The 918,451-nt window shown below is 74.4% G+C and carries 854 protein-coding genes, 13 tRNA genes, 2 other RNA genes, 6 pseudogenes and 4 riboswitches (2 of these 879 only partly in view); of the genes and pseudogenes, 396 read left to right on the top strand and 479 right to left on the bottom strand.

Translation table 11 applies throughout. The features are described from left to right. The 10 genes from KUM42_RS16165 to KUM42_RS16120 form a co-directional block, all read left to right on the top strand. A protein-coding gene (locus tag KUM42_RS16165; RefSeq protein ID WP_237493552.1) for a dipeptide/oligopeptide/nickel ABC transporter ATP-binding protein crosses the window boundary here: on the top strand, positions 1-227 show its final stretch. It extends 580 nt beyond the left edge of the window; only the last 227 of its 807 coding nucleotides appear in the window; its start codon lies beyond the left edge, outside the window; it ends in the stop codon at positions 225-227. After that, positions 224-1,204 carry an aldo/keto reductase gene (locus KUM42_RS16160; protein WP_237493551.1) on the top strand — a complete coding sequence of 327 codons (981 nt, stop codon included), beginning with the start codon at positions 224-226 and terminating at the stop codon, positions 1,202-1,204. The genes KUM42_RS16165 and KUM42_RS16160 overlap by 4 nt, the downstream gene beginning before the upstream one ends. Before the next feature lie 23 nt (positions 1,205-1,227). Beyond that, positions 1,228-2,025 carry an HpcH/HpaI aldolase/citrate lyase family protein gene (locus KUM42_RS16155; protein ID WP_237493550.1) on the top strand — a complete coding sequence of 266 codons (798 nt, stop codon included), beginning with the start codon at positions 1,228-1,230 and terminating at the stop codon, positions 2,023-2,025. Then, positions 2,025-3,203 (top strand): exo-alpha-sialidase, encoded by a 1,179-nt coding sequence (locus tag KUM42_RS16150; RefSeq protein ID WP_237493549.1) that lies wholly within the window; start codon positions 2,025-2,027, stop codon positions 3,201-3,203. The genes KUM42_RS16155 and KUM42_RS16150 overlap by 1 nt, the downstream gene beginning before the upstream one ends. Continuing rightward, positions 3,200-3,871: an SDR family NAD(P)-dependent oxidoreductase gene (locus KUM42_RS16145; RefSeq protein ID WP_237493548.1), complete on the top strand. Its 672-nt coding sequence runs from the start codon at positions 3,200-3,202 to the stop codon at positions 3,869-3,871. Before KUM42_RS16150 ends, KUM42_RS16145 begins: the two co-directional genes overlap by 4 nt. 122 nt (positions 3,872-3,993) lie before the next feature. Continuing rightward, a complete protein-coding gene (locus tag KUM42_RS16140) occupies positions 3,994-4,380 on the top strand; it encodes a response regulator transcription factor (protein ID WP_237493547.1) in 387 nt (128 codons plus the stop codon). Further along, positions 4,377-5,792, top strand: a complete 1,416-nt coding sequence (locus KUM42_RS16135) for a cell wall metabolism sensor histidine kinase WalK (protein WP_237493546.1) — start codon at positions 4,377-4,379, stop codon at positions 5,790-5,792. The genes KUM42_RS16140 and KUM42_RS16135 overlap by 4 nt, the downstream gene beginning before the upstream one ends. Before the next feature lie 188 nt (positions 5,793-5,980). Continuing rightward, positions 5,981-6,610 carry a hypothetical protein gene (locus KUM42_RS16130; RefSeq protein ID WP_237493545.1) on the top strand — a complete coding sequence of 210 codons (630 nt, stop codon included), beginning with the start codon at positions 5,981-5,983 and terminating at the stop codon, positions 6,608-6,610. A gap of 50 nt (positions 6,611-6,660) precedes the next feature. Continuing rightward, on the top strand, positions 6,661-7,287 hold the full coding sequence (locus KUM42_RS16125; RefSeq protein ID WP_237493544.1) for a signal peptidase I: 627 nt from the start codon (positions 6,661-6,663) through the stop codon (positions 7,285-7,287). Between the two features lie 115 nt (positions 7,288-7,402). Beyond that, positions 7,403-8,260 (top strand): response regulator, encoded by an 858-nt coding sequence (locus KUM42_RS16120; protein WP_237493543.1) that lies wholly within the window; start codon positions 7,403-7,405, stop codon positions 8,258-8,260. Between the two features lie 64 nt (positions 8,261-8,324). Here KUM42_RS16120 and KUM42_RS16115 read toward each other — a convergent pair whose 3' ends face one another. From KUM42_RS16115 to KUM42_RS16105, 3 genes are all read right to left on the bottom strand, one after another. Then, a complete protein-coding gene (locus KUM42_RS16115; RefSeq protein ID WP_237493542.1) occupies positions 8,325-9,029 on the bottom strand; it encodes a response regulator transcription factor in 705 nt (234 codons plus the stop codon). A 265-nt stretch (positions 9,030-9,294) separates the two neighbouring features. Continuing rightward, positions 9,295-10,473 carry an acyl-CoA dehydrogenase family protein gene (locus KUM42_RS16110; protein ID WP_237493541.1) on the bottom strand — a complete coding sequence of 393 codons (1,179 nt, stop codon included), beginning with the start codon at positions 10,471-10,473 and terminating at the stop codon, positions 9,295-9,297. Between the two features lie 119 nt (positions 10,474-10,592). Next, the gene (locus tag KUM42_RS16105; RefSeq protein WP_237493540.1) at positions 10,593-11,375 is read right to left on the bottom strand and encodes an isocitrate lyase/phosphoenolpyruvate mutase family protein; all 783 of its coding nucleotides are present in this window, start codon (positions 11,373-11,375) and stop codon (positions 10,593-10,595) included. 69 nt (positions 11,376-11,444) lie between these two features. Between KUM42_RS16105 and purT the strand changes: the two genes are divergently transcribed. Then, positions 11,445-12,635, top strand: a complete 1,191-nt coding sequence (purT, locus tag KUM42_RS16100) for a formate-dependent phosphoribosylglycinamide formyltransferase (RefSeq protein ID WP_237493539.1) — start codon at positions 11,445-11,447, stop codon at positions 12,633-12,635. Between the two features lie 88 nt (positions 12,636-12,723). Beyond that, positions 12,724-13,971 (top strand): DUF2786 domain-containing protein, encoded by a 1,248-nt coding sequence (locus KUM42_RS16095; protein WP_237493538.1) that lies wholly within the window; start codon positions 12,724-12,726, stop codon positions 13,969-13,971. A gap of 49 nt (positions 13,972-14,020) precedes the next feature. Here KUM42_RS16095 and KUM42_RS16090 read toward each other — a convergent pair whose 3' ends face one another. Beyond that, positions 14,021-14,164, bottom strand: coding sequence for a hypothetical protein (locus tag KUM42_RS16090; protein ID WP_237493537.1), 144 nt, complete (start codon positions 14,162-14,164; stop codon positions 14,021-14,023). Between the two features lie 125 nt (positions 14,165-14,289). After that, positions 14,290-14,895 (bottom strand): TetR/AcrR family transcriptional regulator, encoded by a 606-nt coding sequence (locus KUM42_RS16085; RefSeq protein ID WP_237493536.1) that lies wholly within the window; start codon positions 14,893-14,895, stop codon positions 14,290-14,292. 77 nt (positions 14,896-14,972) lie between these two features. On the opposite strand from KUM42_RS16085, the gene KUM42_RS16080 reads away from it, so the two are divergent. Continuing rightward, complete coding sequence (locus KUM42_RS16080; protein WP_237493535.1) at positions 14,973-16,526, top strand: MFS transporter; 1,554 nt, start codon at positions 14,973-14,975, stop codon at positions 16,524-16,526. 75 nt (positions 16,527-16,601) lie between these two features. Here KUM42_RS16080 and KUM42_RS16075 read toward each other — a convergent pair whose 3' ends face one another. Together KUM42_RS16075 and KUM42_RS16070 are read right to left on the bottom strand one after the other, a co-directional pair. Then, entirely contained in the window at positions 16,602-18,239 is a 1,638-nt protein-coding gene (locus KUM42_RS16075; RefSeq protein WP_237493534.1) for an APC family permease, read from the bottom strand. A gap of 65 nt (positions 18,240-18,304) precedes the next feature. Further along, on the bottom strand, positions 18,305-19,081 hold the full coding sequence (locus KUM42_RS16070) for an SDR family NAD(P)-dependent oxidoreductase (RefSeq protein WP_237493533.1): 777 nt from the start codon (positions 19,079-19,081) through the stop codon (positions 18,305-18,307). 149 nt (positions 19,082-19,230) lie between these two features. Between KUM42_RS16070 and KUM42_RS16065 the strand changes: the two genes are divergently transcribed. The 5 genes from KUM42_RS16065 (at position 19,231) to KUM42_RS16045 (ending at position 25,963) form a co-directional block, all read left to right on the top strand. After that, a complete protein-coding gene (locus tag KUM42_RS16065; protein ID WP_237493532.1) occupies positions 19,231-20,781 on the top strand; it encodes an MFS transporter in 1,551 nt (516 codons plus the stop codon). A gap of 155 nt (positions 20,782-20,936) precedes the next feature. After that, positions 20,937-23,042 carry a SpoIIE family protein phosphatase gene (locus tag KUM42_RS16060; protein WP_237493531.1) on the top strand — a complete coding sequence of 702 codons (2,106 nt, stop codon included), beginning with the start codon at positions 20,937-20,939 and terminating at the stop codon, positions 23,040-23,042. Positions 23,043-23,158: 116 nt separating this feature from the next. After that, positions 23,159-24,115 (top strand): sensor histidine kinase, encoded by a 957-nt coding sequence (locus KUM42_RS16055; protein ID WP_237493530.1) that lies wholly within the window; start codon positions 23,159-23,161, stop codon positions 24,113-24,115. 19 nt (positions 24,116-24,134) lie between these two features. After that, positions 24,135-24,530 carry a PPOX class F420-dependent oxidoreductase gene (locus KUM42_RS16050; RefSeq protein WP_237493529.1) on the top strand — a complete coding sequence of 132 codons (396 nt, stop codon included), beginning with the start codon at positions 24,135-24,137 and terminating at the stop codon, positions 24,528-24,530. A gap of 182 nt (positions 24,531-24,712) precedes the next feature. Continuing rightward, positions 24,713-25,963: a Cache 3/Cache 2 fusion domain-containing protein gene (locus KUM42_RS16045; RefSeq protein ID WP_237493528.1), complete on the top strand. Its 1,251-nt coding sequence runs from the start codon at positions 24,713-24,715 to the stop codon at positions 25,961-25,963. Between the two features lie 10 nt (positions 25,964-25,973). Here the strand turns inward: KUM42_RS16045 and KUM42_RS16040 are convergent, their stop codons facing one another. Together KUM42_RS16040 and KUM42_RS16035 are read right to left on the bottom strand one after the other, a co-directional pair. Then, entirely contained in the window at positions 25,974-26,570 is a 597-nt protein-coding gene (locus tag KUM42_RS16040; protein WP_237493527.1) for a class I SAM-dependent methyltransferase, read from the bottom strand. Between the two features lie 10 nt (positions 26,571-26,580). Next, on the bottom strand, positions 26,581-28,335 hold the full coding sequence (locus KUM42_RS16035; RefSeq protein ID WP_237493526.1) for a LytR C-terminal domain-containing protein: 1,755 nt from the start codon (positions 28,333-28,335) through the stop codon (positions 26,581-26,583). Positions 28,336-28,668: 333 nt separating this feature from the next. Here KUM42_RS16035 and KUM42_RS16030 point away from each other — a divergent pair, with 333 nt between their 5' ends. The 6 genes from KUM42_RS16030 to KUM42_RS16005 all read left to right on the top strand — a co-directional run bounded on the left by KUM42_RS16030 (position 28,669) and on the right by KUM42_RS16005 (position 35,385). After that, positions 28,669-29,475, top strand: coding sequence for a DeoR/GlpR family DNA-binding transcription regulator (locus KUM42_RS16030; protein WP_370629315.1), 807 nt, complete (start codon positions 28,669-28,671; stop codon positions 29,473-29,475). Between the two features lie 179 nt (positions 29,476-29,654). After that, positions 29,655-30,758, top strand: coding sequence for an ABC transporter substrate-binding protein (locus KUM42_RS16025; RefSeq protein ID WP_237493524.1), 1,104 nt, complete (start codon positions 29,655-29,657; stop codon positions 30,756-30,758). A 170-nt stretch (positions 30,759-30,928) separates the two neighbouring features. After that, entirely contained in the window at positions 30,929-32,476 is a 1,548-nt protein-coding gene (locus KUM42_RS16020) for a sugar ABC transporter ATP-binding protein (protein ID WP_237493523.1), read from the top strand. After that, complete coding sequence (locus KUM42_RS16015; RefSeq protein ID WP_237493522.1) at positions 32,469-33,497, top strand: ABC transporter permease; 1,029 nt, start codon at positions 32,469-32,471, stop codon at positions 33,495-33,497. The genes KUM42_RS16020 and KUM42_RS16015 overlap by 8 nt, the downstream gene beginning before the upstream one ends. Continuing rightward, positions 33,494-34,498: an ABC transporter permease gene (locus KUM42_RS16010; protein ID WP_237493521.1), complete on the top strand. Its 1,005-nt coding sequence runs from the start codon at positions 33,494-33,496 to the stop codon at positions 34,496-34,498. Before KUM42_RS16015 ends, KUM42_RS16010 begins: the two co-directional genes overlap by 4 nt. Further along, a complete protein-coding gene (locus KUM42_RS16005) occupies positions 34,495-35,385 on the top strand; it encodes an aldose 1-epimerase family protein (RefSeq protein WP_237493520.1) in 891 nt (296 codons plus the stop codon). The genes KUM42_RS16010 and KUM42_RS16005 overlap by 4 nt, the downstream gene beginning before the upstream one ends. A gap of 2 nt (positions 35,386-35,387) precedes the next feature. Here the strand turns inward: KUM42_RS16005 and KUM42_RS16000 are convergent, their stop codons facing one another. Continuing rightward, the gene (locus tag KUM42_RS16000; RefSeq protein ID WP_237493519.1) at positions 35,388-36,383 is read right to left on the bottom strand and encodes a LacI family DNA-binding transcriptional regulator; all 996 of its coding nucleotides are present in this window, start codon (positions 36,381-36,383) and stop codon (positions 35,388-35,390) included. Between the two features lie 101 nt (positions 36,384-36,484). Between KUM42_RS16000 and KUM42_RS15995 the strand changes: the two genes are divergently transcribed. Then, entirely contained in the window at positions 36,485-37,321 is an 837-nt protein-coding gene (locus KUM42_RS15995) for a phytanoyl-CoA dioxygenase family protein (protein WP_237493518.1), read from the top strand. 60 nt (positions 37,322-37,381) lie between these two features. Here KUM42_RS15995 and KUM42_RS15990 read toward each other — a convergent pair whose 3' ends face one another. After that, a complete protein-coding gene (locus tag KUM42_RS15990; protein ID WP_237493517.1) occupies positions 37,382-38,593 on the bottom strand; it encodes a threonine synthase in 1,212 nt (403 codons plus the stop codon). A gap of 57 nt (positions 38,594-38,650) precedes the next feature. Here KUM42_RS15990 and KUM42_RS15985 point away from each other — a divergent pair, with 57 nt between their 5' ends. Beyond that, positions 38,651-39,379 (top strand): molybdopterin-dependent oxidoreductase, encoded by a 729-nt coding sequence (locus KUM42_RS15985; RefSeq protein ID WP_237493516.1) that lies wholly within the window; start codon positions 38,651-38,653, stop codon positions 39,377-39,379. After that, positions 39,363-39,995, top strand: a complete 633-nt coding sequence (locus tag KUM42_RS15980) for a cytochrome b/b6 domain-containing protein (RefSeq protein ID WP_237493515.1) — start codon at positions 39,363-39,365, stop codon at positions 39,993-39,995. Before KUM42_RS15985 ends, KUM42_RS15980 begins: the two co-directional genes overlap by 17 nt. Positions 39,996-40,001: 6 nt before the next feature. On the opposite strand, the gene KUM42_RS15975 is transcribed toward KUM42_RS15980, so the two are convergent. From KUM42_RS15975 to KUM42_RS15965, 3 genes are all read right to left on the bottom strand, one after another. Further along, the gene (locus KUM42_RS15975; RefSeq protein WP_237493514.1) at positions 40,002-41,948 is read right to left on the bottom strand and encodes a potassium transporter Kup; all 1,947 of its coding nucleotides are present in this window, start codon (positions 41,946-41,948) and stop codon (positions 40,002-40,004) included. Between the two features lie 127 nt (positions 41,949-42,075). Further along, the gene (locus tag KUM42_RS15970) at positions 42,076-43,497 is read right to left on the bottom strand and encodes an FAD-binding oxidoreductase (protein WP_237493513.1); all 1,422 of its coding nucleotides are present in this window, start codon (positions 43,495-43,497) and stop codon (positions 42,076-42,078) included. Between the two features lie 71 nt (positions 43,498-43,568). Further along, entirely contained in the window at positions 43,569-44,645 is a 1,077-nt protein-coding gene (locus KUM42_RS15965) for an FAD-binding oxidoreductase (protein ID WP_237493512.1), read from the bottom strand. Positions 44,646-44,728: 83 nt separating this feature from the next. Here KUM42_RS15965 and KUM42_RS15960 point away from each other — a divergent pair, with 83 nt between their 5' ends. Next, a complete protein-coding gene (locus KUM42_RS15960; RefSeq protein ID WP_237493511.1) occupies positions 44,729-46,162 on the top strand; it encodes an MDR family MFS transporter in 1,434 nt (477 codons plus the stop codon). Between the two features lie 8 nt (positions 46,163-46,170). Here KUM42_RS15960 and KUM42_RS15955 read toward each other — a convergent pair whose 3' ends face one another. Continuing rightward, entirely contained in the window at positions 46,171-46,998 is an 828-nt protein-coding gene (locus KUM42_RS15955) for an SDR family oxidoreductase (RefSeq protein ID WP_237493510.1), read from the bottom strand. A 101-nt stretch (positions 46,999-47,099) separates the two neighbouring features. On the opposite strand from KUM42_RS15955, the gene KUM42_RS15950 reads away from it, so the two are divergent. After that, entirely contained in the window at positions 47,100-47,933 is an 834-nt protein-coding gene (locus tag KUM42_RS15950) for a helix-turn-helix domain-containing protein (protein ID WP_237493509.1), read from the top strand. Here the strand turns inward: KUM42_RS15950 and KUM42_RS15945 are convergent. Beyond that, positions 47,920-48,747 (bottom strand): helix-turn-helix transcriptional regulator, encoded by an 828-nt coding sequence (locus KUM42_RS15945; RefSeq protein WP_237493508.1) that lies wholly within the window; start codon positions 48,745-48,747, stop codon positions 47,920-47,922. The two genes, KUM42_RS15950 and KUM42_RS15945, sit on opposite strands and share 14 nt — an antisense overlap. A 101-nt stretch (positions 48,748-48,848) precedes the next feature. On the opposite strand from KUM42_RS15945, the gene KUM42_RS15940 reads away from it, so the two are divergent. Then, a complete protein-coding gene (locus KUM42_RS15940; RefSeq protein WP_237493507.1) occupies positions 48,849-49,544 on the top strand; it encodes an SDR family NAD(P)-dependent oxidoreductase in 696 nt (231 codons plus the stop codon). 52 nt (positions 49,545-49,596) lie between these two features. Here KUM42_RS15940 and KUM42_RS15935 read toward each other — a convergent pair whose 3' ends face one another. From KUM42_RS15935 to KUM42_RS15915, 5 genes are all read right to left on the bottom strand, one after another. Beyond that, positions 49,597-49,869, bottom strand: a complete 273-nt coding sequence (locus KUM42_RS15935) for a hypothetical protein (RefSeq protein ID WP_237493506.1) — start codon at positions 49,867-49,869, stop codon at positions 49,597-49,599. Positions 49,870-50,049: 180 nt separating this feature from the next. Beyond that, positions 50,050-50,535: a hypothetical protein gene (locus KUM42_RS15930; RefSeq protein WP_237493505.1), complete on the bottom strand. Its 486-nt coding sequence runs from the start codon at positions 50,533-50,535 to the stop codon at positions 50,050-50,052. Positions 50,536-50,600: 65 nt separating this feature from the next. Continuing rightward, complete coding sequence (locus KUM42_RS15925) at positions 50,601-51,815, bottom strand: HNH endonuclease signature motif containing protein (RefSeq protein WP_237493504.1); 1,215 nt, start codon at positions 51,813-51,815, stop codon at positions 50,601-50,603. A 202-nt stretch (positions 51,816-52,017) separates the two neighbouring features. Then, positions 52,018-53,676, bottom strand: coding sequence for a M48 family metalloprotease (locus KUM42_RS15920; protein WP_237493503.1), 1,659 nt, complete (start codon positions 53,674-53,676; stop codon positions 52,018-52,020). 192 nt (positions 53,677-53,868) lie between these two features. After that, positions 53,869-55,302, bottom strand: a complete 1,434-nt coding sequence (locus KUM42_RS15915) for a CCA tRNA nucleotidyltransferase (protein WP_237493502.1) — start codon at positions 55,300-55,302, stop codon at positions 53,869-53,871. Between the two features lie 52 nt (positions 55,303-55,354). On the opposite strand from KUM42_RS15915, the gene KUM42_RS15910 reads away from it, so the two are divergent. Genes KUM42_RS15910 through katG form a run of 3 tightly spaced genes read left to right on the top strand, consistent with a single transcriptional unit; the run spans position 55,355 to position 59,037 of the window. After that, complete coding sequence (locus KUM42_RS15910) at positions 55,355-56,251, top strand: DNA polymerase beta superfamily protein (RefSeq protein ID WP_237493501.1); 897 nt, start codon at positions 55,355-55,357, stop codon at positions 56,249-56,251. Between the two features lie 54 nt (positions 56,252-56,305). Continuing rightward, positions 56,306-56,779 (top strand): Fur family transcriptional regulator, encoded by a 474-nt coding sequence (locus KUM42_RS15905; RefSeq protein WP_237493500.1) that lies wholly within the window; start codon positions 56,306-56,308, stop codon positions 56,777-56,779. Beyond that, positions 56,776-59,037 (top strand): catalase/peroxidase HPI, encoded by a 2,262-nt coding sequence (katG, locus tag KUM42_RS15900; RefSeq protein ID WP_237493499.1) that lies wholly within the window; start codon positions 56,776-56,778, stop codon positions 59,035-59,037. Before KUM42_RS15905 ends, katG begins: the two co-directional genes overlap by 4 nt. A gap of 64 nt (positions 59,038-59,101) precedes the next feature. On the opposite strand, the gene KUM42_RS20435 is transcribed toward katG, so the two are convergent. Next, positions 59,102-59,251, bottom strand: coding sequence for a hypothetical protein (locus KUM42_RS20435; RefSeq protein ID WP_370629364.1), 150 nt, complete (start codon positions 59,249-59,251; stop codon positions 59,102-59,104). A gap of 361 nt (positions 59,252-59,612) precedes the next feature. Between KUM42_RS20435 and KUM42_RS15895 the strand changes: the two genes are divergently transcribed. Further along, complete coding sequence (locus tag KUM42_RS15895) at positions 59,613-59,939, top strand: hypothetical protein (RefSeq protein ID WP_237493498.1); 327 nt, start codon at positions 59,613-59,615, stop codon at positions 59,937-59,939. After that, a complete protein-coding gene (locus KUM42_RS15890; protein WP_237493497.1) occupies positions 59,929-61,032 on the top strand; it encodes an ImmA/IrrE family metallo-endopeptidase in 1,104 nt (367 codons plus the stop codon). Before KUM42_RS15895 ends, KUM42_RS15890 begins: the two co-directional genes overlap by 11 nt. On the opposite strand, the gene KUM42_RS15885 is transcribed toward KUM42_RS15890, so the two are convergent. The 8 genes from KUM42_RS15885 to kdpF all read right to left on the bottom strand — a co-directional run bounded on the left by KUM42_RS15885 (position 61,013) and on the right by kdpF (position 69,086). Then, positions 61,013-61,945 (bottom strand): hypothetical protein, encoded by a 933-nt coding sequence (locus KUM42_RS15885; RefSeq protein WP_237493496.1) that lies wholly within the window; start codon positions 61,943-61,945, stop codon positions 61,013-61,015. The two genes, KUM42_RS15890 and KUM42_RS15885, sit on opposite strands and share 20 nt — an antisense overlap. A 13-nt stretch (positions 61,946-61,958) precedes the next feature. Further along, positions 61,959-62,900, bottom strand: a complete 942-nt coding sequence (locus KUM42_RS15880; RefSeq protein WP_237493495.1) for a thymidylate synthase — start codon at positions 62,898-62,900, stop codon at positions 61,959-61,961. 141 nt (positions 62,901-63,041) lie between these two features. Then, positions 63,042-63,749: a restriction endonuclease gene (locus KUM42_RS15875; RefSeq protein ID WP_255557514.1), complete on the bottom strand. Its 708-nt coding sequence runs from the start codon at positions 63,747-63,749 to the stop codon at positions 63,042-63,044. 793 nt (positions 63,750-64,542) lie between these two features. Next, a tRNA-Ala gene (locus KUM42_RS15870) sits at positions 64,543-64,615 on the bottom strand. A 94-nt stretch (positions 64,616-64,709) separates the two neighbouring features. Then, positions 64,710-65,318 (bottom strand): potassium-transporting ATPase subunit KdpC, encoded by a 609-nt coding sequence (gene kdpC / locus KUM42_RS15865; RefSeq protein ID WP_237493494.1) that lies wholly within the window; start codon positions 65,316-65,318, stop codon positions 64,710-64,712. Continuing rightward, positions 65,318-67,348 (bottom strand): potassium-transporting ATPase subunit KdpB, encoded by a 2,031-nt coding sequence (gene kdpB, locus KUM42_RS15860; protein ID WP_237493493.1) that lies wholly within the window; start codon positions 67,346-67,348, stop codon positions 65,318-65,320. Before kdpB ends, kdpC begins: the two co-directional genes overlap by 1 nt. After that, positions 67,345-69,006 (bottom strand): potassium-transporting ATPase subunit KdpA, encoded by a 1,662-nt coding sequence (gene kdpA, locus KUM42_RS15855; protein WP_237493492.1) that lies wholly within the window; start codon positions 69,004-69,006, stop codon positions 67,345-67,347. The genes kdpB and kdpA overlap by 4 nt, the downstream gene beginning before the upstream one ends. After that, positions 69,006-69,086: a K(+)-transporting ATPase subunit F gene (gene kdpF, locus KUM42_RS20430; protein ID WP_370629363.1), complete on the bottom strand. Its 81-nt coding sequence runs from the start codon at positions 69,084-69,086 to the stop codon at positions 69,006-69,008. The genes kdpA and kdpF overlap by 1 nt, the downstream gene beginning before the upstream one ends. A 306-nt stretch (positions 69,087-69,392) precedes the next feature. On the opposite strand from kdpF, the gene KUM42_RS15850 reads away from it, so the two are divergent. Then, the gene (locus tag KUM42_RS15850) at positions 69,393-70,028 is read left to right on the top strand and encodes a DedA family protein (protein WP_237493491.1); all 636 of its coding nucleotides are present in this window, start codon (positions 69,393-69,395) and stop codon (positions 70,026-70,028) included. Between the two features lie 86 nt (positions 70,029-70,114). Further along, the gene (locus KUM42_RS15845; protein ID WP_237493490.1) at positions 70,115-72,061 is read left to right on the top strand and encodes an amino acid transporter; all 1,947 of its coding nucleotides are present in this window, start codon (positions 70,115-70,117) and stop codon (positions 72,059-72,061) included. A gap of 18 nt (positions 72,062-72,079) precedes the next feature. Here the strand turns inward: KUM42_RS15845 and KUM42_RS15840 are convergent, their stop codons facing one another. Together KUM42_RS15840 and KUM42_RS15835 are read right to left on the bottom strand one after the other, a co-directional pair. Then, positions 72,080-72,502 (bottom strand): VOC family protein, encoded by a 423-nt coding sequence (locus KUM42_RS15840; RefSeq protein WP_237493489.1) that lies wholly within the window; start codon positions 72,500-72,502, stop codon positions 72,080-72,082. 10 nt (positions 72,503-72,512) lie between these two features. Further along, on the bottom strand, positions 72,513-72,944 hold the full coding sequence (locus KUM42_RS15835) for a helix-turn-helix domain-containing protein (protein ID WP_237493488.1): 432 nt from the start codon (positions 72,942-72,944) through the stop codon (positions 72,513-72,515). Between the two features lie 231 nt (positions 72,945-73,175). On the opposite strand from KUM42_RS15835, the gene KUM42_RS15830 reads away from it, so the two are divergent. From KUM42_RS15830 to KUM42_RS15820, 4 genes are read left to right on the top strand one after another with little or no spacing between them, the layout of a single operon-like run. Beyond that, complete coding sequence (locus KUM42_RS15830) at positions 73,176-73,463, top strand: hypothetical protein (RefSeq protein WP_237493487.1); 288 nt, start codon at positions 73,176-73,178, stop codon at positions 73,461-73,463. Continuing rightward, positions 73,460-73,591 (top strand): hypothetical protein, encoded by a 132-nt coding sequence (locus KUM42_RS20190; RefSeq protein ID WP_255557513.1) that lies wholly within the window; start codon positions 73,460-73,462, stop codon positions 73,589-73,591. The genes KUM42_RS15830 and KUM42_RS20190 overlap by 4 nt, the downstream gene beginning before the upstream one ends. 57 nt (positions 73,592-73,648) lie before the next feature. After that, the gene (locus KUM42_RS15825) at positions 73,649-76,153 is read left to right on the top strand and encodes an ATP-binding protein (RefSeq protein ID WP_237493486.1); all 2,505 of its coding nucleotides are present in this window, start codon (positions 73,649-73,651) and stop codon (positions 76,151-76,153) included. Beyond that, on the top strand, positions 76,150-76,824 hold the full coding sequence (locus KUM42_RS15820; protein WP_237493485.1) for a response regulator: 675 nt from the start codon (positions 76,150-76,152) through the stop codon (positions 76,822-76,824). The genes KUM42_RS15825 and KUM42_RS15820 overlap by 4 nt, the downstream gene beginning before the upstream one ends. A gap of 4 nt (positions 76,825-76,828) precedes the next feature. Here KUM42_RS15820 and KUM42_RS15815 read toward each other — a convergent pair whose 3' ends face one another. The 6 genes from KUM42_RS15815 to KUM42_RS15790 all read right to left on the bottom strand — a co-directional run bounded on the left by KUM42_RS15815 (position 76,829) and on the right by KUM42_RS15790 (position 83,193). Continuing rightward, positions 76,829-77,752 carry a DMT family transporter gene (locus tag KUM42_RS15815; protein WP_237493484.1) on the bottom strand — a complete coding sequence of 308 codons (924 nt, stop codon included), beginning with the start codon at positions 77,750-77,752 and terminating at the stop codon, positions 76,829-76,831. A gap of 57 nt (positions 77,753-77,809) precedes the next feature. Continuing rightward, positions 77,810-78,601, bottom strand: coding sequence for a M23 family metallopeptidase (locus tag KUM42_RS15810; protein ID WP_237493483.1), 792 nt, complete (start codon positions 78,599-78,601; stop codon positions 77,810-77,812). A gap of 253 nt (positions 78,602-78,854) precedes the next feature. Continuing rightward, the gene (locus KUM42_RS15805; protein WP_237493482.1) at positions 78,855-79,931 is read right to left on the bottom strand and encodes a hypothetical protein; all 1,077 of its coding nucleotides are present in this window, start codon (positions 79,929-79,931) and stop codon (positions 78,855-78,857) included. Then, on the bottom strand, positions 79,928-80,608 hold the full coding sequence (locus KUM42_RS15800; RefSeq protein WP_237493481.1) for an SCO family protein: 681 nt from the start codon (positions 80,606-80,608) through the stop codon (positions 79,928-79,930). Before KUM42_RS15800 ends, KUM42_RS15805 begins: the two co-directional genes overlap by 4 nt. Continuing rightward, positions 80,605-81,312, bottom strand: a complete 708-nt coding sequence (locus KUM42_RS15795) for a YcnI family protein (protein ID WP_237493480.1) — start codon at positions 81,310-81,312, stop codon at positions 80,605-80,607. The genes KUM42_RS15800 and KUM42_RS15795 overlap by 4 nt, the downstream gene beginning before the upstream one ends. 39 nt (positions 81,313-81,351) lie before the next feature. Next, positions 81,352-83,193 (bottom strand): FixH family protein, encoded by a 1,842-nt coding sequence (locus KUM42_RS15790; RefSeq protein ID WP_237493479.1) that lies wholly within the window; start codon positions 83,191-83,193, stop codon positions 81,352-81,354. Between the two features lie 198 nt (positions 83,194-83,391). On the opposite strand from KUM42_RS15790, the gene KUM42_RS15785 reads away from it, so the two are divergent. From KUM42_RS15785 to KUM42_RS15760, 6 genes are all read left to right on the top strand, one after another. Next, entirely contained in the window at positions 83,392-84,009 is a 618-nt protein-coding gene (locus tag KUM42_RS15785; RefSeq protein WP_237493478.1) for a DUF47 domain-containing protein, read from the top strand. Between the two features lie 16 nt (positions 84,010-84,025). Then, a complete protein-coding gene (locus KUM42_RS15780) occupies positions 84,026-85,018 on the top strand; it encodes an inorganic phosphate transporter (protein ID WP_304610773.1) in 993 nt (330 codons plus the stop codon). Between the two features lie 9 nt (positions 85,019-85,027). Continuing rightward, the gene (locus tag KUM42_RS15775; RefSeq protein WP_237493476.1) at positions 85,028-86,458 is read left to right on the top strand and encodes an MFS transporter; all 1,431 of its coding nucleotides are present in this window, start codon (positions 85,028-85,030) and stop codon (positions 86,456-86,458) included. A 284-nt stretch (positions 86,459-86,742) separates the two neighbouring features. Further along, on the top strand, positions 86,743-87,741 hold the full coding sequence (locus tag KUM42_RS15770) for a sulfite exporter TauE/SafE family protein (RefSeq protein WP_237493475.1): 999 nt from the start codon (positions 86,743-86,745) through the stop codon (positions 87,739-87,741). 218 nt (positions 87,742-87,959) lie between these two features. After that, complete coding sequence (locus KUM42_RS15765; RefSeq protein WP_237493474.1) at positions 87,960-88,979, top strand: NAD(P)/FAD-dependent oxidoreductase; 1,020 nt, start codon at positions 87,960-87,962, stop codon at positions 88,977-88,979. Between the two features lie 10 nt (positions 88,980-88,989). After that, on the top strand, positions 88,990-89,628 hold the full coding sequence (locus tag KUM42_RS15760; protein WP_237493473.1) for a bifunctional 2-polyprenyl-6-hydroxyphenol methylase/3-demethylubiquinol 3-O-methyltransferase UbiG: 639 nt from the start codon (positions 88,990-88,992) through the stop codon (positions 89,626-89,628). Here KUM42_RS15760 and KUM42_RS15755 read toward each other — a convergent pair whose 3' ends face one another. The 8 genes from KUM42_RS15755 to KUM42_RS15720 all read right to left on the bottom strand — a co-directional run bounded on the left by KUM42_RS15755 (position 89,629) and on the right by KUM42_RS15720 (position 97,366). Beyond that, positions 89,629-90,606, bottom strand: coding sequence for an NAD-dependent epimerase/dehydratase family protein (locus KUM42_RS15755; protein WP_237493472.1), 978 nt, complete (start codon positions 90,604-90,606; stop codon positions 89,629-89,631). A 133-nt stretch (positions 90,607-90,739) separates the two neighbouring features. Next, the gene (locus tag KUM42_RS15750) at positions 90,740-91,228 is read right to left on the bottom strand and encodes a DUF5994 family protein (RefSeq protein ID WP_237493471.1); all 489 of its coding nucleotides are present in this window, start codon (positions 91,226-91,228) and stop codon (positions 90,740-90,742) included. A gap of 339 nt (positions 91,229-91,567) precedes the next feature. Beyond that, positions 91,568-93,457, bottom strand: coding sequence for a translational GTPase TypA (typA, locus tag KUM42_RS15745; protein ID WP_237493470.1), 1,890 nt, complete (start codon positions 93,455-93,457; stop codon positions 91,568-91,570). Positions 93,458-93,658: 201 nt separating this feature from the next. Beyond that, positions 93,659-93,997, bottom strand: a complete 339-nt coding sequence (locus tag KUM42_RS15740; RefSeq protein WP_237493469.1) for a hypothetical protein — start codon at positions 93,995-93,997, stop codon at positions 93,659-93,661. A 25-nt stretch (positions 93,998-94,022) separates the two neighbouring features. Continuing rightward, positions 94,023-95,336 carry a DUF4232 domain-containing protein gene (locus KUM42_RS15735; RefSeq protein WP_237493468.1) on the bottom strand — a complete coding sequence of 438 codons (1,314 nt, stop codon included), beginning with the start codon at positions 95,334-95,336 and terminating at the stop codon, positions 94,023-94,025. Between the two features lie 42 nt (positions 95,337-95,378). After that, positions 95,379-96,155, bottom strand: coding sequence for a thioredoxin domain-containing protein (locus KUM42_RS15730; protein ID WP_237493467.1), 777 nt, complete (start codon positions 96,153-96,155; stop codon positions 95,379-95,381). Then, a complete protein-coding gene (locus tag KUM42_RS15725) occupies positions 96,145-96,636 on the bottom strand; it encodes a MauE/DoxX family redox-associated membrane protein (RefSeq protein WP_237493466.1) in 492 nt (163 codons plus the stop codon). Before KUM42_RS15725 ends, KUM42_RS15730 begins: the two co-directional genes overlap by 11 nt. Before the next feature lie 172 nt (positions 96,637-96,808). Continuing rightward, a complete protein-coding gene (locus tag KUM42_RS15720; RefSeq protein ID WP_237493465.1) occupies positions 96,809-97,366 on the bottom strand; it encodes a YceI family protein in 558 nt (185 codons plus the stop codon). Positions 97,367-97,455: 89 nt separating this feature from the next. Between KUM42_RS15720 and KUM42_RS15715 the strand changes: the two genes are divergently transcribed. Further along, positions 97,456-97,953 carry a MarR family winged helix-turn-helix transcriptional regulator gene (locus KUM42_RS15715; protein ID WP_237493464.1) on the top strand — a complete coding sequence of 166 codons (498 nt, stop codon included), beginning with the start codon at positions 97,456-97,458 and terminating at the stop codon, positions 97,951-97,953. A gap of 12 nt (positions 97,954-97,965) precedes the next feature. Here KUM42_RS15715 and KUM42_RS15710 read toward each other — a convergent pair whose 3' ends face one another. Then, the gene (locus KUM42_RS15710) at positions 97,966-98,817 is read right to left on the bottom strand and encodes a patatin-like phospholipase family protein (RefSeq protein ID WP_237493463.1); all 852 of its coding nucleotides are present in this window, start codon (positions 98,815-98,817) and stop codon (positions 97,966-97,968) included. A 25-nt stretch (positions 98,818-98,842) separates the two neighbouring features. After that, entirely contained in the window at positions 98,843-100,918 is a 2,076-nt protein-coding gene (locus KUM42_RS15705) for an MMPL family transporter (protein WP_237493462.1), read from the bottom strand. A gap of 65 nt (positions 100,919-100,983) precedes the next feature. On the opposite strand from KUM42_RS15705, the gene KUM42_RS15700 reads away from it, so the two are divergent. From KUM42_RS15700 to KUM42_RS15685, 4 genes are all read left to right on the top strand, one after another. Continuing rightward, positions 100,984-101,481 carry a MarR family winged helix-turn-helix transcriptional regulator gene (locus tag KUM42_RS15700; protein WP_237493461.1) on the top strand — a complete coding sequence of 166 codons (498 nt, stop codon included), beginning with the start codon at positions 100,984-100,986 and terminating at the stop codon, positions 101,479-101,481. 58 nt (positions 101,482-101,539) lie between these two features. Then, positions 101,540-102,556, top strand: coding sequence for a TrkA family potassium uptake protein (locus KUM42_RS15695; protein WP_237493460.1), 1,017 nt, complete (start codon positions 101,540-101,542; stop codon positions 102,554-102,556). A gap of 82 nt (positions 102,557-102,638) precedes the next feature. Beyond that, complete coding sequence (locus KUM42_RS15690; protein WP_237493459.1) at positions 102,639-104,000, top strand: APC family permease; 1,362 nt, start codon at positions 102,639-102,641, stop codon at positions 103,998-104,000. 125 nt (positions 104,001-104,125) lie between these two features. Continuing rightward, on the top strand, positions 104,126-105,625 hold the full coding sequence (locus KUM42_RS15685; protein ID WP_237493458.1) for a glycoside hydrolase 100 family protein: 1,500 nt from the start codon (positions 104,126-104,128) through the stop codon (positions 105,623-105,625). Positions 105,626-105,673: 48 nt separating this feature from the next. Here the strand turns inward: KUM42_RS15685 and KUM42_RS15680 are convergent, their stop codons facing one another. Next, positions 105,674-106,675: an aldo/keto reductase family protein gene (locus KUM42_RS15680; RefSeq protein WP_237493457.1), complete on the bottom strand. Its 1,002-nt coding sequence runs from the start codon at positions 106,673-106,675 to the stop codon at positions 105,674-105,676. A gap of 122 nt (positions 106,676-106,797) precedes the next feature. Between KUM42_RS15680 and KUM42_RS15675 the strand changes: the two genes are divergently transcribed. From KUM42_RS15675 to KUM42_RS15665, 3 genes are all read left to right on the top strand, one after another. Next, positions 106,798-108,510 (top strand): molybdopterin-dependent oxidoreductase, encoded by a 1,713-nt coding sequence (locus KUM42_RS15675; RefSeq protein WP_237493456.1) that lies wholly within the window; start codon positions 106,798-106,800, stop codon positions 108,508-108,510. Positions 108,511-108,673: 163 nt separating this feature from the next. Continuing rightward, positions 108,674-109,408, top strand: coding sequence for a fasciclin domain-containing protein (locus KUM42_RS15670; RefSeq protein WP_237493455.1), 735 nt, complete (start codon positions 108,674-108,676; stop codon positions 109,406-109,408). A 189-nt stretch (positions 109,409-109,597) separates the two neighbouring features. Continuing rightward, positions 109,598-110,773 (top strand): serine hydrolase, encoded by a 1,176-nt coding sequence (locus KUM42_RS15665; RefSeq protein ID WP_237493454.1) that lies wholly within the window; start codon positions 109,598-109,600, stop codon positions 110,771-110,773. On the opposite strand, the gene KUM42_RS15660 is transcribed toward KUM42_RS15665, so the two are convergent. Further along, positions 110,770-111,429 carry a response regulator transcription factor gene (locus tag KUM42_RS15660; RefSeq protein WP_237493453.1) on the bottom strand — a complete coding sequence of 220 codons (660 nt, stop codon included), beginning with the start codon at positions 111,427-111,429 and terminating at the stop codon, positions 110,770-110,772. The genes KUM42_RS15665 and KUM42_RS15660 overlap by 4 nt on opposite strands. Further along, on the bottom strand, positions 111,417-112,634 hold the full coding sequence (locus tag KUM42_RS15655; protein ID WP_237493452.1) for a sensor histidine kinase: 1,218 nt from the start codon (positions 112,632-112,634) through the stop codon (positions 111,417-111,419). Before KUM42_RS15655 ends, KUM42_RS15660 begins: the two co-directional genes overlap by 13 nt. Before the next feature lie 177 nt (positions 112,635-112,811). Here KUM42_RS15655 and KUM42_RS15650 point away from each other — a divergent pair, with 177 nt between their 5' ends. Further along, complete coding sequence (locus KUM42_RS15650; protein WP_237493451.1) at positions 112,812-113,846, top strand: uroporphyrinogen decarboxylase family protein; 1,035 nt, start codon at positions 112,812-112,814, stop codon at positions 113,844-113,846. Positions 113,847-113,909: 63 nt separating this feature from the next. Here the strand turns inward: KUM42_RS15650 and KUM42_RS15645 are convergent, their stop codons facing one another. Continuing rightward, positions 113,910-115,151: an MFS transporter gene (locus KUM42_RS15645; protein WP_237493450.1), complete on the bottom strand. Its 1,242-nt coding sequence runs from the start codon at positions 115,149-115,151 to the stop codon at positions 113,910-113,912. Between the two features lie 136 nt (positions 115,152-115,287). On the opposite strand from KUM42_RS15645, the gene KUM42_RS15640 reads away from it, so the two are divergent. Beyond that, positions 115,288-116,187 (top strand): LysR family transcriptional regulator, encoded by a 900-nt coding sequence (locus tag KUM42_RS15640; RefSeq protein ID WP_237493449.1) that lies wholly within the window; start codon positions 115,288-115,290, stop codon positions 116,185-116,187. Between the two features lie 95 nt (positions 116,188-116,282). Beyond that, entirely contained in the window at positions 116,283-117,227 is a 945-nt protein-coding gene (locus KUM42_RS15635; RefSeq protein ID WP_237493448.1) for a DUF808 domain-containing protein, read from the top strand. 87 nt (positions 117,228-117,314) lie between these two features. Here the strand turns inward: KUM42_RS15635 and ssrA are convergent. After that, positions 117,315-117,692: a transfer-messenger RNA gene (gene ssrA, locus KUM42_RS15630) on the bottom strand. A 67-nt stretch (positions 117,693-117,759) separates the two neighbouring features. Beyond that, positions 117,760-118,908: a magnesium and cobalt transport protein CorA gene (locus KUM42_RS15625; protein ID WP_237493447.1), complete on the bottom strand. Its 1,149-nt coding sequence runs from the start codon at positions 118,906-118,908 to the stop codon at positions 117,760-117,762. Between the two features lie 348 nt (positions 118,909-119,256). On the opposite strand from KUM42_RS15625, the gene KUM42_RS15620 reads away from it, so the two are divergent. Beyond that, positions 119,257-119,904, top strand: a complete 648-nt coding sequence (locus tag KUM42_RS15620; protein ID WP_237493446.1) for a TetR family transcriptional regulator — start codon at positions 119,257-119,259, stop codon at positions 119,902-119,904. Positions 119,905-120,018: 114 nt separating this feature from the next. Then, positions 120,019-121,530, top strand: a complete 1,512-nt coding sequence (locus KUM42_RS15615) for an MFS transporter (RefSeq protein ID WP_237493445.1) — start codon at positions 120,019-120,021, stop codon at positions 121,528-121,530. Between the two features lie 60 nt (positions 121,531-121,590). Here the strand turns inward: KUM42_RS15615 and KUM42_RS15610 are convergent, their stop codons facing one another. Then, the gene (locus tag KUM42_RS15610) at positions 121,591-122,574 is read right to left on the bottom strand and encodes a GNAT family N-acetyltransferase (protein WP_237493444.1); all 984 of its coding nucleotides are present in this window, start codon (positions 122,572-122,574) and stop codon (positions 121,591-121,593) included. 19 nt (positions 122,575-122,593) lie between these two features. Further along, positions 122,594-122,971, bottom strand: coding sequence for a VOC family protein (locus tag KUM42_RS15605; protein ID WP_237493443.1), 378 nt, complete (start codon positions 122,969-122,971; stop codon positions 122,594-122,596). A gap of 102 nt (positions 122,972-123,073) precedes the next feature. Between KUM42_RS15605 and KUM42_RS15600 the strand changes: the two genes are divergently transcribed. Further along, the gene (locus KUM42_RS15600) at positions 123,074-123,520 is read left to right on the top strand and encodes a hypothetical protein (protein ID WP_237493442.1); all 447 of its coding nucleotides are present in this window, start codon (positions 123,074-123,076) and stop codon (positions 123,518-123,520) included. Here the strand turns inward: KUM42_RS15600 and KUM42_RS15595 are convergent. Next, positions 123,507-124,430: an NADP-dependent oxidoreductase gene (locus tag KUM42_RS15595; protein WP_237493441.1), complete on the bottom strand. Its 924-nt coding sequence runs from the start codon at positions 124,428-124,430 to the stop codon at positions 123,507-123,509. The genes KUM42_RS15600 and KUM42_RS15595 overlap by 14 nt on opposite strands. Positions 124,431-124,434: 4 nt before the next feature. After that, positions 124,435-124,911: an SsrA-binding protein SmpB gene (smpB, locus tag KUM42_RS15590; protein ID WP_237493440.1), complete on the bottom strand. Its 477-nt coding sequence runs from the start codon at positions 124,909-124,911 to the stop codon at positions 124,435-124,437. 250 nt (positions 124,912-125,161) lie between these two features. Between smpB and KUM42_RS15585 the strand changes: the two genes are divergently transcribed. Beyond that, the gene (locus KUM42_RS15585) at positions 125,162-126,040 is read left to right on the top strand and encodes a DUF559 domain-containing protein (RefSeq protein ID WP_237493439.1); all 879 of its coding nucleotides are present in this window, start codon (positions 125,162-125,164) and stop codon (positions 126,038-126,040) included. A gap of 464 nt (positions 126,041-126,504) precedes the next feature. Here KUM42_RS15585 and ftsX read toward each other — a convergent pair whose 3' ends face one another. The 3 genes from ftsX to prfB form a co-directional block, all read right to left on the bottom strand. Next, a complete protein-coding gene (gene ftsX, locus KUM42_RS15580) occupies positions 126,505-127,389 on the bottom strand; it encodes a permease-like cell division protein FtsX (RefSeq protein ID WP_237493438.1) in 885 nt (294 codons plus the stop codon). 36 nt (positions 127,390-127,425) lie between these two features. Further along, a complete protein-coding gene (gene ftsE, locus KUM42_RS15575) occupies positions 127,426-128,115 on the bottom strand; it encodes a cell division ATP-binding protein FtsE (protein ID WP_237493437.1) in 690 nt (229 codons plus the stop codon). A 132-nt stretch (positions 128,116-128,247) separates the two neighbouring features. Then, positions 128,248-129,363, bottom strand: coding sequence for a peptide chain release factor 2 (prfB, locus tag KUM42_RS15570; RefSeq protein ID WP_237493436.1), 1,116 nt, complete (start codon positions 129,361-129,363; stop codon positions 128,248-128,250). Between the two features lie 46 nt (positions 129,364-129,409). Here prfB and KUM42_RS15565 point away from each other — a divergent pair, with 46 nt between their 5' ends. Continuing rightward, positions 129,410-129,724: a DUF6343 family protein gene (locus KUM42_RS15565; protein WP_237493435.1), complete on the top strand. Its 315-nt coding sequence runs from the start codon at positions 129,410-129,412 to the stop codon at positions 129,722-129,724. 1 nt (position 129,725) lies between these two features. Here the strand turns inward: KUM42_RS15565 and KUM42_RS15560 are convergent, their stop codons facing one another. Both KUM42_RS15560 and KUM42_RS15555 read right to left on the bottom strand, forming a co-directional pair. Next, a complete protein-coding gene (locus tag KUM42_RS15560) occupies positions 129,726-130,727 on the bottom strand; it encodes a hypothetical protein (RefSeq protein ID WP_237493434.1) in 1,002 nt (333 codons plus the stop codon). A 46-nt stretch (positions 130,728-130,773) separates the two neighbouring features. Then, on the bottom strand, positions 130,774-132,546 hold the full coding sequence (locus KUM42_RS15555; protein WP_237493433.1) for a bifunctional diguanylate cyclase/phosphodiesterase: 1,773 nt from the start codon (positions 132,544-132,546) through the stop codon (positions 130,774-130,776). 401 nt (positions 132,547-132,947) lie between these two features. Here KUM42_RS15555 and KUM42_RS15550 point away from each other — a divergent pair, with 401 nt between their 5' ends. Then, positions 132,948-133,178, top strand: a complete 231-nt coding sequence (locus tag KUM42_RS15550; protein WP_237493432.1) for a hypothetical protein — start codon at positions 132,948-132,950, stop codon at positions 133,176-133,178. Positions 133,179-133,242: 64 nt separating this feature from the next. Here the strand turns inward: KUM42_RS15550 and KUM42_RS15545 are convergent, their stop codons facing one another. From KUM42_RS15545 to KUM42_RS15530, 4 genes are read right to left on the bottom strand one after another with little or no spacing between them, the layout of a single operon-like run. After that, positions 133,243-134,583, bottom strand: coding sequence for a GH1 family beta-glucosidase (locus KUM42_RS15545; RefSeq protein WP_237493431.1), 1,341 nt, complete (start codon positions 134,581-134,583; stop codon positions 133,243-133,245). 8 nt (positions 134,584-134,591) lie between these two features. Beyond that, complete coding sequence (locus tag KUM42_RS15540) at positions 134,592-135,431, bottom strand: carbohydrate ABC transporter permease (RefSeq protein WP_237493430.1); 840 nt, start codon at positions 135,429-135,431, stop codon at positions 134,592-134,594. Further along, on the bottom strand, positions 135,424-136,404 hold the full coding sequence (locus KUM42_RS15535) for a carbohydrate ABC transporter permease (protein WP_237493429.1): 981 nt from the start codon (positions 136,402-136,404) through the stop codon (positions 135,424-135,426). The genes KUM42_RS15540 and KUM42_RS15535 overlap by 8 nt, the downstream gene beginning before the upstream one ends. After that, on the bottom strand, positions 136,401-137,708 hold the full coding sequence (locus KUM42_RS15530) for an extracellular solute-binding protein (RefSeq protein ID WP_237493428.1): 1,308 nt from the start codon (positions 137,706-137,708) through the stop codon (positions 136,401-136,403). Before KUM42_RS15530 ends, KUM42_RS15535 begins: the two co-directional genes overlap by 4 nt. 202 nt (positions 137,709-137,910) lie before the next feature. On the opposite strand from KUM42_RS15530, the gene KUM42_RS15525 reads away from it, so the two are divergent. Then, positions 137,911-139,137, top strand: a complete 1,227-nt coding sequence (locus KUM42_RS15525) for an ROK family protein (protein ID WP_237493427.1) — start codon at positions 137,911-137,913, stop codon at positions 139,135-139,137. A gap of 1 nt (position 139,138) precedes the next feature. Here the strand turns inward: KUM42_RS15525 and KUM42_RS15520 are convergent, their stop codons facing one another. Further along, on the bottom strand, positions 139,139-140,263 hold the full coding sequence (locus tag KUM42_RS15520) for an ROK family protein (protein WP_237493426.1): 1,125 nt from the start codon (positions 140,261-140,263) through the stop codon (positions 139,139-139,141). 45 nt (positions 140,264-140,308) lie between these two features. Here KUM42_RS15520 and KUM42_RS15515 point away from each other — a divergent pair, with 45 nt between their 5' ends. Both KUM42_RS15515 and KUM42_RS15510 read left to right on the top strand, forming a co-directional pair. Then, complete coding sequence (locus tag KUM42_RS15515) at positions 140,309-141,490, top strand: MFS transporter (protein ID WP_237493425.1); 1,182 nt, start codon at positions 140,309-140,311, stop codon at positions 141,488-141,490. A gap of 147 nt (positions 141,491-141,637) precedes the next feature. After that, a complete protein-coding gene (locus tag KUM42_RS15510; protein ID WP_237493424.1) occupies positions 141,638-142,480 on the top strand; it encodes an HAD family acid phosphatase in 843 nt (280 codons plus the stop codon). A gap of 51 nt (positions 142,481-142,531) precedes the next feature. Here KUM42_RS15510 and KUM42_RS15505 read toward each other — a convergent pair whose 3' ends face one another. The 9 genes from KUM42_RS15505 to KUM42_RS15465 form a co-directional block, all read right to left on the bottom strand. Further along, the gene (locus KUM42_RS15505) at positions 142,532-143,941 is read right to left on the bottom strand and encodes a M1 family metallopeptidase (protein ID WP_237493423.1); all 1,410 of its coding nucleotides are present in this window, start codon (positions 143,939-143,941) and stop codon (positions 142,532-142,534) included. 92 nt (positions 143,942-144,033) lie between these two features. Continuing rightward, positions 144,034-144,498 (bottom strand): hypothetical protein, encoded by a 465-nt coding sequence (locus KUM42_RS15500; protein WP_237493422.1) that lies wholly within the window; start codon positions 144,496-144,498, stop codon positions 144,034-144,036. Beyond that, on the bottom strand, positions 144,495-144,905 hold the full coding sequence (locus KUM42_RS15495; RefSeq protein WP_237493421.1) for a TadE family protein: 411 nt from the start codon (positions 144,903-144,905) through the stop codon (positions 144,495-144,497). Before KUM42_RS15495 ends, KUM42_RS15500 begins: the two co-directional genes overlap by 4 nt. Continuing rightward, positions 144,895-145,101 carry a hypothetical protein gene (locus KUM42_RS15490; RefSeq protein ID WP_237493420.1) on the bottom strand — a complete coding sequence of 69 codons (207 nt, stop codon included), beginning with the start codon at positions 145,099-145,101 and terminating at the stop codon, positions 144,895-144,897. The genes KUM42_RS15495 and KUM42_RS15490 overlap by 11 nt, the downstream gene beginning before the upstream one ends. A 28-nt stretch (positions 145,102-145,129) precedes the next feature. Then, positions 145,130-146,071: a type II secretion system F family protein gene (locus KUM42_RS15485; RefSeq protein WP_237493419.1), complete on the bottom strand. Its 942-nt coding sequence runs from the start codon at positions 146,069-146,071 to the stop codon at positions 145,130-145,132. Positions 146,072-146,129: 58 nt separating this feature from the next. Further along, complete coding sequence (locus tag KUM42_RS15480; protein ID WP_237493418.1) at positions 146,130-146,993, bottom strand: type II secretion system F family protein; 864 nt, start codon at positions 146,991-146,993, stop codon at positions 146,130-146,132. Continuing rightward, positions 146,990-148,228 carry a CpaF family protein gene (locus KUM42_RS15475; protein WP_237493417.1) on the bottom strand — a complete coding sequence of 413 codons (1,239 nt, stop codon included), beginning with the start codon at positions 148,226-148,228 and terminating at the stop codon, positions 146,990-146,992. The genes KUM42_RS15480 and KUM42_RS15475 overlap by 4 nt, the downstream gene beginning before the upstream one ends. 147 nt (positions 148,229-148,375) lie before the next feature. Next, a complete protein-coding gene (locus tag KUM42_RS15470; RefSeq protein ID WP_237493416.1) occupies positions 148,376-148,765 on the bottom strand; it encodes a hypothetical protein in 390 nt (129 codons plus the stop codon). A gap of 344 nt (positions 148,766-149,109) precedes the next feature. Next, positions 149,110-150,129 carry an excalibur calcium-binding domain-containing protein gene (locus tag KUM42_RS15465; RefSeq protein WP_237493415.1) on the bottom strand — a complete coding sequence of 340 codons (1,020 nt, stop codon included), beginning with the start codon at positions 150,127-150,129 and terminating at the stop codon, positions 149,110-149,112. A 706-nt stretch (positions 150,130-150,835) separates the two neighbouring features. Between KUM42_RS15465 and KUM42_RS15460 the strand changes: the two genes are divergently transcribed. After that, positions 150,836-152,005, top strand: coding sequence for a flagellin (locus tag KUM42_RS15460; RefSeq protein WP_237493414.1), 1,170 nt, complete (start codon positions 150,836-150,838; stop codon positions 152,003-152,005). Between the two features lie 22 nt (positions 152,006-152,027). On the opposite strand, the gene KUM42_RS15455 is transcribed toward KUM42_RS15460, so the two are convergent. Then, positions 152,028-152,195 carry a hypothetical protein gene (locus tag KUM42_RS15455; RefSeq protein WP_237493413.1) on the bottom strand — a complete coding sequence of 56 codons (168 nt, stop codon included), beginning with the start codon at positions 152,193-152,195 and terminating at the stop codon, positions 152,028-152,030. Positions 152,196-152,285: 90 nt separating this feature from the next. On the opposite strand from KUM42_RS15455, the gene KUM42_RS15450 reads away from it, so the two are divergent. After that, positions 152,286-152,978, top strand: a complete 693-nt coding sequence (locus KUM42_RS15450; protein WP_237493412.1) for a DNA alkylation repair protein — start codon at positions 152,286-152,288, stop codon at positions 152,976-152,978. Between the two features lie 45 nt (positions 152,979-153,023). Here the strand turns inward: KUM42_RS15450 and KUM42_RS15445 are convergent, their stop codons facing one another. Further along, a complete protein-coding gene (locus tag KUM42_RS15445; protein WP_237493411.1) occupies positions 153,024-153,962 on the bottom strand; it encodes an NADP-dependent oxidoreductase in 939 nt (312 codons plus the stop codon). A 109-nt stretch (positions 153,963-154,071) separates the two neighbouring features. Here KUM42_RS15445 and KUM42_RS15440 point away from each other — a divergent pair, with 109 nt between their 5' ends. The 4 genes from KUM42_RS15440 (at position 154,072) to KUM42_RS15425 (ending at position 158,795) form a co-directional block, all read left to right on the top strand. Further along, the gene (locus KUM42_RS15440) at positions 154,072-155,361 is read left to right on the top strand and encodes a bifunctional glycosyltransferase family 2/GtrA family protein (RefSeq protein WP_237493410.1); all 1,290 of its coding nucleotides are present in this window, start codon (positions 154,072-154,074) and stop codon (positions 155,359-155,361) included. Next, entirely contained in the window at positions 155,361-157,424 is a 2,064-nt protein-coding gene (locus KUM42_RS15435) for a glycosyltransferase family 39 protein (protein ID WP_237493409.1), read from the top strand. Before KUM42_RS15440 ends, KUM42_RS15435 begins: the two co-directional genes overlap by 1 nt. 107 nt (positions 157,425-157,531) lie before the next feature. After that, complete coding sequence (locus KUM42_RS15430; RefSeq protein ID WP_237493408.1) at positions 157,532-158,317, top strand: hypothetical protein; 786 nt, start codon at positions 157,532-157,534, stop codon at positions 158,315-158,317. Between the two features lie 43 nt (positions 158,318-158,360). Continuing rightward, a complete protein-coding gene (locus tag KUM42_RS15425) occupies positions 158,361-158,795 on the top strand; it encodes a DUF4190 domain-containing protein (protein WP_237493407.1) in 435 nt (144 codons plus the stop codon). Between the two features lie 64 nt (positions 158,796-158,859). Here KUM42_RS15425 and KUM42_RS15420 read toward each other — a convergent pair whose 3' ends face one another. The 3 genes from KUM42_RS15420 to KUM42_RS15410 form a co-directional block, all read right to left on the bottom strand. Continuing rightward, on the bottom strand, positions 158,860-159,078 hold the full coding sequence (locus KUM42_RS15420) for a hypothetical protein (RefSeq protein WP_237493406.1): 219 nt from the start codon (positions 159,076-159,078) through the stop codon (positions 158,860-158,862). 77 nt (positions 159,079-159,155) lie between these two features. Then, the gene (locus tag KUM42_RS15415; RefSeq protein WP_237493405.1) at positions 159,156-160,103 is read right to left on the bottom strand and encodes a DMT family transporter; all 948 of its coding nucleotides are present in this window, start codon (positions 160,101-160,103) and stop codon (positions 159,156-159,158) included. After that, the gene (locus KUM42_RS15410) at positions 160,100-160,981 is read right to left on the bottom strand and encodes a PhzF family phenazine biosynthesis protein (protein WP_237493404.1); all 882 of its coding nucleotides are present in this window, start codon (positions 160,979-160,981) and stop codon (positions 160,100-160,102) included. Before KUM42_RS15410 ends, KUM42_RS15415 begins: the two co-directional genes overlap by 4 nt. 58 nt (positions 160,982-161,039) lie before the next feature. Here KUM42_RS15410 and KUM42_RS15405 point away from each other — a divergent pair, with 58 nt between their 5' ends. After that, positions 161,040-162,245: a magnesium transporter MgtE N-terminal domain-containing protein gene (locus KUM42_RS15405; RefSeq protein ID WP_237493403.1), complete on the top strand. Its 1,206-nt coding sequence runs from the start codon at positions 161,040-161,042 to the stop codon at positions 162,243-162,245. After that, positions 162,238-162,789 (top strand): DUF1003 domain-containing protein, encoded by a 552-nt coding sequence (locus KUM42_RS15400; protein ID WP_237493402.1) that lies wholly within the window; start codon positions 162,238-162,240, stop codon positions 162,787-162,789. Before KUM42_RS15405 ends, KUM42_RS15400 begins: the two co-directional genes overlap by 8 nt. On the opposite strand, the gene KUM42_RS15395 is transcribed toward KUM42_RS15400, so the two are convergent. After that, on the bottom strand, positions 162,770-163,264 hold the full coding sequence (locus tag KUM42_RS15395; protein WP_237493401.1) for an AAA family ATPase: 495 nt from the start codon (positions 163,262-163,264) through the stop codon (positions 162,770-162,772). The two genes, KUM42_RS15400 and KUM42_RS15395, sit on opposite strands and share 20 nt — an antisense overlap. Before the next feature lie 5 nt (positions 163,265-163,269). Continuing rightward, positions 163,270-163,875, bottom strand: coding sequence for a DUF6518 family protein (locus KUM42_RS15390; RefSeq protein ID WP_237493400.1), 606 nt, complete (start codon positions 163,873-163,875; stop codon positions 163,270-163,272). Positions 163,876-163,990: 115 nt separating this feature from the next. Here KUM42_RS15390 and KUM42_RS15385 point away from each other — a divergent pair, with 115 nt between their 5' ends. From KUM42_RS15385 to KUM42_RS15375, 3 genes are read left to right on the top strand one after another with little or no spacing between them, the layout of a single operon-like run. After that, positions 163,991-164,590: a TetR family transcriptional regulator gene (locus KUM42_RS15385; protein WP_237493399.1), complete on the top strand. Its 600-nt coding sequence runs from the start codon at positions 163,991-163,993 to the stop codon at positions 164,588-164,590. Between the two features lie 29 nt (positions 164,591-164,619). Next, entirely contained in the window at positions 164,620-166,185 is a 1,566-nt protein-coding gene (locus KUM42_RS15380; RefSeq protein ID WP_237493398.1) for an MDR family MFS transporter, read from the top strand. Between the two features lie 49 nt (positions 166,186-166,234). After that, a complete protein-coding gene (locus tag KUM42_RS15375) occupies positions 166,235-166,639 on the top strand; it encodes a hypothetical protein (protein WP_237493397.1) in 405 nt (134 codons plus the stop codon). A 6-nt stretch (positions 166,640-166,645) separates the two neighbouring features. Here the strand turns inward: KUM42_RS15375 and KUM42_RS15370 are convergent, their stop codons facing one another. Further along, positions 166,646-166,963 (bottom strand): AzlD domain-containing protein, encoded by a 318-nt coding sequence (locus KUM42_RS15370; protein WP_237493396.1) that lies wholly within the window; start codon positions 166,961-166,963, stop codon positions 166,646-166,648. Further along, the gene (locus KUM42_RS15365; RefSeq protein WP_237493395.1) at positions 166,960-167,649 is read right to left on the bottom strand and encodes an AzlC family ABC transporter permease; all 690 of its coding nucleotides are present in this window, start codon (positions 167,647-167,649) and stop codon (positions 166,960-166,962) included. Before KUM42_RS15365 ends, KUM42_RS15370 begins: the two co-directional genes overlap by 4 nt. 153 nt (positions 167,650-167,802) lie before the next feature. On the opposite strand from KUM42_RS15365, the gene KUM42_RS15360 reads away from it, so the two are divergent. Beyond that, positions 167,803-168,963, top strand: a complete 1,161-nt coding sequence (locus KUM42_RS15360) for an Mrp/NBP35 family ATP-binding protein (RefSeq protein ID WP_237493394.1) — start codon at positions 167,803-167,805, stop codon at positions 168,961-168,963. A 116-nt stretch (positions 168,964-169,079) separates the two neighbouring features. On the opposite strand, the gene KUM42_RS15355 is transcribed toward KUM42_RS15360, so the two are convergent. The 4 genes from KUM42_RS15355 to sigE form a co-directional block, all read right to left on the bottom strand. After that, on the bottom strand, positions 169,080-169,454 hold the full coding sequence (locus tag KUM42_RS15355; RefSeq protein WP_237493393.1) for a twin-arginine translocase TatA/TatE family subunit: 375 nt from the start codon (positions 169,452-169,454) through the stop codon (positions 169,080-169,082). Positions 169,455-169,644: 190 nt separating this feature from the next. Then, complete coding sequence (locus KUM42_RS15350; RefSeq protein WP_237493392.1) at positions 169,645-171,039, bottom strand: S1C family serine protease; 1,395 nt, start codon at positions 171,037-171,039, stop codon at positions 169,645-169,647. 161 nt (positions 171,040-171,200) lie between these two features. After that, entirely contained in the window at positions 171,201-171,845 is a 645-nt protein-coding gene (locus KUM42_RS20325) for a zf-HC2 domain-containing protein (RefSeq protein WP_304610707.1), read from the bottom strand. Then, positions 171,842-172,444, bottom strand: a complete 603-nt coding sequence (gene sigE / locus KUM42_RS15340; protein WP_237493391.1) for an RNA polymerase sigma factor SigE — start codon at positions 172,442-172,444, stop codon at positions 171,842-171,844. The genes KUM42_RS20325 and sigE overlap by 4 nt, the downstream gene beginning before the upstream one ends. A gap of 245 nt (positions 172,445-172,689) precedes the next feature. Between sigE and KUM42_RS15335 the strand changes: the two genes are divergently transcribed. Then, entirely contained in the window at positions 172,690-173,367 is a 678-nt protein-coding gene (locus KUM42_RS15335; protein ID WP_237493390.1) for an O-methyltransferase, read from the top strand. A 3-nt stretch (positions 173,368-173,370) separates the two neighbouring features. After that, positions 173,371-173,700: pseudogene (locus tag KUM42_RS20425) on the top strand (cupin domain-containing protein); the annotation flags it as partial. Between the two features lie 158 nt (positions 173,701-173,858). Here the strand turns inward: KUM42_RS20425 and KUM42_RS15330 are convergent. After that, positions 173,859-174,377, bottom strand: a complete 519-nt coding sequence (locus KUM42_RS15330; RefSeq protein ID WP_237493389.1) for a 2'-5' RNA ligase family protein — start codon at positions 174,375-174,377, stop codon at positions 173,859-173,861. After that, positions 174,374-175,564 carry a glucose-1-phosphate adenylyltransferase gene (glgC, locus tag KUM42_RS15325; protein ID WP_370629314.1) on the bottom strand — a complete coding sequence of 397 codons (1,191 nt, stop codon included), beginning with the start codon at positions 175,562-175,564 and terminating at the stop codon, positions 174,374-174,376. The genes KUM42_RS15330 and glgC overlap by 4 nt, the downstream gene beginning before the upstream one ends. 347 nt (positions 175,565-175,911) lie before the next feature. Between glgC and KUM42_RS20320 the strand changes: the two genes are divergently transcribed. Continuing rightward, complete coding sequence (locus KUM42_RS20320; protein WP_304610706.1) at positions 175,912-178,848, top strand: glycosyl hydrolase; 2,937 nt, start codon at positions 175,912-175,914, stop codon at positions 178,846-178,848. Between the two features lie 279 nt (positions 178,849-179,127). Then, positions 179,128-179,364, top strand: a complete 237-nt coding sequence (locus tag KUM42_RS15315) for a hypothetical protein (protein ID WP_237493387.1) — start codon at positions 179,128-179,130, stop codon at positions 179,362-179,364. 45 nt (positions 179,365-179,409) lie between these two features. Here KUM42_RS15315 and KUM42_RS15310 read toward each other — a convergent pair whose 3' ends face one another. From KUM42_RS15310 to KUM42_RS15300, 3 genes are read right to left on the bottom strand one after another with little or no spacing between them, the layout of a single operon-like run. Beyond that, positions 179,410-180,357 carry a glycoside hydrolase family 6 protein gene (locus tag KUM42_RS15310; protein WP_237493386.1) on the bottom strand — a complete coding sequence of 316 codons (948 nt, stop codon included), beginning with the start codon at positions 180,355-180,357 and terminating at the stop codon, positions 179,410-179,412. A 10-nt stretch (positions 180,358-180,367) separates the two neighbouring features. Continuing rightward, positions 180,368-182,047, bottom strand: a complete 1,680-nt coding sequence (locus KUM42_RS15305) for a glycosyltransferase family 2 protein (RefSeq protein WP_237493385.1) — start codon at positions 182,045-182,047, stop codon at positions 180,368-180,370. Then, positions 182,047-184,080: an acyltransferase family protein gene (locus KUM42_RS15300; protein WP_255557512.1), complete on the bottom strand. Its 2,034-nt coding sequence runs from the start codon at positions 184,078-184,080 to the stop codon at positions 182,047-182,049. The genes KUM42_RS15305 and KUM42_RS15300 overlap by 1 nt, the downstream gene beginning before the upstream one ends. Before the next feature lie 590 nt (positions 184,081-184,670). Between KUM42_RS15300 and KUM42_RS15295 the strand changes: the two genes are divergently transcribed. Beyond that, positions 184,671-185,990 carry a UDP-glucose/GDP-mannose dehydrogenase family protein gene (locus KUM42_RS15295; protein ID WP_237493383.1) on the top strand — a complete coding sequence of 440 codons (1,320 nt, stop codon included), beginning with the start codon at positions 184,671-184,673 and terminating at the stop codon, positions 185,988-185,990. 59 nt (positions 185,991-186,049) lie between these two features. After that, positions 186,050-187,240, top strand: coding sequence for a glycogen synthase (gene glgA, locus KUM42_RS15290; RefSeq protein ID WP_237493382.1), 1,191 nt, complete (start codon positions 186,050-186,052; stop codon positions 187,238-187,240). Between the two features lie 84 nt (positions 187,241-187,324). Here glgA and KUM42_RS15285 read toward each other — a convergent pair whose 3' ends face one another. Both KUM42_RS15285 and KUM42_RS15280 read right to left on the bottom strand, forming a co-directional pair. Beyond that, positions 187,325-188,512 carry a zinc-dependent alcohol dehydrogenase gene (locus KUM42_RS15285; protein WP_237493381.1) on the bottom strand — a complete coding sequence of 396 codons (1,188 nt, stop codon included), beginning with the start codon at positions 188,510-188,512 and terminating at the stop codon, positions 187,325-187,327. Positions 188,513-188,596: 84 nt separating this feature from the next. Then, the gene (locus tag KUM42_RS15280) at positions 188,597-189,016 is read right to left on the bottom strand and encodes a DUF350 domain-containing protein (protein WP_237493380.1); all 420 of its coding nucleotides are present in this window, start codon (positions 189,014-189,016) and stop codon (positions 188,597-188,599) included. Positions 189,017-189,117: 101 nt separating this feature from the next. Between KUM42_RS15280 and KUM42_RS15275 the strand changes: the two genes are divergently transcribed. Together KUM42_RS15275 and KUM42_RS15270 are read left to right on the top strand one after the other, a co-directional pair. Beyond that, on the top strand, positions 189,118-190,230 hold the full coding sequence (locus KUM42_RS15275) for a spore photoproduct lyase family protein (RefSeq protein WP_237493379.1): 1,113 nt from the start codon (positions 189,118-189,120) through the stop codon (positions 190,228-190,230). Beyond that, positions 190,230-191,255, top strand: coding sequence for an MsnO8 family LLM class oxidoreductase (locus KUM42_RS15270; RefSeq protein WP_237493378.1), 1,026 nt, complete (start codon positions 190,230-190,232; stop codon positions 191,253-191,255). The genes KUM42_RS15275 and KUM42_RS15270 overlap by 1 nt, the downstream gene beginning before the upstream one ends. 7 nt (positions 191,256-191,262) lie before the next feature. On the opposite strand, the gene KUM42_RS15265 is transcribed toward KUM42_RS15270, so the two are convergent. Beyond that, the gene (locus tag KUM42_RS15265) at positions 191,263-192,225 is read right to left on the bottom strand and encodes an App1 family protein (protein WP_237493377.1); all 963 of its coding nucleotides are present in this window, start codon (positions 192,223-192,225) and stop codon (positions 191,263-191,265) included. 136 nt (positions 192,226-192,361) lie between these two features. On the opposite strand from KUM42_RS15265, the gene KUM42_RS15260 reads away from it, so the two are divergent. The 6 genes from KUM42_RS15260 (at position 192,362) to KUM42_RS15235 (ending at position 199,562) form a co-directional block, all read left to right on the top strand. Further along, on the top strand, positions 192,362-193,276 hold the full coding sequence (locus KUM42_RS15260) for an ABC transporter ATP-binding protein (RefSeq protein WP_237493376.1): 915 nt from the start codon (positions 192,362-192,364) through the stop codon (positions 193,274-193,276). Further along, positions 193,273-194,292 (top strand): ABC transporter permease subunit, encoded by a 1,020-nt coding sequence (locus KUM42_RS15255; RefSeq protein WP_237493375.1) that lies wholly within the window; start codon positions 193,273-193,275, stop codon positions 194,290-194,292. Before KUM42_RS15260 ends, KUM42_RS15255 begins: the two co-directional genes overlap by 4 nt. 58 nt (positions 194,293-194,350) lie before the next feature. After that, positions 194,351-194,830 carry a GNAT family N-acetyltransferase gene (locus KUM42_RS15250; protein ID WP_237493374.1) on the top strand — a complete coding sequence of 160 codons (480 nt, stop codon included), beginning with the start codon at positions 194,351-194,353 and terminating at the stop codon, positions 194,828-194,830. 67 nt (positions 194,831-194,897) lie between these two features. Next, the gene (locus KUM42_RS15245) at positions 194,898-195,782 is read left to right on the top strand and encodes a polysaccharide deacetylase family protein (RefSeq protein WP_237493373.1); all 885 of its coding nucleotides are present in this window, start codon (positions 194,898-194,900) and stop codon (positions 195,780-195,782) included. A gap of 49 nt (positions 195,783-195,831) precedes the next feature. Further along, positions 195,832-197,325 (top strand): NAD(P)/FAD-dependent oxidoreductase, encoded by a 1,494-nt coding sequence (locus KUM42_RS15240; protein ID WP_237493372.1) that lies wholly within the window; start codon positions 195,832-195,834, stop codon positions 197,323-197,325. 77 nt (positions 197,326-197,402) lie between these two features. Continuing rightward, a complete protein-coding gene (locus tag KUM42_RS15235; protein WP_237493371.1) occupies positions 197,403-199,562 on the top strand; it encodes a beta-glucosidase in 2,160 nt (719 codons plus the stop codon). A 21-nt stretch (positions 199,563-199,583) separates the two neighbouring features. Here KUM42_RS15235 and KUM42_RS15230 read toward each other — a convergent pair whose 3' ends face one another. Then, complete coding sequence (locus tag KUM42_RS15230) at positions 199,584-200,579, bottom strand: AraC family transcriptional regulator (protein WP_237493370.1); 996 nt, start codon at positions 200,577-200,579, stop codon at positions 199,584-199,586. A 15-nt stretch (positions 200,580-200,594) separates the two neighbouring features. Here KUM42_RS15230 and KUM42_RS15225 point away from each other — a divergent pair, with 15 nt between their 5' ends. Continuing rightward, positions 200,595-201,527 carry an SDR family NAD(P)-dependent oxidoreductase gene (locus KUM42_RS15225; RefSeq protein ID WP_237493369.1) on the top strand — a complete coding sequence of 311 codons (933 nt, stop codon included), beginning with the start codon at positions 200,595-200,597 and terminating at the stop codon, positions 201,525-201,527. 4 nt (positions 201,528-201,531) lie between these two features. On the opposite strand, the gene KUM42_RS15220 is transcribed toward KUM42_RS15225, so the two are convergent. The 3 genes from KUM42_RS15220 to KUM42_RS15210 all read right to left on the bottom strand — a co-directional run bounded on the left by KUM42_RS15220 (position 201,532) and on the right by KUM42_RS15210 (position 204,212). Further along, complete coding sequence (locus KUM42_RS15220; RefSeq protein WP_237493368.1) at positions 201,532-202,359, bottom strand: ABC transporter permease subunit; 828 nt, start codon at positions 202,357-202,359, stop codon at positions 201,532-201,534. Beyond that, positions 202,356-203,285, bottom strand: a complete 930-nt coding sequence (locus KUM42_RS15215) for an ABC transporter ATP-binding protein (protein ID WP_237493367.1) — start codon at positions 203,283-203,285, stop codon at positions 202,356-202,358. The genes KUM42_RS15220 and KUM42_RS15215 overlap by 4 nt, the downstream gene beginning before the upstream one ends. Before the next feature lie 174 nt (positions 203,286-203,459). Further along, on the bottom strand, positions 203,460-204,212 hold the full coding sequence (locus KUM42_RS15210) for a hypothetical protein (RefSeq protein ID WP_237493366.1): 753 nt from the start codon (positions 204,210-204,212) through the stop codon (positions 203,460-203,462). Positions 204,213-204,354: 142 nt separating this feature from the next. Between KUM42_RS15210 and KUM42_RS15205 the strand changes: the two genes are divergently transcribed. Both KUM42_RS15205 and KUM42_RS15200 read left to right on the top strand, forming a co-directional pair. Continuing rightward, positions 204,355-205,542: a sensor histidine kinase gene (locus tag KUM42_RS15205; protein WP_237493365.1), complete on the top strand. Its 1,188-nt coding sequence runs from the start codon at positions 204,355-204,357 to the stop codon at positions 205,540-205,542. After that, positions 205,539-206,249: a response regulator transcription factor gene (locus tag KUM42_RS15200; protein ID WP_237493364.1), complete on the top strand. Its 711-nt coding sequence runs from the start codon at positions 205,539-205,541 to the stop codon at positions 206,247-206,249. The genes KUM42_RS15205 and KUM42_RS15200 overlap by 4 nt, the downstream gene beginning before the upstream one ends. Positions 206,250-206,276: 27 nt before the next feature. Here KUM42_RS15200 and KUM42_RS15195 read toward each other — a convergent pair whose 3' ends face one another. From KUM42_RS15195 to KUM42_RS15170, 6 genes are all read right to left on the bottom strand, one after another. Next, positions 206,277-206,975, bottom strand: a complete 699-nt coding sequence (locus KUM42_RS15195; RefSeq protein WP_237493363.1) for a hypothetical protein — start codon at positions 206,973-206,975, stop codon at positions 206,277-206,279. Between the two features lie 53 nt (positions 206,976-207,028). Then, positions 207,029-208,495: a M17 family metallopeptidase gene (locus KUM42_RS15190; protein WP_237493362.1), complete on the bottom strand. Its 1,467-nt coding sequence runs from the start codon at positions 208,493-208,495 to the stop codon at positions 207,029-207,031. 146 nt (positions 208,496-208,641) lie between these two features. Continuing rightward, on the bottom strand, positions 208,642-208,809 hold the full coding sequence (locus tag KUM42_RS15185) for a DUF3117 domain-containing protein (RefSeq protein ID WP_163611568.1): 168 nt from the start codon (positions 208,807-208,809) through the stop codon (positions 208,642-208,644). Positions 208,810-208,922: 113 nt separating this feature from the next. Continuing rightward, positions 208,923-209,483: a DNA-3-methyladenine glycosylase I gene (locus KUM42_RS15180; protein WP_237493361.1), complete on the bottom strand. Its 561-nt coding sequence runs from the start codon at positions 209,481-209,483 to the stop codon at positions 208,923-208,925. A 10-nt stretch (positions 209,484-209,493) separates the two neighbouring features. Further along, entirely contained in the window at positions 209,494-210,225 is a 732-nt protein-coding gene (locus tag KUM42_RS15175; protein ID WP_237493360.1) for a hypothetical protein, read from the bottom strand. Further along, a complete protein-coding gene (locus tag KUM42_RS15170; protein ID WP_237493359.1) occupies positions 210,222-211,133 on the bottom strand; it encodes a DMT family transporter in 912 nt (303 codons plus the stop codon). Before KUM42_RS15170 ends, KUM42_RS15175 begins: the two co-directional genes overlap by 4 nt. Before the next feature lie 124 nt (positions 211,134-211,257). Here KUM42_RS15170 and KUM42_RS15165 point away from each other — a divergent pair, with 124 nt between their 5' ends. Continuing rightward, entirely contained in the window at positions 211,258-211,722 is a 465-nt protein-coding gene (locus KUM42_RS15165; RefSeq protein ID WP_237493358.1) for a DUF2243 domain-containing protein, read from the top strand. Continuing rightward, positions 211,719-212,465, top strand: a complete 747-nt coding sequence (locus KUM42_RS15160) for a cytochrome c oxidase assembly protein (protein WP_237493357.1) — start codon at positions 211,719-211,721, stop codon at positions 212,463-212,465. The genes KUM42_RS15165 and KUM42_RS15160 overlap by 4 nt, the downstream gene beginning before the upstream one ends. A 4-nt stretch (positions 212,466-212,469) precedes the next feature. Here the strand turns inward: KUM42_RS15160 and KUM42_RS15155 are convergent, their stop codons facing one another. Genes KUM42_RS15155 through dapE form a run of 4 tightly spaced genes read right to left on the bottom strand, consistent with a single transcriptional unit; the run spans position 212,470 to position 215,284 of the window. Beyond that, complete coding sequence (locus KUM42_RS15155; protein ID WP_237493356.1) at positions 212,470-212,931, bottom strand: SRPBCC family protein; 462 nt, start codon at positions 212,929-212,931, stop codon at positions 212,470-212,472. Then, complete coding sequence (locus KUM42_RS15150) at positions 212,924-213,325, bottom strand: DivIVA domain-containing protein (protein ID WP_237493355.1); 402 nt, start codon at positions 213,323-213,325, stop codon at positions 212,924-212,926. Before KUM42_RS15150 ends, KUM42_RS15155 begins: the two co-directional genes overlap by 8 nt. A 1-nt stretch (position 213,326) precedes the next feature. Further along, positions 213,327-214,148 (bottom strand): TIGR00730 family Rossman fold protein, encoded by an 822-nt coding sequence (locus tag KUM42_RS15145; RefSeq protein ID WP_237493354.1) that lies wholly within the window; start codon positions 214,146-214,148, stop codon positions 213,327-213,329. Continuing rightward, positions 214,145-215,284: a succinyl-diaminopimelate desuccinylase gene (gene dapE, locus KUM42_RS15140; protein WP_237493353.1), complete on the bottom strand. Its 1,140-nt coding sequence runs from the start codon at positions 215,282-215,284 to the stop codon at positions 214,145-214,147. Before dapE ends, KUM42_RS15145 begins: the two co-directional genes overlap by 4 nt. Before the next feature lie 110 nt (positions 215,285-215,394). Here dapE and KUM42_RS15135 point away from each other — a divergent pair, with 110 nt between their 5' ends. From KUM42_RS15135 to KUM42_RS15115, 5 genes are all read left to right on the top strand, one after another. Continuing rightward, the gene (locus KUM42_RS15135; RefSeq protein WP_237493352.1) at positions 215,395-215,856 is read left to right on the top strand and encodes an NUDIX domain-containing protein; all 462 of its coding nucleotides are present in this window, start codon (positions 215,395-215,397) and stop codon (positions 215,854-215,856) included. A gap of 22 nt (positions 215,857-215,878) precedes the next feature. Then, positions 215,879-216,865 carry a 2,3,4,5-tetrahydropyridine-2,6-dicarboxylate N-succinyltransferase gene (dapD, locus tag KUM42_RS15130; RefSeq protein WP_237493351.1) on the top strand — a complete coding sequence of 329 codons (987 nt, stop codon included), beginning with the start codon at positions 215,879-215,881 and terminating at the stop codon, positions 216,863-216,865. Between the two features lie 60 nt (positions 216,866-216,925). Further along, entirely contained in the window at positions 216,926-217,786 is an 861-nt protein-coding gene (locus KUM42_RS15125; RefSeq protein WP_237493350.1) for a hypothetical protein, read from the top strand. A 39-nt stretch (positions 217,787-217,825) separates the two neighbouring features. After that, a complete protein-coding gene (locus KUM42_RS15120; protein ID WP_237493349.1) occupies positions 217,826-218,818 on the top strand; it encodes an aldo/keto reductase in 993 nt (330 codons plus the stop codon). A gap of 74 nt (positions 218,819-218,892) precedes the next feature. After that, positions 218,893-219,558, top strand: coding sequence for an SDR family NAD(P)-dependent oxidoreductase (locus KUM42_RS15115; protein ID WP_237493348.1), 666 nt, complete (start codon positions 218,893-218,895; stop codon positions 219,556-219,558). Positions 219,559-219,576: 18 nt separating this feature from the next. Here the strand turns inward: KUM42_RS15115 and dapC are convergent, their stop codons facing one another. Next, on the bottom strand, positions 219,577-220,662 hold the full coding sequence (dapC, locus tag KUM42_RS15110) for a succinyldiaminopimelate transaminase (RefSeq protein ID WP_304610772.1): 1,086 nt from the start codon (positions 220,660-220,662) through the stop codon (positions 219,577-219,579). Positions 220,663-220,673: 11 nt separating this feature from the next. Beyond that, on the bottom strand, positions 220,674-221,000 hold the full coding sequence (fdxA, locus tag KUM42_RS15105; protein WP_163611556.1) for a ferredoxin: 327 nt from the start codon (positions 220,998-221,000) through the stop codon (positions 220,674-220,676). Positions 221,001-221,145: 145 nt separating this feature from the next. On the opposite strand from fdxA, the gene KUM42_RS15100 reads away from it, so the two are divergent. Further along, positions 221,146-221,889: a GNAT family N-acetyltransferase gene (locus tag KUM42_RS15100; RefSeq protein WP_237493347.1), complete on the top strand. Its 744-nt coding sequence runs from the start codon at positions 221,146-221,148 to the stop codon at positions 221,887-221,889. Here KUM42_RS15100 and KUM42_RS15095 read toward each other — a convergent pair. From KUM42_RS15095 to KUM42_RS15065, 7 genes are all read right to left on the bottom strand, one after another. Next, complete coding sequence (locus tag KUM42_RS15095) at positions 221,846-222,262, bottom strand: hypothetical protein (protein WP_237493346.1); 417 nt, start codon at positions 222,260-222,262, stop codon at positions 221,846-221,848. The two genes, KUM42_RS15100 and KUM42_RS15095, sit on opposite strands and share 44 nt — an antisense overlap. Then, positions 222,259-223,182 (bottom strand): N-acetyl-1-D-myo-inositol-2-amino-2-deoxy-alpha-D-glucopyranoside deacetylase, encoded by a 924-nt coding sequence (mshB, locus tag KUM42_RS15090; protein WP_237493345.1) that lies wholly within the window; start codon positions 223,180-223,182, stop codon positions 222,259-222,261. The genes KUM42_RS15095 and mshB overlap by 4 nt, the downstream gene beginning before the upstream one ends. A 227-nt stretch (positions 223,183-223,409) precedes the next feature. Beyond that, positions 223,410-224,474, bottom strand: a complete 1,065-nt coding sequence (locus KUM42_RS15085; protein WP_237493344.1) for an ABC transporter ATP-binding protein — start codon at positions 224,472-224,474, stop codon at positions 223,410-223,412. Further along, positions 224,471-225,775, bottom strand: a complete 1,305-nt coding sequence (locus KUM42_RS15080) for an ABC transporter ATP-binding protein (protein ID WP_237493343.1) — start codon at positions 225,773-225,775, stop codon at positions 224,471-224,473. The genes KUM42_RS15085 and KUM42_RS15080 overlap by 4 nt, the downstream gene beginning before the upstream one ends. A 22-nt stretch (positions 225,776-225,797) precedes the next feature. Next, positions 225,798-226,763 (bottom strand): ABC transporter permease, encoded by a 966-nt coding sequence (locus tag KUM42_RS15075; RefSeq protein ID WP_237493342.1) that lies wholly within the window; start codon positions 226,761-226,763, stop codon positions 225,798-225,800. Positions 226,764-226,806: 43 nt separating this feature from the next. Continuing rightward, entirely contained in the window at positions 226,807-227,796 is a 990-nt protein-coding gene (locus KUM42_RS15070; RefSeq protein WP_237493341.1) for an ABC transporter permease, read from the bottom strand. Positions 227,797-228,127: 331 nt separating this feature from the next. Beyond that, positions 228,128-229,876 (bottom strand): ABC transporter family substrate-binding protein, encoded by a 1,749-nt coding sequence (locus tag KUM42_RS15065; RefSeq protein WP_237493340.1) that lies wholly within the window; start codon positions 229,874-229,876, stop codon positions 228,128-228,130. A gap of 358 nt (positions 229,877-230,234) precedes the next feature. Here KUM42_RS15065 and KUM42_RS15060 point away from each other — a divergent pair, with 358 nt between their 5' ends. From KUM42_RS15060 to KUM42_RS15050, 3 genes are all read left to right on the top strand, one after another. Beyond that, complete coding sequence (locus tag KUM42_RS15060) at positions 230,235-230,405, top strand: CsbD family protein (protein ID WP_237493339.1); 171 nt, start codon at positions 230,235-230,237, stop codon at positions 230,403-230,405. Between the two features lie 121 nt (positions 230,406-230,526). Next, complete coding sequence (locus KUM42_RS15055) at positions 230,527-232,032, top strand: TldD/PmbA family protein (RefSeq protein ID WP_237493338.1); 1,506 nt, start codon at positions 230,527-230,529, stop codon at positions 232,030-232,032. Next, positions 232,029-233,384 carry a metallopeptidase TldD-related protein gene (locus KUM42_RS15050; RefSeq protein WP_237493337.1) on the top strand — a complete coding sequence of 452 codons (1,356 nt, stop codon included), beginning with the start codon at positions 232,029-232,031 and terminating at the stop codon, positions 233,382-233,384. Before KUM42_RS15055 ends, KUM42_RS15050 begins: the two co-directional genes overlap by 4 nt. Positions 233,385-233,406: 22 nt before the next feature. Here the strand turns inward: KUM42_RS15050 and KUM42_RS15045 are convergent, their stop codons facing one another. Then, entirely contained in the window at positions 233,407-233,892 is a 486-nt protein-coding gene (locus tag KUM42_RS15045; RefSeq protein WP_237493336.1) for an Rrf2 family transcriptional regulator, read from the bottom strand. A 27-nt stretch (positions 233,893-233,919) separates the two neighbouring features. Here KUM42_RS15045 and KUM42_RS15040 point away from each other — a divergent pair, with 27 nt between their 5' ends. From KUM42_RS15040 to KUM42_RS15020, 5 genes are all read left to right on the top strand, one after another. Further along, positions 233,920-234,636, top strand: a complete 717-nt coding sequence (locus KUM42_RS15040) for a (deoxy)nucleoside triphosphate pyrophosphohydrolase (protein WP_237493335.1) — start codon at positions 233,920-233,922, stop codon at positions 234,634-234,636. A gap of 214 nt (positions 234,637-234,850) precedes the next feature. Beyond that, positions 234,851-236,524 (top strand): nitrite/sulfite reductase, encoded by a 1,674-nt coding sequence (locus KUM42_RS15035; RefSeq protein WP_237493334.1) that lies wholly within the window; start codon positions 234,851-234,853, stop codon positions 236,522-236,524. Beyond that, on the top strand, positions 236,521-236,691 hold the full coding sequence (locus tag KUM42_RS15030) for a hypothetical protein (protein WP_237493333.1): 171 nt from the start codon (positions 236,521-236,523) through the stop codon (positions 236,689-236,691). The genes KUM42_RS15035 and KUM42_RS15030 overlap by 4 nt, the downstream gene beginning before the upstream one ends. Further along, positions 236,688-237,401 carry a phosphoadenylyl-sulfate reductase gene (locus KUM42_RS15025; protein WP_237493332.1) on the top strand — a complete coding sequence of 238 codons (714 nt, stop codon included), beginning with the start codon at positions 236,688-236,690 and terminating at the stop codon, positions 237,399-237,401. The genes KUM42_RS15030 and KUM42_RS15025 overlap by 4 nt, the downstream gene beginning before the upstream one ends. Positions 237,402-237,539: 138 nt before the next feature. After that, positions 237,540-237,863, top strand: coding sequence for a 4a-hydroxytetrahydrobiopterin dehydratase (locus tag KUM42_RS15020; protein ID WP_237493331.1), 324 nt, complete (start codon positions 237,540-237,542; stop codon positions 237,861-237,863). On the opposite strand, the pseudogene KUM42_RS15015 reads toward KUM42_RS15020, so the two are convergent. After that, positions 237,827-238,105 (bottom strand): annotated as a pseudogene (locus tag KUM42_RS15015) (VOC family protein); the annotation flags it as partial. The gene KUM42_RS15020 and the pseudogene KUM42_RS15015 overlap by 37 nt on opposite strands. 187 nt (positions 238,106-238,292) lie before the next feature. On the opposite strand from KUM42_RS15015, the gene KUM42_RS15010 reads away from it, so the two are divergent. After that, positions 238,293-238,730 (top strand): VOC family protein, encoded by a 438-nt coding sequence (locus KUM42_RS15010; protein WP_237493329.1) that lies wholly within the window; start codon positions 238,293-238,295, stop codon positions 238,728-238,730. A 7-nt stretch (positions 238,731-238,737) separates the two neighbouring features. On the opposite strand, the gene KUM42_RS15005 is transcribed toward KUM42_RS15010, so the two are convergent. The 3 genes from KUM42_RS15005 to KUM42_RS14995 are packed head-to-tail and all read right to left on the bottom strand — an operon-like array spanning position 238,738 to position 240,656. Next, on the bottom strand, positions 238,738-239,127 hold the full coding sequence (locus tag KUM42_RS15005) for a DUF3037 domain-containing protein (protein WP_237493328.1): 390 nt from the start codon (positions 239,125-239,127) through the stop codon (positions 238,738-238,740). Beyond that, complete coding sequence (locus KUM42_RS15000; RefSeq protein ID WP_237493327.1) at positions 239,124-239,981, bottom strand: HipA family kinase; 858 nt, start codon at positions 239,979-239,981, stop codon at positions 239,124-239,126. Before KUM42_RS15000 ends, KUM42_RS15005 begins: the two co-directional genes overlap by 4 nt. A gap of 12 nt (positions 239,982-239,993) precedes the next feature. Continuing rightward, complete coding sequence (locus tag KUM42_RS14995) at positions 239,994-240,656, bottom strand: SDR family oxidoreductase (protein ID WP_237493326.1); 663 nt, start codon at positions 240,654-240,656, stop codon at positions 239,994-239,996. 50 nt (positions 240,657-240,706) lie between these two features. Here KUM42_RS14995 and KUM42_RS14990 point away from each other — a divergent pair, with 50 nt between their 5' ends. Beyond that, entirely contained in the window at positions 240,707-241,252 is a 546-nt protein-coding gene (locus KUM42_RS14990; RefSeq protein ID WP_237493325.1) for a DUF1990 family protein, read from the top strand. Here KUM42_RS14990 and KUM42_RS14985 read toward each other — a convergent pair. The 4 genes from KUM42_RS14985 to KUM42_RS14970 form a co-directional block, all read right to left on the bottom strand. After that, complete coding sequence (locus KUM42_RS14985) at positions 241,249-242,073, bottom strand: formate/nitrite transporter family protein (protein WP_237493324.1); 825 nt, start codon at positions 242,071-242,073, stop codon at positions 241,249-241,251. The two genes, KUM42_RS14990 and KUM42_RS14985, sit on opposite strands and share 4 nt — an antisense overlap. Positions 242,074-242,220: 147 nt before the next feature. Further along, on the bottom strand, positions 242,221-243,231 hold the full coding sequence (locus KUM42_RS14980) for an iron-siderophore ABC transporter substrate-binding protein (RefSeq protein ID WP_237493323.1): 1,011 nt from the start codon (positions 243,229-243,231) through the stop codon (positions 242,221-242,223). A gap of 75 nt (positions 243,232-243,306) precedes the next feature. Next, on the bottom strand, positions 243,307-244,071 hold the full coding sequence (locus KUM42_RS14975; RefSeq protein ID WP_237493322.1) for an FAD-binding oxidoreductase: 765 nt from the start codon (positions 244,069-244,071) through the stop codon (positions 243,307-243,309). Beyond that, the gene (locus KUM42_RS14970) at positions 244,068-244,682 is read right to left on the bottom strand and encodes a sulfite oxidase-like oxidoreductase (protein ID WP_237493321.1); all 615 of its coding nucleotides are present in this window, start codon (positions 244,680-244,682) and stop codon (positions 244,068-244,070) included. The genes KUM42_RS14975 and KUM42_RS14970 overlap by 4 nt, the downstream gene beginning before the upstream one ends. 203 nt (positions 244,683-244,885) lie before the next feature. Here KUM42_RS14970 and KUM42_RS14965 point away from each other — a divergent pair, with 203 nt between their 5' ends. Genes KUM42_RS14965 through KUM42_RS14955 form a run of 3 tightly spaced genes read left to right on the top strand, consistent with a single transcriptional unit; the run spans position 244,886 to position 248,336 of the window. Next, positions 244,886-245,596, top strand: a complete 711-nt coding sequence (locus KUM42_RS14965; protein WP_237493320.1) for a succinate dehydrogenase cytochrome b subunit — start codon at positions 244,886-244,888, stop codon at positions 245,594-245,596. A 17-nt stretch (positions 245,597-245,613) separates the two neighbouring features. Then, positions 245,614-247,560, top strand: a complete 1,947-nt coding sequence (locus KUM42_RS14960; protein ID WP_237493319.1) for a fumarate reductase/succinate dehydrogenase flavoprotein subunit — start codon at positions 245,614-245,616, stop codon at positions 247,558-247,560. Beyond that, a complete protein-coding gene (locus KUM42_RS14955; RefSeq protein WP_237493318.1) occupies positions 247,557-248,336 on the top strand; it encodes a succinate dehydrogenase/fumarate reductase iron-sulfur subunit in 780 nt (259 codons plus the stop codon). The genes KUM42_RS14960 and KUM42_RS14955 overlap by 4 nt, the downstream gene beginning before the upstream one ends. A 100-nt stretch (positions 248,337-248,436) precedes the next feature. Here the strand turns inward: KUM42_RS14955 and KUM42_RS14950 are convergent, their stop codons facing one another. Both KUM42_RS14950 and KUM42_RS14945 read right to left on the bottom strand, forming a co-directional pair. Next, entirely contained in the window at positions 248,437-250,740 is a 2,304-nt protein-coding gene (locus KUM42_RS14950) for a bifunctional diguanylate cyclase/phosphodiesterase (protein ID WP_237493317.1), read from the bottom strand. A gap of 74 nt (positions 250,741-250,814) precedes the next feature. Continuing rightward, positions 250,815-251,366, bottom strand: coding sequence for a nucleotidyltransferase (locus tag KUM42_RS14945; protein WP_237493316.1), 552 nt, complete (start codon positions 251,364-251,366; stop codon positions 250,815-250,817). A 67-nt stretch (positions 251,367-251,433) separates the two neighbouring features. On the opposite strand from KUM42_RS14945, the gene KUM42_RS14940 reads away from it, so the two are divergent. Further along, positions 251,434-252,195, top strand: a complete 762-nt coding sequence (locus tag KUM42_RS14940) for an endonuclease/exonuclease/phosphatase family protein (protein WP_237493315.1) — start codon at positions 251,434-251,436, stop codon at positions 252,193-252,195. Positions 252,196-252,215: 20 nt separating this feature from the next. Further along, on the top strand, positions 252,216-252,596 hold the full coding sequence (locus KUM42_RS14935; RefSeq protein WP_237493314.1) for a thiol-disulfide oxidoreductase DCC family protein: 381 nt from the start codon (positions 252,216-252,218) through the stop codon (positions 252,594-252,596). Here KUM42_RS14935 and KUM42_RS14930 read toward each other — a convergent pair. Together KUM42_RS14930 and KUM42_RS14925 are read right to left on the bottom strand one after the other, a co-directional pair. After that, positions 252,593-253,204: a GDSL-type esterase/lipase family protein gene (locus KUM42_RS14930; protein ID WP_237493313.1), complete on the bottom strand. Its 612-nt coding sequence runs from the start codon at positions 253,202-253,204 to the stop codon at positions 252,593-252,595. The genes KUM42_RS14935 and KUM42_RS14930 overlap by 4 nt on opposite strands. Before the next feature lie 57 nt (positions 253,205-253,261). Continuing rightward, on the bottom strand, positions 253,262-253,459 hold the full coding sequence (locus tag KUM42_RS14925) for a hypothetical protein (protein WP_237493312.1): 198 nt from the start codon (positions 253,457-253,459) through the stop codon (positions 253,262-253,264). A gap of 147 nt (positions 253,460-253,606) precedes the next feature. Here KUM42_RS14925 and KUM42_RS20315 point away from each other — a divergent pair, with 147 nt between their 5' ends. Beyond that, complete coding sequence (locus KUM42_RS20315) at positions 253,607-254,968, top strand: NlpC/P60 family protein (RefSeq protein ID WP_304610705.1); 1,362 nt, start codon at positions 253,607-253,609, stop codon at positions 254,966-254,968. Between the two features lie 111 nt (positions 254,969-255,079). On the opposite strand, the gene KUM42_RS14915 is transcribed toward KUM42_RS20315, so the two are convergent. Further along, on the bottom strand, positions 255,080-256,069 hold the full coding sequence (locus KUM42_RS14915; protein WP_237493311.1) for an LLM class flavin-dependent oxidoreductase: 990 nt from the start codon (positions 256,067-256,069) through the stop codon (positions 255,080-255,082). 199 nt (positions 256,070-256,268) lie between these two features. Between KUM42_RS14915 and KUM42_RS14910 the strand changes: the two genes are divergently transcribed. The 3 genes from KUM42_RS14910 (at position 256,269) to KUM42_RS14900 (ending at position 259,225) form a co-directional block, all read left to right on the top strand. Further along, the gene (locus KUM42_RS14910; RefSeq protein ID WP_237493310.1) at positions 256,269-256,667 is read left to right on the top strand and encodes a hypothetical protein; all 399 of its coding nucleotides are present in this window, start codon (positions 256,269-256,271) and stop codon (positions 256,665-256,667) included. A 207-nt stretch (positions 256,668-256,874) separates the two neighbouring features. Beyond that, complete coding sequence (locus KUM42_RS14905) at positions 256,875-258,224, top strand: reverse transcriptase family protein (protein ID WP_237493309.1); 1,350 nt, start codon at positions 256,875-256,877, stop codon at positions 258,222-258,224. Positions 258,225-258,238: 14 nt separating this feature from the next. After that, a complete protein-coding gene (locus KUM42_RS14900) occupies positions 258,239-259,225 on the top strand; it encodes a glycoside hydrolase family 26 protein (RefSeq protein WP_237493308.1) in 987 nt (328 codons plus the stop codon). 40 nt (positions 259,226-259,265) lie between these two features. Here KUM42_RS14900 and KUM42_RS14895 read toward each other — a convergent pair whose 3' ends face one another. Together KUM42_RS14895 and KUM42_RS14890 are read right to left on the bottom strand one after the other, a co-directional pair. Beyond that, on the bottom strand, positions 259,266-259,886 hold the full coding sequence (locus tag KUM42_RS14895) for a hypothetical protein (RefSeq protein WP_237493307.1): 621 nt from the start codon (positions 259,884-259,886) through the stop codon (positions 259,266-259,268). A 97-nt stretch (positions 259,887-259,983) separates the two neighbouring features. Next, positions 259,984-261,816 carry a TerD family protein gene (locus KUM42_RS14890; protein ID WP_237493306.1) on the bottom strand — a complete coding sequence of 611 codons (1,833 nt, stop codon included), beginning with the start codon at positions 261,814-261,816 and terminating at the stop codon, positions 259,984-259,986. Between the two features lie 179 nt (positions 261,817-261,995). Here KUM42_RS14890 and KUM42_RS14885 point away from each other — a divergent pair, with 179 nt between their 5' ends. Then, positions 261,996-262,466: a hypothetical protein gene (locus KUM42_RS14885; protein WP_237493305.1), complete on the top strand. Its 471-nt coding sequence runs from the start codon at positions 261,996-261,998 to the stop codon at positions 262,464-262,466. 76 nt (positions 262,467-262,542) lie between these two features. On the opposite strand, the gene KUM42_RS14880 is transcribed toward KUM42_RS14885, so the two are convergent. The 6 genes from KUM42_RS14880 to KUM42_RS14855 form a co-directional block, all read right to left on the bottom strand. Beyond that, positions 262,543-262,740 carry a hypothetical protein gene (locus KUM42_RS14880; protein ID WP_237493304.1) on the bottom strand — a complete coding sequence of 66 codons (198 nt, stop codon included), beginning with the start codon at positions 262,738-262,740 and terminating at the stop codon, positions 262,543-262,545. A 130-nt stretch (positions 262,741-262,870) separates the two neighbouring features. Then, positions 262,871-263,944: a redox-regulated ATPase YchF gene (ychF, locus tag KUM42_RS14875; RefSeq protein ID WP_237493303.1), complete on the bottom strand. Its 1,074-nt coding sequence runs from the start codon at positions 263,942-263,944 to the stop codon at positions 262,871-262,873. Between the two features lie 110 nt (positions 263,945-264,054). Next, entirely contained in the window at positions 264,055-264,693 is a 639-nt protein-coding gene (locus KUM42_RS14870; protein WP_237493302.1) for a response regulator transcription factor, read from the bottom strand. After that, positions 264,690-265,928 (bottom strand): sensor histidine kinase, encoded by a 1,239-nt coding sequence (locus tag KUM42_RS14865; RefSeq protein WP_237493301.1) that lies wholly within the window; start codon positions 265,926-265,928, stop codon positions 264,690-264,692. The genes KUM42_RS14870 and KUM42_RS14865 overlap by 4 nt, the downstream gene beginning before the upstream one ends. Further along, positions 265,925-266,743, bottom strand: coding sequence for an ABC transporter permease (locus KUM42_RS14860; RefSeq protein ID WP_237493300.1), 819 nt, complete (start codon positions 266,741-266,743; stop codon positions 265,925-265,927). The genes KUM42_RS14865 and KUM42_RS14860 overlap by 4 nt, the downstream gene beginning before the upstream one ends. Further along, positions 266,740-267,639 carry an ABC transporter ATP-binding protein gene (locus KUM42_RS14855; protein WP_237493299.1) on the bottom strand — a complete coding sequence of 300 codons (900 nt, stop codon included), beginning with the start codon at positions 267,637-267,639 and terminating at the stop codon, positions 266,740-266,742. Before KUM42_RS14855 ends, KUM42_RS14860 begins: the two co-directional genes overlap by 4 nt. A 142-nt stretch (positions 267,640-267,781) precedes the next feature. Here KUM42_RS14855 and KUM42_RS14850 point away from each other — a divergent pair, with 142 nt between their 5' ends. Together KUM42_RS14850 and KUM42_RS14845 are read left to right on the top strand one after the other, a co-directional pair. Next, the gene (locus KUM42_RS14850) at positions 267,782-269,263 is read left to right on the top strand and encodes a DNA-3-methyladenine glycosylase 2 family protein (protein WP_237493298.1); all 1,482 of its coding nucleotides are present in this window, start codon (positions 267,782-267,784) and stop codon (positions 269,261-269,263) included. Beyond that, complete coding sequence (locus tag KUM42_RS14845; protein WP_237493297.1) at positions 269,260-269,796, top strand: methylated-DNA--[protein]-cysteine S-methyltransferase; 537 nt, start codon at positions 269,260-269,262, stop codon at positions 269,794-269,796. Before KUM42_RS14850 ends, KUM42_RS14845 begins: the two co-directional genes overlap by 4 nt. A 4-nt stretch (positions 269,797-269,800) precedes the next feature. Here KUM42_RS14845 and KUM42_RS14840 read toward each other — a convergent pair whose 3' ends face one another. Continuing rightward, positions 269,801-270,241 carry a VOC family protein gene (locus KUM42_RS14840; protein WP_237493296.1) on the bottom strand — a complete coding sequence of 147 codons (441 nt, stop codon included), beginning with the start codon at positions 270,239-270,241 and terminating at the stop codon, positions 269,801-269,803. A gap of 73 nt (positions 270,242-270,314) precedes the next feature. On the opposite strand from KUM42_RS14840, the gene KUM42_RS14835 reads away from it, so the two are divergent. Next, the gene (locus tag KUM42_RS14835; RefSeq protein ID WP_237493295.1) at positions 270,315-271,613 is read left to right on the top strand and encodes a DNA recombination protein RmuC; all 1,299 of its coding nucleotides are present in this window, start codon (positions 270,315-270,317) and stop codon (positions 271,611-271,613) included. Between the two features lie 470 nt (positions 271,614-272,083). After that, positions 272,084-272,566, top strand: a complete 483-nt coding sequence (locus KUM42_RS14830; RefSeq protein WP_237493294.1) for a DUF6542 domain-containing protein — start codon at positions 272,084-272,086, stop codon at positions 272,564-272,566. Positions 272,567-272,645: 79 nt separating this feature from the next. On the opposite strand, the gene KUM42_RS14825 is transcribed toward KUM42_RS14830, so the two are convergent. Next, positions 272,646-273,620, bottom strand: coding sequence for a 4-hydroxy-3-methylbut-2-enyl diphosphate reductase (locus tag KUM42_RS14825; protein ID WP_237493293.1), 975 nt, complete (start codon positions 273,618-273,620; stop codon positions 272,646-272,648). A gap of 100 nt (positions 273,621-273,720) precedes the next feature. Here KUM42_RS14825 and KUM42_RS14820 point away from each other — a divergent pair, with 100 nt between their 5' ends. From KUM42_RS14820 to KUM42_RS14805, 4 genes are all read left to right on the top strand, one after another. After that, positions 273,721-274,962, top strand: coding sequence for a hypothetical protein (locus KUM42_RS14820; RefSeq protein WP_237493292.1), 1,242 nt, complete (start codon positions 273,721-273,723; stop codon positions 274,960-274,962). A gap of 125 nt (positions 274,963-275,087) precedes the next feature. Beyond that, positions 275,088-275,960 carry a M15 family metallopeptidase gene (locus KUM42_RS14815; protein ID WP_237493291.1) on the top strand — a complete coding sequence of 291 codons (873 nt, stop codon included), beginning with the start codon at positions 275,088-275,090 and terminating at the stop codon, positions 275,958-275,960. A gap of 44 nt (positions 275,961-276,004) precedes the next feature. Then, positions 276,005-277,240 (top strand): exodeoxyribonuclease VII large subunit, encoded by a 1,236-nt coding sequence (gene xseA, locus KUM42_RS14810; protein WP_237493290.1) that lies wholly within the window; start codon positions 276,005-276,007, stop codon positions 277,238-277,240. Continuing rightward, on the top strand, positions 277,237-277,452 hold the full coding sequence (locus tag KUM42_RS14805) for an exodeoxyribonuclease VII small subunit (RefSeq protein WP_237493289.1): 216 nt from the start codon (positions 277,237-277,239) through the stop codon (positions 277,450-277,452). Before xseA ends, KUM42_RS14805 begins: the two co-directional genes overlap by 4 nt. Positions 277,453-277,456: 4 nt before the next feature. On the opposite strand, the gene KUM42_RS14800 is transcribed toward KUM42_RS14805, so the two are convergent. Further along, positions 277,457-278,134, bottom strand: coding sequence for a DUF4245 domain-containing protein (locus KUM42_RS14800; RefSeq protein ID WP_237493288.1), 678 nt, complete (start codon positions 278,132-278,134; stop codon positions 277,457-277,459). Positions 278,135-278,202: 68 nt separating this feature from the next. On the opposite strand from KUM42_RS14800, the gene glpX reads away from it, so the two are divergent. Beyond that, the gene (gene glpX, locus KUM42_RS14795) at positions 278,203-279,255 is read left to right on the top strand and encodes a class II fructose-bisphosphatase (RefSeq protein WP_255557511.1); all 1,053 of its coding nucleotides are present in this window, start codon (positions 278,203-278,205) and stop codon (positions 279,253-279,255) included. A 7-nt stretch (positions 279,256-279,262) separates the two neighbouring features. Here the strand turns inward: glpX and KUM42_RS14790 are convergent, their stop codons facing one another. Together KUM42_RS14790 and KUM42_RS14785 are read right to left on the bottom strand one after the other, a co-directional pair. Next, positions 279,263-279,862 carry a hypothetical protein gene (locus KUM42_RS14790; protein WP_237493287.1) on the bottom strand — a complete coding sequence of 200 codons (600 nt, stop codon included), beginning with the start codon at positions 279,860-279,862 and terminating at the stop codon, positions 279,263-279,265. Positions 279,863-279,876: 14 nt separating this feature from the next. Continuing rightward, complete coding sequence (locus KUM42_RS14785; RefSeq protein WP_237493286.1) at positions 279,877-280,329, bottom strand: hypothetical protein; 453 nt, start codon at positions 280,327-280,329, stop codon at positions 279,877-279,879. Positions 280,330-280,614: 285 nt separating this feature from the next. On the opposite strand from KUM42_RS14785, the gene KUM42_RS14780 reads away from it, so the two are divergent. After that, a complete protein-coding gene (locus tag KUM42_RS14780) occupies positions 280,615-282,018 on the top strand; it encodes an aspartate ammonia-lyase (RefSeq protein ID WP_237493285.1) in 1,404 nt (467 codons plus the stop codon). A 37-nt stretch (positions 282,019-282,055) separates the two neighbouring features. Here the strand turns inward: KUM42_RS14780 and KUM42_RS14775 are convergent, their stop codons facing one another. Genes KUM42_RS14775 through KUM42_RS14725 form a run of 11 tightly spaced genes read right to left on the bottom strand, consistent with a single transcriptional unit; the run spans position 282,056 to position 290,905 of the window. Then, complete coding sequence (locus KUM42_RS14775) at positions 282,056-283,396, bottom strand: class I adenylate-forming enzyme family protein (RefSeq protein ID WP_237493284.1); 1,341 nt, start codon at positions 283,394-283,396, stop codon at positions 282,056-282,058. A gap of 10 nt (positions 283,397-283,406) precedes the next feature. Continuing rightward, positions 283,407-283,640, bottom strand: coding sequence for an acyl carrier protein (locus KUM42_RS20170; protein WP_255557510.1), 234 nt, complete (start codon positions 283,638-283,640; stop codon positions 283,407-283,409). Then, positions 283,633-285,417: an HAD family hydrolase gene (locus tag KUM42_RS14765; protein WP_237493283.1), complete on the bottom strand. Its 1,785-nt coding sequence runs from the start codon at positions 285,415-285,417 to the stop codon at positions 283,633-283,635. Before KUM42_RS14765 ends, KUM42_RS20170 begins: the two co-directional genes overlap by 8 nt. After that, positions 285,414-285,989: an SDR family NAD(P)-dependent oxidoreductase gene (locus tag KUM42_RS14760; RefSeq protein WP_255557509.1), complete on the bottom strand. Its 576-nt coding sequence runs from the start codon at positions 285,987-285,989 to the stop codon at positions 285,414-285,416. Before KUM42_RS14760 ends, KUM42_RS14765 begins: the two co-directional genes overlap by 4 nt. Beyond that, complete coding sequence (locus tag KUM42_RS20165) at positions 285,902-286,606, bottom strand: MaoC family dehydratase (protein WP_255557508.1); 705 nt, start codon at positions 286,604-286,606, stop codon at positions 285,902-285,904. The genes KUM42_RS14760 and KUM42_RS20165 overlap by 88 nt, the downstream gene beginning before the upstream one ends. A gap of 1 nt (position 286,607) precedes the next feature. Further along, positions 286,608-287,633 (bottom strand): 3-oxoacyl-ACP synthase III family protein, encoded by a 1,026-nt coding sequence (locus tag KUM42_RS14750; protein ID WP_237493282.1) that lies wholly within the window; start codon positions 287,631-287,633, stop codon positions 286,608-286,610. Then, the gene (locus KUM42_RS14745) at positions 287,630-288,316 is read right to left on the bottom strand and encodes an MBL fold metallo-hydrolase (RefSeq protein ID WP_237493281.1); all 687 of its coding nucleotides are present in this window, start codon (positions 288,314-288,316) and stop codon (positions 287,630-287,632) included. The genes KUM42_RS14750 and KUM42_RS14745 overlap by 4 nt, the downstream gene beginning before the upstream one ends. Before the next feature lies 1 nt (position 288,317). Beyond that, entirely contained in the window at positions 288,318-289,040 is a 723-nt protein-coding gene (locus KUM42_RS14740) for an SDR family NAD(P)-dependent oxidoreductase (protein ID WP_237493280.1), read from the bottom strand. Continuing rightward, positions 289,037-289,366: a hypothetical protein gene (locus KUM42_RS14735; RefSeq protein WP_237493279.1), complete on the bottom strand. Its 330-nt coding sequence runs from the start codon at positions 289,364-289,366 to the stop codon at positions 289,037-289,039. Before KUM42_RS14735 ends, KUM42_RS14740 begins: the two co-directional genes overlap by 4 nt. Beyond that, complete coding sequence (locus tag KUM42_RS14730; protein WP_237493278.1) at positions 289,363-289,953, bottom strand: GNAT family N-acetyltransferase; 591 nt, start codon at positions 289,951-289,953, stop codon at positions 289,363-289,365. The genes KUM42_RS14735 and KUM42_RS14730 overlap by 4 nt, the downstream gene beginning before the upstream one ends. Before the next feature lie 4 nt (positions 289,954-289,957). Beyond that, positions 289,958-290,905 (bottom strand): cyclopropane-fatty-acyl-phospholipid synthase family protein, encoded by a 948-nt coding sequence (locus KUM42_RS14725; protein WP_237493277.1) that lies wholly within the window; start codon positions 290,903-290,905, stop codon positions 289,958-289,960. 139 nt (positions 290,906-291,044) lie between these two features. On the opposite strand from KUM42_RS14725, the gene KUM42_RS14720 reads away from it, so the two are divergent. The 5 genes from KUM42_RS14720 to KUM42_RS14695 all read left to right on the top strand — a co-directional run bounded on the left by KUM42_RS14720 (position 291,045) and on the right by KUM42_RS14695 (position 298,200). Beyond that, complete coding sequence (locus KUM42_RS14720) at positions 291,045-291,563, top strand: FdtA/QdtA family cupin domain-containing protein (protein WP_237493276.1); 519 nt, start codon at positions 291,045-291,047, stop codon at positions 291,561-291,563. A gap of 23 nt (positions 291,564-291,586) precedes the next feature. Beyond that, a complete protein-coding gene (locus KUM42_RS14715; RefSeq protein ID WP_304610703.1) occupies positions 291,587-292,681 on the top strand; it encodes a DegT/DnrJ/EryC1/StrS aminotransferase family protein in 1,095 nt (364 codons plus the stop codon). Positions 292,682-292,770: 89 nt separating this feature from the next. Next, positions 292,771-294,675, top strand: a complete 1,905-nt coding sequence (locus tag KUM42_RS14710; RefSeq protein WP_237493274.1) for a hypothetical protein — start codon at positions 292,771-292,773, stop codon at positions 294,673-294,675. Between the two features lie 50 nt (positions 294,676-294,725). Further along, positions 294,726-296,027 carry a citrate synthase gene (locus tag KUM42_RS14705; protein WP_237493273.1) on the top strand — a complete coding sequence of 434 codons (1,302 nt, stop codon included), beginning with the start codon at positions 294,726-294,728 and terminating at the stop codon, positions 296,025-296,027. A gap of 514 nt (positions 296,028-296,541) precedes the next feature. Further along, positions 296,542-298,200: an NlpC/P60 family protein gene (locus KUM42_RS14695; RefSeq protein ID WP_255557507.1), complete on the top strand. Its 1,659-nt coding sequence runs from the start codon at positions 296,542-296,544 to the stop codon at positions 298,198-298,200. Between the two features lie 24 nt (positions 298,201-298,224). Here KUM42_RS14695 and KUM42_RS14690 read toward each other — a convergent pair whose 3' ends face one another. From KUM42_RS14690 to KUM42_RS14655, 8 genes are all read right to left on the bottom strand, one after another. Beyond that, the gene (locus KUM42_RS14690) at positions 298,225-298,986 is read right to left on the bottom strand and encodes a hypothetical protein (RefSeq protein WP_237493272.1); all 762 of its coding nucleotides are present in this window, start codon (positions 298,984-298,986) and stop codon (positions 298,225-298,227) included. Continuing rightward, a complete protein-coding gene (locus KUM42_RS14685) occupies positions 298,983-299,330 on the bottom strand; it encodes a hypothetical protein (protein ID WP_237493271.1) in 348 nt (115 codons plus the stop codon). Before KUM42_RS14685 ends, KUM42_RS14690 begins: the two co-directional genes overlap by 4 nt. A 367-nt stretch (positions 299,331-299,697) precedes the next feature. Further along, a complete protein-coding gene (locus tag KUM42_RS14680; RefSeq protein ID WP_237493270.1) occupies positions 299,698-300,837 on the bottom strand; it encodes a flagellar biosynthesis protein FliA in 1,140 nt (379 codons plus the stop codon). A 77-nt stretch (positions 300,838-300,914) separates the two neighbouring features. Further along, on the bottom strand, positions 300,915-301,493 hold the full coding sequence (locus tag KUM42_RS14675) for a hypothetical protein (protein ID WP_237493269.1): 579 nt from the start codon (positions 301,491-301,493) through the stop codon (positions 300,915-300,917). A gap of 139 nt (positions 301,494-301,632) precedes the next feature. Further along, positions 301,633-301,884 (bottom strand): carbon storage regulator CsrA, encoded by a 252-nt coding sequence (csrA, locus tag KUM42_RS20310; RefSeq protein ID WP_304610702.1) that lies wholly within the window; start codon positions 301,882-301,884, stop codon positions 301,633-301,635. 145 nt (positions 301,885-302,029) lie between these two features. After that, positions 302,030-302,932 carry a flagellar hook-associated protein FlgL gene (gene flgL / locus KUM42_RS14665; RefSeq protein WP_237493268.1) on the bottom strand — a complete coding sequence of 301 codons (903 nt, stop codon included), beginning with the start codon at positions 302,930-302,932 and terminating at the stop codon, positions 302,030-302,032. Between the two features lie 4 nt (positions 302,933-302,936). Then, on the bottom strand, positions 302,937-304,346 hold the full coding sequence (gene flgK / locus KUM42_RS14660) for a flagellar hook-associated protein FlgK (protein WP_237493267.1): 1,410 nt from the start codon (positions 304,344-304,346) through the stop codon (positions 302,937-302,939). A gap of 73 nt (positions 304,347-304,419) precedes the next feature. After that, positions 304,420-304,911, bottom strand: coding sequence for a flagellar protein FlgN (locus KUM42_RS14655; protein ID WP_237493266.1), 492 nt, complete (start codon positions 304,909-304,911; stop codon positions 304,420-304,422). 183 nt (positions 304,912-305,094) lie between these two features. On the opposite strand from KUM42_RS14655, the gene KUM42_RS14650 reads away from it, so the two are divergent. Next, complete coding sequence (locus KUM42_RS14650) at positions 305,095-306,015, top strand: sigma-70 family RNA polymerase sigma factor (protein WP_237493265.1); 921 nt, start codon at positions 305,095-305,097, stop codon at positions 306,013-306,015. Between the two features lie 142 nt (positions 306,016-306,157). Here KUM42_RS14650 and KUM42_RS14645 read toward each other — a convergent pair whose 3' ends face one another. Further along, positions 306,158-307,231: a glycosyltransferase gene (locus tag KUM42_RS14645; protein ID WP_237493264.1), complete on the bottom strand. Its 1,074-nt coding sequence runs from the start codon at positions 307,229-307,231 to the stop codon at positions 306,158-306,160. A gap of 305 nt (positions 307,232-307,536) precedes the next feature. On the opposite strand from KUM42_RS14645, the gene KUM42_RS14640 reads away from it, so the two are divergent. From KUM42_RS14640 to KUM42_RS14485, 32 genes are all read left to right on the top strand, one after another. Beyond that, complete coding sequence (locus KUM42_RS14640; protein WP_237493263.1) at positions 307,537-308,373, top strand: flagellin; 837 nt, start codon at positions 307,537-307,539, stop codon at positions 308,371-308,373. 325 nt (positions 308,374-308,698) lie between these two features. Continuing rightward, positions 308,699-309,535, top strand: a complete 837-nt coding sequence (locus tag KUM42_RS14635) for a flagellin (protein WP_237493262.1) — start codon at positions 308,699-308,701, stop codon at positions 309,533-309,535. Positions 309,536-309,665: 130 nt separating this feature from the next. After that, a complete protein-coding gene (gene fliD, locus KUM42_RS14630) occupies positions 309,666-311,039 on the top strand; it encodes a flagellar filament capping protein FliD (protein WP_237493261.1) in 1,374 nt (457 codons plus the stop codon). A 25-nt stretch (positions 311,040-311,064) separates the two neighbouring features. Continuing rightward, entirely contained in the window at positions 311,065-311,451 is a 387-nt protein-coding gene (gene fliS / locus KUM42_RS14625; protein ID WP_237493260.1) for a flagellar export chaperone FliS, read from the top strand. Next, positions 311,448-311,822, top strand: a complete 375-nt coding sequence (locus KUM42_RS14620) for a hypothetical protein (RefSeq protein ID WP_237493259.1) — start codon at positions 311,448-311,450, stop codon at positions 311,820-311,822. Before fliS ends, KUM42_RS14620 begins: the two co-directional genes overlap by 4 nt. A 303-nt stretch (positions 311,823-312,125) precedes the next feature. Continuing rightward, a complete protein-coding gene (gene flgB / locus KUM42_RS14615) occupies positions 312,126-312,476 on the top strand; it encodes a flagellar basal body rod protein FlgB (protein ID WP_237493258.1) in 351 nt (116 codons plus the stop codon). A 1-nt stretch (position 312,477) separates the two neighbouring features. Next, positions 312,478-312,882 (top strand): flagellar basal body rod protein FlgC, encoded by a 405-nt coding sequence (locus KUM42_RS14610; RefSeq protein ID WP_237493257.1) that lies wholly within the window; start codon positions 312,478-312,480, stop codon positions 312,880-312,882. Positions 312,883-312,884: 2 nt separating this feature from the next. Next, complete coding sequence (locus tag KUM42_RS14605; RefSeq protein WP_237493256.1) at positions 312,885-313,226, top strand: flagellar hook-basal body complex protein FliE; 342 nt, start codon at positions 312,885-312,887, stop codon at positions 313,224-313,226. After that, on the top strand, positions 313,226-314,785 hold the full coding sequence (gene fliF, locus KUM42_RS14600) for a flagellar basal-body MS-ring/collar protein FliF (protein WP_237493255.1): 1,560 nt from the start codon (positions 313,226-313,228) through the stop codon (positions 314,783-314,785). The genes KUM42_RS14605 and fliF overlap by 1 nt, the downstream gene beginning before the upstream one ends. A gap of 190 nt (positions 314,786-314,975) precedes the next feature. Next, the gene (gene fliG / locus KUM42_RS14595) at positions 314,976-316,046 is read left to right on the top strand and encodes a flagellar motor switch protein FliG (protein ID WP_237493254.1); all 1,071 of its coding nucleotides are present in this window, start codon (positions 314,976-314,978) and stop codon (positions 316,044-316,046) included. Further along, the gene (locus KUM42_RS14590) at positions 316,030-316,914 is read left to right on the top strand and encodes a FliH/SctL family protein (protein WP_237493253.1); all 885 of its coding nucleotides are present in this window, start codon (positions 316,030-316,032) and stop codon (positions 316,912-316,914) included. The genes fliG and KUM42_RS14590 overlap by 17 nt, the downstream gene beginning before the upstream one ends. After that, a complete protein-coding gene (locus KUM42_RS14585) occupies positions 316,911-318,218 on the top strand; it encodes a FliI/YscN family ATPase (protein WP_237493252.1) in 1,308 nt (435 codons plus the stop codon). The genes KUM42_RS14590 and KUM42_RS14585 overlap by 4 nt, the downstream gene beginning before the upstream one ends. A 40-nt stretch (positions 318,219-318,258) precedes the next feature. Beyond that, the gene (locus tag KUM42_RS14580; protein ID WP_237493251.1) at positions 318,259-318,711 is read left to right on the top strand and encodes a flagellar export protein FliJ; all 453 of its coding nucleotides are present in this window, start codon (positions 318,259-318,261) and stop codon (positions 318,709-318,711) included. Next, a complete protein-coding gene (locus KUM42_RS14575; protein ID WP_237493250.1) occupies positions 318,699-319,679 on the top strand; it encodes a transglycosylase SLT domain-containing protein in 981 nt (326 codons plus the stop codon). Before KUM42_RS14580 ends, KUM42_RS14575 begins: the two co-directional genes overlap by 13 nt. After that, complete coding sequence (locus tag KUM42_RS20305) at positions 319,676-321,103, top strand: flagellar hook-length control protein FliK (RefSeq protein ID WP_304610701.1); 1,428 nt, start codon at positions 319,676-319,678, stop codon at positions 321,101-321,103. Before KUM42_RS14575 ends, KUM42_RS20305 begins: the two co-directional genes overlap by 4 nt. A gap of 15 nt (positions 321,104-321,118) precedes the next feature. Continuing rightward, on the top strand, positions 321,119-321,607 hold the full coding sequence (locus KUM42_RS14565) for a flagellar hook assembly protein FlgD (RefSeq protein ID WP_237493249.1): 489 nt from the start codon (positions 321,119-321,121) through the stop codon (positions 321,605-321,607). 57 nt (positions 321,608-321,664) lie between these two features. Next, a complete protein-coding gene (locus tag KUM42_RS14560) occupies positions 321,665-322,954 on the top strand; it encodes a flagellar hook protein FlgE (protein WP_237493248.1) in 1,290 nt (429 codons plus the stop codon). 144 nt (positions 322,955-323,098) lie between these two features. Further along, the gene (locus KUM42_RS14555; RefSeq protein WP_237493247.1) at positions 323,099-323,389 is read left to right on the top strand and encodes a flagellar FlbD family protein; all 291 of its coding nucleotides are present in this window, start codon (positions 323,099-323,101) and stop codon (positions 323,387-323,389) included. A 3-nt stretch (positions 323,390-323,392) separates the two neighbouring features. After that, the gene (locus KUM42_RS14550; RefSeq protein ID WP_237493246.1) at positions 323,393-324,163 is read left to right on the top strand and encodes a flagellar motor protein; all 771 of its coding nucleotides are present in this window, start codon (positions 323,393-323,395) and stop codon (positions 324,161-324,163) included. Continuing rightward, positions 324,160-325,221 (top strand): flagellar motor protein MotB, encoded by a 1,062-nt coding sequence (locus KUM42_RS14545; RefSeq protein WP_237493245.1) that lies wholly within the window; start codon positions 324,160-324,162, stop codon positions 325,219-325,221. The genes KUM42_RS14550 and KUM42_RS14545 overlap by 4 nt, the downstream gene beginning before the upstream one ends. Beyond that, the gene (gene fliL, locus KUM42_RS14540; protein WP_237493244.1) at positions 325,218-325,679 is read left to right on the top strand and encodes a flagellar basal body-associated protein FliL; all 462 of its coding nucleotides are present in this window, start codon (positions 325,218-325,220) and stop codon (positions 325,677-325,679) included. Before KUM42_RS14545 ends, fliL begins: the two co-directional genes overlap by 4 nt. A 160-nt stretch (positions 325,680-325,839) precedes the next feature. Next, entirely contained in the window at positions 325,840-326,811 is a 972-nt protein-coding gene (locus KUM42_RS14535; protein ID WP_237493243.1) for a flagellar motor switch protein FliM, read from the top strand. After that, positions 326,808-327,548, top strand: a complete 741-nt coding sequence (fliN, locus tag KUM42_RS14530) for a flagellar motor switch protein FliN (protein WP_237493242.1) — start codon at positions 326,808-326,810, stop codon at positions 327,546-327,548. Before KUM42_RS14535 ends, fliN begins: the two co-directional genes overlap by 4 nt. Continuing rightward, positions 327,545-327,970 (top strand): flagellar biosynthetic protein FliO, encoded by a 426-nt coding sequence (locus tag KUM42_RS14525; RefSeq protein WP_237493241.1) that lies wholly within the window; start codon positions 327,545-327,547, stop codon positions 327,968-327,970. The genes fliN and KUM42_RS14525 overlap by 4 nt, the downstream gene beginning before the upstream one ends. Then, positions 327,970-328,803, top strand: a complete 834-nt coding sequence (fliP, locus tag KUM42_RS14520) for a flagellar type III secretion system pore protein FliP (RefSeq protein WP_237493240.1) — start codon at positions 327,970-327,972, stop codon at positions 328,801-328,803. The genes KUM42_RS14525 and fliP overlap by 1 nt, the downstream gene beginning before the upstream one ends. Continuing rightward, positions 328,800-329,075, top strand: a complete 276-nt coding sequence (gene fliQ, locus KUM42_RS14515) for a flagellar biosynthesis protein FliQ (RefSeq protein ID WP_237493239.1) — start codon at positions 328,800-328,802, stop codon at positions 329,073-329,075. Before fliP ends, fliQ begins: the two co-directional genes overlap by 4 nt. A 7-nt stretch (positions 329,076-329,082) precedes the next feature. After that, a complete protein-coding gene (fliR, locus tag KUM42_RS14510; RefSeq protein WP_237493238.1) occupies positions 329,083-329,847 on the top strand; it encodes a flagellar biosynthetic protein FliR in 765 nt (254 codons plus the stop codon). 30 nt (positions 329,848-329,877) lie between these two features. Continuing rightward, positions 329,878-331,011, top strand: coding sequence for a flagellar biosynthesis protein FlhB (locus KUM42_RS14505; RefSeq protein WP_237493237.1), 1,134 nt, complete (start codon positions 329,878-329,880; stop codon positions 331,009-331,011). A gap of 195 nt (positions 331,012-331,206) precedes the next feature. Beyond that, entirely contained in the window at positions 331,207-333,252 is a 2,046-nt protein-coding gene (flhA, locus tag KUM42_RS14500) for a flagellar biosynthesis protein FlhA (protein ID WP_237493236.1), read from the top strand. Beyond that, positions 333,233-336,445, top strand: coding sequence for a hypothetical protein (locus tag KUM42_RS14495; RefSeq protein ID WP_237493235.1), 3,213 nt, complete (start codon positions 333,233-333,235; stop codon positions 336,443-336,445). The genes flhA and KUM42_RS14495 overlap by 20 nt, the downstream gene beginning before the upstream one ends. Then, on the top strand, positions 336,442-336,696 hold the full coding sequence (locus tag KUM42_RS14490) for a hypothetical protein (RefSeq protein ID WP_237493234.1): 255 nt from the start codon (positions 336,442-336,444) through the stop codon (positions 336,694-336,696). Before KUM42_RS14495 ends, KUM42_RS14490 begins: the two co-directional genes overlap by 4 nt. Positions 336,697-336,854: 158 nt before the next feature. Then, positions 336,855-337,754: a DUF559 domain-containing protein gene (locus KUM42_RS14485; RefSeq protein WP_237493233.1), complete on the top strand. Its 900-nt coding sequence runs from the start codon at positions 336,855-336,857 to the stop codon at positions 337,752-337,754. 46 nt (positions 337,755-337,800) lie between these two features. Here KUM42_RS14485 and KUM42_RS14480 read toward each other — a convergent pair whose 3' ends face one another. From KUM42_RS14480 to KUM42_RS14455, 6 genes are all read right to left on the bottom strand, one after another. Next, complete coding sequence (locus KUM42_RS14480) at positions 337,801-339,096, bottom strand: PhoH family protein (protein ID WP_237493232.1); 1,296 nt, start codon at positions 339,094-339,096, stop codon at positions 337,801-337,803. A gap of 222 nt (positions 339,097-339,318) precedes the next feature. Next, a complete protein-coding gene (locus KUM42_RS14475) occupies positions 339,319-340,134 on the bottom strand; it encodes an ABC transporter permease (protein WP_237493231.1) in 816 nt (271 codons plus the stop codon). Then, positions 340,131-341,123 (bottom strand): ATP-binding cassette domain-containing protein, encoded by a 993-nt coding sequence (locus KUM42_RS14470; protein WP_237493230.1) that lies wholly within the window; start codon positions 341,121-341,123, stop codon positions 340,131-340,133. The genes KUM42_RS14475 and KUM42_RS14470 overlap by 4 nt, the downstream gene beginning before the upstream one ends. Positions 341,124-341,166: 43 nt before the next feature. Further along, positions 341,167-341,334, bottom strand: coding sequence for a hypothetical protein (locus KUM42_RS14465; RefSeq protein ID WP_237493229.1), 168 nt, complete (start codon positions 341,332-341,334; stop codon positions 341,167-341,169). Next, positions 341,331-342,548: a DUF885 domain-containing protein gene (locus KUM42_RS14460; protein WP_237493228.1), complete on the bottom strand. Its 1,218-nt coding sequence runs from the start codon at positions 342,546-342,548 to the stop codon at positions 341,331-341,333. The genes KUM42_RS14465 and KUM42_RS14460 overlap by 4 nt, the downstream gene beginning before the upstream one ends. 45 nt (positions 342,549-342,593) lie before the next feature. Beyond that, complete coding sequence (locus KUM42_RS14455; RefSeq protein WP_237493227.1) at positions 342,594-343,373, bottom strand: isoprenyl transferase; 780 nt, start codon at positions 343,371-343,373, stop codon at positions 342,594-342,596. Positions 343,374-343,488: 115 nt separating this feature from the next. Between KUM42_RS14455 and KUM42_RS14450 the strand changes: the two genes are divergently transcribed. Beyond that, on the top strand, positions 343,489-344,316 hold the full coding sequence (locus KUM42_RS14450) for a hemolysin III family protein (RefSeq protein WP_237493226.1): 828 nt from the start codon (positions 343,489-343,491) through the stop codon (positions 344,314-344,316). A gap of 11 nt (positions 344,317-344,327) precedes the next feature. Here the strand turns inward: KUM42_RS14450 and KUM42_RS14445 are convergent, their stop codons facing one another. From KUM42_RS14445 to KUM42_RS14380, 14 genes are all read right to left on the bottom strand, one after another. Then, positions 344,328-345,578, bottom strand: coding sequence for a geranylgeranyl reductase family protein (locus KUM42_RS14445; protein ID WP_237493225.1), 1,251 nt, complete (start codon positions 345,576-345,578; stop codon positions 344,328-344,330). Between the two features lie 42 nt (positions 345,579-345,620). Further along, positions 345,621-346,199 (bottom strand): hypothetical protein, encoded by a 579-nt coding sequence (locus KUM42_RS14440; RefSeq protein ID WP_237493224.1) that lies wholly within the window; start codon positions 346,197-346,199, stop codon positions 345,621-345,623. Between the two features lie 129 nt (positions 346,200-346,328). After that, on the bottom strand, positions 346,329-347,381 hold the full coding sequence (locus KUM42_RS14435; RefSeq protein WP_237493223.1) for a zinc-binding dehydrogenase: 1,053 nt from the start codon (positions 347,379-347,381) through the stop codon (positions 346,329-346,331). Further along, positions 347,378-348,412: a zinc-dependent alcohol dehydrogenase family protein gene (locus KUM42_RS14430; RefSeq protein ID WP_237493222.1), complete on the bottom strand. Its 1,035-nt coding sequence runs from the start codon at positions 348,410-348,412 to the stop codon at positions 347,378-347,380. Before KUM42_RS14430 ends, KUM42_RS14435 begins: the two co-directional genes overlap by 4 nt. A 77-nt stretch (positions 348,413-348,489) precedes the next feature. Further along, the gene (locus KUM42_RS14425) at positions 348,490-349,506 is read right to left on the bottom strand and encodes a substrate-binding domain-containing protein (protein ID WP_255557506.1); all 1,017 of its coding nucleotides are present in this window, start codon (positions 349,504-349,506) and stop codon (positions 348,490-348,492) included. Between the two features lie 110 nt (positions 349,507-349,616). Beyond that, the gene (locus tag KUM42_RS14420; protein WP_237493221.1) at positions 349,617-350,606 is read right to left on the bottom strand and encodes an ABC transporter permease; all 990 of its coding nucleotides are present in this window, start codon (positions 350,604-350,606) and stop codon (positions 349,617-349,619) included. A gap of 23 nt (positions 350,607-350,629) precedes the next feature. Further along, positions 350,630-352,189, bottom strand: coding sequence for a sugar ABC transporter ATP-binding protein (locus KUM42_RS14415; RefSeq protein ID WP_237493220.1), 1,560 nt, complete (start codon positions 352,187-352,189; stop codon positions 350,630-350,632). Continuing rightward, the gene (locus tag KUM42_RS14410) at positions 352,186-352,908 is read right to left on the bottom strand and encodes an SDR family NAD(P)-dependent oxidoreductase (RefSeq protein ID WP_237493219.1); all 723 of its coding nucleotides are present in this window, start codon (positions 352,906-352,908) and stop codon (positions 352,186-352,188) included. The genes KUM42_RS14415 and KUM42_RS14410 overlap by 4 nt, the downstream gene beginning before the upstream one ends. Positions 352,909-352,958: 50 nt before the next feature. Continuing rightward, positions 352,959-353,933, bottom strand: a complete 975-nt coding sequence (locus KUM42_RS14405) for a phosphotriesterase (protein WP_237493218.1) — start codon at positions 353,931-353,933, stop codon at positions 352,959-352,961. Further along, entirely contained in the window at positions 353,930-354,871 is a 942-nt protein-coding gene (locus tag KUM42_RS14400) for a shikimate dehydrogenase (protein ID WP_237493217.1), read from the bottom strand. The genes KUM42_RS14405 and KUM42_RS14400 overlap by 4 nt, the downstream gene beginning before the upstream one ends. Beyond that, the gene (locus tag KUM42_RS14395) at positions 354,868-355,512 is read right to left on the bottom strand and encodes a bifunctional 4-hydroxy-2-oxoglutarate aldolase/2-dehydro-3-deoxy-phosphogluconate aldolase (protein WP_237493216.1); all 645 of its coding nucleotides are present in this window, start codon (positions 355,510-355,512) and stop codon (positions 354,868-354,870) included. The genes KUM42_RS14400 and KUM42_RS14395 overlap by 4 nt, the downstream gene beginning before the upstream one ends. 17 nt (positions 355,513-355,529) lie before the next feature. Further along, the gene (locus KUM42_RS14390) at positions 355,530-356,501 is read right to left on the bottom strand and encodes an NAD(P)-dependent oxidoreductase (protein WP_237493215.1); all 972 of its coding nucleotides are present in this window, start codon (positions 356,499-356,501) and stop codon (positions 355,530-355,532) included. After that, positions 356,498-357,994 carry a xylulokinase gene (xylB, locus tag KUM42_RS14385; RefSeq protein WP_237493214.1) on the bottom strand — a complete coding sequence of 499 codons (1,497 nt, stop codon included), beginning with the start codon at positions 357,992-357,994 and terminating at the stop codon, positions 356,498-356,500. The genes KUM42_RS14390 and xylB overlap by 4 nt, the downstream gene beginning before the upstream one ends. A 7-nt stretch (positions 357,995-358,001) precedes the next feature. Continuing rightward, a complete protein-coding gene (locus KUM42_RS14380; protein ID WP_237493213.1) occupies positions 358,002-358,592 on the bottom strand; it encodes a glucose-6-phosphate isomerase family protein in 591 nt (196 codons plus the stop codon). 128 nt (positions 358,593-358,720) lie between these two features. On the opposite strand from KUM42_RS14380, the gene KUM42_RS14375 reads away from it, so the two are divergent. Beyond that, entirely contained in the window at positions 358,721-359,476 is a 756-nt protein-coding gene (locus KUM42_RS14375; protein ID WP_237493212.1) for a GntR family transcriptional regulator, read from the top strand. A gap of 161 nt (positions 359,477-359,637) precedes the next feature. Further along, positions 359,638-360,204 carry a hypothetical protein gene (locus KUM42_RS14370; RefSeq protein ID WP_237493211.1) on the top strand — a complete coding sequence of 189 codons (567 nt, stop codon included), beginning with the start codon at positions 359,638-359,640 and terminating at the stop codon, positions 360,202-360,204. 23 nt (positions 360,205-360,227) lie between these two features. On the opposite strand, the gene KUM42_RS14365 is transcribed toward KUM42_RS14370, so the two are convergent. Beyond that, the gene (locus KUM42_RS14365) at positions 360,228-360,566 is read right to left on the bottom strand and encodes a hypothetical protein (protein ID WP_237493210.1); all 339 of its coding nucleotides are present in this window, start codon (positions 360,564-360,566) and stop codon (positions 360,228-360,230) included. After that, positions 360,563-361,450 carry a mycothiol conjugate amidase Mca gene (gene mca / locus KUM42_RS14360; protein WP_237493209.1) on the bottom strand — a complete coding sequence of 296 codons (888 nt, stop codon included), beginning with the start codon at positions 361,448-361,450 and terminating at the stop codon, positions 360,563-360,565. The genes KUM42_RS14365 and mca overlap by 4 nt, the downstream gene beginning before the upstream one ends. 239 nt (positions 361,451-361,689) lie before the next feature. Here mca and greA point away from each other — a divergent pair, with 239 nt between their 5' ends. After that, complete coding sequence (greA, locus tag KUM42_RS14355) at positions 361,690-362,196, top strand: transcription elongation factor GreA (RefSeq protein WP_237493208.1); 507 nt, start codon at positions 361,690-361,692, stop codon at positions 362,194-362,196. 7 nt (positions 362,197-362,203) lie between these two features. Next, positions 362,204-362,548 (top strand): RNHCP domain-containing protein, encoded by a 345-nt coding sequence (locus KUM42_RS14350; protein ID WP_237493207.1) that lies wholly within the window; start codon positions 362,204-362,206, stop codon positions 362,546-362,548. Between the two features lie 313 nt (positions 362,549-362,861). Here KUM42_RS14350 and KUM42_RS14345 read toward each other — a convergent pair whose 3' ends face one another. The 4 genes from KUM42_RS14345 to ilvA all read right to left on the bottom strand — a co-directional run bounded on the left by KUM42_RS14345 (position 362,862) and on the right by ilvA (position 368,531). Beyond that, entirely contained in the window at positions 362,862-364,940 is a 2,079-nt protein-coding gene (locus tag KUM42_RS14345) for a M3 family metallopeptidase (protein WP_237493206.1), read from the bottom strand. Positions 364,941-365,335: 395 nt separating this feature from the next. Continuing rightward, complete coding sequence (locus KUM42_RS14340; protein ID WP_237493205.1) at positions 365,336-366,142, bottom strand: ABC transporter permease; 807 nt, start codon at positions 366,140-366,142, stop codon at positions 365,336-365,338. Then, positions 366,139-367,140, bottom strand: coding sequence for an ATP-binding cassette domain-containing protein (locus KUM42_RS14335; protein WP_237493204.1), 1,002 nt, complete (start codon positions 367,138-367,140; stop codon positions 366,139-366,141). The genes KUM42_RS14340 and KUM42_RS14335 overlap by 4 nt, the downstream gene beginning before the upstream one ends. A 164-nt stretch (positions 367,141-367,304) precedes the next feature. Continuing rightward, positions 367,305-368,531, bottom strand: a complete 1,227-nt coding sequence (gene ilvA / locus KUM42_RS14330; protein ID WP_237493203.1) for a threonine ammonia-lyase — start codon at positions 368,529-368,531, stop codon at positions 367,305-367,307. A 78-nt stretch (positions 368,532-368,609) separates the two neighbouring features. On the opposite strand from ilvA, the gene KUM42_RS14325 reads away from it, so the two are divergent. From KUM42_RS14325 to KUM42_RS14315, 3 genes are all read left to right on the top strand, one after another. Continuing rightward, positions 368,610-370,076, top strand: a complete 1,467-nt coding sequence (locus KUM42_RS14325) for a sigma 54-interacting transcriptional regulator (RefSeq protein ID WP_237493202.1) — start codon at positions 368,610-368,612, stop codon at positions 370,074-370,076. 1 nt (position 370,077) lies between these two features. Continuing rightward, positions 370,078-372,075, top strand: a complete 1,998-nt coding sequence (locus KUM42_RS14320; protein ID WP_237493201.1) for a hypothetical protein — start codon at positions 370,078-370,080, stop codon at positions 372,073-372,075. Positions 372,076-372,229: 154 nt separating this feature from the next. Then, complete coding sequence (locus tag KUM42_RS14315; RefSeq protein ID WP_237493200.1) at positions 372,230-372,694, top strand: GNAT family N-acetyltransferase; 465 nt, start codon at positions 372,230-372,232, stop codon at positions 372,692-372,694. Between the two features lie 6 nt (positions 372,695-372,700). On the opposite strand, the gene KUM42_RS14310 is transcribed toward KUM42_RS14315, so the two are convergent. Further along, positions 372,701-374,068, bottom strand: coding sequence for a DUF2252 domain-containing protein (locus KUM42_RS14310; RefSeq protein ID WP_237493199.1), 1,368 nt, complete (start codon positions 374,066-374,068; stop codon positions 372,701-372,703). Between the two features lie 88 nt (positions 374,069-374,156). On the opposite strand from KUM42_RS14310, the gene KUM42_RS14305 reads away from it, so the two are divergent. Further along, positions 374,157-375,170: an SGNH/GDSL hydrolase family protein gene (locus tag KUM42_RS14305; protein ID WP_237493198.1), complete on the top strand. Its 1,014-nt coding sequence runs from the start codon at positions 374,157-374,159 to the stop codon at positions 375,168-375,170. Between the two features lie 74 nt (positions 375,171-375,244). On the opposite strand, the gene KUM42_RS14300 is transcribed toward KUM42_RS14305, so the two are convergent. From KUM42_RS14300 to KUM42_RS14290, 3 genes are all read right to left on the bottom strand, one after another. After that, entirely contained in the window at positions 375,245-376,069 is an 825-nt protein-coding gene (locus KUM42_RS14300; RefSeq protein WP_237493197.1) for a Bax inhibitor-1/YccA family protein, read from the bottom strand. Positions 376,070-376,182: 113 nt separating this feature from the next. Then, positions 376,183-376,256, bottom strand: a tRNA-Leu gene (locus tag KUM42_RS14295). Positions 376,257-376,271: 15 nt separating this feature from the next. Next, positions 376,272-377,054, bottom strand: coding sequence for a uracil-DNA glycosylase (locus KUM42_RS14290; RefSeq protein ID WP_237493196.1), 783 nt, complete (start codon positions 377,052-377,054; stop codon positions 376,272-376,274). A gap of 62 nt (positions 377,055-377,116) precedes the next feature. Between KUM42_RS14290 and KUM42_RS14285 the strand changes: the two genes are divergently transcribed. Next, entirely contained in the window at positions 377,117-377,425 is a 309-nt protein-coding gene (locus KUM42_RS14285) for a DUF4235 domain-containing protein (protein ID WP_237493195.1), read from the top strand. A 70-nt stretch (positions 377,426-377,495) separates the two neighbouring features. On the opposite strand, the gene KUM42_RS14280 is transcribed toward KUM42_RS14285, so the two are convergent. From KUM42_RS14280 to eno, 4 genes are all read right to left on the bottom strand, one after another. Continuing rightward, the gene (locus KUM42_RS14280; RefSeq protein ID WP_237493194.1) at positions 377,496-378,416 is read right to left on the bottom strand and encodes a Ppx/GppA phosphatase family protein; all 921 of its coding nucleotides are present in this window, start codon (positions 378,414-378,416) and stop codon (positions 377,496-377,498) included. Further along, positions 378,413-378,991, bottom strand: a complete 579-nt coding sequence (locus KUM42_RS14275; protein ID WP_237493193.1) for a DUF501 domain-containing protein — start codon at positions 378,989-378,991, stop codon at positions 378,413-378,415. The genes KUM42_RS14280 and KUM42_RS14275 overlap by 4 nt, the downstream gene beginning before the upstream one ends. A gap of 168 nt (positions 378,992-379,159) precedes the next feature. After that, positions 379,160-379,687 (bottom strand): septum formation initiator family protein, encoded by a 528-nt coding sequence (locus tag KUM42_RS14270; RefSeq protein WP_237493192.1) that lies wholly within the window; start codon positions 379,685-379,687, stop codon positions 379,160-379,162. 8 nt (positions 379,688-379,695) lie between these two features. Next, on the bottom strand, positions 379,696-380,982 hold the full coding sequence (gene eno / locus KUM42_RS14265; RefSeq protein WP_237493191.1) for a phosphopyruvate hydratase: 1,287 nt from the start codon (positions 380,980-380,982) through the stop codon (positions 379,696-379,698). Positions 380,983-381,059: 77 nt separating this feature from the next. On the opposite strand from eno, the gene KUM42_RS14260 reads away from it, so the two are divergent. Further along, complete coding sequence (locus tag KUM42_RS14260) at positions 381,060-382,028, top strand: hypothetical protein (RefSeq protein WP_237493190.1); 969 nt, start codon at positions 381,060-381,062, stop codon at positions 382,026-382,028. On the opposite strand, the gene KUM42_RS14255 is transcribed toward KUM42_RS14260, so the two are convergent. From KUM42_RS14255 to KUM42_RS14225, 7 genes are all read right to left on the bottom strand, one after another. After that, positions 382,019-383,296 (bottom strand): mechanosensitive ion channel family protein, encoded by a 1,278-nt coding sequence (locus KUM42_RS14255; RefSeq protein ID WP_237493189.1) that lies wholly within the window; start codon positions 383,294-383,296, stop codon positions 382,019-382,021. The genes KUM42_RS14260 and KUM42_RS14255 overlap by 10 nt on opposite strands. A 165-nt stretch (positions 383,297-383,461) precedes the next feature. Continuing rightward, positions 383,462-384,412 carry a glycosyltransferase family 2 protein gene (locus KUM42_RS14250; RefSeq protein WP_237493188.1) on the bottom strand — a complete coding sequence of 317 codons (951 nt, stop codon included), beginning with the start codon at positions 384,410-384,412 and terminating at the stop codon, positions 383,462-383,464. Positions 384,413-384,485: 73 nt separating this feature from the next. Then, entirely contained in the window at positions 384,486-385,388 is a 903-nt protein-coding gene (locus KUM42_RS20300; protein ID WP_237493187.1) for a MazG family protein, read from the bottom strand. 61 nt (positions 385,389-385,449) lie between these two features. Further along, entirely contained in the window at positions 385,450-388,998 is a 3,549-nt protein-coding gene (gene mfd / locus KUM42_RS14240; RefSeq protein ID WP_237493186.1) for a transcription-repair coupling factor, read from the bottom strand. Between the two features lie 125 nt (positions 388,999-389,123). After that, complete coding sequence (locus KUM42_RS14235) at positions 389,124-389,573, bottom strand: adenylyltransferase/cytidyltransferase family protein (RefSeq protein WP_237493185.1); 450 nt, start codon at positions 389,571-389,573, stop codon at positions 389,124-389,126. A 143-nt stretch (positions 389,574-389,716) separates the two neighbouring features. After that, the gene (locus KUM42_RS14230; protein WP_237493184.1) at positions 389,717-390,292 is read right to left on the bottom strand and encodes a low molecular weight phosphatase family protein; all 576 of its coding nucleotides are present in this window, start codon (positions 390,290-390,292) and stop codon (positions 389,717-389,719) included. After that, positions 390,289-391,737, bottom strand: coding sequence for a polysaccharide biosynthesis tyrosine autokinase (locus tag KUM42_RS14225; RefSeq protein WP_237493183.1), 1,449 nt, complete (start codon positions 391,735-391,737; stop codon positions 390,289-390,291). The genes KUM42_RS14230 and KUM42_RS14225 overlap by 4 nt, the downstream gene beginning before the upstream one ends. A 165-nt stretch (positions 391,738-391,902) precedes the next feature. On the opposite strand from KUM42_RS14225, the gene KUM42_RS14220 reads away from it, so the two are divergent. After that, a complete protein-coding gene (locus tag KUM42_RS14220; protein WP_237493182.1) occupies positions 391,903-393,159 on the top strand; it encodes a hypothetical protein in 1,257 nt (418 codons plus the stop codon). A gap of 12 nt (positions 393,160-393,171) precedes the next feature. Here the strand turns inward: KUM42_RS14220 and KUM42_RS14215 are convergent, their stop codons facing one another. Then, a complete protein-coding gene (locus tag KUM42_RS14215; RefSeq protein WP_237493181.1) occupies positions 393,172-394,284 on the bottom strand; it encodes a glycosyltransferase in 1,113 nt (370 codons plus the stop codon). A 116-nt stretch (positions 394,285-394,400) separates the two neighbouring features. Between KUM42_RS14215 and KUM42_RS14210 the strand changes: the two genes are divergently transcribed. After that, positions 394,401-395,411: a hypothetical protein gene (locus tag KUM42_RS14210; RefSeq protein WP_237493180.1), complete on the top strand. Its 1,011-nt coding sequence runs from the start codon at positions 394,401-394,403 to the stop codon at positions 395,409-395,411. Between the two features lie 4 nt (positions 395,412-395,415). On the opposite strand, the gene KUM42_RS14205 is transcribed toward KUM42_RS14210, so the two are convergent. The 21 genes from KUM42_RS14205 to KUM42_RS14105 form a co-directional block, all read right to left on the bottom strand. Further along, complete coding sequence (locus KUM42_RS14205) at positions 395,416-396,381, bottom strand: glycosyltransferase family 2 protein (protein WP_237493179.1); 966 nt, start codon at positions 396,379-396,381, stop codon at positions 395,416-395,418. Further along, entirely contained in the window at positions 396,378-397,766 is a 1,389-nt protein-coding gene (locus KUM42_RS14200) for a lipopolysaccharide biosynthesis protein (protein WP_237493178.1), read from the bottom strand. The genes KUM42_RS14205 and KUM42_RS14200 overlap by 4 nt, the downstream gene beginning before the upstream one ends. Positions 397,767-397,909: 143 nt before the next feature. Further along, positions 397,910-403,402, bottom strand: a complete 5,493-nt coding sequence (locus tag KUM42_RS14195; protein ID WP_237493177.1) for a PKD domain-containing protein — start codon at positions 403,400-403,402, stop codon at positions 397,910-397,912. Between the two features lie 254 nt (positions 403,403-403,656). Beyond that, positions 403,657-404,370 (bottom strand): hypothetical protein, encoded by a 714-nt coding sequence (locus KUM42_RS14190; protein WP_237493176.1) that lies wholly within the window; start codon positions 404,368-404,370, stop codon positions 403,657-403,659. Next, positions 404,367-405,551, bottom strand: coding sequence for a glycosyltransferase family 4 protein (locus KUM42_RS14185; protein WP_237493175.1), 1,185 nt, complete (start codon positions 405,549-405,551; stop codon positions 404,367-404,369). Before KUM42_RS14185 ends, KUM42_RS14190 begins: the two co-directional genes overlap by 4 nt. 2 nt (positions 405,552-405,553) lie before the next feature. Next, on the bottom strand, positions 405,554-406,330 hold the full coding sequence (locus KUM42_RS14180; RefSeq protein WP_237493174.1) for a CDP-alcohol phosphatidyltransferase family protein: 777 nt from the start codon (positions 406,328-406,330) through the stop codon (positions 405,554-405,556). After that, positions 406,327-407,628: a DUF1972 domain-containing protein gene (locus KUM42_RS14175; protein ID WP_237493173.1), complete on the bottom strand. Its 1,302-nt coding sequence runs from the start codon at positions 407,626-407,628 to the stop codon at positions 406,327-406,329. Before KUM42_RS14175 ends, KUM42_RS14180 begins: the two co-directional genes overlap by 4 nt. Before the next feature lie 316 nt (positions 407,629-407,944). Next, complete coding sequence (locus KUM42_RS14170; RefSeq protein WP_237493172.1) at positions 407,945-409,453, bottom strand: sugar transferase; 1,509 nt, start codon at positions 409,451-409,453, stop codon at positions 407,945-407,947. 207 nt (positions 409,454-409,660) lie between these two features. Further along, the gene (pth, locus tag KUM42_RS14165; protein ID WP_255557589.1) at positions 409,661-410,323 is read right to left on the bottom strand and encodes an aminoacyl-tRNA hydrolase; all 663 of its coding nucleotides are present in this window, start codon (positions 410,321-410,323) and stop codon (positions 409,661-409,663) included. An 8-nt stretch (positions 410,324-410,331) separates the two neighbouring features. Next, on the bottom strand, positions 410,332-411,027 hold the full coding sequence (locus KUM42_RS14160) for a 50S ribosomal protein L25/general stress protein Ctc (protein ID WP_237493171.1): 696 nt from the start codon (positions 411,025-411,027) through the stop codon (positions 410,332-410,334). 489 nt (positions 411,028-411,516) lie between these two features. Next, the gene (locus tag KUM42_RS14155; protein ID WP_237493170.1) at positions 411,517-412,497 is read right to left on the bottom strand and encodes a ribose-phosphate diphosphokinase; all 981 of its coding nucleotides are present in this window, start codon (positions 412,495-412,497) and stop codon (positions 411,517-411,519) included. Further along, positions 412,494-414,020 (bottom strand): bifunctional UDP-N-acetylglucosamine diphosphorylase/glucosamine-1-phosphate N-acetyltransferase GlmU, encoded by a 1,527-nt coding sequence (glmU, locus tag KUM42_RS14150; RefSeq protein WP_237493169.1) that lies wholly within the window; start codon positions 414,018-414,020, stop codon positions 412,494-412,496. Before glmU ends, KUM42_RS14155 begins: the two co-directional genes overlap by 4 nt. Positions 414,021-414,103: 83 nt before the next feature. Next, a tRNA-Gln gene (locus KUM42_RS14145) sits at positions 414,104-414,179 on the bottom strand. Between the two features lie 112 nt (positions 414,180-414,291). Further along, positions 414,292-415,248 carry a 4-(cytidine 5'-diphospho)-2-C-methyl-D-erythritol kinase gene (locus KUM42_RS14140; protein WP_237493168.1) on the bottom strand — a complete coding sequence of 319 codons (957 nt, stop codon included), beginning with the start codon at positions 415,246-415,248 and terminating at the stop codon, positions 414,292-414,294. A 4-nt stretch (positions 415,249-415,252) separates the two neighbouring features. Beyond that, positions 415,253-416,149, bottom strand: a complete 897-nt coding sequence (rsmA, locus tag KUM42_RS14135) for a 16S rRNA (adenine(1518)-N(6)/adenine(1519)-N(6))-dimethyltransferase RsmA (protein ID WP_237493167.1) — start codon at positions 416,147-416,149, stop codon at positions 415,253-415,255. A 115-nt stretch (positions 416,150-416,264) separates the two neighbouring features. Beyond that, on the bottom strand, positions 416,265-417,380 hold the full coding sequence (locus tag KUM42_RS14130; RefSeq protein WP_237493166.1) for a resuscitation-promoting factor: 1,116 nt from the start codon (positions 417,378-417,380) through the stop codon (positions 416,265-416,267). Positions 417,381-417,736: 356 nt separating this feature from the next. Beyond that, on the bottom strand, positions 417,737-418,576 hold the full coding sequence (locus KUM42_RS14125; RefSeq protein ID WP_237493165.1) for a hypothetical protein: 840 nt from the start codon (positions 418,574-418,576) through the stop codon (positions 417,737-417,739). Positions 418,577-418,723: 147 nt separating this feature from the next. Next, positions 418,724-419,590: a TatD family hydrolase gene (locus KUM42_RS14120; RefSeq protein WP_237493164.1), complete on the bottom strand. Its 867-nt coding sequence runs from the start codon at positions 419,588-419,590 to the stop codon at positions 418,724-418,726. A gap of 28 nt (positions 419,591-419,618) precedes the next feature. Next, positions 419,619-421,442: a methionine--tRNA ligase gene (gene metG / locus KUM42_RS14115; RefSeq protein WP_237493163.1), complete on the bottom strand. Its 1,824-nt coding sequence runs from the start codon at positions 421,440-421,442 to the stop codon at positions 419,619-419,621. A 46-nt stretch (positions 421,443-421,488) separates the two neighbouring features. Further along, the gene (locus KUM42_RS14110; protein ID WP_237493162.1) at positions 421,489-422,145 is read right to left on the bottom strand and encodes a hypothetical protein; all 657 of its coding nucleotides are present in this window, start codon (positions 422,143-422,145) and stop codon (positions 421,489-421,491) included. Between the two features lie 102 nt (positions 422,146-422,247). Beyond that, positions 422,248-423,756, bottom strand: a complete 1,509-nt coding sequence (locus tag KUM42_RS14105) for an amino acid permease (RefSeq protein WP_237493161.1) — start codon at positions 423,754-423,756, stop codon at positions 422,248-422,250. 158 nt (positions 423,757-423,914) lie between these two features. On the opposite strand from KUM42_RS14105, the gene corA reads away from it, so the two are divergent. Both corA and KUM42_RS14095 read left to right on the top strand, forming a co-directional pair. Beyond that, the gene (gene corA / locus KUM42_RS14100; protein ID WP_237493160.1) at positions 423,915-425,006 is read left to right on the top strand and encodes a magnesium/cobalt transporter CorA; all 1,092 of its coding nucleotides are present in this window, start codon (positions 423,915-423,917) and stop codon (positions 425,004-425,006) included. 125 nt (positions 425,007-425,131) lie between these two features. Continuing rightward, positions 425,132-426,016 (top strand): DUF559 domain-containing protein, encoded by an 885-nt coding sequence (locus KUM42_RS14095; RefSeq protein ID WP_237493159.1) that lies wholly within the window; start codon positions 425,132-425,134, stop codon positions 426,014-426,016. A 214-nt stretch (positions 426,017-426,230) separates the two neighbouring features. Here the strand turns inward: KUM42_RS14095 and rsmI are convergent, their stop codons facing one another. Continuing rightward, complete coding sequence (gene rsmI, locus KUM42_RS14090) at positions 426,231-427,070, bottom strand: 16S rRNA (cytidine(1402)-2'-O)-methyltransferase (protein ID WP_237493158.1); 840 nt, start codon at positions 427,068-427,070, stop codon at positions 426,231-426,233. A 94-nt stretch (positions 427,071-427,164) separates the two neighbouring features. On the opposite strand from rsmI, the gene KUM42_RS14085 reads away from it, so the two are divergent. Continuing rightward, the gene (locus KUM42_RS14085) at positions 427,165-428,688 is read left to right on the top strand and encodes a dolichyl-phosphate-mannose--protein mannosyltransferase (protein WP_237493157.1); all 1,524 of its coding nucleotides are present in this window, start codon (positions 427,165-427,167) and stop codon (positions 428,686-428,688) included. Between the two features lie 204 nt (positions 428,689-428,892). Here the strand turns inward: KUM42_RS14085 and KUM42_RS14080 are convergent. The 5 genes from KUM42_RS14080 to KUM42_RS14060 all read right to left on the bottom strand — a co-directional run bounded on the left by KUM42_RS14080 (position 428,893) and on the right by KUM42_RS14060 (position 433,158). Beyond that, positions 428,893-428,966, bottom strand: a tRNA-Ala gene (locus tag KUM42_RS14080). A 112-nt stretch (positions 428,967-429,078) separates the two neighbouring features. Continuing rightward, positions 429,079-429,783: a hypothetical protein gene (locus KUM42_RS14075; RefSeq protein WP_237493156.1), complete on the bottom strand. Its 705-nt coding sequence runs from the start codon at positions 429,781-429,783 to the stop codon at positions 429,079-429,081. A gap of 228 nt (positions 429,784-430,011) precedes the next feature. Beyond that, on the bottom strand, positions 430,012-430,572 hold the full coding sequence (locus KUM42_RS14070; RefSeq protein WP_255557587.1) for a GNAT family N-acetyltransferase: 561 nt from the start codon (positions 430,570-430,572) through the stop codon (positions 430,012-430,014). 58 nt (positions 430,573-430,630) lie between these two features. Beyond that, a complete protein-coding gene (gene glp / locus KUM42_RS14065; protein ID WP_237493155.1) occupies positions 430,631-432,127 on the bottom strand; it encodes a gephyrin-like molybdotransferase Glp in 1,497 nt (498 codons plus the stop codon). A 98-nt stretch (positions 432,128-432,225) separates the two neighbouring features. Continuing rightward, entirely contained in the window at positions 432,226-433,158 is a 933-nt protein-coding gene (locus KUM42_RS14060) for a UTP--glucose-1-phosphate uridylyltransferase (protein ID WP_237493154.1), read from the bottom strand. A gap of 26 nt (positions 433,159-433,184) precedes the next feature. Here KUM42_RS14060 and KUM42_RS14055 point away from each other — a divergent pair, with 26 nt between their 5' ends. From KUM42_RS14055 to KUM42_RS14035, 5 genes are all read left to right on the top strand, one after another. Continuing rightward, a complete protein-coding gene (locus KUM42_RS14055; RefSeq protein WP_237493153.1) occupies positions 433,185-433,766 on the top strand; it encodes a 5-formyltetrahydrofolate cyclo-ligase in 582 nt (193 codons plus the stop codon). A gap of 79 nt (positions 433,767-433,845) precedes the next feature. Then, positions 433,846-435,174 (top strand): SLC13 family permease, encoded by a 1,329-nt coding sequence (locus KUM42_RS14050; RefSeq protein WP_237493152.1) that lies wholly within the window; start codon positions 433,846-433,848, stop codon positions 435,172-435,174. Positions 435,175-435,183: 9 nt separating this feature from the next. Continuing rightward, positions 435,184-436,437 carry a CaiB/BaiF CoA-transferase family protein gene (locus tag KUM42_RS14045; protein ID WP_237493151.1) on the top strand — a complete coding sequence of 418 codons (1,254 nt, stop codon included), beginning with the start codon at positions 435,184-435,186 and terminating at the stop codon, positions 436,435-436,437. Next, positions 436,434-437,954, top strand: a complete 1,521-nt coding sequence (locus KUM42_RS14040; protein ID WP_237493150.1) for a carboxyl transferase domain-containing protein — start codon at positions 436,434-436,436, stop codon at positions 437,952-437,954. Before KUM42_RS14045 ends, KUM42_RS14040 begins: the two co-directional genes overlap by 4 nt. A 166-nt stretch (positions 437,955-438,120) precedes the next feature. Then, positions 438,121-438,714, top strand: coding sequence for a hypothetical protein (locus tag KUM42_RS14035; protein WP_237493149.1), 594 nt, complete (start codon positions 438,121-438,123; stop codon positions 438,712-438,714). 49 nt (positions 438,715-438,763) lie between these two features. Here KUM42_RS14035 and KUM42_RS14030 read toward each other — a convergent pair whose 3' ends face one another. Next, complete coding sequence (locus KUM42_RS14030; RefSeq protein WP_237493148.1) at positions 438,764-439,789, bottom strand: LLM class flavin-dependent oxidoreductase; 1,026 nt, start codon at positions 439,787-439,789, stop codon at positions 438,764-438,766. Positions 439,790-439,832: 43 nt separating this feature from the next. Beyond that, positions 439,833-440,315 carry a MarR family winged helix-turn-helix transcriptional regulator gene (locus KUM42_RS14025; RefSeq protein WP_237493147.1) on the bottom strand — a complete coding sequence of 161 codons (483 nt, stop codon included), beginning with the start codon at positions 440,313-440,315 and terminating at the stop codon, positions 439,833-439,835. Between the two features lie 198 nt (positions 440,316-440,513). On the opposite strand from KUM42_RS14025, the gene KUM42_RS14020 reads away from it, so the two are divergent. After that, positions 440,514-441,479, top strand: a complete 966-nt coding sequence (locus KUM42_RS14020) for an NAD(P)H-binding protein (RefSeq protein WP_237493146.1) — start codon at positions 440,514-440,516, stop codon at positions 441,477-441,479. Between the two features lie 76 nt (positions 441,480-441,555). Here the strand turns inward: KUM42_RS14020 and KUM42_RS14015 are convergent, their stop codons facing one another. Beyond that, positions 441,556-442,287: a GAF domain-containing protein gene (locus tag KUM42_RS14015; protein ID WP_237493145.1), complete on the bottom strand. Its 732-nt coding sequence runs from the start codon at positions 442,285-442,287 to the stop codon at positions 441,556-441,558. Positions 442,288-442,565: 278 nt separating this feature from the next. Between KUM42_RS14015 and KUM42_RS14010 the strand changes: the two genes are divergently transcribed. The 3 genes from KUM42_RS14010 to mscL (KUM42_RS14000) all read left to right on the top strand — a co-directional run bounded on the left by KUM42_RS14010 (position 442,566) and on the right by mscL (KUM42_RS14000) (position 444,174). Next, positions 442,566-442,889: an FmdB family zinc ribbon protein gene (locus KUM42_RS14010; RefSeq protein WP_237493144.1), complete on the top strand. Its 324-nt coding sequence runs from the start codon at positions 442,566-442,568 to the stop codon at positions 442,887-442,889. Positions 442,890-442,995: 106 nt separating this feature from the next. After that, positions 442,996-443,694: a Flp pilus assembly protein CpaB gene (cpaB, locus tag KUM42_RS14005; RefSeq protein WP_237493143.1), complete on the top strand. Its 699-nt coding sequence runs from the start codon at positions 442,996-442,998 to the stop codon at positions 443,692-443,694. Between the two features lie 39 nt (positions 443,695-443,733). Then, positions 443,734-444,174, top strand: coding sequence for a large conductance mechanosensitive channel protein MscL (gene mscL, locus KUM42_RS14000; RefSeq protein WP_237493142.1), 441 nt, complete (start codon positions 443,734-443,736; stop codon positions 444,172-444,174). A gap of 62 nt (positions 444,175-444,236) precedes the next feature. Here the strand turns inward: mscL (KUM42_RS14000) and KUM42_RS13995 are convergent, their stop codons facing one another. Together KUM42_RS13995 and KUM42_RS13990 are read right to left on the bottom strand one after the other, a co-directional pair. Then, positions 444,237-444,392 carry a hypothetical protein gene (locus KUM42_RS13995; RefSeq protein ID WP_237493141.1) on the bottom strand — a complete coding sequence of 52 codons (156 nt, stop codon included), beginning with the start codon at positions 444,390-444,392 and terminating at the stop codon, positions 444,237-444,239. A gap of 26 nt (positions 444,393-444,418) precedes the next feature. Beyond that, a complete protein-coding gene (locus KUM42_RS13990; protein ID WP_237493140.1) occupies positions 444,419-444,976 on the bottom strand; it encodes a YbaK/EbsC family protein in 558 nt (185 codons plus the stop codon). Between the two features lie 86 nt (positions 444,977-445,062). Here KUM42_RS13990 and KUM42_RS13985 point away from each other — a divergent pair, with 86 nt between their 5' ends. Together KUM42_RS13985 and KUM42_RS13980 are read left to right on the top strand one after the other, a co-directional pair. Beyond that, a complete protein-coding gene (locus tag KUM42_RS13985) occupies positions 445,063-445,422 on the top strand; it encodes a VOC family protein (protein WP_237493139.1) in 360 nt (119 codons plus the stop codon). Then, the gene (locus KUM42_RS13980) at positions 445,419-446,282 is read left to right on the top strand and encodes a phosphotransferase family protein (protein ID WP_237493138.1); all 864 of its coding nucleotides are present in this window, start codon (positions 445,419-445,421) and stop codon (positions 446,280-446,282) included. The genes KUM42_RS13985 and KUM42_RS13980 overlap by 4 nt, the downstream gene beginning before the upstream one ends. A gap of 101 nt (positions 446,283-446,383) precedes the next feature. Here the strand turns inward: KUM42_RS13980 and KUM42_RS13975 are convergent, their stop codons facing one another. The 12 genes from KUM42_RS13975 to KUM42_RS13920 form a co-directional block, all read right to left on the bottom strand. After that, positions 446,384-447,298 carry an MSMEG_6728 family protein gene (locus tag KUM42_RS13975; protein ID WP_237493137.1) on the bottom strand — a complete coding sequence of 305 codons (915 nt, stop codon included), beginning with the start codon at positions 447,296-447,298 and terminating at the stop codon, positions 446,384-446,386. A 31-nt stretch (positions 447,299-447,329) separates the two neighbouring features. Further along, a complete protein-coding gene (locus tag KUM42_RS13970) occupies positions 447,330-447,638 on the bottom strand; it encodes a biopolymer transporter Tol (protein WP_237493136.1) in 309 nt (102 codons plus the stop codon). Continuing rightward, entirely contained in the window at positions 447,635-448,477 is an 843-nt protein-coding gene (locus tag KUM42_RS13965; protein WP_237493135.1) for an NAD-dependent protein deacetylase, read from the bottom strand. Before KUM42_RS13965 ends, KUM42_RS13970 begins: the two co-directional genes overlap by 4 nt. A 34-nt stretch (positions 448,478-448,511) precedes the next feature. Further along, positions 448,512-448,958 (bottom strand): SRPBCC family protein, encoded by a 447-nt coding sequence (locus tag KUM42_RS13960; protein ID WP_237493134.1) that lies wholly within the window; start codon positions 448,956-448,958, stop codon positions 448,512-448,514. 23 nt (positions 448,959-448,981) lie between these two features. Continuing rightward, entirely contained in the window at positions 448,982-451,357 is a 2,376-nt protein-coding gene (locus tag KUM42_RS13955; RefSeq protein WP_237493133.1) for a bifunctional diguanylate cyclase/phosphodiesterase, read from the bottom strand. Next, entirely contained in the window at positions 451,354-452,523 is a 1,170-nt protein-coding gene (locus tag KUM42_RS13950; protein WP_237493132.1) for an FIST signal transduction protein, read from the bottom strand. Before KUM42_RS13950 ends, KUM42_RS13955 begins: the two co-directional genes overlap by 4 nt. 76 nt (positions 452,524-452,599) lie before the next feature. Then, complete coding sequence (locus KUM42_RS13945; RefSeq protein ID WP_237493131.1) at positions 452,600-453,826, bottom strand: serpin family protein; 1,227 nt, start codon at positions 453,824-453,826, stop codon at positions 452,600-452,602. Between the two features lie 84 nt (positions 453,827-453,910). Continuing rightward, positions 453,911-454,723, bottom strand: a complete 813-nt coding sequence (locus tag KUM42_RS13940; protein WP_237493130.1) for a sulfotransferase — start codon at positions 454,721-454,723, stop codon at positions 453,911-453,913. Positions 454,724-454,815: 92 nt separating this feature from the next. After that, positions 454,816-455,547, bottom strand: coding sequence for a response regulator transcription factor (locus KUM42_RS13935; protein ID WP_237493129.1), 732 nt, complete (start codon positions 455,545-455,547; stop codon positions 454,816-454,818). A gap of 98 nt (positions 455,548-455,645) precedes the next feature. Further along, positions 455,646-455,942 (bottom strand): hypothetical protein, encoded by a 297-nt coding sequence (locus KUM42_RS13930; RefSeq protein WP_237493128.1) that lies wholly within the window; start codon positions 455,940-455,942, stop codon positions 455,646-455,648. A gap of 37 nt (positions 455,943-455,979) precedes the next feature. Then, positions 455,980-456,399, bottom strand: coding sequence for a hypothetical protein (locus KUM42_RS13925; protein ID WP_237493127.1), 420 nt, complete (start codon positions 456,397-456,399; stop codon positions 455,980-455,982). Positions 456,400-456,454: 55 nt separating this feature from the next. Continuing rightward, complete coding sequence (locus KUM42_RS13920) at positions 456,455-457,336, bottom strand: SDR family oxidoreductase (RefSeq protein ID WP_237493126.1); 882 nt, start codon at positions 457,334-457,336, stop codon at positions 456,455-456,457. Between the two features lie 85 nt (positions 457,337-457,421). Here KUM42_RS13920 and KUM42_RS13915 point away from each other — a divergent pair, with 85 nt between their 5' ends. Then, positions 457,422-458,000, top strand: a complete 579-nt coding sequence (locus tag KUM42_RS13915) for a TetR/AcrR family transcriptional regulator (RefSeq protein ID WP_237493125.1) — start codon at positions 457,422-457,424, stop codon at positions 457,998-458,000. 14 nt (positions 458,001-458,014) lie between these two features. Here the strand turns inward: KUM42_RS13915 and KUM42_RS13910 are convergent, their stop codons facing one another. From KUM42_RS13910 to KUM42_RS13890, 5 genes are all read right to left on the bottom strand, one after another. Continuing rightward, positions 458,015-458,503, bottom strand: a complete 489-nt coding sequence (locus tag KUM42_RS13910) for a GtrA family protein (RefSeq protein WP_237493124.1) — start codon at positions 458,501-458,503, stop codon at positions 458,015-458,017. 142 nt (positions 458,504-458,645) lie between these two features. After that, positions 458,646-459,332: a response regulator transcription factor gene (locus tag KUM42_RS13905; RefSeq protein WP_237493123.1), complete on the bottom strand. Its 687-nt coding sequence runs from the start codon at positions 459,330-459,332 to the stop codon at positions 458,646-458,648. Next, positions 459,329-460,495 carry a sensor histidine kinase gene (locus tag KUM42_RS13900; protein ID WP_237496681.1) on the bottom strand — a complete coding sequence of 389 codons (1,167 nt, stop codon included), beginning with the start codon at positions 460,493-460,495 and terminating at the stop codon, positions 459,329-459,331. The genes KUM42_RS13905 and KUM42_RS13900 overlap by 4 nt, the downstream gene beginning before the upstream one ends. Before the next feature lie 210 nt (positions 460,496-460,705). Beyond that, positions 460,706-462,928: an MMPL family transporter gene (locus KUM42_RS13895; RefSeq protein WP_237493122.1), complete on the bottom strand. Its 2,223-nt coding sequence runs from the start codon at positions 462,926-462,928 to the stop codon at positions 460,706-460,708. 156 nt (positions 462,929-463,084) lie between these two features. Next, a tRNA-Arg gene (locus tag KUM42_RS13890) sits at positions 463,085-463,160 on the bottom strand. Between the two features lie 198 nt (positions 463,161-463,358). Here KUM42_RS13890 and KUM42_RS13885 point away from each other — a divergent pair. From KUM42_RS13885 to KUM42_RS13875, 3 genes are all read left to right on the top strand, one after another. After that, positions 463,359-463,679, top strand: coding sequence for a GNAT family N-acetyltransferase (locus tag KUM42_RS13885; RefSeq protein WP_237493121.1), 321 nt, complete (start codon positions 463,359-463,361; stop codon positions 463,677-463,679). A 37-nt stretch (positions 463,680-463,716) separates the two neighbouring features. Continuing rightward, positions 463,717-465,087: a deoxyribodipyrimidine photo-lyase gene (locus KUM42_RS13880; protein ID WP_237493120.1), complete on the top strand. Its 1,371-nt coding sequence runs from the start codon at positions 463,717-463,719 to the stop codon at positions 465,085-465,087. A gap of 72 nt (positions 465,088-465,159) precedes the next feature. After that, the gene (locus KUM42_RS13875) at positions 465,160-465,969 is read left to right on the top strand and encodes an Fpg/Nei family DNA glycosylase (RefSeq protein ID WP_237493119.1); all 810 of its coding nucleotides are present in this window, start codon (positions 465,160-465,162) and stop codon (positions 465,967-465,969) included. 102 nt (positions 465,970-466,071) lie between these two features. On the opposite strand, the gene KUM42_RS13870 is transcribed toward KUM42_RS13875, so the two are convergent. Then, positions 466,072-466,809, bottom strand: coding sequence for an SDR family oxidoreductase (locus tag KUM42_RS13870; protein ID WP_237493118.1), 738 nt, complete (start codon positions 466,807-466,809; stop codon positions 466,072-466,074). A gap of 77 nt (positions 466,810-466,886) precedes the next feature. On the opposite strand from KUM42_RS13870, the gene KUM42_RS13865 reads away from it, so the two are divergent. Further along, a complete protein-coding gene (locus KUM42_RS13865; protein WP_237493117.1) occupies positions 466,887-467,852 on the top strand; it encodes an AraC family transcriptional regulator in 966 nt (321 codons plus the stop codon). Between the two features lie 70 nt (positions 467,853-467,922). Here KUM42_RS13865 and KUM42_RS13860 read toward each other — a convergent pair whose 3' ends face one another. Together KUM42_RS13860 and KUM42_RS13855 are read right to left on the bottom strand one after the other, a co-directional pair. Next, entirely contained in the window at positions 467,923-468,669 is a 747-nt protein-coding gene (locus KUM42_RS13860; RefSeq protein ID WP_237493116.1) for an SDR family oxidoreductase, read from the bottom strand. Further along, positions 468,666-468,971: a putative quinol monooxygenase gene (locus KUM42_RS13855; protein WP_237493115.1), complete on the bottom strand. Its 306-nt coding sequence runs from the start codon at positions 468,969-468,971 to the stop codon at positions 468,666-468,668. Before KUM42_RS13855 ends, KUM42_RS13860 begins: the two co-directional genes overlap by 4 nt. Positions 468,972-469,053: 82 nt before the next feature. Here KUM42_RS13855 and KUM42_RS13850 point away from each other — a divergent pair, with 82 nt between their 5' ends. Then, positions 469,054-470,427: an FAD-dependent oxidoreductase gene (locus tag KUM42_RS13850; RefSeq protein WP_237493114.1), complete on the top strand. Its 1,374-nt coding sequence runs from the start codon at positions 469,054-469,056 to the stop codon at positions 470,425-470,427. Between the two features lie 34 nt (positions 470,428-470,461). Then, positions 470,462-471,592: a PLP-dependent aminotransferase family protein gene (locus KUM42_RS13845; RefSeq protein WP_237493113.1), complete on the top strand. Its 1,131-nt coding sequence runs from the start codon at positions 470,462-470,464 to the stop codon at positions 471,590-471,592. 132 nt (positions 471,593-471,724) lie between these two features. On the opposite strand, the gene ppc is transcribed toward KUM42_RS13845, so the two are convergent. Beyond that, positions 471,725-474,526 carry a phosphoenolpyruvate carboxylase gene (gene ppc / locus KUM42_RS13840; protein WP_237493112.1) on the bottom strand — a complete coding sequence of 934 codons (2,802 nt, stop codon included), beginning with the start codon at positions 474,524-474,526 and terminating at the stop codon, positions 471,725-471,727. A 58-nt stretch (positions 474,527-474,584) separates the two neighbouring features. Here ppc and KUM42_RS13835 point away from each other — a divergent pair, with 58 nt between their 5' ends. Next, the gene (locus KUM42_RS13835; protein ID WP_237496680.1) at positions 474,585-475,499 is read left to right on the top strand and encodes an SMP-30/gluconolactonase/LRE family protein; all 915 of its coding nucleotides are present in this window, start codon (positions 474,585-474,587) and stop codon (positions 475,497-475,499) included. Between the two features lie 72 nt (positions 475,500-475,571). Here the strand turns inward: KUM42_RS13835 and KUM42_RS13830 are convergent, their stop codons facing one another. The 3 genes from KUM42_RS13830 to KUM42_RS13820 all read right to left on the bottom strand — a co-directional run bounded on the left by KUM42_RS13830 (position 475,572) and on the right by KUM42_RS13820 (position 478,651). Further along, a complete protein-coding gene (locus KUM42_RS13830) occupies positions 475,572-476,438 on the bottom strand; it encodes a UDP-N-acetylglucosamine-peptide N-acetylglucosaminyltransferase (RefSeq protein ID WP_237493111.1) in 867 nt (288 codons plus the stop codon). Positions 476,439-476,546: 108 nt separating this feature from the next. Then, positions 476,547-477,746: an ABC transporter permease gene (locus KUM42_RS13825; RefSeq protein WP_237493110.1), complete on the bottom strand. Its 1,200-nt coding sequence runs from the start codon at positions 477,744-477,746 to the stop codon at positions 476,547-476,549. Continuing rightward, the gene (locus KUM42_RS13820) at positions 477,743-478,651 is read right to left on the bottom strand and encodes an ABC transporter ATP-binding protein (protein WP_237493109.1); all 909 of its coding nucleotides are present in this window, start codon (positions 478,649-478,651) and stop codon (positions 477,743-477,745) included. The genes KUM42_RS13825 and KUM42_RS13820 overlap by 4 nt, the downstream gene beginning before the upstream one ends. Before the next feature lie 132 nt (positions 478,652-478,783). Here KUM42_RS13820 and KUM42_RS13815 point away from each other — a divergent pair, with 132 nt between their 5' ends. Together KUM42_RS13815 and KUM42_RS13810 are read left to right on the top strand one after the other, a co-directional pair. Beyond that, a complete protein-coding gene (locus KUM42_RS13815; RefSeq protein ID WP_237493108.1) occupies positions 478,784-479,476 on the top strand; it encodes a UdgX family uracil-DNA binding protein in 693 nt (230 codons plus the stop codon). Positions 479,477-479,597: 121 nt separating this feature from the next. Next, positions 479,598-479,897, top strand: a complete 300-nt coding sequence (locus tag KUM42_RS13810; RefSeq protein WP_237493107.1) for a hypothetical protein — start codon at positions 479,598-479,600, stop codon at positions 479,895-479,897. 68 nt (positions 479,898-479,965) lie between these two features. Here KUM42_RS13810 and KUM42_RS13805 read toward each other — a convergent pair whose 3' ends face one another. From KUM42_RS13805 to pdxH, 3 genes are all read right to left on the bottom strand, one after another. Beyond that, positions 479,966-481,147 carry a glucose-1-phosphate adenylyltransferase family protein gene (locus KUM42_RS13805; protein WP_237493106.1) on the bottom strand — a complete coding sequence of 394 codons (1,182 nt, stop codon included), beginning with the start codon at positions 481,145-481,147 and terminating at the stop codon, positions 479,966-479,968. A gap of 111 nt (positions 481,148-481,258) precedes the next feature. After that, positions 481,259-482,641, bottom strand: coding sequence for an MFS transporter (locus tag KUM42_RS13800; RefSeq protein WP_237493105.1), 1,383 nt, complete (start codon positions 482,639-482,641; stop codon positions 481,259-481,261). 71 nt (positions 482,642-482,712) lie between these two features. After that, a complete protein-coding gene (gene pdxH / locus KUM42_RS13795; protein ID WP_237493104.1) occupies positions 482,713-483,369 on the bottom strand; it encodes a pyridoxamine 5'-phosphate oxidase in 657 nt (218 codons plus the stop codon). Positions 483,370-483,480: 111 nt separating this feature from the next. Between pdxH and serC the strand changes: the two genes are divergently transcribed. Both serC and KUM42_RS13785 read left to right on the top strand, forming a co-directional pair. Then, positions 483,481-484,596 (top strand): phosphoserine transaminase, encoded by a 1,116-nt coding sequence (gene serC, locus KUM42_RS13790; protein WP_237493103.1) that lies wholly within the window; start codon positions 483,481-483,483, stop codon positions 484,594-484,596. Between the two features lie 25 nt (positions 484,597-484,621). After that, positions 484,622-485,572 (top strand): NAD-dependent epimerase/dehydratase family protein, encoded by a 951-nt coding sequence (locus tag KUM42_RS13785; protein ID WP_237493102.1) that lies wholly within the window; start codon positions 484,622-484,624, stop codon positions 485,570-485,572. 42 nt (positions 485,573-485,614) lie between these two features. Here the strand turns inward: KUM42_RS13785 and KUM42_RS13780 are convergent, their stop codons facing one another. From KUM42_RS13780 to KUM42_RS13770, 3 genes are read right to left on the bottom strand one after another with little or no spacing between them, the layout of a single operon-like run. After that, positions 485,615-487,093 (bottom strand): circularly permuted type 2 ATP-grasp protein, encoded by a 1,479-nt coding sequence (locus KUM42_RS13780; protein WP_237493101.1) that lies wholly within the window; start codon positions 487,091-487,093, stop codon positions 485,615-485,617. A 4-nt stretch (positions 487,094-487,097) separates the two neighbouring features. Beyond that, complete coding sequence (locus tag KUM42_RS13775) at positions 487,098-488,984, bottom strand: S9 family peptidase (RefSeq protein ID WP_237493100.1); 1,887 nt, start codon at positions 488,982-488,984, stop codon at positions 487,098-487,100. Positions 488,985-489,028: 44 nt separating this feature from the next. Beyond that, the gene (locus KUM42_RS13770; RefSeq protein WP_237493099.1) at positions 489,029-490,813 is read right to left on the bottom strand and encodes an N-acetylglutaminylglutamine amidotransferase; all 1,785 of its coding nucleotides are present in this window, start codon (positions 490,811-490,813) and stop codon (positions 489,029-489,031) included. Positions 490,814-491,083: 270 nt separating this feature from the next. Here KUM42_RS13770 and sepH point away from each other — a divergent pair, with 270 nt between their 5' ends. From sepH to KUM42_RS13750, 4 genes are all read left to right on the top strand, one after another. Then, positions 491,084-492,013 (top strand): septation protein SepH, encoded by a 930-nt coding sequence (sepH, locus tag KUM42_RS13765; protein WP_237493098.1) that lies wholly within the window; start codon positions 491,084-491,086, stop codon positions 492,011-492,013. Positions 492,014-492,158: 145 nt separating this feature from the next. Next, positions 492,159-493,955, top strand: coding sequence for an ABC transporter ATP-binding protein (locus tag KUM42_RS13760; RefSeq protein WP_237493097.1), 1,797 nt, complete (start codon positions 492,159-492,161; stop codon positions 493,953-493,955). Next, positions 493,952-495,823, top strand: coding sequence for an ABC transporter ATP-binding protein (locus KUM42_RS13755; protein WP_237493096.1), 1,872 nt, complete (start codon positions 493,952-493,954; stop codon positions 495,821-495,823). Before KUM42_RS13760 ends, KUM42_RS13755 begins: the two co-directional genes overlap by 4 nt. A 198-nt stretch (positions 495,824-496,021) precedes the next feature. Beyond that, the gene (locus tag KUM42_RS13750; RefSeq protein ID WP_237493095.1) at positions 496,022-496,495 is read left to right on the top strand and encodes a general stress protein; all 474 of its coding nucleotides are present in this window, start codon (positions 496,022-496,024) and stop codon (positions 496,493-496,495) included. 125 nt (positions 496,496-496,620) lie between these two features. Here the strand turns inward: KUM42_RS13750 and KUM42_RS13745 are convergent, their stop codons facing one another. After that, a complete protein-coding gene (locus tag KUM42_RS13745) occupies positions 496,621-496,824 on the bottom strand; it encodes a hypothetical protein (protein ID WP_237493094.1) in 204 nt (67 codons plus the stop codon). 167 nt (positions 496,825-496,991) lie between these two features. Beyond that, positions 496,992-497,801 carry an RNA methyltransferase gene (locus tag KUM42_RS13740; protein WP_237493093.1) on the bottom strand — a complete coding sequence of 270 codons (810 nt, stop codon included), beginning with the start codon at positions 497,799-497,801 and terminating at the stop codon, positions 496,992-496,994. Between the two features lie 92 nt (positions 497,802-497,893). Here KUM42_RS13740 and KUM42_RS13735 point away from each other — a divergent pair, with 92 nt between their 5' ends. From KUM42_RS13735 to KUM42_RS13710, 6 genes are all read left to right on the top strand, one after another. Beyond that, positions 497,894-498,835 carry an NAD(P)/FAD-dependent oxidoreductase gene (locus KUM42_RS13735; protein WP_237493092.1) on the top strand — a complete coding sequence of 314 codons (942 nt, stop codon included), beginning with the start codon at positions 497,894-497,896 and terminating at the stop codon, positions 498,833-498,835. Between the two features lie 18 nt (positions 498,836-498,853). Continuing rightward, a complete protein-coding gene (locus KUM42_RS13730; RefSeq protein ID WP_237493091.1) occupies positions 498,854-499,885 on the top strand; it encodes a hypothetical protein in 1,032 nt (343 codons plus the stop codon). Positions 499,886-499,978: 93 nt separating this feature from the next. Then, positions 499,979-501,286: a sensor domain-containing diguanylate cyclase gene (locus KUM42_RS13725; protein ID WP_237493090.1), complete on the top strand. Its 1,308-nt coding sequence runs from the start codon at positions 499,979-499,981 to the stop codon at positions 501,284-501,286. Between the two features lie 72 nt (positions 501,287-501,358). Further along, complete coding sequence (locus KUM42_RS13720) at positions 501,359-502,075, top strand: ABC transporter ATP-binding protein (protein WP_237493089.1); 717 nt, start codon at positions 501,359-501,361, stop codon at positions 502,073-502,075. Beyond that, positions 502,072-502,743 (top strand): ABC transporter ATP-binding protein, encoded by a 672-nt coding sequence (locus KUM42_RS13715; protein ID WP_237493088.1) that lies wholly within the window; start codon positions 502,072-502,074, stop codon positions 502,741-502,743. Before KUM42_RS13720 ends, KUM42_RS13715 begins: the two co-directional genes overlap by 4 nt. Then, positions 502,740-505,415: an FtsX-like permease family protein gene (locus KUM42_RS13710; protein ID WP_237493087.1), complete on the top strand. Its 2,676-nt coding sequence runs from the start codon at positions 502,740-502,742 to the stop codon at positions 505,413-505,415. The genes KUM42_RS13715 and KUM42_RS13710 overlap by 4 nt, the downstream gene beginning before the upstream one ends. A 28-nt stretch (positions 505,416-505,443) precedes the next feature. Here KUM42_RS13710 and thpR read toward each other — a convergent pair whose 3' ends face one another. The 5 genes from thpR to KUM42_RS13685 all read right to left on the bottom strand — a co-directional run bounded on the left by thpR (position 505,444) and on the right by KUM42_RS13685 (position 510,127). Next, complete coding sequence (thpR, locus tag KUM42_RS13705) at positions 505,444-506,013, bottom strand: RNA 2',3'-cyclic phosphodiesterase (protein ID WP_255557586.1); 570 nt, start codon at positions 506,011-506,013, stop codon at positions 505,444-505,446. A 35-nt stretch (positions 506,014-506,048) separates the two neighbouring features. Then, positions 506,049-506,582, bottom strand: coding sequence for a hypothetical protein (locus tag KUM42_RS13700; RefSeq protein ID WP_237493086.1), 534 nt, complete (start codon positions 506,580-506,582; stop codon positions 506,049-506,051). Positions 506,583-506,638: 56 nt separating this feature from the next. Then, positions 506,639-508,033: an MFS transporter gene (locus KUM42_RS13695; protein ID WP_237493085.1), complete on the bottom strand. Its 1,395-nt coding sequence runs from the start codon at positions 508,031-508,033 to the stop codon at positions 506,639-506,641. Beyond that, positions 508,030-508,464: a MarR family winged helix-turn-helix transcriptional regulator gene (locus KUM42_RS13690; protein ID WP_237493084.1), complete on the bottom strand. Its 435-nt coding sequence runs from the start codon at positions 508,462-508,464 to the stop codon at positions 508,030-508,032. The genes KUM42_RS13695 and KUM42_RS13690 overlap by 4 nt, the downstream gene beginning before the upstream one ends. Before the next feature lie 121 nt (positions 508,465-508,585). Continuing rightward, positions 508,586-510,127 (bottom strand): NCS2 family permease, encoded by a 1,542-nt coding sequence (locus KUM42_RS13685; protein WP_237493083.1) that lies wholly within the window; start codon positions 510,125-510,127, stop codon positions 508,586-508,588. A gap of 163 nt (positions 510,128-510,290) precedes the next feature. Here KUM42_RS13685 and KUM42_RS13680 point away from each other — a divergent pair, with 163 nt between their 5' ends. After that, positions 510,291-510,500 carry a DUF2530 domain-containing protein gene (locus tag KUM42_RS13680; protein ID WP_237493082.1) on the top strand — a complete coding sequence of 70 codons (210 nt, stop codon included), beginning with the start codon at positions 510,291-510,293 and terminating at the stop codon, positions 510,498-510,500. A 205-nt stretch (positions 510,501-510,705) separates the two neighbouring features. Here the strand turns inward: KUM42_RS13680 and KUM42_RS13675 are convergent, their stop codons facing one another. Continuing rightward, a complete protein-coding gene (locus KUM42_RS13675) occupies positions 510,706-511,518 on the bottom strand; it encodes a DUF3027 domain-containing protein (RefSeq protein WP_237493081.1) in 813 nt (270 codons plus the stop codon). A 113-nt stretch (positions 511,519-511,631) separates the two neighbouring features. Here KUM42_RS13675 and KUM42_RS13670 point away from each other — a divergent pair, with 113 nt between their 5' ends. The 4 genes from KUM42_RS13670 (at position 511,632) to KUM42_RS13655 (ending at position 514,479) form a co-directional block, all read left to right on the top strand. Beyond that, on the top strand, positions 511,632-513,200 hold the full coding sequence (locus tag KUM42_RS13670) for an MFS transporter (RefSeq protein WP_237493080.1): 1,569 nt from the start codon (positions 511,632-511,634) through the stop codon (positions 513,198-513,200). Further along, positions 513,197-513,715, top strand: a complete 519-nt coding sequence (locus KUM42_RS13665) for a DUF2771 family protein (RefSeq protein ID WP_237493079.1) — start codon at positions 513,197-513,199, stop codon at positions 513,713-513,715. The genes KUM42_RS13670 and KUM42_RS13665 overlap by 4 nt, the downstream gene beginning before the upstream one ends. 75 nt (positions 513,716-513,790) lie before the next feature. Then, on the top strand, positions 513,791-514,159 hold the full coding sequence (locus KUM42_RS13660; RefSeq protein WP_237493078.1) for a YidH family protein: 369 nt from the start codon (positions 513,791-513,793) through the stop codon (positions 514,157-514,159). Next, positions 514,156-514,479, top strand: a complete 324-nt coding sequence (locus tag KUM42_RS13655) for a DUF202 domain-containing protein (protein ID WP_237493077.1) — start codon at positions 514,156-514,158, stop codon at positions 514,477-514,479. Before KUM42_RS13660 ends, KUM42_RS13655 begins: the two co-directional genes overlap by 4 nt. A gap of 43 nt (positions 514,480-514,522) precedes the next feature. Here the strand turns inward: KUM42_RS13655 and KUM42_RS13650 are convergent, their stop codons facing one another. The 3 genes from KUM42_RS13650 to KUM42_RS13640 form a co-directional block, all read right to left on the bottom strand. Continuing rightward, the gene (locus KUM42_RS13650) at positions 514,523-514,735 is read right to left on the bottom strand and encodes a hypothetical protein (protein ID WP_237493076.1); all 213 of its coding nucleotides are present in this window, start codon (positions 514,733-514,735) and stop codon (positions 514,523-514,525) included. A gap of 114 nt (positions 514,736-514,849) precedes the next feature. Continuing rightward, positions 514,850-515,356, bottom strand: a complete 507-nt coding sequence (locus KUM42_RS13645) for a hypothetical protein (RefSeq protein WP_237493075.1) — start codon at positions 515,354-515,356, stop codon at positions 514,850-514,852. 111 nt (positions 515,357-515,467) lie between these two features. Continuing rightward, positions 515,468-515,974: a hypothetical protein gene (locus tag KUM42_RS13640; RefSeq protein WP_237493074.1), complete on the bottom strand. Its 507-nt coding sequence runs from the start codon at positions 515,972-515,974 to the stop codon at positions 515,468-515,470. A 157-nt stretch (positions 515,975-516,131) separates the two neighbouring features. Between KUM42_RS13640 and KUM42_RS13635 the strand changes: the two genes are divergently transcribed. The 5 genes from KUM42_RS13635 to KUM42_RS13615 all read left to right on the top strand — a co-directional run bounded on the left by KUM42_RS13635 (position 516,132) and on the right by KUM42_RS13615 (position 524,228). Beyond that, entirely contained in the window at positions 516,132-518,390 is a 2,259-nt protein-coding gene (locus KUM42_RS13635) for a helicase C-terminal domain-containing protein (protein ID WP_237493073.1), read from the top strand. Positions 518,391-518,529: 139 nt separating this feature from the next. Then, complete coding sequence (locus tag KUM42_RS13630; RefSeq protein WP_237493072.1) at positions 518,530-519,816, top strand: cyclopropane-fatty-acyl-phospholipid synthase family protein; 1,287 nt, start codon at positions 518,530-518,532, stop codon at positions 519,814-519,816. A gap of 321 nt (positions 519,817-520,137) precedes the next feature. Next, entirely contained in the window at positions 520,138-521,820 is a 1,683-nt protein-coding gene (locus tag KUM42_RS13625; RefSeq protein ID WP_237493071.1) for a DNA repair helicase XPB, read from the top strand. A 111-nt stretch (positions 521,821-521,931) separates the two neighbouring features. After that, positions 521,932-522,561, top strand: coding sequence for a TetR/AcrR family transcriptional regulator (locus tag KUM42_RS13620; RefSeq protein WP_237493070.1), 630 nt, complete (start codon positions 521,932-521,934; stop codon positions 522,559-522,561). Positions 522,562-522,740: 179 nt separating this feature from the next. Next, positions 522,741-524,228 carry an FAD-dependent monooxygenase gene (locus KUM42_RS13615; protein WP_237493069.1) on the top strand — a complete coding sequence of 496 codons (1,488 nt, stop codon included), beginning with the start codon at positions 522,741-522,743 and terminating at the stop codon, positions 524,226-524,228. 45 nt (positions 524,229-524,273) lie between these two features. Here the strand turns inward: KUM42_RS13615 and KUM42_RS13610 are convergent, their stop codons facing one another. Next, positions 524,274-524,801 (bottom strand): GNAT family N-acetyltransferase, encoded by a 528-nt coding sequence (locus tag KUM42_RS13610; protein ID WP_237493068.1) that lies wholly within the window; start codon positions 524,799-524,801, stop codon positions 524,274-524,276. A 228-nt stretch (positions 524,802-525,029) separates the two neighbouring features. Between KUM42_RS13610 and KUM42_RS13605 the strand changes: the two genes are divergently transcribed. Further along, the gene (locus tag KUM42_RS13605; protein ID WP_237493067.1) at positions 525,030-526,805 is read left to right on the top strand and encodes a DEAD/DEAH box helicase; all 1,776 of its coding nucleotides are present in this window, start codon (positions 525,030-525,032) and stop codon (positions 526,803-526,805) included. 83 nt (positions 526,806-526,888) lie between these two features. Here the strand turns inward: KUM42_RS13605 and KUM42_RS20295 are convergent, their stop codons facing one another. Both KUM42_RS20295 and KUM42_RS20150 read right to left on the bottom strand, forming a co-directional pair. Next, positions 526,889-529,879, bottom strand: a complete 2,991-nt coding sequence (locus KUM42_RS20295) for an AAA family ATPase (protein ID WP_304610700.1) — start codon at positions 529,877-529,879, stop codon at positions 526,889-526,891. 41 nt (positions 529,880-529,920) lie between these two features. After that, on the bottom strand, positions 529,921-530,049 hold the full coding sequence (locus KUM42_RS20150; RefSeq protein WP_255557505.1) for a hypothetical protein: 129 nt from the start codon (positions 530,047-530,049) through the stop codon (positions 529,921-529,923). 307 nt (positions 530,050-530,356) lie between these two features. Between KUM42_RS20150 and KUM42_RS13590 the strand changes: the two genes are divergently transcribed. Continuing rightward, on the top strand, positions 530,357-531,781 hold the full coding sequence (locus KUM42_RS13590) for a glucose-6-phosphate dehydrogenase (NADP(+)) (protein WP_237493066.1): 1,425 nt from the start codon (positions 530,357-530,359) through the stop codon (positions 531,779-531,781). A gap of 248 nt (positions 531,782-532,029) precedes the next feature. After that, on the top strand, positions 532,030-532,653 hold the full coding sequence (locus KUM42_RS13585) for a metal-dependent phosphohydrolase (RefSeq protein ID WP_237493065.1): 624 nt from the start codon (positions 532,030-532,032) through the stop codon (positions 532,651-532,653). Here the strand turns inward: KUM42_RS13585 and KUM42_RS13580 are convergent. Beyond that, positions 532,625-532,900: a DUF4031 domain-containing protein gene (locus KUM42_RS13580; RefSeq protein ID WP_237493064.1), complete on the bottom strand. Its 276-nt coding sequence runs from the start codon at positions 532,898-532,900 to the stop codon at positions 532,625-532,627. The two genes, KUM42_RS13585 and KUM42_RS13580, sit on opposite strands and share 29 nt — an antisense overlap. Here KUM42_RS13580 and KUM42_RS13575 point away from each other — a divergent pair. Beyond that, complete coding sequence (locus tag KUM42_RS13575; protein ID WP_255557504.1) at positions 532,894-533,925, top strand: Gfo/Idh/MocA family protein; 1,032 nt, start codon at positions 532,894-532,896, stop codon at positions 533,923-533,925. The two genes, KUM42_RS13580 and KUM42_RS13575, sit on opposite strands and share 7 nt — an antisense overlap. Here KUM42_RS13575 and KUM42_RS13570 read toward each other — a convergent pair. The 4 genes from KUM42_RS13570 to thrC all read right to left on the bottom strand — a co-directional run bounded on the left by KUM42_RS13570 (position 533,883) and on the right by thrC (position 538,584). Beyond that, positions 533,883-534,707 (bottom strand): DUF72 domain-containing protein, encoded by an 825-nt coding sequence (locus KUM42_RS13570; RefSeq protein WP_237493062.1) that lies wholly within the window; start codon positions 534,705-534,707, stop codon positions 533,883-533,885. The genes KUM42_RS13575 and KUM42_RS13570 overlap by 43 nt on opposite strands. A gap of 267 nt (positions 534,708-534,974) precedes the next feature. Then, positions 534,975-536,606, bottom strand: coding sequence for a chaperonin GroEL (gene groL / locus KUM42_RS13565; protein WP_237493061.1), 1,632 nt, complete (start codon positions 536,604-536,606; stop codon positions 534,975-534,977). Positions 536,607-536,861: 255 nt separating this feature from the next. Then, on the bottom strand, positions 536,862-537,062 hold the full coding sequence (locus KUM42_RS13560; RefSeq protein ID WP_163611306.1) for a cold-shock protein: 201 nt from the start codon (positions 537,060-537,062) through the stop codon (positions 536,862-536,864). A gap of 220 nt (positions 537,063-537,282) precedes the next feature. Continuing rightward, positions 537,283-538,584 carry a threonine synthase gene (thrC, locus tag KUM42_RS13555; RefSeq protein WP_237493060.1) on the bottom strand — a complete coding sequence of 434 codons (1,302 nt, stop codon included), beginning with the start codon at positions 538,582-538,584 and terminating at the stop codon, positions 537,283-537,285. Positions 538,585-538,596: 12 nt separating this feature from the next. After that, a riboswitch (SAM riboswitch) is annotated at positions 538,597-538,722 on the bottom strand. Positions 538,723-538,781: 59 nt separating this feature from the next. On the opposite strand from thrC, the gene KUM42_RS13550 reads away from it, so the two are divergent. Next, positions 538,782-539,603 (top strand): HAD family hydrolase, encoded by an 822-nt coding sequence (locus KUM42_RS13550; RefSeq protein ID WP_237493059.1) that lies wholly within the window; start codon positions 538,782-538,784, stop codon positions 539,601-539,603. 43 nt (positions 539,604-539,646) lie between these two features. Here KUM42_RS13550 and KUM42_RS13545 read toward each other — a convergent pair whose 3' ends face one another. The 6 genes from KUM42_RS13545 to KUM42_RS13520 form a co-directional block, all read right to left on the bottom strand. Beyond that, positions 539,647-540,519: an ABC transporter permease gene (locus KUM42_RS13545; RefSeq protein ID WP_237493058.1), complete on the bottom strand. Its 873-nt coding sequence runs from the start codon at positions 540,517-540,519 to the stop codon at positions 539,647-539,649. Then, complete coding sequence (locus tag KUM42_RS13540) at positions 540,516-543,374, bottom strand: alpha/beta fold hydrolase (RefSeq protein ID WP_237493057.1); 2,859 nt, start codon at positions 543,372-543,374, stop codon at positions 540,516-540,518. Before KUM42_RS13540 ends, KUM42_RS13545 begins: the two co-directional genes overlap by 4 nt. 53 nt (positions 543,375-543,427) lie before the next feature. Next, positions 543,428-544,876: a LytR C-terminal domain-containing protein gene (locus KUM42_RS13535; RefSeq protein ID WP_237493056.1), complete on the bottom strand. Its 1,449-nt coding sequence runs from the start codon at positions 544,874-544,876 to the stop codon at positions 543,428-543,430. Positions 544,877-544,992: 116 nt separating this feature from the next. Continuing rightward, positions 544,993-545,364 carry a DUF3263 domain-containing protein gene (locus KUM42_RS13530; protein ID WP_237493055.1) on the bottom strand — a complete coding sequence of 124 codons (372 nt, stop codon included), beginning with the start codon at positions 545,362-545,364 and terminating at the stop codon, positions 544,993-544,995. A 117-nt stretch (positions 545,365-545,481) separates the two neighbouring features. Then, complete coding sequence (gene rarD, locus KUM42_RS13525; protein ID WP_237493054.1) at positions 545,482-546,396, bottom strand: EamA family transporter RarD; 915 nt, start codon at positions 546,394-546,396, stop codon at positions 545,482-545,484. A 30-nt stretch (positions 546,397-546,426) separates the two neighbouring features. Further along, complete coding sequence (locus tag KUM42_RS13520) at positions 546,427-547,428, bottom strand: SDR family oxidoreductase (protein ID WP_237493053.1); 1,002 nt, start codon at positions 547,426-547,428, stop codon at positions 546,427-546,429. A 140-nt stretch (positions 547,429-547,568) separates the two neighbouring features. Here KUM42_RS13520 and KUM42_RS13515 point away from each other — a divergent pair, with 140 nt between their 5' ends. From KUM42_RS13515 to KUM42_RS13505, 3 genes are all read left to right on the top strand, one after another. Further along, a complete protein-coding gene (locus KUM42_RS13515) occupies positions 547,569-549,224 on the top strand; it encodes a Na+/H+ antiporter (protein ID WP_237493052.1) in 1,656 nt (551 codons plus the stop codon). Between the two features lie 33 nt (positions 549,225-549,257). Next, on the top strand, positions 549,258-549,656 hold the full coding sequence (locus tag KUM42_RS13510) for a DUF5313 family protein (RefSeq protein WP_237493051.1): 399 nt from the start codon (positions 549,258-549,260) through the stop codon (positions 549,654-549,656). 87 nt (positions 549,657-549,743) lie between these two features. After that, positions 549,744-550,154, top strand: coding sequence for a ubiquinol-cytochrome c reductase iron-sulfur subunit (locus tag KUM42_RS13505; protein ID WP_237493050.1), 411 nt, complete (start codon positions 549,744-549,746; stop codon positions 550,152-550,154). Positions 550,155-550,203: 49 nt separating this feature from the next. On the opposite strand, the gene KUM42_RS13500 is transcribed toward KUM42_RS13505, so the two are convergent. From KUM42_RS13500 to KUM42_RS13485, 4 genes are all read right to left on the bottom strand, one after another. Continuing rightward, positions 550,204-550,419, bottom strand: a complete 216-nt coding sequence (locus KUM42_RS13500) for a dodecin (RefSeq protein WP_237493049.1) — start codon at positions 550,417-550,419, stop codon at positions 550,204-550,206. Between the two features lie 94 nt (positions 550,420-550,513). After that, positions 550,514-551,320, bottom strand: a complete 807-nt coding sequence (locus tag KUM42_RS13495) for an LLM class flavin-dependent oxidoreductase (RefSeq protein WP_237493048.1) — start codon at positions 551,318-551,320, stop codon at positions 550,514-550,516. Beyond that, positions 551,317-552,285: a Gfo/Idh/MocA family protein gene (locus KUM42_RS13490; RefSeq protein WP_237493047.1), complete on the bottom strand. Its 969-nt coding sequence runs from the start codon at positions 552,283-552,285 to the stop codon at positions 551,317-551,319. Before KUM42_RS13490 ends, KUM42_RS13495 begins: the two co-directional genes overlap by 4 nt. Positions 552,286-552,338: 53 nt before the next feature. Beyond that, positions 552,339-552,410 (bottom strand) — tRNA-Thr (locus tag KUM42_RS13485). Positions 552,411-552,474: 64 nt separating this feature from the next. Between KUM42_RS13485 and KUM42_RS20145 the strand changes: the two are divergent. Beyond that, positions 552,475-552,954 (top strand): annotated as a pseudogene (locus tag KUM42_RS20145) (NAD(P)-dependent oxidoreductase); the annotation flags it as partial. Continuing rightward, positions 552,940-553,356, top strand: a complete 417-nt coding sequence (locus tag KUM42_RS20140) for an NAD-binding protein (RefSeq protein ID WP_255557585.1) — start codon at positions 552,940-552,942, stop codon at positions 553,354-553,356. The pseudogene KUM42_RS20145 and the gene KUM42_RS20140, both read left to right, overlap by 15 nt. 53 nt (positions 553,357-553,409) lie before the next feature. Here the strand turns inward: KUM42_RS20140 and KUM42_RS13475 are convergent, their stop codons facing one another. Continuing rightward, positions 553,410-554,057, bottom strand: coding sequence for a hypothetical protein (locus KUM42_RS13475; RefSeq protein WP_237493045.1), 648 nt, complete (start codon positions 554,055-554,057; stop codon positions 553,410-553,412). A gap of 221 nt (positions 554,058-554,278) precedes the next feature. Here KUM42_RS13475 and KUM42_RS13470 point away from each other — a divergent pair, with 221 nt between their 5' ends. Together KUM42_RS13470 and KUM42_RS13465 are read left to right on the top strand one after the other, a co-directional pair. Next, positions 554,279-555,841, top strand: coding sequence for a S1C family serine protease (locus KUM42_RS13470; protein ID WP_237493044.1), 1,563 nt, complete (start codon positions 554,279-554,281; stop codon positions 555,839-555,841). A 103-nt stretch (positions 555,842-555,944) separates the two neighbouring features. Next, positions 555,945-557,222, top strand: a complete 1,278-nt coding sequence (locus KUM42_RS13465; protein ID WP_237493043.1) for a DUF445 domain-containing protein — start codon at positions 555,945-555,947, stop codon at positions 557,220-557,222. Between the two features lie 4 nt (positions 557,223-557,226). Here KUM42_RS13465 and KUM42_RS13460 read toward each other — a convergent pair whose 3' ends face one another. The 6 genes from KUM42_RS13460 to KUM42_RS13435 all read right to left on the bottom strand — a co-directional run bounded on the left by KUM42_RS13460 (position 557,227) and on the right by KUM42_RS13435 (position 562,024). After that, entirely contained in the window at positions 557,227-557,541 is a 315-nt protein-coding gene (locus KUM42_RS13460) for a multidrug efflux SMR transporter (protein ID WP_237493042.1), read from the bottom strand. Between the two features lie 12 nt (positions 557,542-557,553). Further along, positions 557,554-557,620, bottom strand: a riboswitch (guanidine-III (ykkC-III) riboswitch). 322 nt (positions 557,621-557,942) lie between these two features. Beyond that, complete coding sequence (gene rlmB, locus KUM42_RS13455) at positions 557,943-558,911, bottom strand: 23S rRNA (guanosine(2251)-2'-O)-methyltransferase RlmB (RefSeq protein ID WP_370629362.1); 969 nt, start codon at positions 558,909-558,911, stop codon at positions 557,943-557,945. Continuing rightward, a complete protein-coding gene (gene cysS / locus KUM42_RS13450) occupies positions 558,911-560,311 on the bottom strand; it encodes a cysteine--tRNA ligase (RefSeq protein WP_237493040.1) in 1,401 nt (466 codons plus the stop codon). Before cysS ends, rlmB begins: the two co-directional genes overlap by 1 nt. Then, positions 560,308-560,817: a 2-C-methyl-D-erythritol 2,4-cyclodiphosphate synthase gene (gene ispF / locus KUM42_RS13445; protein ID WP_237493039.1), complete on the bottom strand. Its 510-nt coding sequence runs from the start codon at positions 560,815-560,817 to the stop codon at positions 560,308-560,310. Before ispF ends, cysS begins: the two co-directional genes overlap by 4 nt. Then, positions 560,814-561,488, bottom strand: a complete 675-nt coding sequence (gene ispD, locus KUM42_RS13440) for a 2-C-methyl-D-erythritol 4-phosphate cytidylyltransferase (protein ID WP_237493038.1) — start codon at positions 561,486-561,488, stop codon at positions 560,814-560,816. Before ispD ends, ispF begins: the two co-directional genes overlap by 4 nt. Positions 561,489-561,541: 53 nt before the next feature. Further along, the gene (locus KUM42_RS13435) at positions 561,542-562,024 is read right to left on the bottom strand and encodes a CarD family transcriptional regulator (protein ID WP_166753741.1); all 483 of its coding nucleotides are present in this window, start codon (positions 562,022-562,024) and stop codon (positions 561,542-561,544) included. Positions 562,025-562,154: 130 nt separating this feature from the next. Between KUM42_RS13435 and KUM42_RS13430 the strand changes: the two genes are divergently transcribed. Beyond that, on the top strand, positions 562,155-563,015 hold the full coding sequence (locus KUM42_RS13430) for a UbiA family prenyltransferase (RefSeq protein WP_237493037.1): 861 nt from the start codon (positions 562,155-562,157) through the stop codon (positions 563,013-563,015). Here KUM42_RS13430 and KUM42_RS13425 read toward each other — a convergent pair. After that, positions 563,012-564,577: a cryptochrome/photolyase family protein gene (locus KUM42_RS13425; protein WP_237493036.1), complete on the bottom strand. Its 1,566-nt coding sequence runs from the start codon at positions 564,575-564,577 to the stop codon at positions 563,012-563,014. The genes KUM42_RS13430 and KUM42_RS13425 overlap by 4 nt on opposite strands. Positions 564,578-564,679: 102 nt before the next feature. On the opposite strand from KUM42_RS13425, the gene KUM42_RS13420 reads away from it, so the two are divergent. The 3 genes from KUM42_RS13420 (at position 564,680) to disA (ending at position 567,914) form a co-directional block, all read left to right on the top strand. After that, on the top strand, positions 564,680-565,270 hold the full coding sequence (locus tag KUM42_RS13420; RefSeq protein WP_237493035.1) for a copper chaperone PCu(A)C: 591 nt from the start codon (positions 564,680-564,682) through the stop codon (positions 565,268-565,270). Positions 565,271-565,349: 79 nt separating this feature from the next. Beyond that, positions 565,350-566,717, top strand: coding sequence for a DNA repair protein RadA (gene radA / locus KUM42_RS13415; protein ID WP_237493034.1), 1,368 nt, complete (start codon positions 565,350-565,352; stop codon positions 566,715-566,717). Positions 566,718-566,831: 114 nt separating this feature from the next. Further along, positions 566,832-567,914, top strand: coding sequence for a DNA integrity scanning diadenylate cyclase DisA (gene disA / locus KUM42_RS13410; RefSeq protein ID WP_237493033.1), 1,083 nt, complete (start codon positions 566,832-566,834; stop codon positions 567,912-567,914). A 46-nt stretch (positions 567,915-567,960) separates the two neighbouring features. Here the strand turns inward: disA and KUM42_RS13405 are convergent, their stop codons facing one another. Then, entirely contained in the window at positions 567,961-568,665 is a 705-nt protein-coding gene (locus KUM42_RS13405) for a MucR family transcriptional regulator (RefSeq protein ID WP_237493032.1), read from the bottom strand. A gap of 425 nt (positions 568,666-569,090) precedes the next feature. Between KUM42_RS13405 and KUM42_RS13400 the strand changes: the two genes are divergently transcribed. Beyond that, positions 569,091-569,993, top strand: coding sequence for an A/G-specific adenine glycosylase (locus tag KUM42_RS13400; protein WP_237493031.1), 903 nt, complete (start codon positions 569,091-569,093; stop codon positions 569,991-569,993). Between the two features lie 18 nt (positions 569,994-570,011). Here the strand turns inward: KUM42_RS13400 and KUM42_RS13395 are convergent, their stop codons facing one another. The 11 genes from KUM42_RS13395 to KUM42_RS13345 form a co-directional block, all read right to left on the bottom strand. Further along, positions 570,012-570,230 carry a hypothetical protein gene (locus tag KUM42_RS13395; RefSeq protein WP_237493030.1) on the bottom strand — a complete coding sequence of 73 codons (219 nt, stop codon included), beginning with the start codon at positions 570,228-570,230 and terminating at the stop codon, positions 570,012-570,014. A 97-nt stretch (positions 570,231-570,327) separates the two neighbouring features. Beyond that, positions 570,328-572,871: an ATP-dependent Clp protease ATP-binding subunit gene (locus tag KUM42_RS13390; RefSeq protein ID WP_237493029.1), complete on the bottom strand. Its 2,544-nt coding sequence runs from the start codon at positions 572,869-572,871 to the stop codon at positions 570,328-570,330. A 375-nt stretch (positions 572,872-573,246) separates the two neighbouring features. Then, entirely contained in the window at positions 573,247-573,618 is a 372-nt protein-coding gene (locus KUM42_RS13385; RefSeq protein WP_237493028.1) for an Lsr2 family protein, read from the bottom strand. Between the two features lie 139 nt (positions 573,619-573,757). Beyond that, positions 573,758-575,287, bottom strand: a complete 1,530-nt coding sequence (gene lysS, locus KUM42_RS13380; RefSeq protein WP_237493027.1) for a lysine--tRNA ligase — start codon at positions 575,285-575,287, stop codon at positions 573,758-573,760. A 10-nt stretch (positions 575,288-575,297) separates the two neighbouring features. Beyond that, positions 575,298-576,110: a type III pantothenate kinase gene (locus KUM42_RS13375; RefSeq protein ID WP_237493026.1), complete on the bottom strand. Its 813-nt coding sequence runs from the start codon at positions 576,108-576,110 to the stop codon at positions 575,298-575,300. Positions 576,111-576,113: 3 nt separating this feature from the next. After that, the gene (gene nadC, locus KUM42_RS13370; protein WP_237493025.1) at positions 576,114-577,070 is read right to left on the bottom strand and encodes a carboxylating nicotinate-nucleotide diphosphorylase; all 957 of its coding nucleotides are present in this window, start codon (positions 577,068-577,070) and stop codon (positions 576,114-576,116) included. Beyond that, positions 577,067-578,713: an L-aspartate oxidase gene (locus tag KUM42_RS13365; RefSeq protein ID WP_237493024.1), complete on the bottom strand. Its 1,647-nt coding sequence runs from the start codon at positions 578,711-578,713 to the stop codon at positions 577,067-577,069. The genes nadC and KUM42_RS13365 overlap by 4 nt, the downstream gene beginning before the upstream one ends. After that, positions 578,710-579,135: an aspartate 1-decarboxylase gene (panD, locus tag KUM42_RS13360; protein WP_237493023.1), complete on the bottom strand. Its 426-nt coding sequence runs from the start codon at positions 579,133-579,135 to the stop codon at positions 578,710-578,712. The genes KUM42_RS13365 and panD overlap by 4 nt, the downstream gene beginning before the upstream one ends. Beyond that, complete coding sequence (gene panC / locus KUM42_RS13355) at positions 579,132-579,974, bottom strand: pantoate--beta-alanine ligase (protein ID WP_237493022.1); 843 nt, start codon at positions 579,972-579,974, stop codon at positions 579,132-579,134. Before panC ends, panD begins: the two co-directional genes overlap by 4 nt. Continuing rightward, positions 579,971-580,927 (bottom strand): Rossmann-like and DUF2520 domain-containing protein, encoded by a 957-nt coding sequence (locus KUM42_RS13350; RefSeq protein ID WP_237493021.1) that lies wholly within the window; start codon positions 580,925-580,927, stop codon positions 579,971-579,973. Before KUM42_RS13350 ends, panC begins: the two co-directional genes overlap by 4 nt. Positions 580,928-581,167: 240 nt before the next feature. Then, the gene (locus tag KUM42_RS13345; protein ID WP_237493020.1) at positions 581,168-583,018 is read right to left on the bottom strand and encodes a DUF6779 domain-containing protein; all 1,851 of its coding nucleotides are present in this window, start codon (positions 583,016-583,018) and stop codon (positions 581,168-581,170) included. Positions 583,019-583,107: 89 nt separating this feature from the next. On the opposite strand from KUM42_RS13345, the gene KUM42_RS13340 reads away from it, so the two are divergent. Next, positions 583,108-583,716 carry a DUF1684 domain-containing protein gene (locus KUM42_RS13340; RefSeq protein WP_237493019.1) on the top strand — a complete coding sequence of 203 codons (609 nt, stop codon included), beginning with the start codon at positions 583,108-583,110 and terminating at the stop codon, positions 583,714-583,716. Between the two features lie 108 nt (positions 583,717-583,824). Here the strand turns inward: KUM42_RS13340 and KUM42_RS13335 are convergent, their stop codons facing one another. The 3 genes from KUM42_RS13335 to KUM42_RS13325 form a co-directional block, all read right to left on the bottom strand. After that, positions 583,825-584,856, bottom strand: coding sequence for a glycine betaine ABC transporter substrate-binding protein (locus KUM42_RS13335; protein WP_237493018.1), 1,032 nt, complete (start codon positions 584,854-584,856; stop codon positions 583,825-583,827). 149 nt (positions 584,857-585,005) lie between these two features. Next, entirely contained in the window at positions 585,006-585,734 is a 729-nt protein-coding gene (locus tag KUM42_RS13330) for an ABC transporter permease (RefSeq protein ID WP_237493017.1), read from the bottom strand. After that, a complete protein-coding gene (locus tag KUM42_RS13325; protein ID WP_237493016.1) occupies positions 585,731-586,429 on the bottom strand; it encodes an ABC transporter permease in 699 nt (232 codons plus the stop codon). The genes KUM42_RS13330 and KUM42_RS13325 overlap by 4 nt, the downstream gene beginning before the upstream one ends. A gap of 26 nt (positions 586,430-586,455) precedes the next feature. On the opposite strand from KUM42_RS13325, the gene KUM42_RS13320 reads away from it, so the two are divergent. After that, positions 586,456-587,643, top strand: coding sequence for an ABC transporter ATP-binding protein (locus KUM42_RS13320; protein ID WP_237493015.1), 1,188 nt, complete (start codon positions 586,456-586,458; stop codon positions 587,641-587,643). A gap of 60 nt (positions 587,644-587,703) precedes the next feature. On the opposite strand, the gene KUM42_RS13315 is transcribed toward KUM42_RS13320, so the two are convergent. The 10 genes from KUM42_RS13315 to dacB all read right to left on the bottom strand — a co-directional run bounded on the left by KUM42_RS13315 (position 587,704) and on the right by dacB (position 598,103). Next, positions 587,704-588,189 carry a DUF3180 domain-containing protein gene (locus tag KUM42_RS13315; protein ID WP_237493014.1) on the bottom strand — a complete coding sequence of 162 codons (486 nt, stop codon included), beginning with the start codon at positions 588,187-588,189 and terminating at the stop codon, positions 587,704-587,706. Beyond that, positions 588,186-588,677, bottom strand: a complete 492-nt coding sequence (gene folK, locus KUM42_RS13310; protein WP_237493013.1) for a 2-amino-4-hydroxy-6-hydroxymethyldihydropteridine diphosphokinase — start codon at positions 588,675-588,677, stop codon at positions 588,186-588,188. Before folK ends, KUM42_RS13315 begins: the two co-directional genes overlap by 4 nt. Further along, the gene (gene folB, locus KUM42_RS13305; RefSeq protein ID WP_237493012.1) at positions 588,674-589,054 is read right to left on the bottom strand and encodes a dihydroneopterin aldolase; all 381 of its coding nucleotides are present in this window, start codon (positions 589,052-589,054) and stop codon (positions 588,674-588,676) included. Before folB ends, folK begins: the two co-directional genes overlap by 4 nt. Continuing rightward, positions 589,047-589,910: a dihydropteroate synthase gene (gene folP, locus KUM42_RS13300; protein WP_237493011.1), complete on the bottom strand. Its 864-nt coding sequence runs from the start codon at positions 589,908-589,910 to the stop codon at positions 589,047-589,049. Before folP (KUM42_RS13300) ends, folB begins: the two co-directional genes overlap by 8 nt. After that, positions 589,907-590,509: a GTP cyclohydrolase I FolE gene (gene folE / locus KUM42_RS13295; protein WP_237493010.1), complete on the bottom strand. Its 603-nt coding sequence runs from the start codon at positions 590,507-590,509 to the stop codon at positions 589,907-589,909. The genes folP (KUM42_RS13300) and folE overlap by 4 nt, the downstream gene beginning before the upstream one ends. Before the next feature lie 65 nt (positions 590,510-590,574). Further along, positions 590,575-592,575: an ATP-dependent zinc metalloprotease FtsH gene (gene ftsH, locus KUM42_RS13290; RefSeq protein ID WP_237493009.1), complete on the bottom strand. Its 2,001-nt coding sequence runs from the start codon at positions 592,573-592,575 to the stop codon at positions 590,575-590,577. 249 nt (positions 592,576-592,824) lie between these two features. Continuing rightward, positions 592,825-593,379, bottom strand: a complete 555-nt coding sequence (gene hpt, locus KUM42_RS13285) for a hypoxanthine phosphoribosyltransferase (RefSeq protein WP_370629361.1) — start codon at positions 593,377-593,379, stop codon at positions 592,825-592,827. A 46-nt stretch (positions 593,380-593,425) separates the two neighbouring features. Further along, on the bottom strand, positions 593,426-594,451 hold the full coding sequence (tilS, locus tag KUM42_RS13280) for a tRNA lysidine(34) synthetase TilS (RefSeq protein WP_237492994.1): 1,026 nt from the start codon (positions 594,449-594,451) through the stop codon (positions 593,426-593,428). A 10-nt stretch (positions 594,452-594,461) separates the two neighbouring features. Next, positions 594,462-595,556 (bottom strand): zinc-dependent metalloprotease, encoded by a 1,095-nt coding sequence (locus tag KUM42_RS13275; protein ID WP_237492992.1) that lies wholly within the window; start codon positions 595,554-595,556, stop codon positions 594,462-594,464. A 39-nt stretch (positions 595,557-595,595) separates the two neighbouring features. Further along, entirely contained in the window at positions 595,596-598,103 is a 2,508-nt protein-coding gene (gene dacB, locus KUM42_RS13270) for a D-alanyl-D-alanine carboxypeptidase/D-alanyl-D-alanine-endopeptidase (RefSeq protein WP_237492990.1), read from the bottom strand. 417 nt (positions 598,104-598,520) lie between these two features. Between dacB and KUM42_RS13265 the strand changes: the two genes are divergently transcribed. The 4 genes from KUM42_RS13265 (at position 598,521) to KUM42_RS13250 (ending at position 604,136) form a co-directional block, all read left to right on the top strand. Then, the gene (locus KUM42_RS13265) at positions 598,521-599,009 is read left to right on the top strand and encodes an inorganic diphosphatase (protein ID WP_163611250.1); all 489 of its coding nucleotides are present in this window, start codon (positions 598,521-598,523) and stop codon (positions 599,007-599,009) included. Positions 599,010-599,224: 215 nt separating this feature from the next. Then, the gene (mscL, locus tag KUM42_RS13260; protein ID WP_237492988.1) at positions 599,225-599,635 is read left to right on the top strand and encodes a large conductance mechanosensitive channel protein MscL; all 411 of its coding nucleotides are present in this window, start codon (positions 599,225-599,227) and stop codon (positions 599,633-599,635) included. Positions 599,636-599,910: 275 nt separating this feature from the next. Beyond that, positions 599,911-601,428, top strand: a complete 1,518-nt coding sequence (locus KUM42_RS13255) for a S8 family serine peptidase (protein WP_237492987.1) — start codon at positions 599,911-599,913, stop codon at positions 601,426-601,428. A gap of 146 nt (positions 601,429-601,574) precedes the next feature. After that, on the top strand, positions 601,575-604,136 hold the full coding sequence (locus KUM42_RS13250; RefSeq protein ID WP_237492985.1) for a bifunctional diguanylate cyclase/phosphodiesterase: 2,562 nt from the start codon (positions 601,575-601,577) through the stop codon (positions 604,134-604,136). Between the two features lie 68 nt (positions 604,137-604,204). Here the strand turns inward: KUM42_RS13250 and KUM42_RS13245 are convergent. The 3 genes from KUM42_RS13245 to tmk all read right to left on the bottom strand — a co-directional run bounded on the left by KUM42_RS13245 (position 604,205) and on the right by tmk (position 607,907). Continuing rightward, positions 604,205-604,277, bottom strand: a tRNA-Thr gene (locus KUM42_RS13245). Positions 604,278-604,346: 69 nt separating this feature from the next. Further along, positions 604,347-605,525: a DNA polymerase III subunit delta' gene (locus tag KUM42_RS13240; RefSeq protein ID WP_237492983.1), complete on the bottom strand. Its 1,179-nt coding sequence runs from the start codon at positions 605,523-605,525 to the stop codon at positions 604,347-604,349. A 72-nt stretch (positions 605,526-605,597) separates the two neighbouring features. Beyond that, entirely contained in the window at positions 605,598-607,907 is a 2,310-nt protein-coding gene (tmk, locus tag KUM42_RS13235; protein WP_237492981.1) for a dTMP kinase, read from the bottom strand. Between the two features lie 210 nt (positions 607,908-608,117). On the opposite strand from tmk, the gene KUM42_RS13230 reads away from it, so the two are divergent. After that, positions 608,118-608,918, top strand: coding sequence for a trans-aconitate 2-methyltransferase (locus tag KUM42_RS13230; protein ID WP_237492979.1), 801 nt, complete (start codon positions 608,118-608,120; stop codon positions 608,916-608,918). 76 nt (positions 608,919-608,994) lie between these two features. On the opposite strand, the gene KUM42_RS13225 is transcribed toward KUM42_RS13230, so the two are convergent. The 4 genes from KUM42_RS13225 to KUM42_RS13210 form a co-directional block, all read right to left on the bottom strand. Continuing rightward, positions 608,995-609,744 carry a class I SAM-dependent methyltransferase gene (locus tag KUM42_RS13225; RefSeq protein ID WP_237492977.1) on the bottom strand — a complete coding sequence of 250 codons (750 nt, stop codon included), beginning with the start codon at positions 609,742-609,744 and terminating at the stop codon, positions 608,995-608,997. After that, positions 609,744-612,644: a type I DNA topoisomerase gene (gene topA, locus KUM42_RS13220; RefSeq protein WP_237492975.1), complete on the bottom strand. Its 2,901-nt coding sequence runs from the start codon at positions 612,642-612,644 to the stop codon at positions 609,744-609,746. Before topA ends, KUM42_RS13225 begins: the two co-directional genes overlap by 1 nt. Positions 612,645-612,838: 194 nt before the next feature. After that, positions 612,839-614,380 (bottom strand): alpha/beta hydrolase, encoded by a 1,542-nt coding sequence (locus KUM42_RS13215; protein WP_237492972.1) that lies wholly within the window; start codon positions 614,378-614,380, stop codon positions 612,839-612,841. Beyond that, positions 614,377-614,700: a hypothetical protein gene (locus KUM42_RS13210; protein WP_237492970.1), complete on the bottom strand. Its 324-nt coding sequence runs from the start codon at positions 614,698-614,700 to the stop codon at positions 614,377-614,379. The genes KUM42_RS13215 and KUM42_RS13210 overlap by 4 nt, the downstream gene beginning before the upstream one ends. A 247-nt stretch (positions 614,701-614,947) precedes the next feature. Here KUM42_RS13210 and KUM42_RS13205 point away from each other — a divergent pair, with 247 nt between their 5' ends. From KUM42_RS13205 to KUM42_RS13185, 5 genes are all read left to right on the top strand, one after another. Beyond that, entirely contained in the window at positions 614,948-615,574 is a 627-nt protein-coding gene (locus tag KUM42_RS13205; RefSeq protein ID WP_237492968.1) for a hypothetical protein, read from the top strand. Then, positions 615,553-616,275, top strand: coding sequence for a signal peptidase I (locus KUM42_RS13200; RefSeq protein WP_237492966.1), 723 nt, complete (start codon positions 615,553-615,555; stop codon positions 616,273-616,275). The genes KUM42_RS13205 and KUM42_RS13200 overlap by 22 nt, the downstream gene beginning before the upstream one ends. Beyond that, entirely contained in the window at positions 616,272-617,762 is a 1,491-nt protein-coding gene (locus KUM42_RS13195; RefSeq protein ID WP_237492964.1) for a diguanylate cyclase, read from the top strand. The genes KUM42_RS13200 and KUM42_RS13195 overlap by 4 nt, the downstream gene beginning before the upstream one ends. Continuing rightward, positions 617,759-618,430 carry a DNRLRE domain-containing protein gene (locus KUM42_RS13190; RefSeq protein WP_237492962.1) on the top strand — a complete coding sequence of 224 codons (672 nt, stop codon included), beginning with the start codon at positions 617,759-617,761 and terminating at the stop codon, positions 618,428-618,430. Before KUM42_RS13195 ends, KUM42_RS13190 begins: the two co-directional genes overlap by 4 nt. 81 nt (positions 618,431-618,511) lie before the next feature. Continuing rightward, on the top strand, positions 618,512-621,022 hold the full coding sequence (locus tag KUM42_RS13185) for a DEAD/DEAH box helicase (RefSeq protein WP_237492960.1): 2,511 nt from the start codon (positions 618,512-618,514) through the stop codon (positions 621,020-621,022). 39 nt (positions 621,023-621,061) lie between these two features. Here the strand turns inward: KUM42_RS13185 and KUM42_RS20420 are convergent. From KUM42_RS20420 to ssd, 7 genes and pseudogenes are all read right to left on the bottom strand, one after another. Further along, positions 621,062-621,391, bottom strand: a pseudogene (locus KUM42_RS20420) (Rv3654c family TadE-like protein); the annotation flags it as partial. A 134-nt stretch (positions 621,392-621,525) separates the two neighbouring features. Then, a complete protein-coding gene (locus tag KUM42_RS13180) occupies positions 621,526-621,894 on the bottom strand; it encodes a TadE family type IV pilus minor pilin (RefSeq protein WP_237492958.1) in 369 nt (122 codons plus the stop codon). Between the two features lie 14 nt (positions 621,895-621,908). Then, the gene (locus tag KUM42_RS13175) at positions 621,909-622,136 is read right to left on the bottom strand and encodes a DUF4244 domain-containing protein (RefSeq protein WP_237492956.1); all 228 of its coding nucleotides are present in this window, start codon (positions 622,134-622,136) and stop codon (positions 621,909-621,911) included. 128 nt (positions 622,137-622,264) lie between these two features. Then, positions 622,265-622,987, bottom strand: coding sequence for a type II secretion system F family protein (locus KUM42_RS13170; RefSeq protein WP_237492955.1), 723 nt, complete (start codon positions 622,985-622,987; stop codon positions 622,265-622,267). Next, a complete protein-coding gene (locus tag KUM42_RS13165) occupies positions 622,984-623,760 on the bottom strand; it encodes a type II secretion system F family protein (RefSeq protein ID WP_237492953.1) in 777 nt (258 codons plus the stop codon). The genes KUM42_RS13170 and KUM42_RS13165 overlap by 4 nt, the downstream gene beginning before the upstream one ends. After that, positions 623,757-624,911 carry a TadA family conjugal transfer-associated ATPase gene (locus tag KUM42_RS13160; RefSeq protein ID WP_237492952.1) on the bottom strand — a complete coding sequence of 385 codons (1,155 nt, stop codon included), beginning with the start codon at positions 624,909-624,911 and terminating at the stop codon, positions 623,757-623,759. Before KUM42_RS13160 ends, KUM42_RS13165 begins: the two co-directional genes overlap by 4 nt. Further along, positions 624,908-625,999, bottom strand: a complete 1,092-nt coding sequence (gene ssd, locus KUM42_RS13155) for a septum site-determining protein Ssd (RefSeq protein WP_237492950.1) — start codon at positions 625,997-625,999, stop codon at positions 624,908-624,910. Before ssd ends, KUM42_RS13160 begins: the two co-directional genes overlap by 4 nt. A 2,418-nt stretch (positions 626,000-628,417) precedes the next feature. Here ssd and KUM42_RS13145 point away from each other — a divergent pair. After that, positions 628,418-628,972 (top strand): sugar transferase, encoded by a 555-nt coding sequence (locus KUM42_RS13145; protein WP_237492947.1) that lies wholly within the window; start codon positions 628,418-628,420, stop codon positions 628,970-628,972. Positions 628,973-628,987: 15 nt separating this feature from the next. Here KUM42_RS13145 and KUM42_RS13140 read toward each other — a convergent pair whose 3' ends face one another. Then, complete coding sequence (locus KUM42_RS13140; protein ID WP_237492945.1) at positions 628,988-629,260, bottom strand: hypothetical protein; 273 nt, start codon at positions 629,258-629,260, stop codon at positions 628,988-628,990. 190 nt (positions 629,261-629,450) lie between these two features. Here KUM42_RS13140 and KUM42_RS13135 point away from each other — a divergent pair, with 190 nt between their 5' ends. Next, entirely contained in the window at positions 629,451-630,191 is a 741-nt protein-coding gene (locus KUM42_RS13135; RefSeq protein ID WP_237492943.1) for a class I SAM-dependent methyltransferase, read from the top strand. A 17-nt stretch (positions 630,192-630,208) separates the two neighbouring features. On the opposite strand, the gene KUM42_RS13130 is transcribed toward KUM42_RS13135, so the two are convergent. The 3 genes from KUM42_RS13130 to KUM42_RS13120 all read right to left on the bottom strand — a co-directional run bounded on the left by KUM42_RS13130 (position 630,209) and on the right by KUM42_RS13120 (position 634,288). Next, on the bottom strand, positions 630,209-631,819 hold the full coding sequence (locus tag KUM42_RS13130) for a right-handed parallel beta-helix repeat-containing protein (protein WP_237492942.1): 1,611 nt from the start codon (positions 631,817-631,819) through the stop codon (positions 630,209-630,211). A gap of 134 nt (positions 631,820-631,953) precedes the next feature. Beyond that, positions 631,954-633,111 (bottom strand): glycosyltransferase, encoded by a 1,158-nt coding sequence (locus tag KUM42_RS13125; protein ID WP_237492940.1) that lies wholly within the window; start codon positions 633,109-633,111, stop codon positions 631,954-631,956. A 1-nt stretch (position 633,112) separates the two neighbouring features. Next, complete coding sequence (locus KUM42_RS13120; protein WP_237492938.1) at positions 633,113-634,288, bottom strand: OmpA family protein; 1,176 nt, start codon at positions 634,286-634,288, stop codon at positions 633,113-633,115. Positions 634,289-634,738: 450 nt separating this feature from the next. On the opposite strand from KUM42_RS13120, the gene KUM42_RS13115 reads away from it, so the two are divergent. The 5 genes from KUM42_RS13115 to KUM42_RS13095 are packed head-to-tail and all read left to right on the top strand — an operon-like array spanning position 634,739 to position 640,860. Then, entirely contained in the window at positions 634,739-636,211 is a 1,473-nt protein-coding gene (locus KUM42_RS13115; protein WP_237492936.1) for a polysaccharide biosynthesis tyrosine autokinase, read from the top strand. Next, the gene (locus tag KUM42_RS13110) at positions 636,208-637,551 is read left to right on the top strand and encodes a lipopolysaccharide biosynthesis protein (RefSeq protein ID WP_237492935.1); all 1,344 of its coding nucleotides are present in this window, start codon (positions 636,208-636,210) and stop codon (positions 637,549-637,551) included. The genes KUM42_RS13115 and KUM42_RS13110 overlap by 4 nt, the downstream gene beginning before the upstream one ends. Further along, the gene (locus tag KUM42_RS13105) at positions 637,548-638,429 is read left to right on the top strand and encodes a glycosyltransferase family 2 protein (protein WP_237492933.1); all 882 of its coding nucleotides are present in this window, start codon (positions 637,548-637,550) and stop codon (positions 638,427-638,429) included. The genes KUM42_RS13110 and KUM42_RS13105 overlap by 4 nt, the downstream gene beginning before the upstream one ends. Then, on the top strand, positions 638,426-639,763 hold the full coding sequence (locus KUM42_RS13100; protein WP_237492931.1) for an O-antigen polymerase: 1,338 nt from the start codon (positions 638,426-638,428) through the stop codon (positions 639,761-639,763). Before KUM42_RS13105 ends, KUM42_RS13100 begins: the two co-directional genes overlap by 4 nt. A gap of 53 nt (positions 639,764-639,816) precedes the next feature. Beyond that, a complete protein-coding gene (locus KUM42_RS13095) occupies positions 639,817-640,860 on the top strand; it encodes a glycosyltransferase (RefSeq protein WP_237492930.1) in 1,044 nt (347 codons plus the stop codon). A gap of 6 nt (positions 640,861-640,866) precedes the next feature. Here KUM42_RS13095 and KUM42_RS13090 read toward each other — a convergent pair whose 3' ends face one another. Further along, a complete protein-coding gene (locus tag KUM42_RS13090; RefSeq protein ID WP_237492928.1) occupies positions 640,867-641,925 on the bottom strand; it encodes a GNAT family N-acetyltransferase in 1,059 nt (352 codons plus the stop codon). A 327-nt stretch (positions 641,926-642,252) separates the two neighbouring features. Between KUM42_RS13090 and KUM42_RS13085 the strand changes: the two genes are divergently transcribed. The 4 genes from KUM42_RS13085 (at position 642,253) to KUM42_RS13070 (ending at position 647,373) form a co-directional block, all read left to right on the top strand. Further along, positions 642,253-643,683, top strand: a complete 1,431-nt coding sequence (locus KUM42_RS13085; RefSeq protein WP_237492926.1) for a polysaccharide biosynthesis tyrosine autokinase — start codon at positions 642,253-642,255, stop codon at positions 643,681-643,683. Between the two features lie 80 nt (positions 643,684-643,763). Then, positions 643,764-645,599 carry a nucleoside-diphosphate sugar epimerase/dehydratase gene (locus KUM42_RS13080; RefSeq protein ID WP_304610698.1) on the top strand — a complete coding sequence of 612 codons (1,836 nt, stop codon included), beginning with the start codon at positions 643,764-643,766 and terminating at the stop codon, positions 645,597-645,599. Beyond that, complete coding sequence (locus KUM42_RS13075; protein ID WP_237492924.1) at positions 645,596-646,753, top strand: DegT/DnrJ/EryC1/StrS aminotransferase family protein; 1,158 nt, start codon at positions 645,596-645,598, stop codon at positions 646,751-646,753. Before KUM42_RS13080 ends, KUM42_RS13075 begins: the two co-directional genes overlap by 4 nt. After that, positions 646,750-647,373, top strand: coding sequence for a sugar transferase (locus KUM42_RS13070; RefSeq protein WP_237492922.1), 624 nt, complete (start codon positions 646,750-646,752; stop codon positions 647,371-647,373). The genes KUM42_RS13075 and KUM42_RS13070 overlap by 4 nt, the downstream gene beginning before the upstream one ends. A gap of 42 nt (positions 647,374-647,415) precedes the next feature. On the opposite strand, the gene KUM42_RS13065 is transcribed toward KUM42_RS13070, so the two are convergent. The 3 genes from KUM42_RS13065 to KUM42_RS13055 form a co-directional block, all read right to left on the bottom strand. After that, positions 647,416-649,020 carry an FAD/NAD(P)-binding protein gene (locus KUM42_RS13065; protein WP_237492921.1) on the bottom strand — a complete coding sequence of 535 codons (1,605 nt, stop codon included), beginning with the start codon at positions 649,018-649,020 and terminating at the stop codon, positions 647,416-647,418. Next, positions 649,017-649,724 (bottom strand): acetyltransferase, encoded by a 708-nt coding sequence (locus KUM42_RS13060; RefSeq protein WP_237492919.1) that lies wholly within the window; start codon positions 649,722-649,724, stop codon positions 649,017-649,019. Before KUM42_RS13060 ends, KUM42_RS13065 begins: the two co-directional genes overlap by 4 nt. A gap of 176 nt (positions 649,725-649,900) precedes the next feature. Further along, a complete protein-coding gene (locus tag KUM42_RS13055; RefSeq protein WP_237492918.1) occupies positions 649,901-650,449 on the bottom strand; it encodes a phosphatase PAP2 family protein in 549 nt (182 codons plus the stop codon). A 181-nt stretch (positions 650,450-650,630) separates the two neighbouring features. On the opposite strand from KUM42_RS13055, the gene KUM42_RS13050 reads away from it, so the two are divergent. Next, on the top strand, positions 650,631-651,455 hold the full coding sequence (locus tag KUM42_RS13050; RefSeq protein WP_237492916.1) for an HAD family phosphatase: 825 nt from the start codon (positions 650,631-650,633) through the stop codon (positions 651,453-651,455). 12 nt (positions 651,456-651,467) lie between these two features. On the opposite strand, the gene KUM42_RS13045 is transcribed toward KUM42_RS13050, so the two are convergent. Then, positions 651,468-652,457 carry an aldo/keto reductase gene (locus KUM42_RS13045; RefSeq protein WP_237492914.1) on the bottom strand — a complete coding sequence of 330 codons (990 nt, stop codon included), beginning with the start codon at positions 652,455-652,457 and terminating at the stop codon, positions 651,468-651,470. Between the two features lie 63 nt (positions 652,458-652,520). Between KUM42_RS13045 and KUM42_RS13040 the strand changes: the two genes are divergently transcribed. The 3 genes from KUM42_RS13040 to KUM42_RS13030 all read left to right on the top strand — a co-directional run bounded on the left by KUM42_RS13040 (position 652,521) and on the right by KUM42_RS13030 (position 654,464). Then, positions 652,521-653,081 carry a histidine phosphatase family protein gene (locus tag KUM42_RS13040; RefSeq protein WP_237492912.1) on the top strand — a complete coding sequence of 187 codons (561 nt, stop codon included), beginning with the start codon at positions 652,521-652,523 and terminating at the stop codon, positions 653,079-653,081. Positions 653,082-653,160: 79 nt separating this feature from the next. Then, the gene (gene cobU, locus KUM42_RS13035; protein WP_237492910.1) at positions 653,161-653,727 is read left to right on the top strand and encodes a bifunctional adenosylcobinamide kinase/adenosylcobinamide-phosphate guanylyltransferase; all 567 of its coding nucleotides are present in this window, start codon (positions 653,161-653,163) and stop codon (positions 653,725-653,727) included. A 38-nt stretch (positions 653,728-653,765) separates the two neighbouring features. Then, the gene (locus KUM42_RS13030; protein ID WP_237492908.1) at positions 653,766-654,464 is read left to right on the top strand and encodes an adenosylcobinamide-GDP ribazoletransferase; all 699 of its coding nucleotides are present in this window, start codon (positions 653,766-653,768) and stop codon (positions 654,462-654,464) included. Positions 654,465-654,466: 2 nt separating this feature from the next. Here KUM42_RS13030 and KUM42_RS13025 read toward each other — a convergent pair whose 3' ends face one another. The 3 genes from KUM42_RS13025 to KUM42_RS13015 are packed head-to-tail and all read right to left on the bottom strand — an operon-like array spanning position 654,467 to position 656,246. Then, positions 654,467-654,751, bottom strand: coding sequence for a MoaD/ThiS family protein (locus tag KUM42_RS13025; RefSeq protein ID WP_237492906.1), 285 nt, complete (start codon positions 654,749-654,751; stop codon positions 654,467-654,469). Further along, a complete protein-coding gene (locus KUM42_RS13020; RefSeq protein WP_237492904.1) occupies positions 654,748-655,827 on the bottom strand; it encodes a glycoside hydrolase in 1,080 nt (359 codons plus the stop codon). Before KUM42_RS13020 ends, KUM42_RS13025 begins: the two co-directional genes overlap by 4 nt. Before the next feature lie 44 nt (positions 655,828-655,871). Further along, the gene (locus KUM42_RS13015) at positions 655,872-656,246 is read right to left on the bottom strand and encodes a VOC family protein (RefSeq protein ID WP_237492903.1); all 375 of its coding nucleotides are present in this window, start codon (positions 656,244-656,246) and stop codon (positions 655,872-655,874) included. Between the two features lie 60 nt (positions 656,247-656,306). Between KUM42_RS13015 and KUM42_RS13010 the strand changes: the two genes are divergently transcribed. Further along, positions 656,307-656,753: a MarR family winged helix-turn-helix transcriptional regulator gene (locus KUM42_RS13010; protein ID WP_237492902.1), complete on the top strand. Its 447-nt coding sequence runs from the start codon at positions 656,307-656,309 to the stop codon at positions 656,751-656,753. Between the two features lie 67 nt (positions 656,754-656,820). Here KUM42_RS13010 and KUM42_RS13005 read toward each other — a convergent pair whose 3' ends face one another. After that, positions 656,821-658,341, bottom strand: coding sequence for an NAD(P)/FAD-dependent oxidoreductase (locus tag KUM42_RS13005; RefSeq protein ID WP_255557502.1), 1,521 nt, complete (start codon positions 658,339-658,341; stop codon positions 656,821-656,823). Between the two features lie 207 nt (positions 658,342-658,548). Beyond that, the gene (gene cobN / locus KUM42_RS13000) at positions 658,549-662,172 is read right to left on the bottom strand and encodes a cobaltochelatase subunit CobN (RefSeq protein ID WP_237492897.1); all 3,624 of its coding nucleotides are present in this window, start codon (positions 662,170-662,172) and stop codon (positions 658,549-658,551) included. A gap of 53 nt (positions 662,173-662,225) precedes the next feature. Next, positions 662,226-662,293, bottom strand: a riboswitch (cobalamin riboswitch). A 108-nt stretch (positions 662,294-662,401) separates the two neighbouring features. Here cobN and KUM42_RS12995 point away from each other — a divergent pair. Then, positions 662,402-663,841, top strand: a complete 1,440-nt coding sequence (locus KUM42_RS12995) for an MFS transporter (protein ID WP_237492896.1) — start codon at positions 662,402-662,404, stop codon at positions 663,839-663,841. Positions 663,842-663,844: 3 nt separating this feature from the next. On the opposite strand, the gene KUM42_RS12990 is transcribed toward KUM42_RS12995, so the two are convergent. After that, complete coding sequence (locus KUM42_RS12990) at positions 663,845-664,876, bottom strand: ornithine cyclodeaminase (protein ID WP_237492894.1); 1,032 nt, start codon at positions 664,874-664,876, stop codon at positions 663,845-663,847. Positions 664,877-664,979: 103 nt separating this feature from the next. Here KUM42_RS12990 and KUM42_RS12985 point away from each other — a divergent pair, with 103 nt between their 5' ends. Continuing rightward, positions 664,980-665,411, top strand: a complete 432-nt coding sequence (locus KUM42_RS12985; RefSeq protein WP_237492892.1) for an Lrp/AsnC family transcriptional regulator — start codon at positions 664,980-664,982, stop codon at positions 665,409-665,411. Between the two features lie 6 nt (positions 665,412-665,417). Here KUM42_RS12985 and KUM42_RS12980 read toward each other — a convergent pair whose 3' ends face one another. Then, positions 665,418-665,972: an FKBP-type peptidyl-prolyl cis-trans isomerase gene (locus tag KUM42_RS12980; RefSeq protein ID WP_237492890.1), complete on the bottom strand. Its 555-nt coding sequence runs from the start codon at positions 665,970-665,972 to the stop codon at positions 665,418-665,420. Between the two features lie 121 nt (positions 665,973-666,093). Then, positions 666,094-667,908 (bottom strand): family 43 glycosylhydrolase, encoded by a 1,815-nt coding sequence (locus KUM42_RS12975; RefSeq protein ID WP_237492889.1) that lies wholly within the window; start codon positions 667,906-667,908, stop codon positions 666,094-666,096. Positions 667,909-668,192: 284 nt separating this feature from the next. On the opposite strand from KUM42_RS12975, the gene KUM42_RS12970 reads away from it, so the two are divergent. Further along, entirely contained in the window at positions 668,193-669,650 is a 1,458-nt protein-coding gene (locus tag KUM42_RS12970) for a gluconate:H+ symporter (protein WP_237492887.1), read from the top strand. 73 nt (positions 669,651-669,723) lie between these two features. On the opposite strand, the gene KUM42_RS12965 is transcribed toward KUM42_RS12970, so the two are convergent. After that, a complete protein-coding gene (locus tag KUM42_RS12965; protein WP_237492886.1) occupies positions 669,724-670,065 on the bottom strand; it encodes a M48 family metallopeptidase in 342 nt (113 codons plus the stop codon). Positions 670,066-670,249: 184 nt separating this feature from the next. Between KUM42_RS12965 and KUM42_RS12960 the strand changes: the two genes are divergently transcribed. From KUM42_RS12960 to KUM42_RS12935, 6 genes and pseudogenes are all read left to right on the top strand, one after another. Next, positions 670,250-670,930, top strand: coding sequence for a DUF4383 domain-containing protein (locus KUM42_RS12960; protein WP_237492884.1), 681 nt, complete (start codon positions 670,250-670,252; stop codon positions 670,928-670,930). A gap of 51 nt (positions 670,931-670,981) precedes the next feature. Next, the gene (locus tag KUM42_RS12955) at positions 670,982-672,160 is read left to right on the top strand and encodes a precorrin-3B synthase (protein ID WP_237492882.1); all 1,179 of its coding nucleotides are present in this window, start codon (positions 670,982-670,984) and stop codon (positions 672,158-672,160) included. Beyond that, a complete protein-coding gene (locus tag KUM42_RS12950) occupies positions 672,160-672,780 on the top strand; it encodes a precorrin-8X methylmutase (RefSeq protein ID WP_237492880.1) in 621 nt (206 codons plus the stop codon). Before KUM42_RS12955 ends, KUM42_RS12950 begins: the two co-directional genes overlap by 1 nt. Next, a pseudogene (locus KUM42_RS12945) lies at positions 672,777-673,427 on the top strand (precorrin-2 C(20)-methyltransferase); the annotation flags it as partial. The gene KUM42_RS12950 and the pseudogene KUM42_RS12945, both read left to right, overlap by 4 nt. A gap of 128 nt (positions 673,428-673,555) precedes the next feature. Continuing rightward, entirely contained in the window at positions 673,556-674,275 is a 720-nt protein-coding gene (gene cobJ / locus KUM42_RS12940; RefSeq protein ID WP_370629313.1) for a precorrin-3B C(17)-methyltransferase, read from the top strand. A gap of 75 nt (positions 674,276-674,350) precedes the next feature. Continuing rightward, the gene (locus tag KUM42_RS12935) at positions 674,351-675,601 is read left to right on the top strand and encodes an MFS transporter (protein WP_237492876.1); all 1,251 of its coding nucleotides are present in this window, start codon (positions 674,351-674,353) and stop codon (positions 675,599-675,601) included. Positions 675,602-675,813: 212 nt separating this feature from the next. Here the strand turns inward: KUM42_RS12935 and KUM42_RS12930 are convergent, their stop codons facing one another. The 4 genes from KUM42_RS12930 to KUM42_RS12915 form a co-directional block, all read right to left on the bottom strand. Next, positions 675,814-677,406: a YfjP family GTPase gene (locus tag KUM42_RS12930; RefSeq protein WP_237492875.1), complete on the bottom strand. Its 1,593-nt coding sequence runs from the start codon at positions 677,404-677,406 to the stop codon at positions 675,814-675,816. Beyond that, the gene (locus KUM42_RS12925) at positions 677,403-679,109 is read right to left on the bottom strand and encodes a GTPase domain-containing protein (RefSeq protein WP_237492873.1); all 1,707 of its coding nucleotides are present in this window, start codon (positions 679,107-679,109) and stop codon (positions 677,403-677,405) included. The genes KUM42_RS12930 and KUM42_RS12925 overlap by 4 nt, the downstream gene beginning before the upstream one ends. A gap of 81 nt (positions 679,110-679,190) precedes the next feature. After that, a complete protein-coding gene (locus KUM42_RS12920) occupies positions 679,191-679,679 on the bottom strand; it encodes a hypothetical protein (RefSeq protein ID WP_237492871.1) in 489 nt (162 codons plus the stop codon). Positions 679,680-679,846: 167 nt separating this feature from the next. Beyond that, a complete protein-coding gene (locus KUM42_RS12915) occupies positions 679,847-680,533 on the bottom strand; it encodes an HAD hydrolase-like protein (RefSeq protein ID WP_237492869.1) in 687 nt (228 codons plus the stop codon). Between the two features lie 27 nt (positions 680,534-680,560). Here KUM42_RS12915 and KUM42_RS12910 point away from each other — a divergent pair, with 27 nt between their 5' ends. Beyond that, entirely contained in the window at positions 680,561-680,953 is a 393-nt protein-coding gene (locus KUM42_RS12910) for a hypothetical protein (protein ID WP_237492868.1), read from the top strand. Here the strand turns inward: KUM42_RS12910 and KUM42_RS12905 are convergent. Continuing rightward, positions 680,938-681,678 (bottom strand): cobalt-precorrin-6A reductase, encoded by a 741-nt coding sequence (locus KUM42_RS12905; RefSeq protein WP_237492866.1) that lies wholly within the window; start codon positions 681,676-681,678, stop codon positions 680,938-680,940. The genes KUM42_RS12910 and KUM42_RS12905 overlap by 16 nt on opposite strands. A gap of 95 nt (positions 681,679-681,773) precedes the next feature. On the opposite strand from KUM42_RS12905, the gene KUM42_RS12900 reads away from it, so the two are divergent. After that, positions 681,774-682,856, top strand: a complete 1,083-nt coding sequence (locus KUM42_RS12900; RefSeq protein WP_237492864.1) for a cobalt-precorrin-5B (C(1))-methyltransferase — start codon at positions 681,774-681,776, stop codon at positions 682,854-682,856. A gap of 20 nt (positions 682,857-682,876) precedes the next feature. Here KUM42_RS12900 and cobM read toward each other — a convergent pair whose 3' ends face one another. From cobM to def, 3 genes are read right to left on the bottom strand one after another with little or no spacing between them, the layout of a single operon-like run. Further along, entirely contained in the window at positions 682,877-683,641 is a 765-nt protein-coding gene (gene cobM, locus KUM42_RS12895; protein WP_237492862.1) for a precorrin-4 C(11)-methyltransferase, read from the bottom strand. After that, positions 683,638-684,858 (bottom strand): precorrin-6y C5,15-methyltransferase (decarboxylating) subunit CbiE, encoded by a 1,221-nt coding sequence (cbiE, locus tag KUM42_RS12890; protein ID WP_237492861.1) that lies wholly within the window; start codon positions 684,856-684,858, stop codon positions 683,638-683,640. Before cbiE ends, cobM begins: the two co-directional genes overlap by 4 nt. Before the next feature lie 34 nt (positions 684,859-684,892). After that, entirely contained in the window at positions 684,893-685,450 is a 558-nt protein-coding gene (gene def, locus KUM42_RS12885) for a peptide deformylase (RefSeq protein WP_237492860.1), read from the bottom strand. A gap of 45 nt (positions 685,451-685,495) precedes the next feature. On the opposite strand from def, the gene KUM42_RS12880 reads away from it, so the two are divergent. From KUM42_RS12880 to KUM42_RS12865, 4 genes are all read left to right on the top strand, one after another. Next, complete coding sequence (locus tag KUM42_RS12880) at positions 685,496-686,443, top strand: cobalamin biosynthesis protein (protein ID WP_237492858.1); 948 nt, start codon at positions 685,496-685,498, stop codon at positions 686,441-686,443. 318 nt (positions 686,444-686,761) lie between these two features. Further along, positions 686,762-687,379 (top strand): ANTAR domain-containing protein, encoded by a 618-nt coding sequence (locus KUM42_RS12875; protein ID WP_237492857.1) that lies wholly within the window; start codon positions 686,762-686,764, stop codon positions 687,377-687,379. Positions 687,380-687,478: 99 nt separating this feature from the next. Further along, positions 687,479-688,144, top strand: a complete 666-nt coding sequence (locus tag KUM42_RS12870) for a 1-acyl-sn-glycerol-3-phosphate acyltransferase (protein WP_237492855.1) — start codon at positions 687,479-687,481, stop codon at positions 688,142-688,144. Between the two features lie 22 nt (positions 688,145-688,166). Next, the gene (locus KUM42_RS12865; protein ID WP_237492853.1) at positions 688,167-689,651 is read left to right on the top strand and encodes a cobyric acid synthase; all 1,485 of its coding nucleotides are present in this window, start codon (positions 688,167-688,169) and stop codon (positions 689,649-689,651) included. 57 nt (positions 689,652-689,708) lie between these two features. Here the strand turns inward: KUM42_RS12865 and KUM42_RS12860 are convergent, their stop codons facing one another. Further along, complete coding sequence (locus tag KUM42_RS12860; RefSeq protein ID WP_237492851.1) at positions 689,709-690,086, bottom strand: thioesterase family protein; 378 nt, start codon at positions 690,084-690,086, stop codon at positions 689,709-689,711. Positions 690,087-690,110: 24 nt separating this feature from the next. On the opposite strand from KUM42_RS12860, the gene KUM42_RS12855 reads away from it, so the two are divergent. Beyond that, on the top strand, positions 690,111-690,707 hold the full coding sequence (locus tag KUM42_RS12855; RefSeq protein ID WP_237492850.1) for an MSMEG_1061 family FMN-dependent PPOX-type flavoprotein: 597 nt from the start codon (positions 690,111-690,113) through the stop codon (positions 690,705-690,707). A gap of 87 nt (positions 690,708-690,794) precedes the next feature. Here the strand turns inward: KUM42_RS12855 and KUM42_RS12850 are convergent, their stop codons facing one another. Then, on the bottom strand, positions 690,795-691,028 hold the full coding sequence (locus tag KUM42_RS12850; protein WP_237492849.1) for a hypothetical protein: 234 nt from the start codon (positions 691,026-691,028) through the stop codon (positions 690,795-690,797). A gap of 233 nt (positions 691,029-691,261) precedes the next feature. Here KUM42_RS12850 and KUM42_RS12845 point away from each other — a divergent pair, with 233 nt between their 5' ends. Continuing rightward, complete coding sequence (locus KUM42_RS12845) at positions 691,262-691,822, top strand: type II toxin-antitoxin system PemK/MazF family toxin (protein ID WP_237492847.1); 561 nt, start codon at positions 691,262-691,264, stop codon at positions 691,820-691,822. Positions 691,823-691,883: 61 nt separating this feature from the next. Here the strand turns inward: KUM42_RS12845 and KUM42_RS12840 are convergent, their stop codons facing one another. From KUM42_RS12840 to KUM42_RS12825, 4 genes are all read right to left on the bottom strand, one after another. Beyond that, positions 691,884-692,162 carry a hypothetical protein gene (locus KUM42_RS12840; RefSeq protein WP_237492846.1) on the bottom strand — a complete coding sequence of 93 codons (279 nt, stop codon included), beginning with the start codon at positions 692,160-692,162 and terminating at the stop codon, positions 691,884-691,886. Positions 692,163-692,205: 43 nt separating this feature from the next. Next, complete coding sequence (locus KUM42_RS12835) at positions 692,206-693,264, bottom strand: AbrB family transcriptional regulator (RefSeq protein WP_237492844.1); 1,059 nt, start codon at positions 693,262-693,264, stop codon at positions 692,206-692,208. A 66-nt stretch (positions 693,265-693,330) separates the two neighbouring features. Further along, positions 693,331-693,627, bottom strand: coding sequence for a transcriptional regulator (locus KUM42_RS12830; RefSeq protein WP_237492843.1), 297 nt, complete (start codon positions 693,625-693,627; stop codon positions 693,331-693,333). Further along, entirely contained in the window at positions 693,624-694,085 is a 462-nt protein-coding gene (locus tag KUM42_RS12825) for a hypothetical protein (protein WP_237492842.1), read from the bottom strand. Before KUM42_RS12825 ends, KUM42_RS12830 begins: the two co-directional genes overlap by 4 nt. 102 nt (positions 694,086-694,187) lie before the next feature. After that, positions 694,188-694,260, top strand: a riboswitch (cobalamin riboswitch). A gap of 59 nt (positions 694,261-694,319) precedes the next feature. Between KUM42_RS12825 and KUM42_RS12820 the strand changes: the two genes are divergently transcribed. The 9 genes from KUM42_RS12820 (at position 694,320) to cobA (ending at position 703,964) form a co-directional block, all read left to right on the top strand. Then, positions 694,320-696,410 (top strand): putative cobaltochelatase, encoded by a 2,091-nt coding sequence (locus tag KUM42_RS12820; protein ID WP_237492840.1) that lies wholly within the window; start codon positions 694,320-694,322, stop codon positions 696,408-696,410. Between the two features lie 73 nt (positions 696,411-696,483). Further along, on the top strand, positions 696,484-697,098 hold the full coding sequence (gene cobO / locus KUM42_RS12815) for a cob(I)yrinic acid a,c-diamide adenosyltransferase (protein ID WP_237492837.1): 615 nt from the start codon (positions 696,484-696,486) through the stop codon (positions 697,096-697,098). Between the two features lie 97 nt (positions 697,099-697,195). Then, positions 697,196-698,575 (top strand): cobyrinate a,c-diamide synthase, encoded by a 1,380-nt coding sequence (locus KUM42_RS12810; RefSeq protein WP_237492836.1) that lies wholly within the window; start codon positions 697,196-697,198, stop codon positions 698,573-698,575. Further along, a complete protein-coding gene (locus tag KUM42_RS12805; protein ID WP_237492834.1) occupies positions 698,562-699,266 on the top strand; it encodes an energy-coupling factor ABC transporter permease in 705 nt (234 codons plus the stop codon). Before KUM42_RS12810 ends, KUM42_RS12805 begins: the two co-directional genes overlap by 14 nt. Then, entirely contained in the window at positions 699,263-699,592 is a 330-nt protein-coding gene (locus tag KUM42_RS12800; RefSeq protein WP_237492832.1) for an energy-coupling factor ABC transporter substrate-binding protein, read from the top strand. Before KUM42_RS12805 ends, KUM42_RS12800 begins: the two co-directional genes overlap by 4 nt. Beyond that, positions 699,589-700,320: a cobalt ECF transporter T component CbiQ gene (gene cbiQ / locus KUM42_RS12795; RefSeq protein ID WP_237492830.1), complete on the top strand. Its 732-nt coding sequence runs from the start codon at positions 699,589-699,591 to the stop codon at positions 700,318-700,320. Before KUM42_RS12800 ends, cbiQ begins: the two co-directional genes overlap by 4 nt. A 73-nt stretch (positions 700,321-700,393) precedes the next feature. Then, positions 700,394-701,239 (top strand): energy-coupling factor ABC transporter ATP-binding protein, encoded by an 846-nt coding sequence (locus KUM42_RS12790; RefSeq protein WP_237492828.1) that lies wholly within the window; start codon positions 700,394-700,396, stop codon positions 701,237-701,239. 5 nt (positions 701,240-701,244) lie between these two features. Beyond that, the gene (gene cobC, locus KUM42_RS12785) at positions 701,245-702,735 is read left to right on the top strand and encodes an Rv2231c family pyridoxal phosphate-dependent protein CobC (RefSeq protein WP_237492826.1); all 1,491 of its coding nucleotides are present in this window, start codon (positions 701,245-701,247) and stop codon (positions 702,733-702,735) included. Beyond that, positions 702,735-703,964 carry a uroporphyrinogen-III C-methyltransferase gene (gene cobA / locus KUM42_RS12780; RefSeq protein WP_237492824.1) on the top strand — a complete coding sequence of 410 codons (1,230 nt, stop codon included), beginning with the start codon at positions 702,735-702,737 and terminating at the stop codon, positions 703,962-703,964. The genes cobC and cobA overlap by 1 nt, the downstream gene beginning before the upstream one ends. 44 nt (positions 703,965-704,008) lie before the next feature. Here the strand turns inward: cobA and KUM42_RS12775 are convergent, their stop codons facing one another. After that, a complete protein-coding gene (locus KUM42_RS12775; RefSeq protein WP_237492823.1) occupies positions 704,009-704,746 on the bottom strand; it encodes a class F sortase in 738 nt (245 codons plus the stop codon). 2 nt (positions 704,747-704,748) lie between these two features. Further along, positions 704,749-705,420, bottom strand: coding sequence for a hypothetical protein (locus KUM42_RS12770; protein ID WP_237492820.1), 672 nt, complete (start codon positions 705,418-705,420; stop codon positions 704,749-704,751). On the opposite strand from KUM42_RS12770, the gene KUM42_RS12765 reads away from it, so the two are divergent. Next, on the top strand, positions 705,395-705,871 hold the full coding sequence (locus KUM42_RS12765; RefSeq protein ID WP_237492818.1) for a hypothetical protein: 477 nt from the start codon (positions 705,395-705,397) through the stop codon (positions 705,869-705,871). The genes KUM42_RS12770 and KUM42_RS12765 overlap by 26 nt on opposite strands. Before the next feature lie 258 nt (positions 705,872-706,129). Continuing rightward, entirely contained in the window at positions 706,130-707,371 is a 1,242-nt protein-coding gene (locus KUM42_RS12760) for a serine hydrolase (RefSeq protein ID WP_237492816.1), read from the top strand. A 42-nt stretch (positions 707,372-707,413) separates the two neighbouring features. Here the strand turns inward: KUM42_RS12760 and KUM42_RS12755 are convergent, their stop codons facing one another. After that, the gene (locus KUM42_RS12755) at positions 707,414-708,136 is read right to left on the bottom strand and encodes a (2Fe-2S)-binding protein (protein ID WP_237492814.1); all 723 of its coding nucleotides are present in this window, start codon (positions 708,134-708,136) and stop codon (positions 707,414-707,416) included. Between the two features lie 123 nt (positions 708,137-708,259). Between KUM42_RS12755 and acs the strand changes: the two genes are divergently transcribed. From acs to KUM42_RS12735, 4 genes are all read left to right on the top strand, one after another. Beyond that, positions 708,260-710,248: an acetate--CoA ligase gene (gene acs / locus KUM42_RS12750; RefSeq protein ID WP_237492812.1), complete on the top strand. Its 1,989-nt coding sequence runs from the start codon at positions 708,260-708,262 to the stop codon at positions 710,246-710,248. Positions 710,249-710,550: 302 nt separating this feature from the next. Further along, positions 710,551-711,231: a helix-turn-helix domain-containing protein gene (locus tag KUM42_RS12745; protein WP_237492810.1), complete on the top strand. Its 681-nt coding sequence runs from the start codon at positions 710,551-710,553 to the stop codon at positions 711,229-711,231. 113 nt (positions 711,232-711,344) lie between these two features. Beyond that, positions 711,345-711,848 (top strand): phage holin family protein, encoded by a 504-nt coding sequence (locus tag KUM42_RS12740; RefSeq protein ID WP_237492809.1) that lies wholly within the window; start codon positions 711,345-711,347, stop codon positions 711,846-711,848. A 13-nt stretch (positions 711,849-711,861) separates the two neighbouring features. Further along, complete coding sequence (locus KUM42_RS12735; RefSeq protein WP_237492808.1) at positions 711,862-712,791, top strand: alpha/beta fold hydrolase; 930 nt, start codon at positions 711,862-711,864, stop codon at positions 712,789-712,791. Positions 712,792-712,952: 161 nt separating this feature from the next. Here the strand turns inward: KUM42_RS12735 and KUM42_RS12730 are convergent, their stop codons facing one another. Genes KUM42_RS12730 through nth form a run of 5 tightly spaced genes read right to left on the bottom strand, consistent with a single transcriptional unit; the run spans position 712,953 to position 716,843 of the window. After that, on the bottom strand, positions 712,953-714,134 hold the full coding sequence (locus KUM42_RS12730) for a MarP family serine protease (protein ID WP_237492807.1): 1,182 nt from the start codon (positions 714,132-714,134) through the stop codon (positions 712,953-712,955). Positions 714,135-714,185: 51 nt separating this feature from the next. Next, positions 714,186-714,674: a plastocyanin/azurin family copper-binding protein gene (locus KUM42_RS12725; protein WP_237492805.1), complete on the bottom strand. Its 489-nt coding sequence runs from the start codon at positions 714,672-714,674 to the stop codon at positions 714,186-714,188. Further along, the gene (locus KUM42_RS12720) at positions 714,671-715,417 is read right to left on the bottom strand and encodes a CoA pyrophosphatase (RefSeq protein ID WP_237492803.1); all 747 of its coding nucleotides are present in this window, start codon (positions 715,415-715,417) and stop codon (positions 714,671-714,673) included. The genes KUM42_RS12725 and KUM42_RS12720 overlap by 4 nt, the downstream gene beginning before the upstream one ends. Further along, positions 715,414-715,998 (bottom strand): TlpA disulfide reductase family protein, encoded by a 585-nt coding sequence (locus tag KUM42_RS12715; RefSeq protein WP_237492801.1) that lies wholly within the window; start codon positions 715,996-715,998, stop codon positions 715,414-715,416. The genes KUM42_RS12720 and KUM42_RS12715 overlap by 4 nt, the downstream gene beginning before the upstream one ends. After that, positions 715,995-716,843, bottom strand: coding sequence for an endonuclease III (gene nth, locus KUM42_RS12710; protein WP_237492799.1), 849 nt, complete (start codon positions 716,841-716,843; stop codon positions 715,995-715,997). Before nth ends, KUM42_RS12715 begins: the two co-directional genes overlap by 4 nt. Before the next feature lie 145 nt (positions 716,844-716,988). On the opposite strand from nth, the gene KUM42_RS12705 reads away from it, so the two are divergent. Both KUM42_RS12705 and KUM42_RS12700 read left to right on the top strand, forming a co-directional pair. Next, positions 716,989-717,291 (top strand): hypothetical protein, encoded by a 303-nt coding sequence (locus KUM42_RS12705; protein ID WP_237492797.1) that lies wholly within the window; start codon positions 716,989-716,991, stop codon positions 717,289-717,291. Positions 717,292-717,474: 183 nt separating this feature from the next. After that, complete coding sequence (locus tag KUM42_RS12700) at positions 717,475-718,149, top strand: Crp/Fnr family transcriptional regulator (RefSeq protein ID WP_237492795.1); 675 nt, start codon at positions 717,475-717,477, stop codon at positions 718,147-718,149. A gap of 90 nt (positions 718,150-718,239) precedes the next feature. Here the strand turns inward: KUM42_RS12700 and KUM42_RS12695 are convergent, their stop codons facing one another. Further along, a complete protein-coding gene (locus KUM42_RS12695; protein WP_237492793.1) occupies positions 718,240-718,710 on the bottom strand; it encodes a RidA family protein in 471 nt (156 codons plus the stop codon). Continuing rightward, on the bottom strand, positions 718,710-718,883 hold the full coding sequence (locus KUM42_RS12690; protein WP_237492791.1) for a DUF4177 domain-containing protein: 174 nt from the start codon (positions 718,881-718,883) through the stop codon (positions 718,710-718,712). Before KUM42_RS12690 ends, KUM42_RS12695 begins: the two co-directional genes overlap by 1 nt. A 62-nt stretch (positions 718,884-718,945) precedes the next feature. On the opposite strand from KUM42_RS12690, the gene KUM42_RS12685 reads away from it, so the two are divergent. From KUM42_RS12685 to KUM42_RS12665, 5 genes are all read left to right on the top strand, one after another. Continuing rightward, complete coding sequence (locus KUM42_RS12685; RefSeq protein ID WP_237492789.1) at positions 718,946-719,941, top strand: ArsA-related P-loop ATPase; 996 nt, start codon at positions 718,946-718,948, stop codon at positions 719,939-719,941. Continuing rightward, positions 719,938-721,152: an ArsA family ATPase gene (locus KUM42_RS12680; RefSeq protein WP_237492788.1), complete on the top strand. Its 1,215-nt coding sequence runs from the start codon at positions 719,938-719,940 to the stop codon at positions 721,150-721,152. Before KUM42_RS12685 ends, KUM42_RS12680 begins: the two co-directional genes overlap by 4 nt. A gap of 163 nt (positions 721,153-721,315) precedes the next feature. Then, on the top strand, positions 721,316-722,437 hold the full coding sequence (locus KUM42_RS12675; protein WP_237492787.1) for a fatty acid desaturase: 1,122 nt from the start codon (positions 721,316-721,318) through the stop codon (positions 722,435-722,437). A 121-nt stretch (positions 722,438-722,558) separates the two neighbouring features. Then, the gene (locus KUM42_RS12670; RefSeq protein ID WP_237492785.1) at positions 722,559-724,889 is read left to right on the top strand and encodes a transglycosylase domain-containing protein; all 2,331 of its coding nucleotides are present in this window, start codon (positions 722,559-722,561) and stop codon (positions 724,887-724,889) included. Positions 724,890-725,019: 130 nt separating this feature from the next. After that, positions 725,020-727,320, top strand: a complete 2,301-nt coding sequence (locus tag KUM42_RS12665; RefSeq protein ID WP_237492783.1) for a transglycosylase domain-containing protein — start codon at positions 725,020-725,022, stop codon at positions 727,318-727,320. 109 nt (positions 727,321-727,429) lie between these two features. On the opposite strand, the gene KUM42_RS12660 is transcribed toward KUM42_RS12665, so the two are convergent. Then, entirely contained in the window at positions 727,430-727,882 is a 453-nt protein-coding gene (locus KUM42_RS12660; RefSeq protein ID WP_237492782.1) for a GatB/YqeY domain-containing protein, read from the bottom strand. Between the two features lie 68 nt (positions 727,883-727,950). Here KUM42_RS12660 and KUM42_RS12655 point away from each other — a divergent pair, with 68 nt between their 5' ends. From KUM42_RS12655 to KUM42_RS12635, 5 genes are all read left to right on the top strand, one after another. Beyond that, a complete protein-coding gene (locus KUM42_RS12655; protein WP_237492780.1) occupies positions 727,951-728,859 on the top strand; it encodes a metallophosphoesterase in 909 nt (302 codons plus the stop codon). Between the two features lie 114 nt (positions 728,860-728,973). Further along, positions 728,974-729,047 (top strand) — tRNA-Pro (locus KUM42_RS12650). An 88-nt stretch (positions 729,048-729,135) separates the two neighbouring features. Further along, a complete protein-coding gene (locus tag KUM42_RS12645; RefSeq protein WP_237492776.1) occupies positions 729,136-730,509 on the top strand; it encodes a hemolysin family protein in 1,374 nt (457 codons plus the stop codon). A gap of 34 nt (positions 730,510-730,543) precedes the next feature. Continuing rightward, positions 730,544-731,647 carry a hemolysin family protein gene (locus KUM42_RS12640; protein WP_237492774.1) on the top strand — a complete coding sequence of 368 codons (1,104 nt, stop codon included), beginning with the start codon at positions 730,544-730,546 and terminating at the stop codon, positions 731,645-731,647. A gap of 4 nt (positions 731,648-731,651) precedes the next feature. Continuing rightward, positions 731,652-733,457: a prolyl oligopeptidase family serine peptidase gene (locus KUM42_RS12635; RefSeq protein WP_237492772.1), complete on the top strand. Its 1,806-nt coding sequence runs from the start codon at positions 731,652-731,654 to the stop codon at positions 733,455-733,457. A gap of 43 nt (positions 733,458-733,500) precedes the next feature. Here the strand turns inward: KUM42_RS12635 and KUM42_RS12630 are convergent, their stop codons facing one another. The 3 genes from KUM42_RS12630 to KUM42_RS12620 form a co-directional block, all read right to left on the bottom strand. Next, positions 733,501-734,793 carry a glycosyltransferase 87 family protein gene (locus KUM42_RS12630; protein WP_237492771.1) on the bottom strand — a complete coding sequence of 431 codons (1,293 nt, stop codon included), beginning with the start codon at positions 734,791-734,793 and terminating at the stop codon, positions 733,501-733,503. Positions 734,794-734,914: 121 nt separating this feature from the next. Further along, positions 734,915-735,970, bottom strand: coding sequence for an aspartate-semialdehyde dehydrogenase (locus tag KUM42_RS12625; RefSeq protein ID WP_237492770.1), 1,056 nt, complete (start codon positions 735,968-735,970; stop codon positions 734,915-734,917). Next, on the bottom strand, positions 735,967-737,229 hold the full coding sequence (locus KUM42_RS12620) for an aspartate kinase (protein WP_237492769.1): 1,263 nt from the start codon (positions 737,227-737,229) through the stop codon (positions 735,967-735,969). The genes KUM42_RS12625 and KUM42_RS12620 overlap by 4 nt, the downstream gene beginning before the upstream one ends. A 124-nt stretch (positions 737,230-737,353) precedes the next feature. On the opposite strand from KUM42_RS12620, the gene KUM42_RS12615 reads away from it, so the two are divergent. Then, a complete protein-coding gene (locus KUM42_RS12615) occupies positions 737,354-738,958 on the top strand; it encodes a phospholipase D family protein (RefSeq protein ID WP_237492768.1) in 1,605 nt (534 codons plus the stop codon). Between the two features lie 4 nt (positions 738,959-738,962). On the opposite strand, the gene KUM42_RS12610 is transcribed toward KUM42_RS12615, so the two are convergent. After that, positions 738,963-739,736 (bottom strand): hypothetical protein, encoded by a 774-nt coding sequence (locus tag KUM42_RS12610; RefSeq protein ID WP_237492766.1) that lies wholly within the window; start codon positions 739,734-739,736, stop codon positions 738,963-738,965. 215 nt (positions 739,737-739,951) lie between these two features. Here KUM42_RS12610 and leuA point away from each other — a divergent pair, with 215 nt between their 5' ends. Both leuA and KUM42_RS12600 read left to right on the top strand, forming a co-directional pair. Continuing rightward, positions 739,952-741,685, top strand: coding sequence for a 2-isopropylmalate synthase (leuA, locus tag KUM42_RS12605; RefSeq protein WP_237492764.1), 1,734 nt, complete (start codon positions 739,952-739,954; stop codon positions 741,683-741,685). 192 nt (positions 741,686-741,877) lie between these two features. Beyond that, on the top strand, positions 741,878-742,873 hold the full coding sequence (locus tag KUM42_RS12600) for a hypothetical protein (protein WP_237492761.1): 996 nt from the start codon (positions 741,878-741,880) through the stop codon (positions 742,871-742,873). A gap of 147 nt (positions 742,874-743,020) precedes the next feature. Here KUM42_RS12600 and KUM42_RS12595 read toward each other — a convergent pair whose 3' ends face one another. Next, entirely contained in the window at positions 743,021-744,874 is a 1,854-nt protein-coding gene (locus KUM42_RS12595) for an ABC-F family ATP-binding cassette domain-containing protein (protein ID WP_237492759.1), read from the bottom strand. Positions 744,875-745,083: 209 nt separating this feature from the next. On the opposite strand from KUM42_RS12595, the gene KUM42_RS12590 reads away from it, so the two are divergent. Next, positions 745,084-746,547, top strand: a complete 1,464-nt coding sequence (locus KUM42_RS12590) for a prealbumin-like fold domain-containing protein (RefSeq protein WP_237492757.1) — start codon at positions 745,084-745,086, stop codon at positions 746,545-746,547. Then, positions 746,544-747,230, top strand: a complete 687-nt coding sequence (locus tag KUM42_RS12585) for a hypothetical protein (protein WP_237492754.1) — start codon at positions 746,544-746,546, stop codon at positions 747,228-747,230. Before KUM42_RS12590 ends, KUM42_RS12585 begins: the two co-directional genes overlap by 4 nt. Here KUM42_RS12585 and KUM42_RS12580 read toward each other — a convergent pair. The 4 genes from KUM42_RS12580 to KUM42_RS12565 all read right to left on the bottom strand — a co-directional run bounded on the left by KUM42_RS12580 (position 747,227) and on the right by KUM42_RS12565 (position 751,938). Then, positions 747,227-748,162: a transglutaminase family protein gene (locus tag KUM42_RS12580; RefSeq protein ID WP_237492753.1), complete on the bottom strand. Its 936-nt coding sequence runs from the start codon at positions 748,160-748,162 to the stop codon at positions 747,227-747,229. The two genes, KUM42_RS12585 and KUM42_RS12580, sit on opposite strands and share 4 nt — an antisense overlap. Positions 748,163-748,164: 2 nt before the next feature. Continuing rightward, complete coding sequence (locus KUM42_RS12575) at positions 748,165-749,115, bottom strand: alpha-E domain-containing protein (RefSeq protein ID WP_237492751.1); 951 nt, start codon at positions 749,113-749,115, stop codon at positions 748,165-748,167. Continuing rightward, the gene (locus KUM42_RS12570; RefSeq protein WP_237492750.1) at positions 749,109-750,788 is read right to left on the bottom strand and encodes a circularly permuted type 2 ATP-grasp protein; all 1,680 of its coding nucleotides are present in this window, start codon (positions 750,786-750,788) and stop codon (positions 749,109-749,111) included. The genes KUM42_RS12575 and KUM42_RS12570 overlap by 7 nt, the downstream gene beginning before the upstream one ends. 121 nt (positions 750,789-750,909) lie before the next feature. Further along, a complete protein-coding gene (locus tag KUM42_RS12565; RefSeq protein WP_237492748.1) occupies positions 750,910-751,938 on the bottom strand; it encodes a LacI family DNA-binding transcriptional regulator in 1,029 nt (342 codons plus the stop codon). A 199-nt stretch (positions 751,939-752,137) separates the two neighbouring features. On the opposite strand from KUM42_RS12565, the gene KUM42_RS12560 reads away from it, so the two are divergent. From KUM42_RS12560 to KUM42_RS12535, 6 genes are all read left to right on the top strand, one after another. Next, complete coding sequence (locus KUM42_RS12560; RefSeq protein ID WP_237492746.1) at positions 752,138-753,460, top strand: extracellular solute-binding protein; 1,323 nt, start codon at positions 752,138-752,140, stop codon at positions 753,458-753,460. Between the two features lie 152 nt (positions 753,461-753,612). Continuing rightward, the gene (locus KUM42_RS12555) at positions 753,613-754,599 is read left to right on the top strand and encodes a carbohydrate ABC transporter permease (RefSeq protein ID WP_237492744.1); all 987 of its coding nucleotides are present in this window, start codon (positions 753,613-753,615) and stop codon (positions 754,597-754,599) included. A gap of 9 nt (positions 754,600-754,608) precedes the next feature. Continuing rightward, complete coding sequence (locus KUM42_RS12550) at positions 754,609-755,511, top strand: carbohydrate ABC transporter permease (RefSeq protein ID WP_237492742.1); 903 nt, start codon at positions 754,609-754,611, stop codon at positions 755,509-755,511. Between the two features lie 183 nt (positions 755,512-755,694). Beyond that, positions 755,695-757,098 (top strand): GH1 family beta-glucosidase, encoded by a 1,404-nt coding sequence (locus tag KUM42_RS12545; RefSeq protein ID WP_237492740.1) that lies wholly within the window; start codon positions 755,695-755,697, stop codon positions 757,096-757,098. Then, entirely contained in the window at positions 757,095-757,805 is a 711-nt protein-coding gene (locus KUM42_RS12540) for an SDR family oxidoreductase (RefSeq protein ID WP_237492738.1), read from the top strand. The genes KUM42_RS12545 and KUM42_RS12540 overlap by 4 nt, the downstream gene beginning before the upstream one ends. A 2-nt stretch (positions 757,806-757,807) precedes the next feature. After that, complete coding sequence (locus tag KUM42_RS12535; protein ID WP_237492736.1) at positions 757,808-758,788, top strand: glycoside hydrolase family 88 protein; 981 nt, start codon at positions 757,808-757,810, stop codon at positions 758,786-758,788. Between the two features lie 82 nt (positions 758,789-758,870). Here KUM42_RS12535 and KUM42_RS12530 read toward each other — a convergent pair whose 3' ends face one another. Further along, positions 758,871-760,247 carry a glycoside hydrolase family 6 protein gene (locus KUM42_RS12530; RefSeq protein WP_237492735.1) on the bottom strand — a complete coding sequence of 459 codons (1,377 nt, stop codon included), beginning with the start codon at positions 760,245-760,247 and terminating at the stop codon, positions 758,871-758,873. Between the two features lie 204 nt (positions 760,248-760,451). Beyond that, a complete protein-coding gene (locus KUM42_RS12525; protein ID WP_237492732.1) occupies positions 760,452-762,476 on the bottom strand; it encodes a TPM domain-containing protein in 2,025 nt (674 codons plus the stop codon). A 137-nt stretch (positions 762,477-762,613) separates the two neighbouring features. On the opposite strand from KUM42_RS12525, the gene KUM42_RS12520 reads away from it, so the two are divergent. Next, a complete protein-coding gene (locus KUM42_RS12520) occupies positions 762,614-762,970 on the top strand; it encodes a Rieske (2Fe-2S) protein (RefSeq protein WP_237492730.1) in 357 nt (118 codons plus the stop codon). A gap of 39 nt (positions 762,971-763,009) precedes the next feature. Here KUM42_RS12520 and KUM42_RS12515 read toward each other — a convergent pair whose 3' ends face one another. From KUM42_RS12515 to KUM42_RS12470, 10 genes are all read right to left on the bottom strand, one after another. Then, a complete protein-coding gene (locus KUM42_RS12515; RefSeq protein WP_237492728.1) occupies positions 763,010-764,698 on the bottom strand; it encodes an ABC transporter ATP-binding protein in 1,689 nt (562 codons plus the stop codon). Next, a complete protein-coding gene (locus KUM42_RS12510) occupies positions 764,695-765,723 on the bottom strand; it encodes an ABC transporter permease (protein WP_237492726.1) in 1,029 nt (342 codons plus the stop codon). The genes KUM42_RS12515 and KUM42_RS12510 overlap by 4 nt, the downstream gene beginning before the upstream one ends. Position 765,724: 1 nt before the next feature. Then, a complete protein-coding gene (locus KUM42_RS12505) occupies positions 765,725-766,825 on the bottom strand; it encodes an ABC transporter permease (protein WP_237492725.1) in 1,101 nt (366 codons plus the stop codon). Positions 766,826-766,954: 129 nt separating this feature from the next. Further along, positions 766,955-768,601, bottom strand: a complete 1,647-nt coding sequence (locus tag KUM42_RS12500; RefSeq protein ID WP_237492724.1) for an ABC transporter substrate-binding protein — start codon at positions 768,599-768,601, stop codon at positions 766,955-766,957. 243 nt (positions 768,602-768,844) lie between these two features. Then, positions 768,845-769,444: a recombination mediator RecR gene (gene recR / locus KUM42_RS12495; RefSeq protein WP_237492723.1), complete on the bottom strand. Its 600-nt coding sequence runs from the start codon at positions 769,442-769,444 to the stop codon at positions 768,845-768,847. A 55-nt stretch (positions 769,445-769,499) separates the two neighbouring features. Further along, entirely contained in the window at positions 769,500-769,838 is a 339-nt protein-coding gene (locus tag KUM42_RS12490; protein ID WP_237492722.1) for a YbaB/EbfC family nucleoid-associated protein, read from the bottom strand. A gap of 203 nt (positions 769,839-770,041) precedes the next feature. Further along, positions 770,042-772,375: a DNA polymerase III subunit gamma and tau gene (locus KUM42_RS12485; protein WP_237492721.1), complete on the bottom strand. Its 2,334-nt coding sequence runs from the start codon at positions 772,373-772,375 to the stop codon at positions 770,042-770,044. Between the two features lie 91 nt (positions 772,376-772,466). Further along, positions 772,467-773,192 carry a YceI family protein gene (locus tag KUM42_RS12480; protein WP_237492719.1) on the bottom strand — a complete coding sequence of 242 codons (726 nt, stop codon included), beginning with the start codon at positions 773,190-773,192 and terminating at the stop codon, positions 772,467-772,469. A gap of 67 nt (positions 773,193-773,259) precedes the next feature. Then, positions 773,260-773,355: signal recognition particle sRNA small type (gene ffs, locus KUM42_RS12475), an RNA gene on the bottom strand. A gap of 67 nt (positions 773,356-773,422) precedes the next feature. Further along, a tRNA-Ser gene (locus tag KUM42_RS12470) sits at positions 773,423-773,507 on the bottom strand. 133 nt (positions 773,508-773,640) lie between these two features. On the opposite strand from KUM42_RS12470, the gene KUM42_RS12465 reads away from it, so the two are divergent. The 3 genes from KUM42_RS12465 to KUM42_RS12455 are packed head-to-tail and all read left to right on the top strand — an operon-like array spanning position 773,641 to position 776,330. Continuing rightward, on the top strand, positions 773,641-773,988 hold the full coding sequence (locus tag KUM42_RS12465; RefSeq protein WP_237492717.1) for a hypothetical protein: 348 nt from the start codon (positions 773,641-773,643) through the stop codon (positions 773,986-773,988). Positions 773,989-774,022: 34 nt separating this feature from the next. Then, entirely contained in the window at positions 774,023-775,768 is a 1,746-nt protein-coding gene (locus KUM42_RS12460; protein ID WP_237492715.1) for a serine/threonine-protein kinase, read from the top strand. Between the two features lie 19 nt (positions 775,769-775,787). Next, complete coding sequence (locus KUM42_RS12455; protein ID WP_237492713.1) at positions 775,788-776,330, top strand: hypothetical protein; 543 nt, start codon at positions 775,788-775,790, stop codon at positions 776,328-776,330. Positions 776,331-776,392: 62 nt separating this feature from the next. Here KUM42_RS12455 and KUM42_RS12450 read toward each other — a convergent pair. From KUM42_RS12450 to KUM42_RS12440, 3 genes are all read right to left on the bottom strand, one after another. Beyond that, positions 776,393-776,478 (bottom strand) — tRNA-Ser (locus KUM42_RS12450). A gap of 10 nt (positions 776,479-776,488) precedes the next feature. Further along, complete coding sequence (locus tag KUM42_RS12445) at positions 776,489-776,947, bottom strand: nucleoside deaminase (protein ID WP_237492711.1); 459 nt, start codon at positions 776,945-776,947, stop codon at positions 776,489-776,491. 56 nt (positions 776,948-777,003) lie between these two features. Next, positions 777,004-777,528 carry a tRNA adenosine deaminase-associated protein gene (locus tag KUM42_RS12440; protein WP_237492709.1) on the bottom strand — a complete coding sequence of 175 codons (525 nt, stop codon included), beginning with the start codon at positions 777,526-777,528 and terminating at the stop codon, positions 777,004-777,006. A gap of 12 nt (positions 777,529-777,540) precedes the next feature. Between KUM42_RS12440 and KUM42_RS12435 the strand changes: the two genes are divergently transcribed. The 4 genes from KUM42_RS12435 to KUM42_RS12420 all read left to right on the top strand — a co-directional run bounded on the left by KUM42_RS12435 (position 777,541) and on the right by KUM42_RS12420 (position 781,727). Next, positions 777,541-778,488: a prephenate dehydrogenase/arogenate dehydrogenase family protein gene (locus KUM42_RS12435; RefSeq protein WP_237492707.1), complete on the top strand. Its 948-nt coding sequence runs from the start codon at positions 777,541-777,543 to the stop codon at positions 778,486-778,488. 42 nt (positions 778,489-778,530) lie between these two features. After that, positions 778,531-778,770, top strand: a complete 240-nt coding sequence (locus KUM42_RS12430) for a DUF2630 family protein (RefSeq protein WP_237492705.1) — start codon at positions 778,531-778,533, stop codon at positions 778,768-778,770. A gap of 166 nt (positions 778,771-778,936) precedes the next feature. Beyond that, the gene (locus tag KUM42_RS12425) at positions 778,937-779,926 is read left to right on the top strand and encodes a UDP-glucuronic acid decarboxylase family protein (RefSeq protein WP_237492703.1); all 990 of its coding nucleotides are present in this window, start codon (positions 778,937-778,939) and stop codon (positions 779,924-779,926) included. Between the two features lie 130 nt (positions 779,927-780,056). Next, positions 780,057-781,727 (top strand): substrate-binding domain-containing protein, encoded by a 1,671-nt coding sequence (locus KUM42_RS12420; RefSeq protein ID WP_237492701.1) that lies wholly within the window; start codon positions 780,057-780,059, stop codon positions 781,725-781,727. Positions 781,728-781,767: 40 nt separating this feature from the next. Here the strand turns inward: KUM42_RS12420 and KUM42_RS12415 are convergent, their stop codons facing one another. From KUM42_RS12415 to KUM42_RS12370, 9 genes are all read right to left on the bottom strand, one after another. After that, positions 781,768-782,628 carry a glycosyltransferase family 9 protein gene (locus tag KUM42_RS12415; protein ID WP_237492699.1) on the bottom strand — a complete coding sequence of 287 codons (861 nt, stop codon included), beginning with the start codon at positions 782,626-782,628 and terminating at the stop codon, positions 781,768-781,770. 98 nt (positions 782,629-782,726) lie between these two features. Then, complete coding sequence (gene rfaE2, locus KUM42_RS20135) at positions 782,727-784,073, bottom strand: D-glycero-beta-D-manno-heptose 1-phosphate adenylyltransferase (RefSeq protein WP_255557500.1); 1,347 nt, start codon at positions 784,071-784,073, stop codon at positions 782,727-782,729. After that, positions 784,070-784,732 (bottom strand): SIS domain-containing protein, encoded by a 663-nt coding sequence (locus KUM42_RS12400; RefSeq protein ID WP_237492698.1) that lies wholly within the window; start codon positions 784,730-784,732, stop codon positions 784,070-784,072. Before KUM42_RS12400 ends, rfaE2 begins: the two co-directional genes overlap by 4 nt. After that, on the bottom strand, positions 784,729-785,967 hold the full coding sequence (locus KUM42_RS12395; protein WP_237492696.1) for a glycosyltransferase: 1,239 nt from the start codon (positions 785,965-785,967) through the stop codon (positions 784,729-784,731). The genes KUM42_RS12400 and KUM42_RS12395 overlap by 4 nt, the downstream gene beginning before the upstream one ends. Then, the gene (locus KUM42_RS12390; RefSeq protein WP_237492695.1) at positions 785,964-786,929 is read right to left on the bottom strand and encodes a glycosyltransferase; all 966 of its coding nucleotides are present in this window, start codon (positions 786,927-786,929) and stop codon (positions 785,964-785,966) included. Before KUM42_RS12390 ends, KUM42_RS12395 begins: the two co-directional genes overlap by 4 nt. Continuing rightward, positions 786,926-787,927: a glycosyltransferase family 9 protein gene (locus KUM42_RS12385; RefSeq protein WP_237492693.1), complete on the bottom strand. Its 1,002-nt coding sequence runs from the start codon at positions 787,925-787,927 to the stop codon at positions 786,926-786,928. The genes KUM42_RS12390 and KUM42_RS12385 overlap by 4 nt, the downstream gene beginning before the upstream one ends. After that, entirely contained in the window at positions 787,924-789,423 is a 1,500-nt protein-coding gene (locus tag KUM42_RS12380; protein WP_237492690.1) for an HAD-IIIA family hydrolase, read from the bottom strand. Before KUM42_RS12380 ends, KUM42_RS12385 begins: the two co-directional genes overlap by 4 nt. A 291-nt stretch (positions 789,424-789,714) precedes the next feature. After that, positions 789,715-790,221: a MarR family winged helix-turn-helix transcriptional regulator gene (locus KUM42_RS12375; protein ID WP_237492688.1), complete on the bottom strand. Its 507-nt coding sequence runs from the start codon at positions 790,219-790,221 to the stop codon at positions 789,715-789,717. A 96-nt stretch (positions 790,222-790,317) separates the two neighbouring features. Beyond that, a complete protein-coding gene (locus tag KUM42_RS12370) occupies positions 790,318-791,469 on the bottom strand; it encodes a hypothetical protein (protein ID WP_237492686.1) in 1,152 nt (383 codons plus the stop codon). Positions 791,470-791,668: 199 nt separating this feature from the next. Here KUM42_RS12370 and KUM42_RS12365 point away from each other — a divergent pair, with 199 nt between their 5' ends. The 4 genes from KUM42_RS12365 (at position 791,669) to KUM42_RS12350 (ending at position 797,306) form a co-directional block, all read left to right on the top strand. Then, positions 791,669-792,958: an alpha-hydroxy-acid oxidizing protein gene (locus tag KUM42_RS12365; RefSeq protein WP_237492684.1), complete on the top strand. Its 1,290-nt coding sequence runs from the start codon at positions 791,669-791,671 to the stop codon at positions 792,956-792,958. A gap of 59 nt (positions 792,959-793,017) precedes the next feature. Next, a complete protein-coding gene (locus KUM42_RS12360) occupies positions 793,018-793,920 on the top strand; it encodes a universal stress protein (protein WP_237492681.1) in 903 nt (300 codons plus the stop codon). 406 nt (positions 793,921-794,326) lie between these two features. Further along, entirely contained in the window at positions 794,327-796,939 is a 2,613-nt protein-coding gene (locus KUM42_RS12355) for a discoidin domain-containing protein (RefSeq protein WP_237492679.1), read from the top strand. A gap of 88 nt (positions 796,940-797,027) precedes the next feature. Further along, positions 797,028-797,306, top strand: a complete 279-nt coding sequence (locus tag KUM42_RS12350) for an MSMEG_0570 family nitrogen starvation response protein (RefSeq protein WP_237492678.1) — start codon at positions 797,028-797,030, stop codon at positions 797,304-797,306. Between the two features lie 62 nt (positions 797,307-797,368). Here KUM42_RS12350 and KUM42_RS12345 read toward each other — a convergent pair. The 3 genes from KUM42_RS12345 to KUM42_RS12335 all read right to left on the bottom strand — a co-directional run bounded on the left by KUM42_RS12345 (position 797,369) and on the right by KUM42_RS12335 (position 798,861). Beyond that, positions 797,369-797,441 (bottom strand) — tRNA-Arg (locus KUM42_RS12345). Positions 797,442-797,457: 16 nt separating this feature from the next. Continuing rightward, positions 797,458-797,542: transfer RNA gene (locus KUM42_RS12340), tRNA-Ser, on the bottom strand. A 98-nt stretch (positions 797,543-797,640) separates the two neighbouring features. Further along, positions 797,641-798,861: an MFS transporter gene (locus tag KUM42_RS12335; protein ID WP_237492676.1), complete on the bottom strand. Its 1,221-nt coding sequence runs from the start codon at positions 798,859-798,861 to the stop codon at positions 797,641-797,643. Positions 798,862-798,951: 90 nt separating this feature from the next. Here KUM42_RS12335 and KUM42_RS12330 point away from each other — a divergent pair, with 90 nt between their 5' ends. The 8 genes from KUM42_RS12330 (at position 798,952) to KUM42_RS12295 (ending at position 804,873) form a co-directional block, all read left to right on the top strand. Further along, positions 798,952-799,482, top strand: coding sequence for a CGNR zinc finger domain-containing protein (locus KUM42_RS12330; RefSeq protein ID WP_237492674.1), 531 nt, complete (start codon positions 798,952-798,954; stop codon positions 799,480-799,482). 66 nt (positions 799,483-799,548) lie between these two features. After that, the gene (locus KUM42_RS12325; protein ID WP_237492672.1) at positions 799,549-800,979 is read left to right on the top strand and encodes a bifunctional phosphatase PAP2/diacylglycerol kinase family protein; all 1,431 of its coding nucleotides are present in this window, start codon (positions 799,549-799,551) and stop codon (positions 800,977-800,979) included. 167 nt (positions 800,980-801,146) lie between these two features. Further along, the gene (locus tag KUM42_RS12320; RefSeq protein WP_237492670.1) at positions 801,147-801,680 is read left to right on the top strand and encodes a hypothetical protein; all 534 of its coding nucleotides are present in this window, start codon (positions 801,147-801,149) and stop codon (positions 801,678-801,680) included. A 416-nt stretch (positions 801,681-802,096) separates the two neighbouring features. Next, on the top strand, positions 802,097-802,585 hold the full coding sequence (locus tag KUM42_RS12315; protein WP_237492668.1) for a hypothetical protein: 489 nt from the start codon (positions 802,097-802,099) through the stop codon (positions 802,583-802,585). Positions 802,586-802,735: 150 nt separating this feature from the next. Then, positions 802,736-802,918: a hypothetical protein gene (locus KUM42_RS12310; protein WP_237492666.1), complete on the top strand. Its 183-nt coding sequence runs from the start codon at positions 802,736-802,738 to the stop codon at positions 802,916-802,918. Positions 802,919-802,975: 57 nt separating this feature from the next. After that, entirely contained in the window at positions 802,976-803,164 is a 189-nt protein-coding gene (locus KUM42_RS12305) for a hypothetical protein (protein ID WP_237492664.1), read from the top strand. Between the two features lie 111 nt (positions 803,165-803,275). Then, a complete protein-coding gene (locus KUM42_RS12300) occupies positions 803,276-803,824 on the top strand; it encodes a DoxX family protein (RefSeq protein WP_237492662.1) in 549 nt (182 codons plus the stop codon). Beyond that, positions 803,821-804,873: a PHP domain-containing protein gene (locus KUM42_RS12295; protein ID WP_237496674.1), complete on the top strand. Its 1,053-nt coding sequence runs from the start codon at positions 803,821-803,823 to the stop codon at positions 804,871-804,873. Before KUM42_RS12300 ends, KUM42_RS12295 begins: the two co-directional genes overlap by 4 nt. On the opposite strand, the gene KUM42_RS12290 is transcribed toward KUM42_RS12295, so the two are convergent. Further along, positions 804,838-805,716, bottom strand: coding sequence for an ATP-grasp fold amidoligase family protein (locus tag KUM42_RS12290; protein ID WP_237492660.1), 879 nt, complete (start codon positions 805,714-805,716; stop codon positions 804,838-804,840). The genes KUM42_RS12295 and KUM42_RS12290 overlap by 36 nt on opposite strands. A 151-nt stretch (positions 805,717-805,867) precedes the next feature. Between KUM42_RS12290 and KUM42_RS12285 the strand changes: the two genes are divergently transcribed. After that, on the top strand, positions 805,868-806,938 hold the full coding sequence (locus KUM42_RS12285; RefSeq protein WP_237492658.1) for a hypothetical protein: 1,071 nt from the start codon (positions 805,868-805,870) through the stop codon (positions 806,936-806,938). A gap of 13 nt (positions 806,939-806,951) precedes the next feature. On the opposite strand, the gene KUM42_RS12280 is transcribed toward KUM42_RS12285, so the two are convergent. Beyond that, positions 806,952-807,680, bottom strand: coding sequence for a hypothetical protein (locus KUM42_RS12280; protein WP_237492657.1), 729 nt, complete (start codon positions 807,678-807,680; stop codon positions 806,952-806,954). Between the two features lie 141 nt (positions 807,681-807,821). Here KUM42_RS12280 and KUM42_RS12275 point away from each other — a divergent pair, with 141 nt between their 5' ends. From KUM42_RS12275 to cysC, 3 genes are all read left to right on the top strand, one after another. After that, entirely contained in the window at positions 807,822-807,980 is a 159-nt protein-coding gene (locus KUM42_RS12275; protein WP_237492655.1) for a hypothetical protein, read from the top strand. Between the two features lie 105 nt (positions 807,981-808,085). Next, positions 808,086-808,229, top strand: a complete 144-nt coding sequence (locus KUM42_RS12270) for a hypothetical protein (protein ID WP_237492653.1) — start codon at positions 808,086-808,088, stop codon at positions 808,227-808,229. A 42-nt stretch (positions 808,230-808,271) separates the two neighbouring features. Next, positions 808,272-809,300 (top strand): adenylyl-sulfate kinase, encoded by a 1,029-nt coding sequence (gene cysC, locus KUM42_RS12265; RefSeq protein WP_237492652.1) that lies wholly within the window; start codon positions 808,272-808,274, stop codon positions 809,298-809,300. Here cysC and KUM42_RS12260 read toward each other — a convergent pair. From KUM42_RS12260 to KUM42_RS12250, 3 genes are all read right to left on the bottom strand, one after another. Beyond that, positions 809,259-810,020, bottom strand: coding sequence for a 3'(2'),5'-bisphosphate nucleotidase CysQ (locus KUM42_RS12260; RefSeq protein ID WP_237492650.1), 762 nt, complete (start codon positions 810,018-810,020; stop codon positions 809,259-809,261). The two genes, cysC and KUM42_RS12260, sit on opposite strands and share 42 nt — an antisense overlap. Next, positions 810,017-810,295 (bottom strand): hypothetical protein, encoded by a 279-nt coding sequence (locus KUM42_RS12255; protein WP_237492649.1) that lies wholly within the window; start codon positions 810,293-810,295, stop codon positions 810,017-810,019. Before KUM42_RS12255 ends, KUM42_RS12260 begins: the two co-directional genes overlap by 4 nt. Before the next feature lie 262 nt (positions 810,296-810,557). Further along, positions 810,558-812,012: a sugar transferase gene (locus tag KUM42_RS12250; protein WP_237492648.1), complete on the bottom strand. Its 1,455-nt coding sequence runs from the start codon at positions 812,010-812,012 to the stop codon at positions 810,558-810,560. Between the two features lie 432 nt (positions 812,013-812,444). On the opposite strand from KUM42_RS12250, the gene KUM42_RS12245 reads away from it, so the two are divergent. Further along, complete coding sequence (locus KUM42_RS12245; protein ID WP_237492647.1) at positions 812,445-813,521, top strand: glycosyltransferase; 1,077 nt, start codon at positions 812,445-812,447, stop codon at positions 813,519-813,521. Then, positions 813,518-814,864, top strand: coding sequence for a right-handed parallel beta-helix repeat-containing protein (locus tag KUM42_RS12240; protein WP_237492646.1), 1,347 nt, complete (start codon positions 813,518-813,520; stop codon positions 814,862-814,864). The genes KUM42_RS12245 and KUM42_RS12240 overlap by 4 nt, the downstream gene beginning before the upstream one ends. Before the next feature lie 12 nt (positions 814,865-814,876). Here KUM42_RS12240 and KUM42_RS12235 read toward each other — a convergent pair whose 3' ends face one another. After that, the gene (locus KUM42_RS12235; protein WP_304610770.1) at positions 814,877-816,058 is read right to left on the bottom strand and encodes an acyltransferase; all 1,182 of its coding nucleotides are present in this window, start codon (positions 816,056-816,058) and stop codon (positions 814,877-814,879) included. 559 nt (positions 816,059-816,617) lie between these two features. Here KUM42_RS12235 and KUM42_RS12230 point away from each other — a divergent pair. Then, positions 816,618-818,225: a glycosyl hydrolase family 28-related protein gene (locus KUM42_RS12230; protein WP_237492643.1), complete on the top strand. Its 1,608-nt coding sequence runs from the start codon at positions 816,618-816,620 to the stop codon at positions 818,223-818,225. A 1-nt stretch (position 818,226) separates the two neighbouring features. Here the strand turns inward: KUM42_RS12230 and KUM42_RS12225 are convergent, their stop codons facing one another. The 10 genes from KUM42_RS12225 to KUM42_RS12180 form a co-directional block, all read right to left on the bottom strand. Then, the gene (locus KUM42_RS12225) at positions 818,227-818,745 is read right to left on the bottom strand and encodes a hypothetical protein (RefSeq protein WP_237492642.1); all 519 of its coding nucleotides are present in this window, start codon (positions 818,743-818,745) and stop codon (positions 818,227-818,229) included. Continuing rightward, positions 818,732-819,820, bottom strand: a complete 1,089-nt coding sequence (locus KUM42_RS12220) for a glycosyltransferase family 1 protein (RefSeq protein WP_237492640.1) — start codon at positions 819,818-819,820, stop codon at positions 818,732-818,734. The genes KUM42_RS12225 and KUM42_RS12220 overlap by 14 nt, the downstream gene beginning before the upstream one ends. Continuing rightward, positions 819,817-821,154: a hypothetical protein gene (locus KUM42_RS12215; RefSeq protein WP_237492638.1), complete on the bottom strand. Its 1,338-nt coding sequence runs from the start codon at positions 821,152-821,154 to the stop codon at positions 819,817-819,819. Before KUM42_RS12215 ends, KUM42_RS12220 begins: the two co-directional genes overlap by 4 nt. Then, positions 821,154-822,593 (bottom strand): lipopolysaccharide biosynthesis protein, encoded by a 1,440-nt coding sequence (locus KUM42_RS12210; RefSeq protein WP_237492636.1) that lies wholly within the window; start codon positions 822,591-822,593, stop codon positions 821,154-821,156. The genes KUM42_RS12215 and KUM42_RS12210 overlap by 1 nt, the downstream gene beginning before the upstream one ends. A gap of 2 nt (positions 822,594-822,595) precedes the next feature. Then, positions 822,596-824,083 carry a hypothetical protein gene (locus tag KUM42_RS12205; protein ID WP_237492634.1) on the bottom strand — a complete coding sequence of 496 codons (1,488 nt, stop codon included), beginning with the start codon at positions 824,081-824,083 and terminating at the stop codon, positions 822,596-822,598. A gap of 199 nt (positions 824,084-824,282) precedes the next feature. Further along, on the bottom strand, positions 824,283-826,019 hold the full coding sequence (locus KUM42_RS12200; protein ID WP_237492633.1) for a glycosyltransferase family 39 protein: 1,737 nt from the start codon (positions 826,017-826,019) through the stop codon (positions 824,283-824,285). Positions 826,020-826,234: 215 nt separating this feature from the next. Next, entirely contained in the window at positions 826,235-827,338 is a 1,104-nt protein-coding gene (locus KUM42_RS12195) for an acyltransferase (RefSeq protein ID WP_237492631.1), read from the bottom strand. A 266-nt stretch (positions 827,339-827,604) separates the two neighbouring features. Further along, entirely contained in the window at positions 827,605-827,772 is a 168-nt protein-coding gene (locus KUM42_RS12190; RefSeq protein WP_237492629.1) for a hypothetical protein, read from the bottom strand. 80 nt (positions 827,773-827,852) lie between these two features. Then, the gene (locus KUM42_RS12185; RefSeq protein WP_237492627.1) at positions 827,853-828,080 is read right to left on the bottom strand and encodes a hypothetical protein; all 228 of its coding nucleotides are present in this window, start codon (positions 828,078-828,080) and stop codon (positions 827,853-827,855) included. A 49-nt stretch (positions 828,081-828,129) separates the two neighbouring features. Next, the gene (locus KUM42_RS12180; RefSeq protein ID WP_237492625.1) at positions 828,130-829,449 is read right to left on the bottom strand and encodes a UDP-glucose/GDP-mannose dehydrogenase family protein; all 1,320 of its coding nucleotides are present in this window, start codon (positions 829,447-829,449) and stop codon (positions 828,130-828,132) included. Positions 829,450-829,677: 228 nt separating this feature from the next. Here KUM42_RS12180 and KUM42_RS12175 point away from each other — a divergent pair, with 228 nt between their 5' ends. Both KUM42_RS12175 and KUM42_RS12170 read left to right on the top strand, forming a co-directional pair. Continuing rightward, a complete protein-coding gene (locus tag KUM42_RS12175; RefSeq protein ID WP_237492623.1) occupies positions 829,678-830,811 on the top strand; it encodes an LCP family protein in 1,134 nt (377 codons plus the stop codon). A 221-nt stretch (positions 830,812-831,032) separates the two neighbouring features. Next, complete coding sequence (locus tag KUM42_RS12170) at positions 831,033-832,547, top strand: sugar transferase (RefSeq protein WP_237492621.1); 1,515 nt, start codon at positions 831,033-831,035, stop codon at positions 832,545-832,547. Between the two features lie 1,513 nt (positions 832,548-834,060). On the opposite strand, the gene KUM42_RS12165 is transcribed toward KUM42_RS12170, so the two are convergent. The 6 genes from KUM42_RS12165 to KUM42_RS12140 form a co-directional block, all read right to left on the bottom strand. Further along, positions 834,061-835,362: a hypothetical protein gene (locus tag KUM42_RS12165; RefSeq protein WP_237492619.1), complete on the bottom strand. Its 1,302-nt coding sequence runs from the start codon at positions 835,360-835,362 to the stop codon at positions 834,061-834,063. A 281-nt stretch (positions 835,363-835,643) separates the two neighbouring features. Continuing rightward, complete coding sequence (locus KUM42_RS12160; protein ID WP_237492617.1) at positions 835,644-836,711, bottom strand: glycosyltransferase; 1,068 nt, start codon at positions 836,709-836,711, stop codon at positions 835,644-835,646. Beyond that, positions 836,708-837,889 (bottom strand): glycosyltransferase family 4 protein, encoded by a 1,182-nt coding sequence (locus KUM42_RS12155; RefSeq protein WP_237496673.1) that lies wholly within the window; start codon positions 837,887-837,889, stop codon positions 836,708-836,710. The genes KUM42_RS12160 and KUM42_RS12155 overlap by 4 nt, the downstream gene beginning before the upstream one ends. Positions 837,890-837,912: 23 nt before the next feature. Beyond that, positions 837,913-839,412, bottom strand: a complete 1,500-nt coding sequence (locus KUM42_RS12150) for a lipopolysaccharide biosynthesis protein (protein ID WP_237492615.1) — start codon at positions 839,410-839,412, stop codon at positions 837,913-837,915. Beyond that, positions 839,409-840,890, bottom strand: coding sequence for an O-antigen ligase family protein (locus tag KUM42_RS12145; protein WP_237492613.1), 1,482 nt, complete (start codon positions 840,888-840,890; stop codon positions 839,409-839,411). Before KUM42_RS12145 ends, KUM42_RS12150 begins: the two co-directional genes overlap by 4 nt. After that, entirely contained in the window at positions 840,887-842,224 is a 1,338-nt protein-coding gene (locus KUM42_RS12140; protein ID WP_237492610.1) for a hypothetical protein, read from the bottom strand. Before KUM42_RS12140 ends, KUM42_RS12145 begins: the two co-directional genes overlap by 4 nt. A 92-nt stretch (positions 842,225-842,316) precedes the next feature. Here KUM42_RS12140 and KUM42_RS20415 point away from each other — a divergent pair, with 92 nt between their 5' ends. Continuing rightward, a complete protein-coding gene (locus tag KUM42_RS20415) occupies positions 842,317-843,225 on the top strand; it encodes a glycosyltransferase family 2 protein (RefSeq protein WP_370629312.1) in 909 nt (302 codons plus the stop codon). On the opposite strand, the gene KUM42_RS12130 is transcribed toward KUM42_RS20415, so the two are convergent. Then, positions 843,219-843,953 (bottom strand): glycosyltransferase family 2 protein, encoded by a 735-nt coding sequence (locus KUM42_RS12130; protein ID WP_237492607.1) that lies wholly within the window; start codon positions 843,951-843,953, stop codon positions 843,219-843,221. The two genes, KUM42_RS20415 and KUM42_RS12130, sit on opposite strands and share 7 nt — an antisense overlap. Positions 843,954-844,342: 389 nt before the next feature. Here KUM42_RS12130 and KUM42_RS12125 point away from each other — a divergent pair, with 389 nt between their 5' ends. The 5 genes from KUM42_RS12125 (at position 844,343) to KUM42_RS12105 (ending at position 848,932) form a co-directional block, all read left to right on the top strand. Continuing rightward, complete coding sequence (locus KUM42_RS12125) at positions 844,343-845,026, top strand: alpha/beta fold hydrolase (protein ID WP_237492605.1); 684 nt, start codon at positions 844,343-844,345, stop codon at positions 845,024-845,026. Further along, positions 845,023-846,546: a UDP-N-acetylmuramoyl-tripeptide--D-alanyl-D-alanine ligase gene (locus KUM42_RS12120; RefSeq protein WP_237492603.1), complete on the top strand. Its 1,524-nt coding sequence runs from the start codon at positions 845,023-845,025 to the stop codon at positions 846,544-846,546. Before KUM42_RS12125 ends, KUM42_RS12120 begins: the two co-directional genes overlap by 4 nt. 55 nt (positions 846,547-846,601) lie before the next feature. After that, complete coding sequence (locus KUM42_RS12115) at positions 846,602-847,720, top strand: hypothetical protein (protein ID WP_237492601.1); 1,119 nt, start codon at positions 846,602-846,604, stop codon at positions 847,718-847,720. Positions 847,721-847,881: 161 nt separating this feature from the next. Then, positions 847,882-848,385, top strand: coding sequence for a diguanylate cyclase domain-containing protein (locus KUM42_RS12110; RefSeq protein ID WP_237492599.1), 504 nt, complete (start codon positions 847,882-847,884; stop codon positions 848,383-848,385). A gap of 178 nt (positions 848,386-848,563) precedes the next feature. Further along, entirely contained in the window at positions 848,564-848,932 is a 369-nt protein-coding gene (locus KUM42_RS12105; RefSeq protein WP_237492597.1) for a hypothetical protein, read from the top strand. Between the two features lie 180 nt (positions 848,933-849,112). Here the strand turns inward: KUM42_RS12105 and KUM42_RS12100 are convergent, their stop codons facing one another. The 4 genes and pseudogenes from KUM42_RS12100 to fdh all read right to left on the bottom strand — a co-directional run bounded on the left by KUM42_RS12100 (position 849,113) and on the right by fdh (position 855,824). Further along, a complete protein-coding gene (locus tag KUM42_RS12100) occupies positions 849,113-850,114 on the bottom strand; it encodes a D-alanine--D-alanine ligase (RefSeq protein ID WP_237492595.1) in 1,002 nt (333 codons plus the stop codon). Between the two features lie 79 nt (positions 850,115-850,193). After that, positions 850,194-851,405, bottom strand: coding sequence for an NrfD/PsrC family molybdoenzyme membrane anchor subunit (nrfD, locus tag KUM42_RS12095; RefSeq protein ID WP_237492593.1), 1,212 nt, complete (start codon positions 851,403-851,405; stop codon positions 850,194-850,196). Next, entirely contained in the window at positions 851,405-852,493 is a 1,089-nt protein-coding gene (locus tag KUM42_RS12090) for a 4Fe-4S dicluster domain-containing protein (protein WP_237492591.1), read from the bottom strand. Before KUM42_RS12090 ends, nrfD begins: the two co-directional genes overlap by 1 nt. A 37-nt stretch (positions 852,494-852,530) precedes the next feature. Then, positions 852,531-855,824, bottom strand: a pseudogene (gene fdh / locus KUM42_RS12085) (formate dehydrogenase). Between the two features lie 206 nt (positions 855,825-856,030). Here fdh and KUM42_RS12075 point away from each other — a divergent pair. From KUM42_RS12075 to KUM42_RS12050, 6 genes are all read left to right on the top strand, one after another. Then, the gene (locus KUM42_RS12075; protein WP_237492587.1) at positions 856,031-856,276 is read left to right on the top strand and encodes a hypothetical protein; all 246 of its coding nucleotides are present in this window, start codon (positions 856,031-856,033) and stop codon (positions 856,274-856,276) included. A 74-nt stretch (positions 856,277-856,350) separates the two neighbouring features. After that, the gene (locus tag KUM42_RS12070) at positions 856,351-859,017 is read left to right on the top strand and encodes a bifunctional diguanylate cyclase/phosphodiesterase (RefSeq protein WP_237492586.1); all 2,667 of its coding nucleotides are present in this window, start codon (positions 856,351-856,353) and stop codon (positions 859,015-859,017) included. Continuing rightward, positions 859,014-861,629: a diguanylate cyclase domain-containing protein gene (locus KUM42_RS12065; RefSeq protein ID WP_237492585.1), complete on the top strand. Its 2,616-nt coding sequence runs from the start codon at positions 859,014-859,016 to the stop codon at positions 861,627-861,629. The genes KUM42_RS12070 and KUM42_RS12065 overlap by 4 nt, the downstream gene beginning before the upstream one ends. 34 nt (positions 861,630-861,663) lie before the next feature. After that, entirely contained in the window at positions 861,664-862,491 is an 828-nt protein-coding gene (locus tag KUM42_RS12060; protein ID WP_237492583.1) for an MBL fold metallo-hydrolase, read from the top strand. Continuing rightward, entirely contained in the window at positions 862,488-863,117 is a 630-nt protein-coding gene (locus KUM42_RS12055; protein WP_237492581.1) for a DedA family protein, read from the top strand. The genes KUM42_RS12060 and KUM42_RS12055 overlap by 4 nt, the downstream gene beginning before the upstream one ends. Further along, complete coding sequence (locus KUM42_RS12050; RefSeq protein WP_237492579.1) at positions 863,114-865,264, top strand: phage holin family protein; 2,151 nt, start codon at positions 863,114-863,116, stop codon at positions 865,262-865,264. Before KUM42_RS12055 ends, KUM42_RS12050 begins: the two co-directional genes overlap by 4 nt. 66 nt (positions 865,265-865,330) lie before the next feature. Here the strand turns inward: KUM42_RS12050 and KUM42_RS12045 are convergent, their stop codons facing one another. Beyond that, positions 865,331-866,881, bottom strand: coding sequence for a L,D-transpeptidase family protein (locus tag KUM42_RS12045; protein ID WP_237492577.1), 1,551 nt, complete (start codon positions 866,879-866,881; stop codon positions 865,331-865,333). A 416-nt stretch (positions 866,882-867,297) separates the two neighbouring features. Here KUM42_RS12045 and KUM42_RS12040 point away from each other — a divergent pair, with 416 nt between their 5' ends. Both KUM42_RS12040 and KUM42_RS12035 read left to right on the top strand, forming a co-directional pair. After that, complete coding sequence (locus KUM42_RS12040; protein ID WP_237492576.1) at positions 867,298-868,290, top strand: glucosyl-3-phosphoglycerate synthase; 993 nt, start codon at positions 867,298-867,300, stop codon at positions 868,288-868,290. 187 nt (positions 868,291-868,477) lie between these two features. After that, positions 868,478-870,097, top strand: a complete 1,620-nt coding sequence (locus tag KUM42_RS12035; protein WP_237492574.1) for a sodium:proton antiporter — start codon at positions 868,478-868,480, stop codon at positions 870,095-870,097. Positions 870,098-870,144: 47 nt separating this feature from the next. On the opposite strand, the gene KUM42_RS12030 is transcribed toward KUM42_RS12035, so the two are convergent. Then, positions 870,145-870,810, bottom strand: coding sequence for an HAD family hydrolase (locus tag KUM42_RS12030; RefSeq protein WP_237492572.1), 666 nt, complete (start codon positions 870,808-870,810; stop codon positions 870,145-870,147). A 90-nt stretch (positions 870,811-870,900) separates the two neighbouring features. Between KUM42_RS12030 and KUM42_RS12025 the strand changes: the two genes are divergently transcribed. Together KUM42_RS12025 and KUM42_RS12020 are read left to right on the top strand one after the other, a co-directional pair. Next, on the top strand, positions 870,901-871,428 hold the full coding sequence (locus KUM42_RS12025; protein ID WP_237492570.1) for a DUF5946 family protein: 528 nt from the start codon (positions 870,901-870,903) through the stop codon (positions 871,426-871,428). Positions 871,429-871,470: 42 nt separating this feature from the next. After that, positions 871,471-872,142 carry a TetR family transcriptional regulator gene (locus KUM42_RS12020; protein WP_237492568.1) on the top strand — a complete coding sequence of 224 codons (672 nt, stop codon included), beginning with the start codon at positions 871,471-871,473 and terminating at the stop codon, positions 872,140-872,142. A gap of 7 nt (positions 872,143-872,149) precedes the next feature. Here the strand turns inward: KUM42_RS12020 and KUM42_RS12015 are convergent, their stop codons facing one another. The 3 genes from KUM42_RS12015 to KUM42_RS12005 form a co-directional block, all read right to left on the bottom strand. Beyond that, a complete protein-coding gene (locus KUM42_RS12015; protein ID WP_237492566.1) occupies positions 872,150-872,779 on the bottom strand; it encodes a TetR-like C-terminal domain-containing protein in 630 nt (209 codons plus the stop codon). 114 nt (positions 872,780-872,893) lie between these two features. Further along, positions 872,894-873,226, bottom strand: a complete 333-nt coding sequence (locus KUM42_RS12010) for a hypothetical protein (RefSeq protein ID WP_237492564.1) — start codon at positions 873,224-873,226, stop codon at positions 872,894-872,896. A gap of 97 nt (positions 873,227-873,323) precedes the next feature. Beyond that, entirely contained in the window at positions 873,324-874,214 is an 891-nt protein-coding gene (locus KUM42_RS12005; RefSeq protein ID WP_237492562.1) for a 1,4-dihydroxy-2-naphthoyl-CoA synthase, read from the bottom strand. A 117-nt stretch (positions 874,215-874,331) separates the two neighbouring features. On the opposite strand from KUM42_RS12005, the gene KUM42_RS12000 reads away from it, so the two are divergent. Next, entirely contained in the window at positions 874,332-875,234 is a 903-nt protein-coding gene (locus KUM42_RS12000) for a GrpB family protein (RefSeq protein WP_237492560.1), read from the top strand. A gap of 26 nt (positions 875,235-875,260) precedes the next feature. Then, positions 875,261-876,076 (top strand): endonuclease/exonuclease/phosphatase family protein, encoded by an 816-nt coding sequence (locus tag KUM42_RS11995; RefSeq protein WP_237492558.1) that lies wholly within the window; start codon positions 875,261-875,263, stop codon positions 876,074-876,076. On the opposite strand, the gene KUM42_RS11990 is transcribed toward KUM42_RS11995, so the two are convergent. Next, positions 876,066-876,527: an NUDIX domain-containing protein gene (locus tag KUM42_RS11990; protein ID WP_237492556.1), complete on the bottom strand. Its 462-nt coding sequence runs from the start codon at positions 876,525-876,527 to the stop codon at positions 876,066-876,068. The two genes, KUM42_RS11995 and KUM42_RS11990, sit on opposite strands and share 11 nt — an antisense overlap. 89 nt (positions 876,528-876,616) lie before the next feature. Here KUM42_RS11990 and KUM42_RS11985 point away from each other — a divergent pair, with 89 nt between their 5' ends. Beyond that, positions 876,617-876,970, top strand: coding sequence for a VOC family protein (locus KUM42_RS11985; protein ID WP_237492555.1), 354 nt, complete (start codon positions 876,617-876,619; stop codon positions 876,968-876,970). Between the two features lie 64 nt (positions 876,971-877,034). Further along, a complete protein-coding gene (locus KUM42_RS11980; protein WP_237492553.1) occupies positions 877,035-877,328 on the top strand; it encodes a hypothetical protein in 294 nt (97 codons plus the stop codon). A gap of 49 nt (positions 877,329-877,377) precedes the next feature. Here the strand turns inward: KUM42_RS11980 and KUM42_RS11975 are convergent, their stop codons facing one another. Both KUM42_RS11975 and KUM42_RS11970 read right to left on the bottom strand, forming a co-directional pair. Next, positions 877,378-878,028: a hypothetical protein gene (locus tag KUM42_RS11975; protein ID WP_237492550.1), complete on the bottom strand. Its 651-nt coding sequence runs from the start codon at positions 878,026-878,028 to the stop codon at positions 877,378-877,380. Further along, the gene (locus KUM42_RS11970; RefSeq protein ID WP_237492548.1) at positions 878,028-879,737 is read right to left on the bottom strand and encodes a PHP domain-containing protein; all 1,710 of its coding nucleotides are present in this window, start codon (positions 879,735-879,737) and stop codon (positions 878,028-878,030) included. Before KUM42_RS11970 ends, KUM42_RS11975 begins: the two co-directional genes overlap by 1 nt. 177 nt (positions 879,738-879,914) lie before the next feature. Here KUM42_RS11970 and KUM42_RS11965 point away from each other — a divergent pair, with 177 nt between their 5' ends. Genes KUM42_RS11965 through KUM42_RS11955 form a run of 3 tightly spaced genes read left to right on the top strand, consistent with a single transcriptional unit; the run spans position 879,915 to position 881,833 of the window. After that, positions 879,915-880,484: a TIGR00730 family Rossman fold protein gene (locus tag KUM42_RS11965; protein ID WP_237492546.1), complete on the top strand. Its 570-nt coding sequence runs from the start codon at positions 879,915-879,917 to the stop codon at positions 880,482-880,484. A 39-nt stretch (positions 880,485-880,523) separates the two neighbouring features. After that, entirely contained in the window at positions 880,524-880,703 is a 180-nt protein-coding gene (locus KUM42_RS11960) for a hypothetical protein (protein WP_237492544.1), read from the top strand. A gap of 11 nt (positions 880,704-880,714) precedes the next feature. Continuing rightward, positions 880,715-881,833 (top strand): NAD(P)/FAD-dependent oxidoreductase, encoded by a 1,119-nt coding sequence (locus KUM42_RS11955; RefSeq protein WP_237492542.1) that lies wholly within the window; start codon positions 880,715-880,717, stop codon positions 881,831-881,833. A 31-nt stretch (positions 881,834-881,864) separates the two neighbouring features. Here the strand turns inward: KUM42_RS11955 and KUM42_RS11950 are convergent, their stop codons facing one another. From KUM42_RS11950 to KUM42_RS11920, 7 genes are all read right to left on the bottom strand, one after another. Continuing rightward, on the bottom strand, positions 881,865-882,890 hold the full coding sequence (locus KUM42_RS11950) for a GGDEF domain-containing protein (RefSeq protein WP_237492540.1): 1,026 nt from the start codon (positions 882,888-882,890) through the stop codon (positions 881,865-881,867). A gap of 101 nt (positions 882,891-882,991) precedes the next feature. Continuing rightward, entirely contained in the window at positions 882,992-883,900 is a 909-nt protein-coding gene (locus KUM42_RS11945) for a class I SAM-dependent methyltransferase (protein ID WP_237492538.1), read from the bottom strand. Between the two features lie 206 nt (positions 883,901-884,106). Next, positions 884,107-884,913: a hypothetical protein gene (locus KUM42_RS11940; protein ID WP_237492536.1), complete on the bottom strand. Its 807-nt coding sequence runs from the start codon at positions 884,911-884,913 to the stop codon at positions 884,107-884,109. Continuing rightward, positions 884,914-885,336, bottom strand: a complete 423-nt coding sequence (locus KUM42_RS11935) for an S-adenosylmethionine decarboxylase (RefSeq protein WP_237492534.1) — start codon at positions 885,334-885,336, stop codon at positions 884,914-884,916. 125 nt (positions 885,337-885,461) lie between these two features. Further along, a complete protein-coding gene (locus tag KUM42_RS11930; protein WP_237492532.1) occupies positions 885,462-887,765 on the bottom strand; it encodes a bifunctional diguanylate cyclase/phosphodiesterase in 2,304 nt (767 codons plus the stop codon). A gap of 116 nt (positions 887,766-887,881) precedes the next feature. Next, a tRNA-Ser gene (locus tag KUM42_RS11925) sits at positions 887,882-887,968 on the bottom strand. A 150-nt stretch (positions 887,969-888,118) separates the two neighbouring features. Next, positions 888,119-889,936, bottom strand: a complete 1,818-nt coding sequence (locus KUM42_RS11920) for a fibronectin type III domain-containing protein (protein ID WP_237492530.1) — start codon at positions 889,934-889,936, stop codon at positions 888,119-888,121. Between the two features lie 368 nt (positions 889,937-890,304). Between KUM42_RS11920 and KUM42_RS11915 the strand changes: the two genes are divergently transcribed. Next, positions 890,305-892,092 carry a helicase-related protein gene (locus KUM42_RS11915; protein ID WP_237492528.1) on the top strand — a complete coding sequence of 596 codons (1,788 nt, stop codon included), beginning with the start codon at positions 890,305-890,307 and terminating at the stop codon, positions 892,090-892,092. 92 nt (positions 892,093-892,184) lie between these two features. On the opposite strand, the gene KUM42_RS11910 is transcribed toward KUM42_RS11915, so the two are convergent. The 5 genes from KUM42_RS11910 to KUM42_RS11890 all read right to left on the bottom strand — a co-directional run bounded on the left by KUM42_RS11910 (position 892,185) and on the right by KUM42_RS11890 (position 897,109). Next, complete coding sequence (locus tag KUM42_RS11910) at positions 892,185-892,343, bottom strand: hypothetical protein (RefSeq protein ID WP_237492527.1); 159 nt, start codon at positions 892,341-892,343, stop codon at positions 892,185-892,187. A 3-nt stretch (positions 892,344-892,346) separates the two neighbouring features. After that, positions 892,347-893,426 carry a class E sortase gene (locus tag KUM42_RS11905; RefSeq protein ID WP_237492525.1) on the bottom strand — a complete coding sequence of 360 codons (1,080 nt, stop codon included), beginning with the start codon at positions 893,424-893,426 and terminating at the stop codon, positions 892,347-892,349. A gap of 125 nt (positions 893,427-893,551) precedes the next feature. Then, positions 893,552-894,382: a MaoC/PaaZ C-terminal domain-containing protein gene (locus KUM42_RS11900; protein WP_237492523.1), complete on the bottom strand. Its 831-nt coding sequence runs from the start codon at positions 894,380-894,382 to the stop codon at positions 893,552-893,554. Further along, positions 894,379-895,719, bottom strand: a complete 1,341-nt coding sequence (locus KUM42_RS11895; protein WP_237492521.1) for a 3-oxoacyl-ACP reductase — start codon at positions 895,717-895,719, stop codon at positions 894,379-894,381. Before KUM42_RS11895 ends, KUM42_RS11900 begins: the two co-directional genes overlap by 4 nt. Before the next feature lie 106 nt (positions 895,720-895,825). Continuing rightward, a complete protein-coding gene (locus KUM42_RS11890) occupies positions 895,826-897,109 on the bottom strand; it encodes an acetyl-CoA C-acetyltransferase (protein ID WP_237492519.1) in 1,284 nt (427 codons plus the stop codon). A 79-nt stretch (positions 897,110-897,188) separates the two neighbouring features. On the opposite strand from KUM42_RS11890, the gene KUM42_RS11885 reads away from it, so the two are divergent. Beyond that, entirely contained in the window at positions 897,189-897,845 is a 657-nt protein-coding gene (locus KUM42_RS11885; RefSeq protein WP_237492517.1) for a TetR family transcriptional regulator, read from the top strand. Continuing rightward, positions 897,842-899,878: an acyl-CoA dehydrogenase gene (locus tag KUM42_RS11880; RefSeq protein WP_237492515.1), complete on the top strand. Its 2,037-nt coding sequence runs from the start codon at positions 897,842-897,844 to the stop codon at positions 899,876-899,878. Before KUM42_RS11885 ends, KUM42_RS11880 begins: the two co-directional genes overlap by 4 nt. 332 nt (positions 899,879-900,210) lie before the next feature. Here KUM42_RS11880 and KUM42_RS11875 read toward each other — a convergent pair whose 3' ends face one another. After that, positions 900,211-903,630 carry a glycoside hydrolase family 3 N-terminal domain-containing protein gene (locus KUM42_RS11875; protein WP_237492514.1) on the bottom strand — a complete coding sequence of 1,140 codons (3,420 nt, stop codon included), beginning with the start codon at positions 903,628-903,630 and terminating at the stop codon, positions 900,211-900,213. Positions 903,631-903,977: 347 nt separating this feature from the next. Here KUM42_RS11875 and KUM42_RS11870 point away from each other — a divergent pair, with 347 nt between their 5' ends. Next, positions 903,978-904,682 (top strand): trimeric intracellular cation channel family protein, encoded by a 705-nt coding sequence (locus KUM42_RS11870; protein ID WP_237492513.1) that lies wholly within the window; start codon positions 903,978-903,980, stop codon positions 904,680-904,682. 6 nt (positions 904,683-904,688) lie between these two features. Here KUM42_RS11870 and KUM42_RS11865 read toward each other — a convergent pair whose 3' ends face one another. Continuing rightward, entirely contained in the window at positions 904,689-907,523 is a 2,835-nt protein-coding gene (locus KUM42_RS11865) for a SpoIIE family protein phosphatase (RefSeq protein ID WP_237492512.1), read from the bottom strand. 121 nt (positions 907,524-907,644) lie between these two features. On the opposite strand from KUM42_RS11865, the gene KUM42_RS11860 reads away from it, so the two are divergent. Together KUM42_RS11860 and KUM42_RS11855 are read left to right on the top strand one after the other, a co-directional pair. Further along, positions 907,645-908,757, top strand: a complete 1,113-nt coding sequence (locus tag KUM42_RS11860; RefSeq protein ID WP_237492511.1) for an EAL domain-containing protein — start codon at positions 907,645-907,647, stop codon at positions 908,755-908,757. A 59-nt stretch (positions 908,758-908,816) separates the two neighbouring features. After that, on the top strand, positions 908,817-908,990 hold the full coding sequence (locus KUM42_RS11855) for a DUF1059 domain-containing protein (protein WP_237492510.1): 174 nt from the start codon (positions 908,817-908,819) through the stop codon (positions 908,988-908,990). A gap of 50 nt (positions 908,991-909,040) precedes the next feature. On the opposite strand, the gene KUM42_RS11850 is transcribed toward KUM42_RS11855, so the two are convergent. Then, positions 909,041-909,964: an aldo/keto reductase gene (locus tag KUM42_RS11850; RefSeq protein WP_237492508.1), complete on the bottom strand. Its 924-nt coding sequence runs from the start codon at positions 909,962-909,964 to the stop codon at positions 909,041-909,043. 345 nt (positions 909,965-910,309) lie between these two features. Here KUM42_RS11850 and KUM42_RS11845 point away from each other — a divergent pair, with 345 nt between their 5' ends. The 5 genes from KUM42_RS11845 to KUM42_RS11825 all read left to right on the top strand — a co-directional run bounded on the left by KUM42_RS11845 (position 910,310) and on the right by KUM42_RS11825 (position 914,597). Continuing rightward, entirely contained in the window at positions 910,310-910,597 is a 288-nt protein-coding gene (locus KUM42_RS11845; RefSeq protein WP_237492505.1) for an HU family DNA-binding protein, read from the top strand. A gap of 153 nt (positions 910,598-910,750) precedes the next feature. Continuing rightward, positions 910,751-911,704: an acetamidase/formamidase family protein gene (locus KUM42_RS11840; RefSeq protein WP_237492503.1), complete on the top strand. Its 954-nt coding sequence runs from the start codon at positions 910,751-910,753 to the stop codon at positions 911,702-911,704. A gap of 177 nt (positions 911,705-911,881) precedes the next feature. Continuing rightward, positions 911,882-912,919, top strand: coding sequence for an LLM class flavin-dependent oxidoreductase (locus tag KUM42_RS11835; RefSeq protein ID WP_237492501.1), 1,038 nt, complete (start codon positions 911,882-911,884; stop codon positions 912,917-912,919). Positions 912,920-912,972: 53 nt separating this feature from the next. Then, complete coding sequence (locus KUM42_RS11830) at positions 912,973-913,557, top strand: TetR family transcriptional regulator (protein WP_237492499.1); 585 nt, start codon at positions 912,973-912,975, stop codon at positions 913,555-913,557. Positions 913,558-913,673: 116 nt separating this feature from the next. Then, entirely contained in the window at positions 913,674-914,597 is a 924-nt protein-coding gene (locus KUM42_RS11825) for an SDR family NAD(P)-dependent oxidoreductase (protein WP_237492498.1), read from the top strand. A gap of 60 nt (positions 914,598-914,657) precedes the next feature. Here KUM42_RS11825 and KUM42_RS11820 read toward each other — a convergent pair whose 3' ends face one another. Then, positions 914,658-915,206: a DinB family protein gene (locus tag KUM42_RS11820; RefSeq protein ID WP_237492496.1), complete on the bottom strand. Its 549-nt coding sequence runs from the start codon at positions 915,204-915,206 to the stop codon at positions 914,658-914,660. A gap of 11 nt (positions 915,207-915,217) precedes the next feature. Between KUM42_RS11820 and folP (KUM42_RS11815) the strand changes: the two genes are divergently transcribed. Together folP (KUM42_RS11815) and KUM42_RS11810 are read left to right on the top strand one after the other, a co-directional pair. Continuing rightward, a complete protein-coding gene (folP, locus tag KUM42_RS11815; protein ID WP_237492494.1) occupies positions 915,218-916,099 on the top strand; it encodes a dihydropteroate synthase in 882 nt (293 codons plus the stop codon). 246 nt (positions 916,100-916,345) lie between these two features. After that, complete coding sequence (locus KUM42_RS11810; protein WP_237492492.1) at positions 916,346-917,335, top strand: NAD(P)H-quinone oxidoreductase; 990 nt, start codon at positions 916,346-916,348, stop codon at positions 917,333-917,335. A gap of 73 nt (positions 917,336-917,408) precedes the next feature. Here KUM42_RS11810 and KUM42_RS11805 read toward each other — a convergent pair whose 3' ends face one another. Beyond that, on the bottom strand, positions 917,409-918,451 hold the 3' portion of the coding sequence (locus KUM42_RS11805) for a cysteine desulfurase-like protein (RefSeq protein WP_237492490.1). 175 nt of this gene lie beyond the right edge of the window; 1,043 of the gene's 1,218 nt are visible here — the last part of the coding sequence; its start codon lies off the right edge, out of view — the gene reads right to left on this strand; the stop codon is at positions 917,409-917,411.

The following is a 918,451-nucleotide window of genomic DNA, read 5'->3' as shown; positions in this document are numbered from 1 at the left end:
CCTACCTGTTCATCTCGCACAACCTCGGGGTGGTGCGGCAGATCAGCCAGCGGATCGTGGTGATGCGGGCGGGACGGATCGTGGAGTCCGGCGCCACCGCCGACGTGCTGCGCGCACCCACCGAGTCCTACACCCGCGCGCTGCGCCAGGCTGCGTTGGACCCGACCACCATGCGCGGCCGCAAGCCGCGCGACGTCGTCCGGCAGCTGCAGGCGGCGGGCGCGTGACCGCACCGCTGCAGCTGCCCGGTGCACCGGTGCCGCTGTCCCGGCTGGTGCTGGGCACGATGACCTTCGGCGACACGGTCGACGCAGCCGGCTCCGCGGCGATGCTGGACGCCGCGCTGGACGCCGGGATCACCGGGCTGGACACCGCCAACGCCTACGCCGGCGGGGCCACCGAGGAGATCCTCGGCCCGCTGCTGGCCACCCGCCGCGACCGGGTCGTGCTGGCCACCAAGGCCGGCATGCCGCACCCCGACGCCGGGGAGGCCGCACCGCTGTCGGCCGCCGGCCTGCGCGCCTCGCTGGAGGGCTCGCTGCGCCGGCTGCAGGTCGACCGGGTCGACCTGTTCTACCTGCACCAGCCCGACCGCAGGACGCCGCTGACCGAGACGCTCGGCGCGGTCAGGGACGCGGTGGACCGCGGCGAGGTCGGCGCGCTGGGCGTCTCCAACTACGCCGCCTGGCAGATCGCCGAGCTCAACGCGGCCGCCGACGCCGTCGGCTGCCCCCGCCCGGTCGTCGCCCAGCAGCTGTACAACCTGCTGGCCCGCCGGGTCGAGGAGGAGTACCTGGAGTTCGCCCGCAGCTCCGGGCTGCTCACCATGGTCTACAACCCGCTCGGCGGTGGGCTGCTCACCGGCCGGCACTCCTTCGCCGACGGCGCCACCAGCGGCCGGTTCGGCGACTCGCGGCTGGCCGCGATGTACAAGCAGCGCTACTGGACGCCGGAGCTGTTCGACGCCGTCGACCGGCTGGCCGCGATCGCCGCGGACGCCGGGCTGCCGCTGGCCGAGCTGTCGCTGCGCTGGCTGCTGGGCTCCCCCGACGTCGGCGCGCTGCTGCTCGGCGGGTCGAAGGTCGCCCAGCTGGAGCAGAACGTCGCCGCCGCGGCCGCCGGCCCGCTGCCGCCCGACGTCGTCACCGCCTGCGACGAGGTCGGCGCCACCCTCCGTGGGCCGATGCCCGCCTACAACCGCTGATCCCCCCGACGTCTGGAGACCCGTTGTCCCGCCACACCGAGCTCGCCACCCGGATCCGCGCCCGCGAGCGCGTCCTGGGCTACTGGATCGCCCTGGACTCCCCCGTGTCCACCGAGCGCATCGCCCGCAGCGGCTACGACTACCTCGCCCTGGACGCCCAGCACGGGCTCTTCTCCTACGAGGGCATGCTCCGCGGGATCACCGCGATCGACGCCGGGGGCGGCGCGGTGCCGTGGGTGCGGGTGGAGGCCAACGACCCGACCTACATCGGCAAGGCGCTGGACGCCGGGGCGAGCGGGGTGATCGTCCCGCTGGTCGACGACGCCGCGCAGGCCGCCGCCGCCGTGGCCGCCGCCAAGTACCCGCCCCTGGGCCGGCGCAGCTACGGCCCGATGCGCTCGGGTCTGCGGGTCGGCCCGACGCCGGCCGAGGCCAACGACACCACCCTGGTGTTCGCCATGATCGAGACCCCCGAGGGCCTGGCCAACGTGGCCGAGATCTGCGCGACCCCCGGCCTGGACGGCGTCTACGTCGGCCCCTCGGACCTGTGCATCGCCGTCGGCGGGGCGTTCCCCAACGACCCGGCGGTGGCCGAGGTGTTCGAGGCCGCGCTGGTGACGGTGCGCGAGGCCGCGGCCGCCGCCGGGGTCGCCGCCGGCATCCACACCATGGCCGGCGCGCAGGCGGCCCAGCGGCTGGCCGAGGGCTACACCTTCGCCACCGTGTCGGCCGACCTGACGCACCTGGAGCAGGCGGCGAAGGACCACCTGGCCGCCGCCACCGCCGGCCCGGCGACCACCGGTGACGGGACGGGCTACTGATGACCGCCGCCGAGCTGGTCCGCGACGGCGTCCTCCGCGACGCAGGCCCGGGCCGCCACGACGCGTTCCTGCCCACCACCACGGTGCAGGTGCACGCCGCCAACCTGATGACGCTGCCCGACGGCGGCCTGGGCTGCGTGTGGTTCGGCGGCACCCAGGAGGGCGTCCCGGACATCTCCATCTGGTTCTCCCGGCTGACCGGCGACACCTGGAGCCCGGCCGAGCAGCTCTCCGACGACGGCACCCGCTCCGAGCAGAACCCGGTGCTCTTCCCCACGCCGTCCGGTGAGCTGTGGCTGCTGTGGACCGCCCAGCACGCCGGTGACCAGGACTCCGCCGAGGTGCGCCTGCGGGTGTCCCCGGACTCCGGCCGCACCTGGGACGAGCCGCGGACGCTGTTCCCGGCCACCGAGCGCGGCGGGGTATTCGTCCGCCAGCCGGTCGTCGTCCTGCCGTCGGGGCGCTGGCTGCTGCCGGTGTTCTCCTGCGTCACCGTGCCCGGGCAGAAGTGGGTGGGCGACGAGGACACCAGCTCGGTGATGGTCAGCGACGACGCCGGTCAGACCTGGCGCGAGGTCGCCGTCCCCGGGTCGACGGGGTGCGTGCACATGGACGTCGTCCCGGTCGAGGGCGGGCTGGCCGCGTTCTACCGCAGCCGCTGGGCCGACTGGGTGCACCGCTCGACCTCGACCGACGACGGGGAGACCTGGACGGCACCGGTGCCCACGGAGCTGCCCAACAACAACAGCTCGATCCAGGTGACGGCGCTGGCCGACGGCCGGCTGGCGATGGTGCTCAACCCGACCCAGGCCGGACCGGACACCCCCCGCAGGGTGTCGCTGTACGACGAGATCGACGACACCGGGCTGGCCGCCGAGCAGTCACAGGTCACCGCGCAGGCCGACGACGGCCGGCGGCGCGCGTTCTGGGGCACCCCGCGCGCCCCGATGACGCTGGCGCTGTCCGCCGACGGCGGCGTGACCTGGCCGCAGCGCCGGGACGTCGAGACCGGCGACGGGTACTGCCTGAGCAACAACAGCCGGGAGGGGGTGAACCGGGAGCTGTCCTACCCCTCGGTGCACCAGACCGCCGACGGCGCGCTGCACCTGGCGTTCACCTACCACCGCACGGCGATCGAGCACGTGGTGGTCGACCCCTCGTGGGTGACCGGGGCGTGAGGCACGCGCTGGTCACCGGGGTCAGCTCCGGCATCGGGGCGGCCGTCGTCGACCGGCTGCTCACCGACGGCTGGACGGTCACGGGCCTGAGCCGCACGCAGCCGCCGGCCCGCGACGGGCTGACCTGGCTGGCCGCCGACCTCACCGACCTGGACGCGGTGCCCGCAGCGCTGGCCGACGTCGGGCCGCTGGACGCGGTGGTGCACGCCGCCGGCGTCCAGCGCTCGGCGCCGCTGGGCCGGCTGTCGGCCGCCGACGGCGAGCTGATGTGGCGGCTGCACGTCGGGGCGGCCACCGCCGTGGTCGACGCGGTCGTCGACCGGGTGGCCGACGGCGGCCGGATCGTGCTGATGGGCAGCCGCACCGCCACGGGGGTGGCCGGCAAGAGCCAGTACGCGGCCACCAAGGCGGCGCTGTCCGGGCTGGCCCGGTCCTGGGCGATGGAGCTGGCCGGGCGGCGGGTGACGGTGAACGTGGTGGCCCCCGGCCCGACGGACACCCCGATGCTGGCCGACCCGGGCCGGGCGGCGACCCCGCCGCGGGTGCCCCCGCTGGGCCGGTTCGTGCGGCCCGGCGAGGTCGCCGGGCTGACCGCCTTCCTGCTCGGCCCCGAGGGCGGCATGGTCACCGGCCAGCACCTGGTCATCTGCGCGGGCGCCTCGCTCTGACCTCTTCCGGGTGACCGCTCCCCCGGGCCCGCTCCAGCTCCGGCCGTCGCACGCCGTTCCCCGACGGGACGGACTCCGTCCCCGACCGGGACGGCGACGCGACGAGCAGGAGGAGGCGCACCGTGGACGCACCCGCACGCGTGCTGGTGGCCGACGACGAGGAGGACATCCGCCTGCTGGTGACCCTGGCCGTCCGCCGGGCCGGGTGCTCGGTCGTCGCCGCGGTCGCCGACGGCGCCCAGGCCCTCGCCGCGGCCCGCGCCGAGCTGCCGGACCTGGTCGTCCTGGACGTGTCCATGCCCGAGGCCACCGGCCTGGAGGTCTGCGCCGCGCTGCGCGCCGAGCCGGTGACGGCCGGCTGCCGGGTGCTGCTGCTGTCGGCCGGCGCCTCCCCCGACGACGTCGCCCGCGGCCTGGCCGCCGGCGCGGACGCCTACCTGCCCAAGCCCTTCACCGTCGCCGGCCTCGTCGCCCAGGTGCGGTCGCTGACCGCCGGGACCCCGGCGTGACCGCACTCGACGAGCGCCCGACACAGGCACCTCCGGTCCGACCCGGCCGCGGGGTGCCCGCCGGGCTGGCGCTGCTCGCCCTCGCCGGGGTCCTCGCGCTGCTCACCCGGCCACCGCTGCCCGTCGGCCTGCTCGCCGCCGCTGCGGTGCTGGCGTCGGCCGGCGAGCTCGCCCGCCGCCTGCACGCGCTGCTGACCGCCACCGAGGCGCTCGAGGTCCAGCGCCGCGACCTGGTCACCCGCGGCCGGTCGACCGCCGAGGACCTCGAGGTCGCCACGCGGATGATGCGGGCCCGCGCCCAGACCATGACCAGCGTCATCGACGCCGTCACCGAGCAGTCGATCATCGGCACCGACCGCGACGGCCTCGTGCGCGTGTGGAACCCCGGCGCCGAGCGGATGCTCGGTCTCCCCCGCGCCGACGTCGTCCGGCTGCGCTCGATCACCGACTTCCACGCCCCCGAGGAGCTCGACGGCGACGGCGACGAGCCGGCCGACCGGTTCACCGCACTGGTGCGCGCGGCGCGGGAGCAGGGCAGCGACGTCCGAGACTGGACCTACCTGACCGCCGACGGGCAGCGACGCACCGTCTCGGTGGCGATCACCCCGCGCACCGACGACGAGGGCGAGCAGGCCGGCTGGAACTTCGTCGGCACCGACATGACCGAGGCCCGCGCCACCGAACGGCTCAAGGACCAGTTCGTCAGCCTCATCTCGCACGAGCTCCGCACCCCGCTGGCCTCGGTCCTCGGCTACCTCGAGCTGGTCATGGACGACGAGGAGCAGCCGCTCACCGACGAGCAGGCGCAGTACCTGGGCATCGTCGAGCGCAACGCACAGCGGCTGCTGCGGCTGGTCGGCGACCTGCTGTTCACCGCGCAGGTGGACGCCGGCCGGCTCACCCTCACCCCCGAGGACGTCGACCTGGCCGCCATCGTGCGTGCCGCGGAGGACACCGCCCGGGTCACCGCGACCGCCCGCGGGGTCGCCGTCGCCGTGGACGTGCCCGCCGAGGGGCTGCCCGCCCGCGGTGACGCCCTGCGTCTCGGTCAGGCCTGCGACAACCTGGTCTCCAACGCCGTGAAGTTCACCCCGGCCGGCGGGCAGGTGACCCTGCGGCTGCGCCGGGCCTGGCAGCACGCCGACGGCACCCGGTCCGACGACGCCACGCGGGGCGGTTCCCCGGTGGCGCTGCTGTCGGTCATCGACACCGGCGTGGGCATCCCCACCGGCGAGCAGGGGCAGCTGTTCACCAGCTTCTTCCGCGCCTCCACCGCGCGGCGCAACGCCGTCCCGGGCGTGGGGCTGGGCCTGACCATCACCAAGGCCATCACCACCGCGCACGGCGGCACCCTGGACGTCGAGAGCGCCGAGGGCCACGGGACGACGTTCACCCTCACCCTGCCGCTCTAGCCGCGCCGCCTCCGGCCCGGCCCCCTCGCAGGGGCCCGCTGCGAGCGTGCGAGCAGTGGGGGGCGAGGGGGTCCTCCATCTTGCGGTTTTCTTGCGGAACGCTGGCGGATGGCCTGCGGATCGACCTCCAGAGTCGTGTCTGTCGCCGGGAGCACCCGCCGACACGGGACTCCCGAGGAGACGCAGCCATGACCGCCGCCACCACCACCCGCAGCCGCAACGTCCGCAAGGTCCTGGGCTCGCTGGCCATCGTCGGTGCCGCGGCCGGCGTCGCCGGGATGGGCACCTTCGGAACCTTCACCGACAGCACCGCCCCGCTGGCCGCCTCGGTCTCCTCCGGCGTGCTCTCCCTCGACCTCACCGCCGTCGGTGGCAGCGCCACCCTGCCGACGATGAGCGTCACCAACTTCGTGCCCGGCGACTCGGTCAGCCGCCCCGTCGAGCTGGTCAACTCCGGGGACACCGGCCTGGGCTTCGTCTCGATGGTGTCGACCGCCAGCACGAGCAGCATCCTGGACACGGACAAGGTCAACGGCCTCCAGCTCAACGTCCAGGGCTGCTCCTCCGCCTGGACCGCGGCCACCAACGCCGGTGTGACCACGTACTCGTGCACCCCGGGCGCGGTCTCCTTCTTCGCGGGCCCCGCCGTCACCGCGGGCACGAACCTCACCGGTCTGCAGAGCCTCAACGCCCGGAGCACCGACCACCTGCTCATCACGGTCGCCCTGCCCACCACGGCCGACAACGCCTTCCAGAACAAGAGCAGCGCGCTGTCGATCAGCTTCACCGGCACCCAGAAGACCGGCACCAACCGCTGACCTGCCGGACCTGACCCGACCAGCCCGACACCCCACCACGAGGACCTGACATGACCACCGCACTCGCCCCGGACCTCGCTCTCGCGTTCCGTCCGGCGCGGCAGCTCACCGGGACGCCGCGGCTCGCCGCCGGCCTGGGCGAGCGTGCGATGGCACTGGTCCTCCGCTGGACGGTCCGCCTCATCGTCACCGTCGCCGTCCTGGCCTTCGCCCTGCTGGCCGTCGGGCCGCACGTCCTGGGCTACCGGACGATGACGATGCTGACCGGGAGCATGACCGGCACGATCGACGTCGGTGACGTCGAGGTCGTCACGCCGCTGCCGGTGGCCGAGGTCACCGAGGGCATGATCATCGCCTACCACGTCCCGATCGACGACCACCACCTCGTCACGCACCGGGTCATCGGCGTGGACACCGCCGCCGACGGCACGGTCACCGTGGAGACCAAGGGCGACGCCAACGCCGCGGCCGACCCGTGGAAGGCCCAGCTGCAGGGCGACACCGCCTACCAGGTGCGGGCGGTCGTCCCCGGGCTCGGCCACGTCATCCAGGCACTGCGCTCCCCGGTCGTCAGCCAGGCCCTCCGCTACGTCGCCCCGGCCCTGCTCGCCGGCTGGCTCCTGCTGTCGATCTGGCGCCCCACCCCGGACCAGCGCACGGACGGCGACGACGCGTGAGCCGCCCCGGCCGCCGGGTGCCGCTGACCGCACCCGCCCAGGGGCCCCACGTCCACGTCACCACCCCGACCAGCTCCGGCTGGACCCCCACGACCGCCTCGACAGGAGCCCTCCCGTGCTGACCGCCCTCGTGATCGACGAGTCCGCCCCCGCCCGCGCCCGGGTCACCGGCCTCCTGGAGCTGGCCGGCTGGGGTGTGCACGAGGCCGGTGACGCCGAGGACGCCCGCTGGCTGAACGCCTCGATCGCCGTGGACCTGGTCGTCACCGCCGCCTCCGTGCTCGGCGCCCCGTCCGGCCCCGCCCTGCTCACCGAGCTGCGCGCCGCCGGCAGCACCGCCCGGTTCCTGGTGGTCGCCGCCGAGCCCACGGCCGAGGTGCGCGACGCGGCCGCCGCCGCCGGCGCCCTGGCCACCCTGACCGCCCCGCTGGACGCCCGGCTGCTGCGGGACCTGCTCCGCCGCCGGTCCGCCGGGACGCCGGCCGGGGCCACCGAGCTGGTGGACCTCGAGGACCTGCACGACGCCGACCAGGACGACGAGCTGTCCCAGCGGCTGCAGGCGGCCTACGACGCGGCGCTGCCCGGCCGGTTCTCCGCCATCGACCGCGGTGCCCGCGCCGGTGACCCGCAGGCCGTCGCCGACGCGGCGTTCACCCTCGCCGGCACGTCGGGCCAGCTGGGGCACCCCGAGGTCGCCGACGTCTGCCAGGCCATCGCCGCCGAGGCCCGCCGCGGCGTCCTGGCCCACTCCCGGGTCTCCGAGCTCGCCGGGCTGGCCGGCGTCGACCGCCGGGTCGCCGACCGCCGCCGCGGGCCCCGTGCCGCCGACGGCGGGCGCGGTGTGCCGCGGGGCGCCCGCGACCGCCGGACCGCCCGCGCCGACCGCCGGGCCACCTCGGCCGCCCCGTCCGCGGGCTCGGCGCCGGACTCCCCCGGGCAGTCCGCGGACCGCCGCCGGGGCAGCGCCGCCTAGACAGACGACGAACGGCCCGGTCCCTGGAGGGGCCGGGCCGTTCATCGGATGCAGCAGGTGCGGGTCAGGCCACCAACCGGTAGCCCACGCCACGCACCGTCCTGATCTCCGGGCTCTGCAGCCCGGCTGCCGCCAACTTCCGGCGGAGGTTGGACATGTGCGCCTCGACGAGGCGCAGGTTGCCCTCCCAGTCCGTCTGCCAGACCTCGCGCAGCAGGGTCTCCCGCTGCAGCACCCGGCCGGGCCGGGCGACGAGGGCGGCGAGCAGGTCGAACTCCGTGCGGGTCAGGTCGACGGCGGAACCGTCGACCCGCACCTCACGGCTGTCGGGGTCCACCTCGAGCTCGGCCAGCCGCTGGACGCTGTCCTCGAGGGGGGCACGCGGCGCGGGGACGGGGACCGTCCGGGGCCGGCGCAGCATGGTCTGCACCCGCGCGACGAGCTCGCGCGGGGAGAAGGGCTTGGCCATGTAGCCGTCCGCTCCGACGGCCAGGCCGATCAGCAGGTCGACCTCCTCGGCACGGGCGGTGAGCATGAGGACGTAGCAGTCGGTCTCGGCGCGCAGCTGGCGGCAGACCTCGGTGCCGTCGGCATCGGGCAGCCCCAGGTCGAGCACCACGACGTCGGGGGCCTCGCGGCGCACCTCGGCCAGGCACTCGGCTCCGGACACCGCCTCGCGGACGTCCATCCCGGCCCGGCGCAGCACGGTCACCACGAGCTCGCGGATCTCGTCGGTGTCCTCGACCACGAGCACGGACTGACCCGGCACGACCCCTCCTCGCTGCGGCGACACCTGCTGGCACGCCGCGGTGGCGTCCACCGAGGTCATCGTCACCGGGGCACCCGCTCCCCACCCGGACGCCGGGACCGTCACCCCGACGGGTGACGGCCCCACGCGAGCGTCCCTCCCCGACCGTGCGCCCAGCGGGGTCCTCGGACGGGTCAGCGCCCGCCGAGCGCACGGTCGGTGCCGCCGGCCCCCTCGCAGGGCCCCGGCGCGAGGCACGAGCGGTGGGGGGCGAGGGGGTCCTTCCTCAGACGAAGGCGCTGAGGCCGGTGATCGCGCGGCCGACGATGAGGGTGTTCATCTCCCGGGTGCCCTCGTAGGAGTAGAGCGCCTCGGCGTCGGCGAAGTACCGGATGACGTCGTTCTCCAGCACGATGCCGTTCCCGCCGAACAGCTCCCGCGCCCAGGCGACGGTCTCCCGCCCGCGGCTGGTGACGTAGCTCTTGGCCAGCGCGGCCTGGTCGTCGCGCAGCCGGCCCTCCTCCTGCAGCTGGGAGACGCGCACGGTCATCCCGATGCTGGCGGTGATGTTGCCGAGCATCCGGGCCAGCAGGTCCTGCACGAGCTGGAAGCCACCGATCGGCCGGCCGAACTGCTCCCGCTCCTTGGCGTAGGCGACCGCGGCCTCGTAGGCGCCGAGCTGGCAGCCCACCCCGGCCCAGGCGACCCCGGCGCGGGTCTCCTTGAGCACCTTGTTGACGTCGCGGAAGCTGTTGCAGTTCTCCAGCTTCGCCGACGCCGGGATGCGGCAGTCGGTGAAGGTGAGGTCGGCGTTCTGCACCGTGCGCAGGGCGAACTTGTCCTCGATCTTGGTGGCGGCGAAGCCGGGCGTGCCCTTCTCGACCAGGAAGCCCTTCACCTGGTCGTCGGCGACGTCGCGGGCGAAGACCACCAGGACGTCGGCGAAGGTGCCGTTGCCGATCCAGCGCTTGGCGCCGTCGAGCACCCACTCGTCCCCGTCGCGGCGGGCGGTGGTGCGCATGCCGCGGGCGACGTCGGAGCCGCCCATCGGCTCGGTGAGCCCGAAGGCGCCGATCTTCTCCATCGTGCGCATCGAGGGCACCCACCGGGCCTGCTGCTCGGCCGACCCCAGCAGCATCAGCGAGCCGAGCGCGAGGCCGTTGTGCACCCCGAAGAAGGTGGCCATCGACGGGTCGACGCGGGCCAGCTCCATCGACTGGAAGCCCTCGAGCAGCCGGGAGATCCGCGGCCGGCCCTCCCAGTCGTAGCTGCGCCCGACCAGGTCGGCCTCCACGAACCGCGGGATGAGGTCCATCGGGAACTCCGCGGCCGCCCACGCCGCGTTGACCCGCGGCCTCACCTCGGCGGCGAGGAACTCGCGGAGGACCACCAGCTCCTTCTGCTCGCCCTCGGTGAGCAGGGACTGGAACTCGAAGAAGTCCGCGGTCAGCAGGTCGGCGGTCATGGCGCCTTCTCTCTCTCGTCATCGTCGACGTCGTGCTCGATGATGACGAAGTTACCCCGCAGTAACAAGGGCCCGCCGCCACGTCCCGGCGTGTCCACCCGGACGTGGCAGCGGGTCCCTCAGTTGAGCGGCCGGGTGCCCGCGGGCAGCGTGCCGCCGGCGACCATGGCGGTGACCGCGTCCTGCAGGGCGGTGAGCGCGACCCGCTGGGTGAAGGGGCCGGTGGAGACCCGCGCGACGCCCAGCTCCTGCAGCTCGCTGGCCGGCAGCGATGCGCCCGGGACGCTGATGACGGTGAGCCTGCGGGGCCCGAACGCCTCGGCCAGCTCGGCGATCTCCCCGCGGGCCACGACGCCGGGCACGAAGACCACCGGCGCCCCGGCCTCCAGGAACGCCCGGCCGCGGGTGGTGGCCTCGGCCAGCACGGCGGCGCGGTCGGCGTCCGGGCCGGCCTTGACGAAGGCGTCGGTGCGGGCGTTGAGCACGAAGTCGATCCCGGCGTCCCGGCCGGCGCGCAGCACGGCCTCGACCGCAGCGACCGCGTCGTCGAGCGGCTTCATCTGGTCCTCCAGGTTGCCACCGACGACACCCACCTCGATGGCCCGCCGTGCCGTCTCGCCGGCGTCGCCGTAGCCACCCTCGAGGTCCATGGTCACCGGCACGTCGACGGCGGCGACGATGCGCCCGACCATGTCCAGGTGCAGCTCGAGCGGGATGTTCTCGCCGTCCTCGTAGCCGAACGTGGCCGCGATCGAGTGGCTGGCGGTGGCCAGGGCGCGCACGCCCGGGGTACCGGCGACGACGGTGGCCGAGACGACGTCCCAGACGTTGGTCAGCGTCAGGATCTCCGGGGCGGTGTGCAGGTCGAGCAGGGTGCGGGCGCGGGTGGCGAGATCGGTCATGCCGCACCCCTGTCCAGCCGCGCACCGGCCCACACATCGACCGTCCGACCGGCTCTCTAGCCTGGGCGCATGGTCTCCCTCGGCACCCCGCTGTCCCCCTCGGCCACCCGCGTGATGCTGCTGGGCAGCGGCGAGCTGGCCAAGGAGGTGCTCATCGCGCTGCAGCGCCTGGGCGTGGAGACGATCGCCGTCGACCGGTACGACGACGCCCCCGGACACCAGGTCGCGCACTCGGCCCGCACGATCACCATGAGCGACCCCGCGCAGCTGCGTGCCCTGATCGAGGCCGAGCGGCCCGACGTCGTCGTCCCCGAGATCGAGGCGATCGCCACCGGCACGCTGGTCGAGCTGGAGGCCGAGGGCGTGCGCGTGGTGCCCACCGCGCGGGCGGCGCAGCTGACCATGGACCGCGAGGGCATCCGGCGGCTGGCCGCCGAGACCCTGGGGCTGCCCACGAGCGCCTACCGGTTCTGCGACTCCCTCGAGGAGCTGCGGGCGGCGGCCGCCGAGGTCGGCTTCCCGTGCGTGGTCAAGCCGGTGATGTCCAGCTCGGGCAAGGGCCAGAGCAAGCTCGACGGCCCGGACGACGTCGTCGGCGCCTGGGAGTACGCGATGGCCGGTGGCCGGGTCGCGGGCACCCGCGTCATCGTCGAGGGGTTCGTCGACTTCGACTACGAGATCACCCTGCTGACCGTGCGCTCGGTGCGCGGCGCGGAGACCGTCACCGACTTCTGCGCGCCGATCGGGCACCGCCAGGAGGCCGGCGACTACGTCGAGAGCTGGCAGCCCCAGGCCATGTCGCCGGTCGCGCTGGACCGGGCGCAGGCGATCGCCGCCGCGGTGACCGGCGAGCTGGGTGGGCTCGGCCTGTTCGGCGTCGAGCTGTTCGTCCGCGGCGACGAGGTCTGGTTCTCCGAGGTCAGCCCGCGCCCGCACGACACCGGCATGGTCACCATGACCACCCAGTGGCAGAACGAGTTCGAGCTGCACGCGCGCGCCCTGCTCGGCCTGCCGGTGGACACCGCGCTGCGCAACCCGGGCGCCTCCGCCGTCGTCTACGGCGGCGTCGAGGCCGCCGGCATCACCTTCGACGGTGTGGACGACGCCCTCTCCCTGCCCGGGGTGGACCTGCGGCTGTTCGGCAAGCCGGAGAGCTTCACCCGCCGCCGGATGGGCGTGGCCCTGGCCCGTGCCGAGGACGTCGACGCCGCGCGGGCCACCGCCCGGGAGGCCGCGTCGCGAGTGCACCCCCGCGCCTGACCCGCTCGCCGCCGTCCCCACCCGGGGGCGCCGTCCACAGCCGGCCGACGCGGCTCCCGCCGCCTGCCGCGCCGGGGACGATCGCCGCATGCCCCGCCGCACCCAGGAGGACCCGATCAGCCAGCACCCGTCCGGCTCCGACCCGATCCCGCTGCTGCTGGTCGCCGGCTCGCGGCTGGCCGGGCAGCCCGGCGTCCAGGCCGCGGAGCTGGACCCGCTGGTGCGCCGGCTCACCGCACTGGACGACGGCGTCGACACCGGCGGCCACGCCCAGCGCGCACTGGCACCGCTGCTGCCGTTCCTCTGGGAGGCGGGCTGGCAGCCGGCCGACGTCGTGCACGCGGTGCGCCGGCGCACCAGCCGGCGCGGCGGCCGGCTGGCCGCCGCCCTGGTCCGGGCGGACGCCGCGGCAGCCGTCGCGGAGGCGCCGGCCGCGTGGGCCGCGCAGCTGGGCGGGCTGGAGGGCACGGCCACCTCGGTCGCCGAGTGGTGGCGCGGCGAGAGCGTCGATGCGGCCGCCGGCTGGCGGGACGTGCTGCGCGTGCTCGGTGTGGTGCGGGAGCTGCCACCGCTGGAGCAGCTGCTGGCTCCCCCGTCGGCCTGGTCGGCGGACACCCGTGCGGCGGTCGCCCTGGACCCGGGGGCGGACCCGAAGCTGGTGGGCCGGGTGCGGGCGCTGCTGGCCAAGGCCGAGTCCACGGACTTCCCCGAGGAGGCCGAGGCGCTCAGCGCGAAGGCGCAGTCGCTGATGGCGCGGCACCGGATCGACACCGCGGTCCTCGCGCGGCAGCCGGGCGGGGCGTCCTCGTCCGTGGTCGCCCGGCGGCTGCACCTGCAGGACCCGCACGTCGACGCACGGGCCGCGGTCGTGCAGGCGGTCGGGGCGGCGAACGGGGTGCGCGTGGTCCTGCTGCCGGCGTTCGGCATGGCCACCCTCGTCGGCGCGGCCGACGACCTGGACCTGGTCGAGCTGCTGGTGGCCTCGCTGCTGCTGCAGGCCGACCGGGCCCTGGCCGCAGCGGCGCGGGAAGGCGGCACCCGCGTGCGGTCGACCGCCTACCGGCGCGGCTTCCTCTATGCGTTCGCCCAGCGCATCGGCGAGCGGCTGGAGCACGCCCGCGAGGCGGCGACCACCGCGGCGATGGCCACCTACGGGTCGGCGCTGCTGCCGGCGCTGGCCGAGCGGGAGCAGGCGGTCGACCGGCTGGTCGGCGAGCTGTTCCCCCGGCTGCGCAAGCGCACCGGCCGGGCCGTGGACGCGGCCGGCTGGCACGCCGGCCGTCAGGCCGCCGACGCGGCCGACCTGGGCACCGGCCAGCGGGCACTCCCCCGCTGACCCGCCCTCGCCGAGGCCTGCCCCTGGCTCCCGAAGAGCGAGGGCCTGCTCAGAGCAGGACGTCCAGCGAGGCGCCGAGCTCGGCGATCAGCGTCGCCTGGTGGGTGAGGTCGACCGCGGTGGTCAGCCACCCGGCCACGAACATGAGCTGGTCCGCCGAGGACTCGTCCAGCGACGCCGTCGTCGCCGACATGCCGGCCCTCGCCACTGCGCTGCACGCCAAGGTCATCATGACCTGCCCCTTTCGTCGTGCAGGAGGTGTCGGCACGACGGTGCGGGTGCTGAAGGGCCGGCACCCGATCGGCGCACAGCCACCCCTCAGGGGTGAGGTCGGCCCAGCCCGTCCAGCAGCATCTGCAGCAGCGCCTCGTAGGTGACCGCGGCGTCCTCCGCCTGCACCAGACCGCCCAGCTCCAGGCTCACCGCGCCGTGCACCGCGCTCCAGATCAGCTGCGCGGTCTCCCGCGGCTGCCCGGGCCGCAGCACCCCGCGGTCCATGCCGGAGCGCACCTGGTCGACCAGCGCGGTGAACGCGGCGGCGGCCCGGTCGGCGAGCTCTGGGGTCGGTGCGGACACGGCCGCGCCCGTGCCGAACATCGCGCCGTAGTGCTGGGGGTGGGCGAGGGCGAAGCGGCGGTAGTTGCGGCCGCAGTCGAGCAGCCGGACCGTGGGGTCGGGGTCCTGGGCCTCGGTCGTGGCGGCGGCGAGGCCCTCGAAGCCGCGGGCCAGCACGGCGGCGACCAGGCCGTCCTTGCTGCCGAACCGGTTGTAGACGCCCATCGGCGCCACCCCCGCCTCGACGGCGACCGCGCGCACGGTGACGCCGGCCAGCCCGTCGCGCACCAGCACCCGCTCGGCTGCGTCCACGAGGGCCTGCTCGACCGCTCGGCTGGGCGTGCGCCCGCCGGCACCCACGTCTGTCACGACCTCATCCTGCCCGTTGACGTCCGTAGAACAACGTTCTACGATTGTGGCACACCGTTCTACACCAGGAGGCCACCGTGACCGTGCCCGTCGCCCCGCCGACCACCCGTCGGTGGTGGGTCCTGCTCGCGCTCTGCCTGTCGGTGCTGCTGGTCAGCGTCGACAACACGATCGTCAACGTCGCCCTGCCGACCATCGGCCGGGAGCTGGCGGCCTCCACCAGCGACCTGCAGTGGGTGGTCGACGGCTACACGCTCGCCTTCGCCGCGCTGCTGCTGCTCGGTGGCGCGCTGGGTGACCGGTTCGGCCGCCGGCGGCTGCTGGAGACCGGGCTGGTGCTCTTCGCCGCCACCTCGGTGGTGGCCGCGACCGCCGACACCACCGCCCAGCTCGTCCTCGGCCGGGTCGCGATGGGCGTCAGCGCCGCCGCGGTCTACCCCGCCACCCTGGCCCTGCTGGTCTCGACCTTCCCCGACCGGCGGGAGCGCGCCACCGCCATCGGGATCTGGTCGGCCGTCACCGGCCTGTCGGTCGCGATCGGCCCCGTGTCCGGCGGGCTGCTGCTCGAGCACTTCGCCTGGGGCTCGGTCTTCCTGGTCAACCTGCCGCTGGCCGCGGTCGCCGTCGTCGCCGGCCGGGTCCTGCTGACCGAGTCCGCCGACCCGCGCCCGCGCCACTTCGACCTCGTCGGCGCCGCCGCCTCCGTCGTCGGCACCGGGCTGCTGGTGCTCACCACGATCGAGGCGCCGGGGTGGGGCTGGGTCTCCCCCGCCACCGTCGTCGGCTACCTGGGCGCGGCTCTCGCGCTGACGTCCTTCGTCACCTGGGAGCTGCGCTCGCCGGCCCCGCTGCTCGACGTCCGGCTCTTCACCGACCGGCGGGTGTCGGTGGGCAGCGGCGCCATCGCGCTGGCCTTCTTCAGCCTGTTCGGGTTCATCTTCCTGATCACCCAGTACCTGCAGGCCGTGCGCGGCTACGACACCCTCACCGCCGGGCTCGCCACCCTGCCCTTCGCCCTGGTCATCGCCCCCGTCAGCCCGCTGGCGATCCTCGCCGTGCGTGCCGTGGGCACGAAGCTGGTGGTCGCCGCCGGGCTGCTGACCATGGCCGCGGGCTTCGCCGTCGCCGCCGGCAGCTCGCTGGAGTCGGCCTACTGGGGGCGCATCGTCGTCTCGATGGTGCTCATGGCCGCCGGCCTCGGCCTGGTCACCGGCCCGGCGACGGAGGCGGTGATGGGCGCACTGCGCAGCGCGGAGGCCGGCGCGGGGTCGGCCGTCAACGACACGGTCCGCGAGGTCGGCGGCACGCTCGGCGTCGCCGTCGTCGGCTCGGTGCTCAGCACGGTCTACGGCCCCGCGGTGGTCGACGGGCTCACCGGTGCCGGCGCCCCCGCAGCGGCCGCCGGGCAGGCCGCCGACTCGGTGTTCGCCGGGCTCGCGGTGGCCGGGTCGCTGCCGGCCGATGCCGTGCGCGCCGTCCAGCAGTCGTTCCTGGACGGGGTGGGCGCCGGCTCCTGGGTCTGCGCCGCCGCCTCGGCCGCCGGCGCCCTCACGGTGCTGGCCCTGCTCCCGGCCCACCACCGCACCGCCGACCCGACGCCGGCCCCGGCGCCCGCAGCGGTGGCCGGCTGACCGCACCGGACGTCGTCCCCCCGCACCGACACCCGTCCCCCTGCACCGACGCCGGTGCGGGGGGGACGGACGGCGTCAGCCGCGGGGGTCGAAGGGCTCGCGGCCCGGGGGCAGGTTGGACCGGTCGGGGGCGATGACGGTGGCCTCGCTGGAGTCCGGCAGCGCCACCGTGGGCGGTGCGGCCTCCAGCAGCAGGTCGCCGGTGCCGTGCAGCATCGTCCGGCCGCGGAAGAAGGCCGGGGCGACGGCGTTCCAGGCGAACATCAGCACCAGCCCCAGCAGCAGCGCGCCGACACCGATGACGAACACCCCGCCGACGCCGTGGAACACGGTCTCGCCGTAGTCGGGGTCGGCGTACTCGACGCAGGCCAGCACGAAGACGGCGAGCATGAACAGCCCGCCCAGGCCCGGCAGCACGAAGCGCATCAGCACGTCGCGCACCGAGTGCAGCGAGCGGCGGAACTCCCAGGCGCAGGCGAAGCCGGTGAGCCCGTAGTAGAAGGCGATGAGCATGCCGGTGGCGGTGATGGAGTCGATGAGCACGTTCTCGCTGACCAGCGTCAGCCCGACGTAGAAGGCGATCGAGACCAGGCCCATCCACACCGTGGAGACCGTGGGCGTGAAGTACCGGGGGTGGATCCGGGCGAAGCTCGTGGGCAGCGCGCCGTAGGCGGCCATGGACAGCGAGCCGCGCGCGGTCGGCAGGATCGTGGTCTGCGTGCAGGCCGCGGCCGAGGTCAGCACCGAGATGATCAGCAGCGCCTCGAACACCCGGCCCAGCGCCCCGTCGCCGAACACCGTCGTCCCGAGGGCGTTGAAGACGTCGTCGGCGTTGGCCTCGTTGCCCAGCCCGAGGCCCTCGGTGCCCACGCCCGCGAACGCGACGGTGGCGATCGAGACGACCGTGTAGATGCCCACCAGCAGCACCGTGGAGATGATCGCGGCGCGGCCGGGTGAGCGGGTCGGGTTCGCGGTCTCCTCGTTGACCGCGACCGCGGAGTCCCAGCCCCAGTAGATGAAGATCGCCAGCAGCACGGCCTCGGTCATCGACGTCCAGCTGATCCCCGAGGGCACCAGCCAGGACAGCGAGGGCGTCAGCGAGCCCTCCGGCGCCGTCCCGCTGTAGACCTTGACCAGCGCGTAGACGGCGAAGGCGACCAGGACGACGACCTCGACGGTGAGCAGCACGTTCTGCACCCGCGCGGTCGGCTCGATGCCCCGGTAGCAGATCCAGGTCATCAGCGCGATCCACACGACCCCGGCGACGGTGGTCCACAGCGCGCTCTCCGCGAGGGAGTCCAGGCCCACCAGCCGGTAGCTGTAGGCGCCGGCGATCTGCGCGAGGTTGGCCATGACGATGACGTCGGCGGCGATGATGCCCCAGCCGCCCATCCACCCGGTGCGCGGACCGAAGGCCCGCGCCGCCCAGGTGAACGTCGTCCCGCAGTCGGGCTCGCGCTTGTTCAGCTCGGCGTAGGCGACCGCGATCAGGTACATCGGCACGAACGCCAGCAGCATGATCGCCGGCGCCTTGACCCCGACGGCGATCACCACGAACCCGAGGGTCGCCGCCAGGGCGTAGGCCGGGGCCGTCGAGGAGACGCCGAGGACGATCGAGGAGACGAGCCCGAGGGCGCCCCGCTTCAGTCCCTTGTCGACGGCCTCGCCCTCCACCCGGACCGGCGCCACCGGCGCCGAGGAGGAGGTGCTCATGCGGTGGCCGGGCGCGCGCTCATGGCCCTTTTATCGCACACGACCGACCCGGCCGCCGGAGCGGGTCAGACGTGCGGCTGGCCCGTCGAGGCGGTGGTGCCGCCGTCCACGGGCAGGACGACGCCGGTGACGTAGCGGGCGGCGTCGCTGGCCAGGAAGAGCACCGCCGGCGCGACGTCCTCGGGCTCTCCCGGGCGGCCCAGCGCGATCCGGTTCACGAACGGCGCCAGCGACGCCTCGTCGCGGCCGACGCCGTGGGTGAGGTCGGTGAGGGTGAACGCCGGGGCGACGGCGTTGAGGCGCACCCCCTGCGCACCCCAGTCCAGCGCCAGCGAGCGCACGAAGTTGCTGATGGCGGCCTTGGTCGCGTTGTAGGCCGCCTGCCCCCAGTCACCGCGCTCGCCGGAGACAGAGGAGACCGCCACCAGCGAGCCGCCAGTGGTGGCCAGGTGCGGCAGGGCGTGCTTGGCGAGGTGGAAGAAGGCGTCGACGTTGGTGGCGCGCAGCCGCTCCCAGGCGTCGTCGGCCAGCTCGGTGATCGGCCCGGCCTCGTACCCGGCGGCGTTGCTGACCACGACGTCCAGCCGGCCGAACCGGGCCACCACCTGCTCGACCAGCCCGGCCACCTGCGCCGGGTCGGACACGTCGGCCGGGACAGCGGCGGCGCGCTCGGCCGGCACGCCGGCCAGTGCCTGCTCCAGCCGGTCGGGGCGGCGTCCGGTGATCGCGACCGTCGCGCCGGCGGCCAGGAACGCCGTCGTGATCGCCAGTCCGATGCCGCTCCCACCCCCGGTCACCAGGACGACGGAGCCGGTGAAGTCGAACCGCGCAGCAGAGGTCATGGACGCAGGTGTCCCCCGTCGGGAACAGACCGACACCCGAGTTAGTTGCGTGCACCGAGCAATCACCTCGGGCACGCTGTGCCCAGGCGTTCGCACGCCGGCGCGACGATGCGCCAGTCCACCCCTCGCTCGTCGATGCCGGAGACCCCGTGTCCCATCCCGCTCCCCCGCCCAGCAGCACGGGCGCCCCCACCACCGGACCCACGGGCACCGCGGACGCCAAGGCCGCAGCCGCCGCGCAGGCCGAACGCGACCACGACCACGGTCGCCGCTGGTGGACCCTCGCCACCCTGGGCCTGGCCCAGCTGATGGTCGTCCTGGACGCCACCATCGTGAACATCGCACTGCCCAGTGCGCAGGCCGGTCTCGGGTTCTCCGACGCCGACCGCCAGTGGGTCGTCACCGCCTACTCGCTGGCCTTCGGTGGCCTGCTGCTGCTGGGCGGCCGGCTGGCCGACCTCTTCGGCCGCCGGCGCACGCTGATGATCGGCCTGGCCGGCTTCGCCCTCGCCTCGGCGCTCGGCGGTGCGGCCACCGGCTTCGGCCTGCTGGTCGCCGCCCGCGCGCTGCAGGGTGCGTTCGGCGCGCTGCTCGCCCCGGCCGCGCTGTCGCTGCTGACCATCACGTTCAGCGACCCGAAGGAGCGCGGCAAGGCCTTCGGCATCTTCGGTGCCATCGCCGGAGCCGGCGCCGCGATCGGCCTGCTGCTCGGTGGGGTGCTCACCGAGTACCTCAGCTGGCGCTGGTGCCTCTACGTCAACGTGCCGATCGCGATCGTCGCGGGCCTCGGCGCGCTGCGGTTCATCCGCAAGGTCGCCCCGGCCTCGAACGTCAAGCTGGACATCCCCGGCGTGGTGACCGCGGTGCTGGGCCTGTCCGGCCTGGTCTACGCCTTCGCCCGGGCCGAGCAGGAGGGCTGGTCGGACCCGGTCACGATCGTCCTCATCGTGGTCTCGGTCCTGCTCCTGGTGGCCTTCGTGGTCATCCAGCAGCGCGTCGCCCACCCGCTGCTCCCGCTGCGCGTCGTCCTCGACCGGCGCCGCGGTGGCGCCTACCTGGCGATCGGGCTGGCCGCGATCGGCATGTTCGCCGTCTTCCTGTTCCTGACCTACTTCCTGCAGCAGACCAAGGGCTTCTCCCCGCTCAAGAGCGGGTTCGCCTTCCTGCCCTTCGTCGCCGGCATCATCACCAGCTCCACGGTGGTCGTGCCGCGGCTGCTGCCGAAGATCGGCCCGCGCTTCCTGATCACCACCGGTCAGCTGCTCGGTGCCGTCGGGCTGCTCTACCTCTGGCGGCTGGAGGCCACCAGCGGCTACCTGCCGCACGTCCTGCCGGCGCTGTTCGTCATGGGCCTGGGCATGGGCCTGATCTTCGCCTCGTGCTTCAACACCGCGACCTCGGGCACGCAGCCCTCGGACGCGGGCGTGGCCTCGGCGCTGGTCAACACCGGGCAGCAGGTCGGCGGGGCCCTGGGCACCGCGCTGCTGAACACCATCGCCGCCACCGTCACCGCCTCCTACGTGCGGGCCAACGGCTCCGCCCCGGCGGCGCTGGCCGACGCGGCGGTCGCCGGGGAGACCCGGGCGTTCCTGGTCTCGGCCGGGGTGTTCCTGCTCGGCGCCGTGCTCAGCCTGCTGGTCATCCCCAGCGGGCCGAACCCGGTCAGCCACCGCGGCGCACCGGTTCCCGCCGGGCACTGAGCAGTCCACGTCGTCCCCGGTCACCGCTGCGCGGTGGCCGGGGACGACGCATCTGCGCACCACCCCGATGGGTACGGCTCGATCCGGATCGACCACACTGTGCAACCGGCAGTGACCGCCCGGCGTCAAGGCCGGCCGACGTTTCCCTGGAGTGGATGGCCGTGGTGGAGCCGACGGACGTCGGCGGCCTCGAGGCGACCGACCTCGAGGGCGCGCGCGTCCGCGCGCAGCTGGCGGTCGACGCCGCGGGGATCGGGACCTTCGACTGGGACCTCCGCAGCGGCCGGCTGCTGTGGGACGAGCGGCTGATCGAGCTGTTCGGCTACGACGTGGCCACCTTCGGCCGCAGCATCGACGCCTTCAACGCCCGACTGCACCCCGACGACCTGCCCCGGGTCACCGACGCGCTGACCGGCGCCATCGACTCCGTCGGCGACTACGAGGCCGACTACCGGATCGTGCTGCCCGACGGGGTCACCCGGTGGGTGTCGGCCCGGGGACGGGCGCTGCCCGGCCCCGACGGGACCGCGGTCCGGCTCATCGGGGTCGCCTGGGACGTCACCGCGGAGGTGGCCGAGGAGGCCCGGGTGACCCGGGTGCTCGAGGCGATGCCGGCCGGCTTCTACTCCCTGGACCACGACTGGCGGTTCGTCCACGTCAACGCGCAGGCCGAGCGGCTGCTGGGCCGCAGCCGCGACGAGCTGCTCGGCCAGGTGATCTGGTCGGCCTTCCCCGCCACCGTGAACAGCGTCTTCGAGGACAGCTACCGCGCGGCGGTCGCGCACGGGGAGCCGATCTCCTTCGACGCGCACTACCCGGCCCCGCTCAACGGCTGGTACGAGCTGCGCGCCTGGCCCACGCCCGACGGGCTGTCGGTCTACTTCATCGAGGTCACCGACCGCCTCGCCGCCCAGCGGCAGGCCGAGCTGGCGACCCGCCGGCTGACCCTGCTGGCCCAGGTCAGCACCGAGCTGGCGGGCACGCTGGACGTGCAGGCGGCCACCGCCCGGCTGCCGCGCCTGGTCGTCCCGGCCCTGGCCGACTACTGCATCCTCACCGTCATCGACGCCGACGGGCAGCCCCGCGACATCGGGAGCTGGCACGACGACCCGACCGGCCGCGACCTGCTCGAGCGGTACGCCGAGGTGCGCCTGGGCGCCATGCCGATGACCGCCCCGGTGGGCCGCGCGCTGCACTCGAACGAGGCCGTGACCTTCTCCGGGGGCGAGGTGCTGGAGCTGCTGCCGCCCGGGCGGGCCAAGGAGCTGTTGAGCGCACTGGCGCCAGAGACCGAGGTGGCGCTCCCGCTGCGCGCCCGCGGCCGCACCCTCGGGCTGCTGACGCTGTTCTTCTCCGCCGGTCACACCCCCACCCCCGAGGACGTCGCGGTGGCCCAGGACGTCGCCGACCGGGCCGGGCTGGCCTGGGACAACGCGCGGTTGTTCGGCCAGCAGCAGCAGATGGCCGAGACGCTGCAGCGCAGCATGCTGACCGAGCCGCCGGAGCCCGACCACGCCGAGATCGTGGTCCGGTACATGCCCGCCGCCGAGGCCGCCCGGGTCGGCGGCGACTGGTACGACGCGTTCCTGCAGCCCAACGGCGCCACCATGCTCGTCATCGGCGACGTCGTCGGCCACGACACCGCGGCCGCCGCGGCGATGGGCCAGGTGCGCAGCGTGCTGCGCGGGATCGCCGCCTACAGCGACGCCGGGCCCGCCGAGGTGCTGCGCGGGCTGGACTCAGCGATGTCGGTGCTGCAGCAGGACACCCTGGCCACCGCCGCCGTCGCCCGGTTCGAGCAGACCCCCGACGAGCGCACCCGCGGCGTCACCCGGATGGTCTGGGCCAACGCCGGGCACCTGCCGCCGCTGGCGCTCAACCCCGACGGCAGCACGACCGTGCTGGCCGACTGGAAGGCCGACCTGCTGCTCGGGGTCGACTCGACGGCGAGGCGCACCGAGAACACGGTCACCCTCGACCGGGGCACCACGGTGCTGCTCTACACCGACGGCCTCATCGAGCGCCGGGACGCCGACCTGGACACCGGGCTGGCGCGGCTGCGCACCTCGCTGACCGAGCTCGCCGAGCTGCCCCTCCAGCAGCTGTGCGACGAGCTGATCGTGCGGCTGGTGGACGGCAAGCCGGAGGACGACGTCGCCCTGGTGGCCGTGCGGCTGCACCGCCAGGACCGGCCGCGCCCGGCCGAGGCCGGCCCGAACCGGGTGCCGGACGGCGTCCCGCCCGACCCGGGGACGGCGTGAGCGAGGCCACCCGGGGACCGTCCGGGCCGACCCCGACCGGCGACCCGAGCCCGCTCGGCCTACCGTGGGCACGCCCCGGCACAGGTCGGACCCCATCGACCGGAGGGAGCTCCCCCGTGCCCGCGACCGAGCACCTCCCCGCCCGGCACGTCCACGACCTGCTGCTGCACGACTCCCCCGAGGAGCTGGTGGAGGTCGGCCTCCCCTTCCTGCGCGCCGGGCTGGAGGCCGGTGAGGCGGTCCTGCTGGCCACCAGCGACACCTCGAGCCGGCTGCTGACCGACGCGCTCGGCGGGGGCGACGACGTGCTCGTCCTGCCGCGGGGCGAGGTGTACCGCACGCGCACCCCCGCCGCGCTCACCACGGTGCGGCGCATGGTCGGCGAGCGCATCACCGCCGGCGCCCCGCGCGTGCGGGTGCTCGCGGAGATCGACTTCGGCCCGACCCCGCGGGACTGGCTGGAGTGGCAGCGCTACGAGGCCGTGGTCAACGAGGCGCTCGCGCCGCTGCCGCTGTGGGGGCTGTGCGCCTACGGCACCACGCGGCTGCCCGACGAGCTGATCACGACCGGCCTGCAGACCCACCCGCACCTGTACACCGCCGCCGGGCGCCGCGACAACCCGGACTTCGTCGAGCCCGCCACGTACCTGCGCGCGCTGCCGGTGCCCACCGAGCCGCTGGAGCACGGCGAGCCGCTGCTGCACGTCGAGGACGTCCGCGAGTTCAGCGGGCTGCGCCGCGCGGTGGCGGCGGTGCTCGCCGGGCTGGGCGGTGACGCCGACCTGCTCGAGGACCTGCACCTGGCCATCGACGAGATGAGCTCCAACGCCGTGCGGCACGGCGGCCCGCCGGTGACCCTGCGGCTGTGGGCGGGCCCCGACCGGGTCGTGTGCCGGATCAGCGACGGCGGCGCCGGCATGGACTCCCCCTTCGCCGGCTACGGCCCGGCGCACGGGGAGGACCTCTCCCGTGGCGGCATGGGCCTGTGGCTGGCCCGCCAGCTGTGCGACCACGTCGACGTCATCGACGACGGCGGCGGGCTGACCGTGCGCCTCACGACGTCCCTGCACTGACCCGACCGAGGAGCACACCGTGGACCTGCCCGAGAGACTGCTCGCCCTGCTCCAGCGGCCCAGCCCCTGCTTCCTGGCGACCACGATGCCCGACGGCTCGCCGCAGCTGACCCAGACCTGGGTGGACACCGACGGCACGCACGTCCTGGTCAACACCGTCGCCGGGTTCCAGAAGGTGCGGAACATGGAGCGCGACCCGCGGGTGGCGCTGAACATCGCCGACCCCGACGACGTCTCCTCCTACTACGCGGTGCGCGGCCATGTCGTCTCGATCAGCCCCGACGGGGCCGCCGAGCACATCGACCGGCTGGCGCAGAAGTACCTCGGCGGCCCCTACCCCTGGTACGGCGGCCGCGACCAGGTGCGGCTCACCGTGCGCATCGCCGCCGACCGGATCAGCTCACCCCAGGGCTGACCGGGCCCGGCGGGGCGACCGGGGCTCCTGTGGGCGCTGGGACGACTGCGGCGCGTCACCGACGATGTTCCGGCCCGGGACCGTCCGCGCCCTAGCATCGTGACGCGTACTGCTGCCCGACCGGTCGGACCCGGCCGGTACGTGGCACCGGGACAGGTGCACGTCCGGAGGAGGAGCGAGTCGTGGGCTGGTCGACCAAGAGCACCACCGCTGTGACCGCAGTGGGTGCAGCTGCTGTCGTGGCGCCCACCCCACCCACGCTCCCCCGTCCGCGCCGCAAGGTCGAGCACGACGCCAGCCTGGAGACCGCCGCCCAGCAGGCCGGGGTGCTCACCCAGGCCAGCCGCGAGGTCTCCGACACCTCCCAGCAGGCCGCCGAGTCGCTGACCGAGCTGCGGTCGGCGATCACCGACATCTCCTCCAGCACCCACCGCGCCTCGACGATCGCCGAGGACGCGGTGCGGGACGCCCGCGCCGTGGACGAGCGGATCGCGGCGCTGCAGGAGGCCAGCGAGTCGATCACCGAGATGGTGCGGCTGATCTCCGCGATCAGCCAGCAGAGCCGCTTCCTCGCCCTCAACGCCTACGTCGAGGCCGCCCGCGCCGGGGACGTCGGCCGCGGGTTCGCCGTCGTCGCCGACGAGGTCAAGCAGCTGGCCAGCCGCACCGCCCAGGCCGCCGAGGACATCGGCGCGCAGATCGAGGCGGTGCAGTCGGAGACCCGGCAGGCCGTCAGCGCCATCCAGCGGATCAGCGGCACCCTCGGCTCCATCGCCGAGGCGCAGGACGCCATCGCCGCGGCCGTCGAGCAGCAGCGGGCCGCCACGGACCGGGTCGTGGACAACGTCGACCGGGCGGCCAGCGGCTCGGCCCGGATCAGCCAGGCGGTGGCCGAGCTGGCCGACAGCCAGCGACTGGCCTACGTGCGCCGCGCGCTCACCCTCGCCCAGGACCTCCTCGAGGACGCCGGCGGCCTGAGCCTGGGCACCGGGACCCGCTCGATGAGCGTCACCGACCAGGCGACCTCCACCAGCTCCCGCGCCGAGCTGCCCGAGCTGCTGCTCGGTGCTGCCCCGCTGCCCTGGGTCGACGACCCGCGCCGGCCCGCCCCGCTGGTCGACGAGGTCGTCGCCCAGGTGGGCGGCACCTGCACGCTCTTCCAGCGGCTGGACGACGCCGGCGCCATGGTGCGCGCGGCCACCACGGTCGTCACCGCCGCCGGCCGGCGCAACATCGGGACGTCGATCGCCCCGGTCAACGCCGACGGCACCCGGAACCCGGTGCTCACCGCGGTGCTCGCCGGCCAGCTCTACACCGGCCCGGCCACCGTGGCCGGCAAGCCCTACTTCACCGCCTACGCCGGCGTGCGCGCCCCCGACGGCACGCTGGTCGGCATGCTCTACGTCGGCCTGCCGATCGTGGCCCTGGCCTGACGCCTGCCGGTCACTGCCGGACGGCGAGCACCAGCCAGCGGTCCTCGGCGTCGTCGACCAGCGTCGTCGTCCAGCCCGCCCGGCTCAGCAGCGCGCTGATCCGCGGCTGACCGCGCACGTCGTCCGGGCGCAGCTCGTGCCCGTGCCGGCGGGCCAGCGCCACCCGGCCGATCGGGGAGAACAGCGCCAGCCCGGCGCCGTGGGCGGCGACCCGGGCCAGCTCGCGCAGCCCTGCCTCTGGTTCGTCCAGGTGCGACACCAGGCCGGCGGCGAACACGGCGGTGAACGTGCCGTCGGCGAACGGCAGCGCCCCGACGTCACCGCGCACCAGCCCGGCCAGCCCGCCGCGGCCGCGGTGCACGGCCTCGGCGAGCATCTCCGCGGTCACGTCGACGCCCACCACGGTGCCGGCCGGACCGGCCGCCTCGCGCAGCACCGGCAGCGCACGACCGGTGCCGCACGCCGCGTCGAGGACGACGTCCCCGGGGCGCACCCCCAGCTCGGCGACGGCCCGGGCGAAGCGCGGCCCGTCGTCGGGGAAGCGTTCCTCCCAGCCCGCGGCCCGGGCCCCGAAGAAGGCCTGGGTGTCCCGGTCCGGGCCGCTCATGCCGGACCTGTCAGCAGGGCAGGCCGGTGAACGCCCGGAACGCCTCGACCAGCGCGTCGGCGTCGTCCGCGCCGAGCACCACGGTCACGTGCTCGCCGGTGCCGGTGCGCAGCAGGTCGGTCTCGCCCAGCACCTCCGCCAGCCGCTCCGCCCGTGCCCGGTCGGCCTCGGCGAACTCGATGCCGGACGTGGCGGCCGCACCGGTGGTGACGGTGCCGACGGTCAGGCCGCCGTCACGCAGCTTCTGCGCGACGAGCTCGCCCAGCGCCGGGTCCCCGGTGCCGTCGAGGACGTCGACCGTGGTCCCCGCGGCCGGCTCGCAGGAGTCGGTCGGCGGGGCCGGGGTGGGCGACGGCTCCGTGGTCGGCGGGGTGGCAGGCGGCGTCGAGCTGGTGGGCGGCTCGCTCGCCGGCGGGGTCGAGGTGGCCGGCGGCTGAGTCGTCGGCTCCTCGGGCGTCGGGGTGGCCGGCGGCTGGGCCGTCGGCTCCTCGGGCGTCGGCGTGGCCGGCGGCTGAGTCGTCGGCTCCTCGGGCGTCGGGGTGGCCGGCGTCTGAGTCGTCGGCTTCCCGGGCGTCGGGGCCGCCGGGGGCTCGGGCGAGCTGGCAGGCTTCTCCGAGGGCTTCGGGGTCTCCGGCTTCGGCGTCTCCGGCTTCGGGGACTCGGGCTTCGGGGTCTCCGGGGTCACCGGGGTCTCCGGCTTCGAGGTCTCCGACTTCGGGGCCTCCGGCTTGGAGGTCTCCGACTTCGACGGATCTGCCTGTGGCGTCTCCGGCTTCGAGGTCTCCGGCTCACGGGTAGCAGGCTCCGGACGCGCCGGGGACGACAGCGACGGGAAGGCCGGCACCGCGGGGCCGTCCGCGACGACCACCACCCGGTCCTCGGACGCCCGCGGCGCCTGCTGCTGCTGCGGGACCCGGCCGATCGCCGGCGGCCGGCCCGGGTCGGCCGGCGGCACGACCACCGCGGGGGCGGTCGTCGTCGGGACGTGCGGCGGCGGGGTGCCGGCGTAGGTGGCCGACAGCCCCAGCACGGTGGCCACGTACTCGTCGGAGTGGTTGTAGGCGAAGACGGCCCGCGCCTGCCCGGACTCGCTGCTCAGGTCGCCGCCGGCGGCGCAGAGGTAGTCACCGGTGGCGGCCGCTGCGTCGTAGATGTTGAACGGGTCGCGCACCCCGTCGCCGTTGCCGTCGGCGCCGTAGACCGCCCAGGTGGTGGGGATGAACTGCATCGGCCCGACCGCCCGGTCGTGCACGGTGTCGCCGTCGAAGCGGCCGCCGTCGGAGTCGAGGATGCGGGCGGTGCCGTTGCCGGTGAGCGGGATGCCGACGACCGGCGGCGTGGACAGCCCGTCGGTCGACAGCACGGCGCCGGCGAACCGGCCGTGGTTCGACTCGACCCGGCCGATCGCCGCGATCAGCGTCCAGCTGATGCCGCAGTCGGCCAGCTCGGCCGCGCGGGTGTAGGCCTCCATCGCCGTGGTGGGCACGCCACCGGCGGCCAGCGGCGAACGCGCGGCGTCCGGGGACCGCGGGCTGCTGGTGCCGGGGGCGGCAGCAGCCGACGCCGCCTCCTCCAGCGCGGCGCCCTCGAGCACCGGGGAGGCCAACAGGTCGGGGTCGCTGCGGTGGGCGGAGAGCCGGCTCGCCGAGGAGGTGGCGCCGGCGCTGAGCTCACCGCCAGGCACTGGTGCCGCGGACAGCAGCGCAGGGGCGGCGGAGGCGCCGGGCAGCAGCGCGACCAGGGCCGTGGTCAGGCCCGCGGTCATCACGACGGTCTGACCACGGCGGCCGCCGGCCCGGTGTCGTGGGCTCACGCGGCAGCCACGCGGTCGTCGTGCAGCGAGCAGTTCGGCACCGTTGATCCCCCTGGAGCGTCCACCTGCGGTCGTCCCGGCCGGGCACGTGACGCAGAGTGCGCACGACGGGACTGTGTCGACCGTAAGCGGAGCGAACCGTCAGCGCCATGCCCCGACGGTGAACTTCTCCCGATCCGGCCCACGACCACCCGCACGAGGGCCTCCGGGTTCCGGAACGAGCCGGCACGGGACCATCATCGAGGGGCACCCCGGGTCGGCTGCCGCCGCGGCACCGGCGGGTGCGTGGTCCCGCCGGGAGGGGTGCTGGTGCTCGCGCGACAACGACAGGAACGGATCCTCGACGCGGTCCGGGCGCACGGTGGCGCCCGCGTGTCGGAGCTGGTGCGCCTCCTCGGCGTCTCGGAGATGACCGTGCGCCGCGACATCGCCACCCTCGCCGACCGCGGGCTGGTGGCGCGGGTGCACGGCGGCGCGACCGCACTGGACGGCCGCAGCGCCGACGAGCCGGGCTTCCAGGCCAAGTCGGCGATGGCGCTGGCGGAGAAGCGGGCCATCGCCCGGGTCGCCGCGGGCCTCGTGCAGCCCGGTGACTCGGTCGCCCTGTCGGCCGGCACCACCACGTTCGCGGTGGCCGAGGCGCTGCTGGGCGTCGCCGGGCTCACCGTCGTCACCAACTCCCTGGCCGCGGCGCGGCTGCTGCACGACAACGCCCGGGAGGACCAGACGGTCGTGCTCACCGGCGGCGTGCGCACCCCCTCCGACGCGCTCGTGGGCCCGGTCGCGGTGTCCGCGCTGCGCGTGCTGCACGTCGACTGGCTCTTCCTCGGCGTGCACGGCATGGACGCCGAGGCCGGGCTGACCACCCCGAACCTGGTCGAGGGCGAGACCAACCGCGCCCTGGTGGCCTGCGCCCGCCAGGTGGCCGTGGTCGCCGACTCCTCGAAGTGGCGGGTCGTGGGGCTGTGCAGCATGGCCGGCCTGGACGAGGTCGACGTCCTGATCACCGACTCGGGCCTGCCCGAGCCCGCCCGCCAGGAGCTGTCCGCCCGCACCGGCCGGCTGGTGATCGCGCCCGTCGCGCCGGTCTGACCAGCAGTTGCACCCACGCGCCGGCCGTCCGGCCGGGCGGTGGGGACCCCCGGGTCATGCGACGTTGCAAGACCGTGATGTGATCTTCCTTGCGCTCAAATGTCCGATCATGTTCGATCCGGATGAGCGGGACCGCGGGCCCGCACCCAGGCAACGACGCCTAGCAAGGGAGTTCGACCATGACACCCACCACCGCCGGACGGCGCGCACTGCGCCCGTCCCGCCTCCTCGTCGCCGGTGCCGCAGCTGCACTCGCACTGACCGGCTGCGCCAACAGCGGCGAGACCGACGCCCCCGCGGCCGCGGCCTCCGCCGGGAACGGCGGCGCGCAGGTCACCAAGTCGGCCAGCGCCCCTGCCGGCGAGGGCTGCACGCTGGACAAGTACGGCCTGGAGAAGATCGACCTCAAGGGCGCCAAGGTCGGCTTCTCGCAGTCCGAGCCCGACACCGCCGCCTTCCGCGCCGCCGAGACCCAGTCCATCAAGGACGAGGCCGCGAAGATCGGCGTGGGCGAGCTGCTGGTCACCAACGCCAACGCCCAGCTGACCAAGCAGATCTCCGACATCCAGGACCTGCTCAACCAGGGCGCCCAGGCCCTGATCGTCGCCCCGGTCAACTCCGACGGCCTGGACCCGGCCCTCGCCGCGGCCAAGGCCAAGGGCGTGCCGGTGCTGACCATCGACCGCAAGGTCACCAACACCGCCTGCTCGGACTACCTGGCCTTCATCGGCTCGGACTTCGAGGAGCAGGGCAAGCGCGCCGCCGACGCCATGGCGACGGCCGCCGGCGGGCCGGCGAAGGTCGCGATCCTGCTGGGCTCCTCGGGCAACAACGTCACCGACCTGCGCACCTCCGGGTTCGTCGACCAGGTGAAGGCCGAGCACCCCGAGCTGGAGATCGTCGCCCAGCAGACCGGTGACTTCGAGCGGGCCAAGGGCCAGTCGGTGGCCGAGCAGCTGCTGCAGTCCAACCCCGACATCAACGCCATCTACGCCGAGAACGACGAGATGGGCCTGGGCGCGGTGCAGGCCGTGCTCAGCGCCGGCAAGCAGCCCGGCACCGACGTCAAGATCGTCTCGATCGACGGCACGAAGAACGCGGTCCAGGCGCTCGTCGACGGCCAGTACAACGGCGTCATCGAGTCCAACCCGCGCTTCGGCCCGCTGGCGTTCTCCACCCTCCAGGACTTCATGGACGGCAAGGAGATCCCCGAGGACATCATCATCGAGGACGACGAGTACACCCCCGACAACGCCGCGGCCGAGCTGGCCAACGCGTTCTGACCCGCACGTCGGGTCAGCACCGCCCCACCTGACCGGTGCCCCCGCCCCACCCGGGCGGGGGCACCGGGCCACACCGCTCGACGAGGAGCCCGGTGTCCCACTCCCTGCCCACCACACCCGGCCGTCCGGCGGGTCGGCCGCACGACGGCCCCCTGCTCAGCGTCTCGGGGGTGACCAAGTCCTTCGCCGGGGTGCACGCCCTGCGCGGCGTCGACTTCACCCTCTCCCCCGGCTCCATCCACGCCCTCGTGGGCGAGAACGGCGCCGGTAAGTCCACCTTCATCAAGGTGCTCACGGGCGTGCACGCCGCCGACGCCGGCGAGGTCCGCTTCCTCGGCGACCCGGTCGCCTTCTCCCGCCCCGCCGACGCCCAGGACGCCGGGATCTCCACGATCTACCAGGAGATCAACCTCGTCCCGCTGCTCACCGTGGCGCAGAACATCTACCTGGGCCGCGAGCCGCGCCGCTTCGGCCTGGTCGACACCCGCAGTCTCAACCGGCAGGCCGCCGAGCTGGTGCAGCGGCTGGGCATCGAGGTCGACGTCCGCGCGGAGCTCGGCTCGCTGGGCCTGGGCGTGCAGCAGATGGTCGCCCTGGCCCGCGCCGTCTCCATCGACGCCCGCGTCGTGATCATGGACGAGCCGACGTCGTCGCTGGAGGTGCGCGAGGTCGAGACGCTGTTCGGCGTCGCCCGCACCCTGGCCGCCTCCGGCGTCGGGCTGGTCTTCGTCTCCCACCGCCTCGACGAGCTGTGGGCGCTGTGCGACACGGTGACCGTCCTGCGCGACGGCCGAGCCGTGCACACCGGGCCGATGGCCGACCTCGAGCGGGTCCGCCTGGTCTCCCTCATGCTCGGCCGCGAGGTCAGCGACGTCCGCGCCGAGGGGACGACGGACTTCGGCGCCTCGCACGCCCAGGGCGACGCCCCGCTGCTGTCGGTCTCCGGGGTCGACGTCCCCAACCGGCTGCGCGGCGTGGGCCTCACCGCCCGGCCCGGCGAGGTCGTGGGCCTGGGCGGTCTGCTGGGCTCCGGCCGCAGCGAGACCCTCAAGGCGATCTACGGCGACCTGACCACCACCTCGGCCGACGTCGAGGTCGGCGGCACGAAGGTCAAGGCCGGCTCGGTGAGCCGGTCGCTGCGCGCCGGGATCGCGTTGCTCTCGGAGGACCGCAAGGCCGAGGGGATCGTCCCGGACATGTCGGTGCGCGACAACATCGCGCTGGCCGTGCTGCCCAAGATGGCCCGCGGCGGGATGATCTCCGACGCCCGGATCGACGCCCTGGTCGACACGTTCATGCGCCGGCTGCAGATCAAGGCCTCCAGCCCGCGGCAGAAGGTGCGCGAGCTGTCCGGCGGCAACCAGCAGAAGGTGCTCATCGCCCGCTGGCTGGCCACCGAGCCCAGGGTCTTCCTGCTCGACGAGCCCACCCGCGGCATCGACGTCGGCGCCAAGCGCGAGGTCCAGGGCCTGATCGACGAGCTGGCCGACCAGGGCCTGGCCGTGGTGCTGGTCTCCAGCGAGATGGACGAGCTGGTCGAGGGCAGCGACCGGGTCGTCGTCCTGCACGACGGCGCCGTCTCCGGCGAGCTCGACGGCGACCGCCTCACCTCCGCCGAGCTGCTCCGGGTCCTCGCCGGCGGCATCCCCGAGGAAGCCCCCACCCCGCCCGCCGCCGGCGCGCACGCCGCCACCCCGGAGAGGAACCACCGTGGTTGAGCACACCGCGACCGCAGCGGGCACCACCCCCGCTCCCCCACCGGCGTCCGCACCCCCGGCCGACGCCGCGCCGTCGCGCCGCCGGCTCGACGGTGAGTGGTTCCGCCGCAACGGCGTCTACCTGGGGCTGGTGGCGCTGGTCCTGGTCAACCTGGTGATCACCCCGCACTTCGCCAGCACCGGGTCGCTGCGGCTGCAGCTGGTGCAGGTCGCGCCGATCATCGTCGTCAGCCTGGGCATGGCCCTGGTCATCGGCACCGGCGGCATCGACCTCTCCGTCGGTGCGGTGATGGCCATGACCGCGGCGGTCATCCCGCTCTACATCGGCTACGGCACCCTCGGTGCCATCGCCGTCGGGCTGATCGCCGGCGTGCTCTCCGGCGCCCTCGCCGGCAGCGTGGTGGCCCGGATCGGGGTGCAGCCGATCATCGCGACGCTGGCGATCATGGTCGGCCTGCGCGGCCTGGCCAACATCGTCGGCGGGCAGATCAAGAGCATCCGCGACCCCGGGTTCCGCACCCTGGGCAGCGGCTCGGTGCTCGGCATCCCATGGGTCGTGCTGATCGCGATCGTGGTGGCGGTGCTGGTCTGGGTGCTGATGAGCCGCACCACCTTCGGCCGCCAGCTGGTCGCCATCGGCGGCAACGACCGGGCCTCGGCGCTGGCCGGTCTGCCGGTGAAGCGGGTGCTCACCACGGTCTACGTGATCTCCGGGGTGCTGGCCGCGCTGGCCGGCGTGCTGCTCGTGGCGCGCAACCAGGCCAGCGACCCGACCCAGCTGGGCCGGCTGGTCGAGCTCACCGCGATCACCGCGGTCGTCGTCGGCGGCACACCGCTGACCGGCGGCCAGGTGCGGGTCCTGGGCACGGTGGCCGGTGCGCTGCTGATGCAGCTGATCACCTACACCCTCGTCGCCCACGACATCACCAACTCCGTCGCCCAGATGGTGCAGGCGGTCATCGTCGTCCTGGCCGTGTACGCCCAGGTGGGCACCCGGAAGCGGCGGAGGTCGCGCGCATGAGCACCATCGAGACCACTCCCCAGGCGGCCGGCACCGACGCCACCGCGCGCCGGCTGAAGTTCGTCCAGCGCGTGCAGCGGCAGGGCGCGCTCGCCGTCCTGGTCGTGCTGTGCCTGGTGGCCACATTCCAGTTCGACACCTTCGCGACCGGGGCGAACATCCGCTCGATCGGCCTGCAGGCGTCGTTCCTGGCGGTCATCGCGCTCGGCATGACGTTCGTGATCTTCACCGGCGGCATCGACCTGTCGGTCGGCTCCGTCTTCGCCCTCGGCGGCGTGCTCGCCGCCTGGGCGGCGCAGGAGTACAACACCCTCGCCGCGGTGCTCGTGCCGCTCGTGGTGTGCGGGGCGATCGGGCTCGTGCAGGGCCTGGTCATCGCCTACGGCAAGCTCGCGCCGTTCATCGTCACCCTGGCCGGGCTGCTGTTCGCCCGCGGCCTGCTGCTGTTCATCAGCGACGAGGGCGCCACGGTGAACAAGGTGCCCGCCGACAGCGCCTTCCGGCACCTGGCGCAGGGCAGCCTGCTGGGCATCCCGTACCCGATCTGGATCGTGGTGGTGTTCTTCGGCATCGGGGCGCTCGTGCTGCACCGCACGTCCTTCGGGCCGACGGTGCTGGCGATCGGTGGCCAGGAGGACGCCGCGGACCTGATGGGCCTCCCCGTCGCCCGCACCAAGGTCATCACCTACACCGCCAGCGGCCTGCTCGCCGGGTTCGCCGGCGTGCTCATCGCCAGCTACACGTCCTCGGGCGTGGCCATCATCGGCGTGGGCACCGAGCTGCAGGCCATCTCCGCGGTGGTGCTCGGCGGCACGCTGCTGGCCGGTGGCGCCGGCACGATCTTCGGCACGCTGGTCGGCGTCCTGCTGCTGCAGGTCATCGCCAACGTGATCAACCAGGTCGGCTCGCTGAACTCGAACTGGCAGGACCTGGTCAGCGGCGGCATCCTGCTCGCCGTCGTCGTCCTGCAGCGCTACCTCGCCGGGACGGTCCGCAGATGACCCCCACCCGCAGCTGGACCATCCGCTCGGGCGGGCACGAGGCCGTGATCGGCCGCACGGGTGCGGGGGTGCGCGACTACCGGGTGGACGGCGTCCCGGTCGTCGACGCCCTGGGCGAGCGGGAGGTGGCCTCGGCCTACCACGGCCTGGTGCTGGCGCCCTGGCCCAACCGGGTCCCCGACGGGCGCTGGAGCTGGGCGGGTGAGGAGCTGCAGCTGCCGGTCAACGAGGCGGCCACGGGCTGCGCGCTGCACGGGCTGGTGGCCTACACCGCCTGGCAGGTGCGGGAGCAGACCGAGGACGCCGTGGAGCTGGGCGTCTCGATCGAGCCGCAGCCGGGCTACCCGTTCGCCCTGGACCTGACGGTGCGCTGGTCGGTGGGCCCCGACGGGCTGCGCTGCGCGACCGGCGTGGTCAACACCGGCTGGGACACCGCCCCCTTCGGCGTGGCCGTGCACCCCTACGTCGTGCTGCCCGGGTGCGGTGTGGACGACCTGGCGCTCACCCTCCCCGCGGCCAGCTGGCTGGAGACCGACGAGCGGCTGCGACCGGTCGCCCTGCACCCGGTCGACGGCGGCGACCTCGACTTCCGCCAGGGCGCACCGCTGCGCGGGCGGTCGCTGGACACCGCCTTCACCGACGTCACCGGCCAGGTGGCGCGGGTGACCGGCGGCGACCGGGCGGTCGAGGTGTGGGCCGACCCGGCGTTCGGCTGGTGGCAGGTCTACACCTCCGACTACTTCCCGGAGGGCTCCGAGCGGCACCGGCACGCGCTGGCCGTGGAGGCCATGACCTGCGGGCCGGACGCGTTCAACACCGGGCGCGACCTGCTCACCCTGGAGCCGGGCGCCCGCTGGGCCGCGGCGTGGGGCGTGCGGGCGGTCTGAGCTCAGCTGCTCTCGCGGACCACCAGGCGGTGGCCGGCGGTGTGCACCCGGGCGGGGGTGTCGTCGCCGGCCAGCCGGGCCCGCAGCACCTCGAGCGCGAGTGCGGCGATCTGGTCCCGGTCCGGGGAGACGGTGGTCAGCCGCGGGACGGCGTACCGGCCGTCCTCGATGTCGTCGAACCCGACGACGGCGACGTCCTGGGGCACCCGGAGACCGGCGTCGACCACGGCCCGCAGCGCGCCGAGGGCGAGCTGGTCGCTGAAGCAGAAGACGGCGTCCGGCGGCTCGGGTGCCTCCAGCAGCTCGGTCATCGCCCGGTGCCCCTCGTCGCGGTGCAGCGACCCGACCGGGGCCTCACGGTCGGGACGCTGCTCCAGCCCGGCTGCGGCCAGCGCCCGGCGGTGACCGAGCAGGCGCTGGTGGGCGGTCGCGTTGCCCAGCGTGGGCCGGACGCCGATCGCGGCGATGGCGGTGCGCCCCCGGGCGGCCAGGTGCCCGACGGCCTCCTCGGCGGCGCGGACGTTGTCGATGACCACGTGGTCGACCGGCGGCGCACCCTCGTGCTCGCCGAGCAGCACGATCGGGGTGGCGTCGGAGCGGCTGGCCAGCTCCTGCGCCGGCACCGACCAGGGGCTGAAGATGACGCCGTCGACGAGCTGGCTGCGCTCGCCGTTGAGCAGCCGGCGCTCGCGCGCGGGGTCGCCGTCGGTCTGGTCGATGAGCACCGTCCACCCCTCGTCCTCGGCGATCCGCACGGTGCGCGCGGCGAGGTCGGAGAAGTAGGGCGAGTCGATCTCGGGGACGACGAGGGCGAGCAGCCCGGTGCGGCCACGGCGCAGGTTCCGGGCGGCCATGTTGGGCCGGTAGCCGAGGGTGTCGATGCTGGCCTGCACGCGGGCGCGGGTGTCCGGGGCGACGTGCCGGAAGTCGTTCACCACGTTGGAGACCGTGCGCACCGAGACGCCGGCGTGCTCCGCGACGTCGCTCAGCCGCACCATCGCCGTCCCCTCCCTGGTCTGTCCGACGACTTCGACGCTACCCCTTGCATCGTGGCATGCAACGTTGCAAACTGGTCTCACCCACTGCGAGGGAGAACACGATGACGACCACTGCCCAGGCCCCCACGGACATCGACGTCCAGGCCATGCGCGACCGCATCTACACCGACGGCATCGTCGGCGTCCCCGGCGCCTTCTCGACCGAATGGGCCGACCAGCTCCACCGCGACATCATGGTGGCCTTCGAGGAGGCCCGGTCCCGCGAGAACGGCGCCATCGGCCGCGGCCCGAAGCGCTGGTACGTCGAGGTGCACCCCGAGCAGATCAGCGGCTTCCTCGAGCTGGTCACCCACCCCGCGGTCACCGGCGCCTGCGAGGCCGTGCTCGGCCCGGACTACGAGATCGTCGAGATCGGCTTCGACATCCCGTTCGAGGGCGCGATGAACCAGCCCTGGCACCGCGACTTCCCGAGCCCCGAGCTCACCTACCGGGACAGGACGATCAACTCGCTGGCCATCAACGCCACCGCGGTCGACACCGCCGAGGACATGGGCCCGTTCGAGATCGCCCCGGGCACCCAGTTCGACCACGACCCGTCGTTCAAGCACGAGATGTTCCCGCCGAAGGACATGTGGTCCCGGTACGAGGAGCGGGCGGTGAAGAAGTACCCCAAGCGCGGTGACATCTCCATCCGCTCCGCCCTCACCATCCACCGCGGCACGGCGAACCAGTCGGCGAAGTCCCGCCCGGTGCTGGTGCTCGGCGTCGACGCCCCCGGCGCCGGCCACGGCGCGATGCACGACCTGGCCGTGACGAAGGGCTTCTGGGAGACGCTGCCGGAGTCGGTGCGCGCCCACCTGAAGTGCCCGGTGGTCGACGAGCTGACCCCGATCACGCAGAAGCACGACATCGAGGGCCTGGAGATGGGCGAGGCCTGACCTCCCCCCGCTCCGCCGACGCGCGTCCGCCCCTCCCCGGGGCGGGCGCGCGTCGCTCGTTCACGGGATGACGCCGTCCGTGGCCAGCGTCGGGACGTCGACCGGCACGGTGTCGGGGTACAGCAGCCCGGTCCCGGTGTTGAGGACGACGACGTCGTCGGTGCTGCTCAGCCAGCCGGACTCCCTCAGCTGCCCGACCGCGGCGAAGCAGGCCGCACCCTCCGGGCAGACCCAGGTGCCCTCGTCCTGGGCGAGCGCCACCTGGGCGGCCAGCAGCGCCTCGTCGGTGACCGCGATCGCCGTCCCGCCGGTGGACCGGACGGCGTCGAGCACGAGGAAGTCACCGAGCGCCTTGGGCACGGTGATGCCGAAGGCGACGGTGTGCGGGTCGGCCGGCGGGGTGCTCTCGGCGAGCCCCGCGTCGAAGGCGTCGACGATCGGCGCGCAGCCGGTGGCCTGGACGGCGACCAGGCGCGGCAGGTCACCGGTGATCCAGCCCAGCTCCCTGAGCTCCAACAGCGCCTTGTGGATCGCGATGATGCCGACGCCACCGCCGGTCGGGTAGAGGATCACGTCCGGGCAGCGCCAGCCCAGCTGCTCGGCGATCTCGTAGCCCATCGTCTTCTTGCCCTCGATGCGGTACGGCTCGCGCAGCGTGGCGGTGTCCTGGTAGCCGGTGCGGGCGGCGACGGCGGCCTTGATGAGCGCACCGGCGTCCCCGATCAGTCCGTCGACCAGGTACAGCTCGGCACCGGTGACCACGCACTCCCGGCGGGTGATCTCCGGGGCGTCGACCGGCATGGCGATCAGTGCGTCCATCCCGGCCCGCGCCGCGTAGGCCGCCCAGGCGGCACCCGCGTTGCCGTTGGTGGGCATGGCGATGCCGCGCACGCCCAGTTCCTTCGCGCGGGAGACGCCGACCGCCGCGCCGCGGGCCTTGAACGCACCAGTGGGCACCAGGCCCTCGTCCTTCATCCGCAGCCCCGGGACGCCGAGGCGGGCGCCGTGCGTGGGCAGGTCCAGCAGCGGCGTCATGCCCTCGCCGAGGGTGACCACGTGCGCGGGGTCCCGCACCGGCAGCAGCTCGTGGTACCGCCACAGGCTCGGCGGGCGGGCCGCGATCTCCGCCGTCGTCACGGTGCCCGCCACCTGCTCCAGGTCGTAGCGGGCCAGCAGCGGTGCACCCAGCGGCGAGGTGCCCTGGACGACGTCGGCGTCGTGCCGCGACCCGTCGCGCGAGCACTCCAGGTGGGACAGCGAGGAGAAGGTCACCCGCCCAGTCTGCCCACCGGGCGACGGCGCACAGCCGGAGCGCCGATACTCGCCCCGGTGACCCCGCCGCCGATCCCCCGCCCCGACGGCGCCCCGATCGGCCGGCGGGTGTTCCTCGGGCTGCTGGGTCTCGCTGCGCTGGGCACCGTCGGCGGCGCCGCACTCCAGGCGCGGGTGTCGCCGCTGATCGCCGAGCTGCAGATGCGCGACCCCACCGGGCTGATCTCCGCCCTGCCCCTCGGCGAGGGCTTCCGCTACTACTCGGTCACCGGCGGCGTGCCCGAGGCGACCGCCGACGGCTACCGGCTGGCGGTCTCCGGGCTGGTCGAGCGGCCCGGACAGCACACGCTGGCCGACCTGCAGGCGATGCCGCAGACCGAGCTGGTGCGCGACTTCCAGTGCGTGACCGGCTGGCGGGTGCGTCAGGTGCCGTGGGCCGGGGTGCCGCTGTCGCACCTGCTCGACCTGGCCGGCCCCACGGGCGCGGCCACGGCGGTGCGGCTGACCTCCTTCGACGGCGAGTACACCGAGAGCCTGACGCTGGAGCAGGCCCGCCGTCCCGACGTGCTGGTCGCGCTGCAGATGCTGGGTGCCCCGGTCACCCACGACCACGGCGGGCCGGTGCGGCTCTACACCGCGCCCATGTACGGCTACAAGAGCATCAAGTGGCTGAGCGGCATCGAGCTCACCACCGACGTGCAGCCCGGCTACTGGGAGGACCGCGGCTACGACCTCGACGGCTGGGTCGGCACGACGAACGGGCGCGACGATGACCCGACCGCCTGAGGGCGAGCTCCTCCGCTTCTCCCGTGCCGTGCGCTGGGTGCACGGGCTGGCCGGCGGCCTGGTGCTGGTGCTCCTCGCCTCCGCCGCGGTGCTCTACAACAGCCAGCTGCAGGTGCTGGTCGGCCACCGCCCCGTGGTGGAGGCGGTGCACGTCTGGACCGGGTTCGCCCTGCCGCTGCCGGTGCTGGCCGGGCTGCTGTTCCGCACCGTGCGCGCCGACGCAGCCGAGCTGGACCGCTTCACCGCCCGCGACTGGCAGTGGCTGCGCTCCCCCACCCGCCGCGACGGCACGATCCCGGTGGGCAAGTTCAACGCCGGGCAGAAGCTCAACGGCTCGCTCAGCGCCGGCGCCAGCGCCGTCCTGCTGCTCACCGGCGCGGTCATGTACCTCACCGCCCTGACCCCGGTGGCCTGGCGCACCGGGGCGACGCTCGTGCACGACTGGACGTCGCTGGCCTTCGGGCTGCTGGTGGTCGGCCACGTCTACCACGCACTGCGCGACCCGATCGCGATGCGCGGCATCCGCACCGGCACGGTGCCGCTGCGCTGGGCCCTGCACGACCACCGCGGCTGGGTCGAGCAGCTGCTCGGCCCGCTGGAGCCGCCCGCTCGTTGACCCGGCTCAGACCTCGACGTCGCTGCCCATCGTCACGGTGGAGTCCGGCGGCAGGTTGAAGTAGGCCGCCGGGTTGGCCGCGCTCTTGGCCAGGACGACGAACAGCGCCTTGCGCCAGGGCGCCATGCCGGGGGCGTTGGTGCGCCGGATGGACCCGCGGGACAGGAAGTAGGACGCGGCCTCGAGGTCGACCGGCGGCGGCCGCAGCAGGTCCTCGGCCTGGGCCTGGCGGAGTGCGGCGGGCAGGTCCGGCTCGTCGGCGAAGCCCAGGCGCACCGACAGGTGCTGGATGCCGTCGTCGACGTAGCCGAGCTCGTCGACGGTGAGCCGCTCCGCGGGGGGCACGTGCGGCACGTTGGCCGAGGCCATCGACACGATGATCACGGTCTCGTGCAGCACGTGGTTGTGGTGGGTGTTGGCCCGCAACGCCAGCGGGGCGGTGTCCTTGCTGGGGTGCGGGAAGACCGCGACGCCGCGGACCCGGGCCTTGCCGTGCCGGCGGGCCTCGATGACGAAGTCGACCATCGAGCCCTCCATCCGCCGCCGGTTGGCGCTGACGATCTCCCGGCCGCGCCGCCAGGTGGTCATCACGGTGAACACCAGCGCCGCGATGAGCAGCGGCAGCCAGCCACCGTGCACGACCTTGGACAGGTTGCCGGCGAGGAACACCAGCTCCACGCCGCCGAACCCGATGGCGGCCAGGACGAGCTTCCACGGCTGCCAGTGCCACAGCACCCGGGCGACGAGCAGCAGCAGCACGGTGTCGACGACGAGCGCACCGGTGACCGAGACGCCGTAGGCGGTGGCCAGCCGCTCGGAGGACCGGAAGCTGAGCATCAGGACCAGGACGCCGACGAACAGGATCGCGTTGACCCCGGGCAGGTAGATCTGGCCGCTCTCCTCCTCCGACGTCTGCTTGACCGTGAGCGGCGGGAGCAGGCCGAGCTGCATCGCCTGGCGGGAGAGGGAGAAGGCACCGGAGATGACCGCCTGGCTGGCGATGACGGTGGCGGCGGTGGCCAGCACGACCATCGGCAGCCGCGCCCAGTGCGGGTAGAGCAGGAAGAACGGGCTGTCGGCGGCGCCGGGCCGGTGCAGGATCAGCGCGGCCTGGCCGAGGTAGTTGAGCACCAGCGCGGGGAAGACGAAGAAGAACCAGGCCCGCATGATCGGCTGACGGCCGAAGTGGCCCATGTCGGCGTACAGCGCCTCGGCCCCGGTGATGACCAGGACGACGGCGCCGATCGCGACGAAGGCGATGCCCGGGTGGTCGACGACGAAGAGCACGGCCCAGGTGGGCGAGAGGCCCTGCAGCACCTCGACGTGCTGGACGACCTGGGCGAGCCCGCCGAGTGCGAGCGCGGCGAGCCACAGCGCGGTGACCGGCCCGAACAGCCGGCCGACCTTGCCGGTGCCGAACCGCTGGGCGGCGAACAGCAGCGTGAGGATGACCGCGGCGATCGGCAGGACGACGTGGCTGAGCGCGGGAGCGGCGACCTCGAGGCCCTCGACCGCCGACAGCACGCTGATCGCCGGGGTGATGACCGAGTCGCCGTAGAACAGCGCCACCCCGACCACACCGATGAGCAGCAGCCACTTGGTGGGCCGGCCGCGCTCGGCGTAGAGCCGGCGGGCCAGGGCGGCCAGCGCCATGACCCCGCCCTCGCCGTCGTTGTCGGCCCGCATGATCACGCCGACGTACTTGACGCTGACGATGAGCGTGATCGACCAGAACATCAGCGAGATGACGCCGTAGACGTCGCCCTCGGTGGGCAGGACGGCGCCGTCGTCGATGGAGAACACGGTCTGCAGCGCGTAGAGCGGGCTGGTGCCGATGTCACCGAAGACGATGCCGAGTGCCGCCAGCACCAGTCCCTTGCGGGCGTGGGCCGTCACCGGCGCCCGCGACGCCCCGCCACCGTCGACGTCCGGCGTCAGCACGGACTCGTTCATCGCACACACCTTGGCTGCACGACGAGCCAGTGTCGTCGCCCCGCCTGTGCCGCGCTGCGCGAGGTCCCTCACGTGGCGGGAGCGAGCTGCCGGGGTCCCCGCCCGGTGACGACGACGCGCCCCGTCGTCACCGGACGGTCGACCCCAGCGGTGCCACGTCGTGGGTCAGCCGGAAGGTGTTGGCCGGGTCGACGGCGCGCTTGACCTGCCGCAGCCGCGCGAGGGTCGAGGGGTCGTGCGCGGCGGCCACCGCCTGCCGGTCCACGTCCCCGGCGCCCACGAAGTTCGCGTTGCGCCCGGGCACGACCGCGGGTGCCAGCGCCTCGACGAGCGCCTCGGTCCAGGCGAGCGCCGGGGCTGCCTGCTCCTCCGTGCCGGGCACGAGCGCGTGCAGGACGAACTCGGCGTGCCGGCCGGCCGTGGCGTTGGCCGCCTCGCTGCCCCGGGCCAGCGCGCCGCCCAGGTGGCGCAGCTCGAGCACCGGCACCGGGCACGCGGCGCCATCGCCGGCCCACTCGAGGAGGGTACCGACGGCCTCGTGGGTCAGCGGTCCGAGCAGCGCCGACCGGTTGGAGACGGTCACGGGGCCGGTCGGGTCGGCGTGGATGCTCGCGAACTCGCGGTAGGGCAGCTCCCCGACGGTGTCGACCAGCAGCGGCGCCGCCTCCCGCAGCGGCCGGAGCACCTCGTCGGCCGCGGCGGCGGTGCCGAGGTGGGAGACGCGCACCTGGACGACGAACCTGCCGCGCAGGAGCTCCGGCACGGTCGGGAGCGGCGGCATGCGCAGCAACGCGACTGAGGTCGTCAGCTCGTCGGGGGCGGTCGCGGTCAGGTCGGCGTAGGCGTGCAGGACGGCCGCGGCGTCCGCACCGGCGAAGAAGAGCCCGCCGGCGTGCAGCCGGGACACCGGGAAGAGCCGGAACGACATCGAGGTGACGATGCCCAGGGCGCCCTTCGCGCCGAGCAGCCCCCAGAAGAGGTCGGCGTCCGGCCCGTCGGCGGTCACCCGGCGCAGCGCGCCGTCGGCGGTGACGACGTCCATCTCCTGCACGGCGTCGGCGGCCCAGCCGAACGCCCGCCCCATCGTCGGGCTGAGCCCGCCGCCCAGGGTGTAGCCGACGACGCCCACGGTCGCCGAGGAGCCGTTGAGCGGCGCCAGCCCGTGCGGTGCCGCGGCGTCGACCACCTGCTGCCAGGTCACGCCGGCCCCCACCGTCGCCGTCCGGGTGGACGGGTCGATCCGCACCCCCGACATCCGCCGCGTCGTCACCAGCACCGCACCGTCCGCGCTGAGCCAGGTCTGGTGACCGGTGGCCATCACGGCGACCGGCAGCCCGCGGTCACGGGCGTGCCGGACGGCGGCCTGGACGTCGGCGGCGGTGGCCGCACCGACGACGACCGCCGGCCGGTGGGTGACCGCCAGGTTGAACGGCGTGCACTCCTCGGTGTAGCCGGGCTCCCCGGGCGCGAGGACGACGCCGGAGACGGTGGCGGCGAGCTCGGCGAGGCCCGGGTCGGACGTCTGCGGCGGTGCCGGTTCGATCGTCATGCGACCAGTCCAGCCGCCGGGTGTGGACGATGTGTCGACGTCCGTCCGCGGGCCGGTGCACCGGTCGCCGGTCAGCCGGGGAAGCGGTCCACCCGGAACGCCGACAGCAGCGGGCTGGGCTCACCGCTGAGCACCTCGCCGGCCAGCAGCTCCCCGGCGATCAGCCCGAGCGTCGCGCCGCTGTGGGTGAAGGCGACGTGCAGCCCGTCGACGCCGGGCACCGGTCCGAGCACGGGGTGCCCGTCGCCGGGCACCGGCTTGCGCCCGACGCCGTGGGACTCCACCGTCAGCGCCGGCCGACCGGCCAGCACCCGGGACGCCTCCTGCAGCAGCTCCGCGACCGTGGCGTCGGGGACTGCGTAGCTGCCGTCGTCCCGGCGGACGACCTCGCCGGCCGACCAGTCCGCGTCCATCGCCAGCGACCCGCCCGGTGCCGGCCGCAGCGCGACCCGCGGGGTGTTGAGCACGGCCGTGAGCGGGGTGTCGACCGGCACCGTCCGCACCAGCAGGGCGTTCGACGTGGCGTCGGGGACGACGACGCCGAGCTCGGCGAGGGCCGCCGGCACCCCGGCGCCGGTGGCCAGCACGACGGCGTCGGCACCCACCACCGCGCCGTCGCCCGTGCGGACGCCGGTCACCCGGCCGCCGGCCACGACGGGCGAGCAGGCACCGGCCGACGTGCGCACCGCTCCCCCGGCGGCGACCAGGTCGTGGGCGAGGGCGTCGACCAGCGACGGCAGGTCGACCCACCCCTCCGAGGGGTTGAACAGCGCACCGTCGGCCGGGACCGCGGCCGGGTCGACACCCGGCACCCCCGCGGCCACCTCGTCGGGCGTGAGCCACTCCGCCGGGTAGCCGATCGCCGTCTGGTGCTCGTAGGCGGCCCGCACACCCTCACCCCACCGCAGCCCGCCGCGGAGGGAGACGTGTGCGCCGGACGCGCGGTACCGGTCGAGGCCGAGCATGCGCAGCCGGTGGTACTCGGCCGGGAACTCGCCGGCGGAGTTCAGCCAGGACAGCGACCGCCCCGACGCCTCGCTGGCCAGCCCGGCCTCGGTGAGCAGCGTGACCCGCGCCCCCTGCCGGGCCAGGTGCGCGGCGGTCGAGACCCCGAGCACTCCCCCACCGACGACCACGACCTCGCGCATGCCCCCAGGCTGCCACGCGGGTGTGAGCAAGGTCGTTCGTTGTCCTCAGCACCACGGGCGCCGAGCGAGGACCATGGTCCCCCGTGACCACAGCGACGGCGTCAGCAGGAGTCGGCTTCCGGTCCGAGCGGGGGCCGGTGCTGATCGGCGTGATGCTCTCCACGGCGCTGGTCGCGATCGACTCGACGATCATCGCGACCGCGGTGCCCTCGATCGTCGCCGACGTCGGCGGGTTCGCGCAGTTCCCGTGGCTGTTCTCGATCTACCTGCTGGCCCAGGCGGTCACCGTGCCGGTGTACGGCAAGCTCGCCGACGTCTTCGGCCGCAAGCCCGTGATGATGTTCGGCATCGGGCTGTTCCTGCTGGGCTCGGTGCTGTGCGGCTTCGCCTGGAGCATGGGCGCGCTGATCGCCTTCCGCGCCGTGCAGGGCATCGGCGCGGGTGCGGTCCAGCCGATGGCCATGACGATCGTCGGCGACCTGTACTCGCTGTCCGAGCGGGCCAAGGTGCAGGGCTACCTGGCCAGCGTGTGGGCGATCAGCTCGGTCGTCGGGCCGACGCTGGGCGGGGTGTTCAGCGAGTACGTCAGCTGGCGTTGGATCTTCTTCGTCAACGTGCCGCTGTGCGTGCTGGCCGCCGGGATGCTGTGGCGCAAGTTCACCGAGACCGTCACCCGCAGCCGCCCGCAGATCGACTACCTCGGCGCCGGGGTGCTCACCGCGGGCCTCACCCTGCTGGTGCTCGGGCTGCTCGAGGGTGGGCAGGCCTGGGCGTGGACGGCACCGCAGAGCATCGGCGTCCTCGGGGCCGGCGTCCTGCTGCTGGCGGCGTTCGTGGCCGTCGAGCGGCGCGCCGCGGACCCCGTCGTCCCGCTGGCACTGCTGGGCAACCGGCTGATCGTCACCACCAGCCTGATCTCGGCCTGCGTGGGCGCGGTGCTGCTCGGGCTCACCTCCTACGTGCCCACCTACGTGCAGGAGGTGCTGGGCACCGGACCGCTGGTCGCCGGCTTCGCCCTGGCCGCGCTCACCATCGGCTGGCCGGTCTCGGCCTCCCAGGCGGGCAAGCTCTACCTGCGGATCGGCTTCCGGGCCACCGCGCTGCTCGGGTCGGCCGTGGTGGTCGCGGCGACCGCGCTGCTGCTCCTGCTGGACGCGACGTCGAGCGTCGTCCAGGTCGGGGCCACCTGCTTCGCGATCGGGCTGGGCATGGGCATCACCGCCGCCCCGACGCTGATCGCGGCGCAGACCGCGGTGGGCTGGCAGCAGCGCGGCGTCGTCACCGGCACCAACATGTTCTTTCGGTCGATGGGCAGCGCCCTGGGCGTGGCCGCCTTCGGCGCGGTCGTGAACGCCACGGTGGGGGCGGCGTCGCTGGAGGGCGCGGGCGTGGACACCGGGCTGCTCACCAGCGCGGTGCACCACGTCTTCATCGCCACCGCGGTGGTCGCGGTGCTGCTGCTGGTCGCCGTCCTGCTGATGCCCCGCCACGACCGGCCGGAGCCCGCGGCCGCCTGACCCGGAGGTTAGCCGTCCGTGGCGCCGGCGGTGACCCGCTGGCCGCGCACCTGCTCCAGCCGGGACTCCAGCGACGCGGTGACCGCCGCCCACGAGTCGCTGCCGAGCACCAGGCGGAGCGGGGCGGGGGTCTGCTCGACGCTGTCGATCATCGCTGCCACCATCCGTCCGGGGTCCCCGATCACCCCGGGCGGACCCCCGTCGCGGAACGCCCGGACGGCGGCGGCCGGTGAGCCGTCGTAGGCCTCCAGCGGCTCGGCGAAGCGCAGCCCGTTCGGACCGAACCCGGTGCGGGCGCCGCCGGGCTCGACGATCGTGACGCCGATCCCGAACGGCACGACCTCGGCGGCGACGGCCTCGCAGAAGCCCTCGATCCCCCACTTGGTCGCGTTGTACAGCGACGACCCGGGCCAGGCGGCCTGACCTGCGGACGACGACACCTGGAGCACCCGCCCGCCGCCGGCCGCACGCAGGTGCGGCAGCGCGGCCCGCACGAGCTGGATCGAGCCGAGCAGGTTGGTGTCGAGCTGGTGGGTGACCTGCTCGTCGCTGAGCTCCTCGGCCGCGCCGAACAGCCCGTACCCGGCGTTGCTGACGATCACGTCGAGCCGGCCGAGGGCAGCGGCGGCGTCGTCCACCACGCCCCGGATGCGGTCGGTGTCGGTGAGGTCGAGCCGGTGGACGGAGAACGCGTCGCCGTGGACGGCGCGGAAGTCGGCGACCGCGTCGGGCCGCCGCACGGTGCCGGCGACCCGGTCGCCGCGGGCGAGGAGCTGTTCGGCGAGCAGCCGGCCGAAGCCGCTGCTCACCCCGGTCACGAGCCAGTTGCGTGTCATGACCCGAGCCTCGGACCCCGGCGCGGCGCCCACCAGGCCGTGTCGAGAGGGGTGCCGGCAGGGCCAGGCACAGCCGCGCCGGTGCGCCCTACCGTCGGGGCGTGACGGAGAACCTGGTCGGGGAGTACCTGCGCGCCCGGCGGGAGCAGGTGCGACCGGAGGACGTCGGCATCACCGCCACCGGCGCGCGCCGCGTCCCCGGCCTGCGCCGGGACGAGCTGGCGATGCTGGCCGGCATCAGCAGCGAGTACTACACGCGGCTGGAGCAGGGCCGCGACCGGCACCCGTCGGCGCAGGTGCTCGACGCGGTCGCCCGTGCACTGGGTCTGGACCCCGCCTCGACCACCCACCTGCACGACCTCGCCGACCCCGCGCCCCGCCGGCGGCGCACGTCCCGCCGCACCGAGCGGGTACGGCCCAGCGTCGCCCGGCTGCTCGCGACGTGGGACCGGACGCCGGCGTTCGTGCAGGGCAGGCACCTGGACGTGCTGGCCGCGAACCCGCTGGCCGTGGCGCTCTCGCCGCTGTTCCGCCCGGGCACCAACCTGCTCCGCGCCGTGCTGCTCGAGCCCGACGCCCACCGGCTCGGGCCGGAGTGGGAGGCGACGGCGGCCGAGCTGGTCGCCGTCCTGCGCAGCGCGGCCGGGCCGGACGTCGCCGACCCGCACCTGGCCGAGCTGGTCGGTGAGCTGTCGGTGCGCAGTGAGCTGTTCCGGCAGCTGTGGGCCCGACACGACGTCCGCCGGCACCCCGGCGGCGGGGTGTACCGCGTGACGCACCCGCAGGTCGGCGACCTCGAGCTGCGCTACGACAAGTTCGCCGTCGCCGACGCCGAGGACCAGGTGCTGGTGGTCTACCAGGCCGACCCGTCCTCGCGGTCGGCCGAGGCGCTGGCCCTGCTGTCCTCGCTGGCCGCGGCGGTCAGCCCGGCATGACCTCGACCGTGCCGAGGGTGCGGATGAGGTCGAACCGGGACGCGTCCTCGGTGCCGGGCTCGGCGGTGTAGGCGACGATCCGCAGGTCGGTGCCGATGGCGGTGAAGACGTCGCAGTCCAGGGTCACCTGCCCGACGAGCGGGTGCACGAAGGTCTTGGACTGGAACCTGTGCTCGACCACGGTGCCCTCGGCCCACAGCTGCCGGAAGCGGTCGAAGGTCTCCAGCTCGGCGAGCACCGTGCGCAGCGCCGGGTCGTCGGGGTAGCGGATGAGCGCGGTGCGGAAGTCCGAGACCAGGGCCCGCTCGTGGCGCTCCCGGTCACCGGGCGACCACACGACCTCCGGCTCGCGGCCAGCGAAGTGCGCGACGACGAGGTTGGTGCCGGGGCTGATCTCCCCCAGCAGCGACCGCCACGCGGCGTTGGCGGTGAGCAGCGTCCAGTGCGAGGTCCAGACGCCGACGGCGACGTCCGGGAGCCGGGCCAGCAGCCGCTGCACGCTGGCCGGGATCAGCGTCGGGACGGCGGTGGGCAGCGGGGCGGGCAGCCCGGCCGCGAGGTACAGCTGGTCGCGTTCGAGGTCCGACAGCTGCAGCACCCGCGCGAGCGAGGCGACCACCTGCACCGAGGGCCGGTCGGCGCGGCCCTGCTCCAGCCGCACCAGGTAGTCGACCGAGACGCCGGCCAGCAGCGCGACCTCCTCGCGGCGCAGCCCGCTGGTGCGCCGGTTGCCCGCGGGGAAGCCCACCGCGGCCGGCTGCAGCCGCTCCCGCCATGCGCGCAGCAGCGATGCGAAGTCCCCACGGTCGGCCATGCGCCCATCGTCGTCCCTCGCGGGCGGGCTGGGTGGTACTGCCAGTCATACGGTCGAACGCGCCTACCCGGCTCTCCCCGGACGGGCGCACCGTTCTGGGCATGACGACGACACTGATCACTGGCGGCAACAAGAGCCTGGGCTTCGAGACGGCCCGGCGACTGAAGGAGCACGGGCACCGCGTGGTCATCGGGGCGCGCGACGCCCAGCGCGGGCAGCAGGCGGCCGAGGAGCTCGGCGTGGAGTGGGTGGAGATCGACGTGACCTCCGACGCGTCGGTGGCCGCGGCGGCCACGACGGTGCGCGAGCGCTTCGGCGGGCTCGACGTGCTGGTCAACAACGCCGGCATCTCCGGCCCGTTCATCGGGGTCGAGGAGTTCGACGGCCCGTCGGTGCTGTCCGTCCTGGACACCAACACCGTCGGCGTCGTCCGGACGACGCACGCGTTCCTGCCGCTGCTGCGCGAGTCCGCGGCGCCGGTCATCGTCAACGTGACCAGCGGACTGGGCTCGTTCACGGTGCGCAGTGACGAGTCCCGGATCGAGCACTCGCTGCCCACGGTCGGCTACTCGGCGAGCAAGGCGGCGGTCAACATGATCACCTCGGTCTACGCCCAGTTCCTGCCGGAGCTGCGGGTCAACACCGTCGACCCCGGCTACACGGCGACGGACTTCAACGGCCACTCTGGCCCGCAGACCGTCACCGAGGGCACCGACGCGATCGTGGCGATGGCGACCATCAGCGCCGACGGTCCGACCGGCACCTTCACCGACCGGCACGGCGCCGTCGGCTGGTGACGCCTCCGACGCGGGGCCGGGCCGTCGTCCCGTCCCCGCGTCGGGCGCACGGTCAGCGGCGGGACACCCACGCGCTGAGGACCAGCCGGGCGGGGCCGACGCACCGCTCCACCCGGTGACTGGTCGGCCAGTCCGGACGCCGGGACGCCTCGTCCCGCACCCGGGCGAGCCGCCGGCCGAGCTGGACGGCGACGTCGTCGTCCGCGGCGTCGAGCGCCTGCGGTTCCGGCCAGCCGGGGGCACTGATGAGGGTGTACCGCGCCTGCGCCTGCCCGTCGAGCAGGGGCTCGGAGTCGGTGACGACGTCGTGCTGTGCGTGCTCCATCGGGAGTCCTCACCTGTTCCTGCCGCTTGTTCGACAGGAGGTCCAGCCCAGCGGTGACACGAGCCGCCCGGACCTGATCGGTGACGCGGTCGGGTGGCTGGAGCACTCATGGTGCCACGACCGGTTGTGCGCGACCGACCTCCGCGCCGACCGGGCTGGGACCTGCACCGTGACGGACCGTCAGGGGCAGGTCTCCTCGAGCTTGACGACGCCGAAGTCGATGGCGCCCTCGGCCTGGCCGGTGATGCGCTGGCCGGCCGGGATGTTCTGATCGCAGACCTGCCAGTTGCCGTCCATCACCTGCTTGCGGATGCCCAGCAGGTCGTGGGACACCGACCAGAAGACGCCGTTCTCCTGGACGGTGTTCTGGGCGATCTGCAGGTTCGTGCCCACCAGGTCCGGCATCGTGAAGTCGACGACGGCAGCTGCCGGGCTGGCCGCCGCAGCGGGCGCCGGCGCCGGGGTGAGCACGGCCGCGGCCGCGGCGGCGGCCGGGGCCGGGGCGGGGGCCGGCGCGGGTGCCGGCGCGGGTGCCGGGGCGGGAGCGGGCGCCACGACCGTCTGGGTGACCGTGGCCGGGGCGGCGGCGGTCTCGTCGGCCCCGCCGGAGCAGGCAGTGGTGAGCGCGGCGGTCGCCGCGATGGTCATGAGGAGGGTCCTGCGCATGCCAGGACCATCGGCAGCCGCAGGCCCATGCGGAACCGTCACGACCGGAAGGGCTGCCCGCAGGGTCAGGGCAGCAGGGGGCCGATGAGGATCTCGGTGCCGTCAGGTCGCCAGGTGCGCCACCGGTGACCGGGTGGTGCCCCGTCGTCACGTGCCACCCGGAACCCGTGATGGACCTTCGTGTGGTGCCGTTCGCAGAGCAAGGCCGAGTTGTCGAGTGACGTCTCGCCGTCGTTGACCCACTCGACGAGGTGGTGGACGTCGCACCAGTGCGTCGGCGCTCCGCAGCCGGCGAAGACGCAATGTCCGTCCCGCTGCTCCACCGCCTTGCGCAGGTGCGGCGGCACCACCCGGTGCGTCCGGCCCACGTCCAGCGGGAGCCCGTCGGGGCCCAGCACCAGCCGGGTGACCGTCGAGTCGCACGCCACCCACCGCGCCCGAGCCGCCGACAGCGTGGCGCCGAACCCGGTGCGCGCGGCGTCTGGTCCGGTCGCGGGGTCCACCAGGTCCTCGACGTCGACGGTCACGATCACGTGCGGCTTCACCGTGCGCAACGTCGGGAGATGACCACTGGCGAGCTGGTTGTCGCACAGCTGCACCAGCGCATCGGCGTTCTGCTGCGCGCGTGTGCGCTCATCACCCTTCGGCCGGTTCGCCTGCACGATCGACTCGATCGCCGCTTCCACCTTCTCTCCCCCGACGGCATCCAGCTCGAAGCGCCCGGTGACGCTGCCGTCGGCGTGCTTCGCGATCGACAGCCGCCGCCCCTCGGTCGGGTCCGGCTCCGGCCCGTCGGGATCCAGGGCGTCCGCGAAGCGCTGCACCGCCACCTTGAGCACGTCGTGCGATGCGCCCGCCGCGATGGTCGCCCAGTCCCGGTCGAAGGCGCCGAGGTCGACGTCCTGCTCCTGGGCGCGGGCAACGTCGGCCGGACGCACGGCGTCGGCCACCAGGTCGACCTGCGCGGCGGTGACCTCCCCGTCAGCGAAGCCGGTGGCCACCGCCGGGAAGTGCTCCAGCACACGGCCGGACCGCACGAGCTTCGACGCATCGTTCGGGGCGAGCCGCGCATGCCCGATCAGCCACGACCGCATGCTCTTCAGCCCGTCGTGCTCGGCGGCCTGGGTCAGCTCCCCGTGCCGCACCGTGCGGGTCAGCTCCGCCGCCACCCGGTTGGCCAGCTGCACCAGCGCCGCCGTCCGCTCCAACGTCTGCCCGTTCGTCAGCCCGTGCAGGTCCTCGGCCGCGAGCGCGTCGACGGCCGACCGGATCTCGCTCACGGACACCTCCCGACGCATTCGAACACTTGTTCGAATCCTACCGCCGCGAGCAGTCGCCTACAACCCGAAAGACCAGCTCAGGCGCCTGTCCACAGATCCGGCCGCACCCTTGACAGCGGCGCGGACGGCACCGGTGACGAGCTCACGCGCCGGCCTCACGCAGTGCACGGGCCGGTCCTCCGTACGCGGACGACCGGCCCGGTCAGGCGGCGAGTGCCATGACGAGCCAGGCCGCGCCGCCGACAGCCGCGATCAGCACCGAGGCGGCGTAGGCGACGACCCACTGGAACCCGCGCACGCGCTCCCCCACGGCCGGCACCATCTCCCGCAGCTCGAGCACCGGCGCCGGGCTGCGCCGGTACCAGCCGCGGACGACGACGTCGGTGTCCAGCAGCTCCGGCACCCGCAGCAGGCCGAAGAGGCTGCGGGCGAAGGGCCAGGGCTGCAGGTAGAGCACCGGCACGAAGCCGGACTCGTCCTGGACGACGAGGTCGGGGCTCAGCACGTAGCCGGGGGTCCCGCGGCCGATGACCCGCCCGCGCACCTCGACGGGCAGGCCGGTGACCGGGCTGGCGTCGAGCCGGGTGAGCAGCTCGGTGACCCGGGCGACCGGCCGGCTGGGTGCGAGCGGGCGGCTGAAGGCAGTGCGCACGAACAGCGCGACCCCGCCGACGGTGGCGGCCTGCGCGAGCAGCAGCCAGTGGTGCGATCCCCAGCCGACAGCACCGACGAGCAGCGCGATCAGCGGCAGGTACCGCACCGGCAGCTCGAGGAAGAAGCGGCGCCGCGCGCGGGTGACCTCCGGGCCGACGCAGGACTGCGCGACCTCGTGGGCGCTCCACCGCGTCGGGGCGCCGGGCAGGCCGCTGTCCTCCAGGGCGGCGATGCGTCGCACGATCAGCGGGTGGGTGCTGAACAGCTGGGTCCAGCGCGCCCACGGGTTGCAGGTGTCCCAGCGCAGCGCGCCGATCACCTCGCGCGGGTCCAGCCCACGCTCGCGGGCGGCCAGGACGGTGGCGCCCTGTGCCTGGTCGGCGATGCCGAGGACGCCGACCGACCGCATCCGCTGGTGCCGACGGTCCTCCTTGGCCAGGACCTTCTGCCGCTCCTTGTCCTTGCCCTCCTTGGCCTCGTGCGCGGCGGACGCGCGCTGGGCGTCGACCTGGCCCATGCCGTAGCCGATGGCGACCAGCGCCGAGCAGAGCGCGTCGCCGTCCCCGGTGACCGAGCAGCTGTAGTGGTCGGCACCCAGCTCGCGGGCGCGGCTGAGGGAGAGCACGACCAGCTGGGAGAACAGATAGCCGACGTAGCTGACCACTGCGGGGATGGCCGTGTTCGCGTTGTTGCTGCCGCGCAGCGACAGGTAGACGAAGTACAGGACGATCGGCACGGTGCCGGCGACCGCCATGGCCAGGACGTCGTTGTGCTTGACGTGCCCGACCTCGTGGCTGACGACGGCGTCCAGCTCGCGCTCGTCGAGGCGCTCGAGCAGGCCACGGGTGACGTAGATGCGGGCGTTGCCGCGGGTGTGGCCGAACGTGAAGGCGTTGGGCGTCCCGTCGTCGACGATGCCCAGCCGCACCGGCTTCAGCCCGGCCTCCGCGCACCGCCGGGCGACGATCTCCCCGACCTCGTGCCGGGTGTCGTAGCGGTCGCCGACCCACTCGATCCGCTGCGCCGGGATGAGCCACTGCACGAGGTAGGGCGCCAGCGCGTACTGCCCCGCGACGACCAGGACGGCGACCAGGATCGGCACCCAGACCGGGACGCCGAGGCTGATGAGCACTGCGCCACCGGCGGCCAGCAGTGCGGCGAGCAGGCCGAGTGAGAGCGCGGAACGGCGGAGCACGTAGCCGGTCATGGAGTTGTCTTCCCGAGCGTCGACGACAGAACGCAGTGCTGGTCCCCCGCGGCCCGCAGCATGATCACGCGTCGCGCTGGCCCAGATGCTGGCGCGTGCGGACTCCGTGCGCAATCGATCTGCGTGCCGACACCCGGACGTGTACGACCATCGGCCCAGGCCGGTGTGTCCCTCGGCGCACGGGCCGGGGTCCTACGGCCGTCGGCCCTCGGCGAGGAGCCGGCCGAGGCGCCCGTCGGCCTCGGCCCGGGCCAGCCAGGCGACCGCGCCGTCCCGGTCGATGAACTCACCGTCGTCCTGGGCGGTGAGGGCGGCGCGCATGACGGGGGCGAAGTGCGGACCCGGCCGGATGCCGAGGGCGATGAGGTCGCTCCCGCGCAGCAGGAGCCCGCCCGCTCGCTCGTCCACCCCCGCGGACCCGGCCACCTCCAGCCAGGACGTCGTCGGGTTGGGCCCGGAGCCGGTGCCGCGGCCGGCGTGGTCGGCGCCACAGACGAGCGACCACTCCGCGATCGAGGCCGGCTCGAGGCGGCGGGCGAGCCGGCGCACCGCGGCGGAGCTGGGCCGGCCACCCGTGGTGATGGCCGTCATGTGCTCCCGCACGATCGGGGTGATCCGGGCGACCAGCGCGGACGGCGCACCGATCGACGCCAGCAGCTCCTCGACCGGCGCGACCCCGCCCTCGGCGTGACCGTGCGAGGTGATCCGCCCGTCCGCCCGGTGCTGCGTGTACCGGGCCTTGCCCAGGTCGTGCAGCAGCGCACCGAGGACGACGACGGCGCGGTCGTCGCCGGTGAGCCCGGCCTCGTCCGCCAGCGCCGCCGCCGCGTCGCCCGCGAGCCCCGAGTGCACCAGCGCGTCCCCCTCCGGGTGCCAGCGCGGGTCCTGCAGCACGCCGTCCAACCGGGCCAGCTGCGGGACCGACGCCAGCCAGCCCGACTCCCGCAGGGCGGCCAGCGCGGCGCTGAGGAACCGCCCCTTCTCGGCGAGCTTGCGCCACTCACCCCAGACCCGCTCCCGGGGCAGGTCGGCGTACGCCGGCGCCAGGCTCCGGCACAGCTCAGCGGTCTCCGGCGCGAGCCGGAAACCGAAACGCGCCGCGAACTGGACGCCGCGCAGCACCCGCAGCGGGTCGTCGGAAAAGGCCGGGCCGGTGTGCCGCAGGACGCCGTCCCGCAGGTCGGCGAGGCCGCCGACGAGGTCGACGACCTCCTCGGTCGAGGGGTCGAACACCAGCGCGTTGACCGTGTAGTCACGGCGGCGGACCGCATCGTCCAGCGACATGGCGGGGTCGGCCACGCGCGCGCCGTCGACCAGCGCCTGCGGTACGGAGACGTCGAGGTCCTCGCCGTCCCGGCGGACCTTCAGCACCCCGAAGGACCGGCCTACGGCGTCGACCCGGCCGACCGGCGCGAGTGCCGCGGCCACCCGGTCGAGCTCCAGCCCGAACACCTCGACGTCGACGTCCGCGGGACGGCGACCGGGGAACAGGACGGCGTCCCGGACGCACCCACCGACGAGGTAGGGCCGCCCACCGGCGGACCGCACCGCCTCCAGGACCGCCGCCGCGGCACCGCCGAGCTGCACGAGCCCCGCGGCCGGACGCCGCACCTCGCCGTCCGTCACCCCCTCAGTATCTGCTGGCCGCAGCCGCCGTCGCGGTGAGAACCTGGCGCCCATGACGGCCGAGCCCACGCACACCCAGGTGCCGGTCGTGTTCGGGGACCGGTCGCTGCCGGCCGGGTTCGACCACCCGCACGCCTCGGAGGAGGCCCGGCGCATCGCCGAGCAGGGGACGATCCTGCGGGTCCAGGTCGGGTCCGGCGTGCACGGGACGTCGGTCTCCGGCCAGGACGACCGCGACGAGATGGGCATCTGCCTCGAGCCGCCCGAGCACGTCACCGGGGTCGCCCGGGTGCCGGCCGGCACGCGCGCGGGGTCCGCGATGGTCGAGTTCGAGCAGTACCAGCGCCACACGGTCTGGGACTCCCCCGGCGGCCTGGCCAACCGCTCCGGCGCCGGCGACCTGGACGTCGTCGTCTACTCGGCGCGCAAGTGGGCGCGACTGGCGCTGGCCGGCAACCCGACGGTCCTGCTGCTCCTGTTCGTGCCCGACGCCGAGGTCGTCCACCGCGACGAGGCCGGCGTGGAGCTGGTGGAGAACGCGCACCGGTTCGTCTCCCTGCTGGCCGCCGACCGGTTCCTCGGCTACCTGGCGTCCCAGCGCGGCGCGATGACCGGTGAGGTCGGGGCGCACACCAACCGGCCCGAGCTGGTGGCCGTGCACGGCTACGACACCAAGTACGCCATGCACGCGCTGCGGCTGGGGGTGCAGGGCGTCGAACTGCTGAGCACCGGGCGGATCACCCTGCCGGTGCCCGAGCCGGAGCGCGCGTACCTGCGGTCGGTCCGCCGTGGCGAGGTCCCGCTCGCCGAGGTCGTGGCCGCCGTCGACGATGCCGAGCAGCAGCTCATCGCGCTGCGCGCCAGCTCCACGATCCCCGACGAGCCCGACCGCGCCTGGGTCGACGGCTGGCTGTACCGCAGCTACCTGCGGCACTGGTCCCGGGGCTGAGTCCGCTCGGCCTTCCTTGACCGGTTCCAGTGAGTGGGACACAGTTCCCCTCACATGGCAGCTGCCGAGCACCTCGAACGCGACCTCCGGGCCGCCGGTCTCCGGGTCACCCGACCGCGTCTCGCCGTCCTGGACGCCGTCCACGCCCATCCGCACCTGGACACCGAGGCGCTCATCGGCGCCGCGCGCACCCGCCTGGACGCGGTGTCCCACCAGGCCGTCTACGACGTGCTGCGCGTGCTCACCGACACCGGCCTGCTGCGGCGCATCCAGCCGCAGGGGTCGGTCGCCCGGTACGAGGCACGGGTCGGCGACAACCACCACCACCTGGTCTGCCGGTCCTGCGGCGTCATCACCGACGTCGACTGCGCCACCGGCGAAGCGCCCTGCCTGACGCCGTCCGCCGACGCTCCGCCCGGCTTCGTCGTCGACGAGGCCGAGGTCGTCTTCTGGGGCCGGTGCAGCTCCTGCGCCACCGCACCGGCTGCCCCCTCCCCCACCCCTCCCGCAGAGAAGAGCGCTCCGTGACCGAGTACGACAAGTCCCAGGTCGACGTCGACGACTACGACAAGACCGAGGTCGCCAAGGCCGAGTCGGCGAGCACCAGTGAGAGCGAGAACCCGGCGATCAAGGCGCCGCAGCAGGTGACCAGCGGTCGCCCGCGCAGCACCCGCGACTGGTGGCCCAACCAGGTCGACGTCCAGGTGCTGAACGAGACCTCCGCGGACTCCGACCCGCTGGGCGGGGACTTCGACTACAAGACCGCGGTGGCCACGCTGGACGTCGAGGCGGTCAAGCGCGACCTCGTGCAGGTCATGCGGACGTCGCAGGACTGGTGGCCGTCGGACTGGGGCCACTACGGCCCGCTGTTCATCCGCATGTCCTGGCACGCCGCGGGCACCTACCGCATCGCCGATGGCCGTGGCGGCGGTGGCGAGGGCGGGCAGCGCTTCGCCCCGCTGAACAGCTGGCCGGACAACGCCAACCTGGACAAGGCCCGCCGGCTGCTGCTCCCGGTGAAGCAGAAGTACGGCCGCAACCTCTCCTGGGCCGACCTGCTGGTGCTCGCCGGCAACGTCGCGCACGACGACATGGGCCTGCCGACGTTCGGCTTCGCCTTCGGCCGGGCCGACACCTGGCAGCCCGGTGAGGTCTTCTGGGGCCCGGAGGACACCTGGCTCGGCGACGAGCGCTACGCCGACGAGGCCCCGCTCAACCTGGAGGACGGCCACCTGGCCGCCGTCACCATGGGCCTGATCTACGTCAACCCGGAAGGCCCGCAGGGCAAGCCGGACCCGGTCGGTTCCGCGCACGACATCCGCGTCACGTTCAGCCGGATGGGCATGAACGACGAAGAGACCGTCGCGCTGATCGCCGGTGGCCACACCTTCGGCAAGACGCACGGTGCGGGAAACCCGGAGCTGATCGGCCCGGAGCCCGAGGGCTGCCCGGTGCACGGCAACGGCCTGGGCTGGATCAGCCAGCACGGCACCGGCAAGGGCGCCGACACGATCACCAGTGGCCTCGAGGGTGCGTGGACCCCGACGCCGACGACGTGGGACAACACCTACTTCGAGATGATGTTCAGCTACGACTGGGAGCTCACCGAGAGCCCGGCCGGTGCGAAGCAGTGGAAGCCGAAGAACCCCGAGGCGCAGGAGCTCGTGCCCGACGCGCACATCGAGGGCAAGAGGAACGCCCCGATCATGCTGACCAGCGACCTCGCCCTGATGGCCGACCCCAGCTTCCACGAGATCTCCGAGCGGTTCTACAACGACCCGGAGTACTTCGCCGACGCCTACGCCCGCGCGTGGTTCAAGCTGCTGCACCGCGACATGGGCCCGAAGAGCCGCTACGTCGGCCCGGACGTGCCGGCCGAGGAGCTCATCTGGCAGGACCCGACCCCGGCCGTCGACCACGAGCTCGTGGGCGAGGCGGAGATCGCCGACCTGAAGGCGCGCCTGCTCGCCTCGGGCCTCACCGTGTCGCAGCTGGTGCACACGAGCTGGTCGGCGGCGGCGTCGTACCGCGGCACCGACAAGCGCGGTGGCGCCAACGGCGCGCGCATCCGCCTGGAGCCGCAGATCAACTGGGCGGCCAACCAGGGCGTCGCCGACGTGCTGCCGGTGCTGGAGCAGGTCAAGAGCGCGTTCGAGCAGGAGACCGGCAAGAAGGTCTCGCTGGCCGACCTGATCGTGCTCGGTGGCACCGCGGCGGTGGAGAAGGCCGCGGCCGACGCCGGCGTGCAGCTCACCGTGCCGTTCCACGCGGGTCGCACGGACGCCAGCCAGGAGCAGACGGACGTCGACAACTTCCGCTGGCTCGAGCCGAAGGCCGACGGCTTTCGCAGCTACCTCAAGCCGGGCGCCAAGCTCCAGCCGGAGACGCTGCTCATCGACCGCGCGTACATGCTCGAGCTGACCGCGCGCGAGATGGTCGTGCTGATCGGCGGCCTGCGGGTCCTCGGGGCCAACACCGCCGGCGTGCAGCACGGCGTGTTCACCGACCGGCCGGGCGTCCTGTCGCAGGACTTCTTCCGGAACCTGCTGGACCTGGGCGTCCAGTGGCGGACGTCGGTCTCGGACGAGGACGTCTACGAGGGCCTCGACGCTGACGGCAACATCATCCGGACGGCGACCGCGAACGACCTGGTGCTCAACTCCAACTCCATCCTGCGCGGCATCGTCGAGGTCTACTCGAGCGACGACATGCAGGAGAAGTTCGCCCGGGACTTCGCCGCCGCCTGGGTGAAGGTCATGGAGCTGGACCGCTTCGACCTGCGCTGATCCACCCCGCGACGCCCCGGTCCGCCTTGTGCGGACCGGGGCGTCGTCGTGTTGAGGCGTCCGGTCAAAACGCCCGGACCAGGCCCTTCCGATGGGCAATAGCCACCGGTGAGGATGAGTTGCGAGCGCCCAGCTTCATCGTGGCCCGGTGTATGTAGGTCCGGATAGTCAGCTGGTTCACGAACAGCCGCTCGACGATCCCTTGGTTGGACAGCCCGTCCCAAGCCAGCCAGCTTTCGCTCGCGGTCAGTCAGCGTCGCGAGAAGTCCGCAGGGCCACGGCCGCCGATATCCTCAGCGCTAGCGCACAGCCGATCCACCGGCGCGCGGCTGGCGACGGCAAGAACGCCCCCTCACCCCCCAAGGGTCCGCACGCCGGCGAGCGGCCCAGCGGGGCGTCCTCACCCTACGGGCTTGGGCACTACGCACAGCGCCCACCACAGCCAAGGCCGCCGCACAGCAGTCCTGATGACGTGGATTCGAGCACGCTGGCCGCAGACTGAACATCTGACAGTCGACGCAGATCCGGGTAGCCTGTGTCCACCCACAATGCAGAGGATCGCGAGGGAGCGCTACTTGCAGCTCGCCTTCGCAACCAAAAAACTACGCCATCTCTGTACCGACCCAGAGGCTGCTGAGCGGTCCCTCGGATCGACTGCCGCGGACAATTTGATTGACCGACTAGCCGATATACGCGCGGCCGAGTCGCTGACGGATTTGCTCGACATTTCCAGCGATATTCAAGACGGTGAACTAATTGTCTACATCGAGCTGACCGCCAAGGTCCAACTCATCCTGTACGCCAACCATCCCGGCGCGACTTGGCTGGTTGGTCAACCTGTAGACTACGAGGCAGTTTGGCGACTTCGACTGCACGAGATCGAGGTGCAAGGTGAGCGTTGACAATTCGGAATTCATTCCTCGCTGGGCATCACCGCCCGGACGTTCCATGCGGTCCGCGATGGAGCGACAGCAGTTGACGCTCTCGAGTCTTGCGAACAGCATGCACCTTGACCTTGAGACGGTCAGCCAACTCGTCGAAAGTCGCGCTCCCATAACCACGGAAATCGCCCACAAACTGTCCCAATCCCTTGGCTCTTCGCCGAGGTTTTGGTTAAGACGATCAGAGCAGTACTACGAGGATCGCCGGCGACTTGACGCCGATCGCTGGGCGCAGGCTGCACCGCCTGATTTGGCATCTTCTTTAGGCTGGATACAACGGACCGACAACTGGCTTGACCGGATCGACGTCCTGCTTGAATTTTTTGGCGTCCCCGATCTAGAGTCCTGGAAGGCCACCTACGAACCAGCCCTGCAGCAGACTCAGTTTCGCACCACGAGCGCCACGCCGACCAGTGAGATCGCCGTAGCGGCATGGCTTCGTCGAGCCCAGTTGCAGACCAGATCGCTTACTTTGGCGCCTTACAACCACACCCTGTTTGCTGGCGCTATCCCGGCAATCCGTCGACTCACCTGGCTCAAAGATCCCGCCGTGTTTCTCCCGCGTTTGAGAGATTTGTGCGCGGAAGCGGGAGTGGCGGTAGCACTAGTGAAAGCGCCTTCTGGCTGTCCAGCAAGTGGCGCTACATACCGTACAATCGAACATGAGCCAATGATTGTACTGAGTGCTCGATATCTTACAGACGATCACTTATGGTTCACGTTTTTTCACGAGGCCGCCCACGTCTTGCTTCATGGCCATGAAGCAGTACACGTTGACAGCCTAGAACCAGAGCAGATAGGCCACACCACGGACCGGCTAGAGCTTGAGGCGAACAAATGGGCCGCCGATAAGATAATTTCCGATGAGTTAATCGGCTCGCAGGTCAGGCCACCCACCAGCTACAGGCAGCTCCAGCTACTGGCCCGCCAGTCAGGCATAGCCCCAGGTCTTATAGTGGGGCACTTCCAACATGCGGGCGCGTTGAGCTACGCGCAGTTGAACAAGGCGAAGCGACGCTATCGCTGGCGCGGTCCTAGCCTCGAAACGATTTGAAGGCGCTTGGACTCTTCTGCCAATTACAGATAGCATCCTCAAGCACGTCGTAGCCCACTGAGAGCGATCCCTGCAACCGCTCTAACGCCAACTCAAGGTCGGCGAGTTCGGCCTTCAAATCGGCATTCCCCTTGAAGAGAAGACGGGCCCCCGCTGCGGGACCAGTGGCATCTTTCAGGTGAGCGTGCGACGGTGGGCAGTCAATAAGCCCTACCTTATTCGCCATCATGACATAGTCGAAGCAAGCAGTACGACCGAATCGCTTGACTTCGCGAAGGGAACCGGAGAGCCCCTCGAACGTCAGGGCTCCACCATGCTTGTTTGCGATATCCGCCAGTTTGTCGACATGTCCAACCGGTCCGACCCAGTCGACGTACGACTCAAAGACCGCGCCTGTACCCTTGTCCGACCAACCGTCGAGACTCTCATACTTCCTGTGATTGCCGAATCCGCCAGGCATGTTACTGGCGCGAATGGCGTCCTTGTTTTCTTGTAGCCACACACGAAACGCTGACACGTCTGCCGTGGTCCGCCGCCAACTCCAAGATTCTCCTTGATCTAGGGCACCGTAGACGGCTCGCGCGTACCCAAAACCCGATCGCCGGTTCTTGCCAAAGTGTGTATAGAGGAAGATCATCCAGAACGCTTCGTCGAGTTCATCACGCCGAGCAAGGATGATCGCAGCTCTAACGGGGTCAAATAGGCCGGATGAAGGATCCAGCGGCCGGTCAGACAGCTCGACCGACCGAAGGTGGTCGACGTACCGGTTCCGTCGTTGGCTATCGATCAACTGAAGGACGAGCGATTGGTGGGACCCTGCGGTACCTAGTCCTGGCAGCGCCCCGTACTGATCTTCATGGCCTTGAAGCGCTGCCAAGAGACGGGTGGCCTCATCCATGTCCGCCTGCTTCATTACACCTTCCCAACTACGGTTGTTGTCTCAGGACAGTTAACCGATCAATTCTGGCCCGAAGGTACGTCCAATAGGCGTCGGTGCTGAACTGATCACGGAGCGCTTCTAGCCCGTCCACACTATCGCGCACAGCGTAGGCCTGGAGCAGAAGGGCAAGATCCTTCCAATACGGCAGGTCGTCTAGGCTCGGCGACAGGGCGGCGCCTGACCGTGCTGCCCGTTCGGCCAACAACAATTCTTTGATTGCTGGCCACGGATCCCCTCCGGGCATCGCCGGCATTACCCCCAGGGTGTCATGGAAGCCCTCTTGCAAGAACAACTTGGCTCGCCCCAGATCTTTGGCGTAGAGATGCAGGCTTCCCACCATATGCGTGTAGGTTCCAACTTCGATACCCAATGACCTAGCTACAATTTCTTGGATCATGGTGAACGCAAATACATCATGCGGAAAGCCCATGAAGAGGTCGTTCGATCTCATGAATACGATCATCTGCAATCGCTCTTCGCGCACGAGAAACTGAATTGTGCATGTGCAGGGTACATCCAAGTAGCCCTGAGAGAGGTCTGCGCTCTCGAACACTTGCGCGACCGCTTTGCGGGATGCTCGATTTGCCCGCAGTCCACTGACGATGTTGTGTATCTGAGCTTGCCTATCGGATCCGAACAGACGAGGGCCGTAACCCCCGTGAATTCGGCCATCCGCCTCCGCGTACTTGCTGTAGTCAGAAATGTAATGAGTGATGAAGGAGGCATCATTTGAACCCGATAGGTACCATGCAAGCTCACCCAAGGGGCTAAACGCTAGGCCGCGCACCGACGAACGGCTGAGACGAGCCCTGGGGTTAGTGAGGCGGAATGTGCAACCATAGAGTTCTAGAGTCGCCCCTTTGCTAGGTCGCGTTGCCTCTCCTGCGGCGATGACCGCCTCGAGGCTGTCGTTGAGTAAGTCGTCCACGCTCGGACCTTCAAACGAGAACAGCATCGAGTCTAGGCTGCTTTCCGTCAGACCCCGTCCCAGGGACGAAGGTGGCTGTTGAATACAAGCATCTGCTCTGCAGTAGTGCGGAGACGGTGGGGCTCACCGAGCATCGCAGCATTACCGTTGGCGTTCGCCGTTATTCTCCCTGAACTTTGCCTCAGACACTGTCAGGCGCTGCTCACCATCATCAAGAAGCTCACCTACAATCTTGGCAAGTTCGAGGGTTGTAGCTGCTGGGATGGCAGAGTAGCCCATACCCATGCGCCCAGGTTTGATCGGAAGCCGGCCGCGGAAAGCCTCGTTCATCGATGCCTCGATTGACTCGAGGAGGCTGGCCAAGGAGTACCCGACCATCATCACCTCTTGCCGCAAGCCCGTAGCAATACGGTGCTCTTTGGGTAGGTCCCAGTAGCGCCTGCGGCAGTCGTCAACACGGTCCTCCATTCGACGAAGTTCGGCCAGACCAACTTGATGACTTGCGCTGCGCTTGAGGTCAGAGAGGGAAGCCAACTGGATGTTGGTCAGCTCGGCGGCCTCGAGAGCGCCCCGCTGGAATCCGCTTTCGGACAGCAGGATGCCACGATCAGCCCCCAGGTCAACGGCTATTTGTCGCAATCCGAGCACGTGCAACTTGGTCACGGGAGTTCGCCATAATTTGCACTCAACCACCCACAACATGTCGAACCCAAACTGACTCGATCGCACAAGTACGTCAACGTCGTGAGTGGTGCGCGCCCCCGCAATCGTTTCCTGGACGTCAGCCTCCATGCCCAAGCTACGGAAAAAACTCGCGGCCTCCTCCTCGTACTGTTTCCACTCGCGCATATTCTCCAGTCCTTGTGGTCGACCTCCGCGGCGGGTGGTGTTGCTACGGATGGCAGGTCCTTCGCGTCTCGTTCGATCTGGTGACAGCGGCTATTATTGCTCTCGCCTCACAAGGCTGCCGACGTAAGCGACAGTCGCGCGTCAAGGCGCCTCCCCGAGCCGTTCGCGCGAGTTGGGGCCCTCTCCGCCAAGCGCCCGCCGTCATCGCCCCCGCCCGCGACGGCTCCCCCACCGCAGGGACTTCGCCACGAATGCATCGGTCGTTTACGTCACCTGCCGGTCGGTCCGGCCCGCCGTTGCAACATGACTTCAGCCCGGTCACGTGCGGGAGATGGACGCTTGGCGCTCACCAGCCGTTCCGTCGCCGTGTCAACGAGGTCTGGTTCCTCGATTGGGACGGGAGCGATCCCCCGACGCTGGACTACGCGACCCGCTAGGTAGCTGCGACCGAGACCACCTCGAGCTCAGTTGCCGGGCAAGTGTTGGGAGAACCGGCTACAACAACTGTGTAGAGCTCCCCGCCGTCAGGAGGGGCCGGGCAGCTCCGGCTAAGCGACGGCCAGTACGCCACCGTAGGACGGCCGCTAGGGGTCAACACGCAGCCGCAGATTGCGACGAACTGCTCGGCCGCAGCTCAATGCCCAGACCCTGAATCACAACAGTGCCGAGATGTAGGCCCTCGCCCTTCCGGCCGGGCAGAGGATGGGCCCTGCTACTCGCAAGTGAAGGTAGGCGATCTGCAACCAGAGACGAGTCAGGCCGCCCTCCGAATGGAGAACGGCCTGATCAAGAGTGGAGCTGAGGGGACTCGAACCCCTGACCCCCACACTGCCAGTGTGGTGCGCTACCAGCTGCGCCACAGCCCCTTGCGACTCGGTCTGGTGTGTCCGAGCCGTGGAGAACAGTACAACAGGGTGAACGGCGCCCGACGGAGGGGGTCCCCCGCCGGGCGCCGTGTCGTCAGCCCGCGGTGCCGAACCGCTCGTCCAGGGCCAGGTTGAGCTCCAGCACGTTGACGTACGGCGCACCGATGAAGCCCAGGTCCCGGCCGTGCGTGGCCCCGTCCACCAGCGCCGAGACGTCCCCAGCAGCAGCCCCACGGGCAGCAGCCACCCGGGTCACCTGCAGCGCCGCGTAGGCCGGTGAGATGCCCGGGTCCAGCCCGGACGCCGACGCCGTCACCGCGTCCGCCGGCACGTCGGCCGGCATCACGCCGTTGAAGGCCGCCACCTGCGACTGCCGCTCGGTGATCGCGTCGACCAGGTCGGCCGAGTTCGGCCCCAGGTTCGACCCACCCGACGCCGCGCCGTCGTAGTCCGACGCCGAGGGCCGGGACTGGAAGTACTGCGGCAGCGCGTCCCCGGAGGCGGACACGAACGCCTGGCCGATCAACGACGACCCGACCACGGTGCCGTCGCGGGTCACGAGCGACCCGTCGGCGCCGCCGGGGCGGATGACCTGGGCGATGCCGAGCATGACCAGCGGGTAGACCAGCCCCAGCACCACGGTGGCGAGGAGGACGGCACGGACGGCGGCCACCAACTGGCGGCCAGAACGCAGAGTGGGCATCACGCGATCCCGGGGATCAGAGAGACGAGCAGGTCGATGAGCTTGATCCCGACGAACGGCAGCACCACGCCGCCGACGCCGTAGACCAGCAGGTTGCGGCGCAACATCGCCGACGCCGAGGTCGCCCGGTACTTCACGCCGCGCAGCGCCAGCGGCACCAGCGCCACGATGATCAGCGCGTTGAAGACGACCGCCGACAGGATCGCCGACTCCGGCGAGGCCAGCCGCATCACGTTGAGCGTGTCCAGCCCCGGGAAGACCCCGGCGAACATGGCGGGCAGGATCGCGAAGTACTTGGCCAGGTCGTTGGCGATGGAGAACGTGGTCAGCGACCCGCGGGTGATGAGCAGCTGCTTGCCGATCTCCACGATCTCGATCAGCTTCGTCGGGTCGGAGTCGAGGTCGACCATGTTGCCGGCCTCCTTCGCCGCCGACGTCCCGGTGTTCATGGCCACCCCGACGTCGGCCTGGGCCAGCGCCGGTGCGTCGTTCGTGCCGTCACCGGTCATCGCGACCAGCCGGCCGCCGTCCTGCTCCTTGACGATCAGCGCCAGCTTGTCCTCCGGCGTCGCCTCGGCCAGGACGTCGTCGATGCCGGCCTCCGCCGCAATCGCCCGCGCCGTCCGCTCGTTGTCGCCGGTGATCATCACGGTGCGGATGCCCATCCGGCGGAGCTCGTCGAAGCGCTCCTTCATGCCGGGCTTCACCACGTCCTTGAGGTGGATGACGCCCAGCACGCGGGCCGTGCCCCCAGAGGCGCTGGCGAGCAGCAGCGGCGTCCCGCCCGAGGCGGCGATGCGATCGACCACGGCGGCGACGTCCGGCGGGACGGCGCCGTCGAGCGAGCGCACCCAGTTCTGCACCGCACCGGCCGCGCCCTTGCGCAGCTGCCGGCCGTCGGGCAGGTCGACGCCGCTCATCCGGGTCTGCGCGGTGAACGGCACGAACTCGGCCCCACCGGTGTCCCGCTCCCCCAGCCCGGCCAGCCCCACGATGCTGCGGCCCTCGGGCGTCTCGTCGGACAGTGAGGCCAGCTGCGCCGCCTCGGTGACCTCGGCCAGCGACGCGTCGCCGACCGGGACGAACTCCGCCGCCTGCCGGTTGCCGAGGGTGATCGTGCCGGTCTTGTCCAGCAGCAGGGTGTTCACGTCACCGGCCGCCTCGACTGCGCGGCCGCTCATCGCCAGCACGTTGCGCTGCACGAGCCGGTCCATGCCGGCGATGCCGATCGCCGACAGCAGCGCACCGATCGTGGTCGGGATCAGGCAGACCACCAGCGCGATCAGCACGGTCATCGACTGCTCGGCACCGGAGTAGATGGCCAGCGGCTGCAGCGTCACCACGGCCAGCAGGAACACGATCGTCAGCGAGCTGAGCAGGATGTTCAGCGCGATCTCGTTCGGCGTCCGCTGCCGGGACGCCCCCTCGACCAGCGCGATCATCCGGTCGACGAACGTCTCCCCCGGCTTGCTGGTGATCTGGACGACGATCCGGTCGCTCAGCACCGTCGTCCCGCCGGTCACCGCCGAGCGGTCACCGCCGGACTCGCGGATCACCGGCGCGGACTCCCCGGTGATCGCCGACTCGTCGACGCTGGCGATGCCCTCGACGACGTCGCCGTCCCCGGGCACGACCTGCCCGGCCACGACCACGACGCGCATCCCGGGCTTCAGGTCCGGGGCGGGCACCTCGGTACCGTCCTCGAGGACGGCGACGGTGCTGGTGCGGGCGTTGCGCAGGCTCGCCGCCTGCGCCTTGCCGCGGCCCTCGGCGACGGCCTCGGCGATGTTGGCGAACAGCACGGTCAGCCACAGCCAGGCCGCGATCAGCCAGCCGAACAGCGACGGGTCGGTGATCGCCAGCACGGTGGAGAACACCGAGCCGACCCACACCACGAACACGACGGGCTGGCGCACCAGGCCGCGCGGGTCGAGCTTGCGCACCGCCCCGACCAGGGCGGGGCCCCACTCGATGCTGGCCCGTTGCTGCGGGCGCGACTCGACGGGAGGTCGTTCGAGCGTCGCGGTCATGACAGTCCTTCTGCGATGGGTCCGAGGGAGAGAACGGGGAAGTACGTGAGCCCGACGACGACCAGGACAACGGCGGACAGCAGCCCGACGAACAGCACCTGGTGGGTGGGCAGGGTCCCGGCGGTGGCCGGCGTCCGGCCCTGCTGGGCGAGCCGGCCGGCCAGCGCGAGCACCAGCACGATCGGGATGAACCGGCCGAAGGCCATCGCCAACCCGAGGGCGGTGTTGTAGAACGGCGTGTTCGCGCTCAGCCCGGCGAACGCCGAGCCGTTGTTGTTGCCGGCCGAGGTGAACGCGTAGAGCACCTCGCTCAGGCCGTGCGGGCCGTCGTTGAGCATCGAGCTGCGGCCGGCGTCGGTGGCCATGGCGACCGCGGTGCCGATCAGCACGATCGCCGGGGTGGTGAGCACGTAGAGGGAGGCCAGGGTCATCTCCCGGCGTCCGAGCTTCTTGCCCAGGTACTCCGGGGTGCGTCCGACCATCAGCCCGGCGACGAAGACGGCGATGACGGCGAGCACGAGCATCCCGTAGAGGCCCGAGCCGACACCGCCGGGCGCGACCTCGCCCAGCATCATGTTGAACATCGTCAGCAGCCCGCCGGCCGGCGTGTAGCTGTCGTGCAGCGAGTTGACCGCGCCGGTCGAGGTGAGCGTGGTCGCCGTCCCGAACAGTGCCGACAGGGGTCCGCCGAAGCGCACCTCCTGGCCCTCGGTCGCCGCCCCCGCCAGCTGCAGTGCAGCACCGCCGGCGCGGGCCTGCGCCCAGCTGTTCAGCGCCAGCGACGCCGAGGCCAGCGTGGCCATGACGGCGACGATCGCCAGACCCTGCCGCTTGTCCCCCACCATCCGGCCGAACGTGCGCGGCAGGGAGAAGGGGATGACCAGCATGAGGAAGACCTCGAACAGCGACGTCCAGGCGCTGGGGCCCTCGAAGGGGTGCGCGGAGTTGGCGTTGTAGAAGCCGCCGCCGTTGGTGCCCAGCTGCTTGATCGCCTCCTGGGAGGCCACCGGCCCGCCGGGGATGAACTGGCTCGCACCCGACAGCGTGGTCGCGTCGGTGCCGGCCGAGAGGTTCTGCACCAGGCCGCCGAGCACCAGCACGATCGCCGCCAGCACCGACAGCGGCAGCAGGATGCGGGTGACCGCGCGGGTCAGGTCGACCCAGAAGTTGCCCAGCCGGTCGGTGCGGGTGCGGGCGAACCCGCGCACCAGCGCCACCGCCACGGCCAGACCCACCGCGGCCGAGACGAAGTTCTGCACCGCGAGGCCGGCCATCTGGACCAGGTGGCCCATCGTCGACTCACCCGAGTAGCCCTGCCAGTTCGTGTTGGTCACGAAGCTGACCGCGGTGTTCCACGCCGAGCCGGACTCGACCGGCGCCATGTCGTTGCTCCACGGCAGCACCGACTGCAGCCGCTGGAGCAGGTAGAGGAAGAGCACCGACACCAGCGAGAACGCCAGCACGCTGCGCAGGTAGGTGGGCCAGCGCTGCTCGGTGTCGGCGTCCACGCCGACCGCCCGGTAGACCACCTTCTCCACCCGGCCGTGCCGCGGGCTGGTGAACACCTTCGCCATCCAGTCGCCCAGCGGCCGGTGGACGACGACCAGCGCCACCACCAGCAGGAGGACCTGCAGCCAGCCGGCTGCGGTGGCGCTCATCAGAACCGCTCCGGGAACAGCAGCGACGCGAGCAGGTAGAGCACCAGCGCCGCCGCGACCGCGAGTCCGACCCAGGTCACAGCTTCTCCACCCCGCGCACAGCCAGCGCCAGCAGCCCGAAGACCGCCAGCGTGAGGAGCACGTAGACCACGTCGGTCACGTCGTGAGCACCTTCATCCGCATCAGCGCGGACGACCCGTCGTCGTCCACCTCGCAGCCGGCGACGCTAGGAGCGCTCGAGCGCCCTGCACCCGGTCTTGACGGTTCCCTGACGCGGGCGGACGGCGTCCTTGACGCCGCCCTGACGCCGGACGCCGACCGTGTGCCCCCGCTCACAGGACCGGCAGGGCCTGGTTCGCCGGCCGTGATCGGGGAAGGGTCGGGGCATGCTCCGCGCTGTCCTGGACCACGTCGGCGACTGGCCGGCCGTCGTGGTGCTCGGCGTCGCGGCCGTCGTGCTGGCGGTGGAGAGCAGCCTGCTGGTCGGGCTGCTGATGCCCGGGACGACGACGCTGGTGGTGCTCGGGCTGTGGTCCGCCGCCTCCGGCTGGCACCCGGCGGTGCCCATCGCGGTGGCCGCCACGGCCAGCGTCAGTGGGGCGCTGACCGGCTGGCGCCGGGGCCACGGCCGGCGGGCTCTCGACCCGGGCTCGCACCGCCGGCTGCGCGCCCGGGTCGAGCCCGTGGTGCGCACCGCCCGCAGCTGGCTGACCCACCAGGGCCCCGTGGGCGCGGCGGCCGTGATGGCCGGGTCGCACTGGGTCGCGGTCACCCGCACCCTCACCCCCCGGGTCGCCGGTGGGGCGGGGGTGCCGCTGCGGCTGGCCGGTCCGGTGATCGTGGTCAGCGGCACGGCCTGGGCCACCACCGTCATCCTGCTGGCCCGGGTCCTCGGGGAGCGGGTGGCGACCGGAGCGGGCTGGGTCGCGGCCGTCGTCGTCGGCGTCCTGTTCGTCGTGGTCCTCGTGCGATCGGTCAGGCGGCACCACCACACCCACGCGGAGACCTTGACGGGATCTTGACGCGGTCCTCCCCTGCCGGCACCCGTCGGGCCCCTAGCGTCGGTGAGCGGTGCCCGGAGCAGCCGGGCCGCTGACGAGGAGCAGGCGTGGCCACCGCGACACAGGACAGCCGCCGACCGGTGCGCGACTGGCTGCTGGACGACGCCGCCCAGCGCGGCGCCGAGCACCCCGGCCCGCACACCGCTCCCGCGCACGACGCTCACCGCCGGCCGTGGTGGAAGGTCATGTGCCTCACCGGCGTCGACTACTTCTCCACCCTCGGCTACCAGCCGGGCATCGCCGCGCTCGCCGCCGGCGTCATCTCCCCGCTGGCCACCCTGGTGCTGGTCGCGCTGACCCTGCTCGGCGCGCTGCCGGTGTACCGCCGGGTCGCCCGGGAGAGCCCGCGCGGCGAGGGCTCGATCGCCATGCTCGAGCGGCTGCTGCCGTTCTGGCGCGGCAAGCTCTTCGTGCTGGTGCTGCTCGGCTTCGCCGCCACCGACTTCCTGATCACCATGACGCTGTCGGCGGCCGACGCCACCGCGCACATCGCGGAGAACCCGGCGCTGCCGGAGTCCACCGGCGACCACCGGGTGCTGATCACCCTGTTCCTGCTCGCCCTGCTGGGCGCGGTGTTCCTGCGCGGGTTCAGCGAGGCGATCGGCGTCGCGGTGTGGCTGGTGGCGGTCTACCTGGTGCTCAACCTCGTCGTCGTCGGGGTCGGGCTGTGGCACGTGGCCACCACCGACGGCGTGATCGGCGACTGGACCACCGCGCTCACCACCCAGCACAGCAACCCGCTGATGGCGGTCGGCGTCGCGCTGATCGTCTTCCCGCGGCTGGCGCTGGGGCTGTCGGGCTTCGAGACCGGCGTCGCGGTCATGCCGCTGGTGCAGGGCGACCCCGACGACACCGAGGCCCGCCCCACCGGGCGCATCCGCGGCACCAAGAAGATGCTGACCACCGCCGCGCTGATCATGAGCGGCTACCTGGTGACCACCAGCTTCATCACCACGCTGCTGATCCCGCAGGAGGAGTTCCAGCCCGGCGGCGAGGCCAACGGCCGCGCACTGGCCTACCTCGCCCACGAGTACCTGGGCAGCGCCTTCGGCACGGTCTACGACGTCTCGACCATCTGCATCCTGTGGTTCGCCGGCGCCTCGGCGATGGCCGGGATGCTCAACCTCATCCCCCGCTACCTGCCCCGCTACGGCATGGCGCCGCGCTGGGCCCGGGCCACCCGGCCGATGGTGCTGGTGCTCACCGCCATCGCCTTCGTGGTCACCTGGCTCTTCGACGCCGACGTCGACGCCCAGGGCGGCGCCTACGCCACCGGCGTGCTGGTGCTCATCACCTCGGCGTCCGTCGCCGTCACCCTGGCCGCCCGCCGGGCCGGGGAGCGCAACAAGACGATCGGCTTCGCCGTGATCGCGGCGATCTTCGCGTACACGACCGTCGCCAACGTGATCGAGCGGCCCGACGGCCTGAAGATCGGCGGCCTGTTCATCGCCGGCATCATCGCCGTCTCCGTCGCCTCCCGGCTCTCGCGCTCCTTCGAGCTGCGGGTGACCGACGTGGAGTTCGACGAGAAGGCGCAGCTGTTCCTGCGCGACTGCTCACGGCGCAAGCTGCGGCTCATCGCCAACGAGCCCGGCCTCGGCGACGAGGACGAGTACCGCAGCAAGCTCGTGGCCACCACCAAGGAGCACGACCTGCCCGACGGCGACGTCGTGTTCGTCGAGGTCGAGGTCACCGACCCCTCGGACTTCGAGGGCGCGCTGTCGGTGCACGGGCACGTCGTGCACGGCCAGTACCGGGTGCTGCGGGTGCAGAGCTCCTCGGTGCCCAACGCGCTGGCCGCGCTGCTGCTGGAGGCCCGCGACCTCACCGGGGTCAAGCCGCACATCTACTTCGAGTGGACCGAGGGCAACCCGTTCGCCAACTTCGCCCGCTTCCTGCTGCTGGGCGCCGGCGAGGTCGCCCCGGTCACCCGCGAGGTGCTGCGCGAGGCCGAGCCCGACCGCACCCGCCGTCCGCACGTGCACGTCGGCTAGGTGCGGCCGGGCCGTCCGTCAGGACGACGGCGGCGGCGTCATCTGGGCGACCCGGACGGAGTTGCCGAACGGGTCGCGCAGGCCGAAGTCGATGCCGTAGGGCTGCACGACCGGCTCCTCGGGGACGTCCACGCCGCGCTCCTTCAGCTCGGCGTGGGTCTTGTGGGCGTCGTCGGTGGTGAAGAACAGGTTCCCGCCGCCGGCGCCCTTGGAGACGACGTCGCGCACCTGCTCGGCGACCTCGGGGCTGACCGAGGGCGGCGCGGGCAGCTCCAGCAGGACGGCGTGGCCGGGGTCGGTGGGCAGCGCGACGGTCAGGAAGCGCATCGGCCCGAGCTGCTGGTCGGTCTGGACCTCGAAGCCGAGCTTCCCGACGTAGAAGTCGAGGGCCTCGTCCTGGTCGAGCACGTACAGGCTGGTGATCGAGATGGTGTTCAGCATGCCGACGACGCTAGGGCCGCACGGCCCCCGTCGGCTTCTCCGGAACTGCGGTCTCCGCCGGCCGCAGCCAGCGCATGCCGAAGCAGCTGGGCACCGGGGCCAGCGGGCCGCGGCGGCGGTACACGCTCGGCGGCTCCCCCACGACCGCGGCGAACACCCGGCTGAAGGTGCCCAGGCTGGAGAACCCGACGGCCATGCAGATGTCGGTGACGGACTCCTCGCTGCTCCGCAGCAGCACCATCGCCCGCTCGACGCGGCGGCGCTGCAGGTAGCGGTGCGGGGTCTCCCCGAACGTCGCCTTGAACGTGCGGATGAAGTGGGCCTCCGAGACGCAGGCGATCGCGGCCAGCGCGGCGGTGTCGAGCGGCTCGGCGTAGCTGCGGTCCATCGCGTCGCGGGCGCGCAGCATCCGCCGGTTGGAGTCCTCGCTCGCCCGGCTCACCGCCGGATCATGACAGCCCTCCCGGCCGCAGCTCGTGCTCCGCTCACCGTGGCGAGCAGGCCACGAGCTGCGGCGGACACTCCCCCGCCGCCAGTCGTGCTCTGCTGCCGTCCTGGCAGCAGAGCACGACTGCCGCGCACCCCGTACGTGGGGCGTCAAGGACGGCGCCGGGTGCGTCAGGACCGCGTCAAGGCCCTGGGCCCGCCCCGCCGGCGGGGCGACGCTGAGCAGGTGACCACGACCGCCGCCCGCCCGCTCCCCCGCACGTCCACCCTCGCCGCCTGCCCGGTCGTGGTGGGTGTCTGCCGCGCCACCTGGCCGGCCCGCTGGCGGCGCGACCAGCCGCGCCCGCTGCACCACGCGGTCGAGGTGCACCGCTGCGCCGAGGAGCTGGACGGCGAGCCGGAGCTGGCGCTGTGCGGCGCGTTCGTGGCGGTCACCGGGCTGGCCTGGACGACGGCCGACACCGACCGCTGCCCCGCGTGCGACGCGCTGGTCCGCGAGGTGGCGGAGGCGTGACGGCCGGCGTGCTGGAGCTGACCGGCTTCCTGCTCACCGGCTGGGCCCTGGCCCACGGCATCGAGTGGGTGTACCGGGCGAACGAGCCCCGGCAGCAGCAGGACCCCAGCTCGTCCGGGTGGTCTTGACGCGTTCCTGACGCCCGGCGCCACCACCTCCGCGCCGGACGCGACGATCATGGGGGCATGGCCCGCGGCACCCTGCGCATCTACCTGGGCGCCGCCCCCGGCGTCGGGAAGACCTTCGCCGCCCTCGGTGAGGCCGCCCGCCGGCGGGACCGCGGCGAGGACGTCGTCATCGGGCTGGTGGAGACCCACGGCCGGCCGCGCACGCTCGCGCAGGTGCAGGGCCTGGAGGTCGTCCCTCGCGCGGAGGTGACCCACCGCGGCGTCACCCTGACCGAGCTGGACGTCGACGGCGTGCGGGCGCGCCGCCCGGACCTGGTATTCATCGACGAGCTGGCGCACACCAACGCCCCCGGCTCACGCAACGCCAAGCGCTGGCAGGACGTCGAGGAGCTGCTCGCCGCCGGCATCAGCGTGCTGAGCACCGTCAACGTGCAGCACCTGGAGAGCCTGACCGACGTCGTCGCGCAGATCACCGGCGTCGTCCAGCAGGAGACCGTGCCCGACGAGGTGGTGCGCCGGGCCGACCAGGTCGAGCTGGTGGACATGTCGCCGGAGTCGCTGCGGCGGCGGATGGCGCACGGCAACGTCTACCCGGCCGAGCGGGTGGACGCCGCCATGGGCAACTACTTCCGGGTCGGCAACCTCACCGCGCTGCGGGAGCTGGCGCTGCTGTGGCTGGCCGACCGGGTCGACGAGGGGCTGCGGCGCTACCGCAGCGAGCACGACATCGACCACGTCTGGGAGGCCCGCGAGCGGGTCGTCGTGGCGCTGACCGGGGGGCCCGAGGGCGAGACGCTGATCCGCCGCGCCGCCCGGGTCGCCCGTCGCTCGGGCACCGGCGCGCTGTTCGCCGTCCACGTCCTGAGCTCCGACGGCCTTGCCGGTGCCTCCCCCGAGTCGCTGCAGGCCCAGCGGGCGCTGGTCGAGAGCCTCGGCGGCAGCTACCACCAGGTGGTCGGCGACCACGTGGCGGCGACGCTGCTCGACTTCGCCCGCGGCGTCGACGCCACCCAGCTCGTCGTCGGCACCAGCCGGCGCTCCCGCTGGGCGCGCGCACTGCGCGGCGGGATCGGCGGTGAGGTGATCGCCGCCTCCGGTGAGATCGACGTGCACATCGTCACCCACTCCGCCGCCGGCTCCCGCGGCTGGCGGCTGCCACCGCTGACCGGCGCGCTCACCGCCCGCCGCCGCTGGGCCGGTGCCGTGCTGGCGCTGGCCGGCGTCCCGGCGGTGACCGCCCTCTGCCTCGCCGCCGGGTCCGCCATCTCACTGGCCAGCGTGCTGCTGGTCTTCCTGCTGCTCGTCGTCACCGTCGCGCTGGTCGGCGGGCTGCTGCCGGCGGTGCTGGCCGCGGTCGTCGGCGGGCTGGCCGAGAACTGGTTCTTCACCCAGCCCACGCACCGGTTCACCATCGGCCGGCTCGACGACATCGTGGCGCTGGCCGGCTACCTGGTCGTGGCGGTCGCGGTGGCCACCGTCGTCGACCGCTCGGCCCGGCGGGCCACCGCCGCGGCCCGCGCCGCCGCCGAGACGGCGCTGCTGGCCTCGCTCTCCCGCTCGGTGCTCGCCGGTGACCGGGCGCTGCCCGCGCTGCTGGAGCAGGTGCGCGAGGCGTTCGGGCTGCGCTCGGTGACCATGGTCGAGCAGACCGCCGACGGCGACCGCACCGTGGGCGCCTGCGGCGCCCCGGACGGCGAGCAGCCCGAGGAGATCGAGGTGACCGACGCCCTCACCCTGCAGCTGTGCGGGCGCACCCTGCCCGCCAGCGAGCGGCGGGTGCTGGTGGCCTTCGCCGAGCAGGCCGCCGTCGCGCTGCAGCAGGGACGGCTGGCCGCGCAGGCCGCCGAGGTCGACCGGCTGGCGGCCGGCAACAGCATGCGCACCGCGCTGCTCGCCGCGGTCAGCCACGACCTCCGCACCCCGCTGGCCGGTATCAAGGCCGCCTCCTCCGCGCTGCGCTCGACCGACCTGGCGCTCACCGACGACGACCGCACCGAGCTGATCGCCACCGTCGACGAGTCCGCCGACCGGCTCACCGGCCTGGTCGACAACCTGCTGGACATGAGCCGGCTGCAGTCCGGCGCCCTCACCCCGGTCAGCGCCCCGGCCGACCTCACCTCGGTGGTGCACGCCGCACTGTCCTGGCTGGACGAGGAGCAGCGCGCCCGGGTGCGGGTCACCGCACCCGACGACGTCCCGCCCGCGCTGGCCGACCCCGGCCTGCTCGAGCGGGTGGTCGCCAACCTCGCCGACAACGCCACCCGGCACGCGGCCCGCGGCCCGGTCGACGTGCGCACGGGCGCGGCCGCCGGCCGGGTCGAGGTGCGCGTCGTCGACCGCGGACCCGGCGTGCGCCCGGCCGACCGCGAGCGGGTGTTCGCCCCCTTCCAGCGGCTCGGCGACGCCCCGGCCGGTCAGGGTGTGGGGCTCGGCCTGGCGGTGGCGCGCGGGCTCACCGAGGCCATGGGCGGGACGCTGACCGCTGAGGACACCCCCGGCGGCGGGCTCACCATGGTCGTCTCCCTCGCCCTGGCCGAGGCGCCGGTGGCGGTGCCGTCGTGAGCCGGGTGCTCGTCGTCGACGACGACGTCCAGCTGCTGCGTGCGCTGCGGATCAGCCTGCGGGCGGCCGGGCACGAGGTGGTCACCGCCCCCGACGGCACCACCGCGCTCAAGGAGGCGGCCGCCGCCCATCCCGACGTCATCGTGCTCGACCTGGGCCTGCCCGACCTCGACGGCACCGAGGTGCTGGCCGGCCTGCGGCCGTGGTTCACCGGGCCGGTGCTGGTGCTCTCGGCGCGGGCCGACAGCCAGGACAAGGTGTCCGCGCTCGACGCCGGCGCCGACGACTACGTCACCAAGCCCTTCGACATGGCCGAGCTGCTGGCCCGGCTGCGGGCCGCGGTGCGCCGCGGTGCGGCCGAGCCCGGGCAGGCCGAGGTGGTCACCGACCACTTCACCGTCGACCTGGCGGCGAAGCAGGTGCGAGTGGACGGCGTCCAGGTGCGGCTCACGCCCACGGAGTGGGCGCTGCTGTCGGAGCTGGTGCGCTCACCGGGCCGGCTGGTCGGGCAGAAGCAGCTGCTGCAGTCGGTCTGGGGCCCGGCCTACGAGCGGGAGACCAACTACCTGCGCGTCTACCTGGCCCAGCTGCGCCGCAAGCTCGAACCCGACCCGGCGCACCCGCGCTACCTGCACACCGAACCCGGCATGGGCTACCGCTTCACGCCCTGAGCCGTCAGCCGGCGCGCGCCTCGCGGTGCGGGTGCTCCTCGCTGCGGGTCAGCAGCACGATGCCCAGGACGGCGACCAGCCCGGCCGGCGCCCAGACCAGCGCGTGCCCGGGCTCGAGCCGCTCACCGAGCAGCACCCGGGCGGCCGGGAGTGCGGCCGCCGGGTCGACCACCACCAGCGCGGGCAGCGACCACGACAGCGAGCCGCGGCTGTAGGCCTGCTGGGCGCCCACCTGCGCCGCCACCGCGGCCACGACCGCGCCGGCGACCTCGGGACCGGTGAGGGCGTGGCCGAGACCGGACTGGTCGACCACCTTGAACGCCGCCGACACCAGCACGGCCGCCACCCCCGCAGCCAGCCCGCCGGTGACGCCGCAGCCCAGCGCGCCCGTGCTGCCGTGGCCGAACCGGGCGGCCAGCGCGACCACCACCAGCACCAGCAGCACGGCGACGACCACCGCCTGCCACGCCGGCAGCCGCGACGACTCCCCCGGCGCCGGGCGCGCGGCGGCCAGGAAGACCGCCAGCCCGGCGACGGTGAGCGAGGCACCGGCCAGCTCCCCGCGCCCCAGCCGGTGCCCGGTGCGCAGGGTCCGCACCAGGAGCGCGACCACCAGCGCGCCGGCGAGCACCGGCTGCACGATCCCGACCGGGGCGAGGGACAGCGCCGCCACGTGCGCCAGGCTGCCGACCACCGTCGTCGACTGCCCGGCCACCCACACCCGCTGGCGGACCAGCGACCGCACGCCCAGCCCGCCGCTGCGCCGGGCGGCGACCACGCCCTCGTGCTGCAGCACCGACCCCACCCCGAAGAGGACCGCGGCCAGCACGGCCAGCAGCGTCCCGGGCAGGTGCGCGCCGACCCCCTCCGGCAGGTGGAGCTCGGAGGTGGCTGCCCGGCGCAGCAGCCCGGCCGGCGCGTCGATCACCCCGGCATCCTGCCCGAGGAACCTGTTCCGGTCGGCGGGCCACCCGGACGTGGCGGGCTACAGCTCGACGCCGCGGTCGGCCAGCCACTTCACGGGGTCGACGCGCTTGCCGTCCATGCCGCCCTTGTGCACCTCGAAGTGCAGGTGCGGACCGGTCGACTGGCCACGGCTGCCGAGCAGCGCGATCTTGTCCCCGGCCTCGACGACGTCGCCGGCCTTGACCAGGATCTTCTCCATGTGGCCGTAGATGGTCACGTCACCGCTGACGCCCAGGATGTAGACGGCCTGGCCGTAGCCGCTGGCCGCGCCGGCGCGCAGCACGACGCCGTCCTCGGCCGCGTACTCCGGCGTCATCATCGGGGCGGCCAGGTCGATGCCCCAGTGCATGGTGCCCCAGCGCTGGCAGAAGCAGGTGGTCATCCGGGCGTTCTGCACGGGCACGACGGCCTTGGGGCGGGCTGCCTCCGCCTCGGCCTCGGCCTTCGCGTCGGCGGCGGCCTGCTCCTCCTGGGCCCGCTTGACGCGCTCGGCCCGGTTGGCGGCGACCTCGTCGAGGCGGGCACGGGCCTCGACCTCGGTGATGGCCTCCTGCGGGTTCATCTCGACGTCGAACATGCCCTCGGCGTCCGAGCCCAGCAGCATGGCGACCGGGATCGGCTCGTCGGCGACGGCACTGGAGACCGGCTGGGTGCCGATCAGCGCGGCGGCCAGGCCACCGACGACGAGCGCGGCGAGCAGGGCGGCCGGACGGCGGCGGGCCACCGTGCTGCGGGGGCGGGGGGTGGTGCCGGTGGTCGGGGGCTCGACCTCGCTGCTGCGGACGGTCGTGCCGGCGATCCTCGAGCCCACGCGCCTGCCTCTCGATGTCGTCCGAGGGCCACGGTGGTCGCCCGGCCCGGTTCGGCAGTCATCGAAACATCGAATCCCAGACTTGTAATTCGGTACCCGGCGTGTTCGACAGGACACGCCGAGTGCACGCCACGGACTGGTCGATCCGGTCACCGATCGACCACCCTCGGCACCGACCGGCCGCCGGCGGCCCGCGGCCACCTCGGCTCGTCGACGTCCCAGCGCGGATGCCGGCCGACGTCGGCAGCCCGGGTCAGCCCTCGGCGGGGACCGGTGGCCGGGGCGCCGCAGCCGGCGCCGGGTCGCGGAAGCGGCGGGCGGCGCCCGCGCCACCGGCCACCAGCCCCAGCCCGCCGGCCAGCAGCACCGCGACGGCGGCCCTCGCCAGCAGCCCCGGGCCGGAACTCAGTGCGTGCGCGGTCCACAGCACGTCGACGTCCGGCAGGCCCTGCACCAGCAGCAGCCAACCGGCGACCACCGCCAACAGCCCCGTGAGCACCCCGCGCCCGCGCCGGGCCGCCCGCACGCCCAGCACCGTGACCAGCAGCACGAGCAGCGCCGGCAGCAGTGCGGCGACCAGCGCCCCGGTGTGCGAGGAGACGCTCGCGGCGGGCTCCGGCGTGCTGGCGGCGTGGTACAGCGAGGCCACCGCCCCCAGGGCGAGCACGGCGGCGAGCGGCCGGGGCCCGCGGGCCCGCCAGCCGGCGAGCACGGCGGCCGCGAGCAGCACGGCGTAGACCGGCCACACCAGCCACGGCGGCGGGGGCGGGTCCCAGCCCAGCCGCCCGGCCACGGTGACGTCGGCGCCGCCGTAGGTCATCGGCACGGACCAGTCGGCGACGGTGTGCGGGTGCCCGGGGTCCGCGGCCACGGCCGGGGGCAACAGGTCGGTGCTCATCCAGTGCGTGCGATGGTCGTGCCAGGCGTACTGCGGCCGGGTCGACACCTGCTCCCACTGCGGCGGCTCGGTGATGCTGCTGCTCTCCGGCACCCGGGTGAGCCCCGCCCGGTCGAGGTTCAGCCACGTCGCCGGGCTCAGCGCGTTGCGCCAGACGCCGTCCGGGCCGATCCGCAGGTAGGGCTCACCCGAGTAGCCCGGGACCTCCAGCTCGGTGCCGGTGTCGTTGACCACCTCGAGCTGGTCGCCGAACTGCAGCACCCGCACGGTCACCCCGGGCAGCGCCGGGGTGACCGACCGCAGCTCCCCGGTGAAGTCGCTGCCGGCCACGCCGCCGCCGACATGGGCCGAGGCCGGGCCGGCCAGCCCGAGCACGGCCAGGACGCCGAGCAGGACCACCACCGCCCGGCCGGCGAGCACCCGGGGCGTCACCCCTCGGCGACGACGGCCAGGTCGTGCGCGATGTCGGTGGCGGTGTTCCCGCCGTTGAAGGCCACGTCGGCCTCCCCGTTGGTGCCGTAGAGCAGCAGCATCGCCGAGTGGCTCTGCCCGTTGTCCTCCGCCAGCGGCACGCCGGCAGCCAGCTGGGCCTGCTCGACCTGCGCCTGGTCACCGGTGAGCCCGACGAACTCGGTGCCCAGGTCGGCGTCGAACCGGCCCAGGTACTCCCCCAGCGTCTCGGGGGTGTCCCGCGCCGGGTCGGTGGTCACGAAGACGACGGTCGTCCTCGCCACGACGGCCGGGTCGGTCGTGCGCAGCGCCAGCGCCACGTCGGCCATCGTGGTCGGGCAGACGTCGGGGCAGTTGGTGTACCCGAAGAACAGCAGCGTGGGGCCGGCCGCGGTGCGCGCGGCGAAGTCGTAGGGGGCGCCGGTGCTGTCGGTGAGGGTGAACTCGGGCTTCTTGTACGGGTCGCGCAGGTGCAGCCCCGAGTACGCCGAGTCGCCGCCGTCGTCCTCGACCGTGGCCGGCGCCTCCATGGCGCCCATGTCGTGCCCGTGGTCGCCCGAGGCCGTCGTGTCGGCGTCGGCGGCGCCGCCGCAGCCGGCGAGCAGCAGGGCGGCGGTGGCGGCGAGGGCGGCCAGCCCGGTACGGGTCACGGAGCTCACGCAGCCACGGTACGTCGGCGGGCTGTCAGCCCGAGGACGAGTCCGCCGAGCCCCGCCAGCAGCCCGAGGACGGCGAGCACGAGGGCGGTGACCGCCGTGCCGTCGCCGTCGTCGGCGGCGCTCGCCGCGGGCGTGCCGGCATCACCGACCGGTACGGCCTCCGAGGTCAGGGACAGCACCGGTGCGGGGTGCTGGGGCTCGGCCTGGCCGGCGACGGTCGGCTCGATCCAGGCCGCCTCGCTGCCGTCGCTGTAGGTCTGGACGGCGTTGAACGTCAGGGAGTCGGCGTCGGGGAACGGACCGCCGGACAGCGCGAACTCCTGGAACTCCCCCGGCGCGATCCCGCCGCCGGCCTCGGCCCGGAACTCCACGACCGAGACGGCGGTGTCGACGCGCTCGCCGTGCACCTCCACCGGCGGGTCGATGGTGGTCGGGGTCAGCGTCGTCGTCCAGCCCGGCACCGGCTGCGCCCGCAGCGAGGTGAGCGGGGTGTCGGTGGGCAGCTGCACCCGCAGCGCGACCGTGCTGGCCGCGTCGCTCTCGTTGGGCACCCGGAAGGTGATCTTCCCGTAGCCGCCGGGTGCGGCGTCGGCGGAACCGACCGTCACGTGCGCGGAGGCGACGCCGGCACCGAGGGCCAGCGAGCTCGTCACCGTTGCGACGGTGAGCAGCGCCAGGCGGCGGACGGGGCGGGACAGGGACAACGGTGCTCCTCGCTCAGGGGGTGGTCGGCTCGGGGGTGGTCAGCGGACCGGGAAGACGGTGCTGGCGGTGACGGCCGTGAACTCGTCCAGCCGGACGGTGACGGTGAGAGTCCAGGTGCCGGCGGTGGGCAGCACCGGGTCGCCGATGTAGTGGCCGGGGCCGGCGGCGGACAGGTCGACGTCCAGCGGGCCGATCTGCTTGGCGGGCTCGGTGAGGCCCACCGTGATCTGCCGGGGCTGGGTGAGCTGCCCGGCGGCGTCGAAGAGGTAGACGTGCAGCACGGCGGGGCCGGGGCTGGCCGGGTCGAGGCTGATCTGCACGGTGCCGTTGCCGGCCGTGCCGGTGGCCGACTGCAGCGGCACGGTGACCTCGACGGACTGGGCGACCGCGGCCCGGGCCGGCGGCATGCCGACCAGCACCGCCGACAGCGCCAGCACGACGAGCGCCCCGACCAGCTCGACCAGCACCGACCGGCGCAGCACGCCCGGCGCGGCCGTCACGGCGATCGGCGGCTCGTCCGCGGGGGGCTCCTCCGGGGCGGGCTCCTCGGCGGCGGGCTCCTCCGTGGCGGACTCCCCGGCGGCGGGCTCCTCGGCGGGCCGGTCAGCGCCCGGACCGGGGGCGGCGAAGGCGTGGGCGACCACCCGGCGCTGCGGACGGCGGCGGCCGCCCCCGCGCAGGCCGCTGCCCTGCTGGACGACGTCCCGGCTGACCAGTGCGGCGACGAGCACGACCGCCACCAGGGCCAGCTTGCCCACGAGCACCCAGCCGTAGGTGGTCGAGGTGAGGGCGGCGAAGGAGGCGACCTCGCGCAGCGACTGCCAGATGCCGGTGAGCACGATCGCGCCGACGTAGCCCGCCGCCAGCCGCGACCAGCGGGGCAGCGCCGCCGCCAGCTCGCCGGCCGGGGTCGCGGCGCGCAGCGCGCCGGCGAACAGCGCCACCAGCCCGCCCAGCCAGGCGCTCATCGCGCCCACGTGCACCGCGGTCGCGGCCACCGCGAGCAGCGGCAGCGACCCGGCGACCGCGTGGCCGACCGCGGCGACGCTGACCACCAGCAGCCCGGCGACCACCGCAGGCACGACCAGCAGCGAGGACGCGGGCGCCCGGTCGTCGCGCCAGGTGCGCCACAGCGTCACCGCGAGGGCGACCGCGAGCGCCGCCCGCAGCAGCAGCGTCTTGCCGAAGTCGGAGTCCAGGGTGCTGTCGAGCAGCGCGCCGTCGAACAGCGACCCGAGCCCGCTGCCGGAGGCGTAGGGCCCCTGCAGCAGGACGAGCAGCCCGGTGGTCACCGCGACCCCGGCCAGGCCCCCGAGGGTGAGCCGGCGCATGAGCCGCACCCGCCAGCCGCCGGGCCACACGGTGGCCAGCGCCAGCGGGACGCCGAGCCCGAGCACGAGGCCGAGGTAGCCCAGCGAACGGGTCAGCGGCAGGGCGACGGCGACCAGCGGGTCGGCGGCGTCGCCGCTGCCCACCGAGCTGGCCGAGACCGGCTCGCCGTTGCCGACGACGAAGGAGAAGGCACCCGAGATCGGGTGGGAGTCGGCGGAGACGACCCGCCAGGTGACCACGTACCCGGCGTCGGGCAGGGCGGGCCGCAGCGGCACGGTGAGGACGCCGTCACGCACCTCGGCCGCGCCGGTGTCGACCCGCTCCCCCGCCCCGTCGAGCACCCGGGCGTAACCGGCGCCCAGCGAGACCGCCTCGTTGAACGCCAGGCTCACCTCCGTCGGGGCGGTGGGCACCCGGGCGCCGTCGGCCGGCGTGGTGGTGGTGAGGACCGCGTGCGCCGAGGCCGGTGCGGCGGTGACGACGTCGACGCCCACGCCGACACCCAGCAGCGCGCACAGCAGCAGGACGGCGGCGGCGAACCGCCTCACGCGGTCACCGGGGCCGAGGACACGGGGGAACACCGGGACGGGACAGCTCGCACGCAGAGAGAGTCGTCCACGAGGGCCGTCTGGTTCCCGCCGGGTCGGACCCGACCGTGAACGCGGGGTGAACGGCGGGTGTCTATGCTCCCCGGGGTCGCCGATCCAGCCCGGGCGCCGACCCCCGTCGTCACCCCGGAGCACACCGTGGCCTTCCGCCTGACCCCCAGGGACTCCAGCTTCTACGACATGTTCACCGCCTCGGCGGAGAACCTCGTGCAGGCCACCGACGTCCTCAGCGTGTTCGTCCACGAGCACACCCGCCGCGACGAGCTGGCCACGAAGCTGCGCGACCTCGAGCACGCCGGCGACCAGCTCACCCACGCGGTGTTCCGGCAGCTGAACTCCAGCTTCGTCACGCCGTTCGACCGCGAGGACATCTACAACCTCGCCAGCGACCTCGACGACGTCATGGACTGCATCGAGGCCGCCGCGGACCTGGTGGTGCTCACCGGCCTGGGCACGCTGCCGGCCGAGATGGGCCAGCAGGTGGCGCTGCTGCAGCGCTGCGCGACGGTGACCGCGGAGTCGCTGCCCCGGCTGCGGGTGATGAAGGGCCTCGACGAGTACTGGATCGAGGTCAACCGGCTGGAGAACGAGGCCGACAAGCTCTACCGGCGGCTGCTCTCCCGGCTGTACTCCGGGCAGTTCGAGGCGCTGGAGATCCTCAAGCTCAAGGAGGTGGCCGACCAGCTGGAGGAGGCCGCCGACGCCTTCGAGCACGTCGCCAACGTCGTCGAGACCATCTCGGTCAAGGAGTCCTGACCGCCCCGTGGACGGGATGACCCTGTCGCTGATCGCGATCATCGCGGTCGCGCTCGCCTTCGACTACACCAACGGCTTCCACGACGCCGCCAACGCCATCGCCGTCGCCGTCTCCACCAAGGCGCTCACGCCCCGGGCCGCGCTGGCGCTGGCGGCCGTGGCCAACCTGGTCGGTGCACTGATCTCCACCGAGGTCGCCAAGACCGTGGGCGCCGGGATCATCGACACCCCCTCGGGCAGCGCGGGCCTGCAACTGGTCTTCGCCGCCCTGATCGGGGCGATCGTGTGGAACCTGGTCACCTGGTACTTCGGGCTGCCCTCGTCGTCCTCGCACGCCCTCATCGGCGGCCTCGTCGGCGCCGCGCTGGCCGCCGCCCACTCGGTGCAGTGGATGGGCATCGTGGACAAGGTCGTCATCCCGATGGTCGTCTCGCCGCTGGTCGGCTTCGGCCTGGGCTACCTGTTCATGCTGGCCATCCTGTGGTCCTTCCGGAAGGCCAACGCCCACAAGGCGCACCGCGGCTTCCGGCACGCGCAGATCGTGAGCTCGGCGGCGATGGCGCTCGGGCACGGCATGCAGGACGCGCAGAAGACGATGGGCATCATCACCCTGGCGCTGGTCACCTCCGGCCACCTCGACGACTTCGACGTCCCGCTGTGGGTCGTGCTGGCGTCCGCGCTCGCGATCAGCGCCGGCACCTACTCCGGCGGCTTCCGGATCATGCGCACGCTGGGACGGCGGATCATCCAGCTCACCCCGGCCGGCGGGTTCGCCGCCCAGACCGTCGCCTCGGGCGTGATGATCGCCACCGCCACCGTGTTCGCCGTCCCGGTGTCGACGACCCACATCACGACGACGTCGATCATGGGCGTGGGCGCCACCAGGCGGTTGTCGGCGGTGCGCTGGGGCGTGGCCGGCAACATCGTCATCGCCTGGGTGGTCACCCTGCCCGCCGCCGGGCTGGTGGCCGCGGGCGCCTTCGTCCTGACCCACGCGATCGTCGGATAACGTCCCGGCGTGACAGCGACCGGACAGCCCTCCGGCCCGGTCGCCGCCGATCCCGTCCGGCTGGGCACGCCCGCCGGCCGCTGGGTGCTGCTGGCCACCGTGCTGGCCTCCGGCATGGCCATGCTCGACGCCACCGCCGTGAACGTGGCACTGCCCGCGATCGGCGCGGACCTGGGCTCCTCGCTGGCCGGGCTGCAGTGGACGCTGTCGGGCTACACGCTGGCGCTGGCCGCGCTGATCCTGCTCGGCGGCGCGCTCGGTGACCGCTACGGACGCCGCCGGGTGTTCCTCGTCGGGGTCGTGTGGTTCGCCGTCACCTCGCTGGGCTGCGGCCTGGCGCAGACCACCGGCCAGCTCGTCGGCGCCCGCGTGCTGCAGGGCATCGGCGGGGCGCTGCTCACCCCGGGCAGCCTGGCGATCATCCAGTCGGCGTTCCCGCACGCCGACCGGCCGCGGGCCATCGGCGCCTGGTCGGCCCTCGGCGGCATCTCCGGGCTGATCGGGCCGTTCCTGGCCGGCACGCTCATCGACGCGGTGAGCTGGCGGTGGGTGTTCCTGCTCAACGCCCCGGTCGCGGTGGTGGTCGTGCTGGTCGCCGTCCGGCACGTCCCCGAGAGCCGGGACACCGGCAGCAGCGGCCGCTTCGACGTCCTGGGGGCGGTCACCGGGGCGCTGGCGCTGGCCGGGGTCACCTATGCCCTCATCGCCGCCGGCGACGGCCCCGGTTCACCGCGGGTGTGGGTCTCCGCGGCCGTGGGCGTCGCCGCCGGGACGGCGTTCGTGCTGCGGGAGCGCGCCGCCGCGACGCCGATGCTGCCGCCCGGGGTCTTCGCCGACCGCGAGTTCACCGGCGCGAACCTGAGCACGCTGCTGGTCTACGGCGGGCTCGGCGGCTACTCGTTCTTCCTGGTGCTGCAGCTGCAGACCGTGCTCGGCTACAGCGCGACCGAGGCCGGGGCGGCGATGCTGCCGGCGATCGTGGTCATCACGCTGCTGTCGGCTCGTGGTGGCGCGCTCGCCGCGCGGGTCGGCGCGCGGCTGCCGATGACCGTCGGGCCACTGGTCGCCGCGGCCGGCGTGCTGTGGTTCGTGCGGATCGGGCCGGGCAGCTCCTGGTGGCTCGACGTCCTGCCGGGCTCGCTGCTCAACGGCCTGGGCATGTCGCTGGTCGTCGCCCCGCTGACGGCGACCGTGCTCGACGCGGCCCCCGACCACCTCGCCGGGGTGGCCAGCGGGGTGAACAACGCCGTCGCGCGGGCCGCGAACCTGCTGGCGGTGGCGGCGCTGCCGGTCGCCGTGGGGCTCAGCGGTGACGACTACGCCGACCCGGCCGCGCTGACCGCCGGCTTCCACGTGGCGGTCGTGGTCTGCGCCGTGGTGATGGCGCTCGGCGGGCTGGTCGCCTGGCGCACGGTGCGCCGGGACACCCTGCGCGTCTGAGCCGGGCCCCGGCGCGTCGGGGCGGACACGCGGTGTGCGGCCAGGTCGGTTGCCCACAATGTGCACCGGGATGGTAGGAATGCAGCCGTGTCGACGTCGGCGGTGCCCCCGCACCAGCTCCCGGGTGAGTTCCTGGTGAGCCGCATCCACGTCGACCTGCTGCGCGTCTGCACCGCCTGCTGTCGAGGCTGCTGACCCCCCGCGCCCTGCGCGCCTCCCCTGTCAGCCCTGCGGTGCCCGCGTACTGACGCGTGCCCGCGCCCCCCAGCTCCGGAGTCCCCCACGTGAAGACCCTGATCGTGCTCGCCCTCGCCGGCCTCGGCGCCCAGCTCGTCGACGGCAGCCTGGGCATGGGCTACGGCGTCACCTCCACGACGCTGCTGCTCGCCCTGGGCACCAACCCCGCCGCCGCCTCGGCCACCGTGCACCTCGCCGAGATCGGCACCAACCTCGCCTCGGGCCTCTCGCACTGGCGCTTCGGCAACGTCGACTGGAAGGTCGTCGGCAAGATCGGCGTCCCCGGTGCGGTGGGCGCCTTCGCCGGCGCGACCGTGCTGTCCAACCTCTCCACCGAGGTCGCCGCCCCGGTCATGCAGCTGATCCTGCTGGCGCTGGGCATCTACCTGCTGGTGCGCTTCACCCTCCGCGGGATCGACCGCCGGCACCTCGGCAAGCCGATGCGCACCCGCTTCCTCGCCCCCCTCGGCCTGGCCGCCGGCTTCGTCGACGCCACCGGCGGCGGCGGCTGGGGCCCGGTGAGCACCCCGGCGATCCTGGCCAGCGGCCGGATGGAGCCCCGCAAGACGATCGGTTCCGTCGACACCTCCGAGATCCTGGTGTCACTCGCCGCCAGCCTCGGCTTCCTCTTCGCCCTCGGCAGCCAGGGCATCGACTTCGCCTGGGTGGCGGCCCTGCTCGTCGGTGGCCTGATCGCCGCCCCCGTCGCCGCGTGGCTGGTGCGCTACGTGCCGCCGCGCCTGCTGGGGGCCAGCGTCGGCGGGATCATCGTCCTGACCAACACCCGCAGCCTGCTCAAGAGCGACTGGTTCGACGCCGACACCGGCACCCGGTACGCCGTCTACGCGGTGGTCTACCTGGTGTGGGCCGCCGCCGTGGCCTGGTCGTTCCGCGAGTACTGCAAGGACCGTGCCCAGGAGTCGGCCGACGCCGTCACCGCAGCCGCGGCGGCTCGCGCCGAGTCCGAGCAGCTCGCCGCCCCGAACGAGGTCGCCGAGGTGCCGGGCAACGTCCCCGCCGGCCGGCCGAGCGCCCCGCAGAACTGACGAAGGACCCTCCTGCCCCCCACCGCTCGTTCCTCGCGGCGGGCCCCTGCAGGAGGGCCAGGGCCCCGTCCGGCGACCGCCGGGCGGGGCCCTCCTGCGTCCTGCCCTTTCGCAGTTTGCTGTAGCAGCAACGTTGTTTGTGCTCCTGGCGCCCGTCGCCCCATGCTCGGGACCGGCGGCCGGACGGTCGGTCGCCGGCCGAGCAGAGGAGCGCGAGCATGGACGAGCAGTACGACGTGGTGGTGGTCGGCGGCGGTCCGGCCGGGCTGAGCGGTGCGCTCGCACTGAGCCGCGCACGCCGCTCGGTGCTGGTGGTCGACAGCGGCGCCCCGCGCAACGCCCCGGCCGGGCAGGTGCACAACTACCTGGGCCGCGAGGGCACCCCGCCCGGCGAGCTGCTGGTCACCGGGCGGGCCGAGGTCGCCTCCTACGGGGGCGAGGTCCGCACCGGCGAGGTGCTGGCCGCCGAGGTCGTCCCGGGCGGGTTCCGGCTGCGGCTGGCCGACGGCGGGCCGGTGCACGCCCGGCGGCTGCTGGTGACCACCGGGCTGGTCGACGAGCTGCCCGACGTGCCGGGGGTGCGCGAGCTGTGGGGGAGCGGCGTCCTGCACTGCCCCTACTGCCACGGGTACGAGGTGCGCGACCAGGCCATCGGGGTGCTGTCGACCAGCCCGTTCGGCGTTCACCAGGCGCTGATGTGGCGGCAGTGGAGCGCCGACGTGACCCTGTTCCTGCACACCGGGCCCGAGCCCACCGACGAGGAGTGGGAGCAGCTGGCCGCCCGCGACATCAGCGTGGTCAGCGGCCAGGTCACCGCACTGGAGGCCACCGGCGACCGGCTCGGCGGGGTGCGGCTGGCCGGCGGGCAGGTCGTCGCCCGGGACGCCGTCGTGGTGGCGCCACGGTTCACCGCGCGTTCCGCCGTCCTGGGGTCCCTCGGGCTGACCGCCACCGACCTGGAGATGAACGGGCACGTGATCGGCAGCGCGGTGGCCGCCGACCCGAACGGGCTGACCGCCGTCCCCGGGGTCTACGTCGCCGGCAACGTCACCGACCTGCGGGCCCAGGTGATCAGCTCCGCCGCCGCGGCCCTGAACACCGGCGCGATGATCAACGCGGACCTGATCGCGGAGGACACCCGGGACGCCGTCGCCGCGCGGCGACGGGCCCCCTTCTCCCCCACGTCCGAGCGCGAGCTGTGCGAGCAGGTGCTGGGCGACCGGCGCCACGGGATCTGAGGAGACGACCATGACCGACCACCAGCACGAGCACGAGCCCGCGAGCACCGGCCTGGACCAGGCGTCGTGGGAGGACCGCTACCGCGAGGCCCCGGCCCTGTGGAGCGGGCGGGTGAACCCACCGCTGGTCGAGGAGGCCACCGACCTGACCCCGGGGCGGGCACTGGACGTCGGCTGCGGTGAGGGCGGCGACGTCCTGTGGCTGGCCGGCCGCGGCTGGCACGCGACCGGACTGGACTGGTCGGCCGTCGCCCTGGAGCGCGCCGCCGAGCACGCGGCCGCCGCCGGGCTGACCGACCGGGTCGAGTGGGTGCAGGGCGACGTCGACTCCTGGCAGCCCCCGCAGGCGAGCTTCGACCTGGTGACCGCGCACTTCCTGCACCCGACGGCAGACCAGCGCGGGCAGCTGCTGGCCCGGCTCGCGGACGCCGTGGCCCCCGGCGGCACGCTGCTGTGGGTCGGCCACCCCTTCGACGAGGAGCGCGCCGCACTGTGGGGCGGTGACCGCTTCGCGGCCGCCACCGAGGTCGCGGCCGACCTGGACGCCGAGGAGTGGGAGGTGCTGGTGGCGGCCCAGCGGCCACGGACCGGCGGGGAAGGCGGCCACCACCACGCCGACGAGGTCCTCCGCGCCCGCCGGCGCGGCTGATCAGCGGCCGGCCAGCAGCCGGGCCTCGAGGTCCGGCGGCAGGCCGGGCAGCTCGCGCCCGGCCGGCGGCTCCGGCCGGGCGTGGGTCTGCATCCAGGCCCAGGTGTCGGCCACCGAGTCCCGGACCGGCCGGGAGGGCAGGCCGAGCTCCCGGGCGCGGGTGGTGTCGACCTGCCAGGCGGTGCGGGCCGTCCCCGGCGCCAGCCACAGCGGCAGGTGCACCCACTCCTGGACGCCGGCGGCCAGCAGGTCGGCGTCCGGGACGGGCACCCACTCCGCGTCGCTGCCGGTCACCTCGCGGCAGGTGTCCAGCAGCCCGCCGAGCGTCGTCATCCCGGCCGGCCCGGTGGCGTTGACCGGGCCCGCGAGCCCGCGCTCCGCCGCCTCGACCAGCCAGCCGGCCAGGTCCCGGGCGTCGACCAGCGCGATCGGCTGGTCGATGCTCGCCGGGACGACGACCCGGCCACCGGCGGCGACCCGGTCCAGCCACCAGCCCAGCCGGTACAGCGGGTCGAACGGGCCGACGATCAGCCCGGCGCGCGCGGTGAGGAAGCGGTCGCCCAGCGCCGCGCCCAGCACCCGCTCGGCGTGCGCCTTGTTCGGGCCGTACTCGTCGTCGGGGGTGTCCCAGGTGGGCTCGTCGCGTTCCTCGCCGATCGGCCCGGGCGGCCAGGTGCGGTAGGCGTTGAGGCTGCTGACGAACGCGTAGCCGGCCACGTCGGCCAGCGCGGCGGCGGCGTTCTCGGCGGCGGCGCGGGTCTGGCAGGACGTGTCGACGACGAGCTCGGGCGTCCAGCCGCCGAGCGCCGCGGGCAGGGCGGCCGGGTCGTCCCGGTCCCCGTGCAGGGCGCGGACGCCGTCCGGCGGCGCCCCGGAGACGCCGCGGGTGAAGGTGGCGACCTCGTGCCCCCGCTCGAGGCCGGCGGTGACCACGTGCCGGCCGAGGAAGTGCGTGCCGCCGAGGACGAGGATTCGCATGCGCCGACCTCAGCGCAGCCGCACCGCGCCGTCCACCCGGTTCGCTCCCGGCGTACCCCGTGGCCTGCTGGGACGGCCCTCCTGCAGGGGCCCGCCCCGAGCGTGCGAAGGGTGGGGAGCAAGAGGGCCTCCGTCAGCCGGCGCGGACGCCGGTGATCGGGACGACGACCTCGGGGCGGGACCAGGAGCCGGCCGTGGCGAGCACGCGCTCGGGGCTGTCGGACTCCTCGCGCTGACCCGCGGCCAGGCGCAGGGCGCGCACACCGGTCAGCGCGTCGGCCTGCGGCGGCACCACGAGCAGGTCCAGCCGCCGGTCACCGTCGACGGTGAGCGACACGAGGGCGGGGTCCATGCTGCGGAAGGCGCCGGTGCGCACCGTGCGCCCGGAGACGACGACCTTGCGGTCGATCGGCGCCCAGGCCTGCTCCGGGTAGGTGAACCGCTCGACGCGGACGCCGAGGGTGGCCAGCGCCGCGACCAGCTCCGGCAGCTCGGCGGCCAGGTCGTGGCTGCGCGGCCACCAGGCACCGTCGAAGGCCGCGTCCGACCCGGAGCCCGCCCGCCGGAGGCGCACCCGTACGTCGATGCCGTTCCGGAAACCCGCTGCTCGCTGGATCGTCATCGGTTCCCCGACCACCCTCTCGTGCTCATCCCCCAGGTGCTGCACGGCGCTCGTCCACCGCACGCACCTCTCCCGACGCAACGTAGGTCGGGGCACCGCCGGCCACCGGGCGCCACGAGGAAGCGTCGGCGAGTCGCCGCCCCTGACCGGCCGGTCCTCACCGAACGTGTCCGACTGACAACACTCGCCACACGGGCACCACCGACTTCGGCGGACCTCGTCGGCGCGCCGGAACGACGAACGCCGCCGTCCCCAGGAGGGACGACGGCGTTCGCGGCTCAGGCCCCCTTCAGGGCACCGCCCCGAGCCTGCGAGGGGTGGGGAGAAGGGGGTCCTTCCTCACGGCTTCGGCTTGCGGTTGCGGGTACGCCCGCGGACCGTCTGGTCCAGCTCCACCTTGCGGATCCGGACGGTGCCCGGGGTGACCTCGACGCACTCGTCCTCGGCACAAAACTCCAGCGCCTGCTCGAGGTTGAGGATCTTCGGCGGCACGAGCCGCTCCAGCTCCTCCGAGGTCGCCTTGCGCATGTTGGTGAGCTTCTTCTCCTTGGTGATGTTCACGTCCATGTCGTCCGGACGGGAGTTCTCACCGATGACCATGCCCTCGTAGACCTCGGTGCCGGGCTCGACCATCATCTGGCCGCGCTCCTGCAGGGAGAACATCGAGTAGGTCGTCGCCACACCGCTGCGGTCGGCGACCAGCGAGCCGGTCGGGCGGGCGCGCATGTCGCCCAGCCACGGCTCGTAGCCCTCGAGCGTGTGGTTCAGCACGCCGGTGCCGCGGGTCTCGGTCAGGAACTCGGTGCGGAACCCGATGAGGCCGCGCGAGGGGCAGATGTACTCCATCCGCGCCCAGCCGGTGTCGTGGTGCACCAGGTTCTCCAGCCGCCCGCGACGGCTGGCCAGCGCCTGGGTGAGCGTGCCGACGTACTCGCCGGGGGTGTCGATGGTGACCCGCTCGACCGGCTCGTGCAGCTTGCCGTCGATCTCCTTGGTGACCACGGTCGGGCGGCCGACGGTCAGCTCGAAGTCCTCGCGGCGCAGCTGCTCGACGAGGATGGCCAGCGCCAGCTCGCCGCGCCCCTGCATCTCCCAGGTGTCGGGACGCTCGGTGGGCAGCATGCGCACCGAGACGTTGCCGATCAGCTCCTGGTCGAGCCGGTTCTTGATCAGGCGGGCGGTGACCTTCTTGCCCGACTTGCCCGACAGCGGGCTGGTGTTGATGCCCATGGTGATCGAGATCGACGGCTCGTCGACGGTGATCGCCGGCAGCGGGCGCGGGTCGTTCGGGTCGGCGAGGGTGTCACCGATGCCGATGTCCGGGATGCCGGCGACGGCGACGAGGTCGCCGGGGCCCGCGCTGGCGGCCGGGGTACGGGTGAGGCCCTCGGTGACCAGCAGCTCGGTCAGCTTGACGCGCTCGATGGTGCCGTCGGCCTTGCACCAGGCGACCTGCTGGCCGTTCTTCATCTCACCGGAGTGGATGCGCAGCAGGGCCAGGCGGCCCAGGTACGGCGAGGCGTCGAGGTTGGTGACCTGCGCGCGCAGCGGCTCCTCGGCGTCGTAGACCGGCGGCGGGACGGTGTCCAGCAGCACCTTCACCAGCGGGCTGAGGTCCGGGCTGTCGGGGACGGTGCCGTTCTCCGGCTTGTTCAGCGACGCCTGGCCGGTGCGGCCGTTGCAGTAGACGATCGGGAACTCGAGGGTCTCGGCCGGCAGGCCGGCGTCCTCGAGGAGCTCCATGAACAGCTCGTAGGTCTCGTCGACGACCTCCTCGATGCGGGCGTCGGCGCGGTCGGTCTTGTTGACCGCGAGGATGACCGGCATCCCCTTGGCCAGCGCCTTGCGCAGCACGAAGCGGGTCTGCGGCAGCGGGCCCTCGGAGGCGTCGACGAGCAGGCAGACGCCGTCCACCATCGACAGCGCGCGCTCCACCTCGCCACCGAAGTCGGCGTGACCGGGGGTGTCGACGATGTTCACGATGACGGGGTTGCCGTCCTCGTCGTGCAGGTGGATCGCGGTGTTCTTGGCGAGGATGGTGATCCCGCGCTCGCGCTCGAGCTCACCGGAGTCCATGACCCGGTCCTGGGTCGAGTCGTTGTCGGTGCCCTCGCCCTTCGCGCGGCCCAGGGCACCGGCCTGGCGGAGCAGGGCGTCGACCAGGGTGGTCTTGCCGTGGTCGACGTGCGCGATGATCGCGACGTTTCGCAGGTCGTTGCGAGTGGGCATGCGGAGAGGCACCTCAGGAGTTCAAGTGGGAGTCTGCGCGCTACGGCGCGCGACAGGATCAACGGCGCGGAGCGCCGAGACCTTCCCATGGTAGACGGACGACGGTCCCCGGCGGACCGGCTGTGACCGGTCTGCCACTCCTGGAGGACCTCGGACCCCCTCGTGCCCCGCGAGCTCGGGCCGAGCCCCTGGCCCGGGGCCTCACGACGCAGGCTGGTCCACGACCACCCAGGAGAGCGCCGCGACGGCCACGGTGACCAGGCCGACGGCCAGCCAGGCCGGCCACCCCAGGCCCAGGGCGAGCACGTGCGCGAGGGCGAACGCGGCCAGGTAGGCGACCGCCAGCGCGGCCGCCACGGCCGCACCGCGGCGGGACCACCAGAGCCAGCCGGCGACGAGCCCGCCGGCGGCCAGCACGATCCCGCCGAGCGCCCGGACACCGGTCGCCTGGGCGACGCCGAAGCCGACGGCGAGGCCGATCGCGGCCGGGACGGCGGAGGGCAGCCGGTTGCGGACGCGGGTCAGCGTGGAGGTCGTCATGTCCTCCAGTCTCCCCGCCGGACGGTCACCCGGCCGGTGCCGCCCACGGTGCGATGCCCCACGCTCCGCCGTCGGCGATGTCGAAGGGGGCGGCACCCCCACCGCCGGACACCGCAGCCGACACCAGGGTCGTCGAGGCGTCCAGGGCGACGGTCACCGACTGCGGGGTGTCGAGGTCCGCCCAGCCGCCGTAGCTGCGCCAGCTCAGCAGCGAGACCGCCGTGCCGCCCGGGGCCACCCCGACGCGCTCGGTCCGCGCAGGTCCGCCCTCGGGCGTCTGCCCCTCACCCACCTGCAGCGCGAGCGGGCGCCCGCCCTGCATGAGCACCACGACCGGCACGCCCTCCAGCCAGCACGGTGCCGACCCGGTGTTGGTGGCGACCAGCGCAGCCGCCCGGGCACCCATCGCCGCGTCGAACCCCTCGACCCGGAACGTGAGGTCCTGCTGCGCACAGGGGGCGTCGGCTACGACGGGCGTCGGTGTCGGGGTCGGAGTCGGCTCCGGCACCGGCACGGGGGCGGGCACCGGCGTCGCCGTCGGGGTCGGGGCCGCCGCGGACGGCGGGGCGGGCAGCGGGTCCGCCTCCCGGCGGGCGGCGCTGTCCGCGGCCGGCCGGTGCAGGACCGGGACCAGCACGAGCGCGCCGACCGCCAGGACGGCCGCGGCGCCGGCGACGGCCCCCAGGAGACGGGCGCGCGCCGCGCCCGGCACCGCGAGGAACCGGAGGAGCAGGACACCCAGCCCGACGACCGCCGCGTGGCGGAGGACCTGCGCCGCGTCGAGGTGTCCCAGGTCGCGCACCTGCTCTGCCAGCGTGACGCCGACGGCCACCCCGCTCACCACCAGTGCGCCCGCGTGCCGGGACCGGGACGACGTGCCGCCCTCCCCCACCGCCTGGTCCAGTGCCGCGAGGAGGGGCGCCTCGACCAGCCAGGCCACGAGCCCGACGAGCACCAGACCGTGCGACGTCCCGGTCACCAGGAGCAGGAACAGCGCTGGGACCGTCAGCAGCACGAACAGCGCCGGGCTGAGCGCCGCCGCCAGGAGGGCGTGGGCCACCCCTGGGAGCTGCCGGGGCGGGGCGTCGGCGGCCGCTCGGTCCAGCGACCAGACCACCAGGGCGACGCCGACCAGGGTGAGCAGACCGCCCACGCCGGCCCACCACCACTGCTGGCGCAGTCCCGCGGCGCAGACGCCCTCGGGGTCGACCGCGCACGGGCCGTCGTCCGGGTCGAACCAGTTGGGCACGTACTGCCCTGACGCCAGCGCCGCGACCCCGGTCCAGACGAACCCGAGACCGGCGAGCCATGCGCCCAGGACACGCAGCTGCTGGGTCACGGCCCCGCAGCCTGCCCGACCGGCGCGCTCCGCAGGGGGACGTCAGCTCGCGGCGGCGGCCTGCACGGCGGCGGTGATGCCCTCGGGCGTCAGCTTGCTGTTGTCCAGCTGCGTGCCGTCGACGAAGACCGTCGGGGTGCCGTTCACGCCGTCGGTGCTGGCCTGGTCGGTGGCCGCCTCCACCCAGTCGCCGTAGCGCAGGCCGCGGATGCCGGCCTCGACGTCCGGACCGCTGGCCCCCGCCCGGGCGGCGTAGTCGACGAGCTGGTCGTCGGTGAGCCCGGCGCTGCCCTCGGCCGGCTGGTTCGCGAACAGCAGGTCGTGGAAGGAGCGGTAGGCGTCGGCGCCCGACTCGGCCACCACCGCGGCGGCGTTGAGCGCCCGGGTCGAGTACTCGGTGGTCGAGGCGCGGTCGAGGAAGGCCATGCCGTGGTAGCGCAGCTGCACCGTGCCGGCGTCGACCAGCGAGGCGAACGTGGCTCCGCTGGTCGCCTCCAGCTGGGCGCAGATCGGGCACTGGAAGTCCTCGTAGACGTCCACGGTCACCGGGGCGTCGGCCGAGCCGACGGCGAAGGCGTACCCGTCGGTGGTCCCGGGCGGGCTGGCCGCGGCGGCGGGGGTCGACGTCCGGTGGGTCTGCACCAGGACGACGGCGACCAGCGCCACGACCAGCACGACGGCCGCGGCGACGGCACCGACCACCGTGCGGCGGCGGCGCTCGGCAGCTGCCTGCGCGGCGGCCTCGGCGGCCCGGCGCTCGGCGATCCGCGCCCGGGCGGCAGCCTTCTTCGACTGCGGGGAGGAGGTGTCAGTGGACACGGGCGGGCTCCGTCCGGGAGGGGGTCGGGGTGGTGGGTGAGCCCAGCGCGAACCGGGACGCCGGCCAGCGGGCGAGGGCCAGGGCGACCAGCAACAGCGCGGTGTCCCGGGCGACCTCCGCCGGGTAGGCGGTGTCGGCCGCGGCGACGACGCCACCACCGCCGAAGCAGCCGCAGTCGATCTGCAGCCCGCGCGCCCACGCCGAGACGATGCCGACGAGGAAGACCACCATCAGCGCGGCCGCGGCCAGGGCGGCCGTGCGCACGAAGACGCCGGCCAGCAGGGCCAGCCCGATGGCGATCTCCAGCACCGGCAGCCCGAAGGCGACCGGGCCGACCAGCCCCTCGGGCAGCAGCCGGTAGGCGCGCACGGCGCGCTCGGCGGCGGCCGGGTCGGGCAGCTTGAGCGCACCGGCCACCACCAGGACGACGCCCAGCAGCAGCCGGGCGATGGTCGCGGCCCACGGACGCACGGTGCTCATGCCTGCACTGTCGCCCCGGCGACCCAGGCAGTTCCCGGACGACGACTGGGAGTTGCCTGGGACCCCGGACACGCCGAAGGCCCCGGTGCGGTGAGCACCGGGGCCTTCTGGTCGGCCCCCTTGCCGGGTCCCGTCAGGAGCCTGCGAGTGACGGGGGCAAGGGGGTCCTTCGTCAGGCAGCCCGGAGGACGCCCTCGATCTCGAGCTCGACGGTGATCTTGTCGCCGACGACGACGCCGCCGCCGTCCATGGGCATGTCGATGTCCACGCCGAACTCCTTGCGGGAGATCTCGGTCTTGCCGGAGAAGCCGGCGCGCGTGCCGCCGTAGGCGTCCGGACCGAAGCCGTTGAGCTCCAGGTCCAGGGTGACGGGCTTGGTGATGCCCTTGATCGTCAGGTCGCCCTCGACGATCCACTCGTCGCCCTTGTTGCGGATGCCCGTGGAGCGGAACTCCATCACGGTGTGGTTGCCGGTGTCGAAGAAGTCGGCGGACTTGATGTGCGCGTCGCGCTGCTCCTGCCGGGTGTCGATCGAGTCCATGTCGATGGTGGCGTGGACGGTCGAGGTCGACGGGTCGGCGGCGGTGATGATCTCGCCGGAGAACTCACGGAAGTAGCCGCGGACCTTGCTGACCATCATGTGGCGGACCGAGAAGCCCACGGTGGAGTGGGTGGCGTCGATGTCCCACGTGCCGACGACGTAGCCAGGGATCTGGGTGGTGCTGCTCATGGTGTCCTCCGGGTGGTTGAGCGTTGTACTTGCTGCCTGGTCCGGGAGCGTAGTTGAAGCCTTGACTATTCCGCCAGTACCCTGAGGGGGTGACCTCACAGGTGTCGCCCACCCAGGACGACGGTGTCCCGGCGCAGCCGCGCTGGCTCGACGCCGAGGAGCAGCGCGCCTGGCGGGCGTGGCTGTACAGCACCACGCTGCTGGAGGACCGGCTGGAACGGGACCTCACCCACTCCGCCGGCGTCTCCAGCGCCTACTACGAGATCCTCGTGCAGCTGTCCGAGGCGCCGGAGCGGCGGATGCGGATGAGCCAGCTGGCCGACCGCTGCCTGGCCTCCCGCAGCCGGCTCTCGCACGCAGTGTCCCGGCTGGAGGAGCGCGGCTGGGTCGCGCGCGAGGTGTGCGTCGAGGACGGCCGCGGCCAGCTCGCCGTGCTCACCGACGAGGGCATGAGCGCACTGCAGCAGGCCGCGCCGGTGCACGTGGCCAGCGTGCGCACGCACCTGTTCGACCAGCTCTCCCCCACCCAGGTCGCCGCCATGCGCGACATCGGCGAGACGCTGCTGCGCCACCTCGACCCCCGCTGACGGCGCCGCGGCTCAGTCGGACCAGACCCGGGCGACCCGCTCGAGCTCGGCGGCGCCCTGTGCCCGGCCGGCCCGGGCGGCGGGCGCACGGGCGGCGGGGTCGAGCACGTTCTTCCCGATCGCGGCAAGGCTCGCCCGGTCCGGGGACACCACCACGACCCGGCTCACCAGCCCGGTCACCTGCGCGTCGACGCTGGCCATCGGCCCGGCACCGCGGGGCAGCGGGGCGATGACGACGATCCGGTCGCAGCGGGCGGCGAGGTCGGCGTTGGCCGCCGAGCGCATGCCGCCGTCCATGTACCGGCGCCCGTCGATGGTGACCGGCGGGTAGACGCCGGGAACGGCGCAGCTGGCGCCGACGGCCGCGGCCAGCTCGACGCCGGAGGAGCGGGTGAAGGGGGTGAACTCGCCGCTGTCGGCGTCGACGGCGGTGATCACCAGCGGCCGCTCGGGCCACTCCGGCGACCGCAGCGCGGCCAAGATCGCCGCCCGGCGCTCCGCCTCCGACGGGGTGCGCCCGCTGTCGGCCGCGGTGCGGGCCAGCCGGCCGATCCGCCGCCGGAAGGCCGCGTCGTCCCGGCGGGCGAGCACCATGGCCAGCCCGTAGCGGGCCAGCGTGCCGCGGCCGAGGCGGGCGACCGGCGCGGGCTCGGGTTCGGCCAGCTGGGTGTCGAACAGCTCCTCGACCGGCGTGCCGCTGCGCAGCCCCGCACCCACGACCGACCCGGCCGAGGTGCCCACGACGAGGTCGGCGGTGGACAGGTCGACCCCGGCCTCGGCCAGCCCGGCCAGGACGCCGATCTCCCAGGCGATGCCGGTGATGCCGCCGCCGCCGAGGACCAGGGCCGTGCGCTGCGGGGTCATGCCCCCATCCTGGTCCACACCGCGGTCAGCCCCGCGGAGCCCGCGACAGCCGGGCCGGCCACCACCAGTTCGCCCGCCCGAGCAGCGCGACCAGCGCCGGGGTGAGCACACCGCGCACCACGGTCGCGTCGAGCAGGATGCCCAGCGCCAGCGTCGTGGCGAAGATCTTCACGTCGACCACCGGCACGGTCGACAGCGCGACGAACGCCAGGAACAGGATCAGCGCCGCGGACGTGACCAGCCGGCCGGTGTACGCGATGCCGTGCACCGTCGCCCGCGGGGTGTCCATCCCCTGCTCGTGGCCCTCCCGGATGCGGGACAGGATGAAGACCTCGTAGTCCATCGAGAGGCCGAACAGGAACGAGAAGGCCGCGATCGGCACCCAGAAGGTGAGCGTGCCGGTGGCCGTGGCACCGAACAGCGCACCGGCCAGGTGGCCGTCCTGCCAGATCCACACCGTCATCCCATAGGCGGCGGCGACCGAGACGACGTTGAGCACCAGGGCCTTCACCGGCAGCCAGACCGACCGCAGCGCGCGGGCCAGCAGCACGAAGGTGACGGCCACGATGAGCAGCAGCACCCACCAGGCGTTGCCGTAGATCGCCTCGACGGAGTCCACGTCGCCGGCCGCGGTGCCGCCGACGACGGTGCCGGGCACGGTGGCGGCCGCGGCGCGCACCGCGGCCAGGGCCTCCCGGCCGGCGTCGGTGGAGGGGTCACCGGCCAGGACGACGTCGACCAGCCCGGCGCCCCCGGCCTCCCAGCCGGGCGCCGACGGCGCCAGCACCGCCGCCACCCCGTCGACACCCGACACCGCCTCGACCACCGCCGGGCGGTCGCCGGTGAGCACCTCCACCGGGCGGGCCACCCCCGGGGACACCCCGGCGTCGGCGAGCTGGCGGAACGCCGTCGCGGCGGGGCTGGACCCGGTCGCGGTCGCCGCGACCTCCGGCGACCCGAGCCGGATGCCCAGCACGGGCAGGGCCAGCACCACGAGCACGGCGGTGGCCAGCACCGCGGCGACCACCCGGTGCCGGACGACGACCTCCCCCACCCGCCGCCACGTGCGGCTGGCCGCGGCCGGCGCCGTCTTCCGCGGCCACTCCAGCCGGCGGCCGACGGTGACCAGCAGGACCGGCAGCAGGGTCAGCGCGACCAGCACGCTGACCAGCGGGATGAACAGCCCGCCGAAGCCGACGGTGCGCAGGAACGGCAGCGGCAGGACCACCAGCGACAGCAGCGAGATGGCCACGGTGACCCCGCTGAACACCACCGCCCGGCCGGCGGTGGCCATGGCGGTGCGCACGGCGTCCTCGTCCCCGGCCCCGGCGGCCCGTTCCTCGCGCCAGCGCATGACCACCAGCAGGGAGTAGTCGATGGCCACGCCCAGCCCGATCAGCCCGACCAGGTACTGCACGATGAAGCTGACGTCGGTGACCGTGGTCAGCCCGAGCACCAGCAGGAACGTGGTGGTGATGGCGACGGCGGCCATTAGCAGCGGCAGCAGGGCCAGCAACGAGCCGAACACCAGCGCCAGGACGACGATCGCACCGCCGGCGCCCAGGGCGATCTCGACGATGATCGGCCGCTCCTCGCCCCCGCCCTCGGCCAGCAGCGGCGTCCCGGTGACGACCGGGGCCACCCCCGCGACGGTCACCCCGGACAGCGCGCCCTCGAGCTCGGGCAGTGCGGCGGCGTAGGGCGCCTGCCCGGGCACCGGCGGCGGCCAGACCAGGGCGACCGCCGTCCGGCCGTCGGCACCGACCAGGCCCTCGGCGCCGGGGTCCAGCGGGGTGACGACCCGCCAGCCCGGCCGGGCCAGCCGGCCGTAGGCGGCACCGAGCTCGCCGGCGGCGTCGGCGACCGACGTCCCCTCCGGCAGGGCGACGGTCACCGGCAGCGGGTCGACGGCACCGCCGGTGCCCAGTCGGTCCGCGATGTCGACGTTGGCCTCGTAGGCGGGCTGGCCCGGGGTGCTGAAGTCGAAGCCCAGCCGGCCGACCGTGGTGCCGGCCAGCGCGCCACCGGCCACGGCCAGCACCGCCCACACGGCCACGACGAGCCGGCGGTGCGCCAGCACCCAGTCGGTCAGCCGGACCACGGGCCACTCCTCCGTCAGGGGAGCATCAGGAGACTGATGCTCTGCTGGCAACCTACGGTGTGCCGGTGGTCGGTGCACAGGCGGACCCGGCGCCCGAGCCGCCGGAGTGGGTCCCGCGCGGCCCCGACCACCTGCCCGCCTACGTGCTGGCCCGCGCCGGGACGGCGGTGGACGACCTCTTCGCCCGGCACCTGGGCGCGGTGGGGCTGCGGCCGCACACCTTCGTCGTGCTGGTGCACCTGGTCCGCGCCGGCACCGAGCCGCTGACCTCCGCGGAGCTCGCCCGCCGCCTGCAGATGACACCGCAGAGCATGGGCGCACTGCTGCACGGGCTGGTCGAGGCCGGCTGGGTGGAGCGCGCCGGGGAGGTGCGCCGTGGTCAGCGGGTCGACGTCCGGGTCACCCCGGCCGGCCGGGAGGCCCTGGACTCGGCGACGCCGGCACTGGCCCACCTGAGCCGGCCGGAGACCCTCGGGCTCACCGCGGAGGAGGCCGGGACGCTGCACGGGCTGCTGCAGCGGGTGCTCACCGCCATCGCGGCCGACCCCGGTCCTGGCGCGTGAGCGGCCACCCGACCCGCCGGGTCACTACTGTGCGCCGGGTGACCTGCGAGCCGCCGCCGTGCTGAGCGACGACCACAGCGGCGTCACCCTGCCGCACCGCGAGGAGTCCCCGGCCCGCCAGGTGGGGCGCCGGGTCCTCATCGCCTCGCTGACCCTCATCGCGACCGTCCTCATCGTCTACCTGGACCGCGACGGCTACCGGGACAACAACGGCGGCGAGCTCAGCCTGCTCGACGCCACCTACTACGCGACGGTGAGCCTCTCCACCACCGGCTACGGCGACATCGTCCCGGTCTCGCCCAGCGCCCGGCTGATCAACATCGTGCTGATCACGCCGCTGCGCGTGCTGTTCCTGCTCATCCTCATCGGGACCACCCTGGAGGCGCTCACCGCGCGCTCCCGGGAGGAGTTCCGGGTCCGACGCTGGAGGTCTCGCGTGCGCCAGCACGTCGTCGTGTGCGGTTACGGCACCAAGGGGCGCAGCGCCATCCGTGCCCTGCTCAGCACCGGGACGGACGCCGACCACATCGTCGTCGTCGACCCCGACCCGCGGGCCGTCGACGAGGCGACCGCGGCCGGCCTGACCGCCGTCCTCGGCGACGCCGGACGGCGGGAGGTGCTGCGCCGGACGTCGATCGAGAAGGCCCGCGCGGTGGTCGTGGCCGCCGACCGGGACGACGCCTCGGTGCTGATCACCCTCACCGTGCGCCAGCTCAACCCCACCGTGCCGATCACCGCGACGGTGCGCGAGGAGGAGAACGCCAGCCTGCTGCGGCAGTCCGGCGCCGACACGGTCATCACCTCCTCCGCGACGTCGGGCCGGCTGCTGGGCCTGGCGACCGACTCCCCCGGCGTCGTCTCGGTGGTCGAGGACCTGCTCACCAGCGGCCGCGGCCTGGACCTGCAGGAGCGCGGGGTGACCTCCTCCGAGGTGGGCCTCGGCCCACGGCAGCTGCGCGACGTCGTGCTGTCGGTGGCCCGGGGCGGGCGCACGCTGCGCTTCGACGACCCGGTGATCGGCACCCTGCAGAGCGAGGACGTGCTCGTCGTGGTCAAGGCGCACGGGCGCGCCTGAGGCCCTCCCCGGACGGTCCCGCCCCACCGGGTCGCGCACCACTGGAGTTGCCGGGGAGTCCGTACGGCCGTTGACTCGCCGCGTGAGCGATCAGCACAGCGACACCACAGCCCGGTCCGAGGGCACTGCCCTCAAGCGCGCCATCAGCGGCAAGCTGCTGTACGTCTTCATCCTCGGGGACGTGCTCGGCGCGGGCATCTACGCCCTCGTCGGGGAGATCGCCGGTGAGGTCGGCGGGGCCATCTGGGTGCCGATGCTGGTCGCCCTGCTGCTGGCCCTGCTCACCGCCGCCAGCTACGCCGAGCTGGTCACCAAGTACCCCCGCGCCGGTGGTTCCGCGGTCTTCGCCGAGCGGGCCTTCAAGCGCCCGGTGGTCTCCTTCCTGGTCGGCTACTGCATGCTCGCCGCCGGGGTCGTGAGCGCCGCCGGGCTGGCGCTGGCCTTCGCCGGTGACTACCTCTCGGTCTTCCTCGACGTGCCCGCCGTCCCGGCCGCGATCGTGTTCCTGCTGGTCGTCGCGCTGGTCAACGCCCGCGGCATCAAGGAGTCGATGCGGGCAAACCTGGTGATGACCGTCATCGAGGTCTCCGGGCTGGTGCTGGTGATCGTGCTGGGCGCCATCGTGTTCGGCCGCGGCGACGGGGACGTCGGCCGGGTCGTGCAGTTCCCCGAGGGCGTCTCCGCGGGGTCGGCGGTGCTGGCCGCGGCGATCCTGGCCTACTACTCCTTCGTCGGGTTCGAGACCTCGGCCAACGTCGCCGAGGAGGTCCGCGACGTCAGCCGGGTCTACCCGCGGGCGCTGTTCGGCGCGCTGCTCACCGCCGGCGTGGTCTACGTGGCCATCGGCCTGGTCGCCTCGATCGTGCTGCCCACCGACGAGCTCGCCGGCTCCACCGGCCCGCTGCTGGAGGTCGTGCGGGCCACCGGGCTCGGCGTCCCGGACCAGCTGTTCAGCGCGATCGCGCTCATCGCCGTCGCCAACGGCGCCCTGCTGACGATGATCATGGCCAGCCGGATGGTGTTCGGGCTGGCCGAGCAGCGGCTGCTGCCCCCGGTGCTCGGTGCGGTGCTGCCCGGTCGGCGCACCCCGTGGGTGGCCATCGTCGTGACCACCGTCGTGGCGATGGCGCTGACCCTGATCGGCGACCTCGGGGCGCTGGCCAACATCGTCGTCCTGCTGCTCCTGCTGGTGTTCGTCTCCACCAACCTGTCCGTGCTGGTGCTGCGCCGCGACCGGGTGGAGCACCCCCACTTCACCGCCCCGGCGGTCGTGCCGGTGCTGGCGATCGGGTCGTGCCTGCTGCTGCTGTGGAAGCAGGAGGCCACGACCTGGCTGTGGTCGGCGGTGCTGCTGGCCGTCGGCGTGCTGCTCTACCTGCTGGCCCAGGCCCCGTGGTGGGGCGGCGACCGGACCCGGACGGGCGAGCACGTCACCGCGGGCTGAGACTGGTCTCGTGGAGGTCAACGACCCCCACGTGAACACCTCGTAACAGCACCGGGCTGCACGTCGGTCCCCGCCCCGCCCCGGGTGAGGATGCTGACCACCGGCGAGAGGAAGCGGACCAGCAGATGACGGTCTCCCAGCCCAGCGCGGTCGAGATCGGGCTGATGTCCGGCCGCGCCGGGTACGTGCTCAAGGCCAACGACCGCGGGGCGTTCACCGTGGCCTCGCCGACCCTCTACCCGCACATGTGGAGCTGGGACGCCGGGTTCGTGGCCCTGGGCATCGCCACGGTCTCGGTGCCGCGCGCGCTGGGCGAGCTGCGCAGCCTGCTGTCGGGGCAGTGGGCGACCGGGATGATCCCGCACATCCTGTTCCACTCCCCCAGCGACTACTTCCCCGGTCCGGAGCGCTGGCGCACCCAGGTGGCCGCGGCCCGCCCGGCCGGGGTGCTCACCTCGGGCATCTGCCAGCCGCCGATCCACGTGATCGCGCTGTCCCGGATCCTGCACGACGCCCGGCGCAAGGGCGGGGCGGACCTGGAGCTGGCCGAGGAGTTCGTGCGGGAGACCTTCGACTCCTGGCTGGCCTGGCACTCCTACCTCGCCACCGCGCGCGACCCGTACTCCTACGGCCTGGTGGAGATCCACCACGGCTGGGAGTCCGGCATGGACGACTCCCCGCGCTGGGACGCCGCCTACGCCGCCGTGCACCCCCAGCCGGACATGCCGCCGTTCGTGCGCGCGGACTTGGCCCACGTCGCCGACCCCTCCCAGCGGCCCAGCGACGCCGAGTACGCGAAGTACCTCTGGCTGCTGGAGCAGAAGGTGCGCGCCCGCTACGACGACGCGGTCTACCGCGCGACCGGTGACTTCGTGATGGGCGACGTGCTGGTCTCCGCGCTGCTGGCCGCGGCCAGCGACCTGCTCGCCGACATGGGCGAGGAGCTCGGCATCGGCGGCGGGGCGTCCGGCGGGGTGGAGCAGTCCCGGGCCATCGCCCGCAGGTTCCGCACCGGTGTGCTGCGCTCGGTCAACCCCGAGACCGGGCTGGCGCGCGACCTGGACCTGCGCACCGGCTCCTGGCTGGACGTCGAGAGCGCCGCCGGGTTCGCGCCGCTGATCTGCGGTGGCGACGAGGCGCTCACCCGCCGGCAGCGCGACCTGCTGCTGGGCCCGCGCTGGTGCGGCAACTCCCGGCTGCGCTGGCCGGTCGTGCCCTCGGTCTCCCCGGCCTCGCCGGACTTCCGCCCGCAGACGTACTGGCGGGGGCCGCAGTGGCCGGTGCTCAACTGGTTGATGGCCTGGGCGCTGAACCGCTCCGGCGAGCCCGAGGCGGCCAACCAGCTGCGGCTGGCCGGGCTGTCGCAGCTGGTGGACTGCGACTTCGCCGAGTACTACAACCCGGTCACCGGGGAGAACCTGGGCAGCCGCGACCAGTCCTGGACGGCGGCGATCGCGCTCGACTTCCTCGCCGCCCGGCGCCCGGCGCAGCGCCGTCCGGTGCGCTGGCTGACCAGCGAGCTGCCGCGGATCACCCCGGCCCAGCGCGCCGACCACCTGGCCGGCCGGCGCCCGACCCGCACCCGCGGCCCGGCGACGACCCCGGAGATCCCCCGCACCCCCTGACCCGACGGCGCCGGGGGCCCTCCACGGAGGACCCCCGGCGCGGGTGCGTCAGGGACGCGGGTCGGGGCTCTTGGTCAGCTCCGGGTCGGTGACCGCCACCGGCGCCAGCACCTCGTCGATGCGGGCCTTGACCTCGGCGTCCAGCGTCACACCGGAGGCCTTGACGTTGTCTGTGACCTGCTCGGGCCGACTGGCGCCGATGATCGCCGCCGCCACGTTCTCCTCCTGCAGGACCCACGCGACGGCCAGGGTGGCCATCGACATGCCCAGCTCGTCGGCGATGGGCTTGAGCTCCTGCACGCGGGTGAGGACCTCGTCGTCCATCAGCCGGGCGATCATGTTCGCCCCGCCGCCCTTGGTGTCGGTGGCCCGCGAGCCCGCCGGCGGCTCGGCACCGGGCTGGTACTTGCCGGTGAGCACGCCCTGCGCGATCGGGGAGAACACGATCTGGCTGATGCCGAGCTCGCGGCTGGCCGGGATGACCTCGGCCTCGATGACCCGGTGCAGCGCGGAGTACTGCGGCTGGTTGGACACCAGCGGGATCTTCAGCTCGTCGGCCAGCGCCTTGCCGGCGCGGATCTCGTCGGCACGCCACTCGGAGACGCCGATGTAGAGGGCCTTGCCGCTGCGGACGACGTCGGCGAAGGCGAGCATCGTCTCCTCCAGCGGCGTCTCGTAGTCGTAGCGGTGCGCCTGGTAGAGGTCCAGGTAGTCGGTGCCCAGCCGCGTCAGCGAGGCGTCGATCGACTCCAGGACGTGCTTGCGGGACAGGCCGCGGTCGTTGGCGCCGGGGCCGGTCGGCCAGTAGACCTTGCTGAAGATCTCGATGCCGCTGCGGCGCTCGCCGGCCAGCGCCTGGCCCAGCACCGTCTCGGCGCGGCCCCCGGCGTAGACGTCGGCGGTGTCGAAGGTGGTGATGCCGGCGTCGAGCGCGGCCCGCACGCAGGCGATCGCGGCGTCGGCCTCGACCTGACCGCCGTGGGTGATCCAGTTGCCGTAGGTGATCTCACTGATCTTGAGGCCGCTGTGGCCCAGGTGTCGGAACTCCATGTCCCCTGTCTACCGCTGCTCGGCGGACTCCACGAACGGAGGCCGGCAGGGACGTGACGGGGGTCTCCCGGACTTCCTGAACCGGGGTGAACCGTTCGGCAGTGACGCTCCGAAGACTCTTCGTGACCACCATCGAGCAGCCCGTGGCCCCCACCGGAGGCCACCACAGCGCGCCGACGGCCGGCCGGGGCGTCCGCCGCCTGCTGGCTGCGCTCGCCGGACTGCTCGCCGCCGCCGTCGCCCTCGGGGTCGCCGAGCTCTTCGCCGGCCTCATCGGTGCGGCGTCCTCGCCGGTCATCGCGGTGGGCAACGCGGCTATCACGCTCACCCCCGAGTCGGTCAAGCAGTTCGCGATCCGCACCTTCGGCCAGAACGACAAGATCGCCCTGGTCGTCGGGACGCTGATCATCATCGCGGTCTACGCCCTCGTCATCGGGCTGGTCGGGCTGGCCAACCGACGCCTCGGCGTGGCCGGCATCGCCCTCTTCGGCGTGGTCGGCGTCGTCGCGGCGATCACCCGCCCCGCCGGTGGCCTGTTCGACGCGGTGCCCTCGCTGATCGGCGCGGTCGTCGGCATCGTGGCGCTGCTGGCCCTGCTGCGGCCGCTGACCCTTCCCACTGCCCGCACCGCCTCCATCGACGCCCGCCACGACGACGGCCTGCCGCACGACGGCGCCCACCGTGACGCCCCGGCCGACGGCGGCGTGCTGGGCAAGGTGCGCGAGACCCTCGGCTCCGGTGACCGCAAGGGCACCGCGGTCGACCGCCGCCGCTTCCTCATCGCCAGCGGCGCGGCCGTCGGCGTGACCGCGGTCGCCGGTGGTGGTGGCCGGCTGCTGCAGCGCCGCTTCGACGTCGCCGGCGCCCGGGCCGACCTCGCCCTGCCCACCCCGGCCTCGCCGGCCCCGGTGCTCCCGGCCGGTGCCGACCTGGCCGGCGGCGTCGAGGGGCTGACCCCGCTGTTCACCGCCAACAGCGACTTCTACCGCGTGGACACCGCGATCACCGTGCCGCAGATCCGCCCCGCGGAGTACGCGCTGGAGACCACCGGGATGTTCGACACCCCGCGCACCTACTCCCTCGACGACCTGCTGGGCCGCAGCGACCTCATCGAGCGGGACATCACGCTCACCTGCGTCTCCAACGAGGTCGGCGGCGGGCTCGCCGGCACCGCCCGCTGGCTGGGCGTCCCGCTGGGCGCCTTCCTGCGGGAGAACGGCATCCGCGAGGGCGCCAGCGACCAGCTGGTCTGCCGCTCGGTCGACGGCATGACCATCGGCGCCCCGACCCGCTCGGCCCTCGACGTGCCCGACGCCATGCTGGCCATCGGCATGAACGGCGAGCCGCTGCCGGTCGAGCACGGCTTCCCGGTGCGCATGCTGATCCCGGGCCTGTACGGCTACGTCTCGGCCTGCAAGTGGCTGACCAGCATCGAGGCGAGCACCTACAGCGCCTTCGACGCCTACTGGACCGAGCGCGACTGGGCGGCCCAGGGGCCGATCAAGGTCGCCTCCCGGATCGACACCCCGGCCCCGCTGCGCCAGTTCCCCGCCGGCCAGCGCGCCATCGCCGGTGTCGCCTGGGCCCAGACCCGGGGCATCGCCCTGGTCGAGGTGCAGGTCGACGGCGGCGCCTGGACCCCGGCCCAGCTCTCCCCCGAGCTGGACGCCGACCTGTGGCGCCAGTGGGTGCTGCCCTTCGACTTCGCCCCCGGTTCGCACACCATCGCCGTCCGCGCCACCAGCAAGGACGGCGAGCTGCAGACCGACGCCCGCGCCACCCCCTTCCCCAACGGCTCCAGCGGCTGGCACCAGATCGTGGTCATCGCCGCCTGACGCATCCGGATCGGTCGTACACAACGAACACCTGTTGACGACCCCCACCCAGACCTCGTCCCCGGCACCCGCCGGGGACGTACCGGCCGCTCCCTGCGCCCGGTCGCACCACCCCCGCGACGGCCGTGTCCCCGCCGTCGCACGACTGACGAGGAGCACCACCGTGAAGAGCACCCTTCTCACCCGCGGCGTCATGATCACCGCCGTGTCCGGCCTGGCCCTGTCCATGAGCGCCTGTGGCGGCTCGGACGACGCTGCCTCCAGCGCCACCTCCGCGGCCAACAGCGCCGCCGCCGGCATGACGGGCGGCTCCAGCAGCTCCGCCCCCATGACGAGCGCCAGCAAGGCCCCGATGAGCAGCAGCAGCGCCTCCGCCGCTGACGCCGAGCCCTTCGGTGCCGGCTGCTCCGCCGTCCCGGCCTCCGGTGCCGGCTCCTTCTCCGGCATGACGGCCGACCCGGTCGCCACCGCCGCCAGCAACAACCCGGTGCTGTCCACCCTGGTCAAGGCGGTCACCGCCGCCGGCCTCGGCGACACCCTGAACGGCGCCAAGGACATCACCGTGCTGGCCCCGGCCGACCCGGCGTTCGCGGCCGTCCCCGGCGACGCCCTGAACGGCCTGCTGGCCGACAAGGCCATGCTGACCAAGGTCCTCACCCACCACGTCATCGCGGGTCGCCTGACCCCGGAGCAGCTGGCCGGCAAGCACATGACGCTCGCCGGTGACGAGGTCACCATCACCGGCTCCGGCGAGAACTTCTCCGTCGCCGCCGCCGACACGGTCCTCGAGGGCATCGACCCCACCAAGGCCATGGACGCCAAGGTCATCTGCGGCAACGTGCAGACCGCCAACGCCACCGTCTACATCATCGACCAGGTCCTGGCCCCGGCCGCCTGATCCAGCAGTGCACGAGAGCCCGGCAGGTCACCGACCTGCCGGGCTCTCGGCCGTCCGGGGGCGGTCGGGCTCCCCCGACCGGCGAGGTGGCGCCTGGGCCACCGCGACCGGCCCGCCTGGGGGATCGATCGGACCGGCCGGCGCGACCAGGCTCGAGGAGTCCGCACCCCCTCCGTGAGGAGCACTCCCGTGACCGCCTCCACCCGCACCCCCCGTTCCCGCCGCAGCTGGGGCGCCCTCCTGGTGACCACAGCCGCCGTCACCGGCATCGGCGCCAGCGCGGTGAGCACCCCGGCCGAGGCCGGCGGGCCGCCCCCGGCACACCAGCGCGACAGCGTCCAGACCGAGCTCGACGCCCTGGTCACCGAGAGCGGCTTCCCCGGCGTGCTCGCGGTGGTGCGCGACGAGCACGGCCTGCGCGACTACACCGCCGGCGTCGGCGACCTCGCCACCGGTGCGCCGGTGCCGGTGAACGGCCAGGTGCGCATCGCCAGCAACACCAAGACCTTCACCGCCACCGTCGTCCTGCAGCTGGTGGGCGAGGGCAGGGTGGACCTGGACGCACCGGTCGAGACGTACCTGCCCGGGCTCGTGCGCGGGGCGGGCGGCGACGGCCGGGAGATCACCGTGCGCCAGCTGCTGCAGCACACCAGCGGCCTGCCCGACTACGACGACGTGCTGATCACCGACTACATCGCCGCCCAGCACCGCTACGTCGAACCGCGCCAGCTGCTGGACATCGCGCTCCCCCGCCCGGCGCTGTTCGCCCCCGGCACCAGCTGGGAGTACAGCAACACCAACTACATCGTCGCCGGGCTGCTCGTGCAGGCAGTCACCGGCCGCCCGATCGGCGAGGAGATCACCACCCGGATCATCACGCCGCTCGGGCTGGACGACACCTACTGGCCGCACGAGGGCGAGCAGGAGCTGCGCGGCGAGCACCCGCACGGCTATTACCGCACCCACCCCGACGAGCCGTGGGCCGACGTGACCGTGCAGGACCCCTCGTTCGGCTGGGCGGCCGGGCAGCTGGTGTCCACGCCGCGCGACATGCTCGACTTCTCCACCGCCCTGGTGGACGGCGACCTGCTGAGCCCCGAGCTGCTCGTGCAGATGGAGACCACCGTCCCGGCACCGACCGCGACCCCGCGCGGCAACGAGTCCTACGGCCTGGGGCTGCAGACCTTCACGCTCAGCTGCGGCGGCACCGCCTGGACCCACGGCGGTGACATCCCCGGCGCCGAGACCCGCAGCGCGGTGACCACCGACGGCCGCGGCGCGTTCGTCGCCGTCACCGCCCTGCCGACGGAGCTCCAGGGCGTCACCGACGTCGAGGACGCCGTGGACGCCGCCCTCTGCGGCTAGGCCCGGAGCCGGACGTCGTCGAGGTAGCGGAGGACGGCGGTGACGCGGCGGTCGGCGCTGTCGTCGGGGGGCAGGTCGAGCTTGGCGAAGATGCTGCGGATGTGCTTGTGCACCGCCCCGTCGGTCACCACCAGCCGCTCACCGATCGCGGTGTTGCCCAGCCCCTCGGCCATCAGCGCCAGCACCTCGCGCTCCCGGGGGCTGAGCCGGTCCAGCCGCTCGTCGTGCCGGGTGCGGGCGAACAGCTGGGCGACCACCTCCGGGTCGATCGCCGTCCCGCCGCCGGCCACCCGGTTCAGCGCGCCGAGGAACTCCTCCACCCGGCCCACCCGCTCCTTGAGCAGGTAGCCCAGCCGGGCCGCTCCCCCGGCCAGCAGTTCGGTGGCGAAGGACTGCTCGACGTAGGCCGACAGCACGAGCACCGCCAGGTCGGGCCGGCGGCGGCGTGCCTCGACCGCGGCGACGATGCCCTCGTCGGTGTGCGTGGGCGGCATGCGGACGTCGACGATCGCGACGTCGGGGCGGTGGTCGTCCAGCACGGTGAGGAACTCCGCCGGGGTCGCGGCGGTGGCCACGACGTCGAGGCCCTCGGCGCGCAGCAGCAGCGCCAGGCCCTCGCGCAGCAGGGCGTCGTCCTCGGCGATCACGATCCGCACGGCAGCTCCGCGGTCAGGGTGGTCGGGCCACCGGGTGGGCTGGACAGGGTCATGGTGCCGTCGTGGGCGGCCACCCGGCGGCGGATCCCGACCAGCCCGGAGCCGCCGCCCTCGGTGGCCCCGCCGCGTCCGTCGTCGGTGACCCGGACGCACAGCCGCCCGTCGCGGGCGTGCACCGCCACTGCGACCCGGGTGGCGCCGCTGTGCCGGGAGGCGTTCGTCAGCGCCTCGGCGACCAGGAAGTACGCGGTCGCCTCGACCGACGCCGCGCAGCGCACCGGGACGTCGACGTCGACCGAGCACGGGACCGCGGCAGCCGCGGCCAGCCCGGTGAGCGCGCCGGCCAGCCCACGGTCGGCGAGCACCGGCGGCAGGATCCCGCGGGCGACCGTGCGCAGCTCGGCGAGCGCCTGCTCGGCCGCGGACTGGGCGCGCTCCAGGATCCCCTCGGCCGCCGCCGGGTCGCGGGTCGCCGCCCGGCGGGCCGCGCCGAGCAGCACGGTGACCGCGACGAGCCGGTTCTGCGTGCCGTCGTGCAGCGCCCGCTCGATCCGGCGCAGCTCGGCAGCGTGCGCGTCCAGCGCGGCGGCCCGGGTGGCGGTGAGCTCGGCGATGCGCAGCGGCAGGTCGGTCGTGGGCGAGCCGTCGAGCAGCCGCTGCCCCCGGGCCTGCACGAAGCGGGCGGTCCGCGGGACCACCACGACGATCAGGGCGGTCCAGCCGATGCCGAGCAGCACGACCGGGTACAGGTCGCCCCAGTCCGCGACGGTGAAGAAGGTCAGCGAGTCGGTCGGCTCCCCCTTCGGCAGCAGCCACCACCAGGCCGGGAAGCTCAGGTCCCGCACGGCGTAGACCGGCAGCAGCACCCCGATCGCGGCCAGCAGCAGGACGCCGGTCGCGTGGCCGGCCAGCCACTGCAGCTCGCGCCGGGTGGCCGGTGCGGCCAGCGCGTCCCGCAGCCGCTCCGGCGGCGGGCCGGGGCTCAGCGGCTCGGTCCCCCAGCGGCCCAGCCGGGCACGTTCCCGGTCGGCCACGGCGTGCACTCCGCGCAGCGCGGCCGGGACGGCGAGCAGCCCCACGCCGACCACGCTGGTGACCGCGGCCAGCAGCAGGAAGGCCAGGACGCCGAGCGCCATCAGCGCGGTGCCGAGGACGCCGGGCAGCTGCTCCAGCGCGAGCAGCGTCGCGCCGGCCGTGCGGGTCACGGCGCCCCGCTGCCCACCCGACGTCCGCACGACTGCGAACGCTAGGGGTCCCGGGGCCCCGGGGACAGCCGGACGGCCCGGGAGTACAGCCTGCTGTACCCCGGCCGGGGACCGCGGAGGCGTGCCGTCGTCCCGGGGGTGGAGGATCGGGACCCGCCCACCCCCGGAGGAACGCCGATGTCCCGCCCGCTCCCCCCGCTGCCCACCACGGTCGTCGGCAGCCTGCCGCAGCCGGACTGGCTGATCGACCGCGACCGGCTCGGCCACCAGTTCCCGCCGCGGGTGCGCGCCCGGGAGCTGTGGCGGGTGCCGCCGGAGTTCCTCGCCGAGGCACAGGACGACGCCACGCTGGCCACCGTCCGGGCGCAGGAGGCCGCCGGGCTGGACATCGTGGGCGACGGTGAGATCAGGCGGGAGTCCTACTCCAACCACTTCGCGACCGCGCTGGAGGGGCTGGACCTCGACCACCCGGGCAGCGTGCGCAACCGGTCGGGCATCGACATCCCGGCCCCGCGGGTGGTCGGGGAGATCCGCCGTCCGGCGCCGGTGCAGGTGGCGGACGTGCGGTTCCTGCGGGCGGCGACCGACCGCGCGGTGAAGATGACCGTCCCCGGCCCGTTCACCATGGCCCAGCAGGCGCAGGACGACCACTACGGCGACGACCGGGCGCTGGCGCTGGCCTACGCCGACGTCGTGCGCGCGGAGATCGCCGACCTGTTCGCCGCGGGCGCCGACATCGTCCAGCTCGACGAGCCGTGGCTGCAGGCGCGGCCCGAGGTGGCCCGGCGGTACGGCGTCGAGGTGCTCAACGCGGCGCTGGCCGACGCCCCCGGTCCGGTGCACGTGCACGTCTGCTTCGGCTACGCGGCGATGGTGGCCGACCGGCCCGAGGGCTACTCGGTGCTGCCGCAGCTGGCCGAGGTGGATGCGGCGGCGTTCTCGATCGAGACCGCGCAGTCGCACCTGGACCCGGCGACCCTGCGGCCGCTGCACGGCCGGGGCATCGTGCTCGGCGTCCTGGACCTGTCGACCGAGGAGGTCGAGACGCCGGAGGTCGTCGCCGACCGCGTGCGCCGGGCGCTGGACCACGTCGACGTGGAGCAGCTCGTGCTCTCCAGCGACTGCGGGCTGAAGTACCTGTCCCGGGCGTCGGCGGCGGGCAAGATGCGCGCGCTCGCCGAGGCCGCGGTGGTGCTGCGCGGCGAGCTCTGACCGGCACCGGGCCCTGACCGTCCCGCCGGTCCAGCGGGTGCCCGCTGGACCGGCGGCCCGGGGTCAGCGGCGGAGCATCGAGCCGGTCGAGACCGCGGTGAGCACCAGCACGACCGCGGCGAAGCCGACGATCACCGGCACCAGCGGCAGCCAGACCAGCAGCAGGCCGATGGCGAGCACCGGCAGGGCCAGCCCGGCGTACCCGGTGAGGAAGAGCGCGGCGAGCACCTCACCGCGCCCGGCCGGGTCGGCCAGCGCGGCGGCCGCGCCCACCGCGGAGCGGAAGAGCGTGCCGGAGCCGGCGCCGGCCACCACCCCGGCGGCCACGAACGTCGGCAGGCTGGCGGTGAGCACGCCGACGGCGAGCGCGGCGGCCCCGACCACCGAGGTGACCAGCGCGAAGACCAGCTGCTGCCGCCGGCTGGACCGGGCCAGCAGCGCCGGCACGACGGCGGCCGAGCCGAAGACGGCGAACGGCACCAGCCCGGCCGCCAGCCGGGAGGTCTGCCCCATGACCTGGGCCAGGATGCTGGGCGACAGGGCCATGAACATGCCGGTGACGGCGAGAGCGACCGCGGCACCGACGGCGGCCACGACGAACGCCGCGCGGGCGCCCTCGGGCAGCCGGACCCGCTGCGGCGACCAGCGGCGGGGCACCGCCGGGCGGGTCACGGTCTCGGGCACCACCGCGGAGCCGAGACCCGTGACGGCGAGCACGACGAGGAAGACCACGAACGGGACGACCAGCGGGTGCGGGGCGAACTGCGCGAGCACCCCGGCGATCAGCGGGCCCAGTCCGAAGCCGCCCAGGCTGACCAGGCTCGCGACGGTGCCGGCGGTGGCCGGGCCCGCGGCGGGCCGGGCGAGCGCCCACAGCTCCGCGAGGTGGGCGGTCGCCGTGGCCGTCAGCATGCCGATGCCGATGCCGGTGAGCACCCGGGCCACCAGCAGCCCCGGCAGCTCCGGCCAGACCAGGAAGACCACGGCGGCGAGGATCTCGACGGCGGTCGCGAGCAGGGTCATCGGGCGGCGGCCGACCCAGTCGCTGACGTGCCCGACCAGGTAGAGGCTGCCGCCCACGCCCAGGGCGTAGACGGCGAAGACCACCGTGATCATCGGCGTCGCGAAGCCGTCCTCCCGCTGGAAGAGGACGTAGAGCGGCGTCGGCAGCGCCGCGAAGGACGCCATGCTGAGGAAGGCGAGCGCGATCAGCCAGAACCCGGCGTGGTGCCCGGTGGTGGGGGTGCGGCGCGGGGCCGGGACGGCGCGGGGTGCGGCGACCGGCAGCTCGGTGGTGACGGACATGGTGCGGTGCCTCGGATCTCGACGGCGGGACAGGGGCGGCGGGCACATCACCGGGCCGGTCGCGGGTCCACTGTGCGACGACCGACCTACCATGTCCAACGAAGGATCTTGCTGATGTGATCGAGGGGGGCGATGAGTGGACGAGCGCAAGCTCCAGACGTTCGTGACCGTGGCCGAGGAGCTGCACTTCACCCGGGCGGCCCAGCGGCTCTACGCCACCCAGTCGACGGTGTCGGCCACCGTCCGCGCGCTGGAGCAGGAGCTCGGGGCCGCACTGCTCACCCGCACCACCCGGGCGGTCACGCTCACCGACGCCGGCCGGGCGTTCCTGCCCGAGGCGAAGGCGGCGCTGGAGGCGCTCGACCGGGCGCGGGCCAGCGTGGAGCCCCCCGACAGCGAGCTGCGCGGGAGCCTCGCGCTGGGCAGCCTCAGCAGCCTGCAGACCGTCGACGTGGCCGCCCTGGCCGGGGACTTCCGCCGCCGGTACCCGCAGGTGCAGTCACGCATCGACATCTCCCCGCGCGGCAGCGTCGGGCACGTCGACCGGGTGAAGGCCGGGTCGCTGGACCTGGCGTTCGCCGTCGCCGAGGTGGGCGCGGACCCGGCCCTCGTCGTCCAGCCCCTGCGCACGTTCACCCTGGCGGCCTTCGTGCCGGAGGGGCACCCGCTCGCCGACCGGGAGGCCGTGGGGCTGGCCGACCTAGCCGGCGAGCCGTTCATCGAGATGCCGGTCGGCTTCGCCCAGCGCACGATCGTCGACGCGGCCTTCGCCGACCAGCAGCTGCAGCGCTGGATCAGCGTCGAGGTGCCCGACCTGTCGACGATCCCCCAGTACGTGGCGCACGGCGTGGGGGTGGCCCTGCTGCCCACCGCGCTGGCCGGCGCCGACCTGCCGGTCCGTGCCCTGCCGCTGACCGGAGCCGCCCTGCGCTGGACGCTGTCGGTGGTCACCGCCGCGGGCCGGCCGCCGTCCCGGGCCGCCGACGCCTTCCTCCAGCTGGTGCCGGCGCACGTCCGGTTCGGCCCCCACCTCTGACCACCTCGGTGCAGCAGCCAACCTGTGAGCAGGCCAGGGCCGGAGCGGGGATGATCGGCGGACCGTCCGACCCCTGACCGACCGGAGGCGCCCCCGTGGCTGGTGGACTCGTCGCGCTGCTCGACGACGTGGCCGTGCTCGCGCGCGCGGCAGCGGCGTCCGTCGACGACATCGGCGTCGCCGCCGGCCGGGCGAGCGTGAAGGCCGCCGGTGTCGTCGTCGACGACGCCGCGGTCACACCGCAGTACGTCCGCGGCCTGGCCGCGAAGCGCGAGCTGCCGATCATCCGGCGCATCGCGATCGGGTCGCTGCGCAACAAGCTGCTGGTCCTGCTGCCGGCGGTGCTGCTGCTCAGCCAGTTCGCCGACTTCCTGCTCACCCCGATCCTGATGCTCGGCGGGTGCTATCTGGCCTACGAGGGCGCGGAGAAGGTGTGGGGCCGGATCAGTGGCCACTCCGCCGGCCACGGGGCCGAGTCCGAGGAGCCGCCGGACGAGGACACCATCGTCTCCGGCGCCGTGCGCACCGACTTCATCCTGTCGGCCGAGATCATGGTCATCTCGCTCAACGAGGTGATCGACCAGGCGTTCGTCGCCCGGGCTGTCATCCTGGCCGTGGTCGCGGTGCTGATCACCCTCGTCGTCTACGGCTTCGTGGGCGTCATCGTGAAGATGGACGACGTCGGCCTGGCCCTGGCCCAGAAGCCGGGTGCCGCGGTGGCCCGGTTCGGCCGGGGGCTGGTGTCCGCGATGCCCAAGCTGCTCACCGTGCTCACCGTGGTGGGCACCGCCGCGATGCTCTGGGTCGGTGGGCACATCCTGCTGGTCGGCGCCGACGAGCTGGGCTGGCACCACCCCTACGAGCTGGTGCACCACCTCGAGGAGGGCGCGCACGACGCCCTCGGTGCGGTCGGCGGTGTGGCCGGCTGGCTGGTGAACACCCTGGCCAGCGCCCTGGTCGGCCTGGTCGTCGGCGCACTGGTCGTCGTCGTCATGACGCTGACCGTGCACCGCCGCACGGGCCACACGACCGCCCACTGAACGCACGAAGGGCCCGGTCTCCAGACCGGGCCCTTCGTGGTGGTACGGGGTGCCGTCACGCCGGATCCCCGCTGTCGCGGGACACCGATGTGGAGGTGGCGGGAATCGAACCCGCGTCCTCCGACGCAACGCCAGGGCTTCTCCGAGCGCAGTCAGCTCTGTCTCTGCTTGGCTCCACCGATCCCGCTGACAAGTCGGTGTGACGAGCCCAGTCGCTGTGAGGTGTCCCGTGCGGATCCGCGACCGATCCGCACGGTGAAGCCATCTAGCTGATGCCAGGATCCGGACCGATGGCAGAGTCCGGGCTGACAGACTCGCCTAGCTGCTGTTAGGCAGCGAGAGCGAAGTCGCGCTGACTGGAGTCGGCGCTTGTGTGTTGTGCAACGCATGGTTAACGAGCTCATCGTTGCCTTCCTCGGCTCGCTTCCCCTGGCCTCACGACCGAAGTCGAGACCAATCACCCCCTGTGCAGTTATGCAGTGAGAGTAACGGCAGCACCCGCCCGGGTGTTCCCCGGCGCCCGCAGCGCCGCTCAGATCCAGTCGCGGCGCTTGAAGATGACGTAGAGCGTGGCGCTGACCAGGACCATCAGCGCCAGCGCGAACGGGTACCCGTAGTGCCAGTTCCGTTCCGGGAAGTTGACGTTCATCCCGTACACCCCGCCCACCAGCGAGGGGGCGAAGAGGATGGCGGCCCAGGCGGAGATCTTCTTGACCTCCTCGCCCTGCGCGATGCTGGTGAGCGTCAGCTCGCGGATCTCGTCGTTCTGCCGCTGGGCGACCAGCGTGGCGTTGACGGTGAGGATCTCCCGGAGCTGCGACCGGAACCCCTCCACCCGCTCGGCGATGCCGGTGACGTGGTCGGCGACGTCGCGCAGGTAGCTGCGCAGCTCCTCGTCCACCCCGTACTTCTCGAAGCCGGCGGTGATCGCGGCGAGGATGCCGGTCAGCGGCTGGACCGCGCGCTGGAAGTCCACGACCTCCTGGGACAGCTCGTAGGTGCGCCGGGAGACGTGCGGGTCGCCGCGGAAGACCTGGACCTCGATCTCGTCGATGTCGTTCTCCAGCCCGTTCACCACCGGCACGTACCCGTCGACGACGGCGTCGAGGATCGCGTAGAGCACCGCCTCGCTCCCGCGGGCCAGCAGGTCCGGCGAGCTCTCCAGCCGGCGGCGCACCCGGGACAGGTCCGGGGACTCGCTGTGCCGGACGGTGATGGCGAAGTCCTTGCCGAGGAACAGGTGGAGCTCGCCGAACTCCACCTCCTCGGTCGCGTCGAGGTACCGGGCGGCCTTGAGGACGACGAACAGCGTCGACCCGTAGCGCTCGAACTTCGGCCGCTGGTGGGCCTGGATGGCGTCCTCGACGGCCAGGTCGGGCAGGCCGTACTGCTCGGCGATCTCGCCCAGCTCGGCCGGCTCGGGACGGTAGAGCCCCAGCCAGACCATCCGGTCGTCGAACCCGTCGGTCAGCCACTCGTGGCTCTCCGCCGCCGAGGCCGGCGTGGCGATCCGGCGGCCGCCGGCGTAGACGCCGTTGTCGACCATCCGCGACTGGGGCGGCGCCACGTCGGTGGCCGGGCGCTCGACCGCGCGCGGGGCGGCCGCGACCGGACGGGGCCGGCGGGTGAGGGTGGACAGGGCGGCGCGGGGTGCGATGCGCGCAGGACGGCGTTCGGTCACGACGGACTCCGGGAGGACGCGAGGGGTGGGGGCGCCGGGCAGGTCCCCACGGCGCGCCGTCCCGGTCGGCGTCGACCGGGTGCGTCAGCTGGCGGGGACCTCGGGACTGTGACTGGGGGGCTCGGTGCGCATCTGCCCGGTCACCTCCACGACGTCCCTCGGGGCCCGGCGTGCGGTCCGCGGGCCGCCGACCATCGTGACACGCCCGGGAGCGGTCGCAAAGGCCCGCCGGGTGAACAGCCGGTTCCCCGCGGTGGACGGCCCGCCAGGACACCGAACAGGTGAACTCTGAAAGGCGGACGCAGTAAGAAGTTGTACTGCGTTCAGGTTTTGGTCTACGGTCTCCCCATGGTCAAGAAGGGGCACGCGGCGGGTGTGCAGCGCTGCTCCATCTCGGCCGTCATGGGCCTGCGGGAGCGCAAGAAGCTCGAGGCCTGGCGCACGATCCGCGCCACCGCGCTGCGCCTGATCAGCGAGCGCGGGTTCGACGTGGTGAGCGTGGAGGACATCGCCGCCGAGGCCGGTGTCTCCCGGACGACGTTCTTCAGCTACTTCCCCAGCAAGGAAGCCGTCGCCTTCGACCTGGACCCCCAGATGCTGGCCGAGTGGCGGACCCGGGTCGAGGCGGACCCGGCCGACCGACCGCTGTGGCCGGCGCTGACCGACCTCTTCGTCGACATGGCCACCGTGCTCGCGGAGTGGCTGCCCGTGCAGAAGCGGGTGCTGCAGCAGCACCCCGGGCTGACCCAGTCGGCCCGGGCCACCTGCGACAGCTTCTCCCCCGACCTGTACCGCTGGATCAGCCGGCGCACCCCCGACGCCGACCCGCTGCTGACGACCCTGGTGCTCAACACGGCCATGGCCGCCTACATCACCGCCCTCGAGGTCTGGGACCCCGCCGACTCCTTCGACGCCCTCCTCGACTCCATCCGCGACTGCCTGTACCGGGTCGGCGCCGGCCTCGCAGCCCCGGAGCGCACCCGCTCCACCGCCTGACAGCGCCCGTCAGGCCCCTCTCCTCCGCTCGACCGCGCAACGCCGCCGGTCGTGCGTCCCCGCTCGCCCCACCCCCACCACCACTGCGCGCTGCGCAGGAAGGACGGCCTCGTCATGGCCTCAGACAGTCTCACCACGCCGTCGGGGACCCCGGTCTCCGCGGCGTCGGCGCCCGGCCACGCGGCCGACGCCGGACCCGACCCCAAGCGCTGGCTGGCCCTCGCGGTCATCGCCATCGCCCAGCTCATGGTCGTGCTCGACGCCTCCATCGTGAACATCGCGCTGCCGGACGCCGGCAAGGACCTGGGCATCACCGCGGCCAACATCCAGTGGGTCGTCACCGCCTACACGCTGGCCTTCGGCGGGCTGCTGCTGCTCGGCGGGCGCATCGCGGACTTCATCGGCCGCAAGCGCGCCTTCCTCATCGGGCTGGCCGGCTTCGCCCTCGCCTCCGCGCTCGGCGGCATCGCCCCGAACCAGGAGCTGCTCTTCGGCGCCCGCGCCCTGCAGGGTGCCTTCGCCGCGCTGCTCGCCCCCGCGGCCCTGTCGCTGCTGGCCGTCACGTTCACCGACCCCAAGGAGCGCGCCCGCGCCTTCGGTGTCTTCGGTGCCATCTCCGGCGGTGGCGCTGCCATCGGCCTGATCCTCGGTGGCGTCCTCACCGAGTACGCCTCCTGGCGCTGGACGCTGGGCGTCAACGTGCCGATCGCGATCATCACGATGATCGTCGCCGTCCCGCTGGTGAAGGAGAGCCGGGCGACCGGTGACCGCCGCTACGACGTCCCCGGCGTGCTGCTGTCCACCCTCGGCCTGGTCAGCCTGGTCTACGGCTTCAGCAAGGCCGCCGAGGAGGGCGTGGGCTGGTCCGACCCGGTCACCCTCACCCTGCTCGCCGCCGCCGTCGTGCTGCTCGTGTCGTTCGTGCTCTACGAGCGTCGCGCCAGCCACCCGCTGCTCCCGCTGCGCGTGGTCCTCGACCGCAACCGCGGTGGCTCGTACCTGGTGTTCCTGCTGGTCGGCGCGGGGATCTTCGCGATCTTCCTGTTCCTGACCTTCTACTTCCAGCAGACCCTCGGGTACTCCCCGCTGAAGTCCGGCTTCGCCTTCCTGCCCTTCAGCGGCGGGATCATCGTCGGCGCCGGGGTGGTCTCCCAGCTGCTCCCCCGCATCGGCCCCAAGCCGCTGATGATCGTCGGCCTGGCACTCGCCGTGGCCGGCATGCTGTGGCTGACCGGCATCGGTGAGCAGAGCTCCTACGTCACCGAGGTGCTGCCCTCCCTGCTGGCCATCAGCCTGGGTCTGGCGGCGGTCTTCGTGCCCGCCTCCAGCACCGCGCTGGTCGGCGTCGAGGAGCACGACGCCGGCATCGCCTCGGCGGTGCTGAACACCGCGCAGCAGGTCGGCGGCTCGCTCGGCCTGGCCCTGCTCAGCACGTTCTACGCCTCGGCCATCTCCGGCTACGCCGCCGACAACCCGGGCAGCTCGCAGGGCGCGGCCTTCGTGCACGGCTACCACGTGGCCTTCATCTGGGGCTCGGTCATCCTGGCCCTCGCCCTGGTGATCGCCGCGGTCGCCATCTCGGCCAAGAAGGACGACCTCCCCACCGAGGGCGCCCTCGCGGTCTGACCGCTCCCGTTCCGCACGCACCGCCCCGTCGCGACCTGGTCGCGGCGGGGCGGTGTGCGTTCAGGACGCCGGCAGCTCCCGGACCCACGACGTCCGGCTGTGCACGGTGGTGAAGCCGAGCCCCTCGTAGAGCCCGAGCGCGCCGCTGCCGTTCTGGCTGTCGACGTCGAGACCGGCCAGCTGGCAGTCCCGCTCTGCCGCCCGGTGCAGCGCCTCGGCGATCACCGCCTTCGACAGCCCGCGGCCGCGCTGCTCGGGCACCACCCCGATCTGGCCGAAGTGGGCCTCCCGGCGTCCGGTCGCCGCGGTGTCGGACTCCCAGACGTAGGTGAGCACGTAGGCCACGACGGCACCGTCGGCCAGCGCCAGCACCGACAGGTCCGGGCGGAAGGACGCCGCACCGGTGAACATCGTCTGCCAGGACGCCTCGTCCCGTTCGCTGGAGCCGTGGTGCTCGGTGAACGCCCGGTTGTGGACCCGGCGCACCTCGTCGTCCCGGGCCGGGTCGAAGGCGACCAGCTCTACCCCGGGCACGTCCCGCCGGCCGGGCAGGTCGGTCAGCGGCCGGTGCAGCGTGTGCCACCAGCGGGAGGCCACCAGTCCGGCCCGGCGCACCAGCGCCTCGGCGTCGGGCATCGACGTGGGCACCGAGGCGGTGAGCCGGGCCGGTGCCTCGGGGTGCCGCTCGGCGTGCACCTGCCCGCCCCGCTCGAGCTGCCAGGCCAGCAGCGCCCGGCCGATGCCGCGCCCCCGCGCCGCCGGGTGCACCCGTCCCTCGAGGTAGACCGACACGGCGTCCCGGAACGTGGGCGGGGCGATCACGGTCGCCCAGCCGAGGACGTCGTCGCCGGCCCGCACCAGCCGGCTGTCCCGGTGCAGGTCGACGAGGTCGTTGAGCCACTCGTCGGCCAGGTCGTCGGCGCTGCTGTGCTCGCCGGTGCGGTCGACCTCCTCAGCAGCCGCGAGCAGGGCGGCGACCGCGGGCAGGTCGTCGGCGGTGATCGGGGCGCTGGTCAGGCCGTCGGGCAGCCGTGGTTCGGGCACCCCGGCACCGTAGCGGCGCTCAGCCGCGGGTGAAGAGGCAGAACGGGTGGCCGGCCGGGTCGGCGAAGACGCGCACCCGCTCGCCGCCCTCCTGGTGACCCCCGAGCGGCCGCGCCCCGGCCTCCTCGGCGAGCGCGCACGCGGCGTCCAGGTCGTCGACCTCGAGGTCGAGGTGCTGCTGCATCTGCTGGGCGCCCGGCTCCGGCGGCCAGACCGGCGGCACGTGGTCGGTCTCGAGCTGGAACGACAGCCCCGTGCCGCCGTCGGCCGGCCGCAGCGTGGCCCACTCCGGTGCGTCGTCCCGCAGCGGCCAGCCCAGCAGCCGCTGGTAGAACCGGGCCAGCCCGCGCGGGTCCGGCGTCCCGAGGACGGCGGCGGTGAGGACGATGCGGGGCACGGGGACCTCCAGGGGTGCTGGTCTCACTGTCGGACAGCACCCTGGCAGGTGGGGCCGACGATCCGGGCGCCGGACGTCCTCGGGACCGGGCATGCTCGCCGGGTGACCAGCCCCGACCGTCCCCGGATCACGGCCGCCGAGATGACCCCGGCAGAGGTGGACGCGCTGGCGACCCAGCTGATGCTGCTGGCCGGCGGCCTGCCCGACCACGCGGTCGCCCTGGTGCGGTGGGCGCGCGGGGACCGCGGCGTCCAGGTCGGACCGACCCTGGCCACCGTCGGGCTCGCCCTGGTGACGCCGCAGCTGGGCCGGTGGTCGCTGCGCGTCCCGGGGCGGCCGGGTGTCGCCGTGCGGGTCGCGCTGATGGCCGTGCACCTGCTGCTGCCCCTCGCCGCCGGCGCCGCGCCCGGGACCGTCGTCGGCTCCCGCCACCCGCTGTGGCAGCTGGCGTTCTCCGGCGCCGCACGGGTGATCGGCGCCGTCCGCGTGGTCCGGGTGGTGCTCCGGGTGGCCCGCCGGCGGCGGGCCACCGGGGTCACACCAGCGTGATGACGACCTTGCCGCGGACGTGACCCTCGGCGACGAGGTCGTGGGCGGCCGCGGCCTGCTCCAGCGGGAACGCCTTGGCGATGGCGACCCGCAGCTGCCCGGCGTCGGACATCCGGCCCAGCTCCTCGAGGTCGTGCCACTCGGGACGCACGAAGACGTAGCGCCCGCCGAGGTCGCGCACCACCGGGTCGACGATGCTGGCGATCCGGGTCGGGTCGTTGACCTGGTCGGGGGCGTCGCCCAGCGCCGGCCCGCCGACCAGGTCGAGCACCGCGTCGACCTTCTCGGTGAGCTGCCCGGAGATCGGGCCCGCGTCGTAGTCGAGCACCTCGGCGGCGCCGGCGTTGGTGACGAAGCCGTGGTTGCGCGGGCTGGCGGTGCCGATGACGTGCGCGCCCAGCGCGGCGGCGATCTGCACCGCGAAGAACCCGACACCGCCGGCGGCCCGGTGGATGAGCACCCGGTCGCCCTCGCCGACGTCGAGCGCCTCGGTCAGCGCCTGGTAGGCGGTGAGCCCGGCCAGCGGGAGCGCCGCGGCCTCGGAGAAGTTCAGCGACTCGGGCTTGCGGGCCAGGCAGCGCTGCGGGGCGGCCACGAGCTCGGCCGTCGTCCCGCCCTGCACGTCGTCGCGGCGGACGTAGCCGTACACCTCGTCGCCCGGGGCGAAGTCGACCACCGCGGGGCCGACGCGCTCGACGACACCGGAGACGTCCCAGCCCGGGACGATCGGGAAGTGGTGCGGGAACATCCCGGTCAGGTGGCCCTCGCGGATGCCGACGTCGACGGGGTTGACGCCCACGGCGTGCACGCGCACGAGGACGACGTCCGGGCCGACCAGCGGCTCGGGCAGGTCGTCGGAGTACCGGAGCACGGACGAGTCGCCGAACCGGTCGTAGGAGATGCCGCGCACGGTGTCAGCGCCGTCCCTTCACGTAGCGACCGAAGGCGCGTTCCATCTCCCGGCGGGAGTCGCGCTCGGCCAGGTCCTGGCGCTTGTCGTAGCTCTTCTTGCCCTTGGCCAGCGCGAGCGTGGCCTTGACCTTGCCGTCCTTGAAGTACAGGTCGAGCGGGACGAGCGTGAACCCGCCCTCCTTGGTCTTGCCGATCAGCTTCTCGATCTCGTACCGGTGCATGAGCACCTTGCGCTTGCGGCGCGGGGTGTGGTTGGTCCACGTGCCCTCGGTGTACTCCGGGATGTGCACGTGCTGAAGCCAGACCTCACCGTCGTCGACGGTGGCGAACCCGTCGACCAGCGAGGCACGACCCATCCGGAGGCTCTTGACCTCGGTGCCGGTGAGCACCAGGCCCACCTCGTAGGTGTCGAGGATCGAGTAGTCGTGCCGCGCCTTCTTGTTCTGGGCGATGAACTTGCGCCCCTGTTCCCGCGGCATCCCCCCAGTCTACGGAGCCACCGCCACCCCGCCGACCGGGTTCCGCGGTGGCCCGCGTCCGCCCTGGCACCCCCGCTCAGCCGCACCCCACCCCGCCGCGGTCGTCCCGCCGTCCCGCCGTCCCGCCGTCCCGCCGGCGAGATCTGCGATCTCGTGGCCACCGGACCGCTGAGACCACGAGATCGCAGATCTCGCGAGTCCCTGTGGACGACGCCCGCGCGGACGGCGGCCCGGAGGCCACTCTCTGCCGGTGCCCCGTCGCCCTGCTCCGTCTGCGCTGCCCGGCCCGAGCACGCGTGCTGCCGCGCTGGCGGCGGGCGTCAGCGACTGGGGACTGCGGCACCCGGACGTCGTCCGGCTCTCCCGGGACACCTACCTGCCCTCCGCCGACACCGCCGATCTGCGCACGCGGCTGCCCGCCGTCCTGCTCACCGCACCGCCGGGCGCGGTGGTCAGCCACCTCACCGCGGCGGCGCTGTGGCGGGTCGAGGTACCGCTCGTGTCGGCCGGCGCACCCGTCGACCTGACCGTCCCCGCCGGATCGCGAGCCCGCAACCGGCCCGACCGCCGCCTGCACCGGTCACCGCTGCCAGCTCAGGACGTGGAGCGGCGCTGGCGGATGCCGGTGACCACCCCTGCCCGGACGTGGCGCGACCTGGCCGGTGCGCTCACTCCGCCCGCGCTGCTCGCCGTCGCCGACCAGCTGCTCGACGTGCTCTGCACGCCTGGGGAGCTGGAACACGCCCTGGCCGTCCGCCCCACCGGACGCGGCGCGGCGCGGGCCCGCCGGGTGCTCGCGGTCGCCGACCCGAACGTCGACTCTCCGATGGAGTCGGTGCTGCGGTGGCTGCTGCACGAGGCCGGGCTGCCCCGCCCGACGCTGCAGTTCCGCGCGCTCGACGACCGCGGGCGGCTCATCGGGTTCGGCGACCTGGCCTGGCCGGACCGCAGGGTGCTCGTGGAGTTCGACGGCGAGGTCCACCGGGAGCGCGGCGTCTTCGTCAACGACCTGCGTCGGCAGAACCGCCTGGTGCTCGAGGGCTGGACCGTCCTCCGCTTCACCAGCGCCGACGTCCTCGGCCGCCCGCAGGACGTCGTCGCCACCGTCTCCCGCGCCCTGCTGCGCTGACATCTGCGGTCCCATGGCCCCCGCCCGGAAGCCCCGACGACGCGGACCTCACGTCCGGGGACTCGCGGCGGGCCGGCCCCAGGGCGGCGGGCCGCAGCCGGACGACGCCCCCGGCGCACCGCCGTCCCACTCGCGCAACGAGATCTGCGATCCCGGGGCGTCCCGAGCTCAGGAGCCACGAGTACGCAGATCTCGCGGACGACGGGGAGACGTTCAGGCCGCCCGGAGCACGGCGGCGCGGCGAGCGGCAGCGGCGCGGCGAGCGGCAGCGGCGCTCGCCGCGCCGACGCCGCCCGGACGAGACGAGATCTGCGATCTCGGGGCGTCACAGCGCCGGAGACCACGAGATCGCAGATCTCGCGAGAGCCGTGGCGTGCGGACGCCGACGGCGAGGGGCGGCGGCCCCGCACGGACGACGACGGCCCCGCGACCGGGTGGTCGCGGGGCCGTCGGAGGCGGGAGGACTACAGGCGGACGTAGAGCCGCAGCGTGACGTAGGCGGCCACCGCGGCCAACCCGACGCCGGCCGCGGCGATCACCGGCGAGATCGCGATGATCGCCGACCAGTCGACCGGCGGGATGATGCCCGCCTTGATCGGCCCGGCCAGGGTCTTGTCCACGAACAGCACCTTGGTCAGCACCAGCCCGCCGATGGCCAGCAGCGCACCCACGAGCCCGGCGAGCGCGGCCTCGAGGATGAACGGCAGCTGGGTGTACCAGCGCGAGGCCCCGACGAGTCTCATGATGTTCGTTTCATTGCGTCTGTTGAAGGCCGCGAGCTGGATCGTGTTCGAGATCAGCAGCAACGCGGCCAGGGCTTGCACGAGGGCCACCGCGAGCGTCCCGTTGCGGGCTCCGTTGAGCAGGCTGAACAACCGGTCGAGGAAGTCGCCCTCGTCGCGGACGTCCTCGATGCCGTTCTGCCCGACCGGGAACTGCTGGGCGATCACCTCGTAGCGCTCGGGGTTGACCAGCTCCACCCGGAAGCTCTCCGGCAGCGCGTCCTCGGGCGTGTTGGCGATCAGCGCCGGCTGCTCCTGGAACTGCTGGGTGAACCGCTGGTAGGCGTCGGCCTTGGACTCGTAGACGTAGTCCTTGACCTCCGGCGAGGCGCCCAGCTGGGCCGCGATCGCGTCCCGCTGCGGATCGGTGATGCCGTCGGCGAGGTAGATCGAGACCTGGATCTTGTCGTAGTAGATCTCCCGCATGTCGCCGATCATGTTGGCGATCAGCAGACCCGTGCCCATGAGGCCCAGCGAGATCCCGGTGGTCAGGATCATCGCCACGGTCATGGTCAGGTTCCGGCGCAGCCCGGCGGCCACCTCGGAGAGGACGAAGTTGACGCGCATCAGTTCCCTGTCATGTGGTTCGGCAGGCGGGACATCTCAGCGACCGAGCCCGTAGACGCCGCGGCTCTGGTCGCGGCTGAGGACGCCGTCGTTGAGCTCGATCACGCGCCGCCGCATCGAGTCGACGATGTGGTAGTCGTGCGTGGCCATGACCACGGTGGTGCCGGTGCGGTTGATCCGCTCCAGCAGCAACATGATGTCCTGGCTGGTCTCGGGGTCGAGGTTGCCGGTGGGCTCGTCGGCCAGCAGCACGAGCGGGCGGTTGACGAACGCGCGGGCGATCGCGACCCGCTGCTGCTCACCACCGGACAGCTCGCCGGGCAGCCGGCTCTCCTTGCCGTCGAGGCCGACCATCTCCAGCACCTCGGGGACGACGCGCTTGATCGTGCGCGAGGGCTTGTTGATCACCTCGAGGGCGAACGCGACGTTCTCGGCCACCGTCTTGTTGCGCAGCAGGCGGAAGTCCTGGAAGACGCAGCCCATGGTGCGGCGCAGCTTCGGCACCTGCCACTTGCTCATCGTGTTCAGGTTCTTGTCGTTGACCTTGATGACGCCCTTGGTGGGGTTCTCCTCCTTGAGCAGCATCCGGAGGAAGGTCGACTTGCCCGAGCCCGAGGAGCCGATGAGGAAGACGAACTCCCCCTTGTCGATCTGCATCGAGACGTCATCCAGGGCCGGCCGGGGGCTGGTCGGGTAGATCTTGGTGACGTGTTGCAATTCGATCACGAGGGACGACGGTACCTGTCCGGCACCTCATCCTGACCGGTTCGCCCGGCGCGCCCTGGATCTGTTCTCAACGGCCTCGGTGCAGGGCCCCGCGGCGAGCTCGCGAGTCGTGGGGGGCACCGAGGCCCTTCATCAGTTGTCCTCGGCCTCGTGCTCCTGCTGACGCCGCCAGCGGATGCCGGCCTCGATGAAGGAGTCCAGGCCGCCGTCCAGCACGTCGCCGGGGTTGCCGCTCTCCATCTCGGTGCGCAGGTCCTTCACCATCTGGTACGGGTGCAGCACGTAGGAGCGCATCTGGTTGCCCCAGCTGCTGCCCTCGCCCTTGAGCGCGTCCATCTCGGCGCGCTCCTCCTTCTGCCGGACGACGAGCAGGCGCGCCTGCAGCACCTTCAGCGCGGCGGCGCGGTTCTGGATCTGGGACTTCTCGTTCTGGCAGGACACGACGATGCCGGTGGGGATGTGGGTCATCCGGACGGCGGAGTCGGTGGTGTTCACGCTCTGCCCACCGGGGCCCGAGGAGCGGAAGACGTCGACCCGGATCTCGTTCTCCGGGATCTCCACGTGGTCGGTGGTCTCGACCACGGGCAGCACCTCGACCCCGGCGAAGGAGGTCTGCCGGCGTCCCTGGTTGTCGAAGGGCGAGATGCGCACCAGCCGGTGGGTGCCCTGCTCGACGGAGAGCGTGCCGTAGGCGTAGGGCTGCTTGACCGCGAAGGTGGCCGACTTGATCCCGGCCTCCTCGGCGTAGGACACGTCGTAGACCTCGGTCGGGTACTTGTGCCGCTCGGCCCAGCGCAGGTACATCCGCATGAGCATCTCGGCGAAGTCGGCGGCGTCGATGCCCCCGGCCTCCGAGCGGATGGTCACCAGCGCCTCGCGGGCGTCGTACTCCCCCGACAGCAGCGTGCGCACCTCGAGCTCGTCGAGCACGGTGCGGATGCTGGTCAGCTCGCGCTCGGTCTCGGCGAGGGTGGCCTCGTCGCCCTCGTCGGCGGCCATCTCGTGCATCAGCCCGACGTCGTCGATGCGGCTGCGCAGCTCCTCGACCCGGCGCAGGTCGCCCTGCAGGTAGGACAGCCGTGAGGTGAGCGCCTGGGCGGCCTCGACGTTGTCCCAGAGGTCCGGCGCAGCGGACTTCTCCTCGAGGTCGCGCACCTCGCGGCGCAGGTCGTCGACCCGCATCACGGCCTCGATCGACTTCAGGGTCGTGTCGAGTGCGTCCAGGACGACGGAGAAGTCAGCAGCCACAGCAGCTCAGGGTAGTGCGCCCCGCCAGCGGGTACGACGTCGCGACATGAGCACGCCACCCCCGGACGACCGCTCGACGCCCGACGACCTCACCGAGTACGAGCGCGAGGACTTCCCGCGCGGCATCCCCGACTCGGCCCGCACCCTGCCCGAGGGCGGCGCCGCCTCGGCCCGCAGCGCACTGACCCTGCGGCTGGTGCTGGCCGCGTTCGGCCTGGTGCTGTGCACGGTGCTGGGCGTGCTGGCGCTGGCCTCCGACGTCTCGCCGGCCTACGCGGTGGTGCTGTTCGTGCTGGCGGCGGTCGCGCTGGTGGACCTGGTCGTCGTGGCCCGCCGCAAGCTGCGCGGCGAGCCCGGCTGACTCACTCGTACAGCACGTACTCCGGCTGGGGGTCCAGGGCGAGGACCTCCTCGGGGGTCATCAGCGGTCCCGAGCGGGTGTCCTCCTCGTAGAAGAGCTTGAACCCGGCGTGCACGAACGACGGCGTCCCGGCCATCACCCGCTCGTACGTGCCGACCTTGTCCGCGGCGGCGCCGATGCCGTCGACGCTCTTGACCACCGCGACCCCGGGCCGGTCGACCAGGGCCTCGACGCCGGAGACGATGTCGGCGTGCAGCTGGTGATACAGCATCACCTTCTGCGGCAGCCGGTGCTCGGTGACCAGCCCGTCGAGGTAGGCCGAGACCCCGTCGAGCTCGGCACCGGTGGTGGCGCCGAAGACGTCGCCCGGCACCTCCCCGGGGTCGACGGCCCACTCCGGGTCCAGCGCCACCCCGACGTCGGGCTCGACCAGCCACCGCTCGTAGTGCTGGACGGCGGGCAGGAAGTCGCCGGTGCCGGGCTGGATGCCCAGCAGCAGGACGCCGCCGGCGGCGCGGGCGGCGTCGAGGTAGGCCTGGACGGTCTCGTCGTCGGCGGCGGTGGCATAGGTGCCGTTGGGCCCGGGCTTGGGGTGCGCGGTGGTGGCGATGAGCTCGAACACCGGCAGCACGCTGCGGCCGTCGCCGTAGGGCTCGGCCTGCTCGCGCAGCCGGTCCGTGGCCGCGCCCAGGTCACCGGTCATCGGCCCCAGTGCGGCGGAGCCCGGGGCCCCGGAGAAGCCGACCAGCCGGTGGTCGGGGAACACCTGCGTGCCTCCCCCGGGCAGCTCGGCCCGGGTCGGCGTCGGGGTCGGCGTCGGCGTGGGGGTCGGCGTGGGGGTCGGCTCGGCGCTCGTCGGGGCGGCCGACGTCGGGGCCGGGGCGGCTGCCAGCGTGGCGTCGTCCCCGCCTCCCCCGCAACCGGCGGTCAGCAGCAGGACGCAGCTGCCGGCGGCGGCCAGCCGGACGGCGACGCGGGTCGGGGTCGATCGGCTCGTGCGCACGACGGAGGACCCTCGTCCGGTCGACGCCCGAGGGCAAACCGGACGGTCAGGCCGGCTGGGTGCTCAGGACGGCGTCGGGGCGGTGGCCGGCCAGCCAGCCGGGGACGTCGGCGGCCGGCATGGGGCGGGCGATGAAGTACCCCTGCGCGTAGGCGCAGCCGAGCTCGGTGACCAGGGCGAGCTGGTCGGCGGTCTCGACGCCCTCGGCCAGGCTGCGCATGCCGCAGGCCGAGGCCAGGCCGACGACGGCGGCGATGGCCGCGGCGGACTCGCTGCGCCGGGAGGAGGTGGCGGCGATGAGGCTGCGGTCCATCTTGAGCACCCCGGCCGGGATGGAGACCAGCTGGCTGAGGGAGGAGAAGCCGCTGCCGAAGTCGTCGATCGACACCTCGACGCCGGCGATGCGCAGCTGGGCGAACTGGGCGGCGGCCCGCAGCGGGTCCTCCGCGACGCTGGTCTCGGTCAGCTCGAGCAGCAGCCGCTCCGGCGCCAGGCCGGCCTCGGTGAGGGCGTCGAGGACGTCGGCGACCAGGGTGCCGGTGGCGAAGTGGGCGGCGCTGATGTTGACGCCGGTGATCAGCGGCATCCCGGCCCGCTCCCACTCGACGTTCTGCCGGGCGGCGTCGGCCAGCACCCACCGGGTCAACGGGACGACGATGCCGTACTGCTCGGCCAGCGGGATGAAGTCGCACGGCGCGAGCAGCCCGCGGGTGGGGTGCTGCCAGCGCACGAGCGCCTCGACGCCGGTCACCTCGCCGGTGGGCAGGTGGAGCACCGGCTGGTAGTGCAGCACCAGCTGGTCGGACTCGATGGCCTCGCGGAGCTCGGCAGCCACCAGCACGCGCTGCTCGACCGCCGAGCGCAGGTCGGGGCTGAACACCCGGACCCGGTTGCGGCCGGCCGCCTTCGCCGCGTACATCGCCAGGTCGGCGTCGCGGACCAGGTCGGTGGAGCGCAGCCCCTCGGCGACGGCGGGCGCGCCGGCCACGCCGATGCTCACGGTGAGCCGGGTGGAGCGCTCCCCGAGGTCGAAGGGCTCGTCGAAGGTGCGCTGGAACCGCTCGGCCAGGGCGACCGCGCCCTCGACGTCGCAGTCGCGGCACAGCACGACGAACTCGTCGCCGCCGAGGCGCCCGACGGTGTCCAGGGTGCGGGTGCTGCCGCTGAGCCGGGCGGCGAGCTCGCGCAGCAACTGGTCGCCGACCTCGTGGCCGAGGGTGTCGTTGACGTCCTTGAAGCCGTCGGCGTCGAGGAACAGCACGCTCACCGGGCCGCGGCCGGGCCGGTGCAGCTCGGCGTCGATGAGCTCGTGCAGGTGGGCGCGGTTGGGCAGGTCGGTGAGGTGGTCGTGCCGGGCGCGCCGGTCCGAGGCCTGCTCGGCCGCGACCCGGGAGGTGACGTCGGTGTGGGTCACCACCACCCGGCCGGACTCGTCGGCGCGGGAGGCCTGCAGGTGGAACCAGCGCAGTCCCGCGACGGTGCGCAGGCTGTAGTCGACGGCGACCAGGGAGCGCTCGCCGGCGGCCAGTGCGCGCAGCTCGGAGACACGGCTGCGGTTGGCGTCGTCGTCGGCCAGGCTGAGCATGACGTCGAAGTAGTTGTCGCCGACGCCGACCCGCAGCCGGTCGTCGGCCAGCAGGTCGCCGGAGGCCCGCCAGGCGGAGTTGACCAGCAGCATCGTGCCGTCGGCGTCGATGAGCACGGTGGGTGAGGGCAGGGCGTCCAGGACGCCGGCCACCAGGTCCGCGTGCGCCCGCTCGGCGACCTCGCCGGTCGCGACGTCGCGGGGCAGCTGCGGCCGGACCGTTCCTCGCGCCACGTGCACCCCCTGTGCTGGATGTCCGGGCGGCCGGCTGGCGCGTCCCGTGTCCAGGAGTCATCGGCAACGGCGGCGAGTGCTGCACCGCCGTCCCCTGGGGGGAACCGTAAAGGGTGAGGCGCCGCCCGGCGCCCTCACACCGGCAACCGGTCTTGCGGAGGTCTTGCGGTCGGCTGGCGCTGGGCTGCAGGTCCGGCCCGCAGGGTCGGGACATGGACATCGACACCGCGCACGCCCTGCTGGCCGAGCTGGAGATCCACGAGGTCGACGACCTGGGCGCCGGGTGGTTCGAGGCCGAGCTGGCCGAGCTGCTGCCGCTGGCCTGAGGCTGCGTCACCGCCCTCAGCGGGGCACCCTGGAGCCCGAGGGCCGACGACGTCCCTCGTGGGAGGGCCGTACCGATGAGCGTGCAGTTCCGCTGCGACCAGTGCGCGGAGGTGACCGACGCCGCGGCCGCCGTGGGGTGGGTCGAGGTGCGACCGCTGGGCGGGCACCCGCTGCTCCCGCCCGACCCCGTCCACCTCTGCCGGCTGTGCTGGGCGCGCACCAGCACCGCGGCTGCCGGGCCCTGCCCGGCCGGTGCGGCACCCCAGCTGAGCGAGCACGTGCAGAACCGCGACACCGTCCAGTGACGCCACCGCCCGCCGCCGTCCGGGGGGACGACGACGGGCGGGGACGCACGAGGGCGGGAGGAGGTCAGCCCCGCCCGGTGTGCTCGGCGACGATCCGGGCGTAGGTGCGGCCGCTGCGCTTGAGCGTGCGCTCCTGCGTCTCGTAGTCGACCCGGGCCAGCCCGAACCGCGGCCAGTAGCCGTAGGCCCACTCGAAGTTGTCCATCAGCGACCAGGCGTAGTAGCCCTGCACCGGGGCCCCCTGGGCGGCCGCGGACTCCACCGCGGCGAGGTGGTCGACCAGGAACGCGGTGCGCTCGGGGTCGTCGACGACGCCGTCCGGGCCGGGGGTGTCGTGCCAGGCCGAGCCGTTCTCGGTGACCAGCAGCGCGGGGGTGTCGTACTCCTTGGCCACGCGCAGCAGCAGGTCGGCCAGGCCCTGCGGGTGCACCTCCCAGTCCAGCGCGGTGGTGACCGCGCCGGGCACGGGCACCTGCCGGAACCCCAGGGTGGCGATCTCCGGGTCGGCGGTGATGCGCTGCCGGAAGTAGTAGTTCACCCCCAGGAAGTCCAGCGGCTCGGCCATCAGCGACGGGTCGCCGGGCAGCTCGGGGAGGTCGACGCCGTAGAGGTCGACCATGTCCGCGGGGAAGCCGCGACCGTGCACCGGGTCCAGCCACCAGCGGTTGACGTGCCCGTCGGCCCGCAGCGCGGCAGCCGCGTCGGCCTCGCTGTCGGTGGCCGGCTCGATCGGGCTGAGGTTGAGCACGATCCCGACCTGGGCGGCCGGGGCCACCGCCCGGATCGCCGCGGAGCCCAGCGCGTGGGCCAGCACCTGGTGGTAGCCGGCGTGCACCGCGCTGCGCAGGTCGCGCACGCCGGGGGCCATCCGGCCCTCGAGGTGGCCGATCCAGGCGGTGCACAGCGGCTCGTTCAGCGTCGTCCACCGGGTGACCCGGTCGCCCAGCCGGGCGGCGACGATGCCGGAGTAGTCGGCGAACCGCTCGGCGGTCTCGCGGGCCACCCAGCCGCCGCGGTGCTGCAGCGCCGAGGGCAGGTCCCAGTGGTAGAGCGTCGGGAACGGCTCGATGCCGGCGGCGAGCAGGTCGTCGACCATCCGGTCGTAGTGGTCCAGCCCGGCGGCGTTGACCGGGCCGGAGCCGGTGGGCTGGATGCGCGGCCAGGCGGTGGAGAACCGGTAGCTGTTGACGCCGAGCTCGCGCATGAGGGCGAGGTCGTCGTCCCAGCGGTGGTAGGAGTCGCAGGCGACGTCACCGGTGTCGCCGTGCTCGATCGCCTCCGGCACCCGGCCGAAGTCGTCCCAGATGGAGGGCCCGCGGCCGTCGGCGGTGGCGGCGCCCTCGATCTGGAACGCCGAGGTCGCCACCCCCCACCGGAAGTCGGCGGGCAGGGAGGGTGTGCTCACGGGGTTCCTCACTTCACCGAGCCGGCCGTGAGACCGGCGACGAGGTAGCGCTGCAGCAGGAGGAACCCGACGACGACCGGTGCGCTCACGGTGAGCGAGGCGGCCATGATCTGGTTCCAGTAGACGTTGTTCTGGGTCGCGTAGCCCTGCAGGCCCACGGCGAGGGTGCGGGTCGACTCGTCGGTCAGCACCGAGGCGAACAGCACCTCGCCCCAGGCGGTCATGAACGCGTAGATCAGGACGGCGACGATGCCGGGCACCGCGGCCGGGATGACCACCCGGAAGAACGCGCCCATCGGGCCGTTGCCGTCGACGGCGGCCGCCTCGTCCAGCTCGCGGGGCACCGAGTCCAGGTAGCCCACGAGCATCCAGACGGAGAACGGCAGCGTGAAGGTCAGGTAGGTGATGATCAGCCCCGGCCGGCTGCCGTAGAGGTCGATGCCCAGCTGCTGGCCGAGGTTCACGAAGATCACGAACAGCGGCAGCAGGAACAGGATCCCGGGGAACATCTGGGTCGACAGCACCGTCACCGAGAACAGCTGGCGGCCGCGGAACCGGTACCTGCTCACCGCGTAGGCGGCCAGCAGCGCCAGGGCGACCGAGGCCACCGAGGCGGTCAGCGACACGACCAGGCTGTTGAGGAAGTAGCGGCCCAGCGGGATGGTGCGCCACATCTCGACGAAGGCGTCGAGGGTGACCGTGGAGGGGAACCAGCGGAACTCCCCCTGGACGTCGCCCAGCGGCTTGAGCGACGTGGTGACCATTACCCACACCGGCAGCAGCGCGAACAGGCTCAGCAACGAGAGCCCGATCCGCCGCGACCACACGAACCACCGCGGCTCACGCATCGACGTCCTTCTTCCGCGTCAGCAGCAGGTACACCGCGGTGACGGCGAGCAGGAAGAGCAGGAGCAGCACGCTCATCGCCGACCCGGTGCCGAAGTTCCAGGTCACGAACGAGTTCTGGTAGATGTGCATCGAGATCAGGTCCGCCTGCTCCGGCGCCGACTTCCCGAAGAACGTGTACGGCACCGTGAACTCGTTGAAGGTCCACAGGAACAGCACCAGCAGCAGCACCTGGTTGACGCTGCGCAGGTTCGGCAGCGTCACGAAGCGCACCGAGCGCAGCACCCCGGCGCCGTCGATGGCCGCCGCCTCGTACTGCTCGGCCGGGATGGAGGACATGCCGGCGGTCAGGGCGAGGAAGGCGAAGGGCCACAGCCGCCAGACCTCGACCACGATCAGCGCCCAGAAGCTGTGGTCGCCGATCAGCCAGAACGGCCGCTCGTCGGTGAGGTGCAGCTGGTCGACCAGGACGTGGTTCACCATCCCGTTGTCGCGCTGGAGCATGAACGACCAGGTGATCACCGAGGCGAACACCGGCAGCGCGTACGGGATGAGGAAGATCGTGCGCACCAGGCCGCGGCCGCGGAAGGCGTGCTGGGTCCACACCGCCGCGGCCATCGCCAGCGCCCAGGACAGCGCCAGCACGATCACGGTGAACTGGATCGTCGTCCAGAACGAGTGCAGCAGGGCCTTGCCCGACGCCTCGTCGAACTGCAGGACGAACCGGTAGTTGTCCAGCCCCGCCCCGGGGGCCTTCGTCCAGTTCCGGATGAAGAACTGGGTGAGGCCCAGGAAGCTCATCCCGACCCCGATGAACATCGGGACGATGTGGATCAGCAGCTCGGCGACGACGACGGGCAGCAGCAGCAGGTAGGGCAGCAGCTGCCGCTTCTTGCGGCGGCGGGGGGCCCGCACCGGCGTGCTGCCGGTGCGGGCCTCCGTCCCGGCCTCAGGCGCCGGGTTGGCCGTGATCACCCGCCGAGCTGCTGCTGCGCGGCGTCCAGCTGCTCGCTGATCGCCTGCTCGGTGACGACGGTGCCGCTGGCCGCCTGGGCCAGCATGTTCTTCACCGCGGTGCCGACGAGGGTCTCGAACTGGCTCTCCTCGGCCACCGCGGGCATCGGCACGGCCTTGTCGTCGAGGATGCCCTTGAAGGTCTCGACCGCCTCGGTCTGGAAGGCCGGGTCGGTGTAGGCCTCCTGCACGGCCGGCAGCGAGCCGTAGGTCTTGTTCAGCGAGATCTGCGTCGGCGTGCTGGTCATGAACTTCACGAAGTCCAGGGCCTGCTGCTTGTGGTCGGTGCTGTCGAACACCGCGAGGTTGATGCCGGCGACGATGCTGGCGACGTCCTCGGCGCCGGTGGGGGCCGGGATCGGCGCCACCCCGATGTCGGCGGCGTCCATGCCCAGCTGGTCCAGCGACCCGGCCGCGGCCTGCCACATCACCATGGCGCTCTTGCCGGAGGCGAAGTCGGCCAGCGCCTCGGTGCCGTTGGCGTACTCGGCGTTGCTGGGGTTGGTGATCTTGTCCTCCTGGACCAGGTCCAGGTACTGCTTGATCCCGGCGACGTTCTCCGGGGTGTCGAAGGTCGGCTTGCCACCGTCGTCGAAGAACGAGCCGCCCTGCTGCTCGGAGAAGACGAAGACGTTGTGGATGTTCTCCGACACGCTGCCGCCCTCGATCGACATGCCCCAGTGGTCCGGGGTGGTCAGCTTCTTGCCGTCCTCGACGAGCTCCTCCCAGCTGGAGGGGGGCTCGGTGATGCCGGCCTCGGCGAACATCTTCTTGTTGTAGTAGAGCCCGTAGGCCAGCGAGTACAGCGGGACGGCGGTGGGCGGCTGGCCCTCGGCACCGGTGGCGGCGAGGCTGCCGGCGAGGAACCGGTCGGCGCCGCCGATCTGGGCCATCGTCGCGTCGTCGAAGGGGGTGAGCGCGCCGGTGGCCTGCAGGGAGGCCGACCAGGTGTTGCCGATGTTGAGCACGTCGGGGCCCTCGCCGGAGGCGGTGGCGGCCAGGATCCGGTTGAGCAGGTCCGACCACGGCACGACCTCGACGTCGACCTTGATCCCGGTCTGGGCGGTGAAGGCGTCGAGCTGCGGCTTGAGCACCTCCTCGTCGTTGGCGAGGCTGGTGCCCTGGTTGCTGGCCCAGTAGGTGAGCGTGACGTCCTCGGCCGATCCCGACCCCGAGCCCGAGCTGTCGTCGTTGCTCCCGCAGCCGGCCAGGGAGGCGGCGACGAGGGACACCGCGACGGCGCTGGTGATGCGCTTCAGTCTCACAACGGTCCTCCAGGTGGAGTGGGGTGCCGTTCTCCGGTGAACGTCGTCCGACCCACTTCCTTCACGACGTGAACTAAGTGCATCGGACGTGTGGCGTCAATCACCCGGTGCGTGTCCGTCACCGATTCGTGACCTTCCGCCGACGACGCCGGGAGCCCCGGGCCGCCGGTAGGCTCCCCGTTCTCAGCGTGGAGGTGCACGGGTGGACATCAGGGGCCGGTCGACGGTGCACGGCCTGCGCCGGGAGAACCGCGCCCGCGCCCTCTGGGACCTCTACCTCAACGGCCCCGGCAGCCGGCAGCGCATCGGCGCGGGCGCCGGCGTCAGCCCGGGCACGGTCAGCAACGTCGTCGGCGACCTGATGGACCAGGGGCTGGTGCAGGAGTCCGGCTCGCTGCCCTCCGGCGGCGGGCGCCCGTCCTCGATCGTGCAGATCGACCCCGGCTACGCCTCCGTGGTGGGCGTCGACGTGGGCGAGTCCTCGGTGCTCGTCGAGCTGTTCGACCTGGCCATGCAGGTGCGCGGCCGGCAGCGGGTGCCCACCGAGCTGGCCCGGCTGTCCCCCACCGAGGTGGTCGGGCAGATCGTCGCCGGGGTCGGCGCGGTGCTGGAGCAGTCGGGGGCGGGCACCGACGACGTCCTGGGCGTGGGCGTCGGCGTGCCCGGCCTGGTCGAGCACGCGCCGCTGGCGGTGGTGCACGCGCAGACCGTGGGCTGGGACGCCGTCCCGCTGGAGGCGCTGCTGCGCGAGCACACCCCGCTGCCGCTGGCCGTCGACAACGGCGCAAAGCTGCTGGGCCAAGCCGAGCACTGGTTCGGCGCCGCCCGCGGGGCCACCGACGTGGTGGTCGTGCTGCTCGGGCACGGGCTGGGCACCAGCATCTTCACCCGCGGCTCGGGCGCCCGGACGCCGATGAGCAGCCCCGGCGAGTGGGGCCACACCGCGGTCGTCGTCGACGGCCAGCCCTGCCGGTGCGGTGCCCGCGGCTGCCTGGAGGCCTACGTCGGCGCCGGCGCGGTGGCCGCCCGCTACGACCAGCTGCGCGGCTCCACCGACGGCCCGCCGGACGTCGAGGCGCGGGTGACCGCGCTGCTGGCCCGGGCCGGCACCGACCCGGCGGCGGCGACGGTGCTCGACGAGGTGGTGCGCTACCTGGGCGCCGGCATCGGCAACCTGGTCAACGTCTACAGCCCCACCCGGGTCGTGCTCGGCGGGTGGCTCGGACGGCAGCTGGCCGAGCTGCGGATGCCCGAGATCGCCGCGGCGGCGGCGCAGAACGCGCTGCGCACCCCGTTCGCCGACGTCGAGCTGCTGCGCGCCGACCTGGGCGCGGACGCCGTCGCGCTGGGCGCGGCGACCCTGCCGGTGGGCCGGTTCCTGTCCTCGGGCGGGCAGCGCGACGCCGTCCACCGGTCCAGCCCCGCCTGAGTCAGCGGCGCAGCGCCGCCCACCAGCGGTCCCACGCCTGCTCGGCGGCGCCGGCGAGCGGGCCGAGCGGGCCGAGCGCGGCGGGCACCACCGGCGGGGGCGCTGCCCGCCGGACGCGCATCAGCCCGGCGGTGCAGGCGGCGTGCAGCTCGTCGGGGGCGGCGGCCAGCACGTCGGCGGCCAGCCCGCCCAGCGTGACGACGCCGGGGTCCAGGGCGTTGACCAGCCCGGCGATGCCGCGGCCGAGGCGCGTGGCGACGGTGGCGACCGCGGCCCGGGCAGCGGCGTCGTCGCGGGCGATCACCGCCCGGCCGGCGGCGCCGGGGTCCCGGGGCTCGGGGTCACCGGCCAGCCGGGCCAGCGCACCGCCGTCCACGGCCGGGCCCCAGCAGCCGTGGGCACCGCAGGCGCAGCGCACCGCGGGGTCGCCCAGCGGCAGGTGGCCGTACTCCCCCGCCGTCCCGTGGGCGCCGCCGACGAGGTGGCCGCCGTCGATCAGTGCGCCGCCCAGGCCGGCGTCGACGAGCAGGTGCAGCGCCGAGCGGGCACCGACCGCCGCGCCCCGGCGCACCTCGGCGACCGCGGCCAGGGTCGCGTCGTTGCCGGCGACGAACGGGCCGGCGCCGGGTGAGACCTCGGCGAGGTCGACGTGCCGCCAGCCCAGGATGGTCGCGTCGAGGTACCGCTCGTCGGTGACGACGCCGGGGGCGGAGACCCCCAGCCCGCGCACCCGGTCGCCGAAGCGGTCGCCCAGCTGCGTCACCGCCGTCCCGACCTGCGCCAGCACGGCGGCGGCGGACTCCCCGGCGTGCGCGCCCTCGAGGGAGCCGACCGAGGCCCCGCCCAGCTCGACGGCGTCGACCCGCCAGCTCGCGTGGCTGATCGCCGCGGCCAGCACCACCGGACCCTCAGGGTGGGCGGTGAGCGGGCGCGTCGGCCGGCCGCGCGAGGTGGAGGGCAGCGGTGCGCCCTCGGCGAGCAGGCGCTCGGCCACCAAGGCGCCGACCACCTCGGCCGCTCCCCCGGTGCCGATGCCCAGCACCCGGCTGGCCTCGGCCCGGCTCAGCCCGGGGTGGGCGTGGACGGCGGCCAGCATCGCCACCGCACGGTCGGACAACGCGCCCACGCGCCCACCTCCCCAAAAGCTCTGATCGAGAGTTTAATGGCCGGGGTGACCACCACGGCCCCCGCTCCCCCGCAGGGAGGACTCCGCGTCGGTGCGGCGCTGGCCGCGCTCACCCTGGCCACCTTCGCCGCCGTCACGGCCGAGACGCTGCCGGTCGGGCTGCTGTCCATGATCGCCGCCGACCTGTCGACCACCGAGTCGCGGGTCGGGCTGCTGGTCTCGGCGTACGCGGTGGTCGTCGCGGTGGCGTCCCTGCCGCTCACGGCGCTGCTCGCGCGGTGGCCGCGCCGGTGGGCGCTCACCGGCCTGCTGGTCACCTACGCCGTCGGCAACGCCCTCTTCGCCGCCACCGACTCCTACGCGGTCGCCGTGGTCGCCCGCCTGCTGGCCGGGCTCGCCCACGCCGGCTTCTTCTCCGTCGCCGTGGGCGCCGCGGTGAGCCTGGTGCCGCCCGAGCGCGCGGGCCGGGCGACGGCGTGGGTGTTCGGCGGGACGACGCTGGCCTTCGCCGCCGGGGTCCCGGCCGGCACCGCGCTCGGGACGGCGGCCGGCTGGCGCTGGGCGTTCGCCGGCATCGCCGCGGTCCTGCTGCTGCTGGGCGTGCTCGCCGCGGCCCTGCTGCCGGCCTCCCCACCACCGGCCGCCGCCGCACCGGCCCCGCTGCGCCAGGTGCTGCGCCGCCGGCCGGTGGTGCTGGTCGCGGCCACCACCGCGGTGCTGATGCTCGGGCACTACACGGCGTTCACCTACATCAGCCCGATCGCCACCGCGGCCGGCGTCGCGGAGACCCACGTCAGCCTGGTGCTGCTGGCCTACGGCGTCGCCGGCGCGCTCGGGCTGGCGCTGGCCGGGGCGCTGGCCGACCGGCTCCCCCGCCCGGCGCTGATCGGGGCGGTGCTGCTCACCGCCGCCACGCTCGGCGTGATCAGCGCCCCCGGCTCGACCGTCGTCCTGGTGGTGGCGGTGGTGCTGTGGGGCGTGGCGTTCGGTTCGCTGCCCACGCTGCTGCAGGCCGCGGCCCGCCGCGCGGCCCCGGACGCCGGGGACGCAGCCCCCGGCCTGACCAACGCGATGTTCAACGTGGGCATCGCCGGCGGCGGCGTGCTGGGCGCCCGCGCGCTGCTCGTCGCCGAGCCGTCGGCCCTGGCGGTCGCCGGCGCCGCACTGGCCGCCGTCGCGCTCGTGCTGGTGCTGCTCACCCCGCGGCGGGACCCCGCCGCCCGCTGACCCCCGGTCGGCCGCCGTCCCGCGCACGGGAACGACACGCGTGCCGAACTGGCAGTTCACCGATGCGTCTCAGCGGGGTCTCGAGAACGTCGTCCGGACCATCTAGGTTGCCACGGTCAACCAGTTCCGCCTCGAACGGAGACCCCCGTGTCCCTGCTCTCCCGCGTCCGGCGCCCCGACCGCCGCACGCTCCTGCTGGTCGTGCCCGCCGTCGTCGTCGGCCTGGCCGGTGGCGGCGCCGCGGTGGCCGCCACCGCACAGCCGGCGATCCAGACCACCACCCCGGTGGTCGACTCCCAGGTGCAGAACATCGACGTCGTCCGCCAGCAGATCAAGAACTACTACGGCGACCCGCTGAGCAGCGGCCAGTTCGCCCCGGACAGCAACTACGCCAAGCAGGTCGCGCAGGTCGTCAGCGGCGCGGAGGGCTTCCTGTCGGCGCAGACGCACAAGGCGGACAACGGCAAGAAGGCGATCCTGCTCGACGTCGACGACACGTCGCTGAACACCTACAACTACGAGATCGCCAGCAACTTCGCCTACAACCCCACGGCGAACGGCACCTTCGTGACCCAGCAGCAGTTCCCGGCCGTGCCGGGCATGCCGGAGCTGACCCAGCAGGCGGCCGCCGAGGGCTACGCGGTGTTCTACCTGACCGGCCGCGGAGAGGCGCAGGAGGCGGCGACCCTGGGCAACCTGACCGCCGACGGCGTGGGCGTGGACGCCGACTTCGTCGCCCCGACCGACGTGGCGCCCGGCGTCGACGGGCTGTTCACCAAGCCCGCGCTGGCGAACTACCCGAGCTACCTGAAGGCCGCCTGCGGCACCGCGGCGTGCTCGACGGTGCAGTACAAGTCGGCGACGCGTGCCTACATCGAGTCGCAGGGCTACGAGATCATCGCCAACTTCGGTGACCAGCAGAGCGACCTGACCGGCGGCCACGCGTTCCGCACGTTCAAGCTGCCGAACCCGATGTACTTCATCCCCTGATCCCGCGCTCGCGCCGGCCGTCGTCCGGGTGGACGACGGCCGGCACGAGGGTCAGACGGCGGGCTTGGCCGGGGTGTAGAGCCAGGTGGTGAAGAAGTCGTCGAGCTGCTGGCCGCTGATCTGCTCGGCGAGGGTGATGAAGTCCGCGGTGGTCACGGTGCTGTGCCAGTGCACGGTGGGCCACTGCTGCAGGAGCGCCTTGAACTTCGGCTCGCCGATCTTCTTGCGCAGGGCGTAGAGCGTGGCCGCGCCGCGGTCGTAGGTGGCGCCGGCGAAGAGGTCCTCGGCACCCGGGTCGGCGGGCGCGACGGCCCAGAACTCGTCGTCGGCCGGGATGGACATGACGTCGTCGAAGGCGGACTGCACGGTGCCGCGGCCGTTCTTCTCCGCCCACAGCCACTCGCTGTAGGTGGCGAAGCCCTCGTTGAGCCAGATGTCCTTCCACTGCTGCGGGGTCACGGAGTCACCGACCCACTGGTGGGCCAGCTCGTGCAGGACCGTGGACTCGCTGGCCTGGCGGGAGTAGACCGGCTTGGTCTGGGTCTCCAGGGCGTAGCCGACGCTGTCGTCGTCGACGATGGAGCCGGCGGAGGTGAACGGATAGGGGCCGTAGACGCCCTCGAGGAAGGCGATCATCGCCGGCTCCTTGGCCAACGCGGCCTTGGTGGTGGTGCGGGCCCGGCCGGTGATGTCCTTGTCGACGAAGTCGTAGATCGGCTGGCCGTGCATGCCGTACTGCGTGGTCATCTCGTAGTCGCCGATCGAGGCGGTGGCCAGGTAGCTGGCCATGGGCTCGCGGCTGTGCCAGCGCCAGGTGGTCTTGCCGTCGGCCGTCGTCGGCTTGCCGACCGGGTCGCCGTTGGCGACAGCGGTCTTGCCGGCGGGCACGGTGATGACGAAGTCGTAGGTGGCCTTGTCGCTGGGGACGTCGTTGACCGGGAACCAGGTGGCCGCACCCTCGGGCTCGTTGACGACCATCGCGCCGTCGGGGGTGCTGACCCAGCCGTAGAGCTCGCCGCTGATGTCGGTGGGCCGCCCGGGCACGCCGCCGTAGGTGACGGTGACCTGGTGGGTGGTGTACCGGATGGCCTGCACCGGGACGACGAGCTCGCCGCCGCGGCCGTCGACGCCGGCGTTCTGGCTGAAGGGCACGCTGCGCCCGTCGACGACGACCTTGGTGGCGGTGAGCCCGCGCAGGTCGAGGCTGAGGCTGGACAGGTCGGTGGTGGTGAGCAGCACGAGCGCCGCGGTGCCGTCGAGCCGACCGGTGACCGGGTCGTAGGCGAGGTTGAGCGTGTAGTTCTGGACGTCGTAACCACCGTTGCCCGACGCCGGGAAGTAGGGGTCACTGCCGGTGGTGGTGCCCGGGGCGTAGGCGGGCGCGGCGAACGCGGGCGTGGCCGCGACGACCGGCAGGATGCCGGCGAGGACGACGGTCGTTGCGACCAGGGAGCGCTTCATGGCGCGCACGCTAAGAGCTGCCTGTGACATCCGCATGACGAACCTCGGTCGACTGTGCGCTTCCCGAGACGTGGCAGCCGGACGACCGACACTCAGCCGTCGACGTAGCGGTCGCGCTCGACGACGAACTGGCCGGTGGCGGTGTTGCTGTCGATGAACTCCGGCAGCAGCGGCACCCGCACGGTCACCGTCACGCACACCGAGAACTCCTCCCCCGGCGTCAGCGACGGCGTGTACGACCCCGCGCCGTCACACCCGTCGCCGACCGGTGCGTAGGCCAGGACGACGTCGGTCGCCTCCACGGACTGGTCCTCCACCGCCAACCGCACCGCCACCTCCGCCCGCGCCTGCCCGGTCGCGGGGTCGGGAGCGGTGGCCAGCGCACGCCCGGCCTCCCGCGCTGCCGCGTTGGCCGCGAACACCCCGCGCTGGACCGCGGAGAACCCGGCCACCACGTAGACCAGCGGCAGGAACACCACCAGCGCGATGAACACGAACTCCACGATCGCCGACCCCCGCTCGGCGTCCGGACCGAGTCGCGCGCGGAGCCAGCTCACGGCCCCTCCTCCACGGCCCGACCCGTCGCCGACAGCGGCAGCAGGTCACCGAGCGCGGCGAGCAGGCTCGGCACCTCACCGGTGCAGCGCACGACCACCAGCGTCAGGCCGGTCGGGTCGACCTCCTGCACCGACTGGCACGCCAAGCCCGCCGCGGTCGCCGGCGAGGTGGCCCGACCGACGATCTGCAGCGTGCGGTCGGCACCGGCGGAGGCCGGCACGTCGGCGTTGGCCCCGTACCGGGCGCCCTCCTGGGCACTCGCGACCACGACGTTGCGGAGGTGCACGTAGACCGCGACCTGCAGCACCGCCATCAGCAGCGCCACGATCAGGACGCTGATCAGCACGAAGTCCAGGACCGCGCTGCCCCGCTCACGATCGTCGGCGACCGTCAGCTCACTCGACACTCGTGACGGAGCCCAGCGCCGTGGTCACCGCGGTCACGATCGCCTCGCGGAACGGGATGAGGATGGCCAGCACGAGCGCCGCCGTCATCACGGTGATCATGACCCAGCCGGGCACGTCACCGCGCTCGGGATCGTCGTCGTGCAGCCGGGCCGTCAGGGCGGCGAGTGCAGCGGTCAGGTACGCGAAGGGGCGCATCCGTCGTCCTCTCTGTTGGTCACCGGCGTCACTGCGCCAGCGAGACGATGCTGATCAGCCCCGGGAACAGGGCGAACATGACGGTGACCGGCAGCACGAGGAACACGACCGGCACCATCATCTGGATCTCCTTGCGGCCGCCGGCCTCGAGCAGCCGGCGCTTGCCGGCCTCCCGGACGTCGGCGGCCTGGGCGCGCAGCACCTCGGCCAGCGGGGTACCGCGTTCGATGGCCACGATCACGCCGTCGACGAAGCGGGCCAGCGGGTCGAGTGAGGTGCGGTCGGCCAGCTGCTGCAGCGCCTCGACCAGCGGGACTCCGGCGCGGGCCCGGCCGAGCGTCGCCCGCAGCTCCGCAGCCAGCTCGCCGCCGGAGAGCCGGGTCACCCGGGCGATCGCCGCGGTCGGGCTCTCCCCCGCCGTCACGGCCAGGGCGAGCAGCTCGGCGACCACCGGGAACTCCGCCAGCAGCAGCTCCTCGCGGCGCTGCACCTGCTGGGTCAGCCACCAGTCGCGGCCGAGCACCCCGCCGACCAGCCCGGCCACGCACAGCAGCACGGCCGACAGCACGTTGACCGACCCGGCCAGCGCCGAGCCGACGGTGGTGACCACCGCACCACCCAGCAGCCCGAGCCCGCCCCACACGACCTGCTCGACGCGGAAGTCCTCGACCGACGTCTCCGCGCCCAGCGCGTCGAGTCGGCGACGGACGGCGACCCGGCCCCCCAGCAGCCGGTCGACGTGGCGGGCGCCGTCGGCCAGCAGTGGGCCGAAGACCCGCCGGGCGGCGGTGAACATGCCCGGCTGGGTCGCGGTTCCGAGCAGCCGGGACGGCGCCGGGGTGTCGTGCACGTAGGGCGCGAGCCGGTCGACCAGCCGCACCTGCCGCATGGGCGGGGCGAAGCTGACCGCGAGCAGCACCCCGGACGCGGCGACCAGCCCCAGCAGCATGCCGAGGAGACCCGCGCTCATGACGACACCACGTCGCTCCGCGACCCGTCCGCTCCGCTCCCCGATCGCCGGTGCACGCTCACTGGAGCACCCGCACGTCCTCGGGCAGCCGCCCGATCCGCAGCATCAGCCGGTAGGCGACCAGGCAGACCGCACCGCCGCCGAGCAGCAGCGCCGTCCCGACCGGGCTGTCGTAGGCGTTGAGCGTCTGCTGCTGGGTGGCCAGCAGGAGGAGCACGACCCAGGGCGCACCGACGGCCAGCCGCGCCGCCTGGACCACCCAGCCCTGCCGCGTCTCCAGCTCCGCGCGGGCGCGGGCGTCCTCGCGCAGGAAGGCGGCCAGCGTCCGCAGGACCCGACCGAGGTCGCTGCCGCCGACCTCGCGGGCGACCCGCAGCGTCTCGACGATGCGGTCGCCCACCGGATCGGCGAGGTCGTCCTTGAGCCGGTCGAGCGCGTCGCTGAACCGGCCGCTGGAGCGGTGGTCGGCGGCGAACCGGGCGAAGGACCCACGCAGCACCTCCGGCCCGCGCACGGCCAGCGCCGACAGCGCCTCGGGCAGCGACAGACCGGCCCGCACCGCCGAGGCGAGGTTGTCGACGACCTCGGGCCACACCTCGCGCAGGTCGGCCCGCCGCTTGGCGGCCAGCCGGCGCACCAGCAGGTACGGGACCGCGGAGCCGAACACCCCGAACGCCAGGCTGATCGTCACCGTCCGGGTCGTGAGCAGCACCAGCACGGTGACGGCCAGCCCGAGCACGACCTGCAGCGCGAACAGCTGCGCGCTGTTGATGCCGGTCAGGCCGGCAGCGCCGAGCAGTTGCTGCCGGCGGCCCGGTCGCGCGGTGCCCGACCGGCGCACCGGCGCCCGGGAGCCGCTGCGCCAGACCAGCAGCAGCCCGACGCCCAGCAGCAGGCCGAGGAGCCCACCGGAGACGGTCACCCGCGGTCACCCAGCAGGGCGGCGAGGTCGAAACCGTGGGCGGCGTACCGGTCGGCGTGCGGCGGGTAGCCGTCGGCGCGCACCAGCCGGCCGTCGCGGGTGGTGAAGACGTCGGCGGTCTCCACGACGCTGCCCTCGGCGCGGCCGGGCAGCGCGACGACCTCCCGCAGCCGGCGCTGCCCGCTGGGCTCGGTGCCCACGTGCACGACCAGGTCGACGCTGGAGGCCACGGTCGGGACGACGAAGGCGTGGCCGATGTTCTCCCCGGCCAGCAGCGGCAGGGTGCACATCTTGACCACGGCCTCGCGGGCGCTGTTGGCGTGCAGCGTGCACATGCCGGGCAGGCCGGAGTTCAGCGCGATGAGCAGGTCCAGGCACTCCTCCTGGCGCACCTCCCCCACCACCAGGCGGGAGGGCCGCATCCGCAGCGCCTCCTTGACCAGCCGGCGCAGCGGGATCTCCCCGGCGCCCTCGAGGTTGGGCTGGCGGGTCTGCATGGCGACCACGTCGGGCAGCGGTACGCGGAGCTCGAAGACCTCCTCGCAGGTGACCACGCGCTCGCGGGCGGGGACGGCGGCGACGAGGCAGTTGAGCATCGTGGTCTTGCCGGCCTGGGTGCCGCCGGAGACCAGGATGTTGAGACCGGCGGCGACGGAGGCCTCGAGGAAGCGGGCGACCTGCGCGGTGAGCGTCCCCAGCTCGACCAGCTCGTCGAGGCTGTGCGCCTGCAGGACGAACTTGCGGATGTTGACCGCCATGTGGCGCCGGGTCACGTCAGGGATGACCACGTGCAGCCGGGAGCCGTCGGGCAGCATCGCGTCGACGAACGGGGTCGACATGTCGATGCGTCGACCACTGGTGCGCAGCATCCGCTCGACCAGGTCGGCCAGCTGACCGTGACCCAGGACGGTGGTGGTCAGCTCGCTGCGGCCGCGGCGGGCGACGAACACCCGGCCGGGCTCGTTGACCCAGATCTCCTCGACGGTCGGGTCGTCGAGCCAGCGCTGCAGCGGTCCGTAACCGGCGACCCGGTCGAGCACGTCGCGGACCACACCCTCGGCGTCACCGAGGGGCGGCAGCGTGGAGGACAGCGACCGCTCCGCGTAGTCGGCGACCACGTCGCGTACGAGCACCCGCACCGGCGCAGGATCGGCGAACGGATCGAGCCCACGACGGCGGATGAGCTCGCGCACCTCACCATCGACGACGTCGACGACGTTGCTGGCGACCGGCACGACACCCCCGTTGAGCAGCCATGGGACCGATGAGTCCAGCGACTGTAAGGGGATGTGCGCCTGCTGTGCGGAGCCCTTGTGGACAACGAGTGACGATCCCGGGCCGAATTCACCCGGTCCGGTGAACGGCCTCGGGAGCGGGCCGGCTCAGCCGGCCAGGACGTCGTCTGCACCGGCGGAGCGGTCGACCGTCAGGCCTGCCTGGGTGACGGCGGCCCACACCGCGGCGGCGGTCGGGGCGCTCTTGATCGCGGAGGCCAACGCTTCGTAGGCGGCCAGCTGCTGGTCGACGTCCGCGCTGCGGGCGGCGTTCAGGGCGAGCTCGGCCCGCTGCTTCTGCCGGGTCAACTGGTCGACCTCGCCTGCCACGGGCACGAGCACCGCGCCCTGTGCCGCGGTCAGCTGCTGGACGGCGTCGTTGCGGGCGTCCTGCTGAGCAGCGGCCGACGTGTCCGCACCCGACGAGCAACCGGTCAGCCCGAGGGACACCGCGATGGCGGCGGTGGCGAGGACGAGAGCGGCGGGGCGGGTGCGCATGAGGTCTCCAGGGCAGAAGCGATGAGTGCGTGACCGCTCACTGCCCGTGGTTGAACGTGCACAACCGGACCTGCGCTGCGATCACCCGTCCGGGGTGTCCGCGCTTCCCGCCAGCCGACCCGTCTCAAGACTCGGCGGAACGGCCGGGGTCCACCCCAGACGACCGTGCGGCAGGACCAGGTCCGTGGTCGCTGATCCACCCGGTGCGACGGCGAGCCTGGTCGGCGACGTCCGTGTCGCCCTGCTCGAAACGGCCGATCTCGAAGCAGGACCCGAAGCCTGTGACCAACGAGCCCCGCCGTCAGACGACGGCGGGGCTCATAGATGCGTCGGGCGTCCTGCGGTCAGCGGGGGTCGGTCTCGCAGGCCACCCCGTCGCCGTCACGGTCGAGCCTGGGCGTCTCGTAGCCGGGATCGGTACTGCGGAGCGGGCGCCCGATGGCATTCCAGACGTCGGTGCAGTTCTCGTAGTAGACAGGACCCGACGACGGACCGCACCCGACCACGACGGCGCCACTGCCGGGCGTCCACTGGATGGACCCGCACGCGAAGTCCTGCGCAGCGCCGCCGGGGACGGAGTACTCGTCCGTACGGGGGAAACCGAGCGCGGAGTTCTCCCAGCCCAGGGATGCCCAGCGGTCACGGATCGCGCCCTTCACCGCGTGGGCACCGGTGGGCGGAGACCAGTAGATCGAACCGCCCTGGAAGTGGGTCACCGCACCGCCCCGCACCGCCACCTCACCGGTCGTCGGAAAACCGAGGAAGCCGTTCTCCCAACCGAGAGAGGCCCACCGGTCACGGATCGCGCCCTTCACCGCCTGCGCCCCGGTGGCCGGAGACCAGTAGATCGAACCGCCCTGGAAGTGCGTCACCGCACCGCCCCGCACGGCCACCTCACCGGTCGTCGGGAAGCCCAGGTAGCCGTTCTCCCAACCGAGAGAGGCCCACCGGTCACGGATCGCGCCCTTGACGGCCTGGGCACCGGTGGCCGGAGACCAGTAGATCGAACCGCCCTGGAAGTGCGTCACCGCACCACCCCGCACCGCCACCTCACCGGTCGTCGGGAAGCCCAGGAACCCGTTCTCCCAACCCAGGGAGGCCCACCGGTCGCGGATGGCACCCTTGACCGCGTGGGCACCGGTGGCCGGGGACCAGTAGATCGAACCGCCCTGGAAGTGGTTGACCGCGCCGCCGCGGACCGCCACCTCGTTCGTGAGGGGAGAGCCCAGGAAGCTCGCGGGCCCGCCGAGCGACTGGTACTCGGCGAGGATGGCGCCGTGGACGTCGTAGCTCCCGGCCGGTGAGCTGAAGACCTGAGCGAGAGCGATCGGACTCCCGATCAGCAGCGCGACACTGAAGGCCACGGCGGAGACAGCCGCTCGGAGGCGCCGCCTGGTCATGGAACGGTTCGTGGACAAGCGGTTCCCCCATGGAGTTGACGAGCTCGGCTGAACCTAGGAGCCGGATGCGGTGTCGGCAAGGGCCCGTGGTGGATCACGCCGCGCTGGAACTCGCACGGTGACCGATGTCAGCCGACCAGCGCATGTCCGGAGGCGGCCCCTGGACGACACCAGCCCTGTCCGGACGAGGGCCGCGCGCACCGACGCCGCCGTCGCAGCGGTCCGGACCTGAGCGGTCAGCTACCGCGAGCAACCAGCAGCCGACGGCTCCGTCGGCGAAGCCGTCCACGCCGTCGGAGTACTGCGCGCGCACCGCGTCGACGAAGCCGTCCCGGCATCAGAACCACTGGCCCCAAGCCCGTGCTCACGTGATCCCCGAAGTTGGCTCCGACGTCGCATGTGGACTCGACGGCCCTGGACGTGGCGCGCCAGTTGTGGGCGGATTGCGCCGTCTACAGACTGTGTCGACAGGGTGGTCCTCGCCCAGCTGGAACCACTCATCTAGCGGCTCCTCCTCGTCCATCCCATCCAAGTGGCGAGGCGTCCGCCGGCGTGAGTGGCCTCCTGTCGCGGCGTTCGGCTGGAATCCCGAGCGTCCCCTGCCGTATCTGACCTCGTCGCCGCCCACCCACCGACGTGGCCGGCCTGATCGTGGGGCGGAGGCAGCAGCGTGGGCCTGAGCGTGGCCACCAACGTCGCGGCGTTGAACACCTACGGGTCGCTGGCCCGGAGCGACCAGGCCATGCAGACGTCCCTCCGCCGGTTGTCCACCGGTCTGCGCATCACCACCTCCGCCGACGACGCGGCCGGGCTCAGCATCTCCGAGGGCCTGCGCTCCCAGATCTCCGGCATGAGGCAGGCGGTGCGCAACGCCCAGGACGGGATCGGCGTCGTCCGGACGGCTGAGGGTGCCCTGGGTGAGACCACGGCCGTCCTGCAGCGGTTGCGCGACCTGGCCGTGCAGTCGGCCAACACCGGCGCCCTGGACGGCACGGCGACCGCGGCCATCCGCAGCGAGGTCGGCCAGCTGTACGCCGAGATCGACCGCATCGCGCACACCACCACCTTCAACCGGGTGCCCCTGCTGGACGGCTCGTTCGACCGCGTGTTCCAGGTCGGGGCGAACGCCGGCGACACCATCCGGGTCACCATCCCCGCCAACGGTCTCGCCTTCGACGTCGCCGGCCTGCAGGCAGCGACCGCCCTGGACGGCAGCGCGAACGTGGCGACCAGCACCGTCCCGGCCGTCTCCGCCGCCCAGGGCACACCTGCCCCCGGCCGCCTGACCCTGGCCGGGGACTACGTCTCGGCGGGCTCGTACGCCAACACCTACCGGTCCTTGAAGGGCACCGTGTCCTCCGGCAACTGGTCGCTGGAGCTGGGGTCGGTGGACTACACCGGCGCGGTCACCGCCCAGGACCACCTCGATCGCCTCAACGCCACTGTGGCCGCTGCACTGGGGATGCCCGTCACCCCGTTCACCGCCGGCGCCGGCGGGCTGGTGCTCACCGGGCAGACCCCCGGCCCGGGGTCGACCGCTGCCGACGCGGAGGCGTTGACGCCGACCTACACGGGGTGGCTGAACGTGGACGCGGCCATCCGCTGGGTCTCCCAGGCGCGCGGCCACCTCGGTGCCACCGAGAACCGTCTGGACCACGTCGTGTCCGGGCTGACGACGACGGCGGAGAACCTGACCGCTTCGGAGTCCAGGATCCGTGATACCGACATGGCGGCGGAGATGACCACCTTCACCCGTGCTCAGATCCTGACCCAGGCCGGGACGGCGATGCTCGGCCAGGCGAACCGATCGGCGCAGTCCGTCCTCGTCCTGCTCGGCTGAGCAGCGTGCCGGCCTGGCCTGGTCAGTCCAGGACGTCGACAGAAGTGGCCTCCCGGTCGATCCGGAGACCCGCCTGGGCGACCGCGGCACGCACGGCGTCGACGGTGGGAGCAGCGTTGATCGCGGTGGCCAGCGCCTCGTAGGCAGCGAGCTGCTGGACGGCGTCGTTGCGGACGTCCCGCTGCGCCACGGCCGACGGGCCCGCACCCGACGGACGGTGCCAGGCATGCGGCGACCCACCAGGCCCCACTGCGGGTGACCGCGCGGCAGGATCTCGTCAGTGGTCACTGGTCCACCCGGCGCGACCGCGAGCCTGGTCGCCGACGTCCGTAGGGCCCTACGGGAGGCCACCGACCCCGAACGCGCCCGCGGGATGCAGGCCTACCTGAAGACGACGGAGCCCTGCCTCGGCGTGCGGCTGCCCGAGGTCCGCCGGCTCACCGCAGCAGCGGCCGCGGCGTCCCCGCCTCAGACGGTGCCCGACCTGGCCGCAGCAGCCGGCGAGCTGTGGCGCGGGGCGGCGCACCGCGAGGAGCGGTACGCGGCAGTCGCACTGACCGGCCTGCCGCTCGCCCGTGGCGCACTCTCATTGCTGCCGCTGTACGAGGAGATGATCACCACCGGCGCCTGGTGGGACCTGGTCGACGGCGTCCAGCCGCGCGTCCGCGATCTGCTGCTCGCCCACCCCGCGGAACTGCGGCCGGTGCTGCGCGACTGGGCTCGCTCCCCCGACCGCTGGCTGCGCCGCAGCGCCGTCATCGCCCAGCTCGGCGCCCACGACCGCACCGACACCGCACTGCTGGCCGAGGTCGTCGAGGTCAACGCCGCCGATCCCGAGTTCTTCGTCCGCAAGGCGATCGGCTGGGCGCTGCGCGACCTGGCCAAGACCGACCCGCAGTGGGTGCAGCACCTCCTGGACACCCACGAGCTCAGCCCGCTCTCCCGCCGCGAGGCCGCCAAGCACCTCGGCTGAGACGACACCGCCCGGCCCGGCACGGAGCCGGACCGGGCGCAGGGGTCAGAAGGTGACGACCAGGCGGCCGCGCACGCCACCGGCCTCGAGGCGGCGGTGCGCCTCGGCGGCCTGCTCGGCCGGGAAGGTGTCGGCCACCCGCAGAGTCACGACGCCCTCCTCGACGGCGACCCGCAGCGCGTCGAGCTTCTCCTGCTCCTGGGAGTAGGTGGCGACCCGGACGGGGAAGAACCGCAGGCCGCGCTCACCGTTGCCGGTGTACCCGCGCACGGTGACCACCGGGCCGCCGTCCTTCACGGCCGGGAGCACGACGGCGTCCTGGACGGCTCCGTCGGCGAGGCCGTCCACGCCGTCGGGGTACTGCGCGCGCACTGCGTCGGCGAAGCCGTCGCCGCGCGGGACGATCACGTCGGCACCGAGGGAGCGTACGAGCGCCTCGTCCTCGGGCTTGGCGTCGGCGACCACGGTGAGGCCGGCGGCCTTGGCCAGCTGGATCGTGTAGCCGCCGAACGCGCCGGCGGCACCGGTGACGGCGAGCACCTGACCCGGCTGCAGCGCCATCGAGTCCAGCCCCAGGACGGCGGTGAGGCCGTTCATCGGCAGGGTCGAGGCGGCCACGTCGTCGACGCCGGCGGGCACCCGGGCGATCGAACGAGCGGGCAGCACGAGGTCCTCGCGGTAGGCACCGTGCGCACCGGTCGGGACGACGACGGCCATCACGTGGTCACCGACCGCCAGGTCGGTCTCGACGCCCTCGCCGATCTCCACGAGCACACCGGCGGCGTCCATGCCGGCCACGAACGGGGGCTGCTTGACCGCGTCGCGCTCGGCGTAGAAGCCGGAGCGGAGGTTGGTGTCGGTCGGGCTCACGGCGAAGGCGGTCACTCGGATGCGCACCTGGCCGGGGCCGGCGTGCTCCTCGGGCAGGTCGATCACGTGCAGGGCCTCAGGCCCACCGAACTCGGTGACTGCAACGGCTCTCATGGTTGTTGACAGCAACCGTGCAGCTCCGGGGATTTCGTCGACCAGGACACACAGCCGCCCCGTGGGCTCACCACGGCCCCGCGCCAGCCAGGGACCCGACGGTGTCTGCATGCCACCGCTCCCCCTGCGCGCCGCCGAGCCGGCCGGCGGCGCCGACCCGTTCCGTCCGGTCATCGACGTCGTCGTCCCCGTGCACGACGAGGAGGCCGACCTCGAACGCTGCCTGCGCCGGCTGCACCGGCACCTCACCGAGCACCTGCCCTACCCGTTCCGGATCACCGTCGCCGAGAACGCCAGCACCGACGGCACCGTGGACGTCGCCCGGCGGGTCGCCGCCGAGCTGCCCGGCATCGAGGTGCTGGTGCTCCCCGAGCCCGGCCGCGGGCGGGCCCTGCGCACCGCGTGGCTCGGCTCGGACGCACCCGTCCTGGTCTACATGGACGTCGACCTGTCCACCGACCTGGCCGCACTGCTGCCGCTGGTCGCCCCGCTGATCAGCGGCCACTCCGACCTGGCGATCGGCACCCGGCTGGCGCCGTCGTCCCGGGTGGTGCGCGGCGCCAAGCGCGAGGTCATCTCCCGCGGCTACAACCTGCTGCTGCGCGGCACCCTGGCCACCCGGCTCTCCGACGCGCAGTGCGGGTTCAAGGCCATCCGCGCCGACGTCGCCGCCCGGCTGCTGCCGCTGGTGGAGGACACCGGCTGGTTCTTCGACACCGAGCTGCTGGTGCTCGCCGAGCGCAGCGGGCTGCGCATCCACGAGGTGCCCGTCGACTGGGTCGACGACCCCGACAGCCGGGTCGACATCGGGCAGACGGTCAAGGCCGACGTCGCCGGGATCGTCCGGATGCTGCGCGCGCTCACCACCGGCCGGCTCCCGCTGGGCGAGCTGCAGGCCTCGGTCGGCCGCGGCCCGCTGACCGACCCGGTGCCCGGTGTGCCGGCCGGCCTGGTCGGCCAGGCGGTGCGCTTCGCCGCCATCGGCGTGCTGTCGACGCTGGCCTACCTGGTGCTGTTCGTCCTGCTCCGGCACGTGGTGGCCGCCCAGCCGGCGAACCTCGTCGCGCTGCTGGTGACCGCGGTGGCCAACACCGCGGCCAACCGGCGGATCACCTTCGGCGTCCGCGGCGGGCCCGGCGCCGGCCGGGCGCAGCTGCAGGGACTGGTCGTGTGCGGCCTGGGCCTGGCGCTGACCAGCGGCACCCTCGCCGTCCTGCAGTCCCTCACCGACGCCCCGGCGCGCAGCACCGAGCTGCTGCTGCTGATCGCGGCCAACGCGCTGGCGACGCTGCTGCGCTTCCTCCTCCTCCGCGGCTGGGTGTTCCGCACCGCCGCCCCTGAGCCCGCCGCACCGACCCCCGCCCCCGAGCCCGCCGTCCCGGCGATGGAGACCTTCTGATGAGCACCGCCCTCGACACCCCCGCCTTCTCCCCGGCGCCCCCGCCGGAGCCGGGCGCCGCGCCGACGTCGGCCCGCAGCTCCCGCGCCCGCCGGCTGGTGCGCGGCCGGGACGACGACCCGTCGTGGGTGCGGCCGGCGCTGCTCGGCCTGCTGGGCGCGACCGGGCTGCTGTACCTGTGGGACCTGGCCGCCTCCGGCTGGGCCAACGCCTTCTACGCCGCGGCCGTGCAGGCCGGGTCGCAGAGCTGGGAGGCCTTCTTCTACGGCTCCTCGGACGCGGCGAACTCGATCACCGTCGACAAGCCCCCGGCCTCGCTGTGGGTCATGGAGGCCTCGGTGCGGCTGTTCGGGCTGAACTCCTGGGCGCTGCTGGTGCCGCAGGCGCTGATGGGCGTGGCCACCGTGGGGGTCGTGTACCTGGCCGTGCGCCGGGTGGTGGGCCCCGGCGCCGGTCTGCTGGCCGGGACGGCGATGGCGCTGACCCCCGTCGCGGTGCTGATGTTCCGCTTCGACAACCCCGACGCCCTGCTCGTGCTGCTGATGACGCTGGCCGCCTACGCCACCACCCGCGCGCTGGAGACGGCGAGCCTGCGCTGGATGGTGGGCGTCGGCGTCCTGATCGGGTTCGCGTTCCTGACCAAGACGCTGCAGGCGATGCTCGTCGTCCCCGGGTTCGCGCTGGTCTACCTGGTCGCCGCACCGACCACGCTGGGCCGCCGCTTCGCCCACGTGCTCGCCGCGGGCGGGGCGCTGCTGGTGTCCGCCGGCTGGTGGGTGGCGATCGTGGAGCTGGTGCCGGCGTCGTGGCGGCCCTACATCGGCGGCTCGCAGACCAACTCGGTCTGGGAGCTGATCTGGGGCTACAACGGCCTGGGCCGCCTCACCGGCGACGAGACCGGCAGCGTGGGCGGCGGCGGTGGCGGCCGGACCGGCGGCGGCAACTGGGGCGCGACCGGGCTGACCCGGCTGTTCAGCGCCGAGGTCGGCGGCCAGATCGCCTGGTTGCTCCCGGCCGCGCTGGCCCTGCTGGTGGCCGGGCTGGTCGCGCTGGGCCGGGCCCCGCGCACCGACGTCCGCCGCGCCGCACTGCTCACCTGGGGCAGCTGGCTGGTCGTCACCGGGCTCACCTTCAGCCTGATGGCCGGCATCTTCCACGCCTACTACACCGTCGCCCTGGCCCCGGCGGTCGCGGCGCTGGTCGGCATCGGCGGCGGGCTGCTGTGGCAGCGCCGCGGGACGGCGTGGGCGCGCATCGTGCTCGCCCTGACCCTGCTCGCCACGGCCGGGACGTCGTTCGTGCTGCTCGGCCGCTCGGCGGACTTCCTGCCCTGGCTGCGCTGGGTCGTGCTGGTCGCGGGCCTGCTCGCCGCGCTCGGGCTGCTCGTCGCCCACCGTGCCGGCCGGCTGGTCGCGGCCACCGTGCTGGCGGTCGGCGTCCTGGCCTCGCTCGGCGGCCCGGCCGCGTACGCGGCGGAGACCGCCGGCAAGGCGCACACCGGCTCGATCCCCTCGGCGGGCCCGACCGTCAGCGGCGGCACCGGCTTCGGCGCCGGCCGTGGCTTCCCCGGCGGTGGGACCCCGCGGAACGGTGGCGGCTTCCGTGGGCAGCCCCCGACCGGACAGCCCGCGGCCGGCCAGGTCCCGACCACCGGCGGGACGACGGGGACCCGGGCCGGACGGGCGGGGGGCGCCATGGGCGGGCTGCTCGACGCCGCCGACCCCAGCGCCCAGGTCGTCGCGGCGCTCTCCCAGGACGCGGGCGCCTACCGGTGGGCCGCCGCGGCCGTCGGGTCCAACAGCGCCGCCGGTTACCAGCTGGCCACCCAGCTGCCGGTGATGCCGGTCGGCGGCTTCAACGGCAGCGACCCCTCCCCCACGCTCGCGCAGTTCCAGGCCCTCGTCGCCGACCGGCAGGTGCACTTCTTCATCGCGGGGGGCGGGCTGCGCAGCACCAGCGGCAGCAGCGCCTCGGCCGACATCGCCGCCTGGGTGGCCGCGACGTTCACCGCCCGGACCGTCGACGGGGTCACGCTCTACGACCTCACCCAGCCGGTCGGCTGACCACCCTCCGGACGGTCGGGACCTGCGCCACCTGAGGCAGGTCCCGACCGTCGCCGGACCTGGGTGGGCGGGCCGGCGGCACAGGCCCCGGGGCTACCGTCGGCGGGGTGAGGCGCTCCCTGGTCCCCCTGGCCGTCGCGGCCGCGTTGGCGCTGGCCGGCTGCAGCGGATCCGACGACACCCCGGCGGCCGCCGCCTCGACGTCCGCGCCCTCGTCGTCAGCGCCCTCGTCGTCCGCCGCCTCGGCCGGGCCGACCGCGGGACCGACCGCCGGGCCGACTGCCGGCTCCACCGCCGCCGGCCGGACCGAACCCGGGAACGCCGACGCCGCAGAGGCCGCCTCCGCGGCCGCGGACCCGGCGACGGTGCGGGACCCGGCGGAGGCCGCGGTGGCCATCGCGCTGCGGGCCAGCGACCTGCCCGCCGGCTGGGCCGTGCAGGCCAACCCGCTGGGCGAGGGCGCGGCCATCGCCGACAACCCGAGCCTCGACGGCATCTGCGACAAGAAGTTCGGCTCCGAGGCGCACCGCACGAGCAAGCAGCCGGTGGTCGCGGTCGACCCGGCCGGTGCCGCGCAGCTGTCCTCGGAGGCGATCGCCTACGACTCCGCCGACTCCGCGAGCAGCGCCGTCCGGGAGCTGGTGGCCGCCTTCAGCAGCTGCCCGCCCGACACGTACACCTTCCAGCCTGCACCCAGCGCCGACGGCCTGGCCGAGATGAGCGTCGTGTTCCAGTACCAGCTGGCCGACGGCACCGTGCAGGTCGTCGTCGCCCAGGCGGTCGGCTCGGTGCTGTCGGTGCTGATCGGCGACGACCCGGACACCACCACCGCAGCCGGCCGGGCGATCGCCTCCCGCATGTCCGCGCTGCCTGCCGCGGCGATCGGCGGCTGACCGGCACACTGGCCGGGCCGACCGACGGCGAGGAGAGGACGGCATGAGCCCCGACGACACCCGCCGCACGGACCCGTCGTGGAGCGCGGGCATGAGCCCCGACGACACCCGCCGCACGGACCCGTCGTGGAGCGCCGGCCCGCCGCCGTCCTGGGGTCCGCCGCCGCCGGGCTGGGGACCGCAGCCCAGCTGGGGCCCGCAGCAGAGTTGGGGCCCGCCGCCCGGCTACGGCTGGCGGCGGCCGACCAACCAGCTGGCACCGATCGCGCTCGTCCTGTGCTTCTTCGGCGTGCTGGCGCCGGTCGGCCTGGGGCTCGGGATCGTCGCGCGCAAGCAGATCCGGCAGACCGGCGAGGGCGGCGACGGGCTCGCGCTGGCGGCGGTCGTCCTCGGCGGCGTCGTCAGCACGCTGCTGCTGATCGGGATCGTGATCTGGGTGGTGGCGCTGTCGGCCATCGCGAACGGCTCGCTGGGCTGACCTGCCGTCCGCCGGCCAATGTCACTCGGGACGTCTCGGGCGACCGGCGACCAGGTCCCGGAGGTCAGCGGACGTCGCTGCCCTCCTCACGCGACCGCGGCCGCTCGGGCCCGCCGAACACCGCCACGAAGGCCGACGTCAGCACCGTCACGACGGCTGCCTTGACCCAGTCGAAGCCGTCTCCGAACAGGAAGCGGTTCACGAGGACGTTGAGGACGAACACCAGGACGCCGAAGAGGAGGACCAACCTGAGCGGGACGGGCCTGACGGCGACGCGCTTCACGGCCCCATCCTGCCCCGACGTCGAGTGGGTCCCGTCGTCTCGACGTCCCCGACCGCCACGTCACCGGAGTGCCCCGCTCAGGTGACGGGCTCGACCACCGGGGACGGACGGCCGGCGCGCACCACGAGCGCCACCCCGATCACGACGGCGACCATCCCGGGCACCGCGAGCAGCGGCGGCACCTGGTCCAGCAGCACCAGCGCGACCAGCAGCGCACCCGGCACCTCGAGCAGGATCGCCAGCCCCACCACCGTCGGCCCGACCGTGGACAGCACCAGGTTCAGCAGCGTGTGCCCGAGCAGCTGGGCGCAGAAGGTGATCGCCGCGATCAGCCACCAGTCGCGGGCGCTGAACCCGGTCAGCGGGACGTCGGCCACGACCGCGGCGACGGCGAGGGCCACCGCGCAGGTCGAGTAGCAGACCACCGCGTAGGCCGAGGTGCTCAGCCGCTGGCGGGCCCGTGCCCCGGCCAGCATGTAGCCACCGGCGCAGATCGCCCCGAGCAGCGCCAGCCCGTCGCCGGCCAGCGCCCGCCAGGACACCGTGACGTCCACCCCGGCGATCAGCGCCGCTCCGAACACCGCCAGGCCCAGCCCCCACCAGACGGCGGCGGGCAGGTGGACCCCGGAGAACCGGGCAGCCAGCGCCGTCCAGATCGGGGTCGTGGTGACCAGCGCGGTGGACGCCGCGACCGTGGTCATCGACAGGCTGGGCAGCCAGGCGGCGAAGTGCGCGGCCAGGAACAGCCCCGCGACCACCGAGCTGGTGAGCTGCCGCGCACGCAGCCCGGTGAGCGTCGACCGCTCGCGCAGCAGCAGCACCGGCAGCAGCAGGGCCGCGCCGGCGGCGTTGCGCCAGAAGGCGATCGCCAGGAACGAGGTGGCCACCAGCGCGGTCAGCGGTCCGGAGAAGGAGACGCCGACGACCGCCACGGCCATCAGCGCGACGTCGCGGCCACCGGGCCGGTGCACCGCCCAGGCCTGCGCCGGCCGGTTCTGCTGCAGCGTGGCCGCCGGCTCGCTCACGCGGGGACCCGGATGCGGCCGCTCGCGACGGGCCGCACGGCGCCGGCCACGCTCACCTCCGCGACCTCGCCCCCGGCCACGCGGACCCGGCCGGACAGCACCGAGGGCCGCCCGACGGCCGCGCCCTGGGCCAGCCGATACTCGGTGACGCCCTCGCCGGCCAGCCCCACGGCGGCCAGCCAGATGCCGGTGCCCAGCGCGGCCGAGCCGGTGGCCGGGTCCTCCGCGTAGTCCAGGCCGTCGGCGAACACCCGCACGGTGCCCTCGCCGGTGGCGGCGTCCCAGGCCAGCACGGACACCCCGCCCTGCACCCCGGGCAGCAGCGCCTCGAGCGCCGCCGGGTCGGGGACGGCGCGGTCGAGCGCACCGGGGTGCACCTCGAGCTGGGCGAAGTCGATGCCGCAGCCCACCAGGTGGACCGGGCGGCCGGTGAGGTCCGCGGCGTCCAGCCCGAGCGCCGCGGCGAGCACGGCTGCGTCGGGGCCCGGCCGCAGCGACACCGACCCGCCGGCCAGCCGGGCGCCCTCGTCGTCCACGTCGACCTCGACCACGCCCGCGCCGCACTCCTGGCGCACCACCCCGGCGGGCAGCCGACCGAGCCGGACGAGGGTGTGCGCGGTGCCGACCGAGGGGTGCCCGGCGAAGGGCAGCTCGGTGCGCGGGGTGAAGATCCGCACCCGGTAGTCCGCGCCCGGCGTGGTGGGCGCGCTGACGAAGGTCGACTCCGAGTACCCGAACTCGGCGGCCAGCGTCTGGCACTGCTCGGTGTCCAGGTGGTCGGCGTGCAGCACCACCGCGAGCTGGTTGCCGCTGAAGGGTCGCGGCGCGAACACGTCCACGACCTCGTAGTCCAGCTGGTCGGGTGCCGGGGCGCTCACGTCCGCGACGGTAGCCTCACCACTCGTGACCACGGTGACGAGGGCTTATGTCTCCCGGATGGCCGGGTTGACCGTCTTCGACCCCAACGGCGACCGGGTCGGGAAGGTGCGCGACGTGCTCGTCGCGCTCCGCGTCGGCACCGCGACGCCGCGCGTGCTCGGGCTGATCATCGAGGTCGTCGCCCGGCGCCGGATCTTCTGCCCGATGGGCCGCGTGACCGGGCTGGACGCCTCTTCGGTGCGGCTGTCCTCCGGCACGCTGAACCTCAAGCGCTTCGAGCAGCGGGCCGGCGAGACGCTCGTGCTCGGCGAGCTGCTGGACCGCCGGGTCACCATGAGCGAGCCCGAGCGGCCGGCCGTGGTCGTCGACGCCGCCGTGGAGCAGACCCGCACCGGTGACTGGGTGCTGTCCCGGCTCGCCGTGCAGGAGCCCGGCGGCTTCCGCCGGCGCGGCCAGCTGCACCAGGTGTCCTGGGACGAGGTCAGCGGGCTGGCCCTGCCCGAGACCGGGCAGAGCGCGGAGACGCTCATCGCCACCTACCGCGAGATGAACGCCGCCGACGCGGCGCACGCGCTGCAGGAGCTGCCGATCAAGCGGCGGCACGAGGTCGCCGAGGCGATGGACGACGAGCGGCTGGCCGACGTCCTCGGTGAGCTGCCCGAGGCCGAGCAGATCGTCATCCTCGGCACGCTGGAGGAGCGGCGGGCGGCCGACGTCCTGGAGGAGATGGACCCCGACGACGCAGCAGACCTGCTGTCGGAGCTGTCCAACGTCGACCGCGAGCGCATGTTGGAGCTCATGGAGCCCGACGAGGCCGAGCCGGTCCGTCAGCTGCTGAAGTACTCCGAGGACACCGCCGGCGGCATCATGACCAGCGAGCCGGTCATCCTCACCCCCGACGCCACCATCGCCGAGGCCCTGGCCCGGGTGCGCGCCCCCGAGCTCACCCCCGCGCTCGCCAGTCAGGTCTACGTCTGCCGCGCGCCCTCGGCCACCCCGACCGGCCGCTACCTGGGCCTGGCGCACATCCAGGCGCTGCTGCGCGAGCCACCGTCGACCCTGGTCAGCGGTGTGCTCGACGACCTCGAGCCGCTGCGCCCGGAGGCCCCGCTGGCCGAGGTGACCCGCTACTTCGCCACCTACAACCTGGTCGCCGCCCCCGTCGTCGACCCGCAGGGCCGGCTCGTCGGCGCCGTCAGCGTGGACGACGTCCTGGACCACCTGCTGCCCGAGGACTGGCGCGAGCGGGCCCGACGTGGCTGACGACCGCCGCGCCGACCAGCGCCTCGACCAGCCCCGGGGCAGCCGGTCCTTCGCCCAGTTCCTGAAGCTGGACCCCGACGCGGTCGGCAAGTTCGCCGAGGGCATCGCCCGCTTCCTGGGCACCGGCCGCTTCCTCGCCGTCCAGACGATCATCGTGATCGTCTGGATCGTGCTGAACGTGGCCGCGGTGAAGCTGCGCTGGGACCCCTACCCGTTCATCCTGCTCAACCTGGCCTTCTCCACCCAGGCCGCCTACGCCGCCCCGCTGATCCTGCTGGCGCAGAACCGGCAGGCCGACCGCGACCGGGTGCAGTCCGAGGAGGACCGCAACCGGGCGGTGCAGACCCGCGCCGACACCGAGTACCTGGCCCGCGAGCTCGCCTCGCTGCGCGTCGCGGTCGGCGAGCTGGCCACCCGTGACTTCATCCGCGGTGAGCTCAACCGGCTGCTGCCCGAGGAGACCTCGGAGGAGGCCGCCGAGCGCAAGAACAAGAAGAAGAAGCGCCGGGAGACCGCCGACGGGCTCAGCGACCCAGCGCGCTGAGCACGGCGGCCACCGGGTCGCCCGCGGCGGTGTCGACGACGGTGTGCCGCTCGTGCCACTGGTCGGCCCGCCGCGCCTGCACCGCCTCCCACGTCGGGACGACGTGCCCGGCCAGGTCGGCGGTGCGCCCGGTGACCCGGCGCCGGTGCTCGGCGCGGTCGGTGCAGATCAGCCGCAGCCAGTGCACCGGGACACCGTGCCGGTCGCCGAGCTCGCGGAACGGACGGCGCGCGGCGGCCACGTCGAACACCGCGTCGACGAGGACGTCGGTGCCGGCGGTGAGGCAGGTGTCGGCGGCGGCCAGCGCCAGGTCGTACCCCTCCGCCCCGACCTCGCCCGGGGCCACGAGGCCCAGCCGGACCAGCGCCACCTCGAAGGTGTCGATCCGCAGGTGCGCGGCACCGGTGCGGCCGGCCACCGCGCGGGCGACCGTCGTCTTGCCGACCCCGGGCAGCCCGCCCACCACGACCAGCACGCCGCTCAGCCCAGCACCGCCCGCAGGACGTCGAGCAGCTGGGCGGCCACCCAGGTCAGCGGCGCGGTGAGCAGGACCGCCGCCAGCCGGGTGCGGCCGTCCCGCGGCAGGACGACGACCAGCACGACGGCGACGACGACGTCGACGACCGCCTGCACCGGGTGCGCGCCGGGGTGGGCCAGCACCCCGCCGCCGAGGACGATGCCGGCGGCCATCGCCAGCACCGCGCCGAGCAGCCGGCCGGTGCGCCGGGTGGCGACGTGGCCGGCGGCGCCCGTGACCGCCACCGCGGTCGCCGACAGGACGAGCCAGGCGGCCAGCCCCCGCAGCTCCCAGCCGCGGTCGAGCACCAGGGCGGCCCAGGCGTAATAGCCGACGCTCATCGCGGCGAAGAAGGCGGCCGACCGCACCGCAGCGGTCCGCAGCGACGGCGACCGCCACCCGATCAGCGCCACGACGAGCACCCACGCGGCCGGGTAGTGCCCGAGGTCGTCGGCCCACTGCCACCCGGAGAAGTCGGCGGCCTTGGCCGCGATCCCGGCGACGAGCCCGCCTCCCACCGACAGCAGCAGGGCCGGCACGCGGGTCGGCAGGCGCGTCGGCGCGGTCATGCCGCCGGATGGTGCCGCACCCCCCGGCCGTCGTCCGGCTGCCCCGCCGCCTCCGGTGATTGGATGCACACTCAGCAAGCTTGCACACTGTGCAAGTAAGTCCGATGCTCGACGGGTGACCGAACGAGGGCTGCGTGAGCGCAAGAAGGCCGACACCCGGGCCGCCCTGGCAGCCGCGACCGTCCGGCTGGCCGTCGACCGCGGCTGGGACCACGTGACCGTCGAGGCCATCGCCGCGGCGGCCGACGTCTCCTACCGGACCTTCTTCAACTACTTCTCCAGCAAGGAGGAGGCGCTGCTGCAGCCCGGCGGCCCCGACCAGCCCCGGCTGTCCACCCGGCTGCGCGCCGTCCCCCTCGACGTGATGCCGCTGGCCGCCGTCCGCACGGCGGTGCGGGCCGAGCTGGTCGAGCTCGAGGCCGACCCGATCGGCCTGCTCGAGCGGCTGACCGTGCTGATGAGCACCCCGTCGCTGCTGCCCCGGCTGGTGGAGATGAGCGCCACCGACGAGCGCGCGTTCGCCCTGGCCGTGGCCGAGCGCACCGGCACCGACGCCGACGCCGACCTGCTGCCCGTGCTGCTGGCCGCCGTCGTCTCCGCCGCCCTGCGGGTCAGCCTGCTGCGCTGGCAGGCCCAGGGCGGCACCACCCCGCTGACCGAGCTGGCCGACGAGGCGCTGGACGCCGTCGCCGCCGGCCTGCCCGCCGCCTCCTGAACCCCGATCCCCCGACCGACAGGACCACGATGACCACCACCACCGAGACCCCGGGGGCTGCCGGCACCCGGGCCGCGATGAGCCGGCGGGAGGTGCTCCAGGCGCTGTCCGGCCTGATGATGGGCATCTTCGTGTCGATCCTCGCCGCGACCGTCGTCTCCAACGCCCTGCCCACGATCATCTCCGACCTGGGTGGCAGCCAGTCCATCTACACCTGGGTGGTCACCGCCGAGCTGCTGGCGATGACCGTGACCGTGCCGCTGTGGGGCAAGCTCGCCGACCTGGTGAGCCAGAAGCTCCTCGTGCAGCTCTCACTCGGGCTGTTCGTCGCCGGCTCGCTGCTGGCCGGGTTCTCCCAGGACACGACGATGCTGATCGTCGCCCGCGTGATCCAGGGCGCCGGCGCCGGTGGCCTCACCGCGCTGGTGCAGATCGTGATGGCCGCGATGATCCCGCCGCGTGAGCTGGGCCGGTACGCCGGCATCTTCGGCGCGGTCTTCGCGGTGGCCACCGTCGCCGGGCCGCTGATCGGCGGCGTCATCGTCGACACCTCGTGGCTCGGCTGGCGCTGGTGCTTCTTCATGGGCGTGCCGTTCGCGCTCGCCGCGATCGTGCTGCTGCAGAAGACGCTGAAGCTGAAGACCGTGCGCCGCGACGTCCGGGTCGACTGGCTCGGCGCGGTGCTCATCACCGCCGGCATCAGCCTGCTGCTCGTCTGGGTCACCCTGGCCGGCAACGACTTCGACTGGCTGTCCGGGACGACGGCGCTGATGGTCGGCGGCTCGCTGGTGCTGCTCGCCCTCGCCGTGTTCGTCGAGTCGAAGGTGGCCGAGCCGATCATCCCGCTGGACATCTTCCGCAACCGCACGGTCACCCTCACCGTCGTCGCCTCCGCCCTGGTGGGCATCGCGATGTTCGGCGGGACGGTCTTCCTCTCGCAGTACTTCCAGATCTCCCGCGGCTACTCCCCCACCGCGGCCGGACTGCTGTCGCTGCCGATGATCGCCGGGCTGCTGGTCTCCTCCACCGTCGCCGGTGGGCTGATCACCAAGACCGGGCTGTGGAAGCGGTACCTGGTCGCCGGTGCGGCGCTGATGACAGTCGGCTTCGGCCTGCTGGCCACCATCGGTGCGGACACCTCGATGTGGCTGATCGGCGCCTACATGGCCGTGCTGGGCGTGGGCGTCGGCATGCTGATGCAGAACCTGGTGCTCGCCGCGCAGAACGACGTCCCGGCCCGCCAGCTGGGCTCGGCGACCTCGGTGCTGTCGTTCTTCCGCAGCCTGGGCGGCACGATCGGCGTCAGCGTGCTCGGTGCGGTGCTGGCCAGCCGCGTCGCCAGCGAGCTGTCGGTGCTCGGCGGGTCGTCCTCCGGTGAGGGCGCCGCCGTCCCGGACGTGTCGGCACTGCCGCCGGAGGTGCAGTCGGTCGTGCAGAACGCCTACGGCGACGCCACCGCCGAGCTGTTCCTCATCGCCACCCCACTGGCCGCGCTCGCGCTGCTGGTGGTGCTGTTCGTAAAGGAGAAGCCGCTGCAGACGACTTCCGGCGCCGAGCGCCTGGAGTCCGAGGCCCAGCTGCCGATGGCGCACTGACGCACCGGATGGCGGGCCGCGGGACACCGCGGCTCGCCACGATGGGCGGGTGAACCCCAGCAGCAACCTCGTCGTCCGGGTCGAGCACCTCCCCGACCGCACCTACCGCCTGTGGCTGCAGACGTCCGGCGATCCACTCGACCTCGGCACGGTCGACCGGACCCGCGACCTCTACCCGATGACGAAGACCCGGGTGGCTGCGCACGCCGGCGTCCCGGCCGGGGAACTGGGCGCCGTGGAGCTCGTCGTCCCCGCACCACCCTGGTTCCGCATGTACCAGCCGGTGCTGGTCCACGACGAAGACGGGACCTGGGCGCCGGGGTACGTCATGGACTTCGTCCAGGGCAGCTTCCTGGTCGACACCGAGCACACGGGCGGCTTCTACGCCCAGGAGGACCTCGACTTCGACCCGCCGGCCGAGGCCATGACCTACCGCGGCCGCCACCGCGAGTGAGGCCGTTCAGCCGCCCAGCACGTGCACCAGCGCCCCGGCCGCCCCGGCCAGCACGATGACGACGATGAACGGCGCCCGTAGCGCCAGCGCGAGCGCGGCCACCGCCAGCCCGACCAGCCGGCCGTCGAGCACGAGCTCCTTGCCCGACGTCGCCGCCTGCACCGCGACCAGCGCGGCCAGCAGCGCCGCGGGCACGAACTCCACGACCCGGGTGACCAGCGGGTGCTGGACCCAGGCCGCCGGCACGGACAGCCCGGCCAGCTTCAGCAGGTAGCAGCCCACCGAGCCGACCAGGACGACGGTCCACAGTGCCCCGGTGCTCACGCCGCCACCGCCCGCGGCCGCCCGGCGAACAGGACGGCGACGACGGCGAGCACCACCTGCAGCCCGGCGGGCACGAACGGCGTGAGCGCCAGCGCGACGACCGCCCCGCCCAGCGCCACCCGCCGCTGCGCACCCGCCTCGGTCGCGGTCCGCCGCAGTCGCGGCCACAGCAGGGCCAGGAAGGCCGCCGGCACGACGGCGTCCAGCGCGGCCTCGGCGGTCTCCCCCAGCCCGCCGGCGCCGAGCGCGCCGACCAGCGTCATCGCCGTCCAGCAGACGTAGACCGACCCGCCGGTGACCCAGAACGCCAGCCGGCCCAGCGCCCGGTCCGGGGCCGCCACGGCCATCGCCGTCGACTCGTCGATGACCAGCTGGGCGGCCCCGGCCCGCCGCAGCCAGCCGCGGGGGCTGAGCATCGGGGCCAGCCGGACGCCGTAGAGGGTGTTGCGGGAGCCGAGCAGCAGCGCACTGCCGACCGCGGCGAACGCGCCGCCGCCCGCGCCGAGCACGCCCACCAGCGCGAACTGTGAGGCGCCGGTGAACATCAGCGCCGACAGCGCGACCGCCTGCCAGGTCGACAGCCCTGCCCCCACCGCGGCCGCCCCGAACGCGACCCCGTACAGGCCCACCGCGAGGCCCAGCCCGAGGGAGTCCCGCAGCGTCGCGGACCAGGCGGGCGAGGACACGGCCGCGACCTTAGCGACCGGTACGGGGGTTGGCCGGGCTCACACCCTCGCCACCCGGACGCCGCTCTCACCCGCCGTACAGTGAAGGCGCCCGCGCGCGTGCTCCGAGGAGCCGCACCTCGCAGGCTCCCCGTCGAAGGAGACTCACCCCGCATGTCCGACACGCTCACCGGTACGCCGGCGCTGGACGCCGTGGTCGCCGCGCTGGCGACCGTCCAGGACCCGGAGATCAACCGTCCCCTGCCCGAGCTGGGCATGATCAAGGACGTGCAGATCGGCGTCGGGGGCGACCCGGGCGCGGTCCGCGTCGAGGTCTACCTCACCGTCACCGGCTGCCCGATGCGCGACACCATCACCGACCGGGTCACCGAGGCCGTCATCCGGGTGCCCGGCGTGACCGCCGTCCAGGTGGGCCTGGACGTGATGAACGACGAGCAGCGCACCGAGCTGCGCAAGACCGTGCGCGGCACGGACGCCGCTGACCCGGTCGTGCCCTTCGCCCAGCCCGGCTCGCTGACCCGCGTCTTCGCGGTGGCCTCGGGCAAGGGCGGCGTCGGCAAGTCCAGCGTCACGGTGAACCTGGCCGCCTCGATGGCTCGCCGCGGTCTGTCCGTGGGCGTCGTGGACGCCGACATCTACGGCCACTCGGTGCCCCGCATGCTCGGCTGCGAGGACAAGCCGACCCAGGTCGAGAACATGATCATGCCGCCGCAGTCCTACGGCGTGAAGGTCATCTCGATCGGCATGTTCACCCCGGGCAACACCCCGGTCGTGTGGCGTGGCCCGATGCTGCACCGCGCGCTGCAGCAGTTCCTGGCCGACGTGTGGTGGGGCGACCTGGACGTCCTGCTCCTGGACCTGCCCCCGGGCACCGGTGACGTCGCGATCTCGCTGGCCCAGCTGGTGCCCAACGCCGAGATCCTGGTGGTGACCACCCCGCAGCTGGCCGCGGCCGAGGTCGCCGAGCGGGCCGGCGCGATCGCCACCCAGACCAACCAGCGGGTCGTCGGCGTCATCGAGAACATGTCCTGGCTCGACCTGCCCGACGGCTCCCGCATGGAGCTGTTCGGTGCCGGTGGTGGCCAGGCCGTGTCCGACGCGCTGACCAAGGTGCTCGGCGCCCGGGTGCCACTGCTCGGCCAGATCCCGCTGGACACCCGACTGCGCGAGGCCGGCGACGCCGGTGCCCCGATCGTGCTCGCCCAGCCCGACGCCCCCGCGGCGCAGGCGCTGGAGAAGATCGCCGAGGGCCTCACCGTCCGCCAGCGCGGGCTGGCCGGCATGCCGCTGGGCCTGACCCCCGTCAGCCGCTAGTCACCGCACGACAGAGGCCGGCCTCCCCGTTGGGGAGACCGGCCTCTTGTCGTACGGCCCCGGTGCACGGCCCGCGCCGAGCGCCGGCGCGGTGTGAGGGGCACCGAGGTCCTTGTTCAGGTGGCGTCGGTGTCGAACGGCGGCGGCACCGCGGTGTCCCGCCGGGCCGCCGTCTTGGACAGCCGCACCGCACCGGCGGCCGTCGAACCCGTGGCGCTGGGCTTCAGCGGCGGGTCGTCGTCGTCACCGAGCAGCTGCTGCCGGATGAAGGTCTTCGGGTGGTACTGGCGCAGGTCGACGTCGCGCAGGTGGTCGAAGTCGTCGCCGAGGGTGTCGTGCAGCTGACCGCGCACCCCGGTGATGGCCTCACGGGCCTTCTTGATGCCCACCGCCGCGTCCTTGGCCAGCGAGGGGAGCCGGTCCGGCCCGAAGATGAACAGGGCAGCCAGCGCCAGGACGACGATCTCGCCCCAGCCGATCGAGTTGAACACCGCTCCTCCTCGCGCCCTGCCGCGCACCGCGGTCGTGTCCAGCGTAGGTGGGTGATCTGTCCGGCAGCGGTCGCCCGCCCCAACGGACGGTGTCCGGCCCTCTCGCACGGTCCCACCACCCGGGAGAGGTGGGGCGGGACGACGGGTCCCGCCCTCCGCACGCTCCGCGAGGGCCCCGGGACGAGGCCGGCTAGGCGATGCCGAGGGTGACCTGGACCTCGCGTGAGGCCCCGTCCCGCACCAGCTCCAGGGTGACCGTGTCGCCCGGGTCGTGGGTGTCGACCGCGACCACCAGCTCCTCGGAGCTGGCGACCGGCTGACCATCGACGGCGATCACGACGTCCTGCTCCTGCACGCCGGCCGTGGCCGCACCGCTGCCCGGCTCGACGTTGAGCACGAGCGCGCCGTCGCGGGTGCCGTCGGTGACCGAACGGGCGTTGATGCCGAGGGTGGCGTGCACCGCCGTCCCGGTGCTGATGAGCTCCTCGGAGATGGCGCGCACCGTGTCGATCGGGATGGCGAAGCCCAGGCCGATCGAGCCGCCGGTGGTGCCGTTGCCGCCGAGCGAGGCGATGGCGGTGTTGATGCCGATGACCGCCCCGGTGCCGTCGACGAGCGCGCCGCCGGAGTTGCCGGGGTTGATCGGGGCGTCGGTCTGTACGGCGCTGATCACCGCGTTGGTGTCGCTGCCCTCACCCGAGAGCCGAACCGGCCGGTCGAGGGCACTGACGATGCCGCTGGTGACGGTGCCGGCCAGGCCGAGCGGGGAGCCGATCGCCACCACGGGGTCACCGACGACGAGGTCGTCGGACTCCCCCAGCGTCGCGCCGACCAGCCCGGGCTTGTCCACCTTGAGGACGGCGAGGTCGCTGGCCGGGTCGCGGCCGACGATGGTGGCCGCCGAGCCGCTACCGTCGCTGAAGACCGCACGGATCTTCGCCTCGTCGTCGTCGGCAGCACCGGAGACGACGTGGTTGTTCGTGACGATGTAGCCACCGGCGGGGTCGACGACCACACCGGACCCGGTGGCGCCGGCGTTGGCCAGGCTGACCTCGATGGAGACCACGGCCGGGCTGACCCGACCGGCGATGTCGGCGACCGAGCCGGGCTCGCGGCTGACACCGGGCGAGACCTGGGACAGCTGGGTGCCCGGGGCCAGCAGCGGCTGCTCGTCGGCGGTGCGGCCCAGCCACCAGGCGGTCGCGCCGCCGGTGGCGCCCACCAGGAGCAGCGCCAGCAGCGTGAGGACCGTGAGCCGTACGGAGACGTCGCGCAGCCGGAGCTTCTTGCGCCCGCGCGCGTCGACGACGACCGGGCCGGCCTGCTCCTCCTCGGCGGGGAACTCGGCCGGGGCGCCGAGGCCGGCCGGTGCGTACGGGTCGCGCCACGGGTCGGCGACGGCGTCGGAATTCCAGAAGGGTGCAGCCGCGGTGCGGCGGCGGGGGCGGAGCCCACCGGGGGGCTCGCCGAGGCCGGTCGCGCCGTCACGCGGGGCGAAGGCGCGCAGCACCGCCTCGGGCGGCGGCGGCGGGGTGGGCCGCGGCGGTGCGGTGGGCCGGCCGGCGTCGCCGAAGGACCCGCCCACCTCCGGCGGGCGCCCGAAGGCGGCCTGCTGCGCGGGGTGCGGCTCGGGCGCCGGCGGGCTGCTCGGGGCCAGGCGCGCCTCGGACGGCGCGAAGGCCCCCGTCGTCCCGCGGGGGCGGCCGAACGCGTCTGCCTGGTCGTCCGGGCTGCCGGAGGTCTCGCTCAGGGCGTCCCGCCCGGCGGCAGGGTGCTCGTCGAGCCGACGGTCAGGGTGCGGACCACCGGCGGCACGATGTCGGTGCGCTCGGACGGGGCCGGGCGGTCGACCGCGCCGGCCACCGGGGCACCGGGGCGGGTCTGGTCGGTGGGGGCGTCGGCCCCGGGCAGGGCGACGGCGAGGACCGCGACGCCCAGGCCGATGCCGGCCAGCGCACCGGTCATGCCGCGGCGCAGCCAGCGGGAGCTGTGGTCGGGACGCACCGGCGCGGGCGCCGGCGGGGTCAGCGGGATGGACCACGAGCCGCCGATGCCACTGGTGGTCAGCCCGTCGGCGCCGGCGCTGAGCCCACCCAGACCGCCGGTGCCGGGCACGTCGGCGGTGAACGGGATGGCCTTGAGCCGGGACAGCAGGTCGAACGGGACGTCGACGCCGCCGTCGTGCTGCAGGGCGTCCTTGGCCTCGCGCTGCGCGGCGACCGCCATCCGGCACTGCACGCAGCCGGACAGGTGCCGGGCGGCGCGCGCCGCGGCCCCGCCGGAGAGCTCGCCGTCGACCAGGGCCGCGACGGCCTCCTGGGCGAGGTGGCTCGGGGGGATGCTCACGATGCCGCCGAGACGGCGCGGGTCGGCCTGCTCGCGCTCGCTCACGCCAGGCCCTCCACCGCGACCGGGGCCCGGCCGGGGGCCAGGTGGGCCAGGGCCTCGCGCAGCTGGACGCGACCACGGTGGATGCGGCTGCGCACGGTGCCCAGCTTGATGCCGAGCGTCGCCGAGATCTCCTCGTAGGTGAGGCCCTCGATGTCGCACAGGACGACGGCCACGCGGAACTCCGGCGACAGCTTGTCCAGCGCCGCCTGGATCTGCGGGTCCAGGTGGGTGTCGGCGTAGACCTGCTCCGGGGACGGCGCGGAGCCGGGCAGGCGCTCGGTGTCCTCGGGGAGGGCGTCGAAGCGGATCCGCTGCCGGCGCCGGACCATGTCCAGGAAGAGGTTGGTGGTGATGCGGTGCAGCCAGCCCTCGAAGGTGCCCGGGGAGAAGTCCGCCAGCGAGCGGAAGACCCGCACGAACGTCTCCTGGGTGAGGTCCTCGGCGTCCTGCTGGTTGCCCGACAGGCGGTAGGCCAGCCGGTACACCCGGGCGGAGTGGTCGCGGACGACCTGCTCCCACGTGGGGGCGACCCAGCCCTCCGCACCGCCGGCGTCGGGCAGCGCCGTGCCCGCGGGCTCGCTCGCGGCTGCTCCGGTCACGGCGACAGGATCGCAGACGACCGGCGCGGCCACCTCCCCACCGGGGGTGGGCTGCTCGGTGGACCGCGGCGGGGACTGCTGGCTGGTGCTACGCGTCAGACGCACGTCCGTTCCAACGGGCGGGCACCGGACCGGTGTTCCCGGCGGCGACGACCCACAGGCAGTTGCCAGGGAGGCCGCCAGGCGGTGCGCCGCCCCGGCCCCCGGGCAGGCGGGACACCGCCCTGCGCCTCTACCCTCGCCGGGTGACCAGCGTCGCCGGACCGCCCCCCAGGCAAGCGTCCCCCACCAGTGCGGCGGCCTGGGCCGACAGCTTCGCCACCGAGTCCCCGGTGATGGCCGCGGCCCGCCACCGGGCGCTCACGTCGGCCACCGCGTTCGGCACGCCCCCGCCGGTGGAGCCCGCGGTCGGGGCGACCCTCGCCGTGCTGGCCGCCGCGGGCAACGCGCGGTCGGTGGTCTCCCTTGGCAGCGGTGGCGGGGTCGCCGGGCTGTGGCTGCTCGAGGGGATGCAGCCCGACGGCGTCCTCACCTCCCTCGACGTCGACCCCGCCGAGCAGCGCGCAGCCCGCCGCACCTACACCGAGGCCGGGGTGCCCAGCGGGCGCACCCGGCTGATCTTCGGCACGCCCGGCGAGGTCCTCCCCCGCCTGTCGCCCGGCGCCTACGACCTGGTCACCTGCGCCAGCCCGCCGCTGGAGTACTCCGCGCACCTGGGCGGCCTGCTCGGGCTGATCCGCCGGGGCGGGTCGCTGGTCTGCCTCGGTCTGCTCGCCGACGGTGCGATCGCCGACCGCTCGGCCCGCGACGCGCAGACCGTCGCCTGGCGCGAGATCGCCCGCACCCTCCGCGAGGACGAGACCCTCACCTGCGCCGTCCTGCCCGTCGGCACCGGCCTCCTGGTCGCCACCAAGCGGACCTGACCCGTGGCGCCGGTGACCGTCGTCCGCGCCGGTGCGGGTGAGCTCATCGAGGCGGCCGGCGTCGAGCACCTGTTCCAGCTGACCGGCGGCCGGCTGGGCGTCGAGCGGTTCGTCGTCCCGCCGTCGACCGTCGGGGCACGCCCGCACGTGCACGGGTCGCACGACGAGTACTTCTACGTGCTCGCCGGCACGCTGACCCTGGCGACCGAGGACGGTGAGACGGCGCTGACCGCCGGCGACCTGGCCGCCGCCCCGCGCGGGTCGGTGCACGGGTACCGCAACGCCTCACCCCGAGGTCCCGGCCACGGCGCTGTGCCTGTACACCCCGCCCGGCTACGAGCAGTACTTCCGCGACGTGCACGCGGCCGCGTGCGACGTGCACGCGGCCGCGGCCGACGGCGCCGAGGTCACCCCGGAGCTGCTGGCAGAGCTGCGCAGCCGGTACGACACCGAGAGCCGCTGACCGGCGCGCCGGACGCAGCGGGCGTCGCTCAGCGGAAGAGGAACTCCCCCGCCGGCGCCCAGGGGCCGCCGAGGTAGTCCCACAGGCCGAGTCCGCGCGCGGTGACCGTCTCGGCGACGAACGCGGCCGACAGGTCGGCGTACAGCGCCCGGGCGACCTCGGGCTCGACCTTGTTCTGCACGGTGACGTGCGGCCGCGACCACTGCCGGTCCTGGCGGGTCAGCCACGAGTCGAACGCCCCGGCCAGCCCGCGCCGCAGCGCGGTGAGCTCCGGGGCGTCGAGGTCGATCGCCACACCGCGGCCGAGGAACCGCACGCCGGTCACCGCGACGTGGAACGGCGCGCGGTCGGCGACCTCGGCGAGCTCGCGGCGCACGTCGGCCACCTGCTCGCCGGGCAGAGCGTGGAACAGCGTCACGTGCGCCTGCAGGTGGTTGCGCTGGGCCGGGAAGTGCGCCTCGCGCAGCCGGTCGAACCGGCCCTGCGCCTCGTCGTCCAGCAGGAGCGTGACGATCAGGGGCGCAGGGCCGTCGTCCGAGTGGTTCACAGGATCGCGCGTGCGCCCTTGCCGAGCACGGTCACGCCGCCGGCGCTCACGTGGTACCGCTCGCGGTCGCGGTCGAGGTCGACACCGATCCGCGCACCCGGCGGGACGACGACGTTCTTGTCCAGGATCGCCCGGCGCACGATCGCGCCCTCACCGATGTGGACGCCGTCCATCAGCACGCTGCCCTCGACCCGGGCACCACGCTCCAGGCGCACGTTCGGCGAGACGACCGACCCGTGCACGGCGGCACCGTCGATGATCACCCCGGCGCTGACCATCGACTCCTCGGCCCGGCCACCGAGCACGAACTTGGCCGGCGGCAGCATGGGCGGGAGGGTGTAGATGGGCCAGCGGTCGTTGTAGAGGTTGAAGATCGGGCTGACCGACACCAGGTCCATGTGCGAGTCGTAGTAGGCGTCGAGGGTCCCCACGTCGCGCCAGTAGCCGTGGTCGCGCTCGGTCTCGCCGGGCACCACGTTGCTGGAGAAGTCGTAGACGTAGGCGTCGCCGGCCTCGGCCATCATCGGCATGATCGACCCGCCCATGTCGTGCACGGAGTCCTCGTCCTCGGCGTCCCGGCGCAGCGCCTCGAGCAGCGCGTCGGTGGTGAAGACGTAGTTGCCCATCGACGCGAACGTCTCGTCGGGGCTGCCCGGCAGGCCGGGCGGGTCGGCCGGCTTCTCGAGGAACTGCACGACCTTGCCGTTCTCGTCGGCGTCGATGACACCGAAGGCGGTGGCCTCCTTGCGGGGCACCCGCAGCCCGGCCACGGTCACGCCGGCGCCTGAGTCCAGGTGCTGCTGGATCATCTGGGCCGGGTCCATCCGGTACACGTGGTCGGCACCGAAGACCACGACGATGTCGGGCCGGTCGTCGTAGATGAGGTTGAGGCTCTGGTAGATGGCGTCGGCGCTGCCGGTGTACCAGCGCGGCCCGAGCCGCTGCTGCGCCGGGACCGGGGTGATGTAGCTGCCCAGCAGCGTCGACATCCGCCAGACCGTGGTGATGTGCCGGTCGAGGGAGTGGCTCTTGTACTGGGTGAGCACCGCGATCCGCCGGATGTCGGCGTTCACGAGGTTGGACAGGACGAAGTCGATGAGCCGGTAGTTGCCGCCGAAGGGGACGGCGGGCTTCGCCCGGTCCTGGGTCAGCGGCGCAAGCCGCTTCCCCTCTCCACCTGCCAACACGATGCCGAGAACTCTGGGGCCGCCACGCATGTGGGGAAGGTAACTGTTGGCGGCCCGCCGTGCGCCCCCAGGTGGTCCAGGACTCACCCGTTGGTCGTAACCGGGACCCCGGGGCCTCCGCCCGCAGCACCGCCCGAGGACGTCCCCGCGGGCGCCACGGGGACCAGCAGGAGGGGCGACTGGTCACGATCCGTACATGAGTGATCAACGGCACGTGACGAGAGGGTGGCTCCTGGGCCAGGATGACCCGCAGGGCGCCGGCTCGGTCGACCGTCGTCCACCGCAGGCGCTCCACCGCCGTCCGGCCCATGCCGGACGGCGGACACCCGGCGAGGGCGAGGGACCTGATGACCCCAGCACGTACGCGCACGCAGCACGGACGCACCCCGTCCCCGGGGCGTGGAGGATCCGGCCTGCGCCGGCTGCGGGCCCGGAGCCGGCGCAGGCCGGCACTGCTCACCGCCGCCGCCGTCCTCGTCGGCGCCGGGTCGGTCCTGCTGGCCCCCGCGGCCGGCGCGGCCACCTGCACACCCGACCCGGTCCTGTGCCCGGAGCGGGTGCACGTCGGCGCCTCGGTGGCCGGGCTGCCCCGCGACCCGGCCGCCCTGGACGCGTTCACCGCAGCGACCGGGGTCTCCCCCAGCACCGCGATGTTCTTCCTCGACTTCGGTGGCCAGGTGGACACCGGCGCACTGCAGCGGCTCAGCGCGGACGGGCGGCTGCCCATGCTGACCTGGGAGCCCTGGACCCACACCCGCCCCGGGGAGAACCCGTACCCGCTCGCCGCGATCGCCGCCGGGCAGTTCGACACCTACCTGAGCGCGCAGGGCGCGGCGCTCGCCGCCGTCGGGGCACCGGTCGCCGTTCGCTTCGGCCACGAGATGAACGGCTCCTGGTACCCGTGGGGGCAGGGGGTCAACGGCAACACCCCGGAGGACTACGTCGCGGCCTACCGGCACGTGGTCGACGTCGTGTCCGCCGCGGGTGCCGACGACGTCGTCTGGACGTGGTCACCGATCACGGTGATCTCCCGCCCGAACGTGCCGCTGGCACCGCTCTACCCGGGCGACGACGTCGTCGACTGGGTGGGGCTGAGCGTCTACTTCAGCTCCCCCGTCGCGACCTACGCCGCCGACGTGCCGCCGACCCTCCGCCAGCTCGACCAGTTCGCCCCGACCAAGCCGATCTTCGTCGCCGAGTCCGCCGTCCTGCCCGGCCCCGACCGCCCGGCGATGGTGCACGACCTGGTCTCCGGGCTGCTCACGATCCCCCGGCTGGTCGGCTTCACCTGGTTCGACCAGGACACCCAGCACGACTACCGCATCGAGAACGACCCGCCCGCCGCCGCCCAGCTGGCCGCCGAGCTCGCCTCCCCCTGGTTCGGCGGCGCGGGGCAGGTGGACGACCCCGTCGTCGCCGCACCGCTGGTGATGACCGCACCCACCGTGAGCGGGACCGCCCAGGTGGGGAGCTCGCTCACCGCCACGCCGGGCACCTGGCGCACCTCCGGCGCCTCGGGCCCCCTGGCGACCGACCTGCGCTGGCACCGCTGCACCGACCCGCGGGCGGTCACCTCGTGCACCCCGACGACGGCGACCGGCGCCGGCTACGCCCCGGAACAGGCCGACCTCGGCCGGTACCTGCGGGTCGCCGAGACCGCGAGCAACGACGCCGGCAGCACCGTGTCCTGGTCGCCCCCGACCGTGGCCGTGCTGATGACGCCGGCCGTCCCGGCCGCACCGGCGGTGGAGTCCCGGGACGGCGCCCTGCGCCTGACCCTCCCGCCCGCACCGACCGGCGCGACGCACTGGCAGGTCACCCTGGACGGCGTGACCCGGCCCCTGGTACCGGTCGGCAGCGACACCTACTGGATCACCGGGCTGACCGACGGCACCAGTTACCGCCTGGGGCTGGCGGCGGCGTCGGCCTCGACGACCGGTCAGCTGGTGTCCGCCCCCACCACCGGCACCGCCGTCCCGATGACCACCCCGTGGACGCCGTTCACCACCTACAGCTCCGGGACCCTCACCGTCCGGCTGCCCGCGCAGGCGCCCACCGGCGCCACCGGCTGGCAGCTCACCGTCGGGACCACCACCCGCACCCTGCCGCTCGGCACCGCGACCACCGACCTCCCCGCCACTCCCGGCACCTCGTGGACGTTGCGCGCCACCGCCGGCGACTGGAACGGGCCCAACCTCTCCCTGCCCGCCACCGGCACCGTCCCCACCGCGGCCGCACCGGCCACCCCCGCGGCCCCCGCGGTCGAGTCCCGCGACGGTGCCCTGCGGCTGACCTTCCCGCCCGCCCCGGCCGGGACGACGCACTGGCAGCTCACCGTCGACGGCGTGACCCGCCCCCTCGTGGCGGTCGGCACGGACACGTTCTGGGTCACCGGCCTGGCCAACGGCAGCAGCCACCGCCTCGGGCTGGCCGCGGCCACCGTCACCAGCACCGCGACCACCTCCACCACGGCGATCAGCGCCGCCACCACGGGCACGGCCGTCCCGATGACCACCCCGTGGACGCCGTTCACCACCTACGCCGGTGGCACGCTCACCGTCCGGCTCCCCGCGCAGGCACCCACCGGGGCCACCGGCTGGCAGCTCACCGTCGGGACGAGCACCCGGGCACTCCCCCTCGGCACGGCCAGCGCCGAGGTCCCGGCCGCCCCCGGCACCTCGTGGGCGCTGCGGGCCACCGCCGGTGACTGGAACGGGCCCAACCTCTCCCTGCCGGCCACCGGCACCGTCCCCACCCCCACGACACCGGCCACCCCCGCGGCCCCCGCAGTCGAGTCCCGCGACGGCGCCCTGCGGCTCACGTTCCCGCCCGCCCCGGCCGGGACGACGCACTGGCAGCTCACCGTCGACGGCGTGACCCGCCCCCTCGTCGCGGTGGGCACCGATGCCTACTGGGTCACCGGCCTGGCCAACGGCAGCAGCCACCGCCTGGGCCTGGCCGCGGCCACCGTCAACACGACCGCCACCACCTCGACCACCGCGATCGGTGCAGCCACCACCGGCACCGCCGTCCCGATGACCACGCCGTGGACGCCCTACACGACCTACGCCGGTGGCACGCTCACCGTGCGGCTGCCCACGCAGGCACCCGCCGGTGCCACCGGCTGGCAGCTCACCGTCGGCACGGCCAGCCGCACCCTGCCGCTCACCGCCACGAGCGCCGACCTGCCTGCCACCCCCGGGACCACGTGGGCGCTGCGGGCCACCGCCGGCGACTGGAACGGCCCCAACCTCTCCCTCCCGGCCGCCGGCACCGTGCGCTGACCCGGGTGCCGGCCGCCCGCCGGCACCCGGGAACGGTCGGCGGAGAGGACACGCGCGCACACGCTCGGTCAACGGCTCGCCCGTGGGACTCATGGGACGGCCGCACGAGGAGCGTCTGTGCCGCGGCCCGGTCATCGTCGTCGGCGACACGGGGGTCGACCGGTCCGAGGACATGGCCGACCCCGCCCGGTGGGGTGACGTGGCTGCTCGGTCCCCTCAAGCGCCGCACGCTCCCTGCCGACTCAGCGTCGAGTCGGAGTTCCACGGAGGAGAGCAGTCATGCGTCTGAAGCCGGTCGGCCGTCCCGCACGGACCCAGCCCGCGACCCCTGCGCCGGGCGGGGTGCCGCTGCGTGTCCGCGTGGGCCGTCGCCTGCGCGCGGGCAGGATCGCCCGGACCGCGTGGTGCGCCCACTGCGAGGTGCGTCCGCGGGCCGACGTGCAGGGCGACGCCGGACGGTTCTGCAGCCCCGCGTGCGCCCAGGCCGACGGCCTGGACAACTGGTCGATCGCCTGACCCGCAGCTGAGCGACCCGCCGCCGACCGACCGGGCCGGGCGGTGTCACGGTCTCCGGTTGGCCACCAGCTCCAAGGCGTTGGACAGCCAGAACTGCCCGGCCGGGGGCCCGCCGTTGCAGGTGCCGTCCGAGCGGCCCGGGGTCTTGATCCAGAAGAACCCGTCGAGCCGCGGCTGGTCGGGCAGCTGCGTCCCGGGGAGCCGCCCCAGGGCCAGACCGCCGACGTTGCACCAGTCCCGCTCGTGGGAGCTGGACCCCCGGCCGTTACGACTGCTGTCCACCAGGAAGTGCCTCCCCCCGGTCATCGCCGACAGCTCGTTGCCGTACGCGAGCGCCGGCCCGTCGGCCACGTGGTTGGCCACGTTGATGCTGAAGCCGTCGGCACTGCCGACGTTGGCCCGCTCCAGGAGACCGGCCATGGCCGCCGGCGACACCCACATGGACGCGTCGAGGTAGACCCGGGCCCGTGGGCTGTTGGCCTTCAGCACGTCGACGGCCCGGCCGATCGTGAGCAGCCGGGCCGCCCGCTGTGCCGGCGGCAGCTGCAGGGACAGCCCGATCGCATCGGGCTCGACGACGACCACGGCGGGCGCGTCCCCCAGGTGGTGTGCGACCGCACCCACCCACGCCAGGTAGGCGGAGTCGTCACCGAAGCCACCGGCGGAGTGACCCCCCAGGTCCCGGTCCGGGATCGCGTAGAGCACCAGCGGGACCGGCAGGCCGGCGGCCGCCTGGGCCCACGAGCCGACCGTCCGCGGGTCCGTCGTCTCACCGATCCAGCTGAAGGTCGGCTGCTCGGCCAGCACGCGCAGCTCGGGGTGTGCGCCCACGAGGGCGTCGACGGCCGTGGGCGCCGCCCAGAGCCGCACCCGGGCGATCTGGCCCCCTGCTCCTGAGCCCGACATCGTCAGGCCCAGGAGCAGGGCGAGGACCAGGCAGCCGGCGACCGCGGCCGGCCGGACCGCCGGGGGCCGGCGGGGAGGGACGACCACGCCTGCCCGGTCAGGCCTGCGCGGCGGCCCGGGCGGCGGTCCGCCGGGGCAGGAACCGGGGCCCGGAGCGCTGGGAGGGCTGCCGCTCCCGCCAGGCCAGGAACGCGATCGGCATCCAGATGTAGGCGTTCAGGACGCTGAACACCAGGATCGGCGCGATGTCGACGATCCCGCGGCCCTGCAGCAGCCAGTGCACGACCCCGGCGGCCATGAGCGCGTTGGTGCCGGCCGTCCAGCCCACCATCATCCGGGTCACCTGCGCCGTCATGCCCGTCTTCCGGGTCTGACCGGTGGGCACCCAGTCGGCCGCCCGGCCCTGCAGTGCGTGCCAGATCGCCGCCGCGTGCGCGAAGGAGGAGATCGTGTAGACCCGCAGCGTCGCCGGCCGCCAGTGCGTCCGGTGGATCAGGGCGATGAGCGGGTAGAGCAGGAAGGTCGGCAGCAGCCAGAAGAAGTTCGACAGCACGATGCGGTCGGGCAGGAACCACAGCATGACCAGCGTGGGCAGCGAGAGCAGGTACACGCCGACCCCGGTGCTGATGTAGTAGCCGAACCCGGTGAAGAAGCACAGCCGCTGGCGGTAGCGCAGCGGCGCGTCGTGGAAGGCCTTGTCCGCGAGCAGGCTCATCGACCCCAGGCACCAGCGGTACTGCTGGGAGATGAACGACGAGAGCTTGTCCGGGCAGAGGCCCTTGGCCACCACGACCGGCACGTAGACGGTCCGGTAGCCGACCTTCATCAGGTTGACGCCGGTGTGCACGTCCTCGGAGTGGCCGATCTGGGCGAAGCCGCCCGACTCCACCAGCGCGGCCCGCCGGTAGACGGCGCAGGTGCCCACGCAGATCGGGGCACCGAGCTTGTCGCGGGACACCTGGGCCCACCGGTAGAAGCTCTCCTGGACCGAGCCCGCGCACTCCTCCAGCCAGCTCTGGCGCTTCTTGTCGGCGTCGAAGAACTGCGGGGACTGCACGATCGCGATCGTGGGGTCGGCGAAGTAGGGCACCAGCTCGGTCAGGAAGTCCGCCCGCGGGCAGAAGTCGGCGTCGAAGATGACGATGAGGTCGCCCTCGGTGCGGTCGAAGGCGTACTTAAGGTTGCCGGCCTTCTTCAGCAGCGGGCGGTTGTCCCGCACGTCGTAGTCGAAGCCGTACTCCGCGGCGAGCTCGGCGACCTGCGGCCGGGCGGAGTCGTCCATGACCCGGACGACGAGCTCCCCCGCCCACGTCAGCCGGGCCACGTGCTCGTAGGTGTTGCGCAGCACCTCCAGCGGCTCACCGGCCGAGGGCAGGAAGACGTCGATGCTCGGGAGGGTCTCCGGCTCCCACAGCGCGACGGTGCGCTCGTGGTCCAGCCGGGTGATCCGGCGACGTCGGGTCGTGGCGATGTGCGTCAGGACCATGTAGCCGATGAAGATCGTGACCATCGGCCAGAACAGCCAGAGCGCCGGCGTCGTCGCCGAGAACAGCACCAGGCTCAGCGCCGCCGAGCAGGCGGCGACGGTGCGCATGGTGATGAACCAGATGTGCTGCTTGCCGAAGTAGGTGAACTTGTCCGCGTCGGTGGGTGCCGCGGGCAGCCCCTCGACGACCGGGGCCTGCCCGGCCAGCGGGCGCCAAGCCGGCCGGGTGCGGAGCGAGACCGCCGTGGACGCCGCGGGCTGGACGAGATCGGGGTGGGTGAGGTCGGGCATCACAGCTCCTCGAAGAGGGGGGCCAACATGGGCGCGAGCCAGGCCGCGTAGGTGTTCGTGACGTGTCCGTTGTCGCGGCGGACGGTCATGTTCTCGACGACCGCCGGGCAGGTCTGGGTGCAGAAGAACGGCAGGGTGTCGACGAACTGGTAGCCGGCCCGGTCGACCGCCGCGTGCACGGCGGTGTGCCGGTCCGGGAAGAACGCGAAGGCGCCGCTGACCGGCACCGCGCACTGCGACGCGTCGGCGAGGTGCTCCTGCAGGCAGGCCAGCGGGTCGTCTCCGACGTAGGGCGTGTCCTGCATGTAGACGATGCGGCTGTCGGCGCCGGCCATCGCCCGCAGCCCGTCGACGGTCGCCTGTCCCCACTCGTCGTCGGTCATCGAGCTCCAGACCACCTGGTCGCTCTGGCTGGACACGATCAGGTCCGGGTCCAGCGTCCGGACGCGCTCCTGGATGGCAGCCCGCCAGGTGGAGCACTCGGTGTAGGTGCGCTTGAGCTGGTCGCTGTAGACCGGCCCCATCTGGGCGATCGGGCAGGCCGACTTGGTGAAGCTGTAGAGCCGGTAGCCGTTGGCGCGGGCCTGCTCCTCCAGCGGGGCGAGCCACTGCTGGGCGTGGGAGTCCCCGATGAGCACCATCGTCCTGGCGCCCTGCGGGTCCCCGAACAGGCACTCCCCCTGCTCGGTCTCCAGGAAGTCCAGGTGGCAGCCGTCGGCGCTGGAGCTCGGGAGGTCGTCCCTCGCCACGCCCAGGGCCGGCGTGAGGTTCGACGGCAGCGCGGTGATGCCGGCGCTGGCGTCGATGGTGCGGCTGACCTCGGTGAGGTCCGCCGTCCGCAGCGCCACGGCCTGGCGCGCCTCGCCGGTGCCCACCAGGTTCGGCAGCGACAGGAGCAGGACGAACGCCGTCCCGGCCGCCACCGCGGACATCGCCGTCCCGGCCGCCAGCCAGCCGCGCAACGTGAGGCTGTGCCGTGCGGCCGCGTTCTCCAGGAAGTACGTGAGGACGGCGGCCCAGAAGGCCAGGAAGACGATCTCGACCTGGTAGCCCCAGCCCAGCTCACCACCGACCCAGGCCGGCAGCAGGATCAGCATCGGCCAGTGCCACAGGTACCAGGCGTAGGAGACCTTGCCCATGTACTGCATGGCCCCGTGGCCCAGCACCCTCTGGAGCGAGGGCACCTCGCCCAGCGTGCCCGCGGCCAGAAGCGCCGCTGCTCCGGCGACGGGGACGGCGGCCGCCCACCCGGGGTAGAGGGTGCGGTCGGTGTAGAGGAAGGCGGTGGCGACGATGGCCGCCGTCCCGGACCAGGCCAGCACGGCGCGGACGCCCTGGGGCATGACCAGGCGGTGGGCCAGCAGGGCGAGCAGGGCGCCGGCGCCCAGCTCCCACGCCCGGGTGTGGATGGAGAAGTAGGACAGCGAGGTGTCCTGCGGGGTCTGCACCACCGAGGCGAGGAAGGTGCCGGCGGAGATGAGCGCGATGGCGCCGACCATGAGCCTCCGGAAGTGCCTGCGGCGTCCGACCAGCAGGCAGAGCGCGATCAGCAGCGGCCAGACGACGTAGAACTGCTCCTCCACCGACAGCGACCAGAAGTGCTGCAGCGGTGAGGGCGGCGCGGTCGCGTTCTGGTACTGCACGCCCTCGAACGCGAGGTGGTAGTTGATCCCGTAGACGGCGGCGTAGAAGACGTCGGTCATGACCGACTGCGCCTGGGTCACGGGCAGGAACACCCGGGCCATGACGACGGAGAAGACCATGACGATCACGGCGGCCGGCAGCAGGCGCCGCATGCGCCGCCCGTAGAAGCGGCCGAAGGAGATCCGGCCGTCCCGCTCCGCCTCGGCGCTGAGCGCCGAGGTGATCAGGTAGCCGGAGATGACGAAGAAGACGTCGACGCCGACGTAACCGCCGGTCACCCCGGGCACGTTGGCGTGGTACAGGACGACCAGGAGCACGGCCACGGCCCGCAGGCCCTGGATGTCCGTGCGGTGCCGGCGAACGGCCGGTGGAGCCGATTTCTCCGCCATTGTCGGCGGTGGGCTCAGGGAGACTGTGGCCACGATTCCTCTGTCCCATCAGGGCGCGACTGCACCCGCGTAGAAGTGTGTTCCGCCAAACCGGTACGGCACCGGGCCGGGACCGTGCGGTGGCGGGGGTGGGGGGGGTCCGAGGGTCGTGTCGACCCGGACGGAGGCGACTACCGAAGGTCGCCGGACGTGACTCCGTCGACGCACTTCTCGGAGCGTCCCCCGAGGGTCCGTGTCGCCGGACAGCCTCGTCGTCGAGGCGCTGACACCATCATGACCAGGACATACGTCGTTCTGTCCAGCCCGCTGCGTTGCGGGTTCGTCAACTTCTGGTCACAACGTAGCGCATCCGTGCGGTTACGCAGAGCGAGAGACCGACATCACGCTCCGTGTCGACATCTCGACTTGACGACAGGCTGCGGCGTCCGTCAGGGTCGTCCCCAGACGCCTCGACCACGAGGCCGGCCGGCTGGTCCCCTGCCCACGGACCGCCTGCCCGCGAGCCGGCGTCCGCCATTGTCGGCGACCATTCCCCGGCTCGCCCTGCCCTTTTCGGGAATTGCACCCGACCAGCAGAGAAGAGACCGTTCATGAAGATCTCGGTCATCGGTTGCGGCTACCTGGGTGCGGTCCACGCCGCCTCGATGGCCGAGCTCGGGCACGACGTGGTGGGCATCGACGTCGACCCGGGGAAGGTCGCCCGGCTGTCCCGGGCGGAGGCCCCGTTCTACGAGCCCAGCTTCGAGGAGCTGCTCGGCACGTCCCTGGCCTCGGGGCGGCTGCGCTTCAGCACCGACATCGCCGACGCGGCCGGTTCGCGGGTCCACTTCGTCTGCGTCGGGACCCCGCAGAAGCGCGGCGAGTACGCCGCCGACCTGCGCTACGTCGAGGCCGCCGTCGAGTCCCTGCTCGAGGTCCTCGAGCCCGGCGACCTGGTCGCCGGCAAGTCCACCGTGCCCGTCGGGACCGCCGCCCGGCTGGCCGAGCTCATCGAGGGAAAGGTCCCCGGCGCGATGCTGGCGTGGAACCCGGAGTTCCTGCGTGAGGGCTTCGCGGTGGAGGACACGCTGCACCCCGACCGGCTGGTCTACGGCATCTCCCCCGGCGCCGGAGGACAGGCCGCCCGCGCCGTGCTGGACGAGGTCTACGCCCCGATCGTGGCCGCCGGCACGCCCCAGGTGGTCACCGACCACGCGACCGCAGAGATGGTGAAGACCGCGGCCAACTCGTTCCTGGCCACGAAGATCTCCTTCATCAACGCGATGGCCGAGCTGTGCGAGGCCACCGGCGCCGACGTCAAGCAGCTCGCCGACGCCATCGGCCACGACGACCGCATCGGCCGCAAGTTCCTCAACGCCGGCCTCGGCTTCGGCGGCGGCTGCCTGCCCAAGGACATCCGCGCCTTCATGGCCCGCGCCGGGGAACTCGGCGCCGACCAGGCGCTCACGTTCCTGCGCGAGGTCGACAACATCAACATGCGCCGCCGGATCCGGATGGTCGACCTGGCCCGCGAGGTCTGCGACGGCTCCCTCCTCGGCAAGCGCGTCGCCGTGCTCGGGGCCGCCTTCAAGCCCAACAGCGACGACATCCGCGACTCACCTGCGCTCAACGTCGCCGCCCAACTGCAGCTGCAGGGCGCCGTCGTCCGGGTCACCGACCCCGCCGCCGGCGAGAACATCCGGCGCAGCTGGTCCCAGCTCGACGTCGTGGACACCCCGGAGGAGGCGGCCGAGCGAGCCGACGCCGTCCTCCTGCTCACCGAGTGGACGCAGTACCGCGAGCTCGACCCGGTCGCCTTCGGTCGCGTCGTCGCCCGGAAGCGCGTGCTCGACGGCCGCAACGCCCTGGACGTGGACCGCTGGGTGGCTGCCGGCTGGAGCTACCGCGCACTCGGCCGCCGCGCCGGCTGACCGGACGCGCGTGACCCGCTGGCGCGCCCCGTCCGGTGCGCGGACCTAGGGTGAGCGGCGTGCGCGTAGGAGTGGTGACGAGGGAATGGCCGCCGGACGTCTACGGGGGCGCGGGGGTGCACGTCGAGCACCTCGTGGCGGCCCTGCGTGGCCTCGACGGTGGCCCGGAGATCGACGTGCACTGCTTCGGCGGTCCGCGCGCCCAGGGCACGCCCGGGGCTGATGCGACCGGCTACGCGGTGCCCGCCGGTCTGCAGTCGGCCAACGGTGCGCTCCAGGCCGTCGGGGTGGACGTCGAGATGGCCGCGGCGCTGGCCGGGGTCGACCTGGTCCACTCCCACACCTGGTACGCCAACACCGCCGGCATCCTGGCCCAGCTGGTGCACGGCAGCGCCCACGTGGTGACCGCGCACTCCCTCGAGCCGCGCCGGCCGTGGAAGGCCGACCAGCTCGGCGGGGGCTACCGGCTCTCCTCCTGGGTCGAGCGCACCGCCTACCAGGCCGCCGACGCCGTCATCGCGGTCAGCCGCGGCATGAAGGCCGACGTCCTCGACGTGTACCCGGAGCTCGACCCGGCGAAGGTGCTCGTCGTCGGCAACGGCGTCGACGCGCAGGCCTACCGCCCGATCGAGGCGCCCGACGTCGTCCGCTCCGTGGGCGTCGACCCCGACCGGCCCTACGCGCTGTTCGTCGGCCGCATCACCCGGCAGAAGGGCCTGATGCACCTGTTGGCCGCCGCCGACCAGCTGCCGCCGGAGGCCGGGCTGGTGCTGTGCGCCGGCGCACCGGACACCCCGGCCGAGCGCCAGCAGTTCGCCGACGGCGTCGCCGCGCTGCAGGCCCGCCGGTCCGGCGTCGTGTGGATCGAGCAGATGCTGCCGCGCGAGCAGCTGGTCCCGCTGATCACCGGCGCGACCGTGTTCGTCGTCCCGTCGGTGTACGAGCCGCTGGGCATCGTCAACCTGGAGGCCGCGGCCTGCGGGACGGCGGTCGTGGCCAGCGCCGTGGGCGGCATCCCCGAGGTCGTCGACGACGGGCGCACCGGCCTGCTGGTGCCCTACACCGAGGACGACCCGGCCGCCTTCGCCACAGGCCTGGCCGCCCGGATGTCCGAGCTGCTCGCCGACCCCGCCCGGGCCGCCGAGATGGGCCGGGCAGGTCGTGAGCGCGTGCTGGCCGAGTTCGGCTGGCCGGCGATCGCCCAGCAGACCGTGCAGGTCTACGAACAGGTCCTCGCCGCCCGCAGCTGAAGGCCGGTGGCCGGCCTCACGTGAGGCCGGCCACCGCCCTCAGGACTGCTGCCGATCGGTCGGCCCCTGCGCCGGGGGCCTCTCTCACAGCTCCGGCTTGAGCTGCACCTTCACGTAGCCGTCGGCCTTCTGCTGGAACTTCGCGTAGGCGTCGGGTGCCTCCGACAGCGGCAGCCGGTGGGTGGCAAAGGAGTCGACGCCCAGCGGGTCGTCGTCACCGAGCAGCGGCATGATCTCCGGGACCCACTTCTTGATGTTGGCCTGGCCCATGCGCAGCTGGATCTGCTTGTCGAACATGGTGACCATCGGCATCGGGTCGGCCGCGCCGCCGTAGACGCCGGAGACCGAGATGGTCCCGCCGCGGCGGACGATGTCGATCGCGGAGTACAGCGCGCTCATCCGGTCGACACCGGCCTCCTGCATGAGCGGCGCCGACAGCGCCTTGGGCAGCAGCCCGGCCGCCTTCTGCACGAAGCCGGCGACCGGCGACCCGTGAGCCTCCATGCCGACGGCGTCGAGCACCGAGTCCGGGCCGCGGCCGTCGGTCATGTCGCGGATCGCGTCGCCGAGGTCGCTCTCGTGCTCGCGCAGGTCGACGACCTCGATGCCGCGCAGCCGGGCGCGCATCAGCCGCTCGGTGACCAGGTCGACGCCGATGACCCGGTACCCCTTGTGCTTGGCGATCCGGCAGGCGAAGTCACCGATCGGACCCAGGCCGAGCACGACGAGCGTGCCGCCCTCGGGCACGCCGGCGTACTCCACGCCCTGCCAGGCGGTGGGCAGGATGTCCGACAGGTAGGCGAACCGGTCGTCCGGCGGCCCGTCGGGGAGCTTGATGTGGGTGAACTGGGCCTGCGGCACCCGCAGGTACTCCGCCTGCCCGCCCGGCACCTCGCCGTAGAGCTTGGAGAAGCCGAACAGCGCGGCACCCATGCCCTGGTCGCGCACCTGGGTGGTCTCGCACTGGGTGTACAGCTGCCGCTGGCACATCCAGCAGTGCCCGCAGGAGATCTGGAACGGGATGGAGACCCGGTCCCCCACCTGGAGGTCACCGGTCTGCGAGCCGACCTCGACGACCTGCCCCATGGCCTCGTGGCCCAGGACGTCGCCCTTGCCCATGAACGGGGAGAGCGGGTCGTACAGGTGCAGGTCCGAGCCGCAGATGTTGGTGGTGGTCACCCGGATCACCGCGTCGGTCGGCTCCTGGACGAAGGGGTCGGGGACCTCCTCGACGCGGACGTCCGCGGTGCCGTGCCAGGTCACTGCCTTCATGGGGGGGTCCGATCGTCAGGGACGCACAAGATCACGTCGTCCCTGGACGGGTGCCCCTGGCCGGGCGGGGCAAACGGCCCGGCGTCAGGGCCAGATGGAGGCGACGACGATCGCCGAGACCGCCAGCGTTGAGGCCGCGCTCACCAGGCTGGCCGGGTGGAACCCGACCTCGACCAGGTGCTGCCCCAGCTTGCCGGGGGTGAGCAGGTCGAGCACGAAGAAGGCGACCACCTGCAGGGCGATGCCGACCAGCCCGAAGACGACGGTGTCGAGCAGCGCGTCACCGAAGCCGCTGGTGCCGTTGGTCCAGATCGTGGTGAACGCGATCGCGCCCTGCCCGAGGAACACCGCGGCGAGCGCGATGCCGGCGTTGACCGACCGCTCCTCGTAGATGTGCCGGGCCAGGTGGCCGGGGGTGAGCAGGTCGAGGACGACGGCGCCCAGGACGAGGAGCACGATGCCGACGCCGGTGTAGGCGACTGCGTAGCCGATGCTGGCCAGCACGAGAGGGACCTCCAGGTGGGGACGGCGGAGCGGTGCGAGCCTAGGGGCAGCGCCACGCCACGCGGTGGAACAGCCCCCGGCCCGGCGGCGCTGCACCTCCTGTGACCGACGCGCTGACGCTCTTCGACGACCTGGAGCCGGTCGAGGTACCGGTCGACAGCCGCCTGCTCCAGGTGCGCACCGTCTACACCGAGCCCGCCGCCGCTGCCTCCCCCCGCGGCCGGCAGGTGCTGGCCCGGTTCCCCGGCGCCGAGGTGGTCGAGGTGCCCTCGCACTGGCAGATCCCCGACCTGCACGGCAACGAGGGCAACGTCGAGCGCTGGGTGCGGGTCAAGACCGAGACGCTGGTGCTCGGGGTCAAGAAGGGCGTGGCCGTGCGCCCCAACGGCCGGTCGGCGGACTTCATCGCCCCCTCCACCGCCAACGGCTGCGCGATGGCCTGCGCCTACTGCTACGTGCCGCGGCGCAAGGGCTACGCCAACCCGATCACGGTCTTCACCAACATCGACCAGATCACCCGGGCGGTGGTCCGCCACGTCGACCGGCAGGGCGTGAAGCCCGAGCCCAACGAGTGCGACCCGTTCGACTGGGTCTACGACCTCGGCGAGAACAGCGACTGCTCGGTCGACGCGCTGGTCAGCGACAACGTCGCCGACCTGATCGCCACCTTCCGCACGCTGCCCACGGCCAAGGCGTCCTTCGCGACCAAGTTCGTCAACCGGCAGCTGCTCGACCTGGACCCGCAGGGCCGCACCCGGGTGCGCTTCTCCCTCATGCCCGACGCCGACGCCAAGCTCCTCGACGTCCGCACCAGCCGCATCGACGAGCGGATCGACGCGATCGACGACTTCGTCGAGGCCGGCTACGAGGTGCACCTCAACTTCTCCCCCGTCGTGCTGCGCGACGGCTGGGAGGCGGACTGGACGGAGCTGCTGCGCCGACTGGACGACGAGCTGTCCGAGGCCACCAAGGCCCAGGCGGCCACCGAGATCATTATGCTGACCCACAACGAGCAGCTGCACGAGGTCAACCTCGGCTGGCACCCGCAGGCCGAGGAGGCGCTCTGGCGACCGGAGCTGCAGCAGCCCAAGGTCAGCCAGAACGGCATGCTCAACGTCCGCTACCGCAACGACGTCAAGCGCGCCGGGGTCGACCGGCTGCAGCAGCTCATCGCCCGGCACGCCCCGTGGCTGCGGGTCCGGTACGCGTTCTGATGCCCGTCCTGTCGTTGCTCGACCGCTCGCGGACCCGCGCCGGTGAGCCCGAGCCCGCGGCCCTGACCGGCACGGTCGACCGCGCCGTCCGGGCCGAGCAGCTGGGCTACGCGCGGTTCTGGGTCGCCGAGCACCACGGCGTCCCGGGCGTCGCCGGATCCGCACCGGCGGTGCTGCTGGCCGCCATCGCCGGCCGGACGACGCGGGTCCGGCTCGGCTCGGCGGGCGTGATGCTGCCGCACCACCAGCCGCTGGTGGTCGCCGAGCAGTTCGCCACCCTGTCGGCCTTCGCCCCCGGCCGGGTCGACCTGGGGCTGGGCCGCTCCCCCGGCTTCACCCCACCGGTGCGCCGCGCACTGCGCTCGGGCGACGAGCCGGACTTCGCCGCCGACCTGTCCGAGCTGCGCGCCTTCCTCACCGGGACGGCGGAGGTGACGATGCACCCGCGCCCGGACGGCGACGTCCCGCTGCACGTGCTGGCCACCGGCCGCGGCCTGGCGGTGGCCGCGGAGCTCGGGCTGCCGGTGGTCGTCGGGGGGCCGCTGCTGGGCGTGGCCGGCGACCCCGGGCCCGGGCTGGCCGCGCTGGCCGCCTACCGCCGCTCCTACCGGCCCAGTGCGCAGGCGCCGGAGCCACGGGTGTCGGTGAGCCTCGACGTCCTGGTCGCCGACACCGCGACCGAGGCCGCCGACCTGCTGCTGCCCGAGGCGTGGGCGATGGCGCAGGCCCGCACGGCCGGTGCCTTCCCGCCGCTCGAGCCGGTGGCCGCGATCCGTGCGCACGACTGGACGGCGCGGCAGCGGCAGTACGTCGAGCAGACCACGGCCGGGGCGATCGCCGGCACCGCCGCCCAGGTGGAGAGCCGGCTCGCCGAGCTGTTCGAGCGCACCGGCGCGGCCGAGCTGGTCGCCTCCAGCAGCACCTTCGACCGCGCTGCCCTGTCCGCCTCGGACGCCGCTCTCGCCGGGCTCCTCGGCCTGCCGGCCGGAGCCCGAGGGGGCCTGCGAGCGGCGGCGGACGGGTAGTCCGACCTCAGCGGGGCAGGGCGGCGGCGAGGGCGTCGCCGTCCCGGCCGTGGACCACCGGCACCTCCCCGAGGTGCTCCACGCGCGCCGCGCCGCCGGTGGTGTCGCGCAGGAGCACCGCGCGCACCCGGTCCGGGTGGGCGCGGGTGAACTCCTCGTACAGCGCGGGGTCGTGCTCGCCGGTGTCGCCGACCAGCGTCCAGCGCACGCCCGGCAGGTCGGCGGCCAGCCGCCGCAGCGAGGCCCGCTTGTGCGCCTGCCCGTCGCGGAACCAGCGCGTGGGCGTCGGCCCCCAGTCGGTGAGCAGCAGCGCGCCCGGCGGGAAGCCGTGCCCCGCCAGAAAGCGGGACAGCGGACCGGCCAGGTTCCACGGCCCGTTGCTCAGGTAGACCACCGGCACGTGCGGCGCCCCCGACGTCAGCTCGCGCAGCAGCCGCACCATCCCCGGCACCGGCTCCCGGCGTCCCATCGGCAGCACGAAGGTGCGCCAGGCGGCCCGCAGCGGGGTGGTGATCCCGGTGACCAGCACCGTGTCGTCGATGTCGCACACCACGCCCCGGGCGGCGTCCGGTGAGGCGAGGTGCACCCTCGCGCTCGCCTCGCGGTCGCCGGCCCGGAGCACCACCGGCAGCGCGCCGGCGTCGGGCAGGTCCAGCGACAGGGTCACGTCGATCAGCCCGTCGTCGTCGCTGAGGACGACGGTGCGCAGCCCCCCGACCTCGACGACCACCTCGGTGCGCGGGCTCTCCAGCGTGAGGAACCGCTGCCAGCCGGGCACCGCGCGGCGCTCGGCCGGCCGGGCGCCCGGCGGCGCCAGCAGCACCCGGCCGAGCACCCGCACCCGGTCGCCGCTGCCGTAGCCGGGGTGGGCGAGGACGGCCGGTGTCCACCCCGCCCGGCGCGCTCCCCGGGAGGCGAGGTCGCGGAGGGCGGCGTCGGCGCGTCGGGCCAGCGCAGGGAGTGGGGGCACCCCGGCAGCCTGCCACCGTGGTCACTCCGGAACGAGATCGGCCAGGACTGGCGGACACGGACGCCAACGGGGCCCACCTGGGCGTGCGCTGTGCCACGGTGCTCCCGACCAGCCCACCCCTCGTCCAGGAGGCCCCGTGCCAGCCGTCGAGATGCACGCGGTGACCAAGACCTACGCCCGCCGCGGGAAGCCGCCCCAGAAGGCGCTGGACGACCTCGAGCTGGTGGTCGAGACCGGCGGTGTGCACGGCTTCCTCGGCCCCAACGGGTCGGGCAAGACGACGTCCATCCGGGTCCTGCTCGGTCTCATCCGCCCCGACGCGGGCGAGGTGCGACTGCTCGGCCGGCCGGTGCCGGCGGGGCTGCCCGAGGTGATCGGCAGCGTCGGCGCCCTGGTCGAGACGCCGCTGTTCTTCCCCGGCTTCTCCGGCCGCCGCAACCTGCGGCTGCTCGCCGAGGCCGCCGGGCTGCCCCGCACGCGGGTCGAGGAGGTGCTGGAGACCGTCGAGCTCCGCGACCGCGCCGACGACCGCTTCAAGGGCTACTCCCTCGGCATGAAGCAGCGCCTCGGCATCGCCGCGGCGCTGCTCAAGGCACCGCAGCTGCTGATCCTGGACGAGCCGAGCAACGGCCTGGACCCGGCCGGCATCCGCGACGTCCGCGAGCTCATCCGCCGGCTCGGCGCCGACGGGTCGACCACCGTGCTGCTCAGCTCGCACCTGCTCACCGAGATCGAGCAGGTCGCCGACCGCGTCTCGATCATGGCCCGCGGCCGCTGCATCGCCACCGGCCCGGTGCACCAGGTGCTCGCCGGCCGCAGCACCGGGGACGTGCGGGTCCGCGTGCCCGACCGCGCCGCGGCCGCCGCCGTGCTCACCGCCGCGGGGTACGCGGTCAGCCCCACCGACGACGGGCTGCTCGTGTCCGCCGTCCCGGCCCCGGGTGAGGTCACCCGGGTGCTCGCCGAACACGGCCACTACCTGGAGGAGCTGACACCGGTGGCAGCAGACCTGGAGAGCGCGTTCCTAGCGCTGACGGCGGAGCCGGCATGAGCGCCGTCCTGACCCCGACCGACGCCCCGGCCACCGTCCCGGCCGGCCGCTTCGGCGGCCTGCTGCGCGCCGAGACCCACCGCTTCACCGCCCGCCGGTTCATCCAGGTGCTGCTCGGGCTGGCCGTGCTCGGCTGGGTCGGCGTCCTCGGGCTGGGCTTCCTCAACTTCGCCTCGACCACCCCCGAGCGGCTGGCCTCGGCCGAGGCCAGCCGGCAGGAGCAGGTCGACCAGCAGGACGTCTACCGGGAGGACTGCCTGGCGAACGCGCCCGCCGGCGTCTCCCCGGACGAGTACTGCGGCCCGCCGCTGGTGGCCGAGGACCTGGAGCTGAAGTACTACATCGACCCGGCTCCCTTCTCCCTCGGTGCGAACGGTGCGGACGGCGCAGTGGCCTTCAGCGCCGCCGCCTCCGTGCTGGCCTTCCTGGTCGCGGCCACCTACGTCGGCGCGGAGTGGTCGAGCCGGTCGATGTCGGCGCTGCTGTTCTGGGAGACCCGGCGTCCACGCGTCATGGGCGCGAAGACGGCGGTCGTCGCCGTCGCGTCGGCGCTGATCGGCGTCGTCGCGCAGCTGTCCTGGCTCGCCCTGGCCGGCATCTGGCAGGCCACGGTCGGCGACGGCGCCGACCTGCCCGACCACTTCTGGTCGACGCTGCTCGGCGCGCAGGGCCGCGGGGTCCTGCTCACCCTCTTCGCCGGGCTGCTCGGCTTCGGCCTGACCAACCTGGTGCGCAACACCGGGGCGGCGCTGGGCGTGGGGTTCGTGTACTTCGCCGTCCTGGAGACCGCGGTGCGGGCCGTCCGGCCGACCTGGCAGCCCTGGCTGCTCACCAACAACGCCGCCGCGCTGGTGATGCCGAAGGGGCTCACGCTCTACACCGGCTACGACCCGATCTCCGGCAACTCCATCGAGTACCAGCTGCAGAACCTGCAGGCCGGGGTGTACATGGCCGTGGTGACCGCGGTCGTGGTGGGCGTGGGCATCGTCCTGTTCAGCCGCCGGGACGTGCACTGAGCCGGGTGCAGGCGCGGACCACCCCGGTCCGCGCCTGCGCCCCTGCCAGGATCGGCTCGTGACCACGCTGCGCCCCGCGACCGTCGAGGACGCCGCCGGCATCGGTCCCTGCCACCTCGCCTGCTGGCAGGAGACCTACGCGGGCCTGCTCTCGCCGGAGTTCTTCGCCACCCGCACGCCCGAGCGGTTCACCGCCAACTGGGCCCGGACGCTGGCCGACCCGGCCACCGCTGCGGTCACCGTCGCGGAGGTGGACGGCGAGGTGGTCGGCTTCGCGCTGGCCGTACCGAGCCGGGACACCCCGCCGGTGCGGGACGAGGAGCTCGCGATGATCTACGTCCGCGCCGCCCACCACGGCAGCGGGCTCGGCCAGGCGCTGCTGGACACGGTCCTCGGTGACCGGCCCGCGTCGCTGTGGGTGGCCGAGGAGAACCCGCGGGCACGGCGGTTCTACCAGCGCAACGGCTTCACCGCCGACGGTGCGCGCACCGTGCTCGAGTCGTGGGAGGGGCTGGCCGAGGTCCGCATGGTGCGCTGACCGGACGGCCCGACGGCGGGCCGGACCGGGAATTGCGCACAGCGCGCCCATCGGACACCGTGGCGCCGTGCGCAGACGTCACTTCCTGGCCGCCGGTGGCGCGCTGTTCCTCACCGCGTGCAGCCGCACCGTCCCGACCCCGGTCGCGGCACCCACGACGTCGGCGCCGCTGCCCACCCCGGCAGCGCCCACCACCAGCGCGGCACCCACCCCGACGCCGACCCCCACCCCGACCCGGGGGACGGCGGCGGAGATCGCGGCCCGCTCCACCGTGCCGGTGCTCTGCTACCACCAGCTGCGCGAGCTCGAGCCGGACGACGGCGAGTACTCCCGGTCCATCACCTTCCCGCCGGCGACGTTCCGGGCGCAGCTGGAGGCGGTCCGCGACGGCGGCCGCACCCCGATCCGGGCAGCAGCACTGCTCGACCACCTGGAGTTCGGCACCCCGCTGCCGGAGAAGCCGGTGCTGCTGACCTTCGACGACGGCTCGGCCGGCCACGCCACGGTGGCCCTGCCGCTGCTGCAGGAGCTGGGCTTCCCGGCGATGTTCTTCCCCATGACGGTCGTGCTGGACAAGCCGAACTGGCTCAGCCGGGACGACCTCCGCCGCCTCGACGCCGCGGGCATGGAGATCGGCGCCCACACCTGGGACCACCAGCGGCTGGACCGGCTCCCCGACGACCAGTGGCACACCCAGCTCGACGAGCCCGCGGCCACGCTGGCGGAGGTCCTCGGGCGCCCGGTCGACGTGATGGCCTACCCCTTCGGCGTCTGGGCCCCGCGCACCCTCCCGCACGTCACCGAGGCGGGGTACCGGGCGGCCTTCCAGCTCGCCGAGGCCGTCGACCCCGAGCAGCCGATGCTCACCATCCGCCGGGTCATGCCCTCCCCCACCTGGGACGGCGACACCCTGCTCGCCCACCTCGACGAGGACTTCACCCCCGGCGCCTGACCCGCCGGCTCCTCCGGGGCACCGGCCGGGGGCGGTTACCGTGGGCGGCATGGCCCGGGTCGTCGTCGTGGGTGCCGGGCTCGGTGGACTCGCGGCGGCCGCACGGCTGGCCGCCGGCGGGCACGCGGTGACCGTGCTGGAGCAGGCACCGCAGGTCGGCGGCAAGCTCGGCTGGTACAGCCGCGACGGCCACGCCTTCGACACCGGCCCCAGCCTGGTGACGCTCCCGCAGGTCCTCGAGGACCTCTTCGCCGACACCGGCGCACCGCTGCGCGACGTCCTCCCCCTGCAGCGGCTGGACCCCGCGGTCGCCTACCGCTTCGCCGACGGGACGACGACCTCGGTCCCCGGCCACCGCGAGCAGATCGCCGACCGGCTGGACGCCGACCTCGGCCCCGGCAGCGGCGCCCAGTGGACCGCGCTGCTCACCCGCGCCGAGGCCATGTGGCGGGCCACCGAGCAGCCCTTCCTCCGCTCCCCGCTGGCCGGTGCCGCGACCCTGGCGAAGCTGGCCCGGCAGACCGCCGACCTGCGCACCATCGCCCCCGGCCGCACGCTGCGCGGGATGGGCGGGCGGTACCTCACCGACCCGCGGCTGCGGATGCTGCTGGACCGCTACGCCACCTACTCCGGCTCCGACCCGCGCCGGGCACCCGCCGCGCTGCTCACCGTGCCGTGGGTCGAGCAGGCCTTCGGCTCCTGGTACGTCCCCGGCGGGCTGCACCGACTGCCCGCGGCCGTGGCCGACCGCGCCGTCGAGCGGGGCGCGGTGGTCCGCACCGACGCCGCGGTGACCGAGGTGCTCGTGAGCGGTGGCCGGGCGTCGGGGGTGCGGCTGGCCGACGGGGAGGTGGTGCCCGCCGACGTCGTGGTCTGCAATGCCGACGCCGCCGCGCTCTACGGCCGGCTGCTGCCCCCGGCGGCACCGGTGCGCCGGGCCCGGGCCGGGCTGCGGCGGGTCACCCCGTCGTCGTCCGGGCTGGTGCTGCTGCTGGCCCTGCGCGGCCGCACGCCCGGCCTCGCCCACCACACCGTGCTGTTCCCCGACGACTACGACGCCGAGTTCGACGCGCTGTTCGGCCGCCGGGGCCCGAAGCGACCGGTGCACGACCCGACGGTCTACGTCAGCGCCCCCGACGACCCGGCCACCCGCCCGGACGACGACAGCGAGTCGTGGTTCGTGCTGGTCAACGCACCCCGGCACGAGCCCGGCACCGGCGTCGACTGGACCGCGCCCGGCCTGGCCGACGCCGAGGCCGACCGGGTGCTGGGCGTCCTGGCCGCCCGCGGGCTCGACGTCCGCGACCGGGTGCGCTGGCGCGTGGTGCGCACCCCGGCCGACCTCGAGCGGGAGACCGGCAGCGTGGGCGGCTCGATCTACGGCACCTCCAGCAACGGTGCGCGGGCGGCGTTCCTGCGCCCGGCCAACGCCGCACCGCTGCCCGGGCTGTTCCTGGTGGGCGGCTCCGCGCACCCCGGCGGTGGGCTGCCGCTGGTGACCCTGTCCGCGCAGATCGTCGCCGGGCTCGTCGGTCCGGCCTGAGCGCTGCGCCCGCGGGGTGCACCGCTTACGGTCGGACGTACCGGGAGTTCTCGGAACAGCGACGACCAGGGAGCAACGTGAGCACTGACGCTCAGCCCACCACCACCGCCTTCGACGACGCCGTCACCGCGGTCCGCGGCGGCGCGGACCCGGCGGCCGAGGCCACCCGCCTGTACGAGCAGCTGACCCCCGACGAGCAGCTCGGGCTGCTCGACGGCGACTGGCAGTTCTGGGACGGCTTCCTGGCCATGCTCACCGGCGGCTACAACACCGTGCCGATCCCGCACGGGGCGGTGGAGCGGCTCGGCGTCCCGGGCACCCAGTTCGTCGACGGCCCGCGCGGCGCCGTCTCCGGCAACGGCACCGCCTTCCCGGTCTCCATGGCCCGCGGCGCCACCTGGGACGTCGAGCTCGAGGAGCGGATCGGTGACGTCATCGGCCGTGAGGTGCGGGCGGTCGGCGGCAACTTCTTCGGCGGCGTCTGCATCAACCTGCTGCGCCACCCCGCCTGGGGCCGCGCGCAGGAGACCTACGGCGACGACCCGCACCACCTCGGCGAGATGGGCGCCGCCCTCGTGCGCGGCACCCAGCGGTACGTGATGGCCTGCGCCAAGCACTACGCGCTCAACTCGATGGAGAACGCCCGCTTCACGGTCGACGTCACCATCGACGACGAGACGCTGCACGACGTCTACCTGCCGCACTTCAAGCGCACCGTCGACGAGGGCGTCGCGGCGATCATGAGCGCCTACAACTCGGTCAACGGCGAGTGGGCCGGGCAGAACCGGTACCTGCTCACCACCGTGCTGCGCGACCAGTGGCGCTGGGACGGGATCACCGTCAGCGACTTCATCTGGGGCCTGCGCGACGCCGGCGCCTCGCTGGAGGCCGGGCTGGACCTGGAGGAGCCGTTCACCCAGCAGCGCGGCCAGCACCTGCGCGGGCAGCTGGAGGACGGGACGGCGTCCTGGGACAGCGTGCGGCGCTCCGGCGTCCGGATGATCGCGGCGATGCTGCGCTCGTACGCCACCCGCACCGACGGCGAGTTCACCCCCGCGCTCATGGCCGGTGACGAGGCCCGCGCGCTGGCCCGCGAGGCGGCCACCCGCGCCATGGTGCTGCTGCGCAACGAGCCGGTCGACGGCGCTCCCCTGCTGCCGCTGGACCCGGCGACGGTCACCTCGATCGCGGTCATCGGCCGGCTGGCCACCGCGGGCAACATGGGCGACCACGGCTCCTCCGACGTCCGCGCGCCCAGCAGCAGCACCCCGCTCGACGGCATCACCGCCGCGTTCCCCGGCGCCCGGGTCACCCTGGTGGAGGACGACGACCCGGCGGCTGCCGCAGCAGCGGCCGCCGACGCCGACGTGGCGATCGTGGTCGCCGGCTTCGACGCCGAGGACGAGGGCGAGTACGTCGGCCCGGACACCATGACCGACCCGGCGCTGGTGGCGCTCTACCCGCCGCGCCCGGACGGCGTGCAGGCCACCGGCGACGAGGTCGTGATGACCGCCGGCGAGGGCTTCGGCGGCGACCGCTCCTCGCTGCGCCTGCGCCCGGTGGACGAGCAGGTCATCGCGGCCACCGTCGCGGCCAACCCGCGCACCGTGGTGACGATGGTGGCGGCCGGCCCGGTGCTGACCGAGGAGTGGCGCCAGCGCGTTCCGGCGATCGTGCTGATGTGGTACGCCGGGATGGAGGGCGGCGTGGCCCTGGCCGACGTCCTCACCGGTGCCGCCGAGCCCTCGGGCCGGCTGCCGTTCTCGGTGCCCACCAGCGAGGAGCACCTGCCCTTCTTCGACGTTGACGCCACCGCGATCACCTACGACCGCTGGCACGGCCAGCGGCTGCTGGACCGCCTCGGCGTCGAGGCCGCGTACCCGCACGGGTTCGGGCTGTCCTACACGTCGTTCACCATCGGCGAGGTGACCGCGGCCGGGGACACCGTCACCGCCACGGTCACCAACACCGGCGACCGGGACGGCCGGCACGTCGTGCAGGTCTACGGCCGCACCCTGACCGGCGGCTACGCCGGCGAGCGTGCCGTGGTCGGCTTCGCCCCCGTCGCCGTGCCCGCGGGTGGCTCGGTGACCGTCGAGGTCCCCGTCTCCCTGCTGGCGCTGGCCCGCTGGGACGCCGACCGCCGCGAGCGCGTGCTGCCCGAGGTCAGCGACGTCGAGCTCGAGGTCGGCGCCCACGCGCACGACCCGCAGGCCACCGTCCTGCGACTCGCCTGAGCCCTGCCTCCCGTCCCCGGCTCAGGCCGGGGCCGGGAGGCGTCGGCCCGCCTGCAGCCGGTACTGCCGGGGCGAGCTGCCGGTGACCCGCTTGAAGGCGTTGCTCAGCGCGCTCTCCGAGCCGTAGCCGACCGTGCGGGCGATGACGGCCAGGGTGTCCGAGCCGTCCCGCAGCCGCTCGGCCGCCAGCTCGATCCGCCAGCGGGTGAGGTGCTCCAGCGGCCCGTTGCCCAGCGCCCGGCTGAACCGTGCCGCCAGCGTCGACCGCGAGACCGCGGCGGTGGCGGCGAGCTCGGCGACCGTCCACGGGTGCGCGGGCCGGGCGTGCATCGCCCGCAGCGCCGGCGCGACCACCGGGTCGGCCAGCGCGGCGAGCAGCCCCGGCGCGTCCTCGCCGGCGGTGGCCAGGTGCGCCCGCAGCACCTGCACGAGCATCACCAGGACCAGGTGCTCCACGACCAGCCGGGACCCGATCCCCGGGTGCCGCACCTCGCGCTCCAACTGCTGCAGCGACCAGTCCAGCGCGCCCGCCTCCGCCGTCCCGGCCGGCACCCGGACCACCGGGGGCAGGCCGTCGAGCAGCAGGGTGCGCGCCCGGTCCCCGAAGTCGAAGCTGCCGCCCAGGGCCAAGAACTCCTCGCCCGCACCGGCCCGGGCGAGGCCGTCGGCCGCCGCGGCCACGTAGAGCGGGTGGGCCGGCTGCGGTTGCACGGTCAGGTCGCTGCCCACCACGAACGGGCGCGGCCGGGTGACCAGGCAGCAGTCGCCAGTGCCGAGCACGACCGGCTCCGGCTCGCCCTCGACCTGCAGCAGCGCGGTGCCCCGCCGGACGCCGACGAACTTCACCCCGGCCGGCGGCGGGAAGGCGACGGCCCAGTCGCCCCCGGCGACCAGCGGGGCCGACAGCGAGCCGCGCACCCCGAGCAGGCGCAGCACGTCGTCCAACGGGTCCACCGCGATGTCGGACGACGGCGCAACTACGCCGGTCTCCGCAGCATGGGCAGTCCAGCCTGGCACGCAGACCATGGTGGCATGTCCTCCCTCACCACCCCCTTCCCCGCGTCCGCCACCGCCGCCGAGGTGCTCGCCGGCGTCGACCTCACCGGACGCCGCTACCTCGTCACCGGCGGGGCCGGCGGACTGGGCAGGGAGACCGTCCGCGCGCTCGCCGGCGCCGGGGCCGGCGTCACCGTCGCCACCCGCGACCCCGCCGCCGCCGCGGGGCTCACCGCCGAGTTCCCCGCGGTCGACGCCGTCGCCCTCGACCTCGCCGACCCGGCGTCCGTGCGCGCCGTCGTCGCCGGGTGGACCGGCCCGCTCGACGGCCTGGTCGCCAACGCCGGGGTGATGGCGCTGCCCACCCGGCAGCTGACCGCCCAGGGCTGGGAGCTGCAGCTGGCGACGAACTTCCTGGGCCACTTCCAGCTCGCGACCGGGCTGCGCGGTGCGCTCGCGGCAGCCGGTGGCCGCGTCGTCGTCGTGAGCTCCGGCGCCCAGCTGATGGGCGGGGTGGACCTGGACGACCCGCAGTTCGAGCGCCGTCCCTACGACCCGTGGGCGGCCTACGCGCAGTCCAAGACCGCCGACGTGCTGCTCGCCGTGGGCATCTCCCGGCGCTGGGGGGCCGACGGGATCACCGCCAACGCCCTGGCCCCGGGGTGGATCCACACCGACCTGGTCCGGCACCTCGACACCGCCACCATGCAGGCCCTGGGTGCGATGGACGCCGACGGGCAGCTGCTCACCCCCGCCCACTACAAGACCCCCGCGCAGGGCGCCGCCACCACCGTCCTGCTCGCCGCCTCCCCGCTGCTCGCCGGGGTGACCGGCCGCTACTTCGAGGACAACCAGGAGGCCGTGGTCGTGCCGGGCGGGACCGCGTCGGGCAGCGGCATGGTCGCGGACTGGGCGGTCGACCCGGCCGCCGCCGACCGGCTCTGGGAGCTCGCGCTCCGCGCCGGCTGACCGGTCAGGCGTCCCGGCGGCGGAAGACCAGGTGGCCGGCCAGCAGGACGGCGGCGGTCTCGGCGGCGAAGACCGCGAAGCCGGTCCAGGGCGAGAGCGCCACCGGGCTGAACGAGACCGCGGTGGCCACCTGGCTGCCGGCGTTGCCGGGCAGGAGCTTCGCGACCCACTCGCCCCACTCACCGGGCAGCACGTAGGCGAGGTTGCCGATCACCAGCACCAGCGCCATGCCGACGGTCAGCGCGGCGGCGGTGTGCCGGACCAGCAGCCCCAGCCCGAGGGCGAACAGGCCGAGGCCGGCGAGGTAGAGGCCACTGCCGAGCAGCGCGCGGAGCACCCCGTCGTCGGACAGCGCCAGGCCGACGCCCTCGCGGTCGAGGAACCAGTTGCCGCCGAGGTACCCCACCACCGCGGTCACGGTCCCGGCGACGAACAGGACGCCGGTGACCACCAGCGCCTTGGCCGCCAGCACCCGTCCGCGCCGGGGCACCGCGCTCAGCGTCGCCCGGATCATGCCGGTGCCGTACTCGCCGGTGACCACCAGCGTGCCCAGCGCGATCGCGGCCAGCTGGGAGAAGACCAGCCCCCAGGTGAGGAACGACCCGGCGGCCTCCCCCGCCTCGCCGCTGGCGATCTCGGCCGCGGCGGCCCAGCAGACCAGGGTCGTCAGGCCGGCGCCGAGGACGAACAACAGCACCAGCGACCAGCGCGTGGAGCGCACGGTCCAGAACTTGACCCACTCGGCCGCCAGGGCCTCGCGGAACCCGACCCGGTGCACACCGGGCACGTTCCGGCGGGGGTCGAGGTGGACGGTGTCGACGGTGGCGGTCATCGGACGGCCTGCGCTTCCCGGACCCGCGCCCCGGAGGCGTACTCGACGCTGTCGGCGGTGAGGGTCATGAACGCGTCCTCCAGCGAGGAGCGCACCAGGGTCAGCTCCTGCAGGTGGAGTCCGGCGTGCCCGAGCAGCTCGCCCACCCCCGCGGCGTCGCGCCCCTGCACCCGCAGCTCGTCCCCGTGCTGCTCGACGTCCAGGCCCTCGCTGCGCAGCAGCGTCGCGGCCTCGGCGGTGCGCGGGCTGCGCACCCGCACGTGCGAGGCGGCGTGGTCGGCGATGAACTCGCTCATCGAGCAGTCGGCGAGCATCCGCCCGCGGCCGACGACGAGCAGGTGGTCGGCGGTCAGCGCCATCTCCGACATCAGGTGGCTGGACACCAGCACGGCGCGGCCCTGGCCGGCCAGCTCCCGGGCCAGGTTGCGCACCCAGCGGATGCCCTCGGGGTCCAGGCCGTTGACCGGCTCGTCCAGGACGACGACCGGTGGCTCACCGAGCAGTGCGACGGCGATGCCCAGCCGCTGGCCCATGCCCAGGGAGAACCGGCCCACGCGCTGGTCGGCCACCGACTCCAGGCCGACCAGGTCGAGGACCTCGTCGATGCGGGTGCGCGGGATGCCGTTGCTGGCCGCCAGCCAGCGCAGGTGGTCGCGGGCGGTGCGGCCCGGGTGCAGCGCGCGGGCCTCCAGGAGGGCGCCCACCTCGCGCAGCGGTGCGGGTGAGTGGGCGTAGGAGCGTCCGTTGACGGTGACGCTGCCCGCGGTGGGGCGGTCGAGTCCGACCAGCATGCGCATCGTCGTGGACTTGCCGGCACCGTTGGGCCCGAGGAAGCCGGTGACCCGGCCGGGCTCGACGGTGAAGCTCAGGTGGTCGACGGCGGTCACGTCGCCGTAGGTCTTGGTGAGGCCGCGGGCGACGATCATCGCCGGTCCCGGGAGCGCTGACGGGGTGTGGTGTCCATGCCGACGAGCCTGGCGACGCGCTCTCGTCGGGACCATCAGGGAGGGCCCCCAGCCGACCCTGATCCGGCCCCGACGGGGTCACCCTGACCGCCACCCGGGGTGTCGGTCAGGGCGCCCCGTGCCGAGGCGTGCGGTTCAGGCGCCGGGAGCCGGGAGGGTGGGCGGGGCGGGGCGGTCGCCACCGTGCTCTGCGCTCGCGGCGGCGAACAGCCGGACGGACGCCCAGCCGACGACCCCGGCCAGCAGCCAGAAGCCGAGGGTCTCCCCGGTGCTCCAGACCTCGGAGAGGAAGAAGGGGGCCAGGGCACCGACGACGCCCAGCAGCCCGACCGGCCACGGGAGGACCCCGGCCCGCGCGAGGGCCACCGCGAACAGCGCCCAGCCGAGGTGGAACCCCAGGAGGGTCAGCACCGTCATGACGCCGAGTGGCGCCGCTGCCTCCAGTCGTGTGTAGGCCTCGGCGAGCTCCGGGGAGACCGGACCGTCGCCGGCGACGGCCACCCCCTCCCCGTGCGACTCCCCGAAGCTGAACAGCGCGACCAGCCCGGCGCCCAGCAGCAGCGTCGCCACGCCGACGAACGCGGCGCCGCGACCGGCCGCCAGCCGGGCCCGCCAGGCGAGCACGCCGGGCAGCTGCAGCAGCGCCGTGGCCATGAGCAGCAGTGCCCACGCCGTCCACGTCCCCGGCGCCTCGGTGAACTCCTGCAGCAGCCCGGCCGCCCCGTCGGCACCGCCGCGCGGGTGGACCGTCTCGGCCACGGCCATCGTGAGCGCACCGGCGGCCAGGGCGACCGCAGCCGCCCGATGGCGCCGGTCGCGGCGGCCCGGTCGCAGCCGGCCGGACGGTGCCGGCGGGGTGGAGACCTGGGCAGGGGGATGGACGGACACGGGGACCTCCGGTGGCATCGGACGGTGTCGGACGCCGCGGAACGCTAGGAGCCGCGGAGTCCGCCGGCGTCCGTCCTGCGCCCGATCCGGGTCCGTCCCAGGAGGGACCCCGGCGCGGCCGGGGAGGTCCTAACCTGTGCGCGTGCGCTGGCCGGGCGGCTCCGCGGGGACGGGGCACCGCCACGGGCTGCCGCGGGTCTGGACCGACGTCGGACCCGCCGCGCTGCTCGGCGCCGCGGCCGTCACCGAGCTGCTCAGCGGGGTGTCCGGCGCCCGCGACCCGGGACAGCCGGCGGTCACCCCCGCACAGGTGCTGCTGGCGCTGGCGGTGACGCTGCCCTTCGCGGCCCGGACCGCGGCGCCCGTCGCGGTGGGCCTGGGTGTGCAGGCGGTGCTGACCCTCGCCACGCTCGTCCTGGTCCCCGCCGAGGTCTTCCTCGTCGCGATCGCCGTCTTCGTCCTCGGCCCGTACACCGCGGCCGTCGGCGCCCGGACCTGGCGCGGGTCCCTCGCCTGCGGCCTCGCCTCGGCGCTCCTGCTCGCGACCCAGGGCGCCCTCGACGACCGCTACGGGGCCGGCGCCGCCCTGGCGAACGCCACCTACGCCCTGCTCGTGTGGGGGGTGGCCGCGCTCGTGCGCCGGTACCGGGAGGCGGCCGACGCCGCGCGGCAGCTGGCCGACGCGGCGCACCGGCTGGCCGACGCCCGGGCCGAGCTCGCCGTGGAGGCCGAGCGACGGCGGGTGGCGCGCGACCTGCACGACGTGGTGGCCCACGGTCTGTCGGTGGTCGTCCTGCGGGCACGCGGCGCGGTGCACGACCTCGACGCCGACCCCGCCAGCGCCGGGGCCGCCCTGCGCGACATCGACGCCGTCGCCAGCCGGGCGCTCCAGGACATGCGCCGGCTGCTGACGGTCACCACCTCCGGCGCCGGGCTCCCGCTGGCGCCCCAGCCCACACTGGCCGACCTGCCCGAGCTCGTCGGCGACGTGCGCGCCACGGGTCTCGACGTCCGGCTGACCACCGCCGGGACGGCCCGCACGCTCACGCCCGGTGCGGAGCTGGTGGCCTACCGGGTGGTGCAGGAGTCGCTGACGAACGTCGTCCGGCACGCGGCCGCGCGGCACACCGAGGTCCGGCTGGAGTGGGCCGCGGACGCACTCGTCATCGAGGTGGCGGACGACGGCTGCGGCGGCACGGCGGGTGCGGGCGGTGGGCGCGGCCTGGACGGCATGCAGGAACGCGTCGGCCTCGTCGGTGGCCGGGTCCACTGCGGTCCGGGCGCTGACGGCGGGTTCCGGGTGCGGGCCGAGGTCCCGGTGGCGGCGTGACCGGCCCGGTAGCCGACGGGGCGCGGTCCCGCCGGGTGCTGGTGGTCGACGACGACCGGCTGGTGCGGCGGGGCCTGGTCTCGATCCTGGACTCCGACCCCGGCCTGACCGTCGTCGGCGAGGCAGCCGACGGCGCCGAGGCGCTGACGCAGGTCCGGGCGCTGTCCCCCGACGTCGTGGTGATGGACCTGCGGATGCCGCGGGTGGACGGCATCGAGGCGACCCGGCGGCTGTCCCGGCTCGACCACCCGCCCGCGGTGCTCGTCCTCACCACCTTCGACGCCGACGAGCACGTCTACGCCGCTCTGCGCGCCGGCGCGGGCGGCTTCGTGCTCAAGGACGCCCCCGAGGCCCACCTGCTGGCCGCCGTGCGGGCCGTGGGCAGCGGCACCTCGCTGCTGGACCCCCGGGTGACCCTCCGGCTCGTCGAGCAGCTCGCCCCCGCGCCCACGGGTGTCCCCACCGGCGCGCTGCAGCACCTCACGCCACGGGAACTGGACGTGCTGCGCGAGGTAGCGCGGGGTGCCAGCAACGAGGAGGTGGCCGATGCCCTGCAGATCGGCGAGGCGACGGTGAAGACGCACGTGAGCCGGGTGCTGGCCAAGCTCGGGGTGCTGACCCGGGTGCAGGCGGTGGTGCTGGCCTACGAGCACGGGCTCGTGGTCCCCGGCAGCGGCGGGCCGGCGGTGGGCCGGCCGTGGGGCTGAGGCCACTGGTGACGGTCGGGCCGCCGGTCAGCTCGCGCCGAGGTACGCGCCGCCGAGGACCAGGCTCACCAGGAACGCCCAGCCGCCGGTCAGCCGGCGGGCACCGGGACGTGGCGCCGGGACACCGGGGAACGGCCCGGACAGCAGCAGGAACGCCAGCACGCCGAACGGGCCGGAGTTCAGCCAGAACCAGGCCCAGCGGGTGGCCCGCTCCGGCACCGGCCCGCCCACCAGCAGGAACAGCGTGACGACCCACTCGGCGAACAGCAGCAGCCCGACCTGCTGGGGCACCTGCCAGCCGGCCACCTCCGAGTGGGCGGACCGGTCGGCCAGCGGCAGGACGCTCACGCCCTCGGCACGCAGTTCCCCGGCCAGGTCGGGTCCGAGCACCGGCTCCCCGCCCGACGGGGCGTCGACCCCGGGGCTGAGCTGCCAGCCCTCGGTGCGGTGGCCCAGCAGGCCGTCCCGCCAGACCACGGCCTGGGTGGCGTACCCGGTCGCGCCCGGCTCGAGGCCCTCGCTCACCCGCACCTCGGTGATCTCGCCGGCCTTGATCCCGGCTCGCAGGTCCTCGAGCGAGGCCGGCCGCTGGCCGACCAGCACGGTGGTCAGCGCGAGCACCAGCCACCCCGCGGCCAGGGCCACCCGCAGGGCCGTCGCCGGGTCCCGCAGGGAGGTCCGGCGGCGCGCCTGCGAGGGGAGGCTCGGTGCGGCGGCCGGCAGCATGGCGCGACCCTAGGGCCGGACGGTCCGGAGCGGTCGCGGAACACGCCCGTCCGTCAGTAGAGGACGGTCTCCGCCTGCTCCACCGGTGCCCCGGCCTCCAGCCAGCGCAGCAGGGTGCGGACCGCGAAGCCGGTGCCGCCCTTGACCACCTCGGCGTCGTCGCCGCCGGCACGGGCCGGGCCGGCGACGTCCAGGTGCGCCCAGGGCAGGTCACCGGCGAAGGGCTGCAGGAACAGCGCGGCCGTCGTCGAGCCGGGGTTGCCCGGGGCGTTGTTGGCGTCGGCCACCGGGGACTCCAGCTGCGCCCGCAGGTGCCCGACGTGCTCCTCGGCCAGCGGCATCCGCCAGAACGACTCCCCCGCGTGCCCGGCCGCGGTGAGCAGCGCGCCGGCCAGGCCGTCGGTGGTGGCGTAGAGCCCGGCGGTCCGGGCGCCCAGCGCCGTCCGCATCGCCCCGGTGAGGGTGGCGACGTCGACGAGCACCGTGGCGCCCAGCGCCAGCCGCGCGTGCGCCAGGGCGTCGGCGAGCACCAGCCGGCCCTCGGCGTCGGTGTTGCGCACCTCCGTCGTGCGCCCGCCGACGTGCCGGACGACGTCGGCCGGGCGGTAGCTGCCGCCGCCCACCGCGTTCTCGGCCACCGCGACGACCGCGGTCACCGGGGTGGGCAGCCGGAGCCGGGCGGCGGCGTCGACCGCGGCCAGCACCGCGGCTCCCCCGGCCATGTCGGTCTTCATGTCCCGCAGGCCGGCGTTGGTCTTGATCGACAGACCACCGGTGTCGAAGGTGATGCCCTTGCCGACCAGCACCGGGTGCGCCCGCCCGGCCGCCCGGTAGGAGGCGATGACGACCCGGGGCGGCGAGGCCGAGCCACCCCCGACGGCCAGCACGCCGCCGAAACCGCCGGCGGACAGCTCCTCGGGGCCGAGCACCGTCACGGTCACGCCGTCCAGCCCGCCCAGGCGGGCGACGGCCTGGTCGGCCAGCCAGGCGGGGTCCTTGGTGCTGCTCGGGGTGTTGACCAGGTCGCGGGCCCAGGCGACGGACTCCGCGGCCACCCGACCGGTGCGCGCGGCGGCGGCGACGGCGGGGTCCGCCGCGTCGGCCGCGACCACGAGGACCTCGACCAGCCGCGGCGGGTGCGGGGTCGACGCGTCGCGGTACCGGTAGCCGGCCAGCAGCGCCGTCTCCACCGCGGTGCGCACCTCGTCGGCGCCGGCGGGGGCGACGGTGGTGTCCAGCGGCAGGACCAGCCGCCGGGCACCGGACTCGGCCAGGGTCTGGGCGCGGCGCACCGCGACCGCGACGGCCGAGCGCAGCTGGGGCAGCGTGGCGTCACCGACGCCGACGGCCAGCACCGTGCGCGGCCGGCGGCCGGGCACCGGCACCGCGGTCAGGCCACCCGGCTTCCCGCCGTTGCCGGTGTCGGCCAGGGCGCCGGCGAGCAGGCCGGGGGCGACCGGTGGCTGCGGCGCGGCGGTCAGCCAGTCCGGCAGGGCCCCACGTGCGCCGACCGGGACCACGAGGACGTCGTCGTCCCCGGACGCGGGCAGCGCCGCGGCGAGGACGACCTGCGGGAACGGCGCGGCCCCGGACGCCGGCGTGCTGCCGGCGGCCGGGGCCGTGTCGTCGTCCGCGGGGCTGCCCGGGGGCAGGCTCGCGGCGGTGCTCAGCTGGTCGCGCCCGTCAGTGCCTCGGAGAGGGCGGTCGCCTCGTCGGGGGACAGCTCGACGACCAGTCGGCCGCCACCCTCCAGCGGGACGCGCATGACCAGGCCGCGGCCCTCCTTGGTGACCTCGAGGGGACCTTCACCCGTACGCGGCTTCATGGCCGCCATGCGTGCCTCCTTCACCGGCCACCCACGGTCCGGCTGGGCCGTGGTGTGCCGACTGTTCGTGCAGAGCTCCCCCACATGATCCCGTATCCGCGCCGATCGACCAACCGCACCCCTCAGGAACGGCCCGTCGCGCCCGCCCGGAAGCAGTCCGCGACGTGCTCGTCGACCATCCCGGTGGCCTGCATCAGGGCGTGGGCGGTGGTCGGCCCCACGAAGGCGAACCCGCGACGCTTGAGCTCCCTCGCCATCGCGACCGACTCCGGCGAGGTCGCCGGGACGTCGGCGAGCGTGCGCGGGCGGGGCCGGGGCGTGGTCGGCGCGAACGACCACAGCAGCGCCGACAGCCCCTCGGGGAGCTCCAGCGCGGCCCGGGCGTTGCCGAGCGCGGCGGCCACCTTGGCCCGGTTCCGGACGATGCCGGCGTCGGCCATCAGCCGGGCCTCGTCGGCGGCGGTGAACGCCGCGACCGCCGCGACGTCGAACCCGGCGAAGGCGGCCCGGAACGCCGGGCGCTTGCGCAGGATCGTGATCCAGGACAGCCCGGACTGGAACGCCTCCAGGGTCAGCCGCTCGAACAGGGCGTCGTCGCCGTGCAGCGGGGTCCCCCACTCCTCGTCGTGGTAGGCCACGTACTCGGGGGCACTGGTCGCCCAGCCGCACCGGATCAGCTCCACGGTCCGGACGCTAGCCCGCGTCCCGCCCGGAGCGGACCGTGACCACCGCCCCGTCGCCGCCCCGGCGGACGGTCCACACGCCGCCCGAGCCGGTGACCACGCCGTCGGCGGGGTCCTGCGCGCCGACCGGGAGGGCCAGGCAGGTGCCCTCGTCGATCCCGGCGGCGACCGGGGCCGTGCCGGCGTCGACCAGGGCGACCGTGCGGCCCAGCGTGCCGGCGGCGGCGGTGTGCGCGTCGACGGGGAAGCCGACCAGGCCGAGCCCGGGGGCGACCGTCACCGGCATCAGCCCCTCCGACCAGCCCGCCGGGCAGACCTCGCGCCCGCCCGACCGGTGCCCGCCGAGCAGCGCGGTGCGCGCGGCGACCATCGCGCCGGCGGAGAAGCCGAGATAGGGCGTGCCGGCGGCGACCGCGGCGGCCACCTCGGCGGCCACCGGCGCCAGGGACGCCAGGTACGCACCCGGCACCCCGCCCCCGACGACGACGCCGCCGACCCCGGCGAGCGCGGCCGCGGGCACCGGCCGCCCCGCCCGCAGGTGCACCGGCCGCAGGTCCACGGCGGCGTCGGCCAGGACCCGCCGGGCGGCGGGCAGCTGCCGCCAGGTGCGGTGTGCCGGGCCGCACAGCAGCACCGCCACCCGGGCCCGGCCGGTGGCGGCCGCGCGGACCTCGGCCAGGAACGGCGCGACCAGCCCGGGGCCGGCGGTGTCGGGGCCGCCGCCGACGAGGAAGACGGTCACGGGCGGGCGGCCGGGACCTCGGCGGCCTCGTCCGCGGTGCCCGCCGGGGCGGGGCTGCGGCGGGTGGCCAGCACGCAGCCGAGGAGCACCAGCGGCAGCCCGACCGCCAGCCCGAGCGTGAACGGCTCGTCGAGCAGCAGGACGCCGAGCCCCACCGCGACCGCCGGGTTGACGAAGGTGATCACCAGCGCCCGCTGCGGACCGGCCTCGCGGATCAGGGCGAAGAACAGCGCCAGCGCCGCCGCGGTGCACACCACGCCCAGCACGACGAGCGCCGCCCAGGCACCGGCCGGGGCGTGGACCGCGGCACCCAGCCGCGGGACGGCGAACGGCGCGTAGACCACCGCGGTCGCCACCAGCGCGAAGGCGCTGGCGGTCACACCCGGGACGTCGGAGAGCCGGCGGCTGATCACCATCGGCGCGGTCGCGTACCCGACGACGACCAGCGCCACGGCCAGCAGCGGCCCCAGCTGCGCGCCGCCGACGTCCAGGCCGAGCAGGACGGCGATGCCGACGACCCCGACCGCCATGCCGACCAGCCGCACCGGGGACAGCCGCTCCTCCTCCCCCGCCAGCCGGGCGGTCAGCGCGGCCACGAAGGGCACGCCGGCCACCAGCAGCCCGGTCAGCGAGGAGGACAGCTCGGTCTCCGCCCACGACAGCAGCAGCCACGGGGCGGTCATCTCCAGCACGGTGAACAGCAGCAGCGCCCGCCAGTGCGCCCGCAGCGCCGGGCCGAGCCGGCCGCGGGCGAGCGTCCACGGCAGCAGCAGGGCCGCGCCGATCACGCAGCGCCCGAACACGACGACCACCGGGGAGAACTCCCCGACCGCCACCTTGATCAGCAGGTAGGGCACGCCCCAGATCACCGAGAGCGCGACGAACAGCACCCACCCGCGCCGGCTCACGCCCGCTCCCCCTCGCCCGTCACCGCGCCATCATGGCGCCGGGTTTCCCGCGCCGGGACGGCGGGCAGCGAGACTGGGCCGGCCCCACCCCCGGACGACACCGCACCTCGACGACGGAGCCCTCGTGACCGCACCGCAGCACGACCGGCCGACGTCCGACCGGCGGCGCCTGCTGGTGTCCGGGCTGCTGCTGGGGCTGGGCGCGGCCGGCGCGGTCGACGAGATCGTGTTCCACCAGCTGCTGCACTGGCACCACTTCTACGACCGGTCCACCAGCACCGCCGGGCTGGTCTCCGACGGCCTGCTGCACGCGGCCACCTGGTCGGCGACGGTGGCCGGGCTGGCCCTGCTGGCCGACGTCCGCCGCCGGGCCGCCTTCGCCCCGGCCGCCTGGTGGGGGGCGGTGCTGGTGGGCGCCGGTGCGTTCCAGACCTGGGACGGCGTGGTCCAGCACAAGCTGCTGCGGCTGCACCAGGTGCGCTACGGCGTCGACCTCACCGGCTACGACCTGGCCTGGACCGGCGCGGGTGTGCTGGTGCTGCTGGCCGGCGTCCTCCTGCTGCTGCGCCGGGGGCGGGCTGCGGCGTGACCGTGCTGGCCTGCGTCCTCGCGGCCGCGGTGTACCTGGGCGCCGCCCACCTGGTGCCCGTCCTGCGGGACCGGGCGCGGTGGCCGGTCGGGCGCTCGGTGGCCTGGCTCGGCGGGCTGGCCTGCGTCCTCGTCGCGCTGACCGGGCCGCCGGCCACCGCGCACGGCGACCTGCGCGCGCACATGGCCGGTCACCTGCTGCTGGGCATGGTCGCGCCGCTGCTGCTGGTGCTCGCCCGGCCGGTCACCCTGGCGCTGCGGACGCTGCCGCTGCTCGGGGCCCGGCGGCTGAGCCGGGTGCTGCGCAGCGCGCCGCTGCGGGTGCTCGGCGACCCGTTCGTCGCCGTGGCGCTCAACGCAGCCGGGCTGTGGGTGCTCTACGGCACCGGGCTGCTCACCGCGATGGTCCACTCCCCCGGGCTGCACGCGCTGGTCTCGGTGCACGTGCTGCTCACCGGCTGGCTGGCCACCGCCGCCGTGCTCGCGCTGGACCCAGCACCGCACCGGCGGGGTGTGGCCGCCCGGGCGGTCGCGCTGGCGGCCGGCGCGGCCGCCCACGACGTGCTCGCGAAGACGCTGTACGCGCACCCGCCGGCCGGTACGACGCGCGCCGCGGAGGGTGCGGAGCTGATGTACAACGGTGGCACGGTCGTGCACCTGCTGGTCGCCGCGGTGCTGTGGCGGCAGTGGTACGTGTCCCGTGCCGCCGTGCGTTCGGCGGAGCTCGCCGCCGTCCCGGCCTGACGGCTCAGTGCGGGTACGCCGCCGCGTAGATGGCGAAGCGGCGCAGCGACAGCTGGACGCCGGCCGCGAACAGCGGCTTCACCAGCGGCCAGCCGAGCCGGCCGAGCACGCCCAACGGCAGGTCCAGGCCCTCGGTCCAGACGAAGGTCGAGCCACCGCCGGTGCGCGGACGCAGCTCGAAGGTGCCCGTGCCGCGGACGACGCGGCCGGTGTGCCGCACGTCGACCCGGCGGGGTTCGTCCCAGCGGGTGATCAGCATGGTGTCCAGCACGCCCAGCCGCTTCAGGCCCGGGAGCTTCACCCCGGTGACCGCCGCCAGCTCACCGCCCACGCCCTGACCGCCCTGGGCGCCGGCGCGCACGTCGGTGAGCAGCATCCACTCGCCCTGCCGGTCCCAGTCGACCAGCGCCGCCCACGCCTGCTCCGGCGAGGCCTCCGTGTCCACCTGCAGCACCAGTTCAGGCACCGGTCCGCCCTTCGTCGTCGGGGTCGTGCGCGTCGGTGCCGTGCTCCTCGACAGGATGCCGTGCGGCGTGCGCTCCCGCCGCCGCCGGCTGCCCCCGGTGATCCTCCAGGCGGGCCCGCAGCTGCGCGAGCTCGGTGTCGCGCTCGTCGAGCACCTGGCCGAGCTGGTCCAGCAGCCAGTCGACCTCGGTCATCCGGTAGCCGCGGAACGCCACCGAGATGCGCAGCGCCCGGAGGTCGTCGGCGACCACCGGCCGGTCGTCAGGCAGCTCGACCGGCGAGCGGCCCGGCACCGCGGGGGGCTGGCTCTCGCCGCGGCCGAGCAGCAGCGAGGCGCCGAGGAAGAGCAGGCCGCCGACGACGACCAGCCCGAGGACGAAGACCAGCCCGGCCACGTCAGTCGTCGACCGGGGCGGGGTCGGGCACCGGCGTCCCGGGCGGCGGCTCGGCGGCGGCCTGCTCCCGCGCGGCGTCAGCGGCCTGGATCACCGCCACCGCCTCGGCGATGTCGTCGGTGACGTGCAGCAGGTCGAGGTCGCCGGGGCTCACGGTGCCCTCGGCGACCATCGTGTCCCGGATCCAGTCGATCAGCCCCGACCAGTAGGCGCTGCCGAAGAGGATGACCGGGAAGCGGGTGACCTTGCGGGTCTGCACCAGGGTGAGGGCCTCGAACAGCTCGTCGAGGGTGCCGAAGCCGCCGGGCAGGATCACGAACGCCTGCGCGTACTTGACGAACATCGTCTTGCGCACGAAGAAGTAGCGGAAGAGCACGCCGACGTCGACCCACTCGTTGAGCTCCTGCTCGAACGGCAGCTCGATGCCCAGCCCGACCGACATGCCCCCGGCCTCGCAGGCGCCCTTGTTGGCCGCCTCCATCGCGCCGGGGCCGCCGCCGGTGATCACCGCGTAGCCGGCCTCGGCCAGCGCGGCGCCCAGCTGCACGCCGACCTCGTAGTACTCGGAGTCGCGCGGGGTGCGGGCGCTGCCGAACACGCTCACCGCGCGCGGCAGCTCCGCCAGCAGCCCGAAGCCCTCGACGAACTCGGCCTGGATCCGCAGCACCCGCCACGGGTCGGTGTGCACGAAGCCGCTGTCGCCCCGCCGGTCCAGCAGCCGCTGGTCGGTCGTCGTCCCGGCGTTGGCGGGGTCCGCGCCGCGCAGGGCGATCGGGCCGCGGTGCCGGATCGGCCGGCGGCGGGCGTCCTCGGGCTGGCTCATGCGTTGCTCCCCGTGTCGGTCTCGGTCAGGTAGGCGACCAGCGCGTCCTCGGCCGGCTGCAGGCGGTCCACCCGGGTGTACTCGCCGACCTGGTGCGCCAGGTTCGGCTCGCCCGGGCCGTAGTTGAGCGCCGGGATGCCGAAGGCGGCGAACCGTGCGACGTCGGTCCAGCCCAGCTTGGCCCGGGCCGGCTGCCCGACGGCGGCCAGGAACGCGGCGGCGGCCGGCTCGCCCAGCCCGGGCAGCGCGCCGCCGGACAGGTCGGTGACCTCGAAGGTCACCCCGGCGGCCAGCGCGTCGGCGAACACCTCGCGCACGTGCGCCACGGCGTCGTCCTCGTCCCGGTCGGGGGCGAAGCGGAAGTTGACCGTCACCCGGCACTCGTCGGGGACGACGTTGCCGGCGACCCCGCCCTCGATGCGCACGGCGTTGAGGCCCTCGTGGTAGCGCAGCCCGTCGATGTCGACCTCGCGCGCCTCGTAGGCGGCGAGGGTGGCCAGCACCCCGGCCGCACCGTGGACGGCGTTGACGCCGAGCCACGACCGGGCGCTGTGAGCGCGCTTGCCCGGCACAGTCAGCACCACGCGCAGCGTGCCCTGGCAGCCGCCCTCGATGGCGCCGTCGGTGGGCTCCATCAGGATCGCCAGGTCGCCGTACAGCCAGCCGCGGTGCTCCCGGGCCACCCGGCCGAGGCCGTTGCGCACCGCCTCGACCTCCTCGTTGTCGTAGAAGACGAACGTGAGGTCGCGGGCGGGCTCGGCCCCGGGGACGCCGAAGCGGCCGGCCAGCCGCAGCATGACCGCGTCGCCGGCCTTCATGTCCGACGTCCCGCAGCCGTAGAGCCGCTCCTCGCCGTCCACGGTCTCCAGCCGGCTGGGCAGGTTGTCCGCGATCGGCACGGTGTCCAGGTGCCCGGCCAGCACGATCCGGGAGTCGCGGTCGAGGTTCGTGCGGGCCAGCACGGTGTCGCCGACCCGGAGCACCTCCAGGCCGCCGAGGGCGCGCAGCGCCGCCTCCACCGCGTCGGCCAGCGGCCCCTCGGTGCCCGACACCGACGGGGCGTCGACCAGCGCGCGGGTCAGGGTCAGGACGTCGGCGGTCAGGTCGAGCGCGGGCAGCGGCTGGTCGGGGCTCACGACGCCCGAGCGTAGTGAAGGGACCTGCCTGCCCCCCACCCCACGCTGCGCGCGGCGCGGGTCCCTGCAGGCAGGCCGGACGGGCTGTGCCCGGCGCCTACCGTGGTGCGGTGCCCCGGAGCCTGTTGATCCCGTCGTCCTACGTGTTCCTCCTCCGCGACGGCGCCGACGGCGGCACCGAGGTGCTGCTGCACCTGCGGCAGGGCACCGGCTACATGGACGGGCACTGGGCGAGCCTGGCCGGGCACGTCGAGGCCGAGGAGACCGCCGTCGCCGCCGCCGTCCGCGAGGTGCGGGAGGAGGCCGACGTCGAGCTCGACCCGGCCGACCTGCAGCCGCTGACCGCCGTCCACCGGGTCGCCCCGGGTGCCGGGCAGATCGAGCAGCGGGTGGACTTCTTCTTCGCCGCGCGGCGCTGGTCGGGCGACCCGCGGGTGGCCGAGCCGGGCAAGAACGCCGGCCTGGAGTGGTTCCCGCTCACCGCGCTGCCGCACCCCGTGCAGCCGCAGGAGGCCCAGGTGCTGGCGTTCCTGGCCGCCGGGACGCCGCTGCCTGCGATCCTGCTGGCCTGACCTGCTCGGTAGCGTGGGGGCCGTGACGAGCAGCGAGCAGACCACCGGCGCCAACGGTGTGGGCCTGGCCACCGTGACCGGAGACGGCACCGTCCTGGACACCTGGTTCCCCGCCCCTGCGCTCAGCAGCGCCGACCAGGGCGAGACCGGCACCCAGCAGATCGGCGTCGAGGAGCTGACCGGCCTGCTCGGCCCCGAGTACTCCGGCCTGGTGCGCACCGACGACGCCCGCGGCGTGCAGGTGGTCGCGGTGGCCACCACCGTCGCCGACCTCTCGGCTCCCCCGGTCGACGCCCACGACGTGTACCTGCGGCTGCACCTGCTCTCGCACCGGCTCGTGCGCCCGCACGGCACGAACCTGGACGGCGTCTTCGGGCTGCTGGCCAACGTGGCCTGGACCAGCGCCGGCCCGGTGCTCGGCACCGACCTCACGCCCGCCCGCCGCGCCCTGCTGCGCGCCGCCCACGGGCAGGTGACCGTGTTCGGCGTGGACAAGTTCCCGCGGATGGTCGACTACGTCCTCCCCTCCGGCGTGCGGGTCGCCGACGCCGACCGGGTGCGGCTGGGTGCGCACCTGGCCGAGGGCACCACCGTCATGCACGAGGGGTTCGTCAACTACAACGCCGGGACGCTGGGCGCCTCCATGGTCGAGGGCCGGATCAGCGCCGGCGTGGTCGTCGGCGCCGGCTCCGACGTGGGCGGTGGCGCCTCGATCATGGGCACGCTGTCCGGTGGCGGGAAGCAGGTCGTCTCGATCGGCGAGGGCACGCTGCTCGGCGCGAACTCCGGCATCGGGATCTCCCTGGGCGACGGCTGCGTGGTGGAGGCCGGCTGCTACGTGACCGCCGGGTCCAAGGTCGCCCTGCCCGACGGCACGGTGGTCAAGGCCGCCGAGCTGTCCGGGCGCGACGGGCTGCTGTTCCGGCGCAACTCGGTCTCCGGGGCGCTGGAGGCCGTGGCGCGCAACGGCGACTGGGGCAGCCTGAACGCCGCACTGCACGCCAACTGACGCCGCCGCGCGGGCGCCGTCGTCCGCGGTCGGCAGGCCCTGGCCCCTTACCATCGGCGAGTGGCTGGCAGCACGGTCGTGGGCCGACGGCCACCGGCCCGGCCGGCGTCCCGCCCGCCCGGGTCCGCGCCGCTCCGGCTGCTGCTGGTGCTGCTGGCCGTGCTGGTCACCGTGGTGGTCGTGTCGGTGGGCGGAGGAGGATCGTCGGCCGTGTCCACCGAGTGCACCGTCGCCGGCTCCGACGTGCGGGTGTCCTCCGAGCAGGCCGCCAACGCCGCCACCATCGCCGCCGTCGCCCGCTCGCGGGGCCTGCCGCCGCGGGCCACGGTGATCGCGCTGGCCACCGCCCAGCAGGAGTCCCGGATCCGCAACCTCGACCACGGCGACCGCGACTCCCTCGGCCTGTTCCAGCAGCGCCCGTCGCAGGGCTGGGGCTCCGAGGCCCAGGTGCAGGACCCGGTGTACGCCACCGGGAAGTTCCTCGACGGCCTGGTCGAGGTGCCCGACTGGGAGACCGGCCGGCTCACCGACGTCGCCCAGGCGGTGCAGCGCAGCGGCTTCCCCGAGGCGTACCAGCAGTGGGAGCCGATGGCGACGGCGCTCGCCGGGGCCCTGCTGTCCGACCAGCCGGGGCAGCTGACCTGCACCTACCGTCCCGACGAGGCCTCCGGCGCGGTCGACCCGCGCACCGCGGTGGTCGTCGACGCGCTGCGCCGCGAGGCCGGCCCCGCGCAGGCCCACCTCGGCGGGAGCATCACCGTGCCCGGGGAGGGCTGGCCGGCCGCGAGCTGGGCGGTGGCGCACGCCTCCCGGCTGCAGCTGGCCTCGATCCGCTACGCCGGCTGGGAGTGGACGGCGGAGGGCGGCTGGGCCGACGGCTCCGGTGACCCCGGGGTGCTCACGGTGCAGCTCACCCTCTGACGGGTTTGCCACCTCCCCGGCGGCGGGGAGGAGCAGGTCATGGACACCCGCACACTCGGACAGCAGGGCCTCACCGTCTCCGCCCAGGGCCTGGGCTGCATGGGCATGAGCGCCTGGTACGGCGCCTTCGACGACGCCGAGTCGACCGCCACCCTGCACCGCGCCCTGGACCTGGGCATCACCCTCCTCGACACCGCCGACGTCTACGGCCCCCTGACCAACGAGCGGCTGCTCTCCGGCGTGCTGGCCGAGCGCCGCGACGAGATCGTGCTGGCCACCAAGTTCGGCAACGAGCTCGACGACGACGGCGTGCGCACGGGCGGCAACAACGGCCGTCCGGAGTACGTCCGCAAGTCCGTCGACGGCTCGCTCCAGCGGCTGGGCATCGACGTCATCGACCTCTACTACCAGCACCGCGTCGACCCCGACACCCCGGTCGAGGAGACCTTCGGTGCCCTCGGCGAGCTGGTCGCTGCGGGCAAGGTGCGCTACGTCGGCATCAGCGAGGCCGCCCCGGACACCATCCGCCGCGCCCACGCCACGCACCCGCTGACCGCCGTGCAGACCGAGTGGTCGCTGTTCACCCGGGACGTCGAGGACAACGGCGTGCTGGCCACCGTCCGCGAGCTCGGCATCGGGTTCGTGCCCTACTCCCCGCTGGGCCGCGGCTTCCTCTCCGGCAAGTACCGCTCGGTCGAGGACTTCGAGGAGGGCGACTTCCGCCGCACCTCCCCGCGCTTCCAGGGCGAGAACTTCACCAAGAACCTCGAGGTGCTCGACCGGGTCGTGGCGATCGCGGAGGACAAGGGCGTCACGCCCAGCCAGCTCGCGCTGGCCTGGGTGCTGGCCCAGGGCGAGGACGTCGTGCCGATCCCGGGCACCCGGCGCATCGCCAACCTGGAGGAGAACGCGGCCGCCGTCGACATCACGCTCACGACCGAGGAGCTGGCCTCCATCGAGGCGGCCGCCCCGGTCGGCGTGGCCGCGGGCGACCGGTACGCACCCACGGGCATGGCCTCGCTGCACCGCTGACCGTCCCGGGGGCCGGCGCCGTGGTGCCGGCCCCCGCGGGAAGCGATCACGGGGGCGCGGGCTTGCACCCTGACATGACCTCCATCGCGATCATCGGCGCCGGCTCCGGACTCGGGGCGGCCGTCGCCCGCCGGTTCGGCGCCGAGGGCTTCTCCGTCGGCCTCCTCTCCCGCTCCCAGGCCCGCGTCGACGCCCTGGCCGAGGACCTGCGCCGCGACGGCGTGCACGCCCAGGGCTTCGCCGCCGACGTCCGCGACCCCGCCTCGGTCACCCGGGCGCTGGAGCAGGTGACCGCCGTCCTCGGCCCGATCGAGGTGCTGCAGTACAGCCCGCTGCCGCAGAAGGACTTCATGCGCCCGGTGCTGGAGACCACCCCGGCCGACCTGGTCGGGCCGGTCGAGTTCTCGATCTACGGTCCGGTCGCCGCCGTCCACCAGGTGCTGCCGGGGATGCGCTTCCTGGGCGAGAACCGGGGCACGATCCTGTTCGTGAACGGCGGCTCGGCGGTGACGCCGGGACGCAACGTCACGGGGACGTCGGTCGCCTTCGCCGGGCAGGCCGCCTACGCCCAGCTGCTGCACGAGGTGCTCGGCGAGGAGGGCATCCAGGTGTCCCAGCTGGTCATCGGCGGCAAGATCGTCGCCGGTGACCCGGAGAAGGACCCCGACGTCCTGGCCGGGCTGCTGTGGGACCTGCACGTGACGCGCGACCGCTTCCGCCACCAGGTCAGCGCGGACTGACCGGCCGCGGCGCCGCCGTCAGCCCGCGAGGCGGGTGACGGCGGCGTCGATGCGCTCGTCGGTGGCGGTAAGCGCCATCCGGACGTGCCGGGCACCGGCAGGGCCGTAGAAGCTGCCCGGGGCGGCCACGACGCCCAGCCCGGCGAGCCAGTCGATCGTCGTCCAGCAGTCCTCGTCGCGGGTCACCCAGAGGTAGAGCCCGGCCTCGGAGTGGTCGATGCGGGCACCCGCAGCGCGCACCGCGGCGGCCAGCCGGTCGCGGCGGCCCCGGTAGCGCTCGCGTGCGACGTCCACGTGCGCGTCGTCGGCCAGTGCCGCGGCCATCGCCGCCTGCACCGGGGTGGGCACGAGCAGGCCCAGGTGCCGGCGGGTCTCCCAGACGCGGCGGACCAGCGCGGGGTCACCCGACAGCAGCCCGGCGCGGTAGCCGGCCGCGGTCGACTGCTTGGACAGCGAGTGCACCGCCAACAGGCCGGTGTGGTCGTCCCCGGCGATCGCCGGGTGCAGCACCGACCGCGGCGCGACGTCCCAGCCCAGCTCGACGTAGCACTCGTCGGCGACGACCGGCACACCGTGTGCCCGCCCCCAGGTGACCCAGGCGCGCAGCTGGTCGTCGGTGAGCACCCGCCCGTGCGGGTTGCCCGGGGAGTTCAGCCAGACCAGGACGGCGTCCCCCGGGGACTCCGGCGGGGTGTCGGTGCGCAGCACGGAGAGGCCGGCGACCACCGCACCGACCTCGTAGGTCGGGTAGGCGACCTCGGGGATCAGCACGGTGCCGGAGCCGGACAGCCCGAGGAGCGTGGGCAGCAGGGCCACCAGCTCCTTGGAGCCCACCGTCGGGATCACCGACGGGTAGGCACCGAACGGGTCGGCGAGCTCGACGCCCAGCCGGCGCGAGAGCCACCCGGCCGCGGCCCGGCGCACGTCGGCGGTCCCGAGGGCCGTCGGGTACCCCGGGGCGTCACCGGCCGCGGCCAGCGCCTCGCCCAGCAGCGGCGGGGTCGGGTCGACCGGCGTGCCGATCGACAGGTCGACCACGCCGCCGTCGTGCTCAGCAGCGCGGGCGCGGGCTGCGGCGAGCGAGTCCCAGGGGAAGTCCGGCAGCCGGACCGCGCTCAGTGCCCCTCGCCCTGCGGCGGGAGCGCGGCGACCAGCGGGTGGTCCTTGTCGATCTTGCCGGTCTTGGCCGCACCGCCAGGGCTGCCCAGGTCGGAGAAGAACTCCACGTTGGCGTTGTAGAAGTCCTTCCACTTGTCCGGGACGTCGTCCTCGTAGTAGATGGCCTCCACCGGGCAGACCGGCTCGCAGGCACCGCAGTCGACGCACTCGTCGGGGTGGATGTAGAGCATCCGGTCGCCCTCGTAGATGCAGTCCACCGGACACTCGTCGATGCACGCCTTGTCGAGGACGTCGACGCAGGCCTGGGTGATGACGTAGGTCACGGGGTTCCTCCGAGAGCGGTTTCCCTGGCGGGCCAGGGGTGCGATCGAACGGCCCAAGTATCACCCGGCACCCCTCGTGCGGGCGCGACGGGTGGGCGGGACCCGCTGCGACGGGCTCCCGGACGCCGGGCGCAGGATCTCCCCCATGGGACAGGCACGGTCATCGCTGGGCGTCGCGGACCTGCAGCGGCTCGCCGCGCGGGGCTGGCGGGCGCAGGAGGAGGAGCAGCTGGGCGAGTGGCTGCTACGTGCCGCGGGCGGGTTCACCGGCCGGGCCAACTCTGCCCTGGTGGTCGGCGACCCCGGGCTCCCGCCGGCCGAGGCGGTGACGGCCGTGGCCCGCTGGTACACCGACCGCGGCCTGGCCCCCCGCGCCATGCTGCCCGGCGTGCAGGCCCGGCGCGCCGACGCGGCGTTCGCCGCCGCTGGCTGGGAGCGGAGCGACACCGTGCTGATGCTCACCGCACCGCTGGGCACCGCCCCGGCGCCGGCGGCCCCCGTGGAGCTCTCCCCCACCCCGGACGAGGCGTGGCTGGCCGCCTACTCCGGTGGCGGCGCGCTGCCGCCCGCGGCCCGGTCGGTGCTCACCTCCGCCGAGGACGTCGTGTTCGCCGCCGTCTGCCCGTCCCCGGGCCCGCCGGTCGCCGTCGCCCGCGGGGTGCTGACCGACGGGTGGCTGGGGGTCGCCGCGGTGAACGTGGACCCCGGGCACCGCCGGCAGGGGCTGGCGACCGCGCTGCTGGACGCGCTGCGCGGCTGGGCCGTCGAGCGCGGCGGGCACTCGGTGTACCTGCAGGTGACCGAGGACAACGCCCCCGCGCGCGAGCTCTACCGCCGGGCGGGGCTCATCGAGCAGCACCGCTACTGGTACCGGCGCGGGCCCGCCTGACCGGCGGAGAACCCAGCACGCGGCCGATCGCGAGGGCGGCGGACACCACCCCCAGGAAGAGGAAGCCCAGGTTCAACGTCTGGGTGACCGCGTTCCCGCCGGGCAGCAGCAGGTCGCCCTCGGGGCGCCGGGACGCCGCGGCCAGCGCGACCCCCAGCCAGGCCAGCGCGGGCAGGGCCGCCACCAGCCGCGAGCCGGACAGCCGGTGGGCCGCGCCGACCAGCAGCAGGTTGCCGGCCACCGCGGCGACCACCGAGACCGGCACCGGCACACCGCCGACCCGCCAGGGCAGCCAGAGCACCTCGACCAGCGCGAGCCACACCGCGACGGCCACCGCAGCGACGGCCCACCCCACCAGCTGCAGCGCCCTCACCCGGACACCGCCGAGGCACTGCCGTCGTCCAGGCCGGCGAACAGGTCGTCCTCCCAGCCGTGCGCGTTGAAGCCGGCCGGGCCCCGGGCGCCGCGCACCAGGCGGTAGTGCTCGACGGCCAGGACCTCCTGCCCCAGGCCGTTGGACAGCGCGAAGAACGGCTCGTCGACGACGACCTGGGTGCGGTGCGCGCGCAGCGCCGCCACCTTGGCCGCGGTGTACCGGCGTCCGTCGACCTCGGTGGTGACCACGTCGTCGGCGACGGCGAACGGCACGTCGTCGAGCTCGCCGAGCGGGGTGAAGGGCGCCTCGTCCCCGAGCGCGGTGAGCGCCTCGATGCCGCGCTGCACGACCGAGCGGGGCATCGCGTTCCAGTAGACCTTCCGCACCGCCCAGGCCCCGCCCAGGTCGGGACGGTGGGCCGGGTCGGCGGCGGCGTCGACCGCCGCCATCGCCACCCGGTGGGCCTGCACGTGGTCGGGGTGCCCGTACCCGCCCACCTCGTCGTAGGTGACCAGCACGTGCGGCCGCACGTCCCGGACGACGGCGACCGCCTGCGCGATCGCCTCGTCCAGGTCGGCCCGCCAGAACGCGCGGGGCCGGTCGTTGGCCGGGGTGCCGATCATCCCGGAGTCGCGGTGGTGCCCGGCCCCGCCGAGGAACCGCTGGTCGGTGACCCCCAGCGCCGCCATCGCGGCCGACAGCTCACCGATCCGGTACCCGCCGAGCTGGTCCGCACCGTCGGCGGCCAGCTGGGCCAGCTCCGGCACCAGGATCTCCCCCTCCTCCCCCAGCGTGCAGGTGAGCAGGGTGACCTGGACCCCCTCGGCGACGTACCGGGCCATCGTGGCCCCGTTGTTGATCGTCTCGTCGTCAGGGTGGGCGTGCACGAACAGCAGCCGGCGGGGAGGTGCGGTCACACGGCAATTAGACCGTGACCTCGACCAACGCCCGCACCCCACGCCACCCACGGACGCGAGCGCAGCGAGCTGTCGGGTCCGGGCACGGACCCGGAGGGTCCTGCCCGGACCCGACGAACACGCGAGGACCGACCGGAGAGCTGCGCAGTCGCGCTGCAGTGCGCGAGCGGAGCGAGCGTCTCATCGCACGTGGGCACGGCTCCTGGCCGCGGTGTGATCCGCCAGGATCACAAGACAGACGTGGCCTCCGCGTAGTGGCAGGCGTTGAGGTGCCCGGTGCCGCGGGTCTCGAGCGCCGGGTCCACGGTCATGCAGATCTCCCGCTCGCCGTCGTTGAGGACGTTGGCGAACTTCTGGCAGCGGGTGCGGAACCGGCAGCCCGAGGGCGGGTTGGCGGGGCTGGGCACGTCGCCGGTGATGATGATCCGCTGACGGGCCCGCTCGCGGCGGGGGTCGGGCAGCGGGATCGCCGAGAGCAGCGCCTGCGTGTAGGGGTGCGCGGGGCGGCTGAACAGCTCGTCGCGCTCGGCGATCTCGATGATCCGGCCCAGGTACATGACCGCGACCCGGTCGGAGATGTGCCGCACCACCGACAGGTCGTGGGCGATGAACAGGTAGCTGAGGTCCATCTCGTTCTTGAGGTCCTCGAGCAGGTTGATGACGCCAGCCTGGATCGACACGTCCAGGGCCGACACCGGCTCGTCGAGCACCAGCACCTTGGGCTGCAGGGCCAGCGCGCGGGCGATGCCGATGCGCTGCCGCTGCCCGCCGGAGAACTCGGCCGGGTAGCGGTTGGTGTGCTCGGGGTTGAGCCCGACGGTCTCGACGAGCTCGCGGACGCGGGAGCGCAGCTCCTTGTCGTCCTTGGTGAGCCCGTGGATGACCAGCGGCTCGGCGACGATGTCGAAGACGGGCAGCCGCGGGTTCAGCGAGGCGTAGGGGTCCTGGAAGACCAGCTGGATGTCCCGGCGCAGCGGGCGCATGGCCTTGCGGTCCAGTCCGACGAGCTCGCGGCCCTGGAACTTGACCGAACCGGCGGTGGCCGGCTGCAGGTTCAGGATGGCGCGCCCGGTGGTGGACTTGCCGCAGCCGGACTCACCGACCAGCCCCAGCACCTCGCCGGGGTAGAGGTCCAGGTCCACGCCGTCGACGGCCCGGACCGCGCCCACGGTGCGCTTGATCAGCCCACCGCCCTTGATCGGGAAGTGCTTCTCCAGCCCGCGGACGGACAGGATGGGCTCGCCGCGGTCGGGGGCGCCGTCGGCCGTGCGCTCGGTGGTGGGGGCGCTCATGCCCGGTCTCCGTTCGTGGGGCTCGTCGGGGAGCTGATCAGGCTGCCGGTGCCGCCGGTGGTGCCGGCGCCGGGAGCGACCTGGTCGCCCGGCGGGGTGCCCGGGGCGTCGAGGTCACGCCCGCCCTCGGCGACGGCGAGGTCGACCGGCACGGCCTCGGTGGCCAGCACGGAGTCGTCGGCGGTCTCGCTGAAGACCTCCGCGGCGTGCCCGTGCGCACGCTCGACCTGCTCGGTGCGGATGCAGGCGGCGGTGTGGCCGGGGCCGACCTGGAAGCGCTCGGGCTCGGCCTCGTCGCACGCGGCGATGTGCAGCGGGCAGCGGGGCGCGAACGGGCAGCCGGGCGGCATGTTGAGCAGCGAGGGCGGGGAGCCGGTGATGGGCGTGAGCCGCTCGCGACTCGTGGAGTCCACGCGCGGCAGGGAGCCCAGCAGCCCGAGCGTGTAGGGCATGCGCGGCTCGTAGTAGATGTCGTCGACGCTGCCGATCTCGACCGGGCGGCCGGCGTACATGACCAGCACGCGGTCGGCGATGCCGGCGACGACCCCGAGGTCGTGGGTGATCATGACCATCGCGGCGCCGGTCTCGGTGAGGGCGGTCTGCAGCACCTCGAGGATCTGGGCCTGGACGGTGACGTCGAGGGCCGTGGTCGGCTCGTCGGCGATGATCACCTCGGGCTGGTTGGCCATGGCGATGGCGATGACCACGCGCTGGCGCATGCCGCCGGAGAACTCGTGCGGGTAGGAGTGCACGCGGTCGCGGGCGTTGGGGATGCCGACGAGCTCGAGCAGGTCGACCGCGCGCGCCTCGGCGGCCTTGGACGACAGCGACCGGTCGTGGACCCGCAGGGTCTCCTGGATCTGGGCACCGATCTTGTACACCGGGTCCAGCGAGGTCATCGGGTCCTGGAAGATCATCGACACGCCCTTGCCGCGCACGCGCGACAGGCTGCGGTCGTTCTGGCCCAGCAGCTCCTGACCGCGGTACTTGACCGAGCCGGTGACCCGGGCGGAGCCGGGCAGCAGGCCCATGACCGCCAGCGAGGTGACGGACTTGCCGGAGCCGGACTCGCCGACGATGCCCAGCACCTCACCGGAGCGGAGCGTGTAGTCGACGCCGCGGACGGCGTGGACCAGCCCGTCCTCGGTGGGGAAGCGGACGTTGAGGTCGGTCACCTCCAGCAGCGGCGCCGAGGCGTCGAAGCCCGGCAGGCTGGTGTTGCGGCTCTGCTTCCCGGGCGCCTGGCTCAGCGTCCCCGAGGAGGAGACGGCGGTGGCGCCGTGGGACCCAGGGGTGGACATGGGGGTCTCCGTCACTGTTCTGTCAGGCCCGCACGCGGCGGTTGCTCGGGTCGAAGGCGTCCCGGATGCCGTCGCCGATCAGGTTGATCGACAGCACGATGATCAGCAGGGTGATGCCGGGGAAGTAGAAGAGCCAGGGTCGGGTGCTCGCGGCCTGCACGCCCTCGGACACCAGGCGGCCCAGGGACGTCTCGTTGGCTGCGTTGACACCGAAGCCCAGGTAGGTCAGCGACGCCTCGAGGATGATCGCGTTGGCCGCGGCCAGCGTCGTCCAGACGATCAGCGACCCCAGGGTGTTGGGGATCAGGTGCCGGAAGATGATCCGCGCGTTCGAGGCGCCCATGGCGTGCGCGGCCTCGACGTACTCCTTCTCCCGCAGCGACAGGAACTGGCTGCGCACGATGCGGGCGAGGTCCATCCAGCCGAAGAGTCCCAGGATGATGCCGACGCCCAGCGGGGTGCGGGAGCTGGGGAAGTTGCTGGCCACGACGATGAGCACGACCAGCAGCGGCACGGTGAGGATCAGGTCGACCACGCGCATCAGCACGCTGTCGAGCCACTTGCCGAAGTAGCCGGCCAGCGCACCGATCATCAGCCCGAGCGGGAAGGCGATGACGACGAACAGCAGCACGATGAACAGCGAGCGCTGCACGCCCTGCATGAGGCCGGCGAGCAGGTCGCGGCCGATGGCGTCGCTGCCGAGCAGGTAGCCGCCCTTGCCCGGGGACAGCGACTGGGCGTTCTGGTTCTGCGTGGCGTAGTCCTTGCCGTCGACCAGCGGCCCGATGAAGCCGAAGACGAGCAGCAGCAGGAAGATCGTCAGGCCGGTCATGCCGACCTTGTCGTGCAGGAACCGCCGGATGATCTGCTGGCGCTGGCTGCGCGCCTGGACGCCGAACTCGCGCTCGACGTTGCCGGTCCGGGCGGAGCCCGACTGTCCGGGCGGGGTGGCCCCGGCGGTGTCGGTGGTCGCTTGCGTGGTGGCCATGGTCCGTCCTAGGTGTCTGGTCGCTGAGCGGGGGGCGGGCTGCTCAGCCCAGTCGGATCCGCGGGTCGAGGACCGCGTAGAGGATGTCGGCGATCAGGTTGAAGAGCACGACGAACACCGCGCTGACCAGCAGCCAGCCCAGGACGACGTTGATGTCCTCCTGCTCGATGCCGCTGCTGATGAGGTACTCCCCCATGCCGTGCCAGACGAAGACGGTCTCGGTGATGACCGCACCACCGAAGAGCGTCCCGATGCCCAGCGCCACGACCGTGGTCAGCGGGATGAGGGCGTTGCGCAGGCCGTGCTTGAGGACGGTGCGCCGGTAGGTGAGGCCCTTGGCTCGGGCCAGGCGCATGTAGTCCGAACCCAGGACGTCGAGCATGGCGGCCCGCTGGAAGCGGCTCCATGCCGCGAACGTCAGCAGCGCCAGGCTGACCGTGGGCAGCACGAGGTGCCCGAGCCGGTCGCCCCAGATCTCCGAGGTCGTGCCGTAGGCACCGATCCCGGGGGTCTCCTCGCCGATCGTGTAGAGCACCTGGCTGCCGAACAGGTCGTTCACGCCGCCGGCCACGAACTCCTTGAGCAGGGCGGCGAACCAGAAGACCGGCAGGGCGATCAGCGTGTAGGCGATGAAGGTGAAGACGTAGTCCGAGGCCTTGTACTGCCGGACGGCGCCGATGACGCCGACGATGATCGCCAGCACGACCGCGATGACGACGGCGGCGATGATCATCCGCCCGGTGACGGCCAGGCGGGGCAGCAGCTGGTCGGTGACCGGCGTGCCGTTGAGCGTGTTGCCGAGGTCGCCGGTGAGCGCGTGACCCAGCCAGCGGAAGTACCGGACGATGAAGCTGTCGTTGAGGCCCAGCTGCTCCTTGAGGTTCTCGAAGAACTCCGGGGAGGGCAGCGGCTGTCGCGTGTAGTACTTCGCGAGCGGGTCGAAGCTGGCCGCACAGAGCGCGAACACCAGGAACGAGCTGGCGAACAACACGAAGACGGAGGCCAGGATCCGTCGGATCGTGAAGAAGAACATGCGGGAACCTTACGCCGACAGCGGAAGTCGTCCGGCGGGAGCGACCAGGTACAGCGAGGACTGTCCGGGTGCGGCACAGCCGGCGCCCAGGGGCCGCACGGCGAGCACGGGGACCGCGCCCCCGGCGGTGCCGGAGGGACACGAGGGCGACACAGCCCTGACACATCCGGTCCGGACGCACCGCGGCCCCCAGGGTGACCTGGGGGCCGCGGTGTGTCCGGACCCGGCGCCGCCTCAGCGGGCGGCGCCGGACCGGGGTCGTGCGGTGGTGCGGTGGTGCAGGTCGTGCGGTGCTACAGGTGCGGTGCTCGGTCCGGCAGGGCCGGACGGGTCACTGCACCGTCCACGTGCTGGCGTTCCAGAGCGGGCCGGACTGCGTGGAGTTGTCCACGACGCCGTTGATGGTGCTCTGGTGGGCGATGAACGTGGGCTTCTGGTACAGCGGCACGGTGGCCACCTGACCCCAGAGCAGCGCGTCGATCTGGTTGCCGATCACGGCCTGCGCGTCGGGGTCGGGCGTGGTCTGGAACTGGGCGAACAGGGCGTCGATCTCAGGGGTGCCCTGACGGCTGTAGTTCTGACCGACCGAGTCCGGCGCGGCCGGGGTCTCGTAGATCGACTGCGTGGAGCCACGGAACGGCGAGCCGACCCAGGCGAAGACAGCGGCCTGGAAGCCACCGCCGACCAGGCTGTTCGGGGACTCCGGACCCTTGAAGATGTCCGGGTTGCCGTTGAAGGACGCCTCGATGCCGGCGGCCTTCAGCTGCGGGATCATGACCTCGATCGTGGTCTGGCGCAGCGGGTTGTTCACCGTGGTGTCGATCTTGATGGACAGGCGACCACGCGTCGGGTGGGTGTAGATCCCGTCGGCGCCGAGGGTGTAGCCGTCGCTCTCGAGGAGCTGCTTGGCACCCGCGGTGTCCTGGGTCTTGTACTCAGCCGGGGTGGTGTCCTGGTACTGCGGCTGGTTGTTGAAGTAGATGCGGTTGCCCAGCACCTCGGCGTCGTCGGAGAACTGGCCGACGGTCTGGTCGACGATCTGCTGGCGGTCCAGCGCCCGGGTGAACGCCTGACGCACCTTGAGGTCGGCCAGGTGCGGGTCGGTGGTGTTGAAGTCCAGGTGCTCGAAGGACAGGCCGAAGGTCACGTCACTGGTGACGTTGGGCGCGAGGCCCTCGATCTGCTGCACCAGGTCCAGCTGCGGCTGCGGGTAGATGACCCCGATCTCCTGGTTGGAGAGCGCCTGGACGGCGGTCGTCGGGTCGTTGCCGATGTTCTGGATGACCAGGGCCTGCAGGCCGGTCGGCTGGCCCCACCACGCGGCGTTGGGGGTCAGGGTGACGGTCTGCTGACCGACGTTGATGTTCTCCTTCTTCAGCTGCCAGGGGCCGCCGGAGATGTCGCTGGGCAGACCCTCGGCGATCGGCCAGCCGGCAGCGACCGTGGAGCACAGCTCCTCGGGGGTGCTGTGGGCCATCAGGTGCGCCGGGAAGACCGGGTTGGACGAACCGGCCCACATGCTCTGCCAGTCGGCGTAGGGCTTGGTGTAGGTGACGGTCACGGTCTTGTTGCCGTCACCGCTGCCCTCGACCGAGGCGACCTGGTCGTAGCCGGTGGTGCCGAGCAGGTCGGCGCAGCCGCCGGTCGCCGGGTCGGAGTTCTTCTGCATCTGCCACGAGAACTCGAAGTCCTCGGCGGTGATGGGGGTGCCGTCGCTCCAGACCGCCTCGGGCTTGATCTGGTAGACGTTCACCTGCGTGCCGCCGTCGGTGGACAGGGTCGGCTCGGAGGCCAGCAGGTCCTTGTTGTACGTCACCGAGAAGTCCGGCTGGACGTCGAAGGTCTGGGGCAGCAGCTGCGCCGAGATGTTCGCCACCGAGGTGGCGTTGCCGGCGGAGATCAGGGGGAAGAGGTTCTCGGGGAAGTCCGTGGACTCACCGAAGACGACACGACCGGAACCGCCGGCGGCCTTCTCGCCGCCACCGTTCCCGCTGTCGTCGCCGCCACCACAGGCCGCCAGCGCCATCGCGCCGGTCACCCCGGTGGCGATGAGCACTGCACTGCGCTTGCTCAACTTCACGTTCGACTGCCTCCTCCGACCCGCGGGAGCGCGGGGGGACGTTCAGGTCTGACCGACCCGGGATCGCCGGGCGGACTGGGCTGGACTGCATGAACACCGCCTGTCGAGCAGCTGTCGGGACGCTGTCGAGCAAGGGGCGACGGGCGAACCCTAGGCAGACCCGAAAGAGTGAGTCCACGGCCGTCACCGTTTTGTTACCTCCCGTCACGAGCCCGTCCGGAACCCGAAACACCGCCGAAATGGCGGGCCTCACAACGGCCTCCCAGGCAGGCCCTCCCGCCGGGCGGTCGGCAGGGTGTGTCGGCCGGGAGCGCCCGGGGTAGTCACATCCCGACAACCGCCTGACCGAGGAGGACACATGAGTGCCGTGGACAAGATCAAGAACAAGGCCCAGGAGCTGTCCGGCCAGGGCAAGGAGGCCGTCGGCGACGCGACCGACAACCGCGACCTGCAGGCCGAGGGCCAGAAGGACCAGGCCGCGGGCAACGTGAAGCAGGCCGGCGAGAAGGTCAAGGACGTCTTCAAGTGACCTGCGGCGGTCGCTGAGACCGCCTGTCGAGAGCGCCGCCCCCGGACCGTCGGGGGCGGCGCTCTCGCACGTCCGGGGCGGTTGTGCCCCGGGACGCGACGGCGCAGGATGGGCCGTGATGATGAGCGCTGCTAATGAGATGAGCCCGTTCGGCGCCGTTCCGGCCGCCGTGGACGGCGCCGCGTTCGACACCGCCGCGGCCGCCGTGCAGGCCGCGCTCGCCGCCGGCGCCCGCTACGCCGACGCGCGGGTGGTCGACCGGCGGCACGAGTCGATGACCGCCCGGGACGGCGACGTCCGCACGCTGGACCAGACGGCGTCGGTCGGGCTCGGCGTCCGCGCCCTGGTGGGCAGCTCCTGGGGCTTCGCCGCCCTGGGCGACCCGGCCGGGGACGCCGACGCCCGCCGCACCGGCGCGCGGGCCACCGCGATCGCCCGGGCCTCGGCCGCCGTCCCGGGGCCGCCGATGGAGCTCGTCGCCGTCCCGGCGGTGCAGGGCGGCTGGTCCAGCGAGTGCCTCGAGGACCCCTTCGCCGTCCCGCTGGCGGAGAAGGCCGCGCTGCTCACCGGGGTCACCGCGACGATGAGGGCGGCGGGTGTGGCCGTCGCCGAGGCGCTGTACCAGGCCTGGGACACCCGCACCGCGTTCGTCTCCAGCGAGGGTGCGCGGATCGGCCAGCACGTGCGCGAGGTCGGCGCCGGCATGCACTGCCTGACGATGGGCGACGGGGAGACCCAGCGCCGGTCCTACCCGGCGTTCCGCGGCCAGTACGGCACCCGCGGCTGGGAGCTGGTGCGTGAGATCGACCTGCCCGCGCACGCCGACCGGATCGCCGCCGAGTGCCAGGAGCTGCTCACCGCGCCGCAGTGCCCCTCCGGGGACACGACGCTGATCCTGGGCGGTGAGCAGATGTCGCTGCAGATCCACGAGTCGGTGGGGCACGCCATCGAGCTCGACCGCATCCTCGGCTGGGAGGCGGCCTTCGCCGGCACCTCGTGGCTGGACCTCTCCCAGCTGGGCTCGTTGCGCTTCGGCTCGGAGCTGATGAACATCACGATCGACCCGACCATCCCCGGTGCGCTGGGCAGCTTCGGCTTCGACGACGAGGGCACCCCGGCCACCGCCCGGGACGCCGTCCGCGACGGGATCTGGGTCGGCGTCCTGGCCGGCCGGGACTCCGCCGCGGTGGCCGGGCTCCCCTACGCCGGCTCCGTGCGCGCCGACGGGTACGCCCGGCTGCCGATGGTCCGGATGACCAACGTGGGGCTGGAGCCCGGCCCGCACACGCTGGAGGAGATGGTGGCCGCCACCGACGACGGCGTGCTGATGGAGCACAACCGGTCGTGGTCGATCGACGACCGCCGGCTCAACTTCCAGTTCGGCTGCGAGATCGGCTGGGAGATCAAGGACGGGGAGCGCGGACGGATGCTGAGGAACCCCTCCTACACCGGGATCGGGCCGCGGTTCTGGCAGTCGCTGGACATGCTCGGCGGCGCGGCACCGGGCGAGTGGCGGGCGTGGGGCACGCCCAACTGCGGCAAGGGCCAGCCCGGGCAGGTCGGGCACACCGGGCACGGCGCCGCGCCGGCCCGCTTCTCCGGCGTCCGGGTGGGGGTGCGCGGGTGACCGCCGACCTCGACGCCCTCGCCGGTGCGGTCCTCGACCAGGTCCGTGCGCAGGCCGGCCCCGACGCGCAGGCGACCGTGCGCGTGGAGCAGGCCGCGCTGGCGCTGACCCGGTTCGCCGACTCCGCGATCCACCAGAACGTCGCCGACGAGCGGGTCACGGTGCACCTGCAGCTGACCGTCGACGGCGGCCGGACGGCGACCGCGGCGACCACCCGCAGCCGTCCCGACGCGCTCGCCGACCTGGTGGCCGCCACGCTCGCCGCGGCCCGGCTGCGTCCGCGCGACCCGGACCGGCCCGGGCTCGGCACCCCGGCGCCGCTCACCTGGGACGGCTCGTTCGACCCCGCGACCGCCGACGCCTCCCCCGACGAGCGGGCGGCCGCCGTCGCCGCCTTCGTCGGGGCCGCCGGCGGGCTCAGCACCGCGGGCTTCGTGCAGACCGCGTCGCTGACCACGGTGCTCGCCGACACCGCCGGCCGGCACCTGCGCGGCGCCACCACGTCGGCGATCGGCGACGGCATCGCCCGGCTCTCCGGCGCCGACGGCGTGGCCCGCGCCATGACCGGGCGGCTGGCCGACCTGGACTGCGCGGTCCTCGGCGCGCGGGCCGGCGCCAAGGCCCGCGCCGGCGTCGACGCCGTCCCCGTCGACCCGGGCGTGTACTCCGTGGTGCTCGAGCCGGCCGCGGTCACCGACGTCGTCGCCGGGCTGGTGTCCGGGCAGTTCAACGGCAAGGCCGTCGTCGACGGCACCTCGGGGCTGCGGCTGGGCGAGCAGCAGTTCGACCGCGCGGTCACCCTGGCCGACGACCCGCGCGCCGGCGTCGGCCTGCCCTTCGACACCGAGGGGACGCCGACCGGCCGCACCGAGCTGGTGCGCGGCGGCATCCCGGTGGGTCTGACCACCGACGCCCGGGTCGCCGCGGCACTGGGCCGGACGCCGTCCGGGCACGGCTCGGACGCCGCCTCCACGTGGGGCCCGGTGGCCGGTGACCCGGCCCTCTCCCCCGGCGACGGCGGGACGGTCGACGAGCTCGTGGCCGGGCTGGACCGCGGCCTGCTGGTCAGCGACCTCTGGTACACCCGCGCCGTCGACCCCAAGCGGTCGGTGTGGACCGGGCTGACCCGCAACGGGGTCTGGCTGGTCGAGGGCGGGCAGGTCGTGGCGCCGGTGAGCACGCTGCGGTTCACGCAGTCCTACCTGGAGGCACTGGCCCCGGGGGCGGTGACCGTCGGCTCCGTGGTCGAGGGGCAGCCGACCCGGCTGATGGGGCCGATGGGCTACAACCGGGTCGCCGTGCCCGCGCTGCGGCTGGCCGGCTGGAACGTCACCGGCAACGCCGCCGGCTGAGCCGGGTGGGACGGAGCGGAGGTCAGTCCCGGTCGGCGACGACGCCGAAGGAGCGCCAGGCGCTGTCGAGCTCGATCATCTCGGCGACCTCCGGCGGCATCCGCCCGGCGACGACGTCGGCCAGGGTGACGTTCTCCAGCACCCGGCGGTAGGCCTCGCGCGCGGCGACCCAGACCGAGGCCAGCGGTCCCGCGGCGCCGGGGTAGGCGACGTCCTCGGGCCGCTGGCCGTGCACCTCGGCCAGGAACCCCTGCTCCACGCGCATGACCCGGGCGATGGAGACCTCCGAGGGCGGCATCGCCAGCCGGTACCCGCCCTCCCGGCCGCGCTGGCTGGTGACCAGCCGGGCGTGCTGCAGGTCGCCGAGGATGGCCTGCAGGAAGCGCGCCGGGATGCCCTGCGCCTGCGCGATCCGGTCGGAGGTGAGTGACTCGGGGGCGACGGCGGCCAGCTCGACGGCGGCACGGACCGCGTAGTCGACCCGGGCAGAGATGCGCACGCAGCCCATCCTGCCGGATCTGGGAAGCTGGCCCGCGTGCCGCAGCTGAGCTTCACCACTCTGGTGGAGGCCCCGCTCACCGTCGCCTTCGACGTGGCCCGTGCGCTGGGGCGGCCGTGGTCCCGCCCGTTGACCGAGGTCAGCGCCGAGCGGCCCCAGCGCGACGTCTACGCAGCACCCGGCCTGGTGCACACGCGGGAGTTCGTGGCCACCGAGGCCGGCACGCTGGTGCACGAGCGGGTCGAGTGGGCGCCGCGCCGGCCGCTGGACCGCCGCCGGGTCGCCCGGGCCATGACCGCCCACCTGGACGCCTACGCCGCGGCCGCCGCCCGGCGGGCACTGGACGTCACCCAGGTCGTGGGCGCGGCCCTGGTCGACGACCGGCGCCGGGTGCTCGTCGCCCAGCGCGCCGCCGGCGGGCTGGCCGGCCTGTGGGAGTTCCCCGGCGGCAAGGTGGAGCGCGGCGAGGCCGAACGGGCGGCGCTGGTCCGGGAGTGCCGGGAGGAGCTGGGCGTCCTCGTCACGCCCGGGGCCTTCCTCGGCGAGGTGCCGCTGGACGGGGTGGTCGCCGGGGGCACGCCGGGGGCCTCGACCCTGCGGGTGTGGGCGGGCCGCATCACCGGCGGCGAGCTGGTCGCCCTGGAGCACTCCGAGCTGCGCTGGCTGCCCGCCGACGAGCTCGAGGCACTGGACTGGATCCCCGCCGACCGGCCGCTGCTGCCCGCCGTCCGGGCGCTGCTCGCCGAGCGCTGACCGGCACGCCCCCCGGGTGTGGGACGATCGGGTGGTGACGGACTGCGGCGTTCCCCTCGTGGCGCGCCTGCACGTCGACCTGGCGCGCGTCTGCAGCGCCGCCTGTCGCGCCTCGCGCTGACCCCGGCTCTGTCCTCCGCAGCCCCGACTCCGGCTGCACTCCCCCGGCCGCGTCGCGCACGTCCCGTGCCGATGCAGATGGAGACCGTCTGACGTGTCCACCCCCACCCGCAGCAGCAGCAAGCCCGTCCGCGGACAGGGCCAGTGGGCGCTGGGCTACCGCGAGCCGCTGAACCCCAACGAGCGGATGAAGAAGGACTCCGACGGGCTCGAGGTGCGCCAGCGGATCATCGACATCTACTCCAAGGCCGGCTTCGACTCCATCGACCCGGGTGACCTCCGCGGCCGGATGCGCTGGTTCGGGCTCTACACCCAGCGCGCCCAGGGCATCCCCGGCGGCAAGACCGCCGTGCTGGAGCCCGAGGAGCTCGAGGACCGCTACTTCATGCTGCGCGCTCGCATCGACGGCGGGCAGCTGTCCAGCGACCAGCTGCGCGTGCTCGCCTCGATCAGCACCGACTTCGGCCGGGACGTCGCCGACGTCACCGACCGGCAGAACGTCCAGTACCACTGGATCCGCATCGAGGACGTCCCGGCGATCTGGGACCGGCTGGAGTCCGTGGGCCTGTCGACCATGGAGGCGTGCGGTGACACCCCGCGCACCATGCTCAACTGCCCGCTGGCCGGCGTCCTGTCCGACGAGGTCATCGACGCCACCGGCGTGATCGCCGAGACGGTGGAGAAGTACGTCGGCAGCCCGGAGTTCTCCAACCTGCCCCGCAAGTTCAAGACCTCGATGTCCGGCTGCACCGACCACTGCACCGGCCACGAGATCAACGACCTCTCCTTCGTCGGCGTCGTGAACGCCGACGGCGAGGCCGGATACGACGTGTGGGTGGGCGGTGGCCTGTCCACCAACCCGAAGCTGGCGGTGCGGCTGGGCGTCTTCGTCCGCCCCGACCAGGTCTCCGACGTCTGGGCCGCGGTCTGCTCGGTCTTCCGCGACTACGGCTACCGCCGCTCGCGGACCCACGCTCGGCTGAAGTTCCTGCTCGCCGACTGGGGCCCGGAGAAGTTCCGCCAGGTGCTGGAGGACGAGTTCCTGCAGGAGAAGCTGCCCGACGGCCCCGCCCCGGCCCCGGCCGCGCACGACCAGCGCGACCACGTCGGCGTCTCCAAGCAGCGCGACGGCCTGAACGTGCTGGGCTTCGCACTGCGCACCGGCCGGGTCAGCGGCACGCTGCTCACCCAGGTCGCCGAGCTGGCCGACCGGTACGCGCAGGGCCGGATCCGGACGACGGCACAGCAGAAGCTGGCCATCCTGGACGTCGCCGACGACCAGGTGGAGGCGCTGATCGCCGAGCTGGACGCACTCGACCTACAGGTGCGCCCCAGCGCCTTCCGCCGCGGCACCATGGCCTGCACCGGCCTGGAGTTCTGCAAGCTGGCGATCGTGGAGACCAAGGCGCACGCCCAGGACCTCTTCACCGAGCTCGAGCGCCGGCTGCCGGAGTTCGACGAGCCCATCGCGATCAACGTCAACGGCTGCCCGAACGCCTGCGCCCGGTTCCAGACCGCGGACATCGGCTTCAAGGGCATGATCGTCACCGACGCCGCCGGCCAGAGCGTCGAGGGCTTCCAGGTGCACCTGGGCGGCCACCTCGGCATCGAGGCGACCTTCGGCCGCAAGCTGCGCGCCCACAAGATCACCAAGGACGAGACCGCGGACTACTGCGAGCGGGTCCTGCGCGGGTTCATGGACCGGCGCACCGAGGGTGAGCGGTTCGCCGCCTACGTGGCCCGGGCCGAGGACGACTGGCTGCGATGAGCGAGCCGGGCCCGGGAAGGCAGCGCCAGCTGCCGGTGTTCCACTGCCCGTACTGCGGCGAGGAGGACCTCGTCCCGCACGGCGAGGACCCGGACGGCTGGCGCTGCGGCGCCTGCCTGCGCGCCTTCACCGTCCACCTGACCGGAACGGGGGTCCAGCGCCCATGACGACCGCGATCGCGACACCGACGCCCGAGCTCGCCGCCGAGGCCGACGCCCGCTTCGAGGGCATCACCGACCCGGTCGAGCAGGCGCTGGCCGTGCTCACCTGGGCCGGTGAGACGTTCGGCGACTCCTTCGCCATCACCTCGTCCATGGCCGACGGGCTGCTGGCGCACCTGGCCGGCCGCGCCGTCCCCGGGGTGAACGTGGTGTTCCTGGAGACCGGCTACCACTTCGCCGAGACCATCGGCACCCGCGACTGGATCAGCAGCGTCCTGCCGATCACCGTGCACAGCATCATGCCGGCGCGCACCGTCGCCGAGCAGGACGCCGAGCACGGCCCGCGGCTGTACGAGCGCGACCCCGACCTGTGCTGCTCGCTGCGCAAGGTGCAGCCGCTGGCCGCTGCACTCGCCGGCTACACCGCCTGGGGCTCCGGCGTGCGGCGCGACGAGTCGCCCAGCCGCACAGGCACGAAGGTCGTCGACTGGGACGCCAAGCGCGGCATGGTGAAGGTCAACCCGCTCGCCGCCTGGACCTCCGACGACGTGGACGCCTACATCGCCGAGCACCAGGTGCCGGTGAACCCGCTGGCCGAGATCGGCTACGCCTCCATCGGCTGCGAGCCGTGCACCCGCCCCGTCGCCCCCGGCGAGGACCCCCGCGCCGGCCGCTGGGCCGGCAAGAACAAGGTCGAGTGCGGCCTGCACACCTGAGGAAGTGGAAGGACCCTCCTGCCCCCCGTCCTTCGCAGGCTCAGGGCGGGCCCCTGCAGCAGGGCCGGATCCCCGCGACGCGCTCCGCGCGCCGCGGGCCCCTGGGACGGGGCCGGACGTGCACGGCAGGATCGGTGGATGGCTCGCACACCGCTGACCCCTGAGGACCTCGCCGATGCCCTGGCGGAGCTGCCCGGCTGGGCCGGGGACGTGCACGGGATCCACCGCCGGACCCGGGGCATCGACTTCCGCGCCGCCGCCGCGCACGTGCTCGCGCTGGCCGACGTGGCCGACGCGCTCGACCACCACCCCGACGTCGAGATCGGCTACGGGACCCTGACGGTCCACCTGCTGACCCACTCGGTCGACGCGGTCACCGAGCTCGACGTCGAGTTCGCCCGCCGGGCCGACGAGCTCCTCGCCGCTCAGTCCGACGACGAGGCCGGGTCCGAGGACGCGTAGAGGTCGACCCGGTACCCGTCGGGGTCCGCGACGACGGCGTAGCGCTGGCCCCAGGGCGCGTCCCACGGTGGCGTGACGACGGTGTGCCCGGCCGCGGCCACCCGGGCGGTGACCTCGTCCACCTGCGCGGGTGACGCGCAGCGGACGGCGAAGGCGGCGGTGTTGCCCGCCTGCGGCGGCTCACCCAGCAGGCCGGTCATCAGCGTGGCGCTGTCGATCATGAGCTGGGCACCGGTCCCGGGGGCGGTCTGGACGTGGTCCTCCCCGTCGTCGAACGGGGGGGAAGACGAACCCGAGCAGCTCGTAGAAGGCGACGGCCCGGCGCAGGTCGGTGGCGCTCACGCCCACCGCGGAGATCTCCATGCCGACGTCCTACCGGAGGGCACCGACACCTTCCGTCCGGTCGGTCCCCGGCGCCACACTGCCGCCATGAGACCCGTGCAGATCGTCTTCGACGCCGAGGACCCCGGGCGACTGGCCGGCTTCTGGGCCGCTGCCCTCGCCGACCGCGGCTACCGCGTGCCCGGCCCGCCGGACGGCGCCGCCGACTGGCCGAGCTGGCTGGCCGCCCGTGGCGTGCCGGAGGACCACTGGAACGACGCCTCCGCCGTGGAGAGCACCGACCCGGCCCAGCCGCGGCTGTTCTTCCAGCGGGTGCCCGAGCCCAAGACGGTGAAGAACCGCGTGCACCTGGACCTGCAGGCCGGTGGCGGGCCGTCGGTGCCCCCCGCGGAGCAGCAGGGGCGGATCGCCGCGGCCGTCGAGCGGCTCACCGCCCTGGGTGCGACCTTCGTCGAGAACCGGTCCGGCATGGGCACCTCGTGGGCGGTGCTGCTCGACCCCGAGGGCAACGAGTTCTGCACCTGACCCGGCGTCAGTCGGTGACGGGGAGGACCAGCAGCTGCAGGAGGCGGTCGGCCTCGGCGTCGGGGTCGGTGGTGAGGCCCGTGTGCACCGGTCCGGGCTGCACGACGGTGCTGCGCGGCGCGGTGAGCCAGCGGAACCGCGAGCCCAGCGCCTCGCGGCCGGCGGCCCCCACGCCCACCGCGGCCGAGCAGACGTCGGCCGAGGCCTGCAGCGCGGCGGTGATCGCGACCGGGTCGGCGGTCGGGTCCAGCGCCCGCAGCCGGGCGACGTCCAGGTGCACGCGCGAGCCGAGGTAGTCGCGCTGCCGGCAGTAGACGAGGACGCCGGCGTTCAGCGACTCCCCGCGCTCCACCCGGGGCACGACCCGCAGCACGGCGTACTCGAAGGTCTCCCTCACCGCTGGGTCACGCCCTCCGGCGGCGGCGGGCCGAGCCAGGACGGCCGGTTCTGCCCCCGCGGGGCACTCCCCCGGCCCGCACCCCCGGCGGCCGCTGCGGCGACCAGTCCGGGCAGCCAGGCGTCGCGGGCGGCGAGCCGGGCCAGCAGCTGGTCGACGTAGCGCTCGCGCACCGCCTCAGGGCCGTCGTCCGGGCTGGGGCCCTCCAGCCAGGCGTCGGGCACCTGGGCGAGCACGTCGGTGAGCAGCGGCCGGGTGACCAGCCGGCCGAGCGCGGCGTCGGCGGCGGGGACGTCGGGTGCGCACTCGATCAGCGCGTGCTGCGCGGCGTCGTAGGCGCGGGTCACCGCTGCCGGGGCGCCGGGCCAGTGGTGGTGGAAGGTCAGCGCGGCGCCGTGGTCGATCAGGTACAGCCGGCCGTGCCAGAAGAGCATGTTCGGGTTGCGCCACGAGCGGTCGACGTTGCCGATGAGCGCGTCGAACCACAGCACCCGCCCGGCCAGCTCGGGGGTGACCCGGGCCGCCCCGGCCTCGAAGTCCAGCGCACCGGGCAGGTAGTCCGTGCCCAGGTTCGTCCCGGCGGAGTTGCGCAGCAGCTCCTGCACCTCGTAGTCCGGCTCCCCCACCGCGAGCTCGGGGACGACGTCCACGGTCACCAGCGCGGGCACCGGCAGGGAGAGCCGGCGGGCCAGCTCACCGCAGACCACCTCGGCGGCGAGGACCTTCACGCCCTGGCCGGCGGCCCGCCACTTGACCACGTACGTGCCCAGGTCGTCGGCCTCCATGAGACCGGGCAGCGAGCCACCCTCGCGCAGCGGGGTGACGTAGCGGGTGGCGGAGACGGCGGCGAGCACAGTGCCGTGACCCTATGCCGTCCGCTGCGGTTGCAGGTGCACCTCCACCGGGCAGACGTGCGCCGGCGTGCCCACGACCCAGCGCACCGCCTCGGCCACGTCGGCGGGCTGCAGCAGCTCGTCGGGTCGCACCCCCGGCGCGCGCGACCCGGCACCGGCCGCCACCAGGCCCGGGGACAGCAGCGTCACGGCGACGTCCCGGTCGCGGACGTCGAGGAACACCGAGCGGGCGAACCCGGCCAGCCCGTGCTTGCTGGCGACGTAGGCCGGGTTGCCGGCGAACGCCCGGTGGGACGCGGCCGAGCCGAGCAGGACCAGCGACGAGGGCGCCGCGGCGACCAGGGCGGGGAGCACCCCGCGCGTCACCCGCATGGCCGCCGCCAGGTTCACCGTCACCAGCTCGTCCCAGACGTCGGGGTCGCCGGTGTCGGCCGGGGCCCAGTCGAAGAGGCCGGCCGCGTACACGACGACCGACAACCGGTCCGGCAGCTCGGCCAGCGCCGCGTCCACCTCCGCCGGGGACCGCAGGTCGACCACCCGGCCGGCGCACCCCGCCGCCGCCAGCCGACCGGCGTCCCGGCCCCAGCCGAGGCACTCGTGGCCGGCCGCGCGCAGCGCCCCGACCACGGCCGCGCCGATCTCGCTGCTCGCACCCACCACCAAGGCCCCGGCCACCCGGCACCCCTACCCCGCCGGCGCCCACCGACGCAGCACACACTGGGCAGGTGGGACTCCTCCGCCGCGCCACCGTCGACCAGTACACCGACGCCCCGTTCACCTACGACGAGGTCGGCGGCACCCGCGACGGCGTGCTGCCCGCCGGGTACCACCTGGTCGAACGCGCCCACGTGGTCGGCTCCGGGCGGGAGGCGTTCGAGCGGGCCGCGGCCGCGGTCCTCCGCTGGGACGCCCAGCGCGGCGCCGGGCTGCGGATCCGCGCCGACGGGCCGGCCAGCGCCGTGGGCACCGTCGTCCTGATGACCGCCGGGCTGCAGCGGCTGGGGCTGGACATCCCGTGCCGCGTCGTGTGGGTCGTCGACGAGCCGGACCGCCGGGGCTTCGCCTACGGCACGCTGCCGGGACACCCCGAGAGCGGCGAGGAGTCCTTCGTCGTCTCGCTGCGCCCGGACGGCGAGGTCGTCTACGAGCTGCGGGCGTTCTCCCGGCTGGGCACCCGGCTGTCACGACTGGGCGGGCCGGTCAGCCGCCGGGTGCAGACCCTGGCCCTGGACCGCTACGTCACGGCGATCCGCAGGGCCGCGAGCCGCTAGGCGGCTGCGTCGGCGCGCTCGCGCTGCAGCATGTCCTTGCTGCGCACGAGCCGGAGCAGGGTCACCACGAACAGGCCGCCGGCCATGTTGAGCAGGGTGGTGTACCAGAACCAGGCGGCCCAGTCGCCGTAGCCGAACGGCGCACCGGCGTGCAGCGCGGCGAAGACGATCAGCGAGTCCAGGATCGAGTGGAACAACTGGAGCCCGGCCAGCACCAGGGCGCCGACGACCGCGGCGACGATCTTGGCCACGTCCGACGTCGTCCCGTGCTGCATGCGGGTCATCAGCGTGATGCCGATGCCGGCGAGGAAGGCCAGCGAGGCCGACTGCAGGTCCAGCGGGGCGTCCACGAAGTGGGTCGCGCTGGTGATCGCGGTGGCCCGCAGGTCGGGGAACGCCTGGACGACGAGCCACATGAGCAGCCAGCCGCCGACCAGGTTGCCCACCAGCGTGCCCGACCACAGCTTGCCCAGCTGCGCGAGGCTCCCCCGGCCGGCGGCGACGGCGGTCACCGGCACCAGGAAGCCCTCGGTGAACAGCTCGCTGCGGGCCAGCGCCAGGGCGATGAAGCCCACGGAGAAGGCCAGCCCGGCCAGCAGGTGGCTGCCGGTCTCGGCGTAGACGGCGAAGAGCACCAGCACGCCGACGGCCACCTCGATGCCGCCGGCCAGACCGGTGGTGAGCACCTCGCGCCAGGTGCGGTGCAGCCGCTGGGCGCCCTCGCTGACGATCGCGTCGAAGGCCTCCTGGAGCTGGTCCTCCTGCGGGCCGTCGCTGTCGCCGAGCTCGCTGCGGGCCTGGGCGTGGTCGTGGGCTGCCACGGTGCTCCTCGTGTCGCGCACGTCGACGTCCGCTGATCGGACTGCGCGTCCGGACGGGTCGTACCCCCGCGCCGACACGCCGCACACCCGCAGCCGATGGAGTCCCAGCGCTCGCTCCCTGCAGCGCTGGGACTCCCTCACCAGGACTCAGCTGAGCGGGGTGACCGCGGTGGCGGGGTCGCCGTCGGCGGCGGCGGCGAGCGCGGGCACGACCTCGTCGAGCAGGTAGGGCAGCGACAGCGGGCTGCCGAAGCCCAGCGCGGCGGAGACGTCTCCCTCGTACCCACCGAGCAGGACGGTGCGGCCGGAGGTGACGACGTCGAGCGCGGACAGCAGCGGGTCGGCGTCGGCCTTCGCCTGGTCGTAGCCGTTGACCGCGAGGACGTCGGCGTCGAGCAGGTCCATCCGCTCCGGGCTGACGTCGGTGCTGGTCCCGGGGACGGTGAGGCCGAGGTCGGTGAAGAACTGGGTGCGCAGGTCGTCGCTGCCGAGCAGGTAGTGGCCCGAGCCCACGCCGGTGAGGTCGACGGCGATCGCCTTGCCCGCGAGGTCGGGGTGGGCACCGACGGCCTCGTCGAACCGGCCCTCGACGTCGTCGACCAGCTCCTGGGCCCGGTCCTCACGGCCGAGCGCCCGGCCGGTGAGCAGCGTCTGCTCCTGCCAGGGGGTGGCGCCGTCGGCGTACGCGTCGGTCTGCGCGAGGGTCGGCGCGATCTTCGACAGCTGGTCGTACACCGCCTGGTCGATGTAGGAGTACACGCCGACGATCAGGTCGGGGTCCAGCGCTGCGATGGCCTCGACGTCGAGCTCCGTGCCGCCGACGGTCGGGAGCTCCGCCCCGCCGAGCTGCTCCTGCGCCCACGGCCGGCTCGGGGCGTCGTAGTCCCCGATGAGGTCACGCACACCGACCGGGACCACACCCAGCGCGAGCACGAAGTCCTCGTCGTTGAAGCCGACGGTGACCACCCGCTGCGGCTCGGCGGGGACCTCGGTGGTGCCGAACTTGTTCTCGATGCTGACCGGGAAGGCCGTCGAGGACGACGACGCAGCGGCCGAGGGTGCGGCCGCCGCGTCGTCGGAGCCTCCGCCGCAGGCGGCGAGCCCGGCGGTCAGGGCCAGGGCGGCGAGGGGGACGGCGAGGCGGGACGGGCGGGGCACGGGCAGGCTCCTCAAGATCAACGACTGACCAGCAGAGGTTAGCCTGTCCTTACCCAGCCCGATCACAGGGGCTCGTCAGCGCTTCGGCAGCTCCAGCGCCGAGGGCCCGAACTGCTCCACCCGGATGGCCGTCGTCGGCACACCGAGCTCCACGAGCAGCTGGGTGGCCGCGGTGGCGAAGCCGGTCGAACCGCACACGAACGCCGTCTGCCCCGGCTCGACCAGCGGGAAGAGGTCCATCCCGGTCAGCCGGGACGCCGGGCGGATGCCGCGGGGCTCGCGGGTGAGCACGATCTGCGCACCCGCCTCGGCCAGCTCGTCGGCGTAGGGCAGCGCGGCCAGCGTCCGGGCCGAGACCGCCACCCGCAGCAGGTCCAGCCGCCCGATGTCGCGGGCGTGCCGCACCATCGCCACCAGCGGGACGACGCCGGAGCCACCGCCCACCAGCAGCGCGGGCGTCTCGCCGTCCCAGACGAACCAGCCACCGATCGGCCCGCGCACCTCCAGCTCGTCGCCGGGCTCGACGACGTCGGCGAGGTAGGTCGACACCTCGCCGTCGTCCAGCCGCTCGACGAACAGCTCGACCAGCGGGTCACCGGGCGGCGAGGCCACCGAGTAGGACCGCTGCGCGGTGTAGCCGTCCTCGGCGGTCAGCCGGACGACGTAGTGCTGGCCCGGCAGGTGGTCGACGCGGTCGTGGACGTCCAGGCGCAGCTCCACCGACCGGGCGATCGGGCGGCGGACCCCGGAGACGGTCGCCGTCGTCCAGCCGCCCGCCGGGGCTCCCCCACCGGCCGTGACGCCGGTCGCGCCCGAGTCCGGGCCCGGGTCCGCCGTCACAGATCGCCCTGGTAGCGCTGCTGCTTCCACGGGTCGCCGCGGTCGTGGTAGCCGTTCTGCTCCCAGAAGCCGGGCTGGTCGCGCTCCATGACCGTGATCCGGCTGATCCACTTGGTGCTCTTCCAGAAGTACAGGTGCGGCACCAGCATCCGCACCGGGCCGCCGTGCTCGACCGCCAGCGGCTTGCCGTCGAACTCCCAGACCAGCCAGGCCTTGCCGCCGGTGACGTCCTCGATCGGCAGGTTGGTCGTGTAGCCGGTCTTGGCCGTCTCCATGACGAACCGGCCCTCCGGCTTCGGCCTCGCGACCTCCAGCAGGGAGTCGACGCTGACGCCGGCGAAGTGGGTGTCGAACTTCGACCAGGTGGTCACGCAGTGGATGTCGCCGTTGTACTCGGCACCCGGGAGGGCGTGCGCCTCGTCCCAGGTCCAGGTGGTGGGGTTCTCCACCGCTCCGTCGACGGTGATCGACCACGTCTCCGGGGTGATCCGCGGGGTGGGCTCGGCGGTGAGCACCGGCCAGTCGGAGCCGGCGTCGTACTGGCCGGGTGGGAGCCGGGGGTCGCCGGCACTGCGGCGGCGGCCGAGGAAGCCGCGGGTGGGTCCGGGCACGTCGTCGTCCTCTCGGGGGCTGATCGGGACGCGGGCGATCTTCCTCCACCCGGCGGCGGCCCGTCCAACGGCCGTGGACGGGCGGGAAGAGAGCGGCGGGCGGGCGGTGTTGCCCAGCTGCGGCACGTAGTACGCCCTTACATGACGGGCGTCACGGCGGGTTCACCTGGGTGTCACGTGTGGAGTGGGCCTACCGTGGCGTCGTGGCGACAGTGACGACGCAACCGGCCCAGCGCAGGGCCCCGAAGACCGGCCGTTTCAGCAGCTCGGTCGTGAAGAAGACCGTGATGGCGGTCAGCGGGATCATCATGATCCTGTACTTGATCGCGCACATGATCGGCAACCTGCACGCCTTCCAGGGCGCCGACGAGTTCAACGGGTACTCGCACTGGCTCCGCACCATCGGGGAGCCCGCCGTCCCGGAGCAGACGACGCTGTGGATCATCCGGGTCGTCATGCTGACCGCGGTGGTCTCGCACTTCTGGGCGGCCATCTCGCTGTGGCGGCAGGCGCGCCGTGCGCGCCCCGTGCCCTACGTGACCAAGAAGCGGGTGCAGCAGAGCTTCGCCTCCCGCACCGTGCGCTGGGGCGGGATCATCCTCGCCCTCTTCATCGTCTGGCACATCCTCGACCTCACCTTCGGGGTCGTGAACCCGGCCGGCACGGGCACCACGCCCTACGACCGGATGATCGCCAGCTTCTCCAACATCCCGATCACGCTCTTCTACGTGGTCTCGATGCTGATCCTGGCCTGGCACATCCGGCACGGGATCTTCGCTGCCACGCAGACCCTCGGGCAGACCAACAAGAAGCGCGAGCGCGCCGTCAACGGCATCGCGTACCTCATCTCCGGGCTCATCGGCATCGGGTTCGTCATCGTGCCGCTGTCCGTCGCCTTCGGCCTGATCGACTGAGACAGGAGCACCCAGCCATGGCACTCGAGCTGTTCACCGTCGGCGAGCCGATCGCCGACACCAAGGCACCCCGCGACGTCCCGATCAACGAGCGCTGGAACGAGCGCAAGTTCCGGGCCCGGCTGGTCAACCCGGCCAACCGGCGCCGGCTGTCCGTCATCATCGTGGGCACCGGCCTGGCCGGCGGCTCCGCCGCCGCGACGCTGGCCGAGGCCGGCTACCGGGTCAAGAACTTCTGGTTCCAGGACAGCCCCCGGCGTGCGCACAGCGTCGCCGCCCAGGGCGGGATCAACGCCGCGAAGAACTACCGCAACGACGGCGACAGCGTCCACCGCCTGTTCTACGACACCGTCAAGGGCGGGGACTTCCGCTCCCGCGAGGACAACGTGCACCGCCTCGCCGAGGTCAGCGGCGCGATCATCGACCAGTGCGTGGCCCAGGGCGTGCCCTTCGCCCGCGAGTACGGCGGCCTGCTGGACAACCGCTCCTTCGGTGGCGCGCAGGTCTCCCGCACCTTCTACGCCCGTGGCCAGACCGGCCAGCAGCTGCTCTACGGCGCCTACCAGGCCCTCGAGCGGCAGATCGGGCTGGGCAACGTCGAGCAGCACCCGCGCACCGAGATGCTCGACCTGGTCGTCGTCGACGGCAAGGCCCGCGGCATCGTCGTCCGGCACCTGATCACCGGTGAGATCAGCACGCACATGGCCGACGCCGTGGTGCTGGCCTCCGGCGGCTACAGCAACGTGTTCTACCTGTCCACGAACGCCAAGGGCTCCAACGTCACGGCGGCCTGGCGGGCGCACAAGCGGGGCGCGCTGTTCGCCAACCCCTGCTACACGCAGATCCACCCGACCTGCATCCCGGTGAGCGGCGACTACCAGTCGAAGCTGACCTTGATGAGCGAGTCGCTGCGCAACGACGGCCGCGTCTGGGTGCCCAAGGAGCGCGGCGACACCCGCGACCCGCGGCAGATCCCCGAGGACGAGCGCGACTACTACCTCGAGCGCATCTACCCGGCGTTCGGCAACCTGGTGCCCCGTGACATCGCCTCGCGCCAGGCCAAGAACGTCACCGACGAGGGCCGCGGTGTGGGCCCGGGCGGACTGGGTGTCTACCTGGACTTCGCCGACGCCATCGAGCGCGTCGGCCGCAAGGCCATCGAGGCCAAGTACGGCAACCTCTTCGACATGTACAACCGGATCACCGGTGAGGACGCCTACGAGACCGGGATGCGGATCTACCCCGCCGTGCACTACACGATGGGCGGGCTGTGGGTCGACTACGACCTGCAGTCCACGATCCCCGGCCTGTTCGTGATCGGTGAGGCCAACTTCTCCGACCACGGCGCCAACCGGCTTGGCGCCAGCGCGCTGATGCAGGGCCTGGCCGACGGCTACTTCGTGCTGCCGAACACGATCAACGACTACCTCGCCGACGGTCCGTTCCCGAAGGTCGACGCCACCCACCCGGCGGCGGTCGAGGCCGAGCAGGCCGTGCGGGCGCAGACGGAGAAGCTGCTGTCGATCAACGGCACCCGCACCGTCGCCTCCTTCCACCGCGAGCTAGGCAAGCTCATGTGGGACTACTGCGGCATGGAGCGGTCGGAGGAGGGGCTGCGCAAGGCCCTGGACCGCATCCCGGAGATCCGCCGGGAGTTCTGGACCAACGTCAAGGTCTCCGGCGAGCAGGGCATCTACAACCAGAACCTCGAGCACGCCGGCCGCGTCGCGGACTTCATCGAGCTCGCCGAGCTGATGTGCGTCGACGCGCTGCACCGCAACGAGAGCTGCGGTGGCCACTTCCGGGCCGAGAGCCAGACGCCTGAGGGCGAGGCGCTCCGCGACGACGAGAACTTCGCCTACGTCGCCGCCTGGGAGTACACCCCCGAGGACGTCGCCCCGGTGCTGCACCGAGAGGCCCTCGAGTACGAGACAGTCCACCTCGCACAGCGGAGCTACAAGTGACCAGCACACAGACCGGCACGATGAGCCTGACCCTGAACATCTGGCGGCAGCGGGACCGCACCAAGAAGGGCAAGATGGTGACCTACCACGTCACCGACGTCTCGCCCGACATGTCCTTCCTCGAGATGCTCGACGTGCTCAACGAGAAGCTGATCCTCAGCGACGACGACCCGATCGCCTTCGACCACGACTGCCGCGAGGGCATCTGCGGCTCGTGCGGCGTCATGATCGACGGCATCGCCCACGGCCCGGAGCAGACCGCGGTCTGCCAGCTGCACATGCGCTCGTTCAAGGACGGCGACGTGCTGGACATCGAGCCGTGGCGTTCCGGTGGCTTCCCGGTGGTCAAGGACCTCGCGGTCGACCGGTCGGCCTTCGACCGGATCATCTCCGCCGCCGGGTTCATCAGCGCCCCCACCGGCACGGCCCCGGACGCGCACGCGACCCCGGTGCCCAAGAGCGACTCCGACGCCGCGTTCGACGCCGCCACCTGCATCGGCTGCGGCGCCTGCGTCGCCGCCTGCCCCAACGGCTCGGCGATGCTGTTCACCGCGGCCAAGGTCGCCCACCTCGGGCTCATGCCGCAGGGCCAGCCCGAGCGCGACACCCGGGTGCTGCGGATGGTGGCCCAGCAGGACGCCGAGGACTTCGGTGGCTGCAGCAACATCGGCGAGTGCTCCGCGGTCTGCCCCAAGGGCATCTCGATGGAGACGATCTCCCGGCTGAACCACGACCTGCTCGGCGCCCTGCGCGCCGGCGCGGTCCCGACCAGCTAGTCGAAGGACCCCGTCCTCCTCATCCCTCGCACGCTCGGGACGAGCCTCTGGACGGGGCCTGACGGCCCGGTACCCCTGTGGGTGCCGGGCCGTTCAGCGTTCAGGGCCGGGCGACGGCGCTGCGTTCGCGCAGCCAGGTGGTCAGTCGTTCCGGCGGCAGCGGGCGGCTCACGTGGTAGCCCTGCACCAGGTCGCAGTCCAGCGCGCTGAGCGCGGTGACCGTCTCGGCGTCCTCGGCCCCCTCGGCGACCATCACCAGGCCCAGTGACCGGGCCAGCTGCAGCGTCGAGGTGACGACGGCGGTCGCCCGCGGGCTGGTGGGCATCGAGTTGATGAAGGTGCGGTCCAGCTTGAGCTCGGTCACCGGCAGCGAGGCGAGGTAGGCCAGGCTGGAGTAGCCGGTGCCGTAGTCGTCGATGGAGATGCCGACGCCGGTCGACCGGAGCGCCTCGAGCACCCGGACGGCGCGCTCGCGGTCGGTCATCAGCAGGCTCTCGGTGACCTCGAGGACCAGCCGGGTGCCCGGCAGGCGGTGCAGGAGCAGCTGCCGGGCGACCTCGGCGGGGAACGCCTCGTCGGTCAGGTCCGAGGGGCTGACGTTGACCGACACGTCGAGCACCAGGCCCGCGTCGGCCCAGGTCCGGCACTGGGCCAGCGCCTGCCCCAGCACCGCGGAGGTGAGCCGCGACATGAGCCCGGCGGACTCCGCGATGTCGATGAAGGCGTCGGGGAAGAGCAGGCCGCGCTCGGGGTGGGCCCAGCGGACCAGGGCCTCGACCGCCTCCACCTCACCGGTGCGCAGGTCGAGCTTGGGCTGGTAGTGCAGCACGAGCTGGCCCTCGGCGATGCCGGTGCGCAGCTGCTCGACGGTCTCCAGCCGGTGGCGGCCCTCGCCGTCCCGGGCGTCGTCGAAGAGCACCGCCCCGGCCCGGGAGCGCTTGGCGGAGTACATCGCCAGGTCGGCGAGCTGCAGCAGCTCCTCGGCCGAGCCGGAGTGCAGCGGGCCGACGGCGACGCCGATGCTGGCGTCGACGGTGAGCTCCACGCTGCCGAAGCGGAACGCGCGCTGCAGCTCACCGCGCAGCCGGCGGGCCAGCAGCAGCGCGTCCTCGGTGCGGACGTCGTGGGCGACGACGACGAACTCGTCCCCGCCGAGGCGGGCCAGCAGGTCGACGTCACGCAGGTGGGCGGCCAGTCGCGGCCCGACCTGGCGCAGCAGCTCGTCGCCGGCGACGTGCCCGAGCGAGTCGTTGATCTCCTTGAACCGGTCCAGGTCGACCACCAGGACGGCGATCGGCACACCGGCGGCCAGCTGCGTGTCGGCGCGGGCGAGGGACTCGAAGACGCTGCGCCGGTTGGGCAGCCCGGTCAGCTCGTCGGTGCGGGCCTGCTGGCGGCTGTCGGCCAGCGCACGGACGGCCCGGAAGGACAGGGAGGCCCGGCCGAGGGCCGCGAGCACCGATCCGAGGGCCAGCGCGCCGACCAGCGGGCCACCGTCGTCGAGGGGTCCGTGGTCGAGGTAGCCGACGTACATCAGGGTCAGCGTCGCGACGGCGCAGACGCCGGGCAGGACCAGCCCGACCCGGCTGTCGGGCCGGGTGGTGAGCTCGGTGCGCGGCGGCTGGCAGGCCGCCGCCCCGAAGCAGATCAGGGCCAGCCCCCAGCCCAGGCCGAGCAGCCCGGTGATCGGGTCGGCACCGTCGGCCACCCGCAGGGCGTAGACGGCGTCGCTGCCGGCGAACAGGGCGACACCCAGGCTCAGCCACCACCAGGCGGCGCCGGCGCCACGGCCGATCACCACCAGGGCGCCGACGAGCAGCACCAGCAGCAGGGTGTCCAGCAGCGGGTAGGCGATGGCGGTCGCCACGGCGGCCGGGCTGCCCTCGGTCCCCCGGAGCACACCGCCGACGGCGAAGGCGGACCCGAGGGTCGCGACGGTGAGGCCGACCACGATGCCGTCGAGCCAGGTGACCGCGGACAGCCGGGGTGCCCGGGCGCGGAGCATGGAGACCAGCGCCAGGACGGTGAGCGGGTAGAAGGCGAGCCAGCCGAGGTCGGCCCAGGAGGGCCGGCCGACGACGCCGGGCGGGACGGGGTCGAGCGCGTCGACGAGCCCGCCGAGGAGGTAGCTGAGCAGCGCGAGGGCGAGGGCGGTCCACGCCCGGCGGTCCTGCCGGTACAGCCGCGCCCGCAGCAGCACGACGATGACGAGCCCACCGAGGAAGGCGCTGTCACCCCCGGTCTGCAGGGCCTGCGACCAGGCGTCGGAGCCGAAGGAGGCGACGAGGGTCGACGAGACGTAGCCGAGGGACAGGCACGCGCCGATGACGCGCAGGACGCGGAGCCGCCGGTCACCCGACGACCGCGCCGGGTGCTCCGTCGCACGGGAGCCGGTGCCTGTCATGGGACGCGGATCGGCGTCCCCCGGGCTGTGCTTGAGGCCACATCCGGCGACGCCCCCCGTCGTGGGGAGGCCCCTCAGCCGCCGCTGATGCCGAGCCGGTCGGTGAGGAAGAGGAAGGCGGCGGCGAAGTCGTTGCCTGCCACCTCCTCCCGCAGCCGCACCCAGTCGACCTGCTCGCGGACGGCCCGCACGTGCGGCAGCAGGGAGCCGAAGTCGCAGTAGTGCTCGGTCATCGCGCGCAGCTTGCTCGACAGCAGGTCGGTGGCCTGCAGCACCGGCAGCCGGACGCCCAGCAGGTCCATCTCGTCGGACCGGGCCAGCATGTCCCCGGTGACCGGCTCACCGACGATGCGGTGCAGCAGGTCGACCACGACGTCGTCGGTGCAGGCCTTGAACAGCCAGTCCTCCGGCGGGCGGATGACGTCGAACCCAGCGGCGTCCAGCACGGCGGCAGCGCGCTCGACGTCGGCCTCGGCGACGACGAAGTCCACGTCGTTCTCCGACTCCGGCGCCCCGTGCGCCCAGAGCGCGTAGCCGCCGGCGAGGGCGAACGGGACGCCGTCGTGCTTGAGGGCGGAGGCGGTGCGCTTGAGCGCACCCCGCAGGGCGTCGCGGTCGGCTGGCACGCGGGTGGCTCCTCGGGTCCGTGGGCAGATCGGGTGTGGAGCTACCCGGGCGGGTAGTCGGTCACCCGTGCGCCTCGCGACCTTCAACATCCTGCACGGCCGCTCCCCCGCCGACGACCGGGTCGACGTCGACCGCTTCGCGGCGGCCGTGCGACACCTGGACGCCGACGTCCTGGCGCTGCAGGAGGTCGACCGCGGGCAGGAGCGCAGCCACCACGCCGACCTGACCGCCGTCGCCGCCGAGGCGATGGGGGCGGTGGCGCACCGCTTCGTCGCCGCCATCGCCGGCACCCCGGGGGCCACCTGGATGGCCGCGACCGGCCGCGAGCAGCCCGGGACGGCGGAGTACGGCATCGCGCTGCTGTCGCGGTACCCGGTGCGGTCCTGGCAGGTCGTCCGGCTCTCGCCCATCCCGTTCCGGTTCCCGATGTGGCTGCCCGGCCCGCGCAAGGTGATCGTGGTGCACGAGGAGCCGCGGGCCGCCGTCGTCGCCGTGGTCGAGACCCCGGCCGGTGAGCTGACCGTGGTCAACACCCACCTGTCGTTCGTGCCCGGCTGGAACCGCCGCCAGCTGCGCCGGCTGCAGCGCGACCTCACCGCCTTCCCCGGGCCGCTGGTGCTGATGGGCGACCTGAACATGACCCCGCCGACGCCGGCCCGGGTGACCGGCTGGACGTCGCTGGCCGACGGGCTGACCTTCCCGGTCGAGGAGCCGGACCGGCAGCTGGACCACGTGCTGCTGCGCGGCACCCTCGGCCCTGTCACCGCGACCTCGGCACCGGCCCTGCCGCTCTCGGACCACCGGGCGCTCACCGTCGACATCGGCTGAGCGGGGGGACGATGGGCTGCGTGCCCTCCCCCACGCTCGTCTTCGACGGCGACTGCGCCTTCTGCACCAGCGCCGTCGGCGTGGCCCGCCGCGTGCTCCCCGCCGAGGTGACGGTGGTGGCCTGGCAGTTCGCCGACCTGCCGGCGCTCGGCGTGACCGCCGAGCGCGCCCAGCAGGAGGTGCTGTGGGTGGACGGCGACGGCAGCGTCTCCGGCGGGGCCGCGGCCGTCGCCCGCCTGCTGCGCGCCGCGGGGCTGCCCCTGTCGGTGCTGGGCGTGCTGATCTCGCTGCCGCCGCTGCGCTGGGTCGCACCGGCGGCCTACCGGCTCGTCGCGGCCAACCGGCACCGGCTCCCCGGCGGCACCCCGGCCTGCCGGGTGCTCCCCCGCGACGCGGCCTAGGCGGCGGCCTCGCCGAGGTCGGCGGCCAGCCGGAGCAGGTGCGGGGCCAGCGCCTCGGCGACCAGCGCGTAGCCGGCCGAGGACGGGTGGAAGCGGTCGGCGGAGAACAGTGTGGGGTCCGCGGTGAACCGGGCGGCGAGCTCGGGCCCGACCGGTGCCACGACCCCGCCCGCAGCCGTCACGGCCGCCGACTGGCGGGCGCGCAGCTGGTCGCAGACGGCGGCGACCACCGCGCGGAAGGCCGGCGGCACCCAGGCCACCGAGGACAGATCAGGCGTCGGGACGACGAGCACCGCCGTCCCGCGCTCCCGCAGCGTGCGCACCGCGGCACCGATCGCAGCGGCGGACCGGTCGGCCGGCACCTGGCGGGTGACGTCGTTGGCCCCGACGACCAGCAGCGCGAGGTCGGCGTCCGCGGCGGCGGCCCGGCCGAGCTGCTCGGCGAGGCCCGCGGAGGTGGCCCCGGGGACGGCGACCACCGACAGCTCGGTGGCCCGGCCGGAGTCGCGCAGGACACGGGTCAGCCGGGAGCCGAGGGTGTCCTGCGGGCTCGCGGCACCGGTGCCGAAGGCGAGGGAGTCACCGAGGACGAGGAAGCGGAGCGTCACGCTGCGTACAACGACCCGGTAGCCCCCGCTGTGCCGTGATCCGGGCCTCCCCACGCGTCAGCCGCCCTGGGCGAACAGCGCCGCGGCCTGCGCGTCGTCGACGAACGGGTACTCGACCATGAACTGGGCGAGCGCGTCGGCGACCGACAGCACGTGCGTCTCCCGCCGTCCCGCGGCGCCGATGGTCTGCACGGTGACCATGTCGGCGTTGATCGGGACCCAGTGCGTCTCGGCGTGGTCGGTGGGGACGTTCATGCCGCCCACGGTCGCCGGTCGACGTGTCGACAATCCCGTCGCACTGTTGACCTCACTCTCCGTCGTTGTTCAAGTACCCGAACGGAGGGGCCGACCTCTGTGTCAGGTCGCCCGATCGGGCGGACGGACACGATGGAGGGAACGGACATGGGCAGCACGGCAGCGACCCAGCGACGGGCCGGCGGACGACCGGTGCGCCGGCTGGCCGGAGTGGCCGTCCTGGCGGCGCTCAGCCTGGTGGCCGCTCCCGGCCTCGCCGCGGCCGCCCCCGTCAACCCCTCCGACGCGCAGATCGACGCCGCCCAGCAGCAGACCCAGACCGCCGCCCAGCAGGTCGACGCCATCACCGCCGCGCTCGCCGGCGCCCAGGCCAGCGTCGACTCCGCCCGCGAGCAGTCGGCCATCGCGCTGGACGACTACCAGGGCAAGCAGGCCGACTACGAGGCCGCACAGGTCACCGCGGACGCCGCCACCGAGGCCGCCGACGCCGCGGCCCGCGACCTGGCCGACGCCCGCGCCGCTCTCGTCAGCTTCGCCCGGCAGAGCTACCAGCAGGGCAGCACCTCCCCCGCCCTCGAGGCGCTGACCACGGCCGACGGCCCGGCCCAGATGCTGGAGCGGGCCGCGCTGCTGGAGGCCGCCGGCGCCCACCACGGCGACGTCGTCGTCCAGGTGACCACCGCCGAGGAGCAGGCCCGGGCCGCCCAGGACGAGGCCCGCGCCGCCCTGGCACAGGCCGCCGCGCTGAAGCAGGACGCCGAGGACGCCCTCCAGATCGCCGAGCAGTACGAGGCCAGCGCCCGCGCCCAGGCCGCCGACCTCGCCGACCAGCAGACCGCGATGGAGCAGCAGCTGGCGCAGGCCCAGCAGAGCCTGCAGGGCCTGAAGGACGCCCGCGCCGAGGCCGAGCGGTACGCCGCCGAGCAGGCCGCCGCCGCCCGGGCAGCCGCGGCCAAGGCCGAGGCCGAGCGGACGGCCGCCGCCCAGCGCGTCGCCGCGGCAGCCGCGGCCGCCCCGGCTCCTCGCGCCGGTACGCAGCAGGCGGCCGTGCGGGCCCCCGCCGCCGCTGCCCCCGTCCGGGTCGCCGGCGCCGGGGACTCCTCGGCCGTGGAGACCGCGATCGCTGCGGCCCGCGAGCAGATCGGCGTCATCTACTCCTGGGGCGGCGGTTCGCTGAGCGGCCCGAGCATGGGCTGGGGCATCGACGCCGGGATCGTGGGCTTCGACTGCTCGGGGCTCACCCGCTACGCCTACGCCCAGGCCGGCGTCTCCATCCCGCGCAACAGCAGCGCCCAGTACCGCTCGCTCCCCAAGGTCTCCCGCAGCGATCTGCAGCGCGGTGACCTGGTCTTCTGGGCCACCGACACCAGCAACGCCTCGACCATCCACCACGTCGCCATCTACCTGGGCAACGACCGCATCCTGGAGGCCCCGCAGAGCGGCTCGCGCATCCGCGAGACCTCGATGCGCTGGGGCGGCTTCATCGGCGGTGCCCGCCCGACCGCCTGATCAGGACAGCGCACAGCCCCCACCGCAACTGCGGTGGGGGCTGTCCGTCGGCCCCGCTGCAGGAGCCCGCGCCGCGCGGAGCGTGGCGTGAGGAGGCAGCGGGGTCCTTCCTCAGGCGGGGACGGAGTCCAGGGCCTCGGCGGTGAGGGTGACCGAGCGCAGCCGGTCCTCGGTGGTCGGCGCCTGGTGGGCGACGATCAGCTCGTCGGCGTCCGCGAAGCGCACGAAGCGCTCGAGGTGGTCGGCGACCTGCGGGGGCGTGCCGAGCGCGACGTGGGTGAACATCGAGTCGATGTGGTGCCCGGCGCCCTGCTCCAGCAGCAGGTCGGCCTCGGCGTCGGTGAAGCTGCGGCCCCGGCCGAACAGCCCGATCGCCATGGTGCGGCGCATGGCCTGGAGGTTCTCCTGGGCGCGGGCCTCGGTGTCGGCGGCGATCACGTTGACGCCGGCGATGACGTGCGGCTCCTCCAGCTGCGCTGAGGGCTTGAACTCACGCCGGTAGGCGGCGACGGCGGCCTCCAACGCCTGCGGCGCGAAGTGGCTGGCGAACGCGTAGGGCAGGCCGAGCGCGGCGGCCAGGTGGGCGCCGAAGGTCGAGGACCCCAGGATGTACAGCGGCACCCGGGAGCTCTTGCCCGGGACGGCGTCGACGCCGGGGACACGGGTCTGCCCGGCCAGGTAGGCCTGCAGCTCCAGCACGTCCTGCGGGAAGGACTCGGCCGAGTTCGGGTCGCGGCGCAGCGCGTACATCGTGTTCTGGTCCGAGCCGGGCGCCCGGCCCAGGCCCAGGTCGATGCGGCCGGGGTACATCGCGTCGAGGGTGCCGAACTGCTCGGCGATCGTCAGCGGCGAGTGGTTGGGCAGCATGACCCCGCCCGAGCCGAGCCGGATGGTGCTGGTGTGGGCACCGACGTGGGAGATGAGCACGCTGGTCGCCGAGGAGGCGATGCTCGGCATGTTGTGGTGCTCGGCGTACCAGACCCGCCGGTAACCGTGCTCCTCCGCGCGCTGGGCGAGGGCGACGCTGGCGGCGATGCTGCTGCCGACGGTCTCCCCGCGGGCGATGGGGGCGAGGTCGAGGACGGACAGCGGGATGCGCATGAGGTGCCTTTCACGTCGGTTGAGGGGTGCAACGCACCCGGCGTCGTGAGGCTTCCCCCGCCCTCCGCCCGGCCGGTCCGACGCGACTCGCCGTCCCCGTCCCGACCGCGCGCACGAACCCGGTGCGGTACGGCGTGACCGGTGTCACCCTGGACGGCACCCTCGGCAGCCACGGGGCGTTCTCTCACGAGGAGTCGCCATGTTGTCCCAGAGCACCAGCGCACTGCACCACATCGACCAGCGCCGCGCGGCGGTCGACGACCGGGTCGCCGCGTTCCGGCGGCTGGCCGGCGGGAACGACCCGGGCGCGGTCCACGACTTCGAACCCGTCTTCTTCAACGACCTGGTCGTCGTGCTGGACAGCTGGTTCCCCGACCACGGCCGGGGCGGTGCCTGCGGCGCGGCCTGCGCCGAGGTGCGGCTGGTCGCCGAGTCGCTGGCGCAGGGCAGCACGCTGATCGCCGACCGGCACATCCGGTACGACGCGAGCCGCTCTGTGCTGCGGTACCGGGTGGGCGAGGAGATCGCCGTCCGGGAGGCGGAGTTCAGCGCCCTGGCCAAGGACTTCTTCGCCGAGCTCGAGAGCCGGTACCTGTAGTCGCGGGACCCCCGCCGGCCCTACGGTGTGCCGGTGCGCGGCGGGGAGGACAGGACGACCGGCAGTGACCGGTCCCCCCGGGGCAACCCCGGGGACCCGTGAAGAAGCCAGGCACAGCGTCATGAGCCACGCCGCGCGCTCCGCGCACCCAGCGGCACGTCCCCCAGGGACTGGCTGTCCTCCCCGCCGCGCACCCCGGGGCGCCCGGTGACGACCGACCGGCGCGCCGCGGCCACCGCGTCCGGGATCGCCACGGCGCTGCTGGCCGGCCCCTGGCGCCGGCCGGAGATGGTCCGCCGGGTCGCCGTCGCCCTGGGCATGGCCCGCGCGCGGACCTGGGTCGGCACGATGGTCGGCGAGGTGCAGACCGCCTTCCCGCGGCCGCCGGTCGACCGGCCCCGCGCGCTGTCCCGCTTCCTGCTGACGACGCAGGGCTTCGCCCGCGGCCAGGACACGCAACCGCTCCCCCGCGTCGAACGCTGGACGCCGGTGCCGACCGCACTGGCCTGGGACCGGTACCCGGTCGCCGACCTGCCCGACCAGGCCGCGGTGGCCCGGCTGCTGGACGTCGACGCCGGCGAGCTCGCCTGGTTCGCCGACACCCGGGGGCTGGAGCGCACCGCGCGCGAGCCGCTGCGCCACTACCGGTGGCGGTCGGTCGACCGGCCCTCCGGCGTGCGGCTGCTGGCCGCACCCAAGCCCCGGCTGCGGGAGGCGCAGCGGCGGCTGCTGCGGCACGTGCTGGCGCAGGTCCCGGTGCACGAGGCAGCGCACGGGTGCGTGCCCGGCCGGTCGGTGCGCACCGCCGTGGCGCCGCACGCCGGGGCGGCCGTCGTCCTGCGGATGGACCTGGAGGCGTTCTTCCCCAGTGTGTCCGCCGGGCGGGTGCACGGGCTGCTGCTCGGGCCCGCGGGGCTCCCCGAGCCGGTCGCGCACGTGCTCACCGGGCTGGTGACGACCGTCGTCCCGGCGCCGGTGTGGCGTGCGCTGCCGGTGCCCGCCGACGCCGACGCCCGCGACCGGCACCACCGGCTGGGTCGCCGGCTGGCGGTCGCGCACGTGCCGCAGGGCGCACCGACGTCCCCCGCGCTGGCCAACCTGGTCTGCTTCCGGCTCGACCGCCGGCTCGCCGGGCTGGCCGCCACCTTCGGCGCCACCTACACCCGCTACGTCGACGACCTCACCTTCAGCGGCGGGACGTCGGTCGGCGGCGACCGGTTCGCCGCGCTGGTCGCCGAGGTCGTCGCCGACGAGGGCTTCCGGGTCAACCCCGCGAAGACCTCGGCGGTGGGCGCCGGGCGCCGCCAGGCGGTGCTCGGCGCGGTGGTGAACGCCCACCCCGCGCTCCCCCGCCGGGAACGGGACGCGCTGCGGGCGCTGCTGCACAACTGTGCGACGCACGGGTGGGCGGGCCAGACGCGCGGCCGGGACCCGGCCACCTTCCGCGACCACGTCCTCGGCCGGGTCGCCTGGGCCAACTCGCTGGACCCTGCGTTCGGTGCGCGCCTGGCCGTGCTCGCCGACCGGATCGACTGGTCGGCCGCCGCCGACGCGTAGGGCAGGGTGGCGGGGTGGCCACCCACCCGCCGTCCGCCCCGCGAGGGACCCTGGTGCCCGCCGTCGCCCGCCGCGCCCTGCTGGGCGCCGTCCTCGCGCTCGCGGTCACCGGCTGCGGCGGCGCTCCGCCCCCGGACGACGTCCCGGCTGCCGGCCCGTCCGCCGACGCACCGCTGCTGCCCGCCGAGGGCGCCTACCTCGGCGTCTACTACGGCGACCGCCCGGCCGCGGAGACCGACGAGGCGATCGGCGTCGTGCCGCAGCTGCACCTGACCTACGTGGGCTGGGCCGACGAGTGGGCGACGTCGGGGTTCGTCGCGGAGGACGCCGAGCGCGGGCAGCTGTCGCTGGTCAACTGGGAGCCCTTCGACGCGGACTTCACCGCGATCGTCGACGGCACCTACGACGAGATGCTCACCGCCCGCGCCCGGGAGGCCGGGGCGCTCGACCAGCCGGTGTTCGTCGACCTCGCCGCGGAGATGAACGAGGAGGAGGGCTGGGGCGGGCACGACCCGGAGCTGTACGTCGCCGCCTACCGGCACGTCCACGACGTCTTCGCCGCGCACGACGGGGGGAACGTCGTGTGGGTGTGGGCACCGAACAACGTCGACAGCGCGGACGCCCCCGGGGCGCTCGCCTACTACCCGGGCGAGGACTACGTCGACTGGACCGGGATCGACGGCTACAACTGGGGCACCGACGACCCGGACCACGCGTGGGAGACCTTCGCGGAGGTGTTCGGCCCGATGTACGAGCAGCTGCAGCCGCTGGGCAAGCCGATCCTGATCGGCGAGACGGGCTCGTCGGAGACCGGCGGGAGCAAGGCCGCGTGGATCGCGGGGATCGTCCCGGCGCTGCGGGAGAGCTTCCCCGACGTGCGGGCGCTGGTGTGGTTCGACGTGCGCAAGGAGCGGGACTGGCGGATCGGCTCCTCCGACGCAGCGGCGTCGGCGTTCCGCGACCTGGCGGCCGACGAGCACCTCGCCGCGACCGTGCCCTGACCGGCCGGCGCCACGTGCGCCGGCCGGTGGACGTCGTGGCCTAGCGGCTCTGCAGGGCGTCCAGGGCGACGGCCATGGACGCCGCGACCCGGAAGTCCAGCCGCGGGTCGGGCACGGTGACGGTGTAGCGGTCGCGGATGGCCATCTTCCGCTCGCTGGTGAGCACGGGCGCACCCGTCTTCTGGTCGAGGAAGTCGAAGTGGAAGACGAAGGGCACCCAGATGTCCCCGATGTAGGGGATGAGGTTCCAGAACCGGCGCAGCAGGGCGATCGACAGCTTGCGCTCGCGGCCGACGGCCTCGATGCCGGGCGCGTGCAGGTTCCAGGTGGAGCGCAGCAGGCTGGCCCCGAACTCCTTGCTGAACATGCCCAGCGGGGCGCCGCTCTCGTCGAACACGTCGTGCTGGGCGCCGACGTCCAGCCGCTGGCGGGCCTTGAAGGAGAAGACGCGGCGGCTCTTGCTCTCGTCGGAGTAGAAGACCACCTCCTCCTTGAGCTTCATCCGCTTCTGCTCGGCCAGCGCCAGCAGCGGGCCCTCGCTGCCGTCGGGGTTGGCGGCGCGCACCTCGTACCGGTTCACCATCACCGTGATCCGCTGCTTGATGAAGAACAGCGGGACGACCATGGCGGCCTGGGGCTGGTGTGCGGGTGGGACGGTCACGGCAGGCTCCCCGTTGAGGTCGGACGACGAGGGCGATCCTGCCCCATGGCGCCACGACCGGGCGAGGACCGGACGGCGCCGCCGCACACGGCTCCGGTCAGCCGGCGTCCTCGACGTCCACACCGTGACGGACCGCGAGGGCTCCCAGGTCGTCCTGGTAGCCCTGGCCCACCGGTCGCCACCGCCAGCTGCCGTGCCGTTCGTAGAGGTGTCCGAGCACGAGGCTGCGTTCCTGGGTCGCCGCGTCGAGGGTCGCCCGGGCGACGGGTGCCCCGTCGCCGTCGCGGAGAACCAACTCGACGCCGCCGACATCCCCGAAGGTGACCTCCCCGTCGATCGCCGCCGCCAGCAGGACCCGGCGCTGGCCGGCAGGCAGGTCACCCGGTCGGAGCCGGCACAACGCCTCTCCCGGGACGTCCGTCTCCAGTGCGACCGATCCGGTCGGGTGTCCCGGCGCGTTGAAGAAGACGAAGTCCTCGTCGACGGAGACCTGCTCGTCCTCGTCGACCACGAAGGCGACGACGTCCAGGTCGAACCGATCGGTCGCGTGCCGCCCCGGCGCCTGCCAGCGCACCTCGACCAGCCACTCGTCCTGCGGCGGCAGGACGAACACCTCGCCGCGCACGAGGTTCCGGGACCTGTCGGTCGTGCCCACGGGTGTTGCCGCGCCAGGCGACTCGATCACGGGCGCAGGACCGGAGGCCACCGGCCAGGGCACGGGCAGCAACGTCCGGTCGTCCAGGAGCCGGATGCCGAGCGACTGCGCCTTGGCCGTCCGGGGGTCCGACCCGGTCGACGGCCCGTTGACGACATCGGTCACCGAGCCGGTCAGGTTCACCGCGACGCTGGCGCCTGCGTCGACCAGCCGGGTCCGGGTCTCGGCCGCGTGCTCGTGCGTCCCGCCGAGGACGAGGACTCGTCGGCCGCTCAGGGGTCCGACGGGCGCCGAACGAGCGGGCGCCGGCGCCTTCGGCGGGGTGGACCCCGGTACGTGCTCGGCGACCTTGGGCTGTCCCGGCTCGACGGACGCGAGCAGTCGCACGAGCTCTGCCTCGCTGATCACGGGCGTGCCGTTCTGCCGCGCTCTCACCGCCTTGCCCGTCAGTTCGTCGGCACGGTTGCAGACCAGCAGGTGTGTGCGCCCGCTGACGGTGTTCATGACGTCCAGGCCCGCTGTGGTGCAGCGCCGGGTGAGGAGCTCCCGCGGCGAGCTGGTGCCGCCGGTGATGACCACCTTCATGCCCTGGACCAGTGGTCGGCCGAGGACCCAGGCCGCCGGCGCTCGCCAGGGACAGGGCGTGCGCGGTGCCTTGGCGGGGAAGACGGTCGGACCGTCGTCGGTGCACGGGGTGAGCGGCAGGTCGACGTCGAGTCGGGCGGCCGCCACCAGCGAGTGCCGCAGCACCTCGGTGAGGACACGGACGTCGTCGGCGGCGTCGTGCGCCCGCTCGGCACGGACACCCCAGTAGGAGGCGACCGACGAGAGCTTGAAGTCGGCGACCGGCAACTCCAGCCGGCGGGTCAGCGCGAGGGTGCACAGCCGTTCCTCCACCGGCAGGCGGCCACCTGCCCGGGCGGACTCTGCGGCGAGGAACCGGTGGTCGAACTGCGCGTTGTGCGCGACGACGACGCGGCCGTCGAGTCGGCGGGCGATCCCGTCGGCGACGTCCGCGTACTGCGGGGCACCGCGCAGCAGGGCACGGGTCAGCCCGTGGACATGTGTGGGCCCGGGGTCGCACCCCGGGTCCAGCAGGGTCGACCAGCTCGACTCGAGGCTCCCGTCGGAGGCCATCTGCGTGACCGCCACCTGCAGGACGCGGTCGCTCGTGGCCCGCAGACCCGAGGTCTCCACGTCCACCACCGCATAGCCGTACGGGTAGCGACGCGCGACCTCGGCGGGCAGGACCGGTGCGGACAAGACCCCCGTCATGCCCGCAACCTAACCGCGACTTCCGGGCGGATCCGTCTCCTCGGCAGGCGTGTCGTCTGACTGCGGCGACGTCCGACCGAGCCCTGACGTGGACTGGACTTCCGCCGGACCCGAACAGCCGCCATGCTGCCCCGCGGCGCCGGCAGCGGCCGGTGCCCTCGACGAGGGAGACGGCGGCGATGACGAACCCGCAGGAACCGTGGGCCCCGCCCTGGCCGACCGCTCCCCCGGCCCTGCCGGCTCAGCGGCGGCGGTCGCGCTGGCTGACCATCGGGCTGCCCCTGGGGGTGCTCGCACTGGTCGCGGTTGGCGTGGCCGTCTGGTTCGGCGTCCGCGCGTTCCTGGGTGCGCTGGGTCCGGCGCAGCGGGCCGCCGAGGACTACGCCACCGCGCTCGTCGACGGCCGGTGGGACGACGCCCAGAGCCAGCTCTGCGAACGTGACCGGTCAACCGTCACCGCGGACGCCCTGCAGCAGCAGTTCTCGACGACGGACCTCACCGGCTACCGGCTGGAGGGGATCAGCGTCGTCAGCAGCAACGGCAGGACCACGGGCGAGGCCCGTGTGGTGTTCGAGACCGCGGGCGGCCTGGACACCACCACGGTGCTGCCGTTGGACAAGGACGGCGACACCTGGCGCCCCTGCCCGTGACCACGCCACCCGGAGCCACGACGACCGCGACCGAGGACGTGCCCGCGGTGCGCCGGCCCTCGCGCGAGGCGGCGGACTAGCGCTGCTGACGCCTCGCGACCAGGACGAGGCCGCCGACGACGACCACCAGGGGCACCCAGGACGGCAGCCCGAACGGCCCGATGATCAGCGCGGCGACGAACATCAGGAGCTGGAAGGCCAGGAAGAAGCCCACCAGCAGCACGACGTAGAACAGCACGGGTCGTTCCGTCTGCAGTTGGCGCAGGTAGTCCATCAGGTCTCCTCGATCGCGGCCCGGCCGGGCGCACCGGATCCCCCCGGCTGTCGGGGACATCGGCCCGGCGCGGCCGTTCCTGTAGGCCAACGCCCGGGACCCGGCAGGAGATCCCGAGCCGGCCCGCGGGTCAGACGTTGAAGCGGAACTCCACCACGTCGCCGTCGGCCATGACGTACTCCTTGCCCTCGATGCGCACCCAGCCCTTGGTCTTCGCCACGGCCATGGAGCCGGCCTCCATCAGCTGGTCGAAGCCGACGATCTCGGCCTTGATGAAGCCGCGCTGGAAGTCGGTGTGGATCACGCCGGCGGCCTCGGGCGCGGTGGCGCCGACCGGGATCGTCCAGGCCCGCGACTCCTGCGGCCCGGCGGTCAGGTAGGTCTGCAGGCCCAGGGTGCGGAAGCCGACCCGGGCCAGCTGGTCCAGGCCCGGCTCGTCCTGGCCGATGGAGGCCAGCAGCTCGGCGGCCTCGTCGGCGGGCAGCTCGATCAGCTCGGACTCGGTCTGCGCGTCGAGGAAGATCGCCTCGGCGGGGGCGACCAGCGCGCGGAGCTCGTCGAGGGTCTCGGCGTTGCCCAGCTCGTCGGCGTCGACGTTGAACACGTACAGGAACGGCTTGGTCGTCAGCAGCGTCAGCTCGCGGAGCGGCTCGGGGTCGACCCCGGCGGCGAACAGCGTCTTGCCGGTGTTCAGCACCTCCTGCGCCGCGACGGCCGCGTCGTGCAGGACCTTGCGCTCCTTGTCCTTGCGCGACTCCTTCTCCAGCCGCGGGACGGCCTTCTCCAGCGTCTGCATGTCGGCCAGGACGAGCTCGGTGTTGATCGTCTCGATGTCGTCGGCCGGGTCGACCTTGCCCTCGACGTGCACCACGTCGGGGTCGGTGAACACGCGGATCACCTGGCAGATCGCGTCGCTCTCGCGGATGTTGGCCAGGAACTTGTTGCCCAGCCCCTGCCCCTCGCTGGCGCCGCGCACGATCCCGGCGATGTCGACGAAGGACACCGTGGCCGGGACGGTCTTCTTCGAGTCGAAGACCTCGGCGAGCTTCGCCAGCCGCGGGTCGGGCACGCCCACCACCCCGACGTTGGGCTCGATCGTGGCGAACGGGTAGTTCGCGGCGAGCACGTCGTTCTTGGTCAGGGCGTTGAACAGCGTCGACTTGCCGACGTTGGGCAGACCGACGATGCCGATGGTGAGACTCACGAGAGACGAGCTTACGGGCGCAGGGACACCCCGACGCCGCCCGAGTGGGCAGTTGCCGCTGCCGACACGGGACGGCGCGCCGTGGCGGGCGGCATCAACTGCTCAGTCGGTCAGCCGGCGGACCCGGGGCCGGACAGCAGGCCGCGCTCGACGGCGACCATGACCGCCCGCGTCCGGTCGTCGACGCCGAGCTTGGTGAACACCCGCACCAGGTGGGTCTTCACCGTCGCCTCGCCGATGAACAGCTCGCGGCCGATCTCGGCGTTCGTGAGCCCGCGGGCCACGCCGCCGAGCACCTGCAGCTCCCGCGCCGTCGGTGCCTCGACCGCCGGGCCGCGCATCCGGGACATCAGCTTGGCCGCGACCGGCGGTGCCAGCACCGTCTCCCCGCGGGCGGCGGCACGCACCGCGTCGGCCAGCTGGGGCAGCGGCGCGTCCTTGAGCAGGTAGCCGGCCGCGCCGGCTTCCACCGCCCGCACGATGTCGGCGTCGGTGTCGTAGGTGGTGAGCACCAGCACCCGGACGCCGGGGTGCGCGGCGGTGATCCGGCCGGTCGCCGTCACGCCGTCCATCCGGGGCATCCGCAGGTCCATCAGGACGACGTCCGGCGCGTGCTCGGCCACCGCGGCGAGCGCCTCGAGCCCGTCCCCCGCCTCGCCCACGACGTCGATGTCGGGCTGGGCGGCGAGCCAGCCGACCAGCCCACCGCGCACCACCGGGTGGTCGTCCACCACCAGCACGCGGGTCACCGGCTCGGCACCCGGACGGTCACCCGCGTGCCCCGGCCCGGCGCGGACGCCACGTCCACGGCGCCGCCCACCTCCGCGGCCCGGTCGCGCAGGCCGGCCAGCCCGATGCCGACCGCGCCGGCCGGGTCGAAGCCCACGCCGTCGTCCTCGACGTGCACGGCCACGACGTCCCCGACCCGGCTGACCCGCAGCACCACCGCGCTGGCCGCGGCGTGCCGGCGCACGTTGGTCAGCGCCTCCTGCGCCCCGCGCAGCAGCACGACCTCCTGGCCGCGGGTCAGCTCCGCACCGGCCCCGAGCGCGGCGGTGTCCAGCCGGGTGGCCAGCCCCGTCTCCCGGCCGAAGCGCTCGGTGAGCCGCTGCAACGCCTCCACCAGGGTCGTGGAGTCCAGCGCCACCGGCGCGAAGGCCGCCACCATCGCCCGCGCCTCGGCGAGGTTGTCCCGGGCCACCTCCTCGATCAGCGCGACCCGCTCGGCCGCCGCACCCGGACTGCCGGGCAGCTGGGCCGTCGCGGTCTGGGCCAGGACGACGATGGAGGTGAAGCCCTGCGCCAGGGTGTCGTGCACCTCCCGCGCCAGCCGCTCGCGCTCGGCCAGCACGCCCTGCGCCCGGTGGGCCTCGGCCAGCTCGGCGCGAGTGGTCTCCAGCGCCCGGATCAGCTCGGCACGCTCCTCGCTGCGGGCGAGCACCGCGTGCACCCACAGGCCCATGGCCAGGCTGAACACCAGGCCGACCAGCGTCTCCCCCGGTCCCCACAGCGGCTCTTCCCCGCGGGTGAAGGCGAGGAACGGCCCCAGCGTGCTGGCGACCGCGAGCACCACCGTCCACGGGACGCCGGCCAGCGCGGAGGGCACCAGGAACCAGACCATGGGGTAGGCCAGGAACATCAGGAACAGCAGCGAGGGCTCGATCCAGGCGACGACGCCGATCACGGCCACCAGCACGGCCAGGTGGGCGGTCGCCCGGCCCGCGTCCCGGCTGACCAGCGCCGGCCCGCCGAGGGTGACCCAGCTGAGCACCAGCACCACGAGCGCCCCCACCAGCAGCCAGCGCGGGCCGCCGTCGGCGTCCACCACGGCCGCGGCCCGCACGAGCGCCGTCCCGACCATCGCGACGAAGGCGACGTGCCAGAGGACGACGACGGCCCGCCAGCCGACCTCGGACACCGGCGCACCGCCGTCCCCACCCCAGGTGGGCACGGCGGCGGCCTGCAGCCGGGAGCGCAGGCTCACCCGCGGACCCGGCGCCAGCGGAACGTGCGCTCGCAGATCACGAGACCGATGATCACCCATCCGGCCAGCACCAGGGCGGTCCTGCCGTGCTCCCACCCGCCGCCGACCTCGAACGCGCCGGCCCCCTCGGGCAGCACCGCCGACCGCAGTCCCTGGGTCATCCACTTCAGCGGCAGCACCGCGGCCACCTGCTGCATCCACCCCGCGAGCTCCGGGAAGGCGAAGAACACCCCGGAGAAGAACTGCAGCACGATGCCGAGCCCCAGCACCGTCGTCGACACCGCCGACGCACTGCCGCCCAGCCCGGACGCCGCGATGCCCAGCACCGTCCCGGCCAGCGCGCCGAGCACGGTCACCCAGCCGAAGGTGAGCCAGTGGCCGACGTCGGCCGGCAGTGGGACGTCGTAGCCGTAGCGGGCGACCGGCAGCAGGACGGCGAGCTGGACGGCGACGGTGACCAGCACCTGGCCGCCCTTGCCGGCGAAGTAGGCCACCGGCGGGGTGCCCAGCAGCTGCAGCCGCTCCAGCTGGCCGCTCTCCCGCTCCGCGGCGATCGAGGTGGCCACGGCGGTGAAGCTGATGAGCATGATCCCGGTCGCGGCGATGCCGGGCAGGAAGTACTGCGGGAACGGGACCCCGCCGGGTGCGGTGTCCTCGCCCAGGAGCGAGGCGAAGACCACCAGCATCACCACCGGGTAGAGGAACGTGAACACGAGCAGCTGCCGCTCGCGAATGAAGAGCCGCAGCTCCAGGCCGGTGCGGGCCAGCGCGATGCGCGCGGCCGAGGGCGGGGTGGGCACGAGCGTGGTGGTCACAGGTCTCCTCCGGGGGTGGCGCCGACGAGGGTCAGGTAGACGTCCTCGAGGGTCGGGCGGGTGACGGTGAGGCCGGGGACCTCGCCGTGCGGAGCGGCGGCGAGCAGGTCGCGCAGGACGGCGGCCGGGGTCTCGGTGCGGACCTGGCGGCGGGCGCCGTCCTCGGTCCAGCCGACGGTGGCGACCCGGCGGAGGGCGCCGCCCAGCTCGTCGGGGGCGGCGACCTCGACCAGCCGGCCGCCGGCGACGACGCCGACCCGGTCGGCCAGCTCGGCGGCCTCGTCGAGGTAGTGGGTGGTGAGCAGCACGGTGGTGCCGGCGTCGCGCAGGCCGCGCACCAGCCCCCAGAACCGGCGGCGGGCCACCGGGTCCATGCCCGTGGTGGGCTCGTCGAGGAAGACCAGGTCCGGGTCGCCCTGCACGCCCAGGGCCACGGCCAGCCGGCGCCGCTGCCCACCGGACAGCCCGCCCACCCGGACGTCGGCCCGCTCGGTCAGGCCCACGGCGTCCAGCAGGTCGCCGGTCGGGCGCGGCCGGGAGTGGTAGTGGGCGAAGTGGTCGAGGGTCTCCCGCACGGTGAGCGCCTGACCGGCCGGCTCGCCCTGGCTGACCACGCCGAGCCGGCTCCGCCACGCGCGCCCGGCCCGCGCCGGGTCCTCCCCCAGCACGTCGACCGTGCCGCCGTCGCGGGGCAGCACGCCCAGCAGCAGCTCGATCGTCGTCGTCTTGCCCGCGCCGTTGGGCCCGAGCAGCGCGAAGCACTCACCGCGCCGGACGTCCAGGTCCAGCCCGTCGAGCACCGTCGTCCCGCCGTAGCGCTTGACCAGCCCGCGGACCGTCACGGCCGGCGCGTCGCCGGTGCGCACGGGCGGCGGGGCCACCTCTGTCGTCGTCATGGGACGAGCCTGTCCGGGCTGCGGGCAGCGCGGCACCGTCGTGCAGTGGGTCCGGCGTCCACCAGTCGATGGACACCGGGCGGCTCACCACCGCGTCCGAAAGCCGCCAGTGAGGGTGGCGCGGCGGTGCCATGCTCGTGCCATGACCTCGCCGGCGACCCTGGACGCGGAGCGCTGCTACCGCGCCGTCGCCGGCCGCGACCCGCGCTTCGACGGCTGGTTCGTCACCGCAGTGCGCAGCACCGGCATCTACTGCCGGCCCTCCTGCCCGGCGCGCACGCCGCTGGAGCACAACGTCACCTTCCACAGCACCGCGGCCGCGGCGCAGGCGGCCGGGTTCCGTGCCTGCCGCCGGTGCCGGCCGGACGCCGTCCCGGGCTCGCCGGAGTGGGACGTGCGCGCCGACGTCGTCGCCCGGGCGATGCGGCTGGTCGCCGACGGCGAGGTCGAGCGCAGCGGGGTCGGCGGGCTCGCCGCGCGCCTGGGGTACTCCGAGCGCCAGCTGCACCGGCTGCTCACCGGCGAGCTCGGCGTCGGTCCGCTCGCGCTGGCCCGGGCGCAGCGCGCCCAGACCGCCCGGCTGCTCATCGAGACGACCCGGCTGCCGATGGCCGACGTCGCCTTCGCCGCCGGCTTCGCCAGCATCCGGCAGTTCAACGACACCGTGCGGTCGGTCTTCGGGACGACGCCGTCGGCGCTGCGGCCCGCGACCCCGCGCACCGAGGGCGGCGCCCCCGGCTGGCTGACGCTGCGGCTGGCCGCCCGCGCACCGTTCGCCGCCGACGAGGTGCTGCTCTTCCTCGGCGCGCACGCCGTCCCGGGCCTGGAGGAGTGGGACGGGACGACGTTCTCCCGGGTGCTGGACCTGCCGCACGGGCCCGCCGTCGTGCAGCTGTCCCCCGGCGCGGGCGCGTCGGTCACCGCCCGGCTGCAGCTGACCGAGCTGCGCGACCTCGGCGTGGCCGTGGCCCGCTGCCGGCGGCTGCTGGACCTCGACGCCGACCCGGCTGCGGTCGACGCGGTGCTGGGTGCCGACCCCGCGCTCGCCGACCTGGTCGCCGGTGCGCCCGGCCGCCGCGTGCCCACCGGCGTGGACGCCGACGAGGTCGCCGTGCGCGCGGTGCTCGGCCAGCAGGTCTCCGTGGCAGGCGCCCGCACCCTGACCGCCCGGCTGCTGCCGCTGGCCGGCACCCCGCTGCCCGAGCCGGTCGGCACGCTCACCCACGCCTTCCCCCGCGCCGCGGCACTGGCCGCGGCCGACCTGTCCGACGTCGGGCTGACCGGTGCCCGGCGGGCCGCCGTCGGCACGCTGGCCACCGCACTGGCCGACGGCACCGTGTCGCTGGGCCCCGGCGCCGACCGGGACGAGGCCCGCCGGTCGTTGCTGGCCCTGCGCGGGATCGGCCCGTGGACGGCGGCGCTGGTCGCGATGCGCGGGCTGGCCGACCCCGACGTCTGGCTGCCCGGCGACCTGGCCCTGCGCCGCAGCCTCGCCACCCTCGGCAGCTCCGACGCCGACGCCGCCGCGCGCTGGCAACCCTGGCGCTCCTACGCGGTCATGCACCTGTGGGCGCTCGCCGTCCCGACCCTCTTCACCCGCCCCCGCGATCGGAGCCCGTCGTGAGCAGCACCTCCTCCGGCACCGCCCGCTACGCCACCGTCGCCACCCCGCCCGGCCCGTTCACGGTGCTGGTCACCGCCGGCCCGGACGGCGAGGACGTCGTCCTGGCCAGCGGCTGGACCGACGACGTGGCCGACCTGCTGCCCGTCGTGCACCGCTCGCTGCGGCCCGACGGGCTGGAGCGCGCCGAGTCGCTGCCGGTGCTCGACGTGGTCACCGCCTTCTCCGACGGCGACCTCACCGCCATCGACGCGGTCCCGGTGCGGCAGCGCTCCGGGCCCTTCCTGACCGACGCGTGGGAGGTCCTGCGCACCGTGCCGGCCGGCACGCCGGACACCTACGCCGCCTTCGCCGCCCGCTGCGGGCGCCCGGCGGCCGTGCGGGCCGCCGCCGGGGCCTGCGCGCGGAACGCCGCCGCGCTGTTCGTGCCCTGCCACCGGGTGCTGGCCAGCGGCGGCGGGCTCGGCGGCTTCCGCTGGGGCACGCCGGTCAAGCGCTGGCTGCTCGACCACGAGGCCGCGCACGCCGGCAGCTGAGGCGTCAGGACGCCGGCGCGACCAGCTCCAGGTTGATGTCGTCGGGGTCCTGCAGCGACAGGATCGACAGGCCGGAGTCGGCGAAGTCGATGACCTCCCCGTGCTCGATCCCGGCGGCGTCCAGCCGTCCCGCGGCGGCCACCAGGTCCGCGCGCGAGCCCACGGCCAGGCTCACGTGGTCCAGCCCGACCCTCGTCGAGTCGAACCGGTCGCCGGCGTCGGCGACCGGGCGCAGGCCGAACAGCCCGTCACCGACCGGGAAGATGCAGCCGCCGTAGTAGCGCGCCGGGTCCTCCGACACACCGGGCTGCCCGGCCTGGTCGCTGGTGTCGATGACCGGGTCGACGCCCAGCAGCCGGCGGTAGAACTCCTTGGACCGGCCGATGTCGGTGACGGTGAGGCGGACGTGGTGGATGGCCCGGGGCTGGGCCAGTGGCTCGGTCATGGGGTGCACTCTCGGCCATGTCACCGGTGTGCGCTCCCCGGAACTGTCGGCGGGCTGTTGCACCCTGGTCGCCATGGACGCCGCCTCCCTGCTGCTCGGGCTCCTCGTCGGTGCGCTGCTGGGCGTGGCGATCACCCTCGGCCTGGTCGCGCTGCGCAGCCGGCAGCCCGCGGCACCCGACGCCCTGGAGCCGGTGCACGAGTCGCTGGACCACCTGCACCGGGTGCTCGCCGGCATCGAGCGCGACCGGGCCACCGCCCACGGCGAGCTGCGCGAGCAGGTCGGCACCATCGGCCAGACCTCGGCGCTGCTGCGCCAGGAGACCGCCGCGCTGGTCACGGCACTGCGCACCCCGCACGTGCGCGGCCGGTGGGGCGAGCTGCAGCTGCGCCGGGTGGTCGAGGTCGCCGGGCTCCTGGAGCACTGCGACTTCGTCGAGCAGCCCGCCGGCACCACCCCCGACGGCGCCCGGGTGCGCCCGGACCTGGTGGTCACCCTCGCCGACGGCCGGCAGGTGATCGTCGACGCCAAGGTGCCCTTCACCGGCTACATCGAGGCGGTGCAGGCCACCGACCAGGGGGTGCGCGCCCAGCGGGTGGCCGACCACGCCCGGCAGCTGCGCGCCCACGTCGACGAGCTCGCCGCCCGCCACTACCCCAGCGCCTTCGGCTCGTCGGCGCCCTTCACGGTGCTCTTCGTGCCCTCCGACGGCTTCCTCACCACCGCGCTGGAGGCCGAGCCGGGGCTGCTGGAGCACGGCTTCGCCCGCGACGTCATCATCGCCACCCCCAGCACGCTGCTCGCGCTGCTGCGCACGGTCGCCTACTCGTGGCGGCAGGAGCGGCTGGCCCAGGACGCGGCCGCGGTGCTCGAGGTCGGCCGCACCGTGCACGCCCGGCTGACCACCCTGTCCGGCCACCTGACCCGGCTGGGCTCGGCGCTGGGCGCCACCCTCACCCGCTACAACGAGACGCTCGGCTCCTACGAGCGGTCCGTCCTGGTGGCGACCCGCCGCTTCGACGACCTCGGGGTCGCCGGCAGCCCGGTCCCGGCCCCCTCCCCCGTCGAGGGCGCCGTGCGGGTGCTGCGCTCCGTGCCCGACGGCGAGCCCGCGGCCGGCCCGGACGCCGACCCCGCCGGCGAGCTGGCCGACCCCGGTCACACCGGCGCCGACCACCTCGACCGCCCGCGGGCCGACGACCGGCGGTCCGGTGAGCTGCGGTCCGGTGAGCTGCGGTCCGGTGAGCTGCCACTGCCCGACTTCGTGGTCCCCGGCAGCTCCCTCCCGGCCGTCGCCGTCCCGCTCAGCGACCGGCCCGCGGTCCCCGCGCCCGCACGCCACGCGGCGAGCTGGCCCGGCCTCGACAGCTGACCACCGCGGCGGCCGGGTGCTCGGCACCCCTCCGCCGGCACTGTGACCGGCGCCTCTCCGACGTCGTCCGGCGGCGGCAGCCGCGGGGCTGGTGGTGCGGCTGGTGCGCGGTTCTGCAGATCCCCACACCGGCGGTGCCCGACACGGGCGACATCTGACCCGCCGCGCGGCCGAGGTCCAGCGTTCACTCAGGGAGGGCCGATACCGTGGCCCGACCGGTGGAGCGCCGAGGTGCTCCACCGTCGAGGAGGAGGTGCACCATCGCTCCGGTCACTGTCGGTGCCAGGCGGGAGGACGCCGTGCGTGCAGAACGCAGCGAGGCCGGTCAGGCCTCGGGGCGCGGCTACCCGTCCCCACGCGCCGGAGGCTCAGCACGCGGCGCCGGCGGCGCACCCGGGCACGACGCCCGGGGCGGCTCGGGACACGGCGCCGACCCCTCGCGTGGCCGCGCTCCGCAGGGCCGTCCGCCGGTGCCCGGCGACCCCCGCCGGTCCGCCCACCCCGGTGAGCAGCGCCGTCCGGCAGGACCCCAGGCCGCGCCTGCCCGCGACGCGCGCCGTACCAGCGCCCCGGCCGGCCGCCGGGTCGAGCCGGCCCCGGGTCCGCGGGTGCACGGTGCGGTGGCGGTGCTCGGGGCCCTCGTGGTCACCCTGCTGGCCGCTGGCCTCGACTCGTTCCTGGGCTCGGGCCTGGGCCTGCTCACCGTCGTCGCGCTGACCCTGAGCTCGGCGGCCGCCGGGCTGGTCACCCGCCGGCGCGACCTGCTGACCATCGTGGTCGCCCCGCCGCTGCTCTACGTGTTCGTGGCGGTCGTCAACGTGGCGCTGGCCCCCGCGGCCACGCTCAGCCTGCCGTCCCTCGCCACCCTGCTGGTGCGGGGCTTCCCCGCGATGGGCATCGCCACCGGGGCCGCCGTCGTCGTCGCGCTCTTCCGGCTGGCCACCCGCCGCTGACCCACCCACGCAGGAAGGGCCGGCACCCATCGGGGTGCCGGCCCTTCCTGCGTCCAGCCCCCTGTCCGGGGGCCGGCCGTCAGGCCTTCTCGTCGACCGCCAGGGCCGCGCGGCGGGTCTTCAGCTCGTGCGGCAGGGCGAACACCAGGCGCTCCTCGGCCGCCTTGACCGTCTCGACGTCCGGGTAGCCGCGCGCGGCCAGCCAGTCGAGCACCTCGCTGACCAGGATCTCCGGCACCGAGGCACCGCTGCTGAGGCCCACGGTCTGCACGCCCTCGAGCCAGGCCTCGTCGATCTCGGAGGCGAAGTCGACCAGGTGCGAGTCGCGGGCGCCGGCCTCCAGCGCCACCTCGACCAGCCGCACCGAGTTCGAGGAGTTCGTCGAGCCGACGACCAGCACCAGGTCGCACTCGGCGGCCATCTGCTTCACGGCCTGCTGCCGGTTCTGGGTGGCGTAGCAGATGTCGTCACTCGGCGGGCTCTGCAGACCGGGGAAGCGGGCCTTGAGGGAGTCGACCTTGGACAGCGTCTCGTCCACCGACAGCGTGGTCTGGGACAGCCAGACGACCTTCTCCGGGTCGCGCACCTGCACGTTGGCGATGTCCTCGGCGTCGTCCACGAGCTGGGTGTGGGCCGGGGCCTCGCCCATCGTGCCCTCGACCTCCTCGTGCCCGCGGTGGCCGATCAGCAGGATGTCGTAGTCGTCCTTGGCGAACCGCTTGGCCTCCATGTGCACCTTGGTGACCAGCGGGCAGGTCGCGTCGATCGTGGTCAGCGAGCGCTCGCGCGCCTGCTCCTTGACCGCCGGGGAGACCCCGTGCGCGCTGAAGACGACGACCGCGCCCTCGGGCACCTGGTCGGTCTCATCGACGAACACCGCGCCGCGGCGCTCCAGGGTGGCCACGACGTGCTTGTTGTGGACGATCTGCTTGCGGACGTAGACCGGCGCGCCGTGGATCTCCAGCGCCTTCTCGACCGCGATCACCGCCCGGTCGACGCCGGCGCAGTAGCCCCGGGGGTCGGCCAGCAGGACGCGTCCGCGCGGTTCAGCCATGCCCCCATGCTAGTTGCGTCCGGGGCCCCGCGACGGCCCGTACGAGTGGTGGGCGTCTCGTCGTGGTGCCGCAGAAGCCCAGGTGGGGCACGCTGGGGTCATGGCTCGAGAGATCCCCGAGGCGGTCCGCGCTGCCGCCGGACTGGCCGCCACCGTCCTGGACGAGGCCCGCAAGCTGCCCGAGACCCTCCCCGGGCTCCCGGTGCGGCTCATCGGGCTGGCCCTGCAGTCGTCGCTGAAGCTGCAGCAGCAGTACTCCGGCCTGGTCGCCCGCGGCGACGAGCTGCTCGACGGGCTCGTCGGCGGGTCCGACGGCGGCCTGGCCACCTTCGACGACGACGACGAGGACGACCTGCCCGCCCGGCCGGCCGGTGCCGGCGGGCTGCGCACGTCGGCCTTCGACCTGGTGGAGGAACCCGACGAGGAGCTCCTCGCCGACGACGCCGTCACCGTGGCCGAGGACGTCCCGGCCCCGGACGTCGCGGTCGAGGCCCTCCTCGCCGAGAGCCCCGCGGATGCCGCGGAGCTCGACGCCGAGGAGCTCGCCGACGCCGACCTGGTCGACGAGCAGCTCGTCGCCGAGGAGCTGGCCGACGAGCTGGCCGACGCCGACCCCGAGACCGTCTCCCTCGACGACCCGCCCGCGGAGGTCTCCGCCGAGGCGCTCATCGAGGCCATCGCCGAGGACGACGCCGACCTGTCCCCCGCCGAGATCGCGTCGCTGCCCGCCGACCCCGAGGCCGACGCGATCACCGCGGTCGTCGACGAGCTGGCCGGGGAGGTGGCCGACGAGGTCGCCGTCGAGGTGCCCGAGGCCGTGCCGGCCGAGGTGCTCGAGGACCTCACCGCCGACGCGGTCACCGGCCTGGCCGAGGACGAGGAGTCGATCGAGGAGGCCGTCGCCGAGGAGCTGATCGCCGAGCCGGTGGTCGCCGGCACCCCGCCCGAGGACACCCCCGCGCCCTCCGACACCTCCTCCGACGCCGACGAGACGGTGGCCGGGGTCCCGGCGCTGGACCCGGCAGCGGGTGAGGTCCCCGCCGTCTCGGCGGTCGACACCCCCGTCGACACCGTGGACGACGGCTCGCAGGGCGGTGACGTCCTCACCACCGCCGACGGGGCGGACGAGGCCGTCGAGCAGCCGGCCGACGAGCCGGCGCCGCTCAGCCCGGTCGATGGCTACGACTCCTTCAGCATCCCGGCGCTGCGCGGCCACCTGCGGGCCTACCCGGCCGAGACGGTGGCCGACCTGCTCGACTACGAGCGGGCCACCCAGGCGCGCGCGCCGTACGTGACCCTGCTGCAGAACCGGCTGGAGAAGCTCAGCGCCGACCGCGGCTGAGCCCACCCCGTCGCCACCCCGCCCGCCGGGCCGTCCGCAGCCACCTGCGGCCGCCCGGCGGAGCGGGGTGCCAGGATCGGGCACCGTCCGGCGGACGGAGCCGGTCCACCGAGCGGGGAGCGCCAGTGACCGACACGAACACCTCCGGCGGGCCGCGGGGCCGACGACGGCGCAGCGGACCGCTGCGGCTGCTGCTCGGCCTGCTGGTGCTCGCGCTGGCCGCCGGCGTCGTCCTGGTGGTCCGGGAGACGCGCGGGTCCACCCCCGCCCCGGCGGCCGCGGCGAGCACGGCACCCACGTCCTCGGCGGCCGCAGCGAGCACGGCACCGACGTCCTCGGCGGCCACCCCGACCGCGACGGCGTCGGCCACCCCGACGCCGTCCTCGAGCGCCCCGGCCGCGCCGACGTTCGACCGGGCGCAGCTGTCCGTCGACGACCCGGCCAGCGCGTGGGTCGTCGTCGACAAGGCCCGGCCCCTGGACCCGATCGACTACGCCCCCACCGACCTGGTGTCGGTCGGCGGCGGCTACGAGCTGCGCGCCGAGGCCGCGCAGGCGATGCAGGCGATGCTCGCCGGCGCCGCGGCCGACGGGCTGACCGTCACGGTGCAGAGCGCCTACCGGTCCTACGACTACCAGGTGGGCGTGTTCCGGGCCCAGGTCGCCCGCTTCGGCGAGGCGCAGGCGGAGATCCAGGTCGCCCGCCCCGGCTACAGCGAGCACCAGACCGGGCTGGCTGCCGACGTCGGCGGCGGGGGCTGCGACATCGACCGGTGCTTCGGCCGGAACGACGAGGGCCGCTGGGTGGCCGCTCACGCCGCCGAGTACGGCTACGTCGTCCGGTACCCCGACGGCAAGACCGACGTCACCGGGTTCCGGTACGAGCCCTGGCACGTGCGCTACGTGGGCGTGCCGCTGGCCACCGAGCTGCAGCGCACCGGCACCGCGACCCTGGAGGAGTTCTTCGGCCTGCCCGCGGCGCCGGACTACGTGCGCTGAGGGCACGGCCCCGCGCCCACCGCGGGGGTGGGAGGCTCGGGCGCGTGACGAGTCCCTCCTCCCCGGAGCAGCCGTGGCCGGTGCGCACGGTCTCCCGCAAGGTCGCCGAGTGGATCGGCCGGCTCGGTGAGGTGTGGGTCGAGGGCCAGGTCGCCCAGCTGTCCCGGCGCGGCAACGCCGCCACCGTCTTCCTCACCCTCCGCGACCCGGCCGCCGACCTGTCCATCCCGGTCACCTGCCCGCGGGACGTCGCCGACCGGCCCGGGCTGGAGCTCACCGAGGGCGCGCGCGTGGTCGTGCGCGCCCGGCCCGACTACTACGTGGCCCGCGGCTCCTTCTCCCTGCGCGCCACCGAGATCCGCGCCGTCGGCCTCGGCGAGCTGCTGGCCCGGATCGAGCGGATCCGCCGGCTGCTGGCCGCCGAGGGGCTCTTCGACGCCGCCCGCAAGCGCCCGCTGCCCTTCGCCCCCGCCGTCGTCGGGGTGATCACCGGCCGGGAGAGCGCCGCCGAGCGCGACGTGCTGGTCACCGCCCGACGCCGCTGGCCCGCCGTCCGGTTCACCGTGCACAACTGCGCCACCCAGGGCCCGACCGCCGCGGAGTCGGTGATCGCCGGGCTGCGCAAGCTGGACGCCGACCCCGCCGTCGAGGTGATCGTGATCGCCCGCGGCGGCGGCTCGGTCGAGGACCTGCTGCCCTTCTCCGACGAGGGCCTGGTGCGCGCCATCGCCGCCACCCGCACCCCGGTGGTCACCGCCGTCGGGCACGAGACGGACACGACGATGGTCGACCACGTCGCCGACGTCCGGGCGGCCACCCCGACCGACGCCGCGCACCGGATCGTGCCCGAGATCGGTGAGCAGCGGCGGCTGGTGGAGGGGCTGCGCGCCCGCGCCCGGCACCTGCTGGGCACCCGGCTGGACCAGCAGGAGCGCTGGCTGGAGCAGGTGCGCAGCCGTCCGGTGTTCGCCGAGCCCCAGCGCCTGCTCGCCGGCCGGGCCGACGACGTCAGCGGGCTGCGCAGCCGGGCCACCCGCACGCTCACCCACCGGATCGAGGTCGCCGACCGCGACCTGGCCCACGCCCGCGCGCAGGTGACCGCCCTGTCGCCCGCGGCGACCCTGGAGCGTGGCTACGCGGTGGTGCAGCGGGCCGACGGCGCGCTGGTGCGCGACCCCGCCGAGGTGGGCGACACCGAGCAGCTGCAGGTGCGTGTGGCCGGTGGACGGCTGCCGGTGCGCGTCGACCGGGCCGCCACCGGGGAGGATGGGACACCGTGAGCAGCACCGAGGAGCCGACGCCCGAGCCGACCCAGACCTACGAGCAGGCCCGCGAGGAGCTCGCCGACGTGGTGCGCCGACTGGAGACCGGTGGGCTCACGCTGGAGGAGTCGCTGTCGCTGTGGGAGCGCGGCGAGCAGCTGGCCGAGGTGTGCCAGCACTGGCTGGACCGCGCCCGCGAGCGCCTGGCCGCCGCCGCGCCGACCGAGTGACGCCCTAGGGCGTGTAGGGCTCCAGCGAGGCGGCGAGGGTGGTCAGCTCGTCGTCCCCGGCCGAGCCGGTGACGAGCATCGTGGCGCCCTCGTCGTCCCGGGTGAGGGCGGTCTCGCCGCGCGCGGTGGTGCGCCGCTGCCAGGTCTCGCCGTCGATCTCCTGGGTGCCCGCGTCGGTGGCCCCGGCGAGGACGTCGTCGAGGGCGGGCTCCCGCGGGTCGTCGCTGACCACGTAGGCGGCGTACTCCTCGGCCGGGGTGAACCAGCCGATCTGCAGGGTCAGCGGGTCGCCCTGCTGTGCCGACCCGGCGTTGGTGCGCACGCTCGTGGACCGCCAGCCCTCCGGCAGCCCGCGCGGCACCAGCAGCGGGTAGCGGGCCAGCTCGGCCGTCGCCCGCTCCGAGCTGGTGGTGTCGACGTCGCGGACCGGGTCGCTCTCGCTGGCCCGCATCGCGGGGAACGCCACCAGCACCAGGCAGATCAGGATCAGCGGCCCGAGCGAGCGCAGCATGTTGGCGGCGGTGAAGCGCTGCATCCGCTGCACCGAGGACGACGTGGCCTGCGCCTGCGTGGCGGCGGACGGCTCACCGCCTGCCACCGGCCCGCCGACGGAGGTCGCGCCGGAGGGGCTGCTGGGGGTCTGCCCGCCGGGGTGCTGACCGGGCTGGCCGGGATCGGTCATGCCCCTAGGATCGCAGCACTGCTCCCCCCGGCGCCGACAGCGTCGCCGGGCAGCCCTCCGGAGGTCCCGTGTCCCTGCCGCTGCCCGACGGCCCGCTGCCCACACCGTCCACCCGTACGCCCGGGCGCACCCGGGCCAACCCCGACCGCAACCTGGCCATGGAGCTGGTGCGGGTCACCGAGGCCGGGGCGATGGCCGCCGGCCGCTGGGTCGGCCGCGGGGACAAGAACGGCGGCGACGGCGCCGCGGTCGACGCGATGCGGGCGATGATCGGCACGGTCCGGATGGACGGCGTCGTGGTCATCGGCGAGGGTGAGAAGGACGAGGCGCCGATGCTCTACAACGGCGAGCACGTCGGTGACGGGCAGGGCGGGGCGTTCGACGTGGCCGTGGACCCGGTCGACGGCACGACGCTGATGGCCAAGGGCATGCCCAACGCCGTCTCCGTCCTGGCGGTGGCCTACCGCGGCGCCATGTACGACCCCTCGGCCGTCTTCTACATGGACAAGATCGCCACCGGCCCGGCCGCCGCCGACGTCGTCGACATCACCGTGCCGGTCGCGGAGAACGTCCGCCGGGTCGCCAAGGCCAAGGGCGTCGCCCCCCGCGACGTCACCGTCTGCGTCCTCGACCGGCCGCGGCACGCCCAGCTGGTGGAGGAGGTGCGCGACGCCGGCGCCCGGATCTCCTTCATCTCCGACGGCGACGTCGCCGGCGCGATCGCCGCGGCCCGCGAGGGCACCGGCATCGACCTGCTGATGGGCATCGGCGGCACCCCCGAGGGGATCATCGCCGCCTGCGCGCTCAAGTGCCTGGGCGGGGCGCTGCAGGGCCGGCTCCGTCCCCGGGACGACGCCGAGCGGCAGAAGGCCCTCGACGCCGGCCACGACCTGGACCGGGTGCTGCACATCGACGACCTGGTCTCCGGCGACGTCTACTTCGTGGCCACCGGCATCACCGACGGCGAGCTGCTGCGCGGCGTGCGGTACCGGGCCGACGGGTGCACCACGCAGTCGCTGGTGATGCGGTCGCGGTCGGGCACCATCCGCTCGATCGAGAGCCTGCACTCGCTGGAGAAGCTCGAGCAGTACGCCGCTGTCGACTTCGGCTCGACCAGCTGACCGCGGTCTAGGAGTCGTAGAAGTCGTCGCCGCAGTACGTGTCCTGGCCGGGCGGCCGCCGTCCGGCGCAGGTGTCGGCGTAGGCCTCGTAGTCCGAGCCGGGGAACGACTCGTCGTACAGGTCGTCGCAGGGGTTCATCTGGCCGTCGGAGCACTGCTGCGCCAGCCGGTCCAGCGCGGCGTCGTCCCCCAGCCCGGTGGGCGCCAGCGTGGCCGCGGGGGCGGGCACGGGGTCCGGCCGCGACGCCAGCGGCCCGGTGTCGGGGCCGGCACCGGAGCCGGACCCGGACCCGGACCCCACGATCAGGAGGGTGGCGAGGACGACGACGGCCGCGGTCAGCACGCCGACCAGGGTCCACAGCGGCCCGGTCCGCGAGCGCGGCGGCGGACCGCCCGGGTACGGGGACCAGGGCGGCGGGGTGGGGCCGGGCGGCCCGTACGGCGGTGGCTGCAGGTACCCGCCGGCAGCCGGCGGCCCGTACCCCGGCGGACCCCAGGGGGCGGGCGGACCGGACCACGGCGGAGCGGCGTCCCAGTCCTGCTGCGGTGCGCCCGGCTGCCCGCTGTCGGCGGGGTGGCCCGGCTCCCCGGTGTGCGGTCGCGTCACGTGTCCTCCCCCGCTCAGTCGAGCTCGGTGCACGCGGGTGCGGAGCCGGCCTTGACCCGGCCGCCGCACGTGCCGCCGTACTGCTCGTAGTCCGACAGCGGCGGCGCCTCGTAGTAGAGGTCGTCACAGCTCTGCAGGTCCCCGCCGAAGCACTGCGTGGCGTAGGTGTCGAGCACCGGGTCGGGTCCGAGCACGCCCGGCGCGACGGCCGGGAACTGCTCGACCGGCGGCTCCTCGTACGTGCCGAGCACCCCACCGACCGGGGCCTCGGAGGACCACGCGTACGGGTCCGACTGCTCGGCCAGGGCGGCCGCGATGCCCTCGCCGGCCGCGGTGCCGGCCTCCTGCACCAGCTCGCGGGCCCCGGAGACGAGGACGGCGGAGACCACCAGCGCGGCCACCGCCGCGCCGACGGCCGCACCGGCCAGGGCCAGCACCACGCCGCGCACCCCGGCGGGGCGGGGCACGGCGACCGCACCCGCCGGCCAGGACCCCGGCTCGCCAGGCGTCCCAGGGCCGGGCGCGCCCCAGCCGCCGGACGGCGGTGGCTGGTACGGGGAGCTGCTCCCGGGGAGCGGCTGCTGCGGTGCGGACACGGTCACTCCTGCGGCTCGGGGTCCGGCGGAGCGTAGGGCCGGCCGGCCCTCCGGTGGTCGTGACGGTCCGGCGGGGCCGGGCCGCGTCGTCCCCCGGGGGGATCTAGGGTCGCTCCCGCAGCACCAACACCACCCACACCACACCGGGAGCGCAGCGTGGCCACCGAGACCGCCGGCGGGGACTACCGCACCGAGCACGACTCCATGGGCGAGGTCCGCGTGCCCGCCTGGGCCAAGTGGCGGGCCCAGACCCAGCGGGCCGTGGAGAACTTCCCGATCTCGGGCACCCCGATCGAGCGGGAGCTCATCGCCGCCCTCGCCGCGATCAAGGGCGCGGCCGCCGGCGTCAACGCCTCCCTCGGCGTCCTGCCCGCCGACGTGGCCGAGGCCGTCTCCACCGCCGCCGCCGCGGTGGCCCGCGGCGACTGGGACGACCACTTCCCCATCGACGTCTTCCAGACCGGCTCGGGCACGTCGAGCAACATGAACACCAACGAGGTCATCGCCACCCTGGCCACCGAGGCGCTCGGCTCCCCGGTGCACCCCAACGACCACGTCAACGCCTCGCAGTCCTCCAACGACGTCTTCCCCTCGGCGATCCACGTCGCCGCCACCGGCGCGATCGTGCGCGACCTGGTGCCGGCGCTGGAGCACCTGGCGGCCTCCCTGGAGCGCAAGGCCGAGGAGTTCGCCACCGTCGTCAAGAGCGGGCGCACCCACCTCATGGACGCCACCCCGGTGACCCTGGGCCAGGAGTTCGGCGGGTACGCCGCGGCGGTCCGCTACGGCATCGAGCGGCTGCACTCCTCGCTCCCCCGCATCGGCGAGCTGCCGCTGGGCGGCACGGCCGTGGGCACCGGCATCAACACCCCGCCCGGGTTCGCCGCCGCCATCATCGAGCGGCTGGCCGCCGACCAGCAGCTGCCGCTGTCCGAGGCCCGCAACCACTTCGAGGCGCAGAGCTCCCGCGACGCCCTGGTCGAGGGCTCCGGCCAGCTCAAGACCATCGCCGTCGGGCTCATCAAGATCGTCAACGACCTGCGCTGGATGGGCTCGGGCCCGCGCACCGGGCTCGGCGAGATCGCCCTGCCCGACCTGCAGCCGGGCAGCTCGATCATGCCGGGCAAGGTCAACCCGGTGATCCCCGAGGCGGTCATCCAGGTGGGCGCCCAGGTGATCGGCAACGACGCGGCGATCACCTACGCCGGCACCACCGGCGTCTTCGAGCTCAACGTCACGCTGCCGCTGATGGCCCGCAACCTGCTGGAGTCGATCCGGCTGCTGGCCAACGTCAGCCGGCTGCTGGCCGACCGCTGCGTCGACGGGATCGTCGCCGACGTCGAGCAGTGCCGCACCTATGCCGAGTCCTCCCCCTCCATCGTCACGCCGCTGAACAAGTACATCGGCTACGAGGAGGCGGCGATCGTGGCCAAGCAGTCGCTCAAGGAGCAGAAGACGATCCGCCAGGTCGTGGTGGAGCGTGGCTACGTCGAGCAGGGGAAGCTCACCGAGGAGCAGCTGGACGCCGCCCTCGACGTGCTGTCGATGACCCACCCCTGACCTGCCGGGGCGGCGGTGCCGGGCACCGCCGCCCCGCTCAGGCCCGGCGGATCTTCTTCTGCCGCGAGCTGTGCAGGGGCCCGTCGGTCAGCACCACCTTGACCGGCACCTTGAAGGCGGCCAGCTGCGCGGCGCAGGCCTGCCGCACCCGCTTCTTCACGTCGGCCACCGGCTCGGGGCGGTCCAGCACGACGGTGGCCACCACGATCTGGCCCAGCAGGGCGTGCCGCTCCCCGTGGACGGCCACGTCGGAGACGTTGTCGACGTCGAGGACCACGCCCTCCACCTCCGCCGGGTAGACCTTCTGGCCCCCGACGTTGATCAGGTCGGTCACCCGGCCCAGGACGCGGAACCACTCCCCGTCCACCTCGACCTCGTCGTGGGTGTTGAACCAGCCGTCGGCGTCGAACTCCGAGGGCGCGTTGAGGTAGCCCACCATCGCGTAGTCCGACTTGATCCACAGCACCTCGTCGACGACGCGGGTGCGGAAGCCCTCACCGCCGATGCGCATCCACAGCGACCCGTCGGGGCGCGACTCCGAGCGCAGCACGCCGACCTCGCTGAGCCCGTAGGTCTGCTGCAGGACGACGCCGGGGAAGGCGGCGCGCACCCGGTCCAGCGTCGTCTGCGGCATCACCTCGGTGCCGTAGGTGATCCGGGTCAACGAGGACAGGTCGTGCTCGCGGTGCGCGTTCGAGGCCATGAGCAGCGTCAGGAACGACGGGGTCGCCGGCAGCAGCTGCACCCGGTGCCGGGCGATGGCGGCGCAGATCGAGCTGACCGAGCGGTCGGCCACCGTCACGACGGTGCCGAGGCTGGCGGTGATGGCCAGCAGCGTGTTGATGCCGCCGAAGTGGTCCAGCATCAGGAACGGGATGGCGACCACCGCGGTGCGCTGCCGGCGGAACTTCTCCGCCACCCGCTCCAGGTCGTGCAGCATCCCCTTGGGCGCCCCGGAGGACCCGGAGGAGAACAGCACCAGCCCCGGCGACCGCCGGGCGCGGAACTCGGTCAGCAGCGCGTTGTCGCTCGACTGCCCGCGGTGGTCGATGGCGGCGATCTGGCCGTCGTCGCCGGCGGAGACGTACCAGTCGCAGCCGGACACCCCCAGGGCCACCGACTCCTCGACCACCGAGGACCGGGTCAGCGGGACGACGACGCACCGGAGCCGGGCCAGCGCCAGGATCAGGCAGAAGACCTCGGGTGAGTAGTCGCCGGCCACCACCACGGTGTCGCCGGCGGCCACGCCGGCCCGGGCCAGCCGGTCGGTGAGCTCGTCGACGGTCGCGACGACCTCGCCGTAGCCCACCGACCGGCCCTCGTGCACGAACGCCGTGCGCTCGGGTGCCCCGGCGAAGCGCTCGGTCAGCCAGTCCATGCCACGGACCTCACGCGTCGAGGAGCTCGGTGAGCACCAGCCGGATCAGCGGGTAGGAGGTGATGGAGCCGGCCTCCTCGTCGGGGATCTGGACGCCGAACTCGTCCTCCAGGGCCAGCACCAGCGTCAGGTGCCGCAGGGAGTCCCAGCCGGGCACGGTGTCCATGCTGCTGTCGGGGCCGATGCTGTCGGCGGGCACGCGGAGGACCGTGGCCATGACCTGGCGCAGGGCGTCGTCATCCAAGGGAGCTCATCTCGATCCAGGCAGGGGGTGGGGTACGGAAGTCGTCCGTCGCGATGCGGTAGGAGCGGGACCCGTCCTCCGCCGCAGCGGTGCGGGTGAACCCGAGGCGATCGTAGAAGTCGGCCACCTGGGCGTTCTTGGCGCTGGGGAGGTACTCGGCGCACAGCTCGTGGCAGCCCCCGGCCACCGCGTCGGCGACCACCTGCGGCCACACCGCGGTCTCCACGCCGCGACCGAGCACCCGGCAGCTGAGGAAGAAGGCCTCCACGTGGGCCGTGGCGCCGTCCCGGCGGACGACCACCGCGCCGGTGAGCCCGGCCGAGCCGAACACGTCGCCCACCACCAGCGCGTGGACGGTGTGGGCGGGGTCGGCCATCAGGCGCTCGACGTCGGCGACGCCGTAGCGGCGGGTGGTGAGGTTGAACTGGTTGGACTTCTGCGACAGCTCGGCCACCCGCGCCGCGTCCGCGACGACGTCCCGGCGCACCTGCACCGTCAGCTGCAGCGAGGCCAGGTAGGCCTGCTGGTCGACCGCCGTCGCCTGCAACTGCTGGGCACGGGCGCGCTGCCGGTACTGCTCCGTCTTGTCCTGGCTCTCCGCCGTCACGCCGCCGGCCAGGAACAGCTCGCCGACCGAGCGGATGACCCGCGGGTAGTCCGACAGCCGGGCCGGCACCTGCACGGTGGTCACCATCGGCAGCTGCTGGCGCATCGCCTCGCACTCGAAGGAGGAGTCGTCGAGGAAGACGAAGCTGTCCAGCCCGAGGCCCAGCTCGTCGGCCAGCGCGCGCACGTTGGCCGGCTTGTCCGACCAGTCGACCTTCCGGCTCACGACATCGGCGTCGGTGAGCACCATGCCGGGGTGGTCGCGGAAGACCTCGTCCACGTCGGACGGGTTGTTCTTGCTGACCAGGCACAGCAGCACCCCGGCGCGCCGCAGCGCGGCGATCTCGTGCTGGACCTGCCAGAAGACGTTGCCCGGGGAGTCGTGCGGGCCCAGCGCGAGGCCGGTGACCCCGTCCTCGCCGACGACGCCGCCCCACAGCGTGTTGTCGCAGTCCAGCGCCAGGACCTTGCGGAAGGGGGCGCCGAACCCGCGGGCGGCGACGGTGACCCGGCGGGCCAGCTCGTCGAGGAAGGCGCCGGTGTAGGGGGCCCGGCCGCGGAACCAGAAGCGCAGGTCGAAGGCCGCGTCGCGGCCCACCGTGCGCACCACGTCCTCGCCGTCGACCAGTCGGGTGTTGGGGAAGGCGGCCGCCTCCTCGCGGAGCGCAGCGTCGAACCGGGCCAGGACGACGTCGACGACGTCCCCGCCGGCGGGGTCCAGCGGGCTGCCCATCCGGTGGAAGGTGACGAGGTGGACCGAGCGAAGCTCGCGGGCCGCCTCCAGGGCGAGCCGGTAGCGGGTGCGGACGCCGGCCTCCAGGGCGTCGACCGCAGCCGGGGCCAGCCCGGGCAGCTGCGCCTCGAAGGCGGGCAGCAGCGCGTCGAAGAAGGGCAGCAGCACCATGTGCTCGACCCCGTCGCGCCGGAACCGCTCGACGTCGCCGATCGGGTCGTCGTGGTTGCCGGCCACCACCTGCACCGCGGTGCCGGCCAGCAGCCCGTGCCGGCGCAGGTAGGTGCCCAGCAGGTCGGCGGTGACCGCCGAGGAGACCCCGACGCGCACGGTCCGCTCCTGCGGCTGCTGCTCCAGCGCCTCGACGGCCCCGATGACCGCCGAGAGCGTGCTCCCCGGCGCCGCGAGCACGGCCCGGGGGTCGACGGGGGCGGTCACCGCATCGCCGCCCCACCGTTGACGGCGAGGGTGTCGCCGGTGACGAAGCCCGCGGCGTCGGAGACCAGCCAGGCGACCGCCGCCGCCACGTCGTCCGGCGTGGCCAGCCGGCGCAGCGGCGTCTGCCGGGCGGCCATCAGCTGCGCCTTCTCCGAGATGTCGCCGATCAGCGCGGTCTCGGTCATGCCAGGGGCCACGCAGTTCACGGTGATGCCGCGTGGGCCCAGCTCGGCGGCCATGTAGCGGGAGAAGACGGCCAGCGCGCCCTTGGCCATCGCGTAGCCGGTCCAGGTCACCGACGGCGGGCCCTCGGTGACCTGGGAGGTGATGTTCACGATCCGGCCCCAGCCGCGCTCGCCCATGCCCGGGGCCACCGCGCGGGTCATCGTGAGCGCGCCGCGCACCTGGACGTCGAGCTGGGCCTGGACGTCGGCCCACTCCAGGTCGGCCAGCGGCTTGGGGTTGATCCGCGGCGAGGCGTTGTTCACCAGCACCCCGACAGCGCCGAACTCACCGACGGCCGCGCGGTGCAGGGCCTGCGCCCCGGCGTCGGTGCCGACGTCGGCCTGCACGGCGATCGCCCGCACCGCTCCCCGGCGGTGATCTCGGCGGCCAGGTCGGCCGCGCGGTCGGCGCGGTGGTGGTAGTTGACGACGACGTGGTGGCCGTCGGCGGCCAGCCGGCGGCAGACCGCCCGGCCGATGCCGCCGGCACCGCCGGTGACGACGGCGACGCGTGGCCGGTCGTCCGGTGCGGACTCGGCCACCGGCTGCGGCGGGCTGAGCACCTTGACCCGGCCCTGGCCGCTGAGCACCAGTTGACGGTTCTGGTTGACGATCCGGGTGTCGAGGTCGAGCAGTCGCTCGCGGTCGTGCTTGGCGGCCACGGTGACGCTGACGGTGAGCTCGTCACCCAGCCGGACCGGGAGCAGGAACTCGGTGTTCTGGGAGATCCACAGCGCGCCCGGGCCGGGCAGCTGCGTGCCGATGACCGTGGAGAGGAAGGAGGCCCCGAGCATCCCGTGCACGACGACGTCCTTGAACGCGGTCGTCTCCGCGTAGGCGGGGTCGACGTGCAACGGGTTGTCGTCGCCGGTCATGTCCACGAAGCGGCGGACGTCGGCCTCGGTGATCGTGCGGACCAGCGAGCGGGTGTCGCCCACGCTGATCGCCTGGTAGTCGGTGAACACGTCAGACCCCTCCCGAGGCGGGCAGCTGCCAGCGCCACACCGAGGCGCCGAAGTTGAAGCCGGCGCCGACGGCGGCCAGCACCACCGTGTCGCCGTTCTTGAGCAGGCCGCGCTCGACGGCCTCGCTCATCGCGATCGCCAGCGAGGCCGCGCCGGTGTTGCCGACCCGGGCGACGTTGGTGAACGTCTTCGACAGGTCGAAGCCGAGCTTGCGGACGACGTACTCGATCATGCGCAGGTTGGCCTGGTGGAACAGCAGGAAGTCCACGTCGGCGAGCTCGACGCCGCTCTTGGCGCACGCCCTGCGGACCACCTTGGGCAGGTTGGTGATGGCCTGCTTCCAGGTGGCGATGCCGTTCATCTCCATCATGTCGACCGCGGGGTCGTACGCGCGGCCCGCGGAGCGGAAGCTGGACCCGCCACCGCGCATCCGCACCGCCTCGTAGTTCGAGCTGTCGGTGTGGAAGGCAGAGGCCTGGATCCCCGAGGCCGGGTCCGCGGACCGGCTGAGCACCGCGGCACCCGCGCCGTCCCCCAGGTAGACGGCGACGTTGACGTCGCTGCGGTCGACGTAGCGGGAGTTGAGCTCCACCCCGATGACCAGCGCGTTGCGGACGGTGGGGTCCACCCGCATCCGGTCGGAGGCCACGGTGAGGCCGGTGACGAAGCCGGTGCAGTTGGCCTGGACGTCGAGGACCTGTGCCTCCCCGGCCTGCAACTCCCGCTGCACCTTCGCCGACAGCGGTGGGAAGACGTAGTCACCGGAGAACGTGCAGGCGACGATCAGGTCCAGCTCGTCCGCGTCGATGCCGGCCATCGCCAGGGCGCGCTGTGCCGCGGCCACCGACAGGGAGGAGGCGGTCTCGTCGGGGCCGGCGATGTACCGCTGCTCGATCCCGGTCTTCTCCACGATCCACTCCGGCGTCACGTCCAGGGACCGGCAGAGCGTCTCGTTGTCCTCGACCCCGGTGGGCAGTGCGTGCCCGACGCCGGTGATGGTGACCGCGGCGGAGGTCGCGGCGGTCACGGGGCGACCAGCCCGAGGAAGCCGGCGAGCGCGTGGTTGCCGGTCCGGACGGCCTCGCCGTCACCCGGGTCGCCGTGCCCCGGGTACACCGTGCGGTCAGCGGTGAGCCCGGGCCACAGGTCCAGGAGCGTGGCGCGCAGCAGCTGCTCGTCGGCGCCGGGGAGCTGGGACAGGCCCAGGCCGTGGCGGTACAGCGTGTCGCCGGTGAACCAGGCCGAGCCCAGTTCGAGAACGCAGGACCCCGGGGTGTGACCCGGTGCCGGGCGGAAGCGCAACGGGTGCCCGGCGACGTCGATGCACGCGTCGTCGGCGACGAGGGTGACGTCGGCCAGCGTGACCCGCTGCGGGATCCGCAGCGCCATCAGCAGGAAGTTGGAGCCGCGCATCGTGCGGGCGTCCGCCTCGTGCAGGAGGACCTCGCAGCCGTAGCGCGTCTGGAACCACGAGGCGCCGGCGGTGTGGTCGAAGTGCCCGTGGGTGCAGAACACCTGGTGCGGCCGCAAGCCGTGCGCCGAGAGCGCGGCGTCGATGGCCGGGCCGTCCAGCCCTGGGTCCACCAGCACCCCGCCGCCGGGGACGTCGGCCTCGGCGAACCAGGCGTTGGAGGGGAACGCACCGCTGGTCACCCGCCAGACGGCGCCGCCACCCCAGTGCCCCACGACGGTGGCCTCGGGGGTCGTCACGTCAGTTCACCCCGCCCAGGTAGATGGTCTGCGCGGTGACGTAGCTGCTGCGCTCGGAGGCCAGGAAGTCCAGCACGTTGAACACGTCGTCGGGCTCGGCGTAGCGGGGCAGCGGGAGACCCGCCACGACCTGGGCGATCTTGTCCTGCGGCAGCTGGGCGAGCATGTCGGTGGCGATGGCGCTGACGCCGAGGGTGTTCACGGTGACGTTGAGCGGCGCCAGCTCCTTGGCCATGACGTTGCCCATCGTCGTGAGCCCCGCCTTGGAGGCGGCGTACATCGAGTCCCCGATCGGCTCCAGGCCCACGGCCATGGAGCTGATGTTCACGATCCGGCCCCACTTGGTGCGGCGCATCATCTTGGCCGCCTCGCGGGAGACCATGAAGGCGCCCAGCAGGTTGGTGTTGACCATGGCCGCGGCGGCCGCCGGCGGCATGATCATCGAGTACTGCGAGGTCAGCACCGCGGCGTTGTTCACCACGATGTGCACCGCGTCGGTGACCTTCTTCAGCTCCGCGAAGCCGCGCTGGACCGAGGCGGGGTCGGCGACGTCGACCTGGACGTGGGTGTACCCCGGGTGCTCGATCGTCGACTCACCGCGCGCGAAGCCCGCGACGCGCCCGCCGTGGGCCAGGACGTGTTCGCTGATCATGCGGCCGATGCCGCGCCGGCTGCCGGTGACCAGCGTCAGCTTGCCCTCGTAGGTCGAGCCGGTGCCGCTCACGCCGGTTCCGACAGGAGCTCCACCACGTAGGCGGTCAGCGACTCCACGTCGGTGTAGGGCGAGACGTCCCGGCTCATGGCGCGGTCGTCGGTGAGGCTGACGGGGCGGCCCGCAGCGGCGGAGACCTCCTCCTCGACGTCGACGATCACCGACACGAGGGCCAGCGAGTCCAGCTCCGCGTCGGCGCCGAAGAGCCGGGTCTGCGGGCTGACGACGAGCGCGTCGTCCGGGCTGCGCTCCTCGTTGAGGGTGGTGAGTGCGTGCAGGACGATGTCCTGGACGGCGGCGTGGTCGAGCACGGGCGTCTCCTCCATGGAGTCGGTCATCGGCTGCGGGCTGCGTGGATGAGCACGTTCATGCGCGGCAGGGTCGTCGTCCGGTAGTCGGCCACCAGCAGGCCCAGCGCGACGGCGTCCTGGAACCGGCCGTCGAGGTAGAGGTGGTCGCGCAGACGGCCCTCCACCTGCATGCCCAGGAACTTCTGCCACCTGATCATCGGCGTGTTCCCGGCGGCGACGATGCCGTGCACCCGGACCAGGCCGAGCTCGTCGAAGGCCAGGCCGTAGAGCAGCTTCATGGCCTCCACCGCGGCCGGGACGCCGCGCACCGCGGCCTCGTCGCCGATCAGGAAGCGCCCGGGCTCGCCGTGCCGGTTGACCGGGTCCACACCGGTCAGCGACAGCATGCCGACGGGGCGGCCGTCGGCCAGCTCGATGACGTGGTTGCGCTCCGAGTCCGGGCGAGCGGCGATCCAGTCCGCCTGCTGCTCGACGGTCTGGGCGCCTGCGTTGAGGAAGCGCGCGCGGGCCGCACTGCGCCAGCGGAAGGTCAGCTCGGCATCTGCCACCTGCAGTGGGCGCAGGTTCACGAACTCCCCTCGCAGCACCGGGTCGGTGGTCACGGCTGGCGACATCCGTCTAGTAGACGATGAACGCGGCGGCCGAGGGGACCGGCACGCCGGGCGCCCGGGGCGCGTAGGCGGCACCCACGAACGACTGCTCCAGGGTGAAACCGGCCTCCACGAGCTGGGCGAGCACGTCGTCGGGGGTGCGGTAGAGGTGGATGTGGTCGGCGTGCGCGGCGTTGAGCGCGGCCGTGATGAACGCCCTCCCCCCGGGGGCCAGCGACGCGCGCAGGCCACGCAGGAAGGCGACGGGGTCCTCCAGGTGCTCCAGCACCTCGACGCACACCAGCCAGTCGGCCCGGGGCTCGACGGGACGAGCGGTGACGTCGCGCAGCTGCACCTCGTACCGGTCCTCGACGCCCAGCGCGCGGACCTGGTCCTCGGTGAACTGCTTGGAGGACGGGCTGATGTCGTACCCGGTCCCGCGCACCCAGGGCAGCCTGCGCAGCAGGAGACCCGAGTAGAGGCCGGTGCCGATCCCCACCTCGACGAAGGAGGACGCGCCGGCCACCCGCATGGCGTCCACGAAGGCGGTCTCGAAGAACTGCAGCTGCCGGTAGTGGTGCGGCCAGAGGAAGTGCGAGAGCAGCAGGCCCGGCAGGTACTCACGCATCATGTGCTGCTCGTTGAAGTACACCTCGCTGGCCGCCTGGTCGTAGGTCTTCGACCGGTAGTGGCCCTCGACCTCGAACGCCGCCTGCAGTCGCATGGACTGCATCGCGAAGGCGGCGTACCCCTTGACCGCAGCGGCCACCGCCTCGGGCGTGGGGAAGAGGGCGTCGACGACGACCTCGAACTCCTCGGCCCAGCGAGCCCCGAACAGGGCGGCGCAGCGGTCGGCGATGTCCGCGGCGAACCGGTGCCTGTCCCGCAGCGTGGCGGTCATCGACGCCAGCGCCGGGTACGTGGCGCGGTCGAGGCGGAAGGGCACCGTCTCGTACGTCAGGGTCGTGTCGGGCATGGAGCCACCATGGACGACGGCGCCGACCGCACGGGGGACGTCGTGTCCCCACCGTCCCATGCGGCACCTGGCGTCACACCACCCCCGGGGCAGCGCACGCGGGTACCGGAGCTGCCGACGCCTGCCGATGAGCCGGGGCGTGACTCCTCCCGACCGCCGTTCCCCCAGCCCGGGCCGTCGCGCCACGGACTGGAACCCGCGCCCGGAGGGCAGCGGGGCCGGCTGCAGGATCGTCGACCTGCCGCGGATCACCGACCCGCGGGGCAACCTGACGTCCCTCGAGGGCGGGGTCCACATGCCCTTCGACATCGCCCGCGTCTACTACCTCTACGACGTGCCGGGCGGTGAGTCCCGCGGCGGGCACGGGCACCGCGAGCTGCAGCAGCTGATCGTCGCCGCGGCCGGCAGCTTCGACGTCGTCGTCGACGACGGCACGGAGACCGCGCGGTTCCACCTCAACCGCTCGTACCACGGACTGCTGGTCCCCCGGCTGGTCTGGCGGGAGCTCGGCAACTTCTCCTCCGGCAGCGTGTGCCTCGTGCTCGCCTCCCAGGTCTATGCCGAGGACGACTACTACCGCGACTACGACGACTTCCGTGAGGCCCGGCGGGCGGCTGAGGCCGCCGGCGAGGTCGGCGGCGCGGCAGCTGCACGGTGACCACCTCGCCGACCCCGCGGCAGGTGCCTCTCCTGGACCTGGGCGCCCTGCACGCCGAGCTGTCCCCCGACCTGGAGGACGCCGCCCTGCGGGTCGTCCGCAGCGGACGACTCCTCCTCGGACCCGAGCTCGCCGCCTTCGAGGAGGCCTGGGCGACCGCGGTCGGCGCACGGTTCGCCGTCGGTGTGGGCAACGGGCTGGACGCGCTCTCCCTCGGCCTGCGGGCGCTGGGGATCGGCCCGGGCGACGAGGTCCTGGTGCCCGGGCACACCTTCGTGGCCACCTGGCTGGCCGTCGCTCACGTCGGCGCCGTCCCCGTGCCGGTGGACGTCCGCTCCGCCCGTGCCGACTGGGACGACGTGGCCCTGGCCGCGGCCGTCACGCCGCGGACCCGCGCGATCCTGCCGGTGCACCTCTACGGCCACCCGGTCGACCTCGACCCGGTCCTGCGGCTGGCCCGCGATCACGACCTGGCCGTCCTCGACGACGCTGCCCAGGCTCACGGCGCCCGCCTGCGCGACCGCCCCGTGGGTGGGCTGACGCACGCGACCGCCTGGAGCTTCTACCCGGGCAAGAACCTGGGGGCTCTCGGCGACGGTGGGGCGGTCACCACGTCCGACCCGGAGACGGCCCGGCGGCTCCGCTCGCTGCGCAACTACGGGTCCACCGAGAAGTACCGCCACGACGAGGTCGGCTGGAACAGTCGGCTGGACGAGCTCCAGGCAGCCGTGCTGTCGGTGAAGCTGCGCCGCATGGAGGCGCACAACGCCCGCCGGGAAGCGGTGGCCCGCCGGTACGACGAAGGGCTCGCCGGGCTGGACCTGGTCCTCCCCGAGCGGGTCGCGTGGGCGACGCCGGCCTGGCACCTGTACGTCGTGCGCAGTCGCCACCGCGACCGCCTCCAGGAGCACCTGGCCGCCGCGGGCGTCGAGGCCGGCGTGCACTACCCGATCCCCTGCCACCGCCAGGGTGCCTTCGCCGGCACCGCCCTGGCGGAGGCCCACCTCCCGGTCTCGGACGCGCTCGCGCGCGAGGTGCTCAGCCTCCCCATGGACCCGATGCTCTCCCCGCACGACCAGGACCGGGTGATCGACGCCGTGCGGTCGTTCCGCGCATGACCGTTCGAGACACGACCGCAGCTGCACCCCCCGCCGGCAGCCCCCGGCGCCGCACCGGACAACTCCCCCACCGCCGCTCTGGAGACCTCGTGACCCGTCCCTCTGCACCCGCTGAGCGAGTGCTCGCCGAGAACCGACTGCGCTACGGGCAGCTGGTCGACGTCGTCGGTGCCCACGCCACCGGGACCGACGTGGAACGCGTCCTCCGCGCGGCGACGATGGCCGCCCACTACGCCTGGATGGCACCCCCCGGGCTGCTCAGCGACCCGGTCCTCGAGCGGATGGTGCTGTCGCACGTGCGGGCAGGCGACGGGCCGGTGGTGGACGGCACCCGGTCCGGCGGGCACGTCCTCCACGTCCTGTCCGAGGCCTACGCCTTCGGCGGGCACACCCGCTTCGCCCGACGGTGGATCAGCCGGGACCACCGTCGCAGCCATGTGGCGCTGACCAACCACCACGGCCCCGTCCCGGAGCAGCTGCTCGACGCCGTCACCACGTCCGGCGGACGTGTCGACGAGCTGCGGGAACGGCACGCCCCCCTGCTGGAACGGGCCCAGGCGTTGCGTGGGCTGATGGACCAGGCGGACATGGTCGTCCTGCACGTGCACCCGTACGACGCGGTGGTCCTCGCTGCGGTGAACCTCCCGGGCGACCGACCGCCTGTGGTCCTGGAGAACCACGCCGACCACTCCTACTGGCTCGGCGTCGGCGCAGCCGACGTCGTGAGCGACTTCCGCCCCTTCGGCCAGCGACTGTCGCACGAGCTGCGCGGCGTGGCCGCCGGGCGGTCGGCTCTGCTGCCCATCCCCGTCGACGTCGAGGCGTCATCGGTGCCCCGGGACGAGATGCGGCGGAAGCTGGGCGTCCCGGCCGGCGCAGTGCTGGGCTTGACCGTCGCCACCGAGGCCAAGATGTCCCCCCTGGGAGCCCGCGGCATGGACCGCCTGCTCGACCGGGCGTTGACGTGGTTCCCCCAACTGGTCGTCGTGCTCGTGGGGGCGTCGCGGACGGGCGCCTGGGAACGTCTCGCGGCGCGCTACCCCGGGAGGTTGCTGCCCGTCGGGGTGGTGCCGGACCCGGCTCCCTACTACGGAGCGGCGGACGTCTACCTCGAGTCCTACCCCACCCGTTCGGGCACCTCGGTGCTGGAGGCCGCCATGACCGGCCTGCCGACCCTGGCCCTCACCGACATCCCGGCCGACGACCGCCTGTTCGTCTACCAGGCCGGCATGCCGGGACTCCTGGGTGAGCCCTGTGCAGAGAGCCCCGAGGAGTACGTCCGCCAACTGCGGGCGCTGGTCACTGACCCCGAGCTGCGCATGCGACGAGGTGCAGAGGTCCAGGCCGCGGTGGCATCGCTCCACGCCGGCAGCAACTGGACGAGCTCCCTGGAGGCGCTGTACGACCAGGCACGCGGGAGCTCGGCGGTCCGGGCAGAGGACCTCGGGGAGAGGGTCGAGGACCCCCGGTACGGCTCGATGCTCGTCACGTTCGCCACTGGCGGGAACCCCCAGACGCCCGACTTCGAGGTGGCTCTCCACCCGGTCGCAGAGCTGGACGACCCGGCGATGCGCGCCGACGTCCTCGCGTTGACCGATCGGGGCCGCAGTCGGTCGTTGGTCGTGCGTGCTGCTCCCGGATGGGAGACACGACCGGAGGGGGCCACTCGCCTGCTGCGTCTCGCCGGGGACCATCCGCGGCTGGCGGTGAGCCTCCCCTTCGCGGCCGGCGACGACGCAGCCGGCTCGAAGAGCACCGCTGTCCTGGTGGGCCTCCTGTCCGGACTCGGGCAGACACCCGAGGACTGCGGCGACATCAGCGTCGACAGCGTCGCCCCGCGAGGGGAGCCCCGCGCGTTCCCCGGAGACCTGCCCCTGAGCCCGACTGCACTGGACTGGCTCGAGCACGTGCTCGCTTCGCCGGGCTGGGGCGTCGTCTCGGGTCAGGCGACCAGCGGCGTGGCGAGCGCGGGTCCAGGACCCGCGCGCGTCTGATGTGCCCTGACCTGTCACTCCCCCGCCCGGGGCAGTACCGTCCGGCCTTGATGAGCGAGACAGCGAGCACCCCAGACGTCGCCCTGCGCTGGCCCGGCGGCGAACTGCCCATGCGGGTCATCCCCTCCACCGAGGGGTCCGAGGGCATCGACACCAGCAAGCTGCTGGCCACGACCGGTCAGGTCGCCCTGGACATCGGCTTCGTGAACACCGCCTCCTGCACCTCGGAGATCACCTACATCGACGGCGATGCGGGCATCCTGCGCTACCGCGGGTACCCGATCGACCAGCTGGCCGGCAAGGCCAGCTTCCTCGAGGTCTCCTACCTGCTGATCTACGGCGAGCTGCCCACGGCCGACCAGCTGGGCGAGTTCGACCAGCGGCTGCGGCGGCACACGCTGCTGCACGAGGACCTCAAGGGGTTCTTCAACGGCTTCCCGCGGAACGCGCACCCGATGCCGGTGCTCTCCTCGGCGGTCAGCGCGCTGTCGACCTTCTACCAGGACTCGCTGGACCCCTTCGACTCCCGCCAGGTGGAGCTGTCGACGGTGCGGCTGCTGGCCAAGCTGCCCACGATCGCGGCCTACGCCTACAAGAAGTCCATCGGCCAGCCCATGCTGTACCCGGACAACTCCCTCGGCCTGGTCGAGAACTTCCTGCGGATGACCTTCGGGTTCCCGGCCGAGCCGTACGAGGCCGACCCGGAGCTGGTCAAGGCCCTGGACATGCTCTTCGTGCTGCACGCCGACCACGAGCAGAACTGCTCGACCTCCACGGTGCGGCTGGTCGGCTCGGCGCACGCGAACATGTTCGCGTCGGTCTCCTCCGGCATCCACGCGCTGTCGGGCCCGCTGCACGGCGGTGCCAACTCCTCGGTGCTGGAGATGCTCGAGGCGATCAAGGCCGACGGCGGCGACATCGGCCACTTCGTCGACCGGGTGAAGAACAAGGAGCCCGGCGTCAAGCTGATGGGCTTCGGGCACCGGGTCTACAAGAACTACGACCCGCGCGCGGCCCTGGTGAAGGCCACGGCCGACACGGTGCTGAACAAGCTCGGCGGCAACAACGAGCTCCTCGACCTGGCCCGCCAGCTCGAGGAGATCGCGCTGCACGACGACTACTTCATCTCCCGCAAGCTCTACCCCAACGTGGACTTCTACACAGGGCTGATCTACCGGGCGATGGGCTTCCCCACGAAGATGTTCACCGTGCTCTTCGCCCTCGGCCGGCTGCCGGGCTGGATCGCCCAGTGGCGCGAGATGATCGAGGACCCGGCCACCAAGATCGGCCGCCCGCGGCAGGTCTACACCGGCCCCACCGAGCGCTCCTTCGTGGAGCTCTCCGCCCGCTGAAGGACTCCTCTGCCCCCACCGCTCGCACGCTCGCAGCGGGCCCCTGCAGAGGGACCGAGACCGAGGCCCCGTCGTCCAACCGGACGACGGGGCCTCGTCGCGTCTCCCCCCGGACGGGTGACCTCCCTCCCCCGGAGGGGTGAGGGACCTACACCGACCCCCGGCCTCCGTCGATGGGATCAGGACACCGGACGCCGCCTGGCGCCCGGACCGATCTCAGCCCCGGGGGACGACGGTGACCGCACCACGCGCGCAGGTCACCGCGCAGCGACCCCGGACGACGGGCACGGCCCCCCGCCGTCCGGCGCCCTCCCCCGCCCGCTCGGGCGCCGCCCGCAGTGGCACCGCCCGCAGCACGACCACCCGCAGCACGACCGCCCGCACCGCTCCCGCCCGACCGCGCGGCGGTGCTCCCCGGCCGGGCTCCACGGCGCGCAGGCCCCCGGCCCGGCGTCCTGCCCCGAAGCGCACCCGCACCCCCGGTGCACTTCGGCGGTGGCGCGACCGGCTCGGCGTGCTCACCGGTGCCACCCTCGCCGTCCTGCTCCTGCTCGGTGCCCTCACCCAGCCGCCGACCGAGGCCGGCCAGGCACCCCGGGCGGTCACCGACGACGCGCAGACCGCCGCCACCACGCTCGCCGACGCCACCGCCCGCTACCGCGCCGCCCTGGCCGAGGCGGCGTCGGCCACCGCACGCGCCCAGCAGTCACGAGACGCCGGACACGCCGCCGAGGCCGACGCGGCCACCGCCCGCACCGCCGTCGGCAGCGCGGCCGCGGCGGCCTACATGAGCAGCGCCGGGCAGCGCTGGCCCGTGGGCCGGCTCTCCGTGGACGCGCCCGACGCCACCGCCGACGTGCTGCACGCCCAGGGCCTGACCGAGCAGCTCGCCGACGCCCGGGACGCCGACGTGGCCCGCGCCGGCCGGGCCGCCGTGCACGCTGCGCAGTACACCGACGAGGCCGCCGCGGCCGAGGACTCCGCCACCGTGGCCCGCGCCCGCGCCGCCGCCGTCCTCACCGAGATCCACGGCATCGCCACCACGATGGACCTGCGCACCAGCGCGCGGTGGGCCGGGCTGTCCACGACCCCGGCGTCGGCGGACCAGCAGGAGCGCAACGCCACCGCGCTGACCGGCTGGCAGACCTACCTGGACCGGCTGGTCGCCGCCGGGATCACCCCGCCGACCGCGACCGAGCTGGCCGACGCCGACGACCTGCCGCCCGGGCTGGCCCCGCTGCGCGACGGCTCCGGCACGCCGGTGCCCGGGGTGGCGTCGGCCTACGCCGACGGTCAGGTCCTCACCGTGCTGCCCGCGGAGACCGTCGCCGCGGTGAGCGCCGCCCTCGCCCAGCTGGGCCGGCCCTACCTGCCCGGCCAGAGCGGCCCCGACGGCTACGACTGCGCCGGGCTCACCAGCACCGCCTGGACTCAGGCCGGGCTGGGCATCGCCGGCGACCTGGCCGGCCAGTGGGCGCAGGGCACCCCCGTGCCCCGCAGCCAGCTGCAGGTCGGTGACCTGGTGTTCAGCACCCGCTGGGGCAGCGGCCTGGACGACGTCGGGCTCTACCTCGGCGGCACCAGCGTGCTGTCGGCCTCCGCCGACCGCTGGCAGGTCGCGGTGCACGACGTGGGCGACCTGACCACCGCCGTCCGGGTCACCGTGCCCGCGGCGACCCCCACCCCGCTGCCGGTGGCCACCACCGGCCCGGCGACCTGCAGCGCGCCGCCGCCGGCGCCCGGCACCGCGACCAGCCCGGCCGAGGCCGGCTGGGGTGGCTGGTCCAACGGGCAGATCCCGGCCGACCAGCTGTGCGGTGTCGCCCCGGGGCAGCGGCTGCGCTGCGACGCGGCCGCCGCGTACGGCGCGATGTCGGCGGCCTACCAGGCCGCCTTCGGCTCGCCGCTGTGCATCACCGACTCCTACCGCTCGTTCGCCGCTCAGGTCGACGCGCACGTCCGCAAGCCGCGGATCACCGCCGTCCCGGGGACGTCGAACCACGGCTGGGGGCTCGCGGTGGACCTCTGCGGCGGGATCAACGTCTTCGGCACCGCGCAGACGGCCTGGATGCAGCTCAACGCCGGGCACTTCGGCTGGGTGCACCCGGACTGGGCGCAGGCCCGCGGGCAGAACCCGGAGCCGTGGCACTGGGAGTACGGCAGCCTGGCCTGAGCCCGGCTGCCCGCGCGGTGGGGCTCAGGCCCAGCCGAGGTCGGCCACGGCCCACCAGGGCAGGGTGGCGCAGGCCTCGGTCGCCTCGGCGGCCAGCCGGCGGGCCACGGGTCCCTCGGCGGCGGCGACCGGGCGGCGCGGGGTGACCACCACGTGCCCGTCCCGCAGCCGCAGACCCCGGTCGGCCATCTCCTGCAGCAGCGCCTCGGGGCGCACGAGCACCGCGGTGTCCAGGCCGGGGGCGTCGGTGGCGGTGCACAGCCCGAGCGGTCCCTGCACGTGCAGCGTGGCGTCGACGGTGGCCGCCCGGCCCAGCGCGGCGGAGCGTGTCTGGTGGACCAGCGGCAGCGTGGCGGTGCGCGAGGGCCGCCACGGGACGCCGACCTCACCGCGGCGCACGACCACCCGCCAGCCCAGCACGGTCTGCCGGGGGTCGGACCAGTCGAGCAGTGCGATCCCGGTCTGCGCGGCCACCTCGTCGGGCACCGGGCGGCGGGCCAGCCAGGCGACCGTCGCGGCGGTGACGCCCTCGGGGGTGGCCGGGACGCGGGACCGGGTCATCTGCACGGCGAGCTCGGCCAGCAGCACGCGGGTGCGGCGGCCGGCCTCCTCGAGCACCACCATCGGACCGGTGCCGGTGCCCTCGAAGACGTCCAGCCGCAGACCCGGGCCGATCTCGTCGTCGGTCAGGCGGGACAGCGCCGCCCGGACGTCGGGCACCCGCACCTCGCTGCGGTTCAGCCGGGCGAGGAGACCGGCGGGGGCGCCGAAGAGCGTCTCGCTCACGCGCTGCGTCCGCCGGTGAGCGCGGCCCGGGCGACGGACGCCAGGCCGGGCAGCGAGAGCACGCTGGCCAGCTCCAGCGCCGAGAGCCGGACCGGGACGACGTCGGCGCCCCAGCCGGTCGCCCGGCGGACGCGGGCCACGGGCGCGGGCCAGACGACCTCGCGCGCGGCGGCCACGTGCAGCTCGGTGAGGACGTCACCGAGGTGGATGGCGGCGACCGGGTGCACCGGGCCGACCTCGAGGGCCTCGGTGACGGCGCGCTCCACCTCGGAGCGGTCGACGGCGGTCAGCCAGTGCGGCACGAGCACGACCTGGTCGGGCTCGGCGGCCGGGGGCACGCTCATGCCCGCACCGCCGGCCGGCGGTCGCCCGGGCGCACCGGGAGCCGCGGCGGAGCCGCCGTCGTCCCGGCCCGCTCCGCAGGGCGGCGGGAGCGGTGGGGCGTGGTCACACCACGTACATCGGCAGGTCAGGACGCGGATGGACCCGTACCACCGGCGATTTCCTCGACTCCCGGACAGCACAGCGCCCCGGCCCGCCGAGGCGGTCCGGGGCGCTGGTGACGTGCTGCGCCGACCCCCTGGTGCGGGGTCGGACGTGGGGGCGGTGACGGCGTGGCACGGCCCCTCCGGGGCCCACCGCGGGCCGGCGAGTGCCGGGTCCTGCAGAGCACTGCTCCAGCCCAGGGGGCACGGAGGACGAGGTCCTCCGTCAGCCGCCGAGCTCGGAGAGGCGGGCCTTGAGCGCCTGCTCGGCGCGGTCGGCGTGCACGTTCATGTTGCGGACCGAGGTGTTCAGGTCCGCCGACAGCTGCGTCTTGGTCTGCCCGCCCCAGGTGGTCAGGTACCAGGTGGCCCAGCCGAGCACGTTCGGCTGCGCGGCGCGCTGGTCGCGGCGGGCCGTCGGGTCGGGGGCGCAGGCGGCGGTGAGGGCGTGGGAGAGCAGGGTCTGCTCGGCCTCCCCCATGATCTCGTCGGGCACCTCGGCGCTGTCGGGGACGACGAACTCGACGGCGTCGGCGCCGCCGTCCAGTGACTGGAGGTTGCGCAACCCGTTGAGGGTGGCGACGGTCTGGGAGTTGCGGCGCAGCGTGGCGACGCTCTGCCCCATGTAGGCGGCCAGCTCCTTCTCGCTGGGGCGGCGCTGGTGCTCGGCGGTGAAGGAGGCGATGGCCTTCTGCTGCTTGTTCTCGGTGTCGGCGGCGGTGCGCCCGTAGGCGTTGCGGCCCAGGTCGTGCACCCACTTGGACAGCTGCGTGGCCAGGAAGGCGCCGAACGGCACGCCCTTAACCTCGTCGTAGGTGGCCACGGCCTTCAGCACCCACTCGGCGACCTGCTGGTCGACGTCGTCGTTGTCGGGCAGGTGCAGCCGGATCGTGCTCATGTTCCGCTGCAGGCGCTTGAGGCTGACCCGGCAGTAGTGCCGGCAGAGCCCGTCGAGGAAGGCCGGGGGCAGGTCGCGCGGCGCGCGGCGGCGGACGCCGGTCTCCGGGCGCAGCCCCACGGTCGCGTAGCCGTGGGAGGCGCACCAGGCGCGGGTCAGCGCGGCCAGCTCGTCACCGGTGCCCGGCTGCCCGTCGACCCGGTAGAGGCCGTCGCCCTCGTCGTGGGTGACGGTGACGTCCGCGGGGAAGGCGGCGCGGAACTCGGCCAGCGGCAGCTCGCGGTCGGTGCGGAAGTGCACCCGGTCGCGCGGGGTGATCGGGGCCAGGACCCAGCCGTCGGCCTCGGGGATCCCGCCGAAGACCAGCGGCTCACGGGTGCGGCGCTCCTCGGGGGCGCCCGCGGGGGCGAGCCCGGCCGGGAGGGTGGACGTCGTGGGGGCGGGCTGGGCGGTGATGAACTCGGACACCGGGTCCTCCTGAGGGGAAGTGCAGGGGGCGGGTGGGGGGTGGTGCTGGTCGGCCCGGGGGGGACCGGGGTCCTCCGTCAGGCGGGGACGGGCACCGCGCGCCGGGTGACGGCGGCGTCGACGGGGGTCCGCGGCGAGGGGATGCGCGGCGCGGCCGCCCGGGGGGCGGCGGCGCGCGGGGCCTCGGCGGCCTCGAGGACGCCGGCGGCGGCGGCGCGCTCGGCCGCGCTGGGCTCGGCGACGTAGACCGGCATGAAGTCGTAGAGGTCGGTGAACAGACCGTCGACGAAGGCGTAGGCGGCCTGCGCCTGGTCGGAGAACTTGGCGATCAGCTCCCGCGGGCCGAGCTCGACACCGACGGTGACCCGCACGACGCGGTCGTCGCCGGACAGCCCGGTCAGGGAGAAGGAGACGTCCTCGTGCCGGCCGGCCAGCGCGGAGAGGGCGGCCAGGCAGCGGCGGGTGCCGGAGCGCCGGGGGCGGAGCTGCACGTGGACGACCACGGTCTCGGCCCAGGTGGACTCGGCACAGGCGGGGCCCAGCGCGTCCACGTCGCTGCCGACGGCCTCGACGAGGCGCAGGCCGTCGGCAGCGGGCTCCTCGACGTGCAGGTCGATGCCAGCGGTCGTGTTCTGTGCAAGTGCGCTGCGTGCCATGTCGATCTCCCCCAGTAGCGGTGGCGCTGTGGGGGAAGAGTTGCGCAGCAGCGACCAGTCCGACGGCGAGACTCGCCGCCCTGTGACTACTGTGGCAACTGAGGTGAACGACTATTGAGTCGAATCGATCACGGTCATGTCACTCTTTGCTAGTCGAGCTGTTCAACGCTGGTGCGAATGCTGCCAAGGCGCCCAGCGCGTCGGCTGCCACCTCGGCCGCCAGGCTGTTGGCCTCGGCGATCTGGCGGTAGACCTCCTCGCGGTGGATGGCGACCTCGCGGGGGGCCTTGAAGCCCAGCCGCACGGTGCCACCGCGCACCTCGACGACGTAGACCTCGATGTCCTCGCCGATCCGGATGCTCTCGCCGACGCTGCGGGTGAGTGTGAGCATGGGGTACCCCTCCATGGGTTCGTGTGGGCCATCCGTGGCGTGCCCCGCCGGTGTGGCGGGACGGGGGCGCCGCCACCCGGGTGGTCGGCGCTCCAGCTCTCTTCTCGGCAGGGGCGGCGCTGAAACGGCGGCCCCTGCCGCCGTTTCAGCGCAGGAAGTCCAGCAGGGTCGGCTGGACGACCTTGGCCGTGGCGCCCAGCGCGGCCTGGTAACCGGTCTGCATCATCGACAGGTCCACCATGGTCTTGGCCAGGTCGATGTTCTCGATGGACGCCGACCGGGTCTGCAGCGTCAGCTGGAGGTCCTGGTTCACCTGCTGCGCCGTCTCGACCCGGTTGGTCCGGGTGCCGATGTCGGCCGCGACCTTCTTCAGCCCGTCGAGGGCCTTGTCGAGTGCGGCGAGGTGGCCGGCCAGGGCGGCCGGGTCGTCCACGACGTCGCGGGCGATGTCCCCGATGACCGAGAAGAGGTCCCCGGTCGCCGGGTCGCCGAAGGCCTCGGGGCCGGTGACGTCCACGCGCACCGAGTCGACCTCGGAGACCTGCCGGCGGACCTCGACCACCGGCACCCCCGCGGTGCCGCCGTAACCGACGTAGGCGCCGGCGGCGTCGTAGGCGGAGGCACCGCTCGTCACCCCGCCGAAGATCGGCTGGCCCTTGACCGCGGTGTTGGCCAGGCCGAGGAGGCTCTCCCGGATGCCCTTCATCTCCGTCTGGACGGCCACCCGGGAGGCGTCGGAGAGACTGCCGTCGTTGAGGCCCTTCACGGTGAGCGCACGGGCGCTCTGCACCTGGGCGGTGATGTTCGTCAGGGCCGAGTCGGTCGCGTCCAGCTGTGAGATCGCGTCGCCGATGTTGCGGGAGTACTGGGTCGCGCTGGCCATCTCCTGACGGACCTGCATCGCCGAGTTCGTGCCGGTCGGGTCGTCCGAGGGCTTGTTGATCGACTTGCCGGAGGTCTGCTGGGCCTGCAGCTTGGCGATGGCCTCCATGTTGCGGTTCAGGTTCTGCAGCGCCGTGGCCGCGAGCGACCGCTGGGTGATCCGCATCAGGTCACAGCCCCACTCGGCCGGTGCGGTTGATCAGCACGTCGAGCGTCTCGTCGATGGTGGTGATCAGACGCGCGGCGGCCTGGTAGGCGTGCTGGAACTGCAGCATGTTCGTCATCTCCTCGTCGATGTTGACCCCCGCGACGGACTCCCGGGACGCCTCGACCTGACTGCCGATGACCTTCTGGGTCTCCAGGTTGCTCGTCGCCACCGAGGCCTCGACGCCGAGGGCGACGATGAGCTTGCGGTAGAGCGTGGTCGAGCCCCCGGCAGCGTCCTTGAGCTTGCCCAGGGCCATGGCGTTGCCGTTGTCCGCGGAGGGGTCCGTGCCGTTCGGCGGCCGGGAGGCCGCCGCCAGCTTCGCGGTGTCGGTGATCTTGAGGGTGATGGTGGCCGCGGTGATCGTCGCGGCCCCGCCACCGTCGAACACGACGCCGCCGGGGGCGCCGTCCTTGTCGTAGCCCTGCGCGTGCGCGGTGTTGATCTCCTGCGCCACCTGCCGGGCCACCGCGTCGAGCTCCGTGCGGTAGCGGGGGATCGTCTCGGTCAGCGCGGTGAGCTTGCCGCCCGCGGTACCGCCGACGGCGACCCGCGTGCTGCCCGGGTCGGTCTCGAACCGGGGGTTCGTGGCGCTGACCGTGGCCGGGTCCCCGGTGCCGACGGCCTTGATCCGGGTGGCCGAACCGCCGGAGATCAGCGTGGCGCCGGAGACCACCACGTCGACCTGGCCGTCGGAGCCGGGCGTGGACGTCGCACCGATCGCCTCCGCCAGGTCCATCACCAGCACGTCGCGCTTGTCGGCCAGCTCGTTGACCGGCAGCCCCGCCTGGGTGCCCCGCCGGATGGAGACGTTCAGGTCGGCGATGGCCTGGGCCTTGGCGTTCACGTCCTGCGCCAGCACGTCGAGGCTGTCGCGGGTCTGGGTCCACTGCTGGTCCAGGGTGGCGCTGGTGGTGTGCAGCTCGGCGACGAGGGTGGCGGTGTTCTGCAGCACCGCCGCGCGGGCGCCGTCCTCCTTGGGAGAGCTGGCCAGCTCGCTCCACGACGTGTAGACGCTGGTGAGCTTGGCCGAGATGCCGGTGGTGCCCGGCTCGCGGAACGCCTGCTCCACCGTGGCCAGGGTGTCGTCCCGCACGGTCATCTGGGCGGTGGTGGCGGTCTCGGCCTGGGCCCGGCTCTCCAGGAAGGCGTCCCGGATCCGGATGACGGTGTCGGCGTCGACGCCCTGGCCGACCTGGTTGCTGACCGAGTAGATGGCCGGGACGACGTTGCCGTTCACCGACTGGAGCTCGGCCCGCTGCCGCGAGTAGCCGACGGTGTTGATGTTGGCGATGTTCTGCCCGGTGACGTCCAGGCCGCGCTGCTGGGCCCAGAGGGCGGTCGTCGCCCGGTTCAGGCCGGAGAACGTGCTCACTTGTGCTCCTCATTGGCGCCGGCCGGCGAGGTCCGCCGGGATGCTGTGCTGGTCTGTCCGCCCACGACCCGGCTCACAGCGCGCCGTCCAGGGTGACCGAGCGGTAGGCGTTGCCGGTGGCCCGTCCGGCCTGCGTGTACGTCCCGGCCGTCGCCCCCGCCGGGCGCACCGACAGCAGCGCGTCGCCGATGGCCGCGAGCCCGCCCTCGATGAGCCCCTTGTTGGTGTCGGAGAGGGAGCGCAGCTCGGTGACGAGGGCCAGCAGCGACTCGTGGTGCTTGGTGTACAGGTCGTTCCACGGCGCCGGCGCGACGTCGGCCAGCTGCCGGAGCGAGGGGTCGACCGCCAGGCCCAGCCGGCCGGCGATCTGCTCGGTCGCCGCCGCCCGCTCGACCTCGAGGGTCCGCAGCTGCTCGAGCACGACCTCGATCTCGTGCGCGATGCGCGCCAGCCACCGGCTCTTGCCGGTGATGATGAGGTACTGCTTCTCCTCGGCCTTGAACAGCAGGAGGTCCAGGAGCTCCTGCTCCCGCCAGAGCAACGTCGACAGGTGCTGGTGGTCCACGTCCGCCGCCTTTCCGTCGTCGTGTGCAACCCGTGGGGGCCTGCGCCTGCCGGGTCCGGCGGGCGCTGTCGGTGGACCATCGGCACACCGCTGGGGACGATCAAGCCGAGTTGGACCGGACCCACCGCAGAAAAGTGCGCGGCGGCGGTCCGGTACGGGGGTGGACCCGCCGAGTACACAGCCGTGACCCCAGCCCGCTCCGCCGTGCTCGATCGCCGACCGTCCGACGTCGACGCGCTGGTGACCACCCACCTGCCGCTGGCCCAGTTCGCGGTGAACGCGGTGGCCTCCCGCATCTCCCTGCCGAGCCACGTGAGCCGGGACGACCTGCTCTCCTGCGCGAGCATCGCGCTGGTCGAGGTCGCCCGCCGCTTCGACCCGGCCGCGGGCGCGTCCTTCGCCACCTACGCCCTCCCCCGCCTGCAGGGCGCGGTCCTCGACGAGCTGCGCTCGGGCGACTGGGCCAGCCGCTCGGTGCGGGCCGCGGCGCGGCGCACCGACGCCGCGACCGACGCGCTCACCATCCGCCTGGGCCGGCCGCCGACGAAGGAGGAGCTGGCCACCAGCCTAGGCGTCGCCCGGTCGGAGCTGGACTCGCTGCAGATCGACGTGCACCGCGCGGTGATGGTCAGCATGGACGCCGAGTCCGGCACCGACGGCGGGTCGCTGGACCTGCCCGACACCGGCGACTCCCCCGAGCGCGCGCTGATGCGCGGTGAGCGGGCCCGGCACCTGCACGAGGCGATCCGGGCACTGCCCGACCGGCTCGACGAGGTCGTCGAGCGCAACTTCTTCGGTGACGAGTCGCTCACCGACATCGCGGACTCCCTCGGGGTCACCCTGTCCCGCGTCTCGCAGATGCGCGCCCGGGCGCTGACCCTGCTGCACGCGGCGATGAGCGAGCTCTGGGACGGCACGCCGGTGGCGGCCGACGGCGGGGTGCGCGCCCGCAACCAGCAGCGCGCCTACGTCGAGCGGGTCGCCGCCCGGCAGCCCGGGACGGGTCGCGCGGCTGCCGCCCCCTCGTTCCCGGCGCCCCGGCCCGGCGGCCGCGGGCACGGCTGGCAGGTCCCCCCGCGCGCGCCGGCGTCCCAGCCCGCCTGACACCACTCCCCCGTGCCCCCGGCCGACACCACGTCGTCCGGGGGCACGGCCGTGTCCGGCCCGGGGTTCCCATCCGCACCCGGGCAGCACGACGAGGCCCCCTCCGCTGCTGCGGAGGGGGCCTCGTCGGTGGTGCCTGCGGTCAGGCGCTGAGACGCTGGCTGCGGGTGCGGTTCTCCCGGGCCTGCCGCCAGGCGCCGGCCCACAGCTCGGCCGTGTGCTCGGTGAGGTGCCGGGCCAGCACCGCCTCGCGGTCGGCCGCGGCCATCTCCCGGCGCTGGTCGGGGCGCTGCACGCCACCGGCGATGAGGGTGGCCCAGTCACGGGGGGCCTTGGCGCGCCGACCGAGTCCGAGGCGCTCGTACTCCTTGCTGGGCGACCGGACCGCGTAGACGCCGCGGGCGGCGTACTCCATCACCTTCAGCCAGCTCTTGCAGTCGTTGAACCGGTCGTCGCGGAGCGGGGCGATGCCCACGTCGAACTGCTCGCCCACCAGGGTCAGGTAGTCGTCGACCTCGCGGACCCAGGGGACGACCACCGGGTCCTCGGCCAGCCGGAGGACGCTGCGCGAGTCGCCGGCGGCACCCATCACCATGAACCGGCTCTGCCCCTGGGTGCGGTCCAGCGCCTGCTGCAGCCCCGACTCCATCACCTGCAGGTCGTAGGGGTGCACGAGCACCGACCCGGTCCAGCCGACGGTCACCGTCTCCGGCTCCCGCTCGTAGGCCGGCGGCAGCTCGGCGACCCGGCGGGGGATCGCGTTGGGCACCACCACGCCCCGCCCGCGGGTGGCGTACTCGGTCAGCAGCGAGGGGGTCGAGACGGTGACCAGGTCAGCCTCCCGGGCGCAGGCCAGGGCCAGCTTGTCCAGGCCGCCGCGGATCAGCGCGGAGTGGCCCATGTGGCCGTAGGGCACGGCGGAGAGCAGGTCGTCCATCTCCACCACGACGGCGACGCCCTGGGCCTGCAGCAACCGCAGCACCTGCAGCATCGCGACCGTCTTGGGCAGCTGCAGCACCACGACGTCAGCGCCCTGGGCGTCGACCGCCCCGACGCTCAGCTCGGTCTCCCCCGGCTCCTGGACCATCGTGGTCGTGATCCCGTGGCTGACGGTGACCTGGATCCCGAGGCCGGCCTCGTGCACGGCGCGGGCCGGTTCGGTCATCCGGTGGTACTTGGATCCGGTGTAGACGGTGGTGCACAACAGGACGTTCACGGTCGGCGGGTCCTCCCCGGATCGGGTCCCGGTCCGCCCGCGGCACCGGCTGACCTGCTGCCGGGGCTGTCGGGGCGGGCCTGCACCACGCGGTGCTGGAGACATCGGGCCGGGTATCGGCAGCGCGCACGGCGGACGGCACCGGCCGCACGGACGACAGCGGCACCGCCTCCGGACCGAGGAGCGGGAAGAAGTCCCCGGTTCGGGTCAAGGAGTGCTGCGCACCGGCCGTTAAGGGTTGAGCAACGCCCGCAGCACGGATGCAGCGGTCTCCACACAGCAGCCCGAATTCCACGGAGGAAACCATGGGTCTCAGCGTCAACACCAACACCTCGGCTCTCAACGCCTACCGCAACCTGAGCACCACGAACAACCAGATGGCGAAGTCGCTGGAGAAGCTCTCCTCCGGTTTCCGCATCAACCGCGCCGCCGACGACGCCGCCGGCCTCGCGATCTCCGAGGGCCTGCGCTCGCAGATCGGTGGCATCAAGGTCGCCGTCCGCAACACCCAGGACGGCATCTCGGTCGTGCAGACCGCTGAGGGTGGCCTGAGCGAGACCACCTCGATCCTGCAGCGCATGCGCGACCTCGCCGTCCAGGCGGCCAACGAGGGCGGCAACGACACGAACTCCAACGCCGCCATGGACGCCGAGAGCAAGACGCTGCAGTCCGAGCTCACCCGCATCGCGGACAAGACGACCTTCAACAACGTCAAGCTGCTCGACGGCACCTACGACAAGAACTTCCAGGTCGGCTACGCCTCCGGTGACACCACCAAGGTCACCATCCAGTCGGCGAGCGGCGGCGTGGGCTTCGACGCCGGCGACCTGGGCGTCAGCGCCGTCAGCCTGACCTCGGCCTCCGGCGCGCAGACCGCCATCGGCCTGATCGACACCGCCATCAAGAACGTCTCGACCGCCCGCGCCAGCCTGGGTGCCATCCAGAACCGGTTCGAGCACACCATCAACAACCTCAACACCACGGCCGAGAACCTGACCGCGTCGGAGAGCCGCATCCGCGACACCGACATGGCCCAGGAGATGACCAACTTCACCCGCACGCAGATCCTGACCCAGGCCGGCACGTCGATGCTGGCCCAGGCCAACCAGTCCACCCAGGGCATCCTGAAGCTCCTGGGCTGATCTGCCTGAGCACGTCCCAGCACTGAACAGCACCACCCGCTGAGGGGGGAGGCCACCGGCCTCCCCCCTCAGTGCGTCCCCCGGCAGGTCGCCGGGTGCCGGGCCGGTACCCGGCCGCGTGCCGCGGGCGGTGCCCGCGCGCAGTCCTGCACGGGCCGGCGGACACCGACCCCCGGGCGGACACCCCACCCGGCGGGGGGAGGCCGGAGAAAAGTTCCGGCTTCGGGTCAAGGAACTCCCGCCAGCAGCCGTTACAGGCAGTGCGTCACCCGCAGCACGGATGCAGCGGTCTCCACACAGCAGCCCGAATTCCACGGAGGAAACCATGGGTCTCAGCGTCAACACCAACACCTCGGCTCTCAACGCCTACCGCAACCTGAGCACCACGAACAACCAGATGGCGAAGTCGCTGGAGAAGCTCTCCTCCGGTTTCCGCATCAACCGCGCCGCCGACGACGCCGCCGGCCTCGCGATCTCCGAGGGCCTGCGCTCGCAGATCGGTGGCATCAAGGTCGCCGTCCGCAACACCCAGGACGGCATCTCGGTCGTGCAGACCGCTGAGGGTGGCCTGAGCGAGACCACCTCGATCCTGCAGCGCATGCGCGACCTCGCCGTCCAGGCGGCCAACGAGGGCGGCAACGACGCCAACTCCAACGCCGCGATGGACTCCGAGGGCGACGCCCTCAAGCTGGAGCTCACCCGGATCGCGGACAAGACGACCTTCAACAACGTCAAGCTGCTCGACGGGTCGTACAACAAGACCTTCCAGGTCGGCTACGCCTCCGGCGACACCACCGCGGTCAAGATCAGCGCCACCAGCGGCTCGACCAGCTTCTCCTCCACCGGTCTGGCCGTGGACTCCATCGACCTGACCACGGCCGCCGGTGCCTCGGCTGCCATCGGTGCCATCGACACCGCCATCAAGAACGTGTCGACCGCCCGCGCCAACCTGGGTGCCATCCAGAACCGGTTCGAGCACACCATCAACAACCTCAACACCACGGCCGAGAACCTGACCGCGTCGGAGAGCCGCATCCGCGACACCGACATGGCCCAGGAGATGACCAACTTCACCCGCACGCAGATCCTGACCCAGGCCGGCACGTCGATGCTGGCCCAGGCCAACCAGTCCACCCAGGGCATCCTGAAGCTCCTGGGCTGATCTGCCTGAGCACCACCTGAACGGCACCACAGCACGTCCCAGCACCACCCGGTGAGGGGGGAGGCCCCCGGCCTCCCCCCTCACTGCGTGCCCCGCACGACCAGAGAACCGAGGAAGCGACATGGCAGGCATGAGCGTGAGCACCGGCCTGATCTCCGGGATGGACACCGGCTCTCTCATCACCCAGTTGATGCAGATCGAGGCCAACCCCCAGACCCTGCTCAAGACCAGGCTGACCGACACCCAGGCCGACGCCACCGCGTACCGGGCGATCAACACCAAGTTCGACGCGCTGCGCACGGCCGCCGAGGCCCTCACCAAGGCGACCGCCTGGGCTGCCGCGAAGGCGACCAGCTCGGCCACCACGGTGACCGCCACCGCCAGCGCGGACGCGACCCCCGGCTCGCTGACGTTCAGCGTCACCGCGCTGGCCGCCAACCACTCCGTGCTGAGCGCCGGGACCTGGACGAAGACCACCGACGCCTTCGGTCAGGCCTCCCCGCTGGTCCTCACCGCACCCGACGGCAGCAGCAAGCAGATCGCACTGAAGAGCGGCGCCACCCTCGCCGACACGGTCGCGGCCATCAACTCCTCCGGCTACGGGCTCGCCGCCACCGCGGTCAACACCAGCACCGGCTACCGGCTGCAGGTCAGCTCCACCGCGACCGGTGAGGCCTCCCGCTTCACCCTCGCCGCCACCGGCGAGACGACGCCGACCTTCGGTGTGCTCACCACCGGCACCAACGCGAAGGTGCACGTCGGCGACGCGACCACCGGCTTCGACGCGGTCTCGTCGACCAACACCTTCAGCGAGCTGATGCGCGGCACCCCGATCACGGTCAGCCAGACCGGCGGCCCGGTCACCGTCAGCGTCGCGGGCGACCCCGACGCCGTGGCCACCGCGGTCCAGTCGATGGTCACCGCCGCCAACGCCGTGCTGTCGGCCATCAAGAGCAACACGGACACCTCCACCGGCAGCAAGGCCGTGCTCAAGGGCGACAGCACGCTGCGCGGGCTGACCTCCCAGGTCCTCGACGCCGTCGGCTACGCGATCGGTGGCAAGTCGGCCGCCACCGCCGGCCTGCAGCTCAACCGGGACGGCTCGCTCGTGTTCGACAAGGCCGTCTTCACCGCCAAGCTGCAGTCCGACCCGTCGCTGGTCCAGCGGCTGGTCAACGGCACAGCCGCCTCCGACGTGGACGGGATCGCCGGCAGCGCCGACGACGTCGCCGCGGTCCCGGGCGTCGCCCAGCGGCTGCTCGCGCTGTCGAAGAAGGCGACCGACTCCACGGGCGGCACCCTGATCCTGCTGGCCAAGAGCCAGGACATGGCGGCCAGTGCGCTGACCGACCAGATCGCCGCCTGGGACATCCGCCTGGCCTTGCGCAAGGACAACCTGACCAAGCAGTTCACCGCCATGGAGACGGCACTGGGCACGATGCAGAACCAGGCCTCCTGGCTGTCGTCGCAGCTCTCGTCGCTGCCCAGCCCGTCCAAGTCCTGACCCCCGTGTACCTGGAGGAGAACCGATGAGTGCCGCCGCCCTGCGGGCCCGCTACCTGGGCGACGCCGTCACCACCGCGTCGCCGCAGCAGCTGCTGGTCATGCTGTACGACCGTCTCGCCCTCGACCTCGAGCGCGGCCAGACCGCCCTGGTCGCCGGCGACCGCGAGGCGGCGAGCCAGCAGCTCCAGCACGCCCAGGAGATCGTCATGGAGCTGCAGGGCAGCCTCCGGGTCGACGTCTGGGAGGGCGGTCCCCGCCTGGCCGCGCTCTACACCTGGCTGCTCACCGAGCTGATCTCGGCCAACGTGAAGGGCGACGTCCGACGGATCGGCGACTGCCGGCGGATCGTCGAGCCGCTGCGGGACGCATGGCGGGAGGCTGCGGCGTCCCTCGCCACGACGTCGGCATGACCTCCGGCCACGTCCCGCGCAACCGGGTCGGGGACCCCCCTGCCCGGCGGTCCGGGGCGCAGAGCTGGCCCGCGGTCCTCGACGCCCTCGAGGGCGACGTGTACGAGGCCGAGGAGACCCTCGCCCGTGGCCGGGCCGAGGAGATCGCCGCCTGGGGGCGCCGGTCCACCGACTGGATCCCGCCGAGCAGCCTGGGCCCGCTCCCCGACGACCTGCGCGAGCGCGCCGCCCGGCTGCTGCAGCACCAGCTGGCCGTCGCCGAGGCCCTGGTCGAGCGGATCACCCAGTCGCAGAAGCAGCGCGACGTGGCCGCCCGGATGTCCTACGCACCGACCCGCCCCGTCGCCTCCTTCATCGACCAGGCGCTCTGAGGCGGGACCCCCTCCCCCGAGCCCGGCGCAGAGCACCGTCACACCAGCCCCACCGCACTCCCCCGTCCCCCGTGGCCACGAGCGTCGCTCTGGCCACGGGGGACGTGTGCGTTGTGTGACTCGATGCGTCCGATCGGGTGCATGTGGTCACGGTCGGCACCCGACCTGCCGATGACCAGGAGGCAAGGAACGCAGCACACTCGCCACGGATCGGCGGCCCCTTCGCTCCCAGGACCCCCTGGGCGCGCGTCCCGCCGTACCCGGAGGTATCCCCGTGCTCCGTCGTCCCCTGCCGAGCGCCCGGTGCTGATCACCGACTCGACCATGACCGCGCTGCACGCGTCCCTGACCGGACTCCAGCAGCGCCAGCGGGTGACCGCCGACAACATCGCCAACGTCCAGACGCCGGGCTTCCTCGCCGGCCGGGTGGACTTCGAGTCGGCCCTGCAGAACGAGATCGCCAGCGGTGAGACCCCCGTGGTCGGCCGGTCCGCGATGAGCCGTTCGCTCGACCCGACCCGCACCGACGGCAACAACGTCAACCTGGACACCGAGACGGTCATCGCCACCGAGACCGGGCTGCGGTACCAGCTGTCGCTCAACGCCCTCGACGGCAAGTACGCCCTGCTCCGCTCCGCACTCCGGACGCAGTGACGTGGCCGCCTTCGACACGATCGGCATCGCCGGGTCCTCGCTGTTCGTCCACCGCAAGTGGATGGACGCCGTCTCGGACAACATCGCGAACATCAACACCGCCCGCTCGACGGACCAGGACGCCTTCCAGGAGCGGATGGTCGTCGCCCAGGCGGTCGACTACGGCTCGGGCACCGGCGGCGTCCGCGTCGCGCGGACCGAGCTCGGCTCCGCCGAGGGCCGGGTGGTCAACGACCCGGGCAACCCGCTGGCCGACGCCGACGGCAACGTCCGGCTCCCGGACATCGACCTCGGGGACCAGATGACCCAGCTGCTCATGGCCCAGCGCGGCTACCAGGCGAACCTCGCCACCATCAAGAGCGCCACCGAGGCCTACCAGCAGGCCCTGCAGCTCGGGAAGGGCTGACCATGACCTCGCCCATCGGCGCGATCTCCGCCCTCGTCGGCGGGATCCCCGCACCCAACCTCGACGGCACGTCGGGCGTCACCGGCGTCTCGATGAGCCCGTCGGCGACCTCGGCCGCCGGCGACGGTGGGTTCGCCGACATCCTGACCGGCCAGATCGACCAGCTGAACGCCGTGCAGGGCAACGTCGACCACCTGGCGCTCCAGGCGGCCACCGGCGACCTGCAGGACGCACACGACTACATGATCGCCAGCACTGAGGCCCGGCTGGCCACCGACACCGTGGTCACGCTGAAGAACTCCGCCGTGGCCGCCTTCACCGAGATCATGAGGATGCCGGTCTGATGCCCGCCGCCCTCGCCGGCCCGCTGAACCGGGTCAAGACCCTGCTGTCGACGATCAGCCTCGGGCAGAAGATCGTGATCGGCCTGCTGCTGGCCGGTCTGCTGCTCGGAGGCGTCGTCTTCACCCGCTGGATCACCGCGCCGACGCTGTCGCCGCTGTTCAGCAACCTGGCCTCCTCCGATGCCTCGGCGATCGTCGAGGAGCTCACGGCCGAGGGCGTCCCGTACCAGCTGGCCGACGGCGGCGGCACGATCATGGTCGCCCAGGACAAGGTCTACGACCTGCGCCTGGCGATGAGCGGCAAGGGCCTGCCCGAGGGCAACGAGACCGGCTACTCGCTGCTGGACAAGCAGGGCATCACGACCAGTGAGTTCCAGCAGCAGGTCTCCTACCAGCGCGCCCTGGAGGGCGAGCTGTCGACGACCCTCAAGGCCCTGGACGGCGTCCGGTCGGCGGTCGTGCACGTCGCGATGCCCAAGGACGACGTCTTCGCCACCGACGAGGGCAAGCCCACCGCCTCTGTCCTGCTGGACCTGGCGCCGGGCACGAAGCTGGACGGGGAGCAGATCCAGGCGGTCACCCACCTGGTCTCCTCCAGCATCCAGGGCATGGCCCCGGAGTCGGTCACGGTCGCGGACTCCACCGGTGCCGTCCTGTCGGCGGCCGGTGAGGCCGCCGGCGGCGCCACCGGTGACGCGCAGGCCGAGGCCGAGCAGGCGCAGGAGGCCCGGCTGGCCGCCAACGCGCAGAAGGTGCTCGACCCGATCCTGGGGCGCGGCAAGTCCGTCGTCTCGGTGCGGGCGGACCTCGACTTCGCCAAGCGGGACACCACCAAGGAGAGCTACAGCTACAACCCGAACACCCCCGCGCTGTCGGAGCAGAGCACCACCGAGAAGTACACCGGCACCGCCGGCGCGGTCGGTGGCGTGCTGGGCGCCGAGGACACCGCGGGCACCCCCGGCGGCGACTCGGCCTACGACAAGACCAACACGACGTCGAACAACGCCGTGGACAAGACCACCGAGGTGGTCTCCGCCGCTCCCGGCACCACCCAGCGGCTGACCGTGTCGGTGGCGCTGGACTCCGCCGTCGCCGGCGCGCTGAACCAGCAGCAGGTGCAGGACCTGGTCGCCACCGCCGTGGGGCTCGACCCCGCCCGTGGTGACGCGATCTCGGTCGCCACGATGGCCTTCGACACCTCCGCGGCCGAGCAGGCAGCCGCCGACCTCGCCGCCGAGCGGGAGGCGGAGAAGACCGCCCAGATGTGGTCGATGATCAAGACCGGCGGCATCGCCCTGGGCATCGCCCTGCTCGTGCTCATCGTCTGGCTCCGCTCGCGCCGCAACCGCGAGGAGTACGAGGAGCTCGAGGACGACGAGCCGGCCGACTACGAGCGCATCCAGGTCGAGAGCATCCGCGACCCCGAGCTCGACGACCGCGCAGCCCAGCTGGCCGCCGCCCAGCGGGAGAAGGTCCGCGGCGAGATCTCCGAGATGGTCAGCGACCGCCCCGACGAGGTCGCCACCATGCTGCGCGGCTGGTTCGCCGAGTCGAAGTGACCCGGGACGACGGGCCGGGTCCCTCGGGACCCGGCCCGTCGTCGTCCCGGACTGCCGATGAAGAAGGGGACGCCGCGGGCGTCCAGCGACAGGAGGACTGAGCAGTGAGCATCGCCGGGCACACACCGAGTGAGCGAGCATCGCAGGGAGCGCCAGCGACCGAGGAGCGGAACGCGCTCGGGGTCCGGCCATGAGCATCGCCAGCGTGGAACAGCTCGTCGGCACCCCGGCCAAGACCGCGCAGCTGGCGGTCCCCCGCAAGGAGCTGCCCGGGCTGCGCAAGGCCGCGGTGTTCCTCGCCCAGCTGTCCAAGGAGGAGGCCGGCGCCGTGCTGGCCCAGCTGCGGCCCTCCGAGGTCGAGAAGCTGACCGGGGAGCTGATGCGGCTCCAGGGCGTGGACGGCGGGGACGTCGACGACGTGCTCAACGAGTTCCACACGCTGATGAACGCCCGCCGCTTCGTCGGCACCGGCGGTGTCGAGTTCGCCCGCGAGGTGCTCGCCGCGGGCCTGGGCGAGGAGCGGGCCGACGGCATCCTGTCCCGGCTGAACGTCGTCTACACCGAGCTGCCCTTCGCCTCGCTGCGCAACAGCGACGTCCGGCAGCTGGTCACCTTCCTCAAGGACGAGCACCCGCAGGTGGTCGCGCTGGTGCTGGCCCACCTCCCGGCCCCGCAGTCGGCCGAGGTCCTGTCGGGCTTCCCGCCGGACCAGCAGGCCGACGTCGCCTACCGGATCGCGATGATGGACCGCACCTCCCCGGAGATGGTGCGGATGGTCGAGGAGGAGCTCGGCCGCCGGATGGGGTCGCTGCTGGCCTACCAGGACATGGCCACCGTCGGCGGCGTCGAGACGCTCGTGGAGATCATCAACCGCTCCTCCCGGCCCACCGAGCGCTCGATCCTCGAGTGGCTGGAGAAGAGCGACCCCGAGCTCGCCGAGCGGATCCGCTCCCAGATGTTCGTCTTCGAGGACATCGTCACCATCGACGACCGGTCGCTGCAGCTGGTGCTCCGCGACGTCGAGGCCAACGACCTGGCCACCGCGCTCAAGGGCGTCAAGCAGGACGTCCGGGACAAGGTGGTCCGCAACCTCTCCGAGCGTGCCGGGGAGAACCTCATCGAGGAGATCGAGCTGCTCGGCCCGGTGCGCACCCGCACCGTCGAGGAGGCCCAGGCCAAGATCGTCGCGGTCATCCGCGTGCTCGAGGAGCAGGGCGTCCTGACCATCTCGCGTGGCGGGGACGATGACTTCGTCGCGTGAGACGTTGCTCCTGCGCGGGGCATCGGCCGCCGACGCCGTGCCGTACCAGCGGGCCGGGCAGGGTGCGCCCACGTGGGGACGCCGGACCGGACCCCGCGCGGCCACGGACGGCGCGGCACCGGTGCCCGCGGTCACCGAGCCCGTCCCGGTCCCCCGCAGCGAGGCGCCCGCCGCACCGGTGACCGCTCCCCCGGCCGCGGCGGGCCCGGCGACGTCCCCGATCCGGGTCGCACCGGTGCCCGACGGGTCCGCCGCCCGCGCCGACGCCGCCTCCACCACCCGCGTCGGGCTCCGGCTCGGCGAGGTCTACGCCGAGCAGCTGGCCGTGCTGCGCGAGGAGGCCCGCCGTGCCGGCTGGGCCGCCGGGCACGCTGAGGGCCTGGTCGCCTCCGAGCGGGTCGTCCGCGCCGCCGAGCAGGCCGCCGAGGAGCGGCTGGCCGAGGTGCAGGCCCGGTGGGAGCGCCGGCTGGCCTCGGCCACCGCGGCCCTGGGTGCGGCGGTCGACCGCCTGGACGCCACCGCCGAGCCGGTGATGGACGCGCTGCGCGAGGACGTGCTGGACATGGTCGTGCTGCTGGTCGGCGACCTGCTCGGCCGCGAGGTCACCCTCGCCGACAGCGCCGGCATGGACGCCGTCCGTCGCGCCCTCACCCTGTGCCCGACCGACGTGCCCGTGCGGGTGCGGCTGCACCCCGACGACCTCGCCGAGGTGCCCGCCGACGCTCTCGCCGGGCTGCCGGGGTCGGTCACCGTCGTCGGGGACGCCGACGTCGAGCGCGCCGGCGCGCTGGCCGAGGCCGGCACCGTCCGGGTCGACGCACAGCTGTCGGCGGCCCTGCAGCGCGTCCGCGAGGTGCTCCTCCCGTGAGCGCCGCCGAGGTGCTCGAGCGCGCCCGCGCCGCAGCCCGGCCGCAGGTCACCGGGACGGTCACCGGCGCGATGGGGCTCACCCTCACCGTCGAGGGTGTCTCGGCCGCGGTCGGCGACCTCGTCCAGGTCGCCACCACGCCCCGCCCCCTGCTCGCCGAGGTCGTCGCGGTCGCCCAGGACCGGCTGACCTGCATGCCGCTGGGCGACCTGTCCGGGGTGCGCTCCGGCACGCGGGTCCGCGCCACCGGCATGCCGCTGCAGGTGCCCGTCGGGGAACAGCTGCTCGGCCGGGTCCTCGACGGTCTCGGCCGGCCGATGGACGGCGGCCCGCCGCTGGGCGGCAGCACCCGCTTCGTCGACCTCACCAGCGAGACGCCGAACGCGCTCACCCGCGCCCGGGTCGACCGGCAGCTGGCCACCGGCGTCCGCGCGCTGGACACCCTGGTGCCCATCGGCAAGGGCCAGCGGCTGGGCATCTTCGCCGGCTCCGGCGTGGGCAAGTCGACCCTGATGAGCCAGATCACCCGCGGCACCGACGCCGACATCCGGGTCATCGGGCTGATCGGCGAGCGTGGTCGCGAGGTCCGGGAGTTCCTCGAGGAGGACCTCGGCCCGGAGGGCATGGCGCGCACCGTCGTCGTCGTCGCCACCTCCGACGAGCCGCCGCTGGTGCGGCTCAAGGCCGCGTTCGTGGCCACCCGGATCGCCGAGGGCTTCCGCGACCAGGGCCGCGACGTCCTGCTGATGATGGACTCGATCACCCGCACCGCCATGGCCCAGCGCGAGGTCGGCCTGTCCGCGGGCGAGCCGCCGGCCACCCGCGGCTACCCGCCGAGCGTCTTCGCGATGATGCCCAAGCTGTTGGAGAAGGCCGGGACGTCGACCACCGGCTCCATCACCGGGCTCTACACCGTGCTGGTGGAGGGCGACGACCACAACGAGCCGATCGCCGACACCGCCCGGTCGATCCTGGACGGGCACGTGGTGCTCACCCGCAAGCTCGCCACCCAGGGGCACTTCCCGGCCATCGACGTCCTGGAGTCGATCAGCCGCGTGGCCACCACGATCGTGCCGGGCGCGCAGATGACCGACGCCCGGGAGGTGCGCCGGATGATGGCCGCGCTGCGCGACGTGCGCGAGCTCATCGAGATCGGTGCCTACCAGACCGGCACCGACCCGCTCGTGGACCGCGCCCGCCGGCTGGTGCCGGCCATCGACGCCTTCCTGCGCCAGACGGTCGAGGACGCCACCCCGCCGCCGGAGGCGTTCGCCCGACTGCACGCCATCGCCACCTCCGCATGAGCCCCGGTCGCGGGACCACCGGCGACCTCGGCGGTGCACCGTGAAGCAGCCGGCCTTCCGGCTCGAGCCGGTCCTCCGGCTGCGCCGCACCGAGGAGAAGGCCGCGGCCCTGGCGTCGGCGCAGGCGGCCCGGGAGGCGGCCGAGGCGGCCGAACGGGCCGAGCGTGACGCCCTCGCGCTCACCGACCGCTCGCTGCCCGCGCACGTCTCCGGTGGTGCGTTCATCGCCGCGATGGTCGCGTCGGCCGCTGCGGCTGCCGATGTCTCTGCTGCACGGGCACTCGCGCTCGCCCGGGCGGAACAGGCAGAGCTGGTTCGGGCGCGGTGGACAGCCGCCGCGCAGCGCACCAAGGGCCTGGAACGCCTCCGGGAGCGCCACGTGTCCGCACTGCAGACAGCCGCCGACGCGGCCGAGGCCCGGGCGATCGACGACCTGGTCACCGGCGCGTACAGCACCAGGACGAAGGGAGAGGACACGACGTGGACGGACTAGCCGCGGTGCAGACCCGGATCAGCCAGATCCACGCCCGCTTCCTCCCGCCGGCGCCCGCGGCCACCCGCTCCTCGTGGGCCAGCGCCGCGTCCGCGGCCGGGCTCACCGGCAGCACCACCGCCACCGCCACGGGCACGGCCACCGCCACCGCCACCGCGGCCACCGGCTCCGCGGCCACCGGCACCGGCGCGGAGGTCGTGGGCGCGGCGACGAAGTACCTCGGCGTCCCGTACAAGTGGGGCGGCACCGACGCCTCCGGCCTGGACTGCTCCGGGCTGACCCAACGCGTCTACGCCGACCTGGGCGTCGACCTGCCGCGCACCGCCGCCCAGCAGGCCACCGCCGGCCGTCCCGTGGCCTCGCTGGCCGAGGCCCGGCCCGGCGACCTGGTCTTCTTCGACAACTCCTCGTCCCGCTCCGGGATCGACCACGTCGGCATCTACGTCGGCGGCGGCAAGATGATCGCCGCGCCCCAGGAGGGCGAGGTTGTCAAGGTGCAGGACGTCGGCAGCCCCACCCTCATCCGCCGCGTGCTGCCCGACGGCACGGGCGCCGCGACCACTGCGGCGACCGGCGGCGGCTCGCTCGGCGGCGTGCCCTACGCCGACCTCTTCACCCAGGCGGGAGCCAAGTACGGGGTCTCCCCCGCGCTGCTGGCGGCGATGGCGAAGACCGAGTCGGGCTTCGACAGCTCGGCGGTCTCCCCGGCCGGCGCGACCGGCCTGATGCAGTTCATGCCGGCCACCGCGAAGAGCCTGGGCGTCGACCCCACCGACCCGGCATCGTCCGTGGACGGCGCGGCCCGCTACCTCAGCAGTCTCACGAGCCAGTTCGGCTCGACCGAGCTCGCGCTCGCCGCCTACAACGCCGGACCCGGCGCGGTGCAGCGCGCCGGTGGCGTGCCGGCCAACGGCGAGACCCCCTCCTACGTCCGCAAGGTCACGAGCGCCGCGGAGGCCTGGTCATGACCGCTCCCTCCGTCCTGCCGTCGATGCCCGCGGTCTCCCGCGCCGGCACGCGCCCGGCCGGCCCCGCCTCCACCCCCGGCGGGCCGGCCTTCGCCGACGCCCTGGGCGACGCCCTGCAGGGCACCCGCGACACCCCGCGCGACTCCCCCGCCGACGACGCCGTCGGGCGGGGGTCCCGCGACGGCCGCCTGCGGACCAGCGCTGCGGACACGGGGACGAAGAGCACGACCGCCGAGGACGCGCCGGACCCGGACGCCCCGGACGCGGACCGGCCCACCGACCCGGCGACCGCTGCCGGCACGGCGGCCGACCCGACCGCTCCGGTCCCGGTGCCGCTGGCCCCGGGCCTGTGGGCGCTGCTGGCCGCCGCCACCCCGGTCGTCACCGCACCGACCGGGGACGTCCCCGCCGACCCGGCCGCCGTCACCGGCACCACCGCCGTCCCGGGCACCACCGTCCCGGGCGCCACGCTCCTCGGCGCCACGGTCCCGGGCGCCACCGTCCCGGACGCCACTGCCCCGGTCGCACCCGCCGCAGTCCCCGGGCTGCCGGCCGCCGCCGTCCCGCTGCCCGCCGTCCCGCTGCCCGACCCGGCGTCGTCCGGGCAGCAGCCGGCGACCGCCCCGGGGACGGACGGCACGGGCTCCCCGGCCACGTCGACGGACACCGCAGCCCTCACCGTCGTCCTGGACGCCGCCCCGGCCCCGGGCCCTACGCCCGGGCCGGGGGCACCCGCCGCCGACCCGCCGCCCGTGCTGATCCCGCCCCCCGGCTGGGCGGGCACCTCCGCGGACAGCTCCGACACCTCGTCGGACCAGCCGGCCGCACCGGCCCTGCCCGCCGCCGACGCACCGGCCGACACCGAGCCGGTGTTCACGCTCGGCGGCAGCACGGTGACGACCTCGACCGCCGTCGTCACCCCCACCCCCACCCCCACCCCCGCAGCCCCGGCCGCGCCCCCGCCGCCGGTCGCCCAGCAGCTGGGCCAGCACCTGGCCGTGCTGCGCAACGCCCCCGACGGCAGCCAGACGATGACCCTCGTCGTCACCCCCGACGACCTCGGCCAGGTGACCATCGCGGTGACCGTCTCCGGCGGCACGCTGGACCTGAAGCTGCACGGCGCCCACGAGGCCGGCCGGCACGCCCTGCTCGACGCGCTGCCCGACCTGCGACGCGACCTCGAGGGAGCCGGGCTCTCGCTCAGCTCCCTGGAGGTCGGCACCGGCACGGGCGACTCCGGCCCCGGCTCGCGCTCGGCACAGCAGCAGCTGCTGGACGCCCGCGCCGGGCAGCAGGGCAGCACCGGACAGCCCGGCCAGCAGACACCCCGCGGGCGGGCGTGGGGCGCTGCCCCCGAGCCGCTGGCTGCCGGCACCCCGACCACCGACAGGTCCACGTCCTCCGGCGTGGACGTCCGCGTCTGACCAGGAGGACGCTCGATGACCACCATCCCGCCGATCGGCACCGTCGGTCAGCCCACCCAGGACGCCAGCTCCACCACCGACCGCGCCGACCAGATGGGCAAGGACACCTTCCTCAAGCTCCTGGTCGCGCAGATGAAGTACCAGGACCCCAGCAACCCGACCAGCAGCAGCGAGTTCATGGCGCAGACCGCGACCTTCACCCAGGTGGAGAAGCTCGAGGAGATCGCCTCGCAGAACGCCGAACTGCTCACCCTGCAGCGGTCGCTGAGCGCCGGCGCCCTGGTCGGCAAGCACGTCGCCTACACCGACGACACCGGGGTGACCGTCACCGGCGCGGTGTCCTCGGTCCTCGTGTCCGCGGGCTCGGAACCCCGCGCGATCGTCGGGGACAAGGCCGTCCCGCTGGGCCGGATCACCGAGATCACCGTCCCCGAGGTCGACACCCCCACGACCAGCACCCCGGCGAGCACGCCGCCGACCAGCACCACGCCGCCCACCAGCTGATCCCGGCGCCGTCCGCACGCGCACCACACCGATCACCGATCGCGAGGAGTCCTCCCCATGCTGCGTTCCATGTTCTCGGCCATCTCCGGCCTCAAGGCCCACCAGACGAAGCTCGACGTCGCGGGCAACAACATCGCCAACGTCAACACCGTGGGCTTCAAGAGCAGCACCACCGTCTTCGAGGACACGCTGTCCCAGGTGCTGCGCAACGGCTCCTCCCCCAACGGCGAGACCGCGGGCACCAACCCCGCGCAGGTCGGCCTGGGGGTCAAGGTCGCCGGCATCACCACCAACTTCGGCCAGGGCTCCACCCAGAACACCGGCCGCGCCAGCGACTTCATGATCAGCGGCGACGGCTTCTTCGTCACCAAGCAGGGCACCGAGAACCTCTACACCCGCGCCGGGTCCTTCGACACCGACGGCGTGGGCAACCTGGTCACCCCCGACGGCGCCAAGCTGCAGGGCTGGCTGGCCAACGCCAACGGCGTCATCAACGCCAACGCCGAGATCGAGGACCTGCGGATCCCCACGGGCCAGGTGCTCGCCCCGGTGGCCACCACCGGCTCGGCGATCAGCGGCAACCTGTCGGCCAGCGCGATCGCCGCCGACACCCCCGTGACCTCGCAGATCACGATGTACGACGACCTGGGCAACGCCCACGCGGTCAGCGTGACGATGCAGAAGACGGCGAACCCCAACCAGTGGCAGGTCACCTTCACCGACCCGACCGCCACGACCCCCCAGCTGGGCGCCGTCACCCTGCAGTTCTCCGACGGCAGCGCCGCGTTCCCGGACCCGGCCGACCCCACCAAGAACCTCCCGGCCGGGACGCTCGCCGCCCCCACGCCGGCCACGTACACCCTGCCCGCGCAGACCGCGAACTTCGCCGCCTGGACCAAGCCGGTGGCCGTCGACCTGTCCGCGCTGACGCAGTACGGCGGCAAGAGCGACGCCGCCGCCAAGGGCACCGCGCAGGGCGGCTCCGCCATGGGCGTGCTCCAGGGCTACTCGCTCAGCGGCGACGGCACCATCGTGGGCACGTACTCCAACGGCCTCAAGCAGCCGATCGGCAAGCTCGCGCTGGCCACCTTCACCAACCCCGGTGGCCTGGAGAAGGCCGGCAACAGCTCCTACCGGGCGGCCGGCAACTCCGGCAACCCGCTGATCGGGCAGGCCGGCACGGGCGGCCGCGGCAGCCTCACGGCCGGCGCGCTGGAGATGTCCAACGTCGACCTGGCCGAGGAGTTCACCGGCCTGATCGTCGCCCAGCGCGGCTTCCAGGCGAACAGCCGCGTGATCACGACCTCCGACGAGATCCTGCAGGACCTGGTCCAGCTCAAGCGCTGATGACCGGGCCGGGCGGTGCGGTCACCCCACCGGGGTGACCGCACCGCCCGCCTCAAGCACGCCGCACGACCTCCCGATGACACCAGTGCGACCGCGACGACGCCGGCACCGGCGGCCGCCGCCCCAGAACCCAGGAGCTCTCCCGTGATCCGTCTGACGCGCCTCAACGGCGAGCACTTCGTGCTCAACGCTGAGCTGATCCAGCGTGTGGAGGGCCATCCCGACACGGTGATCACGCTGCTCGACGACACGAAGTACGTCGTGACCGAGGGCGTCGACGCGGTCGTCGCCTCCGTCCTCCACTACCGGGCGGGCATCCAGGCCCTGGCCTTCACGATGGACCGCGGCGAGCACCGCCCGCAGGTCCCGACCACCACGGACGGCGCGACGTCGGACTCCTCCGTCGTCCCCTTCCCGACCCGCCAGGAGCGCTGACCCATGGACCCGGCCACTCTGATCGGCATCGCCGTGGCGATGGGCGCCATCCTGCTCACGATGATCCTCGAGGGCTCGTCCCCGATGGCGATCATCCTGATCCCGCCGCTGATCCTCGTCTTCGGTGGCACCTTCGGCGCGGCCGTCGGCGGCATCTCGATGTCCGACGTCAAGAAGATCGGCAACTGGTTCAAGATGGCGCTGATGCCGCCGGCCGTCGCATCGGTCAGCGAGCGCATCCAGATCCTGGTCAGCCTGGCGGAGAAGGCCCGCAAGGAGGGCCTGCTGGCCCTCGAGGCCGAGGTCAAGAAGATCGACGACCCCTTCCTCAAGAAGGGGCTGCAGATGAGCATCGACGGCACCGACCCCGAGGACCTGCGCGTCATCCTGGAGGGCGAGATCTCGGCGAAGAAGGCCGAGGACAAGACCGCCGCCAAGTTCTTCAACTCGATGGGCGGCTACGCGCCCACGATCGGCATCATCGGCACGGTCATCGGGCTCATCCACGTCATGGAGAACCTCTCCGACCCGGAGTCGATCGGCCCGCTGATCGCCAGCGCCTTCGTCGCGACCCTGTGGGGCGTGCTGTCGGCCAACGTCTTCTGGCTGCCCATGGGCGCCAAGATCACCCGCACCAGCGAGCTGCAGGCCGCCTCCATGGAGCTGCTGGTCGAGGGCATCGCGGAGATCCAGGCCGGTACCAGCCCGCGCACCGTCCGGGCGAAGCTGTCCGCCCTCGTCCCGCCCAGTGAGCAGCAGCGCGAGGCGGCATGAGCAAGAACGCCGTCAAGAGCGGGCACGGCGGGCACGGCAGCCGTCGGGCCAAGAAGCACGAGGAGGAGGAGCACGAGAACCACGAACGGTGGCTGGTGTCCTACGCCGACATGCTGACGCTGCTGTTCGCGCTGTTCGTCGTCCTCTACTCGATGAGCCAGGTGGACGTCACCAAGTTCACCGCGTTCTCGCAGGGCCTGCAGGAGGGCTTCGGCGCCCCGGTGTCGATCCTCAACGACGGTGCGGCCATCGACGCGCCCACCGACGACGACACCCCGCTGAAGCCGGTGCAGGTGGCCGAGGAGGCCGCCATCGACGGCACCCCGCAGACCGAGGCGGAGAAGAAGGCCGCCGAGCAGGTCGCTGCCCAGCAGGCGCAGCAGACCGCAGCCGAGGCCAAGGCGGCCTACGACCAGCTGGACCGAGCGCGCGACGGCCTTGCGGCGGCACTCGCCGCGGCCGGGCAGGCCGGTGCTGCGGAGTTCGTCATCGACGAGCGCGGCCTGGTCGTGCACGTGGTCTCCGACCCGGTCCTCTTCGCCCCGGAGTCCGCCGCGCTGCTGCCCGGCGGGGCCACCGTGCTGGACGCACTCGCCCCGACCCTGGCCGGCCTGCCCAACCTGATCCGGGTCGAGGGCCACGCGAACTCGCTGCCGGTCACCCGTGGTGGCCCCTGGCCCTCGAACTGGGAGCTGTCGGCGATCCGGGCGACCACGGTGCTCCGGCACCTCACCGAGACCGACGGCCTCGTCGAGGACCGGGTCTCCGCCGCCGGCTACGGCAGCACCCGGCCGCTGGTGCCCGACTCCGACCCCAGCTACGTGACCGTCAACCGGCGGGTCGACATCGTCGTCGCCTCCACCGCCTCGGCCGGCGCGAACGCCCAGCTCCCCAGCCTGGAGGCCGCCGCCCAGCAGGCCGCCGGCACCCCCGCACCGGCCGCGCCGGCGGCTCCCGCAGCCGTCGGGGCGAGCACGGGCAGCACCACCGACGACGCCGGTCACGGCACCACCGACACCGGTCACGGCACCACCGACTCCGAGGGAGGCCACGGATGAGCAAGAAGACGAAGGACGAGACGCCCGCGGACGAGGACGCGCCGAAGGGCGGGAAGAAGAAGCTGCTGATCATCGGGCTGGTGGCAGTGCTGGCCATCGGCGCGGCGGCCTACTTCTTCGTGTTCAGCGGTGGCGGCGAGGCCGAGGCCGAGCCCGCCCCCGAGCCCGGGTCGGTGCTGGTCGTCGACCCGGTGGCCATCAACCTGGCCGGCGGCAGCTACCTGAAGCTGGGCTTCGCGCTGCAGTTCACCGCCGAGCACGACGCCGGCGGCGAGCACGGGGCCAAGCCCGACGGCTCCCAGGCGATGGACATCGCGATCGCCCAGTTCTCCGGCGCCGCGCTCACCGACGTGCAGGCCAACCGCGAGGCGATGAAGGCCCACCTGCAGGAGGCGATCGTCGAGGCCTACCACCACGACGTCATGTCGATCTACTACACGGAGTACGTCACGCAGTAGCGGCGAGGCCCCACCTCGGCCCCCGCGCGAGAGGGCCGAGGCACACCACACCTGACGCTCCACCCCCAGCGCCCCCACCCGGGCGCTCCCGTACCAGCCGGTGCCGACTTCCGGCACCGGCTGGTCAGGGTCGTACCGGCCACCGCCGATGAGGACATGCGTGAGCCTGTCCGACACCGTGGCCGACGCCCCGAGCGCCGCCCCCCGGATCCCCGACGGGCAGGGCCGTGCCCGTCGCCGTGAGCCGCGCACCTACGACTTCCGTCGCCCGACGAAGCTGTCCCGCGAGCACGTCCGCATCCTGCAGATCGCGCAGGAGTCCTTCGCCCGCCAGGCGACCACCACCCTCACCTCGATGCTGCGCACCGGGGCCCGGATGGAGCTCGTCGGCATCGAGCAGTTCTCCTACGACGACTACGTGGCGACCCTGCCGTCGTCCTACTTCGTCGCCGTCTTCACCCTGGAGCCGCTGGCCGGCAAGGGCGTGCTCGCCTACCCGCTGGAGACGGCGATGGCGATCGTCGACCACATGCTCGGCGGCTCCGGTGAGGGCGACCAGCCCGTCCGGCCGATGACCGGCATGGAGAGCGCCATCACCGGCCACCTCCTCGACCGGCTGCTCGCCGAGCTGGGTGAGGCCTTCGCGCACATCACGCCGGTGCAGCCGGTCCTCGACGGTGTCGAGTACAACCCCCAGCTGGCCCAGGCCGCGGCGGGCTCGGAGACCGTCATGGTCGCCACCTACAGCCTGCGCATCGGCGAGCGCGAGCCCGAGGCCACCCTCGTCCTGCCGTTCTCCTCCTTCGCCGCCCCGCTGACCAACGCGGCGTCCCCGCAGCTGTCGGAGTCCGCGCGGCACAAGCGCCAGCGGGCCTTCGAGGCGCTGACCGAGCGACTGGGCGACGTCCCCGTCGACGTCAGCGTGCGGTTCAACCCGATCGTCGTCCCCTCCGGTGACCTGCTGTCGCTGGCCGAGGGCGACGTGCTGCTGCTGCGCCACACGCAGGACAGCCCCCTGGAGGTCACGACCAACGACGTGGTCTTCGCCCACGCCCTCCCGAGCAACCACCGGCGCCGTCTGGCCGCCGAGATCGTCCCCGACACCGGCACCGGCGAACAGGATCGACCATGACCACCGCCTTCACCACCCCGTCCGACTCCGACACCATCGCCGCCGCGGTCGCCGCCGCCGCCCAGGCCGCAGCGGCAGCCATGCCCGCCGAGCTGGACCTGCGCGCCGGGGAGACCGTCGCGGACCCCGAGTCCGTCCCGCTGCCGCCGGCCCCCGGCGCGGCCGTCACCGCGGCACTCGGCGGCGAGGTCAGCGGCGACATCGTGCTGGTGCTGTCGGAGGAGATCGTCAGCGCACTGACCAACTCCCCCGTCGGCGCGATGGACGTCGCGACCGCGCTGCGCCCGGCGCTCGAGGCCGCCGCCGCCGCACTGGGCAAGGTCCGGGTCGCCGCCGAGCGGGTCGAGGACGTCGTCCCCGCACTCGACGGCCTGCGCGACAAGGGCGTCTTCCTCGCCGTCCCGCTGCTGCAGGGCAGCGAGATCTGCGCGACCCTCGCCCTGCAGGTCACCCTCCCCCGCCCGCGCGAGCGGCGCGGCAGCCTGGACCTGCTGCGCAACGTGGCCATGGAGGTCACCGTCGAGATCGGCCGGACCCGGATGACGGTCTCCGAGCTGCTCTCGCTGCACCCCGGCGAGGTCATCGAGCTGGACCGCGCCGCCGGCGCACCGGCCGACCTGCTGGTCAACGGCACGCTCATCGCCCGCGGCGAGATCGTCGTGGTCGACGAGGACTTCGGCCTGCGGATCAGCGAGATCGTGACCGACTCGGGCGAGTACGGGACCTCGCGCGCATGACCTGGATGATCGTCCGCCTGGTGCTGTGCCTGGCCTTCATCGCCGTGGTCCTGCTCTACGCGAGCAAGCTGGCGAAGAAGCGCGGGCTCGGCGGCGGCACCGGCGTCATCGAGGTCGTCGCCCGCCAGCGGATGGGCCGCTCGAGCAGCGTCTCGGTGCTGCGCGTGGCCGGCCGGGTGCTGGTCGTCGGCTCGACCGAGGAGCAGGTCACCCTGCTGGCCGAGGTCGAGGACGAGGAGCTGCAGACCGCGCTGGCCGCCCAGCTCGCCCCCGCCGCCCCCACCGTGGACGGGGAGCAGGTGCCGCTCACCAAGCGCCTGTCCGCGCCCTCGGGCCCGGGGGCCCTGGCCGGCTCGGTGCTGGACAAGAGCACCTGGACGACGGTCGTGCAGGAGCTGCGCGAGCGGACGGTGCGGCACTGATGGCCACCACGCTGCGCATGCCGGCCGCCGGCCACCGGCTCCGCCGGTACGGGTGGCTGATGCCGCTGGTGATGCTCGCCGTCACCGGCGCGATGTTCCTGCTGGCCGGTCCCGCCCTGGCCGCGCCGGTCGCGCCGGTGGCGCCGACCGCACCGGTCGCCCCCGTGGTGGACGGCGGCGGGCTGGACATCTCGATCGGCGGGGACAGCCCCAGCAGCGCGGTGACCCTGATCCTGGCGATCACCGTGCTGTCGATCGCCCCGTCGGCGCTGCTGCTGGTGACCTCGTTCACCAAGATCCTCGTGGTGCTGGCGCTGACCCGCAACGCGCTGGGCCTGCCCACCTCGCCGCCGAACCAGGTGCTCACCGGGATCGCGCTGTTCCTGACCCTCTTCGTGATGGGCCCGGTGTTCAGCGACATCAACAAGGACGCCGTCCAGCCCTACCTGGACGGGCAGATGACCGCCTCCCAGGCCTACGACGTCGGGGAGAAGCCGCTGAAGAGCTTCCTGCTGGACAACACCCGCGACGACGAGCTCCAGCTGATGATCGGCCTGTCGGGTGAGGAGAAGCCGGCCGACGCGCAGTCGGTGAGCATGGTGACCCTGGTGCCGGCGTTCGTGCTGTCGGAGCTCAAGAGCGCCTTCATCATCGGCCTGGTCGTGTTCATCCCGTTCCTGGTGCTGGACATGCTGGTCAGCGCCGCGCTGATGGCGATGGGCATGATGATGGTCCCGCCCAGCGTCGTCTCCCTGCCCTTCAAGCTGCTGCTGTTCGTGGTGGTCGACGGGTGGTCGCTGATCGCGACGGCCCTCGTGGGGTCGTACTCGTGAGCGACGCCGACGTCACCGAGATCGCCACCCAGACGATGATCGTGGCGGCGAAGGTGGCCGCCCCGATCCTGCTGACCGCCCTGCTCGTGGGCTTCATGATCTCGCTGTTCCAGGCGGCGACGCAGATCCAGGAGCAGACCCTCTCCTTCGTGCCGAAGATGATCGCGGTGGCCATCGCGCTGCTGGTGACCGGCAACTGGGTGCTGTCGGAGCTGGTCTCCTTCACCCATCAGCTGTTCGCGTCACTGCCGCGGTTGCTCGGCAAGGGCTGAGGCCACGGTGGACCTGCAGGTCCCCTCGGCCACGCTGGCGGCGCTGCTGCTCGCCAGCGTGCGGGCCACCGGGTTCATCGTCATGGCCCCGCCGTTCAACTCCAGCAGCATCCCGGCCCCGGCCAAGGGCGCGCTGGCGCTGACGCTGTCCCTGGTCGCCTACCCGCACATCGTCGGCACGCTGCCGGCGATCAGCGCCGGCTTCCTCGTCGTCACGGTGATCACCGAGGCGGTGATCGGCGCGGCACTCGGCTTCATCGTCCAGGTGTTCTTCTCCGCCGTGCAGGTGGCCGGCGACCTCATCGACGTGACCGGCGGGTTCTCGCTGCAGCCGGCCTACGACCCGCTGTCGCTGAGCACCCACGGCGTCATCGGCCGGCTCCACTACCTGCTGGCGATCACCCTGATGTTCACCAGCGGCGCGCACCTGCTGCTGGTCCGCGGCTTCGTCACCTCCTACGAGGGGCTTCCCCTCGGCGGGGCGCTGCCGACCGAGCAGCTGGGGCACACCCTGCTGACGGCGTTCTCGATGATGTTCCTGGCCGCGATGCAGATCGCCGGGCCGCTGGTGGCGGTCCTGCTGCTGGCCGACGTGGCGCTGGCGCTGCTGTCCAAGGCCGCCCCGACGCTGAACATCTTCGCGCTCGGCTTCCCGGTCAAGATCACCATCACCCTCGCCCTGCTGGGGCTGACCTTCCCGCTGCTGCCCCCGGCACTGGACGGGCTCATGGACAACGCCCTCCGGGCGATCACCTCGCTGCGGAGCGGCTGACGTGCGCGACGACCCGAGAGGAGGTGACTGATGGCCCAGGACGGTCCGGGTGGGGAGAAGACAGAGAAGCCGACACCCGAGAAGCTCAAGAAGGCCCGCAAGGAAGGGCAGATCCCGCGCACCCAGGAGCTGGGCACCTGGCTGGGCACGGCGGCCGCGAGCGTCCTCGTGCCCGCCCTGGTGGGGAAGGCGTTCCACGAGGTCCAGGTGCTCTTCATCCAGATCGGCTCCGTCACCCGGAACCCCGAGACGGCAGCGGTCACCGCACTGCTCGGCCAGGCGCTGGACGCCTTCCTGGTGACCGTGCTGCCCATGGCGCTGGGGATGATGCTGGTCGGCACCCTGTCCTCGGCGGCCCAGGGCGGGGTCACGTTCGCCACGAAGAGCATGAAGCCGACGCTGAAGAAGCTGAACCCCTTCCCCGGCATCAAGCGCATGTTCGGCACGCAGGGGGCGTGGGAGGCAGCCAAGGCGCTGATCAAGACCATCGCGCTGGGCGTCGTGATCGTCGTCACCTCCGACAAGGCGCAGGAGCTCGTCTCGGCCTCCGGCGCGCTGCCGCTGTCGGAGGTCGCGCGCACGTTCTCCGAGTCCGCCGTGCTGATGTTCCGGGTGGTGGCCATCACCGGCCTGGCCATCGCGATCGCCGACTACGTCGTCGTCCGCAAGAAGATGATGAAGAAGCTCAAGATGAGCCACACCGAGATCAAGCAGGAGCACAAGCAGGCCGAGGGCGACCCGCACGTGAAGGCCCAGCGCCGCGCGACCCAGATGGCGATGTCGCGCAACCGGATGATGTCCGAGGTCGCCGACGCCGACGTCCTGCTGGTCAACCCCACCCACGTCGCGGTGGCGATCAAGTACGACCCGATGAAGGGAGCCCCCCGGATCGTCGCCAAGGGCGCCGGCGAGGTGGCCGCCAAGCTGCGCGCCCGCGCCGAGGAGTGCCGGGTGCCGATGGTGCAGGACATCCCCCTCGCCCGGGCGCTGCACGGCTCCTGCGAGATCGGCCAGGAGGTGCCGGCGCAGCTGTTCACCGCCGTCGCCCGGGTGCTGGCCTTCGTGATGCACCTGTCGGCCAAGGGCGTCCGCGGCGGCATGCACCGGCCCGGCTTCGAGGCCCCCGACCTGGTCGACCTGCCCAAGGCCGGCCGCCGCCGCTGACCCTCCGGCCCCACCCGCCCCGCCCACACCCTCCCGCTGCGTCGCCGGGGGCGGTTGTGACCAGCGGGGCCAGCGGGCTGCCCGCGCACGGCCGCGCGGTACGGACCGTTCCCACGGCTGCCGAGAAGGTCCCTGAGGAGCGCACCGGCGCACCACCTCCGCACCGGTTCGCCATCCGCACAGGAACGAGGTCTCGTGGGCAAGCTGACCAAGGCAGCCGTCCCCGTCGGCGTCGTGTCGATCGTGCTCATGCTCGTCGTCCCGCTGCCGGCCGCCGTGCTGGACCTGCTGCTCGGCTTCAACATCGCCGCGTCGCTGCTGATCCTGCTGGTGTCGATGAACATCCGGCGGCCGCTGGACTTCGCGATCTTCCCGTCGCTGGTGCTCATCGCGACCTTGCTGCGGCTGGCGCTGAACGTCTCCTCCACCCGCCTGGTGCTCAGCGACGGCTACGCCGGCAAGGTCATCGAGGCCTTCGGTCACTTCGTGATCGGCGGCTCGCTGATCGTCGGACTGGTCATCTTCATCATCCTGACGATCATCCAGTTCGTCGTCATCACCAACGGTGCCGGCCGCGTCGCCGAGGTCGGGGCCCGCTTCACCCTCGACGCGATGCCCGGCAAGCAGATGGCCATCGACGCCGACCTCAACGCCGGCCTGATCAACGAGGCGCAGGCGCGCCGGCGGCGCACCGAGGTCACTGCCGAGGCCGACTTCTACGGCTCGATGGACGGTGCCAGCAAGTTCGTCAAGGGCGACGCCATCGCCGCCATCATCGTGACCCTGATCAACCTGATCGGCGGCTTCGCGATCGGGGTCATGCAGAAGGGCATGTCCCCCGGCGAGGCGGTCTCCACCTACTCCCTGCTCAGCGTCGGCGACGGTCTGGTCTCCCAGATCCCCGCGCTGCTGATCTCCACCGCGACCGGCCTCATCGTCACCCGCTCGGCCGCCCAGGGCGACATGGGCAGCGACCTGCTCGCCCAGCTGGGCCGCAACAAGCAGCCGGTGCGCATCGCCGGCATCGCCTCGATCGCGCTGTGCCTGATCCCAGGCCTGCCGAAGCTGCCGTTCCTGCTCATCGGCGGGCTCTTCCTCCTCGCCGCCAGCCGGCTCACCGAGAAGCCGGACGTCGACGAGGACGAGGCGCCCAAGGGCGAGCTCGAGGCCGCCGAGGCGCAGCCGGACTCCCCCGAGGCCATCGCCGACCGGATGCGGGTCGACCCGCTGGAGCTCGAGGTCGCCTTCGACCTCGTCGAGCTGGTCGACACCGCCCGGGGCGGCGACCTGCTGGACCGGGTGAAGGCGCTGCGCCGCAAGGTCGCGATGGAGACCGGCCTGGTCATCCCGCTGGTCCGCACCCGCGACAACCTGGACCTGCCCGCCTCGCAGTACGTCATCTGGCTCAACGGCGTCCCGGCGGCCAAGGGCTCCTCGCCCGCCGGCACCGTGCTCGCCATCGGCGACCACCTCGACGGGCTGCCCGGCAAGGCCACCCGCGAGCCGGTCTTCGGACTGGCCGCCAAGTGGGTGCCCGCCGAGCTGCAGCGGCAGGCCGAGATGGCCGGCGCCACGGTGGTCGACCGCTCCTCGGTCATCACCACGCACCTGGCCGAGGTCGTGCGGCAGAACGCCTCCGCGCTGCTGGGCCGCGAGGACGTCAAGGTGCTGGTGGAGATGGTCCGCCGCTCGCACCCCGCCGTCGTCGACGAGCTCACCCCCGCGCTGCTCAGCCTCGGCCAGGTGCAGCAGGTGCTGCAGGCGCTGCTGGACGAGGGCGTCTCCATCCGCGACCTGGTGCGCATCTTCGAGGCACTGTCGCTGCGCGCCAAGGTCTCCACCGACCTCGACGGACTGGTCGAGGCCGTGCGCACCGCGCTCGGCGCGGCGATCAGCCACCCCTACGTCACCGACGACGAGCGACTGCACGTCATCACGCTGGACCCCTCGTTCGAGCAGCGGCTCCTGGAGTCGGTGCGGCAGACCGAGGGCGGGCAGGTGCTGGCGCTCGACGGCCACACCGTCGACGTCCTGGTCCGCGGCGCCACCGACCTCCTCGAGGACGCCGAGCGGCTGAACCTCTCCCCCGTGCTGGTCTGCTCCCCGCAGATCCGCGCCGCACTGTCCCGCCTGGTCCGCCAGGTCCTGCCCCGGCTGACGGTCATCTCCTACAACGAGGTGTCCCGCACAGCACAGATCGAGTCCCTGGGAGTGGTGAGCGGTGCCTACGCAGTCCGTTGAGGCCGCCACGCGTGACGAGGCCATCGCCGCCGCGCGTGAGCAGTACGGGTCCTCGGCCCGCGTCGTCGGGGTCCGCCGCATCCGCTCCGGCGGGATGTTCGGGTTCTTCACCAACGAGCGGTTCATCGCCGAGGTGGAGGTCCCCAAGGCCGCCGCCGCCCCGCGCGTCCCGGCCGACGACGCCCGCCCGGCCGCCGCGCCGGCGCCGTCCCTGGACGACCGGATGGCCGAGCTCGCCGACCTGCTGGGCTCGGTGTCCCCGAAAGCACCCGACGTCGCGCTGTACGACCGCGCCGGCAGCGCCGCGGCCGACCCCGCCCGCCGTCCGGTGACCGCCCGTGCGCTGGCGGCCGACCGGGTCGCCGCCGACCGGGTCGCCGCCCCGGCCCGGGTGACCGCCGGCCGCACCGCGACCCCCGAGTGGGTCGAGGAGTGGATCGACGAGCCTGCGCCCGCCCGGTCCGCCGTCCGCTCGCCCGGCCGCGCCGCCACCGCCCCGGCCGCCGGCCGGCGCACCGAGGCCAAGCCGTTCGCCCCGGCCAAGGCCACGCTGATGCTGTCGGCGGAGGAGCTGCAGGCCCAGCGCCCGGTGGCCGAGCCCGCCGTCGAGGAGTCCGTGCGCCCCTCCCCGTTCGCCGCCGCGCTGACCCGGATGGTGGCCTCCAGCCCCGTCCAGGCCGCCGCCGAGGAGGCCGCGGAGACCGCCGCCGCCGCCGCTGCTGCCGAGGAGGCTGCTGCGGCCGAGACGGCTGCCGCTGAGGCCGCTGCGGCCGACGCCGCCCGCACCGCTGCCGCCCGGATCGAGGCGGCCGCCGCCGAGGTCACGCGCCAGCGGGTCCAGGCCGCCGCGGCCGAGTCCGCCCGCGTCGAGGCCGCCCGCACCGAGGCGGCGCGCACGCGTGCCGCAGCCGAGGCCGCCGCTGCGGCCGCCGTCGCGGCGGAGGCCGCACAGGTGCAGGCCGAGGCCGAGGAGGCGGCTCGCATCGAGGCCGCCCGCATTGAGGCTGCCCGGGTCGAGGCTGCCCGCATCGAGGCCGAGCGGGCTGAGGCGGCCCGCATCGAGGCTGCCCGGGTCGAGGCGGCTCGCATCGAGGCTGCCCGCATGGAGGCTGCTCGCATCGAGGCCGAGCAAGCCGAGGCAGAGCGCCTCGAGGCTGCCCGCATCGAGGCAGTCCGCGCCGAGGCTGCCCGGGTCGAGGCCGAGCGGCTCGAGGCTGCCCGGGTCGAGGCCGCCCGGGTCGAGGCCGAGCGGGCCGAGGCCGCCCGGCTGCGGGCCGAGGCCGAGGCCGCCGCGGAGGCCGCTGCCGAGGCGGTCCGTCGTCAGGCGGAGGCTGCCGAGGAGGCGGCCCGTCGCCAGGCGGTGGCGGAGGCCGCCGAGGCCGCCCGCCGTCAGGCAGAGGAGGCCGAGGCGGCTCGCGCCGAGGCCGCTCGTCTCGAGGCGGCCCGGATCGAGGCCGCTCGGCTCCAGGCCGAGGCCGAGGCGGAGGTCGCTCGTCTCGAGGCCGCTCGCGTCGAGGCCGCTCGCGTCGAGGCCGTCCGGGTCGAGGCCGCTCGGCTGCAGGCCGAGGCGGAGGCCGCCGAGGCCGTCCGCGTCGAGGCCGCCCGTCTCGAGGCTGCTCGTCTCGAGGCCGCTCGCGTCGAGGCCGCTCGCGTCGAGGCCGTCCGGGCCGAGGCCGCCCGGCTGCAGGCCGAGGCCGAGGCCGCCGAGATCGCCCGCGTGGAGGCCGCCCGTCTGGAGCTCGCCGCGGGGGTGCAGGCCGAGCTGCCGGCGCTGTCGATGGTCGAGTCGGTGCGGAACGCCGACGAGGAGCTCGCCGACCTGCTCGAGGAGGTCCTGGCGGCCAACGGCTCCGGCCGTGGGCGGCACCGCTTCCCCGACGTCAGCGCCGACGACCGCGTGCGCGACGTCCCCCAGCCGTGGGCCTACGAGTCCACCGAGCCCAGCGCCTACGACACCGGGTCCCACCGGGTCGACGCCCTCCGCGGCACGGCGTACGCCAGCGACGCCCGGATCGCCCAGCGGGCCGCCCAGGCCGCCGCTGCCCAGAGCATGGTCGTGGACGCCGTCCTCGTCGACGAGTCCCCGATCCAGGAGGTCCGCCACATGGAGCACCGTCCGACGGAGGCCCAGGCGCAGCACGTCGCCGTCCCGGTGACGCTGGCCCGCACCGCCAGCGACCCCGCACCGCTGCCCATGGACGCCACCCGGATGATGCCGGCGCTGTCGCTCACCCCGCCGCGCGCCCTCGGCAGCAGCAGCAGCGGCGCCGGCTCCCGGCCCGGTCTGCCGCCGGTGCGCCGCGGCCGCCCGCCGGTGCCCGCGTCCCGGCCGACGGCGATGCGCCCGCAGGTGTCGCCCGCGGTGTCCTCGCCGACCCTGCCGTCGATCGGTGCGCCGTCGTTCGGTGCTGCGCCGTTCGGTGCGCTGACCTCCGCCGGTGAGACCGGCGACCGGCTGGCCACCGTCCACCACCTGGTCCCGGCGCCGTCCAGCGCGCTGGCCCCCTTCGCGATGACCGGTTCCGAGGAGCTCGAGCTGCGGCTGCTCACCCTCGGCGTCCCCGACGTCATGCTCGGCCCGGACTTCTCCGCCGATGCCGCCACCCGCGGCGTCTACGCGGCCCTGACCCGGACGCTGACCGAGCACCTGCCCGCCGCCCCGTACGTGGTGGCCGAGCCCGGCGACGTGATCATGGTCGTGGGCCCGGGCGCGGAGACCTTCGCCGCGGCCCGGTCGCTGGCGCTGTCGCTGCGACTGGAGCCCGAGGACGTGCAGTGGGCCGCCTCCGGCGCGCTGGCCGGCCTGGCCCCGGCCCCGAGCCGGATCACCTCGCTGGAGACCGCGCTCGAGCGCCGCCGCACCGCCACGACCGACACCGTGACGATCGTGGCCGTCGACGCCCCGCTGCGGACCTCCGGCGGGCCGTGGATGGAGCACATGCTCTCGGTGTGGGACCCGGCCACCGTGTGGGCGGTCATGGACTCCACCCGCAAGCCCGAGGACCTCGTCCCGTGGCTGGACGCGCTGCCCCGCGTCGACGCCGTCATCGTCTCCGACACCGACGCCACCGCCGACCCGGCCGCCGTGCTCGGTCACGTCGACGTCCCGGTCGCGCTGGTCGACGGCACCCGGGCCACCGCGCACCGCTGGGCCTCGCTGCTGTGCGAGCGGCTGGAGGAGATGGACGCATGATCAGCCCGTTCCGGTGGGACGTCGTGGTGACCGGCTTCGTGCTGGCCGTCCCGGTCTTCTTGCTGGCGCTGCGCGGGGAGTTCACCGCCGAGGACGTCCTCACCCGGCTGCTGTGGTGCCTCGGCGCCGGCTGGGCGGTGGTCTCCCTGGTCCGCTGGGCGAGCACCCCGCCGCCCCCGGTCAAGCCCGCCAAGCGGTCCGCGAGGCCCGCCGAGGCCCCCGCCGACGGCGAACCCGCCCCCACCGCCTGACCCAGCGCCCGGCCGACCCGGCCAGACCTGCGTGACGGTGTGCGCTCCGGCGGGGTGATCGGCATCGGAACTCTGCGTCAACGCACTCCGTCGGCCGTCGTCCACAGGTCCGCCGGGCGGCGGGCGCTGTGGTGGCCGCTCTGCGCCAGGCTGTCGGAGTGGCGTGGGACGTGACCGCCCTCATCGGCGAGCGGGGCTGGACGACCCGCAGCGAGCTCGTCGGCCGGGTGGACCGCGGGTCCGTCGACGCCTGGGTGGCCGCCGGCCGACTGGTCAGGCTGCAACCGGGCGTCTACGCACTCCCCGCCGCGGCGGCGGACTGGCGCACCCGCATGGACGCCGTCGCCCTGACCCGTCGCGGCATCGTCAGTCACCGCTCCGCTCTCGCACTGTGGGAGCTCATCCCGGTTCCCGAAGGTCCCGTCCACCTGACGGTCGACACCGCCCGCAGCGCTCGCGGCTCGGCCGGGGTCGTCCTGCACCGGGCACCGGACGTCGACGAGATCACCCGGCGCGTCCGGGGCATCCCGGTGGCCTGCGTGGAGCGAGCGGTCGTGGACACCTGGCCGACGGACCCCGTGCTGGTCCGCTCGGCGGCGATCGAAGCAGTCCGGGCGCGGCTGTGCACACCAGCTCACCTGGAGCACGAACTGGCGCGGCGCCCGCGGTTGCCGGGACGCCGCGACCTCGCCGCACTCGTCGGCCTGCTCGCCGACGGGTGCCGCAGCGAACTGGAGATCTGGGGCTGCCTGCAGGTCCTGCGCGGACCGGGCATGCCCACCTTCGTGCAGCAGCGCGAGGTCGTGGTCCGCGGCGAGCGGTTCATCCTCGACGCCGCGTACGACGACGTCCGGCTCGCGGTGGAGATGGACGGTGCGGCTTGGCACGGCTCGCGCCGGCAGCGGGAGTCCGACATCCGCCGGGACGCCCTGCTCGCGGGCATCGGCTGGCTGACGCTCCGGTTCGACCACTCCCGGATGACCACCGACCCGGCCGACTGCCGGCGTGACCTGCTCGCCGTGCATGCGGCCCGGCGGGCGCTGTTCGGTGTGCGTTGAGGCGGGGTCCCCGGCGTGGGGCCCCCGCCTCAGCGCACACGGTGGGTCAGAGGGGCAGGTCCTCGAGCATCTCGGTGACCAGGGCGGCGATCGGGGAGCGCTCGGAGCGGGTCAGGGTGACGTGGGCGAACAGCGGGTGGCCCTTCAGCGCCTCGATCACCGCGGTCACGCCGTCGTGGCGGCCGACGCGGAGGTTGTCGCGCTGGGCCACGTCGTGGGTGAGCACGACGCGGGAGTTGGTGCCCAGCCGCGACAGCACGGTGAGCAGCACGCCACGCTCCAGCGACTGGGCCTCGTCGACGATCACGAAGGAGTCGTGCAGCGACCGGCCGCGGATGTGGGTCAGCGGCAGCACCTCGATGAGCCCGCGGGCCACGATCTCGTCCAGCACGGCGGCGGAGACCAGCGCACCGAGGGTGTCGAAGACGGCCTGCGCCCAGGGCGCCATCTTCTCGTCGCCACCGCCGGGCAGGTACCCGAGCTCCTGGCCACCGACGGCGTACAGCGGCCGGAAGATCACGACCTTCTTGTGCGCCCGGCGCTCCATCACCGACTCCAGCCCGGCGCACAGCGCGAGCGCGGACTTGCCGGTGCCGGCGCGCCCGCCCATCGACACGATGCCGATCTCGGGGTCCATCAGCAGGTCCAGGGCGATCCGCTGCTCGGCCGAGCGGCCGTGCAGCCCGAAGGCGTCGCGGTCACCGCGCACCAGGCGCACGGACTTGTCCGGGGCCACCCGGCCAAGCGCCGACCCTCGGCCGCTCATCAGCACCAGCCCGGTGTGGGTGGGCAGCTCGGCGGCGGCCGGGACGTCCGCCGTCCCGTGCTCGTACAGGGCCTGGATCTCCTCCTCCTCGAGCGCCAGTTCGGCCATCCCGGTCCAGCCGGCGTCGACGGCGCCCAGCGCCCGGTACTCGTCGGTCTCCAGCCCCAGGGCGGCGGCCTTGACCCGCAACGGCACGTCCTTGGTGACCAGGCAGACGTCCTTGCCGTCGGCGCGCAGGTTCAGCGCGACGACCATGATCCGGCTGTCGTTGCTGTCGTTGCGGAAACCGGCGGGCAGCACCGAGGCGTCGCTGTGGTTGAGCTCGACGTGCAGCGTGCTGCCGGCGTCACCGACCGGGACGGGTGCGTCGAGGCGGCCGTGCTGGACCCGCAGGTCGTCGAGCGCGCGCAGCGTCTGGCGGGCGAACCACCCGAGTTCGGGGTGGTCGCGCTTGGCCTCCAGCTCGCTGATGACCACCAGGGGCAGCACCACGTCGTGCCCCTCGAAGCGCAGCAGCGCGCCCGGGTCGGAGAGCAGGACGGAGGTGTCGAGGACGAACGTGCGGCGCGTGGTCACGAATCGGCTCCCGTGGGGCGCACAGCGCGCCCCGGCTCGAAGGCGGCCGGGTCCCGGCGCTGGGGCCGGGACGCGGCCCCCTTGGCTGACGTACGACGTCGCACCAACCGGGCCTCCCGTGGACGACGAGGTGAGCTCGTCCTCCATCCCGGACGCTAGGCGTTCCCACCGACAGGAACACCCCCGGGACACGCCAACGGGTGACGTGTGGGCCTCAGTTCGTCAGCTGGACTCCTGCCGGAAACGTCGGACGCCGAACCACCAGCCGGCCACGCCCATCGCCACGGTCAGCGCGGCGCCCCACCACGCGGTCGAGCTGCCGTAGTCGCCGTCGAAGAACGACCGGGTGCCCTCGACGACGTGCTTGAGCGGGTTGACGTCGCTGACCGCCTGCAGCCAGCCCGGCGCGAGCGTCATCGGCAGCAGGATCCCCGACAGCAGCAGGACGGGCAGGACGACGGCGTTGAGCAGCGGGGCGAAGGCGTCCTCGCTCTTCAGCGTGAGCGCCAGCGCGTAGGAGACCGACGCGAACGCCGCCCCCAGCAGGCCGATGACCACCAGCGTCAGGACGACGCCGACCAGCGGCGCCCGCAGTCCGAGCGGGATCGCGACCAGCACCAGCAGCGTGCCCTGCACCAGCAGGACGACGACGTCGCGGAGCACCCGCCCCAGCAGCAGCGCGGTGCGGCTGGCCGGGGTGACCCGCTGGCTCTCGATGACCCCGGCCCGGTACTCGGCGATCAGCCCGAACCCGACGAAGAGGGCACCGAAGATGCCCAGCTGCACCAGGATCCCGGGCACGAACACCTGGTAGGCGTTGGCGGCGCCCAGCTGCCCGGACAGCGGCTCGAGCAGCGGGCCGAACAGCAGGATGTAGAGGACCGGCTGCATCAGGCTGATGACCAGCCAGGCCGGGTTGCGCAGCGACATCCGCATGGCCCGGGCGAACACGGTGTAGGTGTCGCGGGCCAGGTTGCTGGTGGCCAGCTGGCCGGTGGCCGAGGCCGTGGCCGTCGTCGTGGTCCTGGGCGTGGTCATCGGGCGGTCTCCAGTGGGGCGGCGGGGCGGGCGGGCGCGGACTCCTCGCGCAGGGACCGGCCGGTGAGGCCGAGGAAGACGTCGTCCAGGCTGGGCCGGCGGCTCTCGATGCCGGCGACCGCGACCCCGGCGGCGTCCAGCTCGCGCACCAGCGCGACCAGCGCGGCGCCGCCGTGCGGGGCCCGGCCGACCACCCGGGTGTCGGTGACCTGCGGCGTCTCCGCGCCCGGCAGTGCGGCCATCAGCGCGGCGACCTGGGCGGCCTGCCCGGCGTGCTCGACGGTCACGGTCAGCACGTCACCGCCGACGTCGGACTTCAGCTCGTCCGGCGTGCCACTGGCGACGATGCGGCCGGCGTCGATGACCAGGATCCGGTCGCAGAGCGCGTCGGCCTCGTCGAGGTAGTGGGTGGTGAGGAAGACCGTCGTCCCGCGCTCCTCGCGCAGCCCGCGGATGTGCTGCCACAGGTTGGCCCGGGCCTGCGGGTCGAGCCCGGTGGTGGGCTCGTCGAGGAAGACCAGGCCCGGCACGTGCACCAGGCCCAGCGCGATGTCCAGCCGCCGTCGCTGACCGCCGGACATCGTCTTGGGCTGGCGCTCCCACAGTCCGTCGAGGTCCAGGTCGCGGAACAGCTGCTTGCCGCGCTCGGTGGCCTCGGCGGTGCTGATGCCGTAGAGCCGCGCGTGGTCGACGACCTCCTCACCGGCCCTGGCCTCCGGGGCGGTCGAGCCGCTCTGGGAGACGTAGCCGATCCGGCGGCGCACCCCGACCGGGTCGCTGATCAGGTCGCAGCCGGCCACCGTGGCCGTGCCCGAGGTGGGCGCCAGCAGCGTGGTGAGCATCCGCAGCGTGGTGGTCTTGCCGGCGCCGTTGGGCCCCAGGAAGCCGACGATCTCCCCCGCGTCGACGTCGAGGTCCACCCCGGCGACGGCGTGCACCTCCTGCTTCTTCTTGCGGAAGGTGCGGGCCAGGCCGCGGGCGTGGATCACGCCGCGCAGTGTGGACCCGGGCACCGACAGGAGTCGACCACTTTCACCCCCGGCGCAGCGACACCAGTCCCCAGGCCACCGGCACCAGCAGCACCGGCCACATCAGCGACCAGTTGCCGACCCACACCAGGCCGACGACCAGGAAGACCAGCAGCCAGGCCGCCGTCCAGAGCCCGAGGGCGCGCCGCTCCCCCGGCGTCCCGCGCGTCACCCGGCGGCGAGCTCGGCGGTGACCACCGCCGGGGTCAGCGGCTCGTCGAGCAGCCGCAGGAACCGGTCGGCCACCGGCTGGCCGGCCGGCCGCGCGGCCAGCCACCCGGCGAGCAGGTCGTAGCCCTCCACGTAGGTGGAGATGTAGGCCCGCCACAGCGGGTCGGTGAGGAAGCGCAGCTGCTGCACGGCCCGGTCGTGGCTGACCAGACCCCAGCGCTGCAGGTGGGCGATGACGACGTCAGGGTCGGCCCTGCGGTCGTGCAGCAGGATCGCGGCGTCCTGGCGCACGCGGTTCAGCGGCGCCGCGGCCGCCGCGACCCGCTCGGCCAGGTGCCCGTCGAAGCGCAGGCCCAGGTCACCGAGCACCTCCGCGGCCCACGGGCCCCAGCCCTCGCCGATCGCGGCCTCGACGCCGAGGTCGGCGAGCCCCTCGGCCATCAGGCACTCGGGGGTGTTGACCAGGAAGACGGTGTGCTCGAGGTGGTGCTGGCGCTCGACCAGCCCCATCTCCTTACGGCAGTGCTCGGTGTGGTGACCGGGGTAGGCCTCGTGCGCGACCAGGTGCGGCAGCTGGCTGAGCCGGTGCGGCAGGTCGGCGTTGATCGCCACCCGCGAGTGGTAGTCGCCCTCGTAGTAGTTGAAGCCCGACCACGGCTTGTCGGTGACCACCTCGTAGGTCACCGTCTCGACCTCGGGCAGGCCGTACTGGCCGCGCACCCGGTCGCGCAGCGCCGAGGACAGCGCGTGCACCGCCGTCTCCAGCTTCGCCGGCGGGCACTCCTCGCGCCGGCGGTGCACCGCGTACCGCTCCGACAGGGTGCCGCCACCGGGCAGCAGCTGCTCCAGCGCGGCGTGCGCGGCGGCGTACTCGGCCTCGTCGCCCAGGGTGACCTGGACCTGGAAGTAGGCCTCGACCTCGTCGATGAAGCCCACCGGCTCACCGCCCAGCTTGCGGGCCGAGCACTCCAGGCCGGTCAGCTGTCCGCGCAGGAACGCCGTCCGGCCGGTCGGGAGCGCCGCGGAGTCGAGCTCGGCCAGCAGACCGCGGGCCTGGTCGCGCAGCTGCGGCGCGGTCGGCGCCGGCTCGTCGGCCACCTGGGCCCGCAGTCGCGGGTCACCGGTGTAGGCGTCGACGAAACCGGGCTCGAGCCGGTCGAAGCGCAGCCCCAGCCGCACGTACTCCAAGGGGACGTCGACCGCTCCGGCTGCCATGCCAGCAGTCTCCCAGCCGGTTGCGCCGGGCAAGGAGCGGGTGGCTCAGCTGCCGAAGCGGCGGTGCCGGGCGGCGTAGGCCCGCAGCGCACGCAGGAAGTCCACCCGGCGGAACTCCGGCCAGTAGACGTCGGTGAAGTAGAACTCCGAGTGCGCCGTCTGCCAGGTGAGGAAGCCCGACAGCCGCTGCTCGCCGCTGGTGCGGATCACCAGGTCCGGGTCGGGCTGCCCGCGGGTGTAGAGGTGCTCGGCGATGTGGTCGGCGTCCAGCACCTCGACCAGCTCGGCCAGCGTCGTCCCGCGCTCGGCGTGCTCGGCCAACAGCGACCGGACGGCGTCGGCGATCTCCCGCCGCCCGCCGTAGCCGACCGCCAGGTTGACCGTGGCCCCGGGCCGGTCGCGGGTGTCGTGCTCGGCCTGGGTCAGGACGGCGACGGTCTCGTCGGGCAGCAGCTCGAGCGCGCCCACCGCCCGCAGGTGCCAGCGCCGGGCCGAACCGGCGAGGTCCTGCGCGACGCCCTCGATGATCCGCAGCAGCGGGGTGAGCTCGGGCTCGGGCCGGGTGAGGTTGTCGGTGGAGAGCAGGAAGAGGGTGACCACCTCGACGGAGGCCTCGTCGCACCAGGTGAGCAGGTCGGCGATCTTGTCCGCACCGCGCCGGTGGCCCTCGCTGACGTCCTCCAGGCCGATGGCCTTGGCCCAGCGCCGGTTGCCGTCGATGATCACGCCCACGTGCCGCGGCGTGTCGGCACCCACCAGACCGCGGGCCAGCCGGTGCTCGTAGACGACCGTCAGCGCGTCCCGGATCCCCGCGCGCAACCCCACACCGCCACAGTAGGTCCCCGCCGTCCCGGCCGTCGTCGGCGGCCCGGCCCGGCCCCCGGCCACCTCACAGCGCACCCGGGATGACGGGAGCCCCCGGGCTCCCTAACCTCGGGTCATGACCTCCTCCTCAGACCGCGGGGACGACGTCCGGGTGACTGCCGACGGCGCCGAGCTCCAGGCGCCCGTCGGTCAGGCCCTGACCGCTGTCCGCGAGGAGGGTGAGCAGGTCGAGGCCGTCACCCACCAGGGCCAGTACCTGCTCACCGACTACGGCGACGCCGACTACGACCACCCCGACACCCGGCCGCGGATGCGCGGGTGGCTGCACCTGTTCGCCTTCTTCGGCGCGATCGTCGCCGGGGCCGTGCTCATCCCCCTCGCCTTCGCCCAGGGCGCGCGCGCCGGCTGGCCGGTGAGCCTCTACTGCCTGACCATCCTCGGGCTGTTCGGGGTCAGCGCGGCCTACCACCGGCGCCGGTGGTCACCGCGCGGCTGGAAGCTCATGAAGCGCGCCGACCACTCGATGATCTTCCTGTTCATCGCCGGCACCTACACGCCGTTCGCCTTCCTGGCCGTGCCCGAGCCCACCGGCTGGTGGCTGCTGGCCGGCGTCTGGACCGGTGCCGCCCTCGGCATCGCGCTGAAGGTGGTCTGGCCGCACGCCCCCCGCTGGCTCGGGGTGCCGATCTACCTCGGCCTGGGCTGGGCGGCGGTGTTCGTGCTCGTCGACATCGTGCGGCTGGTGGGCGTCACGGCGATGGTGCTGCTGGCCATCGGTGGCGTGCTCTACAGCATCGGGGCGGTGGCCTACGCGGCCAAGCGGCCCAACCCGTGGCCGGGGACCTTCGGCTACCACGAGGTGTTCCACGCGATGACCATCGTGGCCGCCACCTGCCACTACATCGCCGTCTACTTCACGATCTACAACTCGCCGTTCGTCTGAGGGGCCCTTCCTCAGGTGAAGGGCGGGCGGTGGTCGAGCCTGAGCGACGCGCGGCCGGCCAGCCGCCAGGCGCGGGCGACGACGTCCCGGTCGGACTCGGTGACCAGGTTGCCCATCACCCGCAGCGCCACGGTCATCAGCACCTTCGACCGCATGCCCACCGGGCCGGCCGCCGGCAGCAGCCGGGGCACGGTGAGCAGCCCGGCCAGCCGGCGGGCGATGGAGAACGCCTCGCCGTAGTGCCGGCGCAGGGCCGCGGGCCACGCCTGGGACCAGTCGTCCTCGCCGAACAGCCCGACCACCGAGCGGCCGGTCTCCAGGCCGTAGTCGATGCCCTCGCCGTTGAGCGGGTTGACGCAGCCGGCGGCGTCACCGACCAGGGCCCAGTTGCGCCCGGCCACGCCGGACACCGCACCGCCCATGGGCAGCAGGGCGCTGGCCGGGGCCCGCACCGCGCCCTCGATCTGCCACTCCTCGCGCCGCTGGTCGGTGTAGAGCTCCAGCAGGCTGCGCAGCCGCACCTCGGCGGGGCGCTTGTCGGTGGCCAGCGTGCCGACCCCGACGTTCACCTCGCCGGCCGCCGCACCCAGCGGGAACACCCAGCCGTAGCCCGACAGCAGCTCGCCCTCGGCGCCCCGCAGCTCCAGGTGGGAGGAGATCCACTCGTCGTCGCTGCGGCCGCTGGTCACGTAGCCGCGGGCGGCGACGCCGTAGGCGGTGTCCTGGTGCCACTCGCGGCCGAGCACCCGGCCCAGCGGGGAGCGGACGCCGTCGGCCACGACCAGCCGGCGGCAGCGGACGGTGGTCCTGGAGTCGTCGGGACGGCGGAACACGACCGCGGACACCCGGTCCCCGTCGCGTTCGACGTCCACGGCCCGGGCGCCCTCCAGCGGGGTGGCGCCGGAGTCCAGGGCGACCTGCCGGATGCGGGCGTCGAGCTCCATCCGGGGCACGGCACCGCCGTGGTCGGGCAGCGCACCGCCGGGCCAGGGCAGCAGCAGCTCCTGGCCGAAGCCGGCCGCCCGCAGCCCCCGGTTGCGGCCGTGCCCGCGCACCCAGTCGCCGAGCCCGAGCAGGTCGAGCTCGGCGATGGCGCGCGGGGTCAGCCCGTCGCCGCAGGTCTTGTCCCGGGGGAAGACGGCGGCGTCGGCCAGGACGACGTCGGCGTCCTCGCGCGCGGCCCAGGCCGCGGCCGCGGAGCCGGCCGGGCCGGCACCGACCACGAGCACGTCGGTGTCGGTCGGCTCTCCGGTGACGGGCACGGGGCCCAGTGTCCCCTGCCCCGGCAGCGACTCGGCGGACCGTCAGCGGGGACCGCGGGCGCGGACCTCCTCGACGTGGGCCATGGCCTCGCGCAGCTCGGTCAGCCACTCGTCGGTGTGCTCCCCCACCAGCCGGACGGCCCACACCAGCGCCTCGGACCGGGAGCGGGCGACCCCGGCGTCGACCAGGGTGTCCAGGACCAGCCGCTCGGACTGGCGCAGCCGGGTCATGACCGGCACCGACAGGGTGGTGAACACCTCGCGGACGTCGCCGCAGGAGGCGCCCCAGGCCACGGACCGGCCGTACCGGGCCTGCGCGGCGTCGGCGATCTCCATGCGCTGGCCGCGGGTCTGCTCGCGGAAGCGGGCGATCCGGCCGGCGCGGGCGGCGGTCGGGTCGCCGTCCCCGGCGTCGGGCTCGGGGACGGCGCCGACGACGGTGATCTCGTCGCGGTCGACGGTCAGCTCGACCGGACCGGTGAACCAGCCGTCGGGCAGCCGGCCGGCGAACCAGCCGGCGACCTCGGCGCGGTCGACCGGCGGCGGGGCGTCGGCGGCGCGGCCGCGGGCGCGGCCCCGGCCGGGGAAGCCCTCGGGTGGGAAGCGGTGGTGTGCGTGCACGGGTTCCTCCTCTGAACGAGCGGACGACCCCGACTGTAATCATGTAATCAGTCGTATGGGGTCGTCGGCGCTGCGCTCCGAGCGGACACGCGGACGGGCCCCCGGCCGGTCGGCCGGGAGCCCGCGAGGTCAGCCGCGGCCGACCGCGTCGGCCAGTGCGGCGTCGTCGCTCACCAGCACCTTGACGTGCTCGCCGGACGTCGCCAGCGCGAACGCCCGCGCCGCCTCGTCCATCGGCACCACCGCGGTCACCATCGCCCGGGTGTCCACGGCCCCGGCCTCCAGCAGCTCGATCGCCCGGGCGACGTCCTGGGGCAGGTAGGTCGCCACGCCCTGGATGCGGATCCGGCGGTCCTGCACGATCGCCATCGGCAGCGTGAGGTCGCCGGCCGGGACGCCGACCAGGGCCACCGTGCCGCCCCGGTCGACCATCGCGATGGCCTGCCGCAGGGTCACCTCCATCCCCACGCAGTCGAGGACCACGTCCGCGCTGCCCCCGAGGGCGGTGCGCACCTGGGCGACGGCGTCGGGGGCCGTGGCGTCGACGGTGCGGGCCGCCCCGAGCCGCTGCGCCCGCTCGCGCTTGTCCGCCAGGACGTCGGTGACGACCACCCCGTCGGCACCGGAGGCCCGGGCCGCGGCCAGCGCCAGCAGCCCGATCGGGCCGGCGCCGATGATCGCGACCCGGCGGCCCCGCAACGGCCCGACCAGCCGGACGGCGTGCACCGGGGTGGCCAGCGGCTCGATGAGCATGGCCGCCACGTCGTCCAGGCCGTCGGGGAGGTGGTGCAGCCGGTGGGCCGGGATGGTGAAGAAGTCGGCCATGCCGCCCTGGGACCACCCGCAGCCGAAGAACTGCAGGTTCTCGCAGAGGTTGACGTCGCCGCGCAGGCACGTGGCGCAGGCGAAGCACGGCAGGTCCGGCTCGACGGTGACCCGCCGGCCGGTCCAGGCCGGGTCGACGCCCTCCCCGACGGCCTCGACCACGCCGATGACCTCGTGGCCGGGCAGGTAGGGCAGCGGCACGAACGGGTGGGTGCCGTGCACCGCGTGGGTGTCGGAGCCACAGACGCCCACCGCGGTGGTGCGCACCTGCACCTCCCCCGGCGCCGCCGACGGCTTCTCGGCCTGCTGGACCTGCACGCCGTCGACGGTCGCGACGACCCGGCGCATGGTGGTCATGCGGTTGCCTCCTGGTGCGGCACGACGGCCGCCTTGATGCACTCGGAGGACGACGTCGCGGCGAGTGCCCCGGCGAAGTCCGCGAGCGGGAACGTGTGGCTGATCAGCCCGCTGGTGTCGACCGCGCCCGAGCGCAGCGCGGCGATCGAGCGGTCGAAGGAGAACTGCTGGGCGAAGGAGCCCTTGATGGTCAGCTCGCGCCGGAAGACGTCGTAGGACCGCACCGGCCAGCGGGCCTGCTCACCGGTCATCCCGTAGACGAACACGGTGCCGCCGGTGCGGGTCAGCTCCAGGGTCTGCTCGAGCACGCCGAGCGCACCCGTCGCGTCGATGACCACGTCGTAGCCGCCGGGCCGCAGCTCACCGGCCAGCCGGGTCAGCGCGGTCGGGTCCTGCCGGCCCACCACCAGGGTGGCGTCGGCCCCGCGCGCGGCGGCGATCGCCAGCTTGGCCTCCGACGGCGCGGCGACGGTGACCGACCCGGCGCCGGTGCGGGCCAGCATCTGGGTGAGGAGCAGGCCGGTGGGCCCGGCGCCGACGACCAGGACGTCGGCGCCCGGGGTGAGCGCGAGCACGTCCAGCCCGTGCACCACGCACGCCAGCGGCTCGGCGAAGACGGCGACCTCGGGGTCCAGGTCGTCGACGACGAAGCACCGGTCGGCGTCGGTGAGCACGAACTCGGCGAAGCCACCCGGGGCGTTCACGCCCTGGGCCACGATGTTCTCGCAGAACGCCGGCCGGGCGCGGCGGCACTCGGCGCACCGCCCGCAGGAGGCCGTGTTGTCCAGGGTGACGCGCTGCCCGACCCGCGGGGTCGCGACCCCGGGACCGACCTCGACCACCTCACCGGCGATCTCGTGGCCGGGGGTGAGCGGGTAGGTGGGGCCGAACTCGCCGTGGTGCAGGTGCACGTCAGTGCCGCACACCCCCGCGACCAGGACCTGGATCACGACCTGCCCGGGTCCGGCCACCGGGTCGGGGACGTCGGCCACCGTGAACTGGCCGGGGACGTCGTAGACGACCGCCTTCATGGGGTTCCTCCTCGTGCACAGCGGCGGTGGGTGCGGCCGTCCCCGGCCGCGCCCACCGCCGCGTGGTCAGCTGTCGGTCAGAAGACGCTGTTGGCGTCGTAGTAGTCACCGACGTTGTCGCAGCCGATGCCGGCGGCCTCGGTGAACGAGGTGGCCGGGTAGTCGCTGGGCTGCTTGGCGCCGGTGGTGACCTGCTCGGCGATGTCCATGACCTCGTCGGTGGCCAGCTTCGGGGAGTTCAGGCCGGTCGAGACGTACTGACCGGTGCACCCGCCGTCCTGGATCTCCTTCAGGGCCTCCTTCTGCCCGTCGGCCGAGGCCGCGACCAGCACGTCGTCGCGACCGGCCTGGCGCAGCACGTCCAGCGCACCCAGGGCCATGGCGTCGTTCAGGCCGATGACCAGGTTGATGTCCGGGTGGGCGCTGAGCATGTTCTCCGTGGCCGGGACGGCCTTGTCCTTGGCGTAGACGCCGGAGGCCTCGGCCACCACGTTGACGGTGACGCCGCCCTGCTGGAGGCCGTCGAGGATGCCCTTCTGCCGGTCCGGGCCGACGATCTCGTCGGTCGGGCCGCCGTTGAGGATCGCGGCGTTGACCGTCTTGCCCGACCCGATGCGCTCGGCGAGCAGCTTCCCGGACTCGGTGCCGATCTTCACGTTGTCGGACTGGACGGAGGTGAAGCCGACGCCCTCGATGCCGGTGTCGATGAACATCACCGGCACCTGGTTGGCCACCTGGGCCAGCTGGGCCTTCTGCGCCGCCGGGCTCACCGCGTTGACCACGAGCAGGTCGACGCCCTGGGAGACCATCGTGTTGATCTGGTTGATCTGGGTCACCGGGTCGCCGTTGGCGTTCTGGACGAGGAGCTTGAAGCCCTTCTCGTCGGCGATCGCCTGCGCCTGCTGGACCATCGCCGAGTAGTACGGCGCGTCGAGCTGCCGCTGGGCGAAGCCGATCGTGACCTCGTTGAGCTGCTTGGCCTCGGCGGAGGGAGCGGCGGCGGTGCCACCCCCGCCTCCGGAGGTGTCACAGGCGGTGACACCGGACAGGACGACGGCGGCAGCCGTGACGAGGAGCGGCAGGGTTCTGCGCATGGTTGTTTTCCTCCGTTGGAAAAGGGGACGCAGGACGGACCCGCTGGTTGCGGGTCGCCTCGAGCTCCGGGCGGGCCCGGTCGAACGGGAGGGGCCGGGGCCCCGGTCGGTCAGTGGCCTCGGCGGCGGGTGTTCGCGGCGAGGGCCACGGCCAGCAGGATCAGCGCTCCGCGGAACGCGTCCTGGAGGAAGGTGGAGACGTTCAGCAGGACCAGCAGGTTCGAGATGACCCCGAAGATCAGGGTGCCGACGACGGCGCCGAACACCCGTCCCTGCCCGCCCGAGAGCCGCGCACCACCGATGACGACGGCGGCGATGGCGTCGAGCTCGTAGTTCGTGCCGGCGGTCGGGGTGCCCGACCCCAGCCGCGCCGACAGCAGGTAGCCGCCGAGGCCGGCGAGCAGCCCGGCGAGGGCGTAGACGGCCAGCAAGGTGCGCTTGACCGGGATGCCGGAGCTGAAGGCCGCGTTCTTGTTCGAGCCGATGGCGTAGAGCCGGCGGCCGAACACCGTGCGGTACAGCAGGAACGCCACGGCGAGCACGCAGGCGATCCAGATGATGCCCAGCACCGGGAAGCCGGCGACGGTGGCGATGCCCGGGATCGTGAAGTCGGAGCCGGAGGGCTCCACCGGCACGCCCTCGGTGTAGGCGTAGACCAGACCGCGAGCCAGGGCCAGCATGCCCAGCGTGACGATGAACGGCTCGAGTCCCCGGTAGGCGACCAGCAGCCCGTTCACCGCACCCAGCACGGCGCCCACCACCACGCCGACGACGATGCCCAGCAGCATCGACCGGCCGTCGAAGAGCCCCGCCGACAGCACCGCCGCCAGGCCGAGCACCGAGCCGACGCTGATGTCGATGCCGCCGGTGACGACCACCAACAGCTGGGCCAGCACGACGATGCCGGTGATCGACACCTGCCGGACGACGTTGTTGAGGTTGTTCGCCGACAGGAAGGCGTCGCTGAGGACCGACGCCAGGATCAGCAGGACGATCAGGATGCCCAGCGAGTACTGCTGCATCAGCCAGCCGAGGAACCTGTTGCGCTCCGGCGGCGGCGCGGCCTGGGTGCCCTCGGCACTGCTCTGGACGGTGCTCATCGGTCGGTCTTCTCCACGGGTGGTCACGAGACGGGGCCGCCGAGGGCGGCGCGGATCAGGTCTTCGGTGGTCGCGTTCTCGGGGTCGAACTCGTCGACCACGACGCCGTCACGCAGGACGACGATGCGGTGGCACAGCTGCAGCAGTTCCTCGGCCTCGCTGGAGACCACCAGCACGGCCCGGCCCTGCTGGGCCGACTCGTGGATGAGGCCGTAGATGTTGGCGCGGGCACCGACGTCGACGCCCTTGGTGGGCTCGTCGAGGACGACGAAGCGGGGGTCGGCCTGCAGCCACTTGGCCACGCAGACCTTCTGCTGGTTGCCGCCGGACAGGGTGCTGGTGAAGGTCTGCGGGCCGCCCTTGACCTGGAAGCGCTCGATCAGCGACCTGACCAGCGTCCGCTCCTTGCCCGAGCGGACCACCCCGAAGCGGGAGAGCTGCTCCGGCAGGACGACCAGGCTCAGGTTCTCGCCGTTGTCGAAGTCGGGGACGAAGCCCTCCAGCCGGCGGTCCTCGGTCATGTAGGCGACGCCGGCACGCAACGCCGCCCCCGGGTCGCGGAAGCTCACCGGCTTCCCGTCGAGCAGCACCGTGCCGCCGGTGGGCCGGTGCTGGCCGGTGATGGACCGGGCCACCGAGGAGCGGCCGCTGCCCACCAGCCCGTAGAGGCCGACGACCTCCCCGGCCCGCACGTCGAAGGAGACGTCCTGCGCGGCCCCGCCGGAGACGTTGCGCACCGACATGACCGCCGGCTGGTCGGCGGCCTCGGCGAACCGGTCGGGCCGGCTCACGGCCCGCAGGGCGGACCCGACCATCAGGGTGGTGACCTCCTCCGGGGTGGTCTCCGACGTCCGCAGGACGTCGACCAGCTTCCCGTTGCGGAGCACCGCGATCCGGTCGGCGAGGGCGAACACCTCGGGCAGCCGGTGGGAGACGAACACGATGGAGGTGCCGGCCGCGCGCTCCTCCTCGACCATCCGCTCGACGTCCTTGAAGTGCTCCTCGGTCGTCGACGCGGTGGTCTCGTCCAGGATCATGATCTTGTGCTCGGTCACCGCCGCGCGGGACAGCGCCAGCATCTGCCGCTGCCCGGGGCCGAGCACCGAGGCCGGCGTGTTCGGCGACAGGTCGCCGAGCCCGACGTGCCGGAGGACGGCGCGGGTCTCCTCGTCGTCGGTGCGCCGGCCGCGGTGCCAGGGCTTGACGTCCCTGCCGGAGCGCAGCTTGAACAGCCACACGTTCGCGCCGATGGTGAAGTCGTCGACGACCAGGGGCTCCTGGTGCATCAGCAGGATGCCGGCCCGCTCGGCCTCGGCGGGGTTCGTGACCGGGCCGTCGTGGCCGGCGATGGTGATCGACCCCGAGGACGGCGTCTCCTGCCCGGCCAGCAGCCGGGCGAAGGTGGACTTCCCGGCGCCGTTGGCGCCGCAGACGGCCAGCACCTCCCCGGGGTAGCCCTCCAGGTCCAGCCCGTCGAGGGCGACGACGCCGGGGTAGCGGCGGCTGAGCCCGGCGGCCCGGAAGACCGGCTCGGCGGGCTGGGCGGCGGGCGTGCGGCCGCTCAGCGCGGTGGCACCGGTCATGAGAGCGAGTACCCGCCGTCCATCAGCAGCTCGGTGCCCACGCAGAAGCCCGACTCCGAGCTCAGCAGCCAGGTGGCGGCCGCGGCGACCTCGGCGGTGGTGGCGAACCGGCCGCTGGGCGTGGCGCCCTTCCACTGCTCGTGCAGCTCGGACTTGCTGGCCAGCAGCGGGGTGTTGACGTAGCCCGGCGACAGCGCGTTGACCCGGACCCCGCGGGGGATCCACTCGTAGGCCAGGGACTTCGTCAGCGCGACGACCCCGGCCTTGGAGGCGTTGTAGGCCGCCTGCTGCTGCGGCACGTTGACCACGTGGTTGCCCGACATCGAGGCGATCGTCACGATGCTGCCGCTGCCCTGGCCGAGCATCACGCGGCCGACGCGCTGGCAGGTGAGGAACACCCCGCGCAGGTTGACGCCGATCGTCCGGTCCCAGACCTCGACCGGCATGTCCTCCGCCGGCGTCGGCTCCTCGGACAGCCCGGCCGCGGCGACGAGCCCGTCGATCCGGCCGAACCGCTCGACCACCTCCGTCACCGCCGCGTCGACGCTGGCGGGGTCGAGGACGTCGACGGCCACGAAGTGACCGCCGGCCTCCGCCGGTGCCCGCACGTCCATGTCCACGACCCGCGCGCCCTCGGCGCCGAGCCGTTCGGACACCGCTCGTCCGATGCCACCGGACGCACCGGTGACCACCACGACCGCTCCATCGAGATCGCTCACGACACCATCCCTCTCGTTGTGGTCCAGCACACACTTGTCATTACAGGATGTCAAGTGGCGACGGTCTTCGTGACCGGAAAGCGACCCAGCCAGCGGGCCGGGTTCGTCACCAGGACCGCCTCCACCAGCTCCGGTCCGCCCTCGGCCAGGAGCCGCGGGACGAACCGCCGGCCCAGGTAGGCCAGGCCGGGCAGCCCGCCGTAGGCCACATAGCGGGTGGCCCGGGCGACGTCCCCGCCCAGCAGCAGGGAGTCACCGCCGCCGCGCCCGGCGACGGCCAGCAGACAGCCCAGGATCGTGGCATCCGGCCAGGACGCGTGCCGGGCCGGGCCGTCGTAGCCCAAGTGGGCCCCGGTCGCCGCCAGCTCGACGTGCAGCCCGGGGTCGGGGTTGCGGTCGACGTGGGCCAGCGCCACCGCCGAGGACGGGACGCCGTCCCCGGCCAGCAGCTCGAGCAGCTCGAAGGCGGCCGAGCCGTGCTCCAGGTGCACCATCACGGGCGCACCGGTCTCCCCGTGCACCTGGGCCACCGCGGCGAGCACCCGGCGCGAGTACGGCGAGATCGACCAGTAGTCGATGCCGGCCTTGAGCAGGCCGGCCCGCACCGGGCCGGCCGGACCCGCAGCAGGCTCCCCGGCCCCCGGCCCGTCGGCGACCGGCATGCCGTCGACGACGTCCCGGCGGAACCGGGCGGCCAGCTCCGCCACCGTGGCCTCCAGCAGCCAGGGCTGGTCGACGTGGTGGGCCGCCCGGTGCGCGCCGGTGGTCGCCACGACGGTCAGCCCGGTGCGGGCGCTGACCGCCGCGAGCGCCGCCGGCCGCCGGCCCAGCCCCACCGGGGTCGCGTCGACCATCGCGGCGAACCCGGAGTCCCGCAGGGCCTGCGCCTCCTCCCCGCTGGCCTGCTCGTCGGTCAGCTCGTCGCCGGGCAGCAGCGGGGAGACCTGGAACAGGTGCTCGTGGTAGTCGACCCGCCCCAGCTCGGGGGCCGGCACGTCGCCGAGGACCGTCCGGACGGCGTTCATCGCAGGGCGGCGGCCACGTCGGACAGCGCGGTGACGGTCTCGTGCGGCATCGGGACGTCGAACACGTCGGCGATCACCTGCGTCCAGCCGTGCACGAAGTAGCGCCAGCCGTCCTCGACGGTCAGGTCGTGACCGGACTGCCAGGCCTGCGCCTGGTGCAGGAACTCCAGGCTGCCGCGGTAGTTGAACTCCCAGGCCAGCCCGCGGTCGGGCCAGACGGCGGCGTCGGTGAACGGCGACCCGGGGACGTCCTTGCCCATGCCGGTGGCGTTGACCACCAGGCTGCCCGGCGGCAGCGCCGCGAGCAGCTCGTCGGCGTCGGCCGGCTGCGGGGTGACGACGTAGCGGAAGAGCCCGGCGGGCAGCCCGGCCCGCTCGTGCAGCTCCCGCAGGTGGTCCAGCTGACCCTCGCGCAGGGCGGTGCAGGTGACCCGGGCGGGCCGGTCGCCGCGGACGCCGAGCTGGTGGCTCAGCGCCATGCCCGACCCGCCGGCGCCGAGCACGAGCACCTCGGCACCGGACCCGGCGAAGTGGTCGGCGGGCAGGAACTCCTCCAGCGCCAGCCGCACGGTCACCGGGTCCTTGGCGGCGCCGTACAGCTTCCCGTCGCGCTTGTAGACCGAGGAGATCTCGCCGAACGTCGTCGCCAGCTCGTCCAGCTCGTCGAACATGTCTGCGCACGCGGCGTGCACGGCGACCTTGTGCGTGGTGACCAGCGCACCGCGGTGCTGCGGGTCGTCGCGGATCTGCGCGACGAGGTCGCGGTAGACCGCCGGCGGGGAGCCCATCGCCACGTCGTGGCCGACCAGCGTGCCGGTCGGGAGACCCAGCTCGGCCGCCCACGCCGGGAAGACCCGGCGGATGGAGGACTGGCCGGTGGTCACCCCGACGAACCCCATGTACGTGCCGTCGTCGGCGGCAGCCGCTGCCCCGGTCACGCCGCGGCCCGCGTGGCCGCCAGCGCGGCGCTGAAGGAGCGCGCGGAGTCCTCGACGACCTCCCAGTTGCCCGCCTTCATGGCGGCGGGGCTGCAGAGCTCGCTGCCCGCGCCCACGGCGAGCGCACCGGCACCGAACCACTGACCGAGGTTGTCGGCGTTGACGCCGCCCGTGGGCATGAGCGGCACGTCCGGGAAGGGCCCGCGCAGCGAGCGCAGGTAGGACGGGCCGCCCAGCGAGGCCGGGAAGACCTTGACCACGTCGGCGCCCAGGGCGGTGGCCGCCATGACCTCGGTGGGGGTCATCGCGCCCAGCATCACCGCGGCGCCGGTGGCCTTCATCGCCCGGGCCAGCGTGGCCTCGGTGCCGGGACAGACCAGGAACCGGGCGCCCGCGGCGACCGCGGACTCCGCCTGCTCGGGACGGGTGACGGTGCCCGCGCCGAGCAGGACGGCGTCCCCGTGGCGGCGGGCGACCTCGGCGATGGCGGTTTCGGCGTCGGGCGTGGAGAAGGTGATCTCCACGCCGGTCACCCCGCCGGCGACGAGGGCGTCGACGGCGCTCACCGCGGCGTCGGCGGAGGGCGCCCGCAGCACGGCGATGATGCCGACGTCGGCGATGGACGTGAGTTCCAGTGTCATGGCTGCCTCCGGGCAGGTCAGGTGTGGGGGACGGGGACGCGGTTGGCCGGCGTGCGCCCGGCCAGGGCGTCGAGCACCGCCTGGGTGGAGCCGGTCCCCATGTTGTCGACGGCCTCGACCGTCTGGGCCGCGCTGTGCGGGGTGGCGATCACGCGGTCGGCGACGTCCGCGGCCAGCAGCGGCTGACCTCCCTCGGGCTCGGGCCCGAGGTCGTCGGTGGCGTAGCAGCCGAGCCGGCCGGCGCGCAGTGCCGCCGCGACCGCGGCGGCGTCCACCAGCGCGGCGCGGGCGGTGTTGACCACGATGCAGTCCGGCCGCAGCCGCTCGAGCAGGTCGGCGTCGACCACCACCGCTCCCCCGGGTGCGTGCAGGGAGAGCGCGTCGCAGCCGGTCAGGCCGGCCAGGTCGGCGGGCTCGGCGCCGGCGGCCCGGACGTCGTCGTCGGACAGCCACGGGTCGCTGGCCAGGACCTGCACGCCGAGCGCCTGCAGCCGGGCGGCCAGGGCGCGGCCGATGCGGCCGAACCCCACGATGCCCACGCGCATGCCGGTGAGCTCGCGGGCCCGGGTCACCGAGGTGTCCCCCGCCCGCAGGTGCCGGTCGTCGCGGACGACGTGCCGCATCCCGGCCAGCAGCAGCGCCAGGGCGTGCTCGGCGACCGCGGTGCTGTTCGCCCCCGGCGTGTTGGTGACCAGCACGCCCCGGGCCGCGGCGGCGGCCAGGTCGACCGCGTCGACCCCGACGCCGTACCGGGCCACGATCTTCAGCTGCGGTGCTGCGGCCAGGTGCTCGGGGCCGACCGGCCCGGTGCCGGCGATCCAGGCGACCGCGCCCGACAGCGGCCCGGCCAGCGTCGCCAGGTCGTGGTCGGCCGGTGCCCGGAGCACGCGCAGCCCCGCGGCGGTCAGCTGCGACTCCACGTCGACCGAGCCCCCGGAGTAGGAGCGGGCGGTCACCACGACGTCCCCGGTGAGGGTGGGGCCGGTCATGCCGTACCCCCCTCGAACCAGCCCTCGAGCCGCCGGTAGGCGTCGGTGAACCGCTCGTGCCGGGCGGCGTAGACCGCGTGGCGCCCGGGGTCGGGCTCGAACGTGGCCACGACCTCGGACAGGGCGCCGGCGCCGGTGAAGTCCGGCAGGAGGCCGACGCCCACCCCGGCGGTGACGGCGGCCCCCAGGCTGTTGGCCTCCTCGACCACCGTGCGCCGGCGGACCGTGGCGCCCCAGACGTCGGCCAGCATCTGCAGCCAGACGTCGCTGGCCGCGCCACCGCCGATCGCGTCGACCCGGTCGACCGGGGCCCCGTGGGAGCGGAAGGCCTCGACGCAGGTGCCCAGGTTGAACGCCACGCCCTCCAGGACCGCGCGGGTCAGGTGCGCCGGCCCGTGCCGGCGCGCCAGCCCCACGAAGGCCCCGCGGGCCCGCGGGTTCCAGTGCGGCGAGCGCTCCCCCAGCAGGTACGGGAGGAAGTACAGGTCGTCGCCGTCGGTCACCTCGCCGGCCGCGGTGACCAGCCGGTCGAAGCGGCCGACGTCCTCGGTGCCGGCGAGCAGGTCGGCGATCCACTCCAGGGACGCACCGCCCGCCTGCATCGTGGCGGTCGGGACGAACTGCCCCGGCACCACGTGGTCGAAGGTCATCGTGCGCATCTCGGGCAGGTCCAGCAGCGGGGCGTCGCTGCTCATCGACACCCACGAGGAGGAGCCGAGGTAGGCGTAGGCGCCGTCGGAGGGGCCGACGACACCAGCGCCGACGGCGGCCATCGGGCCGTCACCGCCGCCCATGACGACCGGCGTGCCCGCGAGCAGGCCGGTGGCCGGGGCGGCCTCGGCGGTGACGGTGCCGACCACGGTGGTGGACGGGACGACGTCGGGGAACAGTCCGACCGGGATCCCCGCCGCGGCCAGGACGTCGGCCGACCAGCGACCGGCGCGCTGGTCGTAGGCGTTGGTGCTCGAGGCGTCGGAGGGGTCGGTGGCCAGCACACCGGTCAGCCGGGCGACCACGTAGTCCTTGGCCAGGCAGACCCGGCTGGTCGCGGCGAACAGCTCCGGCTCGTTGTCCCGGACCCACATCAGCTTGGTCAGCGAGTAGGTCGGGTTGAGCCGGTGGCCGAGGGTCGCGTAGGCCTCCCGCGGGTCCAGCCGGGTCAGCAGGTCGGCGCACTCCCGCGTGCTGCGGGTGTCGGCCCAGATGATCGAGGACCGCAGCGGCTGGTGCTGGGCGTCCAGCAGGACCAGGCCCATCATCTGCCCGGAGATCGCCAGCCCGGCGACCTCGGAGGCGGGCACCCCGGCCTCCTCGAGCAGCCGGCGGTTCGCCGTCCCGAAGGCCTGCCACCAGTGGTCGGGGTCCTGCTCGACGACCCCGCCGGGGCCGTAGTGGGTGGGGTACCGGACGGTCACCGACCGGACGAGCCGGCCGGTGTCGTCGTGCAGCGAGGCCTTGTCACCCGTGGTGCCCAGGTCGTGCGCCACCAGCATGGCGGCCTCAGCCCCGGGAGGTCGTCGGCGCGGTGTAGGCGACGAGCTCGTGCCCACCGGCAGAGCTCACCACCCGGCGGCCCATGCCGTGCTCGAGGACCCACCCGTAGTCGTGCCCGGCCGAACCGGGGTAGACGGCCAGGAAGCTGTAGTCCTCGTCCCCGACGTTCACGCTGCGGTGCGCCCAGCCCGGCGGGATGTAACCGATGACGCCCTCGGACATGTCGATCCAGCGGGTGTCCTGGCCGTCGAACATCAGCAGGCCGCCGACGCCGCGCAGGCCGAGGTAGATCTCGCCCTGCGGGTCGGGGTGCTGGTGGCCCTTGGTCATGTGGAACTCCCCGCCGATGGTGCCGGGGCGGATCGTGGTGATCGACTGCGGCAGCTCGCGCGGCAGCTCGGGGACCGGGGAGGAGGAGACCGTGTAGACGACCGGGTCCTCTCCCGCCGCGCCCGCGGCGCGCAGGTCCTCCCGGGCGAACAGGCCCTCGAGGTCGGACAGCCGGCGGGTCAGCACGGGCCCCTCGGGGACCAGCCGGTCGGTGCCCTGCAGTCGGATGCTCATCGGGTCGATCGGCGGAACTGCGTACGTCGTCATCGACGTGTCCTCCATGGCGTCGGCGTGCACTGTGGCGTGGACCACTGGGCAGTGCCGGAATCCTGTCATCCTGTAATGACAAGCGCAAGGCCCTGTGCGCAGGCCGTGCGTGCTCTACCCTCGTCGGCATGCGGGGGCCTGCGGTGATGGACCGGTCGTCGCCCGTGCCCCTCCACCACCAGCTCAAGGTGATCCTCACCGAGATGGTCCAGTCCGGGGCGCTCAAGCCCGGTGACCCGTTCCCGGGCGAGCTGAGGCTCTGCGAGCAGTACGGGGTCTCCCGCACCGTCGTCCGCCAGGCGCTGGTGCAGCTGGAGTTCGAGGGCATCGTCGACCGGATGCGCGGGCGCGGCACCTACGTGGCCACGCCCCGCACCACCCAGGGCCTGGTGCAGTCGCTCAGCGGCCAGTTCGAGGACCTCGCCGCGCGCGGGCTGCACCTGCGCAGCACGGTCCGCACACTGGACGTCGTCTCGGCGCCGGACCACGTCGCCCGCGCCCTGGACCTGCCCGACGGCGCCGACGTCGCGCTGCTCGAGCGCCTGCGGTTCGTCCAGGGCGAGCCCTGGGCGCTGGCGGTGACCTACCTGCTCCCCGACACCATCACCTGGCTGCGGGAGACCGACCTGGCCGAGGGCTCCCTCTACGCCGCCATGGAGAAGCACGACACCCGGCCGATCCACGGGCGCCGGACCATCCAGACGCGCTCGGCCAGCGCGGCGATGGCCGCGGACCTCGGCCTGCGCCGGGGCAACCCGGTCCTGCTGCTGACCAGCGTGGGATTGGACCGACGCGAGCAGCCGGTCGAGTACTTCGAGGCCTGGCACCGCGGCGACCGGACGGTCTTCGAGGTCGACCTGGTCCGCAGCGGCGCCGTCGTCTGACCCACAGCCCCCCAACGTCCCGGTTGGTCGCGCTGGACAACGACGACGACATCTGACCAGACGAGGTCTCCTGGTTCGGCGGTCGTGGACGCTCAGCGCCCCTGGTGTCGGCCGGCGTGTCGCAGGACGCTGTGTGTGGCGCACACCACAGGAGGCTCGCCATGAACCGTCCCCGTCCCCGTCCCGTCCACCGACTCCTGATCGTCCTGGCCGCACTCGCGGTGTCCGTGCTCGGCCTCGTCGGCCCCGCCACGGCTGCCGCGCCGTACTGCGGCCTCACCTGGGGCTCCACCCCCGAGACCGACGCCGGCACGTCCGACCGGGTCACCGTCACCGGCGTCCGGGCCGGGCAGCACGCCTGCTTCGACAGGCTCGTCGTCGACCTCGGCGGCCACCCGCTCGGCGGCTACGACGTCCGGTACGTCCCGGTGGTGCACCGGGACGGGTCCGGCACCCCGGTGCCCGTGCTCGGCGGCGCGACGCTGCAGGTGGTGGTGCACGCACCGGCCCACGACGCCGCGGGCAGGCCGACCCTGCGCGTGGCCGACGAGCGGGCGGTCGTCCCGGTGACCGGCTTCCGCACCCTGCGCCAGGTGGCCTGGGCCGGGAGCTTCGAGGGGTACACCACCCTCGCCGTCGGGACCCGCGCGACGCTCCCCTTCCGGGTGTCCGTGCTCACCGGCCCCGCCGGCGACCGGCTGGTCGTCGACGTGGCGCACCGCTGGTAGCCCCGCAGGGCAGCGGCCGGCCGTCAGCCCTGCGGGCTCGGCCGGCCGCCGTCCTCGCCGCGGGGCGGCTCGATCGCCAGCGGCGCCTTGCGCAGGGTGTCCAGCAGCGCCTGCCCCGGCTGGACGGGGCGGGGCTGCGGGCCGTCGATCAGCTCGGCCGGGCTGTCGGGCACCGTCACCGGCTGGTCGGCGGGGTCGAAGCTGACCGGCAGGCGCTTGATGTGCCGCCCCATCGACCGGCCCAGGATCAGCACGACGATGAGCAGCACGACCATCAGCAGCAGCCCGAGCGGGCCGGCCTTGCCGACGTCCTCGGGCACCTCCTGCTGCGCGGCGGCCAGGACGGCGAGGGCGCCGGTCATGCGATCCGCTCCGAGGCCCGGACGCCGGCGAAGAGGTCGTCCTCGGGGGTCGGGGCATCGACGACCGAGCGCACCAGCTCGTAGTCCTCGGTCGGCCAGGTCTGCGTCTGCAGGTCCAGCGGCACGGAGAACCAGCGGCCGGTCGGGTCGATCTGGGTGGCGTGGGCGATCAGCGCGGCGTCCCGCACCGGGAAGTACTCGGCGCACGGCACCTGGGTGGTCACCCGGTGGGAGATGTCGTTGGCCGGGTCCCAGTTGGCCAGCCACTCGGTGTACGGCGACTCACCGCCGGTGGCCAGGACCGCCTCGTGCAGCGCCTTCGTGCGCGGCAGCGTGAAGCCCATGTGGTAGTAGACCTTGCTGATCTGCCACGGCTCGCCCAGCTCCGGGTACCGGTCGGGGTCGGCCGCGGCCTCGAAGGCGTACATCGAGATCTCGTGCGTCTTGATGTGGTCGGGGTGCGGGTAGCCACCGCGCTCGTCGTAGGTGGTCATCACCTGCGGCCTGAAGCGGCGGATCAGCTCGACCAGCGGTGCGGCAGCCTCCTCGAGGGGCACCAGCGCGAAGCAGCCCTCCGGCAGCGGGGGCAGCGGGTCGCCCTCGGGCAGGCCGGAGTCGACGAAGCCGAGGAACTCCTGCTCGACGCCGAGGATCTCGCGGGCCCGGTCCATCTCCGCGGCCCGGATCTCGGTCATCCGCTCCCACACCTCGGGGCGGTCCATGGCCGGGTTGAGCACCGACCCCCGCTCGCCGCCGGTGCAGGTGGCCACCAGGACGCGGACGCCCTCGGCGACGTACTTGGCCATGGTCGCGGCGCCCTTGCTCGACTCGTCGTCGGGGTGGGCGTGCACCGCGAGCAGGCGCAACTGGTCCGGTTCGGTCACGATCTCTCCTCGCTGCGCCCGTCGGGCCCCGTGCCCGACGATGCCGTGCTGCTGGCCTCCCATCATCCCCCTCCCCCGGGCCTGCCGGCCGGGCACCCGGGCCTGCGGTGGTGTGCACCGCGCCACGTCGCCGTCCCGCGGACGGCTGCAGCCGGGCGCCCGCCGGTGTTAGGTTGCCCGGATTGACCAGAGAGGACCTCCATCGCTGGGGGTCGCCTCATGAGCACCGGGAGTCATCCGTGGGATCCCCCACCGACCAGCAGGACCAGGGCGTCTGGCTGACCCAGGAGGCCCATGACCGGCTGCGGGCCGAGCTCGACCAGCTGATCGCGAACCGCCCGGCCATGGCCAAGGAGATCAACGACCGCCGCGAGGAGGGCGACCTCAAGGAGAACGGCGGCTACCACGCCGCCCGCGAGGAGCAGGGCAAGGCCGAGGGGCGCATCCGCCAGCTCACCGACCTGCTGCGCAAGGCACAGGTCGGGGCAGCCCCCACCGAGGCCACCAACGCCGCCCTCGGCACGGTCATCACCATCGCCTTCGACGGCGACGAGGACGACACCGAGAAGTTCCTGTTGGGCTCGCGCGAGATCGCCGGCACCACCGACCTCACCGTCTACTCCCCCGAGTCGGCCCTGGGCGCGGCGATCATCGGGGCCGAGCCGGGCGCGACGGTCACCTACACCGCGCCCAACGGCAAGGCGATCTCGGTGAAGGTCCTGGCCGTCGAGCCGTTCGTCCCCTGAGCCGGACGTGACCAGCACGGTGGACGGCGGGCGGGCCCGCGGGCGACGGGCGGAGAACACCGACTTCGTCTGCGGGCACTGCTCGACCCTGGTGCCGGCCAACACCGACGGGCACTACCGCAACCACTGCCCGTGGTGCCTGTGGTCGCTGCACGTCGACGAGCTGCCCGGCGACCGGGCCAGCGAGTGCCGCCAGCTGATGGAGCCCATCGGCCTGGTGGAGAAGTCGGGCAAGGGCTGGCAGGTGGTGCACCGCTGCACCGCCTGCGGCCACCGCCAGCCCAACCGGCTGGTGCGCGACGGCGCGGCCCCCGACGACCTGGACCTGGTGCTGCAGCTCCCCTGGCTCTGACGCACCGCCTTGCCACGGCCACAGCCCGGCCCGTGGTGGCTGGTGGCTGGTGGCTGGTGCACATCGCACGCGGTGTCGCCGCATCGCACGGGCTGCAGCACGTGCCATGCGGACACGACGCGTGCAACGTGACGTGGCCGGCCGCAGCGGCCCACGCCGGCGGTGCCCTCGGACGCCGACCTGAGTTCTGCGGTCTCGTGGCTTCCGGGCGCCGGATGCCACGAGATCGCAGACCTCACCGGGCAGCCGGGCAGCCCCCACGGCAGCACGGCCCCGCGGACGACGTCCGCGGGGCCGTGCTGCCGTCGGGCGGTCAGGCCGGGGTCAGGCCGCGGCGGCGGAGCAGGGGGCCGGTGTCGGCGGCCCGGCCGCGCACCGCGGCGAAGGCGCCCAGCGGGTCGACCGAACCACCGCGGGACAGCAGCCGGTCGCGGAAGACGTCGCCGTTCTCCCGGCGCAGCCCGCCGTTCTCCTTGAACCACTCCACGGTGTCGGCATCGAGCACCTCCGACCAGATGTAGGAGTAGTAGCCGGCCGAGTACCCGCCGGCGAAGACGTGCTGGAAGTACGTCGTCCGGTAGCGCGGCGGCACCAGGTCGAAGGCGACGCCGGCATCGGCCAGCGCCTGCGCCTCGAACGCCTGCGCGTCGGTGACCTGGGTGTCGGGGCCGATCCGGTGCCAGGCCTGGTCCAGCAGCGTGGCGCCGAGGTACTCGACGGTGGCGAAGCCCTCGCCCCACAGCGCGGCGGCCTCCATGGCGGTGACGGCTTCCTGGGCCAGCGGCTCACCGGTCTCGACGTGCCGGGCGTAGTGGGAGAGCACCTCCGGCCACAGCGCCCACATCTCGTTGACCTGGCTCGGGTACTCGACGAAGTCCCGCGGCACGCTGGTGCCGGAGAACCGCGGGTAGGTGACCGCGGAGAACAGCCCGTGCAGCGCGTGGCCGAACTCGTGGAAGAGGGTGGTGACCTCGTCCATGGTCAGCAGCGTGGGCTGCCCGGCCGCCGCGCGGGTCACGTTGAGGCAGTTGAAGACCACCGGGCGGGTGCCCAGCAGGCCCGACTGGTCGACGAACGAGCTCATCCAGGCCCCGCCGCGCTTGCCGTCGCGGGCGAAGAAGTCACCGAGGTAGAGCCCGACCGCTGCGCCGTCGGCCCCGAAGACCTCCCAGACCCGGACGTCGGGGTGGTAGCCCTGCAGGTCCGGGCGCGGGGTGAACGTGTAGCCGTAGAGCAGCTCGGCGGCGCGGAAGACGCCGTTGACGAGCACCCGGTCCAGCTCGAACCACGGCCGCAGCGCGCTGCTGTCGACGGCGTAGCGCTCGGCGCGCACCCGCTCGGAGTAGAACGCCCAGTCCCAGGCGGCCAGCTCGACGCCGTCGGCGGCGGCCAGCTCGGCGAGCACCGCGGCCTCGGCGTGCGCGTTGGCCATCGCGGGGGCGACCAGCGCGCCGAGCAGCTCGTCGACGGCGGCCGACGTGCGGGCCGTCTGGTCGGCGGCGATCAGGTCGGCGTGGGTGTCGAACCCGAGCAGCTGGGCCCGGACAGCGCGCAGGTGGGCCATCTCCACGGCGATCGGTCCGTTGTCGTGCTCGCCGGCCGACGCGCGGGTGAGCGAGGCCTCGTGCAGCCGGCGCCGCAGCTCGCGGTTGCGCAGCTTGGCCATCGCCGGCTGACCCGAGGGCAGCACCAGCGTGAGCAGGAAGCCCTCCTTGCCGCGCTCGGTCGCTGCACCGGCCGCCGCCTCGACCTCGGCCGGGCTGAGGCCGTCGAGCTCGGCGGCGTCGACGACCAGCACCGCGGCGGCCTCGGTGGCCACCACCAGGTTCTGGCCGAAGGTCGTGGACAGCTCCGACAGCCGCTGGTTGAGCTCCCGCAGCTGGTCGCGCCCGGCCTCGTCGAGCCCGGCACCGGCCAGTACGAAGTCCAGGTGGTACCGCTCGACCAGGCGCAGCTGCTCCTCGTCCAGACCCGCCTCGTGCCGGCCGGCGTGGACGGCGTCGATCCGGGCGAAGAGCGCCGGGTCCAGCCGCAGCGCGTCGGCGTGCGCGGCCGACAGCGGTGCGACCTCGCGCTCGATGCCCCGCAGCTCGTCACTGGACATCGACGAGGAGAGGTTCCAGAAGACCGACTCGGCCCGCTGCAGCAGCGCCCCGGAGCGCTCCAGAGCGACCACGGTGTTGTCGAAGGTGGGCTCGGCCGGGTCGGCGAGCAGCGCGGCGACCTCGGCCCGCTGCGCGGCCATCCCGGCCACCAGCGCCTCGCGGCAGTGCTCGAGGGTGATGTCGGCGAACGGCGGCAGCTCGTAGGGCAGCGTCGAGGGGGCCGCGAACGGGTTGGCCGGGGACAGGGTCTCGGGTGCCGGCGTCGCAGCCGGTTCAGCGGTGCTCATCGCACCCATCCTCACCCCGCACCCCGGCCGGCCGTCACCTGGACGGCCGGCCGGCCCCGACTCCCCCCGGCCCCGGCCGCGCTGCACCGTCCAGCAGCCGGCCTCCTCGCGGACGCCCGCCACGGGCGAGGGGCCTCCGTGCGCCTCCCGGACGCGGCCGGGAGGGGAGGCTTCCCGTCAGCGGGAGGACCCGTGCGGCTCCGGACGCGGCCGGGCGGGGAGGCCCTCTCGTCAGCGGGAGGACCCGTGTGACTCCCGGACGCGGCCGGGCGGGGAGGCTTCCCGTCAGCGGGAGGACCCGTGCGACTCCCGGACGCGGCCGGGCGGGGAGGCCTCCCCATCAGCGGGAGGACCCGTGCGCCTCCCGGACGCGGCCGGGCGGGAAGGCCTTCCCGTCAGCGGGAGGACGTGCGCAGGTAGGCCCGCACCGACAGCGGGACGAACACCGCGAGGATCGCCAGGGCCCACAGCAGCGTGTAGAGCACCGGGTGCTGCAGCGACCAGGCCGCGGGCTCCGGCGCGCTGGCCGGGATGTTGCCGAACAGCTCGCGGGCGGCCTGGGTGACCGTGGAGACCGGGTTCCACTCCGCGAAGCGCCGCAGCACCGAGGGGAAGCTCTCCAGCGGCACGAAGGTGTTGGCGATGAACGTCAGCGGGAAGATCACGATGAAGCTGGCGTTGTTGACCACCTCCGGCGTGCGCACCAGCAGCCCGACCAGCGCCATCAGCCAGGAGATCGCGTAGGCGAACACCAGCAGGATGAGGAACCCGCCGACCGCCTCGGCGATCGAGCTGTTGATCCGCCAGCCCACCACCAGCCCGGTCACCGCCATCACGATGATGGAGAAGGCGTTGAGCCCGAGGTCGGCGACCGTGCGGCCGATGAGCACCGCCGAGCGGGACATCGGCAGCGAGCGGAACCGGTCGATGAGCCCCTTCTGCATGTCGTCGGCGAGGCTCGCGCCGGTGATGGTGGACCCGAAGACCACCGTCTGGGCGAAGATGCCCGGCAGCAGGAACTCCGCGTAGGTGATGCCGTCGGGCAGGTTGATCGCGCCGCCGAAGACGTAGCGGAAGAGCACCACGAACATGATCGGCGACAGCGTCGCGGCCACGATCAGGTCGGGGACCCGCCTGACCTTGATCAGGTTGCGCCGGGTGATGACGATGCTGTCGGAGACGGTCTCGGCCAGGGTGGTCATCGGGAGGCTCCTGCGCTGACGGGGTCGTGCTCGGCGGTCTCGGCAGCCGGTTGGGCGGCCTCGGCGCTGTGGCCGGTGAGGGTGAGGAAGACGTCGTCGAGGTCGGGACGGCGCAGCCCGACGTCCAGGATCTCGGCCGGGACGCCGGACAGCCGGCGCAGCGCCTCGGCGAGGGTGTCCGTGCCACCGGTGACCGGCACCGACAGCCGCCGGGTCTGCGGGTCGGCCTGCAGCTCACCGTGCGCCAGCGGCCGCAGCGCGTCGGTGACGACGGCCAGCTGCTCGGCCGTGCGCACGGTGAGCTCCAGCCGCTCGCCGCCGACCTGGGCCTTGAGCTCGTCGGCGGTGCCGCGGGCGATGACCCGGCCGCGGTCGATGACCACCATCCGGTCGGCCAGGCGGTCGGCCTCCTCCAGGTACTGGGTGGTGAGCAGGATCGTCGTCCCGTCGTGGACCAGGTCGGCGATGAACTCCCACATGCCCAGCCGGCTGCGCGGGTCCAGGCCGGTGGTGGGCTCGTCGAGGAAGAGCACCCGCGGCCGGGCGATCAGCGAGGCGGCGATGTCCAGCCGCCGCCGCATGCCGCCGGAGTAGGTCTTGGCCGGGCGGCCGGCGGCGTCGAGGAGGTCGAAGCGCTCCAGCAGCTCCCCGGCCCGGCTGCGGGACTCCCTGGCGCTGAGCCGGTAGAGCCGCCCGACCATCTCCAGGTTCTCCCGGCCGGTCAGGTACTCGTCGACCGCGGCGTACTGGCCGGTGAGCCCGATGGTGGCGCGGACCTGGCCGGCCTGGGTGACCACGTCGAGGCCGTTGACCTCGGCGCGGCCGGCGTCGGGGCGCAGCAGGGTGCTCAGGATCCGGACGACGGTGGTCTTGCCCGCCCCGTTGGGACCGAGCAGCCCGAGGACGGTGCCCTCGGACACGGTGAGGTCGACCCCACCGAGCGCGGTGTTCTCCCCGAAGCGCTTGACCAGCCCCTCGACGACGACGGCGTTGTTCATGCCGTACACGCTAGGAGTGGGCTGTGACACTTCTCCAGCGGTTTCCTGGACACGCGGCGGGTCCGTTCCACGAGCACACCTCCGACGACGCACGGTCCCCGCCGCCGGGTGCGACGGCGGGTCGCAGGTGCAGACCGGCGCCGCCGCGCGAACTCATCGGCGGGTCAGTCGACGAGCACCGGATAACCGGCGGCCGACAGTGCGGCCAGCACGCCGCGGGCGTGGTCGGGGCCCTGGGTCTCCAGGTGGACGCCCACCAGCACCTCGCCGAGGTCGAGCACCGGCGTCGTCCGCTCGTGCTCGACGGACAGCACGTTGGCCCGGAGCCCCGCGAGCTCGCGCAGCAGACCGGCCAGCGAGCCGGGCCGGTCGGGCACCGTCACCCGCAACGAGAGGTAGCGACCGGCGGCGGTCATGCCGTGCTGGACGACCTTCATCATCAGCACCGGGTCGATGTTGCCGCCGGAGACCACCGCCACCACGGGCGGGGCGAAGGCGCCCGGGTCCGCCAGCACCGCCGCGACCGCGGCGACCCCGGCCGGCTCGACGACGAGCTTGGCCCGCTCGAGGCAGAACAGCAGCGCCCGGGACAGGTCGCCCTCGGTGACGGTCACGACGTCGTCGACCAGGCCGGCGACGTGGGCCAGCGTCAGGTCGCCGGGCGCGGCGACGGCGATGCCGTCGGCCATGGTGGCCATCGACGCCAGCTGCACCGGGTGCCCGGCGGCCAGCGAGGCGGGGAAGGCGGCCGCCGCAGCGGCCTGCACGGCGACGACCCGGACGTCGGGACGGCGGGCCTTCACCGCGGCCGCCATGCCCGACACCAGCCCGCCCCCGCCGGTGCAGACGACGACGGTGGCCACCTCGGGGCACTGCTCGAGGACCTCCAGGCCCACCGTGCCCTGCCCGGCGATGACGTCGGGGTGGTCGAAGGGGTGGATGAACACCTTGCCGGTGGCGGCGGCGAACTCGACCGCCGAGACCATCGCCTCGGTCAGGGTCGCGCCGCCGAGCCGGGCCTCCGCGCCGTACCCGCGGGTGGCGGCGACCTTGGGCAGCGGCGCGCTCTCGGGCATGAAGACCGTCGCCGCGGCGCCCAGCTCGCGGGCGGCCAGCGCGACGCCCTGCGCGTGGTTGCCGGCGCTGGCGGCGACGACCCCGCGGGCGCGCTCGGCGTCGGTGAGCCGGGCGATCCGGGTGTACGCGCCGCGGATCTTGAAGGACCCGGCCCGCTGCAGGTTCTCGCACTTGAGCCACACCGGCCCGCCGACCCGGTCGGCCAGCGCGCGGGAGTGCTCGAGCGGGGTGCGGCGGACGACGCCGTCGAGCAGCACGGCGGCCGCCTCGACGTCGGCGCCGCTGACCAGGGGCACTGCACCGGGTGCGATCACACCGGCGATCCTCCCGCACCCGCCGGCGGCGGGACGACGGACACCCGACTGTCACTCCTGCGTCGTACCGTGGTCGAGGTGACGGACGCCGCACCGCAGGGGACCCAGTCCCCCACCCCTCCCGCTCCCACGACGCTCGGCGAGCTCCGCGCCACCGGCGCCGCCTTCCGCCCGGTCAAGGCCGAGCTCCGCGCCAACCTCCTCGCCCGGCTCGCCGCCGGACAGACCACCCTCCCGGGCATCGTCGGCTTCGAGGACACCGTCGTCCCCGAGGTCGAGCGTGCCCTCATCGCCGGCCACGACCTGGTGCTGCTCGGTGAGCGCGGCCAGGGCAAGACCCGCCTGATCCGCACCCTCGTCGGCCTGCTCGACGAGTGGACGCCGGTGCTCGTGGGCAGCGAGCTCAACGAGCACCCGCTGGCCCCGATCAGCGTCTGGGGGCACCGCCAGGTCGCCGAGCACGGCGACGCGACCCCGGTCGGCTGGCAGCACCGCAGCGAGCGGTTCGGGGAGAAGCTGGCCACCCCCGACACCAGCGTCGGTGACCTCATCGGCGACGTCGACCCGATCAAGGTCGCCGAGGGCCGCACCCTGGGCGACCCCGAGACCGTGCACTACGGCCTGGTGCCGCGCACCAACCGCGGCATCTTCAGCATCAACGAGCTGCCCGACCTGGCCGAGCGCATCCAGGTGGCACTGCTCAACGTGCTCGAGGAGCGCGACATCCAGATCCGCGGCTACCGCGTGCGGCTGCCGCTGGACCTGCTGCTGGTGGCCAGCGCCAACCCCGAGGACTACACGAACCGCGGGCGCATCATCACCCCGCTCAAGGACCGGTTCGGCGCCGAGGTCCGCACCCACTACCCGATCGAGCTGGCCGACGAGATCCGCCTGCTCAAGCAGGAGGCGCAGACCAGCTGGCTGGGCGCCGGCACCGACCTGGACACCCCGATCGTGCCCGAGCACCTGGTGGAGATCGTCGCCCGCTTCACCCGGCTGGTGCGCGAGTCCAGCCAGGTCGACCAGCGCTCCGGCGTCAGCGCCCGGTTCGCGATCGCCGGGCTGGAGACCGTCGCGGCCTCGGCCGTCCGGCGCGCCGCGGTGGCCGGTGAGGCGCGCCCGGTGGCCCGGGTCGTCGACCTCCCCAGCATCGTCCCGGCCAGCCGCGGCAAGGTCGAGTTCGCCGACTCCGGGTCCGACAGCGACGACGACCGCGACCTGGAGGTGCTCGAGCACCTGCTGCGGCAGGCCACCGCGCAGACCTTCCGGGCGCGCTGCGGCGGGCTGGACCTGACCGGCCTGCAGGAGCACTTCACCGGCGGCGACACCGTCGAGTCCGGTGACCTGGTGCCGGCCACCCGGCTGCTCGGCCAGCTGGGCACCGTGCCGAACCTGGCCCAGTTGCTGGGCCGGCTCGGGGTGCCCGAGGGCGAGGAGTCCGCCGAGCAGGCCGCCGCGGCCGTCGAGTTCGCGCTCGAGGGGCTGTGGCTGACCCGGCGGCTGGCCAAGGACACCGACGGCTCCCGCACGATCTACGGGGCCTGACGTGCCCGGCGCACGCAGGCCCCGGGGGTACCGGTACGGCAAGTGGACCGGCGGGCCCGACCCGCTGGCCCCGCCGTACGACGTCGCGGCCGCGGTCGACGAGATCGGTGACCAGGTGCTGGCCGGTGCCGGCGTCCGCGAGGCGATGCGCGACCTGCTGCGCCGCGGCGTCGACGGGCGCCGCGGCCTGGACCAGCTGCGGCGCAACGTCCGCGACCGGCTCAAGCAGGCGCGCAAGGCCGGCCGGATGGACGGCACGCTCGAGGAGGTCCGCGAGCTGCTCGACCGGGCCGTGGAGGCCGAGCGGACGGCGCTGTTCCCCGATCCGGACGACGCCGCCCGCCTCGCCGAGCAGGAGCTGGACGCCCTCCCGCAGGACACCGCGGGAGCCGTGCGGGCGCTGAAGGACAAGCAGTGGCGCTCGCCGGAGGCCGCGCAGGCCTACCAGCAGATCAAGGACCTGCTCCAGCAGGAGGTCCTGGACAGCTCGTTCCAGGGCATGAAGCAGGCGCTGCAGCAGATGCAGGACGGTGACGGCGCCGGCATGCAGGCGGTCAAGGACATGGTGGCCGACCTGTCCGCGCTGGTCGACGCGCACAACCGCGGTGAGGACACCGACCAGCAGTTCGCCGACTTCATCGGCAAGCACGGGGAGTTCTTCCCCGACTCCCCCGAGTCGGTCGAGGAGCTCATCGACTCCCTCGCCCGCCGGGCGGCCGCGCAGCAGCGGATGATGGCCGGGCTGTCGGCCGAGCAGCGCGCCGAGCTGCAGGACCTGATGGGCCAGGCGATGGGCGACCTGGGTCTGCAGAGCGAGATGGCGCACCTCAACGACGCGCTGCGGCAGGCCCGCCCGGACCTGCCGTGGGGCCAGGGCGGTCCGGTGCCCGACGGCGAGCAGGGGCTCGGCATGGGCGACGCCACCAGCGCCGTCGCCGAGCTCGCCGACCTGGAGGCGCTCAGTCAGCAGCTGTCCCAGGGCTACGCGGGCGCCTCGCTGGCCGACGTCGACGAGGAGCTGCTGGAGCAGGCGCTGGGCCGCTCGGCCGTCGACGACCTGGCCGCGCTGCGGCAGCTGGAGCGCGAGCTAGAGCGGCAGGGCTACCTCAACCGCAGCGAGGGCAAGCTCGAGCTGTCCCCCAAGGCGGTCCGCCGGCTGGGCGCGACGGCGCTGCGCCGGGTGTTCGCCCAGCTCTCGGCGACCGGCCGCGGCGAGCACGACGTCGCCGACGCCGGCGCCACCGGCGAGCTGACCGGGGCCTCGCGCGAGTGGCGGTTCGGCGACGAGCAGCCACTCGACGTCGTCCGCACGGTGCGCAACGCGGTGCTGCGCGGCGCGGGCACGCCGCGGGGTGACGGGCAGCGGAGGGTGCAGATCGCCGTCGAGGACTTCGAGGTGGTCGAGACCGAGCGCCGCACGGGCGCGGCGGTCGCGCTGCTGGTCGACCTGTCGTACTCGATGGCGCTGCGCGGCACCTGGGGCGACGCGAAGTCCACCGCGATGGCGCTGCACTCGCTGGTGACCACCCGTTTCCCGCAGGACGCCATCGAGATCATCGGGTTCTCCTCCACCGCGCAGGTGCTCCGGCCGGAGGAGCTGGCCGAGCTCAGCGTCGACACCCTGCAGGGCACCAACCTGCAGCACGGGCTGATGCTGGCCCGCCGGTTCCTGGCCCGGCACCGGGACGCCGAGCCGGTGGTCCTCGTGGTCACCGACGGCGAGCCCACCGCCCACCTGGAGGACGACGGGACGCCGTTCTTCTGCTGGCCGCCGATGCCGGAGACCATCGCCCGCACCGTCGCCGAGGTGGAGAAGGTGGCCCGGTCGGGCGCGACGATGAACGTGTTCGCCCTCGACCCGGAGCCCGGGCTGGTCGAGTTCGTGCACGACATCACCGCCCGCGCCGGGGGCCGGGTGTTCCAGCCCTCCAGCGACCGGCTCGGCGAGTACGTGGTGGCCGACTACCTCCAGGCCCGCAAGGGACGCCGCGGGCGGTAGACGGAGGACCCCTGTACCCCTCGCCCCTCCCACGCTCGGGGCGAGGAGGACAGGGGCCTGACGGCGGGACCGGGCCCGGACAACGGGGCCGGGGCGACCGCCGGTGGGCCGGGTCACCCGGGCCACCGGCGGCGCGTCGGGGAGGATGGACGGCGTGAGCAGCGAGGCACCCACCGGGACGATCACGATCGAGCAGGTCGACGCGGCGACCACGTACCCGCTGCGCGTGCAGGAGCTGCGCCAGGGCCGGCCCGCCGAGATCGACGAGGACGACGCCCCGTACACGTTCCACCTGGCTGCCCGGCTGGAGAGCGGCGAGGTGGTCGGCGTCGTCCGCTTCCACCCCCGCGACTGCCCGTGGCGGGAGGGCGAGGGGTCCTGGCAGCTGCGCGGGATGGCCACCGACCCGCGGGTGCGCGGCCTCGGCGTGGGCCGCGCGCTGGTGGCGGAAGGCCTGTCCCGGGTCGCTGCCCGCGGCGGGCAGCTGGTGTGGTGCGACGCCCGGGGTGCGGCCGTCGGGTTCTACGAGCGGATCGGCTTCACCCCCGTCACCGAGGAGTACGACCTGCGCCCCGTCGGGCCGCACCGCGGGATGGTCATCGAGCTGCCGATCCGCTGACCGGGCTCAGGCGGTGGGGTGCGCCCCGCTGGAGCTGATGCCGGGGATGCGCCCGGCCCGGAAGGCGTCGACGAACAACCGGTGGTCCTCCTGCGTCCGGCGGGCGTAGGAGTGTGCGAACTCCACCAGGTCGGCCACGAACTGCTCCCGGCGGTCCCCGACGAGCTCGGTGAGCGCCTCCTCGGTCTGGAACGGCACCAGGGTGTGGTCGCTGTCGGCGTCGCCCACGCAGTGCAGCTTCGCCGTGGCACGGCCCAGCTGGGCGAGCACGGTGGCGATCTCGTCAGGCTCGGTGAGGTCCTCCCAGTCCAGGTCGCTCTCGTAGGGCGACAGCTCCTGCACCACGAAGCCGACGCCGCCGATCTCGGTGTGCCCCAGGAACTGGGAGGCGTTGGCCTGCAGCGCGCGCTGGCTGACCGCCGTCCGGTGGCCGTGGTGCTCGAAGTAGCCGCTGATCTCCGGGTCGCGGACGATCCGGCTGGGGGCTGCGACGTTGCCCTGCTTCAGCGACAGGACGACGTCGTTCTCCAGCGCCTGGTCGTAGCCCTCGATCAAGACGCTGTAGGCGGGCAGCCCGGCGCTGCCGATCCCGAAGCCGCCGGTGCCGACGACGTCCTTCACGCCGTAGGCGACGTCCCGCTTGCGCCGCGGCGGGTGCACGGTGCCCTGCCAGCGCTCGAGCGCGTGCAGCACCTCGGCGCGCTCGTCGTCGTCAAGCCGGCGGTTGCGCGGCAGGTCGGCGAAGCGCCGCTCGAAGCGCTCCACCACCGTGACCCGGTCGAGCAGGCCGATCCGGGTGCGGGCCGTCGTGGCGAGCACGACGTCGTGCACCGCGCCCTCGGTGTTGTCCCGGGTCAGGGCGAAGGAGCGGTCCTCGTCGGACCGGGTGAAGGCCTCGACCTGGTCGAGGTAGGAGCCGAGGAACATCCCGAGCAGCTCGCCGATCACGTCGTCCGCGAGCGCCTTGCGCCAGGCGAGCAGCGCGAAGCTGGCCGCGAACCGGCGCAGGTCCCAGCTGAGGTGGCCGAGGTAGGCCTCGTCGAAGTCGTTGACGTCGAAGACGATGCGGCCCTCGCCGTCCATGTAGGTGCCGAAGTTCTCCGCGTGCAGGTCACCCTGGATCCACACCCGGGACGTCCGCTCGTCACTCCAGCGGTCCTCCAGCGCCGCCATGTCGGCGTAGAACAGACACGCCGAGCCGCGGTAGAACGCGAACGGGTCGGCGGCCATCTTGCGGAACTTGGTCCGGAAGGCGTCCGCATCAGCGGACATCAGGTCGGAGAAGGCGTCGACCAGCACGTCGATGATCTGTTGGCTGCGGACGTCGTCGTCCGGGCGGTTGTTCGGAGGGGTGAGGTCAACGCGGGCGGCCACCTCCCCACGGTAGGGGGCAACTAGCCTCAGGGACGGTGCTCCCCGCGCAGGACGCGGCCGGGGAGCCGGGAGAAGAGAGCGGGGTCGCGTGACGCGAGCGAGCAGGGCTCGCCGGCTGGCGACCGGGGCCGTCTACGGCGGCGGCGGGGTCGGCCTGGCCGGGGCCGCACTGGTGACGCTGCTGCGCGAGGAGGCCCGGGCGGCCCGCCGCACGGTGCAGTCCCACCGCACCCAGGCCGACCCGCCCACCGGCAACGGCCGCTACGGCCGCTACGCGGGCAGCCCCATCGTCATGGTGATGCTCGGTGACTCCAGCGCCGTCGGGCTCGGGGTGTCCACCGCCGCGTACACCCCCGGGGTGCTCATCGCCTCGGCGCTGGCCGAGCTCGCCGAGCGACCCGTCCGGCTGGCCAAGTTCGCGGTGTCCGGGGCGACGTCGAACCGGCTGGACGCCCAGGTCGACCGGGCGCTGGCCGAGCACCCCGACGTCGCGGTGGTCATGATCGGCGCCAACGACGTCACCAGCCGCACCCGGCCGGCGACGTCGGTGCGGCACCTCGCCGACGCGGTCCGCCGGCTCGAGGACGCCGGCTGCAAGGTCGTCGTCGGCACCTGCCCGGACCTGGGCACGATCCGGCCGATCCGCCAGCCGCTCCGCTTCCTCGCCCGCCGGTGGAGCCGCAACCTGGCCGCCGCGCAGACCATCGCCGTCGTCGCCGCCGGGGGCCGCACGGTGTCGCTGGGCTCGGTGCTCGGCCCGACCTTCGCCACCGACCGGACGATGTTCAGCAGCGACGAGTTCCACCCCTCGGCCGCCGGGTACGCCGCAGCCGCCTCGGTGCTGCTGCCCTCGGTCGCCGACTCCCTCGGCGTCTGGCCGGCCGCGCTGGACCGCGGCCTGCGGCTGCGCCGCAACACCGTCCGCCCGATCGCGCAGGCCGCCGCCAAGGCCGCCGGCCGCACCGGCACCGAGGTACAGCCCACCGCCGTCCGCGGGGCCGGGAACGCGCGCGGCCCGTGGGCGCGGCTGCGCCGGCGGGTCCCGACCGAGATCGTCGCGGCCGACCCGGCGCAGGTGACCACGGAGCCCATCGGCTCCTGAACCGACCGTGAGAACGACCGTGGCCCGGCCCCCTATCGGGGACCGGGCCACGGTCGTCTGGTGCAGGTGTCAGATCACTCGCGGAAGTACGACAGGAGACGCAGGATCTCCATGTACAGCCAGATGACCGTGACGAGCAGGCCGAAGGCGATGTACCAGGCGTACTTCGGCGGGGCGCCGCGGCGGATGGCCTCGTCGGCAGCGTCGAAGTCCAGCAGCAGCATGAACGCCGCGATGCCGATCATGAGCAGGCTGAAGCCGATGGCCACCGGGCCACCGTTGCGCAGGCCGAGCGGGTCGCCGCTGGTGAACAGGCCCATCAGGACGTTGACCAGCGTGAGCACCAGAGCGCCGACGAGGGCACCGACGACCCAGCGGGTCAGCTTCGGGGTGACCCGGATGGCACCGGTCTTGTAGACCACCAACATGCCGGCGAACACACCGAACGTGCCGATGAGCGCCTGGACGACGATCCCGGGGTAGATGTCGTTGAACGCCTCGCTGATCGCGCCCAGCGCGATGCCGTAGAGGATCCCGTAGGACAGCGTGGCGACCGGGTTGGCGATCTGCTTGAACGAGATCACCAGGCCGAGCACGAACGCGACCAGGACCGACGGGAGCGCCAGGCCCCAGGCCAGGTCCGGGGGCAGGAGCGCCCAGGTGACGGCCGCGGACAGCACGGTCACCAGGAAGCTGATGCCCGTCTTGGTGACGACGTCGTCCATCGTCATGTAGGCGCGGTCGGTGGCCGCGTACGGCGACTGGACCGGCTTGCCGTACGGGTCGTACTGGGTGGGCGCCCCGCCGGTCGTCTGCTGCGGGCCTGCGCCCCAGCCGGCGGCCGGGTTGTTGCCGGCCGCGGCGAAGCCCCGGCTGAAGGCCGGGTTGCTGCTGGGCATCGTCATCTCCTCGAGGTGACTGGTCGGTCCGTGGGGCCATCTGTGCGTCCCACGCTGCCCTGTCCAACGCCACGCCCGGTCGGCGAGTTCCCGGCCCCGGTCACCCGCACGAGTGCCCCCGGTCGGGTTCGAACCGACACTGCGACCCTTTTAAGGGGTCTGCCTCTGCCGATTGGGCTACGGGGGCGGGCTGGGAGGGCGGTCAGGGAGCGGGCTCGTCGGTGGGTGAGCTTGCCAGCTCCGTGGCCCGGCTGAGCACCGCGTCCAGCATCGGCTCGGTCAGCTTGCCGGTGAAGGTGTTCTGCTGGCTCACGTGGTAGCTGCCCAGCAGGGTCAACGGCCCGTTCGGTCCGGTGAGCGACACCTCGACGCCGTGCCCGAACGCCGGCCGCGGCCGGGGCAGCGGCACACCGGCCTCGGCCAGCACCGGCCACAGCGCCTGCCAGCCGAAGCCACCGAGGACGACGACCACCCGCAGCCGCGGCAGCAGCGCGAGCTCGCGGGCCAGCCACGGCGAGCAGGTGTCCCGCTCCTCCGGCGTCGGGGCGTTGGCCGGCGGCGCGCACCGGACGGCGGCGCACACCCGGACGTCGGTGAGCGCCAGGCCGTCGTCCTTGTGCACCGACGTCGGCTGGTTGGCCAGCCCGGCCCGCCAGAGCGCGGCGAAGATCCAGTCGCCGCTGCGGTCGCCGGTGAACACCCGGCCGGTGCGGTTGCCACCGTGCGCGGCCGGCGCGAGGCCGACCACCGCGATCCGGGCGTCGGCCGGCCCGAGGCCGGGCACCGGGCGGCCCCAGTACTCCTCCTCGCGGAACGAGGCCCGCTTGACCTCGGCCACCTCTTCGCGCCAGGCGACCAGCCGGGGGCAGGCGCGGCAACCGGAGACCCGCTCGTCGAGGACGGTCAGGTCCCGGGACCCGGCCGCGCCGCGGCGCACCCCGCCGGCGCTGCGGGTGACCGGGAAGCCGTCGGCGTCGCGTGCCATGTGCGACAGCAGAGCACGCGACCGCCCGGCGTACGGCAGGCCCCCTGGGGCAGGATCGGGGCGTGGCGAAGAAGAAGCAGGTGGAGAAGGAGCCGGCGCTGTACAAGGCGCTCGGTCTCGGACTGGCCGTCCCCAGCGGGATCCTGGTCAAGAAGCTCGCCGACACGGCGTGGGAGAAGACGCGGGGCTACCCGCCGCCGAAGAACCCGGCCGCGCCCGGCGTCGGCTGGGGCGAGGCGCTGGCCTGGGCCGCCGTCTCCGGTGTGCTCGTCGCCGCCGGCCGGCTGGTCGCCGCCCGCGTGGCGACCTCGCTCTACCAGGCGATCACCGGCGAGCTGCCCCCGGACATGAACGCCGACAGCGCCGCCTGACGGCCCTCCAGGCCCCGCCCCGAGCGTGCTCGGGGCGGGGAGGAGGGGGTCCTCCCGGCTGTGGACGGCGTCAGCCGCGGGCGAGGCGGAGGGCGATGCCGTCGAGGATGTCGTGCTCGCTGACGACGACCTCGTCGAGGTCGAAGGCGTCCATGATCACCCGCAGGATCAGCGATCCGGCGCCGATGACGTCGACCCGGCCCGGGTGCATGACCGGGTACGCAGCCCGCTTGGCCCGGGTGGCGGTGAGCAGCCCGGCGGCCACGGACCGGACGGCGGCGACCGGGATGCGCGATCCGTGGATGGCGTCGGGGTCGTAGGCGGGCAGGCCGAGGGCGAGCGCGGCGACGGTGGTGACCGTGCCGGCCACCCCGACCAGCGTGACCGCCTCCCCCACCGGCACGTCGGCGGCGACCAGGGCGAGGGCGGCCCGGATGTCGGCCTCGGCGCCCTGCACCTCGTCCGGCGGCGGCGGGTCGCTGCGCAGGTGCCGCTCGGTGAGCCGCACGCAGCCGATGTCGACCGAGCGGGCGGCGCGCACCCCGCCGGCGTCGCCGAGCACGAACTCCGTCGACCCGCCGCCGATGTCGACGACCAGGTACGGCGCGGTGATGTCCGACAGCGACGCGGTCGCCCCGAGGAAGGACAGCCCGGCCTCCTCCACCCCGGGGACGACGTCGGGCAGCTGGCCGAGCGTGGTGAGCACCATCTGCTCGAAGTCACCGCGGTTGGCGGCGTCCCGGCTGGCGCTGGTGGCGACCATCCGCACCCGCTCGGCGCCCAGCTCGCGGGCCTGGGCGGCGTACTCGGCGAGCACCACGCGGGTGCGCTCGATCGCCTCGGGCGCCAGGCGGCCGGTGGCGTCGACGCCCTGGCCGAGCCGGACGACCTCCATCCGGCGCAGCAGGTCGGTGGCCGGGCCCTCGGGCGGGACGTCGGCGACCAGCAGCCGGATCGAGTTGGTGCCGCAGTCGATGGCAGCGACCCTCATCGCACGTCCTCCGGGTCGGTGGGGCTCGGCTGGGCGCAGGGGCCGGCGGCCCACCACTCCCCCATCTCGGCGACCGCGCGGTCACCGATGGGGTTCACACCCGGGCCCGCGGCGAGCGCGTGGCCGGCGAGGGCGTGCAGGCACTTGACCCGGTCGGGCATACCACCGGCGGTGGCCGGGGTGGGCAGCACGTCGCGGGCGTCCCGGGTGGCCAGGAAGCTCTCGTGCGCGGCGAGGTAGGCGGCGGCGAGCCTGGGGTCGGTGCCCAGCTCGTCCTGCCACTCCCGCATCCGGCCCGCGGACTCCAGCCGGCTGGCCGCGGCGGTCGCCCGCGGGCAGGTCAGGTAGTACAGCGTGGGGAACGGGGTGCCGTCCTCCAGCCGCGGCGAGGTCTCCACGACGTCGGGCTGGCCGCACGGGCAGCGGTGCGCCACCCCGACGAGCGCGCGCGGCGGCCGGCCGAGCTGGCGGGCGATGACCGCACGCTCCTCCGCGGTGACCGGCGGGGACGGCGGGGCCACCACCGGCGCGGGGGCGGCGGGGCTGGTCTCTTCTCCGGTCGGGCGCTCACTCACACCCCCGAGTCTGCGGGAGGCGGCCACCCGGACGTGCACGGCCCCCTCGCCGGGGCCCCGCCCCGCCTCACGCGGGCGGAGGGCGGACACCCAAGCAGGGCCTCGCGACGAGGTCCCCCGCACGCTCGGGACGAGTCTCGGGCCGAGGGGCGAGGCGGTCCTCCTACGTCAGCCGTCGGCTCGGGCCACCGAGTCCAGGAGGGCCTCGTACCAGGGCAGCGGAGCGGCGGGGTCGGGCAGACCGGCGGGCGCCTGCGCCCGGTCGCCGGGGTCGCCGGCGTCACCGACGATGACCAGCCGACTGCCCGGCGGCACGAGCGTGAGCCGCTCGCGGGCCTGCTGCTCGATGTAGGCGGGGTCGGACCGCTGGTCCAGCTGCGCCTGCAGGTCGGCCGCGCGCTGGGACAGCGCGCCCTGCTCGGCGGCCAGCTCGGCCAGCTGCTGGCGGCCGGCCACGTACTGCCGCAGCGGACCCGCGAGGGTCAGGGCCAGCAGCAGCACCATGCCGGCGAGCAGCACCGCGCGGCCGGTGAACCGCGGGCCGCGGCGGACGGGGGTGGTGCGGGCCGGGCTGCGGGTGGTGCGGCGGCCGGGCCGGCTGTCGGCCGAGCCGCGGGAGCCTGCCCGCACCGGCCGCGACGAGGTCCGGCGGCGGGAGCCACCGGGCCGGGCGCGACGGGTGCGGGCAGTGCTCACGGGGTGGGTCAGCCCTGGCGGGCGGCCAGCCGCGGGAACGCGGCGGCGCCGGCGTAGCGCGCGGCCTCGTCCAGCTCCTCCTCGATCCGGAGCAGCTGGTTGTACTTGGCGACGCGCTCGCTGCGGGCCGGGGCACCGGTCTTGATCTGGCCGCAGTCGGTGGCGACGGCGAGGTCGGCGATCGTGGTGTCCTCGGTCTCGCCGGACCGGTGGCTCATCATCGAGCGGTAGCCGGCCCGGTGGGCCAGGTTGACCGCGTCGAGGGTCTCGGTGAGCGTGCCGATCTGGTTGACCTTCACCAGCAGCGCGTTCGCCGCACCGCGGGCGATGCCGTCGGCCAGCCGGGTGGGGTTGGTGACGAACAGGTCGTCGCCGACGAGCTGCACCCGGTCGCCGAGCGCGGCGGTCATGGCGACCCAGCCGTCCCAGTCCTCCTCGTCGAGGGGGTCCTCGATGGAGACGATCGGGTAGGCGTCGACCAGGCCGGTGTAGTACTCGACGAGCTGGTCGGAGGTCTTCGTCGCGCCCTCGAAGGCGTAGCCCTCGGCGCTGTGGAACTCGCTCGCCGCGACGTCCAGGGCGAAGGCGATGTCGGTGCCGGGCGTGTAGCCGGCGTTCTGCACGGCCTCCACGATCAGGTCCAGGGCGTCGCGGTTGCTGGGCAGCGACGGGGCGAAGCCGCCCTCGTCGCCCAGGCCGGTGGACAGCCCGCGCTTCTTCAGCACGGCCTTGAGCGCGTGGTAGGTCTCGGTGCCGACCTGCAGCGCCTCGGCGAAGGAGCCCGCGCCGATCGGGGCGATCATGAACTCCTGGACGTCGACGTTGCTGTCGGCGTGGGCGCCACCGTTGACGATGTTCATCATCGGCACGGGGAGCAGGTGCGCCGACGGGCCGCCGACGTAGCGGAACAGGGGCAGGCCGGCGGACTCGGCCGCGGCCTTCGCGACGGCGAGGCTGACGCCGAGGATCGCGTTGGCGCCCAGGCGGGACTTGTCGGGGGTGCCGTCGAGGTCGATGAGCCGCTGGTCGACCAGCCGCTGCTCGGCGGCCTCGAAGCCGACGAGCTCGGGGCCGATGACGTCCAGGACGCCGTCGACGGCCTGGGTCACGCCCTTGCCCCCGTAGCGGGTGCCGCCGTCGCGCAGCTCCACCGCCTCGAAGGCCCCGGTGGACGCACCGCTGGGCACGGCGGCCCGGGTGATCGTCCCGTCGTCGAGGGCGACCTCGACCTCCACGGTGGGGTTCCCTCGTGAGTCGAGGATCTCTCGGGCGCCTACGGCTTCGATGCTGGCCACGGTCTGCAGCCTAGCCAGCCCGGCGGCTGGGCGGACACACCGCGCCGGGACCGGGGAGCCTGCGACCATGACCGGCGATGACCGCCGCCGTCCCTCCCCCGCCGCGACCGCACCGCCGCGCCGCCCGCCAGCTGCTGCTCGGCCTGGTGCCGGTGCTCCTCGTCGGCCTGGTCCTGCTGGTCGCGCTCGGGGTGCGACTGGGGTCGCTGCGCGAGCCGCTGGCCGCGGCGAGCGCCACCGCCCCGGCCACGGTCACCGGCACGGGGGCCGCACCGGACGGCCGCGGGCTCGAGGTCTCCTTCCCCGACGCGACCGGCGCGCAGCGCGACGGGCTCGTCGAGCTGCCCCGGCCGCTGCCGGTGCCGGTGGGCGCGACGCTGACCGTGCGCTACGACCCGGCGGCCCCGACCGGCGTGCGGGCGCTGGTGCACACCGACGGGGACGCCGCGGACGGCACGCTGCGCGACGTCGTCTTCGGGCTGGTGGTGGTGGCGCTGGTCGTCGTGGTGGCCGGCGTCCTCACCCTGGCCCGGCTGCTCGGGCGGCCGCGGCTGCGCCACCGCCCGGCGACGACGGTGCCGGCCACCCACGTCGTGGTCGCCCAGGGCCTGCTGGTGCGCAGCTGGCTGGAGCTGTCGACGTCGGCGGGACGGCGCTGGCTGCCGGTGCACTGGGCGCCGGAGGTGGACCGGCTGGCGCCGGGGACACCGGTCACGGTGCACGGCGACCCGGCCCGCGGCCGCGTCGTGCTGCCGGTCCTGGACGGCGCGGAGGTCTGGCCCTCGGGCCGGCTGCGCGGCAAGGAGCCCCGCGGGCAGGTGCGGCAGGCCGCCGTCGTCCCGGACGCCGCCGACCTGGGGCTGGCCCGGCAGGCCCGTGCCGACGGCGTCCTGCCGTTCCTGGCCCCGGTGCTGGGGCTGCTGTGGGCCTACGTCGACGGCAGCGGGGTGCCCGGCTTCCTGGCCGCGACGGTGCTGGCGGCGACCGTGCTGTTCTGGCTGCCGCAGCTGCTCGGTTCCGACCCGAGCGCCACCTCTCAAGGCTGAGCCGGCGGCTCGTCCCGGGACTCGGCGGTGTTGCGGGACCGCTCGGCCAGCTCCTCGGGGCTGGGGCCGGCAAAGGCCCTGGACCGCTCCCGGGCCTCGACGCTGCCGGTGAACAGCCCGGCGTTCGGCGGGCTGACCCCCTCCGCGGGCTCCCCCACCGGACGGGCGGGCACCCGCTCGGCGCCGAACCCGCCGACGCCCTCGGTGCGCACCCGCGGCAGCGAGGCGCCGTGCTCGCGCTGCAGCCACACCACCAGGGCCTCGCGCACCTGGCAGCGCAGGTCGAACAGGGTCGGCCCGTCCTTCGCGCTGACCAGCACCCGGACCCGGATCACCGAGCTCACCGCGTCGGTGACCTGCAGGACCTTGACCCGCTCGTCCCACAGGTTGTTCTCGTCCAGCATGCGGTCCAGCGCGGTGCGCATCTCGTCGAACGGCGTCGTCCAGTCGACGTCGATCTCGATCGAGCCGAGGACGGCGGACTCGGTGCGCGTCCAGTTCTGGAAGGGCGTGGTCGTGAAGTAGGTGGACGGGAGCACCAGCCGCCGGTCGTCCCAGACGTGGACGACGACGTAGGTCAGCGTGATCTCCTCGATCCGACCCCACTCCTCCTGCACGACCACGACGTCGTCGACCCGGATGGCGTCGGTGAAGGCCAGCTGCAGCCCGGCGATGACGTTGGCCAGCGAGGTCTGCGCCGCGAGGCCGGCCACGATCGACAGCACGCCGGCGCTGGCCAGGATCGAGGTGCCGGCGGCCCGCGCGGCGGGGAAGGTCAGCAGCATCCCGGCGATCGCGAGCAGGGCCAGCACCGCGACGGTCACCCGGCGCACCAGCGTCACCTGGGTGCGCACCCGGCGGGCGTGCCGGTTGTCCACGACGTCGACGTCGTAGCGGGCCAGCGCGAGGTCCTCGACCACGAAGGCCGCCACCGCCACCAGCCAGGCCGCCACCGCGATCAGCGCCAGCCCCAGCACCCGGACGACGACGTCCCGCCACTCCCCCACCCCGGTCGCCGAGTCCAGCACCACGGTGACCGCGATCAGGACCAGCAGCACCCGCAGCGGACGGCGACCGCGCCGGGACAGGTCGGCGGCGGCCGCGCTGCGGCGGGCCAGGCGGCGCACCACGACGCCGATGGCGACCGCGACGCACCAGGCGGCCAGGGCTGCCCCGACCACGACCAGGAGCAGCAGCCAGGTCGCCTGCGGCAGCACCTGCGAGACGGTGTCCTCGGCGGCGGACGGGGTCAGGGACGTCGTGGGCATGCGGCAGCGGCTCCTGGCGGTGGCGGGGACGGGTGGACCGGGCACGCCGTTGGCCGGAACCCTCCACGTTAGGTGCGCCTGCGGGGCCCGACCGCCGTCCCGGCCGTGTGTTCACCCACAGCGGGGCGCCGGGTCAGCGCACGCGGGACGAGCGCTCCGGCAGGGTCACACCGGGGTCGACGTGACGCCCACGGACGTCGTGCGTGCTGCCGGGCCGCCGGCGCGCACCGAGCGGACGAGCAGCAGCCCCTCGACCGTGCCCCGGACGGCCGCCAGCACCTGACCGACGGGACGACGCAACAGCGCCCGCCGGCCACCGCGCAGCAGCACCCGCCGCGCGTGCGCCGGGGAGCTGCGCAGCCAGCCGGCGAGCTCGTCGTCCTGCAGGTGCTGGGCGGCGAACAGCAGCCGGTTGCGGCAGTTGTAGCGGAGGTAGAGGTCGGACTTGCCCTCGCCGGCCTGCGTGCCGCCGACCAGGTGGGTGGCGACCAGGTCGCGGCGGACGACGAGCCGGCCACCGGCGGCCTGCACCCGGTGGCTGAGGTCGATGTCCTCCCAGTACATGAAGTACCGGTCGTCGAAGCCGCCGACCTCGTCCCACAGCGCGAGGGAGAACGCCAGGCAGGCGCCGGTGACCCAGGGGTGGTCGACGGTGGTCACGTCGACGCCGCGGGTGCGCGTGCGGCCGTCGGCCCAGTCCAGCGAACCGCCGGCGAACCAGACGGCCCCGTCGGCGTCCTCGACCAGCGGGCACACCAGCGCCCGGGGGTCGTCGGCGACGGCGGCGACCAGGCCGTCGAGCGCGGTCATCGGCAGCACGGCGTCGGGGTTGAGCAGCACGACGGTCTGCGCCCCGAGCTCACGGGCGCGGTCGGCCCCGGCGTTGACGGCGGCCCCGAAGCCCGGGTTGCCGGCCAGCGGGACGAGCACCCAGCCGTGGTCGGCCGCCAGCCCGGTGACGGCGGTCCGCTCGGCGTCGGAGTGCCGGCTGTCGACCACCACCACCGCGGTGTCGGGGCGGCCGCCCAGCCCGGGCAGGTTCTCGGCGAGCAGGCGGTGGGACCCGTAGTTGACGACGACGACGGCCGTCCGCGCGGGAGCACTGGCGACGGTCACCGGCCCATCGTCGGGGTGCCGGGCGGCCCGCGGACCGCCCGCGGGTGCTGCGTCCCCCGTCGGGGGGAGCCGGTCAGCCGTCGGTGCGGACGTGCGCGGCGGTGTCGAGGTCGTCGGCGTACCGGCGGACGGCGGTGCGCAGCGCGTCCTCGGCGTCCCAGCCGCGGTCGCGGGCGGCGACGACGATCCCGAGCAGCTGCTCCCCCAGCTCGGCGGGGTCGGTGGCGGTGAGCTCGCCGGCGGGCGGGGTGGGCAGCCCGGCACGGGCGGCCCGGCCGGCCAGCGCCGCGCCCCACGAGGTGGCCGGCTGTGAGCGGGAGACGCCCTCGGTGGGCGAGCGGCGCTGCTTCTCCGCCTTCTTGATCTCGTCCCAACCGGCCTCGACCTGCGCGACGTCGCGGGGGCCGGCGTCGGCGAACACGTGCGGGTGCCGGCGCACCAGCTTGTCGACCAGGTCACCGGCCACGTCGTCGACGTCGAAGGGCACGCCGAACGGCGCCTCCTGGGCGACCCGGGCGTGGAAGACGACCTGGAGCAGGACGTCGCCGAGCTCCTCGCGCATGCCGGCGGGGTCCTCCTCGACGATCGCGTCGTAGGCCTCGTGCGCCTCCTCCAGCAGGTAGCCGCGCAGCGAGGCGTGGGTCTGCTCGGCGTCCCAGGGGCAGCCGCCGGGTGAGCGCAGCCGGTCCATGACCGCGACGACGTCCAGCAGCCGGACGCCGGCCGGCTCGGGGGCACCGGCCACGACATCGGCGCCCTCGGGGACCTCGGCCGCCGTGAGCAGGCAGACCGCGCCCGCGGGCACCTCGGCCAGGGAGGCCACGTCGGTGACCGGCGTCCCGGCCGCGCGCAGCGCCTCGGCGGTGGCGGCCGCGCCGGGCAGGGCGACCAGCCGGTCGGTCGCGGCGACCGCCCGCCAGCCGGCGGGGCCGAGCAGGCCGGGCAGGTGCGGGCTGACGGTCACGAAGGTCGGCACCCGCCCATTGTGCTGATGGAGTCCCAGCGCTGCGTCCTCCGAGCGCTGGGACTCCACCACGTCAGCTGGCGACGGCGACGGGCTGGGCGAGGACGGCGGTGAGGAGTGCGTGCAGCTTCTCCAGCAGGGCGACGTCCCGCAGCGGGGTGCGGCGGTCGGGCCCGATGGGGACCTTGATCGACACGGTGCGCACCGCCTCCTTGTAGCTGGCGCCCTCGGCGAGGCGGGACAGCTTCATCACCTGGGACTCGCGCAGCTCGACCGGCCCGACGCGGACGTTGCGGCCCTGCATCGACACCTCGGTGACCCCCAGCGCCCGCATCGCCGCGCGGAACCGGGCCACGGCGAGCAGGTTGAGCACCGGGTCGGGCGCGGGGCCGTAGCGGTCGGTGAGCTCGTCGAGCACGGCCTGCGCCTGCTCGTCGTCCTGCACGCTGGCGACCTTGCGGTAGGCCTCCATCCGCAGCCGCTCGCCGGGCAGGTAGTCGTGCGGCAGGTGCGCGTCGACGGGCAGGTCGACCCGGACGTCGGCCGGCTCCACCGCCGGGGACTCCCCCGTCGCCTGGGCGCGGTAGTCGCTCACCGCCTCACCGACCAGCCGCACGTAGAGGTCGAAGCCGACGCCGGCGATGAACCCGGACTGCTCGCCGCCCAGCAGGTTGCCCGAGCCGCGGATCTCCAGGTCCTTCATCGCCACCGCCATGCCGGCCCCGAGGTCGGTGTTGTTGGCGATGGTGGTCAGCCGGTCGACCGAGGTCTCGGTCAGCGGCCGCGTCGGGTCGTAGGTGAAGTAGGCGTAGGCGCGCTCGCGGCCACGGCCCACGCGCCCGCGGATCTGGTGCAGCTGGGAGAGGCCGAACATGTCGGCCCGGTCGACGATCAGGGTGTTGGCGTTGGGGATGTCCAGGCCCGACTCGACGATGGTCGTGGCGATCAGGACGTCGTACTCCTTCTCCCAGAAGCCGACCATGATCTTCTCGAGCTCGTGCTCCTTCATCTGCCCGTGGCCCACGGCGATGCGGGCCTCGGGCACCAGGTTGCGGATCTTGGCCGCGGCCTTGTCGATCGACTGCACCCGGTTGTGGATGACGAACACCTGGCCGTCGCGCAGCAGCTCGCGGCGGATGGCGGCGGCCATCTGCTTGTCCTCCCAGGCGCCGACGTAGGTCAGCACCGGGTGCCGCTCCTCCGGCGGGGTGAGGATCGTCGACATCTCCCGGATGCCGGTGAGGCTCATCTCCAGGGTGCGCGGGATCGGCGTCGCGGACATCGACAGGACGTCGACCGCCGTCCGCATCGTCTTCAGGTACTCCTTGTGCTCGACGCCGAAGCGCTGCTCCTCGTCGACGATCACCAGCCCGAGGTCCTTGAACCGGGTGGTGGGCTGCAGCAGCCGGTGCGTGCCGACCAGGATGTCGACCTCGCCGTCGGCCAGCTTGCGCAGCGTCTCGTTGGACTCGGTCGTCGACTGGAAGCGCGAGAGCACCGCGACGGTGACCGGGAACTGGGCCATCCGCTCGGAGAACGTCTTGAAGTGCTGGTTGGCCAGCAACGTCGTCGGCACCAGGACGGCGACCTGCTTGCCGTCCTGCACCGCCTTGAACGCCGCCCGGATGGCGATCTCGGTCTTGCCGTAGCCGACGTCGCCGCAGATGATCCGGTCCATCGGCACGGGCTGGCGCATGTCGGCCTTGACCTCGTCGATCGCGGCCAGCTGGTCCGGGGTCTCCTGGAACGGGAAGGCGTCCTCGAGCTCGCGCTGCCAGACGGTGTCCGGGCCGAAGGCGTGGCCCTTGCTGGCCATCCGGGCGGAGTACAGCCGGATCAGCTCCGCGGCGATCTGCTTGACCGCCTTGCGGGCCGAGGCCTTCGTCTTCTGCCAGTCCGCGCCACCCAGCTTCGACAGCGACGGGGCCTCGCCGCCGACGTAGCGGGTCAGCTGGTCCAGGGCGTCGGTGGGCACGAAGAGCCGGTCCGGCGGCTGGTTCCGCTTGCCCGGGGCGTACTCGACGATGAGGTAGTCGCGCTGGCCGCCGTGCACGGTGCGGCTGACCATCTCCACGTACCGGCCGATGCCGTGCTGCTCGTGCACCACCAGGTCACCGGGCTGCAGCTGCACCAGGTCCACGGCGTTGCGCCGGCGGGCCGGCATCTTGGTGGCGTCCTTCATCGAGGTGCCGCGCTGGCCGGTGAGGTCGCCCTCGGTGAGCAGCGCCAGCCCGACCGCGGGGAACGCGAACCCGGCCTCCAGGTTCCCCTGGGTCACGAACGGCGCGCCGGCGGTCGGGGCGTCCTCGATGCCCGGGACGAGCCGGGCGCCCAGGTCGGCCTCGGTGAGCTGGTCGGCGGCGCGCTGGGCGGGGCCGGGGCCCGCGAACGTCAGCGCCACCCGCCAGCCGTCGCGGCCCCACGTCCGCAGCGCCTCGAAGGCGCGCTCCTGGTCGCCGTGGAAGCGCTCGACGCCGGTGGCGTCCAGCGTCACGTGCTGCTCGTCGTCCTCTGTCGCGAGGGTGAAGGTGCCGGTGGTCCACCAGGGCAGGCCGCGACCGCGGGCGGCGTCCTCGACGTCGCCGAGGTCCTGGAAGGAGGAGGCGCCCAGGTCGATCGGCGCCTGGCCGGCCTCGGCGGCGGTCTGCCAGGAGGCGGCGAGGAACTCCTCGGCGGTGCGCACCAGGTCCGCGGCGCGGCTGCGCACCCGCTCGGGGTCACAGACCAGCACGTGCGTGCCGGCGGGCACCAGGTCGGTGAGCAGCTGCATCGCCTCGCCGCCGATCAGGGCGGGGATGAGGGACTCCATGCCCTCCACGGCGATGCCCTCGGCCAGCTTGCCGGCGACCTCGGCGAGCTCCGGGTGGTCGACCGCCAGCTGGACGGCGCGGGCGCGCACCTCGTCGGTGAGCAGCAGCTCACGGCACGGCGGGGCCCACAGCCGCTCGGGGCGCTCGTCGAGGGAGCGCTGGTCGGCGGCGGAGAAGTACCGCAGCTCGTCGACCTCGTCGCCCCAGAACTCCACGCGCACCGGGTGCTGCTCGGTGGGCGGGAAGACGTCGAGCAGCCCACCGCGGACAGCGAACTCGCCCCGCTTCTCGACCAGCTCCACCCGCACGTAAGCGGCGTCGGACAGCGCCTGCGCCACGTCGTCGAGCTCGGCGGACTGGCCCGGCGCCAGCTCGACCGGCACCAGGTCGCCCAGGCCCGGGGCCAGCGGCTGCAGCACGCTGCGCACCGGGGCGACCAGGACGTCGATCCCGCCGTTGGCGCCGGGGTGGGTCAGGTCGCGCAGCACGGCCAGCCGGCGGCCGACGGTGTCCGCGCGGGGGCTCAGCCGCTCGTGCGGCAGCGTCTCCCACGCCGGGAAGACCTCGACCCGGGAGTCGGGCACGAAGCAGCGCAGCAGCGAGGCCAGCGCGTCGGCGTCCCGCTCGCCGGCGGTGACCACCAGCACCGGGACGGCGGCGCCACCAGGGCGGCGGGCAGCCAGGGCGGCGGCCACCAGCGGCTGGACCGAGGGCGGTGCCGTGACCGCCAGCTGGGCCTGCCCCGCGTGCTGCACCACCGAGGCCATGCCGGGGTCGGTCAGGACGACGTCGAGCACGCCGCGCAGGCTCACGGTGAGGACACTCCCGGTTCTGGGGGCCGCACACGACGCGCCGGGTGCGCGCGGGGGCCACCTGCCAGGTTAACCCGCTGGCGGGAGGCCCGCGGGCCCGTCGCGGAGCAGGGCCCGCAGGCCGGTCAGACCAGCGCGGTGGCGGTCGCGGGCCGGGCGGCGTCCAGGCTGGCCAGCGCCTTGCGCAGCAGCGTGGAGGAGGTGTGCATGGTGTACGGGAAGTAGTGCACGGCCACGCCCACGGCGGCGAAGTCGGCCTCGAGCTTGTCGCCCTTGGCGGTGCCCCGCCAGTCGTCGCCCTTGAAGATCACGTCGAACTGCACCTCGCGCCAAGTGTCGATCTTGTCCGGCACGACCTCGGCGTGGACCCCGTCGACGAAGCGCAGGTTGCCCACGATCTCCATCCGCTCCGCCAGCGGCACCACCGGCAGGCGGCCCTTGGTCAGCAGCAGCATCTCGTCGGAGACGACCCCGGCGATGAGGTGGTCGCAGTGCTCCGCGGCGTGCCGGAGGATGTTCAGGTGCCCCACGTGGAAGAGGTCGTACGCGCCGGGTGCGTAGCCGACAACGGTCACGGGAGTCCTCCTGGTGCTGGGTGGGGGCGGTCGGTGAGATCACGCTGAGTGGTCAGTCTCTGAGCGCTGACCTGGCCGTTCATCGAGCCGCCCGGTCAACGTAGCCGCGTGGCGTCACCCAGCGCGAGCACCGGGGAGGTGCTTCACCCGATCGGGCGGGCACCTGTGCCCAGTGCGGTGACGAGGGTGTCGACGGCCCCGGCGAGCAGGTCGACGGTGCTGCGGTGCACCGCCGCCGACTGCCGGTGCGGGTCGGGCACCTCGGCCGCCGCAGCAGCCGTCGCAGCACCCCGGTGGCGGGTCGCCAGCCGGGGCAGCGCGGCCAGCCGGGCGGCGACGTCGGGCAGGTCCGCGGGCCAGCCCTCGCGGGCGATCGCGGCGGCGGCCTCGGCGGCCTCCGGCAGCAGCAGGGTGCGGCGGACCGCCCCGGGCCGGGCGCGGACCACCGCGGCGCGGTGCTCCCGGGTCATGGTGAGCACGACGTCGGCGGCGCCGGCCTCGGCCGGGTCGAGCTGACGGGCCCGGAAGCCCTCCGGGGACACCCCGCGCTCGGCCAGCAGCTCGGCCACCGGCGGGTCGACCGGCTGCCCGGCCAGGGCGTGCACGCCGGCGCTGGCGACGTCCACGTCGGCGGCACCCAGCCGGTCGCGCAGCAGCAGCTCGGCGGCCGGCGAGCGGCACACGTTGCCGGTGCAGACCACCAGCACGCGGGTGGTCACCGCCGCGACCGCCCGGGCAGTGCTCGCGACCGGTCGGTGCGCGGCGCCGGGACGAGGCCGGCCGGGCTCACCGCGGGGGTCTCCGGCAGCACCGCGGCCCCCGGCGCCTGCTCGTAGCGGTAGACCTCGGTGTCCCGCTGCGGGGCGTGGGTGAGCACCACGCCGACGACGCGGGAGTCCACGGTGGCCAGCGACTGCAGTGCGGCACCGGCCTGCGCCCGGCTGGTGCGGTGGGCGTCGACCACCATGAGCGTCCCCGAGGCCAGCCGGGACAGCACGACGCCGTCGGTGACCGGCAGCAGCGGCGCGGTGTCCAGCACGACCACGTCGTGGGTGGCCTCCAGCTCGGCGAGCACCGAGGCCATGGCCGGGGAGCCCAGCAGCTCGCTCGGGTTGGGCGGCAGCGGCCCGGTGGTGAGCACGTGCAGACCTGCCGGTCCCCACTCCTGCAGCACGTCGTCCAGCTCGGCCTGGCCGATGAGCACGGTGGTCAGGCCGGCGGCGGCCTCCAGGTCCAGGGTGGTGGCCACCGAGGGGCGGCGCAGGTCGGCGTCGACCAGGGCGACCCGCACACCGGCCTCGGCCAGGGCCAGGGCCAGGTTGGCCGCGACGGTCGACTTGCCCTCCCCCGCCCGGGACGACGTCACGACCAGCGAGAGCGCACGGTCGCGCTCGGCCAGGAACTGCACGGAGGTGCGCAGCGACCGGAAGGCCTCGGCCCGGCGGCCGTGCGGGTCGGTGACGACGGCGAGGTCGCGGCCGCCGGCGCCGTCCGGCGGGGTGTCCAGCCCGGCGAGCAGCGGCACGGAGGTGACCCGGCGCAGGTCCTCGGCGGTGCGGATGCGGGTGTCGGTGAGGTCGCGCAGCACGACCGCGACCAGGCCGACCAGCAGCCCGACGAGCAGGCCGACGACGAGGTCCATCGTGGTGCGGGGGGTGGCCGGCGAGCTGGGCGCCACGGCCGGCGAGACAGGCGTGGCCTGCACGGTGGGCTGCCGGTCGGCACCGACGGGCGCGAGGTCCTCGACGGTGACCACCAGCTGCGCGGCGACGGCGTTGGCGAGCTCGGCGGCGCGGGCGGGCACGGGGTCGCTGACGGCGACCTCGACGACGACGGTGTCGGGGACGACGGACGTCGACACCTGCCCGGCCAGGCCGCGCACCGTGGTGCCCCCGCCCAGCTCGTCGACCACCGGCTGCAGGACGGCCGGGGTGCGGGCCAGCAGCGCGTAGGAGGCGACCTGGCCCTGCGTGTAGTTCGCGCCCTGGGCCAGGTCGTTGCCGCTGTTGCCGGTCTGCAGCGAGAAGAACAGGCTGCTGGTGGCCCGGTAGGTGGGGGTGGCCAGCAGCGAGCTGCCGGCGGCCAGCACCAGGCCGACCAGGACGGCGGCCACCAGCCACCGCCATCGGCGCTGGAGCATCTCGAGGTACTGCTGCGCGCTCATCGGGCTCCTCCGGACGTGGACGTCGGCTCGGCGTCGGTGCCCGGACGGCCCCACCGATCTCCGTTCAGCGGAAGCTACCCACGGTCGGACCGCAGGGAGAGCGCCTCTCACCCGAAGCGGTGAGGACCCGTTCCGGGTCTCCCGGGGCGCCGGGAGACTCGGGTCATGGCCCTCCTGGACGCCGGCCCGACCGGCCGCGCAGCTCTCCGGGGCCCGGGTGCAGCGCGTCCCGGCGGCCCGCTGGTGAGCCCGCCGCTGGTGCTGCTGGCCGTGCTGGGGACCTGGGCCCTCGTGCCGTCGGTGGCCGCGCCGCCCAAGGTCGTCTGGGGACTGACCGTGGTGCTGCTCGGGCTGGTGCTCAACGCCGTGGCCTGGCACCGCCACCGGGTGCGCTGGACCGCCCCGACGCTGCTCCTCGGCCTCTCCCTCGCCTGCGCCGCGGTGTCCAGCGGCCACGACGGCACCCTGCTGGAGCTCGTGCCGGCGCTGCTCACCGGCGCGCTGCTGGTGGGCTGCTGCGCGCTGGCCGCTGCCTGCGACCCCGCCGACGCCCCGGTGCTGGTCCGCGGCGTGGTCCTCCTCGCGCTGGCCGAGGCCGCGGTCGCCGCGGCCAGCAGCCTGCTGGGCCTGGCCGCGCCCTGGGGCTACCTCGGCCGGTCGGGCAGCACCTTCGGCACCAACGACCTGCTGCCCGCGCTGGCCGGCCGGGCGACGGGCACCATGGCCCACCCGATCCCGCTGGGCACCCTGCTGGCGGTCGCCGCGGTGCTCAGCCTCACCGCCGCGCACGGCTGGAGCCGGCCGGTCCGGCTGCTGGCCGCCGTGGCCTGCACCGGTGGCGTGCTGCTGTCGGGCAGCCGCAGCGCCGCGCTGGCACTGGTCGTCGCGCTGGTGTGCACCCTCGTCGTCCCCGGGGTGGTCCGGCTGGCCCCGGTGTGGCGGTGCGTCGGCGTCCTGGCCGGAGCCGCCGCGGTGGTCGCCGTCGACGTGACCTCGCTGCGCGCCGTGTCGAGCCTGGAGGGCACCGGTTCGCTGACCCACCGGCTCGGTGCGCTCGACGCCGCCGGCCGGCTGCTGGACCGCCCGCTCGTCGAGTCGCTGCTGGGCAGCGGCACGGGCTCGCTGCAGCGGCTCTTCGCCCAGGGGTACCTGCAGACCGACGGGTTCTTCGCCGTCGACAACCAGTTCGTCACGACCCTGGCCCTGGGCGGGCTGCTCGGCGTGCTGGCCCTCGGTGCCGCGGTGGTCGTCGGCCTGCTCCGCGGCGACCGCGCCACCCGGCCGGCCGCGCTGGTGGTCGTGGTGCTGTTCTTCTCCTTCGACGTCCTGCAGTGGAACGCGACCGCGGTGCTCCTCGCGGTGCTGCTCGGCCTCCGCCGGCACGAGCGCACCCGCAGGGAGGCCGCACCGGCGGTGCGCTGAGGCGTCGCCGGCTCAGGCCGCGTGGTCCCGCGCCCCGGTCAGCCAGCGCTCGGCGGCCAGCCGGCCGTCCTCGGCCGGCAGGTCGGCCAGCACCGACGCCCGCGGCCGGGCCTCGGACAGCGCGGCCAGCACCGCGTCCGCGACCTCCTGCGGGGCGGCCGCCGGCGACAGGACGCGGTGGCCGTGCGCCGCCAGCCAGGGCGCGAGCCCGCTCTCGGAGGTGGTCACCACGGCACACCCGTGGGCCAGCGCCTCGACCAGCGGCAGCCCGACCTGCTCGCGCCACGTCGGCGTCGGCTGGGACAGCAGGACCAGGACGTCGGCCCGGCGCAGCAGGGCGTGCACCTCCTGACGGGACGCCCCCTCGACCAGGTCAACACCGGGGACCGTGTGCGTCCAGGCCGCGACCTCCGCGGCCAGCGGACCCGCCCCGCGCAGCGCCAGCCGGGTCCCCGGGCGGCGCCGGGCCACCTCGGGCCAGGCGGCCATCAGCTGCGGCACGCCCTTGCGCGCGCCCAGCGCCCCGAGGAAGACCACCAGCCCCTCCCCGCCGGCCGAGCCGGTGTCCGCGCCGGACAGGCAGTCGCAGGCGGCGGACACCGCCGGCACCGCCCGCGTGGTGGTGCGCCGCAGCGCCGGGCCCAGCAGGGTCGCGTACAGCTCCTCGGCGTCCGGCGTCCCGAAGGCCAGCCGGTCCAGGTGCCGGCTCACGTGCCCGGCCAGCCGACGCTCCACCCTGCGCCGCACCCGGGTGCGCAGCCCGGTGCCGGCCGGGGACCGGAAGGGGTCGCGGTTCTCGATGGCGTAGCTGACCACCAGGGCGTCCCGCCGCCGCAGCAGCCGGCGCGCGTCCAGCGCCGCCAGGGCCACCGAGGTGCGCACCAGGCCGTGGGCCATCAGCGGCTCGTTGACCTCCACGACCTCGGCCGCCGAGCGGAACAGCGCCCACCCGGTCGCCAGCGCCCCCAGCTGCCGGACGTCGAGCCCGGGCAGCAGCGTCTCGTCGAAGTCGAACCGCCGGTCGCGGTGGAAGACGGTGGCCGGCTCGCCCTGGTGGGCCCGCTCCAGGTGGGCGCTGCGCAGCTGGGCGAAGAGCTTGACCTGACGCCGCACCGGACCGCTCATCGTCTCCCCCGCCACCGTCCCACCTCCGGCCGGAGGCTCGCCGAGCAGACTAGGGTCCCGTCGGCGTGGCCCCGCCGGGGCGCTGACGGCGCGGCGAGGCGAGGAGGACCGGAGCGGTGGAGTCCCGGCTGACGGTGCTGCAGTCCTTCCCGGAGCCCCGGGCGACCACCAACCCCTACCTGCACATGCTGCGGGCCGCGCTGGCCGCCACCGACGGCGTCGAGGTGCTCACCTTCAGCTGGCGCCGGGCGCTCACCGCCCGCTACGACGTGCTGCACGTGCACTGGCCCGAGGTGCTGCTGCGCGCCTCCAGCCGCCCGAAGGTGGCCCGGCGGCTGGTGCTGGCCGCGCTGCTCGCGCTGCGGCTGCACCTGCGCCGCACCCCGGTGGTGCGCACGCTGCACAACGTCGCCCCGCACACCCCGGTCAGCCGGGTCGAGGGCTGGGTGCTGGCCGCGCTGCTGAGCCGGACGGCGGCCGTCGTCCGGCTCAACGACGAGACGCCCGTGCCGCCGGGGACGCCCGCGGTCACGGTGCTGCACGGGCACTACCGCGACTGGTTCGCCGGCCACGACCACCACCCGGCCGAGCCGGGACGGGCGGCGTTCGTGGGGCTGATCCGGCCGTACAAGAACGTGGAGGGGCTGGTCCGGGCGTTCGCCGGGACGGCGGAGGTGCTGCCGCAGGCGCGGCTGGAGGTGGCCGGCAACCCGGCCGACGCGGCGCTGGGCGAGGCGATCGCGGCGGTGGCCGCCTGCGACGACCGGGTCGAGACCGACCTGCGCTTCCTCGACGACGCGGCGCTGGTCGCGGCCGTCACCCGCGCCCAGCTGGTGGTGCTCCCCTACCGGGAGATGCACAACTCCGGGGTGGCGCTGATGGCGCTGTCGCTGGACCGGCCGGTGCTGCTGCCGGACAACGAGGTCAGCCGGCAGCTGGCCGCCGAGGTGGGCGAGGAGTGGGTGCACCGGCACACCGGCGAGCTGACCGCGCAGGTCCTCGCCGCCGCGCTGGCCGGCACGCTGCCCCCGGGGCGCCCGGACCTCTCCGCCCGCGAGTGGGACCGGGCCGGTGCCGACCACCTCACCGCCTACCGGCTCGCGACGGACGCGCGCCGGCGCCGCTGACCGGTCAGCTGCGCCGGCGGTACTCCTGGTAGACCAGCCCGACGGTGCCGGCGGCCATGCCGAGCCCGCGGGCGGCGGTGCGCAGGCCGCGGGCCTGGTGCCGCGGCCTGCCGGTGACGAGCCCGGCGAGCGCGCGGGCCGAGCCGCCGGCGACCCGCACCGCGCCCCGGGCCAGCCCGCGGGACTGCGCCTGCAGCCGCTCGCGCGGCGTGCCGGCGAGCACCAGGTCGACGCGGGTGGCGGAGTTGCCCAGCCGGTAGGCGCGGGCGAGCACCCAGCGCGGCGTCAGCCGGGCGGTGGGCACCCGGTCGGTGACGACCGCCTCGTCGCACCAGACCATCGGGGCGCCCGAGCGGGTCAGCTGCCGGGTGAAGAGCGTGTCGCTGCCGCCGCTGATGCCGAAGGCGGCGTCGAACCGCAGGCCGAGGCGGGTGACCACGGCCAGGTCCAGCAGCAGGTTGTTGGTGGCGGCCACCTCGATCGGCGTGCCGGTGGGCAGCCGGCGGCGGCGGAAGAAGTCACCGGCGGCGACCCAGGGCAGCAGCTCGCCGTCGTAGGCGCTGACCACGGCCCCGGCGACGGCGGCGGCCCCGGTGGCGGCCTGCGTGTCCAGCAGTGCACGCAGCCAGCCGGGGTGCGGCACCTCGTCGTCGTCGATGAAGACCAGGGTCCCGCTGGTGCCCGCCTCGGCCAGCGCGCGGTTGCGGGCCGCGGCGATGCCGGGCTCCGGCTCGTGCACGTACCGCACGGCGGTGCCCGACCACTCCTCGAGCAGCGTCCGGGCGCTGGCCTCGGGGTCGTTGTCGACCACCAGCACGCCGGCGGTCCCGACGAGGTCGGCGACGTCGGCCAGCTGCTCGACCAGGGCCGGGAGGAGTCCGCGCAGCTCGTCGGGACGGCGGTAGGTGGCCAGCGCCACCACCAGCTGCGTCGTGCGCACCGTCGTCGGCGGGACGTCGGTCGTGGTCATGTCTCCTCCTGGAGGACGGGGGCGTCGGGGCGGGCGGCCGCTGCGTCCGCGGCCCGGTGCCGGAGCAGCCGGCGGACCCGGAGCGCGTTGGCCAGCACCTGGAACAGCGCGACGCCCAGGGCGGAGCCGAGCACCGGCCCGGCCGCGCCCATGCGGCCGGCCAGCACCCAGGACACCCCGAGGTTGACCGGGAGCATCAGGCAGACCATGCCGGCCTGGAACCGCAGGCCGGGGGCGTCGGTGAGGTACATGCCGGCCGGGTACTTGAGCCCCTGCAGGGTCATCAGCAGCACGAAGGCGCCGACCAGCCCCCAGCCGAGGGTGATCCGGCCGCCGGAGGCGACGTCGGCCAGCAGCGGTGAGGCCACCGCGATGACGACGGCGACGGCACCGGCGGCGGCGCCGAAGGCCAGGCTCATCCGGGCCGGTGACTCGTCGAGGCCCTGGGCGCGGCGGCGGCGGTAGGCCGGCCACAGCGTGATGCCGGCGGCGCTGACCAGCGCCCAGATCGGGGTGAACATCTGCGCGGCCAGGTTGTACTCGGCCAGCGTCTCCGGCCCCGCCTGGTGGCTGAGCACGATCCGGTCGGTCTGCATCGCCAGCGGCAGGGCGATCATCTGCACGAGCATCGGCCAGGCCAGGTCCGAGACCCGCTCACCGCGCACGGTCCGGAACCGGGGCACGTCGCGCAGCGCCCGGCCCACGGCCGGGTGCAGCGTGCGCGCCGCCGACCAGGTGCAGAGCACGGCCAGGACGGCGGTCACCGCGTAGGCGAGGACGGCCACGTAGCCCCCGGCCGGCGCGCCGGTCCAGACGACGACGGCGAGGACGGCGAGCAGCAGCGGGGTCTGCAGGCCGTTGACGGCGACGGCGACGTGGTTGCGGCCCAGCCCGGTGAGCAGCCGCTGGCCGAAGCCCACCGGGAGCGCCAGCGCGATGAGCAGGAAGCACAGCGTGGCGGCGACGGGTCCCGAGCCGGGCAGCAGGCCCGGGCCCAGCAGCGCCGGCCACGCGCCGGCGGCGGCCACGGCCAGCACCAGGGCCGAGAGCACCGCGGCCGAGCCCAGCAGGACGCGGACGGTGGTGACCAGCACCCCGTGCACGTGCCGGTCGTGCGCCGGGTCCGGGCTGCCGGCGACGGCGTTGACGACCGCGGCGGACAGGCCGAGGTCGGCGAAGGGCAGCAGCGCGCCGAGGCTGACGAGCAGGCCGTACTGGGCGAACGCGCCGGTGCCCCACTCGTCGAGCACCAGCCGGGTGACCACGATGCCCAGCAGCGCGGAGACCGGCAGCACGAGCAGCCGGGTGCCCCCGCTGCGCAGCACCGCGCGCCACAGCGCCGGCTCGGGCGTCCGCCCGGGTGCCGGGTCCAGGACGGTCGTCATCCCGCGGTGCCCTCCTGTCGTCGCCGGCGCAGAGCCGGTCCCGGCCAGCGTGGCACGGTGACCGGGCCCCGGACGTGGCTCGGCGGGCCGGTCAGCCCCAAGGGGGGAGACCGGCCCGCCGAGGTCGCGCGGGTGGTGCGGGATCAGCCCTGCGGGGTGCTCCCCGCGGGACCGGCCGAGACGTCGTCGAGCTGGACGGTGACCGGCAGCGCGGTGGACGAGCCGGAGACGTAGCCGGCCACGCTCAGCGAACCCGCCGCCTGCAGGGAGGCGGTGGTGTCGGTGGCACTGAGCTGGGACGCCGGCCGCGGCTGACCGGCCGGCCACGCCGCGGCCTGCAGCGTCGTCGTCCCGGAGCCCGCGACGTCCAGCAGGAGGTTCACCTTGGCACCGGCCACGTAGGTCAGGCCGGCCACGGTGGTGCCCTTCAGCGCCGTGGTCACCCCACCGGAGACCCGGTTGAGCGTCAGCGTCACCCGGCCGTCGGCCAGGAACTTCGCCACCACCTGGTACTGGTCCGCGCCGACCCGCCGGGCCGCCAGCGTCACATAGGTGCCACCGCCGGTCGGCGCCGCCGGCAGGACCACCGTGGTCTGGAACGCCACGTCGGCCACCGACACCGAGCTCAGCGCGGCCGTCGCGGTCTGCCCGGCCCGGGAGACCACCAGCGACCCCACGCCGTTCCCGACCGACGCGGACACCGCCGTGCCACCCGAGACGGTCCAGGCGCCACCGGTCTCCGCCGAGCCCAGCCCCGAGGCCACGCTCCGCTCGAACCGGTCGGCCACCACCGACGGCGGACCCGCCGACACCGTCACCGACCGCGTCACCGACCCGGTCGCACCGGCGTCGTCGGTCACCGTCAGCTTCACCGCGTACGTCCCGGCTGCGGCGTAGGTGTGCGACGGCGCCGCGAGGCCGCTGGTCGCCCCGTCACCGAAGTCCCACGCCCGGGCCACGACCCGCCCGTCCGCGTCGGACGAACCCGCGGAGTCCACCGACACCGACAGACCCGACACCGCGGAGGTGAAGGCCGCCGTCGGCGCCTTGTTGACCGTCGGGGCCGTCGGGTCCTGCGGACGGCTGGCACCGGCGACACCGGCCCACAGGTCGTCGAGCTGGACGGTGACCGGCAGTGCGGTGGACGAGCCGGAGACGTAGCCGGCCACGCTCAGCGAGCCCGCCGCCTGCAGCGAGGCGGTGGTGTCGGTCGCGGTCAGCTGGGAGGCCGGCCGTGCCTGGCCGGCGGGCCACGCCGCCGCCTGCAGCGTCGTCGTCCCGGAGCCCGCGACGTCCAGCAGCAGGTTGACCTTCGCGCCGGCCACGTAGGTCAGGCCCGGCACGGTCACGCCCTTGAGCGCGGTGGTCACCCCACCGGAGACCCGGTTGAGCGTCAGCGTCACCCGGCCGTCGGCCAGGAACTTCGCCACCACCTGGTACTGGTCCGCGCCGACCCGCCGGGCCGCCAGCGTCACGTAGGTGCCACCGCCGGTCGGCGCCGCCGGCAGGACCACCGTGGTCTGGAACGCCACGTCGGCCACCGACACCGAGCTCAGCGCGGCCGTCGCGGTCTGCCCGGCCCGGGAGACCACCAGCTGACCCACGCCACCGGCGACGGACGCCGACACCGCGGTGCCACCCGAGACCGTCCAGGTGCCGCCGGTCTCCGCGGCGCCCAGCCCGGAGGCCACGCTCCGCTCGAACCGGTCGGCCACCACGGAGGCCGGGCCCGCCGAGACCGTCACCGACTGGGTCACGGTCGCCGAGGCGCCGTCGTCGTCGGTCACCGTCAGCTTCACCGCGTACGTCCCTGCGGCGGCGTAGGTGTGCGAGGGAGCCGCCACACCGCTGGTCGCCCCGTCACCGAAGTCCCACGCCCGGGCCACGAGCTGCCCGTCGACGTCGGCGGAACCGGCGGAGTCGAAGGCCGCCGACAGACCCGACACCGTCGAGGTGAAGGCCGCCGTCGGCGCCTTGTTCGGCGCCGTCACGGTCACCTGACGGGTCGTCGAGGCGGTCGCCCCGTCGTCGTCGGTCACCGTGAGGACCACGGCGTAGGTGCCGGTCGCCGGCCAGGTGTGCGACGTGGTCGCCCCGGTGCCGGTGGTGCCGTCGCCGAACGCCCAGTCCCAGGCCGCGACCGTGCCGTCGGGGTCGGTCGAGGCGCCGCCGTCCAGCTGCGCGGTCAGCCCGGTGGCGGTGGCCGTGAAGGCCGCCGTGGGCACCTGGTTGGGCAGCGGTGCGGTGACCGTGACCTGCTGGGTGAGCGTGCCGGTGCCACCTGCGCGGTCGGTCACCGTCAGCTGCACCGCGTAGGTGCCGGCCGTGGCGTAGGTGTGCGCCGGGGCGACACCGGTGCCGGTCGAGCCGTCACCGAAGGTCCAGCGCCAGTCCGCGAGCGGGCCCTCGGCGTCGGAGGAGTCGGCGGCGTCGAACTGCACGGCCAGGTCGGTCGCGGTGGCGGTGAACGCCGCCGTCGGCCGCTGGTCGACCGTGCCGCGGGAGGCGGCGAAGTGCGCGGCCACCTGGGCGTCGGTCAGCTGCACCGGGTACACCGCGGCCTCGTCGAGACGGCCGGTGAAGTACGGGGAGCTGGCGGTGTCGCCGAGGTTGTCCGTGCCCAGTCGCCAGTAGCCGTTGTAGCTGCCGGCCGCGGTGGCACCGGCGTTGCTGCCGACCTTGGCACCGTCGGCGTACAGCACCATGCCGGCCGGGCCCATCGAGGCGACGACGTGGTGCCACTGCCCGTCGTTGAACCGGGCCGTGGAGTCCGCCGTCCGCGTGGTGCCGTTGGACGTGGTGAACCGCAGCCGGCCGTCGGCGAGCAGGTAGACCGCCCGGTCGTAGGTGCCGCTGCCACCGGTGCGGGCGTTGCCGAAGCCCATCAGCCGGCCGCCCTTGGTGCTGGTGCTGGTGAACCACAGCTCCTCGCTGAAGACCTGCGGGCTCATCACCTGGGTGGTGCCGGTGACGTACCCACCGGAGGACGCCGGGCTGATCCCGCGGCTGTCGGTGACACCGGCCAGCGGCGCACCGGACTGCCCCAGCGTCGTGCTGGTGTAGGTGCCGGGGTAGCCGACGTCGGCGGAGTTCGCCGCGGTCGATCCACTGGTCTCGCCGAGCCGCCAGAACAGGCTCGGCTCGTCGTCGTAGACCCGGGCGCCGTAGGCGTCGGCCGGGCGGGGGTTGACCGCGGGGGAACCGCCGCCGGCGACGTAGTGGGCGCGCACCTGGGCGGTGGTCAGCGCGGTGCCGTAGACCGCGACCTCGTCCAGGTTGCCGGTGTAGTAGCCGTTGGTGGCCCACCCGTTGAGGTTGTTGCCACCGACCTGCCACCAGCCGCTGTAGTCCTGCCCGCCGGCGACGCCGGTGGCAGCGGCCACCTTCAGCCCGTCGACGTAGAGGACCTGGTTGCCGCCGCCCAGCTCGGCCACCACGTGGTGCCAGCGACCGTCGTTGAGGGCCGTCGGCGAGGTCACGATGCGGGTGGTGCCGGGGTAGACGCCGAAGGAGAGCTTGCCCGCGGTGTCCAGGTACAGCTGCCGGTCGTAGCTGCTGTTCTCCCCGGTCCGGGAGTTGCCGAACCCGGCCAGCCGGCCGCCGGCGGTCGACGTCGTCTGGAACCACAGCTCGAGGCTGAAGGTCTGCGGCGCGGCCTGGGCGGCGAGCCCGGCCGAGGCGCGGCCGGTCATCGCACCCGTGGCGTCCTTGGCGGCGCCGTCGACGCGCAGCGCACCGTCGGCGTCGTTGCGGACGGCACCGGGCGTGGTGGCGCTCAGTCCGGCACCGGGGGTGATGTCGGCGAACCCGGCCCGGTCGTACTGGGTGGTGCCGGTGGGCTCACCGAGCCGCCAGTAGCCGGAGGGGGCGTCGGCGAGCACGGCGGAGGGGTAGGCGGCGGTCGCGGCCGAGGAGACGGTGACCGTGGTGGTGCCCCGGCTGCGGGTGTTCCCGTCGGGGTCGACGGCGGTCACCTTGTAGCCGTAGGTCGCGCCCGGCGTCAGCCCGGTGTCGACGAAGCCCAGCGAGGGGCGGTCCCACCAGGCGGAGGGGGCGCCGACCTCGTACACGGGGGTGGTGGGCCGGTCGCTGCGGTAGACGCGGTAGACCAGGTCGCGGTTGTCCTGGTCGAACGTCGCCTGCCAGGAGACGCGGGCGGTGCCCGCGGTCTGCGAGACGACGCTGGGCGTCAGCTGGTCGTTGCCGTTCGGCGCCACCTTGCGGGGTGCGACCTGCGGCATGGCGAAGCGGACCAGGCCCTGCTGGGCGACGCCGCCGATCTTGGTGAACTCACCGCCGTAGAGCAGGTAGTTGCCCGAGCCCGCGACGCTCCACCCGGACTGGTCCGAGCCGGTGTAGCTGCCGGGGGTGGTGTCGGGGTACCAGTGCAGCAGCGCCGGGGACGGCCGGCCGCGCAGCGCGGCGTCCGCGCCGTCGGAGACCGTGCCGGCGGGGGTCAGCGACAGGGCCGTGGCGTACCGGCTGACCCGCGGGTTCTGCTCCGGGTAGCCGCCGATCAGCGAGCAGTCGTGCGGGTGGCCGGCCTGGTACAGCGCGCCGTTGAGCGGGGCGCTGGAGTACGAGTCGCCGTGGCAGTCGTTGATCCACACCGGGGCGCCACCGTCGGGGTTCGCGGCGAAGGAGCCCTCGAGGTTGCCCGGGCCGTAGAAGTCGTAGGCCGTGCCGTACACGTTCGTGCCGTCGGTCGACAGGCTGTAGACGGCGGAGTTCACGCCCTGGTTGGTGATGATCTGCCCCATCTGGAAGGGCAGGGTCGCGCCGCTGGTGGCGTCCAGCGCGCCGACGCCGGAGGAGACCGTGTTGTTCAGCGTGTAGAACCGGCCGGCCACCACGACCTGGCTGCCGCCGCGGGTGACCAGCAGCGACATCACGGCGTTGGTGGTCTTGAGGTTGGGGTTCTCCTGCCCCGCCGTGTACGGCAGCCGGTTGCCGCTGGTCGGGCCCACGCCGGGGACCGGCGCCCAGGGCAGCAGCGCACCGGCGGAGGTGACGGCGGCCAGCGCGGTGCGCGCGGTGCCGCCGACCGCGGTCAGCTTGCCGCCGAGGTAGACGGTGCTGTTGGTCGCGGCGATGGCGCGGACCTGACCGGTGACGTTGGGGTTGAAGCTGCTCACCAGCTGGCCGCTGGCGGTGTCGAAGGCGGCGACCCGGTTGCGCCGGGTGGCCGTGCCGTTGACGGTGACCTGGTTGAAGTCACCGCCCACGTAGAGCCGGGAGCCGTCGGGCGAGGCGGCGAGCACGAGGGCCTGGGCGTTGAGGCTCGGCGCCCAGGAGCTGATCAGCGCACCGGTGGTGAGGTCGTAGGCGAGCAGGTTGCCGCGCGGCGTCTCCTGCGTCCCCGCGGCGGCACCGGCCGGACGGGCGCTGGTGAACTCGCCGGCGACGTACACCCGGTTGCCGACGACCACCTGCGACCAGACGACGCCGTTCACCTGCACGGTCGGCAGCGGGTCGGCCGTCACCGTGGTCGGGTTCGTCGGCGTGACCGGCGCGGGGGCCGTGTCCGCCCTGGCGGCCGTGGGCACCAGGCCGCCGGCGAGGACGCCGATGAACAGCAGGGCGCTGAGGACCCCGGCCACCAGTGGCCTCGATGACGAGGTGACGCGTGCAGACATGCGGACCGCCCTGTTCCCGTGCGAACCGACCTGCGGAGGCAGGTCAACACGACGACTATGCGTGACCCGGTGCGCACTCCACCAGGGTGAACCTGTCCCCGAACAGGTGAACTTCGCGGCTCCGACCTGCTCTAATCACCATGAGTGAACGCTTGCTCACAGTGATCGGCCGGGCCCGGACAGCAGAGGAGGGCGGGACCGGATCGGTCCCGCCCTGCTGCGTCCTGCGCCCCCCTGGGGGCTCTGTCACCCGGTCAGGCGGCCGGGCCCCGGAAGGTCAGGAAGGGCGCTCCGGCCTCGTGCTCGACGAGCACCGTCACGTCGTCCCGGGCACCGGCCGGCACGCGGAACACGTACCGGCCCACGGCGGTGTCGCCGTCGGCCAGCGTCCCCTGCAGCGGTGCGGCGGTGACGTCGTCCAGCGGCGGGGCGGGCACCAGGTCGGCGCCGTAGGACAGCTCGACGGCCACGCCGGCCAGCGACAGGTCCGCGCCGGTGTCGTTGCGGAGCTCCACGGAGACCGCCAGCGCGGGTCCGTCGACCTCGCCCACGCCCGCCCCGGCCCCCGCGTTGCCCTGGACCGCCTCCACGGCGGTCAGCCGGGCCGTGATGCCGTTCGTGTCGGCCGGGGCGTCCAGCGCGACGGCCGGGAGCTCGGGCGGTCGACCGGTGGCCGCGTCGACCCCCTCCGCATCCGTCGCCGGTGCCGCCTCGACGGCGCTGGTGGCGGCGGCCGCCGCGGTGGTGGCCGCCGGGGTGGCCGCGGCCGTCGGGTCACCGGTCGCCGGCGCCGCCGACGTCGGTGCCGCGCTGGTCACCGCCGGCCTCGCGGCGGCGGCGCCGTCGTCCGTGCCGCCACCGGTGGTGGTGACCACGACCGCGGCGGCGAGCACGGCGACCACGCCGGCGCCCGTCGCCGCCGCCACGCGGCCGCGGCGGTCCGCCAGCCATGCCGGTGTCCGGCTCATGCCCGTCTCCTGCCTGGACGGCCTTCGCCGTCCCGTCGTCCGCCGGCTGCGCCGGTGAGGGTGAGTGCTGCCAGCCGCGTCCGGTAGGTGGCCGGAGCATGCCGTTCGACGGCGGTCCGCAGGCTGTCCTGCACGGCCGACACGACGGCCGGCCAGTCCGCGGTGAGGCCCTGGACGGCGTCCGCCCACGCGGCCACGTCGCCCGGCGGCACGACGACCGCCGTCGGGTACCCGGCCGCCGCCTCGCGCAGCCCGCTCGTGGCGCTGACCACGACCGGCCGTGCGGCGAGCACCGCCTCGACGGCGGTGTTGCCGAAGGGCTCGTCCAGCAGCGAGGGCACCAGGACGACGTCGTTGGCGGCCAGGACCGACCAGACGTCGTCGGTGAACCCGAGCAGGTCCACCTGCCCGGTGAGGCCGAGCCCGGCCACCTGCGCGCGGAGGTCCTCGGCGAAGGCCTCGTTGCCCTCGAAGACCGCGCCGGCCAGCTGCAGCCGGGCCGTGACGCCACGTCGGGCGAGCTCGGCCAGCAGCGCGACCGCGACCTGCGGGCCCTTGCGGTGCGACAGGCGGCCGACGAAGACCAGGCGGAGCGGGTCGTCGAGCACGGGCCGCGGCGGGTGGACGGCCGGCGGGCCGGCGACGCCGTTGTGGACGACGGTGGCGCGGTGGGCCACCCGGGCCGAGGTGCGGGCCAGCACGTCCTGGGCATAGCGGCTGTTGACCAGGACCCGGTGGGCCACCAGCGTCGGCGCGGCGAGGACGGCGCGCAGCAGGGCGGGCTGGCTGCCCTCCGCCTCGTGCACGTGCACGGTCACCCGCCGGCCGGCCAGCCGCGCGACGACCGGCCACAGCGGCAGGGTGAGGGTGCTGACGTAGACACCGTCGCGCCCCGCACGCCGGGCCAGCCGGAACGCGGTGGGCAGGCCGGTCACGGCGTCGGCGACCAGGGCGGCCAGCCCCCGCGGGGACAGGGCGCTCTTGCGCAGGACCGGCATGCGCACCTGCACCACCGAGGCGCCCAGCTGCTCGAGCCGGGCCACCAGCGGGCCGGTGGCCGGCAGGGCCACGACGACCTGGCAGCCGGCCTCGACCAGCCCGGCCACGGACTCGGCGACCATGCGGTCGGAGCCGTAGAGCTCGGCGCCGGGGTGGGCGACCAGGACCCGCTGCTGCGGCACGGTCAGCTCCGCCCGGGTGCGCCGAGGGCCAGCATCTGGCGGCGCCAGGTGCGCAGGGCCAGCGCGAGGTACCCGGCGGTGGCCGCGAACAGCAGGCCGTAGGCGGTGAGGAAGACCGCCGGCGCGCCGAGCAGCACGAAGACGACGCAGAGCAGGCCGTAGTCGGTGGGCACGACGAGCAGCGACCGCCACACCGGCGCCCGCTCCCCCGGCGTCCCGTCGGCACGGGAGCCGTGCTGGCGGCGGAGCTGGTCGTTGAGCAGCGTGGCGAAGAAGTGCACCGAGGCGACCGCGGAGAAGCCCAGCGGCACCAGCACCCAGCCGGTGGCGAGCCGGTCGTCGCGGAACAGCGCGACGGCGACCGCAAGGTGCAGCGTGGAGATCTTGGCCGCGTCGACGACGTGGTCCAGCCACTCCCCCGCCGGCGAGCCGCCACCGCGCAGGCGGGCGAGCTGCCCGTCGGCGGCGTCGAAGGCGTACCCGGCCACCAGGAGCACGGCCACGCCGACCCCGGTGAGCCAGGTGAGCGGGGCCAGGGCCAGCAGCACGATGCCGCTGCCGGTCAGGGCGGCGCTGATGCCGGTCACCGCGTCGGGGGTCAGGCCCCCGCGGAAGGCGAGGGCGGCCAGCAGCCGGCCCAGCCGGCGGTTGACGAAGCGGGAGTAGGCCGGCGCGCCCTTGGCGCCCTTCTGCGCGGCGCCCAGCCGGCGCACGGTCTCCCGCAGCGACTCGGCGCCGTCCCCGGTCGGGGACGGTGCGGCGTCCAGGGTGGCGGTCACGCCTCGGCCACCCGGGCGACCGGGGCGTCGACGGCGACCGGGACGGCCGCGGCCCGGCCGGTGTCCTCCAGCGGACGCCGGGCGGTCGGCACGGCGGTGAGGGACTCGGGGACGCTCACCGGCACGGTGGTCGCCGCCGGGCCCAGCCGCAGCCGCCGGCCGCTGGGCCGCGACCGCGGGAAGTCGCGGGCGGACAGCCGCCGGCAGAGGGTCTGGTAGCCCTCGGCCACGTGGTCCCAGTCGTAGCGGGCCGCGAGCAGGCGGGCCCGCTTGCCGTCGCGCCGGACCCGCGCGGGGTCGCGCTCGGCGTCGGAGACGGCGGTGGCCACGTCGTCGGGGGTGCTGAAGTACCGGCCGCTGGTCTCCAGCACCTCGCGGTTGAAGGAGACGTCGTAGGCGATGGTGGCCGCACCCGCGCCGATGGCGCGCAGCAGCGAGGGGTTGGTGCCGCCCACGGAGTGGCCGTGCAGGTAGGTGGCGCAGTGGGCGTAGAGCTGGTCGAGCAGCTCCTGGTCCCAGACGCCGCCGAGGAAGCGCACGCGGTCGTCGGCCAGCGAGTGCACCCGGCGGGTGTAGTCGTCGGCGTAGGGCGCCGAGCCCACCACGACCAGCGGCAGGCGGGCGTCGCTGCGGCGGTAGCCGTCGACGATGACGTCGACGTGGTTCTCCGGCTCGAACCGGGCCACGACGAGGTGGAAGCCACCCGGCGTCAGGTCGACGTCGGCGAGCTTGTCGCTGGCCGCGCCGTCGATCTTGGGGGCGCCGTAGGCGATGAGCTCGGTGGGCGCGGCGAACTCGTCGCGGTAGTAGTCGGCGATGCCGCGGGCGTCGGCGATGAGCGCGTCGGACCAGCGGACCGACAGCGCCTCGACGACGCGGTAGTAGCGCTTGCCGATCCCGCCCCACTTGGCGCGCTTCCACTCCAGGCCGTCGACGTGCGTGGCGACGGGGATGCGGGCGGCGCGCACCAGCGGCAGCCACGGGGCGTTGGCGGCGTTGAAGACGATCGCGGCGTCGACCCGGTGGGTGAGCAGGTGCAGGACCGACAGCCCGGTGTGGCTGAGCGTCTCCAGCGACCGGCGGCGCAGGGCGGGCAGGTGCACCAGGCGCATGCCCAGGTGCTCGGCCGGCCGCGGGCCGTCGGCGGTCGTGCGGCAGTAGACGACGACGTCGTGGCCGGCGTCGGCCAGCCGGCGGCCGACCTCCTCGACCGCGGTCTCGAAGCCGCCGTACCGGGCCGGGACGCCGCGCGTCCCGACCAGGGCGATGCGAAGCGCTCCCGACCTCCTGCGTGGCATGGCCCCTGGCTCCGTTCTGCGCGTTCCGCCGGCCCCCGCGGTGCGGGCGCCCGGTCACCGGCCATCGGCACGGTGATGGGCCCTGCCGTGCTGGCCGGCCCGGGGATGACCTTGCCCCGCGCGGACGAGGACGTCGCTGTTCGCAGTCACTCCGTCACCCGGAGGGAGGAAGCCACCCGGTCGTGGACCAGGTGGCTCCTCGGGCGGGACCTGCCGCGCTCGACAGGCGCGGGTGGTGCGGTGCTCGGCAGACGCAGCTGAGCACCCGGCGCCGGTGGCGTCAGGTGCTCAGCAGGAGTGTGCGCAGCCGGGGTGCTCAGTAGGCGCCGGAGGCGCGGACCACCGCGCGGGCGGTCTTCCAGAGGATCTGCAGGTCCAGGGCGAGCGACCAGTTCTCCACGTAGCGCAGGTCGAGCCGGACGGCCTCCTCCCACGGCAGGTCGCTGCGGCCGGAGATCTGCCACAGCCCGGTGAGCCCTGGGGTGACCAGCAGCCGGCGGCTGACCTGGCTGTCGTAGCGGGCGACCTCGGCCGGCAGCGGCGGCCGCGGGCCGACCAGCGACATCGTGCCGCGCAGGACGTTGATCAGCTGGGGCAGCTCGTCGAGGGAGAAGCGGCGCATGTGCCGGCCGAGCGGCGTGACCCGCGGGTCGTGCTTGATCTTGAACAGCAGGCCGTCGGCGTCGTTGCCGTCGGACAGACCGGCGACCTGGGTGTGGGCGCCGTCGACCATGCTGCGGAACTTCAGCATCGTGAAGTGCCGGCCGCCCAGGCCGACCCGCTGCTGGCGGTAGAGCACCGGACCGGGGCTGGTGAGCCGCACGGCCAGCGCGAGCGCGGCGAAGACGGGGCTGAGCACAAGCAGCGCGGCCAGGGCGACCGACCGGTCCAGCGCGCCCTTGACCACCCGGCGCCAGCCGGTGAAGCGGGGCTGCTCGACCGACAGCAGGGGCAGGCCGTCGAAGGGCCGGATGTGCAGCCGGGGGCCGGCGACCTCGACCAGACCGGGGGCGACGAGCAGCTCGAGGCCGGTGCCCTCCAGCTGCCAGGACAGGGTGCGCAGGTACTGGGCGGCGGTCTCGCTGGCCGAGGTGACCGCGATGGTGTCGGCCTGCATCCGCTGGGCGACCTCCAGGACGTCGTCCAGGCCGGCGACGGGCAGGTCGGCCGCCCGGGCGACGCGGGCACGGTCGTCGGGGGTGACGCACGCGGCGACCACCTGCAGGCCGGCGTGCTGGGTGCGCTGCAGCCGGTCGACCAGCTCCAGCACGGCCCCACCGCGACCGACGACGACGACGCGCTTGACGCCGCGGCCCTGGACCCGCTGCTGGTGCAGCACCCGGCGGGCGGCGTACCGCTCGACGAGGGTCAGCAGGGCCAGCGCCGGGACGGCCGCGACGACCAGGGCCCGACTCAGGTCGAGCTCGGCCGCGTAGCTGATGAAGCCGAGGCCGGCGAGGAGCAGCAGCCCGGCGCGGGAGACGCGGCGGAACTCGTCGGTGCCGATGCCGAACGCCCGTCCCTCGTAGGCGCCGGTGACGCCGAGGAGGGCCGGCCAGGCGACCACGAGCGAGAGGCTGGCCCAGAGCAGCCCGCCGGCCAGCTGGACGTCCTCGGCCCGGGTGGTCAGCACCACCGCGGCGACCGCGGCGGCCAGCCCGACCTCGATGGCGACCAGCCGGCGGCGGTGCCGGCCGACCCAGCGGCGGGCGCTGTCGGCGCGGTCCCCGGCCAGGGCCGTGCCGGGCGCGGGGACGGTGGTTCCCGGCAGTCCGGCGACCGGACCGGCGAGCGCACTCGTCGGCTCAGCGTGTTCCAGCAGCACGGTTCCCCCCGGGGAGTCCAGTCGTCACAGTTCGTCGTCGTCACCCGGGACCACCGGACGGGTGGCCGGTGGGGCCATCCGCCGGGTCCTCCGGCGACGCACAGTGACGATCACAGGTGGTGACGAACCGGGGCAATCACGGCGGGGGTGGTTCACCCGCAGGAGCGGGGTGTCCACCCGTCCGTGCACCGCCGCGACCGCGGTCGATCAGCTACGGGGGTGGACGCTGTTCTGGGCCGCTTCGAGGCCCTGCTCGAGCAGCAGTTCCGTCGCGTCGGCCGCCTCGCCGATCAACAGGTCGAGGGTCTTGCGCTCGGTCGCGGAGAAGTCGCGCAGCACGAAGTCGGCGGGGTCCTGCCGCCCGGGAGGGCGGCCGATCCCGACGCGGACGCGCAGGTAGTCCTTGGTGCCGGTCGAGCGGGAGATCGACCGCAGGCCGTTGTGGCCCCCCTCTCCCCCGCCGCGCTTGAGCCGCACGGCCTCGAAGGGGATGTCGAGCTCGTCGTGCACGACGACGAGGTCGGTGGCGGGCAGGTGGGACCAGTCCAGCAGCCCGCGCACGGGCCCGCCGGACTCGTTCATGTACGTCAGCGGCACGGCCAGCACGACGCGGCGGCCGGCCAGCCGGCCCTCGCCGTTGAGCGCCCGCGAGCGGGGGCCCTTGCCGGCGGACAGCTTCACGCCGGCCCGCCGGGCGAGCTCGGTGACCACCATGGCGCCGATGTTGTGCCGGTTGCCGGCGTACTCGGGCCCGGGGTTGCCGAGCCCGACGACGAGGAAGGGGCCCTCGGAGGGTGCGGGGGCCGGGGCGGGTGACGCCGCGGGGGCGCCGGCAGTGCCGGCGCCCCCGCGGGTCGTGCTCTCGCTCAGTGCAGGACTCAGCTGTCGCTGGAGTTCGAGGCGGCGTCCATCGACTCGCCGCTGCCGGAGTCGGACGGCTCCGGGACGACGTCGCCGTCGGCGTCGGACTCGTCGCGCTCGATGCCGGCCTCGGCCTCGGCCTCCTCCAGCTCCGCCTCCAGCTGCGCGGCGGTGGGCGCACCGAGGAACCCGATGACCAGGGCCTCGGGGTCGGTGACCAGGGTGACGCCGGCGGGCAGCACCAGGTCGCCGGCCGTGATGCCGTTGCCGGCGGTGCGGCCGGTGATGTCGACCTCGATCGGGCCGGGCAGCTGGGTCGCGTCGGCCTCGAGGGAGACGGTGTTCAGCTGGTGGTTGCTGATCGTGTCCGGGGCGGCCTCGCCGACGATGACGACCGGGACGTCGACGATCGTCTTCTCGCCGCGGCGGACCAGCAGCAGGTCGACGTGCTTGTGCTCGCGGCTGATCGGGTCGCGCTGGATGGCCTTGGTCAGCGCCAGGTGCTCGGTGCCGTCGAGGGTGACGGTCAGCAGCACGTTGGTGCCACCGTTGCGCAGCGCCGCGGCGAACTCGCGGGCCGGCAGGGTCAGGTGCACGACCTCCTGGCCGTGGCCGTACAGGACGGCGGGCACGCGGCCGTTGCGGCGGTCACGGCGGGCGCTGCCCTTGCCGAACTCGGAACGGGACAGTGCGGCGAGGCGGAAGTCAGCCACGGGATGTGCTCCTCAACAGTGGATCGGGTCTGCGCACCCAGCGCACGACCGCGACGACCCCTGGAGGCCACACGCACGTCGATCACGGAGCAGGCCGGAGCCACTCCCTCGCCGGGCAACAGGAGCGAGGCTACACGGACGACGCCAGGGCGGTGACGGACCCAGCGGCCGAGGACGCGGCGCCGAGGCGGGAGGACCGGACCGCCGTCCGAGGCGACCATGACCGACGCCACCAGCCGAGGGACGCGGGACGAGGACCGCCGTCCCGAGGCGACCAGGACCGACGCCACCAGCCGAGGACCGCGGACCGCCGTCCCGAAGGGACGCCTGCGGGACCGGTCGCGGGGCCGCAGGCTCCCGACCGGGACCGCAGCCGGTCCGCGCTGCGGCGTCACGGGGCCCGGAGGGCTCCTGACGCCGCAGCGGCCAACGGCTCAGCGCAGCTCGGGCACGGCTCGTGGCCGCGGTGCGATCCGGAGGATCGCCGTCCTACGAAGCCCCGTCGAACAGACTCGTGACCGAACCGTCCTCGAAGACCTGCGTGATGGCGCTGGCCAGCAGGGGCGCGATGGACAGCACCGTGAGCTTGTCGAACCGGCGCTCGGGCTCGATGGGCAGCGTGTTGGTGACGATGACGGCGCTGACGCCGCTCTTCTCCAGCCGCTCGACGGCGGGTCCGGAGAGGACGCCGTGGGTGGCGGCGATGATGACGTCGGCGGCGCCCGCGGCGAAGAGGGTCTCGGCGGCCTTGGAGATGGTGCCGCCGGTGTCGATCATGTCGTCGACCAGGATGCAGACCCGGCCCTCGACCTCACCGACGACGCGGTTGGCGACGACCTCGTTGGGCCGGGTCATGTCGCGGGTCTTGTGGATGAAGGCCAGCGGGGTGCCGCCGAGCTTGTCGCTCCACCGCTCGGAGACGCGCACCCGGCCGGAGTCGGGCGAGACGACGGTGAGGTCGCGGTCGCCCCAGTTGCGCTTGACCTCGTCGACGAGCAGGTCCATGGCGAAGAGGTGGTCGACCGGGCCGTCGAAGAAGCCCTGGATCTGGGCGGTGTGCAGGTCGACGGCCATGAGCCGGTCGGCACCCGCGGTCTTGAACATGTCGGCGACCAGGCGGGCGGAGATGGGCTCGCGGCCGCGGTGCTTCTTGTCCTGCCGGGCGTAGGGGAAGAACGGCGCGACGACGGTGATGCGCTTGGCCGAGGCGCGCTTGAGCGCGTCGACCATGATCAGCTGCTCCATGAGCCAGGTGTTGATCGGCGCGGTGTGGCTCTGCACGACGAAGGCGTCGCAGCCGCGCACCGACTCCTCGAACCGCACGAACAGCTCGCCGTTGGCGAACTCGTAGGACGCGGTCGGGGTGGGAGTGACCCCCAGGTGGCCGGCGATCTCCGTGGTGAGCTCGGGGTACGCCCGCCCGGAGAAGAGCATCAGGCTCTTGTTGGTCGTCTGACGGATGACGCTCATGACTTCCCCTGCTGGTCGTCGTCCGGGTTCCGGGCCGCGAGCGGGCCGGTGGACTCTGCTGGTGTGCCGCTCGCGGGGGCCGCCGCAGCGGCTTCCGCCGCCTGCGCGGACGGGCTCCCCGGACGCCGTCGTCGCACCCAGCCTGCCACATTGCGCTGCCGCCCCCGGGCGACGCCCATGGCCCCGGGCGGGACGTCGTCGGTGATCACGGACCCGGCGGCGGTGTAGGCGCCGTCGCCGATGGTGACCGGCGCCACGAGCATGGTGTCCGAGCCGATCCGGACGTGGTCGCCGACGGTGGTGGCGTGCTTGGCCACGCCGTCGTAGTTGACGAAGACGGTGGCGGCGCCGATGTTGCTGCCCGCCCCGATGGTCGCGTCGCCGACGTAGGACAGGTGCGGGACCTTCGACCCCTCGCCGACGGTGACGTTCTTGGTCTCGACGAAGGCGCCCACCTTGGCGCCCCGGGCCAGCCGGGTGCCGGCGCGCAGGAAGCTGAACGGGCCGACGGTGGCCGCGGGTCCGACGACGGCCTGCTGGCACTGCGAGCGCAGCACCGTGGCGCCCTCGCCCACCTGGGTGTCGACGAGCGTCGTGTCCGGGCCGACCTCGGCGCCGCCGGCGACGGTGGTGGTGCCGAGCAGCTGCGTGCCGGGGTGCAGCACGGCCTCGGCGGCGACCTGGGCGGTGACGTCGACCCAGGTGGTCTGCGGGTCGACGACGACCACGCCGGCGCGCATGAGGTCGTCGAGCACCCGGTCGTTGAGGGTGCGGCGGCGGGCGGCGAGCTCGCGCTGGTCGTTGCAGCCGAGGGTGTCGTCGGCGTCGGCGGCGGTGTGACCGCCCACGCGCGCGCCGTCGGCGACGAGCAGCCCGAGGACGTCGGTGAGGTACTGCTCGCCCTGGTCGTTGGCCGCCCCGACCCGGCGCAGCGCCTCCCGGACGGCGCGGGCGTCGCCGACGTAGACACCGGCGTTCACCTCGGTGATCGCGCGCTGGGCGGCGTCGGCGTCCCGCTCCTCGACGATGGCGGTGACGGCACCGGCGTCGTCCCGCACGATCCGGCCCAGGCCGGTGGGGTCGGCGACCCGGGCGGTGAGCACGGTGAGCAGGTTGCCGGCGTCCGTGTGGGCCTGCACGAGCTCGGCCAGCGTGGTGGCGCGCAGCAGGGGCGCGTCGCCGTTGACGAGCAGCACGGTGCCCGACAGCTCCGGCAGCGCGTCGAGGGCGACCGCGGCGGCGTGCCCGGAGCCCAGCTGCTGCTCCTGCAGCGCGGGGACGGCGGCGGGGGCGATCTCGGCCAGGTGCGCCTCGACCGCCTCGCGGCCGGAGCCCACGACCACGACGGTGGTGCCCGCCCCGAGCGGTGCGGCGGCGGCCAGCACGTGCCCGAGCATGGAGCGGCCACCCAGCCGGTGCAGCACCTTGGGGGTGCGCGAGCGCATCCGGGTGCCCTGGCCGGCGGCGAGCACGACGAGCGCGCCCACCTGCCCTGTCGTCGTGGTCGGCTGCTGCTCGGTCACCTGGCTCCTCGGGACGGCGGAGGACGGCGCTCGGCGGTGCCGGGCGGAGCTGCACCCGGCGCCGTCCACGCGCGTCCGTGGACTGGCTGGGGGACTCGGACTCGAACCGAGACTGCACGGCTCCAAAGGCCGGCGGGCTGCCGATTACCCCATCCCCCACCACCGCCGGCGTGGACCGGCGGCGCAGCGTCGAGAGTAGTGGACGGACCCGCTCCTCCCCCGACCCTCGCAGGCCAGGGCCGGGTCCCCGGTGCGGGTCCGGGCGGGTGGGTCAGCCCACCAGCCGGGCGCCGGGCACCGGCCCGTGCACCGCCTGCACGCTGCGGAACACCCCGGTGCCGGCGAGCTCGGCGGCCAGCCGCTCGGCGCCGTCCTCGTCGGTGGCCAGCGCGGCGACGGTCGGCCCGGAGCCGCTGACCAGCGCCGCGTCGGCGCCGGCCTCGGTGGCCGCCCGCAGCGCCCGGCGCAGGTCCGGGCGCAACCGCACCGCGGGCGCCTGCAGGTCGTTGCTCAGGGCGGCGGCGAGCGCGCCGACCGGGCCGCTGCGCAGCGCGGCGAGCACCGGCTCGGTCGAGGCGGGCGCGCCGGGCTCGGGCAGCTCACCGGCGGCGCGCAGTGCGTCGAGCTCGCCGTAGACGGTGGGGGTGGACAGCCCCTCCCCCGCGATGCCGAGCACCCAGTCCCAGCGCCGCCGGGCCAGCACCGGCGACAGCTGCTCGCCGCGGCCGGTGCCCAGCGCGACCCCGCCGAGCAGGCTGAACGGGACGTCGCTGCCGAGCTGTGCGGCCAGTGCCGCGAGGTCGCCGCGGGTGGCGTGGGTGCCCCACAGCGCGTCGAGGGCGACCAGGGTGGCGGCGGCGTCGGCGCTGCCCCCGGCCAGCCCGGCGGCGGCCGGGATCGACTTGTCGACGACCAGGTGCGCGTCGGCGCGCACGCCGGCGTGCAGGGCCAGCAGCTCGGCGGCCTGCCAGACCAGGTTGCGGGAGTCCTGCGGGACGGCGCCGTCGGCCGCGCCCTCACCGTGGCTCTCCAGCGACAGGCCGTCGGCGCGGCGCACGGTGACCGTGTCGAACAGCGAGACGGCCAGGAAGACCGTCTGCAGCTCGTGGAACCCGTCGGGTCGCAGCGGGCCGACGCCGAGGTGGACGTTGATCTTGGCCGGCGCCCGCGCGACCACCGCGCCGTTGCCGGCGATCCGCCCGGGACCGCCGGCCGTCGCGTTGCTCATCGGCTCAGCCTGCCACCGCGCCGGCCGTGGTCGGCGGGTCGCCGTCCACCGGCGGGGTGGCGGCGAGCCGGGCGAAGTCGGTGACCGACAGCTGCTCGCCCCGGGTGGTGGGGTCGATGCCGGCGGCCCGCAGCCGCACCTCGGCCGCGGCCGGGCTGCCGGCCCAGCGCGCCAGGGCCGCGCGCAGGCCCTTGCGTCGGGTGGCGAAGGCGGCGTCGACGGCGGCGAAGGTGGCGGCCCGGTCGCCGGGCGGCGCGGGCCGCCGGGTGAGCGCGACCAGGCCGGAGTCGACGTTGGGCACCGGCCAGAACACCGGCCGCGGGACGTTGCCCGCGCGGCGCACGTCGGCGTACCAGGCGGCCTTGACGCTGGGCACCCCGTAGGACTCCGTCCCGGGGCCCGCGGCCAGCCGGTCGGCGACCTCGGCCTGGACCAGCACCAGGGCGCTGCGCAGCGAGGGCAGCAGCTCCAGCAGCTGCAGCAGCACCGGCACCGCGATGTTGTAGGGCAGGTTGGCCACGAGCGCGGTCGGCGGCGGGCCGGGCAGCTCGGTGACCCGCAGGGCGTCGGCGGTGACCACGGTCAGCCGGTCGGTCCACTGCGGCGCCCGTTCGGCGACGGTGCGCGGGAGCTGCTCGGCCAGCCGGGGGTCGATCTCGACGGCGGTGACGTGCGCGCACGCCCCGAGCAGGCCCAGGGTCAGCGACCCCAGGCCGGGGCCGACCTCCAGGACGACGTCGTCCGGGGAGAGGTCGGCGGTGCGCACGATCCGCCGGATGGTGTTGGCGTCGTGCAGGAAGTTCTGCCCGAGCTGCTTCGTGGGGCGCAGGTCGAGCTGCTGGGCCAGCTCACGGATCGCAGCCGGGCCCAGCAGCCCGTCCGACTCCGGGGGCGTCGTCACGAGCGGCCTCGCTGCCGGGGCCCGCCCAGGTCGCGTCCCGGGGCTCGGCCGAGCCGGCGAGGGACGAGGAGGACGTGGTCCTCCGTGCCGTGGCGGAGGGCAGCGAGGCCGTCCATCAGTCGCTCAGGTGGCTGCCGCAGCCCCACTGGCCGGCCCCACTGCGGGCGTACAGCATCTGCGCCCGCATCGTCTGCTCCTCGACCGAGGCGGCGGCGGGGTCACCGCTGCCGCCCACGCCCGCCCAGGTCTGGCGGGAGAACTGGTAGAGGCCGCGGTAGGTGCCGCTGGCGCTGACCGCGTCGGGGCGGCCACCGGACTCGCAGCGGGCCAGCGCGGCCCAGTTCAGCCCGTCGCCGCCGGACGGTGCGGCGGCCTCGACGGTCGCGGCCTCGGGCTTCGGCTCGGGCTTCGGCTTGGGCATCGTGCCCACGGAGACCTGCTCGGGGACCGGCTTCTTGGTCACCTGGGTGGAGACCTGCTCGCGGGCGGTCTCGACGCCGTCGGTCACGGTGACGCGCCAGGTGGTCGTGCGGGCACCCGGGACGCCCTCCTGGGTGACCGTGCGGTCGCCCACCAGCACCGCGGGGTCCGGGGTCTCGACGGTCTCGAAGTCCAGCGGCTGCACGTCGCTGACCTCGTCGACCGACACCCGGGTGACCTGCAGGACCATGCCGGTCAGCAACGGCTGCGCCGGGTACAGCGAGGTGCGATCGGTCGCCGACAGCGCGATGCCCTGCTCGGCGAGCAGTTCCCCGGCCGTGGCGGCGGTGGTGGTGACGACGCGTTGCTGGCCGTCGGCGATCAGCCGGACGTCCTTGCTGGTGGTGATGGCGAGGTCCATGCCGTCCAGCGGCACGCGCTCGCTGCGGTCGGCCGACAGCTGCAGCTGGTCGGCGCGGTAGCCCAGCTCGTCCAGCGCGCCGTCCACCGACAGCGCGGTCGTGTAGACCTCGCTGCGGACGCCGTCGACGGTGAGCGTCAGCGGGCGGGCGCGGTTGACGACGATCGTGTCCCCGTCGTTGACGTCGGCGCCCAGCGAGGGCAGCACGACGTCGTGGGCGGCGGGGGTCAGCCCCTCGTCGGCGAGCACCTCAGCGGCCGTGCCGGCGTAGGTGCTCACCTGGCGCGACTGGCCGTCGACGGTGAGCGTCAACGACTTCTCCGCCGCGAAGTAGGCGGCGACACCGCCCACGAGCCCCAGCAGGACCAGGACGAAGAGACAGGACTTCAACGATCGGCGCACAACACATCCAGGTCAGCAGGACCCGGGCAGGGGAACCGGGCCGCAGGCGGTGGGCGCCGCCGTGAGGCGGCTCCCGGGAGCTGGCGAACCCGTCGTCGTCGCGGTCCGGGGGGTCACCCCGGCCGTGCACGACCACCTGGGTGTTCCCCACCCCGGCTGTCGGTCACGACACGATAACGAACGGCCTCGCTGACACAACCGTGCCGAGTCAGCAGATCAGCAGGTCGACAAGTCGTTCCGCAGGCACGCCGACACCGAACGTGACACTGGACGGCGTGTTGGCGCGTCGTCCAGCCAGGGCCACGGTGGGCAAGGCCACAGCCTCACCCCGCCCGTGCGGCCGCTCAGGCCAGTGCGGCGGCCGCCTGGCGCAGCGGACGCAGCCAGGTGAGCAGGAAGGAGGCCACGGCCAGCCCGGCCGCCAGCGCCCCGAACCCACCGGCGACCAGCGCCACGGGCAGCAGCGCCGTGCCGCTCCGGGTCACCTCGTCACCGGTGTCGACGCCGGCGATCAGCAGCAGGACGCCCAGCGGCACCAGCGCCAGCACGCTGGCGGCGGCCACCACGAGGTGCGCGGTCCAGGTGCGCTGCGCCTCGTCGACCGGCAGGTCGGCGCCCTCGGCCGGCAGCGGGCGGAACAGCACCCGGGCCAGCGCCACCTCCGCCAGCGCCCACCCGACGACACCGGTGACCACGAGGGCGGTGGTCGCGGCGTCGGACAGGTGCCCGGCCGACCCGAGCAGGACGGCGGTCACCAGCTCCCCCACCACCACCGCGCGCATGCTCCACAGCAGCACGAGCGAGACCTGCTCACCCCGGCTGGGGCGGCGGGCGGGCCGGGAGGTGGTCCAGCGCGGCCGCGGCCGGGTCACCTCGGCCAGCAGCACGCCCGCCAGCAGGCCCACCGCCAGCGCGGGCAGCCAGAGGAAGACCGACGCCTCGGCGAACAGCACGACGCTGGCGACGATGCCGGCCGCACCGAACAGCCAGCCCAGCTGACGCACCCGGCGGCCGTGCGCGGCCTGGCGGGACAGCTCGGCCGACCCCGCCGGGGTGAGCGCGACGAACCCGACCGCGGCGCTGGCGACCGCGCGGCGGCCGGCAGCCAGCGACCAGGCCCGGGCCAGTGCGGCGGCCGGGACCAGGAGGGCGACGAAGAGGACGAACGCGATCAGGCGGCCCACGTCCTCAGTGTCCCCCTCCCGGCGCGGTCGTGACCGTCCCCGGGCGCGTCGTCCTGCGGCCGACCGCTCCACCGTGGCCCGGCCTGCGGGGTGCGGGGTGAGGGCTCCGTCCCGGGGCCCGCCCCGGGCGAGCAGGACGGGGTCCTCCTACCAGGGGCCGAAGACCCGCTCGGCGTTGACGGTGAGCTGGGCGCACAGCTGCTCGAGGTCGGTCCCGGTGACCTCGGCCAGCGCGCGCACGGTCAGCGGCACCAGCCGGGCGGCGTTGGGCCGGCCCCGGTGCGGCATCGGGGTCAGGAACGGCGCGTCGGTCTCGGTGAGCAGCTGGTCCAGCGGGGTCATGGCCGCGGCCTCCCGCAGGTAGCCGGCGTTGCCGAAGGTCAGGGTGCCGGCGAAGCTCAGCACGTACCCCCGCTCGATGCACTGCCGGGCGAAGGCGGCGTCGCCGGAGAAGCAGTGGAAGACCGTGTGCTCCGGCGCCCCCTCCTCCTCGAGCACCCGGAGGATCTCCGCGTGCGCGTCCCGGTCGTGGATCTGCAGCGCGATGCCGTGCCGCTTGGCGATGTCGATGTGCGCCCGGAACGACTCCTCCTGGGCGGCCCAGCCGTCCTCGCCGGTGCGGTACCGGTCCAGGCCGGTCTCCCCCACCGCCCGCACCCGCGGCAACGCCGCGAGCCGGTCGATCTCGGCCAGTGCGGCCTCGCTGGCCGAGCCCGCCCCCGCGTCGTTGGGGTGCAGCGCGACGGCGGCCAGCACCTCGGGACGGCGGTGCGCCAGCGCGGCCGACCACTGCGAGCTGGCGACGTCCACCCCGGTCTGCACCAGCCGCGGGACGCCGACCGCGACCGCCGCGTCGATGGCCGCGTCGACGTCGGCGTCCTCGGGACGGCGGTCCTCACCGCCGACGGCGAAGTCGAAGTGGGTGTGGCTGTCCACCGCCGGGCCCGGCAGCGGCTCCGGTGAGGGGACCGGCTCACCGCGCTTGTTCGCCCGCGCGGACGACGACCGGCTCACCGCGCGGCCGTGCCGGCAGTCGTGCGGGTCACGCCTCGCCGTCCGTGCGGGTGCCCTGCCCCGTCTCGGCCAGCCGGGCCAGCTCCTCGTCGACGATCGAGGGGTCGAGCTTGGTGAACACCGGCGTCGGCGCGGCCAGCGGCGTCCCGGCCGGCGGCAGCGGGGTGGAGGCCCAGACGGCCTGCCCCTGGTCGTAGGGCCCGGTGATGATCGGGTACGGCGAGCCGTCGTCGAGGTCCTCGGTCTCCACGACCTGCGGCGCCACCGACCAGACGCCCGTACCGCCCAGCAGCTCGTGCACCTTCTGCGAGGAGTGCGGGAGGAACGGCGTCAGCAGCGTGTTGCAGTCCTTGATCGCCTGCAGCGCGGTGTGCAGCACGGTGTCCCGGCGGGCCGGGTCCTCCTTGAGCTTCCACGGGGCCTGGTCGGACAGGTACTTGTTGGCCTCGCCGACCACCCGCATCGCCTCGGTGGCCGCGGCCTTCTGCCGGTTGCGCCCCAGCAGCTCGCCGATCACCGGGAAGGCGCCGGAGGTGGTGGCCAGCAGCGCACGGTCGGCGTCGGTGAGCTCGCCGGGCGTGGGCACGGCACCGACGTTCTTGGCGGCCATCGACACCGAGCGGTTGACCAGGTTGCCCCAGCCGGCCACGAGCTCGTCGTTGTTGCGGCGCAGGAACTCCGCCCAGGTGAAGTCGGTGTCCTGGGTCTCCGGGCCGGCCACGGCGATGAAGTAGCGCAGCGCGTCGGCGTCGTAGCGGGCCAGGAAGTCGCGCACGTAGATGACGACGTTGCGCGAGGAGGAGAACTTGCGCCCCTCCATGGTCAGGAACTCGCTCGACACGACCTCGGTGGGCAGGTTGAGCGCCCCGTAGGAGCCCGGCGCCCCGCCCTTGTCACCCCCGCCGTTGTAGCCCAGCAGCTGCGCCGGCCAGATCTCGGCGTGGAAGACGATGTTGTCCTTGCCCATGAAGTAGTAGGCAGCCGCGTCCGGCGTCTGCCACCACTGCCGCCATGCCTCCGGGTCACCGGAGCGGCGGGCCCACTCGATCGAGGCCGACAGGTAGCCCACGACCGCGTCGAACCAGACGTAGATGCGCTTGTCGTTGCGGTCGCGCCAGCCGTCGAGCGGGACGGGCACGCCCCAGTCGATGTCTCGGGTGTAGCTGCGCGGCTTGAGGTCCTCCAGCAGGTTCACGCTGAAGTTCAGGACGTTGGAGCGCCAGTTGGTGCGGGTGGCCAGCCAGTCGCCCAGCGCCTTGGCGAACGCGGGCAGGTCGAGGAAGTAGTGCTCGCTCTCGACGAACTTCGGCGTCTCGCCGTTGATCCGGCTGACCGGGTTGATCAGGTCGGTGGGGTCCAGCTGGTTGCCGCAGTTGTCGCACTGGTCGCCGCGGGCGCCGTCGTAGCCGCAGATCGGGCAGGTGCCCTCGATGTAGCGGTCGGGCAGGGTGCGGCCGGTCGAGGGGCTGATCGCGCCCAGCGTCGTCTTCGGGAAGACGTAGCCGTTCTTCAGCAGCCCCAGGAAGATCTCCTGGCTGACGCTGCGGTGGTTGACCGTCGTCGTCCGGGTGAAGAGGTCGTAGCTCAGCCCGAGGCTGGCCAGGTCGTCGACGATGATGCGGTTGTTGCGGTCGGCGATCTGCCGCGGGGTGATCCCCTCGGCGTCGGCGGCGACCGTGATCGGCGTCCCGTGCTCGTCGGTGCCGCTGACCATCAGCACCTTGTCGCCGCTCATCCGGTGGAACCGGCTGAAGACGTCGGAGGGGACGCCGAAGCCGGAGACGTGTCCGATGTGCCGCGGGCCGTTGGCGTAGGGCCACGCGACGGCGGTGAGGATGTGCCGATCTGTCACGGCACGAGGGTAGTGAGGCCTGTCCACCCGCTTCCCGGGGGCGGGCTCAGCGGGAGCCGGTGACCGCGGCCGTGGTCGGTGCCGGACCGTCCGCGGGGGCGCCCAGCACGGCGACCCCGGCCAGCGCCAGGCCGATGCACGCCAGGGTCGCGACCTGCAGCCCGCGGTGCTGCGGAGCGGCCGGGGCGCGCCGGGCCGCCCGGGGCCGCCCACCCGCGGCGACCCAGGCCTGCGCCGAGGGAGCCCCGGCCAGCAGCAGCTTGCCCGTCGGGACGGCGAGCGCCAGCAGCGCCAGGGCGGGCACCGGCAGGCCGACGTCGGCGGTGACCGCGACGAGCCGGACGCCGTCCGGGCCGAGCAGGCCGAAGACGGCGAGCGCGAGGAAGGCGCCGATCTCGGCGACCGCGACGCAGACGAGCAGCCGCCGTCCGGCCCCGTCGACGAGGACGGCCCCGGCACCGGCGGACAGCACCACCCAGCCGGCGAGCACCAGCAGCGTGCCGGCCATGGCCGGACCGGACAGGCGGGCGCCGCCGGCGAAGAGGCTACCCAGGCCGGTCAGGCCGAAGGCGAGCAGGCCGAGGGACTCCACCACCGACAGGACGCCGGCCGCGGCGACCGGCAGCGGGACGCGCTGGGGTCGGGTGGGCCGGTGGGCCGGCGCCGCCGGGAGGCGGGGGGCGTCGAGGACGGCGCTGGGCACGGGACTGCTCCTGACCGGTGAGGGGTGTCACCGGTCAGGTCGTCCCGCGCGGGGCCGGGCAGCAGGTGCCCGGCCGGGCACCTCACCCGCAGGGGTGAGGGATCAGCGCTCCCCGCCGGCCTGCTGGCCGGCCGCCTTCCGCTCGGCGGCACCGATCGCGGAGAAGCGCGAGTGCCGGCGGCCGTAGGCGAGGTAGACGACGACGCCGAGGACCATCCACCCGACGAAGCGGATCCAGCTCTCGGCCGGGAGGTTGAGCATCAGCCAGAGGCTGGCCAGCGCCGACACGATGGGCAGCACCGGCACCAGCGGCACGCGGAACGGCCGGTCCAGCTCCGGCCGGGTCCGCCGCAGGACGACGACGCCGATCGACACGAGCACGAAGGCGAACAGCGTGCCGATGTTCACCAGCTCGGCGAGCTCGCTGATCGGGAAGAAGCCGGCGAGCAGCGCGACCACGATGCCTGTGCCGATGGTGATCCGGTACGGCGTCCCGTACTTCGGGTGCACCTTCGCCATCGCCGGGGGCAGCAGGTGGTCCCGGCTCATCGCGAACAGCACCCGGCTCTGGCCGAGCATCAGGATCATGACCACGCTGGTGAGCCCGGCCAGTGCGCCGACCGAGATGAGGCTGGACACGAAGGACAGCCCCACGGACCGGAACGCATCGGCGAGCGGGGCGGTCACCGAAAGCTCGGAGTACTTCTGCATGCCCACCACGACCAGCGACACTGCGACGTAGAGCAGGGTGCAGATCGCCAGCGACCCGAAGATCCCGCGGGGCAGGTCGCGCTGCGGGTTCTTCGTCTCCTCGGCGGCGGTGGCCACGATGTCGAAGCCGATGAAGGCGAAGAAGACCAGTGCGGCCGCGGCGATGATGCCGCCGACCCCGAAGGTGCTTGGCGTGAAGCCGGCGATGACCTGGATAAGCGGCGCGGCCAGCCCGCCCTCGGACTCCCCGGACTCGGCCGGCGGGATGAACGGCGAGTAGTTGCTCTTCGTCAGGTTGAAGACGCCGACCACGATGACCAGCGCGACGACGACCAGCTTGATGCCGACGATGATCGAGGTGACGCGGGACGAGAGCTTGATGCCCAGCACCAGCACGCCGGTCATCAGCAGCGCGATCAGCATGGCCGGGATGTTGACCGTGGCGTCCTCCCCCGCGATGGAGGTCGACAGCGGGATTCCGAGGTCGCCGAGCAGCTGGTTGAGGTAGCCCGACCAGCCGACCGAGACCGTGGCGGCGCCCAGCGCCAGCTCCAGCGTGAGGTCCCAGCCGATGATCCAGGCGACCGCCTCGCCCATCGTGGCGTAGGAGAACGTGTAGGCCGACCCGGCGACCGGCACGGTCGAGGCCAGCTCGGCGTAGCAGAGCGCTGCCAGCGCGCAGACGAGCCCGGCGATCACGAACGAGATCGCGACCGCGGGGCCGGCGGTGGTCTTCGCGGCCTCACCGGTCAGCACGAAGATGCCGGTGCCGATGATCACGCCGACGCCGAAGACGGTGAGGTCCAGGGCGGAGAGGTTCTTCTTCAGCTGGTGGTCGGGTTCCTCGGTGTCGCGGATCGACTCCTCGACGCTCTTGACCCGGGCCTTGTTGGCGGCCACGGAACCCCCCTCTCGGGCGGGCGGCGCGCCGTCCACCGTCCCGCTGGTGATCAACTGTGCGCAGGAGCGTCCCACGTCGGCGCACATCCCGCAGACCTACGCTCGGCACCGATCAGCAGGGTCGCCGACCTCGCGCACGACCAGACCAGGAGGTGCCCGTGACCAGCACGGACAGCACCCGCTCACGACTCCCCCAGATGCACCGCCGCCCCCGCCCGGTGGGGGCGCCGAGCCTGCCGGCCACCCAACGGGAGGGCAGCGACTTCGTCATCGACTGCGCGGTCTACGTCGACGGGCAGCGCCAGGCCCCGGTGGCCTACGACGAGGCGCTGCGCGCGGCGGTCGACAAGGGCGGCTTCGTCTGGCTGGGTCTGTACGAGCCGACCCAGGCCGAGCTCGAGGGGGTCGCCACCGTCTACGGCCTGCACCCACTGGCCGTCGAGGACGCCGTCGAGGCTCACCAGCGCCCGAAGCTGGACAACTACGACGACAGCCTGTTCATGGTGCTCAAGACCGCGCGGTACGTGGAGCACGACGACCTCACCGCCACCAGCGAGGTGGTGAACACCGGCGAGGTGATGGTCTTCCTGGGCAGCCACTACGTGATCACCGTGCGGCACGGCGACCACGGCGGCCTCGCCCAGCTGCGGCAGAACCTCGAGGGGCAGACCGAGCTGCTGCAGCTGGGGCCCTCGTCGGTGCTCTACGCCGTCACCGACCTGGTGGTCGACCACTTCGTCGAGGTGGCCGAGGCCGTGGAGGACGACGTCGAGGAGCTCGAGACCTCGGTGTTCAGCCCGTCCCGCACCGACGACACCCCGCGGATCTACCAGCTCAAGCGCGAGCTGATGCAGCTGCGCCGGGCCGTGCAGCCGCTGGAACTGCCGCTGACCAGCCTCGCCGACCGGCCCAACGACCTGGTGCCCGACGCCATGCGGTCCTACTTCCGCGACGTCCAGGACCACGCGATCCGGGTCCGCGACCAAGTGGGCGGCCTCGACGAGCTGCTGTCGAACATCCTGCAGGCCGCACTGGCCCGGATCTCGGTGGCGCAGAACGACGACATGCGCCGGATCTCCTCCTACGCCGGCTTGATCGCCGCCCCGACCCTGGTGGCCGGCGTCTACGGGATGAACTTCGACAAGATGCCCGAGCTGCACTGGACCTTCGGCTACCCCTTCGCCCTGGCCCTGATGGCCGCCCTCTGCTGGCTCCTCTACCGCGGCTTCAAGCGCAACGGCTGGCTCTAGTTCCCGCGCCCGCCGCCGTTGTGCGCTCACGGCTGTCTCCCCGCAGCTGAGGCAGCCGTGAGCGCACAACAGCGGGCTGTGGACGACGGCAGCGCGACCGCCGTGCGATCCGGCACCGTTGCCCGGTGCCCGTCCCGGCCGCCGTGCCCGACCAGCTCCGTCGACGCCCCTTCCTCGGCACCGCCGCGACGTCGGCCGGGCTGTCGACCCCGGCGCGACTGCGCAGCAGCTCGTGGCGACGACTCTTCCCCGACGTGTACGTGCACGCGGACGTCGAGCTGACCCACGAGCTGCGGGTTCGGGCGGCTGTGCTGCGGCACCCCGACGCGGTGGTGAGCGGCCGCAGCGCCGCCGTCCTCTGGGGTGTGCCGATGGCCGGTCCGGACGACGACGTGGAGCTCACCTCCTTCCCCGGTGCGCACCCGGTGCGGACGGCGGGCATCCGGATGCGCCGCGCCGACCTCGAGGAGCGGGAGGCCCTCCGGTACGACGGCATGTGGGTGACCAGCCCCGAGGCCACCGCGGTCGAGCTCGCCGGCGGCCCGGACGTCGACGAGGCGGTGGTCGCGGTCGACCAGCTGGTGGTGCTCGGCGGCGCCGACCTCACCGTCGTCCGCCGGCTGGCCGACGCGGCGCTCGGGCCGGGCTGCCGGCGGGCCCGGCGGGCGTGCGCGCTGGCCGACGGGCTCGCCCAGTCACCGCAGGAGACCAGGCTGCGGCTGCTGATGCGGCGAGGTGGGCTGCCGGCCCCGGTGGCCCAGCACCGCGTCGTCCACGGCGGCCGGTTCGTCGCCGACGTCGACTTCGGGTGGCCGGCGCACCGGGTGGCCGTGGAGTACGACGGCCTGTGGCACGCCGAGCCCGGTCAGTTCGCCAAGGACCGGCAGCGGCTCAACCGGCTCACCGCCGCCGGCTGGCGCGTGGTCTTCGTGACCGCCGCCGACCTGTACCGCCCCGACCAGCTGGTCGCCCGCATCGCCGCCGCGCTCGGTCCCACCGTTGTGCGCTGACGGCTGCCTCCGGGCCCGCGAGACAGCCATCAGCGCACAACGGTGGGGGCTTCTTGGCGGCGAGGACGGCGTCGGTGCGCTGACGGCTGCCTCCGCGCCCGGGAGACAACCGTGAGCGCACAACGGTGGCGGCCCCAGGGCTTCTTGCGTCGGTGTGCGCTGACGGCTGCCTCCGGGCCCGCGAGACAGCCGTGAGTGCACAACGGCGCTGGCGTCAGGGCTTCTTGGCGGCGAGGACGGCGTCGTAGACGGTGCGGCGGGGCAGGCCGGTGCGGGTGACGACGGCACGGATGGCCTCCTTGCGGTCGGCGCCGGCGGCCTCCTCGGCGGCGACCTCGCGGGCCAGCTCGGCCGGCGACAGCGTCTCCGGGCCGGCCACCGAGCCACCGACCACCAGCGTGATCTCGCCGCGCACGCCCTCGGCGGCCCACTCGGCCAGCTCGGCGAGGGACCCGCGGCGGACCTCCTCGTGGGTCTTGGTCAGCTCGCGGCACACCGCGGCCTGCCGGTCGGGGCCGAGGGCGGCAGCAGCGTCGACGAGGGTGTCGGCCAGCCGGTGCGGGGACTCGTAGAACACCATCGTGCGCGGCTCGCGGGCCAGCGCGGCCAGCGCCGACCGTCGCTCGCCGCCCTTGCGCGGCAGGAACCCCTCGAAGCAGAACCGGTCGCAGGGGAGCCCGGAGACGGCGAGCGCGGTGACCACGGCCGAGGGCCCGGGGACCGAGGTGACCTCGATGCCGGCGTCGATGGCGGCCCGCACGAGGGTGTAGCCGGGGTCGGACACCGAGGGCATGCCGGCGTCGGTGATCAGCAGCACCGTGGCGCCGTCCCGCATCGCCGCGACCAGGCCGGGGAGGCGGGCCTGCTCGACCGACTCGTAGAAGCTCACCAGCCGGCCGGTGAAGGTGACGCCGAGGTCGGCGGCGAGCCGGTGCAGCCGGCGGGTGTCCTCGACCGCCAGCACCTCCGCGGTGGCCAGCACCTCGCGCAGCCGCGGGCCGACGTCGCCGGGTTGTCCGAGGGGCGCCCCGCCCAGCACGAGTCGTCCGGTCATGGGCCGAGCCTGTCACGCAGGGCTCGTCCGACCCGCCCGCAGGTGCCCGGCGAGTGCCCGGGAGCGGACAGGTCCACTGACTACCCTCACCCCCATGGCGGTGCTGTCCCCCGAGCGGGCCGAGGCGGCACCCGGCGACACGACCCCCCGCCGCTGGCCGCCGCTCCCCCGCCCGCGCCGCGAGCTCGTGCCGCCGCTGCCCACCGACCGGGTGCTGGCCGCGGTGCTCACCACGCTGCTCGGCCTGGCCACGCTCGTCGTCCGGCTGTGGGACATCCGCTACCCGGCCGAGCTGGTGTTCGACGAGGCGTACTACCCGCCCGAGGCCGCCGAGATGCTCGAGTACGGGTACGAGGCCAACCGCGGCTACACGTTCATCGTCCACCCGCCGCTGGGCAAATGGCTGATCGCGATCGGCGAGCAGGTGTTCGGCGACAACTCGCTGGGCTGGCGCGTGCCGTCGGCCGTCGCGGGCGCGCTGGCGGTCGTCGTCCTGACCCGGCTGGCCCGCCGGCTCACCGGTTCGACGCTGCTGGGGCTGGTCGCCGGCCTGCTGCTGGCGCTGGACGGCTTCTCCTTCAGCCTCGGCCGGATCGGCCTGCTCGACGTCTTCCTGCAGCTGTTCGTCGTCAGCGCCGTCGCCTGCCTCGTCGTCGACCGGGACTCCGTCCGCGAGCGGGTGCGCGCGGGCGCCGACCGGGTCGGCACGTACGGCTTCCACCTGGGCCCGCGCAGCTGGCGGCTGGCCGCCGGGGTGATGTTCGGCGCCGCCTGCTCGGTGAAGTGGAGCGGGATCTACTTCCTGGCCTTCTTCGCCGTGCTGTCGCTGTGGTGGGACCGCGCGGCCTGGCGGGAGGCGGGGGTGCGCCGTCCGAGCCTGGTGACGCTGCGCCGCGGGGTGCCCGGCGCGGCGTGGGCGCTGGGTGCGCTCCCGGTGCTGACCTACCTCGCCTCGTTCACCGGCTGGTTCCGCGGCGAGGGGTCGCAGGGCCGGCACTGGGCCGACCAGCACCCCGACACCGCGTACGGCTTCGTCCCGGGTGCGCTGCGCTCGCTGTGGCACATGCACGGCGAGTGGCTGCGGTTCCACAACGGGCTGTCCAGCCCGCACCCGTGGGAGTCCGGACCGTGGTCCTGGCTCGTCGACGGCCGCCCGATCCTGCTGTGGAACCCGCAGGGGCTCACCGACAACGACGGTGGCCAGGTCATCCGCTACATCCTGATGGTCGGGACGCCGACGCTGTGGTTCGCCTTCGCACCGGCGATGCTGTGGCTGCTCTGGCGGATCGTCGCCCGCCGCGACCCCGCCGCGCTGACCGCCGCGGTCGCCATCGCCGCCGGCTGGCTCACCTGGTTCGTGAACCTGGACCGGACGATGTTCATCTTCTACATGGCCCCGGCGCTGCCGTTCTTCGTGCTGGCCGTGGTGCTCGTGCTGGCCGACGTCCTGGGCCCGCCCGACGCCGGGGTGCTGCGCCGCCAGATCGGCCTGGCGGCCGTCTGCGTCTACGTGGCGGTGGTCGCGATGACCTTCGTCTTCTTCTACCCGGTGCTCACCGGGCAGCCGCTCAGCCACGGCGAGTGGCTGCAGCGGATGTGGTTCCCCTCCTGGTTCTAGGGGGGCCTCGCTGGCGTCCGCGGCGCTGTCCGGCGGGCGCCGGTCGCTCGCCTGCGCCCAGCAGACACGGCCGCCTCGGCACGAGCCTGACGCCGAGGGTGGCGGCGCAGCGGGCTCCGGCGGCCAGGACCGTCGAGCCCGGGCTCACGACACGGGCCGGGAACGACGTCAGGCCGGGTCCGTGAGGACCCGGCCTGACCAGGGTGGAGCTGAGGGGAATTGAACCCCTGACCCCCTCGATGCGAACGAGGTGCGCTACCGGACTGCGCCACAGCCCCTTGCGTCGAACAGCTTACCGTCCGACCCCTCCGGCCCCCTCACGGGGGGCCGGCCCCCTCGCAGGCCCCCCGCCGCGAGCTCGCTCGCGGCGGGGGGCGAGGGGGTCCTCCGTCAGCCGTTCGCGGCCCGGCGCGGGGCGTAGGTGTCGATCTCGGCGAAGCCGATGTCGTCGTCGTCGAGCCCGACCACGGCGCTGTGCTGCCACCCGGCCGGGGCCGGTGTGCGGGCGGCGACGACCCGGCCCGGCCGCAGCGGGTGGACGGGGGCCAGCGGCATGCTCGGGTGCACCGGGCCGGTCTCGGTGGCGACCAGCGGGGCGGCCAGCGGCGCGGACCGCGGGGCCGGCGCCGGGGCGGCACGACGCGGAGCCGGGGCGCGCATCGGCGGGCGCTGCGCGGCCCGGGCGGCCCGGCGCGCGGCGGCGCGGTGCTCGCGCTTGGCCGCGGCACGCAGCACCGCGAGGTAGCCGACGAGGGCCACGTCGAGCAGGACCTGCGGGGCCCACAGCCACGACCGGTAGGTCAGCGCGCCGACCAGGGCGAGCACGGCGAGGGCGAACAGCCCGGCCAGCGTGCGCCGGCGCACGGCGTGCACGTCGACCTTCAGCTCACCGCTGCTGCGCAGCTGCGCGCGGTCGATGGTCACCCGCTCGGTCTCCGCGTGGACCACCGGGTCCACGGGACGACGTCGCTGCAGGGTCCGGCCCGACCCGGCCGATGCGGTACCGGCGTGCGAGTCGCCGCGGGTGACCACCATCGGCACGAGCACCACGAACCACAGCACGACGAGAGCGGCCAGCAAGACGCCCGAACCCACCACGAACACCTCGATCCATCCCTGGCACAACGGAAGGACCCCATCCCTGGGGCACCACGAGTCACATCAGTCACTCGGGAGTCACGGTAAGGGCGGGAACTGCCGATGTCGGGGACGCGACCGGTGTGTCGGCGTGGTCCGGACGACGACGTGGCGTGTACCCGTCCACCTGCGGTCTCGAAGTGGTAACGGGTGGTCACGGAACCGGCACGGTGTGCACCCGGGTCGTCAGGACGGGACGCGGGACCGCCAGCGGGCGAGCACGCCGCCGGGCACCTCGCCGGCGAGCAGGGCGTACCCGAGGTGGTCCCGCCAGGCGCCGTCGATGTCCAGGTAGTCGTGGAACAGCGCCTCCTGACGAAAGCCCAGCCGCTCGACCAGGCGCCGGCTCGGCCGGTTCTCCGGCCGGATGTCGGCCTGCAGCCGGTGCAGGCCGACCGGACCGAAGGCGTGGTCGCAGACCAGCGCCACGGCCAGCGAGGCCACGCCGCGGCCGGCGACCGCGGAGTCCACCCAGTAGCCCAGGTGCCCCGACCGCAGGGCCCCCCGCACGACGTTGTCCACCGTCACCTGGCCCACCAGCCGGCCGTCGTGCCGGATGGCGAAGGGCAGCGAGGTGCCGGCCCGGGCCCGCCGGGACGTCGCCCGGCGCATGCTGCGGTAGACCGCCGAGGTGTGCCGCTCGGGCCACGGCACGGTGCCCGAGGGCTCCCACGGGCTCAGCCACTGCTCGTTGGCCGTGCGCAGCCGGGACCACTCGCGCGCGTCGGACCGCTCGAGCGGGCTCAGCTCGACCGTGCCCCAGGCCAGCCGGGCGGGCCAGCCGGGGTGCAGGACGGGGTCCAGCTCAGCCGCCGAGCAGCATGGGCATGACCGTCACCAGACCGCCGGCCGCGACCTCGGTGACGTCCTCGTCCACCACGATCAGGCAGTTCGCGCGGGCCATCCGGGCGAGCATCGCCTGGTCGCCGTCACCGATCGGCTCCACCACGTAGCCGCCGTCGGGGTGGCGCATGACCTGCCCGTGCAGGTACTGCCGGTAGCCCAGCGGGGAGAGCAGCTGCTCGGCCGCGACCGCCTGCACGGTGCGCCGGAAGAGCTGGCGCTTGCCGAGCATCAACCGGATCGCCGGGCGCACGAACACCTCGAAGGCCACCAGCGCCGCGACCGGCTCGCCGGGGACGCAGATCACCGGCACGCCCTCGGGGCCCAGCCGGCCGAAGGCGTGGACCGGGCCGGGGTGCATCGCCACCTGCGTGAAGGTCAGCCCGCCCAGCTCGTCGAGAGCCTCCTGGAGCAGGTCCGGCCCACCGTTGGCGAAGGTGCCGGCGATGAGGACGACGTCGCTGCGGAGCATCTGGCCCTCGAGCAGCTCGACCATCCGGCGGCGGTCGTTGGGCATGATCCCGGCGCGGTAGGCCTCGGCCCCGGCGTCCCGGGCGGCGGCGGCCAGCGCGTAGCTGTTGACGTCGACCTGCTGGCCGGGCCCGGCGATGCGCCCGACGTCCACCAGTTCGTCACCGGCGCACAGGACGGCGATCCGCGGCCGGGGGCGGACGGCGACGCGCTCGCGGCCGACGGCGGCCAGCAGGCTGATCTGGGCCGGGCCGACAGGTGTGCCGACCTGCACGGCGACGTCCCCGGGGGCGACGTCGTCGCCGATCCGGCGGACGTAGCTGCCGGAGGCGAGCGCGGCGTAGACGGCGACCCGGGCCAGGCCCTGGTCGGTCCAGGCGGCGGGGACGACGATGTCGGCGCCGGCGGGCATCATCGCGCCGACGGCGACCTTGCGCGCCAGGCCCGGGCCGATCGCGGTCGCCTCACCGGAACCGGCGGTGCTCTCCCCCACCACGTGCAGGGCGACGGGGCTCTCGACGGTGGCGGTCGCGACGTCGGCCGAGCGGACGGCGTACCCGTCGAGGCCGGCCTGGTCGAAGGAGGGCAGTGCGCGTTCGCTGGTGACCAGCTCGGCGCACAGCAGCCCCTGGGCGTCCAGGACGGCCAGCTCGATCGGCTCGGGGGTGCGCACCGCGCCGAGGATCTCGTCGAGGTGGTGCTCGACGGTGCGCAGCCGGACGCCGGAGACGTCGACCGAGCCGGTGTCGGCCAGCGGGTCGGGGGAACGGTCGCCGGTGGCGATCGCCGGGGAGGGCACCCGGTCGGAGGAGAACACCGACCGGTCGACCTGGACGGTGTCGTGCGTGACCACCGGCGCGGGGCCGGAGACCTGGTTCTCCCGGGGCGGGGGGATGAGCCCGCCGGACACCACCCCGCCCTGCCCCAGGTCCAGCTGGCTGGTGTCCCGGCTGCCGCCGAACCACCCACGCGTCGTGCCGTCGGTCATGCCCGCCACCGTCGTCGCTCCCTCCACGGCCAGAGATCGGCCGGACCCGCCGCTCGACGGACCTCTCAGGGAGCGATGGTGCCTCCTGACCGGGTCGGTCAGGCCGGCGACGCGCCCTCGGTGGGCAGGTCTGTGACGAAAGACCGCAGCCACGGCCCGAAGTCCGGACCGAGGTCCTCGCGCTCGACGGCCAGCTGGACGACGGCCTTGAGGTAGTCGAGCTTGTCGCCGGTGTCGTAGCGGCGGCCGGAGAAGACCACGCCGTGCACCGGGACGCCGTCCTCGACCAGCTTCAGCAGCGCGTCGGTGAGCTGGATCTCCCCGCCGCGGCCGGGCGGGGTGGCCCGGATGGCGTCGAAGACCTCGGCGGGCAGCACGTAGCGGCCGATGATCGCCAGCGAGCTCGGCGCCTCGCCGGCCGGGGGCTTCTCGACCATGCCGGTCACCCGGAACACCGGGTCGCCGGAACCGGACACCTGCGCGTCCTCGACGGCGACCGCGCCGTACTTGGAGATGTTGTCCGCGCCCACGTCCAGCAGCGCGATGACCGCGCCGCCGTGCTCGGCCTGGACGGCGAGCATCTGCTCCAGCAGCAGGTCGCGGGCGTCGATGATGTCGTCGCCGAGCAGCACCGCGAAGGCCTCGTCGCCGACGAAGGCGGCGGCCTGCAGCACCGCGTGGCCCAGGCCCTTGGCCTCGCCCTGGCGGACGAAGAAGACCTGCGCGACGTCGGTGGACTCGTTGACCGCGTCGAGGCGGGCCTGGTCGCCCTTCTTCTCCAGCGCCGCCTCGAGCTCGGGCGTGCGGTCGAAGAAGTCCTCGATCGCGCCCTTGTTGCGGCCGGTGACCATGAGGACCTCGTCGAGCCCGGCGCGTGCGGCCTCCTCGACGATGTACTGCAGGGCAGGCCGGTCGACGACGGGCAGCAGCTCCTTGGGCACCGCCTTGGTGGCGGGCAGGAAGCGGGTGCCCATCCCGGCGACCGGGATGACGGCCTTGACGGTCGGACGCGGCTCGGAAGGGCTCGACATGCGGCGAGGGTAGCTAGCCTGCCGCCGTGTCCGACTCCCCCGTCGTGGTGAACGCCAAGGCGACGCTGCGCACATCGGGCCTGGCCAGGCGGTCCGCCCGACCGGCCGCGGAGCGCGCGGCGGCCGCCGACGCGCTGGCCACCGCCCTCGCCGGCGCCCCGGTCGTGCGGGCCGCCGGCGTGGTCGCCGGGTACGTCCCGCTGGCCGAGGAGCCCGGCGCCGGCCGGCTGCCCGCGGCGCTGCCCGGCCGGGTGCTGCTGCCCGTGGTGCCGCCCTGGGGCCGCGAGCTGTCCTGGGCGGAGGCCGCCGGGGAGCTGGTGCCGGGCCGCTTCGGGCTCCTAGAGCCGGGCGGTCCACGGCTGCCGGGCAGCGCCCTGGCCGCCGCCGACGTCGTCGTCGTCCCGGCGCTGGCGGTCGCCGCCGACGGCACCCGGCTGGGGCGCGGCGGGGGGTACTACGACCGCGCGCTGCGCCACGCCCGTCCCGACGCCGTGCTGGTGGCGGTGGTCTTCGACGACGAGCTGCTCGAGGACCTGCCGGCCGGGGAGCACGACCGCCGGGTCGACGCCGTCGTCACGCCGTCCGGCGGCTGGCTGTGCCTGGGCTGAGCGGTCCGGGCGATCATGAGAGGGTGACCCACGTCTCCGGGTGACCACCCGGCCGCAGCGACGACGCCGTGGGAGAACCGTGTCACCCGAGATCATCTCCATCCTGGCGCTGGTCGCGATCTTCGCGATCGCCACCGTGCTGCCGATCAACATGGGCGCCCTGGCGTTCGTGGCGGCCTTCCTGGTGGGCACGCTCGCCGTCGGGATGAGCACCAACGACATCCTCGAGGGCTTCCCGGCGGGGCTGGTCCTGACGCTGATCGGCGTCACCTACCTGTTCGCCATCGCCCAGAACAACGGCACGGTCGACCTGCTGGTGCGCGGGGCGGTGAAGCTGGTGGCCGGCCGGGTGGCCCTGATCCCCTGGATCATGTTCGCCGTCACCGCCGTGCTCACCGCGATCGGCGCCCTCTCCCCCGCCGCGGTCGCGATCGTCGCGCCGATCGCGCTGGGCTTCGCCGCGAAGTACCGGATCAACCCCCTGCTGATGGGCATGATGGTCGTCCACGGCGCCCAGGGCGGCGGGTTCTCCCCGATCAGCGTCTACGGCGTCACGGTGAACAAGGTCGTCGCCGACAACGGCCTGCCCGGCAGCCCGCTGACGGTCTTCCTGGCCAGCCTGGGCTTCAACATCGCCATCGCGGTCGTGCTGTTCCTGGTGTTCGGTGGCCGGCAGCTGCTCAGCCGCCGGGTCGGCGACGAGGTCGCCGCCGAGCGGGAGCTGGCCTCCGCCGGTGGCGCCGGGCAGGTCGTCAAAGGCCACGGGGTGCGCACCACCGGGGACGCCGACGACGAGCCGTCCACCGGGCGGATCACCGCCGAGCAGGTCCTCACGCTGGTCGGGCTGCTGACGCTGGCGGTGCTGGCGCTGGCCTTCGACCTGGACATCGGCTTCGTCTCCATCACCATCGCGACCGTGCTGGCGCTGTTCTCCGCCGCCCGGCACAAGGGCGCGGTCATGCAGATCAGCTGGTCGACGGTGCTGCTCATCGCCGGTGTGCTGACCTTCGTGTACGTGCTGCAGGAGGCCGGCACCATCGAGTACGTCGGCGAGTCGGTGACCAAGCTGGGCAGCCCGCTGCTGGTGGCCCTGCTGCTGGCCTACATCGGTGCGGTGGTCTCGGCGTTCGCCTCCTCCACCGCGATCCTCGGTGTGGCCATCTCGCTGGCCGTGCCCTTCCTGCTCGACGGGTCGATCGGTGCCGTCGGGGTGGTGGCCGCGCTGGCCGTGGCCGCGACGATCGTCGACGTCAGCCCGTTCTCGACCAACGGTGCGCTGGTGCTGGCCAACGCCCAGGACATCGACCGCGACCGGTTCTACAAGCAGATGCTGGGCTACTCAGGTGCCGTGGTGGTCATCGGACCGCTGGTGGCCTGGCTGGTCTTCGTCGTCCCCGGCTGGCTGTAGGAGGCTCTCGTGACCGGACCGCTGGACGGCGTGCTCGTCGTCGACCTGACCCGGGCCCTCGCCGGGCCGCACGCCGGGATGATGCTCGGCGACCTGGGAGCCCGGGTGGTCAAGGTGGAGAGCCCCGGCAGCGGCGACGACAGCCGCGGCTGGGGCCCGCCGTTCGTGGACACCGACTCCGGCCGGGAGTCGACGTACTTCTTCTCCGCGAACCGCAACAAGGAGTCGATCACCCTCGACCTCAAGGACGAGGCGGACAAGCAGGTGCTCACCGAGCTGGTGCGCCGCGCGGACGTGCTGCTGGAGAACTTCCGCCCCGGCACGCTGGCCCGCCTCGGCTTCGGCACCGACGTGCTCGCCGAGCTCAACCCGCGACTGGTGCAGCTGTCGATCAGCGGCTTCGGCCACGACGGCCCCGAGGGGCAGCGGGCCGGCTACGACCAGATCGCCCAGGGCGAGGCCGGGCTGATGTCGCTGACCGGCTCGGGCCCCGACGACCCGCAGAAGGTCGGCGTCCCGATCGGTGACCTGCTCGCCGGGATGTACGGCGCCTACGGGGTGCTGGCGGCGCTGCTGGAGCGCGAGCGCACCGGCCTGGGCCAGGTGGTGCGCACCTCGCTGCTGGCCGCCGTCGTCGGTGTGCACGCCTTCCAGGGCACGGCCTACACGGTGGCCGGCCAGGTCAACCGCGGGCAGGGCAACCACCACCCCTCGATCGCCCCCTACGGGCTGTTCCGCTGCGCCGGGGGCAGCGTGCAGCTGTCCTGCGGCAGCGAGGGCCTCTGGAAGCGGCTGTGCACCGAGTTCGGTCTGGACCCCGCGGCCGAGGGGTTCGCCACGAACGGCGAGCGGGTCGGGCACCGCGCCGAGCTGATCGAGCTGCTGGAGCGCACCTTCGCCGACATCGAGGCCCCCGACCTGCTGGCGCGCCTGGACGCCGCCGGGGTGCCGGCCGGCAAGGTGCGCACCCTGGACGAGGTCTATGCCTGGGAGCAGACCCTGTCCCAGGGCCTGGCGATCAGCGTCGACCACCCGACCGCCGGCCCGCTGACCCTGCCCGGCCCGCCGCTGCGGTTCTTCGCACCCGGCCCGGACGGCGAGGTCGAGACCACCCGCACCGAGCACGCTCCCCCGCCGGTGCTCGGCGCCGACGGCGACGCGCTGCGCGCCTGGCTGTCCCGGCCCGACGGCGTCCCCCAGCCCGACGGCGTCCCCCAGCCCGACGGCGAGGGTGCCGACGTCGAGGACGGGCACGCCACGTGACCCCGGCGCGGCTGGACGCCCGCTCGCTGCGTGACCTGGTGCTCGACCCGGGCTCGTGGCGGTCGTGGGACACCCCCGTGCCGCCCCGCGCGGTCGAGGACGCCTACGCCGCCGAGCTGGCCCGGGCCGTGGCGAGGACCCAGCAGGACGAGGCGATCGTCACCGGCGAGGCGACGCTGCGCGGCCGCCGGGTCGCGGTGGTGGCCGGTGAGTTCGGCTTCCTGGCCGGCTCGATCGGCACCGCGACCGCCGAGCGGCTGATGGACGCGATCGAGCGGGCCACCGCCGAGGGGCTGCCACTGCTGGCCGCCCCGGTGTCCGGCGGCACCCGCATGCAGGAGGGCACCGTGGCTTTCCTGCAGATGGTCGGCATCACCGCCGCGATCGCCCGGCACAAGGAGGCGGGGCTGCCCTACCTCGTCTACCTGCGCGGCCCGACCTTCGGCGGGGTGCTGGCCTCCTGGGGATCGCTGGGCCACGTCACCATCGCCGAGCCCGGCGCGGCGATCGGCTTCCTGGGCCCGCGGGTCTACGAGGCGCTCTACGGCGAGCCGTTCCCCGAGAACGTGCAGACCGCGGAGAACCTGGCCGCGCGCGGGCTGATCGACGGCGTCGTCCCGCACGCCGAGATCGCCGACGTCGCCGACCGGGCCCTGCGGGTGCTCGCGGCACGGGCGACCTGGCACCGCGACGCCACGGTCGCCCCGCCCGACCCCGACGACGGCACGGACGCCGACGACCCCGAGGACGGCCGCAGCGCCTGGGACGTCGTGACCGCCTCCCGCCGCGCCGACCGCCCCGGCGTGCGGCAGCTGCTGCGCACCGCGGCCACCGACGTCGTCGCGCTCAACGGCACCGGCGCCGGGGAGTCCGACCCCGGGCTGCTGCTGGCGCTGGCCCGCTTCGGCGGCGCCCCGTGCGTGGTGCTCGGTCAGGACCGGCGCGGGCAGTCACCGACCGCGCCGCTGGGCCCCGGTGCCCTCCGGGAGGCCCGGCGCGGCATGCGGCTGGCCGCCGAGCTCCGGCTGCCGCTGCTCACCCTCATCGACACCCCCGGCGCCGCGCTGTCGGTGGCCGCCGAGCAGGGCGGGCTGGCCGGGGAGATCGCCCGCTGCCTGTCCGACCTGGTCACGCTGCCCGCACCCACCCTGGCCGTGCTGCTCGGTCAGGGCACCGGCGGCGGCGCGCTCGCCCTGGTGCCGGCCGACCGGGTGCTGGCCGCGGCCAACGGCTGGCTGGGCCCGCTGCCGCCGGAGGGCGCCTCCGCGATCGTGCACCGCGACGTCACACACGCCGGGGAGATGGCCGCCGCCCAGGGCATCCGGGCGACCGACCTGTGGCGGGCCGGCATCGTCGACCGGGTCGTGCCCGAGCGTCCCGACGCCGCCGACGAGCCGACCGAGTTCTGCCGCCGCCTGGGCCGCGTGCTGGCCCAGGAGCTGGCCGGGCTGCTGGGCCGCGACGACGTCGAGCGGATGCGCAGCCGCACCCGCCGCTGGCGCCACCTCGGCACCTGACCCACCCCGCGGCGCTCGGGGTCTCCCTCCGTCACACGAGGTGAGTTCGATGGCGCACAACGGGATTGGTGATCTCGGCTGGCGGGCACGGCTGTCCCCAGAGCCGGGGAGACCGTCCGGCTGACGCAGCGGCCCACGGGCCGAGCAGCTCTCGAGGAGATCCACCATGTCGAACGACCAGCACACCGTCCTGCGCTCCATGCACGACCTCGGCCTCGCCGCCTGGTTCGGTGGCAACCTCATGGGCGCCGTCGGGCTGAACAAGGCCGCGGCCGCCGCCAAGGACAGCACCGAGCGCACCCGCCTGTCCTCCATCGGCTGGGGCGCCTGGGCGCCCGTGCAGGCCGCCGCCATCGGCGCACACGTGATCGGCTCGGTCGGCATGCTGCGCGCGGACCGTGGCCGGGTGGCCACCGAGTCCGGCGCGACGCTGAACACCGTGCTCAAGAGCGTGCTCACCGTCTCCGCCATCGTCACCACCGCCACCAGCGGCGCGTTCGGCGCGAAGATCGGCGCCAAGTCGGTCAACGGCGGCGTGCCCAGCGCGACCGCGACCGAGCCGTCCGCCCTCACCCCGGACGACGTGGCCTCCGCGCAGAAGGCGCAGAAGCCGCTGCAGTGGGTCAACCCCGCGCTCACCGCGGTGCTGATCGTGCTCGCCGCCCAGCAGGGCGAGCAGCAGCGCACCGCCTCCACCGTCCGCGGCGCGTTCGGCGCCGGCCTCACCAGCCTGAAGGCCGCCGTCCTCAAGGCCGCCTGAGCCGCACCCTCCCGTCGTCCCGCGCCCTCACGGGTGCGGGACGACGGGCTCAGGCAGCGACCGGCTGGGCGGGCGAGAGACCCCAGGCGGCTGCCAGCAGCTCCAGGCTGTGCACGCGCTCGGCCACCCCGTGGGTGGATGCGGTGATCATCAGCTCGTCGGCCCCGGTCTGGGCAGCGAGCGCCCGCAGCTCCGCCACGACCCGCTCCGGCCCGCCGATGACGGCGTTGCTCGGCATGTTCTCCGCCGCGGCGCGCTCGGGGTGCACCGCGGACTCCTCCAGGCTGGGCACCGGGCGCAGCCGGCCGGTGCGGATCGACAGCCGCATGAGCTGCCCCGGCAGCGCCAGCCGGGCGGCCTCCTCGTCGGAGTCGGCGACCAGCGTGTTCGCGGTGACCACCGCGTAGGGCCGGTCCAGCTGCGGCGAGGGCACGAACTCCTCGCGGTAGACCTCCAGCGCGGCCACGGTGTGCGGGCTGCCGAAGTGGTGGGCGAAGGTGAAGGGCAGCCCGAGCTGACCGGCCAGCTGCGCGGAGAAGCTGCTGGAGCCCAGCAGTCCGACCCGGGGCGCGGTGACCGCGGCCGGGGTGGCGCTGAACCGCTCGGCGAGGCCGCCCTGCACCCGCTCGTCGCCGAACAGCCCCAGCAGGTCGAGCAGGTTCTGCGGGAAGTCCTCGGCCGACAGCGCCTTCGGGTCGCGGCGCAGCGCGAGCGCGGTGTGCTGGTCGGTGCCCGGGGCGCGGCCGATGCCCAGGTCGATCCGGCCCGGGTGCAGCGCCTCGAGCAGCGCGAACTGCTCGGCGACCACGAGCGGGGCGTGGTTGGGCAGCATCACCCCGCCCGAGCCGACGACGATCCGGTCGGTGACCGCGGCCAGGTGCGCGATGAGCACCGGCGGGTTGGTGCTGGCCACCGCCGGCATGTTGTGGTGCTCGGCGACCCACAGCCGGCGGTAGCCCAGCCGGTCGGCGGCCTGGGCCACCGCCACGGTGTTGGCCAGTGCGTCGGCGGTGGTCTGCCCGGTGCCGACCGTGGCCAGCTCGAGGACGGACAGGGGCAGCGGGGTCTCGGACATCACCTGCGGCAACACCGTGCCCGCGGTGCTCGTTCCCGGCCGGTCAGCCGGCCTTCGGCACCCGCAGCGTCGCGTCGGGGTCCAGCCGCTCGAGGACGGCCGTGAGCGCGACCTCCAGCCCCTGCGTCTGCTCGGGGGTGAGCGCGGCGAACAGCCCCTCCTTCACCGCGGCGACGTGCCCGGGCGCCACCCGGGACACGACCTCGGCACCGGCGTCGGTGAGGACGGCGAGGTTGCCGCGCCGGTCCTCGGTCGCCCGCTCCCGACGCACCCAGCCGCGCTCCTCCAGCCGGGCCACGGTGTGCGACAGCCGGCTCTGCGACTGGTTGGCCACCCGGGCCAGGTCGCTCATCCGGCGGCTGCGGTCGGGCGCCTCGGACAGCATCGCCAGCACCACGTAGGCGGCGTGCGTGAGGCCGGCGTCGCGCTGCAGCTGCGCGTCGAGCGCACGGGGCAGCAGCTCGGTGACGGCGAGCCAGGCCCGCCAGGTGCGCTGTTCCTGCTCGTCGAGCCACTGCGGGACCACGGCGGAACCGTACCGCCGGCTCCTGGGCACCCCCGTGCGGGCGGCGACCGGCCGCCAGACGTGGGAGAGGGACGGGCCGGCGCGGTGGCGTGCGGTGCCGCCCGGCCCTCGTCCGCCGGTGGTGACGGTGAGGGACTGGTCTCCTCCGGTTTGTGCAGCGCACGCCGGAGGCACCCACCCCGGGTGACTCGTTGTCTGGTGACAGGTTCCTCCGGCTACATCGGGTCCCGGCTGGTCGTGCAGCTCGAGCGCGCCGGTCACCAGGTGGTCGCGACCGCGCGCGACGTGGCCAAGCTGGCCGACTTCGACTGGCCCGACTCGGTGACCGAGGTGCCGCTGGACGTCTCCGACGCAGACTCCTGCCGGCAGGCGTTCGACGCGGCCGGTGACGTGTCGGTGGCCTACTTCCTCGTGCACTCCATCGGGGAGGGCGACTTCGCCACCCAGGACCTGGACAGCGCGCGGGCGTTCGCCTCGGCCGCCCGGGACGCCGGGGTGTCCCGGATCGTCTACCTGGGCGGCTTCGTGCCCCAGCAGGAGGAGCTCTCCGCGCACCTGGAGAGCCGTGCCGACGTCGGCGACGCCCTCGGGCAGGCCGGCATCGAGCTGGTGTGGCTGCGTGCGGCGATCGTGCTGGGCGGCGGGTCGACGTCCTACGAGCTGGTGCGCCACATCGCCGACCGGGTGCCGGTGGTCCCGCTGCCCACCTGGATGGACCACCCGGTGTCGCCCATCGCCGTCACCGACGTGCTGCACTACCTGGTCGCCGCCGCCGACCGCGACCTCCTGCCCGCCGGCGCCTACGACGTGTCCAACGGCGAGCACCCCACCTACGCGGACCTGATCAAGGCCTACGCCGCCGAGGCCGGGCTGCGCCGGCTGTGGCTGCCGTTCCCTCCCGTGCCGCCCCGGCTGGTCGCCACGATCGCGTCGTGGCTGACGCCGCTGCCGCGCGAGCTCACCGCCGACCTGGTCATGAGCCTGCCCAACAGCATGGACTCCCAGGACGACCGCATCCGCCGCATCGTGCCCGACCCGGCCGGTGGGCTGACCAGTTCCCGGGACGCGCTGCGCCGGGCGCACGAGGGCAGCCGGACCTCCGGCGTCGGCAGCAGCGGGGACGCCGTGCACCGGGTGCGCACGGACCCCTCCTGGTCGGCCTGAGCCAGACCTCGACGACCCGCAGGCGGGTCCGGCGGCCACCCGTCGTGCGTGCGCGGGTGTCCGACCGGTGGAGCCGTCAGCGGGTGGTGTCGGGGTCCAGGGCCAGCTCGTCGGCGGCCACGGCGTGGGCCAGGAGCTGGGCGGCGAGGTGGTCGACGGTCGAGTCGTCGGCGAAGGCCCGGGCCCGCAGCAGGGCCAGCGACTCGGGCACCCCGACGCCGAGGGCGTCGTGCACCATGCCGACGGCCTGCCAGACCGCCGAACGCCGTCCGGCTGCCGGAGCGTGCTGCCAGGCCGGGCCGTCGTCCCGGTGCCGCATGAGCTGGTCCTGGATCTGCAGGCAGGTCGAGACCTCGTTGCTGACGACCAGGGCGTCGGACAGGCTGAGCGCGCGGACGGTCCGTGGCGGGGCGACGTAGAGGTCGAGCGCGCCGATGCCCCGCGTCGAGTCGCGCAGCGGCAGGGAGATGACCCCCCGGATCGGGGTGCGGGCCACCAGCGCGTCGTGGTAGCCCGGCCAGCGGGAGCAGATGGCCGCCTCGTCGGCCACCACCGGCCCCTGCTCGGCGTGGGCGCTCAGGCACGGGCCCTCGCCCACCGTGAACTGCAGCCGTTCGGCCTCCGTGGCGTCGGGGCCGCTGGCGCCCAGGGGCATCCTGCGCTCGGCGATCAGCAGGCTGATGCCGGCGCCGTCCACGGGCAGCACCTGGACGCAGGCGTGCGCCAGCCCCTCGGCCAGCAGCTCCGGCCGCGGCAGGTCACCCGACGCCGAGGCCAGGGCGGCGTGGAAGTCGTCGAGGAGCGTCATCGGGCGAGGAGGCGGTCGGTGGTCACCGTCAGCCGGGCGAGGTCGCGCCGGAACTCGGTCGTGTCACACACGGTCACGGACGACCGGTGCCCATCGGATGCCCACCCGACACGTCCGCTCCCCCGCCGGGCGCGCGGTCCGGGCCGCACCCCCGGGTGACGCAGATGTGACCCTCGCCGACCGGCGTGGACGGCGGGCGGGCGCACGGCGCATCATTGGCAGTCGCCGGAGCAGAGTGCCAGCTCCGGACCGGTCCGGATCGAGGAGCTCGCAGCACCGTGCCCACGTACCAGTACGTCTGCTCCAACCCCGAGGGCAAGCACGAGTTCGAGGTCGTGCAGTCGTTCACCGACCCCGCGGTGACCACCTGCCCGCAGGACGGGTCCCCCGTGCGCAAGGTGTACGGCTCGGTCGGCGTCGTGTTCAAGGGCTCGGGCTTCTACCGCACCGACAGCCGCAAGGCCGAGAGCGCCTCCAGCGCACCGGCCCCGGCGAAGGAGGCCGCCAAGCCCGCTGCCTCGACCAGCGGCAGCAAGGAGTCCTCCAGCTCGTCGGCCCCGGCCGCCAAGCCCTCCTCGTCGGGCAGCAGCAGCTCCAGCTGATCCACGGACGGCGGCGGCGTGCTGCCGACCGTCCACACCCGGGCCCGCCGTCCACAGTCCGTCACAGGACCGGGACGGCGCCGGGCGGGCCGCCGAGCATCGTGGCGTGCCCCGTCTCCGCCGCCCCCGCTCCCCGGTGCACCTGCTCCGGCAGGTGGTCGCCGGCCTGCTCGTCTGCCTGGCGCTGGTCCTGGCGCTGCGGCCCCCGCCCCCTGCGGCCGGCTCTGCTCCCACGACCGTCCCGGTGGTCGTCGCGGCGGCCGACCTCGCCGCCGGAGCGGCGCTGACCGCCGCCGACCTGGCGGTCGCGCTGGTCCCCGCCGACTCGGCTCCGGCCGGGGTGGTCACCGACGTGCCGCAGCTGACCGGCGCCGTGCTGGCGTCGCCGCTGCGGGCCGGCGAGCCGGTCACCGACGTGCGCGTCGTCGGCCCGGGGCTGTGGGCGGCGGTGCCGACCGGTCAGGTGGCCGCGCCGGTCCGGCTGGCCGACCTGGCGGTGGCGACCCTGCTGCGGGCCGGCGACCGGGTCGACGTCCTGGCCGCCGGCGACACCGCCCCCGTGCCGGCCGACCCCGTGCCGACCGGCTCCGAGCAGGCTGACGGCGCGAAGGCCGGCAGCACGCCCGCCCACACCGTGCAGGTGGTCGCCGCCGGCGCCCTCGTGCTGGCGGCCCCGACCCCTGCGCCGGAGGACGACGACGGGACGGACGGGCTGCTCGTGCTGGCCGTCTCGCCGGACACCGCGGGGCGGCTGGCGGCCGCCGCGGCCTCGGCCACGCTCACCGTTACCCTCGGCGCGCCGTGACCCCCGGGCGGTCCGCCCGGCGACTGGAGAGGTGCCGACGTGCTCAAGGGCTTCAAGGACTTCCTGCTGCGCGGGAACGTCGTCGACCTGGCGGTGGCGGTGGTCATCGGCGCCGCGTTCACCGCGGTGGTCAGCTCGTTCACCGAGTCGTTCCTGCGGCCGCTGATCGCCCTGGTCAGCGGTGGCGGTCCGACCGGCGGCGAGTTCGTCATCGACCAGCAGCACTTCACCTGGGGCGCGTTCGTCAACCAGGTCATCACGTTCGTGATCACCGCGGCGGTCATCTACTTCGTGGTGGTCGTGCCGATGAAGATCGTCGTCGAGCGGCGCAGGCGAGGCGAGGAGGCCGGCCCGGTCGCCCCGACCCAGGTCGAGCTGCTGGCCGAGATCCGTGACCTGCTCCGCGCCCAGCAGGGCCTCGACGCGGTGGTGGACGAGGGCGGCCGGCACGCCCACACCGGGGAGTTCCCCCGCCCGTAGTGGAAGGACCCCGCTGCCCCCCACGCCTCGCGAGCTCGGCGCGGGCCCCTGCAGCAGGGCCGTCAGTCGCTGCCCCAGTGCGGGGGCCGGTCCTCGAGGTAGCGGCGGTCGTCGTCATCAGGGTCGGTGGGCCGGTCGCCCCAGCCGACGTCGCTGTCGTCGGGTGCCCGGACGGGACGTCGAGGGGTGTCGTCGGCGGGCTGCTGCGGTGCGGACACGCTGCCGAGCGTAGGCGGGGAGCCGGTCAGTCCAGCGGCTGACCGAGGCCCTCGAGCACCTCGGCGCCGGGGAGCGCGGCGAGCACCGAGCCCGGCACGGCCAGCTTGCTGCCCCGGGTCCCGGAACCGATCACGAGCCACTCGCTCGCGGCGACCGCGGCGTCGACCAGCACCGGCCAGGACGCCGGCAGCCCGACCGGCGTGATGCCGCCGTACGCCATGCCACTCTCGGCGACCGCGACGTCCTGCGGGGCGAACGAGGCCTTGCGGGCGCCCAGGTGCCGGCGGACCAGGCCGTTGACGTCGGCACGGGTGGTGGCCAGCACCAGGCAGGCGGCCAGCGTGGTCTCCCCGGCCCGGCGCGCGGCGACGACCACGCAGTTGGCCGAGGCAGCCAGCGGCACCTCGTAGGTGTCGGTGAACGCGGCGGTGTCGGCGGCGGTGTCGTCGATCTCGGCGACCCAGGCCGGGCCGGTGAGCCCCGCGACCGCGGCCGCGACCGGGGCACCCAGCAGGTGCCGGTGCTCGGCGGCCGGCAGCCAGGTCAGCGTGCCGAGCTGGGGGGCGGGGTGCGGTGCGGCCATGCGCTGATCGTGCGACACGGCCGGTGCTGCGCGGCGCCCGGGGTCGTCCGTTGTCGCCGCCGGAGGGCTGCCGCGAAGATGGCCGCATGATCGGTCAGCTGCACTCCATCGTCATCGACGCCCCCGACGCCCACGCCCTGGCGTGCTTCTACGCCGAGGTGCTCGGGATGGAGGTGAAGGGCTCCCCCGGCGACGACTGGGTGGTCGTCACCGGCGCCGGCTACCGGATCGCCTTCCAGCAGGCCCCCGACCTGCAGGTGCCCCAGTGGCCCGACCCCGACCACCCGCAGCAGTTCCACCTCGACATCCGGGTGGCCGACGTGGCGGAGGCCGAGCCGAAGGTGCTCGCCCTCGGCGCCCGCCGGCTGCCCGGCGGCGGAGGGGACTTCCGCGTCTACGCCGACCCGGTCGGGCACCCGTTCTGCTTCGTCTGGGACGCCGTGTGAGCCGGCGGGCGGTCGCCGCAGCGGTCGCCGTCGCCCGCGCCTCCGGGCTGGCCGTCGACGACCCGGTGGTGCTCAGCGCCGGCGTCAACGTGGTGGTCCACCTGCGGCCGGCGCCGGTCGTGGCCCGGGTCGCGACCCACGTGCGGCTGCTGCGGCCCGACGCTGCCCGCCACCAGCGCCGCGACCTGCAGCTGGCCGCGGCCCTGCGGTCGGCCGGGGCACCGGTCATGCCGCCGACCGACCTGCTGCCGCCGGGTCCGCACACCGAGGACGGCCTCAGCACCACCTTCTGGCGGTGGGTCGAGGTGCTGCCCGAGCGGCCCACGGCCGACCTCGCCGGGCGCACCCTCGCCGACCTGCTGGCGGCGCTGGCCGAGGTCGACCCCGGCTGGACCGGGGAGCCGCTGGACACCCCGCTGGACGACCTCGCCGAGTTCGTCCGCACCGGCGCCCGACTGGGCGCCGACCCGGCGCTGGTGACCAGGGTCGGCGAGCTGACCGACCGGTTGCGCCCGCTGCTCACCGGCCCCGTCCAGCCGCTGCACGGCGACGCCCACCCCGGCAACCTGCTGCGCACGGCGGCCGGCTGGGTCTGGGCCGATCTCGAGGACACCTGCCGCGGGCCGGTCGGCTGGGACCTCGCGTGCCTGCGGAGGACGTCGCGGCTCGACGGCCGGGCGGCGCTCGACGCGATGCCGCACCCGGTGGACGAGGAGGCACTGGCCCCGTTCAGCTGGCTGCGGGCCCTGCACGCCGGCGCCTGGTGGCTGGTGCACGCCGCTCGCGAGCCGGCCGACCTGCCCACTGCCCGCGAGCGTCTGCGCGCCGCTGTCGACGAGGTCGCCGCCGGCCTGGGCTGAGCCGCTCCACCGGACGGGGAGCCGTGTCACGGCGCGCTCCCCGTCCGGTGCCCCGACTCGACCCGGACGAGGACCGGCCCGGTCGGGCATGAGCGGAGCGGTCAGCGCAGGCCGGGCGGGACGGCGTCCGGGTCGAGGGTGATCCGGAAGAGCGCCCGCGGGTCCTGCAGCGTCGCCGGTGGGCGTGCGGCCGACCGGGGCACGACCGCCTCGAACCGGGCCGGACGGCGGTGCGGCAGCAGCTCGCGGCCGTGGAAGGAGTAGTCGCCCACCACCCGGCCCAGCAGCAGCCCGGCGCCCACCTCGATCGGCAGGCCGACCAGGTCACCGGGGGCGACCTCGTCGAGGAAGGCGGTGAGCTGGCGCAAGTCCTTGGCCGGGCGCTTGCCGGACAGCTCCTTGGACAGTGCGCGCAGCTCGGCCGGCGACTGCCCGGTGGCGTCGACGTCGATGCCGGACTGGGTGCCCAGCCCGACGAGCCCGCCGAACAGCGCGGCGCCCAGCTCGTTGTGCGCCCGCGGACGCACGACCCACACCGGCACGCCCTCCGGCGCGGGGGCGGGCGGGACGTCGTCCGCGCCGGGCCACTTGTAGGGCAGGTCGTCGGGGTCCTCGGGGAACCTCGACCGGTAGAACTCCGGGTCCTTGGCGACCAGGTTCGACCGGTGCGACAGGTGCAGCTCGGCGTCGCCCACCCAGCTCGGCAGCAGCCCGGCCTCCGCGGCCTCGGCCTGGGTCATCGCGGCGGCGTCGGGGGCGAACTCGGAGATCAGCGCCTCGGTGGAGTCGGCGAAGCCGCGCTCCTTCCAGACCCGCACCATGGCCAGCGAGTAGACGACCAGGCCGGCGGTGTACCCGCGCCACATGATGACGACGGGGTGGTTGGCCCAGCCGTAGTCGGGCAGCTCCAGGGCGCGCAGCACCTGGAGGCACTCCACGCGCTGCTTGCCGAGGCGGGGGTTGTCGAGGAGCCGGGCGGACTCGGTGAAGTCCTGCACCGGGAGGAAGGTCTGCATCGCCGGACCTCCTGCCCGCGCCGGGCGACGGTCAACCGCCGAGGGCGTCCAGCTGCTCCAGCGCCGACTCCCAGCGGGCCTGCCGCTCGTCCGGGGACTGGTCCCACCAGGCGGTGCCGCGCTCCCCCAGTCCGGTCTTGGCCAGTTGCGTCCGCGCCCGGGCAGCGGCCACCGCGGCCTCGTCGCCCCTGGCCGCGCGGACGCCGGAGCGGCCCACGCCCAGGTGGTGCAGCAGCTGCGCCCGCACGTCCTCGGGCAGCGAGGGGTCCGCCGTCCGCCAGCGCCGTCCGTCGACGACGATCCAGCGGCCGTCCTCGGTGTGCTCGACCTCGCGGGTCACGACAGCCGGCGCGCCAGCTCGGGCAGCACCTCGCCGAGCGGGGCGTCGACCCGCAGCGTCGCCTTGGCGTCGCCGCGGGTCGGGCCCGAGTTGACGATCGCGACCGGGATGCCGCGCTTGGCCGCGGCGATGACGAACCGGTAGCCGCTCATCACGGTCAACGACGAGCCGAGCACGACCAGCGACCGGGCCTCCTCGACGAGGGCGAAGCAGCGGTCGACCCGGTCGCGCGGCACCGTCTCGCCGAAGAAGACGACGTCGGGCTTGAGCGGGCCGCTGCCGCAGGCCAGGCAGTCGACCATCACGAACCCGTCGAGCGCCTCCTCGGGCAGCTCGACGTCGCCGTCGGGGTTGACCTCGTCGGTGGCCTCCGGCCGGAAGCCGGGGTTGACCGCCCGCAGCCGGACGTCGAGTGCGGCGCGGGAGGCCACGTCACCGCAGGCCAGGCAGACGGTGCGGTCGAGCCCGCCGTGCAGCTCGAGGACGTCGCGGGCGCCGCCGGCCTGGTGCAGCCCGTCGACGTTCTGGGTGATCACCTCGCCGACGCACCCGGCCTGCTGCAGCGCGGCGACGGCGCGGTGGCCGGCGTTGGGCCGGGCGTCGCCGATCTGCCGCCAGCCCACGAAGCTGCGCGCCCAGTAGCGGTGCCGGCCGCGCGGGTCGCGGGTGAAGGTCTGGTAGGTCATCGGCGTGTGCCGGCGCAGCGAACCGGTGGCGCCGCGGTAGTCGGGGATGCCGGAGTCGGTCGAGAGCCCCGCGCCGGAGAGCACCAGTGCCCCGCCGTCGGCGAGGAGGTCGGTGAGCTCGGCGACGCCGGCGAGCGTGGCGGGTGCGGTCACCCCTCCATGGTCCCTGCCCGGAGGCCGTCGTGCCTCAGCCTGCGGAGACCGCGTGCTCCAGCTTCTCCAGCAGCGCCTCGTGGATGCGGGCCAGGCCCTTGGGCGCGAAGGTGCGCTCGAAGAACCCGCCGATGCCGGTCGCGCCGGTCCAGGTGGTGCGCGCCCGCACGGTGCTCACGCCGGCGTCGGCCGGGTGCACCGTCCAGGTGGTCACCATCGAGGAGTTGCTGTCGCTCTCCACGAGCGCGCCGTCGGGGCCGGCGGTGACGACGACGTCCTGCAGCCGCACGCGCTTGGACGTCGCCTGCAGCTTCCAGTGCACGCGCGTGCCGGCGCCGGTGCCGCCCTCGGTCACGCGGTACTCGCTGTACTGCTCGGGCAGCACCGCGGGGCGGGTGGTGGTGTAGTCGGCGAGTGCCGCGCGGACGACGTCCGCCGGTGCCCGCACGACGCGTTCGGCTGTGGCGACGACCTGACCCATGCCGCCATCCTGCTACCCCCGGCTCAGGCCGGCAGCAGCGACCCGGCCAGCAGCAGCGCCGTCACCTCCTGCGCCAGCACCGGCCGGGAGAACAGGTACCCCTGCGCACTGCGGCAGCCCAGCGACAGCAGGACCGCCCGCTGCGCCTCGGTCTCCACCCCCTCGGCCACGACGTCCAGCCCGGCGGCCTCCGAGAGCGCCAGGACCGCCCGCACGATGCCGACGCCGATGCCCTGGCGGCGCTCGCAGGCGTCGTCCCCGAGCCCGGCGACGAAGGAGCGGTCGATCTTCAGCGCGTCGACCGGGAGGTCCTTGAGGTGGGCGAGGTTGGAGTAGGAGACGCCGAAGTCGTCGACGACCAGGCTGATGCCGGCGCGGCCGAAGGTGTCCAGCAGGGCCAGCTGGCCGGGCGTCTTCTCCAGGTTCTCGGTGACCTCCAGCCGTAGGTGGCGGGGGTGCAGCTGCTCGCGGGCCAGCACGGTGAGCACCCGGGCCACCAGGTCACCGTCGTCGAGCTGGACCGCGGAGAGGTTGACCGACACGGTCAGGTCCGCGCACCCGGGCAGCCGGCGCCAGGCGGCGAGCTCGTGGCAGGCCTGCGCCACCACCCAGTCGCCGATCGCGCCGATCGCGCCGGTCTCCTCGGCCAGCGGGACGAACACGTCGGGCGGGACGTCGCCGTGGACCGGGTGCCGCCAGCGCAGCAGCGCCTCCAGGCCGACCACGCGCCCGGTCGGCAGGTCGACGATCGGCTGGTAGTGCACGGCCAGCTCCTCGCGGTGCAGTGCGCCCTGCACCTCCTGGCGCAGCGAGAGCCGGGCGACCGACTGCTGGGCGGCCAGGGCGTCGAACACCTGCACCCGGCCACGGCCGCCACGCTTGGCCTCGTACATCGCCGCGTCGGCGTCACGCAGCAGGTCGGTGACCGAGACGGTGCCGCGGGCGCCGAGCACGCCACCGATGCTGGCGCCGATCCGCACGGTCTCCGCGCCCAGGTCGAAGGGGCGGTGCAGCGCGGCCAGGACCCGCTCGCCGACGCCGGTGACCGTGGGCCGGCCCTCGACCTCGGGCAGCACGACGACGAACTCGTCGCCGCCGAGCCGGGCGAGCAGGTCACCGGGGCGCAGGCACGCCCGCAGCCGGTCGGCGACCTGGCACAGCAGGTCGTCGCCGGCCTCGTGACCGAGCCGGTCGTTGACGGCCTTGAACTCGTCGAGGTCGCAGAACAGCACGCCGACCGGGCCGGGGCGGTCGGCGGCGAGCTCGGTCTCCAGCTGCCGGCGGACCAGCGCCCGGTTGGCCAGCCCGGTGAGGGAGTCGTGGGTGGCCTGGCGCCGCAGCTCGGCCTCGCTGGCCGACAGGGCGTCGTAGAGCCGGCCGTTGACCAGCGCAGCGGCGACGTAGCCGGCGAGCAGGGCGGCGGCGTCGAGCGCGGCAGAGGAGAAGGCGGCCGGGCGCGGGTGCATGGCGTAGAGCAGGGCCACGGGACGGCCGTCGACGTGCACCGGGGCGCACAGCAGCGACCGCACGTCCCCGCGCAGGTCGTCGGGCATCGCGTCGGGGCCGGTGGCCAGGTCGTGGGTGCTGTGGACCTCGCCGCGCAGGGCGGCCGGCCACGACCGCAGCGCCGCGATCGGTCGGGGCCAGCGTCCGACGTCCTCCTGCGGCCAGGGCCCGGTGGTCCCGAGCAGGGCCTGGTCGCCGTCCACGGTGACCACGCTGGTCCACGCGGCACCGGTGACCGCGCCCAGGGTGCGCACGGCCTCGGTGAACAGCGGCCCGCTCTCCAGGTGGCGGGCCAGCCGGGGGCCGGCGGTGGCCAGCCGCTCCACGGTGCCCCGGCGCTCGGCGTCCTCCATGGAGGAGCGCAGCCGCTGGGCGACCGACCGCAGCATCGGCAGGTCGGTGGGGTCGAAGGTGGCGTCGGTGGCCATCAGCAGCACGAGCGCACCCTGGTGCGGGTCCGCCGGGTCGACCGGCACGTGCACGACCGAGCCCACCGCGACCCCGGCGACCACCGGCGCCGCGAGCTCGGGCGGGCGGGTCCAGACCCGCGGCACCCGGCTGGTGAACACGTCGGCGTCCGCGGGGAGCCGGGGCAGCCGGGGCTCGTCGACGTCGCCGAAGCCGCAGGCGGCGACGACGTCGACCTCCGCGCCCCAGGTGCGCACCCAGAGCACGAGGTCGGCGGAGAACACCTCGGAGACGGCCTCCAGCGCGCGGGCGGCCAGCTCGTCGGCGGTGCCGCCCTGGCCGATCACCTCGAGCAGCCGGATGAGCCCGGCAGTGGTGCGGTAGGCGTCCCGGGCCGAGGAACGCGCGTCGGCCAGCAGGACCCGCAGGTCCTCGGCCGGCACGTCGCCGGCGGTGCCGACCGCCCAGGACGGGCCGGTGGTCACAGCGCCAGCGCGGTGAGGGTGGCGTTGTGGACGCCCCCTGCTCCGCGGGACCGGGCGAACTCGCCGTAGGTGTAGAGGCCGAAGCAGGTCGCCTGACCCGCGGCGGCCTGCAGCCGCTCGACCTCCTCGCCGATCGTCTCCCCGAGGATGGTCTGCCGGGCGGCGCAGTCGAAGGTCAGCAGCACCGTCTCCTCCCCGGTGGTCAGGGCGGCGCGGGCCACGTCGTCGACGACCCGCAGCAGCGCGGGACGGTCGGCGCTCATCAGCTGCACGGCGGAGAAGGTGGCGACCGGCTCGAAGCTGTTGAGCTCCCCGCCGGGGGCGACGTAGATGGCCCGCACGAGGTGCGAGCCGTCGGGCTCGATCACGCCGAGGGCGTAGGAGCTCTCCTCGACGGCCTCACCGTGGCTGATGCCGCGGCGGGCGGCCTCCTGCACGTCGATGGCCCCGGCGTACACCTCGGACGCGGGCCGGCCACCGATCTCGTGGACCACCGTGCCCTCGGCGCGGGTGACCAGCTGCGGCGGCCCGACCGGGGTCCAGCCGTGCGCGCTCACCACCCGGAGCGGGCGCGGGGAGGCGATCCACACGCCGACGACGGCGTCGTTGAGCACCTCGCCACCGAGGAAGACGCTGGTGCTCGACAGCCGCCAGTCGTCGCCGGCCACGCCGCCGACGATCGGCACGCGGGCACCGGCGACCCGGTGGGCCCCGCCGATGACGTCCTGCTGGCCGCCGACGAGCCCGTCGGCCAGCAGCAGCAGGGCGGCGTGCGGCAGGTCGTGCTCCCCGGAGGCGGCGCGCGCGGCGCGGACGACCTCGGCACCGACCTCGCCGGGGCGGGTGCTCATGCCGTGCGCCGCGGCCACGCCGAAGCGGTACCCGCCCCCGGCCAGCGCCAGGACGACGACGCCGGTGCCCGGTGCGCTCAGCTCGCGACCCACGAAGTGCCCGGTGCTGGTGGCCCCGACCACGGGGGCGTCGCCGGTCACCGCGGCGACCCCGGCGAGCAGCTCGGTCAGGTCGTAGCGCACCGAGGCGTAGACGACGACGAGCGCGGGCTCGGCACCGGCCAGGCCGACCAGCGCGGCGGCGGCCGCGGCCCGGCCCGCCTCGCCGGACCCCGCGACGTCGCTGGACCCCGTGCCGTGCAGCAGTGCGCTCATGGCCGGGGAGACGGCAGGTCCCGTCCCGTCCTGCAGTCCCCGGGAAGGGGACTCACCCGTTCCGGTACTGCGGGGGTCAGGCGGAGGGGTCGTCCACGACGGTGAGGAACAGCGGCGAGCGGGTCGCGGTGTCGGTCAGCAGGAGCAGGAACGGTCGGTCGAAGGTCACCAGCCGCTGCGGCGCCCGCCCCGACACCGCCAGCCCCACCCCGGTGGCCGCGGCCGCCTCGGTGCCCTCCTCGTCGACCCGCAGGTACGCCGCCTGCGCCACCTCGTCGATCTCCAGCCCCGCGCCGAGCGCGGGCCAGCCCCCCACGGGCAGGCCCAGCTCGAGCAGCGGCGGGAGCAGGTCCAGGTCGACGTCCATCCCCAGCCGGGGCAGCGCGACGTCGACGGGCTCGCCGGTCGCGGCCGCCAGCGCGGTCAGGGTGGCCGCCTCGACCGCACAGGGGTCGGTCCCCTCCGGCGGCAGGACGGCGACGGCGGCCAGGGTGCCGTCGCGGTAGGGCAGTTCGACGGCCTCCCAGCCGTCCGCGGTGCCGGCCGTGCCCGTGCCGCCGCCCATCAGGTCGACGGTGACCTCCCCGTGCGGTGCGGCGAAGGGAGCCGGCGCGGTCACGGTGAACGGCTGCGCCCAGCGCGCCCGCAGGTGCACGGCGTTGGTCAGCACCGCGCCGGTGCCCCCGGACAGCGGGTCGGTGAAGAGCTCCTCGATCACGCCCCGGGTGTCCTCGGCGACGGTCGCGTTGATCCGGTCGGTGGCGCCCTGCGGGTCGGCGGCGAAGTCCAGCTCCCGGACGTCGGCGTCGAAGGCGGTGGCCAGGTCGTCGAGGTAGCCGGGGTCGGGCCGCAGACCCGGCGCGGTGAACAGCCGGTTGCTCAGCTGCAGGGAGTCCGGGGCGTCGTCGTCGTCCGGGTCGGCCTCGGTGCGCAGCCCGTCGAGGGCCGCGGTGTGCTCGCGGGTGGCCGCGACCAGGTCCGGTGACCAGCCCGGCAGGTGCAGCAGGCCGCCCATCGCCGTCGCGGTCTCCCCCGCCGCGGCCGGGTAGAGCAGGCCGAGGGCCTCGGCGGCCGACGTCGGCGACAGCAGGACGTTCCCGCCCGGGTCGGCCGCGCACAGCGTGTGCAGCAGGTCGACGCCGAACGCCGTCTGCGCGGCGGCCACGTCGGCCGCGTCGAGGTCACCGGCCACCACGGGGACGACGGCCCCGCGGAGCACCGCCACGTCGGGCCCGGCCGCTCCGCAGCCGGCCAGTGCGGCGAGCACGGCGGCCAGCAGGACGGTGCGCGCGGACCCGGCCACGGGCACCCCCCTCGCGGCGCCGTCCGCCGACGGACGTGAGCATGGCGGCCCGGCAGCGGGCGGCACAACCACCGGCCGCGCCGGTCAGCGGGTGGCGGCCTCCGGCGGGGCGACCGCGGCCACCCGCGCCTCGATGCGGGCGCGGGTCGCGGCGTCGAACGCCTGGGTGAAGCGGGCCCGCGGTGCGTACTCCAGCGGACCGGTGTTGGGCCGCTTCCAGTGCTCGAAGTCCTTGATCAGGCTGCGGGCGGCCTCGGCCCGGCCGGCCACCATCGCCGGGTCGTAGTCGAGCCCGACCGCGGCGCACACCGCCCGCAGGGTGGCCTCGGGGCGCTGGGCGAGGTCGGCGTACCCGACGAGGTGGTGGCCCGGGCGGCCGCGATGGGCCTCGCTGATCGCGACGCACTCGGCCCACAGGTCCAGCGCCTGGTCGACGTCGTAGCTGCTCCCCCAGCCGGCGGCGTTGGCGCAGAGGCTGGTGACCACGTCTGCGCCGTCCCGCAGGATGTGCACGAACCGGGCGCCGGGCACGAGGGCCTCGACGAGGTCGATGGCGTAGAGGTTGGCCGGGGTCTTCTCCACCCAGGCGCGGGCGCCCGCGGCGGCGGTCACGGCGTCGGCGGTGGCCAGGAACGTGTCCACGGCGGCGCCGACGGTGGGCTGCGGCGGCCAGGCGGTGTCCGGGCGGCCGAGGAAGCCGGCGACCTGCGGCAGGTCACCGACCAGGTCGGGGCCCACCGGGGCGGCCGCAGAGGCGGGCAGCCGGTAGAAGAAGTGCGTCTCCGGGAAGGAGTGGACGCCGCCGTGCGCAGCCAGGAAGGACTGCAACAGGGTCGTCCCCGACCGGGGGCAGCCGACGACGAACAGCCGCTGCGGGGCACCGTCGGGAGCAGGCACCCGGGCACGGTAACGCCGGGCCGGCGGTCCGGCCCGGCGAGTGGTGGCCGGCGGGTGCCCACGCTGGTGGTCAGCGGGCACCCGCCGGACGATCAGGCCTCGGCCGGGGTGGGGGCCGGGGCGGGGCTGCCGGTGAGGGCGTGGACGCCGCAGGTGCAGGCACCGGGGTTGCGGGCCGAGAGCACCAGGGAGACCGCGTGCGCCCGGTCGCGGGCACCCAGCTTGCGCAGGATGGCCTTGACGTGGGACTTGACGGTGTCCTCGGAGATGAAGAGGTTCTTGCCGATCACCCGGTTGGACTGGCCCTGGATGAGCTCGTCGAGGACGTCGGACTCGCGGCGGGTCAGCGGCACCTCGAGGGTGAGCTCGCGGGAGACCGGCTCGGCGGTGCCCTCGCCGCGGCGGATCTGCGGGTCGACGACGGTGCGCCCGGCGCGGGCGGCCAGCACGGCCCAGCCCAGCAGGGTCGGGGAGGTGTTCATGAGCAGGTAGCCGCGCACACCGGCGGCGAGTGCCTCGTTGACGACACCCGGGTCCTCGGAGGTGGCCAGGGCCACGATGGCGATCTGGGGGAAGCGGCGGCGCAGGTCACGGCAGGCGTTGAGGGTGGCGGCCCGGCCGGTGCCCAGCTCGACGATCACGGCGTCGGGGTGGGCGGTCTCGGCCAGCGTCAGCGCCCGGCGGGGCTCCCCGGGGGTGCCCACCGCCTGCAGACCGGCAGTCTCGTTGACCATGCCGATCAGGCCACGGCGCAGGACCGGCGCGTCGGCGAGGATGAGCACGCGGGTGACGCTGCGGCTGGCGCTGACCAGGGGGGTGGACACTGTGGGACTCCGCTCACGTTCGGTGACTGCTGACAACCAGTAGATCGACCGGGTGAACGAGGTCCTTGAGATCTTTCTCAGGAAGAGTCCAGGTCAGCTCAGGGACGCGGGTCCCTCCGCGTCCAACTGCGCTCGTCACGGCGTGCACCCAGGCCGGCCGCGCAGCGCCGGCAGACCGCCTGCACGCCCTCCGCGTGCCGGCCGGACTCGGGCTGGACGTCGGCCCAGCTGACGTGCGGGAACCGGGTCAGCCCCGACCTGGACAGCGACAGCCCGCAGACGGTCTCGTTGCGTCCTTGCACCCATCCGTGGACCTCTCCGGCCGGGTACCGGACGCCGTCGTCGGGGTCGACCCACTGGTCGGCGGCCGCGACCGCCGAACTGCGCAGTGCCATGGCGAGGCCGCTACCCGTTCCCGGGCCGGCCACCCGCTCAGCGGCGGTAGCGGGCCGGACGGCGGACGGTGTCGGGGCGGGCCCACGCGGTGTCGCCCCAGGTCACGGTCGCGGGGTCCGGGACCGGCAGCGGGTCGCCGTGGGAGGTGATGTCCAGGCGGGCGAGCCGGCCGTCCTCGACGAACAGCAGGACGCCGCCGGTGGGCCGGCCGTCGGGACCGGAGACGGTGCCCTCCACCGGGGCGGGGCCGGCGACCCCGGCGTTCGGGGCGGCGCCGGGGACGTGCAGGTCGATCGTGCCGCAGCCGCAGGTGCAGCCCGGCGTCGCCGTGACCGTGTCGAGCTGGGCGCGGAGCACGTCGGCGCCGGTGAAGTCGTGCGCGAGCAGCGCGTCGAGCAGTGCGCGCTCGGTGGCGGTCAGCGGTCGGGGTGCCCGGTCGGCGGAGGGAGCTGCCATGCCCCCAGTGTCGTCGACGGCCCGGCTCCCGTGGGGCCGGGCCGTCGACGGGCGGTCAGGGCTGCAGGTTCTCCAGGTCGGCGAGCAGGCTCGGGCCCGTCGGCTGCCAGCCCAGCGCCGCACGGGTGTGGGCACTGGACGCCGGCTGGTCCATCGCGAAGATCGGTCCGAACGGGCCGAAGTCCTCGACCGGCCGGGACTCGACCGGCAGGCCCAGCCGCCGCCCGATGACGGTCGCGATGTCACGGACGGTGTCGCCCTCGTCGGCGACCGCGTGCCAGGCGGTCCCGGCCGGCGCCTTCTCCAGCGCAAGCCGGAACAGGACGGCGGCGTCGCGCGCGTGCACCGCCGGCCAGCGCTGGGTGCCGTCGCCGGGGTAGCCGGACACCCCCGCAGTGCGGGCCATGTCGGTGAGCAGGCCGGCGAACCCGCCCGTGCCGTGGTCGTGGACGGTGCGCGGCATGCGCACGGCGGAGCTGCGGACCCCGCGGGAGGCCAGGTCCAGCAGCGCGTTCACCGAGTGCGCCCGCGCGGCGACCGGGCCCTCGGTCGGCAGCGGGTCCTGCTCGGTGGACGGCCGGCCCCGGATCCAGGGCGTGCCGGAGACGGTGACGATCGGCCGGTCGCTGCCCAGCAGCTCCGCCCCCAGCGCGGCCATCGCGGCGCTCTCCTCCGCCATGCTCGCCGCCACCGCGTCCGGGCTGCCGTAGTCGCGGCCGAAGGCCAGGGAGATCACGCCCTCGGTCTGCGCGGCCCCGGCACGCAGGACGTCGAGGTCGGCGGTGCTCCCGCGGAGCACCTGGGCACCGGCGGTCTGCAGGGCCGCCGCGGAACTGTCGGAACGGGCGAGACCGAGCACGGTGTGGCCGTTGGCCAGGAGCTCGGTGACGACGGCGGAGCCGATGGTGCCGGTGCCGCCGGTGACGAAGACGCGCATGGGGTGCTCCCGAGAAGTGATGAGACGGTTGTCCCATCACCGTACACAGTGATGGGACACCTGTCCCGTCACGTACGCTCGTCGCATGGGCCGATGGGAACCGGGGGCGACCCAGCGGCTCGTCGTCGCCGCCGTCGACCTGTTCACCGAGCAGGGCTACGACGCGACGACGGTGGCGCAGATCGCCGAGCGCGCCGGGGTCACCCGCAGCACGTTCTTCCGGCACTTCTCCGACAAGCGCGAGCTGCTGGTCGCCGGCCAGGAGACGCTGAGCCGGCTGCTCGCCGACGGCATCACCGAGGCGCCGGCCGACGCGACCCCGATGGCGGCGGTGGCCGCCGGCCTGGAACGGGCCTCCAGCGAGATGGGCCCGGCCAACCGCGAGCTCGGCCCGCGCATCCACGCCGCCGTGGCCGCCAGCACCGAGCTGCAGGAGCGGGACGCGCTCAAGAGCGTCGGCATGGCCGCGGCCATGACCGACGCCCTCGTCGCCCGGGGTGTGCCCGACCCGACCGCGCACCTCGCGGCCGAGCTCGGGGTGCTGGCGTTCAAGCGCGGCTACGCGCAGTGGGCGGCCACCGACCGGGACGACGGCACCGGGCTGGCCCAGCACGCACTGGCCGCCCTCGAGGAGCTGCGCGCCGCGACCGCCTCACTGGGCTGACGGGCCCTCCCCCGTCAGGCGGTCACCGGGGTGCGGTCGGCGAAGGCCCATCGCAGCCCGACGAAACGACCGATCCCGACGAGGCCGGTGACGGCGGTGACCAGCAGCAGCTGGGTGACCGGGCCGGCCGGTCCGACGGCGGTCTCGGCCCCGGCGAGGACGACCGCGGTGAGGACCACCCCGGCCAGCGCCATGCCGCCGCCCTGCAGCTGCGCGGCGAGGGGGCTGACGTGTGCCCCGGCGCGGAAGGTGAGCCGCCGGTGCAGCTCGTTGGCCAGCACGGTCGAGGCCAGCGACCCGACCAGGTTCGCCGGCTGCGTGCCGAGGCCCTGCAGGAGCCAGAGCACGACCCCGTAGAGCAGCATCGAGGTGCCGCCGACGGCCACGAAGCGCACGAACTGGCCGCCCCCGTCCTCGCGGCGGAGCAGCGCGGTCACTCCCCCGCCGACCTCGACCGGCGCGCGCTGCGGTTCCTCGACGCGCTGCAGCAGGCAGGTGCTCACGGGTCACGGCTCCGGACTCGGGACCGGCGTCGTCCGCTGGTCGTCGAGCTCGAGTCTGGCCGCGGCGAGCGGCGTGCGCGTCGTCCTGCGGGAGTGGATCCGTGTACTCCCGCGGTCGTACACGCCCGCAGCACGGGCTCTCTCAGGGCCCGTCGAGCAGACCGGCGCGCATGGCCGCCACCACGAGCCGTGCGCGGTCGGAGACCTGCATCTTCCGCATGGCCCGGTTGATGTGCGTCTTGACCGTGAGGGTGGAGAGGAAGAGGTGGCCGGCGATCTCGTCGTTGGACAGCCCGCGCACCACGAGCCCGACCACCTCCCGCTCCCGGGCGGTGAGCTCCGCGAGGCCGCGCACCTCCTCGACCGAGGGCTGCTCCCGGGCGGCGACGCGACCGGCGGTCCTGGCCAGGTGGCTGACGACGGCGGTGGTCGCGGCGGCCGACAGCGAGGACTCCCCCGCCGCGACCGCACGGACGGCCGCCACCAGCTCCTCGTGACCGGCGGACTTGGCCAGGAAGCCGTTGGCGCCGGTCTGCAGCGCGACGAGGACGTTGTCGTCCTCGTCGAAGGTCGTGAGCACCAGCACCGGCAGGGCCGCGATCGCCTCGTCGGCGCGGATGGCCCGGATGGCCTGGATGCCGTCGACGCCGGGCATCTGGAGGTCCATCAGCACGACGTCGGGCCGCAGCGCCCGCGCCATGCTCACCGCGTGCCGGCCGTCGGCGGCCTCCCCGACGACGACGAGGTCGCCGGCCAGCTCGAGCAGCCCGCGGATGCCGGACCGGATCATGGCCTGGTCGTCGACCAGCAGGACCCGCACCCCGGTCACGCGACGCGCTCCGCACTGCTGCCGCGCTGCGCGACCGGGTCGGGGCTGAGCGGCACCCGGGCCCGGACGACGAAGTCGCGCGCCTCGGCCCCGGCCTGCACGACTCCCCCGAGGTCGGCGATCCGCTCGCGCATGCCGGGCAGCCCGCGCCCGCCGCCGTGGGAGATGGCGACGGCCGAGGGGTCGATGGCGTTGCGGACGGTCAGCTGGACCTCCTGGTCGACGTGCGCGAACGTGGCGCTGGCCCGGCCGTCGCCGTAGCGGTGGGCGTTGGTGAGCGCCTCCTGCAGCACGCGGTAGACGGCGGCGCGCGCCGGTGCAGGCAGCAGCGCGAGCACGTCAGCGCCGGCCGACTCGACGTCCAGGCCGGTGCGCCGGTAGCTGGCGACGAGCTCGTCGACGTCCTCGGACGAGACGTCGGGCAGCAGCGGGACGGCGTCGGACTCCTCGCGCAGCACGCCGAGCAACAGCTGCAGCTCCTCCAGGGCACTGCGGGCCGCGGTCTGCACGTCCTGCAGCGCCCGGTCGGCGGCGGCCGGGGACGCCGTCAGCTGGGCGCGGGCCAGGTTGGTCTGGATGCTGACCACGGCGAAGTGGTGGGCGACGCTGTCGTGCAGGTCGCGGGAGATCCGCAGCCGCTCCTCGGCCACGTGCCGGGTGACCTCCTGCCGGCGGCGCTCGGCCTCCTCCTGCCGGCGACCCAGCTCGGCGGCCATGTAGCGGCGCTGGGCCTGCACCCACTGCCCGATGCCCACCGCCGCGGCGGCCAGCGTGATCAGGCCGAAGGAACCCCCGCCCAGGACGCCGTCTGTCCACGGCAGGTCGGCCAGGGCGGCGGCCACGGCGAACACCACTCCGGCGGCGAGCGCGTCCAGCCGGGGGCGGCGGAGGGAGAACAGCAGCAGCAGCCCGCCGGCCACGGCCCAGGTCGCCGCCGGTGCCGGGTCGCGCACCTCGGCGGCGACGAGCACGGCCGCGGCCACCGGGGTGACCCAGGTGTCACGGACCGCGGTCAGCAGGCCCACCACGCCGAGCGCCAGGACGGCGATGACCTCGTCGCGGTCGACGGGGCCGGCCTTGAGGGTGCTCACCAGCCCGGCGACCAGGGCGATGACGACCAGGCCGGTCGCCGCCAGCGTCCAGGGGTCGGCACGGTGCAGCATCACGCCCGGACCACGGGGCTGCCGGGCGGGTCTCGGACGTTCGGGCAGGGCGGGCATGGGAGGACTGGGCTCTTCTCGTGATGGGGCGAGCTGGAATCTAAGGACCCGCGGTGGCGGCGTCCAACGCCTGACCGCTCGGGCGGGTCGAACGCCGACCGGCGGTGAACCCAGTGGGGCTCACCGCCGGTCGGTCGGTCGGGGTCGCGGGGGTCAGCCGACGAGCTCCGGCTGCCGGTCGCGCTCGACCTCGGCGTCGTCGGCCTCGTCGTCCGCGGTGAGGCCGTGGCCCTCGACGTCCAGGTCGGGCAGGACCCGGTCCAGCCAGCGCGGGATCCACCAGCTGGCCTCGCCCATCAGCTCCAGCGCCGCAGGGACCAGGACCATCCGGACCAGGAGGGCGTCGACGAGCACGCCCACCGCCAGCGCCAGCCCGATCGAGGAGACCATCGGGTCGCCGCCGCTGAGGGCGAACCCGGCGAAGACCGCAGCCATGATCGTCGCCGCGGCCAGCACCACCGGGGAGGCCTGACCGAAGCCGGCCACGACGGCCTGCCGGGTGGACAGCCCCCGCCGGTGCGCCTCGTGGATCCGGGAGACCAGGAAGACCTGGTAGTCCATCGCGAGGCCGAAGAGCACCCCGACCACGATGATCGGCACCAGGCTGGCGATCGGCCGGGACTCCTCCAGCCCGAACAGCGAGCCGGCGACCCCGTCCTGGAAGACCAGCGTGGTGACGCCGAGGCCGGCGGCCAGCGACATCAGGAAGCCCACGGTGGCCAGCAGCGGGATGGCGATCGAGCGGAACACCAGCGTGAGCAGCAGGATCGAGAAGGCGCTGACCGCGATCAGGTAGAGCACCAGTCCGGAGGCGAGCTGGGCGTTGACGTCGACGTCCACCGCGGTCTGGCCGGTGACCGAGGCGGTGGCGCCCTCGACCGTCTGCAGCTGGCTGCGCAGGTCCTCGACCAGCGTGCTGGTGCGGGCGTCGGCGGGTCCGAACTCACTGGTGACGGCGAGGAAGGCGACGTCGCCGCTGTCGGCGACCTGTGGCGGGCTGACGTCGACCACGCCGGCGGTGCCGGTGATGGTGGCCGTGGCGGCCTCGGCGGCACCGACCGGGTCGGCGCCCTCGAAGAGCACGATCAGCGGGTCCTGCTCACCGGCGCCGAAGGCGTCGCTGACGATCGTGTAGGCGGCGCGCTGGGAGCTGGCCGGGTCGACCCCGCCGGGCACGTCGAGCTCGGTGGCCATGCCCAGGGCCGGGGCGGCCAGTGCGGCGACGACCGCGGTGCCGGCGACCAGGAAGACGACCGGACGGCGGACGACACCGTGCACCCAGGAGGAGAGCGCGGTCATCGCCCGGCTGTCCTCCCGCGGAGCTGCGGCCCCGTCCCGCTCACGCTTCGGCAGTGCCTTGCGGCCCATGCCGGCGAGCACGGCGGGGACGGCGGTGAGGGAGAGCAGGACCGCGACGACCACACCGAACGCCGCACCCAGGCCCATCTCGGTGATGAAGGGGATCCGGACCAGGGCCAGGCCGGCCAGGGCGATGACCACGGTGGCGCCGGCGACGACCACCGAGGAGCCGGCGGTGCCGGTGGCCCGGGCGATGGCGGCCCTGGTGTCCAGCCCGGCCCGCAGCTCGTCGCGGAAGCGGGACAGGATGAAGAGCGTGTAGTCGATCCCGACCGCCAGGCCCAGCATCACGGCCAGCACCAGCGTCGTGGACTGGATGCCCTCGCCGGTCGCCGACCAGCCGAGGACGCCGAGCACCCCGACGGCCACACCGGCCAGGGCCATGAGCATGTTGGCGCCGGCCGCGGCCAGCGACCCGAAGGTGATCAGCAGGACGACGAAGGCGACGACCGCGCCGACGGCCTCGGTCGGCCCGAGGATCTCCGGCGGACCGTCCTCCAGCGCGCCGCCCACCTCGAGCCGGAGCCCAGCCGCGGTGAGGTCGGCAGCGGCGGCCCGCAGGTCGGCCTCCACCCGCGCCTGGTCGACCTCCGCACCGTCGGTCTCGAGCTCGACGGCCAGGGTGGAGACCGCGACCGTCCCGTCCTCGGAGACGAAGGGCTGCTGCTCGTCGAAGGGGTCCGAGGCGCTGAGCACGCTGGGCACGTCCTGGGCGCGGGCGACCAGGTCGCCCACCAGCGCGGCGGAGGCGGCGTCGGTGACCGTGGCGCCGTCGGCGGCCTGCACGACCAGCAGCAGCTCGCCCTCGTCCGGGGCCACCCGCTCCGGGAACTCGCGCTCCATGGTGGCCAGGGCGGTGGTGGACTCCGCACCCGCGATGGAGAAGGCGGAGTCGGAGAACTTCGCGCCGGTGACGGTGAGCAGGGCGAAGACGGCGGTGACCAGCACCCACGCGACCGCCACCACCCCGCGGTGACCGGCGCTGAACGCGCCGACCCGGGACAAGAACCTGGACATCGGGACCCCTCGGTGACCGTGGTCCGCGGTGCGGACCTGATGAGGAAGACCCTGGTCGCGGGCGGAGCTGCGGTCGTCATCCGCACGCGGTGACCCGACTACTGCGGGCGCGGTACGTGAGGTCGCGGGCCGCCGGTGGAGCCGGCGCGCTCGTCGTGGTGCCCCCGGCAGGATTCGAACCTGCGGCACACGGTTTAGGAAACCGATGCTCTATCCCCTGAGCTACGGGGGCTCGTCGGGCGCGCGAGCAGCGCTCCCGACCGGGGTGTGCGGGGACGAGGCTAGCGGGCGGCCGTCCGGACCGAGGGAACCTCCCCGCCCTCCAACGCGTCGGAACAGATGCGGGCGGCAACGTGTCGCAACAGTTACCTTGTCCAACACGCACATGCCCCGGCAACGACGCCGGCGCCGCGGGAGGTGGAGAACCCAGATGGAGATCACCGTGGTCGACGTCCCCGAGCGGGGACGGTTCGAGATCCGGGACGACGACCGCGTCGTCGGCTTCGCGACGTACCACGTCGACGACGAGCTGATGACCCTCCCGCACACCGAGGTCGACCCGGCGATGGGCGGCCGCGGGCTGGGCACGCAGCTGGTCGCCGGCGTGCTGACCTCGGCCCGGGAGCGCCACCTGCACGTGCTCCCCTACTGCTCGTTCATCCGCAAGTACCTGCTCGACCACCCCGCCGACCTCGATCTCGTCGCCGAGGCCGACCGGCCCACGTTCGGGCTGGTCGCCGCCGCCAGCTGACCTGCGGTGCGCAACCGGGTTGCCTAGGCTCAGCGGCGTGCCCACCGCTGTCCTCTGGTTCCGCCGCGACCTCCGGCTGACCGACCACCCGGCACTGCTGGCCGCGATCGAGGCGGCCGGTCCCGACGGCAGCGTGCTGCCGGTGTTCGTCTTCGACGACCGCATCTACGGTCCCGCGGGCGACCCGCGCCGGGCCTTCCTGCTCGACTGCCTCGCCGACCTGCGCGAGCAGACCGGCGGGGCGCTGGTGTTCCGCACCGGCGACCCCGCCCAGGTGCTCCCCCGGCTGGTCGAGGAGCTGGGCGCGGGGTCGGTGCACCTCACCGCCGACGCCGGCCCGTACGGCCGGCAGCGCGACACGGCGGTCGAGCAGGCGCTGGGCGACGTCCCCTTCGTGCGGACGGGCTCGCCGTACCTGGTCGCCCCCGGCCGGGTGGTGAAGAACGACGGCACCCCGTTCAAGGTCTTCACCCCGTTCACCCGCGCCTGGCGCGAGCACGGCTGGCACGCACCCGCCCCGCGCCCGGACGACGTCCCGTGGGCGACCGGGGTGCGCTCCGACGACCCGCCCCCGCGGCCCGAGCTGGACGGCGTCCGACTGCCCCCGGCCGGTGAGGCCGCCGGGCTCGACGCCTGGGCGCACTTCCGCGACGAGCGGCTGCTCGGGTACGCCGAGGGCCGCAACACCCCCGGCACCAACGGCACGAGCCGGCTCTCGGCCTACCTGAAGTACGGCTGCGTGCACCCGCGCACGCTGGTCGCCGACCTGGCCGCGCACGACGACGGCGGAGAGTCGGTCCGCCGCTACACCGACGAGCTGGCCTGGCGGGACTTCTACGCCGACGTCCTCTGGCACCGTCCCGACTCCGCCCGCGCCTACCTGAAGCCCGAACTGCAGTCGATGGCCTACGACTCCGGCCCGCACGCCGACGAGCTGCTCGAGGCCTGGCGCACCGGCCGCACCGGCTTCCCGATCATCGACGCCGGCATGCGGCAGATGCTCGGCGAGGCCTACGTGCACAACCGGGTGCGCATGATCGTCGCCTCGTTCCTGGTGAAGGACCTGCACCAGGAGTGGACGGTGGGCGCGAAGGTCTTCATGGAGCACCTGGTCGACGGCGACCTGGCCAGCAACCAGCACGGCTGGCAGTGGGTGGCCGGCACCGGCACCGACTCCTCGCCGTACTACCGGGTGTTCAACCCGGTCACCCAGGGCAAGAAGTTCGACCCCGACGGCACCTACGTCAAGCAGTGGGTGCCCGAGCTGCGCGACCTGGACCCGAAGTACGTGCACGAGCCGTGGACGGCGCCCGGCGGCATCCCGGCGGGCTACCCCGCGCCGATCGTCGACCACGCGCACGAGCGGCTGGTCTCCCTCGACCGGTACAACGCCGTCCGGGCGCAGTGATGTCGGCTGTCTCACCCGCCCCGTCGTGGCGGGGCCGCACCACCGCGGGCAGGCTGGACGGGGTGATCATCAGTGCCTGAGGGCCACACCCTGTTCCGGCTGGCCCGCGAGCAGCAGGCCGCGTTCGCCGGCCGCGAGGTGCACGTCACCAGCCCGCAGGGCCGCTTCACCGGCCAGGCGGAGATGCTGGACGGCCGCGTGCTCGACGAGGTCACGTCCTGGGGCAAGCACCTGTTCGCGTACTTCGGCCCGGACGTCGTCCACGTCCACCTCGGGCTGTACGGCAAGTTCACCTCCGGCACCGGGCTGCCGCCCGAGCCCCGCGGCGCGCTGCGGATGCGCTGGGAGGGACCCGGCGAGGACGGCGAGGGCGTGTGGACCGACCTGCGCGGCGCCACCGCCTGCGACCTGATCACCGACGGCGAGGTGCAGCTGATCCTCGACCGGCTGGGCCCGGACCCGCTGCGCAAGAAGTCCGACCCGGCCAAGGCGTTCGCCCGGATCTCCCGCAGCAAGGTGTCGATCGGTGCGCTGCTGATGGACCAGGCCGTGCTCGCCGGGGTCGGCAACGTCTACCGGGCCGAGATCCTGTTCCGGCAGCGGATCAGCCCGTTCCGCCCCGGCAGGGACCTCGACGCCGAGTCCTGGGACCGGATGTGGGCCGACCTCGTCGTGCTGCTGCGGGCCGGGGTCAAGGCGGGCCGGATCGTCACCACCGAGCGCGAGGACCGGGAGCGCCGCCGCGGCCCGGCGCTGCGCGAGGACGCCCACTACGTCTACCGCCGTCAGGGCCTGCCCTGCCGGATCTGCGGCACGGAGGTCCGCACCGAGGTCATGGTCGGCCGCAACCTCTTCTGGTGCCCCACCTGCCAGGCGGTCTGAGCGGAGTGGGCCCGTCGGCGTGACGCCGACGGACCCACTCCACCACCGCCCTCATGGAGTCCCAGCGCTCGGGGAGTGATGCGCTGGGACTCCATCAGCGGCTCAGGCCTGGGCGGTGGGACGGACGACGATCTCGTTGACGTCGACGTCGTCGGGCTGCTCGATCGCGTAGGCGATGGCCCGGGCGATCGCCGCCGGCGGGATCGCGATCCGGTCGCGCTGGGCGAGCAGCTGCTCCCGGACGTCGGGGTTGCGCACCCCCGCCGCGAAGTCGGTACCGACGAAGCCCGGGGACACCGTCGACACCCGCAGCGCCGCCCCGGCCTCCTGCCGCAGACCCTCGGAGAAGGTGCGGACGGCGTTCTTCGTCGCGGCGTACACCGCCTGGTCCGGGGTGATCCGCAGCCCCGAGGTCGACACCACGGTGACGAACTGACCAGACCCCTGCCGGCGGAAGACCGGGAGCGCCGCGGCGACGCCGAAGAGCACGCCCTTGAGGTTGACGTCGATCATCTCCTCCCAGCCGTCGACGTCGAGCTCGTCCAGCGGTGCGATGTGCCCGACGCCGGCGTTGGCGACCAGCACGTCCAGCCGGCCCCACCGCTCCTCGGCCGCGGCGACCAGGGCGGTGAGGTCGGCCCGCCGGCGGACGTCGGTGGGGACGTGCACGACCTCACCGCCGGCCCGGGTGATGCGCTCGGCCACGTCGATGAGGTGGTCGGCCCGCCGCGCACCGAGGGCGACGCGGGCTCCCCGCTCGGCGAGCAGCACTGCCGTCGCCTCCCCGATCCCGCTGCTGGCGCCGGTGATGGCCACGACCTTGCCGTCGATCCCTGTCATGCGGACGACGCTAGGACCGCAGCCCGGGCGCATCCATGACGCATCAGCCTCTTTTCTTGCTCGATACTCTCGTCGGCATGGACCCGTTGTCCCGCGTGATCGAGCTGCTGACCGTGCAGAGCGCGGTGTCGTCCCGGCTCGAGGCAGGCGGTACCTGGGCGCTGTCGTTCCCCGGCGTGCGGCACGTGAAGTTCGGCGCCGTGCACTGCGGCGAGGCCTGGCTGCGTGTGGGCCCGGACGGCACCGAGCACCACCTGGCGGCCGGCGACTGCTTCGTGCTCACCACCGGCGCGGGCTACGCGGTGGCCTCCGCACCCGGGCTGGAGGCGGTCGACGGGCTGGCGGTGTTCCGCGGTGCGGTCGGCGGCCGGGCGCGCGTCGGCAGCGGCGAGGACGTCGTCCTGACCGGTGGGCGTTTCGTGTTCGACGACCGCAGCGCACGGCTGCTGCTCGACGTGCTCCCGCCGCTGGTGGTGGTCGCCGCCGACGGCGAGCACGCGGCACCCCTGCGGGCCGCCCTCGACCTGTTCGCCCACGAGACCGCGGGCCGTCGGCTCGGGGGGTCCCTGCTCACCGAACTGCTCGGCCAGGTGGTGTTCGTCGAGGCCCTGCGTGCCGCCGTGGACGCCGGAGGCGGCCGGGTGCACGGCTGGCTGGCCGCCCTCGCCGACGACCGGATCGGCGCGGTGCTGCGGCTCATGCACGAGGACCCGGCGCGGCGCTGGACGGTGCCCGAGCTCGCCCGGACGGCGACCATGTCGCGCTCGGCCTTCGCCGTCCGGTTCCGCACGCTGGTCGGGTCGCCGCCGCTGGACCACCTGTTGCGGCTGCGCATGCACGCCGCCGGCCGCGACCTGCGCCGCGGGGACGTCACCGTCTCGGCCGTGGGCACCGCCTGGGGCTACGGGTCGGACGCCGCCTTCTCCAACGCGTTCAAGCGGGTGATGGGCACCTCGCCGAGCAGCTGGCGCGCCCAGGACTCCCCCGCCACCCCCGCACCCGACGTCACCGACGCCGCCGGAGTCCCAGCGATCGGTCCCTGATGCGCTGGGACCTCATCGAGGGCGCGGGTGGAGTGGGTCCGTCGACGTCACGCCGACGGACCCACTCCGCTCAGTCCTCGGCGGTGGGGCGGACGACGATCTCGTTGACGTCGACGTCCGCGGGCTGCTCGATCGCGAACGCGACGGCGCGGGCGATCGCCGAGGGGTCGATGGCGATCTCGTCCTTGGACTCCTCCATCTGCGCGCGGGCCTCGTCGTTCTTGGTGCCCTGGGTGAAGTCGGTGGCGACCATCCCCGGCGACACGGCCGTCACCCGGATGCTGTCCCCGACCTCCTGGCGCAGCGCCTCGGAGAACGTGCGGCCGGCGTTCTTCGTCGCGGCGTAGACGGCGGTACCGGGCGAGATCTGCAGCCCGGCGACGGACAGCACGGTCACGAAGTGCCCCGACCCCTGCTCCTGGAAGACCGGCAGCGCCGCCGCGACCCCGTACAGCAGGCCCTTGACGTTGACGTCGACCATCAGCTCCCAGCCGTCGACGTCGAGATCGGTGATCGGGCCGACGGAGCCGGCGCCGGCGTTGCTGACCAGGACGTCGAACCGGCCCCACCTCTCCCGCCCGGCGGCGACCAGGCCGACCAGGTCCTCCCGCTTCGTCACGTCGGTCTCCGCGACGACGGCCTCGCCGCCCGCCTGCTCGATGCGCCCGGCGAGGTCGGCCAGCTTGTCGGCCCGGCGGGCGCCCAGCACGACCTTCGCCCCGCGCTCGGCGAGCAGCAGCGCGATCGCCTCACCGATGCCGCTGCTGGCACCGGTGACCGCGACGACCTTGCCCTCGACGCCGGGCGCCCCGGTCACAGCCGGCCCTTGGGGTCCTCGGCCGGGAGCGGGGACAGCAGGCGCACCCCGGGAGGGCCGGCCAGGTCGTCGCCGACCGTGGCCATCATCGTGGTGAAGGCCTCGGCCTTCTCGTGCTCGGCGATGGCCTCCTCGCTGGCCCAGCGCTCGACGAAGACGAAGCCCTCCTCGTCCTCCTGGACCGAGTAGCGCTCGCAGCCGGGCTCGGAGACCACCTTGGCGGCGGCGGCGGTGAACGCCTCGCGCAGGGCGTCCCGACGTCCGGGCTTGGGGGTGAAGCTGGCGACGATGATGATCGACACGGGCACTCCTGCGATCGGGGCCACCGGGACGGCGGCCGTTCTGCCCTGGCGCCTACCCGCGGTGGGGACGACGATGCGGGACGTGGCCGAGAGCGCACGACCCCTGCGGGTGGCGGTGGTCGGCGCGGGTCCCGCGGGCATCTACGCCGCCGACGCCCTGGCCTCCCAGGACGACGTCCCGGTGGCCGTCGACCTGATCGACCGGCTGCCGACGCCGTTCGGGCTGGTGCGCTACGGCATCGCGCCGGACCACCTGAAGATGCGGGCGCTGCGCGAGACGCTGCACCACGTCCTGGACCACGAGCGGGTGCGCTTCGTCGGCAACGTGGACATCGGTGCAGACCTCTCCGTCGAGGAGCTGCGCGGGCACGTGGACGCCGTCGTCTACACCTACGGCGCCGCCGGCGACCGCACGCTGGGCATCGAGGGCGAGGAGCTGCCCGGCAGCCTGGCCGCCACCGACCTGGTCGCCTGGTACACCGGCCACCCCGACGCCAAAGTCGCTCGGGTCGAGCAGCTGGTGTCCGGCGCGCGGGACGTCGTGGTGGTCGGGGTCGGCAACGTGGCGCTGGACGTGGCCCGGGTGCTTGCCCGCTCCCCCGCCGAGCTACACCCCACCGACATGCCCCAGCACGTGCTCGACGCCCTGGCCGCCGCACCCGTCGAGCGGATCACCGTGCTCGGCCGCCGTGGCCCGGCGCAGGCCAGCTTCACCACGCAGGAGCTGCGCGAGCTCGGGCACCTGGCCGCGGCCACGGTGCTCGTCGACCCCGCCGACCTCACCGACGCCGGGGACGACGCGCTGGCAGCCGAGGACCGACACGTCGCCCGCAACCTGGCCGCACTCGCCGACTACGCCGGGCACGAGCCGGTGCCGGGCACGGTGGGCGTGCGGCTGCGCTTCCACGCCCGCCCGGTGCGGCTGCTGGGCACCGACCGGGTCACCGGCGTCGAGGTCGAGCGGACGACGGTCGACGCCGACGGCCGTGCGGTGGGCACCGGGGAGCTCGACGTCGTCCCGGCCGACCTGGTGGTGCGCTCGGTCGGCTACCGCGGGCACGCGCTGCCCGGACTCCCGCTGGAGGGCGGGACGGTGCCGCACGAGGCGGGCCGGGTGCTGCGCGGCGGGGTGCCCAGCCGCGGTGAGTACGTGGCGGGCTGGATCAAGCGCGGCCCGACCGGGGTGGTGGGCACCAACAAGCACGACGCCCGGGAGACGGTGGCCTCGCTGCTGGCCGACGTCGCGGCCGGCACGCTGTCCCCGCGCGGGGTCGACGACTGGATCGACACCCTGCGCGCCCGCGGCGGGCACCCGGTGCTGCTGTCGGACTGGCGGACCATCGACGCCGCCGAGATCGCGCTCGGCGCCACCCGCGGCCGGGCCCGGACGACGATCCACGACCGGGCCGAGCTGCTCGCCGCCGTCCGCGCGTCCGCGGAGCGACTGGAGGGCTGAGCCCGGCTGGCGCGCGTGCGGCAGACTCGACGGCGTGACCGGCACAGCACAGACCTCCCCGGCGACCACGATGATCTCCTTCGCGCGCGGCGCCCCCTCCACCGACATCGTCGACGTCGAGGGCCTCAAGCAGGCCGCCGTCGCCGCGTTCGACAACGACCCGGCCGGCACCACCGGCTACGGGACGGCGGTCGGCTACGTGCCGCTGCGGAAGTGGATCGCCGAGAAGCACGGCGTGCCGGTCGACCACGTGCTGGTCACCAACGGCTCGATGCAGGCCGATGCCTTCCTCTTCGACGAGCTGGCCACCTCCGGCGCGGCCGTGATCACCGAGCGGCCCACCTACGACCGCACCCTGCTGGGCCTGCGCAGCCGTGGCGCCGACGTGCACCTGGTGACGCTGGAGGAGGACGGGATCGCCGTCGAGGAGGTCGCGGCCCTGCTGGAGCGCGGGCTGAAGCCGACGATGGCGCACGTCATCCCGAACTTCCAGAACCCGGCCGGGTACACGCTGTCGCTGGCCAAGCGGCACCGGCTGCTGGAGCTGGCCGCCGAGCACGGCTTCGTGCTGTTCGAGGACGACCCCTACGTCGACATCCGGTTCTCCGGGGAGCCGCTGCCGCGGATGCTGGAGCTCGACGGTGGCGCGGCGAGCGAGCACGTCGTCTACGCCTCGTCGTTCTCTAAGACCGTCTGCCCCGGCGTGCGCGTGGGCTACCTGGTCGGGCCGCCGGCGATCATCGAGCGGATCCGGGTGCGGGCCACCAACACCTACATCGCGCCGAACATGGTCGCCCAGGCGATGGTCTACGAGTTCATGCGCGGCGACCGGTTCCCCGCTGCGCTCGAGACGGTGAAGACCGCACTCGCCGAGCGGGTCGGCCTGCTGGACACCGCGCTGCGCACCCACCTGCCGCAGGCGACCTTCCGCCGTCCCGAGGGCGGCTACTTCCTGTGGGTGTCGCTGCCCGAGGACGAGGGCCACGACGTCGCCCGGATCACCGCCGAGGCCGCCGCCCGCGGGGTGGCGATCGTGCCGGGCACGGACTTCCTGCTCGAGGGCGGCGAGAACTCCTTCCGACTGGCCTACTCCGCCGTGCAGCCCTCCGACGTCGACGAGGGCGTCCAGCGCCTCGCCGCCGCCATCGAGGCCGCCCGCGCCTGACGGTCTCCTCCCGGACGCTTGTGCTCTGCTCCCTGGGAGGGAGCAGAGCACAAGCGTGCGAGGTCCGACCCCGGCGGCACCGATGGAGTCCCAGGGGTGCGTTCTCCGCGCCCTGAGACTCCATGAGGTGCCTCAGCCGGAGTTGCGCAGGGCGGTGGCGACGCCGTTGATGGTCAGCTGGATGCAGCGGCGCACCAGCTCGTCGTCGTCCCCGGCGCGGCGGCGGCGCAGCATCTCCACCTGGAGGTGGTGCAGCGGCTCCAGATAGGGGAACCGGTTGCGGATCGACCGGCGCAGCGACGGGTTGTCGGCCAGCAGCTGGTCGTCGCCGGTGACCGCCAGCAGCATCCGGACGCTGCGCTCGTGCTCGGCGGTGATCTGGCTGAACACCCGGTCGCGCAGGTCCTCGTCGGGCACCAGCGAGGCGTAGCGGGCGGCCAGGTCCAGGTCGGTCTTGGCCAGCACCATCCCCATGTTCGACAGGATCGTGCGGAAGAACGGCCAGCGCGCGTGCAGGTCCTGCAGCCGGGCCAGGCGGTCGGGGTCGCCGTCGACCCAGGACTCGAGCGCGGAGCCCGTGCCGTACCAGCCGGGCAGCATGATCCGGGCCTGCGACCAGCTGAACACCCACGGGATGGCGCGCAGGTCGGAGATGTTGTCGCCGGCCTTGCGCGACGGCGGGCGGCTGCCGATGTTCAGCTCCGCCAGCTCCCGGATCGGGGTGGCGGCCCGGAACCACTCGACGAAGCCCGGCGTCTCGTGCACCAGTGCGCGGTAGGCGCCCTGGGCGCGGGCGGCGAGGTCGTCGAAGAGCGCGTAGACGTCCTCGGCGTCGGAGCCCAGGCCCTCGATGTCCAGCAACGTGGACTCCAGGGTCGCGGCGACCAGCGCCTCCAGGTTGCGGCGGGCGCGGTCCGGGGAGGCGTACTTGGCCGCGATCACCTCGCCCTGCTCGGTGATCCGCAGCGAGCCGGCCACCGAGCCCGGCGGCTGCGCCCGGATCGCCTCGTAGCTGGGGCCGCCGCCACGGCCGACGGTGCCGCCGCGGCCGTGGAAGAGCCGCAGCCGGATGCCGTTGGCCCGGGCGACCTCGACCAGCGCCAGCTCGGCCCGGTACAGCGCCCACTGCGCGGCCAGGTAGCCGCCGTCCTTGTTGCTGTCGGAGTAGCCGAGCATGACCTCCTGTGCGTCACCGCGGTTGGCCACCAGCGCCCGGTAGAGGGGCTGCTCGAGCATCGCGGTGAGGATCGCGCCGGAGGCCTGCAGGTCACCGATCGTCTCGAACAGCGGCGAGATGCCGACGCTGGAGTGCGGGCGCCCCTCGGCGTCCAGCTCCAGCAGGCCGACCTCCTTGAGCAGGACGGCGACCTCCAGGACGTCGCTGACCGACTCGCACATGCTGATCACGTAGTTCGGGATGGTGCGCGGCCCGATCAGCCGGACCTGCTCGGCGGCGGCGACGACCAGGTCCAGCTCACCGCGGGCCAGCTCGGACAGCTCGGCGTCGGCGCGCACCAGCGGGCGGCGCAGCGTCAGCTCGGCGGTGAGGAGTGCGACCCGGGCGTCCTCGTCCAGGGCGGCGTAGTCCTCGCACACCCCGGCCCAGGCCAGCAGCTCACCGAGCACCTCCTCGTGCACCGAGGAGTTCTGCCGCATGTCCAGTCCGCACAGGTGGAAGCCGAAGACCTCCACCGCGTCGCGCAGCCGGGCCAGCCGGTCGTCGGCCAGCGCGCCGGCGCCGTGGCTGCGCAGCGATGCGTCGACGGTGTCCAGGTCGGCGAGCAGGTCCTCCGGCAGCGCGTAGGGGGTCAGGTCGACCTCCGGCTCGTTGCCCGGCACGTGGCCCAGGACCCGGACGGCGGTGGCGGCCAGGCGGTCGTGGATGCCGCGGATCGCCCGGCGGTAGGGCTCGTCGGCGCGGAACGGGGAGTCGTCCTGGGCGACCTCGGCGAGGGCGTAGAGCGCGTCAGTGGGGACGACCAGCCGGTCGCTCATCGACAGCTCGCCGCCCAGGGCGTCCAGCTCGGACAGGTGGTGCCGCAGTGCCGTCTCGGCCTGGCTGGTGGTGGCCCGGCGGACCGCGTCGGCGGTGACGAACGGGTTGCCGTCGCGGTCACCACCGATCCACGAGCCCGGCTGCAGCATCGGGGTGGGCAGCAGGTCGGCGTCCGGCCAGCGCTGGCGCAGGGCCTGGCGCAGCTCGGTGTTCAGCGCCGGCATGACCTCGAACAGCGACAGCTCGTAGTAACGCAGCGCCTCCTCGATCTCGTCGGCCAGCCGCAGCCGGCTCAGCCGCAGCAGCGCCGTCTGCCAGAGGGTGAGGACCTCGCGCCAGAGGTGCGCGGCCCAGGCCCGCTCGTCGATGCCGTCGGGGCCGGCGTTGTCGCGCTGCCGGATCAGCTCGCTGACCTGCGTCTGCACCGCGGTGATGGTGCGGCGGCGGGTCTCGGTGGGGTGCGCGGTGACCACCGGGACGACGAGCGCGCCGGCCAGCTCCGCCGCCACGGTCTCGCCGTCCAGGCCGGCGGCGTCCAGCAGCTCGAAGGAGGCGGCCAGGCTGCCCTTCTGCGGCGGGGACCCCTCGCGGCGGTGGTGCCGGCGGCGGCGCTCGTGGTGCACGTCCTCGGCGATGTTGGCCAGCAACGAGAAGTGGCTGAAGGCGCGGATGACGTGGTTGGCCGATCGCGGGTCGAGTGCGGCGAGCCGCTCGGCCAGCTCGGACCGGTCGACCTCCGACCGGCGGATGCGGAAGGCCTCGACCCGGGTCTGCTCGACCAGGTCCAGGACGTCGGCACCGGCCTGCTCGCCGATCACCTCGCCCAGGACCCGCCCCAGCAGGCGGATGTCGGCGCGCAACGGGTCGTCGGTGCGCTCATCGGGCTCGACCCCGCCCGGGGTGCGGAGGTCGGCGACGTCGACGGTGGCTTCTGACACGTGCGCAGTATCGGGGGTACGTGTGACGGATCGGTTGCCCGGGGACCATGGGGCCGTGATGCGACTGCGAGCGACCCCGGCCAGCGCCTCCCCCGCCGAGCACGGGGAGGGCCCGATCTGGGACGCCGCCCGGTCCGAGCTGGTGTGGGTGGACATCACCCAGGGGCAGGTCCGTCGCGGCCGGATCTCCGGCGACGACGTCGTCGACCTGGCCTCCCACCACGGCGGCGACACCGTCGGGTTCGCCGTCCCGGCGGCCGACGGCGGCTGGCTGCTCGGTGCCGGGGCGGGGATCAGCCGGCTCACCGAGGACGGCGACGCGCAGGTGCTGATCGAGCTGGCCGACGAGGGCGGCTCGGAGAAGGCTGGCGGCACCCGGATGAACGACGGCGCCTGCGACCGGGCGGGGCGCTTCTTCGCCGGCACCATGGCCTTCGACGAGCGCACCGGCGGCGGCACCCTCTACCGGCTCGACCTCGACGGCACCGTGACCACGGTGCTCGACGGGCTGACGGTCTCCAACGGCATCGGCTGGTCGCCCGACGACAGCACCATGTACCTGTCCGACTCCGGCGCCAAGGCGGTCTGGGCGATGGACTACGACCTGGAGTCCGGCGTCCCCGGCGAGCGCCGGGTCCTGCTGGACTTCTCCGACGACCCGGACGGCGTCGCCGACGGCCTCACCGTGGACGACGAGGGCTGCCTCTGGACCGCGCTCTGGGGCGGGGCCCAGGTGCGGCGGTACTCCCCCACCGGCGAGCTGCTGACCGTGGTCGACGTCGACGCGCAGAACACGACGAGCTGCGCCTTCAGCGGCGACCTGTTGGTGATCAGCACCTCGGTGCACGGCCTGGACGACGAGGCGAAGGCGGCCCAGCCGGACGCCGGCAGGCTGTTCACCGTGCGCACCGGCGTCACCGGCCCCGGCGCCCACCCCTACCGCGGCCCGCTGGGTGACCTCTCGCAGGTGTAGCTCCTGCGTTGCCCGCGTTCCGGTCGCAGTGCACGTGCTGCAGCACGTGCACTGCGACCACAACGCGTGCGATCAGGGGCCGTCTTCGCGGAGGGCCGTCAGGTTGGCGGCGGCCTTGGCGTCACCGCTGAGCTCACCGAGCATGAACTGCTCCGCCGCGCCCGCGACGTCGCCGCGGTCACGCAGGAGCACGCCCAGGTTGTTGTGGCAAAAGACATCCCCGGCGGCGATGCCCAGCCGGTAGACCCGTTCGGCGGCGTCGTCGTCCTCGAGGTCGTCGCTCAGCAGGTTGCCCAGCGGCAGCATCGACCCGGTCTCACCGAGCTCGACGCCGCGCTCGAGCACGGCCTTCGCCTCCTGGAGTCGACGGGCCTGGCGCAACAAGGCAGCCAGGTCCGCCCGGGCGTCCTGGTAGAGCTCGGCGCCGGCCCGCAAGGCGGGCTCGAGGACCGGGTCCCGGGTCGCGTGCCACTGCCAGCAGGCCTGCACCGCCGCGGCCAGCTCACTGCCTGCAGCCACCCCGGCGACGAGCGCATCGGTCGCACGAGCGTGGTCTCCCGTGAGCCGCGACAGCCATGCCTGGTGCACCCACCCGTCGGCATCACCCACCGCCGCAGCTCGCTCGTAGGCGAGCCGAGCGCCGGCGAGGTCACCGACCTCCTCGAGGCAGACACCCTGGTGCAGCCAGCCGTCGACCTCACCCGCCGAGGCCGCTCGCTCGAAGGCGAGCGCAGCGTCGCGCCAGCACTCCTGCGCTGCCAGTGACCACGCCAGGGCGAACAGCGCTGCGCCGCTGCCGGACCCAGCCGCGCGGCGGAAGCACTGCTCGGCTTCGCGGTACCGCTCGGCGTCCGTCAGGTCACGGCCCACGTCCATCAGCGCATCGACGTCGTCCGAACCGTCCAGCGCGGCGAACCGCTGGTCCAGGTCGTCGTCCACCGGCCCATGGTGCCCGGGTGGGCAAGCGGGTTCCGGACCTGCGACGTCCACCAGCCACACGGGGACGGACGGCGACCGGGGACCCGGTCACCGTCCGTCCTCGCCGCGTCAGCTCTCCGCGCGCAGGGCGTCGCGGAGCTTGACCTTGCCGCCGGTGCGCAGCAGCGCGCCCGCGTAGATCCGCCCGCCGATCCGCACGATGACCGCGATCGAGACCAGCATCAGCAGGACGGCGAGGCCGACCTCCCAGACCGCGGCCTCCCCGGCGGCCTGCCGCACCGGCATGACCATCGGCGACAACCCGGGTATGTAGGACGTGACCGTGGCCAGCGTGCTGGTCGGGTCCTGGGCGGCCTGGATCGCGATCACCAGCCCGACGACGGGCAGCAGCGTTGCCGGGGTGAGCACGCTGCCCAGGTCCTCCTGCCGGCTGACGAGCGACGCCGCCGCGGCGAAGATCGACGCGTAGAAGACGTAGCCGAGCACGAACCAGGCGACCGCGGTGAGCACGGTTCCGATCAGCCGGCCGGGCAGGTCGACGACGTCGAAGGCCAGCGCGCCGGCCACGCCGATCACCGCGACCACCACCATCTGGGCCAGCCCGAGCACGCCCAGCCCGATGATCTTGCCGGCCAGCAGCTGCCACGGGCGCATGGTGGCCAGCAGCAGCTCGACCACCCGGCTGGACTTCTCCTCCACCACGCCCTGCGCGACGAACTGCGCGAACAGCACCAGCAGGCTGTAGAGCACCGCCACGCAGATCAGCGCCACGATCGCCGCCTCCAGGTCGGCGTCGGCGTCCGGGTCGAGGGCGACCACGTCGACCTCCGGCGGGGCCTGCAGCTGCACCCCCGCCTCGGCCAGCTGCTGGTCCATGGACAGGCCCTGGACCGCGCCCCGCACCAGGGACTCGACCTGTCCGCCGTCGCTCTCGACCAGCAGCTCGGGCTGGGCCCCGGACGGGCTGAGCAGGGCGCCGTCGACGTCGCCCTGCTCGACCGCGGCGCGAGCCGCCGCCTCGTCGTCGTAGTCGACGACCTCGACCTCGGTGCCCAGCGCGTCGCCCTGGCCCTCCAGCGCGGTCGAGAGCTGGGAGCTCCCGCCGACCACGCCGATCGAGGTGGAGTCGGTGCCGCTGTTGATCGCCACCTGGAAGACGAGCATGCCCAGGACCAGCAGCAGCAGGACGGCCGACCCGACGAGGAAGTTCTTGTCCCGGATCCGGGTGGCGACCTCGCGGGCGGCCACCAGGCGGACCATCCGGGCGGCGCTGGGCGGCTTCACCCCGGTCTGCGCGGGAGCGCTCACGCCGCCACCTCCCGGGTCTGCGTGACGGCGTCCCGGAACAGCTCGACCAGCGTGGGCTCGCGCCAGGCGAAGTGGGCCACCCGGCCGGTGCGCAACGCGGCGGTGAGGACCTGCTGGTCGTCCGCGCCGGGGCCCAGCTCCAGCACGGTGTCCCCGCGCTGCTCGGAGACCACGCGCACCCCGGGGAGCGCCGCGGCCCAGCCGGCCGGCGCCTCGGGGACGACGACCCGCAGCTGGCGGCCGGCCGCGCCGGAGCGCAGCGCGTCGACGGTGCCGCTGGCCACGATCGAGCCGCGGGCCAGGATGCCGACGGCGTCGCAGAGCCGCTCGACGAGGTCCAGCTGGTGGCTGGAGAAGACCACCGGCACACCGCGGCGGGCCTGATCGAGCAGCGCCTCGGCGAGGGAGTCGACGCCGACCGGGTCCAGCCCGGAGAACGGCTCGTCGAGTATCAGCACGTCGGGCTCGCTGACCAGGGCGGCGGCGAGCTGCACGCGCTGCTGGTTGCCCAGCGACAGCTTCTCCACCTTGTCGTTCCGCCGCTCCCCCAGCCCCAGCCGCTCGGCCCAGTGCTCGGCGGCGCGGGCGGCGGGTGCGGCGTCCATGCCGTGCAGGCGGGCGAAGTAGGTGAGCTGCTCGCCGACCTTCATCTTCGGGTAGAGCCCCCGCTCCTCCGGCATGTAGCCGATGCGCCGGCGGACGGCCTCGTCGACAGGGCGGCCGGTCCAGCGCACCTCACCGGCGTCGGCCCGGGCCAGGCCCATCGCGATGCGCATGGTGGTGGTCTTCCCGGCGCCGTTGGAGCCGCAGAAGCCGAAGACCTGCCCCGGCGCCACGGTGAAGGACACCCCCTTCAGCACCTCGTTGCTGCCGTAGGCCTTGTACAGGCCGTCGATCTCGAGCACTGGTCCTCCGGTCGGTCGGCGTGCGGACGTCGCTTCGACGGGCTGAGCCTGTCGCATCACTTTCCAAGTCGTCAAGTGACCGCTCCGCCGGTTCACGCTGCGGCGACGCCCGACGTCGGGTGTCATCGACCCATGAGCACCGAGAACCACCCGGCCCAGCCGCCCACCGGAGTCGGCCTGGCCGGCCTGCGCGAGGCCGCGGCCGGCTGCCGGGCCTGCGAGCTGTGGGAGCCCGCCACCCAGACGGTGTTCGGGGAGGGCCCGGAGACCGCCCGGATCGTCTTCGTCGGCGAGCAGCCCGGCGACCAGGAGGACCGCGCCGGCGAGCCCTTCGTCGGCCCGGCCGGCAAGCTGCTGGACCGCGCGCTGGGCGACGCGGCCATCGACCGCCGGGACGCCTACATCACCAACTCCGTGAAGCACTTCCGGTTCACGCCCACGCCCAAGCGGCGGATCCACCAGTCACCGGGTGCGGAGCACATCCGCGCGTGCAAGCCCTGGCTGGAGGCGGAGTTCTCGGTCCTGCAGCCGGAGATCGTCGTCTGCCTCGGCGCGGTGGCCGCCAAGGCACTGATCTCCCCGACGTTCAAGATCACCAAGGAGCGGGGGCAGCTGCTGCCCTGGACGCCGCCCGGCCGCCAGCTCACCCTGCTCACCGAGCCCGACGCCGACGGCGACGAGCCCGAGGAGGAGGTGCCGGCCCAGACCTGGATGCTCGCCACCGCGCACCCCTCGGCCATCCTGCGGACGCCGGACGACGCCCGCGCCGCTGCCTACGACGCCCTCGTCGCCGACCTCAAGGTGGTCGCCGGCGCCCTCGCCTGACGCCCCGGGGACGCCGGCGAGGCTCCACCGTTGTGCGCTGGACGCTGCCTCCTGGCCGCCGAGACGGCATCGAGTGCACAACGGTGTCGAGCTCCCGGCCCCGGACGGCCAGGATGCGGTGGTGGACGTGGCCGAGCTGCTCAGCGACGTGGTGACCCCGGTGCTCGACCAGCTGCTGCGGCCGGGAGAACTCGACCAGGTCGAGCTGGAGCCCCCGGTCACGGGGCCGTGGCCGCCGACGGTGGCGGTACGGCTGCGGGTCGTGGTGGTCGGCGAGGCGTTCGGGTTCTGGGCGTGGACCCCCGGCCAGGTGGAGGAGACGGCGCCCGAGCTGCGGGCGCGGCTGGCCAGCGACCTGCAGGACCACGTCGCCGAGTCCCGCTTCGGCTGGTCCCAGCTCCGCGAGTACCGGGAGCCGTGACCCACGGTGTGCGCCGAGGCGGGCATCCAGTGTCTGGACCCCGGCCCCGGCGCACACCGTGCGGCAGGTCAGTCGCGCTCGGGCTCCGGCAGGCGGGTCCCGGGGGCGAGGGTGCTGCCGGCCTCGACCTCGGCCTCCCGGCCGACCAGGGTGATCTCGCCGTCGCCGCCGACGGTCGCGCCCTCGCCGACCACCACGTTGTCGTCCAGCACCGCGCGGGTCACCGTCGCCCCGGCCCGCACCCGGACGCCGGGCAGCAGCACCGAGTCGGTGACGGTGGCGCCGGCCTCCACGATCACGCCCGGGGACAGCACCGAACCCCGGACGCTGCCGGAGATGCGGGTGCCGCCGGAGAGCAGGCTGTTCTCGATCTGCCCGTCGTCCAGGACGCGGGCGGCGCTGTGCCGGCCGCCGCGGGTGTGCACCGGCCAGCCGGCCTCGTCCAGGTCGATCGGCGGCTCGGCGGACAGGAAGTCCTGGTTGGCCTGCCAGTAGGACTCCACCGTGCCCAGGTCGCGCCAGTAGCCGTCGAACCGGTGGGCGCGGGCCTTGCCGTCCTTCGTCTGGGCGGGCAGCAGGTGGGTGCCGAGGTCCTCCAGGCCGTCCTCGCCGACCTCGGTGGCGAGCTGCTCCAGCCGGTCGAGCGTGGGGCCGGGGGTGAAGACGAAGACCTCGTTGGTGGCCGTGGTCGTCGCCGGCTCGTCGGGCTTGTAGGCGTAGTCGGTGACCCGCTCGCCGTCGACCTGCACGATGCCGTAGCGGCTGGCGTCGTCCGGGTCGACCTCGGTGGTGACCATGGTGACCTCGGCGTCGGAGGCCAGGTGGCCCTCGACGACCTCGCGGTAGTCGAGCTTGTAGACCGCGTCGGAGCTGACCACGACCAGGGCGTCGGGGGCGAACTGCCGGATCAGCTCCGACTGACGCCACAGCCCGTCGGCGGTGCCGGAGGTGAAGCCGCCGCGCTCGCTGCCGGACTGGAACGGCGGCAGCATCATCAGCCCGCCGGTGGTGCGGTCGAGGTCCCACGGGCGGCCCCCCGCCAGGTGCTCGTTGACCGACTGCGGCTGGTACTGCACCGACACCCAGACGTCGGGGATCGCGGAGTGCTCGCAGTTGCTCAGCGGGAAGTCGATCAGCCGGTACACGCCGGCGAAGGGCATGGCCGGCTTGGCGCGGGTCTCGGTGAGCAGCTGCAGCCTGCTGCCCTTCCCACCGGCGAGCACGAGCACGAGGATCTTCGGGAGGGCCATCACCCAGCGCTACCCGACCACCCCCGGTGCAAGCACCAACGGGTCCGCGGCGGCGGGTGCGCGCTCCTCGGGGTCGGGCGGACCCGTCGTCCCCGGTGACCGCACGGTCGGTCAGCCCTGGGGCATCCGGCGGCGCGCGGCCTCGGCGAGGTCGTCGGCCTGCGAGGCGCGGAACAGCCAGAACGAGGGCACGAGGACGGCGACCGCCGCCATCGCCACCACGATCATCACGCCGCCGGACCACATCGCCGCGCTGACGCCCACGCTGCTGGCCAGCAGGCCGGCGCGCAGGTCGCCCAGCCGCGGGCCACCGGCGACGACCACGATGAACACGCCCTGCATCCGGCCGCGCATCTCGTCGGGCGCGGCGGTCTGCAGCATCGAGTTGCGCAGCACCGAGCTGACCATGTCCCCGGCCCCGGCCACGGCCAGGCAGAGCACCGCCAACCACAGCGTCGAGGACAGCCCGAACCCGACGATGGCCACGCCCCACACCGAGATGGCCGCCAGCACCACCGCGCCCTGCCGGTCGACCCGGGTCACCCACCCCGAGGTCAGGCCCATCAGCAGCGAGCCGATCGAGACGCCGGCGTACAGCCAGCCCAGGCTGTTCGCGTTGCCCGAGAAGGTGGTCTGCGACAGCTCGGGGAACACCGCCTGCGGCCAGGCGAAGAACATCGCGATCACGTCGACGACGAAGGTCATCAGCAGCAGCGGCTGGGTGCGCAGGAAGGTGAACCCCTCCCCCACCCCGCGGACGGCGGCGCCCAGCCGCAGCGGCCCGGAGACCCCGGCCGGCGGCAGCGACGGGAGCCCGCGCAGCAGCAGCACCGCGGCGACGAAACCGAGGGCGTCGATCGTGTAGAGGATCGAGAGGTCGCCGAGGCCGATCAGCAGCCCGGCCAGCAGCGGGCCCACGATGACGCCGGCCTGGCGCACGGTCATCGCCAGCGCGTTGGCCGCGGCGACCTCGTCCGGCCCGACGATCGCCGGGATCACCGCGCTGCGCGCCGGCTGGTTGACCGCGGCGAACGCCGAGACGGCGGCGGCCAGCAGCCACAGGACGGCGACGTGGCCGTCGCCGGGCAGCAGCGCCTGCACCGCGAGCAGCGCGCTGGTCACGGCGGCGCCGACGGAGGTGATGACCATCAGCCGGCGGCGGTCCATCGCGTCGGCGATCGCTCCGCCGAGCAGGCCGAAGACCACGAGCGGCACCAGCGCGACCACCGAGGTCAGCCCGACCATCAGCGAGGAGCCGGTCAGCTCGTAGACCTGGTACGGGACGGCGACCAGCGTCATCTGCTGGCCGAGCATGGTGACGGTGACCCCGCCGAACACCCGGCGGTAGGCGCGGTTGCGCAGCGGCGTGGTGTCCAGCGCCCAGCTCCGGCGGCGCACCGGCTGCGGCTCCTCCACCGGCCCGCCGGGCTCGACCGGGTCGACCGGCGTCAGCGGCTCCCCGGCCCCGCCGACATGGCCGTCCGGGGTACCCACCCCGCCAGGACGGGCGTCCCGGCGGGGTGGGGTGGTCTCGTCCTCGTGGTCCGGTGAGGCGGGAGGGTGCGTCACGGGGCCAGGCGCTGCACGAACCAGCCCCCGCCCTCCTCGTCGTCCCGCACGAAGACCAACCGGTCGTGCAGGCGGTCGTGCCCGCCCTGCCAGAACTCGACCTTGTCCGGTGCCAGCCGGTAGCCGCCCCAGTTCGCCGGCCGCGGCAGCGGGCCGGGCGGGGTCTGCGCGTCGAGCTCGGCGAACCGCTGCACCAGCTCGTCGCGGGACTCCACGACGGTCGACTGCAGCGAGGCGGCGGCGGCCAGCTGCGCGCCCCGGGGGCGGGGGTCCCACAGCGCGTCGGAGGCGCTGTCGCCCACCCGCTCGACGGTGCCGGTCACCCGCACCGACCGCTGCAGGGCGTGCCAGGGGAACACCAGCGCGGCGCGCGGGTTCACCGCCAGCTGGGCGCCCTTGGCCGAGGCGTAGTTGCCGACGAACAGGAAGCCGGACTCGTCGTAGCCCTTCATCAGCACGACCCGCGCGTCGGGCACCGCGTCGGCGTCCGCGGTGGCCAGGACCATCGCGTTCGGCTCGGGCAGCTCGGCGGCCACGGAGTCGGCGAACCAGCGGTCGAACTGCTCGACCCAGGTGGCTGCCAGCCCCGCCTCGCTGAAGCTGCCGTCGTCGTAGTCCCTGCGCATGCTGATCAGGTCGGGCACGCGCTCCATGCTGTCACCGTTGCCCCGCGCACCGCCGCGTGACCACTGCCCGGCTGGTCACACCACCCCGCCGAACCCCTAGGTTGGGCCGGACGCCCGCCTGCGCACGTGGAGGACCCCATGGACATCACCATCCCCGCCGAGCTGCTCCCGAAGGACGGCCGGTTCGGGTGCGGCCCGTCGAAGGTCCGCCCGGAGGCACTGGCCGCCCTGTCCACCGTCGGCGCCGGCGTGATGGGCACCTCGCACCGCCAGGCACCGGTGAAGGCCCTGGTCGGCCGCATCCGTGAGGGCCTCCGCCAGCTGTTCGACCTGCCCGACGGCCACGAGGTCGTGCTCGGCAACGGCGGCTCGACCGCGTTCTGGGACGTCGCCACCTTCGGGCTCATCCGGCAGCGCAGCGCGCACGGCAGCTTCGGCGAGTTCTCCGCGAAGTTCGCCTCCGGTGTGGCCGAGGCGCCGTTCCTGGACGCCCCGGTGATCACCAGGGCCCCGGCCGGCTCGCTGGCGCTGCCCGCCGCCGAGGCCGGCGTCGACGCCTACGCCTGGGCGCACAACGAGACCTCGACCGGCGTCATGGCCCCCGTCCTCCGCCCCGCCGGGATCGACGCCGACGCCCTGGTGCTCATCGACGCCACCTCCGGCGCCGGCGGCCTGCCGGTCGACGTCGGCCAGACCGACGTCTACTACTTCGCGCCGCAGAAGTCCTTCGCCAGCGACGGCGGCCTGTGGATCGCGCTGATGTCGCCGAAGGCGCTGGCCCGGGTCGCGGAGATCAAGGCCTCCGGCCGCTGGGTCCCCGGCTTCCTGGACCTGTCGATCGCCGTCGACAACAGCTCCAAGGACCAGACGTACAACACCCCCGCCGTCGCGACCCTGTTCCTGCTCGCCGACCAGATCGACTGGATGCTCGGCCTGGGCGGGCTGTCCGGCGCGGTGGCCCGCAGCCGGGAGTCCTCCAGCCGGCTGTACCGCTGGGCCGAGGACACCGAGTACACGCAGCCCTTCGTCGACCGGGTCGACGAGCGCTCCCTCGTCGTCGGCACGATCGACTTCGACGAGTCCGTCGACGCCGCGCTCATCGCGAAGACGCTCCGCGCGCACGGGGTCGTCGACGTGGAGCCCTACCGCAAGCTCGGCCGCAACCAGCTGCGGGTGGGCATGTTCCCGGCGGTCGACCCCGACGACGTCACCGCGCTGACCGCCTGCATCGAGCACGTCGCCGGCCGGCTCTGAGCCGCCGGGGTCTGACGGTGCGGGCATGAGCTGGCTGGTCACCGGCGGGGCCGGCTACGTCGGCGCGCACGTGGTGCACGCCCTGGCCGCCGCCGGTGCCCGGGTGGTCGTGCTCGACGACCTGTCCACCGGGGACGCCGGGCGGCTGGACCGGCTGCCCGACGTCCCGATGGTCGTGGGCTCGGTGCGGGACCGCGGCCTGGTGCGTCGGGTCCTGCGCGAGCACGCGGTGCAGGGCGTCGTGCACCTGGCCGCCCGGGAGCAGCCGACGACGTCGGGCACCGACCCGCTGGCCACGTGGGCGGAGAACGTCGAGGGACTGGTCGCCCTGCTGGAGGGCTGCCGGGCCAAGGGCGTGGGCCGGTTCGTGTTCGCCAGCAGCACGGCCGTGTACGGCGCCCCGGACGGCGGGCCGGTGCCCGAGGACGCCTCGTGCCGGCCGCTGACGCCGTACGGGCGGACGAAGCTGGCCGGTGAGTGGCTGGTGGGCGACTGCGTCACCGCCCACGGCCTGGCCGCCGTCGTCCTGCGCCTCCCGGACGTCGGCGGGGCGGCCGACCCGCGGCTCGGGGACACCGCCGCGGACCGCTTCCTGCCGCAGGTGTTCGCCGCCCTCGACGCCGGCTCGGCCCCGGTCGTCGCGGGGGACGGCACCGCCGTCCGCGACCTGGTGCACGTCGCCGACGTCACCGACGCCCTCGTGGCGGCGGTCCGCGCCCTGGAGGCCGGCTCCCCCGGCGGGGTGTACGACGTGGGCACCGGCCGTGGCACCAGCGCGCTCGACGTCCTGCGGGTGGTCGCGGAGGTGACCGGCGGGGACACCACGCCCGAGGTCACCGACGCCCAGCCCGGGGAGCCCGCCGTCGTCCCCGCCGTCGACCGGCTCGAGCGCGAGCTGGGCGTCCGCGCCCGCCGCGACCTGCACGACGTCGTCACCAGCGCCTGGACCGCCTGGCGCCACGCGCAACCGCTCTAGTGGAGTGGGTCCGTCGACGTGACGTCGACGGACCCACTCCACTCAACCCGGCAGGACCCAGGTGTCCTTGCTGCCGCCGCCCTGGCTGGAGTTGACCAGCAGGGAGCCCTCCCCCAGCGCGACCCGGGTCAGCGGCGCGGGCAGCGCGCGGGTGGTGCTGCCCGCGACGGCGAACACCCGCAGGTCGGCCCGCCGGGGCACGACCAGGCCGTCGACGACGGTGGGCACGGTGGAGAAGTCGACGGGCTCCTGGGCCACGAACCGGTGCGGCGAGGCCAGCACCTCCGCCTGCAGCTCGGCCAGCTCCACAGCCGAGCACTGCGGGCCGAAGACCACGCCCCGCCCGCCGAAGCCGTCGACCGGCTTGACCACCAGCTCGTCCAGCCGGTCGCGCACCGCGGCCAGGTCACCGGGCTCGGCCAGCAGCCAGGTGGGCACGGTGGCCAGCACCGGCCGCTCGTCCAGGTAGAAGTCGATCATCTCCGGCACGTACCGGTAGGTGGCCTTGTCGTCGGCCACGCCGTTGCCCGGCACGTTGGCCACGGCCAGCTGCCCGGCCCGCACCGCCTCGCCGAGCAGGACGTCGACCGGGATGCCGGTGGGGGTCAGGTGCCCGGCGAGGTCGGCCTCGTCGAAGCGCCGGTAGAGGACGTCGACCGGCACGCGCTCGCCGTCGACCTGCACCGCGACCCCGCCCGTGGCAGTGGGCCAGAGCCGGTCGGGGGTGGCGATCGGGGCGCCCAGCGCCTCGGCCAGCAGCCGGTGCTCGAACCAGGCGGTGTTGTGGGGGCCGTCGGTGAGCAGCCCCAGCTGCGGGACGCCGTCGCAGCCCGCGGGCGCCGCGTCGGCCAGCGCCGCCCGCAGCAGGGCCACCGCCTCGGTCGGGTCGACCAGCCCGGCGGCCTCGGCGTCGGCGTACAGCGCGGGCAGCGCCGTCCGGCCGCTGGTGCGGTTGCTGAGCGCGTAGCCGATGCCCGAGGGCACCCGCAGGTTGTCCTCCAGCACCACCCAGCCGTCGGGGCCGCGCAGCAGGTCCAGGCCGGAGACGGTGATCCGCTGCTGACCGGGCGTCGCCCAGCCCACCGCGGCGGGCCGGAAGCCGGGGCTGGCCGTCACGACCCACTCCGGCACGAGCCCGGCGCGGACGATCTCGGGCTGGCGGTCGTCGTCGGTGCGGCGCCGGCCGGCGGGCCGGTAGACGTCGGCGAGGAAGGCGTTGAGCGCGCGGTGCCGCTGCTCGACGCCGCGGGCCAGGTGCGCCCAGTCGGCGGCGGGCAGCACCCGGGGCACCGGGCAGATCGGAAAGGGGCGCTCCTCCAGCCGACCGTCGACGTAGCTGCCGAAGACGACGCCGCGCACCCGGCGCTCCTGGGACATCGCGCCCACGACCGAGGTGAGACCGACCCCGCCGAGCTCCTCGAGGGCGCCGGCGACCGGCTCGAACGGCGGGCGCACCGACCCGTCGAGGGCGACCGCCTCGTCGCGGGCCGAACCGGGATAGCGGGCGAAGACGCTGGTCATCGGGTCACAACCACCGGTCGAACCACTCGGCGACCCGCTCGGCCAGGTGCAGCTGGTTGTCCCGGCCGACGACGGTGTGCCCCTCACCGCGCAGCAGCAGCAGCTCGGCGGGTGCCCCCAGGGCGGTGAGCTCCTGGTGGGCCTGCACCGACTCCAGCACCGGCACGTTGGTGTCGCGGTCGCCGTGGGCCAGCAGCACCGGGGAGGTGAGCCGGTCCAGGGCGGTCATCGGCGACAGGGCGGCCAGCAGCTCGCGGTCGGCGACCGGGTCGCCGTACTCGGTGACCGAGGCCGCGGCCATCCACGGCTCGGTGCCGGCGAAGAAGGTGCGCAGGTCGCTCATCCCGGCCAGCGTCGCACCGGCGGCGAACAGGTCCGGCCAGCGGGTGAGCGCGACCAGGGCCAGGTAGCCGCCGTAGGACCAGCCGTGCGCACCCAGCCGCCCCGGCTCGGCGATGCCGGCGGCGACCAGGTGGTCGACGGTGGCGACGACGTCGGCGAAGGACTCCTCCCGGGAGCCGAGGTCGTCGGCGGCCATGAACGCCCGGCCGTGCCCGCCGGAGCCGCGGACGTTCGGCGCGAAGACGGTGAGCCCCGCGGCGACCAGCGACTGGGCCACCGGGGAGAAGTCCGGCCGCTCCTGCCCCTCGGGCCCGCCGTGGAAGCTGACCACCGTGCGGTTCGGGCCGGTCGCCTCCCGCGGGGTGTACAGCCAGCCGTCGAGCTCCGTGCCGTCGGCCGCGGGGTAGCGCAGCCGCTGCGGGGTGACCAGCAGGTGCGGGTCCGGCGGGCGCGGGATCGAGGGCAGCGGCACCGCGGGCCGGGGCGCCTGCGGCGCGGGCCCGTCGAGCGGGACCGGCCACAGCGACCGCGGGCAGCCCGGGCCGGTCAGCTCGGCCAGCAGCGTGCTCCCGTCGGCCGACAGCGACCAGCCCGGCATCACCGGCTGCGGCAGCGGGACGGCGGAGCGGAGCTCCCCGGTGAGGTCACGCACCTCCAGCTCGGTGACCCCGTCGGCGTTCCAGACACACAGCACCGTGCCGTCGGCGCGCACCGCGTAGGCGTCCAGGTCGGCGTCCGGGCGGCTGATCAGCACCTCGCCGGGGCCGGGCACCCGCCCCTCGCCCAGCGGCACGCGCACCAGGCCGGTGCGGTCGCTGCGCGGCACCCCGGGCACGCCCGGCAGCCCGGCGCGCAGGTAGACGGCGGCGCCGTCGGGGGCGAAGCGGCCGTCCTCGGAGGCCTGCCCGCCGGGCGCACCCAGCGGCAGCACCCGCCGCTGCACGCCGGTGGCGACGTCGACCAGCACGACGTGCCGGTGCCCGCGCGGGCCGCGGCGGGCGAGCACGGTGCGCTCGTCGGCGGCGACCGCGGTCACCGACAGGAACCCGCCGCTGGCCAGGGTGCGGCGGGCCCCGCTGACCACGTCGACCAGGACGACGTCGGCGTCCGGGCCCTCGCCGGAGGCGATCGAGCAGACGTAGTGGCCCGGTGCGGCGGTCCAGCCGCCGGCGAACACGGTGGCCCGCGGGTCCTCCCCGGCGACCAGGTGCCGGTCGGAGCCGTCGGGGCGCACCGCCCACAGCTGGGCGCAGATCGAGCCGCCGGGGCTGACCAGGTAGGCCAGCCACGCGCCGTCGGGCGACCACGCGACGGAGACGACCTCCTCGGCCGGGCCGGACAGCACCGCGGGCGGGGTCTGCTGGTCCAGCGTGGCCACCTCGAGCCGGGGCAGGCCGGAGCGGTCGCTGACGTAGGCGACCCGGTCGCCGGTGGGCGCCAGGGTCGGGCACCACGTGCCGGGGGCGCCGGCGATCTCGGCGATGGCGAGGCGGACCCCGGTGGGGAGCCCGGCCCGGGACGGGACGGTCGAGTGCAGGACGTCGGTCATGGCACCTCCTCGCAGGCGGTCGGCAGGGCGGTCGGCTCCCGCGGTCAGGAGATGCCGTGCCGCTGCAGCCAGAGTTCCAGCAGGCCGATCTGCCAGAGCTGATTGGACCCCAGTGTCGTGCGGTGGGCGTTCGGCTCGGCGAGCAGGCGGTCGACGAACTCGGGGCGGAACAGGCCGCGCTCCCGGGCCACCGGGGCGGTCAGCGCGGCCCGCACGGTCGCCAGGTACTCCCCCCGCAGCTCGATGATCGCCGGCACCGGGAAGTAGCCCTTGGGCCGGTCGATCACCGCGGCCGGCACCACCTTCCGGGCGGCCTCCTTGAGCAGCCCCTTGCCGCCGTGCATCAGCTTCAGCTCCGGCGGGACGGCGGCGACCAGCTCGGCGAACTCGTGGTCCAGGAAGGGCACGCGCGCCTCCAGGCCCCAGGCCATGGTCATGTTGTCCACCCGCTTCACCGGGTCGTCGACGAGCATGATCGTGGAGTCCAGCCGCAGCGCCCGGTCCAGCGTGGTGTCCGCACCCGGCCGGGCGAAGTGCTCGGCGACGAAGGCGCGGCTGACGTCCTCGGTGACCAGGTAGCGGTCGCTCAGCACCCTGGCCATCTCGCTGTGCGGGCGGTCGATGAACACCCGCGCGTAGGCGTCGACGGCGTCGGCCTCCGGGACGCCGTCCAGCGGCGGGTACCAGTCGTAGCCGGCCAGCACCTCGTCGGCGCCCTGCCCGCTCTGCACCACCTTCACGTGCTGGCTCACCTGCTGGCTGAGCAGGTAGAAGGCGACGGCGTCGTGGCTGGTCTGCGGCTCGCTCATCGCCCCGATCGCGCCGTCGAGCCCGGCGTGGACGTCGGCGGTGGGCACCATCAGCCGGTGGTGGTCGGTGCCGAAGGTCTCGGCGACGACGTCGGAGTAGACGAACTCGTCACCGGACCGCCCACCCACCGCCTCGAAGCCGATGGAGAAGGTGGCGAGGTCGCGCTGCCCCTCCTCGGCGAGCAGGCCGACGATCAGGCTGGAGTCGATGCCGCCGGACAGCAGCACCCCGACCGGGACGTCGGAGACCATCCGGCGCCGGACGGCGGTGCGCAGCGACTCGAGCACCCGCTCCTGCCACTCCACCGGGTGCAGGTCGGCGAGGTCGGGGCGCCGGGAGTGCACCGGGCGCCAGTACTCCCGGTCGGACTCCCGGCCGTCGGGCTCGATGGTGCGCACCGTGGCCGGCGGGAGCTTCCCGACCCCGGCCAGGATCGTGCGCGGGGCGGGCACCACGGCGTGGAAGGACATGTAGTGGTGCAGCGCGACCGGGTCGATGCTGGTGTCCACTCCCCCGGCGCGCAGCAGCGCGGGCAGCGAGGAGGCGAACCGCAGCCGGCCCGGCCCGCGGGAGAGGTACAGCGGCTTGATGCCGAAGCGGTCGCGGGCCATCACCACCCGGCCGGAGTCCCGCTCGACGACGACGAGGGCGAACATCCCCAGGAAGCGCTCGACGCAGGCCCCGCCCCAGCGGTGGTAGGCCTTGAGCACGACCTCGGTGTCGGAGGTGGAGAAGAACCGGTAGCCGGCGGCCTGCAGCTCGGCGCGCAGTTCCGGGTAGTTGTAGATGATCCCGTTGAACACCAGCGTGAGCCCGAGCTCGGCGTCGACCATCGGCTGGGCGCCCGCGTCGGTCAGGTCGATGATCTTCAGTCGGCGGTGCCCCAGCGCCACCGGTCCGGACTGCCAGCCACCGGAGCCGTCGGGCCCGCGCCGCTGCAGCTGGTCGCACATGGCCGCCACCGCGCCCATGTCGGCCACGCCGCCGTCGAACCGGACCTCACCCGAGATGCCGCACACGTGCGCCTCCGCTCTGTCCCGGTATGGCGCGCCGTTGCGCCCGCCTGCTGTCACCGTTCCCGCCCGGTGTTCCACGCGGATGACGGTGGTGGTGCATTCTCGCCGGTTCCGGCGCCGCAGGGCGACCGGGCCCTCACCACGAGTTGCGCCCGCTGTCGAGCCGACGCGCCGCACCGGGCGTGTCGGCGGGTGCCGCCTCCCACCGCGCGGATAGCGTGACGCTGGTCCGTACCCCGGGCCCGCACCGAACCCCTGCTGGAGGTCGCCCCCATGCGCTCCTTGCGCCTCGTGGCGCTCTCCGACGACGGCGAGCACCTGGTCCTCGCCGCGGACGAGCCCGACTCGACCGAGGACGGCGAGCGCTTCGAGTTGGCGCTGGACGACTCCCTGCGGGAGGTCCTGCGGGCCGAGGCCGCCAAGCCCGCGCCCGCCCCGGCCGACGACCTGCCGCCGCGGGTCATCCAGGCCCGCATCCGCGCCGGGGAGACCCCCGAGCAGGTCGCGGAGTCCTCTGGCACCCGGGTCGAGCGGATCATGCGCTTCGCCCACCCCGTGCTGCAGGAGCGCGAGCGGGTCGCCGAGCAGGCCCGCGACGCCCGTGTCCGGCTCAGCGAGGGCACGCCGAGCGTGCCGCTGGAGCACTTCATGGCCGAACGGCTGCGGCTGCTGGGTGCCGACCTGGACGCCGTCAGCTGGGACGCCCACCGCACCGAGGACGGCTCCTGGCAGGTGCGCGCCGCCTGGCGGGCCGGCCACAAGTCCGGCACCACGCACTGGCGCTACGACATCCCGGCCCGCACCGTCACCCCGGTCGACGCGGCCACCACCGACTTCGCCGAGGGCACCCGGCTGGTGCGCGTCGTCCCCGACGTCCCGCACGGCCTGCCGCCTGCCCCGGTGACCCGGCGCTCCATCGCCGTGGTCCGCCCGGCCGACGAGGACGAGGACCTGCACGCCGAGGACGGGTCCGACGACGAGGTGCGCGACGTCGTCCCCACCGACGGCACGCCGGCTCCGGCCGAGGACGACGCCGAGCCACAGGACGGCGTGGAGGCGCGCAGCCCCTACGACGACGAGGTCGACCCGGACACCCAGGAGACCGTCGTGCTGGGCAACCTGCTCGACGGCGAGGTCGAGGACCCGCGGGCGCGGATCCCGGCCTGGGAGGACATCGTCTTCGGCGTCCGCCGCCGCCGCTGACGAAGGACCCCCGTGCCCCCCACCGCTCGCAGGCTCGCGGCGGGCCCCTGCACGGGGGCCGGGGCCGGGGCCGGGGGCCGTTACGAGACGTGGTCGGCGTAAACCGGTCGAACCTGTCGGTGTCGCGGCATAGCCTCAGCTGGCCATGACCCGACCCGACCCGCAGCCCGCCGCCGACGAGCAGGGCCGGCTCTCCGCGCTGACCCGGCTGCTGCCCTTCGCCCGCCCTTACCGGGGTCTCATCGCGCTCACCTTCACCGGCGCCCTGCTGGCGACCCTGGCGCAGCTGGCCGTGCCGCTGATCACCCGGCGCATCGTCGACGGGCCGATCGCCGACGGCGACCGGGGCGCCCTCGTGCCGCTGCTGGCGCTGGCCCTGCTCTTCGGCACCGCCGAGGCGGCGCTGTTCTTCCTGCGCCGCTGGTCGATGGGCAACAGCAGCCTGCGGATCGAGCGCGACCTGCGCGACACCCTCTACCAGCGGCTGCAGCGCCTGCCGGTGAGCTTCCACGAGGGCTGGTCGTCGGGGCAGCTGCTGTCCCGGGCCACCTCCGACGTGTCCACCGTGCGCCGGTTCATCGGCTTCGGGGCGGTCTTCCTCGCCGTCAACCTGATCACCTGCACCGTCGTCGGCGTCCTGCTCGTGGTCACGTACTGGCCGCTGGGCGTGGCGGTGCTGGTCATCAGCGTGCCGCTCATCGCCTTCGGGCTCAGCTTCGAGAAGCGGTACAACGCCCAGTCCCGCGCGGTGCAGGACGAGCAGGGTGAGCTGGCCACCGACGTCGAGGAGGCGGTGCAGGGCATCCGCGTGGTCAGGTCCCTGGGCCGCAGCGGTCTGGTGTTCAGCCGCTACGACCGCAAGGCGCTGCGGCTGCGCGAGCTCCAGCTGACCAAGGTGCGCACCCTCGCGGTGATCTGGTGCATCTTCGAGTTCCACCCGCAGATCACCCTGGCGGTGATCCTGGTCGGCGGCGCCCTTGCGGTGGGCAACGGCGCGCTGACCGTCGGCGGCCTGGTCGGCTTCGTCGCCCTGTTCACCGTGCTGCTCTGGCCGATCCTGTCGCTGGGCTTCCTGCTGGCGCAGGCGCAGGAGACCGCCAGCGCCTGCGACCGCATCGGCGAGCTGCTCGACGCACCGCTGACCATCACCGACGCCCCCGGGGTGCGGCCCGCCGACGTCGCCCGGCCGGCCCGGCTGCGGTTCGAGGGCGTGGGCTTCCGGTTCCCCGGTGCCGGCGCCCCGGTGCTCGACGGCGTCGACCTCGACATCGCCCCCGGCGAGACCGTGGCGCTGGTCGGCGCGACGGGGTCGGGCAAGACCACCCTCACCGCGCTGGTCCCGCGGCTGCTGGACGTCACCAGCGGCCGGGTCACCCTCGACGGGCACGACGTGCGCGACCTGCCGCTGTCCCAGGTGCGCAGCGTGGTCGCCACCGCCTTCGAGGAGCCCACGCTGTTCTCGATGAGCGTCCGGGAGAACGTCACCCTGGGCCGCACGGGCACCACCGACGCCGACGTCGAGGAGGCGCTGCGGGTCGCCCAGGCCGACTTCGTCCACGACCTGCCCTGGGGCCTGGACACCCGGATCGGCGAGCAGGGGCTGTCGCTGTCCGGCGGGCAGCGGCAGCGGCTGGCGCTGGCCCGCGCGGTGCTCGGCCGCCCCTCGGTGCTGGTGCTCGACGACCCGCTGTCGGCGCTGGACGTGCACACCGAGGCCCGCGTCGAGGAGGCGCTGCGCGAGGTGCTGGCCCAGACCACCGCGCTCGTCGTCGCCCACCGGGCCTCCACCGTGCTGCTGGCCGACCGGGTCGCACTGCTGCAGGACGGGCGGGTCACCGCGATCGGCCGGCACAGCGACCTGCTCGCCGAGGTGCCCGCCTACCGCGAGCTGCTGTCCAGCAGCTCCGAGCTGGCCGGCGCCGGCGAGGGCGGTGCCCGGTGACCACCCCGGGCACCGGTGCGGCCGCCGCCACCTCCGCCGGCGGCGCCCCCGCCGACGCGCACGCCGACTGGCGCGGCGTGGCCGGCGAGGAGGACGGCGCCCTCACCGCCTCGGCCAGCACCTTCCTGCGCGGCCGCTCCCGCCGGCTGCTCGGCGAGCTGCTGCGCCCGCACCGGCGCGCCCTGTGGCGGCTGCTGGCCGTCATCGTCGTGCAGAACCTCGCCTGGCTGGCCGGGCCCTTCCTCATCGGCGTCGGCATCGACTCCGCCGTCCCGGCCCTGCTCGACGGCGACGCCGGCCCGCTGGTCTGGACGACGGTGGCCCTCGTCGGGGCGGCGCTCGTCGACACCGGCTTCCGCTACCTCTTCCTCACCGGCTCCGGGCGGGTCGGGCAGGAGGTCCTGCTGACGCTGCGCCGGCGGGTGTTCACCCACGTCCAGCAGCTGTCGCTGTCCTTCCACGAGCGCTACACCTCGGGCAAGACGATCAGCCGGCTCACCAGCGACGTCGAGGCGCTGGCCGACCTGCTCGACGAGGGCCTCGACGGGCTGCTCACCGCGCTGTTCAGCATCACCGCCATCGGGGTGGTGCTGCTCGTCCTGGACCTGCCGCTGGGCCTGATCGCGCTGCTGGGCTTCCCGCTGCTGTACCTGGTCGGCCGCTGGTTCCAACGGCAGACCACGATCGCCTACCGGCGCACCCGCACCACGATCGCGGCGCTGATCGTGCAGTTCACCGAGACCTTCGGTGGCATCCGGGCGGTGCAGGCCTTCCGCCGCGAGCCGCGCAACGACGAGCTGCACGCCCGGCTCAACGAGGAGAACCGGCAGGCCAACCACCGCGCGTTCTGGCTCATCGCGGTCTTCGTGCCGGCGGTGACGATGATCGGCAACGTGGTCACCGTCGCGGTGCTGGGCTACGGGGCCGTCCGGGTGATGGACGGCGACATCCAGGTCGGCGTCCTGACCTCCTTCCTGCTGTACCTGCGGCGGTTCTTCGACCCGCTGCAGGACATCGCGATGTTCTACAACAGCTACCAGTCGGCGACCGCGGCGCTGGAGAAGCTGTCCGGGGTGCTCGAGGAGCGCGCCACGGTGGCCGAGCCCGCCGACCCGACGCCGCTGCCGGTGCCCGTCGCCGGCGAGCTGGTGTTCGACGGCGTCCGGTTCGGCTACGGCGCCACCACCGTGCTCCCCGACCTCGAGCTCACGGTCCCGGCCGGGCAGACCGTCGCGCTGGTCGGTGCCACCGGGGCCGGCAAGTCGACGCTGGCCCGGCTCGCGGCCCGGTTCTACGACCCGACCGAGGGCGCGGTGCGCCTGGACGGCGTCCCGCTGGACCGCCTCGCCGACGCCGACCTGCGGCGCGCGGTGGTCATGGTCACCCAGGAGAGCTTCCTGTTCTCCGGGTCGATCGCCGACAACATCGCCTTCGGCCGGCCCGGCGCCGACCGCACCGAGATCGAGGCGGCGGCCCGCGCGATCGGTGCCGACGGGTTCATCCGCGCGCTGCCCGAGGGCTACGACACCGACGTCCGCAAGCGCGGTGGGCGGCTGTCGGCCGGGCAGCGGCAGCTGGTCAGCTTCGCCCGCGCCTTCCTCGCCGACCCCGCGGTGCTGGTGCTCGACGAGGCCACCAGCTCCCTGGACGTGCCCAGCGAGCGGCTGGTGCAGGACGCGCTGCGCACCCTGCTGGCCGACCGGACGGCGCTGATCATCGCCCACCGGCTGTCCACCGTGGAGTTCGCCGACCGGGTGCTGGTGATGGAGGCCGGGCGGATCGTCGAGGACGGCACCCCGGCCGAGCTGGTCGGTGGCACCGGCCGGTTCGCCGACCTGCACCGCGCCTGGGCCGACAGCCTGGTCTGACGAAGGGCCCCGCTGCCCCCCACGCCACGCTCCGCGCGGCGCGGGTCCCTGCAGCGGGGCCGAAGGCCGGGGGCCTGAGGGAACTGGGTGTCCTCGAAGATCGTCTCGGGTAGTGAGCCGGTCGCCGTCCTGGTGGACGCGAGTGGTGCCCGGATCGTCCGGGCACCGCCAGCAGGCCGGCTCGGAACGGAGACCGTCATGTCAGCTTCTGTGTCCATGCCGCTCGGCGGCGTGCAGGTGGGGTCCTACGACGACTACCTGCAGGCCCAGCGGGCGGTGGACTTCCTCTCCGACGAGAAGTTCCCGGTCGAGAACGTGACGATCATCGGCAGCGACCTGCGCATGATCGAGCGGGTCACCGGCCGGCTCAGCTGGGGCCGGGCGATCGCCGCCGGCGCGGCCAGCGGCGCCTGGTTCGGTTTCTTCGTCGGCCTGCTGCTCAGCATCTTCGCCGAGGACGGCAGCGCCTGGTTCGGGTCGATCATCACCGGTCTGCTCATCGGCCTGGTGTTCGGCGCCGTGTTCGGTGCGGTCGGGTACGCGGCGTCGCAGGGCAAGCGCGACTTCACCAGCACCAGCAAGGTGGTCGCCAGCCGCTACGACGTCATGTGCGCCCCGCAGTTCGCCGAGCAGGCGCGCGCCGAGCTCGCCCGCCTGTCGCTGCGCGGCTGATCGAGGCCCCCTCGCTCCGCACCACCCGCAGGCTCCTGGCGGGCCCTGGCAGGGGTGACAGGGGCCGGTCCGGGTCCGGCTCCGCTGCCTCACCGTGGACTCGTGCGCGGTGGGGCAGCGGGTCGTCAGAGGCCCGAGCTGAAGCCCGAGCGGCGCTGGGCGTCGTGCATCCGGGCGTCGCCGGCGGCAGGTGTGCTGCTGCCGCGGGCGACGCCCTCACCGATGTCGCGGCGCACGCGCGCCCCGCGGCGCCGGGCGTTCTGGTCCATCCGCCACATCGCGGCGAGCAGGACGACCAGCAGGACACCCGCGACGATCCAGAACGTCATGGCGGAACGGTAGGGGCCGCAACCCGCCCGCACCAGCACCTGACGCGTGACACCCGACGGCCCGGGGGTCACGGCCCGCACCGCGGGGCCGGACGGCACAGCAGTCCCCCACCAGCCGGCCCGCCGGCCAGGCCAGGCCAGCTCAGCGCGGGTCAGGTCAGGTCCGGTCAGCGCAGGGTCGCGAAGGCGATCGCCGCGGCGGCGGCCACGCCGAGGGAGTCCACGCCCGGGCGCATCGGGATCCGGGCCCGGACGTCGACCGCGGCCTGCGCCTGCGGGGTGAGCCCCGGGCCCTCGGCGCCGAGCAGCACGGCCGTGCGCGGGTGCGCCCGGGTGTCGATCTCGGCGAGGTCGACCGCGTCGGCGGCCGGGGTCAGCGCGACCGTCTCGTAGCCGGCGGCGTGCACCCGCTCCAGGTCGGCGGGCCAGTCGCCGAGCACCGCGATCGGCAGCGACAGCACGTGCCCCATCGACACCCGCACGCACCGCCGGTACAGCGGGTCGGCGCAGGTGGGGTCCAGCAACAGCCCGTCGATGCCCAGCGCCATCGCCGAGCGGGCGATCGACCCGATGTTCTCGTGGTCGTTGAGCCCCTCCAGCACCGCCAGCCGCCGGGGTGCCGACGGGTCGGGCCCGGTCAGCAGCTCGTCGAGGTCGGCCGGGGGCAGCCGGTCGGCCGAGGCCAGCACGCCGCGGGTCAGCCGGAAGCCGATGACCTCCGACAGCACCCACCGGTCGGCCTCGTAGGCCGGGATCCCGTCGGGCAAGTGCAGGTCCGCGACGCGGCCGGGGATGCCGAAGACGCTGCGCACCGGGTAGGGCGAGGCCAGCAGCCGCTGCACCGCCGGCACGCCCTCGACGATCACCGGGCCGGTGCCGCGCTCGGTGCCGGGCTTCCGGTCGCCGGCCACCAGGTCGCGGAAGTCGGCGATCCGCTCGTCGGCCGGGTCGGTGATCAGCACGGGCGGGGTGGGCACGCCGACGATCATCCCCGGCGGCCTCCGGGCGGCCGCGGCAGGTTCGGCGCGCGCCATCCCGTCGCGCACCGCAGGATCGTCCGGTGAGCAGCGTGGGCACCACAGTCGTCGGCGGCGGGATCTCCGGGATCGCCTGCGCACGTGCGCTGGCCGAACAGGGCCGGGCGGTGCAGGTGCTCGACCGCGGCCGGCGGCTCGGCGGGCGGATGGGCGGCCGCACCCTGCACGGCCGGGTCGTCGACCTGGGCGCCTCCTACCTGACCGTCGGCGAGGACTCCCCCTTCGCGCCGGTCGTCGCCGGCTGGGTCGACCGCGGCCTGGCCCGGCCCTGGACCGACACGTTCGCCGTCGCCGGACCCGACGGCGTGGAGGAGACGAAGTCCGGGCCGATGCGCTACGGCACCGCCGGCGGCCTGCGCACGCTCGTCGAGGACCTCGCCGACGGGCTCGACGTCCGGCTGGAGCACGCGGTGCAGGCGGTCACCGGCGACGGGCACCCGACGGTCGACGGGCAGGACGCCGACGCCGTCGTCCTGGCCATGCCCGACCCGCAGGCGGCGCGGCTGCTGACGCCCGGCGACGTCCCGGACGCCGACTGGCAGCCCACGCTCTCCGTCGCCCTCGGCTGGTCGACCCGGCGCTGGGCCGCCGACCTGCACGGCGCCTTCGTGCACGACTCCCCCGTCCTGGACTGGCTGGCCGACGACGGCGACCGGCGCGGCGACGGCGCCCCGGTGCTCGTCGCGCACAGCACCGCAGCGTTCGCCGCCGCCCACCTCGACGACCCCGACGCGGCCGCCCCGGCGGTGGCCGCCGCGGTGCGCGCCGCGCTGGGCATCGAGGAGGAGCCGGAGTGGAGCCACGTGCACCGCTGGAGCTTCGCCAAGCCGGCGCACGCCCGCGAGGCACCGTTCCAGCTGAGCGGCGGCCTGGGGCTGTGCGGCGACGGCTGGTCGGCCCCGTCCAAGGTCGAGAGCGCCTGGCGCTCCGGCGACGCCCTGGGGCGCGCGCTGGCCGCCACCCTCCCCGCCTGACCCGGGGACCGGACTCCCGTGCCCGGTGGCTTCGCACCACCCCCCGGCCCGGCGGAGGCCGGGGCCGAGGTCGACCGTTCGCAGGGGTCCGTCCCCAAGGCGGTGGCCCGCGCGATCGGCGTCCCGGCGCTGGTCGCCACGATCATCGGGCTGGCCTTCGTCGTGGTCTTCCTCGACGCCTTCCACGCCGCGCAGCCGCACGACCTCCCGGTCGGGGTGGTCGGCCCGCCCGCGCAGGTGGAGCAGGTGCGGTCGGCGCTGGAGCAGGCCGCGCCCGGGCACTTCGCCGTCCAGGCCCTGGCCGACGAGGCGACGGCCCGTTCCGCCGTGCTGCACCACGACCTCTACGGCGTCTACCTCCCGGGGACGCCGTCCCGGCTGCTGACCGCGGGGGCGAACGGGCAGGGCGTGACCATGACGCTCACCCAGGCGTTCGGGCCGGTCGCGCAGCAGTCGGGTGGGCCGCTGCAGGCCGAGGACCTGCAGCCGCTCGCGCCCGGCGACTCCCGCGGGCTGGGCATCTTCTACGCCGCGTTCGGGGTGGTGCTCGGCGGCTTCCTCTTCGGCATCCAGACCTACTCGGCGGCCCCGAAGCTGCCGCTGCGCTGGCGGGTGGTGAGCATCCTGTTGTTCGCGGTGGTGTCCGGACTGCTGGTCGCCTGGGCCGCCGACGTCCTCTATGCCGCCGTCCCGGCCGGGTTCGGCACGGTCGCGGTGCTGGTCGGGCTGCTGGCGCTGGCCGTCGCGGCGCCGGCCGCGCTGGTGCTGCGGGCGATCGGCTCGGCCGGCACCTTCGTCACGTCCCTGGCGCTGGTGATCCTGGGCAACGCCAGCAGCACCGGCAACCTCCCCGACGCCTACCTCCCGCCCTGGCTGGCGCCGCTGTCGGGGATCCTGCCGCCGGGGGTCGCGGTGCGCGCCCTGCGCGGCGCGACGTACTTCGCCGGCGACGGGGTGGGCCGGGCGTACTGGGTGCTCGGCCTGTGGGCGGTCGTGCCGCTGCTGCTCATCGCCGCGCTCGACGCGTTCCGCCGCCGCTCGGCCGCCTGATCCCGCTACCGTGACCGCCGCGCACCCCCCGTCCGGGGTGCCCTGGTCCTCGGGGGGTTCCAGCTGGTCACCGTCGCGGCCGACGAGGGGGGCATGTCGCTGACCGACCGGGAGGACGCCCGGCCGCGTGCCGTCCTCCCCCGGCTGGGCGCCGCGATGGCCGCACTCGGCCTGGGGGTGGGCGCGCTGCTGCCCCTGGTGGCCCGGGCGGTCGGCGTGCTGCCCGCGGACGGTCCCGCCCCGGGGCTCTGGGTGCTGTGCGTGCTCGCCGGGCTGCTGCTGGGCACCGTGAACTGGCTGCTGACCGTGCTCGTGGTCGGCTCCCGCCTCCGGGTGCTGGCCGTCCGGCTTGAGCGGGTCGCCCGCACCGTCGGCGACCCGGCCCAGCGCACGCCCGCCCCGGTCACCGACCTGGCGCTGCCGGTCGGGACCACCGACGCCCTGGGCGGCGCGGCCGCAGCCTTCAACTCCCTGCTCACGGCGCTCGAGCGGGAGCGGCGCTTCCGGTCGGTCGTGCACGCCACGAACGACGTCATCGCGCTGCTCACCGACGAGGGCCGGGTCTCCTTCGTCTCCGACTCGGTCACCGATGTGCTCGGCTGGTCGCGCGAGGACCTGCTGGACCGGCACGTCGGGGAGCTGCTGTTCCCCGAGGACGACCACCTGTTCACCGAGACCGGGGCGCCCATCACCCACGACGGCGAGCCCTCGCAGGTGTTCCTCGTCCGGGTCCGGCACGCCGCCGGTGGCGCCCGGGACCTCGAGATCAGCTCCTCCGACCGGCGCGACGACCCCGACATCGCGGCCCTGCTGGTGAGCGCCCGCGACGTCACCGAGCGGCTGGAGCTGCAGCGCCGGCTCGCCCACCAGGCCACCCACGACGAGCTCACCGGCCTGCCCAACCGGGCCGCCCTGCTCGCCCGCGGCGCCCAGCTGCTCGCCGGACCGGTGCAGCTGGCCGTGCTGCTGATGGACCTCGACCGGTTCAAGGAGGTCAACGACACCCTCGGTCACAGCTACGGCGACCGGCTGCTCGCCCAGATCGGCCCGCGGCTGGCACCGCTGCTGCGCGAGGTCGACCTGGTCGCCCGGCTGGGCGGCGACGAGTTCGCCGTCCTGATGCCGGAGGTCACGCCCGGGGAGGCGGCGGCCGCGGCGGCCCGGCTGCGGACCGCCGTGTCCGCCCCGTTCCCCGTCGACGGGCTCACCCTGGACGTCGACGTGAGCATCGGCGTGGCCGTGGGGCGCGGGCCCGAGGAGATCGGCGCGCTGCTGCGCCAGGCCGACGTGGCGATGTACGCCGCCAAGGAGCGGCAGAGCGGGGTGGAGCTCTACGACCCGCTCGCCGACGAGCACGACCACGGCCGGTTGCGGCGGCTCGGGCACCTGCGCCACGGCTGACCGGCCGAGAACAGGACACGTCACCCAGATGCAACACGGGTGGTTGCGCCCGCCATCTACGCTCTCGCCTCGATGAGCGACGACGAGGCCCTCCGGTCCACCCCCGGCGCACCCCCTGCCCCGGCCGCGGTCTGCCGGTCCGTGGGCAAGACCTACCGGACGGCGACGGAGTCGGTCACCGCCCTGGACGACGTGACGCTGGCCATCCCGCGGGCGCAGGTCACCGTGGTGGTCGGACCGTCGGGCTCGGGCAAGTCCTCGCTGCTGCGGCTGCTGGCCTGCATCGACTCCCCCGACACCGGCGAGGTCCACGTCGCCGGGCAGCGGGTCGACCGGCTCCGCGCCCGGGCCCGCCGGCGGCTGCGCCAGCGGCAGGTGGCCTACCTCTTCCAGCGCCCCGGTGAGAACCTGCTGCCCTACCTGGACGCCGTGGCCCAGGTCCGGCTGGCCGCCTCGCTGCGCGGGGCGCCGGTCACCGAGGACGACGCCCTGGCGCTGCTGGCCCGCCTCGGGCTGGCCGAGCGCGCCGACCACTCCCCCGCGCAGCTGTCCGGCGGCGAGCAGCAGCGCCTCGCCGTCGCCTGCGGCGTGGTCGGCGACCCGGCCCTGGTGGTCGCCGACGAGCCCACCGCCGAGCTGGACACCGCGGCCGCCGAGCGGGTGCTCGCCGCGATGGAGGACCTCGCCGCCGCCGGCGTCGCGTTCGTCATCTCCTCCCACGACCCGCGGGTCATGGCGATCGCCGACGGGTTCGTCCGGCTCGACCACGGCCGGCTGGTGAGCGCGTGAGCGCCGGCGGGTTCGCCGCCACCGGGCTGGTGAAGCGGTTCTCCCGCGGCGCGGAGACCGTCACCGCGCTGGCCGGGGTCGACCTGCGGGTGGACGCCGGGGAGTTCGTGGCCCTCGTCGGCCCGTCCGGGTCGGGCAAGAGCACGCTGCTGGCGCTGCTGTGCGGCTGGGAGACCGCCGACGCCGGCCGGCTGGACTACCTCGGCGCACTGGCCGACCGCCCACCGATCTCGCTGGGCTGGCCGGAGCTGGCGCTGGTCCCGCAGGCGCTCGGCCTGGTCGCCGACCTCAGCCTCGCCGACAACGTGCTGCTGCCCGCCCGGCTGGGCGGCACCGCCGCCGCCGAGGAGGAGCGCGCCCGCACGCTGCTGACCGACTTCCGCGTCGACCACCTCGCCGACCGCTACCCGCACCAGGCCTCCCTGGGTGAGCAGCAGCGGGTCGCCGTCGCCCGGGCCCTGCTGCTGCGCCCGGCGGTGCTGCTGGCCGACGAGCCCACCGCCCACCAGGACCGCGGCAACGCTGACCGGCTGCTGGACGCCGTCACCGACGCCGCCCGTGGCGGGGCGGCCGTGCTGATCGCCACCCACGACGAGCTGGCCTGGGCCCGGGCCGACCGGGTGCTGTCCATGCGCGACGGGCACCTGACCGACGGGGCACCGGCGTGAGCCGGCCACCGCTGTGGCGGCTGGCCCCCTGGACCCGCGCCCCGCTGCTCGGCCTCCGCCAGCCCGCGGCCGTCATCGCCGTGCTGGTGACCTCGGCGATCCTGGCCTGCGCCCTGGCCTCGGCACCGCTGTTCCTGTCCTCGGCCCGCTCCGGTGCGCTCCAGCAGCAGCTCGCGCAGGACTGCGCCGAGGCCGGCTGGGGGCAGACCGGCGCCGTCGTCCGGCAGTTCGACCAGAACGGCCGGCCCACCGGTCAGCAGTTCGACGCCGGGACGATCGACACGACGCTCGCCCAGGGGTGGGCGCAGACCGGCCGGGACAGCACCCCGGTCATGGCCACCGGGACGTTCGGTGGGGGGACCAACGGCCCCTCGCCCGTCCCGGTGCGCACCGCGGCGGGTGGGACCCCGGGCGTCCGCAGCTCGCTCTTCTACCGCCCCGGGGCGGTGGACGACGTCGAGCAGGTCGACCGGATCGACGGCGAGGGCCTGTGGGTGCCGCAGGGCTGGGCGCAGGACAACGGCCTCACGGTCGGGGACACCCTCACCGTGAGCTCGCAGCCCGTCACCGTGGTCGGCACCTACGTCGCGCTGTACGCCACCACGCCGTCGGCCGCGTGGTGTGACTACCGGCAGCTCTACGCCAACGACATCAACGCGAACACCCCGCCGCCGGAGCTGCTGCTGGCCACCGACGAGGAGACCTTCGGCCGGCTGGCCGCCGGCGCGCCCTTCGTGACCGCGGTGCGCCTGGCACCCACCGACCCGGCGCGCCTGTCGGTGACCGACGCCCGCGCCCTGCTCGCGGACCAGGCGCGCGCCGACCAGGCGACCGCGGACATCCCCGGCATCACCGGCACCCTGCCGGGCTCCCGGCTGGCCGAGGCGGCCGACCGGGCCGACGTGATCGAGCGCGGTCTGCGGGGTCCGGTCGTGCCGGTCGCGGTGGCCGGTGGCCTGCTCGCCCTGCTGCTCGTGGCAGCCGCCGGCAGCTTCTGGGCCGACCGGCGGGCCACCGAGGTGCGGCTGCTGGCCGCCCGCGGCGTGGGCCCGGCACCACTGGCCGGCAAGGCCGCGCTGGAGCTCGGGCTGCCCGCGCTCGCGGGTGCCGCCGTGGGCTGGGCGGTGTCCCGGCTGCTCATCGCCCTGCTCGGCCCCGCCGACGACCTCGACCCCTCGGCGACCACGGCCGCGGTGTGGGCCGGCGTCGGCGCGTTCGCCGTGGGGCTGGCCGCTGCCGCCGTGGTCGCCGGGCTCCGCGCCCGCAGCACCGCCGAGCGCCCGCTGGGCGCAGCACCCCGCTGGCCGGCCCAGGTGCCGTGGGAGCTCGCCCTGCTCGCCGCCGCCGGCTGGTGCTGGGTGCTGCTGCGCAGCCGGGACGCCGTCACGAACGAGGGCAACGTCGCCCAGGTCAACGGGCTGCTGGTCGCCTTCCCGCTGCTGGCCATCGCCGGGGCCGCCGCCCTGCTGGGCCGGGTGGGCACCGCGCTGCTGCCGCGCCTGCGCCGCTGGGCCGGGCGCCGCTCCCCCGCCGTCTTCCTCGCGGTCAACCGGCTCGTCGCCGCCCGGCTGGCCACCGGCACGCTGCTGGTGGCCATCACCCTGCCGGTCGCCGTCCTGGGCTACACGGCGACGCTGACCGCCAGCTCGCAGCGCACGCTGGACGCCAAGGTCGGCGTGCAGATCGGGGCCGAGCGCGCCGTGGTCGCGGTGTCGCGGTTCGCCCCGACCCCGGCGGTCGACGCGGCCGGCACCTTCGTCGTGCGCTACGACGGCAGCGCCGTGGCCCCCGCCCGCCGCGGCGGCGCCCCCGCGCGCACCGACGTGCAGGTGCTCGCCGTCGACCCCACCACGTTCGCGGACACCGCGTTCTGGGACGACTCGTTCGCCGACTCCTCGCTGCCCGACCTCATGGCCGCCCTGCAGGGACCCGAGGTCGACGGCCGGGTGCCGGTGGTCGCCACCGGCCTGTCGCCGGGCGACCCCGACCTCCAGGTGGGCAACGAGCCGTTCGGGGCGCAGGTCGTCGACGTGGCCCGGGTGCTGCCCGGCCGGCGCGCCGACAGCCCGCTGGTGCTGGTGGCCGCCGACCGGCTGCCCGAGGTGCCCCGCAGCGCCGGGGCGGCCCGCGTCGCCGAGGTCTGGACCAACGGCCCGACCGCACCCGCGGTCCGGGCCGTCCTGGACGCCGGCGCGCCGACCACCCGCGTGATCGAGCCCGCGCAGGTGGAGCAGCGCGCCAACTTCCTGGGCATCACCTGGACCTTCGGCTACCTGTCCGCGCTGGCCGTCTTCGTCGGGGTCATCGCCGTCGGTGGTCTGCTGCTGTACCTGGAGGCGCGCTCCCGCACCCGGGTCTCGGGCTACGTGATGGCCCGCCGGCTCGGCCTGACCCGCGGTGCCCACCTGCGGTCGCTGGTGGTCGAGCTGGCCGGGGTGGCTGTCCTCGGCTCGCTGCTGGGCGGGGTGCTCGCCGCCGGTGCCGTGGCGCTGGTCTACCGGCGGCTGGACGTCGACACCGTGCGCCCGCCCACCCCGCTGCTCGACGTCCCGTGGTCGGCGCTGGCCGGCAGCGTGGTCGTCGTCCTGGTCGTCGCCGCCCTGGCCGCGCTCTACGCCCAGCGGGCCGCCGACCGGGCCGACCCGGCGTCCGTGCTGCGCGAGGACGCCTAGGAGGGCCCTGCTGCCCCGCAGGCCCGCATCAGGCCCCGGCAGCAGGGCCGGAGGCCGCGGGCTGCTCCAGCGGCCAGGCGGTGACCCGCTCGTAGCGCGGGGCGGCGCCCAGGTGGCTGCGCCACAGCACCACCTCCGACGCCGTCCAGGCCGGGCCGCGGTGGCCGGCCAGGCGGTCGGGCAGGTCGGGGTCGGCGGGCTGCCCGGCGCGCCAGCGCCCGACCGTCAGGTGCGCCCGGAACGGCCGGTCCTCCACCGGCAGGCCCACGGCGCGCGCCGCGTCGGCCAGCCGCCCGGCCAGTGCGGTCAGCGGGGCGACGTCCCCGGCCAGCCCGGCCCAGCAGACGGCCGGACGGCGGCGCGAGCCGAACCGCCCGGCCCCGGTCAGCTGGAGCGACAGCGCCGTGACACCCTCGACCGCGGCACCGACGGCGGCGGTCAGCGGCGCGAGCAGCGGCGCCGGCACCTGGCCGAGGAACGCCAGGGTGAGGTGCCAGCGCTCCGGCGGCGTCCAGTGCGGGGCGCCCGGCGCCGCACGCAGCGGGGCGAGCGCGCGGTCCAGGTCGCTGACGGCGGCCGGTGGCGGGTCGACGGCCAGGAACAGCCGGCCGGCGGTGGGCGGGTCCGGCTCGCTCAGCCGGACACCACCAGGCCCGCGGCCTCGAGCTGGCTGAGCAGCCGCAGCCGCTCCAGCTCCCGGGTGGCCGGCGGCTCGGTGCGCAGCCGGTGCGGCACCTGCAGCAGCTCGGCGGCCTCCATCAGGACGTCGTCGTAGGCGGCGAGCAGGTCGCGACGGCGCTCGGCCGACAGCCCGCCGGGCACCATCGACAGCTCGCCGGTGAGCCGGCGCAGGTCGGCGGCGACCATCTGCAGCGGCCGGCGGGGGCCGGTCACGGCCCGCTGCGCCCCGGTGCCGGGGCTGCGGCGGCCCACCGGGTGGTGCCCGGCGGCGGCCGGCCGCGGGGTCGCCGGGCCGGCGACCCGGGGCGGCGCGGGGGCCGGGGGCGGCGGCGCGGGCTCGTCAGCGGCGGCGGCGCGGCTCATCCGGACGACGAGGCGCACCAGCAGCGCGAGCAGGAGCGCGCCCATGGCGACCAACGCGGCGAGGCCGCCGATCTGCAGCAGCGACGCCCCGGTGTCTTCGGAGACCGACCCTGGAGGGGGCACCCCGCGACGGTATCGCCGTCAGCGCCGAGTCACAACGCGGACGCTCAGTGCGACCGTCAGCGAGCCGGGTCGCGCGCCACCTGATCGCCCAGGACGGCCTCCGCCGGGACGCCGCCGTCGGCCTCCTCGGCGAGCACCGCGACCTGGTTCGGCGGCGTGGTCGCGGCCACGTGCAGCTGCATGCGCGGCGGCAGGACGTGCATCTCCAGCCGCACCCGGCGGCCCCGGGCCAGCACCACACCGGCGAGGACGGAGACGACGACGCACACGAGCCCACCGCTGATCAGGCCCCAGGGCGCACCCAGCCGCTCCGACACCCAGCCGATCAGCGGCGCCCCCACCGGCGTGCCGCCGAGGAAGGCCATGAAGTACAGCGCGAGCACCCGGCCGCGCCACTGCGGCTCGACGCCGAGCTGCACGAAGCTGTTGCAGGCCACGCTGAACACCAGGGCCGCGGCGCCGGTCGGGATGAGCAGCGCGGCGAAGGCGTAGTAGTTGCGCATCAGCCCGCTGACGACCAGCAGCACGCCGAAGGCCACCGCGGAGACGATCAGGAAGCGCTGCAGCGGGCGGGTGCTGCGGCGGGTCGACAGCAGTGCACCCGACAGCGACCCGACGGCGTAGGCCGTCGACAGCAGCCCGAAGGCACCGGCACCCAGCCCGAACACCTCGCGGGCCATCAGCGCGATGGTGATCTGGGAGTTGAACCCGAAGGTGCCCAGCGTGAACGCCAGGCCCATCGCCAGCATCAGGTCCGGGTGCTGGCGGGTGTAGGCCAGCGTCTGCCGCAGCTGGCCGCGGGACCGGGGCGCCGGTGGACTGGGGTCCAGCTCGTCGGCCCGCATCAGCACCAGCGCGGCGATCGTGGTGGCGAAGCTGACGGCGTTGACCAGGAAGGCCGGGGCGGTGTTGCCGCCGGCGAGCGCGATCAGGCCACCGGCCACCGCCGGCCCCACGAGCCGGGCGGCGTTGAACACCGTGGAGTTGAGGCTCACCGCGTTGGCCAGCAGGTCCGGGCCGACCATCTCCGAGACGAACGACTGGCGCACGGGGGTGTCCAGCGAGGACACCACCCCGACCAGCAGCGCCAGCAGGTAGACGTGCCACAGCGCGACGGAGTCGGTGGCCACCAGCAGCCCCAGGGCGAGGGCGAGCACGCCCATCACGGCCTGCGTCACCATCAGCAGCCGGCGCTTGTCGTAGCGGTCGGCGAGGACGCCGCCGTAGAAGCTGAAGAACAGGCTCGGGCCGAACTGGAGGGCGGTGGTGACGCCCAGAGCGACGCCGCTGTCGCCGGAGAGCTGCAGCACCAGCCAGTCCTGGCCGATGCGCTGCATCCAGGTCCCGGTCTGGCTGACCAGGTTCGCCGACACGTAGAGCCGGAAGTTGTGCGCGCGCAGCGCCCGGAACGAGCCGGGTCGCGGGGCGGGGTCAGCAGCCGTCGACGTCACCCACTGGCGAGCTCGTCCATGATGACCGCGGCCTGGCGCAACACCTCGCGCTGCTCGGCGGTCAGCTGCTGCAGCTGGCCGGACAGCCACGCCTCGCGCGCCCGGACCTCCTCGGTGAGCAGGTCCTCCGCGGCCGGGGTCAGGCCGATGACGACCTGCCGCCCGTCGGTGGGGTGCGGCGTCCGGGTGACCAGGCCCTGGGACTCCAGGGCGACGACGACCCGGGTCATCGACGGCGGCTGCACCCGCTCGTGCGCGGCCAGCTCCCCCGGGCTCATCGGCCCGTGGCGCTTGAGAGTCGACAGCGCGGCGAGGTGCGTGAGGGTGACGGTGGTGTCGACCCGCTGGTTGCGCAGCCGGCGCGACAGGCGCATGACGGCCAGGCGCAGGTCGTGGGCGAGCGCCGCGGTGTCCAACGTCGTCCGTGCCACAGCGCCCACCCTAGCCGAAGTCCGAAGCCTGTCTAACGATCCGTCCCGCACGGCCACCCCCGGCCCCCTCTCAGGGTCCCGCCCCGAGCCTGCGAGGGGTGGGGGGAGAGGGGGCCCTTCGTCAGACGAGCTGCTGGATCGGGTCCAGCGCGAAGTAGACGACGAAGACGACGGCGACGACCCACATCAGCGGGTGCACGTCGCGGCGGCGCCCGGTGGCGACCCGCAGGAGCACGTAGCTGACGACGCCGGCGCCGATGCCGTTGGTGATCGAGTAGGTGAAGGGCATCAGCGCGATGGTCAGGAACGCCGGGATCACCAGGGACATGTCGCCCCACTCGAGGTCGCGCACCTGGCTGATCATCATCGCGCCGACGATCACCAGCACCGGTGCAGCGGCCTCGGAGGGCACGACCTGCACCAGCGGGGTGAAGAAGGTGGCGACCAGGAACAGCACGCCGGTGACGACGCTGGCCAGACCCGTGCGGGCACCGTCGCCGACGCCGGCGGCGCTCTCGATGTAGGTCGTGTTCGACGACACGCTGGCCGCACCACCGGCGGCCGCGGCGAGGGAGTCGACCAGCAGCACCGGCTGCGAGCGCGGCAGGTTGCGGTCGGCGTCCAGCAGGTCGCCCTCGGCGCCGACGGCGGTCACGGTGCCGACGGTGTCGAAGAAGTCGGCGATCATGATCGAGAAGACGATCAGGACAGCGGCGAGCAGCCCGATCCGGTCGAAGCCGCCGAACAGCGAGAACTTGCCGATCAGCGACAGGTCCGGGACGTCGAACACCTGCCCCGGCCAGGTCGGCACCTGCAGCGCCCAGCCGTGGGCGTCCGCCACGGTGCCGTCGGCGCCGGTGCGCGGGCCGATGTCGGCGATCGCCTCGACCACGATCGCGAACACCGTGGTGGCGATGATCCCGATCAGCAGCGCCCCGCGGACCTTGCGCACCACCAGCACGCTGGTCAGCAGCAGGCCGACGACGAAGGTGAGCATCGGCCAGCCGGCCAGCGACCCGTTGACGCCGAAGCTGATCAGCGGGTTGCCCGGGCGGATGATGCCGGCGTCGGCCAGCCCGATGATGGTGAGGAAGAAGCCGATGCCGACGGCGATCGCCGTCTTCAGCTGGGCCGGGATGGCGGTGAAGACCGCGCGCCGGAACCCGGTGAGCACCAGCACGGTGATCAGCAGGCCCTCCAGCACGACCAGGCCCATGATCTCCGGCCAGGACAGCTGGGTCGCGGCGTAGACCCCGACGATCGCGTTGATGCCCAGGCCGGTGGCCAGCGCCAGCGGGTACCGGCCCACGATGCCCATGGCGACGGTGAGCACCCCGGCGACGAGCGCGGTGACCGCGGCGACGGAGGCGAACGGCAGCGTCGTCCCGTTGATGTCCGCGCCGGACAGGATGATCGGGTTGAGCACCACGATGTAGGCCATCGTGAAGAAGGTGGTGAGGCCACCGCGGACCTCGCGGCCGAACGTCGAGCGGCGGGCGGTGACCTCGAAGTACCGGTCGACGCCGTTCTTCGGCCGCAGCGTCGGGCCGGCGCTGCGCCGGGAGCCGGTCCCCGCGGGGTCGACCGCCTGCGTGGCCGGCGCCCCCACGGCGGTGCTGCCGGTGCGCGCGGGCAGGCGGACGGGACGGGACCTGCTGGGCATGGACACCCCTTGGAACGGCGCCGGCGGACGGCCGCGGCGGGGTGGCTCCCCGTCGGTCCGCCCGGCGCAGGTGGCTGCGAGCGGCGACAGCGTGCCACACGCCGGGCCCGGGATGGGTTCCGCCGGCGTAACGGCCCGCTGTGCAGCCTCTAAGGTCGCAGGCGTGCCCGCGCCGACCCGCCCGTCCCCGCCGCCCCTGCAGGTCGACACCGTCCGCGTCGTGCTGGCCGGCACGGCGCTGTGGGCGGTCGCCCTGGTCGTGCTGCTGGTCCTCGGCGACGACGTCGACCGGGTGTGGACCTGGACCTGCGTCGCCGGCGTCGTCCTCCCCGGCCTGGGCCTGGCCCTCATGCGCTGGCAGGGCCAGCGCTAGGAGGGCAGCGGACGGCCCACCCACGGACGCCGGGACGAACCCCGCCACCGAGGTCGGGGACGGGACACCGCACGCGCCAGCGTGCTCGGTGATCAGGTCGCGGGGCCGGAGGCTCCCGACCTGATCAGCGGGAGCGGCTCATCGGCGGCCGGGCACGGCTCGTGGCCGCGCTGCGGCCCGTCAGGGTCGCCACGTCACCGCCGCCTCAGATGTGGTCGAAGTCCGCGGTGTCGTAGCGCGCGGTCGGGACGAACTCGGCCGGCTCGCCGGTGGTGCGCTCGAGGCTGGCCTGGCTGTGGGCGCCGCAGCCGTAGTCGGCGGTGACGACGTGCCCGTCGGCCGGGGAGAACCCGTTGCTGCACGCGCCGAGCGACAGCCGCAGGGAGCCGGCCAGCGGCAGGTAGAAGCCGCAGCTCGCGCACGGGCCGGGGGCGTGCCGGGCCATGGCCGACTTCGGCCCGAACTCGCTCTCCCGCCAGCGCTCGGCGGCCTCGTTGCGGCCCTCGACCGACAGCACCCGCTCCCGGCCGATGCCGATCTCCTCGGCGACCACGCGGCCGGCCGGGTCGTCGGCGGAGTCGTCGTCGGCGAGGTAGGAGGGCACCAGGCGCGGGTCGTCCTCGGTGGAGGGCAGCACGTCGCCGACGGACAGGTCGCCGGGGCGCAGCCGCTCGTGCCAGGGCACCCACGCGGGGGCCAGCAGCGCGGAGTCGCCGGGCAGCAGCACGACCTCGTCGAGGGTGGGGTGCTCGTCGCCCGGGACGACGGCCAGCGTGACCGCCCAGTGCCAGCCCAGGTAACCGGGCAGCCCGGCGGCGAAGGAGTGGGTCAGCACGGCACCCAGCGCGGCACCGGCGTCCTCGGCGACCGGCTCGGCGCTGACCCCGAGGTGCTCGCCGACGGCCGCCGGGTCACTGGCGACCTCGACGGCGGCGGCGCGGGCCTGCTCGACCGCGGCGGCCAGCACCTCCTCCGGCGCGGGTCCAGGGGCGGCGGCGGAGGCAGCGGAGTCGGACACGCCCCCATTGTCGCCGATGGCACCAAGTGTGCGGCGCCCGCTCACCCCGGCTCGCGCGGAGTCCCGGGAGCGGGCCGGGAGTGCGGCACAGCCCGCTGCGGCACGATGGTCCGGTGCCCGACTCCCCGCTCCCCCGCGCGCGGCTGCGGCGGCGGACGTCGCGGCCGGCACCCGGGGCCGGACCGGAGACCGAACCGCTGGCCCTCCGGCGGCAGGAGACCCGCCCGCTGCCGGTCGTCGGCACGCCGGACGGCGCCGTCGAGACCCGTCCCCCGGTGACGGTCCCGGCGACCGTGGACGCGGCGACCGTGGACGCGGCGACCGCACCGCAGCACACCGCGCCCGCACCGGGCAGCGCCCCGGCGCGGCTGACGGTGACCCGGGTGGCCGCCGCCCGGTCGCGCGAGCTGAGCGGCGCGGCGGTGCGGCGGGTGCGGGCGGCCAGCCGGGCCGACGGCGCGGGCGACAGCGGGCTGTCCGGGCTGCTGACCGTCAACGCCCTGCACGTCGCCGGCGACGCGATGATCGCCGTCTCGCTGGCCGGCACGCTGTTCTTCGCCGCCGCCTCCGACGCCCAGCGCGGCAACGTGGCGCTCTACCTGCTCATCACCATGGCCCCGTTCGCGGTCGTCGCGCCGGTCATCGGCCCGGCGCTGGACCGGCTGCAGCGCGGACGGCGGTGGGCGCTGGCCGGCAGCCTCGCCGCCCGGGCCGTGCTGGCCCTGGTCATGGCCGCCCACCACGACGACCTGGCCCTCTACCCGGCCGCCCTCGGGGTGCTGGTGCTGAGCAAGGGCTTCAACGTGCTGCGGGCCGCCGTCGTGCCGCGGGTGCTGCCCACGGCGCTGTCCCTGACCTCCGCGAACGCCCGGATGTCGGTCTTCGGGCTGGCCGCCGGGGGCGTGGCGGGCGGGGTCGCCGCCGGGCTGGCCTGGCTCCTCGGCTTCGGCTGGGAGCTGGGCGCGACCGCGGCGGTGTTCGCCGTCGCCGCCGTCCTGGCGCTGCGGCTGCCCGCGCACGTCGACGTCCCGGCCGGGGAGGACCCCGCCGACGTCCTGCGCACGACGCCGATGGACCTGCCCGGCCGGCGCCGGGCGACCACGCCGCACGTGGTGACGGCGCTGCGGGCCACCGCGGCGCTGCGCGGACTGAGCGGCTTCCTCACGATCTTCGCCGCGTTCCTGGTGCAGGCCACCGTGGACGACGGCTGGCCGGCCACCGTGGCGCTGGGCTCGCTCGCGGCCGCCGCGGGCGTGGGCAGCTTCCTGGGCACCGCCGCGGGCTCCCGGCTGCGCAGCGCCAGCCCCGACCGCGTGGTGCTCGCCGCGGCCGGGGTCGCCGCGGCGATCACCGTGCTGGCCGCCGTCTTCTACAGCCTGCCCATGGCCGCCCTGGTCGCCTTCGTCGCCGCGGTGACCAACGCGCTGGGCAAGGCCGCGCTGGACGCGATCGTGCAGCGCGAGGTGCCCGACCGGCTGCGGGCGTCGGCGTTCGCCCGCTCGGAGACCTGGCTGCAGCTGGCCTGGGTGCTGGGCGGGGCGCTGGCGATCGCGCTGCCCAGCACCGGGTGGATCGGTTTCACCGTCGCCGCGGCGCTGCTGGTGCTCGCCGTCGGCCTGACCCTCTGGAGCCTGCGCAGCCGCCGGGCCCTCCCACTTCCCGACCAGGAGGCACACGCATGACCACCGCAGCACGGGCAGCGACGGGGGTGGCGCTGCTGGGCGGGCTGCTGGTGCTCAGCGGGTGCGGCGACTCCGGGGGCGGGCAGGCCCGGGCCGGCGCCGTCCCGACGGTCACGGTGCAGGCCGGCGGCACCCCGGTCACGGTCGACCCGACGCAGTACTGCCTGGGCGGGGAGGGCAAGCGGTACCAGGTGTCCCCGCCCATCCTCGAGGTCGCCGCGGACACCACCGTGGTGCTGACCGTGGACGGCGCCGTCGCGGCGTCCGGCTGGGGCGTGCAGGTGTTCGACGAGAAGCTGCAGGAGCGCATCGGGGAGGTCGCCGTCGACGACGGCACCACGGTCTTCAGCGGGATCAACACCTCCGACGTGGTCCCGGCGACCTACTACCTGGTGGTCGTGCAGGACACCGACCCGGAGGCCTGCAACGGCCTGTCCGGCGCCTGGCCGATCGGCTTCATCCGCGCCGACGGCGGCACCGCGACCACCAGCCCCTCAGCGAGCCCGACCGGCTGACGGCCCCCTGCAGGGCCCCGCCGCGAGCCTGCGAGCGGTGGGGGGCAGCGGGGTCCTTTCTCTACGCTGGCCGGCGTGTCGACCCCCGACGGTGCACCGGCGCCCGCACCGCACCCGGACTACCGGTTCAGCCTGGCCAACGAGCGCACCCTGCTCGCCTGGCTGCGCACCGCGCTGGCGCTGGTCGCGGGCGGGGTGGCGATGACCCAGTTCGTGCCGGAGCTGGGCTTCCCGGCCGGCGGCCCGACGGTCTCCATCGCCCTGGTGCTGGCCGGTGGGGTCACGGCGGTGGCCGGGCACCGGCGGTACCGCCGCAACGAGCAGGCGATCGCGGCGGACCAGCCGCTGCCGGTGAGCACCGCCGCGGCGTGGGTCACCGGACTGGTCGCACTGCTGGCGGTGGCGCTGCTGGTGCTGGTCGCCGTCGAGATCGGCCGCGGGTGAGCGCGGGCGAGACCCAGCCGGCACGCACGGTGCTGGCCTGGCAGCGCACCGGGCTGGGCGTGTTGGCGGTGGCCGGGCTGCTGCTGCGCTCGGCGGTGGTGCACGACGAGCCGGCGGTGCTCGCGCTGTCCGCGGTGGTGGCGACTGCGGGGCTGGTCGTGCTGGGCGTGCTCACCCGCCGACGGGCGACGTCGGCCCAGCGGGCGGCCGGGAGCGCCGGCGACGCGCGGGCGTCGCGGCTCGCGGCCGGGGCCACCGGGCTGGTGGTGCTGTGCGCGGCGTGCGCGCTGGCGGCGGACCTGGTGGTCCGCGCCGGCTGAGCGCGACGACGTCGGCCGGGGGTCCGGCCGACGTCGGCGACGGTCAGTCGCGGGCGCGGCCCGACGGGTTGGGACGGTCCGTCGGGTGGGCGTAGCGCAGCCGCTCGGGCGGCAGCGGGAAGGCGTGGTCCTCACCGAACGGCGAGAGGCCACCGGCCATCTCGCTCATCAGCTCGGTGACCGGCGGGCCGTCGCCGGTCGACTGCCCCCAGGTCGGCTCGATCAGGTGGGCGTGCTTGTCCTTGCGCTTGGACACGGTGCCTCCATCTGCGGTCAGGCCACGGGTCAACTCCCCGGGTGCCTCGCCACCATCTTCCCGGATCGGCCTGCCGGTCTCCACCCGCACTCCCTCCCGTGTCGCTGGGAGGGGTCAGCGGCGGCGGGCCGGGCGCGCCCCATAGACCGTGCCCGCGCCGTCGGCGGTGAGCACCCACTCCCGCGGCGCGACCTCCGCCCAGCGCACCTCGGCACCGGCCAGGCGCTGCACCTCCCGGGTGCGCCAGACCGCGGTGGACATCAGCCGCAGCCGCAGCGGCTCGTCGACGTCATCGGACTCGACGTGCAGCATCGCCGGCCCCGCGATGCGCAGCACCCCGCGGCGCCAGGGCTCCCGGGCCAGTCCGGCGGACCACCGGCGCGTGCGCAGCAGCGAGCCGAGCCCGGCCAGCGCGGCCGCCACCCCGGCGAGGACCAACCCGACCACCAGCAGCCCGGCGCCCGGCGGCCGCGTCCCGCCGTCCTCGGTGACCCGGATGACCGCGGCACCCGCGACGAAGCCCAGGACGACGGCGAGCAGCCCGCCGCCCAGCCAGCGCAGCGCACCCGCCCGGAGCGCCGCGAGGTCGGTGCGGGTCTGCGGGTCGTCGAGGGCGGACACGGCCGCGATGCTCCCAGACCACCGCGCCCGGGCGCGCTGAGCGATGTGCGGTGGGAACCCGTTCCCGGCGTGGAGTGGGCACCCACCGCACACCGCCGTCCGGGTCCCCGATCACAGGTGGTTGATCAGCACAGTCACGCCGATCAGCAGGACCCCGGCGGCCAGCACAGCCGCGATCGCCCGACCGCGCAGCACCGTGACGACCTCCGCGGACTGCCGATCCGGCGTCCTCGTCGACTCCACGAAATCCATGACCGCCAGCGCCGTCCGCTTGGACCGCGGATAGCCGATCAAGTCGCCGATCAGCGACTGCCCGTAGGCGATCGACCCGATGGTGCGCCCGGAGTCCAACCTCAGGCCGAGCCCCGCGGCCGTCGTCACGACCACGATCGCCCCGACAGGCACACGGCGGATCAGCAGGAGTCCGACCACCTCCACGTACCCGGTGGGGTCACCGCTGATCCGGCATGTCATCAGCAGGAGCATCAGTGCCGAGCCCAGGGCGAGTGGGAGCGTCGGATTGAGCAGTTCCGCGAAGGACGCCAAAGGCTCCGGTCCGATCCAACCCCACGCGAAGACGAGGGCGGCGATCACCCCGGTGCCGATGAACACGAGCATCGGGGTGCTCCAACGCCCCAGCAACCGACGCGCGGTCGGCGAGGAGTCCGCACGAGAGGTCACAGCTGCCGGACGGTAGGCGACGTCGTCCACCGGTCGGGTGAGCCGCACCGGGCGCCGCAGCGGCGACACCCCCGCCCGACGTAGCGTGGAGCGGATGTCCCCGGACCAGCCCGCCACGCTCGCCGCCTGGTTGCGCACCCGCACCGATGAGCAGCTGGGCGCCCTCCTGGTCGCCCGGCCCGACGTCGCGCGCCCCGCCCCCTCCGACGTCGTGGGGCTGGCGACCCGCCTCGCCGTCCCGGTGTCGGTCGACCGGGCGCTGGACGAGCTGGACGCCGCCACGCTGCAGGTGCTCGACGCCGTCCTGCTCTCCCCCACCGACGGCGTCGCGCAGGCCGACCTGCCCGGCCTGCTGCCCGGCGTGCCCGCCGACGTCGTCACGGCGGCGGTCGAGACGCTGACCACCCGCGCCCTGCTGTGGGGTGACGACGAGCTGCACGCCCCCGAGCCGGTGCGCCGCGCCGTCCGCTACCCCGCGGGCCTGGGCCGGCGGGCCACCGACCTGCGGGTCGCGCTCCCCCGCGACCTGCCGGCCGTGCTGGCGGAGCTCGCCGACGACGAGCGCACCGTGCTGGACCGGCTGGCCGGTGACCGCCCGGTCGGGCACCTCCCCGACTCCTCCGCCGGCTCGCTCACCCCTGCTCGGCGGCTGCTGCAGGCGGGGCTGCTGGCCCGCATCGACGCGATCAACGTCGAGCTGCCCCGGGAGATCGGCCTGGTCCTGCGGGGCGACCAGCCGCTGGGGCCGCCGCGGTCGCGCCCCGAGCCCGAGGTCACCCGCCGCGAGCCCGCCGTCATCGACCAGCAGTCCGCGGGTTCCGCGCTCGAGGTGCTCAGCCGGGTCACCGACGTCCTCACCGCCCTGGAGGAGGAGCCGGCCGGGCTGCTGCGCAGCGGCGGGCTGGGCGTGCGCGACGCCAAGCGGCTGGCCAAGGAGCTCAAGGTCGCCGAGCGCGACATCGCGTTCCTGGTCGAGGTCGCCTACGCCGCGGGGCTGCTGGACGTCGGTGGCGCGCAGCGCGACGAGTGGCTGCCGACCCGCGCCTACGACGCCTGGCGCGAGCAGGACCTCACCGACCGCTGGGCCGTGCTCGTCGCCGGCTGGCTGACCAGCCCCCGGCTCATCTCCCTGGTCGGCGAGCGCGACGTGGCCGGCAAGGCGGTCAACGTGCTGTCCCCCGACGTCGTCCGGCAGACGGCGCCGGCGCTGCGCCGCTCGGCGCTGTCGGTGCTGGCCGAGTTCCCGCCCGGCGAGGGGCTGGCGGCCGGCGAGCTGGTCGCGCTGCTGCGCTGGCGCACCCCCCGGCGGGCCGACCGGCTCTCGCCGGTGCCCGACCTGCTCGCCGAGGCCGAGCGCCTGGGCGTCGCGGTCAGCGGCGTGCTCAGCTCCGGCGGGCGCGGCCTGCTGTCCGACGGTGAGGACGGCGCCGCCGACGGGATGCGCGGGCTGCTGCCGGCACCGGTGGACCACGTGCTCGCCCAGCCCGACCTCTCGCTGATCGCCCCCGGGCCGCTGCTGGCCGACCTGGCCGGCACGCTGGCCGTCGTCGCCGACGTCGAGTCCTCCGGCGGCGCGACGGTCTACCGGGTCTCGGAGTCCAGCATCCGGCGGGCGCTGGACCAGGGCTGGTCCGCGGCCGACCTGCACGACTTCTTCACCCGCGCCTCCCGCACCCCGGTGCCGCAGGCGCTGGACTACCTGGTCGACGACGTCGCCCGCCAGCACGGCCGGCTGCGGGTGGGCGCCATCGAGTGCTACGTGCGCTCCGACGACCACGGGCTGGTGTCCCAGGTGCTCAGCGACCGCCGCACCGCCAACGCCGAGCTGCGCCGGCTCGCCCCCGGCGTCCTGGTCAGCGGTCTGCCCGCCGACGAGGTGCTCACCGTGTTGCGCACCGCCGGGTACGCCCCGGCCGGGGAGTCCTCCGGTGGCGCGGTGCTGACCCGGCCGCCGGCGCCGGCACGGGCCGCCGGGCGCCGTCCCGGCAGTCCGGCCGCGGCCGGCCCGCGGCCGCTGCGGACCGACGAGGTCGAGGCCACGGTCCGCGAGCTCCGCGCCGGGGACGCCGCACTGGCCGCCCGCCGCGCCGAGCCGGTACGGCAGATCCCCGGTGTCACCACGGCCAGCACGCTCGAGGTGCTCTCCCGCGCGGTCAGCGGCGGCCTGCCGGTGTGGCTGGGCTACGTCGACGCCCAGGGCAGCGGCAGCCAGCGCATCGTGCAGCCGGTGTCGCTGTCCGGCGGCTTCCTGCAGGGCTTCGACGAGGGGCGCGGCGAGACCCGGACGTTCGCCGTCCACCGGATCACCTCGGTCGCCCTGGTCGGGTCGCAGGACACACCCGCGCCGTCCTGAGACCTGTTCCGCCGATCGGGTGGATCCGGGATGATCATCGCCCCGCCCGGTGTTGCGCGGAGACAGTTGGTGTTGGCAACCAGCGGCCGGGCAGCAGGACCCGGACCTCCGCTGGCGCCGCCGCAGGCAGGAGTGGGACATGGGCAACAGGAGGACGGTCGCCGACCGGCTGGCCGAGGCGCTGGGCGCGGTGCTCGGGACGAGCGAGCTGCCGGTGCAGCTGCGCGGCTGGGACGGCTCGGTCACCGGGCCGGCCGGGGCACCGGTCGTCGCGGTGAACTCGCGGCGCGCGCTGCGCCGGATGGTGTGGGCGCCGGGCCAGCTCGGGCTGGGCCGGGCGTACGTGGCCGGCGAGATCGACATGGAGGACGACGTCTTCGCGACGTTCGCCGCACTGCGGTCGGCCGGCCGGCTGAACCAGGAGGGACCGGCGTCGCAGACCACGTGGCGCGAGCGGCTGTCCCTGCTGGGGACGGCGCTGCGGCTGGGCGCGATCGGCCCCGAGCCGGCACCGCCGGCCGAGGAGGCCACGGTCGAGAAGCGCGGGCTGCGGCACTCCCTGGGCCGGGACGCCGCGGCGATCAGCCACCACTACGACGTCGGCAACGACTTCTACGAGCTGGTGCTGGGCCCCTCGATGGTCTACTCCTGCGCCGTCTGGGAGACCCCGGAGACCGGGCTGGACGCCGCGCAGGAGGCCAAGCTCGACCTGGTCTGCCGCAAGCTCGGGCTCACCGAGGGCACCCGACTGCTGGACGTCGGCTGCGGGTGGGGCTCGATGGCGATCCACGCCGCGAGGCACTACGGCGCCGTGGTCGTCGGCGTGACGCTGTCAGAGGAGCAGGCCCGGATGGCCCGCAAGCGGGTCGCCGAGGCCGGGCTCACCGACAAGATCGACATCCGCGTGCAGGACTACCGCGCCGTGGAGGACGAGCCCTTCGACGCGATCAGCTCCATCGGCATGGCCGAGCACGTGGGCCGCGCCCAGATGCCGGAGTACGCCGCCCAGCTGGACCGGCTGCTGCGTCCCGGCGGCCGGCTGCTCAACCACGCGATCGCCTGGAACGCCGGGCGCTCCACGGTGAAGCCCGACAGCTTCATCGGCCGCTACGTCTTCCCGGACGGCGAGCTGCTGAACCTGGGCGAGACGGTCGGCTTCCTGGAGAGCAAGGACATGGAGGTCCTCGACGTGGAGGCGCTGCGCCAGCACTACGCGCTCACCCTGCGCGCCTGGGTGCAGCTGCTCGAGCAGAACTGGGACGCCGCCGTCGCCGCCACCAGCGAGGGCCGGGCCCGGGTGTGGCGGCTGTACATGGCCGCCAGCGCGCTGACCTTCGAGTCCGGCGAGATGGGCGTCAACCAGGTGCTGCTGCAGAAGCGCGGCGGCGACCGGCGGCCCCCGCTCCGCCGCACCGCCTGGGTCTGACCCGGCCCGCGACATCTGCGATCTCGTGGCCTCCCGGCCGCGGGAGCCACGAGATCGCAGATCTCACCGGAGCCCGGTGCGCGGCCGGTGCGGTCTCGCGCCGCGAGATCCGCGATCTCGTGGCCTTCCGGCCGCGGATGCCACGAGAGCGCAGATCTCACCTCCGTCGGCGTGACTCCCGAGGGTGACGCGGTCACCGCCGGACGGCGTCCGGTGAGGCGGTGGGCACACCGTCGTCCGGAAGGCGAGGTCGCCGGACGGCGTTACCGTGGACAGTCCGTGCGCAGCCCGCGCGGAGCCCCGAGCAGAGGATGCCCACGCGTGCCTGACGGCCCCCTGATCGTCCAGTCGGACAAGACCCTCCTGCTGGAGGTCGACCACCCGCAGTCCAAGGAGTGCCGGGCGGCCATCGCCCCGTTCGCGGAGCTGGAGCGCTCGCCCGAGCACGTGCACACCTACCGGGTCACCCCGCTCGCGCTGTGGAACGCCCGCGCCGCCGGCCACGACGCCGAGCAGGTCGTCGACGCCCTCGTCCGCTTCAGCCGCTACCCCGTGCCGCACGCCCTGCTGGTCGACATCGCCGACACGATGGACCGCTACGGCCGGCTCACCCTGGCCAACAACCCCGTCCACGGGCTGACCCTGACCAGCACCGACAAGGCCGTGCTGGAGGAGGTCGTCCGCAGCAAGCGGGTGGCCCCGATGCTCGGCGCCCGGGTCGACGCCGACACCGTGATCGTGCACGCCGCCGAGCGCGGCCGGCTCAAGCAGGCGCTGCTGAAGATCGGCTGGCCGGCCGAGGACCTCGCCGGCTACGTCGACGGCCAGGCGCACCCGATCTCCCTCGCCCAGGACGGCTGGCACCTGCGCGACTACCAGCAGGAGGCCGTCGACGGCTTCTGGGCCGGCGGCTCCGGCGTCGTCGTCCTGCCGTGTGGTGCGGGCAAGACGCTGGTGGGCGCGGCGGCGATGGCCGAGGCCAAGGCGACCACGCTGATCCTGGTCACCAACACCGTCTCCGGCCGGCAGTGGAAGCGGGAGCTCATCGCCCGCACGTCGCTGACCGAGGAGGAGATCGGCGAGTACTCCGGTGAGCGCAAGGAGATCCGCCCGGTCACCATCGCGACGTACCAGGTGATCACCACCCGCCGGAAGGGCGAGTACCGGCACCTGGACCTCTTCGACGCCCAGGACTGGGGCCTGATTGTCTACGACGAGGTCCACCTGCTGCCCGCGCCGATCTTCCGGCTCACCGCCGACCTGCAGTCCCGCCGCCGGCTGGGGCTGACGGCGACGCTGGTGCGCGAGGACGGCCGCGAGGACGACGTCTTCTCCCTGATCGGCCCCAAGCGCTACGACGCGCCGTGGCGCGACATCGAGGCGCAGGGCTACATCGCCCCGGCCGAGTGCGTCGAGGTGCGGGTCAGCCTGGACGACGAGGAGCGGATGACCTACGCGGTCGCCGAGCCCGAGGAGCGGTACAAGATCGCGGCGACCGCGCACTCCAAGATGCCGGTGATCCGCCGCATCCTGGAGCGGCACCCCGACGACCAGAAGCTGGTCATCGGCGCCTACCTCGACCAGCTCGACGAGCTCGGGGTCGCACTGGACGCACCGGTGATCCAGGGGTCGACGACCAACAAGGAGCGGGAGCGGCTGTTCGCCGCGTTCCGCACCGGCGAAATCAAGACCCTCGTCGTCTCCAAGGTCGCGAACTTCTCCATCGACCTGCCCGAGGCGGCGGTCGCCGTCCAGGTGTCGGGCACGTTCGGCTCCCGGCAGGAGGAGGCCCAGCGCCTCGGCCGGGTGCTGCGCCCCAAGGCCGACGGCCGGCAGGCGCACTTCTACACGGTCGTCAGCCGCGACACCCTCGACAGCGAGTACGCCGCGCACCGGCAGCGCTTCCTGGCCGAGCAGGGCTACGCGTACACGATCGTCGACGCCGCCGACCTGGCCGGCCCCGGAGAGGTCAACGGCCCCGACTGGGTCGACGAGGGCGCCTGATCGCGGTGCCCGGGCGCGGAGACGTCGCCCGGGCACCCCGGCTCGCCCGCTGACCTGACGCACGGACGTCGTCCGGACGGGACCGCCGTCCCCCGTCGATACGGTGGCGGGGTGCCGCCACGTCCGTACCACTCGCCCCGACGACAGGCTGCCGCGGACGCCACGCTGCAGGCCGTCCTCGACGCAGCGATGCAGGCCTTCGGCGACGTCGGCTACGGGAGGGCGACGATCGCGGCGATCGCCCGGACCGCCCAGGTGGCTCCCGCCACGGTCCACGCCGTCGTGGGCGGGAAGCCCCAGCTCGTCCTGGCACTGGTCGAGCGCGGCACGCAGTTGCCGGAGATCGCCGCGGTGCTGCAGTCCGCCACCGCGGAGTCCGACCCCGTGCAGGCGGTCGAGCGGCTGGTCGCCGGGGTGCGCCGCGTGCAGGACGACGTCGCCGGCGTCGCGCGCGTGATGGCGGAGGCGGCGGCCTCGGAGCCGCTGGTGGGAGACCTCGCCTCCCGGGTCGAGGCGATGACCCGGGAGGGGTTCACCGAGTTCGTCGAGCACCTCGACGCGCTCGGCGTGCTGCGGCCGCACGGCACGGCGGCCGCCTCGAGGGAGCGCGCGGTGGACGCCCTCTGGTACCTGCTCGGGTACCCGTCCTGGGAGGTGCTCACGAGGATGGGGTGGGCCCAGGACCAGGCCGAGGTCTTCCTCCGCGAGCACGTCGCGCACGCCGTCCTGGGCCCCCGCTGAGCTCCGCCGACGGACGCCGTGAGCGCCCGCTGGGGGCCGTCCAGACACCCGTGTTTTCACTGACTGGTGATTGATTGATCTACTCGTCGTCACTCAATAGGTTCGAGGGACCGAGCGAGTGGGCGCCGACGTCGCACGACCACTCCTCGCCGATCCGTCGACCACGAGGAGCGCGACCCATGCACGACACCACCCCCGGCGGCCCGCACGCCCCGCACGCCGTCGTCGTCGGCGCCGGCCCGGTGGGGCTCTGGACCGCCGGCGAGCTCGCCCTCGCCGGGGTGCGGACGACCCTGCTCGAGCAGACCGGCCGGCGGTCGGAGAACTCGAAGGCGCTCGGTCTGCTGCCGCGCACGCTCGAGGTCCTCGCCCTCCGCGGCGCCCTCGGCCCTGTCCTGACTGCCGGCCGACCACTCCCGCGCTGGCACTTCGGGATGCTGGAGACGCTGCTGGACTTCCAGCAGCTGGACACCCCGTACCCGTTCATGCTCTCGGTGCCGCAGACGGTCACTGAGAGCGTCCTGGAGCAGCGCGCTCTCGACCTGGGCGTCGAGATCCAGCGGGACACCGCCTTCCGCGACCTGCAGCAGACCGCCGACGAGGTGCTGGTGACCACCGAGCGGGACGGCCGGACGACGCAGCTGCGCGCCGACCTGCTGGTCGGCGCCGACGGCGCGCGCAGCGGTGTGCGCGCCGCGGCGGGCATCGCCTTCCCCGGCGAACCGAGCAGCAACTGGGGCTTCCTCGGCGACGTGCACCTGACGGAGCCGCCGCCGCCCGGCTTCCGCCGGCGGTCCCCCGAGGGTGCGCTGATCGTCGCCCCGCTCCCCGACGGGACCTTCCGGGTGACCGGCTGGGACCCCGAGCACCAGGACCGGGACGAGGAGCTCGACCTGGAGACCCTGCGGGCCACCACCGTGCGCATCGCGGGGGCGGACTTCGGGATGCACGACCCCCGCTGGCTGTCCCGCTTCGGGGACGCCAACCGGCTCGCGGCCACCTACCGCGCGGGCCGGGTGCTCCTGGCCGGGGACGCGGCACACGTCCACTGGCCCACCGGGGGCCTGGGCCTCAACGCCGGCCTGCAGGACGCGATGGACCTCGGCTGGCGGGCAGCGGCGTTCCTCCACGGCACCGCTCCCGCATCGACACTCGACCGCTACGGCGACGAGCGCCACGACTACGGCCAGGAGCTCCGGCGGTCCACCCTCGCGCAGGGCGCGCTCATCCGGGCGAGGACACCCGCCGAGGTGGCCACCCGGGAGGTCGTCGACGGCTTCCTGCGCTCGCCGGAGGGGAACGCGCACACCGCCGGGTCCGTGAGCTGCATCGACCTGGCCTACGCCCGGGGCGACGGGGACGACCCCCTGGTCGGCCGGCGCTGCCCGCTGCCGGTCGGGGACCCCGCCGCGCTCGCGGAGTTCCTGGACCTCTTCATGCCCGGGGAGCTCGTCCTGCTGTCGACCACCCCCGAGCAGATCGCCGCGGTGGGCGTCCCGAGCACCACGGGACGGCTCCCCGCGGACGTGGCCGCCCGGCTCGGCGCGACCGCCGTGGTGGTCCGCCCGGACGGCCACATCGCCTGGGCGTCCCGCGGGACGGGGGCGATCACGGATGCCGACGTCCGGGCAGCGCTGGTCGCGTCCGGGGCCCTCCTCCCCCGCTGAGCGGAGTGGGCCCGTCGGCGTGAGGTCGACGGGTCCACTCCGCCATCACCGCAGGGGCAGCGTCATCAGGACCTCGTCGCGGCGGTCGTCCGGGGTGACCGCGACGGCGCGGGGCCAGCTGCCGACGACCTGCCAGCCGAACCGCTCGTAGAACGGCTCCAGCCCGGCACCGCCGCGCACCTCGATGCGCAGCCACTCCAGCCCGAGGTCGTCGCGGGCGGACCGGGCGACCTCGGTCATCAGCGTCCGGGCCACGCCGGTGCCCCGGTGCGCCACCGCGGTCTGCACCCGCTTGACCCACGCCCAGTGGGCGAAGACCGGCTCGTCGTTCGTGATCAGCACCAGCCAGCCGGCGACCGCGCCGTCCGCCCGGGCCACGAGCAGCCGGGCACCGGGCGCCTCGACGGTCGCGTCGAGCACCGGTCGGACGACGTCCGCGGTCACCGGCAGCTGCTGGGCGAAGCCGACCGCTCCCCCGGCGTTGGCGACGTCGCGCCAGCAGGCGGTGAGCTCGGCGCGCAGCTCCCCGTCGACGTCGTCCGGGGAGGTCAGCCAGGTCAGCGACGAGGTCACCGGCGCAGTCTGTCAAGGCCTGCCGGGGCAGCTGGGGACGGCGGGGAGGGCGGTGGTGACGAGACGGTCCGGCACGCAGCATGAGAAGTGCCACACCTCGCCGTCCCGGTCGGAGAAAGGCCAGCTCAGCGGCGTGCCGGCGCCGTCCCATACGCGCTGGCCGGGGAGGCGCGCCGGAGGCACCCGGTTGGGCGTGTTGCCCCTCCGCCGACCAAGATGGACCCCGACATGGCGACTGCGACACAGGCGGCGGCGCGAGCCCCGCAGACGAACAGCCGACCGCTCCGGGCCTGGCAGACCGCGGCCCTCGGCAAGTACGAGGAGTCCTCCCCCAAGGACTTCCTGGTCACCGCGACGCCGGGCGCCGGGAAGACCACCTTCGCCCTGACCCTGGCCCAGCGGCTGCTCGCCAAGCGCGAGGTCGCCCGGGTCGTCGTCGTCTGCCCGACCGACCACCTGCGCATGCAGTGGGCCGACGCCGCCCACGCGATGGGCATCGTGCTGGACCCGAACCTGACCAACGCGATCGGCCCGGTGCGCGCCGGCACGCAGGGCTACGTCACCACCTACGCCCAGGTCGCCGGCAAGCCGATGCTGCACGCCGCCCGCGCGACCAGCGTCAAGACGCTGGTGATCCTGGACGAGGTGCACCACGCCGGTGACGGCCTGTCCTGGGGTGAGGCCATCGAGGAGGCGTTCACCCGCGCGGCCCGCCGGCTGTCGCTGACCGGGACGCCGTTCCGCACCAAGGCCGACGAGCGCATCCCGTTCGTCACGTACGTGGAGGACGGCTTCGAGGGCCAGGGCGGCCTCATGTCGACCGCCGACTTCACCTACGGCTACAAGGAGGCCCTCGCCGACAACGTGGTCCGCCCCGTCGTCTTCGCCGCCTACACCGGCACCTCGCGCTGGCGGAACTCCGCCGGTGAGGTCGTCGCCGCCTCGCTCACCGAGGCCGGCACCAAGTCGGTGGAGATGCAGGCCTGGCGCACCGCGCTGGACCCCAAGGGCCAGTGGGTGCCGCACGTCATCGCCGCGATGGACGACCGGATCACCCACCTGCGCGAGTCCGGCATGCCCGACGCCGCCGGCCTGGTGCTGGCCAGCGACCAGGACGACGCCCGCGAGTACGCCAAGATCGTCCGCCGGGTCACCGGCAAGGCCCCGGAGCTGATCCTCTCCGACGACCCCAAGGCGTCGAAGAAGATCGAGAAGTTCAACCTCGGCGGCGCCCGGATCGCCGTCTGCGTGCGGATGGTCTCCGAGGGCGTCGACGTCCCCCGTGCCGCCGTCCTGGCCTGGATGACCTCCTACCGGACGCCGCTGTTCTTCGCCCAGGCCGTCGGCCGCGTCGTCCGCGCCCGCGGGCCGCACGAGTCGGCGACGGTGTTCCTCCCCGCGGTGCGGCCGCTGCTCTCGCTCGCCGCGTCCATGGAGGAGCAGCGCAACCACGTCATGCCCCCGCCGAAGAGCCAGCCCGACGAGGAGCTCGAGGCGCTCGACCTGCCGCCGCGCGAGCCGCGCGAGGGCGAGATGCAGAAGTGGGAGGCACTCGAGGCCGACGCCCGCTTCGCCCACGTGCTGCACAGCGGGACGGCGCACACCGGCGAGGGCCGCGGCGCCACCGTCGTCCTCGGCGAGGAGGAGGAGGAGTACCTGGGCATCCCCGGGCTGCTCACCCCCGCCCAGACCGCCGAGCTGCTCTCCAAGCGGGACGACGAGCTGCGCATCCGCATCGCCGCCTCGCACGCGCGGGGGGACGACGACGGCTTCATGGTCGTCGAGGACCACCCCGAGGAGGAGGCGGTGAGCAACGGCTGGCGCGACGTCGCCGAGCTGCGCCGCGAGATCACCCGGCTGGTGAACCGGATCGCGGCCAAGACGTCGCAGCCGCAGGCCGTGGTGCACACCCAGCTGCGGCAGTCGGTGCCCGGCCCGCCGTCGGCGTCCGCGTCGGTCGAGGTCCTCCGCGCCCGCCGCGAGCGCCTCCGCACGATGCTCTGACCGCACCGACCTGGGCCGCACCGGTCCAGTGGCGCCGGCGTGTCCGCCCGTGTCGGCGCGTCGACTGCCCACCCGGAACCGGATCAGCCGAGCAGCCCGCGGGCGGCGGCGACGGCCACCGCCTCGGTGCGGCCGGAGACGCCGAGCTTGGCCAGGATGTTGCTCACGTGCACGCTCGCGGTCTTCTCGCTGATGAACAGCGCCGCGCCGACCTGCCGGTTGGTGCACCCGCGGGCCAGCAGCGCCAGCACCTCGGCCTCCCGCGGCGTCAGCACGGCACCCGGCTCGGTCGTGCGGACCCCGGGCAGGTCGAGCCGTCCCCGGCGGGCGAGCGCCTCGACCGCCGTCCGCAGCGGCACCGCGCCCAGGCGTACCGCCACCTCGTGGGCCCGTCGCAGCTCGTCGCCGGCTGCCGGCCGGTCGTCCACCGCCAGCAGGGCCTCGGCGAGGCGGAACCGGCTCACCGCCTGCTCCGGGACGTGCCCGTAGCCGAACGCCTCGACCACCGCGCGCCACAGCTGCGGGGCGGCGCGGCCGTGGAGCCGGCTCACCTCGGCCGCGAGCCGGTGCTGCCACGCCAGCGCCTCGACCCCCAGCGGCCCGATCAGCGGCACGTACTCGGCCACCACCTGCTCGGCCAGCTCGGCGAGCGCCTCGCCCTCGCGGACCCACCGGGTGAGCACGTCGACCTGACCGGTCGTCCTCGCCCGGGCCGCGGCGTCGGCGACCACCGAGAGCGCGCTCGTCAGCAGCCGCAGCGACCCGAGCCGGTCGCCGCCCCACAGCTCCTGCATCCGCCGGTCGGCCCAGGTCGCCCGCCGCACCGCCTCGTCCGGCTCACCGTCCTGGGCGGCCAGCTCGACCTCCGCGGTGACGGTGGCCAGCATCAGCGACAGGTGCACGTCCAGCCGGTCGGTGAGGTCGCGCGCCCAGGCGAGCCGGGGCCGCGCGGCCGGGTCACCCCGACCGGTCAGCACGAGCAGCCCGTTCGCGCGGACGTGGGAGGCCATCTCCGGCACCCGGGCCAGCTCGTCGGCGAGGGCGAGGGCGGCGTCCCAGTCGCCGGCGGCGTGGCGGGCGAGCACCTCCAGGTGGCGCACCTCGGCGGCGTAGAACGACCACTCCACGGCCAGCTCCCGGGCCCGGACGACGGCCGGACCGGTCACCGCGAGCGTGCCGGCGACGTCGCCGGCGTCGTAGGCGGTGATCGCGAGGTTGAACAGCACCCGCATCTCCACGTCCGCGTCCCCGGACCGGCGAGCGCGCAGCAGCGCCTCCTGCAACCGCCGCTGCACCGCTGCCGGGTCGTGCACCCGCTGCATCCTCGCCAGGGACACCGCGGTGTCGGCCCACGCGCTGTCCAGGCCGAGGGCGTCGGCGGCGGCCAGCGCCTCCTCCCCGGCGCTGGTCGCCTCCTCGGGGCGGCCCACCGCCCAGCTGGTACGGGCGTGCGTGGCCGCCGCCCAGGTGCGCACCACCGAGGGCGGGTCGGCCGGCACCAGGGCCAGGGCGGCCGTGCTCTCCCGGTGGGCGGCCTCCTGGTCCTCGATCCGGGTCAGCGTCTGGGCCAGCGTGTGGTGCACCCGGGCCCGGTCGGCCGGGTCCCCGGCCGGGCCCAGGACGCCCTGCGCCGCGCGGAGCAGGGCCACGGCACGGTGCACCTCACCGGCGACCCGGGCCGACGCGGCCGTGTCCACCAGCAGCTGCCAGTGCGCCCGCCCCGCCCGTCCGGCCGCGTCGGGCACCACCGGCCACAGCGCCAGCGCGGCCTCCAGGTGCTGCAGCTGCTCGGCCGGGGCGCCCACCCGCCCGGCGGCCGCGGCGGCGTCCAGCGAGGCGGTCAGCGCCCCGGGCAGGTCGTTGCTGGCCAGCAGGTGGTGCGCGCGCTCGGCGGCCGTCCCGGTGCCGGGGTGGTCGGCCAGGTGGGTGGCGACCGCGCCGTGCAGGCGCACCCGCTCACCGGGCAGCAGGTCGGCCAGCACCGCCTCGCGCAGCAGGGCGTGGCGGAACAGGTAGCGGCCGTCGTCGGCGACGACGAGCAGGTGGTGGTGGACCGCCTCGGCCAGCGACCGCTCCAGCTGTGCCGCGGCCTGCCCGCTCACCGCCAACACCAGCTCGTGCCGCACCCGGCGCCCGGCGACGGCGGCGACGCGGAGGACCTCCTGCGCCTCCGGGGAGACCGTCTCGACCCGGGCGAGCAGGACGTCGCTGAGACCCAGCGGCAGCTCCTCGCCGTGCAGACCGGCCGCCAGCAGCTCCTCGGCGTAGAACGCGTTGCCCTCGGCGCGGGCCACCACGTCGTCGACCACGCGGTCGCTCGCCCCGCCGCGCGCCGCGGCCAGGCCCCGGACGAGGCGCTCCACGTCGGCGTCGGGCAGCGCCGCCAGCTGCAGGCGCTCGACCCCGGGCAGCCGCACCAGCTCGGCCAGCAGCGGGCGCAGCGGGTGCCGCCGGTGCAGGTCGTCGGCCCGGTAGGAGGCGATGACGGCGACCGGTTCGTCGACCAGCCGGGCCAGCAGGTACCGGAGCAGGTCCCGGCTGGACCGGTCGGCCCAGTGCAGGTCCTCCAGCACCACGACCAGCGGCTGCTCGGCGGCCAGCTCCCCCAGCAGCGCCGCGACCGACTCGAACAGCTGCAGCCGACCGTCGTCCGCGGGCCGGCCCAGCGCCCGGTGGGCCGACAGCAGCGGCCCCCCGAGGTCGGCCGCAGCGGGGACCGGCTGGTCGGGTGCCACCGTCCGGACGCGGCCGGTGAGCACGTCGGTGAGCTGCGGGTACCGGTCCAGCACAGCCCGCAGGACCGGGTCGGCGGCCACCGGGCGCAGCAGGTCGACGAAGGGCAGGTAGGACAGGCCGACGTCGCCGAGGTCGACGCAGTGGCCGACCAGCACCCGCACCCCGCGCGCCGTCGCGCGGGCACCCAGCTCCTCGAGCAGCCGGCTCTTGCCCACGCCGGCGTCCCCGGCCACCAGCACCGCCGAGGACCGCCCGGAGGCCGCCCGGTCGACGTGCTGGAGCAGCCGGTCGAGCTCAGCGGCCCGACCGACGAGCGGGGTGTCGTCCCAGCGTGGCACGCCGCCGATCGTGGCACGGCCCTCCGACGACCAGGTGGCGGTCAGGCCCGCCGCCGCCGGCCGCGCGTCCAGCTGCCGCGCCAGCTGCCCTGGCCGGCGGACGACCGGATCAGCTGGTGTCGCCAGGCCAGCTCGGCCTCCAGCGCCGGGTCCACGTGGTGTGCGCTCACGGTGTCCTCCTCGATCGGTGCCTACGAGGAGGACCGTCGTCCTGAGGTGGGGTGCCGGGCATCGGTCGGTCACGCAGTCCTGGCGGCCGATCGGGTGCCCCTCGGTCTGAGGTCCTCAGCCGACGCCGCGACGGGGATGGAAGAAAACCCGGCTGCACGGTGTCTCACCTGGGGACGCGCTCCCCTGAGGGGTGAGCCCTTCCACGAGTGGGCAGACTGTCGCCCACGAAGGCCGTGCAGCGCCGCACGGGCCGATGACCTCCGGCCTCCCGTCCCACGGAGACCGGCCGCGCCCGAGAGGATCAACGTGCCCGACAACGGGACGACCACCGACCTGTCCCCCACCGTCTTCGTGCTCTACGGCGCCACCGGAGACCTGGCGCGCCGCATGGTGCTGCCGGCGTTCTACCAGCTGGCCCAGCACGGCCTCCTCCCTGCGGACTGGCGCCTGATCGGCAGCGGCCGCGGCGAGCGCAGCGACGAGGACTTCGTCGACCACGTGAAGGGCGCCCTGGAGGAGTTCGCCTCCGGCACCGAGGACGGCCCGTGGGAGGAGTTCAGCCAGCGGCTGCGCTTCGCCGGCGGCGGGTTCACCGAGGAGGACCCGGGCCAGCTGCTCGACGCCGTCGACACCGCCCGCAAGGAGCTCGGCGACGAGGCGCAGCTGGTGCACTACCTGTCGCTGCCGCCGAAGGCGTTCACCGGCTACACCAAGGCGATCGGCAAGCACGCCCTGGCCGATGGCGCCCGGATCGTCTACGAGAAGCCGTTCGGCGCCTCGCCCGAGGGCTTCCGCGAGCTCGACGAGCTGGTGCACTCGGTGTTCGACGAGGAGCAGGTCTTCCGCATCGACCACTTCCTGGGCAAGGAGGGCACGCAGGACCTGCACGCCCTCCGCTTCGCCAACGGGCTCTTCGAGCACATCTGGAGCCGCGAGCACATCGCCCAGGTGCAGATCGACGTCCCCGAGGACCTCGACGTCGCCGACCGCGCCGAGTTCTACGACGCCACCGGCGCCACCCTCGACATGCTGGTGACCCACCTGTTCCAGGTCGCCGCCGAGGTCGCCATGGAGCCCCCGGTCAGCTTCAAGGCCGACGACATCCTCGCCGCCCGCGAGTCGGTGCTGTCGAAGTTCCGCCCGCTGCAGCCCGAGGACGTCGTCCTGGGCCAGTTCGAGGGCTACCGCGAGCTCGACGGCGTGCCGGACGACAGCGACACCGACACCTTCGTCGCCGCCCGGCTGTGCATCGACTCCGGGCGCTGGCGGGGTGTGCCCTTCCTGCTGCGCACCGGCAAGAAGATGGCCGCCAAGCAGCAGCGGGTCAGCCTGATCCTGCACCGCCCCAAGGGCCCGGTGGACGACGTCCCGGCCAACGGCAACGTCATCTCCCTGTCGCTGGCCGGTGCCGGCGCCGTGGACATCGACGTGATGGCCAAGAAGCCCGGCCCCGACCTGGCCATCACCCCCGCGCGGGTGTCGCTGGACCTGTCGAAGATCCCCGGCGGTGACCCGCTGCCGCCCTACGTCTCGCTGATCCACGACGTCCTGGTCGGCGACCGGTCGCTGTTCACCACCAGCGAGGGCCTGGCCCAGACCTGGCGGGCGCTGCAGCCGGTGCTCGACGCCAAGCCCGAGGTGCACTCCTACACCCCGGGCTCGTGGGGTCCGGCCGCTGCCAACGAGCTCGCCGGCGAGCACGGCTGGCTGCTGGGGCAGACCGAGGCCTGACGCACAGCACAACGGCCCCTCTCCGGAAGGAGAGGGGCCGTTCTGCTGCGTGGGTCCGGACCGGACGCTGGTCGCCTCGCGGCGGTTTGCACATCCGCAGCTCCAGCCCCCGACCGAGGTCGGGGCGGTGTTCCGCGGCGGCAGTTATCTAGTGGAGCCCGGGGACACAGGTCGCCCGGCCCGGACGTCCTCCACTCTACCCGCGCGACCGGTGCCGACACCCCGCACCGAGGTGTCAGACTCGGCGCGTGCCCGGCGTCGACTTCCCCGAGTGGGCGGCCCTGGCCGGGGACTCGCCCACCTCCCGCACCGAGTGGGCCGCCGTCGTCGGTGCGTGGTCCGAGCCGCACCGCCGCTACCACGACCTGGCCCACCTGGCCGCCGTCCTGGGCCTGGTCGACTCACTCGCCGCGCACGCCGCCGACCCCGCCGCCGTCCGGCTGGCCGCCTGGTACCACGATGTCGCCTACGACCCGCTCCGTACCGACAACGAGCAGGTCAGCGCCGACCGGGCGCACATCGGGCTGCTCGGGCTGGTCGAGCCCGGCACGGTCGCCGAGGTCGAGCGACTGGTCCTGCTGACCGCCGGCCACGACCCCGAGCCGGACGACTCGAACGGCGCCGTCCTGTGCGACGCCGACCTGGCCGTGCTGGCCAGCCCGCCGCAGGCCTACGTCGCCTACGCCACCGCGATCCGGGCGGAGTACGGCCACTACTCCGACGCCGACTTCACCACCGGCCGGATCGCGGTGCTCGAGCAGCTGCTCGCCCTGCCGGCGCTCTTCCGGACGCCGACCGCCCAGCAGTGGACGGCGCAGGCCCGGGCGAACCTGGCCGCCGAGCTCAGCCTGCTGCGCGCCCGGTCTTCTTGAGCCGCAGCCCCGCGCCCATCAGCCGCCGGAGGAGCTCGCGGGAGCCCACCGGCTCGGCCCCACCGGCCACCGCCACGTCGTAGAGCTCCTCGGGGACGTCGTAGTGGTCGCCCTGGAACGCCCGGCGCGGCATCCCGAGGTGCTCGGCCACGAAGGCGTGCAGCTCGTCGTAGCCGACGTCGCTGACCAGGTGCGACCACATGCGGCCCCGCCACGGCCAGACGGGACGGTCGATGAGCAGTGCCACCGGGTCAGTCTGCCTCCCGTAGCGTTCCGGCCATGAGCGAGATCCGCTGGGGCGTCGTCGGGCCGGGCCGCATCGCGGAGAAGGTGGTCGAGGACTTCGCCGTGGTCGAGGGCGCCCGCGCGGTCGCCGTGGCCTCCCGCTCGGCCGACCGGGCCCGCGACTTCGCCGACCGGCACGGCATCGAGCGGGCGCACGGCTCCTACGCCGACATCCTCGCCGACCCCGACGTCGACGTCCTGTACATCGCGACCCCGCACCCGCAGCACCACGCGATCGCCCTGGGTGCGATCGCCGCGGGCAAGGCGCTGCTGGTGGAGAAGGCGTTCACCGCCACCGTCGCCGGCGCCCGCGAGGTGGTCGACGCCGCCCGGGCCGCGGACGTGTTCGTCATGGAGGCGATGTGGACCCGCTTCCAGCCCGCCGTCGTCCGGCTGCGCGAGCTGATCGCCGACGGCGCGATCGGACAGGTGCGGTCGGTGCAGGCCGACCTGGGCGTGCAGCGGGAGTTCGACCCCAGCGACCGGCTCTTCGCGCGTGAGCTCGGCGGCGGGGCACTGCTGGACCTGGGCGTCTACGTCGTCTCGTTCGCCCAGATGCTTCTCGGGGACCCCGACACGGTGGCGGCCACCGGGTCGCTGTTCGACAACGGCGTGGAGGCCGAGGCCTCGATGCTGCTCGGCTACGCCGACGGCCGCTCGGCGTCCCTGATGACGTCACTGCACCACGCGACGCCCGGTCAGGCCCGGGTCTTCGGGACCGCCGGCTGGATCGACGTCCTCCCCCGCTTCCACCACCCGGCGACGATCGTGCTGCACCGGGTCGGTGCGGAGCCCGAGGAGATCACCCTGCCGCAGCTCGGCGCCGGCTACTCGCACGAGCTGATCGAGGTCACCGAGAGCCTGCGCGCCGGCCGCACCGAGAGCGCGGTCATGCCACTGGCCGACACCCTCGCGGTGCAGGACGTGCTCGAGCAGGCCGCCGCTCAGCTGGGCGTCACCTTCGCCGAGGACCCCGCCGCCCTCTGAGGCGCGGGCGGCCACGCCGTCCCGTCCGCCTCGGCCGTCGTGGGGACCCGGGTGTGCTCCCCGCCCGTCGCGCGGACGGCACCGGCGAACGTGACGGCGTCGACCGTGGCCGCGCCGCCGGGGTCGTTGTTGAAGTACACGAGCACGTCGTCGTGGCCGTAGGTGTCGGCCAGCCGCTGCGCCCACAGCTGCAGGGTCTCGGGCCGGTAACCCCAGCCCTCGGCCCCGGTGTGCAGCCGCAGGTAGCCCCACTCCGCCGTCCGCCACAGCGGGGCGACGGGCTGCTCGCCGCGGTCGGCCCAGCACAGCGCCGCGGAGTACCGCTCCAGCAGCGCCCGGACGTCGTCGGTCCACCAGCTCTCGTGCCGGGGCTCGACGGCCACCCGGGTGCCGGCGGGGAACTGGCCGAGGCACTCGCTGAGCAGGTCGACGTCGGCCTGCAGTGTCGGGGGCAGCTGGAGCAGGACGACGTCCAGCCGGTCGCCGAGGCCGGCCACCCGGTCCATCAGCCGGGCCACCGGCTCGGCCGGGTCGCGCAGCCGCTTCATGTGGGTGAGGAAGCGGCTGGCCTTGACCGCCCAGCGGTAGTCGTCCGGGGTGCGCTCGCGCCACGCCTCGAACGTCGTGCGCTCCGGCAGCCGGTAGAAGGCGTTGTTGCTCTCGACGGTGGCGAAGTGGGCGGCGTGGTGCTCCAGCCACAGCCGCTGGGGCAGGGCCGGTGGGTAGAAGCGACCGCGCCAGTCGCGGTACTGCCACCCCGACGTCCCGATGACCACTGTCACGAAGCCCGCCTACCCCGCCCGGCCCACCGGGGAACGGCGGTGGTCCGCGGTGATCACCCCGGGCTGGTGGTCGTCATCGGACGCGGGTGACCACCACCAGCCCGTGGTGATCACCCGCGCCGGCCCCGGGACGCCGACAGGGGCGGCCCCGCGAGTGCGGGACCGCCCCTGCCGGGCAGTGCTGGTGGTGCAGGCGCCGATGGAACGGCTACGTCGCAGGGACCCTCGGCGCGCGGAGCGCGTCGTGGGGGGCGACGTGGTCCTTCATCAGAAGTCCATGCCGCCCATGCCGCCACCCTCGCCGCCGCCCATGGGCGGACCGTTCTTCTCCGGCTTGTCGGCGATGACGGCCTCGGTGGTGAGGAAGAGCGCCGCGATGGAGGCGGCGTTCTGCAGGGCCGAGCGGGTGACCTTGGCCGGGTCGATGATGCCGGCCGCGATCAGGTCCACGTACTCGCCGGTGGCGGCGTTGAGGCCCCAGCCGATCTCGGAGTTGCGGACCTTCTCCGCCACGACGCCACCCTCGAGGCCGGCGTTGACGGCGATCTGCTTCAGCGGGGCCTCGAGCGCAACGCGCACGATGTTGGCACCGGTCGCCTCGTCGCCCTCGAGCTCGAGCTTGTCGAACGCGACGGTGACGGCCTGCGCCAAGGCGACGCCACCACCGGCGACGATGCCCTCCTCGACGGCGGCCTTGGCGTTGCGCACCGCGTCCTCGATGCGGTGCTTGCGCTCCCGCAGCTCGACCTCGGTGGCGGCACCGGCCTTGATCACCGCGACGCCGCCGGCCAGCTTGGCCAGCCGCTCCTGCAGCTTCTCGCGGTCGTAGTCGGAGTCCGACTTCTCGATCTCCGCGCGGATCTGGTTGACGCGACCCTGGATCTGGTCGGCGTCACCGGAGCCTTCGATGATCGTGGTCTCGTCCTTGGTGGTGACGAACTTGCGGGCGCGGCCCAGCAGCGACAGGTCGGCGGTGTCCAGCTTGAGGCCGACCTCCTCGCTGATGACCTGCGCGCCGGTCAGGATCGCGATGTCGCCGAGCATGGCCTTGCGACGGTCACCGAAGCCGGGGGCCTTGACGGCGACCGACTTGAAGGTGCCACGGATCTTGTTGACGACCAGGGTCGCGAGGGCCTCGCCCTCGACGTCCTCGGCGATGATCGCCAGCGGCTTGCCGGACTGCATGACCTTCTCCAGCAGCGGGAGGAGGTCCTTGACCGTGGAGATCTTCGAGTTGACGACCAGGATGTACGGGTCGTCGAGCACGGTCTCCATGCGGTCGGTGTCGGTCACGAAGTAGGCCGACAGGTGACCCTTGTCGAAGCGCATGCCCTCGGTGAGCTCGAGCTCGAGGCCGAAGGTGTTGCTCTCCTCGACGGTGATGACGCCTTCCTTGCCGACCTTGTCCATCGCCTCGGCGATGAGCTCGCCGATGGCCGGGTCCGCGGCGGAGATCGAGGCGGTGGCCGCGATCTGCTCCTTGGTCTCGACGTCCTTGGCGGTGGCCAGCAGGTACTCGGAGACCGAGGCGACGGCCTTCTCGATGCCCTTCTTCAGGGCCATCGGGTTGGCGCCGGCGGCGACGTTGCGCAGCCCCTCGCGGACGAGGGCCTGGGCGAGCACGGTGGCGGTGGTGGTGCCGTCACCCGCGACGTCGTCGGTCTTCTTGGCGACCTCCTTGACGAGCTCGGCCCCGATCTTCTCCCAGGGGTCCTCGAGCTCGATCTCCTTGGCGATGGAGACACCGTCGTTCGTGATCGTGGGGGCACCCCACTTCTTCTCCAGCACGACGTTGCGGCCACGGGGGCCGAGCGTCACCTTGACGGCGTCGGCGAGCTGGTTCATGCCCCGCTCGAGGCCGCGGCGGGCCTCTTCGTTGAACGCGATCATCTTGGCCATGTGGTGATGTCCTCCGAGCGTGGATCGCTGCACGGCCGGGTCCGGTGCCCGCGACGGACGGCACCGGCGCTGTGGACGCTCCTGCGGCCCACGCTCCGGTACCTCACCGATCCGACCTGGTTGGCACTCGGGTGCTCCGAGTGCCAGAAAGGAGTCTGGCACTCGACCCCGGCGAGTGCAAGGACGGGGGTCCCGGCCCAGGACGCGACGAGGCCCGGCCCCCGTGCGGGGACCGGGCCTCGTGGACCGCGGGGGTCAGGCGTTCTGGACGGCGTCCGCCTGGGGGCCCTTGGCGCCCTGGATGACCTCGAAGCTGACCCGCTGGCCCTCCTCGAGGCTCTTGTACCCGTCCATCTGGATGGACGAGTAGTGGACGAAGACGTCCTGACCGCCGTCGACGGCGATGAAGCCGAAGCCCTTCTCGGCGTTGAACCACTTCACGGTGCCCTGTGCCACGTGTGCTCCCACGTTCGTGCGGACGGCCCCTTGGTGAGTCGCGGGGCCGGGTGTCGCTCTTCCGCCCGCTGAGCACGAACGTGGAACGCTGACCGCGCGGAACGGTACAGCAGCGGGGTGTCCCAGGTCACCGCCCTGGAACGCGGTTCCCCCGACCGGGCGACAGGCCGCTGACCTGCCTCCCGGCGTCCGTCCGGACGCCGGGAGACGGGTGCGGCGCTCAGGCGATGAGACCGGCCTCGCGCAGCGACCTCAGCGACGGCTGCACGTGGTGCGTGGGGCCGACGACCGGCAGCAGCGGGTCCAGGGTCTTGAGGCCCTCGCCGGTGTTGAGGACGACGGTCTCCTTCGCCGGGTCGAGCAGGCCCTTCTCCACGAGCTGGCGCAGCACCGCGACGGTGACCCCGCCGGCGGTCTCGGCGAAGACGCCGGTGGTGCGGGCCAGGTCACGGATGCCCTGCACGATCTCGTCGTCGCCGACCCGGCCGACCGAGCCGCCGGTGCGCCGGATGGCGTCCAGGGCGTAGGGGCCGTCGGCGGGGTTGCCGATGTTCAGCGACTTGGCGATGCCCGTGGGCTTGACCGGCTTGACGACGTCCCAGCCGTTGTCGAACGCGGTGGCGATCGGGTCGCAGCCGGCCGACTGGGCGCCGAAGATCGTCCACTCGGTGTCCTCGACGATGCCGGCGGCCACCAGCTCCCGCCAGGCCTTGTCGACCTTGGTGAGCAGCGAGCCCGAGGCCATCGGGATCACGACCTGGGCCGGGATGCGCCAGCCCAGCTGCTCGGCGATCTCGTAGCCCATCGTCTTGGAGCCCTCGGCGTAGTACGGCCGGACGTTCTGGTTGACGAAGGCGGTGTCCTCGAACTCGTCGGTCTCGGCGAGCTCGCTGGTCAGCCGGTTGACGTCGTCGTAGTTGCCGTCGACGGCGATGAGCGCCTGCCCGTAGACCGCGGACTGGGTGATCTTCCCGGGCTCCAGGTCGCTGGGCACGAAGACGAACGAGGGCAGGCCCATCCGGGCGGCGTGCGCGGCCACGGAGTTGGCCAGGTTGCCGGTGGAGGCGCAGGCGATCTTGGCGTAGCCGAAGGTCTTGGCCGCGGTCGCGGCCAGGCTGACCACCCGGTCTTTGAAGGAGTGGGTGGGGTTGGCCGAGTCGTCCTTGACCCACAGACCGGCGGTGAGGCCGAGCTCGGCGGCGAGGCGGTCGGCCTTGACCAGCGGCGTCATGCCCGGGTCCAGGGTGACCCGGCTCGCCGGGTCGTGGCCCACGGGCAGCAGGGCGACGTAGCGCCAGATGTTCTGCGGGCCGGCCTCGATCTGCTGGCGGGTGACCGCCCGCATGAGGTCCTTGTCGTAGTCGACCTCGAGCGGGCCGAAGCACTCGGCGCAGGCGTGCTCGGCGATCAGGCCGAAGGTGGCACCGCAGTTGCGGCAGATCAGGCCGCGGGCGGGGTTCAGCGGGACCGGCCCACCCTCGGTGACGTCTGCCTGGGCGGAGCCGGGAGCGGTCATGGTCATGCGACGACTACCTCCTCATCTTCCCCGCGCCGGGCCGTCGAGCCGCGCGGGACGGATGGGGCACCTTCCGTCGCGGGAGTGCGACGGCGGTTGCCGGGGCTTCAGCGGGCCGTGTCCCTCTGCCCCTCTTGATGAGTGGAACTCCGCACACCCTACCCGCGCCCACGGGCGACCCCGGGCACCGACAGGATGGGCCGGTGGCCACCCGCATCGTCTACACCGACCTCGACGGCACGATGGTGGGCCCGCACGGGTCCTTCTGGACGACGGCCGGCGGCGAACCGACGTCCGTGCCGGCCGACGCCCTGCTCGAGCTGCATCGGGCCGGCGTCGCGCTGGTGCTCGTCAGCGGCCGGACCGCGACCCAGCTGATGGAGACCGCCCGGGTCTTCGCCGCCGACGGCGCGATCGCCGAGCTCGGCTCGCTGGTCACCTGGGACGGCGGCCTGCAGGACGAGCTGCTGACCGGTGCGCTCCCCGAGCGGTACGCGGGCCGCGAGCCGGTGCACGTGCTGGACGAGCTGGGCGTGGTCGAGCAGCTCATGGCCGCGAACCCGGGCCGGCTGGAGTGGCACGCGCCGTGGCACGCCACGCACTCCGCCGACGCCATGCTGCGCGGCAACGTCGACACCGCCGCCGTGGACGCCTGGCTCGCCGGGCGCGGCTGGGACTGGCTGACCATGAACGACAACGGCGAGGTGCCGGTCACCCCCGACATGACGCTGGACGCCGAGGGCCTGCCGCCGCACGTCTACCACCTGATGCCGCGCGGGATCAGCAAGGGCGAGGCCATCCGCTGGGACCTCACCCGCCGCGGGCTCACCGCCGCCGACGCCGTCGCGGTGGGCGACAGCGTCAGCGACCTGGAGATGGCCGCCGCCGTGGGCCGGCTATTCATCACCGCCAACGGCGCCGCCGTCCCCGGCATGGCCGAGCGGATCGCCGCCCTGGACAACGTCTCGGTGACCGAGGCCCCCATGGGCGAGGGCTGGGCCCAGGCCGTCCGCGCCTCGCTCTGAGCGGAGTGGATCCGTCGGTGTCACACCGACGGATCCACTCCACTCAGCTGGTGACGTCCTTGCGGGCGAAGTGGCGGAAGGCGAGCGCGGTGAACAGCGCCGACCACGCCAGCCCCTGGACGACGCCGCGGAACAGGTCACCGGAGTCGACCGGGGTCTGCAGCAGGTCGGTCCAGGCGAAGCTGAACGCGGTGGGGAACCAGTCGCGGATGCTGCCCAACTGCTCGACGGCCTCCAGCACCGCGAACACCACGGTGGTGAACACCGCGCCGCCGACCGCGGCCAGCGGGGCGTCGGTGAGCGTGCTGATCCAGAACGCCAGCGTGCCCACGACCAGCAGGTGGACGACGAGGAAGCCGACCATCCCGGCCAGCCGCACCAGCCCGGTCCGCTGGTCCAGCGCGACACCGACCGGGGTCTGAACGGCGTCGAAGCCGTAGGCGATCCCGCCGGCGACCAGCGCGACGACGACGAGCAGCAGCATCGCGGCGACCGACATGACCAGCGCGGCGACCCACTTCTGCCGCAGCAGCCGGGCCCGGGGCACGGGGGTGGCCAGCGCGTAGCGCAGCGACCCCCACGACGCCTCGCTGGCCACGGTGTCGCCGAAGAACAGCGCGAACACCACGACCAGGAAGAAGCCGCTGGTGGCGAAGAGGGTGAACAGGGTCAGGTTCAGCCCGCTCGCCGTGGCGACGTCGACCAGGTTGACCCGGGCGTTCGCCTCTGCCTCCTCGGCCCCGCCCAGGGCGAGCGCGCCGATCAGGATCAGCGGCAGCGCGGCCATGAGCGCGAAGACGCCGATCGTGCGGCGCCGCTTGAACTGCCGGCGCAGCTCCACGCCCAGCCGCAGGGTGCGCTCGGGCCGGAAGCCCGCCGCCGCCCCGGTGCCGCTGCCGTGCACCGCACTGCTCATGACTCCCCCACCAGTGACAGGAACGCGTCCTCGAGCCGGCGGCGCGGGGTGAGTTGGTCGACGGAGATGCCCGCCGCCACCAGCGCGGACAGCGCGGCGGCGCGCCCGGTCGGGCCGAGGTCGACGACCAGGCCCTCGCTCGTGCGCTCGACCGCCCCGGCGCCGGGCAGCCCAGCCAGCAGCGCGGCCGCCCGGTCGGTGTCGGCCGGGTCGGCGAGGCCGACGAGCACCGAGCCACCGGCGCCGATGATCTCCTCGACGGTGCCCTGGACGATCTTCTGCCCCTTGGCCATGACGACCACGTGGCTGCAGGTCTGCTCGATCTCGCTCAGCAGGTGGCTGGAGACGATGACCGTGCGCCCGGTGCGGGCGTAGTCCTGCAGCACCTCGCGCATGGCGTGGATCTGCGGCGGGTCCAGCCCGTTGGTCGGCTCGTCGAGCACCAGCAGGTCGGGCAGGCCGAGCATCGCCTGGGCGATGGCCACCCGCTGCCGCATGCCCTGGCTGTAGCTGCGCACCCGCTTGTCCAGCGCGGTGCCCAGCCCGGCGACCTCGATGGCCTCCTCCATGTGGGCGTCGGCCAGCGGACGGCCGGTGGCGGCCCAGTAGAGGGTGAGGTTGTCGCGGCCGGACAGGTGCGGCTGCAGCCCCGTGCCCTCGACGAAGGAGCCCAGCCGGGACAGCACCGGGGCGCCCGGGCCGGCGGCGTGGCCGAAGACCGAGATGCGCCCCTCGGTGGGCCGGATGAGCCCCATCAGCATCCGCAGCGAGGTGGTCTTGCCCGCGCCGTTGGGCCCGAGCAGGCCGAGCACCTGGCCCCGGCGCACCTCGAAGGAGAGGTCCCGGACGGCGACGAAGCCGTCCTTGTAGGCCTTGGTCACGTGCTCGAAGCGCAGCGGCACGTCCTCGCCGTCGGCCTCGACCTGCGACAGCCGCCGGGCACGCCGGCGTCCGACCAGGACGGCGGCCAGCCAGCCGAGCAGGCCGAGCACGACGACGGCGCCCAGCAGCACCCACCAGCGGGTGGCCCCGGCGGCGGCACCGACGGTGCCGGGCACCTCCGGGACCGACAGGGTCGTGCCGGCCGCCAGCGCCACCGAGGCGACCGCGGGCTCCACGGGGAGGGCGAAGGCCTGGTCGGTGCTGGAGACCAGCACGCGCAGGGTGTGCCCGACCTCGAAGCGGTGCACGATCGCCGGCAGGGTGACCGCCACCTCGGTGGGCGCGGCCGGGTCCGCCGACAGGCCGGTCAGCGCCAGCGGTGCGACCAGCCCGCTGGGCAGCGTGGTCGACCCGTCGGGTCCGACGTCGTAGAGCTTGGCGAACATCGTGGCGCTGCCGCCGGGGGCGGAGACCGCCAGGCGCACCGTCGAGGCCCCGACGACGTCCAGGGCGGTGGTCAGCGGCGCGCTGGAGAAGGCCGCGGACTGGCCGGGGATCTCCAGCGTCGCGCCGCCCAGGGCCGAGGAGACCGAGCCCAGGCCCGGCACGATGGTGAGCGAGGCGGGGCTGCCGCCGGCCGGGGTGACCACGGGCTGGACCGGGCCGGTCACCGCCACGTCCTGCCGCTGCACCGGGTCGCCGCCGTCCAGACCGGGGTAGGCCGGTGCCGAGACGGTCTGCGCGCCGCCCTGCACCTGGCCGATGCCCGAGCCCAGCCCGGTGGGTGCGGGGTAGCTGAAGCCCCCGCCGGTGCCGGTGCCGGAGTCGCGCAGGTACCGGTCGAACCAGCCGGCGACCTCGTCGCGCAGCTCGGTGGTGACGGCGTCGGAGGCCTGGCTGTCGTGGCCCCCGGCGTACCAGACCACCCGCACGTCGGTGCCGTTGGCAGCGATCCCCCGGGCGTTGGCGTCGGCCTGGCCGAGGCCGAAGAGCGAGTCCTGCGTGCCCTGCACGAGCAGGGTGGGTGCGGTGATGCGGTCGAGGACGCCGGCCGGGCTGCTGCGGTCCAGGACCGCGGCGATCTCCGGGGTGAGCGTGCCGGTGGCCGCCGCCGACTGGTAGGCCGCGCAGACGTCGGCACGGAACCGGCCGCAGGTCAGCGTCTGCGGGTCGATGCCGGACAGGTCCGGGGCGGCCGCGCCGGACCCGGCACCGGTGAGGCCGCCGAGCAGCCCGTCCCCGGTGGGCACCGAGCCGACGCCGAAGAACAGCCCGGCCCACAGCCGCTTGAACACCCCGGTGTCCCCGGTGGCCGGGGTCGCGGCCGGGGTGCCGGCGTCGGTGACCTCGGCGGCCTGGTCGGGGAAGAACGCGCTGGTGAGGCTGTTCCACGTGATCTGCGGGGCGATGGCGTCGACCCGGTCGTCGTAGGCCGCGGCCAGCAGCGACAGCGCCCCGCCGTAGGAGCCACCGGCCACGCCCACCCGCGGGTCGCCGGGGGCGTCGTGGACGACGTCGTCCCGCGCGGCGAGGACGTCGATCAGCGTGCTCACGTCGGCGACCTCGTACCGCGGGTCGTCCAACCCGATCTGCCCGGTGCTGGCCCCGAACCCGCGCGCCGACCAGGCCAGGACAACGAAGCCGCGGCCGGCGAGGTCGCGGGCGTCGGCGGCGACCGAGGCCTTGCTGCCGCCGAACCCGTGGGCGAGCAGCACCGCCGGTGCCGGGGAGCCGGCGGTGGCCGAGGCCGGGAGGTAGAGCGTGGTGTCGAGCTCGACGGCGTCCTCGCCGGAGCCGGACGGGATGCGGGCGTCGGTGGTGGTGACGTCCTCGGCGGCGCGGGCGGGCGGCGCCGTGCCCACGAGCACGGCGGTCAGGACGGGGAGCAGGAGCAGGACGGAGAGCAGGGCGGCCGGCACCGGCCGGGCGCCGGGGCGCGAGCCGATCCGCGCCGGCCCGGGAGCGGTGCGCACGCTCCCGGCAACGCTCGGCACCGCGCCGACGTTCCGGGCGGCGCGCCGGGGGCTCAGGGCCGCCAGTTCCCGGTGGCGACGACGACCAGGCCGGGGTCGGCGGAGCCGGGGACGTCGAAGAAGCGCTCGACCGGACCGGAGACGAGGTCGGGGCCGAACTGCTCGACCAGCGCGGCGGCGGCCTGCTGCTGCTCGGCGTTGCCGGCGGTGTAGTAGACGGTCGTGGCGGCGATGTCGTCGCCGGTGTAGGCCCCGGTGTCGAGGACCTGCCAGCCGCCGGCGGTCAGCTGATCGCCGATCGTCGCGGCCAGCCCGGTGATCCGCGTGCTGTTGAGCACGGTGATCGGCGCCTTGACCGGGGCCGCGGGCGCCGGTGCCGCCGCGCTGACGACCGGTGCCGGCGACGGCAGGACCGGCGGGGCGAGCACGGCGTCCGAGGCGGGTGCGGAGGCCGCCGGTGTCTGCGCGGCGATCTCGGAGGTGCCGGGCGAGGTGAACGACCACACCCCGAGCACGACCAGGGCGATGACCACGACGGCGAGCACGCCCTGCACCGCCCGGCGCGGGGCGCGGCGCGGCTCGGCGTCGTCCTCGCGGCCCGGTCCGCGGCCACCGGAGGGGGTCGCCGGCGGGGCGGTGCGCTTGGCGCCGTTCTTGCGCGCGGCGGCCTCGGCGGCCTGCCGCTCCAGCCGGGCGGCCGCACGGCCACCGACGGGGACGTCGACGGCGCGGCGGGCCGGTCCGCCGGTGATCACCGAGGTCTCGTCGACGGGGAGGTCGACGAGGGCGGTCGCGTCGGCGCCGGACCGGTCGTCGTCGCGGCGGTCGCGCCGCGGGCCGTCGGCACCGGGGCGCTCGCCGGCCGGCCGGCCGGACTGAGGGCGCGCCGGGGACGGCTGGTCGCCGACGGCACGCGGCGGGAGCTGCGGGGCGCGCGGCGCGGCCGGCTGGGCGGCCATCGTGGCCGGCTCGGCGACCGGGGCACCCCAGGCCGACTCGGCCGGGGCCGCGCCGGAGACGCGCTGGGTCATGTCGGGGGTCACCGCGGCACCGGCGGCCTCGGCCGGCCAGCCGCTCACCCCGGAGGGACGCGGCGGGACCGCGGTCGAGCCGGACCGGTCGCCGTCGGGGCGCCGGGACGCCGGGGCCGGGGCGATGCGGGGCGGGACCGGTCGGGCGGCCGCCCGCGGCGGGGCGGTGGCGGCCGGGGACGCGGCGGAGGTCATCGGACCGGAGACCGGCGGGACCGCGCGGGGGCCTGGCGGACGCGCGGCGTCCCGGTCGGCGGACGCCGGCGGCGCGTCGGAGCGGCGCCGGCCACCACCGGCCGGCGGGCCGGCGGGACGGCGCAGCAGCGGGTCCTCGCTCTGCGGGAGCAGCCCGTCGCGGCGGCGCTCGGCCCGGCTCGGGCGGGAGCCGCCCAGCGCGTCCTCGCCCGGCGTGCGGGGTGCCGTCGCACCGCGCTCGAGGACGTCCTCGTCGCGCAGGTGCGGGTTCAGCACGGCGTCCGGAGCGGTCCGCGGACGGGGGTCGGGATGACGACGATCCGGTCCGGCCTGCCCGCTCGACACACTGCCGTCACCGACCGGATCGAGATGCCTCCCCACGGTGAGAGAGGCTAGTCGCGTCCGCGGTCGCTGCCCAGGACCCGGTCGGAACGCTGCCGCTGCCGGGCCGCCCGCATGCGGCGCAGCCGACGGACCAGCAGGGGGTCGGCCACGAGGGCCTCGGGACGGTCGATCAACGCGTTGAGCACCTGGTAGTAGCGGGTCGCCGACATCCCGAAGCTCTCCCGGATGGCCGTCTCCTTGGCCCCGGCGAAGCGCCACCACTGCCGCTCGAAGGCCAGGACGGCCCGGTCGCGGGCCGACAGACTGCCTGGCGTGTCGACCCCAGCCGTCCCGTCCGTCACAGCAGCACCGCCGGCGGGGACGGTGCCGGGGTCGGGAGCGGCCGGTGACGGGACGCCCGGCGCGGGCTCGCTGCTCATGGGGTGCCTCCGGTCGGTGGGGTGCCGGGGCGTGCGCGACGAGGCGGCGCCGTGGGGAGCCGGCACCGTCGACGGTAGTCGCCGTCCGGCTCGTCGGGGCTCACCGGACCGCGCGCGTCAGGCCGCGGCCGGCACCGCCTGCGCGGCGGTACGCCGGGTGCTGCGGGCCTGGCGCAGCGTGTCGACGGTGAACACCGCCAGGGCCAGCCAGACGATGGCGAACCCGGCCAGCCGGGCCGGGGGCATCGGCTCGTCGAAGACGAACACCCCGACCGCCAGCTGGATGAGCGGGTTGACGTACTGCAGGAGCCCCACCGTCGACAGCGGGATGCGGCGGGCCGCGGCGGCGAACAGCAGCAGCGGGACGGCCGTCGCCACGCCGGCGAAGGCCATCAGCAGCGCGTGGCCGGTGCCCTCGTGGGCGAAGGCGGCCGTGCCCCGGGCCTGGGTCACGACGATCACCGCGAGCGCCGGCAGGAACGCCACCGCCGTCTCCACGAACAGGCCCGGCACGGCGTCGACCCGGACCAGCTTCTTCATGAGGCCGTAGAGGCCGAAGGAGCCGGCCAGCGCCAGCGCGATCCACGGCGGGTGGCCGTAGTCGACGGTGAGCACCAGCACGGCCACCGCGGCCAGGCCGACCGCCACCCACTGCAGCCACCGCAGCCGCTCGCCGAAGACCAGGACCCCGAGCAGGACGCTGAACAGCGGCTGGACGAAGTAGCCCAGCGAGCTCTCCACCACGTGCCCGGCGTTCACCGCGTACACGTAGACGGTCCAGTTGACGACGATCAGCAGCGACGCGGCGCTGAGCACCAGCCGGGTGCGCCGGTCGGCGACGGCGGCCCGCACCTGCGGCCAGCCCCGCCGCACCGTCAGCAGCAGGCCCACGAACAGCAGCGACCAGACGATCCGGTGGGCGACGATCTCGAGGCCGGCGGCCGGCTCCAGCAGGGGGAAGTAGAGCGGGAACAGCCCCCACAGCAGGTAGGCCGACAGGCCCGCCACCACCCCGGTGCGTCGTTCGTCCACCGGCGCACCGTACGCGGGCGCCGACCTCCCTCAGCGCCGGCGGCGCAGCGCCGCCAGCCCGGCGAGGCCCGCCGCACCGGCCGCGGCGAGGACGCCGTGGTGGCGGCTGGCCCAGATCTGCGGGTCGCGGGTCCACTGCTGGTCGCTGAACCGGCCCTCGGCGCCGAAGTCGCGCCCGTCGGGTCCGTCGGCCGGCTCCCACAGGTTCGACGGGTCGTCGGGGCTGGCGTCGGTGCCGGTGAGCTGGCCGTCCTTGCCGGTGCGGGCCAGGTACCAGTCCATGAACTGGGGCCAGACCTCGTTGCCGAGCACCGTGTAGACCGTCGGGATGCCGACCCACCAGGCCCGCCGGGTCGGGTGCTCGGCGGCGTGCACCAGCGCGGACGCCATCAGCTCCGGCGCGTAGATCGGCGCCACCGGCTGCGGCTTCTTGGGCATCTTGTTCAGCACCCAGTCGAACTGCGGGGTGTTGACCCCGGGCAGGTCGACCCGGGTGACGTGCACGTTGCTGCCCTGCCCCTTGAGCTCGGTGTGCAGGGCCTCGGTGAAGCCCTTCACCGCGTGCTTGGCCCCGCAGTAGGCGCTCTGCAGCGGCACGCCGCGGCGGCCCAGGGCCGAGCCGGTCTGCACGATCACGCCGCGGTCGCGGGGCCGCATCCGCGACAGCGCGGCCATCGTGCCGTGCACGAAGCCCAGGTAGGTCACCTCGGTCACCCGCGCGTACTCGGCGGCGGTGATGTCGGCGAAGGGCGCGAAGACGGCGGTGAACGCGACGTTGACCCAGACGTCGATCGGCCCGAGCTCGGCCTCCACCCGGTCGGCCGCGGCGTCGACCGCGGCGGCATCGGCGACGTCGACGGGCAGCACCAGCGCCGTGCCCCCGGCCGCCCGCACCTCGTCCGCGGCGGCCGCCAGGCCCTTCTCCCCCCGCGCCAGCAGGGCGACCCGGTCACCCCGGCGGGCGAAGGCCACGGCCGTGGCCCGCCCGATCCCGCCACTGGCACCGGTGACCACGACGACCTGACCGCTCACGCGACATCCACCTCTTCCGTGGGCGGCCCGCCGTGGGCCGCTCCCGCCCCCGTTCTGCTCGCTCGGTGGTGAGCAGCAAACATGGGCACCACACAGCTGCACCGCGACCGCGGGGTGGACGGTCGGCACGAGGGGTGCACATGCACGGAGCGGAACTGCTGGGGCTCGCGCTCGCCGCGGTCGCGGTGACGGCGCTGGCCCGCAGGCTGGGCTGGCAGGCCCCGCTCCTGCTGGTCGTGGTGGGGCTGGCCGCGAGCTTCGTCCCCGGGGTCCCGGAGTTCGCCATCGACGGGGAGCTGCTGCTCGCCCTCGTGCTGCCCCCACTGCTCTACTCCGCCGCGCTCGGCGTCAGCTACGCCGGCTTCCGGGCGCTGCTGCACCCGATCGTGCAGCTGGGCGTGGTGCTGGTGCTCGTCACCGCGGTGGTCGTCGCGCTGCTGGCCCGGCTGGTCGTGCCGGGCCTGCCGATGCCGGTCGCACTGGTGCTCGGGGCGATCGTCGCGCCCCCGGACGCGGTCTCGGCCGCCTCGATCGGCCGCCGGCTGGGGCTCCCCCGGCCGATGATGACCGTGCTGTCGGGCGAGAGCCTGATCAACGACGCGGCCGCACTGACCTTCTACAAGGTGGCGCTGGCCGCGGTGTTCGGCGCCGGCGGCGGGCTGCTCGGGCTGGACTGGGGGTCGGCGGCGGGCACGTTCGGCCTGGCCGTCGGCGTGGGCGTGGGGCTCGGCCTGGTGCTGGGCGTGGTCGTCCACTTCGTGCGGATGCGCCTGGACGACCCGGTGGTGGAGTCGGTGCTCGGGCTGATCGTGCCGTTCGCGGCCTACCTGCTGGCCGAGGAGCTGTCCGGCTCCGGCGTCCTGGCCGTCGTCGCCGCCGGGCTGTACCTCGGTCACCGCGGCCCGGAGGCCGGCTACGCCACCCGGCTGCAGGAGATGCCGCTGTGGTCCTCGCTCGACCTGCTGCTGGAGGCGGTGGTCTTCGCCCTGATCGGGCTGCAGCTGCGCGCGGTCGTCCGCGAGGTGACCGACTCCGAGAGGTCCAACGGCCAGCTGCTGGTCGCGGCTGCGGTCGTGCTGGCCACCGTCATCGTCGTCCGGGCGGTGTTCGTCTTCGGCCTGGAGGTCGTGCGGCGCACGCCCCGCCCGGTGCCCGGCGGGCACTGGGTCTCCCCGGCCCGCCCGCCGTGGAGCTACCAGGCGGTCATCTCCTGGACCGGCATGCGCGGCGTGGTCACCCTCGCGGTCGCCGCCGCCCTGCCCGAGGAGGTCAACGGCGCACCGTTCGCCGACCGCGGCGCCGTCCAGTTCCTCGCCTACGCGGTCACCATCGGCACGCTGCTGCTGCAGGGGCTGACCCTGCCCGCGCTGATCCGGCGGCTGGCGGTCCGCGACCCCGACCAGGACCAGCAGGACGCCGAGGCCGAGCTGCGCCTGCAGGAGCGCACCACCGCCGCGGCCCTGCAGCGCGCCGAGGAGCTCATCGAGAAGGCCCGGCCCCGGGTCGGGGACGAGCGCGCCGACCAGTGGGCGGAGCGGATCCGCGGCCCGCTGCAGGCCCGCACCCGCACGATGCGGCAGACGGTCCGGGCCGAGGAGGAGGAGGAGCAGCAGCGGGGCCGCCGCCGCGCCGAGGGGTTCCGGCACCTCCGGCAGCAGGTCGTGCAGGCCCAGCGCCGGGCACTGATGACCGAACGCGACCGCGGCACCGTCGACGACGAGGTCGTGCGCGGGGTGCTCCAGGAGCTGGACTACGAGGAGGCGGCCAGCGCGCACAGCTGGACCACCCGCCTCTGAGCGGTCCGCCGCTGCGGCGCCTACCGTGGCTGTGTGCCCGCTGGACGTCCGAACCCGGCCCAGTGGCTCTGGTACGCCTACGGCGGGGGGCTCCCCCGGTCGCTGTCGGACTGGGTCCTCGACGACACCACCCGCCACAGCTGGGTGCTGCGGCACCTGGGGCGCGCACTGGCCCAGCTCGCCCCGGTCGTGCTGCTGTGCCTGCTGGTCCCGCCGGTGCCCTTCGGCATCCGGCTCACCGCGGCCGGCGGCGGGCTGGTCATCGGGCTGCTGTTCTCCCTGGCCTACATGACCGAGACCACCGAGCACCGCGCGGTCAAGGCCGGCTGGCCCCCCGGCGCGACGGCCGCCCGCCGGGCCCAGCGGGCGGAGCGGGAGCGCATCGAGCGCCACGCCCGCTACCGCTCCGGCGGCGCCGGCAGCTTCGACTGAGGAAGGACCTCTCGGCCCCTGCGAGGGGGCCTCGGCCTGCGGGCCCTGGCGGGGAGCCGGGGTCGGGCGGGCTGGGACGATCGGCGGATGGACGCCTGCTTCTCCCGCCGGTCGCTGCTCGTCGCCGGGGGTGCCGGGCTCGGGGCGCTGACGCTGGCCGCCTGCGGCGGGTCACCGGTGCCCGAGGTGGACGGCGTGGCGCCGGGCGGGCGCATCGTGGCGCTGGCCGACGTCCCGGTGGGCGGCGTGTACGAGCTGTCGGTCGACGGCCACCGGGTGGTGCTCGCCCAGCCCACCGCCGGCACCGTCGTCGGCTTCGACGCCACCTGCACGCACCAGGGCTGCACGGTGCGCGCCACCGAGGGCGGCCCGCTGGCCTGCCCCTGCCACGGGTCGGAGTTCGACCCGGTCACCGGCGAGGTGCTGCAGGGGCCGGCCGTGCGGCCGCTGGCCCCGTTCGCCGTCACCGTCTCCGGCGCCGACGTCGTCCTGGCCTAGCGGCCGGCCCCCCGGCCCTCGTCGAGGGACGGGGAGGACGGGGCCGCTGCTACTCGCCGTCCTCGACGCGGAAGCCGATCTTCATGGTGACCTGGAAGTGGGCGACGTCGCCGTCGACGACCTGACCGCGGATCTCGCTGGTCTGGAACCACTCGATGTGCCGCACGGTCTCCGACGCCTTCTTCACGGCGGTGCGGATCGCGTCGTCGACGCTGACGGTGGAGCTGCCGACGATCTCGCTCAGCCGGTACACGTGGTCGCTCATCGGTCCTCCTCCTCGGTGGCCGCCCGGCGGGCGGCGACTCCCCCGACCCTGGCACACCGGGTCGCGGGCCGCCCGGACCGCCCCCGTCGGCTGCTCAGCGCGGACCGCGCCGCACCACGCGGCGGACGTCGGCGACGTCGAGCCGGTAGGGGCCGAGCCGGGTCAGCACCCACGTCGCCCCGGCGGCCTCCCAGGGCGCGGGATCGGCGTCGGCGGGCAGCTCGACCACCACGTCGAAGCCGGTGAGGTCCCCGCCCCGGGCCTCGGTGAGCGTCTGCCGGACCCCGGCCAGGTCGTCGGGGCCGGACAGCGAGATGACGAAGGCGCCGTCGTGCCGGGCCGCCCGGCGCAGCGGTGCGACGTTGGGCCAGCGCCCACCGATCCAGAACGGGATGCCGCCGGGCCGAGTCGCCGCCGGGAGGAAGCGGACGTCGCGGGCGGCGAAGTGCTCCCCGTCGTGGTCGACCTGCTCCCCGGCCAGCAGCCGGCGCAGCAGGCCCAGCCCCTCGTCCAGCCGCGCGGCGCGCACCCGGGCGTCCAGCTCCTCACCGAACCGGGACAGCTCCCCCACCCCGCCGTCGTCGCCCAGGCCGAAGCCGAGCACCAGCCGCCCACCGGACAGCCGGTCCAGGGTGGCCGCCTGCCGGGCCAGCACCTGCGGGCGCCGCCGGGTCAGCGGCGTCACCATCGGGCCGAACTGCAGCCGCGTGGTGCGCACGGCGATCGCCGCGCAGCAGGTCCACGGGTCGGCGATCTCGGTGACCGGGTCGGCGTAGAGCAGGTGGTCCCACAGGAACACCCCGTCCCAGCCGGCCTCCTCGGCCTCGACCGCGAGGTCGGCGAGCAGCACCGGGTCGGCGAGCGCGTCGAACGGCGGCAGGAAGAGCCCCCGCCGGCTCATCGGGCCGCCGCCCGCACGAGGTCCATCGCCTCGGCGACGGCCAGGGAGGACTCCAGCGCGGTGTGCCGGGGCACCTCCGCGCCGGCCAGGACGGCGTCGACGTGGCGCAGGGCGGCGGTGAAGGACCACCGGTCGGCGGTCGGCCGCTCGACCACCGGCTCCGCCCCGGGACGGCGCAGCTCCAGGGTGCTGTCCGGACGCGGGTGGTACGGGTCCTCCAGGCGGATCGTGCCCTCGGTGCCGCTGAGCACCGTCGTGGTGTCGGCGCCGCGCCGGAAGCCGCAGGACAGCAGCAGCCGTCGGTCGTCGGGGTAGTCGACCAGGGCGGCCAGCTCCACCTCGACCTCGGCGCCGCGCACCGCGGACGCGGCGGCGGTGAGCGCCGGGCCGCCGAAGAGCTCGGCCGCCAGCCGCAGCGGGTAGCAGCCGACGTCGGCCAGCGCGCCCCCGGCCGTCGCCGCGGACAGCCGGATGTCCTCGCTGCGGCCGAGCTGGAAGTGGAAGCTGCCCGAGATCTCCCGCAGCTCGCCGATCGCGCCGTCTGCCAGCAGCTCCACCAGCCGCCGGTGCTGGGCGGTGAACGGGAAGACGAACGCCTCCCACAGCGGCAGCGCGGCCCGTTCGGCCACCGCCAGCACGCGCCGGGCCTGGTCGGCGTCGACGCACAGCGGCTTCTCGCAGAGCACCGCCTTGCCCGCCTCCAGCGCCGCGACCGCCCACTCGGCGTGCAGCGGGTTGGGCAGCGGCACGTAGACCGCCTGCACGGCCGGGTCCTCGAGCACCGCGGCGTAGCCGGTCACGCCGCGGGCGACCCCGTGCGCGGCGGCGAACTCGGCCGCGCGGGCGCCGTCCCGGCCGCCCACGACCACCGCCTCACCACCGGCCTCGGCCAGCGCCGGGAGGAAACGGGAGCGGGCGATGCCGGCGGTGCCGAGCACGCCCCAGCGGGTCCCCGTGGTGGACATCAGCGCGCTGCCGTGTTCTGCACGGGTGCATCCTGCCCTGCACGGGCCGGTCGAGCCCCATGTCCGGATTGAACGGACGACCTTCCGCTTACAAGGCGGGTGCTCTACCACTGAGCTAATGGGGCGGGTCGGGCTGCGCAGCAGGCTACCGGCCGCCGGGAGCCCGGGGCTGCCGCCTCCCGTCGTCCGGGTGAGGATCAGGGCATGAGCAACTCGACGGTGGCGGTCCTGGGCACGGGGACGATGGGCGCCGGGATGGTCCGTTCGCTGCGGCGTGCGGGCATCCCGGTGCGGATGTGGAACCGCGACGGCAGCAAGGCCGCCGCGCTGACCGACACCGGCGCGGAGGCGTTCGGCACCGCGGCCGAGGCGGTGGCCGGCGCCGACGTCGTCCTGACGATGCTCTTCGACGCCGACTCCGCGATCGAGGTGGTCCGCCAGGCCGACGTCCCGGCCGGCACGGTCTGGCTGCAGACCTCCACCGTGGGCGTGGAGGGCATCGAGCGGGTGGCCGAGGTCGCCCGCGAGCTGGAGCTGGTGCTGGTCGACTGCCCGGTGCTGGGCACCAAGGCCCCCGCCGAGCAGGGGCAGCTGGTGATGCTGGCCTCCGGCCCGGAGGAGCAGCGCGCGGCGCTCGCCCCGGTCCTCAACGCGCTGGGCCGCAAGACGGTCTGGGCGGGCGAGGCCGGCACCGGGAGCCGGCTGAAGATGGCGTGCAACGCCTGGCTGATCTCGATCAGCGTGGGCACCGCCCAGTCGATCGCGCTGGCCCGCGGGCTCGGGCTGGACCCGCAGCTGTTCCTCGACGCCGTCGACGGCGGCCCGATGGACACCCCCTACGCGAAGATGAAGGGCAAGAACATGATCACCGGCGAGCACCCGGTGAGCTTCGGGCTGACCGGTGCGACCAAGGACGCCGTGTTGATCCAGGCCGCGCTGCAGGCCGCGGGCGTCTCCGACCGGTTCGACGCCGCCGCGGTCGAGACCATGCAGCTGGCGATCGACCGGCTGCCCGACCCGGGCGCGGTGGACCTCAGCGCGCTGATCGTCGGCCTGGAGCAGCGGGACTGACGCCGGGGAGGCTGCCCGGGGACGCCGGGCAGCCTCCCGTCACCGGGTCCGGGTCAGGGGGCCTCGGACCCGGCGGCCGGGTCGCTGGAGACGAACTCCGTGGGGTCGCTGTCGACCGTGGCGCCGCCGTCGATCCAGCGCGCGAAGCCGGCCGGGTCGCGCCGCTCCAGCTCGTCGAGCGCCTCCTCCCGGCGGCGGACCAGCTCCTGCCGGACGGCCGGGTCCCTGGTCTGCGCCAGCGCCGCCGAGCTGCGCACCCACTCCTCGCCGAGGGCCTGCACGGTGAGCCCGCCGACCGGGATCGGGCAGATCACGGCCGGGCGCCGCGCCGCTGCGGTGACCTGCCGGTCGGCCCGGGCCGCGCGCAGCGCCCAGCGGATGAGCAGCACCCCCAGGACGGAGACCACCACGAGCGCGGTGACCGCGGCACCGGCCAGCACGACGAAGCCGCTGAGCAGCAACAGCCCGGCCACGGTGCCCACCGCAGTGCGCCAGGCGGCGTCGACGGCCGCCTGCCGCCGGTCCGGGCCCGCGCTCTCCCGGGCGATGCCGGCGCCCAGGCAGGCGGCGACGACGGCGGCCAGCGCGACCGCGCCCAGCCCGGCGGCGCCGAGGGAGATCCCGCCCACCGCGGCCAGCACCGCCCCCAGGAGCACCAGCAGGGCGAGGCTGCAGCGGACGAGGAGCGGGCGCACGGGCACCGGGGCCTCCGGAGGGCAGGACGGGCGGGGAGGACGCTCCCCTCGGCTGGTGGTCCCTGCCCCGTTCCCGGCAAGATCACGCTCCGCGACCTCGACACGCCGAGGAGTGAGCTGGTGCGTCCAGGGAACTCACAGCGCACCACCAGTTCCGGACCAGTCCGGGGCCGCACAGTGGACTCAGCACAGCAGGGAGGTCCTGCGGTGAGTGGGAGGGACGACCCGTGAGCGAGCACAACCGCCCGGCCGACGACACCGGGCACAGCACGGACCCCCAGGGCAGCTCCGCCTGGGCACCCCAGCAGCCGAACGGTGCCGCGTCCCCACAGCAGCCCCTCGGCGGCCAGGCCCCCTACGGCGAGCAGCCGCAGCACGGCGGCCAGGCTCCCTACGGAGCGCAGCCCCACGGTGCGCAGCCGCCCTACGGCGCCCAGCCCGGCTACGGGGCACAGCCGCCCTACGGGGCCGGGCAGCACCCCGACGCCCAGCCGACGCAGCAGTTCCCGCCGGCCGGTGCCGCACCCCAGCAGGGGCACCCCGGCCAGCAGACCCAGCAGTTCGGCGCCGCGCAGCCCTGGCCGCCGGCCGGCTACGGCACCCCGGGCTACCACCAGGCGACCGCCCAGCCCGGTGGCCTGCCGCCGGCCTTCCAGCCGACCGCTCCGGCGAAGCCGGCCCGCAACGGCCGGCTGCGCCTCGGCATCGCCGGCGGCCTGGTCGCCGCCGCCCTCATCGGCGGTGGCGCGGGAGCCGGCGTGATGGCCCTGAGCGACGACGGCACGATCGGCTCGGCGAGTGCGCCCACCGCGCAGACCGTCGTCATCAACGACCCGAAGACGGCGACCACCGCGACCGCCGCGGCCGGCAAGGCCTCCCCCAGCGTCGTGACCATCTACGTCAGCTCGGGCTCCGGGTCCGGCTCCGGGTCGGGCGTGATCATGTCCGCCGACGGCTACGTGGTCACCAACAACCACGTCGTCACCCTGGACAGCTCCACCGAGCAGGCCACCGTCCAGGTGCGCACCGCCGACGGCACGCTCTACGCCGCCACGGTCGTGGGCACCGACCCGACATCGGACCTCGCGGTGGTGAAGCTGACCGACGCCAGCGGGCTCACCCCCGCGGTGTTCGCGGACTCCAGCGCCGTGCAGGTCGGCGACGCCGCGGTGGCGATCGGCGCCCCCCTGGGGCTGTCCAACACGGTCACCGACGGCATCATCAGCGCCACGAACCGCGCGGTGCAGACCGGGTCGACGCAGGACGACAGCACGGTGATCGACGCGATCCAGACCGACGCGGCGATCAACCCGGGCAACTCCGGTGGCGCGCTGGTCAACGCCGCCGGCGAGGTCGTCGGCATCAACACCGCGATCGCCTCGGTCGCCACCGCCGACGTCCCCGGTCAGCAGTCCAGCCAGAGCGGCAACATCGGCGTCGGCTTCGCCATCCCGGCCAACACCGCGCAGCGGATCGCCCAGGAGATCAAGGACACCGGCAAGGCCAGCCACGCCCTGCTCGGCGTCAGCGCCAGCACCGCGTCGTCCGCGGGCTCGGCCGTCGGCAGCGGCGCCCAGCTGGCCGCGGTGTCCGCCGGCTCCCCGGCCGCCGACGCCGGCCTGCAGGTGGGCGACGTCATCACCGCGGTCGGCGACCGGGTGGTCACCACCTCCACGGAGCTGACCGCCGCCGTCCGCAGCTCCAAGCCCGGCGACTCGGTCACGCTGACCATCCGCCGCGGCCAGAGCAGCTCGAAGGTCGACGTCACCCTCGACGCCGCGTCCGACTGAACGAGGGCCCCGCACTGGGGCCGACCCACGGACCGACGACCCCGGAGCTGACCCCCCGCAGCCCCGGGGTCGTCGTCCGTCCGCACCACCTACGCTCGACCGGGTGCCGGCCCCCACCCCGAACGTCCCGCTCACCGGCTCGCTGGACGACCCGGCCCGGGCCCGCGACCTGGCCCGGATGAAGCGGCTGGCGACCGGCCTGTTCCTGCTGGCCGCAGCGGTCTTCCTGGCCTGCGTGCTGTTCGGCGGCGACCACGCCTGGGTCGGCTACGTCCGGGCCACCGCCGAGGCGTCGATGGTCGGGGCGCTGGCCGACTGGTTCGCCGTGACCGCGCTGTTCCGGCACCCGCTCGGGCTCCCCATCCCGCACACCGCGGTCATCCCGCGCAAGAAGGACCAGATCGGCACCAGCCTGGGCACCTTCGTGCAGGAGAACTTCCTCACCCGCACCGTCGTCGAGGAGCGCCTGGACGGCGTCGACGTCCCCGGCCGGCTGGGCGCCTTCCTCGCCACCCCCGGGCGGGCCGAGCGGCTGGCCGGTGACGCCGGGAAGGCGCTGGGCGCGCTGACCGACCTCATCGAGGACGACGAGGTGCAGCAGGCCGTCTCCGGGTTCGTCGACCGCAAGCTCCGCGAGACGCCGGCCGCCCCGGGGCTCGCCCGCGTGCTGGAGCTGGCCGTGGACGGCGACCGGCACCAGGAGGTGCTGTCGGCGGGGCTGTCCGGGCTGGCGGAGTTCCTGGCCGACAACCGGCTGGTGTTCCGCGCCCGGCTGGGCGCCGCCTCGCCGTCCTGGGTGCCCGACTGGGTCGACGACCGGGTGTTCGACCGGGTCTTCGAGCTGATGCGCGGCTTCCTGGCCGAGGTGGGCGCCGACCGCGACCACCCGGTGCGGGCCGTCTACGACCGGCGGCTGCGCGCCTACGTGCACGCGCTGCGCACCGACCCCGAGGCCGCCGCCCGGGTCGAGCAGTTCAAGGCCGAGGTGCTCGACCACCCGGCCGTGCGCACCTGGTCCGGGTCGCTGTGGAGCACCGCCAAGAACGGCGCCATCACCGCCGCCGCCGACCCGGACTCCGAGCTGCGGACCCGCGTGGTGCGGCTGATCCGGGCCGGCGCCGGGCTGCTGCAGACCGACCCGACGATCCGCGAGCTGGTGCAGCGGCAGTTCCGCCGGGGCGCCGGCTGGGCGGTCGAGCGCTTCGCCGGTGACGCCGCCGACCTGGTGGGCACCACCGTGGCCCGCTGGGACACCGAGGAGACCAGCAAGCGGATCGAGCTGCAGGTGGGCCGGGACCTGCAGTGGATCCGGGTCAACGGCACCGTGGTCGGTGGCCTGGCCGGCCTGGTCATCTACACCGTGGCGCAGCTGCTGTCCTGAGCGGTCAGGACGTGAGCCGCAGCCCCACCACGCAGGCGACGATGCCGGCCAGCAGCAGCACCCGCACCAGCGACACCGGCTCCGCACCGCTGGCCATGGCGTACCCCGCGGTCAGCACCGCGCCGATGCCCACCCAGACGGCGTAGGCGCTGCCGACGGGCAGGCCGCGCAGCGCGTAGGCGAGCCCGCCCATGCTCCCGGCCAGGCCGATCACGAAGACGACCACCGGCCAGGGGCGGGTGAAGCCGTGCGAGCGCTCCAGGGCGTTGGCCCAGACGGCCTCGAGGGCGCCGGACAGGACGAGGACGAACCAGTACACGAGGACTCCACCGGTCGCCGTCTTGTCGCTGTCCGGGTACGGCGCCGCTCGTCCGGGAGACCCGTCCGCCGGGCTCTCCCCCAGGGTCGCACGCCCCGACGGGCCCCGCTGGGGGTCGCGCCGCACGGGGCTCTGCCCCGGATCGCACGCCGCAAAGGGCTCGACCCCGGGGGTCGCGCCTCACCGGGCTCCCCGGGTCGTACCCCCCGACGGGCTCCGCCCCGGGGGGCGCGCTCACCGGGCTCCGCTCCGGGGGCGCACGCCTCGCCGGGCTCGGCCCCCGTGTCGCACCCGACGGCCGTGCGAGATCTGCGCTCTCGTGGCCTCCCGGCGCGCGAGGCCACGAGACCGCAGATCCCACGCACCACCCGGCCGCCCAGCGGGGCGGCCGGGGACGCGGGCTACAGCGAGCGGCGGGCGGAGGCCGCGGCGAACAGGGCGATGCCGGCCGCGACGCTGACGTTCAGCGACTCGGTGTCCTTGGTGATCGGGATGGACAGCACCACGTCACAGCGCTCGCGGACCAGCCGCGACAGCCCGGCGCCCTCGGCGCCGACGACCAGCGCGATCGGGTCGGCGAAGCCGTCGTACTCGTGGATGCCCATCTCGCCGTCGGCGGCCAGGCCGACGGTCTGCAGGCCGGCGTCCTGGTAGGAGCCGAGCGCGCGGGCGAGGTTGACCGCCCGGGCGACCCGCAGCCGGGCCGCGGCACCGGCGCTGGTGCGCCAGGCCGAGCCGGTCATGCCCACCGCGCGGCGCTCCGGGACGACGAGGCCGTGCGCGTCGAAGGCCGCGGCCGACCGGATGATCGCCCCCAGGTTGCGGGGGTCGGTCACGCCGTCCAGGGCCACGAGCAGCGGCGGGCGGCCGGAGTCGCGGGCGATGTCGAGCAGGTCGTCGGGGTGCGCGTAGTCGTACGGCGGCACCATCAGGCCGATGCCCTGGTGCAGCGCGTGGTCGCTCATCCGGTCGAACTCGGCCTTGCCGACCTCGAGCAGCGGCAGCCCACGGTCGGCGGCCAGCTGCACGGACTCCGCGATCCGCTCGTCGGTGCCACCGCGGCTGGTGTCGCCGGTGACCACGTAGAGCGCGGTCGCCGGGATCTTGGCGCGCAGCGCCTCCAGGACGGGGTTGCGGCCCAGCAGCAGCTCGGGGGCCTCGGCGTTGCGCCGCTGCACCCGCTGCCGGTTGTCCTGGCGTGCCGCGGCGGCCTTGGCCGCCCGGTACGCCGGGTGGTGCGGTCGGTCGGTGGCCTTGGGGGTCGCACCCCTGCCGGCCAGAGAGCGCCGGTTCTTGCCGCCGGTCCCGGCGGTGGCGGTCTTCTTGCCCGCACCTTCCGAGCGGCCGCGTCGTTGGCTGTTGCCGGCCATCAGGAGAGCTCCCATCGTGTGCCCTGGGGTGTGTCCTCGACCTGCACGCCCAGGGCGCCGAGCTGGTCACGGATGGCATCGGCGGCCGCGTAGTCCTTGCGGGCGCGCGCCGCAGCACGCTGGTCCAGCGCGAGCTGGACCAGGCCGTCGGTGGCCTGCGCCAGGCGGCGGTCGCCACCGGCGTCGGCCCACTGCGGGTGGAGCGGGTCGAGCCCGAGGACGCCGAGCATGGCCCGGACGGAGCCCAGCGCTGCGGCCAGCCCCTCGCTGTCGTCGGCGGCCAGGGCGGTGTTGCCCCGGGTGACGACCTCGTGCACGACCGCGACGGCGGCCGGCGTGCTCAGGTCGTCGTCCAGCGCGGCGGTGAAGGCGGCCGGGAGCGTGAGCTCCCCGGCGTCCTCGCCGACGACCTCGGCCGCCCGTCGCACGAAGGACTCCAGCCGCTGGTAGGCGGTGGCGGCCTCGGCGAGCGCGGGCTCGCTGAACTCGATCATGGAGCGGTAGTGCGGGGCGACGAGGTAGTAGCGCAGCTCGACCGGACGCACCCGCTGGACGACCTCGTCGACCAGCAGGGTGTTGCCCAGCGACTTGCTCATCTTCTCCCCGCCCATGGTCACCCAGGCGTTGTGCAGCCAGTAGCGGGCGAACCCGTGCCCGGCGGCCTGGGACTGGGCGCGCTCGTTCTCGTGGTGCGGGAAGCGCAGGTCCAGCCCGCCGCCGTGCAGGTCGAACTCCGGGCCGAGGTACTTCTCGGCCATCGCCGAGCACTCGAGGTGCCAGCCCGGGCGGCCGCGGCCCCAGGGGGTGGCCCAGGAGGCGGTGGTGGGCTCGCCGTCCTTGACGCCCTTCCACAGCGCGAAGTCGCGCGGGTCGTGCTTGCGCTCGTCGGTCTCGGTGTCGGCGGCCGGCTGCAGCTCGCCGATCTTCTGCCCGGACAGCTCGCCGTACGCCGGGAACGAGCGGACGTCGAAGTACACGTCGCCGTCGACGGCGTAGGCGTGCCCGCGGTCGATGAGCGTCGCGATCAGCTCGACCATCTCCGGCACGTGCCCGGTCGCCCGCGGCTCGTAGGTGGGCGGCAGGGTGCCCAGCACGTCGTAGGCGCGGGTGGCGGCCCGCTCGTTCTCGTACGCCCAGGCCCACCACGGCTCACCGGCAGCGGCGGACTTGGCGAGGATCTTGTCGTCGACGTCGGTGACGTTGCGGACATAGGTGACCTCGTACCCGGTGGAGGTCAGCCAGCGGCGCAGCACGTCGAAGGCGATCGCGAAGCGCACGTGCCCGATGTGCGGCGGCCCCTGCACGGTCAGGCCGCAGACGTACATGGAGACCTGTCCTGCACGCAGGGGCGTGAAGTCACGCACGGCACGCGCGGCCGTGTCGTACAGGCGGAGGCTCACCGGCTCGATCCTACGGGCGTGTCGGTGGGTGTCCCGACCACGAGCGCGGTGGCCAGTGCCGCCCGCCCCTCGCCGCGGCCGGTGAGACCGAGGCCGTCGGTGGTGGTGGCGGTGACCGAGACCGGGGCGCCGAGCGCCGCGGACAGCACCGCCTCGGCCTCGGCCCGCCGCGGGCTGAGCTTCGGGCTGTTGCCCACCAGCTGGACGACGGCGTTGCCGACCTGCCAGCCGGCGGCGGTGAGCACCTCGCGGACGTGCTCGAGGACGGCGACCCCGCGGGCGCCGGCCCAGCGCGGGTCGTCGGTGCCCAGCAGCCCGCCGATGTCGCCCAGCCCGGCAGCGGACAGCACCGCGTCGGTGAGCGCGTGGGCGACGACGTCGCCGTCGGAGTGCCCGGCGCAGCCGTCGACCCCGGGCCACTCGAGGCCGGCCAGCCAGCAGGCACGGCCGGGCTCGATCGGGTGCACGTCGGTGCCCAGCCCGACCCGGGGCAGCGGCGCGGTCACACGACCTCCTGCGCGACCTGGAGCCCGGCGAGCGCGAGGTCGTGGGCCACGGTGATCTTCGCGGCGCGCTCGTCGCCGGCGACGGTGTGCACGGGGATGCCGGCGGCCCGGACGACGGAGGCGTCGTCCGTGAACTCGGCGGCGGCGCCGTGGGCGCGCCCGTACGCCTCGACCAGGGTGGCCCGGTCGAAGCCCTGCGGGGTCTGCACCCGGCGCAGCGGTGCCCGCGGCACGTCGGCGGTCACGACCCCGTCGGCGTCGACCACGACGGTTGTGTCGACGACGGGCAGCACCGGGACGACCGCGCGGGCGCCGGCGGCCAGGGCGGCGAGCACCCGGGCGACGACGGCGGGCGGGGTGAGCGGCCGGGCCGCGTCGTGGACCAGGACGACGTCGGCCTGCTCACGGGCGGCCGCCAGGGCCGCACGCACGGAGGCGGTCCGGGTGTCACCGCCGACCACGACGTGGACGTCGTCGGGCAGGACCGCGACGAACGCGGCCCGCTGCGGTGCCGGGACGGCGACGACGACCTCGGCCACCCCGCCGGCGCGCAGGGACTCCACCGCCCAGACGACGAGCGGCCGGCCGTCGAGCAGCACGAGGGCCTTCGGCAGTTCCGCCCCCAGACGCAGACCACTCCCGGCCGCTGCGACGATGCCGACAGCGTGCACGGGAGTGGTCTGGGGAGCGCTGGCGGGAAGACCAGCGCCCTGGTGCTCGGTGCTCAGGAAGCCAGGACCTCGTCGAGCAGGACCTCGGCCTTGTCCTCGTTCGTGCCCTCGGCGAGCGCGAGCTCGCTGACCAGGATCTGGCGCGCCTTGGAGAGCATGCGCTTCTCCCCGGCGGACAGGCCGCGGTCCTTGTCGCGACGCCACAGGTCACGCACGACCTCGGCGACCTTGTTCACGTCGCCGGAGGCCAGCTTCTCGAGGTTGGCCTTGTACCGACGCGACCAGTTGGTCGGCTCCTCGGTGTGCGGGGCACGCAGGACCTCGAAGACCTTGTTCAGCCCGTCCTGGCCGACGACGTCGCGGACGCCCACGATCTCGGCGTTGTCGGCGGGGACCCGCACCGTGAGGTCGCCCTGGGCGACCTTCAGCACGAGGTAGGACTTCTCGACGCCCTTGATGGTGCGCTGCTCGATCGCCTCGATGAGCGCCGCGCCGTGGTGCGGGTAGACAACGGTCTCGCCAACGGTGAAGCCCATGTGTGTGTGACCCCTTTCGCTCACCCCAGGTTACCACGGCAGAATGCCGTCCGGCTCGGCAGAGTCCGACAAAAGTGCTGGTCAGCGGCGTGATCGTGGCCGGTCGGGGGGTTGACAGGACGTGGTCGGTGTGCAGACGAACGGCACGACGGGACCTCCGGGAGCACCCCGGCGGGCTCTCGCACTCGCCCGCGCGACCCACCTCGAGCCCACGCTGGCCGTCACCACCGTCGCGGTGCTGCTGGCCCTCGCCGCCGGTGTCCCGGTGGGGCGCACGGTGCTGGTGGGAGCAGCCGTCCTCGCTGGTCAGGCCGCCATCGGGTGGTGCAACGACTGGCTGGACGCCGACCGGGACCGTGCCGTCGGACGCGCCGACAAACCCGTTGTGCAGGGCACCGTCTCGCCCTCCCAGCTGCGCGCCGGCGCCGTCCTGGCCGCCCTCGTGTCGGCGGTCGCCTCGCTCGCGCTGGGCGTCGTCCCGGGGCTGCTGCTGCTCGTGCTGGTGGCCAGCGGTCTGGTCTACGACGCCGGGCTCAAGCGCACCGCCCTGTCCCCGCTGCCCTACCTGACCGGCTTCGGCGCGCTGCCCGCCGGCGTCGTGGCGGCCGCACCGGGGAGCCCCGGCGCACCGTGGTGGCTGGTGGCCGCCGGTGCCGCCCTCGGCGGGGCGGCACACGTGGCCAACGTGGCGCCCGACGTCGCCGACGACCTCGCCACCGGGGTGCGCGGGCTCCCGCACCGCGTCGGCCCGGTGCCCTCGGCCGTCGCCGGTGCCCTGCTGCTCGGTGCCTCCGCGCTGCTGCTGGTGACCGGGCCGGCCGGCGGCCCCGGCGTCCGCGGCTGGCTGGCCTGCGCGGTCGCCGTCCCGGCGGTGGTCGTCGCGGCCCTGGCCGGCAGCCCGCGCGCCCGCCGGCTGGCCTTCCCGGCGGTCCTGCTGCTCACCGTGCTCGACGTCCTCCTGCTGCTGTCGAGCGGTTCGGCCCTGACCTAGGGGGCGTCGGTGCCGCGCCGGCGCTCCTGGTCGACGACGAGGTCGAGGTCCTTGAGCCGGGTCAGGCCGGTGAGCGGCTGGCGCATCCGGGAGTTGCCGGCGAGCCGTTCGCGGTTGCGCTCCAGGAACGCCCAGTAGCCGGCGGTGAACGGGCAGGCGTCCTCCCCCACCCGCTTCTTCGGGTCGTACCGGCAGCCGCCGCAGTAGTCGCTCATCCGGTCGATGTAGGCCCCGCCCGCGGCGTAGGGCTTGGTGGCCAGCACCCCGCCGTCGGCGTGCTGGCTCATCCCCACGACGTTGGCGACCATCACCCAGTCGTAGCCGTCGAGGAACATCCGGTGGAACCAGTCGGTGATGGCCAGCGGCTCGATGCCGCGCTGCAGCGCGTAGTTGCCCAGCACCATCAGCCGCGGGATGTGGTGCACCCAGCCGCGCTCGCGGACGTCGGAGAGCACCGAGGACAGGCAGTTGGCGTCCACGGCCTCGGCCTCCAGCTCGCCCATCCAGCCGGGCACCTCCTCGTGGGCGTCGAGGGCGTTGCCGTGCCGGTACTCGCGGCCCAGCTGCCAGTACAGGTGCCAGATCCAGTCCCGCCAGCCCATCACCTGGCGGACGAACCCCTCGACGGAGTTCAGCGGCAGCGGGTCGCCGGCGGCGACGGACTCCCGCCAGGCGGCGTCGGCGCGGTGCACGACGTCGGCGGGGTCGACCAGCCCGAGGTTCAGCGACACCGACATCATCGAGTGGGCCAGCCAGGGGTCCTGGCTGAGCATCGCGTCCTCGTGCGGCCCGAAGGCGCGCAGCCGGTGGGTGAGGAAGTCCTCGAGCCGCTCCTGGGTCTCGGCGTGCGTGACCGGGAACAGCCGGGGGCCGTCGGACCCCACGAAGGAGACGTCGCCGGCGGCCTCCCAGGCGTCGAGGTCGGCCCGCACCTGCGCGTCGATCTCGTCCTCCACCGGCATCCAGGGCGGTGGGACGTCGACCCGGCCGTCGGCCGGCGGGGGCTGCCGGTTGTCGTGGTCGAGGTTCCAGGTGCCCCCGGCGGGCTCCGCGCCGTCCATCAAGACGTCGTGCACGCGGCGGGCGACCCGGTAGAAGTCGTCCATCAGCAGCCGCTGCCGCCCCCGGCCGCCGGCCCAGCGGCGGAAGTCGGCCTGCCGGGTGACGAACCCGCGGGCCTCCAGCACGATCACCTCGGGACGGCGGAGGACGAAGTCACGGGCCGGCCAGGTGGTGGGCGCGCAGACCGACAGCGGCTCGTGCACCTCGTCGAGGGCCTCGGCGTAGGTGTCCGTCTGCAGGAACACGGCCTGGTCGCCGAGCTCGGCGGCCCGGTGCCGCAGCGCCGACAGCAGCACGTGGGCCTTCTGCCGGTGGAACCGCCGCCGCCGGAAGACGCCCTTGGACTCGATCAGCAGGACCGGCTGGTCCGGCGCGTCGAGGAAGTGCGGGCCCAGCTGGTCGGCGAACAGCCACCGCCGGGTGGTGGGCGCCTGAGCTGGGAACTCGCCCAGCGCAGGGTCCCCGTCACCGGGCATGCGGTCCTCGGTCCGTGCGGTCACGTCCCTCACCTCCAGCGGACATCCTCGGGTGCCCGTTACGATCTGCGCGACTCGTGCCGCTCCCGCCCGGAGCGACCGGTACGTCCTCTGGAGGTCGACGCTGTGAACCGCGCACCGCGCGCTGCTGCCATCGGTGCCCTGCTGCTCGCCCCCGTGGCGCTGTCGGCCTGCAGCGCCGGGCAGGTGACCCAGACGAGCACCCAGGAGCAGAACTTCGGCGGCCAGATGGACGTCGGCCCGCTGAACCTGCGCGCCCTCGAGCTGCCCTACCCGACCGGCGGCGTCTACCCCAGCGGCAGCGACGCCCGTCTGCTGGGCGCCGTGGTCAGCACCGCCGACGTCCCCGACACCCTCGTCGGGATCACCGGCCCGGACTTCACCGGTGTCGAGGTCGTCGACCCCACCGCCGCAGCGGCCGGCGCCGCCCCCTCCGCAGCGGTCTCGCTGCCCGTCCCGGCCGACGGCACGCTCTTCCTCGGCAACGGCCAGGGGCCCGCGGTCACCCTCGTCGGGCTGGCCGACGACGTGAGCGTGGGCCAGTACGTCGACGTGACGTTCAGCTTCACCAACTCCGGCGACGTCACCGTGCCCGTGCCGGTGGGCACCGCGACCCGCGACCTCCCCCGCGGCGAGGCCTTCGACTTCCACCCGGAGGTGGAGACGGACCAGCAGGGCGGCAGCAGCGCCCCGTGAGGTCCGGGGTGACCAGCACCTCGCCCGACCCGGCGTCCCGTCGCACGGAACTGTCGTACCCCCACGCCACCCTGACGGCGTGCCCCCCTCCGGTGTGAAGTCCCGCCCCGCCCACCGCTGCAGCGAGTGCGGCTACACCTCGGCCAAGTGGGTCGGACGCTGCCCCGAGTGCCAGGCCTGGGGCAGCGTCCAGGAGGTGGGCGCGGTCGGGTCCTCCCCGCTGCGCTCCGTGGCGGCCGGCCCGGTGACCTCCCGGGCCCGGCCGATCGGCCAGGTCGAGCTGGAGGGCGCCCAGGCGGTGCCCACCGGCATCCCCGAGTTCGACCGCGTGCTGGGCGGCGGCCTGGTGCCCGGCGCCGTGCTCCTGGTCGCCGGTGAGCCCGGCGTCGGCAAGTCCACCCTGCTGCTCGAGGTCGCCCACCGGGTCGCCGCGGCCAACGGGCCCACGCTGGTCGTCTCCGGTGAGGAGTCGGCCGCACAGGTCAGGCTGCGTGCCGAGCGCATCGGCGCGCTGCACGACGAGCTGTACCTGGCCGCGGAGACCGAGCTGTCCGCCGTCCTCGCCCACGTCGAGGACGTCAACCCGACCCTGCTGGTGCTCGACTCCGTGCAGACCGTGCGCTCCCCCGCCGTCGACGGCACCGACGGCGGCGCCACGCAGGTGCGCGCGGTGGCCAGCGCGCTCAGCGGGGTCGCCAGGGCCCGCAACATGACCACCATCCTCGTCGGCCACGTCACCAAGGACGGCGCGATCGCCGGCCCGCGGGCGCTGGAGCACCTGGTCGACGTGGTCATCTCCTTCGACGGCGAGCGGCACTCGACGCTGCGGCTGGTGCGGGCCACCAAGAACCGGTTCGGCCCGGCCGACGAGATCGGCTGCTTCGAGATCGGCGACGGCGGCGTGGTCGGCGTGCCCGACCCGTCCCACCTGTTCGTGTCCCGCCGGTCGGCGCCGGTGCCCGGCAGCTGCGTCACAGTGACCATGGAGGGCAGCCGCCCGCTGCTGGCCGAGGTTCAGGCCCTGGTGGCCACCTCCGGCGGCGGTGGGTCGCCGCGCCGGGCGGTGAGCGGGCTGGACTCCCAGCGGGTGGCGATGGTCAACGCCGTGGTCGAGCGGCGGGGTGGGGTCAAGCTCGCCGACGCCGACGTCTTCGCCGCCTCGGTGGGCGGCGTGCGCATCCTGGAGCCCGCCGCCGACCTCGCCCTGGCGCTGGCGATCGCCTCCGCGGCCAAGGACCGTCCGCTGCCCGGCGGCCTGGTGGCCATCGGCGAGGTCGGCCTGTCCGGGGAGATCCGCCGGGTCGGCGGTACCGCCCGGCGACTGGCCGAGGCGGCCCGGCAGGGCTATACCGCCGCCCTCGTCCCCGAGGACTCCGGCCCCGCGCCCAAGGGCATGCGGCTGATCGAGGTGGCCGACCTGGCCGGCGCGATCCACCGGCTCTGGTGAGCCTCCGCACCCGCGACCGACCCCCTGGTCAGCGGGTGCGGACGTGCGGTGATCGCCGACCCGCCCCGAACACGTAGAATCGGCCTCTGTACCGCCCGACCGTCAGGAGCGCTCGTGCCCCCCGCTGTGGACCCCGAGGCCGCGCTGCGGGAACTGCTCGGTCGGATCGCCCCCGGCACCGCCCTCCGGGACGGTCTGGAGCGGATCCTGGCCGGCCGTACCGGCGCGCTGATCGTGCTCGGCTACGACCGCGTGGTCGAGTCGCTGTGCACCGGCGGCTTCGCCCTGGACGTCGCACTGTCGGCGACCCGGCTGCGTGAGCTCGCCAAGATGGACGGCGCGGTGATCGTCTCCTACGACGGCAGCCGCATCGTGCGCGCCGGCGTGCACCTCATGCCCGACCCGACCATCCCCACCGAGGAGTCGGGCACCCGGCACCGCACCGCGGAGCGCGTCGCCCTGCAGACCGACTTCCCGGTGATCTCGGTCAGCCAGTCGATGCACATCATCTCCGTCTACGTGGCCGGGCGGCGCTACACCCTCGAGCACCCCACCACGATCCTCGCCCGCGCCAACCAGGCCCTCGCCGCACTCGAGCGCTACAAGCTCCGGCTCGACGAGGTGGCCAGCACGCTCTCGGCGCTGGAGATCGAGGACCTGGTGACGGTCCGGGACGCGATGAGCGTCAGCCAGCGGCTGGAGATGGTGCGCCGGATCGCCGACGAGATCGAGGGCTTCGTCGTCGAGCTGGGCACCGACGGTCGGCTGCTGGCGCTGCAGCTGGACGAGATGCTCGCCGGTGTCGAGGAGGACCGCGGCCTGCTCGTGCGCGACTACCTGCCCAGCGGCCGCCGCAACCGCACCGGCGAGGAGGTGCTCACCGACCTCCGCGCGCTGACCGCCACCGAGCTGCTGGACCTGTCCGCGGTCGCCCGCTGCTACGGCCTGCCCACCTCGCCCGACGCGCTGGACTCCCCGGTCAGCCCGCGTGGCTACCGGCTGCTGGCCCGGGTCCCCCGGCTGCCGGCCAGCATCATCGACCGCCTGGTCACCCACTTCGGCGGGCTGCAGAAGCTGCTGGCCGCCACCATCGAGGACCTGCTCGCCGTCGAGGGCGTCGGCGAGGCGCGGGCGCGCGGCATCCGTGAGGGCCTGTCCCGCCTCGCCGAGACCTCGATCCTCGACCGCTACAGCTGACGGCGCGAGGTCGGGGCGCCTCCGACCACGGCCCGCGCCGGGGGACTCAGCTGAGGGTGAAGGTGGCGTCCGGGCTGACCTCGGTGTCCAGCCGGCCGCGGAGCACGTAGCTGCCGGCGGGCGGGGTGGTGCGGCTGCCGGCGCACCCGGGGGCGCTGCTCAGCCCGCTCCACAGCACCGGGAACACCACGATCTCCCCCGGCTGGAGGGTGCGCTGCTCCGTCCGGCTCTCCGGGAAGCAGTCGTTGCTGCCCCACACGCGCTCGCCGGCCCCGTTCACCAGGATGACCTCCTGCAGCGGGGCGTCCACGGGCCGCACGCAGGCCACCGGCGAGGTGTTGGTGACCACCAGCTCGAACGTCGGCTTGCTGCCCACGGCGGCGACGGGCGGGTTCGGCCGCACCTCCACCGCGATCATGTCGTCGCTGCACGGGCCGCCGGGGACCGGCGCCGCCGGTTCGCTGGGCGCGGGCGCCGCGCTCGTCGCCGGGGCGCTGGACGGTGCCGGGGACGGCGCCGCGGTGGGCACCTGGACCGCGGCCAGTGAGGGCACCACCTGCTCCAGGCCCGGGGTGGCCCGCAGCGTGTCGCCGGCCGGTGCGGCGACCGGCGTGGGCGCCTCCGAGCCGCCGGTGACGACGGCGGTGCCGAGCCAGCCGCCCCCACCCAGGACGCCCAGGGTGCAGCCCAGCACCAGCAGACGCCGCCGCCAGTAGACGGCGGCGGGCAGTGGCCCGACCGGGTGCAGCACCCCGTGACGCTAACCGGCGGCCCGGAGCCCTCTGCGGACGCCACGCCACGACCACCGTCGCTCCGCCGCCTCGTCGCTCACGCCCGTGGACCGGTGCGGCGAGGCGTCACGATGCGTGCGGACGCCCACCGCCTCAAGCGACTCCCACCCGGACCACCCGGTGCTGCTGGACCAATCCCGGTGCCGCCAGGCCATCCGGTGCCGCCAGTCCATCCGATGCCGCCCGCCAGTCCGTCCGGTACTGCCCGGCCGCCCGGTACTAGCGGGCCGCCCGGTTCAGCGGGCCGCCCGGTGCCGCCAGGCCGTCCGGTGCCGCCAGGCCGCCCGGTGCCGCCAGGCCGCCCGGTGCCGCCAGGCCGCCCGGTGCCGCCTCCGGCGGTCACCCCTGCCCGGTCCCTCACGCCCGCCGAGCACACTGGACGCTCGTGAGCACCCTCCCCGCACCGCCCGCCCCCGCCCCGGGTGAACCGGTCGGCGAGGTGATCGTCGACTGGTACGCCGGCGCTGCGCGGGACCTGCCGTGGCGTGCCCCCGGCACCGACCCGTGGGCGGTGCTGGTCAGCGAGATCATGCTGCAGCAGACCCCGGTGGCCCGGGTGGAGCCCGTCTGGCGCGAGTGGCTGGCCCGCTGGCCCACCCCGGCGGCGATGGCGCAGGCGAGCCCGGCCGAGGTGATCCGCGCCTGGGGGAAGCTCGGCTACCCGCGCCGGGCACTGCGGCTGCGTGAGGCGGCCGTGGCCATCACCGAGCGGCACGGCGGCCTGGTGCCCGCCGAGGTCGACGAGCTCGAGGCGCTGCCGGGCATCGGCACGTACACGGCGCGGGCCGTCTCCTGCTTCGGGTACCACCGCCGCCAGCCGGTGGTGGACACGAACGTGCGCCGGGTCGTCGCGCGGCTGGTGCACGGGAAGGCCGAAGCCGCGCCGGCGCGCGCCGCCGACCTGGCCGACATCGCGGAGCTGGCCCCGGAGGACCACGACCGCGCGGTGCGCTTCTCGGTCGCCGTCATGGAGCTGGGCGCCCTGGTCTGCGTCGCCGGCACCCCGCGGTGCGGGGCCTGCCCGGTGCGCGACCGCTGCGCCTGGCGGCTGGCCGGGTCCCCGGCCCACGACGGCCCCCCGCGCCGGGTGCAGAAGTTCGCCGGCACCGACCGGCAGGTGCGCGGCCGGCTGCTGGACGTGCTGCGGGCGGCGTCCGAGCCGGTGCCGGCCGAGGCGCTGACGCCGGCCTGGGACGACGCCGTGCAGCGCTCCCGCTGCCTGGACTCGCTGCTGGTGGACGGGCTGGTCGCCCAGACCGAGGACGGCCGCTTCACCCTGCCCGCCTGACGTCGCCCGCGCGGCGACCTACGGGCGGGGCCCCGGCCGACGGGGTGGGGTGCGGTCCCGCAGGGTGAGCAGCGCGCCGGTCAGGCAGGCCACCACGGCCACGACCACGATCACCGGCTCCACCCAGCCGGGCCAGCCGCTCCCCCGCCGCACCGCCACGGTCGCGCCGATCATCGCGACCGCGATCAGCAGCCCGCCGTAGGCCGGCGTCCGCATCGGGTGGTCACCTCGGGCCATGTCGTCCTCCTGGATGTGCTCGACCGGGCCCCGGGACGACGAAGGCCGCCCCCCGCTCCGGAGAGCGGGAGGCGGCCTCGTCAGGACCTGCTGGGGATCACTCGGCGGCGAGGGCCTGCGGGCCGTCGTCGTCGCCGTCGGCGGCCGCGAGGGCCACCGGCGGGGTGTCGGGGAGGTCGACCGGCTTGGCCTCCGACCGGAAGGTGAACTTCGACAGCACCGTGTCGGCGTTCTCCTCCACGTCCACCACGATGATCTCGCCGGAGGCGATCTCGCCGTAGAGGATCTTCTCGCTCAGCGCGTCCTCGATCTCGCGCTGGATGGTCCGACGCAGCGGACGGGCACCCAGCACCGGGTCGAACCCACGGGCCGCCAGCAGCTTCTTCGCCGCCGGGGTGACCTCGAGCGACATGTCCTTGTTCGCCAGCTGCGTCTCGACCCGGTTGAGCATCAGGTCGACGATGTGGACGATCTCGTCCTCGGTCAGCTGGTGGAACACGACGATGTCGTCGATGCGGTTGAGGAACTCAGGCCGGAAGTGCTGCTTGAGCTCCTCGTTGACCTTGAGCTTCATCCGCTCGTAGTTGCTCGAGGAGTCGTTCCCGGACTGGAAGCCCAGGCCGACGGCCTTGGAGATGTCCCGGGTGCCGAGGTTGGTGGTCAGGATCAGGAGCGTGTTCTTGAAGTCCACGATCCGGCCCTGGCCGTCGGTGAGCCGACCGTCCTCGAGCACCTGCAGCAGCGTGTTGAAGACGTCGGCGTGCGCCTTCTCGATCTCGTCGAAGAGGACCACCGAGAACGGCTTGCGCCGCACCTTCTCGGTCAGCTGGCCACCCTCGTCGTAACCGACGTAGCCGGGAGGGGCACCCACGAGCCGCGACACGGTGAACTTGTCGTGGAACTCGCCCATGTCGATCTGGATGAGGGCGTCGTCCTCGCCGAAGAGGAACTGCGCGAGCGCCTTGGCCAGCTCGGTCTTACCGACACCCGAGGGGCCGGCGAAGATGAACGAGCCACCGGGACGACGGGGGTCCTTGAGGCCCGCCCGCGTGCGCCGGATCGCCTGGGAGACGCTCTTGATGGCCTCTTCCTGGCCGATGATCCGCTTGTGGAGCTCGTCCTCCATGCGGAGCAGCCGCGAGGTCTCCTCCTCGGTCAGCTTGAAGACCGGGATGCCCGTCCAGTTCGCCAGGACCTCGGCGATCTGCTCGTCGTCCACCTCGGCGACGACGTCCATGTCGCCGGCCTTCCAGGCCTTCTCGCGCTCGGACTTCTCGCCGAGCAGCTGCTTCTCCTTGTCGCGCAGGGAGGCGGCCTTCTCGAAGTCCTGGGCGTCGATCGCCGACTCCTTCTCGCGGCGGATGCCGGAGATGCGGTCGTCGAACTCGCGGAGGTCCGGCGGGGCGGTCATCCGCTTGATGCGCATCCGGGCGCCGGCCTCGTCGATCAGGTCGATCGCCTTGTCCGGGAGGAAGCGGTCGGAGATGTACCGGTCGGCCAGCGTCGCGGCAGCCACGAGCGCGCTGTCGGTGATGCTGATCCGGTGGTGCGCCTCGTAGCGGTCGCGCAGGCCCTTGAGGATCTCGATCGTGTGGGCGAGCGTGGGCTCCTCCACCTGGATCGGCTGGAAGCGGCGCTCGAGAGCGGCGTCCTTCTCCAGGTGCTTGCGGTACTCGTCGAGCGTGGTGGCACCGATGGTCTGCAGCTCACCACGGGCCAGCATCGGCTTGAGGATGCTCGCCGCGTCGATCGCGCCCTCGGCAGCACCGGCACCGACGAGGGTGTGGATCTCGTCGATGAACAGGATGATGTCGCCGCGGGTGCGGATCTCCTTGAGGACCTTCTTGAGCCGCTCCTCGAAGTCACCGCGGTAGCGGGAACCGGCGACGAGGGCACCGAGGTCGAGGGTGTAGAGCTGCTTGTCCTTCAGCGTCTCGGGCACCTCGCCCTTGACGATGGCCTGGGCCAGGCCCTCGACGGCGGCGGTCTTGCCGACACCGGGCTCGCCGATGAGGACGGGGTTGTTCTTGGTGCGGCGGGACAGCACCTGCATGACCCGCTCGATCTCCTTGGCCCGGCCGATGACCGGGTCGAGCTTGCCGTCGCGGGCGGCCTGGGTGAGGTTGCGGCCGAACTGGTCGAGGACCAGCGAGGTCGACGGGGTGCCCTCGGCAGGGCCGCCGGCAGCGGCGGGCTCCTTGCCCTGGTAGCCGGACAGCAGCTGGATGACCTGCTGGCGGACCCGGTTGAGGTCGGCGCCCAGCTTCACCAGGACCTGGGCGGCGACGCCCTCGCCCTCGCGGATCAGGCCGAGCAGGATGTGCTCGGTGCCGATGTAGTTGTGGCCGAGCTGCAGCGCCTCGCGCAGCGACAGCTCGAGGACCTTCTTGGCACGCGGGGTGAAGGGGATGTGACCGGACGGCGCCTGCTGGCCCTGCCCGATGATCTCCTCGACCTGCTGGCGCACGCCCTCCAGCGAGATGCCGAGGGACTCCAGCGCCTTGGCAGCGACGCCCTCACCCTCGTGGATCAGACCCAGGAGGATGTGCTCGGTGCCGATGTAGTTGTGGTTGAGCATCCGGGCCTCTTCTTGCGCCAGGACGACCACCCGGCGGGCTCGGTCGGTGAACCGTTCGAACATCTGCTGTTTCCCCTCTGACCGGCTGGACCTGCTGTGCTCGTGACCCCTGGCGGGTGCGGTGGACACCCGACGTGCGTCGGCGCGCTGGGCACCGGTCGTTCCACTGTAGTTCGCGCCACCGACTCACCGTCCAGACGAGGCCGTCGGGTGTGGTCGGGGGCTCGATGGGGACAACTGTCGTCCCACTGGGGGTGTTCCGCCGCTCCCGCGCCACCATTACGCCGTCAGCGGACGGCGAGGACCTCCGGACGCACGACGACCCGGTCCCTGGGAGGGGACCGGGTCGTCGAACGTGTGTCGCCGTCCAGCCGCTCAGAGGAAGGACCTCGTCCTCCTCACGACGCGCTCCGCACGCCGCGAGCCTCCGGACGAGGCCTAGTGCGCGGCCTCGTAGGCCTCGACGACGCTGCCGGGGATGCGGCCGCGGTCGCTGACCTCGTGGCCGTTCTTGCGGGCCCAGTCGCGGATGGCGCCGGCCTGCTCGCGGTCCATCCGGCCGCCGCCACCGGTGCCGGCAGCCCCGCCGGTCGCCTTGGAGCGGCCGGCACCCGATGCCCGGTTGCCGCGCCCGCTCACCTTGCGTGCGGCGTCGACGTACTTCGCGAACACGTCGCGCAGTTCTGCGGCGTTCTTGTCCGACAGGTCGATCTCGTACGTCGTGCCGTCGAGTGCAAAGGAGACCGTCTCGTCAGCAGCGATGCTGTCGTCGAGGTCGTCGCTCAGGATCACCTGGACCTTGCGTGCCATTCGTCTGCCCACTTCCGTTGCTGTGCGTTCGTGCACTGGTGCGATTGGCCCCCGTGTTCGCGGAGCCAGTGCACCACATTCCGGATGTGTTGTGCCAATTCCTCGGCGCACATCACAGGAATTCACCCGAGAGTGCAGGTCATTGGTGGAGCGGACGCACCAATGGGAACAGGATCGTCTCCCGGATGCCGAGTCCGGTGAGCGTCATCATCAACCGGTCGATGCCGATGCCGACCCCGGCGGTCGGCGGCATGCCGTACTCGAGGGCCTCCAGGAAGTCCTCGTCCAGCGCCATCGCCTCGGCGTCGCCGGCCGCGCCGAGCAGCGACTGCTGGGTGAGCCGCTCACGCTGGACCACCGGGTCGACGAGCTCGGAGTAGCCGGTGCCGCGCTCGATCCCGCCGATGTAGAGGTCCCACTTCTCCGCCACACCCGGGTCGGTGCGGTGGGCGCGGGTGAGCGGTGAGGTGTCGACCGGGTAGTCGATGACGAACGTCGGCGCCTGCAGCGTGTGCTGGACCAGCGCCTCGAACAGCTCCTCGACGAGCTTGCCGGGCAGCCAGGCGGGGTCGACGCCGATCTCGTGCGCCTCGGCGAGCTCGCGCAGCCGCTCGATCGGCGTCTGCGGGGTGACCTGCTCCCCGACCGCTTCCGAGACGACCGAGTACAGCTTGACCTGCGGCCATTCCCCGGACAGGTCGATCTCGGTGCCGTCGTGGTGCCGGGCGACCTGGTCACCGAACAACGCCGCACAGCATTCCTGGATGAGCTCGCGGGTGATCCGGGCACCGTCGGAGTAATCGCCGTAGGCGGCGTAGAACTCCAGCATCGCGAACTCCGGCGAGTGCGAGGAGTCCGCACCCTCGTTCCGGAAGTTGCGGTTGATCTCGAACACGCGGTCGAGTCCACCGACGATGCAGCGCTTGAGGAACAACTCGGGGGCGATGCGCAGGTAGAGGTCGAGGTCGAAGGCGTTCATGTGCGTCCGGAAAGGACGCGCGGTGGCGCCACCGTGCACGTTCTGCAGCATCGGCGTCTCGACCTCGAGGAAGTCCCGCGCGGTGAGCCCGGCGCGCAGCGCGGTCATCACCGCGGCGCGCTGGCGCACGGTGCGCCGGGCCTCGTCGCGGACGATGAGGTCGACGTAGCGGCGGCGGACCCGCAGCTCCTCGCTCATCGGCTTGTGCGCCACGGGCAGCGGGCGCAGCGACTTCGACGTCATCTCCCAGGCGTCGGCGAAGACCGACAGCTCGCCGCGCCGCGACGTCCCGACCTCGCCGGTCACCAGCACGTGGTCACCCAGGTCGACGTCGGACTTCCAGGCGGCCAGCGCCTCGGGGCCGACCCGGTCGACCGAGAGCATGACCTGCAGCTCGGTGTCGCCCTCGCGCAGCGTCGCGAAGCAGAGCTTGCCGGTGTTGCGGGAGAAGATGACCCGGCCGGTGACGCCGACCTGCTCACCGGTCATGGTGTCCGGCTCGAGGTCGGGGTGGCCGGCGCGGACCTCGGCCAGCGAGGTGGTGCGGGCAACGGTGACCGGGTAGGGGTCGATGCCCGACTCGCGCATCCGGTCCAGCTTGGCCCGGCGGACCCGCAGCTGCTCGGGCAGCTCGTCGTCGGGGGCGCTGGGGTTGGGGCTCTCGTCGGACGGGACCGCTTCCTGACTCACGGGCCTCAGACTACGGGCGCCGGGACGCCGCCCCGCCACCGCTGGCCTGATCGCGGGCGAACGCCAGACGCAGGCCGTGCACGGTGAGATCGGGCTCACGGACCCCGATCGAGGTGCAGCTGTCGGCCACCAGCGGGTGCAGGCCGCCCGTGGCGACGACCACCGGCTCGACGCCGAACTGGGCGACCAGCTCGGCGGCGATCCGGCCCACCAGCCCGTCGACCAGGCCGGCGAAGCCCAGCACCAGCCCGGACTGCAGCGCGGTGACGGTGTTCTTGCCGATCGCGTGCGGCGGCACCCGCAGCTCCACCGAGCGCAGCTGGGCGGCGCGGGAGGCCAGCGCGTCCAGGCTGACCTCGACCCCGGGGGCCAGCGCGCCGCCGAGGAACTGCCCGTCCGGGCCGACGGCGTCGACGTTGGTGGACGTGCCGAAGTCCACGACCACCACCGGACGCCGGCTGCCGTCGGGGGCGGTGCCGAACAGCTCGTGCGCGGCCAGCGCGGTGACCACCCGGTCGGCACCCACCTCGCGGGGGTTGTCGACGTGCAGCGGCACCCCGGTGCGCACGCCGGGCCCGATCAGGGTCACCGGGACGGCGAGGGAGCCCAGCAGCTCGCGCAGCGCCGGCAGGAGCGCGGGGACCGTGGAGCAGGCCGCGACCCCGGTCAGCTCGGTGCCGTCCAGCAGCCCGCGCCACAGCAAGCGCAGCTCGTCGGCGGTGGACCGGGCCCGGGTGGTGACCCGCCAGCCGTCGACCCGCCGCTCGCCGTCGAAGGTGGCCAGCACCGTCTGGCTGTTGCCGACGTCGACGGCGAGCAGCACCGCTCAGCCCACCCGCAGGTCGAGGGCCAGGTCCAGGATCGGCGAGGAGTGGGTCAGCGCACCCACGGACAGGAAGTCGACGCCGGTCTCGGCGTACTCCCGGGCCACGGCCAGGGTCAGTCCACCGGTGGCCTCCAGCTCGACGTCGCGGTCGCCCACGACCGCCACGGCCTGCCGCAGCTGGTCGGGGGTCATGTTGTCCAGCAGCAGGAAGTCCGCGCCCGCCTCGACGGCCTCGGAGACCTGCGCGACGGTGTCGCACTCGACCTGCACCGGGACCCGTGGCGCGCGCTCGCGGACCAGCGCGACGGCCGCGGCCACCGAGCCGGCCGCGGTGACGTGGTTGTCCTTGACCATCGCGACGTCGTAGAGGCCCATCCGCTTGTTCGCCCCGCCGCCGCAGCGCACCGCGTACTTCTCCAGCGGGCGCAGGCCCGGCGTGGTCTTGCGGGTGTCCAGGACGGTGGCCCCCGTGCCGGCGATCGCGTCGGCCCAGGCCCGGGTGTGCGTGGCGATGCCGCTGGCCCGGCTGGCGATGTTCAGCGCGCTGCGCTCGGCGGCCAGCAGCGCCCGCACCGGCCCGCGCACGGTCAGCAGCACGTCGCCGCGCCGCACCCGGTCACCGTCGGCGGCCGAGGCGGTGATCGTGGCGCCCGGGGCGAGCCGGGCGAAGACCCGGGCGGCCACCGGGAGGCCGGCGACCACGCCGTCGGCCCGGGCGACCAGGTCCGCCGTCCCGAACTGGGTGCCGGGCACGGTGGCGGCGCTGGTGACGTCGTAGCCGACCGCGACGTCGGGCGCGCTGGGCAGCGGCGGGCCGCCGGTGAGGTCCTCGGTGAGGGTGCGCTCGACCAGCTCGTCGACCCAGGCCGCGCTCAGCCCGGTGCCGGTCAGGTCGGTGGGGTGGCTGGTCACGCCGTCCATCCTGCCGGTCACCGCTCCCCCGTCCCCGTCGGTCACCACTGCACCTCGACCGGACGGCCGACCCGGCGACGGGCCAGGGTGACTCCCCCGTCGTCGTCCAGCCGGACGTCGAGGTGCACCCGCCACGCGTCCTCGGCGTCGGGGTGGTCCTCGCGCCAGTGGCAGCCGCGGGTCTCCTCGCGGGCGGCCGCTGCGGCGGTGATCGCGGTGGCCACGGTGAGCAGGTCGGTGGCCTCCCACCCGGGCACACCGGGGACGGCGGTGGTGCGCTGCTGGAGGGCGGTGAGCTCCCCGGCCGCCGCGGCCAGGCCCGCTCCGGTGCGCAGCGCGCCGACCCGCGCGGACATCGTGGCCGTGAGCGGACCGCGGGCCGCGGCGTCGACCAGCCCCTGGGGGCGGGGGTCGACCGGGGCGGGGGCGGCGGGCACGGGCAGCTCGCGGGCGAGCGCCTCGCCGATCCGGCCGGCGAACACCAGCCCCTCGAGCAGCGAGTTCGACGCCAGCCGGTTGGCCCCGTGGACGCCGGTGCAGGCGACCTCGCCGCAGGCGTAGAGCCCGGGGACGGTGGTGCGCCCGGACAGGTCGGTGGCCAGCCCGCCCGAGGCGTAGTGCGCGGCGGGGGTGACCGGCACGAGCTCGGTGACCGGGTCGACGCCGGCCTCCCGGCAGCGGGCCACGATGGTCGGGAACCGCTCGGCCAGGCCCGGGATGCCGCGGGCGTCGAGCCACACGTGGTCGACGCCGTCGCGCAGCTGCACCCGGGTGATCGCCTTGGCCACGACGTCGCGCGGGGCCAGCTCGGCCAGCTCGTGCGCGCCGACCATGAACCGCTCCCCCGCGCCGTCGCGCAGCACGGCCCCCTCGCCGCGCAGCGCCTCGGACACCAGCGGCTGCTGGCCGCGGGAGTCCGGGCCCAGGTAGAGCGCGGTGGGGTGGAACTGGACGAACTCCAGGTCGGTGGCGACCGCGCCGGCCCGCAGACCCAGTGCGACGCCGTCCCCGGTGGAGACCGAGGGGTTGGTGGTGGCGGCGTAGACCTGCCCCATGCCGCCGGTGGCCAGCACGACCGCGCGGGCGCGCACGGCCCCGACGCCGTCGGCGCTGCCCTCGCCGAGCACGTGCAGGGTGACCCCCGCGGCGCGGCCCTCGACGTCGGTGAGCAGGTCGAGCACCATCGCGTGCTCGACCAGGGTGATGCCCGGGTCGGCGGCGACGGCGTCGTGCAGCGCGCGCTGCACCTCCGCGCCGGTGGCGTCGCCGCCGGCGTGCACGATCCGGTCGGTGGAGTGCCCGCCCTCGCGGGTGAGCAGCAGGTGGCCGGCGCCGTCGCGGTCGAAGGCCGCGCCCCAGCTGATCAGCTGGTGCAGCCGCTCCGGCCCCTCGGTGACCAGCGCGCGCACGGCGTCGGCGTCGCAGAGCCCGACGCCGGCGACCTCGGTGTCCCGGGCGTGCGCGCCGGGGGTGTCGGTCGCGGACAGCACGGCGGCGATCCCGCCCTGCGCCCAGCGGGTCGAGCCGTCGTCCACCTCGACCTTGGTGACGACGGCGACCGACAGCCCGGCGGCGCGGGCGTGCAGCGCCACGCACAGCCCGGCCACCCCGGAGCCGACCACGCAGACGTCGGCGGTGAGCTCCCAGCCGGGCTCGGGGGCGCTCAGCCGCGACGGCAGACCGGTCATCGGACCGGTACGCCCTGGGGGCTGCGCTGCTGGTCGGCAGCACCCGGCACCGGGGCCGAGGGGTCCGCACCCAGCTCGACGACCCGGTTGGCGGCGTCGACGTGCACCACGCGCGGCAGGTACGACTTGGCCTCGGTCTCGTCCATGAGGCCGTAGGTGATCAGGATGACCAGGTCACCGGGGTGCACCAGGTGCGCGGCGGCACCGTTGATGCCCAGCACGCCGCTGCCGCGCTCGCCGGGGATCACGTAGGTCTCCAGCCGGGCGCCGTTGGTCACGTCGACGATGGCCACCTGCTCGCCGGCCAGCAGGTCCGCGGCGTCCATCAGGTCCTCGTCGACGGTCACCGAGCCGACGTAGTGCAGGTCGGCCTGGGTCACCGTGGCCCGGTGGATCTTGCTCTTGAGCATGGTGCGCATCATCGGGGGCTCCCCAGGGTCACAGCGGTGTTGTCGATCAGTCGGGTGCTGCCGGCGCGGGCGGCGACCAGCAGGCGGGCGGGTCCGGCGGCCGGGGGCGGGCCCAGCTCCGGGTCGGTGAGCTCCAGGTAGTCCGGCACCAGCTCGGGTGCTCCGGCGAGCACCGCCCGGGCGGCGGGCAGGACGGCGTCGGCGCCACGCGACCCGGCCTCCGCCCCGGCGCGCAGCGCCGCGGACAACGCCGCGGCGGTCGCCCGCTGTTCCGCGGAGAGGTACCGGTTGCGGCTGGACAGCGCCAGGCCGTCGTCCTCCCGGACAGTGGGGACGCCGACGACGTCCACGCCCAGCGCCAGTTCGTGGGCCATGGCCCGGATGAGGGTCAGCTGCTGGTAGTCCTTCTCGCCGAAGACGGCCACGTCGGGGCGCACCAGGCCGAACAGCTTCGCGACCACGGTGAGCACGCCGGCGAAGTGGCCGGGCCGGACGGCGCCCTCGAGGACGTCGCCCAGCGGGCCGGGGTGCACGGAGACCCCGACCGCGCCCGGCGGGTAGACCTCCTCGACGGGCGGGTGGAAGACCAGGTCGGCGCCCTCGGCGGCCAGCGCGGCGAGGTCGGCGTCCCAGGTCCGCGGGTAGCGGTCGAAGTCCTCCCCCGGCGCGAACTGGGTGGGGTTGACGAAGACCGAGACGACGACGCTGCCGCCGCGCTCGCGGGCGGCGCGCACGAGGGTGCGGTGCCCCTCGTGCAGCGCGCCCATGGTCGGCACGAGCACCACCGGCGCGGGCAGCGCGGCCCGCAGCCGGCGCAGCTCGGCGGTGGTCTCGGCGACGGCGATCGTCATCGGGCGGCCTCCTCGGCGCGCAGCAGGTCCAGCAGCGGGGCGCCCTCGTGCGGCCGCAGGCGCCCGGCCGCCAGGGCGCGCTCGGTGGTGCGCCGGGCCAGCGCGACGTAGGCGTCGACGGCGTCCGGTGCCCGCTCGCCGAGGGTCTGCAGGTGCGCGGCGACCGTGCCCACGTCGCCGCGGCTGACCGGACCGGTGAGCGCGCGGTCGCCGCCGCGCAGCGCGCCGTCGAGCGCCGCGGTGAGCAGCGGGGTGAGGACCCGGGCGGGCTCCTCGACGCCGGCGGTACGCAGCAGGTCGGCGGCCTCGGCGACCAGGGTGACCAGGTGGTTGGCGCCGCTGGCCAGCGCCGCGTGGTACAGCCCGCGGTCGGCCTCGGCGACCCACCAGGGCTCGCCGCCCATCTCCAGCACGAGGGCCTCGGCGACCGGGCGGTGCTCGGGCCGGCTGGTCACCCCGAACGGGGCGGCGAGCAGCCGGTGCACGTCCTCGGGGGCGCCGGTGAAGGTCATCGCCGGGTGCAGGGCCAGGGGCAGCACACCGGCGTCCTCGGCCGGGGCGAGCACGGCCAGCCCGGCGGCACCGGAGGTGTGGAAGGCCAACTGGCCGAGGCGCCAGGCCCCGGTCCCGGCCAGGCCGGCGACCAGGCCGGCGAGGGTGTCGTCGGGGACGGCGAGCACGACGAGGTCGCCGGCGGCCACGACCTCCTCGGCGGGCACCAGCGGCACACCGGGCAGCAGCCGGGCGGCGCGGGCACGCGAGGCGGCGGACAGGCCCGCGGCCGCGACCACCTCGTGACCGGCGGCGGCGAGGGCGGCGCCCAGCACGGCGCCCACCCGGCCGGCGCCGATGACGCCCACGCGCAGGCGGGCGGGGGCCCGGCCGGCAGGGGGCAGGCCTGCGGCGGGCACGGCGGAGGGCGCAGCGGCGGCCGCGCGGGGACCGACGGTCATCCCGGTGCACCTCTCGTTCCAGTCCCGTGCGGGTACCGGACTCAGGTCGCGTCGGCCCACGTCGTCGTGGACCGCTGGGTGGTGCAGGTCGAGCTGGTGCTCGTCGAGCGACGGGGGCACGTGCTGCGACCACCCGGAGCGGGTGTGTCACGCGCGTGACCCGTCTGAGGCGAGTGTGTTACCGGGCGCGCGCAGCGGCAACGCCCGACCGGTGTGTGCTGGGTCACCGGCCGTGCCGGGTCAGTCGCGGCCGAGCACCCGGGCCAGGACGTCGTCCCCGTCGTCCTGCCCCTCCTCGCGGTAGCGGCGCCGCCCCGACCGGCCGCCGCTGGGGGCGGCGAGGCCGCTCTCGGCCAGGATCTGCTCGAGCCGGGCGTGGCCGGCGTGCTCCGGCGGTGCGCCGGCCGGCTGGTGGGTGGGACCGCCGTCGTCCGGCCCGTCCTCGTCGGGGGCCGCGGAACCGTCCCGGGTGGCCGTGCTTCCGATCGTCAGGGGGTCCCTGTCCAGCCACGACGGCGGCTCGTGGGACCCGTTCCCGTACGACTCGGTCCCCCGGTCCTCGGCGGGAGCGCTGTCGTAGGAGGGGCTCGGGTAGGCGGTGCTCCCGTACGACGGGCTCGCGTACGACGGGCTCGGGTAGGACGGGGAGTCGTTCGAGAAGCCCCCGAACGACGGGTTCGCGAGGGCTGTCGGGTCCTCGGGGCCCTCCTGGGACGGGCTCACGTACGACGGGCTCTCGTACGGAGAGCTCTCGTAGGACGGGGACCCGTACGACGACCCACCGGACGCGGGGTCGGAGGACGACGACCCGGACGACGGTGCGGCGTGGGACGGGACGTCGGTGTCGGCCGGCTCGTCCGGGGTCGTGCCGCGCAGCCGGTCGGTCCAGGAGACGTGGTCGTCGTCGGGCTCGGCTGCCCGGCGGTGCCGCCGCGGGGCGTCCGGCGCCGGCGACCGACCGGTCGCCGCCGAGCCGTCGGGGTCCTCGGTGACCGGCAGCTCGCCGGTCGCGTCCCCGGTGCCGACCAGCGACTGCTCGTCCAGCCACTCGCGCGGTGACCGGGGACTCGGCTCGACCCACGGCCCGACCAGCGACTCCCCCACCAGCCACTCCACCGGGGAGGGCGGGCGGTGGCGGGACACCTGCTCCTCGTCGACCACGGCGAAGGTGCGGGTCGGCTCGGCGGGCGGCGGCGCGGTGGGCGGACGGGGCTCGGCGTCGTCCGCGGCCGGGTCGGCGTCGACCCGGGTGGCCCGGGAGTCGACGTCCCAGCCGCCGGCCCGCGGCTCCGGCTCGGCCGACCAGTCGGGCGTGCCCTCGAGCGTGCGGCCGGCGAACCCCTCGACGGCCGGGGCAGGACCGTTCTGGGCGGGGCCGCGCACCGACTGCGCGCGCATCACCATCCGCTCGACGAGCACCTCGCCGGACAGCTGCTCGACGCCCTCGGGGTGCAGTCGTCCCAGCTCCGCCCGCAGGTCGCCGACACCGGTGAGCTGGGCGCGCAGCTGGGCCAGGGCGGCGAGCTCCCCTCGCAGCTCGGCCAGGTCGGTCAGCTGTGCCGAGAGCCGGCCGACCGCGGCGAGGTCGTCCTGGAGCCGGCCCAGGCCGCTGAGCTGGGAGCGCAGCTGCTGCAGCTCACCGCGCATCGACTCCTCGGACTCCCGGCGCAGGCGGCCCTCCAGCTCGGCCTCGTGGGCGTGCCGGGCGGTGACCTCGCGCTCGAGCTCGAGCTCGTAGGCGGCCCGCAGCTCGGCCTCCCGGGCCGCGGCGTCGCCCTCGTCACCGCCGCGGCCGCTGCTCAGGAAGGCGGCGAGGACGAAGGCCCAGCAGACGGCGAGCAGCACGATCCGCAGCACCAGCGGGTTATCGGTGACGACGACCGCCGCGGTGGCGACGGCGGCCAGCACCAGCCCGACGGCCAGCCACGCCTTCCGGGCCCTGCCGGACGGCTGGTCGGCCCGGGGCAGGCGGGCGGCGCGGGGCTGCTGGGCCGGGCGCGGCACCGGACCCGGGCGGCGTGGGGCCGGGCGCGGGGGCACTGCGGGCAGCGCGCCACGGGCCGGAGCGTCGTCGTCCCGGCGACCTCCCATGCCGTCACTCTACGGGCTGGAGAGGTCTCGGCGAGTGGTCGGCGGCCGTGCGGTGCACCGCTCCCCCGGTGCGGTGGAACAGTGGGGCGGTGACGCTCACCCTCCTCGACTGGCGACGCCGCGTCGCTGCCCTCTACGCCGACGTCCGGGCCGCCGACGACCCCGAGTCGGGCTGGCAGCGGTGGCGCACCGGGCGGGACGCGCTGCTGGGGACCCACCCCGACTCACCGCTGGACGCCGCGGCCCGGCAGGCCTTTCCCGGGGCCCCGGTCGCCCCCTACGACCCGGCGCTGCGCTTCGACGTCCGGGTCGACACCGACGTGGAGCCGCTGCAGCTCGGGGTGCCCACCGGCGAGGGCGGTCTCACCCTGTCCCGGATCGGCCGCCTCACCCTCGGCGACGTCGGCCGGCTCGACGTGTGGTGGACCGGCGGCTACGGCGGCGGGGTCTTCCTGCCGCTGCGCGACGGCAGCGCCGGGACGACGACCTACGGCGGCGGCCGCTACCTGCTCGACACCGTGAAGAGCGCCGACCTCGGCGGCACGGACGGCCGGCTCGTCGTCGACCTCAACTTCGCCTACCACCCGTCGTGCACCTACGACCCGCGGTGGACCTGCCCGCTCGCCCCCGAGGGCAACCGGGTGACCACGGTCGTGGCCGCGGGTGAGCAGCTCCCGGCGTCCGGCAGCTGGTACTGACGCGACGAAGGCCCGCCCCCGGACGGGGAGCGGGCCTTCGTCGTGTCGGCCTCCCTGCAGGGGGCCCGCCGCGAGCTTGCTCGTGGTGGGGGGCAGGGAGGTCCTTCCTCAGCCCTGGGCGAGGGCGCCGTCGGAGCTGAAGACCAGGCCGATGGAGGCCTTGCCCTGCTGGATGGCGGCCTTGGCCAGCGGGCCGCCGGCGTCGGTGCCCTCGAAGCTGGCGAAGGACAGCCCGTAGGTGTCCTCCAGACCCGGCTGGCAGAACGGACGCTCCGGGCACTCCGGCGGGCCGGTGAGCACCAGGGAGCCGTCACCGCAGGCCGCGGTGAGGTCCGACAGCGTCGTGACGCCGAGCTTGTCCGCGAAGGCCTTGGTCACGGCGAAGGCGTTCTGGTCCGCAGCCTCCGACGGGGTGCCGAAGGTCAGGCCCGCGGCCTGGGCCAGCGGGGTGAGCGCGGTGACCGTGGCGTCGACGTCCCCGGAGGCGACCGGCGAGGCCGAGGCGCCGTTGGCCGCCTTGTTGAGGAACTCGGTGGCCGTGGAGAGGTACTCGGGGAAGACCTGGATGTCCCCCTTCTCCAGCGCCGGGAGGTAGAGCTCCCGGTTGCCCACGGCCTGCACCGTCGCGGTGAAGCCCGCGGCGTTCAGCACGTCGGCGTAGACGTTGGCCAGCACGGTGGACTCGGTGAAGTTCGAGCCGCCGACGACGACGGCGCCGCTGCCGCCGGAGACCCCGGAGTCCAGGCCCTTGTCCGCCACGTAGGCGGAGGCGACGTCCGTGGCGCTCTTGCGCTGGACGTCCACGTCGGCGTTCATCTGGACGAGGTCGTCGGTGGTGAGCACCGTGGAGACCTTGTTCAGCGTCTCCAGCAGCGCCGGGCTGGCGCTGGCTGCTGCCGCGTTGACCGCCGGGATGATGTTGTCGGCGTTCTGCAGGTCCTTGTCGTCGTCGAGGACGACGAGCTCCTTGCCGGCGACGGGGGCGCAGGCGTCCCCGGAGGCGGCGGAGGTGGCTGCCCCGCTGGCGGCGGCCGTGCCGCCGGTGGCCGAGCCGGACGACGAGCCGGACTCACCGCACGCGGCGGTGGTCAGGACGGCGGCGACGGCGAGGGTGGTGAGGAGATGGGCGCGTACGCGCATGTGTCCGCCTTCTGTGTCCCGTGGCGCCCGCTTCTGGACGGGCCACGCGTGTCTGGCGAGAGGTGTCCCGCGCTGCACACTCAACTCCCCGCGGCGCCCGTGATCAAGTGCGTTGTGCACGACGTGCCCGAACCGTCACCTGATCGCGATCAGAGCGGGGACGCCGCCACCTCGGCGGGCCGGCCGGGACGCTGCGCCCGGGCGTGCAGGAACGGCAGCCGCTTCTGCCCCGGGGTCAGCAGGAACGACACCACCGACAGCACCAGCTCGGTGAGCACCGCCAGTGCGGCGACCAGCACGGCACCGGCCAGCACCGCGCCGTAGTCCTGCTGGCCGAAACCCAGGCTGATGATCTCGCCGAGCCCACCGCCGGCGACGAGCGCGGCCAGGGTCGCGGTGGCCACCACCTGCACCGCGGCGGTGCGGACCCCGGTCATCAGCAGCGGCGCGGCCAGCGGCAGCTCGGCCTGGAACACGACCTGGCGGCCGTTGAGCCCCATGGCGCGCGAGGCCTCGACGACGTCCCGGTCGACCTCCCGGAAGCCGACGTAGGCGTTGGTCAGGATCGGCGGGACGGCGAACAGCGCCAGCGCGATCGTCGTCGCGGTCGGGCCGAAGCCGATGGGGGTCACCGCGAACACCGTGAGCAGGGCCAGCGTCGGCACGGCGCGGGAGACGTTGGACAGCGCCACGGTGAACCCACCACCCCGCCCGGTGTGGCCCAGCAGGACGCCGACCGGCAGGGCGACCACCATCGCCACCAGCACGGCGACCACGGAGATCCGCAGGTGCTCGACCAGCAGGTCGAGGATGCCGCCGCTCTTCGACCAGTTGAGCGGGTCGTTGAGGTACAGGTAGGCCTGGTGCCACACGCTCATGCCCGGGCCCTCCGGCTCCAGGGGGTGAGCAGGCGCTCGGCCCCGGCCAGCAGCAGGTCCGCGACCAGCGCGAGCAGCACGCAGCCCAGCGCCCCGGTGACGATCTCCGCCCGGTAGAAGTTGGAGTTGAAGCCGCCGGTGATCAGCTGCCCGAGCCCGCCGTGGCCGACGATCACCCCGACGGTGACCAGCGCGACCGTGGACACGGTGGCCACCCGGAGCCCGGCCATCACCGAGGGCAGCGCCAGCGGCAGGTCGACCTGCCAGAGCAGCCGGGCGCGGCCGTAGCCCATCCCGACCGCGGCCTCGCGCACGTCGGCGGGCACCGACTGCAACCCGGCCAGGAAGTTGCGCACCAGGATGACCAGTGAGTACAGCACCAGGCCGACGAGCACGGTGCGGTCGGACAGCCCGGTCACCGGCGCGACGAAGGCGAACATCGCCAGCGACGGGATCGTGTAGATCAGCGTCGACAGGCCGAGCACCGGGCCGGCGAGGTACCGGCTGCGCCGGGCGAGCAGCGCCAGCGGCAGCGCGATCAGCGCGCCGAGCACCACCGCGGCGACCGTCAGCCGCACGTGCTCACCGAGGAGGGCCATGATGGTGTCCCAGTTGCCGGACACGTAGGACGGGTCGAACCAGGGGTTCGGCGCGGCGTCCAGCGCAAGGACGTCACCGCTCGTCGCGCTCAGCACCGGGCGCCTGCCAGGAAGGCCACGCCGTGGACGCTACTGCCCCCTCCTCCTCGCCCGCACCCACCCAGGGGTCCGGCGCGGAGGAGATCCGGCTGGACGGGGTGTCCAAGACCTACCCCGACGGCACCGTCGGCGTCCGCGAGCTGGACCTGACCTTCGCCGCCGGCGAGCTGACCGTGCTGGTCGGCCCCTCGGGCTGCGGCAAGACCACCACGATGAAGATGATCAACCGGGTCATCGAGCCGAGCACCGGACGGATCCTGCTCGGCGCCGACGACGTCACCCGGGTCGACCCGGTACAGCTGCGCCGGCGGATCGGCTACGTCATCCAGAACGTGGGCCTGTTCCCGCACCAGACGGTGCGCCGCAACGTGGCCACGGTCCCCCGGCTGCTGGGCTGGGACAAGCGCCGCACCCGCGACCGGGTCGAGGAGCTGCTGGACCTGGTCGGTCTGGACCCGGCGACCTTCGGCGACCGCTACCCGCACCAGCTCTCCGGCGGCCAGCGCCAGCGCGCCGGGGTGGCCCGGGCGCTGGCCGCCGACCCGTCGGTGCTGCTGATGGACGAGCCGTTCTCCGCCGTCGACCCGATCGTGCGCGAGCGCCTGCAGACGGAGTTCCTGCGGCTGCAGGACACCGTGCGCAAGACCATCGTGTTCGTCACCCACGACATCGAGGAGGCCGTGCGCCTCGGCGACCGGATCGCGGTGATGAGCTACGGCGGCACCGTCGAGCAGTTCGCCCCGCCCGCCGAGCTGCTCGGCTCCCCCGCGACCCCGTTCGTGGCCGACTTCGTCGGCGCAGATCGCGGGCTCAAGCGGCTGGCGGTCACCGGCATCGACATGGCCGACCTGGAGCAGCCGCCGGTGGTGCACGTCGACGACTCCCTCGCCGACGCGCGCGCGGCGATGCAGCGCGCGGGCGCCCGGTGGGCGGTCGTGCTGGACGACCGCCAGACGCTGCACGGCTGGATCTCCGCCGAGCGGGCCGCCGGCGTGGGCACGGTGCGGGCGGCGGGCAAGCGGATGGAGGCCTGGGTGCCGATCGACGCCACCCTGAAGACGGCGTTCTCCACCATGCTGCAGCTGGAGGCCGGCTGGGTCGCGGTGCTGGACGGCGACCGCTTCTGCGGGGTGCTGACCCCCGAGTCGCTGCACGCCGCCCTGCGCCGCTCCGTGGAGGGCACCGTCCCCGAGACCGCCGGCGCCGTCTAGGCCCCCGTGCAGGGGCCCGCCGCGAGCTCGCGAGCGGTGGGGGGCACGGGGGTCCTTCAACTAGGCGCGGATGCCGCCGGGCGGGTCGTCGTCGTCCAGCGGCACCTTGCACACGTGCTCGAGCCAGAGCGCCGCCACGGTCAGGGCGACGGCGAGGACGACGCCCAGCACGGCGGTGACCGTGTCGCCCCGGGCGGCGGTGAGCCGGTCGAGGGCGGGGACGGTGTGCAGCAGCACGCCGGCCCAGACGCCGGTCAGGACGGCACCCACGTACGCACTCGCCTGGGCGAGCACCACCAGCCGGGCGACCAGCAGCGGCTCCACCGGCCCGCGCCCCGGCAGCAGCCGCCGCTCGCGCTGGGCCGCCAGCCGGGCCGCGAGGCTGCGGGCGGCGCCGGCCTCGGCGAGGGCGAGCAGCCCGACGGGCACCGGCAGCCACCAGCGCAGCGCCGCGAGCTCGCCGTAGGCGGCCCGCACGACCAGCCAGCTGGCGAACGTCAGCCCGAGCGCGAGGGCGACCAGGTCGCGGCGGCTGACCTGGTTCACGCCGGCACCACCGCGGCCACGTCCGCCGGGGGCAGCGCCGCCACCAGCCCGGCGACGGGACCGTGCCCGGGCAGCACCGCCGAGGGGTCGAGCGCCAGCCACGGCACCAGCACGAACGCCCGCTCGGCGGCGCGCGGGTGCGGCAGCAGCAGCTCGGGGTCGGCCGAGCGCACCGGCGTCCCGTCGTCGGCGGTGACGGTGACGACGTCGACGTCCAGCGTCCGGGCGCCCCAGCGCACCTCGCGGGTGCGACCGGCCGCCTCCTCCAGCTGGTGGGCCAGGGCCAGCCAGCCCGCGGCGTCCCGGTCGCCGGTGACGACGGCGACCGCGTTCAGGTAGGGCGGCTGCTCGACCGGCCCCCACGGCGGGGTCTCGTACAGCCGCGAGGCGGTGACCAGCCCGTGCCCGGCGAGGGCGTCCAGCGCGGTGCGCAGCGTGGCCTCCCGGTCGCCGAGGTTGCCACCCAGGGACAGGACGGCGGTGGTCACCGGCGGGTGCGGCGGATGGCCACGGTGACGTCGTCGGCGGGCACGCCCAGGTCCGCGTCGGGCTTGTGCACGGTGATCTCCACCGCGTCCACGAGCGGGTCGGCCAGGCACCGGTCGGCGAGCCGCTGGGCGAGGGTCTCCAGCAGGTCGACCGGCTCGCCGACCAGCACCGCGTGCAGCGCCTGCGCCAGCGCGGCGTAGTTCACGGTGCGGGCGAGGTCGTCGGTGGCGGCGGCCGGGGCGGTGTCCAGCTCCAGGGTCGCGTCGACCCGGAAGGTCTGGCCGTGCTCGCGCTCGGCGGGGTAGACGCCGTGGAAGCCGTGGCCGGTCAGCCCGTGCACGGTGATCCGGTCGGGACGGGGTCCTGCATCAGCCACGGGTTCCTCCAGCTGTTCGGGCGGCGCGCACGGCGTCGACGGTGGCGATGGCGTCCAGCGACTGCCGCGGGTCGTGCACCCGCACGCCCCAGGCACCGGCCTGGGCGGCGAGCACCGAGATGGCCACGGTGGCCGCCTCGCGGCCCTCGACCGGGCGCACGGTGCCGTCGGGGGCGGCCAGCAGCCGGCCGAGGAAGGTCTTGCGCGAGGCGCCGACCAGCACCGGGAGGCCGAGCCTGACGAGCCGGTCCAGCCCGGCCAGCAGCGCCCAGTTGTGCTCGGCGTTCTTGGCGAACCCCAGCCCGGGGTCCAGCACGAGCTGGCCGGGGTCGACGCCGGCGGCCACGACGTCCTCCACCCGGGCGGTGAGCTCGGCGGCGACCTCGGTGACCACGTCGCCGTAGCGGGCCGCGGCCTGCATCTCCCGGCTGTGGCCACGCCAGTGCATGAGCACCCACGGCACGCCGGTCTCGGCGACGAGCCGGGCCATGCCCTGGTCGGCCAGCCCGCCGCTGACGTCGTTGACCAGCTCCGCACCCGCGGCCAGCGCCGCGGCGGCGACCTCGGCGCGGGTGGTGTCGACGCTGACCCGCACACCCGCGGCGGCCAGCTCGCGCACGACGGGGACGACCCGGCGGCACTCCTCGTCGGCGTCGACCCGGTCGGCGCCCGGCCGGGTCGACTCCCCGCCCACGTCGACGTAGTCGGCACCGGCGGCGTGCATCGCCAGCCCGTGCTCGATCGCGACGGTCTGGTCGGCGAACGTGCCGCCGTCGGAGAAGGAGTCCGGGGTGACGTTCAGGACGCCCATCACCAGGCAGCGCTGCGGGCGCGGCAGCGGGATCGGGCCGGTCACCGGCCCAGGATGAGGCTCATCGCCTCGCCGCGGGTGACGGCGTTGTCGCGGAAGGCCCCGCGCACCGCCGAGGTGACCGTGGTGGTGCCTGCCTTGCGCACGCCCCGCATCGCCATGCACAGGTGCTCGGCCTCGATCACGACGATGACCCCCCGCGGTGCGAGCACCTCGAACAGGGAGTCCGCGATCTGGCGCGTCATCCGCTCCTGCACCTGCGGGCGCCGGGCGTAGACCTCGACCAGCCGGGCCAGCTTCGACAGGCCGGTCACCCGGCCGTCGGGGCCCGGGATGTAGCCGACGTGCGCCTTGCCGTGGAAGGGCACCAGGTGGTGCTCGCAGGTCGAGTACATCGGGATGTCCCGCACCAGCACGAGCTCGTCGTGGCCCTCGTCGAAGGTCGTGGCGAGCACGTCGCGGGGGTCCTGGGACAGGCCGGCGAAGGTCTCCCCGTAGGCCCGGGCGACCCGGGCCGGGGTGTCCACCAGACCGGGACGGTCGGGGTCCTCGCCGATGGCGAGCAGGATCTCCCGCACGGCGGCCTCGATGCGGGGCGCGTCGATGCGGCCCTCGGCCAGGTCGGCGACCGGGTCACCGGTCACCGGGTCCTGGCCGAGGCCGTCGACCTCGGACGTGCGGTCCTGCCCTGCTCCCCCGGGTGCGCCCGTCACCGGCGGGGCGCCGGCGTGCCGACGTCCCCGGTCGGGGCGCCGTGACCGTTGGCGGACGCGGCCGTGGAGCCGTTCAGGTCCGCCAGCTCCGCCGGGGTGAGCACCGGCGGGCGCTGCGACGGGGTGCGCTTGCCGAACCCGTTGTACGGGGCCATCGACGGGCGCTTGATCACCCCGGCGCAGATCCGGGTGATGTCCTCGTGGGACAGCGTCTCCTTGTCCAGGAGCTCCAGCACCAGCGCGTCCAGGGCGTCCCGGTACTCGACCAGGATCTCCCAGGCCTCGTCGTGCGCGGTCTCGATGAGCGCACGCACCTCGCCGTCGATGTCGGCGGCGACGGCGTCGGAGTAGTCCGGCCGCGAGCCCATGTCCCGGCCCAGGAAGGGCTCGGAGTCGGTGCTGCCGTACTTGACGGCACCGAGCTTGGAGCTCATGCCGTACTGGGTGACCATCGCCTTGGCCACGGACGTGGCCTTCTCGATGTCGTTGCCGGCGCCGGTGGTGGGCTCGTGGAACACCAGCTCCTCGGCGGCGCGACCGCCCAGCATGTAGGCCAGCTGGTCGATCATCTCCGAGCGCGTCTGGGTGTACTTGTCCTCGGTGGGCAGCACCAGGGTGTGCCCGAGCGAGCGGCCGCGCGGCAGGATCGTCACCTTGTGCACCGGGTCGGTGTTCGGCAGTGCGTGCGCCACCAGGGCGTGGCCGCCCTCGTGGTACGCGGTGACCTTCTTCTCCTTCTCGCTCATCCCCCGGGTCTTGCGCTCCGGGCCGGACAGCACGCGGTCGATCGCCTCCTCGAGGGTGGCGTCGGTGATCGAGGTGCCGCCGTGGCGAGCGGTGAGCAGCGCGGCCTCGTTGAGCACGTTGGCCAGGTCGGCACCGGTGAAGCCGGGGGTGCGCCGGGCGAGCGTGGTCAGGTCGACGTCGGCGGCCAGCGGCTTGCCGGTGGCGTGCACCTTGAGGACGGCGACGCGGCCGAGCAGGTCGGGGCGGTCGACGGCGATCTGCCGGTCGAAGCGGCCCGGGCGCAGCAGCGCCGGGTCCAGGATGTCCGGGCGGTTCGTCGCGGCGATCATGATCACGCCGCCGCGGACGTCGAAGCCGTCCATCTCGACGAGCATCTGGTTCAGCGTCTGCTCGCGCTCGTCGTGCCCGCCGCCCATGCCGGCGCCGCGGTGCCGGCCGACGGCGTCGATCTCGTCGATGAAGATGATCGCCGGGGCGTTGGTCTTGGCCTGCTCGAAGAGGTCGCGGACGCGGCTGGCGCCGACACCGACGAACATCTCGACGAAGTCCGAGCCGGAGATCGAGTAGAACGGCACCCCGGCCTCACCGGCGACGGCGCGGGCCAGCAGCGTCTTGCCGGTCCCGGGAGGGCCGAAGAGCAGCACGCCCTTGGGGATCTTCGCGCCGATGGCCTGGTACTTGACCGGGTTCTGCAGGAAGTCCTTGATCTCGTGCAGCTCCTCGATGGCCTCGTCCGCGCCGGCGACGTCGGCGAACGTGGTCTTCGGGGTGTCCTTGCTGACGACCTTGGCCTTGGACTTGCCGAAGGCCATGACGCCGCGGCCGCCACCCTGCATGGAGTTGAACAGCCAGAACAGCAGCAGGAGGAGCAGGACGAAGGGCAGGAAGCTCACCAGCAGGCTGACCAGGAGGTTGTCCTGGCTGACCTGGGTGTCGAAGGCGACGGGGCCGTTGCCGGTCGGGGCGTCGCGGACGGCGGTGAAGACGTCGTCGGAGGCCTCGGCCGGGTAGGAGGCGGTGACCTTGGTGCTGCCGTCGACGGCGCTCCGCAGGTCGAGGTCGACGGTCTGCTCGCGGTCGTTGATCGTCGCCTTGGTGACGTTGCCCTCGGCCAGCTGGGTCAACGCGGTGGAGGTCGGTACCTCCTGGTACCCGCCGTTGCCGCGGAAGAAGCTGGAGCCGATGAGAGCCAGCACGATGACGATGCCGATCCAGAACCAGACGCTCCGGACGATCTTCTTACGTTCCATACACCGTGTCCGGGCACCGGGGCGAGCCCGGCGTTGCCCGTCGACCCTCCTGATCGTCGCAGGACGCCGCCCGCGACCCCGGGTGGCACCCCGCGGCAGGGCGACGTCGTTCCCTCGAAGGTACACGTCGGGACCCCCGCCACAGTTCCCTGCGCACCGTCCCCGCCGTCGGTCCCGTCCCCGGCCCTCGGCCCTGCTGCAGGGGCCCGCCGCCGAGCGGAGCGAGGTGGTGGGGGGCAGCAGGGTCCTTTACTGGTAGACCTCGGGCTTGAGCGTGGCGATGTAGGGCAGGTCGCGGTACCGCTCGGCGTAGTCGAGGCCGTAGCCGACGACGAACTCGTTCGGGATGTCGAAGCCGACGTAGCGCACCGGCACGTCGACTTTCACCGCGTCGGGCTTGCGCAGCAGGGTGCAGACCTCGAGGCTGGCCGGCCCGCGGCTGCCCAGGTTCTTCAGCAGCCAGGACAGCGTCAGGCCGGAGTCGATGATGTCCTCGAGCACCAGCACGTGCTTGCCGGTGATGTCCCGGTCGAGGTCCTTGAGGATCCGCACGACGCCGGAGGAGCTGGTCGAGCTGCCGTAGGAGGAGACCGCCATGAACTCCATCTGCGTGGGCAGCTGCAGCGTGCGGGCGAAGTCGGACATGAAGAGCACCGCGCCCTTGAGGACGCCGACCAGCAGCACCTCGCGGCCGGCGTAGTCCACGGCCACCTGCGCGGCGAGCTCGGAGATCTTGTCCTGGATCTGCTGCTCGCTCAGCAGCACGTGGTCGATGTCCGGGCCGTACCCGTGGTCGTGGCCCAGTGGTCCGGCGGCCTGCGCTGCGGGGGTGGCGGGCTCGGTCACGGGCTCAGTGCTCCTCAGGGGGGACGGCGGTGGGACGGGCGGGCTGCCGTCCGGTCCGGGGACCGGGCACGGCGCCGCGCTGCACCTCCAGCCTGCCAGACGTGCGGACCACCCCCGTACCGCCCGGCAGGTCTGCCCGCCCCTGCCCCCTCCACCGGGTGAGGAGGGCGTCGACGGCGGCCAGGTGCACCGCCTGCAGGTCGCGCACCCCGGACCGGTGCAGCCAGCCGCGCAGCACCCGGCGGCGCAGCGCCGCGGGCAGCTCGGCCAGCGGGCCGGCCGGCAGGCCGCCGTCGGGGCCCTGCAGGGCGTCGAGCTCGGCGGCGGCGAGGGAGTCCAGCGCGTCGAGGTCCTCCCGGAGCATCGCCGCGGTGCGGCCCAGCGCCGGCGCCACCCCGCCGCCGAGCACCTCCTCCAGCAGCGGCAGCACCTCGGTGCGCAGCCGCACCCGGGTGTAGGCGGGGTCGGTGTTCCACGGGTCGTCCCAGACCGGCAGCTGCTGGGCGGCGCACGCGGCCCGGGTGGTCTCCCGGCGCAGCCCGAGCAGGGGCCGCCAGAACGGCGGCCGGTGCTCGACCATGCCGGCGACCGACCGGGGGCCGGAGCCGCGGGCGAGCCCGAGCAGCACGGTCTCGGCCTGGTCGTCGAGGGTGTGGCCGAGCGCGACCGTGGCCCGGTGCTCGGCGGCGGCCGCGGCCAGCGCGGCGGCACGCGCGTCCCGGGCGGCGCCCTCCGGGCCCCCGGCGGTGCCGACGGTCACCGGGACGACGAGGACCGGGGACAGCCGCAGCGACCGCAGCAGCTCCGCGGTGCGCCGGGCTTGGTCGGCCGAGCCGGCCTGCAGCCCGTGGTCGACGGTCACCGCGCCGACCGGGCGGCCGGCGCGGGGGGCCTCGAAGGCCAGCGCCGCGGCCAGGGCGACGGAGTCCGCTCCCCCGCTGCAGGCCACCAGGACCGGGCCGGTGGTCGCGGCGAGGCCCGGTCGCACGGCGCTGCGCAGCGCGGCGACGGCGGGGTCGGGACCGGCCATGCGGTGCGGCTCAGCCCGGGAAGGCCGGCCGGGTCTCCAGCACCCGCGTCACCCAGCGGGCGGGGTCGCGGAGCTCGTCGCGGTGCGGGAGGTTCTCCGGGCCGGCCCAGACCTGGTTGAACCCGTCCATGCCGACCAGGTCGACGACGCCGGCGACGAACACCCGGCCGTCGGCGTACTGCTGCATCTTCTGCTCCAGCCCCAGCAGCCGGCGCAGCACGCGGTCGACCGGGCTGCGGCCCTTGCGGCGCTGGGCGAACCGCTGGCGCAGCACCCGCACCGAGGGGACGACGTCCGGTCCGACGTTGTCCATCACGTACTCGGCGTGCCCCTCGACCAGGCTCATCACCGCGGTGACCCGGTCGAGCACGGCGCGCTGCTCGGGGTGGGTGACCAGGCTCATCAGCCCCTGCGGGCCGTCGTCGTCGGACCCGCCGCCGCGGACGGCGTCCACGACGCTGCGCAGGACCTCCTGCAGCCGGTCGAGCAGGACGTCGGAGTCCAGGTCGGTGGCCTCGGCGAAGAGGGCCATCTGGTCCTCGAGGTAGCCGCGCAGCCACGGGACGGCGGTGAACTGCAGCTGGTGGGTGACCTCGTGCAGGCACACCCAGAGCCGGAAGTCGGTCGGGTCGACGCCCAGCCGGCGCTCGGTCTCGACGATGTTCGGGGCCACGAGCAGCAGCCGCCCGCCGCTGCCGAACACCTCGTACTGGCCCAGCACCCGGGTGCAGAGGAAGGCCAGCACGCCGCCGGCCTGGGCGCCGGTGACCCGCGAGCCCACGGCGGTGGCCAGCGCGCCGGGCGTCTTGCCGGTCGCGGCCTGGATGCCGGCGGCCAGCGGGTCCAGCAGGGCGCTCATGCCCGCGGTGTTGGCGTCGACCCAGCCGGGGCGGTCGACGACGGCGACGGTGGGCTGCGGGCCGCCGGGCACGGGGCGCATCCCGGTGAGCTCCTCGACGTGTGCGACGGCGGTGGCGGCGGCCCGGTGCAGCTCCGCGACGACCGCGCCGGCCTCCGCGCGCGTCGTCGGCGGACCGGGCTTCACCAGGCGCCGGGCGGTGCGGCCGGCGAGGTCCCAGTCGACCAGTGACGAGGGGCGGCTCATGCACCGACCGTACCCACCGGGCCCGTGCCCGGCCCCTCGTCAGCGGCAGCCGCAGCCCGCGAGCGCCGCCGCCACCCGGTCCAGCGCCGCCTCGCTCGCGACCGGCCCGCCGGTGGTGCCGTCGGCGAGGACGGCGAAGGCCAGCAGCCGGCCGTCGGCGGTGAGCACGGTGCCGGCGAGGTCGTTGACGCCGCCGAGCGTGCCGGTCTTGGCACGGACGGCGGCGGGGGCGCCGGTGCCGTCGGCCGCGCGATCGGCCAGGGTGCCGTCGTAGCCGGCCACCGGGAGGCCGGAGAGCAGGGCACCGACGCCGGGGATGCTGCCGTCGGCGGCACCGCGGAGGACGTCGACGAGCAGCCGGGCCGGCACCCGGTCGTCCGCGGCCAGCCCGCTGCCGTCGGTGAGCGACACCCCGGTCGTGTCCAGCCCGGCCTCGCCGAGCGCGGCGGTGACGGCCTGGGCGGCGCCGTCGAAGCCGGCGGGCAGGCCCCGGCGCAGCGCGACCTGGCGGGCGAGGTCCTCGGCGAGCAGGTTGTCCGAGGCGTTCAGCGCCTGCTCGACCAGCCGGGAGACCGGCGCGGACTCGACCCGCCCCAGCGTCCGGGCGCCGGCCGGGGCGACGCCCGCGGCCACCGGGACGCCGGGTGCACCGAGCGCAGCGGCGAGGGCGGCGCCGGCGTCGGCCGCGGGCCGGCCGCTGCGCGGGTCCCGGCCGGGACGGACGCGGGCGCCGTCGACGGCCACCGCGGTCACCGGGGCGGCGTAGGTGGACGGGGCGTCGCCCGGGCCCCAGGCGGGCGCGGTCTCCGGGCCGGTGAACAGCGAGCCGTCGACCACGACCCGGGTGACCGGGGTGCCGCCCAGCGCCGTGCGGACCTGGTCGGCGAGGTCGGCCACGGTCGCCGCGCCCGGGTAGTCGGTCGAGGGCGCGGTGGTCGACAGCGTCGGGTCACCGCCGCCCACCAGGACGACCTCGCCGGGGGTGCTGCCGGCCACGACCGTGGTGGCGATCGTGTCGGTCGGGTCCAGCGTGGTCAGCACGGCCAGCGAGGTGAGCAGCTTGTTCGTCGACGCCGGGGTGCCCGGGTCGGCGGCGTCCCGGTCGAGGAGCACCTGGCCGGTGGCCACGTCGACGACCTGGGCCGACAGGCCGCTGCCCAGCGCGGGTGCGGCGAGCAACGGCGCCAGGGTGGCGGACAGGACGCCCGGGTCGGGGACGGGCGCGGTGCCGGCGAGTTCGGCGAGCACCGGCTGCGGGTCGGTGAGTGCGGGCAGGACCGCGTCGGGGACCTGCTCGGCCTGGGGTGCCGCGGGGCCGGCGTCGCGCCCACCGGTCCGGTCGAGGGCGAGCCAGACGCCGCCGGCCAGCAGGGCGACGGCGAGGACGGCGGCCACCAGGACCTTCGCGAGCCGGCCGCCCCGGCTGCCCGCTCGCGCCCGGCGTCGCCCCCGGACCGGTGCCGCGGTGGCCCCAACCACGGCCGGTGCGGCGGTGGAGGTCGCCGGTCGCGGCGACGGGCGGGCGGCAGCCCACTCCCCCGCTTCGCGCTCGGCCGCCTGCTCGGCCGCGGCGCGATCGGCGGCGACCTGGTCGGCGGCGGCCTGCGCGGCGGCCAGGTCCGCTGCCTGCTCCGCCGCCGCCTGGGCCGCCGCCTGTTGAGCGGCCTCTCGCTCCACGGCCTCGCGCTCGACGGCCGCCCGCTCGGCCGCGAGCGCCTGCTCCGCTGCCGCGGCCTGCTGCGCAGCAGCCCGGTCCGCGGCCTCCTGCTCGAGGGCCGCCCGTTCCGCGGCCACGGCGGCCGCTGCGGCGGCACGGTCGGACTCGGCCTGCTGTGCGGTGGCCAGCTCGGCGGCGAGACGGTCGGCCTCGGCCTGCTCGGCGGCAGCACGCTCCGCCGCCGCACGCTCCGCGGCGGCACGCTCGGCAGCCAGCCGCTCAGCCTCGACGCGGTCGGCCTCGGCGCGCTGGGCCGCCGCCTGGTCCGCCGCGGCCTGGTCCTCGGCAGCCCGCTGGGCTGCCCACTCCCGGACCGCGGCCAGGTCGGCGGCTGCCTGCTCCGCGGCCAGCCGGGCGATCTCGTCCTCGCCGAGCGTCGCCTGGTCGGCTGCGCGCGACGCCGCCGCGGCCTGCTCCGCGGCGCGCTGGGCGGCCCACTCCTTGACGGCGGCCAGGTCGGCCGCGGCCTGGGCAGCGGCGGCGGCACGGCGGGCAGCCGCCACCGGGTCCTCGGCCGAGACGTCGTCCGGGACGGCCGGCTGCTCGTCGTCCGGGACGGCCAGCTGCTCCGCGTCCGGGACGGCCAACTGCTCGTCATCCGGGACGGCCAGCTGCTCGTCGTCCGGGATGGCGGGCTGCTCTACGTCCGGGACGGCACCGGCCGGGGTCGCCGCGCCGTCGTCGGCGACCGGGGCCGCCTCGGACCCGTCGGCCGCGGGCTCGACGTCGGTGACGTCGGTCGCCGGCTCGGCCTCGGTGACCGGCAGCAGGGGTGCGTTCTCGACGGCATCCGGGACGACGGCACTGTCCGCGTCGACCGCGGTGGGCAACGGATCCTCCGGGGCGTCGTCCTCGGGCGCCGGGAGGTCCACGGCGTCCGCCGCAGGCCCGTGGTCCGGCCGCGCCCCGGCGTCCGCACCGGGCACCGGTCCCGCCGGCAGGTCGCCAGCCTCGGGAACGGCTGGGGACTCGCCGGCGGGCGACTCCTCATCGGCTGCGGTCGACGGCTGGGGTGCGTCGGACTCCTCGGCGGCCGCGGGCCGGGCAGCCGTCGCACCGCCGGCTGCGCTCACGTCCTGGGCGGTGGCGCCGTCGTCCGGAGTCGTCGCAGCGGGTCCGGGAACGATCCCGTCGACACCCGACCGGGGGACCTCCGCGGGCTCCTCGCGCGGTCCTGACGAGATCTTCTCCACCCCCTGGGGTGACCTCCGCCCACACAGCGGCCGGTCGTAGGTCACACTATCGACGTGCAGTTCGACGTGACGGTAGAAATTCCCAAGGGCCAGCGGAACAAGTACGAGCTGGACCACGCCACCGGACGCATCCGCCTGGACCGGATGCTGTTCACCTCGACCCGGTACCCCGCCGACTACGGGTACATCGAGGAGACGCTCGGGATGGACGGTGACCCCCTCGACGCGCTCGTCCTGCTGGAGGAGCCGACCTTCCCCGGGTGCCTCATCACCTGCCGGGCCATCGGGATGTTCCGGATGACCGACGAGGCGGGCGGGGACGACAAGGTCCTCACCGTCCCGGCGACCGACCCGCGGGTGGCCCACCTGCAGGACATCACCGACGTGTCCGAGTTCGACCGGCTGGAGATCCAGCACTTCTTCGAGACCTACAAGGACCTCGAGCCGGGCAAGTCCGTCGAGGGTGCCGAGTGGGTCGGCCGCGCCGAGGCCGAGGCCGAGATCGAGGCCTCCCGCAAGCGCGCGCTCGACGCCGGCTACTGACCCCTCGGCGGTCCTCCCGCCGAACGCGCACCGACCAGACGGCGGCGCACCCCACCGGGGTGCGCCGCCGTTCCGCGTCTGCGGGGTGACGTCGGTGCTGCGGGCCCCACGCCGCCCGACCCGCGCAGGGGACGGCGCCCGGGTCCTGCACCCGTCTGCGGACTGGGCGCAGAACCGTTAGTCTTCGCGCCCACCCGCACCGGCGAGGAGTCCTCATGCGCTCGATGCTGACCAGCTTCAAGAACTTCGCCTTCTCCGGGAGCCTGATCGACCTCGCCGTGGGCCTGGCGATCGGCGCCGCCTTCGCGGCGGTCGTCGAGTCCCTGGTCGGGGACGTCATCCTCCCGCTGGTCGCCGCTGTGTTCGGCACCCCGGACTTCAGTGCCCTGGTGCTGACGGTGAACGGCTCCGACATCCGTTACGGGTCGTTCCTGACGTCGTTCGTCTCGTTCCTCCTGCTGGCCTTCACGATCATGCTGCTGGTGCAGGCGGTCCGTCGCGCGACCGGACGTGAGGCGGCAGGCGCGCAGGGCAGTCGCGAGTGCGACCACTGCAAGAGCTTCATCCCGGTCGACGCCTCGGTGTGCATGTTCTGCACCCGCGACGTCGAACCCGTCGTCCCCTGACCGGACCGCCTGCCCGGCGCGCGTCGGGTCCCCGTCCCCACCTGCCTGTCGAGGGCTCACCCGTCAGCCCGCGAGCTCACCGTGGCGACCCGTTCGGGGTTCCGGCCCCCGCGGTGGTCGCCCGCAGGGATGACAAGCACCCCCGGGGTGATGACACCGACAGTCGCCGGTGCGCTACTCACAGTGTCGTCATGCCACGGACGGCTGGACACCGTCAGCAGACCGCACAGATGGGACAACGGAATGTCATCAGGTCACCTCACACGGATGCGCTCATGAGCTCGTCCGCACTGCCCCGCAGCCGGCGCACGAGCGCTGCCGTCGTCGCCGGCTCCACCCTCGCCGCCGTCGTCCTGGGCGCCGTCCCCGCGAACGCGGCGACCGGCTCCCTCGGGTACGACGCGGTCGCGGACAAGGGCTCGCTCTACAACGTCGCCGAGGTGCTCGGCGCGCACACCTCCTACGCCAGCGGGATCACCGGGCGGGGCATCGGCGTCGCCCTCATCGACACCGGCGTCGCACCGGTGCCGGGTCTCACCAGCGGCAACGTCGTCACCGGCCCGGACCTGTCCTTCGACAGCCAGGACCGGGACGCCGCGCACGTCGACGGCTTCGGCCACGGCACGCACCTGGCCTCGATCATCGCCGGCCGCGACGTCGCCGGCACACCGGCGTCCTACGCGAACCCGGGCCGTTTCGCCGGCATCGCGCCGGACTCCACCCTGGTCAACGTCAAGGTCGGCGCCGGCAACGGTGCCGTCGACGTCACCCAGGTCATCGCCGGGATCGACTGGACCGTCGAGCACGCGAAGGACCCGGGCCTCAACATCCGGGTCATCAACCTGTCCTACGGCACCGACTCGCTGCAGAGCAGCAGCGTCGACCCGCTCGCCTACGCGGTGGAGAACGCCTGGAAGCACGGCATCGTCGTCGTGGTGGCCGGCGGCAATGAGGGCGACACGACCAAGACCCTCGCCAACCCCGCCAGCGACCCCTTCGTGCTCGCCGTCGGCGCCATGGACGACGCCGGCACGGTCACCCGCTCCGACGACACGGTCCCCAGCTGGTCGACGCACGGGACCGACGGCCGGCACGTCGACGTGGTCGCCCCGGGCGTCTCGGTGCTGGGTCTGCGCGTGCCGGGCGGCACCGCCGACGTCGCGAACCCGCAGGCCCGTGTCGGTGACCGGTTCGCCCGCGCCTCGGGCACCTCGCAGGCCGCCGCGGTCGTCAGCGGCGAGGTCGCCCTGCTGCTGCAGGCGTTCCCGCTGCTGACCCCCGACCAGGTCAAGGGCGTGATCACCCACTCGGCGAGCGGTGTGTCCACGGCCCCGACGAAGCTGGCCGGTGCCGGCACGATCGACGTCGTCACGGCGCAGAAGCTGCCGAAGGCGCCGCTGCCGCAGCCGATCGCCCCGGCGATCGGGTGGAGCCGGGGCACCGGCTCGCTGGAGGCCTCCCGCGGGTCGTCGCACGTCTCGAACGGCAGCACCGAGCTGACCGGCGAGGTCGACCTGTTCGGCCGCGCCTGGAACGGGGCCGCCTGGGCCCGGTCGACCAGCGACGGCACCGCCTGGAACGGCGGCAACTGGCGCGGCGCGGCGCTGACCGGCGGCGCGTGGAACCGGGGCGTCTGGCCGACCGCCACGTGGACCGGCAACGACTGGAGCGGGGTGTCCTACACCTCCGACCAGTGGTCGGCCCGCACCTGGCGTGACGACTCGTGGTCGGCCCGCACCTGGCGGGACGACTCCTGGTCGGCCCGCACCTGGCGCGACGAGGGTTGGCGCTGAGCGTGGCGACCACCTGGGGCGGCCGGACCAAGCGTCCGGGCAGCGGTGGTCGACCCGCGTCCTGACCCACGCGGGTGACGTCGGAGCGGGGTGGGCTCAAGGGCCCACCCCGCTCTGCCGTTGGTCCCCGCAGGAGGTGGGGCCAGGTGGGCACCAGTGAGGGGACCGGGACCGCGACCGCGCGGCTGCCGTGGCTCCGTGGGCACCTCAAGAGCGTCCTGGTGCTGCTGCAGACCGCGGTGCTCCTGGCGCTCGCCGCCGCCGTCGGCGGCCCCCTGCTCGACGACGGGCCGTTCCGGACGACGGTGACGCTGCCCTGGTGGCTGCTCGCCGTCGGCTTCGCCGCCACCGAGGCCTGCGTCTTCCACCTGCAGACCAGACGCGAGGCGCAGACGGTCTCGGTGAGCGAGCTGCCGCTCGTCCTCGGGCTCGTCTTCGCCGGTCCGCTCGCGCTGCTGGCCGGCCGGCTGGTCGGCTCGGCCGCCGTGTTCGTGCTGCACCGGCGCTCGGCGCCGCTGAAGACCGTCTGGAACCTGGCGCTGATCAGCCTGCAGACGGCCGTCGCCGTCGCACTGTTCCGGTTGCTCGCCTCCGTGCACCCCGACGTCCCGTGGCTCTGGCTCGGCGCCTACCTGGGGCCGATCGCCGCCAACTGCATCGGCACGATCGCCCTCACCCTCGTCATCGCGGTGTACGAGCGGGGCGTCCACGTGCGCGAGCTGCTGCGCGACCTGCTGCGCGGCGAGCCCGCCGCCCCGGTCGTGATCACCCTCGCGCTGGTCGCCGTCACCAGCCTCGACGCCTCCCCCGCCAACGCCTGGCTGCTCGTGCCCACCTTCGCCGGGCTCCTGCTCGGCTACCGCGCCCACGCCTCGCTCACCGACCGCCACCTCAACCTGGAACGGCTCTTCCGCTTCACCCAGGCGGTCAGCAGCTCACCGGAGGTCGAGCAGGTGCTCGGCAGCGTGCTGGGCGAGGCCAAGGAGCTGCTGCACTCCGAGCGCGCCGAGGTCGCGTTCCTCGCCTCCGCGCAGGGCGACGTCGCCACCGTCCGGCTCGGGGCGACCGACCGGCTCACCCGCGCGGAGGCCCCGCAGAGCGCCGAGGACGGGTGGCTGCTCTCCCAGGTCGTCGACGACGGTGCCACCGTGCTGATCCCCCGCGGCACCCGTGACCCGGAGATGCGCGCCTGGCTCGACGGGCACAAGGCCCGCGAAGCCCTGGCCGTCCCGCTCCGCGGCGGGGCCGGCGTGCTCGGCGCACTGATCGTCACCGACCGGCTCGGGGACGTCCGCAGCTACGACCAGGACGACGTCCTGATCATGGAGACCGTCGCCAACCACGCCAGCGTCGCCCTGCAGAACGGCGAGCTGGTCGACCAGCTGCGGCACGAGGCGCTGCACGACGCGCTGACCGGGCTGCCCAACCGGGCGATGCTGATGCGCCGGCTGTCCGGCGCGCTGGACGAGGTCGCCGCCGGGGCGTCGGCGGGTGCGACCGTGATGATCCTGGACCTCGACGGGTTCAAGGAGGTCAACGACACCCTCGGCCACCAGCAGGGCGACCTGCTGCTCATCGAGGTCGGCGCCCGGCTGACCGCGGCCATCGGGACCGCCGGCGTGGTCGCCCGCCTCGGCGGCGACGAGTTCGCCGTCCTGGTCGGGGCCAGCGGCGACGAGGACGCCGTCGTCCGGATCGCCCGCCGCGCGCTGCGCGTCCTGGAGCACCCGGTGGTGCTCGACGGCATGGAGGTCGAGATCGGTGGCTCCCTGGGCCTCGCGCTCGCCCCGCAGCACGCCGGCGACCCCGCCGGCCTGCTCAAGAGGGCGGACCTGGCCATGTACGACGCCAAGGCCTCCGGCCGTGGCCTGCGGGTCTACGACGCCGACCTGGACTCCACCGACCCGCGCCGGCTCACCCTGGTGGCCGAGCTGCGCTCCGCCCTCACCCGCGGCGACCTGCGGGTGCACGTGCAGCCCCAGGCCCGCGCGGACACCGGGACGACCGTGAGCGTCGAGGCCCTCGTCCGGTGGGAGCACGCCGAGCTCGGCTGGATCTCCCCGGCGGAGTTCATCCCGATCGCCGAGCGCAGCGGTCTCATCGGCCCGCTGACGACCGTGGTGCTCGACCAGTCCCTCGCCGCGGTCGCCGCCTGGCGGCGGCAGGGCATCGACCTGGGCATCGCGGTGAACCTCTCCACCCGCAGCCTGCACGACGCCGATCTCGTCGACGAGGTGCAGCGCCTCCTCCGCCGGCACGACGTGCCCGCCGCCCGGCTGACCCTCGAGGTGACCGAGGGCTCGGTGATGGCCGACCCGACCCGCGCCATCGCCCTGCTGCACCGGCTGCGTGACCTGGGCTGCCGGCTGTCGGTCGACGACTTCGGGACGGGCTACTCCTCGTTGTCCTACCTCAAGCGGCTGCCGGTGCACGAGGTGAAGATCGACCAGAGCTTCGTCACGGGGCTGCGGGAGACCGGCGAGGACCTCGGGATCGTCCGCGCCATCGTCGACCTGGGCCGGCACATGGGCCTGGAGGTCGTGGCCGAGGGCGTCGAGGACGGCACGACCTGGGACCTCATCGCCTCCACCGGCTGCGACCTGGTGCAGGGCTGGCACCTGGGCAGACCCATGCCGGTCGAGGACCTGCCCGCCTGGCTGCGCGGGCCCGGCCGCCCCGAGGCGCGCTCGGTGCTGCACGCCCTCTGACCCGTCCGGCCACGGGGACTCCTCACCCGCGACCGACCTGCCAGCAGAGGGCTGACCGGCCAGGTGCGAGCCGCCTGTCGGAATCGAACCGACGACCTTCTCATTACGAGTGAGACGCTCTACCGACTGAGCTAAGGCGGCGGACTGCGCGGGTGAGCTTACGGCACCGTCCCGGTCCGGCTGCGACGCCCCCGCCGGGACGGGCGGAGCTCAGGCAGGCAGCCGCAGCGCCACGGTGAGCGCCTCGACCGCGATCTGCGGCTTCACGTTCTGCTCCAGCGCGGTGCGGGCGGCCAGCACCGCGTCGATCCGGCGCAGCGCACCGTCGGCACCGATCCGGCGGGCCAGCTCGACGGCGTCGGCACGCCGGTCGGGGTGGGCCAGCGGCACGGTCAGCTCGGCCGAGGCCGCCGACGCCGCGCTGACCACCAGCGCGTCGCGGTACATCGCGGCCAGGTCGACCAGCGCCCGGTCCAGGGAGTCACGGCCGATCCGGGTGGCCCGGGACTTCTGCCGCTTCTCCAGCTCCTTGAGCTGGCCGGCGCCGCGGCTGGCCGCGGCCACGCCCGGCCCGCGGGCCCCCATGCCCAGGCTGGCCTTCACCGCCTCCGTCTCGGGGACGTCGACCTCGGCCACGGCCTTGTCGGTCTCCTCCTTCGCCGTGCCGACCAGGTCGTCGGCGGCGTTAAGGCAGGCGGCCAGCGAGACCAGCGACAGCGGGATGTCCAGCACCGCCTTGCGGGCCAGCCGGGCCGACTCGTCGCGGGCCAGGTGCCGGGCGCGCCCGACGTGCCCGGCGGCGGCCGCCGCCGCCCACGAGGCCAGCGCGGGGTCGATGCCGTCGCGGCGGACCAGCACCTCGGTGACCGCCTCGATCGTGGGGGTGCGCAGCGGCACGACCCGGCAGCGCGACCGGATGGTGACCGAGACGTCGTCGGGGTGCAGCGAGGGCGCGCAGAGCAGGATCACCGCGCGCGCCGGCGGCTCCTCCAGGGTCTTGAGCACCGCGTTGGACGCCGCCTCGGTCATCCGGTCGGCGTCCTCGACCAGCACGATCTGCCAGCGCCCCCGCGACGGGGCGCGCGCTGCGGTGCCGACGATGGCGCGCACCTCCGCGGCACTGATCGACAGCCCCTCGGGCACGATCCGGTGCACGTCGGCGTGGCTGCCGGCGAGCACCGTGCGGCACTCGTGGCAGGTGCCGTCGCCGCCGTTGGGGCACTGCAGCGCCGCAGCGAAGGCACGCGCGGCCACCGACCGGCCCGAGCCGGGCGGGCCGGTGAACAGCCAGGCGTGGGTCATCGCGGACGGCGAGGCCACCGCGGCCTGCAGCTCGGCGACGACCGCCGGCTGCCCGACGACGTCGGCCCACACCCCGGTCGCGGTCACGCCCTCATCGTCCCTCAGCCGGGCCCGGCCCCGTCCCGAGGCCCACCCCGGGCTCGCGGGGGAAGGCGTCGCTCACGGGTGCAGCTCCGGCGTCGGGCCGGTCTGGACGACGTGGTCGGCGTGCCGGCGGCTGCGCGGGACCTCCGCGTCGGTGGGCAGCTGCTGCAGCGGCAGCCCCTCCAGCAGCGTGCTGGTGCGCACCCGGATGGACGCGGCGAGCTCCTCGGGGGTCTGCCGGGCGTCCAGCACCAGGTAGCGGTCGGGCTCGGCCTCGGCCAGGGCCTGGAACGTGCGCCGCACGCGCTGGTGGAAGTCCAGGGACTCCGACTCGAGCCGGTCGGCCACGGCGCGCCCCCGGGCCCGGGCCAGCCCCACCTCGGGGGGCAGGTCGAGCAGCACGGTCAGGTCGGGCCGCAGCCCCTGGGTGGCCCAGCGGGAGATGGACCGGACGTCGTCCATGGGGATGGTGCGGCCGGCGCCCTGGTAGGCCAGCGAGCTGTCGACGAACCGATCGGTGATGACCACCTCGCCGGCGTCGAGGGCCGGGCGCAGCACGTCGTGCACGTGCTGGGCGCGGTCGGCGGCGTACATCAGCGCCTCGGCGCGCGGGGAGAGCCCGGCGCTCGCCGGGTCCAGCAGCATCGCGCGGATCTTGCCGCCCAGCGCCGTCCCGCCGGGCTCGCGGGTGGTGCTGGCGACCAGGCCCTCCTCGGTCAGCCACTCCTGCAGCCGGCGCACCTGGGTGGACTTGCCCGCGCCCTCCCCGCCCTCGAAGGCGATGAACACCCCGCCCCCGGCCAGGCGGCGGCGGGCGGTGGTGTCACGCCGCAGCGCGGTCATCACGTCGGCGACCAGCGGCACCGGGCGGCCGTCGTCCATCTGCCGGTAGGCCAGCAGGCCGACGAGCACGGCCAGCAGGCCGGCCACCAGGAGCAGGACCCGCTCCCCCGTCACCGGCAGGGTGAACGCGCCGAGGTCGACGCGGCGCTGGCCGATCACGCCCACCAGGAGCGGCGTCAGGCCCAGCGACACGATGAGCGCGGCGCGGACCAGCGACTGGACCAGGGCGAACGTGCGGCCGCGGATCGCGTCGTCGATCTCGGTGCCGAGCAGGGTGAAGCCGGACAGGTAGGCGACGCCGGCGAAGAAGCCCATGAGCACGACCAGCAGCAGGGCGATCCACAGCGCGACCGTGGAGCCCAGCACCAGCAGCGTGCCGCCGGCCCCGACGATGGCGATGCCGAACAGCCGCTCGCGGGACAGGTCGTGGGCCACGCTGGGGCCGAGCGCGATCCCGAGACCCAGGCCGACGAACACGGCACCGAACAGCACGCCGTAGGCCGCCTGCCCGCCGCCGAGCGCCTCGACGAACGCCTGGCCGGTGGCGATCACGACGCCGGCGGCGACGAAGGCGCCGGTGATGCCCACGACCAGCCCGCGCACCAGGGGGGTGTGCCCGGCGAAGGAGAAGCCCTCGCGCAGCGAGCCGAAGAAGCTCTCCCCGGTGACCTGCACGCCCGCCGCCCGCCGCCCGCTGATCGAGGGCAGGTTCCAGATGACCACGGCCGCGACCAGGAAGGTCAGCGCGTTCAGGTAGAGCGCCAGGTCGACCTCGTCGACGCCGGGCAGGACGTCGCTGAGCCCGCCGCCGAGGGAGGCGAGCAGGGCGAACACCGCAGCCGCGGCGACCGGGGTGAGCCCGTAGGTGGTGACCAGCGACAGCTGGTTCGCCGGCTCCAGCTGGTCCTTGCGGAGCATGTTCGGGACGGCGGCCTCCTTGGCCGGGATCCAGAACAGGCTGATCGCCTCGATGAGGAACTGGGCGATGAACAGCCACACCAGGTCGTCGACGACCGGGATCGAGGCGAAGAGCGCGAACCGCAGGACGTCGGAGACCACCATCGTGCGGCGCCGGTCGAAGCGGTCGGCGAAGGCGCCGGCCAGCGGGCCGAGGACGATCGCGGGGAGCAGCCGGAAGAGCAGCACGCCGCCGAGGGCGAAGTTGGCCGCGGCGAACCCGTCGACCAGCGAGGTCGCGGTCGCGGTGATCGCCAGCAGGCCGAGCCAGTCGCCGAAGCTGGACAGCGTCATCGACAGCCACAGCCGGCGGAAGTCGCGCACCCGCAGCACGGCGCGGACCTTCGCACCGAGACCGACCGCCCCGGGACCCTCGTGCGCCTCGCCGTCGTCGGCCTCCACCGGGGCCGCGCCGGAGCGGTCGGTCCAGGCGGCGCCGCCGTCGAGCAGGTCGGCCAGCGGGACCCCGGCGCCGTCGGGCGTCGGCGTGCCGGCCGGCGGCAGCCCGTCGGTGGGCACGGCACCGGAGGAGGGCCGGGGAGCCGCGGGGGGCCCGGCGACGCCACCGGAACCGGCACCGGGCATGGCGCCGGCCGTGGACGGGCCGTCAGCCTGGTCGGAGCTGATCGAGACCCCCCGGGGTGTGGGCGGCGCACGGGGCGCGCGGTGCCCGGCCGGGTCTCGGCCGGACCCGGTCACCGTACCGGCCGGGTCGGACAGGACGGGGCCGTCGCGACCCGAGACCGGGCGCGTCCAGCCGGCGTCCTCCCCGGCCGCAGGCCGTAGCCTCCCGTGGTGGACAGCGCCACGGGCTGGGACCCGACCACCTACCTGCGCTTCGCCGACGAGCGGGCCCGGCCCTTCGGCGACCTGCTGGCCCGGATCGGCGTTCTGGACCCCGACGAGGTCGTCGACCTCGGCTGCGGTGACGGATCCGCCACCGCCACCCTGGCGCAGCGCTGGCCCGACGCCCGGGTGAGCGGCGTGGACAGCTCCCCCGCCATGCTCGCCGCCGCTGCCGCCCTGGCCGTGCCCGGCCGGCTGGAGTTCACCGCCGGCGACGTCCGGGACTGGCGGCCGGCGGCACCGGTCGACGTCCTGGTCAGCAACGCGGTGCTGCACTGGGTGCCCGGGCACACCGGGCTGCTCACCCGCTGGGCCGGGGACCTCGCGCCCGGCGGCTGGCTGGCGGTGCAGGTGCCCGGCAACCAGGCCGCTCCCACCCACGCCCTGCTCGCCGACCTGGTCGGCGGCCACCGCTGGGCCGGCCGGCTGGCCCCGGGCGTGGACACCGTGCTCGACCCGGCCGCCGTCCTGGACCCGGCCGGGTACCTCGACGTCCTCACCGCCGCCGGGCTGTCCGCCGACGCGTGGGAGACGACGTACCTGCACGTGCTGACCGGCGTCGACCCGGTGCTGCGCTGGGTGTCGGGGACGGTGCTGCGTCCGGTGCTGGCCCGGCTGTCACCCGGGGACGCCGACGAGTTCACCACCGAGTACGCCGACGCCCTGCGCGCGGCCTACCCGGCCCGCCCCGACGGGACGACGGTGCTCCCCTTCCGCCGGGTGTTCGCCGTCGGCCACCGGCCCGACTGAGCCCAGGGCCGGCGGTGGGGTCAGCGCGCGGCCGCGGGGTGCGTGGACCCCGCGGCCGGGCCGGTGAGCGCTGCCGTCACCGCGGGGTAAGCCGGTACGCCCGGGTCGTGTATGGCAGGTCCAGCAGCTCGCGGCCCCGGGTGTCGGGGTGGGTGGCCAGCAGCTCGCGGACCCGGCCGAGGAACTCCGCCCGGCCGGCGGCGTCCTTGACGGCGACGTAGCTGCGCGTGCCGATGCCGCCCACCACCTGCTCCGGGGTCAGCGACTGGACCACGGCGTCGTCGAGCACCTCGACGTCGGCCGGCAGCGCGGCGGCGAACCGCTCGACCACGCCCTGGTCGGCCTCGTGGCCGCGGGCCTCCTCGACGATCAGCTCGCCCAGCGCCCGCACCCACGGCACCCGCTCGTCCCGGGTGTTCCAGACGAAGCCGACGACGCCACCGGGCCGCAGCACCCGGCGCAGCTCGGCCGCGGCGGGCTCGATCTCGAACCAGTGGGCGGCCTGGCCGGCGACGACCGCGTCGACGGAGGCGTCGGCCAGCGGGAGCGCCTCCGCTCCCCCGACCTCCACGCGCACCTGCGGCAGCCGGGCGCGCAGCTGGTCGAGCATGCCGGCGGAGATGTCGACGGCGACCACCTCGTGCCCGGCCTCGACCAGCCGGTCGGTGAACAGCCCGGTGCCGGCACCGAGGTCGGCCACCCGGCGGGGTGCCGCGCCCAGCAGGAACGGCACCACCCCCGCCGGGTAGCCCGGCCGGAGGGCGGCGTACTCGGCCGCGACCTCACCGAAGGAGGTGCGGAACTCCTGCCAGCCGGGCACGGTCATCAGCTGGCGGCGACCGGCTCGGTGACCGCCGCGGCGGTGGTCGCCTTCTTCTTCACCGGCGCCTTCTTCGCGGTCGCGGCCTTGGTGGCCGTCGTCTTCGTGGCCGCCGTCTTGGTGGCCGTGGCCTTCTTGGCGACCGCCTTCTTGGCGGGGGCCTTCTTCGCCGGGGCCTTCTTGGCGGCGGCCTTCTTCTTCACCGGCGCCCGCTCGCGGCGGTCGGCCAGCAGCTCGGCGGCCCGCTCAAGGGTCAGCGTCTCGATCTCGTCGCCCTTGCGCAGGCTGGCGTTGTGCTCGCCGTCGGTCACGTAGGGACCGAAGCGGCCCTCCCGCACCGTGACCTGCCCCTGGCTGACCGGGTCGGGGCCGAGCTCCTTGAGCGGCGGCTTGGCGGCGGCCCGGCCGCGCTGCTTGGGCTGGGCGAAGATCGCCAGCGCCTCGTCGAGGGTGACGGTGAACAGCGCCTCCTCGCTCTCCAGCGAGCGGGAGTCGGTGCCCTTCTTGACGTAGGGCCCGTACCGGCCGTTGAGCGCCTGGATCTCCTCGCCGTCGGCGTCCTTGCCGATCGTGCGGGGCAGGGTCAGCAGCTGCAGGGCCTGCTCCAGCGTCACCGTCTCCGGCGTCATCGTCTTGAACAGGCTGGCGGTGCGGGGGGTCTCCTTGCTGCCCTCGGGCAGCACGGTGGTGACGTAGGGGCCGTAGCGGCCGGCCTTGACCGCCACCGGGAACCCGGACTCCGGGTCGGTGCCCAGCTCCCGGTCGCTCGAGGGCGCGTCGAGCAGCTCGGTGACCTTCGCGCTGGTCAGCTCGTCGGGGGCGATGTCGTCGGGGATGCTGATCCGCGCGCCCTCCTCACCGCCGGCCTGCAGGTAGGGCCCGTAACGGCCGACCCGGACGACGACCGGCTCGCCGTTGGGCGTGACCGCGCGCAGCGGGATGGAGTTCACCCCGCGGGCGTCGATCTCCTCCAGGCGCTGACCCACGACGGACTTGAGGCCACCGGAGGCGCCGATCCCGCCGGCGTGCCCGCCCGCGCCGCCGAAGTAGAACTCGGTCAGCCAGTCGACGCGGCCCAGCTGCCCGGCGGCGATCTCGTCGAGCTCGCGCTCCAGCAGGGCGGTGAAGTCGTAGTCGACCAGGGCGGCGAAGTGCTGCTCCAGCAGGTTGACCACGGCGAAGGCGATGAAGGTCGGCACCAGTGCCGAGCCCTTCTTCCACACGTAGCCGCGGTCCTGGATGGTCTGCATGATCGACGCGTAGGTCGACGGGCGGCCGATCTCCAGCTCCTGCAGCCGGGCGGTGAGGCTCGGCTCGGTGTAGCGCGCCGGCGGGCTGGTGGTGTGCCCCTTGGGGTCCAGCTCGCGGGTGTCGAGGGTCTGACCGCGCTCGACCCGCGGCAGCCGGCGCTCGCTGTCGTCGCTCTCGGCGTCGTCGGTGTGGTCGTCGTCCTTGCCCTCGACGTAGGCGCGCAGGAACCCGGGGAAGGTGATCGTGCGGCCCGAGGCGGTGAACTCCACGGCCTCGTCGGTGCTGGAGCGCCCCGCCAGCCGGATGCTCAGCGTCTTGCCCACGGCGTTGGCCATCTGGGAGGCGATCGTGCGCTGCCAGATCAGCTCGTAGAGCCGGAACTCGTCGCGGGCCAGCTGCGAGGCGAGCTGCCCGGGGGTGCGGAAGGAGTCACCGGCGGGGCGGATGGCCTCGTGCGCCTCCTGGGCGCCCTTGGCCTTCTTGTCGTAGCGGCGCGGCTCGGTGGGCACGTACGCGTCGCCGTAGAGCTCGGCGGCCTGACGGCGCGCGGCGGTGATCGCCTCGTTCGACAGGTTCGTCGAGTCGGTGCGCATGTAGGTGATGTGACCGTTCTCGTACAGCCGCTGGGCCACCCGCATCACCTGGGCCGAGGACCAGCCGAACTTGCGACCGGCCTCCATCTGCAGGCTCGAGGTGATGAAGGGCGCGTAGGGCTTGCGCGTGTAGTCGCGCTCGTCGACGCGGCTGACGGTGACCGCGCGGCCTTCCAGCCGGGCGGCCAGACCGCGGGCGCCGGCCTCGTCGAGGTGCACCACGTTGCTGGTGACCGTGCCGGTGTCGGCGTCGAAGTCCTTGCCGGTGGCGACCCGGCTGTCGTCGACGCTGACCAGCCGGGCGCGCAGGCTGGTGGGCTCACCGGCGTCGGCGCCGGCGCGCTGCTGCGCGACCTCGAACACCCCGTCCAGGCTCCAGTAGTCGGCGGCGGTGAAGCGCATCCGGGCGCGCTCCCGCTCGACGACGATGCGGGTGGCCACCGACTGGACGCGGCCGGCCGACAGCTTCGGCAGCACCTTCTTCCACAGCACGGGGCTGACCTCGTAGCCGTAGAGCCGGTCGAGGATGCGGCGGGTCTCCTGGGCGTCGACCAGGGCGGTGTCGAGCTCGCGCGGGTTGGCCACCGCGCGGGCGATCGCCTCGCGGGTGATCTCGTGGAAGACCATCCGGCGGATCGGCACGGTGGGCTTGAGCGCGTCGATCAGGTGCCAGGCGATGGCCTCGCCCTCGCGGTCCTCATCGGTCGCGAGGTAGATCTCGCTGGCCTCCTTCACCAGCTGCTTGAGCCGGGTGACCTGCTGCCTGCGGTCGGGGCTGACCACGTAGAGCGGGGCGAAGCCGTGGTCGACGTCGACGCCGAGCCGGGCCCAGGACTCGCCCTTGTGGGCGGCGGGCACGTCGGCGGCGTTGCGCGGGAGGTCGCGGATGTGCCCCACGGAGGCCTCGACGACGTAGTCGCTGCCCAGGTACCCCGCGATCTTCGTCGCCTTGGTGGGCGACTCGACGATGACGAGGGGCTTGCCACCGGTGGCGGCCGCGCGCTTGCGCGGCGTGGCGGTACCGGTGGTGGCGGCGGACTTCGCGGTCTTGGTGGGCGGCACGGTGCTCCTGTCGGGGTGCTGGTGCAGGCGCCGGGAGGACCCGGGCGCACACGGGGCAGTGTGAGCTGCACCCGTTCGGCGAGGCCACGGTAGGCCACCGCCCGTAGAAGAGCCCGGGCGGCGACCGTCACCGGGCGCGCCGTCGGTCGTCCAACGCACGGCGACGGCAGCTGTTCCCGGGCTCCCGGGGCGGCTCATCCGTGCGGGCGGGTGCCGGCGACGACCTCGCCGATCGCGGCCAGCGTCGGGCGGTCCCGGTCGTAGTACTGGGTGTGCCACTGGGTCACGTCGGTGGGCAGGTCGACGTCACCGAAGCCGGGGTCCGAGGGGGTGTCCCCGAACCAGTCCAGCCAGGAGACCGGGTCGGTGGGCGACCAGGCGCCGTAGACCTCCTCGGCCTCGAGGTCCTCGGCGTCCCCGGCGGGCACCCCGGGGCTCCCCAGCAGGACGACGGCGTCGGCGGCCAGCTGCCCGGGAGCCCGGGCCGCCACCCCGGTGACGACCGTGCCGTAGCTGTGCGCCAGCACCGTCGTCCTCGGTGGGGCAGCGCGCACGAGGGCCGGCGAGGCAGACCGGGCGGCAGCGAACCCGTCCAGCGCCCGGTCCAGCGCCCGTCCGCCCCGCAGTGCGTCGACCGGCTGCCACGCGGTGGACCAGCGCGGCGTCCGGTAGCCCAGCCACGCGATCGTGGCGACCGCCAGCCCCGGCGCGGCGACCGCGGCCGCGGCCGCCACGTCCCGGGCGTCACCGACCAGGCCGCCGAGGTCACCGGCGGGGGTCGTCTCGATCCCCGGGACGAGCACGCCCACGGCGGCCGCGGTGTCGACGTCCCCCACGGACAGCGCCACCAGGTCCTCGGCCGGGTCGAACTGCAGGAGCTGGGCCACCGAGCCGGCCGCCTCGACGGCGGTCAGGACCGCCTGCACCGCCAGAGCCGTCCGGTGGCCGTCCGACCCCGGCGGCAGGTGCTGGAGGGCGGCCCTCACGTTGGCCCGGTTGGCCTGGTCCCGGGCCCAGCCGGGCAGCCCGTCGAGCGCGCCGATCGCGCCCGGCTCCGTGGTGATCGCCGCCTCCTGCTGGGCCACCGTCAGGGCCGACCACCAGGTCGCGACGGTCTGCGGTGCACCGCCGGCCGGCGCCACGGGCAGTGCGGTCGCGGGCAGCCGGGCCACCAGGTCGGCGAAGGGGACCGGTCCCGGCAGCGCGACCGCACCCAGCGCGGCCAGTGGCCCGGCCGCGGCCCGCGCGCACTCCCCTGCGCGTGCCGCGGCGGCGAAGGCGTCCTCGGCGGCGGCAGCTGCCGATACCCCGGCGCGGGAGGCCGCGGCCACGTCGGCGACCTGGTCCGGGGACATCGCCGGGTGCGACGACGGCACCCCGGTCACCCGGCCGCCGTCGTCCAGCCCGATGCTGGCGGAGGCGGCCACGACGCGGGCCTGCTCAGCCAGCTCCTGGGCTGCTGCCGCGGCGCCGGCCAGCCCGTGCAGGTCCTCCAGTGCACCGGTGAGCGCGCCGGTGACCGCGGCGGTCGCCGAGGACAGCTCGACGAGCGCTGCCTCGGCTGCCGTACCTGCCGGGCCCGACCAGCAGTCGGCGTCGCCGAGCCGGCGGCCGAGGTCGTCGAGCCGGTACCGCCAGGGCAGCAGCCGCTCGGCGACGACGTCCAGCGTGCCGACGGAGCCACGCAGCAGCGGCAGGTCCCAGCCGGCGAGCGCGGCCAGTGGGGTGGCGGTCACCGGGGCACCGGGACCCGGCCGGCCCAGCCCGGGTCGAGCTGCCCGGCGATCCCCGCGTCGGCCGCGCGGTAGGTGGCGACGGCGGCCTCGAGGCTCGCCGCGACCGCCAGCGTCCGGGCGGCCAGCGTGGTGACCAGTTCGGTCCACCCGGCGCCGGCGAGACCGGCATCGACGCCGACCGGGCCCTCGAGGGCACCCGTCAGCGAGCGGCCGGTGGCCGCGCAGAGCTCGCCCTCCTGTGCGAGCTCCACGCCCAGTGCGGACAGCTCCGCCAGCAGCGCCGCGAGGGCGTCGAGCTGGACGGAGATCAGATGGGACACGGGGCCTCCCGGCGCGGCAGCGGACCCTGGAGGGGACCGACGGGCAGGACGTTAGGAACGCCTCGGGACCGCCCGGGCACCGTCGTCCACACCCCGTGGCGTCGTCCACAACCCACGCTCCGGCGCCCCGCCGGGGGCACACGTCGGCCCGTCGCGCGAGCCCTGCGCCACCCGTCCCACCCGATCGGGTGGAGAAGATGTCTCCGAGACGCTCAAGCAGGCGGCTCGTCCGGCCGACCAAGAGCCCATGAGATCGATGGACCCGCAGGTCACGGCCACGGCACCTGCCGCTCGGCGCCGGTCGCTCAACGGCCTGGCGCTGCAGCTGTCGGCCGTCGCGCTGTCCTTCATCCTGGTCTCGCTGCTGGTCGTCACCGCCTCGCACGCCGCCTTCGTCGCGCAGACGGACAACCCCCGGAACCACGTGGGTGCCGGTGCCGTCCACCTGGCCGACGACGACTCCGGCTACGCGATGTTCGCCGTCGACGGCCTCACGCCGGGCAACGTGCAGGAGCGGTGCATCAAGGTCACGTACACCGGCACGGTCGACGCCGGTGACGTCCGCCTCTACGTCCCGTCCGCACCGACCGGCGCCCTGGCGCCCTTCCTCGACCTCACCGTCGACATCGCCCCCGACAACGCCGCCGGCCCCGGGTCCTGCACCGGCTTCGGCACCGGCCAGCGGCTCTTCTCCGGGACGCTCTCCAGCCTGGCCTCCACGCGGAGCGACTGGACCACCGGACTGAGCACCTGGCAGCCGGCCGGCACCCCCGAGACGCGGGTCTTCCGCTTCCGGCTCCAGGTCCAGGACACCCCGGGCGCGCAGGGGCTGGCCACGGAGTTCGGGTTCACGTGGGAAACACGGACCAGCTGACCGCTGCGGGCGGCGCGGCCGCGCACGCCCGGCACCGGGTGGCGCTGTACGCCGCCGGCACGGTGAGCATGCTGGTCCTGTCGATGACGGCCAGCCTCGGGCTGTGGATCGGCCTGCCGTGGGCGCTGCTCGGCTGGTCGCCCACCCTGATCGTCTCCGGGTCGATGGCGCCCCTGGTGTCCCCCGGCGACGTGGTCGTGGTCCGACCCGTGCCCACCGACGAGCTGGGCATCGACACTGTGGTGCTCTACGACCGGCCCGAGACCGGACGCGTCCTGCACCGGATCGTGGCCGTGCTCCCCGACGGCACCTTCCGGACGCAGGGCGACGCCAACGACGTCCCCGACAGCGCCCCGGTCCGGCCGGTCGACGTCCGGGGCGTCGCCGTCCTCGCCGTGCCGTGGGTGGGCCACCCCTCCCTGTGGCTCCGTGACGGCGAGCCGCTCCCCCTCACCGCCACCGGGACGGTCCTCCTGCTGCTGGTCGGGCTCGCTCCGCGCGCCGTCGACCCCGCCTTCGACCCCTGGGGCGCGACGCAGCGGGTGAACCCCGCCGAGGTGCTGCTGGGCCGGACCCCCGGCGACCGACGGACGGACGGGCTGCTGCCCGCCGAGCTCCACGACCTCGTGCACGCCCGCCTGGCCAGGCAGAGCGCCGCGGTCTCCGACCGGACCACCCACCTGCTGGAAGGACTGTCATGACCCGCCACCGTGGTGCCACGACCCGGGACCGCCGCCTCGACGCCGGCAGCCGGCACGGCGGTCGGTCGGTGGCCGAGCGGGCGCTGGGGCAGATCCGTCTCGTCGCGGTGGCACTGCTGCTCGTCGGCGGAGCCGGCCACCACCCCGCCCCCGGGGCGACCCTCGACCGGGGTCAGGCCCTGGTCCTGGTCGCCGTTGCGGCCGTGGTCCTCCTGCTGGTCAGCGTCGTCTCCTCGCGCGCCGGGCGTGCCCGGACCGGACGGCGGTCGACGCTCGCCCTCGTGGCCACCGCCGCCGACGCCCTCGTGGTGCTCGGCGTCGTCGGGACCGCGGGCCTGCCGCCGCGGTCGATGGCCCTGGTCCTGCTGATGCTGCCGCTGCTGGAGGCGGCCCTGTGGTTCGGCCTCGTCGGGCTCGCCGTGCTGTGGACGCTGTGCTCGGCCGCGCTCGGCGTCCTGGTCGTCACGGACCCGACGAGCATCCCGGACGGCGCGCTCGGCGTCCTCGTGGTCGCGATGCCGACGCTGCTGCTGGCGACCATCCCGGTGGCGATGCTCGCCGAGCACCTCGTCGCGCAGGTGGGCCGGCTGGGGACGGCCCGGGCCGCGGCCGACGACCGCGCCCGGCTGCTCGGTGACCTGTCCGCGATCACCGCGGACATCTTCCCGCTGGACGTCGAGTCGGTCCTGTCCCAGCTGGTCCGCGGCGCCCAGCAGCTGGGCGCGGTCGAGGTGACCGTGGCGGCACCGGTGGGTGACGCGGCGTCCACCGACGGCCCGGGGTCCGCGCCGCCCGGGGGGTCCACGGTGCTGCGCCGGGAGCTCGCCGTGCCCGGTGGCACGCCGTACGCCTTCCGGGCGCTGGTCACCGGCTCCGCCGACGAGGTCGCCCGGCGCGTCGAGGCCCTGGACCTCCTGGTGGCACAGGCGCGGGTCGGCCTGGCCAACGCGGTCCTGGTGCGGCAACTCGAGCGGCTGAAGCAGACCTACGAGGAGCAGGCCACCCGCGACCAGCTGACCGGGCTGCTCAACCGGCGCGGACTGGTGCTGCGGGCCGAGCAGCTGCCCGGCCGGCTGGGCGTCCTGTTCTGCGACCTGGACGGCTTCAAGGCCGTCAACGACACACTCGGCCACGCTGCGGGTGACGAGCTCCTCACCGAGGTGGCCCACCGCCTGGAGCGGTGCGTCGGACCGACCGGTGTGCTCGGGCGCATGGGCGGCGACGAGTTCGTCGTCGTCGTGCCCGGCGCGTCGGAGGTCGACCTGACCGACCTGGGCCTGCGCATCGAAGGGGAGCTGGCGCGGTCCTTCGTCCTGCCCGCGGGCACGGCCGTCATCGGCGTCAGCATCGGGGCGGCGTCCACCGCCGTCGGGGAGCAGGACCTCGAGGCGCTGCTGACCCAGGCCGATCGGCTCATGTACGAGGTCAAGCGGAGCCGGGCGACCCGCAGGTCCGGCCGCGCCGAACTGACCGGGGCACCGGCGTGAGGCGCCGTCCACGCGCCGTCCGGCTGGCCGTCCGCGCCCTCACCGTCGGGGTGGCCGGAGCGCTGACCGTGCTGCTGGCGCAGGTGCCGGTCGGCGCCACGTTCACCGCCACGACCGTCGACGGCACCAACCGGGTCGGCACCGCCGCGAACTTCTGCGAGAAGACCGAGTTCGTCACCGCGTCCGCCGTGGCGTGGACCGACCAGGCCGCCCCCACGACCAACCAGCCGGACACCGGGACGCTGCGCGTGCGGTCGCGGACGGCGGCCGGCGCACGGACCTGGGTCCGCTTCGACCTGCCCCCGGCGAAGCCGGGCTGCACCCTGCTGGCGGCGACCATGCGCCTGCAGAACCTGGTGCCGGGGAGCCCGACCATCGTCGACGCGTTCCTCGGTGACCCGGCCGCGCCGACCTGGACGCCGGGCACGATCACCTGGGACGACCAGCCGAGCGGCCTCGGGACGGGGATCGGCGGCAGCATCATGACCGCACCGGGCACCCAGGTCTGGGGCGTGACGGACGAGGTGCGGCAGCAGTACGCCACCGGGCTCAACAACGGGTTCGTCCTGCAGGACCGCTACGAGACCGGCGGCACGGGCATCGAGCAGCAGTACGACGGGGTGCTGACCAGCCCCACGGCGCCGCACGTCCAGCTCGACTGGCGGTGACCGACGACCGGGCGGTGATCTGGTGCACACCCACCCGGTCAACGGGCCCCGACCGTCACCCGGAGGTGTGACAGTGGTGGGGTGACGTCCCTGCGCCCCGCCGGCGCCGACCCGGCCGCCCTCCCCGGCACCGAGCTGCTGGACGCCCTGCTCGCCGGCACCGACCCCGAGGACGACCCGGTCACCCACGTCCACCGGCTGCCGGCGCGCCCCAGCCGGACGGCGGAGTGGCCGGCCTGGGTGGCGGCGCCGCTGCGGGAGAAGCTGGCCGAGCGCGGGGTGCTCGCCCCGTTCAGCCACCAGGTGGGCGCCGCCGAGCTGGCCCGGGCCGGTCAGCACGTGGTCGTGGCGACCGGGACGGCGTCGGGCAAGTCGCTGGCCTACCAGCTGCCGGCGCTGACCGCGCTGGCCGAGGACCCGCGGGCCTGCGTCCTCTACCTGGCCCCGACCAAGGCGCTGGCCCGCGACCAGCTGGCCTCGGTGGCGGCGCTCGCGGACTCCTCGGTGCGCCCGGCCGCCTACGACGGGGACACCCCGCAGGAGGAGCGGGAGTGGGTGCGGCGGCACTCGCGCTGGATCGTCACCAACCCGGACATGCTGCACCGCGGGATCCTGCCCGCCCACCAGAAGTGGTCGAGCACGCTGCGCCGGGTGGCCTACGTGGTCATCGACGAGTGCCACGCCTACCGCGGTGTCTTCGGCTCCCACGTCGGGCACGTGCTGCGGCGGCTGCGGCGGATCTGCCGGCGGTACGGCGCCGAGCCGGTGTTCGTGCTGGCCTCGGCCACCGTCGCCGAGCCCGCTGCGGCGGCGAGCCGGCTGGTCGGCGCGCCCGTCACGGCCGTGACCGACGACGGTTCGCCGCGGCCGGGGGCGACCTTCGCGCTGTGGGAGCCGCCGCTGACGGAGAAGACCGGTGAGCACGGCGCCCCGCTGCGCCGCTCCGCCGCCGCGGACGCCGCCGGGCTGCTGGCCGACCTGGTCGAGCAGAACGCCCGCACGCTGGCCTTCGTCCGCTCCCGCCGCGGCGCGGAGTCCGTCGCCGAGCAGGCCCGCGCGATCCTGCGGTCGCGGGGCCGGTCGGACCTGGTGCCGCGGGTCGACTCCTACCGCGGCGGATACCTCCCCGAGGAGCGGCGGGAGCTGGAGCGGTCGCTGTCGACCGGGAAGCTGCTGGGCGTCGCGACGACCAACGCCCTGGAGCTGGGCATCGACATCGCCGGCCTGGACGCCGTGGTGCTGGCCGGCTACCCGGGCACGCTCGCCTCGCTGTGGCAGCAGGCCGGGCGGGCCGGGCGCGCGCAGACGGAGTCCCTGGTCGTCTTCGTCGCCCGCGACGACCCGCTGGACCACTACCTGGCCCACCACCCGCGGGCGGTGTTCGGCCGGCCCGTCGAGGCGACGGTGACCGACCCGGCCAACCCCTACGTGCTCGGCCCGCAGCTGTGCTGCGCGGCCGCCGAGCTGCCGCTGGCCCCGGACGACCTGGCCGACTTCGGCGGCGACGTCGCGGCCGCGCAGGTCGAGCAGCTGGTGGCCGACGGGCTGCTGCGCTCGCGCCCCACCGGCTGGTACTGGGCCGGCCGCGGGCGCCCGGACGTCGACATCCGGGGCAGCGGCGAGCCGCCGGTGTCGATCATCGAGGGCTCGACCGGCCGGCTGCTGGGCACCGTGGACGGCGACGCCTCGCACGCCACCGTGCACACCGGCGCGCTGTACGTGCACCGCGGCGAGACCTGGGTGGTCGACGAGTTCGACGTCGAGGACGCCTGCGCCGTCGTGCACCAGGAGAGCCCGGAGTGGACGACGGTCGCCCGGGACACCGTCGACCTGTCCATCGTCTCGGTCGACCGGACCCGGCCGCTCGGCGCGGTCACCGCGCACACCGGCGTGGTGGACGTGACCAACCAGGTGGTGGCCTACCAGCGGCGACGGCTGGGCACCGGTGAGGTGCTCGCGGAGTTCCCGCTGGACCTGCCCGCCCGCCAGCTGCGCACCCGCGCGGTGTGGCTGACCCTCGACGACCGGGCCGTGGCCCGGGCCGACGTGGACGACGTGGCGCTGCCCGGTTCGCTGCACGCCGCCGAGCACGCCTCGATCGGGATCCTGCCGCTGCTGGCCACCTGCGACCGCTGGGACCTCGGCGGGATCTCCACCGCGCTGCACCCGGACACCGGTGCGGCCACGATCGTCGTCTACGACGGGCACCCCGGTGGTGCGGGCTTCGCCGAGCGCGGCTATGCGGTGCTGCGGGACTGGTTGCAGGCCACCCGGGCGACGGTCGCCAGCTGCGAGTGCGAGTCCGGCTGCCCCTCGTGCGTGCAGTCGCCCAAGTGCGGCAACGGCAACGACCCGCTGGACAAGGCCGGCGCGGTGCGGGTGCTGGACGTCGTCCTCGACGAGCTGGCGCGCGCCCCGGAGCTGACGGCCGAGGAGGCGGTGATGACCCGGCCCCCGGCGCCGCGGTCGGGGCTGTTCGGCACCTCCGGTCCGGGTGCACCGGCGGCCGAGGACGCGCCGTCCGGCGAGCCGGCCGACGACCTGGTCCCCGAGCCCACGCCGGGGCCCGACCCCGAGGACCTCGTCTTCTGACCCCACGGGCCGGACGTCGGGCGGCGCCGGACCGGCGCGTGCGCGTGCCCGGGCGTCGAGCACCCCGAGCGGGCCGAGCCGGACCGGGACGTGCACGTGCAGCTCGACCACCGCGCCGGCGCTGACGCCGCAGGAGTCGAGCGTCGCGGCGTTCGCCTCCGCCAGCCGTGCGGCGACCGCGCAGGCCGCGGGGTCGCCCTGCACGGCGGCGCCCGCGGCGGCGAGCGCGGCCAGGTCGGCGGCCGAGGTCGCCCGGTGCCGGGCGACGACCGCGGCGCCGACGAGCAGCACGGCCGCGCCGACCAGCGCGAGCACGCCGGCCAGCGCGACCGTCCACACGGTCGCCGAACCCCGCTCCCCGTCGGTCACGACCGGGCCGCCGGACCCGGTCGGATCGCCGTACCCGGTCAGGCCGTCGGTCACGGTCGAGCCGGACGTGGTCGGGTCGTGGGTCACGGCCGAGCCGTCGGTCACGGTCGAGCCGAACCTGGTCGGGCCGCCGGTCACGGCCGGGCCGCCGGTTCGAGGGCACCCGTCGCCGTGGCCGACACCTCGAGGTGCCAGGGCAGCGGCCCGAGCGGGGAGACCGTCGCCGAGACGGTGACCTGCACCGTCTCCCCCGCCGTCGCCACACCGGTGACCGCTCCCTCGGGCGCGGCCCGGCCGGCGACGTCGGTGACCACCCCGGCCGGCTCGCCACGGGCCGCGGCCCGGGCACCCTCCCGGGCGGCGTCGACGCAGCGCAGCTGGGCACCGACGACCACCACCGCGGCGACGGCGCCGGCCAGCACCATCAGCAGCACCGGCAGCACGACGGCCGTCTCCGCGGTGACCATGCCCGCCTCCCGGTCGGGAGCGGTCCGTGTCGACATGGCGACGAGTCGACTCAGGACAGCGTGCTCAGCGCCGACTCGACCAGGTCGCCGAGCGCGGCGACCACCGAGCCGCCGGTGACCACCTTGTAGAGCACCGCGGCGAAGGCGCACGCCGCGACCGTGCCGACCGCGTACTCGGCGGTGCTCATGCCGTCCTCGTCGGTGGCCTGCGCCTGCGCCCACCGCCGCGCCAGCGCCGTCCGGAGCGTCGTCGTCCCGGCCTGCAGTTCCTCGTCCATGTCCCACCCTCCCTGCGGACCGCCTGCCGGTCCGTCGCACCGACCCTGCTGCCGCCGGGGCCGCCGCTCCAGGGCCCGGCCGCAGCTGTGGACGGCGGCCCGGGATGTGGACGGCGGCGGGCACGGGCTCAGAACACGTCGCCGGCGATGCCGAGCACGAGGGGCACGACGCCCAGGCAGAGGAACGCCGGCAGGAAGCACAGCCCCAGCGGCGCGAGCACCCACACCCCGGCCCGGCGGACGGCGGCCTCGGTGCGGCTGCGCGCGGACCCGCGCAGGTCGGCGGCCAGCCGCTGCAGCGCGGGCACGACCGAGGACCCGGACTCCCCTGCCCGCACCACCGTGCGGGCCAGCGCGTCGACCGGTGCGGCCACATCGGCCCACGCCCGCTGCGGGGACGCGCCGAGCCGGTACAGCCCGCCCACCGCGGTGAGCCGCTCCCCCAGCGGGCCGGGCACCGCGTCGGCGACGGCGGCCACCGCGGTGCCCACCGGGGTGCCCGCCTGCAGGCACACGGCCAGCAGGTCGCAGGCCACCGGCAGGTCACGGCCCAACTGCTCGGCGTCCCCGGGCGGTGCACCGGAGCGCCGGAGCAGCCGTTCCAGCCCGGCGACCACGCCGGCGGCCAGCAGCCCGGCCGGCAGCCCGCCGCCCAGGAGCAGGTACGTCACCAGCCCACCGGCGACCGCCTCTGTCCAGCGACGCCGGACGCCCGGTGGCCCGCTCGGTGTCCGGCGCGGGCGAGCAGGTGCGGCGGTGGGCAGCAGTGCGCGCAGGCGCTGCCGGCGGGCCGTGGCGGACGAGGGCCAGGCCAGCAGCCCAGCGGCGAGCAGCGCCAGCGATGCGCTCACGCGGCCACCGCGCGCCGCACCAGCCGGCCCGTCCAGGCCGTGCCGGCGAGCTCGAGCGCCACTCCGAGCACCAGCAGGACCGTGCCCGGACCGGTGGTGGTCAGCACCCGCCAGGGGTCCGCGCCCACCCCGCTGCCCATCAGCAGCCCGAGCACGGGGAGGCCGGCGAGCACGGTCGCGCTGGCCCGTGGCCCGGCGACCGCCGAGCGCAGCTCCTCCTCCGCGCGCAGCCGCGCCCGGAGGTCGTCCTCCACCGCGGCGGTCACCCCGGCCAGCGAGCAGCCGGTGCGGGCGCTCAGCCGCACGGCGGCGGCCATCCGCGCCAGCGCCGGGTCGCCGTCCGGGGGCGGTTCGCCCAGCCGCAGCACCGGGCCCAGCGCCCCGGCGACCGCAGGTTCCGGACAGCCGGTGACCGTGGTGGCCGTGGCGTCGGCCAGCGGCCGCCCCGCCCGCAGCTCGGCGACCAGGACGCCGAGGGCCTCGGCCAGCGCCCGGGTGCCGCGGTCGTCGGCGGCGGCCCGGGCCCGCTGCTGCACGGCCCGCCCGACCGCTGCCGCGACGCCCGCCGCCAGCGCGGCGACCACGGGAGTGGACAGCACCAGTCCGGCAGCAGCGGCGACCAGCGCGGGCAGCACCAGCCCGAGCCGCCCGGTCACCAGCCGGGTGGGATCGACCCGGTGACCCGGCGTGGGGTCGAGCCGGCCGGCGCTGCCCCGCACACCCGACGGCCAGGACAGCAGTGCCGCGGCGAGGCAGAGCAGCAGCGCGGTCACCCCGGCACCCGGACGCCGAGCAGGGCGGCGAGATCCGGGCGCGCCGGGCAGTCGCCGCCGTCGGCCCGCCACCCGGCGGCCACCTCGATCAGCTCGCCGTGCCGCCGCACCACGCCCAGCTCGGCGACGTGCCGGCCGGCGTCCCCGCGCTGCAGGTGCACGACCAGCGACAGCGCGGCCGCCGCCTGGCTGTGCACGGCCGCCCGGCCCAGACCGGCCGCGCCGCCCAGCGCCTCGAGCCGGGCGGGCAGGTCGGCTGGCCGGTTGACGTGCACGGTGCCGCAACCGCCGTCGTGCCCGGTGTTGAGCGCAGCCAGCAGGTCGACCACCTCCGCACCTCGCACCTCCCCCACGACCAGCCGGTCCGGGCGCATCCGGAGGGCCTGCCGGACCAGGTCGCGCAGCGTCACCGCACCGGCGGCCTCCACGTTGGGCGGGCGGGTCAGCAGCCGGACGACGTGCGGGTGCCGCGGCGTGAGCTCGGGGGCGTCCTCGCACAGCAGCAGCCGCTCGGCGGGGTCGGCCAGCCCGAGCAGCGCCGACAGCACGGTGGTCTTGCCGGTGCCCGTCCCGCCGGTCACCAGGAACGCCAACCGCGCCCGGACCAGGTGCCGCAGCAGGTCCGCAGCGGCGCCGGGCAGCGCACCGCGGGCGGCCAGGTCGGCGAAGGACAGCTCGGCCCGGGTCAGCACCCGCAGCGACAGGCAGGTGCCCGAGCCGGAGACCGGCGGGAGGACGGCGTGCAGCCGGGTGCCGTCGGGCAGCCCGGCGTCCACCCACGGCGAGGCGTCGTCCAGCCGGCGCCCGGCCGCCGCGGCCAGCCGGACGGCGAGCCGGCGCACGGCGGCCTCGTCGGGGAAGCGCACGTCGACCGGCTCCAGCCCGCCACCCCGGTCGACCCAGACGGACGCCGGGCCGTTGACCAGCACGTCGGTGACCCCGGGCAGCCGCAGCAGCGGTTCCAGCACGCCTGCACCGGACAGCTCGTCGGTGGCAGCGCGCACCGCGTCGAGCACCGCCCGGTTCCCGAGCAGCCCACCGGACTCCTCCCGGACCAGCGCGGCCACCGCCGCTGCGCTGGGCGCCCCGGCCGAGGCGGCGAGCCGGGCGCGCACCCGCTCGACCAGCGGGGACGCCGACTCCCCGGTCACGCCGCCCGCCCGGCCAGCTGGGCGAGCAGCTGCCGGCTCAGCACGCCCAGTGGCGAGCGCGCCGCGACCGAGGGCGGTTCGCCCCGCTCGCTACGGGCCACCGCGGACCGGTCGGCGGCCAGCTCGGCGAACACCGGCCGGCCCAGCAGGGCGGCGACGTCGGCGCGGGCCAGCCCACCGGGCACCGGCCGACTGACGACCAGCGCCGGGGCCCAGGGCCGGGAGCCCTCCAGCAGGACGCGCGCCGCGGCGACGGCGCGCAGCCGGGCCGGGACGACCAGCACCGCCAGCTCGGCCTCGGCCAGCACCGGTTCGGCGGCGGCGCTGCGCGGCGGCAGGTCGACGACCACCGCGCAGCCGCTGTCGCGGGCGCCGGCGCCGACGGCCAGCAGCGCCTCCGGAGGCACCTCCTGCGGGTGCTCCCGGGAGGCCGACAGCACCGCGACACCGGCGGCCTCGGGCAGCGCCGCAGCCAGCGCCGGCCCGGACACCCGCCCGCTGGTGGCCGACAGCTCCGGCCAGCGCAGCCCGGGTGACTGCTCGGCGCCCAGCAGCAGGTCCAGTCCACCGGCCCACCCGTCGCCGTCGACCAGCAGCACGTCGCCGTCCGCACCGGGGCGGGCGGCGAGCGCCAGGGCGGTGGCCACCGTGCTGGCCCCGGAGCCGCCGCAGGCACCGCCCACCACCGCCAGCCAGCCCGGTGACCCCGGCGCCCGCACCGCGGCCGTCACGCGCTCGACCAGCCAGGTCTCGTCCCGGGGCAGGACGACGACCCGCTCGGCGCCCAGCTCGACCGCGGCCGGCCACACCTCGGCGGACGGCTCCCCTGCGGCGACGACGAGCAGGCCGGCCCTGCGCGGCAGCGCCCGCACCGGGGCGCTGGCCAGCACGTCGACGCCGAGGAGGACCAGCGGGGCGTTGCGGTGCGCTCGGCGCAGTGCACCGCCGCCGGAGGTGAGCTCGCCGGTGCTGCCGGCGGCGGCGAGCAGCCGGAGCAGGTCGTCGAGCAGCACCGGGTCGGTGCTGACCACGAGCGGGCGGGCGGGGGCGACCGCCCCGGGGACGGTGGTGGAGGAGGCAGCAGACACGCCACCCAGCGCAGTCCTCCACAGCGGTCGGCGGGAGGACGCCGGCACATCTGTGGACGCAGCACCCGGATGTGGACGGCGGTGCACCGGTCCCTGCGCGGGCCAGGCGCTCATCGGGCGGTGCTCCAGGACCCGACCGACACGCGCCCCAGTCGTGACCGGTCACCAGCTGTGACGAGACACGCCGCCGCTCAGGTGCCGCGCCGCAGGGTCTTGACGCCCATCCGGGTGAGGGCCAGCGTGCCCACGGTGACGTCCCCAGGGCTGAGCGGCATCCCGCCCGGGGTCGTCGCCGTCCGGGACCACCCAGGGGTCGGCCTCCGCGCCGCGCCGCGCCGGGCGCTCGCCGCGGCCGCGTTGGCCGTCGGAGCCTGGCTGCTGCTCGCTCTCGGGGCCTCCCCCGCCCGTGCCGGCGACCCACCGCAGGCGACCCACGAGGTGGGCGTCGCGTCGTCCGCACCGGCACCGGCACCGGCCCCGGTCGCCGACGTCCCGGTCGCCGACGACACGACTGCCGCGGACACGGACGCCCCGGCCCCGCATGCCGCGGCCCCGGACAAGGCAGCCCCGGACAAGGCACCTCCGGACGAGGCACCTCCGGACGAGGCACCTCCGGACAAGACGCCTCCGGACAAGACGCCTCCGGACAAGGCGCCCCCGGACGAGGCAGTCCCGGACGAGAAAGTCCTGGACGAGGCGGCCCCCGACCAGGCGGCCCCCGCCCTGACGACACCGGACGCTGAGACCCCCCACGTAACGACCCCGGACGTGACGACACCGGACGTGACGACACCGGACCTGACGACACCGGACGGTGAGACCCCGGACGAGACGACACCGGACGTGACGGCCTCGGAGACTGGTGCCCAGGGCGTCTCGACCCGCGGTGTCTGGGTCCGGACAGGGCACGAGACCCCCGACGCTCCCGTCCGCGGCCGGTCCGGCGGCGCGGCTACCAGGCCTGACCTCGTCGACGTCCCGTCGCCCTCGACGTCTGCGGAACCCGGTCCGGGGCCGATCGACGGAGATCCGCCCGCCACCGGCGTCACCACCTGGTCCCTTCCGGTGGGACACGATGAGGCCGTCGGGGCGGAGGCCGAGGCTGCGCCCGAGCCAACGCCGGAACCCGCACCTCTCCAGGAGCCCCCGACCGACGTCACGTCCGAGTCCCCGTTCGAGCCCGCTCCGTCGGCGACCACCCCGGACCCGCGCCCGGACCCGCGCCCGGCCCCGGCACAGACCCCGGCAAAGACTGCGACGGAGGCCCCGGCCCCGGCTCCGGCCCCGGCCCCGGCTCCGGTAGAGACTCCGACAGAGGCCCCGGCTCCGGCTCCGACTGCCAACCCGGTCCCGAGCCCGCCGCCGACCTCGGGGACGGACACCGGCGGCACCACCCCCGGGACTCCCCCGCGTGAGCCCGCCGCCGCACCGGCGTGCCCGGTGACGCCACCACGACCGCTCGCCGCCGAGGACCCCGCGGCCCCGGCCGCGACCACACCGCCCCGACCCTGCTCACCCTCCGGCGGCACCGTCCCGGCCGAGGACAACGCCGACGCCACGAGCACGGCGGACACCCGGACGACCGGCGCGACGGCCCCGCCAGTGACCGCCGAGCCCGCGCCGGCCACGACCGTCGAGACGCCGGCACTCCCAGCGACAGCCCACCGGACAGCCACCGACCCACCACCCACCAGCGAGACCGCAGCGGGAGCGGTCGCGGTCGGCACCCCCATCGATGCCCGACGGGTGACACCCGCGCCCGCCGGTCCGCGCCCCGCCTGTCCGACCCCGGCCCGCCACGACAGTCGCCCGTGGACCACAGGTACTCGGACAGGCGGCGCAGCCAGCGCCCCGGCCGCGGCGACCTCGGCCAAGCCGCAACCGCCGGCGACCGGCACCCCCGAACCCGCCGCCGCAGCTGATCCCGTCCCCCTGGTGCCGCCGCCGCCCGCCCTGCCGTCGCCCACCACGCCACCGGCCGCGCCGTCGCCCGCCCCGCCGACCAACGCCGGTGCCGGCGGGTGCGGGCCGGGCGCGTCCGGGTCCGGTGAGCGCCTGCGCCTGCGCGACCCGTCGGCCGTCCTGCCCACCGGTGCCCGAGCCGGTGACGGTGCTCCCCGGGACGTCCGTGTGCTGCCCGCAGCGGCGGCGCAGGCGACCTCCCGCCCAGGCGATCCCGCCACACGCCCGGACTGAGCTGCGGCGACTCCCGCACCTGCCCCACCCCTGCAGTCGCGCGGACGCACTGCGCCGTCAGCTCCCGACCGCACCCACCCGATGCGAGCGGTCCGCGCCGCCCGGCCCGTCCTGCGGCCGCCCGTCGCGGACGACCGCGACGCCCCTCCACCCGGCGCGTCAGGGACCCGGCCCACACAGCCGCGGTCCCGCCGCCACCCTGCACCAGTCCGGGAGGACAACGTGTCCCTGACCGTCTCCCACGGCCTGCACCCGCGCGGACCACTGCCCCTCACCAAGACCGCCCTCGACCGCCTGGGCGCCGCCGTCCTGCTGCTCCTGGCTGCGCCGTGGATGGCCGCGCTGGCGGTCGTCCTGTGGAGCCACGACGACGGCCCGGTCCTCCACCGGGAAGCGCGACTGGGCCAGTGGGACCGCCCGTTCCACCTGCTCCGCTTCCGCGTCACCGGCCCGGGCCTCACCACCGGCCGGGTCGGCGCGCTGCTGCAGCGGACCTGTCTGGACGAGCTGCCCCAGCTGATCAACGTGCTGCGCGGCGAGATGTCCCTGGTCGGCCCCCGCGCGGAGGCCCCGGGGCACGCCCGTCCGCACGGGACGACCCTGGCGCGCTCGGCCCTGCGGCCCGGCCTGACCGGTCTCGGTGCGCTCGCCCGGGGGCGGGCGGACGAGGACACCTCGGCCGTCGTCGACCGCTACCTGCGCGAGTGGTCGCTCGGCCTGGACCTGCTCATCCTCGGGCGGGCCCTCGGGCGGGCCGTGCGGGGCCCGGTCGACTGAACGGGGGGCGCCCGGTCAGCCGGCGTCCTCCGGGGGCTCCTGGCCGCGGTCCGCCGGTGGCCGCCAGCCGGTGCGGAACCACTGCTCCAGCTCCTCGGCCGACGGCGGCGGCGCGGGTTCGGGGAGCGCGACAGCGGACGAGCCGCTGGTCCGGCTGCGCGACCGTCGGGCGGTCCGGGCGTCCGCGTCGTCCGCGCGGTCGGCGGCGCGGATCGCACGACCGACGACGACGACGAGCGCACCGGTGAACACCAGCCAGCACAACCCGATGACGAGGGCAGTGGTCACGGCCCCTCCTCGGTCTGGCGCCGGCCGGGAGGACGGTCGGTTGTCCACCATCGTCCCCCGCGCCGGCGGGACCGACAACTGCCAGGCGTCCGCAGCCGACCGTCCGGCCCGTGCCCGGAGCCGTTGACGCCGGTGCTCCCAGCCGCTTAGCTCGGCGGGACGGCGTCCACGGCACCCGACGGGAGGGCCGGTGACCTCCACCGCCCTGTGGAAGACGAAGCAGGCCACGCGACGGCTGACCACCGCCTGGGGGCGCAGCGGGAGCCGGGGGCTGGCCACGGAGGGCCTGCGGCTGGCCGGGGAACTGCGCGGCATCCCGGTGGCCCTCACCCGGGAGCTGGTCTTCGACCTGCGGCACGGCACCCGCACCCGCGGCTTCGTGCGCAACGAGGACCACGTCGCCGCCCGCTCGGTGGGCGGTGACCCGACCTTCTACCAGCCCATCGGGCTGCGTCCGCTGGGCGAGGCGCTGGCCACCGTCCCGGTCGACCGGGCCGGCAGCACCCTGGTCGACCTCGGTGCCGGACGGGGACGGGCGGTGCTGCTGGCCGCCGAGGCCGGCTTCGGCCGCGTGGTCGGCGTCGAGCTCGACGAGCACCTCGCCGCCGAGGCGCAGGAGAACATCCGGCGCTGGCGGCGGCGGGCCGGGCAGGGTGCGACGGCCGACGTCCGGGTCGTCCACGGCGACGCCGCGACCGAGCCGCTGCCGTCGGGACCGCTGGTGGTGATGATGTTCAACCCCTTCGGTGCCACCACGCTCGAGCTCGTCCTGCGGTCCCTGCGCAGCGCCCGCCGGGGCGACCCGGACCCGGTCTGGGTCGTCTACGTCAACCCCGTGCACGACGCGGTGTTCGCGACCCTCCCGGGCGCCACGACCCACGCCCGGGGCCGCGACTGGGTGGTCCACCGGCTCGCCCCTGCGGACGACTGACCGACCCGGGCGCCCGGTCAGGAGCCGCCGGCGAGCTCCCCGGCCTGGGGACCGCACGTCCTCTGCCCCACCCCCGGCAGGTCGTTGCCCCGGACCTCGACGTCCTGGACCTCGGCCGCCTCCGGCCACTCCGCGTAGACCCCGCAGGACCCCGTGCCGTCCCCGGTCACCCGGACCCTGTTGTCCGCCACGGTGACGGCGCGGGCGTCGAAGGCCGGACGCTGCGGCTGGGTGGAGCTGCCGTCGAAGGACAGCGCCACCAGCGGCGCCCCGCGGCTGGGCCGCCACGTCACGTCGTTGCCGGAGAACACGACGTCGGTCGTGGCCCACGGCGAGCTGTAGAGCACCAGAGCCGACCCGACGACGCCGTCGAAGCGGTTGCCGGTGATGGTCGCCCCGTGGACCTGGGAGAGGCGCACGACCGCGTCGCTCCACCCGCCGTCACCGGTGACCGTGTTGCCGCGGACGGTGAGCCCGGTGATGAGGTGGTGGTAGGTCCAGTTGCCGTCGGGGGGCATGTCCTGGTCGACGGCGCGGGTGGGCTCGCCTCCGAACGCCGCGAAGGAGGCCATCCGGAACTCGTTGCCGGTGATGTCGACGCCCTCGATGTCCCCGGTGCCCAGCGCGTTGAACACCACCCCGCGGCCGCAGTCGAGGAACCGGTTGCCGGAGACGGTGACCTGGTCCTGCAGCTGCAGGTCCGAGGCGGCGTCGGGACCGATGTAGACGGCCGGCCAGCTGTCGCTGACGACGCTGCCGGTGACGGCCTCGCGCGGGCCGTGCAGCTCGACGCCGCCACTGAAGCCGGCCGGCTGCTGGTCGTGGTCGACGACGATCCGCTCGACCGAGACGTCGGAGGAGGTGAAGTAGAGCGCGGAGAAGTCGTCCTGGTGGGAGTTGCCCGGCACCGAGGTGCCGCCGTTGAGGAACGTGGAGTCCCGCACCGCGATCCGGCTCCCGCCGCCCTGGTCGACGACGTAGTTCTGCCCCGGGGTGTCGCGCATGGTGACGCCGTCGACGGTGACGTCCTGCGCCCCGTACAGGTAGAGGCCGTACCCGGTGATGGTCCGCCCGGCGGGGACGAGGTTGCCCGCGCCGTTGAGGTCGATCGTCAGCCCGGACAGCCGCACGTCGGTGACCGAGTCGCCGAGGAAGACGTTCCCGCCCCACTCGGCGCTGGACGCGGCCATGACGCCGTCGGCCATGACCAGGACGGCGCCGGGGTCGGCGGTGACGGTCTGCCCGTCGCGCAACTGGAACACGAAGTCCGCGCCGACGACGTCGTCCCGCGGGGTGGCGTAGGAGCCCAGCAGGTAGGTGCCGGCGGGCACGTGGACGTCGCTCGCCTCGGCCAGCGCCCGCCGCAACGCCGGGGCGTCGTCGGTCACGCCGTCGCCGGTGGCGCCGAAGGACCGGACGTCGACCGCGCCCGGTGTCGCGGGCGTGCCGGTGCCCGGTGCGCCGGCGCGCGGGGCCGGCGGTGACGGGACCGCCGGCGCGACGGACGACGGCGCGGCCGCGTACGGCGGCGGCTGTCCCCCGTCCTCGCCGGGGCCGCCGGTGAGCAGGAACAGGCCGGTCCCCGCCAGGACCGCGGTCACCACGGCGAGAGCGGTCCGGGCGAGCACGCGCCGCGAGGGTGTCCGGCCCCGGCCCGTGCGCCCCGCCTCCTCGTCCGGCCGGGCCGGGGCGATCGGCTCGGGGGACGTGCCGTGGACCGTCGGGACGGCCGACCGTCCCCGGGGACTCCGGTGGTCCGGGCTCACGGTCCTCCGCCCGGCCCGGTCGTCACGTCGGCGGTGTCCGACGTGACCCCGGGACCGGTGTCGGCGGGCAGGTGCAGCGCCTCGAGGAACGCGCCCCGCCACGCGGTGTAGCTGTAGTGCTCCTCGACCGCCCGGCGGGCGGCGTCGCCCCGCGCGCGGCGGGCGGACTCCGGTTCCTGCAGGACGGTCAGCAGGGCGTCCACCCACTCGTCGGTGCCGGTGGCCGCGGGGGCGCCGAAGTGCTCGAGGACCCGGGCGTTGACGCCGACCGGGGTGGCCACCGAGGGCAGCCCGGCCGCGCCGTACTGCAGCAGCTTGTAGGCGCACTTGCCCCGGGTGAAGGGGATGTCGGGCAGCGGCATGATCCCGCAGTCGGCGGAGGCGAGGAGGGCGTCGGTCTCCCGGCCGGCCCACGCGACGCGGTCGGCCATCACCTCCAGGTCGCCGAGCGAGCGGTCGCCCGAGCTGACCACCGTGAGCCGCGCCCCCGTCCGGCGGTGCACCTCGAGGAGGGCGGGGGTGACGTGGGCGAGGTAGGGCTCGGTCGACGGCGACCCCGCCCAGATGACCCGCGGGACCGCCCCGACGCCGTAGTCCTGCTTCCGCGGGTAGGCATCCGGTTCCACGCAGCTGGGGATGACCCGCACCTCGGGGTTCAGCCGGGCAGCCCCCTCGGCGAGCAGCTCGTTGCCCGCGATGACCAGGTCCGCCGCGCGCACCGCCGTCGACCAGCCGGCGGCCTCGCCGAAGACGCGGTGCACCCCGCCACGGTCGTCGGCGAACAGGGCGTCGTCGAAGTCGAACACCCCCCAGCCGGAGCGCCGGAGCAGGTCGGCCTCCACCCGGCCGCGGGTGAACGGGCCCAGCGAGCGCGAGATGAGCAGCCGCTCCCAGCCCGGCCCGTGGCCGGTCCGGCGCAGCCGTCGCTCCGCCCGCACGACCTCCAGGGGTCGGCGCAGCAGCGTCCCCGGTCGGACGTTCGGCGTGCCCATGTACTGCAGCACCTGCTCGGCCTCCAGGCCGAGGAACCGCAGCCACTCCAGCACCCGGACCCGGGTGCTGGCCCCGGCCGGCCCGTAGGAGGAGCCGACGGCGATCCGGGGCAGGACGGCGGCGGTGCTCACGTCGGCGGTGCTCGGTCCAGGTGCGGTCATGTCAGACACACTCGATGGGCTCGGTGAAGTCGATCCGGATCGTGCGGTTGAGGGCCGCGGCCCCCGGCAGGAGGTGCCCGGTGTCGTCCCGGTCGGGCACCCGGCCCGCGAACTCGCTGCCCAGGCCGAGCACGTGCAGCTGTGGGACAGGCACACCGAGGTCGATGAGGACGTAGGCCACCTCCTGGGCCCGGTCCTCGCTGACCTGGCGGTCCACGGCGGCCTCGCCCACCGCGGGGGACGTGCCGAACACCTCCGCGATCAGCTCCGGGCGGGCGATGAGCTGCTCGGCGTAGGGGCGCAGCAGCTGCGTCGCCGCGGCCCGGTCCAGCAGGGCCGGCTCACCCGGCCGGAAGGCCAGCGGCCCGCCGGTCAGGGTGAGCACCTCACCGGTGCAGCGCATGCCGGGGTCGACGGTCACCGGCTCGACCGGCGGCAGGGACGACTCCGGGACGCCGACCAGCCGGTCGTCACCGCGCTGGACGACGGTGGCCCCCGACCGCTCGAGGACGGCGGTCCAGATGGAGGCGAGCTGCGTGCGGCGGGCTGCGTCGAGCGGTTCCTGCGGCGGCGCGGTGTCCCCGAGGCCCTGGAGCACGACCGACCAGCCACGCAGGTCGGGCAGCCGGCTGAAGTCGGCGAGGGTGTCGGCGACCTGGCGGGGGTCGGCGTCGAGCATGCCGGGCGCGGTGAGGTCGAGCGCCCCGGCGGTGGCCAGGCCGGAGTCGACCAGGACGAGCGTGCGGAGCCCGGTCGGCGTGCCGACCGTCTGGACGCCGAGGTCGATGGCCGTGAGCAGGTCGCTCTCCGGTGCGCGCGCCCGCGCTCCCGTGACCGCCGCGTCGACCAGGCCCCGGTTGGCCGCGTACTGCTCCTCGCGTTCCCCGGCGTCCGCCGCGTCGGCGGTCAGCGACCTCGGCAGCTCCGGGGCGTAGGGCGCCCCGTCGGCGACGACGAGGGAGAACACCGACTGCTGGGCGACCGCGAGGTCCCGGGCCGAGGCGGCGGCGCCGGACAGCACCGGAGGCGCCGCGTTGGACCGCCCGCCGACCACGACCACGAGCGCTCCGCTCGGCTCGGTCGCCGCCGCCGGGACGGCGCACGCGGCCGCACTGCCCACCACGGCGAGCGAGAGCACGGCGGCTGCCCACCGGCCCGGGCGCGGGGTGCCCCTCACCGCGGCACCCTCGCCGCCTCCGGGCCCCCGTCGGTCGGGCCGTCCACCTCGCGTCTGGTCACGGCGTCCCAGCGGGCCGGCGAGGTCCTCGACCGGGCCGTGAGCGCCGCGAGCGTCCACTTCCGCACGGCCGGGAGTGTGGCCGTACCGGTCCCGCTGGTGGCCGTGCGTCGACCCGACCGTGGGTCCTCCCCCGCTGGAGCTCCACGTGACCAGGCGTGCCGTGACGCAGCGCACAGGAACCGTGACGAGCAGCCTGCTCGGCTGCACGTCCGCCGCGCGGTGCGACCCGGCCGTGCGGCCGGACGGGCTGCAGGAGAGCGGGCCGAAAGGGGTTATCCGAGCTGGTCGCGGCCGTTACCGTGTGGCCGCCTGAGGGTCCGGCCAGCACCCGGACCCGTGCCGGTCCCCTGCTGAGGGCGCGGCACTCCGACGGAGGACGGGGGCACGGTGGAACTGCGGGACGCGCGACGGGCGCTGCGTGCCCGATGGTGGTCCCCCGTCCTCGGGGTCGTCGTCGGCCTGGCGGTGGCCGCGCTGGTCCTGGCGCGGACGGCCCCCACCTGGTCGTCGACCACGAGCGTCTTCGTCGACGCCACGGAGGTCGGCGACCTGGCCGAGGCGCACGCCGCCGAGCTGTTCGCCATGCAGCGGCTGGCCTCCTACGTCGAGCTGGCCGACAGCGAGCGGCTCGTCCGCGGGGTCGTCGACGACCTGGGGCTCGACGAGACCCCCGCCGAGGTCGCCTCCCGCATCCGGGTCGAGCCGGTCGCGGACAGCGTCGTCCTGCGGATGACGGTCACCGACAGCACGCCCGAGCGCGCCCGGCAGCTGGCCGCAGCGGTCGCCGCCGAGTTCACCGAGCAGGCCACCGCACTGGAGCAGCCCCCCGGCGTCGTGGAGTCCGTGGTGCGGGTGACGACGATCCAGCCGGCGACGCTGGCGAGCGAGCCGGTCGGGCCCGACGTCGCCCGCGTCCTCTCGCTCGGCGGTGGGCTGGGCCTGCTGCTGGGCGCCCTGCTGGTGCTGGTGCCCACCCGCGTCCGGCGGACCGTCGGCAGCACCGAGGACGTCCGCACGGTCACCGGCGCCGCGCCGCTGGCCACCCTCCTGGCCGACCCCCGGCCCGGCGACCCACCGCCCTCGGCGACGCCCGCCCCTGGCTCCCCCGACGCGGCGGCGCTGCGCCGGCTGCGCGCGCAGCTCCGGCTCGGGCACGGGGACACCCCGCCCCGGGTGGTGGTCGTGACCGGGGGGACGGCGGGTGGGACCCGCTCCACCCTGGCGCTCCGGCTGGCGCTGTCGCTGGCCGAGGAGGGCAGCCGGGTGGTGCTGGTGGAGGCCGACCTGCACGCGCCCGCCCTGGCCGGGACCCTCGGGCTGCCCGACGGCCCCGGCCTCGGCGACGTGCTGGCCGGCACCGTCGAGCTGGAGAGCGCACTGCGGCCGTGGGGCGACGGGACGCTGACCGTCCTGCCCGCCGGGGCGACGCCGCCGGGCCTCGCTGCGGCCTCCCCCGCCGAGGGCACCGCCGCGCTGCTGACCCGGCTGCGCACCCGGGCGGACGTCGTCCTCGTCGACGCGACGCCGCTGTCGGTGGCCGACGCCGTGGAGCTGGGCGAGGTGGCCGACGGGATCCTGCTGGAGAGCCGGTTCGAGGTCACGCCCCGCGAGCAGCTGGCCGAGGCCGCACGGGCGCTGGCCGACACCCCGGCCGGGCTGCTCGGGGCGGTGCTGACCGGTGTGCCGGCCCGGGCCGCGCGCGTGCACCGGCTGCTCGTCCCCTACGCGCCGGACCGGGCCGTCACCGTCACGCCCACCCCGGCGCACGTGCCCTCCCCTCCCGCCGCACCGGCCGAGCGGCCGGCCGGGGGCGCGGACCGGGTGGGCCCGCTGCCGGCGGTCTCGCCGGAGCCGTCGTGAGCGCCGAGCTGCCGTCGTCGACGGCGGTGGCCGGGGACGGACCGGGAGCCGCTCCCGCGGCGGCACCGGGCGGCCCGGCTGCGGTGCTGCGCGGGGCGCTGGGGACGCTGCGGACCGGCGGCTTCCCCGACCTGTTCATCGCCCAGGTCGTGCCGCTCGGCGTCACGTTCGTGCTGACCCTGGTCTCCGCCGCCCTGCTCGGCCCCGAGCGGCGCGGCGTGCTGACCTTCCTGATGACCGGTGCGCTCCTGGCCGGCGCGCTCGCCTACGGCAGCCTGCACGTGCCCGTGGTCGAGGACCTGCGCCGCGGGGACCGCAGCTCGCTGCGGCACGGCGTCCGGCTGGTCGCCGGCTTCGCGGGCCTCCTGGCCACGGCCGGCGTCGTGCTGGTCGTCGCGGGCCGGGCGGCCTCCACCGGCGACGGGCACCCGCACACGGTCTCCACCGGGTGGGCCCTCCTGGGCGGCGCGCTGGTGGTCTGCCAGCTGTTCGCCAACCGGGTGCTGCAGGGCCTGGGGCGCGACCGCGCCTACCAGGTGACGATCGTCGTGCAGAGCGTGCTCTACCTGCTGGCCGCCGCGGCGGTGCTGGCGACCACGCGGTCCCCGATGCTGGTCTACGGCGCCTGGGCGCTGTCGGTGGTCGCCGGCCTGGCGGTCGCATCGACCCAGCTGGTCCGCCACCTGCGGGAGCACGTGGTCGTCGCCCCCGCCGGCACGCCGGCCCGGACCTGGCCGGCGTTCCTGCGCTCGGCCACCGCCAACAACGTCGGCAGCATCGGCCAGATGGTCATGCTCCGGGCCGACGTGCTCGTCGTCGGCGTCGTCCTCGGCCCGACGGCCGCCGGCGTCTACGGCATCGCCCTCTCCCTGACGGAGCTGGCGCTCATCGTCCCGGAGGCCCTGGCGCTGTCGGTCTTCTCCGGCCGCGCACGGCTGTCGGAGGACAGCTGGGCGGGTCAGCTCCGGTGCACCGTCCGCCTCAACGCCGCCGTCGGCTGCCTGGCCGCCGTCTGCATCGCCGGAGCCGCCGTCGTGCTGTCGCTCGGACCGCTGTCGGACTACCGGGGCCTGGTGCCGCTCGTGCTGGTCGTGCTGCCCGGCGTCCTCTTCGCCGGCTACTCGCGGGTCGCGCTCAGCGCGCTGCAGGCCCTCGGCCGGCACTCGGCGGTGGCGACCTTCGGCGTCCTGGCCGTGCTGCTGTCCGTGGGCTACCTGCCCGGGGCGTGGCTGGGCGGCACCACCGGAACCGCCGCCGTCTCCACCGCCGCCTACGTCGGGACGGCGCTGTACCTGCGCACCAGCCTGCGCTCAGCACTGCGAGGAGGCGAGGACCGGTGACCCGGACGTCGATCGTGCTGGTGGCCTACCGCTCCGCCGGCTACCTCGAACGCGGCCTGCCCGCACTCCTGCGGGACCCCGCCGTGGGCGAGGTGGTCGTGGTGGACAACAGCAGCGACCCGGCCACCGAGCGCGTGGTGGACGGCACCGGCGGGCGGGTCCGCTACCTCGACCCGGGGGGCAACGTCGGGTTCGCCCGGGGCTGCAACCTGGGCATGCGGGCCACCGGCGACCCGGTGGTCACCTTCCTCAACCCCGACGTCGGCCTCGAGCGCAGCGTCGCCGACCTGGTCGAGGCCTGCGCCGCCGACGACCGGCTCGTCCTGGGCGGCGGCCTGACCGGCGAGGCCGGCGGCGCGATCGGCAACGCCCGGCGCCGGGAGACGCTGGGCACCGAGCTGCGCCGCGCGGTGCTGGGGGCTAGGTCGTCGGTGCAGCCGGTCACGCCGGACAGCGGCACGGTCGCCGTGCCCCAGGTCGACGGCGCGTTCCTGATGGCCGACCGCACCTTCCTGGAGCTGCTCGGCGGGTACGACGAGCGCTTCGAGCTGTACTTCGAGGACCTCGACCTCTGCGAGCGGGCGCGGGAGCACGGCCGGGTGCTCCTGGACACCCGCTGCTACGGCAGCCACGCCGGCGGCGGCAGCTCGCGCACGGTCGCCGCCACGTCCTACTGCGTCTTCCGCGTCTCCCGGGTCCGGTACTTCGCCAAGCGCGGGGGGCGCCCGGCCGCGGCGGCCGCACTGCTGGTCACGCTGGCCGAGGTGGTCGCCCGCACGCTGACCCGCCAGCCGGAGGGGGGCCGCGTGCGCCGGCGGGCCCTGCTGCTGTCGGCCCGCGAGGCGTGGCGGCCGGGCACGGTGGCGGTGCTGTCGTGACCTCGGCGATGGTCCTGGTGGCGTCGGTGCTGCTGCTCCTGCTGTGCTGGCGCCGGTGGGGGCCGCTGCACCTGCTGACGGTCACGCTCGGCCTGTGGTCGGTCATCGGCCTGCTGCTGGTGACCCGGCCGGTCGGGCTGGCGGAGCCGAGCCTGCAGACGGCGGTGGCGATCGTCCTGGGCCTGGCCGCGATGACCGCCGTCCCGCTGCTGTTCGACCGCACGCCACGGCCCGGGGTGGACGCGACCGCCGCGCCCCCGGTCCGCACCACCCTGCGGGTCGGCCGGCTGGCGGCGGCGACGGGGGTCGTGCTGGTCGTCGTCGCCTGGGGCACGTGGCAGTACCGCCTGGCGGTCTCGGCGGTCCTCGGCGTCCCCTTCGGGCAGCTGGACACCAAGCTGGTGCGCTGGGCCGAGCTCTACGGCGACCTGTCGGTCTCCGCGCCGGTCGGCGTCGCCCAGGCGCTGGCCCCGCTGCTCGGCGCGTTCGGCGTGATCGGCGCGCTCTGCCACCGCTGGTGGTGGGCGCTGCTCGTCCCGGTCGCGATCGCGAGCACCATGCAGTCCCCGTCCCGCACGGCCACCCTCACCGTGGCCATCACCTGCCTGTTCTTCCTCGTCCTGCTGCCCCGGTCCCCGGGCCTGGTCCGCCGCTCCCGGCGACGGGTGCTGTCCCCGGGCGTCCGGGTGGCCGCGCTCGTCACGGCCGTCGGCGGCGGCGCACTGGCCTACTTCGGCGTCGTCGGCCAGCAGCTGGACAAGGGCGCCGTGCCGGCGGGGCTGGCGGTCGCGGACTGGCTGCCCGACGCGCTGGTGCAGCCCGTGCTCTACCAGGTCGGCGGCATCAGCGCGTTCACCGTCGCCGTCGACCAGTCCACCGGCGGTCCCGGCCCCTACGGGGGGTGGGGACGGTCGGTCTACGCCGTCGGGAAGGCACTCCAGTTCCTGGGCGTGCCCGTCCCCGAGCCCCAGCCGTTCGCCGACTACGTGGACATGCCGATCCCCTTCAACACCTACACGGCGTTCGGGGACACCTGGTTCGACTTCGGCCTGGCCGGCGTCGTCGGGCTCTTCCTGCTCACCGGCCTGGCCGTGCACCTGCTGGGGACGTGGCCCCGGCCCGGTCACCCCGCCTCGCTCTGGGGCCTGAGCGTGCTGGCCGCCGTCCTCATGGCCACGCCGATCCACATGCGGCTGCTCGACATCGACGTCCTGGCGCCGGGTGTGGCCGGCTGGCTGCTGGTCGCCTGGGTGCTCCGCCCGGAACGCACCCTCCCGGCCGTCGCGGCGCGCACCGCCGTGGCGGTCCCCGGCGAGCAGCGGGTGCTGCGGTGACGCCCGACCGGGAGCAGGGACCTGCCGGTGGCGAACCGGTCCGGGTCGGCCTGGTGACCAGCGTCGGCCGCACGCTGGACGCGTTCTTCCCCCCGATCGTCGACCGGCTCACCGCCCTGGGCTTCGCGGTCACGTCGGCCAGCGGGACGACGTCGTCGCTGCCGGGCTGGACGCCGCTGGCGGGCTTCACCCAGCGGCCCTCCCCGCACGTGCGCACCGCCGTCCGCGCCGTCCGGGCCTGGTCGGCGGCGCAGCGGCACGACGTCGTCGTCACCAACACCGCGACCGCGTCGGTGCTCGTGCGGGCCGGCGGGCTGCCGGCGCCGGTCGTCTACTTCTGCCACGGCCTGCACTGGGGGCGCGACGACGTCCGCGCGCTGCCGTGGAAGGCCGTGGAGCGCGCCCTGCTGCCCCGGACGGCCGGGGTGGTGACGATCAACCGGGACGACCAGGCCTGGTTCGAACGACACGGGGCGCGGCGGGTGCACCGCCTCGCCGGCGGCGTCGGCGTCCCGCTCGGGCAGTGGCCGGCCGCGCCGCCGCCGGCACCGGGCACCCTCGAGCTGCTGTGGGCCGGGGACATGACCCCCCGCAAGCGGCCCCTGCTCGCGCTGGCCGTCGTCGCCCACCTGGTCGAGCGCGGGGTGCCCGTGCGGCTGCGCATGCTCGGCGACGGGCCGCTGCACGAGGCGGTCCGGGCCCGGACGGCGGAGCTCGGCCTGGGCGACGTCGTCCGCGCCGAGGGCCGGGGACCGGTGGCCGCGGCACTGGGCGAGGCGACCGCCCTGCTGCACACGGCCTCCTGGGAGGGGCTCCCCCGCGTCGCGCTGGAGGCCGCCGCGGTCGGCCGCTGGTGCTACGGCTTCGACGTCAAGGGCCTGCGGGACGCCCCGCTGGTCCGGCTCGCGCCGGACGGGGACGTCGCGGCCCTGGCCGGCCTGCTCGCCGGCGACACCGCCTCCGGTGCGGTGCTCGGCGTCCCCGACGTCCGCGCGGACCTCGACGCGGCCGCCGCCGCCGACGGCCTGGCCGGTGCCCTGCTCGACGTGCTCGGCCGCCGGGCCCCCGGCCTCGGGAGCCCGGTGCCGCCGGCCTGACCGGGGTCAGGCGGGACGGCGCCAGGGCGGGAAGAACCCGGCCGTGTCGTCGGTGCCCGCGAGCTCGCGGTAGCCGACGGGGTCGTGCACGAGCTTGGCCACGTGGAAGGGCAGCGGCTCGCCCTGCGGGTCGTAGCGGTGCTTGAAGACGAACAGCGGCGAGGTCGCCGACCCGCCGAGTCCACCGCCCAGGTGCAGCCGGTCCATGCCCTGGGCCTGCGCCCACTCGGCCGCGGCCAGGAACAGCCGGTTGGAGGCCCCCATCGTGCGGGCCACCTCGTCGGAGGCGCCCAGGTGGTAGTGCAGCCACGGCCCGTGCGCGAAGCACAGCAGCGCCGCGACCAGCCGCCCCTCCACCCGGCCCTCGACCAGCAGCGGGCGCAGCGTCGCCGCCTCCTCGAGCAGTGCCGCCCAGTAGTCGTCGGGGAAGTAGAAGAACGCGTCGGCCTGCTGCCGGCGCATCGTCGCCACGTACAGCGTCCGGAAGTCCCGGAGGGAGGCCGGGCGCGGGTCGACGGTGACCTCGAGCCCCTCGCGGTCGGCCCGGCGTGCCGCCCGGCGGTGGTGCGGGTGCATGCCGGCGGACAGGTCCCGGCCGGGTGAGACGTCCCAGACCACGGTGGAGCCGGCGGGCACGAGCTCGGCCGAGGCCGGGACCAGCGCGGCGTTGCCCAGCAGCGGGTGCAGCCGGAGGAAGGTGGCCACGACGCCGTTGGCCCGCGCCCAGGCGTCCAGCGCCGGGCCCAGGGCGGCGGCCGCGGCCCCGGAGCGGGCGACCGGCCCGCCGTAGCCGTAGGCGGTGGTGGCGTCCCACCCGGGCCGTCCGGGCAGCGGCCGGAGCAGCAGCGGCAGCGCGACGTCGCCGTCCCGGTGGCGCAGGCGCAGCAGCACCGGCCGGGTCCCCGGCACCTCCAGCAGCGCGGACGCCCGCGAGTACCCGGCGCTGGTGTAGGTGTCCAGCCCCCCGAGGGCACCGACCACGCGGTCCCAGTCGGTCTCGGGGACGACCTGCACCCCACCCACCGAGGTCACCGTCCGGCGGTGACCGACGTCGGCCACGGTCACACGCGCTCTCCCGTCTCGGTGCCCACGCCCGCAGGCTAGAGGCCAGGAGCCCGCCGGAGAGGCCTTCCAGCGCTCGCACTCCACGAGTTCGCACACGATCGGCTGAACCGCCAGCCGGAGTCGCGACGCTCCGTACACGGACCGGTCACCGGCGAGCACGACCAGCCGCGCGTCGGGCGAGAACGTGTCCAACGTCATCGATCCGTGCATGAAACGCCACCGACCGGATCCGGTTCCCCCTACTTTCCGTGACTCCGGCGCCCTCCGGGCGGCGGCGCCCGACAGCGGGACGCGGGCGACCAGGACCCGACGGGGATCGGCGGACGAGTGCAACGGATCGACCTCTTCCAGCTCCTGCGGCGCGACCTCCACCTCGTCGTCGCCGGACTGCTGCTCGGGCTCGCGGTGGCCGCGGCGCTCAGCCTCACGGCGGAGCGGACCTACGCCTCGTCGACGCAGCTGTTCGTCAGCACGGGCGGGTCCACCGCCTCCGAGGACGCCTACGAGGGCAACCTCTTCTCCCAGCAGCGGATCGCCTCCTACGCGGAGGTGCTCCGCTCCGAGGAGCTGGCGGAGCGCGTCGTCGAGGCCACCGGGGTGCGCCTCACCCCGCGGGAGGTGGCCGCCGAGGTCGCCGTCACGCCGCTGCCGGACACCGTCGTCCTCGACGTCGTCGTCACCGACAGCTCGCCCGAGCGCGCGCAGACGATCGCCGCGTCCCTCGCCCAGCAGTTCACCCAGCGGGTCGCCCAGCTGGAGACCCCGGCCGGCGCCACGTCGCCGACGGTCTCGATCGAGGTCCTGCAGCCCGCCGACCTGGACCGGACGCCGGTCAGCCCGGACACGGTGGGCGACCTGTGGCGCGGGGCCGCCGTGGGCCTGGTGCTGGGCATCGGGTCCGTGCTCGTGCGCAGCCGGCTCGACCGGACCGTCCGCGAGGTCGACGACGTCGAGCAGGCCACCGGGGCGCCGGTCATCGGCCGCGTCTTCGCCGACCGCGAGCTCGCCCGGCAGCCGGTGGCCACCGGTGCCGCTCCGCAGTCGCCGACCGCCGAGGCGTTCCGGGCCCTGCGGGTCGCCCTGCGGCACCTGGGGAGCGAGTCCGGCCCCCGGGTCGTGGTGGTGGCCGGCGCACTGCCCGGCGAGGGGGCCACGACCGTCGCCACCGAGCTGGCCGTCTCCCTCGCCCGGGCCGGCGACCGGGTCACCCTGGTCGACGCCGACCTCCGCCGTCCGCACGTCCGGCACCGGCTCCAGCTGCCCGACGGGCCGGGCCTCACCGAGGTGCTGACCGGCACCGCGCAGCTGGCCGACGTCCTCCAGCGGTGGGACGGCGGGCCGGAGGGCCTCGCCGTCCTGGGCGCCGGCGGCCTGCCGGCGGACCCCGAGGCGCTGCTGGGCTCGGCGGCCATGGCGGCCCTGCTGCGCGGCCTGCGCGAGGACCGGGACGTCGTCGTCGTCGACGCCCCGCCGCTGATCCCGGTGGTCGACGCCGCCGTGCTCAGCGCCCAGGCCGACGCCTGCCTGCTGGTGGCCCGCTACGGGCGGACCCGGCGGGACCAGCTGGCCGAGGCCGCGGCCGCGGTGGCGCGGGTCCGCGTGCCCGCGCTGGGCGTGGTGCTCACCCGCCTCCCGCACCGGGCCCGGGTCGCCACGACCGGCTCGACGACCTACGCCGCCGACCGGCAGCGCCGCCGGACCGTCCCGGCCGGGCCCGTCCCGCCGGTCGACCCCCCACTCCCCCCGCACCAGCCATGAGCGGCGACCGACCCGTCGACGCCCACCCCCACGACCCGACGACGGACGCGCACCCCGCCCGTCCGGAGAGGAAGGCCGACATGACCGACGACGACAGGGACCCCGCCCTGCGGTGGCGCCTCATCCGGTTCGCGATGCTCGCCGGGGACGTGGGCTCCCTGCTGGCCGGGCTGGTCCTGGCCGTCACCGCCCGCTACGAGGGGGCACTCGACCAGATCGACAGCCGGGGCCTGGTGCTGGCGATGGCGCTGACGGTCCTCGTCTTCCCGGTCGCGTCGACGGCGCTGCGCCTGCACCAGGGCCGCTACGCGGTGGGCACGGCCGAGGAGCTGAAGAGCCTGGCGATCGCGGTGGGGGTGACCCTGCTGGCCGTGCTGCTCGTCGTCGTCCTGGCCGGCACGCCCCGGCTGCTGCCGCTGAGCGTCCCGCCGGTCGCCGCCGTCCTGTCCTTCGTGATCATGGCGGCCTTCCGGGTGGCGATCCGCAGCCAGCGCGAGGGGGCCGTGCGCCCGCGCTCCGGCGAGCGGACGCTGGTCTTCGGCACCGGGATCGCCGGCGAGCAGCTCGTCCGCTCGATGCTCGCCGACCCCGACAGCCCCTACCTGCCCGTCGGCCTGCTCGACGACGACCCGACCAAGCGGCACCTGCGCATCCGCGGCGTCCGGATGATGGGCGGCCGGGAGCGCCTGGCCGAGGCGGCCGCGGAGACCTGCGCGGAGACCGTCGTCATCGCACTGCCCTCGGCCGGTGCCGCACTCGTCCGCGACCTCTCCCAGCGGGCCAACGACGCCGGGCTCACCGTGAAGGTGCTGCCGCGGATGTCGGAGTACTTCAACCGCCGGGTCGGCATCCGCGACGTCCGCGACATCGACGTCGCGGACCTGTTGGGCCGCCGGCAGATCGACACCGACGTCGCCGAGATCGCCGACTACCTGCGCGGCAAGCGGGTGCTGGTCACCGGCGCAGGCGGGTCGATCGGTTCCGAGCTGTGCCGGCAGATCCAGCAGTTCGGCCCGGGCGAGCTGATGATGCTCGACCGCGACGAGTCGGCCCTGCACGCGCTGCAGCTGACGATGTTCGGCGAGGCCCGGCTGCACGAGCCGCAGGCCGTCCTCGCCGACATCCGGGACGGCGAGGCGATCTCCCGGCTGTTCGCCGAGCGGCGCCCGGAGGTGGTCTTCCACGCCGCGGCGCTCAAGCACCTCAACATGCTCGAGCAGTACCCGGACGAGGGCTGGAAGACCAACGTGCTGGGGACGCGCAACGTGCTGGCCGCCGCCACCGAGGTGCAGGTCACCCACTTCATCAACGTCTCGACCGACAAGGCCGCGAACGCGGTCAACGTCCTGGGGCGCACCAAGCGGATGGCCGAGCAGCTGACCGCCACCTACGCGGAGGCAGGCAGCGGCCGGTACCTGTCGGTGCGGTTCGGCAACGTGCTCGGCAGCCGGGGCTCGGTGCTGGAGACCTTCGCGGCCCAGATCGCCCGGGGCGGCCCGCTCACCATCACCGACACGGAGGTGACCCGCTACTTCATGACCATCCCCGAGGCCGTCCAGCTGGTCGTCCAGGCCGGCGCGATCGGCCGCGGCGGGGAGGCCCTGGTGCTGGACATGGGCACCCCGGTGCGCATCGGCGACGTCGCGGCGCACCTGATCAACCTCGAGGACCGGCCGATCGAGATCCGGGTGACCGGGCTGCGGCCGGGCGAGAAGCTGCACGAGGAGCTGTTCGGCGCCGGCGAGCAGGACAGCCGGCCGTTCCACCCGATGATCAGCCACGTGCCGGTGCCGGGTCTGCCGCCCGAGGAGGTCGACCGGCTCGGGAGCCGCTACCCCGCCACCACCACCCGGACGGCCGCACCGCTCAACCACGTCGCCCGGCAGCCCGAGCGCGCCGGCGTGGTGCCGCGGTGACGGCGGCACCGGTCCGGACGCGGGGCCGGATCCTGCTCTCCACGCCCGACGTCGGGACCCGTGAGCAGGAGATGGTCGCCGCGGCCATCTCCTCGGGCTGGATCGCCCCGCTGGGCCCGATGGTCGACGCCTTCGAGCAGCGCGTCGCCGAGCGGTGCGGCCGGGCGCACGCCGTGGCGCTGTCCTCGGGCACGGCCGCGCTGCACCTGGCCCTGCTGGAGGTCGGCGCGGGCCCGGGCCGCGCCGTCGTCGTCCCGACGATGACCTTCGTCGCCACCGCGAACGCCGTGACCTACACCGGCGCGGAGCCGGTGTTCGTCGACTGCGACCCCGACACCGGGGTGCTCTCCCCCGCCCTGCTGGAGGAGGCGCTCACCGCCCTGGCCGCGGAGGGCACGCCGGTGGCCGCCGTCGTCCCGGTCGACCTGCTGGGACGCTGCGCCGACTACCCGGTGATCGAGGCGGTCTGCGCCCGCCACGGTGTGCCGGTCGTCTCCGACGCGGCCGAGGCGCTGGGCGCCAGCTGGCAGGGCCGCCCCGCCGGGTCCTTCGGCGCCGTGGCGGCCCTGTCGTTCAACGGCAACAAGATCATGACCACCAGCGGCGGTGGCATGCTCCTGACCGACGACGCCGCCACCGCCCGGCGGGCCCGCCACCTGAGCACCCAGGCCCGCGAGCCGGCGGTGCACTACGAGCACACCCAGGTCGGCTACAACTACCGGCTGAGCAACCTGCTCGCCGCGCTCGGGCTCGCCCAGCTCGAGCGGCTCGACGAGATGATCGGCCGGCGCCGCGCCCTGCGCGAGCAGTACGCCGCGATGGTCGAGGGCGTCCCCGGGGTGCGGGTGTTCCAGCGCGAGGGCGACGCGGTCGACAACTGCTGGCTGACCGCCCTGCTGGTCGACCCGACCGTGACCGGCTGGTCCGTCGACGACCTGCGCGCGGCGCTCGACGCCGCCGACATCGAGTCACGGCCGCTGTGGAAGCCGATGCACCGGCAACCGCTGTTCGCCGGCGCCCGCGGTCACCTCGACGGCTCCGCCGACCGGCTCTTCGCGACCGGGCTGACCCTGCCCAGCGGCTCGGCCCTCACGCCGGACCAGGTCGACGAGGTGCTCGGGACGCTGGCCGGCTTCCTGGAGCAGCACCGGTGAGGCGGCGCTACCCGCCGGTCAAGCGGGCCGTCGACGTCGTCGTCTCCGGGATCGGGCTGGCCGTCACCGCACCGCTGATGGCCGCGGTCGCGGTCGCGGTGCGGCGGGACCTCGGGACGCCGGTGCTCTTCCGCCAGCAACGCCCGGGCCTCGGCGGCCGGCCGTTCGAGCTGGTGAAGTTCCGGACCATGCGCACGTTCGGCCCCGGCGACTCGGTGGCGACCGACGGCGACCGCCTCACCCCGTTCGGGACGTGGCTGCGCAGCACCAGCCTCGACGAGCTGCCCACGCTGTGGAACGTCTTCCGCGGCGACATGAGCCTGGTCGGACCACGGCCGCTGCTGATGGAGTACCTGGAGCGCTACACCCCCGAGCAGGCACGGCGGCACGAGGTGCGCCCCGGCGTGACCGGGCTGGCCCAGGTGCGCGGCCGCAACCTGCTGGCCTGGGACGAGCGGTTCACCGCCGACGTCGAGTACGTCGACCGGCTGGGCCCCCGGCTGGACCTGCAGGTCCTGCTCGCGACGCTGCGCACGGTGCTGCGGCGGGAGGGCATCTCGGCGGCCGACGCCCCGACGATGCACCTGTTCACCGGCAGCCGGCAGGACGACGCGGCCTGAGCCGGGGAGGGGCCCCCGCCACGGCCGGCGGGGGCCCGTCCGTCAGCGGGGCGCCGGTGCCGGGGTCGTCAGGGTCGCGGCGAGGCTGCGACCGAGCCGGGTCCCGTAGGCGCTGATCCGGCCGCAGTGCTCCATGTGCCAGACCGGCTGGCCGTGCACGATGTTGCCGGCGAGCAGCGGGCCCATCACGTACAGCCGCGGGGCCGCCGCCAGGTCCCGGTCGACGGCGATGCCGCCGCCGTACGGGGTCGGGCGCAGGACGCCCCGGTCGAGCAGGGAGGCGACGAGCGAGGGCACGGCGTCACGCAGCGCCCGGGTCGGGCCGGCGCAGTTGACGACCACGTCGGCGGGCCGGTCGAGCTCGGCGGGCACGCCCGCGGCCGAGTACCGCACCCGCACCCCCGCACCGCCGTCGGTGGCGAGGCCGGTGAAGCTGCCGGCCACCAGCGACATCCGCCCCGCGCGGGTCAGCTCCTCGACCACCTCGGTGTACTCCCAGCCGGCGCGCCGCTGGTGCCGGCCGAGCTCCACGCCCCAGTGGCCGGCGAACTCCAGGGTCTGCTCCTCCGACAGCCGGGGCAGCACCTCCGACACGCCCTGGGAGATCGGCCGGAGGGTGTCCCCCACGGTCAGCCCGGCCGCCCGGCCGTCGGCGAGGTCGGCGAGAGCGGCGGCGTGCACCTCGCGGGCCGTGACCGCGGGGGCGGACCGCAGCGCGAGCAGGTGCCCGGCCACGAAGCCGGGCCGCGGCTCGGCCAGCAGCTCGGGCAGCGCGCCGCCGGGCGTGAGCACCGTGAAGACGGTGCCCCGTTCGGCGACGACGGGCAGGTCGTTGACCTGGTACAGCACGTCCATGGTGCCGGCGTTGCCGCCGATGACGACGACGTGCGGCGGACCGGCGTCGGCCGGTCGCCGTGCCACGGCGGCCCGGGTGCGCTCCAGCCCCTCCCCCATGTCGTCGAAGGGACGGTCGATCAGCACGGCGTCGTGCGGCCCCCCGGCCCCCTCGAGCCGGCGCACCACCGGGGCCGACCCGGTCGCCAGGACCACGTGGCGGGCGCGCAGCCGGCACCGCCGGCCGGTCACGAGGTGGACGGGTCCGTCCGGGTCCAGGGAGCCGACCTCGTCCTGCAGCAGGTCGACCGTGGCGGCGGAGACCCGGGCGGCCAGGTCGATCGCCTCGCGCACACGCCCGGCGAGGTGCAGACCGAAGACGTACCGCGGCAGGAACAGGTCCTCGAACTCCCCGCGGGTGACGGCCTCGCGGTGGCGCTCCCACCAGCGGGAGGACACCGGCCCGCCGGCGGCGAGGAACTCCTCCAGCGCCCAGGACCAGTTCTCCGCCAGCCACCCGGTGAACAGCCGCAGTTCCTCGGGCGGCAGGAAGTCCCGCAGCGGGGTGATCAGCAGCGAGGTCCGTGCGGCGCGGCTGCCGTAGGCGACGCCGGGGAACGGGTCGGGCGCCTGTTCCACGACGGCGATCCGCAGCGGCCGCGCGGGCGGGTCGGCGGCCAGGGTGGTGAGCAACGCGAGGAGGACGTAGGACGTGGAGGCCCCCGCGCCGACGAAGACCAGGTCGTGGCTCCCCTCGTCGCCGTCCTCGGACAGCGCCCCGCCCGGTCGGTCGTGCTGGTCGACGGCGGTCACGGCACCCGCACCCCCGTCCGCTGCCGGCCGCCGGAGCGGACGAACGCCGGGTCCGGCGGCACCTCCCCGCTGCGGTCGGGGAGGATCCGCGCCGGGTTGCCCACGGCCGTGACGTGGTCGGGCAGGTCGGCGATGACGACCGTGCCGGCGCCGATCTTGCACCAGCGCCCGATCCGGACCTTGGGGATGACGACCGCACCGACGCCGATGTGCGTGCCCTCGCCGACGGTGACGTGCCCGCTCAGCGCCGCCTGCGGGCTGATGTGCGCGTAGTCGCCGATGTCGCAGTCGTGGTCGACGCTGGCCCCGGTGTTGACCAGCACGTGCCGGCCGATGCGGGCGTTGGGCTGGACCATCGCCCCGGCCAGGACGACGGTCCCCTCCCCGATCCGGGCCGAGGGGGCCACGATCGCCGTCGGGTGGACCGCCTGGCCGTAGTGGGCGTCGAGGACCTGGGCGAGCTCGGCGCGCTCGCCGTTGATGCCGACGGCCAGCACGAGCGGGACGTCCAGCAGCGGGAAGGCGTCGGGCCCGACCAGGCGGATGCCGGGGAGCACGTCCCGGCTCGCGGGGTGCTGGTTCGCCGGGCTGTCGTTGTACATCCGCCGCAGGCCGATGCCGCACGCGCGGAGGGCGTCGACCACCACCTGGGCATGCCCGCCGGCTCCGTACACGTCGTAGACCGGCATCTCGCCGAACGTCACACGGCCTCCTGTGCAGCTCTCCCACCGGTCCCCCAGGACCCGGTGGAGCGGGTCAGCGGCGGAAGCGTATTGGCCCCGGCGACCCTGCGGGGGCTCTGCGCGCGCCCGGGCCGCAGAAACCGGCGGCTGCGGCCCGGGACCGTGCCGTGCCGGGCCGCGGCGCCGTCGGGGAGGGGTCAGCGGGCGGGCGCGGTGCGGCGGCCCGGGGTCCACCGGGACACCCGGTGGGCGAGCGCCCCGACGGCCCCGCCGAGCAGCCAGCCGGCCAGGACGTCGGTCAGCCAGTGCGCACCGAGGTAGACCATGCTCGCCCCCACCGCGAGCGTGCCGGCGCCCAGCAGGACGGCGACCACGCGGCCGGCCCGGTCGGCCCGGCGCAGGCCCCACAGGACCAGCGGGACGGCGGCGCCGGCGGTCAGGGCGCCGATCGAGGAGGGGAACGCGGAGCCGGCCGCGGGCACGATCGCGAGGTCGGCGGGCGGCCGCGCCCGGCCGATGACCTCCTTGAGCCACTCGGCGAGCAGCGTCGCGACGAAGGAGGAGACCATCGCCGCGGCCACCGGCCGCCAGGCCCGGCAGGCGTACGCGAAGGCCAGCGCCACCAGCCCGGCCAGGACGTAGGTGACGGCGGGCTGGCCGGCGTCCATGAGCCCGCGGGTGGCGGCGTCGGCCCAGCCGGTGCGGTGCCGCCCGATGGCCTCGAGCACCGCCAGGTCGACCGACATGCCCGGGAGTATCGCCCAGCCCGGCCCCGGAGCGGGGCGGTCGGGACGCGCGGCCACGACCGGAGGTGTGGCCTCGTGCCGACGGAGGGGCCCGGCTGCCGGCGCCTGTGGACGACCCGCCCGGGTGGGGACGACGGTGCCCTCCACCGGCTGGACACCCGGTCCCCTTACCGTGTGAGCCGTGACCCGCGCTGCGGCGTTCTTCGACCTGGACAAGACGGTCATCGCGAAGTCCAGCACCCTGGCCTTCGGACGACCGTTCTTCCAGGGTGGGCTGATCAACCGTCGGGCGGCGCTCAAGGGCGCCTACGCCCAGTTCGTCTTCTCCCTGGCCGGCGCCGACGCCGTCCAGATGGAGCGGATGCGCAGTCAGATCGCGGCCATGACCACCGGCTGGGACGTCGCCGTGGTGCACGAGATCGTGCGCGAGACGCTGCACGGGATCGTCGACCCGCTGGTCTACGCGGAGGCCGCCGACCTGATCGAGGCGCACCAGGACGCGGGCCGGGAGGTCGTCATCGTGTCGACCAGCGGCGCGGAGGTCGTCGAGCCCATCGGGGAGATGCTGGGTGTCGACCGGGTCGTGGCCACCCGGATGGTGATCGCGGACGGCCGCTACACCGGCGAGATGGAGTACTACGCCTACGGGCCGACCAAGGCCGCCGCCATCCGCGAGCTGGCCGCCCAGCAGGGCTGGGACCTGGCCGACTGCTGGGCCTACAGCGACTCGCACACCGACCTGCCGATGCTGGAGACGGTCGGGCACCCCACCGCGGTCAACCCCGACCGCGGCCTGCGGAGAGCAGCCGCCGAGCGGGGCTGGCCGGTGCTGACCTTCTCCCGCCCGGTGTCGATGCGGGCCCGGTTCACCGGCACCCGGCCGCCGGTGGTCGTCGGCGCGGCCCTGAGCGCGGCCCTCGTCGGGCTGGCCTGGTACGTCCGGCGCCGGGCGCTCCAGCCGGTGGTCGCGCCGACCCCGGTGCCCGTGCGGCGTCGGCGGGCCTGAGGACCGCCCGGCTCAGATCCCCAGCCGGCTGCGCAGCCGGTCGGCCTGCTCCCGCACCGTGTCACCGGCCGTGCGCACCGCGGAGGCCGGCGTGAAGGCCCGGGCAGCGGCGGTGAGCGCGCTCCGCTCGCCGTCGGTGAGCTCCAGGTCGGCCGCCGCGACGTTGGACTCCAGCTGCTCGACGCTGGACGCCCCGGGGATCACCACCACCTGCGGCTGGCTGATCAGCCAGGCCAGCGCGACCTGCGCCGGCCTCGCGTCGTGGGCGTCGGCGACCTCGCGCAGGACGGCGAGCAGCGGCTCGGCCCGGCGCAGGTTCTCGGTGCCGAACAGCGGGTTGGTGGCCCGCACGCCGCCGGGCCGGTTCTCCGCCGAGTACCGGCCGCCCAGCAGCCCCTGGGCCAGCGGGCTGTAGGCGATGACCATGCGGCCCTCCCGCTCGGCGAAGGGCACCAGGTCCTCCAGCGGCCCGGCCGAGGCGAGGGAGAAGCGCACCTGGTTGCTGACCACCGGCCGGCCCAGTGCGGTGTCGACGGCCCGCCAGCGGTCCAGGGAGTAGTTGGAGACGCCGACCGCGCCGATCCGCCCCTCCTCGAGCAGGGTGCGCAGGCCGGGCATGACCACCGAGTCCGGGACGAGCGGGTTGGGCCAGTGCACCTGGTAGAGCGGGATGCGGTCCAGCTGCAGGCGGCGGGCGCTGCCCTCGGCCCGGTTCCGGACGACGGCCGGCAGCGGCGCGACCGGGAAGAACTTGCTGGCCACCACCACCTCGGCCCGCTCGTCGCCCAGCGCCTCGCCCAGGATCCGCTCGCTCTTGCCCGTGCCGTAGACCTCGGCGGTGTCGAAGAGGGTGACGCCCAGCTCACGGGCCCGGCGCACGATGTCCCGGGCGCCGCCGGAGGCGTAGGTGTCGCCGTAGCCCCACTCGCGGGAGCCGAACTGCCAGGTGCCCAGTCCCACCCGGCTGACCTGACCGAGACCGTCGACGTCGAGGGAGCGCATGGCCGCAGTGTCGTCGCCCGCCGCCCGCACCGCTGTCCGGCGGCCACATACGCTGACCCGACCATGGCCGCACCGACCCTCCTGCTCGTCCGCCACGGCCAGAGCGAGTGGAACGCCGCCGGGCGCATGCAGGGCCAGACGCCCGGCATCCCGCTCACCGAGCTGGGGCACCAGCAGGCAGCGGCCGCCGCCGCCGAGCTGGCCGCGCTCACCCGGGACGGCGCCGGCCCCGGGGCGCTGGTCTCCAGCGACCTGCTGCGGGCCGTGCAGACCGCCGAGCACTGCGCCGCCGCGACCGGGCTGGCGTTCGCCACCACCCCCGAACTGCGCGAGCAGGGCTACGGGGTGCTCGAGGGCCGCCCGTCCCGCGAGCTGTGGGACGTCGTCGACTGGACCGACGTGCACTGGTCCGCCGAGGGCGGGGAGAGCCTGGCCCAGCTGCACGCCCGGGTGTCGGCGTACCTGACCGCCCTGCGGGCCGACCCGCCGGCGGACGTCGTCGCGCTGGTCACCCACGGGGACACGATCCGCGCCGTCCAGGCGGTCGCCGCCGGGCTCGGCCCCGACGCGATGCCCGCGGTCACCCCGCACAACGGCACGGTCACCCGGCTGGTGCTGACGTGAGCGTCGCGATGACGACGGGCGAGCGAGCATCGCAGGGAGCGCCAGCGACCGAGGAGCGGAACGAGTCCGGAGACGAGCCATGAGCAGGGTGCTGGTGCTGGGCGGGTCCCGGTCGGGGAAGTCCGCGCACGCCGAGACGCTGCTGGAGAGCTGGGACGACGTCACCTACCTGGCCACCTCCCAGGTCGACTCCGCCGACACCGAGTGGGCCGCCCGGGTCGCCACCCACCGGGCCCGCCGCCCGGCGCACTGGCGCACGGTGGAGACCACCGCCCCCTCCGAGCTGGTGCGCGCCGGCGCGGTGCTGGTCGACAGCGTCACCACCTGGGTGGCCGCGTTCATGGACGAGGCGGGCATCTGGGACGTCGCAGAGGACGCCGGTGCGCACGCCGCCGACCGCTCCCCCGCCGCCGCCGTCGCCGCCCGGGAGCGGCTCGACGAGCGCTGCGACGCGCTGGTCAGCAACTGGGTGATGACCCCGGCGCACGTGGTCGCCGTCAGCGACGAGGTGGGCCTGGGGGTGGTGCCCGAGACGCGCGCCGGGCGGCTGTTCCGGGACACCCTGGGCACGGTCAACCAGCGGCTGGCCGCGACCGCCGACGAGGTGTGGTTCGTCGTCGCCGGCCTCCCCCAGCGCCTGCGGTGACGCGCCGCCCCTGGACCGGGCCCGCCGAATCGTTCGCGATGCTGTCGATCGCCCGGGTGCCGGCGGCCGAGACCGCGCGCGGGGTGCTCCCCTGGGCGCCGCTGGTCGGCCTGGTGCTGGGCGCGCTCGCGACCGCCGTCGGCTGGCTCGGCGCCCGCTACGGCGAGCCGCTGATCGGTGCGGTGCTGGCGGTCGCCGTCCTCGCGGCACTGACCCGCGGTCTGCACCTGGACGGTCTCGCCGACACCGCCGACGGCCTGGGCCCGCTGCGCGGTCGGGAGCGGGCACTGGCGGTGATGCGTGCCGGGGACGTCGGCCCGTTCGGTGTGGTCACCCTGGTGCTCGCGCTGCTGCTGCAGGTCGTCTGCCTGGCCCCGCTGCTCGACGTGGACGGCGGCTGGACGGCGCTGCCCGCGGCCACGGTCGCCGCCCGGGTCGCGATGGCCCGCACCGGGCTGCCCGGCACCGCGATCGCCGCGGGGTCCTCGCTGGGGCAGGCCGTGGCCGGCACCGTCTCCCGCCGCTGGCTGGCCGGCGCCGCGCTGGTCACCCTGGCCGCCGCGGCCGCCGTCGACCCGCTGCTCGCCGTCGCCGTCGTCCTCGGCTGGGGCGCGGCCGAGCTGCTGCGCCGTCGGGCGAGCGCGCGGCTGGGCGGGGTGAACGGCGACGTGATGGGCGCCCTCGGCGAGGTCACCGCGACGGTCACGCTGCTGGTCGCGGCCCTGCTGCTGACCTGAGGTCAGCCGCCGGCGACGGACTGCACGACCATCACCTCCACCCCGGCCGGCACCTCGGTGGCCAGTCCGGACAGCCGGCGCACCTCCTCGTCGCCGACGTAGACGTTGACGAACCGGCGCAGCGCACCGGTCTCGTCCCGCACCCGCCGGCCGAACACCGGGTGGTCGGCGGCCAGCGCGTCCAGCAGTGCCCCGACGGTCACCGGCGCGGCCAGGTCGAGGGTCACCGACGTCCGGCCGCCGGTGCAGTCGGCGAGCATCCGCGGCAGCCGCACCGGCACGTTCACGGCAGCACCGCGGCCCGCACGCACAGCACGTCGGGCAGGTGCCCGGCGACGTGGGTGAACGACTCCCCCTCGTCCGCGCTGGCGTAGACGTCGCCGCCGCGGGTGCCCAGGTAGACGCCCGCCCGGTCGCCGCCGTCCACGCAGGCGGCGTCCCGCAGCACCGCGTTGAACTCGACGTCGGGCAGCCCGGCGCGCAGCTCCCGCCAGGTCTCCCCCGCGTCGTCGCTGCGGTGCACCGCCAGCCGGCCGCCCGGCGGCACCCGCTCCCCGTCGGCGACCAGCGGCACCACCCAGATCGTGCCGCCGCGGGAGGGGTGGGCGAGCATCACGAACCCGAAGTCCGAGGGCAGCCCGTCGGCGATCGAGGTCCAGGTGTCGCCGTCGTCGTCGGAGCGGTACACGCCGTGGTGGTTCTGCGCGTACAGCCGGCGCGGGTCGGCGGCGTCCCGGGCGATCTTGTGCACGCACTGGCCGAACTCGGGTGCGGGACCGGGCATGAAGTACGCGCCGATGCCGCCGTTGCGCGGCCGCCAGGAACCGCCGCCGTCCGTCGTCCGGTAGACGCCGCCGGTGCTCATCGCCACGTGCACCGTGCCGCCGGGCCCGGGGACGACGGAGTGCGCGGCCGCCCCGCCGTAGCCGGCACCCCACTCGGTGCGGTGCGGGTGGTCCCACAGCCCGCGCTCCAGGGCGAAGGAGCAGCCGCCGTCCTCGGACCGCCAGACCGAGATCGGCTCGCAGCCGGCCCACACGACGCCGGGACGGTCGGCGGAGTCCGGCTGCAGCTGCCAGATCCGCTCCACCGCCGCCCCGGTGTCGGCCGGGAAGCGGATCGCCCCGCCCGGCGGCTCGTCCCAGGTGAGGCCGAGGTCGTCGGAGTGCACGACGGTGGGCCCGAAGTGCTCCGAGCGCACCCCGACCATCAGCCGGGTGCGCCCGGCACGGACGTCGATGCCCACGCTGGGCACCTCGGTCATCAGGAAGTGCGGCGCGGAGAGCGACCAGCTGCGCCGGTCCTCACTCGTCGCGAGCCAGAGCCCCTTGCGGGTGCCGATCGCCAGCAGCGTGGTGGTCATGCACCTGGAGACCCCCGGGAGCCGGTGAACTCATCGGCGGGGGCTCAGGCGCGGTCGTGGACGGTCACGGCGTAGCCGTCCGGGTCGGCGAAGGTGAACGTGCGGCCGAAGGGGCCGTCCACCGGCTCGGCGAGCACCGGGACCCCGGCGGCGGCCAGCTCGTCGTGCAGCGCCTGAGCGTCGTCGGCGTGCAGCCACAACGCCACCCCGGCGCCGGGCCGGGGGCTGATCGCGTCGAGGTCGACGCCGGGCTGGGGCTCGCGCACGGCGAAGGCGATCGGGCTGGTGGAGAAGACGATGGCGTGCGGCGGGGCGACCGGTGCGCGCCGCAGCCCCAGTCGCTTCTCGTAGAAGGTCGCCGCGGCATCGAGGTCGCGCACCTGCAGGGCGATGAAGTCGGGTCCGGTCACCGTGGGCATGTCGTCCTCCTGGTCGATGTCAACTTCCTGACATCGACCACCGTATGTCAGAATCCTGACATGGCGCAAGGGGTCGAGCTCGACACGTCGGTGGGCTACGCCCTCAAGCAGGCGGCGGCCGCACTGCGGACGGCGATGGAGACGGCACTGCGCCCGTTGGACCTGAACGTCACCCAGTACGCCTGCCTGGAGCTGCTGGGCCAGCGGCCCGGGCTCTCGGCCGCCGAACTGGCCCGGGGGGTCTTCGTCACCCGCCAGTCCATGCAGACGGTGCTCGCCGGGCTGGCCGATCGCGGCCTGCTGGCCCGGCCCACCACCGCACCGCAGGGGCGCGCGCTGCCCACCGCGCTCACGCCGGACGGCGCGCAGCTGCTCACGCGAGCCAGCAGCGCCGTCGCCGCGGTCGAGCAGCGGATGCTGGTCGCGCTGCCCGCCGGTTCCGCGGGCCGGCTGCAGGGCGACCTGCTCGCCTGCACCGCCGCCCTGGCCGACGACCGACCCAGCTGAACGAGGAGACCCCGCCCTGCACCCGGTGGACGGGCGCGGGACGGGGTCTCCTGTCGTCAGTCCGCCGTCAGCGGTCGGCCTCGCGGTCGGCCGGCCCCTGCTCGTGGTAGTCCTCCTCGACGTTGACGTCCCACACGTCGTGGTGCGCCCCGTCGGCGATGTTCTGCACGGTCATCAGTGCGGTGAGCATCGAGTGGTCCTGGTTGTTGTAGCGGAACATGCCGTTGCGCCCGACCGGGTGCAGGTTCGGCGTGTTCGCCTCGATCCAGCGGCGGATGACCTCGACGTTGTCCTTGTAGTCCGCTGTGTAGAACGGGTAGGCCTTCGGCATCCGGACGACGAAGCCGCGCTCGACGTCCGCGGCCTTGGCCAGCCCGAGGTGCTCGAGCTCCCGGCCACCCTGGGCGATGAGGTCCTCGTCGGAGCGGTTCCAGACCTCGTCGCCGACGTTGACGAAGAACTCCAGGCCCAGACAGGTGCGCCCGTCCTTGACCAGGTACGGCGACCACGACCCGAAGTTCTGGATCCGCCCGACCTGCACCTCCGGGGAGTGGATGTAGATCCAGTTGTCCGGGAACCCGGCCTCGACCGGGAGCACCAGGGCCACGGTGAGGAAGTCGCGGTACTTGAGCGCGTCGGCGGCGGCGAGCACCTCGGCCGGCGGGGCCGGGTCCAGGGCCTTCACCAGGGAGGAGAACGGCATCGAGGAGATGACGTGGTCGGCCGGGTAGTCGTGCTCCGCGCCGATGTCGGTGCGGGTGGCCTCCGGCGCGCCCGCACCCGGGCCGTAGCCACCGGTGACGACCGTGGTCAGGCCGGTGACGCCGCGGCCGGGCTCCCAGTGCACGGTGCTGACCTTCTGCTCCATGACCACCGTGCCGCCGCCGGACTCCACCTTGTCCCGAGCGGCCTCCCACATCATCCCCGGGCCGTACTTGGGGTACTGGAACTCCTCGATCAGCGAGGTGATCGAGGTCTGCTTGCGCTTGGGCGTCAGCGCGTTGATCACCGCGCCGGTGAGCGAGAGGTTCTTGATCCGCTGGGCGGCGAAGTCGGCCGGCAGCTTGTCGACCGGCACACCCCACAGCTTCTCGTTGTAGGTCTTGAAGAAGTGCTGGTACAGCCGCTGACCGAAGCGCGCCACGATCCAGCCCTCGAGGGTGTCCTCCTGCGGCCGGCGGACCTTGGCGGCCAGGTAGGAGGCCACCGAGCGCACGGCCTCGACCGGGCCGAGGTTGCGCAGCGCGTTGGAGGCCTTGAGCGGGTAGTCGTAGAGCTTGCCGTCGTAGAAGATCCGGCTCATCCGCGGCCGCAGCAGGAAGTCCTCGTCCGGGAGGATCTCGTGCCACAGCGCCTCGACCTCGGGCACCTTCGTGAAGAAGCGGTGCCCACCGATGTCGAAGCGCCACCCCTCCCGCTCCGCGGTGCGGCTGATCCCGCCCACGATCGCGTCGCCCTCGACGACCGTCACCGGCACGTGGCGCTTGGTGAGCTCGTAGGCGGCGGTGAGGCCTGCCGGGCCCGCCCCGATCACCACCACGTTCATCGGATCGGCCTGCGTCATGCGTTGCGTTCCCCTCGGTAGCACGGACCGGGTCGTCCACCCGGTCCTCCCCGGTTGTCCCGGGCGACTGTCTCCAACGTAGCGATGACGGCGCCGCCACCCGTGGCGGGCGCGTCGGTGCGGTGCCGGCGTGGACCAGGTCACCTGCTCGGGGTCCGTCCTCCCGCACCTGCGCAGGTGCGGGAGGACGCCCTCCGGTCAGGGGACCTGATCGCGGTCACCGGACCCCGGTCAGGTGCGGGCGCCCGCCTGGGCGGGGGTGTCCCCGCCCTCCAGGTCGCCCTCGGTGTCCAGGTAGGCCTGCTGCAGCTCGGCCAGCAGCGCCGGGTCGGGCTCGGCCCACAGCTTGCGGTCGACGGCCTCCAGCAGCCGCTCCGCGATGCCGTGCAGCGCCCAGGGGTTCGACTCCTCCATGAACGCCCGGTTCTCCGGGTCGAGCACGTAGGACTGCGCGAGCTTCTCGTACATCCAGTCGGCGACCACGCCGGTGGTGGCGTCGTAGCCGAACAGGTAGTCCACCGTCGCGGCCATCTCGAAGGCGCCCTTGTAGCCGTGCCGGCGCATCGCGGCCAGCCACTTGGGGTTGACCACCCGCGCCCGGAACACGCGGGAGGTCTCCTCGACCAGCGAGCGGGTGCGCACGTGCTCCGGGCGCGTGGAGTCACCGATGTAGGCCTTGGGCGAGGTGCCGGTCAGCGCACGGACGGTGGCGACCATGCCGCCGTGGTACTGGAAGTAGTCGTCGGAGTCGGCGATGTCGTGCTCGCGGGTGTCGATGTTCTTCGCCGCGACCGCGATCCGCCGGTAGGAGGTCTCCATGTCCCCGCGCGCCGCGACGCCGTCCAGACCGCGGCCGTAGGCGTAGCCGCCCCAGACCGCGTAGACCTCGGCCAGGTCGGCGTCGGTGCGCCAGTCCCGGCTGTCGATCAGCGACAGCAACCCGGCCCCGTAGGCGCCCGGCTTGGAGCCGAACACCCGGGTGGTGGCCCGCCGGCGGTCGCCGTGCTCGGCGACGTCGGCGTCCACGTGCGCCTTGACGAAGTTCTGCTCCGGCGTCTCGTCCAGGCCCGCGGCCAGGGTGACGGCGTCGTCGAGCATCGTCACCACGTGCGGGAAGGCGTCCCGGAAGAACCCGGAGATGCGCACCGTGACGTCGATCCGCGGCCGGCCCAGCTCCCCGAGCGGGATGGGCTCCAGCTTCGTCACCCGGCGGGACGCCTCGTCCCAGACCGGCCGGACGCCGAGCAGCGCCAGCACCTGCGCGACGTCGTCGCCGGAGGTGCGCATCGCCGAGGTGCCCCACACCGAGAGACCCACCGAGCGCGGGTGCTCCCCGGTCTCGGAGACGTAGCGCTCGACGAGGGACTCGGCCAGGCCCTGCCCGGTCTCCCAGGCCAGCCGGGAGGGCACCGCGCGCGGGTCGACGGAGTAGAAGTTGCGCCCGGTCGGCAGCACGTTGACCAGCCCGCGCAGCGGCGAGCCCGAGGGGCCGGCCGGCACGTAGCCGCCGTCCAGGGCGTGCAGGGCCATGTCGATCTCGTCGGTGGTCCTGGCCAGTCGCGGGACGACCTCGGCGACGGCGAAGTCCAGCACCCGGCTGACCTCGGCGTGCGGGCCGCCCAGCACCTCGGCCACGGTGGGCTCGACGGCCTCGGCGGTCCAGCCGGCCGCCTCCATCGCGGTGACCAGGGCCAGCGCGCGGGCCTCGACCTCGTCGGTCTCGTGCAGCCCGGCCGAGCCGTCCTCGACCAGGCCGAGGGCCTCGCGCAGCCCCGGCATGGCGACCGAGCCGCCCCAGATCTGCCGGGCCCGCAGGATCGCCAGCACCAGGCCGACGCGGGCGTCGCCCTCGGGCGGGGAGCCGAAGACGTGCAGGCCGTCGCGGATCTGGCTGTCCTTGATGGCGCACAGCCAGCCGTCGACGTGCAGGATCATCTCGTCGAACTCGGCGTCGTGCGGCCGGTCGTCCAGGCCCAGGTCGTGGTCGAGCTTGGCGGCCTGGATCAGCGTCCAGATCTGCTGCCGGACGGCGGGCAGCTTCGGCGGGTCCATCGCGGCGATGTTGGCGTGCTCGTCGAGCAGCTGCTCGAGCCGGGCGATGTCGCCGTAGGTCCCCGCGCGGGCCATCGGCGGCACCATGTGGTCGATGAGCACCGCGTGCGCCCGGCGCTTGGCCTGGCTGCCCTCGCCCGGGTCGTTGACCAGGAACGGGTAGACCATCGGCAGGTCGCCCAGGGCGGCGTCCGGCGCACACGACGCCGACAGCCCGACGGTCTTGCCGGGCATCCACTCCAGGTTGCCGTGCTTGCCCATGTGCACGACCGCGTGCGCGCCGAAGGACGAGCGCAGCCAGTGGTAGGCGGCCAGGTAGTGGTGGCTGGGCGGCAGGTCGGGGTCGTGGTAGATCGCGATCGGGTTCTCCCCGAACCCGCGCGGGGGCTGCACCATCACCACGACGTTGCCGGCGCGCAGGGCGGCGAAGACGATGCAGTCGTCGGTCGGGTCCACGAACAGCTCACCCGGCGGCGGCCCCCAGTGCTCGACCATCCGGTCGGCCAGCTCGGCGGGCAGGGTGTCGAAGAAGCGGCGGTACTCCGCGGCCGGGATGCGCACCGGGTTGCCCGACAGCTGCTCGGCCGTGAGCCAGTCCGGGTCCTGGCCGCCGGCCTCGATCAGGGCGTGCACCAGCGCGTCGCCGTCCAGGTCGGCGACGCCGGGGAACGAGCCCTCGCCGTCGAACGCCCCGATGTCGTAGCCCTGGCCGGCCATCGCGGCCAGCAGCCGGACCGTCGAGGCGGGGGTGTCCAGGCCGACCGCGTTGCCGATCCGCGCGTGCTTGGTCGGGTAGGCGCTCAGCATGATCACGATGCGCCGGTCGGCGGGGGCGGTGTGCCGCAGCCGGGCGTGCGCGACGGCGGTGCCGGCCACCCGGGCGGCCCGCTCGTGGTCGGCGACGTAGGAGGTGAGGCCCTCCTCGTCGACCTCCTTGAAGGAGAACGGCACGCTGATGATCCGGCCGTCGAACTCCGGGATCGCGACCTGGTTGCCCACGTCCAGCGGGGACAGCCCGTCGTCGCTGGCCGCCCAGGTGGCCCGCGGGGTGCCCAGCACCAGCCCCTGGATCACCGGGACGTCGAGCCGGGCGAGCTCGCCGACGTCCCAGGCGCCGTCGTCCCCGCCGGCCGACGCCGTGGCGGGCTTGGTGCCGCCGGCGGCGAGCACGGTGACGACCATGGCGTCGACGGTGCGCAGCACGTCGAGCATCTCCGGCGCCACCGATCGCAGCGAGGCGGTGTAGACCGGCACCGGCACGCCGCCGGCGCCCTCGATCGCCGCGCAGAGGTCGTGCACGAACGCGGTGTTCCCGGCCAGGTGGTGCGCCCGGTAGTAGAGGACGGCGACCCGCGGCCCGGTCGCGGTGCTCGGGCGCTCCAGCAGGCCCCAGTCCGGTGCGACGGCCGGGGCGTCGAAGCCCTCGCCGTCCAGCAGCACGGTGTCGGACAGGAAGCGGTGCAGCTGCACGATGTTGTCCGGGCCGCCCTGGGCCAGGTAGGCGTGCGCCTCGGTGGCCACGCCCATCGGCACGGTCGAGAGCCCCATCAGCTCCGCGTCGGGCAGCTGCTCGCCACCGAGCACGACCACCGGGACGCCGAGGGCCAGCAGCGGCGCGACCATGTCCTCGTACTTGCGGCGCGACCCCAGGATGCGGACGACGACGAGGTCGGTCCCGGCGGCGAACTCGGCCAGGTCGCCGGCGCGGTAGGGGTTGCCCAGCTTCCAGGAGGAGTCGCTGGCGCGGGCCGACAGCAGGTCGGTGTCGGAGGTGGACAGCAGGGTGAAGGTGCGTGAGCTCACGAGGTGGTGCCTCCCTCGGGGTCCGCGCCCCGGGTCGTCGGACACGGCAGCCGAGGTGTCTGGCTCCCTCCGTGCGGAGGTCACAGTGGCGGGACCGCGCCGGGCTCGCACCGGCTTCCCTGCTGCACTGCCGTGGTTGCCCCTGACGCTACCCGGCCGGGCAGCCCGCCCCCCTCATCGCCGGACAGCTCGTACCGTTGCATCGAGCAACGGAAGAGGTCCGACCCCGATGACACCCCGCCGCAAGACGCTGGTCCTGCTGATCTGCTGCCTGAGCCTGCTCATGGTCTCGATGGACAACACGATCGTGAACGTGGCGCTGCCCTCGATCCGCAGCGACCTCGGGGCGTCGCTGTCCGGCCTGCAGTGGACGATCGACGCCTACACGCTGGTGCTGGCCAGCCTGCTGATGCTGTCGGGCTCGACCGCCGACCGCCTCGGCCGCCGGCGCACCTTCCAGGTCGGCCTGGTGACGTTCACGGTCGGGTCGCTGCTGTGCAGCCTCGCCCCCGGGCTCGGCTGGCTGGTGGCCGCCCGGGCGCTGCAGGCGGTGGGTGGCTCGATGCTCAACCCCGTCGCGATGTCGATCATCACCAACGTCTTCACCGACGCCCGGGAGCGGGCCCGGGCGATCGGCGTGTGGGGTGCCGTCGTCGGGCTGTCGATGGCCCTGGGCCCGATCGTCGGGGGCGCGCTGACCGAGACGGTCGGCTGGCGGGCCATCTTCTGGATCAACGTCCCGGTCGGGGTGGCGGCGTTCGTGCTGGCCGCGGTCTTCGTGCCGGAGTCCCGGGCCGAGCGGCCCCGCCGTCCCGACCCGGTCGGCCAGCTGCTGGTCGCGATCACGCTGGCCACGGTGACCTACGCGATCATCGAGGGGCCGCGGCACGGGTGGGGCTCCCCCGTCATCGTGGCGCTGTTCCTGCTCGCCCTGCTGTCCCTGGCCGGGCTGCTGCGCTGGGAGCCGCGCCGCACCGACCCCCTGCTGGACCTGCGCTTCTTCCGCAGCGTGCCGTTCAGCTCGGCCACCCTCACCGCGGTCACCGCGTTCGGGGCCTTCGCCGCCTTCCTCTTCCTCAACACGCTGTACCTGCAGGGCTCGCGGGGCTACAGCGCCCTGGAGGCCGGGCTCTGCACCCTGCCGATGGCGCTGGCCACCTTCCTGCTCGCCCCCGTGTCGGGCCGGATCGTCGGCGCGCGCGGGGTGCGCGTCCCGCTCTACGTCGCCGGCGTCTGCATGGGCTCCGCCGCCGTGCTGCTCACCCGGATCACCCCGACCACCCCGCTGCTGTACCTGCTCGGCGCCTACCTCGTCTTCGGCATCGGCTTCGGGATGGTCAACGCACCGATCACCAACACCGCCGTCTCGGGCATGCCCCGGGCGCAGGCCGGGGTGGCGGCCGCGGTCGCCTCCACCAGCCGGCAGGTGGGTGCCTCGCTGGGCGTCGCGGTCGCGGGCTCGATCGCCGGGGCCACGACCGGCGTCATCGGCCCGGACTTCGCCGCCGCGACGCACCCGGCCTGGTGGCTGCTGGCCGGGTGCGGGCTGGTCGTCGTGCTGCTGTGCACGGCGGCGACCACCCGCCGGGCGCAGGCCAGCGCGCAGGCGACGGCCGCGCTGTTCGCCGGCGAGGACTCCCCCGCCCGGGAGCCCGTCGCCGCCCGCTGAACCTCAGACCCCGATCGGCGACAGCGCGCCGACCATCCCGAACAGGTCCTTGGGGTCCTCCGGCTCGGCCACCAGGTCGATGGCGGAGACCCAGGGCGTGCCGCGGACGGCGTCGCGCACGTAGCGCAGCCCGGAGAAGTCCTCGATCGCGAAGCCGACGGAGTCGAAGACGGTCACCTGCGCCGCCGACGTGCGCCCCGGCGCGCGCCCGGTGAGCACCTCCCAGAGCTCGGTCACCGGGGAGTCGGCCGGCAGCGCCTGGATCTCGCCCTCGACGCGGGTCTGCGGCGTGAACTCCACGAACACCGTGCCCCCGGTGAGGATGGCCGGGTCGAGCTCCGTCTTGCCCGGGCAGTCGCCGCCGATCGCGTTGACGTGCGTGCCCGGCTCGACCCACCCGGCCTCCAGCACCTGGGCACGCGCCTTGTCCGCGGTGCAGGTGGTGACGACGTCGGCGCCGCGGACGGCGTCCCGGGCGGAGGTGGCGACCCGGACGTCGAAGCCGAGCGGGGTCAGGTTGCGCACCAGCTTGGCCGTGGCCGCGGGGTCGGTGTCCCAGACGCTGACCTCCTCGATGCCCAGCGCCGTGCGCATGGCCAGCGCCTGGAACTCCGACTGGCTGCCCGCCCCGATCAGCGCCAGCCGCCGGGAGTCCGTCCGCGCCAGGGCGCGGGCGGCGACCGCGGAGGTGGCGGCGGTGCGCAGCGCGGTCAGCAGGGTCATCTCGGCCAGGAACACCGGGTAGCCGTTGTGCACCTCGGCCAGCGCGCCGAACGCGGTGACGGTCTGGAAGCCGCGGGCCGGGTTGTCCGGGTGGCCGTTGACGTACTTGAAGCCGTACAGCTCCCCGTCACTGGTGGGCATCAGCTCGATGACGCCGAAGGGCGTGTGGCTGGCCACCCGCGGCGTCTTGTCGAAGGACTCCCAGCGCGTGAAGTCCTCGGCCACGTACCGGGCGATCCCGGCGATGACCTGCTCGGGGCCGGTGGCCGCCACCCACCGCACCATGTCCCGCACGTCCACGAACTCGGTCATGGCGCAACGCTAGGGAGCCCGGCGGGTGCGCGTCGATGAGCGGACAGCGCGTTTCCGGCCGTCCCACCGACCGACCTGCGCAGCCCGTCTCTACCTTCTGCTCATGACGCCGCTGACCGAGCTGGACCGCCGCCTGCTCGCGGTCCTCCGCGAGGACGGCCGGGCCCCGGTCGCCGAGCTGGCCCGCCGCCTCGGCGTCACCCGGGCCACGGTCACCGCACGACTGGACCGGCTGGTCGCCGCCGGGGTGATCGTCGGGTTCACCGTGCGGGTGCGTGAGGACGCCGCGGACGGCGGGGTGCGCGCGGTGTCGCTGATCGAGGTGGCCGGCCGCTCCGCGGACGGGGTCATCGCCCGGCTCGGCGGGTTCCCGGAGATCGAGTCGCTGCACACCACCAACGGCGCGTGGGACCTGGTCGCCGAGGTGCGGGCGGCCGACCTGGCTGCCTTCGACGCCCTGCTGGACCGCATCCGCGCCGTCCCCGGGGTGCTGAACACCGCGACGAGCCTGCTGCTGACCTCCGTGCTGCGCTGATCCGCGTCAGCTCACCGAGACCAGGTCGATGAGGAAGACCAGAGTGGCGCCACCGGGGATCGGGCCCTGCCCGGACGGGCCGTAGCCCAGGTCGCTGGGGATGGTCACCATCCGGCGGCCGCCGACCTTCATCCCCTCGATGCCCTGGTCGAAGCCGGGGATGACCTGGCCGGCGCCCACGGTGACGGAGAACGTCTTGTCGTCGCCGCCGTTCCAGGAGGCGTCGAACTCGTCGCCGGACTCGTAGAAGGCGCCGACGTACTTCACCTCGGCGTCGGTGCCAGCGGCCGCCTCGGCGCCGGTGCCGACGACGACGTCGCTGAGGACCAGGTCGGTGGGGGCCGGGGCGGTGTAGCAGGGCGCCTCGGGCCGCACGGCGAGGTCGGTGGACACCCCGGCCGGGGCCGCACTGGTGGGCGCCTCGGCGAGACAGTCGGAGGCCGCGGCGGCGCTGGACCCCGCGGCCGCCGGCGAGGAGTCGTCCGTGCTGCCGCCGCAGGCGGCCAGGGACAGCGCGACGGCGGCGGTGAGGAGCAGGCGGGGGGCGGTGCGGCGGGTCATGGCAGGTCTCCTGGCCGAGTGGCGCTCGGGTGCTGGGGGCGGTCCCCCAGCAGACCACAGCCGCCGACGGCGGGCCGTCGGCGGCTGTGGCGTGCGCGGATGGAGCCTGCTCAGGGGGACGTCAGGAGACGTCCACCGCGTCGATCTCGGCGTAGAACGTGCCCCGGGTCAGCGTGACGGTGTTCCAGCCCTTCTTCAGGAGCACCTGGTGCTCGACCGTCGTCCAGTTGCCCCAGCGGGTGTACGGGAAGGTGACCGTGCCGGCCGCCGTGCCGTTCACCGAGACCGTGTCGGTCGACTGGACGGGGTAGCCGCCGCGGTCGGAGCCGTTGGCGAACCGGATGCCCAGCGTGGCCGGGCCGCCCTTCTCCGCGTACACCTGCAGCGAGACCGAGCTGTCGGCGAAGTCCATCCCGCCGACCTTCAGGCCGCCGGACGCGCCGCCGGCCCCGCCGATCGAGGCGTGGGTGACGACGCCGGCCTCGGCCTCGTAGCGGGTGGTCGTCGAGCCCGCGGGCGGGCCCTTCGGGTCGGGCACGTGGCTGGCGTCGTAGACGTCAAAGGCGTCGATCTCGGCGTAGAAGGTGGCCTTCGTCAGCGTGATCGTGTTGGTGCCCTTCTTCAGCTGGACGTCGACCTCGGCCATCCGCCAGTTGCCCCAGGTGGTGTGGGCGAAGGTGACCGTGCCGGCGCTGCGCCCGTTCACCGTCAGGGTGTCGGTCGCCGTCACCGGGGTGGCGCCGTCGGTGGACCCGTTCGTGTAGCGGATGCCCAGCGTCGCCGGGCCGGACTTCTCCGCCTGCACCGTCACGGTCACCGAGCTGTTCGTCGCGTCCATGCCGCCGACCTTGGCCAGCCCGGAGGCCGCGTCGTCGGGGGCCACGCGGGCGTTGACGACCTTCCCGGCCTCGGCCTGGTAGCGCACCGCGGCGTCGGCGACGACGGGCCCGGCGGCGGTCCAGTTGAGGTCGCTGACGTACATCGCGCGGTAGGAGTAGGTCGGGTCCCAGCCGTGGTAGACGATCGAGGTGCCGCCGTCGGGGTTGGTGATGACGTCCTGACCGCCGTAGCCGAGCACGTGGTCCTGGAACATCTCGCTGGTGACCAGCTCGGTCGTCGACTTCGTGTACGGCCCGGTGATGCTCGACGCGGTCGCGTACCCGGTGCGGTAGCCACCGCCACCGAAGTCGTTCGAGCTGTAGAAGAGGTAGTAGACGCCGTCGTGCTCCACCAGGGTCGGCGCCTCGACGACGTTGCCCTCCCAGGGCAGGTCGCGGCGGATCAGCTCCTTCGGGGGCCCGGTGAGCGTCGTGCCGTCCGCCGAGAGCGGCTGGATGTAGATGATCGCCGTCTTGCCGACGCAGCAGTTGCCGTCGGCCTTCCAGAGCAGGTACAGCTGGCCGTTCTCGGCGTAGGTCGTGGCGTCGATGGCGCCGCCGAGGTCGACGGTGTCGCGGGCACCGCTGGGGCAGACCAGCGGGTCGTTGCCCACGGGCAGGAACGGCCCGTCCGGCGAGGCCGACGTCGAGACACCGATGCACTGGCGACCCGAGGCGGCGTCGCGGGCGGTGTAGTACAGCGCGTAGCCGCCATCGACCGCGCTGACCTCGGGGGCCCACACGCAGTTGTCGGTGGCACCACCCGGGGCGAAGCTGCAGGCCCCGACCCACGGGCCCAGCGTCGGGGCCGCGTCGGGCTGCGGCGTCCAGTGCACGAGGTCGGTCGAGGTCTGGTGCTGGACGTTCTGGCCGTCGTTGTTGGTCGCGTAGGCGTGGTAGACGCCGTCGACCAGCAGGACGTCGGGGTCGGCGAAGTTGGCGTCGATGACGGGCTCGACCATCGACGTGGAGCCCGCGTGCGACGGTGGGGTGCCGGGTTGTCCCGGTGCGGCCTGGGCGGTGCCGGCCAGCGCGGGCGCCAGCAGGGTGAGGGCCATGAGGGCCCCTCCTGCGGCGAGGCGGCGGAGCGATACGGGTGACGACACTGTGACCCTCTCGGTGGATGTGCAGTTCTCGTGCGCGGAAGCGTGCACTCCTGTGCGTTAGCCGGTCAATCCATGAGCGCAAATGTGCGGATCGACGCCGCGTGTCGTCCGCGTGCCACGCCGGACGCCGGTCGGGACGACCGACCGCGCGCCACGCCGGGCGACGGTTGGCGCGCGCACCCCCGCGGGCCGAGACTGTTGATCATGACGACCGCCGAGCCTCCCGAGCACGCCCGATGAACGTCCTCGCCGCCGAGGTCGGCCACACCAGCAGCTCGCCGCTGCTGATCACGGCCGCGCTCGTGGGCATCGCCGTGGTGGTCGTGCTGATCACCGTGCTGAAGGTCCACCCGTTCCTGTCGCTGATCATCGGCTCGGCCGTGCTCGGCGTCATCGCCGGCGTCGCGGTCAAGGACATCGTCGCCAGCTTCACCGCCGGCGTCGGCTCGACGGTGGGCAGCGTGGGCCTGCTGATCGCCCTGGGCGCCATGATCGGTGGGCTGCTCACCGCCTCCGGTGGAGCCGACCGGGTGGTCACCGCGATCGTCGACCGGGTCAGCCCGAAGGCGCTGCCGTGGGCCATGGGCGGGGTCGCGGCGCTGATCGGCATCCCGCTGTTCTTCGAGATCGGCGTCGTCCTGCTGATCCCGATCGTGCTGCTGGTGGCGCACCGCAGCAACCAGCCGGTGCTCCGGGTGGGCATCCCGGCGCTGGCCGGCCTGTCGGTGCTGCACGGGTTCATCCCGCCGCACCCCGGGCCGCTGGTCGCGATCAGCAGCCTGGGCGCCAACCTGGGCCTGACCCTGCTGTTCGGCCTCATCCTGGCCATCCCGGCCGTCGTCCTGGCCGGTCCGGTGTTCGGCACGCTGATCAGCAAGCGCCTGCACGTCGCGACGCCGGCGGCCCTGGTGGGCGCCGGGACCGGCGCCCGGGAGACCGGGACGACGGGGGCCGGTGGGGGCGACGGCGCCGACCGCGACCTCGGTGACACCGGTGACGCCGCACGGCACGACACCACCGTGCGACGTCAGCCGGCGTTCGGCGCGACCGTGGCGACCGTGCTGCTGCCGGTCGTGCTGATGGCGCTGGGCGCGATCGGCGAGCTCACCCTCGACGACGGCACCACGCTGCGCTCGGTCTCCAACATCCTGGGCACCCCGGTGATCGCGCTGCTCATCGGCGTCGTCGTCGCGATGTTCACCCTCGGCACCGCGGTCGGCTTCGGCCGGCAGAAGATCTCCGACACCCTGGGCGGCTCACTGCCGGCCATCGCCGGCATCCTGCTGATCGTCGCCGCCGGCGGTGGCTTCAAGCAGCTGCTCGTCGACTCCGGCATCAGCGGCCTGATCGGCGACGCCGCCGAGGGCGCCTCGCTCTCCCCGCTGCTGCTGGGCTGGCTCGTCGCCGTCGGCATCCGGCTGGCCACCGGGTCGGCGACGGTCGCCACCATCACCGCCGCCGGGATCGTCGCCCCGCTGGCCGCCGGCCTGGACTCCCCCACCCTGGCGCTGCTCGCGCTGGCCGTGGGCGCCGGCTCGCTGTTCTTCTCCCACGTCAACGACGCCGGGTTCTGGCTGGTCAAGGAGTACTTCGGGATGACCGTCGGGGAGACCATCAAGAGCTGGTCGGTGATGGAGACGATCATCTCGGTGGTCGGCCTAATCGGCGTCCTGCTGCTGAACCTGGTCGTCTAGCGCTCTGCCAGGTCCTGCACAGGAGCCCGCGCCCTGTCCCCGTCCCGGGGGCAGGGCACGGGCTCCTGCTGCGTCAGGCGACGCCGAGGGCGTCGGCCACGCGGTGGTGCGGAACGGCCTCCAGTGACCGACTCTGCCGCTCGAGCGTGCGGGCCAGCGCGCGACGGGCCCAGCCGTTGGCCGGGGCGAGCTCGACCAGCCGGGTGAGGGTCTCCTCGGCGCGGGTGAGCTGCGCGGACCGGAAGTAGCTGCGGGCCAGCAGCTCGAGGGCGGCCTCGTTGGCGGGCTCGGCCTCGACCAGCGGGACGAGGACCCTGGCGGCCTCGACGGGCTGGTCGACGGCGAGGAAGAGGTCGGCGCGCAGGTACTCGGAGTGCAGGTCGACGGGGTGGTGCTGGGGCGTGGGGTTGGTCATGACGCTCCTTCCACCGGCCGCCAACAGCGTCGGGGCCGCTGACGTTCCCGGCGACGCTGCGCGATCGTCCCGGCACGCAACGACATTTCTCTGGCGAGTCGCTGAGTTGTGCGCCACGGAAGTGGGTAGGGCCCGCCCGCCGACGCCGACCGGCTCGGCGCCCGCTCCTCCCCCGGAGTACGTGATGACCCCCACCCTGCACCTGCCCCACCTCTCCTCCAGCGCCGAGGAGAAGACCCGTGTCTCCGTCGTCCACCGGGTCGGTGCCCTGGTCGTCGCCGCGGTGATCGCCGCGTTCGGCGTCCTGGGCCTGGCCAACGGCCTGGCGTACTTCTCCACCGACGGCTCACGTGTGGCGGGGCTGTCCTCCAACGGCCTGCTGTCGACCATCTCCCTGGTGACCGCCGCCGTGCTGGTCGTCGCCGCGCTCCGCGGCTCCCGCATCGCGTCGACGACGATGCTGGTGATCGGCGTGCTCTTCATCGGCTCGGCGCTGGTGAACCTGGCGCTGCTGGAGACCGACTGGAACTTCCTGGCCTTCTCCGTCGCCAACGTCATCTTCTCCATCTGCGCCGGCCTGGTGCTGCTCACCCTGGGCGCCTACGGCCGGGTCAGCGGCAACCTCCCCGACGACAGCCCCTACCGCGGTGAGCAGGGTGCCGACGTCATCGACGAGGGCCCCCAGCAGCCGGAGACGCCCGAGGAGGCCGCTGCCGAGCGCGCGATGCGGGAGGCCGAGCTGGCCGTGATCGAGCACCGCGCCACCGAGGTCCAGCAGGCCCGGGTCGCCGCGATGGCCAAGGTGCGCACCCGCTCCGCCCGGCGTGAGGTGTGGATGTCCTACGACCAGCCCACGCTGCGCTGAGCCACGGGGCCGACGGCCGGGTGGCGGGATGGACGTAACCTCGCTGGCGCCATGTCCTCCCCCGCCCCCTCCGCCGTCGCCCCCGTGCGCGACCGCGTCGATGCCTGCCCCGGCGCGCTGCAGACCCACTCGGCCGCCGACGGCGAGCTGGCCCGGGTCCGTGTCCCCGGCGGGGTGCTGACCGCCGAGCAGCTGCGCGTCCTGGCCGCCGCGGCCCGTGACCTCGGCGACGGGCACCTGGAGCTGACCAGCCGCGGCAACCTCCAGCTGCGCGGACTGCAGGCCGGCACCCAGGAGCTGCTGGGTGCCCGGCTCGCCGACGCCGGGCTGCTGCCCAGCGACACCCACGAACGCGCCCGCAACTCCCTGGCCAGCACGCTGTCGGGCCGGGACGGCGCCGGGCACGCCGACGCCGCCCGCTGGGTGCTGCTCTTCGACGCCGGCCTGCGCGCCGACCCCTCCCTCGCCGAGCTGCCCGGCCGTTTCCTGGCCACCTTCGACGACGGCCGCGGCGACGTGGCCGGCCTCGGCGGGGACGTCGGCCTGCTCGCCCTGTTCCCCGACCGGGTCGCCCTGCTGGTCGGCGGCACCGACTCGGGCCTGCGCGCCGGTCCGGACGACGCCGTCCTGCTCGCCCTGGCCGCCGCCCGCGCCTTCCTCGCCGAGCGCGCCGCGCAGGGCTCGACCGCCTGGCGGGTGACCGAGCTGACCGACGGGCCGGCCCGGGTCGCCGCCCGCCTCGACGGCCCCCGCGAGCCCGCGGTCGACGTCCCCCCGGCACCCGTCGTAGGCCCGGTGGGCGCGGTCGCCCAGACAGACGGGCGGACGGCGCTCATCGGCGTCCTGCCCCTCGGCCGGCTCACCGCGGCCCAGGCCGAGCTGATGGCCGACCGCACCGGCTGGGTCCAGCTCACGCCGTGGCGCAGCGTCGTCGTCCCCGACCTCGCCGAGGACGCCGTCGACGACACCGCCGTCGACCTGTTCCGCACCGGCATGGTCTTCGACGAGGCCAGCCCCTGGCTGCGGGTCACCACCTGCGCCGGCCGCGGGTGCGCGAGGTCGCTGGCCGACGTCCGCGCCGACGCCGTGTCCGCCGTCGCCACCCGGACGCTGCCCGCCGGCGGCGCCCGTCAGCACTGGGTCGGCTGCGAGCGCCGGTGCGGGCGGCCCCAGGGCGACGTGGTCGACGTCGTCGCCACGACCAGCGGTTACCGGATCGAAGAGGGCTGATGTACGAGTACGAGCACGACGGCGCGGAGATCTACCGCCGCTCCTTCGCCACGATCCGGGCCGAGGCCGACCTGTCGCGCTTCCCCGCCGACGTCGCCGACGTCGCCGTCCGGATGATCCACGCCTCCGGGCAGGTCGACCTGACCACCGACATCGACTTCTCCCCCGAGGTCGTGCTGCGTGCCCGGGAGGCGCTGGACGCCGGCGCACCGGTGCTCTGCGACGTGCAGATGGTGGCCTCCGGCGTGACCCGCAAGCGGCTGCCGAAGGACAACGACGTGGTCTGCACCCTCAACGACCCGCGCACGCCGCAGCTGGCCCGCGAGCTGGGCACCACCCGCACCGCCGCGGCGATGCACCTGTGGGGCGACCGGCTCGACGGCGCCGTGGTCGCGATCGGCAACGCGCCCACCGCGCTGTTCCACCTGCTGGAGATGGTCCGCGACGGCGCACCCCGCCCGGCCGCGGTCATCGGCATCCCGGTGGGCTTCATCGGCGCGGTGGAGTCCAAGGACGCCCTGGCCGAGGCCGACCTGGAGTTCCTCGTCGTCCGCGGCCGCCGCGGCGGCAGTGCGATCACCGCCGCCGCCGTCAACGCGATCGCGAGCACCGTCGAGTGACCGGTCGTCTGTACGGGGTCGGGCTGGGGCCCGGGGACCCGGAGCTGGTGACGGTCAAGGCCGCGCGGCTGATCGGTGCCGCCGACGTCGTGGCCTTCCACGCCGCCCAGCACGGGCGCTCGGTCGCCCGCGCGCTCGCTGCGCCCTACCTGCGCGAGGGCCAGGTCGAGGAGCTGCTGGTCTACCCGGTCACCACCGAGACCACCGACCACCCCGGCGGTTACCAGGGCGCGATCGACGAGTTCTACGAGGCCGCCGCGGCGAGGCTGGCCGCCCACCTGGACGCCGGCCGCGACGTCGTCGTGCTGGCCGAGGGCGACCCGTTCTTCTACGGGTCCTACATGCACATGCACAAGCGGCTCGCCCACCGGTACCCGACCGAGGTGGTGCCCGGCGTGACCAGCGTCAGCGGCGCCGCCGCGGTGCTGGGCCGCCCGCTGGTGGAGCGCGACGAGGTGCTCACCGTGCTGCCCGGCACCCTGCCGCCCGACGAGCTCGCCGAGTGGCTGGCGACCACCGACTCGGCCGCGGTGATGAAGCTGGGCCGCACGTTCCGCAACGTGCGGGAGGCCTTCGACACCGCCGGCCTGCTGGAGCGTGCCTTCTACGTGGAGCGGGCGACCACTGACCGGCAGCGCATCCTGCCGCTGGCCGAGGTCGACCCCGACACGGTGCCCTACTTCTCCCTGGCACTGCTGCCCAGCGAGCTGACCGGCCCGGGCAACCACCCCGGCCTCGCCGAGGACGACGAGACGCCCACCCCGGCGAGGTCGTCGTGGTGGGGCTGGGCCCCGGGCAGCGCAGCTGGACCACGCCCGAGGCCGCCGAGGCCCTGGCCGGCGCCGACGACCTGGTCGGCTACGGCCCCTACCTGGACCGGGTGCCGGCCAACCCGCGGCAGACCCGGTACCCCAGCGACAACCGGGTCGAGGCCGAACGGGCCGCGCACGCTCTGCAGCTGGCGCAGTCCGGGCGGCGGGTGGCGGTGGTCTCCAGCGGCGACCCGGGCGTCTTCGCGATGGCCGCGGCCGTGCTCGAGGTGGCCGCCCAGCCCGAGTACGCCGACGTCGAGGTGCGGGTGCTGCCCGGGCTGACCGCGGCGCAGGCGGTCGCCTCCCGGGTCGGGGCGCCGCTCGGCCACGACTTCGCGGTCATCTCGCTGTCCGACGTCCTCAAGCCCTGGGACGTCGTCCTGGACCGGCTGCGGGCTGCCGCGTCGGCGGACCTGGTCCTGGCGCTGTACAACCCGCGGTCCAAGGCCCGGCCGCACCAGCTGGGCGAGGCGCTGCAGGCCCTGCTCGAGGTGCGGAAGCCGGAGACGGTGGTGGTCGTCGGCCGGGACGTCGGCGGCCCGGAGGAGACGGTCACCGTCACCACCCTCGGCGAGCTCGACCCCGAGACGGTCGACATGCGCTGCCTGGTGCTCATCGGCTCCACGCAGACCCAGGTCACCGCCGCCGGCCGGGTCTTCACCTCCCGCCGCTACCCCGGCTGAGGCCTCCGGGGGCCGTGTCCGCCGACATGGCCTCCCCGGGGAACACCGGGGGTCCGTTGCGGCTTGCACCGGGTCGTGCCCCGTCGACAGCTCGGCCGTCCTGCTGCCTTCTGGACGGTCACCGTCCTGCTGGTCCTCGTGCTCGCCGCGTCCGGGGTGCCCTCGCCGCTCTACCGGGTCTACGCCGAGCAGTTCGGCTTCGGCTCGGGCGTGATCACCGTCGTCTTCGCCGTCTACGCGCTGGCCCTGCTGGTGTCCCTGCTGGTGGTGGGCGGTCTCTCCGACCACGTCGGCCGCCGGCCGGTGCTCGCCGGGGCGCTGGTGCTGGAGGCGGTGTCGATGGTGCTGTTCCTCGCCGCCGACGGCGTGGGCTGGCTGCTGGCCGCCCGGGTCGTGCAGGGGCTGGCGACCGGCGCGATGACCGGCGCGTTCGGGGCCGCACTGCTGGACCTGCAGCGGGCGGAGAAGCCGCTGGGCCCGCTGGTGAACTCCGCCGCCCCGGGCTTCGGGCTGTCGCTGGGCGCGGTCGGCGCCGGCATGGCCGTCGAGTGGCTGCCCGCGCCGACGGACTGGGTGTTCGGCGCCCTCACCGTGCTGTGCCTGGTCGCCGCGGTCGGCGTGCTGGTGTTCCTGCCCGAGACCTCCCCCCGGACGCCGGGGGCGCTGGCCTCGCTGCGGCCCAGCGTGCACGTGCCGCCGGCCCAGCGCCGGGCGTTCGTCGTCGTGCTGCCCTGCCTCATCGCCACGTGGGCGCTCGGTGGGCTGTACGCCTCGCTCGGGCCGTCGCTGGTCTCCGGCGTCTACGGCGTGCAGGACCACCTGGTCGGCAGCCTGGTCGTGCTGGCCCTCAACGGCACCGGTCTGGTCGGCTCGCTCGGCATGCGCGGCGTGGCCCCGGCCCGGGCGATGGTCGTCGGCGCGCTGGTGTTCGCCGGTGGGGTCGCCGGCACGATCACCGCCCTGGCGACCGGCTCGCTGGCGCTGTTCTTCGTCGCCGCCGTGGTGTCCGGTCTCGGCTTCGGCAGCGCCTTCCTCGGCGCGATGTCCACCGTCACCCGCGGGGTCGCGCCGGGTGCCCGGGCCGGGCTGCTGGCCGCGGTCTTCACCGCCAGCTACCTGGGGTTCAGCCTGCCGGCGATCGCCGCGGGCATCGCCGCCGGGCACATCGGGCTGGAGCGGACCGCGCAGGTCTACGGCGCCGGGGTCATCGTGCTGGCGCTGCTGGCCGTGGCCGGGCTGGTGTTGCACGCCCGCCACCCCGTGGCCGACGCCGCTCCGGCGCCGCAGCCCGCCCGCGCCGAGCGGGCCTCGCAGTCGGCGCACTGACCGGTCGGGCAGGTCACCCTGCCCGACCTCGCGCTCTGCTCACCGTGGTGAGCAGAGCACGAGATCCCGCGACCCCTCGACGGGACGCGGCCGGCACGCTCCGGGGCCGCGACCAGGTGCTGCTCGGCGCGCTCGTGCTCTGCTGACGTCACGGCAGCAGAGCACGAGCGTCCCCACCACCCCGGTCCGGCCGACGGGTCGGGCCTCAGCCGTCAGCTGCCGGCCCGGGTCACCGCCGCGCAGAACCGGCCGTGGTCGGCGCGGGCCTCGCTGAGCGGCTCGACCACCTGCGCGTCGGCCACCTCGCCGACCCGCTCGAGCAACCGGCGTCTGACCTGCCGGGCCCGGCGACGCGCGCCCATCGCGACCAGCGGCCGGGCCACCAGCGCCAGCAGCAACCCGGCCAGCAGGCCGCCGACCAGCAGCAGCGTGGGCAGCGGGATGCCCTCGACCCGGGGCAGCGGCACGACGTCGTCCAGCTGCAAGAGCCCGAGCCCGACCAGGCCGAGCAGCCACAGCGCCCCGGCCAGCGCGACGACCATCAGCACCCACTGCAGCCCGCCGACCGCGCGCTGCCACAGCGGCGTCCGGTCCGGGCCGAGGTCGGTGCCGGCCACGGCGCGGTCGAGGTCGTCGGCCAGCCGGCCCTCCGACACCTCCGCGGTGCGCCGCAGCTCGTCGCGCCACGCCTGCGGCAGCCCCTGCCCGGCGGCGTCCCGGGCCCGGCGGAGGGCAGCACCCAGCGCGGCCTGCTGCACCGCGCCGGCCGGGGGCAGCGACGTGCGCGAGTCCTCGTTGCCCAGGTGCAGCCGACGCAGCGGGTCGGCCCGCAGCTTCGACGTCCAGCGGAGCACCGGCCAGCCGGTGTGCGCCGTCCCCCGGCGGCGGGCCGAGCGCTCGACAGCACCGACCACCGCGGGCACGCCGGCGGCGTCGGCCAGCGCCGCGGTCAGCCCGTCGCGCTCGTCGGCGTCGCGGCTGCGGTCGGCCCCGGCGTCGGGCGCGCAGTGCGCGGCGAGCGCACCGGCGGCGGCCCGGGCGTCGGCGGCGAGCCGGTCGGTGGCGGCCCGGCGCGCGGAGACCCGGCGGGCCAGCTCGGCGCGGAGCTCGGGCAGCCCGGCGCCGGTGCGGGCCGCGGTGGCCAGCAGCGTCGTGGACGCCAGCCCCTCGCGGTCCAGCAGCCCGCGCAGGTCGGCCAGGCAGGCGCGGGCCGCGGCCTCGTCGAGCCGGTCGACCTGGTTGAGGACGACGACCAGCACCCCGGAGTGCCCGGCCAGCGGCGCCAGGTAGCGGGAGTGGACGGCGGCGTCGGCGTACTTCTGCGGGTCGAGCACCCAGACCAGGACGTCGACGAGCTCGACGAGGCGGTCGACCTCCAGCCGGTTCTCCAGCCGCACGCTGTCGTGGTCGGGCAGGTCGAGCAGCACCAGCCCGTCGAGCGCCGGGTCGCCGGACTCGACGCGGTTGCGGCGCGGCACCTGCAGCCAGTCCAGCAGCCGGTCGGACCCGTGCTCGCCCCACACGCTGGCGTGCGCGATGCCGGTGGTCGGGCGGCGGACGCCGGGGGTGCTCACCTCGCTACCGCTCAGCGCGTTGAACAGCGTGGACTTGCCGCTGCCGGTGGCCCCGGCGAGCGCGACGACGGTGGCGTCGCCGAGCGCCTCGCGGGCCCCGGCCTTGGCCAGCAGCGTCCGGGCCTGGCCGACCTCGGGCACCTCCAGCCGGCCGTCGGCGACCTCGACGGCCTCGCGCAGCGCGGCCAGCCGGTCGGTCAGGGACAGCTGCTCCCGCTTCCCGAGCCTCACGCGGAGGCCTTGCGGGCGGCGGCGAGCGCGGCCACGGCGGCGCGCAGCTCGTCGTCGGTGCCGGGCTCGGGCGCGGCGTCGTCGAGCAGCTGGTCGAAGCGCGACTGCTCGGCCGCCAGCAGCCGGGCGGCACGCTCGTCCAGGTCGGCGCGGGCGCGGGCGGCCAGCTGCCGCACCGCGGCATCGCCGAACACCGCCTCCAGCACCCGCTGGCCGACCGCGGTCGTGCCACCGGCCACGGCCAGCTCGATGCCGGACAGCCCGGCGGTGGAGGCGAAGACGGCGACCATGACCACCGCGCCGGCGCCGTTCACGCCCCAGGACAGCAACCGGGCCTGCGACCGCTTGCCGGCGCCCTCCTCGCGCACCAGCTCGAGCACGTACCCCTGCCAGCCCCGCACCTCGTCGGCCGAGGCGCCGGCGAAGGACGGCGAGACGCCGTCCAGCTCGGTCTCCCGGCCGTCGAGCAGGTCGATGCCGCCGGGCAGCGAGCGCCAGCTGGTGACCGTCTTCTCCGCGGCCCGGTCTGCCTCGGCGCGCAGCAGCGTCTCCACACCGGACTCCAGCGCCCCGGCCAGGTCCGCGGCCGGCGCCGGGCGGCCGGTGAGCGCCGCGGTCAGCCGGTCGCGGAGCCGGCCCACCTGGCCCTGCAGGCTGCGCATCCACTCGCCGGTGCCCACGAACTCCTGCCAGCGGGACAGCACCTCACCGCGCAGCAGGCTGCCGTTGCCGACCGCCTCGTCGATGGAGGCGCGCGCCCGGGCGTAGGAGGCGTCGGCCGCGGCCCACAGCGCCTCCGCCGCGGTCTCCTGCTCGCGCACCCCGGCGACGACGACGTCGACGCGGTCGCCCAGGCTCTCCAGCGCACCCGCGAGGGTCTGCCGGACGACGGCGGCGCGCTGCTCGGCGTCGGCAGCCAGCCCGTGCAGCCAGGCGCGCAGCGGCGCCACCTGGTCGTCGGGGAGGAAGCCGTCGACCAGCGGGCGCTCCTCGATCACGAACAGCCGGGCGCTGGACAGCCGCGCCTTGGTCAGCATGGTGGCGAGGTCGTCGGCCACCTCGCGCACGGCCTCGGGCGGCACCCGGTCCAGCACCACGGCCAGCGCGGTGCCGCGCTCCTGCGCCGTGCGCAGCAGGTCCCACGGGACGGCGTCGGCGTAGCGGGCCGCGGTGGTCACGAACACCCACAGGTCGGCGGCGGCCAGCAGCTGGCCGGCCAGGTCGCGGTTGGCCTCCACGACGGAGTCGACGTCGGGGGCGTCGATGAGCGCCAGACCCGCGGGCAGCCCGTCGTGCACGACCAGCTGCAGCCCGCCGGGGCCAGCCTCGCCGCCGGTGGTGCGGGCCAGGCCGGGCAGCACCCGGTCACCGGCGAAGGCGGCGCGGTCGGCCGGGGCGCAGACCAGCACCGGAGCCCGGGTGGTGGGCCGCAGCACGCCGGGGGTGGTGACCCGGGCCTGCAGGACGCTGTTGACCAACGTGGACTTGCCGGCACCGGTGGAGCCGCCGACGACGGTGAGCAGCGGGGCGTCCAGGTCGCGCAGCCGGGGCAGCAGGTAGTCGTCGACCTGGTCGACCACGGCGCGCGCGGTGCGGGCGGCCTCGTCCCGGTTCTGGGTGGCCAGGCCGAGCGGCGCAGCGGCGACCCGGTCACGCAACTGCTGCAGGGCGTCGGGCAGCCGTGTCTCGGCCGTGCTGGTCATCTGATGATCGTGCCCAGGAAGGGCGTCGCTCACCCCTCCGACCGGGTCACGCCCACCGGTGGTGCCCGTCGGTCGCCCCGGTCAGTCGCGCAACGGCCAGGCTACGACCGGGCCCAGCAGGGCACCGTCGTGCGGCACCCCGTCGTCGTCGCGGACGACGTCATGGTGCTCGTGGCTGCCCGCGGCGTGGGCCAGCGCGGCCAGCAGCAGGGCCAGCTCGCCCCGGTCGAGGCCGGCGGTGAGGTCGGCCAGGTCGACCGGCTGCCCCTCGGCCAGGCCTGCCGCGGCGCGCAGCAGGCGGCGCTGCCCACCGGTGCCGCTGATCCGGCCCGCGCGCAGCGCACCGTCGAGGTCGCCCCACTGCACGGCCGCCCAGGGGCCGCCGTCGACCGCGTCGCCGTCCAGCGCGATCGACACCAGCCCGGCCGCCTGCAGCTGCGGCAGCCAGGTGCCCGAGTTCACCAGCAGCAGCACCGCCGCCTCGAGCCCGTAGTCGCCCACCGCGGCCCGCAGCAGCGCGCTCTCCAGGTCCTGCTGGTCGAGGTCGGTCGCCCGACGTTCACCGATCACTGCGTTCTCCCTCGCGACTCGCCCCTGCCACGGCACCCTGCGCACCACTGTGCCCCGGGGGTACGACAGTCCGCCGCGGTCCGGGCAGCACGGCGGACCGCACCGTCAGCCGGTCCTCGTCCCCGGCGGTCACCAGGGCGGGCCCGGGCGCTGCCTCCCGGGTCCGGTCAGGTGCGGGCGAGCACCGCCAGGACCTCGGCCGGGGTGGCCGCGACGGCCACCGCGCCCGCGGCCTCGAGCTCACCGGCGGGTGCGGGGCCCCAGCCGGCGCCGATGCAGGGCAGGCCGTGCGCCCGGGCGCCCAGCACGTCGTGCAGCCGGTCGCCGATCAGCACCGGTCGCGCGCCGTCCGGGTGCGCGGCCAGTGCGGCGGCGACGACCTGTTCCTTGTGCCGCACCGTGCCGTCCATCGTCGCGCCGTGGACGCTGTCGAAGGCGGCGAGCAGCCCCAGGTGCTCCAGCACCCGGACGGCGAACGGCTCGGGCTTGCTCGTCGCCACGGCGAGCACCGCTCCGTCGGCGCGCAGGGCGGCCAGCAGCTGCGGGATGCCCGGGTAGACGGTGGCGTCGAGCACCGCCCCGGCCGCGTAGTGCGCACGGTAGGCGAGCACGGCCCGGTCGACGTCCGCGCCGGTCAGCCCGAGGGCGCCGGCGAAGCCCTCCTCGAGCGGCGGCCCGACCATCGCCGTCAGCTGGGCGGGCGTCGGCGCGGGCAGGCCCAGCTCCGTGGCGGCGACCCGGATGGAGGCCCAGATGCCCGGCGTCGAGTCGACCAGCGTGCCGTCGAGGTCGAAGAGCACCAGCCGGCCGGGCCCTTCCCCGCCGGCGGTCGAGATGGTTCCATGAAGTCTCAAGCAGTTGACCCCCTCGGAGGGACCACGATGACCCGGACCGCTCCCCTGCCCACCCGCAGCGCCGGCACCATCCGCGCCGTCCAGGCCGGCGCCGCGCTGTCGGTGGTCGTGCTGCTCGTCCAGTTCGTGACCGCCGGCCAGATGCTGGCCCACCACGGCGCCCGCGACGGCCACGCCGCCGGCGCGATCGCGCTGCACGTCGTCGGGCTGCTGCTCGTGGTCGCCACCGCGCTGCACGCCCGCGCCGGGGGCGCGCGGTGGCCGGTGGTCGTGTCCGCCGCCGTCTTCGTGGCCGGCTTCGTCCAGGCCGCGGTCGGCGACGCCGGCAACATGGGCGCGCACGTGCCCGGCGCGTTGGTGCTCACCGTCGGCACCGTCTGGGTCACCGCCTGGGCCTTCACGCGTCATCCGGCGGCCTGAGCCCGCACCCAGGCCAGCGCGTCGGCGACGGTCGCCACCGTCTCGACCCCCGGTGGCAGCGGCGGACGGCGGACCAGCACCACCGGCAGCCCCAGCTCGCGGGCGGCGGTCAGCTTCGCCTCGGTGAGGTGACCGCCGGAGTCCTTGGTGACGACGACGTCCACCGCGTGCTCGCGCATCAGCGCCAGCTCGTCGGCGACGCCGAACGGACCGCGGTCCAGCAGCAGCGTGGCGCCCGCGGGCAGCGGGGAGTCCGGCGGGTCGACCGCGCGCACCAACACCCGGCCGGGCAGCGCGGCGAACGCGGCGACGCCCTGCCGGCCGGTGGTGAGGAAGACGCTCGCGAAGCCGGCGACCGCCTCCGCAGCGGCGGCCAGCGAGTCGACGTACCGCCAGTCGTCGTCCGGCCCGGGGCTCCAGCCGGGCCGCTGCAACCGGAGGAGCGGGGTCCCGTGCGCGGCCGCCGCGGTGGCCGCCGAGGCGGTGATCTGCGCGGCGAAGGGGTGGGTGGCGTCGACGACGGCCCGCGGCCGGTGCTCGGCCAGCCACGCGGCCAGTCCTTCGGCACCGCCGAACCCGCCGACCCGCACCGGCCCCTCCGGCAGCACCGGGTCGGCGGTGCGCCCGGCGAGGCTGGAGAGCACGTCCACACCCTCGGCCAGCAGCGCCGCGGCGAGTGCCCGGGCCTCGCCGGTGCCGCCCAGCACCACCACCTGGCCGGTCACGCGTGCACCATGGGCAGGATGAGCGGGCTCGCGAGCTCATCAGGGGGCACCGCAGCCCCGCGGAGGCGGGCGACCAGCGCCAGCGAGGAGCACGGGTGAGCAGGGACGGCAGCGCGGGGCTGCGGCACGGCTGGACGACGGGCGCCTGCGCGACCGCGGCCACCACCGCGGCCTACACCGCACTCCTCACCGGCGAGTTCCCCGACCCGGTGACCATCGACCTGCCGCACGACAATCACCCGGCCTTCGCGCTCGCCCGGGAGTCCCTCGGCGCAGGCGAGGCCACCGTCGGCATCGTCAAGGACGCCGGTGACGACCCCGACGTCACCCACGGCGCGCTGGTCTCCGCCCGGGTGGTGCTCGGCGAGCCGGGCAGCGGCGTGGTCTTCCGGGCCGGCGAGGGCGTGGGCACGGTGACCAAGCCCGGCCTGCCGCTGGCCGTCGGCGAGCCGGCGATCAACCCGATGCCGCGGCAGTTCATGAGCGCGCACGTCGCCGCGGTCGCCGCCCGGCACGGTGGCACCGGCGACGTGCTCGTCGAGATCTCCATCGCCGACGGTGCCGAGCTGGCGCGCAAGACCTGGAACCCGCGGCTGGGCATCCTCGGCGGGCTGTCGGTCCTCGGGACCACGGGGGTCGTCGTCCCGTACTCCTGCTCGTCGTGGATCGACTCGATCCGCCGCGGCATCGACGTCGCCCGGGCCGCGGGGCGCGAGCACGTGGCCGGGGCCACCGGGTCGACCAGCGAGCGGGTCGCCCAGGAGCTCTACGACCTGCCCGAGGACGCCCTGCTCGACATGGGCGACTTCGCCGGCGCGGTGCTGAAGTACCTGCGCCGCCACCCGGTGCCGCGGCTGACCGTGGCCGGCGGCATCGGCAAGCTGGCCAAGCTCGCCGAGGGCCACCTGGACCTGCACTCCGGCCGCTCGCAGGTCTCCTTCGCCGCGCTGGCCGACCTGGTCGCCGGCGCCGGGGGCGACGCGGCGCTGGTCGAGGGCGTCCGCGAGGCCAACACCGCCCTGGACGCGCTGCGGCAGAGCCAGGCCGCCGGCCTCCCGCTGGGCGACCTGGTCGCCGCCGGCGCGCGGCGCACCGCCGAGGGCGTGCTGCTCGGCGCCCCGGTCGAGGTCGACGTCGTGGTCATCGACCGCGCCGGCGTCATCGTCGGCCGCGCCTAGGCGGAGTGGACCCGTCGCGCTCACGCCGACGTATCCACTCCACTCAGGCGGTCCCGGGTCGTCGAGTACAGGTGGCTGTCGGGGAACTGGTCCGCGGTGAGCGCGCGGCCGACGATCACGACCGCCGTGCGCCGGACGCCGGCCTCGGCCACCTGCGCGGCGATGTCGGCCAGCGTGCCGCGCAGCACCAGCTCGTCGTCCCGGCTGGCCCTGGCGACCACCGCCACCGGGCAGTCCGCGCCGTAGTGGGCGGCCAGCTCGGGAGCCAGGACGTCCAGGCGCTGCACGGCCAGGTGCAGCACCAGCGTGGCGCCGGTGGCGGCGTAGCCGGCCAACTCCTCCCCCGGCGGCATCGGCGTGGACCGCGCCGACGTCCGGGTGAGGACGACGGTCTGCGCCACCCCCGGCACGGTCAGCTCGCGCTTGAGCGAGGCGGCCGCGGCGGCGAACGCCGGCACCCCCGGGACGACGTCGTAGGGCACCCCGGCGGCGTCGAGCCGGCGCATCTGCTCGGCCATCGCGCTGTAGACCGACGGGTCGCCGGAGTGCAGCCGGGCGACGTCCAGGCCGGCGGCGTGCGCGGTGACCAGCTCCGCGGTGATCTGGTCCAGGTCGAGGTCGGCGGTGTCGACGAGCCGGGCGCCGGCGGGGGCGGTGTCCAGCAGCTCGCGCGGCACCAGCGCCCCGGCGTAGAGGCAGACGGGCGCCGACGCGATCAGCAGGGCCGCCCGCACGGTGACCAGGTCGGCCGCGCCGGGGCCGGCGCCGATGAAGTGCACGGTCACCGGGTCACGCTCCAGATCGTCACGGGCATGGCCGGCCGCCAGCCGGTGAAGCCGCCGACCGGGGCGGCCTGCGCCACCTGCAACCGGGTCAGTGAGCCGCCGACCCGCGTCTGCCACTGCGCGAGCACGCCCTCGCTCTCCACGGTCACCGCGTTCACCACGAGCCGGCCACCGGGGAGCAGGGCGTCCCAGCAGTTCTCCAGCACGCCGGGGACGGTCGCGCCGCCACCGACGAAGACCGCGTCCGGGGCGGGCAGGTCACCGAGGGCCTCCGGTGCCCGGCCGCGCACCACCTGCAGGCCCGGGACGCCGAGCCGGGCGGCGTTCTGCCCGATCCGGTGCGCACGCTCGGGGTCGGACTCGACGGCGACCGCGCGGCACGAGGGGTGCACCCGCATCCACTCGATGCCGATCGAGCCCGCGCCGGCGCCGACGTCCCAGAGCAGCTGACCGGGCAGCGGCACCAGCCGCGACAGCGTCACCGCGCGGACGTCGCGCTTGGTCAGCTGCCCGTCGTTGCGGTACGCGTCGTCGGGCAGCCCCGGGACGGTGGACAGCGGCACGGTGCCGGGGTCGGCGACCGCCTCGACCGCGGTGATCGTGAGCGGGTCGGTCTGCGCGTGCGGCCAGGCGGCCGCCGTCCCGGTGGCCCGCTGCTCGGTGGGGCCGCCGAGCTGGGACAGCGCGGTGAGCCGGCTGGCGCCGTACCCCCAGTCGGTGAGCCGGCGGGCGACCTCGGCGGGGGTGGTGCCGTCGGCGCCGAGCACCAGCAGCCGGCGGCCCGGGGACACCTGGGCGGCCAGCAGCTCGACCGGCTTCCAGACCACCGAGACGACGGTGGTCTCCTCGACCGACCAGCCCATCCGGGAGCACGCCCAGGTCACCGAGGACGGGTGCGGGACGACGTCGACCGCCGCCGCGCCGAACCAGCGCACCAGCGTGGTGCCGATCCCGGAGTACATCGGGTCACCACTGGCCAGGACGACGACGCGGCGGCCGGGGTGCGCCTCGGGCAGCTCGCGCACCGCCACCGCCATCGGGGAGGGCCAGGGCACCCGCTCGGCGGCGACGCCTTCCGGGACCAGGGACAGCTGGCGGCCGCTGCCGCGCAGCACCTCGGCGCCCTCGACCGCCCGCCGGGCCGCCGGGGACAGCCCGTCCCACCCGTCGGCGCCGATGCCGACGACCGTGACGGTCCACCCCTCCGGCGCGCTCATGCCCGGGACCGGGGGCGGATGGGGACCAGGCTGCTCACGCGGGCAGCTCGCCCTCGGGGCCGGCGGCCTCGGCCAGCAGCAGCTCGCGCTGCTCGGCGGGCAGCAGGTCGACGTAGACCGTGCCGTTCAGGTGGTCGACCTCGTGCTGCAGGCAGCGGGCCGCCATGCCGGTCGCCTCGATCGACACCGGGTCGCCGTGCACGTCGACGCCGTCGACCCGGGCGCGGAAGGCACGCTCCAGCTCGGCGTAGGGGCCGGGCACCGACAGGCAGCCCTCCTCGGTGACCTCCACCGCGGGCTCGCCGTCCACCGGGTCGAGGACCGTCAGCACCGGGTTGACCACCAGGCCGACGACGTCCTCACCGTCGGCGTCCGGGCAGTCGATGACGAACACGCGGGCGTCCACGCCGATCTGGTTGGCCGCCAGCCCCACGCCGTCGGCGGCGGCCATGCTGGCGAACATGTCCAGCACGAGGTGCCGCAGGTCGCGGTCGAACTCGGTGACCGGTGCACACGGGCGGTGCAGCACGGGGTTGCTGCCGTAGGTGACGATCGGGCGGGCGACGCCGTCGTAACGGCCGGGCAGGCGCATGACCGCTGATCCTAGGGTCGCGCGGCTGCCCTACCGTGGCCGCCGATGTCCACTGCCGCCGCCCGAGGGCTGTCGACCGCCGCCGGCCTGGCCCTCGGCGCCGTCGCCGACCTGCTGCTCGCCGACCCCCGGCGCGGCCACCCGGTCGCCGGGTTCGGCCAGGCCGCCGCCGCCCTGGAGCGCCGCATGTGGCGCGACTCCCGTGCCGCGGGCGTCACCTACACCGGCGTCTGCGTCGGGACGGCGGTCGCGCTGGGGCTGGCTGCGTCCCGGCTGACGGTGGACCGGCCGGGGGCCCGGACGGCGTTGACCGCGCTGGCCACCTGGGCGGTGCTCGGCGGCACCTCGCTGGGCCGGGCCGCGGCCACCATGGAGCAGCACCTGTCCGCCGGCGACCTGCCCGCCGCCCGCGCGCACCTGTCCACCCTGGCCGGCCGGGACCCGAGCGGTCTGGGCGAGGCCGAGCTGGTGCGGGCCACGGTGGAGTCGGTCGCGGAGAACACCTCCGACGCCGCGGTCGCGCCGCTGTTCTGGGGAGCCGTCGCGGGCCTGCCCGGGCTGCTGGGCTACCGGGCGGTCAACACCCTGGACGCGATGGTCGGGTACCGGTCACCGCGGTACGCCCGGTTCGGCTGGGCCTCGGCCCGGCTCGACGACGTCGTCAACTGGGTGCCGGCCCGGCTCACCGCCGTCCTCACCGTGTTGACCGCGCCGCTGGCGGGCGGCTCACCGGCCGGCGCCTGGCGGGTGTGGCGGCGCGACGGGGCCGCCCACCCGAGCCCGAACGCGGGGCGCTGCGAGGCGTCGCTGGCCGGCGCGCTCGACCTGCGGCTGGGCGGCCGCAACGTCTACGGCACCCGGGTGGAGGAGCGGCCCGTGCTCGGCGACGGCCGCCCGCCCGTGCGCGGGGACGTCGTCCGGGCGGTCCGCCTCTCCCGGGCGGTGTGGACCACGGCGGCGGCGGTCGCCGCGGCCGGCCGGCTGCGCCGCTGACCACTGTCGGTCACCGGGCAGACGCCGACCGTCCTGTCCGTGCGGGGCCGGGTCGCCCCTCCCGAGAGCACGTGCACGCACCGACGTCCGGCGGTAACTTGGCGATCACTGGAGCGGTCGACCCCGAGGGGCCGATGGGCCGTCGCAGTCGAGCGCACGGCTCGGCGGCCCCCCTGAGAAGCCGGGGCGTCAGCAGAGATCGGTCACACCTCGATGTCCTCCACCTCCGCACTCCCGCGTCCCGCCGGCGCGGCCACGCCCTCCCCCACTTCCGGACGGGTGCACCGGGCCACGCCCGCACCGGGCACCCCGAACCGGGTGGCCGGCCGTTTCCGCCTCGACCTCACCACCGAGCAGTGGTGGTGGTCGCCCGAGCTGTTCGACCTCCTCGGCGTCCCGGTCGGGTCGGCGCGGCCGAGCCTGCAGCTGCTGCTCTCCCACGTCCCCGAGGACGGCCGCGCCGCACTGCGCGAGGCGCTGCTGGCCGCCGGCAGCACCGGCACGCCCTTCGCCCGTGAGCACCGGGTCCGACGGGCCGACGGCGCCGTCCGCTCGCTGCTGCTGGTCTGCGAGCCGGACCTCGACGCCTCCGGCGCCGTCCTGGCGCTGTCCGGGCTCGCCGTCGATCTCACCGACGGGCGGCCCGCCCCGACCCAGGACGAGGACCTCGAGCAGCTGCGGACCGAGGTGGAGCAGCTGCGCAGCGCGATGGCCAGCCGGGCCGCCATCGAGCAGGCCAAGGGCATCCTGATGGTGCTGATGAGCTGCGGCGACCAGGTCGCCTTCGACCTCCTGGCGCACATGTCCAGCCACACCCACCGCAAGGTGCGCGACGTCGCCGTGCTGATCATCGACTCGGCCAGCGGGCGCAGCCCGCTGCCCGACGACGTCCGCGAGATCCTGCACGACGCGTCGCCACCGGCCCACCCGGCCTGAGGCCGGTCCCCCGCCGCGCCCGGTGCGGCGCGCGTCGGGCAGGATCGACCGGACCCCGCACCGGAGCGGGGGCGGCACGGGACGGGGGACGACGGCGCGGTGTTCTACCTGCTGGTGCGGTTCGTGCTGCGGCCGCTGGTCTACGTGGTGTTCCGGCCGGCGGTCATCGGCCGCGAGAACGTGCCGCTCACCGGGCCGGTGATCCTGGCCAGCAACCACCTGTCCTTCATCGACAGCATCGGCATCCCGCTGGTGGCGCCGCGCAAGGTCGCCTACCTGGCCAAGGCCGAGTACTGGCGGGGTGCGGGCTTCAGCGGCTGGGTCTCCCGCACGCTGTTCACCGCCCTCGGCGCGCTGCCGGTCGAGCGCCAGGACCACCGCGCCGCCCAGGCCGCGCTGGACACCGCGATGGGGGTGCTGCGGGCCGGCGGCGCGTTCGGCATCTACCCCGAGGGCACCCGCTCCCGCGACGGACGGCTCGCCCGCGGGAAGACCGGCGTCGCCTGGCTCGCCCTGACCGCCGACTGCCCGGTCGTGCCGGTCGCCGTCATCGGCACCGACAAGATCCAGCCGGTCGGTGCCCGGTACCCGCGCCCGCACAAGGTGTCGGTCGTCTTCGGCGAGCCGCTCACCTTCCCCGAGCACCGCGGCCAGGCCGGCAGCAACCGGGCCCGGCGCGAGGTCACCGACCGGGTGATGGAGTCCATCGCCGCACTGTCCGGGCAGGAGAAGGCCGGCTGGGGCGCGACGCCCGACGCAGCGTGACGATCGGCCGAGGGCTGATCGCATGAGCGGCGCGCTGCTCGTCGCCGGCACCACCTCCGACGCCGGCAAGTCCGTCGTCACGGCCGGCATCTGCCGGTGGCTGGTCCGCCAGGGCGTGCGGGTGGCACCGTTCAAGGCGCAGAACATGAGCAACAACTCGATGGTCACCGCCGACGGCGCCGAGATCGGCCGCGCCCAGGTGATGCAGGCCGCGGCCGCCCGGGTCGAGCCCGAGGCCGCGATGAACCCGGTGCTGCTCAAGCCCGGCGGTGACAACGCCAGCCAGGTCGTCGTCCTCGGGAAGGCCGTCGCCGACGTGACAGCGCTGAGCTACCGGCCGATGAAGGCCGCCCTGCTGGAGCAGGCGCTGGCCTGCCTGGCCGACCTGCGCTCCCGGTTCGACGTCGTCGTCTGCGAGGGCGCCGGCTCCCCCACCGAGATCAACCTGCGCGCCGACGACATCGCCAACATGGGCCTGGCCACCGCCGCGCGCCTGCCCGTGGTCGTGGTCGGCGACATCGACCGCGGCGGGGTGTTCGCCGCCCTCTACGGCACCGTCGCGCTGATGCCGCCGGCCGACCAGGCCCTGGTGGCCGGGTTCCTGGTCAACAAGTTCCGCGGCGACGTCCGGCTGCTGGCCCCCGGCCTGGACCAGCTGCGCGACCTGACCGGCCGGCCGACGCTGGGCGTGCTGCCCTGGCAGACCGGCCTGCACCTGGACGTCGAGGACTCCCTCGGTGTCGGCGTCGCCGAACCGGCCGGACCCCCGGTCGGCGCCGACGTGCTGCGGGTGTCGGTGGCCCGGCTGCCCCGGCTGTCGAACTTCACCGACCTCGACGCGCTGGCCGCCGAGCCCGGTGTGCTGCTGCGCTACGCCACCCGCCCCGAGGAGCTCGCCGACGCCGACCTGGTGGTGCTGCCCGGCACCCGGTCCACCGTCGCGGACCTGGCCTGGCTGCGCGAGACCGGCCTGGCCGACGCCGTCGCCCGCCGGGCCGCCGCGGGCCGCGCGGTGCTGGGCATCTGCGGCGGGCACCAGATGCTGGCCCGCACGATCACCGACGACGTCGAGTCCCGGGCCGGCGCCGTCGCGGGCCTGGGGCTGCTGCCCACCGACGTCCGCTTCGCCCGCGAGAAGACGCTCGGCCGCCCGCTCGGGACGGCGCTGGGCCACCCGGTGCGCGGCTACGAGATCCACCACGGCGTGGTCACCGTCGACGACGCGGCCGAGCCGTTCCTGGACGGCGCCCGGGCCGGGTCGGTCTTCGGGACGACGTGGCACGGGGCGCTGGAGAACGACGGGTTCCGCCGGGCGTTCCTCGCCGAGGTCGCCGGCATCGCCGGGCGGGCGTTCACGGCCGCACCCGACACCGACTTCGCCGCGGTCCGGGAGGCGCGGCTGGACGCGCTGGGCGACCTCGTCGCCGACCACGCCGACACCGACGCGCTGTGGCGGCTGATCGAGGAGGGCCCGCCGGCCGGCCTGCCGGTGATCGGCCCGCACTGACCGCGAGATCTGCGTTCTCGTGGCCTCCCGGGCCGGGAGACCACGAGAACGCAGATGTCAGCCCTGCAGCAGTGCCCGCACCCGCTCCGGCCAGGGGATCGGGACGCCGTCGGCGACCGCCACGTACGTCGACCGCACCACGCAGCAGACCCGCTCGCCCACCCGCACGGTGAGGGCGACGGTGAAGCTGGTGCTGCCCATCCGCTCCAGGTCGGCGTCGACGGTGACCGTGTCGCCCCAGCGGGCCGCGGAGCTCCACTCCAGCGTGGCGGCCTTGATCCGCTGGTCCAGGCCGGTCTGGGCGAAGGGCAGACCGAGGGCGGTCCACCACGCCTCGACCGTCTCGTGCGCCCAGGTCAGGTAGTGGCCGTTGAAGACCACACCGCCCTGGTCGCACTCGGCGAAACGGACCGGGGCACTCCAGACGTCGCGCACGCTCCGGCACGCTACCGTCGCGGGGTGGACGACTCGATGGTGCTCGCCTCCTACCGCTCGCCCTCGCAGCTGGTTCAGGACAAGGTGATCGACCGCATCGACGCCCACTGCGCCGGGTTCATCGCCCTGTCCCCGTTCGCGATGCTGTCGACCGCGAGCGCCGAGGGCTGGCCGGAGATCTCCCCGCGCGGCGGCGGGCGCGGCTTCGTGCACGTGCTGGACGAGCACCGGCTGGCGGTGCCCGACCGCACCGGCAACAACCGGCTCGACAGCCTGCGCAACGTGGTGGAGAACCCGCGGGTGGCGCTGCAGTTCTTCATCCCGGGCTTCGAGGAGACGCTGAAGGTCTTCGGGACGACGACGCTGGTCGAGCCCGGGAGCCTGGACGTCGACCTGACCGAGTTCGGGAAGCCGCCGCGCTCGGTGCTGGTCGTGCACGTGACCAGCGCCTACTTCCACTGCGCCAAGGCCGTGATGCGCGCGGGTCTCTGGGACCCCGAGGCCCAGGTCGACCGCGCGACGTTCACCCCGTTCGGGCAGGTGCTCCGTGACCACTGCGCGCTGGAGGCCGAGCTGCCCGACGACGCGACCATCCGCGCCGACCTCGCCCAGGAGCTCTGACGGAGGACCTCGATCCCCTCACCACCCGCAGGCTCGCGGCGAGCCCCTGATCGAGGCCGAGGGGGGCGAGGGGGTCCTTCGTCTCCGTCAGGAGGCGGAGGTGCCGGTGGGGTCGGAGCGGTGCTCCCGCTCGGCCTTGCGCTCGGCGACCGCGCGCTGGGCGAGCATCCGCCGTCGCTCGTCGCGGCGCCGTCGGTCCGGGGTCCGGTGCCGGGCGTCCTCGACGAGCTGGAACGCCGCCAGCGCGCTCGCGCGGACCGTCGGCTGAGCCAGGGTGGTCACCGGTACGGGTACCGGGACCACTGGCTGCACTGCGGTCATCGTTCGACCCTCTTCCCCGAAGCGCCGCCGTGGTGGGGGTCGCCGGTACGAGAGTGGCCCGCCACCACCGCGCTCAACCGCGGGTGTGACGAGTCCGTCTCCTGCCGGGACCGTCCACGGCGAGGATCACACGCGTGTGGTTCCGCCGGTCGACGGCGCGCGAGACCGCGGCGGACGGCGGCGGCGTGTCGGTGGCGGCACGCCGCCGGACCCCGGTGGCCTACCGTGACGGCGTGGCGGGCAGCAACTGGAGAACACAGCTGGGACGACTGGCCGGCATCGTCGTCCGTGAGGGCGTGCGCGCACTGAGCCGCGGGAGCGAGGCGCGCCCGGAGCCGGCGCCGACCCGCGCCCCGCTGCCCCCGGCCGGCCCGATCGCCGCCCGTCCCGGGCCGGTCACCGACCACGCCGGGCCCGTGGCCATGGAGTACGCACCGCTCGACGACGGCTCCCCCGACCCCGGCGAGATCGTCTGGGCGTGGGTCCCGTTCGAGGAGAACGACGGCCGCGGCAAGGACCGCCCGGTGCTGGTCATCGGCCGCGACGGCGGCGCGCTGCTCGGGCTCATGCTCAGCAGCCAGGACCACGACCGGGACGCCGCCGACGAGGCGCGGCACGGCCGGCACTGGGTGGACGTCGGCACCGGCCCCTGGGACAGGCAGGGCCGCCCCAGCGAGGTGCGGGTCGACCGGGTGCTGCGGATCGAGCCGGGCGACGTCCGGCGCGAGGGTGCGGCGCTCAGCCGCGCCCGCTTCGACGAGGTGGCCGCCGAGGTGCGGCGCTTCCGCTCCTGACGGCCCCGCTGCAGGGTCCCACCGCGAGCTCGCGAGTGGTGGGGGGCAGCGGGGTCCTTCTTCAGGCCTCGGGTGCGTCGTCGCGCCGGCCGCGGCTGCGCAGGTGGTAGACCCCGGCGGTGTCGGTGAGCGGCTGCAGGTCGTAGCGGTGCACGACCTTGGGACCGTCGTGCAGATGCACGTGGGTGACGGTCGGCAGCGGGTCACCGTGCCGGGCGGCACGGATCTCGACGCGCCCGTCCAGCGGCCCGCCCACGAAGAGCAGCACGGCGTCGGTCGCGTCCGCGGTGTTCACGGCGTCCACGGGACCCGGTACCTCCTCGATCGGCTGGTCGCGCACCCGGACCAGGGTAGGCGCGCGCTCCCCCGTCCGGGAGTGCCGCTCAGGCGTTCCGGGGACGCAGCAGCCGGGCGAGGAGCGGGGCGGAGAAGAGCATGACGAACAGCCGGAGCACCTGGACGGCGAGCACGAAGGTCGCGTCGGCACCGCTGCCCCGGGCCGTGGCCAGCACCGCGTAGAGCCCGCCGGGGGTGGTGGCCAGGTAGCCGTCGAGGGGGCTCACCCCCGCCGTGCGGGCCAGCACCGCGCCCAGCCCGGCGCACGCGACGACCGCGCCGACGATCAGCAGCAGGGCCAGCGGCAGCGCCCGGCCGACCAGCCGCAGGCTCGCCCGGGTGAAGCCGAGGCCCACCTGCAGCCCGATGGCGAGGAACCCGGCGGCCTCCAGCGGCCCGGGCAGCGTCGCGCCCTGCGAGAGCCCGGTGAGGTCCAGGACGGCGGCGACCGCCATCGGGCCCAGCAGTGCGCCCACCGGCAGCCGGCTGACCCGGCCCAGGGCCAGCCCGACGGCCACGCAGACCACGGTGAACAGCAGCCCGGCGGGCCAGCCCGGGTCGTCCTCAACCGGCCCCGGCCCGCTGCCGGCCGACGCGCCGTAGACCGTGGTCGCCACGATCGGCATCGCCACGACGATGAGCAGCACCCGCAGGTACTGCAGGACGGCGACCACCTGCTCGTCGGCGCCGAGGTCGCGGGCCATGGCGGTGATGCCCGAGGCGCCGCCGGCGATCATCGAGAACGCCCCGGTCACCGGGCTGATCCCGCGCTGCAGGCGCATCAGCTGCCCGGCGACCAGGCTGACCCCCAGCGTGGCGATGGTGACCAGCAGCACCGACAGCCAGTGCTCGCCGATGGTGCGGAGCGTGTCGGTCTCGATCAGCGCGCCGATCGAGACCCCGATGACCGCCTGGGCGGCGGTGCCCGCCGGCTTCGGGAGGGCCAGCCGGCTGCGGCCGAGCAGCGCCCGGCCCAGCCCCGCGACCAGCCCGCCGAACAGCGCTGCCGAGGGCACCGACAGCAGGTCGAACACCACCGCGACCGCGGTGCCCACCGCCAGCACGAGCGCCCAGTCGAGCAGCCACCGGCGCCGTCCGTCGTCCATCGGCGCCCACTCTGCCGGAGCGCCGCACCCGGACCCGTCCCGGGCCTGCGGGGCGCGCCCGCCCGGCTACAGCCCCTCGGTGATCCGGCGGAGCTCGGCGACGTGGGCGGCGAAGGCGGCCCGGCCGGCCCTGGTCAGCGACAGCGAGGTGCGCTGCCGCGAGGCGATGGTGGCCTTGCCGACCTTGACGTACCCGGCCTCCTCCAGCTGCTTGACGTGCTTGGAGAGCACCGAGTCGCTCACGCCCACGGTGTCCCGGACGGCGGCGAACTCCATGGTGTCGACCGCGGCGAGCAGCCCGCAGATCTGCAGCCGCGGTGCGGCGTGGACGACCGGGTCGAACCGCGGCTGGACGGCGGTCACAGCTCCCCACGCAGCTCGGCGACGTAGATGCGGGACCACCAGCGGCTGATCAGCGCGATCGAGAGGCCGAGCACGGCACCGGCGACGGCCATCGCCCAGTGCTGGTCGTACCCGAGGTGCAGCACGAACGCCGGGACGACGACGAGCACGTACAGGACGAGCCACACGGCGATCGCCTTCCGGGTCGGGCCCCGGCGGAACCCGCTCACCGAGGTGCCGGTGAGCCGCCGGTAGGTCGACACCAGCCAGCCCAGCCCGCCCGCCCCGAGCAGGACCCCGGCGACCGTGGCCACCGGGTGGTCGAAGGCCTGGGCACCCAGGAGCAGGAAGACGCACCCGCCGAGCAGGGCGTCGTACCACCACGGCTGCATGGCGCGGTCGGCCAGTGCCGCACGGTCGGCCTGCAGGGACGCGAGCTGGGCGACCGCGGTGTCCCGATCGACCTGGTTGCTTTCCATGTCGGAAAGAGTGGCGCATCACTTTCCAATCCGTCAAGACATCCCGCCCCTGTCCTGTGCCGTGTCGCCGTGGTCTGATGGACGCGAACTGCGACGGCAGTGGAGGAAGCCCGGTGCGACTCCGGCGCGGTCCCGCCACTGTGAGCCGGCTCCCGAGCCGGTGAGTCAGGAACTCCCGCCGTCGCCTCCTGCCACCTCCGGGCGTGGACACCCGGGGAGAGGACCTGTGCTCCCTTGACCTACCCCTTCGGTGCCGTCGTCGGCATGGACGACCTGCGCCTGGCCCTCCTGCTCAACGCCGTCTCCCCCGCCGTCGGCGGCGTGCTGGTGCGCGGTGAGAAGGGGACGGCGAAGTCCACGACGGTGCGCGCACTGGCCGCTGTCCTCCCGCCGGTGGACGTCGTCGCCGGCTGCCGCTTCGCCTGCGACCCCGCCGCCCCCGACCCCGAGTGCCCCGACGGCCCGCACCCGTCCGACTCCCCGGCGCAGACCCGGGCCGCCCGCCTCGTCGAGCTGCCGGTCGGCGCCTCGGAGGACCGCCTCGTCGGCTCGCTGGACCTGGAGCGTGCGCTCACCGAGGGCGTGAAGAGCTTCGAGCCCGGGCTGCTGGCCGGCGCCAACCGCGGCGTGCTCTACGTCGACGAGGTCAACCTGCTGCACGACCACCTGGTCGACCTGCTGCTCGACGCCGCCGCCCTGGGCCGGGCCTACGTCGAGCGCGAGGGCGTCTCGGTGCGGCACGCCGCCCGGTTCCTGCTGGTGGGCACCATGAACCCCGAGGAGGGCGAGCTGCGCCCGCAGCTGCTCGACCGGTTCGGGCTCACCGTCGAGGTCGCCGCCCCGCGCGACCCGCAGCTGCGCGCCGAGGTCGTCCGCCGCCGGTTCGGGTACGACGCCGACCCCGCCGGCTTCGCCGCCGCCTGGGCGGAGTCGGAGACCGAGCTGGCCGCCCAGATCGCCGCGGCCCGCGCGCTGCTCCCCCAGGTCGTGCTCAGCGACGCCGCGCTGCGCCAGGTCACGAGCGTCTGCGCCGCCTTCGACGTCGACGGCCTGCGCGCCGACATCGTCACCGCCCGCGCCGCCATCGCCCACGCCGCCTGGGCCGGGCGCACCGAGGTCACCGAGGACGACGTCCGCGTCGCCGCCCGCCTCGCCCTGCCGCACCGCCGCCGGCGCAATCCCTTCGACGCCCCCGGCCTGGAGGAGGAGACGCTGGAGCAGGCGCTCGCCGACTCCCGCCCCGAGGACCCCCCGCCGGACGACGACCCGACGCCCCCCGAGGGCACCGACCCCACCGACGGCGGCCCCGACGGCGACGGCCCGGACGGCGAGGACACGCCTCCCGCCGGCGGCCCCTCCGAGGGCCCTCAGGGCGGGGACGGCGGCCCGGCCGGCGGGCAGCCGGACGGCGGCCCGGCCGGCAGCTCGGACGGCGACCGGGGGCCGACGACGGCGCCGCGGGGTGAGGGCGGCGGGCACACCGACGCGGCCCCCGCGCCGGAGCAGGCGGCCGTCGCCCCGGACGCACCCTTCCGCGTGCAGCGGCTCGAGGTCCCCGGCATCGGCGCGGGCGCCTCGGGCCGGCGGTCCAAGGCGCGCAGCGAGCGCGGGCGGGTGGTCGGCTCACGGCGTCCCGAGCACGCGGTCACGAAGCTGCACCTGGTCGACACCGTGCTGGCCGCAGCACCCCACCAGCGGGCCCGCGGCCGCAGCGGCACCGGCCTGCTGGTCGAGCGCGCCGACCTGCGCCAGGCCACGCTCGAGGGCCGCGAGGGCAACCTCGTGCTGTTCGTCGTCGACGCCAGCGGCTCGATGGGCGCCCGGTCGCGGATGGCCGCGGTGAAGGGCGCCGTCCTGTCGCTGCTGATGGACGCCTACCAGCGCCGGGACAAGGTCGGGCTGATCACCTTCCGCGGCGGTGCGGCCGAGCTGACCCTGCCCCCGACCTGGTCGGTGGAGGCGGCGGCCGCCCGGCTGACCAGCCTGCCCACCGGCGGGCGCACGCCGCTGGCCGCCGGGCTGCTGCGGGCGCACGAGACGCTGCGGCTGGAGCGGGTGCGCGACCCCCAGCGCCGGCCGCTCGTCGTCCTCGTCACCGACGGCCGGGCCACCGGCGCCCGCGGCACCGACTCCCTCGGCGAGTCCCGCCGCGCAGCCGCGCTGCTCGCCTCGACCGGGGTGGCCAGCGTCGTCGTCGACTGCGAGTCCGGGCCGGTGCGGCTGGGCCTGGCCGCGACGCTGGGCGCGGTGCTCGGCGCGCAGACGATGCGGGTGGAGCAGCTGGGCGCCGAGCAGCTCGTCGCCACCGCGCGAGAGGCGGCCTAGTGAGCGAGCGTGCGAGCTCACCGATGAGCCCAGCGCCAGGCAGTGTCCCGACGAGCGCCAGCGAGGAGGACCAGTGCCCCAGGGACAGGTGACCGCGGTCCCGGTCGACGGACTGACCACCCGGCAGCGCCGCAACCGGCCGTTGCTGGCGGTGCACACCGGGGAGATGAAGGGCAAGTCCACCGCGGCGTTCGGCATGGCCATGCGCGCGTGGAACCAGGGCTGGTCGGTGGCGGTCTACCAGTTCGTCAAGAGCGCCAAGTGGAAGGTCGGCGAGGAGAACGTGCTCGCCGTCCTGGGCCGGGTGCACACCGAGACCGGCGAGGGCGGCCCGGTCGTCTGGCACAAGATGGGCGCGGGCTGGTCGTGGTCGCGCAAGGCCGGCGACGAGACCGACCACGCCGCCGACGCCGCCGAGGGCTGGGCGCAGATCAAGCGCGACCTGGCCGCCGAGGCGCACCGCTTCTACGTGCTCGACGAGTTCACCTACCCGATGAAGTGGGGCTGGGTCGACGTCGAGGACGTGGTGGAGACGCTGACGAACCGGCCGGGCAACCAGCACGTCGTCATCACCGGGCGCGACGCCCACCCCCGGCTCGTCGAGGCCGCCGACCTGGTCGTGGAGATGACCAAGGTCAAGCACCCGATGGACGCCGGCCAGAAGGGCCAGCGGGGGATCGAGTGGTGACCGCCCACGCAGCCGAGTGCGCGGTCGCGGTCGTCCGTGTCGGCGCGTCCTCCCGTGTCGGCAGCAGCAACTCCCCACTCGACCGGACGGCGACCCGATGAACATCCCGCGGATCGTGGTCGCGGCGCCGTCGTCGAACGCCGGGAAGACGTCGATCACGACCGGGCTGATCGCCGCGCTCACCAACCGCGGGCTGCGGGTCAGTCCGCACAAGGTGGGTCCGGACTACATCGACCCCGGCTACCACGGCCTCGCCGCCGGTCGCCCGGGCCGCAACCTGGACAAGTGGCTGGTCGGCGACGACCGGGTCACCCCGCTGTTCCTGCACGGCTCCCGCGGCGCCGACGTCGCGGTGGTCGAGGGCGTGATGGGGCTGTTCGACGGCGCCGCGCACGCCAGCGTCGAGCCCGGCTACGGCTCCACCGCCCAGCTGGCCACCCACCTGCAGGCCCCCGTGGTGCTGGTCGTCGACGCCGCCTCGCAGGCCCGCAGCGTCGCCGCCCTGGTGCACGGGTTCGCCACCTTCGACCCGACCGTGCGGATCGGTGGCGTCGTCCTCAACCGGGTCGGCAGCGACCGGCACGAGGCGATCCTGCGCGAGGCGCTCGGCGCGGCCGGGGTGCCGGTGCTGGGCGCCGTCCGTCGGATCGCGGAGCTGCAGACGCCGTCGCGCCACCTCGGGCTGGTGCCGGCGGCCGAGCGGTCGGCGGAGGCCATCAACACCGTGCGGGCCCTGGGCGCAGTCGTCGAGTCGAGCATCGACCTGGACGCCGTCCTGCGGCTGGCCCGCACCGCCTCCGACCTGGCCGGCGACCCCTGGGACCCGGCCGCCGAGGTGACCCGCGTCGAGGGCCGCCCGGTCGTCGCCGTGGCCGGTGGGCCGGCCTTCACCTTCGGCTACGCCGAGACCGCCGAGCTGCTCGCCGCGGCCGGCGCCGACGTGGTCACCGTCGACCCGCTCCGGGACGACGCCCTGCCCGAGGGCACCCGTGCACTCGTCGTCGGCGGCGGCTTCCCGGAGGTGCACGCCAGCGCGCTGGCCGCCAACGTCGGCCTGCGGACGGCGATCGCCGCGCTCGCCGCCGCCGGTGGCCCGATCGCCGCCGAGTGCGCCGGGCTGCTCTACCTGTCCCAGGAGCTGGACGGCGAGCCGATGTGCGGCGTCCTGCCCACCACCACGGCCATGCACCCGAAGCTGACGCTGGGCTACCGGTCGGCGGTCGCGCTCACCGACAGCGTGCTGGCCCCGGCCGGCACCCGGGTGCGCGGGCACGAGTTCCACCGCACCACCGCCGGCCCCGCCGCGGGCGCCACCCCGGCCTGGCAGTGGAACGCCGACGGGCCGGAGGGGTTCGTCACCGGCAACGTGCACGCCTCCTATCTGCACCTCAACTGGGCGGGGTCGCCGGGCATGGCCTCCCGCTTCGTCGCCGCGGCAGCGCGGGTCCCCGAGAGGTCCGACCATGCACATCGCTGAGGGGTTCCTCCCGCCCGCGCACGCCATCGGCTGGACCGTCGCGGCCGCCCCGTTCGTCGTCCACGGCGCCCGCTGCGTGGTCAAGGAGGTGCGCGAGCACCCTGAGGCCACACTGCTGCTGGGCGCGGCCGGTGCCTTCACCTTCGTGCTGAGCGCGATCAAGCTGCCCTCGGTCACCGGCAGCTCGAGCCACCCCACCGGCACCGGGCTGGGCGCGGTGCTGTTCCGGCCGCCGGTGATGGCCCTGCTCGGCACCATCGTGCTGCTGTTCCAGGCGCTGCTGTTGGCCCACGGCGGGCTGACCACGCTCGGTGCGAACGCGTTCTCGATGGCGATCGTCGGGCCGTGGGTCGGCTACGGCGCCTACCGGCTCGTGACGCGCCTGGGCGGCGGCCTGCTGCCGGCGGTGTTCGCGGCGATGGCGCTGTCGGACCTGTCGACCTACGTCACCACCGCGCTGCAGCTGGCCTGGGCGCACCCGGACGCGACCAGCGGCTTCCTCGGTGCCGCGGCCAAGTTCCTCGGGGTCTTCGCCGTCACGCAGATCCCGCTGGCGCTGGCCGAGGGGCTGCTCGGGGTGCTGCTGTTCCGGGTGCTCACCGTCAACGCCCGCCCCGAGCTGGAGCGCCTCGGCGTCCTCCGCCCGGAGACGGGCGAGCCGGCGTCGACCGGGGCCGGTGAGCTGCGGTGACCCGCCGGCACCTGGTCACCGCGCTGCTCGTGCTGGGCATCGTCGTCCTGTTCGTCGTCCCGCTGGTGCTGCACGCCGGCAGCTCGGACTTCGCCGGCACCGACAGCCAGGCCACCGAGCTGATCGAGGAGTCCGACCCGGGCTACACGCCCTGGTTCTCCTCGGTGTTCAGCCCCGGCTCCAGCGAGGTCGAGTCCGGGCTGTTCGCGCTGCAGGCCGCCCTGGGCGGCGGCGTGCTCGGGTACGCGCTGGGCCGGCTGCGCAGCCGGCGGACCACCCCCGCGGCGCCACCGGCGCAGAGCGGGACGGAGGCGCCCCGACCGTGACCGGGCTGGCCGTCGACGACGCCGCCTGGGCCAGCGCCTGGCGGCTCCGCTCCCCCGCCGACAAGCTGCTGCTCAGCGTCGGGCTCGTGCTCTGCGCGCTGCTGCTCCCCGCCTGGCCGGGCAGCGTGCTGGTCGCGCTGACCGCGGTCGTGCTGGCACTCGGGCCGGCCCGCGTGCCGGTGCGCACGTTCGGCCGCGCGGTCCGCGCCCCGCTGGCGTTCATCCTGCTCGGCGCGCTCACCTCGGTGGTCGAGGTGGGGAGGGGCCTCGGCTGGGCCCCGGACGCCGCCGCGCAGGCCGGCGGGCTGGTCGGGCACGCCGTCGCCGGCAGCGCCGCCGTGCTGCTGCTGGCCACCACCACGCCCATGTCGGACCTGCTGCCCGCGCTCGCCCGGCTGCGCGTGCCGGCCGCGGTGATCGAGGTCGCCTCGGTCACCTACCGGATGCTGTTCGTGCTGCTCACCAGCCTGTCGACCATCCGCGAGGCGCAGACCGCCCGGATGGGGCACGCCAGCATCGCCAGCTCCTACCGGTCCTCGGGGATGCTCGCCGCCGCCGTCCTCACCCGCTCCTGGGACCGGGCCCGCCGGCTGCAGGACGGCCTCGCCGGGCGCGGCATGGAGGCGGGGCTGCGCGTGCTGCCCGAGTCGCTGCCGTCCTCGCACCGGTTCGTGGCCGGCACGGTCGCGGGGCTGGCCGCCCTCACCGCGGTGAGCGTGCTCGCGTGAGCGAGCTCGCGAGCTCACCCATGAGCACAGCGCCGTGGCGATCACCGCTGACGAGCGCCAGCGAGGATGCGCGGTGAGCCACCTGACCCTGCGCGCGGAGTCGCTGGTGGCCGGCTACGGGCGCGGTTCCCAGGTGCTGGACGGCGCCTCGCTGACCGTCCCCGCCGGACGCCGGCTGGCGCTGCTGGGCGCCAACGGCTCGGGCAAGACCACGCTGCTGCGCTGCCTGTCCGGTGCACTGGAGCCCGCCCGCGGCCGGGTGACGCTGGACGGCGCCGAGCTGCGGCACACCCGCGCCGGGCTGCGCGCGCACCGGCAGGAGGTGCAGCTGGTGCTGCAGGACCCCGACGACCAGCTGTTCAGCGCCTCCGTGGCCCAGGACGTCTCCTTCGGCCCGGTGAACCTCGGCCTGATCGAGGACGAGGTGCGCGCCCGGGTCGCCGAGGCCCTCGACCTGCTCGCCGTCACCCACCTGGCCGGACGCCCCACCCACCAGCTGTCCTACGGCGAGCGGAAGCGGGTCGCCATCGCCGGCGCGGTCGCCATGCGGCCCTGCGTGCTGCTGCTCGACGAGCCGACCGCCGGGCTCGACCCGACTGCGGTGGGTGAGGCGCTGGCTGCGCTCGCCCGGCTCCAGCAGGCCGACTCGACGGTGGTGATGAGCACCCACGACGTCGACCTGGCGCTCCGCTGGGCCGACGAGGTCGCCGTGGTCGTCGACGGCGGGGTCGTGCAGGGCGCTCCGGACGTCGTCCTCGGCGACGACGCACTGCTGGCCCGGGCCCGGCTCGACCGGCCCTGGGCGCTCACCGTCGGCGCCCGGCTGCAGGACCTCGGGCTGCTCCCCGACGGCCCGCTCCCCCGCGACGCGGACACCCTGGTCGCCGCGCTGCCCGACCGGCCCGGGGTGCGGACCTGATCGTCGTGGGCGTCGGGGCGCGCGCCGGGGTGACCGCCGCGGAGGTGCTCGCCGCCGTCGACGCCGTGCTGCCCACCACCGCCGGACCGGTCCGGCTGGCCACCCTCGACACCCGGGCGGCCGAGCCCGGCCTGCGCGAGGCCGCGGCGAGCCGGGGCTGGCCGCTCACCGGGCACCCCGCGGCGACGCTGGCCGCCGTCCCGGTGCCCACGCCCTCGGACCGGGTCGCGGCCGCGGTCGGCACCACCTCCGTCGCCGAGGCGGCCGCCCTGCTCGGCGGTGGTCGGCTGCTGGTCACCAAGACGGTGCACGGCCGGGTGACCGTCGCCGTCGCCGACGTCACCAACGTCGCCGACCGGCCGGAGCCGGCTCACCACGCCATCGACCCCCGGCACGGCGACATCGACCTCCGGCACGGCGACATCGACCTCCGGCACCACGGCGACGCCGAGGCCACCCCCGGGCTCGTCGACCTGGCCGTCAACGTGCGCGCGCACACCCCGCCGGCCTGGCTGCGCACCGTGCTGCACGACGCCGTCGACGCCAGCGCCGGCTACCCCGACCCCCGGGCGGCCCGCGCCGCGGTCGCCGCCGCGCACGGCCGGCCCGAGGCCGAGGTGCTGCTGACCGCCGGCGCCGCCGAGACCTTCACCCTGCTGGCCCGGGCGCTCACTCCCCGCCGGGCGGTCGTGGTCCACCCCTCCTTCACCGAGCCCGAGGCCGCGCTGCGCGCCGCCGGCCACGCCGTCGAGCGGGTGCTGCTCGCCCCGCCGTCCTACCGGCTCGGCGACGTCCCCGCCGACGCCGACCTGGTCGTGCTGGGCAACCCGACCAACCCCACCTCGGTGCTGCACCCGGCCGAGGCCGTGGCCGCGCTGGCCCGGCCCGGGCGGGTGCTGGTGGTCGACGAGGCGTTCGCCGACACGGTGCCCGGCGAGCCCGCGTCGCTGGCCGCCCGCACCGACCTCCCCGGCCTGCTCGTGGTGCGCAGCCTGACCAAGACCTGGGGCCTGGCCGGGCTGCGGGTCGGCTACGCGCTGGGCCCTGCCGACCTGGTCGCCGCGCTGGCCGCCCAGCAGCCGCACTGGCCGGTGTCCACGCCCGCGCTGGCCGCCCTGGTCGCCTGCACCACCCCGGCCGCCCGGGCCGAGGCCGAGGCCGCAGCGGTGCAGCTGGAGGCCGACCGGGCGGCGCTGCTGGCCACCCTGCCGCCCGGTGTCGAGGTGGTGGGAACACCGCGGTCGTCGTTCGTGCTGCTGCGGGTGCCCGACGCCGTCCGGGTGCGCGCGCAGCTGCGGGAACGCGGCTGGGCGGTCCGCCGCGGCGACACGTTCCCGGGGCTGCCGGCCGACCACCTGCGGGTCGCCGTCCGCGACCCGGACACCTCCCGTGCGTTCGCCGCCGTGCTGGCTGCGATCCTGGTGCCCGGTCCGCAGCGTCGCGATCCGCTCTCCGCTCCTCCCAGCCCCGACCCGACCGACGACGAGACGAGCTGATGACCGCTCCCGCAGACCCCGGCGCCGTCTACCCGGTCGGCCTCCGCCTGGCCGGACGGCGGGTCGTCGTCGTCGGTGGCGGCCAGGTCGCCCACCGCCGCGTGGCCGGCCTGCTCGAGGCCCGCGCGCTGGTCACCGTCGTCAGCCCGGACGTCACCCCGGCCCTGGAGGCGCTCGTCGCCCCCGGGTCGGTCACCTGGCACGCCCGTGGCTACGCCGACGGTGACCTGGCCGGCGCCTGGTACGCCGTCGCGGCCACCGACGACCCCGCGGTCAACGCCGCCGTCGCCGCCGAGGCCGAACGCGACCGGGTCTTCTGCGCCCGCGCCGACGACCGGGGACTGTCCAGCGCGTGGACCCCCGCGGTGGGCCGGCAGGGCGACCTCGTCGTCGGCGTGCACGGTGGCGGCGACCCGCAGCGCGCCGTCGGCGTCCGCGACGCGGTGCTCACCGGGCTGACCGACGGCTCGATCGCCGACCGCACCTCCCGCACGGCCTCGGTGGCGCCCGGCAGCGTCGTCCTCGTCGGCGGCGGGCCCGGCGACCCCGGGCTGGTCACCGTGCGCGGCCGGCAGGCGGTGGCCAACGCCGACGTCGTCGTCGCCGACCACCTGGCCCCGCAGGCGCTGCTGGCCTCGCTGCCCGCCGAGGTCGAGGTCATCGACGCCTCGAAGCTGCCGCGCGGACGCTCGATGGCCCAGGAGCAGATCAACGAGCTGCTGGTCTCCCGCGCCCTGGCCGGCAAGCGCGTGGTGCGGCTCAAGGGCGGCGACTCGTTCGTGTTCGGCCGCGGCTACGAGGAGGTCGAGGCGTGCGTCGCCGCGGGCGTCCCGGTCGAGGTCGTCCCCGGCGTCACCAGCGCGATCGGCGTCCCCGAGCTGGCCGGCATCCCGGTCACCCACCGCGGGATGACCCACGAGTTCGTCGTCGTCTCCGGGCACGTGCCGCCGGACCACCCGGCGTCGCTGGTCGACTGGGCGGCACTGGGCCGGCTGCGCGGGACGATCGTGGTGCTGATGGGCGTCGACACCGCCCCGGCCATCGCCGCCGCCCTGGTCGAGCACGGGCGGGCCGCCGACACCCCGGTCGCCGTGGTCACCGACGGCGCCACCCCGGCCCAGCGGACGCTGCGCACGACGCTCACCGGACTGGCCGCGACCCTCACCGACGAGGCCGTGCGGCCGCCGGCGGTGTGGGTGGTCGGCGACGTGGTCTCCCTCGGCGCCTGACCGACAGCGCTCCGGCGGGCAGGGTGCCTGCCCGCCGGAGCGGTTCAGCCCGCGAGGCGGGCGAAGACCACCGTGTTGTCCTCGCTGGCATCGGCGGACTCGTCGAACTCGCCACCGCAGGTGACCAGCGCGACCGCCGCGTCGGCGGGGTGGGAGTTCAGCGTGTCCGCCAGCGCGGACGTCGCCTTGTCCAGGCCGGTGACCGGCTCGCCCAGGACGGTGAGCTCGAGCAGGGTGCCGTCGGAGCTGCGGAGGCTGACGTCGTCGCCGGCGTGCAGCTCGGTCAGCCGGTCGAACACCCCCGGGCCGCTGTGGCCCAGCACGATCGCCATGTGACCTGACCCCGGCGCCGGCCCGTCGGACCACCACGAGGTGTTGCGCAGGTTCGTCGGGACGCCGTAGCCGGACACCTTCGCGCCGGTGAACGGGTTGGTGTACCCGACCGTGCCGCGGCTCTCCACGGTCGCGTCGACGCCGATCGCCGGCACCGCCAGCCGGGCCGGCACGATCGCGCCGTCCGCCGTCCCGGCCTCCGGGGAGGACGGGACGGCGGACGTCGGAGCCGCGGACGTCGGGGCCGCCGGGGCGGACGACGACGAGGGAGCCGGTGCGGACGGCGAGGCCGCCGGGCTGCTGCTGGGGGCGGCCGCGCCGGCCTGCACCGGCCCGGCCGCCTGGCCGGGACGGCCGACCAGCTGGGTCAGCAGGACGGCGGCGCCCACCACCACGAGCAGGACGGCCAGCAGCCGGACCGCCCGGCTCCCGAGCCGCGGAGCACGCACCGTCAGGCGCGGGCCGCGCGGGAGCGGAGCGCGGAGGCGGCGAACAGGCCGCCGCCGGCGAGCAGCGCGGCGCCGCCACCCAGCAGGGCCAGCGGGGAGCCGCCGTCGGAGCCGGTGCCGCCGGTGGGGGCGTAACCCAGGTAGTCGACGTCCTCGCCGGCCACGGGCGCGACGGGCGCCTCGACCGGGCAGGGGAAGACCTCCATCAGCAGGGTGCGGAGCGTGCCCGTCTGGACGGTGCCGGTCTGCAGCTCACCGAGGAGCTGCTCGACGTCGCCCCGGATGCCGGCGGGGAGCTCGGCGAGGGCGGCCTGGAGGTCGGCGTCGTCGAGTCCGAGCTCGGCGAACTCGGCGCTGGCGGCGTTCAGCTCGGTGGCGAGCTCACCGAGGGTGGCGTCGTCGACCGGGATGTCGATCGTGCCGCTGGGCAGCTCCGAGAACGCCTCGTCCGGGATCGGGTAACCGCTGTCCTTGAGCTGCTGCAGCAGACCCGACAACTTGTCCAGCTGGAGGGTGAGGGTGGTCAGCGTGCCGTCGTCACAGGTCGGGACGAACAGCCCGGTGAGCGCGGCCGGGTCGATCTCCGGGAAGGTCGGCAGCTCCGGATCACCCGCGAGCTCGCCCTGGTCCTCCGTGGTCTCGGCGGGCGTGACCGGCGTCGTCTCGGGAAGCATCGCACTGGAGGACGAGGTCGACGTGGCGGTCGGGCTGCCCGACATCGCGGTCGCCGTCGCCGTCGCGGTCGCGGTCGGCGTCGCGGTCGCGGTCGCGGTCGGCGTCGGCGTCGGCGTTGCGGTGGTGTCCGCGGTTGACGACAGGGAGGTCGTCTCGCTCTCGGTGATCGACGGGGTCGCCGGGGCACTCGTCACCGCAGCGGTGCTGGACTCCGCAGCCGGCGCCGGCGCGGTGGTCTCGGCCTGGGCGGTCGCGGGCAGCAGGACGATCGCTGCAGCGGCACCGCACACGACGAGGCGGCGGCTGCGCGAGCCGGCGCGGGGCAGGGAGAGCAGGGACAAGACGGGACCTCCAGTGGTCGAGCCCGGAACTGGGCTCGGGACGGGCAGAGGCTCCCTGCGGACTGACCAGTCCGCATCCCCCTCGGGTCGCACGCCAGGCGCGCCGTGACCCTCCGCGGTCATCAGCTGGACGATCAGCTCCCATTTGTCCAGTCCGGAGGGTGTTCCTGGACGGCAGCGGGCGCGGGCGGCCAGCCGACGAGTCGGGACGACGTCCGCATGCGAGCGCGCGGTGAGCACTCCGGCCCAGCCCGCGGTAGCGCCTGCACCACCCCGGGTGTCGGGCTGACGGGATCGTCCGGGCCGGCGCCGGGACAGAGGCTGGAGCAGTCCGCACACCACCACCGTCGACGAGGAGCTCCACCCCGTGACCGGTACTCGTGCACTCCCCTCCAGCCCCCGCTCCCAGGCAGGCCACCGGCCCCGACGCGGCCGCTCCTTGCTGGCCACCGGTGCCGCCCTGGCCGCCGTGGTCAGCAGCGGCCTGCTCGCCCCGGCGACCGCCTCCGCGGCACCGGGACACGCCCACCCCCACGCCGGCATCGCGTCCGTCCAGAAGGACATCGACGCGCTGGTGAGCGAGGGCGGCTTCCCGGCCGTGCTCGGCTCGGTGGTCGACGGGCGCGGACGCATCCGCGACCTGGCCGCCGGGGTCTCCGACGTGACCACCGGCCGGCCCGCGCCGGTCAACGGCAGCGTGCGGATCGCCAGCAACACCAAGACCTTCACCGCGACCGTGGTGCTCCAGCTCGTGGCCGAGGGGAGGATCGGCCTGGACGAGACGGTCGAGCGGTACCTGCCCGGGCTGGTCCGCGGGCCGGGCGGCGACGGCCGGCAGATCACCGTGCGGCAGCTGCTGCAGCACACCAGCGGGCTGCCCGACTACGACGACGTCGTCTACCCGGGGTGGGCCGAGACCGGGCTGACCGGCCACTTCACGCCGGAGGAGCTGGTGGCGGCCGGGCTGAGCCAGCCGGCGACCCCGCAGGGCGTCTTCTCCTACGCCAACACCAACTACGTGCTCGCCGGCATGATCGTCGAGGAGGTCACCGGCCGGTCCGTCGCCGACCAGATCACCCACCGGATCATCGAGCCGCTGGGACTGCGGCAGACCTACTGGCCGGCGGACGGCGACCTGACGATCCGCGGCCGCCACCCGCACACGTACACCCAGGCCGAGGCCGGCGGACCGCTGACCGACGTCACCGAGATCGACCCCTCCATCGGCGGGGCGGCCGGCCAGCTGATCTCCACGCCGCACGACCTGGCGGAGTTCTTCACCGCGCTGCTGGGCGGGGAGCTGCTGCCCCCGGCCCAGCTGGCTCAGATGAAGACCACCGTGCCGGCACCGGACCTCTCGCTGCGCGGCATCGACATGCAGTACGGGCTGGGGCTGGCCAGCCACGAGCTGCCCTGCGGGGTCGAGGGCTGGGGCCACGGCGGCGACCTGCCCGGCGTGCACACCCGCAACACGTTCACCGAGGACGGCCGCGGCGCCACGCTGACCGTGACCGGTGAGCCGGCGAACGCCGACCCGGAGGACCTGCACCAGTACGTCGACTGGGAGAACGCCGTCGACGACGGGGTCTGCGCCCAGCCGCGCCGCTGACCCACCCGAGGGGCCCCGGTCGCCGCAGCGGCCGGGGCCCCGTCAGCGTGCGGCGACGTCCTCCAGCAGGACCTGGCGCTCGAACGGCGTCCGGTGCGGGCAGGAGGTGCAGCGCACCTCGTGCGGGACCCGGTCCAGGAGGCAGCACGACGCCCGCCGGGTGAACCGGGCGGTGCCCCCGGACGGCGCGGTCACGTCGACGTAGCGGGGCGTCGGCAGCTGCGGCCCGACCGCGGCGGCCAGCGGCCGGGCCAGTGCGGTGACCGCACCGACGTCACCGACCACCTGGCCCAGCGCCAGCAGCCGGTTGGCCAGCGAGTCGGTGGCGATCGCCCACAGCGGCCGCTCGCGCATCCCGCCCGCCTCGGCGACCGCCGTCACGACCGCGGCCAGCGACTCGCGCAGCTCCCCGGCGAGGTCGTCGCCGGAGCCGGCGGTGGCGGTCGCGGCGATCGGGGTGTGCCCGGCCAGCAGGTGCACGGACGTGTCGGCCAGCCGCGCGGAGAGCCGCACGCCGGTGACCAGCCCGGCGAGCACCGGGGTCAGCAGCACGCTGGAGGCCGAGTACCACCACAGCGTCGCCAGCACCCGGCGGTCGCGCGTGCGCTGCCGGCGGGCCCGGGCGGTGAGCACCTCTGCCGTCCAGGCCGGGTCGGCCAGCCGGGAGCCCGGGACGGCGACCGCGCCGGGCGGCGCGAGCAGGCCCAGCGCAGCAGCACCCGGGAGGCGGGCCACGACGCTCGCCTGGGCCCCGTCGGTGGTCACCGGCCCAGTCTGCCGTCCACCGCCGTGCGATCCGGCCTGACGGGAGGGTGACCGGGGCCATAGGTTGTCCCTCGAGGCAGCGCCGCCTCGAGGCGAGGCGGTGCCCGGACCCCGGAGGTGCGCGTGAGCGAGACGACCGACGAGCAGACCCCGTCCACCGAGCAGAGCCTGTCCAGTCGCGTCCCGGCCGAGGGCTTCCCCGTCCCAGCCGCCTTCGCCGCCACGGCCAACCTCGGACCGGAGGTCTACGAGCGGGCCGCCGCGGACCGGCTCGGCTTCTGGGCCGAGGCAGCCGGCCGGCTGGACTGGGCCGAGCCGTGGACCGAGGTCCTGGACTGGAGCAACCCGCCCTTCGCGAAGTGGTTCGTCGGCGGCACGCTCAACGTCGCGGTCAACTGCGTGGACCGGCACGTCGACGCGGGCCACGGCGACCAGGTCGCCTACCACTGGGTCGGCGAGCCCGGCGACACCCGCACGATCACCTACGCCCAGCTCAAGGACGAGGTGTGCCGCACCGCCAACGCCCTCACCTCGCTCGGCGTGACCGCCGGCGACCGGGTGGCGATCTACATGCCGATGATCCCGGAGACGGTCTTCGCGATGCTGGCGTGCGCCCGCATCGGCGCCGTCCACATGGTCGTCTTCGGCGGCTTCTCCCCCGACGCGCTGGCCAGCAGGATCACCGACGCCGGCGCGGAGGTCGTGATCACCGCCGACGGCGGCTACCGGCGCGGGGCACCGAGCGCGCTGAAGCCCAACGTCGACGAGGCACTGACCAGGACCAAGGGCGTGCGCAGCGTGCTCGTGGTCAAGCGCACCGAGCAGGACGTCGAGTGGACCGAAGGCCGCGACGTCTGGTGGCACGAGCTGGTCGCGAGCCAGTCCACCGAGCACGAGGCGCAGGCCTTCGACGCCGAGCACCCGCTCTACATCATGTACACGTCCGGGACGACGGCGAAGCCCAAGGGCATCCTGCACACCACCGGCGGCTACCTGACCCAGATCGCGTACACGCACTGGGCGACGTTCGACCTCAAGCCCGACACCGACGTCTTCTGGACCGCCGCCGACGTCGGCTGGGTCACCGGCCACAGCTACATCGTCTACGGCCCGCTGGCCAACCGGACGACGTCGGTGATGTACGAGGGGACGCCGGACTCCCCGCACCGCGGCCGCTGGTGGGACATCGTGCAGGAGTACGGCGTGACGATCCTGTACACCGCCCCTACCACGATCCGCACGTTCATGAAGTGGGGCGCGGAGATCCCGGCCGCCGCCGACCTGTCCTCGCTGCGGCTGCTCGGGTCGGTCGGTGAGCCGATCAACCCCGAGGCCTGGCTCTGGTACCACGAGCACATCGGCGGGGGCCGCTGCCCGATCGTGGACACCTGGTGGCAGACCGAGACCGGCGGCCACATGATCACCCCGCTGCCGGGCGCCACCTCGCTCAAGCCCGGCTCCGCTCAACGTGCGTTCCCCGGGATCGGGGCGGCCGTGGTCGACGAGGAGGGCAACCCGATCGCCCCCGGCGCCACCGGCTACCTGGTGCTCACCGAGCCGTGGCCGTCGATGCTGCGCACGATCTGGGGCGACGACGAGCGGTACAAGGACACCTACTGGAGCCGGTACGGCGAGGGCGTCTACTTCGCCGGCGACGGTGCCAAGCTCGACGAGGACGGCGACATCTGGCTGCTCGGCCGGGTCGACGACGTCATGAACGTCTCCGGGCACCGCATCTCCACCACCGAGGTGGAGTCCGCGCTGGTCAGCCACCCGACCGTGGCCGAGGCTGCGGTCGTGGGCGCGACCGACCCGACCACCGGCCAGGGCATCGTGGCGTTCGTGATCCTGCGCGGGGACGCCGTGGACTCCGGCGAGGACCTGGTGAAGGTGCTGCGCCAGCACGTGCGCAAGGAGATCGGCCCGATCGCCAGCCCGCGGCAGATCATGGTCGTCGCCGAGCTCCCCAAGACCCGCTCGGGCAAGATCATGCGCCGGCTGCTCCGGGACATCGCGGAGAACCGGGAGCTGGGCGACGTCTCGACGCTGACCGACTCCTCGGTGATGGACCTGATCAGCGCCAAGCTCCCCGCCACCACCAGCGAGGACTAGAGGCGACCCGGCTCCGGCGGCTCACTGCCTCCGGGGCCGGGCTGCCCGGCGCCAGCGCCCGTGTCCGCGGGCTGACAGCCCGGTCGCCTTGCTCGATGGGAGCGATGGCGCCTCGGTCGGGCGAGCGCTCCAAGGCTCCTCGTGCGCTGCCGTGACTGCACCTCTCCAGACGCTTGTGCTCTGCTCCCTCTCGGGGAGCAGAGCACAAGCGTCCTGAACCCGAGGTCGTCAGCGGCTGCCGCCTGTCCACAGCAACCCCCGGGAGGGCGACCGGCGCCGGTGCTGGGCGCGAGGATCGCCTCGTGGCCGACCGGGACCCTGCGGAGACGAGGCTGCTCAGCGCACTCCTCCGCCGCATCCGCCGCACCGCTGACGTCTCGCAGCGAGAGCTGGCTCAGCGCCTGGGCGTCAGTCCCACCGCCGTGGCGCAGGCCGAGACCGGCCACCGTGACCTGCCCGCCACGGTGGTGATGCGGGCGGCCAGGATCGCCGGCCTCCGGATCGCCCTCGTGGAGGAGAACGGTCAGGAGGCGCCTGGCATGAGGTCCGACACCGTGCGGGACAGCGGTGGCCGACGCTTCCCGGCCCACCTGGACACCCGGCACGGCGACCAGGACTGGTGGCACGGCAGCGAGCGGTACAGCCGGACGCGGCCCTGGTACACCTACGACCGCGACCGTGGAGCCCGGGACCGTCTCCGGGACGAGCTGGGTGCGCCGGCGGACCACCAGACCCCGCAGCCCGGTGACGGCCCGGAGGCCAGAGCGCGTGCTCGCCGGGACGCCGCTCGGGCGGCACGCGCCGCCGAGGACCGACGCTGGACCGAGGAGCGGTGGCGACGCGGCCTCCCGGACGCCTGGGCGCCGACGTGCACCTGCCCAGCCGGCTGCGACGACCTGCTGTTCGCCACCTCGCCGCTCACGGCCCGGGAGAACGCCGTCCCGCACGTGGACGACTGCCCGTGCCGGTGCGATGTGGCCTGAGAAGGCGAGATGCGCCACGAGCGGGTGATCCGGACCGGCGGGCGCGGCGATCATGCGGCACGATCACCGACAGGAACGCGTCGAACCCGGCGCAGATCAGAGAGGAGCCACCCGTGGCCCACAGTGTCTCGACGACCCCGCTGGCGGGTCGGCCCACGGGCCCGGCCGAGCCGTCGGTCGGCACGCTCGCCAAGAGCGCGATGGCCGACGTGTCCACGCTCATCCGCTCGGAGATCGAGCTGGCCAAGACCGAGCTGACCACCTCCGCCAAGCGCGGTGGCATCGGCGCGGCCGCCTTCGCCGCCGCCGGCGTCATGCTCGTCTTCGCCGCGGTCTTCTTCTTCATCGCGCTGGCCGAGTTCATCACCTGGCTGGGCCTGGAGCGCTGGATCTCCTACCTCATCGTCTTCGCGCTGCTGGTCCTCGTGGCCGCTGTCGTGGCCTTCATCGGCTACCGCCAGCTGAAGAAGATCCAGAAGCCGGAGAAGACGCTGGAGACCCTGCACGACCTGCCCGACCTGGCTCGCCGCGAGGCCCCCGGCCAGCGCCAGCACGACCTGCCGACCGTGCGCAACGGCCAGGTCGTCGTGGCCGACCCGCACGCTCCGCTGCGCTGACCAGCCAGCGACCGTGACCGACCCAGGGGCCGGGCAGCCCGACGCCACCAGCGTCCTGCTGCCCGGCCCCTGGGCGCACCGGGACGTGTCGGCCAACGGCGTCCGGCTGCACGCCGCCGAGGCCGGCACCGGACCGCTGGTCCTCCTGCTGCACGGCTTCCCACAGTTCTGGTGGACCTGGCGCCACCAGCTCACCGGGCTCGCCGACGCCGGGTTCCGCGTCGTGGCCCCCGACCTGCGCGGCTTCGGGGCCAGCGACAAGCCCCCGCGCGGCTACGACCTGCCCACCGCCGCCGCCGATGCCGCCGCCGTCGTCCGCGCACTGGGCGAGACCGAGGCCGTCGTCGTCGGCGCGGACTGGGGCGGCCTGGTGGCCTGGACGATGGCCGCACTGCACCCGCGCAGCGTCCGTCGGCTGGTCATCGTCTCCGCGGCCCACCCGCGGCGGCTGCGCTCCTCGATCACCGACCCCCGGCAGCGACGGGCGCTGGCCTACGCGCTGCGCTTCCAGCTGCCCCGGCTCCCTGAACGCCGACTCACCCGCGCCGACGACGACCCGGTGGCCGAGCTGATGCGCCGCTGGGCCGGGCACGAGTGGGCGACCACCACCGACTTCGCCGAGGCCGTCGACCGCTACCGCTCGGCCTCGCGCATCCCGCAGGCGGCCTACGGCGCCATGGAGTACTACCGCTGGGCCGGCCGCTCCCAGCTGCGCCCCGACGGCCTGCGCTACGCCCGCCGGATGGCCGCGCCGATCACCGCCCCGACCCTGCAGCTGCACGGCGCCGCCGACCCCTACGTGCTGCCCTCGACCGCCACCGGCTCCGGCCGCTACGTCGCCGGCGCCTACGAGTGGCGCGCCCTCCCCGGCATCGGCCACTTCCCGCACGAGGAGTCCCCCACCGAGGTCACGACCGCCATCGCCCGCTGGGCCGGCTCCTGACCTCGGTCCCGCAGCCCGGGCCGAGCCAGGGACCGTGACGTGCTGGAGCGGCCCTCGTGCAGGGTCCCGGCCCCAGCACAGCGAGGGTCGGGGGACGGCGCCGCTGCAGGGACCCGCGCCGAGCTCGCGGAGCGTGGGGGGCAGCGTGGTCCTCCCACCGCCTACTCGCAGGCGCCGGTGTCCACCTGCGTGCTCGAGCCGGCGCCGGTGGTCGCTGCCGTGGCGACCTCGGCCGCGGTGAGCGCGTACCCGGTGTCGGGGTCGTCGATGGCCGAGGCGAACACGACGCCGAGCACCGTGCCGTCGGGGGCGATCAGCGGGCCACCGGAGTTGCCGGCCCGCACCTGCCCGAACAGCGCGTAGACGTCGCGCTGCACGGTGCCGGTCGAGCGGAAGTCCGGGCCGCTGATCTCCCCGCGGTCCCGCACCCGCGCCGGCCCCACGTAGAACGGGCCACCACCCGGGTAGCCCATGATGATCGCGTCGGCCCCGGTGTCGACCGGCGCGGCGGAGAACGACAGCGGCACCTGCGGCAGCCCGGGGACGGCCAGCACCGCGATGTCGGTCTCCTCGTCGACGTACACCGGCACCGCGTCGTAGACCCGTCCCTCGGCGGTGACCTGCGGGGTGGTGACCCCGGCCAGCACGTGTGCGTTCGTCATCACCCGCTGGTCGGCGTAGACGAATCCCGAGCCGTCGATCTGCTTGGCGCAGGACGCCGCGATGCCCCGGATCTGCACGACCGACCCCTGCACCGACGCCACGACGGGGCTGGCCAGCAGCGCCTGGTCCGGCGCCGGCACCTGCCGGGCGTCGGTGGGGGTGAGCGGGTCGAGCACGTCGGGCAGGCCGTTGCGGTCGATGGCCTGGCGCAGCGAGTCGTAGAGCGAGCGCACCTGCGGCGGCACGGTGTGGTCGACGGCCTGCACCAGCGCCGACTGCCGCACCTGCCCGGCGACCCCGGGCAGCGGGGAGCTGGCCAGCGGCGTCGCCACCATCCAGGCCACCAGCAGGACGGCGGCGGCCGAGACCACCGCACCCGCGGCCGCGTCGACCATCTTGGCCGGCTCCCAGGTGACCCGCTTGCGCACCGCCCGGCCCACCATGCCGGCCAGCAGCTGCCCGAGCAGCGCCCCGGCGAGGACCACGACCAGCGCGACGAAGACGCGGGTGATCGAGGACGTCGCGAGCTCCTCCGACACCGGCCCGGACAGCTGGGCCCCGACGACCGCGCCGCCGAAGAAGCCGACGAAGGACGTCGCGGACACGATCACGCCCTGCCGGAACCCGGACAGCGCGAAGACCAGCGCCAGCACGATCAGGACCAGGTCGACGATCGACACCTCAGCCGGCCTCGGGCACGGACCCGGCCGGCGACACTCCCCCGCCGAGGGTCACGGGGCGCTCACCGTCATCGTGCCGACCTGGCCCAGTGCGACGTGGAAGCTGCACTCGAAGGGGTAGTCGCCCGGCGCGCCGGCGGTGAACTCGATGGTCTTGGTGTCACCGGGGCCGAGGAAGGCGATCTGCTCGGCGATGTCGGCAGGCCCCTTCCCCTTGGTGAAGAGGAAGTTGTGGGTCAGCTGCTTGGCGGTGTTGCGCACGGTCAGCCGGACCGGCCCGGGCGCGACGGTGAAGGCCGCCGGCGTGAACGCGTAGTCGTCGCCGGTCTCCAGGGTGATCTCCTGGACGCCGTCGGGCGCGGTCTGCACCGTGCCGGCGTCGGCGGAGGTGGCCCGGGTGACCTCGGGCAGCGTGGGCTCGGAGTTCGAGCAGCCGGTGAGCACCGCGAGCACCAGCGCGCCGCTCAGCACGGCTCCGGCCGGGCCCCGGCGCAGGGCGGTACGGCGCGTCGTCCGGGCACGGGCTGCAGCGGAGGTCATGGCCCCGGAACCGTACGCGCGGCGGCTGTGGACCCCGCGTCGTCGCCGTCCGTCGGCGCGCCGGACCCCGGCCCGCGGACACGCGCCGGCTCCGGGCCGCCGGCGGGCGTGGCGAGCGGGCGGACGTCGGTGGTGTCCCAGGGCCGGTCGAGCCCGGCCGCGGCCAGCACGGAGTCCAGCAGCGCCGCGGTGAAACCCCACACGACCATGCCGGCGACGCCGAACGCGGGGCCGACGTAGCCGGTGGAGATGCGCACCCGGAAGCGGTTGGCCGGGTCGACCAGCTCGGCCAGCGGCACCCGCGCGACCCGGGCCACCTCGTGCGGGTCGCCGGTGCTCACCTCGCGCGGGTCGTCCCACCAGCCGACGACGGGGACGACGAGGTTGTCCGAGTGACCGAGGAACAGCTCGGGCAGCACGGCGAGCACCCGGACGCCGTCGGGTGCGACCCCGGCCTCCTCGTGCGCCTCGCGCAGCGCCGTCCCGACCGGGAACTCGTCGCCGGGGTCCGCGCCGCCGCCGGGGAAGGCGGGCTGCCCGGCGTGGCTGCGCAGGTGCGGCGACTTCTCGATGAGCAGCACGTCGGGGCCGGCCGGGCCCTCGCCGAAGAGGATCAGCACCGCCGAGCGGCGGGCGGTGGCCGAGGGCCGCTCGGTGCGCAGCCGCGGCAGCCGGCCGGCGTTGGTGACCAGCCGCTGCACGTGCTCGGGCAGCCCGCTGAGGTCCGCGGCCGGCACGGTCACAGCTGCACCCCCAGGTGGGTGGCGACCAGCTCCTCGAACTCCTGCAGCGAGTGCACCGGGCCGACCTGGAAGTACGCCACCGAGCCGTCGGCGGCGATGAAGACGGTGTGCGGCAGGTTGTTCACGCCCATCCCGGTCATCACCTCGCCGTCGCCGTCGAAGGCGGAGGCGAACGTGGTCCCGGCGTCGGCGGCGAAGGAGGTCGCCTGCGGCATGCCGTCCTTGCTGGCGACGCCGATCACCCGCACCCGGTCGCCTGCGGCGTCCGCCAGCTGCTGGACCAGCGGCAGCTCCTCCCGGCAGGGCCCGCACCAGCTGGCCCAGAGGTTCAGCACGGTGGGCACCCCGGGCGCCCTGGTGAGGTCGAGCGTCCCGCCGCCGAGGCAGTCCAGGGAGACCGCCGGCAGGTCGCTGGCGGCGGCGGGGGTGTCCGGCTGCGCCGGGCACGGGGTGAGGTCGGTGGCCACGTCGGCGACCTGCTGGGCGGGCGGGTCGGCCTGCCCGTCGTCGGAGGTGCAGCCGGTGAGCAGCGCCAGCCCGACCGCCAGGACGGCGACCAGCGCGCGCGGGCCGCGGCTCACTCGGTGTCCGAGGCGGCCGGGGTCTTGACCAGCTTGGCGGCGACCTCGGGGTCCAGCGGGCCGATGCCGAACGAGGGGCACCAGGCCGCCAGCCCGCACGCCCCGCAGGCCGGCTTCTTGGCGTGGCACACGCGCCGGCCGTGGAAGATCACCCGGTGGGAGAAGTCGGTCCACTCCTTCTTCGGCATGATCTCCGCGATCTCGGTCTCGACCTTGACCGGGTCCTCCTCCGCGGTCCACCCGAAGCGGCGCACCAGCCGGCCGAAGTGGGTGTCGACGGTCAGCCCGGGGACGCCGAAGGCGTTGCCCAGCACCACGTTGGCGGTCTTCCGGCCGGCGCCGGGCAGCGTCACCAGGTCCTCCATCCGGCCGGGCACCACGCCGTCGAAGCGCTCGACCAGCGCCTGGCCGAGCCCGATGACGGAGTTCGCCTTGGCCCGGAAGAAGCCGGTGGGCTTGAGGATGGTCTCCAGCTCGTCGCGGTCGGCACCGGCGTAGGCGGCGGCGTCGGGGTACCGCGCGAACAGCGCGGGGGTCACCTTGTTCACCGTCTTGTCGGTGGTCTGCGCCGACAGGACGGTGGCCACCAGCAGCTCCAGCGGCGTGGTGAAGTCCAGCTCGCAGTGCGCGTCGGGGTGGATGACGGCCAGCTCGCGCGCCATCCGGCGGGCCCGGCGGGTGCGAGCCAGCTGGCTCTCCTGCGGGTCGTAGGGCGCGGCCCCCAGCCGGGCGACCGGGCCGGGCCGGCGCGCGCGGGCGGGCCGCGTGTAGACCGCCGGGTCGGCGGGGTGCGCTACAGCCGGGACAGCAGGTGGACTGGCGGGCGAGGGAGCGGGCCGGGACACGCGTCGAGGGTAGGCGTCGGGTCCGACGGTGCCCGCCCGTCATACTCGACGCGGGTGCGCGCTCCGGCGCGCGCCTGTCACCCGCACGACGACGCCGACCCTCCCGGGCCGCACCGCCCGGGACGCGCTACCCGAGGAGGTGCCCGTGGTCGCCCTCATCGTCATCCTGTTCCCGCCCCTGCTGATCGCCTTCCTGCTCGTCATGGAGCGGGTCGAGGAGCCGTTGCGGCGCCCGACCTCCCAGCGCGAGGTCGAGGACTTCCTCGGCACCGCCACGGACGCCGAGGTCAGCACGCTGGCCAACTCCGGCATCCGCCGGGCGATGACCCGCTGGCGGATCCGCCGCCGCAGCCGCCTCCGCACCACTCCGCGGCCGGTGCTCACCGAGCGCCACCACGCCGACCGCGCACCCGAGGAGTCCGACGACCGCGGTCGTCACTCCGCCTGACCCCACAGGGCGGCCACCGGGCATCCGGCGTCCTACCGGCGGGCATTTCGCGTCTCGATGTTCGCTTGCCACTCAGAGTGGGCAGTCCGGTGACGCAGTGCACTGGTGAGGCGGGCCACAGGCTCTAGACTCGACAGGACGCGGGTCGCCATCGCACCCGTGAGGACGTTGCGAGAGGTGAGCGTGGACGAGGTCCTTGCCCAGTCCGGTCTGTTCCAGGGGCTGTCGGAGGAGGCCGCCGAGCCCGTGGCCAGCGCCCTGGAGACGGTGACCCTCCCCCGCGGCCGGGTGGTCTTCAACGAGGGCGAGTCGGGCGACAGCCTCTATGTCGTCCTCTCCGGCAAGATCAAGCTGTCCCGGCGCGCGCCGGACGGCCGCGAGAACGTGCTGGCCGTCATGGGGCCCTCCGACCAGTTCGGTGAGCTCTCGGTGTTCGACCCGGGCCCGCGCACCGCGACCGCCACCGCCGTCACCGACGTGCGCCTGGCGAAGATGCCCAACCACATGCTGCGCCCGTGGATCACCGCGCACCCCGAGATCGGTGAGCAGCTGCTGCGCGTGCTGGCCCGCCGGCTGCGCCGCACCAACGACTCCGTGGCCGACCTGATCTTCACCGACGTCCCCGGCCGCGTGGCCAAGGCGCTGCTGCAGATGGCCGACCGCTTCGGCAGCCGCGAGAGCGACGGCCTGCGCGTCAAGCACGACCTGACCCAGGAGGAGCTCGCCCAGCTGGTGGGCGCCTCCCGCGAGACGGTGAACAAGGCGCTGGCCGACTTCGTGCACCGCGGCTGGATCCAGCTGCAGGGCAAGTCCGTCGTCGTCCTCGACGAGGAGCGGCTCCGCCGCCGCGCACGCTGAGCAACCCCCTCGCTGCCGCGAGGGGGTTGAACGCGAGAGGCCCAGGACCGACCAGGTCCTGGGCCTCTCGCGTTCAGACGTACCGGCGGTTCAGCGGAGCTCGACGGTGAGCTCGACCTCGACGGGGGCGTTCATGGGCAGCTCGGCGACGCCGAGGGCGGAGCGGGCGTGCTGCCCGGCCTCACCGAAGACCCGGCCGAGGAACTCGCTGGCGCCGTTGACCACGCGCGGCTGGCCGCTGAAGCCCTCGGCGCTGGCGACGTAGCCGACGACCCGGATGACCCGGGCGATCGAGTCCAGGCCGACCAGGTCGTCGATCGCGGCCAGGGCGTTGAGCGCGCACACCTTGGCGTCGGCGGCGGCGTCCTCGATGTCGACGGCGCCCCCGACCTTGCCGGTGCGCCGCAGGCCGCCGTCGACGAAGGGCAGCTGCCCGGAGGTGAAGACCAGCTGGCCGGTGCGGATGGCCGGCACGTAGGCGGCGACCGGGGCGGCGACCGGGGGCAGCCGGACGCCGAGCTCGGCGAGCCGGGCCGTCCAGGACGGGGCGGGAGCTGTCATCAGTTCGTGGGGCGCTTCAGGTAGGCGACCAGCTGGGTGCCGGAGTCGCCGCTGGGCAGCACCTGCACCAGCTCCCAGCCGTCGACGCCCCAGGAGTCCAGGATCGCCTTCGTGTTGTGGATCAGCAGCGGGATGGTGGCGTACTCCCAGGTACGGCGGGCCGGTTCGCTCATGCCGCGACGCTAGCGCAGCCTGCGGCGGGCCGGACCCGGCGACCGCTCGTACCCTCCTGGGGGTGACCTCCCAGCCGATGCCCGTGCGGTGCCACGTCGTGACCGGCAAGGGGGGCACCGGGAAGACGACGGTCGCCGCGGCGCTCGCGCTGTCCCTCGCCGCCGGCGGCCGGCAGGTGCTGCTGGTGGAGACCGAGGGGCGCCAGGGCATCGCCCAGCTCTTCGACACCGCGCCGCTGCCCTACGAGGAGCGCCGGGTGGCCGTCGCCCGCGGGGGCGGTGAGGTCAAGGCGCTCGCGATCGACGTCGAGGCGGCCTTCCTCGAGTACCTCGACATGTTCTACAACCTCAAGCGGGCCGGCTACGCGCTGCGGAAGATGGGCGCGGTCGACTTTGCCACCGCCATCGCCCCGGGCCTGCGCGACGTGCTGCTCACCGGCAAGATCAAGGAGGCGGTGACCCGCCGCGGCAAGGACGGCCGCCCGGTCTACGACGCCGTCGTGGTCGACGCCCCGCCGACGGGACGCATCTCCCGGTTCCTCAACGTCACCGGCGAGGTCGCCGGGCTGGCGCGGTCCGGCCCGATCAAGAGCCAGAGCGACGGCGTGATGGCCGTCTTCCGGTCGCCGCAGACCGCGGTGCACCTGGTCACCCTGCTGGAGGACATGCCCGTGCAGGAGACCGCCGACGCGATCGCCGAGCTCGACGCGCTGCGGCTGCCCGTGGGGTCGGTGATCGTCAACATGGCCACCGAGCCGCTGCTGCCCACCGCCACGCTGGCGTCCGCCGCCGCCGGGGAGCTGACCGGCGCCGACCTGCTGCCCGCGCTCACCGCGGCCCACCTGCCCGGCGGGGCGGCGATCGCCGACGGCCTGGTCGCCGAGGCCGTCGAGCACGCCCGCCGCTGGCAGGCCCAGGACGCGCTGCGCGGGGACGTCGAGGCGCTCGGCCGCCCGCTGGTCGAGCTGCCGCTGTCCACCGGCCCGATCGACCTGGGCGCCCTGTACGAGCTCGCCGACCGGCTCGGCAGCCACCTGCACACGGAGGTCGCCGCGTGACCGCGTCCCACCGCCCCGGGCCCGCACCGGCCCTGGACCTCGCCGCGCTGGTGTCGGACCCCGCGACCCGGATCATCGTCTGCTGCGGCTCCGGCGGCGTCGGCAAGACCACGACGTCGGCGGCGCTCGCCCTGGCCGCCGCGGAGGCCGGCCGCGAGGTCGTCGTCCTCACCATCGACCCGGCCCGCCGGCTGGCGCAGTCGCTCGGCCTGGTCGAGCTGGACAACGAGCCGCGACTGGTCGAGACACCCGGTGCCAGCGGTGAGCTGCACGCGATGATGCTGGACATGAAGCGGACGTTCGACGACGTCGTGTCCGCGCACGCGACGCCCGAGCGGGCGCAAGTGATCTTCGACAACCCCTTCTACCAGGCGCTGTCGTCCTCCTTCGGGGGCACGCAGGAGTACATGGCCATGGAGAAGCTGGGCCAGCTGCGCGCCAGCGAGCGCTGGGACCTCGTCATCGTCGACACCCCGCCGTCGCGCTCCGCGCTGGACTTCCTGGACGCCCCGAACCGGCTGTCCCGCTTCCTCGACGGCACGATGATCCGGCTGCTCACCGCCCCCGCGCGGGCCGGCGGCCGGGCCGGCGTCCGGCTGGTCGGGGCGGGCTTCGCGATCTTCAGCCGCATCATCAGCAAGATCCTGGGCGGCCAGCTGCTCAACGACATCTCCGCCTTCGTCTCCGCGCTGGACACGATGTTCGGCGGCTTCCGCGAGCGTGCCGATGCCACCTACCAGCTGCTCCGCCAGCCCGGGACGGCGTTCGTGGTGGTGGCCGCCCCGGAGCCGGACGCGCTGCGGGAGGCGTCCTACTTCGTCGACCGGCTCTCCACCGAGGGCATGCCGCTGGCCGGGCTGGTGATCAACCGGACCCACCCGCCAGCCACGATCGCGCTGTCGGCCACCCGCGCGGAGGCCGCGGCCGAGGCGGTCACCGAGGCCGGCGGCCCGGGCGCGGAGCTCGCCGCCGGGGCGCTGCGGGTGCACGCCGAGCGGATGACCGTGGCCACCCGGGAGCAGCGGCTGGCCGACCGGTTCAGCAGCGCGCACCCCGAGGTCGCGATCCGCACCGTGCCGGCCGCCGCCGGCGACGTGCACGACCTCGACGGCCTGCGGGTGATGGGCGAGGCGCTGCTCGCCGCCGAGGGCGACACCGGCACCGGGACCCCGCGCAGCCGCGTACTCCCGGTCCGTCCCCCGGCCGCCTGACCGCAGGCTCGGTCCAGCCGTCTCGGCGGGACGGCCGTGACGCACGGTGCAGGTGTGCACCCGCCGTCACCTGATCGTGTCCACCCGATCGGCGGTCCTCGACGGCGGTCGTGACGCACCGTTAGCGTCCGCCCGACTGTTCCGTCGGAGGGATGACACGTACATGAGCACTGCGCCGGAGATCGACGCACCGCCCGGCACCACCACCACCGCACCTGCCCCGCTGGGCCTGTTCGGGACCGGCACCGTGCCCGCGGCCGCGGACCTGCCGGTGGAGATCCCCGTCGACCTCACCGGCATGGACGCCGACGACCGCGCCCGCACGAAGGTGATCACCACCGCGATCCGGCAGCGCTCGCAGGAGCTGCGCCGCGACCACCCGGTGCTGCGGCACCAGGACGCCCTGGGCCTGACCGCGTTCTCCGTCGCCCTGCTCGGCTTCGTGGGCAGCGGCGCGCTGTACCTGACCGGCGTCCTGCCCTGGTACGTGACGGTGCTGCTGTCGGCGGCCTTCGCCGCGATCGGCCACGAGGTCGAGCACGACCTGATCCACGCCCTCTACTTCCGCCGCCGCAAGGCGGTGCGGTACGCGCTGCTCTACGCGGTCTGGGCGTTCCGGCCGTACACGATCAACCCGGTCTACCGGATCCGGCTGCACCTGCGGCACCACGCCTACTCGGGCCTGCCGGACGACATCGAGGAGGTGTCGATCACCAACGGCAAGCCGTGGGGGCTGGTGCGGCTGTACAGCCTGCTCGACCCCTACGTGCCGGCGATGATCCGCATCGTCGCCACCAAGCCGGTCGACGCCGAGGACGCGCTGTGGCGGCGCACCATCCTCAAGGCCAGCATCGGGCTCACCCCGGTCGCGATCACCATCTGGTACGGCTTCCTCGGCCTGCACGTGGCGTCGTGGCTGGGTGCAGCGGTGCCCGCCGGCCTGCTCCACGCCCTCACCGTGCTCACCGTCGTCTGGGTCGGCCCGAACGTGTGGCGCGGGTTCTGCCTGCACTTCATCAGCAGCAACATGCACTACCAGGGTGACGTCGAGCAGGGGAACGTCCTGCAGCAGACCCAGGTGTTCAACAAGTGGTACCTGGCGCCGTTCCAGGTGTTCTGCGCCAACTTCGGCAGCACGCACCCGATCCACCACTTCTACGTGGCCGACCCGTTCTACGTGCGGCAGCTGATGGAACGCGACATCCACCCGGTGCTCGCGGCCAACGGCGTCCGGTTCAACGACATGGGCACCTTCGCCCGCGCCAACCGGTACGCCAAGGACTGAGGCACGGCGGGGGCGCTCACGGCGGCGGTCCGTGAGCACTCCCGCCCCACCGTCCCCACGCGCACGCGCACACGCGTCGGCGCGTGCCCGTGCCCCTCCTGGGCCAGTACGTTGGCGGGCGATGTCCGAGTCAGCCCCCTCCCGTGTCGGCGCCCTGGCGAAGCTGATCGTCGTCCTGGTCGTAGCCGGCGGCCTGGTCGCCGCGATCCTGCTGCCCTTCGTCGGTGGAGCGGGGCTGATTGCCCGCAACTCGACCTCGCTGCTGGACGCCCTGCCGGTCGAGCTGACCGACAAGACCCCCACCGGCAGCACCAAGATCCTGGCCGCCGACGGCAGCCTGATCACCGAGTTCTACGAGAACAACCGGACGCCGGTGACGGCGGACCAGATCTCGCCGGTGATGAAGCGGGCCATCGTCGACATCGAGGACTCCCGCTTCTACGAGCACAAGGGCGTCGACGCCCAGGGCACGCTGCGCGCGCTGGCCAAGAACGTGGCCGCGGGCCGGACCGAGGAGGGTGGGTCGACCCTCACCCAGCAGCTGGTGAAGCAGACCCTGCTGCAGACCGCGTCCACGCCCCAGGAGGCGCAGGCCGCGACCGAGCAGTCGGCCGGCCGCAAGCTCAAGGAGGCGCGGCTCGCACTCGCCCTGGAGCAGACCTACTCCAAGGACGAGATCCTCACCCGGTACCTCAACATCGCCTACTTCGGGCACGGCGCCTACGGCATCGAGGCCGCCGCCCGCACCTACTTCAGCGTGGGCGCCGGTGAGCTGACCCTGCCGCAGGCCTCCGTGCTGGCCGGCCTGGTGCAGAGCCCGACGGACGACGACCCACTGCTCTACCCCGACGCCGCGCAGAAGCGCCGCAACCAGGTGCTGCAGCGCATGCACGACCTCGGCCACGGCGGCGGCCCGGCGGCCGACCAGCCGATGACCGACCAGGAGCTGACCGACCTCTCCGCCAGCCCCATCCCGACGGCCGAGGGCGTCCGCCCCCCGGACGGCTGCGCCAACGCCCTCATCGGCGGGTTCTTCTGCGACTACGTGCACACGCAGCTCAACGCACTGGGCCTGAGCGACACCGAGCTGGCCCGGGGCGGCTACACGGTGCAGACCACGCTGCGACCGGACCTGCAGCGGTCCGGTGATGCCGCGGTGGCCAACACCGTGCCCCTGGACAACGACCTGATCGGCGTCTTCGACGTCGTCGAGCCCGGCACCGGGCACGTGCTGGCGATGAGCGTCAACCGCCGTTTCGGCTGCGACGTGTCCGACCGCACCTGCGAGTCGGTGAACTTCGGCGTCCAGCCCAGCAAGGGCTCCGGCTCGACGTTCAAGATGTTCGTCGCGGCCGCCGCGCTCGAGGCGGGGATCCCGGCCAACCACGTGATCACCACGCCCGAGCCGTACACGTCGCGGGTCTTCCACACCGCGGGCGGCGACAAGGGCCCGTTCTACTCACTGGGCAACGTCGGCGACAACTACCCGCCGACGCTGACCATGGAGGAGGCGCTGTACCGCTCCTCCAACACGTACTTCCTCGCGCTCGAGGACGAGCTGGGCAGCGTCGAGCCGGTCGTGCGCATGGCCGAGCGGCTCGGGATGGACTTCAGCCGCCCCAACCAGCGGTCGGCGCAGTCCTGGATCGACGGCAAGTCCGGCTCGTTCCCCTACAGCCCCGAGCCGGTCAGCCCGCTGGACCTGGCGTCGGCCTACTCGACGATCGCCGCCAGTGGCGTGAAGTGCACACCCACCCCGCTCGTGTCGATCACCACCGCGGCCGGTCAGCCGGCCACCGGCGACGACGGGCAGCCGCTGGTGAAGGGCGACGCCTGCGGCCAGGTCATCGACCCGGGCATCGCCAACACCCTGAACCAGATGATGCGCAAGGACGTCGAGCCCGGCTTCGCGGGCACCGCCCACGACGCCTGGGTGCCCGGGCACCAGATCGCCGGCAAGACCGGCACGGTGCAGCACAACGACTCGGTGACCTTCGTCGGCTCCACGCCGGAGTACACCGGGGCGGTCATGGTCCTGCGCCCGAAGGGCATCGAGTCCGTCGGGGGCTTCGGCGGTGGCAAGCCGGCCGCCATCTGGCGCGAGGCGATGACGCCGGTCCTGGCCAACCAGCCGACGCGGGAGTTCCCGCCCGCGGACGACAAGTACGTGCTCGGCGACCGGGTCACCGTCCCCGCCTGCGGATCGCCGGACGAGTGCCAGGCCGTCCTGCAGCAGGCCGGGCTGCGTCCGGTCGTGACCCCCGTCGACAGCGGCCTGCCGGCCGGCAGCCTCGTCGGTCTCACCCCCGGCACCGGCAGCCAGGTCGCCCCCGCCGCAGTCGTCTCGGTCGCGGTCAGCAACGGGGTCGGTGCGGGCGCGCCCGCCGTCCTCCCGCCCCCGGACGGCGTCCAGCCGCCGCCGGACCTGAACGGCGACGGCATCCCCGGCTGACCCACCGCATGGCTCCCCGGTCCGCGGACCGGGGAGCCGTCGTCGTACACGGCGCGTCCGGTCACGACCCGCCGGACGGCGTGGTGCGCGAGCGGCGCGAGGGGCGTCGGGGCAGGTAACTTGGCCTGCGATGTCGAAGTCCGCAAGCTCCCGTGTCAGTGCCCTGGCGAAGCTGCTCGTGTCGGTGGTCGTGGCCGGTGGCCTCGTCGCCGCCGTCCTGCTGCCCTTCATCGGTGGAGCGGGCCTGGTGGCCCGCAACTCCACCTCCCTGCTCGACGCCCTGCCGGTCGAGCTGACCGACAAGACGCCGACCGGGAACACGAAGGTGCTGGCCGCCGACGGCAGCCTGATCACCCAGTTCTACGAGAACAACCGCACGCCGGTCACCCCGGACCAGATCTCGCCGGTGATGAAGCAGGCGATCGTCGACATCGAGGACTCCCGCTTCTACGAGCACAAGGGCGTCGACGCCCAGGGCACGCTGCGCGCGCTGGCCAAGAACGTGGCCGCCGGCGGCGTGGAGGAGGGCGGCTCGACGCTGACCCAGCAGCTGGTGAAGCAGACCCTGCTGCAGACCGCGACCACCGCCGAGGAGGCGAAGGCCGCCACCGAGCAGCAGGGCGTCGAGGGCGTGGGCCGCAAGCTCAAGGAGGCGCGGCTCGCACTCGCCCTGGAGCAGACCTACTCCAAGGACGAGATCCTCACCCGCTACCTGAACATCGCCTACTTCGGCCACGGCGCCTACGGCATCGAGGCCGCCGCGCAGACGTTCTTCAGCGTCAAGGCCGCCGACCTGACCCTCCCCCAGGCCTCCGTGCTGGCCGGCCTGGTGCAGAGCCCGACGAACGACGACCCGCTGGCCCACCCCGAGGCCGCGCAGAAGCGCCGCAACCAGGTGCTGACCCGGATGCACGAGCTCGGTCACATCAGCGACCAGGAGCTGGCCGACACCACGGCCGCCCCCATCCCGACGGCCGAGGGCGGCAGGCCCCCGAACGGCTGCGCCGGCGCGACCATCGGCGGCTACTTCTGCGACTACCTGCACACCTACCTGACCCAGACGTTGGGCCTCACCGACGACCAGCTCGCCAACGGCGGCTACACGATCCAGACCACGCTGCGCTCGGACCTGCAGCGGTCCGGCGACCAGTCGATCCGACAGCAGATGCCCACGGGCGGGACGTTCACGGGTGTCCTCACCGCGGTGCAGCCGGGGACCGGGCACGTCCTGGCGATGGCCTCCAACCGCCAGTTCGGGTGCCCGGACAGCGACGGGCCCCAGTGCGAGTCGGTGAACGCCAACGTGGTGGCGCAGGCAGGGACCGGGTCGACGTACAAGGTGTTCACGGCAGCCGCGGCACTCTCCGCGGGCTTCGGGGCCAAGTACTCGATCACCGCGCCGCAGCCCTACACCTCGAAGGTCTTCAAGGGCACCGACAAGGACGGCAAGTACGGGCCGCTGAAGGTGTTCAACGACGACCCGAACTACAAGGACACGTACGACATGACCTCGGGTCTCGTCGCGTCGTCCAACACGTACTACGTCGCCCTCGAGGACGCCATCGGCAGCGTGAAGCCGGTCGTGGAGACGGCGCAGGCGATGGGGATGCACTTCGACAACCCGGTGACGCAGCACCCGGCCGAGACGTGGATCAACGAGAACAACGGCACGTTCACCCTCGGGCCGGACGCCACCAGCCCACTGGACCTGGCCAACTCCTACGCCACCGTGGCGGCCAGCGGCACCCGCTGCGACCCGACCCCGCTGGTCTCGATCACCACCTACACCGGCCAGCCGGCCACCAAGGACGACGGCAGCCCCCTCTACGCCGGGGACAGCTGCACCCCGAACGCCATCACCCCCGGGGTCGCCGACACCCTCGTCAACATGATGGCCCAGGTGGTCTCCCCGGCCGGTACGGGTCGACGGGCACAGGTCCCCGGGCACGCCATCGCGGGCAAGACCGGCACCACCAACGACAACAAGACCGCCGCCTTCGCGGGCATGACGCCGGACTACTCCGCCGCGGTCCTGTACTTCGACCCGCTGGGCAAGGTCAACGTCGGCGGCGTCGGCGGTGGGATCCCCGGGCAGATCTGGCACGACGCCCTGGCCCCGATCCTGACCAACGAGCCCAACCACCCGTTCCCGCCGGCCGACCCGGCCGTGGCGGCGGGCACGAAGGGCCCCGGTCCGGGCGCCTACACGCGGCCTGCGCCCAGTGACGACCCCACGCCGCGGAGCCGACCGTCCTCGGGCAACCGGACCCGCACGCCTGCGCCCAGCTCCTCGGCACCGGCCCCGGCGCCGAGCGCTCCGGCCCCCGCGCCTGCGCCGGACCCGGCCCCGGCTCCGGCGCCTGACCCGGCTCCGGCGCCTGCTCCGGAGGCGCCGCCGGCCGACAGCGTCCAGCCCCCGCCCACCAACTGACGCCCTGAACACACGACGGCCCCCGGTCAGCTGACCGGGGGGCCGTCGTGCGTCCGACCCCTCGCCGCAGCCGCCGCGAGTGCGCGAGCGGTGGGGCGAGGGGGCTCCCTCAGCCGAGCTGGCGGCGCACCTCGGCGGCGACCCGACCGCCCTCGGCCCGGCCGGCGACCTTGCCGGTGACCGCGCCCATCACCTTGCCCATGTCCTTCATCCCGGTCGCCCCGGTCGTGGTGATCACGTCGGCGACCAGCGCGGTCAGGTCGGCGTCCTCCAGCTGGGCGGGCAGGTAGGCGGCGACGACGCCCTCCTCGGCGCGCTCCCGCTCGGCCTGCTCGGCGCGGCCGGCCCCGCCGAAGGCCTCGGCGGCCTCCCGGCGCTTCTTCGCCTCCCGGCGCAGGACGGCCTGCACCTCCTCGTCGGACAGCTCGCGGGCCTCCTTGCCGGACACCTCCTCGGCGGTCACGGCGGAGAGCACCATGCGCAGGGTCGCGGTGGTCAGCTCGTCGCGGCCCTTCATGGCGGTGGTCAGGTCGGTACGCAGTCGGTCCTTCAGCTCGCTCACGTCCCGCAGCCTGCCACCTCACCCGGCAGTGGGACGACGGAGTTCCCGCACCGCCCTACGCTGCGGGCATGCGTGCCACCACCGCCGTCCCCGCTGCCGTGCTGGCCACCGGCGCCGCCACGGTGGCCTACGCGAGCCTGGTCGAGCGCACCCGCTGGACGCTGCGCCGCTTCGACGTGCCGGTGCTGCCGCCGGGCTCGGCGCCGCTGCGGGTGCTGCAGCTGTCGGACCTGCACATGACCGCGGGGCAGACCGGCAAGCAGGAGTGGGTGGCCGGGCTGGCCGCGCTCGAGCCCGACCTGGTGGTCACCACCGGTGACAACCTGGCCGGCACGGACGCCGTCCCGCCGACGCTGCGCGCACTCGAGCCGCTGCTGGACCTCCCCGGCGCGTTCGTGCTGGCCAGCAACGACTACTACGCCCCCGTGCCGAAGAACCCGCTCAAGTACTTCAAGCGGGACCACAAGAGGGTGCACGGCGCGGAACTGCCCTGGCGCGAGCTGCGCGACGGGATGACCGGCCGCGGCTGGCTGGACCTGACCAACACCACCGGCTGGCTCACCGTGGCCGGCGTCCGGATCGCCTTCGCCGGGGTCGACGACCCGCACCTGAAGCTGGACCGGTACGAGGACGTCGCCGGACCGGCCGACCCCGACGCCGACGTCCGGCTCGGGCTGGTGCACTCCCCCGAACCGAGGGTGCTCGACCGGTTCGCCGCCGACGGCTACGACCTGCTGCTGTGCGGCCACACCCACGGCGGCCAGCTGCGGGTGCCCTTCTACGGCGCGCTGGTCACCAACTGCGGCATCGACCGGCAGCACGTGCGCTGGCTGCACCGCTGGGCGCCGCCCTCGGTGGCGCACCCGGCCGGCACCTGGCTGCACGTCTCGGCCGGACTGGGCACCAGCCCCTACGCCCCCTACCGGCTCGCCTGCCCGCCGGAGGCCACCCTGCTGACCCTCACCGCCCGCGCGTAGCCGGAGGACCCCTCCTCCGAGCTCCGTCGAGGGACGAGGAGGACGGCGCCCCTCGACTGGCACCGGGCCCCTGCGAGGGGGCGAGGGGCATCGGTTACAGTTGTCGACGCACCTCGGGGTGTGGCGCAGCTTGGTAGCGCGCGTCGTTCGGGACGACGAGGCCGCAGGTTCAAATCCTGTCACCCCGACCCTCCACTCAGGGACCGCCCTCGGGCGGTCCCTGAGTCGTTCACGGCACAGTTTCCGCACAGTGGCCAGCGGGCACAGTCGCCGCTGATGACCGAATGGCTGCTCCTCCTCGCGGCCGTGCTGTTGACCGCGCTCACCGGGTTCTTCGTCGCGGCCGAGTTCTCCTTCACCTCCGTCGACCGCGGCCAGGCCGAACGCGCCGCCGCGGCCGGCGACAAGGGCGCCGACGGCGTGCTGCGTGCGCTGCGCGGGCTGTCCACCGAGCTGTCGGCCGCCCAGCTGGGCATCACGCTGACCACGCTGATCGTCGGCTTCCTGGCCGAGCCGGCGCTCGGCGGGCTGATCGAGCCGGTGCTGGAGGCCATCGGGCTGCCCGAGGGCGCCACCGCGCCGATCGCCGTCGTGCTCGGCATCGCGCTGGCCACCTTCCTGCAGATGATCCTGGGCGAGCTGGGCCCCAAGAACCTGGCCATCGCCAAGCCGCTGGGCACCGCGATCGTGGTCGCCCCGGGCATGCGGGCGTTCGCGAAGGTCACCGGCCCGGTCGTGCGCGCCCTGCAGGCACTGGCCAACGCGATCGTCCGCCGGCTCGGCTTCGAGCCCAAGGAGGAGCTCGACGACACCCGCGGTGCCGAGGAGCTGGCCGCGGTCGCCCGCCGCTCGGCCGAGGAGGGCGACCTGTCCCCCGTCGCCGCCCGACTGCTGGGGCGCTCGCTGGGCCTGCGTGACAAGTTCGCCACCGACGTGATGACCCCGCGCACCCGGCTGTGGACGCTCAGCTCCTCGGCCACCGCCGCCGACGTCATCGACGCCGCCATCCGCTCGGGCAACTCCCGCTTCCCCGTCTACGGCGCCGACCTCGACGAGGTCACCGGCGTCGTGCACGTGAAGAACGCGGTCGCCGTCCCGGAGGAGCAGCGCCTGCAGCGCACCGCCGGGGAACTGGCCGCCCCGGTGCTCGCCGTCCCGTCGTCCCTGCGCCTGGACCCCCTGCTGGACCTGCTCCGCGAGCAGGGCCTGCAGCTGGCCCTGGTCGTCGACGAGTGGGGCGCCACGCACGGGATCGTGACCCTGGAGGACATCGTCGAGGAGCTGGTCGGGGAGATCACCGACGAGACCGACCGCCCGCTGCGCCAGCTGCGCCGGGACGGCGAGGACTGGGTGCTCTCCGGGCTGCTGCGTCCCGACGAGGTGCGCGAGCGCACCGGCATCGTCGTCCCCGAGGGCCGGTACGAGACCGTCGCCGGCTTCGTCGTCGAGCGGCTGCGGCACATGCCCGAGGTCGGGGACGAGACCTCGGTGGAGGGCTGGCGGTTCACCGTCGCCGAGCTCGACGGCCGGCGACTGTCCCGGCTGCGTGCCACCCCGGTGCCCGTTGAGGACGACCCCGACCTCACCGACGAGTCCCGGCAGTCCGGCGCGACCGTGGTCCACCCCGAGCGCGAGGTGGCACAGGCGTGAACATCGCCGAACGGCTCGTCGCGGAGGCGACATCATGAGCACCGTCGTGAGCCTGCTGGTCCTCGTCGCCCTGCTGCTCGGCAACGCCTTCTTCGTCGCCTCGGAGTTCGCCCTGGTGTCGGCCCGGGCCGACCAGATCGAACCGCGCGCCGAGGCCGGCTCGGTGCGGGCGCAGAAGACGCTCGCGGCGATGCGCAACGTGTCGCAGATGATGGCCGGCGCCCAGCTGGGCATCACCCTGTGCTCGCTGGGCCTGGGAGCGGTCGGCGAGCCGGCCGTCGCGCACCTGATCGAGCCGGTGCTGCACGCCCTCCACGTGCCGGAGGGCCTGCTGCACCCGATCGCCCTGGTGATCGCCCTGTCGCTGGTCACCGTGCTGCACATGGTGCTGGGCGAGATGGTGCCCAAGAACATCACCATCGCCGGTCCGACGAACGCCGCGATCGTGCTGGGCCCACCGCTGGCGCTCATGGTGCGGGTGCTCAAGCCGTTCATCTGGTTCTTCAACGTCGTGGCCAACGCCTTCGTGCGGCTCTTCGGCGTCACCCCGACCGACGAGATCGCGGCCAGCTTCGACCGCACGGAGATCCAGTCGATGATCACCCAGTCCCGCAAGGAGGGGCTGCTGGGCAGCGAGGTCAGCGAGCTGGCCGCCGGTGCGCTCACCTTCGAGCAGCACGACGTCGGCTCGGTCCTCCTGCCGGTCGACTCGCTCATCACGGTGCCGCGCAGCTCGACGCCGCGGCAGCTGGAGGCCGTCGTGGCCGAGCACGGCTACAGCCGCTACCCGATGCGCGACGCCGACGGTGAGCTGACCGGGTACGTGCACGTCAAGGACATCCTGGGCTCCGGCCCGAGCATGCGGGACCACGCGGTGCCCGACCAGGCGGTCAAGGCGTTCGTGGAGATCACCCCGACCGAGCCGCTGCCCGAGGTGCTGCAGGAGATGCGCCGCTCGGGGTCGCACCTGGGCCGGGTGGTCGAGCACGGCCGCACGATCGGCCTGGTCGCCCTGGAGGACGTGCTGGAGCAGCTCATCGGTGACGTCCGCAGTGCCGACGTCGTCCCCCCGGCCAGGCCGGCGGCGACGGCCGGGAAGACCGCAGCGCAGGCAGGGGCCGGCGCCGGGGGAAGATGACGGGGTGACCGTCGACCCCGCCCAGCCAGTCCCCGCACTGCCCGCGGACGTCACCGCCCGGTGGCAGGCCCGGTTCCGCGCGCCGCGGGTCAGCCTGCCGGACTGGGCCGAGGACGCCCCGCAGCGCAACCTCTACTCCTCCGACGTCAGCGGCGTCGTCGAGCAGTACGTCTGGGACCGCGACACCGACGTCCACCGGCAGGTCACCGACCGGGCCAACGGCACCCTCGCCGCCACGCTCACCCCCGACGGCGACACCATCTGGTGGTTCGCCGACACCGACGGCGACGAGTTCGGCGTCTGGATGACCCAGCCCTTCGCCGGCGGCCCCGACACCGTCGCGCTGCCCGAGGTGGGCCCGGCCTACCCGGCCGGCCTGGAGCTCGGCCGCCGGTACCTGGCCGTGGGCCGCTCCACCGACGACGGGAGCGAGCTGTGGCTGGGCCCGGTGGGCGGCAGCCCCGCGGTGTTCTACACGACCCCGGACACCGCCGGCGTCGACGCGCTGTCCCGCGACGACGAGCTGCTGGTCTTCTCCCACTCCGAGCACGGCGACCCCCGCTACCCCGCGCTCCGGGTGCTGCGCACCGCCGACCTGTCGCTGGTGGCCGACAAGTGGGACGGCGAGGGCCGCGGCCTGCACGCCCTCAGCTTCTCCCCCGTCGAGGGCGACCAGCGCCTGCTGGTCGGCCACGAGCGCCGCGGCCGCGAGGAGCTGCTGATCTGGGACGTCGCCAGCGGCGAGGAGACCGAGCTGGTGCTCGACCTGCCCGGCGACGTGAGCGCCGGCTGGTACCCCGACGGCTCGGCGCTGCTGGTCGGCCACGACCACGCCGCCCGCAGCGAGCTGTACCGCTACGACCTGGCCTCCGGCACGCTGGAGCAGCTGGAGACCCCGCGCGGCGTCGTCCGCGGCGCCACCGCCCGCCCCGACGGCACGGTCGAGCTGGCCTGGTCCTCTGCCGAGCGGCCGCCGGTCATCCGCCGCGCCGACGGGCCGGTCGTGCTGGCCGCCCCCGGCGAGGAGCCGCCGGCCGCCTACCCGGTCGAGGACCGCTGGGTGCCCGGTCCCGGTGGCGACGTGCACGCCCTGCTGGTGCGCCCGGCCGGCACCGCGCCGTACGCGACCGCGTTCCTGGTGCACGGCGGCCCGGAGTCCCAGGACGACGACTCCTACCGCGCCCGGCGGGCGGCCTACGTCGACGCCGGCTACGCGGTGGTGCACGTGAACTACCGCGGCTCGACCGGCTACGGCAGCGAGTGGCGCGACGCGCTCACGGGCCGCCCCGGTCTCACCGAGCTCGAGGACGTCGCGGCGGTGTACGACGCGCTGGTGGCCGAGGGCGTCGTCGACCCGGCCCGCACCCTGCTCACCGGCGGCTCGTGGGGCGGCTTCCTCACCCTGCTGGGCCTGGGCACGCAGCCGGAGCGCTGGACGGCGGGCATCGCCGAGGTCCCGGTGGCCGACTACCTGGCCGCCTACGAGGACGAGATGGAGGGCCTGCGGGCCTACGACCGGGCGCTGTTCGGCGGGTCGCCGGCCGAGGTGCACGACGTCTACGTGCGGAGCTCGCCGATCACCTACGTCGACGCGGTGACCGCACCGGTGCTGGTGGTGGCCGGGGCGAACGACCCGCGGTGCCCGATCCGGCAGATCGACAACTACCTGGCCGCCCTCGACGAGCGGGGCGCCCCCCACGAGGTCTACCGCTTCGACGCCGGGCACGGGTCGCTGGTGATCGCCGAGACGATCCGCCAGGTCGAGGTGGCGCTGTCCTTCGCGCTGCGGCACGTGCCGCCGGCCGGCTGACCTCGCCGCGACGGGGCCCGCTCAGGCCCCGTCGCGCAGGGGCTCAGGCGACGGAGACCACGTCCGCCGAGGACGGCGACGACGCTGCCGGCGTACGGACCGCCGCCCGCACGGGCAGCCAGAGCAGCAGACCGACCATCAGCAGCACGTAGCTGTCCTCGCCGAGCCCACCGATCAGGCTGGTCTGGTGCGGCTGGTTCTTGCCCGGGTCGCCGAAGTACCAGAGCGTCCCGACGCACAGCGCCGGCGTCGCGACCAGGACGGTGAACCCGGACAGCCAGGCCACCACCCGCGGCCGCCCGCCCAGCGCAGGACCCGCCACTGCCGCGCCGAGGGCCACGTCGACCAGCACGGCCAGGGCGGGCACCAGCCAGTACAGGTGGTGGGTCCAGGAGACGGGGCTGATCAGGCAGCTGACCAGCCCGACGAGGGTCACCGCGACGACGAGGTCGCCCTCGCGGTACGCCCGCACCGCCCGGTACATGCCGACCACGAGCGTGGCCAGCACCAGCAGCGCCCACAGCGCCTGACTCGGCTCCCCGGGGTGGGCGATCCGGGCGACGGCGCCCATCAGCGACTGGTTGGAGATCTGGTCGAGCTCACCCACGCGGCCGGTCTCGAACAGCGTCGTCCCCCAGAACTGGGTGGACGTGGCCGGGGAGACGACGAAGGCCAGCAGGCTCGCCAGCACCGCGGTGCCGGCCGAGATGCCGGCCGCCCGCCACTGCCGGGTCAGCAGGAACCACAGCACGAGCACGGCCGGGGTCAGCTTGATCGCGACGGCCAGGCCGGTGCCGACGCCGGCCCAGGCCCAGCCACGCCGCAGCGCGATGACGTCGACGGCGATGAGGGCGCCGAGCACCAGGTTCACCTGGCCGAAGCCGAGCGTCTCGCGGACCGGCTCGATGGACAGCACGACCGGCAGCGCCAGCCCGACGACGAACCACGGCGACCAGCCCATCCGGCGGGCGATCGGGACGGCGAGCCAGGCGGTGAGCAGGCCGGCCAGCACCACGTTGAGCGTGGTGTGGACCACCGCAGCGGCACCGAAGCCCAGCGCGGCCAGCGGGGCGAACACCACGGCGGCGAAGGGCGGATAGGTGAAGCCGTAGCCGGAGTTGTCGTAGTCGAAGCTGTAGAGCGGGTTGCCCTCGGTCCACCACTGCGCCGCACCCTGGTAGACCCGCAGGTCGAACCAGTCCTTGTACGACGGGTACGGGATGCGGTGGGAGAGCACCCAGGCCCCCACTGCGACCGCGAGGACCAGGAGCACCTGGACGACGACCAGGAGCGGTCTGCGCCGGACGTCGGTACCCACCTGCTGAGCTGTCGCCATCAACGGTCCCCCCGCTCACGTGCCCGGACGTCGGGCTCGCGGCGAAGGGTAGAGCGGCCACAGCCCACGACCCGGGACGCTGTGCGCCCCGGGCGGGCGCCCGCCCCACGGGTCACTCGCGTCAACGCAGCCGGGTGAGCAGCAGTTCCGCGATCTGCACGGTGTTCAGCGCCGCGCCCTTGCGCAGGTTGTCGTTGCTGACGAACAGCGCGAGACCGCGGCCGCCGTCGACGCCCTCGTCCTGCCGGATCCGGCCGACGAAGCTGGGGTCGGCCCCGGCGGCCTGCAGCGGGGTGGGGACGCCGGTGAGCTGGACGCCGGGGGCCTGCTCGAGCAGCTCGGTCGCCCGCTCAGGCGACAGCGGCCGGGCGAACTCGACGTTCAGCGACAGCGAGTGCCCGGTGAAGACCGGCACCCGCACGCAGGTGCCGGACACCCGCAGCTCCGGGATGCCGAGGATCTTGCGGCTCTCGTGGCGGAGCTTCTGCTCCTCGTCGGTCTCGAAGCTGCCGTCGTCGACGATCGAACCGGCCAGCGGGATCACGTTGTAGGCGATCGGGCGGACGAACTTCACCGGCTCGGGGCCGGTGACCGCCGAGCCGTCGTGGGTGTACTCCGCGGCCTTGTCGACCACGGCCTTGACCTGGCCGTCCAGCTCCTCGACGCCGGCCAACCCGGCACCGGAGACCGCCTGGTAGGTGCTGGCGACCAGGCGGACGAGGCCGGCCTCGTCGTGCAGCGGCCGCAGCACCGGCATCGCGGCCATGGTGGTGCAGTTCGGGTTGGCGATGATCCCCTTGGGGACCGAGTCCAGGGCGCCGGGGTTGACCTCGCTGACCACCAGCGGGACGTCGGGGTCGCGGCGCCAGGCCGAGCTGTTGTCGATGACCGTGACCCCGGCGGCGGCGAACCGCGGCGCCTGCTCCTTGGAGGTCGCGCCACCGGCGGAGAAGATCGCGATGTCCAGCCCCGTGGGGTCGGCGGTCGCGGCGTCCTCGACGGTGATCTCGCCACCCGCCCACGGCAGCGTGCTGCCGGCGGAGCGGGCGGAGGCGAAGAAGCGCAGCTCGGCGAGGGGGAAGTCGCGCTCGGCGAGCAGCCGGCGCACCACGGCGCCGACCTGGCCGGTGGCGCCGACGACGCCGACCCGCAGGCCGTCGGTCGAGAAGGCGGTCATCGTCCGGTCCCCCCGTAGACCACGGCCTCGACGTCCGAGCCCAGGTCGAAGGCGTCGTGCACCGCGCGGACGGCGACGTCCACCTCGGTGTCCCGGCACACGACCGAGATGCGGATCTCGGAGGTGCTGATCAGCTCCAGGTTGACCCCGGCGTCGGCGAGCGCGCCGAAGAACTTGGCCGAGACCCCGGGGTGCGAGCGCATGCCCGCGCCCACCAGGGAGACCTTGCCGATGTGCTGGTCGAAGCTGACGCCGGTGTAGCCGACCGTGTGCTTGACCCGCTCGAGTGCGGCGATGGCCGTGGGCCCGTCGCTCTTGGGCAGCGTGAAGGAGATGTCGGTGAGCTTCGCCTCGGTGGAGACGTTCTGCACGATCATGTCGATGTTGATCTCGGCGTCGGCCAGCACGCGGAAGATCTGCGCCGCCTCACCCGGGCGGTCGGGGACGCCGGAGACGGTGATCTTGCCCTCGCTCCGGTCGTGCGCGACGCCGGTGATGATCGCCTGTTCCACGGTGAGGTCCTCCATCGAGCCGGCCACGATCGTGCCGGGGAGCTGTGAGTAGGAGCTGCGGACGTGCACCGGGATGCCGTACCGGCGGGCGTACTCGACGCAGCGGAGCATGAGGACCTTGGCGCCCGAGGCCGCCATCTCCAGCATCTCCTCGTAGGTGATGGTGTCCAGCCGCCGGGCGTTCGGGACGATCCGCGGGTCGGCGGTGAAGACGCCGTCCACGTCGGTGTAGATCTCGCAGACGTCGGCCTTGAGCGCCGCGGCGACGGCGACGGCGGTGGTGTCCGAGCCGCCGCGGCCCAGGGTGGTGACGTCCTTGGTGTCCTGGCTGACGCCCTGGAAGCCGGCGACGATGACGATCGACCCCTCGTCCAGCGCGCTGCGCAGCCGGCCCGGGGTGACGTCGATGATCCGCGCCTTGCCGTGGCTGGAGGTGGTGATGACCCCGGCCTGGGAACCGGTGAAGGACCGCGCCTCGTAGCCGTGGGTGGAGATCGCGATGGCCAGGAGTGCCATCGAGATCCGCTCGCCGGCGGTGAGCAGCATGTCCAGCTCGCGGCCCGGCGGGTCGGCGGTGATCTGGCTGGCCTGGTCGAGGAGCTCGTCGGTGGTGTCGCCCATCGCGGAGACGACCACGACCACGTCGTCGCCGTTCTTCTTCGCCTCGACGACGCGCTCCGCCACACGCTTGACCCGCTCGGGGTTGGCGACGGAGGAACCGCCGTACTTCTGCACGACCAGGGCCACGGGCCCAGGTTACCGGCGCTGACCAGCCGGTCCCACCGCCGACGCCCCTGCTTCCACGCAGTGGGACGGCACGGCCGGGTGACGTGTGGTTCCCCCAGCCGCCCCGACACGATTGGATCACCCGGTGACCGACCCCGAGGACTGGCTGCTGACCGCTGCCGAGCGCGACAACCCCGACACCGTCATCCCCGGGTGGACGGCCGGCAACCTGGTCGAGCCACTGGTGCACGGGGTGGCCTACTTCGACCGGCTGGTCACCGCGGTGCAGGGCCTGACCTCCGGTGACCACCTGTTCTTCACCGACTGGCGGGGCGACCCCGACGAGCGGCTGCGCGACGAGGGCCCGACCGTGGGCGAGCTGTTCGCCGACGCGGCCCGCCGCGGGGTGGTCGTGCGCGGGCTGATCTGGCGGTCGCACTGGGACGGGCTGAGTTTCAGCAAGGAGGAGAACGCCTCCCTCGACGAGGCGATCGAGGAGGCCGGCGGGGTCGTCGTCCTGGACGAGCGGGTGCGCCGGATGGGCAGCCACCACCAGAAGTTCGTCGTCCTGCGGCACGTCGGGCGGCCCGAGCGCGACGTCGCCTTCGCCGGCGGCATCGACCTGTGCCACTCCCGCCGGGACGACGGCGAGCACCTCGGCGACCCGCAGCCGCAGTCGATGTCCTCGGCCTACGGGGAGACGCCGCCGTGGCACGACGTGCAGCTGCAGCTGCGCGGGCCGGCCGTCGGCGTGCTGGACACCGTGTTCCGCGAGCGCTGGGACGACCCGACCAGCCCCGACTCAGAGAACCCGGTCGCCTGGGTGCACGACAAGATCCTGGCGCTGCGCGGGAAGTCGCACATGGACCCCACCCCGCTGCCCGACCAGCCGCCGGCCCCGCCGGAGTGCGGGCCGCACCAGGTGCAGACGCTGCGCACCTACCCGAAGGTCTGGCCGGCGTTCGACTTCGCCAGGCAGGGCGAACGGTCGGTGGCGCTGGGCTACTCGAAGGCGATCCGCCGGGCGCGCCGGCTGGTGTACCTGGAGGACCAGTACATGTGGTCCAAGGAGGTGGCCGAGCTGTTCGCCACCGCACTGCAGGAGCACCCGGCACTCCAGCTGGTGGTCGTCGTGCCGCGCGTGCCCGACCAGGAGGGCGCCTTCTCCGAGCGGCCGCAGTACGTGGGCCGCCAGCAGGCGCTGGACACCGTGTACGCGGCCGGCCCGGGCCGGGTGCACGTCTTCGACCCGGAGAACCACGAGGGGACGCCGGTCTACGTGCACGCCAAGGTCTGCGTGGTCGACGACGTCTGGGTCAGCGTGGGCAGCGACAACTTCAACCGGCGGTCCTGGACGCACGACAGCGAGCTGTCCAGCGCCGTCCTCGACACCACGCCCGACGAGCGCGAGCCCCGCGACCCGGCCGGGCACGGGGACGGCGCGCGGCGCCTCGCCCGCGACCTGCGGCTGGAGCTGGCCCGCGAGCACCTGGACCGGGCGACCGACGGCTCGGAGGACGCCGATCTGCTCGACCCCGACGACTTCGTCGCCGCCGTGCAGGCGTCGGCCGCCGCACTGCAGGCCTGGTACGACGGCGGGCAGGTGGGCCCGCGTCCGCCGGGCCGGCTGCTCCCGCACCGCAACGCGGACCTGTCCTTCGCCACCCGGCTCTGGGCCACCCCGCTCTACCGGCTGGTCGACGACCCCGACGGCCGTCCGCTGCGACTGCGCCGTTCCGGCGGCTTCTGACCGTTCAGGCGCGGGGCGGCCCGCCGGCGAGTGCGTCCAGGATCGCGTCGAGCCGCTCGTCGTCGGCGTAGGCGATGTCGGTGAGGTCGGCCTCCTGGAGGCCGTGGGTCTCCACGTGCTCGCTGAACCGCATCATGGCCCCGGGTCCGAAGGTCGTGTCGACCTGGTCCTGCAGGTGCTGGACCGCCGGGTCGAGCCGGGCTGCGTCCATCGCCGCCTCGACGACGAGCCACGCGCGCACCAGGCCGGCGTGCCGGCGGTGCGGCGACTGGCGCTCGTACCGGGCCAGCTCCTCCTCGAACTCCGGGTCGCCCGGGGCGTGGGCGGACCAGAAGAAGGTGCCGCTGTCCGGGTCGATGTGCGCGAGCGGATCCGGGCAGGGGTGGTGCGTCGTCAGGTGCAGCGTGTCGTCCTCCTCCAGGACGAAGCGGTGCGGCGTGCGGTCGATGCCCTCCAGCGCGGCGTCGAAGCTCGTCAGCAGCGCGTCCCGGGCCCGGGCGTCCTCGTCCCCACCGGGCCAGCGGTCCCTGAGCAGCCCGGCGTCCCGGGACAGCGCCGCAGCCAGCTCGTCGCCGTCCAGGCGCAGCCGGTACGGCGGGGCGAGCGGCTCGCCGCGGTGGGCGCTGACCAGCCACTCCACCGGCGGGACGCCGTGCTCGTCGTCGTCCGGCTCGGCCGGCACGGGGCCGGTGACCACCGTCCCGGTGCGGCGCAGGTCGTCGAGGAACGCGGCCATGGCCTGCTGGTCGGCGTCGGGGCTGCGCGGGGCGTCGTCCACGCAGGCGATGCTGGCGCAGGCCGGGCGCCGGTGGGGTCTGGACACGCGCGCTCAGCGGCTCCGCTGCTACCGTGACCGCATGCGCGGCAGCCTCCTGCTTATCAGCCGCGGCGAGGCCCTCTCCTAGGTCGGCTCCCTCGCCGCGGTGATCGCGCGTCCCCGGGCGCCAGCTGACCGCACCCGGAGCTGTTCGCAGCCCGCCAGAGGAGCCCCCCGTGAACGAGTCCCACCCGCACGCCCGCAACCCCCAGCGCGCCTCGGCGATGCCGATCGGCAAGTACGCGCCGTTCACCCCGGTGCCGCTGCCCGACCGCACCTGGCCGGAGAGGACCACCACCGTGGCCCCCCGCTGGTGCGCGGTCGACCTGCGTGACGGCAACCAGGCGCTGATCGACCCGATGACCCCCGACCGCAAGCGGCGGATGTTCGAGCTGCTCGTGCGGATGGGCTACAAGGAGATCGAGGTCGGCTTCCCGGCGGCCAGCCAGACCGACTTCGACTTCATCCGGCTGCTCATCGACGAGGACCTGATCCCCGACGACGTCACCGTGCAGGTGCTGACCCAGGCCCGCGACGAGCTGATCGAGCGCACGTACGAGTCGCTGCGCGGCGCCAAGCAGGCGATCGTGCACCTCTACAACTCCACGTCGACCCTGCAGCGCCGGGTCGTGTTCGGCCAGGACCGCGCCGGGATCATCGACATCGCCGTCCACGGCGCGCAGCTGGTGCGCAAGCTGGCCGAGCAGGCCGGCGACACCGAGATCCGCTACGAGTACTCGCCGGAGTCCTTCACCGGCACCGAGCTCGACTTCGCCGTCGAGGTCTGCAACGCCGTCACCGACGTGTGGGAGCCGACGCCGGACAAGCCCGTCATCCTGAACCTGCCGGCGACGGTGGAGATGGCCGAGCCGACCGTCTACGCCGACCAGATCGAGTACATGCACCGCAACCTGGCTCGCCGCGACTCCGTCGTCCTGTCCCTGCACCCGCACAACGACCGCGGCACCGCCGTCGCCGCCGCGGAGCTGGGCTACCGCGCCGGGGCCGACCGCATCGAGGGCTGCCTGTTCGGCAACGGCGAGCGCACCGGCAACGTCGACCTGGTGACGCTGGGGCTGAACCTGTTCAGCCAGGGCATCGACCCGCAGATCGACTTCTCCGACATCGACGAGGTGCGCCGCACCGTCGAGCACTGCAATCAGCTGGGCGTGCACGAGCGGCACCCCTACGGCGGCGACCTGGTCTACACCGCGTTCTCCGGCAGCCACCAGGACGCGATCAACAAGGGCTTCGCCGCGATGCGGGCCGACGCCGAGGCCGCCGGTGTCGGCGTGGACGACATCCCCTGGGCCGTGCCGTACCTGCCGATCGACCCCAAGGACGTCGGCCGCAGCTACGAGGCCGTGATCCGGGTGAACAGCCAGTCCGGCAAGGGCGGCGTCGCCTACATCATGAAGACCGAGAACTCCCTGGACCTGCCGCGCCGGCTGCAGATCGAGTTCTCCGCGGTCGTGCAGCGGCACACCGAGAACGAGGGCGGCGAGGTGACCGCCGCGCAGATGTGGACGGCGTTCTCCTCGGAGTACCTGCCCGACCCGGCCGCCCCCTGGGGCCGGTTCTCCCTCGCCGGGCACGAGCACAACGCCACCGGCGGCGGCACCGACCAGATCAGCGTCGAGCTGGTCGACCGCGGCGTACCGGTGACCGTGGCCGGCCGCGGCAACGGCCCGATCGCCGCCTTCGTCGACGCGCTGCGCAGCGTGGACGTCGACGTCCGCGTGCTCGACTACGCCGAGCACGCCCTCGCCTCCGGCGGTGACGCCCGGGCCGCGTCCTACGTCGAGTGCGCCGTGGGCGAGCGCGTGCTGTGGGGCGTCGGCATCGACGAGAACATCCTCACCGCATCGCTGCGCGCCATCGTCTCGGCCGTCAACCGCGCCGAGCGCTGACGCCGCGACTCACCCCACAACAGCGCGGGTCACTCTGACCTGCCCGGTGTGGGGGTACCTGGTCCGGTGGACCGGACCGGGTACCCCCACACCGCAGCGGCCCGCCGCCCGTCGCCGTGCACATCGACGGTCGTCGTCCACAGACCGGCGCGACCCACCTCCGGGCGAGACGCTCCCGGTGAGGCTCGACGGGTGCCCGCGCCCCGACGCCTCGACGACCTCGCCCCGCTGCTCGTGTCCCGGGCCGAGGCCCTCGCCCGCGGCCGGACGCCGGAGGAGGTCCGCTGGCTGCTGCGGACCGGCCGGTGGACGGCGCTGCGCCGGGGCCTCTACGTGCCCACCGGCGAGCTCACGCCGCCCGACGACCCGCACCGCCGCTTCTGGCTGGAGGCGCTGGCGCTGTACCGCCACCTCGAACGACCCACCGCCGCGTTCAGCCATGCCACGGCGGCCCGCATGTGGGGTATGCAACGGAGCCGGTCAGCAGAGTCCACGCTCCGACTGACCGACCTCGCAGGCTCCCACCGTGGCCGGGAGTTCCGGATCAGCGAAGGCGCTCTCCCACCGGCAGAGGTCCGACGGGCAGGTCCGCTGCGCCTCACCAGCCCGGCCCGGACGCTCGTCGACTGCGCGCGTGAGTGGTCCGAGCTCGACGCCGTCGCGAGCATCGACGACGCACTGCTCCGGGACAGGGTCGGACTCCCGGCCCTGCGGGAGGTGCTCGAGCGCACCCCGCGCCGTCCCGGCCACCCTGCCGCCGTCCGCGCCGTCGTCCGCGCCGACGGCCGGGCCGAGTCCTGGCTCGAGTCGGCCTGGCGGGTCCGCCACCTGGCCGCAGGACTGCCCCGGCCGGTGCTGCAGGTGGAGATCTGGATCGAGGGCCTGCTGGTCAAGGTCGTCGACGGTTGGTTCCCCGACGCTGCGCTGGCCGTCGAGTGCGACGGACGGGTGAAGTACGACAGCCCCTACCGCGACCGCACCCCGGCGCAGGTCCTCTGGGAGGAGAAGCGGGCCGAGGACGCGCTGCGCGCGGTGGGGATCCGCGTCGTGCGGGTGGTCAGCGACGACGTCGGCCCGGGGTGGCCCGCACTGGTCGCCCGGACACGCCGTGAGCTGGCCGCCCCGGTCCCGCCGCTCGGCGCCTTCCGCGCCGTACCGCGCTCGCGAGGTCGGGCACGGCCTCGGTGAGCGCGATCTCGGCGATGTGGGGGTCGCCGGCTCGGTAGACCGTGCCCGCGCCCCCCACACCGCCGAGTCCGAGCACGCCCCAACGGTCACGACGCCGGACGGACGCCGCCGCCGACCCCAGCGGGGACGGCGGCGGCGCGGGCCGGGTCAGCCCTCGGCGATCTCCGTGGCGGCGAGCCAGTCGTTCTCGACCTGCTCCTTCTCGGCCTGGACCGCGCGCAGCTGGGTGTCCAGCTCGGCGGCCCTGCTGAAGTCGCCGGCGGCGTCGGCGAGCTGCTGGTGCAGCTTCTTCTCGTCGCCGTCCAGCTTGAGCATCCGCCGCTCCAGCCGGGACACCTCCTTGCGCGCCGCGCGGGCGTCGGCCGCGCTGACCGGGGGCGCCGACGAGCTGCCCACCGCCGCGGTCGAGGCACCCGGCAGCGTCGCCTCGCCGGCGGCGCGACGCCGCAGGTACTCCTCGACGCCACCGGGCAGCGCGGCCAGCGAGCCGTTGCCCATCAGCGCGACCACCGAGTCGCAGACCCGGTCGACGAAGTACCGGTCGTGGCTGACCACCAGCACCGTGCCGGGGAACCCGTCGAGCAGGTCCTCCAGCGCGGTGAGGGTGTCGATGTCCAGGTCGTTGGTCGGCTCGTCGAGGATCAGCACGTTCGGCTCGCCCATCAGCAGCCGGAGCAGCTGGAGCCGCCGCCGCTCGCCACCGGACAGGTCGCCCACCGGCGTCCACTGGCGGGCCGCGGCGAACCCGAACCGCTCGGCCAGCGTCGAGGCGGAGATCTCCTGGTTGCCGATGCGGGCGATCCGGGCGACGTCCTGCACGGCCTCGAGCACCCGCTGCTTCGGGTTCAGCTCGGTGACGTGCTGGGACAGGTACGCCACCGACACCGTCTGACCGACCACGATCTCGCCGGAATCGGGCTTCGTCTCCCCGACCAGCATCTTCAGCAGCGAGGTCTTGCCCGCGCCGTTGACGCCGACGATGCCGATCCGGTCACCCGGGCCCACGTGCCAGGTCAGGTCGCGGAACAGCGTGCGCTCGGCCGGGGCGTCGGCCTGCGCGGGACCGGCCGGGTCGTCGGCGTCGTCCACCGCGCCGCGGCCGCGGACGGTGAAGGTGACGTCCTCGACGTCGTACACGGTCTTGCCCAGCCGCTTGGCCGCGAAGTTGGCCAGCGACATCTTGTCCCGGGCCGGCGGCTCGTCGGCGATGAGCGCCTGCGCCGCGTCGATCCGGAACTTGGGCTTGCTGGTGCGGGCCGGCGGGCCACGGCGCAGCCAGGCCAGTTCCTTGCGCACCAGGTTCATCCGGCGGTCCTCGGTGACCGAGGCGATCCGGGAGCGCTCGGCGCGGGCCAGCGTGTAGGCCGAGTAGCCGCCCTCGTAGGCGTGCACCTTGCCGTCGGCGACCTCCCACGTGGTCGTGGAGACCTCGTCGAGGAACCACCGGTCGTGGGTGACGACCACCAGGCCGCCGGCCCGGGCCCGCACGTACCCGGCCAGCCACGCGACGCCCTCGACGTCGAGGTGGTTGGTGGGCTCGTCGAGCACCAGCAGGTCCAGCGGGCGGATCAGCTGCGCGGCCAGCGCGACGCGGCGCCGCTCACCACCGGACATCGGGGCGACCGGGGAGTCCAGCCCCATCCGGTCCAGCTCCAGGCCGGCCAGCACCGAGCGGACGGCGGGGTCGGCGGCCCACTCGTGCTCGTGGGCGAACCGGGACGTCGGCAGCACCACGTCCCGCACCGTCGTCCCGTGCGGGAGGGTGCCGGTCTGGTCCAGCACGCCCATCGCGAGGTCGCCGCGGCGGGTGACCCGGCCGGAGTCGGGCTCCTGCGTGCCGGTGAGCACGCCGAGCAGCGTCGACTTGCCGCCGCCGTTGCGGCCGACGACACCGATCCGCTCACCGGCGGCGATGCCGAGGGAGACGTCGTCGAGGATGACGGTCGTGCCGTGTGCCTTGTGCACCCGCTCGATGTTGACCAGGTTCAGCGGAGCGCTCATCGCCCCCATCCTCCCTCATGAGGCAGCTGCCCGGCACGGCGACCCGTGGGCCTCCCCCGCCCCGCGCGCCCCACCGGTCACGCCCGTCACGTACTCGTTCGTTCCGCGGCGCGACGCGCCCGGGAAACACGACCGGACCAGCGGGTCCGGGAGCAACATCTCGCCTCGATCCCGCCGACCGACGGCGGAAGACGACCAGAGGTGTCGCCATGTCCCGCTCCACGTTGGCTGATCTCGTCAAGCCGAACGCCACCCGCACCGCAAGTCTGACCATGGGGCTGCTGGCGCTGTCCGCCACCGTGGCGCCCGCCGCCCTGGCCGAGGAGGCGCCGGCGACCGAGCCCCCCGTCACGACGGCCGACGACGCGACCGAGCAGGCCGCTCCCGAGGTGCTCCCAGCGATGACCCAGACGGTCGTCGCGACCGGCGCGCACTTCGGCACCGGCAAGCTCCTCCCCTCGCTCACCGCCGTCGACGGCGCACCGGCCGCCCAGGTGATCGATCCCGTCGGTGCCGAGCTTACGGTGCACTTCACGCACCTCGAGGGCGTGGACGAGGACGTGACCGGCACCTGCACCGTGACCGTCGACGCCTGGTGCGACCTGCCCGCCGGCAGCCCGCTCCCGGGGTGGACCTCGCCGATCGGCGGCACACAGGCCCTCCTGCCCGCCAACTCGACCTTCACCCTCACCCTGACCGGTGCGCCGCGCAGCGGGCAGGTCCTGCTCGACGGCGCGACCCCGGTGGCCGGGTACACCGACGGGACCGCCGCCACGGGCAACACGAACCCGATCGGGCCCTCCTCGACGGAGGTGCCCCTCCTCGTGCACGGCGCCTACCGCACGCTCGCCGTCCAGCTGAACGGCCCGGGACCGCTGGCCGGGAACACGTTCACCCTCGGCACGCCCCTCGACGCCCCGACCGACGGCGGCCCGCTGCAGTCCGACAACGACGACGCCCCGGCGGCTCCGTCCGCCCCGATCACCGCCACCACCGACGCCTCGGGCCGGGCGACCTTCCCCGGCTCCTACCTGCCGGGCGACTACCAGGTCGTGCAGACCGGCGCCCCGGCCGGCGGCACGGTCGACCCCACGGCACGCACGCTGACCGTCGCCGTCACCACCACGGTCGCTGCGCGCGACGAGGTCGCCCTGCTGCAGATCGGTGACCCGGTCGCCCCGCCGGCGGTGACCCCGCCGCCCCCGGCCGCCCCGGTCGTGGTCCCCCCGGCCGCTGCCCCGGCTCCGGCACCGGCTCCCGCCCCGGCCGCCCCGGTCACCGCCGCACCGGTCGCACCCCGGGTCGACGTCGCGAAGCCGACCATGGCGGCGGGCGCGCAGCAGACGATCCGCCTGGGCGGCTTCCAGCCGTTCGAGGTCGTGCACGGCGTCCTGCACTCGACCCCGGTCGACCTCGGCACCGTGACCGCCGACGCCGACGGCGTGGCCACCTTCGTCTTCACGGTGCCCGCGGGCTTCGAGACCGGCGAACACACCGTGTCGATGACCGGGGCCACCGGCACCGTCAAGGAGGCGACCTTCACCGTCGTCGCCGCCGGACCGGCGCTGGCCTACACCGGCACGGACGTCGCCCCGCTCGCCGGGCTGGGCGGTGGGCTGCTCCTGGTGGGTGGCGCGGTGCTGGTGCTCCTCCGCCGCCGCCGCGCGGCGTGACGACGTCCGGCGCCGGGACCCCGCCGGCGGGCTTCTGGTGCGCCCGGCACCCGGCGCCGGACGGCGGCCTCACCGTGGTCGGTGTGGCCGGCACCGCCTTCCCCGACGGCACCGTCGTCGAGCTGCCCGGCCCGGCGGCCCGCCCGGCGGGCTGGCAGTTCGAGGCGCACGCCCCGTCCTCCGGCCGGCCGCCGTCCCGGGTGGTGGTCTCCGCGGACACCGCGGCCGGGGCCCCGCACCTGTGGGCCGTGCTGATGCAGGCAGCCGACGGCAGCGGGACCGACCTGGTCGCCTTCTCCACCCTCGCCCGGCCGGACGGCGCGGTCGTCACCCCGGGCGAGGTCCCCGCGCTCGGGGTGGGCTGGGGTGAGCAGTCCGGCGCCGTCCGCTGGTCGCCGTCCACCGGGGTGATCAGCCAGGTCTACGTCGCCCCGGCGCACCGCCGCCGCCGGGTGGCCACCAAGCTCCTGCTGATGGCCGGCGGCGTGCAGGCGCTCATCGGGCAGGCGTGGCTGCACAGCGACGGCCGGCTCACCGACCTGGGCGACGCCTGGCTGAGCCGGCAGCCGGACTGGTGGCGGCAGCGGGTGCCCGCCCGGAGCGAGCACCTCCCGCCGATGACCCCGCCCACCGAGGCGGCCGGCGTCCCGGTCCGCAACCTCGAGCCCGACGTCGGCTCCTAGGCCAGCCGGGTCACCTCGACGGTCACCTTCGAGCCCTCGCTGCGCGGGCCGGAGAAGATGCCCTTGAGCGGCGGGACGTCGGAGTAGTCGCGGCCGCGGGCCAGCGTGACGTGCCGCGGGCCGATCTCCACGGAGTTCGTGGGGTCGTACCCGGACCAGCCGCCGTCCCACCACTCGACCCAGGCGTGGCTCTCCCCGGTGACCGACTGCCCGATGCCCGCCTGCGGGCGCGGGTGCAGGTAGCCGGAGACGTACCGGGCCGGCAGACCGAGCGCCCGCATCAGGCCGACCGAGACGTGCGAGATGTCCTGGCAGACGCCCTTGCCGGTGGTCCAGGCCTGCATCGCGTTGGTTTTCACGTTGGTGGCGCCGGTCAGGTACTCCATCTGCTCGTGCACGAAGGCGCACACCCGGTGCGCGGCCTCGCGCGGGCCGGCGTCGCCGACCACCTCGCGCACCGCCTGGACGACCGGGTCGTCCATCGCGGTGAGCGGGGTCGGGCGGAGGAACTCCCCGAACAGGTCGCGGGTGTCGGGGGCGGCCAGCCGGCCCCAGTCGAGCGGGTCGGGCACGTGCGCCTCGGGGCCTGCCTCGACCACCGACGTCGCCTGCACCACCAGCTCGGTGTGCGGGCCGTGGGTGTCGAACGCGGTGACCGTGGAGCCCCAGTAGTCGCGGTAGGCGTGCACGCTGGCCGTCGGCTCGATCTCCACCCGCGAGCGCAGCGTCGTCTGCCGGCTGCTGTTCTCCGGCGTCATCCGGGCCTCGTTGTAGGACGAGCGCACCGGCCCGCCGTAGCGGAACGCGCTGCGGTGCACGATCTGCAGCCGCCACCGCTCACCGGGCGCGCGCACCGGGGAGGCCTGGGACTGCATGTGCGACTGGACGGTGCGGGTCTGGGACCGGCCCGACTGGCCCTGCGACTGGTGCACGTTCACACCGCGCCTTCCGGCACCCAGATCTGGGGCGCCTGCTCGGTGAAGAACCGGTTGGTGACCGCCTCGCTGGCAGCCGAGCAGGTGCGCTGCAGCTCGTCGAGGCGGGTGGGCAGGCCGGCCAGGATCTCGTCGGTCTGCATGAACTCCAGCATCGTCCGGGCCCGGCCGACGATGCGGTGCGCCTCACCGGCGACCCCGATCCGGTGGCCCTCGCGGACGTTGGCCCGCTCCAGCTCCGCCAGGCACGCCTCGGCCTGCTCCAGCGCCGCGAACACCGAGCGCGGGAACAGCCGGTCCAGCAGCAGGAACTCCGCAGCCCGGCTGGAGTTCACCGCGCCCCGGTAGGTGCGCAGGTAGGGCTCGTAGGCGCCGGTGGAGCGCAGCACCAGCGTCCAGGACGGCGCCGCGTCACCGGCCAGCACGCGGGTCGACAGCATCCGCGAGGTCATGTCGACCCGCTCCAGCGACCGGCCCAGGATGAGGAACAGCCAGCTCTCATCCCGGCTCATGGTGGCGTCGGCCAGCCCGAACACCATCGCCGAGCGCTCGCGCACGAACCGGAACAGCGAGTGCGGGCCGTACCGGCGGGCCATGGTCCGCTGCTGCGGCAGGGCGTTGTGCGTGACGTTGAGCGACTCCCAGATCTCCGCCGACAGCACCTCGCGGGCGCCGCGGGCGTTCTCCCGGGCCGCGGACAGCGCGCCGGTGATCGAGCTGGGGCTGGCGCGGTCGAAGGCCAGGGTGGCCAGCACCCGCTCGGTGTCGGCGTCGGCGGGGTCGCACGGGGCGCCCATCAGCGCGAGCAGGTTGGCGCAGGCCCGCCGCTCGTCGATCCACGGGTCCTCGACCAGCCGCTGGGTGTGCACGTCGAGGATGCGCGCGGTGTCGTCGGCCCGCTCCACGTAGCGGCCGATCCAGAACAGCGACTCCGCGATCCGGCTCAGCACGGCTGACCACCGCGATCGACCTGGTCCAGGCCACCAGCCGCCGGCCCCGTCCAGAGGCTCGCCCCGAGCTCGCGAGGGGTGAGGAGGACGGGGTCCTTCCATTGCTGCTGTTGCTGGGACTGGGCGAGCGCGTTGTCGTTGGGCGGGCCGGGGTCCTGGGCGGGGGGATCGGCCGGCAGGTCGGCGGTGGTGAACTCGATCCGGGTGACGTCGGGCTCGGGCTCGGGCTCGAGGGCGGGCCGCGGCGGGGAGATCACCCAGGTGTCCTTGGAGCCGCCGCCCTGGCTGGAGTTGACCACCAGCTCCCCCTCCGGCAGCGCCACCCGGGTCAGCCCACCGGGCAGCACCCACACGTCGGTGCCGTCGTTGACCGCGAAGGGCCGCAGGTCCACGTGCCGCGGGGCGATCCGGCCGTTGATCAGCGTCGGGGACGTCGACAGCCCGATCGGCGCCTGCGCGATCCAGTCCCGCGGCGAGGCCCGCACCTTCACCGCGAGCTCCTCCAGCGTCCGCTCGTCGGCACGCGGGCCGATGACGATGCCCTTGCCGCCGGACCCGTCGACCGGCTTGAGCACCAGCTGGTCGAGCGAGGACAGCACCCACTCCACGGTGTCGGGCTCGTCGAGCCGGTAGGTGTCGGCGTTCTTGAGGATCGGCTCCTCGCCCAGGTGGTAGCGGATCAGGTCCGGCACCCAGGTGTAGAGCAGCTTGTCGTCGGCGACCCCGTTGCCGACGGCGTTGGCGATGGTGACCCGGCCGGCGCGGGCGGCGTTGACCACCCCGGCACAGCCGATCACCGAGTCCGACCGGAAGTGCACCGGGTCGAGGAACTCGTCGTCGATGCGGCGGTAGATGACGTCGACGCGCTGCTGGCCGTCCGTCGTCCGCATGCTCACCTGCCCGCCGGAGCAGACCAGGTCGCGGCCCTCGACCAGCTCCACGCCCATCTGCCGGGCGAGCAGGGCGTGCTCGAAGTAGGCGGAGTTGTAGACACCGGGGGTGAGCAGGACGACGGTCGGGTCGGCGACGCCGGCCGGTGCGGAGGCCTTGAGCGCGGCCAGCAGCCGGCCGGGGTACTCCGAGACCGGCTGCACCCGGTGGTCGCCGAACAGCTCCGGGAGCACCGAGCTCATCGCCGCGCGGTTGGTGATGACGTAGCTGACGCCCGAGGGCGAGCGCAGGTTGTCCTCCAGCACGCGGAAGTCGCCGGCCTCGTCGCGCACCAGGTCGATGCCGGACACGTGCACCCGGACGCCGTTGGGCGGGACCACCCCGTGCGCGGCCCGGTGGAAGTGCGCGCTGGTGGTGACGACGCTGCGCGGCACGACCCGGTCGGTGAACACCTGCCCCGCGCCGTAGACGTCGGCCAGGAACGCCTCCAGGGCCCGCACCCGCTGGGCCACCCCGCGCTCGATGAGCGACCACTCGTCGGCGCCGATGACCCGCGGCACGATGTCCAGCGGGAAGGGCTGCTCCTCCCCCGCGTGGGCGAAGGTGACGCCGGCGTCGCGGTAGGTCTGGGACAGCACGTCGGCGCGCGCGGCCAGCTCCTCGCCGGACATCTTCTGCAGGGAGCTGAACAACCCGGTGTACGGCGTCCGGGGCTGGCCGGGGGCCGAGAACATCTCGTCCCACTGCCGCCCCAGCGGATAGCCGTCGAAGAGGTCCGCCATGCGACGAACCTAGACACGCCGTGTGTCCCCCGCGTTTCGGCGACACGCTCGTGTCGGGCCCCCCTCCGCGAGCCACGAGTGGGCGAGGTCAGGTCTCCTCGTGGGGCGAGGGGGTCCCTCCTCAGGCGGAGGCGCGCCGGACCAGCCGGGTCGGGCAGACCCGCGTCTGCACGCCGTCCGTCGTCCGGTCGACCTGGGCCAGGAGCAGCTCGATCATCACCGCGGTCATCTCCTCCAGCGGCTGGGTGACCGTGGTCAGCGGCGGATCGCTGCGGAGGGCGACCGGCGCGTCGTCGAAGCCGACGACGGCGACGTCGCCGGGGACCGCGCGCCCGGCGGCACGCAGCACGCGCAGCGCACCCACAGCCATCGGGTCCGACGCCACGAAGACGGCGTCCAGGTCGGGGACCCGGGTCAGCAGCTCCTCCATCGCCCGGGCTCCGCCGGCCTCGGTGAAGTCGCCCTCCACGACCAGGCGCGGGTCGGGCTCGCGCCCGGCGTCGGCCAGCGCGTCCCGGTACCCGGCGAGCCGGTCGAGCCCGGCCACCATGTCCCGCGGGCCGGCGATGCTGGCGATCTGCCGGCGTCCGTCGGCCAGCAGGTGCTCGGTGGCCAGCCGCGCGCCGCCGGCGTTGTCGGCGTCGACCCAGGCCACCGGCCGGTCGTCCAGCGGGCGCCCGCAGAGCACCAGCGGCAGCCCGGCCGCGATCAGCTCGTCGGGCAGCACGTCGTCGCTGTGCAGCGACATCAGGATCACGCCGTCCACGTGGCCCTGGCGCACGAACCGGCCGGCCTTCTCCGTCTCCCGGTCGTCGCGGGCGGTGAGCAGCACGAGGTTGATGTCCGTGCTGGCCAGCGCCCCGTTCAGCCCCCGCACGATGCTGGCGAAGAAGGGGTCGGAGAAGATCCGGGCGTCGGGTTCGGACAGCACCAGCGCGATCGTGTCGGTGCGCCGGGTGACCAGGCTGCGGGCCATCCGGTTGGGGACGTAGCTCAGCGCCGCGACCGCCGCCATGACCGCCTCGCGCGCCTCCGGGCTCACCCGTGGCGAGTCGTTGACGACGCGGGAGACCGTCGCGCGCGAGACCCCGGCGAGCACGGCGACCTCGTCCAGGGTCGGCGAGGAGACGCGGGTGCTGGTTCCGGTCACGGTGCTCCAGGGTCGGGCGGTGGCGCCCATTGTGGGCACACGTCCGGTCCGGCACCAGGTACCGGCACGTTGCCGAACTGTTACTTGACACCTACTTGTGGCGCAGACCACTCTCTCCGTCACGGCCGTGAGAGCGTTCTCACGCCCCCGGCGGACAGTGCATCGGAGCACCGTCCCGGGGCCACCCAGGAGGTCACTGTTGATCCACTCCACCAAGGGCAAGGCGGCGCTGGGAGCGGCACTCGCCGCCGTCCTGCTCACCGCCGGCTGTGGCGGCTCGGACGGCGACGCCGCCGCCGACGCGGCCGCCTACGACCCCAACGCGCCGGTCACCCTGACCGTCGGCACGTTCGGCACCATGGACTTCGACAACGCCGGTCTCTACGACGAGTACATGAAGCTCCACCCGAACGTCACGATCAAGCAGAACAACATCGCCCAGTCCGCGGCCTACTACAAGTCGCTGCAGACGCGGCTGGCCGCCGGTTCCGGCCTCGACGACATCCAGGGCCTGGAGATCGGCTTCGTCGCCGACGTCGTGGAGAACCACGCCGACGCCTTCGTGGACTTCGCCGCCGAGGACAACGCCGACGAGCTCAAGGGCAGCTTCTACGACTGGAAGTGGGGTCAGGCCTCCACCGAGGACGGCAAGACCATCGGCCTCGGCACCGACACCGGCCCGCAGGCCATGTGCTACCGCAAGGACCTGTTCGAGCAGGCCGGTCTGCCGACCGACCGCGAGGAGGTCGGGAAGCTGTGGCCGACCTGGGACGCCTACCTGGACGTCGCCCGCGACTACCAGTCCAAGTCGCAGAACAAGTTCCTGGACAGCCCGGCGAGCATCTTCTCCTCCTCGGTGTACCAGGGCGAGACCGCCTACAACGACGCCGACGGCAAGCCCATCCCGGGTGAGAGCGACGGCGTGAAGACCGCCTGGGGCTACGCGAGCACCGCGGCGAGCGAGGGCCTGACGGCCAACCTGTCCCAGTTCGGTGACGAGTGGAACGCCGCGTTCTCCAACGGCGCGTTCGCCACCATCGCCTGCCCGGCCTGGATGCTCGGCTACATCTCCTCCCAGATGGGCGACGGCGGCGCCGGCAAGTGGGACGTCGCCTCCCTGCCGGGCTCCAGCGAGTCGGCCAGCAACTGGGGCGGCTCCTTCCTCGGTGTCCCCAAGGACGGCAAGAACGTCGAGGCCGCCAAGGACCTCGCCGAGTGGCTGACCGCGCCCGAGCAGCAGGTGAAGACCTTCGTCGAGGCGGCGCACTTCCCGTCCAGCCCGAAGGCGGCCGAGGACCCCGAGGTCGTCGGGGCCACCAACGCCTACTTCAGCGACGCACCGACCGGCGAGATCTTCGGCAAGTCGGCGGAGAACATCAAGCGCACCCCGATCGGGCCGTACGACACCCAGATCCAGGAGGCGTTCACGACGGCGCTGACCGACATCGCCTCGAACGGGACCGCCCCTGACGCGGCGTTCGGCAACGCGCTGAAGGTGGCGCAGCAGGCCATCGGCGGCTGAGCCACCGGCTCGGCGACCGATCCGGACACAGGTGCCCGGGAGCGCATGCCGCTCCCGGGCACCTGCCCGCACCACCCCGGCGGCACACCCCGCCGTCCCGATCCCGGGGGAGATCCCCGGCCCGCCCGTCCCCGACGACCTCGAGGCCCCGCATGACCATCGCGAGCCAGACTCCCCGGCAGGCGCTGCACGGCGCCACCACCGCCGCACCACCGACCGCTCCGCGGCCCCCGGCCCGTCGCCGGACGTCGCTCACCCGCAACCGCTGGGGCTACGCCTACGTGGCCCCCTTCTTCCTGCTCTTCGCCGCGTTCAGCCTCTACCCGTTCCTGTACACGGCGTGGATCTCGCTGCACAAGACGAGCCTGTCGAACATCGGCGGCGGCACCTGGGTGGGCCTGGACAACTACCGGGCCCTGCTGCAGAGCGAGTTCTTCTGGAACGCCGCCCGCAACACCCTGACCATCGGCATCCTGGCCACGGTCCCGCAGCTGTGCATGGCCCTGGGGCTGGCGCACCTGCTCAACTACAAGATCCGCAACCGCACCTTCTTCCGCACCGTGATGCTGATGCCGTACGCGACCAGCATCGCCGCCGCCACCCTCGTGTTCGCCCAGCTGTTCGGCCGTGACTACGGCCTGATCAACACGCTGCTGGAGGCCGTCGGCCTCGAGCGGATCGACTGGGAGGCCGGCACGCTGAGCAGCCAGGTCGCCATCGCCGCGATCGTCACCTGGCGCTGGACCGGGTACAACGCACTGATCTACCTCGCGGCCATGCAGTCGATCCCCGGCGAGCTCTACGAGGCCGCGGAGATCGACGGCGCCAACCGCTGGAAGCAGTTCCTGCACGTCACGATCCCGTCGCTGCGCCCGACGATCCTGTTCACCGTCGTCGTCTCCACCATCGGGGCGGTGCAGCTCTTCGGCGAGCCGCTGCTGTTCGCCGGCAACGGCACGACCTCAGGCGGCTCCTCGGGGCAGTACCAGACGCTCGGCCTGCTGATGTACCAGCAGGGCTGGAGCAACTTCCACATCGGTCAGGCGGCCACCACCGCCTGGGCCATGTTCATGATCATCCTGGTGATCGTGGGGATCAACGCGGTCATCAGCCGCCTCCGCACCCGGGCCGAGCGGTAGGAGCCGGACATGACCATCGCCCTCCCTGGCACCCAGACCACCTCCGTCCAGCCGGTCGACCGGCCGGTCACCCGCAAGGGCGGCAAGGGCACGCGGGCCGGCAAGGCCGGCCCGGTGACCTACACGCTGCTGACCCTCACCGCGCTGGTGTCGATCTTCCCGCTGTACTGGACGCTCGTCGCCGGCTCGCACACCAACGCCGACATCGCGGCCACCCCGCCGCCGTTCCTGCCCAACGCCAGCCTGTTCACCAACTTCAAGGCGGCGCTGGAGCAGGCGCCGATCGGCAAGGCGATCCTGAACTCGGTCCTGGTCTCCGGCGCCATCACCGTGGGCACCGTCTTCTTCTGCACCCTGGCCGGGTTCGCGTTCGCCAAGCTGGCGTTCAAGGGCCGCGGCCTGCTGCTGGCGCTGGTGATCGGCACGATGATGGTGCCGACCCAGCTCTCGGTGATCCCGCTGTTCATGATGATCGCGGACCTGCAGTGGGTGAACCAGCTGCAGGCGGTCATCTTCCCGACGCTGGTCAGCGCCTTCGGCGTCTTCTTCATGCGCCAGTACCTGATCTCCTCGCTGCCCAACGAGCTGCTGGAGGCCGGCCGGGTCGACGGTGCGTCGACCTTCCGCATCTTCTGGTCGATCGTCGTCCCGGTGGCCCGTCCGGCGATGGCCGTGCTGGCGATGCTGACGTTCCTCACCGCGTGGAACGAGTTCTTCTGGCCGCTGATCGCGCTCACCAACGCCAACCCGACGGTGCAGGTCGCGCTGGCCGGGCTGGGCTCGGGCTACGTGCCGCAGCAGTCGGTGATCATGGCCGGCACGCTGCTGGGCACCCTGCCGGTGCTCATCGTCTTCACGATCCTCGGCAAGCAGATCGTCGGCGGCATCATGCAGGGAGCGGTGAAGGGCTGACACCGCGCAGGCCCGCCCTGCCGCGTCCCGTCGGCCACGAACTGTGGGACGGCGCGCGGCAGGGCAGTCTGCTGGTGTCCGGTCCGCAGCCCCCGCCGCGCACCGACCACCACACCCCCACGACTCCGGCACGGCCACCCACGGCGTGCCGCCCCACCGACCCACCAGCGAGGAGCACCACCCATGACCTCCACCCACGTGCGCTCCGCGCCCTCCCGGCTCGTCCTCCCGCCCGGCTTCGAGTTCGGCGCCGCCACCGCCGCCTACCAGATCGAGGGCGCCTTCGACGTCGACGGCCGCGGCCCGTCGATCTGGGACACCTACAGCCACACCCCGGGCAAGACGTTCAACGGCGACACCGGTGACGTCGCGGTCGAGCACTACACCCGCTACCCCCAGGACGTCGCCCTGATGAAGGACCTGGGGCTGGACACCTACCGGTTCTCCGTCTCCTGGCCGCGCATCCTCCCCGCCGGCAAGGGCGCGGTCGAGCAGCGCGGGCTGGACTTCTACCGCCGGCTGGTCGACACGATCCTGGAGGCCGGCATCGCGCCGTGGCTGACGCTGTACCACTGGGACCTCCCCCAGGCCCTCGAGGACGAGGACGGCTGGGCCAACCGGGACACGGCCAAGCACTTCGCCGACTACGCCGGGATCGTCTACGACGCCCTCGGCGATCGCGTGCCGCACTGGTCGACGCTGAACGAGCCGATGTGCAGCTCGCTGCTGGGCTACAACGCCGACGCGCACGCCCCCGGCCGCACCGACCCCGCCGCGGCCGCCAAGGCCGTGCACCACCTGCTGCTCGGCCACGGCCTGGCCACCCAGGCGCTGCGTGCCAAGGGTGCCGACCACCTGGGCATCACGCTGAACTTCACCCCGATGTACGCCGCCAGCGACTCCGAGGTCGACGTCGACGCCGCCCGCCGCCAGGACGGGCAGATGAACCGCATGTTCATCACCCCGATCGTCACCGGCGAGTACCCGGCCGACGTCGTCGAGGACCTGGCGAGGGTCGGCGCGCCGCTGCCGGTCCAGGACGGCGACCTCGAGGTCATCGCCACGCCGATCGACTGGCTGGGGATCAACTACTACTACGCCGCGGTCGTCAGCGGTGGGCACGAGCCGCAGCTCCCCACCACCTTCATCGGTTGCGAGGACGTGCGCGAGGAGGCGCAGGACGGCCCGACCACCACCATGGGCTGGAGCCTGAACCCCGACAGCTTCACCGAGCTGCTCGGCCGGATCACCGAGATCGCGCCGGGCCTGCCGCTCTACATCACCGAGAACGGCTCGGCCTGGCCGGACGAGGTCGCCGAGGACGGCGTGGTGCACGACCAGCAGCGGGTCGACTACCTGCACAGCCACCTCGCGGCGATGGCCACCGCGATCGAGGCCGGCGCCGACGTCCGCGGCTACTTCGCCTGGTCGCTGCTGGACAACTACGAGTGGGCCCGCGGCTACGCGCAGCGCTTCGGCATCGTGCACGTGGACTACGACACCCAGGTCCGCACGCCCAAGGACAGCGCGCACGCCTACGCCGAGGTCATCGGTGCGCACAAGCGCCAGCACGAGGCCGGCGCGTGACCGACGTCGACCTGACCGGCCGCCGGGTCCTGCTCACCGGCGCCTCCCGGGGCGTCGGGCGGGCGGTGGCCCGGCGGCTGGTCGCCGCCGGCGCCGACGTCCTGGGCACCGCCCGGGACGCGGCGCTGCTGGACGAGGTGGCCGCGGAGGTCAGCGGCCCGGGCACCTTCGCCCCGGTCGTGGCCGACCTGACCGACCCGGCGACCCCCGCACTGCTGGCCGCGGAGGTCGCGCGGCGGTGGGGCGCCCTCGACGTCCTGTTCAGCAACGCCGGGGTGATGCTGTCCCACGCCGAGCGGTTCGAGGACGAGCCGGCCGGCACGCTGGAGGCCACGCTCGAGGTCAACCTGCTCGCGCCGCACCGGCTGGTGATCGCGCTGCTGCCGGCGCTGCGGGCGGGCACCGAGCCGCGGGTCGTGCACGTCGGCTCCGGTGCCGGCACGATCGACGGGGCCTCCGAGCCGGGCATCGCCAGCTACCGGGTGAGCAAGTACGCGCTCAACGGGCTGATCCTGGTGCAGGCCGCGCAGTTGCGCGGCGAGATCGCGGTCAACGGGCTCGACCCGGGCTGGGTCAAGACCGCCCTCGGCGGCGACGAGGCCCCGGGCACCGTCGAGGAGAGCGCGGCCGGCGCCATGGCCCTGCTCGCCGAGCCGGCCACGGTGACCGGCCGGTTCTTCAAGGACGGCGCCGAGATCCCGTTCTGACCGTGGCACCGAGCACACAGCACCCGCTGCTGGACGACGACGTCCGGCGGCGGGTGCTGTCGTGTCTGCTGGTCGTGCAGCGGCACTCCTGGGACCAGGGGGTGACCGCCGCCGCGCTGGAGGACGCGGGCGAGGCGGCCCTGCTGCGCGTGCTGGCCGACGACGCCGTGGCGCGGCAGCTGCCCGACGGCCGGCTGGCCGAGCTGGACCCGGCGTGCGCGGTGAACAGCGGGGCGGTCGGCGACCTCGTGGCGCTGCTGGCCGCCCGCACCGGCGACGCGGGGCTCTCTGCGGCCGCCCGGCGCCAGCGCGACTGGCTGCTGGCCGGTGCGCCGCGCGCCGACGACGGCACCCTGTTCCACCTGACCAGCTCCCGACAGGTGTGGGCCGACACCGTGTTCATGGTCCTGCCGTTCCTGGCCCGGGCCGGGGAGCCGGCCGCGGCACTGGCCCAGTTCCGCGGGCACCGGGCGCGGCTGCGCGACCCGGCCACCGGGCTGTGGGCCGCCCGCTGGGACGAGGACGCCGGGGCGCCGGCCGACCCGCGCGCCTGGGGCACCGGCAACGGCTGGGTGGCGGCCGGGGCGGCCCGGGCGGTGCACCTGCTGCCCGCCGCCGCCGGTGCCGAGCTGGCCGCGGAGGTGCGTGCACTGCTTGCCGCCTGCCGCCCGCTGCGCCGTCCCGACGGGCGCTTCGGCGACGTGCTCGACGACCCCGCCGGCCCTGCGGACACGAACGTGGCCGCCATGCTCGGCTACGCCGCGCTCACCGGTGCCGCCGAGGGGTGGCTGCCCCCGGCGGACGGCGCGCTCGGCGAGTCGCTCCTCGGATCGGTCGCCGACCGGGTGGACGCCCTGGGCCGGGTCACCGGCGCCAGTGCCGCACCGCACTTCGACCGCCCCGGCCACTCCCCCGAGGCCCAGGCGTTCCTGCTGCTGGCCGACTCCGCCGCCCGGCGATGGCGAACGACCCGGGCCGGCTGAGCGAGCGCAGAACGCACCGGGACAGAACGCACCGGGGCGCCGCGTCGGGTTCGACGCGGCGCCCCGGCTCAGGACAGCGTGCTCAGCGCAGGCGCGGCTCCGAGAGCCACGCGAGCTCGAGCGCCTGCTGCGGGAACCAGGCACCGGCGGCCGGGTCGGTGATGCCGCCCCACTCCGGGTCGGTGGTGCTGCCGGCGATGCCGCGGTTGCAGGAGCCGTCGGACTGCCCCGGGGTCTTCACCCAGAGGTAGGCGTCCAGCAGCGGGAAGGCCTTGTCGGGCTGAGCCTGCGGGGTGTCGCCCAGGCCGCGGCCGGGCGGGTTGCACCAGGTCTGCGGGTCCGGGTACGAGGTGCCCGCAGCCGGGGCCCAGGGGCCCTGGCCGTTGCGGCTGGTGTCGAGCACGAAGTGCTCGGTCGGCTTCACGGTGCCCAGCGCGGCGGCGTAGCGGGAGTTCACCCCGGCGGTGTTGGCCGTCGGGTCGGTGGCGGTGTCGCTCCACTCCTTCATCGGGTCCAGGGCCACACCGGTGAAGTCGTTCGCCGGGCCGCCGCTCCAGTACTGGTCACCACAGCTGCCGTAGTCGCCGGGCTTGACGACGGTGGCGTAGGTGATGCACTCGGAGATCCAGGTGCCGTACTGCTTCAGGTTGGCCGTGTACTGGTAGTTCGAGGTGTTCAGCGCCAGGCCCTGGAACTGCTGCACCTGCGCGCGGACGAGCCGCTCGGAGATCTTGCCGACGTTCTGCCAGCCGCTGTGGCCGGAGTCGAGGTAGACCAGGGCCTTGGGGTTGGCCCGCTCGATGGCCTGGCTGACGTAGGTGATGTCGGCGATGCGGCCCTCGTCGGTGGGCGCCTTGCCCGCGGGGTAGGTGCCGGGCGCGCAGTCGCTGGGCATGAGGGCCAGGCCGTCGGGCTCGATGACGACCGTCACCGTGTCGCCCTTGGCGATGCCGAGTGCCACGCCGTCGGCCCACGCGCGGTAGGCGGCGTCGTCGGCCGCACCGCCCGAGGAGTACTGCGAGCAGTCGCGGCCGGGCACGTTGTAGACGACCACCGTCGGGACGGTGTTCTGCGCCTTGGCCATCAGCACCGCGCGCTGCGCCTCCGACCGCACCTCGGCCGGCGTGCCCTTGGTGAGCCACACCGCCTGCGGGGTGTTCACCTCGGCCTCGACGAGCCCGGCCTCGGCGTAGTGCTTGAGCCGCCGCGCCTCGGTGATCTGCCGGCGTGCGCCCAGGTCGGACTCGGGGGTGAAGAACCGGGTGTCGGCCGGGAGGACCGCCGCACCAGGGGCGGTCAGCGCCGGCGGCTGGACGACCGGCGCGGGGGCGGCAGCCGGGGTGGTCGCGGGCGTGGGGGTGGCCGAGGCAGGGCTGATCAGCGCCACCCCGCCGGCGGCGACGGCCGCGGAGAGGGCCAGCAGGGTCGCGCGCCTGCGGGGCCGGGAGTTCGAGAACATCGTCGTCCTGTCGTCGGTGGGCCCACGGAGCCTCGTCGCTCCGGTGGAAGCGCTCCCACACCGCCCGTGCGGCGGCCCCGGAGATGAGCGGGGGGTTGTGGTCGCAGTCACAGCTTCACCCGAAAGTGGGGTTTCGGCAACAGCCGGTCCACAACTGGTGCCCAGGACCGGCTCCTGAGCGGGGCGCCGACGCCGGCCCGTGGCTCAGAAGCGGCCGCCACCGCTGGAGCCACCGAAGCTGCCACCGCCGAACGACCCGCCGCCGCCCCCGCCGCCACCTCCGCCGCCGAAGCCCCCGCCGAACCCGCCACCGAGGCCACCGCCCCCGCGGCCGCCGCCTGCACCGCCGAGCAGGATGCCGCCCAGCACCAGGCTGCCGACGTCGATGCCGCCGCCGCGCCGGGGCCCGCCGTAACCGCCGCCGTAGCCACCGCCGTACCCGCCGCCACCGAAGCCGCCGGACGACCACTGGTCGACGTCCTGCTGGGCCTCCTGCAGCGCCGCCTGGGCGAGCTGGTCGGCCTGCTGGGCCTCGCGCAGGGCGCCCAGCGGGTCGTCGCCGGCCAGGTACCCGGCCTGGTCGAGGTGGCGCTGGGCCTCGGCCAGCCGGGTGCGTGCGGCGGCCCCCACGGCGCCGCGGCGGGTGGCGATGAAGTCGCCGGCGGCCGCGATGCCGGAACGGGCGGAGAGCACCGTCTGCTCCAGCGCCGCGGTCGCCCGCCGGGCCTGCGCCTGCGCGTCCCGGGCCGGCTGCAGTGCCGCGTCGAGCCGCTGGTCGGCGTCGTCCAGCCGGCGCAGCACGGCGAGGGGGTCGGGCAGCTCGCCGCCCGCGGGCCGGAGCGCCGGCTCGACCTCGGCCACCGCGCGCTCGGCCTGGGCGATGAGCGGGGTCAGCCCGGTCCGGTCGCCGTCGGTGACGAGCGAACGGGCCTCGGCGAGGTCCCGCTCGGTCTCCGCCTGCACGGCGGCGATCCGCGCTCCGGCACCGTCGAGGTCGGCACCGAGCCGGCCGACGGCGTCCAGCATGGTCGCGCTCTGCGTGGCGGCGTCCTCGGCGGCGCGCAGCGGGCCGACCGCTGCCCCGGCCCGGCCCCCGGTCACCGCGGTCCGGGCCTCGGCCAAGGCCGCCTCCGCAGCGGTGAGCCGTGCTGCGGCCTCGTCGACGTTCGCCGCGACCGGTCGCAGGGCGGCTGCGGCGTAGCGGCCGGCGAGCTCCTGCAGCTGCTGCCGGACCTGCGGCAGCCGGGCCTGCAGGGCGGCGATCCGCGGGCCGAGCGCCTCGACGGCCTGCGGTGCGTTGTGCTCCAGGTCGCGGAGCTGACCGAAGGCCGCGGCCTGCTCGTCCAGCCGCTGGTCGGCCGAGCCGGTCAGCCGGACGATCTCGGCGAGCATCCGCCGGGTGGTCGGCTCGTCCTCGGGGACCTCGTCGTCGAGCTGCTGGCGGAGCGTGAACGCCTGCCCCAGCTCCTGCTTCGCCTGGGCCAGCGCCTCGGTGAAGCCCGCGACCGACTGCTCGCCGTAGGTCAGCCGGGCGTAGTCGAGGTCCAACTGCGAGGTCTGCACCGCCTCGTCGACGGCGAGCAGCGTGCCGCTGGCCCGGAACTGCAGCTGCTCGGTGGTCTCGTCGGGGAACGGGTCGGCCGCCCGGGCCTCGGCGACGCGCTGCGCCTCGGCCTGCCTGCGCCGCTGCCGGCTGCGCACGAGTGCGTACCCGCCGCCGCCCACCACGGCCACGCCGGCCAGGACGCCCAGCGCCGCGCCACCCCCGGACCCGCCCTGCAGGCCGTCGGACAGCGCGACGACGGCGCCGGCCCAGTCGCCGGCCGAGAGCATCGGCTCGACGTCGCGGTCCAGGACCCCGGTGATGTCGGACTCCGACGGGCCCACGGTCTCGCCGCGCCAGTAGCCGTACGCGCGCTGGTCGGTGGCCACCGCGAGCAGCAGGTCGTTGCCGCCCATCCCCGACTCCCGGGCGGTCTGCTCCGCCCACTGCGGGCCGGAGAGGTCGTCGAAGGTGGACACGAAGGCGACGAAGAGCTGGACGTCCTCCCCGGAGCGGAGCTCGTCGATCGCCTGCTGCGCGCGGGCCTGGTCGCCGCCGAGCGCACCGACCTGGTCGGTGACCTGACCGGGCAGCGAGAACGGCTCCACCGCGGCCGCCGGACCGGCCGTCAGCAGCAGCGAGGCCAGCACGGCGGGGACGGCGAGCAGTCGGGCGAGGCGGGGCATGGGGTCATCGTTCCCGATCCGCCGTCCGGGGGCGCGATCATGACCGGCGGCCGACTTCTGTTGTCCACGACCGATCGGGGTCTGGCGGCGCCGCGGCGGGGTAGGAGCGGAGCCCCGACCCACACCTGGAGGCACCCGTGCCCAAGACCCACCGCGTCCCCGCCACCGAGCTGCCCCCCGGCGCGGTGCGCCCGGCCGGCCCGTGGGCGGTGGCCAACGCCGACGGCCGGCTCGCCGCCGTGTCCCGCCGGTGCCGGCACCAGCTGGCCGACCTGTCGGCGGGCAGCGTGGACGCCGACGGCTGCTTGGTCTGCCCGTGGCACCAGGCCCGCTACGACCTGCACACCGGCGAGATGGTGTCCGGGTCGCGCGGGTTCCTCGGCTACCACGGCCCGACGCCGGGCTACTCGGGCCTGGTCAAGCGGCTCGGGCAGGTGGTGCGGCTGCGGGTGCGCCGCGCGCGCCGCGAGGGGCCCGACGTCGTCGTCGGGTGACGGGACGGGGTCCCCTCCCGCAGGAGGGGGCCCCGCCGGTCAGCCCTGCGCGGTGAGCGCGTTCCAGGTGGTGCGGCGACGGGCCTGCTCGTCGGGGTCGGGCACCGGCAACGAGGCGAGCAGCCGCTGCGTGTACGGGTGCTGCGGCGCGCCGAGCACCTCGGCACCCGTGCCCTCCTCGACCAGCTGTCCGCGGTAGAGGACGGCGATCCGGTCGGCGAGCAGGTCGACCACGGCGAGGTCGTGGCTGATGAACAGCGCCGCGAACCCCAGGTCGCGCTGCAACTCGTCGAACAGCTCCAGCACCCGGGCCTGCACCGAGACGTCGAGGGCCGAGGTCGGCTCGTCGGCGATCAGCAGTTCCGGCTGCAGCGCCAGCGCGCGGGCCAGGCTGGCCCGCTGGCGCTGCCCACCGGAGAGCTCGTGCGGGAACCGGTCGCCGAACGCGCGCGGGAGCTGCACGGCCTCCAGCAGCTCGTCGACCCGCGGGCGGGCGTCGCGGGCGTCACCTGCCCGCTTGTGCACCACCAGTGGCTCGGCGACCGCGTCGGCGATGGTGAGCAGCGGGTTGAAGCTGGACGCGGGGTCCTGGAACACGAACCCGATCCGCTCGCGGACGGGGCGGAACGTGCGCTCCTTGAACCCGTTCATCTCCGCGCCCAGCACCTGCAGCGAGCCGCCGGTGACCTTGGTCAGGCCGGCCATGGCGCGGCCGATGGTGGTCTTCCCGCTGCCGCTCTCGCCGACCAGGCCGAGCACCTCACCGGGCCGGATGCTGAAGCTGACGCCGTCCACCGCGGTGAAGTCCGGACGCCGGAACCGGCCCGGGTAGACGATCTTCAGGTCGCGCGCCTCGACCACGGGTGCGGCCTCGGCCCAGCCCGGCGCCCGGCGCGCGGCACGCTGCCGGGTGAGCTCGACGCCCTGACCCAGCCGCGGGACGGCGGCCAGCAGCCGCTGCGTGTAGGGGTCCTTCGGCGCACTGAACAGCGTGCGGACGTCGGCCTGCTCGACGATCTCCCCCTGGTACATGACCGCCACCCGGTCGGCGAGGTCGGCGACGACGCCCATGTTGTGCGTGATCAGCACGATCGCGGCGCCGAAGTCGTCGCGGCAGCGGCGCAGCAGCTCGAGGATCTCGGCCTGGACCGTGACGTCGAGGGCGGTGGTGGGCTCGTCGGCGATGATCACGCCGGGGTCGAGCACCAGCGCCTGGGCGATGACGATGCGCTGCTTCTGCCCGCCGGAGAACTGGTGCGGGTAGTGGTCGATGCGCTCCTCGGGGTTGGGGATGCCGACCCGGCGCAGCACGTCGATCGCCTTGGTCCGCGCCTCCTTCTTGCTGAGCTTCCCGTGCGCGCGGAGCCCCTCGATGATCTGCCAGCCCACGGGGTAGACCGGGTTCAGCGAGGTCGAGGGCTCCTGGAACACCATCGCGGCGTCCTCACCGCGCACCTCCCGCAGCTTCGCGCCCCGCAGCGGGACGACGTCCTGCGAGCTGGCGCCGTCCTTGCTGGACAGCACCACCGCACCGCGGACGCGCGCGGTCTCGGGGAGCAGCCCGAGGATGCTGCGCGCGGTGACGGTCTTGCCGCTGCCGCTCTCCCCCACGATGGCCAGCACCTCGCCGGACTGCACCTGCAGGGTGACGCCGGTGACGGCGTCCACCGTGCCGGAGTCGGTGGCGAAGGAGATCCTCAGGTCGGCGATGTCGACGACGGTGCTCACTGGAGCTGTCCTTCCGTGGCGACGACGGCGCCGCCGGGCTCGACGATGCCGGCCGGCGGGGGTGTGGTGTCGGCGGCCTTGCGGCGGCTGCGCAGCCGGGGGTCGGCGAGGTCGTTGAGGCTCTCGCCGACCAGGGTCAGGCCGAGCACGGTGAGCACGATCGCCGCACCGGGGAACATCGAGGTCCACCAGATGCCGCTGGTGACGTCGGACAGCGACCGGTTGAGGTCGAAGCCCCACTCGGCGGCCTTGGTCGGCTCGATGCCGAACCCGAGGAAGCCCAGCCCGGCGAGGGTGAGGATCGCCTCGGAGGCGTTGAGGGTGAGGATCAGCGGCAGCGTGCGGGTGGCGTTGCGCAGCACGTGCCGGGTCATGATCCGCCAGTTGCTGGCACCGATGACCCGGGCGGACTCGACGAACGCCTCGGACTTGACCCGCACCGTCTCGGCCCGCACGACCCGGAAGTACTGCGGGATGAACACCACGGTGATCGAGATGGCCGCGGCGAGGATGCCGCCCCACAGGCTGGACTGCCCCTTGCTGATCACGATGGCCACGACGATGGCGAGCAGCAGGGTCGGGAAGGCGTAGACGGCGTCGGCGATGACCACCAGCACGCGGTCCAGCCAGCCACCGAAGTAGCCGGACACCAGCCCGAGCAGCACGCCCAGGACGATCGAGAGCAGCACCGCCACGACGATGACGTAGAGGGCGGTGCGCGAGCCCCAGATCACCCGGGACAGCACGTCGTAACCGCCCACGGTGGTGCCGAGCAGGTGGTCACCCGAGGGGGCGGTCTGGGCGCCGAACGGGCCGTCGGCGTCGCGCAGCTGGCCGTACTCGTAGGGCGCGAGCAGCGGCGCGAACACCGCGGTGAACACGAAGACGCCCATCAGCACCAGGCCGGCGACGAGCATGCCGCGCTGCAGGCCCACGCTCTGCCGGAGCTGGCTGACGACGGGCAGCTGGCGCCAGGTGCGGCGGCGTCCGGCCCGGTGGGTGGTGGGGTTGGTGGCGGTGGCCATCTCAGTACCTCACCCGGGGGTCGATGAGCGCGGCGATGACGTCGACGATGAAGTTCGTGACGGCGACGATGACGGCGAGCAGGGCGACGATCCCCTGCACCGCGACGAAGTCGCGCGCCTGCAGGTACTCGGCCAGCTGGAAGCCCAGGCCCTTCCACTCGAAGGTCGTCTCGGTGAGGACGGCGCCGACCAGCAGGAGCGCGATCTGCAGGCCGATGACGGTGATGATCGGGATGAGCGCGGGCCGGTAGGCGTGCTTGCGCAGCAGCCGCGACTCGCTGACCCCGCGGGACCGGGCCGCCTCGACGTACCCGGTGCCCAGGGTGCCGATGACGTTGGTGCGCACCAGCCGCAGGAAGACACCCGCGGTGAGCAGGCCCAGCGCGACGGCGGGCAGGACGGCGTGCTGCAGGACGTCGGAGATGACCTTGCCGTCGCCGGTGCGGAGCGCGTCGATGATCGCGATGTTCGTGGGGTTGTCCAGCCGCTGCATCTTGATCTCCGAGCCGGTGGAGGAACGGCCGGCGACCGGCAGCCAGTCGAGCCAGACGGAGAAGACCAGCTTCAGCAGCAGACCGGCGAAGAAGACCGGGGTGGCGTAGCAGAGGATCGCGAAGACCCGCAGCACCGCGTCGGGGGCGCGGTCACGGAAGTAGGCGGCGACCATGCCCAGCGGGATGCCGACGATGAAGGCGACGATCAACGCGTAGACGCTGAGCTCGAGGGTGGCGGCGCCGAAGGTCTTGAGGACGTCGATGACCGGGGTCCGGTCGCTGATCGTGGTGCCGAAGTCCCCGTGCGCGATGCCGGTGAGGTAGTCCCAGTACTGGCTCAGCAGCGGGCGGTCGTAGCCGGCCTCGCGGATGCGCTCGGCGAGCTGGTCGGCCGGCAGCCGGCCGCCGAGGGCGGCGGTGATCGGGTCGCCGGTGGACCGCATCAGGAAGAAGACGGTCGTCACGAGGATGAAGATCGTCGGGAAGATCAGCAGGAAGCGGACCAGCAGGTAGCTGCCGAGGCCGCCACCTCCGCCGCGCTTCCGGCGGGCCGCAGGGGCCGCGGGGTCACCGGCCTCGGTGGCCGGTTCCGTCGTGGTGGTGGTCATCTCTCCCAGTCCATCAGTACCGCCCCTGCCCGAGGTGGGCGGGGCCGGACGTGCGGAGCCCCGGGCGGCCCGCTGTCGCGGGTCGCCCGGGGCCGTGTGCTGTGTGTCTGTTCGATCAGCGGGAGCTGATCAGCCCTTGGTGAGGGCGCCGTACCGGAACTTGAACGAGGCGTCGAGGGTGTCCTCGACACCGGAGACGTCGGTGCCGGTGACGGCGACCTGGGCCCCCTGCAGGTAGGGCACCGTCGACAGGTCGTCGGCCACGAGGTCCTGGATCTGCTCGATCAGGGCCTGGCGGGCGGCGGGGTCGGGGGTGCTGGCCTGCTTCAGGATCAGGTCGTTGACCTGCTGGTTGCTGTAGTGGTTGCTGAGGAAGTTCTCCGTGAGGAAGAACGGCGTCAGGTAGTTGTCGGCGTCGGAGTAGTCCGGGAACCAGCCGAGCTGGTAGGCCGGATACACGTCGGTGGTCCGGTCCTTGGAGTACTGCACCCACTCGGTGGTCTGCAGGTTCACCGTGAACAGGCCGGTGGCCTCCAGCTGGTCCTTGATCAGCGCGTACTCGTCACCCGAGGACGGGCCGTAGTGGTCGTTCGAGTACTGCAGGTTCAGCGTGACCGGCGTCTGCACGCCGGCCGCCTGCAGCCGCTGGGCCGCCTTGTCCGCGTCGGGGGCGCCGGCGCCGTCGCCGTACTTGTCCTTCAGCGGCGTGGTCGCGCCGGTCAGGCCGTCGGGGACGAAGGAGTACAGGGGCGTGTAGGTGCCCTTGTAGACCTGGTCGGCGATCTCCTTGCGGTTGATCAGGTCGGCCACCGACTGGCGCACCGCGAGGGCCTTGGCCGGGTCGGCCTCGGGGGTCTTCGCACCGAAGGGCTGGGTGTCGAAGTTGAACGTGATGTAGCGGATCTCGCCGCCGGGGCCGTCGACGACCTTGACGTCGCTGTTGCCGCGGAGGTCCTCGATGTCGGTCGCCGTCAGGCTGCGGAAGGCGACGTCGATGTTGCCCTCCTGCACGTCGAGCTTGAGGTTCGAGGAGTCGCTGTAGTACTTGACGTTGACCTCGGAGGTCTTCGGCGCGCCCAGCAGGCCCTTGTAGTCGGGGTTGGCCTCGTAGGAGAGCAGGTCGTTGAGCTTGTACCCGGTGAGCGAGTACGGGCCGGCGAAGGCCTTGCCGTCGACGATCGTCTGGTCCGGGGTCAGCGCGTCGGCCGAGAAGACCTCCTCGTCGACGATCGGACCGGCGGGGCTCGACAGGATCTGCGGGAAGACCTGGTCGTCGGGGCTCTTCAGCGTGAACACGACGGTGCTGTCGTCGGGGGCCGCGACGCTGTCGAGGTTGTAGAGCAGCGACGCCGGGCCGTTCTCGTCGTTGATCGCGACCATGCGGTCGAACGTGAACTTGACGTCCGAGGAGGTCAGCTGGTGGCCGTTGGCGAACGTCAGGCCGCTCTTCAGCTTCACCGTGTACTCGGTGGGCGCGGTGAACTCCGCGGACTCCGCGATGTCGGGCTCGACGTCGGGGCTGCCCAGCGGGGTGTTCATCAGGAACGGGTAGATCTGGTTCATGACGGCGAACGAGCCGTTGTCGTACGAGCCGGCCGGGTCGATCGTGGTGACCTTGTCGCTGGTGCCGAGCGTCAGGGCCTCGCCACCGCCGCCGCCGGACGAGCCACTGTCGCCGCTGTCATCGCTGTTGCTGCCGCCGCACGCCGACAGCACGAGCGCCGCCGCCGTGATGCCCGCCGTCATGGCCAGCGTGCGCCGGCCAGTCCTGGACACGGAGTTCAATCCGCCACCTCGTTCTACATGGGGAGGCGGCCCGCGAGGCGCACGCAGGCGCGCCGCCGGGGCCGCCTGTGGCCGTTGGTGGGCCATGAGTAACACAGGTTCTGCGGCGTGACGGAACGGTCGCGGAGGCTGTGATCGTCTTGTGACCACGACCCGTTCGCCGGTGTGACGTGGGCCGCTCGCCGGGCGTTCACCTGCCCCGCGGGTGGCCTCGACCACCTGCGGGGACGCCGCTCAGGCGTCGATGCGGCGGCGGCCCTCGAAGGCCCGGCCGAGGGTGACCTCGTCGGCGTACTCGAGGTCGCCGCCGACCGGCAGGCCGCTGGCCAGGCGGGAGACCGCCAGCCCCAGCGGGCCGACCAGCCGGGCCAGGTAGGCGGCGGTGGCCTCGCCCTCGAGGTTCGGGTCGGTGGCGATGATCAGCTCGGTGACCTGGCCGTCCATGAGCCGGGTCATCAGCTCCTTGACCTTGAGGTCGTCGGGGCCGATGCCCTCGATCGGGCTGATCGCGCCACCGAGCACGTGGTAGCGGCCCTTGAACTCGCGGGTGCGCTCGATGGCCACGACGTCCTTGGGCTCCTCGACGACGCAGATGACGTCGAGGGTGCGGCGGGGGTCGCGGCAGATGCGGCACTGCTCGCCCTCGGCGACGTTGAAGCAGGTCACGCAGAAGCGGACCTCGGCCTGCACCCGCTGCAGCGCCGCGACCAGCCGGACGACGTCGGCGGACTCGGCGGCGAGCAGGTGGAAGGCGATGCGCTGCGCGCTCTTGGGACCGACCCCGGGCAGCCGCCCGAGCTCGTCGATCAGGTCCTGGACAGCGCCCTCGTACACGGTTCTCCTCGTCTGGTGGGGTGCGGGCAGCGGCGCTGCCGCGCACCCCGGTGGGTCAGAAGCCGGGCAGACCCAGCCCGCCGCCACCCAGGCCGCCGGCGAGCGGGCCCATGGTGCTGGCGGCGAGCTCGTTGACGGCGCGCTGGGCGTCACGGACGGCGGCGATGACGAGGTCCTGCAGCGTCTCGACGTCGTCGGGGTCGACGGCGGCCGGGGCGATCGTCAACGCGGTGATGTCGCCGTCGCCGGTCATGGTGACCGTGACCAGCTCACCGCCGGCCGAACCGGTCACCTCGGTGGCGGCCAGCTCCTCCTGCGCGGCGGCGAGCGCCTGCTGCATCTGCTGCGCCTGCGCGAGCAGGGCCGACATGTCGGGCTGTCCTCCGGGTCCCATGCTCCGAGAGTAGGTGGTCCCTCCGACAGGAGCGGCCCACACCGCTGCCGGCCCTCCCGCCGGGTCCCGCCGCGCCCGGATCGAGGTCAGGCCCCTCGCAGGGCCCCGCCGCGCGCGGAGCGGGTGATGGGGGGCGAGGCCAGGCCCCCTCGCCGGGCCCCGGCGCGCGCGGAGCGGGTGGTGGGGGGCGAGGGGGTCCTTCGTCAGTCCTCGATCGGGCGGGCGCCGAGCTGGGTGCGGAGCAGGAGCAGGGCGGCGGCGTGCGGGTCCTGCTCCGGGGTGTCGGCGCTCCCGGGCTCGGAGTCGGCCGCCCGCTCGGCCATCAGCTCGTCGGCCTCAGCGCTCTCGGCCGCCTGGACGGCCGCACGGGCCGCCTCGGGGGTCGCCGGCGGGCCGGCCGTGGCCTGCCCGGGCACGTCGACGACGGTCGCCACCTTCCAGCGGACGCCGAGCAGCTCCTCGACCGACTGCCGCAGGACCTCGCGGTTGAGGTCCTCCCCCATCATCTTGGCCAGCGCCGGCGAGGTGAAGGACAGCGTGAGCGTGCCGTTGGCGAGGTCGTGGACCTGGGCGCTCTTCATCAGGCCCTCGGTCGTGCGCTTGTGCCGCTTGACCACCGCCTGCAGCTCCGGCCAGATCCGCCGCACGTCGGCGGTGGTGAGCGCGGTGTCACCACCAGCCGGCTCGGGCGGGGTCGCCGACACCAGCGGGGTGGGCTCCCCGCCTCGCGGTGACGGCGCGGACTCTGCGGCGGCCCGGGGCGCCGGGGCAGGATCGGCGGCCGGGCGGGCGGGCTCGCGGGGCGCCGGGGCCACCGGGGCGGGCGTGGGCCGGGGCGCCGCGGCGCGGGTGGGCTGCGGCCAGTCCTCGTCGTCGGTGGGCTCAGGCGGCAGCGGGACGTCGGGCTCGTCGTCCGTCGCCGCCGGTCGAGTGCGGGCGTCGGCAGCCGGCGGCCCGCTCTGCGGGGCGGCAGGCGCAGGTGCGGCGGGCGACGAGGCGGCGGGCGGGGAGGCGGCAGGCGGGGAGGCGGCGGCCGGTGCCGCGGGGGCGGAGGTCGCCATCGCGCCGGGACGCGCGGTGACCGGCCAGCCGTCGTCCCCCTCCGGGGCCGGCGCGGCCGGTGCCCGGGTGGATGCAGCCGGGGCGGCCTCGGCCGTCCGCGCCTGGGAGGGCCGGACGTAGGCGGGCCGGGCCGGCGCCGAGGCTGCCGGTGCCGCGGGAGCAGGGGCGGCCGGGGCCGCGGGCGCGGGAGCTGCGGGGGCCGCCTCGGCGACGCGGGCGGCGGCCGGAGCCGGCCGGGGGGCCTCCCGCACCGGCTCGCGCACCGGCGCCGGGGCCTGCGCGGCGGCCTCAGGACGGCCCGCGTGCTCGCCGGCGATCGACATCCGCCGCTCCAGCCGCTCGAGGCGCTGGAGGGTCGCCACGGCCGAGCCGTCGGTGGCCGGCAGCAGCATCCGGGCGCAGACGAGCTCGAGCAGCAACCGGGGCGCCGTCGTCCCGCGCATCTCGGTCAGGCCTTCGTGCACGGTGTCGGCGAGCCGGGACAGCGTGGCCGCGCCCAGCGCCTGCGCCTGGCGGGTCATCAGGTCCAGGCGGTCGGGCGGGCAGTCGAGCAGCCCGTTGCCGCTGGCCTCGGGCACGGCCTCCAGCACGATCAGGTCGCGCAGCCGGTCGAGCAGGTCGGTGGCGAAGCGGCGCGGGTCGTGCCCGGCCTCGACGACCCGGTCGACGGCCTGGAAGACCCCGGGGGCGTCGGAGGCGGCGAGCGCGTCGACGGCCTCGTCGAGCAGCGCCTCGTCGGTGACGCCGAGCAGCCCGACCGCCGAGCGGTAGGTGACGCCCTCGGGCCCGGCGCCTGCCAGCAGCTGGTCGAGGATCGACAGGGAGTCGCGCACCGAGCCGCCGCCGGCGCGCACCACCAGCGGGAACACCGTCGGCTCGACGGTGACGCCCTCGGCCTCGCAGGTGCGCTCCAGCAGCCCGCGCAGGGTGCTCGGGGGCACCAGCCGGAACGGGTAGTGGTGGGTGCGCGAGCGGATGGTCGGGAGGACCTTCTCCGGCTCGGTGGTGGCGAAGACGAAGACCAGGAACTCCGGCGGCTCCTCGACGACCTTCAGCAGGGCGTTGAAGCCCTGCGAGCTCACCATGTGCGCCTCGTCGACGATGTAGATCTTGTAGCGGCTGTGCACGGGGGCGAAGAACGCCTTCTCGCGCAGGTCGCGGGCGTCGTCGACACCACCGTGGCTGGCAGCGTCGATCTCCATGACGTCGATGGAGCCGGGGCCGTCGGGAGCCAGCGCGATGCACGAGCCGCACACGCCGCACGGGGTGGACGTCGGGCCCTGCTCGCAGTTGAGCGAGCGGGCCAGGATCCGCGCCGAGGACGTCTTGCCGCAGCCGCGGGGGCCGCTGAAGAGATAGGCGTGGTTGATGCGCCCGCTGTCGATGGCGTTCATCAGGGGCGTGGTGACGTGCTCCTGACCGACCACCTCGGCAAAGGTCGCCGGGCGGTACTTGCGGTAGAGCGCCAGAGCCACGCCTGCGAATCTACGTGGCCGCACCGACGGTTCCGGTGCGCGTCGCCGTCGGTGCCGGTGCGTCACCGCCCCGGCACCGACGGCAGCCGGCCTACTTCGCCAGGTGCAGGAAGAACTCGACCTGGCCCTGGTCGTCCACCCGGACGAACCCCAGGTTCGGCGCGTCGATGCCGTAGTCGCCGAAGGTGACCGGCACGGCGCCGGAGACGTCGACGCCCGTGGCGGTCCGGACCACGGAGATCTCGGTCTGCACCGGCTTGGTCACCCCGGCCAGCGTCAGCTCGCCGGTCACGGGCACGGTCACCGGGGTGCCGGTGAGCTCGGGCAGGTCGGCGGTCTGGGTCACCGAGAAGGTGGCCGTCGGGTGCGTGGCGACGTCCATGACGTTGTCCCGGAAGTAGCCGTCCCGCCGGGCGGTGTCGGTGGTGATGGAGGCGACGTCGACGGTCACGTCGGCGTCGGCCAGGTCGCCCCCGTTGATGACCACGCCACCCGTCACCTGGTCGGTCGTGCCGGCCACGGTGACGTCGGCGCCGTTGAGCACCTCGTCGACGCGGTAACCGGCCGACGAGTCCGCGGCGATGGTCCAGCTGCCGTCGAGCGCGGCGGGGTCGGCGGCGGGCGCACTGCTGGCCGGGGCCGAGCCACCGGCCGACCCGCTCGTGGTGGACGCCGCGGCGTCGGGCTGGACCTGCACGGTGCGCGCGGGCGGCGCGTCGTCCTCGAGGGCTGCGTAGACGAGCGGCCCGCCGATGGCGCCCGCGGCGACCACCGCCACCACTCCACCCGTGATCCACCAGACGCGACGACCGGCCATGTCCACTCCCGAGGTTGAAGGTTCATGGATCGAACCGCACGAACCTGGGAGGAGCCTGTGGGAGGACGCAAGGGACCCCTCGCACACCCGTCAGAGCCCGCTTATCCTTGCTGCCTTCCGGCCCTGGGGAGGTTCACAGGGTGACGCCGCACGAGGGGTCGTGGACCACTGTAGAGGACGCGCCGGACGAACGGTGCGCCAGGTGTGCGGCCGCCGGGGGCGGCCAGTTGCGGAGGATGGGAGATTCGAACTCCCGAGGGCTTGCACCCAACCCGCTTTCCAAGCGAGCGCCATAGGCCACTAGGCGAATCCTCCACGTGCGACGGCAACTGTACCGGGCCGCTCCCGCGGCGCGCGCCGCTCCCCCTCGTCCGGAGCGCCCACGGACCGCCGGGGTGGTTGAGTGATCGCCTACAGCGTGTACCCGCGACAACCGGAGGGACTGGACATGAGCAGTACCGAGCAGGTGCGGCCCGAGGTGGTCGCCGCGATCGTCACGGCCCTGCAGAACACCGACCCCAGCGACCTCCCGGCCGACGCCACCCGCGCGGAGAAGGACGCCGCCCGGGACGAGTACTTCGCCGGCATGCTGGCCGAGCGGGCCCAGCGCGACCGGCAGACCCGCGCGTGGGAGCTGCTGATGACCCGCGGGCACGACGAGCCGCCGAGCTGGCAGTCGCTGTTCGACGAGCTGCCGGAGAGCTCGCTGGCCGAGCTGGCCGAGCTCTACGACGCCCTGCCCGAGGGAGCACAGACGGAGTACGTGCGCCGTTACGGCGCCCCGGTCTCCGCCTGACCCGCGGACCGGTGGGCGTGCGGGCAGGACAGGGGTGACAGCGCCGGGTTCCCGGGTGGCCGGGCGCTACGTCGTGCGCTCCCGGCTCGGTGGCGGGGCGATGGGCGCGGTCTGGCTGGCCCGCGACGAGCTGCTGGGCCGCGACGTGGCGGTCAAGCAGGTGATCGTCCCGGTCGGCAGCGACCCCGAGGCCACCGCCGGGCACCGCGAGGCGGCCATGCGCGAGGGCCGGATCGCCGCCCGCCTGACCCACCCGCACGCGGTGTCGGTCTACGACATGGTCGACGACGGCGGGACGCCGTGGCTGGTCATGGAGTACCTGCCCTCCCGGAGCCTGGCCCAGGTGCTGACCGAGCAGGGCACGCTGGCGGTGCAGCAGGTCGCCCAGATCGGTGCCCAGGTCGCCGACGCCCTCGTGGCCACGCACGCCGCGGGCGTCGTCCACCGCGACGTGAAGCCGGGCAACATCCTCATCGGCGAGGGCGGCCGGGCCGAGGGCCTGGTGAAGATCACCGACTTCGGCATCTCCCGGGCCCGTGGCGACGTCTCGCTCACCCAGACCGGCGTGGTCAAGGGGACGCCGGCCTACCTGGCCCCCGAGGTCGCCCGGGGCCAGGACCCCGACGAGGCCAGCGACGTGTACTCGCTGGGCGCGACGATCTTCGCCTGCCTGGAGGGCACCCCGCCCTTCGGCATGACCGAGAACCCGCTGGAGATGCTCTACCGGGTCGCCGGCGGCGACTTCACCCGGCCGCGGCACGCCGGCGCGCTGACCCGGCCGCTGATGCGGATGCTCAACTCCGACCCCACGAAGCGCCCGACGATGACCGAGGTGCGCGACCAGCTCGCCGGGCTCGCCGCGGGCCGGGACCGCGACGTCACCGACGTGCTCGCCGCGCGCACGCCCATCGCGACGACGCTCACCGACGTCCGGCCGGTGGGCGGCCGGGCGATGCCCGCGGTGCCGCCGAGGGCCGAGCAGTCGGTCGTCGCCCCGGTCCCGACGCCCCCGCCGCCGCTGGTCGCGACGCCCGACGAGCCCCCCACCGCCGAGCCCGTCGAGCGGGCGGCGACCGCCGTCGAGCCGGCCGCGGCTCCCCCGGCGCAGCCGCCGGCCGACCCGCCGTCCGCCGGCCGCTCCCCGGTGCCGGCCCGACCTGCCGGCCGCCGCCGGGGCGCCGTGCTGCTGGGGGCACTCGTCGTCGTCCTGCTGCTCGCCGGCATCGGGCTGTTCCTGGTCAGCCAGAACGGCGACGGCTCCGAGGCGTCCGCCCAGACGGGGCTGCCCACGCCGACGGCATCCGCCACGCCGTCGGAGACCAGCACGTCGTCCTCGCCGAGCTCGTCGGAGGCGTCGTCCTCGGAGGCGGAGGAGACGACCCAGGCACCCGAGACGTCGTCGGCGGCGCCCAGCTCGACCCCGGCGGAGACCACCTCCGCGGCGCCGAGCTCGCCCGCCGGGCCCGAACAGGGCTCGGCGGAGGAGGTCCGGCAGGCGCTGACCAGCTACTACGCGCTGCTGCCCGGCGACCCGGAGACGGCCTGGGAGCGCACGGGCCCGACGCTGCGCGCCGCGGAGCCCCGCCCGGACTACATCCGCTTCTGGGACCGCTTCAGCTCCGTCAGCCTGGGTCCCGTCTCGGCCTCCGACGGGTCGCTGACGGCCACCGCGCCGGTGACGTTCGTGGAGGACGGCAGCCGGTCGCCCGAGCAGCACCGCTTCACCCTCGTCCGCGGGGACGACGGCCGACTGCTGGTCGACTCCGACGTCCCGGTCTGACAGCCGCTACGGTGCGCTGATGATCGTCCAGAGACTCCCGATCGTCTGTTCGACGCTCGCCGCGGCGCTGCTGCTCGTCGGCTGTTCGTCGTCCGGGACGACGCCCTCGGCCGCCGGGTCGGCCCCGGCGGCCGACCCGTCCGCAGCCGCCTCCTCCTCCGCGGCCGCGTCGTCCGCCGCGGCCGCCTCGTCCGCGGCCGCAGCCGCCTCCTCCGCGGCCGACCTGGACGCCGAGCGCAAGGAGACCTTCTGCCGCGACGCGCCGGGGCTGCTGGGCGACGTCAGCACCGACCTGCAGAGCGTCGCCGGCGCGCCGGAGACGGCGCCGCAGAAGCTCGCCGAGGTGGTCGACCAGCTGTCGGCCGTCGAGCCCCCGGCGGAGGCCGCCCCTCAGTGGCAGCGCCTGGTGACCGCCACCAGCGACATGCGCGACCTGGTCGGCCGGGCGGACCTCACCAACCCCTCGGCGAACGTCGGCCTGGCGCCGGAGCTGCAGCGGCTGCAGACCGAGCTGACCGAGTCCGGCACGGCGATCGACGACTACGGCAAGGCCAACTGCTGACGACCCCGGACGCGACGACGGCGGCGCCTGATCCGGTGTGGATCGGGCGCCGCCGTCAGGTGCGGTGGCGGTGGGATTTGAACCCACGGAGGCTATGAACCTCACACGCTTTCGAGGCGTGCTCCTTCGGCCGCTCGGACACGCCACCGCCGGAGAGACTACAGGCCCCGCTTGGCAGCGAAGAAGGCACGTAGCAGCGCGCCGGACTCCCCGGCCCGCACACCGGCCACGACCTCGGGGCGGTGGTTGAGCCGGCGGTCCCGGACGACGTCCCACAGCGACCCGGCGGCACCGGCCTTGGGGTCGTCGGCGGCGTAGACGACCCGGGCCACGCGGGCCAGCACGCTCGCGCCGGCGCACATGGTGCACGGCTCCAGGGTCACCACCAGCGTCGCGCCGGTCAGCCGCCAGCCGTCACCGTGCACCCGGGCCGCCTCGCGCAGTGCCAGCACCTCGGCGTGCGCGGTGGGGTCACCGCGCCGCTCCCGCTCGTTGGCGGCCTCGGCCAGCACCGCGCCGTCGGGGCCCAGGACGACGGCGCCGATCGGCGTGTCGCCCCACCCCTGCGCGGCGGTGGCCAGCTCGAGCGCCCGCAGCATCGCCTCGTCGTCGGTCACGGGGACATCCTCCGCACCGCCGGGCCCGGCACCCGGACGGGCCCCCGCACGGACCCTCAGCCGGCGAGCGCGGCCACCAGCTCGTCGGCGAAGCCGATCCGGGCGGCGATGGCCAGCACGACCTCGTCGGCCCACAGGTCGTCGGAGTCCAGCAGCACGGAGAGCTCCTCGGCGGGCAGGCCGGCGTCGGCGAGGACGTCGAGGTCACCGCCCGGGATGCCCTGCTCGTCGTGGTCGAAGGCGTCCTCGACGGTGCTGGCGGCCTCGACGTCGATGCCGTACCGCTCGACCGCCTCGGCGGCCAGCAGCCACTCCTGCAGCGTCGCGTCGCTGATCAGCGCGCGGACCATCCCGCCGGGGCCGTGCCGCAGCACGACGAAGTAGAGCCGGCTGTCGACGACGACCACGAACGGGCCGGGCCAGCCGGGCGCCCCCGGCTCGCCGAGCGCCCGCTCCAGCGCCGGGAGCTCGCTGTCGGCGTCGGGTGCCAGCAGCTCGCACTGCCAGCGCCCGTCGATGCGGGCGACCCGGACGGCGAAGCTCTGCGGCAGCGTGGTGCCGGGGTCCGGCGGGGTGGTCATAGCCTGTAGATCATGGCCGACCCGTCCCCTGGCGACAGCAGGCCACCGGCCTTCCCCGTGCCGACGATGCCGGTCCCGCCGGTGTCGGTGGTCGGGCTCGGGCAGCTGGGCGGGTCCCTCGCCGCGGCGCTGGTCGCGGCCGGCCGGCCGGTGTCCGGCTGGGACGTGGACCCCGTGGCCCGCGCCGCCGCCGAGGACCACGGCGTGCAGGTCACCCAGGAGCTCACCGGCGTCGTCGTCCTGGCGGTCCCGCTGCCGGTGGTGTCCACCGCGCTCGAGGGGCTGCGGGTCGACCCGGGCGCCACGGTCACCGACCTCGGTTCGGTCAAGGTGCCGGTGCTGGCCGGGTTGGGCGCCGCGCTCGGTGACCGGTTCGTCGGCGGGCACCCGATGTGCGGCACGGAGCGGTCCGGCCCGGACGCCGTCGACCCGGCGCTGTTGACCGGCGCCCGCTGGGCGCTGTGCCTGGAGCCGGGCACCGACCTGCGCCGCTGGCTGCGGGTGGCGGAGATCGCGCTGGCCGTGGGCGCGGAGGTCGTGCCGGTCACCGCGGCCGAGCACGACGACGCGGTGGCCGCGATCAGCGCCGTCCCGCACCTGCTCGCCGCCGCGCTGGCCGCCGCCGCGGGGCAGGCCGGGCCGCTCGCGCTGTCGCTGGCGGCCGGGAGCTTCCGGGACGCGACCCGGGTGATGGGCAGCGACCCGGCCTTCGTCACCGCGCTGGTCGAGGGCAACGCCGCACCGACCACCGCCGCGCTGGACCGGGTGCGCGCCCAGCTGGACCGGCCGTGGCCCGAGCTGGTCGCCGAGGGCCACGCGGTGCGCACCGCCGCCACCGGCCGCCGTCCGGTCCGGGTGCCGCTGGAGCGCGCCGCACTGCTGTCGCTGGGCCGCTCCGGGGGTGCGGTGACCGGGCGGCTGGCCGCCTTCGTCGAGGGCTGGGTCCCCGAGCCTGCCTGAGCCGTAGGCATGACCTCGGCGCCGAGAGGGCAAGCTGGGCGCATGGCAGACGACGACAAGGACATCCACGCCCAGATCGAGGCGCTGGTCGAGGAGGAGCACGCCCTCCGCAACGCGACCGAGCACACCGCGGAGCAGCGCGCCCGCCTCCACCAGATCGAGGAGGAGCGCGACCAGCTCTGGGACCTGGTCCGCCAGCGCGACGCCAAGCGCCAGTACGGCGAGGACCCGGCCGAGGCGCAGGCCCGCCCCGAGCCGCAGGTCGAGAACTACCTGCAGTAGCCGGACCGGACGGCGGCCGCGCACCGGCCGCCGTCCCCCGATCGGTGGGACCTGCTGCCCCCGGAACACTTCAAGGCCGAAGTGTGTGCGAAGTTGATCTCCGGGTAGACAGGACGACGCAGGCCGCGCGGTCCGGCGCGCGGGTGCGGCAGACAGGAGCTCGTCGATGGCAGTCCAGGGTGCAGTCACTCCGCGGGAGGTCCGCCGCGCGGTGGTGACCGGCGGGGCCGGGTTCCTCGGTTCCCACCTGTGCGAGCAGCTGCTCGACCGGGGCGTCGAGGTCGTCTGCCTGGACAACTTCCTCACCGGGTCGCCGGAGAACGTGCTGCACCTGATGGAGCACCCCGGCTTCCGGCTGGTGCGCTGCGACGTCACCGACTACGTGCACGTGCCCGGACCGGTCGACCTGGTGCTGCACTTCGCCTCCCCCGCCAGCCCGCTGGACTACCTGAAGATGCCGATCGAGACCCTCAAGGTCGGCAGCCTGGGCACCCTGCACGCGCTGGGCCTGGCCAAGGAGAAGGGCGCCCGCTTCTTGCTGGCCTCCACCTCCGAGGTGTACGGCGACCCGCTGCAGCACCCGCAGCGCGAGGACTACTGGGGCAACGTCAACCCGGTCGGCCCGCGCGGCGTCTACGACGAGGCCAAGCGGTTCAGCGAGGCGCTGACCACCGCCTACCGCACCTCGCAGGGCATCGACACCGCGATCGTGCGCATCTTCAACACCTACGGCCCGCGGATGCGCGCCGACGACGGTCGCGCCATCCCCGCCTTCGTCGGTCAGGCGCTCTCCGGACGGCCGCTGACGGTGGCCGGCGACGGGTCGCAGACCCGCTCCATCTGCTACGTCGACGACACCGTGCGCGGCATCCTGGCGCTGGCGCTGTCCACCGAGACCGGCCCGATGAACGTCGGCAACCCCGACGAGCTGTCGATGCTGGAGCTGGCCCGCTGGATCGTCGAGCTCACCGGCTCGGAGTCCGAGATCGGCTTCATCGACCTGCCCGTCGACGACCCGAAGGTGCGCCGCCCCGACACCACGCTGGCCACCGAGGCCCTCGGCTGGGCGCCGACGGTCACCTCCGAGGAGGGCCTGCGCCGCACCGTGGCGTGGTTCGCCGCCCAGCGCGAGGCGGCGCTGACACAGGTCGGCTGACCACCGGGCGGTGGTCAGCGGCCCCTGACGTGGCCTGTCCGGATGGGTACAGTTGCCCACCGACGACGGCCGCTCGCCCAGGGGGCGCCGGGCACCCGTGAGGGGCCTGGGGACACGACGGAGATCCCAGATGGGGCGCCACGCCCACACCCGTGCCCGTTCCGACCGCCGCCGCCCCGCCCTGCTGGCCGGGCTGGCCGCGATCGTGGCCGCCGTGGTCGTGGCCGGGCTGGTCTGGTGGACCAGCGGTGACCGGTCCGCTCCCCCCGCCGCGGACGCCGCTGCCTGCACCGACCGGCGCACCGTGCCGGTCACCGTCGCCCCCGAGCTGGAGCAGCTGGCCGGGCAGCTGCTCGACCAGCCGCTCGACCTGGGTGGTGGCGCCTGCGCGGTCGCCGAGGTGACCGCCACCGAGCCGCTGCAGACCCTGGCCGACCTGGGCGCGCTGGGGGCGGACGCGCAGCCCGAGGTGTGGGTGCCCGACTCCTCGCTCTGGGCGGCGCGCGCCGGTGACAGCCGCCTGCAGGCCGCGGGCTCGATGGCCACCTCCCCGCTCGTGCTGGCCACCAGCCGCGCCGCCGCCGAGCAGCTCGGCTGGACCGCGACCCCGCCGAGCTGGGGCGAGGCGCTCACCACCGACCGCCCGCTGGCCGTGCCCGACCTCGCCGCCAGCGCCGAGGGCGTGTCGGTGCTGGCCGCCGTCCGGCAGTCCCTCGGTGGCGGTGACGACGCCGACAACGCCGTCGTCGAGGCCGTGCTGGCCGCCGGGCGCGGCGACGTCCCGACCGTCGCCGACGCGCTGGCCGCCGGCACCGCCGGCGGCGCGGACGCCCCGCTGGTGCCGGTCAGCGAGCAGGAGGTGCTCGCGGCCAACCAGGCGGCCGGCTCCGACGCCCTGGTGGCCGTCTACCCGCGCGAGGGCTCCCCGTCGCTGGACTACCCGGTGCTGCGGCTGCCCGTCGACGACGACCTGCAGCGCCGCGCGGTGGACGCCGTGGTGCAGGCACTGACCGCGGACACGGTCGGCGAGCAGGCGCGCGCCGCGGGCTTCCGCGACCAGCAGGGCGGCTCCCCGCTCGGGGCGGGCACCGGCACCGGCGTCCAGGAGGCCGCCCCGCAGCCGGTCGAACTGGACGCCGCTGCGGTGCAGGCGCTGCTCGGCCGGCTGTCCAGCCTGGCGACGCCGTCCCGGCTGCTCACCGTCATGGACGTCTCCACCTCGATGGAGGCCCCGGCCGGCGACGGCACCCGGGCCACGCTGGAGCGCGACGCCGGCAAGAGCGCGCTGAGCCTGCTGCCCGACTCCCACTCCGGCGGCGTCTGGGCCTTCGCCCACCGGCTCGACGGCGACCGCGACTGGGTCGAGCTCGCGCCGCTGCGCACCTTCGGCGCCGACGCCGGCGACGGGAAGACGCAGCGGCAGCTGATCGACGAGCAGTTCGACACCCTCCCGGACCGGCTCTCCCCCGGCGGCACGGGCCTCTACGACACGACCCTGGCCGCGGTGCGCGCCGCCCGGGACGCCTACGACCCGAACGCGGTGAACACCGTCGTCCTGATCACCGACGGCGAGGACGACGACGACGAGGCCGCCATCGACCTCCCGGCGCTGCTGGACACGCTGCGCTCGGAGGCCGACCCGGCGCGTCCGGTGAAGGTCGTCGGCATCGCGCTGGGCCCGGACGCCGACCTGGGGGCGCTGCAGCGGATCGGCGACGCCACCGGCGGTGCGGCCTACCCGTGCCTGGACCCCGAGGACCTGCAGGGCGTGCTCTTCGACGCCATCCGCCGCCGCAGCTGATGGAGTCCCCAGGGTGCACATCTGGCGCCCTGGGACTCCGTCAGAGCAGTGCGTCGAGGGCGGCGGTGACCTCGTCGACGGTGATGCGGGCGAGCGCGGGGTCGAGCGCGGTGCCGTGCGGGTCGCCGGTGCCGTCGCCGTGCCAGAGGACGACGTGCTGCGGGCGTGACGGCGGGCCCCACAGCGCCGGGGACACCGGGCCGAACAGCACCACCGAGGGACGCCGGTAGGCCGTGGCGAGGTGGGCGACCCCGGTGTCACCGCAGACGACGACGGCCGCGGCGGCGACCACCGCGGCCAGCCCGAGGGAGCTGGTGCGCCCGGCGAGCACCGCGTCGTCGGGGAGCCCGGCAGCGGCGGCCACCGAGCGGGCCAGCTCGACCTCGGCCGGGCCGCCGGTGACGCGCACGTCGTGGCCCTGCGCCCGCAGGTGCCGGGCGACGGCGGCGAACCGCTCGGCCGGCCAGCGCCGTCCGGGGAACGCCGCGCCGGGGTGGACGACGGCGACGCCGCGCACCGGCGGCTCGACGTCGGGGACCCGCAGGTCGAGCGCGTCGGGGGCGCAGCGGACGTCCAGGCCCTCGTCGACCAGCCGGCACCAGCGCCGCACCTCGTGCTCGTCGGCGTACCAGGTGGGGCCCGGGTAGCCGGGGCTGTCGAAGGTGAGCAGCCGCTGCGGGTGCAGGCCGGCGACGACCACGTGCGAGGCCGGGCCCTTGCCGTGCAGGTCGACGGCCAGCTCCGGCGGCGGGCCGGCCCAGTCCAGCGGCTCGAGCTCGACGGCGGGCAGCACCTCGTCGACGGCGTCGATCAGCGCGGCCAGCGGCTCCAGCGCCCGCGTCGTCGCCAGCACCAGCCGATGACCGGGGACGGCGGCCCGGATGCCCCGGATCGCCGGCACCCCGGTCAGCAGGTCCCCGAGCCCCAGCGGCCGCAGGACGACCGCGGTCGGCCGCCCGTCGGGGCCATGCTCGCGAACATGGCCTCCTGGTGCGGCCGTCACACTCGGGAGCGCTCGACCAGGGCGGTGGTCGAGTGGCCGTCCAGGTAGGGCAGGACGACGGCCTGGCCGCCCCAGGTGCGCAGCACGGCGGACTCGGGCAGGTCGGCGCCGGCGTAGTCGCCGCCCTTGGCCCACACGTCCGGCCGCAGCCGCTCCAGGACCGCCGACGGGGTGTCCTCACCGAAGACGACGACGGCGTCGACGAACTCCAGCGCCTCGAGCACCCGGGCCCGGTCCTCGGCGGCGACCAGCGGGCGCGTCGGGCCCTTGAGCCGGCGCACCGAGTCGTCGGAGTTGATGCAGACGACCAGGCAGTCGCCCAGCCCGCGCGCGGCCCGCAGCGTGGCGACGTGCCCGGCGTGCAGCAGGTCGAAGCAGCCACCGGTGGCCACGACCGTTCCACCGGCGGCGCGCACCCGGGCGAGCAGCGCGTCGACGTCGGGGGCGGTGGGCTCGGCGGCGGCCGGTGCGGCGTCCCACGCGGTGGCCCCGCCGCGACCGACGAAGGCGCCGGCGGCCGCGACGGCGGCGGTGACGGCCTCGCCGGTCACGGCACCACCGGCGAGCGCGACGGTGACCGCGGCGGCGAAGGAGTCACCGGCACCGCACGGGTCGCCGCCGGTGACCGGGGTGGCCGGCACGACCATGGGCGCGCCCTCGCCGTAGGACAGCAGCGCGCCACGGGCGCCGAGGGTGACGGCGACCGCGCCGACGCCCCAGGCCCGGATCAGCGCCTCGGCGCGCGCGCCGACCGCGGCCAGACCGTCGCCGGTGACCTCGGGCGCCACCCGGGCGGCCTCGGACCCGTTGGGCGTGACCAGCCGGACCGACGGCACGGGGTCCGCGCCGCGCGGGTGCGGGTCCCAGACGACCGGGCCGCGGGCGGCGGACAGCGCGGCGCGCACGTCGGGAGCCGACGTCGTCCCGCGGCCGTAGTCGGCCACGAGCACGGCGGACGCGGTCGCGATGGCCTCGGCCGCCGCGGCGGGCAGGGCGCCGAAGGTCGTCGTCGCTCCCCCGGTGTCGAGCCGGGCGACGGAGTGGTCGCCGACCCGGATGCGCTGTTTGACCGCGGTGGGGCTGGTCGCCGGGATCTCGATGAGCTGCACCCGGCCGGCGAGCAGCGCCCGCAGCCGGTCGGCACCCTCGTCATCGCCGACCGGGGCCACGAGCGTGACCTCCTCGCCCGAGGACGCGGCCAGGACGGCGGCCAGCGCGGCACCGCCAGGGCGCTCGTGGGTCACGGCGTCGTCGATGACGGGCACCGGCGCGTCCGGGGTGAGCCGGGAGGCGGTGCCGACCAGGTCGACGTCGAGCAGGGCGTCACCGACGACGACGATCACTGCACGACCTCCACGTGGTTGGTGGTGGACACCCGCGGCGACTCGGCGAGCACCGCGGCGTCGAAGGCGGCGCACAGCAGGTGCAGCGCGACCAGGTGGCACTCCTGCACGGTGGCGGTCCACTCCGAGTCGATGCACACCGCCTCGTCGGCGATCGCGGCCAGCGGGTTCGGCGCCGGCCCGGTCATCGCCAGCACGGTGATGCCGCAGTCGCGGGCGCGGCGGGCGGCGGCGACGGCGTTGGGACTGCGGCCCGACGTCGACAGCAGCACCAGCACGTCGCCGGGGCGGCCGTGCGCCTCGACCTGGCGGGCGAACAGCTCGTCGGCCGGGTAGTCGTTGGCGATCGCGGTCAGCGAGGAGGTCTCCGCGGTCAGGCAGATCGCGGAGAACGGCGGGCGGTCGGCGCGGTAGCGGCCCACCAGCTCGGCGGTGAGGTGCTGGGCCTGCGCGGCACTGCCGCCGTTGCCGGCGGCGAGCAGCCGGCCACGGGACTCGCCGGTGAGCACGTCGGCGAGCTGCCGGCCCCAGCGGTCCAGGACGTCGACCTGCGCGCTGAGACTGCCCAGTGCCGCGCTCAGCGAGGCGACGTGGTCGTGCCCGGTCAGGTGCGTGCAGGCGTCGGGCGAGACCACCTCACGGTCGGTGGACTGCGTCATCGAGCGACCTCCATGGTGGATCGGGCGGCCAGGACCTGGCGGTAGACGGCGTCGGTGTCGGCCACGACGCGGGACCAGCGGTAACGGGTGCGGGCGCGCTTGACGCCGGCGGCGCCGTAGCCGGCCCGGCGCTCGTCGTCCGCGAGCAGGGATGCCAGCGCGGCGCCGAGGGCGGCTGGGTCGCGCGGGGGCACGAGGTCGCCGGTGACGCCGTCGGCGACGGAGTCGGCCAGCCCGCCGACGGCGGTGGCCACGACCGGGCGGCCGCAGGCCATCGCCTCCAGCGGGGTGATGCCGAAGGGCTCGTACCAGGGCACGGCGAGGACGACGTCGGCCGAGCGGATCCAGCCCGGGACGTCGGCCCGCGAGACGGCACCGGTGAACACCAGCCGGTCGGCCACCCCGAGCTCGGCGGCGATCGCACGCAGCCGCTGGACCTCGGGGTCGGCGTCCAGCAGGTGGGTCTGCGGCCCGCCGACGACGACCAGCTCGGCGCCGGGGACGGCGGGCAGGGCACGGACGGCGTCCTCCTGGCCCTTGCGCTCGACGAGCCGGCCCAGCACGAGCAGCCGCGGGCGCCCGGAGCGCTCGGCGACCGGGCCGCGCGGGGTGAACTCGGCAGTGTCGACGCCGCACGGCACGATCGAGACGCGGTCGCCGGTCAGGCCCATCCGGGACAGCTCGAGGACCTCGTCGGTGCAGGTGGCGATGACGTGCTCGACGTCGGCGCACAGGCCGCGCTCGAGGTCCAGGCGCTGCTCGGGCGAGGTGTCGGCGTCGCCCTGGTGCCGGCGCTTGACCGAGCCGAGCGCGTGGAAGGTCTGCAGCACCGGGATGCCGAGACCCGCGGCGGCCTGCACCGAGGCCAGGCCGCTCATCCAGAAGTGGGCGTGCACCAGGTCCGGCGGCTGCAGCACCCAGGCGGCGCGCAGCACGTCGGCGAAGGTGCCCATGTGCTGCAGCAGGTCGTCCTTGGGCAACACGGTGGCCGGGCCCGCGGTCACGTGCACGACGTCGTAGCCGTCGGCGGTGCGCACCCGCTCGGGGAGCGCGGCGTCGTCCCGGCGGGTGTGGACGGTGACCTCGTGACCGCGGGTGGCCAGGCCGGCGGCCAGCGCGGCGACGTGCACGTTCTGCCCGCCGGCGTCGACCCCGCCGATGGCGGCCAGCGGGCTGGCGTGCTCGCTGACCAGCGAGATCCGCAGCCGGTAGGCGTCCAGGACGTCGGCGGTCACCGGGTCACCTCCGCCAGCAGCGCGTCCCAGTCGGCGAGGAAGCGGTCCAGGCCGTAGCGCCCGAGCGCGGCGGCGCGGGCGGCCTTGCCGGCCAGCCGGGCGGCGTCCGGCTCGTCGACGAAGTGCTTGAGCGCCCGGGCCAGGACCGCGGGGTTCGTCGACAGCACGCCGGCCTCGGCAGGCACCGCCTCGACGGCCTCGGTGGTGGCCAGGCCGACGACCGGCATGCCCAGGTGCATGGCCTCCAGCAGCGACAGGCCCAGCGACGTCCAGCGCACCGGGTGGACGTAGACCCGGCGGCGGGCCAGCTCGCCGTGCATCGCGTGCTGCGGCGGGTCGTCGAACAGCCCGACCCGCTCGGGGTCCAGGCCGTAGCGCTCATGCAGGCCGGTCAGGCCCATGCCGAAGACGTCGAGCGGGGCGGCCGAGCTCAGCAGCGGCAGCAGGTCGCCGCCGGTGTACCGGCCGCGGCGGACCGGCTCGTTGACCACGACGCCGGCCCGGGCGAGCTCGCCGGTGTAGCGCTCGCCGGGGTCGACGATGCCGTGCTCGATCACCGTGGTGGGCGCCGAGCCGTTGTCGTAGAAGAGCTGGTTGAAGTAGGTGACGTGCGCGATCGGGATCTCGGCCTGGTCGGCCAGCGGGTGCCGGGTGTTGGGCACCGAGCCGTCGGGGGCGTTGTGCTCCAGGAACACCGCCGGCAGGTCGCGGCCGGGCTCGCGCCCCAGCCACTCGCGCACGAGCTCCAGGTCGCGGGTGCGCTGCAGGACGACGACGTCGGGCTGCTCCTCGCGCAGCTGCTCCGGCGTCACCTCGCGCACCGAGGCGGGCCAGTCCCAGGTGCGGGCGCGGCCCAGGCCGTCGGGCCCGCGGCCCGGGACGATCGGCAGAAGGTACTCGTGGGCGCCCTGGACGAAGGACGTCGTCCACGAGCCGTGCACGTGCCAGAGCAGGACCTTCACGCGGCCACCAGCTTCTCGACGGCGGCGACGACGTCGGCCGCGGTGACGGAGGACAGACAGGGGTGCCCCGGCACCGGGCACTCGCGGGCCCGGGAGTCACGGCAGGGGGCGGACTGGTCGCCGAGCAGCACGGTCGGGACGCCGTAGGGCGCCCACCGCACGGCCGGCACGACCGGGGAGAACAGCGAGACGACCGGCGTGCCGACGGCGGCGGCCAGGTGCGCGGGGCCGGTGTTGCCGACCACGACCGCGGCGGCGCCGTCGAGCAGCGCCGCCATCTCCGCCAGCGTGGTGGCCCCGCCGAGGTCGGTACCGCGGGTGCCGGCGACGGTGGCGGTGAGCTCCCGCTCCCCCGGCCCACCGGTGACGACGACGCGGTACCCGGCATCGGCGAGCGCCTCGACGGCCTCGCCGCAGCGCTCGGCCGGCCACGCCCGCGCCGGCACGCTCGCGCCGGGGTGCAGGACGACGTAGCCCGGCTCCCGGTCCACGGCGGGCAGCGGACGACGGACGGCGAGCCGGCCGTCGTCGCCGTCCGGCAGCTCGAAGCCGGCCGCGCGGGCCAGGGACAGGGCGCGCTCGGGCTCGGGCTGGTCGTCGTCCACACGGTGCCGGACGTCGAGCAGGGAGCCGGGGTAGTCGACGCTGATCGCACTGATCCGGCCCACCCCCGCGGTGCGCAGCACCAGCGCGAGCGGCAGCGGCGACTGGTGGAAGCTCGTGCTGATGACCGCCTCGGTGACGCCGGCGGCTCGCACGCGGTCGGCCAGCGCCGCCAGGTCGGCGGCGTCGACCGGCTGCGGGTGACCGTCGATCCACGGGCAGTGCCAGGTGAGCACCTCGTCCACGCCGGGCAGCAGCTCGGCGGCGGCGGTGCCCTGCGGGCTGGCCAGGAACACCACGCGGTCGGCGCCGTGCGCGACCGCGCGCACCAGCGGGCCCTGCAGCAGGACGTCGCCGGCGTTGTCCAGCCGGGCGACGAGGACGGTGCGGCTCACCAGGCTCCCGCCAGCACGTCCTCGACCGCCTCGGTGAGCGTGGGCGCGCGGTGGCGGGCAGCGGTGACCTCAGCGGGAAGGGTGACCGGCGTGGGCACGAGGATGCCCCGCGCACCGGCCGCGGCCGCGGCGCCGACGTCGGCGGCGATGTCGCCGATGACCACGCAGCGGGCCGGCTCGACGCCCAGCTCGGCGCAGGCCGCCAGCACCATGCCGGGCGCGGGCTTGCGGCAGTCGCAGCCGTCCTCGGGGGCGTGCGGGCAGACCTGCACGGTGTCGAAGGGACCCAGCAGCTCGGCGACCCGGGCGTTGACGGCGTCGGCCTGCGCGCAGGTGATCAGGCCACGGCCGACGCCGGACTGGTTGGTGACCAGCCCGATCCGCACGCCGCGGGCGCGCAGCGCGTCCAGCGACTCGCGCGCGCCGTCGACCGGGGCGACGAGCGCGGGGTCGCCGTTGTAGGGGACGTCGTGCACGAGCGTGCCGTCGCGGTCGAAGAGCACCAGGTCGGGCAGCCCGCGCCAGGCCGGGACGTCGCGGTGCACGACGGCGCCGCGCAGGAAGTGCCAGGTGGCCAGCGGCGGGATGACCGCACTGGTCAGGGCCATGGTGGTGACCTCGGCGCGGTCGCGCGGGCCGGGGGCGATGCGGGCCCAGGCGAACTCCGCCGTCCCGGCCAGCCAGCCCAGCGCGGCCAGCCCGGCGGCCTTCGGCTTCCCGGCGGCGAGCAGGCCGACGGCGGCGAGCGCGGCACCGGTGACGGCGAGGTGGCGGGGGCGGCGGCCGAGGGCGGCCTCGGCGCGGTCGCGCCAGGTGGGGCCGTGGAGGCGGCGCATCAGCACGTCGTCGGCGTTGCCGGCCTGCACGCGGGCGGAGACCCAGCGGTCGACCGGGCGCACCGGGTGGGTGATCCAGCGCTGCCCGCGGGTCAGCGAGGAGCCGGTGTCCAGCACCCGCAGCGCGAGGTCGGAGTCCTCGCGGAAGGCGCGCGGGAAGCGCTCGTCGAACCCGCCGACCGCGGCCAGGGCGGAGCGGCGGTAGGCGAGGTCGGCGGTGATCCAGCTGCTGGTGGCCAGGCCCGCGGTGCCGCGCTCCCAGTCGGTGGGCCTGCGGTCCTCCGGCAGCGGCACGCGCACGCGGCCCTGGGTGCCGGCGACGTCGTCCGGCAGTGCGGCGAGGTCGGCGGCGAGCTGGTCGTACCAGTCGGGGTCGGGGACGACGTCGTCGTCGAGGAAGGCGATCCACTCGGTGCGCGCGGTGCGCCAGCCCAGGTTGCGGGCGCGGGCGGGGCCGCCGCCGCCGGTGCGCACCACCCGCACCGGGGGCAGACCCGGGCGGTCGGGGTGCAGCGGCTCGCCGGTGGGCCGGTCGTCGACGAGCACCAGTTCGGCCGGCCGCGGCCCGGTGCTGGTCGCGAGCGCGTCGAGCAGCACGTCGAGGGACGGGCGTCCGATGGTCGGCACGACCACCGTGCAGCCGCTCAGGTCACCCGTCATGCCCTCACGATCCCCTGGAGATCCACTCCGGAAACACTACGGGCTTTAAGTTTTCCCCGGGCAGGCCGAGAACTACCCCGTTCGAGGGACGCCCACGCACGGATTCCCACAACCGCCACCGTCCGCCAGTCAGGCAGGCGTAGGAACCAATACCGGCGTCCTGGGCGCTGGGACGCACGTATTGGTTCCTATGCCTCAGCCCGGAGCACCGCGGCGCCTCAACCGCAGCACCGCGGCGCCTGAGCCCGGCGCACAGCGGCGGACGGCGGAGCGGCCGCGGGCGCAGGGCGGTCAGGCGCGGGGGCGGCGGGTGGCGGCGGAGACGCGGGCCAGGGCGTCGGTGACCACGGGGGCGTCGTCGCCGAGCATCGTGAGCAGGTGCGCGACCAGGTCGTCGTGGGTGGCGGTGGCCGCGCGCACCCGCTCCCGGCCGGAGTCGGTGAGCCGGGCGTGCAGCAGACGGCGGTCCTCGCCCAGCCGCTCGCGGGTGACCAGTCCGTCGTCCACCAGCCGGTTCACCGTGCTGGTGATGCCCGGGCGGGAGAGCCCGACCGCCTCGGCGAGGTCGCCCATCGAGGCCCACTCCTCGGGTGCCTCCGCGACCCGGCGCAGCACCTCGAAGCCGGTCAGCGACAGCCCGTGCTGGCGGTGCAGCGCCGAGTCGACGCGGTGGGTGATCCGGTCGTGCACCTGGACGATGCGCAGCCAGGTCTCGGTGGCGCTGGGGCCCGCGGCAGCCAGGCCGCGCACGTCACGGGGCACGCCGCGGGGCGGCGCGCCGTCGTGCAGGCGGTCCATGTGCTGGTCCATGAGCGGGTCCACGTCTGTCGTCGAGGTGTGTGTCCAGGATCGCCGGTGCACCGGCGGCACCGCGCGCCGGGCCGGTCGGCCGGGTCAGCGGCCCCCGTCGGCGTGCCGCCCGCGGGAGCGCCGCGTGCCCATCACCCCGAGCGTCCCCGCCGCCCCGACCAACGCCAGCCCGGCGGCGACCGTGGCCGGTGAGCCGGTGCTCTCCGGCACCACCCCGTCGCGGGCGGCCACGTCGAGGTCGAGCCCGGCGGTGGTGGCGGAGTCGGTGCCGGTGAACTGCACGGTGGTCGACCCCAGGGCCGCACCGCGCGGGATCTGGACGACGGTCTCGACGCTCCCGTCGGGCGCGGCGGTGACCGTGGTCAGCGGCTCGTCGGTGCCCGGGAGGGTGACCGTGACCGGCTCCCCGGCGCTGAAGCCGGTGGCCCGCACGGTCACCACCCCACCCGGGGAGACCGCGGCCGAGGAGCTGGACGCCGCCGCGCCGCCGCTGCGCCCGGCCGTTCCGGACGGCGTCCCGGGGCCGGTGGTGCGCGGCGGGCTGCCGGCGTCCGGCGTCCCGGCGGACGTGGTCCCCGGCGTGGTCGTCTCCGGGGTCGTCGTCCCCGGGGTCGTCGTCCCCGGGGTCGTCGTCGTGGTCGTCGTCCCGGGTGCGGACGTCGCCGGCGGGACCGGCTGCGTCGTCCCGGGCACCGAGGGGGTGGGCACGCCGGGCGCCGAGGGGGTCGGCTCGAGCGAGGGGGGCGGAGCGGTCTCCGGCAGCGGGCCGGTGGGCGGCACGGAGGTGGCCGGGGGCACGGTCGGGGTGACCGGCGGGGCGGTCCCGGTGGGCGGCGGGGTCACCGCGGCGCAGTCCTCGGCGCTGGGCCGGGTGTAGGTCTCCAGCTCCAGCGGGGCCTCCACGGTGCCGTCGGCGGCGGTGACGCTGACCGAGACGTCGACGGTCACGCCCCAGCCGATGCCGGCGCTGACCAGCTCGGCCCGCTCACCGGGGGCGAGCTGCGCGGCGTCCTGCTCGCCCGCGCCGTCGAGGACCAGCGCCACGCGGTGCGGCTCGCTGCCGTTGGTCACCAGGGTGCGCACGACGTCGGGCCCGCAGCTGGGCCCGTGGGTGACCGTGGCGCTGGGCCGGCGGGTGTCCTCCATCGCGGCGGCCGGGGCGGCGAGGGCGACCCCGGCGGCGGCCAGGGTCAGGAGGACGAGGGACAGGCGGACGGGCGGGCAGGACGACGGCACGGTGGAGCTCCCCCGATCTGCCCAGCCGGAGGGCGACCTCCCCGGCACGCTGGCTGCACTGCCCTGATCATCGCCGGAGCATGCAGTGCGTGGCCGCTCAGTCACTCCAGTCACTTCCGTGTCATCGGCGTGTCCCGACGGGCGTGTCGGATGGACGGGTGCTGGCGGCCGGCGAGACGCGCGTCACTACGGTGGACCGATGAGCTCAGCGGCGGGCACCGGGCGGCGGCGGCAGGACGCGGTGTACCGGGCCGGGGCCTACGGGCACACGCCGCGCGTCCCGACCGCCTACCGGGCACTGGCCCGCCAGGCGCGGGCGCGACTGGGCGCCCGCGCGTACGGCTACGTGGCCGGGGGCGCCGGCGGCGAGGACACCCAGCGTGCCGACCTGGCCGCCTTCGACCGCTGGTCGGTGGTGCCGCGGGTGCTGCGCGACGTGAGCGTCCGGGACACCTCGGTCGAGCTGTTCGGACGGCGGCTGCCCGCGCCGGTGCTGCTGGGCCCGGTCGGCGCCCTGGAGCTGCTGCACCCCGAGGCCGACCTGGCCGTGGCCCGGGCCGCGGCGGCGGTGGGCGTGCCGATGGTGTTCTCCAACCAGGCGTCGGTGCCGATGGAGACCACGGCCGCGGCGATGGGCGACGCACCGCGCTGGATGCAGCTGTACTGGTCCAGCTCCGACGAGCTGGTCGCCAGCCTGCTGGGCCGGGCGGAGGCCAGCGGCTGCGAGGCCGTCGTCGTCACCCTCGACACCACGATGCTCGGCTGGCGGCCGCGCGACCTGGACCTGGGCCACCTGCCCTTCGCCCTGGGCAAGGGGATCGCGCAGTACACCTCCGACCCGGTGTTCCGCCGGCTGGTGGCCGAGCGGGCCGCGGCCGCCGACGGCGCCCCGCGGGACCCGCAGCCCCGGCCCACCCCGGCGGCGGTGCGCGCGCTGGTGGGGATGGCCCGCGCCTGGCCGGGCCCGCTGGTGGAGAACCTGCGCTCACCACTCCCCCGGGCGGCGGTGGAGACGTTCCTGGCCATCTACTCCCGGCCCTCGATCACCTGGGACGACCTGGCCTTCCTGCGGGAGCACACCCGCCTGCCGATCGTGCTCAAGGGCGTCCTGCACCCCGACGACGCCCGGCGCGCGGTCGACGAGGGCGTCGACGGCCTGGTGGTCAGCACCCACGGCGGGCGCCAGGTCGACCGCTCGATCGCCGCACTCGACGCCCTGCCCGACGTGGTGGACGCCGTCGACGACCGGGTACCGGTGCTGTTCGACAGCGGGGTGCGCAGCGGCGCCGACGTGCTGGTCGCCGTGGCGCTCGGCGCCCGCGCGGTGCTGCTGGGCCGGCCGTTCGCCTGGGGCCTGGGCCTGGGCGGCGAGGACGGCGTCCGGCAGGTGGTGGAGGACGTGCTCGCCGAGTTCGACCTCACCCTGGGCCTGACCGGGCACACCTCGGTCGACCAGCTCTCCCGCGAGGTCCTGCGGCGTCGTCCGTGAGCGCCGCGCCGATCGGCAGGAGAGGCTGACGTGACCCCGCCCCCGAGGAGGCTGCTGCGATGACCGTCCTGCTGGGCTGGGAGGCCGCCGAGCACGGCGGTGGGGACGACGCCGCGCTGCGGCTGGCCGTGCGGCTGGCGCGCGCCGAGCAGTCGCCGGTCGTGGTGACCACGGTGGTGCCGCCGGACCCGGTGACCCCGGTCGCCTCCCGACTGGACCGCGAGTACCTGCAGTGGCGGGCGGCGCTCACCGCCACCCGGCAGGCGGAGGCGCTCACCGCACTGCGGGCCGCCGGGGTGGACGACGTGCGCACGGCCGTGGTGCCGGCGTCCTCGGTGCCGGCGGGGCTGGTCGAGGCGGCGGCCACCTACCGGGCGCGACTGCTGGTGCTGGGGGCGGCCGCGGAGGCGCCGGCCGGGCGCTTCGCCGCCGGGTCGGTGGCCGAGCGGCTGCTGCACAGCTCCCCGGTGGCGCTGGCGCTGGCACCGCGGGCGTGGGCGGCCGACGCCGCCCCCACCCGGCTGACCTGCGCGTGGGCCGGTGCCGAGCGGTCGGCCGAGGCCCTGGCCGCCACCCGCCGGTTCGCCGACCGCTGGGGCGTGCCGGTCCGGCTGGCCACGTTCGTGCCCGAGCGGGCGGCGCTGCTGCCCTCGGGGACGGGCCGGCCGACGGAGCAGGTGGTCAGCGAGGAGTGGGCCGGGCAGGTGCAGGGCGCGCTGGACGAGGCGGTGGCGAACTGGCCGGGGCCGGGCCCGGCACCGGCGACGCTGCAGGCCCGGGGCGCGGGCTGGGCCGGGGCGCTGGCCGAGGCACCGTGGGCACCGGGCGACGTGCTGGTGGTCGGGTCCGCGCGACCGGGCCCGCCGGGGCAGGTGTTCGTGGGGTCGACGGCGACGAAGATCCTGCGGGCGGCGACGGTGCCGCTGCTGGTCGTCCCGCGCGGCACGCCGACGACCCCTTGACGCCAGCATGTGTCCGGGGTCACAGTGAGGTGCGGGTGGGGGACGCCGGTACACATGGCCATCCAGCTCCTGGGGATGGACCGACCAACGCGGCCAGACCGTCAGGGCCGGCCCCCCGCCCGCCACTCGTGACACGCAGCGGCCCACCCGAGGTGACCTCACCTCCGGTGGGCCGCTCGTCGTTCCGACCCCCGCACGAGCTGCGGGGATCACGGTCTGCGCGTGGCGCCGCACGGAAGGTGAAGTCGTCGGCGCCCAGCTCTTCCCTTTCCTGTGACGACGGTCATACAGTGCGTGCGCACTTCCTCCACGGCGCGAAAGAAGCGCTGGACCGCGCACACCGAGCCGTGCGCCCGCCGCTGACCTCCAGCTCCCGGCACCCGTCGTCCTCCAGAGAGGCAGTCCCATGGGCACTGCTGTCCTGTCCCGTCGTCGATCCCGCCCCACCTCGTTCGTCGTCCTGCTCGTGCTGGCCCTGCTCGCCTCCTGGGGCCTCGCCGCGACCGCCACCCCGGCGTCGGCCGCGCCGGTCCTGCTGTCGCAGGGCAGGCCGGTCACCGCGTCCTCGACCGAGAACGCCGGCACCCCGGCGTCCGCGGCGGTCGACGGCGTCGCCACCACCCGCTGGGCCAGCGCCCAGGGCGTCGACCCGCAGTGGCTGCAGGTGGACCTCGGCACCACCGCCTCGATCAGCTCGGTGACGCTGAACTGGGAGGCCGCCTACGCCCGCGCCTTCTCCGTGCAGACCTCACCCGACGGCACCACCTGGACGTCGGTCTACAGCACGACCACAGGGACCGGCGGCACCCAGACGCTGGCCGTGACCGGCAGCGGGCGCTACGTCCGGGTGCTCGGCACGACCCGGGCCACCGGCTACGGCTACTCGCTCTACGAGTTCCAGGTGCAGGGCACCGCCGGGACCCCGACGACCTCGTGCGGGACGGCGAACGCCGCACAGGGCCGCACCGCCACCGCCTCGAGCACGGAGAACGCCGGCACCCCGGCGTCCGCGGCCGTCGACGGTGTCGCGACCACCCGCTGGGCCAGCGCCCCGGGCGTCGACCCCTCCTGGCTGCGGGTCGACCTGGGCTCGGTGCAGTCGGTCTGCCGGGTCGACCTGACCTGGGAGGCCGCGTACGCCACCGCCTTCTCGGTGCAGGTCTCCACCGACGGGACGACGTGGACCTCGGTGTACTCGACCACCACCGGCACCGGCGGCACCCAGACGCTGGCCGTCAGCGGCACCGGCCGCTACGTGCGGGTGCTCGGCACGACCCGGGCCACGCCCTACGGCTACTCGCTGTGGGAGCTCGGCGTCGGCACCACCGGCGGCGGGACGACGGTGCCCGCCGGGTGCCCGGTGCAGTCCGACACCCCCGACCTCGGCCCGAACGTCGCCGTCTTCGACCCCTCGATGCCCGCCGCGACGATCCAGGCGCGGCTGGACTCCGTGTTCGAGGCCCAGAAGCTCAACCAGTTCGGCACCCGGCGCGACGCGCTGCTGTTCAAGCCCGGCACCTACGGCGTCGAGGCCAACATCGGCTACTACACCTCGATCGCGGGGCTGGGCCAGAACCCCGGTGACGTGACGATCAACGGCCACGTCACCGTCGACGCCTTCGACGGCACCGGCAACGCCACGCAGAACTTCTGGCGGTCGACGGAGAACCTGGCCGTCAACCCGTCGGGCTCCGACCGCTGGGCCGTTGCGCAGGCCGCGCCGTTCCGCCGGATGGACGTCCGCGGCAACCTGGACCTGTTCCCGGCCAGCTACGGCTGGGCCAGCGGCGGGTACATCGCCGACAGCAAGGTGTCCGGCCGGACCGAGTCCGCCTCGCAGCAGCAGTGGTACACCCGGGACAGCTCGCTGGGCAGCTGGAGCGGGTCGAACTGGAACATGGTCTTCTCCGGCGTGATCGGGGCGCCGGCGCAGAGCTTCCCGAACCCGCCGATGACGACGCTGGCCACCACCCCGGTGTCCCGCGACGTCCCGTACCTCTACGTCGACGGCACCGGCAAGTACCGGGTGTTCCTGCCCTCCCTGCGCACCAACGCCACCGGCCCGAGCTGGGCGTCGGGCAGCACGCCGGGCACCTCGCTGCCGATGAGCCAGTTCTACGTGGTCAAGGCCGGTGACACGTCCACGACGATCAACCGCGCCCTGGACGCCGGCTGCAACCTCTTCGTCACCCCCGGCGTCTACCACCTGGACCAGACGCTGCGGGTCACCAAGCCGGGCACCGTGGCGCTGGGGATCGGCATGCCGACCTTCATCCCCGACGGCGGCGTGACCGCCATGACGGTGGCCGACGTCGACGGAGTGCGCCTGAAGGGCCTGCTCTTCGACGCCGGGACGACGAACTCCCCGACGCTGCTGACCGTGGGCACGGCCGGTTCGACCGCGAGCCACGCGGCCGACCCGACCACCATCCAGGACGTCTTCTTCCGGATCGGTGGTGACATCGCCGGCAAGGCGACCACCAGCCTCACCGTCAACAGCAACGACACGATCATCGACCACATCTGGGCGTGGCGGGCCGACCACGGCAACGCCGGGACCTACGGGTGGACGGTGAACACCGCCGACAACGGGCTGACCGTCAACGGCAACAACGTGCTGGCCACCGGCCTGTTCGTGGAGCACTACCAGAAGTACGAGGTGCTCTGGAACGGCCAGAACGGTCGGACGATCTTCTTCCAGAACGAGATGCCCTACGACCCGCCGAACCAGGCGGCCTTCATGAACGGGACGTCGAAGGGGTGGGCCGCGTACAAGGTCGCGGACTCCGTGACCACGCACGAGGCGTGGGGCGTGGGCAGCTACTGCTTCTTCAACATCGACCCCACGATCAGCGCCGACCGGGCCTTCGAGGTGCCGGTGACCCCGGGCGTGAGGTTCCACGACCTGCTCACCGTCTCCCTGGGCGGCAACGGGACGATCAACCGGGTCATCAACAACACCGGGGGCCCGGCCACGGGGACCGCGACCGTGCCCAGCTTCCTGGTCAGCTTCCCGTGACCTGACCTGACCTGGGCGCACGCACCACCGGCGGCCCCGCTCCCCTGTCCTGGGGAGCGGGGCCGTCCGCCTGTCGCACACTGGGCGCATGCCCGAGGTGGAGTTCGACGTCCGGTGGCCCGACGGCTCGCAGCAGTGGGTCTACTCCCCCTCGACCGTGGTCGAGGACGTGTTCGCCGCCGGCGGCGTCTACCCGGTGGGCGAGTTCGTGGCCCTCACCCGCGAGGCGATGGGCGAGGCCAGCCGCCGGGTGCAGGAGCGCTGGGGCTTCCCGTGCTCCCGCGCCGCCGCGACGCTGGCCTCGATCGAGACCACCGCGGCCCGATTCCCGGCCGGCGACGTCCAGGTGGCCGGCTTCCGCCGCTGACAACACGAACGGCCCCGCTCCTCACGAAGAGGAACGGGGCCGTTCGCTGTCTCAACCAGACGTGCACCCGAAGGGACTCGAACCCCTAACCTTCTGATCCGTAGTCAGATGCTCTATCCGTTGAGCTACGGGTGCGTGTTCAGTTGTTGCGCGGAGGCTCCGGGATTTGAACCCGGGATGGTTTTACCCAAACCGCATTAGCAGTGCGGCGCCATAGGCCACTAGGCGAAGCCTCCCGGGGCCCGAGTCTCCCCGGAACCACCGAGGAGAAAGACTACCAGCGCCCAGCGCCCGGGTTCCACGGGGGGGTCCACCCGGGCGCCGGAGCGCCGGATCAGGCGTGGACGACGTCCCGGCGGGGTGCGGTCGACACGGCCGGACGGCGCCCGGGCAGCAGCGTCACCGCGACGGCGAGGGCCGCGGCACCGGTGGCCATCACCAGCGCACCGCCGACGCCGGCCCGGCCCTCGATGAGCGAGCCACCCACCGCGGCACCCACCGCCGAGGCGCCGAAGGCGACCGTCGACAGCCAGGTGAACGCCTCGGTGACCGCCGACGCCGGCGCGATGGAGCCGACCAGCGAGCTCTGCACGGTCAGCGTCGGGGCGATCGCCGTGCCGCCGAGGAACAGCAGCGCGCCCAGCACCCACGGGCTGGAGACCGCGGCCAGCGGCGCGAGACCGATGGTGACGCCGAGCAGGCCCCAGCGGTACTGGCGCGGGAGCGAGGCGCTGAGCACGCGGGCACCGAACCACAGGCCACCGAAGGTCGACCCCAGCGCCCAGACGGCCAGCAGCAGCCCGGAGATGCCCGGCGACCCGGCCTCGTCGGCGAACGCCGGGACGGCGACCTCGAGGCCACCGACGGCGAGCATCAGCGCCGTCCCGCTGAGCAGGACGCGCGGCATGCCGGGCGTGGTGACGGTCTCGAAGAGCCGGCGGCGGGGGGCGACCACCGGTCGCCAGGCCCGCATCGGCGCACTGGTCGCGATGCCGAGTGCACCGGCGATGCCGAGCACGCCGGCGACGGCCAGCGCGACGGCCGGGCTGATCAGGAAGGTCAGCGTGGCCACGAGGGTCGGGCCGGCGACGAAGACCAGCTCGGTGAGCGTGGCGTCGAGGGCGTAGGCGGTGGGCCGCACCTGCGGGTCGACCCGCGACCAGAGCGCGCGCACGGTGCCCGACACCAGCGGGGTGCTCGCGCCCACGGCGGCGGCCGCGGCGAACATCGCCGGGACCGGGGCACCGCGGAGGACGACGACCGCGACGGTGGCCAGCAGCAGCGGGTAGGCCAGCGCCTGCAGCAGGAGCACTGGGCGCGGGCTGCGCCGGTCGGCGAGCCGGCCGAGCACCGGGGCGACCATCGCGGTGGCGATGCCGAAGGTGGCGGAGATCCCGCCGGCGATCGCGTAGGAGCCGGTCTGTTCCTGCACCATGAGCAGCAGCGCCAGGGGCACCATGGCCGAGGGCAGCCGGCCGGCGAACGCGGACAGCAGCAGCACCGGGGCGGACGGCAGCCGCCACACGGCGAGGTAGGAACGCATGGACAGACTCACTTCAGCACGGTCGAGACGGGGAATCGTAGGGGCTCAACAGCCGTTGACCCCCTACAGCTTCCCGACGGTAGCACGGAGGTAGGGAGTCAAATGGACTACGACACCTACGGGTCGAACGCCGTCGAGCTCGCCATCGACCTTGCCAACGTCGACCGCGCCGATCCGGCCTGGGTGCGCACGTTCCTCGACGCCCACCACGAGTGGTGGACCGAGGGGACCGCGACCGACCTCACCGGGCCCGAGGCCGAGGCGGTCGAGCAGGCGTCGTCCCTGGTGCGCGACGTCGCCCTGGCCGCCAGCCAGCCCGAGGTGATGACCCGGCTCAACGCGCTGCTGGCCCAGGCCTCGCCCAAGCCGTACGCGACCGACCACGACGGCGAGCTGCACCTGCACTACGCCCGGCCCGACGCCGGCGCGGTCGAGCAGCTGACCACCACGGTGGCGATGGGGCTCTCCCAGGTCGTCGTGCAGCACGGCTGGCAGCGGCTCGGCGTCTGCTCCGCCGAGGGCTGCGGCAACGTCTACGTCGACACCTCGCGCAACGCCAGCCGCCGCTACTGCTCCAACACCTGCTCCAGCCGCTCGACCGTCGCGGCCTACCGGGCCCGCCAGCGCTCATAGCCCCTCGGGGTCATGGAGTCCCAGCGCTCGGATTCCGTGGCGCTGGGACTCCACTAGCGTCCGCACATGCCCTCACCCCGCCGCTGGGACGCCGCCCTGCTCGCCCGCGTCGGCCGGCTGCCCACGACGCGGGTCGACCGGTGGCTGCGCCGACTGTCGACCTTCGCCGACCACGGCAAGCTCTGGCTTGTCCTCGGGGTGCTGCTGGGCCTGCGGCGCGGCCAGCAGCGGCGGGGCGCCGTCCGCGGCCTGGGGTCGCTGGCGTTCTCCAGCGCGCTGGTCAACGTCGTCCTCAAGCGGGTCTTCCGCCGCGTGCGGCCGGACCTGGCGAACGTGGCGTCCGACCGTTCGCTGCGGCGGGCACCACACACGCTGTCCTTCCCCAGCGGGCACTCGGCGTCGGCGGCGGCGTTCGCCACCGGGGTCGCCCTGGAGAGCCCGCTCGCGGGTGCGCTGATCGCGCCCGTGGCGCTGGGCGTCGGGTACTCCCGGGTGCACGTGGGCGTGCACTACCCCGGTGACGTGCTGGCCGGGATGGCCGTCGGCGGCGCGGTGGCCGCGGCCACGCAGCACTGGTGGCGGGTGCGACCCACCGACCCGGCCCGGGTGTGGCAGGCGTGGGACGCACCGGCGCTGTCCGAAGGCGAGGGGCTGGTGATCGCGGTGAACCCGCGGTCGGGCCGGGACGACTACTCCCCCGCCGAGGACATCGCCGAGCTGCTGCCCAAGGCCGAGGTGCTCGAGCTGACCGAGGACGCCGGGGTGAGCGAGCTGCTGGGCGAGGCGGCGCGGTCGGGCCGGGCGCGGGCGCTGGGCGTGGCCGGAGGTGACGGCAGCGTGGCGGCCGCCGCCGCGGTGGCGCTGGAGCACGGTCTGCCGCTGGCCGTCGTGCCGGCCGGGACGCTCAACCACTTCGCCCGCGACCTCGGGGTGGCGACGCCCCGGGAGGCGGCGGCTGCGGTGGTGCACGGCTCGGCGGTGCAGGTCGACGTCGCCGAGGTCAACGGGGTGCCGTTCCTCAACACCGCGTCGATCGGGTCGTACCCGGAGATGGTCGAGCGCCGGGACGCGCTGTCCGGGCGGATGGGCAAGTGGGCAGCGCTCACCGTGGCAGCCGCGCAGGTGCTGCGTCACGGGTCGCCGGTGGAGCTGGAGGTCGACGGACGGCGGATCTCGGCGTGGATCCTGTTCATCGGCAACGGCTGCTACGTGCCGCGCGGACTGTCCCCGGCCTGGCGACCGCGCCTGGAGGACGGACTGCTGGACGTGCAGTACCTGCGCGCCGACCTCCGCTTCGGCCGCACCCGCGCGGTGCTGGCGACGCTGCTCGGGGTGAGCGAGCACAGCCGCTCCTATGCGCACTTCCAGACGCCCGAGCTCCGGGTCCGGTCGCTGTCCGGGCCGCAGCAGGTGGCCTACGACGGCGAGACGGGCGACCTGGCGACCGAGTTCCTGTTCCGCAAGCGCGAGCGGCTGACCGTCTACTGCGAGCGCTGACGGTCGAGCTCTGCCCCGTGTCGAGGGCAGGGCTCGACCGTCCACAGTCAGGCTTTCGGGCGACGCGGTGAGCTGATCAACTGCGTAAGGTCCTGTGGACTTTCTGGACGCGCGCGGGGAGACGACGGATGCGGTTGGGGCGGACGACTGCTGCTGCGGTCGTGGGGATGGCGGTCCTCGCAGGCTGCTCCGACGCCGGGACGGCGAACGAGACCCTGCCGCCGATCACGTCCTCGGCAGCCCCGACCAGCGAAACGCTGCAGCCACTGGGTCCGCCTGATTTTCCATTACCGAAGGAAGCCCGTCAGCGCACGCCTGAAGCGGCGACAGCCGCTCTCACATATTACCTTGAGCTGATTCCGCGGCAAAGCTCAACAGGTGGTGAATCATTGCGCCAGCTCAGCACAGGATGCACATTCTGTGAATTTCTGGCCGCCCGGGCGGATGAGAATGCGTCAGCTGGCCTTGACTACCGCGGTGGCGACATTACCGTCAGCGAACTCAGTCAACCGGCCCTCCGTGCAGCTACGGCAGAATTTGTTTTCTCGGCTGCCCAAAGCGCAGTTGAGGTAGTAGGCCCCGACGGCCAGCCGGTCGAAGGACGTGGGCAGGCCGCCGTCTCTGGACTGCGCGCGGCGGCGGCCATGCAGTGGGACGACACGACCCAAGCCTGGCTTATGACTCAGTTGACGTTTGAGTGAAGGCGTCCCAAGGGGCAGCAGCAGCTGCTCTGACTATCAGCGCACTCGTGTTATGGCCCCAAGCTAACGGCCTCGCGTGCGAGGGCATCGTCTGCGAAGACCCGACACCGACAGTGACCATCCAGCCAGGCGCCCTTCGAGTTAGCGCGCTCAGCGGTGCAGCGGGCGACCCCGTCCGCGCAGCAAGCGCCAACCCCGCCCCCGAATTGCTTTACAACCTCGTCACCCCTTGCGAATACACCGATCCACGACAGGGCGCCTGCGAGCCTGGCGACTACGAATGCGAGCAAGTCCCCGACAGGCTAATTGCCTACTACTTTGTGATCAGCGAACGAATCGCACAGCCGGACAGGCGACCGGTAGTCAACCTTGCCCCTTTGGCCAGCGACCCGGTGGGCGAGACGTACGGACCGGTCATGAATGAGGGAGGTTCATGTGTCGACATCACCGATCTCAACCCGCCGCCGTCGCCCGACGAGGTGTTCCGCTACTTCCAGACCCTCCCCCTCCCGCAGCTGACCACCCGTCAGCAGCCGCCCGGTGAGGCACTGGTCGGTCTGCCGGTCATCTTCTTCACCGACAGCCCCACCACCCAGACGTTCACCGTCGACATCCGCGGCTTCGCCGTGACCATCGACGCCCGGGCGACGTCCTTCACCTGGACCACCGGCGACGGCACGACGCTGACCACCACCGACCCCGGGGCGCCCTACCCGGACCAGACGGTCACGCACGACTACGCGTCCGGCACGTACACCGCCTCCCTCACCACCACCTGGGGCGGCACGTTCTCCGTCGACGGCGGCGCCGCGGTCGACGTCCCGGGCACGACCACGACGGTCGGCGCCCCCACGACGTTCGCCGTCCGCCAGGCGCGGTCCGTGCTCACGAACCCCTACGACTGAGCGGGACGCCACACCAGCAACAACTGTCGCGACTGGACGATCGGCCCGTGAGGTGACCACGGCCAGGTCCAAGCTGATGACCATCACTTTGGCAGGACTTGCCGGTGGATCGTCCAGCTGGGCGCAACCCTGGACCACTACACATGACACGTGGTCATCGCCGTCATCTCCGCTGTCTGGGTCACCGCCTCCGCTGGGCTCGCGTTGGTGGTCGGCCGGGGCATCCGCCAGGCCGACGAGCACGCGCCCTACACCGACCACCTGGTCGGCCTCCCGGCCGAGCTCACGGTCGCCGACGTGCTCGGCGCGAGCAGCGCCCGCGTCAGCCACTGACCAGATGGGCCGTCCGAGGGGCTCAAGGAACTCCCGCCGGGAGTCGATGAGGTCCACGTGACGGTCCTGCTGGTCATCGCCGGGGTCTGGCTCGCTGCCGCCCTGGCCGCCGCCCTCGTGATCGGTGCTGCCATGCGCCGTGCCGACCAGGGCGAGCAACGCCGACTGGCACGGGAACGACAGCTCGACCTCGACCGCGACGCCCAGCGGACAGGGCCCGACATCGACGACCGCCGCACCGCGTGAGGCTCGCCCGGCGGTGATCGTCACTTCTCACTACGGTCACTGAGCAGAGGTTGCCCCGGCTCTCACCAGGGCACCGCACTGCTGACGTCACCGATGGGAAGAGGTACCTCCATGTTGGTCCGCCGGATCGCCCGGCCCTTGATCGCCGGCACGTTCCTCTACGGGGGCATCGACACCCTCCGTCACCCGCAGAGCCGGGTGCCGGGTGCTGCCCCGATCGTCGAGCAGCTCACCGAGATCGCCGACAAGCAGCTTCCCGTCCAGGTCTCCCACGATGTCGAGCAGTGGGTGAAGATCAACGCCGCCGCCCAGGTCGGCGCCGGCTCCCTGTTCGCGCTGGGCCGCTTCCCGCGCTTCTCCGCCCTCGTGCTGGCCACCTCGCTGGTCCCCACCACGCTGGCCGGTCACCGCTTCTGGGAGCACACGGACCCCAAGGAGCGCTTCGGGCAGACCAGCAACTTCCTGAAGAACACCTCGATGCTCGGTGGCCTGCTGCTCGCCGCCGTCGACACCGAGGGCAAGCCGTCGGTCGGCTGGTGGGCCCGCCGCAGCGCCAGCGCCGCCGCCGCTGCCGCCGAGGCCAGCTACACCAAGGCCTCCAAGAAGGCCGCCAAGGCACAGAAGAAGGCCAGCAAGCAGGTCAAGAAGGTCGGCCGCTGAGCACTGCACCACTGCCGCCCGCGGGCGCGCTCCGGAGGATCGCCTTCCTCCTGGAGCGCGCCCGCGAGCCGTCGTACCGGGTGAACGCCTTCCGCACCGCGGCAGCCGTGGTCGCCGGCCTGGACGACGCGGAGCTCGACCGGCGCGTCCGCACGAAGTCGCTCACCGAGCTCAAGGGCATCGGCGACAAGACGGCCGCCGTCGTCGTCGAGGCGCACCGCGGTGAGGTGCCGGCCTACCTCCGCGGGCTCGAGGAGTCCCACGCCGAGCTCGCCCCGCTGGCCGACGACGCCGCGGCGCTGCGGGCCGCCCTCAAGGGCGACCTGCACGCCCACTCCGACTGGTCCGACGGCGGCAGCCCGATCCGCGAGATGGCCGAGGCGGCGCTCTCCATCGGGCACGAGTACCTCGCCCTCACCGATCACTCCCCCCGGCTCACCGTCGCCAACGGCCTGACCCCGCAGCGGCTGGAGCAGCAGCTCGACGTGGTCGCCGCACTCAACGCCGAGCTCGCGCCGTTCCGGATCCTCACCGGCATCGAGTGCGACATCAACGTCGACGGCACCCTCGACCAGGTCGACGAGCTGCTCGGCCGCCTCGACGTCGTCGTGGCCAGCGTGCACTCCGACCTGCGGGCCGCCAGCGCCGCGATGACCGAGCGCATGCTCGCCGCGGTCGAGAACCCGCACACCGACGTCCTCGGGCACTGCACCGGCCGGCTGGTCATCGGCCGCCGGCAGCGCAACGGCAGTCAGAAGCCCCGGCCGGAGAGCCAGTTCGACGCCGACGCCGTCTTCCGCGCCTGCGTCGAGCACGGGACGGCGGTGGAGATCAACTCCCGCCCCGAGCGGCTGGACCCGCCCCGGCGGCTGCTGACGCTGGCCGTCGAGCTGGGCTGCGACTTCGCCATCGACACCGACGCGCACGCCCCCGGCCAGCTGGACTGGCAGGACAACGGCTGCACCCGCGCCGTCGAGTGCGGGGTCCCGGCCGAGCGGGTCATCAACACGATGTCAGCGGCGGACCTGCTGGCCCGCACGCACGGCTGACCGCGCCGGCAGCTGCCACCACTCCCCCAGCTGCTCGTCCAGCACCGGGTCGAAGGCGTCCAGCCCGCCGCCGGGGTAGGGCGTGAGCTCGCCGAACCACACCTCGCCGTCGACGTCGAACAGGTCGACCCGGACGAAGTCGAAGGCCGCGCCCAGCGCCTCGGCCACCTTCGTCATCTCCGCGAGCCCGGCCGGTGGCGGGGTGACCGGGCCGGGCGCGACCGCCTCGGCGACCGTCACCGGCGTCCAGTCCGGGTCGTAGAGGCGCCGCCGGTGCGCGCCGAACCGCCCGGTGTCGACCTGCACCAGCCGCACCCGGCCACCGAAGACGAGGAACTTGTGGTCGGCGGGCACGGCACCGTCGGCGCCGATGAACTCCTCGACCAGCAGCAGCCGCCGGGCCTGGCTGTAGACCCACTCACCACGCGATCGGAACAGCGGCTCGTCCAGCCAGCCGGCGGTGACCCGGCGCAGCTCCGCCACGTCGGGCACCCCGGTGCCGATGTGCACGCGCATGGTGCCGTGGTTGGACTTCAGCACCCAGCGCTCCGGCAGCCCGGCGCCGGGCAGGTCGGCGACGTCGGTGCCGGTCCACAGCACCCGCGGCACCTGCACCGCCGGGAACGCCTCGGCCGCGTAGGCCTTCATCGCCAGCTTGTCGCCCAGCTGCCCGATCAACGGCCGCCGGTCGTGCACCACCCGCCAGTTGACCTTCTCGGTGAACGTCCGCGGACAGCGGGCCGGCCAGCGGCCGTGCGCACGCCGGAAGAGCACGGCCCGCTTCACCCGGAGCGGCAGCCGCGAGACGACGGCGTCCGGCAACGACGCGGCGATCGGACGCACACGACCAGTCTGCCGGGACGTGCGGAGCGGGCGCCTTCTAGGGTGCAGCCGTGACCACCGGAGGCCTGCGCTGAACACCTCGTCAGACCCCCGTCCCGGCGTCGGCTTCCTCGCCAAGGACCCGTGGAACCCGGCCATCCGGCGCGAGCACATGATCGCCGGTGAGCTGGTGCGCCGCGGCGTCCCGGTGCGTTTCGTGCAGGCGCCCAGCGACTGGCGCCGGCTGACCACCGACCCGGGCAACTGGACCCGGCACGTCGGGCGCGGCCAGTTCCTGCCGGTGGCACCCGGCATCGAGGTCTCCGAGCGCTCCACCCTGCTGCCCGGGCTGCGCGGGCCGGTCGCCGAGCGGGTCGACGCAGCCCTCTACAACCGGTTCCTGCGCCGCTCGGGCTGGGAGCAGGAGCTCACCGTGGTCATGTTCCCGTGGGAGTGGCGGGCCACCCGCGGGGTCGGCGGCCGGGTGGTCTTCGACTGCACCGACGACTGGGCGCGGCTGCTGCCGCAGGCCCGCGGGCTGCGCGAGCAGCTGCGCCGGATCGCCGACGAGGCCGACGAGGTCGTGGTGGTCAACCAGGTGCTGGCCGACCTCTTCCCCGGCCGGACGCCGGTCGTCGTGCCCAACGGCACCGACGCCGCGCTGCTGGCCGCGCCGCGCACGGTCGAGCGGGTGCCGCGGTCGGCGGTCTACGTGGGCAGCGTCGCCGAGCGGTTCGACGTCGACCTGGTGCGCGCGGTGCTCACCGCCCTGCCGGACTGGACGCTCACCGTGCACGGGCAGCTGGTGTTCCCGCTGCGCGCGCAGGCCGCGGCCGAGGAGTTCCTCGGTCTGGAGCGCGAGTTCCCCGGCCGGTTCTGCTACGCCGGGCTGCTGTCGCGCGACCGGCTGCCCGAGGTGCTGGACGCCGCCGCCGTCGGGCTGATCCCCGACGTGGCGAGCCGGGCGCTGGGCCAGTCGTCGATGAAGACCTACGACTACTGCTCCCGCGGCGTCCCGGTGGTCGCGACCGCCGGGCACCTGGAGCACTCCAGCGACGTGCCGCCGCACACCTACGTGGTGGACGGCGCCGCGGAGATGGTCGAGGCCCTGCAGGCGGCCGCCGACGAACCCGCGGACTGGGCCGAGGACCGCGTGGCCTGGGCGTCGGCGCGCACCTGGGACCGCCGCACGGACGCCTGGCTGGCCGCGGCGGGCGGCCGGCTGGTGAGCCCGCAGCACTGACCCCCGCGGGAGGTCAGTGACCGGGCTCGGTGCGCACCGGCAGCACGACCGGGACGTCGAGGGTGTGCGCGTCGGCCTCGCGGCGCAGCGGCAGCTCCCCGCGCAGCACCAGCCGCGGGGCGACGCCGAGCAGGACGGCGAAGAGGAAGGCGACGCCGGTCAGCGCCTCGCCGCTCTCCTCGAAGAAGGTGGCGGTGGCCCCGGCGGAGGAGCCCCAGGTCGCGGCGACCACGGACGAGACGAAGGACAGGCCCACCGAGGCGGCACCGTAGGCGCTCAGCGCGGTGAGGATGCGCCGCCGGTCGCGGCGCTCGTTCCGGCTCAGCCACCAGAGCCAGGCGACGGCGGCGAGCGCGATCGGCGCGGAGATCATCAGCCCGCGGACCGGGTCGGTGCCGGCGACGGCGTGCATGAAGCGCACGTGCACGTCCCCACCGGCCTTGACCGAGGCGATGCCGGCGGCCAGCACGGCGACCGCCGTCCACCAGGTGCGGCGTCCGGGGATGCCCCGGCTCCCGAGGAGGGCGGCGACCGCGGCGGCGGCGAAGAGGGTGGCGACGAACATCCGGGCCACGGAGAACGGCGCGTCCATCGACAGCGGGTGGGCGATCGACCGCGGCGCGCCGCTGACCCGCAGCACGTACCCGACGAACTCGAGGGTCACCGCGACACCGGCGAGGACGACGGCCGCCGTCGGTACGGGCACCCGGCGCCGGGCGCTGCGGCGGTCCTGACTGTTCATCACGCACAGTGTCTAACCGGTAGACCTGGGGTGAGGGGACCTCGGAGCGGGTCGCGTCACCCAGGTGAGTGATGCGGCACATGGGGCGTCCCGGGCGTCCTGGCCCTCCCACGCCTGCCGCCGGACCTGCACAATCGGCCCGTGACCCGAGCCACCGCGCAGCGTCCGACCGGCACCGGTGCGGCCGTCGCCCTCGGGCGCCGCCTGCACCTGCACCGCTGGACCTGGTCGGGCGACGACCCGTTCAGCAGCTCGTCGCTGTACCGCTGCCGCTGCGGGGTCGTCCGCCCGGGCATCTGACCGGCCGCATCTGCCGAGCGCCCCGGGACGAGCCGTCACCGGGTGTTCATCCCGGCGCCCCTCGTCGTCACCCCGCCGGGTGGGGACGGCGCGCACGCTCGTCCCGTGCCGAACCCGACGACGGCCCCGGCCCTCCGCCGCCGGCTGCCGGTGGTCCACCTCCACCGCCTCCGCCACACCGGTGACGACCCGTTCAGCGGCGCCACCCTCTACGCCTGCCGCTGCGGCGTCGTCCGCCCTGCCCCCTGACCTCTCCTCCCGCGCGGTGGACGGGCTTGCCAGACTGCTGACATGGCGCCGCACCGCACCCGGCTGACGCACACCCAGCTCGCCGACCTGGCCCGGCACGCGTTCGGGTTGTCCGCGACCGCGCCGGACCTGCCGCAGACCGACCTCGAGGACGCCGAGGGCGTACTCGTCGCGACCGCGGACGACGGCGGGCTGACGGTGCGGGAGATCCCCCGCTGGCGCTCACCGGCCGCCGTCCGGGCCGAGCTCGACGCACGCGGCTGGGCCACCCCCGCCGCCTGGGTGGGCGCCCCGCCGGAGGACGCCGCCGGCCTGCCCGCCCAGCTGCTGGTGCTGCTCCCGGCGGCCGGCACCGCCCCGGACTCGGCGGTCATCTCCCTCGCCGCGGCCGCGTGGGCCACCCGCGCGCCCGAGGTGGAGCTGTTCGTCGTCCCGGTGCCGGTGAGCGCCGCCGACCCCGAGGTGAGCTGGACCGAGCTGGCCGCGGCCTACGGCGCCGGGCCGGTGGCCAGCCGGGTCGAGCCGGCGGCGCCGGCGACCGGCGGCCGAGCGGTGATGTTCACCGGGCTGTCCGGCGCGGGGAAGTCGACGATCGCGGGCCGGCTCGTGGAGCTGCTGCTGGAGGCCGGGCGCACGGTGACCCTGCTCGACGGCGACGACGTGCGCACCCACCTCTCGGCCGGGCTGGGGTTCTCCCGGGCCGACCGGGACACCAACGTGCGGCGGATCGGCTGGGTCGCCGCCCAGATCGCCAAGCACGGCGGGCTGGCGGTCTGCGCGCCGATCGCCCCCTACGCCGCCACCCGCGCCGACGCCCGCCGCCTGGTGGAGGAGCAGGCCGGCCCGGGGTCGTTCCTGCTGGTGCACGTGGCCACGCCGCTGGCCGAGTGCGAGGCCCGCGACCGCAAGGGGCTCTACGCCCGGGCCCGGGCAGGTGAGATCCCCGAGTTCACCGGCATCAGCGACCCCTACGAGGAGCCCACCGACGCCGAGATCGTCCTCGACACCCGCACCAGCAGCGTGGAGGAGTCAGCCCGGCTGGTGCTCGCCCGGCTGCTCGGCCAGGGCTGACAGCAGCTCGTCGGCCAGCTCCGGGCGACAGACGAGCAGGTCGGGCAGATAGGGGTCGGGCCGGTTGTAGCGCAGCGGTGAGCCGTCGAGCCGGCTGGTGTGCAGGCCGGCCGCGCGGGCGACGGCGACGGGCGCGGCGGAGTCCCACTCGTACTGGCCGCCGCCGTGCACGTAGGCGTCGGTCTCCCCGCGCACCACCGACATCGCCTTGACCCCGGCCGACCCCATCGGCACCAGCCGGGCGCCGAGCCGGCCGGCGAGGGTCTGCACGAGGGCCGGCGGCCGGCTGCGGCTGCCCGCCAGGCGCAGCGGCCCACCGTCGCCCGCCGGCACCCGGTGCGGCCCGGCCGTGCCGAGCGTCAGGCCCACGGCCGGCAGCGCCACCGCGCCGGCGGCCAGCTCGCCGCGCTCCCACAGCGCCACGTGCACGGCCCAGTCGTCGCGGCCTGGTTCGGCGAACTCGCGGGTGCCGTCGAGTGGGTCGACGATCCAGACGCGGTCGCTGACCAGCCGGACGGGGTCGTCGGTGCCCTCCTCGGAGAGCACGGCGTCGTCGGGCTGCAGCTGGGCGAGCCGGTCGACGAGGAAGCGGTGGGCCTCGGCGTCCCCGGCGGCCTTCCGTGCGTCCGCGTCGGGGAAGGGCCGGGCGCGCACCTGCAGCAGCAGCTCACCGGCGGCGGTGGCCAGCGCGGCCGCGGTGTCGTGGTCGGGAGAGGTCACGGCCGGTCCCCGGTCGGGGGCGCGGACCGGCCGTCCTGCCCGCTGCCGCCGTGCCCGCCGACCCGAGCCCGTCGGCCGCGGCGGCGGGACGGCTGGCGGGGCACGGGGAGCCCCGGGGAGGTGCCCGGACCGGTGATGTCCTCCGGCGTGGGGTCGGTGACCCGGGGACGGCGGCGGTCGGCCTCACCGATGCCCAGGCCGAGGAACAGCGAGAGCCCGACGCCCAACAGCGTCCAGGCCAGGAGCACCAGCCCCAGCCACGCCCACCAGCTCATGCCGTTCTCCCTGTGCGGACCAGCGATGCCGACCCGGAGCGGGAGAGCGGCGTGCAGCGCAGCGCGCCCACCGGCCCACCCGCCCGCTCACGGGCAGGTGCGCCGGTGTGTACCCCCGGTGGTCCGGTCCTCACCGGACCACCGGGGTCGTGCATGTCGTGCCGGCGGCCGGTCGTGGCCACCTCGGGTGCGTGGCCGACGGCCACGGTAGTGCCGAGCTCCCCGTGCTAGGTGCCGGTCGAGCGCATGACCTGCTGACCGGTCAGTAGGCGCCGGAACCGCGGACGACCGCGCCCAGCGTCTTGCCCAGGATCATCAGGTCGAAGGCGAGCGACCAGTTCTCCACGTACCGGACGTCGATGCGCACCGAGTCGTCCCAGGAGAGGTTCGACCGGCCGCTGACCTGCCACAGACCGGTGATGCCCGGCTTGACGAGCAGGCGGCGGCGCATGTCGAAGCCGTACTGCTCGACCTCACGGGTGACGTGCGGGCGGGGGCCCACGAGCGACATCGTGCCGTTGAGGACGTTGAACAGCTGGGGCAGCTCGTCGAGGGAGAAGCGGCGCATCACGGCGCCCACGCGGGTGACCCGGGGGTCGCGCTTCATCTTGAACTGGACGGCGTTGCCCTCGTTCTGGGCCATGAGCTCGGCGATGAGCTTGTCCGAGTCCGGCTTCATGCTGCGGAACTTGAAGACCTTGAACGGGACGCCGGCCTTGCCGATGCGCTCGTGCATGAAGAAGACCGGGCCACGGCTGGTGGTCTTGACCGCGAGGGCCAGGCCCAGCAGGACCGGCGCCAGGACGATCACGGCGAGGAGCGCGGTGGTGCGGTCGAAGACGTCCTTGGTCACGCGGCGCAGGCCGCGGAACTCGGGGCGCTCCAAGTGCAGCAGCGGCAGGCCGTTGACCGGGCGGATGGCGACGCGGGGGCCGGCGAACTCGGTGACGGCCGGGGCGAGCAGCAGCTCGGCCTCGGTGGTCTCCAGGTCCCAGCCGAGGCGGCGGAGGGCGGCACCGTCGAGCTCCGGGGAGGGGAGCACGGCGACGGTGTCGACCTCGTAGCGGCGGACGACCTCGGCGATGTCGCTGAAGTCGCCGAGCACGGGCAGGCCGTCGAAGACGGTGCCGGCGGGCTCGTGGGCCGGGAGGCAGACGCCGATGACGCGCAGGCCGTGCCGGGCCTGGCGGTCCAGCTGGGCGTGCAGCTCGGCGGTGCCGTTGCGGTGCCCGACCAGGATCGCGGTCTGCTGGAAGCGGCCGTGCGCCCGCTGGCGGTGCAGCCACACCCGCTGGGCGTAGCGCTGGGCCAGGGTCAGCAGGGCGGCCAGCGGCAGCGCGACGACGACGAAGCTGCGGGCGACCTCGAGCTTGAAGGCCCAGGAGAAGGTGCCGACCGCGGCGAGCAGCAGCACCGAGGCGGTGAACACCCGGCGGAACTCCTCGGGGCCGACCCAGAGGAAGCGCTGCTCGTAGGTGCGGGCGACGGCCATGGTGGCGATCCAGACCACCGGCATGACGACGACCGGCCACGGGCTGCCGTTCACGGCCAGCGGGCCGTAGTCGGGCAGCAGCCGGCCGATGAGGGCCGCGACGACGGCGACGAGCGCGTCGCCGAGCACGATGTGGCGCACGTAGGTGCGGCGCCAGGCCCGGCGGGCGACGGTGCCCTCGCCACGGAGCCGCGCGGTGGACCAGAAACGACGTCGGGTCGACACGTCAGCCAGACGTGTGACGACCTCACGTTCGGAGTCGAGCAGTGACACTGTGTAAGCCCCCGGTGAACTCGGCGGAGACCGCGGTGGGACCGCGGTCCTGCATCGCCGGGAACGCCGTTGTTCGGCCGACCTGCACGAACGTAGCGGAGAACCCGCTGTCCGCGCCTGGTCGATCGCACGCCCCTCGGCTGTCCCCCCGTCTTCGGAGCTCACCCTCCGCGAGGTTCACTACACCTCTTCGGGTGTGCCTGCACACGGAGCGTCACGGCTCGCGCAGCACAGGAGCCCCTCAGCAAGGCGTCGCAGCGACACGTCGGGCACCGGTGAGATGAGTCACCGGGGTCTCGGAACCAGAACCGATTCCAGGTTCCCCCGAACGGCGTACATGCTGGGGCCGTGGACGGAGAGCGGAGAGCACCGCGGGTACTGCACGTGAGCCAACCGGTGGAGGCCGGGGTGGCCAAGGTCGTCGGCGGCCTCGTGCGCGACCAGGTCGCGCGGGGCTGGGACGTGCAGGTCGCCTGCCCCGACGAGGGCTGGCTGGCCGCCACCGTGCGGGACGCCGGCGCGCAGCTGCTCCCGTGGCGGGCGACCCGCTCCCCCGGGCCCTCGGTGCCCGGCGAGACGCTCGCCCTGCGGCGCCTGGTGGCTGCGGCCGAGCCGCACGTGCTGCACCTGCACAGCGCCAAGGCCGGGCTGGCCGGCCGGCTGGCGGTGCGCGGCAGCCTGCCGACGGTGTTCCAGCCGCACGCGTGGTCCTTCGAGGCCGTGACCGGTCCGGTGCAGACGGCCACCCGGCTGTGGGAGCGGACGGCGCAGCGCTGGACCGACCTCACGATCAACGTGAGCGAGGCCGAGCGGGCCACCGGTGCGGCCGCGGGCATCACCGGCCGGGCCGTGGTCATCCCCAACGGCGTCGACCCGCAGGCCTGGACGCCGCGGGACCGGGCGGCCACCCGCGCGGCGCTCGGCCTGGAGGCCGACGGGGCACCGACCGTCGTCTGCGTCGGGCGGCTGGCGCGGCAGAAGGGGCAGGACCTGCTGCTGGAGGCGTGGCCGGCGGTGCGCCGGGAGGTGCCGGACGCCCGGCTGGTGCTGGTCGGCGGCGGCCCGGACGAGGCGGAGCTGCGCGCCCGGGCCGACGGGTCGGTGTCCTTCGTGCCCGGTGAGCGGCTCGCCGAGTGGTACGCCGCCGCCGACGTCGTCGCCGTGCCGTCCCGGTGGGAGGCGGGGCTGCCGCTGGTGGCCATGGAGGCGATGGCCAGCGAGCGCAGCGTCGTCGCCTTCGACGTGGCCGGCATCGGCACCTACCTGGGCGGTTCGGGCACCGCGGTGGCCCCCTTCGACGTCCCGGTGCTCGCCCGGGAGCTCACCGCGCGGCTGCTCGACCCCGCGCTCGCCGCCCACGAGGCCGCGATCGGCCGTACCGTTGCCTCCACCCGGTTCGCCGCGGCGACGTCCTACGAGACCACTGCCACACAGCTGCTGAGCCTTCTGGAGGCCGGATGACCTCATCGACCGCCGCCGGCCCGCTCGTCCTCACCTGGCCGGCCAGCCCCTCGACCGCCACCCGGCTGCGCCTGGGCTCCCTCGCGCTGGCCCTGGCCGCGATGGCCGCCACCGGCGTCAGCGCCACCGGTGTCTCCCCCGTCAGCGGCCCGGCAGCCGGCGCGGAGGTCGCCGGGGCGCCCGGTGACCCGGGCACCCCGTCGGGGCGCGGCTGGATCGCCCCGACCGTGGGCGGCGCCGCCCTCGCCGTGGGTGCCGCCGTCGCCGGCGGCTCCGCGTGGCAGGTGCCGGCGTCCCTGTTCGGCGCCGTGGGCGACGGGGTGCACGACGACACCGCCGGGCTGCAGCGGGCACTGGACACCCTGCCGGCCGGCAGCACCCTCCAGCTGCGCGACGGGGGCACCTACCTGCACTCGGCGATCCTCACCGTCGGCACGCGCGACCTCTCCATCGAGGGCACCGGCGCCACGCTGGTGGCCACCCGCGAGGAGGCCTCCGCCCTGCACGTGGCCGCCCCGGGCGTCACGGTCACCGGGCTGACGCTCACCACGCCCACCACCACCAAGCGCTGGGACGGCTTCGAGCAGACCAAGGTGTGGATCTCCGCCGACGACGCCGTCCTGCGCGACGTGCACGTCAACGGCTCCGCCGCGGCCGGCATCGGCATCAACGACGGCGCCGGCGGCTTCCTGCTCGACCACGTCACCGTCACCGACAGCCGGGCCGACGGCATCCACATCACCGGCCGGGCCCACGACGGCCGGGTGGTCTCCCCCGTCACGACCGGCACCGGCGACGACGGCGTCGCGGTGGTGTCCTACATGAAGGACGGCGGCCCGTGCGAGCGGGTGACCGTCGAGTCCCCGACCGTGAACGGCACCACGTGGGGCCGGGGCGTGTCGGTGGTGGGCGGCAACGACATCACCTACACGGACGTCGCCGTGCACGACACCGACGCCGCGGGCGTCTACGTGGGCAGCGAGGGCGACCCGTACTTCACCTACGCCTCGGTGGGCGTGCTCGTCGACGGCGGCACCGTGACCGGGGCGAACACCAACGCCGAGAAGGACCACGGCGCCGTGCTGGTCTACGCCGGCAGCTCCGGCACGACCACCAGCGACGTCACCGTGCGCGGCCTGACCATCAGCGGCACCCGCACCAGCTCGCCCTGGGACGCCGGCGTGCTGGCCGACCCCGGTGCGCAGCTGGAGCGGATCGACCTCAGCGACCTGGCGATCAGCGCCGGCGCGAAGGAGCCGTTCTGGACCAACGAGCCCGCGCAGGTGCGCACGTCCGGGCTGACCGACGACGACGCGGCGGTGCCGGACCAGTCGGGCTGGTGACCGACCGCCCGGTCAGGCCGGGTCGGCCGGGGAGGGCGCCCGGACCGACGTGCTGCCCGCCGGCGGTGCGCCCGCGGCGTGCCGGGGGGCGGCGTGCCGGGGCCCGGAACCCGGGGCGCGCCCGACGAGCCGCAGGGCGAGGGCCCGCATGCGGTCGGTGTGGTGCTCGGTGAGCCGGTACAGCGGGTAGACGGCCACGGCCACCACCGCGGCGATCACGTAGAGCGCCAGCGTGGACGCCCGCGGGTCGTCGCCCCACCACCCGCTGGAGGCCACCACCACCAGCACGACCAGCGGCCGGTGGAACACGTACAGCGAGTACGACCAGCTGCCCAGCCACTCACCGGCACGGAACCAGCCGCGGTCGGGGACGCTGGACGTGCGCAGGCAGAGCCACACCAGCGGCACCGTGGCCAGACCGATCACCAGCTCGCGGACGCCGTCGCCCAGCTTCAGCAGGTTCGAGGCGAGGAACGCCGCACCCAGCAGGGCGAGGGCGCCCGCCCAGCCGGCCCGCTGCCGCCAGACGGGTGCCACCGGGGCGTCGCGGCGCGGCGACCGCGACTGCACCTCGGCGACCACCACGCCGATCAGCCAGGCGGGGAAGAGCACGAGCAGCTGGACACCGAACAGGGCGACCGAGCCGACGGCGACGGCGAGGTTGACCAGCGCGATCAGCCGGCGGCCGCGGCGGGCGGCGTACCAGCCGATGGTCAGGCCGGCGAACAGGACGTAGAACCAGAACTCGTAGGCCAGCGACCACAGCGACTCGTTGGACCCGAACTCCAGGCACCGCGTGGGCATCAGGAACGCGGCGTTGCACAGGCCCTGCCCGACGCCGTCGCCGTGCACGGCCTGCAGCGAGGCGAGCCGGCCGGCGTCGATCTGCCGGCTGACGGCGTCGACGAGAGCGGTGAGCACCAGGCCGGGCAGCAGGACCGTCCACAGCCGGGAGAGCCTCTTGGCCAGGTACACCCGCCAGTCGAAGCGGTCGGCCCGCGCCTGACGCAGCACCTGCCCGCCGACGAGGTAGCCGCTGAGCACGAAGAAGACCGCGACGGCCTCCTGGGCGAAGGACGCCGGCAGGAGGAGCAGCCGCAGCAGGCCCGACCCGGCGGGGTCCAGACCACGGACGGTGAAGACGTCGCCGCGCGCGTGGCCGAACACGACCAGCAGGGCCGCGACGCCCCGCAGGACGTCCAGGCCGCGGCTGTGCGCGGGTGCCTGGCCGGTTGCCGCTGTCAGAGTCGTCTCCGCTCGCTGATGAGGCGCCGGATCTGGCCCGCCTGCACGGTCGGTCGTGGGTCACCGGGCCGCGACGGGTCGTGAGGAGCTCACCCGCGCCCGGCCTGGGATGACGATCTTCCCACGTCGGGGCGGTGATCGGTCCATGATCTGCCTCGCACGAGGGAGAACCGGCCGGTCCGGTCCGTTCTCCGCCGCGTCGTGCGCTCCTCGGCAGCGTCCGGCCACGGGTGGTCACGGTCGGCGCGGTGGCTGCCGATACCCGGACCGTCCACCGTCCCCGTGACACCCCTGTGTCACATGGGACGAGTGTGCAGTGTGCGGTGACGTTGTCGCGCCGTTCACCGGATCCGGCCGCGGGTGACCACATAGTGGGTCCCGTGGGGATGACGCACACCGTCGTGGGCGTCCCCGGAGCCAGCCGGTCCGCGGTGCCCTGCACCGCGACCACTCCGACCTGCCCGCCTGCTCCGTGCCCGGTGCGGCGAACAGCCTCCTGGAGGCCCCGATGACCCCGTCCTCGCCGTCCCTGCGCGACGACGTCCGCAGCGACTTCTTCGCCGACGACGTCGCCACGAGCGAGCCGCAGCCCCGCCGCGCCCGTCGCCGGCTCGCCGGGGTCAGCGCCGCCGTCGCGGTCTGCGTCGCCGGCGTCACCGCCGCCTCGCTGTTCACCGGGCAGCCCACCGCGGCCGTCGCCGAGGACACCACGGCGTTCGTGCCGCTGGCCGGTGCGCCGACCACGGCACCGGTGCCGACCGCGTCGGTGCCCGTCCCGGCCGGCACCCCGGTGGCGACCCCCACCCCCGCCCCGACCTCCGCCGTCCCGGCCGCCGCGCCCACGGCGGTGGCCCCGGCCGCCCCGGTGACGACCGCTCGGACGACGACCGGCACCACCGCCGCTCCGGCGACGGCCTCCGCCACCGCCGCCGCGCGGGCCGGCTCGACGGCGCGGGCCGCCGCCCCGGCCGGCACCGGCACGACGGTCGCGGTGGCCCCCGCCCCGCTGGCCGTGGTCGCCCCGGCCGCCGTCGTCAGCCCCGCCGGCGCGCGGGTCCCCGTGGAGAGCTTCGGCGCGACGGGCAACGCGACCACCGACGACACCGCAGCACTGCAGCGGGCGCTGGACTCCGTCCCGGCGGGCACCACGTTGACCTTCCGTGCGGGCGCCACCTACCTGCACTCCAACGTGCTGCTCGTGCGCCGCAACGGCACGCTGATCGACGGCACCGGCGCCGTGCTGCGGGCCACCAACGAGCGGCTGTCGACCCTGCGCATCGACGCCGACGACGTCACGGTGACCGGCCTGACGCTCACCTCGCCCAACACCACCCGGCGCTGGGACGAGTGGGAGACCACCAAGGTCTGGGTGCACGCCGCCGACCGGGTCACCCTGCGCGGCATCAGCGTGAAGAGCACCGGCGGCGCGGGCGTGGCCGTCACGCACGGCTCCGGGCAGTTCCTGCTCGACCGGGTGACCGTGGCCGACAGCCGGGCCGACGGCATCCACATCACCGGCGGCTCGCACGACGGCCGGGTGGTCTCCCCGGTCACCACGAACACCGGGGACGACGGCGTCGCGGTGGTGTCCTACATGAAGGACGGGGTGCCCTGCGCGCGGATCCGCATCGAGTCCCCCACGGTCAACGGCACGACCTGGGGCCGCGGCATCTCGGTGGTCGGCGGCAACGACGTCACGTACACGAACGTGACCGTGCGGGACACCGACGCGGCCGGCATCTACCTGGGCAGCGAGGGCGACCCGTACTGGACCTTCCCCTCGCGCAACGTGCTCGTCGACGGCGGCACCGTGACCGGGGCGAACCGCAACACCACCAAGGACCACGGCGCGGTGCTGGTCTACGGCGGCAACGCCGGCACGATGACCAGCGACATCACGGTGCGCGGCCTGGCCGTCTCCGGCACCCGGGGCACCGCACCCTGGGACGCCGGCGTGCTGGCCGAGACGGGCGCCGGGGTGCAGCGGGTGACCCTGCAGGGCCTCGACGTGCGCAACGGCGCGCGGAGCACCTCCTGGACCAACGCCCGCCCGGCCGTCCGGCTGCTGAGCACCCTGCGCGACGGCGTCCCGGTGCCCGACCAGCGCGGCTGGTGAGTCAGCGCCTCCCGTAGGCGTAGGCGCGGGCCAGCCAGCCCGACAGCAGCTCCACCGCTGCCGCGGCCGGCAGGTCCGCCGGGCGGTGCGCCAGCGGCACGGGCGGGCCGGTGCGGGTGTACCGCTCGGCCAGCCCGGCCGGCACCAGCAGCAGGTTGGTGTGCGGGGTGCGGCGGAACTCGCGCACCCAGCGGTCGGGACGGCGCAGCACGCGGCGGACGTCGTCCTCGTCGAACACCACGACGGTCGGCGTCCGCCCGGCCACGGCGTCCCGGCTCTCGGCGGCGGTCAGCCCCCACAGCACGACGACGTCGACGCCCTCGAGCGGGGAGGCGGCCAGCGCGGCGGCGTCGACCACGGTGCTCGACCAGCCGGCCGCGGACTGCGTGGCCGCGACCGCGGCCACCTGGTCGGCACCGCCGGCCGGTGCCACGTGCAGCACGGTCAGCGTCTCGCCGTAGACCGGCGTGGACAGGACGTCGGTCAGCCGACCGTCCTGCGTTCCCTCAGCGCCTGGCACCGCGCACCGCCTCCAGTGACTCGTCGACGACATCGGCCCAGGTACGGCGGGGCTCCGGTGGGGTGCGGGGCGCGGGTGGGGCGCCGAGGTGCCGCAGCACGGCCTCGGCCCACACCTCGGGGCGGCGGGCGGGCAGCCGCTCGGCACGCCCGGCGGAGGCCTCGGCCAGCGCCGGGTCCTCCGAGGTCAGCACGGTGGCGCCCACCGCCAGCGCCTCGGCGGCCGGGAGGCCGAAGCCCTCGGCGAGGCTGGGGCAGAGCACCACGCGGGCGTTCTCGTACAGCCAGCGCAGCTGCGGGTCGGGCACGTGCCCGAGCGCGGCGACGGCACCGGCGTCGACCAGCCGGGCGAAGGCCTGGCCGCGGTCGGTGGGGCCCCAGCTGTCGGGGCCCACGACGGCCAGCACGGCGTCGGGGTCCTGGGCGTGCACCTGCTCCCAGGCGTCGACGACCAGGCCGACGTTCTTGCGCGGCGAGGGGTCGCCGACGACGAGGGCGAAGGTGCGGCCGGCCAGCTCGGGCACCGGCTGGGCCGGGGCGCCGGTGAGCGGGGAGGCGTCGGGGTGCGGCACGACCTGGATGCGCTCGGCGACCGAGGGCAGGTAGCTGGTCAGCCGGGCGCGGGTGGCCTCGCTGACGCACAGCAGCACGTCGGCCTGGCGCAGCGAGGCCAGGTAGGGCGTGCGCAGCAGCCAGCGCTTGGCCGTGCCGAAGTCCCAGGGCCGGTCCAGCGCGAGCATGTCGTGGACGGTGAGCACGCCGGTGCCGGGCAGCCCGCGGGGCAGGATCTGCTTGGTGCCGTGCACGACGTCCATGCCGGCACGGTCGCCCCGGGCACCGGCCAGCCACTCGACGGCGGAGGCGGCGGGGCCGCGGCCGGGCAGCGTGTGCACCCGGCCGGGCTCGACCAGCTCGGCGAAGGCCGGGTCGGCGCCGGGCGCGGCGAGCACGTGCAGCTCGACGTCGTCCCGGGCGGCGAGGCCGCGGGCCATCTCCATCGTGTAGCGCACCATCCCGCCGCCGGCGCCGGAGGCCGGCACGTGGGTGGCGACCAGCAGGTAGCGCAGTGGTGTCACAGGGTGGCTCCCAGCCGTCGTCGTCGTCCTCGGTGCACCAGCAGGGCGACCACCACCAGGGCGATCACGCCCGGCGCGGCGCGGCCCTGGGGCAGGTAGATGTAGCGGGGCATCTCGAGCAGGGTGAGCACCATCAGCGGGTAGAGCACCAGGCCCCAGATGCGGCCCTGCTGCAGCGACCGGTAGAGCAGGCCGCAGGCCAGGCCGAGGAGCAGGAAGAACACCAGCGCGCCGGCGGTGCCCAGGTCGACGAACGGGCTGACCACGCCGCCCTGGTTGTTGAACTCCGGGTTGCCGAAGTTGGTGAGCGCGTCGGTGTAGGACACGTCCTGGTCCAGCCCGGTGAGCGTGCGGAACAGGTTGGCGCTGCCGATGCCGGGCGCGGTCCAGAAGGCCTGCACGAGGTCGTAGGGCAGCGCGGCGTTCGGCTGGTGCTCCAGCCGGATGACGCCGTTGTTGTAGGCGGTGACGTAGTAGCCGGCGAAGCGCTCGATGATGAAGGCCGGGAAGCTGTTGCCGCCCTGCGCCTTGTAGAACACCCAGCTGCGCGAGTACTCGAACGCCCCGAAGAAGGCGACGACCAGCGGCAGGATGACCGCCGGCAGGAACGACGCGCGGCGGGCGCCGGTGGAGTCGCGGCTCATGCTCGAGACCCCGACGACCAGCAGCGGCACCAGCAGCTCCAGCAGCGCGAGCCGCTCGGAGACGAAGAACGCGCGCAGCAGCGCCAGGAACAGCACGATGGACAGCCGGCGGACGTGCTTCGCGCGGGGCTCCCCGGCGGCGAGCAGGAGGCCGGCGAGGATCGTGAACGCGACGCCGAACTGCGTGAAGGTGGTGACGCCCGGCACCGTGCCCAGCCGGCCGCGGATGTTGGCGTCGTAGAAGTTCAGCGTGGTGAGCGCGGTGTAGAAGACGTTGAGCGTCAGGCCGACGCGGGCGGCGTTGACGGCGTAGCCCACGTACCCGACGACGGTCAGCCAGAACAGCACGGTGGCCGCGCGGGACATCAGCGCCAGGTCCGGCCGCGAGAGCCCCGGCCAGGCGGCCGGCGCCCGGGTGCGGGACATCGCGAGGGGCACGGCCGCACCGGCGATGAAGAGCAGCAGCCCGATGGTGAACTTCACGGTCCACTCGGCGGTGACCGACTTCGGGGTGCCCCACAGGAAGCGGTAGCGGTCGTCGGTGATGGCCAGCGCCAGCCAGGTGGTGGGCAGCGCCACCAGGCCGATGAGCGCGATCGGCGACAGCCACCAGACGCCGGACGCGCCCTGCCGGGTGGGGCGGCGCAGCGTCACGGAGGTGATCTCGGGGGCCTTGATGCCGCTGCTCATCAGGCGGCACCCCCGGCGATCGTGCCGGCGGCGGTGACCCCGGGGCTCTCGGCCGCGGCGAGGGCGGCGTCGGGCACCTCGACCGGGGCGTCGTCCTCGGCGGGGCCACGGCCGGCCAGCACCAGCAGGCTCTGCTTGATGCGCAGCGTCGGCAGCGGGGCGCGGCCCAGCGCGAGGTGGCAGGCCACGGCGTAGGAGGCGAAGAGCAGCATCGTGCCCGCGGCGCCGGCCAGCGCCAGCTGCATCGGGCCGCCGAACAGGGCGGCCAGGACGGCGACCGGGGTGGCGATGAGCACGGAGACGCCCACCGCGGCGGCGGCGGCGCGGCCCTTGCCGGTGACCACGAGCAGCACGGCGCAGGAGCCGAACACCGACATGCCCAGGCCGCCGGTGGCCAGCACCGAGAGGTAGACGGCGGCGCCGTCGAGGCCGTCGCCGTAGATCGACAGCACCTCCGGCGCGAGCAGCCAGACCCCGGCGACGAGCGCGAGGGTGACCAGGGTGCTGACGGTGGCGCTGGCCCGCAGCAGGGCGAACACGCGGTCGCGGCGCCCCTCGGCCCACAGCCGGGCGGCGACGGGGGTGAGGGCGATGTTGGCCAGGCCCTCGAGCACGGTCACCTGCATCGCCAGCACGCTGGCGGTGGAGTAGAGCAGCGCGTCCTGGTCGGTGAAGGCCCAGCCGGCGAGCCAGACGTTGGCGCGGCCGACCAGGAAGGCGCCGAGCTCGACGGCGAACAGCTGGGCGCCGGCGATGACGGCGGCCAGCATCGGCACCCACCAGCGGCCGGTGCGGGCGGCCTGCCCGCGCACCGGCAGCCGCACGGCGACGACCAGCAGCAGGCCGAGGGAGACGGCCGCGTAGACGGTGAGCAGGGTGACCAGCGTGGTGGTGTCCTGCACGAGGACGACGACGGCGAGCACCAGCAGCGCGATGATCGACCGGCTGTGGTGCGTGCCGGCGACCGACCAGCGGATGTGCCCGGTGGCGGCGTAGACGTCGCTGACGGTGAGCCGGATGGTCTCCAGCACGATCATCGCCGAGACCAGGGCGACCACCAGGACGCGCTGCTCGGTGACCACGGCGGTGGCCAGCCAGGCCACCAGCGGCGAGGTGAGCACCGACAGGATGGTGACCGCGCGCAGGTGGGCGACCACCTGGGTGGCGACCTCGGCGGGCGAGGTCGCGGCGGCGACCGCGCGGATGGCGTTCTGCCCCAGGCCGAGCCGGCCGATGGCCGGGCCGAGCATCAGCGCGGCGAGCACGCCGAGGAAGGCGGCGGCCGACCGGACGTCGAGCACCCGGACGGCGAGCACCGAGGTGAGCAGCGTGGCCACCAGGCCCAGCACGGCGACGACCATCCGCAGGCCGAAGCTGCGCCGGACCTCCTGGGTCTCCTCCGGCTGCACCTTGTCCGTCGCCGCCGTGTGGGCCCCCAAGATCAGACCTCGCTGTGGACGGCGGCGTGGCGGCTGGCCGACCGCTCCTGGGCCGGGGTGAGCTGCGGGGCGGCGTCGGGCTTGCCCGTGCCACCGGCCCGGCCGGTGGAGGTGACGGCTACGCCGGCCAGCCGGGTCGAGGTCGCTGCCTCGACGGTGCGCACGGCGCCCAGCGCCCGCTCCAGGGTGGAGATGCCCTCACCGACGACGACGAGGACGCCGCCGGGGTGCAGGGCGAGCGCGGAGGAGGCGAGCCCGGCGCCGAAGGTCGGGGCGTGCAGCAGCACGTGCCGGCCCTGGCCGAGCTCCCGGCCCACGGCCGCGACGAGCTCGGCGGGGTCGGTGCCGGCCGGGACGCCGAGGGTGGCGAAGGCCGGGCTGACGGTGGCCTCCCCCTCGGGGATGCCGGCGGTGGCGGAGGCGACCAGCGTGACCGGGACGCCGTCCTCGGCGAGGGCCCAGGCGAGCTGGGCGGCGACCTGGGGGGCACCGGCGCGGTCGTCGGCGCCGACGACGAGCAGCGACTGCGGGCCGGCGCTCACGTCGACCACCTGCGGCAGGAGCAGCCGGGCGGCGGTCAGCGCGTCGTCGGAGGGGCGGCCGGTGGGCAGCGTGGCGCGGCGGGCGCGGATGCGGCCGGCGGGCAGCCGGGGCAGCAGCACGCGGACGCCGGCGGCCAGCAGCAGCCGGGAGTCGAACATGCGGGGGGACAGGGCACGCCAGATGGCACCGGCGGCGAGCGCGAGGACGGCGCCGACGACCGCACCGAGGATGCCGTAGAGCAGGGTGCTCGAGCCGCCGGTGGGCTCGTCGACGGCCGGTGCCTGGAGCACCGGCACGACGCCGGGCACGCGGGCGGCGGCGACCTGCAGGTCGCTCTGCTGCCCGAGCAGGCGGGTGAGCTCCTGGGACTGTGCGCTCGCGGCGACCACCGGCACGCCGGTGTCCTCGATGCGCTGCTGCACGGCGGTGAGCTCGCCCTCGACGGCGTTGCGGGCGTCGTCCTGGCGGCGGGTGACGTAGCTGTCGAGCAGCGTCTGCACGGCGGCGGTGGCGTCGGCCTCCTCCGGTGCGGTGGCGCTCAGCTGCAGCACGTCGGAGGTGCCGACCCGGGTGACCGCGAGCACGGCCGGGGAGTCGGTGGCGTCGTCCTGGCGGTTGACCTGGGAGGTGAGCCAGGAGAGCTCGCGGGCGACGAACGCGTCGTTGTCGGTGCCCGGGGCGGCCGTGGTGAGCGGGCCGCTGAGGGCCTGCGCGTCCGGCACGACCTCGACGGAGGCGGAGACGGCGACGGACTTGTCACCACCAGCACCCAGCACGGACCCCAGGACGGCGCCGATCACGGCACCGGTGAGGGCGAGCGTGCCCAGCCAGGGCAGCGGAGCGGCCGGCCCCGGCCACGTCTCGGCCCGGTCGGCCACCGTGGGGCGGTTGCGGCGGCCGGTGGCCGGCGCGGTCACGCCCTCGTCCTCGAACGTCCTGACGTCCATGCGTGTGCGTCCTCCTCGCTCGTGAGCGGGGCTGAGCCCGCATGAGACATGTTGGATGGTAGGTGAGCAGAGGCGTCCGAAAGGCCTGCGCTCACCCGGTCGGGTGTGTGTGCATGGGCACGGTGTGCCCCTGCGTCGTGCGTCCTGGCACCCCTCCCGCGGCCCGTCCCGGGGTGGTCCGGTCCGCGGTGGGGAGGGCTCAGGGGGCGGTCGGGCCGACCAGCTGCCGGACGACCTCGCCGAGGTCGGCCGTGGTGACCACCTCGGTGTCCGACCGCAGCAGGTCCTGCATGAGCACCGGCACCGGGCAGACCTCGGCGCCCCCGGGCCGGCAGCCCTGTGGTGCACCCGGTGGCAGCTCGAACACCGTGGAGCTGATCAGCACCCGGGTGGCCCCGGAGTCCCGGATCAGCTGGTCGAGCTGGCGGAGCACCGCCTGCTCGTCGGTGGCCCCGTCGAACACCGCGCCGGTGCGCAGCACCTGGGCCGGGGTGTAGTAGTCGAGGTAGTTCGCCCCGATGTAGTCCCCGGCCAGGATCAGGTCCTGGGGCCCGGCGTTCTGCTCGTACCAGGTGTAGCGGGCGCGCCAGTAGTCGTCGCCGTCGTCGTGCTGGGGCAGCACGCTGCCGAGCAGGTTGGTGGCGAACAGCGCGGTCAGCGTGACGGCGAGGGTGACCCGGCCGGTTCGGCGCGTCGGCGTCGTCCCCTCGTCCGTCCCCTCGTCCGTGGCCGGCGCGGCCGTGCGCGCGGCGGCGAGCGGGAGGGCCAGCAGGATCGCGACCGGGACCCAGGTCGCGATCCAGAACTCGGAGTTCTCCGGCTCCCACCAGGTGAAGAACAGCGCGAACGGCACGAACCAGGCCAGGCAGAGCCGGGCCAGCAGGCGGGCGTCGGCCGGCAGGTCGGGGCGGCGCAGCCAGCGGAGCGCGAGCACCGCGACCCCGGCGAAGGCGACGAGCGCCAGCAGCGAGAGCAGGACGGCGACCACCGGCGACAGACCGCGGACGAGGTAGACCTCCTCGCGGAGGTCGGAGTCGGGCAGCGCCTTGACCAGCAGGTCCTGGACGGCGGAGAAGGAGAAGCCGAAGTGGCCGCCGACCAGGGCGCGCCCGGCGCCGAAGGCGGCCTTGGGCAGCGACTCGGCGGTGGCGTTGCCCCACTCCCCCATCGACGGGTAGTCGTCGAACCAGGCGACGATCTCCTGCCGGCCGGTGAGCCCGGCGCCGAGCATCGCCCAGGCGTAGGCGGGCACCACGACGGCGAGCGCGGCCGCGGCGTAGGCCAGCGCGGCCCGGACGACGGCGCGTCCGGGCACCAGCCGGCGGACGACCAGCAGCGCGGCCAGGGCGACGAAGGCCACGAGCACGTTGGTGATGTGCCCGAGGACCGCCAGCCCGTGGGCGGCGCCGAGCAGGGCGAAGGCGCCGGCCGTGCCGGTGCGGGCGGCCCGCTGGGCGAGCATCAGCGACGCGATGAGCACGAGCGTGGAGAGAAGGTAGACCTCGACCTCGACGCTGTACCACCAGTAGCCGTAGGCGAAGGCGGTCAGCCCGCAGGCCGCGGCGGCGGCCAGCCGGCTGCCGGGGCCGGGGACCACCCGGCGGACGAGCAGCCAGAGCAGGGCGACGCCCACCGCGCCGGCGATGCTGTTGAGCACCTCCATGACCACGAGCGGGTCGCCGTCCAGGCCGACGAGGCCCAGCAGCCAGAGCACCGTGTGGGCGACCCAGCCGTAGGCGATGTGGTACGGGAAGGAGATGCGCGCCGGGTCGCCGCTGATCACGTCGTTGACGTAGCGGAGCCCGTCCTCGGCCTCGATGTGGTTGCCCGACAGGGTGAGCAGGTAGAGCACGCCGACGACGGCGCCGACCACGGTGGCCTCGCGTCCGGGACGGGACGCGGCGACGCGGGGCTCTACGGCCAGGCGCGTGCTCATGCGGGTCCTCCTGCACATCGGTGGGGGCGTGCGGTGCAACACCCGCGGTGCACAGGTGGACGGTGGAGCTCGGACGGCGGTGACCTGGCCTCGTCCTGCATCACGGTAGGTCACGAACGCCACGCTGAGTAACCCGATCGGGTGTGCGTCGTGGCACTCCGCGGGTCGTGTCGGAGGGTGTTCGTCCCCGCCGCTGCCAGCGGTTCAGCCGCCGGTCAGAGCCCGACGAGGTAGCGCGAGCGCTTGCCCAGCAGTCGCCGGACGGCGAAGGCGAAGGCGGCGGTGCCGGCGGCGATGCCGAAGGTGAGCGGCAGCCACAGGGCCAGCCAGGTCCACGGCCCGATCGCCACGTCCTCGGGCACCAGCGCCCGGAGCACGGCCACGGGGTACCCGTGCAGGAAGAAGACCGGGAAGCTCGCCTCGCCCAGCTTGTCCAGCCAGATGCCGGGCCGGCCGAGGTCGCGCCAGGTGTAGAGCACGAACACCAGGAGCGTGCCGAAGGCCCCGCGCATGAGGCTGTCGACGGAGGGGACGTCGAGGGCGATGACGGCGAGCACGACGACCAGGACCAGCCCGAGACCGAGCACGGTGGCGCGGCGCTGCTGGTACCAGTCGATGAGCCGGTCGTGGTTGCGGGCGAGCCACATGCCGAGCACGAACAGCGACAAGAAGTGCACGAACGACTGGATCGGGTCGCTGTTCTCGTACGGGCGCGGCACCAGCACCGTGACGACGAACAGCAGCGGCAGCACCAGGTAGGTGCGCGGGTGCCGGTCCATGTAGACGAAGACCGGCGAGACGATGAAGAAGAGCAGGATCATCGGGATGAACCACAGCGGGCCCAGGTGCGCGCCGGTGACCAGCAGCACGACCGTCTGGACGACGGGGTTGCGGTCGAAGAAGTCCTCGGACAGCCAGGGGTGGCTGGTCTTGAAGCCGCCGAGGTAGATCACGAGTGCCGGGATCGAGACCACCAGGTACGGGATCAGGACGTTCCTGACCTTGCGGTCGATGAACCGCGGGTAGGCGTACTTGGCTAGGCCCTCGCGGAAGAGGAAGCCGCTGATCATCAGGAAGATCGGGCTGCCCTCGCCGAACACCACGTCGTAGGGCACCTCGGCCCAGACGGGCAGCGGCAGGCCCAGCACGGAGATGACGTGGATCGAGACCACGCCGATGATCGCGATGCCGCGCAGCCGGTGGATGTGCGGGAAGAAGCGACGACGGGGCTTGGGGATGACGTCGGCCGGGCCCAGCTCGGGGGTCGCCGACACCTGCACCTCCGGTCCCCGGTCGCTGCTGACCGGCTCGCCCCTCACAGCAGGCAGTCTGACATCCGATCTCGGCGCCTGCGTCGCAGATGATCTTCGTCCGGCCCGGCGGCCGAGCGCAGACCACACCGCCGATACCGGCGAGACGACCGGCCCGACCAGCGCTTTCGTCCGGCTCAGGTCAGGGGACCCTCAGCCGGACGCCCTCAGCAGACCACGGAGTTGTGAGGAAGTCCATGGCACAGTTGGTGAGCACAACGAGGTAGTTCACCCGTTCGTGTGCCGCCCGCCACCCTGCCCGGCGGGCTGCGGCCTCAGGCCGCTCGCGCGACCACCGGACGGCGGTCGGTGGTCTGGGTCGTGAGACCGGTCGCCGCTGCGCGCCGCTCGTCCTGCAGGCGCCCGGCCCGGCCGAGGGCGGCCACCACGACCATGGTGGCGGCACCGAGCACGAACCAGGCGAGCATCAGCAGCAGGAACATGACGCAGGTCATATCCCGGCCACTGGACGGTCAACCCTGCGATCGACCAGTTCCTCGACCGGCCGGCGGCGGCTGATCAGTCAGCTCGGGTCGTGCGCTCCGCGGCGCGGACTGAGGACGCCCACCAGCACGCCGATCACACCGAGCGCCCAGACCGCGACGACGCCCAGGTCACCGCGGTGGATGCCGTGGGTCGCGCTCAGCGTCACCAGCACCGGCCCCTCGCGGATGTAATCGCCGGTCAGCAGCAGGACGGCGAACACGGACAGCGCTCCGACCGCCAGCAGCGCACCCGCCCAACGGAACATCCCGGGACCGTATCGCCGCGCCGGGTACTGCTGGGGCAGGCGCTCCTGATCAACCAGCGCGACGGCCGAGGGCGCGGTAGCTCCAGCCGGCGGAGACCCAGCTGTCCATGTCCAGGGCGTTGCGCCCGTCCAGCACCCGCTTCTGGGACACGATCTTGCCGAAGGCGACCGGGTCGAGCTCGCGGTACTGCTTCCACTCGGTGAGCAGCAGGACGGCGTCGGCGCGCTCGGCGGCCTCCTCGGGGGTGTCCACGACCTCGAGCTGGGACCAGCTGCGCCGGATGTTCTCGCCAGCGGCGGGGTCGGTGACCCGCACGACGGCACCCTGCAGCTGCAGCTGCGCGGCGACGTTCAGCGCGGGAGAGTCGCGGATGTCGTCGCTGTTGGGCTTGAACGCAGCCCCCAGCACCGCCACCCGCTTGCCCAGGAGCGAGCCGTCGCAGACCTCGCGGGCCAGGTCGACCATCCGGATGCGGCGGCGCATGTTGATGTTGTCGACCTCGCGCAGGAACGTCAGCGCCTGGTCGGCACCGAGTTCCCCGGCGCGGGCCATGAACGCGCGGATGTCCTTGGGCAGACACCCGCCGCCGAAGCCGAGGCCGGCGTTGAGGAACTTCCGCCCGATCCGGTCGTCGTGGCCGATGGCGTCGGCGAGCTGCTTGACGTCGGCGCCGGTGGCCTCGCACAGCTCGGCCATCGCGTTGATGAAGGAGATCTTCGTGGCCAGGAAGGAGTTGGCCGCGGTCTTCACCATCTCCGCGGTCGCGTAGTCGGTGACCACCTGCGGGGTGCCGGCGCTGACGATGGAGCTGTAGACCTCGTCGAGGATCGCGCGGGCCCGCTCGCCGTCGGGGCCGGCGGCGATGCCGTAGACCAGCCGGTCCGGGTGCAGGGTGTCCTCGACGGCGAACCCCTCGCGGAGGAACTCCGGGTTCCAGGCGAGCATCGCGCCCGGCACCTTGCCCTCGACCAGCTCCGCCAACCGCGCCGCAGTACCGACGGGGACCGTCGACTTGCCGGCCACCAGGTCGCCGGGCTTGAGCGCCTCGAGCAGCGACTCCACGGCCGACTCCACGTAGCGCAGGTCGGCGGCGTACTCGCCGCGCTTCTGCGGGGTGCCCACGCAGAGGAAGTGGACGACGGCGTCGCGCGCGTCGGCCATGTCGGCACTGAAGCGCAGCCGGCCCGAGGCCAGCGAGGTGCCGAGCAGCTCCTCGAACCCGGGCTCGTAGAACGGGGCCTTGGCGTTCTGCAGCGACTCGATCTTCGCGCGGTCGACGTCGATGCCCACCACGTCGTGCCCGAGCTCGGCCATGGAGGCGGCGTGGACCGCACCCAGGTAGCCGCAACCGATGACCGAGATCTTCATGGACGCCACTCTCTCCCGTTCAGCTGACGGGCGAGCGCCCACCGCACAGGAGCACGGTAGGAGAGCAGCACGGTGCCACGCCAGCGACCCCACCCCTGGGAGGCAGGTCGCCCGCCGAGGCAACGAAGACCCACCCCGCACGGGTGGGACGGCCACCGGAGACCTGTCCGCACCCCCCGCTCAGAACTAGGGTCCGGCCAAGTGAACAGGGCAGACACGGGGGCCGGCATGACCGAGCAGACGCCGGACGACGCAGGCTCCCGCGAGGAGCTCGGCGCGCCGGAGCAGTACCGGCAGAACGCAGGGGCGGACAGCATCGACGAGCAGGTGACGACCACGTCGCACAAGCGGGTGTGGCTGCGCCGGACCCTGACCACCGTCGGAGTCCTCGCTCTGGTCCTGGCGGTGATCGTCGGTGGTGGACTCTGGTTCGTCACGAGCCGGTACGGCGGCAACATCGAGCGCGTGGGCCAGGTCTTCGACGGCCTCGACGAGCAGGCGCGTCCGGCGCCGGCCTCCCCCACCGGCGACGCCGCCCAGGCAGGCGCCGAGCCGATCACCTTCCTGCTGGTGGGTTCGGACACCCGCGCCGACGTGGCTCCCGGCGACCTGCCCGACGCCCGCTCCGACGCGATCATGATCGCCCGGTTCTCCGCCGACCGGGCGCACGCCCAGGTCGTCTCCATCCCGCGTGACTCCTGGGTCGACATCCCCGGCCACGGGAAGAACAAGATCAACGCCGCCTATGCCTTCGGTGGGCCGACGCTGCTCATCCAGACGGTCGAGCAGTTGACCGGCGTCCGCATCGACCACTACGCGGCGATCGACTTCGCCGGGCTCATCCAGGTGACCGACGACCTGGGCGGCGTCGACGTGGTGGTGCCGACCACGACCAGCAACGGCCCCTACACGTTCACCGCCGGCCCCAACCACCTCGACGGCGACCAGGCCCGCTGGTACGTCGGGCAGCGGTACGACCTGCCCGGTGGCGACTTCGACCGGGTGAAGCGCCAGCAGAACTACCTGCGGTCGATGTTCACCAAGCTCTTCAGCCAGGACGTGTTCACCTCCCCGGGCCGACTCGACTCGACGCTCCGCGCGGTCACCGACGCCACCGCGGTCGACGACGAGCTGGGCAACGGTGAGCTGCTGAAGATGGCGTACTCGCTGCGCGGCCTCACCCCGGCCGATGTCGAGTTCTTCACCGCCCCAGTGCTCGGCACCGGCACCGAGGGGTCGGCCAGCGTCGTCTACCTGGACGCCAACACCGGTCAGCGGATGTGGCGCTACCTGCAGACCGACTCCCTCGGCCAGAACGCAGCCGACTTCGAGGACGAGGCACTGCCGGACGTCCCGCGTTAGTCCCCCGCTCGTCCTGCTGCCGACTGTGCGATCTGACGCAACGAATCTGGTCAATCACGGTTGGCGAGGACGCTCAGCTTTTACCTAACGAACATCATCAAAGCGTCCCCGATGTGGTCATATTTGCGTGCCAATGCGGGGGCATGGCAGTCCGAGGTCCTTCAGCGCCGAAGCAACCTCCCGCCTCTCCGCACCGTCAGGCGATTCGGGGGAACGTACGCATGGGCTCGACCTACCTGACCGTCGATCCGGTTCGTCCGGGACGCAACCGCGTCGAAGACGGTTGGTCGCGCTTCGCCCCTGGCATCCGCGGGGAGGGGACGACGGCTCGGCGGGCCTGGCAGTCGCGCTATGTCCACCGCACCGTTGCGTTCGACCTGCTCTGTGCCGTAGTCGCCGCAGCGCTGGCGCACCTGCTGTGGTCGGCGTGGAACCCGCCCGCTGCAGCCGACGCACCCTTGTGGGAGGTCCTCGTGCTGCCGCTCCTGTGGTTGCCGATGATGCTCGTTGCACGCACGTACGAAAAACGCTTCCTCTGGGTGGGCGTCGAGGAGTACCGCCGAGTGCTCGACTCCGCCGTAGCCCTCCTCGCCGGCGTCGGCTTCCTCTCTTGGGCGTTGGATCTGCAGATCGCCCGGGGCTTCATCGTCCTGGCCCTGCCCTGCGCAACGCTGCTCACACTGTTCCAGCGGTTTGCGCACCGGCACTGGTTGTACGCACAGCGCCGACAGGGCCGTTATCAGCAGACGACGCTGCTGGTCGGTCACCAGCGGGCGATAGCCGACCTCGACGAGCAGCTACAACGGGCCGCCGACAAGGGCTACCGAGTGATCGGCTGCTGCCTGCCCTCTAATCAGCACTCATCGGCTGCTGACGCCTTTCACGGACTGCCGGTACTCGGTGGCGTCGACGAGGTGGCAGCGGTGGTCGCCCGATTTGAAGTCGACACTGTCGCTGTACTCCCCAGCCAGGAGCTGGACGGCTCAGCATTGCGCTCCTTGGGTTGGGAGCTAGAAAATACTTCAGCGGAGCTTCTTGTAGCCCCCGCCATCACTGCAGTGGTAGGGCCCCGGGTGCACATCCGCCCGGTGGCCGGCTTGCCGTTGCTGCACATGGAACGCCCGGAGCTGACCGGGCTCCGCCAGTTCACAAAAGCTTGTTTCGACCGCACCGCGGCGCTCGCCGGCTTGGTCTTCCTGTCCCCCGCACTGCTGGCGATTGCACTGGCCGTACGAGCCAGCAGTCCTGGCCCGGTGTTTTTTCGGCAGGAACGGGTCGGACATCGGGGCAAGCCTTTCTTCATGATCAAATTCCGTAGCATGGTGCCGGGCGCGCACACCATGGTCGCCGAACTCGAAGACGACAGCGACGGCAACGGCGTGCTGTTCAAGAAGCGGGACGACCCACGGGTGACCCGAGTAGGGAAAGTCCTGCGCCGCTACTCCCTCGACGAACTACCGCAACTGATCAACGTCGTTCGTGGAGAGATGTCGCTGGTTGGCCCGCGCCCACCCCTGAACAGTGAGACCGAAGCCTACGGCGTGGACATGCGGCGCCGCTTCTTGGTCAAGCCGGGGCTGACCGGCCTATGGCAGGTGAGCGGACGTTCCGACCTCTCATGGGATGAGTCGGTGCGTACGGACGTGCAGTATGTCGAGAACTGGTCGCTCAGCTTCGACTTCATGATACTGGCGAAGACGGTAAAGGCAGTCATGAGCGGCTCCGGTGCTTATTGACTCACTGCGGCTCTCAAGCCCCACCGCGCTGCTCGCACCCCGCGACCAATGTCAGAGCCGCAACGCATACTCGTAAGGATGACCATCGCGTCATTGGACGAGCTTCCGGGAAGCACCTGCGTCCAGTTCACGGGACGTCATGGCGCTCACGGATGCTGCGACACGGGCCTGACCCTTACAGCAAAAGTTCTAGCGGGCAGCGTGGATGAGATCGCCGCGACATCGCAGCGCTATCGAAAGCGGTAGTCCCCACCAAGGTCCCAATGGCGGCATGCTCAATCATGCCTCACCTCGCCAGTCGTAACTTCCGAGACTACTCCGCTTGTGGTCCGACCCGCTGACTAGTGACGCGCCGCGTGGAGGGAACGGCGACCCGCGCAGGAGGCGTTCCATTCCTCGTCCTAGCAAGACTGAGACCAAGCGTCGACGAGGACCGAGTACTCCTCCGAGCCGATTCCCTTGTTGACTTACCGCAACTCAGTCGCGCCCAGCCGAAGTCTTTCGCTTCCATATTGCAGACCCCGAAACGGCCAGTACCCCTGACAATAGGCATGCCGAGCCCAACAGAAGAGGCGCTTTAGCAACCACGCCGGTGTCGGCCAGCTCTGCGCCGCCCAGGGGCGCGACAGGTGGCGCCCCTACGCTCAAGGACGACGCGGCGGCCTGTCCATCCTGAGGTCCTTGGGTCGCCTGCTCTTGGCCGACCGCAGAAGACGAGGGCGCTGCGCTCAGATAGGGAGACTCACGCGCCTCCGGTGCCGAGGAATCCGACTCGCCAGACGGCAGGGACTTACCTTGACCTTCAGTCCCGCAGTCCGCTACGTCCTGCAGTGATGAGCTACCGACTAGCGTTCCGTCTGTCAAGACCGAGTAAGTTGCCTGCCCAGGGACCTGATTCATCTTTACCCTGGCGCCGGGCAATACGATCAGTCCCGGGCTGACATCCGACGCTTCAGTCGATCTGACGGTCAGGCTGAGGGGCGAGGATCCCGTGTTGACGGCTGTCGCGCGCACTTGCGGCTGCCCGTCTACGCACTCCTGATAGGTCTCCAAGGCCAAACCCGAGGGAGAGCCGCCATGGTCCGTCTGATGCGCGCAGCCGCTGACTGTTACGTCAGCTAGGGGCGACGGGTCGTGAACTTCACCGCCCGAGTCGGCGACTAGGATTCTCAGTGGCCCATCCTCCGGAAGCACGCGGTACTCGAGCACCGCATCAGCCATGGGTCCAACGGGCGTGACTGCGTCCACGCTACCGTCTACCGTCGCGCTGATTTCTGATGCTCCAACATAAGAGGAAACCCTGAAGGTGACCGAGCGAACGACGTCGACACCAGCGCACGGTTGCACGAGCGTTGTCATGATCGCCTGATGACCTACGGGCGTAGCCGCCTCAGAGGGACCCGCCAAGGACGGCGAGGCTGTCCACAATGCAGCCACCATGAAGGCGCCGACGGATAGAGCTAGGCCTACTCCACGGCCAACTCTCTTCATTCCCAAGAGACGCGCGCTCGCTTCATACCCGAAGGAATACAAGAGTCATCCGCTCATCCACCATCAAGTCGACCGATTGTTGCCTCAGGCCTAAGCCCTGCGGCCTCAACTCACCCTGGTCATCAAAACGGCGCGCAGAGATCTCTTGACAAGGCCGGCCCAGGTTGACAGTGACGCGCATGGCTGGGTGCCTTAATTCGATGGGCGGCCGTGGAGGATTCTGCGCGAGTGTGGACACGTCGTTAGACGAGACCTCGTGCCATAAGACGAGTACATGCTCGCTAGTCGAACGGGTGAGCATGATGTGATGAAGGAATTGCGCATCATAGCCCAATGGGGGCGTGACCTGCAGAGACAACGGCAACGGCAACGGCTCACCCGACACTCCGACTCGCGGACTAACAGCCTTCAGCAAGTTCTTCACCGCAGTGAACGCTGGCTTTGGCGTGAGATCCCGCCGCAAGAGGCCAAAGTGAGCTTCCTTGTTCTCACCACCGGCGTCCTCGAACTCGTCGAGCAGCTCGTACAGGTAAGTCCGCGAAATTCCTAGCCGGTAGTTCTCCATCAAGACTCGCGGCAGATAGAGTCCCTGTACGCGTTCGGACTGCCCAAGTCTCCAGGTGGAGTATCCGGTCTCCGTAGCCATCATCGGCTTACTTCCATACGGCAGCCGCGAGCTCTTGAAGTTGATCGGATACTCATCGAGTGTGCCAGAGGGGAAGTTGCTCTCCCGGTAGTAATCTCGAATGCCAGCGTAGCTGCGCGGCATGGAGAACGGATTGTCCCGGGGGTATGGATGCATATTCCCAAAGTCGGACGTCCCCTGGAGGGACCCGGCGGGCAAAGGATGCCCTCCGCTCCAGTATGTGTTCCCCATAGCTGGACCAATGACGGGTACATTCTTCAAGGAAGCCTGAGCTCTTACGGCCCCCCATAGATCCGCCTGCCACGCCAATAGCGCGGCGGGGAAGGTCAATCCCTTGTACGTCCACTGCGATCGCGTCCAGAAGAGATCAGCTTCGTTTGGCCCCTCTATGGCCGCGACCGCCCCCCTCCCTGCGGCCGGGAGGAGCGCAATCACCTGTGCACCCGGGTCTCCCAGCCCTGAGACAGCTTTGTCGACGAGAATAGTGCTCTTGATACCGTACCGATAAAGGTCGTCGGCGCGGATAGTGTCTCCGCGGACATGCTTGATGCCGGATTCCACCAGTCTGTCTCGGACCGCGTCGTATGCGAAACCATACGGCGTATCCGTGTAGCCCCAGTGCGTGTTGATACCGACTGAGTCGACGAAGGCGGTGGCGTCAGTCGGGATGACGGGCACCGACGAGGTACTTGCGAGGTCTAACGTGCTGACACGCACGCTGGACGAGCGAGGCAGTGCTACCGCGGTTCCTACCAGGAGTCCAGCCGCTAGGAAGTTCCGACGCGAGAAGCTCGGGCTCACCTCGCACGCCGTCCCGCGACTCAGGGAACTCTCAGGAAGCTCAGATCGCTCAACCACGCTCGCCACCTCCGCGGCTCAGGAACAGTCGAGCGACCAGCCGATCGCTTAGAGTGATCGACTGGCTCACAAGCACACCTTACGGTCGAGTTCCTGTCAGCTCAGACGACACCACGTACGTACGCACGCACGCTGGCGTGGAACGTCTCAGGCGCCCATCTCTCACCATGCGCAACAATCGCCGCACGGTCCCACTCGCTGGTGACTAGTCGTGTGATCGACCCGCGAAGCGCGTCAAGGCTGCTTGCATCAAGCCATTGCCCAGTGAGCCCAGCTACACATGTCTCGAGATAGCCGCCCTCGCGCGTTGCCCCCACCGGCGTCCCGAAGCCGAACGCTTCCACTGGAGTCAACCCGAAGTCCTCCCGCGAGCACGCGAGAACAGCTGCCGACTCGCGGTAAAGCCACCGGAGCTGAGCATCGGACACGCCTGACAGCCGCCGGACGTTCGGAGGCATCTTCGTGGCGACCTGCCCGCCTACCATCACCAGCCTCTGCTCGGGCATGCCAGCCACAGCCATTGCAATGATGTCTGCCTGCTTGTAGCCCCGAGGTCGGCCAATAGTCAGCAGGAACCCAGGCTCTAGTCCAGGCACTGCTTCGATCGGACCGTCCGGCGAGATTCCCCGCGGCGGATTGATGACCGTGGCATCCCGGCCATAGACCGCCCGGATGCGGGCAGCGACGTTCTTCGAGTTGGCGATGTACCCAGCTGCCGTAAGAGCACCGTCACGGTCACGCCGCTCAAGGTGCGAGCGCATCCGGCGAAGCGCAAATTGCCCCGAACTGCTGAGTCCCATCGCGTAGTCCTCGGGCTGGTGAAGCCAACGAGGGGGGTTGTGGCAATACACCACCTTAGGAGCCGTCGACTGGACCTCGTGCGCGAAACCTGCAGACGAACACACGACAACGTCCGCATCAAGTAATTGTTTGCGTCGGAAGACGCCACTCAGCAGCGGGAGCGCCCGACGCGGATCGGACGCCAAGAACGGGATGTGATTCCAGGTCGAGGTTTCCACATCTATATCCGCGAACTCGGGGAACGTGGACGAAGGCCGGTAAAACGATGTAGTCAGTCTGCTGTCCGGGAAAGCGCGGAGCAGTTCTAAGGTCACCCGCTCGGCACCTCCCCGTTGAGTTACGTAGTCATGAACGACGACAACTCTCATGACGCGGTGCGCCGGCGTGAGCTGAGCATCTCTCGATACAGCGAGATGACACTCGGACCGATGACCTCAGGCGAGAAGTCTCGCGCACGGGCTCGACCATTGGTCTGCAAACGCTGGACCAGACTCGAGTCGGTGTAAAGCCGACCGATGAGGCCAGCCAACTGCTCGACGTCACCTGCGTCATACAGCAACCCGTCAACACCGTCCGTCAGGATCTCGCTCGGTCCACCGCCTCGAGTAGCAATGACAGGTAGGCCCGCGGCCAATCCTTCGACGATAACCTGACCGAAGGGTTCGGGCACCACGGACGCATGAACAAGCACGTCTAGCGTCGCGAGGGCCTCGAAGACGTTGTCCACAAAGCCGACAAACTCGACACGGTCCTCCAACCCTTGGACCGCCACCTCTGCATGAAGCGACGCCTCATAGGCATCCTCCGCGAACATGACAGAACCCAAGATGCGCAGCCGAGCAGTGACCGGTAAGTCAGCTTGCGAGAACGCGCGAATCACGACGTGCTGACCCTTCCACGGGGAGATGCGCCCCAAAATCCCGATCGTGTATTCCGATGAGGCCACATCTCGGGCCTTCGGCACGTTTGCAAGTCCACTGTCGAGCACATCAGGCATGGGGCTCGCTAGTACCACCGCCGAGCGCCGTCGCAGACGAGACAACCTAGGGTGCGACAGCGTCTTGAGCGTTGCCTGACTATTGCAAATTACCTTGGCCGGCAGGACCGATATGGCGAGCCGCGTAGCCAAGATCGCAAATCGGGGAAGATAGTCGGGCGCCAGGCGGTCTCGCAGGTGCCATACGCTGGGAACATGCGCCAGACGTGCCGCCAAGCAGCCGTAGAAGCCTGCTTTGAGGGTGTTGGTATGAACGATGTCTACACGCCTCTCCAGGATAAGCTTCCGCAGAGAGAGCGAGTAGCGCAAGATTCCCCGTACTCGCGATAAGGCCACGAGGGGGTTGGCAAGGCGTTCTTTCCGCAATTCCCTCGTCTGTCCCGGCATGGGCAGTACGACGACGTCGATGTGCAGCTCTCGCAATCGCGACACCAACGGCCCATCCTCCGCCAAGACCACTAGCGGCCGCACGTCTCCGAGCAGCGCCGGGAGAAGGCGCAGTAGCGCGATCTCCCCGCCAGACAATTTCGCAGTATGGCCTACGTACATGACGTTCACAACGCCAGACCTCCTCAAGACAGTGCCTTGATATGGTGAGTATTCAACCGCACGGCCCTAACGACCACCGGGACGAACGGCACGGCTGCCACGGCCCCGGTTATCGCAAGCCCGATGACCCCCTGAGGCAGCAGTGTGACGGCAAAAGTCGCCGAGACTCCTGCTACGACAGCCGCCGCAACTGGCTGCGGTAAGTCTCGCACCCGAATGGGCGCTGGAAACTGGGTATCAATCTTTCGGCGTACGAGACGAAGCAGCGTCACAATCCCTACCGCATACGCGAAGGCGCCGGCGATGGACGCACCGACCACCCCCAACCAGAGCGTCAGGGGAAAGATCAATGCAATGTTCACAACAGCGGCGATAGCGCTGTAGGTAGTTTCAAGACCTGGTCGGCCAATCGCCCGACAAAAGGTACTCATGACCGCCGTCGCCGTATTGAGCGCATAAGAGACGGAAAGTATCAGGGCGACCAGGCCAGCCAGCCCGGCTTGCGGCCCTACCCATGCTGTCACTGCCGCGAAGCTGACCGCAACTGTGAAGAAGCTCCAAGGGACAGTCAAAGCGGACCACGCCATCTGCTGTGACCGCGCCGCCTCGAGGGAGCCTCTCAACCCCTCGCGGCGAAATCGGTCCACTTGCCGGCTGTAGACAGGGGGGACGGCGAAGAGTGGAATGCTGCGGAGCCCGCCAGCAACCGCCGCACCCAATGCGTAGACGCCGACCTCGTCGATCGGCCGAAGTAGGGTCACGACGAGGAGGTCACCCTCTAGGATCAAAAGCGTTGAAAGTCCGCCTAGCTGTACTTGACCAGCGTGTCGAGCAAATGGCCCAAGTTCGGATCGCCGCATGACAGCCACCGACCTGAGTCGCAGGTAGCGAGCGCTGATCGCTGCGGCGACGACCAAGCCGACGCCTTGTTGGATGAACGCCGCCCCGACTACACCGGTCAGTCCGTGCGCCGGAACGAGCGTGACCGCGGCTACCACAAAGGCCGCCTGACTGACCAGCGCCCTAATGAACTGCGCGGTGAACCGTCCGTGTGCCTGCGCGAATGCGGCGAACACTGAACTCAGGATGGCGAGGCACACCAGGGCCGGTGCTGAGCGAAGAATCAACTCAGTGTCGGCGCGCAAGTCGTCTGAGGCATTAACCAACCCGCTCAGTGGCTTGATACAGAGCCAGATTGCGGCGGCTATCAGGCCAGCAACGGCTGACACCGTAAGAAGAACCGTTGTCACGATGCGAGTTACAAAGGCACGCTCATCCACGCCCTTGTAAATCCCTGCCCATCTCAAAACGGACGCCGACAAGCCGCCGTCCAAGCTCACACCGAACAGGAGGAGCGTAGCCAGTAGTGACCACAGGCCAAAACGTTCGGGTCCGAGCTGCTGGAGCAGGTAAGGCGTCAAACCTAGGAGGACGACCGTCGGGAGAGCCAACGCGCCGCCGCTCCACATGACCTGCCCCGCAAGCCTCGGACTCCGACGTTGATGCTTCTCGCTGTCCGTCATTTCGTCCTCGTCGAAGTTCGAGCCATCCGCGTGACTGCATGTCGCGGCGCCCGAGGCTTGTCGTTAGAACGCACCACCGCGAGACTGGCCCACAGGACCCACAGCAGAGCGGCATTGGCGTCCTGGGGTGCAGCGAACAGCAAGTTCGCCGGCGTGATGACGACTGTGGCGGCTGCGCCTAGAAGGGGAAGCTGAATCAGATGGTTGGGCGGCCGCCCGGCGACCTGCCAAGCGCGCCATGACATCAGACCGAAAACACCGATGAGAACACTTGCGCCTACAGCCCCGAACACTCTGAACAGCTCTAGGTATCCAGAGTCGACATCCGTGAAGGCGGCGTCTCCTCCAGCGATGCGGGCTGCGGCTCCTGAAGATCCGACGCCTTGACCTAGGGGCTGTGAAATGGCCACTGGCAGCTGAGCGGCCTGAAAACTGAGGCGCGCTTGCAGACTGGTGTCTTGGGAACCAGCAGCAACCGTATCGGTCAGTCGACCCGAGATCGTATCGATCACCGGGCCAGCCGCCAACATGCCCAACGGGGTGACCACTGCCGCTAGGACTAACACGCCCCTCAGTACTCTGGGCCGCCTCGAACCGATAAGCAGGATGCACAGGAGCAGGACGAGCCAACTCGCCCGCACTTGCGTCAAACCCAGAGTCGTGACGCCGGCGCCGATCGCTGCGGCGTCGAGTACGGGCCGCCGAAGAGGTGCACCGGTCGTCATGAGGATCAAAAGAGCAAAAGTTATAAGGCCAGCCGTTGGCCCAGGGCTGCTGCCCGTCGAGTAAACGCGCACACTCAGCGGCTCCGCCGCACCGATTGAATAGACGATGTCCTCAACCGATCGCATCCAAGCTGCGTCCCAGGGCGGGAGGACCAAAAATTGAACCAATCCATAAGCACCCATCCCGAGGGCCAGCCAGCGAGCCAGTGGCACCAACCCTGCAAGCACGGATTCGGCGGCCTTCTTCGCATTGGCGAGGACGACCAAAGCCAGTAATGCGGGAGCGATCAGCTTGAGGAAGCTTGTGATGACTGCCACTGAACCATTGAGCAGGAGACCAACTGCACATCCGAATAGGCTGATAACAAGAAAAGTCCATACTGGCGCGGCGGCAGCTCTATCCATGCGAAAAGGTCTCAAGAGAATCAGCGCACAGGCCAGGCAAGGGATGGTCGGTGCAATCAATATCGGACTCGGGTCGGTGAAACCGTCCTGCCAGTCGACTACGCGGCGCACCAGGGGCATAAACGCGTAACTGGCTAATGTCAGTTGCACGAGTTGAGCAGGGGCGCGACGGCGGATCAGGTAGATCCCCGCGATGCCGTGTAGTGCCGGGACCGCTAGGGTTGCGATATTTGGTATCAGAAATGCCAATGCAACGCTGAGCGCAATGACTCCCGCAGGTACTGCCTTAGGGATGTCGGTGAGGGCCCGCTCATCGTTCACCGCGGCCAGCGGGCGGATGTGCGTCACTGTTCCGACCCGCGAGCCGCCTTTTCATCGCTGGTCGACCACAGCATGCCCAGGGTCGGGATGTCGAGTTCGTCCAGCAACTTGACGGCACGGGTGACTCCGCGACGCGTCGACCGTCTGGCATCCACTACCAAGACGGCAGCGTCGTAGTCGCGCACAAGACTCGACGCGGCACTCGGACTCCGATCGGGTGCTACAACGGCGTCGAAGCGCCACTGCGGTGTGGCGGCCCCCTGGGAGTGGTCAAGACCGAAGGAACCCACGGGCTGTTCAGGACCAACGTCGTTGAGCACCGGGGGGTGATTATCAGCCGTTCTCTCGCTCACGAATGCGGCCAGTGCCTCTGCCACTGGCGTACTTGCACGCTCAGGCGACATTACCAGGGCCAATCGTCCACCGTTCACCGCGCCACTGGTTCGAGCTAGGAGACCGGCCAACAGTCCACCTTCTTCAACCGTGTAGCGATTGCCGTTCTGTGCGACTACGGCTACGAAGGAGAGCCCGGTGAGCTCCTCGACTTGGCGCTGCGTCTGCAACTTGGCGGCGAAGACATTCCACGCCGCGGAGAGAACAGTCGCCAGCATGAGGCCCAACAAGCCTCCCAGGACGGTCGCCGCAGATGCGCTCAGCCCGATTGGAGTCTCAGGCGTAGCTGCCGTGGTCGTAACGGTCGCGGCGGCCGGGGGGGACTGGGACAGGACCTCGACGTTAGCCAGAGCCCCATTTATTTGGAAGGCTCGTGTCTGGAGGTTGAGGCGTGCCACGGATTGAGCTGACGTCGACGAGCCACCGGCGACCTGATCGCTTGAAGTCTGAGCGTCAAGCGTCGCTAGCTGTTGACCTATCGAGTCTGCCGACGCCCTGAGCTGCACTTCCAGCTGGCTGAAGGCTTCGGCCGCCTGCTGTCGCGAAAGTTGCAGGTAACCATCGACATATGTGTCCGCCACAGCGACCGCTCGCTCGGGAGTCGTCGACACGGCACTCACCTCGATGAGCTGACTGTCCTTCACAACGGTGACAGACACCTCGACGGGGGTCCCGAGCGTCTGCTCCGCCGCTTGACGAACCTGCTCGCTGCGAAGAACCCCAGCTTGGGTCGCTTGTGCGAGTCGTGCATCGCCGCCCGCATTGGTTGCGGACGGCAGGACAGCGTCGACAGAGGAGGGCCCCACCACCAGCTGTGTAGTGGCGCGGTAACTCTCAGATGAGAGCTCGTGGTGGACGAAACCCAGCGCACAGCCGAGTAGAATCCCCGCGACCAGCGTTGGCCAGAACCGTCGCAACCACTCAACCGCAGCACCAGGCGACCAACTCAGCGTTTGCTCACCTTGCATGCGGTCAAGCTCCTGTCAGACCAGTTGGACATAGGCACGTGAGGTTACCTGTCGGCACGGCTACTTACTAGAACTCAAGGAGGCTGGACCTGTTGGACGCGTCACTGGTTATACCTGTCTACAACAACTGGCACTATGTCCACAGACTCCTGGGGGGCATCGACACGACATCCCTCTCAGCGCTCGATGTTGTCGTTGTCGATGACGCCAGCACGGAGCCGGGACTGGACGCACTCCTCCGAGAGTTTCCCTCAGTACGAGGCATTCGACATGACCAAAACGGGGGCTTTGCAGCCGCTGTCAATACAGGTGTAAATGCGAGCACGGGCGATGTTGTTCTGCTGAGCAACAGCGACATCGAGGTAGACGGTGACGTTCTCGAGAAGCTCACCGCGCTGGCGGAAAAACATCCCCTGGCCATTTTTGCGCCCGCGACCCATCGCGTGAACGGAGAGCCCATCCAAATCGCGCATCGTTTTCCGACGCCTTTTCGACAAACGCTCGAACTGCACGTGCTGTTCCGGCTGCTACGCCGGGCAGGCGTAGCAAGTGTAAGTCGGAAGGACTGGATGGTCGGATCCTTCCTCGCATTCCACAGGAACGTTTGGTCACTCGTTGGAGAACTGGATGAGGGGTACGGGATGTACTCCGAAGAAGTGGACTGGCAGGTGCGCGCGGCGGCTCGGGGTGTCCAGAGAGTCTATGTTCCGGACGTCTTTGTCGTCCATGATGAGTCACAGGGTGCGGGACGATACACAGCCGCTACTGAGCGCCGATTCTTTGCTGTCTGGCGTGCGCGCGTTCGCTATTTCCGGAAGCACGGAGGTCGCCTTGGCATCTTGCGCTTGCGTCTCGGATGGCTCCTTGCAAGCACACTCAACGTGCCTACGTGGAGCCTCGCCTCAGTCGTCCCCGCGTTGCGCGGTCCGGCGCTCAATGAGTTGCGGAGGTCTCGACTGCTGGTTCGAGAGAGCGCTCGACGGAAACCGTTCGGTCAATGAGTGCGCGAGCGAGCATTCATCTGCGCGTCAATGACCTTGGCTTCTACGAGGAAGTCATGAAACGCCCACAACAGCGATAAGAGAAGTCCGCGTCGACCGTCCAGGATGTTGCGGTGTCGGACGTAAGCCCACAGGAATCTGGCGGTGGGACGCAGAACCGGCCGGGCTTTAGTCTTACCCGCCTGGACCTGCTCTGCAGCTAACAGCGAGCTGTAGTCGTTGAGTCGACGTACAAAGTCTTTCATACCCCTGTAGCCGTAGTGCTGAAGATCGCCTTCAAGTCTTACAGGACTCCCCCCCGCGGAAGCTTCGACCTTTTCATGCACCAACACATCGCCGAAACGCGCCTGCGTCCGGTCATAGAGCCGCACCAGGTACTCCCGCGTCGGGCGGTGAACTGGACGGTGAAACTTGCCCATGAATTGGGATGTCCGACTGATCTCATACCGAGCCGCCACGGTCTGACAGTCCTGGATAGCACGTCGAAGTTCCGTCGTGACGCGTTCGTCCGCATCCAAGTTCAAGATCATGTCGTTTTTGGCCAACTGGGCTGCCAGATTCTTCTGCGCCGCGAAGCCCATCCACGGATGGGCGTGCACTGTTGCCCCCATCCGGGTTGCCACGCTGACCGTGTCGTCCGTGGACCCTGAGTCAACGATGATTACTTCATCAGCCCAAGAGACGCTGGCGAGACAGTCGGGCAGTGTCTCCGCCTCATTCAGCGTCACAATGGTGACCGATATGGGTCGCACGACCTATCCCCTCATCCAGGCTGGGCGTTTATCGGAAGGCTAGCAGTCACATCTGTCCAGCCAGCACATGAAGCAACGACCGGAAAAGCCAGCCCACTAAAAACCGAGTTGACTCGAGCTGTCTTCGTTGAGCGTTGCGGGCGCAAATCGCTTGCCGCTTGTCAACACATGCGGCGCACGACTGGCTCCTTGAGTCAGGACCACGACTGGCTCCCGGGACCAGGACACGGGAACGACGCTCAGTTGGAATCGGCACCCATGCGCGCACGGACTGACTGCTGGCGCTGGGCTAGGCTTCTCGAGTGCTCGTGAGCCTCCTGGATGGTCAGTTCCTGGCTGAACGATTCGGAGCTGAGCCCGACCGCGTGATCGCTCTACACGGCTGGGGCCGCACCCGTCAAGACTGGACCGGCGCGCTGACTGCTGTCGGCGGCCTCGCGCTCGACCAGCCCGGCTTCGGCTCGGCGCCTCCTCCATCAACCTCCTGGGGCTCCGATGACTACGCCCGCTGGTTGCTGCCGCTGGTCGAGTCACTCGATCGCCCTGTGCTGGTCGGCCACTCGTTCGGGGGTCGGGTCGTCGCGCAGCTGACGGCGATGCACCCCGAGCTCGTCGGCGGTCTCCTGCTGACCGGGACGCCCCTGCTGCGCGCCGGCACCGCACCCAGAGCCCCCCTCGCCTACCGGGTCCTCCGCAGGGCCGGCAAGCTCGGCATCCTGCCGGAGAAGCAGGTCGAGGCTGCTCGCAGGAAGTACGGCTCCGCCGACTACCGCAACGCCGAGGGCGTCATGCGCGAGGTCCTGGTCCGCACCGTCAACGAGGAGTACAGCAGCGTGCTCGATGCACTCGCCCGGTACGACGGCCCGATCGAGCTGGTCTGGGGGGCCGGTGACACGGCCGCGCCGCTGTCCACCGCCCGCCAGATCGCCGAGCGCACCGGCGGCACGCTGACCGTCGTCGACGACGCCGCCCACCTGCTCCAGCCGTCGCTCGACGCCGCGATCGACCAGCGGCTGCGCGCGCTGCTGGCCACCGGGACCGACGCGTGAGCGCCGGCCTCACTGCCGCAGAGTGGGTGGCCGTCGCCGCCGGGACCGCTGCTGCCGACCTCACGTGGTGGCGCGTCGCCCAGCGCGAGCACTACGAGCCCGGCCGCAACACCGCGATGCTGCGCATGTGGGCCACCCGCACGCCGGTGTCGGTGCTGCCCTATGCCGTGGGCGCCGTCTGCGCTGCCGGCGCCTTCCGCTACCCGGTGCTGGGCATCCCGGCCGCTCTGGCCGCCGCCGCAGCGCCGGTCGGACTGGTGTTCCGCAAGCCGTTCCCGCGCCCGGCGTTCACCCAGCGGCTGCGTCGGCTGGCCGGCGGCACGGTCGCCGTCCAGGTCGCCGCCGCCGTCGCGTTCCGCTCCCCCGCCGTCAGCGCCGCGCTGGTGCTCTTCACCGCGCCGGTCACCGACGCCGTCCTGGCTGCGCTGAAGCCGGTCGAGGCCAAGCTCGGCGAGAAGTTCGTGACCAGCGCCCGTGCCCGGCTGACCGCCGTCTCCCCCGACGTCGTGGCCATCACCGGCTCCTACGGCAAGACCTCCACGAAGGCCTACGTCGAGGCCCTGCTGGCGCCGGAGAAGAACGTCTTCGCCAGCCCGGCCAGCTTCAACAACATGATGGGGCTGTCCCGGAGCATCAACGACGGGCTGTCCGGCTCCACCGAGGTGTTCGTCGCCGAGATGGGCACCTATGGCCCCGGCGAGATCCGCCGGCTCACGGAGACCTTCCCGCCCCGCATCGCCGCCATCACCACCATCGGCGAGGCGCACCTGGAGCGCATGGGCAGCCGGGCCAACATCGTCACCGCCAAGCTCGAGATCACCGAGCGCGCCGAGATCGTCGTCCTCAACATCGACGTCCCCGAGCTCGCCGAGGCCGCCGACCGGCTGCAGTCGGCCAAGACCGTCGTCCGGGTCTCCACCCGCCCCGACACCGTCGCCGATGTCCGAGTGGTGCCCGAGGGCGAGGGGTGGGTGCTGACCGACGAGGGTCGTGGGACGACGCGGATCGCGCAGCCCCCGGGCGGTGGACACCCGGTCAACCTGGCCATCGCCACGGGCATCGCCCGGGTCCTGGGCGTCTCGTGGGCCAGCATCGAGGCCACCGTGGCCCGCAAGCTCCCCGGTGTCGCGCACCGTGCCGAGGCCTCGGTCAACGAGGCCGGCATCCACGTCATCGACGACACGTACAACGCCAACCCGGACGGCGCGGCGCAGGCCCTGGCGCTGGCCCGTCAGCTCGGCGAGGGCCACCGGGTCTGGGTCGTCACGCCGGGCATGGTCGAGCTGGGCTCCTCCCAGGACCAGCGCAACCGTGAGTTCGCCGAGCAGGTCATGGCCACCCCGGGCGCCACGCTGGTCATCGTCGGCGGCACCAACCGCCGTCCGCTGGTGGCCGGGTCGACGCCCGACCGCACCGTGCTGGTCAACAGCCGGGTGGCGGCGATGGCCCACATCTCCGGCAAGGCCGAACCGGGGGACGTCGTACTGTTCGAGAACGACCTGCCTGATCACTACCCGTGACCGGTAGCGCCCCCGACAGCTGGTCAGCCACGCCCCCCAGGCAGCAGGAGGAACGATGAAGCAGGTCGCCGTCGCATTCGGTGGTCCCTCGGCCGAGCACGACATCAGCATCCTGACCGGCCTGCAGGCCGCACGGCTGCTGAACCAGAGCGGGCTCGACGTCCTCGCCGTCTACTGGGACCGCGGTGGCAACTGGCACACCGTCCCGGTCGACAGCGAGGCCCGCGACTTCATCGACGGCGCCCCCGCCCGGGCCACCCAGGTGGAACCGGTGCTCGGTCGCAGCGGCGGCTGGCGCCCGGTCAAGGGCCTGCGTCCCAAGACCTACCGCCCCGAGGCCGTGCTCAGCTGTTTCCACGGTGGCTACGCCGAAGCCGGCGGCGCCCGTGCGCTGTTCGACTGGATGGGCCTGCCCTCCACCGGCGGCTCGCTGTTCGCCGGCGCCCTGTCGGTCGACAAGCTCGCCTTCGGCTCGGTCATCGCCCAGGCGGGGCTGCCGACCCTCCCCCGGCTGATCGTCGGTGACGGTCATGCCGACCCCGACTTCGACGGTCCCTACATCGTCAAGCCGCGCTTCGGTGGCTCCAGCATCGGCATCGAGGTCGTCCAAGACCTCGCGGCCGCCAAGGGGCTGGCCAAGCAGAACGTGCACCTGGCCGACGGCGCCGTGCTCGAGCCCTACCGGCCCGACCTGTACGACCTCAACGTCGCGGTCATCACCTACCCGACGTTCCGCGCCTCACTGATCGAGAAGCCGATCCGCCCCGGCTCCGACTCGATCTACAGCTACTCGGACAAGTACCTGCACACGTCCGGGCTCAGCAAGGCACCCCGGGAGATGCCCGCCCCGATCTCCAACGAGCTCGCCGCCCGGATCCGCTCGCTGGCCGAGCAGGTCGCCGGCCTGGTCGGGCTGGGCAGCCTCGCCCGGCTGGACTTCCTCAGCGACGGCACCGAGGTGTTCGTCAACGAGGTCAACAACATCCCCGGCGCCATGTCGCTGTACCTGTGGCCCGACGACTCCCCCGCCGCGCTGCTGACCAACGCCCTCGAGCAGGCGGTGCGCGGTCGCAGCTCCAACGAGGCTCCCACCGTGTTCGCCCGCGGTGAAGCTCTCCGCGCCGCCGGCGGCATCGCCGGCAAGCTCGCCAACCTGGGTGGTCCCACCCGCTGAGCCCACGCACCACCTGAGACGGCCACGTCGGCTCCCAGGTCCCCCGCGGACCCCGGAGCCGACGTGGCCGTCTCGCGTGATCGGGATGGTCGGGTTCACCGGGAAGATGAGGATTCGGTAACGGCGCTCAACTCCACTGCGGCAGGCGCCGACAAGACCTCATGCAGCTCACCGCCCACCTCCCCGCGGACCAGCTCGCCGGCTCCCCGGCGATGGACGCGGTCACCCTCCTGCCCAGCCGGGTCACCCTGCTCGACCGGATCGCCGAGCGCGCAGGCACCAGTGCCGAGGCGCCCGCCAGCCTGGTGCTCATCGGTCTGCTCCGCCGGGACAGCATCTGGCCGATGCCCGGGAGCCACCTCGACCGGGTGGGCGCGGCCCTGTCAGCCGACCTGCGCGGCACCGACTGGCTGGCCCGCTCCGGCCCCACCGAGTTCGCCGTCCTGCTCGACGGCGCCGCCCACGACGCCGAGACCGCCGCCAACCGCCTGGTCGCCACCGTCGCCGCCGCCGGCGTCGAGGGCGTCACCGCCTGCGTCGGCATCGCCGGGCTCGCCCCTGACGCCTCGCCCAGCGAGGTCCACCGCCGCGCCACCCTCTGCCTCACCGCCGCCCGCAGCGTCGGTGCCGGCCGCGTCATCCGCTACAGCGGTGGCCGCCGCTGACGCGGTGCACGACCCCCCAGACCTGCCCCGTGTCGCCGTGTCCCGGCGGCACGGGGCAGTTTCATGAGAGGTGTTCGGTCGGTGTGGACATCGCCGACACCCCTGGTCCTGAGCGCCCCGTGCGGGTCGAGCGTCCAGGTCCACTCGTTGGACCAGACTGCGGCGTCACACTGTGCCGGTGCGGATGACGACACTGTGGCGGCCCGTGGGTCCCGTGGAGCTGCGGCTGCTGGAGGACAACGGCTGGACTGCCTGGCCGCCCCGGCTACCGGAGCAGCCGATCTTCTACCCGGTGCTGAACCGTGACTACGCCACCCGTATCGCCCGCGACTGGAACGTGCAGCACGACGGTGCGGGCTTCCCGACCGAGTTCGACGTCGAGTCCACCTTCCTCGACGGGTACGACGTCCACCAGGTCGGCGGTCAGACCATCCTGGAGTACTGGATCCCGGCCGATGACCTGGATCGCTTCAACCAGCACATCGTGGGCCGCATCCGTCTCGTGGAGTCGTTCAGCCGTGACTCCGGCCGCCCGTCGTCCGACTGATCGCGCGCGCTCCGATCGATCACCCGTCGGCCGCTCTGAGTCCCACAGACGACGGGAGATCGGGTTCTCGCATCGTCGAGCTTCCTGACCACTCGACCAGCTCAGGACCACGAGGGGTGGCGCGCCGCGCTGCGGCGGTGACCGGCACAGGTCGGTCACCGCAGGCCACCGATCGGCGCCCTAGGGCGCTGTTGCTCCCGCCTCGGACGGCGCAGTGCGGGAGACGGCGGCCTTCAGCAGGGACACCAGCGTCGAGCTGAACGAACCGCCGTCGGACTGCACGCTGAACGGGAACAGCGACGTGGCGGTCATCCCGGGCACGGCCGACACCTCCAGCACCACGAACTCGCCGTCCGGGGCGACCAGGAAGTCCACCCGGGACAGGTCTCGCATGCCCAGCGCCGTGTGCGCCGTCTCCGCCGCCGTACGCAGCGCCGCCAGGGTCTCGGCGGGCAGTTCGGCGGGGGCGTGCACCTGCACGCGGGCCGGGTCGTAGCGGGCGACGAAGTCGAAGCGGTCCTTGCGGTCGTACTCCAGGCCCACCGGCTGCCCGGCGCGCGGGGCGCCGTCGACGTCCAGCACGGCGACGCTGACGTCCATGCCCTCGGTGAAGCTCTCCACCAGCACCGTGTCGCCGTAGGCGAAGGCCTGCATGAGCGCGTCGACCAGGGCGTCGACGCTCTCCACGCCGTTGACGCCCAGCACGCTGCCGCCCCGGTTGGGCTTGACCACCAGCGGCCAGCTCATGTCCTCCACCAGGAAGCGCACGACCTCGCTGCTGCCCAGCTCCTTGAACGACGAGCTGGTCAGCGCCACCCACGGGGGCGCGGACAGCCCCGCGCGCTCGGTGAGCGTGCGGCCCACCGTCTTGTCCCACGCCAGCCGGCAGGCCCGGGAGTCCGAGCCGGTGAACGGCACGCCGGCCATCTCCAGCACGGTCTGCAGCGTGCCGTCCTCGCCGATGTCACCGTGGATCGTCGGGATCACGGCGGCGTACCCACCGGAGCGCAGCGACGCCAGCAGCGACTGGTCGGCGTCGACCACGTGCGCGTCCACGCCCACCGACTGCAGCTCGCGCTGGATCCGCTCCCCGGACAGCAGCGACACCGCCCGCTCGTGCGAGAGCCCTCCGGCGACGATCGCGACCGGTCCGTGCAGGTCTGGGTGCGGGCTGACGGCCATGCCCTGACGCTAGCAACTCACCAGCCCCCCGACGGGCCGGACTCGGTCCGGCCCGTCGGGGATCAGCGGGAGACGGCGATCAACGGACGACGGAACGGGCCTCGTCCGCGGCGACCGCCTCGCCGGCCTTTCGCGCCGCCATCCGCTCCTTCTGCGGGATGACGATGTACTTCGGGTCCTTCGTGCTGGCGATGCCGGCCTCGAAGACGCCCATGCGGGTCATCACCGAGCCCGCGGCCAGCAGCGTGCCGCCGACGATCGCCCCGACGCGGGTGCGGCCCAGCAGCGCGACGAACGCGGCACCGGTGATCGTGGACTTCTTGGCCGCGCGGAGCAGCGTGCCGGCCTTGCCCTCGTGGTACGGCTCGCTGACCAACCCGTGGCCGTTCTCGACCTTGTTGATCATGAACAGCTCCAGGGCGACACCGGTCAGCGCCGTCTTGCGCGAGGGCCCGGCCTCCGCGACCGGGGTGAGCGCCATGGTGATGCCACCGCCGGCCGCCATCGCCGACCCGGCGAAGACGTAGGGCAGCTCGGTGTGCGCCTCGTGCCAGCTCGGCGCGGCCGTGTTGGCCAGCAGCACCGCGGTGTAGGTGGCCATCGGCCCGCCGAACGCCGCCGCACCGATCGCCGACGCCTTGCGGGCGGCGGGGAAGAACCGGGCCAGCGCGGGCAGGAACGGCAGCACCTTCGTGCCCAGCTTCAGCAGCGGCGCCAGCTCCAGCAGCCGGAAGCCGGCCGCGGCGGAGGTGAACGCGCTGAACGGCGACAGGATGTAGGAGCCCACCGACAGCGGCGACGTCGGCTTGAACACCCGCAGCATGTGCAGGAAGCGCTCCGGGCGGCCCAGGTCGTCGATCAGCAGCACGACCGAGCCCAGCGCGGCCGCAGCCGCCGCGTACTCGGCGTTGCGGGCCAGCGTCGGCCGGTCGGTGAACTCCGCCAGCGCACCCAGCACCGACGACGTGCCCGCGGCACCGCCGAGGAACAGGTACAGCGGCACCTCGGGGTTCTTCCACGTCGGCGTCTTGACGATCTGCCGGCCGTAGTAGGAGGTGAACTCCGCCTCGGGGACCATGGCCGCCTCGCGGTTGCCACTCCCCCACCCGCCGCCGCCCTTGCGGCGCTTGCGCTTGGGCCGGGTCAGGTCCTGGCCACCGGCGCGGTGCCAGCCACCGGCCGCGGCGGCCAGCGGCGCCTCACCGGCTGGCTCGTTGCCCGTGGGCCCGCTGTCCAGCGACCGGCCGTTGAGGTGCGCGTCGTCCGGGCTGGTGCTGCTCGGGGTGGTCATCAGCGCCGCCGTCCGAAGAAGGAGGACACGACCACGCCGACGATCATCGCCGCACCCGTCGCCGCGGCCTTCCACATGGCGGGCAGGTCGCGGGTGGTGACGATCGGGTCCGGCGGCAGGCCGTAGACCTCGGGCTCGTCGAGCAGCAGGAAGAAAGCGCCCACGCCGCCGACGCCGTCGCTCTCGTCGCGGCCGTACAGCCGCGCGGTCTCCACGCCCTGGCCCTTGAGCGTCGCCAGCCGGGCGTCGGCCCGGGCCTGCAGCTCGTCGAGGTCACCGAACTGGATCGACTGCGTCGGGCACGCCGTGGCGCACGCCGGCTGCAGCCCGTCGGTCAGGCGGTCGTAGCACATCGTGCACTTGAAGGCCCGGCCGTCGTCCTTGCGGACGTCGATGACGCCGTAGGGGCAGGCCGAGACGCAGTAGCCGCAACCGTTGCAGATGTCGCCCTGCACCACGACGGTGCCGAACTCGGTACGGAACAGCGCACCGGTCGGGCAGACGTCGAGACAGCCGGCGTGCGTGCAGTGCTTGCAGACGTCGGAGGACATCAGCCAGCGGATCTGCGTGCCGCCGTCGCCGCCGGTGACGGAGGTCTGCGGGTCGAACTCGCTCAGCGCCTCGGCGTTGAGCACGCTCGTCTGTGCGGAGAGCGGGCCGTCGGCCTGCGGGCTGATCGCGCTGACGTCGTGGTCGTGACCGTGGCCGTGGGCGTCGTCGTGCCGGTCGGCGCCGGGCATCCCGATCGTGGGCATCGGCAGGTCGACCGAGCGGCTCTGCTCGATGAACGACACGTGCCGCCACGAGTTGGCGCCCAGCTGCCCGGTGTTGTCGTAGGACATGCCGGACATGCCCATCTGGCCGAGCACACCGTGCGAGTCGTCCATCGGGAGCGTGTTCCACTCCTTGCAGGCCACCTCGCAGGCCTTGCAGCCGATGCACACCGAGGTGTCGGTGAAGAAGCCCACCCGCGCGGGGTGCTCCTCCTCGTACCCGGCATCGGCCGTGACGTCGGGCAGCGGCCCGAACAGCCGGTTCCTGGAGTCGGCCCCCTCCAGGGAGGGACTGGCCGAGCTGACCGTGGTCATCGCCGTTCCCCGTTCTCAGTGATCAGTGGACCGGTGGTCATGCGCCTGACGCCTCCATGGCGCTCGGGTCCTCGTCGGGGGCGCGGCCGTTGAGCCCCACCCGGCCCGACTTCACGCCGGCCCGCATCCGGTAGGCCTCGACGTAGTCCAGCAGCTCCGGTCCACGCGGCCGGCGGCCGGGCTGGATGTCGGCGGTGCTGACCTTGTCCTCCTGGATGTGCGTGTTCGCGTCCAGGATGATCCCGAGCAGGTCGTTGGCGTTGTCGCCGGTGGACAGACCCGCGTAGGACCAGTGGTACGGCATGCCGATCTGGTGCACGACCTGCCCGCCCTTGAGCTTGATCGGGCGCATCCGCTCGGTCACCAGCACCTTGGCCTCGATCGCCGTCCGGGCGCTGATCAGCGTGGCGAACTCGCCGTTGGTCAGGCCGCGGAGCTCGGCGAGCTCGGGTGAGACCTCGACGAAGAACTCCGGCTGGAGCTCGGACAGGTAGGGCAGGGTGCGGCTCATGCCACCGGCGGTGTGGTGCTCGGTGAGCCGGTAGGTGGTCACCTGGAAGGGGTAGACCTCGCTGCGCGAGGGGTTCTCCCGGTTCCACGGCCCGGCGATCCGCTCGATGGTCGGGCTGGACTGCTGGGCGTACAGGTGGTTCTCGGCCACGGACTCCGAGGGCTCGTAGTGCGTCGGCATCGGGCCGTCGACCAGCCCGGCCGGGGCGTACAGCCACCCCTTGCCGTCGCCCTGCATGACGAACGGGTCGGCACCGCCGATGGCGGCCTGCGCCCGAGCGCCCTCCGGAGGCACGTAGTCCGGCCGCTTGGTCGCCTCGAAGTCGGGGACGTCGTCACCGGTCCAGCGGCCGGCGGCCTCGTCCCACCACACGTACTTCTTGCGCTCGCTCCACGGCTTGCCGTCCGGGTCGGCGGAGGCACGGTTGTAGAGCATCCGGCGGTTGAGCGGCCACGCCCAGCCCCACTCGGAGGCGACCTGGCCCTGCTCGCGCGCCGGCTTGCGGCGGGCGGCCTGGTTGACCTCGTCGGCGTAGACGCCGGTGTAGATCCAGCAGCCGCCGGTGGTCGACCCGTCGTCCTTCATGTCGATGTAGGTCGACAGCGCCCGCCCGTCGGGGCCGGTGCCGTTGATCTCCCGCAGGACGGCGGTCGCGTCGGGGTCGGCGGTCTCCCCGATGGTCGGGTAGTCCCAGGTCAGGTGCTGGACGGGCCGGTCCCGCGGATCGGTCGAGGACGCCAGGCGCTCGCGGATGATGCGGCCCAGGTGGAAGTAGAACCACAGGTCGCTGCGGGCGTCCATCGGCGGCTCGACGGCCTTCTCCCGCCACTGCAGCAGTCGCTGCGTCTGGGTGAAGGTGCCCTCCTTCTCCGTGTGCGTCGCCGCGGGCATGAAGAAGACCTCGGTGCCGATCGTCTCCGGCGCCATCTCGCCGGTCTCGATCTCGGGCCCTTCCTTCCAGAAGGTCGCCGACTCGATCATCTGCAGGTCGCGGACGACCAGCCAGTCGAGGTTGGCCAGCCCGAACCGGTTCATCTTGCCGTTGGGGTGCCCGACGGAGGGGTTCTCCCCGACCAGGAAGTAACCGTGCACCTTGCCGGCGATCATGTCCGCGATCGTCCGGTAGGAGCTGTGGTCGCCGTTGATCTTGGGGATGTAGTCGAAGGCGAAGTCGTTCTCCGCCGTCGCCGCGTCGCCCCACCAGGACTTGAGCATGCTGGTGATGTAGGCGGGCTTGTTGCCCCAGAAGCCGCCCTTGCCGGCGGCGTCGGCGACGTAGTCGGCCAGCGTCTGGTGCTGCCCCGCGTGCGGCATGGGCAGGTAGCCCGGCAGCAGGTTGTACAGCGTCGGGACGTCGGTCGAGCCCTGGATGCTGGCGTGGCCGCGCAGGGCCATGATGCCGCCGCCGGGGCGCCCGATGTTGCCCAGCAGCAGCTGCAGGATCGAGCACGAGCGGATGTACTGCGCGCCGACGCTGTGCTGCGTCCAGCCCACCGAGTACACCCACGCCGTCGTCCGGTCGCGGTTGCTGTTGCTGGTGACCCACTTGGCGACCTGCTCGAAGACCGCGGGCTCGATGCCGCAGACGTCGGAGACCATCTCGGGGGTGTAGCGGGCGAAGTGCCGCTTGAGCACCTGGAAGACGCTGCGCGGGTGCTGCAGGGTCTCGTCGCGCTTGGGCTTGGCCGGGATGGTCGGGCCACCGCTGCCGTGGGTCTGCGACTGGTCGCTGGCCTCGACGTCGTCGGCCTGCTTGCCGGCCTCCTGCGCGGCGGCCCCCGCGGGGTCGTCGGAGCTGGCGTGCGGCACCTCGGAGGGCTCGTAGGCCCAGGTGCGCTCGTCGTACTGGCCCTTCTCCGGGTCGAAGCCGGAGAACAGGCCCTCGAGGTCCTCCGTGTCGACGAAGTCCTCACCCACCAGCGACGCGGCGTTGGTGTAGGCGACGACGTAGTCCTTGAAGAACAGCTCGTTGTCCAGGACGTACTTGATCAGGCCACCGAGGAACGCGATGTCGGTGCCCAGACGCAGCGGGACGTGCAGGTCGGCGATCGCCGACGTGCGCGTGAACCGCGGGTCGATGTGGATGATCTTGGCGCCGCGGGCCTTCGCCTCCGACACCCACTGGAACCCGACCGGATGGCACTCGGCCATGTTCGAGCCCTCGATGACGATGCAGTCGCTGTTCGCGAGGTCCTCGAGGAAGTTGGTTGCGCCACCACGGCCGAACGAGGCTCCCAGACCGGGAACCGTCGAAGAGTGCTATATGCGGGCCTGGTTCTCGATCTGTACAGCGCCCAGGGCGCTGTACAGCTTCTTCATCAGGTAGTTCTCTTCGTTGTCCAGGGTCGCGCCGCCGAGGCTGGCGAAGCCCATGGTGCGGTTGACCCGCTTGCCGTGGTCCTCGGTCTGCCAGCCCTTCTCGCGGGCCTCCAGCACGCGGTCGGCGATCATCTCCATCGCCGTGTCGAGGTCCAGGTCCTCCCAGTCCGTCGCGTAGGGACGGCGGTACTTGACCGTCGTCACGCGGGAGGGGCTGTTGACCAGGCCCTTGCTGGCGCTGCCCTTGGGGCAGAGCCGGCCGCGGCTGATCGGGGAGTCGGGGTCGCCCTCGATCTGGACGATCTTCTCGTCCTTGACGAAGACCCGCTGCGCGCAACCGACAGCGCAGTACGGGCAGACCGACTTCACCACCCGGTCGGCGGTGGCCGTGCGGCTGACCACCTGTTCGGTGGCCTTGCTGCGCGCGGCCACACCGCGAGCGAGCGGGTCGTTACCAGTGAGCTGCCGGAACACCGGCCACGCGTCGAGCCACGTCTTCACGTTCGTGAGCTTGCCACCAGGTCACGCACGACGCGCGTCCACCCCACCGCTCGGCGGGTCGGGTCCGCACCCCGCCGGACGGTTGCGCGGTGACGGAACGACCGGCGGCACCGGCCTCGTCCCGCGCGTGGTCGGCCGCTCACCCACCGTCGCCGGCGACTGTCGGCAGGAGAAAACGGGTCGAGGGGCTGGCGCGGGCCAGTACCGTGATCACAGACACCAGGAGGCGCACCATCGCGATCAACCCCGCAGGCTGCACGGACGCCGACCCCGGCTGCTCCTGTGCCGGCGACCCGGCGGTCCACGCCGCCCGGGCCGAGACCCTCCCCGGCGCCACCGTCGACTGCCCCGAGTGCGGCGAGCCCAGCAGCCCCGCCCGCATCACCACCTGGGGCCACTGCCGCGCCTGCCGCACCGCGGACTCGCGCGCCACCCAGCCGCTGCGCTGGTGACCTGACCTCCTCCTTGGGGTGAGGGCACCCGCGTGCGGGTGCAGGACGGCGGCGGGCGTCCCGACAACTGACGGGTGACCACCGGAGTCCTCGCCGCACCGGCGCGGGCCGTGACCGCCCCTCGACATGGCGGCACGGCCTCCCCCGCCATCAGCCGGCACCTGCTCCTCGCCGCCCTGGCCGCCCTCGCCACGCTCGCGGCCGGTCTGCTGCCCGGCGGTCTGGCGGTCCCGGTGGCCGTCACGCTCAACTTCCTGGCCGTCGCGGTCGTCCTGGTCCAGCTGACCCGCAGCGGCCGCACCAGCGCCCACCCCGCGGGCTGGCGCTGGTACGTCGTCTCCGTCGCGGTGAGCACCCTGGGGGCACTCGCCCTGGGCGCGGTGCTGCCCATGGGCCAGACGGCGCTGGGCAGCGTCCCCGGCCAGCTGCTCGTCGTCGTCGCGGTGTTCCGGATGCTGGACCGGGCGCCCCTGCGGGCGGCCCGGGCACAGCTGGCCACGATGCTCACCCTGTTCGTGCTCGCCGACCTGCTGACCGTGCACACGGTCTACCGGCTGACGATCGGCTCGTCCGGGGTGCTCTCCCTCCCCCAGACGGTCGCGCTGTTCGCCCTCCTGGCCAGCATCGCGCTGGGCACCGGCCTGTCCCTGGTCTTCGTCGCCCTCGCCTCCGTGCGGCAGCGCACGATCGGCTGGCTGCTGTTCGCCGCCCAGGTCGCCACCGCACTGGCCGGCGCCTTCTCCTCCGTCGCGGACGGCCCGGGCACCGTCCAGTACCTGGCCTGCGCGGCCAGCGTCCTCGGGCTCGGCCTGCTGGTCGTCGCCTGCCGCGCCGACCGTCCCGACGACCGGCCGGTCCCGGCCGACAGCCAGGGCGGCTCCACCCTGGGGGCCCTGCTGCCGCACTGCACCGCGATGGCCGGCGGCTGCCTGCTGCTGGTCAGCGTGCTCGTGACCGGCCGGCTGACCGTCTTCGGCACGACGCTGGGCATCCTCGGCCTGGGCGCCCTGCTGGCCCACCAGGCCGTCTCCTGGCGCACCGAGCAGCAGCTGACCACCGAGCTGCAGCGCAGCGAGGCCTACTTCCGCGCCCTGGTGCGCAGCAGCGCCGACCCGGTCGTGATCCTCGACGACCAGCTCACCGTCCGCTGGGTCTCCCCCTCCATCACCGACCTGCTGGGCCTGGACCCGGCACTCATCGTCGGCGGCCGGATGACCGACGTCGTCCACCCCGACGACGCCGCGAGCGTGACCACCGCCCTGTCCGCGGTGTCCGCCGAGGCCGGCCACAGCAAGACCCGCAACGCCCGGATCCGGCACGCCGACGGTCGCTGGCGGCTCATCCAGGCCCAGGTGCGCGACCTGCGCAGCGACCCCGACGTCGGCGGGCTGGTGCTCTACTGCCGCGACGTCACCGCCACCGCACCGGCGCCCACCGAGCCCGACCTCGCCGCCTTCACCACCACCGACCCGGCCACCGGGCTGCCCAACCGCTCGGCGCTGACCACGCGGCTCGGTGCCCTGCTGCGCGACCCGGCCGTGCCCGCCACCTCACTCGTGCTGCTCGGCGTCGACGGCCTGCCCGGCGTCGACGACCTGCCGGTGCTGCGCGAGCTGACCACCCGCTTCACCCGCGCCCTGCGCGGCGACGACTGGCTGGCCCGCGCCGGCGGGGCCGAGTTCGCCGTGCTGGTCGACGGCACCATCGCCGACGCCGAGGTGGTCGCCACCCGGCTCGTCGCCGCCGTCGAACCGGTCGCCACCGGCACCGGCACGCTGCGGCTCACCGCGGTCGCCGGCATCGCCTCCCTCGGCTCCGACGTCGATGCCGGCGAGGGGCTGCGCCGCGGCGACCTGGCGCTGCGCAGCGCCCGCGCCGCGGGCCCCGGCCGGGTGCGCCGCCACTCCGACGCCCTGCGCATCACCCAGGACCGCCAGGAGTCGCTGCGCACCGACCTGCACCGCGCCCTCGAGCTCGGCCAGCTGCGGCTGGTCTACCAGCCGGTCGTCGACCTGGCCCTGCACCGCACCGTGTCGGTTGAGGCCCTGCTGCGCTGGCGGCACCCCACCTACGGCGAGGTCTCCCCCGCCGAGTTCATCCCGCTGGCCGAGGAGTCGGCGCTGATCACCGAGCTCAGCCGCTGGGTGCTGGCCGAGGCCATGTCCACCCTCGCCGCCGGGCCGCACCGCGACCTCGGCGTCGCGGTCAACATCTCCGCGCGGCACGTGCGCAGCGGCGAGCTGGTCGCCGACGTCCTGCAGGCGCTGGAGACCAGCGGCCTGCCCGCCGCCCGGCTGGTCCTGGAGATCACCGAGTCGGTGCTGCTCGACGACGCCCACGTCACCGACGACCTGGCCACGCTGCGCCAGCTCGGCGTCCGGATCGCCGTCGACGACTTCGGCACCGGCTGGTCGTCGCTGGCCTACCTCGTGGGCCTGCCCATCGACGTGCTGAAGATGGACCGCGCCTTCCTCGCCGACGTCGAGACCGACCCGCAGCGCCGCGCGCTGTGCTCCTCGGTGCTGCACCTGGGCACCAGCCTGGGGCTCGCGGTGATCGTCGAGGGCGTCGAGACCCAGCCCGAGCTGCAGCTGCTGCGCGACATGGGCCACCGCTTCATCCAGGGCTTCCTGCTCTCCCGCCCGCTGGACGCCGACGCGCTGGCCACCGGGCTGCCCGGCATCCCCGGCCCGCGCACCGCCACCCGTACCGCCGGCCCGGCTGACGGGACGGCGTCGTGAACCCCTTCCGTCGTGCCCCGCTGACCGCGGTGCTCGTGGCCACCCTGCTGGCCCTGGCCGCCACCGGCCCGTCCAGCTCACCCGGCTCCGTGCCGGAGTGGGACAACCTGGTGCTGGCCCTCGTCGGCGGCTGGGCCGCCTGGCACTGCCGCCGGCTCACCCGGCAGATGAGCCGCCGCGACCGGCTGCCCTGGCAGGTGCTCGGCATCAGCTCGCTGGTGTTCACGGTGGCGAGCCTGGCCACCGGCCTCGGCATCGGCGGCGGCATCGGCGCCCTGGGCCCCGGTGACCTGCTGGTGCTGGTGAGCGCGTTCGGCCCGCCGGTCAGCGCGGCCCTGCTCGGCGGCCGGGTCCGCGGCACCAACTGGCCGCTGCTGGTCGTCGACGGGGTGATGGTCGCCTTCGCCCTCGTCGTCGTGGCCGACGTGCTGGTCCTGTCCCCCGCGCTGTCCCCCGGCGCCGTGCGCGCCGACCTGATCCCCCTCGTGGCCGGCTACGGCGCCTACCCGGCGGTCGCGATCGGCGTCGTGGGCGCCCTGTGCACGGTCTCCACCAAGGCCGTGCGCCGGTCGGCCACCGCGGTCATCGCGATGACCGCCCTGGTCGGCGCCGGCTCGGCGCTGCAGGCGGTCTACATCGTGGTGCCCTCCGCCCCCTGGGCCTGGGCCGCCGACGCTGCCGTCGCCGCCGCGCTCGTCGTCTCCGTCCGGGCCGTCCGGCTCGCCGTCGACGCGGCGGCGAGCAGCTCACCGGCCGACGCCACCCCGGGCGTCAACGCCGCCGGGGTCGCCGTGCAGGTCGCCGCGCTGGTCGGCGTCCCGATCACGCTGCTCACCGCGATCGTGCGCGACATGCCGCTGCACGACGGCGCGATCGCCTGCACCGCCGTGGTCATCACGATGCTGCTGGTGCGGATCGTGCTGCGCATCCGGGAGAGCGGGCGCGTGCAGGCCGAACTGGTCCGCAGCGAGGAGGACTTCCGCGGGCTGGTGGAGGCCAGCTCCGACGGCGTGGCCATCGTCGACGCCGACCTCCGCCTGGAGTTCACCTCCCCCGCGGCCCGCACTCTGCTGGGCGTCCTCGACTCGGACCTGCACCCTTCGCTGCTGGACCTGCTGCACGTCGAGGACCGTGCCCGGGTGCGCCTCGAGCTGGCCGTCGGCACCGGCGAGGTCGCCCCCGCCCTGCACCTGCGCGTGCAGGACGCCGGTGGCGAGCCGCGCGAGCTCGAGGTCACCCACCACGAGCGCCCCGGCAGCGGCCGGCGGGTGCTGCACCTGCGCGACGTCACCACCCGCCGCCGCCGCGAGCGCGAGCTGGAGCGGATGGCCTTCACCGACCACCTCACCCGGCTGCCCAACCGGGCGATGCTGTTCCAGGAGATGGCCGCGGTCACCTCCGCCACCGGGCAGCGCTGCCTGCTGGTGCTCGACCTCGACGGCTTCAAGGCCGTCAACGACTCCGCGGGGCACGAGGCCGGCGACCTGCTGCTGGTCGAGGTGGCCCGCCGGCTGCAGAGCCTGCTGCGCACCGACGACCTGGTCGCCCGCCTCGGCGGCGACGAGTTCGCCGTCCTCGTGGCCGGCGCCGAGGAGGACGCCGTCGAGGCGGCCGGGCGGGTCGTCGACGTCCTGGCCCACCCCTACCGGGTCGGCAACCGCAGCTTCACCGTCGGCGCCAGCGTCGGGCTGGCCCAGCTGCACCCCGGCGGCGGTCAGCACGCCTTCCGGCTGGCCGACGCCGCGCTCGGCGAGGCGAAGCAGGCCGGCAAGGGCTGCTGGCGGGTGCACACCGACGACCCGTCGGCCCGGGCCACCGCCAGCAGCGACGTCGCCGCCGCCATGGACGCCGGTGAGGTGCAGCTGCGCTACGACGTGGTGACCACCAGCGACACCGGCGAGGTCTACGGGCTGCACAGCACCCCGGTGTGGGTGCACCCGGTGCTCGGTGTGCTGCCGGCCCCCGAGCTGTGGGCGGCCGCCGAGCGGCAGGGGGTCAACGGGGCGCTGCAGCAGTGGCTGCTCCGCCAGGCCTGCGCCGAGGTCGCCGCCCTGGACGGCGAGCTGACGCTGGGGTTCGACCTGCCCGCCGGTCAGGTGCGCGCCGACGAGCTCGCCGGGGAGATCACCGCGGCGCTGGCCGAGGCCGGTCTGGCACCCCGCCAGCTGGCCCTGGCCTTCGACGAGGAGGTCCTGCAGACGTCGTCGGCCGGGCTCATCCCCGCGCTCCACACCGTGCGCGCCGCCGGGGTGCACCTGTGCCTCAACGACTTCGGCATGGGCTCCACGCTGTGGTCGCAGCTGGCCCGCCTCCCCCTGGACACCGTCCAGGTGGACGTGCGCGGTCTCGCCGCCCCCGGCGACCTCGACCGGACGATGCGGGTGCTCACCGCCATCGCCTCCAGCGCCGCCGCCTTCGACGTCTACACCTTCGCCAGCGGCGTCGGCAGCCCCGAGCTCCTCGCCGCCATCGGCGCCGCGTGCCAGATGGCGGTCACCGGGCCCGTGCTGCCCAGCGGGCTCACCGCCGGCCAGGTCGCCACCCTGCTGCGGCACCCCTCGACGACGCTGCCCACCCCGCTGCCGGTGCCGCGCGCCCACGCCCAGGCGTGACCACCCGGCGGTGGGCACCACCGATACTGGGCCGGTGAGCACGCCGTCGCTGCACTTCCTCGGCCACTCGACCGTCCGGGCCGAGCTCGCCGGCCGCACCGTCCTCACCGACCCGCTGCTCACCCCGACCCTGGGCCCGCTGCGCCGGATGGTGGCCCCGCTGCCGGCGACCAGCTGGGCCGGCGTGGACCTGGTGCTGATCTCGCACCTGCACAACGACCACCTGCACCTGCCCTCGCTGCGGCTGCTCGGCCGCAGCACGCCGATCGTCGTCCCGCGCGGGGCCGGGCGGTGGCTGACCCGGCACGGGTTCACCGCCGTGCAGGAGCTGGGCCCGGGCGAGAGCCTCACCGACGGCAGCCTCACCGTCACCGCCACCCACGCCGACCACGCCGCGCACCGCTGGGGGCCGCGGCTCACCCACGGCCCGCACGCCCCGGCCGTCGGCCACCTGCTGCGCGGCGACGGCGTCACCGTCTACGCCGCCGGCGACACCGACGCCTTCCCCGGGATGACCGACCTGGGCGACGACGGCATCGACGTGGCGCTGGTGCCGGTGTGGGGCTGGGGCCCCTCCCTCGGCCCCGGCCACCTCGACCCGGCCGGGGCCGCCGCGGCGGTGCAGCAGCTGCGCCCGCAGGTCGCCGTCCCGGTGCACTGGGGCACGTACGCGATCGCCGGGCTGTGCTCGCTGCCCAGCCCATGGCGGACGCGGATGCGCGACCTGCTCGTCGACCCGCCGCGCCGCTTCGCCACCGACGTCGCGGCCCTCGCCGCCGCCGGCGGTGCCCCCACCCAGGTCGCGCTCACCGCGCCCGGCTCCCCCGTCGTGCTGCCCGCGCCGGTCGAGGGCGGGTCGTGACGGTCGACGTCCTGGCCGTCAGCTGGACCGACGGCAGCTCGCTGGGCTACCCGCTGGTCTTCGGCGGGGTGCTGCTGGGCTCGGTCGTCCCGGTCGTGCCCACCGGCGCCGTCGTCGGCGCGGCCGCCGCGGTGGCCGTCAGCGGCGGGCAGCTCTCGCTGCCGGTGGTCGTGCTGCTGTCGACCCTGGGCGCCTTCGTCGGGGACGTCGTCACGTTCACCGTCTGCCGGTTCGGCGGCCCCTCGGCGGTGCGCTGGGTGTCCCGCGGGCAGCACGCCGACCGCATCGACGAGGTGCGCGAGCAGTTCCGCCGGCACGGCTGGCAGATCGTCGTCGTCGGCCGGCTGCTGCCCGCCGGCCGCATCCCGGTGCTGGTCGCCGCCGGTGCGCTGGCCTACCCGTGGCGGCGGCTGCTGCCGGCGTCGCTGGCCGCGGCGCTGCTGTGGGCGGTGGCCTACGCGCTGCTCGGCGTGGTCAGCGGCGGGGTGTTCGACTCCCCGCTGGTGGCCACCCTCATCGCCACCGTGCTCGTGCTGCTGGTCGGCGTGGTGCTCAACCTGGTCGCCGCCCGCCGCCGGCGGCACCGGCACCCCGACTCCTCCTCGACCGGCTCCCGGACGACGTGAGCACGCCGAGCCACCCGGGGCGGGTGCTGCGCGGCGGCCGCACGCTGGCCCGGCTGCTGCTGGTGTGGGCCACCGTCACCGGCGTGCTCGTCGCCCTGGACGCCTGGCTGTCCGGGTTCGCCATGGACTCGTGGTGGCAGCCGCCGGTCGCCGCGCTGGTGCTGGGCCTGCTCGCCGCGCTGGTCTGGCCGCTGGTCATGCGGATCGCGCTGCCGGTCGCGGTGTTCACCTTCGGGCTGGGCAGCTTCCTGCTGTCCGGCGGCGGCGTGCTGGCCGTGCTCAACGCCATCCCCGGGGTGGAGGTGCGCAGCTTCAGCACCGCGCTCGTCGTGGCGCTGGCCATGGCGGGCACCGCCGGAGTCATCAGCAGCGTGCTGGCGGTCAACGAGGACGAGGTCTTCTTCCGCCGCACCCGCCGCCGCGGCAGCGGCACCCCCGAGGCCGCGGAGTGCCCGCCGGGCGTGGTGTTCCTGCAGATCGACGGGCTCGGCCACGGGGTCGCCCGCCGCGCCGTCCGCGACGGCTCGATGCCCACGCTGGCCGCCTGGCTGCGCTCGGGCAGCCACGAGCTCCGCGCCTGGCACACCGACTGGAGCTCGCAGACCGGGGCCAGCCAGTGCGGCATCCTGCAGGGCTCCAACGACGACGTCCTGGGGTTCCGCTGGTACGAGAAGGAGCACGACCGGGTCGTCACGGTCTCCTCCCCCGGCGACGCCGCCGAGATCGAGCGCCGGCACTCCGACGGGCGCGGGCTGCTCGCCCCCGACGGCGCCGGCCGCGGCAACCTGTTCACCGGCGACGCCGCGCACGTGTCGCTGACCATGAGCTCGCTGGCCGTCGTGGGCCGCGGCTCGCGCCGGGAGCGCCGCCGCCGCGACCGGATCGGCGCCGGCTACTACGGCTACTTCGCCAACCCGGTCAACGTGCTGCGCACCCTGGGCGTCTACGCCGTGGACGTGCTCCGCGAGCTGTCCGCCGCCGCGGCCCAGCGGCGCGCCGACGTCCGGCCGCGGATCCGGCGCGGCGGCCTCTACCCGCTGGCCCGCCCGGCGACCACCGTGCTCACCCGCGACGTCGTGGTCAACGCGATCGTCGAGGACGTGCTGGCCGGGCGGCCGGTCGTCTACGCGGACTTCGTCGGCTACGACGAGGTCGCCCACCACTCCGGCATCGAGCGGTTCGACGCGCTGGAGGTGCTGCGGCGCATCGACCAGCAGATCGGCCGGCTGTGGCGGGCCAGCCAGCTCGCGCCGCGGCCCTACCACCTGGTCTGCCTGTCCGACCACGGCCAGACCCAGGGCGCGTCGTTCGCCGACCGGTTCGGCGAGACCGTCGAGGAGCTCGTCGGCCGCCTCGCCGGGGCCGAGCCCCCGGCGCCGTCCCGGCGGCTGCTCGGTCTGCTGCCCCCGGCCCGCACCCGGACGACGCCCGGCTGGCAGATGACCACCGCGCTGGCCGAGGCGGCCTCCGGCGGCGGTCTGGTGGCCAGCCGGCTGCGCGCCCGGGCCGAGCGCTCGGCCGCCCGCGAGGCGCCCACCCCGCCCGGCGAGCCCGGTGCGGTCACCCGGGTCGCCCCCGGCGTCGTGGTCACCGTCTCCGGCCACATGGCGATGGTGTCCTTCACCGACCACCCCGGCCGGGTGCCGCTCGAGACCATCGAGCGGCACTGGCCCGACCTGCTCCCCAGCCTGGTCGACCACGCCGGCATCGGCTTCATGCTCGTGCACTCCGAGGAGTTCGGTCCGGTGGTGCTCGGCCGCGAGGGGCTGCACCGGCTGCGCACCGGCGTGGTCATCGGCACCGACCCGCTGGCACCCTACGGACCGCACGCGGCCGCCCTGGTGGCCCGCGGCTCGGGGTTCGCGCACTGCCCCGACATCGTGGTCAACAGCGCCTACGACCCGGTCACCGACGAGGCGTCCCCCTTCGAGCCGCACGTCGGGTCGCACGGTGCGCTCGGCGGGCCGCAGCAGCACGGCTTCCTGCTCGCGCCCAAGGCGTGGGCGGACCCCGGCGAGGTCGTCGGTGCCGAGCACCTGCACCGCGTGCTGCGCGGCTGGCTCACCGACCTCGGCCACCCCGAGCCGGCCGCCGACCCGGCACCGGCCGACACCGTGGACGACGTCCCGGCGGGTGCCCGGGCCTGACCCGGGCCCGCCCGCTCAGCCGACGGTGGTGCTCAGCCGACGGCGGTGCTCAGCCGACGGCGATGCTCAGCCGACGGCGATGCTGATGACCGGGCGGGCGTCCGGGCGCAGCCAGCGCAGGACGGCCTCCAGGCTGCCCCGGTCGGTGGAGACGCAGCCGGCCGTGGGCGAGGAGTTGGCGATGTGCAGGAAGAACGCCGAGCCCGCACCGCGCACCGCCGGCCAGCGGTTGTAGTCGATCACCACCGCCTCGTCGTAGACCGAGCCGGCGCCGTAGAGGTTCTCGGAGACCGCCTCGGAGAAGTCGCAGGTGCCCGGTGCGCAGCGGGCGTAGGTGTTGTAGCGGCCGCTGCCGACGTCGGAGACCCACCAGTCGTTGCGGTCCACGACCCGGTAGGGCAGCGCCGTCCCCGGGTTGCCGGCCCGGCCGAAGGCCTCGCTGAGCCCGAAGGTGCCGGCCGGCGTGCGGGTGCTGCTCTCGCTGGCCGCGCCGATCCCGCCCGACCCGACCCGCGCCGCCACCGGCCCGACCACCGGCGTCCAGCCCGTGGCGCCCAGCTGCCAGGCGGTGAGCGTCGCGGTGGTCGACCCGGCCGAGGGGGCGCGCACGGTGACCACCTGGCTGCCCGGCGGGACGACGCCGGCCGGGAGCCCGGTGGTGACCACGGCACCGGTGGCCCAGGTCGAGGTGATCCGGCCGCCCTGGAAGTCCTGGGCCTGCCCGCCGGGGACCGCGTACTCCTCCGACGTCGGGAACCCGAGGCTGCCGTTCTCCCAGCCCAGGGTCCCCCAGCGGTCGCGGATCGCGCCGACGACGGCGTGCGCGCCGCTGCCGGGTGACCAGTAGACGGCCCCGCCCTGGAACGCGGTGTACGCGCCGCGGCCGTTCGGGGTGCCCACCTCGTCGGTGACCGGGAAGCCCAGCCGGCCGTTCTCCCAGCCCAGCGCGGCCCAGCGGTCGCGGACGGCGCCGACGACCATGTGCGCCCCGGTGTCGGGCGACCAGTAGACCGAGCCGCCCTCGAACCCGTTGTAGGCACCTCGGCCGTTCGGGGTGGCCACCTCGTCGGTGACCGGGAAACCGAGCCGACCGTTCTCCCAGCCCCACGCCGCCCAGCGGTCGCGGATGGCGCCGACCACGACGTGCGCGCCGGTGGGCGGGGACCAGTAGACCGAGCCGCCCTCGAACCCGTTGTAGGCACCGCGGCCGTTCGGGGTGGCCACCTCGTCAGTGACCGGGAAGCCCAGCCGGCCGTTCTCCCAGCCCCACGCTCCCCAGCGGTCGCGGACCGCCCCGACGACCATGTGCGCGCCGGTGGGCGGGGACCAGTAGATCGAGCCGCCGGCGAAGTGGTTGTACGCGCCGCGGCCGTTCGGGGTGGCCAGCTCGTCGGTCAGCGGACCGCCCAGCCGGCCGGCCGGACCGCCCAGGGCCAGGTACCGGTCGAGGACGGCGCCGCGCACGTCCCGCGTGCCACCGGACGGCGAGGGGTAGGCGGCCGCCGAGGCGCTCGACAGCCCCAGCGAGCACAGCACGGCCGTGACCACCGCGAGCACGACACCGGCCCGCGCGGCACCCCTGCGCACGGCGCTCGCCCGCACGGCGCTCGTCCGCACGGCGCTCGTCCGCACGGCGCTCGTCCGCACGGCGCTCGTCCGCACGGCGCTCGTCCGCGCGGCGCTCGTCCGCGCGGTGCTCCGGCGCTGCCGCCGTCCTGCCCTGGTTTCCGTCCGCACGACCTGCCCCCGCCCGCGCCGTCCCGCCAGACCGGCCTGCCCGGCCGCCTCCGGCGCGCAGACCCTAGGCGGCCCGGAGCCGCCCGGGCAACGCCCGGCGACCCACCCGTCCCGGGCACCCCAGGAGGTCCTCCGCGGAGGGCGGGCGCCGCGTTCAGCCGCTGTTCGCCGGCCGTCCGCCCACTGGTCGCCGGGGTCGGGACGAACCGTCACACTGGCGGATCGGAACGTGAAGATCGTGTGAACGACGCCCCGCCGACCTGACGAGGGGAGCGACCGTGCTCGACAGTGGGCTGATGCGACCTGACGCCCGCGCCTGGTTCGAGCACCGCACCACGACCGCCACCTCCCTGGCCCAGCTCGACGTCGACGCCCTCCTGCTGGCCAAGCGCCGCGGCGGCCACCGGATCAGCGTCGTGCTGCCGGCCCGCAACGAGGAGACGACCGTCGGCGTCCTGGTGCGAGATCTCGTCGCCCGCTGGGTCACCGACGTGCCGCTGGTCGACGAGGTCGTCGTCATCGACTCGAACTCCACCGACGCCACCGCCGAGGTCGCCCGCGCCGCCGGCGCCGACGTCGTCGCGGCCGGCGAGGTGCTGCCCGCCCACGGCGACCGCCCCGGCAAGGGCGAGGCGCTGTGGAAGTCGCTGGCGGCCACCACCGGCGACCTCGTCGTCTTCATGGACTCCGACCTGCTCGGCGACGTCAGCCACTACGTGCCGGGGCTGCTCACCCCGCTGCTGCTCGACCAGCGCGTCGACTACGTGAAGGGCTGCTACACCCGCCCGCTCACCGTCGACGGCGAGCACCGCCCGGCCGGCGGCGGCCGGGTCACCGAGCTCACCGCCCGCCCGCTGCTCAACGCGCTGTGGCCCGAGCTCGCCGGCTTCGTGCAGCCCCTGGGCGGTGAGTACGCCGGCCGTCGTGCGGTGCTCGAGCAGGTGCCGTTCGTCTCCGGCTACGGCGTCGAGGTGGGCCTGCTGGTCGACCTGCTCCGGGTGTGCGGGCTCAGCGGGCTGGCCCAGGTCGACCTCGGCACCCGCACGCACTCCCACCAGACCGAGGCCGCGCTGGGCAAGATGGCCGGCCAGATCGTGTCGACGGTGCTGTCCCGGGCGGAGCGCGGCCGCACCGGCCGTGGGCGGCTGGAGCCCGGCGGGCTGCTCACCCAGTTCGCGCACGACGGCACCGGCTTCGTGCCGACCAGCCACACCGTGGCCGTCGACGAGCGTCCCCCGATGGCCGACATCGAGGAGTACGCCGTCACCCGGGCCGGCGTCGTCGGATGAAGGACCCCGCTGCCCCCCACCGCTCGCAGGCTCGCGGCGGGGCCCTGCAGCGGGGCCGGTGGGCCGGCGCCACCTCGTCAGTGGGACATCAGCGGCCGGTCAGGGCCGGCGCTGACACTCCCCTCAGCTCCAGTCGGCGGCTGCACGTGCCGATCTGGGGACGAGGTCGTCGCTGAGGGAGTGTGTCGTGCTCTACCTGGTCATCGGGCTCCTGGCGATCGCCGCGGCCACCGCGGCCGCGCCCCGGCTGGGCGTAGCCGCGCCGCTGCTGCTGGTGGTGCTGGGCATCGCGGTCAGCCTGCTGCCCTTCGGGCCCACCGTCGAGATCGAGCCCGAGTGGGTGCTCACCGGCGTCCTCCCGCCGCTGCTCTACGCCGCGTCGGCCGCCATGCCGGCGATGGAGTTCCGCCGCGAGTTCACCGCCATCCGCGGGCTGTCGGTGGCGCTGGTGGTGCTCAGCGCCTTCGCGCTCGGCTGGTTCTTCTCCCTGGTCGTCCCCGGGCTGGGCCTGGCCTGGGGCGTCGCGCTGGGGGCCATCGTCAGCCCCACGGACGCCGTCGCCACCTCCATCGCCACCCGGCTGGGCGTCTCCCCGCGGGTGGTCACCATGCTCGAGGGCGAGAGCCTGCTCAACGACGCGACCGCGCTGGTGCTGCTGCGTGCCGCCGTCGCGGGTGCGGCGGCCAGCGTCTCGGTCTGGGACGTCGTCGGCGACTTCGCCTACGCCGTCGCGGTCGCGGTGGTGCTGGGCGCCGTCGTCGGCAAGGTGGTGCTGGCCGTGCGCGCCCGGGTGACCGAGGCGAGCGTGAGCACGGTCCTGTCCTTCACCGCGCCCTTCCTGGCGGCGGTGCCCGCCGAGGAGCTGGGCGCCTCCGGGCTGGTCGCGGCGGTCGTCGCCGGGCTGGTCACCGGCTACGGCGCGGCCCGCGCCCTGCCCCCGCGCCACCGGCTGTCCGACGAGTCGAACTGGCGCACGATCGAGCTCGTGCTCGAGGGCGCGGTCTTCCTGACCATGGGGCTGCAGCTGTCGACGGTGGTCGACGAGGTGCACGGCGGGCTGGGCACCGCCGCCTGGGTGGCCGCCGCCGCGCTGGCGCTCACCGTGCTTGTGCGCGCCGCCTACGTGGCGCTGCTGCTGTTCGCGCTGCAGCGCCGCACCCGGCGCGGTGCGGACCTGCAGCCCCGGCTGACCGGCATGCAGCAGCGGCTCGACGCCGGGCAGAGCCCGTACGAGGGACGCCGCGGCCGGCGGCGCACCAGCCCGCGCGACGTGCTCCGCATGCGGACGCGGATCACCCGCGGGCTCGCCGACATCGAGCACTTCCTCGCTGAGCCGCTGGGCTGGCGCGACGGCGCGGTGGTGGTCTGGGCCGGCATGCGCGGCGCCATCACCCTCGCCGCCGCCCAGACGCTACCCGAGGACACCCCGCAACGCTCGGTGCTGGTGCTCGTCGCCTTCCTCGTCGCCACCGGGTCGCTGCTGCTGCAGGGCGGCACGCTGCCCTGGGTGGTGCGGGCGGTCGGCGCCACCCGCGGCGAGCAGCCCGGTGCCGACGAGGAGCGCCGCCGGCTGCTGGCGCTGATGTCCGACGCCGCGGCCACCGTCACTGCACCCGTCGTGTCCGACGACCCGTGGGCGCGCCTGACCGCGGCGAAGGGGCACCGGCTCGCCGTCCTCGACGCCCAGCGGGACGCACTGCTCACCGCCCGCGACGACGGCGCGTTCAGCTCGGCGGCGCTCACCGCCGCCCTCGCCGTCCTGGACGCCGACCAGCTCGCCCTGGAGATGCGCGGTGCCCCCGTGTGACGGCGGCGGAGTGGGTCCGTGGGCGTGACGCCCACGGGTCCACTCCGTCAGGCCAGCGGGGTCTCGTCCAGTGCGGCGGCCAGGTCACCCGGGGTGTCGTAGATCCCGATGGCGCCGGCCTCGCGCAGCTCGTCGTCGCCGAAGCCCCCGGAGCGGACGGTGATCGTCGACAGCCCGGCCTTCTTCGCGGCCTCGACGTCCCACACCGAGTCGCCGATCATCACGGCGCCGTCCTCGGCGCGCGCGCCCAGCTTCCCCAGCGCGACCTGCAGCAGGTCCGGCGCGGGCTTGGTCGCCTCGGCGTCCTCGCTGGAGGTGATGGCGTCGGCGATGTCGCGGGCGTCGAGCAGGTCGACGGCGATGTCGACGTGCCGCGGCTGACCGGAGCTGGCCAGCACCAGCCGGTGGCCGCGCTCCTTGATAGCCAGCAGCAGCTCGCGGGCCCCGGGCAGCGGGGACACCTCGCCGATCATCTCGTCGACGTGCTCGCCCTGGCGCTTGCGGGCCTCCTCGCCGATGCGCTCCTCGAGCTCGTCACCGCCGATGGTCTTGATGACCTGGTCACCGCCCATGCCGATCAGCCGGTGCAGGCGCCACACCGGCTCGATGACGTCGAGGGACCGCAGGGCGCGGTACCAGGCCAGGGCGTGCTGGTAGTTGGAGTCGACCAGCGTGCCGTCGACGTCCAGGACGGCGATCGTGGGTTCGGGCATGCCGCTGGCCTGCCCAGCGCGGGCCCCGGTCAACCCGGTGGCCGTTCCCGGGTCGGCGACCACCCGCCCGGTACGGCACGATCGACCGTCGTGACCGCCGCCGACACCCCGTCCTCCGCGACTCCCGACGAGCTGCGGACGACGGTCTGCCCCGGCTGCGGCGCGGTGCTGGTGGCCACGCCGGACGCCGCCGGCCGGCACCCCGGCGCCTCGCCCAGCTGCTGGGCGCTGTTCTCGGTGACCGTGCGGGGCCTGCGCGACGAGGCCGGGCAGGACGCACGGACGGCGGCGCTGCTGCAGCTGGCCCGCGACACCTACGACGCCCAGCACCTGCTGCCCGGGGCCCCGGCGTCGGCCGCGGTGCGGCTGTGCCTGGCGCTCGAGCGCGGGCACGAGCCGCTGGCCGCTGCCGCGCCACCGGAGCGGGTGGACGCCGCCGCCCCGCAGGGGCTGCAGCCGCCGGCCCGGTGGACGACGACGGTGGCCGACCTCGCCGCCGACCTGGACGTGGTGGACCTGCCCGCGCTGGTCGGCGCCTGGGCCGACGTCACCTGGGCGGACTGGGCGGCCTCCGCCGACGAGCTCCGCCGCGCCGCGGACGTCGTCCTGACCAGCTGAGTCGCGGCGGGCCCGACCCGGTCGCCGCCTAGGATCAGCGGAGTGGGAGACGTCACCGGGGGGCGGCGGGAGCTGCGCAAGGCGCAGACCAGGGCAGAGATCCGGGCCGCGGCGCACCGGCTGTTCGCCGAGCGCGGCTTCGACGCCGTCACCACCGCGGACGTGGCCGCGGCCGCCGACGTCGCGGTGCAGACGGTGTTCAACCACTTCGAGAGCAAGGAAGCGCTCTTCTTCGACGGGCGGATCCCCTCGCTGTCCGGCCCCGCGGAGGCCATCGCCTCCTGCCCGCCGGGCACCAGCCCGCTGACCGCGCTGCGCCGCCAGGTCGAGCAGGACATCAGCGCGCTGCTGGCGCGGGAGGCCTCCCCGGAGCGCCGCAGCTACGTCGAGGCGATGGTCGCCACCCCGCACCTGCAGGAGCGCGGGCGGATGCTCATGGTCGAGGCGCTCGAGCTGGCCACCGAGGCGCTGAACACCGCACTGTCCGGAGGTGCGCCGGCGACGCCCCGGGTGCGGCTGTTCAGCCGGCTCACCGTGGAGATGTTCTTCAACGCCAGCCGGGTGCTGGCCGTCGAGCACCGCCGCACCGGGCTGGCCGAGGGCTGGACGGCGGCCGGCCAGGCCGCCGCCCAGGACGCCGTCACCGCCACCCTCGCGGTGCTGGAGGACGGCGCCCGGCAGCTGGCCGGCCGGCTGGGCGTGCCGGTGGACTGACCGCGGGTCAGCTGCCCGCGGCGACGCGCTCCGGCTCCACGATCGGCACCAGCACGTCGGCGACCAGCTGCTCGACCTCGGTCGTGCTCCGCGGGGTCACCGCGAAGGACGTGTACCGCTGCCACCACAGCGCCTCCAGCACGGAACCGAGCAGGGCGACCCGCTCGGCCGGGAGCTCGTGGCCGCGGGCCGCCTCACGGGAGGCGATCTCGCGCACCGCGCGGCCCAGCGGACGCAGCAGCGCCTCGTCGAGGCCGGCCCGCAGCTCCTCGTCGTGCCGGGCGGCACCGACCAGGCTGGCCGCCGCACGCTCGGCGCGGTCCAGCGGCTGGGTCCAGCGGACCAGCAGGCCGCACAGGTCCGCGCTCAGCGAGCCGGCGTCGGCCGGGACCTCCACCAGGGTGGTGGTCGTCAGCGCGTGCCGGGCGAGCGCGGCCATCGTGGGCCAGCGGCGGTAGATGCCCGCCTTGCCCGCCTTCGCGCGGGCCGCGACCCGGTCGCTGTTGAGCCGTCCCCAGCCCTCGTCGGCCAGGATGTCCATCGCCACGGCGACCAGCTGGTCGGAGAGCTCCGAGGACAGCGGCCGGCCCGGGGGACGGGAGCCGGCAGGTCGCTGGGTGAGGTCAGTGGTCGCCACCGTGCAATCGTGCCCAAGAAAGTGGAGTGACCACAACAACTGGCTCACAACACATCGAGATCACAGGCGCGGCGGGCTCCTCACGGCGTGTCGCCGGCCCGCTGGAACCGCAGGTCAGGCAGACGCCGCGGGCTCCACGTGGACCTGCAGACCGGCTCCGTCGTCCGCGGTCCAGCCCTGCTGCGCGGCGAAGATCACCATCGCGTCGAAGCGCTCGGCCCAGTCGGGCGCGCTCGACCGCGGTCCCGCGGCCTCCCGGAGCGCGGCGACGGAGACCACCCCGGTGTCGCCGTCGGTGAGCCGACCCATCCCCGCCGCCCGCAGCGCGGCGTCGGCCTCCTCGTCGGTCACCGCACCCACGGCCAGGTGCAGCCGCGTCAGGTCGTCGACGTCGGCCACCCGCACCTCGGGCACCTCGTCGGCACCGCCGATCACCTCGATGATCATTCCTACCTCCAGGACATGGGCTCGTGGCCCGAACGGGACGGCCCCCTCGCAGCGGCCCGTTGCGCGCGAAGCGTGTGACGGGGGGCGAGGGGGTCCTTCAGACGTGCCAGGGGAAGCGGGAGAAGTCGGCGGGGCGCTTCTCCAGGAAGGAGTCGCGGCCCTCGACGGCCTCCTCGGCCATGTAGGCCAGCCGGGTCGTCTCCCCGGCGAACAGCTGCTGACCGACCAGTCCGTCGTCGATCGCGTTGAACGAGTACTTGAGCATCCGCTGGGCGGTCGGGCTCTTGGCCACGATCCGGCGGCCCCAGTCCAGCGCGGTGGCCTCCAGCTCGGCGTGCGGCACCACCCGGTTGACCATGCCCATGGCGTGCGCGTCGGCGGCGGAGTACTCCTCACCCAGGAAGAAGATCTCCCGGGCGAACTTCTGGCCCACCTGCCGGGCGAGGTAGGCCGAGCCGAAGCCGCCGTCGAAGCTGCCCACGTCGGCGTCGGTCTGCTTGAACCGGGCGTGCTCGGCGCTGGCCAGCGTGAGGTCGGCGACGACGTGCAGGCTGTGCCCGCCACCGGCGGCCCACCCCGGGACGACGCAGACGACGATCTTGGGCATGAAGCGGATCAGCCGCTGCACCTCCAGGATGTGCAGCCGCCCGCTGACCCCGTCGCCGGCCTCGTAGCCGTACTTCCCACGGACCCGCTGGTCACCGCCGGAGCAGAACGCCCAGCCGCCGTCCTTCTCGCTGGGGCCGTTGCCGGTGAGCAGCACGCAGCCCACGTCGGTCGACAGCCGCGCGTGCTCGAACACGGCGAGCAGCTGGTCGACCGTCTGCGGCCGGAAGGCGTTGCGCACCTCGGGCCGGTCGAGCGCGATCCGCACCACCCCGGCGTCGACCGCCCGGTGGTAGGTGACGTCGGTGAGCTGCTCGAAGCCGGGCACCTGCTCCCAGGCCGAGGCGTCGAAGATCTCCGAGACGTCCGCGCGTGCGCTCACGTCGTGGAACCTATCCGCCACCGCGGACAGGTGCCTTCCCGGAGCTCGTGCTCTGCTGCCACACCGGCAGCAGAGCACGAGCGTGCGGGCAGGGTGCCGTTCTGCTGCACTGGTGCCGTGCTGCGGGTGCGGGTCGACGGGCCGGACGACGTCGCTGCCCGGGTGACGGCGCTGGGCGACGGGGCGCTCGTCGTGGCCGCCGCCGACGACGTCGCCCTCGTCCTCGCCGTGGGCACCGACCCGGCCGGAGCCGACCCGGCCGGGGCCGACCGGGCCGGGGCCGACCGGGCCGACGTCGTGCTGGCCGACGTCGTGCTGGCCGACGACCGTGAGCTCGGCTCCCGGCTGGCGGCACTCGTGGCCAAGCGGCTCCTCCCCTGGTCAGCCGCGCTGGCGTCCGGGCGGTTCGCCCCCGGTCCCGCGGTGCTGGTGGACCCCGACCCGGGATGGCCGGCGATGGCCGCCCGCCGGCTGGCGCGGGTCCGCGCGGCACTGGCCCCACTGACGGGCGGCTCGATCGCGGGCTGGTCGTTGGACCACATCGGCTCGACCGCGGTGCCGGGCCTGCCCGCCAAGGCGTTCCTGGACCTGCAGGTGCGGGCGCCGGCGCTGCCGGAGCCGGGGGCGCTCGACGCCGCCCTGTCGCGGGTGGGCTTCCTCGCCGCCGCCGGCAGCCGACCGGACTCCCCCGGCGTGCACCGGGACGTGCCCCTCGGCGGTGCGGGAGCGTCGGACGACGTCTGGCGGAAGCGGCTCTTCGTGTCGCCCGACCCCGCGGTCCCGGCGGTCCTGCACGTGCGGCTGGCGGCCTCACCCTGGGGCCGCTCGACGGTGCAGTTCCGCGACTGGCTGCGCGCCCACCCGGCCGAGCGCGACCACTACGCGCAGCTGAAGGCCGCGGTGGCCGCCGCCCACGAGCAGGACGCCGACCCCGACGACTACACACGGGCCAAGAGCACCTGGATCACCGAGGTCCTGCCCCGGGCCGCAGCCTGGTCCGACGGCCGCAACGGGTGGTGACCGCCCGACCCTGGTCTGATGGGCGGGTGGACATCCGGGTCGGCACGCTGAACCTCGCCTCGGCCCGGGACTCCCGCGGCCGCTCGCTCGACGCCGCCGGGCTGCGGACCGCCCTCGCCGACCTGGACGTCGACGTCCTCGCCGTCCAGGAGATCGACGTGGCCCAGCCGCGGTCGCAGCAGGTCGACCAGCCGGCCGAGGTCGCCGCCGCGCTGGGCGTCTCCGAGTGGCGGTTCGCCGCGGCGGTCGCCGGCACCCCCGACCCGTTCCGCAGCTGGACGCCGGTCGACCCGCCGGTGCTGCGCGCGTCGTGGGAGACCCCGGCCGACCCGCTGTACGGCATCGCGCTGTTCAGCCGACTGCCGGTGCGGCGCTGGTCGGTGCAGGCGCTGGGCGCCGGCCGGGCCAAGCTGCCGATCCGTGCCCCCGACCCGCGCACCGGGGAGGTCCGCACCTGGTGGTTCCCAGACGAGCCGCGGCTGGCCGTGGCCGCCGAGCTCGACGGGGTCACCGTGATCGGCACCCACCTGTCGTTCGCGCCGCACACCGCGGCCCGCCAGCTGTTCCGGCTGCGCAGCTGGGCGCGCACGCTGCCGGGTCCGGTGCTCGTGGCCGGTGACCTCAACCTGATCGGCCCGCTGCCGGCGACGCTGGCCCGCGCCCAGCGGCTGGTGACCGCCCCGACCTACCCCGCGCCCGCACCCCGGGTGCAGTTCGACCACGTGCTGGCCCTGGACCCGGTCACCGCCGGGCCGGCGGAGGTGCGCGCGCTGGCGTTCGGCGACCACCGGCTGGTCGTCGTCCCGGTGACCCTGCCCGGGGACGCGCCGGTCAGGCCGTGAGCAGCGGCAGGAGGCCCGGCAGCGAGGCGGCGAACCCCGGGTGCAGCAGCGGCAGCGCGTCCAGGGCGAACCAGCCGACGTCGGTGCTCTCCTCGTTGAGCACCAGGTCGGCGGGCTCCATCGGGACGGCCGGGGCGGCCAGCACGGTCGTGTAGCTCCAGCCACCGTGGTCGTCGACCGACGACGTCCCGAGGACGACGTCGGAGCGGCGCAGGCCGAGCTCCTCCCCCGCCTCGCGCAGCGCGCCGTCGGGTGCGGACTCCCCCGCGTGCAGCGCGCCACCGGGCGTGCCCCAGGTGCCGCCGTGGTGCGACCAGTCCACCCGCAGGTGCAGCAGCACCTCGGTGCCGGCCGGACCGGGGCGGTGCAGCAGCAGCCCGGCCGCGCCGGCCAGCCCCCAGTGCCGGTGCCCCAGCGCGCACGTCGTCCAGCCGTCGGTCGAGGAGCGCACGCCCCCAGTCTGCCGTGGCGCGCGCGGGGTTGCCGGGCCGCCCGGGTGGGCAGGGGTCGTGCACGACCTACTGACTGAGGAGAACTGACGTGGCGAGTGGTGTGGCGAGCGTGTGGGTGCCGGTCGACGACATGGACCGGGCCCGGGCCTTCTACCGGGACGTCCTGGGGCTGAGCGAGGGCAAGGTCACCGAGGACTGGAGCGAGTTCGACGCCAACGGCCTGATGATCGGGCTGAACGCGCGGGAGGGCACCGGCCACTCCCACGGCGGCGCCGTGATCACCTTCCAGCCCGACGGCGACATCGAGGCCGAGGTCGAGGAGCTGAAGAGCAAGGGCGTCGAGGTGACCGGCGGCATCGCGGACTTCCCGTGGGGCCGGATCGCGCCGTTCAAGGACACCGAGGGGAACAACCTGCAGTTCTACGTCCCGCCGGCGTCCTGACCCCCCGCTGATGGAGTCCCAGGGCACGGTCCCCGCACCCCTGGGACTCCATCAGACTGGGCGCATGACCGTGCAGCTGCGTCGTTACGAGATCGAACCGGGCCGGATGGCCGACTTCCTGGAGTGGTTCCCCACCCTGCTCCCCGTGCGTGAGCACTTCGGCTTCCAGGTGCTGTTCGCCCTGGCCGAGGAGGAGCACTCCACCTTCACCTGGGCGGTGTCCCTCGACGGCGACGAGGCCGCCTTCCGTGAGGTGGAGGAGCGGTACACCGCCTCCCCCGAGCGGGCGCGGGTGTTCGAGACGTTCCCGGACTGCGTCGCGGGCAAGGAGATCGGCTTCGCCCGGTCCGTGGTCTGACCGCACGCCTGAGGGGCCGGCGTCTCGACGCCGGCCCCTCAGGTGCAGTTCAGTGCCCGGCCCCGCCGCAGCACTCGTGCGGGTCCTCGATCTCGAACGGGCGCAGGACCCCGCCGACGGTCGGCTCGACCAGCAGGGTCAGCTCCCCACCGCTCCAGGTGGGGCGGAGGAAGCCGTGGTCGCCGGTGTCGACGACGTCGGTGTCGGCCACCGCGCCGCCCAGCCCGGCGACCCGGTCGATCGCGGTCTCGGCCAGCAGCCGCGCCACCGGGACCAGCCCGCTGACCCCGGTCTGACCCGGGAAGCGGACGGCCCGCCCGGCGCTGCCGGCGGCGGCCTCGGCCACCGCCGTGCGCGCCGGCGCGGACTCCTCGCCGTCCTGCTCGCCGTCCTGCTCGCCTGTGACGACCGGGCCGGACAGCGCCCGGGCCAGCGCGGCCCGGGTCGCCGCCGGATCGGCCGGTTCGCCGTCCAGGCGCAGGGAGACCCCGGCCCGGGGGACGGCGGCCGAGCGGTCCACGTGGGTGCAGACCAGCTCGGCCACCGCCCCCGAGCCGGCGAGTGCCTCGTCGACCGCCGCCAGCAGGTGTGCGTCGGAGGCCGAGGACAGCGCGTGGGCCTGGGCAATGACGTCGACCGCCAGCGCCCCGCCCCACAGCACGGTCCCGGCCGGCGACACCTGCCTCGCGGACGTGGTCATCAGATGGCGTCGACGAAGACCGGGTTCGCGTAGAACCAGAGGTCGTCCCACGGGTTGGCGTCGCCGATGACGTCGATCGGCGGGTTGCCGTTGGCGTCGAGCTGCTTGCCGTCGCTGCCGCGGAAGCGGACGTAGAACGAGCGGTCCACGTTCTTGAAGGTGTGGTCGAAGGTGTACTGCGCGCGGCCGGTGCCCACCTCGAAGGTCTTGACGACCTTGGTCTCGGGGGCGAGGAAGTGGTCGCGGTCGGACTGCTCACCGGTGACGGGGCCGCTGATGAGGTCGACCTTGGCCAGCTTGGGCACGAAGCCCCCGCCGTTGACGCCGCCGGCGACCTTGACCGTGATGGTCACCTGCACGTCGCCACCGCGGCGCACCCAGGTGCGACCGCCCAGGGTGGCGCCCTGCGGGTCGCCCTGCTCGGCGGAACGGACGCGGATGTCGAGGTTCTCGACGAGCCGGCCGTGGACCGCCGCGACCTTGCCGGCCTGGAGGGCCTGCATGACGCCGACGTAGGTGCGGTTCTCGCTCAGCACCAGCGTGTTGCCGTACTGGCCGGGCCAGAAGTCGCCGTAGGAGGTGATCGGCCGGCCGGTGTCGACGGGGGCGCCACGGTCACCGGTCTGGGCGTGGGCCAGCGGGCCGGGGACGCGGGTGTCGCGGAAGACCTGGTGGGAGTCGGAGGTGGAGGTGACCCACCACGGCTTGCCCTCGGCGAGCAGGGAGTCCCAGAGCCCGCCGACGGTCGCGGTCATCCAGTCGAAGCCACCGAAGGTGCGGTAGGACTCCAGCGGGTAGCCGGGGAAGCTGGCCGCACCCGGGGAGCGGTCGTAGTAGCCGCGGCCGCCGCCGGGGCCGCCCTGGGCCTTGGGGATGCCGGAGGCCTGGTGCCCGGGGGCGCCCTCCATGCCGACCGCGACCGAGGGGGCGGAGTCGCGCCAGTTGCGGATCTCGTGCGGGCTGTCGATGCCCTGCCGGCTCGGGTGGTTGGCGAACATCAGCGCGATCTCGGTGCGCCGGTTGCGGACCTGGTTGTCCAGGTACCGGAGGGCCTCGAGCGCGTAGGGCTCGACGTTGCCGGTGACGCCGTTGGCGGCCAGCACACTGCCGTCGTAGCCGGCCTCGAAGGCCTTGAGGATGTCGATGTTGGCCGGCCCCGGGGGCAGCATGACCGTGGCGTGCTCGGCGCCGGGGATGTTCCACTCCAGGCCCTGGTAGATCAGGGTGTCGGAGTACTGCCGGCGCGCCTGGGCGATCTCGGGCGTGATCTTGTCGATCGAGAGCTTCTGGTGGGCGACGCCACCGTGGTCGGTGATCACCAGCCAGTCGAGGCCGAACTGACGGCCCTTCTGCACCTGGGTGATGACGTCGTACTGCGCGTCCGGGGAGAACCGGGTGTGGATGTGGTGGTCACCGGACAGGCCCTGCGTGCGGCCGGTCCAGGGGTTCACGGTCGTGCCGGCGGCGGCGGTCCCGGCGGCGGCGGCGACGCCCTGGCCGACGCCGGAGACGGCGGCACCCAGACCGGCTGCGGCGCCCGCGACGACGGCCGCGGTGGCGAGGAAGCCACGGCGCGAGACCGACAGCGGGTCGTCGGCGTGGGGGTCGGCCCAGGTGCCCTCGACGCCGGCGGTGTCGCCGTGGTGGTGGGAGTGACCGTGGTCGTGCTCGCCGTGGTGGTGGTGGTCGTGCTCGTGGTCGTGGCTCATCGACTCGCTCCCGCATCGTCGTCCGTGCATCTGTCGAGGCGACTCTGCGGTGCGGGTCCCACGAACGGGTGACCCTCAGGAGACCTTCAGGCGAACACCCGGGTGGGCACAGCTCGCCGTCGCCCACGCCCCGGACGGGCCCACGCCGGGTGCCGGCACCCCACCTAGGGTCGGGGGATGCGCATCGCCGTCTTCACCGGGTCGCACGCCGGCCCCCCGGCCCACCAGCAGGCCGCCGCGACGTTCGCCACCGACCTGGCCCGGGCCGGCGTCGGCATCGTCTACGGCGGCGGCGACGTCGGGCTGATGGGCGTGGTGGCCGACGCCGCGCTCGCCGCCGGTGGCGAGGTGGTCGGGGTGATCCCGCAGCACCTCGTCGACGACGAGGTCGCCCACCGCGGCCTGCCCCGGCTGGAGGTCGTCGGGACGATGCACGAGCGCAAGGCGGTCATGGCCGACCTCTCCGACGCCTTCGTCGCGCTGCCGGGCGCGGCCGGGACCCTGGAGGAGCTCTTCGAGGCCTGGACCTGGGGGATGCTCGGCCTGCACGCCAAGCCGGTCGCCCTCCTGGACGTCGACGGCTTCTGGCAGCCGCAGCTGGCCCAGCTGCGGCGGATGGTCGACGACGGCTACCTCGACGCCGCCCGGCTCGACGCCCTCGGCGTGGTGCAGGACGCCGCCGGGCTGCTGGAGTTCGTGCACGGCTACGTGCACCCCGCGCGGAAGTGGACCGCTCCGCGGTCGTGACGCCGGTTGACGCCGGTGTGTCGTGGGCAACGGGGTGTCATGCGACTCAAGGGGACCCTGGTGGCACTGGCCATCGTCGGCAGCACCGTGCTCACCGGGTGCGGCGGCTCCAACACCGACCTCACCCGCGGCGAGACGAACTGCGACGCCGGGAACAACAGCAACAGCCAGGACGCGAACTGCAACCCCGGCACGTCGACGCCGGCGAACAACACCTGACCCCGTCCCCGGTGGAGCACGTCGACGTCGTCGTCGTCGGGGGTGGTCCGGCCGGTGCCGCGTGCGCCGCGGCGGTGCGCCGGGTCCGCCCGGACGCCGACGTGCTGGTGCTCGACCGGGCGGCGTTCCCGCGGGACAAGGTGTGCGGTGACGGCATCGCCCCCGAGGCGCTCGACGTGCTGGCCGGCCTCGGGATCGACGTCGCGGCGCTGACCGCCGGGTACCCGACCGTGCCGCGGCTGCGGCTGCACGCCCCGGACGGGACGACGGTCGAGCGCACGCTGCACCGCCCGTCGTCGGTGGTGCCCCGGGCGGTGTTCGACGGCCGGCTGCTGGACCAGGTGCTGGCCACCGGCGTCCGGCTCCGGCAGCACACCGTGCGCGAGGTGACCGTGCACGCCGACCACGTCGAGGTCGACGGCCGGATCAGGGCCGGGGTGCTGGTCGGCGCGGACGGCGCCGAGTCCGTCGTGCGCCGGTCACTCGGGCTGGCCGGTAACCCGCCGGACCGGCTGGCCATCGCCATCCGCGGCTACGCGCCGGTGCTGCCGGGCAGCGAGGGCGTGCAGGTGGTGACCACGACGGAGCAGCGCTGGCCGGCGTACGCCTGGTCGTTCCCGCTCGGCGACGGCCGCGCCAACGTCGGCTACGGCGAGCTGGTGTCCTCACGCGTGACCCGCGCCGAGCTGGTCGCCGGGCTGCACCGGATGCTCCCCGGGGTCGAGCCGGAGGGCCTGCGCGCGCACCGGCTGCCGCTGTCCACCGGGCGCCCGCGGCTGCCCGACGGCCGCGTGCTGCTGGCCGGCGACGCGCAGTCGCTGATCAACCCGCTGACCGGGGAGGGCATCTTCTACGCCGTCCTGTCCGGCGCCCTGGCCGGGGAGGCCGCCGCGCACGGCGCGCAGGCCGGGCAGGTGCACCGCCGGTTGCTGCACCGGCGGCTGGGCGGCCACCTGCGCTCCTCGGGCGTGGCCTCGCAGCTGAGCCGGTGGCCGGCGCTGATGCAGGCCGTCGTCCGCGCGGCACGTGAGGACCAGCGGGCCTTCGACGACGTCGTCGCCCTGGGCCTGGCCGACGGCCGGCTCACCGCCCGCACCCTGGCCGGCGCGGCCCGCCGGCTCCGGCGGTGACCAGGTCGCCCGACCGGCGACCTGCTCGACCTCAGCTCAGGCCGGCGACCTGGACCTGGTCGCGGCCGGCGCGCTTGGCGGCGTACAGCGCGGAGTCCGCGGCGGCGTAGAGCTCCTCGAGCTGGTCGGCGTGCGAGGGCGCGTGGGCCACGCCGAGGCTGACCGACACCGCCAGCAGCGTGCCGTCGCGCAGCTGCAGCGGGGCGGCGCGGACGGCGTCGAGCACCTCGGTGGCGCGGCGGGCCGCGACGTCGGAGGGGCAGTCGGGCAGGAGGACGGCGAGCTCGTCGCCGCCCATCCGGCTCAGGACGGCGTCGCCGGGGCGCACCGCCGAGCGCAGCACGCCGGCGATGTGCACCAGCGCGTCGTCGCCGACGGGGTGGCCGTAGTGGTCGTTGATGGACTTGAACGAGTCGATGTCGACCAGGACCAGGGCGGTGCCCAGCGGCCGGGTCGGGACGGTGAGCGCCGCGGTGAGCGCCTCGTCCAGCACCCGGCGGTTGACCAGCCCGGTCAGGGAGTCCACGGAGGCCTGCTCCTGCAGCATGGCGACGAGCCGCTCCTGGGTCTCCCCGGAGCGGGTCAGCATGAGGGCCATCACGATGAGCACCGAGCCGAAGAAGCTCAGGTCGCTGATCGCGTTGCCGACGGGCTCGAGGTGGAACAGCACGACGGCGTCCCCGGCGAGGGCGCCGACGGTGACCACGCGGACGGCGACCCGGCGCAGGTGCACCCCGGCCCACAGCACCGGGAAGGCGAGGAACGCCTGGCCACCGGCGGAGGGGTCCTCGGTGATCCAGTTCATCCCGCAGCACAGGGCGACGCCGATCAGCGCGATCAGCACGTACCCGCCGCGCCGGTCGATCTCCACGGGCGCGGCGTACCGGTAGGTGACGGCCAGCCCGAGCAGCACCACGGCGGTCACCCACGAGGCGACGATCCCCGCGGTGCTCACGGAGTTGGGGCCGAACAGCGAGAAGACCAGCATGGTGACCGCGCTGACCAGCAGCACCAGGACGGCGGTCCGGGCTGCGGCCCGCGGGTCCCGGGCTCTCATCGACTGCGGCAGCTGCACACCACCTCTTCGGCACCGCGGCAGTGGAACTGCTGGGTCCGGGCGGCCGGGCACCCCCAGCGGGTGAGTGCCCGGCCGGCCGGTCAGACGCGGGCGGACTCCCGCAGCCGGCTGGTGCCGAACTGCCCCGGCTCGGCGAGCGGGGCGGGCAGGACGGGCGCGGTGAGCAGCCGCAGCGACAGCTGCTCGTCGTCGGCGGTGAAGCCGAGGTACTCGAACTCCACGCCGGTCGCCTGGACGAACTCCTGCCAGGCGCGGTGCTCGTGGGCCTCCCAGCCGGGGAAGTTGAAGTACTCGTCGAACAGCAGGACGGTGCCGGCGCGCATCCGCGGGGCCAGCGCGGTGAGCACGGTGACCGTCGAGGAGTACAGGTCGGCGTCCAGGTGCAGGAAGGCCACCGGCTCGTCGTGCGTGGCCAGGAAGCCGGGCAGGGTCTGGTCGAACAGCCCGACGACGAGCTCCGCACCGGGGACGTCGGGCAGCTGCTCGGCGGCGAACGCGCCGACGGTGAACCCGGACCGCCAGTGCTCGGGCAGGCCCTCGAAGGAGTCGAAGCCGTGCACCGACCCCGCCGGGGCGTGCTCGGTGATGACCCGCAGCGTGGCGCCCGAGGCCACCCCGAACTCCAGGTACAGCCCCTCGGCCGGCGCCTGCTGCAGGGCGGCGCGCAGGGTGTCGTACTTGTCGAAGTGGGCGGTGGCGTCGGTGAGCTCGGCCCGGAAGAAGTCGGCGCTGGTCGAGATCGCCTGCCAGTCGGCCGCGGTCAGGACGTCCCGGCGGTTGCGCCGCTCCCACGCGGTGAGGTGCCCGTGCAGTCCGCCGCCCACCTCGGACACCCGCTCCTCCAGCCGGCTCAGCTGCCCGGCGACCGCGGACACCTCCGCGCGGGTGGCTGCCAGCTCGCCGCGGACCCCGGCGAGCTCGGCGGCCAGGGCCTCCTGGACGGCGCGGACGACCCGGTCCCGGGTGGCGTGGCGGACTCGACGCAGCATGCAGGACTCCCAGGGTGGGGGCAGCCGCCGGGCGGACCGGCGGCGACGAGGCGGTCGTCGTCCAGTGGACCACCGGGCGGGCCGTCCAAGAAGGGGACGGGCCACGCGGTGACCACCCCGCTCACCAGGGCGCTCTCCTGTCCCACCACCCCCACGCGGAGGCCGGTGGTCCGCTGCTGCGGGAGCTGCTCCCCTGCAACAGCGGCTCAGGAGGCCGGGTGCCCCACGGTCTCGTCCTGGCGGCGCAGGCCGGGGCGCCGCCACCCCGAGGTGTCGCGCAGGGGCACGCGGACCGCGGCCGGGCGCGCGGGGGCGGACCGGTCGGCGCCCGGCACCCCCCGGCCCGGGAGCAGGTCCGCCGGGTCGCAGGCGATGGAGGAGAAGCGGCCCTCGACCATCGCCGGGGCCAGGTCGGGACGGCGGTCGAGGACACCGGTCGCCATGGCGTCCACCCGCCAGACGCACGGCGTGCTGGCGGGCGAGCCCATGTAGGCGCGGGAGGCGGCGCCGGGCATCGGGGCGCACGGGGCGCCCATGAGCCGCAGCAGCCGCAGGACCCGGTCGTCCAGGACGGTGACCAGGCCGTCGACGCCGTTGGACAGCGTGAACCGGTAGATGCCGTGGCAGAGCGCGAGCACCACCTCGGCACCGGCGGCGCCGCTGCGGTACCTGCGGTCCACGGCCAGGCTCGCCACGTCCCAGACCAGCCGACCGGCCAGCCCGGAGGCGCCGAGGACGTCGTCGACGGACAGCTGCCAGGGCGGTCCCGCCACGTCGTCCAGCGTCTTCAGGCTGCCCGCGTCGTCCGGCAGGATCAGCCGGGCGGCCCCCAGGGCCGTCCCGTTCGCGTCGTCGAGGACGGCGATGTAGCGGGAGCGGCCGGCGAACGGGCCGTACTCCTGGGCCATCACCTCGGGGGTGTTGCCGAAGGCCTGCTGGAACACCTGCGCCTCCACGGCACGCGCGGCGTCCTGCTCGGCGGGTGAGTCCGCGACCACCAGGCGCAGCGTCACCTAGAACGACCTCGCCACGACGGTGCTCGCGTCCAGGAAGCCCTGGGTGAACGACACCGCGGTGTCCACGTCGAAGGCCTTGCAGGTGTAGATGTCCACCGAGAAGAACAGCCGCGGCTGCTCCCAGGCGTAGAAGTGCGCGCCCGACGTCTCCCAGTGGATCCAGCCGGCCCAGCCGTACAGGTCCGAGCGGTGCGTCACCGGCTCCAGCAGCTGCACCATGTCGACCTCGCGGGACAGCGCGGACAGGTACTGCCGGATCTGCAGGTCGTCGACGGGCCGCGCCGGCACCCCCTCGATGACCAGCCGCTGCCGGAGGATGTCCGGCGCCAGGTCACGCCAGGTCTCGGTCGTCCCGTCGCGTGGCTGGGGAGCCGGCCCGTCGAGCGGGCGTGACAGGTGGGCACGGGAGGAGGTCGTCACCCTCCCACCATGACGGCGACGCGCCACCGGCGTCACCACGACGCGCCCACGCGAGCCGTCACAGCTGGTGAAGATCACGCTCCGTTCGGCAGCCGGCCCTCCTGCCACCCGCGGACCGGCCGTGGTCAGGCCGGGCCGGCACCCCGCGGCAGCAGGGGCGCGAGCAGCGTCTCGTCCGGCAGGGCGGAGCCGGTGGCGACCAGCCAGTCGAGGAGGTCCGCGAGCGGCATCGGCCGGGCGATCGCCCAGCCCTGGGCGACGTCGCAGCCCAGCCGTGCGAGCACCGCGGCCGTCCCGGCGGTCTCCACGCCCTCGGCCACCAGCGTCAGCCCGAGGCTGTGGGCCAGGGCCACGGTGTGCTCCACGATGGCCGCGACCCGGGGGTCCCGGTCCACGTCGACGGTGAGACTGCGGTCGAGCTTGAGCTCGTCGGCGGGCAAGTTCCGGAGGTAGGCCAGCGAGCTGTAGCCGGTGCCGTAGTCGTCGATCGACGTCCGCACGCCGAGCCGGCGCAGGTCGCCCAGCACCGCACGCCCACGGTCGGGGTCGGCCATCAGGGTGTCCTCGACCAGCTCCAGGGTCAGCGCACGCGCCGGCAGCCCGTGCCGCAGCAGCGCGGCGGCGACCTCGGCGGGCAGGTCCAGGTCGTTGACGTTGGCCGCCGAGAGGTTCACCGATATCGGGACCTCGTGCTCGGGCCACCAGGTGCCGGCGGCGCGCAGCGAGAGCTCCAGCACCCGGTCCGTGAGCGCCCGCATCAGGCCGGCCTGCTCCGCCGCCGGCAGAACGTCGCCGGGCAGGAGCAGGCCCCTCGTGGGGTGCTCCCAGCGGACCAGGGCCTCCACGCCGACGACGGTGCCGTCGCGCAGGCCCCACTGGGGCTGCAGGAAGACGACGAGCTGGTCCTCCTCGAGCGCCGTCCGGAGGTCCTCCATGACCCGCAGCCGGCCGCTGCCGGCGACCCCGCCCGTCGGGTCGGGCTCGTAGACGTGCACGCCCTCGCGCGCCTTCTTGGCGATGTACATGGCCGCGTCGGCCGAGTGCAGCAGCTCCTCGACGTCCGTCGCCGGGGCCGGGGTGGTCGAGACACCGATGCTGACGCCGACGTGCAGCCGCACGCCGCCCACCGTGAACGGCTGGAGCAGCAGGTGGCGCAGCCGGTCGGCGAGGGACCGGGCCTCGGCACCGTTCGTGGCGGGGAGCAGGACGGCGAACTCGTCACCTCCCAGCCGGGCGAGCAGGTCGTCCTCGCGCAGCGCGCTGCGCAGGCGCGGGCCCACCTGTCGCAGCAGCTCGTCACCCGCGAAGTGCCCCAGGCTGTCGTTGACCTCCTTGAAGCCGTCGAGGTCCAGCAGCAGCAGCGCGGCGGGCTGGTCCGCGCGGGCGGCCGCGACGACCTCCTGTGCCCGCACCAGCAGCGCGCGGCGGTTGGCCAGGCCGGTGAGCTCGTCGGTCCGGGACTCCCGCTGCACGGTGTGGAAGTCGCGGACCTCCCGGAAGGTCAGCGTGATGCGGGCCAGGCCGGCGAGCACGCAGGCGACCGCCAGCCCGCCGGCGACCTCGGGCATCGGACGCAGCCAGCCCGCGCCCAGGACGACGAGGCTGGCGACGACGCAGGCCAGCGGGACGGCCAGCAGCCGCCACCCGATGCGGGAGGCACCGCTGCTGTCGACGGGTGCGGGACGGTCGTGGGCCCCCGACGCGGCGAGGGCGACGAGCACCACGCAGACCAGCCAGCCCAGCTCGAGCGGGCCGCCGTCGACGTACCGGTCGCGCACCTGCAGGGAGAACAGGACGACGTCGGAGACGCACACGAAGCACAGGCCCACGACGAGCACCAAGAGCGTCCGGTCCAGGCGGACGCCCAGGATGGAGCCGACGGTCACGAGCACGGCGAGCAGCAGCACGTCGGTGGCCGGGCCGGCCAGCTCGACGAGGCTGATGGCCCGCTCGCCCGGGCCGGGGTTCAGGTAGGGGCCCAGCACGAACGCCACCCCGACCGACAGGCCGCCCAGGGCGCCGATCACGCCGTCGAGCCACATGCTCGGGAGGAAGCGGGGGACCCGCGCCCGGATCATGCCGATGAGGGCCACGTACAGGACGACGTAGCCGAGCAGGGAGAAGGCACCGGCCAGCGAGGACGAGGGCCCGTTGCCCAGGACGCCGGCCTCGAGCGTGCGCAAGGCGTTGCCGACGGCGCTGAGCGTGAGGGAGACGGCCACCCAGGCCCAGCCGATGCGCTCGCTGCGCAGCCGGACCGCGGCGGCGACGCAGGCGGCGGCCGCGGCGAGGTAGGGCAGGTTGAAGAGGACGACGTCGTAGGTGCGGTCCCACGCCACGCCGTCCGGGCGGGCGCCGACACCGGTGGCGAACAGGGCGCTCAGGACGATGGTGAGCAGCGGCAGGCCGCCGACGCGTCGACGACGCACCTCTCCCCGCTCCTGGTCCGCCACGAGAGGTGCATCGACACCCGCGAGCCCTGAGCGCATGGCCCTCCCCGCCCTCCTCACCTGAACGGGTGAACCCCGGCGGTGACGGGTCCGAGCGGAGGGCGTGGGATTCGAACCCACGATGGGTTTCACCCCATAGCGGTTTTCAAGACCGCCGCCATCGGCCACTAGGCGAGCCCTCCTGGCTGCACGGACGCATCGCCGCCCCGTGCTGCTGCCCGCTGATGCTACGGATCCCGTCCAGGGACGGCTCCACAACGGGCCCCGGCCCCGCCCCGCGGGTGCGGGACGGGGCCGGGGCGCCGAGCGGGTGGTGCGGGGTGCTGCAGGTGTCAGGCGGCCTGGCGGCGACGGCTGACGACCAGGAGGCCGCCACCGGCGAGCAGGGCCAGCGCACCGGCACCGGCGTAGGGCAGCGCCGAGAAACCGGTGAAGGCCAGGACGGCGGTGCCACCGGAGACGGTGACCTCGACGATCAGGGTGCGCGGGTCGCCGTTGACGTCGACACCTGAGGCCACCAGGTGGTGGGTGCCGTTGGCGAGGTCCTTGGGCAGGGTGACGGTGGCGCTGAAGGTGCCGTCGGCGAGCACGGTCGCGGTGCCGAGCTTGACGGGCGTGGAGTAGACGACCAGGTCGACCACGGAGCCGGGCAGGAAGTCCTTGCCGCTGATGGTGACCTGCTCACCGGCGACGACCTTGCCGTCGGCGTCGCTGCTGGTCAGGGTGCCGTCGGCCTTGGGCAGCGTGGCCGACACGGCGGAGGAGGCCAGGACCGGCCCGACGGTGACCCAGTCGGAGCTGCCCAGCTTGTCACCGTCCGCGGCGAGGGAGTGCACGCTCAGCGAGTAGGTGGTGCCGGGGACGGCGGACATGGCGCAGGAGGTGCCCAGGGCGGTCGTGGGCCGGCACTCGATCGAGCCGGAGTCGTTCTGCGCACCCTCGGGGGCACCGATGACGAGGTAGCCGGCGACCTCGTCCGTGCTGGCCGGGGGCGTCCAGCTCACCTTGATGGAGGCGGCGCCGGCGACGGCCTTGACGTCCCGCGGGCCGGGGACGGCGGTGCGGCCGGTCAGCGTCTCGGAGGCGTCGGTGTGGCCCGTGGCGGTGGTGAACCGGAAGGCGACCGAGTACCGCGTGGCCGTCTCCAGCCCGGTGATCGTGCCGGAGTACTGGTAGTCGCCCTCGTTCTCGGTGGCGACGGGCTTCCAGGTCGCCCCGCCGTCGAGGGTGTACTCGACGCCCGTGACCGGGTTCTCCGAGTCCAGGGTGCTGACGTAGAGCTGGAACATCAGGCCGTTGTCGACACCGGACACCCAGTTGGCGGTCGGCGCGCCGGTGACGTACTCGTAGCCGTCATCGGGGTCCGTGGGGCCGGGGTCGGAGCCGGCCGGCGGGTTGCCGGCGTCGGGGTCGATCAGCGGGGGGGCGTCGCAGGGCTGCACCCAGGCGCGGATGCTCGAGCCTGAGGAGTCGTCGTAGGGCTTGACGTCCGTGGCAGTGGCCGAGACGACGTTCTGCTCGTCGCCCGCACCGGCGCCGGCGTCCGTGCCGTCGGGGTCGGTGTCGCTGCCGTCGCCGCCGAAGGCGCTGAAGAGGACGGCGCCGTCCAGGCTGACGGTGGTCAGGCCACCGCCGCCGCCGACGAAGCCGCCTTCGACGGAGCCCGGCTGCCCACCCGGGAGACCGGCCGCGCCGGCGGTGTCCGGCCCCATCACCACGGCGCCGCCCTCATCGGTGGTGAGCTCGCCCTGCTCGTCCCTCACCGGCTCGCCGGCCTTCGTCTCGCCGCCGTTGGTGCCGGTCGTGAAGGTGAAGACCTGGTTGGCCGTGACCGCCGTGGCCGCCGAGAAGGAGCCACCCTTGCCGCCGAAGGCGCTCGGGGTGGCGCCACCGGCCGCGCCGTCGATGTCCCACACGACCCTGCAGTAGCCGGCCGGGACCGTGAAGCCCTCCGCGCCGGTGACCTCGGCCTCGGCGCCGGGCCCGGTCATGGTGGTCACGGTGTAGAAGTCGCCGTCGGGCACGAACGGCGTCGGGACCGGGTCGGCCGCGGAGGCGACGCCGGTGACGCTCAGGACAGCGGTGGACAGGCCGATCGTCGTGACGGCCAGGAGGCCGGCGGCACGCCGGGTCGGGGAGGAGAAGCGCACGTCGAACTCCGTGGGGAGGGGGTGCCCGGGACGCCGGGCTCGTCACCCGGAGCTCCGGGCGCTGGGGGCACCAGACCACTGCGGACCGCCCCGGACACACGCCGCCGAGCCGATGGTGCGTCGCGTTATCCAACCGTTATGTGTGCACCTTTGGGCAGATCACGGGCACTATCTGCCGACGAAACGAGACCAATCCGGATCGTTGTCGTAGTCGGAGGTGGCAGATCCTGCCTAACATCCTCGCGGGAGCCGTCTACCCGCGCAGTAGGGCATGATGGGCGCGATGGCGGCGTTCCACCCCGTGTAGGTCCGCGCTCGTGCGCGTCGACCTCCCGCCTGCCCCAGCTCCGAAATGGACCTCTCTGCCTGTGACCGTCCCCCCGCACGCCCCCGCTCGCCGTCGCGAGCGCTCCGCCGCCCGCGAGAACGCGGCCCGCGACGCCGATCGCACCGCCGCGCGCGATGAGAAGCGAGCCCAGCAGATCTGGGTCGACGGCGCCGCCCCCGAGCTGCCCACCCGCGCCACCCGGCCCGAGAAGGTCGTCTTCCACCTCGGGCCGACGAACTCCGGCAAGACCTACGAGTCGCTGCAGGCGCTGGCCGCCACCGGCTCCGGCGTGTACGCCGCGCCGCTGCGCCAGCTCGCGCACGAGGCCTACGCCAAGCTCTCCGCCCAGCTGCCCGCCGGCACCGTGGGCCTGTCCACCGGCGAGGAGGAGATCGACCCCTTCGCGCCGATCGTCTGCTGCACCGTGGAGAAGGCCCCCGACCGCGGCGAGATGCTGGTGCTGGACGAGTCGCACTGGGTCACCGACCCCGACCGTGGCCACCACTGGGCGCGGCTGCTGCTCACCGGTGAGTACCGCGAGATGCACCTCATCTCCGCCGCCGAGGCCTACCTGGTGCTCAAGCCGCTGGTGACCGACGCCCAGCAGGTGCAGGTCGTCAACCACAAGCGGCTCTCCCGGCTCGACGTCCTCCGCTCCCCCGTGCGCACCGACGGGGTGAAGCCGCAGACGCTGGTCGTCGCCTTCTCCCGCAAGACCGTCTACGCCGTCGCCGCCGAGCTGGACCAGCACCGGCCGGGCAAGGTCGGCGTCCTGTACGGCGCGCTGCCGCCGGCCACCCGCCGAGACGTGATCGACCGGTTCACCAAGGGCGAGCTCGACGTCCTGGTCACCACCGACGTGATCGGCCACGGCATCAACGTGCCGGCCACCACCGTGCTCTTCGCCGAGACGACGAAGTTCGACGGCCAGGAGCTGCGCCCGCTGCGCACCTGGGAGGTCGCCCAGATCGCCGGGCGCGCCGGGCGCTACGGCCTCACCGGGCACGGCCAGGTCGGCATCCTCATCGGGGTCGCCGGACTGAAGCCGGTGGGCGCGCTGGTGTCCGCCGGTGCCGCCGTCGCCCGCGGCGACGAGATGAGCGACCTGCCCAAGCGCATGCCGCGGCTGCGTCCCGAGCTCGAGGACCTCGGTGCCCACGAGGCCGTCGACCTGCCCGAGGCGCTGATGCGCTGGTCAGCCTGGGCCCGCGCCGCCACCCGCGACGAGGGCATGACCGCCGACGACGTCACCAGCCTGGTGCTGCGCGTGCACGCCCTGCTGCCGATGCTCAAGGGCCCGCTCGGCGAGGCCGGCGACCTGCAGACGGTCTGGCGGCTGGTCAACCTGGCGATCGACTACAACCCGCCGCGGCGCACCCGCTGGCTGGTGCTGGCCCGCGCTGCGCTCCAGCACGCCATCGGCCTGCCGGTGCCGGTGGAGACGATCCTGCCGGAGTACCCGGTCAAGGGCACCGTCGAGGACTACGAGCAGGCCGCGGCCGCCGCCCGGGACGCCCAGACGCTGCTGCGCCAGTTCCCCGGCGTCGCCGGACTGGACAGCGACGACGCCGCCGACCTCGAGGACGCCTGCGCCGAGACGATCACCGAGCTGCTGCCCGACGCGATCGCCATCGGCCGGTCGGGCAAGTGCGTGGAGTGCGGGACGGCGATCGCGCCGTGGTTCAGCACCTGCCGCTCCTGCAGCGCCGGTCCGGCCAAGGGCCGCGGCCGCGAGGGCGCCCCGCGCGAGGGTGCGGGCCGCTCGTCCCGCCCCGGCTCACGCTCCGGCTCCCGCCAGGGCCGCCGCCCCAGCCGCAGCGGCCGCTGACCTCAGCAGCCCTCAGGACCCCGCCGTCCCCCTCGGCCCCGCTGCAGGGGCCCGCCACGAGCTCGCGAGTGGTGGGGGGCAGCGGGGTCCTTCTACTGGTCGACGGTGACGTCGTTGAAGGGCAGCCGGGGCTCGACCCACGGGAAGACGACGAACAGCAACAGGGCGACCACCGCGAGCACCAGCACCAGGGCCAGCACCGCCTTGCTCGCCGTCGGGCCGGGCAGGTGCCGCCAGATCCAGCCGTACACGTCTCAGCCCTCCTGGAGTGCCGGAGGGCCGTCGGGCGCCTCGGCCTTGCTGATGGCCCCACCGTCGAGGACGGCGTGGACGACGAGCCGCTGCCGTGCCGAGTACTTGGGGTGGCAGGTGGTGAGGGTCAGGTACGCGCCGGCCGGTGCGGACGCCTCGTTGCCGCCGGGCACCGGGGCGATCACGTCGACCCGGTCCGGGGTGACGATCTGCTGGCCGGGCACGCCGTTGGCGTCGGTGCCGTAGTCGGTCGTCCCGGGGGTGCCGAGGACGCGGTAGACGTACCAGCTGGTGGCGGTCTCGACCACGATCGGGTCGCCGGGCAGCAGCTTGTCGGCGTCGAGGAACGGCGAGCCCTTGCCCACGCGGTGACCGGCGAGCGCGACGTTGCCCGGCTGGCCGGGCAACGCGGTGCCGACGTAGTGGCCCGGCCCCTGGGACAGCTCGTCCTCGGCGGTGCCCTCGAGGACGACGCGCTGGTAGTCCGCGCCCAGCCGCGGGATGTGCACGACCGCGACCGGCTGCCCGACCGGCGGGGCCACCAGCGGGGCAGCGGGGTCGACGGGCGGCGCGGCCTCCCACTGCTGGTGGATCTCGTCGCTGAGCTGGCCCTGCGTGCGGTCGTTGATGAAGTCGGTCACGTAGACCTCGTAGAAGACGAACAGCATGACGACCAGCCCGGCGGTCACCAGCAGCTGGCCGAGGCCGCGCGCTGCGATCTGCCAGAGCGGGTCGCGGCGCCGCGCGGCACCGGCGTCCTCGTCGTCCCAGTGGTCGTCGTGCTGCGGGTCGCCGTAGCGGTAGTCGTCGGCGTGGCGGTCGTCGGCGTAGCGGTCGTGCGTGCCGGTCTCGTCCCAGCTCAGGCCGGGCAGGTCGCGGTGCTGGTCGGTGTCGTCGTCCCAGGCGGTGGACTGCTGCGCGGCGGGCTGCTGCCAGGCGGGCTGCTGCCAGGCGGGTTGCGGTGGGACGGGCGGGCGGCCCGGCACGGGCGGCAGGCCTCGCGGGCGCATCCCCGGCTCGGCCACCAGGTCCCAGCGCTGGGTGTGGTCCTCGTCCTCGCGCCGACCACGGATCGGGTCCACGGTGCCCTCCCCGGGTTGTCCTGGCCGCGTGCCGCAGCTGCGCACGACCGCTGCACGCCGCAGGAGAGCCTAGGCGAGCAGACGCCCGGTGCCCGGCTGCACCACGCAGTCGCGGCGGATCGGCATCAGGACGCCCGGACGGCCCCGACCAGGTGCTCGCTGCCCCCACCGCGCACGGCGAAGTCCCAGCCCACCCCGGTGCGGGCCGTGGCGAGCTCCACGGTCGAGGGCAGCAGCAGCGGCCTGCGGAAGGCGACGTCCACGTCGAGGGCGTCGGGCAGCCGGCCGGACAGCGCGGCCAGGGCGCGGGCCTCCACCCACATGCCGTGCGCGATCGCCCGTGGGAAGCCGAACGCCCGCGCACTCAGAGCCGACAGGTGGATCGGGTTCACGTCGCCGGAGACCCGCGCGTACCGCCGTCCGGCGTCCGCGGGCACCCGCCACCGGGCGCTCGTCCGCTCCGGCGCAGCCACCGGGACGTCGACGTCGGCCTCCGGGGCGCCGGCGGGTGCGGTCGCACCGCGGGCCAGGTAGGTCGAGCGCCCGCGCCACACCTCGGCCCCGTCGGCCGACACCGCGGCGCACAGGTCGACGGTCGCGCCGCGCCGGTGCGGGGCGAGCCGCTCGGCCCAGACCTCGACGTCCAGCGGCTCACCGGCCGCGATCGGCCGCGTCTGCGCGATCTGCTGCCGCACGTGCACCAGCCCGGGCAGCGCCAGCGGGAAGGCGCGGTCGGTCATCAGCGCGGTCTGCAGCGGGAAGGCCAGCAGGTGCGGGAACGTCACCGGCAGCACGCCGGTGAGCGGGAACCCGCAGACGCTGGAGTAGGCGGCCAGCCGCGCCGCGTCGACGGTCACCCCGGCCCGGGCCAGCCGGGTGTCGGGCAGCGCACCGCCCCGGCCGCGCGCGGTGAGCGCCGCCGTCACGAACAGCCGGGCCAGGGACGGTCCCGTCACGCGCCGACCAGCGACTGGCCGCACACCCGCACGACCTGGCCGTTGACCCCGGCACTGGCCGGCTGCGCGAGCCAGGCGATCGTCTCGGCGACGTCGACCGGCAGCCCGCCCTGCTGCAGCGAGTTCAGCCGCGCCCCGATCTCCCGGGGGCCCAGCGGCATCGACGCCGTCATGTCCGTGACGATGAACCCGGGGGCGACCGCGTTGACCGTGGCGCCACGCTCGGCGAACGCTGGCGCCCAGGCACGCACCATGCCGATGATCCCGGCCTTGGACGCCGCGTAGTTCGTCTGCCCGCGGTTGCCGGCGATCCCGGACTGCGAGCTGACGCTGACCACCCGGGCACCGGCCTTGAGCGCACCGGCGGTGTCCAGCAGGGCCTGGGTGAGGTCGAGCTGGGCCTGCAGGTTCACCGCCAGCACCGCGTTCCAGCGGTCGGCGTCCATGTTGACCAGCAGCTTGTCGCGGGTGATGCCGGCGTTGTGCACCACGACGTCGGCGCCGCCGTGCCGGGCGACGAGCTGGCGGGCCAGCCGCGGTCCGGCGTCGGGGGCGGTGATGTCCATCGCGACCGCCGTCCCGCCGACCTCGTTGGCGACCGCGGCGAGGGACTCCCCCGCCGCCGGGACGTCGACCAGCACCACGTGCGCGCCGTCGCGGGACAGCACCCGCGCGATGGCCGCGCCGATGCCGCGGGCGGCCCCGGTGACCACGGCGGTCTTCCCCGCCAGAGGGCGCACGTCGTCCGTCCCGGCGGGCACGGAGGCCGCGGTGAGGGTGAGCACCTGGCCGTCGACGTAGGCCGAGCGACCGGAGAGGAAGAAGCGCACCGGGCCGGCCAGGCCGTCCTCGGCGCCGGCGGGCACCAGCACCAGGTTCGCCGTCGCACCGGCTCGCAGCTCCTTGGCCAGCGACCGGACCAGGCCCTCCAGCGCCTGCCGGGCCGCGGCCTGCGCGGGGCTGTCGGCGTCGGCCGGAGGGTCGGCGAGCACGAGCACCCGGCCGCTCGGGGCCAGCCGCTTGACCGCCGGGGCGAGCAGCGCGTGCGCGCCGGCCAGGTCGGCCGGGCCGCTGAGCCCGGTGGCGTCGAGCAGCACGGCCGACAGCCGCTCGCCGTCCGCGGTCGGGCTGCTGACCGTGACCCCGGCGTCGATGAGCAGCGTGGTCAGCTGCTCGTGCAACCGGCCCTGCCCGGCCGCGCCGACCACGGCGGGACCGGGCAGCAGCGGCTGACCGGGCTCGTACCGCCGCAGGACGGCCGGGCGGGGCAGCCCCAGCTGCTTGGTGATCGTCGCGCCGAGGCCGGAGTTGGCGAGGTCGCGGTACCAGTCGCTCATGTCGTCGTCCTTGCGTGGAGGGGAGCCGGGTCGAGCCGCGCCGCGCAGGGCGGAGCCGCGTGCGTACGCGGCCCCACCCTGCCGTGCGCGGGTCGACCCGAGGGGGTCAGGACTCGAGGACGGCGACGACGCCCTGGCCGCCGGCGGCGCAGATGCTGATCAGCCCGCGCTTGCCCGGGCCGGCCTCGGCGAGCAGCTTGGCCAGCGTCGCCACGATCCGCCCGCCGGTGGCGGCGAACGGGTGCCCGGCGGCCAGCGAGGAGCCGGCGACGTTGAGCTTCGACCGGTCGATCGACCCCAGCGGGGCGTCCAGGCCGAGGGTGTCCTTGCAGTAGGCCGGGTCCTCCCACGCCTTGAGCGTGGCCAGCACCGTCGAGGCGAAGGCCTCGTGCACCTCGTAGTAGTCGAAGTCCTGCAGGGTGAGGCCGTTGCGGGCCAGCAGCACCGGGACGGCGTGCACCGGGGCCATCAGCAGGCCCTCGCCGCCGTGCACGTGGTCGACCGCCGCGGTCTGGGCGTCGACCAGGTGGGCCAGCACCGGCAGCCCGCGCTCGGCGGCCCACTCGTCGCTGGCCAGCAGGACCGCCGACGCCCCGTCGGTGAGCGGCGTGGAGTTGCCCGCCGTCATCGTGGCGTCGGCACCCTTGCCGAACACCGGCTTGAGCTTGGCCAGCTTCTCCATCGAGGTGTCCGGGCGCAGGTTGTTGTCCCGCGCCAGGCCGAGGTAGGGGGTGACCAGGTCGTCGAAGAAGCCGCGCTCGTAGGCGGCGGCCAGGTTGCGGTGCGAGGCCAGGGCGAGCTCGTCCTGCTCGGTGCGGCCGATCTCCCACTGCGCGGCGGTGATCGCGGCGTGCTCGCCCATCGACAGCCCGGTGCGCGGCTCGGACGTGCTCGGCACCGACGGCGACAGGTGGCCCGGACGCAGCCCGGACAGCGCCTTGACCCGCTGCTGCAGCGTCTTCGCGCGGTTGAGGTCCATGAGCACGCGGCGCAGGTCCTCGTTCACCGCGACCGGGGCGTCGGAGGCGGTATCCACGCCCCCGGCGATGCCTGACTCGACCTGCCCGAGGGCGATCTTGTTGGCCACCAGGACGGCGGCCTCGAGCCCGGTGCCGCAGGCCTGCTGGACGTCGTAGGCGGGCGTGGCCGCGGACAGCCGGGAGCCGAGCACCGCTTCCCGCGTCAGGTTGAAGTCCCGGGAGTGCTTGAGCACCGCACCGGCGACGACCTCCCCGACCTGGGCGTCCTGCAGGCCGAAGCGGGCGACCAGCCCGTCGATCGCGGCGGTGAGCATGTCCTGGTTGCTCGCCCGGGCGTAGACGGAGTTGGCACGGGCGAACGGGGTCCGGTTGCCCCCGACGATCGCGGCCTGGCGGGTCTGCGGTGCCATCGGGGACCTCCGTTGGTCATGGCGAGACGACCCTGACGGGTCATTTGCGGTACCGAGAGTACCAGGTACCGTTCGTGTCGTGAACGCTCCGACGACGCCGTCCCGCGACCGGCGCAGCTCCCGGTGGGACGACCACCGCCGCGAGCGCCGCGAGCAGCTGGTGCAGGCCACGCTGGCCGCCGTCGGCAAGCACGGTGCCGGCGTCGGCATGGAGGAGATCGCCGCCGAGGCCGGCACCTCCAAGACCGTCGTCTACCGGCACTTCACCGACCGCAACGAGCTCTACGTCGCCGTCTGCACCCGGGTCGCCGAGCAGCTGACCCGCAAGCTGCGCGAGGCGATCGGCAGCAGCGACCACCCGCGCGAGATGGTCGCCGCCGCCGTCGAGACCTACCTGCACTTCCTGGAGGCCGACCCCGAGGTCTACCGCTTCGTGGTCTCCCACCAGCTCCCCACCGACGGCGACGACCCGCTGACCAGCCTCATCGACCTCGTCGGCGACGAGCTGGGCGCGCTGGTCGCCGCCTCCCTGCGCCGGGCCGGGCAGGACACCGCCGCCGCCGTCCCGTGGGGCCACAGCGTCATCGGGGGTGTCCGGGCCGCCGCCGACTGGTGGCTGCGCGCCGACCGCCCGATGCCCCGCGCCCAGCTCGCCGCCTCGCTCACCGACCTGGCCTGGGCCGGGCTCGGCGGCGTCGTCACCCCCGCTCCGCGCACCCCCCTGGAGGACAGATGACCGGCAGCCCCGCACGTCAGCCCGTCGACCCCCGCGAGCTCCAGCAGGCCCTCGACGGCCGCTGGGCGCGGGTGCGCCAGGACGCGCGCGAGCAGCTGGGCACCGCCGAGTACGCCGTCGTCCACGGGGAGTCGATGTCCGAGGCGCGCGCCCGGGTGACCGCGCTGGCCGCGAAGCTCGCCGCCACCGGCCAGGTGGGGCTGGCGTTCCCGGCCGCGTACGGCGGGTCCGACGACCTGGGCGGCTCGGTCGCCGCGATCGAGATGCTGGCCGCCGCCGACCTGTCGCTGATGGTGAAGGCCGGCGTCCAGTGGGGCCTGTTCGGCGGCGCGGTGCAGGCACTGGGCAACCAGCGCCAGCACGACGCGTACCTGCCGGCGATCATCAGCTTCGACCTGCCCGGCTGCTTCGCGATGACCGAGACGGGCCACGGCTCCGACGTCCAGCAGCTGCGCACGACCTGCACCTACGACCCGGCGACGCAGACGTTCGACCTGCACACCCCGCACGCCGCGGCCCGCAAGGACTACATCGGCAACGCCGCGCAGGACGGCCGGATGGCGGTCGTCTTCGCCCAGCTGGTCACCGGCGGGCAGGGTCGCGGCGTGCACGCCTTCCTCGTGCCGATCCGGGACGCCGACGGCTCCCCCGCCCCCGGCGTGACCATCGGGGACGACGGCTCCAAGGGCGGGCTGCTCGGCGTGGACAACGGCCGGCTGTCCTTCGACCACGTGAGCGTGCCGCGGGACATGCTGCTGGACCGCTACGGCCAGGTCGCCGCCGACGGCACCTACAGCTCCTCGATCGAGAACGAGACGCGGCGCTTCTTCACCATGCTCGGCACCCTGGTGCGCGGCCGGGTCAGCGTCGGTGGCTCGGCGTCCTCGGCGGCGAAGGTGGCCCTGGAGATCGCCGTCCGGTACGGCGACGTGCGCCGGCAGTTCGCCGCGCCCGGGGAGGCCCGCGAGGTGGTCGTCAACGACTACCTGGTGCACCAGCGCAAGCTGCTGCCGGCGCTGGCCCGCACCTATGCGCTGGCCTTCGCGCAGGAGGAGCTGACCTGCACGATGCACGACGTGCTGTCCGACCCCGCGCCGGACGAGGCCGTGCAGCGGGAGCTGGAGTCCCGCGCCGCCGGGCTCAAGGCGGTGCAGACCTGGCACGCCACGGCCACCGTGCAGCTGTGCCGCGAGGCGTGCGGGGGCGCGGGCTACCTGGCGGAGAACCGGCTGCCGGGTCTGCGGGCCGACGTCGACGTGTTCACCACCTTCGAGGGCGACAACACGGTGCTCATGCAGCTGGTCGCCAAGGGGCTGCTCACCGGCTACCGGGACGCCTTCGGCTCCCTCGACGGCTGGGGGCGCGCGCAGTTCGTCGCCGACCAGGTGCGCGAGACGGTGCTGGAGCGCACCGCCGCGCGCGGGTTGATCCAGCGCCTCGTCGACGCCGTCCCCGGCCGGGACGAGGAGGTGTCGATGCTCGACCGCGGCTGGCAGCTGCGGGCACTGGAGGACCGCGAGCGCCACGTCCTGGACGGCGCCATCAAGCGACTGCGGCGCAACGCCACGACCAAGCGGGACCGCCCCTTCGACGCCTTCAACGACGTGCAGGACCACGTGCTGAGCACTGCGCAGGCCCACGTCGACCGGGTGGTGCTCGAGGCGTTCGTCGCCGGCATCGAGCGAACCACCGACCCGGCCGCGAAGGCGCTGCTCGGGCGGGTCTGCGACCTGTACGCGCTGACCACCATCGAGGCGGACAAGGGCTGGTTCCTGCAGCACGGCCGGCTCACCCCGGCCCGGGCGAAGACGCTCACCGCGGTGGTCAACGACCTGCTCCGGGAGCTGCGGCCGCACATGCGCACCCTGGTCGACGGCTTCGGCACCCCGGAGGCCTGGCTCAACTGTGCCGTGCTGGCCGAGGAGCCCGCCCGGCAGGAGGCGATGGCCGCCCACGACGCCGCCCTCCGCCGGGTCGGCGCCGAGCCGCAGCAGGCCGCCACCGCCACCGACCTGGCGGTCGCCCCCGCGTAGTAGGCCTCCCGAGAGCGCGAGTGGCCGCTCGCGCCCCTCAGCGCGCCGGTGAGTTCTGCGATCTCGTGGCTTCTCAGGTCAGGTGGGCCACCAGATCGCAGAACTCGTGGGCACAGGGCCGGGCGCGGGATGCGGGAGGGGACCGGGAGCAGGGGGGCCCGGGACCAGGGGGTCCGGGAGCAGGACGGGCCCGGGAGCAGGACGGGCCCGGGTGCGGGACGGGCCCGGCTGCGGGAAGGGCCGGCTGCGGGAAGGGCCCGGGACGCAGGAGGGGCCACCACCCCGGTGCCCGCGAGGGCACCGGGGCAGTGGCCCCGGTCGCGCAGGAACTGCTAGCTGACCGTCACGGTCGCCGTCCGCGAGTACTTCACGCCGGCCAGGTCGGCCACCACGGTCACCCGGACCACGCCACGCTGGGTGGCCGTGATCCGCCCGTCGGCGGTCACCGTCGCCCCCGCGGTGTTGTCCTCGTTGAGCGCCAGCCGGTACGTGTACGTCACGCCCTGGGCCGCCGGGGTGAGCGCCGCCTTCAGCGCCACCCCACGCCGCGCGTCCTGCAGCCGGACGTCGCTGTCCGCGAAGGACACCAGGTGGTCGTGGAGCGTCACGTCGCCGTCCACCAGGGCACCGTTGCGCACGACCACCGGGAAGGTGGTCGACTGCGTGTCACCCTCGGCGACCACCGTGGCGGTGATCGTCGCGACGCCGGCACCGACCGGCTTGACCGCACCGGTCCGGTCCACCTTCGCGACCTTCGGGTCGGAGCTCTTGTACTGGACGTTGAAGTACTTCAGGTCGTAGAACGAGTCGTCGTCCCGCGTCGCCGAGAGGTTCGCGTGGATCGCGTTGTCCGGCGTCGCGGTGTTGAGCACCACGCCGTCGGGCACCGCGGCCACGACACCGATGCCGGGCTTGAGCGCACCGCCGAGCGTGAACGTGGTGCTCAGCGCCTTCGTGGCGTCGGAGGACGACCCCACCCGCACCGTCCACCGGCCCAGGTCCCAGGTCTTGCGGTCGGCCTTGGCGTCCCAGAACCACAGGTCCTGGCCCTTGATCTCCAGCGACACCTTGCGGGTCTGACCGGCGGGCACGAAGACCTTCTCGAAGCTCTTCAGCTGGGCGTCGGGCCGCGTCGCGTCCTTCGCCTTGGGCGAGGACACGTACGCCTGCACGACCTCGGAGCCGTCGACGGCCGAGGTGTTGCGCACGTCGACGGTGGCGGTCACCGTGTCGTCCGGGTCGGCGTGCATGGGCACCTTGAGGTTCGAGTACTCGAACTGCGAGTACGAGAGCCCGTGGCCGAACGGGTAGGTGACGTCACCGGTGAAGTACTGGTAGCTGCGCCCGTTGCGCCCGTCGGTGGGGGTCATCACGTAGTCGCGGGTGTCCGCGAGCTGGTCGATGTCGGAGTACTGCGTGAACGGCAGCTTGCCGCTGGGGTTGACGGCACCGAAGAGGACCCGGCCCACCGTGTCGCCCTGGTACATGCCGTTGTAGGTCGACCACACGATCGCCGCGGCGGAGTCCTTGAAGGGCTCGATGTCGACGGTGCTGACCGACTGGATCCAGGCCACCGTGCGCGGGTTGAGCCCGGCGACCTTGCTGACCAGGTCGGCCTGGCCACGGGGCAGCTCGATGTCGGGCCGGTCCTCGTCCTCGGAGGAGTCCGAGGGGTTGCCCGTGATGGCCGGGGTGGTCGAGTTGTTGCCCGCGATGGTGCCCACGTAGGTCACGACCGCGTCCGCGTCGCGGATGGTCTGCTCCTCCGCCGGCGTGAGCTGGGGCGTGAAGGAGTCGTTCTCGTAGACGAAGTACAGCGTCTGCGCGCCCTCGGAGCCCTTGAACGCCGTGGACGCCGTGGCGCCGGTGGCCGGCACCGAGCCGATGACCGCGCCGTCACGCGAGCCGACCCGGACGTCGAAGCGGCCACCCTCGAGCGTGGAGGTGGCGCCGGACTGCCGGACCTCGACGCTGGCGGTCCCGGCCGGGACCTGGACGTCGGCGCCGAACCAGCCGTTCCACGCACCGAGCGTCTGCATGCTGTTGTAGGCGGTCGCCGGGTTGCTCCACGGCTGCACACCGCGCCAGCCGGAGAACATGTGGCTGCGCAGGATCGTCTCCGGGCTCACCCGGCCGAGCTCCTTGCCGGTGGAGTCGAGGAACCGCACGGCCGCGGGCGTGGCGGCCTGACCGGCGGCCGGTGCGACCGACGTCCCGATGGTCGGCTTGCGCTTGTTCTCCAGGCCCGTCTTGTTCATGCCGGAGATGTAGGTGACCTTCGCGCCCGGGTTGCTCGCCTGCACCGCCTTCTCGATGCCCTGCAGCGCGTTGGAGTGCTCGGCGACGCGGGTCGGCGAGTAGTCGCCGTGCACCTCGGTGGTGGCCAGCGGCCCGACGACGACGACGCTGTCGGCGTCCTCCTTCGTCAGCGGCAGCGCCGGGGCGCTCCCGGCGGCCGGGGCGTCGTTCTTCAGCAGGACGACGGCCTCCTCGCTCAGCTGCCGCGCCACGGCGAGGTGCTCGGGGCTGGAGACCTGCTTGTCGATCGTGTAGTCGTCGTTCCGCCACGGCACCTGCCCGGCCGGGTCGAACTCGCCCGTCCGCATGCGCAGGGTGAACGTGCGGGTCAGCGAGACGTCCATGTCGGCCTCGGTGACGTTCCCCTGGGCGTAGGAGTTCTCGAGGTGGGTTGGGTAGTCCTGGTCCATGCAGTCGAGGTCGACGCCGGTCTTGAGCGTCCAGGCCACGGCCTCCGGTGCGGTGAGCGGTGCGGCGGCGCCCGGCGGGGTCCAGTTGTGGTTGGACGTCTGCCACACGTCGCGGACGGCGTCGCAGTCGCTCACGACGGCGCCCTTGAAGCCGAACGTGCGCCGCGCCAGGTCCTCCACCAGCTCCTTGCTGGCCGAGACCGGCGTGCCGTTGACCTCGTTGTAGGAGGTCATCAGCGACCCGGCGCCGTACTCGCCCACCAGCGCGGCGAAGGCCGGCGTGTAGTACTCGCGCAGCTCGTTCTCGGTGACGTTCGAGCTGCCGGTGTGCCGGTTGTTCTCGGAGTTGTTGGCCAGGTAGTGCTTCGGCGTGGCGACCGTCTTGAGGTACTTCTGGTCCTCGCCCTGCATGCCGACGACGAACTGCCCGCCGATCGCGGAGGTGAGGAAGGGGTCCTCGCCGTAGGTCTCCTCGGCGCGGCCCCAGCGCGGGTCGCGGTCCATGTTGATCGTGGGCGACCAGTAGGTGAGGCCCTTGTTGGCCGCGGCGACGCCCGGGGAGGTGAAGTTGTTCATGGCGCGCGCCTCGTCCGAGGTCGCCGACGCCATCCGCTTCACCAGCTCCGGGTTCCAGGTGGCGGCGATGCCCAGGCCCGTGGGGAACTCGGTGGCCTCGCCACCCTGGTTGAGCAGGTGGTCCCTGTCCTCCGCCGCACGGGCGACGCCGTGCAGCGCCTCGTTCCAGTAGTCGTACGCGGCCACGCCGAGGCGCGGGATCGCGGGGGCGACGGTGGCGTTCTGCTGCCGCTCGGCGCGGAACTGCTGGATCTTCTCCAGCCGGGTCATGCGCGAGACCAGGTCCGCGGCCCGCGCCTCGAAGGACAGCGAGGTGTCGCGGAAGGCGGCGAGGACCGGGGTGGCCGCGGGGGCCGCCGGCGGCGGTGCCGCGAGCGCGGCGGCCGGGGCGACGAGGCCCGCGGACAGCACCGCCGTCGTGAGGAGCGCGCCGACGTGCGTGCGGCGACGTGTGACAGGTGACTTCATCGTCAGTCCATCTCGTTCGGGGGGACGTGCGGGCCGTGCTGCGGACACCGGCCCCGGGTCCTGCCCCGGACGGGGTCGCACCGTGCGGCGGCTGTGGACCGGCAGTACGTCTGCCGGGGAGCCGCTCCCCTCTCCCTGTGCATTGGTTGTGCAGTGAGTCACGTTAACAAGTTGACTGTGACGGCTGGTGAGGGGGCGCTCGCTCACTGCGACACCGCAGGTCGTCCCACGGCGTCTCACGGGATCGGTCCGGCGATCTCGTGGCCTCCAAGCCCCGGTGACCACGAGATCGCAGGACGCACGGGCGGGCCGGGGGCACGCGCGGGGAACCGGGATGATGTGCGGCTGTGGAACTGGTGGCGGCGACGGAGGGCCTGCACGTGCCGGCCGCGGTCGACCTGGTCGCGATCGTCATCGGGGCGCTGACCGGCGGGCTGCTCGCCGCGCGCGAGGGCTTCGCCGTCTCCGGCGTCCTGCTGCTGGCGGTCAGCACCGGGCTGGGCGGCGGGCTGATCCGCGACGTCCTGCTGGCCGAGGGGCCGCCGGTCGCGCTGACCAACACCGCCTACCTGCCCACCGTGGCGATCACCGCCGCGGTGACGTTCTGGTTCTCCGGCTGGCTGTCCCGGTTCAACCGGCTGCTGGTCGGGCTGGACGCCGTCACGCTGGGGTTCTTCACCGTGATCGGGGCACAGAAGGCGCAGCTCGCCGGGCTGCCCAGCGCCTCGGTGGTGTTCATCGGCACGCTCACCGCGGTCGGCGGGGCGGTGATCCGCGACGTGCTGCTCGCCCAGCGCGCCGACATCGTCCAGCCGGGGCCGTACAACGCCGTCGCCGCGCTGCTGGGCGCCACCGCGCTCACCGTGCTGGCCGGGCCGGCCGGGCTGCCGCCGCTGCCGGTGGCCGCGGTGGTGATCGTGCTCGTCGCCGGGCTGCGCGTGCTGTCGGTGGAACGGGGCTGGGAGGCCCCGGTCGCCGTCGACCTGGCCGAGCGCGCCCGCCTGCGCCGCGAGCAGCGGTCGACCCGGGCCCGGCGGCGCCGTCGCCGCTGAGCGGGCTCAGCCCAGCTCGGCGCCCGCACCCGGGACGACCGGCGGCGCGGCGGGGATGCCCGGTGGCACGACCTGCGGGCCGGCCTCCGGCGGTCGCGGCTCGTCCTGCGGGTGCACCCGCACGGCCAGCAGCGCCACGTCGTCCTCGGTGTCGGGCAGGTACATCTGCTCCAGCAGCCGGTCGCAGAGCTGCTGCAGCGGGAGGTGGGCCAGCCCGCCGAGCACCCGGCACAGCTCGGCGATGCCGGCGTCCAGGTCGCGGTCGCGGCGCTCGACGAGGCCGTCCGTGTAGAGCAGCAGCGTGCCGCCCCGGCCGATCGTGGCCACCCGGTCGTGGCGCGGGCTCGCCGGGTCGACGCCCAGCAGCAGGTCGGGGTCCTGGCAGTCGAGCAGGCTGACGGTGCCGTCGGCGGCGATGAGCACCGGCGGCGGGTGCCCGGCGGTCGACCAGCGGACGCGCGTCTCGTCCTTGGCCAGCTCCGGGGCGTCCTGCTCCAGGCGGGCGACCAGCGCGGTGGCCAGGGTGTCCAGGTCCAGCCCGATGCCGGCGCGGTCCAGGCCGGTCAGCACCTCGGCGGGGGTGCCGCCGGTGTGGTGGCCGATGCCGCGCAGCAGCCCGCGCAGCTGGCCCATCGCCGCCGCGGCCCCGCTGTCGTGGCCGACCACGTCGCCGATGACCAGCATCGTCGCGCCGTCGGGCTGCACGAACGCGTCGTACCAGTCACCGCCCACCTCCGCGCCGGCGGCGGCCGGCACGTAGCGGACGGCGATCTCGCAGTGGTCCGGCGCCGGCGGCGCGGTGAGCATGCTGCGCTGCAGCACCTCCGCCAGCTGGCGCTGCTGGCCGAACAGCTGGGCCTGCTGCAGCGCCACCCCGGCCCGCCGGCCCACCTCCAGCGCGGTGTCCAGCTCGGCGTCGGTGTGCCGGCCGCGCTCGGCGTCCCGGTAGATGCCCAGCGCCCCGAGGGTCCGCCCCCGGGCGGCCAGCGGGACGACGACGCCCGAGCCCGGCGCGAGCCGGGCCAGCATCTGCTGGGCCACGGGGTCGGGCAGCGCCCGCTGCACGTACTCGGCGTCCAGCGCACCGACCACGAGCGGGCGCCCGGTGCGGGTGACCACCCGGGCGGCCGCGGCGTCGGTGATGCCGGCGACCATGGCGCGCACGTAGGCGGCCAGCTCGGCGTTGCGGGCGGGCTCGCGGTGCGCGGAGGCCAGCTGGCGCATCCGGCCGTGCTCGTCGGGCACCACCACCCAGCACCAGTCACCGAGCGCCGGCACCACCAGCCCGGCGAGCCGGCCCAGCTGCTCGGTGATCTCCAGGGTGTCCGACAGCACCCGCCCGGCCTCGGCGAGCAGCTCCAGCCGCGCGTTGGCCGCCCGCAGGGCCTCGACCGCGGCGTCGCGCTCGGCGTCGGCCTGCAGCCGCGAGACGCTCAGCCCCATCTGCGCGGTGAGCGCCTCCAGCAGCTCGACGTCCTCGTCGGCGAAGGCGCGGTCGGCACCCCAGACGGCGACGAAGCTGCCCAGCACCCGGCCCTCGACGCGCAGCGGCAGGGCGGCCAGGGCGCGGACGCTGACCAGGTCGCCGATCTCGGCCATCCGCGGGAAGCGGGCCACCGCCTCCGCCCGGTCGGCCAGCAGCACCCGCTCGCCGTGCCGGGCCACCCACTGGGTGGGCAGCTCGTCGTCCAGCTCGATCTCCACGCCACCGGCCGGCAGGTCGACGTCGGCGCCGGTGGCGACCGCGTCGACCAGGCGGCTGGTCAGGTGCAGCCGCAGCGGGCCGCCGCCGACGTCGAAGGCGGCCAGCGCGCTGCCGTCGGCGCCGAGCACGGCCGCGCAGCCGCGCAGCGCCACCTCGGCGAGCTGGTCCATCCGCTCGGCGTTGGCCAGCTGGGCGGCCACCTCGGCGATCGCCGCCGCGCGCTGCACCGCCGACAGCCGCCGCGCCTGGGCCTCGCGGGCGTCGGTGACGTCGACGGTGGTGCCCACCAGCCGCACCGGCTCGCCGCGCGGGTCGCGCACCACCCGGCCGCGGGAGATCGTCCAGCGCTCACCGCCGTCGGGCCGCAGCACCCGCATCTCGACGGTGAACTCGCCGCTGCCGGCCAGCGCCGCGCGCATCGCCGCCTCGACCGGCTCGTGGTCGTCGGGGTGGATCCGGCTCATCAGGTCCTCGTCCGCGGTGAGCGTCCGGGCGCCGTCCAGGCCGAAGATCGCCGAGTTGCGCTCGTCCCAGTGGACGACGCCGGCGCGCAGGTCGCGGTCCCAGGTGCCCACCGAGGCCGCCTCCAGGGCGATGTCCAGGCGGGCCAGCGACGCGCCCATCGCCGACCGGGTGGCGGAGAGCTCCAGCTCGGCGATGACCGAGGCGGCCAGCTGGTCCAGCAGCTCCGGGGCGTCGGGCGACCAGCTGCACGGCTGCGGGGCGTAGACGGCCAGCACCCCCACCACGTGCCCGGACGCCGCCACCAGCGGCACCCCGAGGTAGGCCTGGACCTGCCCCGACCCGACCGCGGGCAGGTGCGCCACCCGCGGGTCCGCACCGGCCTCCGGCACGTCGAGCGGGGCACCGGTCCGGACGACGAGGGCGGAGAAGCCCCCGGTCAGCAGGGCGGGGCCGCCGACCACGCCGGCGGGCAGACCGTGCCCCCCGACGACGACGTCGGAGTCGGTGAAGAGGGTGACCTTCGCGTGGGCGGCGCCGACCAGCCGGGCGGCCAGGGCCGACAGCCGGTCGAAGGCGGCCGGGCCGGCCGCCTCCTCCAGCAGCCGGCGGGCCGCCGCGACCCGGTGCGCGTCGGTCAGCGGGTCGGGGAGGGCCCCGGCGCTCGGTGGCACGGCCGTCCACCTCCCCTGTCCCCCGGCGCGAGCCGGTTCCGGCCGGCGTGCGGGGCGCCGGCAGTGCCCATGCTGGCAGATCGGCGGCGCGACACCGAACTCCTCGCTCAAGCACCGCCGCGTGGCACCCGATCAGGAGGAGGTGACCGCGACCCTCCCCGACCGCTGGGACTGCCGCCCGCTGCTCGCCGGCGAGGACGACCTGACCGTCGTGTTCCAGCCCATCGTCGACCTGGCCGGGGCCACCATCGCCGGCTACGAGGCGCTGGCCCGCTTCCCCGGCACCGCCGCGCCCGACGTCTGGTTCGCCGCCGCCCACGAGGCCGGTCTCGGTGCGGAGCTCGAGGCACTGGCGCTGCGCAAGGCGCTGGCCGCGCTGCCGGACCTGCCGCCGGACACCTTCCTCACCGTCAACGTCAGCCCGCACCTGCTCGGCACCGCGCCCGTCGCCGCCGCCCTCGCCGCGCCGGCCACCCTGCGCCGCGTCGTCGTCGAGCTGACCGAGCACATGCCCACGCCCGACCTCGCCGCCCTGCGCGAGCAGACCGCCCTGCTGCGCGGCCGCGGCGCGCTCATCGCCATCGACGACGCGGGCTCCGGCTACGCCGGCCTGCAGCAGCTGGCCGAGGTGCGCCCCCAGCTGGTCAAGCTCGACCGGGCGCTGGTCGCCGGCGCCGACACCGACCCGGTGAAGGCGGCGCTGGCGGAGATGGTCGGCACGTTCACCAGCCGGATCGACGCCTGGCTGCTCGCCGAGGGCATCGAGACCGTCGGGGAGCTGGCCGTGTTCGCCCGGCTCGGTGTCCCGCTGGCCCAGGGCTGGCTGTTCGGCCGCCCCACCCCGCACTTCGCCCCGCTCGCGCCCGAGGTCGTGCAGCTGGTGCGCGCCCAGGTCGCCCGCGCGCAGCTCAGCGAGAGCGTCGCCAGCCTGCTGCGCCCGGTCCGCCAGCACGACGCCGGGGACCGGACCGTCTCCCCGCCGCCCTACGTGGTGGTGGACGACGCCGGGGTGCCGGTCGAGCTGGTGCTGGCCGACCCGCGCACCAACACCGCCTACCGCGCCCCGGTCTCGCTGCGGGTGCCGCCGTCGGCGCCGGTCACCGAGACGCTGCAGCGCGCGCTCACCCGCCGGCCCGCGCACCGCTTCGACCCGGTGCTGTGCACCGACCGCGCCGGCACCGTCGTCGGCCTCCTGCGCGTGGAGGACCTGGCCGCGGCCGCGGCCGGCAGCTGACGCGCCCCTGACCCCTGACCGCCGACCGGTGGCCAGGACACCGATCACCCGGAGTCTCGATGAAGAGCTTTGCCTGCGGGGACGTCGTCCCCGGTTGCACCCGTACGTTCACCGGTCCCGACGACGGCGCCGTGCTGTCCCAGGTCGCCGATCACGCCACGGCCGACCACGAGCTGACCACCGTCCCGCCCGAGCTGGTCGAGCAGGTCCGCGCCGCGATCGTCTACGCCTGACGTAGGACCCCGGGTGAGCCGGGTGGGCTGCCTGCGGCAGCCCACCCGGATCACGCGCTGGCGTCGGTGAGGCGCTGGCGCTCGTCGTCGGTGAGCACCAGGTCCTGCATCGGCAGCAGGTCGGCCAGCTGCTCGACCGAGCGGCCGCTGGCGATCGGTGCAGTGACGGCCGGCTGGTCGGCCAGCCAGCGCAGCGCGACCGCCGCACCGGTCACCGAGTGCGCGTCGGCGACCTCGGCCAGCGCCGCCAGCACCCGGTCGCCCCGCTCCCCCACGTACTTCGCGGCGCCCTTGGCGCGCGGGGAGTCGATCGTCTCGCCCGGCGCGTACTTGCCGGTCAGGAAGCCCTTGGCCAGCCCGAAGTAGGGCATGGAGCCCAGCCCGCGCCCGGTGACGACGCCGGCAAGCGCGTCCTCGTAGACCGGGCGCTCCATCAGGTTGTAGTGCGGCTGCAGCGCGACGTAGCCGGTGACCCCGAGCCGGTCGGCGGTGTCGAGGGCCTCGGTCAGCCGCTCGGCCGAGTAGTTGGACGCCGCGACGTACCGGACCTTGCCCGCCTGCACCAGCTCGTCGAAGGCGGTGAGCGTCTCCTCCAGCGGCGTCGTCTCGTCGTCGTAGTGGGCGTAGTAGAGGTCGATCGTGTCGACCTGCAGGTTGCGCAGCGACCGCTCGGCGGCCGACCGGATCTCCCCGGCCGACAGCGGGTGCTCCTTCTCGCCGGGGCTGGCCTTGGTGGCCACGACCATCCGGTCGCGCACGCCGCGCTCGGCCATCCAGGCGCCGAGGATCGTCTCCGACACCCCGTTGCCGTACATCTCGGCGGTGTCGACGAACGGCGACTGGGTGCTCGGCACGGAGTCCAGGAAGCGGTCGAGCAGGGCGAAGGACGTCGCCTCGTCGGCGGTCCACCCGAAGACGTTGCCGCCCAGGCAGAGGTCGCTGACGGTCAGGTCGGTCCGGGGGAGCTGAGGCATGACGCCCACGTTATGTCCGCTCCCTGGGTGTCGCTCGACGGGGTGGAGCGGCCCCGGGAACGTGACCCTTGGGACAGATGTTCGAGAAAACCGCGGAAATCCGGGCCCAGCGCTGGCAGGACGGGCCGTCACGTGGCAACGTGCCCGCCGTTCCTGGTCGACGACGGGGTCGGCCAGACCCGCCCACGGGACCCCCGCTGCGCACCTGGTGCACGGCGGCAGGCACCGTGGAGACCCCGGACGTCCGCGCGGACGCCGGGACGCGACCGGTCGGACCGGGCGCGACACGAGCTGCGACCGCTCCACCGGGGCCGGCCGCGAGAACCCACTTCGAGAGGAACCCCGATGAACAAGGCCGAACTCGTCTCTGCCATCGCCAAGCGCGCCGACGTCCCCACCGCGACGGTCGACTCCGTCATCAACGGTCTGCAGGAGGAGCTGGTCGAGGCCATCACCCGCGGCGACAAGGTCGCCCTGCCGGGTCTGCTGACCGTCGAGCGCTCGCAGCGTTCGGCCCGTACCGGCCGCAACCCGCAGACCGGCGAGTCGATCGAGATCGCCGCCGCGCACACCGCCAAGGTGACCGCCGGCTCCAACCTCAAGAAGGCCGCTGCCGCCGTCCCCGTCAAGTGACGCGGGGCCCGGTGTCCGGGCCGCCTCAGCACTGACCGCGCCCCCGTCCGCCGTCGACCCCCGGGTCGGCGTGCGGGCGGGGGCGTCGTGCGTCCCCGGCGGAGTGGATCCGCCGCCGTCACCGCTGTCGGACCACTCCGCCAGGATGGGGACATGGAGCCCCGCCACGTCCTGATGCCCGACGAGCGCACGCTGCACGGGCACTGGGACCCCTCGCTCCCGCCCGCGCTGACCGTCGAGCCCGGGACGACGGTGCGCATCGGCACCCTGGACTCGGGCTGGAACAGCGGCCCCTACGACGGCCCGGACACCACCGAGGGCCTCGCCGCCCGCCCCCGGCACCCCCTCCACGACCCGGCGGCCGGGCACGCGCTGACCGGCCCGGTCGCGGTCGCCGGCGCCGAGGTGGGCCAGGTGCTCGCCGTCCGCATCGACGACGTCGTCCCCGGCGCGTTCGGCACCACCTACGTGGGGCTGCGGTCGACCGCGCTCAACGAGCGGCTGGGCGTGACCGCCGACCCCAAGGTGCACCGCTGGACCCTCGACGCCACCGCCGGCATCGGCCGCAACCACGCCGGGCACTCGGTCGCGCTGCGTCCCTTCCTCGGCGTCATGGGCGTGCCGCCGGCCGAGCCGGGCCAGCACTCCACCATCCCGCCGTACTGGCACGGCGGGAACATCGACTGCCGCGAGCTGGTCGCCGGCTCCACGCTGTACCTGCCGGTGACGGTGCCCGGCGGGCTGCTGTCGGTCGGCGACGGGCACGCCGCGCAGGGCGACGGCGAGGTGGCCGGGACGGCGATCGAGTGCCCGATGGACGCCGTCGACCTCACCCTCGACGTGCTGCCGGACCTGTTCGGCGCACCGGTCCGCACGCCCGTGGCCCGCACACCGGCCGGCTGGGTGACGATGGGCGTGGCCGACGACCTGGACGAGGCGATGGTGATCGCGCTGGACGCGATGCTCGACGTGATGGCCGCGGTGCACGGCATCGGCCGCTCCGACGCCCTGGCGCTGGCCAGCGTGGTCGTCGACCTGCGGGTCACCCAGGTGGTGAACCAGGTCGTCGGCGTCCACGCCGTCCTGCCCTGGGGCGCCGTGCGCTGACGGCTCGTCCGGCCGTCGAGGTCGGGGGCCGGCGTCGAGAGGGCGGTGGTCCCACGGGTCCGCGGGCGGGGGTGCGGTCACCAGACTCGATCCGGACCCCAGGGTCCGCTCGACCACCCCGCCGGGACGGCCTCCCGAGGCCGGGCCGGGCCCGCCACCGCCCTCCGGGAGCACCCCATGACGACCACCGCCGCACCCACCGCCGTCCCGCTGTCGGTCCTCGACGTGTCACTGATCGAGCAGGGCACGACCGCGGCGGAGTCGCTGTCGACGACCGTCGCGGCTGCCCGCCACGCCGAACAGCTGGGCTGCCGGCGCTACTGGGTGGCCGAGCACCTCACCCCCGGCGTGGCCAGCGCCTCACCGGCGGTGGTGATCGCGGCGGTGGCGTCGACGACCTCGACGATCCGGGTGGGCGCCGGTGGGGTGCTGCTGCCCAACCACGTCCCGCTGCTGGTCGCGGAGGACTTCGGGACGTTGGGCGCGTTCTTCCCCGGCCGGATCGACCTGGGCGTCGGGCGCGGAGCCGGCACCCAGTCCGCCGCGGTGACGGCCCTGATCCGCCGGGGAGCGCCGGAGCCGACGCCCGCAGACCACCGTGCCGACGTGGCGGAGCTGCTGGGCGCCTTCCGCACGACCGACCCCGACGCCGTCCCGGTCACGGCCCGGCCCTCGACCGCACCCCAGGTGTGGGGGCTCGGCTCCAGCACCGGCGGGGCCGTGCTCGCCGCGGAGCTGGGCCTGCCGCTGTGCACCGCCCACCACATCCGCCCGGCGGGCACCGTCGAGGCGGTGGCCGCCTACCGGGAGCACTTCCGGCCCTCCGCCGAGCTGGCGGAGCCGCGGGTGATGCTGAGCGTGGCCACCGTCGTCGCCGACACCGACGAGGAGGCGGACGCCCTCGCCCGTCCCTTCGAGGTCTACCTCGCCGGCCAGCTGAGCGGGGCGGCCCCCACCGGCGTCCCCGGCGCGCAGCAGGCGGCCGCGGCGACGCTCACCGACCAGCAGGAGCAGTTCCTCGCCGCGCGCAGGAGCCAGCAGGTGCAGGGCAGCCCGGCCACTGCGCGCCGCCGGCTCGCCGAGCTGCTCGCGGCCACGGCCCCGGACGAGCTGATCGCCCTCACGCCCGTGTACGACCTCGCCGCCCGGCAGCGCTCCCTCGCACTCGTCGCCGACGCCCTCGGGTCGCTGGCCCCCGTCGGCGCCACGGCGTGACGTCGACGGCCCCCGCACACCCGCCACCGGGCGCAGGCGCCAGGATGACGGGCGTGGCCGATCCGGGTTCCACCCCTCCTCCCCCGCCGGGCGTCCCGCCCGGGTCCCGCCGGGCGGACGCGCAGCGCAACCGCCGGCGCATCGTGGCGGCGGCGGTCGCCGTGTTCGCGACGTCCGGCCTCGAGGCGACGATGCCGGCCGTCGCGGCGGCGGCCGGCGTCGGGAAGGCGTCGGTGTACCGGAACTTCCCCACCAAGGCCGACCTGGTCGATGCGGTCGTGGCCAGCGAGGGCGCCGCGGTCACCGAGGCGGTCACCGCCCTGGCGCGGGCCCTCCCGCCGCGCGACGAGCTGCCCCTCGCCGTCTCGACCCTGTTCTCCGCACTGGGGCAGAACAGCCTGCTCGCCGACGCGCTGGCGACGCGCAGCCGCGGCGAGGTCCCCGACGCCCTGCTCGGCGCGCTGTGGACGCTCGTCGAGCACGGCAAGGCGGCCGGGTCGGTGCGCGGGGACCTGACGACCACGGACCTCGAGGTGGTCCTGTGCGGCGCCGTGCGTCAGCTGCGCGCGATGGACGTCCGGGACGTCGCCACGTGGGAACGCGCCGCGACGCTGGTCGTGCGCGCCCTCACCGCCTGACCGCCGCCGGCTGCCGTACCCGTGGTCCCACGGGTCTCCCGGCGCAGGGGTTGGAAACGGACCCCCGGGTCCGTTCACTGGTGGGAGACCGCGCCACCGACCCCGAGGAGCCTGCGATGCCCACCACCCCCTTCCCGACCTCGACCGACGTCCTGGCCGGCGTCGACCTGTCCGGCCGCCGCGCGCTCGTCACCGGCGCCTCCTCCGGCCTGGGCGTGGAGATCGCCCGCGCCCTCACCGCGGCCGGCGCCGAGGTCACCCTCGCCGTCCGCGACGTCACCGCCGGCCACGCCACCGCCGACCGCATCCACGCCTCGACCGGCCGGGTCCAGCCCCACGTGCTGGCCCTGGACCTCATGTCCCCCGGCTCCGTCGCCGCCGCGGCCGCCGCCTGGTCCGGCCCGCTGGACGTGCTCGTCGCCAACGCCGGGATCATGGTGCCCCCGGAGACCCGTACCCCCGAGGGCTTCGAGTCCCAGTTCATGACGAACTACCTGGGCCACTTCGCCCTCGTCACGCGGCTGCTCCCCGCGCTCCGGGCGGCCGGCGACGCCCGCGTCGTCCTCGCCAGCTCCAACGCGCACCTGCTGGGGCCGGTCGACCTCGACGCCCTCACCGACACCACGCGGCCCTACGAGCCGTGGTCGGCCTACGCGGTGTCCAAGACCGCTCTCATCCTGTTCGCCGTCGAGGCCCACCGCCGCTGGGCCGCCGAGGGCATCACGGTCAGCGCCTACAACCCCGGCTTCATCGCCACCGGGCTGCAGCGGAACATGCCCGCGGAGGTGCTGGCCGCCACCACCGGTCTCCGCTCGCTGGCCGAGGGCGCGGCCACGCCGGTCTTCCTGGCCGGCTCACCGGCGGCCGCCGACGCCGGTGGCCGCTACTTCGAGGACCTCGCCGTGGCAGCCCCTGCCGTCGACGAGGAGCGGGACATGAGCCGCCCGGACACCTTCCGCGGCGTGGCACCGTTCGCCACCGACCCCGCGGCCGCCGCCGCGCTGTGGGAGTACTCCGAGCGGGCCACCCGCGACTGGTGACGGCCCCGTCGCAGGGCCCCGAGGACCCCGCCGGCGCGGGGCCGGCGGCGACGGCGTCCTTCAGTCGCCGGTCACGCCGTCGATGCGCTCGCGGAGCAGGTCGGCGTGGCCGTTGTGCCGGGCGTACTCCTCGATCATGTGCAGGAACACCCAGCGCACCGACACCTGCTCGCGGCTCCGGCTGGTGCGGCCCCGGCTGAGCTCGTCCAGGGAGCCGAACCCCGCGGCGACCTCGCGGCTGCGTGCGCAGGCGTCGGCGAAGGCGGCCAGCTCGGGCCCCACCGCGGTACCGGGCTCGTCGCCGTCCCGGCCGACGCCGTCGAAGTCGCCGTCCCGGTCGTCGGTGGAGCTGTACAGGTCGGGGACGTCCGCGCCGTCGAGCACCTGCTGGAACCACCCCTGCTCGACCTCGGTCATGTGCCGCACCAGCCCGCGCAGGCTCAGCCCGGACGGCGGCACCGACCGCTCCCCCAGCTGCTCGGGGGTCAGCCCGGCGCACTTGGTCAGCAGCGTGGCCCGGTGGTAGTCCAGCCAGGCCTCCACCGCGGCCCGCTCGCCGTCGCGGTAGGGCGGGTCGACGCGGTCGGGCGCAGGCGGGATCTCGGTCATGGGGGCAGATCATGGCGTGGTTGGGTGACGTCGTGCTGCGCATCGGCTCCCTCGACGTCCCCGACGGCGGGCTGGTGGTCATGGCGATCGTCAACCGCACGCCCGACTCCTTCTACGACCGCGGCGCCACCTACGCCCTCGACGCCGCCCTGGCCCGGGTCGACCAGGTGGTGGCCGAGGGGGCGGACATGGTCGACATCGGCGGGGTCAAGGCCGCACCCGGGGCGGACGTCGACGCGGCCGAGGAGATCCGCCGCACCGTCGACCTGGTCGCCGCCGTCCGGGCCGCGCACCCGGCGCTGCCGATCTCGATCGACACCTACCGAGCCGAGGTGGCCCGCGAGGCGCTGGCCGCCGGCGCCGACGTCGTCAACGACGCGTGGGGCGGGGTCGACCCGCAGCTGGCCGTCGTCGCCGCGGAGGCCGGCGCCGGGATCGTGTGCACCCACGCCGGCGGGCTGCCCCCGCGCACCCGGCCGCACCGGGTCACCTACGACGACGTCGTGGCCGACGTCGTCCGCCGGACGACGGCGCTGGCCGAGGCCGCGGTCGCCGCGGGCGTGGACCCCGAGCGGGTGCTGATCGACCCCGGGCACGACTTCGGCAAGAACACCCGGCACTCGCTGGAGGCCACCCGCCGGCTCGACGAGCTGGTCGCGACCGGCTGGCCGGTGCTGGTCGCGCTGTCGAACAAGGACTTCGTCGGCGAGACCCTCGACGTCCCCGTCGAGGGCCGGCTCACCGGCACGCTGGCGGCGACCGCGGTGAGCGCCTGGCTCGGCGCCCGGGTGTTCCGCGCCCACGACGTCGCCGCGACCCGGCAGACGCTGGACATGGTGGCCTCGATCCGCGGCGACCGGCCCCCGCTGCGCACCACCCGCGGCCTGGCCTGACCTCACGGGCGCAGGCCCGGCAGGGTGCGACGCGCTGTCGCGAGGTGCGCCGCGCCGTCGCGGGGTGCGCCGCGGTCGACGGCGGCGCACGCCACCGCGACGCGGCTCGTCCCCGGCCGGGACGGTCGCCCACCGCCGTCCGGACTCAGCGGTGTGGGGGTCCTCCGCGCGGTAGACCGGACCGACCACCCCTACACCGCCCGACCCCGGCCGGGCGCAGCGGGGACGGCGGCCTAGCGTCGGGGCATGCGCGCAGTGACGATCTCCGAGCCCGGTGGCCCCGAGGTGCTCGGCTGGGGTGAGGTGCCCGACCCGGTCTGCGGCCCGGGCGAGGTGGTCGTCGACGTCGTCGCCGCGGCGGTGAACCGCGCCGACCTGCTGCAGCGGCAAGGGCGGTACCCGGCACCGGCGGGCGCCTCCGACGTCCTGGGCCTGGAGTGCAGCGGTGTGATCAGCGAGGTCGGCACCGACGTCGCCGGCTGGGCGGTCGGCGACGAGGTGTGCGCGCTGCTGTCCGGCGGCGGCTACGCCGAGCGGGTCGCCGTCCCGGCCGGTCAGCTGCTGCCCCGGCCGGCCGGGGTCGAACTGGCCACCGCCGCGGCCCTGCCGGAGGTGGTCTGCACCGTGTGGTCGAACGTGTTCATGCTGGCCGGGCTGCGCGCCGGGGAGGTGCTGCTCGTGCACGGCGGCTCCAGCGGCATCGGCACGATGGCCATCCAGCTGGGCGTCCGCGCCGGCGCCCGGGTCGCGGTCACCGCCGGCAGCCCGGAGAAGCTCGCCGCCTGCCGCGAGCTGGGGGCCGAGATCCTGGTCGACCACCGCGAGCAGGACTTCGTCGAGGAGGTCCGGACGGCGACCGGCGGGCACGGCGCAGACGTCGTCCTGGACATCATCGGCGCGGCCTACCTGGCGCGGAACGTCGACGTCCTGGCCACCGGCGGCCGGCTGGTGGGCATCGGCACCCAGGGCGGCGTGCGGGCCGAGCTCGACCTCGGCGTGCTGATGCGCAAGCGCGCGTCGGTGGCCGCGACCACCCTGCGCGGCCGCCCGGCGACCGGCCCCGGGAGCAAGGCGGAGGTCGTGGCCGCGGTGCGCCGGGAGGTGTGGCCCGACGTCGAGCGCGGCGTGGTCCGGCCGATCATCGACCGCCGGCTGCCGATGTCCCGCGCCGGCGAGGCGCACGCCCTGCTGGAGTCCAGCACCCACGTCGGCAAGGTCCTGCTGGTCAACGGCTAGTCGGGTGCCGGCCTGGTCGCAGGGTCCCGCGGCGAGCTCGCGAGTCGTGGGGGGCGATCAGGTCCTTCGACCATCAGCGCAGGGCGGAGACGCAGTCGAGCAGGTGCTCGACCTCCTCGGCGGTGTTGTAGTGCATCAGGCCCAGCCGCACCGCGCCGCCGGACTCGTTGACCCCGATCGCGTCGAAGAGCTCGCGGCAGTAGAAGTCGCCGTCCCAGGCGCAGACCCCGCGGCGGGCGAGCTCCCGGGCGACCGTGCGCGGGCGGGTCCGCGACACGGTGAACGACAGGGTCGGCGTGGCGTACCGGGGCTCCCCCAGCACCTGCACGTGCGCCATCGAGCGCAGCCCGCGGTCCAGCCGGGCGAACAGCGCGCTCTCGTAGGCGCTCACCGCGGTCATCGCGGTGGCCAGCCGCTCCGCCCGGGTGCCGTCGGCCTCCGGACACAGGGCCGCCAGGTGGTCGACGGAGGCGGCGACCCCGGCGTAGAGCTCGTAGGGCGGCGCGCCCAGCTCGAACCGGTCGGGCACCCGGTCGGGGGCGGGCACCAGCTTGTCCGGCCGCAGCTCCTCCAGCAGGCCGGGGTGGGCGACCACCGCCCCCACGTGCGGACCGCCCCACTTGTAGGCCGACAGCGCCAGGAAGTCCGCGCCCAGGACGTCGACGTCGAGCAGCGCGTGCGGCGCGGCGTGCGCCCCGTCGACGAACACCAGCGCACCGACGTGGCGGGCGCGGGCGGAGATCGCGGCGACGTCGGGGCAGGTGCCGATGGCGTTGCTGGCCGCGGTGACGGCGACCAGCCGGGTGCGGCTGGTGAGCAGCTCGTCGTACTGCCAGTCGGGCAGCTCGCCGGTCTCGATGTCCACCTCGGCCCACTTGACGACCAGGTCGAACTCCGCGGCGATCTGCAGCCACGGCCGCACGTTGGCGTCGTGGTCGAGCCGGCTGACCACCAGCTCGTCGCCGCGGCGCCAGTGCTTGGCCAGCGCGCGCGCCATGCCGTAGGTCAGCGACGTCATGCTGGGTCCCAGGACGACGCCGGCCGGCAGCCCCCCGACGAGGTCGGCGATCGCCGTACGGGCACCGGCGACCAGCTGTTCGGCCCGCGCGGAGGGGG

This window comes from Modestobacter sp. L9-4, from assembly GCF_019112525.1.
In the GTDB taxonomy this organism is placed as follows: domain Bacteria; phylum Actinomycetota; class Actinomycetes; order Mycobacteriales; family Geodermatophilaceae; genus Modestobacter.
Note: the sequence above shows the minus strand (reverse complement) of the source record. Positions and strands in the feature narration are given on the sequence as shown.

Bases quoted from the DNA above. Each gene is read 5' to 3' on its own strand.
- KUM42_RS15505 (WP_237493423.1), bottom strand. From the start codon at position 143,941: ATGAAGCGCTCCCTGGTCGCAACGACCGTCGTCCTCGCCGGCATCCTG.
- KUM42_RS14280 (WP_237493194.1), bottom strand. From the start codon at position 378,416: ATGAGGGTCGCTGCCATCGACTGCGGCACCAACTCGATCCGGCTGCTG.
- KUM42_RS13780 (WP_237493101.1), bottom strand. From the start codon at position 487,093: ATGACCAGCGTCTTCGCCCGCTATCCCGGTTCGGCCCGCGACGAGGCG.
- KUM42_RS14635 (WP_237493262.1), top strand. From the start codon at position 308,699: ATGGGTCTCAGCGTCAACACCAACACCTCGGCTCTCAACGCCTACCGC.
- KUM42_RS11825 (WP_237492498.1), top strand. From the start codon at position 913,674: ATGCCCACCACCCCCTTCCCGACCTCGACCGACGTCCTGGCCGGCGTC.
- KUM42_RS12155 (WP_237496673.1), bottom strand. From the start codon at position 837,889: ATGTACGTAGGCCATACTGCGAAATTGTCTGGCGGGGAGATCGCGCTA.
- KUM42_RS12300 (WP_237492662.1), top strand. From the start codon at position 803,276: ATGTTGGTCCGCCGGATCGCCCGGCCCTTGATCGCCGGCACGTTCCTC.
- KUM42_RS14910 (WP_237493310.1), top strand. From the start codon at position 256,269: ATGTTGTCCCAGAGCACCAGCGCACTGCACCACATCGACCAGCGCCGC.
- KUM42_RS15685 (WP_237493458.1), top strand. From the start codon at position 104,126: ATGACGGTCTCCCAGCCCAGCGCGGTCGAGATCGGGCTGATGTCCGGC.
- KUM42_RS14640 (WP_237493263.1), top strand. From the start codon at position 307,537: ATGGGTCTCAGCGTCAACACCAACACCTCGGCTCTCAACGCCTACCGC.
- KUM42_RS15055 (WP_237493338.1), top strand. From the start codon at position 230,527: ATGAGCGCTGCTAATGAGATGAGCCCGTTCGGCGCCGTTCCGGCCGCC.
- KUM42_RS14420 (WP_237493221.1), bottom strand. From the start codon at position 350,606: ATGAGCACCGTCCAGAGCAGTGCCGAGGGCACCCAGGCCGCGCCGCCG.
- KUM42_RS12675 (WP_237492787.1), top strand. From the start codon at position 721,316: ATGAGCACTGCGCCGGAGATCGACGCACCGCCCGGCACCACCACCACC.
- KUM42_RS14370 (WP_237493211.1), top strand. From the start codon at position 359,638: ATGAACCGTCCCCGTCCCCGTCCCGTCCACCGACTCCTGATCGTCCTG.
- KUM42_RS14825 (WP_237493293.1), bottom strand. From the start codon at position 273,620: ATGGCTGAACCGCGCGGACGCGTCCTGCTGGCCGACCCCCGGGGCTAC.
- KUM42_RS14425 (WP_255557506.1), bottom strand. From the start codon at position 349,506: ATGCGCAGAACCCTGCCGCTCCTCGTCACGGCTGCCGCCGTCGTCCTG.
- fliN (WP_237493242.1), top strand. From the start codon at position 326,808: ATGACCACCGCCTTCACCACCCCGTCCGACTCCGACACCATCGCCGCC.
- KUM42_RS14915 (WP_237493311.1), bottom strand. From the start codon at position 256,069: ATGCGCATCCCGCTGTCCGTCCTCGACCTCGCCCCCATCGCCCGCGGG.
- KUM42_RS14885 (WP_237493305.1), top strand. From the start codon at position 261,996: ATGACGAACCCGCAGGAACCGTGGGCCCCGCCCTGGCCGACCGCTCCC.
- KUM42_RS14190 (WP_237493176.1), bottom strand. From the start codon at position 404,370: ATGAGCCGGACACCGGCATGGCTGGCGGACCGCCGCGGCCGCGTGGCG.
- KUM42_RS13725 (WP_237493090.1), top strand. From the start codon at position 499,979: ATGTCGCTGACCGACCGGGAGGACGCCCGGCCGCGTGCCGTCCTCCCC.
- KUM42_RS13640 (WP_237493074.1), bottom strand. From the start codon at position 515,974: ATGCTCGTGTTCATCGGCACCGGGGTGATCGCCGCCCTCGTCTTCGCG.
- KUM42_RS12555 (WP_237492744.1), top strand. From the start codon at position 753,613: ATGACCATCGCGAGCCAGACTCCCCGGCAGGCGCTGCACGGCGCCACC.
- KUM42_RS14345 (WP_237493206.1), bottom strand. From the start codon at position 364,940: ATGAGCACCGCTGAACCGGCTGCGACGCCGGCACCCGAGACCCTGTCC.
- KUM42_RS12665 (WP_237492783.1), top strand. From the start codon at position 725,020: ATGTCGAAGTCCGCAAGCTCCCGTGTCAGTGCCCTGGCGAAGCTGCTC.
- groL (WP_237493061.1), bottom strand. From the start codon at position 536,606: ATGGCCAAGATGATCGCGTTCAACGAAGAGGCCCGCCGCGGCCTCGAG.
- rlmB (WP_370629362.1), bottom strand. From the start codon at position 558,911: ATGGCCGGCAACAGCCAACGACGCGGCCGCTCGGAAGGTGCGGGCAAG.
- KUM42_RS14225 (WP_237493183.1), bottom strand. From the start codon at position 391,737: ATGAGCGCGCAGCAGTACCTCGAGATGCTCCAGCGCCGATGGCGGTGG.
- KUM42_RS15225 (WP_237493369.1), top strand. From the start codon at position 200,595: ATGTCCTCCCTCACCACCCCCTTCCCCGCGTCCGCCACCGCCGCCGAG.
- KUM42_RS13745 (WP_237493094.1), bottom strand. From the start codon at position 496,824: ATGACGTTCTGGATCGTCGCGGGTGTCCTGCTGGTCGTCCTGCTCGCC.
- KUM42_RS12835 (WP_237492844.1), bottom strand. From the start codon at position 693,264: ATGGACGACGGACGGCGCCGGTGGCTGCTCGACTGGGCGCTCGTGCTG.
- KUM42_RS14725 (WP_237493277.1), bottom strand. From the start codon at position 290,905: ATGCCCGACACGACCCTGACGTACGAGACGGTGCCCTTCCGCCTCGAC.
- KUM42_RS14685 (WP_237493271.1), bottom strand. From the start codon at position 299,330: ATGAGCGTGCCCCCGGCCGCCGAGCCCGACCAGGTCGTGCTCGTGCCG.
- KUM42_RS15295 (WP_237493383.1), top strand. From the start codon at position 184,671: ATGAAGATCTCGGTCATCGGTTGCGGCTACCTGGGTGCGGTCCACGCC.
- KUM42_RS11970 (WP_237492548.1), bottom strand. From the start codon at position 879,737: ATGAGCCACGACCACGAGCACGACCACCACCACCACGGCGAGCACGAC.
- KUM42_RS13495 (WP_237493048.1), bottom strand. From the start codon at position 551,320: ATGAGCCGGCGGGGGCTCTTCCTGCCGCCGTTCGACGCGCTCGCCGAC.
- KUM42_RS12995 (WP_237492896.1), top strand. From the start codon at position 662,402: ATGACACCCCGCCGCAAGACGCTGGTCCTGCTGATCTGCTGCCTGAGC.
- KUM42_RS13500 (WP_237493049.1), bottom strand. From the start codon at position 550,419: ATGAGCGACCACGTGTACCGGCTGAGCGAGATCGTCGGCAGCTCCACC.
- KUM42_RS15300 (WP_255557512.1), bottom strand. From the start codon at position 184,080: ATGGCGGAGAAATCGGCTCCACCGGCCGTTCGCCGGCACCGCACGGAC.
- KUM42_RS14375 (WP_237493212.1), top strand. From the start codon at position 358,721: ATGCGGGGGCCTGCGGTGATGGACCGGTCGTCGCCCGTGCCCCTCCAC.
- KUM42_RS12910 (WP_237492868.1), top strand. From the start codon at position 680,561: ATGACCCGGACCGCTCCCCTGCCCACCCGCAGCGCCGGCACCATCCGC.
- KUM42_RS13870 (WP_237493118.1), bottom strand. From the start codon at position 466,809: ATGACAGGGATCGACGGCAAGGTCGTGGCCATCACCGGCGCCAGCAGC.
- KUM42_RS11875 (WP_237492514.1), bottom strand. From the start codon at position 903,630: ATGAAGTCACCTGTCACACGTCGCCGCACGCACGTCGGCGCGCTCCTC.
- KUM42_RS14590 (WP_237493253.1), top strand. From the start codon at position 316,030: ATGACTTCGTCGCGTGAGACGTTGCTCCTGCGCGGGGCATCGGCCGCC.
- KUM42_RS16110 (WP_237493541.1), bottom strand. From the start codon at position 10,473: ATGACCGCCGACCTGCTGACCGCGGACTTCTTCGAGTTCCAGTCCCTG.
- nrfD (WP_237492593.1), bottom strand. From the start codon at position 851,405: ATGACCACCCCGAGCAGCACCAGCCCGGACGACGCGCACCTCAACGGC.
- KUM42_RS12510 (WP_237492726.1), bottom strand. From the start codon at position 765,723: ATGGCCACCGCCACCAACCCCACCACCCACCGGGCCGGACGCCGCCGC.
- KUM42_RS15010 (WP_237493329.1), top strand. From the start codon at position 238,293: ATGAGACCCGTGCAGATCGTCTTCGACGCCGAGGACCCCGGGCGACTG.
- KUM42_RS13255 (WP_237492987.1), top strand. From the start codon at position 599,911: ATGAGCTCGTCCGCACTGCCCCGCAGCCGGCGCACGAGCGCTGCCGTC.
- KUM42_RS20320 (WP_304610706.1), top strand. From the start codon at position 175,912: ATGACCCCAGCACGTACGCGCACGCAGCACGGACGCACCCCGTCCCCG.
- KUM42_RS12825 (WP_237492842.1), bottom strand. From the start codon at position 694,085: ATGGAAAGCAACCAGGTCGATCGGGACACCGCGGTCGCCCAGCTCGCG.
- KUM42_RS13920 (WP_237493126.1), bottom strand. From the start codon at position 457,336: ATGCGCGTCTTCGTCACCGGCGGCACCGGCACCATCGGCTCCGCCGTC.
- KUM42_RS16000 (WP_237493519.1), bottom strand. From the start codon at position 36,383: ATGGTGCGGCTGAGCGACGTCGCGGAGCACGCCGGCGTCTCGGTGCGC.
- KUM42_RS14880 (WP_237493304.1), bottom strand. From the start codon at position 262,740: ATGGACTACCTGCGCCAACTGCAGACGGAACGACCCGTGCTGTTCTAC.
- KUM42_RS12350 (WP_237492678.1), top strand. From the start codon at position 797,028: ATGCCCGAGGTGGAGTTCGACGTCCGGTGGCCCGACGGCTCGCAGCAG.
- KUM42_RS11810 (WP_237492492.1), top strand. From the start codon at position 916,346: ATGCGCGCAGTGACGATCTCCGAGCCCGGTGGCCCCGAGGTGCTCGGC.
- KUM42_RS15255 (WP_237493375.1), top strand. From the start codon at position 193,273: ATGAGCGCCGTCCTGACCCCGACCGACGCCCCGGCCACCGTCCCGGCC.
- KUM42_RS14255 (WP_237493189.1), bottom strand. From the start codon at position 383,296: ATGCCCACGACGTCCCTGACCCCGTCCGCCGCCGAGGACACCGTCTCG.
- KUM42_RS12110 (WP_237492599.1), top strand. From the start codon at position 847,882: ATGCAGCTCACCGCCCACCTCCCCGCGGACCAGCTCGCCGGCTCCCCG.
- xylB (WP_237493214.1), bottom strand. From the start codon at position 357,994: ATGCTGGTGGCGCACGACCTGGGCACCACGGGTGACAAGGCCTCGCTG.
- KUM42_RS12030 (WP_237492572.1), bottom strand. From the start codon at position 870,810: ATGCCCGAACCCACGATCGCCGTCCTGGACGTCGACGGCACGCTGGTC.
- KUM42_RS12010 (WP_237492564.1), bottom strand. From the start codon at position 873,226: ATGATCATCGAGGTGATCGGCGGTGCCGACGAGGTGCCCGAGGTGCGG.
- KUM42_RS12850 (WP_237492849.1), bottom strand. From the start codon at position 691,028: ATGACCGCAGTGCAGCCAGTGGTCCCGGTACCCGTACCGGTGACCACC.
- fliL (WP_237493244.1), top strand. From the start codon at position 325,218: ATGAGCAAGAAGACGAAGGACGAGACGCCCGCGGACGAGGACGCGCCG.
- KUM42_RS15425 (WP_237493407.1), top strand. From the start codon at position 158,361: ATGAGCCCCGACGACACCCGCCGCACGGACCCGTCGTGGAGCGCGGGC.
- KUM42_RS15980 (WP_237493515.1), top strand. From the start codon at position 39,363: ATGACCCGACCGCCTGAGGGCGAGCTCCTCCGCTTCTCCCGTGCCGTG.
- KUM42_RS12185 (WP_237492627.1), bottom strand. From the start codon at position 828,080: ATGTTCCGTTGGGCGGGTGCGCTGCTGGCGGTCGGAGCGCTGTCCGTG.
- KUM42_RS13530 (WP_237493055.1), bottom strand. From the start codon at position 545,364: ATGAGCAGCGAGCCCGCGCCGGGCGTCCCGTCACCGGCCGCTCCCGAC.
- rsmI (WP_237493158.1), bottom strand. From the start codon at position 427,070: ATGACCGGACGACTCGTGCTGGGCGGGGCGCCCCTCGGACAACCCGGC.
- csrA (WP_304610702.1), bottom strand. From the start codon at position 301,884: ATGCTCACACTCACCCGCAGCGTCGGCGAGAGCATCCGGATCGGCGAG.
- KUM42_RS12980 (WP_237492890.1), bottom strand. From the start codon at position 665,972: ATGACCCGCCGCACCGCCCCCCGCCTGCTCCTCACCGCCGCCGTCGCG.
- KUM42_RS11960 (WP_237492544.1), top strand. From the start codon at position 880,524: ATGCGACTCAAGGGGACCCTGGTGGCACTGGCCATCGTCGGCAGCACC.
- KUM42_RS12505 (WP_237492725.1), bottom strand. From the start codon at position 766,825: ATGACCACCACCACGACGGAACCGGCCACCGAGGCCGGTGACCCCGCG.
- KUM42_RS12955 (WP_237492882.1), top strand. From the start codon at position 670,982: ATGTCCTCCCCCGCCCCCTCCGCCGTCGCCCCCGTGCGCGACCGCGTC.
- KUM42_RS14215 (WP_237493181.1), bottom strand. From the start codon at position 394,284: ATGAGCGGTCCGGTGCGGCGTCAGGTCAAGCTCTTCGCCCAGCTGCGC.
- KUM42_RS12160 (WP_237492617.1), bottom strand. From the start codon at position 836,711: ATGAGAGTTGTCGTCGTTCATGACTACGTAACTCAACGGGGAGGTGCC.
- KUM42_RS12630 (WP_237492771.1), bottom strand. From the start codon at position 734,793: ATGGCGACAGCTCAGCAGGTGGGTACCGACGTCCGGCGCAGACCGCTC.
- KUM42_RS12465 (WP_237492717.1), top strand. From the start codon at position 773,641: ATGAGCAGTACCGAGCAGGTGCGGCCCGAGGTGGTCGCCGCGATCGTC.
- KUM42_RS15220 (WP_237493368.1), bottom strand. From the start codon at position 202,359: ATGACCGCCACCGTCGACACCGTCCACCTCGACCCCCGCCGGAACGTG.
- KUM42_RS15955 (WP_237493510.1), bottom strand. From the start codon at position 46,998: ATGACACGCAACTGGCTCGTGACCGGGGTGAGCAGCGGCTTCGGCCGG.
- KUM42_RS15070 (WP_237493341.1), bottom strand. From the start codon at position 227,796: ATGTTCTTCTTCACGATCCGACGGATCCTGGCCTCCGTCTTCGTGTTG.
- KUM42_RS12400 (WP_237492698.1), bottom strand. From the start codon at position 784,732: ATGACGCAGTCCACCGACCGTGAGGTGGTCTCGCCCGACGCCTGCACG.
- KUM42_RS11850 (WP_237492508.1), bottom strand. From the start codon at position 909,964: ATGCCTCAGCTCCCCCGGACCGACCTGACCGTCAGCGACCTCTGCCTG.
- KUM42_RS12990 (WP_237492894.1), bottom strand. From the start codon at position 664,876: ATGACCGAGTTCGTGGACGTGCGGGACATGGTGCGGTGGGTGGCGGCC.
- KUM42_RS13435 (WP_166753741.1), bottom strand. From the start codon at position 562,024: ATGGGCTTCACCGTTGGCGAGACCGTTGTCTACCCGCACCACGGCGCG.
- KUM42_RS13040 (WP_237492912.1), top strand. From the start codon at position 652,521: ATGGCCGCACCGACCCTCCTGCTCGTCCGCCACGGCCAGAGCGAGTGG.
- KUM42_RS12230 (WP_237492643.1), top strand. From the start codon at position 816,618: ATGACCCCGTCCTCGCCGTCCCTGCGCGACGACGTCCGCAGCGACTTC.
- KUM42_RS12550 (WP_237492742.1), top strand. From the start codon at position 754,609: ATGACCATCGCCCTCCCTGGCACCCAGACCACCTCCGTCCAGCCGGTC.
- KUM42_RS12190 (WP_237492629.1), bottom strand. From the start codon at position 827,772: ATGTTCCTGCTGCTGATGCTCGCCTGGTTCGTGCTCGGTGCCGCCACC.
- KUM42_RS11965 (WP_237492546.1), top strand. From the start codon at position 879,915: ATGCGCATCGCCGTCTTCACCGGGTCGCACGCCGGCCCCCCGGCCCAC.
- KUM42_RS14060 (WP_237493154.1), bottom strand. From the start codon at position 433,158: ATGTCGAGCCCTTCCGAGCCGCGTCCGACCGTCAAGGCCGTCATCCCG.
- KUM42_RS13630 (WP_237493072.1), top strand. From the start codon at position 518,530: ATGGGCAACAGGAGGACGGTCGCCGACCGGCTGGCCGAGGCGCTGGGC.
- thrC (WP_237493060.1), bottom strand. From the start codon at position 538,584: ATGACCATGACCGCTCCCGGCTCCGCCCAGGCAGACGTCACCGAGGGT.
- KUM42_RS15565 (WP_237493435.1), top strand. From the start codon at position 129,410: ATGAGCACGCCACCCCCGGACGACCGCTCGACGCCCGACGACCTCACC.
- KUM42_RS14430 (WP_237493222.1), bottom strand. From the start codon at position 348,412: ATGAAGGCGGTCGTCTACGACGTCCCCGGCCAGTTCACGGTGGCCGAC.
- KUM42_RS14925 (WP_237493312.1), bottom strand. From the start codon at position 253,459: ATGAACGTCCCCACCGACCACGCCGAGACGCACTGGGTCCCGATCAAC.
- KUM42_RS12985 (WP_237492892.1), top strand. From the start codon at position 664,980: ATGACGCCGCTGACCGAGCTGGACCGCCGCCTGCTCGCGGTCCTCCGC.
- KUM42_RS12670 (WP_237492785.1), top strand. From the start codon at position 722,559: ATGTCCGAGTCAGCCCCCTCCCGTGTCGGCGCCCTGGCGAAGCTGATC.
- KUM42_RS15650 (WP_237493451.1), top strand. From the start codon at position 112,812: ATGTCCCGCCCGCTCCCCCCGCTGCCCACCACGGTCGTCGGCAGCCTG.
- KUM42_RS12570 (WP_237492750.1), bottom strand. From the start codon at position 750,788: ATGGCGGACCTCTTCGACGGCTATCCGCTGGGGCGGCAGTGGGACGAG.
- KUM42_RS12530 (WP_237492735.1), bottom strand. From the start codon at position 760,247: ATGTTCTCGAACTCCCGGCCCCGCAGGCGCGCGACCCTGCTGGCCCTC.
- KUM42_RS13985 (WP_237493139.1), top strand. From the start codon at position 445,063: ATGATCGGTCAGCTGCACTCCATCGTCATCGACGCCCCCGACGCCCAC.
- tmk (WP_237492981.1), bottom strand. From the start codon at position 607,907: ATGCCCGGTGCCGGTTCCGGTGGCGTCGCCGGGCCCCCCGCGGCTCCC.
- KUM42_RS14705 (WP_237493273.1), top strand. From the start codon at position 294,726: ATGAGCGAGACAGCGAGCACCCCAGACGTCGCCCTGCGCTGGCCCGGC.
- KUM42_RS14405 (WP_237493218.1), bottom strand. From the start codon at position 353,933: ATGAACGCCGTCCGGACGGTCCTCGGCGACGTGCCGGCCCCCGAGCTG.
- KUM42_RS14855 (WP_237493299.1), bottom strand. From the start codon at position 267,639: ATGACGACGACAGAGGTGGCCCCGCCGCCCGTGCGCACCGGCGACGCG.
- KUM42_RS12880 (WP_237492858.1), top strand. From the start codon at position 685,496: ATGTCCACTGCCGCCGCCCGAGGGCTGTCGACCGCCGCCGGCCTGGCC.
- KUM42_RS15120 (WP_237493349.1), top strand. From the start codon at position 217,826: ATGGACACCCGCACACTCGGACAGCAGGGCCTCACCGTCTCCGCCCAG.
- KUM42_RS12965 (WP_237492886.1), bottom strand. From the start codon at position 670,065: ATGACCAACCCCACGCCCCAGCACCACCCCGTCGACCTGCACTCCGAG.
- KUM42_RS12525 (WP_237492732.1), bottom strand. From the start codon at position 762,476: ATGCCCCGCCTCGCCCGACTGCTCGCCGTCCCCGCCGTGCTGGCCTCG.
- KUM42_RS13335 (WP_237493018.1), bottom strand. From the start codon at position 584,856: ATGCGCGTACGCGCCCATCTCCTCACCACCCTCGCCGTCGCCGCCGTC.
- KUM42_RS15405 (WP_237493403.1), top strand. From the start codon at position 161,040: ATGGCCGGGTTGACCGTCTTCGACCCCAACGGCGACCGGGTCGGGAAG.
- KUM42_RS14850 (WP_237493298.1), top strand. From the start codon at position 267,782: ATGACCTCGCCGGCGACCCTGGACGCGGAGCGCTGCTACCGCGCCGTC.
- KUM42_RS14605 (WP_237493256.1), top strand. From the start codon at position 312,885: ATGACCTCGCCCATCGGCGCGATCTCCGCCCTCGTCGGCGGGATCCCC.
- KUM42_RS13175 (WP_237492956.1), bottom strand. From the start codon at position 622,136: ATGGACGAGGAACTGCAGGCCGGGACGACGACGCTCCGGACGGCGCTG.
- KUM42_RS13760 (WP_237493097.1), top strand. From the start codon at position 492,159: ATGACCCGACCCGACCCGCAGCCCGCCGCCGACGAGCAGGGCCGGCTC.
- KUM42_RS12690 (WP_237492791.1), bottom strand. From the start codon at position 718,883: ATGAGCGAACCGGCCCGCCGTACCTGGGAGTACGCCACCATCCCGCTG.
- KUM42_RS15620 (WP_237493446.1), top strand. From the start codon at position 119,257: ATGGTCAAGAAGGGGCACGCGGCGGGTGTGCAGCGCTGCTCCATCTCG.
- KUM42_RS12375 (WP_237492688.1), bottom strand. From the start codon at position 790,221: ATGGACCGCCTGCACGACGGCGCGCCGCCCCGCGGCGTGCCCCGTGAC.
- KUM42_RS12315 (WP_237492668.1), top strand. From the start codon at position 802,097: ATGAATGAGGGAGGTTCATGTGTCGACATCACCGATCTCAACCCGCCG.
- KUM42_RS15750 (WP_237493471.1), bottom strand. From the start codon at position 91,228: ATGACGATCCAGCGAGCAGCGGGTTTCCGGAACGGCATCGACGTACGG.
- KUM42_RS12170 (WP_237492621.1), top strand. From the start codon at position 831,033: ATGGGCTCGACCTACCTGACCGTCGATCCGGTTCGTCCGGGACGCAAC.
- KUM42_RS12180 (WP_237492625.1), bottom strand. From the start codon at position 829,449: ATGAAGATCTCGGTCATCGGTTGCGGCTACCTGGGTGCGGTCCACGCC.
- fliD (WP_237493261.1), top strand. From the start codon at position 309,666: ATGAGCGTGAGCACCGGCCTGATCTCCGGGATGGACACCGGCTCTCTC.
- KUM42_RS12365 (WP_237492684.1), top strand. From the start codon at position 791,669: ATGAGCTCAGCGGCGGGCACCGGGCGGCGGCGGCAGGACGCGGTGTAC.
- KUM42_RS13835 (WP_237496680.1), top strand. From the start codon at position 474,585: ATGCGACTGCGAGCGACCCCGGCCAGCGCCTCCCCCGCCGAGCACGGG.
- KUM42_RS15905 (WP_237493500.1), top strand. From the start codon at position 56,306: ATGGCAGCTGCCGAGCACCTCGAACGCGACCTCCGGGCCGCCGGTCTC.
- KUM42_RS15885 (WP_237493496.1), bottom strand. From the start codon at position 61,945: ATGAAGCAGGCGGACATGGATGAGGCCACCCGTCTCTTGGCAGCGCTT.
- KUM42_RS14335 (WP_237493204.1), bottom strand. From the start codon at position 367,140: ATGAACAACGCCGTCGTCGTCGAGGGGCTGGTCAAGCGCTTCGGGGAG.
- KUM42_RS16105 (WP_237493540.1), bottom strand. From the start codon at position 11,375: ATGACCGATCTCGCCACCCGCGCCCGCACCCTGCTCGACCTGCACACC.
- KUM42_RS15615 (WP_237493445.1), top strand. From the start codon at position 120,019: ATGGCCTCAGACAGTCTCACCACGCCGTCGGGGACCCCGGTCTCCGCG.
- KUM42_RS14960 (WP_237493319.1), top strand. From the start codon at position 245,614: ATGGCACTCGAGCTGTTCACCGTCGGCGAGCCGATCGCCGACACCAAG.
- KUM42_RS13030 (WP_237492908.1), top strand. From the start codon at position 653,766: ATGCTGTCGATCGCCCGGGTGCCGGCGGCCGAGACCGCGCGCGGGGTG.
- KUM42_RS11820 (WP_237492496.1), bottom strand. From the start codon at position 915,206: ATGACCGAGATCCCGCCTGCGCCCGACCGCGTCGACCCGCCCTACCGC.
- KUM42_RS13020 (WP_237492904.1), bottom strand. From the start codon at position 655,827: ATGACCACCACGCTGCTGGCGATCGGCACCCGCAAGGGGCTCTGGCTC.
- KUM42_RS15725 (WP_237493466.1), bottom strand. From the start codon at position 96,636: ATGAGCACCGTGCGTCCGTGGGCCGCGACCATCGCCCGGCTGCTGCTG.
- KUM42_RS16010 (WP_237493521.1), top strand. From the start codon at position 33,494: ATGAGCACCATCGAGACCACTCCCCAGGCGGCCGGCACCGACGCCACC.
- KUM42_RS12695 (WP_237492793.1), bottom strand. From the start codon at position 718,710: ATGACAGCTCCCGCCCCGTCCTGGACGGCCCGGCTCGCCGAGCTCGGC.
- KUM42_RS14890 (WP_237493306.1), bottom strand. From the start codon at position 261,816: ATGACGGGGGTCTTGTCCGCACCGGTCCTGCCCGCCGAGGTCGCGCGT.
- KUM42_RS13015 (WP_237492903.1), bottom strand. From the start codon at position 656,246: ATGCCCACGGTGACCGGACCCGACTTCATCGCCCTGCAGGTGCGCGAC.
- KUM42_RS15240 (WP_237493372.1), top strand. From the start codon at position 195,832: ATGGCCCGGGTCGTCGTCGTGGGTGCCGGGCTCGGTGGACTCGCGGCG.
- KUM42_RS11835 (WP_237492501.1), top strand. From the start codon at position 911,882: ATGACGACCACCGCCGCACCCACCGCCGTCCCGCTGTCGGTCCTCGAC.
- KUM42_RS13505 (WP_237493050.1), top strand. From the start codon at position 549,744: ATGGACGCCTGCTTCTCCCGCCGGTCGCTGCTCGTCGCCGGGGGTGCC.
- KUM42_RS14730 (WP_237493278.1), bottom strand. From the start codon at position 289,953: ATGTCGCCAGCCGTGACCACCGACCCGGTGCTGCGAGGGGAGTTCGTG.
- KUM42_RS15285 (WP_237493381.1), bottom strand. From the start codon at position 188,512: ATGAAGGCAGTGACCTGGCACGGCACCGCGGACGTCCGCGTCGAGGAG.
- fliG (WP_237493254.1), top strand. From the start codon at position 314,976: ATGAGCATCGCCAGCGTGGAACAGCTCGTCGGCACCCCGGCCAAGACC.
- KUM42_RS15850 (WP_237493491.1), top strand. From the start codon at position 69,393: ATGCTCCGCGCTGTCCTGGACCACGTCGGCGACTGGCCGGCCGTCGTG.
- KUM42_RS20305 (WP_304610701.1), top strand. From the start codon at position 319,676: ATGACCGCTCCCTCCGTCCTGCCGTCGATGCCCGCGGTCTCCCGCGCC.
- KUM42_RS14820 (WP_237493292.1), top strand. From the start codon at position 273,721: ATGGCTCGAGAGATCCCCGAGGCGGTCCGCGCTGCCGCCGGACTGGCC.
- KUM42_RS15270 (WP_237493378.1), top strand. From the start codon at position 190,230: ATGCCCGTCCTGTCGTTGCTCGACCGCTCGCGGACCCGCGCCGGTGAG.
- KUM42_RS15445 (WP_237493411.1), bottom strand. From the start codon at position 153,962: ATGAGAGCCGTTGCAGTCACCGAGTTCGGTGGGCCTGAGGCCCTGCAC.
- KUM42_RS15970 (WP_237493513.1), bottom strand. From the start codon at position 43,497: ATGACGATCGAACCGGCACCGCCGCAGACGTCCGACCCGGGCCTCGCC.
- KUM42_RS14560 (WP_237493248.1), top strand. From the start codon at position 321,665: ATGCTGCGTTCCATGTTCTCGGCCATCTCCGGCCTCAAGGCCCACCAG.
- KUM42_RS11845 (WP_237492505.1), top strand. From the start codon at position 910,310: ATGAACAAGGCCGAACTCGTCTCTGCCATCGCCAAGCGCGCCGACGTC.
- KUM42_RS14620 (WP_237493259.1), top strand. From the start codon at position 311,448: ATGACCTCCGGCCACGTCCCGCGCAACCGGGTCGGGGACCCCCCTGCC.
- KUM42_RS14220 (WP_237493182.1), top strand. From the start codon at position 391,903: ATGGCCCTCCTGGACGCCGGCCCGACCGGCCGCGCAGCTCTCCGGGGC.
- KUM42_RS14835 (WP_237493295.1), top strand. From the start codon at position 270,315: ATGGACGCCGCCTCCCTGCTGCTCGGGCTCCTCGTCGGTGCGCTGCTG.
- KUM42_RS12175 (WP_237492623.1), top strand. From the start codon at position 829,678: ATGACCGAGCAGACGCCGGACGACGCAGGCTCCCGCGAGGAGCTCGGC.
- KUM42_RS13915 (WP_237493125.1), top strand. From the start codon at position 457,422: ATGGGCCGATGGGAACCGGGGGCGACCCAGCGGCTCGTCGTCGCCGCC.
- KUM42_RS12200 (WP_237492633.1), bottom strand. From the start codon at position 826,019: ATGAGCACGCGCCTGGCCGTAGAGCCCCGCGTCGCCGCGTCCCGTCCC.
- KUM42_RS14735 (WP_237493279.1), bottom strand. From the start codon at position 289,366: ATGACCGACTCCATGGAGGAGACGCCCGTGCTCGACCACGCCGCCGTC.
- KUM42_RS16090 (WP_237493537.1), bottom strand. From the start codon at position 14,164: ATGTCGGCGACGACGGCGTCGCTGGACGAGTCCTCGGCGGACCAGCTC.
- KUM42_RS15780 (WP_304610773.1), top strand. From the start codon at position 84,026: ATGACCCTGTCGCTGATCGCGATCATCGCGGTCGCGCTCGCCTTCGAC.
- KUM42_RS12090 (WP_237492591.1), bottom strand. From the start codon at position 852,493: ATGACCACGGTCAGCTCGGCCAGTCCCTCCCTGGAGGGGGCCGACTCC.
- KUM42_RS15045 (WP_237493336.1), bottom strand. From the start codon at position 233,892: ATGGGCTGCGTGCGCATCTCTGCCCGGGTCGACTACGCGGTCCGTGCC.
- KUM42_RS14450 (WP_237493226.1), top strand. From the start codon at position 343,489: ATGACCTCCTCCTCAGACCGCGGGGACGACGTCCGGGTGACTGCCGAC.
- KUM42_RS12725 (WP_237492805.1), bottom strand. From the start codon at position 714,674: ATGACCTCCGCTGCAGCCCGTGCCCGGACGACGCGCCGTACCGCCCTG.
- KUM42_RS13055 (WP_237492918.1), bottom strand. From the start codon at position 650,449: ATGTCGGTCGACCTGGCGGTGCTCGAGGCCATCGGGCGGCACCGCACC.
- KUM42_RS15360 (WP_237493394.1), top strand. From the start codon at position 167,803: ATGTCCGACACGCTCACCGGTACGCCGGCGCTGGACGCCGTGGTCGCC.
- KUM42_RS12320 (WP_237492670.1), top strand. From the start codon at position 801,147: ATGGCGGTCCTCGCAGGCTGCTCCGACGCCGGGACGGCGAACGAGACC.
- KUM42_RS16075 (WP_237493534.1), bottom strand. From the start codon at position 18,239: ATGAGCACCTCCTCCTCGGCGCCGGTGGCGCCGGTCCGGGTGGAGGGC.
- KUM42_RS15075 (WP_237493342.1), bottom strand. From the start codon at position 226,763: ATGGCCACCACGCAAGCGACCACCGACACCGCCGGGGCCACCCCGCCC.
- ftsX (WP_237493438.1), bottom strand. From the start codon at position 127,389: ATGCGCGTCAACTTCGTCCTCTCCGAGGTGGCCGCCGGGCTGCGCCGG.
- KUM42_RS12215 (WP_237492638.1), bottom strand. From the start codon at position 821,154: ATGAGCAGCGGCATCAAGGCCCCCGAGATCACCTCCGTGACGCTGCGC.
- KUM42_RS13605 (WP_237493067.1), top strand. From the start codon at position 525,030: ATGGCGACTGCGACACAGGCGGCGGCGCGAGCCCCGCAGACGAACAGC.
- KUM42_RS14205 (WP_237493179.1), bottom strand. From the start codon at position 396,381: ATGACCACGACCGACGTCCCGCCGACGACGGTGCGCACGACGCAGCTG.
- KUM42_RS12380 (WP_237492690.1), bottom strand. From the start codon at position 789,423: ATGACGGGTGACCTGAGCGGCTGCACGGTGGTCGTGCCGACCATCGGA.
- KUM42_RS15975 (WP_237493514.1), bottom strand. From the start codon at position 41,948: ATGAACGAGTCCGTGCTGACGCCGGACGTCGACGGTGGCGGGGCGTCG.
- KUM42_RS13275 (WP_237492992.1), bottom strand. From the start codon at position 595,556: ATGAGCCGCCCCTCGTCACTGGTCGACTGGGACCTCGCCGGCCGCACC.
- KUM42_RS11840 (WP_237492503.1), top strand. From the start codon at position 910,751: ATGGAGCCCCGCCACGTCCTGATGCCCGACGAGCGCACGCTGCACGGG.
- KUM42_RS12865 (WP_237492853.1), top strand. From the start codon at position 688,167: ATGAGCGGCGCGCTGCTCGTCGCCGGCACCACCTCCGACGCCGGCAAG.
- KUM42_RS12355 (WP_237492679.1), top strand. From the start codon at position 794,327: ATGGGCACTGCTGTCCTGTCCCGTCGTCGATCCCGCCCCACCTCGTTC.
- KUM42_RS13080 (WP_304610698.1), top strand. From the start codon at position 643,764: ATGACCGACGACGACAGGGACCCCGCCCTGCGGTGGCGCCTCATCCGG.
- KUM42_RS13865 (WP_237493117.1), top strand. From the start codon at position 466,887: ATGGACCCGTTGTCCCGCGTGATCGAGCTGCTGACCGTGCAGAGCGCG.
- KUM42_RS15930 (WP_237493505.1), bottom strand. From the start codon at position 50,535: ATGCGCAGGACCCTCCTCATGACCATCGCGGCGACCGCCGCGCTCACC.
- KUM42_RS14565 (WP_237493249.1), top strand. From the start codon at position 321,119: ATGACCACCATCCCGCCGATCGGCACCGTCGGTCAGCCCACCCAGGAC.
- sepH (WP_237493098.1), top strand. From the start codon at position 491,084: ATGCGCTCCTTGCGCCTCGTGGCGCTCTCCGACGACGGCGAGCACCTG.
- KUM42_RS14015 (WP_237493145.1), bottom strand. From the start codon at position 442,287: ATGACGCTCCTCGACGACTTCCACGCCGCCCTGGCCTCGGCGTCGGGT.
- KUM42_RS12950 (WP_237492880.1), top strand. From the start codon at position 672,160: ATGTACGAGTACGAGCACGACGGCGCGGAGATCTACCGCCGCTCCTTC.
- KUM42_RS16070 (WP_237493533.1), bottom strand. From the start codon at position 19,081: ATGACCTCTGCTGCGCGGTTCGACTTCACCGGCTCCGTCGTCCTGGTG.
- KUM42_RS12330 (WP_237492674.1), top strand. From the start codon at position 798,952: ATGGACTACGACACCTACGGGTCGAACGCCGTCGAGCTCGCCATCGAC.
- KUM42_RS13395 (WP_237493030.1), bottom strand. From the start codon at position 570,230: ATGGCCCGAGGTGACCACCCGATGCGGACGCCGGCCTACGGCGGGCTG.
- kdpB (WP_237493493.1), bottom strand. From the start codon at position 67,348: ATGACCGCGACGCTCGAACGACCTCCCGTCGAGTCGCGCCCGCAGCAA.
- KUM42_RS15920 (WP_237493503.1), bottom strand. From the start codon at position 53,676: ATGACCGGCTACGTGCTCCGCCGTTCCGCGCTCTCACTCGGCCTGCTC.
- KUM42_RS14675 (WP_237493269.1), bottom strand. From the start codon at position 301,493: ATGGCACGCAGCGCACTTGCACAGAACACGACCGCTGGCATCGACCTG.
- KUM42_RS13785 (WP_237493102.1), top strand. From the start codon at position 484,622: ATGAGCTGGCTGGTCACCGGCGGGGCCGGCTACGTCGGCGCGCACGTG.
- def (WP_237492860.1), bottom strand. From the start codon at position 685,450: ATGCGCCTGCCCGGCCGTTACGACGGCGTCGCCCGCCCGATCGTCACC.
- KUM42_RS14175 (WP_237493173.1), bottom strand. From the start codon at position 407,628: ATGCCACGCAGGAGGTCGGGAGCGCTTCGCATCGCCCTGGTCGGGACG.
- KUM42_RS13805 (WP_237493106.1), bottom strand. From the start codon at position 481,147: ATGGCCCTCCCGAAGATCCTCGTGCTCGTGCTCGCCGGTGGGAAGGGC.
- KUM42_RS12490 (WP_237492722.1), bottom strand. From the start codon at position 769,838: ATGGGACCCGGAGGACAGCCCGACATGTCGGCCCTGCTCGCGCAGGCG.
- KUM42_RS14505 (WP_237493237.1), top strand. From the start codon at position 329,878: ATGGCCCAGGACGGTCCGGGTGGGGAGAAGACAGAGAAGCCGACACCC.
- KUM42_RS13930 (WP_237493128.1), bottom strand. From the start codon at position 455,942: ATGGCACTGCGCAGTTCGGCGGTCGCGGCCGCCGACCAGTGGGTCGAC.
- KUM42_RS15910 (WP_237493501.1), top strand. From the start codon at position 55,355: ATGACGGCCGAGCCCACGCACACCCAGGTGCCGGTCGTGTTCGGGGAC.
- KUM42_RS12325 (WP_237492672.1), top strand. From the start codon at position 799,549: ATGCCCTCACCCCGCCGCTGGGACGCCGCCCTGCTCGCCCGCGTCGGC.
- KUM42_RS13545 (WP_237493058.1), bottom strand. From the start codon at position 540,519: ATGAGCAGTGCGGTGCACGGCAGCGGCACCGGGGCGGCGGCGGGCTTC.
- KUM42_RS12655 (WP_237492780.1), top strand. From the start codon at position 727,951: ATGCGTGCCACCACCGCCGTCCCCGCTGCCGTGCTGGCCACCGGCGCC.
- tilS (WP_237492994.1), bottom strand. From the start codon at position 594,451: ATGGCCGGTCCCGACCCCGCCGTCGCCGCGCTGCGCAGCGCCGTGCGA.
- glp (WP_237493155.1), bottom strand. From the start codon at position 432,127: ATGACCGACGGCACGACGCGTGGGTGGTTCGGCGGCAGCCGGGACACC.
- purT (WP_237493539.1), top strand. From the start codon at position 11,445: ATGGTCTCCCTCGGCACCCCGCTGTCCCCCTCGGCCACCCGCGTGATG.
- KUM42_RS15470 (WP_237493416.1), bottom strand. From the start codon at position 148,765: ATGCGCACCCGCCCCGCCGCTCTCGTCCTCGCCACCGCCGCCATCGCG.
- KUM42_RS12420 (WP_237492701.1), top strand. From the start codon at position 780,057: ATGGGGCGCCACGCCCACACCCGTGCCCGTTCCGACCGCCGCCGCCCC.
- KUM42_RS16150 (WP_237493549.1), top strand. From the start codon at position 2,025: ATGACCGCCGCCGAGCTGGTCCGCGACGGCGTCCTCCGCGACGCAGGC.
- KUM42_RS15825 (WP_237493486.1), top strand. From the start codon at position 73,649: ATGGCCCGCGGCACCCTGCGCATCTACCTGGGCGCCGCCCCCGGCGTC.
- typA (WP_237493470.1), bottom strand. From the start codon at position 93,457: ATGCCCACTCGCAACGACCTGCGAAACGTCGCGATCATCGCGCACGTC.
- KUM42_RS15550 (WP_237493432.1), top strand. From the start codon at position 132,948: ATGAGCGTGCAGTTCCGCTGCGACCAGTGCGCGGAGGTGACCGACGCC.
- KUM42_RS14035 (WP_237493149.1), top strand. From the start codon at position 438,121: ATGTCGAACGACCAGCACACCGTCCTGCGCTCCATGCACGACCTCGGC.
- KUM42_RS13775 (WP_237493100.1), bottom strand. From the start codon at position 488,984: ATGACCGACGTCCTGCACTCGACCGTCCCGTCCCGGGCCGGGCTCCCC.
- fliS (WP_237493260.1), top strand. From the start codon at position 311,065: ATGAGTGCCGCCGCCCTGCGGGCCCGCTACCTGGGCGACGCCGTCACC.
- KUM42_RS15945 (WP_237493508.1), bottom strand. From the start codon at position 48,747: ATGGCCGACCGTGGGGACTTCGCATCGCTGCTGCGCGCATGGCGGGAG.
- KUM42_RS14475 (WP_237493231.1), bottom strand. From the start codon at position 340,134: ATGACCACGCCCAGGACCACGACGACGGCCACGGCCTCGGCCACCGGC.
- KUM42_RS13225 (WP_237492977.1), bottom strand. From the start codon at position 609,744: ATGACCGTGCCCGGCTGGCAGGAGTTCCGCACCTCCTTCGGTGAGGTC.
- KUM42_RS14550 (WP_237493246.1), top strand. From the start codon at position 323,393: ATGGACCCGGCCACTCTGATCGGCATCGCCGTGGCGATGGGCGCCATC.
- KUM42_RS13180 (WP_237492958.1), bottom strand. From the start codon at position 621,894: ATGTCGACACGGACCGCTCCCGACCGGGAGGCGGGCATGGTCACCGCG.
- KUM42_RS12115 (WP_237492601.1), top strand. From the start codon at position 846,602: ATGAAGCAGGTCGCCGTCGCATTCGGTGGTCCCTCGGCCGAGCACGAC.
- KUM42_RS12975 (WP_237492889.1), bottom strand. From the start codon at position 667,908: ATGGCCCTCACCCTGCTGGCGCCCGCGCTGGCCGGCACCGCCCAGGCC.
- KUM42_RS11950 (WP_237492540.1), bottom strand. From the start codon at position 882,890: ATGAGAGCCCGGGACCCGCGGGCCGCAGCCCGGACCGCCGTCCTGGTG.
- KUM42_RS11975 (WP_237492550.1), bottom strand. From the start codon at position 878,028: ATGACCACGTCCGCGAGGCAGGTGTCGCCGGCCGGGACCGTGCTGTGG.
- KUM42_RS14300 (WP_237493197.1), bottom strand. From the start codon at position 376,069: ATGCCCAGCAGCAACCCGGCCTTCAGCCGGGGCTTCGCCGCGGCCGGC.
- serC (WP_237493103.1), top strand. From the start codon at position 483,481: ATGGACATCACCATCCCCGCCGAGCTGCTCCCGAAGGACGGCCGGTTC.
- KUM42_RS15875 (WP_255557514.1), bottom strand. From the start codon at position 63,749: ATGCGCGAGTGGAAACAGTACGAGGAGGAGGCCGCGAGTTTTTTCCGT.
- KUM42_RS14365 (WP_237493210.1), bottom strand. From the start codon at position 360,566: ATGACCGGCGCCCTCGCCGTCCTGGCCGCCGCGCAGCAGGAGGTGCCC.
- KUM42_RS14340 (WP_237493205.1), bottom strand. From the start codon at position 366,142: ATGACCACCCTGGCCGAGACCGTCTCCGACAGCATCGTCATCACCCGG.
- KUM42_RS15030 (WP_237493333.1), top strand. From the start codon at position 236,521: ATGAGCGAGCCGGGCCCGGGAAGGCAGCGCCAGCTGCCGGTGTTCCAC.
- KUM42_RS12150 (WP_237492615.1), bottom strand. From the start codon at position 839,412: ATGACGGACAGCGAGAAGCATCAACGTCGGAGTCCGAGGCTTGCGGGG.
- KUM42_RS12545 (WP_237492740.1), top strand. From the start codon at position 755,695: ATGACCTCCACCCACGTGCGCTCCGCGCCCTCCCGGCTCGTCCTCCCG.
- KUM42_RS15215 (WP_237493367.1), bottom strand. From the start codon at position 203,285: ATGATCGTCGCCCGCGGCCTCACCAAGACCTACGGCGACGTGACCGCC.
- KUM42_RS14435 (WP_237493223.1), bottom strand. From the start codon at position 347,381: ATGACCACCATGCGCCGGGTCGTCGCGACCGTCGACGGCGTGCAGGTC.
- KUM42_RS13385 (WP_237493028.1), bottom strand. From the start codon at position 573,618: ATGGCACGCAAGGTCCAGGTGATCCTGAGCGACGACCTCGACGACAGC.
- KUM42_RS15540 (WP_237493430.1), bottom strand. From the start codon at position 135,431: ATGCGTGAGCCGCGGTGGTTCGTGTGGTCGCGGCGGATCGGGCTCTCG.
- KUM42_RS12640 (WP_237492774.1), top strand. From the start codon at position 730,544: ATGAGCACCGTCGTGAGCCTGCTGGTCCTCGTCGCCCTGCTGCTCGGC.
- KUM42_RS14085 (WP_237493157.1), top strand. From the start codon at position 427,165: ATGGCGGTGCTGTCCCCCGAGCGGGCCGAGGCGGCACCCGGCGACACG.
- KUM42_RS13045 (WP_237492914.1), bottom strand. From the start codon at position 652,457: ATGCGCTCCCTCGACGTCGACGGTCTCGGTCAGGTCAGCCGGGTGGGA.
- cobA (WP_237492824.1), top strand. From the start codon at position 702,735: ATGACCGCTCCCGCAGACCCCGGCGCCGTCTACCCGGTCGGCCTCCGC.
- panC (WP_237493022.1), bottom strand. From the start codon at position 579,974: ATGACGATCGCCGTCGCCGAGACCACCGCCGAGCTGCGCCGGCTGCGG.
- KUM42_RS15840 (WP_237493489.1), bottom strand. From the start codon at position 72,502: ATGCTGAACACCATCTCGATCACCAGCCTGTACGTGCTCGACCAGGAC.
- KUM42_RS13925 (WP_237493127.1), bottom strand. From the start codon at position 456,399: ATGGCAGCTCCCTCCGCCGACCGGGCACCCCGACCGCTGACCGCCACC.
- KUM42_RS12140 (WP_237492610.1), bottom strand. From the start codon at position 842,224: ATGCAAGGTGAGCAAACGCTGAGTTGGTCGCCTGGTGCTGCGGTTGAG.
- KUM42_RS16125 (WP_237493544.1), top strand. From the start codon at position 6,661: ATGACCACCGCACTCGCCCCGGACCTCGCTCTCGCGTTCCGTCCGGCG.
- KUM42_RS12205 (WP_237492634.1), bottom strand. From the start codon at position 824,083: ATGGACGTCAGGACGTTCGAGGACGAGGGCGTGACCGCGCCGGCCACC.
- KUM42_RS13390 (WP_237493029.1), bottom strand. From the start codon at position 572,871: ATGTTCGAACGGTTCACCGACCGAGCCCGCCGGGTGGTCGTCCTGGCG.
- KUM42_RS14140 (WP_237493168.1), bottom strand. From the start codon at position 415,248: ATGAGCAACGCGACGGCCGGCGGTCCCGGGCGGATCGCCGGCAACGGC.
- KUM42_RS15435 (WP_237493409.1), top strand. From the start codon at position 155,361: ATGAGCACCGCCCTCGACACCCCCGCCTTCTCCCCGGCGCCCCCGCCG.
- KUM42_RS13635 (WP_237493073.1), top strand. From the start codon at position 516,132: ATGTCCCCGGACCAGCCCGCCACGCTCGCCGCCTGGTTGCGCACCCGC.
- KUM42_RS14200 (WP_237493178.1), bottom strand. From the start codon at position 397,766: ATGACGACCGTCCTGGACCCGGCACCCGGGCGGACGCCCGAGCCGGCG.
- kdpA (WP_237493492.1), bottom strand. From the start codon at position 69,006: ATGAGCGCCACCGCAGCCGGCTGGCTGCAGGTCCTCCTGCTGGTGGTG.
- KUM42_RS13345 (WP_237493020.1), bottom strand. From the start codon at position 583,018: ATGGGAGGTCGCCGGGACGACGACGCTCCGGCCCGTGGCGCGCTGCCC.
- KUM42_RS14290 (WP_237493196.1), bottom strand. From the start codon at position 377,054: ATGGCACGCGACGCCGACGGCTTCCCGGTCACCCGCAGCGCCGGCGGG.
- KUM42_RS15645 (WP_237493450.1), bottom strand. From the start codon at position 115,151: ATGTCCGTCACCACCGAGCTGCCGGTCGCCGCACCCCGCGCCGTCCCG.
- KUM42_RS15020 (WP_237493331.1), top strand. From the start codon at position 237,540: ATGGCTCGCACACCGCTGACCCCTGAGGACCTCGCCGATGCCCTGGCG.
- KUM42_RS14260 (WP_237493190.1), top strand. From the start codon at position 381,060: ATGACCGCCGCCGTCCCTCCCCCGCCGCGACCGCACCGCCGCGCCGCC.
- KUM42_RS15710 (WP_237493463.1), bottom strand. From the start codon at position 98,817: ATGACCCCGCAGCGCACGGCCCTGGTCCTCGGCGGCGGCGGCATCACC.
- KUM42_RS12480 (WP_237492719.1), bottom strand. From the start codon at position 773,192: ATGGCCGGTCGTCGCGTCTGGTGGATCACGGGTGGAGTGGTGGCGGTG.
- KUM42_RS11895 (WP_237492521.1), bottom strand. From the start codon at position 895,719: ATGAGCGACTGGTACCGCGACCTCGCCAACTCCGGCCTCGGCGCGACG.
- KUM42_RS15440 (WP_237493410.1), top strand. From the start codon at position 154,072: ATGCCACCGCTCCCCCTGCGCGCCGCCGAGCCGGCCGGCGGCGCCGAC.
- KUM42_RS16040 (WP_237493527.1), bottom strand. From the start codon at position 26,570: ATGAGCGGCCCGGACCGGGACACCCAGGCCTTCTTCGGGGCCCGGGCC.
- KUM42_RS15145 (WP_237493354.1), bottom strand. From the start codon at position 214,148: ATGAGCCAGCCCGAGGACGCCCGCCGCCGGCCGATCCGGCACCGCGGC.
- KUM42_RS15390 (WP_237493400.1), bottom strand. From the start codon at position 163,875: ATGACCGCGCCGACGCGCCTGCCGACCCGCGTGCCGGCCCTGCTGCTG.
- KUM42_RS12925 (WP_237492873.1), bottom strand. From the start codon at position 679,109: ATGACCAGCACGGCCGAGACACGGCTGCCCGACGCCCTGCAGCAGTTG.
- KUM42_RS13750 (WP_237493095.1), top strand. From the start codon at position 496,022: ATGTCAGCTTCTGTGTCCATGCCGCTCGGCGGCGTGCAGGTGGGGTCC.
- KUM42_RS15720 (WP_237493465.1), bottom strand. From the start codon at position 97,366: ATGAGCAGCACCACCCAGATCCCTGGCTACGTCGTCGGCACGTGGGAC.
- folP (WP_237492494.1), top strand. From the start codon at position 915,218: ATGGCGTGGTTGGGTGACGTCGTGCTGCGCATCGGCTCCCTCGACGTC.
- KUM42_RS16095 (WP_237493538.1), top strand. From the start codon at position 12,724: ATGCCCCGCCGCACCCAGGAGGACCCGATCAGCCAGCACCCGTCCGGC.
- KUM42_RS12455 (WP_237492713.1), top strand. From the start codon at position 775,788: ATGATCGTCCAGAGACTCCCGATCGTCTGTTCGACGCTCGCCGCGGCG.
- KUM42_RS15195 (WP_237493363.1), bottom strand. From the start codon at position 206,975: ATGCTGCCGGCCGCCGCACCGAGCCTCCCCTCGCAGGCGCGCCGCCGG.
- KUM42_RS13900 (WP_237496681.1), bottom strand. From the start codon at position 460,495: ATGCTGCACCGTGCCGACCCCTGGACGCTGGCGGCGACCGGCCTGGTC.
- KUM42_RS14840 (WP_237493296.1), bottom strand. From the start codon at position 270,241: ATGACCGAGCCACTGGCCCAGCCCCGGGCCATCCACCACGTCCGCCTC.
- KUM42_RS12430 (WP_237492705.1), top strand. From the start codon at position 778,531: ATGGCAGACGACGACAAGGACATCCACGCCCAGATCGAGGCGCTGGTC.
- KUM42_RS15315 (WP_237493387.1), top strand. From the start codon at position 179,128: ATGCGTCTGAAGCCGGTCGGCCGTCCCGCACGGACCCAGCCCGCGACC.
- cysC (WP_237492652.1), top strand. From the start codon at position 808,272: ATGGCGCCGCACCGCACCCGGCTGACGCACACCCAGCTCGCCGACCTG.
- KUM42_RS13330 (WP_237493017.1), bottom strand. From the start codon at position 585,734: ATGAGCGTGTGGCACCAGGCCTACCTGTACCTCAACGACCCGCTCAAC.
- KUM42_RS13665 (WP_237493079.1), top strand. From the start codon at position 513,197: ATGACCACCGCAGCACGGGCAGCGACGGGGGTGGCGCTGCTGGGCGGG.
- KUM42_RS15115 (WP_237493348.1), top strand. From the start codon at position 218,893: ATGACCTCCATCGCGATCATCGGCGCCGGCTCCGGACTCGGGGCGGCC.
- KUM42_RS15305 (WP_237493385.1), bottom strand. From the start codon at position 182,047: ATGCCCGACCTCACCCACCCCGATCTCGTCCAGCCCGCGGCGTCCACG.
- KUM42_RS13990 (WP_237493140.1), bottom strand. From the start codon at position 444,976: ATGGCCGCACCGCACCCCGCCCCCCAGCTCGGCACGCTGACCTGGCTG.
- KUM42_RS13350 (WP_237493021.1), bottom strand. From the start codon at position 580,927: ATGACCGTCGGTCCCCGCGCGGCCGCCGCTGCGCCCTCCGCCGTGCCC.
- KUM42_RS13515 (WP_237493052.1), top strand. From the start codon at position 547,569: ATGCACGGAGCGGAACTGCTGGGGCTCGCGCTCGCCGCGGTCGCGGTG.
- KUM42_RS12360 (WP_237492681.1), top strand. From the start codon at position 793,018: ATGACCGTCCTGCTGGGCTGGGAGGCCGCCGAGCACGGCGGTGGGGAC.
- KUM42_RS16060 (WP_237493531.1), top strand. From the start codon at position 20,937: ATGGCCGTGGTGGAGCCGACGGACGTCGGCGGCCTCGAGGCGACCGAC.
- KUM42_RS12595 (WP_237492759.1), bottom strand. From the start codon at position 744,874: ATGAGCGCTCCGCTGAACCTGGTCAACATCGAGCGGGTGCACAAGGCA.
- KUM42_RS13885 (WP_237493121.1), top strand. From the start codon at position 463,359: ATGGAGATCACCGTGGTCGACGTCCCCGAGCGGGGACGGTTCGAGATC.
- KUM42_RS16005 (WP_237493520.1), top strand. From the start codon at position 34,495: ATGACCCCCACCCGCAGCTGGACCATCCGCTCGGGCGGGCACGAGGCC.
- KUM42_RS12280 (WP_237492657.1), bottom strand. From the start codon at position 807,680: ATGAACAGTCAGGACCGCCGCAGCGCCCGGCGCCGGGTGCCCGTACCG.
- KUM42_RS12810 (WP_237492836.1), top strand. From the start codon at position 697,196: ATGAACATCCCGCGGATCGTGGTCGCGGCGCCGTCGTCGAACGCCGGG.
- KUM42_RS15185 (WP_163611568.1), bottom strand. From the start codon at position 208,809: ATGGCGGCCATGAAGCCGCGTACGGGTGAAGGTCCCCTCGAGGTCACC.
- KUM42_RS13365 (WP_237493024.1), bottom strand. From the start codon at position 578,713: ATGACCGGTCTGCCGTCGCGGCTGAGCGCCCCCGAGCCCGGCTGGGAG.
- KUM42_RS15935 (WP_237493506.1), bottom strand. From the start codon at position 49,869: ATGGAGCACGCACAGCACGACGTCGTCACCGACTCCGAGCCCCTGCTC.
- KUM42_RS15485 (WP_237493419.1), bottom strand. From the start codon at position 146,071: ATGAGCGCGGGTCTCCTCGGCATGCTGCTGGGGCTGGTCGCCGCGTCC.
- KUM42_RS15940 (WP_237493507.1), top strand. From the start codon at position 48,849: ATGACGACGACACTGATCACTGGCGGCAACAAGAGCCTGGGCTTCGAG.
- KUM42_RS12100 (WP_237492595.1), bottom strand. From the start codon at position 850,114: ATGGCCGTCAGCCCGCACCCAGACCTGCACGGACCGGTCGCGATCGTC.
- KUM42_RS13125 (WP_237492940.1), bottom strand. From the start codon at position 633,111: ATGACCGCACCTGGACCGAGCACCGCCGACGTGAGCACCGCCGCCGTC.
- KUM42_RS13205 (WP_237492968.1), top strand. From the start codon at position 614,948: ATGAGATCGATGGACCCGCAGGTCACGGCCACGGCACCTGCCGCTCGG.
- KUM42_RS14460 (WP_237493228.1), bottom strand. From the start codon at position 342,548: ATGGCAGCCGGAGCGGTCGACGTCCCCTTGGAGTACGTGCGGCTGGGG.
- KUM42_RS13960 (WP_237493134.1), bottom strand. From the start codon at position 448,958: ATGGGTCAGGTCGTCGCCACAGCCGAACGCGTCGTGCGGGCACCGGCG.
- KUM42_RS13685 (WP_237493083.1), bottom strand. From the start codon at position 510,127: ATGCCCAGCAGGTCCCGTCCCGTCCGCCTGCCCGCGCGCACCGGCAGC.
- KUM42_RS16025 (WP_237493524.1), top strand. From the start codon at position 29,655: ATGACACCCACCACCGCCGGACGGCGCGCACTGCGCCCGTCCCGCCTC.
- KUM42_RS14490 (WP_237493234.1), top strand. From the start codon at position 336,442: ATGATCAGCCCGTTCCGGTGGGACGTCGTGGTGACCGGCTTCGTGCTG.
- KUM42_RS11945 (WP_237492538.1), bottom strand. From the start codon at position 883,900: ATGCTGCGTCGAGTCCGCCACGCCACCCGGGACCGGGTCGTCCGCGCC.
- panD (WP_237493023.1), bottom strand. From the start codon at position 579,135: ATGATGCGCACCATGCTCAAGAGCAAGATCCACCGGGCCACGGTGACC.
- ftsH (WP_237493009.1), bottom strand. From the start codon at position 592,575: ATGGAACGTAAGAAGATCGTCCGGAGCGTCTGGTTCTGGATCGGCATC.
- KUM42_RS13490 (WP_237493047.1), bottom strand. From the start codon at position 552,285: ATGTCCACCACGGGGACCCGCTGGGGCGTGCTCGGCACCGCCGGCATC.
- KUM42_RS14390 (WP_237493215.1), bottom strand. From the start codon at position 356,501: ATGACCGGCCCCACCCTCACCGGGGACGTCGTGGTGACCGCCCGCTCC.
- KUM42_RS15100 (WP_237493347.1), top strand. From the start codon at position 221,146: ATGGGACAGGCACGGTCATCGCTGGGCGTCGCGGACCTGCAGCGGCTC.
- KUM42_RS12970 (WP_237492887.1), top strand. From the start codon at position 668,193: ATGAACGTCCTCGCCGCCGAGGTCGGCCACACCAGCAGCTCGCCGCTG.
- KUM42_RS13950 (WP_237493132.1), bottom strand. From the start codon at position 452,523: ATGAGCGCACTGCTGCACGGCACGGGGTCCAGCGACGTCGCGGGGTCC.
- KUM42_RS11855 (WP_237492510.1), top strand. From the start codon at position 908,817: ATGAAGAGCTTTGCCTGCGGGGACGTCGTCCCCGGTTGCACCCGTACG.
- KUM42_RS12590 (WP_237492757.1), top strand. From the start codon at position 745,084: ATGTCCCGCTCCACGTTGGCTGATCTCGTCAAGCCGAACGCCACCCGC.
- KUM42_RS12770 (WP_237492820.1), bottom strand. From the start codon at position 705,420: ATGCTTCCCGAGACGACGCCGGTCACGCCCGCCGAGACCACGGAGGAC.
- KUM42_RS15380 (WP_237493398.1), top strand. From the start codon at position 164,620: ATGACCACCACCACCGAGACCCCGGGGGCTGCCGGCACCCGGGCCGCG.
- fliF (WP_237493255.1), top strand. From the start codon at position 313,226: ATGCCCGCCGCCCTCGCCGGCCCGCTGAACCGGGTCAAGACCCTGCTG.
- KUM42_RS15080 (WP_237493343.1), bottom strand. From the start codon at position 225,775: ATGTCCACCCCTGGGTCCCACGGCGCCACCGCCGTCTCCTCCTCGGGG.
- flgL (WP_237493268.1), bottom strand. From the start codon at position 302,932: ATGCGGATCACCCAGCGGTCGCTCGCGGCCACGGCGCTGCAGAACCTG.
- KUM42_RS20315 (WP_304610705.1), top strand. From the start codon at position 253,607: ATGGGCAGCACGGCAGCGACCCAGCGACGGGCCGGCGGACGACCGGTG.
- KUM42_RS15085 (WP_237493344.1), bottom strand. From the start codon at position 224,474: ATGAGCGCCCCCACCACCGAGCGCACGGCCGACGGCGCCCCCGACCGC.
- cobU (WP_237492910.1), top strand. From the start codon at position 653,161: ATGAGCAGGGTGCTGGTGCTGGGCGGGTCCCGGTCGGGGAAGTCCGCG.
- KUM42_RS13615 (WP_237493069.1), top strand. From the start codon at position 522,741: ATGCACGACACCACCCCCGGCGGCCCGCACGCCCCGCACGCCGTCGTC.
- KUM42_RS14030 (WP_237493148.1), bottom strand. From the start codon at position 439,789: ATGTCCGAGACCCCGCTGCCCCTGTCCGTCCTCGAGCTGGCCACGGTC.
- KUM42_RS14800 (WP_237493288.1), bottom strand. From the start codon at position 278,134: ATGACCGATCCCGGCCAGCCCGGTCAGCACCCCGGCGGGCAGACCCCC.
- KUM42_RS13720 (WP_237493089.1), top strand. From the start codon at position 501,359: ATGAGCGACGACGAGGCCCTCCGGTCCACCCCCGGCGCACCCCCTGCC.
- KUM42_RS12285 (WP_237492658.1), top strand. From the start codon at position 805,868: ATGATCGCCGGTGAGCTGGTGCGCCGCGGCGTCCCGGTGCGTTTCGTG.
- KUM42_RS14545 (WP_237493245.1), top strand. From the start codon at position 324,160: ATGAGCAAGAACGCCGTCAAGAGCGGGCACGGCGGGCACGGCAGCCGT.
- mscL (WP_237492988.1), top strand. From the start codon at position 599,225: ATGCGCTCGATGCTGACCAGCTTCAAGAACTTCGCCTTCTCCGGGAGC.
- kdpC (WP_237493494.1), bottom strand. From the start codon at position 65,318: ATGCCCACTCTGCGTTCTGGCCGCCAGTTGGTGGCCGCCGTCCGTGCC.
- pdxH (WP_237493104.1), bottom strand. From the start codon at position 483,369: ATGGAGCGCGTGCCCGACCTGATCAGCATGCGCAGGGACTACGACGAC.
- KUM42_RS11890 (WP_237492519.1), bottom strand. From the start codon at position 897,109: ATGGCACCGCAGACCCGCCAGGCCGCGATCGTCGGGGGCAACCGGACC.
- KUM42_RS12960 (WP_237492884.1), top strand. From the start codon at position 670,250: ATGACCCCCACCCTGCACCTGCCCCACCTCTCCTCCAGCGCCGAGGAG.
- KUM42_RS15755 (WP_237493472.1), bottom strand. From the start codon at position 90,606: ATGCGAATCCTCGTCCTCGGCGGCACGCACTTCCTCGGCCGGCACGTG.
- KUM42_RS12440 (WP_237492709.1), bottom strand. From the start codon at position 777,528: ATGACCACCCCGCCGGACCCCGGCACCACGCTGCCGCAGAGCTTCGCC.
- cbiE (WP_237492861.1), bottom strand. From the start codon at position 684,858: ATGAGCGCGCCGGAGGGGTGGACCGTCACGGTCGTCGGCATCGGCGCC.
- KUM42_RS14380 (WP_237493213.1), bottom strand. From the start codon at position 358,592: ATGACGACGTACGCAGTTCCGCCGATCGACCCGATGAGCATCCGACTG.
- KUM42_RS15680 (WP_237493457.1), bottom strand. From the start codon at position 106,675: ATGGAGTTCCGACACCTGGGCCACAGCGGCCTCAAGATCAGTGAGATC.
- fliP (WP_237493240.1), top strand. From the start codon at position 327,970: ATGGCCACCACGCTGCGCATGCCGGCCGCCGGCCACCGGCTCCGCCGG.
- KUM42_RS12625 (WP_237492770.1), bottom strand. From the start codon at position 735,970: ATGACCGCCTTCTCGACCGACGGCCTGCGGGTCGGCGTCGTCGGCGCC.
- KUM42_RS12255 (WP_237492649.1), bottom strand. From the start codon at position 810,295: ATGAGCTGGTGGGCGTGGCTGGGGCTGGTGCTCCTGGCCTGGACGCTG.
- KUM42_RS13195 (WP_237492964.1), top strand. From the start codon at position 616,272: ATGACCCGCCACCGTGGTGCCACGACCCGGGACCGCCGCCTCGACGCC.
- KUM42_RS15490 (WP_237493420.1), bottom strand. From the start codon at position 145,101: ATGCGCCCCTTCGCGTACCTGACCGCTGCACTCGCCGCCCTGACGGCC.
- KUM42_RS12040 (WP_237492576.1), top strand. From the start codon at position 867,298: ATGCGACCTGACGCCCGCGCCTGGTTCGAGCACCGCACCACGACCGCC.
- smpB (WP_237493440.1), bottom strand. From the start codon at position 124,911: ATGCCGCGGGAACAGGGGCGCAAGTTCATCGCCCAGAACAAGAAGGCG.
- KUM42_RS12425 (WP_237492703.1), top strand. From the start codon at position 778,937: ATGGCAGTCCAGGGTGCAGTCACTCCGCGGGAGGTCCGCCGCGCGGTG.
- KUM42_RS15765 (WP_237493474.1), top strand. From the start codon at position 87,960: ATGGACGAGCAGTACGACGTGGTGGTGGTCGGCGGCGGTCCGGCCGGG.
- KUM42_RS15995 (WP_237493518.1), top strand. From the start codon at position 36,485: ATGACGACCACTGCCCAGGCCCCCACGGACATCGACGTCCAGGCCATG.
- KUM42_RS12435 (WP_237492707.1), top strand. From the start codon at position 777,541: ATGGCCGACCCGTCCCCTGGCGACAGCAGGCCACCGGCCTTCCCCGTG.
- KUM42_RS15965 (WP_237493512.1), bottom strand. From the start codon at position 44,645: ATGCGCGAGGTCGTGGTCGTCGGTGGGGGAGTGCTCGGGGTCTCGACC.
- KUM42_RS15060 (WP_237493339.1), top strand. From the start codon at position 230,235: ATGAGTGCCGTGGACAAGATCAAGAACAAGGCCCAGGAGCTGTCCGGC.
- KUM42_RS14950 (WP_237493317.1), bottom strand. From the start codon at position 250,740: ATGACAGGCACCGGCTCCCGTGCGACGGAGCACCCGGCGCGGTCGTCG.
- KUM42_RS15740 (WP_237493469.1), bottom strand. From the start codon at position 93,997: ATGACGACCTCCACGCTGACCCGCGTCCGCAACCGGCTGCCCTCCGCC.
- KUM42_RS14395 (WP_237493216.1), bottom strand. From the start codon at position 355,512: ATGACACTGGAACTCACGTCCATCGCCGACGTCGGCATCATCGCCGTG.
- KUM42_RS13815 (WP_237493108.1), top strand. From the start codon at position 478,784: ATGAGCACCGAGAACCACCCGGCCCAGCCGCCCACCGGAGTCGGCCTG.
- KUM42_RS14775 (WP_237493284.1), bottom strand. From the start codon at position 283,396: ATGGACTGGCTGACCGAGCGCTTCGCCGGGGCACCCGAGCGCACGGCG.
- KUM42_RS11980 (WP_237492553.1), top strand. From the start codon at position 877,035: ATGACCGTGCAGCTGCGTCGTTACGAGATCGAACCGGGCCGGATGGCC.
- KUM42_RS15025 (WP_237493332.1), top strand. From the start codon at position 236,688: ATGACGACCGCGATCGCGACACCGACGCCCGAGCTCGCCGCCGAGGCC.
- KUM42_RS14525 (WP_237493241.1), top strand. From the start codon at position 327,545: ATGACCTGGATGATCGTCCGCCTGGTGCTGTGCCTGGCCTTCATCGCC.
- KUM42_RS12645 (WP_237492776.1), top strand. From the start codon at position 729,136: ATGACCGAATGGCTGCTCCTCCTCGCGGCCGTGCTGTTGACCGCGCTC.
- KUM42_RS14195 (WP_237493177.1), bottom strand. From the start codon at position 403,402: ATGTCTGCACGCGTCACCTCGTCATCGAGGCCACTGGTGGCCGGGGTC.
- KUM42_RS11880 (WP_237492515.1), top strand. From the start codon at position 897,842: ATGACCGGCAGCCCCGCACGTCAGCCCGTCGACCCCCGCGAGCTCCAG.
- KUM42_RS13975 (WP_237493137.1), bottom strand. From the start codon at position 447,298: ATGCAGACCTTCCTCCCGGTGCAGGACTTCACCGAGTCCGCCCGGCTC.
- KUM42_RS14415 (WP_237493220.1), bottom strand. From the start codon at position 352,189: ATGACCGGTGCCACCGCGCTGAGCGGCCGCACGCCCGCCGCCCAGCCC.
- KUM42_RS16035 (WP_237493526.1), bottom strand. From the start codon at position 28,335: ATGACCGCGGGCCTGACCACGGCCCTGGTCGCGCTGCTGCCCGGCGCC.
- KUM42_RS13895 (WP_237493122.1), bottom strand. From the start codon at position 462,928: ATGTCCAGGTTCTTGTCCCGGGTCGGCGCGTTCAGCGCCGGTCACCGC.
- KUM42_RS12240 (WP_237492646.1), top strand. From the start codon at position 813,518: ATGACCTCATCGACCGCCGCCGGCCCGCTCGTCCTCACCTGGCCGGCC.
- KUM42_RS13010 (WP_237492902.1), top strand. From the start codon at position 656,307: ATGGCGCAAGGGGTCGAGCTCGACACGTCGGTGGGCTACGCCCTCAAG.
- KUM42_RS12805 (WP_237492834.1), top strand. From the start codon at position 698,562: ATGCACATCGCTGAGGGGTTCCTCCCGCCCGCGCACGCCATCGGCTGG.
- KUM42_RS15760 (WP_237493473.1), top strand. From the start codon at position 88,990: ATGACCGACCACCAGCACGAGCACGAGCCCGCGAGCACCGGCCTGGAC.
- KUM42_RS14155 (WP_237493170.1), bottom strand. From the start codon at position 412,497: ATGAGCGTCATCCGTCAGACGACCAACAAGAGCCTGATGCTCTTCTCC.
- KUM42_RS16130 (WP_237493545.1), top strand. From the start codon at position 5,981: ATGACCGCCGCCACCACCACCCGCAGCCGCAACGTCCGCAAGGTCCTG.